The organism is Amycolatopsis sp. NBC_01286 (assembly GCF_035982555.1).
In the GTDB taxonomy this organism is placed as follows: Bacteria; Actinomycetota; Actinomycetes; order Mycobacteriales; family Pseudonocardiaceae; genus Amycolatopsis.
Map to the genome: position 1 here is coordinate 5,147,063 of NZ_CP108428.1, position 912,243 is coordinate 6,059,305.

The following is a 912,243-nucleotide window of genomic DNA, read 5'->3' on the forward strand; positions in this document are numbered from 1 at the left end:
CGGCGATGAGCCCGGAAGAGCGCCGCGCGCACCGTGCGGACCTGAACGACTACCTCGTCGAACTGGTCGGCCGACGCCGTCGTGAACCGGCCGACGATCTGCTCGGCACCCTGGTGGCGGCCCGCGACGAGCGCGACCGGCTGTCCGAAGCGGAACTGGTGCAGCTCGCCTGGGTCGTCCTCGTCGCGGGGTACGACGCGACGATCAACCAGATCGGCAACATGGTGTGGACGCTGCTGAGCGAGCCGGACCGCTGGACCGCGGTGGTGCGTGAACCCGACCGGCTGACCGCGCGGATAGAGGAACTGCTGCGCTTCATCCCGCTCGGTGTCGCCGCCGCCTTCCCGCGGATCGCCACCGAGGACGTGGAACTGAGCGGTGTCACGATCCCCGCGGGTGACGCGGTGCTGCTGCTGGTGCACGCGGCGAACCGGGACCCGGACGTCTTCGCCGATCCGGAGGTGCTCGACCTGGACGGCGAATCGGGCGCGCACCTCGCGTTCGGCCACGGGCCGCACCACTGCGTCGGGGCGCAGCTGGCCAGGATGGAACTCGAAGTACTGCTCAGCACGCTGGTGCGGCGGTTCGGCGGGCTCGAGCTCGCAGTCGCGGCCGACGACGTCCCGTGGCGCGCGGGCGGGATGTTCCGCGGTCCTCGCGAGCTGCTCGTGACCTGGTGATCCGCCGGGCGTTCGAGAGCGAGCCGGCTGTCACGGGCTGAGGACGTCCGTGACGCCGGCCGGCACCGTCCCGGCGAGCAGCGCGCCGAACGCCTTCGCGATCGCCTCCGGGCCCTGCTGCCGGCGGATGACGAGCCACGCGGTCGCCGACTCGAGGAACCGCTGCTCGGCCTCGTGATAGCGGGCGTAGAACCGGCTCTCGCCCTCGTCCGCCACCATCCGCTTCTCCGCCCACGGGGCGAAGAAGAACTGCGGCTTCGGGTCGGTCAACGCGGGTCCGTGCTGCTGCGAGTCCGGATGGGTGAAGCCGACCAGCGCGACGTGCCCCAGCGCGCCGGCGAACCGCTCGTGGACGTCGGTGATCACCCGGTGGGAGCCGGTCAGGTCGACCAGCACCGCCGGTGCGAGCACCGAGACCGCGGCCGGCTCGTCGTAGCGGGCCACCGAGCCGTAACAGCCGGTGCCGGCGGCGAAGCCGTGGTTGGCGGCGGAGGTGAGCCCGGCCGCCGGCAGGCCGGTGTCCCGGGCCAGCAGGTGGGCCAGCCCGATCGCGGTCCGGCTGGACGCGCTCGTGATCAGCGCCGACTTGATCCCGTCGGCCGCCAGCCCGGCGACGAACGCGGCGAGGGTGAACGACGCCGGGAAGATCGGCCGGAACACCGCCCGCTGGTCGTCCAGGTCGTCCGGTTCGGCGGCCGGCTGGAACGTCCGGTACCAGGCCGGCATGAACGCCCGGTCCGGATCGGCGTCCTCGAACCCGCGGGACGTCGGCAGCGCCTCGACCGTGTGGTGCGTCCCGATCGGCACGAAGCCGAAGTACCGGCCGCCGACCGGGATGGCGGGGTTGCGCGAGTCGATCACCCGCACGAACGCCCACACCGGCACCCGCCCGTACCCCGCCGGGGCCGGAAAAGCGTTCCAGTACGGCAATGTCTGGTCGCCGAGCCGGGCGTAGGTGACCACGTTCATGGTCAGCGCGAACTTCTCGACCTCGAGCCGCACGGCACCCGGCGCGAGCGCGGGGTGCGCCGCCGCCCGCGGGCCGGTGACCGTCAGGTCGGCCCGCCGCACCCACAGCTGCCAGTTGTCCACAGTGGACATCGACGCTCCCTGCCGGAGATCGTGCGCGTGACCGGGCGAGCGTCCGGCGCTCCAGCCCATCGTGGCCGCCGGGCGGTCCTGCTCACGTCTCGCGGGTTGCGGACCCGCCGGCCGCCGCGCCGGCCCGGGCAGGTCAGCTGTTGTCGCCCGTGCTGCGGAGGTGCTCCTTCACCTTGGCGATCGCGAAGCCCCAGCCCTGGTCCACCGTCGGCTTCGGCGGCACGGACATCTCCTCGGGGTTGGTCAGGACGTCCAGCAGGACCGGGCCTTCGGTGCTCAGCGCGCGCCGGACGGCCTCGGCCAGCTCGTCCGGGTCGGTGACCCGGATTCCCGTGATGCCCAGCGCGGTGGCGACGGCGGCGAAGTCCGGGTTGTCCAGCTCGGTGCCGAACTCGGGCAGCCCGGCCTGTTCCTGCTCGAGCTTCACCATGCCCAGGCGCCGGTTGTCGAAGACCACCAGCTTCACCGGGAGCCGGTAGGTGCGGATGGTCATCAGGTCGCCGAGCAGCATGCTGAGGCCGCCGTCGCCGCAGAACGCGACCACCTGGCGATCGCGGTCCCGCAGCTGGGCGCCGATCGCCTGCGGCATCGCGTTGGCCATCGACCCGAGGTTGTACGAGCCGAGCAGCCGGCGCGATCCGGTCATGTGGACGAACCGCGACAGCCACACCGTGGCCATCCCGGTGTCGGAGGTGAACACGGCGTCGGGCGCGGTGTTCTCGTCGATCAGCGCGGCCAGGGCCTCGGGGCGTATCTGGTGGTCCTGGTTGTCGAAGACCGAACGGACCTTCCCCACCAGGCTCTTGTCGTGGCCGGGGGCGGCCAGCCGCGCCTGCCCGGCGTGCCAGCGCTCGAAGTGCGCGCGGGTGTCGTCGAGGTGCTTCCGGGACGCCTGCGGCGACAGCCGCGGCAGCAACGCGGCCACGGTGGGGGCGACGTCGCCGACCAGGCCGAGCTCGACGGGGACGCGGCGGCCGATGTGCTCGGCGACGGCGTCCACCTGGATGACCTTCTTGCCGGTCGGGTACCAGGCCCGGTACGGGAAGTCGGTGCCCAGCAGCAGCAACAGGTCGGCGTCGTCCATCGCCTGCGCGGCGGCGGGGTTGCCGATCAGGCCGGTCTGCCCGACCTGGAACCGGTTGTCGTCCTCGAAGCCCTCCTTGGCCTTGAGGGTGAGGACCATCGGGGCACCGAGGCGGTCGGCCAGCGCCAGCACGTCGTCACGGCCTTGGCGGGCGCCGCGCCCGACCAGCAGGGTGACCTTCTCCGCCGCGTTGAGCAGCTGCGCGGCGGCGTCCAGCGCCGGGTCGTCGGGGCGGGTGCTGCGCTCGGCGAGGGAGAACCGCGGCTCGCGGTCCGCGTCGACCTTCTTGTCGCCGATGTCGCCGGGCACGGTGAGCACGGCGGGGCCGCCGCGGCTGACGGCCGTGCGGACGGCGATCTCCAGCAGGCCGGGGATCTGCTCGGCGGAGGTCACGGTGGCGCGGAAGACGGCGACGTCCTTGAACAGCAGGTCGTTGTCGACCTCCTGGAACATGTCGGTGCCGACGTCGGCGAGCGGGACCTGCCCGGCGATGGCGAGCACGGGCGCGTGGCTCTTCGCGGCGTCGTAGAGGCCGTTGAGCAGGTGCACCGACCCGGGGCCGACGGTGCCCATGCAGACGCCGATGGTGGCGCCGAGCTGGGCCTGCGCGCCGGCGGCGAACGCGGCCACCTCCTCGTGCCGGCAGCCGACCCACTCGATGCCGTCGGCCCGGCGGATCGCGTCGGTCAGCGGGTTGAGCGCGTCTCCGACGACGCCGAACACGTGGGTGACGTTCAGCTGGACGAGGCTGTCGATGACGACCTGGGCGACGGTGCGGGTCACGGAGCTCTCCTGGGGTGGGTCAGATGGTGAAGTGGTCGGGGTCGGCCGCGGCCCAGTCCTGCGCCCAGTCCCGCGGGGGTCCGGACAGCAGCTGCTCGGGCTCGAGCCAGTCGTAGAGTTCGGCGTAGGACCGCACCCGGTGGGGATCGACGCGCCGGCGCAGCATGTGCGGCCGCAGCTCGGCGGGGAACCGGACGCCCATCGACGCCATGATCTGCTGGGCGCCGGTCACGGTGGAGCGCTGGAACCGTTCCACGCGCAGGGATTTGTCGGCGACGTCCAGTGCGCGGGCGCGGCGGGCGTCCTGGGTGGTGACGCCGACCGGGCAGGTGTTCGTGTGGCAGAGCTGGGCTTGGATGCAGCCGACCGCGAACATCATCGCCCGCGCCGCGTTCGTGTAGTCGGCGCCCTGCAGGAGCCGCTTGACGATGTCGGCGCCGGTGGCGACCTTGCCGCTGGCGCCGATCTTGATCCGGTTGCGCAGCCCGGTGCCGACGAGTGCGTTGTGGACGGTGATGAGGCCTTCGGTCAGCGGCGTGCCGATGTGGTCGGCGAACTCCAGGGGCGCGGCGCCGGTGCCGCCCTCGGCGCCGTCGACGATGATGAAGTCGGGCGTGACGCCTTCGGCCAGCATGGCCTTGCAGACGGCGAGGAACTGGCGCCGCGAACCGACGCACAGCTTGAACCCGGTCGGCTTGCCGCCCGCGAGCTGCCGCATCTCGGCGACGAACCGGATCAGCTCGCGGGGCGTCGAGAACACCTTGTGGTAGGGCGGGGAGATGACGGTCTCGCCCTGGGGGACGTCGCGGACCCGCGCGATCTCGGCGTTCACCTTGCCGCCGGGCAGCACGCCGCCGATCCCGGGCTTGGCGCCCTGGGACAGCTTCAGGGACACGCACTTCACCGCGTCGCGGGCGGCCTTGTCGGCGAATTCCGTTCTGTCGAAATCACCGTCGGCGGTCCGGCAGCCGAAGTAGCCGGTGCCGATCTCCCAGACGAGGTCGCCGCCGTGGCGCAGGTGGTACTCCGAGAGGCCGCCTTCGCCGGTGTCGTGGGCGAACCCGCCGAGCGCGGCCCCTTTGTTGAGGGCCAGGATCGCGTTGGCGGACAGCGAACCGAAGCTCATCGCGGACACGTTGAGCAGGGCCATGTCGTACGGCTGGGTGCAGTCCGGACCGCCGATCCGGATCTTCGGCGGGTCGTCCGGCGTCGCGATCGGCGCCATCGAGTGCACCAGCGACTCGTAGCCGTCGGCGTAGACGTCGCGCTCGGTGCCGAACGGCGCTTCGGCGTCGGTGCCCTTCGCGCGCTGGTAGACGATGCTGCGGATGTCGCGGTCGTAGGGGCGGCCGTCGAAGTTGCGCTCGATGAAGTACTGCTGCAGCTCGGGCCGCAGTGCTTCGAGCAGGAAACGCAGGTGCCCGAGGACGGGGTAGTTCCGCAGCACCGAGTGCTTGCGCTGGAGGAGATCCCAGCACCCGAGTCCGGCGACGAGGAGCAGCGGCACGGCGAGGAACCACCACCACGCGCCGGCGGACAGCGCGAGCGCGGCGACGCCGAGGGAGATCAGCGACAACGCACCTACCGCAGCGAATCTGAGCACGGAACCGAAGCTATCCGGACGGCCGGTCGAGCGCAGGTCGAGCACGCCGATCAGGGCCGTTGCCTACGCCGATGGGGCATTCGTCCACCTCATCGAGACGCCGGTGGCTTCAGGTCCGGTCCGGCTGCCGGGCTCCGGCGAGACGGCCCCACAGCGCCGCGGCGGCGATCGAGACGGCCAGCAGCGTCACGCTGCCTGCGACGTCGAGGACGTAGTGGTTCCCCGTGGTGAGCACGACCGCCGTCATGAGCAGCGGGAACGACCACGACAGCGGCGCCAGGCGGGGATGCGTGCCCCGGAGCGCGGTCCACGCGGCGTAGGCGCACCACAACGCCCAGCCCACGTGCATGCTGGGCATGGCCGTGTAGTGGCTGGGGCTCGTCCAGCTTTCGCGGCCGGCCTGGCCCAGGATGTCGTACCCGGCCACGATGTCGACGGCCCCCGGCAGCGCGAACCGCGGCGGCGACATCGGCACCGCCCAGTAGACCGGCAGCACGAGGGCCGTCATCGCGACCATCGTCCGGCGGACCTTGCGGTAGACCTCGGCGTGCCGGACGAACACCCACAGCAGGGTGCCGGCGACCACCGCGTAGTACAGCCGGTACAGGTACACCGCGAGGTGCGCGAGGACGGGATGCCCGGCCAGCCAGCCGTTCGCGCCGCGCTCGACGTCGAGGTGCAGCGCGTGTTCCGCGGACTGGAGGGCCAGCGCGTGCGCGTCGGCGGCCGCGAGGTCCCGGCCCACAACGGCGTCGAAACGCGTGAAGAGCAGGAACCAGAGCAGCAGGAAGATCAGCTCGACGAGCACGCCGGGACGGCCACCGGTACCGCGGAGCAGGGTTCGCGTGAGCCGGCCGGGAGCGGCCGCCGCGTCGGCCGTCGGCGGGGGACGTCGGTGGTGGCCGTCCGGCGGCGGGTTCACGCGGTCACCCTAGCCGTCCGCGACCGCGGGAATCCGTCGGTTCCGGCGGGTTCTCCGGGGGGATGATGGTGGTGTGCGCGCGCCTTTCGAAGAGCTGCCGGACGTGGCCCGGGTCGTCCTGGTCATCAGCGTCGCGGCCTTCGCGGCGGGTGAGCTCGTCCAGGCGTTCCGCACGCGCGGCGGCGCGAAACTCGTCAACGTGCCCGCGGAGCTCGGCTTCCGGGTGTTGTTCCTCGGCGCGGTCCTGCTGTGGCCGATCGGGCGGGCGGTCGTCCCGGCCGCCGGTATCGGCGGCGGCGCGGGGCTGGTCACGGTCGGGCTCGTGCTCGGGTGGCTCGGCCTGCTCCTGCGCTGGTGGTCCTTCTACAGCCTGGGAAAGTACTTCACCGTGACGGTGCAGACGAGTGAAGACCAGCCCGTCGTGGACCGGGGTCCCTACCGGGTCCTGCGGCACCCGAGCTACACCGGCCTGCTGCTGATCTTCGCCGGCGGCGGCCTGATCGCGGGCAACTGGGTCAGCGCGGCGGGCCCGGTCGTGGTGCTGCTGATCGCCTTGATCCACCGCATCCGGATCGAGGAGCGCGCCCTCGGCGAGGCGCTGGGCAGCCGTTACCGGCAGTTCGCCGCCGACCGCGCCCGGCTCGTCCCTTATGTGTGGTGACCTCGCGGTCTGCGCGGTGTGCGGGCGCGCCGGAGGTTAGGCTGGCGCCCCGGCGAACCGGGGCCGGTCAGCGGCCGTCCGCGAGGAGCAGCCGCCGCCATGTCAGCCGACCGTGCCGAGGCCCGTACCCGTCATCCCCGCCACCAGCGCCGCGGGGAAGCCCGGCTGCCCGCCGCCGTCGCGACGCTCGTGGCCATCGCGCTTTACCTGGCCCTGCCGGAACAGCTGCTGGTCGCGCCCCGGTTCGTGGTGCCCGCGCTGGAGATCGCGCTGCTGGTGCCGCTGATCGCGATCAACCCGCGGCGCGTCACGCGGCAGACCCGGCTCTCCCGGGTGCTGTCGCTGGCGCTGGTCGCGGTCGTCGCGCTCAGCAACCTGGGCGCGCTGGGGTTGCTCATCCACGACCTGGTCGCCGGCGCGGCCGGCGACGGCAAGGCGTTGCTGCTGGGCGCGCTGCAGGTGTGGCTGACGAACGTGATCGCGTTCGGCCTGGCCTACTGGGAGCTGGACCGGGGCGGCCCGGTCAAGCGCACCCAGTCCGGCCGGGCCGACCTGCCGCCGGCCGACTTCCGGTTCTCGCAGGACGAGAACGCCGACACCGTCGAGGAGGTCGCCGAGGGCTCCAGCGTCAAGTCCGACTGGGTGCCGGCCCTGCTGGACTACCTGTACGTGTCGGTGACCAACTCGACGGCGTTCAGCCCCACCGACACGATGCCGCTGTCCTCGCGGGCGAAGGTGCTGATGGCGGTGCAGAGCGTCGCGGCGCTGCTGACGTCGTTGCTGGTCATCGCCCGCGCGGTCAGCGTGCTCAAGTAAGCGCGTTGATGGCCCGTTGAGGATCCGTTGTGCCCGGCGTGAGGTGGATCGGTGATCGTGGAGGGCCGCCGGACACCTTGGAGTCACCATGCCGCGTCCTTACGCCAGCGGAGTCGTCGCCGCGCCCGTCGACCAGGTCTGGGCCCGGGTCCGCGCCTTCGGCGACCTGCCCGACTTCCTGGGGGCGATCGGGCACTGCGAGATCGTCGAGGGCGCCGAGGGGCAGGTCGGGGCCGTCCGGCGGCTGACCCTCGCGGCCGGCGGTGACCCCTTCGACGAACGGCTGCTCGTCCTGGACGACCCCGCTCGCACCCTCACCTACGCGTTCACCGGGGCGAACCCGTTCGGCGTGCGCCGCTACGTCTCGACGATCCGGGTCAGCCCGGTCACCGACACCGGCGAGTCCTTCGTGGAATGGTGGGCGGAGTACGACGCCGACGCGGGCCAGGAAGCGGAACTCGACCGCACCTTCGCCCAGGACGTCTACGGCGGCGGCATCGCCGGCCTGCGGCAACTGCTCACCTAGCTTTCACGGAAACAGGGCCCGGACCCGGGCGGGCTCGGGGTGCGGCGGTACGCCGACGCGAGCCAGCCGTCGAACTCGCGGGCCGCCCGCTCGACGTTGGCGCCCCGCGAGCCGAGGAGCAGTGGGGGCCGCTCGGGGCCGAGCAATTCCCGCAGCAGCGGCAGGTTCTCGCGGAAGGTCCGGAAGCGCGCGGTGTAGTCCCGGTCGAGGAGGGCGTAGTCGAGGTCGGTCGAGCCGGGGCTGACGCCGAGGGTCAGCCGGTCGCCGCAGAATCCCAAAACCGTTACCCACCAAGCGTTTCGCCCACTCGGCGAGCGCGATCGGTGGCCCCGGCGTCAGGTGCGCGAGCGTCGCGCCCACGCGCACGTCAGCGCGCCCGGTCCGCGGCGAACCGCGCGTACCAGCGCAGCGCGTCCGGATCGTCGACCGACGCGATGTTCGCCGCCTTCGCCAAGTCCTTGCCGCTCAACAGTTTCTTGATCGGGACCTCCAGCCGTTTGCCGCTCAGGGTGTGCGGCACGGCGGGCGCCTCGATGATCTCGTCCGGGACGTGCCGGGCGGTCAGCCGCGTCCGGAGCGTGGTGACGATCTTCCCCTTCAGCGCGTCGTCGAGCTCGTGGCCGGGTGCCGGTACGACGAACAGGCCCAGCCAGTACCCGTCGCCGGGCAGGTCGACCCCGATCACCAGGGTCTCGGCGATCTCCGGCAGGGCTTCGAGCACGTCGTAGAAGTCGCTGCTGCCGAGACGGACGCCCTGGCGGTTGAGCGTCGAGTCCGACCGGCCGTGGATCGACACGCTGCCGTCGGAATGCAGCGTCACCCAGTCGCCGTGGCGCCAGACGCCGGGCCAGGTGTCGAAGTAGGACTCGGTGTAGCGGACGTCGCCGGGGTCGTTCCACAACGACACCGGCATCGACGGCATCGGCTGGGTGAGCACCAGGTCGCCGACCGCGTCGAGGACCGGCTCGCCGTCGTCGTCCCAGGCCGCGCAGTCGACGCCGGCGAGCCGCCCGCCGATGCGGCCCACGCGGACGGGGTCGTACTCGCTGGCGCCGACGAACGAGCCGGAGATGTCGGTGCCGCCGCTGGTCGAGTCGATCCGCAAGTCGGGGCCGACGTGCTCCATGACCCAGTGGTAGCCCGACGAAGGCAGCGCCGAACCGCTGACCATGACGTGCCGCAGCCGGCTCAGGTCGTGGTCCCGCCGGGGTGAGACGCCGGTGTTCGCCGTCGCCGTGATCACCGCGGCGCCGAGCAGCACGACGTCCGCCCGGGTCCGGGCCGCGACCTCCCAGACCGCGCCCGCCGGGTGGTTGGGGCTGCCTTCGTACAGCGTGACGGCCGCGCCCTGGGTGAGCGCGCCGAGCTGCATGTTCCACAGCGCCCAGCCGGTCGAGGTGCAGGTGAACATCCGCTCGCCGGCGCGCAGCCCGCAGTACAGCCCGGACCACTTCAGCGCCTCCAGGGTGATGCCGCCGTGGCCGTGCACCAGGCCCTTGGGCAGCCCCGTGGTGCCGGAGGTGAACAGCACCCACAGTGGGTGGGAGAACTCGACCTGCTCGAACTCCGGCGGCGCGTCCTGGGCCAGCAGCTCGTCCCACGGCGTCGAACCGGCCGGGTGCGGCCGGTCGAAGACGTACGGGACGTGGACGACGTGCCGCAGCGCCGGCAGCTCCTCGCGCAGCCGCGCGACGACGTCGCCGCGGTCGATCTCCTTGCCGTTCCAGTGGTAGCCGTCCGCCGCGATGAGCACGGCGGGCTCGAGCTGCGCCAGGCGCCCGATGACGCCGTCGGCGCCGAAGTCGGGGGAGCAGCACGCCCACACCGCGCCGACCGCGGCGGTCGCGAGGCAGGCGATCACCGCGTGCTCGGTGTTGGGCAGGTAGGCGCCCACGCGGTCGCCGGGGCGCACACCGGCCCGGCGCAGCCAGCCGGCCGCGGCCGCCACCGACCGGCGCAGGGCACCGAAGGTGATCTCGCGTGCGGGCCCGCCGCCCTCCCGGACGCAGACCAGCGCGGTGCCGTCGTCGGCCCCGGCGCGCAGCGCGTGCTGCGCCCAGTTCAGCCGCGCCCCGGTGAACCAGCGGGTGTGCGGCATGGGGTCCGCGGTGCGCACGCGCGTCCACGGCGTGGCGAAGCCGACCTCGTAGTAGTCGACGATCGAGCGCCAGAACCGGTCCAGATCCTCGACCGACCAGGCCCACAACGCGTCGTGGCCGGGAAACGGCCGCCCTTCGCGTTTCTCCAGCCAGTCCAGGTACGCGCGCAGCGGGGAGTTCGCGATGCGGTCCGCCGTGGGGCTCCAGAGCACGTCCATAGGGGAAACATAGAGACCGTCCGCCGTACTCCGCGGTGCCGTTGACGGGGATTTGAGAATCGCGTGTGATCGAGTTGAGCCGGCCGGCGCACGCTCTCCCTTCGACGACGACGTCACGAGGAGGCCGGACGCATGAAGCTCGCTCTGTACCTGCCCAACTTCCGCGACGAGGCGACGCTCAAAGAGCTCGAAGACCTCACGGCGCTGGCCGAGGACCTCGACTTCGACTCCGTCTGGACGCTCGACCGGATCGTCGTCCCGGAGGCGTCCGACCGCGCGGAGCTGCAGTACCCGTTCGGCATGATGACCGACCTGCCCAACGCCTTGCCGGTCGTCTCACGCGGCAAGTGGTTCCAGGGCATGACGCTGATCCCGTGGCTCGCCGCGAAGACCACGAAGGTCCGGATCGGCATGAGCATCATCGACACGCCGTACCGCTCGCCCGGCGTGCTCGCGGCCGAGCTCGCCACCCAGGACCACCTGTCGGGCGGCCGGCTCAACGTCGGCATCGGCTCCGGCTGGATGCCCGAGGAGTTCGCCGCCGCCAGCGTCCCGCAGCTGTTCCCGCGCCGGCACGCCCACGTGCGCGAGACGATCGAGATCATGCAGGGCATCTGGGCCAACGACTTGTTCGAGTACCACGGCGAGTTCGCCGACTTTCCGCTGTCGGGCTTCGGGCACAAGCCGATCCAGCAGCCGCCGCCGATCTTCTTCTCCGGCCTCAAGGACCCGAAGCGCTCGGCCAAGCGCATCGCGAAGTACGGCCTGCAGGGCTGGATCGGCATCCAGGACACCCCGGAGGACATCAAGCGCTGGAAGGGCGAGATGGAACGCGAGCTGGGCGAGCTCGGCCGCGGCTTCCCCGGCGGGTTCGAGATGTGCAGCATGATCTGGTTCGTCATCACCGACGAGCCGATGGACCGGACCCCGGCGGGCAAGGGCACGAACCTGCTGGCCGGCAGCGCCCAGCAGATCGAGGACATCCTCAAGCGCTACAAGGAAGCCGGGATGACGATGCCGCTGCTGTGGCCGCCGTTCCGCGACGTGCCGACGTCGAAGACGCTCGATGACCTCAAGCGGCTGACCGAGGAGATCATGCCCAAGGTCGACGCGGCCTAACGCGGCAGCCGCACCTCGACCGTCGTCCCCTCACCGGCGACGCTGGCCACGGCGAGGCGGCCGCCCATCGCCTCGGTGAGCCCTTTCGCGAGCGGCAGCCCGAGGCCGACGCCCTGGTCGGTGTCGACGCCGAGCCGGTCGAACGGCGTGAACAGCCGCTCCAGGTGTTCCGGCGCGATGCCCCGGCCGCGGTCGGCGACGGTCACGACGACGGCGTCGGCCTCGGTGCGGGTCGTGATCGTGACCGTGCCGCCGGTCCGGTTGTAGCGGACGGCGTTGCCCGCGAGGTTGAGCAGGACCTGCTTGAGCCGCCGCTCGTCGCAGTGCGCGGTGGCCGGCCCGCTCTCGTCGCGGAGGTGGACGCCCTCGGCGCCGGCAAGCGGTTCCAGCAGGCTCAGCACCTCGGCGACGACCGCCGTGACGTCGATGTCCACCGGGTGCAGCGGCAGCGCGCGGGCCTCGATCCGGGCGACGTCGAGGACGTCGTCGACCATGGCCAGGATGTGCCCGGCGGCGCCGTTGATGTGCTCCAGTGCCGCGCGCCGGCGTTCCGGCGGCAGGTCGAGCGAGCCCAGCAGCTCGGTGAAGCCGGTGACGGCCTGCAGCGGTGTGCGCAGCTCGTGGCCGAGGGCGGCGACGAAGTCGGTCTTGGCCCGGCTGGCCTGCTCCGCGGCCCGGCGCGCCACCTCGGCCTCGCGCCGGCCGCGGCGTTCCCGCTCGGCCGCGCGGCGCTGGGTGACGTCGAGGACGTTCGCGATCAGCCGGACGGGCCGGCCGTCGGGCCCGGCGACCGGCGACACCGAGACGACGAGGTCCAGCGTGCGCCCGTCGGGGTGGCGCAGGGTCGCCTCGTACGGGGCGGCCGGTTCGCCCGCCGGGGTGAGCAGCTCGTCGAGGCGGGCGCCGAGCAGTTCGAACTCCGTGCGCCCGAGCAGGTCCCGCAGCGCCTCGTTGGTCCGGGTGACGGCACCGTCGGGCCCGGTGATGGCCATGCCGGTCACGTTGTCGTCGAACGCCCGGCGGAACCGCTCCTCGCTGTCGGCCAGCGCGCCGAAGAGCGTGTCGTGGTCGATGGCCACCGACGCCAGGTGGGTGAGCCGGTCGACGAGGTCGCGTTCGCGGGGCGCGGGCTGGTGGGTCCGCTCGTGGTAGACGGCGAAGGTGCCGACGACGCCGGCCCGGCCGCGGATCGGCGTCGACCAGCAGGACCGCAGCCGATGGGCGCCCGCGAGGTCGCGGAACCGCACCCAGCGCGGGTCGGTCGTGACGTCCTCGGCGATCACCGGCACGCCCAGGTAGGCCGCCGCGCCGCAGGACCCGGCATCCCGGCCGATGGGGAGGCCGTCGATGCCCTCCGAGTACGCCGCGGGCAGCGACGGCGCCGCGCCGTGGTGCAGCGTCGCCGACTCGAGGTCGAGCAGCAGGATCGAGCAGTGGCAGCCGGGCATCAGCCGTTCGAGGGTGGTCGCGACCTCGGTCAGCACCTCGGCCAGCGGCGCGCCGCCCGCGATGCGCTCCAGCACCCCGGACTGCGCCCGCAGCAACGCTTCGGTGTCGCCGACGGCGTCGCGGACGGCCGTCACGGCTCGAGCCGGTAGCCGACGCCGCGGACGGTCCGCACGAGCCGCGGCCCGAGCTTCTGGCGCAGGCGGTGGACGTGCTCGGTCACGGTCGCCTCGCTCTGCCACTCGGCGGCGCTGGCCCAGACGCGTTCGAGCAGCTGGGCGCGGGTGAAGACCTGCCGCGGGTGCCCGGCGAGGAAGGCGAGCAGGTCGAACTCCTTGGCCGTCATGGTGATCTCGCGGCCGTCGGAGAAGACCTCGCGCGCGGCGTGGTCGATCCGCAGCCCGGTCGCGGCCACCGGCGGCGCGGGCGCGACCCGCCGCAGCACCGAGCGCACGCGGGCGGCCAGCTCGCCGGGGGAGAAGGGTTTGACGAGGTAGTCGTCGGCGCCGAGGTCGAGCCCGACGATCCGGTCGGTCTCGCCGCTGCGGCCCGACAGCACGATCACCGGCAGCGCGGTGCCGCCGGCGGCGCGCTCGCCGTCGCGCAGCCGCCGCAGCACGTCCAGGCCGCCGACGCCGGGCAGCGCGAGGTCGAGGATGACGAGGTCCAGGTGTTCGCGTTCGATGGTCTCGAGGGCCCGCCGGCCGTCGGGGGCTTCGGCGACCCGGAACCCCTCGGCCTCCAGCTGCCACGTCACGACGGTCCGCACCCGCGGGTCGTCGTCGACGACCAGTACCAGCCGCCCGGGGGCCCCGCGTCTGCCGGGCAGCGTCGCACGGGCGTCCATCGCGGGCTCCTTCGCCGACGGCCGGCCGCCACGGCGCGGCCGTCGTCCATGGTGCCTCACCTGCGGCGCGGTGGCCAGGTCCGGCGGATGCGCGAGGTTCGGTCAGAGGCCGATGGTGTCCGCGAGGCCCGCGACGTGGTCGCGGAGGAACGCTTCCTTGTCGCTCACGGTGTCCGCCGCGTACTGGCCGAAGGCGTCGAACAGGATGGCGCCGGTGACCGCCGACCACAGGCCGTAGACGCGGGCGACGTTGCTCGCCGGCATGTCGAGGCCGTGCTGCTGGCGCAGGCGTTCCATGTCCGCGCGGACCGGCTGGCTGAGCGTCGCGTCCACCTTGCGCAGCTTGCCCGTTCGCCACGCGTCCTCGGCCAGCCGGCCGAGCGCGGCGACGACCCGGGTGCCCGGCCCCACCGTCTGCTCGCCGGGCGCCGGGTAGCCGAGCACCGGCGTGCCGTAGAGCAGGGCGAACCGGGACGGTTCGCGCACCGCCCAGGCCCGCGCGGCGAGCACCGCTGCCTCGAGCCGCTTCCGGTGCGACCGGCGTGACGCCGCTTCGATGGCGGCGTCGACCTCGTCGGCGAGCTCGTCGTAGGCGTCGATGATCAGCAGCGTGATGAGCGCTTCGCGGTCGCGGACGTAGCGGTAGAGCCCGGAGGGCACGACGCCGACGTCCCGGGCCACCCCCCGCAGCGAGAGATCGGCCGGGAGCAACGTTTTCAGGTGTTCCCGGCCGACGCGCACGACGTCGCGCATCATCTGTTCACGCGCCGACTGCCGCGGGGTCACCATGGGCCGACCTTAGTGTCCACGCCGGACGAGCCGCCACGACCGCCACCCGCGGCAGACGACGTAGGCGAAGATCGTGGACAGCGCGACCCAGGAGTCGGTGATCGACGACTGGCCGCCTTCGGTGGTGTGGATGATCGTGAGGGCGAGGATCGCCGCCGCCACCTTGTGGGCGATGACCATCTCCCAGATCGCCGGGGCCTGTCGCGGCCGCAACGCGAGCATCGTCCACATCGCCGTGAAGACGAGGTAGCCGAAGGTCCGCCAGCCTTCCACCATGAGGCGGTCGTCGGTCGTCGCCGCCATCAGGAACAGCCCGTGGACGAACACCGCGAAGGTGGTCACGGCGTTGAAGGCCATCAAGCCGCGGCCGGCGAGGTCCCAGCGGCGGGTGGGAACGCGGCCGGCGAACGTGGTGGAAGTGGTCGTGGTCATGGGGATCGTCCCTTCTCCGGAGAAAGCGAGAACACTGTTCTCGGTCTGGGATCAGAGTGCCGCCCGCGCGCGGCGAAGTCAAGAACAGTGTTCACAAAAGTGAGCACCGTTCTCGAATGGGCCACTGAGCCTGCGTAACCGGTCGCTTGCGGACAGACACCCTGCGGCAAATCCATGGTCGTGGCCGCGGATCGCGGCCACCATGGGGCGTCATGGCGTTCACCGAAGCACCTGATCCCGGCCACGCGCGCACGCTGGCCGAGCTCATCGCCCGGCTGCGGCTGCTCAAGACGTGGGCGGGCGACCCGTCGTACGCGCAGATCGCCGAGCGGGTGAACCGGCTCTGGACGGCGGCCGGGCGCCCGCCCGCCGAGCGCACCGCCCGCACCACCGTCGCCGACTGCTTCAAGACCGGCCGCGCCCGGCCCAACACCGACCTGGTGCTGGCCGTCGTCGAGGTGCTGCACCCGGACCCGGGGTACGTCGCCGGCTGGCAGGACATGCTGCGGGTCGTCCGCAGCCGCGCGGAGGCGGCGACCTTCGTGCAGGCCCAGCTCGGCCTGCCCGAGGCGATCCCGCACTTCACCGGACGCCGCGCGGAGCTCGCGCGGCTGTGCGCGGCGCTCGGCGACGCCGCGGGCGGGCAGGCGTCGGCGATCGCGGGCATGGCCGGGGTCGGCAAGACCGGGCTGGCCGTGCACGTCGGCCACGAACTGCTGCGCACCGGCCGGTGCGACGACGCGCTCTTCGTGAACCTGCGCGGGTTCCACCCCGACCTCGGCCGGCCGCCGGTGGACCCGGCCGCGGTGCTCGACTCCTTCCTGCGGCTGCTCGGCGTGCCCGGGCACGCCGTCCCCGCCGACCTGCCGGGCAAGGAGCGGGTCTACCGGGAGCGCTCGGCCGGGCGGCGGCTGCTGGTCGTGCTCGACAACGCCCACAGCGAGGACCAGGTCCGGCCCCTGCTGCCCGACGCGCGGGGCGGCCCGGTGCTCGTCACCAGCCGGCTGGCCCTGCCCGGGCTGGCCGGTGCGCAGGTCCGGCTGGACGTGCTGAGCCCGGACGAGGCGCTCGCCTACCTGCGGCGCACCGTCGGCGCGCAGCGGATCGACCAGGAACCCGGCGTGGCCCGGCGGATCACCGCCGAGCTCGGCCACCTGCCGCTCACGCTGACGCTGGCCGCGTTGCGGATGACCGCGCCGGCCCACCGGTCGTGGCTGCTGGCCGACCACCTGGAGCGGCTCGAGCAGCGGCGGGCGCACCTGCGCCTGGACGACGCCGTGGACGCGTCGATCAGCCTGTCCTACGACCACCTCGGCGAGCCGGAACAGCGGGCCCTGCGGCTGCTCGCCCTGCACCCGGGCGCGGACCTGGACGTCTACGGCATCGCCGCGCTCACCGGCACCGGCCTGGCCGAGGCGACCCGGACCGCCGACCGGCTCGCCGCCGCGAGCCTGGTGCGGCGCCGCGAGGCGGACCGGTTCGAGCTGCACGACCTCATCCGCGCGTTCGGGATGGCGCGGGCCGAGGACGAGGACGTCTCCGCCGGCCGCCGGGCCGCATTGGCGCGGCTGCTCGACTACTACGCGTTCGCCGCCGCCACGGCGATGGACCACTACGCGCCGCGCGTGCGCGACCACCGGCCGCACGTCCCCGACCCGGGCCTGCCGATCCCGCCGGTGGCCGACCGGGCGTCGGCGGCGGCGTGGCTGGAGGCCGAACGGGCCAACCTGGTCAGCGCCGGCCTCCACGGGGTGGCGTCGGGCCACGCGGGGCTGCTGTCGCGGATCCTGTTCCGGTACCTGCAGACCGGCGGCCACATCCGGGAGGCGCTGGCCCTGCACACGAGCGCGACGGAGTCGGCGGACCCGGTCGCCCGCGGGCACGCCCTGCTGAGCCTCGGGGCCACCCACAGCCAGGTCGGCCGCTACGAGGTGGCGACCCGGTTCGCCGAGCAGGCGCTGGACTGCTTCCGCGGCGCCGAAGACCGCTCCGGCGAGTGCCGCGCGCTCGGCACGCTGGGCGCGATCGCCTCCTGGAACGCCGATTTCGCGCGCTCGGCCGGGTTCCTGCAAGGGGCCTTGGCGCTGGCCCGCGAGATCGGCGCCCGGGCGGGCGAACGCACCGCGCTCACCAACCTCGGCTACGTCCACGGCCGGCTGGGCCGCTACGACGAGGCGCTGGAGAGCCACCTGAAGGCGCTCGCCATCGACCAGCAGACCGGCGACCTGAGCGACATGGGCCGCACCCTGCTCAACATCGGCGACACGCACCTGAGGTCCGGCCGGGGCGCGGAGGAGGCCTGCGGTTTCTTCCGCCGCGCGACGGCCATCGCCCAGCAGGCGGGCGACCGCGACCTGCACCTGGAAGCGCTGCTGTGCCTCGCGGACGTCTCCCTGGACCTCGGCCGCACCGGCCAGGCGAGGGCGTCGCACGAGTCCGCGCTGGCGATGGCGGTGGACCTGGGCATCCTGCACCAGGCCGCCCGCGCGCACCTGGGCCTGGCCCGGGCGTGGACCGCACTGGGCGACCCCCCACGAGCCCGCCAGCACTGGCTGGCGGCCCGCGACCACCACCGCGAGCTGGGCTTGCCAGAACCGGCGGAGATCCCGGAGCCCACAGCCCGGACGGTAACCACCGGCGGCTGACGCCCGCCCGCCACCCGCCGCGGCTCTGCCGACCGTTCGCAGCGGAGGTCACCGAGGTTGAGGGCGGCCGAGTTCCGCCCCCAATCACGCGAGTCACGCCCCCGATCACAAGACACGCGCCCAATCACGCGAGTCACGTGCTCGATCACGTGAGATGCGCGGCCAGACACTTGAAATGCGCGCGCAATCACGCGAGATGCGTTCCCACTCGCGCGAGACATGCGCCGGGGCAAGGTCGGTTCGCGTACCCGGAGGGTCGGCTTGCGTGCCCAGGGGGTCGGCTCGGGGGCTGAAGGGTCGGTTTGCGTACCCAGGGGGTCGGCTCGCGTGCCTGCGGGGTCGGTTCGCGTACCCGGAGGGTCGGCTCTCGCACCCATGGGTCGGCTCAGGGGCCAGAGTTGGCTGCCGGTGGGTGAGGTTTCGGGCCTTCTCCGCTGCTCGCGGGGTCGAGCGTCTGCGGTGACCGTGTCCGGCTGCGGTGGGTGTGGTGGTTGGTGACCGTCGGTGGGCAGGCTTCCCGGTCCGTGCCGGGGGTCGGTCGGCGTGCGACGGCGGCCGTGGGCGCTGCCGGTGGGGGAAGCGGTGAGGCTCGGCCGCAACGCGCCGGGCGGTCGGTGAACGGGGGCGTCCGGGTTCGTCCGGGATTGCTGCTCTGGTCGTCTGTGGCGGCGATGCTCGCGGCCGGTGCGGGATCGCGGACTGCGGCTCCGTGCCACGTCGGACACCCACCGTCGAAGGGAGACACCATGCGGCGCCTCGTTGACCGCGTGCTCGACCGGATCGTGCCCACTGCCCAGGCCTCCGCCTGTGCTGGCGGCTACTTCTGCAACAGCGCGGGCCACCCCGGGTACTGGTACCGGTTCTGTTGCCCGCAGACCGGCTGCGAATGGTCCAAGATCCGCAGCACCTGCTGAACCGGTCCCGAACGTACCGGGCGGTGTCCGCGCGAGCGGGCACCGCCCGTGGGAAAGGAGTGCCGTGGACTACCTCCGTGCGGCCTGCGCGACGCTGATCGCCGTGGTGTTCGCCGCCTCGTCGGTGTCGAAGCTCCGGGACTTCCGCGGGTTCGCGCGGTCGGTGCCCGCGCTGGTGCCGATGCCCGCGAACGCCGTGGTGCCGGTGTCGGTGGCCGTCGTGGGGGCCGAAGCGGGCGCCGCGGTGCTCGTGGTCGTGCCGGCCACCGCGACGGCCGGCTTCGTCCTCGCTTCGTTGCTGCTACTGGCTTTCGCCGCCTCCATCGGCACGGCGCTGCGTCGCGGGCGGCCCGCGTCGTGCCGCTGCTTCGGCACGGCCGACACCCCGGTCGGCCCGCGGCACCTGGCGCGCAACACCGTGCTGCTCTGCTTCGCCGTCCTCGGCGCCTTCGCGCCGGAGCACCTGCCACCCGTCGCCGGGGCCGCTCTCGCGGTCGCGGCGGGCGGGGTGGCGGCCGTCCTCGTCATCGCGATGGACGACATCGCCGTCGTGTTCGCAAGGAGTTCCTGATGCCCTTCGTCGTCGCCGCTCTGGTGCTGCTCGGCCTGCTGTGCCTGGTGAACCTGCTCCTGACCGTCGGGATCCTGCGCCGGATGCGGGCCCAGGCCGCGGCGGGGTCCGGGCCGCTCTTCGCGCTGCGCCCCGGTTCGGCCGTCGGCGAGTTCGCCGCCACGACGACCGACGGCGAGCCGCTCACCACCGCCACGCTGGACGGCACGGTGGCCTTCTTCTCCGCCGACTGCCCCGCCTGCCACGACACCCTGCCGGACTTCCTCGCCTACGCCCGGGAGCAGGGCCGCGACCGCGTCCTGGCCGTCGTCGGCGGGGACGACGCGGACACCGTGCGCGCGCTCGCCGAGGTCGCCCGGGTGGTGCCGGCGGACCTCGACGGCGGCCCGGTCGCCGCCGCGTTCCGCAACACCTGGACGCCCGCGCTGTACGTCGTGGCCGACGGGCGGGTGGTCGCGACCGCGGGCCGGGTGCCCGAGCTGACCGTCCCCGCCGGGCGGTGACGGTGCGCGAACCGGGCCGGCTGCGCGACGCGGCCGCGGCCGCCGCCGTGCTGCTGTGGCGGTCCGGCCCGGCGCGGCTGGCCGGGCTGCTGGTCATGACGGCGGCCGCGGCCACCGCGCCGATCGCCACCGCCTGGCTGACCAAGCTCGTCCTCGACCGGCTCGTCTCGCGCGCCGGCGCCGTCGGCGGCCTCGCCGTGGCGCTGGCGTGCGCCGGGCTCGCCGTCGCCGCGCTGCCCGTGGTCGTCCACTACGCCCGGGCGCAGATCGGCCGCGCGGCGAGCACCGTCGCCACCGACGGGCTGTTCGCCGCGCTGGGCCGTCAGGTCGGGTTGCGTACCTTCGAAAACCCCGCCTACCAGGACCGGTTGCGGCTGGCCCAGGAGAGCTGCGGCCGGATGCCGGAGATCGTCGACGGCGTCGGCGGCACGCTCAGCGGAACCCTTTCGCTGGCCGGGTTCCTCGGCTCGCTGTTCATCCTGAGCCCGGCGATGACCGGCGTCGTGCTGGCCGCCGCGATCCCCGCGCTGCTCGCCGAGCTCCTGCTCGCCCGGCGCCGCGCCGCGGTGGAATGGCGCGTCGAGCGGTTCGCCCGGCGCGAGTTCTTCTACAGCCAGCTGCTCACCGGGATCCCCGCCGCGACCGAGATCCGGCTCTTCGGCATCGGGGCGTTCCTGCGCGCCCGGCTGATGGACGAGCGCCGCAGCGCCAACGCCGCCCAGCGCCGGATGGACGAACGGGAGCTGCGGACCATGGGCGGCCTGACGGCGCTGAGCGCGGCGGTCGCCGGGGCGGGGCTCTGGTGGGCGATCACGTCGGCGCGCGACGGGTCGCTCAGCGCCGGCGACGTCTCGATGTTCGTGGCCGCCGTCGCCGGGGTGCAGGCCGCGCTGGGCACGCTCGCGTCGGCGATCGCCAACGGCCAGGCGCGGCTGCTGTCGTTCGCGCACTACGTCGCCGTGGTCCGCGCGGAACCCGATCTGCCGAGCGGTTCCGGTGACCCGGCACCCGCGTTGCGGCAGGGGATCGAGCTGCGCGACGTCTGGTTCCGCTACAGCGACGACCACCCGTGGGTGCTGCGCGGGGTGGACCTCACCCTCCCGCACGGCGCGGCGGTCGCGCTCGTCGGCCTCAACGGCGCGGGCAAGAGCACGCTCGTGAAGCTGTTGTGCCGCATGTACGACCCGACGCGCGGGCGGATCCTCTGGGACGGCGTCGACCTGCGCGACATCCCGCCCGCGTCGCTGCGCGAGCGGATCAGCGCGGTGTTCCAGGACCACATGAACTACGACATGACCGCGGCCGAGAACATCGGGCTCGGCGAGCCGGCCGCGATGAGCGACCGCGCCCGGCTGGTGGCCGCCGCGACGCGGGCGGGCGCGCACGACCGGATCGCCGCGCTGCCCCGCGGGTACGACACGCCGCTCACCCGGATCTTCGAGATCGGCACCGACACCGAGGACGCGTCCACCGGGGTGGTGCTCTCCGGCGGGCAGTGGCAGCGCCTGGCGCTGGCCCGCTCGCTCGTGCGGGAGGGCCGGGACCTGATGATCCTCGACGAGCCGAGCTCCGGGCTCGACCCGGAGGCCGAACACGAGGTGCACGCGCGCATCCGCGAGCACCGGCACGGCCGCACGAGCCTGCTCATCTCGCACCGGCTGAGCGCGGTGCGCGACGCCGACCGCATCGCGGTGCTCGAAGACGGCCGGGTCGGCGAGCTGGGCACGCACGAGAGCCTGCTCGCCGACGGCCGCGGGTACGCGCGCCTGTTCCGCCTGCAGGCCGACGGTTACCAGGCCGTGCCGTGAAAGCGCTGGTCTTGGCCGTGCTGCTGGCCGCGGGCGGTGCCGTCGCCGCCCGCCGGCTGCTGATCGTGACCACAGTGGACGGTGCGAGCATGGCCCCGGAACTGGCGTCCGGCGACCGGGTCCTGGTGCGCCGGACCCACCGTCCGCGGCGCGGCCGGGTGGCCCTGCTGCGCTACCCGCGGTTGCCGAGCGGCGCGCCGGTGGGCGAGCAGCTGCTGCTCAAGCGCGTGGTGGCGGTGGCGGGCGACCGCGTCCCGGCCGGCTGGGCCGACCCGGACGTCCACGGCCTCGGCGGCACGGTGGTGCCGCCCGGCTGCACCGTCGTCCTGGGCGACAACCGGCCGACCAGCTGGGACTCCCGGCACTACGGGTTCGTGCCGCGGGACCGGCTGGTCGGCGTGGTGGTGCGGCACGTCTTTTCTTGAGTGAGCCTCACTTCCCGCGTTCAGCTGGCGGCTCTGTCCGTGTCACCTGACGTTAAATGAGCACTGATTGACTTCACTCGTTCACGAACTTTCTCGCGACGAGGACAAATTGACCCAGTCAGTGCCCCCCGGCGGCGACCCGCTGGCCGCGTTCAACGCCGATCTCGAGGAACTCCAGGCCAAGGCCGCGGCGGCGCAGGAACGGCTCCAGGCCGCCGTCGCCTCCGTGCAGTCGCCGGACGGCGCGGTCTCGGTGACCGTCGGCCCGAGCGGGGTGCTGCAGGACCTCCGGTTCGGCCCGCGCGCGTACGAGCGTCCCCCGCAGGCCCTTTCCGGCCTGGTGATGCAGCTGATCGGCCGCGCGCAGCAGAAGGTCTCGGCCGAGGTCGCCGACGCGTTCAGTGGCATGGTGGGCGAGAACTCGGCCGCCCGCGAGCTGCTGACGGAGTTCCTGCCGTCGCCCGAACCGGACGAAGGCGCGCAACCGGACAACGGCTTCGCGGTGCCGCCGGAAGCCGGCGCCCGCCCGCAGAGGCCGGTCCCGCCGCCGCAGCGCCCGTCGCCGCCACCTCCGCCGCCACCGCCACCGCCACCGCCGCCGCCGCAGCCGCCGCAGCAAGGTCCGCCACGTCGTCGTCCCCGGTCCACGCCGGAAGAGGACGACGGCGAAAGCAATCCCTGGTAGTACGGAGGAGAACCAGTGGTTTCCGGAGCAGGTTTCTCGGTCGACCCGGCCGAGCTGCAGAAGTTCAGCCAGTTCCTGTCGGGCACCACGCAGCCGGCGGTGCAGGACGCCGCGAACCGGATGCAGGCGGCCAACGGGTTCGACAACGCCGCGTTCGGCATCCTGCTCGCGCAGGTGCTGGCCGTGCCCTCACGGATCACGATGGGCGTCATCACGGGCGAGATCTCCAAGCTCGTCGGTGACATCGGGAAGTCCGCCGACGACGTGAAGAAGGCCGCCGAAACGTACGCGACCCACGACGCGAACACGGCGCAGGGGCTGCGCACCTTCGAAACGGAGTTGGGCAAGTGACCGTTCCCATCACGGCATCGAACTCCACCACCGGGGCCGGCGTCTTCGACAGCTGGAAGCAGGTGGGCGACTCGATCGGCAAGGTCCAGACCGAACACGGCGGCGATCTCGCGGCCGTCAGCGTCGAGCTGGGCATCAACGTCATCAGCGCCGCGCTCGACACCGTCGCGTTCGTGATGGACCCGCTGGCGAAGCTGATCGCGGCGGGCCTGGGCTGGCTGATCGAGCACGTCTCGTTCCTGAAGTGGCCGCTGGACCAGGTCGCGGGCAACCCCGCGGAGGTCACGAAGATCGCCAACGAGCTGCACAAGATCGGTGAGTCGCTGCGCAACACCGGCACCGAGCTGGACGACACCCTCAAGGCCACGATCACGCAGTGGGAGGGCAAGGGCTACGACAGCTTCCTGAAGTCGATCGAGGACCGGAAGGGCTGGATCGCCGCCAACGCCAAGGCGTCCGACGTCGCCGGCTACATGGTCGAGACCACCGGGGCCCTGATCGGCGCCGTCCGCTCGCTGCTGCGCGACATCATCACGACGATCCTCGGCGACATCATCTCCACGATGCTGATCGCGCTCGCGCTGGCCATCCCCACCTTCGGCGCGTCGATCGCCGTCGGCGTGGGCAAGGTCGTCGCGCAGGTCTCGATCCAGGTGGCGGCGATGACGGCGAAGCTCGCCAAGGTCGTCGCCTACGCCGGGCGCACGCTGGCCCGGCTCACCGGGCTGTCGAAGCTGGTCAAGGGGAAGCCGGGCTCGTCCGGTGCGGGCCACGAGCTGAGCAACCTGCCGCCGCGTCCGGGTGGTGGCGTCCCGAACTTCTCGCGCCCGTTGCCCCCGCCGCCGGGCACCGCGGTCACGCACAACGGCCCGCCGGGAGGCGGCGCCACACCGAGCACCCGGCCGCCGGGTGACGGCACGACCCCCAACTTCTCGCGGCCGCTGCCCCCGCCGGGCACCGCGGTCACCCACGACGGCCCGCCCGGAGGCGGCGCCACGCCCAGCACCCGGCCCCCGGGCGACGGCACCACGCCGAACTTCTCGCGGCCCCTGCCGAAGCCCGCGGACCCGCCGCCCGCGCCCAAGCCGCCGTCGCCGAAGTCGAAGCTGAGCGACCAGGACATCTCGACGATCAAGAAGCACGAGGACTGGCTGAAGACCAAGTTCGGCGACAGCTACAGCAAGATGAAGTTCGTCGACGACTGGCTGAAGGAGAAGGCACCGGACTACTACCCGATGCTGAAGGCGCTGTCGGACGCCAAGAGCTCGAAGAACTTCGTGGGCTGGGCGGGCAAGGACATCGTCCAGGTCGACCGCGGCCTCACCGACATCCAGATGCAGGCGGAGGCCGCGTGGGCGGAGGAGGACAAGAAGGAACAACAGCCGAGCTAGGCGCCTGGGAACGCCGTCCACCGCTTTCGTGGTGGACGGCGTTTGCCGTGGTGGGTCAGATGGCGCGGGCGATGGCGATGTTGCCCGCCAGGCGCTCGCCCGCCTCGTAGATCATGTACTCGTGCCCCTGATAAGTGCCGAAGCTCGGCGCCGCGCTGCGGCCGTTGTCCGGGGATCCGCTCAGCGAATCGTGGAAGACGCCCAGGTGGTTGCGCTTCGAGAAGTCGTTGCCCACCTCCGTGATCATCAGGTTGCCACCGTGGGCGATGTCGGTGTTGTAGACGACGTACGTGCTGTTGTTGCGGTTCAGCAGGTGCGGGCCGCCGATGTCGTTCGCGCCGACGTCCGTGTGCTTCACCAGCGGCGTCTGCGAAAACGTCCAGTTCAGCGCGTCGGGTGACCAGCCCCAGCCGATGTCGCGGTGGTTGGTGGTGTTGTTGAGCATGAAGACCATGACGTAGCGGGCGTTCTTCGACGGCACGTCCTGGCGGAACACCCGCGCGTAGGACGTCTCGGTCGTGCCGGCGGGCTGCAGCCGGGTGGACAGGACCTCCTTCTCGTAGGTGAAGTGGATGCCGTCGGCCGAGCTGGCCAGGCGGGTCACGGTGTTCTCGCCGTGGAAGTACAGGTAGAGCCGGTTGACGTCGTCGTTCCACAGGGCGTGCGGCGAGGAGACGTGGCTGACCGAGTACTCGCCGGGCCACGAGTTCTTGATGATCGGGTTGCCCGCGTACTCGGTGAACTCCTGGTCGAGGGTGTTCGCGTAGGCCAGGCAGATCCCGCCCGGCGCGTCGTGCGGGGCGTAGTAGAGGTAGTACGCGGCGAGTGCGTTCGGGATGCGGCCCGCGGTGCCGCGGATGCACGGGAAGATCAGCTCGCCGGTCGGGTTGTACTTCAGCTTGCTCTTCACCAGCGCGAGCCGCTGGTAGCGGTAGTCGGGGAAACCGGCCGGCGCCGCGAGGGCGGACGCCGGCAGGACGGCGCCCGCGCCGAGTGCGGCGGCACCGGCCAGCAGGCCGCGTCGAGTGAGGGACATGGTGCCGCTCCTTCGCCTTCGAAGTGTTCGCGTCCGGCGACGGTGGCACGCGCCGAACGGCGAAGTCAATGGAGTAATACGTATTAGTACGGTCGGGACAGGTTCGCTGGAGTTTCGGGCAAAACCGTTGACGGGCCTTCGCGCGCGTCGCACGCTGGCAACTGAACCGAGTCAGTTGACCCGAGGTGAGGCGAACCGAGCGAGGTACCGATGAGCAGGGCGCGGCGGACGCCGAGGCAGGCCGACATCGCGCGCGTCGCCGGGGTTTCGCAGGCGACGGTCTCGGTGGTGCTCGGCGGGAACCGCACCGGCGTCCGGCTGTCCGAGCGCACCCGGCTGCGGGTGCTGGAAGCCGCCGAACGGCTGGGGTACGTGCCGGACCCGGTGGCGACGCGGCTGGCGTCGGCGCGCAACAACCTGCTCGGCGTCTACACCTTCACCCCGGCGTTCCCCATCGACGTCGCCGACTCGTACTACCCGATCCTGGCCGGCGTCGAGGCGGAGGCGGCCGAGCTCGGCCAGGACCTGATCATGTTCACCGCGTCGAGCGCGGTGCCCGACCACACGCGGATCCGCCGCACCCGGCTCGCCGACGGCTGCCTGTTCCTCGGCCGGCACGTCCCGGTGGCCGCGGTCGGCGACCTGATGGCGAGCGGCTTCCCGATCGTCTACATCGGACGCCGGACCGAGCTGGGCGGCACGATCCCTTACGTGGGCGCGGATTACGTGTCGGCCTCGGCCGAAGTGGTGACGCGGCTGGTCGGCGCGGGCCACCGGCGCCTGCGCTACCTGCGCGAGCCGGACGAGGCCCCGTCGTCGGACGACCGCGAGCGCGGCGTCCGCACCGCGGCGGCCGACGCGGGCGCGGCGCTGACGGTCGTCCGCACCGACGGCACGGACCTCGCCGCCGCGGACGTCACTACCTGGCTCGAAGACGGCGTGACGGCGCTGGTCGTCGAAGAGACCGACACCGGTGCGGTGTTCCACGCGACGTGGCGCGCCCTGCGCGAGGCCGGGGTTTCCGTCCCCGGCGACGTCTCCCTGGCGGTCCTCGGCCGCCCGCCCGGCGCGCCGCCGGGCCCCGAGATCAGCGGTTTCGAGGTACCGCGCCGCGAGATGGGCCGGGCGGCGGTGCGGCTGCTGGCGTCCCTGCTCGACCCGGCCGCGGCCGACCCGTCGGTCCACCGGCTGCTGACGTGCCCGCCGGTAGCCGGGGAGACGATCGCGCCGGTCAGCTGACGCGTAGCGCGTCGAGGTGCCCGGCGAGCTCCGCGTCGACGCCGGCCTGGTGGTCGGCGAGGAAGAAGTGCCCGCCCGGGAAGACGCGCAGCGTGAAGGCGCCCGAAGTGTGCTCGCGCCAGGCCTCGGCCTCGGGCCGCGTCGTCTTCGGGTCGTCCTCGCCGGTCAGCACGGCGATGGGGGCCGCGATCCGGCGGCCCGGCTCGCAGCGGTAGGTCTCGATCGCGGTGTAGTCGCCGCGGATCGCGGGCAGCGCCAGCTGCAGCAGCTCCTCGTGGCCGAACACCGCCGAGTCCGTGCCGTCGAGCAGCCGCAGCTCGGCGATCAGGCCTTGGTCGTCGCGCTCGTGGACGCGCTCGTCGCGGCGGGTCGAGGGTGCCCGCCGGCCCGACGCGACCACCACGGCCGGCGCGTGCGCACCGGCCCGCTCCAGCCGGTACGCGGTCTCGAACGCGAGCACCGCGCCCATGCTGTGCCCGAAGAACACCGTCGGCTTGGCGCTCAGCGCGGCGACCTCGTCGGCGAGCTGGTCGGCCAGCTTGCCGATGTCCTCGAAGCACGCCTCGTGCCGCCGGTCCTGGCGGCCCGGGTACTGCAGCGCCACGACGTCGGTGCCGGGGGAGAAGCGCGCGGAAACCGGGTGGAAGAAGCTCGCCGACCCGCCCGCGTACGGGAAGCACACCAGGCGGGCGGTGCTGCCGGTCGCGTCGTGGAACCGGCGGATCCACCCGGTCGTGGCGCCGTCGTCGATGCGCAAGTCGTCCGTCCTCCGCGGTCGGGATATCGTCGTCACGACCAGTCAAACACGTCGGTTCCGCCGGGTCCGCCGGTTTCGCCGGATGGGAGGCGAAGGTGGCCGCGACGACGTTCCTGTTCGTGCCCGGCGACCGGCCCGACCGCTTCGGCAAGGCCGTCGCGAGCGGCGCCGACGTCGTCGTCCTCGACCTCGAGGACGCGGTGGCCCCGGCGGACAAGGCCGACGCCCGCGCCGCCGTGTCCGCCTGGCTCGCCGGCGGCGGCCGGGCGATGGTGCGGATCAACGCCCCCGGCACGCCCTGGTTCGACGCCGACGCCGCCCTGGTGACCGCGCGCGGTGTCCCGGTCATGGTGCCGAAGGCCGAGACGCCCGAGGTGCTCGCCGGGCTCGGCGAGGTGGTCGCCCTGGTCGAGACGGCGATCGGCGTCGAACGCGCGGGTGAGCTGGCCGCCGTCGGATCGGTGACGCGGCTGGCGTTCGGCAGCGTCGACCTGGCCGCCGAGCTGGGCGTCGCGCCCGAGGACCCGGAGCCGTTCGCCTACGCGCGCTCGCGGCTGGTCGTGGCGTCGGCGGCGGCCGGGCTCGCGCCGCCGGTCGACGGCGTCACCACGGACCTGCACGACGAAGCGCGGCTCGCCGCCGACGTCCGCTACGCGCGGCGCATGGGCTTCGCGGGCAAGCTCTGCGTGCACCCGAAGCAGATCGCCCCGGTCCGCGCCGGGTTCGCCCCGACCGGCGACGAGGTAAACTGGGCCCGCCGGGTCGTCACCGCGGGCGAGTCGGTGTCTACTGTGGACGGCAAGATGGTCGACAAGCCGGTGCTGGCCCGGGCCCGCCGGATCCTCGGGGAGCGGTGATGGGCGGGAAGACGCGCCAGGCCGGGCTGCGCCAGCTGCGCTCGGGCGACGACGAGTTCTGCTATCAGCTGCACCGCGGTGCGCTCGGCGAGTACGTCGAGGCGATCTGGGGCTGGGACGAACCGGTCCAGCGTGCCTACCACGAGAAGACCTTCGACGCGGCCCGCACGCAGATCATCACCGTCGACGGGCAGGACGCCGGTGTGCTGGTCGTCGACGACACCGGGCCCGACGTCGTCCTCGGCCGGATCGAGCTCGAGCCGCACCACCAGGGCCGCGGCGTCGGCGCGCACGTCGTGGCGGCCCTGGTCGCCGAAGCGGCGTCGCGCGGCCGGGGCGTGGTGCTCGAGGTCCTCGACGTCAACCCGCGCGCCCGGGCGTTCTACGAGCGGCTCGGCTTCCGCGAGACCGGCCGGCCGCGGCCGCACAAGATCGCCATGCGCCATCACGGTTTCAGTGATGTGGTGGGCAGCCCGAGCACCTGAACGATCCGCTCGACGGCCTCGCCCACCCCCACGAAGTCCGCGCCCAGCGGCTCGACGACCAGCCGGCGGATCATGGCGACGTGCCCGGCGGCCGACGCGCCCAGGTGCGCGCGGCCCGCGTCGGTCAGGCTCGCGACGGTGAAGCGCCGGCCTTGACCGGTGCACACCGTCCGCGTCACCCAGCCCCGGTCCTCGAGCCGCGCGACCGCGTGCGAGATCCGCGGCAGCGACCCGTTGGCCATCTGCGCGACCTCGCTCATCCGCAGCGTCTGACCGGGGCAGGCCTCCAAGCGGGCCAGGATCATGTAGCCCAGCAGCGTGAGATCGGCGTCGCGCAGGAGCTGGCTCTCCAGCACTCCCGGCAGCGTCAGCAGCACCTTCACCAGGTTGATCCACGCGCGGTGCTGGACTTCGTCGAGCGGCTCCACCGCGTCCTCGGTCACCGCTTGACTTTAACACGCAACCCAACCTACCTTGGGTTGCACACGCAACCCAAGGAGAAGCGATGACCACCACCGCAGCCACCCCGACCTCGGCCGTCGCTCTCCGGTACGGCCTCGCCGCGCTGGCCGCCGCGGCGCTCAACACGGCCATCGGGCTCACGGCGTCCGCCCTCGACGACGGCGGCATCGGCATGGGCCTCGCCCCGGTCGCCTACCTGCCCGCGACGATCGTCGGGTTCGTGCTCGGCGTCGTGGGCTGGACCTTCCTCGCCCAGCGGTTCCCGCGGGCCCTGCGCGTCATCGTGCCGGGCGCGCTCGTGCTGACCTGGATCCCGGACGTCCTGCTGCTGACCGCGGGCGCGACGGCCGCCAACGTCGTCGGGCTGATGCTCATGCACCTGGTCGTCGCCACGGCGGTCGTCACCGTGGGCCTGCGCCGGCTCCGGGAAGCGGGCGGTGCGCCGCGCGGCTGAGCCCGCCGAGTCCGCGCTGGGACCGCCTGCCGGTTCAAGGGCAGGCGGTCCCGCGCCGGGCGGTCCCGCCCCGCTGGGGTACAGGGTGGGACACGCCGGTCAGGGTGCCCCCCGCGGCGTGGCTCCGGCGGACCCCCACGCCGTCGGAACCCCACCCGCGAGCGCACCGGTGCACCCCGTTGTAGCCGACCGGGCCGGGGACCGGTCCCCGGAACGCCGTCACCCGGCGATCCCGTGGGCCACCGCCAGCTGGCTGTCCTTGTGCCGCTGCTCGCGGGCCAGGTCGGCGGCGTGGTGCGGAACGAGTCCCTCCTGCACGACGCGCTCGAGGGCGACCCACGTCCGGACCCAGCCGGTGCGCTCCTTGCACCGCACGTCCCGGACGGCGACGGCGATCTCGTGCGCCGACGCCCGCCCCGCGCCGAACGCGGGATCCTCGATCGCGGCTTGCGGGTCGGCGTAACGGAACCCGGCCTCCGCCATGCACCGCGACCACGCCGCCGCGGCCGCGGTGACGGGCGGGGTGGTCCGGGTGATGTCGTAACTCCGTTGGCTCAGAGCGAAACCCACCGGTTCCTGGCCGGGTTTCCCGTCGGGTGCCAGGGCTCTGTCCGCCTCGCCCGCGCACCCGCCGGGCGGGACGTCACGTCCTTCGCGCGTGCCGGTGATCATCGCGACGACGTCCGGCGGTGGCGGCGGCCGGTCGGCGCCGTGCGGGGCGAAGACCGCCGGGTCGCGGTAGCCGTACGCCGCCGCTTCGGCCGCGTCGACGAGACCGTGCCGCCGTGGCTTGGCGGCGTCCCGCACAGGATCGACGGGCGGGAAGGTGAACGAGAGCCCGTGGGCGGCGAGGCAGCGTTCCATCAAGGTGTTGCGCGCCTTGATGACCTCCAGCTCCTCGACCGGCGTCAGCTGCGACCGGTCGAGCGGGAGGTCGAGGCCGTGCACCGTCGACAGGTCGCGGGGCACCTTCCCGAGCGCGACGGCGAGGTCGCCCGCACCGAAGTCGGACGGCGCGGCGGGCGCCGCCGAGCAACCGGCGACGATCGCCACCACCGCGGCGAAGGCGGCCAGACGGCTGAGTGTGGCCACGACGGGACCTCCGGTTCGCGACCGGGACCGCGCCGGTGTGGCGCGGTCCCGGCCGGTGCGGCTAGAACTGATCGCGGTTCGCACAGTCGGAGGACGCTCCGGCACTCCCCGGCCACCTGAAGCTCGCGTTCTGGTTCTTCATGGTGGCGTTGAAGTTTCCGGACGAGTACGGGGCGAACGACTGCGACGCGACACTGCCGTTGCAGCCGCTGTTGTAGTAGACCGTCGCCGTGTAGGACCAGTTGTTGGTCACCGACGCGGCGTGGTTCTTCACCTGGACGCCCAAGCCGTTGCTGGTGGTGCCGACCTTGTTGAACAGCTCGTCGCCGAGGTTGCCGTCCGAATAGAAGTAGTCGCCGTGAGCGCCGGCGTTGCCGCTGTTGAAGTAGAAGCAGAAATAGGCGCTCGGGCAGGCGGCGCTCGCCGCCGGGCTCACGGTCGCCGCCTGGGCGGCCGGGGCCGCGATGAGCCCGGCCGCGGCCAGGACGGCACCGATCGCGATTTTCCGCACCTTCGACATCATGGGTTCTCCCTCGTTTGTGGTCTTGCACCGCCTTCACGCCCGAACCGGACCCGGGTTGAGGCCGGACCGCGAAGAGAACCCGGGTGGAGCAACGTCAGGGGACCAGGACGATCCGGCCCGGTGCGTGTCCCTCCGCCAGCATCTGTTGGGCCGCCGCGGCTTCCTCCAGCGGGAACGTCCGCGCCACCCGCACCCGGAGCGTCCCCGCCTCCGCCAGGTCGGCGACCGTGCGCAGGTCGGCGGGGACGAGGCGGGCGAACACCGGCGTCACGCCCGGGACGTCGAACTCGGCGACCGACGCGACCCGCGTTCCGATGTCCGGGGTCGCCGTCAGGGTTCCGCGCCCGGCGGTGTCCAGGACGGCGTCGACACCCTCCGGGGTGAGGGCGTGGACGCGGCCGGCGAGACCGTCGCCGTAGCGGATCGGCTCCACGCCGAGGGAGCGCAGGTAGCCGTGGTTCGGCTCGGACGCCGTGCCGAGCACCCGGACGCCGCGGCTGACGGCGAGCTGCGCGGCCAGCGAGCCGACGCCGCCCGCGGCCGCGTGCACCAGCAACGTCTCGCCGGGCTTCGGCGCGAGCGTGTTGACGGCCTGCAACGCGGTCAGCCCGGCCAGGGGCAGCCCCGCCGCCTCGGCCCACGGGACGCCGCGGGGCTTGGGGACCAGCGTCCGGACGTCGGCGGCGACCAGCTCCGCGTAGGCGCCGTTGCGGTGCTCGACCTCGCCGCGGACGTAGCCGATCACCTCGTCGCCGGGCGCGAACTCGGGCGCCGCGGGCCCGGCGCGCTCGACCACCCCGGCGACGTCCCAGCCGGGCACGACCGGGAAGTAGGACGCGCGGAACCCGGCCAGCGCTCCTGATCGGACGCCGAGGTCGGCCGGGTTGAGCGCGGCGGCGCGCACCCGCACGAGCACGCCGTCGAGGTCGACCACGGGCTCGGGCAGCTCGGCGATCTCCAGCACCTCGGGACCGCCGTACCGGTGGTGGACAACGGCTTTCACGGCTGCACGACCCGCATCGGCAGGTCGCCCAGCGCGTGGTGCCGGACGATCTTCCACTCGCCGTCGAGCAGCCGCAAGTCGGTGTCGTAGTACCCCGACTCGACGGCCTGGATCGTGCGTTCGGGCGTGGTCCGGACCTCGAACACGACGAACTGGGCGTTGAGGTGGGCGGTGTCGCCGTCGACGGTGATCAGGTGGTCGGCGGTGACGTGGTGGCTGGACCCGCCTTCGGGGTGCGGGGCCATGAAGTTCTCGACGGCGTACCGGACGCCGGCGCCGCCGGTCAGCGGCTCGCCGACCGGCTCGTACCGGTCGGGGCCGGCCTTCTGGAAGATCCGGACGACGGCGTCGTCGGTGAACAGGGCGCCCTGGGCGGCGCCGTCGCGCCGGTCGGTGGCGCGGACGTAGCGGGCCAGGACTTCCTGGACCGCGCGTTCGTCGGACACGGGGGTGACCTTTCGTCGGTGGTGGCTGTGCTTCCAGCCAACCGCGACGTGACCGGCGGAACGATGCCGTCCGGGCCGCTGATCATTACCTTGGAGGTATGGATCGACTGGAGACCCGCGAGCTCGCCTACTTCGTGACGGTCGCCGAGGAGCTGCACTTCGGCCGCGCGGCCGAGCGGCTCGGGATCGCGGCCCCGCCGCTGTCGCGGGCGATCGCCCGGCTGGAACGGCGCCTGGGCGTGCGGTTGTTCGACCGGACGAGCCGCCGCGTGTCGCTCACCGACGCCGGCCGCGTCTTCCTGGCCGACAGCCGGTCGGCGCTGGCGGCGGTCGACCGGGCGGCCCGGCGCGCCCGGCGGGCGGGACGCTCGTCGCCGCTGACGGTCGCGGTGCGCTCGGGCACCGCCGCCGGCGTGCTGGCCGAGCTGGTCGAGGCGTTCGCCCGCGCGTACCCGGTGGAGCTGCTGTTCACCACCGACCAGGTCGGCGCGGTCCGCGGCGGCGCCGCCGACGTCGCCCTGCTCTGCGCGAGCAACGACCTCGCCGGGTTCGTCACGACGGACGTCGCCGAAGAGCTGCCGGTGGCCCTGGTCCCGGTGTCGCACCCGTTCGCCGGCCGGACGGCGGTCTCGATCGCCGACCTCCGCCGTGAGGACGCGTTCCGACAGGAGTGCCCGCAGCTGCCGCTCGACGAGATCGTGGACCGGGTCGCCGTCGGCCAGCTGCTGGCGGTCGTGGGCCACGGCGCCGTGAGCCGGGCCGGAGACACCGTGGTCGGCGTGCCGGTGGCGGACTGCCCGCCGACGCGGGTGGTGCTGGCTCGCCTGGCCGGGAACGTCAGCGCCGAGGTGAAGGCGTTCGAGCGCACGGCGAAGGACGTCGCGGCCCGCCGGCTCGCCATGGCGGCGATCGCGTAGCCGGGCCGCGCCCCCGGGAATCGGGGGCGCGGCCCGGGACACTCAGCAGCGCGGCAGCGCGGTCCGCAGCAGGTTCGGATCCTGCTGCGTGAGATAAGCCGCGCTCAGCACGTAGACCTCGTTGCCCCGCACCGCGATCGACGTCGGGTTCTGCAGTCCGTCGGCCGCGTCCAGCACCGTCGACGCGGTTCCGTCCGCGCCGATCCGGACGACCTTGTTCGGGCTGTCGAGCGCGGCGAGGATCTCGTCGCCGCGGCCGGTGAACGTGAAGTCGTCGATGCCCGCGAGACCGGTGGCCGTGATCCGCGGCGTGCCCGCCCGGCCGTCCGGCCGGATCGGGATGCGCTGCACCGTGCCGCGGTCGAGGTTGGTCACCCAGAGGGCGCCGTCGTGGAGCTTGGCGCCGTTCGCGCCGAGAAAGCCGTTCGGGGCCAGTTCGGCCGCGGCAGACCAGGATTTTGCCACTCCACCGGCGAAAGGCACCGTCCACACGGTACCGAGCACCGAGTCGGTGACGAAGAAGCGGTGCCCGTCGAACGCCAGGCCGTTGGGCAGCCCGTTCCCGGGCAGGGCCGCGATCCGCTGCGGGGTGCCGCCCGGGCGCAGCCGCCACAGGCCGGTCAGGTCGTCGGTGCCGGTCGCGTACAGGACGTACAGGGTCCCGTCGGGCGTCCGGACCAGGCCGGTCGTCAGCGGGAAACCCAGAGCGGGGGCGCCGCCGCCGGTCGCGGGCGCGGGCAGCGTCGCCAGGATCCGGGTCCGGCCCGCCCGGTCGACGCGGGCGACCTGCCGCCCGCCGGCGAAGGTGACGTCGGCGGCACCGTCGGGTTCCAGGGCGACGTTCTCCGGCTGCTGACCGGTGGCCAGGTCGAAGTGCACGACGTTCCGCGACGCGGCGAAGGCCGGAGTGGCGGTGGCGAGGGTCGCCAGCAGGGTGAGGGTCACGAGCGTTTTCTTCATGGTTCCTTCGTTTTCCGGCGCGTTCGAGGAACGCGCGGTGGGTGAAAACCGTGCGGTGCGGGGAAAGTGGACTCAGTGCCGGGCGGGCTCCCGGGCGGTGACGTCCCGGGCGAGCAGCTGCAACGCGTGCGCGGACGCCGAATCCGGTTCCGCCGTCGCGACCACGACCCGTTGCCCCTGCTCGGTGTGCAGGGTCTGCTGGGTGACCGTCATGGCGCCCACGATCGCGTGGTGCATCTCGTAGACGCCGACGTCGCAGGCACGGACGCGGTGGTCCGACCACAGCGCGGCGAACTCCGGGCTCTTCATGGAGAGCTCGCCGATCAGCGACGCCAGCAGCGGGTCGTCCGGGTGCTGCCCGGCCGCCAGCCGCAGGTTGCCGACGACGTCGCGGGCCTTCGCCGCCCAGCCGGGGTACAGCTCGCGGGTGTGCGCGTCGGTGAACACCAGCCGCGTCATGTTGGGGCGGGCGCCCTTCCGGTCCGGGTCGCCGTGGCCGAGGTGCCCGGCGTGCAGCGCGTGCCCGGTCCGGGTCCAGGCGAGGACGTCGCCGCGCCGCCCGAGCACGACGACCGGCACGTCCGCGAGCGCGGTCACCAGCTGGCGCGTCGCGGCGGTGAGCCGCTCGGGCGCCGGCCGGCGGCTCCCGGGCCGGCGGCGGGGGCCGGCCAGGTTGTGCAGGTGCCGGCGCTCGGCGTCGTCCAGCCCGAGCGCCCCGGCGATCGCGTCCAGCACCTCGGCGGAGGCGTTGAGCGAGGCGCCCTGCTCGAGCCGCGCGTAGTACGACGCGCTCACGCCGGCCAGCAGCGCGAGCTCCTCCCGGCGCAGGCCCGGCACCCGCCGCCGGTCCCCGTACCCGGCCAGCCCGACGTCCTCGGGCCGCAGCCGGGCGCGCCGGGTCTGCAGGAACTCACCGAGCTGCCGTCGTCCGTCCATGGCTCCAGTGTCGAGCTTCCGGCGAACCCGAGCCACACCCTGGCACGGGGACCCTTGTGCATCGCCCGGCGTTCAGGTATCCAATCAAGCGTCACATGTATGTCACTAGTTCATGTACGTGAACGGAGTCGCAGTGTCGCCACTCAGAAACCTTCGCCGTCTCGGTGTCCTGGCCGTGGTGACGGTGACCCTCGGCGGGTCGCTGTCCGGGATCGCCGCGGCCGCACCGGCCACGACCGCCGGGGTGTGCTCGCTACCCGGGATCGAACGGCTCTGCCCGCCCGAGACCGTCGTCCTCGACGGGAACCGCCTCCTGCTGAACAAGCTCGCCCTGCTGCTCGGGGACCGGACCGTCAAGACGTCGCTCGGGAACCTCGTCAAGCAGGCCGACGTCGCGGTCACGGCCGGGCCGTGGACCGTCGCCGACAAGGAGCGGGTACCACCCAGCGGTGACAAGCACGACTACCTGAGCCTCGCCCCGTACTGGTGGCCCAGCCAGCCGAAGACCGCGGCGAACCCGCTCGGCTGCCCGTACGTGCAGCGTGACGGCGTCCTCAACCCCGAGACGACGGCCGTGCCCGACAAGGCCGAGCGGCTCAAGGCGTTCAGCTCGATCTACCAGCTCTCGCTGGCCTGGTACTACACCGGCAAGGCCGACTACGCGCGCCGCGCGGCGCTCGACCTGCGCACCTGGTTCCTCGACGCCGCCACGAAGATGAACCCGAACCTGAACTTCGCGCAGGGCATCCCGTGCAAGAACGACGGGCGTGGGATCGGCATCATCGAGTTCTCCTACACCTTCACCCAGGTGCTCGACGCCGCCGCGATCCTCAGCACCGGCGCGCCGGGCTGGTCGAAGGCCGACGAAGGCGCGTTCAAGGGCTGGTCGAGCGAGTTCCTGACCTGGCTGCGGACCAGCCAGTACGGCCAGGACGAGGCCGCGGCCCAGAACAACCACGGCACGTTCATGGACATGCTCACGGCCGGGATCGCGCTCTACACCGGGCAGAGCGGCGTCACCAAGGACATCCTCGAGAAGGCCAAGGCGGGCCGGATCGACCACCAGATCGCCGCCGACGGCAGCCAGCCGGAGGAGATCGCGCGCACCCGCACGTTCCACTACTCGACGTTCAACCTGGTCGCGCTGACCCGGCTCGCGCAGATCGGCAGCCACGCCGGCGTCGACCTGTGGGGCTACCGGAACCCGCAGGGCGGCAGCATCACCAAGGCCGTCGACTTCCTGCTCCCGGCGGCCACCGGCGGCGCCGCGCAGTGGCACTACCCGGACCTGAACTTCACCCAGTACGCGGCCCTGGACAGCGTCCACGCCGCCGCGGACGCCGGTGACCGCCTGGCCCGGGCCGCGCTCCCGAAGGTCCCGGCGCCGCCGGGCGGTGACCTCTACCCGGTCCGGCCCGCGGCCGAGCAGCTCGACGACATCTCGACGACCGGCTGAGTCACCGGGAAAGCAGCTCGGTGATCGCCGCGGTGGGGACGAACTCCGCCGCCACCGCGGCGAGCGCCGGGTCGAGGGTGACGAACCGGTCGGCCTGCAGCTTCGCGACGGCCAGGTACTCGGCCATCCCGATATCGGGCCAGTCCAGCCGAGCGGCGATCTGCCACGCCGTCGAGCGCGACACGCGGTCGCCGAGCAGGCGGATCTTCAGGCCGGCCAGGCGCTCCAGCAGGACCAGGCCGTCGCGGTCCGTCCGCTCGCCCCGGCGGACGCTCTCGTAGAGGTGCGCCATCGCGTGCGACCGCAGCACGCTCGGGGCGACGAGCTTGTGCTCGGGGGCCACCACGACCTGGTCCTCGGCCAGGCGCAGCGCGGTCAGGGCGTCGATGCCGAAGCGCGTCACGAGGCCAGGGTAACCGGACAGGAATCGGACGGATCTCGCCACACGCGACTTCGGTCCGTTGACTTTCCTTGCTGCGAGCCGCTTCCCTGAGGTGCGGCGCCCCGTCGCGGGGTGCCCGGCTTCGGCTGGAGGAGCACACATGGCCCGCCTCGCCCGTCTGCTCGTGGTCCCGTTCCTGGTCCTCACCGCGCTGGTCGTCCCGGCGACCGCGGCGTCGGCGGTGACGACCGACGTCGCGGTCAACGGCGCCGCGGCGGGAAGAACCTTCGACGGCGTCGGGGCGATCAGCGGCGGCGGCGGGAACTCGCGGCTGCTCGTCGACTACCCGCCCGCTCAGCGCGCGCAGATCCTCGACTACCTCTTCAAGCCCGGCTACGGCGCCGCGGTGCAGCTGCTGAAGCTGGAGATCGGTGGCGACGCGAACTCCACCGACGGCGCCGAACCCAGCCACGAGCACGTGCGCGGCGAGGTGAACTGCGACGTCGGGTACGAGTTCTGGCTGGGGGAGCAGGCCGTCGCGCGCAACCCCGGGATCAAGCTGGTCGCGCTGCCTTGGGCCGCGCCGGGCTGGATCGGCGGCGGGAACTTCTGGTCGCAGGACATGATCGACTACGACCTCTCGTGGCTCGGCTGCGCGAAGCAGCACGGCCTGACCATCGGCTACCTCGGCGGCTGGAACGAGCGCGGGCACGACACGACCTGGTACAAGAACCTGCGCTCGGCCCTGGATTCCCACGGCTACGGCGCGGTGCAGATCGTCGGCGACGACACCGGCTGGAACACCGCCGACGACATGCTGGCCGACCCGGCGTTCGGCCGCGCGGTCGGCGTCGTCGGCTCGCACTACCCATGCGGCTACCTGTCCGACGCGACGTCGTGCGGGTCGTCGGCCAACGCCGTCGCGACCGGGAAACCCCTGTGGGCCAGCGAGTTCGGCTCGCAGGACGACAACGCGGGCGCCGTCCCGCTGATCCGCAGCATCACCCGCGGCTACCTCGATGGACAGCTGACGGGGTTCATGAACTGGCCGCTGCTCGCCGCGATCACCCCGAACCTGCCCTACAGCACGGTCGGGCTGGCGGTGGCCGGATCGCCGTGGTCGGGGTCCTACCAGCTCGGGAAGAGCCTCTGGGCCACCGCGCAGGTCACGCAGGTCACCCAGCCCGGCTGGAAGTTCCTCACCGGCGCGGCGAGCGGCTACCTCGGCGGCAACCGGGCGAACGGCAGCTACGTCAGCCTGAAGTCCGCTGCCGGCACGGACTACTCGACGATCTACGAGACGACCGGCGCCGCGGCCGCGCAGACGGTGAACGTCAAGGTCTCCGGCGGGCTCGGCACCGGGACGGTGCACGTGTGGTCGACCGACCTCGGCGGCACGGACTCCTTCGTGCGGCAGGCCGACGTCACGCCGCAGGGCGGGGCCTACGCGCTGACGTTGCAGCCCGGCCGGATCTACTCCGTGACCACGACGTCCGGCCAGGGCAAGGGCACCGCGGCCGGCCCGGCCGAGCACGCGCTGGCGCTGCCGTACTCGGACAACTTCGACGGCTACCCGAGCCGCACCGAGGCGAAGTACTTCGCCGACATGCAGGGCTCCTACGAAGCGCGCCCGTGCGCGGCGGGCCGGAGCGGCCAGTGCCTGCAGCAGGTCGCGCCGGTGAAGCCGATCGAGTGGCAGGACGACAGCGACGCCTACGGTCTCCTCGGCGACCCGGCCTGGCGGGACTACACCGTCAGCGTCGACGTCGACCTGCAGCAGGCCGGCACCGTCACGCTGCTCGGCCGGGCCAACACCCAGACGCGGCCGCAGAGCCGGCAGGCCGCCTACCAGCTGCGCCTGGACGACCGGGGCCGGTGGGCGATCGCGAAGAACAGCAGCGGCGGCGTCCTGACGACGCTCGCGTCCGGCACGGCCACCGCGCCCGGGCTGAACAGCTGGCACCGGCTCGGGCTGGGCTTCTCCGGCAACAGCGTCACCGCGACCCTCGACGGCGCCTCGCTCGGCGCCGTCACCGACACGTCGTTCACCGCGGGTCAGGTCGGCCTCGGCGTCGTCGGCTACCAGACCACGATGTTCGACAACCTGTCCGTCGTCGCCGCCCCGCCCGGGAACCTCGGCGGTGTCCTCAAAGGACGGGAGTCCGGGCTCTGCGCCGACGTCCCGGCGCTGAGCCAGGCCAACGGCACCGCGATCACGCTGTGGGACTGCAACGGCGGCGCGAACCAGCAGTGGACGGCGACGCCGTCCGGGCAGCTGACCGTCTACGGCGGCAAGTGCCTCGACGCGGCCGACAGCACCGCCGTCCGGATCCAGGACTGCGCGGGCACCCCCGCCCAGAGCTGGCGGCTCGACCCCGACGGCAGCGTCGTCAACACCGGCTCCGGCACCTGCCTGGACGCCGTCGCGCACGGGACGTCGCCGGGCACGGCGCTCACGACCTGGGCGTGCAACGGCGGGCTCAACCAGCGCTGGGACCGCGGTGCGAGCACCGGCGTCCTCAAGGGGCAGGCGTCGGGCCGCTGCGCCGACGTCCCCGCCGCGGACCAGACGAACGGCACCCGCCCGGCGCTGTGGGACTGCAACGGCGGCGGCAACCAGGCCTGGACGTCCACCACGACCGGCCGGCTGACCGTCTTCGACACGAAGTGCCTGGACGTCGTCGGCGGCGCGACCGCGGACGGCACGCCGGTGCAGATCTGGGACTGCACGGGCGTTCCCGGCCAGCAGTGGCGGGTCCGCTCCGACGGCACCGTGGTCGGTACCGGCTCGGGGAAGTGCCTGGACGTCGCGGGCGGCGCGACGAGCGCGAGCAGCCCGCTCGTCATCACGGCCTGCTCGGGCGCCGGCAGCCAGCGGTGGTCCCGTAGCTGAGTCTTGCCGAAAGTTGTCTGGACCAAAAACGGGACAACCTGTTGACAGTCGCCCGGGTCGGGGCTCAACCTGAAACCGGTTCACCGCCGGGCCCGGGCGGGTTCTCCCTGCTCTCAGTGATCTTCACGCGGATCCCGTGTTCAGCGAGGAGTTCGTCATGCCCGGTATCTGGATTTCCGCTGCCCTCACCGCCGCCGCGCTCGTGGCCCCGGCGGCGACGCCACCCCCGTCCGCGACGCCGTCGAGCGCGCTCGCCACCATCTGCAACAAGCTCTGCGACGCCGCCGATCCGGCGAGCTCGCCCGGCGATCGCCGGCCGGTGACGTCGACGCTGTTCTCGCGGACGATCGCCCTGCACTTCGACGACTCCGACGCGATGGGCTGGGCGTCGATCGAGAACGGCAGCCCGGGCGACGAGGTGTGGCTCGACCGCTCCTTCGACGGCGGCCGGTCGTGGGCGTCGGGCAGCAGGCTCGGGGCCACCGCCGTCCCCGCGAACAACCGCGGCTGGCGCACCCTGATGTACAACGTGGACGACTGGAACAACACCGGCGTCGGCGCGCTGCGGGCGTGCGGGAAGGCCGTGGACCGCGCGGACGTCGCCTGCACGACGTGGGCCCGGACCACCTGGAACGCCGGCGAGCGCCGGACGGCCGCGGCCACCGCGGAGATGATGTTCTACAACAACTCCACGGGGTTGTTCGACACCACCGGCTGGTGGAACTCGGCGAACGCGCTCACCGCGGTGATCCGCAACGTCCAGGTCACCGGGATGCCCAGCTACCGCAACGCCATCGCGCGCACCTACGACAAGAACATCAACGCCGCGCAGGGGCAGTTCCGCAACGAGTACATCGACGACACCGGCTGGTGGGGCCTCGCCTGGGTGCTGGCCTACGACGTCACCGGCGACAGCCGCTACCTGAACACCGCCCGCGCCGACGCCGATCACATGGCCGCGTACTGGGACGGCACGTGCGGCGGCGGGGTCTGGTGGAGCACGGCGAAGACGTACAAGAACGCGATCGCCAACTCCCTCTACATCCAGCTCAGCGCGGCCCTGCACAACCGGATCTCCGGCGACAGCACGTACCTGAACCGGGCGAAGAGCGGCTGGACGTGGTTCCAGGGCACCGGCATGGTGAACGGCTCGTCGCTGGTCAACGACGGCGTCGACCTCGGTTCCTGCCGCAACAACGGCAGCACGGTCTGGTCGTACAACCAGGGTGTGCTCATCAACGCGCTGACCGAGCTGAACCGGGCGACGGGCGACGCCGGGCTGCTCACGACCGCCCGCCGGCTGGGCGACGCCAACGTCACGTCGACGTCGCTCAACACGGCGGACGGCATCCTGCGCGACCCGTGCGAGAACGGCGACTGCGGCGGCGACGGCCCGTCCTTCAAGGGCGCCGACGCCCGCGGCCTGGCCGCCCTCAACGCGGCGCTGGGCGACCACCCGTACACGGCTTACCTGCGCCGCCAAGCGGATCGGGCGTACTCGGCCGACCGCAACCCCCTCGACCAGTACGGCCTGCGCTGGTACGGCCCACTGGACAAGCTCGACGCGGCCCGCCAGCAGAGCGCGCTGGACGTCCTCAACGCGGCGTCCTGAGTGGACGCTTCACGCGGCCCGGTAGGCGACACCGCTCGCGTTCGGCGAGGTGCCGGTGTAGAGCCCGGTCGGCGTGGTCGACGTCGACAGCGAGAACCAGGCGTAGCGCTCGACGAACGACAGGCCGTTGAGCATCGCCGTCGACCGGCTGACGAAGTCGGCCTGCTGGGCCGAAGACGGGTAGCGCGGCGTCGAACCGGAGAAGTCGATGAGGGCGTATTCGGTGACCCAGATCGGGCGGTGGTAACGGTTGTAGACCGCCTGGACGTAGGACTGCAGCTGCCCGGCGGCGGCCGTCGAGAAGTCGCCGCCGTACCAGTGCAGCGGGATGAAGTCGACGCGGTAGCCGCGCGCCGCCGCGCCGCTCATGAACCGGTCGAGCCAGCCGCCGGCGACGTCCCCGCCGTACGCCACGGCGGGGGCACTCAGCCGCAGCCCGGTGTTCTGCAGCTGCGGCCACAGGTTCAGCGCGGTGTCGACGGACATGGCCGCCTGCCCGGCCAGGTCCGGCTCGTTGAACGCGAGCAGCGTGCTGCCGTTCGCTTTCGCCTGCGCGAGCTGCGCCGCGGTGACGGAACCACTGCCCCAGATCATCGGGACGAACTCGGTCCCGGCGGGCGCGGTGATGCCCTGCTTGTCCGAGGCCCAGGTGTAGAACCACTTCGCGCCGACGTCGCTCAACGCCGTGGTCACGCCGGAGAAGGAAGCGGCGCTGACGCCTTTCTTGGCGTTGGCGGCGGTGGCCGGCGCGGCCAGGCCGCCGAGCGCGGCGACGACGACCGCCGCGGTGACGAGGATCTTCCTGAAGTTCACGGGTGCCTCCGGATCACGAGTGCACGAACGACCGGGTCATCGGGATCGTACCCAGACCGGCTGGGTGCCGCCCGCTGCGTTTCTCACGGAGGTTTCCCTTGCTGCGCCGTCTCTTCGTCGTCATCGCCCTGCTCGTGTCCGGCATCTTCCTGGTGCCCGCGGCGTCCGCCGCCGCGCTCGGTCCCGCCGTGCGGGTCATGCCGCTCGGTGACTCGATCACGTGGGGCGTGGGCAGTGCCACCACGTCGTCCTACCGCGCGCCGCTGTCGCGGTTGCTGGCCGGGCAGTCGCGGTATTCGGCGCGGTTCGTGGGGACGCAGGCGTCGGGCAGCCTGCCCGGCCCGGCCAACGAGGGGCACAGCGGTTACACGATCGACCAGCTGACGGCGGGGGTCGACGGCTGGCTCGCGTTCGACCGGCCGGACGTGGTGCTGCTGCACGTCGGGATCAACGACCTGGCCCGCGGCATCGACGTCGCCGGTGCGCCGCAACGGTTGCGGACGCTGGCCGACCGGATCTTCGCGGACCGGCCCGGGGTCGCTGTGCTGTTCCTGGGCCTGATCCCGACCACGCCGGGGCTGGAGAGCGCGACGGCGTCGTTCAACAGCAGTGTGAAGGCGATGCAGGGGAGTGAACAGCAGGCGGGGCACCGGTTCCGCTACGTCGACCCGCCGGCGTTGACGTCGGCGGAGATGGCGGACAACCTGCACCCGGACGACGCGGGTTACCAGCGGATGGCGCAGAGCCTGTACGGGCCGCTGGACCAGGCGTTCACGGACGGCTGGATCGCCACGCACCCCGCACTCGGCGCGGCCACCGAAGCCGGCGGCTCGGGCAAGGTCCGCTGGGCCGACTTCGACGGCGACGGCCGGGCGGACTACCTGACGGTGGCGTCGAACGGCGCGGTGTCAGCCATCCTGAACCGCGGCGGCGACGGCCGTGGCGGCTGGTCCGTCCTGGGCCAGGTGGCGACGGGCACGACCACGGACCCGACGCGGGCGAGGTTCGCGGACTTCGACGGCGACGGCCGCGCGGACTACCTGACGATCGCCGCGAACGGTGCGGTGACAGCGTTCCTGAACCGAGGCGGCGACGGCCGAGGCGGCTGGTTGGGCCTCGGCCAGGTGGCGACGGGCACGACCACGGACCCGGCCCAGGTCCGGTTCGCCGACCTGGACGGCGACGGCCGCGCGGACTACCTGACGATCGCCGCGAACGGTGCGGTGACAGCGTTCCTGAACCGAGGCGGCGACGGCCGAGGCGGCTGGCTGGGCCAGGGCCAAGTGGCCACCGGCACAACCACGGACCCGGCGCTGGTCCGCTTCGCCGACTTCGACGGCGACGGCGCGGCGGACTACGCGACACTGGCCACTTCGGGTGCGGTAACGCTGTACCTGAACCGAGGAGGCGACGGCCACGGCGGCTGGCTCCCGTACGGCCAGATCGCCACCGGCCTCACCACGACGGCAAGCCAGGTCGCCTTCGCCGACTCCACGGGCGGCGGCAACGCGGACTACGTCCTGGCCGACCCACCCACCAACGCGGCAACGATCTACGCCTGGCAAGGCGGCGACGGCCACGGAGGCTGGACGAACCTCGGAAAGGTGGCCGCCGGAGTCCCCATCGGCTGACGCTCAAACAGGAACCACCATGCTCGCCAAGGCGTCCGTGAGCCGCTGAAGGTGGGCCGGTGGGGACTCCAGCAGCGGTGAGCGCACGGCCGCGCTCGGGATGACGCCCAGCTCCGCCAGCGCGGCCTTCGCCATGATCGCGCCCTGGGATGTCCGCATGATGGCCTCCACCAACGGAAGCAGCGCTCCCTGGATCGCCCGCGCCGTCTCCAGGTCGCCGCGGCGGACCGCGTCGATCAGCGACGCGTTGCGGTCGGCGAACGCGTTGCCCACGACGCTCACCACCCCCGCCGCACCGGAAGCGAGGTACGGCAGGTTCAGCTCGTCGATGCCGCAGTAGTACGCCAGCGACGTCCGCGTCATCACCGTCATCGCCTCGAACAGGTCGCCCTTCGCGTCCTTCACCGCGCGGATGCGGGGGTGCTCGGCCAGCTCGAGCAGCGTCGGCAGCTCCAGCGCGACGCCGGTGCGCGCGGGGACGTCATAGAGCATCACCGGCAGCGACGTCGCGTCGGCGACCGCGGTGCAGTGGGCGACGATCCCGGCCTGCGTCGGCCGCGAGTAGTACGGGCAGACCAGCAGCAGCCCGTCCGCCCCGGCCGCCTCGGCTTCGCGGGCGCGGCGGACGCTCGTGGCCGTGTCGTAGGTGCCGATCCCGGCGATCACCCGGGCGCGACCGGCCGCCCGCGCGGCGACGTCGTGGACGAGCCGGGCCGGCTCGGCGTCGGTCAGGGTCGGCGACTCGCCGGTCGTCCCTCCGACGACCAAGCCGTCGCAGCCGGTGGCCAGCAGGTGGTCGACCAGGCCGGCGAGGCCGGCGTCACTGAGCGTGCCGTCCGGGTGCATCGGGGTCACCATGGCGACGAGGTTGGTGCCGAAGAGCGTCATGGGCCGAGCCTGCCGCGGCCCGACTACCCCGGTCCAGCGATGCTTTCTTGCCGATATTGCGTAGCGTGGCTTCATGGTTGACGTCGGAGCCCTGCGGGCGTTGCGGTCGGTGGCGGCACTCGGGACCCTCGCGCGCGCGGCCGACGAGCTGGGGTTCACGGCCTCGGCCGTGTCGCAGCAGCTCAAACGGCTCGAACGGCAGCTCGGCGTGCCCGTGCTCGCGCCGGCCGGCCGCGGGGTCGTGCTCACCCCGGCCGGGCAGGCGCTCGTCGACTCGGCGCCCGCCGTGTTCCAGGCCCTCGAACGCTGCGCCGAGGCCGCCCAGTCGGTCTCGGCCGGCGCGCCGCGCGGTGTGCTGCGCGTGGTGGCCTTCTCGACCGGCATCCGCGGCCTGCTCGCGCCGGCCTTGCGGCGGCTGTCCGAGAGAAACCCGCACCTGAGCGTCAGGATCACCGAACAGGACCCCGGCGAAGCCCTCCACAGCGTCGACGCCGGGACCGCCGACCTCGCCCTCGTCCACGACGCCGACGGCCTGCCCGCCCCGCTGCCGCCGTCCCTGACCCGGCGCCACCTGCACACCGACGTCGGCGACGTCGTCCTGAGCGGCACGCACCCGCTCGCGACCCTCGAAAGGCCGCTCGACGACGCCGACCTCGCCGGGCACGCGTGGGTGACCAGCCCGCCCGGCACGGTCTGCGACCAGTGGTTCCGGCGGCTCGTGCCCGGCGATCCCGATGTGCGGCACCTCGTCGACGATTTCGCCACGCAGCTGGCCCTGGTCGCCGCGGGCGATGTCCTCGCGCTGATTCCGCGGCTGGCCCGCCCGCCGCTGGGGGAGAACGTCGTCGCGCGGGCGCTGTGCCGGCCCCCGAAACGCGAGGTCCACGCGGCGTGGCGGCGCAGCGCCGACGCCAGCCCGGCGATCCGGGCGGTGCTCACCGAACTGTCCACAAGAGACAAGGACCGCGACCCGGCGTGCGCCCGGCCGCCGGGGCCGACATCATAGGGTGATGACCGGTTCCCCGCCCGAGGATCGCCCCGGGCCCGGCATCATCGGGCGCAGGCTCGTGCAGTTCTTCCTGGACGAGATGCTCGTCTTCGTGCCGATGCTGCTGCTCGCCGTGCTGGTGATCGTGCTGTTCCACCCGAGCGGCCTGGTGTCACTCCTGCCGTTCCTCAAGGTCGTCGTCTACACCATGCTGGCCCTGGACCTCGTCGGCCTGTGGTTCGTCATGACGTGGTGGCCCTACCGGCACGGCGGCCAGACGCCGGCGATGCGCTGGCTGCGGCTGCGCGTCGTCATGCTCGACGGCTCGCACCCGCCGTTGCGGCTGTTCCTGGTGCGCCAGGTGCTGATGCTCATCGACGGTTTCGCCTGGGGCCTCGCCGGAGTCGTCGTGATGCTGTGCACCCGCCGGCGTCAGCGGTTCGGCGACGTCGTGGCGCGCACGGTCGTCGTCCGGGTGCCCAAACGCAGCCCGGCGGACTCCGAGGAGTCAGTGGACGAGGCCGCTTTCCCAGGCCCAGATGGCTATCTCGGTGCGGTTGCGGGCCCCGAGCTTGCGCTTGGCCGCGCCGATGTGCGTCTTGACGGTGGGCAGCGAAACCACGAGTGAGCGGCAGATCTCGTCGTTCGTCGCGCCGCGGGCGACCGCGCGCACGACGTCGAGTTCGCGGGGTGTCAGCGGGCTTTCGGGCGCGACGGCCTGCCGCGGGTCGCGCCGCGCGTAGTGCGCCAGCAGCCGGGTCGTGATCGCCGGCGACACGAGCGCTTCGCCGTGGGCGGCCGCGTGCACCGCCTCGATGAGCAGGTTCGGCCCGGCGTCCTTGAGCAGGAAGCCGCAGGCGCCGGCGCGCAACGCCGCGTGGACGTTCTCGTCGAGGCCGAACGTCGTGACCATCACGACGTGCAGCGGGTCGGGCACGTCCGGGCCGGCCAGCAGTTCCGTCGCGCGCAGCCCGTCCACGCCGGGCATCCGGATGTCCATCAGCGTCACGTCCGGACGCAGCTCCCGGGCCGCGCGCACGGCTTGCTCGCCGTCGGCGGCCTCCCCGACGACCTCGATGTCCGGTTCGCCTTCGAGGATCAGCCGGAATCCCGCGCGGACCATCGCCTGGTCGTCGGCGATCAACACTCGCGTGGGCAACGGGTTCTCCTCCTCAGCCGGGGTCGAGCGGCAGCCGCGCCGCCACCCGCCAGCGCTGTCCGGCGGCCGGTCCGGCCTGCACCGTACCGCCCACCGCCGCCACCCGCTCGGCCATCCCGAGCAGGCCGTAACCGCCGCGGCGGGCGGGCCGCGCGGCGCCGTCGTTGACGACCTCGACGCGCAGCTCGCCGCGGGGTTCGTGGCGCACGAGCACCCGGACCTCGACGGCGTCGGGCGCGTGCCGGCGGACGTTGGTGAGCGATTCGGTGAGCAGCCGGTGCGTGGTCGTCACGACCTCGGGCGTGACCGGGAGGACCGCGAGGTCGTCGCTGACGTCGAGGTGGATGCGGGTGTCGTCGGGCACCGCGCGGTCGACGGCGGTGGCGAGGTCGGCGGGCGGGACGAAGAGGTCCTCGCCGTCGGTCCGCAGCGCGCCGACGAGCCGGCGCATCGCGGAAAGCGCCGCCGCACCGGCGGTTTCCAGCTCGGCGAACGTCTCGGTGTCGCCGCCACTGCGTTCGGCGACGCGGTGCGCGGCCTGGACGCGCACGACGATGCCGGTGATCTGGTGGGCGACGAGGTCGTGCAGCTCGCGCGCCAGCCGAAGTCGTTCGGTGGTGCGGATTTCGAGGACGTCGGCGCGGCTGCGGACCTCGGCGTCGCGCAGGATCAGCCCGACGGCCAGCGCGCCGCCCCAGAGCAGCGCGGCCCCGGCGGCGAAGAGCGCGGCCGGGGTTTCGGCGCCGTAGCGCAGGATCGGGGCGAGCGTGGTGGCGGCGCCGCCGAGGATCGCCAGCGCGGCCGCCGCCCGCGGGGCGAGCCGGTGGCAGCAGGCCCCGACCATCAGCGCGATGGCGAGGGCCTCGGCCGCGCTGGGCTGCGGCGGGAGCTGCCGGCCCGCCGTCGCCGCGATGACGGCGGCGATCGCCGTGCCCAGCAGGGAAAGCCCGGACACGGCGGCGGCCAGTGCGGCCGTGTGGTCGGGGAACCGCCGGCGCAGCACGGCCAGGAGCGCGACGACCGGGCCGAGCCCGGGCGCGAACTCCAGGGTGATCGTGGCGAGCTGACCCTGCACCGGTCCAGGCCGGACGGCGAGGGTCATGTCGAGCGCCACCAGCGCGCCGAGGACGACCGACTCGGCCACGAGCAGCCCGCGCCGGCCCGGCAGGAGGATCACGTGCTCGTTCCGGGAGTCATCTCCCGATCGTGCCTCACCCGAAGTCGGCGCGCTCCACCACGGCGACATCTCATCCCCAGGTACGAGACGCCCGGCGAATCTCGTACCGCCGGTTGATCGCGGCCGCGGCGAAGTTCGCCAGACTCGGGACGGAAGACGAGGCGAGACGGAGGGAATCCGATGCAGGAAACCGCGTTCGTACCCGGCCCGCGGCCCGTGAACGGGAAGATAGTCGGCTTACCGGGCTGGTACTTCCTGCTGGTCGGCCTGCTGGTGGCCAGCAACGACCTGACCCAGCAGTTCGCGGACCGCTATTCGTGGGTGTCGCTGCTGCCGCTGGTGCTGGTGGCGGTGCACGTCGTCCTGTGGTTCACGATGCTTTCCCGGCGCCGGCAGTACTTGCGGGCGGTGTGGCGCAGCAAGCAGGCGCTCGGCCTGGTCGCCGTGCTGTTCGCGGCGCGGCTGCTGCTCCAGCTGGGGCTGGCCGCGCTGACCGACCGCGTGGCGCCGTTGCACAGCTACACGCACCTGATCCTCGGGCTGACCATGCTGGTGCTGACCACCGCCGGGGCCTGGTTCGACCAGTGGCTCGTGCTGCGGGTGGTGAACAAGCAGCAGCACCCCGGCTTCTGAGCCAGATCCGGGCGTCGGATCCGGGCGTCAGATCTTGCGGAACCGCGCGTCGAAGAGCGCGAACACCCCGAAGGCGGCGATCCCCGCGGCGAGGACGAGCAGCAGTGGTTGCCCGTAGGGCTGCACGGCCAGCGTCTTCAACGCGGGGTCCAGGCCGGCCGCCTTCGCCGGGTCGTAGTTCACCGCGGCCAGCACGAACATCACGCCCACCGCGGCGTAGGCCACCGCGACGGCGCACCAGCCGATCTGGCCCAGGCGTTCGGTCGAGCGCCGGACCGTCCGGGGCGCCTTGCCGAACTCCAGCTCGCGCAGGAACGTCTTGCGGACGCCCCGGTGGACGAGGAAGGCCGCGACGCCGATCACCGCGATCCCGGCCGCGATCACCACGACCGCGCCCCACGGCTGGGCGAGCAGGCCGGCGACCAGGGACTTGCCCTGGCTCGGTGCGCCGAGGGCGGTCTTGCCGGCGCTGTAGGCGACGAGGCCGTACAGCACGACCTCGATCCCGCTGGTCACCCGGCGCAGCAGCCGGCGGCGGGGCGGGGCGTGCCGGTGGCCGGTGAGGACCTCGGTCACCTGCCAGAGCGCGAGCACCGTCGTGCCCACGGTGACCAGCCACAACAGCCAGACGCCGGCGCCGTCCGCTACGAGCTGGAGGGCACCGGCCTTGTCGGCCTTCTCGTTGTCGCCCAGCGCCACCTGGGCGGCCAGCCAGGCCACGACGAGGTGCACGATCGCGTAGCACGTGAGCCCGATCCGGGCGATCAGGGTGAAACCTTTGAAATCGGGCATCCGCCGATCCTTGTCCCCCGAGGCCGGATTGGCCAGGACCGTTTTTGTCGGTCCCCTTGCGTACGGTCTCGGTGATCGGTCGAGGACGGCCGATCACCGAGACCGGAGGCCCCCATGCCCTTCGCCGATGAACTGATCGGCACCCCCGCGGTGCGCGCGCTGATCGCGTCACTGCACGTCGCCGCCCCGAAGGCGCGGCTGACGAGGTTGCGCGCGGCGGAGGCCGCACTCGGGCCGCTGTCCCTGCGCGAACGCAGCGACCTCCTGCGGGACGCCCTGCTGGAAGACCTGCCGGGCGACTACGCATCCCTGGCGGCGGTGATGCGGACGGCGGCGGCAGAGGCCCCGACGTTCACCGGCTGGCTGATCTGGCCGGTGACCAGCGCAATCGCGGTCAAGGCGGTCTCCGACGGCGGCCCGAAGGCCTTCGACGACGCCCTCGCGCTGCTGGCGGAGCTGACCCCACGGCTGACGGCCGAGTTCGCGCTGCGCGTGCTGCTCAACCACGACCTGGACCGCGCGCTGGCCAAGATTTCCGGCTGGACGACGTCGGACAACCATGACGTGCGCCGGCTGGCGTCCGAAGGAACCCGCCCGATGCTGCCGTGGGCCGTCCGCGTACCGGCCATCCTCGCGTCGCCGAAGTCGACGCTGCCGATCCTGGACGCGCTCTACCAGGACGAGAGCGAGTACGTCCGCCGCTCGGTGGCCAACCACCTCAACGACCTGAGCCGCCGCGAGCCGGACCTGGTGGTCGAGACGGCGTCGGCGTGGCTCGCCGCCCCGGGCGCCGACCCGCCGGCCACCACCCGCCTGGTCCGGCACGCCCTGCGCACCCTGGTCAAGCAAGGCCACCCGGGTGCCCTGGCCCTGCTGGGCTTCACCCCGGCCCGAGTCGACGTGACGGGCCCGCTGCTGGTCTCGGACACGGTGCTGATCGGCGACGCCCTGGCGTTCACGGCCTCGATCCGCAACCTGGCCCCGGAACCGGCCCGCCTGGCGATCGACTACGTGGTCCACCACCGCAAGGCAAACGGCGGCTCCACGACCAAGACGTTCAAGCTGACCACCCAGGTGGTGCCCCCGGGCGAGACGTACGAGCTGACCCGCGAGCACTCGTTCAAGCTGATCACGACCCGCCGCTACCACCCGGGCCCGCACGCACTGGAACTGCAGATCAACGGAGTGAGAAGCGGCCGAGCAGACTTCAACCTCCTGGCCGAGTAGTGCCGGTCCGCTCGGGACGGGCGGCGAGGGTGCCCGTGAGCGGAAACCGTGCCGCGCCCAAGAATCGCCGCCTACCGCGCGGGCGCGGCGGCCGGAGTGCCCAGCGATCAGTGCTGCAGCACGATCTTCCCCCGTGCGTGGCGGCTTTCGCTGAGTTCGTGCGCGGCCGTGACCTCGGCGAGCGGGAACGTCGCGGCCACCGGGATCCGCAACCGGCCCTCCGCAGCGAGCGTGACCGCGACCGGAAGCCCGTGCAACGCCAAGGGATCCGCGCCCGGTGTGTCCGGGGCGCCGTGCGACATGTGCACCCCGTGAGCCGCCGCGCCGAAATCGGCGATGGTCACCACAGAAGCGGCGCCCGCAAGAGCCACGAGGTCCGGCAACGCGCCGCCCGCGCAGTCGAACACCGCGTCCACTCCGGACGGTGCCAGGGCCCGGACCCGCTCCACCAGCCCTGGGCCGTACGTCGTCGGCTCGGCGCCCAGTGCGCGCAGGAAGTCGTGGTTTGCCGCACTCGCCGTGCCGATGACCCGCGCGCCGCGGGCGGTCGCGAACTGGACGGCCACCGAGCCCGTGCCGCCCGCCGCGCCGTGGATCAGCACCGTCTGGCCGGCGCGGACCGCGAGCCGGTCCAGGACGCGGGTGGCCGTCTCGACCGCTCCCGCAGCGCCGCCCGCCTCCGCCCAGCTCCACGCCGGCGGCTTCGGGGCCCACGCCGCCAAGACCGCGAAGTCGGCGTTCGCCCCGCGCGTGGCCGCCGGCGCCATGCCGAACACCGGATCACCGAGCGAGACCCCAGAGACCCCAGAGACCCCAGAGACGCCGGCGCCGATCTCGTCGACCACCCCCGCGGCGTCGAACCCGGTGCGGAACGGGAACCGCACCGGCACGACGTCCCGCAGCTCGCCCGAGCGCAACCTGATCTCGCCCGGCGAGATCGCGGACGTCCTGACGGCGATGCGGATCTCACCCGCGCCGGCGTGTGGCGGCGGAACCTCGGAGACCTCCACCACGCTGGGCGGGCCGTACGCGGAAAACCGGACAGCTCTCATACGGGCGAACGTAACGGAGCACCCCGTCCGGTTGACTAAAGTGAGAGCGGTGACGGCCGAAGTGAGAGCGCCCCTGCGCTCCGACGCCCGCGACAACCGCGGGCGCATCCTGGTGATCGCCCGCGCGGCCTTCGCCGCCGAGGGCCTGGACGTGCCGATCCGCGAGATCGCCCGGCGCGCCGGGGTCGGCGTCGCCACCGTCTACCGGCACTTCCGCACCAAGGAAGCCCTGCTCGCGGAGGCCTTCGCCGAGCAGCTGGCCTCGTGCCGGGCGGTCGTCGAAGACGGCCTCGCGGCGGCCGACCCCTGGCGCGGGTTCTGCCTGGTCATCGAACGGCTCATGGAGGTCCACGCGCTCGACCGCGGCTTCGCCCGCGCGTTCACCTCGCAGCTGCCCGGCGTCACGCACTTCGCCGCCGACCGCGACCGGACCCTGCGCCTGCTGCTGAAGCTGGTCCGGCGGGCGAAGGAAGCCGGCGACCTGCGCGACGACTTCGTGCTGGAGGACGTCAGCCTCGCGCTGATGGCGAACGAGGGCATCCGCGCCGAGACGCCCGAGCTGCGGGTGGCGGCGTCCCGGCGGTTCGCGGCCCTGATGATCCAGTCGTTCCGGGCGGACCCCGTCCTGACGCCGTTGCCGCCCGCCGTCCGGCTGCCGTTGTCCCGGGTCGAGCTCAGCAGGGCCCGAAGTAGCGGCACTCGATCAGCGCCCTGAGGTCGAGCGCCGCGGCGCGCGGTTCGAGGTCGTCGAGCAACGGGCCGACGCCGCCGACGGAGACGACCCGCTCGGCCGTGTCGTGCTCGGCGCAGCCGCTCCCGTGGAGGTTGCCCGCCGGGAGGACGCAGAACACCTCCGCGCCGTCGTCGTCGTAGCTGAAGTAGGCCTGCAACGGGACCGGCGTGGCGTCGGCGACGTCGTTGCACCGCACGCCGCCGAAGCTGCCGGGGAACTCCCAGCCCGGGTCGTCGGCGGTGCGCTCGTCGGCGCGCCAGCCGCGCCCGGTGAGGAACTCGTGCACGCGCTGCCGGTCGGACGCGGTCTGGGCCATCGAGGGATCCCTTCGAACGAGGCGAGGAACCTCCAGTGTCTCGGGACCCCGTCCGCCACGAATGGGTGACCGGGGTCAGCGGCGGAGCGTGGTCTCCGCCGCCATCCGCGACAGCTTCTCGGGGTTGCGCACGGCGTAGACGCCGGTGACGAGACCGCCGTCGATCCGCAGCGCCAGCACGGTGTCGAGCTCGCCGTCGAGCGACATGACCAGCGCCGGGTGGCCGTTGACCTGCGCCGGGCGCAGCGTCGCCCGGCCCTCGACCCGGCCCAGCCCGCCGGCCAGCACCCGGCCGACGCGGTCGGCGCCGACCACCGGCCGCAGCACCGCCTGCTTGACCCCGCCGCCGTCGCCCACCAGCACGACGTCCGGGGCGAGGACGTCGAGCAGGCCCTGCAGGTCACCCGTCTCGATCGCCCGCTGGAACGCCTCGAGCGCGGTGCGGGCGGCGGCGCGCGAGACGTCGCCGCGCGGCCGCCGCGCCGTGACGTGCGAGCGGGCCCGGTGCGCGATCTGGCGCACGGCGGCCGCGGACTTGCCGACGGCGTCCGCGATCTCGTCGTAGGGCAGGTCGAAGACGTCACGCAGCACGAACACCGCCCGTTCGGTCGGTGCCAGCGTCTCCAGCACCAGCAGCATCGCCATCGAGACGCTGTCGGCCAGCTCGACGTCCTCGGCGACGTCGGGGGCGGTCAGCAGCGGTTCGGGCAGCCACGAGCCGACGTAGGACTCCTTGCGGCGGCCGAGCGTGCGCAGCCGCTGCAGCGCCTGGCGGGTGGTGATCCGGACCAGGTACGCCCGCTGCGCCTGCACGGTCGCCAGGTCGACGTCGACCCACTTGAGCCAGGTCTCCTGCAGGACGTCCTCCGCGTCGGCGGCCGAGCCGAGCATCTCGTAGGCCACGGTGAACAGCAGATTGCGGTGGGCGAGGAACACCTCGGTGGGGTCGTCCCCGGTCATGTGGTCCCCCTTCGCGTTCGGCTGCGTCCCCCATCAGATACCGGGCGACGCCGTTCTGTGACAGGGCGCCGCTGTGGCGTGGGTCACTGTCACAACGGCCGGGGGCACCGGCATCTGGTGGTCGTCAACGCACGATCACGAGATGAGGACACACACCATGGAAGCCCGATTCGACATGCTGGACAACGAGTTCGCGGCCAAGTTCGGCAAGCGGTTCGCCGGCGTCAGCCTGCTCATCGACCGGTCGCCGCTGCCGAAGGTCGTCCAGGAGCTGGTCAAGATCCGCGCCAGCCAGATCAACGGCTGCGGCTTCTGCACCGACATGCACACCAAGGACGCCACGGCCGACGGCGAGACCTCCGTCCGGCTCAACCTGGTCGCGGCCTGGCGCGAGGCCACCGTGTTCACCGACGCCGAGCGCGCCGCGCTGGCCCTGACCGAGGAGGGCACCCGGCTCGCCGACGCGCACGAGGGCGTGTCCGACGAGACGTGGGCCCGGGCGCGCAAGCACTTCGACGACGACCAGCTCGGCGCGCTCGTCTGCCTGGTCGGCCTGATCAACGCGGCCAACCGGATGAACGTGATCGCCCGCACCCCGGCGGGCTCCTACGAGGCCGGCATGTTCGCCGACTTCGTCCCGGAGGACTGAGCGCCGCGGCGGTGCCCGACAAGTCCACTGTGGACACCGCCGTGGCCGTCAGGCCGACGTCACCGGCCGGATCACCTCGTCGGCCAGCCACTTCGCGACGCCGTCCGGGTACGGCGACGCCACGCTCAGGACGAAGTGCCCGAAGCCCGCGTCCCGGGCTTCGCGGATCGCGTCCCGGGTGGTGCCGGGCTCGTCGTAGGACACCGGCAGGTGGATCGAGCGGGTGATGGCCGCCGGGTCGCGGCCGACCTCGCCGCAGTAGCGGTCCAGCAGCGCGCTGCGGCTCACGACGTCCGCGAGGTCGCCGCCGGGGATGTTCCACACGTCGGCGTGCTCGGCGACCACGCGCAGCGTCGCGGCCGCGCGCCCGCCGATGACGATCGGCGGGCGCGGCCGCTGGACCGGCTTCGGGCTGCCGAACGCCCCGGTCAGCCGATGGTGGACGCCGTCGAAGTCGAACGGCTCGTCCTCGGTCCACAGCCGCTTGATCAGCGTGCAGGCCTCGGCGAAGCTCGCCACGGCGTCCGCGGTCTCCAGGAAGGGCAGGCCGTGGGCCGCGTACTCGCGCCGGGCCAGGGGATGGCTGGGCCGCGAGCCGACGCCGATGCCGAAGTCGAGCCGGCCACCGGACACGACGTCGACCGTCGTGGCGATCTTGGCCAGCACGGCCGGCGGCCGGAAGCGGTTGCTGGTCACCAAAAGGCCCAGGCGCAGCCGGGACGTCTGCGCGGCCAGCGCCGAAAGCAGCGTCCAGCCCTCGAAGATCGGGCCGTCCGGGTCGCCGAAGATCGGCATGAGGTGGTCGAACAGCCAGGCGTGCTCGATCTCGGGGATCGCGTCCGCCTCGCGCCAGACGCGCAGGATTTCGGGGTAGGAAACCTGCGAAGGCGCGGTCATGATGCCGAATCGCGGAGCGGACATGTCAGCGGCGCCTCAGGGTCGGGTCGAGCAGGGCGGGCGGGGTGTCGAACTTCTCGTCGGGCGCCAGGTCGAGGCCCGGCGCGACGATCGCGTCGATCTCGTCGAGCACGTCGGCGGGCAGCACGGTGTCGGCGGCGGCGAGCTGCGAGTGCAGGTGCTCCAGCGTGCGGGGGCCGATGATCGCGCTGGTCACGGCGCGGTGCGCGGTGACGAACCCGAGCGCGAGCTGGATCAGCGTCAGCCCCGCCTCGTCGGCGACCTTCACCAGCCGCTCGACGGCGTCGAGCCGGGCCCGGTTGGCGGGCAGGGCGAGGTCGAAGCGCTGCGGCAGGACCCGCGACCGGCTGGTGGTGATCTCCCGGCCCTCGCGGACCGCGCCCGAGAGCCAGCCCGACGCGAGCGGGCTCCACGCCAGCACGCCGAGGCCGTACTCCTCGGTCACCGGCAGCACGTGGGTCTCGACCCCGCGCTGCAGGATCGAATAGCCGGGCTGCTCGGTGACGTAGCGGCTCAGGTGGTGCTCGCGGGCGGCCCACTGGGCCTGCACGATCCGGTACGCGGGGAAGGTCGACGAGCCGAAGTAGCGGATCTTGCCCGCGCGCTGCAGGTCGGTGAGCGCGGACAGCGTTTCCTCGTCGCCGGTGGCCGGGTCCCACCGGTGCATCTGGTAGAGGTCGACGTGGTCGACGCCGAGCCGGCGCAGGCTGTGGTCCAGCTCGGTGACCAGCCAGCGCCGGGAGCTGCCCCGGTGGTTGCGCTCCTCGCCGATCGGCATGGTCGCCTTGGTGGCGAGCACGAGGTCGTCGCGGCGCCCGGCGATGGCCTTGCCGACCATCACCTCCGACTCGCCGTCGCCGTACATGTCGGCGGTGTCGACGAGGTTGATCCCGCCCTCGAGCGCGGCGTCGACGATCGCGGTGGCCTCGTCCTGGGTGGTGCGCCCGATGGCACCGAAGTTCATCGCGCCGAGCGCGAGCGAGCTGACCTGCACACCGGTGCGGCCCATCGTGCGGTACTGCATGAGACTGGTCCTCCATGGCATCATGGATAAGCGGAACATTGCTCCACTAACGATACGGAGCAATGTTCCGTTTCGCAACCGACGAGAGGAACGGCGTGGTGGACGAGGGCGCCCAGGGGCCGGCTCCGGAGCAGGCACGGCCGAAGCGGGCCGACGCCCGGCGCAACCAGGAGACGCTGCTCGACGCGGCCGCGGCGGTCTTCGTCGCCTCCGGCGTGGACGCGCCGGTGCGCGACATCGCGGCCAAGGCCGGCGTCGGGATGGGCACGATCTACCGCCACTTCCCGACCCGCGCGGACCTGATCATCGCCGTCTACCGGCACCAGGTCGAAGCCTGCGCGGAGGCCGGCCCGGCCCTGCTCGCGGCCGCCGAAAGCCCACACGCCGCGCTGGCAGAGTGGATCGACCTGTTCGTCGGCTTCCTGGTGACCAAGCACGGCCTGGCGGGGGCGATGCAGTCCGACCAAGCCGGCTTCGAGACGCTGCACGCGTACTTCCTCGACCGGCTCGTGCCGGTGTGCACCGAGCTGCTCGACGCCGCGGTGGCGGCCGGCGAGGTCCGCGCCGACGTCGCGGCGCTGCAGCTCATGCGCGGCGTCGGGAACCTCTGCATCGGCGCGGACACCGACGCCGGTTACGACGCGCGCCGGCTGGTCGAGCTGCTCATCGCGGGGCTGCGGGTGCCGCGCTGAGGCGTCACTCGGCGACGAACGCGCGCTGCTCCTCGGTGATGTCGGCGAACATCCGCTTGAACCGCGCGTAGTCCTCGGCGCCGAGCCGCTGCGCGTGCCGCCGCTGCATGTCCGCCATGATCGCGTCCGCCGTGCGCATCTGGTCGAGCCCGCGCACGGTGGGGCGGATCAGCTTCGCGCGGCGGTCGCTCGGGTCGGGCCGGCGTTCGACGTAGCCGAGGGCTTCCAGCTCGTCGACGAGCGTGCCGACGATCTGCTTGTGCTGGCCGGACAGGCGCGACAGCTCGGTCGCGCGCACGCCGGCGGGGTCCAGGTAGGCGAGCACGGCGCCGTGGCGGGGGTTCAGGTCGCCGAAACCGCGCGCGGCCAGCGTGGTGAACAGCTCCCGCTGCACCGCGAACAGGAGCCGGCCCGCCAGGACGCCCAGATCGGGGTCCGTCGCGGTGCGCTCGGCTCGGGTGACCATCCGCCCACCCTACCGAGCGGGCATCGCGCGGCGCGAGCACCGCGGCCGGTTCCTCCACAGTGGACCATCGGTGCGCGGGAAACCCGAAACCGGTGTTGGCCGTCCGTCAAGCCGGCGGCGGCGCGTTCACCCGCTGTCGTCCGGCGTCATCCGACCAGGGAACGCAATCGGCCGCCCGGGTTGTTCCCGCCGTCGCGATCCGGTCCGCTCGCGGAGTCGGATAGGCCGATCAGGCCGCGGAACCGGACGTCTTCCGTTTACCGGAGTGAACGTTCTTGTGACCCCCGACAACGGGCCGCTAGCGTTGCTCATCGGGCCGAGGGAAATCGTCCGGCCCATTTATTTCCGGCGTGGGAAAAGAAGGAGCCGCCCGTGATTTCCACCGACCAGCCCGTGATCCGCAGCGCGTACCAGCAGTCGATCGCCGACTACTGGAACCGGGAAAAGGATCCGGTGAACCTCCGGCTGGGCGACGTCGACGGGCTCTACCACCACCACTACGGCATCGGCGAATACGACCCCGCGGTGCTGGAGGCACCCGAGGACGTCCGGGACGCCACGATCATCGCGGAAATGCACCGGCTGGAAACCGCGCAGGCCGAGGTGCTCCTCGACCACCTCGGCGCGATCGGCCCCGGCGACCGGCTGCTCGACGCCGGCTGCGGCCGCGGCGGCAGCAGCATCATGGCCAACCACCGCTTCGGCTGCCGGGTCGACGGCGTGTCCATTTCGGAGCAGCAGGTCGCGTTCGCCAACGAGCAGGCGGCCAAGCGCGGGGTCGCCGACCAGGTGCAGTACCACCTGCGCAACATGCTCGACACGGGCTTCGAAACCGGTGCCTTCAAGGGTATCTGGAACAACGAGAGCACGATGTACGTCGACCTGCACCAGCTCTTCGCCGAGCACGCCCGCCAGCTCGCGCCGGGCGGCCGGTACGTCACCATCACCGGGTGCTACAACGACGTGACCGGCGGCCGGTCGCGCGCGGTGAGCCAGATCGACCAGCACTACATCTGCAACATCCACGCCCGCGGTGACTACTTCAAGGCCCTGTCCGCCAACGGTTTCGTGCCCATCAACGTCGTCGACCTCACCGCGGCCACGATCCCGTACTGGGAGCTGCGCGCGCAGTCGTCGGTGGCCACCGGGATCGAGGACCCGTTCCTCACGGCCTACCGCGAAGGCAGCTTCCACTACCTGCTCATCGCCGCCGACCGGATCTGAGCGAGGGGATTCCCGATGACCGGCACCGTTCCCGAGTGTCCTCTGTGGACGCTGGACGACGCGCTCGCGTTCTCCGCGGGCCCGTCGGGGATCGGCACGTCCGCGGCCCGGATCTCGGCGCAGCTCGCCGACGACCCGGTGTACGTCGAGCGGCAGTGGGGTGACGGGACGGCGTCGCCGCTGTACGTCCCGGTGGTCGAACGCGTCGACGAGCCGCTGGCCGGGGAGGTCGACCGGCGGCTCGTCGCGTGGGCACTGGAGTGCGGGTTCACCGGGGCGGGGCTCGAGCAGATCGCCAAGGCGGGCTTCGGGCGCCTGGCGATGCTGGCCCACCCCGACAGCGCGGACCCGGACCTGCTGCTGATCGCCGCGCAGCTCAACGCCGTGTGGTGGGCCGCGGACGACTACTACGCCGACGACAGCGCGCTCGGCGCGTCCCCGACCGAGCTCCCGCCGCGGCTGGCGCTGGTGATGGCGGCGATGGACCCGGTCGCCCCGGCGGGCGAGTTCACCGACGCGCTCGACGAGGCCCTGCGGGCCGACCCGATCCTGGTCGGGCTGAACTCGGCGATCGGGCACCTGGGCCGGCACGCCACGCCGACGCAGGTGCAGCGCGTCTGCTACGCGACGTTCTCGATGTTCGTCAGCTGGGACGCGTACGCGGCCTGGCGCTACACGGCGAAGTACCCGCCGGCGTGGGAGTACCTCGCCGCGCGCCAGCACGACAGCTTCTACACGTCGATGACGCTCTGCGACCCGGTCGGCGGCTACGAGCTGCCCGCCGCGCACTACTACGACCCGCGCGTGCGCCGGGCGATGATGCGCGCCGGTACCGCCTGCGTGCTGGTGAACGACCTGTACTCGGTGGCGAAGGACGCCGCCGACGAGAACCCGGTGTGCAACATGGTCCTGCAGATCGCGGCCGACCGGGGCTGCTCGATCGAGGAGGCCACCGAGGCCACCGTGGAGCTGCACAACAAGCTCGTCCGCGAGTTCGAGGCGGGGCACCGGGAACTGCTCGCGGTGCCCGCGCCGGAACTGCACCGCTTCCTGAAGGGGGTGCGATCCTGGATGGGCGGCGGCTACGAGTGGCACGCCACCAACCCGCGCTACCGGACCTGAGGGCACCGAGCCTGCCGGGACCTGTTCGGGGGCAGGTCCCGGCGGCCCGGAAATCAGGCGCCGGCCGAGATCTCGACGACGAACCGTCCCGGCCGGCGAAGATCAGCCGGCCCGCCCGCCGACCGCGTTCAGCTGCGCGGTGACGGCCTGGTCGAGCACCGCGTCCAGCGGGTCGGTGCTCACCCCGGCCCACCCGGTCACGACGAGAGCTGCTCGTGCCAGGAGGTGAACGCCGCGACGAGGTCCTCGGGAGCGCCGGCCTCGCGCAGGCGGCCCGTCTCCTCCTCGACGTACTGGCGATACAGCGGCCGCAGGTGGGCCAGCAGCTCCGGCTCGGCCTCCGCGGGGTTGAGCGGCCGGCCCTCGCGGACCTGCCGGGCCAGGTGGACCAGCGGCGCCGCCGAGGCGTCGGGACGGCCGAGGTACCACGTGATCGCCTCGTCGTTGGTCGCCGCGCGGCCGGTCGCAGTCGTGCCCGTGTAACCGAAGCGGAGCGGGAAGAACACGGCCTTCGTGAACCACACCGGGTCGGCCAGCAGCCGCTTCGGGCGGGCGAACTCGCCGAGCACCTCGTCGGTCGCCAGGACGGCGACGGCGAACCGCGCGCTCTCCACCCGCAGCTGCTCGCTGTCCGGGCGGGCCACCTTCGCGGTGACCTCCTCGCCGAACAGGAGCGTGGCGTGCTCGGCCAGCTCGAGCCGGTCGATCGCCGGGAAGCGCCCGTCCTGCTCGCCGCGGCTCAGGGCCGGCAGCGAGCCCCAGAACACGGACAGCTTGCGGTGCAACGGACTGCGCTCCCGCAGCGATTCGCCGAGGGCCTCGAACGTCGCCGGGTCGTCGTCGTGGCGGTCGGCGAGGACGACGGCCAGGTCGATGTCGCTGACGGCGGGCGAGTAGCCGCCGTAGGACAGGCTGCCCAGGAGGTAGGCGGCGATCAGGCGCTCGCCGAAGGCTTCCTGGTACGTGCGCGCGGCTTCGACGGCGACGGCGCGGGCCGCCGTGGCCGGATCGGTCGTGGTCATGCCGCGACGGTATCGCGCAGCGCGCGCTCCGCGATGCGGTTCGAGACGACGACGATGACCTGCCACGCCCGGTCCAGCACGGTCACGAGCGCCTCGACCGTCCAGTCGCTGCGCTGCCGCAACACTTCGTAGCCCATTTCGAGGTGTTCGACGTCGGCCTCGTCGTGCAGCTCGAAGTACTCGTCGTCGGGGAACGCCCGGGTGCCCGCCTGGCTGAACACGAGGCTCCCGGCTTCGAGCGCGAGGTGCGCGAGGACGGCGCGCTGGACACCGGGCAGCACCGCGAACTGGTCGACGAACCACGACGCGCCCGCCTCGATGACCGGGTCCCAGACCAGCTCCCGGTCGTCCGCGCGGCTGCGGGCCAGGATCTTGTCGTGCCCGATCTCCTCCTCCTGGTGCTCCAGGGCGAGCGCCCGCAGCTGCGGGTCGGACTCGAAGGTGACGCGTGCGCTGATCATCCGCTGGAAGGCGTTCGACCACGGCTGCAGGTAGGTGAGCACGGCCTTCTTGGTCTCGTCCGACGTGGTCTCGTCGGTCAGCAGCCGGATCAGGTCCGACGACTCGTACTCGCGCTGCCGCTCCTGGTTGTAGGCGGCGACGCGCTCGACGTCCTGCTGGGTCATGATCGGCTCCTTCCGGTGGTGCTGCGGGCCCTCTGGGTGATCGTCCTTCCGGCGGGAACTACCCGAGCTCGACAGTCGCGAGCGTCTGGTCGTAGACGGGGAACCGGAAGTACGTCGTGATGTCGCCGCGCCGGCCCGCGGCGCGGTGGCTGACCAGCTCGAGCAGGCCGCGGCTCTCCTCGAGCGGCCCGGGGGCCAGCGCGGCGGCGAGCGCGCGGAACCGGCCGGGGTCGACGCCTTCGCCGCGCAGCAGCGCGGCCGTGCGGTCCACGGCTTCGGCGTCGCCGGCGGCGAGCGAGGGGAGGCGGAGGTAGGTGGTGGCCTCGGCGGCCCGGTCCAGTCCGGGCCGGAACGCCAGGCAGCTCAACGCGGCTTCGCCGGCGCTTTCCGCGCCGCCGGCCAACGTCCGGTAGGCGGTGAGAGCGCTTTCGGCGTCGTGACGGACCGCCGCGGCCGCGACGCGGTTCAGCTCGGCGACATCGGCGCCGTGGTTGCGGTAGTAGATCTTCACCCGCGCGTCGGCGCCGTCGGCGACGTCCACGGCGAAGAACTCGATCTCCCGCTCGCCGTCGGCGCTCTCCACCCGGCGGCGCGCGTCGTCCCACGCGGTGGTCAGGCCGAGCCGGTCCATGGCCTCGCCGACCGCCGCGTAACGGTGGGCCGGCGGCCACTCGTACAGGCCGAAGTAGGACTTGTGGACGACCCGCGCCGGCGGCCGCCAGGCGAGCGAGTGCCACAGCGGCGCCGTCGACGGCCGGCCGGCAAGGGTCGTGAAGAGCTCGTGGATCCGTCCCCAGTACCGCGTTTCCCCCGTGTCCACAGGAGAATCCGCGTCCTCCTCGCCGAGGGTGTCGAACAGCACGCGCAGTTCCGGGTGGTCCCCGGACCAGTTCACCGACAGCTCGGCCGGGAACCCGTCTCCGGCCACGTAGGACGGCTGGGCGGGCTTCAGGCCGATCGCGTCGCCGCTCCACGAAGGAAGCAACCCGCGCAGCATCCGGGTGGTCCGGACGGCCTGCTCGACCGGGACCTCGAGCGCGTCGCACGCCGTCGCCCAGAGACCACCCAGGAAATCTCCGAACAGCCGTCCCCGTGCGGGGTAGTTTTCCCTTATATATTCGGGAAACCACGGCAATCGACTGGTCACGACCGGATGCTATCAGTTGAGTGCACCCTCAACTAAAAAGCTCTACCCGGGTGGTCCAACCAATTGCGCCATGTGGGTTTGCCGGCGTTCCCCCTGGCCACGCAGGGAAACGGCACTGTCTCGACCGGACAGGATCAAGACATCAGACCGTTGCCGGTATCACGGTCATCGCGTGCTTGACCAGACGAATGAGGGCCAGTTTGCTGGAATCCCGGTCACGTGCGTCACACATGACGATGGGCACCCGGTCGGGAATGACCAACGCTTCCCGGATTTCGTCCGGGGTGTACCGCGGCGCGTTGTCGAAACAGTTGACCGCGACGACGAACGGGATCTTCCGGCGTTCGAAGAAGTCGATGGCGGCGAAGCTGGTCTCCAGGCGCCGGGTGTCGATGAGCACGATGGTGCCGATCGCGCCGCGCGCCAGGTCGTCCCACATGAACCAGAAGCGGGCCTGCCCCGGCGTGCCGAACAGGTACAGCACGTGCCGCGGCGAGATCGTGATGCGGCCGAAGTCGAGCGCGACCGTCGTGGTTTTCTTGCGCTCCACGCCGGACAGGTCGTCGACGCCCGCGCCGGCCTCGGTCAGCACCTCTTCGGTCGTCAGCGGCGGGATCTCGCTCACCGAGCCGACCATCGTCGTCTTCCCCGCGCCGAACCCGCCGGCGATGATGATCTTGACGGGGGTGGGGACCATGTCCACGCCGGAGCCGTCAGTACTTGATGAGGCCATCGAGAACCGCCTGGAGAGTTTCGAGGTCCGGCGCCTTGGCCGGATTGTGGGTGGGGGACCGCGTGATGACGAGGCCGCGCTCGATCAGGTCGCCGCACAGCACCCGGACGACCCCCAGCGGGATCTTCACGTACACCGCGATCTCGGCGATGGACACCGGGTTGCGGCACAGCTGCACGATCGCCAGGTGCTCCGGACCCAGCCCCGGTGGCTCCTGCTCCGAGCGCAGGGTCATCACCTGGGTGGACAGGTCGAGCCGCGCGCTCTCGCCCGGCGTCCGGCCGCTGGTGATCGTGTAGGGCCGCACCAGCGGCCCCGCGGCCTCGTCGTACCAGCCCTCGTCCCCGCTCATGTGGCCTCCCGTAGTACGCGTGCGGCGTCGCGCGGCGCGGAAGCCAAGTAGTCCCCGACGCGCTTGACCAACCGGTTCATCTCGTAGGCGATCATCTCGACGTCGACGCTGTCCGCCGCCAGCACGGCCAGGCACGCGCCCAGGCCGGCCGCGGAGACGAACAGGTAACCCCGCTCCATCTCGATCATGTTCTGCAGCACCGGCCCCCGGTTGAACTGCTTGCTCACGCCCTTGGCGAGGCTCTGCAGGCTGGAGGCGATGGCGGACAGCTGGTCCGAGTCGTCCTTGCTCATGCCGGCCGACTTGCCGATCAGCAACCCGTCGGCGGACAGCACGATGGCGTTCTGCGCGCCGACGACGCGGCTCACGACGTCGTCGAGCAGCCAGTTGAGATCGGGCTTCGCGTTCCCGTACTCGTTCATGCTCCAGAGACCTTGACTTTCCTGTGACGACTTTCCTGTGTGGACGTTCGGGTATGCGGTGCGGGTCAGGAGTCTTCGGCGCCGTCGCGGCCTCGCCGGGTGCCCTTGTGGAAGGCCGCGAGCGTGCGCGCGGTGCCTTCACCGGGAGCCACGTCGGGTGTGACGTCCTCCTCCGGCTCGTTCTCCAGCTGGGCGACGAGGTTCTGCTGCGGCTCGCGCCGCGGCAGCCGCGGCCGGTCGTCGCCCCGCTCCTTCGGCGGCTCCGCCGGGCGGGCGGCGAGCCGCTCCTCCAGCGCGGCCGGCGCGGTGGCCGGCGGCTGCGGGTCGAGCGGGGCGCGCACCGGGTACGGCCGCGGCTTGACGTCCCGCTTCATCGGGATCTGCCCGGTGAAGAAGCTGGGCATGTCCATCGACCGGAGCGCGCTTTCCCGCTCCTGCGGCGCGGGTCCGCCCACCGGCGCGAGGATCGCGGTGTCCTCCGGGGCGACGAACTCGGCCTCGGCCTGGCCCGGGAGCTGCTCACCGGCCAGGTGCTGGGTCGGGACGAGCACGGTGGCGCGGAGGCCGCCGTAGCGCGACGGGTCGAAGGTGACGGTCATGCCGAGCTTGGCCGCCAGCCGCGCGACCACGAACAGGCCGAGGCTGGAGTCGGCCCGCAGCGCCATCGCGTCGAACTCGGGCGCTTCGGCCATCATCGCGTTGGCCCACTGACGAACCCCTTCCTTCATGCCCAGACCCTGGTCCGAGACGTCGACCACGACGCCGCGGGCGACCAGGCGGCTGGTCACCTCGACCGGGGAACCGGGCGGGGAGAACGTCGTCGCGTTGTCGACCAGCTCGGCGATCAGGTGGATCGTGTCGGCCACCGCGGTGCCGGCGACGGCGACGTCGGCGACCTGCTCGACCTGGACCCGCGCGTACTGCTCGGTTTCCGACACCGCCGCGCGCAGCACCTCCATCAGCGCCACCGGCTTGCGCCAGCGGCGGCCCGGCTGCTTGCCGCCGAGGATGATCAGGTTCTCCGTGGTGCGCCGCGCCCGCGCGGCGAGGTGGTCGAGCTGGAACAGCGAGGCCAGCTGCGTCGAGTTCTCTTCCCGGGCCTCCATCTCGTCCAGGATCTGCAGCTGCTGGTGGACCAGGACCTGGTTGCGGTGGGCGATGCCGAGGAACACGTTGTGCACGCCGCTGCGGGCCTTCGCCTCGCTCGCCGCCGCGTTGACGGCGGTCAGCTGGGCGACGTTGAACGCCTCGGCCACCTGCCCGATCTCGTCCCGGCCGTGGTCGAGCTGCGGGAGCTCTTCGTTCAGGTCGACGGACTCGCCGTTCTTGAGCCGGTCCACGATGTTCGGCAGCCGGTTGCGGGCGAGGTCGAGGGAGTCGTTGCGCAGCCGCGCGAGGCGCGTCATCAGCGCGCGGTCGACGAGCGAACGGGACACCCGGATCGCGACGATGATCGCCGCGAGCGAGGCGAGCAGGGCCACCACACTGCCGACGATCGCGTTGCGCAGCTGGGAGTCACCGGAGTCGATCGCCGCCGCGGAGACCTTGTCGGCCTGGTCGATGGCCATGTCGTTGAGGCCCTGGGCGACCTGGCTCGTGGCGCTCTGCCAGTCGGCCCCGCCGACCGGCGGGCCGTCGCGATCACTGGCGGACCACGGGCCGTGCTTGACGATCGCGTCCTCGGCGCCGGCCAGCTGCTTCCAGGCCACGCCGGTGGTCAGCGTCTGGTACTTGGTGCGGACGGCGGGGTCGAGGAACGGCGCGACCTGCGCCAGCTGCGTCTTGTAGTACCCGGACAGCTGGGTGAACTGGACGAAGTCGTCGGGGGCGAACGTCCCGGACGCGAGCGCCGTCGAGACCAGCGACGTCTCCCGCGACATCATGTCACCGGCGCGGAAGACCGACGTCGCGGTGATGCCGCCGTACGCGGCCGCGGCGTCCGGCACCACGCGGGCCTGGGTGTCGAACAGGTTCGACGCCGTGTCCAGCACCCCGTTGTAGTAGGTGTTGACCTGGCTGCGGTCGATGCTGCGGAAGCCGATCTGCGAGCGCAGCACCGGCAGCTGGTCGAACTGGTTCTTGAGCGCGTTGACCTTGGTCGCGATCTCGTCGGGCGCGCTGGAGATGGTGGCGGCGAACGCGTTCTGCAGCGCGCCGAGCTTCTCGTCGGTCGCCTTCTGCTGCGTCTGCAGCCGGGTCTGGCCCACACCCGGGTCGTCCAGGTACTGCAGGGCGACCTGGCGCTCCTGCTGGAACGCGGCCAGCGCGGTGGCGGCGGGGATCGACACTTCGCGCACCGAAGCCGCGACCAGGCGGACGTAAAGGCCGTTCACGAAGAAGTACGAAGACAGCGCGGTCCATAGCACCAGGAGCGTCACACTCGGAATGAGGACGGTCCTGGTGAGCCTTTTGCGGATCGACTTGTCGTACGGCTTGTCGGACTCGTCTTTGTCGGCTTTGCTCTTCACGGGGGTTCACGAACTCCTGAGTGACGGTCGGCGATAGGTGGGGACCCGGTCGAGGAAGCAGACACGACGAAGGGACATTGTGGCCGCCGTCACTCGTCTTCGCCTCACCCTCCGTGTTGCCGCAGTATCGATCAGGGTCCGTTTTTTACCACGAACCACTGACGCGCGGCGGAGCTGACCCGGCCCGCGGACCGTTGTCCGGCGTCGCGCGAACACCGTTTACCGTCTGCGGCGGGGAGGTTACCGCCATTTGCGCGGGTACCGGGGCCGGGCGCCAATTCGCACTACCGTGTATTGGGCCGAACGGGTGAAAGTGAATTCGTCCGCAGTTGCCTTCCCGGTAACGGGAAGAACGGGCAGGGGCACTGCCCCGGTGCGCGCTACCGCCGTTCGGGTTCTTCGACGATTTCACCGGGATCGGCGTCCGCGCCGGCGGTCAGCCCGCGGGCGAAGGTGCGAACTTGATCACGCAGCGCGTCCGGCGTCTCGATCACGAAAGGGCGGTCCAGGGACGCGAGCACCGACGGGACCCAGTCCAGCCGCTCGGCCCGCAGCCGGACCCGCACCCAGCCCGGTTCGCCCGCGATCGCCGTCACGGCGGCGATTCCCGCCGGGAGCCGCGGCCGCACCTGCTCGGCCGTCGCGCGCACCCGCACCGAGACTTCGTGCCGGTGCGGCACTTCCGCGAGCCTCGACAGGACGTGCGCACCGGGGTCGAAGCCGTCGGGCACGGCGAAGGACCCGGCGGCGGGTGTGGCGGCGGCGATCCGGTCGAGCCGGAACGTGCGCACCTCACCGCTGGCGGAGTCCTCGCCGGTGACGTACCAGCGCCCGGAGTGCGCGACGATCCCGTACGGGTGCACGGTGCGCTCGCTGGCCCGCCCGTCCCAAGCGGTGTAGGAGACGGCGACGGGCCGGCGATCCCGCGCGGCTTCGGCGAGCGTCAGCAGCACGGCCGTCTCGGGACTGGCCGCGGGCCGCGCGGGGGAGGTGAAGTCGAGGGTCCCGAGCAACGCGTCGAGCTTCCGCCCGAGGGCCTCGGGCAGCACCCGCCGCACCTTGGCGGCAGCGCTCTCCGTCGCAACGCCGGAGGCTGTGACCAGCCCGGCCCGCTGCCCGGCGACGAGCCCGAGAAGGACGGCAAGCGCTTCCTCATCGGTGAGCATCAACGGCGGCATCCGAAACCCGGGCGCCAGCCGGTAGCCGCCGTACCGCCCGCGAACGGTGCGAACGGGGACGTCGAGGTCGATCAGATGCGCGGCATAGCGGCGGACGGTGCGCTCGTCGACACCAAGCCGCCCGGCAAGATCGGCGACGGTGCGGGTCCCGCCGCCCTGCAGGATTTCCAGCAGGGCGAGCACCCGGGCGGTCGGTCGCGTCACACGGGGAAGTCTGCCACGGATACCGGACAGCCTCTGCCCGGTATCCGTCGGCTGGGTCCGCTGGATCGTCGCCGGCGCGCGAGGATCGGGGTCGGCATGTCAGGACAGCCACGGCTCCCGCGCCGCGGATGATCGTCGCCGAATCCCCAGGACGGGTCAGGGGTCCCGGTCCGCTTCCTCCTGATCGGCCCGGCGGACCGGCAGTGGCCGCCGTGGTTCGCGGACTCCGGCTGGGTCGCCGCCGCCGGTGATCCAGACCGTGACGGTGCCCCAGCGCGTCAACCGCGTCCCGGCCGCGGGTACCTGCGCGACGACGCGGCCGTTCAGGAGTGGATGGGGGCTGTCGGGATCGGGACCCTGCACGAAGAGCCCCGCGTCATGCCCGGAAAGCCAGGCGTCGAGCGCTTGCCTGCCCCGGAAGTTCGGCACGATGACCGGTTCGTCCAACTGTGCTCACCCGAGTCCAAAATACCGGCTCGCGCGGGCCCGCGGAATCCGTCGACCGGGTGCACCGCGCCTGACCTGGCCTGATCCGCCATTCGATTGACATCAACCCACCTATTGTCAATCACGCTGTACATCCACTATCGTTTTGTAAACCCAGCCAACGGAGGAGGGTGTGATGAGCGAAGTGACCGGGACCGTGCCCGCCGGGTCGACCGAGGTGTGGCGCGATCGCAAGCGGTACCTGTGGCTGATCGGGCTGGTGGTGCCGTCGCTGGCGTTCCTCGCCATCGGGTTGCACGCCGCCACCGGCTGGGGGGTCTGGTTCTGGATCGGGCCGATCGTGATCCTCGTCGTCGTGCCGCTCATCGACCTGCTCGCCGGGCTCGACCGCGGCAACCCGCCCGACGACGTGCTCGAACGGCTGGAGAAAGACCGCTACTACCGCTGGATCACCTTCGCTTTCCTGCCCATCCAGTACGTCGGCTTCGTGGCGGCGTTCTGGCTCGTCGCCCGCGGTGACCTGTCCATTGTGGACAAGGTCGGCCTGGCCGTCTCGATCGGCTGCATCGGCGGGATCGGCATCAACACCGCGCACGAGCTGGGCCACAAGAAGGAGAGCCACGAGCGCTGGCTGTCGAAGATCGCGCTGGCGCAAAGCTTCTACGGCCACTTCTACATCGAGCACAACCGCGGCCACCACGTCCGGGTCGCGACGCCGGAGGACCCGGCCAGCAGCCGCGTCGGCGAAAGCTTCTACCGCTTCTGGCCGCGCACGGTCTTCGGCTCGCTGAAGTCCGCGTGGCGGCTGGAGCGCAAGCGCTACGCCCGGCGCGACAAGCACCCGTTCCGGATCGGCAACGACGTCCTCAACGCGTGGCTGATGTCGGCCGTGCTGTGGGCCGCGATGATCGTCTGGCTGGGCGTCGGCATCCTGCCCTACCTGGTGATCCAGGCCGTGGTCGGCTTCTCGCTGCTCGAAGTCGTCAACTACATGGAGCACTACGGCATGCTGCGCCAGCGGGTCGGCGTGCCCGGCCGCCGCCGGTACGAGCGCGTGGATCCCAGCCACAGCTGGAACTCCAACAACATCGCCACCAACGTCCTGCTCTACCACCTGCAGCGCCACAGCGACCACCACGCCAACCCGACGCGCCGCTACCAGACCCTGCGCGACTTCGCGGAGTCGCCGGTGCTGCCCACCGGGTACGCCGGGATGATCGTGCTGGCGCTCGTCCCGCCGGTCTGGCGCCGCGTGATGGACCCGCGCGTGCTCGCCCACTTCGACGGCGACCTCTCCCGCGCCAACCTGCGGCCGGGCAAGCGGGACAAGATCCTCGCGCGGTACGGCACCCGCGTCACCGCGGTTCACCAGGCCCAGGACACCCACGGCGACGCCACCGAAGGCGGCATGTGCCCCGGCTGCGGCTACGTCTACGACGAGCGGCGCGGCGACCCGCGCGAGGGGTTCCCGGCCGGCACGCCGTGGTCCGCGATCCCGGACTCCTGGTGCTGCCCCGACTGCGGCGTGCGCGAGAAGGTCGACTTCGTCGCGCCGGGCCGGGTGGGCGCGTGATGCGGATCGAAGCGGACCGCGGCAAGTGCGACGGCATCGGCATGTGCGAGGCGATGGCGCCTGGCTTCTTCGAGGTAGGCGACGACGGCACGGTCGTGGTCCTCGACGAGCGCCCCGGCGAGGACCACCGCGAGGACGTCGCCGCCGCCGTCGGCTCCTGTCCCGTGCTGGCGCTGAAACTGACATGACGTCCGTCGTCGCGGGCGCGGCGCCGGCCTTCGCGGGCGCGGCCTAGAATGACGATCATGAGCGGGGCACTGGCGCCGCCCGAGGGTGGTCAGCACCGGCGGCCGATCATCATCGCGGCGATCGAGCTGACGGCGCGGGCCGGCTGGTCAGCGGTCACGATGGCCCGGCTGGCCGAGCTGGTGGGCGTCAGCCGCCAGACCGTCTACAACGAGATCGGCTCCAAGACCGCCCTGGCCGAGGCCATGGTGGCGCACGAGCTCGACCGCTTCCTCTCGGTCGTCTCGGCGGCGTTCGAGCGCCACCCCGCCGACCTCGTCGAAGCGATGTACGACGCCGTCCGCGCGGTCCTGGAGCTGGCCGACGACAACATCCTGCTGCGCGCGATCGCCTCGGCGACGCACGGCACGGACACCGAGCTGCTCCCGCTGCTGACCACGCAGGCGGGGATGCTCCTCACCGGGGCGAAGACCATGCTGGTCGAGCGGGTGCTGTCCTACCGCCCGGAGCTGACGCCGGAGCAGGTCACGGTGGTGATCGACGTCGTCGTGCGTACCGTCCTCAGCCACGTCATGCAGCCGTCGGACACCCCGGCCCGCACCGCGGACGCCCTGGCCTGGGTGGCCGCGCGCGTCCTCGGCGTCGAGGCGGCGACCCCGCCCCTGCGCCACGCCTGACGGACGCCTCGTCACCGGAGGCCGCGGCGGTCCGCCCATGCGGCGATCTCGGTGGCGATCTCCTTCGGCAGGTCCTCGTGGGCGTGGTGCCCGGCTTCGCCGCACGCGACGACGTCCAGCGCCGCGATGTGCTCCGCGCACCACCGCGCCATCGCCTCGCCGATCAGCAGGGTCGGCGAGCCCGTGAACGTCAGCAGCAGCTTGGGGACGCCGGTGCTGCCCGCCAGCCACTCGTCGTAGGCCTCGATGCGCGTGACGAGCCCGGCCGGGTCGCCGCCGAGCGGCAGCTGGCGGGCCCAGGCGAGGACCGGGCGACGGCTCTCGGGCGTCGGAAACGGCGCCAGGTAGGCGTCGAGATCGACGACCGGCGTGCGCACCCCGCCGGTGAACGCCTGCCGGATGAACAGGTCCTGCTCCAGCACCAGCTCTTCGCCGACGCCCGGCGTGCGGATCTTCCGCGACCGCTCGGCCGCTTGCGGCGAGAGGTCTTCCCAGGCCATCGGCTTGACGATCGTCTCGAAGAACGCCAGCCCGCGGACGCGGCCCGGGTGGCGCGCGGCGAAGTCGAACGCGAGCGCGCCGCCCCAGTCGTGCCCGACGAGGACGACGTCGTCCAGGCCGAGCGCGTCGAACCAGGCGTCGAGGTAGCGGGCGTGGTCGGCGAAGGCGTACGGGACGTCGGGCTTGCCCGAGCGGCCCATGCCGATCAGGTCGGGGGCGAGCAGCCGCCCGGCGCCGACGTGCGGGAGGACGTGGCGCCAGCCGTGCGAAGAACCGGGGTTGCCGTGCAGGAAGACGATCGGGGCACCGCTACCGGACTCTTCGTGGTGCAGGACCGAGTCGAGGACGGGGGTTTCGGGCATGGCCGTTCCTTCAGGAGGGATCCAGTGGGGTGTCGATCAGGAGGGTGAGCTCGCGGACCAGCACGTCCGTGCGGTCGCCGTCGCGGCCGCCGAGCGGGGCGAGGAGCCGGTCGAGCAGGGCGCTGACCGTGCTGATCGCCGGCCGCACGATCTCGCGGCCGTGGCCGGTGAGGGTCAGCCGGACGGTCCGGGTGTCGGCGGGGTCGCGGGTGCGGGCGATGAGCCCGTCGGCGTCGAGGGCGCGGGCCAGCTTCGAGACGTAGAGCGCCTCGAGCCCGGTCTGGTCGGCCAGCTCGCGCTGGCTCGGCGGCCGACCCGTGCGCTCCAGGCCGTACAGCGACGCCATCAGCACGTACTGGGCGTGCGTCAGCCCCAGCGGTGCCAGCGCGCGGTCGACGGCCACGCGCCACTTCATGGACAGCCGCCAGACGAGGTAACCCGGCGTCGCGCCGTTCGATGTGCTGCTCACGGTCGATACAGTACATGGCTACTAAATACATGGCTACTATTTTGGCCGAGTCAGCCCCGGGGGAGGCGCGGGTGCGGTCAGGCGGCCAGTTCGCGGATCCGGGCCATCGCCCGCCGGACTTCGGCGAAGCCGGTGGTCAGCGGGCTGAGCCCGAGGCGGATGCCGTCGGGCCGGCGGAAGTCGATGATGACGCCGTGCTCGATGAGCAGCGCCGAGAGCCGTTCGGCGTCCGGGTGGCGGAGGGTGACGTGCCCGCCGCGCCGGTCGTCGTCGCGGGGCGAGGCGATGGTGAACCCGAGCGGCACGAGCCAGTCGTCGGCGAGGTCGAGCACCCACCGGCCCAGCTCGGCGGCCTTGGCGCGCACGCGCGTGATCCCGGCTTCGGCCAGTAGCGCGACGCCTTCCCGGACGCCGATCATGCCCAGCACCGGCGGGGTGCCGGACAGCGCGCGGCGGATGCCCGGCGCCGGCTCGTAGTGCGCCGCCATGGCGAAGGTGTCGGCCGCGCCGATCCAGCCGGTGATCGGCTGGCCGAAGGCGTCCTGGTGCCGGGCGGCGACGTAGAGGAACGCGGGCGCGCCGGGTCCGGCGTTGAGGAACTTGTACGTGCAGCCGACCGCGAAGTCGGCGCCCGCGGCGTCCAGCTCGACCGGGAGGCACCCGACGCTGTGGCAGAGGTCCCAGACGACGAGCGCGCCGTGCTCGTGCGCCAGCCGGGTGATCCCGGCCAGGTCGGCGATCGCCGCGGAGCGGTAGTCCACATGGGACAGCACGACCGCCGCGGTGCGCGGGCCGACGACGGCCGCGACCTGCTCGGCGCCGAAGCCGGCCCACGGGTCGGCGTCGATCCACCGCACGGTCAGGCCCAGCTCGGCGGCGATGCTCTCGACGAGGAACCGGTCGGTGGGGAAGTTCGCGGTGTCCGTGACGAGCTCGTCACGGCCCGGCCGCAGCGCGACGGCGGCCCGGATCGTCTTGTAGAGGCACACGGACGTCGAATCGGCGACGATCGCCTGCCCGGGCGCGGCGCCGAGCGCGACCCGGCCCAGCTCGTCCCCGATTTCTTCAGGCAGCGTGAGCCAGCGCTCGCCCCACGACCGGATGAGCCGCGAACCCCACTCCTGGACGACGACTTCCTGCAGCCGCTCCGCCGTGGCGAGCAGGGGACGGCCGAGCGAGTTCCCGTCGAGGTAGGCGACGACGCCGGGGTCCGAGATCGGCACGAACCGGGCCCGGAACGCGGCCAGCTCGTCGGCGGCGTCCAGTGCCTCGGCGCGCTCGAGGGAGGTGTCGGCGGCGGTCAGTTCCCCTGCTCCTTGCCGTTTTCCTTGACGCGCTCGGCCTCCTTGCGCACCTCGGCCTGGGTGGCGCGCTCGTGCTCCAGCCACGCGGGGCTTTCCGTCTTCAGCGCGTCGATCTGCTCCGTGGTGAGCGCGTCGGTGACACCGCCGCGCGCGAGGCCGCCGATGGACACGCCCAGCTTCGCCGCGACGACCTGCCGCGGGTGCGGGCCGGTGCGGCGCAGCTCGCGCAGCCACTCCGGCGGGTCGGTCTGCAGCGCGTTCAGCTCGTCGCGCGAGACGACGCCCTCCTGGAACTCCGGGGGCGTGGCTTCGAGGTACACACCCAGTTTCTTCGCCGCTGTCGCGGGCTTCATCGTCTGGGTGGTCTTGTGCGACGTCATGCCGTCCAGGGTAGCCAGCGCCCGACCGGTAACCTGACCCGGTGACCGGCCCGGACGTTCCCGCCTCCTTCCGGCTCGCGTACGTCCCGGGAGCGACACCCGCCAAGTGGGTGCGGACCTGGGCCGAGCGGGTCCCCGAAGTGCCGCTGCAGCTGGTGCCCGTCGCCGCGGCGGACGCCACCGCCCTCGTGCGCGAGCACGGCGCCGACGCGGCCCTGCTGCGCTCGCCGCTGGACCGCGACGGCCTGCACGCGATCCCGCTCTACACCGAGACGACGGTCGTTCTCGTCCCCAAGGACCACGTGGTCGCGGCGGCCGACGAAGTGTCCACAGCGGACTTGGCGGACGACGTCGTGCTGCACCCCCTCGATGACACGATCGAGTGGGATTCGCTCCCGGGTCGCCCGGCCGTGGACCGCCCGGAAACGACGGCGGACGCGATCGAACTGGTGGCAGCGGGCGTCGGGGTGCTGGTCGTCCCGCAGTCGCTCGCGCGGCTGCACCACCGCCGCGACCTCACCTACCGGCCGGTGGCGGACGCGCCGCAGTCGAGCGTGGCGCTGTCGTGGCTCGAAGACGAGACGAGCGACCTGATGGAGCAGTTCATCGGCATCGTCCGCGGCCGCACGGTCAACAGCACGCGCGGCCGCTCAGCCGCACCGGCACCGGCACCGGCTCCCGCCGAGCGGAAGCCGCCGGCCCGCAAGCCCGCCGGCGGGAAGTCCGCGGGCGGGAAGCCGGGAGCCGGTCGACGCGGTGGCGGAGTGGCGAAGCGCGGCAAGCCGCGTCGCCGGTCCTAGCGTCTAGTTCGTCTCGCAGACGCAGTTGCCGTTCACGCGGTCCTGGAGGTCGGGGTCGTCGAACCAGTGGCCGTCCTCGCCGAGGTAGCGGAACTGGAGCACGGTGCCCGGCACCACCTCGACCGACGTCGAGCGGCGGCCGTTCGAGCGCGGCAGCAGGTGGTGGCGGCCGGGGGTCCAGTCGTTGAACGACCCCACCACGCTCACCCGCCCCGGCGGCGCGCCGATCGGCAGGCTGAAGGTGACGCGCTTGGCGCCGGCGGGACTCTTGCTGATCTTGATCACTCGTCGGTGGCCCTTTCACGGGACGGTCAGGAGGGCGTGCTCGACGTTGAGCGCGCTCATGATCGCACACCTGTGACGATTCGGTCACGAAGAGTGCTCAAAAGGGGGACGACGCCGCTCAACGGTGCGCCACCGACCGGGTGGACTCGCCGCGATCCATGATCATCTTGCTGTCTTTCGCGGCTTCCGGTGCAAAACTGGCTGCCGTGACCATCACCGTTGATCGTCTCGTCAAGGACCCGTGTGCCTGGCTCAGCGCCGCGACTCGCGAGCTCGCCGACGCGCCACCGGCCGACACGCGAGCGGTGCTCCTGACGGTGTGGGACGGGCTGGCCGCCGCGCGGCTGGCCGGCCTGCACGCCGCCACGGCGTCGCCCGGCTGGCAGGTGCGGCAGCGCTGCGCCGAAGCGGTCGAGTTCGACCTCGCCGTGCAGCTGGCCCGGGACTGCACCGTCGCACCCGGCCTGGCCGTCCCGGCCCGGCTGCCCGGAGCCGCGGTCGCCTGGACGACGGAGCGGGCCGACGCCGCCGTCGCGACGATCATCCGCTTCTGCCGCACGGCCGAGCGCGTCCTGCGCCGGGCCGGCGAGCTGCGCCCGGTGTGGGAGGACAGCCTCCTCGGCCCGGTCGCGCTGACCCGCTGGCTGGGCGACTGCTGGGTGGGCCGGCACACGTGCTGCCCGCTGCGGCTCCCGGCACCGCCGCCACCGTGGTGGCGCTGAGACGTCGAGGCGTGTCCGTCAGGGGAAGGCGGGACCGGCGGGAGCCGGCGCCGGCGAGAGGAGCATCGGGTGAGACTGGCCGACGCGACCCGGTCGTCCCTGCGTGAGCTGCTGATAGCTGAACTGGCCGCCGCCGGCACCCGGGCCCGCGACGCGGGTTGCCCACCCGAGGTCCTGGCCGAACTGCTCGACGTCCGCTCAGGATCGCTGACCGAGGACAGCCGGAGCCGGGATCGTGAGTGACGGCGTTCCGGGTCTGCCGTGGCTTGTCGTGAGTGGTGAGGGCGGTTCTAACCCGACTTACCACTCACGACCGGCGCTGGGGAGGTCGGCGAGGGTGGCGGGCAGCCGGGTTCGAATCGTGAGTGGCGGCGTTCCGGGTCTGCCGCGGCTTGTCGTGAGTGGCAAAGAGGGTTCTAACCCTCATTACCACTCACGACCGGGGCTGGAGTGGTCAGCGGTCGAGGACGGCCAGGGCCGTGGCGACGATCCGTGCAAGGCGCGCGTCGTCGGCGAGGGCGGTGGACAGCCAGTCGTCGCGGGTGGAACCGTTGTGCGGCAAGCGGTCCAGCGTGGCCGGGGCGGCCGTGCCGAACACCACCCGCACGACCGCCGTGATCGCGACCGCCGGGTCCTGGCCGCGGGCGAGGCGGGCCTCGATCGCCCGCAGCGCCTGCTCGGCGAGGCCGGTGAGCCGGGCGTCGTCGACCTCGTGCGGGCGCACCAGCTCCAGTGCGGTGAGCTCGGACGAGCTGTCCGCCGGCATCGGCGCGACCGGGGCGCGCTTGTGGCCGAGCGGCCGCTCGACGTGCTCGGCGTACCACTTCGGCCGGGTCCGCATGGCCGCCAGCACGGTCCGCACCTCGCGGTCGAGCGTCTCGCGGTGGTCCTGGCCGGCCGGCGGCTCCCCGGTGACCTCGGCGCGGCGCGCGGCCCAGCCGGCCAGCGGCCACAGCTCGCCGCCCGCGGTCGTCGGCACGCCGGCCCAGAGCAGGATCCGCACGGCCAGCTCGCCCAGCCACGGGTCGCCGCCGAGGGCGTCGCCCAGCCAGGCCGGGAGCCGGGGTCGTTGCAGGGCCCCGATTTCGCCGCGCCGGCGCCGGTGCGCGTCGACCGTCGCCGGGCTGAGCCGGGTGGCCAGCCAGCCCTCCAGGTTCTGGATCGGGTCCGTCGCGCGCCGCAACGCGTGCTCCACCACGGCTTCGACGTCGTCGTGGAAGCCGTCGAGGCAGTCCGGCCGCATCCATTCGAGCCCGCGGAGGCAGTCCGGGTGCCGGCGCTGCAGTTCCAGCGGCTTCGTGATCCGCGCGAACACCAGCGGCCAGGTCACGGTGTAGACGGCTCCGCGCAGCCGGGCGAGGTCGCGGGGCGGCGCGGCCGAAGCCGACCGGGCCAGCCGCCCGGCGCGCGCCAGCTCGCGGACCCCGGCGACGTCGGCCGGGCGGATCGGGTGCGTGGTGCCGGGCAAGCGTTCCTCCAGATGCCTCGCGCGAATACGCCGACAGGGCAAATGGTCGGCCCCTCGGGGGAGGGGAAAAGGTCGGCGCCAGGCCGAGTTCCGGGCCGACTGGCCAGCAACTGGCCACCGGGTGAATCACCTGATCGGTGGAGCGAATACGTCCGATCGCGCGGAAGTCCGCGTGCCACAATCGGTTTCCGATGGCACACGACGGCGGGTTGAGCCGCGAACTGACCACGCTGCGGCGGGGCTGGGGCCTGGAGACCGAGGGCCTGCTCAGCCGGGTCGGCCCGCTGATCTCCGGCTGGTGCGAGCTGCACCGCGCGAAGAACGACCGGGAGGCGCGGCGCGTCCTGCGGGCCGCGATCGAGTCCGCGATCGAGGAGTTCCCCCTGGAAGACCGCCTCGCGGTCACCATCGCGCTGTGCATCGAGCCGGGCGCGCAGCACTCGCTGCTCAGCGACCGGGTCGCGGTCCTGATGGAGCGGCTGCAGGTCGCCGAGCGCACCGCCCGCCGGCGGATCGACCGGGCCTGCGCCCGGCTGGCCGCCGAGATCGAGGCGAGCACGCACCCCGAGCGCGGGGAGCAGGACCCGGACAAGGGCTGGTTCGTCAAGCGGCTCACCGCCGTCGTCCGGCTGGACACCCCGGTGCCGACGCTGATCGAGGAACGCCTGATCGTCGCGACCCGCGACGGCCTGAGCCGCATCTCCGCGCAGTTCACGGTGCCCCGCGTCGAGGACGGCACCGACGCCGAGCGCGACGTGACCGCCGACGCCCAGTTCGGCGTCCGCCTCGGCGAGCCGATCCGCCAGGGCCAGCGGCACTTTCGTTGGCTGCTCGACCTGCCGAGGCCCCTCGGCGCCGGCGAGGACCACACGTATTCGCTGGAGTACCAGGTGCGTGACGGCCGTCCGATCCGCCCGTCGTACGCGTTCGTGCCGCTGGTGACGTGCGAGTCGTTCACGGTCCGGGTCCGCTTCGACCCGGACCACCTGCCCCGCGCGGTCTGGCGCCTGGACAAGGTGCCGACCTCGGTCCTGTCCGACCCGCCGCAGCCGGGCGAGTCCTTGCCGCTCGACGGCACGGCCGAGGTGGTGCAGGACTTCGCGGCGCCCCAGCTGGGTTACGCGTACGGCGTCCAGTGGCTGGCGGACGCGTAACGGGCCGCGGACCGGCGACGACCCTGGGTGCGTCGTTCACCAGGGGAGGCCCAGCATGGGAAACAGAGCACGGATCGCTTTCGCGGCACTGGCCGGCGCTTCGGCGGTGACGGCGGGCGCGGTGGTCTTCGCGGGCGCGTCCGCGGCCGTCGGCCCGGCGCCCGCGCCGATCGTCCAGGCGGCGCAGGCCACCTGCGTCACCGACGGCAACGGTTTCTGCACGGTCACCCACGGCCTCGGCAAGGTGCCGGAGGCGGTCGTGGTTTCGCCGAACACGCCGAGCGCGTTCAACGCGTTCACGCTCAACACGGTGCTGGGCTCGTACACGGCGACGACGTTCCAGGTGCGCGCGATGTTCACTCAGACGACGCCGAAGACGTTCGGCCAGATCTGGTTCACCTACGCGGCTTACGGCGCTGCGGCGACGACACCGACCACGACGCCGAAGACGACCACTCCGCCACCGGAGACGACGACGCCGGTTACGACGACAACGCCTCCGCCCACTACCACCACTTCTCCGCGAACCGATCCGCCGACGGATACCACCACTCCGGCGGGCGGTGGCGGCTGAACCGGGTCGCGGAATCCGCGGCGAAACCCTTGCCCGGCAACGGCTTCAGCGCGGCCAGGGTGACGGTTTGTCCCGCAGCTCGTCGGCGAAGATGGCGTCCACCCGTGAACCCGCCCGGGACAGCACCCGGGCGGCCGTGCGGATCCCGTAGCCCAGCGCGAACAGGAGCAGGAGTGCCAGGCCGATGGCCGCGGAGTTCGCCACGAGCGCCTCCCGGTACTGGTGCGCGAGGTAGCCGAGGCCGGCGCCGGCGGTCACGGCGTCGAGCAACGCCAGCCGGAACAGCTGTGCCGGTGCGGCTCGCAGTGCGGTGGTCATCGTTCACCTCCCGCCGGGCCGTTCGGCGGCAACGTCCTTGCAACTTAGACGAGCGTGCTCCGGTCGGCAGCCACGACAACCTGTTTGGCCTACCGGGTGGGCCCGGATGGCCGCTGTGATAACTTGAAACGAACTGGGTCTTCTTTGCATTTGTGAATCCCCGAGCCGCCTGCGCGCACCGGGGTCAGGGGGCGGTAGCTCAGTTGGTTAGAGCAGGGGACTCATAATCCCTTGGCCGCGGGTTCGAGCCCCGCCCGCCCCACTCGGTCGTGGGCGAGGTCCGCTCGCGCGGCACACTCGCCGTCCCGCGGATTCCCGCCGGCGTGCACCCATCGTGCATCGATTTCCGTTGCGCTCTCGGCATTTCCCGCCGGAACCCCGGGCCCGGCCGGAACACACTCGGCCAGACCCGGGCACCCGTCAGCGACGCGCCGACGCCGAAACCGCGGTGATGGCCGCCTCGTCCCGGGAGCCGGCCACGGCCGCGTGGGGCAAGGGATTCCCGTCGTTGACGCACCCGGGCACGTCCGCCACCGACGAGCAGTTGCGCGGCCGGTTGCCCGTCACCGTGGCGCCGTCGGCCAGCGTCACCCGGGCGTCCAGCGTGTAGACGCCGCCGGCGTCGGCGGCCAGCGGCGAGTAGCCCGCCCCCGGTTCGCCCGCGGTGTTGTCCGTGACGCTCCCGCCGTCGAAGGTGAGTGCGTCGTAGAACAGGCCGAGCCCGCCGCCGTTGCCGCCGTAACCCGCCCAGCCGACGTATCCGCCCGCGCCCGGGACGCCCGCGTCGCCGCCGCGGCCCGCGTGGTTTCCGCTCAGCTCGGTCGTCGTGACGACCGGGTTCAGGTGCTCACCCTGGCGGGTGGACACGAACAGTCCGCCACCCGAGCCGCCGCTGCCCCCGGCTCCGGAACCGGTGCCCGGGCCACCCGTTCCGCCCGGGCCGCCCACCCCGGCGGTGTTGCCCGTGACGGTGCTGCCGGTGATCCGCAGGACCGTGCCGACGGAGGTGTAGAGGCCGCCGCCGAACCCGCCCGAGCCGCCGTCGCCGCCGGTGGCCGTCCCGGTCGCGTCGCCGCCCCGGCCGCCGTCGCCGGTGGTGTTGCCGGTGATCTCGCTGCCGGTGATGGTCAGGGGAGCGGTCGTGCTCCCGATGTAGGAGGAGATCCCGCCGCCGAAGCCGGCCAGTCCGCCGCGGCCGGGCGAGGCGCCGTCGACGCCGCGCCCGCCCGAGCCGGACGTGTTGCCGGTGACCGTGCTGCCGGTGATGCTCAGCGGCCCCCAGTTCTCGATGGCGCCCCGCTTTCGCCCGGGTTCCCGCGCCCGTCGCTGCCGGCGCCGACGCCGTCGGGCGCGTGGCCGCCGGTGAGCGTGACGTCGATGAGGGTCAGGTCGCCCCAGTTGGCGATGAGCCGGAACTGCGGCGCGCCGGTGGCCCGGCGGATCGTCGCGTGGTTGCCCTGGACGGTGAGCTTCCCGCGGACGGACGGCAGCCCCGCCGCCCAGGCGGTGTCCGCCACGGCGGTGAGCGCGTAGTCGCAGCCCGGTGCCAGCGACAGCGTGTCCGCGTCGGGGGTGGTGCTCGCCGCGGCGACCGCCTGGACCAGCGCGGCCGCGTCGCAGGGAACGGCGGTTTCGGCGGCCTGCGCCGGCGGTGCGACCAGGGCGAGCGCGCCGAGCGCGGTCACCACGGTGGCTCTTCTTCGGAGTTTCGTGCCTGTCATCGGAGTCCCCTCGTCGCCGGATGCGCGCGAGGGAGCCGGGCAGCACGAAGAAGCCCCCGGATCGTGCCTCCCCCGCACGACGAACATCAACAGTAGGGCTCGCGGTGATCCTGTGTCACCGGGTTTCCGCTGAGCGGGACCGTCCACAGTGGAGCGTCAGGCGACCCGGCACCAGACGGTGCTGATCCGCCCCGCGTGGCTCAGCTCGATCGGGTCGAGCCGCACCTGCGTGCCGCCCGGGTGCTCGAACAGCCGGACGCCGTCGCCGAGCAGGACCGGCACCACGTGCACCAGCACCTCGTCGAGCAACCCGGCGTCCAGGCACCGCCGGGCCAGCGTCGGGCCGAGCAGCGCGATGTAACCGTCACCGGCGGCCTTCGACGCCGTCGCGACGGCGGCCCCGAGGTCCTCGACAAAGGTGAAGCCCGGCTGGGCCGTCGCCGGGTCGTCGCGCGTGAGCACGAACTTCGGGCCCTGCCAGCGGCCGCCGTAGACCTCGCCCTCGGCCGACGTCGCCGGGGCGTAGGTGCGGTGGCCCAGCAGGACCGCCCCGATCTCGCCGAGCAGCCGCTCGACGACCGGGTTCGGCCCGGTGGCCTGCCCCGCGAGCCAGGACATGTCGTCGGCGGGCCCGGCGACGAAGCCGTCGAGGGACATCGTGATGTGGTAGAGCAGCTTGGCCATGGACGTGCCTTTCGGTGGAGGTTCACCTCTACTGACCGGCGCGGTCCGGAAAACTCATCGCTCAGGCGGCGACGAGCTCCTCGGCGTCCGAAGCGTCCCGGGCGTAGCGGCGCGCCATCGTCGCGCAGACGATCAGCTGCAGCTGGTGGAACAGCATCAGCGGCAGCACGATCAGCCCGACCTGCGCGTGCCCGAACAGCACCGTCGCCATCGGCAGGCCGCTCGCCAGGCTCTTCTTCGACCCGCAGAAGACGATGGTGATCCGGTCGGCGCGGGCGAACCCGAGCACCTTCGCGCCCCACCCGGTCGCCGTCAGCACCGCCGCGAGCACGACGACGCAGACCGCCGCGAGCACCAGCAGGTGACCGGCGTCGAGGCGGTGCCAGATGCCCTCGGTCATGCCCGCGCTGAACGCCGTGTAGACGACCAGCAGGATCGAGCCGCGGTCGAACAGCTTCAGCGGCGCGGAGTTCCGCGTGATCCAGTCGCCGATCCAGCGCCGCGCCAGCTGCCCGGCGACGAACGGCGCGAGCAGCTGCAGCACGATCCCGAGCACGGCCGAGCCGTCGACGCCCGCGCCGTCCCCGGACAGCAGCAGCGCCACCAGGATCGGCGTCAGCACGATGCCGGCCAGGTTGGACAGCGACGCGCTGCAGATCGCGGCCGCGACGTTGCCCCGCGCGATCGAGGTGAACGCGATCGAGGACTGCACCGTCGAGGGCAGCACGGCCAGGAACAGCACGCCGGCGGCGAGCTGCCCGGGCAGCACCGACGACGGCAGCAGCGTGACGGCCAGGCCGAGCAGCGGGAACAGCACGAACGTCGAGGCGAGCACGACCGAGTGCAGCCGCCAGTGCCGCAGGCCTTCGAGGGCCTCCTGCGTGGACAGCCGGGCGCCGTAGAGGAAGAACAGCAGCCCGACGGCGACCGTCGTGGCGGTGCTGAACCCACTGGCCACGGCGCCCGAAGCGGGCAGCAGCGTGGCGACGCCGACGGTGGCGAGGATGGCGACGATGAACGGGTCGAGACGCAAGCGGGACATGGATCTCCTTCCACGACCATTCTCGGACGCGCGCCGCTCATTGTGAACCCCGATGACCGGACTGACTGTTATCGCCGATCGCGATAGAGTGGGCCGGTGCTGGACCCACGGCTGTGCCGGTCGTTCCTCGCCGTCGCCGAGACGCGCAGCTTCACGGCGGCCGCGCGCCGGCTCGGCGTCGGCCAGCCGACGGTCAGCCAGCACGTCCGCCGGCTCGAGAAGGACGCCGGCGGGCTGCTGTTCGCCCGCGACACCCACACGGTCGAGCTCACCGCGCGCGGGCAGGCGATGGTGGGGTTCGCGCAGACCATCGTGGACACCGAAGAGCGCGCGCAGCGGCACTTCCGCGGCGCCGGGCTGCGCGGACGCGTCCGGTTCGGGGTGTCCGAGGACTTCGCGCTCGGCGAGCTGCCGGAGATCCTGCACCGGCTGCGCCGCAGTCACCCGCTGGTCGACGTCGAGCTGACCGTCGAGCTCTCGGACGTCCTGGCGCAGCGGCTGCGGGCCGGGCAGCTGGACCTGGTCCTCGGGAAACGCCGTCCGGGCGCGCACCACGGCCGGCTGCTGTGGCGCGAACCGCTCGTGTGGATCGGCTCGGCCGCGACGGTGCTGGAGCCGGGCCAGCCGGTGCCGCTGGTGCAGTACCCGATGCCGTCGATCACCCGGCAGCTCGCCGTGGAGTGCCTCGAACGCGCCGGCCTGGAGTGGCGGGCGGCGTGCCAGACCTCGAGCCTCACCGGCCTGCGGGCCGCGGCGGCGGCCGGGCTCGGCGTCACCCTGCACGCGCGCAGCCTCGTCCCGGCCGACCTCGTCGAGCTCGACGGCCTGCCCGAGCCCGGCGACATCGAGTTCATGCTGCTGGCGCGGGAGTCGATGGAGGAACCCGCCGCCGCGCTCGCCGAGTTCGTCCTCGACCGGGTCGGACCCAGGAAACCCGACTGATCACGCTTCGTCGCCGTTCAGCAGCCGCCGCAGCCGGGCCAGTGCCCGGTGCTGGGCGACGCGGACCGCGCCCGGCGTCGAGCCGACCGCGCCCGCCGTCTCCTCCGCGGACAGCCCCACGACCACCCGCAGCACGACGATCTCGCGCTGCTTCTCGGGCAGGATCTCCATCAGCCGGGTGAGCCGCTCGTTGAGCTCGAACTGCAGGGCCCGCTGCTCCGGGCCGGCGGTGTCGGCGACGCCGTCGGGCACCTCGGCCACCGGGTCGGTCCGGTTGCGGGCCGCGGCGCGGTGCGCGTCGGCGACCTTGTGCTGGGCGATGCCGTAGACGAAGGCCAGGAACGGGCGGCCCTGGTCGCGGTAGGACGGCAGCGCGGTGAGCACGGCGAGGCAGACCTCCTGGGCGACGTCGTCGGCCGAGGCGAAGGTCCGCTCGGTGCGCCCGACGCGGGCCCGGCAGTAGCGCACCACCAGCGGCCGGATCGTGGCGAGCAGCCGCGCGGTCGCGGCGTCGTCGCCGGCGATCGCGGCGGCGACCGGTTCGTCGTGCCGGCGCCAGTGGTCCGGGAAGTCCCCGGCGGGTTGCGCCGCGGCGATCTCCCGCACGAGCGCGCGGCCGCGCACCCGCAGCAGGGTGCCCTCCACGTCGAGGCCGACGCGCAGCGAGTCGTGCAGCGCGGCGTTGGACTCCCGCAGCTGCTCGGTGATCGCGCGATCCCCGTACTCGGTTGCCGGCATTTCAGCTCACCTTCCCCTGTCCCGCTGATCGTCGGGTGGTGCGGCCCGGTGACGCCGGAGGCGTTCCCGTACGTGGCGGAGGTTGGACCGGACGGTCGCCGGGTCGACCCGGAGCGCCTGCGCGATCTCCGCCGGGGTGAACCCGTCGAGCGACCACGCGAGGACCGTCCGCTGCCGGCCGGGGAGCGTCGCGAGCAGCTCGATGAGGTCGCCGTGCTGCTCCACCAGAGCGGCCAGCTTCTCGTCGTCCCGCGGGTCGGCGACCGGTGCCCAGTCGACGCGCGCTTCCCCCGGCGCGTCGAGCAGCCGGCCGGCGACGCGGCGGACCCAGGCCCGCGGGTCCTCGATGGTCGGCCACGCCTCCAGCGCGTGCAGCATCGCCTCGGCGGCGACGTCACGCGCGGTTTCGACCTCGAACCCGGCCTTGCACAGGAACGCCACGAGTGGCGGGAAATCGGCGCGGAAGAACGCGTCGAACTCGTCTCGACCGCACACGGCCGCCTCACCACCCCTCGCCTCCACAGGAACAAGTGCGGTGAGGTGACCGCTACGTGTAACGATTCGGCCACGACTCCTCGGTAGGAGTAATGCGGTACGCCGTCCGGGTCACGCAAAGTGATGGGTTGGCCCGACGATCTTGGGTACCCGGGCGGGATGAGCCACGGAGAGCGAAGCCGACAGCAACTGGCCACGCGTCCCGGTTCGCGCCGGAGACGCACCCGCGAACGGTGACTTCCGGTCACCGGCCGGCGACCGCGCGTCCCGGTGCGCGGTCCGCCGCGGCCGAGCCGGGAATCCTTGCCGGACCGGCAAACCCGGCGCCGGCGACCAGGTCCGCGCGTGGTCGCGCAAGGGGACGCGCCGAGACCGATGCCGTCGATCGGGTGACGTGATCGACATCGAGATCCCCGGAAGAAAGGCGTACTCTCACGTGTTGCAGTCTTGGTTGCCCGGAGGGTGAGCCGGGGACCGACGCCAAAACCCCTTGACCCAGGCGGATACGCTTGCGCGCCCGCGGCGGTCAAGTCGGTTGACGCGTCACGACAATGGGAAACAAGCAGAGCTAGGGAGGTGAACGAAGGAAATGGAAGCCACGATGACGGGCTGGGCGGAACTCGCGGCCTGCAAGGACGAGGACCCGGAACTGTTCTTCCCGATCTCCGAGGTCGGTCCGGGCGCCCGGCAGACGTCCCACGCGAAGGCGGTGTGCGGTCGCTGCCCGGTACGCGCCGAGTGCCTCGGCTACGCGCTGGACAACGGCCTGGACCACGGCGTCTTCGGCGGCACCACCGCGGTCGAACGCCGCCGGCTGGTGCGCACGGCGCCCCAGCGGGACCGAGTGGCGTGACCGCCGCCCGGTGACCTCTTCCCGGCGGCCTGGAGCGAAACACCGAAACCGGAGAACGAATTCCGGGCGTGTGTGTGCCCGGGTGGGTGACCCTTGTGGAATCACCCACCCGGGCATTTCCATTGCCTGATGTGGGTGACGCATTCTTCGAGTGTTATCGGCCGCGTTTCCGAGTACTTTCCGCATCCCGCGAGTCCCGTCCTCACTCACGCGAGTCACGTCTTCACTCACGTGAGTCACGGCGTCGATCACGCGGGTCACGGCTTCGATCACGCCGGACCCGCGTACGTGCTCAGTGCGGCGGGGGCGTGCCGTCCGCGGGCCAGACGTCCGGCAGGCCCCACGGCTCCGCCGACGGCGGCTCGAACGCCGCCATCGCCGCCACCAGGCCGCGTTCGATCGTCAGGAGCGTCACGCCGAACCAGCGGTAGCCGTCCTCGCCCGGGCGTCGCAGGTAGGTGGCCACCGCGGGCTGGCGGTTGGCGCGGATCGGCAGCATCCGGAACCGGCCAATGCACGTCGGCGCCGCCGGGTCCATGCTGAGCGACAGCGCCCGGACGATCGCGGCGCGCGAGGCGAACCACAGCGGGTACGGCGGCATGACGGCCTGGGCGTCCTCGTGCAGCAGCTTCGCCACGGCGCTCGGGTCGCCCTGCTCGTACGCGGCGATGAACCGCTTGAGCAGCGCGGCTTCCGCCGCCGTCGGATCACCCGCGGTCCACTCGGAACGGCGCGCGGGCAGCCGCTCACGCAGCGTCGTGCGGGCCCGCTGCAGCGCGCTGTTCGCCGACGCGACGCTCGTCTCCAGCAGCGACGCCGTCTCCTTCGCCGACCAGCCGAGCACGTCGCGCAGCACGAGCACCGCCCGCTGCCGCGGCGGCAGGTACTGCACGGCGGCGAGGTAGGCCAGCTCGATCGTCTCCCGCTCGACCACGACGGCGTCCGGTGTCTCGAGGTCGAGCAGCCGGTCCGGACAGGGCTCGAGCCACGGCTGGTCGACGGCGGCGAGCGGCCCGTCCGGCTCCCCGGACGGCCCCAGTTGGTCGGGCAGCACCCGCCGCGGCTGCCGGGCGAGCGCGTCGAGACAGGCGTTCGTCGCGATCCGGTAGAGCCAGGTGCGCACGCTCGCGCGCCCCTCGAACCCGTCGCGGCCCTTCCACGCCCGCAGGAAGGTCTCCTGCGTCAGGTCTTCGGCATCCCCGAGCGAGCCGAGCATCCGGTAGCAGTGCACCTGGATCTCCCGCCGGTGCCGCTCGACGACGCGCTCGAAGTCCCCGCTCATCCCCGGCACGCTAGCGCACCGCAGGTCAGAGACCGAGGATTCGCGCCGCCGAGCTAAACCGCTGCGGTCTCCTCGTCCGCCAGCCGTTCCAGGCCGCTCTGGGTCTTGAGGGGCAGGTGCTTGAGGAACGCCACCGCGACGACCACCAGCAGCGCGATCGGTGCCGCGATCAGGAACAGGTCGCTGGTCGCCGTGCCGTAGGCCTCGCGGATCACCTTGGCCACCGGCTCCGGCAGCGTGGCCAGGTTCGGCACCGTCTCCGAACTGCCGCCGCCCGGCAGCGGGCCGAGGCCCGCGGTGATCAGCGCGGTCACCCGGTCGGCCAGCACCGCGCCCAGCGCGCTCACCCCGATCGAGCCGCCCAGGCTGCGGAAGAACGACAGCGTGGACGTCGCCGAGCCGAGGTCGTGCGCGGGGACGTCGTTCTGGGCCACCAGCACCAGGTTCTGCATCAGCATGCCGACGCCGGTGCCGAGAACCAGCATGAACAGGCTGAGCACGACCACGCTCGTGTGCGCGTCGATCGTGCCGAGCAGCCCGAGCCCGGCCGTCAGCAGGATCGCGCCGATGACCAGGTGCGCCTTCCACTTGCCGGTCCGGCTGATCAGCTGGCCCGACACCGTCGAGGAGATCAGCAGGCCGAAGATCATCGGCAGGCTCATCAGCCCGGCCACCGTCGGCGACTTGCCCAGCGCCAGCTGGAAGTACTGCGACAGGAACACCGTGCCGCCGAACATCGCGACGCCGACCAGGAAGCTGGCCACCGTGGTCAGGGTGATCGTGCGGTTGCGGAACAGGCCCAGCGGCAGGATCGGCTCGCGCACCCGCGACTCGACGAACACCGCCAGCGCCAGCACGACCAGGCCGGTGGTCACCAGCACGGCGGTCGGCCAGGAGCCCCAGGCGAACTGGTGCCCGGCCAGCGACGACCAGACCAGCAGCGTCGACACCCCGGCCATGATCAGGAACGCGCCGAGGTAGTCGACCTTGACGTCCCGGCGGATCGTCGGCAGCTTCAACGTCCGCTGCAGCAACAGGATCGCGGCGACGGCGAACGGGACGCCGAGGAAGAAGCACCAGCGCCAGCCGAGCCACGACGTGTCGACCATGACGCCGCCGATCAGCGGGCCGGCGACGGTGCCGACGGCGAAGACGCCGCCGAAGATCCCGGAGAACTTGCCCAGCTCGCGCGGGGAGACGATGGCCGCCATGATCACCTGCGCGAGCGCGGTGAGCCCGCCGCCGCCGATGCCCTGGGCGACGCGGCTGGCGATCAGCACCTCGATGTTGCCGGCGAACCCGGCCACGAGCGAGCCGACCACGAACAGCGCCAGCGAGGCCTGGATCAGCAGCTTCTTGTTGTAGAGGTCGGAAAGCTTGCCCCACAACGGAACCGTGGCCGTCATCGCCAGCAGCTCGGTGGTGACCACCCACGTGTAGGACGACTGCGAGCCGCCCAGCTCGCTGACGATCCGCGGCAGCGCGTTGGCCACCACGGTCGAGGCGAGGATGGCCACGAAGATGCCCATCATCAGCCCGGACATGGCTTCGAGCACCTGTCTGCGGTTCATCGGGCCGGACGTCGTCGTCTGCGGCGGGTCGGCGGTCGTGGACACGGGTGTCCCCCCTGGGTGTCGGACGCGGACCGGGTCAGCGGGTCCGCTGCGGGTCGGGCAGGCCGGCGGCGATGCTCGCCACGGCCTCGTCGAACAGGGCCGAGACGGTCTCTTCGCCGCCTCGTTCGCGCCACCGCAGCATCGCGGCGTTCATCGCGCCACCGACCACGGCCAGCAGCAGCGAGGGGTACAGGTCGCCCGGGTCGCAGCCGGCACGCCGGGCGATCGCCGCGGTCAGCGGCTCGGCCTGCTGGGCGTTCATCGTCACGGCCCGGTGGAACAGGGCCGGGTTCTGCTTCACCGCGGTCATCCGCGCCAGCCACTCCCGCGGGTTCGCCCCGACGTCGGCGACCTCCTCGCGCATGACGGTGACCAGTGCGTCCAAAGTGGACACTTCGGCCGGCTGGGCGAGGAACCGCCCGATGGCGCGTTCGGTGCGTTCGAGGTGGTCCGGGTAGGCGATCACGACGGCGTCCTCTTTGGACGCGAAGTAGTTGAAGAAGGTGCGGACCGAGACGCCGGCCGTCGCGGCGATGTCCTCCACCGTGACCGCGTCGAGGCCGCGCTCGGCGACGAGCTCGACGGCGGCGACGGCCAGCGCGCGGTGCGTCTCGTACTTCTTGCGCTCACGCAGGCCGGGTGGTGGGGGCACGTCGACCACGTTAGCGGAACTTGCACGTCATGCAAAGTTGCATTTCGTGCACCGACCTGCCTCCGCAGGCGGCGGCCGCGGCTGGGAGACTGCCGGGGTGAGCGGAACGGTGCTGGTGCTCGGCGGACGCAGTGAGATCGGGCTGGCCGTGGCGAAACGCCTGGTCAGCGGGGACACGCGACGGTTCGTCCTGGCCGCGCGGCCGGGCGCGGACCTCGCCGGGGAGGTCGCCGCGCTGCGTGAAGCCGGCGCCGAAACCGTCGAAACCGCGGACTTCGACGCCGACGACCTCGCCGCGCACGGCGCATTCCTGGAGAAGGTCGCCGCCGACCACGGGCCGCTGGACGTCGTCGTGCTCGCCTTCGGCATCCTCGGCGACCAGGAGCGGGCCGAGTCCGACGCCGCCCACGCCGCCGCGATCGTCCACACCGACTACGTCGCGCAGGTCGGCGTCCTGACCCACGCCGCGAACCTCCTGCGCGCGCAGGGCCGCGGCCGGCTCGTCGTGTTCTCCTCGGTGGCCGGGGTGCGGGTGCGCCGCGCGAACTACGTCTACGGCTCGGCGAAGGCCGGTCTCGACGGCTTCGCGAGCGGCCTCGCCGACGCGCTGCACGGCTCCGGCGTCCACCTGCTGCTGGTCCGCCCGGGCTTCGTGATCGGGCGGATGACCGAGGGCATGGCGCCGGCGCCGTTCTCGAGCACGCCGGACCAGGTCGCCGACGCGACCGTCGCCGCGCTGCGCCGCGGCCGCGGGGTCGTCTGGGTGCCCGGCGTACTCCGTCCGGTCTTCTTCGCGATGCGCTTGCTGCCGCGCGCGATCTGGCGCCGGATGCCGCGGTGACCCGCTAGCCGGGACGCGTGTGTCGGGCGCCACAGCCCATTCCCGTGCGCGCTCCGGCACGGTGCGTCGCGAAATCGGCCGATGGGCCCGGTTTTGCTCGGCCGTTCGGGCAGCGTCACAAGCTTTCAACAAGTTTCTCAGGTAATTCCCAGCTAACGCGGTGATCCTCGAACACAGGGGGTTCCATCGAGGGAAGCAAGGGGAAACTTGTCGTGCTGTTGTCGTCCCGGGGGCGCCGCATCGGCGGCCGAGTCGCGCTCGGCGTCGTGTCGACGCTGGTGCTCGCGGCCACCGGGTACGCGTGGTCGCAGCTGAGCAAGCTGGACGACGGCATCGTCACGGCGAACGTCATCCCACCCGCCGCGCAGATCGACGGTGACACTGTCGCAAATGGCGAACCGCTGAAGATCGCCCAGAACATCCTGCTCGTCGGGATCGACGCCCGCACCGACGCCTACGGCAACCCGTTGCCGCAGAGCGTTCTCGACGCTCTGCACGCGGGCAGCGGCGACGACGGCGGGGACACCACGGACACGATGATCGTGGTGCACATCCCGGCCGGCGGCGCCGCGGCGACCGCGATCTCGATCCCGCGTGACTCCTATGTGGACATCGCGGGCGGCTACGGCAAGCACAAGATCAACTCGGCCTACAGCCGCGGCAAGAACGCCGCGATGTCCGGGTTGCGCGCCCAGGGCCTCTCGGGCGCGCAGCTGGAGGTGGCGGCGAACGAGGCCGGCGCGAAGACCGCGATCCAGACCGTCGAGAAGTTCACCGGCCTGACCGTCAACCACTACGCGTCGATCAACCTCGCCGGGTTCGACGCGCTGTCGCAGGCCGTCGGCGGCGTCGAGGTCTGCCTCAAGGCGCCGGTGCACGACACCTACTCCGGCGCGGACTTCCCGGCCGGGCCGCAGACGCTGTCCGGCGCCCAGGCGCTCGCGTTCGTCCGGCAGCGCCACGGGCTGCTCAACGGCGACCTCGACCGGATCGCGCGGCAGCAGGCGTTCCTGTCCGCGATGGCGAAGACCGTCCTCAACGCCGGCACGTTCACCAGCCCGTCGAAGCTGAACGCGCTGGTCAGCGCGGTGCAGGGCTCGGTCGTCCTGGACAAGGGGTGGGACGTCCTGAGCTTCGCGCAGCAGCTGCGGGGGATGACGTCGGGCGCGATCGGCTTCGCCACGATCCCGGTGCAGAGCCTCTCGCTGGCGACGCCGTCCGACGGCGACGCGGTGAAGGTCGACCCGGGCCAGGTCCAGCAGTTCGTCCGCACGGCGATCAGCACGCCGGCGGTGCAGGCGTCCGGTGACGAGGTGGCGGGCGGCGTCAAGCCGGTGGCCGCGACCGGCACGTCGACGCCGGACCCGGGCAAGACGCCGGACACCTCGGGCACCACGAAGCAGCCGGCGACCTCGACGGCCGCCGGCTGCGTGAACTGAGCGATCAGACGAACGCGGACTGCCCGGTGATCGCCTTGCCGACGATCAGGGTGTTCATCTCGCGCGTGCCCTCGAAGGAGTAGATCGCCTCGGCGTCGGCGAAGAAGCGTGCGACGTCGTAGCCGAGCACGATCCCGTTGCCGCCGAAGATCTCGCGGCTCCAGGCGACGACCTCGCGCATCCGCGACGTCACGAACGCCTTGGCCAGCGACGAGTGCTCGTCCTTGAAGATCCCGGCGTCCTGCAGGCGGGCGAGCTGCACGAGCATGCCCCACGACGCGGTGATGTTCCCGAGGCTCTTCACGAGCAGGTCCTGCACCAGCTGGAAGCGGGCGATCGGCCGGCCGAACTGCTGCCGCTCCTGCGCGTAGGCGAGCGCGGCTTCGTAGGCGCCGATCGCCACGCCGAGCGCCTGCCACGCGACGCCGCCGCGGGTGGCGCGCAGGATCTCCGCGACGTCGCGGAAGGAGTTGATGCCCTGCAGGCGGTTCGCCTCCGGCACGCGGACGTCGGTCAGGGTGATCTCGGCGTTCTCGACGATCCGGAACGCGATCTTGCCCTCGATCTTCTCCGCCACGAAGCCCGGCATGTCCTTCTCGACGACAAACCCCTTGACGTGGTTGTCGTCGACGTCGCGCGCCCACACGACGATGTAGTCGGCGAAGGTCGCGTTGCCGATCCACTTCTTGGCGCCGTTGAGGATCCAGGCGTCGCCGTCCCGCTTGGCCGTGGTGCGCATGCCGCCCGCGACGTCGGAACCGCCGAGCGGCTCGGTCATCGCGAACGCGCCGATCTTGTCCATCGCGGCCATCTCGGGGAGCCAGCGGTCACGCTGCTCCTGGCTGCCGCCGCTGTAGATCGAGTACATCGCGAGTCCGTTGTGGACACCGAAGAACGTCGCGATCGACGCGTCCGTGCGGCTCATCTCCATCGCCATCATGCCGGTGAGCAGGTGGCTGACCGCGGGCTTGTGCGTGCCGTACCCCTCGTAGGGCAGGCCCGCGAGACCGCTCTCGCGGAACATCCCGATCAGCTCCTTCGGGAAGGTGCCCTTCTCCCAGTTCTCGTTCACCAGCGGCTTGACGTCGTTCCGCATGAACTCGCGCGCACTCACGAGCAGCTTGCGCTCGTCGTCCGGCAGCAGCGCCTCGAAGTCGTAGAAATCAGCGGTCAGCTTGTCCTTGAGCGGTTCCATGTCAGTTCTCCTCCACTGCGTGCAAAACGGCGAGCTGCTTGCGGTCGCGCGTCTCGGCGAGTTCCGAGTACGTGGAGGAGCCGTAAGCCTTTTCGACGGCTTCGATCAGCCGTTCCTGCTCTTCGGGACTCTGGCTGGGATTGCCCAGCCCGGCCCACATCTGCTTCATCGACTTGCCGATGTGCTCGGACATGTGCCGGTAGCCACCGGGGCCGCCGCCCAGGTGCGAGCCGAGGAACGGCCCGACCGTGGCCCAGCGGATGCCGAGCGAATTCGTGATCACCTTGTCGAGGTCCTCCGGCGTCACGACGCCCTGCTCGACGAGGTAGATCGCCTCGCGGCTCAGCGCGTTCTGCAGCCGGTTGCCGACGAAGCCGGGCATTTCCTGGTGTTCCACGACCGGCGTCCGGCCGAGGAAGGTGTAGAAGTCGACGGCCTGCTGCACGGATTCGTCGCTGGTGCGCTCGCCCGGGACGACCTCGACCAGCGGGAGCAGGTGCGGCGGGTTGAACGGGTGTCCGATGAGGACCCTGGACGCGTCTCCCAGGTCGCCGGTGAACGCCGTCGAGGGGATGGCGCTCGACGAGCTCAGCAGCAACGCGTGCTGCGGGGCCTCCTTCACGAGCGTCGCGAACAGGTCCTTTTTGAACTCGACGTTCTCAGGTCCGTTCTCCTGCACGACATCCGCGTCCTTCACGGCTTCGGCGACGTCGGCGGCGATGTGCACCCGGCTCGCCAGTTCGCCGGCGGTCGTGCCCAGGTGCGGGGCGAACGTCTCGAGTGCGTCGGTGATGGCGTCGGCGAGGTCCGGTCGCGGGTCGCTGACGCGGACGGTCAGGCCGTGGTGGGCGAACAGCGCCGTCCAGGACAGGCCGATGGTGCCGGCGCCGATGATTGCCGCGTTCTTCATGATTGGGCTCCCTTGAGGTAGTCGAAGACCGGCTTGACCGGAGCGAGCGTCAGGTCGGTGAGGATGTGGCTGGCGGACACGACCTCCAGCACGGGCAGGTCGGCGAGCGGGGCCAGGACGTGCTGGAACAGCTGCAGCCGCGCGGGGCCGGTGTGGGCCTGCTTGACCACGACGTCGGTGATCTCGGTGCGGACCAGCTCCTGCACGCGCGGCGTGCCGTCGTAGTCCGGGATGGTCTTGAGCATGAACGTCGGGACGGTGATCTGCTTCTCCGCTTCGCGGACGTCCAGCTCGTGGTGCTTGTAGCCCATGGTCGCGGTCGCCACCCGGAGCGTCCCGTAGTCCAGCGTGCCCACCAGGACGCCGTTGTCGACATACAGACTCGGGCTGCCGACCGTCTTCGGGTACGCGCTCACCTCGCGCCCGGACGCCGTCGCCGGGAAGTTGTCGAGGTACATCGCGTGCAGGTACTCGCCGCGCTCGCCGTCGAAGCTGACCTCGATCGCCTGGCCGGACTCGGTGTACGGGCCGTAGCCGGAGACGTCGCCCATCTTCATGACCTCGAAGCGCACCAACGGTTCTTCGACCTGAAGCGGCTCCGGCACGACGGCGCGCAGGGCGCCGGCGTCGGTCCGGTAGACGATGTTCAGGTACTCGCGATTGGTGAACCTCGGGACCACGGGCGCGAACGCCGGGGCGGTCAGGGGAGTCGTCACGTGCTTGCGGACTTCGTCGATCTTCATGTCACTCACCGGTCCACTTCGGAGCGCGGCGCTCGGCGAAGGCGGTCATGCCCTCGCGGACGTCGGCGGACTGCATCAGTTTCTTGATTTCTTCGCCCTGCACGGCCGCGGGATCCGCGGCTCGCACGATCTTCTTGACGGCGGCGAGCGCCAGCGGCGCGTTCTCCGCCAGCTTCTCGGCCAGCTGCAGCGCGACGGCGGCGGCGTCGCCGCTCGGGGTGACGCGATTGACCAGGCCCAGCTCGCCGGCGCGGCGGCCGGTGACGGGCTCGCCGGTGAGCAGGAACTCCATCGCCAGGTGGTGCGGGATCCGCTTCGGCAGCCGGATCACGCCGCCACCGGCGGCGATCAGGCCACGCTTCACTTCAGGGAGGCCGAACTTGGCGTCTTCGGCGGCGACGATCAGGTCGCAGCCCAGGGCCAGTTCGAACCCGCCGCCCATGGCGAACCCTTCGACGGCGGCGATCAGCGGCTTGGTCAGCTCGGCCTCGGTGAGACCGCCGAACCCGCGTCCCGGGATCTCCGGCGACTCGCCCTTCAACGCGGCCTTGAGGTCCATGCCGGCGCTGAAGGTGTTCTCGGCGCCGGTGAGGACGCCCGCCCGCAGCGCCGGGTCGGCTTCCAGCTCGTCCAGCGCGGCGGCCAGCCCGGCGGCGACGGCGGCGTTGACCGCGTTGCGGGCCTGCGGCCGGTCGATCGTGATCAGCAGGGTGCTGCCGATCCGCTCGGTGCGTACTTCGGTGTTGCTCATGACTTCACACTCCCTTGACGCCACTTTCGCCGTGAAAGTGTTCCGGAGTTACGGCCTCCGGATCACTTTCGCCGGGAAAGTGCGAGTGGTTCAGACCAGTTCCGCGAGGACTTCGGCGGTGTCCTGGCCGGCCAGCGGGGCCAGGCGGCGGATCGAGCCGGGCGTCGCGGAGAACTTCACCGGGATGCCGACCGTGCGGATGGTGCCCTCGCTCGGGTGCTCGACGGCGTCGAGCAGGTGGCCGTCGCGGACGTACGGGTCCTCGTGCGCCCGGTCCAGCTCCAGCACCGGCGCCATCGGGATGCTGTGCTTCGCGCAGACCTCGGCCCACTCCTCGGTGGTCAGCGCCGGGGCGCACGCGGCGATCTGCTGGGTCAGCCACTCGTTGTCGGCGCGGTCGATGGCCTCGCCGTTGACACGCGGGTCCGCGGCCAGCTCCGGGCGGCCCGCCGCGGCGAAGAAGTCGCGGAAGTTCTTGGGGTTGTAGGGGATCACGCAGGCGAGGCCGTCCTTGGTGGGGACCGCGGCGTGACCCTTCGTCATCGACAGCGCGAAGCCGGTGGGACCCTCGGCCGGCTCGTAGGTGTGCCCGGCGAGGTGCTCGACCAGGTTGAAGGCGAGCAGCGTGTCCGTCATCGGGATCTCGATCTGCTGGCCCTGGCCGGTCCTGTCGCGGTGGACCAGCGCGGCGAGCACGCTGTAGGCGATGGTCAGCGACGACACCTTGTCGCCGATGATCGTCGGCAGGTAGACGGGCTTGCCCAGAGCGCGGTTCGCGACGTCGACCAGGCCGGAGGAGGCCTGCACGGTCTCGTCGTAGGCGGCGTTGCCGGCCTGCGCGGAGTCGCCGCGGAAGCCCTGCGCGTGGGCGTAGACCAGGCGGGGGTTGCGTTCGGCGACGTCGGCGTAGTTCAGCCCGAGGCGGGCCAGCGCGCCGGGGCGCATGTTGGTGATCAGGATGTCGGCCGTGTCGATCAGCTTCAGCGCCTGCTCGCGCTCGGCGTCGTCCTTCAGGTCGAGGGCCACGCTGCGCTTGTTGCGGTTGACGTTCAGGTTCAGCGGGGTCATGCCCGGCGTGGTGCGGTACTGGCCCACCCGCACGGTGTCCGCGGGGGACTCGATCTTGATCACGTCGGCGCCCAGGTCACCGAGGATCTGGGCCGCGTACGGGCCCATGACCACGGTCGAGAGGTCGATCACGCGCACGCCGTCCAGCGGGCCGGCGGCGGTCGGGGTGATGTCCGTCATCATTCGTCCTTTCGCGCCTTGCTTCGTTGCTCTACTTACGAAGCTAGGCGCGATGACGATGAAAGGGAATGATCATGATGCGCACAATGGTGTGACCGCGGCGGTCATACCATTGTGGTTTAGGTGGCGATCGGTTCCTTGAAGACGTCTTTCGCGGCTTCGACGAGTTCCCGCAGGTCGCCGTCGGCGCGGTCGCGGCGCCAGAGCAGGCCGGTGTCCAGCTGGGGCCGGAAGTCGGTGAACGGCAGCACGATGACGTTGTCGAGGCGGTAACCGTGCATCGGGCTCCGGTCGTCCAGCATGGAAATGGAAAAGGCTTCGCCGCTGGAAATGATTTCGGACGTTCCGCCGTAACCGGTGTTGGTCAGGCGAATGCGGTTCTTGACGCCCAATTCACTCAACTGGTGGTCGAGCTGGTCGAAATACGCGGGCGTGATGTCCCCGGGTGAGGCGACGTACGGGAATTCGGCCAGCTCGGCCAGCGTCACCGAGTCCCGCCCGGCGAACATGTCGGCCGGGACGACCGCGCCGAGCCGCTCCGACATCACCGGCAGCTGCTCCAGGGCCGGATCGGTGACCGGCAGCCGGGCGAGGGTGAGCGCTAGCTTCCCGTCGTGCACGCCCTGCACGAGGTCGGCGGTGGTGCCGGGCCAGCGCTTGACCTCGTAGCGCGCCTTGACCAGCTCGGCGAGGGCGTTGACGCGGTCCCGCAGGTCCGGGTGCACCCCGGCGGGCATGCCGAGGAAGATGGTGCTGCGCTGCGGCCGCGTTGCCTCCTTCAGTTTCCAGGGAATCGCGCCGACCTGCTCGAGGACGTCCCGCGCGAGCGGCAGCAGGGCGGTCCCGGCGGCGGTGAGCGTGACGTGGTGGGTGCTGCGGTCGAACAGCTGCTGGCCCAGTTCGTGTTCGAGGTCCTTGATCCGCTGGCTCAACGGGGACGCGGCCATGTGCAGCTTCCGAGCCGCGGCCGAGAAGTTCAGCTCCTCGGCGACCGCGACGAAGTAGCGCAGGTGCAGCATCTCCATCCCCAGACCCTAACGACCCACGCCGTCACCCCTCCCATCACGTGCCACGCCCCCAACCACACGAGATCCCCCTCCAATCACGCGAGTCACGCGCCCAATCACGCGAGATACGTCTTCAATCACGCGAGTCACGCGTCGGATCACGCGAACCGACCCTCCAGGCACGCGAGCCGACCGTCTAGGTACGCGAGCCGACCCTCTGGGTACGCGAACCGACTGTCCAGGTACGCGAGTTCGCCGTCCCGGTACGCGTTCAGTCGGCCGACGCGCCGCGGCGGACCAGGGCGAGCAGCCGGGCGGGCTCACCGCCGGAGAGGGCGATGCCGGTCGCGAGCAGGAGGAGGTCCAGCTCGGTGACGTCGGGGGTGACGGCGCCGGCGGCCCGGGCGCGGCCGAGCAGGGCGGCGGCGGTCGTGTTCATCGCGGCGTGCCAGCCGGCGAACAGGCTCTCGTGCTCGCCCGCGGGATCGGCAAGCGACAGCGCGAGGGCGCGCTTCGTCCGGACGTGCTCGACGAACAGCCCGAGCCACGCGAAGAGCGCTTCGCCGGGGTCGTCCGCGTCGAGGTCCGCGCGGCTTCGCAGCTCCGCGACTTCGTCGGCGTACACCGCGACGACCAGTTCACGCCGGTTCGGGAAGTGCCGGTACATCGTCGCGTTGCCGACGCCGGCGCGGCGGGCGACGCGGTCGAGCGGCGCGTCCGGCCCGTCCTCGGCGAAGACGTCCTTCGCGGCGGCGAGCAGCAGCGCCTGGTTGTCCCGCGCGTCCGACCTGCGGGCCCGTGCCGTCATGCTGCTCCCTTGCCAAGTGGGGATATCCCCGGTTAGCGTAGCCGAACCCTAACCGGGGAAGTCCCCATTTAAGGAGTGTCCATGGACGCCGCCGAAGTCCACCGCCGGCTGATCGCGTTGACGCCGTTCACGGCCGAGAGCGTCGCCGAAGGCCTGCACTACATCGACCCGGACGTGGTCGACCACCGCGGCGGCGCGGGCGGTGACCACCACGGCATCGACGCCTGGCGCGCGAAGTGGGAAGCCATGCTGGACGGCGAGTTCTTCGCCGACTTCCGCGACGTCGGCGTGCGGGTCGAGCGCAACGTCGCCGACGGCGAGTTCTCGGTGAACCGCTACACGAGCACGGGAACGCAGCTATCGACCGGCCGCAGTTACGCCGTGACCAGCATGGACATGATCCGCGTCCGCGACGGCCGGGTCGTCGAGCACTGGGCCGTCATGGACGTGACCGACCGCGCGGCCCAGCTGGCACCACCATCCTGACGCGACGCCGCGTGCTTGGACACGCATCTCGCGTGATCGAGCGCGTGACTCACGTGATTGAAGGCGGATCTCGCGTGATTGGAGAGGCATCACGTGTGATCGGGAGGTCGACTCTCGTGATTGGGGAGGGTTGACACGGCAGGTTACGGGCGTGAACGGGAGCCTTGGCTGCCGACGGTGCTGGGGAGAGTGATCGTGAACGCGGCGCCGCTCAAACGACGCCGACGAGGCGGGTCAGGTGTGGCGTGAGCCGGAGATTTCGAGGTCGTCTCGACCCGTCTTCGTGAACTCCGTGACCGACACGCGCAGGTTAGCCAAGGCGTCATCGTAGGCCGCGGAAAAACGTTGGTCGACGGTACCTTGGTGGCCGGGTTTGCTCGACCTCCGGATGGTCACGGTCAGATCGGTGAGCTCGGTCGCTGCGCGAAGTACGGGTGTCGCGGCCGCCTCGGTGGATTCGGGGGCGAAGAAAGCGATCTGGTGTCCCAATCCACCGAGGCGATCAAGGCGTCGTCGTCCGGCTTCTTGGGTGTCCTCCCAGAGGGGTGCGGCGACGATCTCGTAGGCAGCGGCAATGAAGTCCGGGTAGATCTTTTCCTTGTGCTCCCGGAAAAGCCTGCGTTGCTCAAGCCGCCGTTCAGTCCGTTTCGGGAGGGTCGTGGCCAGTGCCGCGGTGAGCGCTGTGAGCAATCCGGTGGCCAGTGCGAACAAGCCACTTCCCCACCAGGGTGCCGTCGAGTTCATGAAGCCATGGTATCCGGCTCGACCCTGGTGGTACGCGAAAAGGAAGCGCCCGGGATTCGTCCGCCGGGCGCTGTCACTACGGCCTAGCACCACCACCAAAGGGGGAACAAGAACCCGTGAGCCTCGGGATCCGGGCGCAGGCGGGTGCATGTGGGGTGCGGGGAGTCGAACACAGTCGTTCCTCTGGCTTTCCTCATGGAAGTGGTGCGGTCGGAAGTGCCTTTGGCGCTTGCCCGACGACACTCGGGATTGCTGAAGATTATGGCTCGTTGCGGAGATAAGCAAGCCCCTTGCGGTGGAGGTCTCGCCCGAAGGCGGAGCCCCTAAAGATTCAAGGCGGCCTCTACCAGTACTTAAAGCTGTCCGTTAGAGGGAGGCGACAGAGAGGATTGGGTGACTATCACCCGTTAAGGTGGTCCTTTGTCGCGGAGTGTCGCGTGGGTGCGGGCAGGGACACCGTGTCTTTGTCGGCAGTTCGTGCCTCGGGAATTTCCGGCTCCGGGCCGGCCACGGCCAGCGCGTGCTCGACCTGCTCGGCTTTGGCGTGGCGCCGACGGTTGCGATACAGCTGCACGGCGCGTCTCCAGGCCGCGCGTGCTTCGCCGAGGTCGCCTCGTGATGCCAGCACGTGACCCAACGTCGTGAGCGCACGGGCTTCGGCAGTCGCAGTGTGGGCGCGGAAGGCGAGTGCCAGGCCGTCTCGCGCGAAAGCGAACGCTTCGTCGTGTCGATCCTGGGCCGAGGCCAAGTGCGCGCGCACCGTGTAGAGCTTCATCGTGGCGACCAGGTCGCGGACGGCGGTGGACAGCTGGAAGGCCTGGCGGCAGTGCTTTTCCGCGGTGGCGAACTCACCCAGCCGCCGGTACTGGTCGGTGAGTTCCGTGAGCGTGGCGAGCAGTCCGGCGTCGTCGCCGATGATCGTGCGCAGGTGCTGGGCGCGATGGAAGTGGTGCAGCGCGCGGTGTCCCTGGTCGAATTCCACGAGGGACTTGCCGAGTTCGTGGCTGGCGGTGGCCTGCCGTTCGGCGTCTCCCGCGGTCCGGGCTTCGTGGAGGCAATGTTCGTAGAGCCGGACGGCTTCGGGGAGGCGCCCGGCGTGGCGGCTGTACCTGGCCATGTTGAGCCGCACCGTCAGGGTGCCGATCGGTATCACGTGGACGGTCGCGAGGTGGAGGGCCTGTTCGAGGTAGACCTCGCCCACGTCGTCGTACCCGGCCAGCAGGCTGACGTAGCCGAGGTCGTTCAGGCTCGCCGCCTCCGCCATGTGATCACCGAGAGCAGCGGCCGAACGCGCGGCCTGGACGAGTCCCGCGATGATGTCGTCGTAGAACCCGAACCGGTTGAGGATCGCCCCGGTGACGTGGGGTAGCCGCCAGGCGTAGCCGTGGAGCCCGTGGTCCGCTGAATACGTCACCATCGCGTTCAAGTTCGCGCGTTCCCGCAGACACCACCGCATCGCGCCGACCGGATCGGTGAACCGGGTCGGCGCGCAACCTTGCTCGACCTCCGGCATCGGGGCCATGCCGCGGTGCGGGTAGACCATCCGGTGGGCGTTGTGCGCGGTGTGCAGGTAGTACGAGGCCATCCGGCTGCGGGCCGCGTCGGCCTCCGGGCCGCTGTTGACCAGCGTCCGGGCGAAGTGGTGGAACAGATCGTGGATGCGGTACCGGTCGCCGTCGTTCGGCTGCTGCACCAGGTGCGCCGAAACGAGGATGTCCAGCGCACGCCGTCCCGCGGCCACCTCGACGCCGCCTGCAGCGGCCAGCACCTCGGCGCCCACCTCGGGCCCGGGGTGCAGGCCGAACAGACGGAACGTGTCCTGCGCCGCCGGATCGAGTCCTTGGTACGACCACGAGAAGGCCGAAAGCAGGTTGCCGTCGTCGCCGTCGCCGTCATCGCCGATCGTCAGCAAGAGAGCGGGATCCCTCAGCTGGTCGACGAGGGTTCGGAGCCGGCTTCCGGCCCGGACGGTGGCTCGTTCCGCGACGATCGTCAGTGCGAGCGGCATTCCGCCGCACAACGTGGCGAGATTCGCCAGTGCCTCGGGTTCGCGGTCCAGCCGGTTGCCCAGTCTCCGGTCGAGCAACTCGACGGCGGCCTCCGGGGCCAGCGGCGCCAGCGTGATGACCGGACTGTGGTGCTGCCGGGCAAGCCGGGTGAGACGCTGCCGGGACGTGATGATCACCGCGCAGTCCGACAGGACACGCAGCAGCGTCTCGATGTGTTCGGTGTCCCGGGCGTTGTCCAGCACCACCAGCATCGGGTGGTCGCTCAGCAGGCCGCGTAACCGTTTGGCACGCCCGGCCGCACCGACGATGTGGTCGACCGGGTAGCCCGAGGCCGACAGGAGGTTGTCGACGACGTCGGCCGATTCGACTCGCAGCCCCGGTCCGACCCCGTGCAGGTCCACAAGCACGACCCCACCGGGGAAGCGGTCGGCCGTGCGGTGCGCCCATCGGACGGCTGTGCTCGTCTTGCCGACCCCTGGAGGCCCGGTCAGCGTGACGACGGCCGGGGTGAACGGCCCGGGCCTGGGGACGATCGCGGCGTCGAGGCTGGCCAGCACGTCGTCCCGGCCGGTGAAGTGGCCGATGTCGCGGGGGATTTCCCGCAACGGTGCCGACGCGATGCCGGGCGGCGGGGCCAGGTCGGGTCCGTCGTCGTCCGTCGGCCCGGCGAGGCGTTCGGGCGTGCGGAGGTGTTCGTTGAGGGCGCGGAGATCGTCGGCGGCCTGGACGTCGTGGTCTTGCCGGAACGTCCGGTACATTTCGCGGAAGTACTCGTCCCGCGCGCGGTAGCGCCCGATCGCGGTGAGCGCCTGGAGTCGCAGTTTCGCGAACCAGAGCTCCGTCGAGTACGCGTGCCCGAGCTGGTCCAGCAGTCCCAGCGCCTCCGCGGGATGCCCGGCCGTGAGCAATTCGGCGAGCAGGAAGGTGCTGGCCGGAATCCAGTCGTTGTCCGTCACCGAAACGCGCCAGTTTTCGGCGGCCGCCGACGTGATGCCCGCGAGCGGCTCATCGTTCCACAGGGCCAGTGCGTTCCGCGCGGCTTCGGAGGCAGCTTGGTGGTTCCCCTGGTCGCTGAGCCCGTGCGCGTAGCGCATCATCCGCTGGAAGACGTGGTAGTCGATGAGATCGGGGTCGACGTCCAGCCGGTAGCCACCGTTGTCCGCGACCAGGGTCGCGGGCGCGACGGCGCCTTCCAGCGCCTGCCGGATCCTGGCCGCGCACTTGTAAAGTGCGCCCTTCGGCGACCGGGGGTGTTCTTCGTCGTCGTTCCACGCCCAGTCGACCAGGGACTCGATCGAGACACGCTTGCCGGGCTGGGTCAGCAGCGCCGCCGTGATGTTGCGCTCGCGCCGATGAGACCATTTCACGGTCAGGTTCCCGTGCATTCGCATCGTTGTCTGCCCGAGAATTCCGAACGCGATCTCCATTCTGCTTCCCCTCCCGTCGAAGCGCCCCACCTTCGCTTCGTCGTTGTCGATTTTGGCACTCTCGCAGCGATAAATCCACGTCAGAGACGCCGAAACACGCTTTCGCGGGACGCAGGTGATCCTTTGTCAGCATTTTGTCCACTAGCTGGAAGTTGCTTGCCGGACGACCATTGCACGATTGCTCCCGAGGGTGCCGAATACGGGAGGGAGCACGAAGATGGATCAATGGATTCGCGGGCCGATAGGGGTGGGTGCGCACTTGCGGGTCACCCGCCCCGGCTGCCGGACGGCGTTGGTGGTGGTGCCGACGATGGCCGCGGGCACGCGGTTGCTCGACCTGGTGCCGCTGCTCGAGACCGACCATCGGGTGCAGATCCTGTTCACGGTTCCGCACGACACCGACAGCTGGTACGGCGTCGAAGAGTTCGTGCGGGCACAGCACGGCCTGGTGCTGCCCTGGCACCAGGCGATCCAGCACCGGTTCGACCTCGTGCTGACCGCGAGCCACCGGCACCTGGCAGAACTGCGCGGGCCGATCCTCCTCGTCAGCCACGGGGCCGGCGCGCTGAAGTCGTACCGGTTCAGCCGGAAAGCCGGCGCCACGGCGGCGCCGGCCACCGGTCTCGACCGGGAGTTGCTCACCTACCGCGGCCGGATCCTGCCGTCGGTCCTCGCACTCGGCACCGAGGCCGAGCGCGACGCCGTCCGCGACCTCTGTCCGGAAGTCCTGTCCCGCGCCGACGTCACCGGGGACATCTGCCTCGACAGGATGCGCGCCAGCGCGTTCCGCCGGCAGCAGTACCGCGACCGCCTCGGCGTCGGATCCGACCAGCACCTGGTCACGATCAGTTCCACCTGGTCGACGGATTCGGTGTTCGGGCAACTGCCCAAGCTGGGACGATCGGTCTGCGACGCGCTCGCATCGAACCGTTATGCGGTCGCGGCAGTGTTGCACCCCCTCGTCTGGACGGTGCACGGGAAGCGGCAGGTGGCAGCCTGGTTCTCCTCGTGCGTTCGCGCCGGGTTGCTCCTGATCCCACCCGATGCCGGTTGGCAGGCAACGATGATCGCGTCCGACTGGGTGATCGGGGACCACGGGTCCACGACTGCGTACGCTGCCGCGATCGGGTGCCCGGTCACGGTCGCCGCGCACCCGGGAGACGCGCTCCGAGAGGGCAGCTTGGGCGATCTGGTGCGGCGAGGGGCCCCGGGGTTGCGGCACGATCAGCCGCTCGTCGACCAAGTGGGACGCGCCGTCGAGGCGCGGGACCAGGTGGCGGCGGCGGTGTCCGCGGCCATCACCTCTCGGCCGGATGCCGCGGCCGCGGCACTGCGGAAGGCGATGTACCGGCTGATGGAGCTTTCCGAGCCGCGTGAACCGGCTGAGCCGGCGGTGCTGCCGGCTCCGGTGCCCTGGCAGTCGGGGGCGTGACCGGCTGGGTGGTGGCGCCCGGACCGCCGGCCGTCGCTTGTCGCCAGGGCGTGCCGGGTGTGCTGCGGGTGCGGCTCGGCCGTCATCGGAAGGCCTGGGCTGATGTGCTCGTCGTGGTGGACGACTGTGCGTCGCGATCCTGGTTCGCCTGCGCAGACGTGGTGCTGTGCCGGGACGCCGCTTCGGCCGAGCCCGCAGGGAAGCGGGTCACGGCCGCACTGCGCGCCTCCCCAGGAGCGGAAGCGGCGGTGTCCGCGTTTCCCGGTGGCTGTGCCCTCGGCCTGCCTGATGCCGGCGTGCGCTGGTTCGCCAACCGCGCTGTGCCCGGTGACTGGGTCGACAAGCTGCGTTCACTCGCCGTCGTTGGCGGTGGCTTGTGGATCCCGCGTCCGGGCGTAGAGCTCACGAGCCCGGGCGAGGTGGTTGCGTGCCTCCTCATCACGACCATGGCGACCCTCGATCCGGCCGAGCGAGGCCAGGATTTCGGCCGTGTAGTAAGGAGAGTCGAGGCGTTCGACGACCGCTAACGCTGCCGACAGCATCTCGATCGCCGTTCCCGGGCGGCCGTCGCGTTCCCGGATGTCGGCGAGTGCCATGACGGCGCGGGCGTGCTGGTTGGCGTCCCCGAGTTCGTCCATCAGGCTCGCGGACGCCTCCAGCTCGATGCTTGCTTCGCCGGTCTGGCCCAGCTCGGACAGCACTTCGCCGCAGCGTCGCCGGCCCAACGCCACGCCGCGGCGATTGCCCAGCTGCTCGTGCAGTGCCACTGACTGCCGGTAGAACCCGAGTGCGCCCGGCAGGTCACCTTGTCCTCGGGTGGCCCGTCCGAGCTGCGACAGCGCCGTCGCGCGCGTCTGGCCGTCTCCTTCCTGCTCGCTCAGCCGCAGGGCAGTCATGTTCTGGGAGACGGCCTCGTCGTACCGGTGGAGTTTCGCGTAGGCGAACGCCAGCTGGGATCTGAGCCGGGCTTCGACCAGTGGTTTCGCGCATCGCCGTGCCGCGGCCACGCCCGCGGTGTTCATCGAAAGCCAGGGTTCGTAGTCACGGTGGTGGAGGAAGAAGCCCCAAGAGGCCTCGCAGAACTTCCACGTCTCCTCGTCCCACTGGTTCCGGTCCGCCTCGGCGAAGGCCGCGCGGAGTGTGGACAGCTCGCGGCGCCACCACGCGAGTGCCGAAGCCCGATTACCGAAAGTCGGCGAGCCCGCGGTGTCCGGCTGCGCGAACCTTTGCCGGTGCGGGTGGATCACAGTGTCGGCCAGCTGGGCCCGGGCGAGGTACCAGCGCACGAAACCCCGGGCAATCGCTCGCCGATCGGAGGAACTGTCCTCCCGCTCGGCCCGGCTCCGGGCGTCCCGCCGAAGCAGTTCATGCTGGGTGACCCGGTCAGCGTCGGCGTCGGCGAGCAGGTTCGAACCGACCAGGGCCTCGACGTCGTCTTCGATCCGTTCGAGCGGGAAGCCGAGTACGTCGGCCAGGGTCTCGAGCGCGACCTCAGGCCCGGGGTGCAGCCCGCACACGCGGTACAGCCGTGCGGCGCCGCCGGGCAACTCGGCATACGACGCGTCGAAGACCGCCTGGACGTCGCGGACGTCTTCCGGGACCGCGTCAGCCGTTTCCAGGTGCCGGACGTAGCTGTTCGCTTCGCGCTCGAGACGACGGAGCGGCCGGGCCCGAAGTCGCGCGGCCACTACACCCAGCGCCAGGGGCAAGCCACCGCAGGCCGCGATGATCAGGTCGGCCGCGGCGGGCTCGGCCGACAGCCTCTCCCGGCCGATCGTCTCGCGCAACAGTTCCGCGGACGCGTCCGGTTCCAAGGGCTCGACCGTGATCAGCGTGGCGTCGTCGATCCCGAGGCCGGCCAACCGGCGCCGGCTGGTCACCACCACCAGCACCGACGATGTGGCCGGGAGGAGGGCGCGCACTTGAGCCGCCGACACGGCGTCGTCGAGCAGGATCGCAAGGTGCCGTTCGGCGGTGAATGCGCGGAACATCGCCGACCGGCGGCCCGGCCCCGTCGGGACCTCGGCCGCCGGCAGGCCCAGGGACGTGAGGAAGCCGTGCAGGGCATCCTCGGGGGTGACCGGGCTGCCGTCCGCTTCACTGAGGTTGGCGTACAGCAGACCGTCGGGGAAGCCGGCGCGGCGCAGGTGCAGCCAGTGCGTCGCCACTGCGGTTTTTCCGACCCCGCCCATGCCGTCGAGCACGACGAGCGGACGAGAAACGTCGCGGTGGTCCCAGAGCTCGTCCAGCTTGGTCAAGGTGACATCGCGGCCGACCAGGCGCCCGGTTGCGGCCGGTAGCTGGAACGGTGGCCCCGCGCCTGGTCCTTCTCTTTCCGGTGTGCGTGACCGTTCTACCTGCTCGTCCATCCGAGATCTCCCCCGCAAGTCCCGAACTTCTCTGTTTACTCGCCGATCGGGCATACTTTTGGTGGAATTCGGAGTTTCCACTCGAAAGCACGAAAAGTTCCCGTGCACCTGCACGGGAGGTGAATAACCGGCGAGTGACCCACGGCACAATCAGGTCAAGGGTCGGGTTTGGCGCGAGTCGAGGGCCGCAACTGCACACCGTGACCGAGCAGGAGCTCGCGGACTCGTTTGTAATACAAATCGTAGGTCCGGGCCAGCACCATAATGCTGGCTCCCGCGTGGTACTCGTCCGCCAGCTGATCCAGGGGAATCGGGCAAGGCTTCGGGGCGGGTCTGCGCCGCAGCTCGGCGCCCGCGTTGCGCAGTTTCCGCCGCATCCACGTGTAGCTCAGACCTTCCTGCTCGGCGAGCTCTTCGATGGAGGCCCCGAGTTCGTAGGCGCGAGCCAAACTCCGGTCCCGCTCACCGGGATCCGCGGCTTCCCGGTCGCCGCGTTGCTTTCGTTCCTCCGTCAAGTTCCGTACTCCCGTCACAGTGATTGTGCATGGAGATTCGGTCGCTGAGCGCTGTCGAAGTGGGCACCCACCGAGTTTCTCTGTCGCTGGGATTGAACATAAAGTTACGCGCTTGGCGCGGATGGGTGGTCACGAACACAGGATCGCCGAGCTATTCGCTAGATCCGTTGGGTGTTCGACCGTGCCCGAGTTCGACGGAGAGTGAGCACCAACCGAGTGCGTGGGTGCCGCTTGCCCAGTGAATTCACGAGTCGTTCGGTCGCACTGCGCTGAACTGCCCGGGCTGGATTCGCATCCGGGCGAATCGTGGCCGAACCCCGGTGACCGGGCCCCGGCTTGCGGAAATCAGGGGCGGGGGAGCGGCACGGTGGCGGACGTCGCCGCCAGGGGGAGGGTGATGGTGAACGCGGCGCCGCCTTCGGGGGCCGGGCCCGCGGTCAGGTCTCCGCCCATGCGGGTGACCAGGGCGTGGACCAAGGCCAGGCCGATGCCCGAGCCGACCGGGCGACGGTCGCGGTAGCGGGCGTTCAGGACCCCGCGCTCGAACGCCACCGGGTAGTCCTCCGGGGCCAAGCCCGGGCCGCCGTCGCGGACCGAAAGCTGGGCGTTGGGGCCGGACAAAGACAGGAAGAAGACCATGGGGGCGCCTGAGGGGGTGACTCGCAGGGCGTTCTCCGCCAAGCCGTCGACGACCTGGTGCAGCCGGCGGGCGTCGGCCCGCACCGGGACCGGGGACGAAGGCGCCGTAACGGACAGCTGCACGTTTTCGCGGGCGCACCGCAGCTGCCAGACCTCGGCGCAGTCGCGCAGCAGCGCGCCCAGGTCCAGGGTTGTGACGTCCAGCCTGAACTCGTCGGCGCCCAGCCGGGCCAGCTCCAGCAGGTCCGTGACCAGGCGTTCCAGCCGCGCGGCCTCGCGCTGGATCGTCTGCCCGGCGCGCTGGGCGTCGTCGCCCGACGCGACGCCGTCCGCGATCGCCTCGGCGAAGCCCGTCACCGCCGTCAACGGCGTCCGCAGCTCGTGCGACACCGACAGCAGGAAGTCCCGCTGCCGCGCCTCGCTGTGGGCGAGCGCGTCGGCCAGCGAGTTCAGCGAACCCGCCACCTCCGCGACCTCCCGCGGTCCCTCCACCGGCACCCGGACGTCCCGCCGGCCGGCCCGCAGCGACCCCGCGGCCGCGGCCGCCCGGCGCAGCGGACGGCCCAGCAACCGCCCGGACACGAACCCGGCCGCGGCCGCCACCAGCAGCCCGATCCCCAGCGCGAACGCGATGTTCCGCACTAGCGCGCGCTGCGTCGTCTCCGCGTTGCGCGCCGGCAGGACCAGCGCGAACGCCGCCCCGCGCGTCCCGACCGCCCGCGTCTCCACCAGGTACTGCGCGCCCGCGACCAGCACCCGCTCCGAGTGCGCGGCGCCGAGTCCCGCCTTCGCCGCCGCCTGCACCGACACGGCGTCCCCGACGGCCTGGCCGCCCGCGCGCCGCACCACGACCGAGATGCCCTGGCCGCGGACGACGTCGGCGACCTTGCCGACGCCGAGCCGGTTGCCGATGCCGCTTTCGTCGAGCTGCGACGCGACGACGTCGGCCTGCGCGGACAGCGACGACTGCAGCACGTTGTCCGCCGTGGTCCGGATCAGCCGCGCCGCCACGAACCCGGCCACGATCACCGCGATCCCGGCGACGGCGAGGCAGACGAGCGTGATCCGCCCGGCGAGCGTCCCGCGGTACCTCACGCCGGGTCCGCCGCGTAGCCGATGCCGCGGACCGTCCTGATCGGACTGGCCGCGCCGAGTTTCGCCCGCAGCTGCGCGACGTGGACGTCGACCGTGCGCGTGCCCGCCGCGGCGGCGTAGCCCCAGACGGCGCTGAGCAGCTGGTCGCGCGAAAGCACCTGCCCCGGGTGCCGGAGCAGGTGCGTGAGCAGGTCGAACTCCGTGGACGTCAGGGAAATCTCCGTCTCGCCGGCCCAGGCGCGGCGGCTCGTGAGGTCGACGCGCGCCGCGCCGACGGTGAACGCCGACGGGGCCGGCGCCGCGCCGGACGCGCGTCGCAGCACGGTCCGGACCCGGGCGGCCAGCTCGCGCGGGCTGAACGGCTTGGTCAGGTAGTCGTCGGCGCCGATCTCCAGGCCCAGCAAGCGATCCAGCTCGTCGTCGCGGGCGGTGACGAACAGCACCGGCGTCCAGTCCCCGGCCGCGCGCAGCGTCTTGCAGATCTCGATACCGTCCATTCCGGACAGTCCGATGTCGAGCACGATCGCCACCGGCTTGAGCCGCCGGACGGCGTCGAGCGCGCGGCCGCCGTCCGCCTCGACGTGCACGCCGAAGCCGTCCCGCTTGAGGTAGAGCGCCGCCAGCTCGGCGATCGCGGCCTCGTCCTCGACCACGAGGACGAGGCCGCGCCCCGGTGACCCCATTGCTGCTCCCGTCTCCGCCGTCGCCCCCGGGGAGACGCTAGCCGGTCAGGGGGAGCCGTCGTCGTTCATGTCGGACTCGACGCCGTTGAGCGTCGACTCGATGCCGCTCAGCTCGGACGACGCCGGGGAAGTCCCGGAGCCGGGCGAGCCCATCAGGTTGTCGCGGCAGGCCGAGCAGCCGAGCGTGATGAGCGCGGCCGCCCCGACCGCGGCCGCGATCCTCGCCGCCCTCACTTGGTCGGCGCCGGGGCGGCCGGCTTGCAGTGGGCGGACGCGAAGGCGTCGAGCTTCTGCTTCGCGGTGGTCAGCTCGCCGACCTTGCCCTGCCGCTTGGTGGCGCGCTCGTCGAGCTTGGTGGCGCGGTCGTTGTGCCCCGCCGTGCGCTGGTCCTGGGCGCGGGCCTTGAGGTTGGCGACCGAGCCGGCGACCTCGGCGCCGCCGTTGATCCGCTTCTCCAGGTTGTCGGCCCGCTTCTGCAGCTTCGGCACCCAGTCGCCGCAGACCTGCTGCGACTCCTCGGGGCTGAGTGTGATCGGCGCGACCGGCGCCGGGGACGTCGTCTGGGCCGAGGCCAGCGGCGCCAGCGCCAGCAGGCAGGCCGCGCTCCCGGCGCCCGCCAGTGCCAGCCGCCGCGTCCAGATGGGTCCTCGCATGGTGTCTCCCTCAGGAAGGTTTCCGGGTACGAGGAGAACTCTGGCGGGCCGGTGTTCGGGCGGCGTGCGCCTGATGTTCGGGCTGTGTAAGGCCCACGGTGATCGACGTCCGCGCGAGGTCGAACGTCAGGGTGTCGCCCAGCACCGGCAGCGCCGGGTCGAACAGCTGCCCGTCGGTGCCGCCGAGCAGCAGCCCGAGCCGGTGCCCGGCCGGGACGACGTGGTCGAGGCTGCTCAGCGTGAACGTCATCGGGTACGCCCGCCCCGGCACGAGCGGCTCGCCGTGGCGCAGCGACGCGTGGTGCCCGAGGTCGGCCCAGCCCGCGGCGACGATCTGGTGGTCGGCGTGCACCAGGTCGGTGGCGGTGTCCAGGAAGCACGCGCTGTCACCGGGCCGGCTCACGCCCCAGCACGACCGGGTGGTCAGGGTCTTGATCCCGCTGCCGTAGTTCGCGGTGTTCCGCACGTCGGCCGGGCCGTAGTCGACGAGCGCGACGCCGAGCCGGGCGGCGGGCTTGTCCGACGACGCGGTGATCGTCACCGACGGCGTCCCGGCGAGCCGTACCGCCGAGGTCAGGGGAGCGCCGGTGAACCGCGCGGCCGACGTCCCGGCCGCCCACTGCTCGCGGCCGACCGCCGGGTCGTCGACGACCGTGGCCGTGCCGGAACCACGCCGGCCGAGCGTGCCGTCGGCCGCCGGCCGGAACGTCGTGGCGGCGGTCGCGGGCGGCCAGGCCCGGACGTCCGTCCACCGGTCCGGCGTGGTTTCCAGGTGCACGGCGGGCTCGTGCTCGACGCCGTTGCGGACGCCCCGCAGCCAGCGGTCGAACCAGCGGCCCAGCGTGTCCACCCACCGCGCCCGCTGCAGGTCGAACGGGTCGACGTGACCGGCCTGGCTCAGCCACGCCCTGCGCGGCACCCCCGCCCGGCCGAGCGCGGCCCAGTAGGCGGCGAACTGGTCCGGGCCCACGACGCTGTCCCCGAACCCCTGCGCGATGAGCACGCTCGCGCGCACCCGCCCGGCGCGCGGGACGTAGTTCACGCTCTGCCAATAGGCGTTGTAGTCACCGTTCGTGCCCATGCGCGCCTTGACGTCCGCCTCGAACGGCTGACACAACCGCGCCGCGCGGTCGTTGTAGGTGAAGGCCGACCCGGTGTTGTCCGGCGTCGCCAAGGGCGCGCCGTTCGCGACGAGCTGGGCGTAGTTGTCGGCGACGCCTTCGATCGGCACGATCGTCTTCAGCCCGGGGATCCCGGAGGCGGCCATGCCGATCGCGGTGGCGCCGTCCTGGGACTTGCCGATCGCGCCGACGTCCCCGGTGGCCCAGTCCGCCGTCACCGGGCGGCCGCCGTCGGGCGCGTCGAAGGCCTTCGCCCGGCCGTTGAGCCAGTTCACGACGGCGTTGCCGTCGGCGACGTCGTCGAAGCAGCCGGACGAGCGGTTCGTGCCGCCGACGTCGGCCAGCACCACCGCGTACCCGCGCGGCACGAAGTAGTTGTCGAGAAACAGCGGGAACTGCTCGGGGGTGCCGTCCGGCGCAAACGTTTTCTTCTGGGACTCGTTGCCGCGGCCGCAGCACGCGAAGTACGGGCTGACGTCGAGGATCACCGGGACGCGCTCGCGCCCGGCGGGCCGGACGACGTCGGCGGCGACGCGGTCGGGCCTGCCGTCGTGGTCGAGGTCGGCGCCGGTTTCGACCCACGCCGTCGCGCGGACCGGGCCGGTTTCGGCCGCCGCCGCGGGCGCGAGGACCGCCGTCGTGACCAGCGCGAGCAGGAACCCCAGTGTCAGCCGCATGGCGCCAGTATCACTTCTGGTACGCCGCCAGGAAAAGCTCCATCGCGGCGTCGACGGCCTCGCGGTCGCCGGTCGTGACGAGGTCCAGCAGCAGGCCGCGGGTGACGGCGAGGCCGAGCCGGGCGTGCGCCGGCCGGTCGGCCTCGGGGACGCCGTAGTGCGCGAGCAGGGCCTCGATGGGGCCGAGCCAGTCGTCGACGACGCCGTCCAGGAACTCGGTCGTGCCCGGGGTGCCGCCGAGGGCCTGGCCGTAGAGCTGGAAGAAGAGCTTCTCGTTGGCGCGCAGGTCCTCGTCGGTCAGCCGCCGCCAGAACTCGCGGCCCTCGCCGACGTCGGCCAGCGCCGTGCGCTGCCGGGCCTCGACCTCGCGCGCGACCGCCGTGAGCAGGCCTTCCTTCGAGCCGAAGTGGTAGATGAGCATGCGGTGGCTGGTGCCGAGGCCGGCGGCGAGGGCGCGCAGGCTCTTGCTCGCGCCGCCGTGGTGGGCGATGTGGTCGATCGCCGCGTCCAGCAGCTTGGCGCGCGGGCTTGTGTCGATCATGTACCAGATGGTACACGTACCGAATGGTACAGAGCATTTCCGTCCGCGGCCGGACGTCCGCGTCGGCCGGCACCGTCTACGCCCTCCTCCGCGACGGCGCGAGCTGGCCGACGTGGTCGCCGCTGGAGTCGTTCGAGCTGGTCAGCGAGGGGGAGGGTGAGCCGGAAGGGCTCGGCGCGGTCCGGCTGTTCCGCACCGGCCGCACCCGGTCGTACGAGCGGATCGTCGCGCTGGAGCCCGGCCGCCGGTTCGGTTACGCGCTGGAGCACGGCCTGCCGCTGCGGGACTACGTCGCCTACGTCGACCTTTCGCCGGTCGACGGCGGCACCGAGGTCCACTGGCATTCGACGTTCACCGCGAAGATCCCCGGCACCGGCTGGTTCTACCGGCAGATCCTGGGAGTGTTCATCAAGCGGGTGGTCGCCGGGCTGGTCGCCGCGACCGAAGCACGCGTCGCCCCATAAAGTGGGCACATGTCAGCGCCACGACGGGGATCGACCGGCCGCACCCAGGAGGAGCGCAGCGCGGCGATGCGCGTCCGGCTGCTCGACGCGACGATCGACTGCCTGGTCGAGTACGGCTACGCGGGCACGACGACCACCCGCGTCGCCGATCGCGCCGGCGTCACGCGCGGCGCGCAGGTGCACCACTTCCCGACGAAGGCCGACCTGGTCACCTCGGCGATCCGGCACCTGGCGGCGAAACGCACCGAGGTCGCGATGGCCGAACTGGACCGGCTGCGCGCGTCCACCGACCCGGTCGGCGACGCGCTGCAGCTGATGTGGGAGATGCACCAGGGGCCGGTGTTCTCGGCGACGGTGGAGCTGTGGGTCGCGTCGCGGACCGACGCCGAGCTGCGCCGCCAGATGGCCGTGGTCGAGCCGATCGCGACGTCCAGCCTGGTCGAGTTCGGCAAGGCCCTGCTGCCGGAGCACGCGGGGCACCACGAGTTCCTGCACGCGGTGTACACCGCGATGGACGTCGTCCGCGGCATCCTCATCGCCAGCTGGGCCACCCGCGACCAGGGCGAGCTGGACGCGCGCTGGGAACGCGGGCGCCGCCACCTGCGGATCCTCTTCGCCACGTTGATGGCTCCCACCGCCTGAATCGCGTGTTACTCTCTTTGGGAAAGTGAGGAGACGCGCTGTGCACCCGGACCCGTACGACCGCGACTGCCCGACCCGCCAGCTGCTCGACCGCATCGGCGACCAGTGGACGGTCCTCATCGTCGGCGCGCTCACCGACGGCCCGCTGCGGTTCACCGAGATCGCCCGCCGCGTGGACGGGATCTCGCAGAAGGTCCTGACGCAGACCCTGCGCAGCCTGGTCCGCGACGGCATCCTCACCCGCACGGCGTACGCGGTCATCCCGCCGAAGGTCGAGTACGAGCTGACGTCGCTGGGGCGCAACCTTTCCGAGCCGCTGGAGATGCTGGACCGGTGGGCCCGCCGGCACATGACGTCGGTCCAGGACGCCCGCGACGCCTACGACGCGGAGCACACACCCGCGTCCGCGTGACGCTGGACAGCTCAAGGACAATTCCCGGCGGGGATACCGCCTGGCCCGCGGCCCCGGTGACACTGTGGAGGACGGCTCCACGGCTCCGGGGAGGGAATCCATGGCGTCCGCTTTTGCCGTGCTCAACGAAACCCTGCCGCCGCCGGGGCCGGAACTCGTCGGGATCACCGCGCTGGTGGCCGCCGCGGTCGTGGTGACGGCGTTCGCGGTGCCCGCCGACGGCCGGCGGAGTGTCTTCTACCGGGCCAACTTCCTCGGCACGCTCTTCCACGAAGGCGGCCACGCGCTGGTGAGCATCCTGACCGGCGGCGGCGTCCTCCGTGTCGCCATCGACAGCCCGGAATCCGGCGGTACCTGGAGCCGGGAGCCGTCGGCGCTCGCCGCGATCCTGACCATCGCCGCCGGCTACGCGATGCCGCCGCTGGCCGGGCTGGGCGCGGCGGCCCTGCTGCACCGCGGGCTCGTCCCCGCCGTGCTCACCCTGACCCTGGCCGCGATGGTGTTCCTCCTGCTGTTCACCCGGGACGTGCTCACCTTCGTGGTGGTCGTCGCGGTCGGGGCGATCGTGTTCGGCGCGTTGCGCTGGGCGCCGCCCTGGCTGAAGAACGGCGTCGCGTACGCCGAAGCGTGGCTGTTGCTGACCAGTGAGATCGGCGGGCTGCGCGCGATCGTCTCCAACCGGTTCCAGGACGGCTTCGGCGGTCAAGAGGACGACGCCGCCATGCTGGCCCGGAGCACGGGGATCCCCGGGTTCGTGTGGATCGCCGCGTGGTTCGCCCTCATCACCTGGGCGGTGTGGCGCGCGGTCCCGTTGCTGTGGCCCTAGCGGGCGACCAGACCCGCTTCGTGCGCCAGCAATCCCGCCTGGGTCCGGTTCGTGCAGTCCAGCTTCACGAGCATCCGCGACACGTAGCTCTTCACCGTCGCCTCGGCGAGGTGCAGCCGGGTCGCGATGTCCGCATTGGACAGTCCTTCGCCCAAGCACGCCAGGACATCCCGCTCCCGGTCCGTGAGACCGGACGTCCGGCGGCGGGCGTCGTCGCCGCGTTCGCGGCTGTCCGACGACAGCGCCACCAGGCGGCGGGCCGCCGACGGTGAGAGCACCGTGTGGCCGTCCGCCGCGACGCGGACCAGGCCGATCAGGTCCTCCGGCGGCGTCGACTTGACCAGGAAGCCCGCCGCACCCGCGCGCAGCGCGCGGATCACGTACGTGTCCGCGTCGAACGTCGTCAGCGCGACCACCGCCGGCGGGTCGGGGAGCGCCGCGATCCGGGCGATCGCCGTCAGGCCGTCGACGCCCGGCATCCGCAGGTCCATCAGCACGACCCGCGGCCGGTGCCGGACCACGGCCTCGACGGCTTCGGCGCCGTCGGCCGCCTGGGCCACGACGTCGATGTCGTCGGCCGAGCCGAGGATCGTGCGCAGGTGCGCGCACACCATCGGCTCGTCATCGACCACGAGCACCGGGATCACTCTGCGTGCCTTCCGCCGTCGGGACGTAAGCGGGCAGTATCGCACCGACCCGGAACCCGCCGCCGCGCACCGGGCCCGCGTCGAACCGCCCGCCGACGAGCTCGACGCGCTGCCGCAGCCCGGCCAGCCCGGCCCCGGAGCCGCTGGCCGCCAGCGCCGGATCGGGCCGCTGCCCGGCCGCGGTGCTGGCGACCGAGACGTCGAGGCCGCCCGGGTGGTAGCGCAGCGACACCGTCACCGACGCGCCCGGCGCGTGCTTGCGGACGTTCGTCAGCGCCTCCTGCACCAGCCGGTACGCGGTCCGCGCGACGGTCGGCGACACCTGCGCCGGGTCGCCGTCCACCGCGAACGCCGTCTCGATGCCGACCGAGCGGGACTCCGCGACCAGCTGGGCCGGATCGCCGGGCTGCTCCTGGTTGAGCGTCCGTGGGCTCAGCTCGGAGCCGTTGCGCAGGACGCCGACGAGGTCGCGCAGCTCGTCCAGCGCGAAGACGCCTTCGCGGCGGATGTCCTCGGCCGCCGCCCGCACCGGCTCCTCGTGCGACGTCACGCCGAGCGCCCCCGCGTGCAGCACCATCAGGCTGAGCCGGTGCGTGACGACGTCGTGCATCTCGCCCGCCAGCCGCCGCCGTTCCTCCGCGCGGGCCTGCTCGGCGAGCAGGTGCTGCTCGCGCTCGGCGCGTTCGGCGCGGTCCCGCAGCGACCGCAGCAGCTGGCGCCGCGCCTCGCCGTAGAGCCCGAGCATCGCCGGCAGCGTGGTGCTGAGCAGGGCGAACGGCGTGGTGCTCCAGCTCGGCACCCACGGCCGCGCGGCGATCAGCGTGAGGATCCCGGCCAGCCAGAGCACGGTCCGCCGGTCCAGCAACCGCGGCAGCTGCGACAGCAGGACCGGGCTGATGGTCGGCACCGTCGTCAGGGCGAGCTGGCGCACCGGCACGAGCAGGCCGGGGGTGAACAGGTCGGACGCCAGCATCAGGCCCGCCGCCGCGACGACGAACCAGGCGACCTGCCGCGGGAACCGGAACACCAGCACCAGGGAGAAGTCGCAGACCAGCTGCAGCACCAGCCCGGCGGCCGGGCCGAGCGGCCCGGTCGTGACCTCGCCCAGCGCGTAGAGCAGGACGTTCAGGCCCGCGAACGCGAACGCCGCCACGAACAGCCAGAAGACGTCGGCGCGGCTCGGCCACCACGGCCGCCTGGTGCTGGTCACGCGGCCACGGTAACCGCTCGCGCGGGCCGCCGCGCCGGATGCGCAACCAAAGTTGCGCACCGGTCCGCGGACCGCAACTTTCGTCGCCGCGACCACCTTCCTTGCCTCGTTTCGCCCGCGTCCCCGATCCGGTGGAGTGGGCGGACCACAGCGAGGGAGGCAACCGTGGTGACTGTCCTAACGCGACAGACGACGAGCGTGGTGTTCGCCCGCGGCCCGGTGCTGGCGATCGCCGGCCTCGCCGGGCTCGCGCTGCTGCTGACCAGCGGGCGCTACGCCGGCGGGTTCGACGAGCTCTACTTCCTGGTGGCCGGTCGAAATCACCTGAGCTGGGGGTATTTCGACCAGCCGCCGCTCATCCCGGCGCTGGCCGCGGCGATGGACTGGCTCGCGCCGGATTCGCTCGTCGTGCTGCGGCTGCCGATGACGCTGGCCGCGGCCGCCGGGGTGGTCGTCACGGCGCTGATCGCGCGGGAGTTCGGCGGCGGGCGCGGCGCGCAGGCGATGGCGGCCGCCTGCTACGCGACGTCCGGCATCGTGATCGTCAGCCACTGGATCGGGACCTACGTGCTGGACCCGTTCCTGTGGACGGTCGTGGCCTGGCTGCTGGTCCGCTGGACCCGCACCCGCCGCGACGGCCTGCTCGTCTGGGCCGGCGTCGTCACGGCGGTGTCGCTGGAGACGAAGTTCCTGATCCCGGCCCTGTGGGCGGCGGTGCTGCTCGCCGCGCTGGTGGTCGGGCCGCGGGACCTGCTCCGGCGCCCGAAGCTCTGGCTGGGCGCGGCGATCGCCGCCGTGGTCACGGTGCCGACGCTGATCTGGCAGGCGACCCACGGCTGGCCCTACACCCACATGAGTGACGTCGTCGCCGCGGAGTTCCCGGGCTACGGCCCGTGGGTGCGCGACGGGCTGCTCGGCGCCGGGATCGGCGTCGGCGTGGTGGCCCTGCTCTACGGCGTCTGGCGGCTGCTGCGGTCGGCGGAGCTGCGGCCGTACCGGTACCTCGGCGTCGCCCTGGTCCTCGTGGCGCTGGCCGTGGTCGCGACGCAGGGGCGGTCCTACTACCTGATGGGCTGCTACGCCGTTCCGTTCGCGGCCGCCGCGACCGAGCTGACCCGGCGGAACCTGGTGCGGTGGTGGAAGGTGGTGGCGTGGCCGGTGTTCGTGCTCTCGGCCGTCGTCACGCTGGTCGCGCTGCCGGTGTGGCCGGCCTCGGCGCGGACGTCGGTCGGGCCGTTCTCGCTCGGCAGCTCGTTCGCGCAGGGGGAGCTGCCGCAGCAGGAGCTGGCGAAGCTGATCGGGCAGACGTACGCCGCGCTGCCGCCGGCGACCCGGGCCCGGACGGCGGTGTACGCCGAGATCTACCCGTTCGCGGCGGTGACCGAGTTCTACGGGGCGCCGTACGGCATCCGCACCGTCTACAGTGGACACCGGGCGTACTGGTACTTCGGGCCGCCGCCGGAGTCGGCCGACGCGGTGCTGTTCGCCGGGTTCGACCCGGGGCTGCTGCGGCCCTGCTTCGCGCACGAGACCCAGGTGGTCGACGGGCTGCTGTGGCTCTACGACGGCCGGAACGCGCCGTGGTCGCGGATCTGGCCCCAGCTGAAACGGCAGTGAGAGGAAATGATGAGCACTTTGTCCTTGCCCGCCCAGGCTTACCTGCTCGCGTGCGACACCGGCCGCGACCGGCTGCCACGCCGGCAGGGGGTCGCGCTGCTGGTGCGCGCGGCGGCGTTGACGGACCTGGTCCTGCGCGGGCTGGTCGTCGACGGCGACGGGCGACCCGTGGTCACCGGCGCGGCCGGCACCGGCCACCTCGTGCTCGACGACCTGCTGGGCGACCTCGCCGCGGACCCGCACCGCAAGTGGCGCGGCTGGGTCCGCCGCGACGCCCGGGCCACGCTCCAGTCCCTGGAGGCCCAGCTCGACGCGGCGGGCACGATCACGCTGAAGACGTCGCACGTGCTGGGGTTGTTCCCGCGCCGCCGCCCGGTGGTCCGCGACCGCGCGGAAGCGGCCCGGCTGCACGAGGTAGTGGCGGCCGCCCTGCGGGGCCGCGAACCGGCGTCGCGGGTCGACCCGGGCGCGGCGGCGCTGACGTCCCTGGCCGCGGCGGTGGAACTGCGCACGGTCGTCTCACGCCGCGACGCCCGGCACCACAAGGCCCGGCTCGCGGAGCTGGAGGAGCGCGCGGGAGCGGCGGTCCCCGCACTGCGCAAGGTGGTCCGGGAACTGAAGGCGGCCCGCGCCGCGGCGATCTCGGCGGCCGCCTCGTCCGGCAGCAGCGGCTGACGCCGTGTCGACCCCCTGATCACGCGTGTCGACCCGGCAATCACGCGAGTCGACCTCCCAGTCACGCGAGTCGACCTCCCAGTCACGCGTGTCGGCCGTTCGATCGCTCGAGGGGTGTGATCGGGGGGTCGACTCGCGTGATTCGGGAGCCGACTCGCGTGATCGGAGCGTCGACTCGCGTGATCAGGGGGTCGACACGCGTGATTGGAGGGTCGACACGGCTTCGGCGGCGGCCGAAGTGTTCCGGACCTAGGTTCGGGGCATGGACGAATTCCGTGCGCTGCACGTCCCCGGTACCCCGCTCCTGCTGCCGAACGCCTGGGAGTTCGGCGTCGGCGCCCACCTCGTCGCGCAGGGGTTCCGCGCGCTCGGGACGACCAGCCTCGGCGTGTCCGCGGCGGCGGGGGAGCCGGACGGCGCGCCGTCGACGCGGGACACGACCGTCGCGCTGGCCGCCCGGCTGGCCCGGCTCGACGCGCTGGTCAGCGTCGACATCGCCGACGGCTTCAGCGCGGACCCGGCCGCCGTCGCCGACCTGGCCGAGGAGCTCGCCGCAGCGGGCGCGGTCGGCGTCAACCTCGAGGACGGCCGCGCCGACGGCTCGCTCGCCCCGGTCGACGTCCAGGCCGCCCTGGTCGCGGCCGTGAAGGAGCGGGCGCCGCGGCTGTTCGTCAACGCCCGCACCGACACCCACTGGGCGGGCGACCGCTCGGTGGCCGACGCCGAGACGCGGGCGCGGGCGTACGTCGCGGCGGGCGCGGACGGCGTCTTCGTGCCCGGGCTCGCCGCGCCGGCCGACGTCGAGCGGCTCGTCGCCGTCGGGGTCCCGCTCAACCTGCTGTTCCTGCCCGGCAAGGTCACCCTGGCCGGGCTGGCGGAGCTGGGCGTCGCGCGGGTCAGCCTGGGCTCGCTGCCCTACCGGATGGCGCTGGCCGCGGCGGCCGAGACGGCGCTCGCGGTGCGCGACGGCCGTGATCTTCCCCTCACCCCGCCGTCCTACGCCGACGTCACCGCGTTCCTGTGAGTTCCGGATCTGCTTGGCTCGGGGACATGCACGCCTTCGGAGCCGACTTCGCCGTCCCGTCCGGGTACCTGAACACGCCGAGCATGGGCATCCCGCCCGCGCCGGTCGCCGCGGCCGTGGCCGGGTCGGTCGAGAACTGGCGGACCGGGGCGAGCCGGCCGGCGGACTTCGACGAGGCCGTCGCGCGGTCGCGGGCCGGGTTCGCCCGGCTGCTCGGGGTCGACGCCGGGCGCGTCGCGATCGGCGCGTCGGCGTCGCAGCTGATCGCCAACGTCGCCGCCGCGCTGCCCGCCGGCACCCGCGTGCTCGCCGCCGAGGGCGACTTCACCAGCGTGACCTTCCCGTTCGCGGCGAACCCGGGCGTCACCGTCACCGAGGTGCCGCTCGACGACCTCGCCGCGCGGGTCGAGGGGCACGACGTCGTCGCGGTGAGCGTCGTCCAGTCCGCCGACGGCCGGATCGCCGACCTCGCCGCGCTGCGGGCCGCGGCCGAGGCCGCCGGGGCGGCGGTGCTGCTCGACGCGACCCAGGCCGCGGGCTGGCTGCCACTGGACGTCGCCTGGGCCGACTGGGTGGTCGCGGCGGGCTACAAGTGGCTGCTCGCGCCGCGTGGCTGCGCGTGGCTGGCGGTGCGCCCGGACGCCCAGGACCGCACCCGCGCGGTCGCGGCCGGCTGGTACGCGGGGGAGGACCCGTGGGCCACCGTCTACGGCCTCCCGCTGCGGCTGGCCGGCGACGCCCGCGCGTTCGACCTGTCACCCGTCTGGCTGGCCCAGGTGGGTGCGGCCGCCGCGCTGGAGTACCTCGGCGGGCTCGACCTCGCGCAGGTCGCGGCGCACGACATCGGCCTGGCCGACACGCTGCTGGAGAAGCTCGGCCGGCCGCCGCGGGGGAGTGCGATCGTGTCGCTCGAGGCCGACCCCGGACGGGTGGCCGCGGCCGGGATCGTCTCCGGGTTGCGCAACGGCAAGGTGCGGGTCGGCTTCCACCTCTACAACACCGCTGACGACGTCGAACGCGTCTTACACGCATTCGAGTGAACAGCTCAGCGGGCGTGAACTACCGTATGGCGTCGTGGTTGGTGCGCATTTCACCCCAGGCCCGTCCGACACGGCCCCGCTGGGCGCGGTTCCCCCGCAGCCCCGCCCGCCCGTGCCCGGCCCACCGAAGCGTGACACCCGGACCCTGGCACTCAGGGGCGCCGGGCTGGTCGCGATCGCCGTGATCTCCGGGCTGCTCTGGTTCCTGATCCGGCACGACTCGACGCCGGACGAGCCGACGGCGCAGCCGCCGGCCCACAGCACCGGGAAGTACACGTTCACGCCGGTCGCCGGGCCGGTGCGCTCCACCGACTGCGTCGCGAAGTCCTACGGCAAGACCAAGGACTTCTTCCAGGACAGCCCGTGCCAGTCGCTGGTCCGCGCGCTGTACACGACGGAGTCGGGCGGCGCGAAGGCCCTGGTGTCGGTGGTGCTGGTGGGGCTGCCGGACTCGACGAAGGCGAAGGCGCTGAAGGCGCTGACCGAGCAGGACGGCACCGGCAACGTCACCGACCTGGTCCGGGACAAGACGTTCGCCGGCGCCGGCACCCCGAGTGTGAGCGGCGCCGACGCGGCGTACGCGTCCCGCGTCGAGGGCACGAACGTGACGATCGTGCTGGGCGACTTCTACGACAAGCACCAGGACAAGGCGCTGATCGACAAGATCGCCGAGGACGCGCTGCGCCTATCGGCCGACTTCGGCTGAGCCCCGTTCGAAAGCCGTGAAGGCCTCCTTACCGGCCATAAGAGCCGGTAAGGAGGCCTTCACGGCTTTACCGGGTCAGCTCGCCTGGCCGGGCATGGCCACCGCCACCGGCTTCTCGCCGGCCTCGGAACGCCACGGCGTCCCGCGCCGCGAAGCCGCCACCAGCGCGTGCAGCGCCGTCTTGCGCAGGCCGACGTCGTCGGTGTGGTTCACCACGGCCAGCCACGCCGACGCGCAGTCGGCCTCCGCCGTCGCGACGACCAGCGCGGCCGACGCCGTGTCGGTCACCGGCTTCTTCGGGTTGTACGCGGCCTCCGGCGCGACCGGGGTCGCCCCGGCGCCGGCGAGCATCGTCTGCAGCAGGTCGCGGCGCAGCGCGTGTTCCGCGACGCCGCCCTTCTCCGCCTCGCCGAAGTCGGCCGGGAGGAACGCGCCGACCAGGCCGTAGACCCAGACCGCGGCGTGCTCGGCGGCGAGCGCCTGCTGCAGCGGGTCGACGGCTTCGGCGGGGACGCCGCCGGGCGGGGCGGCCGCGGCGGGGGCGTCCTCGCCCGGGCCCAGCGCCGGGGTGATGCGCTGCAGCGCCGCGCAGCCCGCGGCGATCGCCGCGACCATCCCGGCGCGGTAGCGCGGCAGGCCGCCGACGAGGTCCTCGGCCTGCTTGCGCGCGGTGGCCAGCCCCTCCTTCAGGTCGCTCAGCGCCGCCGCGGCCGGCGGCGTCGCCGAGGACGACGGTTTCGGCCGGTTCAGGCGGTCCACTTCGGACTTCAGGGCGGCCGCGTGCGCCGCGCGCGCGTCGGCGAGCTGGCCGGCGGCGTCGGCGTCCTTGCCCTTGGCCAGGGCACGCGCCGCCGCGGCGTCCGCGTCGGCGGCGGCCAGGAGCGGCTGCAGCGGGTCGGGGCTTTCGTCGTAGCCGGGCCCGCAGGCGGCCAGCGGCACGGCCAAAGCGGCCACCGCCCCGAAGCGGAGGGCGGCACGGCGGGTCAGCTCGGTCGGTCTTCCGGTCACGTCGGCCCATCCTGCCAGGCCCCGGGGCGGGCCCGCCGCTCGCGCGTGGTGACAAGGCGACCGGATAAGCTGGTCCACCACCGACCCGTTCCCCAACCCCCACCCCGACCGAGGAGAGCCCCACGTGCCAGGAGAACTCGCCAGCCGGCTTCAGCCGATAGTGGCCGAAGCCGTCACCGCCGCGGGTTTCGACCTCGACTCGTTCGAGGTCCAGCAGGCCGGCCGGCGGCAGCTGGTCAAGGTCGTCGTCGACTCCGACGACGGCATCGGGCTGGACGAGGTCGCCGAGGTCAGCCGCAAGGTGGCGGCGGCGCTCGACGAGAACGAGCACGTGCTCGCGAGCGCGTACACGCTGGAGGTCACCTCACCGGGCATCGAGCGCCCGCTGACCCAGCAGCGGCACTGGCGGCGCGCGCGGTTCCGCTTGGTCAAGGTCACCCCGGTCGAAGGTGACTCCTTCGTGGGCCGGGTCGGTCACGCGGGCGCGGACGCCGCCCGCCTCCTCGCCGACGGCGAGCTCCGCGACGTCCGCTACGCCCAGGTGGCGAAGGCGGTCGTCGAGATCGAGTTCAAGCAGCCGCCCGCCGAGGATCTGAAACTGCTCGACGACGACGCGTCCGGCCTGACCGGCGCCGGTCAGGCCGAGACCGAGAAAACGGAGAAGGGGTCGAAGTGAACGTCGACATCGCCGCACTGAGGGCGATCGAACGGGACAAGGACATCCCCTTCGAAACGGTGATCGAGGCCATCGAGACGGCCTTGCTCACCGCGTACAAGCACACCGAAGGGCACCAGCCGCACGCCCGCATCGACATCGACCACAAGTCCGGCCTGGTGCGCGTGCTCGCGCGCACGCTGACCCACGACGGCGAGACCGACGAGGAGTGGGACGACACCCCCGAGGGGTTCGGCCGGATCGCCGCCACCACCGCGCGCCAGGTCATCCTGCAGCGGCTGCGTGACGCCGAGCACGAGAAGACCTTCGGCGAGTTCTCCACCAAGGAGGGCGAGATCGTCGCCGGCGTCATCCAGCGCGACGCCCGCGCCAACGCGCGCGGCATGGTCGTGGTCCAGGTGGGTGACACCGAGGGCGTGCTGCCGTCGGCGGAGCAGGTGGCCGGGGAGTCCTACGAGCACGGCAGCCGGATCAAGGCGTACGTGGTCACCGTCGCGCGCGGCAACCGCGGCCCGCAGATCACGCTCTCGCGCTCGCACCCCAACCTCGTGCGCAAGCTGTTCGCGCTGGAGGTCCCGGAGATCGCCGACGGGACGGTCGAGATCGCCGCCGTGGCGCGCGAGCCGGGACACCGCACGAAGATCGCGGTGAAGTCCACCGTGGCGGGCGTGAACGCCAAGGGCGCCTGCATCGGCCCGGTCGGCGCGCGCGTGCGCAACGTGATGAGCGAGCTGGCCGGCGAGAAGATCGACATCATCGACTACTCGGAGGACCCGGCCCGGTTCGTGGGGAATGCCCTGTCCCCGGCGAAGGTTGTTTCCGTACGGGTCATGGACGAGCGGGGCAAGACCGCCCGCGTCGTGGTGCCGGACTTCCAGCTGTCGCTGGCGATCGGCAAGGAGGGCCAGAACGCCCGCCTCGCCGCCCGTCTGACCGGCTGGCGGATCGACATCCGCAGCGATGCCGCGCCGGTGGACGACGAGGGTGATCAAGACCACGCCGGTCCGTCGCGGCCCGCCGCGACAACCGGTTCGGCTGAGTGAAGGTCGAAGCGGTAGACTCCGGAGTGGTTCGAAGCCCGCGGCGGGTAGCCGAGCGCCAGCCCCACCGAGAATCCCCGGTGCGGACTTGTGTCGGTTGCAAGCGGCGGGCCTTGATCGGTGAGCTGCTGCGCGTGGTCGCGGTGGCCGGACGGGTGGTCGTCGACGGACGTCGTCGGCTCCCGGGTCGGGGGGCGTGGTTGCACCCCGACGCGGACTGTCTGGCCAAAGCCGAACGGCGGCGGGCTTTCCCGAGGGCCTTGCGGGCCCCGGGAGCGCTCGACGTCCGGGAGGTCCGCGGGTACGTCGAGCACGCCACGCATCACGAAGCCGGGACGTCCCCGGCTCCGCGAGGAACGAAGGAAGCAGGTCGACCCGTCATGAGTCAGCCGTGAAGCTGAAGCCATGAACGCGAGACAATAAGGACGAGGTCAGCGGGTTCCCCGCCTGGCCTCCCCTAGATGAGGAGAGCTGTGCCAGGCAAGGCCCGCGTACACGAGCTCGCTAAGGAGCTCGGCATCACCAGCAAGGACGTGCTCGCCAAGTTGAAGGAACAGGGCGAATTCGTCAAATCCGCGTCGTCCACGGTCGAGGCGCCCGTCGCCCGCCGGTTGCGCGACGCGTATGCGCCCAAGGGCGCCAAGAAGCCCGGCCCGACCCCCGGTCCGTCGGCGCGCCCGGGACCCCCGGCCGCCAAGCCGGGCGCTCCCGCGCCGAAGCCCGCGACGCCCGCTCCCCAGCAGCAGGCACCCGTCGTGCAGGCCGCCCCCGCGGCGGCCCCGCAGCAGCAGGCCCCGGCCTCGAAGCCGGCCGCCGCACCGGGCAACCGCCCGGCCGGTCCCGGCCCCCGGCCCGGCCCGCGTCAGCAGCCGGCCACGCCCGCTCCGGTGGAGCAGGTCCCGGCCGCGAAGGCCGAAGCGCCGGCCGCACCCCCCAAGCAGGAGACCCCGGCCGCGCCCGCTCCGCAGGGCAACACCGGTTCGGTCGTCCCGCCGAAGCCGCAGGGCCCCAAGCCCGGCGGTCCCAAGCCCGGTCCGCGCACCCCGCGGGTCGGCAACAACCCGTTCGGTGTCGGTTCCGGCGCCCCGCCGCGCCCGCAGGGTCCGCGTCCCGGTGGCGGCGGCCAGGGCGGCGACACCCGCCCGCCGCGTCCCGGTGGGACCGGTGGCGGCGGTGACCGTCCGGCTCCGCGTCCCGGTGGCGGCGCCGGTGGCAACCGGCCGAGCCCGGGCAACATGCCCCCGCGGCCGAACCCCGGCATGATGCCGGGCCGCACGCAGCGCCCGGCCGGTCCCGGTGGCGGCGCTCGCGGTGGTCCCGGTGGCGGTGCCCGTGGCGGCCCCGGCGGCGGCGCTCGTGGCGGTCCCGGTGGCGGCGGCGGCGGTTTCCGCGGCGGCCCCGGTGGCGGCGGCGGTGCCGGTGGCGGCTTCCGTCCCGGTGGCGGCGGCGGTGGCGGCGGTGGTTTCCGTCCCGGTGGCGGCGGCCCCGGTGCCGGTGCCCCGGCCGGTGGCGGCGGCGGTTTCCGCGGTGGCGGCGGCCGTGGTGGCCCCGGTGGCCGTGGCGGCACGGCGGGTGCCTTCGGGCGTCCGGGTGGTCCCTCGCGCAAGGGTCGCAAGTCGAAGCGGCAGAAGCGCCAGGAGTACATGGACAACATGCAGGCGCCCAGCGTCGGCGGCGTCCGCTTGCCCAAGGGGCAGGGCGAGACGATCCGGCTGCCGCGTGGCGCTTCGCTGACCGACTTCGCCGAGAAGATCGACGCCAACCCGGCTTCGCTGGTGCAGGTGCTCTTCCACCTCGGCGAGATGGTCACCGCGACGCAGTCCGTGTCGGACGACATCCTCGAGCTGCTCGGCGGCGAAATGAACTACCACGTTCAGGTCGTCAGCCCCGAGGAGGAGGACCGCGAGCTGCTGGAGACCTTCGACATCACCTACGGCGACGACGCGGGTGGCGAAGAGGATCTGCAGGTCAGGCCGCCGGTCGTGACCATCATGGGTCACGTCGACCACGGTAAGACCCGGCTGCTCGACACGATCCGGAAGACGAAGGTCCGCGAGAGCGAGGCCGGCGGCATCACGCAGCACATCGGTGCGTACCAGATCGAGACCGAGCTCGAAGGCAACCCGCGCCTGATCACCTTCATCGACACCCCGGGCCACGAGGCGTTCACCGCCATGCGTGCCCGTGGTGCCAACTCGACCGACATCGCGGTGATCGTGGTGGCGGCCGACGACGGTGTGATGCCGCAGACGGTCGAGGCGATCAACCACGCGCAGGCCGCCAAGGCCCCGATCGTGGTCGCGATCAACAAGATCGACAAGGAAGGCGCGAACCCGGACAAGATCCGGCAGCAGCTGACCGAGTACAACCTCGTGGCCGAGGAGTACGGCGGCGACACGATGTTCGTCGAGATCTCCGCGCGGCAGAACATCAACATCGACGGTCTGCTCGAGGCGATCCTGCTGACCGCCGACGCCGCTCTGGACCTCCGGGCCAACCCGGACATGGAGGCCCAGGGTGTCGCGATCGAGGCGCACCTCGACCGCGGCCGCGGCCCGGTGGCCACCGTCCTGGTCCAGCGCGGCACGCTGCGCGTCGGTGACTCGGTCGTGGCGGGTGACGCCTACGGCCGCGTCCGCCGGATGGTCGACGAGCACAACGTCGACGTCACCGAGGCGCTGCCGTCGCGTCCCGTCCAGGTCATCGGGTTCACCTCGGTGCCTGGTGCGGGCGACACCTTCCTGGTGGTCGACGAGGACCGCGTCGCCCGGCAGATCGCCGAGCGCCGCTCCGCTCGTACGCGCAACGCGCTCAACGCGTCGCGCCGCAAGCGGGTCAGCCTCGAGGACCTCGACTCCGCCTTGAAGGAGACGAACAGCCTCAACCTGATCATCAAGGGTGACAACTCGGGTACCGTCGAGGCCCTCGAGGCATCGCTGCTGCAGCTGGACGTCGGCGACGACGTCGAGCTGAACGTGGTGCACCGCGGTGTCGGTGGCGTGACCGAGTCGGACATCGACCTGGCGACCGCGTCCGACGCGATCGTCCTCGGGTTCAACGTCCGCGCCCAGGGCAAGGCGACCGAGCGGGCCACCCGCGAGGGCGTCGACGTCCGGTACTACACGGTCATCTACCAGGCGATCGACGAGATCGAGCAGGCCCTCAAGGGCATGCTCAAGCCCGAGTACGAAGAGGTCGAGCTGGGCCGCGCGGAGGTTCGCGAGGTCTTCAAGTCCTCCAAGATCGGCACGATCGCGGGTTGCCTGGTCATGTCCGGCGAGATCCGGCGCAACGCGCGCGCCCGGCTGCTGCGCGACGGCACTGTCGTCGCGGAGAACCTGCCGGTCAGCTCGCTGCGGCGGTTCAAGGACGACGTGGTCGAGGTCCGCGAGGGCTACGAGTGCGGTCTGACGCTCGGTTCGTACGGCGACCTCAAGGTCGGCGACTCGATCGAGACGTACGAGCAGCGCGAGAAGCCGCGGGCGTAAGGCGTCCGGTCCCGGGGGTGCGGTTTCGGCCGCACCCCCGGGGCTTTCGCTTCCCATCCCTACGACACCACCACCATTGCCTATGTACGTCGGAGCTCTTGAGCTCGACATCCTGCTCGGCGACGTCCATTCGCTGAAGCAGAAGCGATCCGTGGTCCGGCCGGTGCTGGCCGAGGTGCGCAAGCGCTTCGCCGTGTCGGTGGCCGAAGCCGGTCACACCGACCTGCACCGGCGGACCCTCATCGGGGTGGCCGTGGTCGCCGAAGGTGGCGAGCACGTCCGTGACGTGCTCGACTCGTGCGAGCGCTACGTGGCGAGCAGGCCGGAGTTCGAACTGCTCTCCGCCCACCGCCGGCTGCTCGGCCCAGACGACTGATTTTCTCGAGGAGAAAGACATGGCTGATCCTGCTCGGGCCCGCAAGCTCGCCAAGCGGATCTCGCAGATCGTGGCGTCCGCGATCGAGCACGAGGTCAAGGACTCCCGGCTGGACTACGTGACCGTCACGGACACGAAGGTCACCGGCGACCTGCACGACGCCACGGTGTACTACACGGTGCTCGGCGAAAAGCTGGACATCCCGCCGGACTTCGCCGGTGCCGCCGCCGCGCTCGAATCGGCGCGCGGCATGCTCCGCACGATGGTCGGGCAGGGCACCGGGGTGCGCTACACCCCGACCCTGACGTTCGTGGCCGACACGATCCCCGAAGAGTCGAAGCGCATCGAGGCCCTGCTCGAAAAGGCCCGTGAGGCCGACGCGGAGGTCGCCCGGCGGTCGGCGGGAGCCCAGCACGCGGGCGAACCCGACCCGTACAAGGCCCCCCGCGAAACCGAGGACGAGGACGAAGACGAGCCGGCGGCGGAGGAGAGCCGGGGCTGACCCGGTGCTCTCCCGTCGCGGCCTGCTCGCCGGCAGCGCACTCGCGCTGCTGGCGGGCTGCTCGTCGGCCCCCTCCGGCCCGCCGCCCGGCCCGCCCGCGACGTCACCCCCGACCGGCCCGACGCCACTGAGCGCGCCCGTCACCGTGCAGCGGATGCACTCCGCGGCCCGCGGCACCGACGTCGAGCTGGTCCTGATCACCCCCGACGGCGTCCCGGCCTCGGGCCTGCCGGTGTGCCTGGCCCTGCACGGCCGTGGCGCCCGCGCCCGGACGTTCCTCGACCTCGGCGTCCCCGAGGCGCTCACCAAGGCCGTGCACGCGGGTGTCCCGCCGTTCGCGATCGCCGCCCCCGACGGTGACCACTACTGGGTGAACGTCGGGAAGAACGACGACCCGCAGCGGATGCTGTCCGACGAAATTCCCGTTTGGCTCACCCAGCGTGGCCTCAAGGCGCCCGCGGCGGTGTTCGGCATCTCGATGGGCGGCTTCGGCGCCCTCCGCTTCGCCCGCGCCCACCCGGACCTGAAGGCGACGGCCGTGGCGAGCGCGGCCCTGTTCGTCAGCTGGCCGGACGCCCGTGCCCGCAAGGTCTTCGCCGACGAGGCCGGCTGGCGCGCGGAGGAACCGCTGCTGCACCCGGCCGACATCCGGGGCGCGAACCTGGGTGTGTGGTGCGGCGAGTCCGACCCGTTCCTGGGCGCCGACCGCAAGCTGGTGAACGCGGTCTCGCCGGCCGTGGCGCGGTTTTCGCCGGGTAAGCACGAAGACGCCTACTGGCGCGGTGTCCTGCCCGACGTGCTGGAGTTCGCCGGGCGGCGGATCACCCCAGCTGGCTGATGCGGACCATGTTGCCCGCCGGGTCGCGGAACGCGCAGTCGCGGACGCCGTAGGGCTGGTCCATCGGCTCCTGGACGACGTCGGCGCCGCTCGCCTGGACCTGGTCGAACGTGCCCGCCAGGTCCGAGGACGCGAGCACGATCGACGCGTAGCTGCCCTTGGCCATCAGCTCGGCGATCGTGCGGCGCTCGTCGTCGGTCAGGCCCGGGTCGGCGGCCGGCGGGTGCAGCACGATCGACGTGTGCGGCTGGTCGGCCGGGCCGACCGTGATCCAGCGCATGTCCCCGTACCCCACGTCGTTGCGCACCTCGAAACCGAGCGCGTCGCGGTAGAACGCGAGCGACTTCTCCGGGTCTTCGGCGGGGAGAAACGTGTGCTGGATGATGAGGTTCATGCTGCTCACGATAGGTGCGAGCGGGTGGGCGTCGCTTCTCGATTCCTGATCGGCCGCATGACCTGCTTGGCCAGGCAGGTGGGGATGCCCTCGCCGTCACCGGCCGCCAGGCGCTTGTAGGCGCTCGGCGAGATGCCGACCAGCTCGGAGAACCGCGTGCTGAACGTCCCGAGCGACGAGCAGCCGACCGCGAAGCAGACCTCCGTCACCGACAGGTCGCCCCGCCGCAGCAGGGTCATGGCCCGCTCGATGCGCCGGGTCATCAGGTAGCTGTAGGGCGACTCGCCGAAGGCGGCGCGGAACTCCCGGCTCAGGTGGCCCGCCGAGAGGTGGACGCCGCGCGCCAGTGCCTCGACGTCCAGCGGCTGCGCGTAGTCCCGGTCGATCCGGTCGCGGACGCGGCGCAGCAGCACGAGTTCGCGCAGGCGCGCGTCCGATTTGCCGGTCACGCAGTCAGCATGCCCGCTCGATCACGTCACCGCAAAGGCGGCCGCCGAGCGAACAGGATCGCTTGCGGAACGTCATCATCGGGGTCCAGCAGCCACTCCGCCTCGATCTCGAACCCCGCGTCGCGAACGAGCGCGCCCACTCGTTCCGGGCGCCGGCGGTGAACGTGGACCTTCATCGGGTGGCCGCCGTAGCCCTGGGTCTTCAGCGTGGCCGAGTCGCCGACGTGGTAGCCGATCACCAGCCGGCCACCCGGGCGCAGCACCCGGTGGAAGTGGCCCAGCACGCCGGGAACCGCGTCGTCCGGGACGTGGATCAGCGACCAGAACGCCAGCACCCCCGCGACGGAGGCGTCCGGGCGGGGCAGGTCCGTCATCGAGCCCACCTCGAACCCGACGCCCGCGTAGGCCTCGCGGGCCAGCTCGATCATCGACGGCGAGAGGTCGACGCCGGACGCGTCGACGCCGAGGGAAGCCAGGTGGGCGGTGAAGTGCCCCGGGCCGCAGCCGACGTCCACGACCGGGCCGTCGGCCCGCTCGGCGAACAGCGCGAGCGCCGCCCGCAGGTACGGCTGGGTCGTGACGGCGTCGCGCACGATGCCGGCGTAGCTCGACGCCACCGTGTCGTACGACGTGCGGGTGTCCGCGAGCCAGCCGGTCACGGCAGCGGGTGGGCGGCCGGGGCCCGCAGGCCGTCGAGGACCAGGGCGAGCCCGCGCCGCCAGTCCGGGGTCGCCGTCGCCGCCGCGAACACCACGGCGAGGTCCACGGTGCGGAAGTCCGGCCGCAGCGCGCCGGCGTCCTGCGCCCGCTTGACGATCCGGTCCATCCGGGAACCGTTGGCGCGCTTGGCTTTTTCGAGACCCGAGGTCGGGTCGAACGTCCGCGAGCACACCTCGGTGAAGCCGCGGTCGGTCACCTGCATCCGCACCGAGCGCTCGAGGTAGAGCACGAAGCCGTCCCACGGGTCCGCGCACGCGAGGGCTTCGTCGCTGATCGCCTGTGCTTCCTCCAGCGTCGGCAGGAACGCGGCTTCGACGAGGTCGGCGCGGGTCGGGAAGCGGTTGTAGAGCGTGCCGATCGCGACCTCGGCGCGGCGGGCGATCTCGTCGAGTGGGGCGTCGACGCCCTTGGCGCCGAACACCGCCCGCGCGGCCGCCACCAGCGCCTCGCGGTTGCGCCGGGCGTCCGCGCGCAAGGGGCGCTGCTCCACCGTCACGGTTGGTGAGTGTAGCCGCCGGCGCCGCTTCCCGATCGGAACCTCGCACAGCCCACGCCCGGGGGCCACCGGGAGCACAATGGGGTGAGCGGGCTCGGTCCGCGCCGAGGCGGGCAGACGAGGGAGGTCGGTACATGCACTCCGATCTGACCCCGTCGGGCCGCACCGGGGTCCTCCTCGTCGGCACCCGCGGGCCGCACGGTCCCGGGGAGGTGCTGATCCGGATCCGGGGCGGGCTGGAAACCTTCCTGGCCTGGTCCGACACGGCGCTGCCGAAGGGGACGACCGTGCTGGTCGTCGAAACCCGCGGCCGGCGCACGGTCGACGTCGTGGCGTGGGACGTCCCGGAAAGCTCCGCGGAACCCGCGCCGGAAACCACTTCCTAGTGTTCGTCTAAGGACAGTCGATGTTCGGTTATCGCGTGCCGGCCCCCAACGAGGCGATGCTCATTTCGGGCGGCAAGAGCAGCAAGGGCGCGTCGCCGTTCCGGGTCGTCACCGGCCACGGCGCTTTTGTCATGCCGGTGTTCCGGAAAGTCCGGTTCCTGACGCTTTCGATGTGTGAAGCCGAAGTGACCGAAGTGTGCGTGACGAAACAGGCCATCGCCCTGACCGTGCGGGCGGTGATCGCGTTCAAGGTCGGCAACGACACCGAAAGCATCGTCAACGCCGGCCAGCGGTTCCTCTCCGACCAGGACCAGATGTCCGTGCTGACCGGCCGCATCTTCTCCGGCCACCTGCGCTCGATCATCGGGTCGATGACGGTCGAGGAGATCATCACCGAGCGGCAGAAACTGGCCACCGAGGTGCTGGACGGCTCGGCGGTGGAAATGGCGAAGATCGGCCTTTCCGTCGACGCGCTGCAGATCCAGTCGATCGACGACATGAAGCTCGGCTACATCGCCGCGATGGCCGCGCCGCACAACGCCGCCATCCAGCGGGACGCCCAGATCGCCCAGGCCGTGGCGAACAAGAGGGCGGCGGAGGCCGAGCAGGAGTCGCAGCGGACCCAGGCGGCGTACGTCCGGCAGACGTCGATCGTGCAGGCGCAGTACCGCGCCGAGGTCGAGGCAGCTCAGGCCGAAGCGGCCCAGGCCGGGCCGCTCGCCCAGGCGAAGGCGCAGCAGGAGGTCATCGACGCGCGGACCGTGCTGGCCGAGCGCGAGGCCGAGCTGCGTCAGCAGCAGCTGGTGGCCGAGGTCATCAAGCCGGCCGACGCGGAGGCCGAGCGGATCCGCATCCTGGCCGTGGCCGACGCCGAGAAGATGCGCGTGCAGGCGGAAGCGGCGGCGTCGAACAACCGCGTCGCGCTCGACCGGATGCTCATCGACCAGCTGCCGCTGATCGTCAAGGAGGCCGGGCGCGGCCTGGCCGGCGCGAACGTCAACATCCTCAACGGCGCCGACGGCCTGGGCGAGATGGCCGCGGGCCTGGTCGGCCAGGGACTGTCCATCCTGGACTCGGTGAAGCGCGGGCTGAGCGCCTCGCCGGCCCCCGCGCCCGCGGCTTCCCCGGAGAGCAACGGAAAAGCCATCACCGCGAAGCCGGGCGAAGTGACCCAGTCCTGAACCATTCCTGACCGGTGCCGCGGGCCCGAGCGGCGACGGGCCCGCGGCACCCGGGTCACTTGCGGGGCAGCCCCTGCGGGTTGATCTCCGACGCCGGCAGCCCTTCCGACGTCAGGTTCCAGCGCTTGAGGACCTCGGCGTACCGGCCGTTCTTGATCACCGTGTCCAGTGCCTGCTGCAGGGCGTTCACGAGGCCGTTGCCCTTCTTGGTCATCGCCGCGATGTCGGCCTCGATCGTGCCGCCGCCGGACACCGAGCCGACGATCTTCGTCTTGCCCTCGACGGCGACGTGGTAGGCCGAGGTCGGGTTGGGCCCGACGTAGGCGTCGATCCGGCCCGACTGCAGCGCCAGGTAGTAGTCCGAGGTCGCCTGGTAGTACTGGAACTTCACCGGGGCCAGCCCGGCGGACTTGTTCTGCTGGTCCCAGCGCAGCAGGATCTGCTCCTGGTTCGTTCCGGCACCGACCCCGATGGTGAGCCCGGCGATGTCCTTCGCCTCCCGCACCGTGGTGTTCTTGTCGCCCCGCACCTCGAAGGCGATGGTGTCCTTGCGGTAGGTCGCGAAGTCGTACTTGTCCTTGCGCTCCTCGGTCACGGTGATGTTCGAGAACCCGCTGTCGTACTGGCCGTTGTCGACGGAGAGGAACAGGTTCTCCCACGACGTCGCCTGCAGGTCGAGCTTCAGCCCGAGGACGTCGGCGACGAGCGACGCGACGTCCGGCTCGACGCCGATGACCGTCTTGTCGTCGTCCGCGCGGAACGACAGCGGCGGCGTGCCGTTGCCGGTGGTGCCGACGACCAGCGTGCCGCGGGCCCGGATCGCCGCCGGGACGAGCGCGGCGATCGCGTCCACCTTGTCGGCGTGGACGCGGTTCTGGTTCGCGGTGATGTTGACGCCGCCGGGCTGGGCCGCCGGTTCCGTGGCCGCTTCGGGACTGCCGCACGCGGTGAGCGCGAAGGCCGACGCGAGCAGGAGGACGCGCAGTTTCATCGTTTTCATCAAAGGACTTTCTCCACGAAGGCCCGGGTGCGGGCGTGCTGGGGGTGGTCGAGGACGGCTTCGGGCGAGCCCTGTTCGACGACGCGGCCGGCGTCGAGGAACACGACGGTGTCGGCGACTTCGCGGGCGAAGCCCAGTTCGTGGGTGACGACGACCATCGTCGTCCCCGCTTTCGCGAGGTCCCGGATGACCGCGAGGACCTCGCCGACGAGCTCGGGGTCCAGCGCCGACGTCGGCTCGTCGAACAGCAGGACGTCCGGTTCGAGGGCCAGCGCCCGCGCGATCGCGACGCGCTGCTGCTGGCCGCCGGAGAGCCGGCGCGGGTACTGGCCCGCCTTGTCGGCGAGGCCGACCCGGTCCAGCAGCTCCCGGGCGCGGACCTCGGCCTCGCCGCGCGGCCGGCGTTGCGCCGAGATCGGCGCCTCGACGACGTTCTCCAGCACGGTCAGGTGGCCGAACAGGTTGAAGTTCTGGAAGACGAACCCGATCCGGGTGCGCTGCTTGAGGATCTCGCGTTCCTTGAGCTCGTGGAGCCGGTCGCCGGCCCGGCGGTAGCCCATGAGCTCGCCGCCGACGCTGATGAACCCGCGGTCGGCCCGCTCCAGGTGGTTGATCAGCCGCAGCAGCGTCGACTTGCCGGATCCCGACGGTCCCAACAGGACGGTCACTTCGCCTTGGCGCACCTGGAGATCGACGCCGTCGAGCACGGTCAGCGGGCCGAAACTCTTGTGCACGCCCCGGACGTCCACCATGAACTCCGCGCTCATGCCCGCCCCCAGACCGCGCGCAGGCGCTGCAGCGGGGTCGGCGGCAACGTGCGGAGCGCCCCGCGGGCGTAGTAGCGCTCGACGTAGAACTGGGCGACCGAGAGCACCGACGTCAGCGCCAGGTACCAGAAGGTGGCCACCAGCAGCAGCGGGATGACCCGGCCGCTGCGGGTGTAGATGACCTGGACCTGGTAGAACAGCTCCGGCAACGCCATCACGTAGACCTGCGAGGTGGCCTTCAGCAGGCCGACGATCTCGTTGGCGGCGGTCGGCACGATCGTGCGCATCGCCTGCGGCAGCACGATCCGGCGGAACTGCCGTCCGGCCGGGATGCCGAGCGCCGCGGCGGCCTCACGCTGGCCGGCGTCCACCGAGAGGAACCCGGCGCGGACGATCTCCGAGGCGTACGCGCCCTGGTGCAGCGCGAGCCCGAGACCGGCGGCGAGGAACGGCGGGATGAGGCTCATCGTGCCGACCGAGACGAACGACGGCCCGAACGGGACGCCGAAGGAGATCTCGTTGTAGAGGATCGCGAGGTTGTACCAGAACAGCAGCTGGAGAATGAGCGGGACGGACCGGAAGATCCACGTGTAGGTCCAGGCGACCGCGCGCAGCAGCGGATTCCGGGAAATGCGCATGAGCGCGAGCACGGTGCCGAGCAGGAATCCGGCGACCACGCCGAACGCCGTCAGTTCCAGGGTGAGCAGCACGGCGTCGAGCACCGATTTCTGGAACAGGTACTTCGAGAAGGTCGGCCAGTCGAACGCCGTGTTGGTCACCAGCGCGTGGCCCGCCATCGCGACCAGCACCGCGACGATCGCGGCGGCCACCCAGGTCAGCGGGTGCCGCGCGGGCACGATCTTCAGCGACTCCTCCGGCGCCGTCAAAGGTGCGGGCCGGGTGCCGACGTCGCTGGTCACCGCGATCCCACGGGCGCGGGAAGCGCTTTCGAGAACCGCAGCCGGGTGACCGGCACGGCGTCGACGTCGAAGTGCGGCGTGTACCCGGTGGCCAGGTAGAGCGCCCGGGCCTCGGGCTGGCTCGGGCCGGTGGTCAGGTGGATCCGGCGGTACCCGCGGAGCGCGATCTCGGCCTCCAGCTCGGCGACGACGCGGCGGCCGAGCCCGTGGCCGCGGTGCGCGCGGTCCGTCCAGATCCGCTTGAGCTCGGCGGTGTCGTCGTCGTAGCGCTGGAACGCCCCGCCCGCGACGGCGCGCTGGTCGTGGAGCAGCACCAGCAATCCGCCATTCGGCGGCGCGAAATGCTCCGCCGGGTATTCCCGCAGTTCGAAATGGACGTCGGCGAGCACGCGGTGGTAACGCGTCGAATATTCACGGGCCAGGTCGGCGAGCAACGGCCGGACCCGCGGATCTGACTGGGCGACCCAGACGGATTCGGGCATGACGACACCTGTTCGGGGAAAGAACGAGGAGGAAAAGCGCCTGCCCAAACGCGGGGGCGCTTTCCGTTGACGTCGTCGACTTTAGGAACCCGGGCCGAGCCGGGTCAACGAGCCGCCGCCCGGTTCCAGATCCTGGACGGCGGCTTTCAGGAAGCGGGCTTGGCGGCTACGACGAGGTCGCGCAGGATGGCTTGGTCCACCCGGTGGGCGAACTCTTCGTAGGGCCCGCCTTCGCGGACGTCGAGGCCGCGCGGGATCGCCGCGCCGTAGTGGGTCTGCGTCCTGGACTCAGATCGTGGATTCGCCGCGACGACGAGGTCGCGGGATCGCTTGGTCCACTCGGTGGGCGAGCTGCTCGCACGGGCCGCCTTCGCGGAGGCGGAGGCCGGTCTCCCCGCGGGATCTGGGCCGGCTCTTCGTGCGCGTCCCCCGGGACCGCCGCCGCGTCCCGCCGCGGTGAGTCGACGACGTCCCGGAGTCAGGAAGCGGGCTTGGCGGCTACGACGAGGTCGCGCAGGATGGCTTGGTCCACCCGGTGGGCGAACTCTTCGTACGGCCCGCCTTCGCGGACGTCGAGGCCGGCCTTCTCCAGGATCGCGACCAGCTCTTCGCGCGGCAGGACGGTGGTGTTCCACGAGATGCCGAGCGCGCCGCCGGGCTTGAGGACCCGCGTCCACACCGGGATCGCCGCGGCCAGCAGGTCGCGCGGGCTGCGCTGCAGGCCCGCGTCGCGGTGGCTGCCGTGCTGGACGCCGTACGGGGCGTCCGTGACGATCACGTCGGCGGAGTTCGCGCGCAGGACCTCGTCCGTCGTCAGCGTGTCCGCGTTGAAGTACGCGAGCTTGCGGGTGTCGCCCGCCTTGTAGTCCTCTTTGGTGAACGCGTACTCGATGTCGAGACGGCGCCCGAGCCGGGCCTTGTTGCGGCGCAGCACGCCCGACTCGGCGGTGTGCTTCACGCGCTTGTTCCGTAGCCACGTCTTGATGAACGCCTCGTACGCCTCGAAGTCCTTGGCGTCGACGTCCAGGCCGGTGGCGTGCAGGCCGTACATGATCGCGTGGTTGAGCGTGGTGCCGCGGCCGCACAGCGGGTCGAGGAGGTAGCGCGGCCTGTCCGAGGCGGGGTCCGCGGTGGCCAGCAGCGTGATGTTCAGCAGCAGCTTCGTGAACGACTCGTTGGTCTTGCCCGCGTACTTCTGGATGGTCAGCAGGTCGGAGTCGGCCTTCGCGAGCGGCGTCACCTTCACCGGGCGCAGCACGTCGCCGTCCAGCTCGAACAGCGCGTACAGCGACGACAGGTTCGACAGCAGCGCGAGGTCGCGCTCGCCGAGCGGCGCGGAGCTGGTGAAGCGGACGTAGCCGACGCCGCCGAGCTCGACGTCCTCGATGCCGGACAGCCCGGCCGCCAGGGCCGTGCCGAACACCGCCAGCTCGGCGCGCAGCAGCGCGGGGGAGGAGGCGGCGTAGACCCGGTTGGCGGACGGGTGGACCAGGATCACGTACTCGGACATCCCGCAGAGCGTAGCGTGACGCACCGTGACCTCCACTTTGGCGCAGGACATCGAGGCCGCGGCCGCACTGCTCGCGACGGCCACCGACGTGACGGTGCTCGGGCACGTCCGCCCCGACGCGGACGCGCTGGGCAGCGCGCTCGCCCTCGGCCGGGCCCTGCTCCAGCGCGGCGCCCGGGTGCGCGTCTCCTTCGGCGAGCCCGACGAGGCCCCCGAGACGCTCCGCTGGCTCGACGAGGACGGCCTGCTCACCCACCCGGACGACCTGCCCCCGACCGAGGCGCTGCTGGTCTGCGTCGACACGCCGGTGCCGCAGCGGCTGGGCCGGCTCGCCGGGCGCGTCGGGGCGGCCGGGCAGGTGCTGGTGATCGACCACCACGCGACCAACACGTTCTACGGCACCCACCACGTCGTCGACGAGAGCGCCGAGGCCAGCGCGACCCTGGTGTTCCGGGTCCTGGACGCGCTGGGCGTCGAGCCGGACGAGCCGATCGCGCGCGGGCTCTACGCCGGGATCGTCACCGACACCAGCGGGTTCCGCCGGGCGAGCCCGGAGACGCACCGGATGGCGGCGCGGCTGCTGGCGGCGGGCGTCGACCCGGAGGCCGTGGTGCGGCGGATCGTCGACGAGCGGCCGTTCGCCTGGCTGCCGATGCTGTCCTCGGTGCTGGCGGCCGCCGAGCTCGAGCCGGAAGCCGCGCAGGGCAAGGGTTTCGTGCACACGATCGTCGGCGTCGACGCCGCGAGCACGGTGCGGGCCGAGGAGGTCGAGTCGGTCATCGACGTCGTCCGCTCGGTGCGCGAGGCCGCCGTCGCGGCGGTGCTCAAGCAGGACCCGGCCGACCCGCGGCAGTGGCAGATCTCGTTGCGCTCCATCGGGATCGACGTCTCCGCGGTGGCCGCGGAGTTCGGTGGCGGCGGGCACCGGCAGGCCGCGGGGTGCACGATCGCGGGTCCCGCCGAAGACGTCCTGGCCGGCCTGCGCGCCGCGCTGGAGCGGGCGCCGCTGCTCTAGCCGCCCGGTTCCCGCCGGCCGGAAACTGTCGGTGCCGGCGGTTAGAGTCCGGTTCGTGGTGAACGTGGCGGAGAACGAGCGGGTCCCGGCGAAGCGGGTCCTGGGGCTGGCCGTGCCGGCGCTGGGCGTGCTGGCCGCCGAGCCGCTGTACGTGCTGGTCGACACGGCGGTCGTCGGCCACCTCGACGCGCTGTCGCTGGCCGGGCTCGCGCTCGGCGGCGTCGTGCTGTCCCAGGTGTCGAGCCAGCTGACGTTCCTGTCGTACGGCACGACCTCGCGCACCGCCCGCCTGCACGGGGCCGGCCGCCGGGCCGACGCCGTTCGCGAAGGCGTCCAGGCGACGTGGCTGGCGCTGTTCGTCGGGCTCGTCGTGCTGGTCGCCGGGCAGCTGCTGGCCTGGCCGATCGCGCGGGTGCTCTCGGGCAGCGACGAGATCACGAGCGCGGCCGTGTCGTGGCTGCGGATCGCGTTGTTCGGGGCGCCGCTGATCCTGGTCACCATGGCCGGCAACGGCTGGATGCGCGGGGTGCAGGACGCCGTCCGGCCGCTGCGGTACGTGCTGGCGGGCAACGGGATCTCGGCCGTGCTGTGCCCGGTGCTCGTCTACGGGGCCGGGCTCGGCCTGGAGGGCTCGGCGATCGCGAACGTCGTCGCGCAGGTGATCTCCGCGTCGCTGTTCTTCGCCGCGCTGGTGAAGGAGAAGGCCGGGCTGCGGCCCGACTTCCGGGTGATGCGCGCCCAGCTGAGCCTCGGCCGCGACCTGGTGCTGCGCAGCCTCGGGTTCCAGCTGTGCTTCGTCTCGGCGGCGGCCGTCGCGGCCCGGACGTCGACCGAGGCGGTCGGCGCGCACCAGGTGGTGCTGCAGCTGTGGGTGTTCCTCTCGCTGATCCTGGACTCGGTCGCGATCGCGGCGCAGTCCCTGGTCGGGGCCGCCCTCGGCGCGGGCTCGGCCCGGCAGGCGCGCGGCGTCGCCGCGCAGATCACGCGCTACGGGCTGCTGATGGGGTGCGTCCTGGGCGTGCTGTTCGCGGCCCTGTCGTGGGTGCTGCCGCGCGCGTTCACGGCCGACCCGGGCGTGCTGGCCGAGGTCCCGCACGCGTGGTGGTTCTTCGTGGCGCTGCAACCGATTGCGGGCGTGGTGTTCGCCCTGGACGGCGTGCTGCTGGGCGCGGGCGACGCGGCGTTCCTCCGCAACGCGACGCTCGGCAGCGCGGCCCTGGGCTTCCTCCCGCTGATCTGGGCGTCCCTCGGCTTCGGCTGGGGCCTCACCGGCATCTGGACCGGGCTCTCGCTCTTCATGGTCCTGCGCCTGGTGGCGGTGCTGGTCCGCTGGCGCTCGGGCACCTGGGCGGTGACCGGCGCGATCCGCCCGGCGTGATACCCGCCGAGCGGGTGTGACGCCCGTGACCTGTGGTGAACGCCACCGGGGTAACGGCTAGGTTTCGCCGTTGCTCAGGCGCTACAAGTAGTGGGGACGGCAGTGCGGGCGTCCCGTACCGAAGCCCCTAGTCACTGGAGGTCCCCGTGCCGCCCGCCACCGGCCGCGCCACCGCCCGGTCCTGGCTCATCTGGTCCGCCGCCGTCACCGTCTACCTGCTCGCGGTGTTCCACCGCACCTCCTTCGGCGTCGCCGGGCTGCAGGCGGCCGAGCGCTTCGGCGTCGGCGCGGCCGCGCTCGGCACGTTCACCGTGCTGCAAGTCGGCGTCTACGCCGCGATGCAGATCCCGACCGGCGTCCTGGTCGACCGCTACGGCCCGCGCCGCGTGCTCACCGTCGCCGTGCTGATCCTCGGGGCCGGCCAGATCCTGCTCGGCGTCGCGCACTCCTACGGCCTCGGCCTGCTCGCCCGCGGTGTGCTGGGCCTCGGCGACGCGCTCACCTTCGTCAGCGTGCTGCGCCTGGTCGCGGCCCACTTCCCGGGCCGCCAGTACGCGCTGCTGACGTCGTTCACCGCGGCCGTCGGCTACATCGGCAACCTCGCGGCCACCGTCCCGCTGTCCCTCGTCCTCGACAGCGCCGGCTGGACGCCCACCTTCCTCGCGGTCGGCGCGCTGACCGTGCTCTACACCCTGGTCGTGACGCTGCGGGTGCGCGACGTCCCGGCCGGCGTCGAGGTGCCGGTCCGCGAAGCCGTCCGCCCGCGCGAGCTCGGCCACCAGGTCGCCGAGGCGTGGCGGACGCCGGGGACACGCCTGGGGTTCTGGGTGCACTTCAGCACGATGTTCGCGCCGAACGCGCTGACGCTGCTGTGGGGCGTGCCGTGGCTGGTGCAGGGCCAGGGGCAGTCGAAGGCCGCCGCGAGCGCGCTGCTCACGGTGTTCGTCTTCGGCTCGATGGCCGGCGGCCCGCTGCTCGGCGGCCTGATCGGCCGCCGCCCGGAGCTGCGGATGCCGCTGGTCGGCGGCTACATCGGCGGCGCCGCGGTGCTGTGGGCGGTGCTGCTGAGCTGGCCCGGTCAGGTCCCGGTGGGGCTGCTGGTGCCCGCGTTCGCCTTCCTCGCGCTCGGCGGCCCGGCGTCGATGATCGGCTTCGCGCTGGCCCGCGACTACAACCCGCTCAGCCGCGTCGGCACGGCGACCGGCGTGGTCAACGTCGGCGGCTTCGTGGCGACGACGATCGCCGCGCTCGCGGTCGGCGTGCTGCTGCAGTGGACCGGCGGGAACTTCCGGTGGTCGCTGCTGGCGATCGTGGTGCTCCTGGCGGTCGGGACGTCCCGGATGCTCGTGTGGTGGCGCCGCACCCGCACCCACCTGTTCCTCGCCGCGGCCCGCGGCGAGGAGATCCCGGTCCGGATCACCCGCCGCCGTTGGGACGCCGCCCTACCGGAGACGCCGATCGTGGCCGCTTGACCGGCCCGGCGGCACCTCGGCCTGCATGAGGTGCCGGGCCACGGCGAACCCGCGCCGCTCGTAGGCCGGCACGGCGCGCTTCGACGAGTGCACGGTGACGCGCTCGAGCCCGAGATCCGCGGCCAGGCGCAGGATCGCGTTGATGAGCAGGCCGCCGAGACCGCCGTCGCGCGCCTCCGGCGAGACGTACACGCTCTGCACGTCGCCGGCGGCCCGGGTGAACGCCGTCGGCGTCGGCACGCGCGCGGTGATCGCCAGGAACGCCATCCCGATCACCTGGTCCTCGCGCACCACGACCAGGCACCGGTGGCTGGCCGTGTGGTCCCGCGCCCAGGCGGCGAACTCCCGCACGAACCCGGCGCGCGCGGCGCCGGGCAGGCCGTCCCGCTCGGCGACCCACCGCCACCGCAGCCCGGCGACGGCTTCGAACTCGGCGGCCCTCGCGGGCCGGACTTCGATCTTCGCCACGCCCCTCATCCTGGCCCTGTGCCGCGCCGCCGCTCAAGCACCCGGCTGCCCTACCGGGGACGCCGATCGCGCCGCCCGAACGCACCCGATCGGCCGACGATCAGCGGCCGCTAGGGTTTGCCGCGTGTCGAGCCCCAAACCGCCCCGCCGTCCCGCCCCGCCGCCCGGTCTCCTGATCGTCGACAAGCCCGCCGGGATGACGTCGCACGACGTCGTCGCCCGCGCCCGCCGGATCATGGGCACCCGCAAGGTCGGGCACGCCGGCACGCTCGACCCGATGGCGACCGGCGTGCTGGTGCTCGGCATCGAGCGCGCCACCAAGCTGCTCGGCCACCTGGCGCTCGACCGCAAGACCTACCTCGCGACGCTGTCGCTGGGCAGCAGCACCACGACCGACGACGCCGAGGGCGAGATCCTCACCACCGCGGAGACCGGCGGCGTCACCGACGCGGCGATCGCCGCCGGGATCGCGAAGCTCACCGGCCCCATCCAGCAGGTGCCCAGCGCGGTCAGCGCCGTCAAGATCGACGGCAAGCGCGCCTACGCCCGGGTCCGCGCGGGGGAGGAGGTCGTCATCCCGCCGCGCCCGGTCACGATCTACCGCTTCGACGTACTGGGCATCCGCCACGAGGACGACCACGTCGAGGTCGACGCCGTCGTCGAGTGCTCGTCGGGCACCTACGTCCGCGCGCTGGCCCGCGACCTGGGCGCCGACCTCGGCGTCGGCGGTCACCTGATGGCGCTGCGGCGCACCACGGTCGGCCCGTTCTCGCTCGCGAAGGCGCGCACGCTGGACCAGCTGGAAGAGGCGCCCGAGCTGAGCCTGGACCTCGACGCCGCCGTCGCCGCCGCCTTCCCGCGGCGCGACCTCGACGCCGTGACGGCCAAGGCGGTCCGCCACGGCCAGCGCATCCCGGCGGCCGGGGTCGAGGGCACCTACGGCCTCTTCGGCCCCGACGGCAAGGTGCTGGCGCTGGCCGCCGACGAAGAAGGCGTGTCCCGAGCAGTGGTCGTGTTGCTGCCCGCCTAGGGTGGTCCGAGAAGACGGGAGTGTGACGTGCTGCGGTGGCGTGGGCTGGGGGACCTTCCCGGCGGCTGGGGACGGTGCGTGGTCACCATCGGCGTGTTCGACGGCGTGCACCGCGGGCACCAGGAGCTGATCAACCGGACCGTGGCCGCGGCCGCGGAGCGCGACGTGCCGAGCGTGGTGCTGACGTTCGACCCGCACCCGTCGGAGGTGCTGCGCCCGGGGAGCCACCCGGCGCAGCTGACCACGTTGCGGCGCAAGGCGGAGCTCGTCGAAGGCCTCGGCGTCGACGTTTTCTGCGTGCTGCCGTTCACCTTGGAGCTGTCCCGGCTGCAGCCGGAGGAGTTCGTGCACGAGGTGCTGGTCGACCGGCTGCACGCGGCCGCGGTGATCGTCGGCGACAACTTCACCTTCGGGGCCAAGGCCGCCGGCACCGTCGAGCTGCTGCGCACCCTCGGCCGCCGCTTCGGCTTCGCCGCCTACGGCGCGGAACTGCAGGGCAAGGAACTGTCCGAAGAGGACCAGTCGGCCATCACGTTCTCGAGCACGTACGTCCGCTCCTGCATCGACGCCGGGGACGTCGTGGCCGCCGCCGAGGCGCTCGGCCGCCCGCACCGGCTCGAAGGCATCGTCGTGCGCGGTGACGGCCGGGGCCACGAGCTCGGCTACCCGACGGCGAACCTGTCGACCCCGCGGTTCGCCGCCGTCCCGGCCGACGGCGTCTACAGCGCCTGGTTCACCCGCTCGGCGGACCCGTCGCGCCGGCTGCGCGCCGCGGTCTCGGTGGGCACCAACCCGACGTTCTCCGGGCGCGAGCGGACCGTCGAGGCGTTCGTCCTCGACGTCGACGAGGACTTCTACGGCCAGCACGTCGCGATCGACTTCGGCACCCGGCTGCGCGACCAGGTGCGGTTCGCGGACTCGGCCGGGCTGGTCGCCCAGATCGACGAGGACGTCGTCGAGACCAGAAAGGCCCTCCCGGACGCGGGGTAGCGCCTCGACCGGGGCGAAAAGGGGGATTTCGCGTTCACGGACGTGATCGTGATGGCAAGATGCTCACGGACAGTGTGCGTGCAGACTGAGCGGGCGAAGAAGCGGTTTAGGGGAGCGGAACTGGTGGAGGACCACAAGATCGTCCAGCGGAACATCGCGCTGCAGCGCGAGTGGTACGGGGAGCCCCTGGGCGACCGCGTGCGCCGGCTCGTCGTCGCCTTCGACGTTTCGCAGGCGTTCCTGGCCGAGGTCCTCGGCATCAGCGCCCCCATGCTCAGCCAGGTGATGAGCGGGCGGCGCGCGAAGATCGGCAACCCGGTCGTGCTGGCCAGGATGATCATGCTCGAACGCAAGATCCTGGTCCCCGAGGTCGCCGCCGGCAACCGCGACGCGATGCTGGCCGCGATGGAGGACGTCCGCGACTCGCGGCCCACCGTCGGGCGCGACAACATCCCGGTGGTCAACGAGGACCAGGCCGTCCTGGCCTACCTGCGCGACCTGGCCGAGGACGAGGACCTGGGCGAGGCCGCCAAGCGGCTCGACGACGACTTCCCGGCGATCGCCGACCTGCTCCGCCGGGCCGGTCACGGCGGCTGATGCCGGCCCTGTTCAGCGCCCTGCTCCCGCCCGGCGACGTCGTCGACGCGGTCGCCGGGGCCCTGGGCGACCCAGGTGACGGCCTGGCCTGGGAGCCACCGGAGAGGTGGCACGTCACGCTCGCCTACTACGGCCGGGACGACGCCGGCACCCGGGGAGCGTGGCTCGCGGACCGGCTGGCCGGCCGCCGCGCCGTCGACGTCCGGCTGGAAAAGGCCGCGACGTTCCCCGGGGTGCTGTGGTTGACTGTCGCCGGATCGGAGCTGACGCCGCTCGCGCACGCCGCGGGCGCCGACGCCGAGGCGAGGCCGTACCGGGCCCACCTGACGCTGGCGCGGTTCCCCCGGGAAGAACCCGGGCTCGCCGAGCGTTGGACAGCTCGGCTGGCCGGTTTCACGAGCCGGAACTGGCAGGCCACGCGCGTGGCGCTGATGACCAGCGAGCGCGAACCGGGCGGAACCCGCTACCGGGTGGCCCGCGAGTTCGAGCTGAACAGCGCCTGAAGGCCCTGCTCAGAGTGACACGTGGCCAGAATGGTAACGTCAATGATCGGGTCCGGCTGCAGTCCGTGGCGGCCGTGACCGACTTCCCGGCGTTCATTCCGCGACCGGGGCCGCACGGCACTGATCATCTCGAGGAGTTATACAAGTGGCGCTGTCCACCGAAGAGAAGAAGTCGATCCTGGCCGAGTACGGCGTGCACGACTCGGACACGGGATCCCCCGAAGCCCAGGTCGCGCTGCTGACCAAGCGGATCGTCGGCCTCACCGAGCACCTCAAGGCTCACAAGCACGACCACCACTCGCGTCGCGGGCTCCTGCTGCTGGTCGGCCGTCGCCGCCGGCTGCTGAACTACGTGATGAAGGTGGACATCGAGCGTTACCGTGCGCTGATCCAGCGCCTCGGCCTGCGCCGATAGCTTGAACCCGAAGGGGAGTGGCCGCCGGTCGCTCCCCTTCGGTTTAAGAGAACAACGGCGCGAGCGCGCACGGGGAACCGTCCGCCGGTCCTCGGTAGTGGTTCCCGGGAAGAGTCCCGGGGACTTCGATCGAAGACCGGCATCACTCCTCGAGCGTCCTTGAGCGAAACGGGTCCCAGGGTGGGAGACTCGCGTCGTACGAAGGAACTAAAGAGGAGAAACACCCTATGACCGACTCCACCGGAGTCACCGTGCACGAAGCAGAAGCCGTGATCGACAACGGCCGTTTCGGCACCCGCACCGTCCGCTTCGAGACGGGCCGCCTGGCCAAGCAGGCCGCCGGCGCCGTCGTCGCGTACCTCGACGAAGAGACCATGCTGCTCTCGGCGACGACCGCGTCGAAGCACCCGAAGGACCACTTCGACTTCTTCCCCCTGACGGTGGACGTCGAGGAGCGCATGTACGCGGCCGGCCGCATCCCCGGCGCGTTCTTCCGCCGTGAGGGCCGCCCCTCGACCGACGCGATCCTGACCTGCCGCCTGATCGACCGGCCGCTGCGGCCGTCGTTCACCGACGGTCTCCGCAACGAGATCCAGGTCGTCATCACCGTCCAGAGCCTGAACCCGGACGACCCGTACGACGTGCTGGCCATCAACGCCGCGTCGGCGTCGACCCAGATCGCCGGCCTGCCGTTCTCGGGCCCGGTCGGCGGCGTGCGCGTCGCCCTGATCGAGGACCAGTGGGTCGCGTTCCCGACCTGGTCGCAGCTCGCGAAGGCCACGTTCAACATGGTCGTCGCCGGCCGCATCGTAGGTGACGACGTCGCGATCATGATGGTCGAGGCCGAGGGCACCGAGAACACGCTCGACCTGATCGCCGACGGCGGCAAGGCGCCGGACGAGGTCTCGGTCGCGCAGGGTCTCGAAGCGTCCAAGCCGTTCATCAAGGTGCTGTGCGAAGCCCAGCAGAAGCTGGCCGACGTGGCCGCCAAGCCGACCGGCGAGTTCCCGGTCTTCCTGGCCTACGAGCAGGACGCCTTCGACGCCGTCGCCGCGATCGCGACCGACGACCTGGCGAACGCGCTGCAGATCGCCGGCAAGCAGGACCGCGACGCCGCGACCGACCAGGTCAAGGCTGCCGTGCTGGAGAAGGTCGGCATCAACGAGGGCGAAGCCTTCGAGGGCCGCGAGAAGGAGATCGGCGCCGCGTTCAAGGCGCTGTCCAAGAAGGTCATGCGCAAGCGCGTCCTCACGGACAAGATCCGCATGGACGGCCGCGGCCTGACCGACATCCGGTCGCTCTCGGCCGAGGTCGCCGTGATCCCGCGGGCCCACGGTTCGGCACTCTTCGAGCGTGGAGAAACGCAGATCCTGGGCGTCACCACGCTGAACATGCTTCGCCTGGAGCAGCAGATCGACTCGCTGTCCCCGGAGACGCACAAGCGCTACATGCACCACTACAACTTCCCGCCGTTCTCCACCGGCGAGACCGGCCGCGTCGGTTCGCCGAAGCGGCGCGAGATCGGCCACGGCATGCTCGCCGAGCGCGCCCTGGTCCCGGTGCTGCCGAAGCGCGACGAGTTCCCGTACGCGATCCGCCAGGTCTCCGAGGCGCTGGGCTCCAACGGCTCGACCTCGATGGGCTCGGTCTGCGCGTCCACCATGGGCCTGTACAACGCCGGTGTGCCGCTGAAGGCGCCGGTCGCGGGCATCGCGATGGGCCTCATCTCCGACGAGGTCGACGGCGAGACGCGCTACGTCGCGCTGACCGACATCCTCGGGGCCGAGGACGCCATGGGCGACATGGACTTCAAGGTCGCCGGCACCAAGGACATCATCACCGCCCTGCAGCTGGACACCAAGCTCGACGGCATCCCCTCCGAGGTGCTCGCCGCCGCGCTGAAGCAGGCGAAGGACGCCCGTCTCACCATCCTGGAGGTCATCGCCGAGGCGATCGACGGCCCGGACGAGATGAGCCCGTACTCGCCGCGCGTCACCAGCGTGAAGATCCCGGTGGACAAGATCGGCGAGGTCATCGGCCCGAAGGGCAAGATGATCAACTCGATCACCGAGCAGACCGGTGCCGACATCTCCATCGAGGACGACGGCACGATCTACGTGGGCGCGGCCGACGGCCCGTCGGCGGAGGCGGCGATCGACCTGATCAACGCCATCGCCAACCCGCAGCTGCCCAAGGTCGGGGAGCGCTTCCTCGGCACCGTGGTGAAGACGGCCGCGTTCGGCGCGTTCGTCTCGCTGCTGCCGGGCAAGGACGGCCTGGTGCACATCTCCAAGCTGGGCAACGGCAAGCGGATCGCCAAGGTCGAGGACGTTGTCAACGTGGGCGACAAGCTCCGCGTCGAGATCGCCGACATCGACAACCGCGGCAAGATCAGCCTGATCGTCGTCCAGGAGGAGGAGGCCCCGGCCGCCACTCCCGCCGCCGACGCCGACGCCGAGAAGGCCGACGCCTAAGCAGAACCAGTCAGCGTGAAGGCCTCCTGATCCGCTCGGTGCGGGTCGTGAGTGGTTAGGGCGGTTAGAACCGCCCTAACCACTCACGACCGTCGGCGGCAGGGGGCCTTCACGGCATCGTGAGTAAGGAACCCATGGCACGGCAGGTTTCCGGGCACGAGCAGCCCGTCGGCACCACCCGCACGCTGGAGTCCACTCCGGACGGTGCGGTCGTCAAGCGCAGCGTTCTGCCCGGTGGCCTGCGCGTGATCACCGAGCACGTGCCGGCGTCCCGCTCGGCGACGGTCGGGCTGTGGGTCGGCATCGGCTCGCGCGACGAGCCGGTCGCCGTCGCCGGAGCCGCGCACTACCTCGAACACCTGCTGTTCAAGGGAACCGCGCACCGCGACGCCAAGCAGATCGCCGAGGAGATCGACGCGGTCGGCGGCGAGTTCAACGCCTTCACCGCGAAGGAGCACACCTGCTACTACGCGCAGGTGCTCGACGCGGACCTGCCGCTGGCCGTGGACCTGGTCACCGACGTCGTGTTCGACGCGCTCTGCACCGATCGCGACATGGACATGGAACGCAGCGTCGTCCTCGAAGAGATCTCGATGCGCGACGACGACCCGGAAGACCTGCTGCACGAGACGTTCGTCAGCGCGATCCTCGGCGACCACGTGCTCGGCCGCCCGGTGCTCGGCACCGAGAAGTCGATCATCGAGATGTCGCCGGCCGCGTTGCGCGGGTTCTACAAGCGCCGCTACACGCTGCCGCGGATGGTGCTGGCGGTGGCCGGGAACGTCGAGCACAACCAGGTGCTTCGCCTGGTGCGCAAGGCTCTTCGCGACCGGTTGGCGGGCGAGGCCACGCCGGTCGCGCCGCGCGAGGGCCGGGCACGGATCAAGACCGTGCCGAAGCTGGCCCTGCACACCGACGACACCGAGCAGGCGCACGTCATGCTCGGCCTGCGGTCGCTGTCGCGTCACGACGAACGCCGGTTCGCCTTGTCGGTGCTCAACGCGGCGCTCGGCGGCGGCATGAGCTCGCGGCTGTTCCAGGAGATCCGCGAACAGCGTGGCCTGGCCTACCAGGTGTACTCGTCGGTCGCGAGCTACTCCGACACCGGTCACATGTCCGTCTACGCGGGCTGCCAGCCGGAGAAGCTCGGCGACGTCGCGGGCGTGATCCGCGAGGTCCTCGACAAGGTCGGCGTAGACGGCCTGACCGACGCCGAGGTGGCCCGCGCCAAGGGCCAGCTGCGCGGCGGGATCGTGCTGGGCCTGGAGGACACGTCGTCGCGGATGTCGCGGATCGGCAAGAACGAGCTCAACTACGCCCACTACCTGGGCGTCGACGACACGATCGCGCGCATCGACGCCGTCACCACCGACGAGGTGTGTGCCCTCGCTCGCACTTTGTTCGCACGGCCGGGCGGGGTCACGGCGGCGGCGGTCGTCGGGCCGTACGCTCACGCCGACGACCTGCCCGATGACTTGCACGAGGTGATCGCTTCATGACCATCAACGTCGGTGTGCTCGGCGCGCGCGGCCGGATGGGCGCGACGGTGGTGAAGGCCGTCGAAGGCGCCGAAGACATGAAGGTCGTCGCCGCTTTGGACGACGGCGATGACTTCGCGGCGCTGGCCGAGGCCCAGGTCGTCGTCGACTTCACCCACCCCGACGCCGTGATGGACAACCTGAAGTACCTGGTGGCGCACGACATCCACGCGGTTGTCGGCACCACCGGCTTCAGCGAGGAGCGGCTCGCGTCGCTGCGCGCGCTGCTCGAACCGAAGCCGTCGCTGGGTGTGCTGATCGCGCCGAACTTCGCGCTGGGCGCGGTGCTGGCGATGCGCTTCGCGGCGCAGGCGGCGAAGTTCTACGCCTCGGCCGAGATCATCGAGCTGCACCACAACCGCAAGGCCGACGCGCCCTCGGGCACCGCCGCGCACACCGCCCGGATGATCGCCGCGGCGCGCGCGGAGGCCGGCGTGACGCCGGGCCCGGACGCGACGACGTCCGAACTGGACGGTGCCCGCGGCGCCACGGTCGAGGACGTCCGCGTCCACTCGGTCCGGCTGCCCGGGCTCGTCGCGCACGAGGAGATCCTGTTCGGCGGCGAGGGGGAGACCCTGACCATCCGCCACGACTCCCTGGACCGGACGTCGTTCATGCCGGGCGTGCTGCTCGGCGTGCGCACGGTGCTCACGCGCCCCGGCCTGACGGTCGGCCTGGAGAACGTGCTCGACCTGTGAAGGCGCGCAACGTCGCGCTGCTGATGACGGCGGCGCTGGTCGTCTACCTGGTCCTGCTCGCGGACCGGGCGTTCGCGCTGTTCGCGTCCGGCACCGGTCTGGGCATCGCGCTCGGGATCGGCGTGCTGCTGCTGCCGATCCTGGGTGTCTGGATCGTCGTGGTGACCTGGCGCAACGGCCTGCAGATCCAGCGGCTGTCCCGCCGGCTGGACAGCGAGGGCGAGCTCCCGGACGTCTCCGACCTGCCCCGCCGCCCGTCGGGCCGCGTCGACCGCGACGCGGCCGACGCCTGGTTCGACCAGCGCCGCGCCGAGGTCCAGGCGGACCAGGAGAACTGGCGCGCCTGGTACAAGCTCGCGTACGCCTACGACATCGCGGGCGACCGCCGCCGGGCCCGCGAGACGATGAAGAAGGCCCTGGAACTGGAAGCCGCCGACCACTGAGGCCAGCAGGTCGGCGTCAGTGGTGCATCCAGCCCGCGAACACGGCGGGTGCGGCGGCGATCAGGCTGAAGCGGATCCAGCGTCCGGTCAGGCCGGCCGTCAGGAACGTCGCCAGGCGCATCCGGACCAGCCCCGCCAGGACGCTCGTCGCCATGAACGGCGGCAGGCCGACCAGGGAGCTCACGCCGTACGTCCCGGCCATCCAGTGCGGGTGGCGGTGGCAGCGCTCGCGCAGCGCGTCGACCCGCGCGCGAATCTTCTTCGTCCGCAGCTCCCAGCGCACCTTGCGCGCCGTCATCGGGCGCTCGCGGTGCAGCCGGTCGTGCAGGGGTTTCGGCAGCTTGATGGTGCCGCGCGCGGCCAGGTAGTAGAGCGTCTTCCCGGCGATCTGGCCCACCGCGACGGCCGCGCCGAGCCACAGCCAGTGCAGGCCCGGGTGGCTCGCGCACAGCCCGATCAGGAACACCTCGGCGTTGATCAGCGGCACGAGGGCCGAACCGAACGCGACGCCCAGCGTCAGCAGGATCCAGCTCATCGTGTCACCTCCTGATTTGCTCCCGGTCTTCCAAGTTATCAGTTCGAAATCTCCGCGCACTGGGGTTGGCCCTACTCTTCGGCCGGTGGTCCGCACCAGAAGATCACCTGCCGGACCGTTTCCGGCCACCTCCCGCTGGAACGCTGACGGCGTGGCCGCCGAACAACCTCGTACGCCCGCTGACCGATTCGGCGCCCTGTGCCGGACCGTCGTGCGGTTTCTCCCCTGGGGTCTGTCGCGGATCGTGGCGCCGACGTTTCTCGGCTTCTGCCTGATCAACGGCTTCACCTTCGGCCTCGACCTGGGCCTGCTGACCGTTTTCCACGGGCTGCTGGGCTGGCCGGTGTGGCTCGGCATCACGCTGGCGTACGGCTGCGCGTTCGCGGTGAGCTTCGTGCTGAACCGGACGTTCAACTTCCATTCCCACGCGGCCGTCGGAATCCAGCTCGTGCTTTACACCGGGGCGATCGCCGTCAATTACGCGGTGTTCCTGCTGGGTGTGGGCGCGGGACTGAGCGCGCTCGGCGTCGAATACCACCTCGCGCGGGTGCTGGCGGGCGCCGGCGAGGGCGTCTTCATGTACGCCGTGATGCGGTGGGTGCTCTTCCGGGACTCAGACGAGGGACAGCTCGAGGGTTCCGGTGAGCCGGACCTCACGCAGCATGCGCTCGCCGGTGTCGAGGGTGCGGACCGTGCCGTCGGGGTTCCAGCCGGCCCGGCGGTAGAAGCCGAGGGAGGCGTGGTCTCCTTGGCCGACCCAGGCGATGCCGCGCACGGCGCCGTCGGCCCGCAGCCCCGCCGCGGCGGTCCCGAGTAGCCGCCCGGCGTGCCCGCGCCGTCCCCAGCGCGGCTCGACGAGCAGGTTGGCGATCAGCCCGGTGACGTCGGCGTCCGCGGGCAGGGACCCGTCGGCCGCGGCGACCTCGACGTCCGGGGCCAGGCCGGCGACGCAGAACCCGACGGTGAACTCGCCTTCGGTGGCGACGTAGACCTGGCTGTTCGGGTAGTCGATGGCCTCGGTCCAGGTGCCGACCAGGTCGGCGCCGTCCAGCTCGGCCAGGGCCTGCTTGCCCAGGAGGTCTTCGTAGGCGGCGTGCCAGGTCTCGCGCTGGATGCGGGCGATCTCCGCGGCGTCGGACAGGTCGGCGGGGCGGACGGCGGCGTCGCTCATGGACCCGAATCTATCGGGTCGCCGAAAACTGTCGGTGGTGGCTGGCACGATGACGTCATCATGCAGACGATCAGTGTCGCGACGGCCCGGAAGACGTTCCTGGCCGCGCAGGGCTTCGCCGACCCGCGTCCCTCCGGTGTGCCGTCGCGGCGGCACCTGAAACGCGTGCTTTCGCGCGTCCAGCTGCTGCAGCTGGATTCGGTGAACGTCGCGGTCCGGGCGCACTACATGCCGGTGTTCTCGCGCCTGGGTTCCTACGACCCCGCGCTGCTGGACAGCGCGGCGTGGTCGCACTCGGCGAAGCAGCCGCGGCTGCTGGTGGAGACGTGGGCGCACGAGGCGAGCCTGCTGCCGGTCGAGGACTGGCCGCTGATCCGGTCGGGCGCGAAGCGGGACGGCTGGTGGAAGCACTACGGGCCGCTCATCGAGAAGTCGCCGGGCCTGGTCGACGAGATCCTGTCGGTGGTCAAGGAGCTGGGCCCGATCGGCGCGGGCGGCATCGAGCGCCAGGTGGAGGCGGACGCGCAGCGCCGCGGCCCGGGGTCGTGGTGGGAGCGCTCGGAGGTCAAGCGCGTCTGCGAGTACCTCTTCGGCGTCGGCCAGCTGACCACGGGCACGCGCCGGTCGTTCGAGCGGCTGTACGACCTGACGGAGCGGGTGGTCCCACCGGAGATCCTGGCCGTCTCGGTGTCGGCCGACGAAGGGGCGCGCGGCCTGATCGAGCGTTCGGCGCGCGCGTTGGGCGTCGCGACGGAGACGGACCTGCGCGACTACTACCGCCTCGGCCCGGCCCCGGCACGCCAGGCGGTGGCGGAGCTGGTCGAGTCCGGCGTGCTGGAGCCGGTGGCGGTCCGGGGCTGGAAGGCCCCGGCGTATCGCCACTTCGAGGCGCGGACCCCCCGCGCGGTCACCGGCCGCGCGCTGCTGTGCCCGTTCGACCCGCTGATCTGGGAGCGCGCCCGCACGGAGCGGCTGTTCGGGTTCCGCTACCGCATCGAGATCTACGTCCCGGAGCCGAAGCGGGTGTACGGGTACTACGTGTTCCCCTTCCTGCTGGACGGCGAGCTGGCGGCGAGGGTGGACCTGAAGTCCGACCGCGCGACGGGCGTCCTGCGCGTCCAGGGCGCCTTCGCCGAGGAGGGCGCGGACCTGGCGCGGCTGCTCCCGGAGCTGGCGGCGGAACTGAGGCACATGGCGGAGTGGCTGGGCCTGTCGGGAGTGACGGTGGGCGCCCGAGGAGACCTGGCCCCGGCACTGACGAAGCTGGTGCGCTGATGCCGGCCGGCCGGCCTGTCCCGGTCCGGACCGGCCGGGGTGGTGGGCGAGCCCGGCGGCTGATCGGGATCCGGGGGGCGCCGAGGGCGCGGCGGTCTTAGTGGCCGATTCGCTCGGCCTGGCGGTGGGCGGGGGTTGTGGTGGCGCGCGGCTGGAGCTGCGTGGGCTTCAGTGGAGATGGATTCGTCCGGCCAGCGGCGCGGGTTCGAAGCTTGAGCTGGGTGAGCTGGGTGAGCTGGGTGAGCTGGGTGAGCGGGGTTGCGGTGGCGTGCGATCCGCGCGGCCGGAGCAGTGTGAGCCATGATCCTGCTGCGCAGCATCGAAGCCGGCCGCTGTGGTGAGCGAGCTGCACCGGCTGGAGGTCGCGGGGTTCCTCGCCTAGTACCCGCGCGTCTGCGCCGATTCCGTCGCGAAGTCGTCCGCCAGCCGCGCGATCGTCGCGCGACCCTCCACAAGGGACACCCAGTCCCACGGCAGCACGTCGTCGCCGTGCCATGCGCCGAGCAGGTTTCCGCAGATCGACCCCGTCGAGTCGCTGTCGCCGGAGTGCGTGACGGCCAGCCGGAGCCGGGCGCGGAACGTCGTCTCCGGGTGCGCGTCCGGCACGCTCACCGGTGCCAGCGCCGCGTAGACGGCGATCGCCAGCGCCTCTTCGGCCACCCAGCCACCGCCGAGGGACTCAACCTTCTCGGGCGAGGGATCGCCCGAGAAGGCCAGATCCAATGCCTGACGCAACGCGGCCAGCGTCTCCTCGTGCGCCGGGTAGCGCGCGAGCAGCCGCATCGACCGCAGCACCGCCGCTTCCAGGGACTCGCCTTCGAGCAGGTACGCGATCATCGCCGCGAACGCGCCCGCCGCGTGGTAGCCGGTCGGGTGGCCGTGGGTGATCCGCGCGCAGTTCGCCGCGACGACGTAGGCGTGCCGCGCGCCGCCTGCGAACCCGAACGGCGCCGAGCGCATCACCGTGCCGCAGCCCTTCGAGTCCGGGTTCACCGGACCCGGCCGGCCGTCCGGTTCGGCGTAGGTGTCCGGGGTGTAGGCCGCGCGAAGGCCGGAGAGGCACGCCGAACCCGGCGCCCGCCGCGCGTAGAGCCACGGCTCCAGCCGCAGCTGCCCGGCCCGGTGCCGCCGGCCTTCCGCGGGCGGCGGCACCGGGTGCTCCTGCGTGTCGAGCCAGCGCAGGTACGCGTCGTGGACCAGCTGCGCCATCGCGCCGCCGATGCCCTTCGCCTGCGCGCGGACCCAGCCGCGGTGAAAGCCTTCGAGGCTGAACAGCGTCATCTGCGTGTCGTCGGTGATCTCCGCGACGCCCTCGGCGTTCGCCACTAGGCCGACCGGCCGCCGGATCGCCGCGAGGTCCTGGAACTCGACCGGGTTGCCCAGCGCGTCACCGATCGCGCCGCCCAGCAGGCACCCGCGCAGCCGCGCCCGGTACACCGCGCGCTCGGTCTCCACCGTCGTCATGCCGCCATCCTGGCACCCGGACGTGAAGAACGGGCCGTTCCCGGTACCCCCACCGGGAACGGCCCGTCACCCCCTCATTCAGCCGGCCGCGCGCGTCACCACGGCGTTGCCGGAGCCCGTGCGGGCGCGGACCTTCAGCGTCACGCCGCCCGCGGGGGCGGCGCCGGCGACGTCCAGCTCGCTGGAGACGCGGCCGCCGCTGGAGGTCAGGTCGACCTCGGCGGTCGTGCCGCCGCGGATGCCGATGCGGACCTCGCCGGAGCCGGTGATCAGGTCGAGCGTGCCGGCGCCGGCGTCGGCCACCGAGAGGTCGCCGCTGCCGGTGCGGGCCATCACCTCGCCGGTCACCGCGCCCAGCCAGACGTCGCCCGTGCCGGTCGCCAGGGTCGCCGAGCCGGCCAGCGACGTCGCCTCGACGTTGCCGCTGCCGCTGCGCAGCTGCAGGCCGCCGAGTGTCGGGCCGAGCTTGATGGCGCCGCTGCCGGTGCGCACGGTCGCCGCGCCGTCGGCCCGGTCGAGCTTCACCTCGCCGGAGCCGGTCAGCACGTCGACGCGCCCGGCCGAGCCGGCGACGGTGACGTCCGCCGCGCCCGCCCGCACCTCGACGTGCGAACCCGCCGGCGCGTGCACGGTCACCGACAGCGCGACGTTGCGCAGCTGCCACGCCTTCGGCGCCTGGACGACCAGGCGGTTGCCCAGCTTCTCGATCCGGCTCTGCTTGACCGCTTCGGCGGGGGAGGCCGTCGGGTCGACGCCCAGCTGGTCGCCGAAGCGCTCGCCGACCCAGGACAGTAGGTTGTTGACGCCCTCCACCCACGGCTGCTGCTCGCCCTGGTCGTGCCGCAGCTCGACGCGGGCGCCGGACTCGCGGTCCAGCACCAGTTCCACGCGCCCGATCGTGACGGCGACGTCCAGCTCGAGCGGCCCGCCGGCCTCGAACTCCTGGACGCGCGTCAGGCCGTCGGCCGTGGTCTCGTCGGTGCGGGCCTCTTCGGCGTGGGTTTCTTCAGTGGAAGCCTGCTCGGTGGAAGTCTCGTCGGTCGGAACCTCCGAGGCGGGCGGTGTCTCGTTCGGTGTCGTCTGCTCTTCGCTCATGGTCGTTTCCCCTCAGCCCTCGACCCAGCCGTGCAGGCGGGAGCCGCTCTGGTCGCTCTTGGAGTGGTGCTTGCGCCCGCCGCCCAGCCCGCCCAGGCCGCTGCCGCCCAGCCCGCCGTGGCCCAGCGCGCCCTGGACCGCCTGGGAGACAAAGGTGTTCAGCGAGACGCCCTGCGCCTGCGCGGCCCGCTCGGCCTGGCCCTTGATCTGGTCGACCAGCCGCAGCGTGATGCGGGTGATGTCACCGGTGTCGATCGGTGGTGGTGGTGTGGTGTCACGTGGTGTCGCCCGTGGTGCCGGTTCCTCCGCGGCGCCGGTGACGACCACGCGGACGTCCCGGCCGTCGAGCCGGACGTCGACGACTTGGCCGGGTAGGCTGGCGGTGACCTCGGCGGCGAGGTCCGCGAGCGCGTTCATCAGTGTCAGGCGGACCGCCGGTTCGAGCGCGGCCGACAGCAGGGCGGCCGCACGCCGGGTGTGCTCATCCCCGGCGGAGGCCGTGTTCGCGAGGTCTTCGCGGAGGTTGGCGATGTACGGCGTCAGGTCCATGACACCACTATGACGTCACTTCTGACATCGGTCAAGGCGATGGCGGTGTCAAGGCTGGTGTCATGTGTCGCCCGGGAGTGGCCGCCCTCACGCGGTTAGGCTGCGCTGGAGTCGTGGAGTCGGGCCGGGAGAAGGAGTGCGGACGTGGCCGAAACCGTGTCACCCAAGGTGCAGCTGATCGCGAAGACGGAGTTCTTCCCGCCTGAGGACGTGCCGTGGTCGACCGACGCGGACGGCGGCCAGGCGCTCGCCGAGTTCGCCGGGCGCGCCTGCTACCAGTCGTGGAAGAAGCCCAACCCGGTCACCGCGACCAACGCCGGCTACATCGAGCACATCATCGACGTCGGCCACCTTTCGGTGCTGGAGCACGGTTCCGTCAGCTTCTACATCAGCGGCATCTCGCGATCGCTGACCCACGAGCTGATCCGCCACCGCCACTTCTCGTACTCGCAGCTCTCGCAGCGATACGTGCCCGAGCGCAACGCGGCCTTCGTCGAGCCCGAGGTGATCGCGAACGACCCGGCGCTGCACGAGAAGTTCCTCGCCGCGGCCCAGGCGAGCGTCGACGCCTACACCGAGCTGCTCGCCGGGCTCGAGGAGAAGTTCGCCGACGTGCCGAGCGCGACCCTGCGCCGCAAGCAGGCCCGCCAAGCCGCGCGCGCCGTGCTGCCGAACGCGACCGAGACCCGCATCGTCGTCACCGGGAACTACCGCGCGTGGCGCCACTTCGTCGCGATGCGCGCCACCGAGCACGCCGACGTCGAGATCCGCGAGCTGGCCGTGGAGTGCCTGCGGCAGCTGCAGAAGGCCGCGGCGAACATCTTCGCGGACTTCACCATCTCGACGCTGCCCGACGGCACCGAGATCGCCACGAGCCCGAAGGTCCTCGAAGGCTGATGAAACGCCTCGCTATCGACGTCCGGCCCGGCGAGTACGCCGTCGTCCGGCTGCCCGCGGACGCCCCGGTGCCGGCGGAGCTGCTCGCTCCCGGCGAACCCGCGTTCGTCTCGGTGACCCGGACGCCCGAAGAACTGTCGGTGATCTGCCCGGCCGGGCGCGAACCGGCCGGCAGCTCGGCCGCGGAGGACGGCTGGCGGCTGCTGTCGGTCCGCGGCCCGCTCGAGTTCACCCTCACCGGCATCATCGCCGCGCTGGCCTCGGAGCTGGCCGCGGCCGGTGTCGCGCTGTTCTCGATGTCCACGTTCGACACCGACCACATCCTGGTCCGCGCGACCGAGCTCGACCACGCCGTCAAGGCGCTGCGCGAGTCCGGCCACGAGGTCGCCCACCCCTGACTCGTTGTCCGTGAAGGCCTCCTTACCGGCTCTTAAGGCCGGTAAGGAGGCCTTCACGGCTTTTCGGGGTACCCGGGGGTGACCGAGGTGGGAGCGATCACCCTTGTCAGGCAAAGTTCGGCATGCCTAAACTTCGGTTTTGGGTCCCCGACATCCGGTTCGAGAGGCAGGCGCCATGGCTGTGACCGAGGCCGCCCGGCCGAAACTGGTGTCGCGCCTGCGCACGGGCTCGGCCCTGCTCGGCCCGGCGTTCGTCGCGGCGATCGCCTACGTCGACCCGGGGAACGTCGCGGCCAACATCAGCGCCGGCGCCCGCTACGGCTACCTGCTGGTCTGGGTGATCGTCGTCGCGAACCTGATGGCCGTGCTCGTCCAGTACCTGTCCGCGAAGCTCGGCCTGGTCAGCGGGATGTCCCTGCCGGAGGCCCTGCGCGCCCGGCTGTCCCGTCCGGCCCGGATCGGGTACTGGCTGCAGGCCGAGGTCGTCGCCATCGCCACCGACCTGGCCGAGGTCGTCGGCGGCGCCATCGCGCTCAACCTGCTGTTCGACCTGCCGCTCGTCGTGGGCGGCCTGATCACCGGCGCGGTGTCGCTGACGCTGCTGGCCGTGCAGGACCGCGGCGGCCAGCGGACGTTCGAGCGCGTCGTCACCGGCCTGCTGCTGGTCATCGCGATCGGCTTCCTGGCCAGCCTGTTCGTCGAGCCGCCGTCGGCGTCGGGCACGCTCGGCGGGCTGGTCCCGCGCTTCGAGGGCTCCGGCAGCGTGCTGATCGCCGCCGCGATGCTCGGCGCGACGGTCATGCCGCACGCCGTCTACCTGCACTCCGGCCTGGTCCGCGACCGCCACGGCCGGGCGGACGCCGGCAGCCGCCGGCGGCTGCTGCGCGCCACCCGCGCCGACGTCGGCCTGGCGATGCTCCTGGCCGGCGCGGTCAACCTCGGCATGCTCCTGCTCGCGGCCACGAACCTGCAGGGCCAGGAGGGGGTCGACAGCATCGAGGGCGCGCACGGCGCCGTCGCCCACGCCCTCGGTCCCGGCATCGCGCTGATGTTCGCGATCGGCCTGCTCGCATCCGGCCTCGCGTCGACGTCCGTCGGGGCCTACGCGGGCGCGATGATCATGCAGGGCCTGCTCCACAAGCGGGTTCCGCTGGTCCTGCGCCGCCTGGTCACGCTCACCCCGGCTATCGTGGTGCTCGCGCTCGGTGCCGACCCGAGCGCGGCGCTGGTCGTCTCGCAGGTGGTGCTGTCGTTCGGGATCCCGTTCGCACTGGTACCGCTGATCCGCCTGACGGCCGACCGCGAGCTGATGGGCGCGGACGCCAACCATCGCCTGACAACGGTGGCGGCGTCGCTGATCGCGGCGGTCATCATCGCGTTGAACCTGGTGTTGATCTACTTGACCTTCACCGGCTGACACCCCACGAGCAGGGAGGCCGCGACCATGGCCTGGATCTTCGCCCTCAACGCCGAATGCGGGGGGCGTGAGACCCACGCCCGGGATCTCGCGCGCCACTTCGAGGGCTGGCCTTCGCGCATCTTCACCGCCAACGGCGGCTGGTGGTGCGGAGTGGCGCCCGAGGGGGTGGGCGAGCGCGGCGTCGAGTCCGACGAGGACGCGACGGCCGTCACCGCGGCCGGGCGCCGGCTCTACTGGCAGCTCCGGACCGCGCCACCGGTCTACCGCTACGCCCTCGCCGGTCCGAAGACGGACGAGCTGCGCAGCTACGACCAGCTCATGGCCCAGGACCTGACGCTCGTGCCCGGTCTCGTGGTCAGCGAGGACATCTGGTTCGCGGCCGGGCGGCGGTCCGACTTCAGCGACTTCGCCCCGGGCTACCGCTGGATCCCGTACCGCGGCGAAAGGTACGCCCCGGCTCGCTGAGTCACGAATTGCGCGGAACCCGAGGCGCTCCGCGGCGGTCCGACTAGCATCTGCGCGACCGCCGCCTGAAGGAGCACCGTGACCGACGAACAGACCCGTCCGTACCCGCCGCGGGCGCCCGCCACGCCTGGTCAGCGGGTTGTCGCGGGCCGTTACGTCCTGCTCGGCGAGCTCGGGCGGGGCGGCATGGGCGTCGTGTGGCGGGCCCAGGACCAGGTGATCGGCCGCCAGGTGGCGGTCAAGGAGCTGCGGCTGCCCGACGCCGAGTCCGCCGCCGTCTTCTCCGAGCGCGCCCTGCGCGAGGTGCGCACCGGCGGGCGGCTCAACGACCCGTCGATCGTCACGGTCTACGACGTCGTCACCGACGGCGGCACCACGTTCATCGTGATGGAGCTCGTCGAGGCGCCGTCGCTGGCCGACCTCGTGCGCCAGCGCGGCCCGATGCACGCGGCGCAGGCCGCGCAGCTGGGGGAGCGGGTGCTCACCGCGTTGCAGGCCGCGCACAAGGCCGGGATCGTGCACCGCGACGTCAAGCCGGCGAACATCCTGGTCGCGCCGGACGGCCGGGTGAAGCTGACGGACTTCGGCATCGCCCACGCCATCGACGACCCGCGCCTGACCACCAGCGGGATGATCGTCGGCTCGCCCGCGTTCATGGCGCCGGAGCGCGTCGAAGGCCGCGAGGCCATGCCCGAGTCCGACCTGTGGTCGCTCGGCGCGACGCTGTTCTACGCCGTCGAGGGCACGATGCCGTTCGAGCGGGCGACCACGGCGGCGACGCTGCACGCGATCATGACCGAGATCCCGTACCTGACCCGCGGCCACGGCCCGATCGCCGCGGTGATCCTCGGGTTGCTGGTCGCCAAGCCGGAGGCCCGGCTGACCACGGCCCAGGCCCAGAACCTGCTGGCCACGGCCCAGGGCGCGCGGCCGACCCCGCCGGGCGGCACGGCGATGCTGCAGGGCGGCCCGCCGACCCGGATGGCGCCGCAGCCGCCGAAGAAGAACCTGCGCGGGCTGTGGATCGCGCTCGCCGCGGTGCTCGTGGTGGCCGCCCTGGTCGGCGGGTTCTTCGCCGGCAAGGCCTTCGAGAAGCCCGCGGTCGACGCGCAGAAGCAGCCGACGATGACCTACGGCATCGGCGGCCAGATCCGCGCGGCCATCGGCAGCTACTACCGGTGCTTCAACGCCCCGGTGCAGGACGGCGCGATCATCAGCGAGGACGACAACAAGTCCGAGTGCGACAAGAGCCACTCGCTGGAGGTCTACGAGATCGGCGGCCTGCTGTCGGTCGAGAACTGGAACACCGAGGACGTCGCGGTGGCCGCCTACCCCGGCCTGGACGCGGTGAAAGCGAGCGCCGAAGCCGCCTGCGCGACGGCGTTCCGCTCCTCGATCGTGCCGGAGGCCAAGCGCACCGGCCTCACCTACCGCGCGCTCGTGCCCACCGCGGCCGAGTGGACGGGCACGCCGGTGAAGGGCGAGGAGCCCAGCCGCGACTTCTACTGCGTCCTCACCAAGGCCGACGGCGGCCCGATCACCGCGCCGATCGTGACCAAGGTCAAGTAGAAGTTCCGGGACGAACGGCCGGACCCCGGAAATCCTCCGCACTTTCCCGCACCCGACCAGGTCGGCGCGGTTTTCGTCGGGGGGAGGAGGTACCGTCTCAGCATGTCCAACCCACCAACCGCCGCGCCCGGACGGCCGTTCGGGCGCGTGCTCACCGCGATGGCCACCCCCTTCGACGCCGACGGCGCGCTGGACCTGAAGCGGGCGCAGGAGCTGGCCGAGCACCTCGTGGAGCTGGGCAACGACGGCCTCGTCATCAACGGCACCACCGGCGAGAGCCCGACCACGACCGACGCGGAGAAGCAGGAGCTCGTCCGCGCCGTGGTCGAGGCCGTCGGCGACCGCGCGACCGTCGTGGCCGGCGCGGGCACCAACAACACCGCGCACAGCATCGAGCAGGCCAAGCTGGCCGAAGCGGCGGGCGCGCACGGGCTGCTGGTCGTCACCCCGTACTACTCGCGCCCCAGCCAGGCCGGGCTGTACGCGCACTTCACCACCGTCGCCGACAGCACCGGCCTGCCGGTGATGCTCTACGACATCCCGCCGCGCTCGGTCGTCCCGATCGAGGTCGACACGCTGCTGCGGCTGGCCGAGCACTCGCGGATCGTCGCGGTCAAGGACGCCAAGGGCGACCTGATCGCCGGCTCCGAGGTCATCGCCAACACGCACCTCGCCTACTACTCGGGCGACGACGGGCTGAACCTGCCCTGGATCTCCGTCGGCGGCACCGGCGTGGTGAGTGTGATCGGTCACGTCGTCGCGGGCCGGATCCGCGCGATGATCGACGCCTACGAGAACGGCGACACGTCCACCGCGCGCACCAACCACCGCGGCATGCTGCCGGTGCTGCGCGCGATGTCGCGGGTCGGCGGGGTCGCGTTCAGCAAGGCCGCGCTGAAGCTGCGGGGCTTCGACATCGGCGAGCCGCGGCTCCCGATCGTGGCCGCCACCGCCGAGCAAACCGCCCTGATCGCCGCCGATCTGGCCCAGGGCGGCGTGCCGCTGGGCGACACGGCGGCCCAGGACTGGCATGGTGAGCGGGTGGCACAAGCAGACTCGAGGGCCGCCTACGTGGCGCCGACCTCGCACACCAGCGTTGGGACCCTGCCTCGGTGAGCTCACTTCCCCCAGGTCCAGGCCCCACCAACGCCCCGCCCGAACTGCCAGCCGGGGCCCTGCGCGTTGTCGCGCTGGGCGGTATCGGCGAGGTCGGGCGCAACATGACCGTCTTCGAGTTCGCCGGCCGGCTGCTCATCGTCGACTGCGGGGTGCTCTTCCCCGAAGACGACCAGCCCGGCGTCGACTTGATCCTGCCCGACTTCCGCGCGATCGAGGACCGCCTCGACGACATCGAAGGACTGGTGCTCACCCACGGGCACGAGGACCACATCGGTGCCGTCCCGTTCCTCCTGCGCCTGCGGCCGGACCTGCCGATCTACGGCTCGAGGTTCACCAACGCCCTGCTCGCGGCCAAGGCCAAGGAGCACCGGCAGCGGCCGAAGCTGATCGAGGTCCGCGAGGGGGAGCGCCGCGACGTCGGCGTGTTCAACCTCGAGTTCTTCGCGGTGAACCACTCGATCCCGGACGCGCTGGCCGTCGCCATCCGCACCCCGGCGGGCGTCGTCCTGCACACCGGTGACATCAAGCTCGACCAGCTCCCGCTCGACGGCCGCCTCACCGACCTGGCCGGTTTCTCCCGGCTCGGCGACGAGGGCGTCGACCTGTTCTGCGTCGACTCGACCAACGCCGAGGTCCCCGGGTTCGTGATGCCCGAGCGCGACATCGGCCCGGTCCTCGACGACGTCGTCCGCCGCGTCGGCCAGCGGGTCATCGTGGCCTGCTTCGCCAGCCACGTGCACCGCGTCCAGCAGGTGCTCGACGCCGCGCAGCGGCACGGCCGCCGGATCGCGTTCGTCGGCCGGTCGATGGTCCGCAACATGGGCATCGCCGCCGACCTCGGCCTGCTCAACGTGCCGGACGGCCTGCTGGTCGACCTCGACCAGGCGAGCGGCCTGCCGGAGAGCAAGGTCCTGTTCGTCTCCACCGGGTCCCAGGGCGAGCCGCTCTCGGCGCTGTCGCGGATGGCGCGCGGCGAGCACCGGCAGATCTCGATCCGCGCGGGCGACACCGTCGTGCTGGCCAGCTCGATGATCCCGGGCAACGAGACCGCGGTGTTCGGCGTGGTCAACGGCCTGACCCGGCTCGGCGCGAACGTCGTGCACCAGGGCAACGCCAAGGTGCACGTCTCCGGCCACGCGTCGGCGGGCGAGCTGCTGTACCTGTACAACGCGGTCCGGCCGAGCAACGTCATGCCGGTCCACGGCGAGTGGAAGCACCTGAAGGCCAACGCCGAGCTGGCGATCCGCACCGGCGTCGCGGCGGACAACGTGGTGATCGCCGAAGACGGCGTGGTCGTCGACCTGGTCGACGGCAAGGCCTCCCGCACCGGCCGCGTCGAGGTCGGGCACGTCTACGTCGACGGCCTCTCGGTCGGCGACGTCGGCGAGTCGACCCTGTCCGACCGGCTGGTGCTGGGTGAGGGCGGGTTCATCTCGATCAGCGTCGCGATCGAATCCGCCACCGGCCGCCCGGTCAGCGCCCCGACGGTGTCCGGCCGCGGCTTCTCCGACGACCCGAAGGCGCTCGCCGCCGTCGTGCCGCTGGTGGAGATGGAGCTGGCGCGCACGGAGGCCGAGGGCATCACCGACACGCACCGCATCGCCCAGGCGGTCCGCCGCGTGGTCGGCCGCTGGGTGGCCGACACCTACCGCCGCCGCCCGATGATCGTCCCGACGGTCATCCCGGTCTAGACCCTTCGAAAGTACGCAGAACGCCTTCGCCTCCTCCGGGAGTGCGAAGGCGTTCTGCGTTTCTTAGCCCGTCCGGACCACGTGCGGCCAGTGGACTGCGGACTAGCCTTGAGTCTCACCCGCCTCGGGAAGAGAGGCCGCGCCGATGGGACGTCATTCGCCGGACGGGCGACGACGCCGCTTGCTCGTGCCCGCCCTGGCGACCGGGCTCGTGGTCGTCCTCGGTGCCGCGGCCTGGGTGACCGTCTCGGTGGTGCGATCCGCGCCGGCCTGCGAGCACCCGGCGAAGGTCCTGGTCACCGCGTCCCCGGACATCGCGCCCGCGCTGTCGCTGGTCGTCCAGGGCCTCGACCTCGGCTGCGACTCCATCGAGGTCCAGACCCGTGAGGCGACGCTGGCCGCCGAACGGCTCGCGATGTCCGACGGCACCCCGCGACCGCAGGTCTGGGTGCCCGACTCCACCCTCGCGCTGCGCCGCGCCCACCAGCTCGGCGCCGCCGACGTCCCCGAGACCGGCGCGTCGGTGGCCAGCTCACCGGTGGTGCTGGCGGTCGCGGAAGCGGCGGCGAAGGGCCTCGGCTGGCCGTCGCGCACCTTGAGCTGGGCCGACGTCCTCGCGCCGGACGCGGCGGGGATCGTCACCGGCATGCCCGACCCGGCGCGCGACGCCGTCGGCGCGGCGGCCCTGTTCGGGATCCGGGCCACCGTGCGGTCGAACCCCGACGCCGCGGCGGCCTATGTCGCACAGCTGCGGCGGTTCTCGACGAACACGCTCGGCGAGGGGAACGACCTCATCGCGCGGCTGCCGGGGTCGAGCGACGGCGCCGGCACGGGCTCGGTGACGGCGTTCCCGGTGTCGGAGAACTCCTTGCTGCGCCACAACGTCGAGGACGCGGCGTCGCCGCTGGTCGCCGTCTACTCGGCCGCGGTGCCCACGCTGGACTACCCGTTCGCCGAGCTGGGCGGGATCACGCCGGAGCAGCGCCCGATCGTCGACAAGCTGCGCGAGGCGATGCTCAACGGCTCGGGCGGCGACGCCATCGCGAAGACGGGCCTGCGCGCCGCGGGCGGCCAGGCGCTGCGCGAGCACGCGGACGACCCGCGCGTGTCGCCGACGGGCTTCCGGACGCTCGGCATGCCGGACGCCGTCGACGTCGACTACCTGCTCAACCAGTGGGCCGGCATCAACCTGAGCGCGCGGGTGCAGGTGCTGCTCGACGTCTCCGGTTCGATGAACGCGCAGGTGCCGGGCACCGGGCTGAACCGGATGCAGCTGACCACCGAGGCCACGGCGAAGGCGTTGCACCTGTTCAAGCCGACGACCCAGCTGCGGATGCTGGAGTTCTCGACCCGCTTGGACGGCGACAAGGACTACCGCGAGATCCTGCCGATGGCGCCGGTCGCCCAGCACCTGGCCAGCGGCGCGCTCTACAAGCTGAACCAGCTGAAGGCCACCGTCGACGGCGGGACGGGCCTCTACGACAGCGTGCTGGAGACCTACCGCACCGCGCGTCGCGAGTGGGAGCCCGGCCGGCTGAACCTGGTGATCGTCGTGACGGACGGCCGCAACGAGGACCCGAAGGGCATCAACCGCGCGGACCTGCTGACGGAGCTGGGAAAACTGCAGGACGCGCGACGCCCGATCCCGCTGATCGGCGTCGGCGTCGGCCCGGACGCGGACAAGACGGAGCTGGACGACATCACGAAAGCCACGGGCGGCAGCGCGTTCGTGGCCACCGACCCGACGAAGATCACGGAAGTGTTCTTCGGAGCCTTGAGCCGCATAGCCGGCGGCGGCTGACCCTCCACAGTGGACGCTGTCAGGCCGTGAGGATCTCCGAGTTGCGTTGCACGACGTAGGCGCCGGCCAGCAGGATCGCCGCGCCGAGCAGCTGCGGCCAGGCGAGCTCCTCGCCGAGCAGCAGCCACGCCGCGACCGTCGTGATCACCGGTTCGACCAGCCCGAGCACGCTCGCCACCGACGCCGGCAGGTGCCGCAGCGACGAGATGCCGAAGACGTAGGCGAGCACCGTCGCCACCAGGACCAGCAGGGTCAGCAGCAGCCACACGGGCGGGTGCCAGGCCCCGAACTCGACGTCGACGTCGAGCAGGCGCACCGGCCACGTCCACGGCGGCGCGACGACGCACACCGCGACCGCGCCGAGCACCATGCCCCAGGTGACCAGGCCCAGCGGGTCGATGTCGGCCACCGCGCGCTCGCCGAGCAGGAAGTACCCGGCCGAGCAGAGGGCCGCGCCGACGCCGGCGAGCAGGCCGGTGACGTCCAGCGTCACGCCCTGCCAGACCTGCGCGACCATCGCGAGCCCGGCCATCGCGAGGGCGATGCCGCCCCAGACGGCCCGTGGCAGCCGGTGGCGCCGCACGAACCGGACCCACAGCGCGATGAGCACCGGCGAGACGAACTCCAGCAGGATCGCGATGCCGACCGGGATCCGGCCGGCGGCGACGAAGTACAGCAGCTGCACACCGGCCACGCCGAGCAGGCCGTACCCGAGCAGCACCGGGAGGTGCTCCCGGCGCACCTTCAGCTTCCGCGGCGCGAACAGCGCCACGCCGGCGAGCAGCACGACCCCGGCGAGCGTGATCCGCGCAGCCGCGACCTGTTCGGGGGTGACGCCGGCGGACATCGCCGACTTGCCCAGCGTGCCCGACGTGCTGAAGAACAGCGCGGCGAGCAGGACGAGCGTGGTGCCGCGGGCACGGGAGGTGACCCGCGGCGGCGCGACGACGGGCAGTTCGGTGGTCACCCTCGCGACTCTAGGGGCCGCGGGCGTCACCACCAAAAGAGTTTTCCCGGTTACTCCGGCTGCTTGAGGCCGGTCGCGACGTGCGTCGTGATCGTGGCCAGCCGCCGCCCCTGGAGGCGCAGCGCGCCCAGCGCCAGGTCGTCCGGCGAAGCCGACTTGCGCGAGACGAACGAGCCGCCGTACGGGTTGCCGGACTCCTTCAGGTGCGGGTCGGTGTAACCGAGCGGCACGACGATCGCGCCCCAGTGGTAGAAGACGTTGTTGATCGCCAGCAGCGTGGACTCCAGGCCACCGTGCGCGGTCGACGCCGTGGTGAACGACGTCGCGACCTTGTCCGCGAGCTTTCCCTGCGCCCACAGGCCACCCGTGCTGTCCAAATAGGACTTGAGCTGGGCGGCCGGGCCGCCGAAGCGGGTCGGGCTGCCCACCGCGAGGCCGTCGGCCCACATGAGGTCGTCGAGCGTGGCGAGGTCATGGTGCGGGCCGGAGTCGACCCAGGCCTGCCAGCGGGGGTTGGTGGCGATCGCGGCCGGCGGCACCGTCTCCGGCACGGTCCGCACCCGCACCTCGGCCCCGGTCTCCTTCGCCCCCGCGGCGAGGGACTCGGCGAGGGCGGCGGTGTTCCCGGTCGCGCTGTAGTAGACGACGAGTATCCGTGTGCTCACGTCCGCCGACTCTAGGGGCTGATGGTCACGTGTCCCAGAATCCGGACTGCGGCTACGGGGTTACAGGGGCTTCCACGGGCTGACGGTGTCGGTCGGCCGCGTCGGGTCGTGGAAGCGCGGCCGGTCGAGTTCGCCGGTGCGCAACGGGATCAGGCCGTCGGTGATCGCCTGCATGATCTTCGCGTGCGCCCGCACCCCGGCGCCGGGCCGTTCCGGCTCGACGTCCGCCAGGTCGACGGGGTCGCCGAAGTGCACCCGGAACTTCGGCCGGCGCAGCGGCGCGCTGAGCCCGGAGCGGGCCAGCGGGAGCAGGTCGGCCGGGCCGTTGACGGTCTCGGTGCCCCAGTAGACCGCCTCGTGCGCGCCCCACTGGCTGATCGGGATCACCGGGACACCCGCGGCCAGCGCCAGACGGGCGGCGCCGGTCTTGCCGCGCTCCGGCCACAGGCCCGGGTCGTGGCTGATCCGCCCTTCGGGGTAGACGATGATCGGCTCGCGGGTGGTCTTCATCGCCTCGACGGCCTCGGCGAACTGCCCGACGGCGGTGCCGGCGTGCTTGCGGTCCACGCGCAGGTGCCCGCTGACCCGCAGCGCCGGCCCGATGACGGGCGCGTCCAGGATGCCGCCGGCCAGCATGAAGCGCGGGTTGATCCCGATCCGCTTGCACGCGGCCATCAGGACGAAGGCATCGAACACACCGATGTGGTTGGCGGCCATCAGCAACGGCCGCCCCCGAAGCTGCGCCGGAACCCGGCCGGACACGGTCAGCCGCCCGACGAGGTTCACCAGCCCGCGGTCGATGTTCAGCATGGTCCGCCAGATGGCCGGGGCACGGCGGGACGAGTCGTCGGTGCGCAGCGCGAACATGCGCAGAGCATGGCAGACGCCGGATTTCACCCGGATGGCTGCTCGGCTGGGTCACGAACGGCCCGTTGGTGACGTTCTTGACGCGGATCGGCCGGTCGGGCCGGCCGGTCGGGTGGGGCGAAGGGTCCGTTGGCGACGGTTCGGGCGCGAACGGGCCGTTCGTGCGGTTGCGCTCGCGGGTTGTGCGGCGCGAACGGCCCTTTCGCGACTCAGTCGGCCAGGCGGATGCGCGAATGGTCCGTTCGCGCAGGTCGGGAGGTGCGTGCGGCACGAACGGCCCTTTCGCGACTCAGTCGGCCAGGCGGATGCGCGAATGGTCCGTTCGCGCAGGTCGGGAGGTGCGTGCGGCACGAACGGCCCTTTCGCGACTCAGTCGGCCAGGCGGATGCGCGAATGGTCCGTTCGCGCAGGTCAGGAGGTGCGTGCGGCACGAACGGCCCTTTCACACCGGTTGAGGCCGGAGGCGAGCGGCGCGAATGGCCCTTTCGTGCTGCCTCGGCCTGCTGAAGTGCGGCACGAGCGGTCCGTTCGCACCGCCGAGGCCCTGACCTGCGTCACCAACGGTCCATTCGTGACGCGGGGCGCGTGTTGCGAGCGGACCGTTCGCGCCCAACTGGTCACGAACGGTCCGTTCGTGACGGTTAAGCGCGGGTGTCGTCGCGACCGGCCCGTTCGCGCGCTTCGCACCCCTGGTCAAGGGTGCGAAAGGGCCGTTCCCAGCGCCGCAGCCCGGCGGATGTAGAGCACGAAAGGGCCGTTTGCGCCGTCCAACCTCGGAAACCGGGCGCGAAAGGAGCCGTTCGCGCGCCCAACCCCAGACACCCCGCACGAAAAGGGCCGTTCGCGCCGCCCCGATCCCGGAAACCCGCCACGAAAGGACCGCTCGCGCGCACCCAACCCCGAAACCCCGCCCCACCGGCCCGACAACACCGCCACCGACCCATCCCACTCACCCGAATGGCCCCACCGCGCCCGACCGTGAGGCAGAAGTTCACGATGCGCTGAGAGTGGCGCATGTGACGAAACGGCGTCGGCGGTTACCGTTGGAGCATGGCTGGGTCGGCGACGAGGAAGCGAAGTACGGGAAGCGGCGCGAAGGGAGCAGCGGCGCGCAAGCCCCGTACTCCGGCGAAGCCGAGTTCCGGCGCCACCCGGAGCACCCGGACCTCCCGGAAGCCGGCCGCTCGCAAGCCGGCTCCTCGGCGGAAGACTCCCGGTGTCTTCGGCAAGGGTGTCCGGGGGACCTGGAACCTGCTGGCCCGGGGCATCGGGACGCTGGCCCGCACCGTCGGGCGCACCCGGGAACTCGAGGCCGAGCACCGCCGTGACGGGCTCGCGCTCGGGCTGATCGCGCTCGCCATCATCGCCGCCGTGGGCGTCTGGTGGCGGGCCGCCGGGCCGATCGGTGCGGGTGTGGAGATCGCGACCCGGACCGTGCTGGGGGCCGGGGCCGTGACACTGCCGCTGGTGCTCGTGGTCATCGCCGTCGCCCTGATGCGGTCCGAACCGCATCCGGAGACGCGGCCGCGGATGGTCGTCGGGACCATTATGGTCGTGCTGTCCGTGCTCGGGATGCTGCACATCTTCACCGCGCTCCCGGACACCAACGACGGCCGGATGTACGCCGGCGGCATCGTCGGTTCCTTCTCCGGCGGGCTGCTGACCATGGGCGTCACCACCTGGGTCGCCGTGCCGCTGCTGATCCTCGCCCTCGTCTTCGGCATCCTCGTGTTCACCGGCACGCCCGTGCGCGAGATCCCGCACCGCCTGCGCAACTGGGGCCTCGACGAAGAAGACCTCGCCGAGGGCGACGAGGGCTCCATCTTCGCGACCGACGAAGACGACGTCACCGAGGCCGATCCGAAGGCCGCGCGGCTGCGCAAGCCGTCCCGCCGCCGTCAGGCCGCCGACGCGAACCCCGAGCAGCTCGACATCGAGGCCGCCCTCGCCGAGATGCCGACGCCGATCAAGCCGCCGAAGGCGCTGCCCAAACCGCCGGCGGCGGAGGTGCCCGAAAAGAAGCCGAAGAAGGCCCCCGAGCCCGCGATGGCCGTCACCCGGACCGTGGAAGGCGACTACAAGCTGCCGCCGCCGGACCTGCTGAAGCTCGGCGACGCGCCGAAGTCCCGCAGCAAGGCCAACGACGCCATGATCGAGGCGATCACCGGCGTCCTGGAGCAGTTCAGCATCGACGCGCAGGTCACCGGCTTCACCCGCGGCCCGACGGTCACCCGGTACGAGGTCGAGCTCGGCCCGGGCGTCAAGGTCGAGAAGATCACCGCGCTGACCAAGAACATCGCCTACGCCGTGGCCACCGACAACGTCCGGCTGCTGGCGCCGATCCCCGGCAAGTCTGCGGTCGGCATCGAGGTGCCGAACTCCGACCGCGAGATGGTCCGCCTGGGTGACGTCCTGCGCGCGCCGACCACGGTCAAGGACAACCACCCGATGGTGATCGGCCTCGGCAAGGACATCGAGGGCCACTTCGTCACCGCGAACCTCACGAAGATGCCCCACCTGCTGGTCGCCGGCTCCACCGGTTCCGGTAAGTCGAGCTTCGTCAACTCGATGCTCGTCTCGCTGCTCGCGCGGGCGACGCCCGACGAGTGCCGGATGATCCTGATCGACCCGAAGATGGTCGAGCTGACGCCCTACGAGGGCATCCCGCACCTGATCACGCCCATCATCACCCAGCCGAAGAAGGCCGCCGCCGCGCTGGCCTGGCTGGTGGAGGAGATGGAGCAGCGCTACCAGGACATGCAGGTCAACAAGGTCCGCCACATCGACGACTACAACAAGAAGGTGAAGTCCGGCGAGATCACGGCGCCGCCCGGGTCCGAGCGCGAGTACCGGCCGTACCCGTACATCATGGCGATCGTCGACGAGCTCGCCGACCTGATGATGACCGCCCCGCGTGACGTCGAGGACGCCATCGTCCGGATCACGCAGAAGGCGCGCGCGGCCGGGATCCACCTGGTCCTGGCCACGCAGCGGCCGTCGGTCGACGTCGTCACCGGCCTGATCAAGACCAACGTGCCGTCGCGGCTCGCGTTCGCGACGTCGTCGCTGACGGACTCGCGGGTCATCCTCGACCAGCCGGGCGCGGAGAAGCTGATCGGCATGGGCGACGCGCTCTACCTGCCGATGGGCGCCGGCAAGCCGGTCCGCATCCAGGGCGCGTTCGTCGGGGACGAAGAGATCTCCGCGGTCGTCAACTACGCCAAGGAGCAGGCGCAGCCGGACTACCAGGACGGCGTCACCGCGCAGAAGGCCGGTGAGAAGAAGGAGATCGACGCCGACATCGGCGACGACCTCGACGTGCTGATCCAGGCGACCGAGCTGATCGTCACCTCGCAGTTCGGCTCGACGTCGATGCTGCAGCGCAAGCTGCGGGTCGGGTTCGCCAAGGCCGGCCGCCTGATGGACCTGCTGGAGAGCCGCGGCGTGGTCGGCCCGTCGGAGGGCTCGAAGGCCCGCGACGTGCTGATCAAGCCGGAGGAGCTGGAGTCGGTCCTGTTCATGATCCGCGGCGGCGACCCGGTGCCGGCCGACCCGGACGACGAGTGATGCAACCCGCGGCCGGGCCCGTTCCGTCCTGAGCACGTGGACACACAGCGATTCGCAGCCGGACTGTTCGCTTTCGCCGTCGTCGCGGTGAGCGCCGGGAGCTCGGTCGCCTCCGGGCAGGCCGTACCCGCGTCCACGCCGGCGGCGTCGGCTCCCTCGACCGTCGGGACCGCGCTCGGCCAGGACGTCACCCTGCGGCTCGGCCAGGAGGCCGCCGTGCAGGGGCGCGACCTGACCGTGCGGTACACCCGCCTGGTCTCGGACTCCCGGTGCCGCCCCGGCATGCAGTGCTTCTGGCAGGGCGAGGCCTCGGTGGCCTTCCTGCTGAGCGAGCCCGGCCGCGGCGAGAGCACCACGGCCGAGCTGCACACCGGCCCGCGCACGGGCCCGCAGGCGACGAGCTTCGCCGCGAGCCGCGTCGAGCTGGTGTCGGTCAGCCAGGACGCCGGGGAGGCGACGGTCCGGATCAGCTGAGCGGCGTGCCCCAGTGGTCCAGGTAGGCGACCTCGGCCAGCGGGACGCGCGCGGCCGGCTTGAAGTCCGGGACCGTCGTGTACGCCACCGGCAGCAGGCCGACCTGGGTGAAGCCGGCCGGGACGCCGAGGATCTCGGCGGCCGCCGCCTCGCGGGACAGGTGGTAGGTCGTGAGCGTCGAGCCGAGGCCGCGGGAGCGCAGGGCCAGCTGGAAGTTCCAGACCGCTGGGAAGATGCCGCCGTAGAAGGCCGCGTCCGTCGCGTTCTCGCCGCTCGGACGGCCCTTGAGGCACGGGATGACGAACACCGGCACGCGCTCGATGACGTCGATGAGGTGCTGCCCGGACGCCAGCGCCCGCCGGGTGGCGGCGTCGCCCGCCTCGCGGTCCGCCAGGTAGGCCGCGCCGACCTCGCGGAACAGCCCGCCGAGCCGGTCCTTCACCCGCTGGTCGCGCACCACGAGCCAGCGCCACGCCTGGGCGTTGCCCGGGGTCGGTGCCTGCAGCGCGAGGTTCAGGCACTCCTCGAGGACCGCCGCCTCGACCGGGCGATCGAGGTCGAGCTTGCGGCGGACGGCGCGGGTGGTGCTGAGCAGGTGATCGATCTCCATGCCCCCATCCTGGCCCGGACCGCGACAGTCCGGGCCAGGAAGGCGGTCAGACCACCGGCTCAGCCGCCGAACTTGCGGACGGCCTGGTAGTACGTCCAGGCCGCGCCCTTGCACACCACGTTCGACCCGCAGACGCTCTTCAGGTCGCTGTAGAGGTTGTCGTCGATCTTCAGGCGGTTCGCCGAGGTGAACCGGCCCTGCTTCTTGTAGTTGCGGTACCCGAAGTCGTGCCGGTGGCAGCCCGGCAGGAACTGGAAGCCGAACGGGGTGTCCGGCGACCACGAGCAGCCGTCGGACGACCAGTCGAGCTGGCCGTTGTAGGGCTTCTGCGCCCGGGTGGACTCGAAGCCGGACAGCGAGGTGTGGAAGAGGTACTGGTCGGTGACCGTCGGGATGTCGACGGCCGCGGCGGTGCCGGTGCCCAGCAGGGCCCCCAAGCCGACAGTCACGGCCACCGTCATGGTGGCCCCCAGGTTCCGGAGTGTCGTGCGCATCGTGTGCGTTCCCTTGCTGATCAAGTGGACGATTTGCCCGATCAGCTTCGAGTGCGCTTTGTCCCGCCGTCACCGCCCGAAAGGAGGATGTTCGGTGAATTTCCCTCAGAGCTGGAGCAACATGCGTGAATTGCCCAGGGTGTTGGGCTTGACATACGGCAGGTCGAGGAATTCGGCGACGCCGGTGTCGTGCGAGCGCCGCATCTCCTCGTAGACCTCGTGCGACACCGGGGTGCCGTCGATCTCCACGAAACCGTGGCCGGCGAAGAAGCCGGTCTCGAAGGTCAGCACGAACAGCCGCCGGAGACCGAGCTCACGGGCCTCGTCGACGAGCCGGGCGACCAGCAGCCGCCCGACACCCTGGCCGCGGGCGGCCTTGTCGACCACCACGGTGCGCAGCTCGGCGATGTCCTCCCAGAGGACGTGGAGCGCGGCCGCGCCGAGGACCTCGCCCGCCGCTTCGGCGATCCAGAACTCCTGGACGGCCTCGTAGAGGGTGACCAGGTCCTTCTCCAGCAGCACGCGGCCCGCGTCCGCGTCGACCAGGGCCTTGATCTTGCGGATGTCGGCGATCCGGGCACGGCGGACGGTCGGGCGGGGCGAGTCGGACGGCACGAGCGTCAACTCAACCACACGGCCCTGGAGGCGGGATGACACGACCGGGCTACGCCGTCGTCGGACCGGCGAGGACCGGCGGCTACCCTGAACGTCGTGCCTTCTCCCACCACGGAACCTGCCGCCACCCGACGCGTCTCCCTGCTGACCCTGGGCTGCGCCCGCAACGAGGTCGACTCGGAGGAGCTGGCGGGCCGGCTGGCGGCCGGCGGCTGGGAGCTGGCGGCCGATCCCGAGGACTCCGACGTCGTGGTGGTCAACACCTGCGGCTTCGTCGAGTCGGCCAAGAAGGACTCCGTCGACACGCTGCTGGCGGCCTCGGACACGGGCAAGAAGGTCGTCGCCGTCGGCTGCATGGCCGAGCGCTACGGCCACGAGCTGGCCGACAGCCTGCCCGAGGCGGACGCCGTCCTCGGCTTCGACCACTACGCCGACCTTTCCGACCGCCTGGACGACGTCGTCGCCGGCCGCAAGGTCGCCTCGCACACGCCGGGCGACCGCCGCAAGCTGCTGCCGATCAGCCCGGTCCAGCGGCCCGCCGCGGCCGAGAACGTCGAGGTCCCGGGCCACGCGCAGCACGGCTGGGGCCCGCGGGTGCTGCGCACGCGCCTCGACGACTCCCCGGTGGCCGCGCTGAAGATCGCCTCCGGCTGCGACCGGCGCTGCTCGTTCTGCGCGATCCCGTCCTTCCGCGGCTCCTTCGTGTCCCGCCAGCCGGACGAGATCGTCGCCGAAGCCATGTGGCTGGCCGAGCACGGCGTCAAGGAACTGTTCCTGGTCAGCGAGAACTCGACGTCCTACGGCAAGGACTTCGGCCGTGACGGCGCCACCGCGCTGGAGCGGCTGCTGCCGCGGCTGGCGGAGATCGACGGCATCGAGCGCGTCCGCGTCTCCTACCTGCAGCCGGCCGAGACGCGCCCGCAGCTGGTGAAGGCCATCGCGACCACGCCGGGTGTCGCCGAGTACTTCGACCTGTCGTTCCAGCACTCCAGCGAGCAGGTGCTGCGCCGGATGCGCCGGTTCGGCTCGACCGACTCCTTCCTCGCGCTGACCGAGCAGATCCGCGAGTACGCGCCCGAAGCGGGCATCCGCACCAACGTGATCGTCGGGTTCCCCGGCGAGACCGAGCACGACCTGGCCGAGCTGGAGCGCTTCCTCACCGGCGCCCGGCTCGACGCGGTCGGCGTCTTCGGCTACTCCGACGAGGACGGCACCGAGGCCGAGGGCTTCGAGGGCAAGCTCGACCCCCAGGTGGTCACCGAGCGCGTCACGCGGATCTCGGCGCTGGTCGAGGAGCTGACCTCGCAGCGCGCGGAGGACCGGATCGGCACCTTCGTCGACGTCCTGGTCGAGCTGGACGACGACGGCGAGCTGACCGGCCGCGCCGCGCACCAGGCCCCCGAGGTCGACGGCGAGTGCGTCATCCTCGACGCCCCGGAGAAGACCCAGGTGGGTGATTTCCTCCGGTGCGAGGTAGTCGACTCGGCGGGTGTCGACCTGATCGTGCGCGCGGCACCGGACGCCGACCGGTGAGTGCGCTCCCGAGCGACGCCGCGGACGAGGGCCTGGTCCCGCCGACCGCGGAGACGACGGCGCAGGTCCCGGAGGCGACCCCGGTCCCGACCCTGAACCTCGCGAACCTCCTGACGCTCTCCCGGCTGGTGCTGGTGCCGCTGTTCATCGCGGCGCTGTTCACCGGCGACGGCGTCGACACCACCTGGCGCGCGATCGCGACCGGGCTGTTCGCCGTCGCCTCCGCGACCGACCAGCTCGACGGCTGGGTGGCTCGCAAGTACGGCCTGATCACCGACTTCGGCAAGATCGCCGACCCGATCGCGGACAAGGCGCTCACCGGCGCCGCCCTGGTCGGGCTGAGCATCCTCGGCATGCTCGGCTGGTGGGTCACGATCGTGATCGCCGCCCGCGAGATCGGCGTCACGCTGCTGCGCTTCTGGGTGATCCGCCACGGCGTGATCCCGGCCAGCCGCGGCGGCAAGGCCAAGACGATGGCCCAGATCGCCGCGATCACGGCGTACCTGCTGCCGCTGCCCGCCGGCGCCGACCCGGTGCGCTGGGCGCTGATGGGCCTGGCGCTGGTGCTGACCGTGGTCACCGGCGTCGACTACCTGGTCCGGGCGGTGCGCCTGCGCGCGGCCGGGCGCCGGGTCACCGGTAACTGAGCGTGGACGAGAAGGCCCTGGTCGCGGCGCTGCGGGCCCGGGGCGAGACGGTCGCGGCCGCCGAGTCGCTGACCGCCGGGCTGGTCTGCGCCACCCTGGCCCGGGTGCCGGGGGCGAGCGCGGTCCTGCGCGGCGGCCTGGTCGTCTACGCCACCGAACTGAAGACGCGGCTGGCCGGGGTGGACGCCGAGCTGCTCGCCGAGCACGGCGCGGTGTACCCCGAGGTCGCGGCGCAGCTGGCCGAGGGCGCCCGCGAGCGCTGCGGCGCCACCTGGGGGCTCGGGCTCACCGGCGTGGCCGGCCCGGCCGCCCAGGACGGCGTCGCGCCGGGCACCGTGCACATCGGGCTCGCCGGGCCACCGCGTGTTTCGGAGGCTGGGGTGGCGGAGCCCCCGGACCGAGGCGGAGCCTCGTTTGTCACAGTCCGTACCCTGGCCTTGAGCGGTGACCGGGACTTGATCAGGACCTCGTCGGTCCGCGCCGCGTTTGCCCTGCTCGGGGAACATCTGGCGTGAATCGGGCGTTCGCCCTTGGCGTACGGGCACCCAAATCCTGCGCCCGGGGCGCCGCTCTGGGTAACGTAGGGGGTACTTGTACGGAAGGGAGGCGCGTGATGACCGTGCTGTTGCGTGAGGCGATCGGTGATCGGCTCCGTCATGCCCGCACCAACCAGCGTCGTACGCTGCGCGACATCTCCCGCGCCGCCAGGGTCAGCCTCGGCTACCTCTCCGAGGTGGAACGCGGTCAGAAGGAGGCGTCGAGCGAGCTGCTCGCGTCCATCTGCCAGGCCCTGGACCTTCCGCTCGGCGAACTGCTGCACCACGTGGCAGCGGACGTTTCGGCCCTCGACAACGTCGAGGTCGCGCCGGTCGACGAGCGGATCGTGGACGGCGCGCCCCGGGAGAAGGTGCCCGACCGCGGTGCGAAGGCCTCGGCGGCCGGGATCGAAGGCGGCCGCCTGATGTCCGAGCTGATCGGCAACGACCTCGCGGACCTGCGGGTTTCGCCGGCGCCGCGGATGAACACCACCCTGCGCACGACGATCGGGCAGCCGAAGCTGGCCTCCACGATCGCCGCTTAGTCACGAATCGGACACGACGACGGCCCCGGGCAACGCGCCCGGGGCCGTTCGCGTGGGATACCCGTGGGATACCGGGGTGATCAGGGGGTGAACCCTGAAATCCCCCGGGGTCGCCTGGAATGGACGTGGCCGACCTGACACGATGGAACCCAACGCCGGGGTCGGTGCGTTGCATGTGCAGGGGAGCGACGCCCCACCACCCCGAGTACTCAAGGCCCGTGGGACGCAAGAAGGCAGGCGGAGGAGATGGCCAACCCGTTCGTGAAGTTCTGGAAGTACATGATGGCGGCGTTCTCGTCGAAGATCGACGAGCACGCCGACCCGAAGGTACAGATCCAGCAGGCCATCGAGGAGGCGCAGCGCAACCACCAGGCGCTGACGCAGCAGGCCGCCTCCGTGATCGGCAACCAGCGTCAGCTGGAGATGAAGCTCAACCGGCAGCTCAGCGACGTCGAGAAGCTGCAGGCCTCGACCCGCCAGGCCCTCGTCCTCGCGGACGAGGCCCGGGGCAAGGGTGACGAGCAGAAGGCGACCGAGTTCGAGACCGCCGCGGAGAGCTTCGCGACGCAGCTCGTCACGGCCGAGCAGAACATCGAGGACCTCAAGACGCTGCACGACCAGTCGCTGCAGGCGGCGGCCCAGGCCAAGAAGGCCGTGGAGCGCAACTCGCAGATGCTGCAGCAGAAGCTGGCCGAGCGCACCAAGCTGCTCTCGCAGCTGGAGCAGGCGAAGATGCAGGAGCAGGTCTCCGCTTCGCTGAACCAGATGAGCCAGCTGGCCGCGCCGGGCAACACGCCGTCGCTGGAAGAGGTCCGCGACAAGATCGAGAAGCGCTACACCACGGCGCTGGGTCAAGCGGAACTCGCTCAGAACTCGGTCCAGGGCCGCATGATGGAGGTCCAGGCCTCCACCACGCAGTTCGCCGGGCAGTCGCGGCTCGAGCAGATCCGCGCGTCGATGCGCGGCGACTCGGTCGCCCAGGTGACCGACGGCGGCGCGGCGGCGGCCCAGAAGCCGGCCGCCAGCTCGGCCGACATCCAGCGTGAGATCCAGGCGCGCGTGCAGGCGGAGCAGGGCAAGAACCCGGCTTGACGCCGGAGCCGGAGCCGAACCAGGGGGCGGGCATGGGACAGCAAGGCAGAGGCCGGGACTTCAGCGAGTTCGGCGCCAAGCTCGACAAGCACATCGAGAAGCTGCCCGAATACGCCCAGCGCGCCCAGGAGAAGCTCCAGAAGGTCCAGAGGTACTTCCCGCCGGCCGATCAGGCCGGCGGGAAGCCCGGGACCGCCCGGCCGTCCTACCAGCGGCCGAACCCGTTGCAGCGGCCGCGGACGTCCGGATCGCGGATGCCGGACCTGTCGTCGTTGGCGTCCGTGGCGAACCAGGTCCCGGCCTTCGCCGAGGCCCGGACCAAGTGGAACCGGTGGAACGACCCCGCCGCGAAGCTGGAACGCCGCAAGCGGCGGACGTCTCGCGCGCTCACACTGTGGATCCTGCTGACGATCCTGTGCGGCGTCCTCGCCGTGGCCGCGGGCGTGGGCTGGATCAGCGCCACCGGCGCCGCGATGATGCCGCAGGCGATCATGGCCTTCGCCGGTGCCGTCGTGTTCGGCACCTTCGGCGTCCGGTCCGGGCTCAAGCTCCGCGGCCTCAACCGCGTCCAGCTGCCGGCCACCCCGGCCGGTCCGCCCCCGCTGCCGCCCGCCGGGTCGGTGGCGCGCGAGCCGATGGAACGGCTGGCCGAGGGCGAGGCGTCGCTGTTCGAGCTGCTGCGCCAGCTGTCGGTGCCGACCTCGGTGGGCACCGCGCCGGTGTCCGAAGTGTCCGTCGCGGACGCCCGCCAGACGGCCGACGAAGCCGCGGCCGCCCTGCGCGGCCTGGCGGCCCGCATCCAGGCGATCGAGCGCGGCCGCAACGCCGCCCCCGCCCGCGAGCGCGCGGCGCTCGACGCGGCGGTCGCCAAGCTCCGCGAGCAGCTCGACGACGGCCTCGAAGGCTACGGCGGCCTGGTCGCCGCGGCCGGCCACACGGTCGCCGCCGCGGGCGACGGCCTGATCACGTCCAAACAGGCCCTCACCGACGCCACGGACCGCCTGGCCGGCCTGGCCATGGCCCTCCGCGAACTCTCCTGACACCCCAAGCCCCGCAACCCACGTGATCCGCCGCGAACCCACGTGACCAGACCCGTAACCAGCGTGACTGGGCCCGGAACTCGCGTGATCCAGCCCGGAACTCGCGTGACCAGGCCCGTGACTCGCGAGTTCCGGCCCCAATCACGCGAGTTCCGGGCCTAAACACGCGAGTCCCGTCTCCAATCACGCGAGACCCGGGTTGCAGCACGCGAGCCGACCTTCCAGGTACGCGAGCCGACTGTCTGGGGACGCGAGTCGACCCTCCAGGTCGCGTGTCGACCGTCCACACACGCGAGTCGACTGTCCAATCACGCGTGTTGACCCTCCCGTCACACGTGACGGCCCGCCGATCACGCGAAACGGCCCGCGCTGGGCCGTTCAGGTGCCCCGCTCTGCCATCCGGGTGCCGTCGTCCGGCTGCGGACCCGTCCGGTCACGCGGCGTGCGTGATCGTGCGTTTCACCCCGGCGTCGCCGCCTGTTCACCCCTTGGTCCCGAAACACGCGCGTAATCGGAAACCGGTAGCGACGGAAACGTGCACGACCTAACGTTTCTGTCATGCAAGCAGTGGTGGCACCCGACGGAAGGCCCGCCGTGCTCTGAGGTTCGCCGGCGCCGACCGTACACAGTGGACTTTCTCGCTTTCCGCCGAGGGAAGGACGCCCCGTGAACACGCTCCCGCCGGAACCGGACCCCGTCCCGACCACCCCACCCAGCGCGACCCAGCGCGTCATCGCGGCCTTCGAGCGCGTCTCCGAGGTCGATCGCCCCGAACTCTGGACCACCCTGCGCGCCATCGAGGACGTCCTCGTCGACGCGAAGGCGGTCGACGAACGGGTGAAGGCGGGTGAAGTCCTGCCCTTGGCGGGCACCGTCATCGCCGTCAAGGACGTGATCGACGTCGCCGGGCAGCCCACCACCGCGGGGTGCCCGTCGTTCGCCCGGGTCCCGGAAACCTCCGCCACCGTCGTCGCCCGGCTCACCGCGGCCGGCGCGGTCGTGCTCGGCAAGACCAACCTGGACCAGTTCGGCTACGGCCTCACCGGCACCCGCAGCCCGTACGGCGCGGTGACCGCGGCGTGGGACCGGACGAAGGTCGCCGGCGGCTCCAGCTGCGGCTCGGCCGTCGCCGTCGCGCTCGGCATCGTCGACCTGGCGCTGGGCACCGACACCGCGGGCTCCGGCCGGATCCCGGCCGCGCTGAACGCCGTCGTCGGGCTGAAGCCGACGCTCGGCCTGCTCCCGATGACCGGCGTCCTGCCGACGTCGCGCTCCTACGACAGCGTCTCGGTGTTCGCGACCGGCCTGGCCGCCGGCCGCCACGCGCTCGCCCTGATGACCGGCCCGGACGGCGTCGATCCCGGCACGCGCCCTTGGCCCGCCGACGTCCGCCTCGGCGCCGGCGACCACCCGCGGATCGCGATCCCGGACAAGGCCGGCCTGGCCCCGCTGAGCGCCGCGGCCCGGCTCGCGTTCGAGGACACCGTGACGCGGCTGGCCGTGACGGGCGCGATCATCGCACCGATCGCCTTCGACGCCTTCCGCGAAGCCGGCGAACTGGTCTACACCGGCTCGCTCGACGCCGAGAGCTACGCCGTGATCGGGGAGTTCCTCGGCAAGGACCCGGCCGACTCCGACCCGACGGTCGCCACCCTGATCCACGCGGCCGGCGGCCACACCGCGCACGCGTTCGCCGCCGACAAACACCGGCTCGCCGAGCTGAAAGTCCGGGCCGCGCAGGCGCTCGACGGGTTCGACGCGCTCCTCGTGCCGACCGTGCCGGACCACCCGGACCTCGCCGAAGCGCTGGCCGACCCGATCGGCGTGAGCCACCGCCTGGCCACCTACAGCTCGTTCGTGAACGTGCTCGACCTGGCCGCGGTCACCGTCCCGGTGCTGCCGGGCGACCGCCGCCCGTTCGGCGTCACCTTCGTGACGCGCGCGTTCGAGGACCAGATCGCCCTCGACCTCGCCACCGTCTGCACGGACGAGCCGATGACGCACTACCCGGAGCCCGGCGAGGACCTCGTCGTGTTCGGCGCGCACCTGCGCGGCCAGCCGCTCAACTCCCGGCTCACCGAGCTCGGCGCCCGGTTCACCGGCCCGGTCCGGACCGCCGAGCGGTACCGGATGGTGTTGCTGGCCACCGAACCGCCGCAGCCGGGCGTGCTCGAAGACGTCGACGGCAGTGGCCTGGACGGCGAGCGCTGGCGGCTGTCCCCGGCCGCGCTGGGCCGGTTCGCTGCCACGCTGCCGGAGCCGTTCGTGCTGGCCCGCGTCGAGCTGGAGGACGGGTCCCGCGTCCTGGCCGTCCGGTGCGAAAAGGACGCGACGACGGCGGCACCGGGCCTGGAACGCTACGAGTCCTGGCGCGGCTACGTGCGCTTCACGTCTACCGCCGGGCCGCGAGGCCACGGCTGACGCGGCGCACCAGACCCGGCCCGTGCAGCGCGAACCCGGTGTAGAGCTGCACGAGTGACGCGCCGGCGTCCACCAGCCGGACGGCGTCGTCCGGGCCGAGGATGCCGCCGACGCCGATGATCGGCAGGCTCCCGCCGGTGTGGTCGTGCACGAAGCGCACGACCTCGGCCGCGCGGGTGGTCAGCGGCCGGCCGGACAGCCCTCCCGCCTGTCCGGCCAGGCCGCTCTCCGCGGCCGCGATGCCGTCGCGGGACAGGGTCGTGTTGGTGGCGATGATCCCGGCGACGCCGTGCTCGAGGCTGACCTCGAGCAGCTCGGCCAGCGCGTCATCGGTCAGATCGGGGGCGACCTTCACCAGCACCGGCGTCGGCGCGGCGCCACCGGCCAGTTCGACGGACGTCGCCCGCAGCTCGCCGAGCAGCTCGGCCAGCGCCGCGCGGTCCTGCAGCTGACGCAGCCCCGGCGTGTTCGGCGAGCTGACGTTGATCGCGAAGTAGTCGGCGTACGGGTGCAGCGCGCGCAGCGAGAACCGGTAGTCCTCGACGGCGTCTTCGAGCGGCGTGACCTTCGACTTCCCGATGCTGATCCCGAGCGGCACGCCCGGTTTGCCCTCCCGGGCGAGCTTCGCCGCGAGCGCCTCGGCGCCGTCGTTGTTGAAGCCCATGCGGTTGATGACCGCGTCGGTCTCGGGGAGGGTGAACAGCCGCGGCTTCGGGTTGCCCGGCTGCGCCAGCCGCGTCACGGTGCCGACCTCGACGAAGCCGAAGCCGAGCCCGGCCCACGCGGGCAGCGCGCGGCCGTTCTTGTCCATCCCGGCGGCGAGGCCGACGCGGTTCGGGAAGCGCAGGCCCAGCACCGCCACCGGGTCGTCGACGCGGCTGACGCGGCTCAGCACCGAGGTGGCCTTGCCGAGGCGGGAGAGGACGCCGATCGTGCGCTCGTGCACCAGCTCGGGGTCGTGGTAGGACAGCCGGTACAGCGCCGGGCGGACGATCTTGTCGAAGAACACGCCCTCATGCTGCCAAATCGCCCGGAGCGCGCGACCGGAGCGTCACCTCGACGTGAACGAGCCCACTACTCGCGGTCCTTCCACTCGTTCTCGAGCATCGCGAAGACGAGCTCGTCGGTCCACTCGCCCTTGACGATCTCGTTCTCCCGCAGCCGCGCTTCCTCGCGCATGCCGAGGCGCTGCATGAGCGCGGCGGAGGCGGTGTTGCGACCGTCGCAGCGGCCGATGATCCGGTGCAGCCCCAGGTCTTCGAAGCCCAGGCGCAGCAGCTCGGTGGCGGCTTCGGCGGCCAGGCCCTTGCCGTGGTGGTCGGGGTGGAAGACGAACCCGATCTCGCCCTGGCGGTGCTCGCTGCTGAGCCACTCGAGGTTCAGGTCGCCGATCAGCTGCCCGGTCTCGGCCAGCTCGACCGCGACGGCCAGGAACTGCCCCTCGTTCGTCAACGTCGAGCTGTGCACCCGTTTCGCGAGCGCGGCGGCCGATTCGGCGCGGCTGCGCGGGCCCCAGTACAGGTAGCGGGCGACGTCGGAGCGGGACTGGAAGGAGTTCAGCGCGTCGAGGTCGTCGGGCGTGAACGGGCGCAGGAGCAGGCGTTCCGTGGTGATCGGGTAGTCGGGCCTGAGCATGGTTCCAGGCTAGCGACGGTTGACCCGTTCGGGGGACAGAACGGCGAAACCGGATCGGCGAAGACGGAGGTCGGATCGCCGGGCGGTCATCGACCGCCGATCGGCGGGATGACCTGCGCAAATGAGCGGTATTGGGGGTACCCCCAGGGGGTCTCTCGAACGCCGTCAAACGCTCGAGCCCGGGCCGGACCGGTGCCCGGGAACCCTGGGGGCCCGGTGACTGCCTGGTATTCGCTATCAGGCAAACACGGGAAGCAGGCGATGAGCCGAAGGTGGCTCCGTTGTATCGCTGCTCAAAGTCCCATCTCGTGCCATCCGCTAGCGGACAGTCACCTCACGAGTCCTGTTGGAATACAACTTAGGACCACCTCCTCTCTCGTGTACCGCCACGCTAAACGAAGTTCCCGCGACCCGGCAACGTCATTTGCCGGATCTCACTTTTCAGGAGAGCTTTCCGCACGTCACCGAGGAAGGACGCGTCGCGGAGCGCGAACACGAGGGTCTCCGCGCCGGCCTTGGTGCCCAGCGCGTGGACGGCTCAGGGAGCGAGGTCGCCGCGTTCGGTGCCGGTCCCGTGGAGCGGGGCTTGAACGACGTCACGGGGTCGGCTCAGCGCGCGGGAGCGGGGCCGGACTGGCACTTCGGGCAGAACCACGTCGGCCGCTGCCGGACGTCGTGGCCCTGCGTGCGCACCAAGGTGGGGCCGCCGCACCGGAAGCAGCCCTGGCGGGTGCGCTCGTAGACCCAGTTCTTCCGGTTGCGGTCGAGGTGGCCGGTGGTGCTCTGGTCGAACCGCCCGGAGACGGCGTTGGCCAGCAGCAGCTTCCGGCCGAGCGCGACCGTCCGCGCGGCGTCCACTTCGGACACCGGCGTCCACGGCGTCACGCCGAGCAGGAAGCACATCTCGCACTTGTACAGGTTCCCGACGCCCGCCATCACGCGCTGGTCGAGCAGCGCCAGCCCCAGCTCGCGGGCCGGCTCGGCGGCCAGCGCGGCCGTCGCCCGGGCCGCGTGCTCGTCCGTCCACTGTGGATCGAGCAGGTCCGGGCCGAGGTGGGCGACGAGGTCGCGTTCCTTCGCCGCGGGCACGAGCTTGAGGTCGTGGACGCGGAACCCGATCACCTGGACGTCGGCCGCCGTCAGGACTACGCGGGCGTGGTGCCCGGGCCGGCGCCACTTCGCGCCGGCCGCGTAGACGTCCCACATGCCGTCCATCATCAGGTGCGAGTGCAGGGTCAGGTCGCCGGAGAAGCGCGTGAACAGGTGCTTGCCGACCGTGCCGACGCCGAGCACGTCCCGCCCGGCGAGGTCCACAGTGGCCAGTTGCGGCACGCGGAACTGGCCGCGCAGCAACGTCTTCCCGGCCAGCGCGCGGTCGAAGCGCTTCCCGACGAGGTAGACGGTGTCACCTTCGGGCACGGCTCACCCCGCGGATTCGGACACCTCGGCCGGGGCCGCCTCGGTCTCCGGCGCCGGACCTTCGGGCCAGTCGGGACCCTCGGGCTCCTCGCCGTGGACGCGGTGGCGCCCGGCGCGGTTGGAGCGCAGGATCTTCGCCAGCACCATGTTGAACGTCAGCGCGATCTCCTGCGCGCCGGGGGAGTGCCACTCGTGGATCGGGCTGCACGCGCCCTGGGCCTGCTGCACGGCCAGCCGGTCGGTGATCGCCGTCGGCATCACCAGCGGGCCGAAGTTCTCGCGCAGCTCGGCGATCCGGAACTGGTGCTCGTAGGAGCGCACGCGCAGCTTGTTGACCAGCACGCCGATCGGGCGCAGGTCCGGGTTGAGCTCCTTGCGGATGTTCTCGATCGCTTCCAGGGCCCGGCGGGCGCCGGCGACGGCGTACATCGTCGGCTCGGTGACGATCAGCGCGCTGTCCGCGGCGACCAGCGCCGACTTCGTCAGCCGGCCCAGCGACGGCGGGCAGTCGAGGATCACCAGCTCGTACGGCGTCTCGCGCAGGGGCTCGCGGTGCAGCTCGTCGAGCGCGCGGGAGAAGTTCGCCAGCCGGTCGCTGTCGGCGTCCGGGTCGTTGAGCAGCTCCAGCTCCTCGGTGCCGACGAGAACGTCGACGTCCTCACTCCACACGCTCGGCGCGATCGCGCGCTCGAGTGTCGCGCGGGTGGGGTCCTCGAGCACGTCGGCGAGGGTGGCGTCGGTGTAGGGCGGGTCGAGCGAGGTCGTGGCGTTGCCCTGCGGGTCCAGGTCGACCACCAGGGTCCGCGTGCCCCTACGCAGGGCGGCGGAGGCCACACCGAGGGCGACCGTCGTCTTGCCGACGCCCCCCTTGAGGCTGAGTACGGCGACCGTGTGCACGAAGCCCAGCCTACGGGTGGTGGCCAGCGGGGCCACCGGGCCAGGCGTCGTGACTCCGGTTCACCCGAAGGGACCAGCCGGGAGAAAAGCCGGACCGGGCACTACTCTGTGCGACATGAAGACGGACACCGTGGCCGCCCGGGGTTCGGGCGCCGTTCGCCGGGTGCTCGAGGCCGAGATCGAGGCCGCCCGCGCCCGGGGCGCCGAGCACCCCGGCGTCGTCGACGTGGGCGGCGGCAGTGGCGGCTGGGCGGTGCCGTTCGCGGCGGCCGGTTGCCAGGTGACCGTCGTGGAGCCGAGCCCCAACGCGCTCGCGACGCTGAAGCGCCGGGCCGAGGAGGAAGGCGTCTCCGATCGCATCACGGTGATCGCCGACGACGCCGACGCGCTGGGCCGCCACATCCCGGCCGGCTCGGCCGACCTCGTGCTGGCGCACGGCCTCCTGGAGATCGTCGACGACCCGGCCGCGGTGCTGGCCGCCCTCGCGGCGGCGGTCGCCCCGGGCGGAGCGGTGTCGGTCCTGGTGGCCAACCGCCACGCGGCGGTGCTGCACCGGGCCCTGGCGGGCCGGGTGGCGGCGGCGCAGCAGCTGCTGACGAGCGTCGACGGCATCGCCCCGGGCGACACGGTCCTGCGCCGCTTCGACGGCGACGGCCTCAAGGCCCAGCTGGAGGCGGCGGGCCTCGAGGTGACCCTGCTGCAGGGCGACCGGGTGATCGCGGACCTGGTCCCGGGCGGCGTCCGCGACGAGGACCTGGCGGCGTTCGAGCAGGCGGCGGCCTCGTCCCCGGCACTGCGGAACATCGCGGGCCGCCTGCACGCGCTGGCGCGCCACCCGGGCTGACGCCCTGGGGCGCGGGTTTCGGCCGGCGTGCCCGGGTCACACCGTGGTGCCCGCCGCGCCCGCCCGGAACTGTCGGTGGTGGGCGGTAGCGTCCCCCTCGTGGGGCGAAACGCTGAACTTCCCGGCGGCATGGGCCGGTTCCGGGTCCGGCCGGGGGAACCGCTGCCGGACGACGCCGGCTGCGGAATGCTGCATGTCGACATGGATGCTTTCTTCGTGTCCGTCGAGCTGCGGACGCGGCCCGAGCTGGCCAGCAGGCCCGTCGTCGTGTCCGGGGGTGGGCCGCGGGCCGTCGTGGCCGCCGCGAACTACCCGGCGCGCAAGTTCGGCGTGCGCTCGGCGATGCCGTTCTCGACCGCGAAACGCCTCTGCCCGCACCTGATCAACATCCCGCCGACCGCGGGCCTCTACGGCGAGGTCTCCCGCGGCGTGATGGGCATCTTCCGCGACCTCACCCCGCTCGTCGAACCGCTCAGCCTCGACGAGGCCTTCCTCGACGTCAGCGGCGCGCTACGCCGCCTCGGTGCGACGCCGGCCCAGCTCGGCGCGCGGATCCGCGACCGCGTCGCGGCCGAACACGGCATCACCTGCTCGGTCGGCGTCGCGAACGTCAAGTTCGTCGCGAAGCTCGCTTCGGGCATGGCGAAGCCGGACGGCATGGTCGTCGTGCCGGCCGCGGAGACCCTCGCGTTCCTGCACCCGCTGCCCGTCTCGGCGCTGTGGGGCGTCGGCGCCCGCACCGAGGAGCACCTGCGGCGGCTCGGCCTGGACACCATCGCCGACGTCGCCGCGTTCCCGCCCGACCGGCTGCGCAAGTCGCTCGGCGTCGCGGCCGGCGAGCACCTCTACCGGCTGGCCCGCGGCATCGACGAGCGCGAGGTCGTCACCGAGTCGCCGGACAAGTCGATCGGCGCCGAGCACACCTTCGACGTCGACCGGCACGACCGCGCCGAGGTCGGCCTCGAGCTGCTGCGACTGGCCGAGCGGGTCGGCGCCACGCTGCGCGGGCGGGAGGTGCGCGGCCGGACGGTCTCGATCAAGGTGCGGTTCGCGGACTTCCGGACCATCACCCGGGCCCGCACGCTCGTCTCGGCCACCGACGTCGCCCGCGAGATCCACGCCGTCGCCGTGGCGTTGCTCACGGAGCACGCGCCGACCGGCGCCGTGCGGCTGATCGGCGTCCGGGTCGAAGGGCTCGAAACCGGCGAAGCGGGCGAGCAGCTCGTGTTCGATTCACCGGCGCCGCGGTGGCGGGACGCCGAGGTCGCGGCCGACGTCGCCCGCTCGAAGTTCGGCTCCGCGGCCATCCGGCCGGCCTCACTCCTGGCGCCGCGGGAGCCCTGAACCGGTCACGATCGGCGATCGTGACGGTCCGTCAGCCCCCTTCGGCCCGGATTTACCCCAATTCGATCCCTTCTGGATGCGGGATCGGGTAGTCGTCCGGGCGCGGGCCTCGTATCCTGGACAGTGCCACCCCGCCTGGGGTTGGCTGTTGGGTCCAGAACGTTGCGCGGCCCGGCGCCCGCGACAGCTGTGCCGGAGGAGGAAAGATGCCACTCTCCGAGCATGAGCAGCGGCTGCTCGATCAGATCGAGCGCGAGCTCTATGCCGAGGACCCCAAGTTCGCATCCACGGTGCGTGGCACCCGGTTGCGTCGCCCCGCTCGCCGACGGCGTATTCAGGGCATCGCCCTGTTCGTAGTGGGCGTGGCCCTGCTGGTGCTGGGCGTGGTGGTGCCGCAGTTCCGGGTGGCCGACATCCCGCTGATCAGCGTGCTCGGGTTCCTCGTGATGTTCTTCGGGGTCATGTTGGCCGTCACATCGATCCGGCACGGCGCCGAATCGGACGGCAAGGGCGGTGGACCGGGCTCACGAGGCGGCAAGCAGCAAGGCCGCCGCAGCTCGTTCACCCAGCGGATGGAGGAGCGCTTCCGCCAGCGCTTCGAAGAGCAGTAGCGCCGCAAGACCACGAGATCCGCGTCCCGCCCGCCCGGTGGGACGCGGATCTTCTTGTGTGCTCAGCTACGTTTGAGGACCGGTTCGCCGCCGCGGTGACCGTCGGTGACCCCCCGGACGGGTGAGCCCCGCGTGCCCCGCTCCGCGACCCGCGTGACCAGCCCCGGATCCCGTGTGAGCAGAACCGGATCCCGCGTGATCAGGGGCGAAACTCACGTGATTCCCGGCGGATCTCGCGTGCTGCCTGGAACGGTCAGTCGCGGTTGCGGAAGATCGAGCGCGGGAAGAGGCGGCCCTTCCAGGACAGCGGGGCGTTGCGGTGCAGGCTCCGGCGCAGGTGGTCGAACGCCGAGGGCAGCGTCGGGTCGCTTTCGCCGTCCTGGCCGTACCAGGAGCGTTCCACGACCCCGATGACCGTGCGCAGGCCTTCGCGGCCTTCGTCGTCGAGGTGGTGCTTCTTCGCCAGCTTCTGCCCGGCCACCCGGACCGTGTCGCCCGGCGGGATGGGCAGCCCGCGGTCGGCGCACTCGGCGCGCAGTTCCGACCACGCCGCGTCCGCCGCGCCCGGCCGTTGCCCGACGATCTCCTGCAGCCGTCGCCGCCGGCCGACGTCGCGGGCCGCCGACGGGCCGAGCAACGCGGCCAGCAGCAGCACCACGATCAAGCCGAACCACCACGACAGCAGCGACGAGAGCACGCCCAGCACGGCCACCCACAGCACCGTGGTGATCAGCGGCATCCAGTTCGTCAGCACCGCCCCGAGCCCGGTCCGGGCCGGCGCGCTCTCCGGCGTGACCCCCGGCCGTCTCCGGTAGAGGATTCCGCCGACGACCACCAGCAGGGTCGCCAGGATCGCGAAGCCGGCCAGCACGTACACCAGGATCCACGCCCAGGCGGGCGTGCCGTCGTCGGTCTGCTGGGTGTCCTGGGCCTGTGCGTTCGGCCCGGTGTCGCGGGGCACGCCGGTCGGCGCGGCGCTCGACTGCACCGTGCTCGGCGCGACCTGCGTGTCGTCCGGCTGGTCGCCGTTCTCGCCGCCGGCCTGCAGGTACGACGGGGTGATGCCGCGGCCGTCGGACAGCGGGGTCGGGTCGAACGTGACCCAGCCCTTGTCGCCGAAGTACACCTCGACCCACGCGTGCGCGTCCTGGGTGGTGATCGACAGGTAGTCGTTGACCGGGACGCCCGGGGTGAAGCCGATCGCCACCCGCGACGGGATGTTCGCCACCCGCAGCATCACGGCCATCGCCGAGGCGAACTGCTCGCAGAAGCCCCGCTTGCCCTTGAGGATGAAGTCGGCGAGGGCGTCGGCGTCGTTGGCCGGCGCGGTCTGCGTGTCGTAGACGAAGCCGTTCTGCGCGGTGAAGTACTGCCAGATCGCGCTGGCCCGGTCGAAGTCGTTGGACTTGCCCGCGATCAGCTGGTCGGTCTTCGCGCGGACGCGGTCGTCGACCCGCTCGAGCTGGGTGTAGCGCGGCGGGAGGTCGTCGACCTTGTCGGTGACGCGCAGCTCCTGCGCCGTCGGCTCCTTCAGCGACGCGTATTCGGTGTAGGACGGCGGCACCTCGCTGCGGGTGGTGAACACCGTGCCGCTGACCTGGTCGTAGAGGTAGCCGCTGCCCGCGCCGTCGATCGCGCGCGGCGCGCCGTAGACCGGCAGCCAGTTGTCGCGCCAGCTCGTCGGCTCGACGTCGACCCGCCGGGCCGGGCCGGCGCCGTCGTCGCCCGGGGCGGGCGGCAGCTGCGGCGTGATCGGGATGCCCTGCTGCGACCGGCCGTCGTCGTGGATGCCCCAGCCCTTGTTGGGGTAGTAGGTGTCGAGCGTCATCGCGCGCAGCAGCCGCCGGTCGGTGCCGAGGCCGCGGACCTTGAACAGCTCCCGGTTCGCGCCCTGGTCGAGCATGCCGCGCAGCTCGGTGAACGGCTGGATGCCGAACCCGCCGGCGCCCGCGCCCGGGCCGTCGCCGCCGTTGCCGAACGGGATCCGCCCGACCGTGCCGACCCAGGTGATCGCCCCGCCGAAGAGGCCGAGCACGACCGCCGCGGCCACGACCGCGACCGGTGCCGACAGCACACCCGGCTTGCCGCTGCGCCCGGGGGCGTCGCGGGTGCGCCAGCGCTGGTGCCGGTGGTTGCCGTCGACGGCGAGCAGGCCGGCGAACGCGGCCCCGCCGAGCAGGAACGTCCACCAGGGCAGCATGTCCTCGGACAGCGCGGCCGGCACGGCGTAGACGCAGAGCAGCACGAGCCCGGTCGCGGCGGGCGCCGCGGCGGCCACCGTCAGCGTGTCGACCAGGACGGCGACCAGGCCGATCAGGATCGTGATGAGGCAGAGGATCGGCTGGCTGCCCTCGACCGGCGGCAGCCCGACGCGGATCTGCTCGGCCGCAGCCGAGAGCGTGTTCCCGAGCTCGGTGAAGGCGTCCGGGCCCGGCACGACCAGCAGGATGCCGTGCGTGGTGAAGGCGCCGGTGATGAGGAAGAGCAGGACCAGCAGCTGGCCGAGACCGACCAGCACGGTCGGCACCTGCAGCGAGCGCAGCGCGAGCCCGGTGGCGCCGATCAGCAGGACGGCGACGAACAGGTAGCCGAACCAGGCCAGGCCGGCCACGACGCTGGTCACCGACGTCGCCGCGCACAGCGTCGCGATCGCGGCGCAGGCCGGGGCGAGCAGGCTGGCGCGCCAGGCGGAGAGCGGGTGCTGGGAGGACGGACGCCGGGGCGGGGTGGCCGACGGGCGCGGCGGGGCGGCGGTGCTCATCGGTTCCCGCCGATCAGGGTGCCGCGGCGGGCGCCGGCCTGGCAGAGCTCGGCCCACACCTGCGGCATCGGCGAGCCGGGGCCGGCGATCACCACGCCCCAGCCGGCGGCGCGCAGCAGCGCGGCCGAGTCCTCGGTGGCGGCGGCCCGCTGCTCGGGCGCGCTCACCCCGGCCGACCACGTGGGCGTGTCGAGCAGGACGGCGAGGCTGCGGATGCCGCGCGGGCGGAACTGGGTCAGCTCGTGGACGGCCTCGGTGCTGACGGTGCCGAGCACGGCGATCAGCTCCTGGCCGTCGGCCGGGTCGCGGGCCAGCGTGATGTCGCGCTGGTGCGCCGGCTGCAGCGCGGCGAGCGCGTCGAGCACGATGTGGTCGTAGTGGTCGCCGCCGTCGCCGGGGGTGTCGGCCAGCGTGACGCCGTGCTCGCTGACCAGCCGGACGCGGTGCCCGGCGCGGCGCAGGTGCAGCGCGGCCGACGCGGTGAACGACACCGCCCACTCCAGGCTGGCGGCGGGACCGGAGCCGTGGTGCGCGGCGGCGCGGTTGTCGAGCAGCACCGTGGTGCCGCCGCGCCAGGGCCGTTCCTCGACGCGGACCATGATCTCGTCGCGGCGGGCGGTCGAGCGCCAGTGCACCTTCCGCAGGTCGTCGCCCTGGCGGTACTGCCGGACGATGACGTCGGCCTCGCCCTGCCCGGCGTGCAGCCGGACGGTGCCGTCGTCGCCGACGCCGATGCCCGCGCCGCTCGGCAGCCCCCACAGCGCGACGACGCGGGGGACGACGACCAGCCGCGAGTGCCCGATCAGCTCGCGTTCGAACTCGCACAGCCCGAACGGGTCGGTGATCGTCGCGCGCAGCGGCCCGACCTGCTGGATCCCGCGCAGCACCGGCTGCAGCGGGTAGCGCAGCGCGACGCGCCTGTCGTGCGGGAGCCGTTCGACGACGAACCGCGGCCGCGAGCCCAGCGCGTACGGCACGCCGTCCTCGAGCAGGATCTCGCCGGCCGGCAGCCGCCCGCTGCGCCACAGCTCCAGCTGCACCTCGCCGTTCGCGCCGACCGCGACGCGCTGGGGGTGCAGCGCCCGGGTGGCGCCGATCCGCAGCCGCGTCGCCGAGATGAACACGGCGACCAGCAGCGGCAGGGCCACCACGAAGACGGCGACCCGCAGCAGGTCGCGTTCGTTGAGGACGAACGAGCACACCGCGGCCGCGAGCCCCGCGGCCAGCAGGCATCGGCCGCGGGTGGTCAGGCCGGACAGGGCACGCAGCATGCGGTTCTCTTCACCTTCGCCGAAGGGACTACTGGCGCGGGCCGGAGCCCTGGGGCACCGGGACGCGGTGCAGGACCGCCCGCACGACGTCGGTCGCCGAGCGGCGGGCCGCGTGGGCCTCGGTGGTGAGCATGAGGCGGTGCGCCAGCACGGGGACCGCGACGGTGTGCAGGTCGTCCGGGACGACGTAGTCGCGGCCCGACAGCGCCGCCTGGGCGCGCGCCGCGCGGACCAGGTGCAGCGTCGCGCGCGGGGACGCGCCGAGCCGGATCTCCGGCAGCTGCCGCGTCGTGGCGACGAGGTCGACCGCGTAGCGGCGGACCTCGGGGGCCAGGTGCACGCCGCGGACCGTCTCGATCAGCCGGTGCACGGTCTCGCCGTCGGAGACCGGCTGGAGGTCCTCGATCGGGTTGTGCCCGGCGTGCTCGTCGACCATGGCCAGCTCGGCCTGCTGGTCGGGGTAGCCGATGGAGACCCGCGCGGTGAAGCGGTCGCGCTGGGCTTCGGGCAGCGCGTACGTGCCTTCCATCTCGATCGGGTTCTGCGTCGCGATCACCATGAACGGCTCTTCGAGCTTGTAGGTCGAGGTGTCGACGGTGACCTGGTGCTCTTCCATGCACTCCAGCAGCGCCGACTGCGTCTTCGGCGAGGCGCGGTTGATCTCGTCGCCCACCACGATGTTCGCGAACACCGGGCCGGGGCGGAAGTCGAACTCGCCGGACTGGCGGTTGTAGATGGAGACGCCGGTGACGTCGCTCGGCAGCAGGTCCGGGGTGAACTGGATGCGGCTGACCGTGCAGTCGATGGACCGGGCCAGCGCCTTGGCCAGCGACGTCTTCCCGACGCCGGGCACGTCCTCGACCAGCAGGTGGCCCTCGGCGAGCAGGGTGACCAGTGCGATCCGGATGACGTCGGGTTTGCCGACCAGCACCCGTTCGACGTTGGCGGCGATCTTCCGGGCGGCCTCGTGCAGTTCGTCCAGCGACACTCTGCCCGGCCGGGCGTTCACCCGGCCGTTGCCCGAGGCGTCCGCCGGATAAGGCGGTCGCCCGGATGCCTGCTCGCCCGATCCGGGCGTCGCAGACTGGATTCTCGACGTCACTCGACCTCCTGGTGGCGCATGGCTGGGCGCGGAGTGCGCACCAGCCGGGCCGGTCGGCCCCCTGGCTGCTGTCCGCGCAGCGACCAGCCTTCCATCCAGTGTGTCAAACCCGGGCGAACCGAGGGGCGGAACCCCGCGAAGCCGCCGGCCGGACAGTCGCGATGGCGGTCGATGACACTGCGCAAGCAGGGACGATACTCCGATCGGGTGCAGTGTCACCCGATTCCGGGTGCTCCTGCTGACGCCCTGCACTGTCGTACGCTCTTCTTGTCAGAGGTCGCCCGACTGTTTCCGCTTTCGGAGAGGCGTAACCGCTTATGAGCGAGGTGCGAACGCAGCCGCCGTTCGACGTCCGCGGGTTCGCGGTCGCGCCGGAACTGGCGACCGACGCCTACGCGAAGCTCGGCCAGCTGCAGGACGTCGTCGGCGAGATGGTGCGCGAGGCCAAGGTGCTCGGCCGCAGCGTTCCGCTGGGCGGCGGGTACGCCGGGGAGATCGGCAAGTTCATGGCCGAGTACGGCATCGGCGGGCAGGGCTCGGCCGTGCAGCAGCTGACCGCGTTCGGCAAGGAGCTCGAGACGCTCAAGCACCGGATCGGCCAGGCGCTGGCGAAGTACCAGCACGCCGACGAGACGGCGGCCGACGGCGTGGACTGCACGGGTGGCTGACAGCGTGCACAAGAAGTATCTGTGGGCCCCGGCCGTCCTGCTGCTCGCCGCTTGCGGGCAGCAACCCGCGCTGCCGGCCGTCGCGGGCGGCGCCTCCACCGTGGCGCCGTCGACGTCGCGGCCCCCGGCCGAGCCCGGCACGCTGGCCGCGCTCGACCCCTGCACGCTGCTCTCGCCGCAGGACCGCTCCAGCGCCGGGGTGAGCGTGCTCGGCAAGCCGAAGGACATCGCCGGCGCGCGGGCGTGCGACTGGACGGTGCCCGCGAGCTTCGGCGTCACCGTGACCCTCGACGAGCGCAACGGCCTGGCCGACCTCGCCGTCGCGAAGAAGACGGCCACCAGGACCACGGTCGGAGCCCACCCGGCGCTGCGCGTCTCGGACAAGAAGGCCGCCGACGGCACCTGCGCCGTGCTGCTCGGGGTGGGGGACTCCGGCAGCGTCCAGGTCGACGTCAGCAACTCCGGCTTCACCGACACCACGCTCGCGTGCCGCCGCGCGGGCACGGTGGCCGGGCTGGTCGAACCCAAGCTGCCCTGACCCGACGACCGGAAGGTGTGCCGTGCCCGACGCCGAACCCCCCGTCCCCGCCGCGCGGTACGAGTCCTACAGCCACGAGGCGATGGCCGCCGAGGTCGAGCGGGACAACGACCCGGTCGCCGCGGGCGAGGTGGGTGCCCGCTGGGACGGGCTCGCGAAGCGGCTGCACGAGTCGACCGCCGACCTGGCCGCGCTGATCGCCGGCACGCACGAGACCTGGCAGGGACCGGGCGGTGACGCGGCGCGCGCCTCGCTCGGCCGGGCCGCGCAGTGGCTGTCGCACTCCGCCGCCGTGTCGGCGTCGGTCGGCACCGCGGTCGGCGCGCAGGCGGACGCGGCCGCGCGGGCCCGGGCCGACATGCCGCCGCCGGTGACCTACGACCCGGCGGCGATGATCCGCGACGCCGCCGGCGCCGGCAACATCCTCGTGCTGGCCGGGCTGGCCGACGAGATGGAGGCGCGCCGCGCCGAGGCGGAAGCCGCGCGGCAGAAGGCGATCGACGTCCTCCGGACCCGGGACACGGCCCTGCACGGGCACGTCCCGGCCGAGACGTTCGCGGCCCCGCCGGCGCTGGGGCAGGCTTGATCCGCGTCTCCGCGTCGGCGTTCGACATCCTCTGGACGGACCTCGGCCACGACCGGCCGCCGGAGCCGCTCGGCGTGCGCAGCGTCGGCGGCACCGACGAGGAGCGCGAAGGAGTCCGCAAGGCGGTGTACGAGAACCTCGCCGGGCGCGGGCTCTACGACGGGACCCGGCTGGAACCCGCGCTGGCGCACCGGCTAGAGCTGCTCGCGGCGGGGGAGGTGTTCGTCGCCTGCGAGGCACTGGCCGACATGACGGCGGCGGTGCCGTTCCGCGCGGTGGCGGCGGTCCGCGGCCGCCGCGGCGTGCTGGCGACCCAGCCGGAGCAGACGATCAGCCTGGACGGCATCCGCGAAAGCGAGCTGTGCACGGCGATCGTCGACGTCCTGCCGGAGCTGACGGCGGGCCCGGGCTACGGCGTCAGCCTCGCCGCGGCCGCGCTCGCCTCCGGCGTCGAAGACCCGGTGTTCGCCGAGCGCGGCGCACGCTCGGCGGCGTCGTCGGCCCAGCTGCGGGAGGTGCTGGCGATCCAGGCCCGCCCGGTGTACGCGGCGGGCCAGTTCAGCGTGAGCCGCCGGGCCGCGTCGGGCCGGGTCGAGCGCACGGGCGGCTTGACGTGGTTCGACACCGACGTCGGCGCCTACTGCGCGACGAAGACCGCGGGCCGCGGCGGCCAGGAGTGGGTGACCGTCACCCCGGTCGACAGCGCCCGCCTCGCGTCCCGCGTCGCCGCTCTGGTCACCCCCGAAGCCTGAGCCGGGTGCCCGAAGGGGCACGAACCGTGGCCGGACGGGCAGTCCCGGTGACCAAGCCCGGGACCCGCGTGATCGACGGCGGAAGTCACGTGATCGGGGCCGTGACTCGCGTGATCGAGGGCGGAACTCGCGAGTTACGGGTCCCGTCACGCGAATGGCGGCTGTGGTCACGCGAGTTACGGGTTCCGTCACGTCGGTGTGCTGGTCACCCGGGTTCCCCGCTTCTCGCCACCCGCGTCCCCACCGGACCCCACCCGGATCCCCACCGCACCCCACCGGAGTCCCCACCCGGCCCCACGGCGGGTGGTACTGGTTCTTTCGCGGCCGTTATGCGGACGTTTCGGGGGCAGCTGAGGTTGCTTTGGTCCACCACCGCGGGGGATCTTGGCCACGGTGCCCCACCGCACCCCCCACTCACCCCCACCTTGCTGACCAGCGCAAACGGGAGACACGACGGAGTGAGACGCGGTTTTGTCGCGTTGACTGTGGTGAAAAGTGGGGTACGGTGGTGGCCAGTGGGGCGGAAGGGAAGCCCCGGAGCCGCAGCCAGTGGTCCGCCACCGGATGCGGTAGGGAGGTGGAGGCCGTGTTCCTCGGCACCCACACCCCGAAGCTGGACGACAAAGGGCGGCTCGCGCTGCCCGCGAAGTTCCGCGACGCCTTGGCCGGCGGGCTGATGCTCACGAAGGGGCAGGACCACTGTCTCTTCGTCTTCCCCCGTGCCGAGTTCGAGCAGATGGCGCGCAAGGTCGCCGAGGCCCCGTTCACGAACGAGGCCGTCCGGGCCTACCAGCGTTACCTGTTCGCCGGGACGGACGAGCAACGCCCTGACGGGCAGGGGCGCATCAGCATCGCGCCCGAGCTCCGCCGCTACGCGGGGCTCAGCAAGGAATGCGTGGTGATCGGGGCGATCACCAGGCTGGAGATCTGGGACGCCGAAGCGTGGCAGGGGTACCTGGAGGAACACGAAGACAGCTACGCGAAGGCTCGAGAGGAAGTACTGCCGGGCGTCTTCTAGGCGCGTGGTCGCGGTGCACCCACGTCGTCGGGGGACGGGGGTACGCCACCGCCCGCGCACCGTGGAGACGCCCACCCGGATGCCGTGAGGCCTCTGTCCGCTCAATGGCCCTGGTGCACCTTCCCCGGTACCAGGTCAGCAGCGGGCGGACAGGGACCTGACGGCATCCGCTGCATTTCCCCCCGAGTCGCCCACGGAAAACGGGCACCGAGAAAGGGGGAGGGGACATGACGGCACCCGAGCACGTCCCGGTGCTGCTCGACCGCATCGTCGAGCTGTTCGCTCCCGTGTTCGCCGACCGCGACGCGATCCTCGTGGACGCGACCGTCGGGCTCGGCGGGCACTCCGACGCCATCCTCGAAGCCTTCCCGCGCCTGCGCCTGGTCGCTCTCGACCGGGACCCGGCCGCGCTGGAGAAGTCCGCCGAACGCCTGGCCCGCCACGGCGACCGCGTCGACTTCGTGCACACGATCTACGACGAGCTGCCCGAGGCACTGGCCGGGCTGGGACTGTCCCGTGTGGACGGCATCCTGTTCGACCTCGGCGTCTCCTCGATGCAGCTGGACCGCGCCGAGCGCGGGTTCGCCTACTCGAAGGACGCGCCGCTCGACATGCGGATGGACCCGACGACCGGGTTCACCGCCGCCGACGTCCTCAACACCTACGCCCCCGGCGAGCTGATCCGGATCCTGCGCGACTACGGCGAGGAACGGTTCGCGCAGCGGATCGTCCGGTCGGTCGTGAACGCCCGCGAGAAGGAGCCGTTCACGATGAGCGGGCGCCTGGTCGAGCTGCTCTACGACGCCGTCCCGGCGGCGAGCAGGCGGACCGGCGGGCACCCGGCCAAGCGGACGTTCCAGGCGCTGCGGATCGAGGTCAACGGCGAGCTCGAAGTGCTGCGCCGGGCCATGCCCGCCGCGTTGCGCGCGCTCGCCGTCGGCGGCCGGATCGTCGTCGAGTCCTACCAGTCACTGGAAGACCGGCTGGTCAAGCAGGCACTGGCCGAGCTCGCGAAGTCCCGCACGCCGGAAGGACTTCCCGTGGAGCTGCCGGGGCACGGACCGGAGCTGAAGCTCCTGACCCGAGGGGCCGAAAAGGCCGGCGAAGAGGAGACCGAACACAACCCGCGCGCCGCTTCGGTGCGGTTGCGGGCCGCCGAGAGGATCGGAGAGCCGCGATGACCGCTCCCACGAAGCGCCGGGCCGGCGGGCCCGCGACGCGCAAGCGTGACAGTAGTGTCGCGCGCGGGACCACCGTCGAGGTGGAAACCGAGCCGAAGACCGACGAGCCGGGCCAGGCCGCGCCCCGGCGCGCGTCGCGCGGGCGGACGTCCGCGGCCGAGCGCGCCTACGCCCGCCGCGCCCAGCGCGCCGACCTGCTGAAGGAGCGCGAGCCCCGCACCGCGCCGAAGGCGAAGCCGGCGGAGCGCCGGGAGGACGTGCCCAAGCCCAAGCTGAAGCTGCGGCTGCCGAAGTCGCGGGCGTCGTTCGTGCTGCTCATGATGGCGCTGCTGGCCGCCGGCGTGGCGACCACGCTGTGGCTGACCACGCAGGCGATCGCCGACTCCTACCGCCTCGAGCAGCTGCGCACCACCAACTCGAACCTGGCGGAGACGAAGGAGCAGTTGCAGCGCGACGTCGCCAAGGCCGAGTCGCCCGCGTCGCTGGCCCCCGCCGCCCAGCAGCTGGGCATGGTGCCCGGTGGCGACCCGGCGCGGATCCTCGTCGGGCCCGACGGGAAGACGTCGCTGGTCGGCGAGCCCAAGAAGGCCAAGGCGGACACCCCGGCGGTGCCGGCCGCGCCGCCGGCCGCCCCCGCCGCGGGCACGCAGTCGCAGCAGGGCGCGCCGATCGAGGGTGACCAGCCCGCGGTGCCCGCCGAAGACCAGCCGGCGCCGCCGCCGGCCCAGCCCGGGGGTCAGTGATGGCCGCGAGCCGGGGCGGCCAGGCCCGGGCGCGCAACGCGGGCAGCGCGCGGCGGACCTACGCCGCCGGGACCCGGAGCGCGGCCGCGAGCCGGGGCAACGGCGGCCACCGCAGCCGGTTCTCCGCGGTGCGCCTCATCCTGGTCGCCGTGCTCGTCGTCGCGGGCGCGAAACTGGTGCAGGTGCAGTGGTTCGAGGCCGGCGAGCTGTCGCTGGCCGCGGAGAAGCAGCGCACCCAGACCATCGACATCCCGGCCCAGCGCGGGTCCATTGTGGACCGCAACGGCGCCAAGCTGGCGTTCAGCGTCGAGGTCCGCACGCTGTCGGTGAACCTCAAGGCGTTCCACAAGAGCATGGACGACCTGGCCGTGAAGACCCCTGGCACGAAGAAGACGTTCGACACCGAGACCGCCGCGGCCGCGAAGTACATCGCCGCGAAGGTGCCGAGCCAGCTCACCGAGCAGCAGCTGCTGGACCTGTTCCACAAGCAGGCGTCCTTCACCTACCTGGAGAACAACGTCGAGCCGTCGGTCGCCGCCGACATCGTCAAGCAGTTCCCCTGGATCGGCGTCGAGAAGCGCGCGCTGCGCGAGTACCCGGGCGGCAGCCTCGCCTCCAACATCGTCGGCGCCGCGAACTGGCGCTCCGACGACCCGGTCGTCTCCAAGCACAACCTGCACGGCCTGGTCGGGCTGGAGCTGGTCCGCGACAACGACCTGGCGGGCACGCCGGGGCGGATGCTGGTCAACACCAAGAACGGCAGCGACAACGTCGTCATCCCGGGTACCGAGCGCGACCTGCAGGCCGCCGTCCCGGGGTCGGACCTCGAGCTGACCATCGACTCCGACCTGCAGTACGAGGTGCAGCGGCAGCTGACGGACTACGTCCAGCAGTCGCACGCCAAGGGCGGGCAGGCCGTGGTCATGGACGCGAAGACCGGTGAGGTCTACGCGCTGGCCAACGACAAGTCGTTCGACCCCAACGACCAGTCGACGTGGACGACCGACGACCTGGCCAACCCCGCGGTCACCACGCCGTTCGAACCCGGCTCGGTGAACAAGATCGTCACCGCCACCGGGGCGATCGAGTACGGCGTCGCGACGCCGGAGTCGACCACCGCGGTGCCCGGCGCGCTGCAGATCGCCGACAAGACGGTGCACGACGCCTGGACCCACGGCACGCAGAACTTCACCACCGCCGGGATCTTCGCCAAGTCGTCCAACATCGGGACGCTGCTGCTGGCGCAGAAGATCGGCCCGGACCGCTACTCGGACCTGCTCAAGAAGTTCGGGCTCGGCCAGCGCACCGGCGTCGGCCTGCCCGGCGAGAGCGCGGGTGTGGTGCCGGCGCAGAGCCAGTGGTCGGCGACCACGTTCGGCAACCTGCCGATCGGGCAGGGCCTGTCGATGACCGTGCTGCAGATGGCCGGGATGTACCAGGCGATCGCGAACGACGGCCTGCGCGTCGAACCGCGGATCGTCAAGGCGAAGGTGAACCCGGACGGCACCACGGTGCCCGAGCCGGCGCCGAAGTCGGTGCAGGTGGTTCCCGCGCCGACGGCGAAGACGGTGCGCGACATGATGCGCGCGGTCGCGCAGAACGGCAAGGGCCTGCAGAAGGGCACCGCGCCGACGGCGGCGGTCGAGGGGTACCAGATCTCCGGCAAGACCGGCACCGGCCAGCAGGTCGACCCGCGGACGAAGGCCTACAGCGACCACCTCTACAACATCACCTTCGCCGGCATCCTGCCCGCCGACCACCCGCGGTTCGTCGTCGGCATCCGGCTGGACGCGCCGGACACCACGCTGCCGGTGGGCCACTCCGCCGCGCCGCTGTTCCACACCATCGCCTCGTACCTGACGCAGCGGTTCCAGATCCCGCTGTCCGACGGCCCGGCGCCGGAGGTCCCGCTCATCGAACCGTGAGCACAGTCCGTGAAAGCCCCCTCACCGCGGTGAGGGGGCTTTTCCGTGCTCACCGTCCACATCGGCCCCGCGCGTGCGGGAAACTGTTGCGCCGCAAGAGGGTCTGCCGGCGCGTCTAGCACATGTGCCGGGCGCGCACGCAATCGCCGTACCGCGTGAGGGCCCCCGAACCGGCCGCCGGTAGCCTCTTGGCCGTGTCCGTGTCCTCGTCCAGTTCCCCGGTGCCGGAAAGCCCGGTGAAAGCGGTCCCCGCACCGCCGCGCCCGGCGCGCATCGTCCCGGTCCCGCTGGCGACGCTGCTCGCCAGGGCGGACGCCCGCCTGATCGCCGACTCGCCCGACGCCGCCGACCTCACCGTCACCGGCACCACGCTGCGGGCCCAGCACGTGCTGCCCGGCGACCTGTTCGCCGCGCTGCCCGGCGCCCGCGCGCACGGCGCCGACTTCAGCGACCAGGCCGTCGCCGCCGGGGCCGTCGCGGTCCTCACCGACGCCGCGGGCGCCGAGCGGCCCGCGCTGCGCGACGCCGGCGTCCCGATCCTCGTGCACGCCGACCCGCGCGCCGCCCTCGGCGAGATCGCCGCCTGGATCTACGGCGAGCCGTCGCTGCGGCTGTCCGTGCTCGGCGTCACCGGCACCTCCGGCAAGACCACGACGTCCTACCTGGTCGACGCCGGGCTCGAGGCCGCCGGGCTGACCACCGGCATGATCGGCACGGTCGAGACCCGGATCGCCGGCGAACGCCTGGTCAGCGGGTTCACCACGCCGGAGGCCCCGGACCTGCAGGCGCTGCTCGCGGTGATGCTGGAGCGCGGCGTGACGCACGTGGCGATGGAGGTCTCCAGCCACGCGCTCGCGCTCGGCCGCGCCAACGGCACCCGGTTCACCGTCGGCGCGTTCACCAACCTCTCCCAGGACCACCTGGACTTCCACAAGGACATGCAGGAGTACTTCGCCGCGAAGGCGCTGCTGTTCGACGGCCGCTCGACCACGGAGGTCGTCGTGGTCGACAGCGCGTGGGGGCAGGCCCTGCTCACGCCGCAGACGGTCACCGTGACCACGGATCCCGGCACCGACGCCGCGTGGAAGGCCACCGACCTCGAAGCCACCCCGCACGGCGAGCAGACGTTCACCCTGCACGGCCCGGACGGCGTCAGCGCGCCCGCCCGGATCCCGCTGCCGGGCGAGTTCAACGTCGCCAACGCCGTGCTCGCCGCCGCGATCCTGAGCACCGCCGGGGTGAGCCTGGAGCACATCGTCGCCGGGCTCGCCCGGGTGCAGGTGCCGGGCCGGATGGAGCGCGTCCACGTCGGCCAGGAGTTCACCGCCGTCGTCGACTACGCCCACAAGCCGGCCGCGGTCGCGCAGGGCCTGGACGCGCTGCGCGCCCGCACCGACGGCCGGATCATCACCGTGCTCGGCTGCGGCGGCGACCGGGACACCGCGAAGCGCCCGATGATGGGCGAGGCGGCGGCCCGCCGCAGCGACGTCCTGATCGTCACCGACGACAACCCGCGCTCCGAGGACCCCGCGGCCATCCGCGCGGCGATGCTGGCCGGCGCCCGCGGGGTCGGCCCGGCCGAGGGCGGCGAGATCGCCGAGATCGGCGACCGCCGCGAGGCCATCGCGCGCGCCGTCGCGCTCGCCGGCCCGGGCGACATCGTTTTCCTCGCCGGCAAGGGGCACGAGACCGGCCAGGAGGCCGGCGGCGTCGTGCACCCGTTCTCCGACCGCGACGAGCTGGCCGCGGCCATCCGCAACAAACTCGAGGTGAGTGTGTGATCGTGCTCAGCCTGGCCGAGATCGCCGACGTCGTCGGCGGCCGGCTGCACCGCGCCGACCCGGGCGCCCAGGTGACCGGCAGCGTGGAGTTCGACACCCGGAAGCTCGTCCCCGGCGGCCTGTTCGTCGCCCTGCCGGGGGAGAAGGTCGACGGCCACGACTTCGCGGCGAAGGCCGTCGAGTCCGGTGCCGTCGCCGTGCTGGCCGCCCGGGAGGTCGACGCGCCCGCGATCGTCGTGCCTCCATTGGGGGCGGGGGAGGCCCACGAGCGGTCGGTCGCGCTGACCGGCGACCAGGACGGCTCCGGCGCGGCGGTGCTGGGCGCGCTCGCGAAGCTCGCTCGCCACGTCGTGCAGCGCCTGGCCGAAGGGAACCTGACCGTCGTCGGCGTCACCGGCTCGTCGGGCAAGACGTCCACCAAGGACGTCATCGCGCAGCTGCTCGAGCCGCTCGGCCCGACGGTCGCGCCGCCCGGGTCGTTCAACAACGAGCTGGGCCACCCCTGGACCGCCCTGCGGGCCGACGCGAGCACCCGGCACCTGGTGCTGGAGCTGTCCGCGCGCGGGCCGGGGCACATCGCCCACCTCGCCGAGATCGCCCCGCCGAAGATCGGCGTGGTGCTCAACGTCGGCTCCGCGCACGTCGGCGAGTTCGGCTCCCGCGAAGGCATCGCGAAGACCAAGGGCGAGCTGGTCGAGGCGCTGCCCGAAGACGGCGTCGCGGTCCTCAACCTGGACGACCCGCTGGTCGCGGCCATGGCGAGCCGGACGAAGGCCCGCGTGGTGTTCGTCGGCGAGACCGCGTCCGCCCACATCCGCGCGGAGCGCATCACCCTCGACGACGAGGCCCGCGCGTCCTTCCGGCTGGTCACCCCGGCCGGCGACGCCGACGTCACGCTGCCGCTGCACGGCGAGCACCACGTCGGCAACGCGCTGTCCGCCGCGGCCGTCGCCCTCGAACTGGGCGCGACCCCGGCGGCGATCGCCGCCGGGCTGTCGTCGCTCGAACGGCGGTCCGCGCGGCGCATGGAGGTCGTCACCCGCGCCGACGGCGTCACGGTCCTCAACGACTCCTTCAACGCCAACCCCGAGTCGATGCGGGCCGGCCTGAAGGCCCTGGCGGCGATGACGCGCGAGAGCGGCCGCCGGTCCTGGGCCGTGCTCGGCGTGATGGGCGAGCTCGGCGCGGACACGATCCCCGCGCACGACGAGATCGGCCGGCTCGTCGTGCGGCTCAACATCGCCAAGCTCGTCGTGATCGGCCCGGAGGCGGCGGCCATGCACCAGGGGGCCACCCAGGAGGGCTCCTGGGGCGAGGAAGCGAAGCTGGTACCCGACGTCGAGGCCGCCGCCGCCCTGCTGCATGATCAGCTCCGTCCCGGGGACGTGGTGCTGGTCAAGGCCTCCAAAGCCGCCGGTCTCTGGCGGGTGGCCGAAGCTCTGCTCGACCCCGGGAACTCCCCCCAAGACAACCGAGAACGCTCGAACGGTGGTGACGCGTGATCAGCATCCTGATCGCGGCCGCTGCGGGCCTGCTGGTCTCCATCCTGCTCACGCCCTACCTGATCCGGGTCTTCTCCCGGCAGGGCTTCGGCCAGGAGATCCGCGAGGAAGGCCCCCAGGGACACAAGTCCAAGCGCGGTACCCCGACCATGGGCGGTGTCGCGATCATCATCGCGATGGTCGTCGGGTACTTCGCCGCGCACCTGATCAACTGGATGTTCAACGCCCGCAGCGGCGCGCCGACGGTCTCCGGGCTGCTCGTGCTGATGCTCGCGGTCGGCCTGGGCGTCGTCGGGTTCCTCGACGACTTCATCAAGATCCGCAAGCAGCGCAACCTCGGGCTGAACAAGACCGCGAAGCTGGTCGGCCAGCTCGTGGTCACCATCGCCTTCGCGGTCCTGGCCCTGAACTTCCCGAACGAGCAGGGCATCACGCCGGCGTCGGAGAGCCTCTCCTACGCTCGTGACCTCGCGCTGATCACCTTCCCGTCGGTGATCTTCGTGATCTTCTGCTACATCGTGATCTCCGGCTGGTCGAACGCGGTGAACTTCACCGACGGCCTCGACGGCCTGGCCGGCGGCGCGGCGGCGATGGTGCTGGCCACCTACGTGGTCATCTCGTTCTGGCAGGAGCGGCTTTCCTGCGCGAACGGCCCGGCGGCCGCCTGTTACGACGTCCGAGATCCACTCGACCTGGCGGTGGTCGCCGCGGCGGCGGCCGGCGCGTGCGTCGGGTTCCTCTGGTGGAACGCAGCCCCGGCGAAGATCTTCATGGGCGACACCGGCTCGCTGGCCCTCGGCGGCCTGGTCGCCGGGCTGTCGATGACCACCCGCACCGAGCTGCTCGCCATCGTCATCGGCGGCCTGTTCATGGTCGAGATGATCTCGGTGGTCGCGCAGATCGCGGTGTTCCGGACCACCCGGCGAAGACTGTTCCGGATGGCGCCCTTCCACCACCACTTCGAACTGGCCGGGTGGGCCGAAACCACGGTGATCATCCGGTTCTGGCTGTTGTCGGCGATCTGCTGCATGTTCGGCCTCGGCCTGTTCTACAGCGAGCAGCTCGGAGGCTGACGTGGAGATCGACGGTCGTCACGTCCTGGTCGCCGGTGCCGGTGTGACCGGCAAGTCGATCGTTCCCGTGCTGGTCGAGCTGGGCGCGCGCGTCACCGTCACGGACGGCAACGCCGAGCGCCTGGCCGAGCTGGACGGCCTGGGCGCCGAGCTGGTGCCCGGGCTGACCGAGCCGCCGTCCGACGTCGTCCTCGTCGTCACCAGCCCCGGCTGGCGCCCGACGTCGCCGCTGCTGGTGGCCGCGGCCGAGGCGGGCGTCGAGGTGATCGGCGACGTCGAGCTGGCCTGGCGGGTCGGGCAGCTGCGCGAGCACCCGCCGTCGTGGCTGGTCATCACCGGCACCAACGGCAAGACGACCACCGCGGGCATGCTCGAGTCGATCCTGCGGGCCGCCGGCGCCCACGCCGTGGCGTGCGGGAACATCGGCTACGCGGCGCTCGACGCCGTCCAGGCCGGGTACACCGTGCTGGCCGTGGAGCTGTCGAGCTTCCAGCTGCACTGGTCTTCGACACTGGCGCCGGACGCCGCCGTCGTGCTGAACCTCGCCGAGGACCACATCGACTGGCACGGCTCGATGGACGACTACGGCGCCGCCAAGGGCCGCGCGTACGCCAACGCCAAGGTCGTGGTGCACAACGCCGACGACGAGTGGTCGAAGCGGATCGCCGACGAGCACGCGCCCGAGAGCGCCCGCCGCGTCGCGTTCCGGCTGGACACGCCGTTCGCCGGCGAGCTCGGCCTGGTCGAGGACCTGCTGGTCGACCGCGCCTTCACCGCCGACCCGGCGGTCAGCGCCGAGGAGCTGGCCACGATCGCCGACGTCCGCCCGGCCGGCCCGCACAACGTCTCGAACGCGCTGGCCGCGGCCGCGCTGGCCCGCGCCCACGGCGTCACGCCCGACGCCGTGCTGAAGGGCCTGCGCGACTACCAGCCGGCGCCGCACCGGGCCGTCGAGGTCGCCGAGGTCGCCGGCATCCGGTACGTCAACGACTCGAAGGCGACCAACCCGCACGCGGCCGCCGGGTCGCTGCGCGCGCACGAGAGCATCGTGTGGATCGCCGGCGGCCAGCTCAAGGGCGCCTCGGTGGACGAACTGGTGAGCAGCATCGCAGGCCGCCTGCGCGGAGTTGTGCTACTCGGGGTGGATTCACCCGTGATCGCCGCCGCGGTTGCGCGACACGCGCCGGATGTCCCGGTGAACAGCCTCCATCCGGGTGACCATGAACCCATGACTGCGGCGGTGAGTGCGGCCAGCGCGATGGCCCGGCCAGGTGACGTGGTGCTGCTCGCACCCGCCGCGGCGTCGTTGGACATGTTCCGCAACTACGGTGAGCGCGGCGACGCGTTCGCCGCCGCGGTGCGCGTCCTCCACGACGACGCAGCGGGGGCGCCGAGTGACGGCAGTTGAGCAGGCCAAGAAGCGGCAGCCACCGCCGAAGCGGCCGCGCCGGGAGCGCAAGGAGAGCGGCTTCGTCGTCTTCCGGACCGCGCTGACCGCGTGGCTTTCGCGCCCGCTGGCGTCCTTCCACCTCGTGCTCGCCCTCACCGGCGTGCTCACCGTGATCGGCATCGTCATGGTGCTCTCGGCGTCGTCGGTCGGCTCGTACGACCCGAAGACCGGCAGCGGCGTGTACGCGCTGTTCACCAAGCACCTGGTCTTCGTCGCGCTCGGCGGCGTCGTGTTCTGGGTGGGCATGCGGGTCAAGCTCGAGCGGATCCGGCGGATGTCGGCCACCGCCACGGTCGTCTGCCTCGGCCTGCTGGTCCTGGTCCTGACCCCGCTGGGCTCGACCGTGAACGGCTCGCAGGGCTGGTTCCGGATCGGCGACTTCACCTTCCAGCCGGTCGAGGCCGCGAAGGTCGCGCTCGCGTTCTGGGGCGCGCACATCCTGGTGATCAAGTACAACGTGATCCACCAGTGGCGGCACCTGCTGGTGCCCGTGGTGCCGATCGCGCTGCTGATGTTCGCCCTGGTCATGCTGCAGCCCGACTTGGGCGGCACGGTCACCCTCGCCGTGGTGCTGCTGGCCCTGCTCTGGTTCGCCGGTGCGCCGAAACGGCTGTTCGGCGTCATCCTCGCGGGCGGCCTGGCCGGCGTCCTCGTGCTCGCGCTGATCGCGCCCTACCGCCTCGCGCGCGTCATGTCGTTCCTCTCGCCGGACCCCGACACCAGCGCCGCCGGCTTCCAGGCCAACCAGGCCAAGCTCGCGCTCGCCGACGGCGGGTTCCTCGGCAAGGGGCTCGGCCAGGGCGCGTCCAACTGGGGCTACCTGCCGAACGTGCAGAACGACTTCATCTTCGCCCTGATCGGCGAGGAGCTCGGGCTGGTCGGCTGCGTCGTCGTGCTCGCCCTGTTCGGCGGGGTCGCCGTCGTGGGCCTGCGGATCGCCACCCGCAACATCGACCCGTGGATCCGGATCGTCTCCGGCACGCTCACCGTGTTCCTCGTGGCGCAGGCCGGCATCAACATCGGCTACGTCGTCGGCCTGCTGCCCGTCACCGGCGTCACGCTGCCGCTGATCTCCTACGGCGGCACCTCGCTGGTGATCACCATGCTCATCATGGGCGTGCTCGCGAACGCCGCCCGGCACGAACCGGAGGCGGTGGCCGCGCTGCGGACACAGGGGCCGGGTAAATTCGGACGTCTGCTGCGGCTGCCCGCGCCCGACCCGTACCGTCCGCCCGCCACGCGCAAGGGGGCGGCGCGCGCCGGGGCGAAGGCGGCCAGGCCCGCGCCCCGTGCGGCGCGGCCCGCCCCGGCGCAGGAACGGCGCAAGTCGGTCCGCGAGCCGGTGCGCCGCAGCGCGGCACGGACGAGCACGGCCACGTCTCGCGCGGCCGCGCGGACAACAGCGAGCCGTGGTACCCGGAGTACCGCGAACCGGAGAGGTCATTGGTGAGTAAGCCCGTCAAGGGAACCGAGCGAGCCGCCGCGGGCAGGGCGCCCGTGGTCGTGGTCGCCGGTGGTGGCACCGCAGGACACATCGAACCCGCCCTCGCCCTGGCCGACGCCGTCATGCGGCTGCGCCCGGACGCGACGGTCGTCGCGCTCGGCACCGAGCGCGGCCTGGAGAACAAGCTCGTCCCGGCCCGCGGGTACACCCTCGAGCTGATCCCGCCGGTCCCGCTGCCCCGCAAGCCCACGCCGGAGCTGCTGCGGCTGCCCCTGAAGGTCCGCGACTCGGTGCGCAGGACCCGTGAGGTCCTGGAGCGGGTCGGCGCGGACGTCGTCGTCGGCTTCGGCGGGTACGTCGCCCTTCCGGCCTACCTGGCCGCGCGCGGGCGCACCCCGATCGTCGTGCACGAGGCCAACCAGTCGCCGGGCCTGGCCAACAAGGTCGGCGCCCGGTTCGCCGCGCGCGTCGCGGTCGCCGTCCCCGGCACGCCGCTGCCCAAGGCCGAGGTCGTCGGGATCCCGCTGCGGCGGTCGATCACCTCCCTCGACCGCGCCGCGCTGCGCGCCGAGGCCCGCGAGTACTTCGGGCTGGACCCGGACGCGCCGACGCTGCTGGTGTTCGGCGGCTCGCAGGGCGCGCAGTCGATCAACAGTGCGGTGTCCGGCGCGGCGAAGGAGCTGGCCGACGCCGGCATCGGCGTGCTGCACGCGCACGGCCCGAAGAACACCCTGGTCGTGCAGGAGTTCCCGGGGAAGCCGGCGTACGTGCCGGTGCCCTACCTGGAGCGGATGGACCTGGCCTACGCGGCGGCCGACGTCGCCGTGTGCCGCTCGGGCGCGATGACTGTCGCCGAGGTGACGGCGGTCGGGCTGCCGGCGGTGTTCGTCCCGCTGCCGCACGGCAACGGCGAGCAGGCGACCAACGCCCGCCCCGCCGTCACGGCCGGCGCGGCGCTGATGGTCGAGGACGCCGACCTCACCGCGGCGAAGATCGCCGAGCTGGTCGTCCCGCTGGCCGTCGACGCCGACCGGGTCGCCAAGATGGGCGCCGCCGCGGTCGGCATGGGCCACCGCGAGGCCGACGAGCTGCTCGCCAAGATCGTCCTGGAGGCCGCAGGTGCCTGAGCTCCCCGAAGAACTGCGTCGCGCGCACCTGATCGGGATCGGCGGTGCCGGCATGTCCGGGATCGCGCGGATCCTGCTGGCCCGCGGGGCTTTCGTGTCCGGTTCGGACGCCAAGGAGTCGCGCGCGCTGCTGTCGCTGCGGGCCCAGGGCGCCGAGCTGTTCATCGGCCAGGCCGCGTCGAACCTCGACGAGCTGGCCGAACGGCCGTCCGCGGTCGTCGTCTCGACGGCGATCAAGGAGACCAACCCCGAGCTGGCCGCGGCCCGCGCCGCCGGCATCCCGGTGCTGCACCGGGCGCAGGCGCTGGCCGGTCTGATGGAAGGCCACCGCGTCGCCTGCATCGCGGGCACGCACGGCAAGACGTCGACGACGTCGATGCTCACCGTGGCGCTGCAGCACTGCCGGCTCGACCCGTCGTTCGCCATCGGCGGCGACCTCAACGAGTCCGGCGCCAACGCCCACCACGGCGAGGGCGGCGTCTTCGTCGCCGAGGCCGACGAGAGCGACGGCTCGTTCCTGACCTACTCGCCGTCGGTCGCGGTCGTGACCAACGTCGAGCCGGACCACCTGGACCACCACGGCACCGCCGAGGCCTACACCAAGGTGTTCACCGAGTTCGTCGGCCGGATCGTGCCGGGCGGGCTGCTGATCGTCTGCGGTGACGACCCCGCGGCCGACGAGCTGGGCGACCAGGCCGCGGAGCTGGGCGTCCGCGTCCGGCGCTACGGCCGCACGGTCACCGGTGAGGGCGACGCCCGCATCCTCGACTACACGCCGGCCCCGGACGGCGGCGTCGTCCGCCTGGACCTGGACGGCTCGGAGCTGTCCGTCCGGGTCGCGGTGCCGGGGGAGCACATGGCGCTCAACGCGATCGCCGCGCTGCTGGCCGGGCTCGAGCTGGGCGCCCCCGCGGCCGAACTGGCCGACGGGCTCGCCGCGTTCGGCGGCGTGCGCCGCCGGTTCGAGTTCAAGGGCCGCTCCGGCGACGTCCGCGTCTACGACGACTACGCCCACCACCCGACCGAGGTGGCCGCGCAGCTGCGCGCGGTGCGGACCGCGGCCGGGACCGGCCGGGTGGTCGTCGTGTTCCAGCCGCACCTGTACTCGCGGACAAAGCTGTTCTCGGCGGAGTTCGCTTCGGCTTTGTCCCTGGCGGACGAAGTGGTCGTGCTGGACGTCTACGGCGCGCGCGAAGAGCCGGAGCCGGGCGTCAACGGCGCGCTGATCGCGGACGCGGTGACGGTGCCGGTGCACTACGAGCCCGCCTTCGACGTCGCGGCCGAACTGGTCGCCGGGCTGGTGAAGGGCCACGACCTCGTCGTCACCATGGGCGCCGGCGACGTCACGCAGCTGGGCCCGGAGATCCTCGCCGAGCTGGACAAGCGCTGACGCCATGAGTTCGACCAGCCAGCGCCGCCGTCCGTCCGAAGAGGACGAGCGGGATCGCGCTGCCCTGGCCCGGGAGCGGCGCGGCCGGCGGTCCGAAGAGGAACGCCGCCGGACCCGCGCCGCCTCCACGCGGCCGCAGGCCCGGGCCCGCGCCACCCGCCCGAACCGGCGCGTCGAGATCCGGCGCCGCTGGGTCGCGCTGCTGAGCGTGCTGACGTTGGTCGCGCTGGTCTACCTGCTGTTCTTCAGCTCGATGCTCGGCGCGAAGGACGTCTCGGTGACGGGCTCGCGCACGGTGACGGCCGACCAGATCCGCGCGATGGCGGCGGTCCCGCTCGACAAGCCCCTGCTGCGGCTGAGCACCGACGAGATCCGCGACCGGGTGGCGGGCATGCCGGGCATCGCCACGGTCGAGGTGTCGCGCTCGTGGCCGAACACGGTCGACATCACGGTGACCGAGCGCACGGCGATCGCGTTCTTCGACAGCGGCCCGGGCGGCGACGGCGTCCACCTGGTCGACGGCGGCGGAGTCGTCTTCAAGACTGTCCCGGCCCGCCCGGCGGGCCTGCCGGAACTGAAGCTGCCCAAGGTCTCGGCGGACGACCCGGTGACCCGGGCGGTGACGGCGGTCCTGGGCGTGATCCCGGAGCAGCTGCTGAAGCAGGTGACAACGGCGACGGCCAAGACCCCGGCGAGCGTGGAGTTCACGCTGTCGAGCGGCAAGATCGTCCGCTGGGGGACCGCGGAGCAGACGGACCGCAAGGCCAAGGTCCTGGCGGCGCTGCTCACCCAAGAGGGCAAGGTCTACGACGTCGCGGCCCCCGAGCTGCCGACGATCACGTCCTGATTTCCGTGTCCCTGCACCGATTTGAGGTAGCGGATCGGCGGTTCGAGCGTGCCTGTATAGTTTGTCACTTGTGATTTGCGCCCCTAACGGGGAGCGCCCAGAAGCACTGCCCAACACTTGCGCTGACTTAGCCGTCAGCGCCGAGCGGCACCCGGCCTGCTGCTCGTCTTGGGGCGTCTGCTCACGTGAATCGCAGCAACTACATACAACTCGAACCAGCGACACCGGCACCGGGGCCGGTGTGTGTCGTCGTGGAGTTGTCTTGCTGTTGCTGGTGGTGCCTCTGTGCACCCTCGTCGCCTTCATCGCCGTGCTCGGCCTCGCGGCTTTCATCGTGCACAAGACCGGAGACGCCAAAGGGCTCCGCGACCTCGCGATCCTGGTTCGCGCCGTGCGTCCGTCGTGGCCGTTCAAGTGGCCCCGTCGGCATTGACGTCCTCTCGCTGATCCAGACAACTCGTGTGCGCCGAATTTCCGTATGTCGTACGATCTCGTACGGCATACGAGAACGAGGAGGGCATCATGACGATCCTGGTGACCGGCGCGACCGGCAGCGTCGGGCGGCTGGTCGTGGACGAAGTGGTGGCGGCCGGTGCAGACGTGCGCGCGTTGACCGTCGATCCCGCGCGGGCCGACCTCCCGAAGGAGGCCGAGGTGGTCGTCGGCTCCTTGGCCAGGCCGGACGAGCTGCCGCTGAAGGGCGTCGACGCCGTGTACCTGGCTCCGATGGCGCGGACCGTGCGGCGGTTCTGCGAGCTGGCGGCCGGCGCGGGTATCGAGCGGGTCGTCGCGTTGTCCGGCAGCAGCATCGGCGATGGGCACGCAGCCTCCAGCGGCAACGCCTACGCCGCCGTCGAAGCGGCGGTCGAGCAGGCCGGGTTCGCGCGAACCTTCCTGCGGCCCGGGTCCTTCATGAACAACACCCTCGACTGGGCCGGCATGGTGCGCGGGAGCGAGGTCGCCATGGCTTACGGCGACTCGACGCAGACGCCGATCGACCTCGGTGACATCGCCGCGGTCGCCGCGCGCGTCCTCACCACCGACGGGCACGTCGGCGCCACCTATGTCCTCAGTGGACCCGAGGCGATCAGCCTGCGCCGGCAGGTCGCGACGCTCGAAGCCGTGCTGGGCAGGGAGGTTCGGTTCCGCGAGCTGACTCCCGGCGAGCAACGCGCGCGGTGGCTCGGCTTCGGCGTCCCGGAAGAGGTCGCCGACTGGCTGCTGACCGGTTTCGAAGCGACCACGCGCACCCCAGAGGTGCCGACCGGCGTCGTCGAAGAACTGCTGGGGCGCCCGGGAACGACCTACGCCGAGTGGGTCGCCGCGCGCCGGGCGCACTTCGCCTGACGGAACCCGCTCAGATCCAGCCGCGTTCCTTGGCCAGCAACGCGGTCTGGAACCGGTTGGCCGCACCGAGTTTGGCCATCACGTCCGCGACGTGCTTGCGGAACGTCCGCACCGACACGCCCATCTCGCGCGCGCCGAGCTCGTCCTTGTCCGCTTGGCAGAGGATCGCCAGCACCTGCTTCTCGGTGGTGCTCAGGCCGGCGCGCGCGGTCGGGTCGGCGGCACCCACCGGCGTCGCCTGCCGCCAGACGCGTTCGAACAGGCTCACCATGGTCGCCACCTGCCCCGGCTGGGATACGACGACGGCGCCGCGCTTGCTGTCCTCGGCGTCGATCGGGGCGACGAAGACCGTGCGGTCGAACAGGATCAGCCGTTCGAGCCGGCCGCCTTCGGCCGTGCGGACCTCGGCGCCGTGCGCGCACAGGTCGAGCAGGTACGACCGGGTCCGCTCGTCGTCGAGGATCTCGGCCCGCACCACCGTGCGCATCCGGACGCCGCGGCGCAGGCAGCGCAGGTCGAGCGGCCGCGCGGCCGAGATCGTCTCGGGGCTCCACGGCCCGCTCGGCTGCAGGCCCATGATTTCCCTGCGGGCGAAGAAGGCCAGCTCGTCGAGCTTCTCCCGGACGCGGTCGAGACCCTGGACGTGCTGGACGTCCGGCCGGGTCCCGCGGGGCGCGGCGGCGGTGAAGTCCTCGCACAGCGGGCCGATCCGGCTCCGGCACGCGTCGAGCCGGCCGACCTGGTCCCGCAGCCGGGCGATCTCGAGCGAGATCAGGTTCTCCAGGGCGATCGCCGGGTCGAGCCCCTCGAACGTCTGCGCGTCGACCTGCCGGACCAGCCCGAGCCGGACGAGCTCGCGGACGATCCCGGCGGTTTCCGCGCGGTCGAGGTGCAGGGCTTCGGCGAGACCGGCGGCGGTCATCGTCTTGTCCCGCAGGCAATGGCGGTACGCGCGCTCGGCGGTGGCGTCGAGCCCGAGGTCCGCGAGGGTCATGGATCGCTCCCCTGGGTAGCAGCCCAAGGGCGTACGGTAGCAGTTTCGCGATACCCGGACAGCGGCCATGCGCTGACAAGAACGGGGGAAATTCGCCGGGCTGCGGTGACTTTGCGTCAGCGCCGGGTGCGGGTCATCCCGGCGAGGGCGAGCAGTGGCAGCACCCCGGCGAACACGGCGACCGCCGTCCAGCCGCCGAGGTGGTAGGCGATCGAGCCGGCCTGCGAACCGATGGCGCCGCCGACGAAGAACGTCGCCAGGTAGATGCTGTTGATGCGGGCGCGGGCCGACGGGTCGAGCTGGTAGATCGTGTGCTGGCCGACGACCAGGGTGGCCTGCACCGCCGCGTCGATCGCGATCGCGGCGATGGCCAGCAGGATGACGCTGTGCGCGCCGAGCCCGGCGACCGCGAACGCGGCCGCGCACACGATGAACGCGGTCGTGGTGAGCCGGGCGCCGTGCCCGTGGTCGGCCCAGCGCCCGGCGAGCGGGGCGATCAGCGCGCCACCGGCGCCGGCCAAGGCGAACAGGCCGACGCCCAGCTGGGAGTAGTTGAACGGCGGGGCGGTCAGCACGAACGCGATCGTCGTCCAGAAGGCGCTGAACGCGCCGTACATCGCCGACTGGAAGAGCGCGCGGTGGCGCAGCGCGGGGTGTTTCCGCACCATCGCCAGGGTCGAGCGGATCAGCTGCCCGTAGCCGACGTCGGTCTTGGGCGCCCGCTTCGGCAGGCTGAACCGCAGCACGACGGCGAGCACGGCCATCGCCACGGCGGAGATGAGGAACACCACGCGCCAGCTGGTGACCTCCGCGAGCAGGCTGGCGATCACGCGCGAGAGCAGGATGCCGAACACGAGCCCGCTCACCACGCGTCCGACGATCCGCCCGCGGATGGCGTCGGGGGCCAGGTCGGCGGCGAACGGGATGAGGATCTGCACGACCACCGACGTCGCCCCGACGAGCAGGGAAGCCAGCAGCAGCACGGCGAACCCGGGCGCGAAGCCGGTGCCGACGAGCCCCGCGCAGGTGACGGCGAGCAGGCTCGAGACGAGCGTGCGGTTCTCCAGCCGGTCGCCGAGCGGGACGAGCAGGAGCATGCCCGCGGCGTACCCGATCTGCGTCGCGGTGACGATCCCGCCGGCGGCGGCCTCGCCGACCCCGAAGGTGTGCCGCAGCTCGGCGAGCAGCGGCTGGGCGTAGTAGAGGTTGGCGACCGTCAGTCCACAGGAGACGGCCAGCAACAGCACCAGCCAGCCGGGCGGTGCTTCCTGCTGCGGCTTCGTCTCGGTCATCGTCACCCCTCGGGAACCGGTTTGATCGGTTCCCGGACGGTACCAGTCAAACCGGTTCCCGAGGTATGGTGACGTGCATGACAGAGCGGTTCCGGTCGGGCGCGGGCAGGGTGTGCCTCGATTTCGTGCGCACGCTGCGGTATCGCGGCACGTCCGATGCTACGGAGGAGCTGCCGGACGGTGCTTCCTGGCGTGCGTGGATCGAGGAGTTCGGCAAGTTCGGAGAGGCCGTCGTGCCGGAGGAGTCGGTCCGCGACGCCCGGGTGCTGCGCGAGGCGATCCACGAGCTGGTCTCGGACGGCGCCGCATCGTGCCGTCCGGCGATCCGCCAGCGCCTGAACCGCTTCGCGGCGGCGCCGGTCCCGGCGCCGGCGCTGACCCCGTCGGGCGAACTCCGTTGGCGCGCCGGGGATCCCGCGTCGGCGATGTTCTCGGTGCTGGCCCGCGACGCCCTGGACCTGGTGACCTCCCCGGCGTTCGACCGGCTCCGCCACTGCGCGGGCGCGCGCTGCGGGGCGCTGTTCCTGGACACGTCGAGGCCGGGAACGCGCCGGTGGTGCTCGATGGACGTCTGCGGGAACCAGGCGAAGAAGTCGACTTATCGAGCCAAAGCCGCCCACTGACGGCGAACGGCCGCCCCGCCGCGCGACAGTTGCCTTCGCCCGCAACGCAGGCCCGCTGTGGTTCAGCTCTCGGGGAGACCAGTCTCGACCGGCGAGGGTGCCGGGACGGATCCGACCAGGCCGTCGTCGGCTGCCTGGTGTCGATGCCGTCAGCCCGGGCTTCGGCGAGCCTGGCGTCGTCGTGGTTGTCCAGATCGCGGGAAGCTCGTCTGAAGAGGCGCACAGCCGCCCACTGACGGCGAACGGCCGCCCCGCCGGAGCGGGACGGCCGTTCACAACGCCTCAGACGAGTGCCGCGTCCAGGGTGATCGTCGTGCCCGCGAGGGCCTTCGACACCGGGCACGTCTTCTCCGCCGTCTCCGCGTACTCCGCGAACTTCTCCGCGCTCACGCCGGGCAGCGCCGCGCGCAGGGTGATCGCGATGCCGCTGATCTCGAAGCCGCCGCCGGCGGCCGGGCCGAGGGTGACCTCCGCGCTGACGTCGATCGAGTCCGCCGTCAGCTTCTCGGCCTCCAGTACGCCCGACAGGTTCATCGCGAGGCACGACGAGTGCGCCGCGGCGATGAGCTCTTCGGGGCTCGTCTGGCCGTCCGGGTTGCCCGCGCGGGTCGGGAACGAGACGGAGAACGTGCCGGCGTTGGACGAGTCCAGCGTGACCTCGCCCTTCCCCTTCTGCAGTCCGCCGGTCCAGTGGGTGGTCGCGTCACGGCTGGGCATGGGTGCCTCCAGGTGGGTACGCGGCGGCCGACTCCGTCAGCCGCCGCAGGGTTTCGATCAGCTGTCGCCGCTCGGTGTCGTCGAGGCCCAGTGCGCAGCCGATGGCCGGGGGGACGCCGGTGGCGCGCTCGCGCATCGACCGGCCCTCCTCGGTCAGGCCGACCACCACGGTGCGTTCGTCGGCGGGCCGCCGCGTCCGCGTCACCAGTCCGTTGGCCTCGAGTCGTTTGAGCAGCGGGGAAAGCGTGCCGTAGTCCAGGTGCAGCCGTTCGCCGATCTCCTTGACCGGCCGGTCGCCGGACTCCCACAGCACCAGCAGCACCAGGTACTGCGGGTACGTGAGGCCCAGCTCGCCGAGCAGGGGACGGTACGTGTCCGTCACGGCCCGGGACGCCGCGTACAGCGCGAAGCAGGCTTGCTCGTCCAACGAGAACTCATCCGGCACGCCCGCAAACCTAGTCCACGATTACATCGTGCGCAAGGTATTCGGCCCGCGAAAAGTGTCGGACCCTTCTGGCAGAGTCCCGGCCATGACCGAACGACCGGACCGCCCGAAGATCCCGCTCACCGGCGGCGAGCGGGAGATCCTCACCAGCCTGCTCGACTACCACCGCGCCACCGTCGCCTGGAAGAGCGGCGGACTGAGCCTCGAGCAGGCCCGGCGGGTCCACCTGCCGAGCGAGCTGACGACCGTCGCCGGGCTGCTCGCGCACCTCACGCTCAACGAGTGGTACTGGTTCGCCGTGGTCGTCGACGGCGAACCCGACACCTGGGAGGAGAAGCTGGAGCAGGACCCGGACGCGGAGTTCCGGGTCGCGCCCGAAGCGACGGTGGAGCAGCTGCTCGCCGACTACGAAACCCAGTGCGTCCGCAGCCGCGAGATCGTCGCGAAGCACGACCTCGCGGACCAGGTGACCTACAAGGACGAGACGTTCAACGTCCGGTGGGTCGTCGCGCACATGATCGAGGAGACGGCCCGGCACGTCGGCCACCTCGACGTGCTGCGCGAGCTGACCGACGGCCTCACGGGGGAGTGACGCGCTTGGGAGGCAGGGGGAAGAACCCGCTGGTGCGCTCGACGTAGTGCGCGTACGCCGGGCGCGTACGGGCCATTCCCTTCTCCAGCAACGGTTTCCCCGTACCGCGGGCCAGGGTGTAGGTCATCGCGATCGGCGAGAGGATCGTCAGCGCGCCCGGCCACGTCGAGCACGCGAGGAGATAGAGGCCCCACCAGACGCACGCGTCGCCGAAGTAGTTCGGGTGCCGCGTGTAGCGCCAGAGCCCGGTGTCGAGCACCTTGCCCTTGTTGCCGGGGTCGGCCTTGAAGCGGCGCAGCTGGTCGTCGCCGACCGTCTCGAAGCCGAACCCGACCAGCCACACGGCGACGCCGAGCCAGCCCAGCACGCCGATGCCCGTGCCGTACTGCGCGAACTGCACCGGCAACGACACGAAGTACAGCACCACGGCCTGCACCAGGTACACACGCACGAACATCTTCGCCGGCGAAGCGTGCTTGGCCATCCGCACGTACCGCGGGTCCTCCGGCAGCTTGTGGTTGCGCAGGTGCAGGTGCGCCGACAGGCGCACGCCCCACACGACGGTCAGCGCCGTCACCACCAGCCGCAGCGGCAGCGGCCCGTCGCCGAACGGGAACGCGGCCAGCACGACGATCGCGAAGCCGAGCCCCCAGAACGTGTCGATCGTGTCGTAGCGCTTGCGCGCCCGCGCGATCCCGAAGGTCACCACCACCGCCACGACCGTGACGCCGGCGGTGACCAGCAACGTGCCGCCCAGGGGCATCAGTTCCACTCCCGGGTCGCCGGCATGCCGCTGACGCCGTTGACGTCCGGTCGCACGCTCAGGATCTGGTCCACACCCATCCGGTTCTCCTCGAACGCCAGCGCCCCGCCCACCAGGTACAGGCGCCACACCCGCGCGCCGGACTCCCCGATGAGCGCGACGACGTCGGCCCAGTTCTCCTCCAGGGTGTCGGCCCAGGCCCGTACCGTCCAGACGTAGTGCTCGCGCATCGCGTGGACGTCACGCACCTCGAGCCCGGCGGTTTCGAGGTGTTCGACGGTCCGGCCGACCGGGCGCATGGTCATGTCGGGCGCGATGTAGCGCTCGATGAACGCGCCGCCGCCGGGGGCGACGTTGCCGCGGGACATCTGCTGGATCAGCACGCGCCCGCCGGGCTTGACCATCTTGTGCAGCGTCGCGGCGTAGGCCGGGTAGTTGACCTCCCCGACGTGCTCGCCCATCTCGATCGACGCCACCGCGTCGAACGGCGCGTCCGGCAGTTCGCGGTAGTCCTGGCGCCGGACCTCGACGCGGTCCTCGAGGTCGTGCTGGGCGAGGCGGCCGCGGATGTGCTGCAGCTGCTCGGCCGAGAGCGTGATGCCGACGGCGTGCACGCCGTGGTGCTTGGCCGCGTGGACCAGCAGCGAGCCCCAGCCGCAGCCGACGTCGAGCAGCCGCATGCCCGGGCTCAGGCCCAGCTTGCGGCAGATCATCTCCAGCTTGTCGGACTGCGCCTCCGCCAGGCCGTAGCCCGGCTCGTCGGAGGTGAAGTACGCGCTGGAGTAGGCCATCGAGTCGTCCAGCAGCAGCTGGTAGAAGGCGTTGCCCAGGTCGTAGTGGTGGGCGATGGCGGACTTGTCGCGCAGCAGGCTGTGCAGCTTCCCGGACAGCCGGGCCTCCTCGGCGGGCGGCTTCGGGGGCAGGCCGATGACGCCGAGCGCACCGGCGAGCTTGGCGGCCTCCGCCCACTCGCGCGGGCCCAGCTTCACCCGCTTGAGCTCACCCGCGCGGGTGAGGGACCAGATGCGGCGGAAGCCGTCGGCGAGATCGCCTTCGACGTCGAGGTCACCGGTGACGTAGGCGCGGGCGAGACCCAGCTCACCCGGCGCGAAGAGCAGGTGGCGGAGGGCGCGGCGGTTGCGCAGTACCACGGTGGGCGCGTCCACTGGTCCGGCGCGGGTTCCGTCCCACGTCCGGAGGCCGATGGGGAGCTGCCCGCCGAGGAGCTTTTCGGCGAACGAGGCGAGGCGGTGCGCGGTGCTGTTCGGCATGTCCGGGATTCGCTCCCTGCTGCGCGGTGGATTGGTGCCGCGCTCATCCAATCCACATCGGCGGCGGCGGCGAAGTACCGGTGTGGAGATCACGGGAGAACGCATCGCCGTCATCGGCAGCGGGGTGGCCGGACTGACTGCCGCCTACCTGCTGCAACGCAAGTACGAGGTCCTGCTGTTCGAGGCCGACGACCGGCTGGGCGGGCACGCGCACACCCACGACGTGCCCAGCGCCCACGGCGGCACCATCGGCGTGGACTCCGGGTTCATCGTCCACAACGAGCGCACCTACCCGACGCTGCTGCGGCTGTTCGGCGAGCTCGGCGTGCAGACGCGCGACACCGAGATGTCGATGAGCATCCGCTGCGACGGCTGCGGCCTGCAGTACGCCGGCGCGAAGGGGCTGCCGGGGCTGTTCGCCCAGCGCGGCAACGTCGTCCGCCCGCGCTACGTGCGCATGCTCGCCGAGGTGAAGCGGTTCCACCGCCACGCGAAGCGGCTGCTGGAGGCGAAGGACGCCGGTGATGTGACGCTCGGCGCCTTCCTCGCCATCGGCGGCTACTCCCGCTACTTCGTCGACCACTTCATGCTGCCGGTGGTCTCGACGGTCTGGTCCGCCGACCGCAGCGACACCCTGCGGTACCCGGCGCGCTACCTGTTCGAGTTCCTCCGCAACCACGGCATGCTGAGCGTCAAGAACTCGCCCGCCTGGCGGACGGTCGTCGGCGGCTCCCGCGAATACGTCGAACGCGCGGCCAAGCAGCTCACCGCCGTGCACCTGTCGACGCCGGTGCGGTCGGTGCTGCGGACCGCGGGCGGCGGCGTCGAGATCCGCGACGACGCCGACACCCCGCACCGCGTCGACCGGGTCGTCATCGCCACGCACGCGGATCAGGCGCTTTCCTTGCTGGCCAACCCGTCCGACGCCGAACGCGACGTGCTCGGCGCGTTCCGCTACTCGGAGAACGAGGCCTGGCTGCACACCGACACCAGCGTGCTGCCGTCGCTGGCCGACGCCCGCGCGGGCTGGAACTACCGGGCCCCCGAGTGCGGCGCGCCGACCGGCGCGGTTCAGGTCAGCTACGACATGAACCGCCTGATGCAGCTGGACGAGCCGACCGGGTACGTCGTCACGCTCAACCCGGGCGAGGGCACGGGCCGGACCGGGCTGGTCGCCAAGATGCGTTACGAGCACCCGGTCTACACGCCGGAAGCCGTTGCGGCGCAACGGCGGCTGCCCGAGCTGAACGACGGCGTGATCGCCTACGCCGGTGCCTACCACGGCTGGGGCTTCCACGAAGACGGCTGCGCCTCCGGGGCGCGGGCCGCCGAAACCCTGGGAGTCACCTGGTGACGACCGCGCTCTACGACGCCACCGTCGCGCACGTGCGCCGGATCGACCCGCCGCACGCCTTCGCGCACCGCGTGTACCTGTGGCTGGTCGACCTCGACGCGCCGCCGCGGTTGCCGTGGTGGGCGCGCCCGTTCGCCGGTTTCGACCGCCGCGACCACTTCGTGGCCGGCGACGACCGGGGGATCCGGGAGAAGCTCGACGGGTGGCTCGCGGAGCGCGGGGTGGACCTGCGCGGCGGCAAGGTCGTGATGCTGGCCGCCGCGCGCGTGCTCGGGTACGTGTTCAACCCGATCAGCGTCTACTGGTGCCACGGTCCCGACGGCACGCTCGAGTGCGTCGTCGCCGAGGTGCACAACACCTACGGCGGCCGGCACGCCTACCTGCTGCACCCGGACGAGGCCGGGCTCGCGCGCGCGGAGAAGGAGTTCTACGTCTCGCCGTTCCAGGAGATGGACGGCGAGTACCGGATGCGCCTGCCCCACCCGGAAGCGTTGCTCGACCTCACGGTGGCGTTGCGCCGCGGGGGCACCACACCACTGGTCGCTACGCTTCGGGGAGTTCGCCGCCCGGCGAGCCCGCGGTGGCTGGCCCGGCTGGTCCTGGCCCGGCCCCTGCTGCCGCAGCGGGTGTCCGCGCTGATCCGTCGCCACGGGATCGCCCTGTGGCTGCGGAAGGCGCCGGTCATCCCGCGCACCCCGCAGAACGCCGGAGGACAGCTGCATGGATGAGGCGGCTCGCCAGCGCCACATGGCCCCCGTGCCCGCGGACGAACCCGAGGGGCAGACCGGCCCCAGCGCCGAGGAGCTGATGGTGCGCGTCGCCAAGGGCGACGAGCGGGCGTTCGAGCTGCTCTACGACCAGTTCTCCGGGCCGATCTTCGGGCTCGTCCGCCGGATCGTGCGTGACTCCGCGCAGTCCGAAGAGGTCGCGCAGGAGGTGCTCGTCGAGCTCTGGCGCACCGCGACGCGCTACTCGCCCGAGAAGGGCTCCGCGCTGAACTGGGCGATGACGCTGGCGCACCGCCGCGCCGTCGACCGCGTCCGCTCGGCGCGCGCCAGCACCGAGCGCGAGCAGAAGGCGACCTTCGAAGCCGCCCGCGGCCGCCCGTTCGACGAGGTGGCCGAATCCGTCACCGCGAGCCTGGAACGCTCCCAGGTCCGCCGGTGCCTGTCCTTCCTCACCGACCTGCAGCGCGAGTCCGTGCTGCTGGCCTACTACCAGGGCTACACCTATCGCGAGGTGGCCGAAGTGCTGTCGACGCCGCAAGGAACGATCAAGACGCGGTTGCGGGACGGCCTGATCCGCCTGCGGGACTGTTTGGGGGTGACCGCGTGAGCACACCGGAGATGCACACGCTGGCGGGGGCGTTCGCGCTCGACGCCGTGTCGGACATCGAGCGCGCGGAGTTCTCACGCCACCTCGAGCAGTGCGAGTCGTGCGCGCAGGAGGTCGCCGAGCTGCGCGCGACCGCGGCCCGCCTCGGCGCGGCGATGGCCGAGGAGCCGCCGCCGGAGTTCAAGGACCGCGTCATGGTGGCCATGCACGCGACCCGCCAGCTGCCGCCGCGCACCCGGCCCGGCTCGCCCGAGCGGCACCGCCGGTCGGGGCGCGCCCCGCGCTGGGCCGTGCTCACGGCGGCCGCCGCGGCCGTCGTCGGGCTCGCCGCGGGCGGGGTGTTCGGCGGGATCGCGCTGACCCAGCAGCAGGAGCTGCAGACCGCGCAGACCCAGCTCGACCAGGCGAAGGCGCAGTACGCGCCGGTGGCGGCGCTGCTCTCGGCGCCGGACGCGAAGACCGGGCACGGCACGTCGCCCCTCGGCGGCGGTGCCACGGTGATCGCGTCGCGCTCGCTCAACCGCGTGATGGTGATGGACGCCGGCCTGCCCGCGCCCACCGAAGGGCACGTCTACCAGGCCTGGCTGATGGCGGGCACGACCCCGCCGCGCCCGGCCGGGCTGATCACCGGCGCCGAGGACGGCTCCCTGGTGGTCGCGGACGGCATCGGCGGCGCCGAGCAGGTCGGGCTGAGCGTCGAGCAGACCGGGGGATCGACGACCGGGGCACCGTCGTCGACCATCGCGCTGGTCATGCCGATGCCGGCCTGATCCGCGCCTGATCCGGGGCTGATCTGCGGTTTGATCCGGGGCTGTTCCGGGCCTGTTCGCGGGCCATAGCAGACCGGGCGCGGGGGCCACTTCCGGCTCCTCGCTCTTGCGCGCACGAACGTGTTGTGGCAAAACACCTTTGCGACACACGGCGTGCCTACTGGATTAGAGCCTGCCTGGTGCCTACCGTCCTGCCTAACGTCGGCGGTTGACATAACTCTCAATCTGGGGTTTAGGTTGAGAGTTGATCACCGGCCGGCGGGCTGTACGGGCACAACGATCAGGAAGGCGGACTTCGATGACGCCCCCGCACAACTACCTTGCGGTGATCAAGGTGGTCGGCATCGGCGGTGGCGGCGTGAACGCCGTGAACCGCATGATCGAGGTCGGCCTCAAGGGTGTCGAGTTCATCGCGGTGAACACCGACGCCCAAGCACTGCTCATGTCCGACGCCGACGTCAAGCTGGACATCGGCCGCGAGCTGACCCGTGGCCTCGGCGCGGGCGCCGCCCCCGAGGTCGGCCAGAAGGCCGCCGAAGACCACCGTGAAGAGATCGAAGAGGTCATCAAGGGCGCCGACATGGTGTTCGTGACGGCCGGCGAAGGCGGTGGCACCGGTACCGGTGGCGCCCCGGTCGTGGCGCAGATCGCCCGCAAGCTGGGCGCGCTGACCATCGGCGTCGTGACGCGCCCGTTCACCTTCGAGGGCAAGCGCCGCGGCAAGCAGGCCGAAGACGGCATCCAGTCGCTGCGCAACGAGTGCGACACCCTCATCGTGATCCCGAACGACCGGCTGCTGCAGCTCGGCGACATCGGCGTCTCGCTGATGGACGCGTTCCGCTCCGCGGACGAGGTGCTGCTCTCCGGCGTCCAGGGCATCACCGACCTGATCACCACCCCGGGCCTGATCAACCTCGACTTCGCCGACGTCAAGAGCGTCATGTCCGGCGCGGGCTCCGCCCTGATGGGTATAGGGAGCGCACGCGGTGAAGGCAGAGCCATCCAGGCCGCGGAGAAGGCGATCAACTCGCCCCTCCTCGAAGCCTCCATGGATGGTGCGCACGGCGCACTGCTTTCGATCGCGGGTGGTTCGGATCTGGGCCTGTTCGAAATCAACGAAGCGGCGTCACTGGTGCAGGAGTCCGCGCACCCGGACGCGAACATCATCTTCGGCACGATCATCGACGACTCGCTCGGCGACGAGGTGCGCGTCACGGTGATCGCGGCCGGCTTCGACGCCGGCGCGCCGACCCACAAGAAGCTCGACCCGTCGACCTTCGGCTCCGGCTCGCGCCAGGGCGCGGGCACGGCGTCGGCCTCGGCCGGGCAGGTCTCGAACCAGCAGGGGCCGCCTTCGGGGGCCACCCCGGTGCCGTCCGCCTCGGGTTCGGGCTACCCGGTCGCGCCGCCGCGGTCGCACACGCCGCTGCCGTCGGCCGGCGGCCAGAACACCGGCGGGCTCCCGCAGCCCGGCGGCGGTTCGCGCGGCTACTCGCCGATGGGCTCCAACGCGACCCAGGGCAGCCTGCCCGGGCGCGCCATGCCGGTGCACGACGACCCGTCGGACGACGAGGTCGACGTGCCGCCGTTCATGCGGCGCTAGAAACTGTGGTCCGTGAAGGCCTCCTTACCGGCTCTAAAGGCCGGGAAGGAGGCCTTCACGGCGTTTGGGAGGATGGCACCATGCGGGTTCGGCGAGTGGTCACGACCAGGGCGGGCGGCGCGTCACGGCCGCCGTACGACACGTTCAACCTGGGGGACCACGTCGGCGACGACGACGGTGACGTCTACGCGAACCGCAAGCGGCTCGCGGCCGAGCTGGGCCTGGCCGAGGACAAGCTGGCCTGGATGGAGCAGGTCCACGGCCGGACGGCGACCACTGTGGACGGCTCGGAGACCGCGGCCGCCGAGGCGACCGACGCGCTGGTGACCGCGACGCCGGGCGTCGCGCTGGTGGTGCTCGTCGCCGACTGCGTCCCGATCCTGCTGGCCGACGCCGAGGCCGGGGTGGTCGCGGCGGTGCACGCGGGCCGCGTCGGCACCCGCGTCGGCGTCGTCCCGGCCGCCGTGGCGGCGATGCGCGAAGTGGGCGCCGAGCCGCAGCGGATCGAAGCGCTGCTGGGCCCGGCGATCTGCGGCGACTGCTACGAGGTGCCGGCCGCGATGGCCGCCGACGTCGAGAAGCACGTCCCCGGCACCGCCTGCAAGACCCGCAAGGGCACGCCCGGTCTCGACCTGCGTGCCGGGCTCTGGCAGCAGCTCGCCGGCCTGGGCGTCGGCAAGATCGGCGTCGACCCGCGGTGCACGAACGAGGACAAGACACTCTTCAGCTACCGGCGCGACGGGACGACCGGGCGGCTCGCGGGCATCACCTGGATCGAGGCATGACCGACCGCAAGGCCGAGCTGGCCGCGAACCTGGCCGAGGTCGAGGCGCGGATCGCGGCCGCGTGCCGCGCCGCCGGGCGGGCCCGCGACGAGGTCCGGCTGATCGCCGTGACCAAGACCTTCCCGGCGTCGGACGCCGCGCTGCTCGCCGACCTCGGTGTCACCCACGTCGGCGAGAACCGCGACCAGGAGGCCGGGCCGAAGGCGGCCGAGGTCGCCGAACTGCGCCCCGGGTCCGCGCTGCGGTGGCACATGGTCGGCCGGCTGCAGCGGAACAAGGCCCGGTCCGTGGTGGAGTGGGCGCACGAAGTGCAGTCGGTCGACTCGGCCCGGCTCGCCGACGCGCTCGCCAAGGCCGTGCACACCGCGCGTTACGCCGGTAAACGTGACGAACCGCTCGACGTCCTGATCCAGGCGAGCCTCGACGACGACACCGAGCGCGGCGGCTGCCCGCTCGGCGAGCTCGCGGCACTCGCCGAGCACGTAACTCACACGGGTGAACTGCGGTTTCGTGGCCTGATGGCCGTCGCGCCGCTCGGCGCCGATCCCGGGGAAGCCTTCGAGAAGCTCGCCCGCGCGGCGGAAAGCCTCCGAAAAGATCACCCGAATGCCGCAGAAGTCTCCGCCGGGATGAGCCATGATCTCGAGCAGGCGATCACGCACGGCTCAACCTGTGTGCGTGTCGGAACCGCACTGCTCGGCGGGCGCGGTTTAGCCTCGCCGTAGGGAGCTCGTGTGCCGGTCACGTTTAGTGGTCGTCCATACGGGGCACTGACGGCGTGGAGAAGCGTTGGTGCGGGAGCGGCTAGGGCTAGGGAGAGGCATGAGCGCGCTGCAGAAGCTGAAGGCCTACTTCGGGATGGTGCCCGCTGACGACGACGGTTACGACGTCGAAGAAGATTATCGACGCGGCTACGCGGACGACGAGTACGACTCCTACGAGGAGCCTGCTCCTCGGTCGCGCTCACGGTACCGCGACAGCGAGGACACGTACGACGAGCCCGTCAGCCGAGCCCGTTCACGCTCCGTGCCCGGGTCGGAGCCCGCGGTCCACGGCGCGCTCGCCATGGACCGGCAGCCGGAGCCCGTGGCGCGCCTGCGACCGGTCACCGAGCCGGTCGTGCGCCAGCCGGTGCGTGACCCCTTGAGCCGGATCACGACGCTGCACCCGACCAGCTACGCGGAAGCGCGCGCCATCGGCGAGCACTACCGCGAGGGCATCCCGGTGATCATGAACCTCACCGAGATGGACAACGCGGACGCCAAGCGGCTCGTGGACTTCGCCGCCGGGCTCGCTTTCGCGCTGCGCGGGTCGATGGACAAGGTCACCAACAAGGTGTTCCTTCTCTCACCGCCCGATGTGGACGTGACCGCGGAGGACCGTCGGCGGATTGCCGAGGGCGGATTGTTTCTGCGCGGCTGAAGTCGCGCGGACCGCTGAGCGCAAGCAAACGTGATTTTGTCGACCCGATGCCGCGTCGACCCCCTCAACTGCGTCTTCGACGAGGACGCCCGGTTAGAGTAGGTACGTGGAAGCTGTGTGGCTGGTCGTCTGGTACGTGCTGTTCGCGTTTTGGCTGTTGCTGACGGCACGTATCGTGGTCGAACTCGTCCGCACCTTTGCACGGGAGTGGCACCCGGCCGGAGGGGTTGCGGTGACGCTCGAGACCATCTACACAGTGACGGACCCGCCGGTTCGCCTGTTCAGGCGAATCATCCCGATGGTGCGGATCGGCGGCGTCGGACTGGACTTATCGATTATGGTTCTGCTGTTGGTTGTGTTCTTCGCGATGCAACTGGCGACTCCAAGTTGATCGGGGAGACTTGGGTGGACCCTGCAGGCCATGGAGTGCGTGAGGTGATCTGATGTCGTTGACCCCCGCTGACGTGCATAACGTCGCGTTCAGCAAGCCGCCCATCGGCAAGAGGGGCTACAACGAGGACGAGGTGGACGCGTTCCTCGACTTGGTGGAGACCGAGCTGGCCCGCTTGATCGAGGACAACAACGAGCTGCGCCAGCAGATGGAGCAGCTCGACGCCGAGCTCGAATCGACTCGTAGCGAGCTCGACAGCGCGAAGTCCGCACAGCCCCCGATGCGGGAAGAGCCGTCCCGGCGTCTCGCGCCGGTGCCGCCGCCGGCGTCCGCGATGGAGCAGACCCAGGCCCACTCGATGGTGGCCGACAGCGGCGAGCCCAACGTGCAGGCGGCCAAGGTCCTCGGGCTCGCCCAGGAGATGGCCGACCGGCTGACCGCCGAGGCGAAGACCGAGTCCGACGGGATGCTGGCCGAGGCCCGCACCAAGTCCGAGCAGCTGCTCTCGGACGCCCGGGCGAAGTCCGACTCGATGGTCAACGAGGCGCGCACGCGCGTCGACACGATGCTGAACGACGCGCGGACCCGTGCGGAGACGTTGGAGCGCCAGGCGCGCGACAAGGCCACCACGCTGGAACGCGAGTCGCAGCGCAAGTACACCGAGACGATGAACAGCCTGAACTCCGAGAAGGGCGGGCTGGGCAAGAAGATCGAAGAGCTGCGCACCATCGAGCGGGAGTACCGCACGAGGTTGCGCGGGTTCCTCGAGTCCCAGCTGCGCGAGCTCGACGACCGCGGCTCCGCCGCACCGGCCTCGGCCTCCTCGAACTCCGGGCAGTCGTCCGGATCGTCGAGTGGCGGCCAGGGCTACTCGTTCGGCCCCCGGGCCGAAGCGGGCTGATTTCTCCGGGCACACCCCGCCGGCGCCGGCAGTTCTGCGGCGCCGGCGGGGTTCTGCCACGGTCAGGAGTCGATCCGGTACCGCACGTGGGCGGGTCGTGGACCGAACCCGGCCCGTTCATGCTGTAATTCACCGTGCTCTACATCGTGCTGGTACTGGTACTGGCGGCTCTGGGGTTGCTCGTCTCCGCGCTCATCACGGCTTCTTCGCTGTGGGCGTGGGTTTCCATCGGCCTCTCGGTGCTCGCCGGGGTGATCCTCGTCGTCGACTGGCTGCGCCGTCGCCGGCGATCCGCGACGCCCGCCGCCTCGCCTGCTTCCGTCGTCGAGCCTTCGGAGCAGGCGGAACCGGCGTCCGACGCGAAGCCGAGCCTGTTCAAGGAGCCGGAGAAACCGGTCGAAGAGGACCAAACCGTCCTCATTCCCGCCGCCGGTGAGCTGGGGGATCCGGCCGACACGCCCGAACCCGACGTCACCGAAGAACCTGCCGCCGAGACTTCCGAGTCTCCTGAGGCACCCGCTGCCGCTACGACTGCGTCCGCGGCTTCCGTGGCGGAAAAACAACCGGACGACGCCGAACCCGGTGAGGAATCGACGTCGGACGCGGACATCGCGCTGCTGGCCGACCTCGAGGACGAGGTCGTCGTCGTCGACGAGCACCCCCGTTACCACGTCCGGGGCTGCACCTGGGTCGGCGCCCGCGACACCATTCCCATCGGCATCGGCGAAGCCCGGCAGCTGGGCTTCACCCCGTGTGCTCGCTGTGCCCCGGACGCGACGCTGGTGGCCGCGCACCGCTGACCACGCCGAGGCAGGTTTCGAGCAGCGCCCGCTCGCCCGCTGGCGTCAAGCGCAGCGCGCGGTGCGTCCGGGGCCCGCGGGTCACCCACCCCGCGTCCACGAACCGCGTCGCGACGGCGGCGGCCCGGGAACCCAGCGTGTACGGGTGTTCCCGCAGGGGAGCCGAATCCGGTCGCCCGCGCGACGGCGCGTGGTCCGCTCACCGTCCACGGTGGCCAGTGCGCCCCGGGCCGGCAGCGCCGAGGTGACGGCGACCCCGAGCCGGCCCGCGAGGTGGTCGTAGCACGTCCTCGCCGTGCGCAGGGCCTCCGCGCCGACGTCACCGGCTGGGCCGGGGAGAACCGGGCGAGTGCCTCCAGCAGCTCGGCGGGTTCCGGGCCGGCCTGACCGCCCGCTTCGGTCCGCGCCCGCTGATGCTGTCGGGGTTGGCCCTGGGCGCGCTCGGGATGCTGAACCTGTTACTGGTGCGGCAAAACAGCCCGAACGGCGACTTTCGTGACGGGCCTGCACACGGCGGGCGTGATCGCGGCGGCCTTGTGGCCGACGGCAATCCTCGTGACACTGGCCGGCGTGCGAACCCGGGAGGCTGTGTCCTAGTCCGGCAGTTCTGCCAGCAGCGCTTCGACGTCCCTTCGCTTGCGGCTCGCGTGCTCCGGCAGCAGTGCCAGCGTCGCGGTCAGCTTTTCCCTGGCCTCGGCGAACTTTCCGAGTTCGCATAGCAACTGTCCACACAGGAACTCCGCCACGACGACCATCGGGGTCGCGTCGATCGCGCGCAGCTCGGCCACCGCCGTGGTTGCCCGGGTGTACGCCGCCGCCGGGTGGCCCAGCTCCGACAACGCTCGGGCGCCGTCGAACGTGGTCATCGCGCGTTCCCGCGCCGCGTCCGGGTCTGCGGGGTCCGGCTCGGCCGCGTCTGCTGCGGCCAGCGCCGTCAGCGTCCGGTCGGTGTCGCCGCTCTGGAGCCAGGACAGCAGCGCTCGACGCAGCGTGCGGAGTTCGGATGACTTCAGGCCTGCTTGCTCGAAGTGCCCCGCCGCTCGGGTGTACTCGGCCGCTGCCTCGGCGTTGCGGTTCAGCTCGGCGAGGACGTCCGCCAGCGCCTCTCTCGCCTCGCCCGCGACGGCCGGCGCGGCGACGGCGAAGTACTCGGCCGCCGCACCGAACAACGCCCAAGCCTGCTCCGGGCGGCCGAGAGCGCGATACGCGTGGCCCAGCAGCATCCGGCCGTTCGCCTGGTGCCGCTCGGCTCCGGCCCGCGCCAGTACCGGCTCCGCGTCGGTGACGGCCGCAGCCGCGTGCTCCGGGCGGTCGACGTCCAGGTACACCCGTGCGAGGTCGATGCGGGTGGCGGCCGCGTCGACCGGTTTGCCCGCCGCGGTGAAGTCCGTGATCGCCGAGTGGAACGCCGCGACCGCGTCTTCCGGGCGGTCCAGCCGCCGGGCCAGCCTCCCTCGGAGCCGGCTGACCTGGGCCTGGATGCCCAGGTCCGTGCCGGCGTCGATGCCGGTGGTGGCGGTGAACGCACCCTTGACGTCGCCTTGGCTCCGGCGGAATCGCGCGGTCAGCAGCTGGGCGTGCGCCGTGCGCTCCGGGGACCCGGCTTCGGTGTAGCGCGCCGCGGCCTCCGTGGCCAGCTCGATCGCCCGCGGAAGGTCGCCCAGGTTGGCGGACAGGACCGCCTGGCGGGCCAGCCACAGCCCGGCCAGCTCGGGTCTGCCGGTCGCGCGGATGGGGGTCTCGGCGCGGTCGAGGACCTCCCGGACGCTCGGGAAGTCCTGCCGCGCGAAGTGTGCGGTGGCCAGCCGCAGCAAGGCGAAGCTGTGTCCTTCGGCGTCGCCGAGCGCCGCCACCCGGTCGGCGGCGGCTTCGAGCGCGGTCTCGGCGGCCGCCGGCGCGAGCAGCAGGAGCCGGGCGCCCCGTGCCGACTCGGCCAGCACGGCGTTGCCCGCCTCCTCGGCCGTCGCGGCGGCCCGCTCCAGGTCTCGCGACGCGGCAGCGGGGTCGTCGCGGTTCGCCGCCGCCATCAGCCGCAACGCCAGCAGCTCGCCGGTGGGCTCGGGACACAGCTCGTCGAACCGGGCCCAGATCGCGTCGGTGGCCCGGCCCAGCAAGGACTCCCGCGCGGCGAGGTCGACCAGCTCCGCGCCGGACAAAACCATGAAACGTCCCCCGTGTTTCCCCCGCTGCACGCCGAAAGCGGCGCCCGGCGATGCTAACGGCGACGCGTCCGCGAAGGCGCCTCCATTTCCGGCGATGCCCCTCGTGACAACCCGGTTGCGCGGAGCGGTTAACCTGGTATCAGCACAGCGTCGATCCGGCCATCACCGGGGAGCTTCCGGAAGAACCGAGCCTCACCGCTCGCAGTAGAACCGGACGGGTGCGGCCCGTGACAGCCGTGGAACGAGCGGCCCGGCAGCCTTCATCGCCAGGCAAGCGGGGTGGTACCGCGGAACGCCGGAAGGCGTCTCGTCCCCGTGTGGGTGACCGGGAGCCGGTCGTCCGTACGAGAGTGACGAACCGAGGAGCACCCGGATGTACCCCCAGGCCAAGCTCGGCGACAGCGCCGGAGTGCCGTCGCAGCCGTCCTTCCCCGAGCTGGAGACCCACGTCCTCGCCTACTGGGAGAGCGACCGGACCTTCCAGGCGAGCATCGACGCGCGCCCCGCCGGCGAGCACGGTGACAACGAGTACGTCTTCTACGACGGCCCGCCGTTCGCCAACGGCCTGCCGCACTACGGCCACCTGCTCACCGGGTACGTCAAGGACCTGGTGCCGCGCTACCAGACGATGAAGGGCCGCAAGGTCGAGCGCCGCTTCGGCTGGGACACCCACGGCCTGCCCGCCGAGCTCGAGGCGATGCGCCAGCTCGGCATCACCGAGACGTCCGAGATCGAAGAGATGGGCATCGCGAAGTTCAACGAGGCTTCGCGCGAGTCCGTGCTGCGCTACACCGGCGAGTGGCGCGACTACGTCACCCGCCAGGCGCGCTGGGTCGACTTCGACAACGACTACAAGACGCTCGACGTCACCTACATGGAGTCGGTGCTGTGGGCGTTCAAACGCCTGTGGGACAAGGGACTCGTCTACGAGGGCTACCGCGTCCTGCCCTACTGCTGGCGCGACGCGACGCCGCTGTCCAACCACGAGCTGGGCATGGACGCCGACGTCTACCGCAACCGCCAGGACCCGGCCGTCACGGTCGGGTTCCGGATGGAAGGCAACGACAACGAGCTGGACGGCACCTACCTGCTGATCTGGACGACCACGCCGTGGACGCTGCCGTCGAACCTCGCCACCGCGGTGCACCCCGAGGTGCAGTACGTCGTGGTCGAGAGCGAGAACTTCCCCGGCAAGCGGTTCCTGCTCGCCGAAGCGCGCGTCGCCGCGTACGCGCGTGAGCTCGGTGAGGAGCCGGCGGTCGTCGCGCGCTACACCGGCGCGCAGCTGCTCGGGAACCGTTACGCACCCCCGTTCCCGTACTTCACCGGCACCGAGAACGCGCACTGCGTGCTGGCGGCCGACTACGTCACCACCGACGACGGCACCGGCGTCGTGCACATCGCGCCCGCCTACGGTGAAGAGGACAAGGCCGTCACCGACGCCGCCGGGATCCCGCCGGTCACGCCGGTCGACGCGCACGGCAAGTTCGACGACACCGTGCCCGACTACGCCGGGCAGCAGGTGTTCGACGCCAACCCGAACATCGTCCGCGACCTCAAGAACGGCACGGGTTCGGCCGGGCAGCAGGGTTCCGTGCTGCTGCGCCACGAGACCTACGACCACTCCTACCCGCACTGCTGGCGCTGCCGGAACCCGCTGATCTACCGCGCGGTGTCGTCGTGGTTCGTCGCGGTGACGCAGTTCAAGGACCGGATGGTCGAGCTCAACCAGCAGATCACCTGGTACCCGGAGAACGTCAAGGACGGTCAGTTCGGCAAGTGGCTGGAGAACGCGCGCGACTGGTCGGTCTCGCGCAACCGCTACTGGGGCACGCCGATCCCGGTGTGGCAGTCGGACGACCCGGAGTACCCGCGCACCGACGTCTACGGCTCGCTCGACGAGCTGGAGGCCGACTTCGGCGTGCGGCTGGACAACCTGCACCGGCCCTACATCGACGAGCTGACCCGGCCGAACCCGGACGACCCGACGGGCGCGTCCACCATGCGCCGCGTCCCGGACGTCCTGGACGTCTGGTTCGACTCGGGCTCGATGCCCTACGCCCAGGTGCACTACCCGTTCGAGAACGCCGAGTGGTTCGAGCACCACTACCCGAGCGACTTCATCGTCGAGTACATCGGCCAGACCCGCGGCTGGTTCTACCTGCTGCACGTGCTGGCCACGGCGTTGTTCGACCGGCCGGCGTTCCGCACCTGCGTCTCGCACGGCATCGTGCTGGGCTCCGACGGCGCGAAGATGTCCAAGTCGTTGCGCAACTACCCGGACGTCAACGAGGTCTTCGAGCGCGACGGCTCCGACGCCATGCGCTGGTACCTGATGGCGAGCCCGATCCTGCGCGGCGGCAACCTGGTCGTCACCGACAAGGGCATCCGCGACGCCGTCCGCCAGGCCGTGCTGCCGCTGTGGAACTCGTACTACTTCCTCGCGCTGTACGCGAACGCCGAGGGCGTGGAAGGCAAGTGGCGCACCGATTCCCCGCACGTCCTCGACCGGTACGTGCTGGCGAAGACGCACGAGCTGGTCACCGACGTCGAGTCCGCGATGGACCACTACGACGTCGCGGGCGCGTGCCAGACGGTCCGGGACTTCCTGGAGACCCTGACCAACTGGTACGTCCGGCGCTCCCGCGACCGCTTCTGGGCGGGCGATCAGGACGCGATCGACACGCTGCACACGGTCCTGGAGGTGACGTCGCGGGTCGCGGCGCCGCTGCTGCCGCTGACCACCGAGGTGGTCTGGCGCGGGCTCACCGGCGGCCGCTCGGTGCACCTGACCGACTGGCCGAACGCGCTCGACCTGCCCGCGGACGCGGCGCTGGTGACGGCGATGGACCGGGTCCGGCAGGTGGCGTCGTCGGCGCTGTCGCTGCGCAAGAGCAACAAGCTGCGCGTGCGGCTGCCGCTGTCGTCGCTGGTCGTGGCGGCCGACGACGCCGAGTCGCTGGGCGCCTTCGCCGACATCCTGCGCGACGAGGTGAACGTCAAGGCGGTCGAGCTGACCGCCGACGTCGCCGCGCACGGCGGGTTCGAGGTCGCGGTGAACGCGCGCGCCGCCGGGCCGCGGCTGGGCAAGGACGTCCAGACCGTGATCAAGGCGGTCAAGGCGGGGGACTGGTCGCTGCAGGGCGGCAAGGTCGTCGCGGCCGGGATCGAGCTGCAGGAAGGCGAGTTCGATCGCCGGCTGGTCGCCAAGGGCGGCGGCGCGGCGGCCGAGCTGCCCGGCGGCTCGGGGCTGGTGCTGATCGACACCGAGGTGACGCCGGACCTGGCGGCCGAAGGCCTGGTCCGCGACCTGATCCGGGTCGTGCAGCAGGCCCGCCGCGACGCCGGCCTCGACGTCGCCGACCGGATCGCGCTGACCATCGACGCGCCCGACGACGTCGTCGAAGCGGCGACGCGGCACGAGAAGTTCCTGGCCTCGGAGACGCTGGCGACGTCGGTGACCTACGCGGCGGTGGATGGCGGCTTCGCCGGGACGGTCGGTGACGGTACGAAGGTGACTGTCTCGGTCGCCAAGGCTTGAACCCGTCGTGAGTGGTAATGAGGGTTAGAACCCTCATTACCACTCACGAGGCCGGTCACGAATCGGTCGCTTTCTCACCCGAAAGGGCCGGGAATCGGCAAGCTGGGCCCTTGTGCGCGCGGGAGGCGCGCACTGGGGAGGGGTACGCGAGAAATGAGTCCTGGCAGAAAACGCGGCATTCTCATCGGCGGCGCGCTGGCGGTGGTCGCGGTCGTGGTGGCGGCGTTCTTCCTCTTGAACAGCGGGAGTGCGCCCGAAGCGGCCGCCGGCCCGGGTGAGACGGCCGTCGCAAGCCCCGGCGCGCTCGACCCGAACTCGGCGATCACCGAGTACCTGCAGGATTTCGCCGAGAACAACCCGGACGCCGCGGCCCGGCTGACCGACGACAACACGGCGGCGGCGGTGGCGCTGCGGGACGCGCGCAACACGCTCCAGCCGTCGGCGCTGTCCGCGAAGCTGACCGTGCTGCAGCCGACCCCGGCCGGGGCGAAGCAGACGAGCGGGACCTACCACCTGGCCTGGACGCTGAAGGATCGTCAGGTCTGGTCCTACGACGTGCCGTTCACACTGGCCCAGGCCGGCGGCAAGTGGCTCGTGCACTGGGCGCCGACGCTGCTGCACCCGAAGCTCGAAGCGGGCCAGCGGCTGGCGATCAGCACGGCCGTCCAGGACAGCACCGCCGTCGCCGACCGCGACGGCAAGCCGCTGATCATCAGCGGGGCCGGCGGCCTGCGCCCGGCCGACGGCAACCCGGCGCCGCTGCTGCGGTCCGCGTTGCTCGGCCAGGCCACGGCCGCGGCGGGCACCGGGTTCGCGGTCGTCCGCACCGACACCAGCGGCAAGAACCTGGAGACGCTCTTCGGGAAGGCGTCGGACGAGGGCGCGAAGCCGCTGACGTCGAGCCTGAGCGTGGGCGCGCAGCAGTCCGCGCAAGCCGCGGTCGACGGCTACTCCGGGTCCGCGATGCTCGTTGCGCTCGACACCGGCTCGGGCGACATCCTCGCCGTCGCGCAGAACGCGGCCGCCGGCCTCTCGCCGAAGGCCCTGAACGGGCTGTACGAGCCCGGATCGTCGTTCAAGATCGCCACTTCGGTCGCGGCGATCCAGCAGAGCGGCCTCAACGCGGCTTCGCCGGTCGACTGCCCCGGCGTCGCAACGATCGGCACGCGCACGGTCAAGAACGAGGGCTTCGAGCTGGGCGCGACGAACCTGCAGACGGCGTTCGCGCGCTCCTGCAACACCACGTTCGGTCAGCTCTCGCTGAACCTGCCCGCGGACGGGCTCGTGAAGGCGGCGAACGAGCTGGGCCTCAACGCCGACTACGAGATCCCGGGCCTCAAGACCGAGCTCGGCAAGGTCGAGCCCGCGGCGAGCAAGGACGAGCAGGTCGAGGACGGGTTCGGCCAGGGCCGGATCCAGGCCAGCGCGCTCGGCGGCGCGATGATGGCCGCGACGGTCGCCGGCGGCAAGTCGATCACCCCGAAGCTGTGGCACGACCTCGACACCGTCGTCGTCAAGGGCTACTCGCCGCCGCCCGCGGCCGTGCTGGGCGAGGTCCGGAAGATGATGCGCGCGGTCGTCACCAGCGGTACCGGCAAGGCGGCGGCGGGCGCCGGGAGCGTGTTCGGCAAGACCGGCACCGCCCAGTTCGGCGACGGGCAGCAGGCCACCGGCTGGTTCGTCGGCTACCGCGGGAACGTCGCCTTCGCCGTCGTCCTGGAGAACTCGAACGACTCGGGACCGGCCGTGCAGCTGGCCGCGAAGTTCCTCAAGGGCGTCTGACGCTTCGGCGGCCACCGAAGCCGGCGGGTCGTACCGTGGGGACATGGAGACGATCGCGTTGGCGGAGGTGGCCGCGGTGCTCGCCGACCCGAGCCGCGCCACCATGTGCCTCGTCCTGCTGGACGGGCGGGCGTGGACGGTCGGCGAGCTGGCCAAGGCGGCCGGGATCGCGCTGTCGACGGCGAGTGAGCACGTCACCCGGCTGGTCGACGCCGGGTTCGTCGCCCGCGTGAAGCAGGGGCGGGCCAGTTACGTCCGGATCGCCGACCCGCGTGTCGCCGAGCTGATCGAGCACCTGGCCCAGCACGCCGAGCACCGGCCGGTGACCGGGCTCAAGTCGTCGGTGCGGGTACGCCGGCTCGGGTTCGCGCGCACCTGTTACGACCACCTGGCCGGCCAGGTCGGCGTCGCGCTGCGTGACGGCATGCTCGCGGCCGGGCTGGTCAGCACCGACGCCGGGCTGACGCTGACCGGCCGGGGCCAGGAGGTGCTCGACGAGCTGGGCGTGCCGGTGCCGGACGGGCGGCGCGCCCTGCTGCGCGACTGTCTGGATTGGACGGAGCGCCGCGATCACCTCGCCGGGTCGCTGCCCGCGGCGTTGCTCGGCAAGGCCGTCGACGCCGGCTGGGTCGCCGCCGAAGGCCACCGCGCGGTCAAGGTGCTGCCCGCGGCGGAGAAGCCGTTCGCCGCGCTCGGCGTCGATCTGGCGTTGCTCCGGCCTTAACACACCGGTTGTCCGACTCGTCCCAGTGGTACACGAAGGAGTTAACCCGGCCGCTTCACTATTCTGAGGGCCCCACAGCACTCGGGAGGGAGGCGGCATGGACCAGCTTCCCGTGCTGCTCGGCGTCGGCGGTGTCGTCCTGCTCGCCTCCGTGCTCGCCGTGCGCGTCTCGATCCGGCTCGGCCTGCCCTCGCTGCTGCTGTACCTCGGCATCGGCGTCGTGCTGGGGGAAGCCGGTTTCGGCATCCGCTTCGACAACCCCGGCCTGACCCAGTCGCTCGGCCTCGCCGCGCTCGTCATGATCCTCGCCGAAGGCGGGCTGACGACCCGGTGGTCGGCGGTGAAACCCTCGCTGGGCATCGGAATCGTACTGTCCACAGTGGCCGTCGTGGTCAGCATCGCGGTGACCGGCGCGGCCCTGCACTGGCTGCTGGGCCTCGACTGGCGGCTCGCGCTGCTGTGGGGCGCGGTGCTCTCGTCGACCGACGCCGCGGCGGTCTTCTCGGTGCTGCGCACGGCCGGGATCGGCAAGCGCCTGGTGGGCGCGCTGGAGCTGGAGTCCGGCATCAACGACGCGCCGGCCTACATCGCCGTCGTGGTGCTGGCCGAGGGCACCACTGTGGACTGGACGCTGCCGTTCCTGGCGGTCTACGAGCTGGCGGCGGGCCTGGCGATCGGGCTGGCGTTCGGCTGGCTCGGCGGCATCGCGCTGCGGCGCGCCGCGCTCCCGGCGACCGGCCTGTACCCGCTGGCCACTGTCGCGGTGTGCGTCGTGGCGTACTCGTCCGGGCAGCTGCTGCACGCGTCGGGCCTGCTCGCCACGTACGTCGCGGCGCTGGTCCTGGGCAACTCGCGGCTGCCGCACCGCTCCGACACGCTGTCGTTCGCCGAAGGCCTGGGCTGGCTGGCGCAGATCGGGCTGTTCGTGCTGCTCGGGCTGTTCGCGTCGCCGAGCCGGCTGCTCGAGACGCTGGTGCCGGGCCTGGTCGCGGGCGCCGTCGTGCTGCTGCTGGCCCGGCCGATCTCGGTGGTGCTCTCGATGCTGCCGTTCCGGCTGCCGTGGCGGGAACAGGCGTTCCTGTCGTGGGCCGGCCTGCGCGGCGCGGTGCCGATCGTGCTGGCGATGATCCCCCTGTCAGAGGGCCTGCCGGGCGCCCAGCGCCTGGTCGACGCGGTGTTCGTGCTGGTCATCGTCCTGACGCTGCTCCAGGGCGCGACCCTCGGCCCGCTCGCGCGCTGGCTGGGGCTGTCGAAGAAGTCCGAGGCGTACGAGATCGACGTCGACTCCGCACCACTGGACGAGCTGGGCGCCGAGCTGCTGCAGGTCCGCATCCAGCCGGGCTCGAAGCTGCACGGCGTCTACCTCTCGGAGCTGCGCTTGCCGGTGGGCGCGACGGTGAGCCTGGTCGTGCGCGCGGGCTCGGGCTTCACACCGCAGAAGACGAGCCGCCTGCAGGAGCACGACCAGCTCCTGGTGGTCACGACAGCCACGGCCCGCGACGACGCCGAGCGCCGGCTGCGCGCGGTGGACCGCGCCGGCCGCCTGGCCCGCTGGCGCGGCGAGTCGGGCATCTGACGCGGTTCGCGGTTTGCCGGCTGGTGCCCGCTCGGTCTCGCGGCGGTGTCGTCCGCTGGGGCGGCTGGTGATCGAGTCGGGCCGCTGGGTCGCGGGGGTCGTGGCTGATCGGATGCTCGGTCTCGCCGGTGTGTCTTCCGCGTCGGCTTGCTTGAGATAAGTGGGGCCGGTTGCCTGCTCGGCCGCCGTGCCGTCCGCTGGGCTTGCTTGAGGCGAGTGGGGTCGATCGGCGGGTGGCCCGCTTGGTTGCCATGCCGCCTGCGTCGGCTTTGAGGTGAGCGGGGCCGAGCGCAAGTTGCCTGCTTGGCCACTGTGCGGTCCGCTGGGGTCGCCGGCGCTGCGAGTCGAGCCGCTGGCTCGTTCGCGGGTTGGGCGGAACCGTGTCCGCTCGGTTCGGCCTCGCCGCCGGGCCGCCCGCGTCGGTTTGCTTGAGGTGGGCGGCGTCGATCGCGGGTTGCCCGCTTGGCCACCGTGCCGTCTGCTGCGCTCGGCGGTCGCGAGCCCGGCCGGCCGCGAGTTGTCCACATCCACTCCAGTTGTCCACAGATTTCCGGCACTCACGTTTTTGCAGGTCAGCGGCGGTAGACTGGACAGGGGACGCCCCCCAGGGAGTGGTGGGGGGCTGCGTTCGGGGCGGCCCGTTGTCCGGTGCCTGTCCGCTCTTCGCGTCGACCTGGTGATCTTTTCCCGTGAGGGTGAGTGATCCTCACAAAAACCTCACCTGATCTTCCCTGCGTTCCCTCTTTTGGCTTACTCTGCGCTCCATTCATTACCTCGAATGGGTGAACGTAGAGTCGAAGGAGTACGCCGGGTGACGAAGCGATACGTGCGTGGGGCCGGGCTGGTCGCGGCGATCGTCCTGGGTGTGGGGCTCGCCGCCGCTCCCGGCGCGGCCGCTGAGGTGGGGCCCTTTCCGGTGCTGGCGCTGCCGTTCAAGGCCGGCCAGCAGGTGTACTCCGCCGGCATCCACTCCGACGATGGCAGCACCGGCGTCGAGAACGCCCTCGACCTCAGCCCGGCCGACAAGACCGTGCGGGCGCCGCTGGCCGGGACCGTGCACCTGCAGCACTGCGCGGGCGGCGACTGGGTGACCATCGACCACGCCGGCGGCTGGCGGACCGGGTACTACCACATGGAAGGCATCAAGGTCACCGACGGTGAGCAGGTCGAGGCCGGCGACGTGCTCGGCTCGACCGGCAACGCCCTGCCGTGTGGTGGCAGCAGCACCGGGGCCCACGTGCACTTCACACTGTGGACACTGCCGGACGCGGCCGACTGGGACGGTCTCGCCTACAGCCAGGTCTCGACCACCGTCGCGGCGGCGCACGGCGAGCCGATCGACGGGAAGACGTTGGGCGGCTGGCTGTTCACGGCGGGCGCGGACCAGTACGCCGGCACCGCGACGCACCTCTCGGACCATGCCGTGACGCAGCTCCCGGGCCGTTTCCGCGCGAAGATCTGACGCTTCTCCATTCCTGCTCGACTTGTGGTCGGTGTCTCAGAATGTGCTGTGGGGGCTGGTCGTCACGCCGATTCTCGGTTACCTTTTGAATCAGGTCATGAGTGCCAGCGTCAAGCCCCGGCTTGCTGGCCGGCAACCCTCCTACCGCGGTGGGGTGCCCCGGGTGAGGACCGGGCCGGTCGCGCCGTGCGACCGGCAAGCGCGGGCCCCTCGCCGGGGCCCCCCGGAACGCCGAGGAGGCTAACGATGACTCTCGCCATCGACCGCACCAGCACACAGACCCAGGAAACCCTTGCGTCCCAAGGTATTCCCACGGTCGCTGGTGCCTCGCTGCGAGTTCCGCTCGTCACCGGCGGAGACATCGGCTACGCCAATCTCGACCACGCGGCCAGCGCGCCCTGTCTCGACGCCGTCCGCGTGGCCGTCGACGAGTTCCTGCCCTGGTACGCCAGCGTCCACCGCGGCGCGGGCTTCGCCTCGCAGGTCTCCACCAAGCTCTACGAGCGCACCCGCGCCACGCTGCGCAGCTTCGTCGGCGCGCGCCGGACCGACACGGTCGTGTTCACCCGCAACACCACCGACTCCTTCAACCTGCTCGCCCGCAGCCTCCCGCCGCGCACCGCGGTGATCGTGTTCGACACCGAGCACCACGCCGCGCTGCTGCCGTGGCAGGGGCCGAACGTCCGGCGCCTGCCGACCCCGCGCACCCGGCTCGCGGCGGTGTCCGCTGTGGACGAAGCCCTCGCGGAATCCCCGCAGGGGCCGCGTTTGGTGGTCCTCACCGGAGCGTCCAATGTGACCGGTGAGCTGCTTCCGGTGGCGGAGATCGCCGCGGTGGCCCGCCGGCACGGCGCCCGCATCGCCCTCGACGCCGCCCAGCTCGCGCCGCACCGCAGGATCGCCATGCAGGACCTGGACGTCGACTACGTCGCCCTCTCCGGCCACAAGCTGTACGCGCCCTTCGGCGCGGGCGCGCTGATCGGCCGCGCCGACTGGCTGCGCGCCGCCCGGCCCTACCTCGCCGGCGGCGGCGCGACCAAGCTCGTCACCGAGGACGCCGTCGTCTGGAACACCGGCCCGGAGCGGCACGAAGCCGGTTCACCCAACACCGTCGGCGTGTACGCGCTCGGCGTCGCCTGCGAAACCCTGAGCCGGAACTGGGCCGCCGTCGAAGCGCACGAGCAGGCCCTGCTCGTCCGGCTGCGCAGGGGCCTCGAGGGCATCCCGGGCTGCTCCGAGCTGCGGCTGTTCGACGCGCCGGTCGACCGCGTCGGCACGGTCAGTTTCGTCGTCGCCGGCTTCGATCCCGGCTGGCTCGCGGCGGTTCTCTCGGCGGAGTACGGCATCGGCGTCCGCGACGGCGCCTTCTGCGCCCACATCGCGGCCAAGCGTCTGATCGGCGTCACCGGCGGCGAAGGGCAGCAGGCGGTGCGCGTCAGCCTCGGCCTGGGCAGCACCGAGGAGCACGTGGATCGCGTGCTGCTGGCCCTGCGCCAGATCGTCGCCCGCGGCGCGCGCTGGGGGTACACGAAGGCGGGCGGCCGCTGGGCCCCGGTCGGCGACCCGCGGGAGCTGCCGCCGTTCTGCTGAGCGTTAACCTGGGCGGATGGGGCGGCAGTGGATTCCGTTGGCGTTGCTGGGTTTCGCGGAACTGGTCCTGGTGACGGCCGAACTGTTCCACCGGTCGGCCGTCACCGCGGAACTGACGGCGCGGTTGCCACCGGCGACCGCCGGCTACGTGGGCCTGTTCGGCTTGACGATCGACGGTTACGGCACCAAGGCCCGGTTCCTCAGCCTCGATGACACCGTCGTGGCCTACACCGGCGGCGCCGGTCCGGCGTGGCAGTACGCGCTCATCGCGGCGTTCCTCGCCGTCGTGATCTCGTACGCCGTGGCGGGCGGGCTGCGCGCGAGGACGGTGGTGATGTCGATCGTCGGCGTCGTGCTCGCCGTCCCGGTGCTGGACCTGCTGCTGTTCAGCCGGTTCGGTCTCGACGCGGCCACCCGCGGCCCCCTCCTGGCGACGCTCGGGCTCGCGCTGGTCGCCTGGTACGAACGCAGTCCGCTGGTGCTCGCGGTGGCCGTGGCCGCCGGTGCGGTGGCGGTGGTGATCGCGGACCTGCCGGGCGCGCTGATCTCCGCGACCGTGCTCGTGGCCGGGGCGTTCGCCGCTACCCTGCCCCGATGGGGGAGGGACGGCGTGTCTGGTTCCCGCTGGCCGCGCCGGGGTTCGCCCAGCTCGTGATGGCGGTCGTCGCGCCGGTGCCGGCGGCGTACGAGCGCAGCTGGTTCCTGGTGGCCGTGGCCTTGGTGTTCGCGCTGGTCAGCCTGGTGTTCTCGACGCCGGTGACCGGGGCGCCGAGCGCGGCGGGCGTGCTGTTCGCCGCCGCGTTCGCGGTCCTCCCGCGGCGTCCCCGCGACACTGCCGCCGGGGCACCCTGACCAGGCGTGGACAATGGACCGGTGAGCACCGAGTCCAGCGCTGGAGAACCCGACACCGACGCCGCCGCCGAGGCGGTGCCCGAGCCCGTCCAGGAGACGCCGGAAACCCCGGCGGCGACGGCGGCGACGCTGCCGAAGCGCCGGGTGGGCTGGGTGTTCGCCGTCGCGGTGGTGCTCTGGGCGATCGACCTGATCACGAAGAACCTGGTCACCGCCAACCTGGAGGGCAAGGAGCCGGTCCGGATCCTCGGCGGCCTGATCTACCTGCAGGTGATCCGCAACCCGGGTGCCGCGTTCTCGATGGCCACCGGCATGACGTGGGTGCTGGCGCTGGTCGCGCTCGCCGTCGTCATCGCGATCATCTGGATCTCGCGGCGGCTGCGCTCGATCGGCTGGGCGATCGGCCTCGGCCTGGTGCTGGCCGGCGCGCTGGGCAACCTCACCGACCGGATCTTCCGCGCACCCGGCGGGCTGCAGGGCCACGTCGTCGACTTCATCTCGGCGTTCGCCCCGAACGGCAAGGGCTTCGCGATCTTCAACATCGCCGACTCGGCGATCTGCGTCGGCGGTGCGCTGATCGTGCTGCTGTCCCTGCTGGGCAAGGACTACGACGGCACGTCGACCAAAGACAAGGCCAAAGACAAGAAGCAGGCCGAACCGGCCGCGGAAACCAAGCAGGAGGACCAGGCGTGAGCTCGCGGATGCTCCCGGTGCCCGACGGGCTCGACGGGATGCGGGTCGACGCCGGCCTCGCCAAGATGCTCGGGCTGTCCCGCACGGTCGTCGCCGAGCTGGCCGAGTCCGGCGACGTGCTGCTCGACGGCCACCCGGCGGGCAAGTCGGACCGGCTGGCCGCGGGCGGGCTGCTGGAGGTCACGCTGCCCGAGCCGGCGAACCCGGTGGAGATCGTCGCCGCGCCGGTCGAAGGCATGCAGATCCTGCACGACGACGACGACATCGTGGTGATCTCGAAGCCGGTCGGCGTCGCCGTGCACCCGAGCCCGGGCTGGACCGGCCCGACGGTGGTCGGCGGCCTCGCCGCGGCGGGCCTGCGCATCGCGACGTCCGGCGCGGCCGAGCGCCAGGGCGTCGTGCACCGGCTCGACGCGGGCACGACCGGCGTGATGGTGGTGGCCAAGAGCGAGCACGCGTACACCGTGCTGAAGCGCGCGTTCAAGGAACGCACGGTCGACAAGGGCTACCACGCGATCGTCCAGGGCCACCCGGACCCGACGCGCGGCACCATCGACGCCCCGATCGACCGCCACCCCCGCCACGACTACAAGTTCGCGGTGGTCCAGGGCGGCCGCCCGAGCGTGACGCACTACGAGGTCGTCGAGGCGTTCCGCGCGGCGTCCCTGGCGCACATCAAGCTCGAAACCGGGCGCACGCACCAGATCCGCGTGCACTTCTCGGCGTTGAAGCACCCGTGCGTCGGCGACCTGACCTACGGCGCGGACCCGGTGCTGGCCCGCAAGCTGGGGCTGAACCGCCAGTGGCTGCACGCCAAGACGCTCGGCTTCGCCCACCCGTCGGACGGCCGCTGGGTCCAGTTCGAGTCGGAGTACCCGGACGACTTGGCGAACGCCCTCAAGATCCTGCAGGACGAGAGCTACTAGTCCTCGATCGACCAGATCACGGTGCGCTCGTCCGGTTCCGGCCGGGGGCTCCAGCGGACCGAAACCACCCGGGTCGTGTCCGGTAGGACGTACACCGTGTGGCCGCCGAGGGTTTCGCCCGGTTTGACGCCGATCTTGTGCGGCGGCCGCGAGGTCAGCGAGACCGGGGCCTTGCCGATCGTCTTGCCGTCGACGGTGAGCAGCTCGAGGTAGTTGTCCGGCAGGGACGCGAACGGGATCGCGCCGCGGTTGGTGATCTCCGTGTGCACGACCACCGAGCGCTCGCCCTCCTCCAGGCGGTAGCCGGCCGCGCCGAACAGGAAGTCCGCCGGGTCCTGGACCTCGAGCAGCTGCACCGTCAGCTGCTCGCCCTCCAGGCCCTGGGTCTCCATGACCTCGCCGAGCCGGCCCTTCTTGCCGCCGGGCGCGCCGGCCGGGCGCGCGGGCTCGTCGCCGCGGGCCCACGACGCCGTCTGCGGCACGCCCCACGTGCTCACCACGGGGTCGGGCCGCGCCGGGGGCGGCGGAGGAGCGAACTGCTGCTGTGGCGGCCGGGGCGGCGGGCCGGGGTAGCGCCCGGACGGCGTGCCCTGGACGTTGTACGGCCCTGAGGGCGCGCCTTGAACGTTGTACGGCCCTGAGGGCGCGCCTTGAACGTTGTACGGCCCAGAGGGTGCGCCTTGGACGTTGTACGGCCCCGAGGGCACCCCTTGGACGTTCGGCGGTGGCATCGGCACCGGCTGCGACGGCGGGGCCTGGGCCGGGAACTGCTGCGAGCCCGGTGGCCGGTTCGCCCACGACGGCGGCGACCCCGCGATGGCCGCGCGCAGCCCGTTCGGGTCGCTTTCGACGCCGACGAGCAGGGGCAGCCCGCTGCCGGACAGCGCGACCAGCCGGTAGGCGACTTCGCGGGGATCCATGCCGACCTTGGCCGCGAGCTCGTGCACGGCCGCCTTGCCCAGCTCGGCGAGCGCGGCGAGCAGGCGGGTATCCACGGGATCGGTCACAGCCACTCGGTGCACGCTACCGCCTCGCCCGTCCGGTCGCGTCGAAGGCCGTCCGCCCCCGGGCGGCGAGCGCGCGTTCCTGTCGGTGATCTCCGTTAGGGTCGCGAACGAGCACACCATCGACGCTGGGGGTCCTGCCCATGACCGCGGTCACCGAACTCGCCGACGAGTTCGTCGAAGCCCTGTACGCCGCCGATCCGCTGATGCCCGCGCTGCTGGGCACGCGCCCGGCGGAGCCCGGGCTGCCGGACGTCACGGCCGCCGCCGAACGGGCCCACCGCACCCAGCTCGCGGAGTTCGCCGAGCGTGCCCGCGCGCTGGACCCGGCCGGGCTGTCGGCCGAAGACCGCGTCACCCGTGAGGTCCTGATCACGTCGGCGGAAGACCGGATCGCGGCGATCGACTCCCGGATGGCCGAATTCACCGTGACTGACATGTTCACCGGCCCGGCGGCGATGCTGCTCACCGCGCTGCCGATGACGTCCGTGACCGCGGGGGCGGCGGCCGATGCCCAGCTGGGGCGGCTCGCCGCGGTGCCGGAGTTCCTGCGTCAGGCCGCGCAGCGGCACACCGAAGGCCTCGCCGACGGCCTGACGCCGGTGGCCCGCCTGGTCGAGTCCGCCGTCGCGCACGTGGACCGCTACCTCGCCGACCCGGCCGCCGACCCGCTGCGCCGCCAGCCCGCGCCGGACGACGAGTTCGCGCGCCGGCGTGACGAGCTGCTCGCCGACGTCGTCCGCCCGGCCTTCGCCGGGTACCGCGAGTTCCTGGTCACCGAGGTGGCGCCGCACGGCCGCCCGGACGACCGGCCCGGCGTGTCGTGGCTGCCGCGCGGCGAGGAGATCTACGCGCGCCAAGCCCGGCTCCACACCACCACCGACCGTGCCCCGGCCGAGCTGCACCAGACCGGCCTGGACATCATCGCCGCGCTCGCCGTCGAGTACCGCGAGCTGGGCGCCAAGGTGTTCGGCACCGGCGACCTCGCCGAGATCTTCGAGCGCCTGCGCACCGACCCCGCGTTGCGCTGGACCAGCGGCGAAGAGCTGCTGGAGACGGCCCGCGCGGCCATCACCCGGGCCGATGCCGAGGCACCGAAGTGGTTCGGCCGGATCCCGCCGCAGCCTTGGACGGTCGAGGCGGTCCCGGAGGACGCCGCGCCCGGCGCGCCCATGGCGTACTACATCCACCCGGCGACCGACGGCTCCCGGCCGGGCATCTACTTCGCGAACACCTACGAGGCCACCGAGCGGCTCCGGCACACGGCGGAGACGACGGCGTTCCACGAAGCCGTGCCCGGCCACCACTTCCAGCTCAGCACCGCGCTCGGCCTGACCGACCTGCCGCTGCTGCGCCGCATCGGCGACTTCACGGCCTACACCGAGGGCTGGGGTCTGTACGCCGAGCGGCTCGCCGACGAGATGGGCCTCTACTCCGACGACGTCGCCCGGCTCGGCATGCTCGCCGGCGACTCGATGCGCGCGGGCCGGCTGGTCGTCGACACCGGCCTGCACGCGCTGGGCTGGAGCCGGCAGCAGGCCGTCGGCTACCTGGTCGAGCACACGCCGATGGCGCGCGTCGAGATCGAGGCCGAGGTCGACCGCTACATCGCGTGGCCGGGCCAGGCCCTGGCGTACATGGTGGGGCGGCTGGAGATCCAGGGCATCCGCGCGGCCGCCGAGCGGCGGCTGGGCACCCGGTTCGACATCCGCGCGTTCCACGACGTCGTGCTGGCCGGCGGCGCGCTGCCGCTGTCGGTGCTCGCGTCGGTCGTCGACGAGTGGGTGGCCGGGCACGGCGACACCGTCGGCGCCCTGGCGGACGAGTTCGTCGCGCTGATGTTCGAGCACGACCCGCTGGCCCCGTCGGTGCTCGGCCTGCCCGGTGACCACGACCGGCTCGCCGACCAGACCCGGGCAGGCCAGGAGCGCTTCCGCGCGGCCTACACCGCGCTCGCCGCGCGGGCCCGGGCCCTGCCGGCCGGGGAGCTGACGCCGGAAGAGGCCGTGACGCGCGAGGTCATCGTCGCCTCCGCCGAGGTCGAGGCCGATCGGCTCGCCTCGCGGATGACCGACATCGCGGTCAGCACCGGCTTCACCTCGCCCGCGCTCGGCCTGCTCATGCAGCTGCCCTTCTACAAGCTGGACGACGAGAAGAAGGCGCGCGGTTACCTCGCCCGGCTCGCCGCGATCGAGCCGTTCCTCGCGGAGCTGACCGAGCGGCAGCGCGAAAGCCTCGCCGACGGCATGGTACCGCCGGCCCACCTCGCCCGGGTCGGCGTCGAGTACATCGACCGCTACCTCGGTTCGCCGGACGGCGACCCGTTGAAGGCGGACACGGCCGCGGCGGTCGACGGCTTCGCGGCCGAGCGCGACCGGTTGCTCGCCGAGGTCGTCCACCCGGCGTACGCGCGCTACCGCGACTTCCTGCGCACCGAGGTCGAACCGGCCGGGCGGCCCGAGACGGCGCCGGGCATCGGCCACGTCCCGGGCGGCGCCGAGCGGTACGCCGCGATGATCCGCGCGGAGACGACGACCGAGCGCACCGCGCAGGACCTGCACGACACCGGCCTCGCGCTGATCGAGCAGCTCGCCGGGGAGTACCGCGAACTCGGCGGGAAGGTGTTCGGCACCACCGACCTCGCCGGGATCTTCGAGCGGCTGCGCACCGACCCGGCCCTGCGCTGGCGCGACGGCGACGAGCTGCTCGCCGGCGCCCGCGACGCCATCGCCCGCGCGGAAGCCGTGGCCCCGCAGTGGTTCTCGCGCGTCCCGGCGGAGAAGTGCGAGGTCGCGCCGGTCCCCGAGGCGGACGCGGCGAGCGGCACGATCGCCTACTACCTGCAGCCGTCGCTCGACGGGTCCCGCCCGGGCACGTACTACGCGAACACGTACGAGGCGGACAAGCGCCCGCGGTTCACCAGCGAGGCGATCGCGTTCCACGAAGCCGTGCCGGGGCACCACTTCCAGCTCAGCCTGGCGCAGGAACTGCGGGAGCTGCCGCTGCTGCGGCGGATCGGCATGTTCAACGCCTACGCCGAGGGCTGGGGGCTCTACACCGAGCGGCTCGCGGACGAGATGGGGCTGTACTCCGACGACGTCTCGCGCTTCGGCATGCTGACCCAGGACTCGATGCGCGCGGGCCGGCTGGTCGTCGACACCGGCCTGCACGCGCTGGGCTGGAGCCGGCAGCGGGCGATCGACTTCCTCGTCGAGCACACGCCGATGGCCCAGCTCGAGATCGAAGCCGAGGTCGACCGCTACACGGCGTGGCCGGGGCAGGCGCTCGGCTACATGGTCGGACGGCTGGAGATCCAGCGGCTGCGCGCGGAGGCCGAGCAGGCGCTGGGCGAGCGGTTCGACATCCGCGGGTTCCACGAAGTCGTGCTGGGCCACGGGATGCTGCCGCTGACGGCCCTCGCCAAGGTCGTCGCGGACTGGGTGGCGGGCAGCGCCGGGGACACCCCGGACAGCCTCGCCGACGAGCTGGTCGCGGTGAACTTCGAACGGCAGCCGGTCTTCCCGTCGGTGTTCGGCCTGCCCGGCGACCACGACAAGCTGGCCGACCAGAGCGCCGAGGCCGAGGCCCGCTTCCGGGCCCGGTACGCGGACATCGCCGCGCGGGCCGAGGCACTCGACGTCACGGGGCTGCCGGCCGCCACGCGGATCACCCGGGAAGTAGTGGTCTCGCAGGCGAAGACCGAGATCGACGTGATCGACTCCCGCCGGTCCGACGTCGCGGTCAGCGACGGGCTCGCCGCGCCCGCCCTGGAACTGCTGCTCTACCTGCCGCAGACGGTGCTGGACAACGAGCCGAAGGTGCGCGGCTACCTCAGCCGGCTCGCCGGCATCGGGGACTACCTCGACGCGCTGATCACGCGCCAGCGCGCCGCCGTCGCCGAGGGCTTCGTGCCGCCGGAGTTCCTGGTGCGCATCGGGATCGGCTACGTCGAGCGGTATCTCGGCGCCCCGGAGAAGGACCCGCTGAAGGTGACCCCGCCGTACGCGCTCGACGGCTTCGAGGCCGAGCGCGACCGGCTGCTCGCCGAGGTCGTCCGCCCGGCCTACGAGCGCTACCGCGCGTTCCTGGCCGACGAGGTCACGCCCGCGGCCCGGCCCGAGACGTCCGCGGGCATCGGGCAGCTGCCCGGCGGGGCCGAGCGCTACGCGGCGCTGATCCGCGCGGAGACGACGACCGAGCGCACGGCGCAGGACCTGCACGACACCGGCCTGGCGCTGATCGAGCGGCTCACGGGGGAGTACCGCGAGCTGGGCGGGAAGCTGTTCGGCACCACGGACCTAGCGGGGATCTTCGACCGGATCCGGACCGATCCCGCGCTGCGCTGGCGCGACGGCGAGGAGCTGCTGGAATCCGCGCGCACGGCCATCACGCGCGCGGAAGCCGTGGCGCCGCAATGGTTCTCGCGGGTCCCGGCGCAGCAGTGCGGGGTCGCGCCGGTGCCCGAGGCGGAGGCGACGAGCGGCACGATCGCGTACTACCTGGAGCCTTCGCTCGACGGGACCCGGCCGGGCGTCTACTACGCCAACACCCACGAGGCCGAGAAGCGCCCGCGGTTCACCAGCGAGGCGATCGCGTTCCACGAAGCCGTGCCGGGGCACCACTTCCAGCTGTGCCTCGCCCAGGAGCTCACCGGGCTGCCGCTGCTGCGGATCATCGCGCACGTCAACGCGTACGCCGAGGGCTGGGGCCTGTACGCCGAGCGGCTCGCGGACGAGATGGGCCTCTACTCCGACGACGTCTCGCGGCTGGGCATGCTGACGCAGGACTCGATGCGGGCGGGCCGGCTGGTCGTCGACACCGGCCTGCACGCGCTGGGCTGGAGCCGGCAGCAGGCCGTCGACTACCTCGTCGAGCACACGCCGATGGCTCAGCTCGAGATCGAGGCGGAGATCGACCGCTACGCCGCGAACCCGGGCCAGGCGCTCGGGTACATGGTCGGGCGGCTGGAGATCCAGCGGCTGCGGGCCGAGGCCGAGCAGGCGCTGGGCGAGGCGTTCGACATCCGCGAGTTCCACGACGTCGTGCTCGGCAACGGGACGCTCCCGCTCCCGGTGCTCGCCACCGCCGTCGCCGATTGGGTGGCCGCGCGCGCCGCCCGGGACGAGGAGTGACCGTGACCTGGCTCGAACTCGCCGACGACACGCCGTTCGGCCTGGACAACCTGCCCTACGGCGTGTTCTCCGTGGGCGGGGCACCCGAGCGCCGGATCGGCGTGCCGGTCGGCGACCGGGTGCTCGACCTGACCGCCGCGGCGGCGGAGACGGCGGCGTCGTTCGCGCCGCTGCTGACGTCCGGGGTGCTGAACCCGTTGCTGGCCGCCGGGCCGGCGACGTGGCGGGAGGTGCGCGAGAGCGTCCGGGAGTGGCTGACCGAGCCGCGGTACGCCGATCAGCTGCGGCCGCACCTGGTGCCGCTGACCGAGGTGACCACGCACCTGGCGATCGAGGTCGCGGACTACGTCGACTTCTACTCCAGCGAGCACCACGCGCTCAACGCGGGCAAGATCTTCCGGCCCGACGCGGTGGAGCTGCCGCCGAACTGGAAGCACCTGCCGATCGGCTACCACGGCCGGGCCGGCACGGTGGTCGCGTCGGGCACCCCGGTCGTCCGCCCGAACGGCCAGCGCAAGCCGCGCAACGCGGACGCGCCGGCGTTCGGGCCGTCGCAGCGGCTGGACATCGAGGCGGAGGTGGGCTTCGTCGTCGGCGTCCCGTCCACCCTGGGCACTCCGGTGTCCACAGAGGACTTCGCGGCGCACGTGTTCGGCGTCTGCCTGGTCAACGACTGGTCGGCCCGCGACCTGCAGGCGTGGGAGTACCAGCCGCTGGGCCCGTTCCTGGCCAAGTCGTTCGCGACGTCGGTGTCGCCGTGGATCGTCCCGCTCGACGCGCTGGAGCACGCCCGCGTCGGCGGCCCGCCGCAGGACCCGGAGCCGTTCGAGTACCTGCGCACCAGCGAGAAGTGGGGCCTGGACCTGGCGATGGAGGTCCGGCTCAACGGCCACCTGGTGTCGAGCCCGCCGTTCGCCACGCAGTACTGGACCGCGGCGCAGCAGCTGGCGCACCTGACGGTCAACGGCGCGAGCCTGCGCACGGGCGACCTGTACGCGTCGGGCACGGTGACGGGCCCGGAGCCGCACCAGCGGGGCTCGCTGCTGGAACTGTCCTGGGGCGGCCGCGAACCGTTCGAGCTGCCCGACGGCACCACCCGCACCTTCCTGGAGGACGGCGACGAAGTCGCGATCACCGCAACGGCCCCCGGCCCGAACGGCACCCGCATCGGCTTCGGCGAAGTCCGCGGCACCGTAGTCCCCACCTGACCCCGGACCCGTCACCCGCGTGTCCGAACCCGGAACTCGCGTGATCAGAGACGTGACTCGCGTGATCGAACCCGGAACTCGCGAGTCACGGGCCTGATCACGCGAGTTCCGGCCAGGATCACGCGAGATCCGGGCTGGCTCACGAGTTGCGGGCGAGAGCACGGGAGGTTCGGCCCGGGCCGTGAGGATTCACCCGCAGTGGTGTCCGGACTGCGGGGGACACCTGTGGATGAGAGGGTCGGCGCGTGCAACGTGGAGCGGTGAAGGCCGTCGTGAGCAGGCCGTTCCGGCGGGCCGGGGCGACCCTGGCGCGGTACCGGGAACGCGACGGTGACCACTACGCCGCCGCGATGACCTTCTTCAGCCTGCTGGCCCTGGTGCCGCTGATCATGGTGGCCGTCTCGGTGGCCGGGTTCGTGCTGGCCGGCGACCGGCTGCTGGCCGCCGAGCTGGACCGGGTCATCGCCGCCTCGCTGCCGCCCGAGCTCGGCGGGCAGGTCACGAACGTCGTGCACACCGTCGTCGGCGAACGCGGGCGGATCGGCATCCTCGCGCTGGCCGTCGCGGTCTACTCGGGCTGGAGCTGGATCAGCAACGTCCGCGACGCCGTCACCGCGATGCTCGGCCAGGAACGCACCCCGCGGCCGCTGCTGCGCGGCATCGCCGCCGACGTCGTGGCGCTCGCCGGCGTCGGGATCGCGATGGCCGTCTCCTTCGGGCTCGCGTCGCTCACCGGCGCAGCCGGCGCGTGGGTGCTCGACCTGATCGGCTTGACCGGCGGTTTCGCGCACGTCGTGCTCGTCGCGGGCTCGCTCCTGCTCGGGCTGGCGGCGAACTGGCTGGTCATCGCCTGGTGCCTGGCCCGGCTGCCGCGTCGGGCGCTGCCGCTGCGCTCGACGCTGCGCCCGGCCGGGGCCGCCGCCGTCGGGCTCGGCGCGATCCAGCAGGCCGGCGGCCTCTACCTGCACCTGCTCGGGCGCTCCCCGGCCGTCGCGACGTTCGGCACGCTCGTCGGCGTCCTGCTGTTCGGCTACTTGATCGTGCGCTGGCTGCTGATGGTCACGGTGTGGATCACCGTCCGGGACGACCCGCCGGCCGGCACGCTAGGCGCTGACGTCCGGTACGCCGGCACGACGCTCGGGGCTGGCGCCTCGGCGGAGCTGGTGGTCCGCACGCTGACCGGCCGGTAACATCCGCACTAAGCGCTTGCTCACCACAGGAGGACGTCCATGAAGATCGGGACCGCGGTCAGCTACTCCGGAGGCTTCGCCGACAGCGTCGCCGACGTCGTCGAACTGGAGAAGGCCGGCCTCGACATCGTCTTCGTGCCGGAGGCGTACTCCTTCGACGCCGTCAGCCAGCTCGGCTACCTCGCCGCGAAGACCGAGCGCGTGCAGCTCGCGTCCGGGATCTTCCAGATCTACACGCGCACGCCGACCCTGACCGCGATGACCGCCGCCGGGCTCGACTTCGTCTCCGACGGCCGCTTCGTCCTCGGCCTCGGCGCGTCCGGCCCGCAGGTCATCGAGGGCTTCCACGGCGTGAAGTACGACGCACCGCTGGGCCGCACCCGCGAGATCGTCGAGGTCTGCCGCCAGGTGTGGCGCCGCGAGCGCGTCGTCCACGAGGGCAAGCACTACACGATCCCGTTGCCGCCCGAGCAGGGCTCCGGCCTCGGCAAGCCGCTCAAGCTGATCAACCACCCGGTGCGCGAGCGGATCCCGGTGCTGCTGGCCTCGATCGGGCCGAAGAACGTCGCGCTCACGGCCGAGATCGCCGAGGGCTGGCAGCCGATCTTCTTCCACCCGGAGAAGGCCGCCGACGTCTGGGGCGCGTCCCTGGCCGAGGGCCAGGCGAAGCGCGACCCGGCACTGGGCGAGCTGGACACCTACGTCACGGTCGCGCTGGCGATCGGCGACGACGTCGAGGCGCTGCTGGACCACGTGCGCCCGGTGGTGGCCCTCTACGTCGGCGGGATGGGCGCGCGCGGCAAGAACTTCTACAACGACCTCGCCTGCCGCTACGGCTACGAGGCCGAGGCGAAGCTGATCCAGGACCTCTACCTCGACGGCAAGAAGGCGGAGGCCGCGGCCGCGGTCCCGCTGGAGCTGCTGCGCGCGATCTCCCTGGTCGGCCCGGCGGGCTACGTGAAGGAGCGGCTGGCCGCGTTCGCCGAGGCGGGCGCGACGACGGTGATCGTCAACCCGCTGCAGCCGGGCCGCGAGGGCCGGGTGGCGGCGGTGTCGCAGCTGCGCGAGCTGATCGGCTGACCCCGCGCGCTCAGCTGGGCACGGCGTAGACGGCGACGCGCTGGCTGGTGACGCCGGCGCTGTCGAACGTCCCGTCGCTGGTGATCAGGCGCAGCTCGGGCCCAGCGCCCTCCGGGGCGATGAGCGTGCTGTCCGGCTCGTCGGGCGGGAAGACCTCCGTGTGGCGGACGGCGAAGCTGGTGTCGTGGCCGGTTTCGTCGCGCACCACGATCTCCGCGCCGGGCATCAGGGTGCCGAGGCCGGCGAACGCGCCGTTCGCGTAGCCGAAGCCGGAGTGCCCGGACAGCACCGCGACGCCCGGGCTGCCCGGCGCCGGGCCGTCGGCGAACCAGCCGACGCCGTACGCCGTGCCGGGCTGCTCGCGGCGGCCGCCGGCGGCCCGGCCGAGGTCGACGATGTGGTCGAGCGTCTGGTGGAGGTCGGGGATCCGCAGCCCGGCCGGCGGGGCGCCGGACGGCACCGCGGCGGGGCGGCCCGGGTCCGGGGCGCCGGCGGGCAGCGAGGTGTCCGGGGTGAGCACGAAGGTCACGCCGACGAGGACGCCGACGAGCCCGGCCACCACGGCGAGCACCACGCCGACGGGCCGCACGAGCTCGGATCGCCGCTCGGGCCGTTCGCTCACGTTCGCCTGCTCCACACCTGTTCGATGTCTCAACAGTCGCGATCCGCTGAGTGGCGTTACCGAATCGTGTCCAGTGGTGTCGAGGTTCACTCGATTGGGTTATCTGCCTGTGATCTGCGCGTCAGAAAGGCCCGTTGAGAGCGGCAAAATGCGTCAATGTCCGGCACCGTGAGGGGAGATCCGCCAAAATAACTGGTTTCGACCGGTCGGACTGGGGATATTCACCAGGCGGAAGTGAGGTGCGCCGAGCTGTGCGGAAAATCGAAGAGCCGGAAGCGGGCACAGTGGGCGTGCTGGACGTCGGATCGTTCAGCGCCCGGCTGGTGGTGGTGCCGGTCGCCGGCGCGTCCCTCGCGCCGGTGCTCAACCACCAGACGCGCCTGCGCCTGGACCGCGAGCTCGACGCCCGCGGCCGGCTGACCGCCCGCGGCATCGCCTCGGTGACCGCCGCCGTCGCGGCCGGCATGACCACCGCCTACCGCCACGGTGTCAGCAGTGTGTACCCACTGGCGACGTCGTCCATTCGCGACGCGGTCAACTCCGCCGACGTCGTCCGGCACGTCGCCGGCGAGACCGGCGTCGAGCTGCAGTTCCTGTCCGGCCGCCGCGAGGCCGAGCTGGCCTACCTGGCCGCGCGCCGCTGGTACGGCCCGAAGGCCGGGCCGCTGCTGATCCTCGACATCGGCGGCGGCACGGTGGAGCTCGCGGCGGGCTGCGGCGAGCAGGCCACGTTCGCGAAGTCGCTGCCGATGGGCGCGCGCTCCCTGACCCGCGACTGGCTGCCGACCGAGCGCGTCTCGGGCAAGCAGGTGAAGGCGTTGCGCGCGTACGCGCTGGACCAGGCCACCGCCGTGCTGGGGGCCGCGGACATCGCGGGCCACCGCACGGTCGGCTGTTCGAAGGTCCTGCAGCAGCTCGGGCGGCTCGCGGGCGCCCGGCCGGGCAAGTCCCGCGACCTGCGGCTCGACGACCTGCGCGCCTGGATCCCCCGGCTGGCCGCGATGCCGACGTCGAAGCGGGCCGAGCTGCCGGGCATCTCCCGCAACCGCGCCCACCAAGCCCTGGCGGGCGCGATCGTGGCCGAGGCCCTGCTGAGCGTCGCCGGTGGCCAGGTGACGATCTGCCCCTGGTCCACGCGTGACGGCCTGCTGCTGTCCCTGCGCGACGACGCCGCCAAGGGCCACCGCCGCGGTGGCCGCCGCGGCCGGGTGCAGGTCGCCTGAATCCCGCCGTCCCCTGGTCGTGGCCGGGAAAACCGGGTATCCCGGAAGGTATGAGCCAAACGCAGCGGTCCCACGGCAAGGACGACGAAGACGACGAGCTCCTCAAGCTGCCCACCGCCGGGCAGCTGACGCACGACGTGCCCACCACGCCGGACCCGGACGTCAAGCCGGCCGGCACCGAGGAGATCCCGGACCCGCCCGGCCGGGACGCGGTGAGTGACCTCCCGCAGTGACCGGTCGCCGGAGTCCGTGAATGCCACATCCAGGGACGAGTGGTCCCTCGATGTGGCATTCACGGACTTTCGAGGTCAGCGGCCTTCGGCGGTGATCGGGTTGGACGGCTCCTCGAACTGACGCAGCTTCGACGTGTCGCGCCGCATCGGGGCGCGGCCCGGCGGCTGGTGCGGCGGGTCGCCCGCGTCGATCTTCGGGATCGCGAGCCGCTGGGGTTCGACGGTGACCGTGACGCGCTCGCCGTGGTGCAGCACCTGCAGCGGCTCGCCCGCCAGCACGTGGTAGGTGGCCTGGTCGGGATCGATCTCGACCTGGAACCGCGTGCCGCGGAACATCAGCCGGAAGGTGATCCGGTCCAGCTGCGGCGGCAGCCGCGGCGCGAACGCCAGCGCGCCGCCGTGGTCGCGCAGCCCGCCGAACCCGGCCACCGCGCCCTGCCACGCCCCGGCCAGCGACGCCATGTGCAGGCCGTTGCGGACGTTGTTGTGCACGTCGTGCAGGTCGGTCAGCGCGGCCTCGGCGAGGTAGTCGTAGGCCAGCTCCAGGTGACCCACCTCGGCCGCCACCACGGCCTGCGTGCCCGCCGACAGCGAGGAGTCCCGCACGGTGCGGGCCTCGTAGTAGGCGAAGTTGCGCGCCTTCTCCTCCATGCTGAACGAGTCCCCGCACATGTGCAGCGCCAGCACCAGGTCCGCCTGCTTCACGACCTGCTTGCGGTAGAGGTCGAAGTACGGGAAGTGCAGCAGCAGCGGGTAGTGCGCCATGTCGGTGCCCTCGTAGTCCCACTCGTCGTGGTCGAGGAACCCCTCCGACTGCGGGTGCACGCCGAGCTCCTGGTCGTAGGGCAGGTACATCGCCGCGGCGGCGGCACGCCACGTGTCGAGCTCGACGGTGTCGACCTCGAAGTGCGCCGCGATGTCGGGGTGCCGCTCGCACGACGCCGCGGCCGCCAGCAGGTTCCGGCGCGCCATCAGGTTCGTGTAGACGTTGTTGTCCGCCACCGCCGAGTACTCGTCCGGCCCGGTGACGCCGTCGATGCGGAACGCGCCGTGCCGGTCGTGGTGGCCCAGCGACGCCCACAGCCGCGCGGTTTCCAGCAGCAGCTCGACGCCGTAGTCGCGCTCGAACTCCTCGTCGCCGGTCGCGTTGAGGTAGCGCAGCACGGCGTCGGCGATGTCCGCGCTGACGTGGAACGCCGCCGTGCCGGCCGGCCAGTAGGCCGAGCACTCGGCGCCGTTGATCGAGCGCCACGGGAACGCCGCGCCGCGCAGGCCCAGCTGGTGCGCGCGTTCCCTGGCTTTGTCCATTGTGGAGTGCCGCCAGCGCAGCGCGTCGCGGGCCGCGTCCGGCATCGTGTAGGTGAGCACCGGCAGCACGAACGACTCGGTGTCCCAGAACGCGTGGCCGTCGTAACCCGGGCCGGTGAGGCCCTTGCCCGCGACCGCGCGGCTTTCCCCGCGGGCACCGGCCTGCAGCAGGTGGAACAGCGCGAACCGGACGGCCTGCTGCAGCTCGGGATCGCCGTCGATCTCGATGTCCGAGGTGGCCCAGAACTCGTCGAGGAACTCGCGCTGCTCGGTGAGCAGGCCCTTCCAGGTGGTCTGCCGGGCTCCGGCCAGCGCGGCCTCGACCTGCGAGCGCAGCGCCGGTACCGAGCGCTGCGCCGACCAGCCGTAGGCGAGGAACTTCGTGATCCGCAGCCGCCCGCCCTTGGGGACGTCGACCGCGACGGTGAGCCGCGCGAGGTCCTCTTCGGAGTGGATCCGGGCGCGGATCCCGTCGTCCACCTCGATCTTGTGGTCCATCGCCGCGGCCATCCGCAGCCCGGACCGGCGGGTCTGGTGCACCAGCACCGCGTTGTAGTCGGTGGCGCGGTGGAACTCGCCCACCAGCGGCGACTCCAGCGCCGCGGCCACCCGCGGGTCCCGGGTGTCGGACTCGATCGGCTCGTTGGCCAGCAGGTCGGACTGCACGACCAGCTGCAGGTCCTCGTCGAGCGGCTCGACCTCGTAGCGGATCGCGGCGATCGCGCGCTGGGTGAACGACACCATCCGCTCGGTGCGCACGCGGACCCGGCGCCCGGTGGGCGAGGACCACTCGGTGGTCCGGGTCAGCGTGCCTCGGCGGAAGTCGAGCACCCGGTCGTGCGCGGTCGCCGCGCCGTAGCGCATGTCGAGCGGCTCGTCCTCGACCAGCAGCCGGATGATCTTGCCGTCGGTCACGTTGACGACGGTCTGGCCCTCTTCGGGGTAGCCGTAGCCCGCCTCGGCGTACGGGAGCCCGTGCTCCTCGTAGAAGCCGTTGAGGTAGGTGCCGGGCAGGCCGCGCGGCTCGGCTTCCTCGAGCGTGCCGCGCAGCCCGATGTGGCCGTTCGACACCGCGAAGGCCGATTCGGTGCGCTGCAGGGCGTCGACGTCCATGCCGCGCCACCGCAGTTCCCACGGCGAGCACTCGTACCCGCGTGGTTCGTCGCTCATTCAGTCCTCCAGCAGTTCGGCGAGGTCGTCGACGACGACGTCGGCGCCGTGCGCGCGCAGTTCTTCGGCCTGGTCGGCCCGGTTGACGCCGACGACGTACCCGAACCCGCCCGCCTTGCCGGCCTGGACGCCGGACTGGGCGTCCTCGAACACGGCGGCGTGTCCGGGCTCGACCCCGAGGGCTTCGGCGCCGGCCAGGAACGAGTCCGGCGCGGGCTTGCCCTTGAGGTGCTGCTCCCGGATGGTGAGGCCGTCGACGCGGGCTTCGATGTACTTGCTCAGGTCACCCGCGTCGAGCACCTTGGCGCCGTTCGCCGACGACGTCACGACGGCGATCCGGAGCCCGGCGGCCTTGACCGCTTCGAGGTAGCGGATCGAGCCGGGGTAGGGGCTCACGCCGCGTTCGTCGATGATCTTCAGCACCAGCTCGTTCTTGCGGTTGCCCACGCCGTTGACGGTCGGGGCGTCGACCGCGTCGTCCGGATCGCCTTCCGGCAGCTCGATCCCGCGCGACTTCAGGAATTCCCGCACCCCGTCGGCGCGGGGGCGGCCGTCCACATAGGTCGCGTAGTCCTTGTCCGTGAACTCCTGGAACCCGGCGCCGTCGCGGGCGCGCAGATATTCGTCGAATGTCCGTTTCCAGGCCTCACGGTGGAGAACCGCAGTTCCGGTCAGCACCCCGTCGAGGTCGAAAAGGCACGCGGTGATGGTTTCCGGCAATCCCGTCATGCCCGCACGCTACCGGTCATCGCCGGGGTTCGCGGGCTCTTCGGGGTGCGGTCGCACCCGATGGATGAGTTCGTGCACGGTGGCGTCGGCGAGCCGGTAGCGCACGACCCGGCCGGTGCGCTGCGTGGTGACCAGCCCGTGCGCCCGCAGCAGCCGCAGGGCCTGCGAAACCGCGGTGTCCGTCATGCCCGTCACCGCGGCCAGGTCGGTGACGCTGATCTCCCGCGCGTAGTGGATCGAGACGAGCAGCGCGAGCCGCGAGGGGTCGGCGACGACGGAGAAGCGCTGGGCCCACTCGGCGATGACGGCGCGGTCGCCGAGCCCGTCGGCCGCCGCGGCCACCCGCTCCGGGTCGATCAGCTTGCGGCCGGGGTCGGTGCTCACCCCCGGATGATTCCACCTGGGGTCCGGGCGGACCACCGGTGGCCTGGGTCACGCGCCGCTTGACGCTGCCGGGGGTTCGGACGACGCTGTCGGATTAAGACGCTTGTCATAGTCCGCTCGCCCGAGGAGTCCAGATGACCGATGTCGCCGCCGAGGCCGGGACCAGCTCGAAGACCATCACCTGGCAGGACCCGCTGCCGACCGCCCGGCTCGGCCGCACGATGACCGGCTTCGAGTACCTGACGGCCATCGCCGAGGGCCGCATCCCCGGCCCGCCGATCGCCGCGCACTTCGGGCTGCGCTGGGAAAGCATCGGCCACGGCGAGGTCGTCGCGGTCCTGGAGCCGGACGAGTCGATGTACAACCCGATCGGCATGGTCCACGGCGGCGTCGCGGCGACGATGCTGGACTCGGTGGTCGGCTGCGCCGTGCACTCGACGCTGCCGGCGGGCGTCGGCTACTCGTCGGTGGAGCTCAAGGTCAGCTACCTGCGCGCGATCCACGCGGGCCGCGGCGAGATCCGCGCGACCGGCCGCGTCGTGAAGGAGGGCTCGCGGATCGCCTTCGCCGAGGGCGAGATCCGCGACGCCGAGGGCAAGCTGCTCGCCACGGCGTCGGGGACCTGCGTCATCACGCGCTAGCGGGCTTCCTTGACGTCCCAGTGCTCCACGAGCAGGCCGTTTTCGACACGCAGGATGTCGACGACGGCGTAGCTGCTCCCGGGCAGCCGGACGCGCAGGTGCACCGCGACGAGGTCGTCCTCGGCGACGACGTGCTCGATCGTCGTGGTCCCGCCCATCAGCGGCGAGTTCGCCACGGCTTCGGCGAACGCGTCACGGCCGGAGGGGAGGCCGGGGCTGTGGGTGACGAAATCGGGGTGCAGCACGGCTTTCGCGGCGTCGATGTCCTTGTGCACGAACAGGTTCTCGAGGCAGGCAACGACGATTTCGCGGGTTTCGCTCATGGCGTTCATGGTCGGCTTTCCGCGGGCGGCCGTCGATTACGCCGGAGGTAATCACCTCGGCGGTCGGCCGCGCTGCCGCGCGGACTTCGCGTCGACTGCCCAGGTGCCCCTCACGGCTCGATAGTCAGGCCGCGCCCACACGGCGGTCGAAGACCAGGCCTTCGGCCGCCCGCAGGCCCACGCTGATGGCGCCCGTCAGGACCGCGTCTTCGCCCAGCTCGCCCTGGACCACCTTCGGCACCAGCGGCGTGAACGCGCGCAGGGCGCGGTCGATCGGCTCCAGCAGGAGGTCGGCCGCCGTGCCCATGCCGCCGCCCAGGACGATCAGTTCCGGGTCGATCACCGCCGCCACCGAGGCCACCGTGTACGCCAGGCGATCCGCTTCCGTCTCCACCGCGCGGCGGGCGAGCTCGTCGCCTTCGCGGGCCAGGCGGAACACCTCGCGGGCCGATTTCGCGGTGCCCAGGCCGAGTTCGCGCGCGCCGCGCACGACCGACTGGGCCGCCGTCGCCTCTTCGAGGTGGCCGCGGGTGGGCGGCAGGCCCGGGGAGTCGGCCGCGCGGGTCCGGCCGTACGGGAGGTAGCCGATCTCGCCCGCCGCGCCGGTGGCGCCGCGGAACACCCGGCCGTCGACCATGATGCCCATGCCGACGCCGGTGCCGATCGTGATGCAGCCGAACACCGCCACACCCCGCGCGGCGCCGCTTTCGCCTTCGCCGACGGCGGTGAGGTTCGCGTCGTTTTCCACCACCAGGCCCGGGCCCAACGCGGCCTCGAGGTCGTCGATCAGCCCGGCCCGGCCCCAGCCCGGCAGGTTCGGCGCGTGCCGGAAGCAGCGCTTGTCCGGGTCGGCGACGCCGGGGGAGCCGACGACGCGGACAACGATGTCGGCCGCCGTCAGGCCCGCCTCGGCGACGGCGTCGGCCGCGATCCGGCCGACCGTGGCGACCAGCGTCGCGCCGGAGCGCGCGGAGTTGCGTTCGTCGCGGCGCGCCACGAGCGTCCGGCCGAGGTCCGACACGGCGACGCGGATGTGCTCGCGGCCGATGTCGACGCCCAGCACGTACCCCGCGGTCGGGTCGGCTTCGTACAGCACGGCGGACCGTCCGGTGCCGGTGGAGGTGTGCCCGGTCGGGCGCGCCAGCCCGGCCGCCTCGAGCGCGAGCAGCGCCTGGCTGACCGTCGGCTTCGAGAGCCCGGTGTCCTTCGCGACCTGCGGCCGCGTCGCCGGGCCGCTGCGCCGCAGCAGGTCCAGCACCGCGCGCTGGTTGATCTTCCGCATCCCGGCGGGGGTGCCGACCGTGGGGATTTCTACGCCGGCCACCGGTGCCCGCCTCCTGTTGTCCTCGTGCTCACTGCCAACCTAACCGCCGCGCCGCCGCCGGGGACGGGAATTCCGCCGGAAGGCCGTCCGTTGAGCCGACCATGAGCACTCCGGTACGCGGGCGGGTCCGCGTGGCACAAGGCGCGAAGCGGGTACGGGTGTTCCTCGGCGGGCAGAACGTCGCGGACACGGTGCACCCCCTCCTGGTGTGGGAAGTTCCGTACTACCCCACGTACTACTTCCCACGCGCGGACGTGGAGAGCGGCCTCCTCACCCCCTCCGGGCGGACGTCGCACTCGCCCAGCCGGGGAGAAGGTGTTCTGTCGACGATAAAGGTTGCCGGGTCCGAGGCGGTGGACGGCGCGCTGGAGTACCCGGATTCGCCCATCGAGGAGCTGCGCGACCACGTGCGGTTCGACTTCGCCGCGTTCGACTGGTTCGAGGAGGACGAGCAGATCTTCACCCACCCCCGCGATCCCGGGGTGCGCGTCGACATCCTGCCCAGCTCCCGGCACGTCCGGATCGAGGTCGACGGCGTGACCGTGGCGGACACCGTCCGCGCGCACCTGCTGTTCGAGACCAACCTGCCGACCCGGTACTACCTGCCGCGCGTGGACGTCCGGATGGATCTGCTCGAGAAGACCGGAACCGTGACGCACTGCCCGTACAAGGGGGCGACGGAGTACTTCTCGGTGACCGGGCACGAGGACCTCGCCTGGAGCTACCCGACGCCGTTGCCGGAGAGCACCCGCGTCGCCGGGCTGGTCGCGTTCCTCGACGAGAAGGTCGACGTCTACGTGGACGACGTCCTGCAGGAGCGGCCCAAGACCAAGTTCGCCTGACCGCTCACGCGTCCGGCAGCCAGTTCCCGTGGAACCCCGCGGGCACCCGCTGCGGCAGGCGGACGACGGCGACCGGCGCGCCCGCGACGTCCCCGGCGTCGAAGACCACGAGGTCACTGCGGTCTTCGGCGGCGTCGTAGACGTAGGTGAGCAGCCAGCCGTCGCCGTCCGCGGCCGGGACGAACACGGCCTCGCCGGGGGTGCGCCCGGGCGCGAAGACGTGCTGCTCGACGCCGCCGGTGTGCAGGTCGTGGCGCCGCAGGAAGCTCTGCTCGCCGTCGCGGCCGCCCTGCGTGACGTGCCCGAACCGGACGTCGGAGCCGGCGAACCGGTCGTCGATGCGGGGGAACTCGGCGGGCCGCTCGTCGAGTCGTTCCTCCGTGACGCGGCCGGTCGCCGGGTCGAGCGTCCAGCGCCACAGCACGCCGCGCGCCGGGTCGTGCCCCGCCCACCACAGGTGGTCGTAGCGGACGACGTGCACCACGATCCGGCCGTCGGCAGTGTCGTGCGCGTTGAGCGTGTGGAAGACGTAGCACGGCTCGACGTCGAACCAGCGGACGCCGCCGGCCGGGTCGTCGCGGCGCAGCACGCCGAGGCGCGCGCCGTAGCCGGCGTCCCAGCGGTAGGGCATGCCCTGGCCGACCGACGCCGGGTCGAACACCACCGGCAGGTCGTAGAACACGGCGTGCGACGCGGTGAGCGCGAAGTCGTGCATCATCGTCAGGCCCGGCACGTCGATCGGCTGCTTGACCACGAGCGTCCCGCTCGCGTCGGCCCGGTAGTAGCTCACGTGCGGCGCGGTGATGCTGCCGTAGCCGAAGAAGTGCAGTTCCCCGGTGGTGGGGCAGATCTTCGGGTGCGCGGTCATCGAGTCGGCCAGTTCGCCGCCGAAGTCGTACGCGCCCACGGTGTCCAGCTCGGTCGTGATCTCGTACGGCAGCGACGACTCGACGAGCGCGAGTGTCCGGCCCGCGTGGTTGACGACGTGCGTGTTGGCCGTGCTGGTGCGCAGGTTCCGGGAGCCGTCGGCGTTGTAGAGCACGGCGTCGTCGTCGCCGAAGCTCTCGGTGCGCACCCAGCGGTTGCGGTACCAGGCGGCGCGGCCGTGCTCGAGGCGGACGCCGTGGAGCATGCCGTCGCCGGTGAACCAGTGCTTGCTGCCGGTGCGCGGGTTGGGGCCGTTGCGCAGGTACCAGCCGGTCAGCTCGGGCGGCAGCGCGCCGGTCACCGGCAGGTCGAACGCGGTCAGCTCGTCGTGGACGGGCGCGTACGCCCCGGTGAGGTGGAAGTCGGTCGTGGTCATCGGGTCACGCGGCTTTCTGCGCGCGGGCGCGGACGATGCGCGGGTAGCGAACGGTGAAGGCGACGGGGACGGCGAAGCCGAGGACCTTGAGCACGATCAGCGCCGCCGTCGCGTGCGGGGCGTAGTGCAGCAGCGCGATCCCGGCGAGGCCGGTGACGGTGAAGCTCACGGCCCACACGAGCGTGATGATCAGGTTGACGCGCTTGAAGCCCGGGTTGTCCCACAGCTCCGGCGGCGTCATCGTCTTGGCGATGCCGAGGGTGAACGGGCGGCGCAGGAGGATCGAACCCCAGGCGGTGAGCGCCAGCCAGGCGTCGGTGAGCGCGCCGGTGTAGGTCTTCAGCGGCGACGCCGGGAAGCTGAACGCGACGACGGTGAGCAGCGCGAAGAAGGCGAGCGCGCTCAGCTCGATGATCAGCGTGGCCGCCTTGCGGCCTTCGCGGCGGGCCACGGCGAGCAGGACGGCGGCCAGGACGAGCCCGGTGAGGGCCGACCAGCGCCAGTCGAACTGGGTCGCGACGACCGCGAAGGCGATCCACGGGATGAAGCTCTTGAGGTAGTTCACGGCCGGTCTCCCCACGACGTTCCAACTATGACATGTCGAAGCTAGAGGGTCATCATTGGACATGTCAAGAGTGGAAGGTAAGATGAGGACATGAGCCTTCGACACGCGGTGCTCGGCATGCTGGACGAGGCGCCGGCCAGTGGTTACGACCTGCTGAAACGCTTCGAGCAGGCGATGTCCAACGTGTGGGCGGCGACGCAGAGCCAGCTGTACGGCGAACTCGGCAAGCTCGAGAAGGCCGGCCTCATCCGGGTCCTCGCCGAGGGCCCGCGCGGGCGCAAGGAGTACGAGATCACCGAGGACGGCCGCGTCGAGCTGCGGCACTGGCTGGTCGAGGTGAAACCCAACCGGTCCCCGCGCAACGAGGTCCTGCTGCGCGTCTACTTCCTGGGCTCGGTGTCGCCGGAGAAGGCGAAGGAGTTCATCGAGTACATGGGCGAGAACAGCCGTCAGCGCGAAGAACGCCTCACGGAGCTGGAAGCGTCGATCGACTGGGGTGACGACCACGAGGCCCAGTACGGCCGCCTGGTCCTGGAGTGGGGCAAGCGCTTCTCGGCGATGAGCCGCGAGTGGTCCGAATGGGCCGTCAAGCAGATCGAGTGACCTGCGTATAACGCCCTGCACGGCACTGCTTGGCCGGGTCGGCTCCGACGTCGGCTGGACCGGCCGGCGCACTCGTTGCGCCGTCCGGCACTGTGGCGGCGCACACATTCGGCGGCTTCCGCTGTCATCTCGTCACAGAGATGGCCTGACACGACTACGCCGCGTTGACGCCCACCGAGGTCTGGCACCGGTTCGTCGAGCTGACCGCGCGCGGCTCGTCGCAGGACCTGGCCGGGCTCGTCGCCGCGACGACGGCGATCTGGGCCCTCATCGACGACCTCGCCGAAGCGCTCACGACGTCCTACCGGGACACGACGGCGGAAGTGCTGGTGGCGCACCAGAACCGGCGCTCGGCGCTCGTCGAGGCGCTGTTCGCCGGCGGCTCCGCGACCGAGGGCACGCTGTGGGACATCGCCCGCGTGCTCGACCTCTCGCTCGACGGCACGTTCGTGGTGGTCGCCGCGGAGACCCCGCGGCTGGGCCACGAACCCCTGCCGCAGATCGAGCAGCGGCTGCGCGAACGGCACCACGCGTCGGCCTGGCGGCTCAGCCCGGACCTGCAGGTCGGCGTCGTGTCCCTGCGCGACCCGAGCGCGTCGAAGGCGATCGTGGAGCTGGTCCGCGAGCACCCGGTGGGCCGCGTCGGGATGAGCCCGGTGTTCACCGGCCTCGCCCACACCGCCCGCGCGCTGCACCTCGCGCGGGTGGCGCTGTCGAGCCTGGCGCCGGGCACGCCGTCGCTGGTGCAGTTCACCGAGTCGCCGCTGGCCGGGCTGGTGGCCAGCTCGCCGGAGGCGTCGGTGCAGCTGGCCCACCACGTGCTGCAGCCGATCCTCGACCTGCCGGGCGACGACCGGAACGTGCTGCTGCTGACGCTGCGCGCCTGGTTCGACTGCCAGGGCTCGACGAAGCTGACGTCGGAGCGGATGTTCTGCCACCCCAACACGATCCGCCACCGCCTGCGCCGCGTCACCGACGAGCTGGGCCGCTCCCTGACGGACCCGGCGGACATCGCCGAGCTGGGCGCGGCACTGCGGGCGCTGAACCTCTTCCCGGAAGCGACCCACCTCCCCGCGCCGCGCTGAGCCGAAAGCCGTGAAGGCCTCCTTCCCGGCGCTAAGAGCCGGTAAGGAGTCCTTCACGGCTTTCAGGCCGCTCCCTGGCGAACGTCGGCGCCCGCTAGACGCTTTGACGCGAGCGCCACTTTCCCTAGGAAAGATACGACACCTCACGTGGGCTTTACATCGCCGTGTTGCCCGGAGGGCTCACGACGCCAGCAGCTCGCGCGTGCGGGCCTGGTCCGCCGCCGAGCCGAAGGGCATCACCAGCAGCTCCGTCGCGCCCGCGTCTTCGAGGGATTTCACCTGGCGCCGCACGGTTTCCTCGTCGCCGATGATCGCGCTGTCCGACGCCTTCGCGTAGCCATCGCGGTCCAGGACCGCGCGGTACGCCGGGACGCTCGCGGCGGCGCCGTAGGTCTCCTCGACCCAGGCGCGCCGTTCGTCCACTTCGGACGTGACGCAGATCAGCTGCCCGGAGACCACGCGCGACGCGGTCCCCAGCGCCGGCACCACGAACTCGCCGATGGCCCGCGGGCCGGCCCAGGTCGTGATCACGCCGTCGGCCAGTTCGCCGGCCAGCCGCGTCGACTTCGGGCTCACCGAGCCCACCAGCACCGCGGGCCGCCCGGCGCCGGGGGCGTTCACGCCGCCCGCCGCGGTGAGCGTCTCGCCGTGGACGTCCGCCTTTTCCCCGCGCAGCACCGGGTTCAGCGCCTGGAGGTACTCGCGCAGGTGGCGGATCGGGCGGTCGTAGGAGTAGCCGAACTCGTGCTCGACGATGTACCGGTGGCTCAGCCCGACCCCGAGGTGGACCGGCACTCCGGTGGCGGCCTGCACGGTCAGCGCCTGCGCGGCCATGGTGATCGGGTGCCGCGGGTAGGTCGGCACGACGCAGGTGCCCAGCTCGATCCCGGGCGCGGCAGCGCCGAGCGCGGGCAGCGCGGTGAGGGCGTCCCAGCCGCCGCGTTGCGCCAGCCACAGGGTCTGGTAGCCGAGCTTCGCCGCTTCGCGTGCTTGCGCGGTCATGGCGTCGAAGCCGACGCCGAGTTCGTCGATCAGGATTCCGGTGCGCATGTGTTCTCCCAGTGTGTTCAGTACGCGCGTTCGAGCCGTTTCCGGTCGAGCGCGACGGATTCGGTGAAGAGCGCGATGGCCCGCGGCGCGACCGCGCGCAGCTGCGTCGTCGAGACGGCCACGGGTTCGAAGGCGTGGGCGACGGTGTCGGCGATCAGCGCGGGCTCCGCCGGGGGAACGCCGACGAGGAAGCCGTGCAGTACCGCGCGGTAGGCGACGGCGAGCTCGCGGGCCGGCCGGTCGGTGCGGAGCAGGTCGTTGTCCGCCAGCAGTTCGAGGTACTCGACGAACGCCTCGTCGTGGCGCGGGTCGAGCTTGTCGTGCAGCTTCGGCAGGAGCTTGCCGAGGGTTTCGGTGTCGTCGGCGTACCCGGCGCGCAGCAGCGGACGGGCCAGCACGTTCGTGTACTGGACCTCGGTCAGTGTGGCGAGCCGCGCGGCGAGCGGGTCGGCTTCGAGCGCCCGCACCAGGTCTTCGATGCTGCGGACGGACTCTCGCAGCAGGACGGCGAGGAACAGCTCCTCGCGGTTCTTCCAGTGCAGGTAGACGGTCCCCTTGCCGACGCCCGCGCGCTCGGCGACGTCCTCGATCGTGGTGCGCCGGTAGCCGGCGCGCAGCAGCAGCTCGGCGGCGGCGTCGAGGATCCGCTCGGCCCGTTCGGCGCGGTCTTCGGCAGGAGGCATGAGGCCATCATATGACCGAATGCGAAATCTGGTCAAACGTCAGGCCGGGAAAACGGCGAGGCGCGCAGCACCCCGCCGTCCCGGTCGGTGGTCGTCAGCCGTCCGACGACCGCTTCCAGAGGTTGATGTCCGCGTCGGTCGCGTGGCCGTCGATCTCGGTCAGCTCCTCGGAGCTGAAGTCGAGGTTGCCGAGCGCGTCGACGTTGTCCTCCAGCTGCTTGACGCTGCTCGCGCCGATCAGCACCGACGTCACGCGGGCGTCGCGCAGCGCCCAGGCCAGCGCGAGCTGGGCCAGCGACTGCCCGCGGCGCCCGGCGATCCCGTTGAGCGCGCGGACGCGGCCCAGCCGGTCGTCGTCGAGGGTGTCCGGGTCGAGCGACTTGCCCTGCGCCGCCCGGGAGTCCGCCGGGACGCCGGTCAGGTACTTGTCCGTCAGCAGACCCTGCGCCAGCGGGGAGAACGCGATGCAGCCCGCGCCCGCGTCCGCCAGCGTGTCGAGCAGGTGGTCCTCCTCGATCCAGCGGTTCAGCATCGAGTACGACGGCTGGTGGATCAGCAGCGGCGTGCCGAGCTCCCGCAGCAGCCGCGCCGCTTCGGCCGTCCGCTCCGAGCTGTACGACGAGATCCCGACGTAAAGCGCTTTCCCGGCGCGGACGGCGCTGTCGAGCGCGCCGACCGTCTCCTCCAGCGGCGTCTCGGGGTCGAACCGGTGCGAGTAGAAGATGTCGACGTAGTCGAGGCCCATGCGGCCGAGCGACTGGTCCAAGGAGGACAGCAGGTACTTGCGGGAGCCCCACTCGCCGTAGGGCCCGGGCCACATGTCGTAGCCGGCCTTGGTGGAGATCACCAGCTCGTCGCGGTAGGGCTTGAAGTCGGTGGCCAGCAGCCGCCCGAAGTTCTCCTCGGCCGAGCCGAAGGGCGGGCCGTAGTTGTTGGCCAGGTCGAAGTGCGTGATGCCGAGGTCGAAGGCGCGGCGGGTGATGTCGCGCTGGGTCTGCAGGGGCTTGTCGTGGCCGAAGTTGTGCCACAGCCCGAGCGAGATCGCGGGCAGCTTCAGCCCGGACCGCCCGCAGCGCCGGTAGGGGATCGAGTCGTATCGGCCGGAAGCCGCAACATAGGTCACGCGGCCGATGCTAACCGTCCGGGACGCGCTCGCCAGTCCGGTAGAGTCCGGGGTGAGCGAGCGCTTAGGAGGCCATCGGTGGGCACCGGATTCTTCACCTCCGTCGACGACGTGTCGGCGAAACTGGCCGAGGCCGGCTACCTGGCGTCGACGGCGGTGGCGACCACGGTGTTCCTCGCCGACCGGCTCGGCAAGCCGTTGCTGGTCGAAGGCCCCGCCGGCGTCGGCAAGACCGAGCTGGCCAAGGCCGTCGCCCAGGTCAGCGGCTCGCGGCTGGTGCGCCTGCAGTGCTACGAGGGCATCGACGAGGCCCGCGCGCTGTACGAGTGGAACCACGCGAAGCAGCTGCTGCGGATCACCGCCGGCCGCGACGAGACGTGGGAGGACGCCCGCACCGACATCTTCGGCGAGGAGTTCCTGCTGCGCCGCCCGCTGCTCACGGCGATCTCGTCGGACGAGCCGACCGTGCTGCTCATCGACGAGACCGACAAGGCCGACATGGAGGTCGAGGGCCTGCTGCTGGAGGTGCTCGGCGACTTCCAGGTGACCGTGCCGGAGCTGGGTACGATCACCGCCACGCGCGCGCCGTTCGCCGTGCTGACGTCCAACGCGACGCGCGAGCTGTCCGAGGCGCTGCGCCGCCGCTGCCTGTTCCTGCACATCGACTTCCCGGACGAGGACCTGGAGCGCGAGATCGTCCGGCTCAAGGTGCCCGGCATCGACGACGCGCTGGCGGATTCCGTCGTCCGGGTGATCGCCGCGCTGCGCGCGATGGACCTGCGGAAGCTGCCGTCGGTCGCCGAGACCATCGACTGGGCGCGCACGCTGCTCGCGCTGGGGGCGACGACGCTGAGCGAGCAGGTGGTGCGGGAGAGCCTCGGCGTCGTGCTCAAGCACCAGGACGACATCACCAAGGCCGGCGCCGGGCTGCAGCTCGAACAGGTCCTGGACGCGTCGTGACCGGCGGCGTGCCGGAGCGGCTCGCGTCGTTCGTCAAGGCGCTGCGGGTGCAGGGCATCCCGGCGGGCCCGGCCGAGACGGTCGACGCCGCCGCGGCGCTGGAGGTCCTCGGGTTCGACGACCGCGAGCTGGTCCGCGAGGGCCTGGCCGCGGCCCTGGTCCGCCGCGGCGGACAGCGCGCGGTGTTCGACGCCGCGTTCGACCTGTACTTTCCCGCCGGGATCGGCACGCCCGAACGGGCCCGGTCGGACACGACCCTCGAAGAACTGCGGGAGCAGCTCGCGGCGGCGTTGACCGCCGGCGACGAGCAGGCCCTGGCGCAGCTGGCCGGGCTCGCCGTCGACATGCTGGGCCAGTACGGCTCGTCGTCCGGCCCCGGTGGCGGCTTCTCGGCCCACCAGACCCTGGACCGGCTGCAGCCGCAGACGCTCATCGCGCGCGTGCTCGCGGCGATGCGCGGCGGCGGGGCGCGCGGCGAGTTCACCGACCGGCTCGACCGCGACGAGATCCGCCGTCGCGTCGAGGGCTTCCGCGGCCAGGTCCGCACCGAGGCCCGCCGCCGCGCGGCCGAGGTCCGCGGCCGCGAGCGCGTCGCCAAGCACGCCATCGCGCCCGCGGCGGACCGCGTCGACTTCCTCATCGCCAGCCGCAGCCAGCTCGCCGAGCTGCGGCGCACGATCCAGCCGTTGTCCCGCAAGCTGGCGACCCGCCTCGCGGCCCGCCGCAAGCGCACCACGCGCGGGCAGATCGACCTGCGCCGCACGCTGCGCCGCTCGCTCTCGACCGGCGGCGTGCCGCTGCGCCCGGCGTACCGCCACCGGCGGCCCGGCCGGCCGGAAATCGTGCTGCTGTGCGACCTTTCCGGTTCGGTGGCGGGGTTCGCGAACTTCACCATGCTGCTCGTGCAGGCGCTGCGCGACCAGTTCAGCAAGATCCGCGTGTTCGCGTTCGTCGACAGCGCGGACGAGGTCACGCACCTGGTCACCACCGGCGTCGCCGACCCGGAGAAGCTCGGCGCGCGCATGCTCGCCGAAGCCGCGCTGGTGCGCTGGGACGGCCACAGCGACTACGGCGGCTCGCTCGCGCAGTTCACGGCGAACTGGCTCGACGCGGTCGGCCCGCGGACGTCGGTGCTCATCCTCGGCGACGCCCGCACCAACGGCGGCGACCCGAACCTCGACGCCGTCCGCGCGATCAAGTCGCGCGCCCGCCACGTCTACTGGCTGAACCCCGAGCGGCGATCGCTGTGGTCGACGGGCGACTCGGCGGCACTGGAGTACGCCGACGTCGTGGAGATGCACGAATGCCGCACGGTGCACCAGCTCTCGACGCTGGTCACCCGCCTGCTGCCGGTGTGAGCCACGCGTCGATGCCGCGCAGCATCCCGGCTTTCGTCGTCTCGGGTGCGAACGACGCGTGCACGCTCGCCCGGGCGAAGTCGGCCATCGCGGCGTCGTCGTAGCCGAACGCCTGTTGGACGCGGGCGTATTCGCCGGCCAGCCGCGCGCCGGTGACCGACGGGACGTCGGTGTTCAGGGTGACCCGCAGGCCCGCGTCGAGCAGCCGGGGGAGCGGGTGCTCGGGCAGCGACGGCACCAGGCCGAGCGTGACGTTCGACGACGGGCAGACCTCGAGGGCGAGCCCGCGGTCGCGGACCTCCGCGGTCAGCTCGACGTCGTCGAGGACGCGGATGCCGTGGCCGAGGCGTTCGGTCCGGCCGATTTCGAGGGCCTCGCGGATGCTGTCCGGCCCGGCGTCCTCGCCGGTGTGGTGCAGCAGGTGGATCCCGGCCGCGCGGGCCTTCTCGAAGAGGGGCGCGAACGGCCGGAGCGAGTGGTTCTCCTCGCCGGCCATGCCGATCGCGAACACGTCGTCGTACCTCAGGGCGAGTGCGAGGGTGCGCTCGGCGCGGTCGACCGACCGGCGACGGGAGTGGTCCAGCAGCAGCCGCCACTCGATGGCGCCGCCGTCGCGGAGTCCTTTGAGGACGGACGCGAGCGGCATCTCCATGTCGCCGAGGCGTTCCCCGTGGGCGGCGGCGGTGAAGGTGATCTCGGCGTAGCGCGTGCCCTGCGCGGCTTCGTCCGCGCAGTACTCGCGGGCGATCCGCTCGAAGTCCTCGGGCCGTCGCAGGCACGACCGGATGAGCGTGTTGTAGTCGGCGAAGGCGCGAAAGCCGTCGAAGACGGGCTGCTCGGCCGGGACGTCGACGCCGTTGGCCGCACCGAGCTCGCGGAGCGTGCCCGGCCGGATCGTGCTCTCCAGGTGGACGTGCAGGTGGGCCTTCGGCAGGGCGGCCAGGTCGCGCATGATCGCGAGCGTAGGGGGCCGGGGCCGGGATCCGCGCGCGAATTTCCGGCCGAGACGCAACTCGTGGGTTGCGCCTGACGCCGTCTCGTGCAACTCTGTGGTTGCACGGGAACCGACTCAAGGGGATGAAGATGAACCAGGACCAGGTCGAGCAGGAGATCGTGATCGACGCGCCGGTCGAGCGGGTGTGGGCGGTGCTCACCGAGCCGGAGCACGTCGGCCGGTGGTTCGGCGACGGCACGCCGGCGCCGGTGGACCTGCGGCCGGGCGGGATCATCCGGCTCGACCACGGCGACCACGGCACGTTCCCGACCAAGATCGTCGCCCTGGACCCGCCGCGCTCGCTGTCGTACCGCTGGGCCAGCGGGTTCCCGGGCGTGGTCGCCGACGAGGACAACTCGACGCTGGTCGAGTTCACGCTGTCGGCGGAGGGCGGCGGCACGCGGCTGAAGGTGGTCGAGAGCGGCTTCACCACCCGGGCGCCGTCGCCATCGCCGTCGCCGGACGACACCCGCGAGAGCCACGAGCAGGGCTGGACGGCGGTGATCGCCAAGCTCGGGGAGCTGTCCGAGAAACTGGCGGTATGACGACGGAGCCCATCGCGGCCGAAGAGGTCTTCGCGGCCCTGGCCGACCCGACCCGGCGCCGCCTGCTGGAGCTGCTGTCCGGACGCGGCGACGCGACGGCGACGGAGCTGGCGGCGGACCTCCCCGTCACCCGCCAGGCCGTGGTCAAGCACCTCGCGGTGCTGGATCAGGCCGGCCTGGTGACGGGCCGCCGCGACGGCCGCGAGCGCCGCTACCAGGTCCGGCCGGCCGGGCTGGCGGCCACCGCACACTGGATGAACGAGGTGGCCGCCCGGTGGTCGTCCCGCCTGTCGGCGATCAAGCGGCTGGCGGAGCAGGCCGAGCAAGACTGACGCCGCCCGCCCGGCCCGTAACTCGCGTGATCGGGCCCGTCACCCGCGTGATTGGGCCCGTGATTCGCGTGATTGGGGCCGGAACTCGCGAGTCACGGCTTCGATCACGCGAGTTACGGCCTCGATCACGCCGGTTCCGGCCTCGGGCACGCGAGATCGGGGTGCGGGGAGACCGGGTGGTCCGGCGGGCCGGAGGTTTGGCGGAGGTCACACGGGGAACCTCTGGGGGGTTCGTCCGCGTTGTCAGGATGACCGTTACCGATGAGGGAGGACCACCGTGGCTTTCATGCGCAAGCTCACCGTGCTGGCCGGAGCCGCCGGCGCCGCCCGCGCCTACGCCAAGAAGAACCCCGAGAAGGTGAACCAGGCCGTCGGCAAGGCCGCCAAGTTCGCCGACGACAAGACCAAGGGCAAGTACCACCAGCAGATCGCCGGCGTCGTCCGCAAGGTCAGCACGGTGACCGGGCCGGACGGGCGGCCGGGGCCGGCCGCCCGCTAGACCCGGGTCACTCGGCGGACAGGGTTTCGAGCACGCCTTCGCCGTACTTGGCGAGCTTGTTCTCACCGACTCCGCTGACCGTGCCCAGGTCCGCCAGCGACGACGGCCGCTGCGTGGCGATCTGGCGCAGGGTCGCGTCGTGGAAGATGACGTAGGCGGGTACGCCCTGCTCCTTCGCGACGCCGGCCCGCCAGGCCCGCAGCCGTTCGAACAGCGGGGCCGCTTCCGCGGGCATGTCCACCGCGGGGGCGGCTTTCCTGCTGCCGCCACGCGCTTTCGGCGGGGCGGACCGCTCGGGCTCGCGGCGCAGCATGACCTCACGGTCGCCGCCCAGCACCTCGGCGCTCGCCTCGGTGAGCACCAGCGAGCCGTAGTCACCCTCGACGGCGAGCCAGCCCTGGGCGAGCAGCTGCCGCACGACCGCGCGCCACTCCGGTTCGCGCAGCTCGGTGCCGATGCCGAACGTCTTCAGCGTGTCGTGCTGGAACTGCGTGACCTTCGGCGTGGACTTGCCGAGCAGGATGTCGATGACCTGCCCGGCGCCGAACTTCTGACGGCGTTCGTTGCGCAGCCGCACGATCGTGGACAGCAGCTTCTGCGCGGGGATCGTGCCGTCGAACTTCTCCGGCGGGTTCAGGCACGTGTCGCAGTTGCCGCAGGGCTCGGCCTTCTGCCCGAAGTAGTCGAGGATCTGCACGCGGCGGCATTCGACCGTCTCGCACAGCGCCAGCATCGCGTTGAGGTGCGCGCCGAGCCGGCGCCGGTGCGCGTCGTCGCCCTCGGACGTGTCGATCATCTTGCGCTGCTGCACCACGTCCTGCAGCCCGTAGGCGAGCCAGGCCGTCGACGGCAGCCCGTCGCGGCCCGCGCGGCCGGTCTCCTGGTAGTAGCCCTCCACGGACTTGGGCAGGTCGAGGTGCGCGACGAACCGGACGTCCGGTTTGTCGATGCCCATCCCGAACGCGATCGTGGCGACCACGATCAGCCCGTCTTCCCGCAGGAAGCGCGACTGGTGCTTCGCGCGGATACGCGAGTCCAGCCCCGCGTGGTACGGCACGGCCGGGATCCCGTTCTGCACCAGGAACTCCGCGGTCTTCTCCACCGAGTTCCGGGACAGGCAGTAGACGATCCCGGCGTCACCCTGGTGCTCGGTGCGCAGCAGCTCCAGCAGCTGCCGCTGCGGCGAGTTCTTGCCGACGATCCGGTACTGGATGTTCGGCCGGTCGAAGCTCGCGACGAAGTGGCGGGCCTCGTCGAGGTTCAGCCGGGCCGCGATCTCCTTGTGCGTGGCCGCGGTGGCGGTCGCGGTGAGCGCGATCCGCGGCACGTCCGGCCAGCGCTCGTGCAGCGCCGAGAGCTGCAGGTAGTCGGGCCGGAAGTCGTGGCCCCACTGGGCGACGCAGTGCGCTTCGTCGATCGCGAACAGCGAGATCTTGCCGCGGTCGAGCAACCGCACGGTGGCTTCCACCGAAAGCCGTTCCGGCGCAAGGTAGAGCAGGTCGAGCTCACCGGACAGGAACGCCGACTCGACCTCCTGGCGGGCCGCGTAGTCCTGGGTGGAGTTGAGGAAACCCGCCCGGACGCCGGCGTTGCGCAGCGCGTCGACCTGGTCCTGCATCAGCGCGATCAGCGGCGAGACCACCACGCCCACGCCCGGCCGCACCAGCGCCGGGATCTGGTAGCACAGCGACTTCCCGCCGCCGGTGGGCATCAGCACGAGCGCGTCGCCGCCGGCGATCACGTGCTCGACGATCGCCGCTTGTTCGCCGCGGAAGCTGTCGTAGCCGAACACCCGGCGCAGGGTGTCGAGGGCTTCGGAGTCCGTTCCGGCTTCGAGGTGGGTCTCGGTGGCTGCCACCCGGCCGAGTCTAGAGCCGGGGTACGACAACTTCCGTGCGCCCTCTCCGGCGTGCCGGAACAGGCGCTCAGGCGGGCCGTCCCCGCGGAAGCCGCGTGATCCGCGACCGGACCCGTCCCCGTCACGGCCGGGTGACACACTGGAGCCGATGGACGAGTACTTCCCGGTGACCGACCTGGCCGCGCACTTCGGCGGCGAGTGGCGGCTGGACCGCGAGATCCGCACCGCCGATGGCGAGCCCGCGGGCGAGGTCACCGGCACCGCCACCTTCACCGAAGAGAGCGGCGTGCTCGTCTACCGCGAAGCCGGCGAAATGCGGCTCAACGGCTACACCGGCCCGGTGACGCGCACGCTGCACTACCGGCCCACCGCGCCCGGCCGGGCCGACGTCCACTTCGACCACGGTGGCTTCTTCCACGAGCTCGACCTGCGTGAGGGGCACTGGCGGACCGACCACCCCTGCCGCGACGACCTGTACCGCGGCAGCTACCGCGTGCTCGACGCCGGCCGCTGGCGCCAGGAGTGGGCGGTCCGCGGGCCGGCCAAGGACCACGTGATCGTCACCCGGTTCAGCCGGCCGCCGGGCTGAGCAGGTCGGCCAGGTCGATCCGGCGCAGGAACTCGCTCCGGATCCGGTCGCCGACCTCGGCGACCAGCCAGCCGCCGTCGTCGGCCGGGTCGATGTGCGTCCGGAACGGCCGCTGCCCCTTGGGGAGGTCCACGACGCGCGCGAGCTCTTCGGCGACGGTCGCGACGTCGGCGCCGGCCGGGGTGATCTCGGCCAGCTTCGCCGCGACGTGGTCGGTCAGGCCCGCGTAGCGCTCTTCGTAGGCGGCCGCGACGTCCGTGTCGGCCGGGTGCCCGGAGTTCGGGAAGTGGTTGGTGCCCGAGGTGAACGCGCCGGGCACGATGATCGCGGTGTCGACGCCGAAGCGGGCCACCTCGGCGGCGTAGGAGACGGCGAGGCTGTCCATCGCCGCCTTCGCCGCGAAGTACGGCGCGAGGTAGGGCGGGGTGCCGCCGCGGACACTGCTGCTCGACACCCACACCAGCAGCCCGTCGCGCTGCGCGCGCAGGTGGGGGAGGGCGGCGCGGTTGACGCGCTGGGTGCCGATCGCGTTGGTGTCGTACAGCTGCGCGAGCTGCTCGGCGGTGAACGCCTCGGCCGGGCCGAGCACCATGTGCCCGGCGTTGTGCACCACGACGTCCAGCCGGCCGTGCTCGGCGACGATCGACGCGATCGCGGCGTCGGCCGACTCCTGGCTGGAGACGTCCAGCTCGACCGAACGCAGGTCCGTCTCGTGGTCGCGGGCGAACGCGGCGGCGGCGTCGACCTGCGGCGCGTTGCGGCCGCCGGTGTCGCGCATGCCCGCGTAGACGGTGTGGCCGGCGCGGGCCAGCGCCCGGGCGGAGAGGGCGCCGATCCCGCTGGAGGCGCCCGTGATGACGATGATCATGGCTCTTTTCCTTTCCGGGTAAGGGTTTCTCAGACGATCCCGCCGTTGGCGCGCAGCACCTGGCCGTTGACCCAGCGGGCCGGCCCGGCGAGGAACGCGACGACCTCGGCGATGTCCCCGGGCTGCCCGAGCCGCTCGAGCGGCGGCTGCTTGGCCATCCGGTCGATGGTCTCCTGGTCCTTGCCGTCCAGGAACAGGGCGGTCGCGGTCGGACCGGGGGCGACGGTGTTCACGGTGATGTCGCGCCCGCGCAGCTCGCGCGCCAGGATCATGGTGATCGCCTCGACCGCGCCCTTGGTGGCGTTGTAAATGCCGTAGCCGGGCAGGTTCAGCCCGAGCACGGACGTCGAGGTCAGGACGACCGCGCCGCCGTCGCGCACCCGCTTCGCGGCCTGCTGGGCCACGGCGAACGTGCCGCGGATGTTGGTGCGGTGCACCCGGTCCAGTACGTCGAAGTCGGTGTCCGCGATCGGCGTCGGCGCGGTCATCACGCCGGCCAGGTGGGCGACGACGTCGACGCCGCCGTAAGTGCGCTCCGCGGTGTCGAACAGTTCCGCGACCGCGTCGAGGTCGGCGACGTCGGCCTTGACCGCGATCGCCCGGCCGCCGCGTTCGGTGATGGCCGCGACGGCGGCGTCGGCCTCGGTCCGGTTGCCCGCGTAGTTGACGACGACGGCCATACCGTCGGCGGCCAGGCGTTCGGCGACCTGGCGGCCGATGCCGCGGGAGCCGCCGGTGACGATCGCGACGCGGGGTTCGGTGGTGCTCATCGGTGCCTTCTTCCTCTCGGGTGGCGCTGGTAGCGCCGCTTCCGTCTTGCTGTTATCGACGATAGCACTCGAACGTTAACGACGCTAGTCGCCTGTTGTTATCGTCGTTACACCGTGAGCGCCTTCCCGGGGGCGTGGGCATCCGGCGGTACCGGCATCCGCCGGACGGCCGAATCGGAAGTCCGGGCGCGCCAACGAGTTTCGGAGCCGGTGGGGCGGGAACCCTTGGCATATCGGGGAGCTCGACATCCTTTAAGGAGTTTTGTGCGATGCCCACATGGCTGATCGTCGTGATCGTCGTCGTGGCCGTCGCGGTGCTCGGCGCCGTGATCTGGCTGGTGACGCAGGAGATGCAGCGGAAACGCCTGCAGCAGCGGTTCGGTCCGGAGTACGACCGGACGGTCGAGGAGAAGGACAGCCCGCGGGCCGCGCAGCGTGAACTGGCCGAGCGGGAGCGCCGCCACAAGGAGCTCGACATCCGCCCCCTGTCGGCGTCGGCGCGCGAGCGCTACACCCGGGAATGGGCGCAGGCCCAGGAAAACTTCGTCGACCACCCGGCCGCCGCGGTGGCCGAGGCCGACCGCGTCCTGGTCTCGCTGATGTCCGACCGCGGGTACCCGACCGAAGGCTACGAGCAGCAGCTGGCCGACCTGTCGGTCCGGCACGCCAAGACCCTCGAGCACTACCGCGCCGCCCACGCGACGCAGCACGAGCGCAGCGGCGCGTCCACTGAGGACCTCCGCGACGCGATGGTGCACTACCGCACCGTGTTCGAGGACCTGCTGACCGACGGCTCCGATGGTTCGGACAACTCGGACGCCGCGGCCGACGACCACCACGAGCGCCGCAACGGCCACGACCACAACGGTCACGACCACAGCGAGCGCGAGCACGACCGCACCGCCCAGGACGGTACCGCTGTCGCGGCGGACCGCACTGCCGGCGCGCCGGACCGCACCGAGCACGACCCCAGCGAAAAAGTACGAGACCGCGACGGCGTACAGCCCGAGCGGGAAGCGTCCGCACAGCCGCGGACCGAGTGGAACGGAGGACGCTGACCATGACCGATCACCTCACCCGGCACAGCGCCGAACAGGACGACGACTTCGCCCGCGAGGGTGACGTGCGCGAGACCGGCGCCGGCGGGCTCGCCGAGCACGGCGGGACGGACTTCCGCGAACCGGTCGCCGAAGACCACGGGGACGACCAGGCCCTGAGCACCGCCGACCTGGCGTCGGCGACGGGCCGGCACGACACCGCCACGGACACCACGGCAGACACCGGCACCGACACGGCCGCGGGCACCGCTGCCGGCACCACTGCCGACACATCGGACACTCGCGCCGACTCGGCGCGGCCGTCGGCCGATGACGGCGCCGACCAGCAGCCGTTGATCGACGAGGAGAAGGTCACGGGCTTCCGCGACCGCTGGCAGGGCGTCCAGACCGGCTTCGTCGACGACCCGCAGAAGGCGGTCCGCGAGGCCGACGAGCTGGTCGCGGGCGTCATCAGCGCGCTGGCCACGACGTTCGCCGAGCACAAGAGCGAGCTGGAAGGCCAGTGGCAGCACGGCGAGCCGGCCACCGAGGACCTGCGTCTCGCGCTGCGGCGCTACCGCTCGTTCTTCGACCAGCTGCTGCCCCGCTAGCCACCACCGGTGCCGGCGTGCATGATCGACGCACGCCGGCACACCGGTGTCCGCGAACGGGGAGGGCAAGCCGATGAACGTGGCCGATCTGCTCACAGACGGCTTCAGCAGGGTCCAGGGCTCCGTGCACGCGGCGGTGGAAGGTCTCACCGCCGAGCAGCTCGGGGCCCGCCTCGACGCAGAGGCCAACTCGATCGCCTGGCTGGTCTGGCACCTGACCCGCGTCCAGGACGACCACGTCGCCGGCGTGGCCGGGACCGAGCAGGTGTGGACGAGCCAGGACTGGCTGACCCGGTTCGGCCTCCCGTTCCCGGCGGGCGACACCGGCTACGGGCACCGCCCGGCCGACGTCGAAGCGGTCCGGGTCGAGGCCGAGCTGCTCACCGGGTACTACGACGCGGTGCACGAGCAGACCCTCAAGTACGTCCAGGGGCTCGACGGCCAGGCCCTCGACCGGGTCGTCGACGAGGCCTGGGACCCGCCGGTCACCCTCGGCGTGCGGCTGGTGAGCGTCGTCGACGACGACATCCAGCACGCCGGGCAGGCCCAGTTCGTCCGCGGCGTCCTCGAACGCCGCTAGTCAGTCCTCGTAGCCGTCGCCGCGGTGGTCCGGGAGCCGTTGCGGCCCCGGACCGGCGGCGCCGAGCCGGTCGCCCGGGTTGGCGAGCCGGCACTTCGACAGCGACATGCAGCCACAGCCGATGCAGTCGCCCAGCTGGTCACGCAGCTGGGCCAGCTGCCGAATCCGCGCGTCCAGGTCCTCCTGCCAGCAGCGGGAGATCCGCGCCCAGTCGGCGCGCGTGGGGGTGCGATCGTCGGGCAGCAGCGCGAGCACCTCGCGGATCGCCGACAGCGGCATCCCGACCCGTTGCGACATCCGGACGAACGTCACCCGCCGCAGCGTGTCGCGGCAGTAACGCCGCTGGTTGCCGGCCGTGCGCCGGCTGCGGATCAGCCCCTCGTCCTCATAGAAGCGCAGGGCCGACGCGGGCACCCCGCTGCGTCGCGACAGTTCGCCGACGGTGAGGTCGGGCAGCCTCCGGGCTGTGGCGTTCACCATGCTCCCAGCCAACCACAGCCGCGCGCTTGACTTCAAGCGAGCTTGAAGTCTCATCCTGACCCGGACGGCAACAACGCCGCTGTGTCAAGGAGGAAGCGTGTCCGAAGTTCCGGTACGGGTCGCCGTGATCGTGGGAAGTGTCCGGGAAGGACGGTTCGGCCCGGTGGTCGCGGACTGGCTGGCCGCCGTCGCGGGCGAGCACGGCGGGTTCGACGTCGACGTGATCGACCTCGCCGAACCGGACCTGCCGCTGGCGATGCCGGCGTTCGGGAGCACGCCGTCGCCCGCGGTGCTCGCCGAGACCGCCAAGGTGACGCCGCGGCTGGCGGCCGCGGACGCGTTCGTCGTGGTCACCCCGGAGTACAACCACAGCTACCCGGCGTCGCTCAAGAACGTCATCGACTGGCACCGCACCGAGTGGATGGCGAAGCCGGTCGCGTTCGTCTCCTACGGCGGCATGTCCGGTGGCCTGCGTGCGGTCGAGCACCTGCGCGCGGTCTTCGCCGAGCTGCACGCGGTGACCATCCGCGAGACGGTCAGCTTCCACGGCGCGCACACCCGGTTCGGCGCCGACGGCGTCCCGACGGACGACAGCGCGGGTGTCGCGGCGAAGGCGCTGCTGGACCAGCTGCAGTGGTGGGCGCGCTCGCTGTCCGAGGCCCGCGCGGCCCGGCCCTACCCCGGCTGACGCCGGGACCGGGGTCGCTCAGAACGCCTGGCAGGTCTGCGACGGGAGCTGGAAGTCGGAGCCGGCGAGGGTGATGGCGCCGTCGGCCACGTAGCCGCCGTCGGCGACCAGGGCGGCGACCGCGGTGCAGACCAGCTGGTTGACCGCGATCTGCGTGAGCCGCTTCAGCGGGAACGAGAAGGTGATCGTCGTGGGTGAGCCGGAGCTCAGCGTGATCGGGCCGGTTTCGGCCGGGAGCATCGTCGCGTAGCCGTCGGCCGTCTCGGCGTAGGACGGGCCGCCCAGCAACGTCGCCAACGCTTCGGAGACGCCGACCGCGTCACCGGTCGACCGGGTCACCGGCGTCACCCGCCCGTCGAGGACGAAGTACAGCGTCAGGTCGGTGCCGAGCCCGTTCGTCGCCGGGTTCCGCAGCGTCGGCGCGGGTCCGGCGGGGACGACCGGCGTCGGCTTGACGCCGCACGCGCTCACCAGGAGCAACGCTGCCAGGACGAGGAGCTTCTTCACCACGCCTCCCGGGGCAGGCGCAGCTCGAACCGGGCACCGGTGCCGGTGTTGACCGCGACGATGTCGCCGCCGTGCAGGCGGGCGTTCTCGCGCGCGATGGACAGCCCCAGCCCGCTGCCCTCGGATCGGGCCCGGGCCGTGTCGGCCTTGGTGAAGCGGTCGAACACGCGGGGGAGCACCGCCTCCGGGATGCCCGGCCCGTGGTCGGTGACGGTGAGCACGATGTCACCGCCCGCCGCCCGCACGGACACCTCGACCGGCGGCGCGCCGTGCCGCAGCGCGTTGCCGACCAGGTTCGCCACGACGATGTCGAGCCGTCGCCGGTCGAGCCGCGCCGTGATGCCGGGCGGCAGGTCGGCGACCACGTCGGCACCGGGTTCCCAGCCCCGCGCGGCGAGGCTGTCGGTGACCGCGGCGGCGACGTCCAGGTCTTCCCGCCGCAGCTCCGCGCGTCCGGCGTCGAACCGGGAGATCTCGATCAGGTCCTGCACCAGCCGGGTCAGCCGCCGGGTCTCGGCCGACACCAGCCGCGCCGCGACCGCCGTGTCCGGTGGCAGCTGGTCGGCGTCCTCGTCGAGGACGTCGGTGACCGCGTTCATCGCCGCCAGCGGGGTGCGCAGCTCGTGCGAGACGTCGGCGACGAACCGGCGCGCCTCGGACTCCATCGTGCGCAGCGTGCCGACCGTGCGCTCCAGTTCCGCCGCGGTGTTGTTGAACGTCGTGACCAGCTGCGCCAGCTCGTCGGACCCCTTCACCCGCAGTCGGACGTCCAGCTTGCCCCGGCCGAGCTGGCTCGCCGCGGTGTTCAGCGCCCGCACGGGCCGCAGCACTTGGCGCGCGGCCAGCAGCGCCAGCACCACCGCGAACGGGAGCGCCAGCGCCGAGGTCTGCCAGGCCGTGCGGGCCAGCTCGTCGATCGCGGCCTGCTGCTGGACCAGCGACACCATCGTGTAGACCTCGATGCCGCTGGTCCGGCCGCTCGTCCCGGTCTGCACCGGCACGCCGACGAAGAACTGGGGGAAGCCCCCGGTGTCGACCCGCTGGAACTGGATGTTCGTGCTGACGGACACGGCATGGCGCAGGTCGGCGGGCACGCTGTCCACGCTGATGCCCGAACCCGAGCGCAGGCCGTGGTAGACGACGACGGCGTTGCTGGACTTGAGCGCCGTGCCGAACGCGTCGAGGCTCGCCTGGGTCGGCGGCAGGGACACGGTCGGCAGGTACGCGACGATCTGGTCGCGCAGCTTCAGCATCGTCTGGTCCTGGAAGCCGCCGAGGATGGCGTTGCGGGCGGAGACGTAGCTGGCGCCCGCCGCGGCGGTGGCGCCGATGATCATGATCACCGCGAACGCCGCGACCAGCCGGGGTCTCAGCCCGGCGAGCCACGACCGGATCCGCGAGGTCACGAACGGCCGAACCGGTAGCCGAAGCCGCGGACGGTCTGCACGTACTCCGGCCTCGCGGGCACGTCCTCGATCTTCGCGCGCAGCCGCTGCACGCAGGCGTCGACCAGCCGGGAGTCGCCGAGGTAGTCGTGGTCCCACACCGACGAGAGGATCTGCTGGCGGCTGTACACCTGCCCGGGGGTGCGCGAGAGCTCCAGCAGCAGCTTGAGCTCGGTCGGCGTCAGCGAAACCGGGGTGCCCCGCTTCGTCACCTCGAGCCCGGCCCGGTCGATCACCAGGTCGCCGTGCCGTTCCTCGGGAGCGGGCTGTTCGGTGGGCCGTTCGCTGACCGCGCGGCGCAGCACGGCGCGGATCCGCGCGTCCAGCACCCGCGGTTCGACCGGCTTGGCCACGTAGTCGTCCGCGCCCGCTTCCAGCCCGGCGACGATGTCGAAGTCGTCACTGCGCGCGGTCAGCATGACGATCGGGATCGGCCCCGACGCCCGCATCCGGCGGCAGGTCTCGAAGCCGTCCATGCCGGGCAGCATCAGGTCGAGCACGACGATGTCGGGTCTGCGGAGCACGAGCAATTCGATGCCGGCCTCGCCCGACTCCGCGGTGTGCACCACGTGTCCCTGCCGGCGCAGGGCCAGTTCCAGTCCCTCCCGCACCGCCGCGTCGTCCTCTACCACCAGTACCTCGGCCACGGCGCCATTATTCGGAAAACCGCACGTCGTGGCGACTCAGGGCGATCTTGTAGCAAAACCATGACATCGTGCTGACGGGATCTCGAAATGCCGGCTCCAGACTCGGGGACATGGCAGTGATTCTTTTCGAGGCACCCCCCACCGCCCGCCCCGCGCGGCACGCCCTGGTGACCCAGGCCGCGTCCCGGACCGCGGTGCTCCTCGCGGGCACGGCCGGGTTCGCCCTCGCCTTCGTCGCGGCCTACCTGCTCTTCGTCCGCACCGAGGCCGGGCGCAGCGTCGAGAACGGCGTCGTCCGCAGCGCCCAGTCGGCGGGCTCCACCGTGCGCTGGGCCCAGCCGCTGGCGGACCTGGACCTGGTGGTCGTGCTCGGCGGCGTCGCGGTGCTCCTCGTGGTGATCTCCCTGCTGCGGCGCCGGTTCGCGCTCGGCGTGACGGCCCTGATCCTGCTCGCGGCCCCGCTGGTGGTGGCGCAGCTGCTCAAGCTGTACGTCCTGGACCGCCCCAGCACCGGCGACCGGCTGGGCGTGGCCGCCCACAACAGCTTCCCCAGCGGGCACGTCAGCGCGGCGATGGCCGTGCTGCTGGCGCTCGCGATCGTCCTGCCCCGCCGCTTCCGCCTGCAGGTCCTGGTGGCCGGCGGGATCGGCGTCGCCTGGGTCGCGGCCGCGGCCGTGGCGCTGGGCTGGCACCGGTTGAGCGACACCGTCGGCGGCTGCCTCCTGGTCGCCGCGGTCACCTGCGCCGGGGCGGCGGTGGTGTCCGCCCGCCGCCCCGACGGTGACCGCGTGCCGCTGATCCCGGTGTTCTGCGGCCTGCTGGCCCCGCCGGCGTTGGTGCTGGCCGGCTTCGCGGTGCTGGCCACGGCGACGTCCGGCGCGGCCCAGTTCGTCGCCGCGATGGTGCTGGCCGCGCTGTCCGCGATGGCGGTCGTGCTGCTGCTCACGGGCCCGCTGCGCCGCGTCGCGTTCGACCCGGCCGAGAGCCGGATCCGGCGGCTCCGGCGCCGTTGACCCGACGCCGTTGACCCAACGCCGCTGATCCGGCGGCCAGCGGCCGCCGGCCGGAGCCGGTGCCGCTGATCCGGCGGCCGGTTCCAGCGGCCGGTGCCGGTGCCCGGCTTCTCCGGCGAGCGGGCGTCCGGCGTGCGTGCGGGCGGGCTGTCCGGCGGGCGTGCTGTCCGGTCGGGCGAGGGAGGACCGGATGTCCAAGGATCCCGGCCGGTTTCGCCCGGCTGCGGCCGAGGTTGCTGCCGCGATTGCGGGCGTCACGCGTGATTCGTGGGGCATCGCGCGTGATCGGGGAGTCATCGCGCGTGATTGGCGGGGCATCACGTGTGTCTGGAGGGGCGTCGCGCGTGATTGGCGGGTCGACTCGCGTGATTCGGGGGTCGACTCGCGTGATTGGGGGGTCGACACGGTGCGTTCGGTGGCGGGCCAGTTTTGGGGGATTGGCCCGCGACAGGCGTTCTCGCGGGGCTTAGCGTCGGGGACATGCACCCGAGGCTGGCCCATGACCTTAACGCTCTGCCCGATCTTCTTGACGCCACGCGGAAACTGGCCGGGGAGGCGCTTGCCGGGCTGGATGGGCGGGCCGCGGCTGTGCCGCCTGGGGTGATGGCCCGGGCTCCGCTGCCGGTCGAGGGGGTCGGAGGACTTAGGGCGTTGGACGAGTTCGCGCAGCGGTGGGAACCCGGGTTCGCCGCCAGTGCCGGGCCTCGTTACCTCGGGTTCGTGACCGGTGGGGCGACGCCGGCGTCGCTCGCTGGGGACTGGCTCACCTCCGCCTACGACCAGAACTCCGCCAGCGGCATGGACTCCTCGGCGCAGGACCTGGAACGCGAGACCGTCGGCTGGCTCGCCGAGCTGTTCGGGCTCGGCGCGGAGTTCTCCGGAGCTTTCGTCACCGGGGCCACGATGTCCACCGTGACCGGGCTCGCCATCGCGCGTGAATGGCTCGGTGAGCGGGCCGGCGTGTCCGTCACCGACGACGGCGCCGCCGCGCTCGGTCCGGTCACCGTGCTGTCCGGCTCGCCGCACTCGAGCATCCCGAAAGCGTTGTCGTTCCTCGGGATGGGCCGGTCCGCGCTGCGGAAGGTGCCGGTGCTGCCGGGGCGTGAAGCCGTCGACGTCGCGAAGCTCGACGAGTTGCTCGAAGCGCTCGACGGCCCGGCCGTCGTCGTCGCCAACGCGGGCACGGTGAACACCGTCGACTTCGACGACCTGCGCGCCATCGCCGCGCTCAAGCAGCGCCACGACTTCTGGCTGCACGTCGACGCCGCGTTCGGCGGGTTCGCCGCCCTGGCCCCGGAGCACGCCGCGCTGACCGCGGGCCTCGACCAGGCCGACTCCGTGGTCGTCGACCTGCACAAGTGGCTCAACGTGCCCTACGACTCGGCCGTCCAGTTCACCCGCCGCCGCGACCTGCAGCTGCGGGTGTTCAGCAACAACGCCGCCTACCTCGGCGAGATCGGCGAGACCCCGGACTTCCTGCACCTGACGCCGGAGAACTCCCGGCGGCTGCGCGCGCTGCCCGCCTGGTTCTCGCTCGTGGCCTACGGCCGGGACGGGCACCGCGAGATCGTCGAGCGCTGTGTCGCGCTGGCCCGGGACCTCGGGCAGCGCCTCGACGGCTCGCCGCACTGGCGGCTGCTCGCACCGGTGCGGCTCAACGTCGTCTGCTTCACCGCGGCCGGGGACGTGACCCAGGCGCGGATCGACGCCCTCGTCGACGGGATCGCCGCGGAGGGCACCACGTTCCTGACCCCGACGGTCCACGACGGCCGCCCGGCGCTGCGGGCCGCGTTCAGCAACTGGCGGACGACCGCGGCCGACGTCGAGCGGGTCTTCGCCGCGCTGGAACGGGTGGTCGCCGGCTAGCTCCGGTCCGACTTCGGCATCAGGTACTTCCACGGTGACGCGCCGGTGCCCAGCTCGCACGGCACGTGCACCAGCGCCGGGCGGCCCGAGGCGAACGCCTTGTCCAGGGCGCCGCGCAGGTCGTCCGGGGTGCGGGCGGTGAGGCCGAGCGCACCGAACGTCTCGGCCAGCCGGGCGAAGTCCGGGTTGCGCAGCCGCCCGCCCAGGGCCCGGCCCTCGAACAGCCGCTCCTGGTCGAGGTGGACGTTGCCGTAGTAGCCGTTGTCGAACACCACGGCCACCACGTTCAGCCCGTATTGGACGGCCGTGGCCAGCTCCTGCGCGGCGAACATGAAGCCGCCGTCGCCGGCCACCGACACCACCGGCCGGCCGGGGAACGCGGCCTGCACGCCCAGCGCCGTCGGGTAGCCGAAGCCGAGCGTGCCCTGGTGGCCGCAGGTGACGAAGGTGCGCGGGGTGTAGACCTCGAACCCGAAGTAGGACGCGAACCCGACCTGGCAGATCTCCTCGACGAAGAAGCCGTCGCGGGGCAGCACGTCCCGGATCGCGCGCAGGTACTCCAGTTCCGGGCCGACGTCGGAGAAACGCTCGGCAACGTTCGCCTTCAGCTCGGTGAACTCCGCGGTGCGGTCCGTCCGTTGTGGACCGACGGCGGCATCCAGCGCCGCCGCGGCGTCACCCGCGTCGGCGACGATCGCGACGTCCGCCTCCAGCCGGGTCGCCTGCCGCGGGTCGATGTCGAGCAGGATCGTCTTCAGCCCCGCGGGTTTCTCCGGCCAGCGGAACCAGGACAGCTCCATCCGCGAGCCGATGCCGATCACGACGTCGGTCCCGGGCCACCGCTCGAACCCGGACACGCAGGTGAAGCCGAGCGGGTGGTTGTCGTCGACGATCCCGCGGCCGCCGCGGAACGGCACCACCGGCGCCTGCAGCCGCTCGGCCAGCGCCCGGACGGCGGCGGCCGCGTGCCGGGCGCCGCCGCCCACCATGATCATCGGATTCTTGGCGCCGGCCAGGAGTTCCGCGGCCGCCGCGATCGCGTCCGGGTCGACGATCGGGCGGGGCAGCGGCAGCGGTCCGGCCGGCTCGGCGGGGGCGCGCAGGCCCAGCACGTCCCACGGGACGGCCAGCGAGACCGGCCGCGGCCGCCCGCCTGCGGCCTCCCGGAACGCCGTCGCCAGCGCGTCCGGGACCTCGGCCGGGTGCTCGACCAGCGCCGACCACTTGGTGATCGTCCGCAGGGTGGCGAGCTGGTCGGGCATCTCGTGCAGGTGCCCGAGCCCGCGGCCGAGGTAGGCGCGCGGGATCTCGCTCGTCAGGCACAGCACCGGCGCGCTGGCCCCGTGCGCCGAGAGCATGGCGGCCGAGGCGTTGAGGACGCCGGGCCCCGGCACCACCGTGTAGACGCCGGTCCGGCCCGTCGCCTGCGCGTACCCGAACGCCATGTAGGCCACGGTCTGCTCGTGCCGCGCGCCGATCACCCGGATGCCGCCGGTGCGGGCCAGGCTGTCGAACAGGTCGTAGGTCTGCACGCCGGGCAGCCCGAACACGGTGTCGACGCCGTGGGCGCGCAGCCCGCCGACGATCAGGTCGGCCGCGGTGGGGGAAGGCGGGGACATCGGCATCGGCACGGCCTCCTGGGCGTCGTCCGTCGGCGGGACCATATATGGTTTCCTACATGATCAGCGCCTCCTCGGGAAGACCGGCGGTCACCAAGTCCCAGCTGGCCTACGAGACGATCAAGGCCAGGATCGTCGACGGCCGCTACGGGCCCGGGTACCGGCTGGTGCTCGACCAGATCGGCCGCGAGCTGGCCGTCAGCGCGGTGCCCGTGCGCGAGGCCCTGCGCCGGCTCGAGGCCGAGGAGCTGATCGAGTTCGAGCGGAACGTCGGGGCCCGGGTGATCGCCATCGACCCCACCGCCTACCAGCACGCCATGCAGACGGTGGCGATCGTCGAAGGCGCGGCCACCGGGCTCGCCGCGCCGCTGCTCACACCGAAGACGCTCGCGCGGGCCCGCGCCCTCAACGACCGGATGCGCCGCAGCCTCGCCGAGTTCGACCCGCTCGCGTTCACCGCGCTGAACGCGGAGTTCCACGAGGTGCTCTTCAGCGCCTGCCCGAACCCCAACCTGGTCGACCTGGTGCAGCGCTGCTGGACCCGGCTCGCCGCGGTCCGCGACAGCACGTTCGCCTCCGTGCCGGGGCGGGCGCCGCGCTCGGTGGCGGAGCACGACCGGCTGCTCGACCTGATCGAGGGCGGGAGCGACCCGGCGGAGGTCGAGCAGTACGCGCGGGAGCATCGGCTGGCGACGCTGGCGGCCTACCAGGCCCGGGAGCGCTGAGCCCGTTCGCCCGGGGCCCCGGTCCGGCTGGCGGAGGCCGGTGAGTCAGCGAGCCGGGTTGCGGCGGGGCTTGATACGGACCGCCGGCAACTCCGGGGCCGGCAGCCGTTGCGGGGTGCCGGTGTAGCCGGTGACGCTGCCGAACTGATCGGACTCCGCTTGCCACGCCTCGCGGAAGTCCGCGATCTCCTCGTGCGTCCGGCCGACGAAGTTCCACCACATCAGGATCTCTTCGTCGAACGGTGTCCCGCCGAGCACCAGGAAGCGCGCGGGCGTGGACCCGTTGTTGCTCAACGTCAGGCGGCGCAGGCCGGTGCCGACGTATCCCAGCTCCGCCGCGCGGACGGCGGTGCCGGCGACGGTCACCGCGCCGGAGTCCACGAGGACACCGTGCTCGAAGTCCGGGTCGACCCCGAGGGACATGTGGGCGTCCGGGTGCAGCACCAGTTCCGCGCCCAGCAACGGGGTGAACGTCGGGATCGGCGACGTGCGCCCGGCCAGCGATCCGAGGAACACCCGGATCTCCGCGCCCTCGATCCGGTTCACCGACGGCACGTAGTGGTGGAAGCCGCGGGCCGTGTGCCGGTGCCGCTCGGGCAGCGCCACCCAGAGCTGGACGCCGTGCAACGTCTTCGTGGCCGGGGTCGAGACCTCCGAGTGGCAGATGCCGTGGCCGCCGGTCATCAGGTTGAGCTCGCCGGGCCGGACCATTGCGTGCGTGCCGAGGCTGTCGCGGTGTTCGACTTCGCCCGCGAACAGCCAGCTCACCGTCTGCAGGCCGGTGTGCGGGTGCGGCGCGACGTCCATGGCGACGTCTTCCGGGCCGTAGTGATCGGCGAAGCACCACGCGCCGATCAGCGAGCGGGACCGCTGGGGGAGCGTCCGCCGCACGCGCATCGCCCGCGGGCCGCCCAGCGGTACTTCGCGCGGGGTGAGGACTTCCACGGCTGGGCGCAGCGGATCGGCCGCCTCGGGCCGGTCGCCGCAGGCGAGCTCGGCGGGGTCGGCCTCGATGTTGCTCATGCCGCCACCGTACTTGCGTTCTGGAGTTGTCAAACACCTCGGCCGCTCAGGCGGCGGGCCGCTGCTCTCCGGTGACGATCGCCTGGCCGGCGGGCGTCAGCACCGCCGGCACGAGCTCGCCCGGCCGCCCGGTGCAGGTCGCGCTGATCAGCCCCAGGTGGGCCAGCGCGTGCGCGGCGAACTGGTCGCCGCACGACAGGCCGTCGATGAAGAGGTCGGGTTCGCTGCTGCACGACACCAGGCCCCTCCCGGCCCCGACGGCCCGCAGCATCGCCAGCATGCGGTGGTTCACCAAGGGGTGCACCGTCGTCCGTGGCTTTCCGTCCCCGTCCATCCCGGCCCCTCCCGCTCGTGGTTCGGCATCGTCCTACTCATGCGTCGAACCAGATGACGGGACTTCGACATCACATCCGGTACCGGCCCGGCCAGAGCGTGTGCCTCATCGTCGCTCCGGCCGGTCCAGCCGGGCTCGACTTCCCGTCGACAGTCATTCGGAAGGGAGTCGGGAGCGGATGGGTACGGCCGGGCTCAGAAGGGCGGTTCCCCCACCCCGGCGGCCACCGGTTCCGGCATCCAGGCGCCGCCTCCCACGCCGTCGCCGACCCGGACGGCCTTGGTCACCTTCGCCGTGGCGTACCGCAGCGACGGGCCGATCTCGTCGACGTCCAGTTCCAGCACGGTGCGCTTCTCGCCCTCCTTCGTGTCGTACGACCGCTGTCTCAGCCGGCCGTGGACGACCACGCGTGCGCCGCGCCCGAGCGACTCCGCGACGTTCTCCGCGTACTGCCGCCACACGCTGCAGCGCAGGAACATCGCGTCACCGTCGCGCCATTGGCCGGACTCGCGGTCCAGCGTGCGCGGCGTGGACGCGACCGTGAAGTTCGCGACCGCGGCGCCGGCCGGGGTGAACCGCAGCTCGGGGTCCGTCGTCAGGTTGCCGACCACCGTGACCAGCGTTTCGCCTGCCATCGGGTCCTCCTTCTCCTCGGGTGCGGGGTGCACCGCTCTCGCCGACGAGCAGAGCACGGGGGACCGACAATTCCGGGCGGAGGCGACGAGTCGCCGTCCCCCGGCCGAGGTGGTTGCATGCCGCCATGCCGACGGCGTTTCAGAAGGAGCTCGTCACACTGGCCCACCGGCTCGCGGACCTGTGCGGGCTGGTCGCGGGCACGCTCGAAGTGGCCACGCGCGCCCTGCTCGAAAGTGACCCCACGCTGGGCGGACGCGTGCGGGAACAGGCCGCGGCGGTGACCGCGCTGGGGGCCGCCTGCGAGGACCAGGCGTGCGCGCTGCTGGCCCTGCACGCCCCGCGCGAGGAGGACGTCAAGGCGGTCGTGGCCGCGGTGCACACGGCCGCGGATCTCACTCGGATGGGTGGTCTCGCGGGCGAGGTCGCGGACCGGGTGCGGCGGGTGCCGGTGGACGCGCGGCCCGCGTTCACGCGGCTGGCCGCGCACGCGGTCGCCGCCGCGCGGGACCTGCAGAAGATCCTCACCGGAGCGGACGCCGGGCTCGCCGAAGCCGTCGAAGGCACCGAAGCGGCCGAGCGGGAGCTGCGCGAGTGGGCCGGGTCGCCGGAGCGGCCGCACGGCGCGGTCGACGTCGTGCTGCTCGCCGCGGCCCACGTCCGGTTCGCCGGGACGGCCGCCCGGATCGCCCGCCGGGCCGGCGGGTTCGCGCGGCTCCCGGCGGTCAGTGCCTAGTGCTCAGCGGCCCTGCTGCGGGAACTCGCCCTGCTGGGGGTTCGGGCCCGGCTGCTGGAAGCCCTGCGGCTGCGACGGGTGCGGCGGCTGGAACCCCTGCTGCGGGAACCCCTGGGACGGGTGCTGCGGGTAGGGCTGCGACGCCTGCTGCTGCGCCTGCTCCTCCTGCGCCTGCAGCCGGACGGCGTCCTCCTTCGGGATCCGGTTCTCGATCCCGCAGAACGTGCACTGCGCCGTGTACTTGACGTGGATCGGGAACAGCGGGATGAAGAAGAGGGTGAACTTCGTGACCGACTTGCGGACGGCGTGCGAGGCGGGGTTGCCGCAGCGGCCGCAGAGGAACGTCGTCATCGCCAGCACGAAGATCCTCGTGCGGTAGCCCCAGATCAGCATCGTCTTCTCTCCTGTCGGTCCTGCGTTCGCCGGGAGCCTGGCACACCGGCGCGCCGGGCCGTGGAGGTTTCGCCAAACCGGCCGGACGGGTTCCCGGCAAAGCGGACATACGCGTACCCGGAGGGTCGGTTCGCGTACCCCGGGAGTCGGTTCGCGTACCTGGAGGGTCGGCTCGGGGCGCCGGGACTAGATTCACGATCATGCCGAGCGACTTCAGCCTCAAAGCGATGAACGCCGTCCACCGCGGTCTGATCAAGATCAGCGGCGGGCGGCTGGGATGGAACGTCTCCATGCCCGTCCTGGAGCTGACCACCGTGGGCCGCAAGAGCGGGCAGCCGCGGTCGGTCATGCTGACCTCGCCGCACCAGGAGGGTGACGCGCTGGTCGTCGTCGCCTCGCGCGGGGGCGACGACACGCACCCCGCGTGGTTCCTGAACCTGCGCGACAACCCGGACGTCGAGGTGTCGGTCAAGGGCGCGCCGCGGCGGCCGATGCTCGCCCGGGTCGCCGACGGCGAGGAGCGGGCCCGGCTGTGGCCGAAGATCACCGCCGAGTTCAAGAACTACGCGGGCTACCAGACGAAGACCGAGCGGGAGATCCCGCTCGTGTTCCTCGAACCGAAGTAGGTCACGACCGGGCCGTCAGGTACGCCGGGTCCGGCCCGGGGATCTGCTGGTCCGGCACCCCGGCCAGCAGCTGGCTCATGGCGTGGAAGTACGGCGGCGCGGCGACCGTGCCGCCGAACGCGCCGTGCCCGCAGTTGCCCAGGTGCACGGGCGTGCCCGGGCAGATCTCCCGCGGGTGCGAACCGTCGGCGAACACCATGGACGACACCGCGTAATCGTCGACGCCGCCGACGAACGCGACCGACTCGCTCTGCTGGGTCGTGCCCGTCTTGCCGATGTCCGGGCGCGTCCAGCCCGCCGCGTGCGCGGCCTGGGCCGAGGTACCGCTCGTGGTGTCCTTGCTCAGGCCCGCTTCGAGCGTGTTCGCGACGCCGGCCGGGATGACCTGTTCGCACGCCTGCTGCGGCACGGACACGGCGTTGCCGTTCCGGTCGGTGACCGACAGGATCGGGTTCGGCGGGCACCAGACGCCGCCGCTCATCAGCGTCGCCGAGACGTTGGCCATCTCCAGCGGGCTGACCGGGCTGTTGCCGAGGGTGAACGAGAGCAGGTTCTGGAAGTACTTCGACTGCGGTTCGTTGTACTGCGGGTTCGACGACTTCGGGTCGGGCACCGCACCCGCGTCGTTCGTCGCGAGGGTGCTGCGCAGCCCCAGCTTCTGCGCCATGTCGAGCACGGCGGGCATCCCGACCTCGTTCTCGAGCCCGACGAACGCGACGTTCGGCGACGTCGCGAGACCGTCGGCGAGGGTGATCGGGTCGGCGTAGTGGCCGTCGTTGTGGACGGTGTAGCAGGCGGTGTGGCTGTCGGCGTTGGGAGGCGTGAAGCACTGGCTGTCCGGGTTCGGCAGTGGCGTGTCCAGGCCCGCCTTGCCGGTGACCATCGCCGCGGCCGAGGTGAAGATCTTGAACGACGAGCCCGCGCCGAACTCGTTGCTCGCGTCGGCCACGATGTCGGTGGACGTCTCGCCCTTCGCGGGGTCGGTGCCGAAGTTCCGGTTGGCGACCATGGCGAGCACCTGGTGCCCGTTCTGGCCCGGCTGGACGACGGCGAAGGTGTTGGCCACGCCGTCCTGGGTCGTCGGCACGTTCGCGTCGACGGCGTCCTTCGCCACCTGCGAGACGCGCGGGTCCAGCGTGGTCTTGATCGTGTAGCCACCGGTCGCGAGCTGGTCCGGCGTGAAGCCGGCGTGCGCGAGGTAGGTCTCGGCGTAGGTGCAGAAGAACCCCGCGTCCGGCGCCGCGCCCATGCACGTGCCGGACGGCGTGACCGGTCCGCCGGGCAGGAGCCCGAGCGGGGCATCCTTGGCCGTCACGGCGTAGGCCGCGGGCAGCGAGCCGTTGGTGACCATGTCGTCGATCACCGTGTTGCGGCGCTGGGTCGCTTTGTCCGGGTGCGAGTACGGGTTGTAGATGCTCGGGTTGTTCACCATTCCGGCGAGCAACGCGGCCTGCGGCACGGTCAGTTTGTCCGCCGTCGTCCCGAAGTACGCTTTCGCCGCCGCGCCGACGCCGTATACGGTTCCGCTGAATTCGACCACGTTGAGGTAACTGGCCAGAATGTCGTCCTTGCTCATCGTGTCGTTGAGCTGGACGGCCATTTTCGCCTCGCGCAGCTTGCGGGCGAGCGAGTCCTCGCGGTCGGCCTGCTGGGCCGCCGGGTCGGTCCGGTCGACGACGTTCACGAGGTAGTTCTTGACGTACTGCTGGGTGATCGTCGACGCGCCCTGCAGCGACCCGCCGGCGCTGTCGTTGACCGCCGCCCGTGCCATGCCCTGCAGGTCGACGCCGCCTTCGGTGTAGAAACGGCGGTCCTCGACGCCGATGATCGCGGCCTTCATGGTCGTCGCGATCCCGGCCGCGGTCACCGGCAGCCGGTACTGCGAGTACAGCGTCGCGATCGGGGCGCCGTCGCGGTCGGTCACCGTCGTCGTCAACGGCGGATCGGCCGCCGCGAGCTGCGCGGAAATGGCGTCGACGGAATCGCTGACCTCATTCGACAGCAGGCCGGCGCCGATGGCGGCGGGCGCCACCGTGCCGGCCGCCAGAATTCCGGCGAGCACACAAAAACCGACAAAGGGGACCACGCCCCGGCCACGATTCACGGAATCGAGATTAGCCATTTCCGGATAAGGCCTCCGTTCGGTGAGACATGTGCCTCACCGGGCCAACCTGCCGAGCAGGGCCGAAGCGACCGAAATCGCCACGATCGTTGCCACGATCAGCACCGCGAAGTCGAGCCCGAGGTGGGCCGGGGTGCCGATGAGCAGCCCGCGCAGGGCGTCGACCTGGTAGCTCAGCGGGTTGACGTGGCTGAGCACCTTGAGCCAGCCCGGCATCAGGTCCACCGGGTAGAGCGCGTTCGACCCGAAGAACAGCGGCATCGTGATCGCCTGCCCGATGCCCATCAGCCGTTCGCGCGACAGCACGACTCCGGCGATGACGATGGACAGGCAGCAGAAGAACGCCGAGCCGAGCACCAGCACGACGGCCATCGCGAGCAGCTTCAGCGGGTTCACGGTCAGCCCGACGCCCAGGATCGCGGCGAGGATCAGCACCATCAACGCCTGGACGAGCGCGCGGACCCCGGCCGCGAACGCCTTCCCGGCGACGAGGGCCGCGCGCGGGGTCGGCGTCACCAGGAGCTTGGCGAGCACGCCCGCGTCGCGTTCCCAGATGATCTGGATGCCGTAGAAGATCGAGATGAACAACGCCGACTGCGCGAGGATGCCGGGCGCCAGGTAGTCGAGGTAGGGCGTCGAGCCGGTCGGGATGGCCTTGAGCCGGGTGAACGTCTCGCCGAAGATCAGCAGCCACAGCGCGGGCTGGATCGCGCGGGTGAGCAGTTCGGTCTGGTCGCGGCGCAGCTTCTGCAGCTCCACCAGGCACATCGCGCCGACGCGCGCGGCCAGGATGCGCAGCTGGCGCAGCGGGCCGGGGTCAGCCGAGACGGCGGGCGGTGCGGCGAGTGGCACGGACACTGCGGATCCCTCCTTCTTCACTCGCGAGCCGGTCGCCGGTGACCGCGCGGAAGACGTCGTCCAAAGTGGACTCGGGGCCGAGGTCGGCCTCGAGCTCGGCCGGGGTGCCCAGCGCGCGGATCTTGCCGGTGTGCATCAGCGCGACGCGGTCGCAGTACTGCTCGGCCTCGTCCATGTAGTGCGTGGTGACGAGCACGGTCATCCCGGTCTCGGCGCGGATCTGCGCGATCCGCTCCCACACCGCCGAGCGGGCGACCGGGTCGAGCCCGATCGTCGGCTCGTCGAGGATGAGCAGTCGCGGGGAGCTGACCAGGGCCTGGGCCAGTTCGAGGCGGCGGATCATGCCGCCGGAGTAGCCCTTGGCCGTGCGGTCGGCGTCGCCGGTCAGGCCGACCAGGTCGAGCGCGCGCCCGACCTCCTCGGCGCGCCGGGCGCGGGGGACGTCGAAGAGCCGGGCGAAGAGGGCGACGTTCTCGCGGCCGGTCAGCGCGCCGTCGGCGGACAGCTGCTGCGGGACGTAGCCGATCAGCCGCCGCACGGCCATCTTCCGGCGGGCGACGTCGAGGCCGCACACCGTGATCCGGCCGGGCCCGGTGGGCAGCAGCGTGGTGATCATCCGCAGCGTGGTGGTCTTGCCGGCGCCGTTCGGGCCGAGCAGGCCGAACACCTCGCCGGGGTGGATCTCCAGGTCGACGCCGTCCACCGCGCGGGTCGCGCCGAAGGAGTGGGTGAGGTCGGTGCACCGCACCGCGGGTTCGGTCACGGCCGCTCCTTCAGGATGCCCATGAGTTTTTCCAGTGCCGGCAAGGCTTGTTCGATCACGGCTTTGTCCTCTTCGGACAGTTCGGTGAGGGCGGCGGCGACCAGGCCGGTCCGGGCGCGGCGCCAGGCGGCCATCCGGTCGGTGGCCGCGGCGGTGAGCTCCAGCCGGGTCGCGCGCCGGTCGAGGGGGTCGGGTTCGCGGTGCAGCAGCCCGGCTTCGACGAGCTGGTTGACCAGGGTGCTGACCGAGTTGGCCGCCAGGTGCAGCTCGCGCGCGGCCGCCGCGACGCCGACGCCGGGGTGGTCGGCGACCACGCGCAGCACCTCGACCTGCGCGCCGGGCAGGGGAAAGCCGGGGACGTCGGCCCGGACCCGGCGGCGCACCACCCGGCGGATGCCCTGGACGGTGCCCAGGAGCCGTTCGGCGAGTTCGGTCATGCGCCCAAAGTAGCTCTGACTCAGAACTATTAGCAATGCTAAATGTCTGGTTGGCGAGAAAGCGGGGGGAAGGTCCGGATCAGCGGGGGAGGCGGGCGGCCTCGGCGAGGGCCAGGTCGAGCAGGCCGGGGAACCGCGCGTCGAACTCCTCGCGCCGCAGCGCGTTCAGCCGTTGCGTGCCGCTGTCCCACTGCTTCAGCAGGCCGGCCGCGCGGAGGATCTTGAAGTGCCGCGACGCCGCGGGCTTGCTGACCGGCGGCATGATCGCGCCGCACGACTGGCCGGGTGCGCGGGCGAGCGCGGCGATCATGGTCAGCCGGTGCGGGTCGCGCAAGGCCTCGAGGGCCACGCCGAACGAGACGTCCTCGAGCGCCGGGTGCTCGAGCGGGGTCGCGGTGCGGCTGGCCATGGACCGAGTATCCCTCGTGGTTGCGGGTTCGCGGGATCGTGTGCCATGGTCGATGTTAGTCGATTGGTTAACATGAAGGAGTGCTCGCGTGCTCGTCTACCGTCCCGGTCCGGCCGGCAGCCTGGTCCAGCTGGAGGAACCCGTGCCCGAGCCGCAGCGCGGTGAGGTGCTGGTCCGGGTCCGGGCGACGTCGCTGAACTACCGCGACCTGCTCATCTTGAACGGCGACCACTTCACCACCGGGCCCGGGAACCTGATCCCGGTGTCCGACGCCGCCGGCGAGATCGCCGCGGTCGGCGAGGGTGTCACGCGCTTCGCGGTCGGCGACCGGGTGATCAACACCTTCCACGCGAACTGGATCGGCGGCCGCCTCCCGGCCGCGGAAACCCTGCGGGGGTACGGGAACGCCCAGGACGGCTGGCTCGCGGAGCACCGCGCCGTCTCCGAAAACGCGCTCGTCGCGCTGCCGGAGCCGCTCACCTACGAGCAGGGTGCGACGCTGCCGTGCGCCGCGGTCACGGCCTGGACGGCGCTCCACGGCGGCACGCCGCTGGGGCCGGAAGACGTCGTGCTCACCCTCGGCACCGGCGGTGTCTCGCTGTTCGCGCTGCAGCTGGCGAAGGCGCACGGCGCGCGCGTGATCGCGACGACGTCGAGCGCCGAGAAGGCGGCCAAGCTGACCGAACTCGGGGCGGACACGGTGATCGACTACACCGGGACGCCCGAGTGGGGCCGGGCCGTGCTCGACGCGACCGGCGGCCGCGGCGCGGACCGGATCGTCGAGGTGGGCGGGCCCGGCACGTTCGCGCAGTCGCTCGTCGCGGCCGGGACGCACCACGCCGAGATCGCGCTCGTCGGCTTCGTCGGCGCGGGCGGGGCGCCGATCGGCTTCACGGACCTGTTCCGCAGCGGCGCGACCGTCCGGAAGACCTGGGTCGGCAGCCGCGAGGACACCGAGGACCTCGTGCGGCGGCTCGCCGTCCGCCCGATCGGACCGGTCATCGACAGCGTTCACCCGTTCGGGGACGCCGACGCAGCGTTCCGGCACTTCGCGGGCCGGGGGAACTTCGGGAAGGTCGTCATCACGACCCCGTGAAAGGGGTACCGCTGATCGGCTGAACCACTGTGACGTCGACCGTTCGGCGGCACCCCGGCGCCGTTCGCCGCGTGATCGGCCGGTTCCGGACCGGAATCGCCGGGGCGGGGAGCATGCTGTCCTTTCCGACCCCGCGACCCCGCACCTGACGTCCACTGTGGACATTGCCAGCGTGCCCGGCCCGGCGTCATCTCGACCGGAGAATGGACACCCCGCCCGTGACCCTGCTGGACAGCAAACTCGTCCGCTGCTGGACTTCCCGCCCGAACCTGCAGTCCCTCTACAGCCTCGCCGCGGCCGCTCCGCGGGTGCGCGGCGCGCTCGGCCTGATCCCGACCGGCGGCGGCACGCTGAGCTTCAAGGTGGACGGCGATGCGCTGGACCGCACCGAGGCCGAGCTGCTCGCCGCGACGTCGGCCAAGCTGCCGGTGCACCCGCTGGTGACCCAGGACCTCTACGGCCGCTCGACGGTCCGCTGCTGGCGCCGCAACCGCGACCTGCGCGTGCTGACCGGTGACCTGGTGGACGTCGCCGACCGGCTGGCGCGGGCCGGCTACGGCGGCGCGCTGCGCTTCGCGAGCGTCGAGTTCGCCGACCCGGACGGCCGCCGGGACGGCCGGCTGCAGCTGGTGTACCTGTTCGGGCGCGGCACTTTCCACGCCGCGGCGGCGCCCGGGACGGGCACCCTGGACCGCGCGCTGGAGCTGCGCGCCCGCGCCGCGCTGCACGGCTCGCTCCCGTTGGAACCGCACGCGCACCGCCGCTTCGTCGTCTGAAAATTTCGCGTTTGGCGTGGTCACGGGCTTCTGCGAGGATGCTGCATCTTCCGACCGAAGGAGAGCGCCATGGCTTCCCGACTGAACCCGTACCTGAGCTTCGAGGACAACGCCCGCCAGGCCATGGAGTTCTACGAGACGGTGTTCGGGGGCAAGCTCACCGTGCACACGTTCGGGTCATTCGGCGCCCCTGACGGGCCGGAGGCCGAGAAGGTCATGCACGCGCAGCTGGACACCGACGGCGGTTACACGCTGATGGCGTCCGACACCCCCGAAGGGATGGAATACCACCCGGGTACGAACATCACGGTCAGCCTCAGCGGGGACGACGCCGACGACCTGCGGACCTACTGGGACAAGCTGAGCGCGGGCGGCACCGTGACGGTTCCGTTCGAAAAGCAGGCGTGGGCCGACGAATTCGGTTGCTGCATCGACAAGTTCTGCATCCCGTGGATGGTGAACATCGGGCACTAGCCCGATCCGGGGCGTTGCAGCCGGCGCCGTCGTCGGTGACGATGGAGGACCGGCGTGCCCGAGACCGCGCCGGGGCCGAAGGAGGCCCGATGGCGGGTTCCCCCTGGACGTGCGCGCAGTGCGGCGCGGTCAACGACGCCGCCGCGCAGCGGTGCGGCACCTGCGCGAGCCTGGCCCCCGGCCGGGCCCGCGCGCGGGCGCTGTGGGTGCTGCTCACCCTGATGGTGGTCGCCGCCGTCGCGGTGACCGGCGTCCTGCTGTTCGCCGGGCGCCCGAAGCCCTCGCCGGCCGCGTCCGGGCCGTTCCCGCAGTACACGACACCCGCGGTGCCGACGACCAAGACGGTCGTCACGACCGCGAACGGCGTCACCCCGCCCGCTCCACCCGCGCTGTCCTCGACGTCGGCCCCGCCGTCGACGTCGTCCACCCCGGCCGGGAAGCCGTGCCCGGGTGACGCCGCCCGCTACCTGCCCGGCGGCGCGGGCACGGCGCTGCTCGTGGGGGAGACGGTCAAGTCCGTCGTCACGGTCTGCAAGACCCCCGACGGCCGGATCTTCTACGACGGCCAGGCCCGCGGGCAGGGGGCGTCGGACGACACCCACATCACGCTGCCGGCCCAGCCCTCGGGCGACGGCTTCGTCGCGGTGAACGGCCAGTACAGCTACCAGGTCGGCGGCGGCAGGCTCGTGGTGTCGGACGGCGGTCAGGTGCTCTCGGACGACGAGCTGACCACGGTCGGCTGAGCGCGCGCTCACGATGTGGGAGCGGCGGCGCGCGGCGGGGCTTTCGACGCATCCTGGCGGGTGATCACCCCGAGCCGGAACCCCCGAGGTAGCGCATGTCTTCTCCGCTGGACAACCCGACCTGGACGTCGCTGGCCGGGCCGCACGCCCGCTTCGCCGAGCGGCAGGGGCGCGTGCTGCGGTACCCGGAAGACGTCGCGCCCTTCCTGGGGCTGCCCGACGACCCCGGTGAGCAGGACTGGCGCGACGTCGCGACGCTGGGCGGGCCCGGCGCGACCGTGGTCGTCGCCTCCACCTTCGCCCGGCCGCCGGCCGGGTGGGAGGTGATCGAGGCGCTCCCGGGGGTGCAGCTCGTCGACGAGGGGGTCGCGGCCGCCGAAGACCCGGAAGCCGTGCGGCTGGGGCCCGCGGACGTGCCGGAGATGCTCGACCTCGTCGCGCGGACGCAGCCCGGGCCGTTCCGGAAGCGGACCGTCGAGCTCGGCACCTACCTCGGGATCCGGCGTGAGGGCGCGCTCGTGGCGATGGCCGGGGAGCGGCTGCACCCGCCCGGCTACACCGAGATCAGCGCCGTCTGCACCGACCCGGCGTTCCGCGGGCAGGGCCTGGGGACGCGGCTCGTGCACGCGGTCGCGTTCGGCATCCGCGAGCGCGGAGAGACGCCGATGATGCACGCGGCCGCGCGCAACACCTCGGCGATCCGGCTCTACCGGTCGCTCGGGTTCGTCCTGCGGCACCGGCCGGACTTCGTCGCGGTGCGGGTGCCGGCCTGAGTCAGGCGCCGGTCGACGAGCCGGGCCGGACGATCATCAGCACGGTGACCGCGGCCCAGAGCAGGTTGAACACCCCGGTCGTCATGCCCAGCCGGCTCACGGTGCCCGGCGTGGGTGCGGCCAGCTGACGCCGCTGGCCGGGCAGCACCACGAACGCCAGCACGGCGGCCGCGACGGCCGTCAGCCCGATGGACACGATCAGCCACGGGTCGCCCATGACGTGCATGGTGCCCGCGACGCCGAAGCCGAACACCGGCACGGCGATGGCGACGTAGGCGTAGACGCGGCAGATCCGGTGCAGCACGGTCACCGTGGTGAGATCGCCACCGGCGGCGACGCGGCGCACGGCCGCGGGGAACATGCTGGCCGCGACGGCGACCGGGCCGACGGCCAGGATCGCCGCCAGGACGTGCACCGAGAGCAGGAACTTCGACACGGAACTCCTCAGTCGTGCGGGGACGAGCCGAAGTTATCGGCCCGCCCGCGACACCGGGAGTGGCTGGAAGGCCAGATAGCGCCGGGATCTGGCCAACGCCCGCCGGGTCAGCCGTCGAGGTCGGCCAGGCCCGCGTAGACGTCCGGCCGCCGGCGTCGCAGCCAGACCGCCAGGGCCAGGCCGGCGACCAGGGCCACCGCCAGCAGCCACGGCAGCAGGGCGATCGCGGGCGCGTCGGAGCCGGCGAGGGTGGGGAAGTTGAGGATCGCCAGGGTCGTCACGGCGATCAGGCCGAGGCCGCCGAGCGCGGGCGCCACCGCCGTGCGCCAGAGGCGGGGGTCGCGCCGGCGGCGGAAGAACGCGACCACGGCGATCCCGGCCATGGCCTGCAGCGTGATGATGCCCAGCGTGCCGATGCCGGTCATGCTGGCGGTGAGGTCGGCCAGCGGGTCCAGCCCGGCCAGGGCGTAGGCCGCCGCGATCGCCGTGGCGACGAGGATCTGCGTGCCGCTGGCCACGTACGGCGCGCCGTTCCCGGGGTTCGTCCGGCCGAGGACGGCGGGCAGCACACGGGCGCGGCCGAGCGCGAACAGGTACCGCGTCGCGGAGTTGTGCAGCGCCAGCAGCGCGGCGAACAGGCTGACGACCAGCAGCAGCATCATCACGTCGGTGAGGACCGGGCCCAGGTAGGTGCCGCTGATGGCGAACACGAGGTCACCCGCCGAGAGGTGGTCCCGCGCGGCCGCCCCGGCCTGCTCGACGCCGGTCGCGCTGACGACCGCCCACGTCGTGACCGCGGCGAAGACGCCGATCAGCACGATCGCGGTGTAGGTCGCGCGGGAGATCGTCCGGTGCGGGTCGCGGGCCTCCTCGCTGAACAGGCCGGTCGCCTCGAACCCGACGAAAGCGTTGAAGGCGAACAGGAAGGCGATCCCGGCCGAGCCGGAGAACACCACGCCGGGGTGGAAGGCGTGGACGTCCAGGCCGGTCCGGACGGCGATCGCGACGTCGAGCACGAGCAGGATCGACACCTCGAGCACCAGCGACACCCCGAGCACCTTCGCGCTGACGTCGACCCCGCGCCGCCCGAGCGCGAACACCGCGACGGCCGACACGAGGCTCCACAGCGGCCACGGCGTGTGCCACCCGAAGACCTGCTCGACGACGTTGGCCGTGAAGAACCCGCTCGTGCCGACCGCGCCGGCCACGAAGCAGTTGTAGCCCAGGAGCGCGACGAGCGCCGCGACCAGCCCGAGCGGGCGGCCCAGCCCGCGCGTGACGTAGCCGTAGAACCCGCCCGCGCCGACGACGACCTTGCTCATCTGGGCGTAGCCGACGCCGAAGAGCACCAGGATCACCGCGGCGAGCAGGAACGCGCCGGGCATGCCGCCGCCGTCGCCGAGGGCGATCCCGAGCGAGGCCACGACGATGATGCCGGTGAGCGGGGCGACCGCGGCCAGCACGAGGAACACCACCCCCGGCGTGCCGAGGGCGTCCCGGCGCAGGGCGCCCGCTTCCGATCCGGCCATGGACGTCTCCTCCGCTGCGGCACCGATGCCCCGGCATCGTGCGCCGCGCGGCGGCCCGCGGTCTTGCCCGGCAGCGCAAGGCCGTTGTCGCGGGACGCCTAGCTGGGCACCCACAGGGTGACGCGGGTGCCGCGGCCCGGTTGCGAGTCGACCGTGCCGCGGCCGCCGACCTCGGCCAGCCGCGCCATGATGGACTGGGTGATGCCGAAGCCGGGCGGGCGGTCCTGGACGTCGAAGCCCTGGCCCTGGTCCCGCGCGACCACGGCGATCCCGCCGTCGCGTTCCTCCACGCGCAGCACGACCTGCTTGGTCCCGGAGTGCTTCACGGTGTTGCGCAACGCTTCCCGGACCGCCTCGCACATCGCGGTCCGGCGGTCCTGCGAGAGCTGGTCGTCGTCGGCGAAGTCCGCGGCGACGAGCTGGGTGCGCAGGCCGTCGCGGGCCATCTCGGTCGCGACGTCGGCGAGCTCGACGGCGAAGCCGCGCGACGAACCGGACTGGACGGGCTCGGTGATCTTCCGGCGCAGCTCGGCCGCCTCGGCCTTGGCGACCGAGCGCAGCTCCTTGAGCCGGGCGACGGCCTGCGCGTCGTCCCCGGGGGCCGAGATCGCCAGCGCTTCGAGGGTCTGCAGGACGCTGTCGTGCATGATGCGCCGGGTCCGGTGGCGCTCGGCCTCGCGCCCGCGGCGCAGCCCGATGTCGAGTGCGAACCGGGTGCCGACGCCGAGCAGGATGAGGATGCCCGCGCCGAGCACGATGGCGACCGCGAGCGCGATCATGCAGCCGACCGACCGGGTCAGCACGAGCGGGTCGTCCAGCGGGAGGCCGCCGGCCAGGGTGAGCGCCGAGCGGAGCGGCAGGGCCGCGGCGAACAGCCAGAGCGCCGTCGGGATGCCGGAGGTGCCCGCCCACATCGCGACCGCGCCGACCAGCCACGTCCAGGTGACGTCGACGGCGAACGGCTGCACCGCGGCCGGGGCACTCACCGCGACGGCGAAGTTGAGCGCCACGCCGATCGCCAGGTCCAGCGCGAGGGCGCGGCCGGTGACGCGGCCCCGCAGGCCGCCGGCCCGCAGCACCCACACCACGGCGGCGGTGTTGACGACGACGGCGAACACCGTGGCCGAGAGCACCGGGCCCAGCCCGAGGGAGCCGTTGGCGGCGGTGTACCCGATGAACACCTTGATGAACGTCGCGATCCGGTAGGCCAGCGGTACGACGACCCAGTAGCGCGAGGCCCGCGCGAGCGTCGCGGCGCCGACCGCGGCGAGGTCGGCCCCGTCGGCGTCCGGGTCCGCCGTCTCCACGGGCGTGCCGTTGCGCAGCAGCGTGCGGACGTACGCGCGCGGCGGCGCGCCAAAGCCCGCCTCGGGCATCGATGTCCCCATTCATCCGGCCGTCCGGGCGGCCTGAGCCTGACAGCGCGGCCAGGGCACAGTCAACCGTCCGGCTGACAAGTCTGCCCTGGTGGACCAAAGCCCGCCGTACGAGCGGGCGGCCGGGACGTGATCAGTAGGTGGCGCCCGCGTGGAATGTGGTGTCCTCGCCGGTGTAGGCCAGCCAGCCCGGCGAGCCGGTGGTGGCGAAGCGGTACCAGGCGCCGTTCAGGTCGTGGGCCAGCTGCCGCGGCGCGTGCTCGCCGAGGAGGCCGCGCGGCCCGGACAGCACGTCGAGCGCGTCGAAGACGAACGGCAGCTCCAGGCCGTGGCACGCGCCCAGCCGGCCGTCCATCAGCGGGGAGCGCCACTCGAACTCGTAGCGGTAGGTGCGCCCGGCGTGGTTCTCGGCCAGGTCCCGCACCGAGTCGCGGAAGACCAGGTCGGTCAGCGCGTCGACGAGCACCTCGCCCGCCACGCGGTCGCCGCCGAGGCCGTAGCGCTGCAGGACACCGGCCGGGTCGGGGTGCGACACGGCCAGCGACGCGACGGCCTGGTCGTCGGTGACGGCTTCGAGCACGCCGGTCGGCACCAGGTAGAGCCGCATCTCCTCGCGGCAGCTGCCGACGATCAGGTCGACGCCGGCCCCAGCGCCCGCCTTGATCGCCTTGCCCGGGTGCTGCGGCAGCACGTCGTCGCCGACCATCGGCAGGAACGGGCTGATCCCGTAACCGCGGTCGTAACCCAGGGCGTCGCGCAGGTCGGGCGCGCCACCCGGGCGCAGCACCGCGTCCTGGGCGTCGAGCAGCTGCTCGGTCGACACCTTGCGGAACGCCTCGGCGGTCGCCTCGACGCGCAGCTCGTCGGCGACGACGCGGGCGAGCCGCCGCGCCTCGACGACGCCGCGCACCATGTCGGGGTGTCCACTTTGGACGATGGCCCGGCGGAACAGCCCGGTCGCGAGCGGCGAGGCGAGCAGGCACGCGACGCTCACCGCGCCGGCGGACTCGCCGGCCAGGGTGACGTTGTCGGGGTCGCCGCCGAACGCCGCGATGTTCTCCCGCACCCACCGCAGCGCCGCCAGCTGATCGCGCAGGCCCAGGTTCGTCACGCCGCCGTCCAGCGGCAGGAACCCGTCGACGCCGAGCCGGTACTGCACGGTCACCAGGATCGCACCGGCCCGCGCGAACGCCGTGCCGTCGTAGACCGAGGCCGAGCCGGTGCCGCCGATGAACGCGCCGCCGTGCACGAACACGAGCACCGGCAGCCCGGCCGCGCCCGGGTCCGGCGTCCAGACGTCGACCGTCAGGTACTCCGGTCCCGGCCGCCAGCCGGGACCGACGATCGGGCCGAGGTCGAGGCCCGGGAAGTCGCGGTGGCGCTGCGGGGCGGTCGGCCCCGGTCTGCGCGCGTCGCGCACGTCCTCCCACGGCGGTGCCGGCACGGCCTCGGCGAACCGCAGCTCGCCCTCGGGCGCGGCGGCGTACGGCACGCCGCGGAACCGGGCGACGCCGGCGGCGGTGAGCTCCCCGCGGACCGCGCCGGACGTGGTGGGGACGACGGGCTCGGTCATGCGGGGGTCCCTTCGTGGAAAACCTTGCCGGGGTTGAGGATCTGGTGCGGGTCCAGCGCCCGTTTGACCGCGCGGTGCAGCTCGAGCACCGCCGGGCCGAGCTCGCGCGTCAGGCCGGATTGCTTGAGCAGGCCGACGCCGTGCTCCCCGGTGACCGTGCCGCCGAGGTCGAGCGCGTCGGCGATGATGTCGTCGAACGCGGCCTGGGCGTTCTTGCGCGCGGTCTCGTCGCCGGGCGGGGTCACCAGCAGCGGGTGCAGGTTGCCGTCGCCGATGTGCGCGATGTTGGCGATCACGACGTCGTGGCGCAGCGCGGCCCGGTCGATCCGCGCGAGCATCTCGGGCACGGCCCGCGTCGGCACGCAGACGTCCTCGGTGAGCACCGGCCCGAGCCGTTCCAGCGCCGGGTAGGCCAGGCGCCGGGCGTCGAACAGCGCGTCCGCCTCGGCCTGGTCGGTCGACTGGGCGGCCCACGTCGCGCCGGCCTGTTCGAAGCATTCGAGCAGCACGGCGGCTTCGTGCTCGCCCTGCGCGCCGGGTGCGTCGGTGCGCCCGAGCAGCACGACGTTCGCGTCGGTGCTCAGGCCCATGTTCTTCCACGCGTCGACCGCGGCGAGGCAGTGCCGGTCGACGAGTTCGAGCGCCGAGGGCAGCACGCCGCGGGCCGCGACCGCCGCGGCGGCTTCCCCGGCCGCGACCGTCGTGTCGAAGTAGCCGGCCACCGTGCGCTCGGCGGCCCGCGCCGGGCGCAGCCGCACGGTGACCTCGGTGATGACGCCCAAGGTGCCTTCGGAGCCGACCATCAGCCCGGTCAGGTCGTAGCCCGCCACGCCCTTCGCGGTGCGGCGGCCGAGCCGGACGAGCTCGCCGGTGCCGGTCACGACCTGCATCGCCAGGACGTAGTCGCGGGTGACGCCGTACTTGACGCAGCAGACGCCGCCGGCGTTGGTCGCCACGTTGCCGCCGATCGTCGACCACGGCGAGCTCGCCGGGTCCGGCGGGTACCAGAGCCCGCGCTCGGCGCAGGCGGCGCGCAGGTCGTCGTTGACCACGCCGGGCTCGACGACCGCGAGCCGTTCCTGCTCGTCGATCTCCTTGATGGCGCGCAGCCGGTCGGTCACCAGCACCACACAGCCTTCGACGGCGTTCGCGCCGCCGGACAGCCCGGTGCCGGCGCCGCGGGTGACCAGCGGCGCGCCGTGCCGGATGCACTGGCGCACCACGGTCTGGACCTCTTCGGCGGTGTGCGGCCGGACCACGACGACGGGCAGCGCGCAGGGCGCCCATTCGGCCTCGTCGTGGGCGAAGCTGCGCAGCACGTCCGGGTCGCGGACCAGGCGGTCGGCCGGCAGGGCGGCGGCCAGGTCGTCGATCAGCATTCTCGGGGGACTCCTCGGTGTCGCCCGTCAGCCTAGGACTGTGGAGGGGCCGCGTCATGGGCGAATCGGCCCGTGATCGTCGCGGAAGGGTAACGGCGGGGCCGGCTGCCTCGGAGAGGTGAGTCCTGGTGCGCAACTCAGCAGATGGACGTGACTTTCCGGCACCGCTCGGTGACACCACGCGAGGTCGCCGGACCCGGCTGCGGTGTGTCCTTTGTGGACACACTCGCTGCCGTACCGCGGAAACGACGACGGCCGCTCCCGGACGACGTCGAGCGTGTCATCGGGGAGCGGCCGCCGGGATCGCTACTTCGACTGGGCCTCCGCCAGCAGGTCCTCGATGGTGATCGGGATGTGGCGGACCCGGACGCCGGTGGCGTTGTACACGGCGTTGGCGACGGCGGCGGCCATCCCGACCGTGCCGATCTCGCCGAGCCCCTTGGCGCCCACGGCGTTGTGCAGCGTGTCCGGGTACTCGACGAAGTGGACGTCGACCTCCGGGATGTCCGCGTTCACCGGGAGCAGGTAGCTCGCGAAGTCGCCGTTGGCGAGCCGGCCGTTCGCCTCGACCTCCAGGCCCTCGTGCAGCGCGGCCGACACGCCCCAGATCATCCCGCCCATGAGCTGGCTGCGGGCCGCCCGCGCGTTGATGATCCGGCCCGTGTCGAAGACGCCGAGCATCCGCGACACCCGCACCTCGCGCGTCCACTTGTGCACGCGGACCTCGCAGAACTGCGCGCCGAAGGAGCTGAAGGAGTGCTTCGTCAGCTCCTCGCCGGGAGCCGACGAACCCGTCACCTCGAGCGACGTCCGGCCGACGGCGCGCAGCAGTTCGCCGAACGTCATCGACTTCCCGTCGGCCAGCACGCGGCCGTCGGCGTAGGTGACCTCGGCGCCCGCGAACGGCGCGCCCGGGTCGGCCGCCAGCGCCACCAGCTCGTCGATGGCCTTGGTCGCGGCGATCATGATGGCCGTGCCGACGCTCGCCGTCGCGGTCGAGCCGCCGGAGAGCCCACCCGGCGGCAGCGACGAGTCACCGAGCTTGGGCACGATCTTCTCCGGCGCGATGTCCAGCGATTCGCCGCCCACCAGGGAAAGCACGGTCAGCAGGCCGGTGCCGGGGTCCGCGCCGCTCGTCGCGACGACGGCGGTGTCGTCGGCCTGCAGGGTGATCCCGACGGTCGTCGGGAACCGCAGGGCCGGGAACATCGCGGTGGCCGTACCGAGGCCGACCTCCCAGTCGCCGTCGGTGTGCCCGTGCGGCTTGCGGTGCTCCCAGCCGAACCGCTGCGCGCCGATCTGGAAGCACTCGTCGAGGTGCTTGCTCGACCACTGCAGGTCGTGCCCGGGCGGCGCGGTCGAGTTGTTGCGCATGCGCAGCTCGATCGGGTCCATGTCCAGCGCGACGGCCAGCTCGTCGATCGCGCTCTCCAGCGCGAACGACCCGGGTGCCTCGCCGGGGGCCCGCATGAACGTCGTCGGCGGGATGTTCAGCGGCACCACCTTCTGGCTGATGTGCAGGTTGCGGGTGGCGTACCACTCGCGGGACGTGCCGTGCGACGTCGGCTCGACGAACGCGCGGTGGATGTCGGTGCTGCACCAGGAGTCGTGGCGCAGGGCGACGAGCGTGCCGTCGCGTTCGGCGCCGAGCGTCATCTTCTGGACCGTCGCCGCGCGACCCGCGGTCGCGGTGAACACCTGCTCGCGGGTGAGCGCGGCCTTCACCGGCCGGTCGAGCGCCCGGGCCGCGGCGGCGGCCAGGAACGCCGGCGCCGAGGTGCGGCCCTTGCCGCCGAACGCGCCGCCGACGTACGGGTTCAGCGCGTGCACGGCCGCGACGTCCAGCTGCAGCGCGCTCGCCAGTTCCTGGGCCTGCAGGTGCGCGCCCTGGTTTCCGCTGTAGACGGTCAGCTCGCCGTCGTCCCAGACCGCGACGGCCGAGTGCGGCTCCATCGCGGCGTGGTTCTGGGTCGCCGTGTGGTAGGTCGCTTCGACGATCACCGGGCTCCCCGCCAGCGCGTCGTCGAAGGATTCGACGCCGTCTTCGAGGACCTCGAACGTCGACGGGGTGCCGTCCCGGCCCGGCGGGGCGTCCTCCGCCGCGGCGAGGCCGTCTTCCAGCGACGTCAGCGCCGGCTTGGCGCGGTAGGTGACCTCGACGAGCATCGCCGCGTCGCGGGCCTGCTCGAAGGTCTCCGCCACGACGAAGCCGATCGCCTGGCCGTAGTAGGCGACTTCCTTGTCCTGCATGGGCACCCACGTCTCGCCGAACAGCGGCGAGACCGGGGTGCGCAGCTCCAGCGGGTCGAACGGGGAGTACACGCCGAGCACGCCGGGCGCGCTCTTCGCCGCCGTGACGTCCATGGCTTCGAGCTCGGCGTGGGCGACCGTGCTGAGCACGACGTAGCCGTAGACCATGCCGGGCACGTTGTGGTCGGCGCCGTACTTGGCCCGGCCGGTGACCTTCACCGGCGCGTCGAGACGGGCGGCGGTCATCGGGCGGTCCCCTCGGTCAGCTCGAGCAGGGCGCGGATCAGGGTCCGCTTCAGCAGCGGCACCTTGAAAGCGTTTTCGGACAGCGGCCGGGCGCCGTCGGCCGCGCCGGACACGGCGGCCTCGAAGGTGGCCTGCGTGGCGGGCTTGCCGCGCAGCGCGTCCTCGACGGCGGGCAGCCGCCACGGCACCGTGCCGACACCGCCCGCGGCGATCCGGGCGTCGGCGATGACGCCGTCCCGGACGTCCAGCGCGACGGCGGCGGAGCACAGCGCGAACTCGTAGGACTGCCGGTCGCGCACCTTGACGTAGGTGGAGTTCGCCGCCCAGGCCAGCTCGGGGACGACGACCTCGGTGATCAGCTCGCCGGTGCGCAGGTCGTTCTCCACCTCGGGCGTGTCGCCCGGCAGCCGGTAGAACTCGGCCAGCTTCACCGTGCGGGTGCCGTCCGGGCCGGCCAGCCGCAGCTCGGCGTCGAGCGCGACCAGGGCGACGGCGACGTCACTCGCGTGCGTCGCCGCGCAGGAGTCGCTGCTGCCGAGGATCGCGTGCATCCGGTTGGCGCCTTCGAGCGCCGGGCAGCCGCTGCCGGGCACCCGCTTGTTGCACGGCGTGGCGACGTCGCGGAAGTACGAGCAGCGCGTGCGCTGCAGCAGGTTCCCGCCGATGCTGGCCATGTTCCGGAGCTGCTGCGACGCGCTCAGCAGCAGCGCGCGGGAGATCGCCGGGTACACCCCGGGGTGCGCGGCGATATCGCTCATCCGCTCGAGCGCGCCGAAGCGCAGCCCATCGGCGGTGTCGATGCCGCGCAGCGGGACGTTGTTGATGTCGAGGACGTGGCGCGGGGTGAGGACGTTCAGCTTCATCAGGTCGACGAGCGTCGTGCCGCCGGCGAGGAAGGTGCCGGGCGTGGCGAGGGCGTCGTCGAGGGTGGTGGGCGCGGTCAGCTCAAAGGGACGCATCGACCCGCCTCGCCTGCTGGACCGCCGCGACGATGTTCGGGTAGGCCGCGCACCGGCAGAGGTTGCCGGACATGAACTCGCGCACGTCGGTGACGTCCTGCTCGACGGCCGCGACCGCCGACATGATCTGGCCGGAGGTGCAGAACCCGCACTGCAGCGCGTCCTGGTCCACGAAGGCCCGCTGCACCGGGTGCAGGTCGTCCCCTGTGGACAGTCCTTCGACGGTGGTCACCGGCTGCTGCACGGTGGCGGCGAGAGTGAGGCACGAGAGCACGGGCCGGCCGCCGACGTGCACGGTGCAGGCGCCGCACTGGCCCCGGTCGCAGCCCTTCTTCGGGCCGGTGACGTCGAGGCGCTCGCGCAGCGCGTCGAGCAGGGTCACGCCGGGATCGACGTCCAGGTGCTCGGTACTGCCATTGACTTCGAGTGAGATGTCCACTGGTCTCTTTCCGCGGATCGTCCGGGTGGGGAGCTGGCGGCGTGGTGGGAGCGTGGTGTACCGGATACTCATCCGCTTCACCTTTTCGCGAGGTTAGCGGATTACAATCCGGCTCGCAACGAACCCGAAAGCTGGAGTTGCTCCAGGCCGGGGCGGCGCTGCACTAGATTACCGGCGAACGGATCCACCACCGGGAGGGACGATGACGAGCGGCGCGGCAGGCTCTACGGGTTCCGTCAGCCCCCGGCGCGCCGACACCCGGCGCAACCACGAGCGCATCCTCGTCGCGGCCGGCGAGTCGCTCGCCGCGACGGGCGAGGTCTCGTTCAACGCGATCGCGAAGCACGCCGAAGTCGGCGTCGGCACGGTGTACCGGCACTTCCCGACGCCGGAGGCGCTGATCCTGGCGGTCTACGAACGCGAGGTGCGGCACCTGGTCGACGTCGTCCCGGTGCTGCTGGAGAAGTACGCGCCGGCGGAGGCGTTCCGCGTCTGGGCGACAGACCACCTGGCGCACTACATGATGACGAAACGCGGGCTGGCGGACGCCCTGCGCGCGGCGACGGCGTCACGCGGCGAACTGCCGGCGAGCGCGTACGAAGCGATGGTCGGCGCGGTCTCGACGCTGCTGGCGGCGACCACCGAGGCGGGCGTGGTCCGCGCGGACCTGGATCCGGTGACGGTGCTGCGGGGGCTCGGCGGGCTGCTGCACCTCGACCCGAACGGCCAGTGGCGGCGGGACGCGGCGGCCCTGGCGGATCTGCTGTGGCGCGGAATGGCCGCGCCCGGCGCGGCGGCCTGCGACTGAAATCCACCGGCATTCACCCGCGGTGAGCTGGGAAATGACAACGCCTGTCCGGCTGGCGTTTCCTGAAACAGCCGAGCTCGGAAACGACCGAGCCGGAATCAGGCGGCCGGCCGGAAGGATATCCACCGGCGGCGAGTGAGCAGTGTCCTCGCCGCCGGTGGATCGGCCTTCGTGATCGCTCCCCAGAGATCGGCCGGCACGGCACTACTTCTTCGCGGCGGCGACCTTCTTGCGCGGCGCCCGCTTGCGCGCCGGCGCCGGGGCGGCGGCCTGCAGCTGCGCCTCGTCGTAGGCGTTGACGATCTCCGAGGACAGGCGGCCCCGCTCGGAGACGTCGTAGCCGTTCTCGTTGGCCCAGGCGCGGATCGCGCGCGAGCGTTCGCGGTCGGCCGAGCTCGCCGCCGTCGACTGGCCGGTCGCGACGCGCACCTTGCGGCCACCGGTCTTGCGGCCCGCCGCGATGAACCGGGAGAGCTCCTCGCGCAGCGCGGCGGCGTTCTCGTCGGAAAGGTCGATCTCGTAGCTGACGCCGTCGAGGCCGAACGGAACGGTGTGGCTGGCCGGGCTGCCGTCGATGTCGTCCAGCATTTCGACGAGGACCTTCTGGGCCATGGGGCTGCTCCTTGAACGTTGGTGTCCGTAGTGCGACTGTGACCGAACGCACGATAAATGCCCGATCCACTGTGGAGCGTAGCAGTCGACATACCGACGCGTACGTCGTCGATCGAATGAGCTAATCAAGTGTCGATATAATTCGCTCTTTGTCTCGGGGAAACGACGGGGACGGCCGGATGCCGTCGTTTCGGTACGTCGAACTCGAGCGAGCGCACATCGGTCCTTTGTGGACCACCGGGCCGTCGTGGTCCGGAATCGCCGACGCCGGGGAGAGCGCGGCGGCTTTCCGCTGATGACGTTGCGGTGAACGGAGAGTGAACAGCCCAACCCGGCGCGTAGGACCGGGCGTGCGCGGGCGTCCGGCGACACGCCGCTGTGAGCTGTTGCGCTGAACGGGTGACACCGCCGCGGGCCCGGGAGTGCGGTACGGTCGGCCGGCAGCGGTTCAACCGGCAGCCGTCGCACCCCGAGACCCACGACCCCGTCAGGGGCCGGTGTGGGACTGGACTGGTGCACGAGCGGTTTGGCCTCACGGTTCCCCCAGGAGGCTTCGCCTATGACCATGATTCCGCTGCCCCGGCCCAGAGACCCCGCAGGTCAAGCGGCCATCGCGAGTTTCGACGTGCTCATCACCGCCGACGCCGCCGTGCTCTCGGCCACCGGCGAGCTCGACATCAGCGTCACCGATCACCTCGCCGGCCTCATCGAGCGGGAGCTCGCCTTCCGGCCGCGCGCCCTGGTCGTCGACGCCTCGGCCGTCACGTTCTGCGCCGCCCGGGCGCTGACCGTCCTGCTCAACTCCGCCGCCGACGCCCACGCGGCCGGCGTGCCCTTCGCCGTCGTCACCCGCAGCCGCGCGGTGCTGCGCCCCCTCAGCGTGCTCGGGCTGGAACGCGTCCTGCCGCTGCACGCCGACCTTTCCGAGGCCCTGGCCTGGCTGACGCTGCTGCCGGACCTCACGACCGGCTAGCTCGGCCCGCTCGCTGCTTCGAACTGACTAACTCGCCCGCGGGCAGGGCTCTTCCGTCTCCGCGCAGCGCAGGCGGCCCCATACGAGCTTGCCGTCGTCGTGGTGGCTCACGCCCCACGCGAGGCACAGCTGGTCGACGACCCGCAGGCCGCGCCCGCCGTCCCGGCCGGGGACCCGCAACCGCGGTTCCCCGGTGCCGACGTCGGCGACGGCGACGGTCACCTCGCACGGCCCGCAGGTGCAGCGCAGCCGCAGTTCGACCGGCCCGCCCGCGTGCAGGTAGGCGTTGTCCAGCAGTTCTCCGACGATCAACAGCGCGTCCAGCCGATGCAGGTCCCCGAGCGCGGTCATCCGCGACTCGGCCCACATCCGGGCATCGGCGAGACCTGACGGGTCGGTGCCGGCCACGTCCAGGGTCTGCCAGCCTGGCTGGTCCGCCGTGGTCCAGTTCACAGGCACGATGTGACTCCTCCCGAGGGCGCGCACCCGGGGGTGCGACGTCCTCTACCGAGGAGGGTTACCCGGGCCGGCGGCGGTTACCCGCGAATCGGCACATCGGGTTCCGCCCGGGTGACGGCGGACGGGCGGGTCCGCGGGCCGAACACGGCCAGGACCACCGCGCCGACCAGCCAGGTCCCGGCGATGAAGAAGAACACGCTCCGATAGCCGCTGCCGGTGTAGAGCGCGGCCACGATCAGGGGACCCGCCGCGTTCGACAGCCGCCCGAGCCCGTAGGAGACGCCGGTGCCCAGCGACCGGCTCCGCGTGTCGAACAGCTCGGGGGAGTAGGCGTAGCCGAGGGCGGTGTAGCCGCGTTCGAACAGGTTCACCAGGAACCCGAAGACCACGATCAGGACCGGGTTGAACGTCAGCCCGTAGAGCAGGCCGCACAGCGCGATGACCGTGCCGAAGGCGACCAGGCACCACTTGCGTTCGAACCGGTCGGTGACCAGGGCGGCCAGGTACGACCCGAGCGGCGCGCCGACGGTCGTCAGCGCCACGTAGAAGACCGACTTCTCGACGCTGAAGCCCTCCTGGGCCAGCAGCGTGGGCGCCCAGCTCGAGTAGCCGAAGAAGCCGATCGTCTGCGTCACCCACACGACGGTCAGCAGCAAGGTGGGGTACAGGTACTTCTTCTGCAACAGCAAGCGCAGCGGCGCCTTCGTCACCGGCGCTTCTTCGACGGGCGGCTCGGGCTCGGGCAACGGCCCCTGCTCCGCCTCGACCTGCTCTTCGATCTCCCGCAGGATCCGGTCCGCCTCGGCGTGGTCGCCGCGGCTCTCGTGCCAGCGCGGTGACTCCTTGAGGCGCCGGGTGAAGAAGACGAGCAGCACGCCGAGCGCGCCCCACAGGTAGACCAGCCGCCACGACCAGTCGTTGATCGGCACCACCGCGCTGGCGATCAGGTTGGTGACGGGGGTGCCGCAGATGCCGATCACGATCGCGTAGGCCTGGTACTTGCCGCGGCTGGCGGCCGGGTACAGCTCGTTGACGTAGATGACGGCGACGACGGTCATCGCCGAAAGCCCGGCCGAGGTCAGGACGCGGAACACGCCGAGGGAAACGACGTCCCACGAGAAGACGGCGGCGAAGGAGAAGACGCCGAACCACAAGGTCGTCCACAGCAACGCGCGTTTGCGGCCCCACCGGTCGGCGAGGCCGCTCGCGATGACCGCGCCGAAGAACATCCCGACGAACGACAACGACGTGACGTAGGCGACCTGGTCGACCGTCACGCCCCACAGCTTGATCAGTTTGGGCGCGGTGGTGGCGAAGCTGTTGATGTCCGCGAACTCGAAGAAGTAGGCGAACGAGACGGCCAGCAGGGTGATCTTGTGGAACCGGGAGATCGGCAGGCGGTTCAGCCGGTTCAGGGAGTTCGCTTGCTGCATGGGAGTTCCTGTCGCTCAGGCGTCAGTCATTGCCGGGCCAGTACAGGTGCGCCGGGTTGGCCACGAGCAGCTTCCGCTGCTGTTCGGCCGTGACCGCCACTTGCGGCACGTAGTCGACCAGCAGGCCGTCGTCCGGCATGTGGCCCAAGAGGTTGGGGTGCGGCCAGTCGCTGCCCCACAGCACGCGGTCGGGGAACTCCGCCACGACGCGCCGGCCGAACGGGACGACGTCGCGGTAGGCGTGCCGCTCGCCGCCGAGGGCGGGCGGCCCGGTCACGGTCAGGCGCTCGGGGCAGCTGACCTTGACCCAGACGTCGTTGCGCTCGACGAACCGCAGGAAACGGCCGAACTCCCGCCCGCCGACCGGCTGCGTGACGTCCGGCCGCCCCAGGTGGTCCACGACGAGCGGGGTGGGCAGCGAGCCGAAGAACCCTGCCAGCTCGGGCAGGTCGACGCTCTCGAAGTAGAGGACGATGTGCCAGCCGAGCGGCGCGATCTTCTGCGCGATGGTGGCCAGCGCTTCGTGCGGGGCGGCGTCGACCAGGCGCTTCACGAAGTTGAAGCGCACGCCCCGCACCCCCGCGGCGTCGAGTTCACGCAGTTCGCGGTCGCCGACGTCCGGCCGGACGGTCGCGATCCCGCGCGCCCGGCCGCCCGCCGCGCGGACGGCGTCGACCATGGCGGAGTTGTCCGCGCCGTGGCAGGTGGCCTGGACGATCACGTTGCGCGTGACGCCGAGGTGGTCGCGCAGGGCGAAGAGGTCGTCCTTGCCGCCGTCGCACGGGGTGTACTTGCGTTCCGGCGCGAAGGGGAACTCGGCCTGCGGGCCGAAGACGTGGCAGTGCGCGTCGACGGTGCCGGGCGGCAGCCGGAACTCCGGCTTCGACGGGTGGGCGTACCAGTCGAGCCAGCCGGGGGTTTTCGGTTCGGTCATGGGGCTTCCTCACCGGCCTTGGCGCGTCAGCAGGGCGTCGAGGCGGGGGTAGACGGCGCGGGCGTTGTGCTCCCGGATCGCGGCCAGGTCCTTTTCGGACAGTTTCGCGGCCTCGACGTAGCGCCGGGTGTCGTCGAAGTGGTGGCCGGTTGACGGGTCGACGTCGCGCACGGCGCCGATCATCTCCGAGGCGAACAGGATGTTCTTCGCCGGGATGACGTCGAACAGCAGGTCCGAACCGGGCTGGTGGTAGACGCAGGTGTCGAAGAAGACGTTGCCCAGCAGGTGTTCTTCGAGCGGCGGCTTGCCCAGCGCCAGCGCCAGGCCGCGGAACCGGCCCCAGTGGTAGGGCACCGCGCCGCCGCCGTGCGGGATGACCAGCCGCAGCGTGGGGAAGTCCGCGAACAGGTCACCCTGGAGCAGCTGCATGAACGCCGTCGTGTCGGCGTTCAGGTAGTGCGCGCCGGTGGTGTGGAAGGCCGGGTTCACGCTCGTGCTGACGTGGACCATCGCCGGGACGTCGTACTCCACCATCTTTTCGTAGACGGGGTACCACGACCGGTCGGTGAGCGGCGGCGCCGTCCAGTGGCCGCCGGAGGGATCGGGGTTGAGGTTCAGCGCGACGGCGCCGTACTCCTCGACGCACCGCGTCAGCTCCGGGACGCAGGTGGCCGGGTCGGCGCCGGGGGACTGCGGGAGCATCGCGGCCGGCGCGAACCGCCCGGGGTAGAGCGTGCTGACGCGGTAGCAGAGCTCGTTGCAGAGCGCCGCCCACGCCGACGACGTCGCGAAGTCCCCGACGTGGTGGGCCATGAAGGACGCGCGGGGCGAGAAGATCGTCAGGTCGATGCCGCGTTCGTCCATCAGCCGCAGCTGGTTCGGCTCGATCGTCGCCCGCAGTTCGTCGTCGCTGATCCGCAGGTCGGCGCGGTCCGGCGCGGGCCCGCCGGCCAGGGCGGCGACCTGCCGCTCGCGCCAGGCGGCCAGTGCCGGCGGCGCGGTGGTGTAGTGCCCGTGGCAGTCGATGAGCATGACTCGCACCCTAATCGTCGATGAAATTGTTGACAATATCTACGACGAAAAGTTCTACGGGAAGCGACCAGGGGTGGGGTTCAGTCGAGGTCGAGCAGGGGAGCGGCCATGCGGTCGACGTACGCGCCGAGCGCCTCGCGGTCGGCGGCGGTCAGGGCCTTCGTGCCCACTTTGCCGCGCAGCACGGCGATCCCGGTGATCACCGCGGCCAGCAGTTCCGCGCGCAGCTCGCGGTCCGGGCCGCTCAGGCGCGGGGCCAGTTGCTCGCCGAACGCGCGCTCGATCCGCTCACGCACCACGGCCCGGATCATGTCGTCGTTCGCCGCCGTCACCAGGCCCGAGAGGTCGCCGGGATGCTGGGCGCCGACGTTCAGGGCGCGCTCCAGCAGGGCGCGGGGGAGATCCTTCAGCGGGGCGTCCGCCGTCACGGTGTCGGCCGTGTCCCAGCCGCGGCCCGCGGCCTCGGCGAACAGCTTTTCCTTCGAGCCGAAGTAGCGGTAGACCAGCGCCTGGTTCACCCCGGCCAGCGCGGCGACGTCCCGGGTGCTCGTGCCCTCGACGCCGTGCTCGCTCAGCAGTGTCCGAGCGGCGGTCAGCAGTGCTTCCCGGGTGGCGGCCGCGTCGCGGCGGCGTGCGCGGGGTGCCGCGGTGTCCATCGCCGATCTCCGTTCGTCGGGGTTTTCGCAGTGTAGACCAGCGCAAACGCGCTGTGAGCGTGATCACCGCGGGGTTAAGTAGTCACTCGTTGACTTGACTTCCGGCACCTGGTTACCGTGTAAGTCGTCAGTTGACTACAAAGTCATCGCATGGAGGTCCCTCGTGTCCGACACCCTCACCGCCCCGGCACCCGCGCGGCCCGCCCGGCGCGCGGAGTCGCATCCGACGGCGGTGCTGCTGGTGCTGGCGCTGTCGACGTTCGCGATCGTCGTCATGCAGAGCATGGTCATGCCGATCCTGTCCGGCCTCGCGCAGTCGCTGGACGTCTCGATGGCCGACGTCTCCTGGGTCGTGACCGTCAACATGCTCTCCGCGGCGGTGTTCACGCCGCTGCTCGGCTCGCTCGGCGACAAGCTGGGCCGCAAGCGCGTCCTGATGGCGACGCTCGCGCTGACCACGCTCGGCTCGGTGCTGGTGGCCGTCTCGACGTCGGTGGGTGTCGTGCTGGCCGGCCGCGCCCTGCAGGGCATGGGCTTCGCGGCGATGCCGCTCGCCATCGGGATCGTCCGGTCGATCTTCCCGCCGGAGCGCGTGCCCTCGAGCATCGCGCTGCTGAGCGCGCTCACCGGCATCGGCGCGGGCGCGGGCCTGCTCGTGTCCGGGCTGCTGGTGCAGGCGGGCGTGTCGGCGCAGGGCATGTTCTGGATCTCGGCGGCGGTCACCGCGCTCGGCCTGCTCGGCACCGCCGCGCTGATCCGGCTGCCGGAGACGGCCGGCAAGTTCTACGTCGACGTCTTCGGCCTGCTGACGCTCGCCGGCGGCCTGGTCTGCCTGGTGCTCGGCATCAACCGCGGCCCGGCGTGGGGCTGGGGCTCGGCCACCGTGCTCGGCCTGTTCGCCGGTGCCGTCGTGCTGCTGGTCGCGTGGGTGGTCGTCGAGCGGCGCGTGCGCGAACCGCTGGTCGACATCGCGATGATGCGCACGCCGGTCGTGCTGGGCACCAACATCGCCACGTTCCTCACCGGCGCCGGCATGTACGGCGCGTTCATCCTGGTGATCCAGTTCGTCCAGACGCCGGGGCGGTTCGGGTACGGCTTCGGGTCCGACGCGCTCGGCGCGGGCCTGACGCTGCTGCCGATGACCGCGGGCACGCTGCTCGCCGCCGGCGCGGTGTCGGTGCTGATCCGCCGCGTCGGCCCGAAGTGGCCGATGGTGATCGGCACGGTCGTCGCCACCGCGACGTTCGCCTTCCTGCTCGTCTTCCACACCGAGCACTGGCACTTCTACGTCGCGACCGGCCTGCTCGGCCTCGGGCTGGGGCTGGCGTTCGGCGCGATCCCGACGTTGCTCAACAGCGGCGTCACCCCCGCGCAGACGAGCGTCGCCAACAGCGTCAACCAGACGCTGCGCTCGATCGGCGGCTCCATCGGCACGGCGGTGGCGTCGGCGATCCTGGCCGCGACCCTGCTGCCGGGCCTCCCCCTGCCCACGGTCGGCGCGTACACCACCGCGTTCACCGTGTCCGGCGCGATCTGCGTCCTCGCGGTCGTCGCCGCTGTGTTCGTCCCGTACCGGCACCGTGCCGTCAACACCGCCGAGGAGTCGTCATGACGAGGGCCTATCCCTTCAGCGAGCCGGAAAAGCTGGACATCGAGCCGCTGTTCGAGCAGCTGCGCACCGAAGAGCCGCTGAGCCGCGTCACCATGCCCTACGGCGAACCGGCCTGGCTGGCGACGCGCTACGAGGACGTCAAGGTGGTGCTGGGCGACCCGCGCTTCAGTCGCGCGGCGGCGACCGGACGCGACGAGCCGAGGCTGCGCACCTGCCGCCGCCGGGCAACATCCTCAGCCTCGACCCGCCGGACCACAGCCGGCTGCGGCGCCTGGTGATGAAGGCGTTCACCATGCGCCGGATCGACGCGCTGCGGACGCGGGCGCAGGAGATCGCCGACGGGCTCGTCGACACGATGCTCGCCCAGGGCCCGCCCGCCGATCTGGTCGAGGCCTTCGCGTTGCCGTTCCCGGTGACGGTGATCTGCGAGCTGCTGGGCGTCCCGTTCGAAGACCGCGGCGACTTCCGCGTCTGGTCGGACGCGTTCCTCTCGACGACGAAGTTCACGCCGGACGAAGTCCTCGACGCGATGACGAAGATGAACGAATACATGGCGGGCCTGATCGCGCAGCGCCGGGAGACGCCGCACGACGACCTGCTCGGCGCGCTGGTCGTGGCCCGCGACGAAGACGACCGGCTCTCGGAGGAGGAGCTGCTGTCGCTGGCGCAGACGCTGCTGGTGGCCGGCCACGAGACGACCGCGTCCCAGATCCCGAACTTCGTGTACGCGCTGCTCACGCACCCGGGTCAGCTGGCGTTGCTGCGCGCGGACCTGAGCCTGGTGCCGAAGGCGGTCGAGGAGCTGATGCGGTTCGTCCCGCTCGGCACCGGCGCGGGCATCGCGCGCTACGCGACGGAAGACGTCGAACTGGGCGGCGTGACCGTCCGGGCGGGGGAGCCGGTGCTGCCCGCGCTGGCGTCCGCCAACCGCGACGGTTCGGTGTACTCGGACCCGGAGGTGCTGGACCTGCTGCGCGGGGAGGCGACGCACATCGGCTTCGGCCACGGCGCCCACCACTGCCTGGGTGCGCCGCTGGCCCGGATGGAACTGCAGGTCGCGCTGGACACGCTGCTGCGGCGGCTGCCGGAGCTGCGGCTGGCCGACGGCGAGGCCGGCATCGGCTGGAAGCTGGGTCTGTCGACGCGCGGGCCGCTGCAGCTGCCGCTGGCCTGGGGCTGAGCGACCCCGTCCCGCACCCGGCACGCGCCGGGTGCGGGACCGGGCTCAGCGCACCCGCGTGAGCGGGATGCGGTGGAACACGATGGTTTCGTAGGGCCCGGCCGTGCCGGTCTCGTAGAGCAGCCCGGCGGTGAGCGGGTCGGCCTGCACGAGGTCGGAGTACGCCGCGGGCCCGGTGGTCAGCGTCCGGCCCGGGGTCCAGGTGCGCCCGCGGTCGGTGCTCAGCCGCAGCTGCATCACCGTGCGCGTCGCGGGGTCGGAAGGGCCGGAATACAGCAGCAGCCACGGGATCGTCGTCTGCAGCACGCTGCCCTCGACCTTCGTCCCGGACAGCGACGGCTGCGCCCGGTACGGCCGCACGAGCGTCTTGCCGCCGTCCACGCTGTAGCCGTCGACCCGGTGCTCGGCCGCGGAACCCTGGTTGCGGCTGGAGAAGTAGAGCGTGCCGTCGGGCAGCTCGGTCGCCGACGTCTCGTTCGCGGCGACGACGCCGTCGGTGCGGTCGTCGGTGAAGCCGATGTGCCAGGTGCGGCCGTCGTCGTCGCTGTAGAGGTCGTGGCCGCCGTAGTACTTCGCCTCGGTGCCGACGTCGGTCGAGCCGGCCGGCGGCGAGCTGGAGTGGTTGGCGGGCACGACGATCCGGCCCGCGTGCGGGCCGTGCCGCAGCAGCGTGGCGTGCCCGGGACCGGTGGCGTACCACCGCCAGCCGGGCCGTTTCGTGTCCGCGGTGATGTCGCGCGCGGTGCTCCAGGTGCGGCCGTTGTCGCCGCTGCGCTGGACGAACACCCGGCGGGTGTCCTGCTCGGACGCCGCGCCGGTCATGATCTGCTTCTCCGACACGAGTCCGTTGTGGACGGTCAGGAGGACGAGGTCGCCGTTGCGCGCCAGTACCGGCGTCGGGTTGCCCGCGGTGGCGTCGCCGTTGGTCGTCACCACGGAGAGCGGGCCCCAGGTGCAGCCGCCGTCGCGCGACGAACGGGACACCGTCTGGATGGCGCCCGAGTCGCCGGCCGAGTCGCGCCGGCCTTCGGCGAACGCCACCAGCGACCCGTTCGCGGCGCGCACCACCGCGGGGATCCGGAAGGTGTCGTAGCCCTCGGTGCCGGAGGTGAACGGCACCGAGGACGCGCATCGTCGGTCGGCGGCCGCGGCCGCCGGGGTGAAGGGCAGCCAGATCACGGCCGCGGCCAGCAGGATCGCGCCCACTCTGCGTTTCGATGACACCGGTTCCGCCTCCTCGCTGAGGGGTGAGGTGGTAGGACATGGGATGTCCGACGTCCTATGACCGACAACCTAGGGAGGCGGTGCGCGGTTCGTCAAGGACTACGCTGAGCCCGAGCGCGCACGAGGAGGACCGTGGACCACCGGAAGCACTTCGCCGACATCCACCGGCGTCCGCAGCTGTACGGATTGGACGGCAGTTACCACGACTACTGCACGTACCTGCTCGGTGTGGACGCGGGCAACGACGGCGGGCTGCTGACCGGCTTCAAGGAGTCGCTCGTGCCCCGGGTCGGCACCGGCGACAACCTGACCTGGACGTCGCTGGTGCTGTACCTGGCCTTCCCCGGCCGCACGTCGGGGTGGCACGACGAAGCGGCGGGTGACGGCCGTCAGGTCGCGGTCGACCTGCTCTTCACGCTGCTGGACGAATTCCTCGAGACGCGATCCCGGGCGCGCGGCACCGCCGCGATCTTCGCCGGGTACCTGGCCTGGCGCGAAGCCCAGCCGTGGGCGCGCCCCGCGTCACTCGGCCAGGTCGTCCCAGCGGACCAGGATCGCGGCGGCGAGCAGGCCGGCCACGACGATCTTCCCGGTGATCAGCAGCGCGCTCGCGCCGGTCACCTGCCCGAGGTCCAGTAGCACCCCGGCGAGGGCCGCCCCGGCGAAGACCTTCGCGCCCCAGCGCCGCCGGAAGCCGACGGCGACCACGCCGGCCAGCTGCACCGCGGAGGCGAGCAACGCCAGCACGAGCCACGGCGACGTCTCGGCACCGTGGTCGATTTCGCCGGCCAGGACGGTGATCTGAAGGACCAGGACCACGGCCGTGCCCAGCCCGAAGAGGACCAGCATCACCGGCAGGAAGACCCGCCCGGCGGTGCCGCCGGTGGCGGGTTCGGGCACACGACGACGAGGCACGGCGAGCCTTCCGCTCCAGCGATCCGGAACCTCCCACCGTGCCGGAAACCGGCGCCGTTGACCATCGGGCATTCGCCGTAGCCGCGGTGCCGGGCGGTCGTACCGCCCGGCACCGGTGGTCACGACGCGCTGCAGAGGGTGCCGTTCAGGGTGAACGCCGTCGGCAGGATGTTCGGGCCGCCGTAGTCGGCCGTGAAGCCCGGGTCGACGCTCGCACCCGGGGCCAGTGCCGTGGCCGACGTGACCGTCACCGTGGTGCCGGCCTGGGTCCAGGTGCCGTTCCAGCCGCCGGTGAGGTGCTGCCGCGCGGTCGGCCAGGTGAAGGTCAACGTCCAGTTCGGCGCCGGTTCGGTGCCCGTGTTGGTGAGGTGGACGCCGCCGACGAAGCCGCTCGACCAGTCGGTGACGTCGGACATCGTGGCCGCGCACGTGCTCCGCGCCGGCGCCCCCGTGGTGAACGTCAGCGACGGCGACGCCCAGGAGACGTTGCCCGCGGTGTCCCGCGCCAGCACGTTGACCGTGTACCGGCTGCCCGGGACGAGGTTGCCGACGGTGAACGACGTGCCCGCGGTCTCGCCCCACGCCTCGCTGGTCGTGCCGAGGGTCCGGTAGACCTCGTACTTCGCGACCGGGTGGCCGCCGGGCGCGGCCGCGGGCCAGGTGAGCGTCGCCGAACGGTCGGTGATCTGGCCGGCCGCCACCGGACCAGGTGCGGCCGGTGCTCCGGTGACCGCGGCCGCCGGGTGCAGCACCAGCGCGGTCAGCGAGTACGGCGGCAGCGTCCGGCTCGTGCTGCTGCCGCCGGCGCTCTCCGCGATCGACGTCGCGCCGTTGGTGAAGGTGTACACCTTCGACGCGCTGGCGGCGGGGGCGTAACCGGCGTAATCGACGGCGACCGTGTGGGCGGTGCCGGGATCCTTGTTGACCAGCAGCACCGAAAGATCGCCGTCGGGCCGGCGGGCGGCGTGCGCGGTGACCAGCGGCTCGCTCGTCCCCGCGCGGATCAGCTGGTCGCCGGGGCGGGCGAAGAGGCTCAGCATCTTCAGGCCGTAGTAGGGCGCGAACGGCGTGTTCAGCGGGGGCTCGCAGACGTCGCCCAAGCACGTCGCGCTGGAGAGCATCCCCATGTCCCCGTAGTCGGTCTGTCCCTCCACTGTGGACACCTGGGACGCGCCGTTGTGCGTGTCCCACCAGTCGACGGTGAACACGCCGTTCTCCAGCATCGTGCTGTACGTCTCGGCGGCGAACAGCGCGCCGGGCTGAGTGTCCATGCCGACCGAGGTGTTGGTCTCGGTGAGTGCGACGCCGATCCGCCCGGGGTTCGCGCCCGCGTACTGCGCGATCTCGCGCCGGACGACGTACATCATGTCGTCCACCTGCTCGGGCTTGGCGAGCGCTTCCGCCGCCGTAGCGCCGCCCGGGTACCAGTGCAGGACGACGAAGTCGACATGGGGACCGGCGATCGACAGCACGGTCTGGTTCCAGTCGGCGGTGTCGCCGTCGCCGACGATGCCGTCGGGCCAGTTCGCCGGGGTCGTCAGCACCGCGCCGATCTTGACCGACGGGTCGACGGCCTTCATGGCTTCGGCGTAGGCGACGACGCCGTCGGCGTAGGCCGTGGGGCTCTTGTCGGCGTGGTTGTCGGCTTCCCAGTTCGCGCCGTAGTGGCCGTTGCCGTACAGCTCGTTGCCGATCTCCCAGTAGCGCGCGCCGTAGCCCTTGGTGACGTTGGCGTACCGGACCCAGTCCGCCGCTTCCTGCGGGGTGCCGGTGCCGTAGTTGGCGATGATGATCGGCTGGGCCCCGGTGCGCCGCGCGCCGCCCATGAAGGTGTCGAAGTCGGTGCCGGGTGCGACGTAGCCGCCCGGCGCGGTGTTGTCCTTCCAGTGGTAGATGTCGCCGTAGGAACCGCCGGGGTAACGCAGCACGCGCACGCCGGCGTCGCCGAGCAGGCCGGCCACGGTGTCGGTGCCCAGCTGGCTGTCCCAGACGGCGTGGTTGGCCCCGAGCGCGGTGTCCGCCACGGTGGCCAGGCCGGCCCGCGCGTTCACCGTGACGGTGACGTCCGGCTCGGCCGCGGTGGCGGGGGCGGCCCCGGCCAGGCCCGCGGCGAGCAGGACCGCCGCGGCCGTGACGGCGCGGCGAAGTGGTCGAGCTGTCATGAAGAGTCCATCCCTCACTCGTCCGGATCGAACAGAATGCAAGATGGCTGAGAGCGCTCCCAGAGAGCGAACCACCGGTGCTGCCGGAAGTCAACGCCGGGGCGGCCGGTTCAGCGGGTCGCCGCGTGCTCGCGCGACGCGGCGCGGACCAGACCCGCAGTGGTGCGGGTTCGGCCGTGCAGGCCGAGGACCGGGCGGTGGCGGGCGGTTCAGCGGGCGCTGGTCCGCGCGACGCGACGCGGCGTGGACGGGGCCGGCGGCGGTGCGGGTCGGCCGGATTGGGGGCACGGATCGTGGTGGGGGCGAGGACCCGGCGGTGCAACGGATGTCGGCCGCGGCGTGGACCGGTGGGCGGCGGTGCGGATCGGCCGTGCGGCGGTCGCGCGAGCGAGGTCGGTGTGGCAGGTGGGGCGAGAACCCGGGTGGTTCAGCGGGTCGCGGCGTGCTCGCGCGACGCGGCGCGCACCAGGCCGGCGACGGCGCGGGAGCGGCTGTGCGGCGGCCAAGCGATCACCGTCGTCACGGCGGGCGCGTCGACGACCGGCACGGCGGCGAGGTCCGCGCGCAGGTGGGTGCGGCACGACTCGGCGAGGATCACCGTGGTCCGCCCGAGCGCGATCAGCTGGTAGAGCTGCGTCAGGTTCCGCACCTCGGCGCCCGGCCCGTCCGGATAACCGCCGTCGGGACGCGGCCAGCGGGCCATCGGCAGGTCGGGCAGCGCGGCGACGTCGGCGGTCCGGACGTGCGACCGGCCGGCGAGCGGGTGCCCGGCCGGCAGGATCACGACCTGCCCCTCGGTGCCCAGCTCCTCGGTGTCGAACCCGGCCGTCGAGTCGTAGGGCCAGTGCATCAGCGCGACGTCGGCCTGCCCGTCGCGCAGCAGCCGTTCCTGCTCGCGGGCCTCGCACAGCAGCACGTCGACGTCGGCGGCGTCCGGCTCGGCGGCGTACGCGGCGAGCAGTTCCTTCAGCAGGTCACCGGAAACGCCGGCCTTGGTGACGAGGACCAGGCCGGTCCGGCCGGTCGCGGCCCGCCGGGTGCGCCGCTCGGCCGCGGCCAAGGCGCCGAGGACGGCGCGGCCCTCGGCCAGCAGCACGGATCCGGCGTCGGTGAGCGTGACCGAGCGGCTGGTGCGCTCGAACAGCGTGACGCCGAGCCGCCGTTCGAGAAGGCCGATCGCGCGCGACAGCGGGGGCTGGGCCATGCCCAGGCGCTCGGCCGCGCGGCCGAAGTGCAGTTCCTCGGCGACGGCGACGAAGTACTGCAGCTCGCGCGTCTCCATGGCCTCACGCTACATCGATACCGGCCGGGTATCGATCGCCGACGCGGATGGTGTTGGTGCCCGGCCGCGGCGCGACCAAGCTCGAGGCCATGAGTGAGAAGACGATCGCGCTGGTCACCGGCGCCAACAAGGGAATCGGGTACGAGATCGCGGCCGGCCTGGGCGCGCTCGGCTGGAGCGTCGGCGTCGGCGCCCGCGACGAACAGCGGCGCGAGACCGCCGTGGCGAAGCTGCGCGCGGGGGGCGCCGACGCGTTCGGCGTGCCCCTCGACGTGACCGGCGACGCGAGCGTGACCGCCGCGGCCGCGCTGCTCGACGAGCGCTTCGGCCGCCTCGACGTCCTGGTCAACAACGCCGCCGTCGTCGGCGGTTTCCCGCAGGAGCCCACGAAAGTCGGCCTCGACACCGTGCGCGCGGCCGTCGAGACCAACGTGTACGGCGTGATCCGGGTGATCAACACGATGCTGCCGCTGCTGCGCCGCTCGGCGTCGCCGCGGATCGTCAACCTGTCCAGCGAAACCGGCTCGCTGACCCGGCAGTCCGCGCCGGACGCCGACTTCGGGTTCCTGTCCGCCGCGTACATGCCGTCGAAGACGTTCCTCAACGCCGTCGTCGTCCAGTACGCCAAGGAACTGCGCGACACGAACATCCTGATCAACAACGCCTGCCCGGGTTACGTCGCGACGGACCTGAACGGCTTCCGCGGCGTACGCACCCCGGAACAGGGCGCGGCCACGGCGATCCGCCTGGCGACCCTGCCGGCCGACGGCCCGACGGGCGGCTTCTTCGACGACGACGGCGTGGTGCCCTGGTAGCGAACGGGTGCAGCCCGACATCGGGTCAGGTGCGGTACGGGCCGTGGTTCCCGAGGTCCGGCCTGACCTGCGGGCCGGCGGCGTCCGGGTCGCTCCCGGGGAAGCGGGTCCGCGCGCGAGCGTCCTGCCTCCGGCGGACCAGCGCCGAGAGGGTCGCCGCGTGCGCGACGGCCAGCAGGAGCAGGAACACGCCGATCCGGCCGACGAGCGCGGGCGCCGAGCCCGACCACCCGGGGCCGATCACCGAGAGCAGGGCCAGCAGGCCCAGCGCGACGAGGTGGAAGACCGTCACCACCATCGACGCCGTCGGCCCGCCGCTGCCGCCGTCCGGGCCGCGCAGGTAGCGCCGGCCGTCGCGGTGGAGGACCTGGCCGTCCGCCACCACGAAGATCAGCCCGATGATCAGGAACCCCAGCAGATCGTTGCCGGCCATGGCCGCCTCCTCGTTTCGGGTGGGGTACCCGCGCACCGCGCCGCGACGGGCCCCGGCCGGGTCGTTCACCGCATCGAGCGAGCACACCAGATGCGGGCGACCGGGACCGGGTCCGTGGTGCGCCACCGGTCTGGTTCCGCCGGATCACCGCGGGATACAGTGCGCGCGGTTGAGAACGCAGCCACCGGTGGCCCTGCCTGTGCGGGCGCCGTTACGCCTGATCCGGTGGCCTGTGTGCGGGCGGCTTGGTGAGGCCTCATTCGAGAGAGGCTCGATGTCGTGACCGCTCCTTCGGTCGGCTCCACCCGCGTCACGGTGCCCCCGCTTTCGCTGCCGCCCGCGGTCAACCGGCTCTCGGTGCTGCTGGTCGAGGACGACGACGGCGACGCGCTGCTGGTCGAGGAGATGCTCGCCGACGTCCCGGTCGAGGCCGAGCGGATCACGCTGCTGCGGGTGGCGACGCTGGCGGCCGCGCTGCCGCACGTCGGGGGCGTCGACTGCGTGCTGCTGGACCTGCAGCTGCCCGACGCGTCCGGCCTGACCGCCCTCACGACGTTGCGCCGGCACAGCCCGGGCAGCGCCATCGTGGTGCTGACCGGGCAGAACGACACCGCCACCGGCGTGGCCGCCGTCGCCGCCGGCGCCCAGGACTACCTCGGCAAGGACCAGGTCGACGGCCCGCTGCTGATGCGCGCCATGCGCTACGCCTGGGAACGGCGGCGAGCCGAGGGCGCCGAACAGCGGCTCCTGGAGCAGCAGCTGCTGGCGGGGGAGAACGCGCGGCTCGAACGCGGCCTGCTGCCCACCCCGCTGCTCGCCGACGACGGCCTCGGCCTGGCGGTCCGCTACCGCCCGGGCCGCGACGGCGCGTTGCTGGGCGGCGACTTCTACGACACGGTCGAGCTCGCCGACGGCACCGTCGAGGTGATCATCGGGGACGTCTGCGGGCACGGCCCGGACGAAGCCGCGCTGGGCGTGGCCCTGCGGATCGCGTGGCGGGCCCTCGTGCTGGCCGGGCTGCCGGCCACCGAGGTGCTGGCCACGGTCGACCGGGTCCTGGTGAACGAGCGGATCGAGCCGCTGTTCGCCACGGCGTGCATGGTCACCGTGGCCCCGGACCGGACGTCCGCGCGGATGGTGCTGGCCGGGCACCCGCCGCCGTTGCTGCTGGGCGGGGCCGGCCCGGCGGAGTTCCTGTCCTCCGACGGCCTGGGCCCGCCGCTGGGCCTCCCGCTGAAGCGGCCCCGGCGCCGGACCGAGGTCGCGCTGGCGCCGGGCTGGTCCCTGCTGCTCTACACCGACGGCATCTTCGAGGGCCGGTCCGGCGGCGGCGATCGCCTCGGCCGCACCCGGATGGCCGCGCTGGCCGGTGAGCTCCTCACCGGGCCGGGTGACGCCGGTGCGGCGCTGGACGCCCTGATCGGCCGCGTCCAGCAGCTGAACGACGGCCCGGTGGACGACGACATCGCGCTGGTCCTGCTCACCCAGCGGCCCGACGGCGGCGCCCGATGACGCGGGAGCGCGCGTCCTGGCCGCTGCGGCGCTGGGCCGGGGTGCTGGCGCTCGTCGAGGCCGTGCTGCTCGTCGGCGCCCTCGCGGGCGGCGCGATCGCGCTGAGCAGCCTCAATGACGCCCGGAGCCGGCTGCTCGACGTGGTGGGGCCGCAGCTGCTGCAGGCCAAGGCCCTCTCGACGGCGCTGGTCGACCAGGAGACCGGGATCCGCGGTTACCTGCTGACCCGGCAGCAGGAGTTCCTCGAGCCGTACCGGGCCGGGCTCGCCGACCAGGACCGGGCGGTGGCGGAGCTGCGCCGGCTGGGCGCGACCCCGGACACCATGGCGGGCCGTGACCTCGCCGCGGTCCTGACCGGCGCCGACGCGTGGCGCGGTGCGGCCCTCGCCCAGGCGGCGCCGGGCGGGCCCGCGCCGACGTCGGGGCAGGTCGAACAGGACAAGAAGCTCTTCGACGCGCTGCGCGGCCGCCTGACCGAGCAGGACGCGCACCTCGACGCCGCCCGGATGGACGCCCGCGCGGACCTCGCGGCCGCGACGAACCTGCTGACCTGGATCCTCGTCACCATCGCCGTGGTGATCGCGGCGGCGTTCGTCCTGCTGTTCGCGGGCCTGCGCCGGGCCGTGGTCGGGCCGATCCAGCAGCTGGCCGCCACGGTGCGCGACACGGCCGCGCGGGACCTGCACCGGCCGGTGGCGGCGACCGGGCCCCGGGAGGTGCGCCAGCTCGGCGCCGACGTCGACACCATGCGCCGGCGCATCCTCGAAGAGGTGGCCGAGCTGGAGCGGGCCCACACGCTGCTGGAGGCCCGGACGCACGCCCTGGAACGGTCGAACTCCGACCTGGAGCAGTTCGCCTACGTCGCCTCGCACGACCTCCAGGAGCCGCTGCGGAAGGTGACGAGCTTCTGCCAGCTGCTGGAGAAGCGCTACCACGACAAGCTCGACGAGCGCGGCGAGCAGTACATCGGGTTCGCCGTCGACGGCGCCAAGCGGATGCAGGTGCTGATCAACGACCTGCTGGCGTTCTCCCGCGTCGGCCGCCGCGGTGGCGAGCCGGTGGCGGTCGAGACGGCGGCGCTGGTGGCCACGGCCACGGCGAACCTCGAGAGCGTGCTCGCCGACGCCGGCGCGCGGGTGAGCGTCGCCGACGGCCTGCCGCCGGTGCGGGGTGAGCAGTCGCTGCTGACCGCGGTGTTCCAGAACCTGATCGGCAACGCCGTGAAGTTCCGCGGCGAACAGCCGCCCGAGATCACCGTCGGCGCCGAGCGCGACGGCGCGGACTGGGTGTTTTCCGTGACGGACAACGGGATCGGGATCGACCCGCAGTACGCCGAGCGGATCTTCGTGATCTTCCAGCGGCTGCACGGCCGCGGCGACTACCCGGGCACCGGGATCGGCCTGGCGATGTGCCGCAAGATCGTCGAGCACCACGGCGGCCGCATCTGGCTGGACACCGAAGTCGCCGAAGGCACCTGCTTCCGCTTCACCCTCCCCGCACCCGTGGCCCCGGAACTCGCCGGTGCCGTCGACGAAGAACAGGACGCGGCATGACCCAGCCCCCGGAACCGATCGACGTCCTGCTCGTGGAGGACGACCCCGGCGACGTCCTGATGACGCGGGAAGCGTTCGAGCACTACAAGATCCGCAACACCCTGTCGGTCGTCTCCGACGGCGAGCAGGCGCTGCAGTTCCTCCGGCGCGAGCCGCCCTACGAGGACGCGCCGCGGCCCGGCCTGATCCTGCTCGACCTCAACCTGCCCCGGCGGGACGGCCGTGAGGTGCTCGCCGAGGTCAAGGCCAGCCCGGAGCTGCGGAGCATCCCGGTCGTCGTGCTGACGACGTCCGAGGCCGAAGAGGACATCGCGCGCAGCTACGACCTGCACGCCAACGCCTACGTCACCAAGCCCGTCGACTTCGACAGCTTCGTCGAGGCCGTCCGCCAGATCGACAGCTTCTTCGTCACGGTGGTCAAGCTTCCGCACTGAGCCGGTCTTCGAGCACGCCCGCGAGGGCCGCGGCGATGAGCGCGACGGCCCGGTCCTCGTCGTCGGCCAGCCGCCGCAGGACGTCCTTCGCGAGCGCCGGCGGCATCTCGGCGAAGGCCTGGGTCAGCCGGATCCGCACCGCGGAGTCCGCGGTGGGCGCGGCCAGCTCGGCGGTCAGCGCGCTCATGATCCGGTCCGCGTGGCCGGCGTCCCGCGACAGCGCTCCGAGGAGCTCGGCCGCCTCGACGTCGTTCGTGCCCTCGACCACCATCGTGACGAGCGCCGGCACGGCCGCGGTCTCGCCGCGCGTGGCCGACGCCAGCGCGGCGTGCCGGCGCACGGCCGGGTCCGGGTCGCCGAGGGCCGCCGTGAGCAACGCGGTCGCCTCGGCGCCGGCGAACCCGGCGATCGCCCGGACCGCGCGCCGCCGGACGTCGACGTCCGCCGAGGTCATGCCGGGCGCCAGGCTCGCGACGCCGTCGCCGCCCGCCCGCGCGAGCGCCCACCGCAGGGCGCCGGCGACGTTCGGGTCGGCCTCGGCCAGGACCGCGCCGGCCAGCAGGTCGGTGGGCAGCGGCACGTCGTCGGCCGGGGCCAGGACGGCCTGCTGCCGGCGCGCGGCACTGGCCGAGTCGAGCCCGCGCAGGAGCTCGATGATGCCCAGGACGTCCGGCCAGCCCTCGGGCGCCGAAGCGTCGACCGCCCGGAGGCGGTCGAGCAGCTCCCGCTCCCGCCGCAGCCGGTCTTCGGTCCGCCGGATGAGGTCGCCGACCAGCGTGGCCGGCGCGAAGGCGGGATCCTCCAGGGCCCGGCCGATCTGGCGCAGCGACAACCCCAGTGACCGCAGGCTTTCCACGTGGAAGATCCGGCGGATGTCCCGGGCCGCGTATTCGCGGTAGCCGCCGACGGTGCGGCCGGTGGGGCGCACCAGCCCGAGGGTGTCGTAGTGCCGGAGCATCCGGCTGCTCACCCCCGAGCGGCGCGCCACCTCGCCGATCAGCACGACGTCCCGCCCGAGTGCTCCGGGCCGAGCGCGACGATCCGCTTCGCCTCGTCGACGCCCGGGTCGAACGCGGCGTCCGGGTCGCGCAGCAGCCGTTCCGTGGCGCGGGCGTGCGCCCGCACCGCCGGGTCGGCACTGGCCAGGCCCGGCCGCAGCGCCGGCTCGACGCCGTCGCCGAGCGCGACGAGCGCCCGGCTGAGGCTCAGCCGCACGGTCCGGTCGCCGCGACCGAGCTGCGTGACCAGCTCCGCGGCCAGCGCGTCCCGTTCGCCGTCCGGGACGAGGACGACGGCGGCGCGCCAGGCGCTGCGTGCGACCTCGTCGTCGGCGTCGCGCAGCAGCGCCGGCGTGATCGCGGGCCACGTCGCGCGGTCGCCGATCTTGGACAGCGTGTGCAGCGCCTGGCTGCGGGCTTGGGCGCGCCCGGACCGGAGCTCCCCGAGCAGCCTGGGCACGGTGACGTCCGCCGGGAGGCGGGTCAGGGCCCAGGTGAGCATGTCGCGCACGAAGAAGTCCGGCTCGATCGCCGACCGCGCCACGAGCGTGTCGGCGAAGCCGGGCTCGGCGCGCGTGCCGGCCTCCAGGGCCGCTTGCAGCCGCGTCGACGAGTTCCCGGCGCCCAGCGCGTCGAACAGGGTCGGGTTCACGGTGATCACCTCCTGCGCCCAGTGAAGACCTTGTCACGGTGTCAAGGTCAAGGCGCTTGCCAGTTCTTTGACAGGTGTCTATAAAGTGCGGGTGAGCATCGACAGCCGCGACCCGCGGGCCGCCCGGTCACGGGCGGCGTTGTACGCGGCGGCCGTGCGGCTGGTGTCCGGCCGCGGCAGCGCGAGCGTCCCGGTGACCGACCTCGCCGAAGCCGCCGGCGTCAGCCGTCAGCTCGTCTACCTGCACTTCGCCGACCGGGACGGGCTGCTGGTCGCCGCGGCGCTCGACCTCGCGCGGCGCGAGCTGCTGCCCGCCAGGGAGTCCGGGCGCGCCGCGGTGCTCGCCACGGCCCGGCACTTCGCCGCGCACCGCGCGTTCTACCGCGCCCTGCTCACCGGCCCGTGCGCGTTCGCGCTGACCACCGCATTGGGTGAGCTGCTCGCGCCGGTCAACCGCCACGCCGTCCGGGCGCTCTTCGGCGACCGCGTGCCGGCCGGGACGGTCGACGACCTCGCCGTGTTCCTCACCGGGGGCGCCGGCGCGGTGATCAACGCCTGGCTGCTCGGCGCGGAGGAAACGCTCGATCCCGAGGACCTGGCCGACCGCCTCGGCCGCATCCTGCACACCCTCGGCGGACCTTCGGAAGAGGACGCATGACTCATCCCGAGCTCACGATGGAACTGGTGGCCAGGCTGGAGGTGCTGATCGCCGAGCCGATCGACGCCGGGGTGACGCCGGCCGGGCACCGGCGCGTCATCCCGATCACCGGCGGCCGCGTCGACGGCCCGCGCGTCACCGGCGAGGTGCTCGGCATCGGCGCGGACTGGAGCGTCGTGCGGGGTGACGGCGTCGCCGCCGTCACGGCGAAGTACCTGATCCGCACCGACGACGGCGTCGTGCTCACCGTGACCAACACCGGCGCGTTCACCGCGCCGGGGATCGTCACGAGCCCGCGCATCGAAGCGCCCGAAGGTCCGTATGCCTGGCTCAACGACGCCGTTCTCGTCGGCACGCTCGTCCCGCTGCTGGACGGCGCGCGGCCGCGCGGGGTTTCGCTGCAGTTCCACCAGGTCCGTGTGAAGTGAGGTCGCCCGTGTCGATCCTGTCGATCCTGTCTAAGCCGTTCGTCGCCGACGGGGTGGCCCGCCTGCTGGGGGCCGCCGCCGCGCGCGCGATCAAACCGCGTCCGCTGTTCCCCGAGATTCCGGGCCGCACCGGCGAAATCACGATCCCGACCCGGCACGGCCCGATGGCCGCCACCTTCTACCGCCCGCCGGGAGACGCCCGCGGCGTCTACGTCAACGCCCACGGCGGCGGGTTCGTGATCGGCGCCCCGATCGGCGACGACCCGCTGTGCCGGTACCTCGCCGAGCACGCCGGGGTGTTCGTGGTCAACGTCGACTACGCGCTCGCGCCGGCCCGGCGGTTCCCCGTGCCGTGCGAACAGGTCCACGACGCGCTGACGTGGGCGGCCGCACCCGAGCGCGAGTGGGCCGGCGCGCGGTTGTGCGTCGGCGGCCAGAGCGCCGGCGGCTCGCTCGCGGCCGCGGCGTCCCGGCTCGCGCTGCGCGCCGGCGGTCCGGCGATCGCGTTGCAGGTGCTGCACTACCCGCCGCTGGACCTCGTCACCCCGGCCGCGGCCAAGCCCGCGCCGCGGGGCGCGGTGATCCGGCCGTGGATGGGGGAGGTCTTCGACACCGCCTACATCCCCGACGCCGCCCGCCGCACCGACCCGCTGGCGTCACCGGCGTGGGCCGGCGGCGGTGCCGTGCCGGCGGGCCTCGCACCCGCGCTCGTGCTCACCTGCGAGCACGACCGGCTGCGCGCCGAAGCCGTCGCCTACGCGGCCAAGCTCGCGGAAGCCGGCGCGCTGGTGGAGCACTACGACATCCGCGGCGTCGACCACGGGTACGACCTCATGGGCGGCGACCCCGAGCTGGTCCGGCGGGTCTACGCGTTCCTCGCCCTGCACGTCGAACGCGCGGTGACGGCCTGAGCGGCGTCCTCAGGGGACCACCAATCTTGAGGAGCGTCACCGGCACTTCGAGTTCTTCGGCGCTCGAACGGATCTGGTCGCGCAGCTCGGTAAGGTCCGGGCGAGCAGCCGCTGGCCGAGGTCGTCGACCGCCTGCTGGGGCCGTGTCCAGCTGCGCTGAGCACCGGCCGCCCGCGCGGTGTCGAATGGCGGCGTGTGTGTTCGTGGTGGAGGTGAGAGGCCGGCACCGGACCGGTCCCCGCGCACCGCTCGTGAGGAGAACGCCATGACCGCCACGTACACGTTCGACGTCTTTTCCACCCTCGACGGCTTCGGCTCGCACCACGGCGACTGGGGTGGCTACTGGGGCAAGCAGGGCCCGGAGCTGCTCGCCCGCCGCCACGCCTTGTACGAGGAGAAGCAGCGGATGGTCTTCGGCGCCGACACGTTCCGGGAGCACGTGGCGATGCTGGCCGCGAGCCCCGCGGAGGTCTCCGATCCGTGGGTCACGAGGATGCGGAACCTCCCGGCGACAGTCCTGTCGAGCACCCTGCGAGAGCCCCTGGACTGGCCGGACGCGACGGTGGTGACCGGCGACGCGGTCGACGTCGTCACCCGGCTCAAGGAGGAGTCCGACGTCCCGTTGCGATCCCACGGGAGCCTGTCGCTGAACCGCGCCCTGCTGGCCGCCGGCCTGGTGGACCGCGTCCAGGTGACGCTTTTCCCGGTCATCAGCGGCCGGACGGGACAGGCCCCGATCTTCCACGGCGCGGCCGACTCCGATCTGGAACTGCTGGAGACCCGGACCCTGGACGGCCGCACGCAGGAGCTGGTCTACCGGCCCACGGTGCACGCCGCCTCACGGTGATGGTCCGGTTCGCGAGTAATCGCCGGTCGTCCGGGTAACCCCGGGAGGAGACGCAGTCGTCGGCTCCCCATCGCTCGGCAAAGGACCTCATGGACGACCCGGACCATTCCACTCGTGAATACCGCTTCGAGGCCGGTGCCGTACCCGACCTGGCGGCCATGCGGGGGTGGTTGCGACGCGTGCTGGCCGGCGCCTCGCCCGACGGTGTCCAGGACGTCCTGCTGCTGGCGACCGAGCTGGTCACCAACGCGCTGGATCACGCCCACGGCGTGCAGGCGCTGCGCGTCCGGTACCGGGCTCGCCGGTCCCCGGTCCGGCTGGAGGTCGACGACTCGCGGCCGGACCTCGGGCTCCGGCTCGGTGGGTCGTCGCCGGACGACACGCGGGGGCGGGGGCTCCTGCTCGTCGACGCGGTCAGCCGCCGGTGGGGCGTCGTCACGCACGGCACCGCCGGCAAGACGGTGTGGGCCGACGTCGTCGCCGGCTGAGCCGCGCGCTCCGGGCGTCACGGGCAGGTGATGACCTGGCCGGCGTAGGTCAGGCCGGCGCCGAACCCGAACAGCAGCACCGGTGCGCCGGCCGGGATTTCCCGTCGTTCGAGGAGTTTCGAGAGGGCGAGGGGGATGCTGGCGGCGGAGGTGTTGCCGGAGTCGGCGACGTCGGTCGCGACGACCGCGTCCCGGGCGCCGATGTCGCGGGCGAGGGCGGCGATGATGCGCGTGTTGGCCTGGTGGGTGACGATGCCGCCGAGGTCGCCCGGATCGATCCCGGCCCGGGCGCAGGCTTTCCGGGCGATCGGCGCGAGTGCGGTCGTCGCCCAGCGGTAGACCGCCGCGCCCTCCTGGCGGAAGGTCGCCGGCAGGCTGTGCGGGCCGGGTGAGCCGAGGGTGATGCTCTGGCCTTTGGCCGGGTTCGAGCCCCAGACGACCGGCCCGATCCCGCCGATCCTGTCGATCCCGTCGGCCGCTTCGACGATCGCGGCGCCGGCTCCGTCGCCGAAGATGACGCAGGTGGAGCGGTCGGTCCAGTCGAGGAAATCGCTCATCTTGTCGACGCCGACCACGATCGCGCGCTGACTCGCTCCCGCGCGGATGGCGTGGTCGGCGGCCGCCAGGGCGTAGGAGAAGCCGGAGCACGCGGCGTTGAGGTCGAACACGCCGGGCTCGGCGATCCCGAGCCGCTCGGCGACCTGGGCGGCGACGCTCGGCATCCGGTCGAAGGTGGTGCAGGTCGCGACGATCACCAGGTCGACGTCGGCGGCGGTCCGCCCGGCTCGGCGCAGCGCGTCGCCCGCCGCGGCGGTGGCCATGTCGGCGACCGACTCGCCGGGGGCGGCCAGGTGCCGGGTGCGGACGCCGACGCGTTCGGTGATCCAGGCGTCGGAGGTGCCCAGGGCGGCACTCAGCTCGTCGTTGGTCACAACACGGACGGGTTGGTAGTGCCCGAAGGACACGGCTCTGGTGCCGGAGTGGGGGGTGGTCACGAGGTGGTTCGTGACGGCGAGCGGACCGGTTTGCGTTTCCCGGCTGGGAATCAGGTGGCTTCCATGTCCACACCGGACACTTTGGCCGTAAGAGGCACAACCGGCTCGGCCGGAGCCTGCGCCGGAGTTTGCGCCGGATCCAGGACGAACCGGGTCAACGCGGCGCGGGGATCCATGCCCCGCAGCTGGTTCAGCTCCCGCAAGGGTTTGCGCAGCTGCTCGAACTCGGGCCCGACCTCGTCGGTGATCTGCTGCTGCATCGCGCCGAGGGCGTTCTTGCCCTTCACCACGGCTTTGCGGACGGTGGTGAGCGCGCCCGGCAGCCGTTCGGGGCCGATGATGAACAGCGCGGCCACGAGCAGGACGAGCAGGTGCTCGGCGCTGAGTCCGAACATCGTGATCTCCTTTCCGGACAGGACGCGGTGGGTGCCGGATTCCCCGACGGAACCCGGCACCCGCCGCGGCCGGTGCTCAGTTGGCGGCGCTGGTGTTCACTTCGCCGTTGACGCCCTTGGGGAAGAATCCGCCGGAGGTGGCGGCCTTGTTCGTCAGGTAGACGATGTTGAGGACCTGGCCGGGTGAGCGGCTGTAGGCGATGCCGTTGGCGTCGGTGGGGACGATGTTGGCGTTGCCGTGGCTGTCGATGACGCCCTGGTCGTCGTCGGTGGGCCCGTCGAGGCTGTCCCGCGCGTTGGACAGCTTCACGCTGGCTTCCCGGAGGTCACGGCCGAGCAGGCCGAGCCCGAGGATGCCTTCGCTGTGCTGGTAGAGGGCGCTGCGGATGTTGGCCGCGTGGTAGGCCTCGACGGCGAGGATCCCCGCCGCGGCTTCGAGGTAGGTCTTGTTGGTGATCAAGGGCGCGGCGCCCTTGTAGGCCGTGACGCCGACGTCTTCGAACAGGAACGCGGCGAGCAGGAAGTTCTCCTCGCACGCGAAGGCGTCGAAGCTGCGGCCGGGCTTGACCAGACCGGCCGCCTGGGCCGCGGCGGTGAAGCTGGACTGCAGGTCGATCGCGGGGCGGCTGACGGCGGCGGAGCCGAGCGCGGAACGCAGGAACTGGACGTGCGCCTTCTCGTCGCCGGCGATCTCCTGCGCGTACTGCTTGGCGGCCTTGGTCTTGAACTTCACCGCGCGGCCGCCGGTGACGCCGCCGCGGGTGCCGGTGCCGGTGGTCATCGCGTCGGCGAGGCCCTTGCCGGTGACGGCGTGCAGGTAGAACTCGGCTTCGAGGTACTCGAGGTTGAGGGCGAAGTTGAGCACCGCCCCGTCGCTCACCCCGCTCGCCGCGGCCGCTGCGGCGGCGGCCGGTCGTGCGGTGGCCGCGGACGCGGTCCCGGCGGTGAGACCGCCGAGCGCACCGGCGCCGACGACGCCGAGGCCGGTCATGCCGGCGGCCTTGAGGAAGCGGCGGCGGTCCTGGTCGTTCTCCGCGCTCCGGTTGATCATCGAAGCGGCGTAACGCTTGCCAAACACGGACGAACTCCTCCCCGCCCGCGCAGGGCGGGCGTAACCCACCGTCGGATTCCCGGCGCTGGGCGGATCCTTCGTGGACCTTCCCCTTTCGGGGCCGCGCCGATCGCGGATTGGTGTGGATCGCCGGATCGGGTGATCGTCTTCCACCGAGGTGTCGGATCGGGAAGACCGGGTACACCACCGGCAATTCGGGCGATACCGTGACAGCGGGAGGAAACGACGTGACGACCGGAGTCTTCGCTGTCCCCGCCGGGCTCGACGCCGCCCGGCCGGTCGCTCTGGTGTACCGGGTGGCCCGCCGGACGGGTGCGTCCCGCCGGGCCGCGCGCCGGCTGTGCGTGCGGCTGCTGCCCGTGGTGCCGGGCGAACCCGTCGCGGACGTGGCTTCCGCGCGCAGGATCCGGGTGCTGGTGGTCCGGGCGCTGCGGACCGAGCTGGCGCCGCGGTGCGACGCGGCGCTGCTGGAGGCGGCCGTCGCCGACGCCGTCCTGCTGGACGAAGTGGCGTTGTTGCCGCCGCGTCAGCGGTTCGTGGTCCGGGAGATGGCGCTCGAACGTCGCTCGCTGGCCGAGGTCGCCGCGACGACCGGCTGGACCCGGGCGCAGGTGATGCGCCTGCTCAACGCGGGTCTGTCGTCGATCACCACGCGTGTCCACATCGGTCACCTGCCCCGGCAGGCGAGCACGACCTAGCGGACTCCGTGCCTGCCCGACGGCACGAGGCCCTCCGGCGTACCGGAAGGCCTCGTGCGGTGACCTAAAAGGTCAGTGGGGCAGGTGGAAGTCGTTGCCGGAGCCGATGGACAGGTGGCTCAGGTCGGCGCCGATGGAGCCGCTCAGCGCGCCGTCGCCGATGTTGCCGACGACGTCGTGGACGTCGGAGACGCCGGAGAGGTTGCTGTGCGAGGCGATGTCGCCGACGTGGCTGGTGACGTCGCCCAGGTGGGTGGTGACGTCGCCGAGGGTGCCGTTGTGCGAGACGTCGCCCAGGTGCGCGGTCGCCTGGTTCACGACGTCGCCGACGGTGTGCTCCAGGCCGGTGTTCGCGCCCAGCGAGCCGGTGAGGTCGCCGATCGTCGAGCCGACGCCCTGCGCGCCGTCGACGGCCGAGGTGAGGCCGGAGATGTTCTGCAGGCCCGAGGTGAGGTTGCCGCCGTCGAGGGCGCCGGTGACGTCGCCGCCGGCCACGTGCCCGGTGACGTCGCCGACCGCGCCGGTCACGGTGGTGACCGGGTCGAGCTGGCCGCCACCGACGTGGTCGATGCTGCCGGCGAGGTCGCCCGCGGCGGAGAACGGGTCGGTGATGTTCTGGGTGAGGGCGGTCATCCCGCTCACCGCGCCGAGCACGTTGTTCTCGGAGGTGGTGTCGCCGAGGGCGAGGTTCTGCGTGAGGGCCTTGAGCTGCTCGATCGCGCCGGCCTGGCCGGTGATGGAGCCGAGGTCGAGGCCGTTCTCGCCACCCAGGTTGCCGACGGGCGCGAAGTCGAGCACGAGCGGGAGGATGTCGTGCAGGTCGGCGCCGGAGATGTCGCCGAGGCCCGCGTCGTTCAGCGTCTGCTGCGGGTCCTGGCCGAAGGAGCCGCGGGCGGACGGGTCGTTGAGCAGGTTGAGCGTGAATTCGTACAGCGACTGCGCGGGGTTCATCGACCAGGCTCTCTGTGGGGGACAGGTGACGTCGCCGATCACGGGGATCATCGACCGCACCGACGCTAAGGCCGGGCCGGTGGCGGCCACATCAGGTCTGACGCCTAGTCACGATCTTGACCACCCCTGAGGGGGATGCCTCAGCCGTTAGGGGATCGGGCCCCGGTGTGGTCTGGGTCTCGTCCGCGAACCCGGGGTCGAACCGCCCATCTGCGCGCCCCCGCTGGCCCGAACCTCTTGCGGTGACCAGAACGGGTCGCCGGGTTCGGAGGTGCGACCGTCGTGAAGGAGCTGCTGCCCACGCAGTTGCGTGACCTGCTGACCGGGATCGCCACCCGTCCGGCGGACCCGGTCCGGGTGATCCTGTCCGGTCCGCCCGGCCACGGGAAGTCGACGATGCTGAGCGCGATCGGCCGGCACTACCGCGACGCCGGCGTCGCGGTGATCGGCCGGGACACGCTCGCCGAGCATCCGGTTCCGCCCGGCGCGGCGATCCTGCTCGACGACGCCGACACCCTCGACGGCGCGGCCCGCGCCACCCTCGTCGGCTTGGCCGGGGCGACGGACCGGCTGGTGCTCACGCACACGCCCGGCGCGTCGGGCGCCCTCGCCGCGGAGCTGATCCTCCCCGGCACCCGCCACATCCGGCTCACCGCGTGGACCGCCGACGACATCGCCCGGTTCGCCCAGGAGACGCTCGGCCGGTCCCTCACGCGCGATCAGGCCGCGTCGGCTCAGCGGGCCACGGCGGGACTGCCCCGGCTGGTGACGCACTGGCTGCGGCTGTCCGGCGCGGGGGAGCTCATCGACGAGCTGCGCTCGGAGCTGGACCTGCTCGGCGAACCGGGCCGGACCTACCTCGTCGTGGCCGGCGCCGGGAGCGGCCGTGACCTCGAGCTGCTCGCGGCGGCGCTGGACCTGGACCGCGACGACGTCTCCGCGGTCGTCACCCGGGTCCGCGCCGCCGGGCTCCTGGCGGCCGGCGACAGCGTGCCCCCGCTCGTCGTGCGCGCCCTGCGCGAGCACGTCGGCGTGGACCGCCAGCTCACTGTGCTGGTCCGGATGCTCGACGTCCTGCTGGCCGCCGGGCAGCCGGTGCTGCCGGTCGCCCGCGAACTGCTGCGCCTGGGGGCCGCGGGCGAGGTCGTGCGGGCCGGGCTCGAGGCCGCGGCCGCCGAGGCGCTCGCCGGCGATCCGGCGCTCGCGGCCGACCTCTACGCCGCCGCGGCTCGCGGCGGCAGCTCACGGACGCGGCTGGCCCACGGCTGGGCCAGCGCGTCCGTCCGCGCGGGACGGCTCGACACGGCACTGGCCCTCGGCGACGAGCTCCTGAACTCCGCCATGCCCGAAGACCGGACGCGCGGTGCGCTGGTCGCGGGGACGGTCATCGCCCGCCGCGGCGACCTGGCCCGCGGCGCCGAGCTGCTGCGCTGGTCGGGGGAGCCGGGCGCGAGACGGCTGGCCGATCTGGCCGGCATCGCTCTCGGCGAGGCGAGACCCGGCGAACCGGAGGCCGCCGGGCCGCTCCCGGCCTACGGGCACGTCGCCGGGCAGCTGCTGGACGGGATCCGGGAGTCGGTGTCCGGCCGTCCCGAAGCCGCGCTGGCGACACTGCTGGCCGCGGCCGACTCCGCGGCGGCCGGCGGCACCGGTCACCTCCTGCCGGACTCCCCGGCCGCGCTGGCCGCCCTGGTGGCGGTGCACGCCGCCGAGTTCGACCTCGCCCACGGCGTCCTCACCCGCGCCGCGGGCGGCGACCGGCACACGCTCCTGCTCGGCTGGACCGCGATGCTCCGCGGCGACCTGGCCGCCGCCGGAACCCACCGCGCGGCCGTGCGCGGCCCGCTGGCTCCACGCGACGAACTCTTCCTCCACGCCCTCGAACTCGGGCTGGCGCGGCGCAGCGACACCCCGGACGCGGTCCGCGCGCGCTGGCCCGCGGCCTACGAGGCGATGATGCGCCAGCCGGTCGACCTGTTCACGCTGCTGCCGCTGGGCGAGCTGCTCGTCGCGGCGGCGCGGGTCGAGGAGAGCTTCCGCGTCGCGTCCCACCGCGCTCGAGCCGTCGCGCTGCTGGAGCGGCTCGGCTCGCCTGCTCTGTGGTCGGCGTGGCTGAACTGGTCGATGTTCCACGCCGCGGTCGTCACCGGGGACCGCGAGACCGCCCGCGAGACCCTGCGCCCCTTCGCCTCGGCGACCGGACGGCTGGGGCCGGCTCTGGCCGCGGCCGGTGACACGTGGCTCGCCGTGCTGGGCGGCACCGTGGACGGCGACGCCGTGCTGGCCGCCGCGGAGCAGTTGCACCGCGCCGGGCTCCGGTGGGACGCCGCGAGGCTCGCCGGGCAGGCGGCGATCCGCGCGACCGACCGCACCGCGATGGTGACGTTGTTGCGTGCGGCCAAGAGATTCTCGGCCGGGGGCACCGCCACGCCGGCCACGACGGACACGGCGGCCGCGACCACGCTGACCCCGCGCGAGCGCGACATCGGCCGGCTGGTCGTCGAGGGCCACACCTACCGCGAGATCGGGGAACAGCTCCACATCTCGGGCAAGACCGTCGAGCATCACATGGCCCGCATCCGCGGCAAGCTCGGGGTGACCGGCCGGCGCACGATCGCGACGGTGCTGCGCGGCATGCTGGGCGAGACGGTCTGACCGCTGGCCAGGTAGGGCCGGTCGCCGCCACGGCCCTGGAGTGATCCGGCGGTGGCGACGACCGGCGGAACGCCGCCGCTTCGGCGTTCCCCGGCGGCGGACTCGTGCAATCCGCCGTCAGGCTTTCGGGCGCGCTTGTCCAGCGCGCACAACGCGACCGCCGCAGCTCCGGTCGGCACCGGGCTGCGGCGGTCGTCGTCACCGGGCCACCCGCAAGGGAGGTAGTGGCGGCCCGGAAGTGCTTACTGCTTGTTGGTGCCGGGGGTGAGGACCTTGTCGATGACGAAGACGGTGGCGTTCTTGGTGGGGATGTTGCCACAGAGGATCTTCGCGCCGTTGACGGTCATGTTGTCGCCGGTGCCTTCGATCTTCAGCGGGCCACCGGCTGCGTTGAGCGAGTCGAGGGTGCCGGCGGCGGCGAGGCCCTTGGCGTCGTAGCGCTTGCCGACGACGTGGTACTGCAGGATCGGCGACAGCTCGGCCGGCTTGCCCGCCAGCTCGTTGAACTTCGCGTCACCCAACGCCGCGAAAGCCGGGTCGGCCGGGGCGAACACCGTGATGGCGGGGGCGCTGTTGAGGGTGTCGACCAGGTTGGTGGCCTTGACCGCGGCGACCAGCTTGGTCAGCAGCGGGTTCGTCGACGCGGCCGACGCGACCGGCTGCGGGCCCATCGAGTCCAGCGAACCCGGCGCGGAACCCTGCGGCAGCTGGGAGCAGGCGGGGCCGAAGACGTCGGCGTTGGTGGTCATGCCGTCGGCGGCGGCGGCCGCGCTGGTCGTGGGGGCGGCCATCGAGGACGACGGGGCCGGGGCGCTGGAGCTGCCCGACGACGCGGTGTCGCTGCTGCCACACGCGGTCAGGGCCAGGGCGGCAGCCGCGGCGATGCCGATGCCGGCGACACGAAGCTTGGTCACAAAGATCACTCCTATTGAGCGGCTGAAGCAGTCCACTGTGGACTACCTGGTGCCGGTGGTCCGGCCCGACCGCCGGAACGTTTCGGCGGTTCGTCGTGCTGGGATTCGCGGCCGCCGCGCCGGCGGACGGGTCCGGTCGCACGATTTACCCGATCAGGTGAACGGACGTGCTTCTGGAACGCCCGCCGCCGAGACCACGGCGTCCGGTGTGGACCGTGCTCGCCGGAATCTCCGCTCGTCACCCACAGGCGTGGTCCACGCTCCGGCGCCCGTCTTCCGCCCGCGGCGGCGGCGAACGACCGGTGATCCCGCCGGGATCGGGTCCGTTGTTCGTTCGAGGAGAAGGAGTTCCACCGTGAGCACACTCCGCCGTCGCGTCCTGGCGACCGCCGCACTGCCGGCCGCGGCACTCGGCTTCCTGCTGATCGCCCCGGGAGCGGCGTCCGCCTCCACCACGACTCCGCAGGTGACGGCCGCGGTCGCCGATCACCACCACCACGACCACGGCCTGAACCTGAGCATCCTGCTCGGCCTGCGGATCACCGACGGCCACCACGGTCACGGCGGCCACGACGGTGGCTGCGACGACGGCCTGCTCGGCGGCGGTGGCCTGCTCGACCTCGGCTGAGCTGTTCCTCGTACCCCGGAACGGGCGGGGCACCGGATACCTCCGGTGCCCCGCCCGTTTTGTCGTCGGCCGAAACGCGTTACCGGGGAAGGCTGCAGCGGCAGCCGCCGCTCGCGTGGCAGATCATGCCCTCGGTCTCCGGGATCCGGCTGTAGCGGGTGCCGTCGTCGAACTCGACCTCGATGATGTCGAGCGGGTCGACGTCGCGGACGGTGCCGCGGGTGGCCCGGCGCGCGCCCGTCGCGGGATCGGGTGCGCTGAACACGACGACCCGGTCGCCGCGGTGGAAGTGGTTCCACTCCCAGCCGTTGAGGTCGTACCACGTGCCGGTGAACGCGCGCGAGACCATCGACACCGGCAGGTCGAGCGTCATCGCCACCCGGATCATCGCCTCCGGCGGAATCAGCTCGGCGGGCCGTTCGCCCGGCCGGAGCCAGTCGCCCAGGGAGGGCAGGCCGGCCGACGCCGCGATCGAGCGCGGCGACCGGCCGGGTTGGTGGCGGTCCAGCAGCACCGCGACCCGCGTCCGTTCCATCTCCGCCTCCTCCCCGCCGGGATCCAGTATTCCGCACTTGCGGGTCGAAGAGATCTTTCGAACCGATAACGCGGCAAAAAGTACCCACCTGGAGCCGCTGCTGCCGCGAATGACCGACGCAGGCCCTCGGACGACGGGCCGGGGACTTCGGAGGAGTGCGGCGATGTGGACCTTGATCCTGATCGGTTTGCTCGGCGGGTTGATCACGGGGGTGTCGCCGTGCATCCTGCCGGTGCTGCCGGTCGTGTTCTTCGCCGGTGGAGCCAAGAAGACGGCCGACGGTGAGCCACCGCCGGAGCAGGACGGGGGCGTCGCCCTGGCCACCAGGAAGCAGCAGCGGGCCCACAACCGGCGGCCCTACGCGGTGATCGGCGGGCTCGTGCTGAGCTTCACCGTCTTCACCCTGCTCGGCTCGTTGCTGATCAAGGCGCTGAACCTGCCGGACGACATCCTGCGGATCGTCGGCCTGGTCGTGTTGTCGGTCGTGGGCCTGAGCCTGCTGATCCCGCCGTTGGAACGCTTGCTGGAGAAGCCGTTCTCGAAGCTGCCGCAGCGGAAGGTCAACCCCAACGGCGGCGGTTTCGGTCTCGGGCTGGGGCTCGGGCTGCTGTACGTCCCGTGCGCCGGGCCGGTCCTGACGGCGATCACGATCGCCGCGGCCAACGGGAAGATCGGCGTCGAGACGGTCGCGTTGACCGTGTCCTTCGCGATCGGTGCGACGGCGCCGTTGCTGGTGTTCGCGTTGGCGGGGGCCAAGATTTCGGAGCGGGTGAAGTTCTTCCGCAAGAACAACGGCAAGGTCCGCGCGATCGGCGGCGTCGTGATGCTGCTGCTCGCGGTGGCACTGTACTTCGACCTGCCGTCGCTGCTGCAGACCAAGCTGCCGAACTACACGGGTGCGTTGCAGGAGAAGGTGGAGGGCAGCGACGCGATCAGCAAGCTGCGGCTGTCGACCCTCGGTGACGCGAGCAACCAGGCGCTGGACAAGTGCGCGAACAACGACCAGGGCCAGCTGCGCGACTGCGGGCCGACGCCGGAGTTCGAGAACATCGACGCCTGGATCAACAGCTCGCCGCAGACGATGGCCGGGCTCAAGGGCAAGGTCGTGCTGGTCGACTTCTGGACGTACTCCTGCATCAACTGCCAGCGCAGCATCCCGCACATCAAGGACCTCTACTCCCGTTACCAGGCCGACGGCCTCGAGGTCGTCGGCGTGCACACGCCGGAGTTCGCGTTCGAGCACGACAAGGGCAACGTCGAGGCCGCGACGAAGAAGTTCGGCATCACCTACCCGGTGGCGATCGACAACGAGACGAGCACGTTCAACAACTTCCGCAACCAGTACTGGCCGGCCCGCTACCTGATCGACGCCACCGGGCAGGTCCGGTACTTCAAGCTCGGTGAAGGCGACTACGACCAGACGGAGAACCTGGTCCGGCAGCTGCTGCAGCAGGCCAAGCCGGGTGTGGCGCTGCCGGCGCCGGGGGACCTGCCCGACACCCGGCCGACGGACGAGCGCACGACCCGCGAGACGTACCTCAGCCGCGGCGAGCTGCCGAAGACCTACGCCCCGGGCGGAACCCCGCTGGCGCTGGAGAAGGAAGCGACGTACGCGTTCCCGCCGGCGGTGCCGGACGGCAAGGTCGCCTTCGCCGGCAACTGGACGATCGACTACGAGAAGTCCACGGCGGGCGCGGGCGCGGAGGTCCGGCTCGGGTACACGGCCAGGAGCACGAACCTGGTGCTGGCGGGCGAGGGCACGGTGACGATCGCGAACGGCGACGGCCCGTCTCGCACGATCAAGGTGTCCGGGACGCCGAACCTGTACCGCTTGACGCAGACGCCGGACCTGCACACCGGCCAGCTGACGTTGACGCTCAGCCCAGGTCTGCAGGCGTACTCGTTCACCTTCGACTGAGCACGCGAGGACCACGGAAATGCTTGAGGGACAAGAAGAGACGCAGGACCTGATCATCGTCGGGTCGGGTCTTTGAGGAGAAGCCATGTTGGAAGTCACTGACGCCAGTTTCGCCACCGACGTCCTCCAGAGCGAGAAGCCCGTTCTGGTCGACTTCTGGGCGACCTGGTGCGGGCCGTGCAAGAAGCTCACGCCGGTGCTCGAAGAGATCGCGGCCGAACAGAGCGACGTGACGTTCGTGAAGCTCAACGTCGACGACAACCCGGACACCGCCCGCGACTACCAGGTGATGTCGTTGCCGACACTCATCCTGTTCCAGGGCGGCAAGCCGGTGAAGCAGATCGTAGGCGCGAAGAAGAAGGCCGCACTGCTGTCGGACATCGCCGGCGCCCTGTAGCCGAGCCCGTCATCCGCCGGGCTCCGCTACTCCGAATGGGTGCGAGTGGATCACTGCCGTCAACCGGTCCCGCCGGCCGCGTGTGTAGGTGGTGATCCGAGTCCGGAGTACCCGCGTGCGGGTACGTCCTGGCTCCCGACGAGGGAGGCACACGAAGTGATCACCATCGCGAAGCTCATGACGGTGGCCGCGTTGATCGGCTCCGCGGCACTGGCGGGGGCGGGCACGGCATCGGCGGGCACGGAAGCCGGTCCCGTCTGTCCCGCCCGGTCCGGCGGGATCGGCGCCACGTACTCGACGGTCACGTGCACGAGCGGCCCCGGGACCACGTACGCGTCCTACATCGAATGCACCGACGGGCGGGCCTACTCCGGCCCGTTCGTGCGGTACTCGCCGGCGCTGTGGTCCGAGCGGGACTGTCCGACGGGGTACAAGGTCACCCTCTGGGGCGTGTTGACCCACTAGCAGCGGCAGGCCTCGACCAAGACGGCGAGCGCGAGCACGGTGTCAGGTGCCGATCGCCAGCAGGACGACATCGTCCTCGTGGCCGCCCGGTTCCACCATGTGCGCCAGTGCGGCGTCGGCCACGGCCTCCGGTGCCTGGCCGGCCAGCCGGGCGAGCAGTGTGCGGAGGCGGTCGATCGCCTGGTCGAGGTCTTCGCCGCGGCGTTCGATGAGGCCGTCGGTGTAGAGGAAGACCAGGTCGCCCGGCTCCAGGGTCCGTCGCTGGTCCGTGCGATTGCGGGTCCGGAAGCCCAGGTGGCTGAAGAGCGCGTCGTGCTCGGTGAGCAGCTCTGTGCGGCCGTCGGCGTGGACCAGGATCGGGGGTGGGTGGCCCGCGTTGGTGCTCGTCAGCTCCCAGCGGCCGGTGCCGTCCGGGCTCAGGTGCGCGTGCAGCAGCGTGCCGCTCGCGGGGATGTCCAGCCCGGTCAGGGCGGCCTCCAGGGCTTCGACGGTCGCGGCCGGGCCGGCGTCGGGCAGGTTCCACGCGGTCTGGCGCATCATGCTGCGGACCTGCCCCATCAGCGTGGACGCGTGGACGTCGTGGCCGGTGATGTCGCCGACCGTCACGGCCAGGGCCGGCGCGCCGGGGAGCGGGACGGCGTCGTACCAGTCGCCGCCGACGGCTTCGTCGACCTCGGAGGGCCGGTAGCGGGCCGCGAGCCGCAGGCCGGGCACCGACGGCAGGTCCGTGAGCATGGCTTCCTGCAGCTCGCGGGCCACGCTGATCCGCCGCTCGAGCTGGCGGACGCGCTCGAGCGCCTGGGCGGTGTAGGTGGCCAGGGTGGTGATCACGGCGCGCTCGGCGCTGTCGAGCGTGTGCGGCCGGTCCCAGCCGAGGGTGAGGACGCCGAGGACGTCCCGGTCACCGACGAGCGGCGCGCAGGCCGTCGCGTGCAGGCGCAGGTCGCGGTAGAGCCGCCCGACGGCGTCGGGGAACTCCGCGTCGATCGCGGCCGGGTCCTCGTAGCACAGCAGCCGTCGTTCGCGGAACGCCTTCGCCGTGGCCAGGGCGGCGTCGGCCCGGAAGACGCCGAACTCGGTGTCGGCGAGGGCCGGACGGCCCGGCTCGGGCACCCGGCGCAGCATCCCGCCGGGCTCGGCGACGACCAGCCCGATGTAGGTCGGCCGGTGCTCGGCGGAGACGAACCAGCTGATCTCGTGGCGGATCTGCTCCAGCGTCCGGCTCCCGGCCAGCCCCTGTGCGGCGCTGAGCAGGATCTCGTTGCGGGCGTGGGCGCGGTCGAGCTGGGTGGCCAGCTCGTCCCGGCGGTCGCGGTCGCGCTTGCTCTGCCGGGTGGCCAGGCGCAGGCGGATCTCGGTGGCGCACATCGTCGCCAGGTCCGTCAGCGTGGCGATCTCGTCGCCGGTCCAGGTCCGCGGCCGGGTGTCGATCGCGCACAGCGAGCCGAGCACGTGGCCGTCGGTGTCGGTCAGCGGGATGCCCGCGTAGGCGACGACGCCGAGGTCGGGGATGGCCAGGTTGTCGCTGGTCAGCGCCACGGTGCGGGCATCGGTGAGCACGAGCGGTTCCCCGGTGATCACGACGTGCCGGCAGAACGAGTGGCTGAGCGGGGTGTGGCGGGCGGTGGCCCACGGCTCGGGGAGCCCCTGCATGCCGGGGAAGACCTGGCGGTCCGGCTCGACCAGGGACACCAGCGCCACCGGGACCCGCAGCTGCACCCGGACCATGGCGGCGAACCGGTCCATCGCGCTGTCCGCGCGGGCCGAGAGCCCGCTGTCGTGCAACGCGCCCGTCCGCCCGGGGTCGCAGAGGACCAGGTCGGGTCTGCCGTCCGGCACCGGGCTCGCCTCCCCGTCTCCGGTCGGTCCGGAGCACCAGGACAGCGTAAGTGGTGGGCCCGGGCGGACCGGGCGAGCGGGGCACCGGATCGCGGTACCCCGCTCGCCCGCCTCGCTGTGGCGACGGGTCCGGTCAGGCCAGCGGGAGCCGCGCCACGGCGGCGGTGGTCGGCTGCGGCGAGCCCGCCGCGGGCTCCGTGGTGATGGCGACCCGGTCGGTGTCGCCCGGCAGGACCGTGCCGAGCGTCCCGTCGCCCGCCGGCAGCAGGCCGGCGGACTGCGGACCGCGCGGGCCGATCAGCCAGACCTGGTAGGCGTGCCCGGCGTCGAGCGCGGGCAGCCCCGACGCGGTCACGACGACCCGGCCGAGTGACCGCGAGAGCGTCGCGGTGGCCGCGCCGGCCCGGACGGTGACCGCGTCCGAGGCGTTCTGGACCTGGGCGGAGCCGGCGACCGGAACCGGTGTGGTGCCAGTCTGCGACAGGCCGATGCCGACGCCGCCGACCAGGATCGCGGCGGCGGCCGCGATCGACGCGGTGACGATCGTGGCGAGCTTGCGCCACGTCCGTCGCGCGGCGGCGGGTGCCACCCGGGGCGGGAGCTGCCGGGTCTCGGCGACCGCGGTGAGCACCCGGCTGCGCAGGCCGTTGCCGGGGACGGCGGTCATCGCGGCACCGAGGCGCGCGGCGGTCTCCCGGAGCTCGCGGACTTCCGCGGCACAAGTCCCGCACTCGGCCAGGTGGCGGTCGAAGGCGGCGCGTTCGAGGTCGGTGACGGCGTCGAGGACGTACGCACCGGTGAGGGTGTGGGCTTCGGCGGTGGTCATCGGGTCGCTCCCAACGCGTCCCGCAGGCGGATCATGCCGTCGCGCATGCGGGTTTTGACGGTGCCGATCGCGACGCCGAGCTTTTCGGCGACCTCCCGGCAGGTGAGTCCGTGGAAATAGGCGAGCAGGATCGACTCCCGCTGCAGATCGGTGAGCACGCCCAGCGCTTGCCGAACCAGGTCACGGTCCACAGTGGACATCGTCGACTCGGCGACGTCGTCGTACGGGCGTCGCATGTCCAGCAGGTCGGATCGTTCCTGCCGGTTGCGGGCGGACTGCTCGGAGCGGACCCGGTCGATGGCCCGGCGGTGGGCGATCGTCAGCGCCCACGTGCTGACCTTCGCCCGCGCGGAGTCGAACTGGGCGGCCTTGCGCCAGATTTCGAGCAGCACCTCCTGGGTGACCTCTTCGGACTGCGCGCGGCTGCGCAGGACCTGCATCACGGTGCCGAAGATCGGGCTCACGAGCTGGTCGTAGAGCAGCGCGAAAGCCTGCTCGTCGCCCAGCGCGGATCGCCGGAGGAGCTCTTCGGGGGTGGCGGGCGCGTTGTCCGGGTGGGTGCCGGTGGGTCGATGGAGGAGGGTTACGGTGGTGGCGCGTGCGGCGGCGGCCATGAAAATCCTTCCCGGCCGGAGCCGAGCCTGTGACGCAGTGGATCACTGCGAGCGGCCTGTCTTCAGATGTTCGAGGTCGACCCCGGTGCGTATTGGTCGTTGTTTCAGCTGAGCTGCGGGCGCACCTTTCGGGTGATCGTGGGTGTCGGGAAGGTCACGGCACCAATACGCTGGGCGGGTCAGAGCCGAACGCTGGGTATGACCGCAACGGAACTGGCTCGCCCCGAGACACCCGCACCACCGGGGAAGACGCGGCTGCGGTTTTTCGCGGCCGCTTTCACCGGCGTCCTCGCCCTGGCCGCCGCGCTGGCGGTCGGGCACCTGGTCGCGGGGTTCATCAGCATCAACGCCTCGCCCTACCTGGCGGTGGGCAACGGCGCCATCGACCTCACGCCGATCGAGCTGAAGGACTTCGCCGTCCGCACGTTCGGCACTTACGACAAGCTCGTGCTGCTGGGCAGCATGGCCGTGGTCATGCTGGGGGTTGCGGCGCTCGCGGGTGTCCTTTCGCGACGGTCGCCGGTGCCGGGCACCGTGCTCATCGCCGTGTTCGGCCTGGTCGGCGCGTTCGCCGTCTACCAGCGCCCGGACCTGAGCGCGGTCGCGCTGCTGGCCCCGGTCGCCAGCCTGATCGCCGGCGTCGCGGTTTTCCTTCTCTTGCACCGGATCGCGCCGCGCGTGTGGCGCGACCCGGAGACGGACGAGAAGACCGGCACGTCCCGGCGGCGGTTCCTGATCGGCGGCGCGGGTGTCGTCGTGGGTGCCGGCGCGGCCGGTCTCGGCGGGCAGCTGATCAGCTCGTCCCGTGACGCCACCGCGTCCCGTGAGGCGGTCGGCAAGCTCGTCCCGGCGCGGACGGCGCCGATGATCCCGGCGGACGCCGACTTCGCCAAGCTGGGCACGCCGCCGTTCCTGACGCCGAACGACAAGTTCTACCGCGTGGACACGGCGTTGTCCGTGCCGCAGGTGCGGACCGAGGACTGGAGCCTGCGGCTGCACGGCATGGTCGGCCGCGAAATCCGTTACAGCTACAACGACATCCGCAACCGGCCGCTGGTCGAGCGCACCGTCACCATGACGTGCGTGTCCAACGAGGTCGGCGGGGACTACGTGTCGACGTCGAACTTCATCGGCGTCGACCTGGCCGACCTGTTGCAGGAAGCCGGCGTGGAACCCGGCGCCGAGCAGCTGTTCTGCACCAGCGTCGACGGCTGGACGTCGGGCACGCCGGTCGCGGCGGCCCAGGACCGCGGCCGCGGCGCGATGCTCGCCATCGGGATGAACGGCGAGCCGCTCCCGCTGGAACACGGTTTCCCCGCGCGGCTCGTCACACCCGGCCTGTTCGGCTACGTGTCGGCGACGAAGTGGGTCGTGGACATCGAGGTCACGACGTGGGCCGCGCGTCAGGCCTACTGGCTCAAGCGCGGCTGGAGCAAGGAAGCGCCGATCAAGACGGAGTCACGGTTCGACTCGCACCGCGGGTTCGCCAGCGTCCCCAAGGGAAAGACGCGCGTCGCGGGGGTCGCCTGGGCGCAGCACACCGGGATCGAGAAGGTCGAGGTGCGCGTGGACCAGGGCCCGTGGCAGCAGACCACGCTGTCGCAGGAGGTCAACCTCAACACCTGGCGGATGTGGTGGACCGAGGTCGACCTGCCCGCCGGGGTGCACCAGGTGTTCTGCCGCGCCACCGACAAGTCCGGCTACACGCAGACCGACATGCGCGCGGGCACCGTTCCCGACGGCGCGACCGGCTGGCACAACGTCACGTTCACGGCCGCCTGAGAAAAACTTCCCCGAAACCAATCCGGTTCCCCGGGGGTTCCGAATCACCAGCAACAAGACGGAAACCGCTGAAGTTCCGTTTCCACCGCGTAATCCTCTGGAGTGAATTCATGAGCAAGCTTCGTATTGCCGGAATCGGTCTCACCGCGGCTGCCGCCCTGGCCCTGACCGCGTGCAGCGGCAGCGACACCGCGTCGTCGGGCAGCTCCAGCGCCCCGGCCCCGTCGTCCTCGATGGCCGCCCCCACGACCAGCGCGGCCGCCGCCGCCGACGGCATGACCACCAACGCCGACGTCTTCGGCCCCGCCTGCTCCCAGCTGCCGCAGGGTTCCGCGCCGGGTTCGCTGGACTCGATGGGCCCGCAGCCGGTCGCGTCGGCCGCGTCGACGAACCCGCTGCTGACCAAGCTGGTCGCCGCGGTCAAGGCCACCAACCTGGTCGACACCCTCAACAGCGCCCCCGCCATCACGGTGTTCGCCCCGGCCGACCCGGCTTTCGCGGCGTTGGGTGACGCGAAGTTCAACGAGCTGGCGGGCAAGCCGGCCGAGCTGTCGCCGATCCTGCAGTACCACGTCGTCGGCAAGCGTTACGACGCCAAGGGCCTCGCGTCCGCCGGCACCCTCGACTCGCTCAACGCCGCCGGTGGGCCGCTGAAGATCGAGGGCACCGGGGACAACATGACCGTCAACGGCGCGAAGATCCTCTGTGGCAACATCCCCACCAAGAACGCCACCGTCTTCGTCATCGACAAGGTGCTGACCCCCGGCACCAACAAGTAAGCTTCTTCGTCCGGTCGTCGCCGTAGCCGAATCTCCATGGCTACGGCGACGACCGGTTTTCCGCGTTCGGCGGCAGCACCGGGGAAGCGGGCGGGCTCCACTTCTCTTCGATGCGGCCGAAGTGCCAGACGGCGAGGGCGGCCAGCCAGGTGACGACGAAGAGCCCGACGATCAGGAAGCCGATGTGGTCGAGGTCCACGTGGGCGACGACGGCGACCGGACCGGTGATGCCCAGCTTGTCCACGAGCAGGGACAGCAGCTCGATCGTGCCGACGATCAGGGCGACCGCCACCGAGAGTGCCGTGATCACGAGGTTGTAGAAGATCTTGCGGACGGGCCGCGCGAACGCCCAGGCGTAGGCGAAGTTCATGAAGCACCCGTCGATCGCGTCGAACAGGGTCATGCCGGCCGCGAACAGCACCGGCAGCACCAGGATCGCGTACCAGGGCAGCGAAAACGCGGCCGCGCCCGCGGCGAGCACCAGCAGGCCGATCTCGGTGGCCGTGTCGAAGCCGAGTCCGAAGAGGACACCCACGGGGTAGCTGTGCCACGGCTTGCGCACCGCTTTGGTGACGCCGCCGAGGATCCGGTTCAGGAACCCCCTCTTGTCCAGCTGCTGCTCCAGCTCCGCCTCGTCGAAGTCGCCGCGTCGCATGCTCCGGAAGACGCGGAGGATCCCGCCCAGCACCACGAGGTTCAGGATCGCGATCACGTACAGGAACACCCCGGAGACCGACGTGCCGATCAGGCCGGTCGTCCGGTGCAGGGCGGATCCGTCGTCGCCCACCTGGCCGGCGAGCGCGCGAACCCCGAGTGAAAGCAGCAGGCACAGCAGGAAAACGACGGTCGAATGGCCGAGGGAAAACCAGAAACCGACCGACAACGGCCGTTTTCCGTCGGCGATCAGTTTGCGGGTGGTGTTGTCGATCGCGGCGATGTGGTCGGCGTCGAACGCGTGCCGCATGCCGAGCGTGAACGCCGTGACCCCCAGCCCCAGGCCGAACACCCCGGACGTCCCGAGTGCGTAGTGGCGTGGTGCGACGACCAGGCCGAGCACGCCCCAGCCGGCGAGGTTGAGCGCCAGGATGACCGCGGCCATGCCCGCGATCGACGCGCGGTCGCGGCGGGACAGGGCGCGCCGGATGGTGGTGTTCTTCGGGATCGCGCTCATCGCCGCCTCGAGTTCGGGGGACTTCGGGGGACACGGTGGAGCAGGGAATATCGGTGACACTAGACAGATGAACAGGTCGAAAGCAACGGCCGGAATGTTCACCTGTTCGGGAGTGAACCGGACCACACACGGCTCCGAATGGGATCGTGCTTGCCCGGAAAAACGGGCCCGGAGGCTGTTTCCGCATCGGGCGGGAACGACCCGGAACGGCACCGGCGACGGTGCCGTCGGTGAAAGGTCTGCTGCATGCCAGTACTGCTCCCGTCCCGCCGGACCCGGCGTGTGGGCCTCTCCCTGCTCGCGGTGGGGAGTGTGGTGCTCACGAGCGCGCTGATCGGCCTGGGCACCGATCTCGCCGCCGCGTCGAGCCACCGCGAGGCGCCGCTCATCGCCGGGGACCCGCCGGTCGACAACACCGACGTCTACGCCTTCGTCAGCCCGGACAAGCCGGACGCCGTCACGCTGGTCGCCAACTGGTACCCGTTCGAGGAACCCAACGGCGGCCCGAACTTCTACCCCTGGGCCACCGACGCCCACTACGACATCAACATCGACAGCGACGGCGACGCCAAGCCGGACCTGACCTACCGGTGGACGTTCAAGACCGACGACCGCCGCGGCAAGTCGACGTTCCTCTACGACAACGGCCCGGTCACCTCGCTCGACGACCCGAACCTGTTGTTCCGTCAGAGCTACGACCTCGACGTCATCGACAAGTACGGCCGCTCGAAGAACGTCGTGCACGCCGGCAAGACCGCGCCGTCGAACACCGGTGCGGCGTCGATGCCGAACTACGGCGCACTGCGCGATCAGGCCGTGACGAACCTGCCCGGCGGCGGCAAGAGCTTCGCCGGGCAGGCCGACGACGCCTTCTTCCTCGACCTGCGCGTCTTCGACCTGCTCTACGGCGGCAACCTGTCCGAGGTCGGCCAGGACACCCTGCGCGGTTACAACGTCAACACCATCGCCCTGCAGGTGCCGAAGTCCGCGCTCGCGTTGAACGGCAACGCGGCCCGCAACCCGGTGATCGGCGTGTGGAGCGACACCGAACGGCAGTCGCTGAGCATCAAGACGCCGGGCAAGAACACCCAGGCCGGCCCGTACGTCCAGGTCTCGCGCCTGGGCAACCCGCTGGTCAACGAGGTCGTCGTGCCCGCCGGGCTCAAGGACAAGTTCAACGCGCTCACCCCGGACCAGGACCACAACGTCCCGGAGCTGGTCGACCGCGTGACCTCGCCCGAGGTGCCCAAGCTGATCCAGGCCATCTACGGGCTCCCGGCCCCCGCGACCCCGCGCAACGACCTGGCCGAGATCTTCCTGACCGGCGTCACCACCAAGGCCGGTGGCCCGATCAAGGCGGACCTCAACTCGCAGCTGAACAACGCCGACGTCAACGCCAAGAAGTTCACGCCGTCGGAGATGCTGCGGCTCAACACCGCGGTGCCGGTCGCGGCGAACCCGAACCGGCTCGGCGTCCTCGCCGGTGACCTGCAGGGCTTCCCGAACGGCCGCCGGCTCACCGACGACGTCGTCGACATCGAGGTCCAGGCGCTCGAAGGGGCCGCGCAGACCGGCGTCATCGTCCCGGCACTGGCGACCGGGGACAAGGTGAACGCCAACGACGTGCCGTTCGGGAGCGCCTTCCCGTACGTCGCGCTGCCGCACAACTCCGCGGTGAACGCGGGCGGTGGCGGCGGAGGCGGGGCCGTCGGTGGAGGTGCCACGTCCGGAGGAGCCGCCGGTCCCGCTGCCGGCACCCCGTTCCCGGTCAAGCCCGCGCTCGGCGGCCTGGCCGCCGCGGTGCTGCTGGGGTCCGGCGTGTGGTTGCTGCGCCGCCGTCCCGGTACCGCGGTCGAATAAGTCCACCGACGCCGGTGGCGGGTGCCCGGCACCCGCCACCGGCGTCCGGCCGTGAGGTCCCCGAATGTCCGAACGCTCCACCCGGTCACGCCGGATCCTCGCCGTCGCCGTCCTGGTCGCCGGCGCGGTGGTGCTCGTCGCCAGCGTGTCGGCCGGTCAGTCCACGCCCGCCGCGGGACCGGCGCCGGTTCCCGTCGCGCAGGACACGCTCGCCCACAGCATCGGCGTCGCCCAGGACAAGCTGCGCCGGACACCGCAGGACCCGCTCACCTGGGCCCAGCTGGGCAGCGCCTACGTCGAGCAGGCCCGGATCACCGCCGACCCCGCCTACTACCCGAAAGCCCAGGGTGCGCTGGAGAAGTCCCTGCGGCAGCAGCCCGACGGCAACGGCCCGGCGCTGATCGGGATGGGCGCGCTCGCCAACGCCCGCCACGATTTCGCCGCCGGCAAGACCTGGGGTGAACGCGCGGAAGCCGCGTTGCCCGACACCGCCGAGTCCTACGGCGTGCTCGCCGACGCGCTGACCCAGCTCGGCGACGCCGGCGCGGCCACCGACGCGATCCAGCGGATGCTCGACCACAAGCCCGGCGTGTCCTCCTTCACCCGCGCCTCCTACGACCTCGAGCTGCACGGCCGGGTCGACGACGCCCGGGCGGCCCTGCAACGCGCGGTCGCCGACGCCACCAGCCCCAGCGACGTCGCCTTCTGCCGCTACTACCTCGGCGAACTCGCGTTCAACTCCGGCGACCTCGACGCCGCCGCGGCCGAGTACGACCAGGGGCTGGCCGTCGACGCGCGGAACGTCTCGCTGCTGGAGGGCCAGGCCAAGGTCGCCGCCGCGCGCGGCCGGGTCGACGACGCTCTTGCGGGCTACCGCGACATCGTCGCCCGGGTGCCGCTGCCGCAGTACCTGCAGGAGTACACCGACCTGCTCGTCGCGGCCGGCCGCGGGCCCGAGGCCGAGCAGCAGTTCGCGGTGCTCGACAGCCAGCAGCGGCTCTTCGCCGCGGCCGGGGTCACCGACGACCTCACCGCGTCCGCCGTCGCCGCGAGCCGCGGCGACAACGCCGGCGCGCTGGCGCACGCGCAGGCCGAATGGGGGCGCCGGCAGAACGTGCTCGTCGCCGACGCCCTCGGCTGGGCCCTGCACCTCAACGGCCGCGACGCCGAGGCGTCGACCTACCTCGACCGCGCCGCCTCGCTCGGCGGGCGCACCGCGACGTTCGCGTACCACCGGGGCATGACGCTCACGGCGCTGGGCCGCAACGCCGACGCCGTCGCCGCGCTGTCGGACGCGCTCGGCACCAACCCGTACTTCTCCCCGCTCGGCGCCCCGGACGCGCGCCGGACGCTCGACCGGCTCAAGGCGGCGCGATGAAACGGCTCGTGGCCGTCCTGTTCGGGCTGCTGGCGCTCGCACTCCTCACCGCGCCGGCCGCGGCCGCGCACCCGCTCGGGAACTTCACCGTCAACCACTACGACGGGCTGACGCTGCACCCGGGCACGCTCGACCTGCTGTCCGTTGTGGACAGTGCGGAGATCCCGACGGTCCAGGACAAGCCGGCCGTGGACACCGACCACGACGGCGTGGTCAGCGCCGCGGAGGCCGCCGCCAGGGCCGCCGTCGACTGCGCGGCCCTGCTGTCGGCCACGCCCGTCGCGGTCGACGGCCGGCTCGTGTCGCTGACGCTGAACTCCAGCACCCTGGAGTTCCCGCCGGGCCAGGCCGGGCTCGCGACGAGCAGGCTCACCTGCGCGATGTCCGCGCCCGCTCGGCTGGACCGGGCCGCGACGCTGACGATCCGCGACGGCTTCCGCACCGACCGGATCGGCTGGCGCGAGATGACAGCCGTCGGCGACGGCGTCCGCCTCCCGGCCGACGGGCTGCCGACGTCCAGCGTCAGCAACGAATTGCGCGCCTACCCCGACGACCTGCTGGCCGACCCGCTCGACGTCCGCGAGGCCACCCTGCGCGTCGAACCCGGGGCCGGCGGGGGTGCCGCCGCCGACGTCGCCCCGCACCTCGGGCCGCTGGACGCGGTGGTCGGCACGGTCACCCGGACGTTCACCGACCTGGTCGGCACCGACGACCTGACCCCGGCGGTGGGCGCCCTCGCCGTGCTGCTGTCGCTGCTCCTCGGCGCGTCGCACGCGGCCCTGCCCGGGCACGGCAAGACGCTGATCGCCGCCTACCTGGCCGGGAAACGCGGGTCGACGCGGGACGCGCTGGTCGTCGGCGCGACGGTGACGGTGACCCACACCGCCGGGGTGCTGCTGCTGGGGCTGGTCATCAGCGGGTCGAGCGCGCTCGCGGGGGAGAGCGTGCTGAGCTGGCTCGGGGTGGCGAGCGGGCTGCTGGTGACGGGCATCGGCGCCTGGCTGCTGGTGACGGCGCTGCGCAACCACGCGAAGCAGGTGCAGGAGGAACCGGTCCTGGTCGGTGCCGTCGCCGGAGCGGGAACGCCCGGCCACGGACATGGGCACGGTCACGGACATGGACATGGTCATGGCCACGGCCACGGCCACGGTCATGGGCAGGGCTTCGGGCGCGGGGGACTGATCGGGATGGGGGTCGCCGGGGGACTGGTCCCGAGCCCGTCGGCGCTCGTCGTCCTGCTGGGCGCGGTCGCGCTCGGCCGGACGTGGTTCGGCGTCCTGCTGGTCTTCGGTTACGGGTTCGGCATGGCGGCCACGCTGACCGCCGTCGGCCTGATCCTGGTCCGGCTGCGCGACCGCCTGGAGACGATGCGCCGCATGGACCGGCTGCGCGCCCGGGCCGCCCGGTTGTCCGGCTGGATGCCGGTGCTCACCGCGACACTGGTGCTGGTGGTCGGGCTCGGCCTGGCCGTCCGCGCCGCGACGGGAAACGGATGACGATGCGCGCGATCGCCGCACTGGCCTGCTTGCTCCTGCTCGCCGGGTGTTCGGCCGCCCCGCCCGATCCGGGGCCGGTGTTCGACAACGAGGGCAACCAGCCGGTCGGCTGCATGAAGCACCAGCCGGCCGGTCCGGGCGCCCGCTACCGCGATCCGGCGCAGGTCCGGACCGACGAAACCCTGCCCCTGCTTCGGTATTACACCGCCAACGGGCGGAAGCCCTACTGCGACCGCGCGGCGCCGTCCGACGCCGACCGGGCGTGGGCGGGGGTGTACGTCACCCTGGGTGCCGACCGCGCGAACGTCGCGGGCATCCTGGGCTGACGGCGCTCAACGCGGGATCAGCTCCCGGAGCTTGGCCGCGGCCAGCCGGACGCGCGACTTCACGGTGTTGACCGGAATCCCCAGTGCCGCGGCGATTTCCCGGTAGGCCATCCCGTCGATGTAGGCCCGCGTGAGCAGGATCTGCTGCTCCTTCGGCAGTTTCGCCAGCGCGTCCCGGAGCCGGCGGACCTCGGCCCCGGTGAGCGCCTGTTCGCTGGGATCGGGCTCGGTCGGGATCAACGCCTGGCGGGCGACCAGGTTGTCGCGCTCGCGTGCCGCCTGTGCCGCGCGCACCCGGTCGACGGCCCGCCGCCGCGCGATCATCGTGACCCAGCGGGCGCCGGTGCCCTGCGTGACGTCGAAACGGGCCGCCGTCGCCCAGAGTTCGAGGAACGTCTCCTGGGTGACCTCTTCGGACTGTGCGTGGTCCTGCACCACGCTGTACACGATGTGGAAGACCAGACCGAAGAATTCCCGGTACAACCGGTCGAAGGCGGAACGGTCTCCGCACGCCACCCGCTCGAGCAGTTCTTCCATGGCCGCGATTCCTGTCTCGGCAGTCTGAACGACAGAACGTGAACTCGTTTCGAGCAGCGGGGGCCGGGCTGCCTGTCCATGAAGCGTTCGAGGCATTGGCGCGTCGAGCTTGGTCCGAGCCGGCGGCGCGCGACGCGTGGACGGACCGGTGCTGCGGCTACTGGGCCATCAGAGTGATCCTCGCGAGGATCGGGTCAGGGGATTTCTCACCCTGATCTGCGTTTCGCCGCAGGTGGTGGGGGATGAGCCCGGAGATTCCGCGCGCTCGGGAGGCCGGCCGGGTCGCCTTGCCGGGTGAACCCGATCGGGTGGGCCTCCGAACCATGGTGGTCGGTGGACACCGATCCGAGATCCGGCCGAGGCGGTCCGACCCGGGGTGCGCGGCAGCCGGTGAGGTTGCCGCCGCCCTCGGGTGATCGCCGGTTTCGCTGACTTTCTTCTTTGCTCCGGCCGGATCTCACCAACGAGCCTGCTCGGCTTCGAGCCGGACGCAGCGCGCAGAGAGCGTGGTGTCGAATGCGATCTTTCAGGAACGACAGGGTTTTCGGCGGTAAGCCGGTGCTGGGTATCGCCACCGAGACCGACCGCCGGGCCTTCCTCCGGATGGCGGGTCTGGTCGGGGTCGGCGCGACGCTGGTCGCGGGCGGCCTGGGGTCGGTGGTGACCTCGGCGATCGCCGCGCCGGCCGCCGGCGACGCGGGCGATCTCGAGATCCTCAACTACGCGTTGACACTCGAGTACCTGGAGTCGGACTTCTACACCACGGGGCTGGCGAAGAAACTCGTCAGCGGCCGTGAGCTCGAGCTGATCACCGAGATCGCCGACCACGAGAGCGCGCACGTCACGGCGGTCACGGCGTTGATCAAGCAGCTCGGCGGCACCCCGGTCGCCAAGCCGGCGATCAAGTACCCGGACGAGACGTTCAAGGACAAGGCGGGTTTCCTGAAAGCGGCGTCCACCTTCGAAGAGGTCGGCGTGACGGCGTACCACGGTCAGGTCGGGCTGATCAAGAGCGGTGACGTGCTGGGCGCGGCCGCGTCCATCGCCGGTGTGGAGTCGCGGCACGCGGCCGTGCTGGCCTCGCTCATGGGCGGCGCGCCGTTCCCCGCGCCCATCGAGAAGCAGCGGACGAAGGACGAAGTCCTCGCCATCGTCAAGCCGTTCCTCTCCTGACTTCCCGACCTCGTAAGGAAAGCACTCATGAACAGGCGTGATCTCATCCACGGGCAGGCCACCGACGTCTCGCCCCGGCTGGCACTCGGCGCGCTCGGCAACCGCTGGGCGCTGGCCCAGGCCGGCGACTTCGGCAGCGACCTCGACGTCCTCAACTACGCGTTGACGCTGGAGTACCTGGAATCGGCGTTCTACGTCCAGGGCAACCAGGCCGTCGCCCTTTCCGGGGCGGAAGCCGACTACCTCAAGCAGATCCAGTCCGACGAGGAGTCGCACGTCACGACCCTGACCGCGACGATCAAGAAGCTGGGCGGGACCCCGGTCGAAGCGCCGATGGTGAACTTCGGGGCCGCGTTCGACAACCGCATGAGCTTCCTGACGGCCAGCCACACCTTCGAGAACGTCGGCGTCGGCGCGTACCTCGGTGCGGCGGGCTTCGTCAAGGACAAGACCATCCTGCAGGCCGCGGCGGGCATCTTCGGTGTCGAAGCCCGGCACGCGGCGATCGTCGGGAACCTGCTCGGCCTGCCCGCGAAGGGCGGGGTCTTCATGGGCAACACCGAAACGCCGAAGGACAAGGCCACCGTGCTCGCCGCCGTCGCGCCGTTCCTGGTCGCCGCGCCGACCGTGCCGAAGGGCGCCCCGGCGATGGGGGCGGGCGGAGCGAGCGACGACCAGACCGGCGCCGCCCTCACGGCCACCGGAGCGGTCCTGGTCGCCGGCGCGGCGGCGGTCGCCGTGAGCCGCCACCGCCGTCCCGGCGACGACGAAGAAACCCGTGGCTGACCAGCTTCCCGAGCCCGGCGGGCGTCAATCCGACGCCCGCCGGCGCCGCCGCGCGCTCCTGCCGGCGCTGGCGGTGGTGCTGGCCCTGACCGGCGGCGGCCTGGTCTGGGCCGGCGTCACCCACAAACCCGGCCAGGCCCCCATCGCCGCGGCCGGCAGCGTCCCCGCACCGACCACGACGACCCCGCCGCCCACCACCGGCCGCCCGGCCCCCCGCCCGACGGTGCCGTTGCCCCGGTCGACACCGGTCTCGATCCAGGTGCCCAGCATCGGCGTGGACAGTTCGCTGCTGTCGCTGGGCCTCAACCCCGACCGGACCGTCGAGTCACCCAAGGACTTCAGCAGGGCCGGCTGGTACGACTACGGCCCGACGCCGGGCGAGGCGGGCGCCTCGGTCATCCTGGGCCACATCGACTCCTACCGCGGCCCGGCCGTGTTCTACCGGCTGTCCAAGCTCACGCCGGGGGCCCAGATCAACGTCCGCCGCAGCGACGGCAAAACGGCAACGTTCACGGTCGACGCGCTGAGGCAGTACCCGAAGAGCCGATTCCCGGCCGAGGACGTCTACGGAGCCGTCGAGTACGCGGGTCTACGCCTCGTCACCTGCGGCGGCGAATTCGACCGAGCGGCGCGCAGCTACCTGGACAACATCGTCGCCTACGCACACCTCACGGGCACGAGCTGAGCAGCCCGACGCGAATCGGTACCCGAGGTCGTTCGTCCACACAGGACCGTGACGGATGCCTCGGTGCTGGTGTCACGCCTGGACCAGCCGGATGCCACGGGCGTAACGTGCGCGGAATGGGCGTCGAACCTCGTGGCCGCCCGGCACCCCGGCTCCGCGCCGTCGGCCGGCAGTGACCGGCTCGTTCTGGTGGGACCTGCTGATCGGCGTCGCCATCGCGCTCGTGCTGGCCTGGCTCGCGCTGATCGTCGCGCTCGTCGTCGTCCGGCCGCGGGGCGGTCTCCTGCGCGAGGCGCTGCGGCTGCTGCCCGACGTGCTGCGGCTCATCCGGCGCCTGGCCGCGGACCCCGCCCTGCCCCGCGGCGTCCGGATCCGGCTCGGCCTCCTGCTGGTCTACCTCGCCATGCCGATCGACCTGATCCCCGACTTCATCCCGGTGCTCGGCCACGCCGACGACGCCATCATCGTCACGGCCGTCCTCCGCGGCGTCGTCCGCCGCGCGGGGCTCGACGCCGTGCGCGCCCACTGGCCCGGCACCGACGCCGGCTTCGCCGCGGCGGCCCGCCTGGCCGGAATCCGCACCCCGGCGAACTGAGCGGCCCGGTGCGGTCCGCTCGTGCGGGGACGGTCGCCGTTCGTCCGTGATCCGGTACCGGTCGTTCGCGATCGGTTGCCAGGTCCGGCGCGGGGCGATGAAGGTTGCGGGAGAAAGCCGAGCTCGGGAGGGACATGTTCGTTCACTGTCTCGGAGTCGCGGCGGGCGGCGGATATCCGCAGTGGAACTGCGCGTGCGCCGGCTGCCGGAAGGCCCGTGCCAAGCCCGAAGCCGCGACGACCCACGCCGGGATCGCCGTCTCCGGAACCGGTGAGCGGTGGTTCCTGCTGAACGCGACCCCGGACGTCCACCACCAGATCGCGGCGGATCCCGCGCTGCACCCGGGCCCGGACGTCCGCGAGACACCGGTGGCCGGGGTGCTCTTGACGGACGCGGAGTTCGATCACACGATCGGCCTGCTGGTGCTGCGGGAGGGGCCGACGCTGACGGTCTACGGGACGTCCCCCGTGCTCGAAGCGCTGACCTCGTCCTTCCCGGTCCGGGACCTGCTCAGCGACTACGCGGACCTCTCCTGGTCCCGGCTCGACACCGGCCTGCCCCTGGACCTGGACGACCGGTTGCGCGTGACGGCCTTCCCGACCGGGTCCAAGCCACCTCGCTATGTCGGGCGTCCGTGCGCCTCGGCCGAGTGGGAGGTGGGGTTCCGCCTGGAAGACCGGGTGACGGGCGGAACCGTGGTGTACGCGCCGACGCTGCCCCGGTGGGACGCGGCGTTCGCCGAGCAGGTGGCGTCGGCCGACTGCGTCTTCCTGGACGGCACGTTCTGGACGGACGACGAAATGTCCGGCCAGGGCGCGGGAAACCGGACCGGGCGCTCGATGGGGCACCTGCCCGTCGGTGGCGCCGACGGCTCCGCTCGCGCGCTGGCCGCGCTGCCGGCGAAGCGGAAGATCTACACGCACATCAACAACACGAACCCGATCCTCGACGAAGAGTCCCCGGAGCGACGCCGGCTGACGGACCTGGGCATCGAGGTCGGTCGAGCCGGCCTGGAGGTGGAAGTGTGAACGCCTGGTCCTCGGAAGCGACGGAGGAGTTCGAAGCGCGGCTGCGGTCGATCGGGGAGAAGCGGTACCACCACCTGCACCCGTTCAACGAACGCATGCACGCGGGCTCGCTGACCGAAGAGGAGTTTCGGGGGTGGGTGCGGAACCGCTTCTACTACCAGGTGAACCTGCCGGTGAAGGACGCGTTCATCCTGACCAAGCTCCCCGGCCGGGACGACCGGCGCCGGTGGATCCGGCGCATCATCGACCACGACGGGCGCACGGGGGACGAGGGCGGCCTCGAGAAGTGGGTGCGCCTGGGCGAAGCCGTCGGGTTGACCCGCGAGCAGCTGTTCGACGACGACACGGTGCTGCCCGGCGTGCGCTTCGCCGTGGACGCCTACGTGGACTTCTGCCGCCGGCGGCCGTGGCTGGAGTCCGTGGCGTCGGCGCTGACCGAGCTGTTCGCGCCGGACCTGCTCAGCCGCCGGATCACCGACGTCGAGCATCATTACCCGTGGATCGCGCCGGAAGGCCTGGACTACTTCCGGGCCCGGCTCACCCAGCAGCCGAAGGACATCGCGCACCTGCTCGAACTGGTGCTCAACCACGCGAAGTCCCGGGAGCAGCAGGACGCCTGCGCGCGGGCGCTGGAGTTCAAGTGCGACGTCCTCTGGAGCCTGCTCGACGCCGTGCAGCTCGCGTACGGCAAGCGTTCGTGATGGATGTCGACGACCTGACGGCCACGCCCCGGCTGGCCACCAAAGCGGTGCTCAAGCACGACAGCGTGCGGGACGTGGAGCTGCTCCTGCTGCCCGAGAGGGTGGTGCTCCTGAACAAGTCCGGGGCGGCGATCCTGGGACTCTGCGACGGCAGCCGGACCGTGCGGCAGCTGGTCGAGCGGCTCGAGCACGACTTCGAGGCGACCGATCTCACCAGCGACGTCATGGCGTTCCTCCAGGACGCCAGCGGCCGCGGCTGGGTGGTGGTCAAGTGACCGCACCGCCGCCCTACGGCCTGCTGGCCGAGGTCACCCACCGGTGCCCGCTGCACTGCGTCTACTGCTCGAACCCCCTGGCGCTGCTCGAACGGCAGGACGAGCTCGGCACCGAGCACTGGCTGCGGGTGCTCGGCGAAGCGGCCGGGCTCGGCGTCCTGCAGGTCCACTTTTCGGGCGGGGAACCCCTCGTCCGCGGCGATCTGGAGACGCTGGTCGCCGAGTGCCGCCGCCTCGGCCTGTACACGAACCTGATCACCAGCGGCCTCGGGCTCACCGAGCGCCGCGCGGGATCGCTCGTCGCGGCGGGGCTCAACAGCGCCCAGCTGAGCATCCAGGGTGACGCCGCCGAGGCGACGGACCTGATCGCGGCGAGCAAGCGCTTCGACAAGAAGGAGGCGGCCGCGCGGATCATCCGCGACGCCGGGCTGCCGCTGAACATGAACGTCGTCCTGCACCGGCTGAACCTGGACCGGCTGGACGCGATCATCGACGTCTGCGTGAAGTGGGGCGCCGAACGGCTGGAGCTCGCCAACGCCCAGTACTACGGCTGGGCGCTGCGCAACCGCGAACCGCTGATGCCGAGCAAGGCCCAGCTGGACGAGGCGGTCGGCGTCTACGCCCGCCGGAAGGCCGAGCTGGCGGAGCAGCTGGAACTGCTCTGGATCCTCCCGGACTACTACGAGACCTACCCCAAGCCGTGCATGGGCGGCTGGGCGCGGACGGCACTGACCGTCGCCCCGGACGGCGTCGTCTACCCCTGCCCGGTGGCCGCCGGGATCACGACGATGGAGTTCGCTTCGGTGCGCGACCACGACCTCGCGTGGATCTGGGCGAAGTCGCCCGCTTTCGAAGCGTTCCGGGGCACGGACTGGATGCCCGACCCGTGCCGGAGCTGCCCGCGCAAGGAGCTGGACTTCGGCGGCTGCCGGTGCCAGGCCTTCGCGTTGACCGGCGACGCGGGACGCACCGACCCGGTGTGCCGGCACTCGCCGGACCACCACCTGGTGCAGGACGCCCTGCTCCGGGCCAACCAGAAGGATCCCGGCGGGCGGCTCGTCCACCGCAGGCCGACGGTTCCGGCGCGCGAGCGGTAGTCCCATTCGTGGGCCGCGGAGCGCCGTTCGGCACCGGTTGCCGACCGCTGGTCCAAGATCGGTTGTAGCGCCTCCACCGGATCCCAGATGCTCTTCGATGTCCGCGAAAGAGGAGGAAAAACATGCAGTGGGAAACTCCGGAGTACACGATCGTCGAGGTGTGCGCTGAGGTCACCGGCTACTTCTACCGGGGCTGACAGCAGAGTCCCCGCGTCGGCGTGAGGCCCCGGCTCCCGGGGCCTTGCGCCACCCTGATCACTCTCACGAGGTGGTTCGAGTGACGCTTGAATTCCTTCCGCTGATCGCCCTCGCCTTCGGTCTCAGCCTCGACAACTTCCGCTCGTCGATCGCCATCGGCACCATCCCGTTCGGCTGGCGGCGCGCTCTGCAGGTGGCCCTCGTCTTCGGCGTGTGGGACGCGGTGGGGCCGCTGCTGGGCGGATTCCTCGGTCACTTCCTGGGCGACTTCCTCGGTGACTGGGCCGAGTACATCGGGGCGACCGCGCTCGGGTTGTACGGGGTGTACTTCATCGTCGGGGCGATCCGGCACCCGGAGCCGGAGGACATGGACCACCCCTGGGTGACGCTCTTCGGGATGCCGCTTTCGCTGAGCATCGACAACTTCATCGCCGGCACCAGCCTGGGCATCGCCGGGTTCTCCCTGGTGGTCCCGATGCTGGCTTTCGGCGGCATGACCGTGATCATGTCGTTCGCCGGCCTGTACGTGGGGCGGCTGGCCGCCAAGGTCGTCCGGGTCCGATCCGACCTGTTCAGCGGGATCGCGCTGCTCGGCGCGGCGATCCTGCTGCCACTGGCCTTCGGCTGAACCGTGGGTGACACCGGATGCCCGAGAACCCCGACACCCACGTCTACCGCACCTACGACGAGGTCCTGGGCACGACCCGGGCGGCCCGGCGGCGGAACCCACCGGTGGCGAGCGGCGACGCCAACGACTGGTGGCCGCACCGGGTCGACCTGACGGCCCTGCGCCGGCGCCCGCCCGCGGACTTCGGCTACGCCGCGGAATTCGCGACCGTGGACCTCGGCGAACTGGCACGGGACGTCGACGAGGTGCTGACGACGTCCCAGGACTGGTGGCCCGCCGAATTCGGGCACTACGGCCCCCTCGTGCTGCGCATGGCCTGGCACGCCGCGGGGACCTACCGCGTCAGCGACGGCCGAGGCGGCGCCGCTGCCGGCATGCAACGCTTCGCCCCGTTGAACAGCTGGCCGGACAACCGGAACCTGGACAAGGCACGCCGGTTGCTGTGGCCGGTCAAGAAGAAGTACGGCCGCCGGATCTCCTGGGCGGACCTGATGGTCTTCGCCGGCAACCGGGCACTGGAGTCCATGGGCTTCAAGACTTTCGGGTTCGGCGGTGGCCGCACCGAGGTGTGGGAGCCCGACGAGACGTACTGGGGTCCGGAACGCAAGTGGCTGGCCGAAGAGCGCTACAGCGGCCTGCGCGAGCTCGACGAGCCCCTGGCCGCCACCGAGATGGGGCTGATCTACGTCGATCCGCAGGGCCCGGCCACCAACCCGGACCCGCGGCTCGCGGCCCGCGACATCCGGGAGACCTTCCAGCGGATGGGGCTGGGCGACGAGGAAACGGTGGCGCTCATCGCGGGCGGGCACACCTTCGGCAAGACCCACGGCCCGGCGGAGCCGAACGCGGTCTGCGGGCCCGAACCCGAGGCCGCGCCGCTCACCGCGCAGGGCCTGGGCTGGACCGGCCGGCACGGCAGCGGCATCGCGGCGGACACGGTCACCAGCGGGCTGGAGGGGATGTGGACGCGCACACCCGCCCGGTGGGACCACACGTTCTTCGAGACGCTCTTCGCGTACAAGTGGGACGTCGAGCTCAGCCCGGCGGGCCTGTGGCAGTGGATCCCGGCCGACGGCCAGGGCGAGGGCACCGTGCCGGACCCCTTCGACCCGGACGTGAAACACCACCCGGTCATGCTCACCACCGATCTCTCGTTGCAGGAGGACCCGGTCTACGCGGCGATTTCGCGGCGGTTCCTGGAGCACCCGGAACAGTTCGAGGACGCGTTCGCGCGGGCCTGGTTCAAGCTGACCCACCTCGACATGGGCCCGCGCCGGCGGTACCTGGGGGCGCTCGTCCCGGCCGAACCGCTGATCTGGCAGGACCCGGTGCCGGCCGTGGACCACGAGCTCGTGGACGCCGGCGACGTCGCAGTCCTCAAGCGCGAGATCCTCGGCTCCGGCCTGACCACCACCCAGCTCGTGGCGACGGCGTGGGCGTCGGCTTCGACGTACCGCGACAGCGACAAGCGCGGCGGCGCGAACGGCGCGCGGATCCGGCTCGAACCGCAGCGCGGCTGGCCGGTCAACGAACCCGGGCAGCTGAACGTCGTCCTGCCTGTACTGGAAGGGATTCAGGAGCGGTTCAACGCCGCCCAGCCGGGGGACAAACGGATCTCGATGGCCGACCTGATCGTGCTCGGCGGGTGCGCCGCGGTGGAGCACGCCGCCGCGGCCGGTGGCCACGACGCCGGCGTCCCGTTCCGGCCCGGGCGCACCGACGCGACCCAGGAGTGGACCGACGTCGAGTCGTTCGGCGCGTTGCAACCCTGGGCGGACGGCTTCCGGAACCACCTGCGCGACGGCTTCCGGCTGCCACCGGAGCACTTGCTGGTCGACCGGGCGAACCTGCTGACCTTGAGCGCGCCCGAGATGACGGTGCTGCTCGGCGGGCTGCGGGTGCTCGGAGTCACCCACCGGCGTTCTCCGGTGGGCGTGCTGACTTCGGCGCCGGGGTCGTTGACGAACGACTTCTTCGTCAACCTGCTGGACATGGCGACGGTGTGGGCGCCGAAACGGGACGGGGCCGACTGGAGCGCGATCTACGAGGGCCGCGACCGGGACACCGGCGAGGTGAAGTGGACCGCGAGCCGGGTCGACCTCCTCTTCGGTTCGCACTCCGAGCTGAGAGCGCTTTCGGAGGTGTACGCGAGCGACGACGCGGGCGGGAAGTTCGTCCGGGACTTCGCCGCGGCGTGGGTGAAGGTCATGGAACTCGACCGGTTCGACCTGCGGTGAACGGTACCTCTCGGCGGCCGAACGGTGGGCCCCGGCTGTTCTGTGGCAACGGATATCGTGCGGACGTGCCCGGCGGTAGAGTCCGAACGCGTTGCAGGACAACAGAAGTCCGAAGCACCTGTAGGAGGTGAGGTCCGATGACGACTGCCCAGGAACGAGAAGACCTCCTGGTCGAACTCCGCGGACAGAACAAGGCGACCATCGGTGCCGTGCTCGGGTCCGGCACGATCGCCAAGGCGACCGAGCGTGCCGACGGGACGATGGAAGCGACCATCCGGATCCGGGAGGACGCCATGGCGTGGGAACCGGGGGTGCTGATCATGCCGCACTCCGGCGTCCTCGAGCTGACGATCATCAACGACGACAAGAACACCCACGCCTGCTTGCTGCCCAGCAACGGGGACAAGCAGTTCATCGGCCTGCTGAACCACTCGAAGGGCAGCGCGACCCTCGAACTGGACGGTCCCGGCTGCTACTGGTACGGCTCGCCGGCCGGCAACGACGAGGGCCGGGGCCTGACCGCCGCCATCGTCGTGACCGGCGAAGTGCCGCCGGAGGCCAAGCTCGACCGACCCGCCCAGCCGCGGCCGTAGAAAGGCAGGAACCACCATGACGATCGAATACCTCGACGCCGGCAAGGCGATCGACCACGGCAAGCTGTCCAACCTGCCGCACCGCGCGCCGGACGTGACGCGCGGCCTCGGCTACGAGCGCATCCTCCAGGCGCGCAGCGAATCACACAACTGGATCACCTACTACGGCGACTACGACGGCAAGCGGCACAGCCTGCTCGAGGAGATCGACGCCGGGAACGTCAAGGACCTGAAGGTCGCCTGGATCTTCCAGGCGGGGGCGAGCGGAATGATCGCCTCGACGTCGACCTACGCGTTCGAGGCCTGCCCGCTGGTCGTCGACGGCGTCATGTTCGTCACCGGCTGGGACGGCTGGCTCTGGGCGCTCGACGCGAAGAGCGGCGAACAGCTGTGGCGCTACAAGCACGCGATCCCGATCGACGTGACCCTGTGCTGCGCCAACGTCAACCGCGGCTGCGCGGTGGCGAGCGGCAAGGTCTACATGGTGACCCAGAACGCCCAGCTGGTCGCGCTCGACGCCACCACCGGGCGGAAGATCTGGCAGAAGCCCATCGGTGACGTGCGGGCCGGCGAGAGCGCCACGATCGCCCCGCTGGTCATCAAGGACACCCTCATCACCGGGTCCTCCGGCGGCGAGTACGGCGTCCGCGGCCACATCGACTGCTGGGACCTCGAGACCGGCGAGCGGCGCTGGCGCACCTACACCGTGCCGAAGCCGGGTGAGCCCGGCTCGGAGACCTGGCCCGCCGACGGCGAGGCCTGGCAGCGCGGCGGCGCGAACCACTGGGTCACCGGAAGCTTCGACCCGGAGCTGAACCTCTACTACGCGGGCACCGGGAACCCGGCTCCCGACTTCGACGGCGAGGTCCGTGAGGGGGACAACCTCTACACCGACAGCGTGGTCGCGCTGGACGTCGACACGGGTGAGATCAAGTGGCACTACCAGTTCACCCCGCACGACCTGTGGGACTACGACTCCACGATGGAGATGACCCTGTTCGAGCGGGACGGCAAGAAGCTGCTGGCCCACTTCGACAAGAACGGGTACATGTTCGTCCTCGACCGCACCAACGGCGAGCTGCAGCACGTCACGCCGTTCGTCGACCGGATCGACTGGGGGGTCATCACCCGCGACGGCAAGGTGACCGCGCGGAAGTACCCGGACAAGGAAGGCGAGCCCTGCCACTTCTTCCCCGGCCCCGCCGGCGCGAAGGAGTGGACGCACGCGTCGTACAACCCGGACCACGACCTGTTCTACGTCCCGGTGGCCGACGTGGGCGCCACCGCCACCCGGCGGCGTCGCGAGTTCAAGGAGGGCATGCCCTACTGGGGCGCCGCCGTCGAGGTCGACATCGACGACATGGCCGGCTCGGTCAGCGCGTTCGACTCCCACGGTGAAGAGAAGTGGCGTCACCGGCTCGACAGCATGCCGATGGCCGCGTCGACCCTCAGCACCGCGGGGAACGTCGTGTTCGCCGGCACGCCCGCGGGCGATTTCCTGGCGCTGCACGCGGAAACGGGGGAGAAGCTCTGGAGCTTCCAGTGCGGCTGCGGTCACCACAGCAGCCCGAGCACCTACAGCGTCGAGGGCAAGCAGTACATCGCGGTGCCGGTCGGCTGGGGTGGCTGGCTCGAGGGCATCGTCCCCGGCATGTCCGGTCAGGGACACGGTGCCGCGTTGATCGTCTTCGCCCTGTGACGGGAAACCACCGCTGACGTGGCCGGGCCATCGCCACGGCGACGGCCCGGCCACGGGACCGAGGTGATGTGATGGACCAGCCGTCGATACCCGGAGGTGTGCGGTTGCCGTGCCTGTACTGCGGCGAGCGCTACGGGCCCGGCGACGTCGCGCGGCACACCGAGCCGGTGCGCTGCGGGCGCTGCATCACGTGCGTCGACAAGCCCGCGTGCTTCGACTGCCGCCTGATGTACTGCGTCTGTGACGTGCACCGGTACCGCGGCTGACGAGCGCCGGTCAGATCTCCAGCGCCCGGCGCACGGTCGGGGCGTTCCGCCGGGAAACCGGCACCATGGTCTGGGCGTCGTCGTCCATGACCAGGAACAGCTCGCCCTTGTGCCGGCGCTCGACCTCCCGGATCCGGCTGAGGTTCACCACGTACTGGCGGTGCACCCGGAGGAACCCGGAATCGGTCAGCTCGGCTTCGAGCCGGTCGAGGCCCGGCGAGGCGGAGCGCAGCAGTCCCTGGTCGGTGGACAGCCAGACGTCGTTGCCGTCCGACTGGGCGAAGGAGACTTCGGGCAGCCACAGCAGGACCATCCGGTTCTCGCGGGTCGCGACCATCCGGTGCGGCTGCACGTGCGGCGGCACGTCCTCCTTCGCCCGGGGCAACGGATCCCCTTCGGCCACGCCGAACGAAACGACGTTGCCGACCAGGTGCCCGGACAGGAAGACCGGCTGGAAGCTGATCGACGTCGGTTCGCTGGCCAGCCGGGTGGCGATCTGCGTCGAACCGGCCCAGTCGGGATTGCGCACCGCCTGCGCGGCGGCGTACTTGGCGGCCCGGATGAACTCCGGCAGCTCCGGTTTCCACCGCACCGCGGGATCGGGCGCCGGTGTGGAGCCCGGGATGCCGAGGAGCACGCCCGCCGTGTCGTCGGCGAGCACGACCCGGCCCGCGGCGTCCACGGCCGCGAGCGCCGCGCTCGAGCCCGACCTGACGTGGCCGAAGGCGGCCATCAGCTCGGCGCCGTCGTCCTTGGCGCGCCGGCGCAGGATGCGCTGGGTCATCGTGGCGGCGTTGCTGAGCCAGGCTCCCACCGTGCCGGGCAGGTCGCCGCGCCAGCACGAGATGTTGAGCACCGCGACCGGTTCCCGGGTCACCACGTCCCGGATCGCCACCCCGGCGCAGGTCCAGTCGTGGAACGCCCGGCACCAGTGCTCGGCGCCGCGGATCAGCACCGGGGCGTAGGACATGAGCGCGGTACCCATGCCGTTCGTCCCGGTGGCGCCCTCGGACCAGCAGAACCACCGGGCCAGGTTGGCTTCGGCGGCGACGTCCTGCGTGGCCTGGTCACCCCATTGGGCCAGCACCCGGCCGGTGCCGTCGGTGATGGTCACGATGCCGCCGAGGGTGCCGACCTCGTGGGCCAGCGAGGCGGCGCGGAAGCCGAGCTCGGCGAACACGACGTCGTGCTCCAGTGCGTGGCCGACCTCCGCGACGGCCGCCGGGGCCTCGGTCAGGCCCGGGTCGACCCGGTACTGGTCCCGGCACCGGTGCCAGGAAATCGCTATCTCGGGCCGCACCCCGCTGAGGTCGTCCCCGCCCCGCGCGAACCGTTCCCACGCCTGGAACACCGACGCGCCACCACGGCTGCGGGAGCTCGGGTCGAGCTGGCGTACCTGTGCCATGCGGAGACCGCCTTTGGTCTGTCGGGCCCGGGCGCGGCGATTGGCCTTCGTAGCAAGCTAAACCGGGCATCGGAGCGAGGGCAAGCCGCGCGTGATGACTGCGGGCGAACGTCCCACGAACGGTGGTGCGGCGATGACGGGCGGCGGCCATTCACCCACCGGCGGTCGGGACGGCGGTTGGCCACCAGCCGGGCATATGCTCGGAGCCTGCCCGGAATTCTTCGTCAGCCCACCCGTCCGGCCGGGTAGTTCTACAGCGAAGTGGCCGAACGGCGTGGACAAGTCGTGAGACCTTTCGCCCGGCGACAAGGAGGTCGCGATGACCGGGAGAGTGCCGCCACTGGTGATCGCACCGAGCCGGCCCGGGTCCGCCGGCTCCCTGATGGCCACCTCGTCGGCGAAGGAAGTGGCCCGCGCGTGGGAGGACTTCGCCGGGGGCGAAAACATCGAAACGGGCGTCCGGCCCGAGATCCTCGCCTCGTGGTACCGGTGCCGGGATCGCTACGACGTGGACCGCGCGCTGGACGTCGCGCCGGAGGCCCGGGGCGACGAGGGCCGGCGGAGCGACACCGGCGTGATCTTCACCGCGCTCGGCGGCCTCGGTGCGCTGGCCGGCCGGGAAGTGGAGCGTGACGGCGCCGTCGTCACCGTGACGGACGGGGACGGGCGCGTCCTCGGCGCCTGGGGCGACCCCACCGCGCAGCGGCGCGCCGAACTGCACAACCTCGCGCCGTGGTCGTCGTGGTCGGAGGAGTGCACCGGCACGAACGGGATGGGGACGTCGCTCGAGGTGTCCGGTCCGGTGACCGTGACGGGGCCGGAACACTGGTGCGAAGCGTTCCACCAGTGGGCGTGCGCGGGCACCTCCATCCGCGACGTGGTGACCGGCGCGCCGGTCGCGTCGATCAACATCTCGCGGTGGAACGCGTCGCTGTCCGAGCGCGTGCCGCCGTGGCTGACGCAAGCGGCCGCGTTCGTGGAACAGGAGATCTACCGGCGCGCCATCTACGAAGCCGACAAGGTCGTCGCCGAGTTCACCAGGAAGTGCGCGCACGCCGGTGGTTCGTTCCTGGCGGTGGATCGCGGGGGAAACGTGCTCGCCGCGAACGCATCGGCCGTCGCGATGCTCGGGCTGACCGGCGAAGCCCGCATCGTCACGGGGGTGACCGAACCGGCGCGGCGGTGGACCCCGGACATCACGGGACTGCCGGAAGTGCTGCGGTGGGCGAAGGACCGGGCGCGGGGAAGCGCCGAGTGGAGCGGCCACGCCCGGCTGCCGGTGCGTCCCGGTGAAGAGCCCACGCCGGTGACCATGCGGTCCGTCGTCGACGCGAACCACGTGGTGGGCATGCTGTGCGCGTTCGGGGTGCAGGAGGGGGAGGCCTACGAGGGGGCGCCGACGACGTCGTCGGACCGCTGCCCCGGTGCGTCATCGGGATGCGCAACGACCGGCTGGTCCTGCTGGCCCCGTCGGAGATCCGCTACGCCGAGGCCCAGCGGAACATCGTCTGGCTGGTCACGGAACGGGGCCGGATCCAGGCCGCGACCCGCGGCCTGGACAACGTCGAGCGGTCCCTGACGTCCTACGGATTCCGCCGGGCGCACCGCCGTTTCCTGGTGAACCTGCGCCGGGTGGCGGAAGTGGAGCGGGGCATCAAGGGAGAGCTGTTCCTGATCATGGACTCCCGGACCCACGAGCTGGTCCCCGTTTCCCGGCGCCACGCCCCGGACCTGCGGCGCATGCTGGGAGTGTGACCAGCGGGAAAGCGCTTCCAGTACCACGAGACGACGAGGTGCCGTCCCCATGGCCGCTAGAGGATGGTTCCAGCGGGAGCACAACGCGGATGCCCCGGAGCTGCCCGAACTCCGGCGCCTGACCGCACGCGAGTGGCTGCGCGGACGCCTGACGGACCACGGGCGTGCGAAAGCCGCCTGCAACGCACTGTGCGAGCACGACGAGAAGACGGCGCCGTGCTGGATCTGTTCCGTGCGGTACTGGTGAACCCCCGGCCCACGGCACGGGAGACAGCGCTTCCACCGCCGGTGCCGGCGAGTTCCGTGTGCTCGGTGGCCACCAGGCCTGCGCCCGGAAGACTTATCTGTACTCCGGTCGGGGTCGAGTTGTCGCCAGAACATGACCTGCTTCCCGCCGCAGTCGGCGATGGCTCGTTGGGGAGCACGTTCAGCCCGATCAGCTCCTCGCGGATCCGCTCCGCCCACGCCGTGTGGCCGGCCTTCTCGAGCCGCTCCACCGCGTCGCCGAAGAGGAGGTCGGCCCAGCCCGTCTGCTGGTGGAACGCGTAGAGGTGCCCCCGCGCGCGTTCGATCGTCTCGAGGGCCTCGGTCACCTTGCCCACGGCACGAGTCGTGCTGCCACCCTGCTCGCTTTCTGCCCGGCGTGGCGGTGGGTGCCAAGGCACGGTGGATGAGTAAACCGGCCGAAAACGGGAAGACCCAACCATGGCTCACGACTTCAAGAAGGGCGATCGGGTCCGCTGGGACGCGGGCAACGAGAGTTCGACGGACGCCCCGCAGTTCCTGGTCCGGAGCGAGAAGACCGGGCGCACCGCCGTCCACCGGCCGGACGCTGTCCACCCGGCCTGACCACGCGACATCGTCGAGAGAGCGGAGCGGACATGAGTGCCGAAGACAACCAGATCGTCACCGATATCGCGAAGAAGGTCGGTACGGCGATGATCACCACCCATCAGGCCGACGGCAAGCTGGTGAGCAGGCCGATGACCGGTCAGCGGGTGGAGTTCGACGGGTCGGCGTGGTTCTTTGTCGCGAGAAGCGCCGACATGGTGGCCGAGGTCGCTCGCGACAGCCGGGTCAACGTCGGTTACGCCGGTTCCGGTTCGTGGCTGTCGCTCAGCGGTGCCGCGTCTGTGGTGGACGACGTCGCCCGGAAGAAGGCGCTGTGGAACGAGTTCGTCGAGGCGTGGTTCCCGGGTGGTCCGGAGGACGCGGACGTCGTGCTGCTCAAGGTGGACGCGCAGTCGGCGGAGTACTGGACGACCCCCGGCGGCAAACCGCGGGCGTTGTTCGAGATGGCCAAGGCGCGGGTCACCGGGTCGGCTCCTGACCCCGGCAGCAACGAAACCGTCGATCTGTAGGATTCAAGCGAGGAAAGCCGTGACCTGCTCTGACGGGCTGGTCACGGCTTGAGTTCCTCGGTGGTCAGGGGTGCAGGACGACCTTCGTCCAGCCGTCCTCGCGCTTGTCGAAGTGCTCGTACCCTTCGGCGGCCTGGTCGAGGCTGAGCTCGTGCGACACCAGGAATCCCGGCGTGGCGATGCCTTCGGTGATCAGGTCCCGCAGCTGCGCGTTGTACTGCTTGGTGTTGCACTGGCCGGTACCCATGGACTGGCCCTTGAAGAAGAACGTGCCGTAGTCGAACGCCAGCTTGCCCTGCTTGGCCAGCTCACCCTCGGCGCCCGGGTCCTGCGGCACGTAGACGCCGACGACGCCGATGCCACCGGTCGGCTTCACGGCGGCGACCAGCTCGTTGAGCACGATCTCCGGCTGCTCGACGCCGTCGGCGCCGTGGGCCTGGTAGCCGACCGCGTCGACGCCGCGGTCCGCGCCGCCGTCGGTGAGGTCGGTGAGCTGCTCGACGGCGTCGCCGGCGGAGCGGTCGACGGGGATCGCGCCGAGCTGCTCGGCGAGCTTGAGCCGGTCGGGCTGCTGGTCGACGACGAAGACGCGGGACGCACCCTTGATCTTGGCGGCGTGCGCGGCCATGAGCCCGACGGGCCCGGCACCGTAGACGACGATGGTCTCGCCGGGCTGCATCTTGGCGAGTTCGACGCCGTGCCAGCCGGTCGGGAAGATGTCCGAGAGCATCGTGTAGTCGAGTTCGTGGTCGGTGCCCTCGGGCAGCACGAGCGCGTTGAAGTCGGCCCACGGGACGCGCAGGTATTCGGCCTGGCCGCCGTTGTAGGGGCCCATGCTGGCGTAGCCGTACGCAGCGCCCGCGGAACCGGGGTTGGCGCGCAGGCAGAAGCCGGTCAGGCCCTTGAAGCAGTTGCCGCAGGTCCCGCACGCGATGTTGAACGGCAGCGAGACGCGGTCGCCGACCTTGATCCGCTCGACGGCATCGCCGACGGACTCGACGACGCCCATGTTCTCGTGGCCGAGGACCTTGCCTTCTTCGACGTCGGTGCGGCCTTCGTACATGTGCAGGTCCGAGCCGCAGATGTTGGTCGTGGTGATCCGGACGATCGCGTCCTTGGGGTCCTCGATCCGCGCGTCCGCGACGTCCTTGACGGTGACGTCGTACGGTCCTTGGTACACCAATGCCCTCATGGGAGGCCCTCTTTCCCGATCTTGGTCGTACCCCCGGATTCCCGGGACGCCCGATCGGAAACCTCGCGGGGCTTCGGGAAGCCGGGTACCGCGCCACCCTGCGCCGGCGTTCCGAGGCAGCAGACAAGGAGTCCCGCGGCGGCGACCCGCAAGCCGAGGCGAGCACGTGACTGCGTCTGCTCGGCCGCCCTCCAGGCGAGCTGGGCTCCTCTTGCCGTGGCGTAGGCCATGGCCCAGGGCCTCGCCCGCCGTGCTCTCGCGCAGCCGGACGTGTCGATTTCGGAGCTGCGGCAAGCCTTGACCTGCTCGGATTAGAACAAATGATCGACATCACGATGTCCTATATGGACGCCTCGCCGACTCTCTGCGGTGCGGCGCAACGAAGTTCGTGGTCACCAGGTTTGGAGATTCAGCCGTTCTGGTAATACTCTGTGCGACGTCGGCCAGTACGGGCCTGACGAGTTCCACTTTGGAGGACTGGAATGACGAACAAGGCCCAGCTGATCGAGGCTCTGTCGGAGCGCTTGGGTGACGACAAGAAGGTGGCTGCGCAGGCTGTCGACGGTCTGGTGGACATCATCATCCGGACGGTCAACAAGGGCGAGAAGGTGAACATCACCGGCTTCGGCGTGTTCGAGAAGCGCGCTCGCGCCGCTCGCACCGCGCGCAACCCGCGCACCGGTCAGGCCGTGAAGGTCAAGAAGACCAACGTGCCCGCGTTCCGCGCCGGCACCACCTTCAAGGACGTCATCTCCGGCACGAAGAAGCTCGCCAAGGCCGCGCCGGTGAAGCGCGCCACGGCGGCGTCCACGACGACTCGCGCGTCCGTGGCGAAGGCGTCGGCCCCGGCGAAGGCCACCAGCACGCGGGCCACCACGCCCCGCGCGGCCGCGGCCAAGCCGGCCACCGCCCGCGCGACGGCCACCCGCACGCGCGCCACCACGGCGAAGCCGGCCGCCAAGGCCACCGCCGCCAAGGCCACCGCGACCAAGGCGGCGACCGCCACCAAGGCCGCCCCGAAGACCGCGGCCGCCAAGGCCGCCCCGGCCAAGGCCACCGCCGCCAAGGCCACCACCACCCGGGCCAAGGCAGCGGCCAAGCCGGCCGCCACCAAGACCGCGGCGGCGAAGAAGCCCGCCGCAGCCAAGGCCCCGGCCAAGCGCACGTCGGCCGCCAAGAAGTAGGTTCGCTGATTTCGAATGCCGGAAGGGCCCCGCACACCTCGTGCGGGGCCCTTTCGCATGTCCGGGATCGTGAGTCCGAACCACCATCTACGACGGATGCAGTGTGCGCTTCAGGGCGATGGTCACGACGGTCCGTCGTACGGCGCCGGCTCTGCTCCCTCGGTGTAGCCCAGATCGAGCAACCTGGTCCGGAGAGCGACGAAGTTCTCATCGGGCCGACGCCTGCTCAGGTTTCTCAGGGCGTTGAGCGCGACCCGGGCGTTGTGGTGCTGTTTCCATCGTTCGCCGTTCCTGGTCGGGAAGTCCGGTGACGTAGGCCCACCGGCCGGCGGCTGCAGCCCGAAGGCGCTTGTAGTCGGCGACCGGGTCGCCCCCGCCGAGTCTCGCGCCTACCTGGGCCGCAAGCTGGCCGGTCAGGCCCACCTGGCCGATGAGGTCGCCGAACTGGCCGGCGAGCTCGGGCACCTGCCACTGGCGTTGGCCCAAGCCGCGGTGTACCTCCTCGACCGCCAGATTCCCTGCTCGGAGTACCGCCGCAGGTTCGCGCGGCGAAAGCTGGAAGCGGTCCTGCCCGACCGCCACAGCTTGCCCGGCGACCACCAGGCGACGGTGGCGGCGACCTGATGACCTGGCACGTTCGCCTTGGCGGAATCGCCTTGGCGATGCAGCAGTGGGAGCCGTTCCGGTGGAGGCACACGACGACCGCGATCTACCAATCGGCCGATGCGCGAAAGTCGATGTCGTCGTTCCTGGCGGCGTTGTCGGAGCTCCGTTTGGTTGGAAACCCGGAGCCGCGCGCTGCCGCCGAGGAGATCACAGCCATCTTGGGTGAGCTGTTCACGGTCCTGCCGACGTCGAAGAAACCAGCGGAACGAGAACTGCAGATCGAAGTCACGGCGCAGTGGATGCTTCGACTGGGTGAGGCACAGAAAGAATTCGTCCTGGCCGCGCGCCGTGACCTCGGGTTCGCGAAGAAGTTGCGTAGGCACTGGTGGGAGCTGTGGCGTCCGAGAACCGTCGAAGGCTGGCCAGGTGGCTGGCCTGGACCGACCGTGACTCTGCTGGAGCAGAACAAGCCTGGCACCGATGGCTCCAGCTCAACGACGATCGAGGGTGGCGCTAGCTGATATCGCGTCGCTCCTCGCCGAGTTCAAGTCGCAAATGCGAGTCGCTGACTCTGGCGAGGCAGAGCATGTATTCGAAAGTGCAATATTCGTCGCAAGCGACCGCGCTGCCGAATCCTCACTTCAGCAGCGGCTGTTGCGCTCAGTGTCCGTTATTGGCGCCGGCCGGTCCGCGAGCGGGCCGCCTTCGCGAAGCAGGTATCCGAGCTGCTCGAGCGGCTCGGGCACGAGGCTGTACCAACTCCACGTGCCGCGGCGCTCCCGCGTGAGGACGCCGGCGGTGACGAGAACCCGCAGGTGGTGGCTCAGTGACGGTTGCGGCATGTTGAAGTCCTCGGCGAGGTCGCAGAAGCACGCCTCCCCGCCCGGTGAGTGCCGGATGAGGGAAACGAGCCGAATTCGGACCGGGTCGGACAGAGCCTTGAACAGCTTCGCGGCCGCCTCGGCCTCGGTGTCGGTGACGACAGCCGCGGGCTCGGCCAGCAGGAGGGTCACCGCGACCGGCTTGGACCGGACGTGACCGTTGTGCGCGGCCATGGCTCCTCCTCAGCGGCTGGGTGATCTCGATCGTACCTCAGCTGGATTGACAAGAGTCGATCCAAGCGTCTTCAATTGCATCGGCAGACTTCGATCCAGGCCGGTTCGCTCGAGGAGAGCCATGACGCACGCCACGGACGGCCTGCCCACACGCGAGGTCGGGCTGCAGCTGGACCGCATCGCCGACGAGCTCGCCGACCGCTTCCACGGCGTCTTCGGCCGTGAAACCGTCGAGCTGTTCGTCCGCGAGACCTACGACCTGCTCGCCGAGAACGCGACAGTTACCGTCCACCTGCCCGCCCTGACTGCCCGGTTCGCCCGCGAGCGACTGGTCGACCTCGGCCGGGCCGAGGGGCTGACGCAGGTGACCGTGCCGCAGGTGCTCTTCCTCTGCGTTCACAACGTCGGCCGCTCCCAGATGGCCGCCGCCCTGCTCGACCACCACGCCTTCGGCCGGGTCAGCGTGCGTTCGGCCGGCTCCCAGCCCAAGGGCGAGATCCCGGAGATCATCACCGCGGTACTGCGGGAGCTGCACGTTCCGCTGGAGGCTGCTTACCCGAAGCCGCTGACCGACGAGGTGCTGCGCGCCTCCGACGTGGTGATCACGATGGGCTGCGGCGACGCCTGCCCGATCTACCCGGGCAAACGCTACCTCGACTGGGACATCCCCGACCCCGACGGCGAACCGCTGCACAGGGTCCGCCGGATCCGTGACGAGATCGACCGCCGGGTTCGCGGCCTGCTCGATGAGCTCGGTACCCCACTCTGAAAGGACCGTTCATGTCCCGCACTCCCGAGGTGCTGTTCGTCTGCGTGCACAACGCCGGCCGCTCCCAGATGGCCGCCGCGCTGCTGCAGCACTACGCGCTCGGCCGGATCGCCGTGCGCTCGGCCGGCTCCGAACCGGCCGACAAGGTCAACCCCGCCGCCGCCGAGGCGCTCGCCGAGTGGGGCCTGGACATCGCCGCCGAGGTTCCGACCAAGCTGTCGACCGAGGACGTCGAGGCCTCCGACGTCGTGATCACCATGGGCTGCGGCGACACCTGCCCGATCTTCCCCGGCAAGCGGTATCTGGACTGGCCCCTCGACGACCCGGCCGGCCAGGGCGTGGACGCCGTCCGCCCGATCCGCGACGAGATCGACCGCCGCGTCCGCGGCCTGCTCGCCGAACTCCTCGACGCCTGACCACCCCACAACGACCTCTGGAGGCACGGTCCGTGACCGAGACCGCCGACAAGACCGCCACCCCGGCCGACGCCGACGTCCTGCACCGACTGTCCTTCCTCGACCGGTTCCTGCCGGTGTGGATCATCGCCGCGATGGCTGTCGGGCTGTTGCTCGGCAGCGTGATCCCCGGTCTGCAGGGCGTGCTGGAGGCCGTGAAGATCGGGCAGGTGTCGCTGCCGATCGCGCTCGGCCTGCTGCTGATGATGTATCCGGTGCTGGCGAAGGTCCGCTACGACAAGCTCGACACCGTCACCCGCGACAAGCGCACGATGGTCCTCTCGCTGGTGCTGAACTGGGTCCTCGGCCCGGCGCTGATGTTCGCGCTCGCCTGGCTGCTGCTGCCAGACCTGCCCGAGTACCGCACGGGTCTGATCATCGTCGGCCTGGCCCGCTGCATCGCCATGGTGATCATCTGGAACGACCTCGCCTGCGGCGACCGCGAAGCCGCCGCCGTCCTGGTCGCGCTGAACTCGGTGTTCCAGGTGATCATGTTCGGCGTCCTCGGCTGGTTCTACCTGGACCTGCTGCCCGGCTGGCTCGGCCTCGACACGACCAGCGTCAGCTTCTCACCCTGGGGGATCGCCCTGTCCGTCGTCATCTTCCTCGGCATCCCGCTCGCCGCGGGCTACCTGTCGCGGCGGATCGGCGAGCGCAGCAAGGGCCGTGAATGGTACGAGGGCAAGTTCCTGCCCAAGATCAGCCCGATCGCGCTCTACGGGCTGCTGTTCACGATCATCGTGCTGTTCGCACTCCAGGGCGAGACCATCACCTCGCGGCCGCTGGACGTCGCCCGGATCGCGCTGCCGCTGCTGGCCTACTTCGCGATCATGTGGGGCGGCGGCTACCTGCTCGGCAAGGCCTCCGGCCTGTCCTACGCGCGCACGACGACGCTGGCGTTCACCGCCGCGGGCAACAACTTCGAGCTCGCGATCGCCGTCGCCATCGGCGTGTTCGGCGTGACCTCCGGCCAAGCCCTCGCCGGGGTGGTCGGGCCGCTGATCGAGGTGCCCGTGCTGGTCGGACTGGTGTACGTGAGCCTGTGGCTGCGCAAACGCTGGGTCGAGAAGACCCCGCAACCGAAGTGACTCCTCGACGCAGGTAGTGGTCATCGGCGGCGGCCAAGCCGGCCTCGCCGCGGGCTACTACCTGTGCCGCACCGGGCTCGAATTCGTCATCCTCGACGCCCAGGCCACGCCGGGCGGCGCCTGGCAGCACGACTGGGACTCCCTGCGCCTGTTCTCCCCGGCCCAGTTCAGCTCACTGCCTGGCTGGCCGATGCCGCCCTACCCCGACGAGTGGTACCCGCCGGCGACGCACGTCGTCGACTACCTCGCCGCCTACGAGAAGCACCACGACCTCCCGATCCGCCGCGCGGAGACGGTGACCGCGGTATCCCGTCGAGATGGTGGCCTGCGGGTCGCGACCGACTCGGGCGCCTGGTCGGCGAGCGCGGTCATCAGCGCCACCGGCGCCTGGTGGCGCCCGTTCCTGCCGCTCGTGCCGGGCAGTTTCGCCGGCCGCCGGCTGCACGCCGTCGACGACCGGAACGTGGACGAGTTCACCGGGCAACGCGTGGTGGTCGTGGGCGGCGGCAACTCCGGCGCGTAGATCGCCGCCGACCTCACCACCACGGCCGAGGTCACCTGGGTTACCGGCGCGCGCCGCGGTACCTGCCCGACGAAGTCGACGGGCACGCCCTGTTCGACGCGGCCACCCGGCGCCGCCGAGCCCTCGACCGCGGCGAAGCCGACACTGGCGGTGTCGCCGCGCTGGGTGACATCGTCGCGCTGCCGCCGGTCCGGCGGGCCCGCGACGCCGGCCTGCTCGCCGCGCGACCGATGTTGATCAGCTTCGACGAGCACGGTCCCGTGTGGAGCGACGGCACCCGGCTGCACGCGGACGCGGTCATCTGGTGTACCGGATTCCGCCCGGCACTGTCCCACCTCGCCCCGCTGCGGCTACGCAACGCAGGCGGCCGGATCGCCACCGACGGGACGCGCACGGTCGACGAGTCTCGGCTGCACCTGCTCGGTTACGGCGACTGGACCGGCCCGGCCTCGGCCACGCTCATCGGCGTCGGCCTGACCGCCCGAGCCGCCGTCGCCGACATCGCGAACCTCGTGAAAACCGACTCCTGACGAGAAGGGCACAGCCATGACCCGAGTTCTGGTGATCGGAGGCAGCGACGCCGGGATCAGCGCGGGCCTGCGCGTCCACGAACTCGCCCCGGACGTGCGGCCGCTGCTGGTGGTCGCCGACGAATACCCGAACGTAGCGGGCGCCGTTCTCGCGGGCGAACGCGCGCAGCCGGACGTACTCGTCGTTGTCGGCCAGGGAGTTCAGTGTGCACAGCAGTCCTGCAGGAGGCCGGCCGCGGCGAGCTTGCGGACGTTGGCGACGGTCATGTCGAACGAGTCGCGGTCGCCGCGGAACAGGCCGTGGGAGTCGGCGGCGAACCCGTCGAGCGAGACGTTGACATGGACACCGGCGGTGGTCAGCTGGCGGATGAGCTTTTCGTCGAGCTCGGTCGCGTTCGTGCAGATGCCGACGTCGATCCCGGCGTTGCGGAAAGCGTGCACGATGCCGAGGAAGTCCGGATGGATGGTCGGTTCGCCGCCGGTCAACGTCACTCGCCGCACCCGGGCGTCGGCCAGGCGAGGCACGACCTTCTTGACGACCTCGGTGAGATCTTCTGGTACACCACGCTGCACAGCCTCCGGGATACGAGGATCGGCGGGGAGCTGCGCCGGTTCCACAGTGGAATCCTGGTGCTCGGGTACGTGGTGATCGTGGTGTTGATCCTGCAGGAGTTCTGGAGCTACTGGCGCACGCTGCTCTGACGGTTCGAGCTCCGGGAGCGACGTCCCCGGGGCTCGATTCGGTGGGCATCACGGTTCGTGCCGGCGAATGAGAAGACGTGATCGGTGACGGTCGCGGCCTGGTCGTCCGGCCCGGCCGCACGGCGGCAGCCGCAGCACGCAGGATCGCGGCGCGGTCCAGGGTGAACGGTGCAGCCGGGCGTGGAGCGTCCGTTCCGGCAGGCTGACCTCGCGGACAGTCGTCCGCACCAGCTGTCATCGTCACGCATCGACGTCGCGCGGGCTTGGGAGCTGATGGGCGGCCCGACGACCGGTTTGCAACAGGGCTCCCACCGTCCGCACGGCGCGTCGAACAGTCGCTTCCGGTTCACGCGCGCACCTCGTGACCGGCTGGACGACGCACGCGTCGCCGGACGACACTGGCGCGATGGCGACAGTGTACAAGAACCCCAGTGGCGAGCGCGCGGTGCGGCAGTGGTGTTCGCAAGCGCTGGTGCGAGCGGACTTCCCGCTCACAACCACGATCGTGACCACCAGTGCCGGCCGGGTCGCGCTCACCGCGGCGGGATCCGGTGCGCCGCGGGTCGTCCTTGTTCCGGGCACCGGGTTCAACGCCTCGGCGGCCCTGCCGTGGTTGCGGGCCTTGTCCGGCCGCTGGACGACCACAGTCGTGGATCTGCCGGGGCAGCCTGGGCTCAGCGACCCGTACCGGCCCCGAGGGGCCCGGCTTTCCTGGTATGGCCGGGTGCTGGACGAGATCCTGGCGGTGATGGACGTCGACGGTGCTGTGCTGGTGGGAAACTCCCTGGGCGCGGCGGTCGTTCTCGCTGCCGGCTCGCCCCGGATCGCGGCGCGGGCGCTGGTGTCGCCCGCCGGCTTCATCCGGCTCGGCGTGGACCCGGCGCTCGCACTGGCTTCGGCCAGGTGGCTGCTGAGGCCCACGGCCGGAAACACCCGCCGCATGCTTCGGCTGTTCGTCGGTCCCGGCGAGGAACCGCCGCGGACCGAGGTCGAGTGGATGGCTCTGATGGCGGCGTGTTGCCGTACCACGCTGGCCCCGCCACCGCTGCCGGCCGAGCTGCTCGCCCGTCGCGCCGAACTGCCTTGCGTCGTCGGTGTGGGGGAGCACGACCGGTTCCTGCCACCGCGTCGGCTCGCTCCGGCGGTGCGCCGGACCATGGGGCTCGACCTCCGGGTCTTTCCCGGCGCCGGCCACCTGACCACCCCGGCGCATCTCGACAGGGTGGTGGCCTTGGTCGCGGAAGTCGCCGAGCCGCTCGTCCGCTGAGCTGAACAGAAGCTTTCCGTCCTCAGCGGACGGTCAGGGGAACCGCGCCATCGCGAGGGACCGACACGGCGTGGCACAGGACGAATTCCTGTCCCGTCCGCCGGTGGCGAGCGTCAAAGACACAACGCCCAGTACGTCGTCAGGCGGCTGCTGGTGGTCCGGTTCCGCTACCAGTTCAGCGCCGCGGTCATCGCCTTGTCGACGATGGGTGACAGGGTCGTCATGAAGCTCGCGGTGACGTGGTTGTCGTCCATGTACACCAGGACGTTCCCGACCACCGGCCGGCAGAGCGCGCGGCCGCAGAAGTAGTCGCTGAAGTCGAGGAACGACACGTTCGACGGGACGTCCGCCAGCTTCTCGTACGGCGGCGACGGCGCCAGCAGCTGCGCGCGGGACACACCGCAGTCCGGGGACTTGATCCCCTTGGCTTCGACGCACGCAGGCGGGGAGAACCCGAGTCGCGGGTTGTCGCGCACCGCCACCACGGGGATGCCGGCCTGGCCGAGGTTCTTCCACTGGTCGACGAAGCCCTGTGGGGTCTGCTCGGTCAGGCCTGGCCGGACGTCGCGGGTGGACAACGTGAACACGGCGTCCGGCCGCATCGCGACGATCTCCCGCTGGGCGGCGGCGTTCCAGGCGAGGCAGCCGGGATCGCCGGGCATCGCGTCGGCGGTCGTGGAGAACGGACAGGCGCCCTTGAGCATGAACGTGATCTGGTAGTTGTGCTGCTGCGCCAAGGGTTTCAGTGCGGCGAGGTACTGCTGGATGTGCGAGTCGCCGACCGCGACGATCCGTTTCGCCGGGGTGCCGGTCGTCCTGCTCGTGCACATTTCGAGTTCGGCGTCGAGGCGGGATTTCACGCAGTCGGCATCCGCGATGCCGCCCCAGTCGTTCGGGACGGCGATCATCGGGGGCACCACGGTGGCGCTGGGCGCGGCCCGCTTCGGCTCCGGTGCGCGGGCGAGGGCGCCTGGGTGCTCGTCGTCGTCCAGGGCGATGGTGAAGTCGGCCTTCTTCGTGCTGACGACCTGCCAGGTGCCGGCGATCAGCAGCACCGGCAGCAGCGCGGCGACCCCGAACCGGTAAGCACCCCAGGGGGTCCGGGTGCCGATGGCCGAGGCGCGAACGGGGGATTCGACGAAGTGGTACGTCAGCGCGGCGAGGCCGACGGAGACGGCGATGACGAACGCGCCGCCGAGCAGTCCGACCTCCTCGCGGTGGCGGGCGACCAGGTAGAACAGCAGCACCGGCCAGTGCCACAGGTACAGCGAGTAGCTCAGGTTGCCCAGGTATTCGAACGGCCGTGACGCCAGGATCCGGTCGGCGCCGGCGCGGCTGCCGGTCGCCCCGGCCAGGATGACCAGCGCGGCGGCCACCGTCGGCCAGAGCGCGGCGTAGCCCGGGAAGACGCTGCCGACGTCGAGCACGATTCCGCAGACGACCAGCCCGGCCACGCCGAGCCAGCCCGCCAGGACCCGCGACCACCGCGGCAGGACGATCGCGTCGATCCCGAGGGCGAGGAGACCGCCCAGGGCGAACTCCCACACCCGGGTCAGCGAGTGGAAGTACGCCAGCGGCTGGTTCGCGGTCGTCAGGTGTACCGAGTACGCCAAGGACACCGCGAACAGCGCGGCCAGCGTCCCGGCCAACGTCGCGCGCAGGGACCGCCGGAGCCGGACGGCGGCGAAGGCCACGACGGCGACCAGCAGCGGCCAGACGACGTAGAACTGCCCCTGGATGGACAGGGACCAGTAGTGCTGGACGACGCTCGCGGTGTTGTGCTGCGCGAAGTAGTCGACCGAGTCTGCGGCCAGCCGCCAGTTCTCGACGTAGAGCGCGGAGGCGAACACCTCCTTGATCGTCTGGAACCACCGGTCCTGCGGCAGCAGCAGGATGCTCAGGCCGACCACCGCGAGCAGCACGGTCAGGGCAGCCGGGAACAGCCGCTTGATCATCCGGCCCCACATCGGCCGGAACTCGATCCGGCCGCGGCCCGCCGCGCGGAACAGCTGCCCGGTGATGAGGAACCCGGAGATGAGGAAGAAGACGTCGACGCCGCCGGAGATCCGGCCCAGCCACACGTGGTAGACGACGACCAGCACGGCCGCCAGGGCCCGCAGCCCCTGCAGCTCCGGACGGTATTTGCGCACCTGCGCCGACGCGGCGGCCGAACCCGCTTCAGCGTCGATGACGGCGTCGTCGGCCGGGCGTGGTCGCATCGTCGTACCTCGGGATGAGCGGGGGTGGGGTGGGGCGATCCGATCACACCTTCCTGTGAGAACGCGTCGGAGAGCTGTGCGCCAGCTGTGAATCGGCCATCGCGGACGAATGGGAGGTCGGTGACGACTGGGCCACTTTGGCGTTCCCGTCGAGGTCAGGGCCACCCACGACGTTCGACGCGGGTATCCGGCGGCAGGGAGCCGGGTGACGGCCGCCACACCACGGTGGGAGGCGTCCCCCGGTTTGCCCCGGCCGCCTCTTTGCGGCATCTTTACGCGCAGGAGTGCCGGGAAGTCTGGTCGGCCGGTCCGCGCCCATCCCGGGCGGTGGGCTGATTCACCGACCGGAGGAGTTCGATGGCACTGATCCTCGCCTTCGGCGTCGTGCTGTTGATCAGCGTGTCGCTGTCCGGCGTCGCCGCTCGCACGATCCTGTCCACGGCTTTGCTGTTTTTGCTGGCCGGAGCGCTGATCGGGCAGGGCGGTCTGGGGCTGGTCGAGATCGGGCCGCGGGATCCGCTGGTGACCGTGCTGGCCGACATCGCGTTGTTCACCGTCTTGTTCACCGACGGCCAGCGCGCGAGCCTGCCCGCGCTGCGGGAGGGCTGGCGGCTGTCCGGCCGGGCCCTCGGGCTGGGTATGCCGCTGACCATGATCGGCGTCGCCGTGCCGGCGCACTTCCTGGTCGGCCTGGACTGGCCGACCGCGTTGCTGGTCGGCGCGATCCTGTCGCCGACGGACCCGGTGTTCGCCGCGGCGATCGTCGGCCGTGACGACGTGCCGCTGCGGTTGCGGCGGCTGCTGAACGTCGAGTCCGGGCTCAACGACGGCTTGGCGCTGCCGTTCGTGCTGATCTTCTTGGCCACCGCCGCGCACACCGAGTCGGATCTCGGCACGGTCGCGATCGAACTCGTGCTCGGGCTGGTGCTGGGCGTCGCGGTGCCGGCGCTGGTGTGTCTCGCGTGGCGGTTGAAGGTGCTGACTGCCGAGCCGCGGCTGCAGGCGCTGGGGCCGCTCGCGATCGCGGTGATGCTCTACGCGGGCTGCCACCTGACGCACGCGAACCCGTACTTGGCCGCGTTCGCCGCGGGCTCCACACTCGCGACGCTGGACAAGGTCGCCGCCGAGCACTTCGAGCCGCTTGGCGACCTGCTGTCCGAGATCACGAAGTTCGCCGCACTGCTGGTGTTCGGCGCGCTGATCACGCCGGACCGGCTGTCGCACCTGAGCGTCGGGGCGTGGGTAGTCGCGGTGCTGTCGATCGTGCTGGTCCGGCCGGCCGCGGTGCTGCTGTCGCTGCTGCGCACCCCGATGTCGGGACGGGAACGCTCGACCGCGGCGTGGTTCGGGCCGAAGGGGTTCGCGTCGGTGGTCTACGGGCTGCTGGCCCTGCAGTCCGGGATTCCGGACAGTGAGCTGGTGTTCGACCTGGTCGCGGTGACGATCGCGCTGTCGATCGTGCTGCACTCCTCGACCGACGTCCCCATCGCGAAGATGTTGCGGGTCGAGCCACCGGACAACCTGCCCACCGGGCGTGCGGCCCGGGACGAGGACCGTCAAGAAACCGACAGGAGAAGCCCATGAACCCCGGCGCCCCCGCCTGGGACGTCGTACGCTGGCCCGATGCACGCCCTCGAGATGGCCGAGGAATACCCGGTCGTGGAGCTGGACTCCGACGCCCTGGACGCCGCGCGGCTGCTGGCCGAGCGGCGGCTGCCCGGCCTCGTGGTGACCGACAAGACGGGCTGCCCGCAGTCGGTGCTGCCGGCCTCGGAGGTGGTGCAGTTCCTCGTCCCGAATTACGTGCGCGACGACCCGTCGCTGGCCGGGGTGCTCGACGAGTCGATGGCCGATCGGGTGGCCGACAAGCTGAGTGGCAAGACCGTGCGTTCGTTGCTGCCGGAGAAGGCCACGGAACTGCCCCGGGTGAACGCGGACGACACCCTCGTCGAGGTCGCGGCGATGATGGCCCGGCTGCGGTGCCCCCTGGTCGCGGTCATGGAGGACCGAACCCTGATGGGCGTGATCTCCGCGTCCCGGCTGCTGGAGCTGGCGCTGACGCCGCGCTGATCACCGCGGGGGTGGCGACATGAGCGCCGCGATCGCCGTCACCGTGTTCGTGGTCGCCTACCTCTTCATCGCGACCGAGAAGATCCCGAAGATGGCCGCGGCCCTCGGCGGTGCCGGGGTGGTGCTCGCGCTGGGCGTCAGCGGGTCCGACGACGCGTTCTTCTCCGAGGACACCGGCGTCGACTGGAACGTCGTCTTCCTGCTGCTCGGCATGATGATCATCGTCGGGATCCTGCGCCGGACCGGGGTCTTCGAATTCGTCGCCATCTGGGCGGCCAAGCGGGCCAAGGGGTCGCCGCTGCGGGTGATGATCCTCCTCTGCCTGATCACCGCGGTGGCTTCGGCGTTCCTGGACAACGTCACCACCGTCCTGCTGATCGCCCCGGTGACGCTGCTGGTCTGCGACCGCCTCGACATCAAGCCGGTCCCGTTCCTCATCGCCGAGGTGCTCGCGTCCAACATCGGTGGCACGGCGACGCTGATCGGTGACCCGCCCAACATCATCATCGGCAGCCGGGCCGGGCTGTCGTTCAACGACTTCCTGGTCAACCTGACCCCGATCGTGGCGATCGAGCTCGTCGTGTTCGTCCTGGTGCTGCCTCGCCTGTTCCGGGGCTCGTTCACCGTCGACCCGGCCCGGGTGGCCGACGTGATGGCGTTGAACGAGCGCGAGGCGATCCAGAAACCCAAGCTACTGCTCAAATGCGGCATCGTGCTGCTCGCGGTGTTCGCCGGGTTCGTGCTGCACTCGGTGATCCACATCGAGCCGTCGATCGTGGCATTGCTCGGCGCCGGCATCCTGGTGCTGATCTCTGGAACCGAGCCGGAGCAGTACCTCGCCGGTGTCGAATGGGAAACGCTGCTGTTCTTCGCCGGCCTGTTCATCATGATCGGTGCCCTGGTCAAGACCGGGGTCATCGGGACGCTCGCCGGGCTCGCGGCCGACGCCACCGGCGGCAACGCCCTGCTGGCCGTGATGTTGATCCTGGTGGTCTCGGCGGTGCTGTCCGGTGTCATCGACAACATCCCGTACGTGGCGACGATGAGCCCGCTCGTTCTGGCTCTCACCAACGACATTCCGGACCCGTCGCATTCCGAAGCACTGTGGTGGTCGCTGGCGCTCGGTGCCGACTTCGGCGGCAACATGACGGCGGTCGGCGCCAGCGCCAACGTCGTCATGCTCGGCATCGCCGCCCGGTCCGGTTCGCCGATCTCGTTCTGGGAGTTCACGAGGAAGGGAGCGGTTGTCACCGTGATCACCGTGCTGGTGGCCGCGCCTTATCTGTGGTTGCGCTACTTCGTCTTCGCGTGAGCGCGGAGATACACTGACCGAATCTCGGTTGCCGGAGGTTTCGTCATGGATCACCTCGTCGTCGCGGTGGGTCTCATCGCGGTGTTCGCATTGGCTGTGCTGGCCATTCGCCTCGCGCAGCGGCGGCAGAAGTAGCCAAGACCCGGCGGATCGCAAGGTGACTGTTCAGGTGCCCGGCCGTCCGGCTGCGGAAGGCCGGGCATCGACCGGCGCGGACAGTGGCCGCTCCGCCGGGCAACGCCCCAAGACCGTACTCGCCCGTTGAGCGAAGGTGCCGACCGGATCCGTGCGGGCGTCCGACGGTCGAGGTCGTTGCCAGGGACCTGCGATCCCGGCGCGGAGTGTTCCGCCGGTGTCGGCAGCGAGACGGAGATCCTGTTTCGCGCGATGAGGAGGAACGGTGACGTTGTGGTTGCCCGCGCGTTCGGTCGTCGCCGGGTTCGACGGTTCCGAGCAGTCGTGTCGTGCCGTCGGCTGGGCCGCGGCGCAGGCCGATCGGTGTCACGGTGTGCTGGTGGTCGCCCGGGGCGATCGACTGGGGTTGGCCCGCGGGGCGCTTCCCCGAGACCGCGATCGCTTCGCTCAGTGGCGGCGCCGACCGGCTCCGTGAGAGTGCGAAGGTCCGGCTCGAGGAGATCGTGGCCGACCTGCGGGATACCCACCCGGAACTCGATGTCCGGGACGTGCTGCTCGGAGAGCAGCCGGCTCGCGCCTTGTCCGGCTTCGTGACGAAGGTCGATGCCGCGATGCTCGTGATCGGCCCGCCGGGGGAAAACCTTTTGTCGCGCATGGTGTTCGGCTCCACCGCGACCGAGCTCACCCGGGTACCGGCCCGGCCGGTGGTGGTCGTGCGCGGTTCGCAGGATCCTTCGGTGAGCCGTGGCCCGGTGATCGTGGGGCTCGACAGGGCTTCCGGCAACGGCGCGGTCCTGGAGTTCGCGTTGGAGTTCGCGTTGGAGTTCGCGCAGCGCCATACGGCGCCGGTGCACGTCGTACACGCGTTGGGGGACCGAGGTTTCGGGCACTTGCGACGACGGGCCGCCGACCGGGAGGCGATCATGGCCGAGCTGACGGAGTGGTCGGGGGCCTACCCGGACGTCCCGTTCGAGCACGTGGTCGTCGAGGACCGGCCGGAACGCGCGCTTCTCGCGTGCGCGTCGCGAGCGGCCTTGCTGGTCGTCGGCAGCCGTTCCCGCAGCTCCTTGCGCAGACCTTTGTCCCGCTCGGTGCGCCGAGTGGTGCTGCACCGCGCGGCGTGCTCCGTGAGCGTCGTGGGTACGGCCGGCTGAGGAACAGCCTGGGTCACTCTTCCGCGTCGGCCGCGATGTTGCGGATGCCACGGGGACGTCCGGAACGCACCCACAGCCAGTACAGCGCGGCGGCGATCAGCAGGGCGGCGGCGATGGACACGATCGGGTCTCCCCGGGTGAGGTTGACCGCGAGGGTGAATCCGACCGCGAGCGCACCGGCGAAGTTGATCACGAGGAAGGTGATCCGCCGCTCCCGCCAGGAGAACCGGGCCATCGCGAGCAGCCCGGCGAGGAAGCTGACGAACACCGACGCGGCGTAGAACAGGACGAGCTCCTGGTCCCGGCCCCCCGCGGCCGCCGTGACGAGCGCGGCGGCGGCCATGAAGACCACCACGCCCCAGTACGGCGTGTGGTGGTGGTTGGTCCGGCCCAGCCACCCCGGCAGGATCCCGGTGCTCGTGCCGTCGGCGTGCCGGCGTCGCGCGAGGGCCTTGAACAGCCCCGGCCCGGCCTGGAAGGACGAACTCGCCGCCGACAGCAACAGCAGCGCGGTGGTGAGCTGGAACGCCGCGAACACGGGAGTGGTCGTCGCGGCCCGCGCGAGTTCGGCGATCTGGGTGGTGTCCTGGTGCGGGACGCCGATGCCGAGGCGGACGGCCTGGGCGGTCAGGCCGAGCGTGATCGTGCCGACCACGCCCAGGGTCAGCCACAGGGTGACCCGGCCGAACCGGCGCCGCCCGGGGTCGTCGAGCTGGCCCAGCTGCGCGATCGCCGAGGAGGGGGCCTCGATCCCGGTGGCCAGCGCCATCGCCACCGGGAAGGCCAGGGCCACGGCGACCAGCGGTGAATGGCCGGGATCCGGGGCCGGCCCGGTCGCGGGTGCCGCGTCGGCGAAGAAGGCGGAGATCAGCACGACGACGGCGAGCGCGATGAACCCGACCGTCATGACGGCGAACACGGTGCGGCCCAGGTGCCCGAACCACGTCCCGCCGGCGACACCCACCACGAGTACCACCGCGATGATGACGCGCCAGGGCGCGAGCGCCGGGAAGAAGGCGATCACCGCGGAGGCGCCGGCGGCCGAGCTGATCGCGATGGTCAGCACGAAGTCGACGATCAGGGCGCCGATCGGCACGAAGGCCGTGCCTTCGCCGAAGGCTTCCCCGGTGGCCGCGGCGGCGCCCCCACCCTGGGGGTAGCGGGCGACGAGCTGGCTGTAGTTGACGATCACCAGGACGACGATCGCGACCACCAGGGCCATCGTCGGCAACAGCAGGGCGAGGTCGCCGTGGAGCGCGCGGAGCGCGGCTTCGATGGCGTAGGCGACCGAGGACACCGGGTCGGCCATCACGGCGAACGCGAACGCGAACAGCAACGCGCCTCGGCTGTGCGCCCCAGGGGCACGCCGGCCCTTCAACTGCGTCAACTCGGGGAATCCTCTGCGTCAAGCCGGGCCGGCGGTTCTTTACGGACTTTCAACGCTGCAGGCATGCCCACCCTGGCCGGTCACCAACCGGATCCGGTCGGCCCCGCGCGCATCTTTGCGCCATCTTTACGCGTAGGAGCGCCGGGAAGCCCGGTCGGTCCTGCGCCGTCCGGCGTGATCAGAGGGTGCCGGTGATCGCCTGCAGCCCGAGACTGCTGGTGGCGACCGCGATCCACAGCAGCGCGCCGAGCAGCAACGGCCGCGGTCCGGTTCGCACTCACCGCCGACTTCTCCGCCCGCGGCTACCGGCTCGTCCTTCAGGCCGGCGCGGAACGGTCGGTGTCCGCGATTTCCTGAGTTTCGCCGAGGGCGGGCTGTGTTGCTTGCCGTGACAGCACTCTCTTGCGGCGGCGTGCGTCCCCGGCGAGGGAGTGTCCACAAGAGATCCTTGCGGCTTTCTTACCGGTGAACGCCGACCACGTCCCGGGTGCCGGGGCGGCGTTAGTGTCGCCTGATGGCAGGTGACGGTTCGCTACACGAACGAAAGCCGGAGGACACGCACACAGTTCCCATCGGCGAGGAGCCGCGCTACGGCTTTCCCCGCAAGCTGTGGCGGGCCGTGGAACGGCGTCGCCCACCAGGGCTCGGTGCCACCAAAGCCTGGCGCAGTCCCCTGCGCGGGCCGTGGCTGACGTCGGTGTTCGGTGCTGTTCTCCTGGCCGCGCTGCCGCTGGTGATCATCACCGGCCTGCTGGACTTCATCGCCTACGGTCCCCAGTTCGGCCAAGCCTTCCCCGGCAACGTCGGCTGGCTGCACCTGCCGTACTTCGACTGGCCGACCCGCCCGTCCTGGCTGTTCCGGCTCACCCAGGGCCTGCACGTCGGCCTGGGTCTCGTCGTGATCCCGGTCGTCGTCGCCAAGCTGTGGTCGGTGGTGCCGAAGCTGTTCAGCTGGCCGCCTGCGCGGTCGATCGCGGAGATCGTCGAGCGCTTGTCGTTGCTGCTGCTGGTCGGCGGCATCCTGTTCGAGATCGCCACCGGGGTGCTGAACATCCAGTACGACTACCTGTTCGGGTTCAGCTTCTATACCGCGCACTACTACGGCGCCTGGGTGTTCACCGCCGCCTTCGTGGTGCACGTGACGCTCAAGCTGCCCAAGATGGTGCGCGCGCTGCGGTCGCGTTCCCTGCGCGCGGAGCTGCGGACGTCGCGGGCGGACACGCGGCCCGAGCCGCCCGACGAGAGCGGCTTGGTCGCCACCGCGCCGCGCAAGCCGACGCTGAGCCGGCGGGGCGCGCTCGGTCTCGTGGCGGGCGGGTCGGCGTTCGTCGCGGTCCTGACCGCAGGCCAGACGGTCGGCGGGTTCACCCGCTGGGCCGCGTTCCTGCTGCCGCGTGGCCGCTCCTACGGCAGCGGCCCCACCGACTTCCAGATCAACCGCACGGCGAAAGCCGCGGCCATCACCGTCGCGCAGACCGGGCCGGGGTGGCGCCTGTCGCTGCTGGGCGGGCCACGGCCCGTCCAGGTCGACCGGGCCTCGCTGGCCGCCTTGCCCCAGCGCACCGCGGAACTTCCGCTTGCGTGCGTCGAGGGCTGGTCCAGTACCCAGACCTGGTCCGGGGTGCCGCTGCGGGACCTGGCCGCCCTCGCCGGCGTCCCTGCGCCGGTGACGGCCGTGGTCCGCTCGGTCGAGCGGTTCGGCGCGTTCAACCGGGCCACCCTGCAGGGCAACCAGGTCCTCGACCCTGACGCGCTGCTCGCGCTGCGGGTCAACGGCGCTGATCTGAGCCCTGACCACGGCTTCCCGGCCCGCATCATCGTGCCCGCGCTCCCGGGCGTCCACTGCACGAAATGGGTCGGCTCGATCGAATTCCGGGCGGTGTGACGTGCGCGCGATGACCAGAGCGGCCAAGGCGTTCTACGGTGCGAGCCCGTGGCACCTGGTCGCCCTGCTCGGCTGTTTCGCGGTCGCGGGCTACGCCGTCACCAGGGTTCTCGACGACCCGCTGGCCCTGGTCATGCTCGCGTGGTTCGTGGGCGCGGTGATCGGGCACGACCTGATCCTGTTCCCCGTCTACGCTCTCGCCGACCTGTCGCTGGCGGGTGTGCTGCGGGCAGGGAAGGCGCCGGCGCGGGTGCCGCCGGTGAACCACATCCGGATCCCGGTGCTCGCCACGGCGCTCACGTTCGTCCTGTTCTTCCCCGGCATCATCCGCCAGGGCAGCGAAACCTACGCCGCGGCCACCGGCCTGACGCAGGAGCCGTTCCTCGCCCGGTGGCTGGTGCTGGTCGGCGTCATGTTCGCGACCAGCGGGCTCGTGTACGCAATCCGGGTCCGCGTCGCCCACGCACCGGACCGTCGCAGCCTCGCCCTGGCCCGCGACCGCGTCCGGGACGGCGAACGTGTGCTTGTCGTGTCCGCGGTACCCGGGTCGGAGCCGGACGCCGTCGGCACGGCCGACGCGCTCTACTACCGCGACGTCGACGGCCACTGGGCCCGGGCCGGCTGGGAGGAACTGTCCACTGTGTACGAAGAAGCGGTCCGGAACCTGCTGGTCGTCGAAGGTTTCCCCGGTGGGGAGATCGGACGTGTGACGCTGGAGCCGGCCGAGACGTCGCGGCTGGCCGATCTGGCGCGGACGCAGATCGCCGCCAGCCTGATCAGTACGCAGGCCGTGGACCTGACGGGCGACGTCCGAGCCCTGATCAGCGCGTCCCGGCGCGCGGCTGACGGCCATCTGGTGTGGCACGTCCAGCTGAACGGGCCAGATGCTCCCACCGAGCACCGGGATGCCCTGGTCGACGACGCGATCACCCGGATGGCGACCGATCTGGGGCTGGCCGAGCCCCGAACCACCAGCGGACACCCTGAGCACGACGGAGGAGGCGACCGCGCGTGACCACGATCGCCCTGGTCACCGGCGGCGTCGCCGGCGTCGGGATGGGTTACGTGCTGCAACGCGCTCAGCTGTGTTTCCGCGCCACGTTCTCCGGCGTTCTCGAGAGACGGTTCCTGCTGGGTCGCGGCTGGCTCCTGGGTGTGGCGATCAGCTCCGTGGGCCTGTCGGTGCTGTTCCTGACCCCGCTCGGCGACGGCCTGAACCGGGGCCTCCCGTTCGCGCCGGTCGCCGATGTGGTGGGTGGTGTGGTGATCGGCGTCGGGATGGCCGTGGCCGGGACGTGCGTCTCGGGGCTGTTCTTCAAGCTCGGGTCGGGCATGCTCGGCTGCCTCGCCGGGCTCGGCGGCTGGGCGGCCGGTGAGCTCGCCGCCCGGCAGGTGGTGCTTCCCGGGCCGACTGTCCTGCCGGTGGGAGCCGGAGCCACGTTCCCCGCCTTGCTCGGCGTCCCTCGGCTGGCGTTCGCGGTCGTGTTCCTGGCGGTCGTGGGTGTGGTCCTGTGGCGGTGGCGCGCCGCGGAGCGTCCGCGGCCGGGGCAGTGGGACTGGCCGGTCGCCGGTGTGGCGCTCGGCGCGGTGACGATCGCGGGCTGGGTGCTGGCCGGTGTCGGTGGCGCGGGTTTCGGTCCCAGCACGGTCGGTGCGGTGGCCGGTTTTGCCGCCGGTGCGCCGAACTGGTGGCTGACGGCGTTCCTGCTGGGCATCGTCGTGGGCGCCGCGGTCGCCGCGCGGGTCAGCGGGGAGTTCCACGTCCGTGGGGAACGTCCTGTCCGCTACGTCCGGCTGGTCGCCGGCGGTTTCCTGCTCGGTGCGGGTGGCTGGGTCGCCGGTGGCTGCAACCTGGGTCACGGGCTCTCGGGCGTGGCGCAGCTCAACGTGGCGTCGTGGGTCGTCGTGGCCGCCATCCTCGGCGGGATCGCGCTCGCGCGAGGTGTGCGGGCCGTGGTCGTCCGCTCGGCGAGCCGGACCTGACAGGCCGCGGCCGGCTCACCCGGGCGTGCCCGTAGCCGCCCGTTCCTCGGCGTCGGCCAGGGCCTGGGCCGCGGTGACCAGCCCGAGATGGCTGAAGGCCTGCGGGAAATTGCCGAGCAGGTCGCCGGTCTCGCCGTCGACCTGCTCGGCGAACAGCCCGAGCTCGGTCGCGCACTGGGTGGCGCGGTCGAGGACGGCGCGGGCCCGGTCGGTCCGGCCGGTGACGGCCAGCGCGTGGGCCAGCCAGAACGTGCACAGCACGAAGGTGCCTTCGGCGCCGCCGATCCCGTCGTGCCCGCGGTAGCGGTAGAGCAGGCCGGACCGGTCGGTCAGCTCGCGCTCCACGACGTCGATCGTGGCGAGCAGCCGGGCGTCATCGGGGGCGAGGAACCCGGTCGTGGCCAGCAGCAGCGCGGAGGCGTCGAGGGCGCCGGAGCCGAAGAACTGGGTGAACGCGCCGACCTCGTCGTTCCAGCCCTTGGTGAGGATCTCTTCCCGGATCTCGCCGCGGACGGCCGACCACGCGGCCACGGTGTCCTCGTCCAGGTGCAGGAGTTCGCGCATCGCCAGGCCCCGATCGAGCGCGACCCAGCACATGAGCTTGCTGTGCAGATAGGGTCGCGCCGGGCCGCGGATCTCCCAGATGCCCTGGTCGTCGTCGGTCCAGCTGGCGGCTGCGGTCCGCACGGCGGCCACGAGGAAGCCGCGGGTCGCCGCGTCCAGGTCGCCCAGCTGTTCGCGCAGGGTGTGCGCCGCGTCCAGCAGGGCCCCGTAGACGTCGAGCTGCCGTTGGCGCCAGGCGTCGTTGCCGACCCGCACCGGACTGCTGCCCCGCCAGCCGGACAGGTGGGGCAGCTCGCGCTCGGACAGGTCGAGCTCGCCGCCGATGCCGAACATGATCTGCAGGTCCAGCCCGCGGTCGAGCTGGGTGGACGCGGCCGTCGCCAGGAAGTCGAAGAACCGGCCGGCTTCGTGCGGGCAGGCGGCGATCCACAAGCCCTGCAACGTCATGCTCGCGTCGCGCACCCACGTGTAGCGGTAGTCCCAGGTGCGGCCGGTGCCGATCCCTTCGGGAAGGCTGGTCGTCGGCGCGGCCACCAGCGCTCCCGTCCGCGCGTGGGTCAGGCCCTGCAGGACGACGCCGCTGCGGTGCACCAGTTCGCGGTGCGGACCGTCGTAGCGCTGGTGCAGGTCCGACCAGCTCCGCCAGGCCGACTCGGTGGCGGCGAGAGCTCGGCGCACCTCGCGGGCACTCCACGGCGCCGGCTCCGGATCCCAGGCGCCGGCTTGCGTCAGAGCGAACGCCAGGTCTTCGCCTTCGTTCAGCGTGAACGTCGCCGTCGCGGTGGGCGTCACGCAGTCCATGGGCAGCCGGGTGCTCAGTACGGTCACCGTCGCGCCGCCGTGGGCGACGACGCCGTGTGACGTGGTGGCGAGCCGGGGGTGGATCAGCCCGAACTCCGGGCGTGGGGCGAACTCGATCCGCACCCGGACCGTTCCGCGGACGCAGCGGGCGAGCCTGAGCAGGACCCCGGGCGAGTCGTGCCCGAGCTGGTGCCCGTGGGCGTGTTTGCCCAGCGCCAGCGCGTCGGTCACGACCAGGGTTCCCCCGGGCGTCTCCCAGGTCGTGTCGAGCACGAGCCCGGACGGCCGGTAGGCCCACCGGGTCGCCGAGCCGCCGGCGGCCGGTGCGATCAGGAAGTGTCCCGCGGTGTCGTCGAGCAGCCGCGCGAGCACCGGTGCGCTGTCGAACCGCGGGAGGCACAGCCAGTCCACCGACCCGCCGCTGGTGACCAGTGCGGCCGTGCCGCAGTCGGACAGCAGCGCGTGCTCGCGCAAGGGTGTGTCGCTCATTCCGGACCTTCCCGGTTACGGCCGCGTGCCGACACTCAATTCCGCGACCGTTCATGAATGGAGTTCGTTCCCGCGGCGGTGCGGGGTCGCATCGCCGGAAATCATCATCGATCACCCTATCGGCAGCGCCGCCCCGAAAACGTTTCCGCGGGCTCGCCGTCATCACGGCGTAAGAGTTTGCGGCACCGGAGCTTCATCGTCGGTGCAAGGCGTCCAGCACGGTGTCCAGCAGCCCGGCCGGCAGCGACTCCGGCGCGCCCGGCCGGACGGCGTGCCGGCGCTCGGTGAGGGCGATGGTGGCGCGCAGCTGGGCAAGGTAGGCCGCGCAGTTCTCGCACAGCGCGAGGTGCTCGCGCACCCGGCGATGCTGTCGCGGGCTCAGCGCTTCGTCGAGGTAGGCGGTGAGCAGGCCCACGAGCCGGCGGCAGGTCACGGCGTCGGCGCGGTTCACGAGATCGTCCCTTCGGTTTCCGCGGCCAGGTGCCCTTCGATCGCGGCGCGCACGGTGGATCGCGCCCGGTGCAGGAGGACGCGCTGGTGGTTGGCGGTGATCGCGAGCAGGTCGCACACCTCGTCGGCGTCGCAGCCCAGCACGTCCCGCGCGGTGATCACCTGCTGCTGACGGCGGGGCAGCGTGGCGATCGCCGAGTCGATCACGGCTCGCAGGTCGGCCGCCTGCAGCCGCTCGCCGGGGAGCAGATCCCACCGCGGGAGCGGGCAGATCCAGCCACGAGCGCTCCCGGCGGTCCGTGCCGGGTGGAACCGGGCCGGGTCGACGGACGGCGCGTGATCTTCGCGCCACACCTCGGTGAACGGCAACGCCCGGCGTTCCCGTTTCCCGGCGTGCCACGCCGTGCGCACCAGGATGTGGAACACCCAGGTGCGCAGGCTCGACCGGCCTTCGAACCGGTCGAGCCCGGTGAGCACCGCCAGCCAGGTGTCCTGCACCACCTCCTCGGCCACTTGGCGGCTGGGGACGTGGGTGACGGCCAGCCGCAGCATCGCGGGGGTCCACCGTCGCACCAATTCGGTGAAGGCGAGTTCATCACCAGAGCGCAATCGCCGAATCAGCAACCGTTCTTCGTCGACCTGTTCCACTACCACAGGGAGGCCAACGCGGCCGGGACCCGGATTGGTGGACGCCGGGCCGGGCGGTTATTTCCCGGTAAGAGTTCTTACGGCCGCAGCCGGACGGGCCCGCCGGCTGTAATGCCACGCGAAGCGGGGCCACTAGGGAGGCGCAACGGATCGTTTTCTCTTATCCGGAGGTCATGATGAAGAAGATCCCTTTGCCCGGAAACCGCCGGCGGGTGCTCGCCGCGGCACTGCTGACGGCCGCCGCGACCGGGCTGACCGTGACCGGCGGGGCCGAGGCGAGCGGCGGGCCGGGAGGCGGCGGATCGGACGGCTTCACCACCGACATCGTCAGCGCGATCGCCGTGAACCCCGGCAACGAGACCGTGACGCTGCCGCTGCTGCAGGGCAGCCACAACGGACAGCCGGTGTACTACGTCGTCACCGACGACTCGAACCAGGCCGACGCCGCCGCCCGCGGCGTCGACTACGCACCCAAGCTGGCGCACGCACTCGGTACGGCGGCAGTGCAGACCGTCTCCGTCGCGAACGGCGTGGTGCAGTTCCCGGGGATCGTCGACTTCGCCCCCACCAGAGCCGTCACACCCGGGCCGGCCGGCAACGAGTTCGCCGGCGGCAGCTACACCCCCGGCGCAAACGGGGACGGTACCTACAGTCCGCTGATCACCACCGGCAACGGCACCGTCCTCAACGCCAGCCAGATCGCCGACGCCAGCGGCGTGCACGACTCGGTGATGTCCATCGACTACGCCCGCCACCAGGTCACCTTGCGGTCGTTCTTCGGCTTCTGGAACGGCCACCGCACGCTCTACCTGCACCTCGACGCCTCATCGCCGGTCGTCGCCGCGGCCGAAGGATCCACCTACGCCCCGAACCTCGACGCGGCACCCGCCCCGGGCTCCAACGACCCGGACACCTCGGCGCGTTCGGCGATCATCCCGGTCGTCAACGGCGCGGTCGGCACCGGCGACCCGAACCGGCAGGGCCTGAACTCCGCGCTGCGCGGCGAAGGCGACCCGGACAACATCAACCAGGAGATCCCCGGCCAGGGCAACGGCCGCTACAGCCCGGTCTGGGACGTCACTCCGCTGAACTGGACCCAGGCCGCCATCGACTCCGGCCGGCGTGTCCTGCTGACCAGCGCGAGCCAGGTCGCGGGCGCGTTCGCGCACGGCTGGATCACCAGCGCCGGCACCGGTCCGGCCAACGCCGGGCTCAACGGACTGCGGTCCGGCCCGTTCATCTCCAACTGTCCCATCGTCGCCGTCGCCTGACGCGCCGAGCCCTGCGAACCCAGGAGCACGAAATGCGTGAACCCTTGTCCCGGCTGGTCCGCACAGCCGCGTTGGTGTCGCTGGTCGGCGGCGGGATCGTCCTGTCGGCCGGCCCGGCGTCGGCCCTCGAACCGTCCGAGAGCGAAGTCCTGCCCAGCGCCATCTCCTTCGACGGCCACGCTGGCCTGCCGCCGTCCACCGCGCAGACCGTCACGTTGCCGCTGCACGTCGGCACCGGCCCGGACGGCCGGCTCGTCTACTACATCGTCACCGAAACCTCCAGCGCGGCCGACGCGGTCGACCGCGGCGTCAACTTCTCCCCGAAACTGGCCAACGCCCTGGGCACGCCGGCCGTCCAGTCCACCGGTACCGATCGTCTCGGCCGGGTGCGGTTCAGCGGCACCGTCGACTTCAGCCCCACCCGCGCCGTCACGCCCGGAGCCGCGCCGACCTACTTCCCGCCCACGTCGGCCACACCGGGAGCCGTCGGCGACCCCGGCTACAGTCCACTCACGACGGACGGCGACGGCGTCGTGGTCAACATGCCCCAGGTCGCCAACTCCTCGGGCCAGAACGACAGCGTGGTATCCATCAACAAGGTCACGCTCCGGGTGACCCTGAGCCTCTTCGGCGGCTTCTACGACGACCACCCGGTCCTCTACATCCGCACCGAAGCGTCGGATCCTCTCCTCGCCGCCATCGAGTCGAGCACCTACGCACCCAACCTGAACGCCGCGCCGGGACTGGCGAGCGACGACCCCGCCACCTCGGCGCGGGAGGCGATCGTCCCGATCGTCAACGGTCCCACCGGGATTGGCAACCCGCAACGGCAGGGCCTGAACTCCGCGCTGGCCGGCGAAGGCGCGCCCCTCAACATCATCCAGGAGGACCCGGCCCCGCCCGGCGACGACTCGAGCCCGTTCTACAGCCCGGTCTGGGACGTCACCCCCGGCGTGTGGACCGACGCCGCGATCACCTCGGGCGCACGCACCCAGCTGCGCAGCATCACCGAGGCCGAGCAGCAGGCCCACGACGGGAACCTGATCAGCTTCGGCAACGGCCCCCGCAACGACCACGTCGATCTCAACGCCGCACAGTTCGTTTCGTTGTGTCCCGTCATGGCGGTCCTGCCGATTCCAGGCATCTGACGTCCGAATCCTTGCCCATCCCTGCTCTCTATGGAGGTTTCCGATGACTCAGCCCACACAACCGGACCGGACAGCGAAACCGCGTCGCGCGGAGGGCGCTGACCGCGGCCACCGCCCTCGCGGCCGCGGCCGGCTTCAGCGTTCTCGCGGCAGGCCCGGCGTCAGCACTGGGCGGTGAGACGTTCGGCTGCCAGATCCCTCCCGGCCCGGCCGGCTCCTACAGCTCGAACTGCCACAATAGTGCCAAATGGCACCACGGCGGGTTGCCGGATCGAAACCTGTCCGGTGACGACTTCATCCCCGTGTCCGTGACCCTGACCCAGGGCTCGGCAGCCGAGACCCTGACCGCATACGCCACGATCATTCCCGTGTGCGGCAAAGTGTACTGCTGAGCAGAAGAAGATTCCGCTGCGGACGGAACAACTGTGATGGCGGGTCGCGGCCCGCCATCACAGGGTCGCACGATGGGACGGGCCGGCTACCAGTTCGTCAGGATCAGGTGGTTGACCAGCAGCGCAGTGACTGCTTGAGCGGCGAGCCACCATCGGCGAGAAACCGGTGGGCAGGGCTGTCGCGGGGAGCAGTCACACCCCGAACGGCAGCCAGATCCGTTCCGCTTCGGCCTTGTACAGCCCCGAGACGTCGGCGAACACGACCACCACGACGGCGGCGAGCACGATCAGGACCAGCTGGTCGTTCAGCAGGGCGCGCTTCGGTCCCGTGTGGACGGTGACCGCGGCGGTGCGGCGGATCCCGGCGACGACGGCCGGACCGCACGCGATCAGGAAGGCCGCGACGTCCGCCCACACCCAGTACGAGTACGGCCGCAGATGGGCGATGCCCTGCTAGTAGCGCTCGACCACGAGGTGGTACCCGTCGAGTCACCAGAAGCCGGCGAAGGCGAAGACCGCGACCACGAGCAGCGCGGCCGGAACAACTACCGCGGCCACTTGCCAGCGCCTGCCCGAGACCAACACGGCGAGTGCCACGAGCCCGAGCAACACCAGCCCGTAGGACAAGAAGACGCCGAATCCGAGCAGCAGCACCCCGCACGCTGCGGCAGGCGCCGCGTGCCGCCTGCCGTTCGCGAACCCGGCCGCCGCGAGAGCCAGGAGCGCGATGCCGGTCGCGGTGACCCCGGCGAAGAGGCCGTCCGCCGACGCGCCGATCCACACCGCGCCGGGCGTCAGCACGGCCCGCGGATTCTCCTCGCTCATCGTGGAGAACCTAAGGTCGCCGGCGGCGCATCCGTCCGAGACTGATCCATTCCGTCACGAGACGGTAAGAACTATGTCATTCGCGGTGGCCTAGAGTGCGTACGCGAATACCCGACTTTCCCGCACGCGAAAATGCCGATTATCCGGATGCACGGAATACCCATTTGTGCCCAGGTGCAAGCTGCGGTCGCAGCGGCATCGAATGACGACTATGACCAGGATGTGGACGTGACAATGCCGGATGTGGTGCTGCTGGTCCTCGCGAAAGCGCCGTGCCCTGGACGGGTGAAGACCAGGTTGTGCCCGCCGGCGACGCCCCGGCAGGCCGTGCGGATCGCGGCGGCCTCCCTCCTCGACGCGCTGGAGGCCGTGCAGGCTGCCGAAAGCGCGCAGCCGGTCGTGGCGATCACCGGTGACTTCGCGGACGGCGAGTCCGCCGACGAGCTGCAGTCCGCAGCGAACGGTCTGCCGCTGATCCGGCAGCGAGGCGAAACCTCGGTGCTGGTCGACCGGTGTCGTCGCACATTGCTCGGACCCGATGTGGACGCTCTGCTGGGGCGCGCCCTGGATGGCGGGTGGTGGATCCTGGGCCTGCACGATCCGGTCGCGGCCACGGCGGTCGAACCGGTACCGATGTCGCAAGTGGACACCGGAACGCGGACGCGGAAGGCGTTGCAAGACAGCGGCCTTCGTATTTCCGACGCGCCGATTCTGTCCGATGTGGACACGATCGCCGACGCGTTCGCCGTGGCCGATCCCGTGCCGGCGTCAAGGTTCGCCGCGGCCGTGCGGGAGGTGTCGTGAACACGCCGGTGCGCCAGGCCGGCTGCACGCACGAGGAGTCCTTCGATCCCGCCTTGCGCGGTGATAAGACGTTCTTGGAGCTGGACGACGGCAGGACAGTGCGGCTGAGTGCTGGACGCTGGTCGCGTTCGGCCTGTCGTGGTGACCGTTGGCTGCTCGATCGGTGCTGGGGCACCACTGTGGACCTCGGCTGCGGGCCGGGCCGGCTCGTCGCCGCTCTGGTCGAACGCGGCCTCCCAGTACTCGGCGTGGACGTTTCGGCGCTCGCGGTCCGGCACACTCGCGATCGCGGAGCGCCCGTGGTGCAGGCCGATCTGTTCACCACACTGCCCAGGGAAGGCGAATGGGCCACGGCCTTGCTGGCCGATGGCAACCTCGGCATCGGAGGTGACCCACTGCGGCTCCTTCGCCGGGCGCGGACGCTGGTCCGTGCCGGTGGGCAAGTCCTGGTTGAACCAACCGCGTCCTGGAGCGGGCACTGGCAAGGCCAGGCGCGTCTGGGCGATCACGACGGTTCGCCCGGCGGCTGGTTCCCGTGGTCAGTGCTCGGCCTCGACGCGCTGGGATCGCTCGCCGCTCCCGCCGGCCTGCGGCTGGTGGAAACCCACCGTGGCCGCCGGCGGCAGTTCGCTCGATTCGTGCGCACCGCCGAAGAGCCACGACCGTCCTGACGGATCGGGCGATCTTACGGCGCGCTTACCGAACGCTGCGGCGGCCGCTCGGTGCCGCTCGGGTGCCTAACGTGGGCTTTCTTCGTAGGAAAGAGGTTTCGGTGCGTCTCGTTCCGTGGTGCCTGGCTGTCGTCCTCCTCGCCGGCTGCTCGAGTCCGGTCGCGGACAAGCCCGCCGAGCTGCCGCCCGCGGCCGAGCCCGCCGCCGCTCCCGGGGTGGCCCGGCCCCCGGCCGGCCAGGTGCTGCCGATCGGCGCGTCCCCCGAAGGTGTCGTGGCCGACGCGCGCACCCACTTGGTCGCGGTCGGTGTCCGCGAGCCGAACGCGCTCGCCCTCGTCGACGCGCGGACCGGGCAGGTGGTGAAACGGGTGCCGCTGCCCGGCTGGCTGCGGCACCTGCAGCTGGCCGGGCCCGGTGGGCCGGTGCTGGTGCCCGACGAGACGTCGAACTCGCTGCTGACCATCGCCCTGCCCGGTGGTGAGGTGACCACGACCGTGGTGACCGGGGTGGTCCCGCACGACGCCACCCGGGCCGCCAACGGCTCGTACTTCGTGGCCAATGAGCTGGGCAAGAGCGTCGTCGTCGTCCGCGACGGGCACGTCGTGCACACCTTTTCCGACGTCACCCAGCCCGCCGGGCTCGCCGCGGTCGGCGACCTCGTCGGGCTGGTCGACGTCCGGCAGAACGACCTCACCGTCTACGACGCGGGGGCGTTGCGGCAGGTCGGGCGCGTGCCCGCCGGGGCGGGGCCCACGCACGTGCTCGCCGACAAGCGCGGGCACCTCGCCGTGGCCGACACCCGCGGCAACGCCGTCCTGCTCTACCGGCTCACGCCGCGGCTCGAGCAGATCGGGAAGCTGGCGCTGCCGGGGACGCCGTACGGGATCGCCTACGACCCGGTGCGCGACCGGATGTGGGTGACGCTGACCGCGCGCAACGAGGTGGTCGGCATCGACCTCTCCTCCGGTACGCCGACGGAGGTCGTGCGGCTGCCGACGGTCCGGCAGCCGAACACGGTCGGTGTGGATTCGTCGACGGGGCGGCTGTTCGTCACCGGCACGGCCGACGGCGTCCTCGAGCTGATCGACCCACGCTGACGGCCGCCTTTACCGAACCCGAACACAACACTGATCGGGCTCTGTGGTCGCGGCCCTAGCGTGCAGGCATGTCTTACCGTGCTCGTCTGCTTCTGACCTTTGCGCTGGTCGTGGCGCTGGCCTCGACCGCCGCGGCCTGCACCACCGACAGTTCTCGGCCCGCCGTCGTTTCCGGGGCGGCGGGCAGCAGGCCGAACATCGTCCTCGTGCTCACCGACGACCTGTCGATGAACCTGCTGCAATATCTGCCGCACGTGCAGGACATGGCCCGCAATGGCACCAGTTTCGCCAACTACACGGTCACTGATTCGCTGTGCTGCCCGTCGCGGTCGTCGCTGTTCACCGGGATGCTGCCGCACGACACCGGCGTGTTCACCAACGGCGGCATAGACGGCGGCTACGGAGCGTTCCACGGCCGCGGCGACGACAAGTCGACTTATGCGACGACGTTGCAGCAGGCCGGGTACCGCACCGCGATGATGGGTAAGTACCTCAACGGCTACGACCCCAAGACCAACGGGGTGCCGCCGGGCTGGAACGAGTGGGACGTCGCCGGCAACGGTTACGGCGAGTTCAACTACGACCTCAACGAAAACGGAACGATCAAGCACTACGGCAAGGCGCCCGAGGACTACCTGGTCGACGTGATGGCGGGCAAAGCCGCGCAGTTCGTCACCGATACGGCTGCCGCGCACACGCCGTTCGCGATCGAGCTCGCCACGTTCGCCCCGCACGGCCCTTACACGCCGGCGCCGCGCGACGCCGACGCCTTTCCCGGCCTCACCGCGCCGCGCGGGCCGGCGTTCGACACCCTGCCGTCGTCGGCGCCGCCGTGGCTCGCGTCCCGCACACCGTTGACGGACAAGGAAAAGAAGGCCATCGACAAGGCGTTCCGCAAGCGCGCGCAGGCCGTGCAGTCGGTGGACAAGATGATCGGCACGGTCCAGGACGCGCTGGACAAGGCCGGCGTGCGCGGCAGCACGGACATCGTGTTCACCTCGGACAACGGCTATCACATGGGGGAGTACCGGCTGACCCCCGGCAAGCAGACGGCGTTCGACACCGACGTGCACGTGCCGCTGGTGGTCGCCGGACCCGGTATCCCCGCCGGCGTCACGGTGAACCAGCCCGTGGAGAACATCGACCTGCGGCCGACGTTCGAGGCACTGGCCGGTGCTCCGACGCCGGCGCAGGTGGACGGCGAGAGCTTGGTGCCGCTGCTGACCGGGGCGACGCCGGGGGCGTGGCGCACGGTCGGGCTGGTCGAGCACCACGGTCCGGACTTCGACAAGACCGACCCGGACAAGCCGAAGAAGAACAGCGGCAACCCGAGTACCTACGAGGCGATCCGCAGCGCCACCTACACCTACGTCGAATACACCGACGGCACCAAGGAGTACTACGATCGCGGCACGGATTCGCAGGAACTGCACAACACCGCGGCCCAGCTGCCGCCGGACACGGCGAAGCAGCTGCACGACACGCTGCAAGCCATGATCTCCTGCCACGGAGCCACTGCCTGCCGGCACTGATCGAGTAACAGGCTCCGGGCATGTCGCAGCCGAAGGGCTCCAGCGTGACGGCTTCGGCCTCGGGCTCCGATGGTGGTGAGCTCTGGGTCTGGACGGTCCGCAGCGATTTCATGAGCGGTGAGCGGCGAGGATTCAGTGTCCTGCTAGGGCCGGCACGGCCGGATGCGGCCAGCCCTGCAGGCCGAACCGCTCGTCGCGACGGTAGAGTTCCACGCCGGCGTGGGTGTACGGCACGGTGTTCTCGGGGAGCGAGTCCTTCGGGAACCAGGCGATTTGTGAGCACTTGTGCGGCTCGGCGTTGCGCGGCTCTCCTCGCCAGCGCCGAGCGCGAAAGAAGAAACCGACCCGAGCCTGACCTTCGGGGTTGCGGTAGTGGACGGTGGTGACCATCTCGAGGTCGTCGCGATCCAGTTCGACGTCGATTTCTTCGCGGGCTTCGCGGATGATGGCCGCGACCATGTCCTCGTCGGCTTCCAGCTTGCCGGACGGCAGGTTCCATTGGCCGTCGGCGTATCCGGTGCCCTCGCGCCGGGCGAGCAGGACTTGCTCGTCACGATCCAGAATCCCGAAGGACGAGCGCAGCGAGATCAACAAGCTGGCCGCGCCGACGCCTGCCCAGCCGACGCCCGAACCAGAGGCAGCAAGCAACGTCGTCGCGTTTCGGTCGCGCCGGAAGCCTGCCTAGCTGCCGCTGTCCCGCGACGAAACGCCCGACCCCACCGAGTTTAGACCGGGGTCGGGCGTTCTCGCGTCTACGGGCCGTCTAGGACGGCGGAGCAAGCCGCTTCGCGCGCTCCGTCAGCGACGCCTGTCGCTCTTGCTCAGCGCGCTTTTCCTGGTCCTCGGCCGTCTTTTGCGCCTGCCGCTCAGGAATGATGGTCTCGATGTAGATCTGGTTGGCGCGCTCGACGATTGCGTCTACCTCGGCAACGGCACCCTCAAGATCATCATCAGACTCGATGTTGAACCAGACTGTTGGATCCGAGATCGTGCCTGGGTGTCCGGCGCGCTTCACATTCAATCGCACATCGATCGATCGGCGGATGCCTTGCTGTGCCTTGTCTGCCCGATTGAACGACTGAATCCAGTCGCTATCTGGCCACGCGCTGAGCGTAAAGCTCACCTGCGCCGAGCCATTGGCGCCTCTGGCGTGTGGCTCTGGGTGCGCCGATCGTTTGATCGGCTCGAACTCGTCAGTCACAGCTTCATCGACTCCTCACACTCCCTGCCCTCCCCGCCGGGCTCATCGTCGCACGCCTGTTCGAGGTCAGCCAGTGGACCCGCCGACGCTGGCTTATGCGGCATCGCCTTCGGCCTTAAAGAGTGCGGACGAGAGCCGGTAGAGTTGAGGGCTCGCGTTCGAGTCCTTCTCCACGACACCCTGGGCGATCAACGCTTTAAGCGTCAGGTGCACATTGGGCTGTTCGCGATTCATGTTGCGCGCCAACACGCCCATGTTCGTCCACTCCGGGTAGTACGAAGCCATGTGCTCAACAAGCGTTGCTTGTGTTGGCCCGAGGGACGGGTGGAGAGCGCGAGCGCGGATGACAGCTTCTTCGGGGGTGGTCGTCGGTGCCCCTGACCCCTTATCTTGGCTTAGAGCTACAGCACGCTGACGGAACACGGCGCTAGCCGCGTCAAGCGCATCGGCGCAGGTCTTGAGGAACAAAACGTCCGGAGTCATGACATCTCCCTTGCTTGACTATGAACCCCAATATATGGCCCTATAGCGACTTTCGTCAAGCATGGAACCGGCCCGGACACTTCAACCGATCGGGGGTCGGCGGAAGGTTCCGGGCCGGACGACACAACGTGCGGGACGCTGTGCCGGGCTAGTTCGGCCGAAGTGGCCGGATGCTGACCGGGGTGCGGCCATCGAGCGGGATGCGGCAAGCCGGGGGCGCGGGGATGAGGTTCCGGGGCTCCGCAGGCGAACCGGGGCGCGGCAGGGATAACACGGCGCGCAGGACCCACGCGGCCGACTTGTCGTCGCCGTACACCCACGTCACGCACTCCGGTGCGAGCACGTCCGTCCGGTAGTCGGCGGGAGTGCGGTAGGCGACGGCGGACTGTTCGTCCCGGATGATCGCGACGTCGGCGCAGTCCTGCCACGCGAAGTGTGCCGCCATCCACTCCGGCCGCAGACTGTCCCGCCCGCCAAGGTGCAAGATCCACCGCTCCTGCCGGAGCTTCTCCAGCCAGTAGTCGACTTCGCCCTTCATCGCTCTGCGCTCGCAAGTTCGATCACGCAGAGCAGTCAACCGTCAACCCGGCGTGGCAGGGTTTGCAGAGTGCTAACCCTGTCCGCTCGCTAGGCGCTGGGCGCCATCCCGAACCGGTGCCGGAGGCTCCCCAGTTCCCATGCCTTGCGTCGTGCGCGGCCCTCCAGAGTCTCCAGCAGGGCGCGCGCTACGGGGTCGTGCCGGATGCGTTGGGGAGCGATCCGGTCCGCTGTGTCGAGATGGCGGAGAGCCGCGTTATCTCGGTCGCCTTCGGCCTGCGCATAGGCACGGGCGAAGTCGAAGTGCAAGGCCGCGCGGCGGTCGGCGGTGTCCAGCCCGTCGAGGTGGCCGGGAATCTGTTCGAGGTCTTCGGCCGCCTGCGGACCGCGCTCCAATTCGACGGCGACCGAAAGAGACCAGGCGCGCACGTTCGCCGGACCAAAGCTGAACCATAATTGGTTCTGTTCGCCAGTTCGATCGGCCAGTTCGCTTGCCATTTCGAGGTGGCTTAAGGCTTCGTCGGAGCGCTGATCTTTCGCGGCCATCTGGGCGGAGGAGAGGTGCAGCATTCCGGCTGCCTGGGCGCTGGAGGTCTCCGGGGCGGACGGGTCCGCGTACTCCTCGATCCCATCCAGCCCGCCTGCCGCTACTTGCTGGGCGCGTCGCCGTGCGCCGAGACGGCTTAGGGCGCTGGTGCTCGTCATGGCGGCGAAGGCGCGTAGCGCTGGATCTTCGGCCCGGCTGGCGGCATCCTCCGCACGTCGGGCCGCGAGCACGGCCAAGTCAAGGTTGCCTAAGTTCCGAGCGACGCCGGACGCGACGAAGCACGCTTCGGCGAGCGCAGCCAGCGCCTTTCGGCGTGAATCGGATTCACCAGTGACGGATGCTATATGTAGCTCAACGAGGAGTTCGCCCAGCTCATGGCCGGCCATGGAATACAAATTGTTGGCGGTGTATTCGTTGGCTTTCGCGGCTAGCTCGGCCAATTCGTGAACCGGGCGCGCGGGCAAGTCGGGAACGTCGTCAAGTGTCGCGTCATACAACGCCACAGAGATAGCGGGCAGCGTGGCCAGCGCGTCGGCGCTGTCCCGGTCCGCCGGTAGATAAGGCTGGCCAGTGAGGTCTGATACCGAGCAACCGAGAGCGTCGGCAAGGTTCTCCAGCAACCCCCGGCGCTCGAAATGCCGCTTGCCGGTTTCGAGTTGAGAGAGGTACGGCTTGCTGATCCCGGCGAACCCGGCCGCTACGTCCAGCGACAGGCCGCGCCTACGCCGGATCATCCGAACCCGCTGGCCGATCTCTGACGGCAGCGGAGCGGGCTTCTTCGGTGCCATGTCGGCCGCCTTTCCGCGTGTGGGCGTCGCCACTAACGGTACCTATGCGACTGGGCACGTGCGGAATACGGAGGCGCTGGCCTGACGGCTGCCTCACCCCCGAATCCGACCGGTTCGGGGGCGGTTCGGGGATTCGATCTTCAGAGTGACCAGAGTGGACCTTTGAGACCGGGTCTGACCAGGCGTTTTGCGAGTGCCCCCGGTGAGATTCGAACTCACACTGGACGGGTTTTGAATCCGTTGCCTCTGCCAGTTGGGCTACGGGGGCTTGGCATGGTGACTCTACGGGATCACCGCACGCGGGGCGTGGTCGGGGGCGGGGTGTCGCGCTGGCCACTACGTGGTGAACGCCATCTCTTCAACTGGATCGTTCCCGGTAGGCTTCAGGCTTCGCGGAACGCCGCGAAACCGAACGTTCCGCCGAGTCTTCAGGAGGACCCCGGTGACCGATCAGGCTACCGAGGCCAACGGTGCCGCCACCGTGCCGCAGCGTCGGGTGCTCGTTGCGGAGGACGAGGCGCTCATCCGGCTGGACCTCGTCGAAATGCTGCGTGAAGAGGGTTACGAGGTCGTCGGTGAGGCAGGGGATGGCGAACAGGCCATCGCGCTGGCCACCGATCTCAAGCCCGACCTCGTGATCCTCGACGTCAAGATGCCCAAGCTCGACGGCATCGAGGCCGCGTCGAAGATCACCGGCGATCGGATCGCGCCCGTCGTGATCCTGACCGCCTTCAGCCAGCGTGACCTCGTCGAACGGGCGCGGGACGCGGGCACCATGGCCTACCTCGTCAAGCCGTTCGCGAAGCGTGACCTCGTGCCGGCCATCGAGCTCGCCGTCAGCCGGTTCTCCGAGCTGCAGGCCCTCGAAGCGGAGGTCGCCGGCCTCACCGACCGGCTCGAGACGCGGAAGGTCATCGACCGCGCCAAGGGCCTGCTGATGAGCCGGCAGGGCTTGACCGAGCCGGATGCCTTCCGGTGGATCCAGCGCACCGCGATGGACCGCCGGACCACGATGAAGGCCGTCGCCGAGGCGGTCGTGGAGAGCATCGGGACCTAGAAACGACGGCGGCCGGCAGGCAGAATCACGTGAGTGAAACTCCGCCTGCCGGCCTTCGCCGTCCTGGGACTGGTGCTGGTGCTGGGACTGACGGCGGGCTGCACCGCCGCCGAACCGAGCGCCCCCGCGCCGACGACCTACGAGCTGCCGCCGCGTCAGGTGCGGCCCGACGAGACCGCGCTCAAAGTGCCGCCCGCGAAGAACGGCGACACCGAGTTCGACCTGATCGGCTTCGCCGCGGGGCTGCCCAGCATCACCGGCAGCCACACCGAGATGCCCGCCAAGGGCCAGTACGTGCGGCTGCGGCTCGTCGTGACCAACACCGGCACCTCGAGCGTCCTGTTCGACACGATGCGCCAGCTGCTCGTCGACGACCAGGGCACCACCCACCCGCCGGACGAGCAGGCCATGCTGATCAAGCGCCAGCCCGCCCAGTTCGACCTCGGGCACAGCGTGCGCGTCGAGTTCGACCTCTACTGGGACATCCCGAAGGACCGGAAGCCGGTGAGCGTCAGGGCCTTCGGCGGCCCCACCATCACCGACATGAAGAACGTCAACGGCACTGAGATCAAGCTATGAGAAAGGGCCCGGTCGCGAAGACCGGGCCCTTCTCGGAACAGCTGTCAGACGCCGAGGTCGCCACCGAGGTAGGCGGCCCGCACCTTCGGGTCGTTCAGCAGGTCGGCCCCGCGGGCGCTCTGGACCACACGGCCCGTCTCGAGCACGTACGCGCGGTCCGACAGCTTCAGCGCCTGCTGGGCGTTCTGCTCGACCAGCAGCACCGTGGTGCCGCGCTTGTTGATCTCGCGGATGATGTCGAAGATCTGCGCGATCAGCATCGGCGCCAGGCCCATCGACGGCTCGTCGAGCAGCAGCACCTTGGGCTTCGTCATCAGCGCGCGGCCGATGGCGATCATCTGCTGCTCGCCGCCCGACATCGTGCCGCCGAACTGCGTCTTGCGCTCGTTGAGCCGGGGGAACAGCTCGTAGACCTCGTCGAGGTCGCCCTGGAGCTCGTCCTTGCGGGTGTAGGCACCCATCAGGAGGTTCTCCTGCACCGTCATGCCGGGGAACACGCCCCGGCCTTCCGGCGACTGGCCGATCCCGAGCAGCACGCGCTTGTGCCCCGGGGTCTTCGAGATGTCCTGGCCGTTGAACACGATCCGGCCGCTGGTCAGCGGACGGAGGCCGGAGATCGTCTTGAGCGTCGTGGTCTTGCCGGCGCCGTTGGCGCCGATGAGGGAGACGATCTCACCCTCGTCGACCTGGATGCTCATGCCCTTGAGGGCGGCGATCTTCCCGTAGTGGACGTTGATGTCCTCGACCTCAAGAAGCATCTTCGGACACCCCCAGATACGCCTCGATCACCTTCTGGTTGTTCTGCACCTCGTGCGGCAGCCCTTCTGCGATCTTCTGGCCGAAGTCCAGCACGGCCAGCCGGTCGCTGATGTGCATGACCAGGCCCATGTCGTGCTCGATCAGCAGCACGGTGCGGCCGTCGTCGCGGATCTTGCGGATCAGCTCCTGCAGGGCGATCTTCTCCGCCGGGTTCATCCCCGCGGCCGGTTCGTCGAGCAGCAGCAGCTTCGGGTCGGTCGCGAGCGCCCGCGCGATCTCCAGCCGGCGCTGGTCGCCGTAGGAGAGGTTCTTCGCGACGTGGTGCTCGACCCGGCCGATGCCGACGAAGTCGAGCAGCTCACGCGCCCGGTCCCGGCCGTGCTTCTCTTCCTTGCGGTGCGTCGGCAGGCCGAGCACCGCGCCGATCGCGCCCGTCTTGTGGTGCGCGTCCGCGCCCACCATGACGTTCTCCAGCGCCGACATGTTGTGGAACAGCCGGATGTTCTGGAACGTCCGGGCGACGCCGCGCTTGGCGACCTTGAACCGCTTCATGCCGTCGATGCGATCGCCGTCGAAGCGGACCTCGCCCTCGGTCGGCGAGTAGACGCCGGTGACCACGTTGAACACCGTGGTCTTGCCGGCGCCGTTCGGGCCGATGAGGGCGAAGATCTCGCCCTCGTTGATGCTGATGTTGACCTCGCGCAGGGCGGTGACGCCGCCGAACCGCATGGTCACGTTGTCGAACTGGAGCAAGGGGCTCACTTGGTCACCTCCGCCGAGGCCTCGGAGTCGGGGCCGGCCACTTCGGCACCCATCGCGCCCATGCCGCCGGTTCCTTCCCGTAGTTCGGCCTTCCGCTGCCGGGACGGCAGGATGCCTTCCGGCCGCAGCGCCATCATCAGCACCAGCACGGCGCCGAAGACGAAGATGCGGTAGTCGGCGAAGTCCCGGAACCGCTCGGGCAGCCACGCGACGACGAACGCGCCGAGGATGACGCCCGGCAGGTTGCCCGCCCCGCCCAGCACGACCGCGGCCAGGATGGTCGCGGACAGGATGAACGGGAAGTTGTTCGGCTCGACGAAGACCGCCTTGCTCGCGTAGATCGTGCCGGCGAAGCCACCGATCATGGCGCCGATGGCGAAGGCGAGCAGCTTAAACTTGAACGTCGGCACGCCCATCAGCTCGGCCGCGTCCTCGTCCTCGCGGATCGCCGCCCACGCCCGCCCGACGCGGCTCTTGTTGAGCCGGATCGAGAAGACGACGACGAGCACGATCGCGAACAGCATCAGGTAGTAGTACGGCGCCGGGTCGAGGAAGAACTCCATGCCGAACAGCGGCTCCGGGTGCGGGACGTTCGTGATGCCGCGCGCGCCGCCGATGGCGTCGGTGTTGTTCGCGGTGATCCGGACGATCTCGCCGAAGCCCAGGGTGACGATGGCCAGGTAGTCACCCCGTAGCCGTAGTGTCGGGGCGCCGAGGATGACGCCGGACACCGAGGCCAGGAAGATGCCGAGCACCACCGTGGGCCAGAACGACCAGCCGTACTTCGTGCCGATCGCCGCCCACGTGTAGGCGCCGATCGCGAAGAACGCGACGTACCCGAGGTCCAGCATGCCGGCGTGGCCGACCACGATGTTGAGGCCGACCGCCAGCAGGATGTACGTCCCGATCGGGAAGATCAGGACAGTCGTCCAGTCCGAGTCCGGGGACATGAACGAGCCGATCCACGGCGCGGGCAGGATCAGCGCGAACACGATCACCAGCAGGTAGACGCCGTAGCGCTGCCACTGGGGCGCGTCGGCCCACCAGTCCCGGGTGCCGTCGATCGGGTGGAACCCCCGGCGGGCCGGCGATTCGTTTCCGTCTACCACTTCGTCGCCTTTCATACGCGTGCCCGCTGCAGCGATTCACCGAGAATGCCGGTGGGCCGGAACATGAGCACGAGCACCAGGATCACGAAAGCGGTGACGTCCTTCCAGGCCGAGCCCAGGAAGATGGAGCTCCAGTTCTCGACCAGGCCCAGCACGATCCCGCCCAGCAGGGCGCCGCGCAGGTTGCCGATACCGCCGAGCACGGCGGCGGTGAACGCCTTGATGCCGAGCAGGAACCCGATGCGGTAGTCGGTGTTCTCGTATTCCATGACGAACAGGGCGGCGGCGACGCCGGCCATGGCCCCGCCGAGCAGGAAGGTGATGCGGACGATCCGGTCGATGCTCACGCCCATCAGGACGGCGGCCTCGGGGTCCTGCGCGGTGGCGCGGATACCGCGGCCGATCCGGGTGCGGCGCACCAGCTGGTCGAGCACGACCATCACGATGACCGCGCCGATGATGACGAAGACGTGGTCGGTGCGCACGACGCCGTTGCCGATGCGGAACAGTTCCTCGTGCGGGATGAACCGGGGCGCGGACTGCTGCACGCGGCCGGACTTGCCGAAGACGTCCGGGATGACGATGAGCGCGAACAGCTCCTGCAGGAACAGCGACGCACCGATGGCCGAGATCAGGGCGGCGAGCCGGGTCGCGCCCTTCTTGCGCAGCGGCCGGTAGGCGACCTGCTCCAGCACGATCGCCGAACCGCCCGACACGAGCGCCGAGACGACGATGAGCAGGACCAGGATGCCGATCATCGAGAAGATCGTGAACGGCGCCGCCGGCGCGATCGTGATGAGGATGAACAGGGACGTCATCGTCCCGATCATGAAGATTTCGGAGTGCGCGAAGTTGATCAGCCGCAGCACGCCGTAGACCATCGTGTAGCCCAGGGCGATGAGCGCGTAGATGGAGCCGGCTACCAGGCCGCCGATGGTGCTGCCCAGAAACTGGCTCTGCAGATCTTGGAACATGACGTAGTTGCCTTACCTGACGGGGCGAGGATGGTCGCCACATTGGCGGAGAGCGGGGGTGCTGTGGCCGACCACAGCGCCCCCGCTCCCGTTAGGTGTTTCTACTGCTCCGTCAGCCGGTGATCTTGGCTTCGGTCGAGGCGCCGAGGTTCTTGATGACCCCGCCCACGACCTGGTACACGTAGATCGCGTTGGTCTGCGGCTCGCCGTTGTCCTTGAACTTGATCTGCTTCGACGCGCCCTTGAAGTCCTCGGTCTTCAGGAAGTCGTTGATCTTCTCGCCGGTGGTGTTGCCCGCCTTGACCGCGTTGATGATGGCGGTCGCGGCGTCGTAGCCCTCGGTCGCGTAGATCGCCGGGTCGACGTTGAACTTCGCCTTGTACTTGGTGGCGAAGTCGTTGCCCGGGGCACCCGCGTCGGGGATGTTGCAGGGGCAGCCGACGACGGCGCCTTCGGCGGCCGCGGCACCCGCGCCCGAGACCAGCTGCGGGTCGAGCGAACCGTCACCGGTGGCGAAGACGGCCTTCACGCCGCCGTCGCGGAGCTGCTTGAGCAGCCGGCCGGCCTGGGCGTAGTAACCGCCGTAGGTGATGACGTCCGGGTTGGCCGCCTTGACCTTCTGGACGGTCGAGGAGTAGTCCGACGCGTCCTTGGCGAACTTGTCGCGCTCGGTCGTGATGCCCTTGTCCTTGAAGGTCTTCTCGAACGCGTCGGCCAGGCCGACGCTGTACTCCTGGTCGTCCGAGAGGACGTACGCGTTCTTCGGCGACTTCGCCGTGATGAGGAAGTTCGCGATACCGGGGCCCTGGTCGTTGTCGTTCGCGACGACGCGGTGCCAGTACTTCCAGCCGTTCGCGGCGAGACCCGGGTTGGTCGCCGACGGCGACACGCTCGGGACCTTGCCCTGCTCGAGGACGCCGCCGACGGCCTTCGACTCACCGGAGAAGGCCGGGCCGATCAGCGCGGTGATCTTGTCCGTGCCGATCGCGGTCTGCACCAGCGAGGTGGCCTGCTCCGGCTTGCCCTGGCTGTCGTAGTTCTTCAGCTCGAGCTTCACCGAAGGATTCGTGGCGTTGTACTCGTCGATCGCGAGCTTGGCGCCGTTGTTGGGCGGGATCACGATCCCGGAGTTCTCCCCGGTCAGGTCGCCCATGAACCCGATCTTCAGCGTGCTGCCGTCACCGCTGCCCGACGAGCTGCTGCCGCCGGCACAGCCCGCCAGCGCAAGCGACGTCGCCGCCGCGAGGGCGAGGACCCGTCCAAAACGCACTCCTGACACCGACTACCTCCCATGACCAACCACCGCCGGTAGGCGTTGCCCCCGACACAGGGGCTAGGTTAGGGCAGGAAGATATCCCTCTCGCCCGTCATGTGCACAGGCGGCCTCACTACTCTGTGTCCACATCGTGACGATCGCAACCGACACGAATTGCACGAAAAGCCGAACAACGTTTCGCTTCAAGGTCGTGCTGGTCACGCAGAGAAGTCAACTATCCACGTCCACCGGACGAATGGATGACGGCCGTGTTTCCGCCGTATGTCGTCGCCCATTTCCCGGGCCGGTGCGTGGCCGGTTTCCCGGGCGAGATCCGCCGTGGCCCCGCGCGGGCCGGGCGCCGTCGCCGGGGTGCACCTTACGTCCGGTTCGCCCGGCCCGGCGCACCGCCCCCGCCGCAGGTCTGCCCGAAAGGCTTCCCGCCCGGGAACTCCTGTCACAACCACCGGTTGTCGTCGACGCCGGAAAGGCTGTTGGACCCACGCGGGCGTCCCGCGGTTCGCTGGGCGCAGACCAGCGGAACAAGGGAGAACAGATGCGGATCGCGGAGCTCGAAGTCGTCGAAGGGGTCGCGGCGGGGGTGCCGTTCGTGGCGTTGCCGCCGGCGGACCCGGCCGCGCCGGCGGCGCTGCTGGCCGGCTGGCACCTGATGGAGCCGCCCGCGAGCGAGCGCGCGCTGGCGGCGGCGCTGCCGATGGCGGGACTGCAGGCCTGGCGGGTGTACTTCGGGCTCCCGCTCACCGGCGCGCGGCTGCCCGAAGGCGGGCCTGCCGAGCTCTTCCGGCTGGCGAGCGAGGACGCCGTCCTCAACGTCTTCGAGCCGGTGACCGACCAGGCCGCGGGGGAGTTCCCGGCGGCGCTCGCCGCACTGCGCGACCGGCTGCCGGGCGCGGACGGCCCGCTGGGCGTCTTCGGCGGCTCGGCCGGCTCGCTGGTGGCGCTGGAGGTGCTCGCCCGGGGAGACGCCGACGTCGCCGCCGGCGCGATCGTGAGCCCGGTCGCCCAGCTGGCGCCGGTCATCGGGCGCAACGAGCGGCTCTACGACGTCAGCTACCCGTGGAGCGCGCGGTCCCACGCGGTCGCGGCGCACCACGACTACGTCAGGCGGGCCGCCGAGCTCTCGGCGCCGCTGCTGATCGTGGCCGGGTCGGCCGACGACATCGCGGTCCGCGAGCCCGCCGCGGCCCTGCGGGACCGGCTCGGCGACCGGGCCGAGCTGGTGACGATCGAGGGGATGGGGCACGAGTTCGCCGAAGCGCCGGGGCTCGACGCCGCGCCGCAGACCGCGGACGCGGCCCGGGTCGACGCCGCGTTCAGCGCGTGGTTCGGTCCGCGGTTGCGACGCTGAGGTCGCCTTCCGGCAGCCAGGCGCGGTCGGGGTCGTAGGCGCACCAGTCCTCTTCGCGGCCGGTGCGCCAGGCCAGCGTCAGCAGCCGCCGCAGCGCCGGGCGCGCCTTCCCGCGCCGCCAGACCAGCGACCACGGGAACAGCGGCGACGGCTCGAACGGCAGCACCTTCAGGTCGAGGTCGGGCGCCAGCTCCATGTCCGCCCCGGCGAGGGTGACGCGCCGCTTGCCGTAGCGCGTCTGCTCGAGGGTGTGCCGCAGGTCGTAGCTGACGCCGGAGTCGTCGATCGGCACGCCGAACGTGCCGCACAGCTCGGCCACGTACGACTGCCATTCGGCGGCCCCGCCGTGCCCCGGCAGCCAGATCCCGTCGGCGCGCAGCTCGTCGAGGGGCAGCACGTCCAGCACGGCCAGCGGGTGTTCCGGGGCGAGCAGCGCGACCAGCGGCTCCAGCCGGATCGGCCGGTGCTCCAGCTCGTCCGGCAGCGGCTTGCCGAACCCGGTGACCCGGCCGACCGCGACGTCCAGCTCCCCGGACAGCAGCGGTTCGACGGCGTGCGCGAACCCGCCGCCGGCGATCCGGTCGATCCGCAGCGCCGGGTCGCGCTCGGCGAGCCGGCGCAGCAGGAACATCGGGGCGAGCCGGAAGTCGACGACGTCCAGGCGCAGCGGCCGGTCGTCGGCGCCCATCGCGGCGACCGCGGCGTCGGCCACCCGCAGCAGCTCGAGCGCGTGCGGGAGGAACCGCTCGCCGTCGGCGGTCAGCTCGACCGACCGGTTGGTGCGCAGGAACAGCGGCACCGCCAGGGCGTCTTCGAGCTTCCGGATCCGCTTCGACAGCGCCTGCTGCGTGAGGAACAGCGCCTGCGCGGCGCGGCCGAAGTGCCGCAGCTCCGCGGTGACGGTGAACGCCCGCACCTGGGCGATGTCGAGGTCCACGGCTCAGGAGCCCGGCGGGCGGTCCCGGACGACGCAGGTGAGCCGGGCGGTGCAGGTGCGGCGGCCCTCGTCGTCGGTCAGGACGATCTCGGTGGTGATGGTGCCGCGGCCGACGTGCAGCGGCGTCGCCACCCCGGTGACCTTGCCCGAGCGGACGGCCCGGTGGTGGGTGCAGGACAGCTCGAGCCCCATCGCGGCGCGGCCGGGGCCGGCGTTCAGCGCGGCGACCGTGGAGCCCAGCGCCTCGGCGAGCACGGCGTTGGCGCCGCCGTGCAGCAGGCCGTACGGCTGGAGGTTGCCCTCGACCGGGATCGTGCCGACCACGCGCTCGGGCGTCACCTCGATGAGCTGCATCCCGACCTTGTCGTTCAGCTGCTGGTCGGCCGCCGCCGGGTCGATGCCCGCCAACCGGTCCACGTCGATGGGGGCGGGTCGTTCCGTCACTCAATGCTCCTGTTCCTATGCGACACGTAAGGGTCGTCGCCAACATGGCGATGATGCCTTGTTCCAAAGAGTGTCGTACCCCCAGCCTAGACTCGGGCACGTGAGCCCGAGTGAGAAGACGACCGTTGCCAACGCCACAGGAACCACTGCAGTCGCGGAGCGGCCGAAGCTGCTGCTGATCGACGGCCATTCGATGGCCTACCGCGCGTTCTTCGCGCTGCCCGCCGAGAACTTCAGGACCAAGACCGGGCAGGTCACGAACGCGGTCTTCGGGTTCACGTCGATGCTCATCAACCTCCTGCGCGACGAAGCGCCGACCCACCTCGCGGTGGCGTTCGACCTCTCGCGCAAGACGTTCCGGTCGGAGACCTTCGCCGACTACAAGGCGAACCGCAGCGCGACGCCGGACGAGTTCCGCGGCCAGGTCGACCTGGTCCGTGAGGTCCTGGACGTGCTCGGCATCCCTTCGCTGACGAAGGAGAACTACGAAGCCGACGACATCATCGCCACGCTCACGACGCAGGCCACGGCCGAGGACTTCGACGTCCTCATCTGTACCGGCGACCGCGACGCGCTGCAGCTGGTCACCGAGCACGTCACCGTGCTCTACCCGAAGCGCGGCGTCTCGGAGATGACCCGGTTCACCCCGGAGGCCGTCGAGGAGAAGTACGGGCTCACCCCGCGGCAGTACCCGGACTTCGCGGCGCTGCGCGGCGACCCCTCCGACAACCTGCCGAACATCCCCGGCGTCGGCGAGAAGACCGCGGCCAAGTGGATCAAGCAGTTCGGCTCGCTCGACGACCTGATCGACCGGGTGGACGAAGTAAAAGGCAAAGCGGGGGAGGCCCTCAGGGCGAACCTCAGCTCGGTGCAGCTGAACCGCCAGCTGACCGAGCTGATCCGCGACGTCGAGCTGGAGATCGGCCCGGGCGGGCTGGAGCTGCGCCCGTGGGACCGCGAGGCCGTGCACGCGCTGTTCGACGAGCTGGAGTTCCGCGTGCTGCGGGACCGGCTGTTCGCGACCCTGCAGAGCGCCGAACCCGAGGCCGACGAAGGGTTCGAGGTCTCGGGTGACGCGCTGGCCCCCGGCGCGCTGGCGGCCTGGCTCACCGCGCACGCGGGCCCGGCCGAGCCGGTGGCGCTGTCCTTCCGCACCATGGGCACCTCGGTCCGCTCCGACCTGCGCGCGGTCGCCTTCGCGACGGCCGACGGCGAAGGCGCCTACGTCGACGTCACGGCGATGGACCAGGCCGACGACGCGGCGCTCGCCGCCTGGTTCGCCGACCCGAAGATCCGCAAGACGGGCCACGACCTCAAGGTCGCGCTGCACGCGATCCACGCCCGCGGCTGGGCGCTCGCCGGGCTCGCGATGGACACCGCGCTGGCTGCGTACCTGGTGCGGCCGGGGCAGCGCACGTTCGACCTGGACGACCTCGCGCTGCGCTACCTGCACCGCGAGCTGCGCTCGGAGACCGACGGCGGCGACGGGCAGCTGTCGCTGCTCGACGGCGGCGCCGAAGGCTTGGAGCAGAAGGAGATCCAGGAGGAGCTCGTCAAGGCGCGGGCCGTCTTCGAGCTGGCCGGCGCGCTCGACAAGGAGCTCGACGAGATCGGCGGCGCGAAGCTGCTGGCCGAGCTGGAGCTGCCGCTGCTGGAGGTGATCACCGCGCTGGAGGTCGCCGGGGTCGCCGTCGACCTGGAGCAGCTGACCACGCTCGAGGCGCACTACCTGAGCCGCGTCACGCAGGCCGCCGAAGCCGCGTACGAGGTCATCGGCAAGCAGATCAACCTCGGTTCGCCGAAGCAGCTGCAGGTCGTGCTGTTCGACGAGCTCGGCATGCCGAAGACCAAGCGCACCAAGACCGGCTATACGACCGACGCCGAGGCGCTGCAGGGGCTGTTCGAGAAGACCGAGCACCCGTTCCTGCAGCACATGCTGGAGCACCGGGACGCGACGAAGCTGCGCACGACGGTCGAGGGGCTCATCAAGTCCGTCGCCGACGACGGCCGCATCCACACCACGCTGCTGCAGACGATCGCGGCCACCGGGCGGCTGTCGTCGACCGAACCGAACCTGCAGAACATCCCGGTCCGCACCGAGGAAGGCCGCCGCATCCGCGACGCGTTCGTCGTCGGCGCGGGGTACAGCGAGCTGATGACCGCGGACTACAGCCAGATCGAGATGCGGATCATGGCGCACCTCTCGCAGGACGCCGGCCTCATCGAGGCCTTCAACAGCGGCGAGGACCTGCACACGTTCGTCGCGTCGCGGGCGTTCTCGCTGCCGCCGGAGGAGATCACGCCGGAGCTGCGCTACCGCGTCAAGGCGATGTCGTACGGCCTCGCGTACGGGCTGTCGGCCTACGGGCTTTCGGCGCAGCTGCGGATCTCGACCGACGACGCCAAGTCCCAGATGGAGGCGTACTTCGACCGCTTCGGCGGCGTGCGCGACTACCTCCACTCGGTCGTCGGCATCGCGGCGAAGAACGGCTACACCGAGACGGTCTTCGGCCGCCGCCGCTACCTGCCGGACCTCAACAGCGACAACCGCCAGCGCCGCGAGATGGCCGAGCGGATGGCGCTCAACGCCCCGATCCAGGGCAGCGCGGCCGACATCATCAAGGTCGCGATGCTCAACGTCCACCGCGAGCTGGTCAAGGCGAAGCTCGAGAGCCGGATCCTGCTGCAGGTGCACGACGAGCTCGTGCTCGAGGTCGCCGAGGGCGAGCGCGAGGAGCTGGAGAAGCTCGTGCGCCACGGCATGGGTTCGGCCTACGAGCTCGCGGTGCCACTGGAGGTTTCGGTCGGCTACGGCCGGTCCTGGAACGACGCCGCGCACTGACGTTCCCCGGCGAACCCCGCACCGTCCGGTGCGGGGTTCGTCCACGTCCGGGTGACGTCGCCTACGCTGCGTCGCCGTTGGAATCACCGGGTCGTGGGGCGGGACTACTCGGCCGGACGGCGCCGCGCGCCGGTCCGCCGGACGAAGCTGGGTGGCCCGAACGGCCCACCGGGCCCGGCCGAAAGGACCACCATGGCCACCGATTTCCAGCGTCGCAAGATCTCCGGCGTCTTCGGCGCGATGGACGCCGACGCCGACGGCTACCTCACCGAGTCCGATTTCCGGGCGCTCACCACGAGATGGCTCGACCTGCGCGGCACCGACGACAGCACGGCCGAAGGGCAGAAGCTCGCCGCCATCATGATGGGCTGGTGGGGCACGCTGCTCGCGGCGTCGGACCGGGACCGCGACGGCAAGGTCACCCTCGACGAGGTCCTCGACGTCGTCGACGACCTGCCCAAGACACCCGCCGCGGTCACCGGCACCGCCGACGCGATGTTCGAAGCCGTCGACGAAAACGGCGACGGCGCCATCTCCGCGGCCGAGTACCGGCAGCTGATCGAAGCCTGGAACGGCACCGAAACCCCGACCGACGAGGTCTTCGCCCACCTCGACCTCGACGGTGACGGCCGGCTCTCCCGCGAGGAGTTCACCGGGCACTGGCTGGAGTTCTGGGCGGGCGACAACCCCGCCGCCCCGGGCAGCTGGGTTTTCGGCCGCGTGTGATCCGCTCACCGGGACGCCGCTGCGCCGAATGGCGGATGCCGTCCGGCGCAGGTGTTACTGCTGGGTAGCGGGTCCCGCGCCGACGCGAGCCGATCACGGCGTAGGGTCCGCCGAATGGGGTTCGAGCGTGAGCGACGACGCTGGCGGGTCCGGCTGCACGACGAACTCGGCCGGCTGTGCGGCGCGGGCACGGTACTCGACGAGTACCACGTCCTCACCAGCGCGCACGTCGTCGAGACCGCCGGCGGCGCGCGATCCGCGTTGAGCGTCGACTTCGTCGGCCTGGCCGAGGCGTTGCCCGGCACGGCCACCGTCGTCGAAGGGTGCTGGGTGCCCTCCGACGGCGGTGGCCGTGGCGACCTCGCCCTGCTGCGCCTCGAACGTCCCGAGTCCCGCGTGTTCCGCGCGCCGCTGCACCGGATGCCGCTCGGGGAGCACCAGCTCGTGCGCGCCTTCGGTTTCCCGCCCGGCTCGGTCGGCCGCTGGACCCACGCCCGCCTCGGCGGCGCCGAACACCCCGGCGGCCCGGGCGGCGAATGGATCCGGTTGCTGCGCACGGCCGAGGCCGAGTCGCTCGGCCCCGGGTTCGGCGGCACCGCGGTGCTCGACGAAGCGACCGGGCACGTCGTCGGCATGGTCGTCGGCAAGGACACCGGGACCTGGATGATCCCCGTCGAGACCATGCTCGGGCACCTGCCGCAGCTGAGCATCTGGACCTCCGGCGGCCCCGCCGTCGACGCCAGTTTTTCCCGCCCCGTCGGCGAAACCGTCGACGTCTCCTTCGTGCAGCGCGTCGTCGACTGGTTCGCCAAGGCCGAGCCCGGCACCGTCTGGGTCGTCGACACCGGCGAGGCCGGCTCGCCGGTCGCGGCGGCGCTGCGCTTCGGCATCGTGCTGGCCGACCGCGAACGCTCGCTCGGCGTCCCCGGGCTGCCGCCGGCGCTCGGCCAGATGCCCCCGGCCGGCAGCGTCGACCTCGCGGTGGACGCGACCGGCCGCACCGCCGACGCCGTCCGCCACCGCATCGAAGAACGGCTCATCGGCGGCGTCGCCGGCCGCACGCTCGTCGTCGACGCGATCGACGACTCCGCCGAACCGGACCGGCTCGTCGGCGAGGTGCTCGGCCCGCTCGCCGGCCGCGCGGCCGAGCTCGGCATCCGCCTGCTGCTGGGCTTCCGCGAGGAGTCCTCGCCCGGCGTGGCGGCGGTGCGGGCGAGCACGGAGCGGGCCCGCCCGGCGACCGACGACCTCGCCGGCCGCCTGGACGTCCTCACCCAGGCCGTCGAGGAGCTCGCCGAGATCGAGGCCTACCAGCTGCGGGTGGCGACGCGCTTCACCGGCGTCGCGATGCTGCCCGCGCGAGCCCACCGGCTGCGCGGCACGCTCAAGCAGCTCCGCTCGGCCGAGGTCGACGGCGACGCCGAGTGGGTCGAGCGCCACATCGACGGCCACGAGCACGCGGTCGCCCCGGCGGTCGAGGACGGTCGCCGCCAGCGCGCGGTTCTCGACGGCCTGGTCGCCCGCCGCGAGGAACTGCGCGCCCGCCTGGCCGGCGACAACGAACTGGCCCGCGAACACGGCGTCGCGACCGACCCGGAACTGGAGCAGGTCTACGTCCCGGCGAAGCGCCTGCTGATCGACGGCCCCTGCGAACTCACGGCGGCGGCCACCGCGGTCGACACGTACGCGGCCGCGGTCCGCGCCCGCATCGAAGACCGCTGACCGCCCGCTTTCCGCTCGGCGCAAGGAAAAGCCGTGAAGGCCTCCTTACCGGCTCTTACGGCCGGTAAGGAGGCCTTCACGGCTTTCGGGCGCCGTCGGGGCGGCAGAACCGTCGGTGCCGGACGGTAAAGTGGAAGACGGGGGGCGCGCCCCGCGGCCGGCGATGAAAGCGCCGGCTACTTGCGGCCCAGGCCGCGGATCAGCACCATCACCGCGTCCCGGACCTCCGCCCGTGTCCGCTCCGGGCCGAACACCTGCCAGTCCAGCGCGACCACCAGCATCGTGCCGAACAGCCCGGCCGCCGCCGTCGGGATCTGGACTCCCTCCGGCAGCCTCCCGGCTTCCTCCAAGCGGGAGAGCTGGCTCTTCACGATCGAGATGATTTCCTCGCGCAGCAAGGAAAGCGTGCCGTGCCACTGGCCGGGTGTGCGCCACAGCTCGCTCACCAGGATCTGCGAAAATCCCGGATACCGGGCGATGAACTCCAGCGTCACGTCGACCTGCGCCTCGATCACGTCGAGCGGGTCCGCATCCGAAACCGCGTCGCGCAGCCGTCCGGCCAGCGTGTCGACGCCGTAGCGCAGGAGGCCGTCGACCAGACCGTCCTTCGAACCGAAGTTGTAGTAGACGGTGCCCTTCGCGACGCCCGCCTCGGCGGCGATGTCGTCGACGGTGAGGCCCACCAGGCCCCGGCTCTTCGCGAGCCGCAGTGTGGCCTCGAAGAGCTTTTGCTTGGTCCCGCCGCTCACAGGCTCAGCTCGGGCTTGAGCGCCGACACCGTCCAGACCCGGCGTTTGCGCGCGGCCAGCGTGGACACCAGGATCCCGCCGGCCAGGTAGGCCAGCAGCACGCCGATGTCGCCGAGGATCTGCACGGTGGCGCCACTGTAGAACAGGTGCCGGAAGCCGTCGATCGCGTACCCCATCGGCAGCACGACGTGCAGCGGGTACAAGGCGTCCGGGATGGTCTGCCACGGGAACGTGCCGCCCGCGCTGACCAGTTGCAGCACCAGCAGCACCAGGCCGAGGAACTTGCCGACCGCGCCGAAGAACGCGTTGAGCGCGTGCACCACCGAGGTGAACGTCAGCGACACCAGCACCGCGAACCCGATCGCGCCCAGCGGGTGCGCGATGTGGATGCCGACCAGCCACGTCACCGCGCCGAACAGGACGATCACCTGCGCGATGCCGAGCAGCGCCGAGGACAGCCAGCCGCCCACGGCGACCCGGAACGGTGACGCGCCCGCGGTCAGCGCGCGTGTCGAGAGCGGGCGCAGGATCAGGAACAGCACGAACGCGCCGATCCAGGTGGCCAGCGAGATGAAGAACGGCGCCAGGCCCGCGCCGTACGTCCCGGCCGACGCCTCGCCGTTGGCGTTGACCGCCACCGGGTCCGCGATGGTGTTGGCCGTCGCCGCGCGGGTCGGGTCGTCCGGGTTCGGGATCTCCTTGAGCCCGGCCGAAAGCCCGTCACGCAGCTTCACCGCGCCGTCGGCGAGCTGGTTCGTGCCGGTGACCGCGGTCTTCTCGCCGTCGTTGAGCTTGGCGGCGCCGTCCTTGAGCTGGTTCGCGCCGTCGGACGCCTGCGCGATGCCGTTCGCCAGCTGCGGCGACGCGGCGGCGAGCTTGGCCGCGCCGTCGGACACCTGCTTGGCGCCGTCGGCCAGCTTCGCGAGATCCCCGTTGGCCTGCTGGATCTTGCTGTTGGCCTGGTCGACGGGGGAGCGCAGCTGATCGGCCTTGGCGAGGATCGCCGTGACCTGCTCCTCCGGCACCCCGGCGTTGCGGAGATCGGTCTGCAGCTGCGTGCGGTAGCTGTCGAGCTTGCCCTGGATGTCGGACGACGCGGTCGCGGCGACGGACGCGGCGTCGGCGACCTTCTGGTCCCCGGCGGCCACCTGCGAGGCGCCGTCGGCGAGTTTCTGCGTCTGGGACGGCAGATCCGCGGTGCTGCTCTTGAGCGTGCCGAGGCCGGTGGCGAGCGTCGAGGAGCCGTCGGCGAGCTGGGCCGCGCCGCTCGCGAGCTGCTGCTGGCCGGACTTCAGCTGCGAAGCGCCGTCCGCGAGCTGCGACGCGCCGGTCGACGCTTCCTGGATCTTCCCGTAGATCGTGGAGAAGCCGACCAGGAACCGGTCCGCGGCCTCGCTGCCGACCTTCTCCGCGATCGTCTTGCGCACCTGCTCGGCGACCTGCTTCGCGATCGTCCCGGACAGGTAGTTGTTGGCGTCGTTGGTGGTCAGCGTGATCGTCGCCTGCTGCGGCTGGAAGTTGCCCACCGACAGCAGCGCGGCGGAGAACCCGCTCGGGATGCCGATCGCGAAGGAGTACTTGTCGTCGCGGACGCCGTCGCGGGCGTCCTGCTCCGACACCTCGTGCCACTGGAAGGTGCCGGACTTGACCAGCTCGTCGGTCACCTCACGGCCGACGTTGCGCTGCTGCCCGGTGGAGTCCTGCGCGCCCATGTCGCTGGTGAAGACGGCGGCGGGCAGCTTGTCCAGCCGGCCGTACGGGTCGTAGTTCGCGTAGAGGTAGAAGGACGCGTAGAGCAGCGGCACCAGCACGAGCGCGACCAGCGCCAGCTTGGGCATCGTGCCGGTGGACAGCCGCCGCAGTTCGTTGCGGGCGATCCGGAAGGCGTTCATTCGGAGACTCCGTCAGTGCTCACAGGGAGCTCTTCGGTGGGCTGGGGGAGTTCGGGAAGGCAGTGCTGCGGCTCCGGCTGCTCGGCCGAGCCGATGCGCGCGGGGGTGAAGGGCAGCGCGGACGCCGGCGTCGTGGCGGTCAGCACGACCACGGCGAGGCCGCGTCCGGCCTGCTCGCGGGCCAGTCCGGCCCAGCTGTCGACGTCGCTGGTGTGCCGGTCGGGGGTGTCGAGCACGAGGACGCGCACGCCCTTGCGCGCCGCGGCCAGCTCGGTGAGCAGCCGGGTGCGCAGGGCGGGGGTGAGGTTCTCGAACCGGGTGCCGGCGTAGGGCGCCGCGTCGTGCTCGGTGAGCCAGCGGGCGACGTCCTCCTTGCCCGCCGGGCGGTGGGCCAGGGCCAGCTCCTCGCCGACGACCACGCGCAGGGGCAGCGCGTCGTCCGGCTCGCTGACCTCGGGCGCGTCGACGACCGCGACGAGCGCGGGCAGACCGGCGTCCGAGCCGTCGACCGTGACCGTGCCGGTGCTCGGCTTGAGCCGCCCGGCCAGCGCCAGGCCGAACGCGGTGACGCCGACGCCGGGTTCGCCGTGCACGATCGCCAGGTCGCCCTCGCCGACGGTCAGCGAGGTGGGCGGTAACAAGGTGCCGTGGTGCCCTTCGAGGGACACCCGATCGGCTCGGACCTGCACGGGGACTCCAGCGTGGAAGACTTTTGAACTGACCGGTCAGTTCAAAAGCTAGCCCTCGCCGGGGTGTGGAGCAAGATCACCGGACGCACGTCACACCAGTGGGTGACTCACCGCAGCGCGGCCGCCGGCCGCACCTCCCACGTCGTCCACAGTGGACGATAGCCCTGCCGGTGCCAGAACACCGAGGCCAGCGGGTTGGTCGGGTTGTAGTAGAGGTACGTGCCGGTCGCGCCGCCCGCGTGCAGCTCCCGGTGGACGCGGGCCATCAGCGCCCGGCCGACGCCGCCGCCCCGCTCGCCGGGCGCGGTCACGACGTTGTTCACGTAACCCCAGCGCCCCGGCGGTAGCAGCTCGGCCGCCGCGCCGCCGGGGGTCGCCTCGACCCACGCGCAGTGCGCCATCGCGCGCACCTCGCCGTCGTCCTCGGCCAGCCAGACCAGCGGTTCTTCGGCGTCGAGGGCCTCGCGCAGGGCGGGCGCCAGCAGGCCGGCGGTGTTCGCGCGGCGGGGCGCGGCGACCAGGCCGGTGTAGTCGAACGTCGCTGTCGCCAGCTCCAGCGCCACGGCGAAGTCGGCGGGCCCGGCCCGGCGGACGGTCGCCGCGGGGTCCGGCGCGGCCGGGGGAGCGGTCCGCACGCCCAGCGCGCCGAGCGGGACCAGGCCGTGGTCGAGGAAGGCGCGGATCGCCTCGGCGTCCCGGCTGGGCCAGACGACCACGCACGCCGAGTCGGCGCCGGTCGCCTCGCTCTCGAGGTGCCCCTTCAGCGCGCGCAGGAGCAGGTCGGCGCCCTCGGTGCCGGTGTCGCCCAGGTAGGGGAACAGCTGCCAGGTGTCGGCGGCCGACCACAGCGTCGCCGCGTCGCCGGGGCCCAGCCGGTGCCGCTGCAGCACGCCGGTGACCTGGGTGCCGTCCGCCGTCGCCGCGTCCAGCCGCAGGCCCTCGGCGGGCGGCGCGGCGGGCGGCAGCAGCGCGTCGACGGCCGCGAAGCGTGCCTTGTGGGCAACGAGCAGCGGCTCGGCGATGTCCATGGTTCCCCTCTGGTCGTCGGTCAGGACCAGGCCGGTCGCCGGATCCACATCGTCCACAGTGGACGATAACCCTGCCGGTGCCAGAACACCGGGGAGAGCGGGTTCGCCGGGTGGTAGAAGAGAAAGGTACCGCGCACCTCGTACGAGAGCAGGGTGCGATGGGCCGCCGCCATCAGCGCCCGGCCGACGCCGCCGTCGCGCGCCGCGGGCGCCACCGACAGCGTGTCGACGTAGCCCCAGAGCCCCGGGAGCAGCCGGCCGTGGATGCTGTCGCCCGGCGCCGGCGAGGTCAGGGCGCAGGCGGCCATCCCGGCCGGCACGCCCTCGTCCTCGGCCAGCCAGGCCAGGCCGCTGAACCGCTGCGCCCGGACGACCTCCGCGCGCAGCCGGGCCCGCGCGTCCGGCCGCGGCACGGCGGTGCCGACCAGCGACGTGTACCGCCACTCGGCCAGCCGCAGCTCGGTGAGCGCCTCGACGTCGCCGCTGCCGGCCCGCCGGACGCGCACCCGCGCCGGGCCCGGGTCCGGCGGCGGCTCGACGGGCCGGACGGCCAGGCAGGTCATCGGCGCGAAGCCGTGCGCCAGCAGGACGGCGGACGCCTCGTCGTCCCGGCTCGGCCAGGTCAGCATGCAGCCCGAGTCCGGCCCGCTGCCCGACCCGCGCAGCCGCTCGCGCCACGCGCCCAGCAGCGCCGCGAGACCCGCCGCGCCGGTCTCGCCCGGCACCGCGGTCAGCTCGTGGATCTCCGCCGGACCCCACAGCGCGGGCCACGACGCCGGCGCGTGCACGGCGTGCGTCAGCAGGCCGCCCGCCTTCCGGCCGCCCACGGTCACCAGCAGCGGCTCGCTCGTCATGGGCGGGGCCGCGATCGGCGGCAGCTGCGGGTCGAGCGCGGCGAACCGCGCGTTCTGCTGGTCTTCGAGGGACGTCACGAGCGGTGCGTGCGGAAGATCGCGGTGCCCGGGAACAGCCGGCCGCGCAGCGGGCTCCACTGGCCCCACGGCCGCGTGTGCCCCGCCGGCCACTCCGGCTCGACCAGGTCGGTGAGGGTGAACCCGGCGGAGGCCAGCGCGCGCACGTAGTCGCCGAGCGTGTGGTGGTACTCGACGTAGGTGGCGGTGCCGTCGTCGTCGACCTCGACGTAGGGCGTGCGGTCGAAGTACGGCTGGGTGACGGTGAGCCCCTGCGGGCCCGGGTCGTCCGGGAAGATCCACCGCATCGGGTGCGTCACCGAGAACACCCACGGCGCGCCGGGCCGCAGCACCCGGTGGACCTCGGCGAACACCGCGTCCACCGACGCCACGAACGGGATCGCGCCGAACGCGGAGCAGGCCGCGTCGAAGCTGCCGGAGGCGAGCGGCAGGTACTCGGCGTTGGCCTGCACGAGCGGCACGGCGACGCCGGTGCGCGCGTTGCCGGCCTGGGCGTGGCGCAGCATGCCGGCGGAGAGATCGGTCGCGACGGCGTCGGCGCCCTGGGCGCGCAGCCAGCGCGCGCACGCTGCCTGGCCGCAGCCGACCTCCAGCACGCGCTTGCCGCGGACGTCGCCGAGCAGCCGCGCCTCGTCTTCCCGCACGCCCTCCGGGCACCAGACGAAGTCGGCGTCGCCGAGGAACCCGCCGTGCTCGGCCTGGTAGTCGTCGGCGTCGGCGTCCCACCAGGCGAGGTTCGCGGCCGCGGCCTCCGGCCCGCCGACCTCGCGGTAGGCGACGGCGGTCGTGCCCAGCCGGTGCTCGGCGGCGTCGTGGCGCCCCGGCGCGGCGGGCTCGTTCGGTGGCATGATGGTGTCTCCGGTCCCGGCCGCCGGCGGCTGCCCTGCTGCCTGCTCCACCCGCGTCCTCCAGCCTGCGATTTGCCTTCGCGAGGACCTTAGCGATCGCCGGGGGACCCTGATTGTGCCGCCTAGCGACTGCCGCGTAGGATCAGTGTTAGCGCAGTGGGTTCGCGCTGCCTTCCGCTCAGCTTCGTCTCGGGCTCGGGTCGCGCACCGTTTGCGGGTCATGCCGCGGTCGTTCACTGGTGGACGTTTGCTCGCAGGGTCGTCGCATGCTCCCAACAGCCCATCGCGCCGACAACTGCCAACCCTCGATTCCCATCCACCGGAGCAACCCGCCTAATGACCATCGACACCGTCACCGCCCCGACCGCCCCGAACGCGGCCCCTCAGGTCGCCATCAACGACATCGGGTCGGAGGAAGACTTTCTTGCGGCTATCGACAAGACGATCAAGTACTTCAACGATGGCGACATCGTCGAAGGCACCATCGTCAAGGTCGACCGCGACGAGGTCCTGCTCGACATCGGCTACAAGACCGAGGGCGTCATCCCCTCGCGTGAGCTCTCCATCAAGCACGATGTCGACCCGGCTGAGGTTGTCACCGTCGGCGATGAGGTCGAAGCCCTGGTCCTCCAGAAGGAGGACAAGGAAGGCCGTCTGATCCTGTCCAAGAAGCGCGCGCAGTACGAGCGCGCCTGGGGCACGATCGAGGAGCTCAAGGAGAAGGACGAGCCCGTCAAGGGCACCGTCATCGAGGTCGTCAAGGGCGGCCTCATCCTGGACATCGGCCTGCGCGGCTTCCTGCCCGCGTCGCTGGTCGAGATGCGCCGCGTCCGCGACCTGCAGCCCTACGTGGGCCGCGAGCTCGAGGCGAAGATCATCGAGCTGGACAAGAACCGCAACAACGTGGTCCTGTCCCGCCGCGCCTACCTCGAGCAGACCCAGTCCGAGGTGCGCAGCGAGTTCCTCAACGCGCTCGCCAAGGGCCAGGTCCGCAAGGGCGTCGTGTCGTCCATCGTCAACTTCGGTGCCTTCGTGGACCTGGGTGGCGTCGACGGCCTGGTGCACGTTTCCGAGCTGTCCTGGAAGCACATCGACCACCCGTCCGAGGTCGTCGAGGTCGGCCAGGAGGTCACGGTCGAGGTCCTGGACGTCGACATGGACCGCGAGCGCGTCTCGCTGTCGCTGAAGGCGACCCAGGAAGACCCGTGGCGCCAGTTCGCCCGCACCCACGCGATCGGTCAGATCGTGCCGGGCAAGGTCACGAAGCTGGTTCCGTTCGGTGCGTTCGTGCGCGTCGAAGAGGGCATCGAGGGCTTGGTCCACATCTCCGAGCTGGCCGAGCGCCACGTGGAGATCCCGGAGCAGGTCGTCCAGGTCAACGGCGACGTCATGGTCAAGGTCATCGACATCGACCTCGAGCGCCGTCGCATCTCGCTGTCGCTGAAGCAGGCGAACGAGGGTGTCACGCCGGACACCGAGTTCGACCCGACCCAGTACGGCATGGCCGCCGAGTACGACCCCGAGGGCAACTACATCTACCCCGAGGGCTTCGACCCGGACACGCAGGAGTGGCAGGAAGGCTTCGACAAGCAGCGTGAGGAGTGGGAGCGTCAGTACGCCGAGGCCCACACTCGTTACGAGGCCCACATGAAGCAGGTCGTGAAGGCCGTCGAGGCCGACGCGGAAGCCGCCGCCGACGCGGCGACCGGCATCGAGGGTGGCGCGGAAAGCTACACCTCGGGTTCGGCCCCGGCCGACACGAAGAGCAGCGGTGGCACCCTCGCCTCCGACGAGCAGCTCGCGGCTCTCCGCGAGAAGCTCTCCGGCGGTGCGTGAGCACTAGCTCTCTGAGCTGAAACCCCAGCGAACCCCGGTCCGGAAACGGCCCGGGGTTCGCTGCGTTCCGGGCCTGACCCGGGGTTCCGCGAGTCACGCCCCGGATCACGCGAGTCACGGCCCCAATCACGCGGGTGACGGCCCGAGTACGCGAGTCCCGGCTCTGATCACGCGGGTCGCGACCTGAGTCACGCGGGTCCCGGTCCTGATCACGCGAGTTCCGGCTCCGATCACGCGGGTCGCGGGTCCGGACACACGAGCCGTCCGCCGGTTCGAGCAGTCTCGTGCCATCCGCTGGACCGGGACCCGTCAGCCGGCTCGCCGGCCGCGGTCGTGACGTCAGTGGTTGCGCAGGCCCAAGCCGGTCGTCATCGCTGTGACGCCGCGGCGGTAGACCTCCGCGTTCGCCTCGTCCGTCGGCGGGATGAACCACTCCGGCAGCGCCGTCCGGGAGGCGAGCATCAGCTCCGCGCCGACCAGGCCGTGCATCGCCGTCCACAGGTGGTACGCCGCCGTTCGGGCGTCGACGGCCGGGGGGCTGATCCGCTGGACCCGGTCGATGAACAGGCCGAACGTCGTGCGCACCACGGCCGAGCGCAACGCCGGGTCGGGGTCGAACCCCGGGATCGGGCGCTCGAACATCAACGCGTAGCGCGCGGGGCTTTCGCGGGCGAAACGCCGGTACGCCATCGCCAGGTCGAGCAGGTCCGCGAAGCCGTCGGGACCCTCCGGCGGCAGCGCCTCCAGCATCTCGCGCAGCGAGTCGAACGTGCGCTCGTACAGGGCGTCGAGCAGGCCGTCGCGGCCGCCGAAGCGGGCGTACACCGAGATCGTCGACGCGCCGGCGGCCTCGGCCACGCCGCGCACCGTGAGGGCCGTGACGCCGCGGTCGAACAGCACCGACAGCGCCGCGTCGAGGTAGCGCTCGCGGTGTCCCTGTTCGACGGGGCGCATCGAGACGTGCCTGGTGGCCACGGCGCACCCCCTTCGCAGCAGCCGCGCACGACGGCGTTCGGGTTACTCACCCGCAGCAAAAGATACGATATCCGCAGCGTCTTGGGAATGCGCCGGATGTCCGGATGTGCGGCATTCCCGTCCGATGGGCACCGGTCGGGCCGCGGCGAACCCTGGCAGCGTCGGAAGCACCGACGAAAGGGCTTCCGATGACAGACACCATCACCGTCCCCGACACCGCGCTGGCCCGCGAAGCCGCCGAGCTCGTACGCGACACCGCCGGCCCGCTCCTGTACGACCACTCCTCGCGCGTCTACCTGTTCGGCGCGCTGCAGGGCCGGCGCCGCGACCTCGCCTTCGACGCCGAACTGCTCTACGTCGCGGCCCTGTTCCACGACCTCGGCCTGGTCGAGCGCCACCGCACCGATCGCCGCTTCGAGCTCGACGGCGCCGACGAAGCCCGGCGCTTCCTGCTCGGCCACGGCGTCGACGCGGAACGGGCCCGGATCGCCTGGACGGCCATCGCGCTGCACACCACCCCCGGCATCCCCGAGCACATGGAACCGGAGATCGCGCTGGTCACCGCGGGGGTCGAGTACGACGTCCTCGGCATCGGCTACCACGACCTGCCCGCGCGGGACCGTGCCGCGATCGTCGCCGCGCACCCGCGGCCGGACTTCAAGCGCCGCATCCTCGCCGCGTTCACCGACGGCATCCGTGACCGGCCCGACACGGCGTTCGGGAACGTCAAAGCCGATGTGCTGGCCCGGTTCGTGCCAGGCTTCGAGCGGCAGGACTTCGTCACCACGATCTTGGACTCACCCTGGGAGGACTGAACCGGATGGAGCACCCCGAGCCCGGCACCGTCGTCGTCACCGCGACCGGCGACGGCACCTACACGCAGCAGGTCAGCACGGCGGGGCACACGCTGCTGGTCGACGAGCCGGTGTCCGTCGGCGGGGCCGACGCCGGCCCGAACCCGTACGAGCTGCTGCTCGCGTCGCTGGGGTCGTGCACCGCGATCACGCTGCGGATGTACGCCGACCGCAAGGGCATCCCGCTGGCCGCCGCGACGATCCGGCTGCGGCACGAGCGGATCCACGCCGAGGACTGCGAGAAGTGCGAGACCGAGCACGGGATGCTCAGCCGCATCACCCGCGAGATCGAGCTGGCCGGCGACCTCGACGACGACCAGCGCGCCAAGCTCATGCTGATCGCCGACAAGTGCCCGGTGCACCGGACGCTGTCGTCGGAGATCGTGATCGAGACGCGCGAAACGGGCCGCTGAGCAGAGCCTGTCAGGCGGCCTGCGCCGTGACCGGCCGCACGGTGGCGACGCCGACGGCGGGGACCCAGATGCGTTCGAGCGCGGCCGCGCGGGCCTTGCGGCGGAGCCCGGCGAAGCTGTGCTTCGCCGGGACCAGCAGGGTGCTCAGCCACGTCCGCCGGTAATCCTCCAGGGCCGTCGCCACGGAGTGGTGAACCAGGCAGTGCACCAGCCCCGGCGAGCCGAGCCGGTGCCTCCCGACGTGCTTGCTGTCCGCCATCGTTCCTCCGTGTGGGCGACCCTCGTCGCGGCGCACGGTACGCATCTGCACCGATGAAGGTGAGCAAGAAACGCGGCGTGTCCACATTTCGGTTGAGTCACGCGTCACGATCGGCTTGCGGATCACCCGTCCGTGTGTTTCGTGTTAAGCGGGCCGGACATCGCCCTTCACGCACAGGGTGCCGAACGGGATCCACGTGCTGTCCACCGCGCAGAGCGCGCGCTGCGGCGTGTGCCGGCAGGTCACCTGCACCCGGCGGACGCCGGACACGCACTGCGTCACCGCGACGCCGGCCGGCGGCGTGGCGGCCGCGACGTCCGGCACGGTCAACGCGAGCCCGCCCGCGCACAGCACGGCCGCCGCCGGCCTGCCGATGTCCGTCATCCTCATGAGCCCTCCCTCGATGACGCGAGCCGGAAGACCCGCTGCCGGGGGCGTCGGAAAACGATTACCCGCGTTACGGGCGACCGTGGCGTGTCACGCGAATGGCGCAGACCGCCGCCGAAGTCCGCGGGCGGCCGCCGGGGGAGCTTGGCTAGGGTGATCGGCATGTTGCGTGTGGGGTTGACGGGTGGGATCGGGGCCGGCAAGTCGACCGTGGCGAACCGGCTCGCCGAACACGGCGCCGTGCTGGTGGACTCCGACAAGATCGCCCGCGAGGTGGTCGAGCCCGGCACCGAGGGGCTCGCCCGGCTCGTCGAGGAGTTCGGCCCGGAGATCCTGGCCGCCGACGGTTCGCTCGACCGGCCGGTGCTCGCCGCCAAGGCGTTCGCCGACGACGAGTCGCGCCGCCGGCTCAACGCGATCGTGCACCCGCTGGTCGGGGCCCGCACCGGTGAGCTGATGGCCGCCGCCGCGCCGGACGCGATCGTCGTGCACGACATCCCGCTGCTGGTCGAGGGCGGGCTCGCGACGGCGTACCACCTGGTCGTCGTGGTCGACGCGCCCGTCGAGGTGCGGGTCCGGCGGCTGGTGTCGGCCCGCGGGATGGCCGAGCCCGACGCCCGCGCGCGGATCCGGGCGCAGGCGAGCGACGAGCAGCGCCGCGCCGTCGCCGACGTCTGGCTGGACAACGGCGGTGCCGAGGACGCGGTGCTCGCCGACGTCGACGCGCTCTGGGCGGACCGGCTGGTGCCGTTCGAGGCGAACGTCCGGCTGCGCCGGCCGCGGCCCCCGGTGTCGCCGAAGATCGCCGGGTACGACCTCACCTGGCCGCAGCAGGCCGAGCGGGTGCTCGCCCGCGTCCGCGCCGCGAGCGGCGAGCTGGCCCGGCGCGCCGACCACATCGGCTCCACCGCCGTGCCGGACCTGCCGGCCAAGGACGTCCTCGACCTGCAGCTGACGGTGTCCACTTTGGACGACGCCGACAAGCTCGCCGAGCTGCTCGCCGACGCCGGTTTCCCGCGCCTGGCCGGGGAGTGGGTCGACGACGCCCAGGACGGCGACGGCACCTGGCCGAAGCGGCTGCACGTCGGCGCCGACCCGAAACGGCCGGTGAACCTGCACGTCCGGTCCGTCGAGACACCCGCGTGGCGCCTCGCGCTGTTGTTCCGCGACTTCGTGCGCGCGCACCCGGACGAGCGTGACGACTACCGCGACGTGAAGCTGCGGCTGGCCGACGCGCACGCCGCCGACGGCAACGTCGCGGCCTACGCCGACGAGAAGCAGGACTGGGTCAACGGCGCGTTCGTCCGGGCGGAGAAGTGGGCCGAGACGACCGGCTGGACGCCCTAGGACCCGAGCAGCCCGCGTTCGAACGCGACGGCGACGGCGGCCGCGCGGTCCTTCACCCCGAGCTTCGCGTAGACGTGGATCAGGTGCGTCTTGACCGTCGCCTCGCTGATGAACAGCTTCTTCGCCGTCTCCTTGTTCGACGAGCCGCGCGCGACCAGCGTCAGCACCTCGAGCTCGCGCTGCGACAACGGTTCCCGCGCGGGCCGGCGCATCCGCCCCATCAGCCGGCCGGCGACGGCGGGGGAGAGCACGGCCTGTCCGCGGGCCGCCGCCCGGACCGCGCGGAACAGCTCCTCGCGCGGCGCGTCCTTGAGCAGGTAGCCGGTCGCGCCCGCCTCGATCGCCGGCAGGACGTCCGAGTCGGTGTCGTACGTCGTGAGCACCAGGATCCGCGCCGGGTTCCCGAGCCGCGCGAGCTCGCTGATCGCCGTGACGCCGTCGGTGCCCGGCATCCGCAGGTCCATCAGCACGACGGCGGGCCGCAGCCGCTCGGCCAGGGTGACGGCTTCGGCGCCGTCGGCCGCCTCGCCGAGCACCTCGAAACCCTCTTCGCCGTGGGCGGGTTCCGCGGACAGGATGCCGCGCAGGCCGTCCCGGACGATCGGGTGGTCGTCGGCGATCAGCACGGTGATCGTCATGCGGGAGCCTCCGGGAGCAGCGGGACGGCGGGCAGGGCGACGGAGATCGCGGTCCCGGCGCCGGGCTCGGACTCGACGTGGAGCGTACCGGCGAGCCGCCGCACCCGGCGGCGCATGCCCGGCAGCCCGAACCCGCCGTCCCCGGTCGCGGGCTCGAAGCCGGCGCCGTCGTCCCGGACGTCCAAGGTCACTTCGCCGTCCATGTACGACAGGGTGAGACCGACCCGGCCCGCCGCCGCGTGCTTGTCCACATTGGACAGGGCTTCCTGGGTGATCCGCAGGATCGTCGCCTCGATCTCCGGGTGCAGCCGCCGCGGGTCGCCGGTGGTGGTGCACGTCGCGGGCACGCCGGTCCGCTCGCTCCACCGCGCCGTGACGTCGGCCAGCGCGTCGGGAAGCGTTGCGCCGTCGAGGGGTTCGGGGTGCAGCGCGCGCACCGAGCGCCGCGCGGCGGTGAGGTTCTCGCGGGCGAGCGCGGTCGCCGAGTCCAGGTGCCGCTGCCACTCCGCCGGCTGCTCCTTGGCGAGCGCGGCGGCTTCCAGCTGCGTGATGATGCCGGTGAAACCCTGCGCCAGGGTGTCGTGGATCTCCTGGGCGAGCCGCTGTCGTTCGTCGAGCATCCCGGCTTCCCGGGCCTGGCTGAGCAGCTGCCGTTGCAGTCCTTCGTTCTCCGCGTGCGCGGCGGCCAGCTCGTCCAGGGTGCGGCGGCGCTGCTCGTTCTGCCGGGCAACGGCCGTCGACAGTCCACCGCGACCTTCTCGCCGTACCGCTTGTGGAGGTGCTCGACCTGGATGACCGGCGGCGGGGGCCGGCGAATCGTCGGGACGGCCGGGATCGGGTCCTCCACCGGAGGACCCGGCATCCACCGGATGGTGGACCCGGTGGCCCTTAGGGGTGCCGCCGCCAGGTCAGCGTGACGTCCTTCGTGGCGAGCCAGGCGGCGAGGTCGTAGCCGTGCGAGGCCAGGCCCTCGATCGCCGCGTAGGTGGTCTCCAGCGCGGCCTCGGCCTCGTCGGCCGTGACGAGGCCCGCGGTGCGGGCTTCCAGCAGCTCGTCGGTGTCGATGGTGCGCAGGGAGAGCTTGTCCTTCAGCACGATGTCGACGTAGAGGTCGGTGGCGACCCAGCGGGGGCCGTCGCGGTTCACGCGGACGACGTCCAGGTAGAAGTCCTGGTCGCGTTCGTGGCCGGGGGAGAACCAGAAGTCGGTGACGCGCAGGCCGAGCTCCGGCAGCAGCCACGACTCGAGGTAATGGAACTGGGCACGGCCCGGCGCCGGGCGGGCCAGGTACAGGCCGAACGGTTCCTCGCGGAACTCCTCGACCTCCCGGCTGATGCCCTTCGGGTCGATGTTCGTGCGCGCGGCCGGGTCGAAGATTTCGACCTTGGGCGGGTGCAGTCCCGTCATGGCCCCATCCTGCCCGCAACCGAGCGGAACCCGGTCACGAATCGCGAACGGCGGCGGTGCGAGCCACACGTTCGGGCTAAGGTGCGCCGACGACCGGGGGAACCGAGGGGACTGGGGATGTTCGGGATCATCAGGCCGTGCCGGCACCGGCTGTCCGGGTCGTTGCACGCGGACTGGGTCGCGCACCTGTGCGGGCTCTGCCTCACGCTGCGCGACGAGCACGGCCAGCTCGCGCGCGTCGTCACCAACTACGACGGGCTGATCATCTCGGTCCTCGTCGAGGCCCAGACGCCGCGCGCGGACGGCCGGCGCGACGCGGGTCCGTGCCCGCTGCGCGGCATGCGCTCGGCGTCGGTGGCCCGCGGCGAAGGCGCCCAGCTGGCCGCGGCGGTGTCGCTGGTGCTGGCCGCGGCGAAGGTCGGCGACCACGTCGAGGACCGCGACGGCGCGTTCGGCAGGCGCCCGGTGGCCGCGGCCGCCCGCCGCGTCGCGTCCCGCTGGGCGAAGCAGGGCAGCCGCACGGGCGGCCGCGTCGGGTTCGACACGACGGTGCTGACCGAGGCCGTCGACCGCCAGGGCGAGCTGGAGCGGGCGATGCGCCCGGGCGACTCGGCGCTGCTGGCGACCGAGCCCGCGGAACTGGCCACGTCGGCGGCGTTCGCCCGCACGGCGGAGCTGGCCGGACGGCCGGGCAACGTGGCGCCCCTGGCCGAGGCGGGCCGCCTGTTCGGCCGCGCGGCACACCTGCTGGACGCGGTCGAGGACCAGGCGGCGGACGCGGCGGCAGGCGCGTGGAACCCGTTGCCGGCCACGGGAACGGACCTCGTGGAGGCCCGCCGGCTGTGCGACGACGCGGTGCTGGGTGTGGAGCTGGCGCTGCGGGAGGCGGAGTTCGCCCAACCGGCGCTGGTGCACGCACTGCTGGTGCACGAGCTGAGGCAAGCGGTCCGCCGCGCCTTCGGCCACGGCTCGGCCCACGACCACGACCACGACCACGGCTTCCGGCAGCCCGCGGACGGTGGCGATTCGTCCGGTCCCGGCGGGCGGGGCCTGCTGCTCGCCGACGGCCACGACCTTTGGTCGGGCGGTGCCACCGGGCAGCAACCGCCGCCGGGCTGGATCGGGCCGGGGCCTCGTCCTCAGCAGCATCCGCACCAGCCGCCGGGGCAGCAGCCGCCGCCTGGAGGTCCGCAGTGGGGCGGTGGTCCGAGCGGTCCCGGCCGGCCGGGAAACCCGGGTGGCCCGGGCTGGTCCGGAAACCCAGGCGGCCCAGGTGGTCCTGCCGTGCCCGGCGGTCCCTGGGGTCCGGGCGGACCCAACGGCCCAGGCGGTCCTGGAGGTCCCGGCGGACCCAATGGCCCAGGCGGACCCGGTGGTCCAGGAGGCCCCGGCGGCCCGGGTGGCCCTGGCGGTCCCGGCGGGCCGGACGGGCCCGACGGCCCGGAACCCGAGCCCCTCGGCGGCAAGGGCGGCGGCCTCTGGGTCCCGAAGTTCGTCGTGCCCCCGAAGAAGCGCAACTTCTTCTTCGGCTGCGCCGTAGCCTCCTACATGTGCTGTACCTGCCAGTTCTGCTGCCGCGATCCCTATCCCGGTCCGTGGAGCGGGAAACCGTCGGCGACCGGCGGCTGCGACTGCGATTGTGACTGCTGCGACTGCTGTTCCTGTTGTGACTGCAACTGCTGAGGGGAACCGTGATGACCGAGCCGATGGACCAGCTGCACGACCGCGGCCGCGCCACCTTCGCGGGGCTGGTCGAAGGCGGCGAAGCCCGGCTCGACGCCCTCTTCGCCACCGTCCCGGCGCTTGGTGAGCTGGCCGTCGGCACGGTCTACGGTCACCTCCACGAGCGCCCGGCCCTCGACGCCCGCACGCGCGAAGCCGCCACCCTCGCCGCGATCGTCGCGGCGGGGATGGTCGGGCCGCCGCTGAGCGTGCACCTCCGCACCGGCCTGGCGTCCGGCCTGTCGCCGGCCGAGGTGGGCGAGATCGTGGTCCAGACGGCCGCGTTCGCCGGCTTCCCCCGCGCGGTTTCCGCGGCCGACCAGCTGAACCGGCTCTTCGAAGGCCACGGCCTGCCGATCCCGCCGCCGGCGTCGGCCCGCGAGGTCGTCCTGGGGTACCTGGAAGCGCCGGGCGCCGAGGTCGCCGAGGTACTCGCGGAGTTCCCGCGCACCGAGGTCCAGGCGACCGGCCCCGACGGGGTGCTGGTCTCGTGCTTCGGCCCCGGGCCCGCGCCGGGCGCTGTCGTGCACTGCGTGGTGGCCGGCGGCGAAGTGGCCTTCGCGACGGTGTTCCGACCCCGCTGACCAGGGCCGACGGAAATTGTCGGTGCCGAGGCTTACTCTGGTCGACGTGGCTTTCGCAACCGAACACCCCGTGCTGGCGCAGTCCGACTTCCGGCCCGTCTCGGAGATCCCCCGGGAAGGCGGCCGGTTCGAGGTCGTCAGCGACTACCAGCCCGCCGGTGACCAGCCGGCGGCCATCGACGAGCTCGAACGGCGCGTCAACGCCGGCGAGAAGGACGTCGTGCTCCTGGGCGCCACCGGTACCGGCAAGTCGGCGACGACAGCTTGGCTGATCGAGCGCGTGCAACGGCCGGCACTGGTGATGGCGCCGAACAAGACCCTCGCCGCGCAGCTGGCGAACGAGCTGCGCGAGCTGTTCCCGCACAACGCGGTCGAGTACTTCGTCAGCTACTACGACTACTACCAGCCCGAGGCGTACATCGCGCAGACGGACACCTACATCGAGAAGGACTCGTCGATCAACGACGACGTCGAGCGGCTGCGGCACTCGGCGACGATGAACCTGCTGTCCCGGCGTGACGTCATCGTGGTCGCGAGTGTGTCCTGCATCTACGGCCTGGGCACGCCGCAGTCCTACCTCGACCGGTCCTCGAAGCTGAAGATCGGCGAGCGGCTCGACCGGGACGTCTTCCTGCGCGCGCTGGTCGACGTGCAGTACACGCGCAACGACATCGCGTTCGCGCGCGGCACGTTCCGCGCGCGCGGCGACACGGTCGAGATCATCCCGGCGTACGAGGAGCTGGCGATCCGCGTCGAGTTCTTCGGCGACGAGATCGAGAAGCTGTACTACCTGCACCCGCTGACCGGCGACATCGTCAAGGAGGTCGACGAGGTCCGGATCTTCCCGGCGACGCACTACGTCGCCGGCCCGGAACGCATGGAGAAGGCGATCAAGAGCATCGAGCAGGAGCTCGAGGATCGCCTGGCGGAGCTGGAGAAGCAGGGCAAGCTGCTGGAAGCGCAGCGGCTGCGGATGCGCACGTCCTACGACATCGAGATGATGCGGCAGGTCGGGTTCTGCTCCGGCATCGAGAACTACTCGCGGCACATCGACGGCCGCGGCGCGGGCACCGCGCCGGCGACGCTGATCGACTACTTCCCGGAAGACTTCCTGCTGGTCATCGACGAGTCGCACCAGACCGTCCCGCAGATCGGCGGGATGTACGAGGGCGACATGTCCCGCAAGCGCAACCTGGTCGAATACGGCTTCCGGCTGCCGAGCGCCGTCGACAACCGGCCGCTGACCTGGGAGGAGTTCTCCGACCGGATCGGGCAGACGGTGTACCTGTCGGCGACGCCGGGGCCGTTCGAGATGGGCCAAGCGGGCGGCGAGTTCGTCGAGCAGGTGATCCGGCCGACCGGCCTGGTCGACCCGAAGGTGGTCGTGAAGCCCACCGAGGGCCAGATCGACGACCTGGTGCACGAGATCCGGGAGCGCGCGGAGAAGGACGAGCGCGTCCTGGTCACCACGCTGACGAAGAAGATGTCCGAGGACCTCACGGACTACCTGCTGGAGCTGGGCATCCGGGTGCGGTACCTGCACTCCGAGGTGGACACGCTGCGCCGGGTGGAGCTGCTGCGGCAGCTGCGGGCGGGCGACTTCGACGTGCTGGTCGGCATCAACCTGCTGCGCGAGGGCCTCGACCTGCCGGAGGTGTCGCTGGTGGCGATCCTCGACGCGGACAAGGAAGGCTTCCTGCGCAGCGGGACGTCGCTGATCCAGACGATCGGCCGCGCGGCGCGCAACGTGTCGGGCGAAGTGCACATGTACGCCGACAAGATCACCGACTCCATGCGGCACGCGATCGACGAGACCGACCGCCGCCGCGAGAAGCAGGTCGCCTACAACGTGGAGCGCGGGGTCGACCCGCAGCCGCTGCGGAAGAAGATCGCCGACATCCTCGACCGGGTCTACAGCGAGGCGGAGGACACCGAGCAGGTCTCGGTCGGCGGCTCGGGCCGCAACTCCTCGCGCGGCAAGAAGCCGGAACAGGGCGACCGGGTGCGCAGCTCCGGGATGCTGGTGGACAAGGACGTCTCGGCGATGCCGCGGGCCCAGCTCGCGGACCTGATCCAGCAGATGACCGACCAGATGATGCAGGCGGCCCGTGACCTGCAGTTCGAGCTGGCGGCCCGCCTGCGCGACGAGGTCCAGGACCTGAAGAAGGAGCTGCGCGGAATGGACGCGGCCGGCATCAAGTAGCCGGACACGACACCAGCGGGTGGCGGTTGTCGCCGGGGCCGAACAGTGCTCGCCCGATCGAGTATTACACCCCGGTTGGTACGCTTCCACCATGGCGATGAACATCAAGGACCCGGAGGCCGAGCGCTTGGCCGCCGAGGTCGCCGCACTGACGGGTGACACCAAGACCGGTGCCGTCCGCGAAGCCCTGCGCCTGCGCCGTGACCAGCTCATGGCGCGGGACAACACCGAACTGCGGCTGAAGCGGATGCGGCGAGTACTGGAAGAGGAGATCTGGCCGTTGATCCCGCCTGAGGAGCTCGGGAAGCCGATCCCGAAGGACGAGTGGGAAGAGATTCTCGGGTTCGGGCCGGGTGGCGTGTGATCATCGACAGCTCGGCCATTGTGGCGATCCTGCGCCAGGAACCGGACCACGAACGACTCGAGGAGCGCCTCGCGGAGGCGGACTCGGCCAGGATCGGCGCGCCCACTCTCGTCGAGGTCGGCATCGTGCTCACCACGAGGCTCGGCGCGCGGGGCCAGCTGGTGCTCGCCAGGTTCCTCCAGGACAACCACATCGCGACCGCACCTTTCACCGATGAACACGCGGAGGTGGCGATCGAAGCGTTCAAGCAGTACGGGAAGGGACACCACCCGGCCAAGCTGAACATGGGCGACTGCTACAGCTATGCCACCGCCAAGATCGCCCGGGAACCGTTGCTCTGCATCGGCGATGACTTCCCGCAGACCGATCTCGAGCTGGTGAAGCTCGGGTCGTGAACATCGAAGCCGTGGTCGCGTACTGCCTGGGGTTGCCGGGTGCCGAGGAGACCTATCCGTTCGGTGACCACGTGCTCGTCGCGAAGGTCGGCGGCAAGGGGTTCGCCTTCATCGGCCAGGAGGAGCCCGGCAGTGTCGCCGTCAAGTGCGGGGCCACCCGGGAAGAAGCGGCCGAACTGCGTGAGCGCCATCCCGACGCCGTGACCGTGATGGACTACCTCGGCCGGTACGGCTGGAACCGCGTCCGGCTCGGCGCCGGGGTGTCCGACGCCGAGCTGGAAGAACTCCTCGACGCCTCCTACGAGGCCATCGTGAAGAAACTGCCCCGCGCCAAGCGGCCCTGAACTCAGTCCGGCACCGGCGCGTTCTCGTCCGCCTGCAGCATCCCGAAGATGTTGCCCTCGGTGTCCTTGCAGTACGCCAGCCACCCGACACCCGGGACGGGCTGCTTCGCGAGCGCCAGCGTCCCGCCCGCCCGCGCCACTTCGCCGAGGGTGTGGTCGACGTCGGCGACGTCGATCGTGTTGACGAAACCGTGTACCGGCCCCGAATCCGCGGGCGGCGGGCCCTGCCGCGGCACCAGGCCGCCGTCGATGCCCTCGCCGTCGCCGGTGGAGATCATCCAGTACGGGACCTCGCCCCAGCGTTCGAACTTCCAGCCGAACACCGCGGTGTAGAACGCCACCGCGCGCTCGGGGTCGGCCGCGTGGATCTCGAAGTGGATCGGACGAGGCATGCTCGCCTCCTCAGGCCGGGTCGGCAGGTGACGGGAGACTACGCCTGTCGCCCCGGTTTCGGGAGGTCAGAGCCGTGGGTGCCCCGACAGGGTGAGATCGGCGTCGAACTCCGGGAAGCCGGCCGGCGCGCTCCGGGCGCTCAAGGCCGACGCGGCCGGGGGCAGCCCGGCCCAGCGTCGGACCGTCGCGGTCGCCGCGGCGGCGTCGGCGGCGGGCAGCTGGGCGATCCTCGAGCCGTGGTTGCCGCCCGGGACGTAGTAGCGGTACGAGTCCCGGCTGCCGAAGCCGAGCTCGAACGGCTCGGCGCCCCACGGGTCGTTCGAGCCGTAGACGAACAACAGTCGCGTGCCGCGCGACTTCACCCAGAAGTCGACGTCCGGCATGGCCAGGTAGTCGAACCGGGGCAGGCGGACCGAGCTCGGCACGAACGTCTTCGGCTGGTCGGCGCCCGGGTAACGCAGCAGGTCGCGCAGGTAGCTGTCGTACGCCTCGGGCGCGCCCAGCTGGACCGCGGCCTGGTAGTAGTACGGGATGTAGGGCGAGAGGTCCTGGTCGGAGTAGGTGTTGAGGCTCTCCACCCGCTCGTACCAGGCGTAGACGTCGGCCGCGGGCGCGCCGGGCTTCGGCACCGTCGCGCAGTCCGCCTGCGTCTGGTACTGCCAGAACGCGAAGTACGAGTCGATCACCGAGATCTCGAGGGACTTGTCGGCCGAGCCGACGATCGAGAACGTCAGCCCGCGCTTCGCCGCGTCCACCGCGGCGATCGCGCCGAGCTCGTCACGCCGTTTCAGCGCGTCGCGCTGGATGGCCTTGAGCGCGTCGCGGCAGCCGGGGTCGTTGCCGACGCGCGAGAGGAACTTGTTGTAGACGTCGATCGGGTCGATGACGTCGTTGGGCGCGACGTACGGGACCGTCCCGTCGACGTCGTCGGGGAAGAAGCGCCGGAAGTACGTCGCGGTCATGCCGCCCTTGCTGCCGCCGGTGGCCAGCCACTTGCCCGGGTAGATCGCCTTGAACGCCTGCACGGCGCTGTGCTCGTCCGCGGCGGCCTGCCAGATCGTCAGCTGCTGCGCCCAGTTCTCCGGCTGCGGCCGTGACGGCGTGAAGTAGCGGTACTCCATCGAAAGCTGGTTGCCGTTGACGATCTGCGTCGGCTCCGACCGGTTCGGCGCGGTGCTGACGTTGTAGCCGCTGGTGAAGGCGACCGTCGGGGCGGCGAAGTCGCGGTGCAGCAAGGTGAACCGCTGCTGGAACGTGCCCGCACCCGGGTGGCGGTGGTCGGCGGGCTGGGTGAAGGTCAGCTCGAAGAACCGGAACCCCGCCGGCGCCGGGTCCTCCTTGACGATCGTCAGGCCGGGGATCCCCCGCAGGGCCGCTTCGATGTCGGTCGCCGCGCCGGCCGACGGCGCGAGGCCCGTCAGCGCGGCCAGTGCCAGCACGGCCGCCGAACAGGCGGTGAACAGTCTGCGCATGAAGCACCTTCCCCGGCTTCGGACCACTGCGTGGGACCCTCACAGAACCGGCCGGGGTGGGCAATCGGCTGACCGGGCGCACCCTTCGCCGGAAACCGACTTTCGGCGGGTACCGCGGCTCCCGGGTGGCGTCCTCGCTGCTGCGCAGTCGCGCGCATTGTGCAAGTTGTCCGGGTGATCGGCGCCACGTTACCGTCCGGATCCAGAAGGCACCGGCATCGAGCGAGGGGTCCGCCATGAAGGTTTCCGACTGCCCGACCACCCAGGTCGAGGTCCGCATCGAGGCGTCGCCGGCCGAGGTCTGGCACTGGCTGCTGGACGTCGACCTGCCGGCCCGCTTCTCCACCGAGTTCCAGGGCGGCGGCTGGCTCGAAGGCAGCGCGCCCGGCCTCGGCGCCCAGTTCCGCGGCCGCAACTCCCACCCCGTCGCGGGGGAGTGGGAGACGGTCTCGACCATCACCGGCTTCGAGCCCGGCCGGTTGTTCGCGTGGGCCGTGATGGACGTGGCCGACCCGGCCGCGTCGTGGAAGTTCCAGCTGGTCCCGGACGGCGAGGGCACCATCCTGCGCCAGTGGGCGCAGATCGGCCCGGGCCCGTCCAACCTGACGACCATCATCGGCTCGATGCCGGAGCACGAAGAAGAGATCGTCGCGATGCGCCTGGGCGAGCTGCACGACAACATGCAGCGGACGGTCGAAGGCATCAAGTCCCTCGCCGAGTCCGGCGTCCGCGCGGTTTAGGCGCGGCCGGAGCAAGTCACGCTCGCGGTCTTCGCGCCCAGGCGGCCCCTGACGGCACGGGCGGCCCGCCCGAGTACAACCCCGGTACGAGGGCGACCCGCCCGCACCGTCAGGAACCACCTGGATCACGAAGCCCATCGAGCAGACTCACTCCGGCCGCGCCTGGCCGCCCAGCACCTTGTCCACATAGGACTTGACGGCGCCGAGCGCCTCGGGCGCCCGCCACATCCGCTCGATCCGCGGGTCGTCGGCGTGGCGGTACTCCGCGATCCGCTCGTGGTAGGGCTGCCGGATCTGGGCCTTGGTGTGCGCGAACGGCTCGGCGGGCAGGTCGCCGAGCCGGGCCGCGATGGCGACGGCCCGCTCGAGGACCTCCTCCGGCGGCGCGAGTTCGTCGGCCAGGCCGCGGGTGAGCGCGTCCTCGCCGCCGACGGTCGCGCCCGAGTAGGTCAGCGACGGCAGCGGTGTCGTGCCGTACGCGCAGCGGAGGATCTCCAGCGCGGCGAGCGGGAACGGCAGCCCGACGAGCAGTTCGGTGACGCCGATCCGGCCGGGCCCGGTGGTGAGCACGCGGTGGTCGCACGCCGCGGCGAGGACCGCGCCGCCGGCGATCGCGTGGCCGTTGAGCGCCGCGACGACCGGACGCGGGAAGCCGAACACCGCCAGCAGCGCGTCCGACAGCAGCGGCAGGAACTCGGACACGTACGCGGCGCCGCCGTCGCTGATCCGCCGGAGGTCGGCGCCGGCGGAGAAGATGCCGCCGGTGCCCGTCAGCACCACCGCGCGGGCTGCGCCGGCTTCCTCCAGCCGCAGCACGAGTTCCCGGCACGAATCGGTGTCGAGGGTGTTGCCCTTGCCGTGGTCGATCCGGAGCACGGCGACGTCGGACTGGCTCTCCAGGGTGATCGGCACGGCCCGACCGTACCGCGCCGGGACGACCCCGGCCGAGCGGAAACCGCCCGGCCGGGCCGCCTCAGCTGGTGATGTCCTTCGTGGCGAACCGGCGGCCCGCGTAGAGGAAGAACACCGCGCCGTAGATCGTCGCCGACAGCAGGCCGCCGGCCAGGTTCGTCCAGTCGACGTCGGTGGAGATCAGGTCCATCCAGGAGAACCCGTAGTGCGTCGGCAGGTAGTTGCGCAGGCCTTCCAGCGCCGTGATCTGGTCGAGGATCTGCGACAGGATCGCCACCAGCACGGCGCCGCCGACCGCGCCGAGCGGGGCGTCGGTCGTTACGCTCAGCGCGAGCGCGAGCCCGGCCACCCAGGCCAGCTGCAGGATGATGTACACAGTGGACAGAGCGATGGCGAGCAGGCTGTCGCCGAAGGACACCGCGTCGCCGGTCGGGCTGATCGCGTCGCCCGCGCCGTACCAGATGACGCCGACCCCGAGCGAGACCAGCGGCAGCAGGATCAGCGCCGCCGCCGACAGCAGCCCGGACACGATCGCCTTCTGGCGCAGCACCCGGTGCCGCGGCACCGGGATCGCCAGCAGGTACTTCAGGCTCGACCAGGACGCCTCGCTCGCGATGGTGTCGCCGAAGAACAGCGCGACGATCATCGGCAGCAGGAACGTGCCCGACACGAACAGCGCCAGCACCACGAAGTTCGGCGCGCTGGCCGTGGCCAGGTCGACGAACCCGCCGCTGCGCCGGTTCGGGTTCGACTGCCCCGCCTCGAACGCGATCACCAGGATGAACGGCAGGATCGCGACGAACCCGAGCAGCAATTGCGTCCGCCGCCGCTTGAGCTGACGCCGGAGTTCGACGCCGAGCCCGAGCGTCCGCCGCGCGGAGTAGCCCGCGACGGCGCCGTCCGGCCCGACCCCGGCGTGTTCGCTCGAGGCGAGGTCGCTCAGCTCGTCCAGCGCGTGCGGGTCCGTGTGGACCCCTGAGTTCGAGCTGTTCACGACTGGTCTCCCACCAGTTGCAGGAACGCGTCTTCCAGCCGGCGCCGCGGCCCGGCCTGCTCCACGGCGACCCCGGCGCGGACCAGGGCCGCGACCGCTTCGGCCCGCGGCAGCCCGTCGAGGTCGGCGTGCACGAGATCGCCTTCGACGTCGACCGTGCTGACCCCGGCGATCGCCTTCAGCGCCGCGGCGGCCGCGGCCGGGTCGTCGACCCGGAACGTCGCCTCGCCGCCGGCCGCGGCCAGCTCGCCGACCTCACCCGAGGCGACCAGCGCGCCGCGGTGCATGACCACGACGTGCGTGCAGGTCTGCTCGACCTCGGCCAGCAGGTGGCTGGACACCACCACGGTGCGCCCGGTCGCGGCGTAGCGCTGCAGCACCTCGCGCATCTGGTGGATCTGGGGCGGGTCGAGCCCGTTGGTCGGCTCGTCGAGCACCATCAGCTCCGGCAGGCCGAGCATCGCCTGGGCGATCGCCAGCCGCTGCCGCATGCCCTGGCTGTAGGTCCGCACCCGGCGGTCGACGGCGGTGCCGAGCCCGGCGATCTCCAGCGCCTCGCCGAAGTGCGCCTTCTCCGCCGGCCGCCCGGTGCTCGCCCAGTACAGCCGGAGGTTCTCGCGGCCGGACAGGTGCGGCAGGAAGCCGGACCCCTCGACGAACGAGCCGATGCGCGAGAGCACCGGCGCGCCGGCGGTGATCTTGTGGCCGAACACCCGGATGCTGCCTTCGGTCGGCGTGATCAGGCCCATCAGCATCCGCAGCGTGGTGGTCTTGCCCGCGCCGTTCGGCCCGAGCAGGCCCAGCACCTGGCCCGGCTCGACGCGGAACGACAGGTCGTTCACGGCGACGAACCCGCCCGCGTACGTCTTGCGCAGGCCCTCGATGACCAGCGGCGTGGTGGCCAGTTCCGGGTCGACGTCGGTCGCCCGGCGCCGGCGCAGGGCCGCGAACAGCACCGCGGCGAGGGCGATCGCCAGGGTGACGGCGATGCCGACGATCTGCCCGACCGGGGCCGGGGTGCCGACCGACGTCCCGGGCACGACCGGCAGGGCCAGCGCGGCGCCGCCGCCGGCGAGCGCGACGCGGAACACCGCGGGCGCGGCCGGGGCGGCGAACGCCTGGTCGGTGGTACCGACGACCAGCCGCAGCGAGTGCCCGCCCTCGATCGGCCGGACGATGCCCGGCAGCGTCACGGTGACCTCGACCGGGTTGCCGTTGGCGGGCAGCCCGCTCACCCGGAACGGGGCGATCGCGTTGGCCGGCAGCACCCGCGAGCCGTCCTGGCCGACGTCGTAGAGCTTCGCGAACAGCACGGCTTCCGGCTGCGGTTGCGCCGGGTCCGCGGCGACCTGCAGCCGCACGGTGGCGGCGCCGCTGACGACGACCTGCCCGTCGACCGGCGCGGTGGTGAACTGCGCGGCCTGGCCGGGCGGGTCGTTGCTGAACAGCGCGCCGAGCCGCGACGTGCTGCTCGCGAGGCCGTTGAGCCCGGGGATCCCGCTCACCGCCGCGGGGTTCGCCCCGGCCGGGCGCACGACCGGCTGGACCGGGCCGGACATCGGCAGCAGCCGCCGCTCGGTGGCCGGGCCGGTCAGGCCGGGGTAGGCGGCGGCGTTGACCGTGCGCACCGACGGCGTTCCGTTGGCGCGCAACGTGCCCTGGACGTCGTAGCTGAACCCGGTGCCTGGGTCGCCGCCGGTGACGGCGGTCCAGAGGAAGTCGCCGATCTTCCCGCGCAGCTGCGGCCCGGGCTTGCCACCGTCGTGGCCGCCGGTGTACCAGACGGTCTTGACCTTGCCGCCCGCCGCGGTGATCTGCCGGGCGGTCGCGTCGGCCTGGTCGAGGCCGAACAGGGTGTCGCTCTCGCCCTGCACCAGCATCGTCGGCACGGTGATCCTGCTCGTCACGGACACCGGGGAGACGCGGCGCAGCAGATCGAGGCTCGCCTGGCTCGACGCGCCGGTGGTGCCCAGCTCGGTGTAGGCCTTGCAGACGGCGGCGGTGAACCGGCCGCACGGGTCGGCCGACCCGGCGCGGGGCCCGCCCCCGCCCGAAGGCGCGGCCGGGACGGCGGCAGCGGCGCCGGCCGCGCCGGTAGACCCGGTGTCGGTCGCCTGCCCGGCTTCGGGCGCGTCGGCGGACGGCGCACCGCTCGAGGCGGGGCCGGAGCCGGCGGAGAAGAAGATGCCGGCCCAGCTCTTCTTGAACACGCCGTCGGTCGCGAACGCCCCGGCGGCCGGGGTGCCCGCCGCCGGTGCCTTCGGGGCGGCCGCGTTCGGGACGAGGGCCTGCCCGAGGTCGTTGTAGGTGATCACCGGCGCGATCGCGTCGACGCGCTTGTCCGTGCCGGCCAGCAGCAGCGACAGCGCGCCGCCGTAGGACGCGCCGGTGACGGCGATCTTCGGGTCGCCGCTGCTGTCCGTGGTCACCTGGTGCTGCGCGACGAGCCGGTCGATCAGCCGGCTCGCGTCGGCGACTTCGCCGTCCGGGTCGTTCAGCCCGATCTTGCCGGTGCTCTTGCCGAACCCGCGCGCGGACCACGTCATCACGACGAAGCCCTTCCGGGCGAGTTCGCGGGCGTCGTCGGCGACGCTGGTCTTGTCGCCGCCGAAGCCGTGCGCGAGCAGCACCGCGGGCGCGGGCACGGTGGCGGGCAGGTAGGTGGTCGTGTCGATCTTGACCTGGTCGGCCGAACCCGGCGCGGCGGGCATGTCGATCAGCGCGTCCTGGGTGGGCACCGCGGGCGGGGCCGTGTCGCGCGTCGCCCAGAGGACGGTCGCGGCGGCCAGGACCACCACGACGGCGCCGAGCGCGGTGAGGCGGCCGCGGCGGGAGCGCGGGAGCGGGAGTCGGGGCACGGGGTGACCGTATGTGAAGTTTCCTGAGAGTGCCCTCCGCAACTCACGTCGATCACACGCTGATCACACGCTCGGGACCACCTGGTGGACCGAAGTGACCGGAATTACAGGACCAACCTGGTGACGTGCGCGATTCCGGCTGGCGCTCGGGCGGGGAGAACCGGCAAACTGGACGCGCTGTGAGGGGAGTATTCCTTCGCGGCGGTGTCGTCAGCACGGTGGCCATGCGCCCCCGGCACCGTCGGCCGGTGTTCGCACCGGCGGAAGAGACCTCCGGTTAGTTGCTCATGCGCGCTATCCGGAGGTTCTGGTTCCATGACTGTCCCCCTGTGGCTGTGGATCGCCACGATCGGTGGCCTGCTCGCGCTCATCGCGCTCGACCTGGTCATCGTCGATCACAAGCCGCACGCGGTCACCACGGGTGAAGCCGCGCGCTGGGTGGTCTTCTACGTGTCCTGCGCGGTGCTCTTCGGCGCCGGCGTGTGGTTCTTCGCCGGGCACGACCCGGGTGTCGAGTTCTTCACCGGGTACATCACCGAGTACTCGCTGAGCGTCGACAACCTGTTCATCTTCATGATCATCATGGCGTCGTTCAAGGTGCCCGCCATCCACCAGCACCGCGTGCTGCTGGTCGGGATCCTGCTGGCGCTGGCGATGCGCAGTGTGTTCATCGCCGTCGGCGCGGCGTTGATCGAGCAGTTCGTCTGGGTGTTCTTCCTCTTCGGCGCGATCCTGGTCTGGACCGCGATCAGCATGCTGCGCGGCAAGGGCGAGGACGAGGAGTACCACGAGAACGCCGTGACCCGGCAGGTCCGCAAGATCGCCCCGGTCACCGACGACTACCACGACCACAAGTACACCGTGAAGATCAACGGCAAGCGGATGATCACGCCGATGCTGCTGGTGATCGTGGCCATCGGCTCCGCGGACCTGCTGTTCGCCGTCGACTCGATCCCGGCGATCTTCGGCATCACGCAGGAGGCGTTCCTCGTCTTCACCGCCAACGCGTTCGCGCTGATGGGCCTGCGGCAGCTGTACTTCCTGCTCGGCGGCCTGGTGACGAAGCTCGTCTACCTGACCTACGGCCTCGCGGTGATCCTCGCGTTCATCGGCGCGAAGCTGTTCCTGCACGCGCTGCACGAGTACCACGTGGTGCCGGACTGGCTGGACATCAACAACTGGATCTCCCTCGGCGTGATCATCGTCGTCCTCACCGTCACGACGGTGGCGAGCCTCGCGAAGGCGCGGCGCGACGAGCGCAAACAGGTGACCGCGTGACGACCGACGAAAGTCGTTCGCACCGCTAAGGGATTCGGGTACCGTCGGACGGGTGCGCCCTGCCGACATCGAAAGCCTCGTCGTCCCCGGCCGTCCCGCCCTGCGCGGAGACCTGCTGCTGACCGCCGTCCAGAACCCCGACCTGAAGACGAACGCCGCGCACAGCGCGCTGCGGCGCGTGTCGTTCGACGGCGGCGAGGCCGCGTGGACGCACGGTCCGCGTGACTCTGCGCCGTCGATCTCCCCGGACGGGCGCTGGGTGGCGTTCCTGCGCGCCGGGGAGGGCGAGGGGGCCGACGGGCGCCCGCAGCTGCACCTGATGCCCGCCGACGGCGGTGACGCGCGGCGCCTCACGTCACTGCACCTCGGCGCCGGCGAGCCGGTGTGGGCCCCGGACTCGCGGCGCGTCGCCTTCGTCGCGCGGGTGCCCGAGGCCGGGCGCTACGGAACCGAAGACGCCGACGGCGAGACGCCGGAGCCGGCGGCCGAGGCCCCGCGCCGGATCACGCGCATGGACTACCGGATCGACGACATCGGCTTCCTCCGCGACCGCGTGCAGCGCCTGTTCGCCGTCGACGCCGTGGCGGCCTTCGAAGCGGGCGACGAGCCGGCCCTGGAACCGCTGACCTCCGGCGAGTTCGAACCGGCCCAGCCGGTGTGGACACCGGACGGCAGCCGGATCGTCTTCACCGCGGCGCCGGACTGGGACGCGGCCGAGAGCGACGTGCGCGACATCTGCGCGATCTCCGCCGAGGGCGGCGAACCCGAGGTCCTCGTGCGCGGCGAGGGGTACTCGGAGCGTCCGGTGTTCGGCCCCGGCGGCACGTTGTTCTACTTCGGACAGTCCTTCGAGGACCACCGCGAAGCCGCGGCGACGGGGCTTTACGCCGCGACACCGGCGTTCGGCGCCGGACCGGTGGAGGCCCGCCGGCTCACCGACATCGAGACGGTCGACTGCGAGGCGTCCGCCGGGCCGCCGGTACCGCGCGACGGCGACGTGCTCGTGGCCGTCCGCAACCGCGGCGCGGTGGAGCTGCGCGCGGTCCCGCTCGACGCCGTCGACGCGCCGCTGGCGGACCTGACCGTGGTCTACGCGGACCGCTCCGTGGTCCGGTCGTTCACTGTGGACGGTCCGGTGATCGCGGCGGTCGTCGCCACCCTGGAGACCTCGGGTGACCTCGTGGTACTCGGCGCGGTCGCCCCGCGGGTGCTGACCGACTACTCGAAGCCGTTGCGGGACAAGGGACTCCGCCCGGTCCTCGAGCTGGAGACCACCGCGCCGGACGGTTACCCGGTGCACGGCTGGCTGGTGCTGCCCGAAGGCGAGGGCCCGCACCCGGTGCTGCGCGTGGTGCACGGCGGCCCGTTCGCCCAGCAGGACTGGGCGGTGTTCGACGAGGCGCAGGTGTTCGCGTCCGCCGGGTACGCGGTGGTGCTCGGCAACCCGCGTGGTTCGGCGGGCTACGGCCAGCAGCACGGCCACGCGATCACCCACGCCTTCGGCACGGTCGACGCCGACGACGTCCTGGCCCTGCTCGACAAGGCGCTGGAGCGCCCGGACCTGGACGCCTCGCGCGTCGGGATCATGGGCGGCTCGTACGGCGGGTTCATGACGAGCTGGCTGGCGTCCCACCACGGCGAGCGGTTCCGCGCCGCGTGGAGCGAGCGCGCGGTCAACGCGTGGGACTCGATGGCCGGCAGCTCCGACATCGGCTACACGTTCGTCGACTCCTACATCGGTGCCGACCCCGAGGTGCAGCGCGACCGCAGCCCGCTCAGCTACGCGGACAAGATCCGCATCCCGTTCGCGGTGGTGCACTCCGAGGAGGACTGGCGCTGCCCGCTGGAGCAGGCGCAGCGGATGTTCGTCGCGCTGCGGCGCGCCGGCGCGGACGCGGAGTTCCTGCTGTTCCCCGGCGAAGGCCACGAGCTGTCCCGCTCCGGCCGGCCGCGTCACCGCGTCCAGCGGTTCGAGGCGATCCTCGAGTGGTGGGCGCGGCACCTGTAATCGCACCGGTCTTGTCCCGGCCCCGGCCGCCTGCGAATCTTCGTACCCATGACGCTGCCCGAGGTGGACTTCGAGCTGGAGACCTGGCGCATGGTGCTGTTCCGCAAGGGACCCCGCGCCGACGAGATCTCCGAGGAGATGGCTCGTGAACTGCGGGCCCGCCACCTCGCGGCCGCCCGGCAGCAGCAGGCGGCCGGGTCGCTGCGGCTCGCGGGCGCGATCCCGGAGCCGTCGGCCGCGCTGCCGGTGACCGGGGTGGCGTTCTTCCGGACGTCGGAGGCGGAGACGCGCGCGATCCTCGACGCCGACCCGGCCGAGCAGGCCGGGCTGATCGCGTCGGAGATCGTCGGGTTCGTCTGCCCGCGGGGCACGCTCGGCTGAGCGGGCCCGGCGCTCAGTTCAGCAGCGTGTAGTTCAGCTCTTCGCAGACGCGCCCCAGCGGGACGTCCAGGCCCGGGTGGTCGAGCGGCAGCAGGACGTCCGGCGCGATCGGCAGCGCCGCGCCCGCCGGCGGGTCCCACAGGCAGATCGCGGGATCGCCGGAGTCCATCGAGGAGCGGTACCAGAGGCCGTCGAGGTCGCTGAAGGCCGCGCGGATCGCCCGGGCCCAGGCCTGCGTCAGCTTCTTCGGCCCGCTCGAGATCTCCTGCGACGCGCCGACGCGGGTCGGCCACAGGCCGGTCAGGTCGAGCAGGCGCAGCGTGCGGGTCGGGCGGACCACGACCAGCCGGGGGCCGCGGGTGCGGCGGTCGACCGTCGAGCTGGTCTGGTAGACCTCGGCGATCGACGTGCGCACGGTGAGGCCGAAGTAGAGCACCCCGTTGGCGGGGTCGGTGACCGGCGCGCCGCCGCGGCCGGGCGACTGCTGGTCGAACCGGCCGTGCGGGAGCGGGCCGGTGTAGCGGAACGAGTTCCACTGCTGGGGGTGGTTGCCGTGCGCCGTGAAGATCCGCACCAGCCTGGTCGCGGGCTGGACCGTCACCACGTCACTGGCGCGATTCAGCTGCCGGACCAGGACGGATCGGGCGGGCGGCAGCGGTAGCCGGGCCATGGGTCGGGGGTGGTCCGTCCTTGTCGGTGATCTTGCTCGGGGAGGTCCAGCCTAGAACGGCGAGCCGAGCGTGGCGATGAGGCGCGCGACGTGCTCCGGGTCACCACCCGAGAGGAGCCACTGGCGCGGGGTCGCCGGGTGGTCGTTGATCACCAGATCGGGTTGGGGAGTGCTCATGAACGCGGCGACGACGAGCGCGGGCTGGTCCTCGGGCAGGGCCTTGAGCACGACCTCGAGACCGGGTAGCACCCCCGAGCCGGCGAACTGCCACGCCGGGAGCCGCCAGCCGCTGTCCTTCCAGCCGGTCAGCCGGCCTTCCTTGAGACGGTGCCGGATGCGGCTGTCGTCGACCCCGAGGGTCTTCGCCGCTTCGTTGACACTCAGGGCGCCTTCGGCGAGCACGGCGTGGGCGGCGACGGTGCGCGCCCGGAAGTCCGGTTCCTCTTCCCGCCGCGGCGAGAGATCCAGGCCGACATCGGTGAGCGCGGCGCGCTGATCGGCCGAGAAGTAGTGCGAGGGATCGGGATTCGGTGGGGAAAGCCTGCGCGCGGCGTCTTCGACGAGCGTGAGGAACTCGTTCGCGTCGACCTTCAGACCCGCCTTGGCGAGGATGTTCTCCAGCGCTACAGACATGCCGCTCAGGTTAACCCGAAACAGCGCGGCTGTGCGGGTTCGTGCGGGTTCGTGCCCTATCTGTGGGCGAATTCACCAGAGATCGACACTTTACGCACATCATCCAACACGTTGAGTAGGCAACTTCCGCAAAGTCTGCCCGCATCGGGCGAGGTTGTCCAGTCGCCCATGCGCTTGACACCCCGCCTCCGCCGACTTAGGTTCCGTGTGAGTAAACGATTTCCGCTCCGTGCTCACAGGATCCGGCGAGTTGGCGCCGGTCATGGGGGACACAGGGGGTGGGGCGTGCCTGGGGGGCCTGGCACGAGCCGGCCCCCCAGGCACGTCTGTCCCCGGTCCAGCTTCACGCCAGTTCACGCCGAAACGCCCGCCACCCTGAGCCCCCGGCTACGCGACCCGACGCTCCAGGCACGCGAGCCGACTGTCTGGGTACGCGAGCCGACTTTCCAGGTACGCGACCCGACCGTGTGGGTGCGCGAGCCGACCTCCAGAGTGCACGGGTCGACCGTCTGGTTGCGTGAGCCGACCGCTGAGCGCGCGAGCCGATCCGCCGGGTGGCGGCGTCAGGTGTGCGAGGCGGTCTTTCGGATGCGAGTTGTGCGCGTCAGCGGCGGGAGCTCTTCCGCTCGATCAAGCGTGCTTCCAGCGTGGTCGTCGTCGTGTCGCGGGTGCTGTCCGAGATCCGGGCCAGCAGCAGCTGTGCCGCTACCCGGCCTACCTCGTACGCCGGTTGGGCGACCACCGTTAGGGGTGGGTCGATCAGGGTTGTCCACGGGGCGTCGTCGAACGAGACGATGCCGATGTCGCGGCCCGAACGCAGGCCGCGGGACGACAGGGCCTCCAGGACCCCGATCGCCATCGTGCTGTTCGCGACCAGGAGCGCGTCCGGCGGGGATGGCTCGTCCAGCAGCTCCAGCGCCGCCAAGCGGGCGCCTTCCGCGCGGTACTCCGCCCGCCGGAACACGGCGTTCTCCTCGCCGACGACGTCGGCGTAGCCCGCCAGGCGGTCGTCGGCCGTGCGGACGCCCGCGGGGCCGGTCAGACAACCGATGCGGTCGTAGCCGCCCGCCAGCAGGTGCCGGGTCGCCTCCGCCGCCGCGTGGCGCGTGTCGACCAGCACCTGGTCGCCCGCCGCTTCCGGCAGCGGCCGGTCGACCGCCACCAGCGGCGTGCCCTGGCGGTGCAGGCCCTCGACGTTCGTCGACCGGCCGGTGGGGGACAGCACCACCCCGGCGACCCGCTCCTGCAGCGCGACCTCGATGTAGCGCCGCTCCTTGTCCTCGTTCTCGTCGGAGTTGCAGAGCACCACCGAGTACCCGGACCGCTGCGCGAGGTCCTCGACACCGCGCGCGATCGCCGTGAAGAACGGGTTCTCGACGTCGGAGATGATCAGCGCGAGCACCGCCGTCTCCTGACGGCGCAGGTTCCGGGCCAGCCCGTTGGGGTGATAGCCCAGCTCGGTGGCGGCTTCCTGCACCCGCGCGGCCAGCGTCGGGTCCACTGTGGACTTGCCGTTGAGCGCGCGCGACACGGTCGCCGTGGAGACGCCGGCCCTCGCCGCGACGTCACTGATGGTGGCCACACGCCCTCCCGATCGAAGCCCTGGTCACACTTCGAGGGGGAGGATAGCGCTCCCGGTGGTCGTTCACCGTCCGCTCACCGATCCGGGCCGGACACCCCGCGCCGTTAGGCCGAACGGACCTCGTCCACAGTGGACCGCCCGGCGAAGTAGGCGCGCGGGGTCAGGCCGGTCAGGGCCCGGACGTCCCGGCTGAGGTGGGCCTGGTCGGCGTACCCCGCGGCGGCGGCCAGCGCGGCCAGCCCCGGCGCCCGCATCGCCAGCGAGACCGCGCGCTGGAACCGGCTCACCCGCAGGTAGGTGGCCGGCCCGTAGCCGATCGCCTGGACGAAGCGCCGCCGCAGCCGGCGTTCGGCGACGCCGACCTGACCGGCGGCCTCCGCGACCCGGGTGGCTCCGGCGTCCAGCCGGGCGACCAGCGCCGCCACCGCGGGGTCGGGCGGTGGAACGTCCGGCAACCGGGTGGCGATCGCGGCCGTCGGGGAGAGGGCGCCCGAGAGCAGCTGTTCGGTCAGCAGCTCGCCCTCGTGGCCCCACAGCTCGCGCAGGGGGACGCGGTGGTCGCGCAGCTCGTCGGCGGCCACGCCGAGCACCGCCGCCGCGCGACCCGGGGTGAACCGCACGCCGTGCATGACCTCGCCGGGCACGGTCACCGACGACCAGGCCCGGGTGTCCGGGCCCGCGACGAACACCCCGCTCGCGCCGACGACCAGGTCCAGGCAGCCGTCGGGCACGATCCGCTTCGGCGCCGAGGCGGCCGACCGCCACACGCAGCGGGCGACGCCCCGCAGCGGCGGGGGTGGCGCGACCTCTTCGTACATACTCCGATCATGCACCTGGGGTCCGACAATTTCGCGCCGCCCATCGACTCGCTGGCCTGGATCCACGTCCGCGACCGGCGGCTGTTGTCGGTCCGCACCACCGGAAAGACGAAGTTCTACCTGCCCGGCGGCAAGCGTGAGCCGGGCGAAGGCGACGTCGCGGGGTTGTGCCGCGAGATCCGCGAGGAGCTCGGGATCACGCTCGACCCGCTCAGCTTCCGGTTCTTCGCCGCGCTGGAGGAGCAGGCCGACGGGTTCGCCGACGGCCGCCTGGTGCGGATGACCTGCTACACGGCCGCGCACGAGGGCGAGCCGGCGCCGTCGCGGGAGATCGCGGAGGCGGCCTGGCTGAGCACGGCGGACGCGCCGGTGTGCCCGCCCGCCGGTCAGCGGGTGCTGCGGATGCTCGCTGAAGCCGGGCTGGTGGATTGACGACACGGCTCTCGGCTGCAGGTCGAGGGTGCCGTGGGTCGTTTGTGTGTCCGCCGGCGGGTGCTGCGGATGTTCGCCGGAGCCGGGTTGGTGGGTTGATCGCGCGGCTCTCGGCTGCAGGTCGGCGATGCCGTGGTCGTTTCGTGTGCCCGTCCGCGCGCCGGGTGTTGTGGATGCAGACCCAGGGCCGGGCTGGTAGATCGACCACGCGGCTCACGGTTCCAGGTCTACGACGCCGCGGCCGCTTGGCATGTCGAATGGCACCGATGCCTGGTCGTGGACTATCAGCCAGTCTTCCTCGATCTTGCGGAAGCCGAACGTCGCCCGGACCCACATTCCGTTCGTCGCCGTTCCGTCGCCCAGGGTGCCGCTGAGTCGGCCGAAGCAGTGGCCGAACGCCACTTCGTCACCCACCGTGAGTGTCAGGTCGCGTACTTCGTACGCCACCTCTGCGAAGAACGTGAACGCTCTCGCCCAGTTCTTCAGCTTCGCCTCGACCCCGACGTGTTGCAGCGGTGGCTCGACGTCGAACGACACGACGTCCGCCGCGTAGATCCGCCTCAGCGCGTCGAGATCCTTGGCGTGGATCCCCTCGACGATCTTGCCGACCTGCTGCCGGATCGCGTCGTGTGCCGTTGCCGTCATCGTCGTCCCCTTCGGTTGTGGACCTTCACTGATAACGACGACGCAGCCCGTGGGAATGTGAGGTCCACGGCACACCCGATTGGGTGAAAGTTGGACTTCTTGCCGACCAGGCGTTAACGCGGAGTTAGGTCACGGCGAGATGTAGACGACGTACTCGACGGAAGTGCGCTCGACGAGAGAAGACCTCTCCATGAGTGTTCCCATCGTGACCCAGCCCGTGAAGCCTGCGAAGCACGCGAAGCCCGCCGAGCGGGACCGCGGCCGCTGCCGGCCCGTGGGCAACGTCGTCGTCGTTCTCGGGGTGCTCGCCCTGGCCTTCGTGGTGACGTCGTACGTGGTGCCGCGGTCCGGCGGCGGCCCGGTGCGGGACGAGCCCGTCGCCGCTCCCGTCGCGCCGGCCGCGGTCCGCACCGTGACCCACTCCGTCGTCTACGAGCTGCTCGGCGCGAACGGCGCCCGCAACGTCACCTACTCGGCCGCGGGGTCGACGCTGGCTCAGCAGACCGAGGTCGCCACGCCGTGGTCGACCACCTTCACCCGCGTCGGCCCGGCCGATCGCACCGAGTTCTACAGCATCGCCGCCCAGAACCCCGGCCCCGGCGAGCTGCGCTGCCGGATCGTCGTCGACGGCGTCGTGCTCGCCGACAAGGCCGTGAGCGCGCCGGGACGCCAGTTCAGCTGCGCCGTCTGAAGGCCGCGTAAGGCAGGATCGGCGGTGTGATCACCTTCGGGCCCGCCCTGGTGGCGGTGCTGGTCCTGCTCACCGCGGCCGGGGCCGCCATCGTCCGCTGGGGTGAGCTGGGCCAGGGGCGGGCGGTGCTGATCGCCGCCGTCCGCGCGGTCGCCCAGCTGGCCCTCGTGTCGCTGGTGATCACCGCGATCCTGCGCTCGAACCCGCTGACCGGCCTGTTCGTGCTGCTCATGTTCGGCATCGCGGCGGCGACGTCCGCGCGCCGCGCCGGCGGCTGGGCGAACCTCCCTTGGACGGCCCTCGCGATCGCGGCCGGCGTCGCGCCCGTGCTCGCCCTGGTCCTCGGCGCCGGGGTCGTCCCGCTGCGGCCGATCGCCGTCGTGCCGATCGCCGGCATCGTCATCGGCGGCGCGATGACGGCGACGTCGCAGGCCGCCCGCCGGGCCCTCGATGAACTCGAGGCCCGCCACGGCGAGTACGAAGCCGCCCTCGCCCTCGGCTTCATGCCCCGCCCGGCCGCCCTGGAGATCTGCCGCCCGTCGGCCGGGCACGCGTTGATCCCGGCCCTGGACCAGACGCGCACGGTCGGCCTGGTGACGCTGCCCGGCGCGTACGTCGGTGTCCTGCTCGGCGGCGCGGGCCCGATTCAGGCGGGCACGACGCAGGTGCTCGTCCTGATCGGGCTGCTGGCCGCGGAGGCCGTGGCGATCCTGGTGACCGTGCAGTGCGTCGCGGCGGGGAAGCTCAGCCGAGCGGGTTAGCGAGGTGCGCGGTGTCGTTGAAGCGCCGCACGATCCAGTTGTCGCCGTGCAGCACCAGGTGCGAGATCGAGCCGTTGTCCGCGCCGAGGTAGGCGAACCGCTCGACCGAGCGGCCGGCCTGGGCGAACACCTCGCCGATCACGCCGCCGTGGGTGAAGACCGCGACGCGCTGGTCGGGGTGGGCGGCGGCGATGCGGGTGAGCGCGTCGCGCAGCCGGGCGCCGAACGCCTCGTCGGACTCCGCGCCGGGGATGACGTCCCAGCGCTGCTCGGCCCACAGCCGGTCGACGATCGGGTGGCCGTCGGTCGTGTACTTCCGGAAGAGGCCGTTCTCCCAGTCGCCGAGGTGGATCTCGCGCAGCTCCGGCTCGACGACCGGGGTGAGCCCCAGCTTCTCGGCCAGCGGCGCGGCGGTCTGCACCGTGCGGCGCAGCGTCGTCACGTAGATCGCGTCGATGCGCTCACCGGCCAGCCGGTCGCCGACGCGCCGGGCGTGGTCGCGGCCCTCCGGCGCGAGGTCCGGGTCGGCCTGGCCGTCGACCAGGTCGAACGGGGCGCTGGCCCGGGCCGGCGCGGATTCGCCGTGCCGGACCAGGAAGATCTCGGTGGCGCCGGACGGCGGGGTGAACCGGTGCTGCCGGTACTCGATCTCCTGCTCGGGCGTGCTCATGGCCCCGACCCTAGCCGAGCTGTTTGTCCACGAAACACCATCGCCACGTCTCGCCCGGCTCGAAGCTGCGCATCACGGGGTGCCGGCTCTCGTGGAAGTGGCGGGTCGCGTGGCGGCGCGGCGAGGAGTCGCAGCACGCGACGTTGCCGCACTTGAGGCACATCCGCAGGTGCACCCAGGTCGTCCCCTCCTCGACGCAGGCCGCGCAGGTGTCCGGCGAGCTGGGGTCCTTGTCGACCCACTCGTGGGCCAGGTGCTTGCACGAGCCGGCCGTCGCGGCCGGGGTGCGCAGCTCGCGGCCCTCGACCTCGGGTTCCTCCTCGGCGCGGTCGAGCATGGACTCCTCGATGTCGAGGCGCTCCAGGACCTTCCGCAGGACGTCGTCGTCGGCGCTGCCGGCGGCACGGGCCTTCAGGAACTGGTCGCGTTCGACCTCGAGGAGCTGGATCCGCAGCCGGCGGTAGGCGTCACTGGGCGTCTCGGCCAGCACGCTCTGCCGGCCCAGCTGCTCCCACGCCGAGTCGGACCGGTTCTGCAGCCGGTCGCGGATGCGCTGGATGATCTCGGGCGGGTCGTCGGGCTGCTGGATCTCCTCGAGCTTCAGCAGGGCCGCGGTGGTCATGTCGTGCAGCACGGACGCCTCCTGCAGCGCGTCCTCCGCCGGGTCCGGCCGGGGCAGGCGCAGCCGCCGGATCAGCGGCGGCAGCGTCATGCCCTGCACGGCGAGCGTGCCGGCCACGACGACGAACGCCGCGAGCACCAGCACGGCCCGCTGCGGGGTGTCGGCGGGCAGCACGAACGCGGCGGCGAGCGTCACGACCCCGCGCATGCCCGCCCAGGAGATCACCGCCGAGTAGCGCCACGGCCAGATCTTCGCCTGCTGCCGCTTCGGGATGAGCCGCCGTTCCAGCCGTTTCACGGTGCCGATCCCGAGCATCCACAGCATCCGCGTGGCGATCGTCGCGCCGAGCACCGCGACGCAGATCCAGGTCAGCAACCCGAGCGACAACCCGGTTTCGCTGACCTCGGACAGGATCCGCCGCAGCTGCAGGCCGATCAGCAGGAAGACCATGTTCTCCAGCAGGAACGCGATGGTCTGCCAGTTCAGCCTGCTGGCCAGGCGCGCCGAGCCGGAGAGGATCTTCGGGGCCTTGTGCCCGAGGATCAGCCCGGCGACGACCACCGCGAGCACCCCGGACCCGTGGATCGCCTCGGCCGGGATGTAGGCGATGAACGGCACCGCGAACGACAGCGCGGTGTCGAGCACCGCTTCGTTCATCCGCGCGCGGATGAACGCGGCCACGAACCCGATGACCAGCCCGACCACGATCCCGCCGATGGCCGCGCGCAGGAAGTCGGCGCCGACCTGCCAGATGCTGACCGAGCCGGCCAGCGCGGCGATGGCCGTGCGCAGCGCGACCAGCGCGGCCGCGTCGTTGAACAGGCTCTCGCCCTCCAGCAGCCGGATCAGCTTGCGGGGCATGCCGACGCGGCGGGCGACGACGCTGGCGGCGACCGCGTCCGGCGGCGCGACGATCGCCCCGAGCGCGATCGCGCCGGCCAGCGGCAGGTCGGGGACCACGGCCCAGGCGACCAGCCCGACGCCGAAGGCGGTGAACACGACCAGCCCGACCGACATCAGCCCGATCGCGCCGCGGTTCTTCCGGAAGTCCACGAGGGACGTCTGGATGGCCGCCGAGTACAGCAGCGGCGGGAGCAGGCCGAGGAGCACGACCTCGGGGTCCAGGTGGTACTCGGGCACGCCCGGCACGTAGGACGCGCCGACGCCGACGACGATCAGGCACAGGGGTGCGGACCAGTCCAGCCGCCGCGCGAGCGCGCTGACGACGAGGACGGTCACGACCAGGGCCACTATCTCTGCCGCGATGTGCACGGGGTAATCATCACCCGGACCGCCGTGGCGGTGTGCCGCGCGGGTCGGTTCTGGTTGAATCCTCCCTGGCTCAGCGAGTGGACGCCGCCGGCTCCTGAAGCCCTGCTTGATCCGTTTCGTCCGATCATGGAGGGTTTTGATGGCGGTTTCGCAAGCACGACGTCTGCTGCGGCTCGGCCTGGTGGCCGCGCTGACGGCCGCGGCACTGGCCGGCGGGGTGGCCACCGCCTCGGCCGCGCCCGTCCCGTTCACCAGCGTCGTCCCGGCGCCCGCGAGCGCCGTCCCGGCGAGCGGGGTGAGCTACACACTCGGTTCCGGCGTCGCGATCTCCGCCGACGTCGCCGCGATCGGGGACCAGCTCGCGACGACCCTGCGCCGGTCGACCGGCTACGCGATCCCGGTGCACACGCCGCCGTCGGGCACCGACGGCGTCCGGCTGCTGCTCTCGGGCGCGCCGGATTCGGTCGGTGACCAGGGCTACCAGCTCGACGTCACGGCGTCGGGCGTGGTCGTGCGGGCCCGGCAGGCCGCGGGTCTGTTCGCCGGCGTCCAGACGCTGCTGCAGCTGCTCCCGCCCGCCGCGCAGGGCAGCACCGTGACGGCCGGGCCGTGGGTGCTGGCCGGCGGCCGGATCACCGACCAGCCGCGGTTCGGCTACCGCGGCGCGATGCTCGACGTCGCCCGGCACTTCTTCTCCGTCGCGCAGGTCGAGCGGTACGTCGACCAGCTCGCCCGCTACAAGGTGAACACCTTGCACCTGCACCTGGCCGACGACCAGGGCTGGCGGATCGTGATCAACGGCTGGGAGCGGCTGGCGACCTACGGCGGCAGCACCCAGACCGGCGGTGGGCCGGGCGGCTACTACACGCAGGCCGACTACGCCGCGATCGTCGCCTACGCGCAGGCGCGGTACATCACGGTCGTGCCGGAGATCGACATGCCGGGCCACATGAACGCCGCGCTGGCCTCCTACGCCGAGCTGAACTGCGACGGCAAGGCACGCCCGCTCTACACCGGCACCGACGTCGGGTTCAGCTCGCTGTGCACGTCGAAGGAGATCACGTACACGTTCCTCGACGCCGTCATCGGCCAGCTGGCCGCGCTTACCCCGGGGAAGTACCTGCACATCGGCGGGGACGAGGCGCAGTCGACGAAACCGGCCGACTACAAGACGTTCATGAACCGCGTCCAGCAGATCACGGCGTCACACGGCAAGAGTGCGCTGGCCTGGCACGACGTCGTCAACGCGACCCCGGCGGCCGGCACGGTCGCGCAGTTCTGGGACACCACCACGAGCAACAGCGCGGTGGCGACGGCGGCCAGGAACGGGACGAAGCTCGTGCTGTCCCCGGCGAACCACGCCTACCTCGACATGAAGTACACGTCGAGCTCGCCGATCGGGCAGGACTGGGCCGGGCTCGTCGAGGTCAAGAAGGCCTACGACTGGAACCCCGGCGCGTACCTGTCCGGCGTCGCCGAGTCCGCCGTCACGGGCGTCGAAGCTCCACTGTGGACGGAGACGGTCACGACGAGCGCGGACGTCGAGTACCTGGCCTTCCCGCGGCTCGCGGCGATCGCCGAGCTCGGCTGGTCGCCGCAGGGCACGCACGACTGGACGGCGTTCTCGAAGCGGCTCGCCGCTCAGGGACCACTCTGGAAACTGCTGGGGCTCAAGTACTACAAGTCCCCGCAGGTGCCCTGGCCGGCCGGTTCCTAGCCGCGGCGGCGCAGGCGGAAGTACAGGCCGAGCACTCCGAGCAGGGCCGCCGCGCCGCCCGCCCAGGCCAGCCCGGCGCCCCACACCGGGCCGAGTGAAACGCCCTCGTCGTAGTGCGGGCGGGCGGCGGCCGGCACGGTCGCGGCGAACTCGTCGACGCGCTGCTGGATGCGGGCCCGGTCGACCGTCGAGAGCGAGTCGGCGCCCAGGTCCTTCGCGAGCGTTTCGACGGCTTGGTTCTGGGCTTCGCTGAACCCGGGGTAGCGCACCGAGGAGCCGCCGCGCGGCATACACGCCAGCACCAGGCCGTCGTACTCGTCGAAGTGCGCTTCGCCGGCACCGCACTCGGCGCCGGGCCGCGAGAAGTCGGCGAGGTACGCGGTGTCGGCGGCGTGCTGTTCCGCGATGCCCGTCACGACCGCGGCCGCGCCGAACGCGGTGAGGGCGAGGAGCAGGACGACCGACAGGACGCGGATCACCATGCGGGCATTGTCCGCCTAGGCTGGCTTCGTGACGATGGCAGAGATCGCGGGCGGCGCGGTGCGCGGCTCCGCGCGGGACGGGGTCAGGACGTTCCTCGGCGTGCCGTACGCCGAGCCGCCGGTGGGGGCGCTGCGGTTCCGCGCACCGCGGCCGGCGCCGCCCTGGTCCGACGTCCGCGACGCGACCCGGTGGGCCCCGCGGGCGCCGCAGCCCGAGCTGACCGGGCGGGGCTTCACCGGCGACGAGGACTGCCTCTACGTCAACGTCTACGCGCCGGCGGAGCCCGGCCCGTACCCGGTGCTGGTGTGGATCCACGGCGGTGGCGGCGTGATGGGCGCGCCGCACCAGTTCGACGGGTCGGCGCTGGCCCGTCGTGGGGTGGTCGTCGTGACCGTCGCCTACCGGCTCGGCGTCCTCGGCATGCTGCACCTGCCCGGCGTCGCCGACGCGAACCTTTCGCTGCGCGACCAGGTCGCCGCGCTGGAATGGGTGCGCGACAACGTCTCCGCGTTCGGCGGCGACCCGGCGCGGGTGACGCTGGCCGGGCAGTCCAACGGCGGCCGCACGGTCGGGACGCTGCTGGCCGTGCCCGCCACGCGCGGCCTGGTCCGGCGGGCGATCGTGCAGAGCGGCACCGGCGTCGGCGCGGTGGTGCACACCGCGGCCGAGGGCGCGGCGATCGCGTCGGCGGTCCTGAAGGAGCTGGACGTCTCGGCTGCGGAGCTGGCGGCGTTGCCGGTGACGCGGATTCTCCAGGCGCAGCAACGGGTCTCGGCCGCGTCGGGCACCAAGGTCACCTACCGCGTGGTCGTCGACGGCGACCTGCTGCCTTCGCGCCCGCTCGACGGCGTCCGCGAAGTCCCGCTGCTCATCGGGACGACGGCCGACGAGGAAGACCTGTTCAGCTGGCTGCAGTCGGGCGGCGCGAAGCTCCTCGGCGCCGGCTCGACGATGCTGGGGCCCGCCGAGATCGACAAGGCCGTCGCGGCGTACACCGAGCTGCTCGACTGGCCGGACGAGCAGGTCCGCAACCGGGCGCTGACGGCGGGGGACTGGTGGATCCCGGCGATCCGGTTCGCCGAGAAGCAGCGCGACGCCTGGATGTACCGCCTCGACTGGCGGATCGCGCCCCGCGGCCGCGGCCTGGGCGCGCCGCACGGCCTGGACCTGCCGTTGGTGTTCGACGACATCGGCAACAGGAACTGGCGTTTCCTCTTCGCCGGCCGCCCCCGCCCCACCGAGCGCCTGCAGGCACTGGCGACGGAGATGTCGAGCGCTTGGGTCCGCTTCATCACCACGGGCGACCCGGGCTGGCCGCGCTACACGCCGTCCGAGCGCATCACGCGCCTCTTCGACGACGTCAGCACCACGGTCTCCGACCCGGACCGCGCCCAGCGCCTGCTCTGGGACACCTTGTAAAGCCGTGAAGGACTCCTTACCGGCGCTAAGAGCCGGTAAGGAGTCCTTCACGGACTTGGGCTAGACGGTGATCTTGTCGACGTTCGGGCCGCCGTTGGCGGTCGTCGCGGTCGTCTTGATCTTGTTCGGCCCGGCGGTCAGCGTCACGTGGACTGTGACCGTCTGCCAGGTGTCCCAGTTCCCGGTGCCGCCGAAGGCCAGCGCGGACGCCACCTTCGTGCCGTTCACCGAGACGTCCATCGGGCGGTTCACCGTGGTGCCGTTGGCGTACCGCAGGACGACGTCGGCGGGGCCGGCGGCGGCCGCGTCGACGGAGAACTCCACCGCGCTGCCGGTCGCGTTGTCGTAGTTGACGAACCCGCTGCCGGTGAACCCGGCGTGGTTCGACTCCGCGACACCGCTGGTGATCGTGGCGTCCTCGGCCTGGTAGTCAGCCGGGGTGCCGGGGGTGCCCGGATCGGTGGTGCCGTTCGCGGGGACCGTCTTCGTGCCGGTGTTCCAGCCCGCGACCCGCACGGACGGCGTCGCGCCCTTGAGGTCCGCGGTCCGGTACGTCGCGGTGAGCGTGGCCGACTCGCCGGGCCAGAGGCTGACCTGGTTGTCGGTCCACGTCACCGGCAGCACCGGTGCGCCCGCCGCGCCGAGGACGTGCGCGTCGACGAAGAACGCCGGCAGCTTGCCGGTGGAGCTGTTCTTCAGCGTCACCTTGGTGGTCGTGGTGCCGTCGGAGTTCGCCGCCGAGTTCGCGGTGGTGTCGACCGCGACCTGGCCCAGGCTGTTCAGCCCGGTCAGGTCGGCGTACGACGTCGTCGGCGTGTAGTACCAGTCGCTGTTGTCCCAGTCGAGCGTGTCGGTCTTGGTGGACAGCCAGTAGACGTTGCGGCTGACCTCCTTGCCCGCCGGGTCGGTCAGGACGAGCTTCGCCAGGTACGTCGTCGACAGGCCGCTCACCGCGGGGATGGTCAGCGCGGTGGTCTTGGCGCCGTCACCGCCGACCGAGAGACCGGTCTTGGACTGGGTGAACTTCTCCGTCCCGTCGAGGTTGTACAGCTTGACCGACGCGGTCAGGTTCGCCGCCGCGTCGTGGTTGTGGTTGACCACCACGACGGACTTGTTGTCGTAGGAGTACTGGATGTGCAGCGGCTCGTTCGCCTTTTTGGCCCCGAAGTACGAGCCGTTCTGGTCGAGGTAGGCGTCGAACAGCTGCCAGTGCAGCGACGTCCAGCCGCTGTTGAGCATCCAGTAGATGATCCCGGTCGACGGGTTCGAACTGTCGCTGAAGTTGCGCGAGTGCGACTCGAACTCGGCGCGGACGTTCTCGTACTGCGCCAGCTGCGCCTTGCGGACGAAGTCGTCCAGGCTCGCCGGCTTGCCGTAGCGGCCGGTCAGCGCGTCGCCGTAGAGCTTCAGGTTGGCGAACGTCGAGGACGACGACCGGTGGTACTGCGCGGTCGACGGGCTCTTCCACAACGTGTCCAGCTCGCTCGACGACATCATCCGCTTGAGCGTGTCCATCGTCGGGATGTCCGGCCCGGCGCTGGTTTCGGAGTTGAAGCCGAACGCCCCGCCGAGGTCGGTGTGCGCCTTGTCGTACCAGTAGTTCGGCGGGACGTAGTCGTACGGCCCGTTCATCTTCATGCCGGACGCGCCGAGCTGCGGCGACGACTTCGCCGACGCGGCCGGGACGATCGGGGTGGCCCAGTCCGCGGCCTTCAGCGCGTCGAGGTAGTTCTTCTCGATCGTCGCGTCGGGGGCGAAGTCGCTGCCGATCAGGAACGAGATGACGCTCGGGTGATCGCGCAGCCGCTCGGCCTCCGCGGTCATCGACGCCTTGGCGATCGGGTAGTCGGCGGCGGTCCAGGGGTCACCCTTCTCGCTGCCGTTGACCTGGCCCTCCCACTTGTCGCAGCACTCCCAGCCGGGCAGCGTCAGCACGCCCATCCGGTCGGCGAGGTCGAAGAACTCGTCCGGCTCGATGTGCCCTTCCAGGCGCACGGTGTTGAGCCCGAGGTCCTTGACGTAGGCCAGCTTGTCCGCCGCGTACTGCGCGTTCCAGCGCAGGAACAGGTCCGGCGAGTAGCCGCCGCCCTTGATCAGCAGCGGGCGCCCGTTGATCGTGTACGCCCGGCCGCCGGCGGAGTTGACCGTCGACTTCACCTCGCGCACGCCGAAGCTCTCGTGGGAGGTGTCCGACGCCGCGCCGCCGACGTTCGCGCTGAGGTCGAGGTCGTAGAGCGGCTGCCCGCCCATCCCGGCCGGCCACCACACATGCGGGTTGTCGATCCCGGCGACCGGGAAGGTGACGGTCTTCTTTTCCTTGGCCGCCAGGGAAACCGTCTGGCTGATCGCCTTGCCGGCGACCGTGCCGGACACGGTCGCCGAGACCGCGGCCGCCGAGTCGTTGCGGACGTCGGCCTTGACCGTGAGGTCGGCGTGGGTCGTCCCGGTCAGCTTCGTCACGACGTGGCCGCCGCGCAGCGCGACCGGCCCGCTGCGGCGGACCAGGACGTCGCGCACGATGCCCATGTTCTGGTCCGGCGGGGTCTGCGCCCAGTCGATCCAGCCCATCGACAGGTCCTTGTCCGGGTCGTTCGGGTAGACCTTGAACGCGACGCTGTTCGTGCCGGCCTTCACCTGCGCGGTGATGTCCAGGTCCTGCCGCGTGTAGGCGCCGTTGACCTGCGCTTTGTCCGCGATCTTCGTCCCGTTGACCCAGACGTCGGCCTTCGACAGCACGCCGCTGAAGTCGAGGTAGGTGCGCTGGGTGGTGTCGGTGACGGTGAGGTCGGTGCGGTACCACCACGGGACCTTGAAGTCCGCGGCCGGCACGTTCTTCATGTTCGTCGAGTAGAACGGGTCGGCGTACTTGCCGTTGGCCAGCAGCCCGGCGTAGACCGTCGAGCGCGGGCCGACCGGGTACCATCCGGCGGTGTTGAAGCCGGGCTTCGACACCGCCGAGTCGTCGCTGACCTGGGCCGAGGTCTGGATCAGGAAACCGGGGACCGCGGTGGCCGGGCCGGCCGCGGCGACGGTGGCTTTCGCCGCCACCTGCCCGCTGGCCGCCGGAACGGCCGCCCCGCCCAGCGCGACGGCCAGCGTGACCGCCGCCAGCAGCCGTAAGGTTGTTCTTTGCCGATGACTCACTAGCTGCGCCTCCTAGGCACCACGGCGGCGAGGGACGGTGACCATCGTTAGGTAACTTTCCTAACAATTGCGGACGATAGTAGCGGTCCGGTCACTCCGGGAACAGGGGTGTTCGTCCGGTTGGTCAGCTCCGCGCCGCGTGCCACGCGGCCGCCGCGCGCAGGGCCAGCAGGAGCGGCAGCGAGCCGTCTTCCCAGATCCGCCGCGGGAGTGCCTCGCTCAGCGGAACACCGCCGGCCAGCGCGGCGCCGACCACCGCGAGATCGACGTCGAAGAGCGTCAACCCGGCGCTGTAGAGCCGTTCGCCGCTGACCGGCCGGCGTCCGGCGACGTCCGCGCTGTCGACGTCCAGCTCGGTCAGCCCGAAGAACTCCGGCTTCGCCCCGCGTTCCATCCAGCGCGCGAAGCCGACGAGCCGGGTCTCGCGGAGGTCTTCGGGCTTGAGGCCGCTTTCCTCGCACAGCTCGCGTTCCATGCCCGCGCGGACGGCGTCGTGCAGCAGCGGCCTGGGCTCGCCGGCCGGCGTCCGCAGGTCACGGGGTTCGAGCGAGCCGCTGCCCGAGGGCGCCAGCAGCAGCCCGCTCGCGGCGTTGAGCGACGACTGCCGGACGGTGACGAGCTTGCCGTCGGTGGTGAAGGCGACCGTGGAGACGCCGACCAGGTCCGTCAGCGCGCTGCTGCTCAACGTCCGCAGCGCGCCCGCGGAGTCGGTGAGCTCGGCCTTGCGCAGGTCGTACTCCTCGCCGGTCTCGCCGCGGGTGATGCGCAGCGTGCCGAGCTCGTTCGAGCAGACGGCGTCGAAGAACCGCGCGCGGTGCAGCCGGATCGGCGCGGGCCGCGAGCCGGCGGCGGGCAGCGGATCGCCGTGCATGCCGACGACCGGGCCGTTGAAGAGCAACCGCCCCCGGGCGCGCAGCGGAAGCACGTGCGGCGCGGTCGCCTTCAGCGCGGGCGGCAGCCGGTAGGGCTCCTCCGCGACGGTGATCGTGTGCTGCCCCGCCCAGAGGTCCCGGTCGATCGCGGCGCTGACCAGCGCGGTCCCGCGCGCGGGCACGGCGAGGTACTCCGACGGCGGATAGGCGGCGGGCGGCGGCAGGTCATCGATGGGGAAGGGTGCGGCGATCGCGGTGAACTCGAACCCGGCCCAGCGGCGGCGCAGCAGCCGGACGTCCCGGGTGAAGGTGGTGACGCCGAGCGCGAGCGCGACGACCGACAGCACGACGCCGACGGCACTGGGCAGAATGGTGACGACGCCGAGCAGCACCCCGAGCCCGGACGCGGCGAGCGGCCATTCCCGGGCGCCGATGAAGCCGAAGTAGTCCGCCTTCGCCCGCGCGCGGCGCGTCAGTTTTCCCATCGCCGCACTGTTTTAGCACGACGGGGTGCTGCGCGGGACGGGTTTCGGCGACTGCCGTCGATCCGGTCCGCTCGGCTTCAGGCTGCCGTGGCTTGCTTCAGCTGGCCGGGCGCGTCGCCCAGCGTGCGCGGCGCTCGGCGGCAGGCTTCCGGTCGCCTGCTCGACGCGGCCGCGTCAGGCTTCCGCGTCGAGGTAGACCCAGTGGCCGTCGTCGCGGCGGAAGCGGCTGTTCTCCTCCAGGAAGCCGTCGCGGCCGCGGTGGCGGTAGTGCGCGCGGAACTCGACGGTGCCCTCGTTGTGCAGCAGGCCGCCGCCGGTGCGGGCGAGGATCTCCAGCCGCGTCCACTCCTGGCCGGCGTCGAGCGCCAGCTTCCGCGGCCGGGTGTCCGGGTGCCAGGTGCGCAGCAGGTAACCGGCGTCCCCGACGGCGAAGGCGCTGAACCGCGACCGCATCAGCAGCTCGGCGGTCGGCGCCGCCAGGCCACCGTCGTGGAACCGGCCACAGCAGGCGGCGTAGGACCCGGTGAGGCCACACGGGCAGGAAGCGGGAGACATCCCGGAATTGTGCCACGGCGCGCCGAGCGGGCGGCAGCCGTCCTTTGTGGACTAACCCGCGTTGACCGGCTTGCCGCTTTCCCGCGCCTCCTGGGCGCCGCGCACCGCGAGGCGGTCCGCGCGCTCGTTGCCCGGCAGGCCCGCGTGGCCCTTCACCCAGAGCCACTCCACCTCGTGCTCGCGGACCGCTTCGTCCAGGCGCTGCCACAGGTCCGCGTTCTTGACCGGCTCGCGCGCCGCCGTCTTCCAGCCGTTGCTCTTCCACCTCGGGAGCCACTGCGTGATGCCGTTGCGCACGTACGTGCTGTCGGTGAACACGCGGACCTGCGATGGCCGCTTCAGGCTCTCCAGCGCGCGGATCGGCGCCGTGAGCTCCATGCGGTTGTTCGTCGTCGGGGTGGCTTCGCCGCCGTACAGCTCGCGCTCGTGCCGCCCGTACGTCAGCACCGCGCCCCAGCCGCCGGGTCCCGGGTTTCCGCTGCACGCGCCGTCGGTGTAGATCTCCACGGCCTGTCCGTCCTCGCCTGCCACGGCGGCGACCCTACCGGTCGTCTTGCCCTCGCCCCGGGCCACCACGCCGGGTTACGGTGGAGATCCGGAACGGAGTGGGAGGCGCTCCGATGAACGGGCACGACGCGAGTGACACGACCGACGGCGCGCTGCTGGGGTACCTCACCGACGCCGATCGCGAGTACCTGCTCGCCCAGGGCGTCCGCCGCCGCTTCCGGTCGGACGACGTCGTGCTCATGGAAGGCGACCCGTCCGACCACGTCCACGTGCTGGTCTCGGGCTGGGTGCGCATCTCCACGATCGTCGAGGACGGCCGCGAGGTGCTCTTCGGGCTGCGCGGCCCCGGCGAGGTGCTGGGCGAGCTGGCGGCGATCAACGGCTGGCCGCGCACGGTGTCGTGCCGCGCCATCGAACCGTGCCACGTCGTCCAGCTGACCGGCGACCGGTTCCTCGCCGCGCTGCGGGCCCGGCCCGAGATCGCCATCGCGACGATCAAGACCGTCGCGGTCCGGCTGCGCGCCGCCGAGGCCGCCCGCGTCGACTCGGCGGCGTACGACGTGAGCCGTCGCGTGGCGGTCCACCTGGTGCGGCTGGCCGACGAGCACGGCCGTACCGTGGCCGACGGTATCCTCATCGAGGCGGGATTTTCGCAGGAGGACATGGCGGGGCAGGTCGGCGCCGCCCGCCGGACCGTCGCGCGGGCGCTGGCCGTCCTTCGGGAGCGGGGCGTCGTGGAGACCGGCCGCCGCCGCATCCTCATCCGCCGGATGCGCGTCCTGCGCGCGCTGGCCCGTTCTGAGCCGAACGGCACACAACGCCCGTGACAACGGGCCTCTGAGAACCGCCAGCCTCGCGCGATTCTGGGATCGGCCGGAAAAGAAAGAGATGCCACCGGCCGGATTCCGTTTTTGAGCGAGGCTCGGGGGAGTGCTTGTCGTGAACGTCTACTGCAAAATCCGGACCCTGGTGAAATCCGTTTCCGCCGCGTTCGCCGCCGGCGTCGTAGCGGGTTTGCTGGTGGCCTCCGGAACCGCGGCGGAACCGGCGGCACCGATCCCCACCTCGTCCTGGGTGCAGCGATGAGGAGGTGTGTGATGGAGAGCCACTCGATCTGGGCGCTGATCTTCGGCGCGAACTGACGCACCCGCGGTGCGGCCCGGTCGGCCGGCTCGTGGGGGGTCGACCGGCCGGGCTATTCGCACGTGCGCAACTGTCCGCTATTTGTCATGCCGCCGCGGAACTGCCGCTGGTAAGGTGACGAGCCGTTCTGCGACTCTCTTTCTGCCGCAGTGAGAAGGAGGGCCGGGTGACGGCGGAGAACTCCTTCCCGTTCGTGCGCGAGCTGAACGAACTGCGCCGCGGCCGCGGTCTGGACGCCACCGATCTGCACCAGCGGATCGGGCCGTGCCTGCGCGAAGCGTGCCGGATCGCCGAGGCCGACTCGCCCGCCGCCGCGCGCCACAAGCTCGTCCTGCGGCTCACCGAGCTCTGCGGCCGGCTGCCCGCGGACCTGCGGCTGGCCGCGCTGGCGGCGCTCGGCCTGCACGAGGAGGCGGCCGGGGAGTTCCTGGACCGGCGGATCTCGTGGCTGGCCGGCATGCTCGACCGGGACCCGCGCACCGCGCGCCGGCGCATCGACCTCGCCTTCCGCCGGCTCGACGAGCTGCTCGGCGAACCCAGCCAGGGCCGGGACCTGCATCCGCTGGCCGGCTGGTACGTCGAGTCGATGAAGGTGATGCTCCGCTTCGACCGCGAACTCCCGGACCTGCAGGAGGAACGCCGGATCGTCGCGGAGGTCGACGAGCTCGACGAGCTGGTCCTGTCCTTCAGCGTGCCGGCCGTGCCCGGCACCGACCCGGTGCCCGACATCACCGCAGACGTGCTCTTCGGCGGCGAGATCGTCGAGGCCAAGCAGGTTTCGGCGAGTCACGCGCAGTTCGTCATGCGGCTGCCCAGCCCGCTGCGGCTGGGCCAGCGCCACGAGTACGGCATCCGGTTCACGCCGCAGCGGACGTCGTTGCGGCCGTACTACGCCCTCACCCCGTTGCGCCGCTGCGAGGAGTTCTCGGTCCGCGTCCGCTTCGACCGCGCCGATCCGCCGGCCCGGGTGTGGCGGCTCAACGGCGTGCCGGGGCGGGTGGTCGACGACGGCGTCGACTCGGGGGACGCGCTGACCGTCAACCGGGTCGGCGAGGTGGGGCTGGAGTTCCACGAGCTGCACCAGGGGCTGAGCTACGGCCTGCAGTGGTCGTTCGACCCCCGGGGTGACTGAGCCGGACTGAATGAGCCGGGAGGAATGAGGAGGCCGTGCGCACCGTCCCGCTGGCCGCGACCGTCGTCCGGATCGGGATCGTCGCCCCGAGCCGCGGCCGCACCGCGCGTTCGGTGCACCTCGCCGTCACCCTCGACGCGGTGCTGGACGAGGTGTTCGAGCGCGTCCCGGTGCCGTACCGCACCCCGAGCTGGTACCGGCGCCCGGAAGGGGACAACACGACGCTGGTCATCCCGCCGGCGGTGCCGCCGCGGTGGGTCGCGACCGGGCTGGTCGAGCTGGTGGCCGAGGCGCTGGGACGCCGCAACCGGCACCTCAACGAGTTCGGCCGGCTGCGCCTGCGGCTGGCGGTCGCCCACGGCGACGTCGTGCTGCGCCCGCCCTACTTCGGCGGCGCCGCGGTCGCGTTGTCGTCCTGGCTGTGCGACTCGGACGAGCTGAAGGCGGCGATGACCGCGGCCCCGGAGGCGGACCAGGTGCTGATCGTGTCCGACCGGCTCTACGACGAGGTCGCCGGTGAGGGCGAGCACGACCTGGACCCGGCGGTGTTCCGGCGGGTCGTCGTCCGGGCCGGCGGCGGGCGGGAGATCGGCTGGCTGCACGCCCGTCCGGATGCTGGGACGCGGAATAGTGGGGCGGGGGACGGGTTGCCTCCTGTGTAGCCGACGGGAAGGGGCCCCAGCGATGAGCACGTTCACGCAGGAGTGGCAGGACTGGAAGACCGGGCGCGAGTCGGACCTCGCCGCACCGCACGGCTGGCTGGCGCTGGTGTCGCTGGACTGGCTGACCGACGCCCCGCGCGAGTACCCGGGCATCCCCGGCCGCTGGTGGCAGGACGCCGACGCGGCGTACGTCGACCCGGCCGGCGCCTCGCTCGAGCACGACGGCACCCCGATCACGGACGTCCGGCGCTTCGAGCTGGTCAACAGCGGCGCGGGCACGCGCGTGCTGGCCGGCGACGTCGAGATCGAGGTGGCTCGCCGCTCGGGGTACCTGATCCGGGTGCACGACCCGAAGGCCGAGGTGCTGCGCGCCTTCCACGGCGTCCCGGCGTACGAGCCGTCGCCGTCGTGGGTGCTGTCCGGCCGCTTCGAGCCGTTCGACGCGCCCCGGCCGACCACGGTGGGTGCGGTGGTCGAGGGCCTGAGCCACGTCTACACCGCGCCGGGCCTGGTCCACTTCGAGCACGACGGCGCGTCGCACACGCTGACCGCGTTCAACGGCAAGGAAGGCGGCTTCAGCATCCTGTTCACGGACGGGACGAGCGGCGTCACGACGTACGCGGCCAACCGGTCGCTGCCGGTCGGCGCGCCGGCCGCGGACGGCACGGTGACGCTGGACTTCAACCGCGCGGTCAACCTGCCGTGCGCGTTCACGGACTTCGCGACGTGCCCCCTGCCCCCGGCGGGCAACCACCTGGCCTTCGCGGTGGAGGCGGGGGAGAAGACCCCGTACGAGCGCTGACGGGGTCTGCCCCACGTTTCAGCTGGCGACGTCGATCACGACGCGGTTGGGCGCGGTGAGCGTGAAGACGTTCACCGTCGTCCGCGACCGCACGCCGAGCCCGACGGTCAGCTGGGCTTCGAAGTCCCCGGTGACGGCGACGGCCATGACGTTGCGCAGGTTCCACGTCCGGAACTTCTGCGGCCCGGTGTAGGTGGGCACGCCGTTGTCGTCGTGCGCGGCGGCGAACGGCACGGTGACGTTGACGAAGTACTGCCCGGTGAGCCACACGACGTCCCCGGTCGGGTCGGCGGTGAGCTCGTCGAACAGCTGGTAGCCGGCGCTGGGCGCGCCGCCGGCGGTGAGGTCGAGCACGATCCGGTCGAACCCGGGGTTGGCCCCGGTCCGGATGGCGGTCAGGGTGGGAACGCTGGACACGGCGGCGTTCGCGGGCGCCGCGGCCGCGGTCACCGCGGCGGCGAGCAACATGGTGACGGCGACGAGGGCGCGTCTGACGGGTCTGGACATGGGTGGGCCTCCTGGCGGGTGCGAACCGGTGGAAGCCCCAGCGCTGGGGTCATGCGGGGGACGCCCGGTTCGTCCGGGGAGTTGCCCGGTGTCCGGGATCGGCGGCCCAAGCGTTACCCCGGCTGCTCCGAACGTGTCGTGAGCGGGAAACAGTGCTCTGACGCTGTTTCCCGCTCACGACCGTGTTCGGCACGTCACCAGCCGCGTTCGCGCCATTCGGCCAGCTTCGGGCGCTCGGCGCCCAGCGTCGAGTCGTCGCCGTGGCCCGGGTAGAACCACGTGTCGTCCGGCAGCTCGTCGAAGATCCGGGACGACACGTCGTCCACCAGTGTCGAGAAGTCCTCCGGGGACGTCGTCCGGCCCACGCCGCCTGGGAAGAGCGAGTCTCCGGTGAACAGGTGCGGGTGGCCCGCGGGATCCCGGTACAGCAGGGCGATCGAGCCCGGTGTGTGGCCGCGCAGGTGGATCACCGAAAGGGTGACCTTGCCCACCGTGAGCGTGTCTCCGTGCTCCACCAGGAAGTCCGGCGGGACCGGCAACGGCTCGGCGTCCAGCGGGTGCGCCGCGGTGTTCGAGCCGTTCGCTCCCGCCACCGCGCCCAGGGCCTGCCAGTGGTCCTGGTGCTGGTGGGTCGTGACGACCGTGCGCAGGGCCGGGCGGTCCGGGCCGTGGCCGATCAGGTCGGAGATGCGCTCGGGGTCGCTCGCCGCGTCGATGAGCAGGGCTTCGTTGTCTGCCCGGCACACCAGCAGATACGCGTTGTTGTCCATCGGGCCGACGGACAGCTTGGTGATGGTCAGCGCGTCCAGGGTCCGCCGGGAGGCGTCGCCGCCCGGGTCGACGTGCCCGGTGTAGGTCTCCACGATGTTCACCCCGCCCACGGTAGTCGGGGCACCGCAAGCGGTTCCACCCGCACAAGCGTGCGCTCACCTCGCCACGTAGGCTCGCCGGAGCCCCGCAAGCCGACCCCCGCGCCGACCCGTGCCGACCCAGGGAAGACCGTGCCGACGACTCCGACGCCGACCCCGGTGCGAGGCGTACGCCGGATCAGCTGGGACCTCCTGCGCGTCTTCGCCGTCCTCGCGGTGATCCTCGGACATGTCACCCACCAGGGTGCACTCTTGCACCCGGAGCTCACGGGGTACCCCGTGCGGGTGACCGCGCAGTTCGGGGCGGCGATCCTCCTGGTGATCTCCGCGTTCTTCGTGTGCGCGAGCCTTCGCAAAGGCAATCCGGGCCGGTGGCTGTGGAACCGGGTCGCGCGGCTCGTGCCCGCCTACCTGGTCGCGGTGCTCGTCACCTACCTGGTGACGCGGTACGCCGCCATCCGGTTCAGCGGGCTGCCGTTCCCGCCGGGCCTGACCGGCTTCCTCTTCGGCGTGCCGCAGGGCCTGCCGACGGACCCCTCGCCCTGGTACATCCCGACCTGGGCCGACCTGCTCGCCAACCTGGGCATGGTCCCCGAATGGGGTTACCGTTTCGAGTGGTTTTACTACCTTGACGGCTCCTATTGGACACTCCCCGTGCAGCTCGCGGCCTTCGCTTGCGCGGCGCTGCTGTGGCCGCGGGCGTGGCGGACACACCGGGTGACCGTCGGCCTGCTGTGGGCGCTGATCCTGGTGCCGCTGGTGATCCGGTTCGCGATCGTCCCGCCGTCGCTGGAGCCCTCCACGCACCAGAAGGTCATCGACTCCGTCTTCTACGGCCTGGGCCTGCACCGCGCGCACGTCTTCGCCATCGGCGCCGCCCTCTGGCTGTGGTCGAAGGAGCGGCTCGCCCACTGGCACGTCGCGCTGTTCGTGCTCGCCACCTGCGTGGCGCAGGACCTGCAGGTGTTCCCGTTCCACCGCGAACTGCCGCAGGACGCCCAGCGCTGGCCGTCCACGATCGGGTTCGCCGTGCTGCTCGCAGGCGTCTGCTTCGCCGCGCGCGGACCGGACTGGCGCTTCCCCGGGCTGCGCCGGATCGCCCCGGCCGTCACCTGGCTCGCGGGCATCTCGTATGGTCTTTATCTGGTGCACCAGGAACTGGGTTACATCCTGGCGCGCGCCCTGATCAACCTCGGCGTCCCCGGCTGGCTGCGGCTCCCCGCGGTCGTGGCCGCCGCCGTGCTGGCGGGCTGGGCGATCACCGCGGGCGTCGAACGGCCGGTCCACCGGTGGCTCACCGCTCGCCGGGATCGCCATCGCAAGCCGGAAGAACCGCAGGTCACGGACTCGGAGCCGGTTTTTGTCGGTGGTGGCTCGTAGCATGGAGGCCGCCGCTCGTGCAGTCTCCGACCGAGCCGGCAACCAGCTGAGAATGACACTGAAGGGACCCTGGCGTGGCTGATCGCCTCGTTGTTCGCGGCGCCCGCGAGCACAACCTCCGCGGCGTGGATCTCGACCTGCCCCGCGACAGCCTGATCGTGTTCACGGGTCTGTCCGGCTCCGGGAAGTCGAGCCTCGCCTTCGACACCATCTTCGCCGAGGGGCAGCGCCGGTACGTCGAGTCGCTGTCCGCGTACGCCCGCCAGTTCCTGGGGCAGATGGACAAGCCGGACGTCGACTTCATCGAGGGCCTCTCGCCCGCGGTGTCGATCGACCAGAAGTCCACCTCGCGCAACCCGCGCTCGACCGTGGGCACGATCACCGAGGTCTACGACTACCTCCGGCTGCTCTACGCCCGCGCCGGCAAGGCCCACTGCCCCAAGTGCGGCGAGCCGATCAGCAAGCAGACCCCGCAGCAGATCGTCGACCAGGTGCTGGAGATGGACGAGGGCGTCCGCTTCCAGGTGCTCGCCCCGGTCGTGCGCGGCCGCAAGGGCGAGTACGTCGACCTGTTCGAGAACCTGCAGCAGCAGGGGTACGCGCGCGTGGTCGTCGACGGCACGGTGCACCCGCTCACCGACCCGCCGAAGCTGAAGAAGCAGGAGAAGCACCAGATCGGCGTGGTGATCGACCGGCTGAGCGTGAAGTCGAGCTCGCGCCAGCGGCTCACCGACTCGGTCGAGACGGCGCTGCGGCTGGCCGACGGGCTGATCGAGCTCGAGTTCGTCGACCTGCCGGAGAACGACCCGCACCGCATCCGCGGCTTCTCCGAGAACCTGGCCTGCCCGAACGGCCACCCGCTGGCCATCGAGGACCTCGAGCCCCGCTCGTTCTCCTTCAACTCGCCCTACGGCGCGTGCCCGGTGTGCACCGGCATCGGCATCCGCAAGGAGGTCGACCCGGAGCTGGTGGTGCCGGACGACGAGCTGTCGCTGGCCGAGGGCGCGATCGCGCCGTGGGCGGGCGGGCAGAGCGCGGACTACTTCGTCCGGCTGCTCGAGTCGCTGTCGGAGACCATCGGGTTCCGGATGGACACGGCGTGGCGCAAGCTGCCCGCGCGCGCCCAGAAGGCGGTGCTGCACGGCGTCGACGAGCAGGTGCACGTCCGCTACAAGAACCGCTACGGCCGCCAGCGGTCGTACTACGCCAGCTTCGAGGGCGTCATCCCGTTCCTCGAGCGGCGCCAGGAGCAGACCGAGTCCGAGTACATGCGCGAGCGGTACGAGGGCTACATGCGCGAGGTGCCGTGCCCGACCTGCCAGGGCACCCGGCTCAAGCCGGAGATCCTCGCCGTCACGCTGCAGCACAAGACCCGCGGTGACATGTCGATCGCCGAGGTCTGCGGGCTCTCCATCGCCGAGGCGTCGCAGTTCCTCGACGAGCTGGAGCTCGGCCAGCGCGAGTCGATGATCGCCGGGGCCGTGCTCAAGGAGATCCAGGCCCGCCTGCGGTTCCTGCTCGACGTCGGCCTCACGTACCTCTCGCTCGACCGCGCGTCGGGCACGCTGTCGGGCGGCGAGGCGCAGCGCATCCGGCTCGCCACGCAGATCGGCTCCGGCCTGGTCGGCGTGCTGTACGTGCTGGACGAGCCGTCGATCGGCCTGCACCAGCGCGACAACCACCGGCTGATCGAGACGCTGACCCGGCTGCGCAACCTGGGCAACACGCTGATCGTCGTCGAGCACGACGAGGACACCATCCGCTCCAGCGACTGGGTGGTCGACATCGGCCCGGGCGCCGGCGAGCACGGCGGCCACATCGTCCACAGTGGACCGTACAAGAAGCTGCTGAAGAGCAAGGAGTCGCTCACCGGGCAGTACCTGTCCGGGCGCCGCAGGATCGAGGTCCCGGCGATCCGGCGGCCGATCGACAAGAAGCGGCAGCTGACCGTCATCGGCGCGCGCGAGCACAACCTGCGCGGGCTGGACGTCTCGTTCCCGCTCGGCTGCCTCGTCTCGGTCACCGGCGTCTCCGGTTCGGGCAAGTCGACGCTGGTGAACGACATCCTGGCGACGGTGCTGGCGAACAAGCTCAACGGCGCCCGCCAGGTGCCGGGCCGCCACACCCGGATCAACGGCCTGGCCCAGGTCGACAAGCTGGTGCGCGTCGACCAGTCGCCGATCGGGCGGACCCCGCGGTCCAACCCGGCCACCTACACCGGCGTCTGGGACCACGTCCGCAAACTGTTCTCGGCGACCACCGAGGCGAAGGTGCGCGGCTACCAGCAGGGCCGGTTCTCGTTCAACGTCAAGGGCGGCCGCTGCGAGGCGTGCGCCGGCGACGGCACGATCAAGATCGAGATGAACTTCCTGCCGGACGTCTACGTCCCGTGCGAGGTCTGCAAGGGCGCGCGGTACAACCGCGAGACCCTCGAGGTGCACTACAAGGGCAAGACCGTCTCGGACGTGCTCGACATGCCGATCGAAGAGGCGGCGGAGTTCTTCGAGCCGATCAAGGCGATCCACCGGCACCTGCAGACCCTGGTCGACGTCGGCCTCGGCTACGTCCGGCTCGGCCAGCCGGCGCCGACGCTGTCCGGTGGTGAGGCGCAGCGCGTGAAGCTGGCGAGCGAGCTGCAGAAGCGCTCGACCGGCAAGACGGTCTACATCCTCGACGAGCCGACCACCGGCCTGCACTTCGAGGACATCAACAAGCTCATCGGCGTGATCAACGGCTTGGTCGACAAGGGCAACTCGGTGATCGTGATCGAGCACAACCTCGACGTGATCAAGACGTCCGACTGGATCATCGACATGGGCCCGGAGGGCGGCAACGGCGGTGGCACGGTGATCGCCGAGGGCACGCCCGAGCACGTGGCCGGGGTCGAGACCAGCTACACCGGCGAGTTCCTGCGCCACGTCCTCACGGCCGAGTAGGCCGGGTAGCGCGTCACCGCTCCTTGCCGGTGGTCTCGTGGACCACCGGCGAGAGCGGCCCGTAGTGCAGCGTCCGGAGCCGGTAGGCCGAGCCCTGTTCACCCGGGAGGGTGGACAGGGCGCACGTCGTCGTGTCCGGATCCGTCACCTCGATCGGTGAGAAGCCCGGCTCGCCCGGGCGGCGGATCTCGAGCAGGAACCCGGCCTCGTCGGCCGAGCGGTCGGCCCAGGTGAACGTCACCGTGTCGCCGTCCGCCACCGCGTGCAGCGCCGTCGCGTCCGTGGCCGCCGGCGCGCCCGCGGTCGTCTCGGCCGACACCGGGCCCGTGAACGGCTGCTCCCGGTAGTAGAACGGCGTCTCCGGGATCAGGTCCGGGTGGTGGTAGCTCGTCGCGTGCGGCGGCAGGAACTGCAGTGTCGTCCACGGCCCGGCCGGGTCGTTCGCGTACTCCACGCGGTGCCCGGCGGCGTCGTCGTCCGGCCACGACAGCACCACGTCGGTGGGGGACGTCAACGTCGCGGTGAACGGCGGTGGCGGGGCCGGGGACGGCGTCGCGGCGCAGCCCGCGGCCAGCAGTGCCACCAGGACGAGGGGTTTCGCGGACACGGCGGCTCCCGGGACGACGGGGGCGGCGGCGGAACGGTGATCAGCTTAGGAACCCGCCCGCACGGCGACAAGACCGTGCCGGTCACCGGTACCCACCAATCCACCCGCGAACCGGCACCGAACCGCGCGAACTCCCGCTGAACCGTTTCCCGCGGGCGTCCGTGTCTGAGGTGTCGAGGTCCGCCGCACGGCGGTGCCGCCCTCACCGAGGAGAGAACGTGATGAACCGCATCCGGACGGCCGTCGTCTGCGCTGCCGCTTTCGCCGTCGTCGCACCGTTGTCGGCCTGTGGCGACATGGCGTCGGGGGCCCAGGGTCCGGAACACGGCCAGCCCGGCCACGTGATGCTGGCCGCCGCGACGGTACCGGGAATCGGGGCGGTCGTCACGGACGCCTCCGACAAGACGCTGTACCGGTTCGACAAGGACATGTCGCAGCCGCCGACGTCCACCTGCGACGGTGAGTGCGCGGCCACCTGGCCGCCGGTGCTCGCCGGGGAGGCCGCGCCGATGCTCAAGGGCATCCAGGACACCCAGGTGGGCACGCTGGCCCGCAAGGACGGCAGCAAGCAGCTCACGCTGAACGGCTGGCCGCTGTACGAGTTCTCGGGCGACAAGGCACCGGAGCAGGCGAACGGCCAGGGCGTCAACGGCACCTGGTTCGCCGTCGCCCCGGACGGCAGCAAGATCACCGCCCCGGCCGCGGCCGGCGGCTCCGGCTACTGATACCGACGGTTTCCGGGCAGAACGAGGAAGGACGGGCAGCCGATGAACACCATGGTCGCGCTGCGCTCGACCCACGCACCGCCGGTGGCGCTGCGGGTTGCAGTACTGTCCTCGCCGACTCAGAACACCGTCGGGAGGACGAGGGTGGCGATCGGAGGCAGGCGGCCGAAGAAGGCCAAAGGCGAAGACCTGATTCGGCAGCTTTACGCCGAACACGGGCGGAGCCTGCTGGCCTACGCGACGAGGCTGACCGGTGATCGTGCGGCAGCCGAGGACGTGGTCCAGGAGACGCTGGTACGGGCGTGGAAACACGCAGACGACCTGCAGAACGACGGGAAGGGCTCGGTGCGCGGCTGGTTGCTGACCGTCGCGCGCAACCTGGTCACCGACCGGGCGCGAGCCCGGGCGGCACGGCCACAGGAAGTGGCCGAACCGGCCGAAGGCGTGCCCACGCCGTCCGTCGAGCGCGATCACGCCCAGGGCGTGGTCGACTCGATGACGGTGCTCGGTGCGATGGACGGGTTGTCCAACGAACATCGAGAGGTCCTGGTGGAGATCTACTACCGGGGACGGACGGTGGCCGAAGCGGCGAGAACACTGGGCGTCGCACCGGGTACCGTGAAATCAAGGTCGTACTACGCACTCAGGGCTCTCAGAGCCTCGATGATCTCGGGAAGCGGAACGGAGGTGGCGCGGTGAACGCGGTGGACGAAAGTCATACACAGCTCGGCGCGTACGCCCTCGGGGCGCTCGACCCGGCGGAGGCGGCCGACTTCGAACGACGGCACCTGCAAACCTGCGCCCAGTGCAGGTTCGACCTGAACGAGCTCGTGGCGTTGCGCGAGTCGCTCGACGAGGTGCCGCCCGAGGCGTTCCTCGACGGGCCGCCCGAAGGTGGGGAGCTGCTGCTGCAGAAGACCCTCCGGCGGGTGCGCGAAGAGGAGACGGCGGCGCCGGCGCGGACCGCGTCGCGGCCGGCGTCCCGGCGGGGCCTGGCCCTGGTCGCGGCGGCGGTGCTGGTCGTGGCCGCACTCGGCGGTGGGATCCTGGTCGGGCGGCAGACGTCCGACTCGAGCATCGCGGCGCCGGCGTTCCCCCCGGACACCCCGGCGGGGACGAAGAGCGTCGAAGGGCGGGATCCGACGACCGGCGTGCAGCTGGCCGCGTCGGTGGCGCCCTTCGCGGGCTGGGTCAAGGTCAACGTCGCCGTCAAGGGCGTCAAGGCCGGGGAACAGTGCCTGCTGCAGGTCGTGACCAAGGAAGGCCAAGCGGTCACCGCCGGCAGCTGGAAGGTGTCCGAGAAGTGGGAGAGCCAGGGCTTTTCGCTCGACGGGTCCGCGCTGGTCGCGCCCGACGACGTGAAGTCGGTCGACATCGTCACGGTGGACGGCCGGAAGCTGGTCTCGGCCCAGGTGTGAGGTCGTGACGGGCGCGCGCTACCGGTTCAGCAGCTCCTGGCTGCTGCCCGGTACCGCGCCCGAGCGGGTGTTCGGCGCGGTCACCGACCTCGCCGGCTACCCGCGGTGGTGGTCGGACGTCCGCACGGTGCGCCGGGTGGACGACGACACCGCCGAACTGGTCTGCCGTTCGCGGCTCCCGTTCCGGCTGGTCGTCCGGATGCACCGCGACCACCAGGACGAGCGGGCGGGCCTGATGCGGGTCAGGCTCAGCGGAGACCTCGAAGGGGTGCTGGCCGGCACCGTCCGCGCGACGGGCGCGGGGACGCTGCTGGAGATCACCCAGGACGTCCACGCGCGCAAGGCGTTGCTGCGGCGGTTCGACACGGTGGCCCGGCCACTCTTCCGCGTGAACCACGCGCTGATGATGCGCCGGGGTCACCGGGGTTTGAGCACCTACCTCGCGTGAGCGGGGCGGCGACCCGGCCGGGAGAACCCGGGTCGTCGCCCCGATAACGCGCCCCGATCACGCGGAACCGGCGACGCACACCTCCGGCTCGGTGGCGCTCCGGTGTGGACGGCGGGCCAGTACCGCCGCCCCGAGCGCGATCGCCGCGACCAGGAACCCCGCGCTCGTGCCGTAGGCCAGCCGGAAGCCCGACGCCAGCGCCTCGCGGTGGTCCACCGCACCCAGGCTCGCTGTGCGGGACGCGGCCACCGTGGCCAGCACCGCGGTGCCGATCGCCGCCCCCACTTGCTGCGTGGTGTTGATCAGCCCGGACGCCACTCCCGAATCCTCCGGCGCGGCACCCGACATCGCCAGGCCCATCAACGCGGGGATCGCCACGCCGGCGCCGAGGCCCATCACCAGCAACGGCGGCAGGACGTCGGTGAAGTAGTCACCCCGCACCGAAACCCGGGTGAGCAGCAGCAGGCCGGCGATCACCAGGCCCAGACCGGACAGCAGCACCGTGCGCGGCCCGAACCGCTCCGCGAGCCGGCCCGCGAAGCCGAGCGACGCGATGGCGATCACGACCGGCACCGGCAGGAACGCGACGCCGGTGCGCAGCGCGTCGAGGCCGAGCACCTGCTGCAGGTACAGCGCGGTGACGAACTGGAAGCCGAGCATCCCGGCGACCATCAGGACCATCACCAGGTTGGCGCCGGTGACCGCGCGGCTGCGGAACAGCCGCAACGGCAGCAGCGGCGTGCGCGCCTTCGCCTGCCGCACCACGAATCCGGCGAGCAGGACGACGGCGGCACCCAGGGCGATCCGGTTGTAGCCCGTGATCCCGTAGACGCCGAGCATCACGGCGGCGGTGACCAGGACGGCGCCGAGCGCGTCCAGGCCCGCCCGTAGGCCGGTGCCGCGGTCCGCTTCGACCACCTGGACGGCCAGCACCAGTGCGACGGCGCCGATCGGCAGGTTGACGTAGAACGTCCAGTGCCAGCTCAGCGCCTGGGTCAGCGCGCCGCCCGCGATGAGCCCGATCGACGCGCCCGCGGCCTGCGTGAAGCTGTAGACGCCGATCGCCTTCGCCCGGGCCCGCGTCTCCGGGTACATCGTGACGATCATCCCGAGCACCACGGCCGACGCCAGCGCGCCGCCGACGCCCTGTACGAACCGCGACACGACCAGGACGGTCGGATTCCCGGCGAGGCCGGCGGCCAGCGACGCCGCCGTGAACAGGCCCAGGCCGCCGAGGAAGACCCGGCGGCGGCCGAGCAGGTCGCCGAGCCGGCCGGAGCAGGAGCAGGCCGCCGAAGGCGACCAGGTAGGCGGTGACGACCCAGGCGAGCCCGGCGGCGGTGAAGCCGAGGTCGGCCTGGATCGCGGGCAGCGCCACCGCGACGATGCTGCTGTCTAGCACGACCATCAGCGACGCGGCGCACAGCACCGCCAAGGCGAGGCCGCGGGATCGGGTGGGACGGTTCTCGGCCATGGCAGGCCCCTCCAGTCGAGCGTTTCCCCTGGTCGTCTCCAGGGCACTTCTTGTAACAGTGCCCATCATGTGTGACCATGGGGACGCCGTGAAGGAGGCACTTCCATGTCCCAGGGGAACATCGGTGTACCTGTCCAGGCAGCGGAGGTGGACCCGGCGAAACTCGAGGCCTGCACGCTGCTCGAGGTCATCAACCGGGTCAGCGGGAAGTGGCCGATCGGCATCCTGCTGGAGGCCATGCGCGGCCCGGTGCGGTTCACCGAGCTGGAGCGCGCGGTCGAGGGCATCAGCCGCCGGATGCTGACGCTGACCCTGCGCAACCTGGAGCGTGACGGCCTGCTGGTGCGCACGGTCTACCCGACGGTCCCGCCGCGCGTGGAGTACGAGGCCACGCCGATGGCGAAGGAGCTGTACCAGTCCCTGAGCGGCCTGCTCGGCTGGGCGGAGCGGCACCGCGAGTCGATCGCCGCCGCCCGCGTCGTCTACGACGGCCACGCCGCCTGCTGAGACGCCGGAGGCGGCACTTTCACGTGAAAGTGCCGCCCTGAAGACGTGGAAACGGGCCGCGGTGCGAAGTCGGGGAACTCGCACCGCGGCCCGCGTGGCTCGTGCTCAGCGGGGGCGTGAGCACGAACGTGGTGGGTTACTTCGCGGGTTGCTTGGCCGCGTCGTCCAGGTCGTCGGTGCCGGCCGCGTGGCTGTGGTCGTCGAGCATGGTCGCCTCGTCGAAGGGTTCCTGCCCGGCGAAGACCCGCTCGGCCTTCTCCCGGTCGAACTCCTTCGTCCAGTTTCCGATGAGGACGGTCGCGACGGCGTTGCCGGCGAAGTTCGTCAGCGCGCGGGCCTCCGACATGAACCGGTCGATGCCGAGGATGAAGCCGACGCCGTTGACCAGTTCCGGCCGGTGCGACTGCAGGCCGGACGCCAGCGTCGCGATGCCCGAGCCACTGACGCCCGCAGCGCCCTTCGACGCGATGATCATGAACGCCAGCAGGCCGATCTGCGAACCGATCGAGAGCGGCTCGTCCTGCGCGGCGGCGATGAACAGCGTCGCCATGGTCAGGTAGATCGCCGTGCCGTCCAGGTTGAACGAGTAGCCCGTCGGGACCGTGATGCCGACGACCGACTTGCTGACGCCGACGTGCTCCATCTTCGCGATCAGCCGCGGCAGCGCCGACTCCGAGGACGACGTCGAGAGGATCAGCAGGAACTCGCGGCCGAGGTAGCGCAGCAGGTTCCAGATGAACACCCGGGCGCCGAGCCACAGCACGATCCCGAGGATCACGAACACGAAGATCAGGCAGGTGGCGTAGAAGCCGATCATGATCACGGCGAGGCTCTTCAACGCGGCCCAGCCGGTCGCGCCGACCACCGCGGCGATGGCGCCGAACGCGCCGATCGGGGCGGCCCACATGATCATGGACAGGACACGGAAGACCAGCCGCTGGATGTGCTCGATGCCGCGCAGGATCGGGGCGCCCTTGGGGCCCAGCTTCTGCAGCGCGAACCCGACGAACAGCGCGACCAGCAGGGCCTGCAGGACTTCGCCGTCGGTGAAGGCGGAGACGAAGGTCTTCGGGATGATGCCGAGCAGGAAGTCGACCGGGCCTTCGGCGCCGGTGGCGGACTTCTGGACGCTCTTCACATCGGCCGGGTTGAGGTGCAGGCCGGTGCCCGGGTGCAGGATGTTGCCGACGACCAGGCCGATCGCCAGGGCGAAGGTCGACATGATGATGAAGTAGAACAGCGCCATCAGACCGACTTTGCCGACCTTGGCCGCCTTCGCGACCGAGCCGACGCCGATGACGATGGTGCAGAAGATGATCGGCGTGATCATCATCTTGATCAGGTTGACGAAGCCGTCACCGAGGGGCTTGAGGCCCTTGGCGAAGCCGGGGAAGAGGAAACCCACCAGGATCCCGAGGGCCACCGCGACGATCACGGCCAGGTACAGGTAGTGGGTCTTGTCCCGCTTGCGCGGGGTCTCCTCGGTTGTCGGTGGGGTCGGCACCGTTGCCTCCAGCTCAGGGGTGTTCCAGGTTGCGGCACACTGTAGGCGCACCGAGGTGACCCGGCTCACTTGTGTTCATTGAGTTCGCGCGATGATCGCACCGTCCCGTTCGGACACCCGGGCCCCGGTGTGCTGGTATGAGGAGGTGTCCCCGACGTCGTCCCGCTGGAGCCTGGCGCGCCAGCTGCTCGTGCTGCAGCTGGTGGTGCTCTGCGTGCTCGCGGGCGCCGGGATCACGTTCGCCTACCTCGACGCGTCGCGGGCGACCGACCAGAACGCCAAGGACCAGGTGCGCGCCGTCGCCTCGACGGTGGCCGACGCGCCGTCCGTCATCGCCGCGGTGGACGCGCCGGACCCGAGCGCCACGCTGCAGCCGTTCGCGGTGCGCGTGCAGGCCGACACCGGCGTCGACTTCATCACGATCATGAGCCCGGCCGGGATCCGCTTCACCCACCCGAATCCGGCCCTGATCGGGCAGCACTACATCGGGAACATCGCGCTGGCGCAGCGCGGGCAGCCGCTCACCGAGACCTACACCGGCTCCCTCGGCCCGTCGATCCGCACGGTCGTCCCGGTGTTCGGCGCGGGTCAGCGGGTGATCGCGCTGGTCGCCGTCGGGATCACCGTCGCGGCGATCTCGGCCGAGCTGCGCGAACGGCTCTGGCCGCTGTTCGGCGTCGCGGGTTCGGTGCTGCTGGTGGGCGCGTTCGGCGGCTGGCTGATCAGCGCCCGGCTCCGCCGTCAGACGCGCGGGATCGCACCGGACGAGCTGAGCAACCTGTTCGAGTACCACGAAGCCGTGCTGCATTCGGTCCGCGAAGGGGTGCTGCTGGTCGGCCGCGACGGGAAGGTCGGGCTCTGCAACGACGGCGCGCGTGTCCTGCTCGGACTCGACGCCGACCCGGTCGGCCGGGAACTGGGCGCGCTGGGCCTGCCCGCCGAGCTGGTGACGGCGTTCGGTTCGGCCGAGACCCGCGCCGAGGAACTGCACCTGACCGACGCGCGCGTGCTGCTGGTCAGCACGACCGCCGTCCGCGCGGGCGGCCGGGCGCAGGGCACCGTCGTGGTCCTGCGCGACCACACCGAACTGCAGTCGCTGACCGGGGAGCTGACCACCGCCCGCGGTCTCGCGGAAGCGTTGCGGTCGCAGGCGCACGAGGCCGCGAACCGGCTGCACACCGTGGTTTCCCTGGTGGAGATCGGCAAACCCGAGCAGGCCGTCGAGTTCGCGACGGCCGAGCTCGCGCTCGCCCAGGAACTGACCGACCGCGTCGTCGGCGCCGTCGCCGAACCGGTGCTCGCCGCGCTGCTGCTGGGGAAGGCGGCCGAGGCGAGCGAACGCGGAGTGGAGCTGACGATCACGCCGGACACGATGATCGACGACGCGACCCACGGCGTCGCCGCGCGCGACCTCGTCACCATCCTCGGCAACCTGATCGACAACGGCATCGACGCCGCGGTGCACGGCGGCGGCCGGCCGGCGGTCGTCGTCACCGCCCGGTCCGACGCCGACGAGCTGCTGCTGCGCGTCGCCGACACCGGCCCGGGGGTCCCCGACGACGCCGACGTCTTCCGCCGCGGCTGGTCGACGAAGGCCGGGGAAGGACACGGCCTCGGGCTCGCGCTCGTCGGGCAGGCGGTGCGCCGCTACGGCGGTACGGTCGACGTCGGGCGGGACGGCGGCGCGGTGTTCACCGTGCGCCTGCCGCGGCAGGAGGCCGGCCGGTGATCCGGGTGCTGGTGGTGGAGGACGAACCGGTGGCCGCCGAGGCGCACCGCGTGTACGTCGAACGGCTCGCGGGGTTCTCCGTGGCGGGCGTGGTCCACTCCGGTGGCGACGCGTTGCGGTTCTGCGAACGCGAGCCGGTCGACCTGGTGCTGCTGGACTTCTACCTGCCGGACACCCACGGCCTGGCGGTCTGCCGCTCGCTGCGCGCGGCCGGGCTGCCGATCGACGTCATCGCCGTGACGTCGGCGCGCGACCTCGCGCTGGTGAAGGCCGCGGTGTCGGTCGGTGTCGTGCAGTACCTCCTCAAGCCGTTCACCTTCGCCACCCTGCGCGAAAAACTGGAGCGCTACGCCGAATTCCGGGACGCCTCCGGCGAGGTGTCCGGCCAGGCCGAGATCGACCGCGCCCTGGGCACGCTGCGCACGACCGAGCAACCGCCGCTGCCGAAGGGCATGAGCGTCCAGACGCTGGAAGCGATCACCGACGCGCTGGGCGGGGCGGCGGACGGCCTGTCGGCGGGCGCGGCGGCGGCCGCGATCGGCGCGTCCCGCGTCACGGCCCGCCGGTACCTGGAGTACTTGGCGGACAACGGAATGGCCCACCGCGAGCCGCACTACGGCCAGGTCGGCCGGCCCGAGGTCTGGTACCGCCTGACCGGCGCGTGACGGCGTCACGGCACCGGCGCGTCACGGCTCCAGGCGGCCGGTCAGCTGCTCGCTCCAGGCCCGGATGGCCGCGGCCTGGCCGGGGGTGAGCGTGTCGAGGAAGTAGCGGCGGATGTTGCCGGCGTGCCCGGCGACGGCGTCCCGTGCGGCGCGGTCGCCTTCGGCGGTCAGCCCGACCCGCGTGCGGCGGCCGCCGGTCCCGGACTCCGTGCGTGCCACGAAACCGCGGTTCTCCATCCGGGTCAGCTGGTGCGAGACGCGGCTCTTCTCCCAGTCGAGGGACGCGCAGAGTTCGCTGACGCGCAGTTCGTGGCCGGGTGCGCGCTGCAGGGTCAGCAGCACGCTGAACTCGGCCTTCGAAATGCCGGAGTCGCGTTGCAGGCCACGGTCGAGCTCCCGGGTGAGCAGGCGCTGAGCCTGCGTCCAGGAGTGCCAGAACTCCCACTCGTCGGGGGTCAGCTCCGGAGTCTCCGTCATGGCGCGAAGCGTACCCGAGAGTTGACGTGTCAACTGGAGTCGACCTACAGTTGATGTGTCAACTGAGCAAAGGGGAATCATGGGAACTCTGGTGCGCGGCGGCACGGTCATCAGCGTCGACCCGGCGATCGGCGACCTGCCGCGCGGGGACGTGCTCGTCGAGGACGGCCGGATCAGCGCCGTCGCCGAGCGGGTCGACGCGCCGGGCGCGGACGTGCTCGACGCGACCGGCATGCTGGTGCTGCCCGGTTTTGTCGACACCCACCGGCACACCTGGCAGGCGGTGTTCCGCGGGCTCGCCGCCGACTGGACGTTCGCCCGGTACGGCCCGGCGATGCACGGCTTGCTGCGGCCGCTCTACCGGCCCGAGGACGTGCTCGTCGGCACGCTGCTCGGCCGGCTCGAGGCGCTGCACTCGGGCGTCACCACGGTGCTGGACTGGTGCCACTGCACCGACACCCCGGCCCACGGCGACGCGGCGCTCGACGCCCTTCGCCAGGCGCCCGGGCGGAGCGTTTTCTGTTACGGCGCGGGCATCGCCACCGACGGTCCGGTCGCCGCCGAACTCGCCCGGATGCGCGACCGGTGCCCCGACGACGACGGGCTCGTGACGATGGCGGCCGGCCTGCGCGGCCCGCAGCGGACCACCATCGAGACCACGGCCGCCGACGTCGCCGCGGCCCGCGACCTCGGGCTGCGGGTCAGCGTCCACGCGCACGTCCGCGCCGGGGCGACGACGGGCCGCCGGCCGATCGCGGCGATGGGGGAGCACGGGCTGCTCGACGACCGGACGACGATCGTGCACGGCAACGGCCTGGACGACGACGAGCTGGCGATGCTGGCCGACGCGGGCTCCTCGGTGTCGATCAGCCCCGACGTCGAGCTGAAGATGGGCCTCGGCTGGCCGGAAACCGGCCGCGTGCTCGCCGCGGGCATCCGCCCGACGCTGTCGGTCGACAACTGCCCCACGGCCGGCGGCGACATGTTCTCGGCCATGCGCACCGCGCTCGGCGTGCAGCGCGGCCTCGACACCGCGCACGGCCGGCCGCCGTCACTGACCAGCCGTGACGTGCTGGAGTTCGCCACCGTCGACGGCGCCCGCGCCCTCGGGCTCGGCGACCGGACCGGCAGCATCACCCCGGGCAAGCAGGCCGACCTCGTGCTGCTGCGCGCCGACGACCTGACGCTCTTCCCGGTCAACCACCCGGCGGGCGCGATCCTGTCCGCCGGACATCCGGGGCTCGTCGACACCGTGCTCGTCGCCGGCGAAGTCGTCAAACGCGGCGGCGCGCTGGTCGGCGTCGACCTCGAGGAGCTGCGAGAACGCGCGTTGCGCTCCCGCGCCCGGATCGCCGCGGCCGCCGGCATTCCCCTCGACGGATCGTGGCTTCCCGTATAACGCCCTATACCGTGGTCCGACTTCCGGGGGTTCCGGTGGGGAAAGCATTGCGGTACAACGGGAACCTGCCGATGAAGGGGAAAGCCGCATGCGGAACTGGGCCGGTCTCGTCGCTGCGGTGCTGCTGCTGGTAGCGGGGGTCGCTACCCCGGCGTACGCCGGGGAACCCGCGGGCACCGTCACCGACGTCCAGGTGACCGGGCCGGTCGCGCAGCGGTTCAACCTCGTCGTCCTCGGCGACGGCTACACCGCGGCCGAGCAGCCGAAGTTCCAGGCCGACGTCGCACGGCACATGAACACGCTCTGGTCGCTCGAGCCGTTCAAGTCCTACCGCAGCTACTTCAACGTCTACGCCGTGTCGATCGCCTCGCCCGAGTCCGGTGTGGACTGTGACCCCGGGCTGGACGCGCCGCGGCGGAACACGCCGTTGAACATGGGGTTCTGGGGCGGTTGTGACGCCGGGAGCGTGCAGCGGCTGCTGACCGTCGACGACGCGGCCGCCCAGCGCTACGCCGACCTCGTGCCCGGCACGACCAAGGCCAACCGGCAGATCCTCGCGCTGGGCAACAGCACCACCTACGGCGGCGCGGGCGGCACCTACGCGACGGCGTCGGGCGGCAACGCGCTGTCGGCGCTCATCTCGCCGCACGAACTGGGCCACTCGCTCGGCGGCCTCGACGACGAGTACGACTACTACGCGCGCGGTGTCCCGGGCGGGGCGTACGAAGGCGGCGAGCCGGCGTCGATCCACCACACCACGCTGACCGAGCAGCAGCTGCGTGAGCAGCACGCGAAGTGGTACCGCTGGCTCGGCGAGCCCAGCGAGTCCGGCGGCACGATCGGGCGTTACGAAGGCGGGCTCTACACCCAGACCGGCGTGTGGCGGCCCAGTGCGCACTCGATGATGAAGACCCTCGGTTACGCCTACGACCAGGTCGGCCGCGAGCGGATGACGCAGCGGATCTCCGCGAAGGTGCCGCTGCTGGGCGACGGCACCCCGGCCGGGACGATCGGCGCCGACCGCGTCGTGTGGATCCGGACCATGCACCCGGTCGGTCACCGCCTCGACGTCACCTGGACCCTCGACGGCCGTCCGGTGCGTGGCTCCGACGCGCTCGATCTGCGGCAGGTTCGCGTTTCGCCGGGCAAGCACACGCTGACGGCGAAGGTGACCGACCCGACGCCGTTCGTCCGGGACCCGGCGGCCCGGCCGACGGCGACGCGCACGTGGACTGTCGACACGACGGTGACCACCGCGCCGTCCGGCGGCCCCGCGGTCGTCGGGTCGACGCCGACGTCGCAGCCGGTCGGCGGGCACGACGTCGTCTACGTCGAAACGGGTGAGCCGACCGGCTCGATCCCGTCCGTGCGCTGGAAGCTCGACGGTCGTCCGGTCGCGAGCGGCCCCGACTTCGCCCTCGGCGAGTCCCGCGGCGCGCACACCCTCACCGCGACCACCGGCGGCACGACCCTGACCTGGGCGGTGGACGCGTCCGGCCCGACGACGACGGCCGAGCTGCCGGCGGGCGAGGACCACGTCTTCCACGGCTCGTTCACGATGCGCCTGACGGCGTCCGACGGTATGCCGGAGTTCCGCGTGGACGGCGACGGCTGGCACAAGTACTACGGCTGGCCGACGGACCCGGACGCGCCGTTCCTGTTCACCCCGCGGGGAACGGAGATCGACGGCCTGGCGTACGGCAACCTCGGCCCGGGCGGGCTGACGGTGTCGCCGTTCGCGCCCCGCACCCCGGGCTACGGCCGTCACCGCATCGAGTACCGCTCGACCGACGCGGCAGGCAACGTCGGCCCGACGAAGTCGTTCACGGTCACGCTGCTGCCGTGACGCGCGTGCGTAAACCCGTTGGCGATCCAAGGCGGCCACTGCTACCGTCCCGGCAGCCGTGCCAGAGAACGAGGAGGTGGTACCCGTGACCGCAGTTACGACATGGGTGCTCCCCTCCAGGGTCACGGCCGGGCGATAGGTCGCCTGAGGAGCGCCGTTCAGCGCACTCCCGAAAGGCACGACCATGCACTTCACCTCAGAACAACGCCTCGACGACGGCGTCCTCGAGCGCGAGTTCACCCTCGGCGAGATCCCCGGCATCCTGTGGACGCCCGAAACCACGGCCGCGCCGACTCCGCTGATCCTGCTCGGCCACCCCGGCGGCCTGCGCAGGATGTACCCCCGGCTGGCGGCCCGGGCCCGGGCCGCCGTGGCGGCAGGCTACGCCGCGGCCACCATCGAGCTGCCCGGCAGCGGTGACCGGCCCCGGTTCGCCGCCGTCGACGAGGCCCGCGCCGACCTGCAGCGGGCGCTGGGGGCCGGTGAGCCGGTCACCGGCGACATCGTCGACCGGCTGATCCTCCCGCTGGTCGAGCGGGCGGTCCCGGAATGGCGGACCACCCTGGACGCCCTGCTCGCCCAGCCCGGGATCGGCGGGCCGGTCGGGTTCTCGGGCGGGGTGCTCGCGATCGCCATCCGGCTGGCGGTGGTCGAGCCGCGCATCGTGGCCGCGGGGCTGTTCGCCGGGAGTTACGTGCCGCGCAGCATGGTCGAGGAGGCCCGGCAGGTCACCATCCCGCTGCTGGTCCTGCTGCAGTGGGACGACGAAGGCAACGACCGGCAGCTCGCCCTGGACGTGTTCGACGCCTTCGGTTCGAAGGAGAAGACGTTGCACGCCAACATGGGCGGACACACCGGCATTCCGGCGTTCGAGGGCGACGACGGGAACCGGTTCTTCGGCCGGCACCTGAGGTAAGGCGGCGGTTCAGCGTGGCCGGCCCGGCACTCCCGGCCGGGTCTGCCACGGCTGTGGCCCGTCGAGCGGCCGGTACTCGACGCCGAGTGCGTCCAGCCGCGGCAGGTGGTGGTCCCGCAGCCGCGGCAGGAACTCGGCGCAGTCGCGCGGCCCGCTGCTCCACGCCACCTCGGCGAACGCCGACAGCCGTGGGAAAGCCATGTAGTCGACCCGCCGGACGCTGTCGAGGTGCTCGCTCCACACCTGCGCCTGCACGCCCCGCAAGCGCGGTCCGCTCAACGCCGGTTCGTAGGCGTAGACGTCCTCCAGCGTGTGCACCATGCCGACCGGGATCGGCTCGTCCGGGTGCGCGGACTGGCGGTGGTCCAGGTACACGTGCTGCTCGGGGCACATGACGACGTCGTGCCCGGCCGCGGCGGCCTGCTGTCCCGCGGTCTCGTTCTGCCAGGAGCCGATCACCATCGGGGGCAGGCCGCCGATGTCGAGGACCTCGTCCCAGCCCATCGGTGTCCGGCCGCGGGCCACCAGGTGCTCGGCCAGCAGCCGGACGAACTTGCGGTGCTCGTCGGTCGCGCCCGGCGTCTCGTCGCCGCCCAGCGCGATCACCGGGGACGGGAAGATCTCCAGCAGGTGGTCGAACACCGTGCGGAAGAAGTCCAAAGTGGACTCGGACGGATCGAGCAGTGAAGTGCTGATGCCCCAAGCGGTCCAGATCTCGTAGGACGCCTCGGTGCCCAGCTCCGGGTACGCCGCCAGCGCCGCACGGGCGTGGCCGGGGATGTCGATCTCCGGGACCACGGTGATCGCCCGTTCGGCGGCGTAAGCCACGATCTCCCGCAGGTCGTCGCCGGTGTAGAAACCGCCGTGCGGCCGGCCGTCCTGCGCACCCCCGCTGCCCGCCATCGACGACGGCCGCCAGCCGCCCACCGACGTCAGCTTGGGGAAGCCGGGGACCTCGAAGCGCCAGCCCTGGTCGTCGGTCAGGTGCAGGTTCAGCACGTTCAGCTTGTGTGCGGCCAGCAGGTCGACGAACCGCAGCACCTCGGCCTTGGTGCGGAAGTGCCGGGCGACGTCGAGCAGGCAGCCGCGCCAGCCGAAGCGCGGGTGGTCCTCGACCACCCCGCACGGGATCGAGAGTTCCCGGCCGAGCGAAGCCGCGCGGAACGCGTCCGGTCCCACGAGCTGGCGCAACGTCTGCCGCCCGTAGACCTCCCCGGCCGCGTCACCGCAGGACAACACGACGCCGTCCGGCGAGATCTCCAGCCGGTAGCCCTCGGCGGGCAGGTCCGCGGGCCGCACCTCGACCGGCGCGGGCCACGGGCACGAACCCGCGGCGGGCGTCACCGAAACCGGGCGGGGGAGCAAGGTGGCAAAAGACATGTCAGCCCTTCACGGCGCCGGCCATGCCGGACACCAGCCGTCGTTGGACGAGGACGAAGAACACCAGCACCGGCACGGTCATCAGCGTCGAGGACGCCATCACCGCGCCCCAGTCGGTGTCCTCCGGCTTGAAAAACACCAGGATCGCCTGCGGCAGCGTCTGGTTCTCGGTCTTGGAGATGATGAACGTCTTGGCGAAGAGGAAGTCGTTCCACGCGTGGATGAACGCCAGCACGCTCACCGCGACCAGCCCGGGCGCGACCAGCGGGAACAGGATCTGCCAGGTGAACCGCATCCGGGACGCGCCGTCGAGCTTGGCCGCCTCCTCCAGCTCCACCGGCACCGCCGCGACGAACCCGCGCAGCATCCAGATCGCGAACGGCAGGCTGAAGGCCAGGTGGACCAGCACCAGCGAACCCAGCTCGTTGAGCCCGAACGCCGGGGCCACGCCGCCGATCTGGCGCATCAGGAAGAACAACGGGATGGTCAGCGCCTCCACCGGCACCATCTGCGCGACCAGGATCATCACCAGCAGCACGGTCCGGCCCTTGAACGAGAACCGCGTCAGCGCGACGGCCGAGAGGAACGACAGCAGCAGCGACAGCACCACGACGACCAGGGCCACCACCAGGCTGTTCAGGAAGAACCGCCCGAAGCCGGACACCGTGAGCACGCGCTGGAAGCTGTCGAACGACGGGCTGAACGTCCACGGTTTCGGGTTCGCCGACTGGATCTCGCCCGGTGGCTTGAACGCCGAGAGCAGCATCCAGTACAGCGGGAACGCGACGATCCCGGCGATCACGACCGTGACGATCTCGGCGATCAGCCGGCCCGGACGGCGGACGCGGCGGACGCGCCGGCTCGTGATCACAGCCATGCCGCGCTCCGGCGCTGCGAGCGGACGTAGAGCCCGGTGACGGACAGCAGCAACAGCGTCATGACGACTCCGATCGCCGAGCCGAGGCCGTATTCCTGCCCGGCGAAGGCCTGTTGGTAGGCGTAGACGTTGAGGACCAGGTTGCGCCCGGCCACGCCACCGCCGTTGGTCATCACGTAGATCTGGGTGAACACCTTGAAGTCCCAGATGATCGACTGGACGGTCGCGATCACCAGCAGCGGCCGCACCATCGGCAGGACGATCGCCCACGTCGAGCGCCAGGCCGACGCGCCGTCGAGCGACGCGGCCTCCAGGACCTCGTCCGGGATGCCCTTGATCCCGGCGTACATCGTCACCATGACGAACGGGAACGAGCACCAGACGACCTCGGCGGCGACCAGGCCGAACGCACCGATCGTGCCGAACGTCCAGGAGTGGTGCTCGAACGGCAGCCCGATCCCCGAGAGCACCTCGTTGACCAGCCCGAAGTCGGTGTCGAAGAGGAACAGCCAGACGTAGGAGCCGGCCATCGCCGGGGTCGACCACGCGCCGAGCGCGGCGAGGAACAGCAGCATCCGGGGGAGCGCGCGCACCCGGCTCGCCAGGACGGCGAGCCCGGTGCCGACCAGCAGGCTGCCGAGCACGCAGGCCGCGGCGAACCCGACCGTGTTGCCGAGCACCGTCCAGAACTGCACCTGCGAGAGCAGGTCGGCGTAGTTCGCGAAGCCGAGGAACACCAACGGCGCGTTGCCCGCGGCCTGCGGCTGGCCGTAGTCGTAGAACGAGATCAGGACCAGCTCGTAGATCGGGTACGCGAGCAGCGCGGCGAGCAGGATGCCCGCGGGCAGCAGGTACAGGATCGCGGCCCGGCCGTCCCGCCGCCGCCGTCGCGGCGCCTTGGTGGGCGCCGCGACAACCGGACGGGTTTGCTGGGCGACCACTACCCGAAGGCCTTGTCCATCGCGGCGGCGGCGTCGGTCAGCGCGGCGGCCGGGTCCTTGCCGCCGGTGGCGATCTGCTGCACGGCGGTCGGCAGCACGTTCTGGCTGTCGATCTTGGACCACGCCGGCGTCGCCGGGACGAACTTCGTACCCGCCTTGAGGGTGTCGACGAACGGCTTGAGGAACGGGTCGTTCGCGGCGAGCTTCTGCTGCACCGAGCTCAGCGTCGGCAGGTTGCCCATCGCCGTGTACATCTTCTCCTGGTACTTCGCGCCGCCGAGCAGCTCGATGAACTCCAGGGCCAGGCCGCGGTGCTTGCTCGCGTTGAACACGCCCAGCAGGTTGCCGCCGGCGAACGCCGGGGCGACGCTGCCCGCCGTGGTGCCCGGGATCGGCACGACGGCGTACTTGCCCTTCACCGCGCCCTGGTCGACGGCCTTGCGGTTGAAGTCGCCGCCGACGGTCATCCCGGCCTTGCCACCCGCGAACGCCGTGACGCTCTGCGTGCCGGTCAGGTTCGCGCACTGCGCGGGCGGGCAGATGTCGTCCTTGAGCAGGTCCGCGTACTGGGTGACGCCGGACTTGGCCTGCTCACCGGTGACCGTCGACTTCCACTTGCCGTCGCTCTCCTGCGCCAGCTCACCGCCGTTGGCCCAGAGGAACGGCAGCATCGCGTAGGTGTACTTGCCGCCGACGGAGATGCCGTAGAGGTCCGGCTTCGCCGCGCGGACCCTGCGGGCGTCGTCGGTGAGCTCGGCGAGCGTCGTCGGCGGCTTGAGGCCCAGCTCGGTGAAGACGTCGGTGCGGTAGTACAACGCGCGGACGCCGGTGTACCAGGGCAGGCCGTAGGTCTTGCCGCCGGACTTCGCCGTGTCCACGACGGTCGGGATGAGGTCCTTGCCCTCGCTCCACGACGCGAGGTCGCCGGTCAGGTCGGCGAGCGCGCCGGTGGCGGCGTAGTTGGAGACGTCGGTGTTGCCGAACTCGGCGACGTCCGGCGCGTTGGCCGGGTCGTTGAAGGCGCCGGAGAACTTGTCGGCGCGGCCTTCGACCGGCACCCACTGGACGTCGACCTCGACGCCTTGGTGCGCGGCCTTGAACTCGGCGATCGCGTCCTTGACCGCCGCTTCCTTCGGCGCGCGGCTGGCTTCGTCGAACAGCCAGACCCGGACGGTGCCGGTCTTGTCGTCCGCGCCGGCGCCCGCGGGCGCGGACTGGGTGGGGGCGCAGCCGGCCAGCAACGCGAGGCCGGCGACGACGGGCAGGGTGCGGCGCAGTCTCATGGGGTCCCTCCAGTGGGAGGTCGTGAGTGCGTAACAGTGTTAGAACACTGTTACGCACTCACGACCGGTGCTCAGACGAAGTAAGTGGAGTTGACGCTGCCGACGGCCAGGCTGCCGGCGACCGCGCCGGGCAGGCCGGTGGCCGGGTCGCGCGGCAGCCAGGTGACGGTGCCGGAGCGCTGGTTCGCGACGTAGAACCAGGCCTCGGCGGGATCGAGGGACACGTGCCGCGGCCAGTTGCCGCCACTGGACACAGTGGACACCAGCTTGAGCGTGGCACCGCCGCCGGAGACGGCGAACGTGGCCAGGGTGTTGGGCCCGCGCACGGTGGCGTAGACGAACTTCCCGTCGCGCGAAACGACGATCTCGCCCGGGTACAGGTCGCCGGTGCTGCCCGCCGGCACGGCCGGGACGACCGACAGCGCCTTGAGCGTGCCTGCCGCGGCGTCCCAGCTCGCCACCGTGATCTCGGGCCGCAGCTCCTGCACGATGTAGGCGAACTTCCCGGTGGGGTCGAACGCCAGGTGCCGCGGCCCGGCGCCGGTGGGCAGCTTCAGCTGCTGGTGCTGCGAAAGCTTCCCGGTGGCGACGTCGAGCGAGTAGACGTACACCGAGTCCGCGCCGAGGTCGACCGAGAGCACCCAGCGCCCGCTCGGGTCGTTGACGACCTGGTGCGCGTTCGGCGCGCGGTCGGATCCCTGGTGCTGGGCCAGATCCGTGGCCGCGCCGAGCTTCCCGCCCGTCAGGATCGGCAGCACGACGACGCTGCCGGTGCCGTAGTTGGCCGCCAGCACGTACTTCCCGCTCGAGTGCACGCTCAGGTGCGTCGGCGCGCTGCCCTTCGTCGAAACCTTGTTGAGCAGCTTCGGGTTCGTGATGTCGGTGATGTTCAGCGCCGAGACGAACCCGTTCGGGTCGCCCTCGTTGGTGACGTACAGCGTCTTGCCGTCGGCGCTGCGGCCGAACCAGGACGTGTCGCTGATCCCCGGCACCGTGCGGACCTGGGTCAGCGCGGCGCCGGAACGGCTCGTGACGTCCAGGCCGTGGCCGTCGGCCCCGCTGGTGTAACTGCCGACGTACACAGTGGCTCCAGCGGTGCAGACCTGCGCGGCGGCGGACGCGAACTGCGCGCCCAGGACGGTGGCGGCGCCGGCGGCACCGGCCGCGCCGAGGAACGTGCGACGGGAAAGCTCGGCCATCGTGGTGTCTCCCAAGGGTATCGGTGACGGCGAACGTGGCGGCGTATCGGTCCAGTGTAGTGGAAATTCCGCTGTGGTCTAGACCACGAGCATGGCCAGTGCGGCGACCGCGAAGCCCGACACCGAAAGCACGGTCTCCAGCGCGGTCCACGTCTTCAGCGTCTCCGGCACGGTCATCCCGAAGTAGCGCGAGACGATCCAGAACCCGCCGTCGTTGACGTGCGAGGCGATGATCGACCCGGCCGAGATGGCCACGACGATGAGCGCCAGCTGCGCCTGGGAGTAGTGCAGCTCGGCGACGGTCGGCGCGACGATGCCACTGGTGGTCACGATGGCCACCGTCGCGGATCCCTGGGCGATCCGCATGCCGCAGCTGATCACGTACGAGGCGAGGATCACCGGCAGGCCGGCGTCCCCCAGCGACTTGGCGACGGCGGTGCCGATGCCGGTGGCCGAGAGCACCGCGCCGAAGAACGCGCCCGCGCCGACGACCAGCAGGATCATCGCGACCGGCCGCAGCGCCGCGGCGGACAGCTCACCGAGCTGCTTGCCGTTGATCCCGCGCCGGTGCCCGAGCAGCCACGACGCCAGCAGCACCGCGATGGTCAGCGCGACGGCGGGCGTTCCGATGAACGCGGCCACCCCGGCCAGCGTCGAGCCCTTGGGCAGCCAGATGCTGCCGAACGTGCCCGCCAGGATCAGCACCAGCGGCACCGCGATGATGCCGCCGACCAGGCCGAGCGACGGCGGGTTCTCGTGCTCGTCGTCGGCGCCGCCCAGGTCCGCGAACTCCTCGGGGATCTTGATGTCGATCTTCTTGCCGATCCACGTCGAGTACAGGATGCCGCCGACGAACCACGCCGGGATGCCGCAGATGGCCCCCATCAGGATGATCCAGCCGAGGTCGACGTGCAGCAGCCCGGCGGCCGCGACCGGCCCGGGGTGCGGCGGCAGGAACGCGTGCGTGATCGACAGGCCGGCCAGCAGCGGCAGGGCGTAGAGCACCAGCGAGCGGCCGCCCTGCTTGGCGGCGGCGTAGACGAGCGGCGCGAGCACGAAGATGCCGATGTCGAAGAACACCGGGATGCCGAAGATCAGGCCCGAGACGCCCATCGCCAGCGGCGCGCGCTTCTCGCCGAACGCCCGCAGCAGCGACGACGTCAGCACGCGGGCGCCGCCGGACTTCTCCAGGATCGACCCGAGCAGGGTGCCGAGCCCGATGATCGCGGTGATGTGCCCGAGGATGCTGCCGAACCCCTTCTCCAGCAAGGAGTCCGACGTCTTCTGCGCGGTGCCGACCAGGGTGCCGACGGGCAGGCCGGCGGCCAGCGCGGTGAGCAGGCTGACCACGATCAGGGCGATGAACGGCTCGACCTTGACCTTGATGATCAGCAGCAACAGCAGGGCGATCGAGACGGCGGCGAGGGTGAGGAGCCCGCCCGTGGTGTGTTGCAGCCAGTGGATCATCGGGTTCTCCCGGGATTGCGCAGGGACGCACCGGCGAGGGCGCCGGTGGGACGGCCGTCGTCGAGGGCGGCGACGCCGTTGACGAACACGTGCGTGATGCCCGCGGCGGCCTGCCGCGGGTCGTCGAAGGTCGCGGTGTCGGTGACCGCGTCCGGGTCGAACAGCACCAGGTCCGCGGCGTAACCGGCGCGGACGAGCCCGCGGTCGGTCAGCCGCAGCCGCCGCGCGGCCCGCCCGGTGAGGTGGGCGACGCACTCGGCGAGGTCCAGCACGCCCAGTTCACGGACGTACCGGGCCAGGTAACGGGGGAACGTGCCCCAGGCCCGCGGGTGCGGGCGGGCGCCGACGAGCAGGCCGTCGCTGCCGCCGGTGTGCGTCCGGTGGCGCATGATCGCCTGGACGTTCTCCTCGTGCCCGACGTGCATCAGGCAGGACGTGCCGAGGCGCTCGTCGAGCAGCGTGTCGAAGTACAGTGCCGCCGGTTCGCTGCCCGCGGCGCGCGCCGAACCGGCGACACTGTGCCCCACCAGGTGGGCGTTGTGGTCGTTGCGGACGCCGTTGATCTCGATGGCGTCCCAGTCGATCGGGACGCCGTGCGCGCCGTCCGAACCGGACTCCTCGATCTCGGCCCGGATCCGCTCCCGGGTGTCCACATCGGACAGCCGGGCCAGGGTGGCGTCGAGCCCGCCTTCGGTGGCCCAGCTGGGCAACAGTGCGGACAGGTAGGTCGCGCCCGGCAGGTACGGGTAGGTGTCGAGGGTGACGTCGCAGCCGTCGTCGAGCGCCTCGTCCAGCAGCTTCAGCAGGTCGGGCGCCTTGCCCTTGTTCACCGAGAAGTTCATCGTCGCGTGGGCCAGGTGCAGCGGGCAGCCCGACCGCCGGGAGACGTCGATCATCTCGGCGAACGCATCGAGGGCGCCCTTGCCGTAGCTGCGGTGGTGCGGGCTGTAGAAGCCGCCACCCTCGCCGACCACGCGGCACAGCTCGACCAGCTCGCCGGTGTCCGCGTACATCCCCGGCGTGTAGGTGAGGCCCGACGACATCCCCATCGCGCCCTCGGCCAGGCCGGTCGCGACGAGCTCCTTCATCCGGGTCAGCTCGGCGTCGGTGGCCGGCCGGTCGTCCCAGCCGACGGCGAGCATCCGTACGGTGCCCTGCGGCACGAGGTACGCGGCGTTGACCGCGATGCCCTGGTCCAGGCGGTCGAGGTACTCGCCGACCGAGCGCCAGTTCCAGTCGAAGCCCGCCGGGTCGTCGTTCCAGCCCGCGAGCTGCTGGCGCAGCGCCGCGAGGACGACGTCGTCGACCGGCGCGTAGGACAGCCCGTCCTGGCCCAGCACCTCGGTGGTGACGCCCTGGGTGATCTTGGCCGGGTGGTCCGGGTTGGCCAGCAGCTGCAGGTCGGAGTGCGAATGCATGTCGATGAACCCGGGCGCGAGCACCAGGCCGTCGGCGTCGATGTTCCGGTTCCCGGCCAGCGAGCCGGCTTCCGCGACGCTCGCGATCCGGCCGCCGGTGATGCCGACGTCGTGGCGCGTGAGCGCGTCCCCGGTGCCGTCGGCGACCAGCGCGCCGCGGAAGACGACGTCCATCAGAACCACGTCCGGACGAGGTCGACGACGGTTTCGCCGTCGGCCGCCGTCACCGGCAGGAGCGGCCACTTGTCGAACACCGTGCACGGGTGCGAGAGGCCGAGCCCGATCCAGTCGCCGACCTCGACCGGCGACCCCGCCGGCAGCGTGAGGAAGGCGTGCTGGTCGTTCATCTTCGCGATGACGTGGCCTTCGAGCGGCTCCGCGGGGCCGCGCGGGGTGCGGCGCAGCTGCGGTTCCGGCATGCCTTCGTCGAAGGACGCGTCCCGCTTGCCGATGGTCAGCAGCGCCAGGGTGTCCGACGGCTTCGACGTCACCTGCGCCCAGGCGTGCAGCGCGGGCCGGAACGACGCGACGCCGTCGATGCGCGGGTGCTCGCCGAGCGGGGAGATCTCGCGGTAGAAGCCGTCGTCGTGGGTGATGTAGGCGCCGCTGCGCAGCACCGGGAGCACGTCGAGACCGGCCGGCCACGGCTTGGTGAGCTCGTTCGCGACCTGGTCGAAGTAGGCGCTGCCGCCGGCGGTGACGATGATCTGGCCGTCGAGGAGTCTCTTGTCCGCGAAGGTGATCGCGAGCTCGCGCAGACCGTCCACGTAGGAGCTGATCTTGGCGAGCGCGGCGTCGTCGGTGTCGTGCGAGAGCGCGCCCTCGTAACCGCCGGTGCCGCGCAGCCGCAGCGCCGGGCTGGCGTGCACGGCTTCCGCGACGGCCAGCGCGGTCGCCGTGTCGCGGACGCCGGTGCGGCCGCCGTCGGCGCCCAGCTCGAGCAGGACGTCCACCGGCCGGCTCGAACCTTCGAGCGCCTCGGTCATCAGCTCGACGCCGCGGACCGAGTCGACCCAGCAGATGAACTCGAACGAGGGATCGGCGGCCAGCTCGGCGGCCAGCCAGCGCAGGCCGCTCGGGTCGAGCAGCTGGTTGGCCAGCAGGATCCGCGAGACGCCGAACGCGCGGTAGATGCGCAGGTGCCCGGCGTTGGCGCAGGTGATGCCCCAGGCGCCGTGCTCGATCTGGCGGGCGAACAGCTGCGGGGCCATCGTGGTCTTGCCGTGCGGGGCGAGGACGACGCCGCGGGCGGCGCACCAGGCGGCCATCGTCCGCAGGTTGTGCTCGAGTGCTTCGTCGTCGAGCACGACGAAGGGCGCGAAGAACCCGTCGGTGAACAGGTTGAGCCGCCGGTCCGCGGCTTCGCCCAGCGTGAGCCCGGTCAGGGCGGGCGCGGCCGAGCGGAACCGCCAGTCGACGCGCTCCTGGCGGAGGGCGTCGAGCGCGGCGGTGTCGATCGAGCAAGGGGCGGGTGTGTTCATCGGCGGCGACCTCGGTTGCGTATGTTGCAACGACTGTTGCGCATTTTGAGTGCCATAGGTGTAGCATCCGGGTCGCCACAGGTCAACGGGGTGAAGGACAGGGGAGACGGAAAGTGACAAGCGGGCCCGAAGTGCTCTGTGTCGGCGAGACGATGGCGCTGTTCGTGCCCGCCGAACCCGGCCCGCCGGACGAGGTGCGCCAGTGGACGCGCACCATCGGCGGCGCCGAGTCGAACGTGGCCTGTCACCTGCCCGCCCTCGGCGTCCCGAGCGGCTGGGTGAGCGCGGTCGGCGACGACCCGTTCGGCCACGCGATGCTGCGCGAGATCGCGGCGGCCGGCGTCGACGTCAGCGCGTGTTCGGTGGACCCCGTGCGCCCGACCGGGCTCTACGTCAAGGAAAGCGGCGCCGGCGGCAGCCCCGTGCGCTACTACCGCGCCGGCTCCGCGGCGTCCGGCATGGGCCCTTCGCTGCTGGATCGCCTGAACCTCGACGGCGTCCGCGTGCTGCACCTGTCCGGCATCACCCCGGCGCTGTCCGACAGCTGCCTCGCGCTGGTGCGCGCGCTGCTGGACGCGCCCCGCGGCGACCGGCTCGTCTCCTTCGACGTCAACCTGCGGCCCGCGCTGTGGGCCGGCCGCGACCCCCGCTTGCTCGCCGAACTGGCCGGGCAGGCCGACATCGTCCTGACCGGCGACGACGAGGCCCAGCACGTGTGGGGGACCGGCGACCCGGTTTCGCTGCGGGCCCTCCTGCCGGGCCCGCGCACGCTGGTCGTCAAGCACGGCGAACGCGGAGCGACCCTCGTCGAAGGCGAGCCGCTGTTCGCGCCCGCGTTGCGCGTCGACGTCGTCGAGCCGGTCGGCGCCGGGGACGCGTTCGCCGCGGGCTTCCTGGCCGCGACCCTGCGCGGCGCCGCGCCCCTCGAACGGCTCCGGCGCGGGCACCTGCAGGCCGCCGCCACCCTGCTCACCCACGACGACGTCGGCGTACCGCTGCCACGCACGGTCGTGGATACCCTGCTGAACGCGGACCCGGACGAGTGGCGTTCGGCCAGGCTGACGGGAGAGGGGGTTCTCGCTTGAGTCAAAGCCTGGACCGCGCGCTGACGCTGCTGAGCTCGATCGCGCAGGACGCGCGCACCCTCGACGATCTCGCCGAGGAGATCGGCGTCCACAAGTCGACGGTGCTGCGCCTGCTGCGCACCCTGGAGCAGCACCACTTCGTCCGCCGCGAAGGCACCCGCTACTACCGGCTCGGCAGCGCGATGTTCGACCTCGCGAACCAAGCCCTCGACTCGATCGACGTCCGGCGCAGCGCCCAGCCCGCGCTGGCCGCGCTCAACGCCCGCACCGGGCACACCGTGCACCTGGCCAGCTACGACGACGGCGAAGTCGTCTACATCGACAAGTACGAGGGCCGCCACTCGGTGCGGATGTACTCCCGCGTCGGCAAGCGCGCGCCGCTGCACTGCACGGCCGTCGGGAAGGTCCTGGTCGCCGCGATGCCCCAGGCGCGTCGGGAAGAGATCGCCCGGTCCATGGAGTACCCGGTGCTGACGCCGAACACGATCACCACGCCCGAGGACTACCTCGCGGAGCTGGATCGGGTCGCGCAGCTCGGGTACGCCGTCGACAACGCCGAGCACGAGGACTTCATCCACTGCGTCGCGGCGCCGGTGCGAGGCGCGGACGGCGAGGTCCTGGCCGCCGCGTCGATGTCGGTGCCGAAGGTGCTGCTCGACTACGAAGGCCTGCTCGCGCTGGTCCCGGACCTGCGCGCCGCGACGAACGAAGCTTCCGTCCACAGTGGATGGACGGGGAACGGAAAGGGGCACTGATGAGCAAGACGGCAGTTTCCACCGAGAACGCGCCGAAGCCGCCGGCGAAGTTCTCGCAGGCCGTCCGCAAGGGAAACCTGCTGCAGGTCGCGGGCCAGGTGGCCTTCGACCCGGCCACGAACGAGATCGTCGGCGACGACGTCGCGGGCCAGACCCGCCAGACGTTCAAGAACATCGAAGCCGTGCTCAAGGAGGCGGGCTCGAGCCTCGCCGACGCGATCATGGTGCGCGTCTACCTCACCGACACCGCGCACTTCGCGCCGTTCAACGAGGTCTACAACGAGCTGATCGGCGAGGGCCCGCACGCCGCCCGCACGACGGTGTATGTCGGCCTCCCGGGCGAGCTGCTCGTCGAGATCGACGTGCTCTGCGTGCTGGACTGAGCTTCTCCGGGGCCGGTTCGCCCGGCCCCGGGACGCTCAGCCCAGGACGCTCGTATAGCCGTTGATCGCGGGCTGCCCGCCGAGGTGGGCGTAGAGGACGTTCGAGCCGCGTTCTATCTCACCCCGGCCGATCAGGTCGATGAGTCCCGCCATGGACTTGCCCTCGTACACCGGGTCGGTGATCATCCCCTCCAGCCGGGCGCACGTCTCGATCGCGTCCACAGTGGACTCGTCGGGGATGCCGTAGATCCCGGCGTGGTAGCGGTCGTCCAGCTCGACGTCCGCGATCTCGCCCGCGCCGATCAGCTCCGCGGTGGCGCGCGCGATCCGCGTGACCTGCTCGCGGGTCTCGTCCGGCTTGGCGGAGGCGTCGATGCCCAGGATGCGCCGGGGTTTGCCTAGTGCGGTCCCGGCGACCATCCCGCCCTGGGTGCTCCCGGTGACCGAGCAGACGATCACGGTATCGAAGAAGACACCCAGTTCTTCTTCCTGCGCTTCGAGTTCGACGATCCAGTTCGCGAAGCCGAGCCCGCCGAGCCGGTGGTCCGACGCACCGGCCGGGATCGCGTACGGCTTCCCGCCGTCGGCCTCGATCTCGGCGACGGCGTCCTCCCACGCCTGCTTGAACCCGATGCCGAAACCGGCGTCGACCAGCCGGACGTCCGCGCCGAGGATCCGCGAGAGCTGGATGTTGCCGACCTTGTCGTAGAGCGGATCGTGCCAGTCGACCCAGCTTTCCTGCACCAGCAAGGCCTTCAGCCCGGCACGCGCCGCGGCGGCCGCGACCTGCCGGGTGTGGTTGGACTGGACGCCGCCGATCGAGACGAGCGTGTCGGCGCCTTCTTTCAGGGCGTCCGCGACGAGGTACTCCAGCTTGCGGGTCTTGTTGCCGCCGTACGCGAGCCCGGAGTTGACGTCTTCGCGCTTGGCCCAGACCTGCGCGCCGCCGAGGTGGGCCGTGAGCCGCTCCAGGGGGTGCACCGGCGAGGGCCCGAAGAGCAGCGGGAAGCGCGGGAAGTCGGCGAGGGTCATCGGTCCTCCAGCAGGTCGGTCCAGATGGTCGAGATCACGGAGACGGCGGTGTCGGTGTCACGCTTCTCGAGGGCGTCGATGAGCCGCGTGTGGCGTTCCACCGAGTTCCAGGCGAGCGCCGAGCTGAACCGCGCGTGTTCGAGCCGGCGCAGCAGCGGCGTGTAGCGGTCGAGAGTGGCGGCCACGGCGGCGTTCCCGGCCAGCCGCACGGGAACATCGTGCAGCTCGTCGTCGGCCTTGACGGCGGCGGCGACGTCACCGGCTTCGATCGCCGCGGCAAAGCGATCGTTGGCCGCCCGCATCGCCGCGACGTCATCCGGGCGGACCTTCGCCACGGCCTGCCGGACGGCGAACTCGTGCAGCAGCCGGACGATCTCCCGGGCGTCGAGGACATCGGGGGACATCACCTCGGAAACGCGGGTGTAGCTCTGGGGCTTGGAGTCGACGAGCCCGTCGTCGGCCAGCCGCAGCAGGGCCTGGCGGATAGGGGCTCTCGACAGGCCGAGCTGGTCGGCCAGATCGGCGTCCCGCAGCGCGGCACCGGGCGGCAGCGAACCGTCGACGATCGCGTGGCGGATGCGGTCGTACGCCTCGTCCCGCAGCAATGGGCGACTGACCTTCGAGAGACTCACATCTAACATGTTAGATGTCACAGGCTCGTCCGGCAACTATTTCGAGCCCGAAGCCGTCCCCTACCGGGTGCCGGGTGCCGGGTGCCGGGTGCCGGGTGCCGGGTGCCGGGTGCCGGGTGCCGGGTGCCGGGTGCCGGCGCGGCGCTAGTGCTGGTGCTGGTGCTGGATGCGTGCGGGGTACTGGTGCCGGTGCTGGGTGCGTGCGGTGCGGGGTGCTGGTGTGGTGCTGGTGCACCGCTGGTGCGGGTCGCGGTCGGCGAGCCAGACCCAGCGGGACACCGGAGCATCGCGGTGCACTTCCGCTGCGATGTCTCCATCCGCCCGTGACGTCTTCAGTCACCCGCGGTGTCCCCCGGCCGCCCGCCATGCCTCCAGCCGTCCGTGATGCCACGGGGTGGCGGACGCTTGTCCACAGGAACCCCGTGATGTGGACAACCGAGCCCAGACCGCCGCCTTTTCCGGGTCCTGTCGGGCACCCCCGATAAACTGGACTTGGGGACGCCCCCCGGAGAGGGCGGGGGCTGTTCTTAGGTGGGGCCGCCGGGAAGTGCGGTCAGTAAACGGGGCCGGTGTACTTCTCGCCCGGGCCCTGACCGGGGGCGTCCGGGACGGCCGAGGCCTCGCGGAAGGCCTTCTGGAGCGACTGAAGACCGTCGCGCAACGGGCCGGCGTGCAGGCCGAGGTACTCGGCGGACGCGGTGATGAGCCCGGCGAGCGCGGTGATCAGGCGGCGCGCCTCGTCGAGGTCGCGGTGCGGCGAGTTGTCCGGGTCGGCGTCGGCGAGGCCGAGGCGTTCGGCCCCGGCCGACAGCAGCATGACGGCTGCGCGGCTGATCACCTCCACGCTGGGGATGTCCTCCAGGTGGCGGGCTTCGGGGGAATACGGGGGCGGTGCGGAGGGTTGATCTGACACGTCTGGTACTCTTCCACCTGCGACCAGCTCCCGAGCGATCGGGGGCGGCAAGTGGAGCCCCGCTCCCACCCGCGTCACCGCTCAGGTGTCCGGGTCCGGTCTCGCCCGGACTGCAAGTCCAGGGTGAAGTACCCGGCTTAGCGGCCGGATGCGATCGGAAACAGAGTGGGCCCCGCACACCGAAATGGTGTCGGGGCCTTCGCTATGTGGGCACCAGGTCGAAACGAGAACAGGAAACATTCCTCGGACCAAGGAGGCCCCATCAGCTCCGAGACACGCATCAACGACCGAATCCGGGTGCCGGAGGTCCGACTCGTCGGACCCGCCGGTGAACAGGTCGGCATCGTCCGGATCGAAGATGCGCTGCGCCTGGCGCAAGAGAACGATCTCGACCTCGTCGAGGTCGCGCCGCAGGCCCGCCCGCCGGTGTGCAAGCTCATGGACTTCGGCAAGTTCAAGTACGAGAGCGCGCAGAAGGCCCGCGAGTCGCGTCGCAACCAGCAGCTGACCGTCATCAAGGAACAGAAGCTGCGCCCCAAGATCGATCAGCACGACTACGAGACCAAGAAGGGTCACGTGTCGCGCTTCCTGGCGGCGGGCAACAAGGTCAAGGTCACGATCATGTTCCGCGGTCGCGAGCAGTCCCGGCCGGAGCTCGGCTACCGGCTGCTGCAGAAGCTCGCCGAAGACGTCACGGAGCTCGGCTTCGTCGAGTCGTCGGCCAAGCAGGACGGTCGCAACATGATCATGGTGCTGGCCCCGCACAAGAACGTGAAGCCGAAGGCCAAGGTCGAGCCGGTTCCCGAATCGGTCCCCGAGGCGTAAGGCGCCGACCAGCACATGTCAGCGGCTCACCGGAGTCTCCGGTGAGCCGCCGCACGAAAGAGGACTGAAATGCCGAAGATGAAGACCCACAGCGGCACGTCCAAGCGCGTCCGCGTCACGGGCACGGGCAAGCTGCGCCGTCAGAAGGCCGGCCGCCGGCACCTGATGGAGAAGAAGTCCAACCGCCTCACGCGCCGGCTCGAGGGCACCACCGAGATCGCCAAGCCCGACACCGGTCGCGTCAAGCGCCTCCTCGGCCGCTGACCACCGACTTGCTCTAACCACCCGGGGCGCCCCTTCGCCCCCTGAGATCGACAGGATGGACCCGTGGCACGCGTCAAGCGGGCGGTCAACGCCCAGAAGAAGCGTCGCGCAACTCTCGAACTGGCCAGCGGCTACCGCGGCCAGCGTTCGCGGCTGTACCGCAAGGCCAAGGAGCAGACGCTTCACTCGCTCAACTACGCCTACCGGGACCGTCGTGCCCGCAAGGGTGACTTCCGTCGCCTGTGGGTCACCCGCATCAACGCGGCCGCCCGCGAGAACGGCGTGACCTACAACCGGTTCATCCAGGGCATCAAGGCCGCGGGTGTCGAGGTCGACCGCAAGATCCTCGCGGACCTCGCCGTCAACGACGCCGTCGCCTTCACCGCGCTGGCCGAGCTCGCCAAGGCCAACGTGAACACCGAAGCGAAGTCGGCCTGACCGGCAGCTTTCCCCGACCCGGGGTGGGTCCGTTCACCGAACGGACCCCCCGGGTCGTTGCTGCGCGCAAGCTGACCCGGCGCGCGGACCGGGACAAGACCGGCCGGTTCCTGGCCGAAGGCGCCAACGCCGTCGAAGCCGCCTTGGCGGACGGAACGGTGCACGAGCTGTTCGTGACGTCGCGCGCGGCCGCCCAGCACGCGAACCTGGTCGACGCCGCCCGCGCGGCCGGCGTCCCGGTCTCGCCGATCACCGACCGCGCCGCGGACGGCCTGTCGGAAACCGTGACGCCCCAAGGCATCGTGGCGGTCTGCGCCCTGCTCGACCGTCCACTCGAGACGGCCGTGACCCCGGGCGCCCGGCTGGTGGTCGTGCTGGTGGACATCGCCGACCCGGGCAACGCGGGCACGGTGATCCGCGTGGCGGACGCGGCGGGCGCCGACGCCGTCGTCCTGGCGGGCGACACGGTCGACCCCCACAACGGCAAGTGCGTCCGAGCGGCCGCAGGCAGCCTGTTCCACCTCCCGATCACCCGCGTCCGCGACGTCTCGGCCGCGCTGAAGGCCTGTTCGGCGGCGGGCCTGCGCACGTACGCAGCCCACGGCTACGCCGACGCCGAACTCGATCGGGTGGACCTGACCGAGCCGACGGCCTGGGTGTTCGGCAACGAAGCCCACGGCCTTTCGGAAGCGGTCCTGGGAGAGACGGATCTGGCGGTCCGCATCCCGCTGTACGGCAAGGCGGAGAGCCTCAACCTGGCCACAGCGGCGGCGGTCTGCGTGTACACGAGCGCGATGGCGGCCCGCCGCTGAGGCGTGGCCCATCGCCCGCTCAGCCGAGACCACCGCCCGTCCCACCACGGCCTCGTTTTGTGGCGCCGCGGCGGCCGACCCCACTGCCCGTCCCACCACGGCCTCCTTTCGTGGTGCCGCGGCGGCCGAACCCGCCGCCCGTCCCACCGTGGCCCCCTTCGCGGCGTCCCGGCGGTCGATCGTGCCGGTGTCCGCCTACCGGACACGCGCCGCGCGCAGACCAGTGGTTTCACCCCGCGCGACCGGATTCCCGGCGGCCCAGCCTGGTCATCGTTCAGTCCTGTCAGGCCCTTACCCGGGCGTGCGCCGGCGCGGGGCGAGGGCGACCAAGGGCGCCCTGACCCGATCCCATAGACTTTTCTTGCCTTTGACCTCTCGTGCGCCGCGTTGTCCGGCGGAGCACGAACGACCAGTCCCAGCGGACGCCGAGGAGTTATGTCCGGAGCCAAGGAGAAGGAAGCCCAGGGCGGCGCGGTTCTCGCCCCCGAGACGCTGCAGGAGGCGGTCAAGGCCGCCGAAGCGGCGTTCGCCGCCGCGACCGGGCTCGATGCGCTGGCCGAGGTCAAGCCCGCGCATCTCGGTGACCACTCGCCGCTGTTGCTGGCGCGCCGCGAGATCGGCGCCCTGCCCAAGCAGGAGAAGGCCGAGGCCGGCAAGCGCGTCAACGAGGCCCGCCAGGCCGTCCAGTCGGCCTTCGACACCCGCCGCGCCGAGCTCCAGGTGGAGCGCGACGAGCGCGTGCTGCGCGAAGAAGCCGTCGATGTCACCCTTCCGTGGGACCGCGTGCCGCGCGGTGCCCGGCACCCGATCAGCACCGTCTCCGAGCGCGTCTCCGACGCGTTCATCGCGATGGGCTACGAGGTCGCCGAAGGCCCGGAGCTCGAAGCCGAGTGGTTCAACTTCGACGCGTTGAACTTCGGCAAGGACCACCCCGCGCGCCAGCTGCAGGACACGTTCTACGTCGGCGAAGAGGATTCCGGCCTGGTGCTGCGCACGCACACCTCGCCCGTCCAGGCCCGCACCCTGCTGCACCGCGACCTGCCCGTGTACGTCGTGTGCCCCGGCCGGACGTACCGCACCGACGAGCTCGACTCGACCCACACCCCGGTGTTCACCCAGGTCGAGGGCCTCGCGGTGGACAAGGGCATCACCATGGCGCACCTCAAGGGCACGCTGGACGCCTTCGCCCGCGCGATGTTCGGTGAGAACTCCAAGACCCGGCTGCGCCCGCACTTCTTCCCGTTCACCGAGCCGTCCGCCGAGGTGGACGTCTGGTTCGAGGAGAAGAAGGGCGGCCCCGGCTGGGTCGAGTGGGGCGGCTGCGGCATGGTCAACCCGAACGTCCTGCGCGCCTGCGGCGTCGACCCCGAGGTGTACTCAGGCTTCGCCTTCGGCATGGGCATCGAGCGCACCCTGCAGTTCCGCAACGGGATCCCGGACATGCGCGACATGGTGGAAGGCGACGTCCGCTTCACCCTTCCCTTCGGAACGGAGGCGTAGTGCGAGTCCCAGTCAGCTGGCTGACCGAACACCTCGACGTGGGCGAGGAGATCACGCCGCAGGACCTGGCCGACGCGTTCGTCCGGATCGGGATCGAGGTCGACGACCTCCGCGAGCTCGGACCGGTGACCGGCCCGCTGGTCGTCGGCCGCGTGGCCGAGATCGAGGAACTGACCGAGTTCAAGAAGCCGGTGCGCTTCTGCCGCGTCGACGTCGGCGAGGTCGCCGAGGACGACGACGAGCCCGAAGACGACGACGAAGACGAAGACGAGGACGACGAAGAGTCGGGCGAGTTCGACGAGGGCCCGCACGGCATCAGGACCCGCGGCATCATCTGCGGCGCGCGCAACTTCACCGAGGGCGACCTGGTCGTCGTCGCGCTGCCCGGTGCGGTGCTGCCGGGCGACTTCGCCATCGCCTCCCGCAAGACCTACGGCCGCATCAGCGACGGCATGATCTGCTCGGCGCGCGAGCTCGGCCTCGGCGAGGACCACACCGGCATCCTGGTGCTGCCGCCGGGCACCGCGAGCCCGGGCGACGACGCCCAGGAGCTGCTCGCCCTGAACGACACGGTGATCGAGCTCGCGCCGACCCCGGACCGCGGTTACGCGCTGTCGGTCCGCGGCTTGGCGCGCGAGCTGTCGAACGCCCTCGACGTGCCCTTCGGCGACCCGGCGCTGCTGGAGGTCCCGGCGGCCGAGGGTGACGCCTGGCCGGTCCGCGTCGAGGACCCCGAGGGCTGCCCGCGGTTCGTGCTGCGCCGGGTCACCGGCCTGGACTCGACCGCGCCGACCCCGTGGTGGATGCGGCGGCGGCTGATGCTGGCCGGCATCCGCTCCATCTCCCTGGCCGTCGACGTCACCAACTACGTGATGCTCGAGCTCGGGCACCCGCTGCACGCGTTCGCCACCAAGGCCATCCAGGGCGATCTGGTGGTGCGCAAGGCGAAGCCGGGCGAGAAGCTGACCACCCTGGACGACATCGAGCGCACGCTCGACCCGGACGACGTGGTGATCGCCGACGACAGCGGCGTCATCTCGCTGGCCGGCACCATGGGTGGCGCGAGCACCGAGATCACGCCGGAGAGCACGGACGTGCTGCTCGAGGCGGCGCACTGGAACCCGGCGTCGATCAGCCGCACGGCCCGGCGCCACAAGCTGTTCTCCGAAGCGGCCAAGCGGTTCGAGCGGTTCACCGACCCGCAGCTGTGCGGGCCGGCGGTCGAGCTGGCCGCCCGGCTGCTGCGGCAGTACGGCGACGCCGCCATCCGGCCCGGCCGCACCGACGAGGGCACGGTCGAGCCCAACCCGCCGGTCCGGATGCCGATCAACCTGCCCGACAAGGTCGCGGGCGTGAGCTACCAGCGCGGCGTGACCGTGCGGCGGCTCAGCCAGATCGGCTGCAAGGTCACGGTCAGCACGGGCGACGACGGCACCGGCCTCGTCACCGCGATCCCGCCGAGCTGGCGCGGCGACCTGCGCCAGCCCGCCGACCTCGTCGAAGAGGTGCTGCGGCTCGAGGGCTACGACAGCATCCCGTCGACGCTGCCCGCCGCCCCGGCAGGCCGCGGCCTGACCGACGGCCAGCGGCGCGTCCGCAGTGTCGCGCGGGCGCTGGCCGAGGCCGGGTACGTCGAGGTGCGCCCGTTCCCGTTCGTCGGCGACGCGGTGTGGGACGCTTTCGGGCTCCCGGCGGACGACGTCCGCCGCAACGCCGTCGTGGTGCGCAACCCGCTGGAGGCCGAGCGCAACAAGCTGGCCACCACGCTGCTGCCGGGGCTGCTGGACACGCTGCAGCGCAACGTGTCGCGCGGGATGAAGGACGTGGCGCTGTTCCACGTCGGCCAGGTCGTGCTGCCCGCGCCGAACCCGCTGAAGGTCCCGGTGCTCGGCGTCGACCGCCGCCCGACCGACGAGGAACTGGCCGTTCTCGAAGAGGCTGTGCCGAAGCAGCCGCTGCACGTCGCCGTCGTGCTCGCCGGCCAGCGCCACCGCGCCGGCTGGTGGGGCGGGGGCGAGCAGGCGAGCTGGGCCGACGCGGTGCAGGCCGCCCGGACGATCGCCGAGGCCGCCGGGGTCGAGCTGACCACGCAGGCCACCGACCTGCCGCCGTGGCACCCGGGCCGCTGCGCCCAGCTGCGGGTCGGCGACTGGCCGGTCGGTCTCGCGGGCGAGCTGCACCCCAAGGTCGTCGAGGCGCTCGGCCTGCCGCCGCGCACCGTGGCGATGGAGCTCGACCTCGACGCGATCCCGCTGCCGGACTCCCGGCCGGCGCCGAGCGTGTCCGGCTACCCGCCGGTGTTGCTCGACGTCGCGCTGGTCGCGGCCGCGGACGTCCCGTCGGGTGACCTGGCCGCGGTGCTGCGCACCGGGGCGGGCGAGCTGCTCGAGGACATCACGCTGTTCGACGTCTACGCCGGCGAGCAGGTCGGCGAAGGCAAGCGATCGCTGGCCTACAAGCTGCGTTTCCGCGCCCCGGACCGGACGCTGACCGTCGACGAGGCGACCAAGGCCCGCGACGCCGCGGTCGCCGCGGCGGGCGAACGGTTCGAAGCGATCCTGCGCTGACGCACGACGCTCTCGAGGAGGGGCCGGGAAACCGGCCCCTCTTTCGCGTCCGGCCCCGCACACCAGCCCGACCATCCACACCAGAACGCAGACGACCCACCAGGTACGCGACCCGACCCTCCAGGTACGTGAGCCGACCGTCCGGGCACACCGGTTGGCCGTAGGTGTCGCGGTGCCGGGCACCCTTTCGAAGCCGAACGTCACCCGATGTGCTTGAGCGCCTCCCGGCGCGACAGCCCCGACAGGCCGGGGTGATCGTCCACGAAGGACCGCACCCAGTCCGGTGACGTCTTCGCGTAGTCGCGCAGCGCCCAGCCGATTCCCTTGCGCAGGAAGAACTCCGGCTCGGCGATCGCGGGTTCGATCGCCCGGGTCAGCAGATCGGTGTCGGTGTCCTCCTTCGCGCCGACCTGGCAGATGATCGCCGTGCGCCGCCGCCAGAGGTCGTCGTCGGCCGCCCAGCGCAGCATGATCGGCGTGATCTCGCCGCGGGCGGAACGCAGGATCGGGCCCACCCGCCGGATCGCCAGTTCGTCGACGTGGTCCCACCACGCCCCCGTGACGATCATTTCCTCGTACATCGGGATCAGCCCGGGATCCTGCCACGACCGGTAGGCGCGATAGCCGGAAAGATCGACCGCCGCGTACCGCTCCTCCCGGAATTCCGCGTCCCGCCACAACGCCAGGATCGTCGCCGAATATGTCACTCGATCGGGCAATATGTGGTCGGCGAGCACCCGCTTGAGAAGCACGCTCCGCTCCGGTTTGGCCACCCCGCGATACGGCATGGCCGACTTCATGTACGCCCGCATCTGGGGTGCCTTCACCGGATCGCCCAGCTCGGCCAGCCCGGCGCGGACGGCTTTGACCAGCCGTTCGTCCGCGGTCATCCGTCCTCCCGTCGTCCCCGGTCGCCCGGAGCGTACCGGCGGCCACCGACGGTTCCGGGTGCTCGCCGATCGGGGGAGGACCCGACGAAAGGCGGATGGCGGAAGTCGTGGCGGTCAGCGAGATTGTGCAGGGTTGCCGGTAGTTTCGGCGAAATCCGGCGAACTCTGTCGAATGCGGACGAAAAGGACGACTGTGAAAAGAATCGTTGCCGCTGTCGCCGCCGTGGGGCTCGCGGCCGGGCTGCTGGCCGCCGCACCCGCCGCGTCGGCGGACCCCGGGGTGCAGTTCAGCCCCGCGCCGATCGCCTGGGGGCCCTGCGACTCGGCGAGCCTCAAGGCGGCGGGCGCCGAGTGCGGCTTCCTCGAAGTGCCGATGGACTATGCGAAGCCGGGCGGGGCGAAGGTCTCCGTCGCGGTGTCGCGGATCAAGCACAAGACCGCGCAGTCCCAAGGGATCATGCTGGTGAACCCGGGCGGCCCCGGCGGGTCCGGCCTCGGGCTCTCGGTGCTCGGCAAGTACGTGCCGAACCACGCGGGGGACAACTACGACTGGATCGGCTTCGACCCGCGGGGCGTCGGCTCCAGCAAGCCCGCGATCAGCTGTGACGGCAACTACTTCAGCTACGACCGGCCGGCGTACGTGCCGACCTCGCCGAAGCTGGAGAAGACCTGGCTCGACCGCTCGAAGGGCTACGCGCAGGCGTGCCGCAAGAACGGCGCGATCCTCGACCACCTGAAGACGACCGACGTCGCGCAGGACATGGACAGCCTGCGCAAGGCGCTGGGCGAGAAGCAGATCAACTACTACGGCTTCTCCTACGGCACCTACCTCGGCCAGGTGTACAGCACGATGTACCCGAAGAACGTCCGCCGGATGGTGCTCGACGGCAACGTCGACCCGCGGAAGGTCTGGTACCAGGCCAACCTCGACCAGGACGTCGCGTTCGACAAGAACATCAAGATCTACTTCGACTGGCTGGCGTCCTACGACAGCGTCTACCACCTGGGCAAGACCGGTTCCGCGGTGGAGAAGCTCTGGTACGACACCCAGCGCAAGCTCGCCAGGAACCCGGCGGGCGGGGTGATCGGCGGTGACGAGTGGACCGACGTCTTCCTGCAGGCCGGCTACTACGTCTTCGGCTGGGTCGACATGGCCAGGGCGTTCGACGGTTTCGTCCACAAGGGTGACTGGCAGACGCTGAAGGCGCTCTACGACGACTCGAACCCGCCCGGCGACGACAACGGTTTCGCCGTCTACCTGGGTGTGCAGTGCACCGACACCCAGTGGCCGACCAACTGGAACAAGTGGCGGGTCGACAACTGGCTGACCTACGCCAAGGCCCCGTTCGAGACCTGGGGCAACGCCTGGTTCAACGCGCCCTGCGTGTTCTGGCCGGCGAAGGCGGGCAAGCCCGTCGACATCAACGGCAGCAAGGTCGCCGGGGCGCTCCTCATCAGCGAGGAGCTCGACGCCGCGACGCCGTACGCCGGCAGCCTCGAGGTCCGCAAGCGGTTCCCGAACTCGAGCCTGATCAGCGCGCCGGGCGGCACCACGCACGCCGGTTCGCTGTCCGGAGTGTCCTGTGTGGACGACAAGATCGCCGACTACCTGGCGAACGGAACGCTGCCGGCGCGCCGGCCCGGCAACCACTCCGACGTCCAGTGCAGCCCGGTTCCGCCGCCGTTGCCCGACGGCGCCGCCGCGCAGAAGTCGGACAACACCGCGAAGGCGGCCCAGGAGAAGCAGCGCACCTTGGCTCAGCTGCTGCACTTCTGAGCGGAATCGACGTGGGTCAGTGCCCCGGTCCGGCTCGTCCGGACCGGGGCACCGTCTTGTCCGCAGGTGTCGCATCGTGGCCTCCCGGTGACGTGGTGTGGTCGACGAGGACGCTAGGGGAGGGGTCCGACAATTTCGGAGCGGAGTCGGCCGTGAGCAGCGCGTGGCCGAAAATTGTCGGGGGTGCGCGCTAGCTTCACGGCATGTCGATCATCGAAGAGCGCCGGACCGAGATCCGGGCACAGGAGATCATCTACCAGATCGCGGTCGCCACCAGGACGGACGAAGACCGCGCCGAACCGAACACCAGGGTGATGATCACCCTGGAAGCCGGCGGTCCCGAGGGCGAACCGGTCGCCGAGGGCAGCCTCGACCTGGACGTCGCCGTGGCGGCCACGGTGGCCGACCTGGTCGCCGACGGCCTGCTGTCCGCGACGACCGGCGCCGGCCGGTCGTCGCGGCGAAGATCCGCGGCCCGGGCCGCCCAGCAAGGCCGCCCGTGGAACGACGAGATGGACGCGGAGCTGGAGAGCCGGTGGCTGGCCGGCGAGAGCGTCACGGAGATCGCGGCGTACTTCGAGCGCACCCCCGGTGGCATCCGCTCCCGGCTGCCGCGCGTGGGCTGCGACCCGGAGAACCCGGGCTGCTACCTCCCCGTGCCGCCGAGCCGGCGCGTGGACCTGGACGGGGGTGAACCGGGCTGAGCACGGTGGCGGGCCGGTCCACTCCGGCCTGGCCCGCCACCGCGGCCGTCCCGTTTTCCTTCACCCACCGGAGTTGTCCTGATGAGTTTCGATCTCGCCGTGTGGCACCAGCCCACGGCCGCCGAAGAAGCGGCCCGCAAGTACGCCGCGCTGACGTCCCCCGAACCGGTGGTGATCCCGCTGCACCCCCGGGCCGTCGCGTACCACCGGGAGCTGACGGCCCGCTACCCGGAACTGACCGACGTGCCGGTCGAGGACCTCGGCAGCTGCCCGTGGTCGTGCGCCTTGACCGTCGCCGGTGACGGCGTGGTCATGTCGCTGAGCTGGTCCGCTCCCGACGCCGTCGTGTCGTACGTCCAGGAGCTGGCCGGGCGGCACGGGATGGTCCTCTACGACCCGCAGGACGCCACCGTGTACCCGCCCTCGGGCGGTGCGGAGTGAGTTCCGTGCCGGGGAACCCGGACCACCGTGGATCAGCCACTCGCGCCCGCGCCCGCCAGCGCGCGGGCTGCGAGGACCTCCAGGCGGGCCACCAGTTCCGGCGGCTCCTCGACCGTGAACGCGCAGCCCAGCCCGAGCAGGCGGAACGCGAGCCAGTCCAGGGTGTCCCCGTGGCTGTGCCAGCGGCAGCCACCGTCCGGCAGCGGCGTCAGCTCGCCGACCGCCGTGCCCAGGCGCGGGGTGATCTCGTCGGCCGTCGCGGCCAGCGTGGCCACCGCCCGATAGGTGGGCACGAGGTCGTAGAGCCGTTCGAGGACGTAGGCCGCCAGGTCCGTCGCGGGTGGCCGGCGCGGGGCGATGCGCCCGCCGGTCGCCTCGGCGTCGTGGACCCGGTCGACGCGGAAGACCCGCCAGTCGTCCCGGTCGAGGTCGAAGGCGACCAGGTACCAGCGCCGTCCGGTGGCGACCAGCCGGAGCGGCTCGGCCCGGCGACGGGACTCGGTCCCGTCGCCCGAGTGGTAGCGGAACCGGACCGTCTCGTTGTTGGTGATCGCGCCGGCGAACACGGTCAGCTGCGCTGGGTCGACGACGGGGCCGGTGGCCGGCACCGCGACGGTCGCCGTGCCGATCGTGCCCACCCGGCGGCGCAACCGCGCGGGCAGGATCTGCTCGAGTTTGGCCAGCGCACGGACGGACGCTTCCTCGATGCCGTCGACAGCCTGGCCCGCGGCCGTCCGCAGGCCGACGGCGATCGCGACGGCTTCGTCGTCGTCGAGCACGAGGGGCGGCATCGCGGTGCCGGCGATCAGCCGGTAGCCACCGGTGACCCCGCGGCTGGCTTCGACCGGGTAGCCGAGTTCGCGCAGCCGCTCGACGTCACGGCGGATCGTGCGCGGGCTGACCCCGAGCCGGTCGGCGAGTTCGCTGCCCGGCCACTCCCGTGGGGTCTGGAGCAGCGAGAGCAGTCCGAGCAGCCGCGCCGGGGTGTCCGTCATCGGCACAGCATCCCAAGCGCCGCGGCACGGCGTCCGCGCGGTGGCGGGCACCACTTCCCGGTATTCCTGTTTGTTTAGCCTTGCAAGGGCGTGCATAATCATGCGTATGACGGTGAACATCGCGGTGGCCGGAGCCAGCGGGTATGCGGGTGGCGAACTCCTGCGCCTGCTGCTGACCCATCCCGAGGTCGAGATCGGCACGCTCACGGCGGCCAGCAGCGCCGGCACGAAGCTCGGCGTCCACCAGCCACACCTGGTTCCGCTGGCCGACCGCGTCCTGGCGGAGACCACGCCGGAGACCCTGGCCGGCCACGACGTCGTGTTCCTGGCCCTGCCCCACGGGCACTCCGCGGCGATCGCCGCGCAGCTCGGCCCGGACGTCCTGGTCGTCGACCTCGGCGCCGACCACCGGCTGGCCGACGCGGCCGACTGGCAGCGCTGGTACGGCGGTGACCACGCCGGCCAATGGCCGTACGGCCTCCCCGAACTGCCGGGCGCGCGGGAGAAGCTCGCCGGTACGAAGCGCATCGCCGTGCCGGGTTGCTTCCCGACCGGCGGCTCGCTCGCCCTCGCGCCCGCCCTGGGCGCTCGCCTGATCGAGCCCGACGTGACGGTCGTCGCAGTCACCGGCACCTCCGGCGCGGGCAAGAGCCTGAAGCCGAACCTGCTCGGCTCCGAGGTGATGGGCTCGGCCAGCGCGTACGGCGTCGGCGGCGCCCACCGCCACACCCCGGAGTTCGCGCAGAACCTCGCCGCCGTCGCGGGTGAGCGGGTCACCGTGTCCTTCACCCCGGTGCTCGCGCCGATGCCGCGCGGCATCCTCACCACGGCGAGCGCCCCGCTGAAGGCGGGCATCGACGCGGCCGCCGTCCGCGAAGCCTACGAAAAGGCCTACGACGCCGAGCCGTTTGTCCAGCTCCTGCCCGAAGGCGCTTGGCCGACCACCTCCGCGACGCTGGGCTCGAACAACGTCCAGCTCCAGGTCACGGTCGACAGCGACGCGCGGCGCCTGGTCGTTGTCGCCGCGATCGACAACCTGACCAAGGGCACCGCGGGCGGTGCCGTCCAGTCGATGAACCTGGCCCTCGGCCTCCCCGAAACCACCGGCCTTTCCACCGTAGGAGTGGCACCGTGACCGTCACCGGCCCCCAGGGCTTCCGCGCAGCAGGCGTCGCCGCCGGGATCAAGGCGTCCGGCGCCCTCGACTTCACGTTGGTCGTCAACGACGGCCCGCTCGACGTCGCCGCCGGCGTGTTCACCCGCAACGTGATCAAGGCCGCGCCCGTGCTGTGGTCGCAGGAGGTGCTCAAGCAGCAGCGGCTCAAGGCCGTCGTCCTCAACTCCGGCGGCGCCAACGCGGCCACCGGGCCCGGCGGTTTCCAGGACACCCACGCCACGGCCGAGAAGGTCGCCGAGGTGCTCGGCGCCGGCGCGATCGAGGTGGCCGTCTGCTCCACCGGCCTGATCGGTGAACGCCTGCCGATGGACGCCGTGCTGGCCGGGGTCGACACCGCCGCGAAGGCCCTCGACACGAGCGATCAGGCGAGCCTGAACGCCGCCACCGGCGTGATGACCACGGACACGAAACCGAAGCAGGCCTTCGCGAAGCACGACTCCGGCTGGAGCGTCGGCGGGTTCGCCAAGGGCGCGGGCATGCTCGCCCCGAACCTCGCCACCATGCTCTCGGTCCTCACCACCGACGCCGTGGCGGACAAGGAAACCCTCGACCGCGCCCTGCGCGCGGCCACCCACGTCACGTTCGACCGCCTCGACGTCGACGGCGGCACGTCCACGAACGACACGGTGCTGGTCCTGGCCTCCGGCGCGAGCGGCGTCGAACCGACCGAGGCCGAGCTGACCGAGCTGCTCACCGCGGTCAGCCACGACCTGGTGCTCCAGCTGCGCGCCGACTCCGAGGGCGCGACGAAGGACGTCGACATCACCGTGAAGGGCGCGGAGTCGGAGGCCGACGCAATCGCCGTCGCCCGCACGATCGCCGAGGACAACCTGGTCAAGACGGCGCTCTTCGGCTCCGACCCGAACTGGGGCCGGATCGCCATGGCGCTCGGGCGCGTCCCGGCCCGCATCGACCCGGAGACCGTGTCGATCGCGGTCAACGGCGTCACCCTGTTCGCGAAGGGGATGCCGGCCGCCGACCGGTCCGAGGCCGACCTCACCGGCCGGGCCATCGAGATCGTCGTCGACCTGGGCGTCGGGTCGGCCGGTTCGACGGTCTACACCACCGATCTTTCGCACGGTTACGTCGAAGAGAACAGCGCGTACTCCTCATGACCGGCTCGGAGGCTCTGATTTCCGCGGACGAGAGACTGGCGACGGCGGCCGAGAAGGCCGGGGTGCTCATCGAGGCGCTGCCCTGGCTGCAGCGGTTCCACGGCGCCACCGTGGTGGTGAAGTACGGCGGCAACGCCATGATCGACGACACCCTGAAGGCGGCCTTCGCCGAGGACATGGTGTTCCTCCGGCTGGCCGGCCTGCGCCCGGTCGTCGTGCACGGTGGTGGTCCGCAGATCACCGCGATGCTCAACCGGCTCGGCGTGCCCGGCGAGTTCAAGGGCGGGCTGCGCGTCACCACGCCGGAGACGATGGACATCGTCCGGATGGTGCTCACCGGCCAGGTCAGCCGCGAGCTCGTCGGGCTGATCAACGCCCACGGGCCGTACGCGGTCGGCATCTCCGGCGAGGACGCCCGGCTGTTCACCGCCGAGCGCAAACAGGCCACTGTGGACGGTGAACAAGTCGACATCGGCCTGGTCGGCGAGGTCGCCGAGGTCAACCCGGACGCCGTGCTCGACATCGTCAACGCCGGGCGCATCCCGGTGGTGTCCACCGTCGCCCCGGACGTCGACGGCGTGGTGCACAACGTCAACGCCGACACCGCCGCCGGAGCGCTGGCGGCCGCGCTGGGCGCCGAAAAGCTCGTGGTGCTCACCGACGTCGAAGGCCTGTACGCGGACTGGCCGGACCGCTCGTCGCTGATCGACCGCATCCGCGTCGACCACCTCGAGCCGATGCTTCCCGGCCTGGCCAGCGGCATGATCCCGAAGATGGAGGCGTGCGTGCGCGCCATCCGCGGCGGGGTGCGCCGGGCCCACGTGATCGACGGCCGCCTCGCCCATTCGGTGCTGCTGGAGGTCTTCACCTCCCGCGGCGTCGGCACCATGGTCTTCCCCGAAACGGAGCTCCCGTGACCGACCTCAAGTCCAATGTGGATGGCCAGCAGCACTGGAAGTCCGCGCTGATGGACAACTACGGCACCCCCGCGCTGACCCTCGTCCGCGGCGAGGGCGCGAAGGTGTGGGACGCCGACGGCACCGAGTACGTCGACCTGGTCGGCGGCATCGCCGTCAACGCGCTCGGCCACGCGCACCCGGCGATCGTCGCCGCGGTCACCGAGCAGGTCTCGCGGCTCGGCCACACGTCGAACCTGTACGTCAACCCGGTCGCCGTCGAGCTCGCCGAAGCGCTGCTCGACGTCGCCGGCCTCGCAGGCCACGGCAAGGTGCTGTTCGTCAACTCCGGGGCCGAGGCGAACGAAGCCGCGCTGAAGATCAGCCGGCTGACCGGGCGCACCATGGTGATCGCGGCCGAGGGCGCGTTCCACGGCCGGACCATGGGGGCGCTGACCCTCACCGGGCAGCCCGGCAAGCGCGACCCGTTCAAGCCGCTGGTGCCCGGCGTGGAGCACGTGCCGTTCGGGGACGTCGCGGCGCTCAAGGCGGCCGTCGACACCGACACCGCGGCCGTGTTCCTGGAGCCGGTGCTCGGCGAAGCCGGCGTGATCCCGGCGCCGGACGGCTACCTGCAGGCCGCGCGCGAGATCACCAAGGCCACCGGCACGTTGCTGGTGCTCGACGAGGTGCAGACCGGCCTCGGCCGGCTCGGCACCTGGTTCGGCTACCAGCAGGCCGGCATCGTGCCGGACGTGATCACCCTGGCCAAGGGCCTCGGCGGCGGCCTGCCGCTCGGCGCGGTGATCGGCGTCGGCGCGGCGGCCGACCTGCTCAAGCCCGGCCAGCACGGCACCACGTTCGGCGGCAACCCCGTCTGCTGCGCGGCGGGCCTGGCCGTGCTCCGGACCATCGCCGACGACAACCTCCTCGACCACGTCTCCGCGCTGGGCAAGGACATCGCGGCGGGCGTCGAAGCGCTTGACCACCCGCTCGTCGCCGGGGTGCGCGGCGCCGGCCTGCTGCTGGGGATCTCGCTGCGCCGGCCCGTCTCGGGAGCGGTGGCCAAGGCCGTCCAGGACGCCGGCTACCTGGTCAACCCGATCGCGCCCGACACCGTACGGCTCGCGCCGCCGCTCGTGCTGGACAGCGACCAGGCCGACGGCTTCCTCGCCGCGCTCCCGAGCGCGCTCGACGCCGCGGCCACCGAATCGAAGGACTCCGACTGATGCCCCGCCACTTCCTCCGCGACGACGACGTCAGTCCCGCCGAGCAGAAAGCCATCCTCGACCTCGCCGACGCGCTGAAGGCCGACCCGCTCGGCAACCGCACGCTGGCCGGGAAGTCCGTCACGGCGATCTTCGAGAAGAACTCGACCCGCACCCGGTTCTCGTTCGAGGTGGGCATCAGCCAGCTCGGCGGGCACCCGGTGATCGTCGACGGCCGGTCGATGCAGCTGGGCCGGGAAGAGACGATCGAGGACACCTCGCGCGTGCTGTCGCGGTACGTCGACGCGATCGTCTGGCGGACCTTCGCGCAGAAGCGCATCGAAGCGATGGCCTCGGCCGCGTCGATCCCGGTCGTCAACGCGCTGACCGACGAGTTTCACCCGTGCCAGGTGCTCACCGACCTGATGACGATCCGGGAGCGCAAGGGTGAGCTCGCCGGGCTCACCCTCGTCTACCTCGGTGACGGCGCCAACAACATGGCGCACTCGCTGCTGCTCGGCGGCGTCACCGCCGGGATGCACGTCCGGGTGGTCTCGCCGCTCGGTTTCCAGCCCGACCAGCAGGTCATCCTCGACGCCAAGACGCGCGGTGAGGACACCGGCGGCACGGCGACGGCGTTCACCGACCCGTACGAAGCGGTGGCCGGCGCCGACGTGCTCGTCACCGACACCTGGACGTCGATGGGGCAGGAGAACGACGGCCTCGACCGGATCGGCCCGTTCCGCGCCCTCCAGGTCAACACCGAGCTACTGAAGAAGGCGGCGGAAGACGCGATCGTGCTCCACTGCCTGCCGGCGCACCGCGGCTGGGAGATCACCGACGAGGTGATCGACGGCCCGGCCAGCGCGGTGTGGGACGAGGCCGAGAACCGGCTGCACGTCCAGAAGGCGCTGCTGGTCTGGCTCTTCGAAGAGAGCCGACCGGAAAAGAGCCGACGATGACCAGCAGCCGGGTGGGGCGGCAGGCCAGGATCACCGAGCTGGTGTCGTCCACGACCATCCGCAGCCAGACCGAGCTCGCGAAGCTGCTGGCCGCGGAGGGCATCGACGTCACCCAGGCGACGCTGTCGCGCGACCTCGACGAGCTGGGCGCGGTCAAGCTGCGCGGCCCGGACTCCGGCGCGCCGGTCTACGTGATCCCCGAGGACGGCAGCCCGGTCCGCGGGGTCCAGGGCGGCACGTCACGCCTGTCCCGGCTGCTGGCCGAGCTGATGGTCTCGGCCGACTCGTCGGGCAACCTGATGGTCCTGCGGACCCCGCCGGGCGCGGCGCAGTTCCTGGCCAGCGCCATCGACCGCGCGGCGCTGGAGGAGGTCGTCGGCTCGATCGCGGGCGACGACACCGTCGCCGTCATCGCCCGGGAACCCTTGTCGGGCAAGGAACTCGCCGAACGCTTCGCCGCGCTGGCCCAGCGCTCGGTCACAGAACACGGAGACGAGACAACGCCATGATCGTGCTCGCCGGTACCGGTGGGGAGGTCGCCCCGGCCGCCGCGAAGCTCGCCGAGGAGACCGGAGCCGAGGTCGTGACGCTCGTCGTCGACCTCGGCGGCCACCCGCCGGCCGGCGGCTCGAACCACGACACGGCCGCCTTCGCGGACGACCACTGCCTCCCGGCTATCCAGGCCAACGCGCTCGTCACCGGGCTGGCCTGGCCCGCGGTCGTCCGCCGGCTGGCCGACGCGGCCCGGCGGTGCGGCGCCACGACCGTCGCGCACGGGTACACCGGACGCGGCGCGCACCGGTTCGCGGCCGGGCTGGCCGCGGTGGCCCCGGATCTCCGGGTGCTCGCGGTGCCCGGCGCGCCCCCGGCCGAGCGAACCCTCTGGGGGTACGTGGTCGAACCCGGCGACCGGTGGCGGTTCCCCGCCGAGGGGGAGTTCCTCGCCCCGGAGGAGGTCACCGTGACCTTCGACGCCGGGGTCCCGGTGGCGGTCGACGGCGAGACGGTCTCGGTCGCCGAAGCCCTCCGGAGGCTGAACCGCCGGGCGGCGGCGCAGGGCGTCGGGAAACACCGGACCGAAGCCGGCCGGACGTTCGCGGCCCCGGGCGCACTCGTGCTGGTCACGGCGCACCGCGCGCTCGAAAGCGCCACCCTCGAGCCGGACCTGGCCCGGTTCAAGCGGCAGGTCGACCGCGAATGGGCCACCCTGGTCCGCGACGGCCAGTGGTTCTCACCGCTGAAGCACGCGCTGGACAGCTTCGTCGTCGAAGCGCAGGAAGCGGTCTCGGGCGACGCACGGCTGTTGCTGCACGACGGCCGCGTCACCGCGCTCGAACCGCGTGACGCCCGGCCCGCGGCGGAGTACGTCGCGCGGCCCGGCAGGATCACCGCACAAGCTTGACCCACCGATCGAACCAGATACAGGAGAAGCGAGAACAGTGAGCGGGAACGAGCAGCCGGTGCAGCTGTGGGGCGGCCGGTTCGCCAGCGGTCCGGCGGAGGCCATGGCGGCGCTGAGCGCGTCGACGCACTTCGACTGGCGCCTGGCGCCCTACGACATCGCCGGCTCCCGCGCGCACGCCCGGGTGCTGAGCAAGGCGGGCCTGCTCACCGGCGACGAGCTGACCGGCATGCTGACCGCGCTCGACACCCTCGCCCAGGACGTCGCTTCGGGGGCGTTCACCCCGACGATCGCCGACGAGGACGTGCACACCGCACTCGAGCGCGGGCTGCTGGAGCGGGCGGGCACCGAGCTCGGCGGCAAGCTGCGCGCCGGCCGGTCGCGCAACGACCAGGTGGCGACCCTCTTCCGGATGTGGCTGCGGGACGCCGCCCGCCGCGTCGTCGCCGGCACGCTCGACATCGTCGACGCGCTGGTGTCGCAGGCCAAGCGGCACCCGGACGCGATCCTGCCCGGCCGCACGCACCTGCAGCACGCCCAGCCCGTGCTGCTCGCGCACCACCTGCTGGCCCACGGCCAGGCGCTGCTGCGCGACGTCTCGCGGCTGCAGGACTGGGACGCCCGCACGGCCGAGTCGCCGTACGGCTCGGGCGCGCTGGCCGGCTCGTCGCTGGGGCTCGACCCGGAGGCGGTCGCCGAGGAGCTCGGCTTCGCGACCAGCGTGGAGAACTCCATCGACGGCACCGCCTCGCGCGACTTCGTCGCCGAGTTCGCCTTCGCCGTCTCGATGCTGGCGATCAACCTGTCCCGGATCGCCGAAGAGGTGATCATCTGGAACACCGCCGAGTTCGGCTACGTGACGCTGGACGACGCCTGGGCCACCGGCAGCTCGATCATGCCGCAGAAGAAGAACCCGGACGTCGCCGAGCTGACCCGCGGCAAGGCGGGCCGGCTCATCGGCAACCTCACCGGCCTGCTGGCGACGCTGAAGGCCCAGCCACTGGCCTACAACCGGGACCTGCAGGAGGACAAGGAGCCGGTGTTCGACTCGGTCGAGCAGCTCGAGCTCCTGTTCCCGGCCATCGCCGGCATGCTCGCCACGCTGACCTTCCACACCGATCGCCTCGCCGAGCTGGCCCCGGCCGGGTTCACGCTGGCCACCGACATCGCGGAGTGGCTGGTGCGCCAGGGCGTCCCGTTCCGTGTCGCGCACGAAGCGGCGGGTGAAAGCGTCCGGGTCGCCGAGTCGCGCGGCGTCGGCCTGGACGAGCTCACCGACGAGGAGTTCGAGAAGATCAACCCGGCCCTGACGCCCGCGGTGCGCGAGGTCCTGACCGTCGAAGGCTCGGTGAAGTCCCGCGACGCGCGGGGCGGCACGGCGCCGGTGCGGGTGGCCGAGCAGCGCGCGCGGCTCGAAGAGCGGGTCACCGCCGCCCGCCACTGGCTGAACTGAGCCGGCGAGCCGGGCCGACACCACTGTCGGTCCGGCTCGATAGGCTGGTCGTCGCACGACTTCCCGAAGGAGGGGACGCTTGAGCGGCGAAGCAGGCCGGTTGTTCACTCGCGCCGAACTGGCGCTGGACCCGGTCGACCTGGCACAGCTGCTGCTCGGCTCCGTGCTGGAGGCGACCGGGCCCGACGGCACCGTCGGCGTCCGGCTGGTCGAGGTCGAGGCCTACCGCGGCGAAGACGATCCGGCGTCGCACTGCTACCGCGGCCGGACCCCGCGCAACGCGGTCATGTGGGGGCCGGCCGGTCACCTGTACGTGTACTTCGTCTACGGGATGCACTTCTGCGCGAACGTCGTCGGCACCCACGAGGACATGCCGGGAGCCGTGCTGGTGCGGGCCGGCGAGGTCGTCTCGGGTCTCGACGTCGTGCGCAAGCGGCGCCCGAACGCCCGGGGGACCGGGGAACTGGCCAAGGGCCCGGCCATCCTCACCTCGGTGCTGCGCATCGACCGCGAGCAGAACGGCGTCGACCTCACCGACCCGGCGTCGCCGGTGCGGCTGCACGTCGGCGAGCGGGTGCCGGCCGAACGGATCCGGGTCGGGCCGCGCGTCGGCGTCGCGACGGCGATCGACACGCCGTGGCGGTTCTGGGACGGCGCGTCCCCGGCCGTGTCCACCTACCGCCGCGGCGGGAAGCGCCGGGTCCGACCCGCCAGTTAGTCGGTTGACCTGGTGCGGGAGGATCTACAGGCGTGAGCGAACACATCCTCGACGAGCTGTCCTGGCGCGGCCTCATCGCGCAGTCCACCGACATCGACGCCCTCCGGCGCGAGCTCGACCAGGGTCCTGTGACGCTCTATTGCGGTTTCGACCCGACCGCGCCCAGCCTGCACGCCGGCAACCTCGTCCCGCTGCTCATGCTCAAGCGGTTCCAGCGCGCCGGGCACCGGCCGATCGTGCTGGCCGGCGGCGCGACCGGGATGGTCGGCGACCCGCGCGACACCGGTGAGCGCACGCTGAACACCCTCGACGTCGTCGCGGAGTGGGCCGGGCGCATCCGCGGTCAGCTGGAGCGGTTCGTCGACTTCGACGACAGCCCGATCGGCGCGGTCGTCGAGAACAACCTCAACTGGACCGGCCAGCAGAACGTCCTGGAGTTCCTGCGCGACGCCGGGAAGCACTTCTCGGTCAACGTCATGCTCAACCGGGAGACGGTCAAGCGCCGGCTCGAGAGCGACGGCATGTCGTACACCGAGTTCAGCTACCTGCTGCTGCAGTCGCAGGACTACCAGCAGCTGTACCGCCAGTACGACTGCAAGCTGCAGGTCGGCGGCTCCGACCAGTGGGGCAACCTCGTCGGCGGGGTCGACCTGATCCGCCGCACCGAGGGGGCGAGCGTGCACGCGCTCACCGCGCCGCTGGTCACCGACGCCGAGGGCCGCAAGTTCGGCAAGTCCACCGGCGGCGGCAAGCTGTGGCTCGATCCGGAGATGACCTCGCCGTACGCCTGGTACCAGTACTTCGTCAACGTGGGTGACGCCGACGTGGTCCGCTACCTGCGGATGTTCACCTTCCTCGACCAGGAGGAGATCGCCGCGCTGGCCGAGGACACCGAACAACGTCCCCACCTGCGCTCGGCGCAGAAGCGGCTGGCCGAGGAGTTCACCACTCTCGTGCACGGGGAGAACCAGACCCGGCAGGTGATCAACGCCAGCCAGGCGCTGTTCGGCCGCGGCGAGCTGGCCGACCTCGACGAACGGACCCTCGACGCCGCCATGGCCGAGGTCCCGAACGGCAAGGTCGACCCGTCCGGCGAGGCGACGATCGTCGACCTGCTGCTCGCCGGGGGACTGGTGGACAGCAAGGGCGCCGCGCGCCGCACGGTGAAAGAGGGCGGCGCGTACGTGAACAACGTGAAGATCGGTGACGAGGAGTGGAAGCCCGCTTCGGACGACGCGCTCCACGGCAAGTGGCTCGTCGTCCGCCGGGGCCGGCGCAACGTCGCCGGCGTCGCGCTCGGCGGCTGATCGGCTCCGGGGCCTGGAACAGGGCCTTGACCTGCGGGAACGCGGTTAAGGTACCCCCCTGTTTCGGGCCCCGGAAGGCCATGTAAAGTTCTCCAAGTCGCCAGGGAAACCGAGCGGCGGGGACACGAACCAAGCTCTCGCAGAAGCGATTGAGTGGGTGTCCCACCAAATAGCTTGAAACAATCGCCGAGGTTGAGCCCGCCGATAACGTGGGTGATGCCGGAGTGTGTTGCTTGAGAACTCAACAGTGTGCTAGTGAACTAAGCCAGTAGAGCTTATATATAACCTCGTATGAGGTTCCTTTGAGAATGATTGAGTACATAGTCTCGATCAAACTATTCATTGTTGGAGAGTTTGATCCTGGCTCAGGACGAACGCTGGCGGCGTGCTTAACACATGCAAGTCGAACGATGAAGCCTTCGGGTGGATTAGTGGCGAACGGGTGAGTAACACGTGGGTAATCTGCCCTGCACTCTGGGATAAGCCTTGGAAACGAGGTCTAATACCGGATATCACAACGCTTCGCATGGAGTGTTGTTGAAAGTTCTGGCGGTGCAGGATGAACCCGCGGCCTATCAGCTTGTTGGTGGGGTAGTGGCCTACCAAGGCGACGACGGGTAGCCGGCCTGAGAGGGTGACCGGCCACACTGGGACTGAGACACGGCCCAGACTCCTACGGGAGGCAGCAGTGGGGAATATTGCACAATGGGCGAAAGCCTGATGCAGCGACGCCGCGTGAGGGATGACGGCCTTCGGGTTGTAAACCTCTTTCGCCAGGGACGAAGCGCAAGTGACGGTACCTGGATAAGAAGCACCGGCTAACTACGTGCCAGCAGCCGCGGTAATACGTAGGGTGCAAGCGTTGTCCGGATTTATTGGGCGTAAAGAGCTCGTAGGCGGTTTGTCGCGTCGGCTGTGAAATCTGGAGGCTTAACCTTCAGCGTGCAGTCGATACGGGCAGACTTGAGTTCGGTAGGGGAGACTGGAATTCCTGGTGTAGCGGTGAAATGCGCAGATATCAGGAGGAACACCGGTGGCGAAGGCGGGTCTCTGGGCCGATACTGACGCTGAGGAGCGAAAGCGTGGGGAGCGAACAGGATTAGATACCCTGGTAGTCCACGCTGTAAACGGTGGGTGCTAGGTGTGGGCGACATTCCACGTTGTCCGTGCCGTAGCTAACGCATTAAGCACCCCGCCTGGGGAGTACGGCCGCAAGGCTAAAACTCAAAGGAATTGACGGGGGCCCGCACAAGCGGCGGAGCATGTGGATTAATTCGATGCAACGCGAAGAACCTTACCTGGGCTTGACATGCGCCAGACATCCCCAGAGATGGGGCTTCCCTTGTGGTTGGTGTACAGGTGGTGCATGGCTGTCGTCAGCTCGTGTCGTGAGATGTTGGGTTAAGTCCCGCAACGAGCGCAACCCTTATCCTACGTTGCCAGCGCGTTATGGCGGGGACTCGTGGGAGACTGCCGGGGTCAACTCGGAGGAAGGTGGGGATGACGTCAAGTCATCATGCCCCTTATGTCCAGGGCTTCACACATGCTACAATGGCTGGTACAGAGGGCTGCGATACCGCGAGGTGGAGCGAATCCCTTAAAGCCGGTCTCAGTTCGGATCGCAGTCTGCAACTCGACTGCGTGAAGTCGGAGTCGCTAGTAATCGCAGATCAGCAACGCTGCGGTGAATACGTTCCCGGGCCTTGTACACACCGCCCGTCACGTCATGAAAGTCGGTAACACCCGAAGCCCATGGCCCAACCCCTCGGGGAGGGAGTGGTCGAAGGTGGGACTGGCGATTGGGACGAAGTCGTAACAAGGTAGCCGTACCGGAAGGTGCGGCTGGATCACCTCCTTTCTAAGGAGCACAACACATCCACGTTCCCGGGATACCCGGACCAAGAGCGTGGGGTGGGCACGGTTTAACACTCGAATGCAGTGTTGCCGGGCTTGCTCAAGGAATTGTGGAACTACTGGTTATGGTCACCTTTGGTTGGCAATGCCTCCTCTAGTACTGAGCATCTTCGGATGGTCGTGGAACGGGTAGCCGGCGCCTCGGAGGGTGATTGTTTGCTATGCACACTGTTGGGTCCTGAGGCAACACGCCTTAGGGCTTACACAGCCTGGGAATGTGGTTTGTTTCTGGTGTGGTGTTTGAGAACTGTAGAGTGGATGCGAGCATCTTTGTGGTCAAGTTGTTAAGGGCACATGGTGGATGTCTTGGCTTCAGGAGCCGATGAAGGACGTAGGAGGCTGCGATAAGCCTCGGGGAGCTGTCAACCGAGCTGTGATCCGAGGATTTCCGAATGGGGAAACCCAGCACCAGTGATGTGGTGTTACCCGCACTTGAATATATAGGGTGTGTGGAGGGAACGCGGGGAAGTGAAACATCTCAGTACCCGTAGGAAGAGAAAACAACCGTGATTCCGTGAGTAGTGGCGAGCGAAAGCGGAAGAGGCTAAACCGATTGCATGTGATACCTGTCAGGGGTTGTGTAGTCGGTGTTGTGGGACCCGCCTTGAAGGAACTGACATTTCTTCGGAATTGACGCATGGGTTAGTGGAACGCCTTGGGATGGGCGGCCGGAGTGGGTGAGAGCCCCGTACGCGAAAACTTGTGTTGTTGTTCTTGGTGGTGTTCCCGAGTAGCAGCGAGCTCGTGGAATTTGCTGTGAATCTGCCGGGACCACCCGGTAAGCCTAAATACTTCCTGAAGACCGATAGCGGACTAGTACCGTGAGGGAAAGATGAAAAGTACCCCGGGAGGGGAGTGAAAGAGTACCTGAAACCGTGTGCCTACAAGCCGTCAGAGCTGTAATGGTGATGGCGTGCCTTTTGAAGAATGAGCCTGCGAGTTAGTGCTGCGTGGCGAGGTTAACCCGTGTGGGGTAGCCGTAGCGAAAGCGAGTCTGAATAGGGCGAATGAGTCGCGTGGTCTAGACCCGAAGCGGAGTGATCTACCCATGGCCAGGGTGAAGCGACGGTAAGACGTCGTGGAGGCCCGAACCCACTTAGGTTGAAAACTGAGGGGATGAGCTGTGGGTAGGGGTGAAAGGCCAATCAAACTCCGTGATAGCTGGTTCTCCCCGAAATGCATTTAGGTGCAGCGTCGCATGTTTCACCACGGGGGTAGAGCTACTGGATGGTCTAGGGGCCTTACCGGGTTACCGAAATCAACCAAACTCCGAATACCGTGGTGTGAGAGTGCGGCAGTGAGACGGCGGGGGATAAGCTTCGTCGTCGAGAGGGAAACAGCCCAGAACACCAGCTAAGGCCCCTAAGTGTGTGCTCAGTGGGAAAGGATGTGGGATTGCCCAGACAACCAGGAGGTTGGCTTAGAAGCAGCCACCCTTGAAAGAGTGCGTAATAGCTCACTGGTCAAGTGGTCCTGCGCCGACAATGTAGCGGGGCTTAAGCACACCGCCGAAGCTGTGTCATTGACACAATAGATCCACTTGGGCTCTTGAAGTCCTTGTGTAGTCGTGTTGATGGGTAGGGGAGCGTCCTGCACCCAGGGAAGCCGTGGCGGAAGCTAGCGGTGGAGGGTGTGGGAGTGAGAATGCAGGCATGAGTAGCGAATGCAGAGTGAGAAACTCTGCCGCCGGATGACCAAGGGTTCCTGGGCCAGGCTAATCCGCCCAGGGTAAGTCGGGACCTAAGGCGAGGCCGACAGGCGTAGTCGATGGACAACGGGTTGATATTCCCGTACCCGAGCATGTGCGCCCATGACGAGGCGTTTGATACTAACCACCCAAAGCGTGCCGGTGATGCCTTCGGGCGGAGTTGGCATTGTGGAGCGTGGGACCTGATTTCGTAGTAGTCAAGCGATGGGGTGACGCAGGAAGGTAGCTCCGCCAGGCGATGGTTGTCCTGGTGTAAGCGTGTAGGAGAAAGCATAGGCAAATCCGTGCTTTATATACTCTGAGACGTGATGCGTAGCCGTTTGAGGTGAAGTAGAGTGATCCTATGCTGCCGAGAAAAGCCTCTAGTGAGTGCATGCACGGCCCGTACCCCAAACCAACACAGGTGGTCAGGTAGAGAATACTAAGGCGATCGGGTGAACTGTGGTTAAGGAACTCGGCAAAATGCCCCCGTAACTTCGGGAGAAGGGGGGCCAAACATCCTGAAGTCCTTTACGGACTAGGGGTGGGTGGCCGCAGAGACCAGCGGAAAGCGACTGTTTACTAAAAACACAGGTCCATGCGAAGTCGCAAGACGATGTATATGGACTGACGCCTGCCCGGTGCTGGAACGTTAAGAGGACCGGTTAATCCCTTCGGGGGTGAAGCTGAGAATTTAAGCGCCAGTAAACGGCGGTGGTAACTATAACCATCCTAAGGTAGCGAAATTCCTTGTCGGGTAAGTTCCGACCTGCACGAATGGCGTAACGACTTTCCGGCTGTCTCAACCACAGGCCCGGCGAAATTGCACTACGAGTAAAGATGCTCGTTACGCGCGGCAGGACGGAAAGACCCCGGGACCTTTACTATAGTTTGGTATTGGTTTTCGGTTCGGCTTGTGTAGGATAGGTGGGAGACTGTGAAGCGGTGACGCTAGTTACTGTGGAGTCATTGTTGAAATACCACTCTGGTCGAATTGGGAATCTGAACCTCGGGCCATGATCTGGTTCAGGGACAGTGCCTGATGGGTAGTTTAACTGGGGCGGTTGCCTCCTAAAGAGTAACGGAGGCGCCCAAAGGTTCCCTCAGCCTGGTTGGCAATCAGGTGTTGAGTGCAAGTGCACAAGGGAGCTTGACTGTGAGACAGACATGTCGAGCAGGGACGAAAGTCGGGACTAGTGATCCGGCACCACCTGGTGGAAGGGGTGTCGCTCAACGGATAAAAGGTACCCCGGGGATAACAGGCTGATCTTGCCCAAGAGTCCATATCGACGGCATGGTTTGGCACCTCGATGTCGGCTCGTCGCATCCTGGGGCCGGAGTAGGTCCCAAGGGTTGGGCTGTTCGCCCATTAAAGCGGCACGCGAGCTGGGTTTAGAACGTCGTGAGACAGTTCGGTCCCTATCCGCCGCGCGCGTAGGATACTTGAGGAAGGCTGTCCCTAGTACGAGAGGACCGGGACGGACGAACCTCTGGTGTGCCAGTTGTCCCGCCAGGGGCATGGCTGGTTGGCCACGTTCGGAAGGGATAACCGCTGAAGGCATCTAAGCGGGAAGCCTGTTCCAAGATGAGGTATCCCACCCTTTGTGGGTTAAGGCCCCCAATAGACCATTGGGTTGATAGGCCAGATATGGAAGCACAGTAATGTGTTGTCGAGTTGACTGGTACTAATAGGCCGAGGACTTGTCTACGAAGGTGTTACGCATCCACTCTACGGTTCTGAAACACCACACGGCCCTCGTGTTTTTGGGGGGTGTGGGTGTTTGATAGTGTTTCGGTGGTTTTAGCGTCAGGGAAACGCCCGGTCCCATTCCGAACCCGGAAGCTAAGCTTGACAGCGCCGATGGTACTGCAACCGAAGGGTTGTGGGAGAGTAGGACACCGCCGAACTTACCTTCCGTACGGCCCGTTAGGATAGCCAGTTGGCTGCCCTAGCGGGCCGTACGTGTATGTCCAGACCAAGATTTTCCACGGCAGGAGGCCAGGTGTCCGAGTTCGGTCGACGAGACTCAAGCGATGATGGGTCCGGCCGGTCGGCTCGCCGGGACGAAGGCTCCCGGAGCCGGTCGGACGCACCCCGGGGGAACCCCCAGCGCGGTGCCCGGCAGGACCGAGGCGGCCGCGACGGTGGTTACCAGGGCCGGCCTCGCCGTGACGACCAGGGCGTCCGGGGTGGCGGCAAGCCGTCCCGCGGCGCCGACGGTCCCCGCGACCGCGATCAGCGCGGCGGATACGCAGGTCAGAGCCGTGACAGCGGCCGCGCGTCCAGTTCCAGCTCCAGTGATCGCGGTGGTTACCGCGACTCCGGCGACTCGCGTGACCGGGGAAGCCGGCCCAGCGGCGGCGGCACCCGGTTCTCCGGCGGGCCCGCTCGCTCGGGTGGCGGTGGCGGCCGCTACGAGGACCGTGGCGGCAACCGCTCCGGCGGGCGCTACGAAGGCTCGGGCAACCGGTCGGGCGGCGGCTCCGACGACCGCGGCGGCCGGCCGAGTGGCGGCCGTCCGCAGGGCAAGTCGTCCTTCGGCGACCGCAAGCCGCGCTGGGAAGATCGCAGCAGCGGCTCCGACCGCGGTCCCCGCGCCGGCGGCTTCAAGTCGGACGACCGCGGCAGCTCGAGCCGCCGCGACGACGACCGTGGTCCCCGCACTGGTGGGTACCGTTCGGACGACCGTGGCAGTTCGGCTCGTCGTGATGACGACCGTGGTTCCCGTTCCGGTGGTTTCCGGTCGGATGACCGCGGCAATTCGAGTCGTCGTGATGACGACCGCGGGCCGCGCACGGGTGGATTCCGTTCGGATGACCGTGGCAGTTCGGCTCGTCGTGACGATGACCGTGGTTCCCGTTCCGGTGGTTTCCGGTCGGACAACCGCAGCAGCTCAAGTCGTCGTGATGACGACCGTGGTTCGCGTACCGGTGGATTCCGGTCGGACGATCGCGGCAAGAGCAGTTACCCCCGCCGGGATGACGACCGTGGGCCCCGCGCCGGTGCTCCACGTTCGGATGACCGCGGTAAGGGCAGCTACGAGCGTCGCGACGACTCCCGTGGTGACCGTTCCGGCAGCTTCGACCGGAGCAAGAGCAGCTCCCCGCGTCGTGACGACGATCGTGGCCGTGGTGGCTACGACAAGGGTGCTCGCTCCAGCGGTCCCCGTTCCGATGACCGCGGCTCGGCGCGTACCGGCGGGTTCCGCTCGGACGACCGCAAGAGCAGCTACCCGCGTCGCGATGACGACCGTGGGGCCCCTCGCTCGGACGACAGCGGCAAGAGCAGCTACGAGCGTCGCGACGACTCGCGCGGTGATCGTGGCAGCTACCAGCGTCGCGATGACGACCGCAAGCCCGGGACCTCCCGGGAGTCCGGCAGCTACCAGCGCCGTGACGACGACCGCAAGCCCGGCGGCTACCAGGGGCGTGACGAGAACCGTCGGACCGGTGGCTACCAGGGCCGCGACGACAGCCGTGATCCGCGTGACTCCGGCGGCCGGGACGACCGCTCCGGCGGGGGTTCCCGCGACACCGGGAAGCCGTTCGACAACACCCGCGACGACAAGCGTCCGGCTCGCGACCACGGCGACCGCAAGGAACGTCCCGTGCGGCGGGAGTTCGAGCGCAAGGACAGCGTCCACCGCAACCCGCGGCCCGGCGTTCACACCCCGCTCGACGACGAGGCCTTGGCGAAGGAGTTCCTGGAAGCACCGGAGCTGCCCGAAGGCGTCGAGTTCTCCGACCTCGACGAGGAAGCCCGCCGCGAGCTGCGGACGCTGCCGAAGGCGCTGGCCGAGACCGTCGGGAAGCACCTCGTCGCGGCCGGCGGCCTGATGGACAGCGACCCCGAGGCCGCGCTCGAGCACGCCAAGTACGCCAAGGCCAAGGCCTCGCGTGTGCCGATCGTGCGGGAGGCGCTCGGCCTGGTCGCCTACAACTCCGGCAACTGGGCGGAGGCGCTGTCGGAACTGCGCGCCGTCCGGCGGATGACCCGCAGCGACGACCACATCGCGATCATCGCCGACGCCGAACGCGCGCTGGGCCGGCCCGAGCGGGCTCTGGACCTCGCGAAGGAAGCCGACACGACGAAGCTGGCGAAGGCCACGCAGATCGAGCTGGCGATCGTCGCGGCCGGAGCGCGCCGGGACCTCGGGCAGATCAACGCCGCGGTCGTTTCCCTGCAGGGCGCGGACCTCAAGGCCGAGAAGCGCGACCCGTGGAGCGCGCGGCTCTTCTACGCCTACGCCGACAACCTGGTCGCGGCGGAGCGCAAGGACGAGGCCATCCGCTGGTTCCTCAACGCGGCCGAAGCCGACGCGGACGACGAGACCGACGCGGCCGAGCGCGCCGCGGACCTCTCGAACGAAGGGCTCGAGCCGGCCAAGGCGCCCGAATCGGCCAAGGCGGCCAAGACCACCGAGGCGCCCAAGGTGACCGAGCCGGCGAAGACCGCTGACGCGGCCGGGACCGACGAGCCCACCAAGGCGGCGAAGGCGACCGAGTCGACGAAGGTGACTGAGGCGGCTAAGACCGCTGAGGTAACCGAATCGGTCGACGCGGCCGAGCCGGCCAAGGCCACCCAGGCGGACGAGCCCGCGAAGGCAACTGAGGCGGCCAAGGCAGCTCAGGCGAACGAGTCAGCGAAGGTGACCGAGGTGGCCGAGACAACCGAATCGGCCAAGGCGGACGAGTCAGCCGAGGCCACCGGTTCGGCCAAGATCGCCGACGCGACCGACCCGGCCAAGGTTGAAGCCGCCGACCCGGCGGAGGCCGACAAGCCCGCCAAGGCTGAGGCCGACAAGCCTGCCCCAGCTGAAGGCGACGAGCCTGGTGCCACCGTCGAGTCGGATGACTGACTCCCTGCTGGCGGCCTATGACGCCGTCCTGTTCGATCTTGACGGCACCGTCTACCACGGCACCCAGGTGATCCCGGGGGCCCCGGAGACGGTCAAGGCCGCCCGGGATCACGGGACGCCGGTGCGGTTCGTCACGAACAACGCGTCCAAGGCTCCGGCCGAGGTCGTCGAGCACCTTGTCGGCCTCGGCATGCCCGCCGAGGTCGGTGAGGTGCACACCAGCGCTCAAGCCGGCGCCGTGTTGCTTCGTGAACGGCTCGCGCCGGGCGCTGAGGTGCTCGTCGTGGGCACCGAGGCGCTCGCCGCCGAGGTTGCCCAGGCCGGGTTGAAGGCCGTCCGGGAGAACGGCGAGAGCGTCCAGGCCGTCGTGCAAGGGCACTCGCCCGACAACACCTGGGCCGCGCTCGCCGAGGCGTGCCTGGCCATCCGGGCGGGTGCGCTGTGGGTGGCCTGCAACGTCGACGCGACGCTGCCCAGTGAGCGGGGCCTGCTGCCGGGCAACGGCTCGATGGTCGCCGCGCTGCGCACGGCCACCGACGTCGCACCGGTGGTCGCCGGGAAGCCGGAGCCGCTGCTGTTCGAGACCGCGGCGAAGTCGGCCGGGGCGGAGCATCCGCTCGTCGTCGGGGACCGGCTCGACACCGACATCGCCGGTGCGGTCGCCGCGGGTGTCGACTCGCTCGTCGTGCTCTCCGGCGTCGCGACGCCGAAGCAGCTGGTCGAGGCCGTCCCGGCCGAGCGCGGCACCTACCTCGCGGCGGATCTCACCGCGCTCACGTCCACTCTCGAAGAACTGAAGATCGGGCCCCGGCCCGGCTGGTCGGTCGACGCCGGGGACGTCCTCACTGTCGACGGCGAGGGTGACGACCTGGACCTGCTCCGGGCGCTCTGCCACGCGGCGTGGGAGTCCGGCGAGACGACGGTCCAGGCCGACGGTGACGCCGCGAAGGCCGCGCTGGCGCGGCTCGGACTGGCCTGACTGATACCGTTCTTGACGTGCAGGATCACCCGTACCCCGTCCCGGGACCGCCGCCCGGCGCGTTCTCCGAGCAGACCGACCCGCGGGCCGGCATCGCCGAGGCCGTCGCCGGTCTGGACGACCTGGACGCGCTTCCGCTCACCGAGCACGTCGAGCGCTTCGACGCCGTGCACACCGAGCTGACCGTGGCCCTGTCCAGCATCGACAAGGTCTGACCAGGTGCCCAAGCGGGCCCGCCTCGACGCGGAACTGGTTCGGCGCGGCCTCGCCCGCTCACGCGAGCAGGCCTCGGCCCTGATCACCGGCGGCAAGGTCACCGTGCGCGGGATGGTCGCGTCGAAGCCCGCCACCGGCGTGGAGACCGGCGCGCCCATCGTCGTGAAGGACGAAGACGACCCCGGCTGGGCTTCGCGCGGTGCGCACAAGCTGCTCGGCGCGCTCGAGGCGTTCGGCCCGTTCGGGCTGGACGTCGAAGGCAAGCGCTGCCTCGACGCGGGCGCGTCCACCGGCGGGTTCACCGACGTGCTGCTGCGCGGCGGCGCCGCGACCGTGATCGCCGCCGACGTCGGCCGCGGTCTGCTCGACTGGCGGATCCGCACCGATGAGCGGGTCGTGGTGCTGGACCGCACCAACGTCCGCAACCTCACGCCGGACGATCTTGGCGGCCAAGTCGATCTCGTGGTCGGCGATCTCTCGTTCATCTCGCTCAAGCTCGTGCTGCCCGCGCTCGTCGAGTGCGTGCGCGAGGGCGCCGATCTGGTGCCGATGGTGAAGCCCCAGTTCGAAGTGGGCAAGGACCGGCTGGGTAGCGGTGGTGTCGTGCGCGACCCCGAGCTGCGTGCCGAATCGGTGCTGAACGTGCTCGACGAAGCCGCGAAACTGGGCCTCTCGCTGCGCGGGGTGACCGCCAGCCCGCTGCCCGGGCCGTCAGGGAACGTCGAGTATTTCGTGTGGCTCAGGAAAGAACACGTGGCCGAGTCCACTGTGGACGCGGTAGACAGGTCTGAGGCCGAGCGGCTCGTCCGAACCGCCGTCGAGGAAGGGCCCGCATGACCACCGAACGTGAAGTTCTCCTCATGGTGCACCCCGACCGGGAAGCCACCGGCGAGGCCGCGCGCGAGGTTTCCGCGCGCTTCGCCAAGGCCGGGATCCGGATCCGGGTGATCGAGGACGACGTCTGCGCGCTGATCAATCCGGACGAGCACGGCGTCGGCGCGTCCTGCACCGTCGTCGACCCGGACGACAACCCCGCCGCGGGGGTCGAGCTGGTGTTCGTGCTCGGCGGTGACGGCACGCTGCTGCGCGCGGCCGAGATCGCCCGCCCGGCCGGGGTGCCGGTGCTGGGTGTGAACCTGGGCCGTGTCGGGTTCCTCGCCGAGGCCGACTCGGACGCGCTGGCCGACACCGTGCAGCGCGTCGTCGACGGCGACTACCAGGTCGAAGAGCGGATGACGATCGACGTCACGGTCACCCACGGCGGCACCGAGCTGAGCCGGACCTGGGCGCTGAACGAGGCCAGCGTCGAGAAGAGCACACGCGAGCGGGTGCTCGACGCGCTGATCGAGGTCGACGGGCGGCCGGTTTCGGCGTTCGGCTGCGACGGTGTGCTGTGCGCCACACCGACCGGTTCGACGGCGTACGCGTTTTCGGCCGGCGGGCCGATCATCTGGCCGGACGTGCAGGCGCTGCTGGTGGTGCCGAGCAACGCGCACGCGATGTTCTCCCGGCCGCTGGTCGTCTCACGCGACTCGGTGATCACCGTCGGGATCGACCCGGACGGCTCGTCCGCGGTCCTGACCTGCGACGGCACCCGCAGCCACGACTTGCCGCCGGGTGCCCGGGTGCGGGTCACGTGCGGCGGCACGCCGGTGCGGCTGGTCCGGTTGTGGGACGGCCCGTTCACCGATCGCCTGGTGCAGAAGTTCGCCTTGCCGGTGAAGAGCTGGCGCGAGCGGCACGCCCGCCCGAACGAGTAAGGGCGCGAACGGCCCGTTCGGCGCTTTATTCGAACATATCGGCGACTCGCCGGGCCGCCGGGTGCGCGGAGTGTCGGTGGGGGCCGCTACGGTAGGCGGCGTGCTGGCCGAGATGCGCATCCAGGGCCTCGGAGTCATCGAGGACGCCCTGCTGGAACTGCACGCGGGCTTCACCGTCGTCACCGGTGAGACGGGTGCCGGGAAGACCATGGTCGTCACCGGGCTCCACCTGCTCTCCGGGGGCCGGGCCGAGGTCTCGAAGGTACGAACGGGGATGCTCAAGGCGTTCGTGGAAGGACGGTTCACCTATTCGGGCGTCGAAGGCGCCGAACGGATCGTCACCGACTCCGGTGCCGACGTGGACGAGGACGGCAGCGTCATTGCGCTGCGCGCCATCGCCGTCGACGGCCGGTCCCGGGCCCACCTGGGCGGCCGGTCGGTGCCGGTCGGCGTGCTCGCGGAGCTGTCCGAACAGCTGATCGCGGTGCACGGGCAGAACGACCAGCTGCGGCTGCTGCGCCCGGCCGAGCAGCGCGCGGTGATCGACCGGTTCGCCGGCGACGCCGTCACCAAGCCGCTGCGCGCCTACCAGGAGATCCGCTCCGAGTGGCTGGCGGTGATCGCCGAGCTGACCGAGCGCTCCACCCGCTCCCGCGAGATGGCCCAGCAGGCGGACCTGCTCAAGCACGGGCTCACCGAGATCGACGCGGTCGAGCCGACCCCGGGCGAGGACGTCGACCTCACCGCGCAGATCAAGCGGCTCGCGGCGGTCGACGAGCTGCGGGCGACCGCGACCGAGGCGCACATCGCCGTCTCCGGCTCGGCCGAAGGCGACCCGGACGCCCCCGGCGCCATGGGCCTGGTCTCCGAGGCGCTGCGGCGGTTGTCGACGTCGGAAGACGGCGTGCTGCGCGAGCTGGCGCCGCGGCTGGAAGAGGCGTCGGTGCTGCTGGCCGACGTCGGGGCCGAGCTCGGCGGGTACGTCGAGACGCTCGACGCCGACCCGGCGCTGCTGGAGAAGGTGCTGGCCCGCCAAGGCGACCTCAAGCGGCTGACCCGCAAGTACGCGGCGGACGTCGACGGCGTGCTCGCCTGGGCCGAGGACGCCCGGCGCCGCCTGGAGACCATGGACACCTCGGAAGAGGCGCTGGCCGAGCTGGCGATGCGGCGCGACCAGCTCGCGGTGCAGCTGGCCACCCACGCCGTCGAGGTGTCGGCGGCGCGGGAGAAGTCCGCCGCCGAGCTGGCGGCGGAGATCACCCGGGAGCTGTCCGGCCTGGCGATGGGCCAGGCCGCGATCGAGGTGACGGTCGAGCAGCGCCCGGCCGAGCACGGCGACACCCACGCGCTGGCCATCGACGGCCACGCGGTGCACGCGGGCGCCGACGGCATCGACGACGTCGAGCTGCTGCTGCGGGCCCACGACGGCGCGCCGCCGCTGCCGGTGCACAAGGCCGCCTCGGGCGGTGAGCTGTCCCGGGTGATGCTGGCGATCGAGGTCGTCCTCGCGCACGCCGACACGGTGCAGACGCTGGTGTTCGACGAGGTCGACGCCGGCGTCGGCGGCCGCGCGGCGATCGAGATCGGCCGCCGGCTGGCGCGGCTCGCGCGGACCCACCAGGTCCTGGTGGTCACGCACCTGCCGCAGGTGGCCGCGTTCGCCGACCAGCACCTGGTGGTGGACAAGGGGCACACCGGCGGGGTGACGCGCAGCGGGATCAAGAACCTGAGCCAGGGCGACCGCGTCAGCGAGCTGGCCCGGATGCTCGCCGGCATGGACAACGAAACGGGCCGCGCGCACGCCGAGGAACTCCTGGCGACGGCCGAGAAGGACAAGACCGAGTTCGAGCCGAAACGCAAGCGGGCCAAGAAGAAGTAGTACGCGTCAGCCGTCCAGGTCCGCGTTGACGGCGCGGAACACGTCTGCGAGCACGCGGGCCTGCTCACGGCTCACGTGCTTGGCGAAGTGGCGTTCGACGCCCCGGACGTGCGTGGGCCACGCCTCCTCCAGCGCCGCCAAGCCCGCCGGTGTCAGGACCACCAGGGTGGCCCGGCGGTTGCCCGCGTCCACCTCGCGCCGCGCGTAACCGTCGCGCTCGAGGCCGTCGACCAACCGGGTCAGCCCGCTCGCGCTGTGCACCAGGGCGTCGGCCAGGTCCTTCATGTGGAGCCGCTGTTCCGGCGCCTCCGAGAGCTGGACCAGCGCGTCGTAGGTGCGGTGCGACATCCCGTGCGCGGCGCGCAGGTCCGCGTCCAGCACCCGCAGCAGCAGGGCCGACGAGCGCAGGAAGCCGCGCCACGCCGCGTCGTGTTCTCGGGACAGGCTCACCCCGGGAATAGTACTCGTGCGAACAGTTGTTGTGCGGACTGTTCGCTTGCGAAGAAAGGACGCCCGATGCGCGCAGTGGTACTCCGGGAACCCGGCCCGGTCGAGAACCTCGAACTGAAGGACATCCCGCTGCCCGAGGCGAAACCGGGCTGGGTCCGGATCGCCGTCAAGGCGTTCGGGCTCAACCGTTCCGAGCTGCACACCCGCCTCGGCCTGGCCGACGGCGTCACGTTCCCGCGGGTGCCCGGCATCGAGGCCGTCGGCGTCGTCGACGCCGCGCCGGACGGCGGTTTCGAGGTCGGGCAGCAGGTCGCCACGATGATGGGCGGGATGGGCCGCACCTTCGACGGCGGTTATGCCGAGTACACGCTCGTCCCGCGCGAGCAGGTCGTGCCGTTCCGCTCGGACCTGCCGTGGGAGGTGCTCGGCCAGGTCCCGGAGACGCTGCAGACCGCGTACGGCTCCCTCACCACCGGCCTCGACCTGCGGGAAGGCCAGACGCTGCTGATCCGCGGCGGGACGTCCGCGCTCGGCTTCGCCACCGCGACGCTCGCCCGCGACCTCGGCGCCACCGTCTTCGCCACGACCCGGCAGCGGGATCGCCTGGACACCCTGGCCGCGCACGGCGTCGAGCACCCGCTCCTGGACGACGGCGACGTCGCCGCGCAGGTCCGGGCGATCGTCCCGGACGGCGTCGACGCCGCTCTCGAGCTCGTCGGGACGCCGACCCTGCCGGACACCCTCGCGGCCGTCCGCGTGCACGGCACGGTGTGCTTCACGGGCATGCTCTCGAACCAGTGGACAATCAAGAATTTCTATCCGATCGGATACCTTCCCGCCGGTGTGCGCTTGACCGCTTATGGTGGTGAGGCGGACGATCTGCCCGCATCGGTTCTCCAGCGGTACCTCGACCGGATCGCCGCCGGCGGCGTCAGCCTCGGCCCGGCCCGGGTCTACCCGATGGAGGCGATCCGGCAGGCGCACGACGACCTGGAGCACAACCGGACGGCGGGCAAGCTCGTCGTGCTGACCGGCTAAGTGGAGGGAGCCGCCCCTTGGTCCTGCCGCCACCCGCCGACGTCGAAGCGCAGCTGGCCGCCGCCCGCCGGGAGGGCGACCTCGACACCTACCTCGGCCTGCTCGCCGGGGAGGAACTGTTCGTCCCCATCCGGCGGGCCGACGCCGAGAGCATCCTCGAGGACCGCGCCGAGACCTTCCCGAACGTCTACCACGAGACCGGCGGTGACGAGTTCCTGCAGGTCTTCACCCGCGGCGCGCTGCCCGACCTCGGGCCGGACGTCGTCGTGATGAGCGGGGCGCTCGATTGGGCGGTCGACGGCGTCGGGCGCCACGAGCGGGTCGTGTTCAACCGCGGCACCCGGGGCGAGTGGCGGCTGCCGGGCGCGACGCTGCAGCCGTGGCTGGACGCCCACCTCGACGACGTCACGCCGCTGGAAGAGCAGGTCGAACGGCTGATCACCGCGCCGTACGGGCACCTCGAAGGGCCGATCGCGCACGCGCTCGCCTGCGGGGCGCACCTGGCCGTGCTGAACGCGGCGCCGTGGAACCTGCTCGACGCGCGCTACCACGACTACGTGGCCGAGGTCCGCGGCCTGCGCGACTGGTGGGGCGTGGCCGACCCACCGGCCTGGCGCGCCACGATCGGCGACCTCATCGGCGACGGCTACGCGCTCACGCCCGGCAACCTGGTGCTGATGCTGCGCCTGCGGTTCGCCGCCGAGTCCGGGCTGCGCGACGGCGAGTTCGACCCGCTGACCTGGGCGCAGCTGGTGGGCCGGTGGTGCGCGGAGAACGACGCCGATGACCAGGCCGACGAGCTGCGCGACACCGTGCGCCGGGTGTCGCGCTACGAGCAGCGCTTCCGCGCCGACGGCCTGCTCGACGCCGGGGGCTTCGTCACGACGGCGTTGTCCTGGGACGTCGGGCGCGCGGTCAACATCGCGCGCTGGGGGCTGGCCGCCGGGTACTGCGACGCGCTCACCGCCGAGCTGATGGTCCTGGAGGCCGGCTCGCTCGCGCGTCGCTACCACCAGTCATGGGCCGACCTGTCGGCGGGCTATCTCATGGGGCGGGTGCTGCACAGCCGGGACGACGAGTTCGGCGAGTGGTACCCCGCCGCCGTGCGGGTCCACCACCAGCTCCTTCAGGACCCGGGCAGCCCCTGGGTGAACCTCGATTTCGGGTCTCTTTCGGAGGAGTCCGACGCCTGATCGAGAACTTGGGCGCGGCGTGGCTCACCACAACGAGTCACCTCTGCTACGGCGTGGCGTGCGCAGTCCCACGAGCAAATTTGTCACCATCGGCCACATGAAGCTCACCGGGCTGCTCACGCGGAACTCCGAACCCCTGCCGGGCATCACCGGGGTCGCCAGGGTCGACCGCCGCACCCGGGAGCTGCTGCGCCGGATCAGTCCGGGTGACATCGTCGTGCTCGACCAGCTGGACCTCGACCGCGCGACGGCCGACGCGCTCGTCGACGCCGAGGTCGCCGGCGTGGTCAACGCGTCGCCCTCGATCTCCGGCCGGTTCCCCAACCTGGGCCCCGAGATCCTCATCGCCGCCGGCGTCCCGCTGGTCGACTCGGTCGGCGGGGAGCTGCTGCGCTCGATCAAGGACGGCACGAAGCTGCGGCTGCTCGACGGCGTCGTGTACGTCGGCGAGCGCCAGGTCGCCTCCGGCATCGAGCAGACCGCCGACAGCGTCGCGGACCAGATGATCGAGGCCAAGGCCGGGATGTCGACGCAGCTGGAGGCGTTCTCGGCCAACACCATCGAGTTCCTGCGCCGCGAGCGCACCCTGATCCTCGACGGCGTCGGCGTGCCGGAGCTGAAGGTGCAGCTGCGGGACCGGCACGTGCTGGTCGTCGCGGGCGGCAACGGGCACGCCGAGGACCTCAAGAAGCTCAAGAAGTACATCGCCGAGCACCGGCCGGTGCTGATCGGTGTCGACGCCGGCGCCGACACCCTGCGGGCGCAGGGGCACCTGCCGGACGTCATGGTCGGCGACCCGACCGGGATCGGCACCGCCACGCTGCGCAGCGGCGGCGAGGTCGTGGTGCCCGCCCAGCCGGACGGGCACGCCCCCGGCGTCGAGCGGATCCAGGACCTCGGCATCGGCGCGGTGACGTTCCCCGCGTCCGGCAACGCCGAAGACCTCGCGCTGCTGCTGGCCGACGCGCACGGCGCGACCCTCGTGGTCACGGTCGGTTTCCAGGCCACCCTGCGCGAGTTCCTCGACCACGGCCGGTCCGGCTCCAACCCGTCGACGTTCCTCACGCGCCTGAAGCTCGGCACGAAGCTCGTCGACGGGAAAGCGGTGGCGACGCTGCACCGCAGCCGGGTCTCGATCGGCGCGGTCGTCCTGCTCGTGCTCGCCGCGGTCGTGGTCGTCGCCGCGGCCCTGCTGGTGTCCGACGTGGGCTCGGTCTACCTGGACTGGCTCCGGCACACCTGGAATTCGCTCGCTGCCTGGGTCAAGGGATTGTTCACGTGATTTCGCTTCGCTACCACGTAGTTTCCATCGCCGCCTGCTTCCTGGCTCTCGCCGTCGGCGTCGTGCTCGGTTCGACGGCGCTGAACGGCTCGCTGCTTTCGGGGCTGGCGGGGGAGAAGAAGGACCTGGGCAGCCAGGTCTCCGACCTCGAAGCCCAGCGCAACGCGCTCACCGCCCGGCTCGCCGACGCGGACGCGTTCGCCGGCGCCATGGGGCCGAAGGTCGTCGCCGGGGTGCTGGACAAGCGCACGGTGGTCCTCGTGACCACCGAAGACGCGCGCCCGGCCGACCGGGACGCGCTCAAGCAGCTGATCGGCCAGTCCGGCGCGACCGTGACCGGCGAGGTGCAGCTGACGGCCGCGTTCGCCGATCCCGAGAAGGCCGACCAGCTCCGCGACGTCGTCACGCGGCTGCAGCCGGCCGGGTCGAAGTTCCCGACCGCGGGTGACTCCGGCACGCTCGCCGGCGCGCTGCTCGGCTCGGTGTTGTTGCTGGACAAGGCGTCCGCCAAGCCGCAGTCCTCGGGTGAGGAGCTGGCCGCCGCCCTGGGCGGGCTCACCGACGGCGGGTTCGTCAAGGCGGGTCAGGACGTCAAGCCGGCGCAGCTGGCCGTGGTGCTCACCGGCGCGCAGGCGACCGGCGACGGCGCGGGCGACCGGGCGGCCACCATCGCGCGGTTCACCACCCAGCTCGACCGCACCGGTGCGGGCACCGTGCTCGCGGGGGACGCCGGGTCGGCCGAAGGCACCGGCGCGCTCGGCGTCGTCCGCGCGGACACCTCGGCGACGTCGATCCTGTCCACTGTGGACAACGTAGACACCTCCGCCGGCCGGGTGAGCACCGTGCTGGCGTTGAAGGAACAGCTCGACGGCGCGGCCGGCCGGTACGGCATCGCGGGCAACGCCCAGGCTCCCGCACCGGGCGTCACCAGCCCCACCGGCAACTGACGTCGTGAGTGGTAATGAGGGTTAGAACCCTCATTACCACTCACGACAAGCCGCGGCAGACTGCTCAGCTGGCCAGCCAGAGTGCCGGGACGTTCGGCGGTTCCCAGCCCACCAACGAGGTGTGGGCCTGGCGGCACGTGTACGTGACGCCGTTGTAGGTCACCTTCGCGCCCGTGGCGTACGCCGTGTTCGGCGCCCACGCGGGGACCGACGGCGGCGTGGTGGGCGTGGTCGTCGGCGGGGTGGTGGGTGTCGTGGGCGTGGTCGGGGTGGTGGGGGTCGTCGGGGTGGTGGGTGTGGTCGGGGTCGTCGGCGTGGTGGTCGGCGGCGGCGTCGAGCAGTTCGGCGTCGACGCGGCCAGGCCGTTGACCACGGCGTGGAAGAGCGTCGAACCCGGGTCCAGGTCGTAGAGTGAGAACATCATCGCGCCGCCGAGGCCGGTGCAGTGGATGTAGTCGGTGCGGGCCTTGATCGACTGCGCGGACGAGCCGCCGAAGAAGTTCGTGCCGTCGTAGAACCAGGCCGACTGCGTGACCGGGTCCCAGAAGGTGTCGGCCGGGTTGTCGACGATGCCGGAGAGTTCTTTGTACATCGCCACACCCGGCACGTTGCCGCTCAGCGTGTGTCCTGCCGACGGACCCGAAGCCGACTGGTACAGGCCGTGGTTCGAGCCGGCCGGCACGCCGGTCCAGCCGCGGTAGTAGAACGGGATGCCCAGCGTCAGCTTGCTCGCGGGGAACCCGCCCGCGATGCCGTACGCGCTGTTGCCGTGCAGGTAGTCCTTGATCACCGAGTCGGTCGTGTACTTCTCCGTGCCCGGTGGGATGGTGCCCGACGGGTCACTCGGCGAGGAGTACAGCGGGTCCTGGAAGTTCGTCGGCCCGGTGGCGTCCCACGCGCCGTGCATGTCGTAGGTCATCGCGTTGCCGAAGTCCAGGTACTGCCCGATCTTGTCGGTCTGGATCTTCGCGATCTTGTCCTGCCCGCCCGGCAACGCGGCCGAGAGCGCGTAGTGCTTGCCGCCCAAGGCGTCCAGCTCGGTGCGGAACTCCGCCAGCAGCGCGGTGTAGTTCGCGGTGTCGGCGGCGCTGTAGTGGTTGCCGACGTGCCCGGTCGGGGAACCCGGGTACTCCCAGTCGATGTCCACGCCGTCGAAGATGCCCGCCGCGGTGCCCGGGCCGCCGTAACCGCCGGAGGCCGGGATGTTGCCCTTGATGAACATGTCCAGGCACGAGCTGACGAACTTCTTGCGCGACGCGTCGGTCGCGGCGGCGTCGGAGAAGTACTTCGAGTACGTCCAGCCGCCGATCGACAGCAGCACCTTGAGGTTCGGGTGCCGGGCCTTGAGCTCCTGCAGCTGGTGGAAGTTGCCGACGATCGGCTGGTTGAAGGTGTCGGCGGTGCCGTCGACGCTGATGTCGGAGCCGAAGGACTTCTGGTAGTCGGCGAACTGGTCCTCGCCGCCGTCACCGGCGTTCGGGTCGGTCTCGCCGCCCGGGTCGGGCGTGGTCGCCTTCGACGCCTCGAAGCAGGTGTGGTTCGTGGGATCGATGTTCTCGAAGTCGTAGAGCAGGTAGTCGAGGTTGCCGGCGATCGCGTCGACGTTCTTCAGGTAGTAGGCGTTCTGGTAGATGCTCCACTGGTCGAAGTAGGCGATCCGGACCCCGCCGGAAGTGGCGGCGGCCGCGGGTGGCGCGGCCGGGCCGGCGACCGTGAGCGCGCCCACGACCAGGGCGGCCACGGCGGCGGCGAACATCGCCAATCTTCGGGAAACCCTCTGCATGCTGTCTCCTCGCGCAGGCGGACGGCCCCCTCCCGGGCCGCGTCGGCGCGAGAGGGGGCGGTACGCGATGGTTTTCACGAACAGGTGCCGGCCCGTTCATGAATGTGCGCGTGCGCACACCGAGTGTCAATACTTTGGACTAGACCAATCTCGGGAGCCGTGCGCTATGGGGTCTGGTGTCCGGATTTCCCAGCGTTGGTAGGGGTTGTCGGCAGGGGTTACTTGAGCGGCGGGTCGAGCGGGAAGCACGACACGCGCACGGACCACGTGTCACCGCCGGCGGGCAGCGGCATCTTCTTCAGCGCCGCGGCCGCCTGGCCGTCGTGCGCTTCCTCGGCCGCGGCGTGGAAGATGTCCGCCGCGATCGACTGGTCGAACACGCCGATCTGCTGGTGCGGCCAGCCCGCCGCGCCCTGCAGCGCGCCGGGGATCAGCTGGTCGACGACCTTGCGCAGGGTCGCGCCGTTGGGCGCGGTGTACTTCCAGACGTCGACGCCGAGGTTCTTGCCGAGCTCGGCCATCCGGCCCCACGCCGTGAGGTTGAAGTTGACGTAGTGCCACGACATCGTCCGCGACAGCTCGAGCGGCTGGCTGCCGTCGGCCGCGAACTGCACGGGGAACCGGTTCTTCTCCGCGTCCAGCACGATCTTCTTCGCCGTGTCCCGCTGGCCCAAGTACGCGGCGATCGTCGCGTTCTGCATGTCGAGGAACGTGCCGTGGTTGTTCGTGGCGGCCAGTTCCAGCTTCGCCTGCGGGCTCGTCTGCATCCAGTCCAGGTACTGCGACAGCCACGCCTTGACGCCGGAGCGGTCCTTGCCCGTCCAGCCCGGCGCGCCCGTGTCGAGCAGCGCGAAGACGTCGAGCACCTGGCTGAACGACTGCGTCGAGTCGATGATCCCGGTCCCGCTGATCGTGTTCTTGCACGGGATGATCTGCGAGTACGTCATGTTCGGGTTCATCTTGGTGGCCGGGTCGAGGAACCACGTCCGGATGTCCAGCGCCGCCCGCTTCGCGTACTTCGCGTCGCCGGTGTAGTACCAGGCGAGCGAGAGGTAGTACATCGCGTCCCACGCCACCATCCGGTAGGTGTGGTCGGTGATCGCGTCGGCCTCCGGGTTGCGCTGGCCGTCCTTGTTGACGTACGGGCAACCCTGCGGGTTCTCCGGCGTCTTCTCACTCGCCCACCAGTAGGGCGCCTGGCTCAGGTAGTCGTGCTTGTCGCCGCTCGGCGGCGCGGCCGGCTTGTCGACGACCGACCACGGGCCGGCCGTCAGTGCTGTGTTCGCCTTGCCCAGCACCACCTTCAGCGCGTCGCGCTGCGCCCGCGTGGCGTGGCCGTGCTTCAGCGCCGACTGGATGTCCGCGAGCTTCTTGCCGTCGGTGACGACGGTGTGCGGCGCCTGCCCGGCCGTCGCCGTCCCGCTGAGCGGGACCAGGGCCAGGCACGCGGCCAGCACCGTCGCCCCGAGAACGTGTAGCTGCCTTCGCACCTTGGACCGCCCTTTCGGGGACGCCAGGATCCCCACTCGTCACCGGGCGGCGGTACGGCAGTGGCGACGGCGATTCTGGCTCCCCGTGGCGGCGGCTGTCAAACAGCCGGCCAGGTGCGCTTCTTGTCCAGCGGCCGGGCGTAGGACCCGGCCCGGCTGGTCTTGAGGCCCAGCGCGACGAGCGACTCGGCGAGCCGGACGGCGGCGGCGACGCCGTCGATGACCGGGATGTCCAGCATCGTCGCGATCCGCCGGTCCAGCCCCGTCATCCCGGCGCAGCCGAGCACCAGGACCTCCGCTCCGGCGTCGCGCGCCCGGCGCCCGGCGGTCAGCAACGCCGACTCCGTGCGGCGTTCGTCCGTCAGCTCCAGCACGCCGAGGCCGGCACCGGTGACCGTCACGCAGTTCTGGGCGACGCCGGCGGAGTGCAGGCTGTCCTCGATCAGCCCGCACGTCCGGTCCAAAGTGGTCACGACGCCGTAGCGGCGGCCCAGCAGGCAGGCCAGGTGCGCCGCGGCCTCGGTGATGTCGACGACCGGGACGTCCAGCAGCTCGCGGGCCCCCTCGCGGCCGTGCTCGCCGAACCCGGCGAGCACGACCGCGTCGAACGGTTCTTCCAGGCCCCGCAGCAGATCGAGGACGGCGGCCGCCGAGAGGAAGCTGTCCAGCCAGCCCTCGGCCGACTCCGGGCCCCACTTCGGTGTCCGGGCGAGGATCTCGGTGCCCGGGCTCGCCGCGGCGCGGGCGCCGGCGCCGATCTCCTTCGTCATCGCCTCGGTGGTGTTGCAGTTGGTGACGACGATCCTCATCGCTGGTTCCGCGAGACCGCGAAGTACAGCAGCGCGGCCGTCGCCGTGCCGATGAACCACGAGTACGGCGCGGCCGGGGCGAAGTACGGCACCAGCGCGATCACCGCGGCGAGCGCGGCGGTCGGGAAGAACGCCACCAGGGCCCGCGGGTTCACCCGCGGGTAGAGGCCGCCGTCGACGAACAGCTGCGCGACGTCGACCTTGCCGCGGCGGATCAGGTAGTAGTCGACGATCATGATCCCGAACAGCGGCCCGAGGAACGCGCCGAGCCCGCCGAGGAAGTAGTTGACCACCGCGGGCGAGGAGTACAGCTTCCACGGCAGCACGCACAGCGCGGCGACCGCGCTGATCATCCCGCCGATGGTGAACGTGATCCGCTTCGGCCAGATGTTGGCCAGGTCGTAGGCGGGGGAGACGAAGTTCGCGACGATGTTGACGCCCATGGTGGCGATCGCGAAGGTCAGCGCGCCGATGATCAGCACCGGCGTGTTGTGCACCTTGGACAGCAGCTCGGCCGGGTCGGTGATGGCCTCGCCGAACACCTGCATGCTGCCCGCGGTGACGACGACCGACAGCAGCGCGAACGCCGTCGAGTTGATCGGCAGGCCCCAGAAGTTGCCGCGCCGCACGGTCTTCTGGTCCGGTGCGTTGCGGGAGAAGTCGCAGAAGTTGAGCATCAGCGTGCCGTAGGTGGCCAGGATCAGCCCGGCCGCGCCGAACCACTGCCGGATCTGCTCGCCGGTGGACAGCTGCTTGGGGCTGCTGGTGAACGAGATGTTCCAGTGGGCGGCGGCGAGGATCCACACGGCCAGCGCGATCATCACGACCCAGATCGCCGGGCCGCACCAGTCCTGGAACTTGCGGATCGACTCCATGCCGCGGGTCAGGATCAGCGCCTGGGCCGCCCAGAGCGCGACGAAACAGATCCAGCCGAGCGCGTGCAGGCCGAGGAAACCGTGTTCGGTCAACGGTTTCAGGCCCGGGTCGATGGCGAGCACGAGCAGTGTGATGGCCACGCTGGCGAGGTAGGTCTGGATGCCGTACCAGAAGATCGCGATGATCGCGCGGATCAGCGCGGGCAGGTTGGCCCCGAACGTGCCGAAGCTCAGCCGCGCGACGACCGGGAACGGCACGCCGGTGCGCTGGCCGAACCGGCCCATCAGGTTCATCCCGACGTAGATGATCACGAACCCGAACAGCAGGGCGGTGAACACCTGCCAGGCCGACAGGCCGAGCACGAACAGCCCGGCCGCGAAGGTGTAGTTGCCCAGGTTGTGCACGTCGGACATCCACAGCGCGAAGATGTCGTAGACCTTCCACCGGCGCTCTTGGGCGGGGGCGAGGTCTTCGTTCCAGAGCCGGGGGTCCGGCGGGGCGGGCGTCTCTTGTCCGGATTCGGTGAGCGGGGCGGCGGTCATGCGTGTGCCTCCGGTCGACGTACGGGGACGGAGATTTGGGATACCAAAAATTGGTATCCCAAATATCACCCCGGGGTCTTCGGCAGTCAACCCTCCCGTCGATAAACTCGTGTTACGTCCGGTTACGGAGATGTTGAGCGAGGGGAGCCCGGTGACGTCGGCGAGTGAACGGCAGCCCCTCGCGGCCACCCGGCAGCGGGTGCGCGAGGAGCTGCGGGAGCGGATCCTCACCGGGCGGCTGCGCCCGGGCGACCGGCTGGTCGAGCGCGAGCTGGCCGAGGACCTGGGTGTGTCCCGGGTGCCGGTCCGGGAGGCCATCCGCAGCCTGGAGGCCGAGGGGTTCCTCGTCGTCCAGTCACCGCGCCGGGTCGTCGTCCGGCAGCTGGCCCGGGTCGACGTCGAGGAGCTGTTCGACGTCCGGGAGGCCCTGGAGGGTCTCGCCGCCGGGCTCGCGGCGTCCCGGGCGGGCGCGGCCGAGCTGAAGCGGCTCGAGCGCGTCCTGGCCGACGCCGCCCGCGCGACGGCCCGCGGCGACGCGGCCCGGATCACCGTCCTCAACTCGCGCTTCCACGACGAGATCGTCGCCATCGCGGGCAACGCGCTGCTGACCACGATGCTGCAGCCCCTGGAGGGCCGGCTGCGCTGGCTCACGAGCCAGAACGAGCACTGGGCCGACCTGCTCGACGAGCACCGGCGTCTCCACGACGCCATCGCCTCGGGCGACGCGGACCGCGCGCACGCCGAAGCGGCCGAGCACGTGCGCGTCAACCGGACAGTGACGCTGAGGTCCCTTTTCGGGGACGACGAGCCGGGTGAGCGGCCGGCCGGGTGACTCCGGAGGTCACTCAAAGTGCCGGAAAGCTCACCCATTAACATGATCGTCGGCTCCCCGCTCCCTGAGCCGACGTGGCATATCCGACAGCGCGCGGGAGCTGGTCCAACAGGCGGCTCCCAGTGGGTACATGGGAAATTCACAGAATGGGCGGCAAACCTGACACCGTGATCAACGCCGAATCTGGTGCCGTGAAGGTGGCACGATGACGACCGCCCAGGCCACGCTCGAGGCCCCCGCCCGCGGCACGAGACCGGGCGGCAAAGCGCCCTACCTCCACCAGATCGACCTGTTCCGGTTGATCACCTTCGCCTGCGTGATCCTGATCCACGTGGTCGGCGCGACGAACTTCGCGCAGGACGTCGGGGCGAATGCCGTCGAGACCCCGCTGCACTTCACGCGTGAGGCGTTCTTCGCGCTGACCGGGTTCGTGCTGGTGTTCCAGAACCGCGGCCGCGAGCTGACGGCGGGTGATTTCTGGCGCCGCCGGCTGCCGCTGGTCGCGACGCCCTACCTCGCGTGGACCATGTTCTTCTGGGCGTATTCGCTGGTCACCGGCGGGCAGCAGCCCGGCTCGCTCGAGGCGTCGATGCGGCTGCTGCTGACCGACCTCGTCACCGGCGGCGCCTGGTACCACCTGTACTTCCTGCTCGTGACGATGCAGGTCTACCTGCTGTTCCCGTTCCTGATGAAGCTCCTGCGGGCCACTGCGGGCAAGCACCGGTGGCTGCTGCTGGGCAGCGGGCTGGTGCAGGTCGGCGTGGTCGCGTTCATGACCTACCAGCCGCTGGGCGTGAGCTACGAGACGATCACGCACCTGTACGCCACGATCCTGCCGTACCAGTTCTACACGCTCTTCGGCGCCGTGATCGCGATGCACTTCGAGACGGTGCACGCCTGGGTCGGCCGGCACCGGCTGCTGCTCGGCGGCGCGCTGGTGGCGGTGCTGGCCGGCACCGAGTGGTACTACCTCCGGACCGTCCACAGTGGAACGTTCCCGCAGGTGGCCAGCGACCCGTTCCAGCCGTACCTGATCCCGTGGTTCCTCACGGTCATCGCGGCGATCTACGCGTTCACCACGTGGTGGGCCGCGCGCCGCCGGGAGGGCGGCAAGGGTGCCCGGCTGGTCTCCTGGGCGGCGAACCGGTCGTTCAGCATCTTCCTGGTCCACCCGCTCGCGCTGGCCCTGCTCGGCCCGGTCATCCCGCACGTGGCGGAGCGCTTCGGCGCGCCGTGGCTCAGCGCGGTCATCTACGTCGCCACGATCGCGCTGACGATCGTCATCGTCGAGGTGCTGCGCCGGCTGCCGGGCAGCCGCGCGCTGACCGGGCGCCCCCGGCTGCGCTTGGCGAAGGTCGCCGCCTGACGCGTGGTCAGGGGCACAAAACGCCGTTCGGGCATGTCGCAGCATGCGGATCCGCGGCCTTCGGATATGCTGGCGGCCCGTGGGACTTCAGTCGCGGGCTACCAAGTACGTATTTGTCACCGGAGGCGTCGCCTCCTCTCTGGGTAAGGGACTCACGGCCTCGAGCCTGGGGCAACTCCTTACCGCGCGCGGGCTTCGCGTCACGATGCAGAAGCTCGATCCGTACCTCAACGTCGACCCCGGGACGATGAACCCGTTCCAGCACGGTGAGGTGTTCGTCACCGACGACGGCGCCGAGACCGACCTCGACATCGGGCACTACGAGCGCTTCCTCGACCGCTCCCTCGACGGCAAGGCCAACGTCACGACCGGCCAGGTCTACTCCGAGGTGATCGCCAAGGAACGCCGCGGCGAGTACCTCGGCGACACGGTGCAGGTCATTCCGCACATCACCGACGAGATCAAGTCCCGGATCACCGCGGCCGCCGAGCCCGACGAGGCCGGGAACGCCCCGGACGTCGTCATCACCGAGGTCGGCGGCACGGTCGGCGACATCGAGTCGCTGCCGTTCCTGGAGGCGTGCCGCCAGGTCCGCCACGACGTCGGCCGCGACCAGTGCTTCTTCCTGCACGTCTCGCTGGTGCCGTACCTGGCGCCGTCGGGCGAGCTCAAGACGAAGCCGACCCAGCACTCGGTTGCCGCGCTGCGCAACATCGGCATCCAGCCCGACGCGCTGGTCTGCCGGGCCGACCGGGAGATCCCCGAGGACCTCAAGCGCAAGATCGGCCTGATGTGCGACGTCGACAACGAGGCCGTCGTCGCCTGCCCGGACGCGCGGTCGATCTACGACATCCCGAAGGTGCTGCACCGCGAGGCGCTCGACGCCTACGTGGTGCGCCGCCTCGGGCTGCCGTTCCGCGACGTCGACTGGACGGTGTGGGGCGACCTGCTCGACCGGGTGCACAACCCGAGCGAGACGGTGAAGATCGCGGTCGTCGGCAAGTACATCGACCTGCCGGACGCCTACCTCTCGGTCACCGAGGCGCTGCGCGCGGGCGGGTTCGCGCACCGGGCCAAGGTCGAGATCGTCTGGGTCGCCTCCGACGACGCGCAGACCGCGTCCGGTGCGGCGTCCGTGCTGTCCGATGTGGACGGTGTGCTGATCCCGGGCGGGTTCGGCATCCGCGGCATCGAGGGCAAGGTCGGCGCGATCGAGTACGCCCGCACCCGCGGCGTGCCGCTGCTCGGCCTGTGCCTCGGCCTGCAGTGCATGGTCATCGAGGGCGCCCGGCACCTGGCCGGCATCACCGACGCCGGGTCGTCGGAGTTCGACGAGAACACCGAGCACCCGGTGATCTCGACGATGGCCGACCAGCGCGACGTCGTCGCGGGCGAACGCGACATGGGCGGCACCATGCGGCTCGGCGCGTACCCGGCGAAGCTCAAGCCGGGCTCGCAGGTCGCGAAGGCGTACGGCACCACCGAGGTGTCCGAGCGCCACCGGCACCGCTACGAGGTGAACAACGCCTACCGCAAGCAGCTCACCGACGCCGGCCTGGTGTTCTCCGGCACGTCGCCGGACGACCGCCTGGTCGAGTTCGTCGAGCTGCCCGCCGACAAGCACCCGTTCTTCGTCGGCACCCAGGCGCACCCCGAGCTGAAGAGCCGCCCGACCCGGCCGCACCCGCTGTTCAGCGCGTTCGTCAAGGCCGTGGTGGACCGCAAGGTCGCCGAGCGGCTGCCGGTCGAGCTGCCCGAAGCCCCCGTGGCCGCCCGGTGACCGCGCCGGGAGAGCACGAGTTCACCGTCGCCGCCAGCCGCGACGTCCACATCGGACGCGTCGTCGGCCTGCGGATCGACCAGGTGGTGATGCCGGGTGGCAACACCGCGGCCCGCGAGGTCATCGAGCACCTGGGCGCGGTCGCGATCGTCGCGCTGGACGAGGACCAGCAGGTCACGTTCGTGCACCAGTACCGGCACCCGATGGGGCACCGGCTGTGGGAGCTGCCCGCCGGCCTGATCGATCACCTCGGCGAGGACCCGGTCGGCACGGCGAAGCGGGAGCTCGTCGAGGAGGTCGGGCTGGCCGCCGCCGACTGGGCGACCCTGGTCGACGTCGCGGCGTCACCCGGCTTCACCGACGAGGTGGTGCGGATCTTCCTGGCCCGCGGACTGTCCGATGTGGAGCGTGACGTGCTCGGGGACGAGGAGGCCGACCTGGTCGTCCGCAAGTTCCCGCTGGCCGAGGCGGTCCGGATGGCCTTGGCGGGCGAGCTGGTGAACGGCGCCACGGTGTCGGGGGTGCTGGCCGCGCAGGCGGTGGTCACCGGCGGCGCGGAACCCCGCCCGGCCGACGCGCCGTGGCGCGACCGCCCGACGGCATTCGCCAAGCGACGCGAAGCCTGAGCTGTCCGCTGCGCCCCGGCCTCAGGGGCGCAGCGGGCGGCCTTCGGCGTCCAGGCCGCCGTTGGCCAGCAGCATGACGCCGTCGACGATCGGCCAGAGCACGCCGATCCCGGTCAGCAGGACCACGAGGAGCTGGAGCAGGCCCAGCCCGATCTGCCCGGTGTAGAACCGGCCGACGCCGAACGGCAGCACGATCTGGAGCACCCCGGCCACGGTCTTGGACCGGTAGGACGTCGGCATCGGCATCGGCATCGGCATCGGCGGCGCGTACGGCATCGGGACCGGCATGGAAGACGGCATCGGGGGCGGCCCGTACATCGGCAGCTGCATCGTCGGCTGCGTGTACATCGGCAGCTGCGGCGGCGCGAGGAACCCCGGGTGCGGCTGCGGCAGGTCGCGGAACAGCGGCCGTAACGCGCCCAGGGTCACGGCGGCGTAGGCGTCGGTCACCCGCGCCTCGTACTCGTCGGGGGTGATGCGGCCCATGCCGAAGTGGTCGGCGAGCAGTCTCGCCGCCTCTTCCCGCTCGGCCGTGCCGATGCGGAGCTCGTCGGACTCCATGAAATCCAAGGTAACCGCGCGAAGCTGAGAACGGGGTTTCTCCCGGGTCACGGTGCCCGCACGGCCTAAGGTGACCGGCGTGGCCTCCAGCCCGCACCGCACGGCCGACGTGATCGCCGCCTACCTCGACCACCTGGTCGTCGAACGCGGGACCGCGCGCAACACCCTCGACAGCTACGCCCGTGACCTGCGCCGCTACGCCGCGCACCTCGACGGCTCCGGCGTCGCGGAGATCGCCGACATCACGGCCGCCCACGTCACCTCGTTCGGCGCCGCGCTGCGCGAAGGCGACGCCGAGCACCAGCCGCTGGCCGCGTCGTCGGCCGCCCGGGCGCTGGTCGCCGTGCGGGGCCTGCACAAGTTCGCGCACGCCGAGGGCGTCACCGAGCACAACCCGGCCCGCGAGGTCCGGCCGCCGACGCCGGCGAAACGGCTGCCCAAGGCCCTGCCGGTCGACGACGTGCTGCGGCTGCTGGAGACCCCGGCGCCGGACGGCGAACGCGCGCTGCGCGACCGGGCGCTGCTGGAGCTGCTCTACTCGACCGGCGCCCGGATCTCCGAGGCCGTCGGCCTCGACCTGGACGACGTCGACGACGACGAACGCACCGTCCTGCTCGACGGCAAGGGCGGCAAGCAGCGGCTGGTGCCGGTCGGCCGGCCCGCGATCGCCGCGCTGCACGCCTACACCGTCCGCGCGCGGCCCGTGCTCGCCGCGCACGGCCGCGGCACCGCGGCGATGTTCCTCAACGTCCGCGGCAGCAGGCTTTCGCGGCAGAGCGCGTGGCAGGTCCTCAAGGACACCGCCGAGCGCGCCGGGATCGCCGCCGCCGTCTCGCCGCACACGCTGCGCCACTCCTTCGCCACGCATCTGCTCGAAGGCGGCGCGGACGTCCGCGTCGTGCAGGAACTGCTCGGCCACGCGTCGGTGACCACGACGCAGGTGTACACGCTGGTCACGGTCAACACGCTGCGCGAGGTCTACGCGACGGCGCACCCCCGGGCGTTGGGCTAGCCGGCCCAACGGCGGCGCCACAGCCCTCCTAACCTGGACCGACGGCCGACTGACATTGCCCCCTCGGGTCCGGCGCGTTGCTTTGCCGGGGCTCCGAGTCCGCGCATAGGCTGCCCCGGACGCCACGGACAAGGAGCCTTCTCGCCATGTCGACACCGAACCAGCCGGCCGTACCGGCCGCGTCCGCCGGGTCGGCCGCGGCGAACCTCCAGCACGTCACCATCGCCACCCCCGCCCACCACGACGGTGACGAATCGAGAGAGCGCAACGGGCGGAAGGTGAAGCTCGAGGGCATCGGGCCGACCGGCCGCCCGATCCGCGAGATCCCCGAGCCGCCGCCGCTGGAGCGCCACGGCCCGGCGAAGATCATGGCGATGTGCAACCAGAAGGGCGGCGTCGGCAAGACGACGTCGACCATCAACCTGGGTGCCGCGCTCGCCGAGTACGGCCGCAAGGTGCTGCTCGTCGACTTCGACCCGCAGGGCGCGCTCGCCGTCGGTCTCGGCATCCAGCCGCACGAACTGGACCACACGGTCTACAACGCCATCATGGAGCGGGCCGTCAGCGCCACCGACGTGCTGCTGAAAACCCGCGTCGACGGCGTTGACCTGCTGCCGAGCAACATCGACCTCTCCGCGGCGGAGGTCCAGCTCGTCGCTGAGGTAGGGCGCGAACACACGTTGTTACGGGTCCTTCGTCCGGTCATGAACGACTACGACTATGTTCTTGTCGACTGCCAGCCCTCGCTCGGCCTGCTCACGGTGAACGCGCTGACCGCCGCGGACGGCGTGATCATCCCGTTGGAGTGCGAGTTCTTCAGTCTGCGAGGTGTAGCGCTCCTGATCGACACGATCGAGAAGGTGCAGGAACGCCTCAACCCCAAACTGGACATAGTCGGGATTCTCGCCACCATGTACGACCCGAGAACCCTGCACTCGAAGGAGGTCATGGCTCGCGTGGTGGAGGCATTCGGCGAGATCGTGTTCGACACGGTCATCAACCGCACGGTGCGGTTCCCCGAGACGACGGTCGCGGGTGAGCCGATCACGACCTGGGCCCCCAAGTCGGCCGGCGCGGCGGCGTACCGCCAGCTGGCTCGCGAGGTGATCGGTCGGTGAGCAGGCGCGCTTCCCTGCCCGGAGCGTCGGAACTCTTCCGCATCACCTCCAGCCCCGCTCTCGACCTGCCGCCCCAGACGTCGCCCGCGCCCGCCGAACCCGTCGAGAACGGCAACGGCAAGGCGGGCCACGGCCGCACGGAGCAGCTCGCCCGCAGCGGCGACGCCCCGCACGGCTCCGGCCGGACCAAGCACGACGCGAAGATCACCGTCTACGTCTCCGGTGACGAGCTGGTCGCGATGGAGCAGGCCCGGCTGACGCTGCGGGCCAAGCACGAGCTGGTCGTCGACCGCGGCCGGCTGGTCCGCGAGGCCGTCGCGGTGCTGCTGGCCGACTTCGACGCGAACGGCGAGGACTCGGTGCTGGTGCAGCGGTTGCGGGTGGTCGGCTCAGACGGCGGCGAAACCGAGGGCTGATGGACACCCCGGCATCGGCCGAAACGCCGCCGGAGCCGGTCGGAGAGGCCCCTGAGGAACCGACCCCCGACGACCCGGCCCCGGACGAGCAACCGCACGAACACCAGACGGTGCACGGCGGCATGGTCCCCGAAGGCCTGGCCAACGAGGAACTGAGCACGTCGAAGTTCAAGGTGCGGCTGGCCAACTTCGAGGGGCCGTTCGACCTGCTGCTGCAGCTGATCTCGCAGCACCAGCTCGACGTCACCGAGGTGGCGCTGCACCGGGTCACCGACGACTTCATCGCCTACACCCGGGCGCTGGGCACGGACTGGAACCTCGACGAGACGACCGAGTTCCTGGTCATCGCGGCGACCCTGCTCGACCTCAAGGCCGCGCGGCTGCTGCCGTCGGCCGAGGTGGAGAACGAGGACGACCTCGCCCTGCTCGAGGCCCGTGACCTGCTGTTCGCCCGGATCCTGCAGTACCGCGCGTACAAGCAGGTGGCGGCGTTGTTCGGCGAGCTGGAACAGGGCGCGCTGCGGCGGTACCCGCGGTCGGTGGCGCTGGAGGAGCGGTTCGTCGGGCTGCTGCCCGAGGTGATGCTGGGCGTGACGCCGGCGAAGTTCGCCGACATCGCCGTCACGGTGTTCAAGCCGAAACCGCCGCCGACGGTGTCGATCGCCCACATCCACATGGGACGCGTGTCGGTGCGCGAGCACGCGGCGCTGCTGCGGGTGATGCTGGCCGAACGCGGCCAGGCGACGTTCAGTGAGCTGGTCGACGACTGCGAACACACGGTCGAGATCGTGGCGCGGTTCCTGGCCCTGCTGGAGCTCTACCGCGAGGCGACGGTGCAGTTCGAGCAGTCGGAGGCGCTGGCCGAGCTGCACGTGCGCTGGACCGGCGGATCGCAGGAAGAAGCCTCCGTGGCGGCCGAGCAGGATCTCGCTGCCGACGCCGCCGGAGACGAGGAGGAGTACGGGTGAGCCCCGAAGACAACGACCGGGTCCGCGACGACGACGTGGCGGCCGAGATCGCGGCGCCGGAGCCGCCGGCGAGTGAAGAACCCGCCGAGGCCGCGGCGGAGCTGGCCCTGGACGAGGCCCTGTCCGGCGAGCCGGTGACCGAGGACGGCGACCCGGTGGAGCCGCTCGTGGAGCCGGCCGCCGCTGAAGAGACCGCTGCCGACGAGCCCGCGGTCGCGGAGGCGGTGGTCGAGGAAGTCGCCGCCGAGGAGCCTCCTGCCGACGAGGTCGCGCCGAACCAGGCCGCGGCCGATGCCGTCGCGCCCGCGCAAGCCGCCGCCGAGCCTGCTGAACCCGCGGCCGTCGACGATCCCGCGTCGGATCTCGTCGCCGCCGGGGATGCCGACTCGCTGCCCGACATCACTTCCGACGAGGCTCTCGAAGCCGCGCTCGAGGCGCTGCTGCTGGTCGTCGACTCGCCCGCGAGCGAGGAATCCCTGGCCGACACCCTGCAGCAACCCAAGGCCCGGATCATCGTCGCGCTGCGCACCATGGCCCAGAAGTTCACCGACCGGACCAGCGGGATCGACCTGCGGCGCGTCGGCGAAGGGTGGCGGTTCTACACTAGAGACGTCTATGCCCCGTTCGTGGAGAAGCTCCTGCTGGACGGCCAGCGGTCGAAGCTGACCCGGGCCGCGCTGGAGAGCCTCGCCGTGATCGCGTACCGGCAACCGGTGACCCGTTCCAGGGTCGCCGCGGTGCGCGGCGTGAACGTGGACGGTGTCATCCGGACGTTGCTCGCGCGCGGCCTCATCGGCGAGATGGGGACCGACCCCGAGACGACCGGGACGCTGTACGTGACGACCGAGCTGTTCCTGGAGCGACTGGGGCTGTCGTCACTGAACGACCTGCCGGCCATCGCTCCGTTGCTACCCGAAGTGGACACCATCGATGACTTCCAGTGAACACCCCGACGGCATCCGGCTGCAGAAGGTGCTGTCGCAAGCCGGGGTCGCCTCCCGGCGCGCGGCGGAGGACCTGATCGCCGCCGGCCGGGTCGAGGTGAACGGCGAGGTCGTCACCGAGCAGGGGCGCCGCGTCGACCCGGACGTAGCGGTCATCCACGTCGACGGCACCCGCGTGAACCTGCGCGACGACCTGATCTACCTGGCGCTGAACAAGCCCAAGGGCGTCCACTCGACGATGTCGGACGACCGCGGCCGCCCCTGCGTCGGCGAGTACCTGATGGGCCGGTACGAGGAGACGCCCGGCGTCGTGCACGTCGGCCGGCTCGACGAGAACACCGAGGGCCTGCTGCTGCTGACCAACGACGGTGACCTCGGCCACCGGCTGATGCACCCGTCCTACCAGGTGCTCAAGACCTACCTGGCCGAGGTCGACGGCCTGGTGCCGCGCGGGCTCGGCAAGGAGCTGCGCAACGGCTGGGAGCTGCCGGACGGCCTGGTGAAGGTCGACCAGTTCCGCGTCAAGGACATGCACTCCGGCAAGTCCCTGGTCGAGCTGGTGATCCACGAGGGCCGCAAGCACATCGTGCGGCGGCTGCTCAAGGACGCCGGGCACCCGGTGCTCAAGCTGGTCCGCACCGCGATCGGCGACGTCCAGCTCGGCAACCAGCGCGTCGGCTCGATCCGGCGGCTGACGAAGGGCGAGGTCGGCGCGCTCTACCGCAACGTCGAGCTCTGACCCGGCTTTCGGGCCCGGCTGTCACCGCACGGCGCTGACGAACCCGCCGGCGGTCTGATCGTCGGAGGCCGGGCGGCCGTAGTCCTCGGCCAGCTCGGCGCGGGTGTGCGTGGTCGGCCGCCAGCCGTGGTCGCGCAGCCACTCCGGCGCGCGGCCGCCCAGCCCGCCGAGCCACAGGCGCGTGACGCGCTCGCCGGTCGGGGTCGCCCGCGCCCGGGCCAGCAGCCCGTCCGCGGTGTCGGTGGGCCGGTGCTCGAACGACACCCGGCTGCCTGGCGCCGACAGCTCGCTCACCGTGGTGAGCAGCTTGCCGGCGTCTTCGGCGGACAGGTAGACGAGCAGGCCCTCGGCCAGCCACGCGGTCGGGACGCCGGGGTCGAACCCGGCGTCCCTCAGCGCGCTCGCCCAGTCTTCGCGCAGGTCCGCCGGGACGACGACCCGCTCGCACGACGGTTGCGCGCCCTGCCCGGTCAGCACCTGGTCCTTGAAGGCCAGCACCTCCGGCAGGTCCAGCTCGAAGAGCCGGACCCCCGGCGGCCACGCCAGCCGGAACGCGCGTGCGTCCAGCCCGGCCGCGAGCAGCACCACCTGGGCACACCCGGCGTCGAGCAGGTAGTCGTCGTAGAACCGCGTGCGGATCGCCACCTGGGCGGCGAAGAGCGGGCCGAGGCCGTCCCGCGTCCCGTCGCCGGGCTCGGGCAGCACCGAGCGGCCCGCCTCGTAGAACGCGGTGGCGTACGGGTCGTCGAACAGCCGGTCCGGACGGCGGCTTTCCAGGGCGCGTAACGCGGCGACGCCGACGGCCGTGCGGCCTACCGCGGGCAGGGACTCCGTCATGACGCCAAGCTACGCCCGACTTTCCGCCGTGGCGGGAACGATCTCCGGCTCGTAGCGTGACGCGCATGCGATCCGGTCTGGTGTGCGGAATCCTCGCGGTGGTCCTGTTCGGCGCGCTCGCCCCGGCCGTGGCCGCGGCGCCCCGGGCGAGCGAACCCACCTACGACTACACGAAGGCGATCCGGGAGACCGTCTGGGTCGACATCGGCCGCGACGGCGACGGCGACGGCAAGCCCGACCGGGTCGCCGCCGACATCGTGCGCCCGGCCGAGCCCGCGGCGCAGGGCACCAAGGTGCCGGTGATCATGGACGCCAGCCCGTACTACTCCTGCTGCGGGCGCGGCAACGAGAGTGAGCTGAAGAGCTACGACAGCGCCGGGAAGCCGGTGAAGTTCCCGCTGTTCTACGACAACTACTTCGTGCCGCGCGGGTACGCGGCGGTGCTCGTCGACCTGGCCGGGACGAACCGGTCGGCCGGCTGCGCGGACGTCGGCGGCCCGTCCGACGTCGACTCGGCGCGCAAGGTGGTCGACTGGCTGAACGGCCGCGCCACCGGGTACAGCGCGAAGACCGGCGGCAGCGCCGTGACGGCGGGCTGGAGCACCGGGAACGTCGGCATGATCGGCAAGTCCTACGACGGCACGATCGCCAACGGCGTCGCCGCGACCGGGGTCGCCGGGCTGAAGACGATCGTGCCGATCTCGGCGATCAGCTCCTGGTACGACTACTACCGCTCCGACGGCGCGTCGTTCGGCTCGAACCCGGCCGGGCTGGCGCAGACCGTCGAGTCGGCCAACAGCGGGCAGAACTGCTCGGCGCAGAACCAGGCCCTGAGCACGGGAGCGACCGCGAACGGCGACTACGGGCCGCTCTGGGCCGCACGGGACTACGTCACCCAGGCGCGCAACGTCCACGCCAGCGTGTTGCTTTCGCACGGCGTCAACGACCTCAACGTCAAGACGATCAACTTCGGGCAGTGGTGGGACGCGCTGGCCGCCAACCACGTCGAGCGCAAGATCTGGCTCGCGCAGACCGGGCACGTCGACCCGTTCGACTACCGCCGTGCCGACTGGGTCGACCTGCTGCACCGCTGGTTCGACCACTACCTGCTCGGGATCGACAACGGCGTCCAGAACGGCCCGATGGCCAGCGTCGAGCGGCAGCCGGACCAGTGGGTGGACCAGACGGCGTACCCCGCCGCGAACGCCGTGGCGACGGCGTTGCGCCCGCAGGCGGGCGGCAAGCTCGGCACCGCGGCGGCGCCGGGTACGGCGTCGTTCACCGACAACCCGAACGTGGGCGAGGACACCTGGGTGACGAACCCGGGCAGCGCGGCGCTGACGTACTCGACCGGGACGCTGACGTCGGCCCTGCAGGTGTCCGGGACGTCTTCGCTGACGGTCACGGCGACGCCGAGCACGTCGTCGGCGCGGGTTTCGGCGGTGCTCGTGGACCTCGGCGCGGCGACCATCCGCAACTTCGCGGGCAGCGGCGAGGGCATCAAGACGGCGACGACGGAGAACTGCTGGGGCTCGTCGACGGCGGGTGACGACGGTTGTTACCGCGTGACCTCCGCGGACGTGAAGAAGGTGAACTACACGATCCTCAGCCGCGGCTGGGCGGACCTCGCGAACTACGCTTCCCTGACGCAGGAACGGGTCCTGACCCCGGGGACGGCGTACACGATGACGTTCCGCCTGGCCTCGACGGACCACATCGTGCCGAAGGGCCACGCGCTGGCCCTGATCATCGGCGGCACGGACGGCAGCTTCATCCGCGGCCCGGCCCAGCCCGGCCGGCTCACCCTGGACCTGGGGAAGACGTCGATCTCGGTCCCGCTGGCCGGAGTCCTCCCGGCAGCCTCGACCCACCCGACCCCCGATGGCGGCGCGTTCGTACCGTCGGCAGGCCGGGCGGAGCTGGGCTGAAAGCCGTGAAGGCCTCCTTCCCGGCCATAAGAGCCGGTAAGGAGGCCTTCACGGCTTTGCGCCGACGCTAGCTCGCTTCGGCGGGAGCGGTGCGCGTGGCCGACTTTCGTTGCAGCGCCCGGGCTATCGGCTCGACGACGCGGGCGGCCGTCGGGCCCAGGATGGCCATCAGCAGGACGTACGCCGTCGCCAGTGCGGCCAGTTCGCCGTCCACCGCGCCCGCTGTCACCGCCAGGCCCGCGATGACGATCGAGAACTCGCCCCGGGCCACCAGCGACGCCCCGGCTCTGGCGCGGCCCATCTTCCCGATGCCCTGGCGGCGCGCGGCCCACCAGCCGGTGGCGACCTTCGTCAGCGTCGTGACCACCGCGAGCACCACGGCCCAGCCGAGCACCGGCGGGATCGACGCCGGGTTCGTGTTGAGGCCGAACACCACGAAGAACACCGCGGCGAACAGGTCCCGCAGCGGCTCGAGCATGTGCGTCGCGTTCTCGGCCGTCGAGCCGGAGATCGCGATGCCGAGCAGGAACGCGCCGACCGCGGCCGACACCTGCATGGCCGACGCGATGCCCGCGACCAGCAGCGCGGCGCCGAGCACCTTGAGCAGGAACACCTCGCGGTCCGGGCTGTCGACCGCCGCCGAGACGTACCGGCCGAACTTGAGCGCGATCACCAGGACCACGGTGATCACCAGCAGCGAGATCCCGACGGCCTCCATGCCGCCGAGCAGCGAGACGCCGCCCAGCACCGCGGTGAGGATCGGCAGGTAGAGCGCCATCACCAGGTCCTCGAACACGAGGATCGACAGCACCACCGGCGTCTCGCGGTTGCCGAGCCTGCCGAGGTCGCCGAGGACCTTGGCGATGATCCCGGACGACGAGATGTACGTGACGCCCGCCATCACCATCGCGCCGACCGGGCCCCAGCCCAGCAGCAGCGCCACGGCCGCGCCGGGGGCGGCGTTGAGGACGATGTCGACCAGCCCGGCCGTCCACGAGCGGCGCAGCCCGGTGAACAGCTCGGCCGCGGAGTACTCCAGGCCGAGCAGCAGGAGCAGCAGCACGACGCCGATTTCGCTGGCCAGGTGCGTGAAGCCGCCGATGTCGGTCAGCGGGATCAGCCCGCCGGAGCCGAAGCAGAGGCCGCCGAGCAGGTAGAGCGGGATGGGGGAGAGGCCGATCTTCCCGGCCAAGCGCCCGAGCACGCCCAGCACGAAGAAGACCGCCCCCAGTTCGATCAGGGACAGCGCGGTGTGGTCCATCGTGCGCTCAGCCGTACTTCAGGATCTTGACGGCGGCCTCGAGGCCCTCGCTCGTGCCCACCGTCACCAGCAGGTCGCCGCCGGTGAGGGTGAAGTCCGGCGTCGGCGACGGGTGCACCTGGCCGGCGCGGGCCACCGCGACCACCGAAACCCCGGTGCGGGTGCGCATCGCCGTGTCGCCGAGCGTGCGGCCGTCGAACGGGCCGGACGGCTTGATCGGCAGCTGCCGGGTGCTGATCCCGGGCAGGTCCCGGTGCTCCTCGGTCAGCTGCGCGACGAGCTGGGGCGCGCCGAGCAGGTTGGCCAGCGCGCCCGCTTCGTCGGCGCTCAGCGGGATCGAGGCGACGCAGGTGTCGGGATCGTCGGTCTTGGAGACGATCAGCTCGAGGTGTCCGTCCCGCTGGGTGACGACGCCGATGCGGCGGCCGGTACGGGTGGCGAAGTCCTTGCGGACCCCGATGCCGGGCAGGGGGGTTACTTCGACGTTCACCCAACCACCGTAACCCACGTGTCCGATTCGCGACTTTCAGCCGAGAAGGAGCAGGCCCGCCGCGATGACCATCACGAGGGCGGTCAGGCCGTGGACGCTGTACGCGATGGCCTTCTTCCCGCCGTGGCGCAGCACGATCAGCATGTCGAAGACGGGCCAGACGGCCGCGACGAGGATGACCCAGCCGAGTGCGTGCGGGTCGCCGTAGATCATCAGGGCCAGCGGGATCAGCCCGGCCCCGATGTCACGGCCGCCCTTGACGTTGAGGAAGCTTTCGGCGTTTTCGGGGACCTCGGTGAACCCGAAGCCCGCGGCGATCTTGGCCGGCGCGAAGAGGTAGTTCAGGCCGACGTAGATGATGCCGAGCGAGACGATCGCCACGAGGACGTAACCGGCGATGAGCATGGTGTTTCCCTCCAGTCAGCTAGCGGCGCTAGCAATACTAGCAACGCTAACTTAGCGACGCTAGATTGTCTAGCAGTGCTAGTATCGCCGTCATGACCCAGCGACAACGGCGAGTGCGCGACCGGTCCGAGCGCGGGCAGCGGATCGTCTCCGCGGCCCGGGAGCTGGCCGAGGCGGAGGGCTGGGACGCCGTCACCACCCGGCGGCTCGCGGCGCTGATCGAGTACAGCCAGCCGGTGCTCTACAGCCACTTCCCGGGCGGCAAGGACGCGATCATGGCGGCGGCCGCGCTGGAGGGCTTCACCGAGCTGGCCGCGGTGCTGGCCGCCGCCCGCGAAGGCGGTGTCGCCGGGGTCGCGGGCGCGTACGTCGCCTTCGCCGACGCCAAGCCCGCGCTCTACGACGCGATGTTCACGCTGGCCTCGGACCTGCCCTTCGCGCGGGACGACACGCCGCCCGTGCTCCAGGAGGCCTTCGCGGGCCTGTACGCGGTGGTCGAGCCGGTGGCCGGCAGCCAGCAGCCGGGCACGCTGACCGAGGTGTTCTGGGGCGCGCTCCACGGGCTCATCACGCTGGACCGCGGCCACCGGCTCTCCCCGGAGAACCACGCGGAGCGGCTGGCCGTGGTGGTCGCCCGCTTCGGCGCGCCCGGAACCTGACGCCGTAATGCCGTGAGGGGCACCTTCAGGGACTTATAAGCCATGAGGGTGCCATTCACGGCATTCACGGCTTCGCGCTCGGCGGCGGCGCGGGGCGGCCGGGCCGGGGCTCGCGTACCCGGACGGTCGGCTCGCGTACCTGGAGGGTCGGCTTGCGTGCCCAGACGGTCGGCTCGCGTGCTTGGAGGGTCGGCTCGTGTGTCTGGAGGGTCGACACGGTCGAGGCGCTCGCTCAGGGGCGGGTCCCGCCCCGAAGCCGATGCCGTGAAGGTGCCCTTCACGGCGTTGCGCTCGGAGGCCTAGGCGTCCCGACTGATCCCGTTCGCACCGCGCCCGGCAGAATGGGGTACGGCCCGAACGAGACGAGAACGCGAGGAGAGTGCCGGTGACGGGAGCCCTACGTGGTGTGGTCGCGCTGGACGGCCCGTCGGGGACCGGGAAGACCACCGTCGCGCGCAAGCTCGCCCAGCGCCTCGGCGCGGGCTACCTCGACACCGGCGCGATGTACCGGATGGTCACCCTCGCCGTGCTGCGCGCCGGGGTCGACCCGGCTGACGCCGACGCCGTCGCCGACCTGGCCGGCCGCGCCGACTTCGCCATCGGCACCAGCCCCGACCGGCCCGAGATCCGGCTGGCCGGCAGCGACGTCGCCGCCGACATCCGCGGCCCCGAGGTCACCAAGGCCGTCTCGCCCGTCTCGGCCGTGCCGCACGTGCGCGAGCTGCTCGTGGCGCGGCAGCGGCGGATCATCGGCGAGGTGCTGGACACCGTCGGCGGGATCGTCGTCGAAGGCCGCGACATCGGCACCGTCGTCGCGCCGGACTCGCCGCTCAAGGTCTACCTGACCGCCTCGGCCGACGTCCGCGCGTCGCGGCGCAGCACCCAGGACTCCGCGGCCGGGCGCAAGTCGTCGGTCGCCGACGCCCTGGCGAGCGTCGAGCGCCGCGACCACCTCGACTCGACCCGCGTGACGTCGCCGCTGCGCGCGGCCGAGGACGCCGTCCCGGTCGACACGTCCGAGCTGTCCATCGACCAGGTGATCGTCGCGCTCAGCGAGCTCGCCAGCCACCGCGGCCTGCTGGTGGGGTGCAACGCCGAGGTCGCGCGATGAAAGCTGGGTCCTCTGGGGCCGAGCCCCAGGCCCCGGCCGGGGGGCAAGCCCCCCTGGACCCCCCGAAAAGATCGGCGGCCGGACTGCCCGAGGGCTCCGTCGGCTGGCTCCACGAGGCCGGCCGGATCTTCGGCCGGTACCATTTGCGATCGGCCTTCCGCATCCGTGTGCACGGCCGTGACCGCATGCCCGCCCGCGGGCCGGTGCTGGTGATCGCCAACCACAGTTCGATGATCGAGCCGCAGCTGATCTTCGGAATGCTGCCGCGGCGTTCGGCGTTCCTGGTCAAGGCCGAGCTGTTCAAGGGCGTGGCCGGCCGGTTCCTCGTGGCCATCGGGCAGATCCCGGTCAAGCGCGGCGCGATCGACCGGAAACCGCTGCTGACCGCGGTCGGCGTGCTCAAGGACGGCGGGGTCGTCGGGATCTTCCCGGAGGGCACCCGCGGTGCCGGGGACGTCGGCGCGGCCGAACGCGGCGCGGCGTGGCTGGTCCGGGCGTCGGACGCGGTCGTGCTGCCGGTGGCGACGCGCGGGACGCTCAAACCGGCGGACGGCAAGCGGCGCTGGCGCCCGCGCGTGGACATCCTCGTGGGGGAGCCGTTCACGCCGAAGGTCGGACCCGGGAAGACCGGGCTCGACCAGGGCACCGAGGAGCTGCGCGGCGAGCTCGCGGCGCTCGTGAAGACTTTGGACGATTGGCGTACCGAAAACGGTTTCGTTACGCCATAAGGGAAATTGGGTAGTGATGGCTGAGTTTGATTCCGCCTCCGCGGGAGAGAGTACGTCGGCGGCGATCGACGGCGTCGGCGAGATCGACGGCACCTGGTCCGACGAGACCGAGTTCGCCAGGCTCGACGCGCAGATCGAGGCGGCGGAAGCGGCCGAGGAGGCCGCGCTCGCGCAACCGGTGCTCGCCGTGGTCGGGCGGCCGAACGTGGGCAAGTCCACGCTGGTCAACCGCATCATCGGCCGCCGCGAAGCCGTGGTGCAGGACGTGCCGGGCGTCACCCGCGACCGCGTCGCCTACGACGCCTACTGGGGTGGGCGCAAGTTCACCCTGGTCGACACGGGCGGCTGGGAGCCGGACGCGACCGGGCTGCAGGCCTCCGTCGCCGCGCAGGCCGAGCTGGCCATGCAGACGGCCGACGCGATCCTGCTGGTGATCGACGCCTCGGTCGGGGCCACGGCCACCGACGAAGCCGCCTCCAAGGTGCTGCGCCGCTCGAAGAAGCCGGTGCTGCTGGTGGCGAACAAGGTCGACGACGACCGGCTGCTCGCGGACACCGCGTCGCTGTGGTCGCTCGGCCTCGGCGAGCCGCACCCGGTCAGCGCACTGCACGGCCGCAGCTCCGGCGACCTGCTCGACGCCATCCTCAAGACCCTGCCCGAGGCGCCGCGCGAAGGCGTCGCGGCGACGTCGGGCCCGCGGCGTGTCGCGCTGGTCGGGAAGCCGAACGTGGGCAAGTCGAGCCTGCTGAACAAGATCTCCGGCGAAGAGCGCTCGGTCGTCGACTCGGTGGCCGGCACCACGGTCGACCCGGTCGACTCGCTGGTCGAGCTGGACGGCGAGACCTGGCGGTTCATCGACACCGCGGGCCTGCGCAAGCGCGTCAACTTCGCCGCGGGCGCCGAGTACTACGCCTCGCTGCGCACCAAGACCGCGATCGACGCGGCCGAGGTCGCGGTCGTGCTGCTGGACGCGGCCGAGCCGATCTCGGAGCAGGACCTGCGGGTGCTGACCATGGTCGTCGAGGCCGGGCGCGCGTGCGTGCTGGTGTTCAACAAGTGGGACCTGGTCGACGAGGACCGCCGCCACGCCATGATCCGCGAGCTGGAGCGCGGCCTGGTCCGCGTCCCGTGGGCCGAGAAGGTCAACGTCTCGGCGCTGACCGGGCGGTCGGTGCGCAAGATCGCGCCGGCGCTGCGGACCGCGCTGAAGTCGTGGGACCAGCGGGTGCCGACCGGCCAGCTCAACGCGTGGCTGTCCGACCTGATCGCGGCCACCCCGCCGCCGGTCCGGTCCGGCAAGCAGCCGAAGGTGCTGTTCGCGACGCAGGCCGGCATCCGGCCGCCGACGCTGGTGCTGTTCACCACCGGCTTCCTCGAGGCGGGTTACCGCCGGTTCATCGAGCGGCGGTTCCGCGAGCAGTTCGGCTTCGAAGGCAGCCCCGTCCGGGTGAATGTGCGCATCCGCGAAAAGAAGGCCCGGCCGAAGGCCGGCGGAAAAGCGGCCAGGCCCGCCAAATCCCGGTGATTTCCTGACCCGTTCCGGCGAACCCGCGGGCCCGGACGGACGACTCGCGTGTCTCGACGGACGACACGTGTGCCTGGATGGACGACACGGCGCCCGGACGAATCTTCGGCCGGGCGCCGGGTCGACCGGCCGATCACGCGTGTGACCTGCTTCGCACCCGGGTTCGTCCGGGGCGTGAGGTCCGACACTCCGCCGTGACCCAGGAGATATCTTTCCTTGATCCGCGGGTATGGTTGAGGGTCGTTGCGGGCGCCTCATTCCGGAGTGCAAGCCCGATAGAGGCTCGCGGAAGGTGAGTGATGGGCTTGCGCGCCCATAGTTCGTTGCTGCACGTCTTCGTCACGCTCGGGGTGTCCGGGCGATGACCGTCACCGCAGAACCTGGTGCACCGGCCGAATCTTCGTCGGAAATCACCGCGCCGCTGCCGTGCGTCGCCGAGGTGACGCACGCGCCGTCGACCGCTCCGGTCGCCGACCGCGCCCTCTTCTGGTCCGGGCTCGGCGCGAGCGAGCGCACGCTGCTCGACGTCCTCGCCGCCACGGCCGAGCGCCACCCCAACGCCGCCGCGATCGACGACGGCACCACCACCCTGACCTACCGCCGGCTCCTCGAAGAGATCGACGTCTACGGCCGCCGCCTGCGCGGGTACGGCGTCGGCGTCGGGGACCGCGTCGGCGTCCGGATCTCCTCCGGCACCGCCGAGCTGTACGTCGCGATCCTCGCCACCCTGTCCGTCGGCGCCGCCTACGTGCCGGTCGACGCGGACGACCCGGACGAGCGCGCCGAGCTGGTCTTCGAGGAGGCCCAGGTCGCGGCGGTCGCCACCGACGGCAAGATCAACGTCCACAGCACGCCCGGCGGGCGCGAGGGTGTCCCCGGCCCGGCCGACGACGCCTGGATCATCTTCACCTCCGGCTCCACCGGCAAGCCCAAGGGCGTCGCGGTCTCGCACGCCTCCGCCGCCGCGTTCGTCGACGCCGAGGCCGAGCTGTTCCTCACCGAGGAGCCGATCGGCCCGGGCGACCGCGTGCTGGCCGGGTTGAGCGTCGCCTTCGACGCCTCCTGCGAAGAGATGTGGCTGGCCTGGCGCCACGGCGCCTGCCTGGTGCCGGCGCCGCGCGCGCTGGTCCGCACCGGCGTCGACCTCGGCCCGTGGCTGGTCGCGCAGAGCATCACCGTCGTCTCCACCGTGCCGACGCTGGCCGCGCTGTGGCCCGCCGACGCCCTCGAAGACGTCCGCCTGCTCATCTTCGGCGGCGAAGCGTGCCCGCCGGAGCTGGCCGAGCGCGTCGCCGTCGAAGGCCGCGAAGTCTGGAACACCTACGGCCCCACCGAAGCCACCGTCGTCGCCTGCGCCGCGCAGCTGACCGGCGAGGCCCCGGTCCGGATCGGCCTGCCGCTGTCGGGCTGGCAGCTGGCCGTGGTCAACGACGACGGGCAGCCGGTCGCCATGGGCGAGACCGGTGAGCTCGTCATCGGGGGTGTCGGCCTGGCCCGCTACCTCGACGCCGAGAAGGACGCCGAGAAGTTCGCGGCCCTGCCGTCGCTGGGCTGGCAGCGCGCCTACCGCTCGGGCGACATGGTCCGAGCCGAGCGCGAGGGCCTGCTGTTCCTCGGCCGGCTCGACGAGCAGGTCAAGCTCGGCGGCCGCCGCATCGAGCTGGGCGAGGTCGACGCCGCGCTGCAGGCCCTGCCGGGTGTGCAGGGCGCGGCCGCCGCGATCCGCCGCACCAAGGCCGGCAACCAGGTCCTCGTGGGGTACGTCGTCCCGGCGCCCGGCGTGCCTTTCCGGCAGGACGAAGCCGCGACCCGGCTGCGCGAGCACCTGCCCGCCGCGCTGGTGCCGCTGCTCGCCGTCGTCGAAGACCTGCCCACCCGCACGTCCGGCAAGGTCGACCGCAACGCCCTCCCGTGGCCGCTGTCCACAGTGGACGCCGCCGGGCTGTCCCCGACGCAGGCGTGGCTCGCCGAAGGCTGGGCCGAGATCCTCGGCGTGTCGGTCGACGACCCGAAGGCCGACTTCTTCACCCACGGCGGCGGCAGCCTGACCGCCGCCCAGGTCGTCGCGCGTATCCGCACCCGCCACCCGCAGGTGTCGGTCGCCGACATCTACTCCTACCCGAAGCTGGGCGCACTGGCCGCGATGCTGGACGCGCTGAGCGGCCAGGCCACCGAACGCCGGGACATCGCGCCGACGAAGCGCCGTGCCGGGGTGATCCAGACGCTGCTGATGGTCCCGCTGATGGGGCTCGCCGGCCTGCGCTGGGCGACGCTCGCCGCCGCGCTGTCGAACGTGCTGTCGCTGCTCGGCTTCGCCTGGGCGCCGACGCTGAACTGGGCGTGGCTCGTGCTGGCCTGGGCCGTGCTGTTCAGCCCGGCCGGGCGCATCGCGATCGCCGCGGGCGGCGCGCGCGTGCTGCTCTCCGGCGTGCGGCCCGGCACCTACCCGCGCGGGGGCAGCGTCCACTTGCGCCTGTGGACGGCCGAGAAGCTCGCCGAGTTCAGCGGCGCGGACAGCGTCGCCGGCGCGTCCTGGATGACGACCTACGCCAAGGCCCTCGGCGCGCGCATCGCCAAGGACGTCGACCTGCACTCGCCGCCGCCGGTCACCGGGTTCCTCAAGCTGGGTCGCGGTGCCGCCGTCGAGCCCGAGGTCGACCTGTCCGGCCACTGGGTCGACGGCGACCGCGTGCACATCGGCAAGGTGCGCATCGGCGCGGAGGCCCGGATCGGCGCGCGCAGCACGCTGTTCCCCGGCGTCCGCATCGGCAAGGGCGCGGAGATCGCGGCCGGGTCGACCGTCCGCGGCGCGGTGAAGGCCGGCCAGCACTGGGCCGGCTCGCCCGCCGCGCCCGTCGGCAAGGACGGCAAGGACGCGAAGGACGCGCTGAAGTGGCCGTCGAGCCGCCCGCCGCGGTCGCACTTCTGGGCCGCGGTCTACGGCGTGACCTCGGTGCTGCTCGGCTTCCTGCCGGGCCTGGCCGCGCTCGCGGGCGTGGCGGTGCTGGGTCACGCGATCGCCGGCGCCCCGACGCTCCTGGCCGCGTTCACCCAGGCGCTGATCTTCGTGCCGGTCGCGACCGCCGCGTACTTCCTGACGTACATGCTGTTCGTGCTCGCCGGCGTCCGGGCGCTGAGCATCGGCATGGTCGAGGGCTACCACCCGGTCCACGGCCGCGTCGCGTGGCAGGTCTGGGCCACCGAGCGGCTGATGAGCATGGCCCGCGAAGGCCTGTTCCCGTTGTACGCCAGCCTGTTCACGCCGGTGTGGCTGCGGCTGCTCGGCGCCAAGGTCGGCCGCAACGTCGAGGCGTCGACGGTGCTCGCGCTGCCGAAGATGACCCAGGTCGACAGCGGCGCGTTCCTGGCCGACGACACCATGGTCGCCACCTACGAGCTCGGCCACGGCTGGCTGCACGTCGCCCCGGCCCGGATCGGCAAGCAGGCCTTCCTCGGCAACTCGGGGATGACCGCGCCCGGCCGTTCGGTGCCGAAGCGCGGGCTCGTGGGTGTGCTGTCCTCGACGCCGTTGCGGGCGAAGAAGGGCTCGTCGTACCTCGGCATGCCGCCGCTGCCGGTGCGCCGCGCGATCGGCGACGCCGACACGAGCCGCACCTACACCCCGGCGCTGCACCTCAAGGCGGCCCGGGCGCTGGTCGAGCTGTGCCGGATCATCCCGGTCATGTGCGGGGTCGCGCTGAGCGTCACCGTCGCGTTCGGCCTGCTGCAGGCCGCGTCGGTGTTCGGGTTCGGCGTCGCCGTGCTGCTCGCGGGGCCCGCCCTGCTGGCCGCCGGGATCGTCGCGGCGCTGACCGCGACCGTCATGAAGTGGCTGCTGGTCGGGAAGTTCCGCGAAGTCGACCACCCGCTGTGGAGCTCCTTCGTCTGGCGCAACGAGCTCGCCGACACCTTCGTCGAGACGCTGGCCGTGCCCTGGCTGATCGGGTCCCTCGGCGGCACGCCGCTGCTGGCGGCCTGGCTGCGCACGATGGGCGTCAAGATCGGCCGCGGCGTGTGGCTGGAGACGTACTGGCTGCCCGAGGCCGACCTCGTCGAGCTCGGCGACGGCGCGACCATCAACCGCGGCTGCGTCGTGCAGACGCACCTGTTCCACGACCGGATCATGAGCATGTCGCGGGTGACCCTCGACGAGGGCGCGACGCTCGGCCCGCACGGCATCGTGCTGCCGGGCGCGAGCATCGGCGCGCGCACCACGGTCGGCCCCGGGTCCCTGGTGACTCGCGGCGACGAGGTGCCGCCCGACTCCCGCTGGCTCGGCAACCCGATCTCCGCCTGGACGGGCAAGTAGGTCACGAAGTCACCACCCGGCTCGCACGGAATCACCCCTCCGTGCGAGCCTGGTTCGAAGTACGCGCGAGGAAAGGTCCGGCACGGGTGATCTCGAAGGCTTCCGCTCCCGCACCCGGCGCGGACACCTCCGGCGACTCCTACCTCCCCGCGCACGGCAACGGCGGTTACCGGGTCCGGCACTACGACCTGACCCTCGACTACAAGGTCGCGCCGAACCGGCTGTCGGCGTCGGCGGTGATCACCGCCGAGGCGACGCAGGCGCTTTCCCGCGTCAGCCTCGACTTCGGCGAGTTCCGGATCACCCGCGTGCTGGTCGACGGCAAGCCCGCGAAGTACCTCAAGCGCGTGCGGAAGCTGCACGTCAAGCCGCAGAAGGCGATCGCCGCGGGCAGCGAGTTCACCGTGGAGGTCTTCTACGTCGGCAACCCGCGCCCGGTGGGGAGCCGCTGGGGTGACGTCGGCTGGGACGAGCTGACCGACGGCGCGCTCGTGGCGAGCCAGCCGGTCGGCGCGCCGTCGTGGTTCCCCTGCAACGACCACCCGTCCGACAAGGCGACCTACCGAGTGAGCGTGACGACGTCGTCGCCGTACCTGGTCGCGGTCACCGGCGAGCTGGTCGACCGCTACACCTCGGCCAGCACGACGAAGTGGGTCTTCGAACGCCACGAGCCGACGGCGACCTACCTGATGAGCGTGCAGATCGGCCGCTACGACGACGTCGACCTGAGCGGCGGCGGCTGGTTCGCGCGCGTGGGCGCGGCCGCGCGCCGGCTGAGCATCGACATCGGACGCGCGAGCGGGCAGGTGGAGGCGGTCCACGAGACCGTGCCGCAGCGCGCCGCCGTGCCGCCGCGGCTGCGCCGGCCGTTCGAGCACGACTTCGGCAGGCAGGGCCGGATGATGGAGGTCCTGCAGCGGCTGTTCGGCCCGTACCCGTTCGGCGAGTACCAGATCGTCGTGACCGACGACGATCTCGACGACCCGATCGAGGCGCAGGGCATGTCGATCTTCGGCGCCAACCACGTCGACGGCCGCCGCACGTACGAGCGGCTCGTCGTGCACGAGCTGGCGCACCAGTGGTTCGGCAACAGCCTGACCGTGGCCGATTGGCGCCACATCTGGCTGAACGAGGGCTTCGCGACCTACGCCGAGTGGCTCTGGTCGGAGGAGTCCGGCGGCGAGTCGGCCCAGTCGCTGGCCCGCACGTGGCACACCCGGATGAAGGCCAAGCCGGCCGACGTCCGGGTCGCCGACCCCGGCGTGGCGCGGATGTTCGACGAGCGCGTCTACAAGCGCGGCGCGCTGACACTGCACGCGCTGCGGGCGGAGATCGGCGACCCGGCGTTCTTCGCGGTGCTGAAGGCGTGGACGACCGAACACCGCCACGGGCTCGTCACGACCGCCGCGTTCATCGCGACGGCGGAGGAGTACGCGGGCCGCTCGCTGGGGACGTTCTTCACGCGCTGGCTGGACACCCCGGCGCTGCCGCCGCTGCCCTAGCCGTCGATGCGGTCGAACGCTTCCGGCCGGGGGAGTTCCCTTGGCCGTTCTCACCCGGACGGGTGGTCTTCCCGGCAGAATGGGCCTTCGACGAGGGGAGCGCTGATGAGCGAGCCGGGGCCGCCCTACGGGTATCCGCAGTGGCAACCGCCGGCGCCGCCGAAGAAGACGTCGCCGGCGGCCGTCGTGCTGATCACCGGCTCGGTCGTCGTGGTCGTCGTAATGGTGCTCGCGTTCCTGGCCTGGGGGTATCCCGGGTTCCTGCGGAAGCCGGAGGGCAACGCCGACGGCGTGTGGTTCCCGACGTCGCCGTCTTCGTCGCAGCCGCCGGCCACGCTCGCTTCGCCGAGTGCCTCGGCTCCGCTGCCCGGCGGCCGTGCTCCGCTGCCGAAACGGCCGCGGCCGCTCGCCGACCCGATCACCTGCGCGTTCACCCCCGCTCCCGGCTCGCCCGCGCCGAAACCGGCCACGCCGCCGCCGGACGGCCCGGTGCCGTCGTCGGGCACCGTCGCGGTGCGGCTCGCGACCAGCGCGGGCGCCATCGGGCTGACGCTGGACCGCGCGCTGGCGCCGTGCACCGTGGTGAACTTCCTGAGCCTGGCGAAGCAGGGGTTCTACGACGGCACGTCGTGCCACCGGCTCTCGGTGGTGGACGGGCTGCAGATGCTCCAGTGCGGCGACCCGGCCGGTGACGGCACCGGCGGCCCGGGTTACACGATCAAGGACGAGACGTTCCCCGAGCTGACCTACGGCCGCGGCATCCTCGCGATGGCCAAGACGTCCGAACCCGACTCGGGCGGCTCCCAGATCTTCCTGGTCTTCGGCGACACGCAGATCCCGCCGGAGTACACGGTGTTCGGCAGCATCGACGACGCCGGCCTGGCGGTCCTCGACAAGGTGGCCGCCGCCGGCGTCGACACGTCCAAGCCCGGCATCGGCGACGGCAGTGGCCCCCCGAAGACCCCGGTCACCTTCACCGCCATCACCACCCCGTGAGGGAAGCGCCGACACGCGTGATCGAGGAGCCGACACGCGTGATTGAAGGGTCGACACGGCGTGTGAGGCCGGATGCTGCGCGTGTCGACTCTTCAATCACGTGAGTTGACCCGGCAATCACGCGAGTTGACCTTCTGATCACGGGCGGTCCAGCAGGTCTCGGAGGGCGGCCAGGAGGGTGGGGACGGCCGTGGGGGACGACGTGTGGCTGCGCCAGGCGATGTAGCCGTCCGGGCGGACCAGCAGGCAGCCGTCCTCGGCGATGCCGCTGAGGCGGGACCAGTCGCCGTAGGCGTCGCGGACCTCCGGGTCGCCGACGCGCACCGTCCGCAGGTCGAGGCCCAGCTCCGCGCCCACCTTGGCCGCGGCGTCGCCCCACGCGGTGCCGGTCAGGCCGGTCAGCACCGTCCAGCGGCCGCCGCCGACGACGTCCAAAGTGGACACCCGGCGGCCGTGCGGGCCGACCAGCCACGCGTGCGGCAGCTTCGCGCCCGGTTCGGTGCTGGGCCGGTGGAACAGCTCGGGATCACGCTCGGACGCCACCGGAGCGACGCCGTCGGGCAGCACCGCGCCGGAGACGTAACGCTGGTCCATCTCGACGCCGTGGGCGTTGAACTCGTAGTGCTTCAGCTCGATCGCCTTCTCCAGCTCACGCCGTTTCGACGCGCCCTCGGGCGTCGGCGCGAGGCAGGTTTCGAGGCCCGCCGTGATGCCGTCGGAGTCGGTGTCGCCGGCGATGCCGAGCGCGGCGAAGATCGGCCCGAACTGGTCGCGGCTGAGGTTCGCCCGGTCGACGATCTGCTTGCCGACCGGCGCGCGCTCGGCGGTGTAGCTGTCCAGCAGGCCTTCGCCCGCTTCGCCGCGCACGACCATCGCGAGCTTCCACGCCAGGTTGTACGCGTCCTGGATGGACGTGTTCGACCCGAGCCCGTTGGACGGCGGGTGCCGGTGCACCGCGTCCCCGGCGCAGAACACCCGGCCGGTGCGGTACTCCGTCGCGTAGTTGTGGTTGACCGTCCACAGCGACGTCGAGGTGATCTCGACGTCGAGGTCCGGGTCGCCGACGAGGTCGCGCACCAGCCGCGTCGCCTCTTCGACGTCGACCTCCGGCGGCGCCTGCTCGATGTCGTAACCCCAGGTGAGCAGCCACTCGTTCCACGGCCGCACCATCCGGACCAGGCCCATCCCGATCCCGCCGAGGTGCGCGCCCGGCCGCATCACCCAGTACAGCACGCTCGGCCGGTGGGCCACGTACGGCGCGAGGTCCGCGGTGAACGTGATGTTCATGCTGCCCGCTTTGCCGGTCTGCCCGGCGATCGGCAGGCCGGCCAGCTCGGCGACGCGGCTGCGCGCGCCGTCCGCGCCGATCAAGTACTTGGCGCGCAACGAGAACTCGTCGCCGCGCACGCGATCGCGGAAGCGGACCGTGACGCCGTCCGCGTCCTGAGTGAAGTCGAGGAACTCGGTGTCCAGCCGCAGTTTCGCGCCGCGCGCGGCGGCTTCGCTCGCCAGGATCGGCTCAAGGTAGGTCTGCGGCAGGTCGATCATGTGGCACGGGCTCGCGGCGCCGTACTCGGCGGCCGACCCGGCGCCGGTGCCCCAGCTGGCGATCCGGCCGATCTCCGGCCCGGTCAGCGACGTGCAGAGCACGGTGTCGCCCATCAGGTCCGGCGGCGTCCCGACGGCGAGGGCCTTGTCCTCGACGCCGAGGTCGCGGAAGACCTCCATGGTCCGCTGGTTGGTGATGTGCGCCCGGGGCGTGTTGGCCATCCAGCCGTACTTGGTGGCGAGCACCGTGGGGACGCCGTAGGTGGCGAGCAGTAGCGCCGCCGAACCCCCGGCGGGGCCGCTGCCGATCACTATGACGTCGGTGTCGTAGCTCATCTCGTGCTCCCGGGCTGGATGCGGAAAGTGAAGTCGAGCCGGCGCCAGAGCCCGGGCTCGCGGCCGTCCGGGGCGGGCCCGGACTGCTCGGTGAAGTCGACGATCAGGCCGTCCTTGACGCCGAACACGGTGTCGGAGTCCAGGTACTCGCCGCCGCGGACGAACAGCTGCGTGATCAGCGTCCGGAACCCGGGCTTGGCGATCATGAAGTGCACGTGCGGGGCCCGGTACGGGTGGCGGCCGACGACGTCGAGCATCTGCCCGACCGGCCCGTCGGCGGGGATGGGGTACGCGCTCGGCACGATGGTCCAGAACCGCAGCCGGCCGTCGGCGTCGGTGCGGAAGCGGGCGCGCAGCACGGGTCCGTCGAGATCGGGCAGCTGGACGTCGTAGAAACCGTCCTCATTGGACTGCCAGACGTCGACGACCGCCTCGGGAACCGGGGTGCCGTGGGTGTCGGTGATCCGGACGTCCGTCCACAGTGGAGTTCCGGGCAGTCCCGCCGCGAGGTCGGCGCCCTGCGGCGTCTCCGGCGGGCCCTCGACGTAGAACGGGCCCAGCACGGCCGACGGCGTGGTGTCCGGCGTGCGCGAGTTGGTCAGGACGTCGACGACGCTGGACACGCCGAGCGTGTCCGACAGCAGGATGAACTCCTGGCGCGTGTCGCCGGAGATCTGCCCGGTGCGGGTCAGGAACCCGATCGCGTACTCCCACTCCTCCTGCGTGAGGTCGGTGCGGATCGCGTAGCCGTGCAGCGTTTCGACGAGGTCGGTGAGCAGCTCGCGGACGCGGTCCGGCGCGCCCGCGAAGCTCTCGACGACCTGCTTCGTGAGCGCCGCGAGCACCGGGGGAGCCGTCGTGAGGGCGCCCTTCAGGGCCTGGCGCAGCAGGTCCGCCTCGGGCTCGTCGGCGATATCGGCTTCGGTGAGCCCGAGTTCGGCCAGCGAGTGCGGGATCGGCAGGGACGCGGTCAGCTCGAAGACGTCGTTCGCGTCGTCGAGGCCCAGGTGCGCCATGACGTGCGGGAGCAGGACGGCGTGGGTTTCGGCGTGCGGCAGCCCGAACTTGCCGCCGAGGTGGTGGCACAGCTTGTGGTGCAGGCCCATCGACACGCTGTCCAGGCACGAGCCCGCCAGCCACGCGCCGCGCAGGGCGGCGGTCCGCGCGTCCACATCGGACGGATCGGCCACGATCCGCGGCAGGGCGTCCGTTAGCAGCCGGATGGCCTCGCCGGCCAGCAGGTCCGTCATCGGGTTGGCGTCCGGGGCGTAGCGCGCCTCGACGGCGTGGGCGAGCGCGTTGATCCCGCTGGCGGCCGAGGTGGCCACCGGCAGGGAGAGCGTCAGGCCGACGTCGTAGAGCACGACCTCCGGCCGCACCTTCGGGGACCGCTGGGTGGTCTTGTGGCCGTCGGCGGTCTCGCCGAGGACGCTCGTCAGCTCCGAGCCCGCGTACGTCGTGGGCACGATCAGCTGCGGCAGGTCGGTGCGCAGGGCGATCGCCTTGGCCAGCCCGGTGGCCGAGCCGCCGCCGACCGCCACGACGCCGTCGACGCCGTGGTCGGCGACGACCTTCAGCGCGCGCTCGGTGACGTCGACCGGGGTGTGCATCGCCGCGTCCTCGAAGCGCGCGGCCAGCCGGGGGCCGAGCGCGGCGGCGGCGCGGTCGCCGTAGCGCGGGCCGGCGACGAGCAGGACGCGCCCGAGTCCCAGGCGGCCGGCTTCCGCGCCGACGTCGTCGAGGGAGCCGAAGACCACCCGCACGGGGTTCGCGGCGTAGCTGAACGAGGTCATGCGAGGGAGTATCCGGCCTGGTCGGGGCCCGGTCCTGCACGTTCGTGCTGCGTCGAGGCACGAAACGCGCGTCTCGGCGTCTCAGCTCGCCCGGCGCAGGGCGGCCGGCGTGGTGCCGAGCTGGGCGCGCAGCACGCGCGTGAGGTGCTCCTGGTGCGAGAAGCCGCAGCGGACGGCGATCTCGGCGATCGGTTCGGTGCCGGTGCGCAGCAGCAGCCCGGCCTGCTCGACGCGCAGCCGCAGCAGGAACCGGTGCGGCGGCAGGCCGGTGCGGGCCTTGAACTGCCGCGAGAACTGGCTGACGCTCAGCCCGGCGAGCGCGGCCAGGTCGGCCAGCGGCGCCGGCTCGGCCAGCTGGTCCGCCATCCGGTCGCGCACCCGCGCGAACTGCCGGTCGGACAGGCCGCGGGCCGGCTCGGGGAGCAGGACGCGCCCGGCGTGGTGGTGGCGGACGAGCTGCGCGGCGACGAGCGCGCCGAGCTGGTCGGCGTAGGTCCGCGCGCTCGGCTCCCAGTCGCGGACGACGCCGTCGAGGCTCAGCACGAGCTGTTCGAGCAGCGGATCGCTGCCGAACTCCTCGGCGAGCCGCACGGGCGCGTTGCCGCCGGCCGCTTCCTGGACGGCGTCGTCGGCGACGTAGACGTGCACGGTGTCGAGCTCCCCGCCCAGCTCGACGGACAGGTCGACGTGCGACGGCTGCAGGAACAGCCCGCCGGCGGGCATCCGCCGGCTCTGCTCGTGGGGCGTCCCGACGCCGCGCCGGACCGTCACGGGCCCGCCGAGGTGCAGGATCAGCTGGTGGCTGCGGGCCGGTCCGAACGCGGCGCGATACGGGCGTTCCCGCTGCTTGGAGAGGTAGACGCGGTCCCAGCCGAGGCCGGCGCTGGTGCGTTCCGGGCGGACCCAGGGCAGCGCGAGGATGCCGTTGGTGTCGGTCAGCCCGAGTTCGCCCACGCCTGCCTCCTCGACGTCGAGGCCGACCCCGATCGTACCCGCGCGAAGGGCCGGCTCACGTCCTCAAACAGTCGCCTCGCGTACCCAGCCAGTCGGCCCGCGTACCCAGGCAGTCGGCTCACGAACCGACCCTCCAGGTACGTGAGCCGACTCTGCAGGTACGCGAGCCGACCGTCTGGGTCAGCCTGGGCTGGCGCGGCCGTGGCGCCAGTAGCCGAGGAACGCGATGCCGGACTTCGGCCAGCCGCGGTCGCGCACCAGGTGGCGGCGCACCCCGGTGGCGAGCGCGGTCTCCCCGGCGACCCAGGCGTAGGCGCGGCCGGGCGGCAGGTCGGCGTCGCGGACCGCCTGCAGCGCGAGCGCGCCCGGGCGGCCGGGCCGGAGCCGCGGCAGCCAGTGCACCCGGACCCCGGCCGGGGCCTCGACCTCCCGGATGTCCGACTGCGCCGGCACCTCCAGGAAGACCTCCGCGACCAGGTCGGCGGGCGCGCCCTCGAGGATCGCCAGGACCGCGGGCAGCGCGCTCTCGTCCGCGGCGAGCAGCTGCCAGGCCACCCCGGCCGGCGGTAGGTAGCTGACGCCGAGGTCGAAGACCCCGGCCGGGTCGCCCGAGCGGGCGCGACGGGCCCACTCGGCGGCCGGGGCGTCGCCGTCGTGCAGGGCGAACTCGATGTCGATCTCGCCGGGGCGGGACCGCCGGATCGTGTAGTTGCGGACCCACGGGCGGCGGCTCTTCGGCATCAGCAGCACCTCGGCCATCCAGCCCTCGTGGTCCCGGGTCGGCATCCGCAGCCCGTCCTGCCCGGCGCGCGGGAAGAACAGCCGGACGGCCTGGTCGTCGCCCGCCGGCTCGAACTCAGCCAGCTCCGGGCCGCCGAGGGTGAGGGTCCGGAACGCCGGGCTCGGCGCTGTGTTCGCCAGGACTTCGAGGGTGATCATCTTCCGCGTCTTCGCGCGGCGGACCTTCGGGATCATCAGACGTCCAGCACGAGCCGAGGCGAGAGCGCTCGGGAGACGCACGCGTACATCCGGCCGGGCGGCGCGCCGATGTCGTCGCGGTGCTCGGGCTCGCCGTCGACGACCGCCAGCTCGCAGCTGCCGCAGACGCCTTCGCGGCAGCCGGATGGCACCGGGCGCCCGGCGTGGGTCAGCGCGTCGAGCAGGGACTCGTCCGGCGGGACCTGGATCGTCTGCCCGGAGCGGGCGCAGACGACCTCGAACGCCGTGTCGGGCCCGAACACGCGGCGGGTGGGCTGGAAGCGTTCGGCGTGCACGCGCGGGAACACGGCCTCGGCCGCGGCGAGCATCGACGCCGGGCCGCAGCAGTAGACCTCCGCGCGTGGGCTGAACGCCGCGAAGTCCGGCCGGCCGCGTTCGGTGGTGGGGAACAGCCGGACGCGGTCGCCGTACTCGGCAAGGAGTTCCGAAGCGAAGGGCATGGTCGCGAGCGATCGGCCCGCGTACACGAGCGTCGCCGAGGCCCCGGCCGCGACGGCGGCCCGCAGCATCGGCACCATCGGCGTGATGCCGATCCCGCCGGCCAGGAACAGGTACTCGGGTGCCGGTTCCAGCGGGAAGTGGTTGCGCGGCAACGAGACTTCGAGCGTCCGGCCGGGGCGCAGGTACCGGTGGACGTACTCCGAGCCGCCGCGGCTGAGCGGGTCGTGGCGGACCGCGATCCGGTAGCTCGTGAGGTCGCCCGGGTCACCGCACAGCGAGTACTGCCGGGTCAGCCAGTTGGGCAGCGCGAGGTCGACGTGCGCGCCCGGCTCCCACGGCGTCAGCGGTCCTTCGTCTCCGTGCAGGACAAGGGAAACGACGTCGTCGGCGAGCCGCTCGACGCGGTCGAGGATGGTCTTCTGCATGGGTCAGTACAGCTTCCGGTAGCCGGCTTCGAGCATGGCCTCGAACTGCGCCGGGTCGACGTCCACGCCGAGCTGGTCGGACACGATCTCGCCGGCCGACGGCAGTTCTTCGGCCAGGGCCTGGCTCGCGGGGTCCCAGAGGCGGGAGCGGATCAGCGCGCGGCCGCAGTGGAAGAACACCTGCTCGACCTCGACGACGATCGCCAGGTCCGGCTCCTTCGCCTCGGTCCGCATCCGGGCGAGCACGTCGGGGTCGTCGGTGACGTACGCGCGGCCGTTGACGCGCACGGTTTCCCGCACGCCGGGGACGAAGAACAGCAGGCCGACGCCGTCGTTCTCGGCGATGTTGCGGAAGGAGTCGGCGATCTTGTTGCCGGCGCGGTCGGGCATGGCGAGCGTGCGCTCGTCGAGGACCTTCACGAAGCCGGGGTAGTCGCCGCGGGGCGAGCAGTCGGCGCGGCCCGCGGCGTCGGCGGTGGCGAGGGTGAGGAACGGGGAGTGCGCGATGAAGCGGCGGACGTGCCGGTCGACGTGGCCGAGGATCTTGGCCTCGATCATCGCCTCGGGTTCGCCAAGCCGCGCCCGCACCTCGGCCATGGAGACTCGGCGCAGCATGTTTGTGCTGGTCATGACACAATTATGAGCAATCATTCGGATCTGGCGCTACTCGCTTTTGGGGAGCGCGACAGGAGGAGCCGTGCCGTCGGACCCGCGCCGCATCCAGCCACGTAAACAGCCCCGCCAGGTCCGCGCCGAGCTCACCCGGGAGCGGATCCTCACCGCGGCTGCTCACGTTTTCGCCGAGCACGGCTACGCCGCAGGCACCACCAACCGCATCGCCGAGCGGGCCCGGATCTCCATCGGCTCGCTCTACCAGTACTTCCCGAACAAGGACGCGATCCTGGCCGAACTGCTGATCCGGCACCTGGATTCCGGGGAGGAGTCGACCGGCTGGCAGCAGCGCCACGAGCTGACCGGCTCGCTCGACGAGATCGTCCGCGCCCTGGTGCACCTCGTGATCGAGCACCACCTCGACGACCCGCAGCTGCTGCGCCTGCTGCTGGAGCAGGCGCCCCGTTCGCAGGAGCTGCTGGAGAAGGTGGGCCGGTACGAGCAGGCCCGGATCGCCTTCGCCCGTGACCTGTTCGACCGGCACCCGGAAGTCGGGGTCACCGACACCGCGACGGCCGCGAAGCTGGTCGTGACGACGTTGGAGCTGGTCGTGCACCAGCTCGTCGCGTCCCGGGAGCCGGTGGACCTCGACCGGCTGGAGAACGAGCTGGTCGGCATGCTCACCCGCTACCTCAGGGGCTAGCTCCTGAACAGCGTCCAAGACTTTCGTCCTCCTCCGCGCGGGGGAGGGCACGCGGCCTGACGTAATGCTCGTCGGTGGCCGGAAGTTTCACAGGTGCACGCGGGGAGTGCGTGCACGTCCTCAGCAAGGCCGGGGGGCCTGAGGGCGGACGGGGAGTGGTGCCGGGCCCGCGCAGGGGCGGGCCCGGCAGCGCCCAGGCGCTGCCGGAGTGAGTCTGCTCGATGGGCTTCGTGATCCTGGCGGTGCGGGCGGGTCGCCCTCGTACCGGGGGTTGTACTCGGGTGAGCCGCCCGTGCCGTCAGGGGCCGCCTGGGCGCGAAGACCGCGAGCTTGACTTGCTCCGGCAGTGCCTAGCTGTCGCGGGCGGCGAGGGCGGCTTGGGTCCGGCTGGTGACGCCGAGCTTGGCCAGGACGTTGCCGACGTGCGCCTTCACCGTGCGCTCGGCCAGCCGCAGCCGGGCCGCGATGTCGCGATTGGACAGTCCTTCGCCCAGCAGTTCCAGCACGTCGCGCTCGCGCGGGGTCAGCGTGCCGCCCGCGGTCAGCGCCGCCGCGGCCGCCGCGCGGGCGGCGGTTACGGCCTGGCCGGGCTGGCGGAACAGGCCGCGGCGGACGGCGGCGAGCTGAGCCACGGGCCGCACGAGGGTGAATGGGTCGTCAGCGTCGTGCTGCCGGCAGCTGCGACACGGTCACGAACCGGAAGCCGCGCTGCTTGAGCCCGTCGAGGATCGGCCCGAGCGCCTGGCGCGTCGGCTCGCGGGACGCGTACATCGCGTGCAGCAGCACGATCGAGCCGGGCCGCACCTGGGCGAGCGTGGTGTCGCGGATGGTCGCGGCGTCCAGGGTGCCCGCGGAGCGCGGCTTCCGGGGCCCCGAGCGTGCGACGCCAAAGCCGTGAAGGCCTCCTTACCGGCCATAAGAGCCGGGAAGGAGGCCTTCACGGACAACGGCTCAGAGCGGGTTGAACTCGCCCAGCGGGGCGGTGCAGAAGGGGCCGCCGACGAACTCGGCCGCCGCGCCCGTGGGGGCGGGGCGGGACGCCAGCTGCTCCGCGTAGACCTCGGCGTCGTCCAGGGACTTGTAGCCCAGCGCCTCGGCTTCGGCCAGCGAGTAGATCCGGCGCGTGTTGTCCGAGACGCCCCAGATCAGCCGGTAGCCCGGCGACGGCGCGGCGAGGCAGGCCTCGAACAGCCGCGCGCCGTCGTCGGGGGAGAGCCACGTCGTGAGGCCGCGCGGGCCCAGCGGCAACGGCGTCTCGAAGCACGAGCCGATGCGGATCACGATGACGTCCATCCCGAACCGCGAGTGGTACAGGCTGCCGAGCGCCTCGATCACGGCCTTGCTGACGCCGTAGTAGGTGTCCGGGCGCGGCGAGGAGTCCGCGGGCAGGTCGTCGTCGTTGCGCCGGAAGCCGACGGCGTGGTTGCTCGACGCCAGGAGCACGCGCTTGACCCCGGCTTCGCGAGCGGCCTCCAGCACCGTGTGGGTGCCGTCGATGTTGACGTCGAGGGTGGCGGCCCACGAGTTCTCGCGGCTGTGGCCACCGAGGTGGATCAACGCGTCGACGCCCTCGCACGCCGCGGCCATCGCCGCCGCGTCGGTGACCGATGCCGTCACGACCTCCTCGGCGGCGTCCGACGCCGTCTGCGGGGCCACGTCGAGCAGGCGCAGCACCCGGCCGGGGCGCCGCAGGCGGGGGCGCATCAGGGTGCCGACGACACCCGCCGACCCGGTGATGAGCACACGCTGGTCCGTCAATGGACTTCCTTCCGTAAGGGCGGCGGTCAGCGGATTCCGGCCCGGCGCAGCTGCTGCCCGAGCTCGGCGGTGGTCTCCGCCAGCAACTCGCCGACGCGCTGGGCGTCGGCGTCGGTCACCTGGGAGATGGGCATCGAGCAGCTGATCGCGTCCGTGCCCGGGATCCGGTAGGGGATCACCGCGGCGACGCACCGGACGCCCAGCGTGCCCTCCTCGATCTCGGCGGCGTACCCGCGTTCGCGGGTCGCGGCGCACTCGGCGTGCAGCGCCTCTAGCGAGGTGATGGTGTTCGGGGTCAGCGGGATCAGCGTCGACGGCAGCAGCGCCTCGATCTCTTCGTGCGTCAGCTCGGCCAGCAGGGCCTTGCCCAGCGCGGTCGCGTGCGTGGGCAGCGTGCGCCCGACGCGTGAGACGAGGTGCGTGGAGCGCTGCGACTCCCGCGTCTCCAGGTAGACGACCTCGGTGGCGTTGCGGCGCGCGAAGTGCGCGGTGAAGCCGGTCTTCTCCCGGATCCGTTCCAGGGCCTCGGTGGCGAACGGGACGACGGCGTCGCGGTCGAGGTAGGCCGTGCCGCAGATCAGCGCGCGGACGCCGAGCCGGTAGCGGGCGGTGTTCGCGTCCGCCTCCAGCCAGCCGGCTTCCAGGAGCGTGCGCAGCAGGCCGTGCAGCGACGAGCGCGGGAACCCCGTGCGCGCGTGCAGGTCGGAGAGCGAGAGCCAGACGTCGTTCGCCGCGAAAGTTTCGATCAGATCGACCGCCCGGCGCGCGGATTTCACCCCTGACGACTCGGCGGGCGCACCGTCGGTCGCCGCCGGGTTGGCCACCTTTTGCGGCATTTTCGCGCCTCCGTCCGGCCGTTGACTTGTGACTCCGGCCATATTAGCGTCCCGAACAGCGTTCTTATGGATGAACATAATCACTATAACAGATCCCGTTCATGGATGTGAATATGCTCGTTCATGTGCCGGCGGAGACGCTCGAGTACAACGGAGGCAGGGGAAGCCCGGTGCGGCACCGCAAAGCAGCGCCGGGTACGACCGTGCCCACCTGACCCGGCCACCATCCGGCCGAAACCGACAAAAGGACGAGAGAGCAGAAACTGATGGCACAGACCGAGATCGCGCTGGACGGCCTGCTGGCGTTCCCCCTCACCCCGTTCACCGAGGACCTCGAGGTCAACCTCGACGCGCTCGCGGAGAACGTGGAGAGCCACATCGCGGCCGGCGCCGGTGCGCTGTTCGTCGCGTGCGGCACCGGCGAGTTCAGCTCGCTCTCGCCCGCCGAGCACGCCGCGGTGCTCGCCAAGTCCCGTGAGGTGGCCGCCGGCCGCGTGCCGGTCTGGGTGGGGGCCGGCGGTGGTGCCGCGGCGGCGCGGGCCGGTGTCGCGGCGGCCGAGGCCGGCGGCGCGGACGGCGTCTTGCTGCTGCCGCCGTACCTGGTCTCCGGGCCGCAGGCGGGCTTGGTCGACTTCGTCCGCTACGCCGTCGGCGACACGTCCGTGCCGGTGATCGTCTACCACCGCGGCACCGGCGTGTTCACCGCGCCGGCCGCGGCGTCGCTGCTCGACATCCCCTCGGTCGTGGGCCTCAAGGACGGCTACGGCGACGTCGAGGTGATGACCCGGATCGTCACCACGATCCGCTCGCTCGACACCGACCGCGCGCGGGACTTCCTGTTCTTCAACGGGTTGCCGACCGCGGAGATGTCCGCCAAGGCGTACGCCGCGATCGGTGTCGCCCGCTACTCCTCGGCCGTGCACTGCTTCGCGCCGGAGATCGCCCACCGCTTCCACCGCGCGCTCGCCGAGGGCGACAACGCGACGATGGACACCCTGCTGGCCGGGTTCTACCTGCCGCTGGTGGCGCTGCGCGACGAGTCGCCCGGCTTCGCCGTGTCGCTGGTCAAGGCCGCCGCCCGGCTGCGCGGCGACAAGGTCGGCTCGGTCCGGCCGCCGCTGGTCGAGCCGACGCCCGAGCAGATCGACCGGCTGCAGAAGGTCGTGGAGGACGGCTTCACGACGTTGAAGGCGCTGAGCTGATGAAGATCCTCGATGTGGTGCTGACCCCGGTCGCGTTCGCCGACCCGCCGCTGCTCAACGTCATGGGCGTGCACGAGCCGTTCGCGCTGCGCGGCATCGTCCAGGTCAAGTGCGAAGACGGGATCGTCGGGCTCGGGGAGTCCTACGGGGACGAAGCGTTCCTCGGTGAGGTGCGCAAGGTGCTGCCGCGGCTGCGCGGCCACGACGTCTTCGACCTGCCCGGCCTGCAGCGGCTCGTCGCGCAGGCGCTGTCGGGCACCGTGCTGACCGACGCGCACGGGCTGATCGGCGGGTTCTCCATCCGCAAGACCGTCGCCAGCGTGTACTCGCTGTTCGAGGTCGCCTGCCTGGACGCGCAGGGGCAGCTGCTCGGCCGCCCGGTGAGCGACCTGCTCGGCGGCAAGGCGCGCGACGCCGTCGAGTTCTCCGCGTACCTGTTCTATAAGTACGGCCGGCACGTCGACGGCCGCGAGGACACCTGGGGCGAGATCACCACGCCGGAAACCCTGGTCGGCTCGGCGAAGCGGATGATCGACGAGTACGGCTTCCGCTCGATCAAGCTCAAGGGCGGCGTCTACGAGCCCGCCCAGGAGGTCGACGGGATCCGCGCGCTGGCCGAGGCGTTTCCCGGGCACCCGCTGCGGATCGACCCGAACGCCGCGTGGACGCCGGAGACCGGCATCCGCGTCGCCGCCGAGCTGGACGGCGTCCTGGAGTACCTCGAAGACCCGACGCCGGGCATCGAGGGCATGGCGCGGGTCGCTTCGGAAGCTTCGATGCCCTTGGCCACCAACATGTGCGTGGTGAACTTCGGCGACGTCGAGCCCGGCTTCCGGGCGCGCGCCATCGGTGTTCTCCTGTCGGACCACCACTTCTGGGGCGGCCTGCGCGCCACCCAGTCGTTGTCGGTGACGTGCGAGAGCTTCGGCGTCGGCCTGTCGATGCACTCCAACAGCCACCTCGGGATCAGCCTGGCCGCGATGGTGCACGTCGCCGCGGCGACCCCGCACCTGACCTACGCCTGCGACACGCACTGGCCGTGGAAGGTCGAGGACGTCATCGAGCCGGGCGTGCTGGCGTTCCGCGAGGGCGCCGTCGCGGTGCCGGCGACCCCGGGGCTGGGCGTCACGCTCGACGAGGACGCGCTGGCGAAGCTGCACGAGAACTATGTCCGATGTGGACAGACCAAACGGGACGATGTGACCTACATGCGCAAGTACGTCGAGGGTTTCGAGCCGAACACGGCGAGGTGGTGACCCGGTGAAGGTGACCGGATACGCCTACCCGTGGGACGTCCTGGAGGACGGCTTCCTCGACCGTGCGCGCGGCCTCGGCGTCGACGAGGTGGCCGTGGCGCTGTCGTACCACAGCACCCGCGCGGCGACGCCCTGGTCGGCGTCGCGCACGGCCGTCGTGGCGCGGCACGCGGCGTTCCACCGGCCGGTGCGCCCGGACGCGTGGGGCTCGCTGCGTCCGTCCACTCCGGACTGGGTGTCCTCCGAGGACAGTGGCGGCGACGCCGTCCGGCTGCTCAACGAGGCCGGGATCCCGGCCGCCGCGTGGATCGTGCTGACGCACAGCTCGCAGCTCGGGTACGCGCACCCGGACGTCGCCGTGCGCAACTGCTTCGGCGAGGTCTACCCGTGGGCGCTGTGCCCGTCGCAGCCCGCGGTGCGCGAGTACGCCGCGGCGATGACCGCGGAAGCCGTCGCCGGGCTCGAGCTGTCGTCGGTGGTCCTCGAGGCGTGCGGCCCGCTCGGCGCGGTGCACCAGCACCAGCACGAGAAGACCGACGGCGTCTGGGCGCCTGCGGTGGCCAGGCTGCTGTCGATCTGCTGCTGCGACGCGTGCGCTTCTTCGTGGGACGTCGATGCGGACACCGTCCGGGCCCAGCTCGTCGAGGAGGTGCGGCGGCTCGTCGCCACCGGGGACCTCGGTGTCACGGCCGACGCTTTGCCTGATTCGCTTCGTCAGGATCTTCTGTTTACAAGACAGAAGGCCACCGACCTGCTGCGGGCCGCCGTGCTGGCCACGCTCCCGGCGGGCACCCGGATCGTGCTGCACGGCGCGCTCGACCCCTGGGTCACCGGCGCGCTGCCCGGCCTCACGCCGGGCGCGATCGACGACGCCGATTCCGTCGTACTCTTCGGCTGGGCGCCCGCGACGGGGGCCGACGCCGTCGCCGCGGCCAGGGAGGCCCTGCCGGAGCGGGTGGCGATCGGCAGCTACATCACCGCCGTGGCGGCCGCCCCCGTGCCCGACATCGCCGCCTACGTCGGCGAGCTCGCCAAGGCGGGCGCGGCCGAGCTGCACCTGTACCACCTCGGACTGGCCGGTCCGGGCCGCTGGCGCGACCTGGACACCGCCACCGCCGCCGCCCACGAGAACTGAGGAGCTGTTCCCGAAATGAGCCAGGCCACCGACGCCGCCACGCTCGAGAAGATCCTGGCGGCCGCCGCCGAAGCCGCCCGTCCGGCCGCCGAGGCCACCCCGGCCGAGCGCGGCCGCTGGCTGACCGCGGCCGCCGACGCGCTCGACGCCGCGGCCGGCGAACTGGTCCCGCTGGCCCACGCCGAGACGCACCTGCCCGCCACCCCGCGGCTGGCCGGCGAGCTGAAGCGCACGACGTTCCAGCTGCGGCTGTTCGCCGAGTCCCTCACCGACGGCGCGTACCTCGGTGCCACCGTCGACCACGCCGACGCCGGCTGGCCGATGGGCCCGCGCCCGGACATCCGGCGCGTCAAGACCGCGATCGGCCCGGTGCTGGTGTTCGCGGCCAGCAACTTCCCGTTCGCGTTCAGCGTCGCCGGCGGCGACACCGCGTCCGCGCTGGCCGCGGGCTGCCCGGTGATCCTCAAGGCGCACCCGGGTCACCCGGAGCTGTCCGCGCAGACCGGCCTGATCGTGCGCGAAGCGCTGCTCGAGGCGGGCGCCCCCGCCGGCCTGTTCAACGTCATCTTCGGCCAGGACGAGGGCGTCACCGCGCTGAAGGACCCGCGGATCGCGGCGGCGTCGTTCACCGGGTCGATCCCGGGCGGGCGGGCGCTGTTCGACATCGCCAACGCGCGGCCGCGGCCGATCCCGTTCTACGGCGAGCTGGGCAGCGTGAACCCGGTCGTCGTCACCGAGGGCGCGATCGCCGCCCGCGGCGAGGCCGTCGCGAAGGGTTACGCGGGGTCGTTCACCCTGGGCGCCGGCCAGTTCTGCACCAAGCCGGGCCTGCTGTTCCTGCCGGAGGAGCACGGCTTGACCGAGACGCTGCGCTCGGCGTTGGAAGGCGCGGCGCCCCAGCCGATGCTCAACGACCGCATCGCGAGCGGGTACGCCTCGACGCTCGCGAAGCTTCGCGAGGTCCCGGGGGTCGACGTCGTGTCGGCGTCGCCGTCCGAGGCGCCCGCGTTCACCCCGACGCTGCTCGCCACCACCGGCAAGCAGTTCCTCGAGGGCGGCGAGGCCGTGCACCAGGAGTGCTTCGGGCCGGCGTCGCTGATCGTCACCTACGCCGACCAGGCCGAGCTGCTGCGCCTGCTCGACGTCATCGAACCGGGGCTCACCGCCACGATCCACGGCGAGGAGTCCGACGCGGACTGGATCCGGCCGGTGCTGCCGGCCCTGGCCCGCATCGCCGGGCGGCTGCTGTGGAACGACTGGCCCACCGGCGTCACGGTGAGCTGGGCCCAGCAGCACGGCGGCCCGTACCCGGCCACGACCGCCCCGACCACGACGTCCGTCGGCACCGCCGCGATCGAGCGTTTCCTGCGCCCGATCGCGTGGCAGGGCTTCCCGGACGCGCTGCTGCCCGAACCCCTGCAGGAGGCCAACCCCTGGCAGCTGCCCCGACGCACCGACGGAACCCGCTGACCCCGTAACGCGGCACTTTCACGTGAAAGTGCCCACCTGGCCCCGGCACTTTCACGTGAAAGTGCCGGGGGCGCTCCACCCACGCCGCCGCACGACCGCATTTCCGTTCCCCATCCCCGCAAGCCAAGGATGTCTTGATCCTGGGAGGCATTGTCATGCCCGTGAACCGGAGAAACGCCCTGCGCGGCGGCGCCCTGGCGGCCGCTTCCACCGTGTTCCTCACCCGTCCGGCGTTCGCCTCGGCCGCTACCCCGGTGGCCGCGGCGAGTGGCGTTCCCGCCGCGACCGCGCCGATCGTCGCGGCCTACCGGCAGCTGCAGAGCGGCATCAACCGGCCCTCGCCCGAGCGCACCGCGGCGCTGGCCAATCTGAGCCGCGTCGCGAAGGCGTACCACGACAGCCTGTCCGTGGCGGGCGGTGGCGCTCCACTGTGGACGGACCTGCCGCTCGGCCCCGGCAGCGACTACACGACGTCGATGTACGCGCGGCTGCGCGCCATCGCCGTCGACTGGGGCACCCCGGGCGGCGCGCTGTCCGGCGACCCGGCTGTGCTCGCCCGGATCAAGGCGGCGCTGGAGCTGATCTACGCGAGCCAGTACAACCCGAATGTCGGCGAGATCGGCAACTGGTACACCTACGAGATCGGCGTCCCGTACTACGTCCTGCACACGCTGTCGGTGGTCGCCGACCAGCTGACCGCCGACGAGCTGGCCCGCTACGTCAGCCCGATCAAGCGGTTCGTGGGCAACCCGAACGTCCGCGCGAACAACACGGCGCTCGTCGAGACCGGCGCCAACCGCGCGGACAAGGGCCTGATCTCGATCGTCGCCGGCGCGCTGATCGGTGACACGGCGTGGATCAAGACCGGCATCGACGCGCTCACCGACGTCACGGGCGGGGGCGCGGCGAGCGTCGTCGCGCGGCTGGACCGCGCGGCGGGCGACGGCTTCCACGTCGACGGCTCGTTCATCCAGCACGACACCATCCCGTACCCCGGGCACTACGGCATCGTGCTGCTCACCGCGCTGGCCGGCGCCATCCACGTCACGCAGGGCACCGAGTACGCGCTCCCGCAGCCGTTGAAGGACAAGATCTACGCGCTGGTCGCGGACGCGTTCGCGCCGTTCGTCTACGCCGGCGCGCTGGTGGAGCCGGTGCGCGGGCGGATGCTGTCGCGCCAGGGGGAGACCGGGCACGACATCGGCCACCAGCTGACGGTCGCGACGCTGGTGCTGGCCCGCACCGCGTCGGGCAAGACCAAGACCGACCTCAACGCCCTCGCGGCGAAGTGGATCACCGAGGGCACGTACGCGCCGTTCCTCAAGATCCCGGACCCCGAGCGGTTCGCGCCGGGACCCGACCTCGTGGCGACGCCGGGCATCGAGTTCGCGCAGGACATGCTGGCGGCCCACGCCCGCCCGGCGCGGACGACGGCCACGCACCGGATCTTCGGTCAGCAGGACCGGATGGTGCACGTCACCGAGGACTGGACGGCGTCGCTGGGCGTCAGCTCGACGCGGATCTCCCGCTACGAGTCCATCAACGGCCAGAACCTCAAGGGCTACCACGTCGGCGACGGCGTGCTCTACACGTTCGTGCCGAACGCGAAGGGGCACTACACCGACGCGTACTGGCCGACGGTCGACCCGCTGCTGCTGCCGGGCACGACCGAGAACGCCGGCCCGGTCGACCCGGCGTTCGGCAACGTGCCGGTGGGCCCGAACCCGCACACCGGCGGCGTCCGCTGGGACGACAAGCACGGCGCCTACGCGTTCGACTTCAAGTCCTGGGACGGTTCCCTGACCGGCAAGAAGTCCTGGTTCTTCACACCGTCCGGGATCGTCTGCCTGGGTGCCGGGATCACCAGCACGTCGGCGGCCGCGGTGCGCACGACGATCGAGAACCGCAACCTCGGCGAGGGCGGGCGCGGGACGTTGACCGCGGACTTCCGGCGCGTCGCGACCGACCTCGGGAAGGCCTCCGCGCTGCGGCGGCCGAAGTGGGTGCACCTGGAGAACGTCAGCGGGTACGTGCTGCTCGACGACGCTTCCGTGACGGCGTTGCGGGAGGACCGCACCGGCGCGTGGCGCGACATCGACACCGGCGCCAACACCAAGGGCACGACGACGCCGAACACCCGCCGGTACCAGAAACTGGTGCTGGAGCACGGGATCAAGCCGGTGAACGCGACGTACGCGTACGCGGTGCTGCCCGGCGCGTCGGTCCTCGGCACGGTCGCCGCGGCCGGGGTGGTTTCGGGGTGGCAGGTGCGGGCCAACACCGCGACGGTCCAGGCGGTCCAGGTCGGCGACACCCTGCTGGCGAACTTCTTCGCGGCGGGTTCGGTCGGCGACGTCCGCGTCTCCGGGCCGGCGTCCGTGGCGATCGGGCGGTGCGGCTGGGGCAGGCAGCTCGCGGTGTCGGACCCGACGCAGACGCAGGACAGCGTCACGGTGACGGTGCGCGGGAAGTCCGTGGTGGTGCCGCTGAAGGGCAGCTTCGGCGCGACGAAGGTCGTGCCGCTGCCGTGACATGCGGGGCTTCGCCCCGGCCGGGGGCTCCGCCACCCGGACCCCCGAAAGCTGATGTAGGTCTCCCCGCCGGGCCGGTGTCCCGACCCGGCCCGGCGGGGTCCGCACCTCGGTTACGCTGGAATTCATGACCAGCGCGGAGCACGTGGACGTCCTGATCGTGGGCGCCGGCCTGTCCGGCGTCGGCGCGGCTTGCCGGCTCCAGGAACGGTTGCCGGGCAAGAGTTACGCCGTGCTCGAAGCGCGTGACACGATCGGCGGAACCTGGGACCTGTTCCGGTACCCGGGCATCCGCTCCGATTCGGACATGTTCACCCTCGGTTACCCGTTCCGGCCGTGGAAGGACGCGAAGGCGATCGCCGACGGGCCGTCGATCCTGAGCTACGTCCGCGAGACCGCGGCCGCGTACGGCATCGAACAGCACATCCGGTTCGGCCACCGGGTGGTGGGCGCTTCGTGGTCTTCCGACGAAGCCCGGTGGACCGTGTCGACCGCGCACGGCGCCACGTTCACCTGCCGGTTCCTGTACCTGTGCAGTGGTTACTACGACTACGCGGGCGGGCACGTCGTCGACTTCCCGGGCCGCGACGAGTTCGCGGGCGAGATCGTGCACCCGCAGCACTGGCCGGCCGAGCTGGACTACGACGGCAAGCAGGTCGTGGTGATCGGCAGCGGCGCGACGGCGGTGACGCTCGTCCCGGCGATGGCCCCGCGCGCGGCGCGCGTCACCATGCTGCAGCGGTCGCCGTCGTACATCGTGGCGCGCCCGGGGCGGGACGCGCTCGCCGACCGGATCCGCGCGCTGCTGCCGGAGAACCTCGCGCACCGGGTGGTGCGCGGCAAGAACGTCGTGATGGGCACGTTCTTCTTCCAGCTGATGCGGCGGCTGCCGGACTGGGCGTCGCGGACACTGCGCGACAGGGTGGCGGCGCAGCTGCCGGCGTCGATCCCGGTGGACCCGCACTTCGTGCCCGGCTACGCGCCGTGGGACCAGCGGCTGTGCCTGGTGCCGGACGCGGACCTGTTCCAGGCGCTGCGTTCGGGCAAGGCGGACATCGTGACCGACCGGATCGCGCGGTTCACTCCCGGCGGCGTGCTCTTGGACTCCGGCCGCGAGTTGCCCGCGGACGTCATCGTGACGGCGACCGGGCTCCGGCTGGTGGCGTTCGGCGGGATCACGCTGACCGTCGACGGCCGCGAGATCGAGCCGGGCGAGCAGCGGGCGTACAAGGGCATGATGTTCGGCGGCATCCCGAACCTGGCGTGGTGCGTGGGTTACACGAACAACTCGTGGACGCTGCGCGCGGACCTGACGTCCCAGTACGTCTGCCGCCTGCTGGAACACCTGGACCGCCGCGGGTTCGTGTCATGCACCCCGGACACGGCGGCGGCCTCGGGCGCGGGCCGCCCGCGCCCGATCGTCGACCTGGCGTCCGGGTACGTCAAAAGGGCCGCCGCCGACCTGCCGAAGCAGGGCGGCCGACGGCCCTGGATGATGCGCCAGAACTACCTGCTGGACTTCGCGGACATGCGTTTCAACCGCCTGGACGACGGCGTGATGCGCTTCGGCCGCGCGGACTCCCCGGCGCGCGCTTCCCGCTGAGGCCTTGCGGTTCGGGCAGCGGAGGCACTCCGGCAGACGGTTTTCGTGCTCACCTCGGCGACCCAGCCCAGGGCGCTACAGCCGAAGTGACGGCAGCAGACCGGGCCCCGGAACGTGTGGTTCCGAGGCCCGGTCGATGCGTTGCGTAACCCGCGGGTCAGCCCTGGCGGCCCTTGGCGCGCGGGTTGTCCTTGTTGATCACGAACACGCGCGTGCCGCGGCGGATCACCTGGGCTCCCGGCTGGCGGGCGAGCGAACGAAGCGAACTGCGAACCTTCATGGTGAGCCGTCCCTTCCTGGTCGGCGGTGCGGGCCCCGAATGCGTCCCACGGTGGCTTCAACAGCGGCCGGGGTGGGTTTAATCCCGCAACTCAGCTGTTCTCGCGGGACACCCAGGCCTGCAGGTCGTCGCCTCGGACGGCCGCGGCCATCAGTTCCGGGAACTGGTCCGGGGTGCAGGCGAACGCCGGGACGCCCAGCTCGGCCAGGGCCGCCGCGTTCTCGTGGTCGTACGACGGCGCGCCCGAGTCCGACAGGGCCAGCAGCGTCACCACCTGGACCCCCGAGCCGACCAGCTCGGCGACGCGCTGCAGCAGCTCGTCCTCGTCGCCGCCCTCGTAGAGGTCGCTGATCAGCACCAGCAGCGTCTGCTCGGGGCGCCCGACCAGGCCCTGGCAGTAGGCGATCGCGCGGTTGATGTCGGTGCCGCCGCCCAGCTGGGTGCCGAACAGCACGTCGACCGGGTCGGCGAGGTGCTCGGTGAGGTCCGCGACCTCGGTGTCGAACGCGACGAACGACGTCTTCAGCGCGCGCATCGACGCCAGCACCGCGCCGAACAGCCCGGAGTACACCACCGACTCCGCCATCGAGCCCGACTGGTCGACGGCCAGGATCACGTCACGCTGCACCGCCTGCTGCCGCCGGCCGAAGCCGATCAGCTTCTCCGGCACGATCGTGCGCAGCTCGGGAGAGTAGTGCTTGAGGTTCGCGTGGATCGTGCGCGCCCAGTTGATGTCGCCCGGACGCGGCCGGTGCGTGCGCGACGCCTTGTCGAGCGCGCCCTTGATCGCCGCGCGAGTGCGGTCGGCGAGCCGCCGCTCCAGCTCTTCGACGACCTTGCGGACGACCTCGCGCGCGGTCTCCTTGGTCTCCTCGGGCAGCACGCTGTTGAGCGAAAGCAGGGTGCCGACCAGGTGGACGTCCGGTTCGACCGCCGAGAGCAGCTCCTTCTCCAGTAGCATCCGGGTCAGCCCGAGCCGGTCGACGGCGTCGCGCTGCATCACCTGCACGACGGTGCTGGGGAAGTAGCGCCGGACGTCACCGAGCCAGCGCGCGACGCGCGGCGCCGACGCCCCGAGGTTCGCGCTCCGCGGCCCGCCGGCGGCGTCCTCGTCCGGCTTGTCGTAGAGGGCCGCCAGGGCCTTGTCCACCCCACTGTCCTCTTCGGACAGCTGGGCGTCGGCCAGGCCCGAGCCTTCGGCGCCTTCGCCGCCCAGCACCAGCCGCCAGCGGCGCAACCGGTCCGTGTCCACGCTCATGCTCCCACCCCCAGCAATGTCGCCATGACGGGCAGCACCCGCTCGGCCCGTTCCTCGTCCAGTTCGTCTGCCGTCGGCACGACGACCCGTGCGGCGCCGGTGAGCCCGGCCGCCCGCTGTCCGATCGCCCGCTTCTCGGGACTGCTGAACGCCCCGAAAGTCCGCCGCAGCAACGGAAGCACCTCGGTGAAGACGTCGGCCGGGATCGCCGCGAGCCAGGCGTCGATCACTCGCAGCAGGCCCTCGTCGTGCACCAGCAGCAGCGCCCCGCCGTCGAAGAAGCCTTCGACGTAGGCCGCGCCCGCCGACGGCGTGACGCCCGGCGTGAGCGCCCGGCCGAGCCGCAGCTCGATGTCGAGCGCGCCGAGCAGCCCGGCGTCGTGCAGGATCCGGGACAGCCGCCCGGACAGCAGCGGCGGCAGCGCCGGGCGTTCGGCCAGCCGGGCCAGCGCGGCCAGCCAGCGGTCCTTCGCCTCGTCGCCCAGCAACGCGGTCGCGTCGTGGACGCCGTCGATCAGCTTGCAGAACCGGGCCGCGGCGTCGTCGTCGATCCCGTGGGTCGCCGGCGGGAGCCCGGCGCAGACCCGCTCCAGCATCCGCAGGGCGACCGCGCGCAGCGCGCCGGTGTCGGTGCCGCGGACGTCGCCGTAGCGGGTCGCCCGGGCCAGCGCCGGCAGCGCGGACATCAGCCGCGCGACGTCCGAGTCGGCCGCGGCCCGCGCGTCCAGCGCCGCGAGCGCGTCGGGCAGCGCGTCGGCCAGGTCGGCGAGCAGGCAGTTCTCGACGGCGGTGGTGACCTCGTCGAGCGGCGGGGTGCCTTCGACGGTGTCGCGGACGGCAGACGCCGCCGCCGACGGCACGGTGGTGCCGTGCACGGCCGCCGCGACGAGGTCGACCTCGAACGACGGTTCCCAGCACAGCGCCCAGGTCTCCCGGAACGTGCCGCGGTTCCGCCGCGCCGACGCCTCCCGGCTGCCCCACTCGATGCCGAGCACGCGCAGCCGGTGCAGCAGCCGCGAGCGGTCCAGCCCGCCCGGGGTCCGCAGGTCGAGGTCGAGCTCCTTGACGATCGGGTCCTTCTTCAGCCGCAGGCGTTTCGCGGTCGCGGTCAGGTCCGCGGCCAGCGGCGGCTGCGGCACGCGGTCCGGCACCTCGCCGAGGCGTTCGCCGACCACGAGGCGCCGGGTGACCAGCCCGACCTGCACGTCGTCCCCGCCGCACAGCACCGACCGGGTGGCTTCGGTGACCTCCGCCAGCCCCGCCGACGACCGGCCGCGCAGCGCGGCCAGCGCCTCGGCCAGCCGGACCGCCTCGATGACGTGCGCGGTCGAGACCGGCAGGTCCTCTTCGCGCAGCACGGCCGCGACGCCCGTCAGCCAGCGCGTCGTGACGTCCTCGGCCGTGGTGAAGAGGTGGTGGTACCAGCCCGGTGACAGGACGCCCGCGCCGTAGCCGCTGGCCGTGGCGAGGCGCCCGTGCGTCCACGGCACCCAGGTGCACGCGACCTTCCGCTTCGGGAGTCCTTTGAGGACGGCCGCGTCGTGCGACGCCGGCGGCAGCGGGTCGGCCAGCGCGGGCACGTGCCACGCCCCGCACACGACGGCGATGTTCTCGAAGCCGTCCTTGCGCGTGCGGCGCAGCACCGAGCGCATGTGGGCCTCGCGCCGCGCTTCGTTGCCCTGCGGCGGCTCTTCGTCTTCGCGCAGCGCGGTCATCGCCTCGGCGATCACCTCGAACGGCGACGCGTCGTCCCGCCGTGACTCGACGACGTCGTCCCACCAGCGTTCGGGGTCGTCGTAGCCACCCGCGGCCGCCAGCCCGGCGAGCGGATCACCGTGGGGCGCGCCGAGGTCGTCCGGCCCGGCGGCGAACGTGTTCGCGGCCGGCAGGTCGCAGAACCGCACCGGGACGCCGGCTTCGCGGGCGTACGCAAGCGCTTGCCACTCGGGACTGAAGACCGCGAACGGCCAGAACGCCGCGCGCGAGACGTCGTCGGTCGCGTACGCCAGCAGCGCCACCGGGGGCGCCATCGCCGGGTCCTCGGTCAGTTCGACGAGCGCGTCGGCCTCCGGCGGCCCCTCGATCAGGACGACGTCCGGTGCGAGCTCCGCCAGCCGCGCCGCCACGGCCCGGGCCGAACCCGGGCCGTGGTGGCGGATGCCGAGCAGGTGCGTAGTGGTCACGAAATCTCCTGGCCGGCCCGGTAGAAGTCGGCCCAGCCGTCGCGCTCGCGGACGACCGTCTCCAGGTACTCCAGCCAGATCGCGCGGTCGGCGACCGGGTCCTTGACCACCGCGCCGTGGATGCCGGCCGCGACGTCGTGCGGGCGCAGGACGCCGTCGCCGAAGTGGGCCGCCAGGGCCAGGCCGCCGGTGAGCACGCTGATCGCCTCGGCGGTGGACAGCGTGCCGGACGGCGACTTCACCGCCGTGCGGCCGTCTTCGGTGCGGCCCGAGCGCAGCTCGCGGAACACCGTGACGACCCGGCGGATCTCGGCCAGCTCGGCGGCCTCCGCGGGCAGCTGCAGCGACGTGCCCAGCTCCCGGACCCGGCGGCTGACGATCTCGACCTCCGCCTCCGCGCTGTCCGGCAGCGGCAGGACCACGGTGTTGAACCGCCGCCGCAGCGCGCTCGACAGCTCGTTGACGCCCTTGTCGCGGTTGTTCGCCGTCGCGATCATGTTGAACCCGGGCCGCGCCTGCACCTCGTCACCCAGCTCCGGGATCGGGAGCGTCTTCTCGGACAGGATGGTGATCAGCGTGTCCTGGACGTCGGCCGGGATGCGCGTCAGCTCCTCGAGCCGGGCCAGCTTGCCGTCGCGCATCGCCCGCACCACCGGGCTTTCGACGAGGGCGGCCGCGCTCGGGCCCTCGGCGATCAGCCGGGCGTAGTTCCAGCCGTAGCGGATCGACTCTTCGGACGTGCCCGCCGTGCCCTGCACCAGCAGCGTCGAGTCGCCGCTGATCGCGGCGCACAGGTGCTCGGACACCCACGTCTTCGCCGTGCCGGGCACGCCGAGCAGCAGCAGCGCGCGGTCGGTGGCCAGGGTGGCGACGGCGACCTCGATCAGCCGCCGCGGGCCGACGTACTTGGGCGTGATCACGGTGCCGTCCGGCAGCGTGCCGCCGAGCAGGTACTCGACGACGGCCCACGGGGACAGCAGCCAGTTCGGCGGCTTGGCCCGCTCGTCGGCGGCGGCCAGGGCGGCGAGTTCGGCGGCGTGGTCCTGTTCGGCGTGCGGCCGGAGGACGGTGGCGGGGGCGGTCATGCGAGCTCCTCGTACATTTCGCGGCGGAAGTTCAACGTTTCGGTGAGCGCCCGGCGCCACGGCCCGGCGTCCATGGTCAGCCGGGTGGTGGCCAGCGGGTGGCGCAGGCAGCCGGGCGGGACCGCGCGGGCGATCACGACGGCGGCGTGCGAGACCAGGCGGTGGTCGTCCTGGCGGGCGATCCAGTCGAGCAGCGCGGTGCCGAGCTCGGCGGTCCACGGCCGGGGCAGCTCGTGCACCAGCCGGGCGAACGACTCGGTGGGCAGCCGCCCGACCAGGTGCGCGATGGTGGTGGCCTGGCTCGCCGGGCTCAGCACGCCGAGCAGCGGCGGGGTGGTGCGCCCGCCGGGGTCGGCGCCGATCAGGGCGTGCGCCCAGGTTTCGTCGCCCTGGCGCAAGGCCGCGGACGCCCAGGCGTCACGCAGGACGCCGGGCGGGCAGCCCTCGACGGTCATCCGCACCACCTCGGCCGGTGGCCCGAACTCCGTCCAGAACGACAGCGGCGCGGCGGCGATCAGCGTGCGCAGCCGGACGGTGCCCTCTTCCCGGCCGCGTTCGGTCCGGGGCAGCGAGATCTCGAGGATCCGGCCCCGGCGGCGGACGAGCGGGCGCAGCCGTTCGGCCATCCGGTGCCCGTGGCGCGTGTCCGGCAACCGGCCGAGCAGATCCGCGGCCTTCTCGCGGACGGCGGCCGCGCGGTCGGTGAGGGCGGCTTCGAGGAAGTCCTCGTCGGCGTCCCGGACGTGCCCGGCGAGCACCCCGAGGAAGTCGGCGCGGACGTCGCCGGGCTCGCTCTTCCACGACGTCGTCAGCGCCTCGCGGGCCGTGTCCGGATCGTCGGTCAGCCGCGCGGCCAGCCAGCGGCGGCGCTGGGCGAGGCTGCCGTACTGCCAGACGTCGCCGGACTCCTCGGCGGGCGCGGCGAGAAAGGCCCAGTCGGGGTTGCGCTGCCCGAGCCACGCACCGAGGGACCCGGCGACCGCGACGAGCGGCCCCCGCAGCCCGGTCTTGGTCCGCGCGGCTTCGGCCAGCAGGGGCAGGAACTCCGGCGGGACGCGGTAGGGCGTCCCGGCCAGGATGCCGAGCCACTCCTGGAGCAGGTCGGGGTGGCTCGCGGCCAGCAGCCGGGCGAGCCGTTCCCGCGCGAGAGCGGGCACGAACGGCCGCTCGTCGGGCGCGGCGGCGGGCAGCGGCTTGACGTCCCCGAGCACCCGCCGCCCGGCCCGCCGGTAGGTGGTCAGCACCGCGGCGGCGGCCAGGAGCTGTTCCGCGGGCTCGTCGCGTTCGGTGGCGAGCTCCCGGACCGCGGCGGGCTGGGTGCTCAGGTCGAGCGGGCGCCGGCGGGTGCCGAGGAGCGCGGTGCCGACGAGGTCGTCCCAGGCTTTCACGAGCGCACCTCCTTGGTCTGCGGGTGGGGGTTCGGTGGACCGGCGAGCGATCCCGGCACGGGTACGTATCGGGTCGGCTCGCGTGTTCGGGAAGCCGACACGTGTGTTGGAAGGGTCGGCACGCGTGATCGGAAGGTCGACTCGCGTGATCGGAAGGTCGACTCGCGTGATGGGGGAGTCGACACGCGTGATCGAAGGGTCGACTCGCGTGATTGGAGGGTCGACACGTGTGTCTGGAGGGTCGGTTCGCGTACCCAGGGGGTCGACTCGCGTGCCTGGAGGGTCGGCTCGCGTACCCAGGGGGTCGACTCGCGTGATTGGTGGGACGACACGCGTGATTGGTGGGACGACACGGGTGTCTGGAGGGGCGGCGCGGGGCTGGTTTGGGTCATAGCCGCACCGCTCGGTTCTCGTGCCAGCACGTCAGCGGGCGCAGGCCCGCTTGGCTCCATTCCGCCGCCACCGTCAGCGGGCCGCCCGCCGACAGCGCCAGCAGTGACCACGGGAACGCGTACGGCACCAGGGGGAGCGCCGTTCCGTCCTTTTCGGACAGACACCAGCCGCCGGCGTGTTCGGCCGGGGTCACCTCCGACAGCAGGACCGGCCAGCGTTCCAGCCACGGGTCCGCCGCCATCGCCCGGGCGTACGCCGCCAGCGCGCCGTCGATCGAGCCGCCCTCGGCCGACGGGGCCGGCAGCGGAATTCCCTTCTCCGCCACCAAGGCGCGCAGCGGCGCGGCACCCGGGTAGAACGCCAGCTCCGCCGCCAGCACGTGCCCGGGCGGCAGCGACGCGTCGAGCGGACGGCCCGGCGGCGCGAACGAGAGCACCAGCGCGTCGCGCCCCGTGAGCCGGCCGCGCAGCCAGGTGCGCCGGGTCAGCAGGCGGTCGTTCTCCTCGTCGGCCGCGCCGGTGATCAGCCACTCGTCCGAGACGCGCTCGCCGCTCTCCAGGACCCGCGCCGTCTCGACCGAGAACCCGAGCCGCGTCCGCACCGTTTCCGCCAGCTCCGGCGGCAGTCCGCTCAGCCGGCCCGCGGCGTCCGCGAGCAGGAACAACAGTGACAGCTCGGCCAGCAGCGCGTCCGGCCAGTCGCGGCGGCCGACGATCCCGGCCGCCCGCCGCAGGCCGCCGGCCAGGCCCGACGCCTGCGCGTCGACCATCCGGGCGGCGACCGTGCGCAGCTCCTCGGCACCGTTGCGGTCGAAGCCCGCGAACCCCGCGCCGACCCGGTCGGTCAGCCAGACCTTCAGCTCCGCGACACCGCCTTCGACGCGCGCCGCGCGACCTTCGGCCCGCTTCGCCGCGGCCTCTTCGTCCTTGGGGCCCGCGGCTTCCGCGCGTTGCTCCGCCTTCCGCGCCCGGTCCGCCCGCTCGGCGAGCCACGTGCTCACCCACTCCGGCGGCGCCTCCGCGGCGACCTGCCCGGCGGCCCACATCAGCAGCAGCCCGACCGCGTGCTTGCACGGGAACTTGCGGCTGGGGCAGGAACACCGGAACGCGGGCTCGGCCAATTCGACGCACGTCTGGTACGGCTTCTTGCCGCTGCCTTGGCAGAAGCCCCAGACCGCGTCCTCGTTCACGCCCGCGCCGGACCACTTCGCCGGTGTCGCGAGCGCCCGCCCGGCCTTCTCCGAAGCGGGATCCGGGGCGAGCCCGGCCACGCGTTCCGCGGTCCACGGCACCGCCGTCACCACCTGTCCCCCCACTGGTTTCCTTTGCTGTCCGGTCGGTTTCCCCGGGCGGGAGGCCCGGGGTGGCTTACCCGACGAAGCATGCCAGTACCCACCGACAATTTCCGTGAGCGCAGGTCAGTCCGGGTTCGGCGGGGTCGCGATCTATGCTGGGCCGCCCCGGAGGTGAGTGTGGACGCGCGGCAGCTCGAGTACTTCCTCGCCGTGGTCGACCACGGCGGGATGAGCCGGGCCGCGCACGCCCTCTACATCGCGCAACCCTCGCTCTCCCAAGCCGTCCGGGTCCTCGAACGCGACCTCGGCATCCGCCTGTTCGACCGCGTCGGCCGGCGGCTCGTGCTGACCCAGGCCGGGCACGCCCTGGTCGAACCCGCCCGGCAGATCGTCCGCGGGCTCGACGCCGCGCGGGCCGCCGTCGACTCGGTCGGCGGGCTCGAGGCGGGGCGGGTCGAGATCGCCGCCATGCCGTCGCAGGCGGTCGAGCCGCTCAGCGGGATGATCCGGCGGTTCACCGCGCGCCACCCCGGGCTGACGGTGGCCGTGCGCTCGGCGTTCACCCCGGACGACGTCCTCGGCATGGTCCGCGGCGGCGTCACCGAACTCGGCCTCGCCGCCGGTCCCGAGCCGCTCGAAGCCGCCGGGCTCACGGTCATCCCGTGCGGCCGGCAGCGGTTCGTGCTGGTCACCGGGCCGGACGCGCCCTTCCCGGAGGGCGAGCCGGTGCGGCGCGAGCAGCTCGACGGCCGGCGGCTCATCGTGGGCCAGCCGGGCACCGGCATGCGGCGGCTGGTCGACGACATCCGGGCGAGCGGCGTCGACGTCGTGCCGGTGGTGGAGACCGAGCACCGCGAGGCCATCCTGCCGCTGGTGCTGGGCGGGGTCGGGATGGCCGTGCTGGCCGACTCGTGGACGTCGCTCGCGGAGCGGGCCGGGGCGCGGGTGTTCGCGCTGGATCCGCCCGCCCACCTGCACGTCGCGCTGGTCGGCCGGGCGGCGCTGACGCCGACGGCGGCCGCGTTCGTGGCCGCGATCGATAGGCCGGGCCTATCGGACGGACCGTGATCCGGTCTTGGACGCGGGCCACCGCCGCCTGCTGACATCGAGGGCATGACCTCCCACCGCATCGCCCTCATCCCCGGCGACGGCATCGGCCGCGAAGTGACCCCGGCGGCCTGCGCCGTGCTCGACGCCGCCGGTGCACGGCACGGCGTCGCCTTCCGCTACGACGAGTTCGACTGGTCCTGCGAGCGCTACCTCGCCGAGGGCGCCATGATGCCCGCGGACGGCCTCGACCGCGTCCGCCAGCACGACGCGCTCTTCCTCGGCGCCGTCGGCGCGCCCGGCGTGCCCGACCACATTTCCCTGTGGGGCCTGCTCATCCCGCTGCGCCGCGGCTTCCGGCAGTACGTCAACCTCCGCCCGATCCGGGTGTTCGACGGCCTCGACAGCCCGGTCCGTGGCGCTCGCGACGTCGACTTCGTCGTGGTCCGGGAGAACGTCGAGGGCGAGTACAGCGAGATCGGCGGCCGCCTCAACCGCGGCCGGCCCGACGAGCTCGCCGTGCAGGAGGCCGTCTTCACCCGCCCCGGCGTCACGCGGGTCGTCGACTACGCCCTCGACCTCGCGCAACGTCGCCGCGGGAAGCTGACGTCGGCGACGAAGTCCAACGGCATCGTGCACACCATGCCGTTCTGGGACGAGATCGTCGCCGAGCGCGCCGCCACGCGGCCCGAGGTCGACGTCGAGTCCGAGCACATCGACGCCCTCGCCGCGAAGTTCGTGCTCGACCCGGGCCGCTTCGACGTCGTCGTCGCGTCCAACCTCTTCGGCGACATCCTCAGCGACCTCGCGGCGGCCGTCGCGGGCGGGATCGGCCTCGCCCCGGCCGCCAACCTCAACCCCGAGCGCGACTTCCCGTCGATGTTCGAGCCGGTGCACGGCTCCGCGCCGGACATCGCCGGGCGCGGGATCGCGAACCCGATCGGCGCGATCTGGACGGCCGCGCTGCTGCTGGAGCACCTCGGCCACGCCGAAGCCGCCGCCGACGTCGAACGTGCGCTCGCCGCGGTGCTGGCGAAGACTCGGCTGCGCACGCCCGACCTGGGCGGCACCGCGACGACGGTGAGCTTCACCCGCGCGGTGCTCGACGAGCTGGGAGGAGCCCGATGAGCGTCCCGCTGCCGTTCCGGTACCGCACGGTCGACGCGGGTGTCCCGATCCGCTGCGCGATCGGCGGCGAGGGCCCGCCGGTCCTGCTGCTGCACGGCTACCCGCAGACGCACGTGATCTGGCACGCCGTCGCGCCGCTGCTCGCGGAGCGTTTCACGGTCGTGGCGACCGACCTGCGCGGTTACGGCGACAGCGGCAAACCCGCTCCCACCAACGGAGACGCGGAGTACTCGAAGCGGGCCATGGCAAGAGACCAGGTGGCCGTGATGGCCGAACTCGGCTTCGACCGCTTCGCCGTCGCCGGGCACGACCGCGGTGGTCGCGTCGCGCACCGGCTGGCCCTCGACCGGCCGGACGCCGTGCGCGCGCTGGCCGTGCTCGACATCGTGCCGACGCGGCACGCGTTCGCCTGCGCCGACCGGGACTTCGCGACCGGCTACTGGCACTGGTTCTTCCTCACCGCGGGCCACGGCATCCCGGAGCGGATGATCGGCGCCGACCCGGAGTTCTGGATCCGCGCCCGGATGACGTCGCGGCACGCGGGCGGCACGCCGTTCGACCCCGCCGCGATGGCCGAGTACGTGCGGTGTTTCGACGAGGCGTCGATCGCCGCGTCCTGCGCGGACTACCGGGCCGCCGCGACCGTCGACCTGGAGCACGACGAGGCCGACGCCGGCCGTCGCCTCCAGGTCCCCGTCCGGGCGCTGTGGGGCGAGCGCAGCTTCGTCGGCCGTAGCTATGACGTCCTCGACGTCTGGCGCGGGTACGCCGGAGACGTCACCGGCCGGGCCCTGCCGTCGGATCACTACCTGCCCGAGGAGGCCCCGGCCGAGGTCGCGGCCGAACTGGCGGAGTTCTTCGGTTGACTCCGCGCGGTGTTCCAGCACTAGAACTGAGGCGGCGATCGCCGAACTGCGCCCGGTGCACCCGCCGGTGCTGGCCGGCCTCGCGAACAGCCCCGTCGTCCCGCCCGAACGGCTCGCCGTCGCGCTGGCCAGGCGCGCGGAAGCCGTCGCCGCGCGGCACCCGGGAAGCTCAGGACCGTGCTGCGGCAGCCGGTGTCTCAGTAGTCCGTGGTGGCCGGCCAGGTGTCGTCGTGCAGCAGGCGCTTGAGGATCTTGCCCGTCGCGTTGCGCGGCAGGTCCGGCACGAAGTAGACGTCACGCGGCACGGCGAAGCGGGCCAGGCGGTGGTGGATGTACTGCCGGATGTCCTCCGCGTGCAGGGAAGCGCCGCGCCGCGGGACGACGTAGGCGGCCAGCCGCTGGCCCCACTCCGCGTCGGCCACGCCGACCACCGCCGCGTCGTGCACGCCGGGCAGCGCGACCAGGGCTTCTTCGACCGGGCGCGGGAAGACGTTCTCGCCGCCGGAGACGATCATCTCGTCGGCCCGGCCGGTGACGAACAGCCGGCCCGCCGCGTCGAGGTAGCCGACGTCGCCGGTGGCCATCAGGTCCGCCGCCCGCGCCGGGTCCGTGCCGGAGGTGTAGCCGTCGAACAGCATGTCGTTGCCGACGAAGATCTGGCCCTCGCCGCCGGGCGGCACCGGTTTGCGGTCCTCGTCGAGGATCGCGACGCTCGTGCCGAGCGGGCAGCGGCCCGCGGTGGTCGGGGCGGCGCGCAGGTCGGCGGGGTCGGCGATGCTCGCCCAGGAGACCTCGGTCGAGCCGTAGAAGTTGTAGAGGACGTCGCCGAAGGTGTCCATGAAGGACGTCACGAACGCCCCGGACATCGCCGACCCGCTGCTCGCGACGATCCGCAGCGACGACAGGTCGTAGCGCGCGCGGACGCGTTCGGGCAGGTCCATGATGCGCTGCAGCATGATCGGCACGACGAACAGCGCGTCGCACCGCTGCTCGGCGATCGTCCGCAGGGTCTCTTCGGCGTCGAACTTGCGGACCAGCGCGAGCGGTGACCGCAGGGCCATCCCGATCTGCATCGCGGCCAGGCCCCAGCTGTGGAACAGCGGCGCCGCCACGAGGATCCGGTCGCCCGAGCGCAGCGGGATCCGGTCGAGGATCGACGCGGCCGCACCCATGCCCTTCGGGGTCGGGCGGCGCGCGCCCTTCGGCGTCCCGGTGGTGCCGGAGGTGAGCACGATCAGCCGGCCCGGGCGCTCCACGGGCTTGGGGCGGTCGGCGGGGGCGGCCTGGATCAGCTCGTCGACGGTCGGGTAGCCGGTCTCGGAGTCCGGCCAGGTGCTGATGCGCGCGAAGTCGCCGGGGACGTTCGCGATGGTCTGGGCGAACTCGTCGTCGGCCAGCACGGCGGCCGGGCGGTGCTCGGCCAGCACGTCCTTGACCGACGACGCGGAGAGGCCGGTGTTCAGCAGGATGACGTCGGCGCCGAGCTTGCTGGCCGCGACGAACGACTCGACCATCGCGGAGTGGTTGCGGCACATGAGCGCGATCCGGTCGCGCTCGTTGACGCCGAGCTCGGAGAGCGCGTTGGTGAGCCGGTCGCTGCGTTCCTGGACCTGGCCGAAGGTGCGGACGTTGCGCTCGTCGTGCAGCGCGGGCTGGTCGACGGCGCGGGCCGCGGCGGCCTGGTAGCCGCCCGCGACGGTCGCGCCCCACTGCGCCACGGAGTTGAGCTGGCGCGCCAGCTTGTCCGGCCGGCCGGGGCTGAGCACCCCGGCGCGCACCAGGATGCCGGTGGTGCGGATCTTGGTGGCCTTGACGCCTTCGCGGTCGGCGTCCGGGTCGGCCCGACCGGACAGGTGCAGGTCGAGGCGCCGCGCGACGACGCGGATGTCCTTCTTGATGGACGACACCAGCTCCATGTGCGCCGGCTGCAGCATCATCCGGACGAACAGCTCGGTCTTCCCGCCGGCCAGGGGTCTCAGCTCCAGGGACACCCACGTGCCGTCGTCGGGGACTCCGCACCACACGACGTGCTCGCCCGGCCGGTACACGACGGCCTGGATCTGCGTCTCCAGCATCGGGCGGCGCTCGGGGACGATCCGGATCAGGCCCTTGGGACCCCGGCCGCGCGAGGCCGGTTCCTGGACCTCGCACCAGCTGATCTCCGGAACGAACCGGGAATACCACTCCGGCGATCCGACGATCTGCCACGCCACCTCCGGCGGATGCCCGACCACGGCACTCGCCTCGATCACATCGTCACGCATCGTCTGCCCTCACCGAAGTCACCGAACACACGTTCAGGTCACGGAGGCGTTACGGTAGCAGCAAACGGGTGAGCACGGATACTCCGAACGGCATGATACCGGAGAGTAACGGACACTCTTGGTGGGTGTTTGCACTGTCCACAGTGTACCGATGAACGGTGTTTACCGAGTCTGGCAGGACAAAGCGCACGCTCAGTAGAAGCCCTAAAAGATCTTCACCCGGTCAGTGGCGGTAACGAGCGACCAGTTCGGATCCGAGGCGAGCCAGCTCCGCACGTACGGATTCCGGACCTTCGACCTCGATCAGCGCACCCCAGCCGGCCAGCTCCTGGGCGATCATGATCGGCGCCGGCGCGGCGACCCGGACGCGCACGCGGTCGCCCGGCAGCTCGCCGATCAGCTCGCAGTGCCGGCCGAACCGGTCGCGCAGCACCCGGAGGTACCGCCGGTCGAGCACGACGTCCGCAGTGAGCGGGGAGCGGCGTTTTTCGACTTCTTCGACGACTTCTTCCCACACCCGCGCCAGTTCGAGGTCCGACGGCCGGTCCGCGACGGCGTCGATGGGCTCGGCCGCGGTGATCCGGTCGACGCGGAACGTGCGGCGGCCCTTGTCGGTACCGGCGACGAGGTACCAGACGTCGTCCTTGTTGACGAGGCCCCACGGGTCGACGAGCCGCTCCGACGTCTCGCGCCCCGCGTAGGTCAGGCGGACCTTGCGACGCGCGATGACGGCGTCCCGCAGCGCCTCGACCATTGGCGGCCGGGCCTTCGGCCGCTCGCCCCAGCCCGCCTGGTCGACGACCACCGCGTCCGCCGCGGCCTCGGCGTCCGCGCGGAACGTGCCGGGCAGCGCGCCCATCAGCTTGCGCAGCGCCGACTTCACCTCCGGCGCGATCGCGGCCGCGGGGCCGGCCAGGAGGAACAGCGCCTGCGCCTCACGGGAGGTGAGGCCGGACAGGTCGGTCCGCGCGCCGCCGACGAGCTGCCAGCCTCCGCCCCGGCCGGGCTGCGGGTAGACGGGCACCCCGGCGGCCGAGAGCGCTTCGAGGTCACGGCGGGCGGTCGCGACGGAGACCTCCAGCTCCGCGGCCAGCTCGCCCGCGGTGACGCGGCCGCGGGTCTGCATCAGCAGGAGGGTGGCCACGAGGCGGTCGGCGCGCATGGGAGCAGTCTCGCAAACAAAGTGCTCACTCGGTGCGCACTTTCATCCCGCATGCTGTCCCCACACCGAAGGAAGAAGGAGCAGACATGCTGCGAGGAATGGCCACCGTCTCGTACTTCGCCGACGACCACGCGGCCGCGCAGGCCTGGTACACGGAGTTCCTGGGCATCGAGCCCTACTTCCACCGCCCCGGCTACGCCGAGTTCCGCCTCGGCGACTACCAGCACGAACTCGGCCTCATCGACCGCAAGTACGCACCGGCGGGCGCGGACACACCGGGCGGCGAGATCGTCTACTGGCACGTCGACGACCTCGAGGCGACGGTCGCCCGGCTCCACGAGCTGGGCGCGAAGGAGTACGAGCCGATCACCGAGCGCGGCCCGGGCTTCGTGACGGCCTCGGTCGTCGACCCGTTCGGCAACGTCCTCGGCGTCATGACCAACGTGCACTACCTGTCCGTGCTGACGGGGCGTTCATAGCTGCGGCGACCACTGGATCTTCCCGGGTTGTGGGTTCCGCGCACATGGCTCGTCGCCGGTGGCGCGCTTACCGTTCCCGTCCATGACCAGCGATCTGGACGGGCGCACCGCCCTCGTCACCGGCGGGGCCGGCGGTATCGGCCTGGCCTGCGTCCGCGCCCTCGCCGCGGCCGGGGCCAAGGTGCACGTCGTCGACGTCGACGCGGAGAACGCCGAGGCCGCGGCCACCGAGGTCGGGGGGTGGGCGCACGCCGTCGACCTCACCGACGCCGGGGCCATCGACGCGCTCCCGGCCGAGGTCGACATCCTGGTCAACAACGCCGGGATCCAGCACGTCGCGCCGCTCGAAGACTTCCCGCCCGCGCAGTTCGCGCGGATCCAGGCGCTGATGGTCACCGCACCCTTCCTGCTCATCCGGCGGAGCCTCCCGTCGATGTACGCGCGGGGCTGGGGGCGGATCGTCAACATGTCGAGCGTCCACGGGCTTCGCGCCTCCGCCTACAAAGCCGCGTACGTCACCGCGAAGCACGGGCTCGAAGGGCTTTCCAAGGTCGCCGCGCTGGAGGGCGCGGAACACGGCGTCACCAGCAACTGCGTCAACCCCGGCTACGTCCGCACCCCGCTCGTCGACGGGCAGATCGACGCGCAGGCCGCCGAGCACGACATCCCGCGTGAGGACGTCGTCGCCGAGGTCCTCCTCAAGCGCGCCGCGATCAAGAAGCTCATCGAACCCGGGGACGTCGCTTCCCTGGTGACGTGGCTGTGCTCGCCGCACGCCGGCCACGTCACCGGGGCCTCCATCCCGCTCGACGGCGGCTGGACCGCCGCCTAGAACCCGTCCCGCCACAAGGAAGTGGAGCCCGTTTTGGACGCCGAATCGCACGCCGCAGTGAGCCAGCCCCCGCGGTCGGCGATCGCCAAGATCGTCGGCGCGAGCCTGATCGGCACCACCATCGAGTGGTACGACTTCTTCCTCTACACCTCCGCCGCCGCGCTGGTGTTCAACAAGGTGTTCTTCCCGACGGCGAACCCGCTCACCGGCACGCTGCTGGCGTTCCTCACCTACGCCGTCGGGTTCCTCGCGCGGCCGATCGGCGGGCTCGTCTTCGGCCACTACGGCGACCGGCTCGGCCGGAAGAAGCTCCTGATCTTCAGCCTGGTCCTGATGGGCGGCTCGACCTGCCTGATGGGCGTGCTGCCGACCTACGCCACCGCGGGCGTCGCCGCGCCGGTCCTGCTCACGCTGCTGCGCCTGGTCCAGGGCTTCGCGCTCGGCGGCGAATGGGGTGGCGCGGTGCTGATCGTCTCCGAGCACGGGGACGCGAAGCGCCGCGGGTTCTGGGCGTCGTGGCCGCAGTGCGGCGCGCCCGGCGGCAACCTGCTCGCCACCGGCGTGCTGGCGATCCTGTCCGCCACGCAGTCCGACGCGACGTTCCTGGCCTGGGGCTGGCGGGTCCCGTTCCTGCTTTCCGGGGTGCTGCTGGTGATCGGCCTGTGGATCCGGCTGGCCGTCTCGGAGTCGCCGGTGTTCCTGGCCGCCCAGCGCCGCGCCGAGGAACGGCCCGGGAAGCACGTCCCCGTCGTCGAGGTCTTCCGCGACAGCTGGCGCCAGGTGCTCGTCACGATCGGCGCGCGGATGGCCGAGAACGTCTCCTACTACGTGCTGACGGCGTTCATCCTGGTGTACGTCACGACCGGGCTGCACCTGGCGAAGGGCCTCGGCCTGAGCGCGGTGCTGATCGGCTCGGCCGTGCACTTCGTGACGATCCCGTTGTGGGGCGCGCTCTCGGACCGCGTCGGCCGGCGTCCGGTGTACTTGTTCGGCGCGATCGGCATGGCCTTGTGGGGCTTCGCGTTCTTCGCGCTGCTGGACACGAAGTCGGCCGCCGTGATCGTGCTGGCGACGACCGTCGGGCTGGCGCTGCACGGCGCGATGTACGGGCCGCAGGCCGCCTTCTTCGCCGAGCAGTTCCCGACCCGCGTCCGCTACACCGGCCTTTCCGTCGGCGGGCAGCTGTCGTCGATCGCGGCCGGGGCCGTCGCGCCGCTGATCGCCGTGGCGCTGTTCCAGAGCTGGGGCAGCACGATTCCGGTGTCGCTGTACGTCGCCGCGATGTGCCTGATCACGGTCGTCGCGCTGCTCGCTTCCCGCGAGACCCGCGGCGAATCCCTGCACGACGACGACGTCCAAGCGGAGACGGCGACCGTTTCGCCCTAGCATGACCGCCGTGACCGCACCCTCGGACGCGCTGCGCCGGCTGCTCGACCTGCTCGCCTCCGGGGCGAGCACCGAGCAGCTGGCGCACGTCGTCGTGGCCGCGCGCGCCGAGGGCGCCCTCGGCGCCGCCGACCTGACCGCGCTGGCCAACGCGGGCGAGCTGGCCCTGCGGATCCGCGAGACGCTGGCCGAGCACCGGCGGCGCGAGGCGCAGCTGGTCGCGTTGTTCGACACCGCGAGCGAGCTGGCCGGACTGTCCGAACCGGACACCGTGCTGCGCTCGATCGTCCGCCGCGCGCGGGCGCTGCTCGGCGTCGACGTCTCGTATCTCAGCCTCAACAACGAGGCCGAGGGCAAGACCTACATCCGGGTCAGCGACGGCTCGGTGTCGGCGGAGTTCCAGCAGATCGTGCTCGGCATGGGCGAGGGCCTCGGCGGGCTCGTCGCGCAGACCGCGCGGCCGTACTCGACGGCGGACTACTTCACCGACGAACGCTTCCGGCACACCCGTCACATCGACTCCGGCGTCAAGGACGAAGGCCTGACCGCGATCCTCGGCGTCCCGCTGGCCATCGGCTCGAAGGTGCTCGGCGTGCTCTTCGCGTCCGACCGCAGTGCGCGCGAGTTCTCCGCGGACGAAGTGGCGCTGCTGTCGTCGCTGGCCGACCACGCGGCGATCGCCCTGGACAGCGCGAACCTCCTCGACCAGACGCGCCGCGCCGTCGCGGAGCTCAACGAGGCCAACGCGACGATCCGCGCGCACAACGAGGCGATGGAACGTGCCGAAGACGCGCACGACCGCCTCACCGACCTGGTGCTGCGCGGCGGCGACCTGCCGGACGTCGCGGCGGCGGTCGCCGGGGTGCTGCGCGGCGCCCTCACGGTGTTCGACACCGAAGGCGCCGTCCTGGCGCACTCGGCGGACCCGGCGCGCCACGACCCGGCCGCGCTCGCCGCGTCGCGGGCGGCGGGCCGGGCCGTGCCCACGGTGTCCGATGCGGACTCCTGGGTCTGCTCGGTGCAGGCCGGGCCGGAGCTGCTCGGCAGCCTGGTGCTGACCGGCCGGGCGGACCTCGCCGACCCGGACCGGCGGCTGTTCGAACGCGCCGGCGTCGTGACGGCGTTGCTGCTCATGCTGCGGCGGTCGGTGGTCCGGGCCGAGGACGAGGTCCGCGGCGAGCTGCTGACCGACCTGCTCACCGCGCCCGGCCGAAACCCGCGCGCGCTGCTCGCCCGCGGCCGACGGCTCGGCATCGACCTCGCCGTGCCGCACGCGGTGCTGGTCGTGCACGCCGACGACGTCTCCCGGCGACGGCTCGCGAGCGCCGCCGTCCGGCACGCGACGCTGGTCGGCGTGCACGCGGAGGAGGTCGTCCTGCTGGGCACCGGCGATCCGGGCGAGCTGGCCCGCCGCGTCGCCGCCGACCTCGGCGCGGTGACCGGGCGCCCGGTCACCGTCGGCGCGGCCGGTCCCGGCGCGGGGCCCGAAGCCCTGGCCGCGGCCCACGCCGAAGCGGCGCGGTGCGTGCGGGCGCTGCTCGCGCTCGGCCGCGCCGGCGAGGGCGCGGACATGGCCGGCCTCGGCTTCCTCGGCCAGCTGCTCGGCGACCAGGCCGACCTCGGCGCGTTCGTCCGCGCGACGCTCGGCCCGGTCCTCGGCTACGACGAGCGCCGGGGCACCGAGCTGGTCGCGACGCTGCGCGCGTACTTCGCGAGCGGTTCGCAACTGGCGCGGACGAAGGACGTGCTGCACGTCCACGTCAACACCGTCGTGCAGCGGCTGGAACGGATCGCGTCACTGCTGGGGGAGGACTGGCAGGCGCCGGACCGGGCCCTGGAGATCCAGCTGGCGCTGCGCCTGCACCGCCTCGGTTGAACGACCCACACCGGGCCGCGCTCCCGGCGGATACCCTGCTCCTCCCATGAGGATCCGCGCCCTGCCCGAACTCGCCGTCGCCGCCGCGGCGACGGTCGCGGGCCTGTGGGGCTACTTCGCGTTCTTCCTCGACGGCGACGTCGACAGCCATGGCACCGGTGTGGCGATCCTGCTGGGTGCCTACGCCGTCAACGGCCTGCTCCAGGTGTCGCTGGCCGTGTACGTCCGCGCGGACCTTTCACCGCGCGGGAAACTGGTGTGCGACATCGACTCCTGGTCGTCGCGGGACGGCGGGCCCACCGGCTGGCGGGCGGCGGTCGCGTGGTTCGGCCCGGTGGCGGCCGGGCTCGTGGTGATGCTCGTGGCCACTCCGGCGTCGACGCCCTCGCTCGACGAGGACTTCGGCATCCACACGTCGATCGTGCTGCTGACCCTGCTCGGCTCGGCGGCCGTGCTGCTGGGCGCCTTGGTGTGGCCGTTCGCGGTCCTGCCGCTGACGGCGACGGCCGGCGTGCTCCTGCCGGGACCGGCGTGGCCGTCGCGGGTGGAGATCCTCACCCGCTCGTGGCTGCTGCCCGTGACGGTCGGCTTCGGCACGGTCATGACCTTCGGGGGTGACATCAACGGCTCGGACCTCGGGTACTGGCTTGTCGACGACTTCGGCCTGCCGGTCACCCCCGCCGCGTTCCTGGCGGTGCTCTCGGTCGCCGCGATCGTCGCGCTGATCGTCGGCCATCAGCGGGCTAGGGCACGGCGAGCACGATCTTGCCCCGCCGCGGCCCGGCCACCGCGTGCGCCGCGGCCGCTTCGGCCAGCGGGAACACCGCCTGCACCGGCACGCGGAAGCGTCCCTCCTCGAACAGCGCGGCAGCCCGCGCGAGACCGTGCCGCCCGTCCGGCTGACCGCCGAGCGCGCCGACCGAAACGCGGACGCCGTGCTCGGGGCCGCTGAAGTCGGCGAGCGTGACCACCTTCGACGGCGTTCCGGTCAGCTCGATCAGCTCCGGTAGTGACCCCTTCCCGGCGACGTCGAGAGCCGCGTCGACCGGCCCGGTGACGCGTTCGCGCAGGCCGGGGCCGTAGTCGACGGGCTCGGCACCCAGCTCGGCGAGGAAGTCGCGGTTCTCCGGGGCGCCGGTGCCGAGCACCCGCGCGCCGCGGGCCAGGGCCAGGCCGACGGCGAGGCTGCCGACCCCGCCGGTCGCGCCGTCGATCAGCAGCGTCGAACCCGGGCCGACGGCCAGGAGGTCGAGCGCGCGGGTCGCCGTCTCGACGCCGGACGCGGCGCCACCGGCCTGCTCCCACGGCATCGACGGCGGTTTCGGCGCCCAGAACGCGAGGACCGCGAACTCGGCGCTCGCCCCGCCGAGGCGGGCGACGTCGACCGCGCCGAACACCTCGTCGCCGATCCCGGGACCTTCGTCGACGACGCCCGCCGCGTCCACGCCGGGGATGTGCGGCAAGGTGATGGGCGAGCGCGACCTCCCGGCGCGGATCGCCAGGTCGACGGGCGACACCCCGGCCGCCCGCACGCGGATCCGGACCTCGCCCGGGCCGGCGTGCGGCTCCGGCAGCGCACCGACGGACAGGACCCCGGGCGGGCCGAACCGCTCGAAGAAAGCTGCGAACACGATCACTCCTCGTCTCGGGACGTCTGCGCCTACGGTAGGAGTGAGCAGGGGTGACGAGCGGGAAGTGAGAGCCGTGCGGGACGAACCGACTCGGATGCGCCGGGTGGACGCCGAACACAACCGGCGTCACCTGGTGACGGTCGCGCACGCGGCGTTCGCGCGGGACGGCGCGGATCTGCCGGTGCGCGAGATCGCCCGGCGCGCGGGGCTGGCCCCGGCGACGGTCCACCGGCACTTCCCGTCCCGCGACGACCTCCTCGCCGCCGTGCTCGCCGGCCAGGTCGAGCGGTGCGGGCAGCAGCTGCGGGCCGCGCTCGCCGACCCGGACAGCCGCCGCGCGCTGACCCGGACGTTCCACCGCTTCGGTGAGTGGCAGGTCCAGGAGCGCGGGCTGGTCGAGGCGCTGGGCGGCCCGGCGTTCGCCGACCGCCGCCGCGAGCACGCCGAGGCGTTCGGCCGGCTGGTCGAGCGGGCCCGCGCCGAAGGCGTGCTGCGCCCCCGCGTCTCGGTCGACGACGCGCGCGTCGCGCTGATGGCGATCACGTCGGCGCGGACGACGTCGGTGGCCCGGCAGCTGACCGGGGTGCTGCTGACGGGCCTGCTCGCCGGCTAGCTCCCGGGGACCTGTCGGTGCCCTTCGGTAGCGTGGAAAACGGGGGCTGCTCAACCCGGTGGTTCCGGAAAGCCGGTGCGTCGGCCTAGCCCTCGGTGAGAACGCCCGCCTCGGAAGTCCGTTGGTACAGAACGAAACGGCCGTCGCGGACCTTGCTGACGAGACCCGCGCGGTGCAGGGCGCTGAGGTGGTAGGACACCGTGCCCGGGGTGTAGCCGATCCGGGTGGCGAGCTCCGCGGTCGACCGGGCGGTCTCGAGGTCCGCCAGCAGTGCCGCGCGGGCGACGCCCACCACCCGCGCGATCGTGGCCGGTTTGCGGTCGCGGCCGGCGCCGACCCGGTGGGCCGGGTAGTAGAGCACGACCTGCCCGGGCACGTCGACCTGGATGACGGCGCCGGGCCAGCCGAGAACGCTGGGAGCGAGGACCAGATCCCGGCCCGCGACGTCGATTTCGCCCTCCCACCGCGCGTCGAAGGTGATCGCGTCGCCCGTCCAGCCGATGTCGGGGTGCAGGGTGGCGAGCACCCGGCCGACGCCGTGGCCGACGAGGGTCTGCGCGCGGTGGGCGATGTCCTGGTCGATGATCGAGCGCAGCTCGGGCCAGCCCTCGGACAGGGCGTCGCGCCAGAACCGGGCCAGCCCCGCGGCGAGGCGGTGCTGCATCCGCCCCGACTCCGCGATCCGGCGGATCGCGGTGGGGAGCGGCCGGCTCCAGTGGGCCCGGGTGCCGTCGAGGATCTGGAACTCGAGGTCGTCCTGCGCCGTCGCCTCGATCCGGGCGAGCTGCTCGTCGAGCAGCTCGCGCGGCCCGGTGCCCGCGCCCGGCTGCGGCGTGAGCAGGTCGGGGGTGTAGCCGTCACCGCCCCGCGGCAGCAGCTCCGCGAGCAGGGCGACGTCCGGGTGGGCGAGCGACGCGCGGGCGAGCGGCCCGGGATCCCCGAAGACCGCGTGCCGTCCCGAGCCGGCGACGAGCTTCAGCCACGCCACTGACTCCGACGCCGGTGACGGCGACAGGCGGGTCCGGGACACCGTCTCGGCGTCGACCCGCAGCGTGAACACCGGGTCGACGGTAGCAGCGGGCGCGGCGGATTTGAACCGGCTCGAATGCTTTCCGGTTCCGCGCTCCCGCCGGGTTGGGTGATGGGGGTGTGGCGAATCCTCTGGCCGGTGCTCGCGCTGCTTCCCGTGACGCCGGTTCCCCCGACGCCCCCGTGCGGGCCGTCGCTGACCTGGCAGCCGGTCGCGGTCCGCCGGATCGGCGCGCCCTGCCGTCCCACGCCGCAGGGGTGTATCCGGCGGATCGAGGTGACGACGGTGGTCTTCGTGGTGTCCGGTTTCGGCCACCCCGTTCCCCCGGCCGGCCCTGGCGCGTCCCCGGTGACCCGGGCGACGATGGCCGTCCGCGATCAGCGATCCGAGGGGGATTCGTGAACGAGTTCAGACACGCGCTCACATCGGCGTTCGGCACCGGACCGGCCGCTGTTCCCGGCCTGACGGTCGACCGGCTCGACGGCCGGCGCACAGCCGAGCCGGGGGCGGTGAGGATGTGCGTCGCGTGCTTCGGAGACACCTCGGTCAGTCCCTGCAAGGATGAGCTGCCGCCGATCTCACGGTGACCGATCCGCCCGGTCCGCTGGTCGGGTTCAAGCGTCACCTGAGCGTCACCGTGGTGCCCGGCGACGCGGTGTACGTGGTGTCCGAGGACGACGCCACGGCGTTGCGCGGGCCGCACCTGGAGTCGCTGGTCCCGTTGCTCGACGGCACCCGGGACTTCGCGGCGCTGCGCCGCGCGCTGCCCGGCGACGTCCCCGCCGACGAGGCGGCCGGGGTCCTGGATGACCTCGCCGAAGCGGGGCTGGTCGCCCTGCGGCAGCCCGGCACGGACCCGGCTTACTGGGACGCGGCGGGCGCCGCCGGTGGCCAAGGCGGCCGGATCGCGTTGCGGGGAGCGGACCCCGACTCCGCGGCCGCGGCCGCCTTGCGGGCGGCCGGGCTCGAGATCGACGGGGCCGCGGACCTGTCCGTGGTGCTGTGCGACGACTACCTCGCCGCTCATCTGTCCGATGTGGACGCCGAGCACCGCGCGCTGGGCCGGCCGTGGCTGCCGGCCAAGACCGTCGGCGCGCGGCTGTGGATCGGCCCGTTCTTCACGCCGAGGGACGGTCCGTGCTGGCACTGCCTCGCCACGCGGTTGTGGGGCAACCGTCCCGCCGAGGCGCACGTGCGCGACACGCTGGGGCTGGCCGGTCCGCTGCCGCGGCCGGCGGTGGCGTTCGCCCCGCTCACCGCGGTCGCGCTCAACCTGGTGGCGCTGGAGGCGGCCAAGTGGCTCGCCGGGCTGCGGTACCCGGGCCAGCGGACGCTGTGGACGTTCGACAGCCGCGATCTGACCGGCGAACGGCACGCCGTGCGCGCCCGGCCGCAGTGCCGCTCCTGCGGCCGGCCGGACCTGGTGCGGGAGCGGACGCGCCGGCCCGTGCGGCTGGAGTCCCGGCCCAAGGCCCACCTCGCCGGGGGCGGGCACCGGTCCCGGCCGCCGGAAGAGGTCCTCGCCGCCTACCGGCACCTGGTCAGCCCGGTGACCGGCGTCGTCAAGGAGCTTCGCCGTGACACGCGGGGCCCGGCCCTGTTCGCCTCGTACCTCGCCGGCCCCAACGTCGCGCTGGGCCGCCGCGGCGCCAAGGGGCTCCGCACAGCGCTGCGGAGTGAGAACGGCGGCAAGGGCGTCACCCCGATCGAAGCCGAGGTGGGCGCGCTGTGCGAGGCCCTCGAACGCCACAGCGGCCACCACGACGGTGACGAGGAACGGGTGCGGGGCAGCTTCCGCGCGCTCGGCGCCGCGGCCGTGCACCCCGGCACCTGCCTGCTGTTCCACGAACGCCAGATCGACGGCGACCCGTTCGACGAGGACGCCGTCCTCGACTGGACGCCGGTGTGGTCGCTGACCCGCGGCGAGCACCGGTTGTTCCCGGCCGCGCTGCTGTACTTCGGCGTGCCCGCCGGCCCGGTGTTCGCCGACTCCAACGGCAACGCCGCCGGCAGCAGCCTGGAGGACGCGACGCTGCAGGGGATGCTGGAGGTCGTGGAACGCGACGCCGTCGCGCTGTGGTGGTACAACCGCACGCGGCAGCCCGGGGTCGACCTGGCCGCGTTCGGCGATCCCTGGCTCGCCGAGCTGCGGGCGGCCTACGCCGGCCTGGGGCGCGAGCTGTGGGTGCTGGACGTGACGTCCGACCTGGGTGTGCCGGTGATGGCCGCGGTCTCCCGGCGCACCGGCGGGCCACTCGAGGAGATCGCGTTCGGCTTCGGCGCGCACCTCGATCCGGCCGTCGCGCTGCGGCGCGCGCTCACCGAGCTGAACCAGCTGCTGCCCGCGTTCCCCGACGGCTCGCGCTGGTCGCGGGAGGCTGCGGTGGCGAACCAGCCGTACCTGGTGCCCGATCCGGCGAGCGCCGCGCTCGGCCCCGGCGACTACGGCTACACCTACACGCCCGACCTGCTGGCGGACGTGCGATCACTGCAGGACCGGCTGGAACGCGCCGGGCTGGAGGTGTTCCTGCTCGACCAGACGCGCCCGGACATCGGCCTGCCCGTGGTCAAGGTGATCGTCCCCGGCATGCGTGGCTTCCGGCCCCGGTTCGCGCCCGGCCGGCTCTACGACGTCCCCGTGCGGCTCGGCCGGGTGACCGAGCCCACGGCGTACGACGACCTCAACCCGATGCCGATCTTCCTCTAACACTGCCCGTCGGCGAGGACCCAGTAGCCCGACGACGTCTCGCGCAGCGCGTGGACCGTGAACGTGTTCCACAGGCCCATCGCCTGGTTGGAGCCGTTCGAGTAGGTCTGGCCGCTGCTCTGGTGCGCGCGGCCCGCCTGGGTGTGGGCGTAGTTGCTGGCCGACACGCAGGCACCCGACGGCGGCGGGGTGGTGGTCGTGGTCGGCGTTGTCGTCGTCGGCGGGGGAGTGGTCCCGGATCCCTTGTCCAGCCCGAAGAACACGCCCGTGTAGTAGCTGGAGCAGATCCCGGCGAGGAAGTACGCGCCGGTGCTGCCGCACTGCGTCGTGCCGGTGCCGGGGTCGACCGCGGTGCCGTGGCCCATGCCCGCGATCGAGTACAGCTGGACCTTGTCGCCGTAGGCCGTCAACGTCGTGCCGCCCGGCAGGGACTGGGTGCTCGTCGGCGTCTGGGAGAGGCCGTGCACCGCGGTCCACTGGTCGCGCAGCTCGGTGCCGTTGACCGGGTAGACCGTGTAGTCGCCGGTGCCCTGCCAGATCGCGACGCGCGGCCACGGCCCGCCGTAGCCCGGGTACTGCGCCGTGACGCGCGAGGCCCACTGCGCCGGCGTCAGGTTCTGGTTGTTCTGCTGGCAGTTCGTGGCCTGCGTGACGCTGGTGGCGCACTGCGCGGGCAGCCCGGCGTTGATGCCGCCGCCGGCGAAGACGTCCGGGTAGGCGGCCAGGAGGTCGGCCGTCATGCCGCCACCGGCCGACAAGCCCGTGACGAACACGCGGGAGCGGTCCGAGCCGTGGTCGCCGATCGCCTTGTCCACCATGGACTTGACGGACGCGGCCTCGCCGTTGCCCCGGGTGTCGTCCGCGGTGCCGAACCAGTTGAAGCACTTCAGCGAGTTGTTCGCGGTGGACTGCTGCGGGAACACCACCTCGAAGCGCCACCGGTCGGCCAGCGCGGGCCAGCCGGAGTGGGCGTAGTAGTCCGCCGCGCTCTGCGTGCAGCCGTGCAGCGCCACGACGACCGGGCGCCCGGTTTCGAGGGCGCTGGGGGTGTAGGTGTACATCGCCAGCGCGCCCGGGTTGGCGCCGAACGACGAGATCTGGACGAGGGAGGCCGCGGGCGGGTCGGCGGACGCCACCCCGACGGTGGTGAGCACGGCGGCGGTGATCGCGGCGAGCCCGGCGAAAGCGAGTTTGCGCATGGGGATTCCTTCTCGGCGTTGAGAGGGTTTCCGACGACGTTAGGTCGGCCGCGACGGCCTGACCATGTGGCCGCGCACCACATCGGCGCGGGGATTCATGGTGGCGGCCCGGGTGGTTCCCGGCGTCCGGGCACGCTTGGGTTCGGTTCACCCGAGACCGGAGGTGGACCGTGCGCGGTTGGCTTGCTGTGGTGCTGGTTTCCGTTCTGGCGACGGCGGTGCCCGCACCGGCGTCCGCCACGAGTGCGCGGGTCTTCGTGCCCGGCGCCGAAAAGCAGGTCGCCGTCCACTTGGCCGACCTGACGACGACCGGCACGCTCGCGTCCGGTCACACCGTCGAGGCGGACTGGGCCGGGCTGACGTCGGCGGGCCTGCCGGTGCCCGGCCGGGTGCCCGGCGTCCAGGTCGACGGCTACTTCCCGGACACGTCGGCGACGAACACCAACCACGGCTGGAACCACGACGCGCAGTTCGTGCTGCGCCTGCCGGACCGCTGGAACGGCGGCCTGGTGGTGTCCGGCTCGCCCGGGACGCGGCGGCAGTACGCGAACGACCGCGCGATCGGCGACCAGGTGCTGGCCGAGGGCTACGCGTTCGCCGCGACCGACAAGGGCAACACCGGCGCCGCGTTCTACGACGACGGCGTCCGGCCCGGGGACGCGCTGGCCGAGTGGAACACGCGCGTCACCCAGCTGACCCTGGCCGCGAAGGCGGCCGCGCTGCTGCACTACGGCCGGCCGCCGGCGCGGACACTGGCCGCCGGGCTGTCGAACGGCGGCTACCTGGTGCGGTGGCAGCTGGAGAACCGGGCGTGGCTCTACGACGGCGGCGTCGACTGGGAGGGGACGCTCTGGCGCGCCGACGGGCCGAACCTGTTCACGTTCCTGCCGCCCGCGATGCGTGCTTATCCCGCCTACGCGGCGGGTTCCGCGGCCGCCCACCAGTCCATTCTGGACGCCGGGTTCGCGCCCGGGTCGGAGTTCCTGTGGGACTACCACTACCGCGTCTACTGGGACCTGACCCAGCGGATCTACCGGGAAGAGGTCGACCCGTCGTTCGACGGCGCGCTCGCGGCGGGCGTCCCGTTCTGCGCGAGCGGGACGCCGTCGTGCGACGCGGACTACGCGTACGCGGCCCGGCCCGCGCCGGTGGCCCGCGCGGTGGAGCGGATCTCCCTGACCGGCCGGATCGGCAAGCCGCTGCTCACCCTGCACGGCACCCTGGACACGCTGCTGCCGATCACCCGCGACTCGGACGCCTACGACCGGCTGATCACCGACGCGGGCCTTGGCGCACTCCACCGCTACTACCGGATCGACGGCGGCAACCACGTCGACGGCCTGGTCGACCAGTTCCCCGCGTTGCTGCGGCCGCTGGGCCCGTGCTTCCGGACGGCGTTCGACGCGCTGGCCGGCTGGCTGCGCGGGGTGCGCCCGCCGGCGTCGGCGACGATCGCCCGGCCCGCCGGAGCGACCCCGGCGGACCTGGCCCGCGCCTGCTCGCTCGGCTGACGATCGCCGACAGCCCCACAGTCCGTGAATGCCACATCGAGGGACATAGTGTCCCTCGATGTGGCATTCACGGACGTGAACGAGAGCCCGGCCTGTCCCTCCGCCGGGTGATCTCGGACTCCGGCGGCTGCGGTGCCGCCGGCCGGCGGCGGTGCGGAATTTGCATTCCGGGTAGCCCGCCGCGACGCCGTGCGCCTGCCATGGGAAAGAAAAGTGAACCGGATCGGACTCGTGCGCGTACTACCTGGTGAGGGGCTTGGTCCAGCCATCGCAAAATCGCTCTGACCAGCCGTTTCACCGCCCGGACGGGCGACCCCGTTCGGCCGCTTGCGGGACCGTTGTACGTCGTTCATGATAGGCATCGGGGTCCGCGAACAATCGATTACGTCGAATATCCAGGTGCCGCGCATGCTTCGGAAGAACCGTCCGTCCGGAAGTGAACCTCATGCTGCTACCCGTCGCCGGGGCCGCCTGATGGCCGCGGATCTGCCCGGCCTCGCGATCGTCGCCGGGCTGCTGCTGCCGGTGCTCGCCGCCGCGGCCTGGGCGATCGTGCTCGAACGCCGTCCGCACCCCGGCCCGGCCGAGCCGGAACCCGAACCCGACTGGACCGTGGCCGGCATCCAGGCCCGCCTCCGGTTCGAGCAGGCCGCCCGCCGGTTCGCCGAGGCGGGCACGATCGCGCTCCCGACCCTGCCGATCCCCGAGCAGCTCGGCCGCGACTCCTCACCCGACCGCCTCCCGTGGCGGCTGCCCCGCACGATCCCGCCACCCCGCCCGTCGTCGGGAGCCTTCTCGGCCTCGGCCGCCATCCCGGTCTCGCGGTTCGCGTTCGCACCCCCGGACAACGACCTGATGCGCCGCATCCTGGACGGCCTCCGCAAGATGGACTGACCCCGGCTCGATGTCCTGAAGGGCACCCTCAGGGACTGCACGTCCCTGAGGGTGCCCTTCAGGACATTCGAACCCCAGCCGAGCGCCGCGGCGGGCCCGGAAGGCGGCGCCGTGCTGCGTCACCGCCGCCGCCGTAGGGTGACCGGGTGGTCACCGGCGGCAGCTTCCTGGACGGACCCGAGCGGCCGTCGCGCGGGGTGGGGTTCGTGGCGGCCTGCTGGGTGCTGGTCCTCGCCGGGTTGCTGTTCGCGCTCCTGTTCGGCGCCGCCGGGGCCATGAGCGGTGACTCGTGCCGCCCGGACGCGGTGACCTTCGTCTGCAGTCCTTCCGGGCAGGGTGTCCTCTTCTGGTTTCCCCTCGCCGGGTGGCTCGTCTCGATCGTGGCCGCCTGGGCGACGGTCGTGAAGCTCGACCGGACGCCTTGGCTGGGCCTCGCCGTCGGTGTGGTGCTCTACGCGGTCGTCATCGGTGTCGAATGGCTGGTCGTCACGGGCTGAGGGCGGCGGGGGAGTCCGCGTCCGGGATCAGCAGCCGGGCCGTACCCGTGCCGTCCGCCGGGACCGACCACACGTCCGAGTGGCCCGGGCCGCGGGGGATGCCGTACCCGATCGTGTGGTTGTCCAGCCAGGCCGGCTGGTCGTCCACGCTGCGGGTCTCCGCCAGCGGCGTCACCGCCGAACGGGTCAGGTCCAGGACCGACAGGCGCCAGCCCTTCGCCGGGTCGGCGTCGATCGCGGACTTGAACGCCACCCGCGTGCCGTCCGGGGAGAGTGACGGGCACTCGACGTTCTCGCGCAGCGTGCGGATCGTGTGCGCCGCGAAGTCGCCCGTGACCAGGTAGCGGTGGCCGGCCGTGGACATCGTCGCGTAGAAGTGGCGGTCGTCGCGGGTGAACGTCACGCCCCAGAAGTTGAGGTCGGCGGCCTGGTACGGCCGGCCGTCGAGCGTCACCGCGTAGTCCTCCAGCGTGCCCGCCAGGTCGCCGGTCGCCGTGTCGAGGATGCCGGCGCGCGTCGAGAACATCCCGCCGTTGTACGAGTCGCCCGTGACGAACACCGTCCACGCCAGCATCCGGCCGCTCGCCGACACCCGCGCCCGGTTCGGCAGCCCGACCAGCGGGATCTCCCGCTGGGACGCGAGCCGCGCGTCGAGGACCACCAGCTGGTAGGTGGTCAGGTCGCCGTCCGGGCGCAGGCAGAGCCCGGTGCCGCCGGCCGCGTACACCCGGGCGCACGACAGCGGCGACACCGTCCGCGCGCCGCCGGGGTCGGTGGCCGCCACGGTGGCGACGTGCCCGCGGTCGGCGTCCGCGGTGCTCCGGAACAGCAGCCGCGGCCCGGGCGCGAGGCTGACCGCACCGGTCGCCGTGACGTCGTGGTTGCGCGCGCTCGCGAACCCGACGTACGCGACGGCCACCCCGGCCAGCACGAGCACCCCGGCGAGGGCGATCAGGATCCGCGCCTTCACGCAGGCCTCCGCGGGGACAGGACCACGAACGTGACGCCGATCGCGACCACCGCCGCGCCGGCCGCGACGCCGATCGCGAGCTCGGCGCCCCAGAACTGCCAGGCCAGTCCGAAAAGGACGGACGAGGCGAAGTACGCAAGCGCTTGCGCCGTCTGCACCAGCGAAATCCCGGTCGTGCGCAACGCTTCCGGCAGCAGCGGCCCGGCCAGCGCCATGAGCACGCCGTCGGTCGCCGCGTAGAACGCGCCGTACAACGCCAGGGCCAGCGCGAACAGCGGCCAGCCGGACACCGGCCCGGCCAGCAGCAGGTAGACGACGGCCAGCGCGCCGTACCCGCCGAGCACCACCGGCAGCCGCCCGATCCGGTCGGCAAGCGCGCCCAGCGGCGCCGCGAGCAGCAGGTAGCTGAGGTTCGTGCCGACCGCGAGCAGCGGGAACCAGCCGGTCGCGACGTCCTCCTTGTGCTGCAGCAGCAGGTAGACGAAGCCGTCGCCGACGGTCGCCAGCCCGAGCACGCACGCCGCGACCAGCAGCCGCCGGACGCCGCGGCCGCGCAGGAGCCCCAGCGCCGCGCGGGGTGACACCGCGGCGGCCGTCCGCGGGGTCCGGCGGTCGCGCACGAACAGCACCAGCAGCAGCACGCCGATCGCCGCGATGCAGAAGCTGACGACGAACACCGCGTCGAACGCCTCGGGGTTGGTGGCCCCGACCGCCGCGAGGACGCCGAGCGCGACCAGCGGCCCGGCGAACGCGCCCACGCTGTCCATCGCGCGGTGCGCGCCGAACGCCCGGCCGAGCAGCGGTTCGGGCGCCGACAACGTGATCAGCGCGTCGCGGGGCGCCGTCCGCAGGCCCTTGCCGGTGCGGTCCAGGGTGATCACGGCGCCGATCGCCGTCGCCGACGCCCCGGCCGCGAGCAGGCCGAGCTTCATCACCGCGGACAGCGCGTAACCCACGCCGGCCACGGCCTTGCGCCGTCGCACCCGGTCCGCGACGTAGCCGCCGACGAGCCGCAGCAACGCCGTCGCGCCGGTGTAGAGGCCGTCGAAGAGGCCGTACGCCGCCGGGCTCAGGTGTAGGCCGAGCACCAGGTAGACCGGCAGGATCGCGGTGACCATCTCCGAGGAGACGTCGGTGACGAGGCTGACGGCGCCGAGCGCGAAGACGTTCGCACCCACCGCCGAGAGCGTGCGCCGCGACCCCGTCGCGGCGTGCTCGCGGCGGCCGATGGTGGAGAGGTACACGCGGTTACTGCCAGACGTCGAGGATCGGCGACTTGCTCGCGGCGCCGCCGATGCCGGGCAGGCCGTAGGACGCCTCGATCGTGCGCAGCACCGTGTAGTGGTTGATCGATTCGCTGTAGCTGCCGACCTTGACGTGCGCGCCGGTGAACGAGGTGAAGATCTGGTTGACCGACGTGCCGCTGTCCTCGTCGAAGGTGGTGATCAGCAGGCTGTTGTGCGTCTTGGCCCACTGCGCGTACGCGTCGAGGTTGTTCTTCAGCCAGGTGTCGCCGGTGCCGACGGCGCAGTCGTGCATGTCGCTGCACATGTTCGGCGTCACGAAGGCGACCGTCGGCAGCTGGGTGAAATCGGCGGGGAAGCTCGTGTAGCGCACGTTGCTCGCCGCCGGGACGTTGCTGAAGTCCACCCAGCTGTTGTGCTTGCGCATGTAGGTGCCGCTGGAGCAGCCGGTGTAGCCGTCCGAGGGCATCGACTCGGAGTAGCCCTTGAACGTCTTCCCGGCGCCGATCAGCTGCTGGCCCAGGTTGTCCTTGGCCCCCAGGTTGGCCGGGCAGCTGTCGCTGGTGACACCCTGCGTCGCGCCGGAGAACAGCGCGACGTAGTTGGGCTGGCTCGGGTGCGTGATCGCGAACGAGTTCGTGAACTTCGCGCTCTGCGACGCGAGGGTGTTGAAGTAGGGCGCGCTGGAACTGCCGTTGATCGACGAGTACTTCTTGTTCTCGAACATCACCAGGACGACGTGGTCGAACGCGGGCACGCTCGCGGCCGTCGGCTCGACGGCGGGGTCGGCCGCCCGGGTGACGACGGCCGCCGTGACGGCGCCGGTCGTGACGAGGGCGGCCGCGGCGAACACGGCGAAGATCCGCTTGCGGATCATGGGTCCTCCAGCGCTGGAGCGGCCGGCCCGGCCGCGGGCTTCGTGGTGGGAGCGCCTCATGGTGCCGAGAGCAGGGAGCCGGTGCGTGCCGTGCTGCGGTCCAGCGCGTGAACACCGGGAAACCACCGTCGGACAAGAGAAAGAGTGGGTGAATGCCTGTCCGGCGTCAACCTCCTTTGGTAGTGCGGATCAGGGAGTAGGGATCTGACAGGTTGTACCCAGGAGGCTCACAGGAGCGGCGCCGAAACTCGTTCCCATGGACCCCGAAACGTCAGCCAGGACCGCCCGCCGCGAGCACGGCCGCCGCAAGGCCGCGCTGGCCACCGCGGCTGCCGCCGTGCTCGGCGCGGCCGCCGTCGGCGCGATCGGCTTCGGCCTGTCGTCGGCGAACGCCGCCGACGACACCACCACGCAGACCACGACCAGCACCGACAACACGACCTCGCAGGACCAGCTGCAGTCCTCCGACAGCGGCGTCGGCTCCGGTTCGGGCAGCAGCGCGCACACCGGCTCGGGTGCGTCGTGACCCCGGCCGCCACGGCGTTCCGCGCGCTCGGCACCACCGCCGAGGTGCTCGTCACCGACCCGGCGCAGCTCGAAACGGCCGTCGAACTCCTGCGTGACGAACTCGACGCGGTCGACGCGGCCTGCAGCCGGTTCCGCGCCGACTCCGAGATCTCCCGGCTGTACGACGTCGCCGGCCGGCAGGTCCGGGTCGGCCCGCTGCTCACCGAAGCCCTCGCCGCCGCCCTGCGCGCGGCCCGGCTCACCGGCGGGCTGGTCGACCCGACCGTCGGCACGGCCGTGCGGGCGCTGGGCTACGACCGCGACTTCGCCGCCGTCACCGACGGGCCGCTCGGTGCGGCGGCGCCCGCGCCCGGCTGGCACCGGGTGCTGTTCGACCCGGTGCGCGCGCTGGTCGTGCTGCCCCGGGGCGTCCACCTCGACCTCGGCGCGACGGCGAAAGCCCTGGCCGCCGACCGCGCGGCCCGCCGGATCCACACCGCCACCGGCTGCGGGACGCTGGTGAACCTCGGCGGCGACCTCCGCGTCGCGGGCCCGGCGCCCGCGGGCGGCTGGCAGGTCGCGATCGGCGACGACCACGCCGGCGCCGTCACCTGGCCGGCCACGACCGTCGCGCTGTCCGACGGCGGGCTCGCGACGTCCGGGACCACCCGGCGACGCTGGCGGCGTGGCGGCCGCACGGTCCACCACATCGTCGACCCGCGCACCGGCGACGTGCCGAAACCGCGCTGGCGCACGGTTTCCGTCGCGGCGAAGTCCACTGTGGACGCCAACACCGCGAGCACGGCGGCGGTAGTCCTCGGTGACGCGGCCCCGTCGTGGCTCGCCGAGCGCGGCCTGCCCGCGCGGCTCGTCGGCGTGGGCGGCGATGTCGTCACGACCCCGGGCTGGCCGCGCGAGACCGAGCTGCGGGAGGCGTCGTGAGCTCCGCCGTCTGGTACTTCAGCCGCGCGACCGGGCTCGTGTCGCTGGTGCTCTTCACCGCCGTCGTCGTCCTCGGCGCGCTCGGCGCCGGCCGGTTCGCGACGCGGGAGTGGCCGCGGTTCACCGTCGCCGCGGTCCACCGGAACCTGGCCTTGACCAGCCTCGTGTTCCTCGTCGCGCACATCGCGTCGGCCATTCTCGACGGGTACGTCTCGCTGAGCTGGCTCGACGTCGTGCTCCCGTTCGGCTCGGCCTACCAGCCGTTCTGGGTCGGCCTCGGCGCCGTCGCGATCGACCTGCTGCTCGCGATCGTCGTCACCAGCCTGGTGCGCACCCGCATCCCGGCGAAGGCGTGGAAAGCCGTGCACTGGCTGGCCTACCTCTGCTGGCCGGTCGCGCTGACGCACGGCATCGGCATGGCCGAGAGCGACGCCGCGCACGGCTGGCTGATCGCGCTCGACGTCCTGTGCGTGCTCGCCGTGCTCGGCGGGATCGCCTTCCGCGCCGGCACCCGGCACGCCGACACCGAAACCCGCAAGCTCTCCCCGCTCGGAGGCACCCGATGAACACCCTGACTCCGCACCGGCTGGACCTGGCCGGCCACCGGCGTCACCACGGCGTCGTGCCGTGGATCGCCTACCACGGCGACGACGGCCGCGACCGGCTGATCGACGCTGTCGCGGCGGCGGACCTGCGCGGCCGCGGCGGTGGCGGTTTCCCGACGGCGGTCAAGCTGCGCGCGGCCCGGGCCCAGCGCTCGATCGTCGTCGCGAATGGCTGCGAAGGCGACCCGTTGAGCCGGAAGGACGCCGCGTTGCTCGCGCTGTCCCCGCACCTCGTGCTGGACGGCCTGCAGCTCGCCGCGCACGCGATCGGCGCGACCGAAACGATCTTGTGCGTGCACGCCGGCAGCCCGGTGCTCGGGAGCATCGCCACGGCGCTCGCCGAGCGCGACGACCGCGTGCCGGTGCGCGTCGCGGAGATCCCGCGCCGGTACGTCGCCAGCGAGGAGTCGGCGCTGGTCCACTACCTGACCTCCGGCGACGCGCGGCCGCTCGGCAAACACCCGCGGCCCGCCGAGCGCGGGGTGCGCGGCCGGCCGACGCTGGTGGACAACGTCGACACCCTGGCGCAGCTCGCGCTCGTCGTCCTGCTCGGCCCGCACCACTACCGCGCGGCGCGGACGGACCTGGTCACGGTGACCGGCGCGGTCCGCAGCCCCGGTGTCATCCCGGTCCGGGCGGGTGCTGCCTTGTCGGAGGTGCTCGCGGCGGCCGGCGGCGAGACCGAGCCGGTCCAGGCGGTGCTCGTCGGCGGGTACGGCGGGACCTGGACGGCCGATCTGCGCGGCGCCTTGTCCGGGATCGCGGCGGTGCACGTCCTGCCGGCGTCGGCCTGCGGTCTCGACTACACGGCGAAGGTCCTGGCGTTCCTCGCGGCGGAGTCGGCGCGGCAGTGCGGGCCGTGCATGTTCGGCCTCCCGGCGATCGCGGCGGACTTCGCCGAGCTGCTCCGCGGCGGCGACGCGACCGGACGCCTGGCGCGTCGCATCCCGTTGCTGACCGGCCGCGGCGCGTGCGCCCACCCGGACGGCGCGGCCCGCCTCGCGGCATCGGCGTTGCGGACGTTCGAGGCCGACGTCGCGGCGCACCTGGCCGGCGGCCGCTGCCGGGTCCCGGCGGGTGTGGCGTGAAGCTCTCGGTGGATCCGATCGGCTGCCGCGCCCACGGGCTGTGCGCGGACCTGCTCCCGGAACGGATCCGGCTCGACGAATGGGGTTACCCGGTGCTGGCCGCGGGCCCGGTCCCGCCGGCGCTGGTGGCGGACGCCCGCCGCGCCGCCGCGGCGTGCCCGGTGCTGGCCATGCGGCTGCGGAAGTGACGCGGTAAATCGCTCGTGAGGCGGCCTGCCGCTCGTTAACCTCGGGAACCATGAACGAGGAACTCGTCGATCGCGGCCTGGACGGCGTGTGGGCCCCGCCCGACACCGCGCTGTGCCGGGCGTCCTGGCGTGCGTCGCGGGCGCCGGCGCCCCGGCGGTTCCGCAGCACGGCGCGGTGTTCGTCCTTTTCGGACAGACACGCGACGCGCGGGACGTCGTCGCGGCGCGGGGGTTCCTCCTGGCCACCCGCAGTGCGCCACCGGTGGGGCAGTCCCCGTGCGCGCTGGTGCTACGGCCCGGGGCGGCGCGGGTGATCCGCGAGGCCCGCGCGCAAGACTGGCCGGCGATCTGGCCGATCGTCCACGACATCTGCACCGAGCAGGAGACGTTCCCCTACGACCCGGCCATGAGCGAGGCCGACGCCCGGCGGATGTGGCTGGTGGCCGCGCCCGGCCGGGTGGTCGTCGCGACCGAGGGGGAGCGCGTGACCGGGACCGCGAACATGTACGCCAACCGGCCCGGGCCCGGCAGCCACATCGCCTCCGGCAGCCTGATGGTCGCCGCGGGGGCACGGGGCACCGGGGTGGGCCGGGCCCTCGCCACGGACCTGGTCGGCTGGGCCCGGCGCACCGGGTTCGCGGCGATCCAGTTCAACGCCGTCGTCGACGTGAACACCGCCGCGATCCGGCTCTACGAGAGCCTCGGGTTCGTCACCCTCGGCACGGCACCCGGCGCGTTCCGCCACCCGGAGCGGGGCGACGTCGGCCTGCGCGTCATGTGGCTGGACCTGCGCTGACCGGCTTGCCGAACATCGCGCAGGTCACGGCGTTCTGCAGCGCCCGCTGGGCTTCGGCCAGCGCCGGATCGGCGTCGAACTCGTAGAGGAATTCCGTCGGGACGAGGATCGTCGCGGTGCGGCGGCCGGTGCTGTCGGTGATGGTGCTGCTGGAGTAACCGGTGATCCCGCCGTCGTGGCCCCAGAAGGTGCCGCACGGGGTGGTGGCGGTCAGTATCCCCAGCCCGTAGCCGGGGCCGACGACCGTGCGCATTTCGGCCAGTTGTGCCGCGGGCAGCAGCTTTCCGGACATCAACGCGGTGTAGAAGCGCGCCCAGTCCGGCGCGCTGCTCACGATCGCTCCGGCCGAGGCGCCCCAGCCCGGGTCGTTGCCGGAGACGTCCACGTGCCCGGCCCGGGGCGTCCCGGCGACGTCGGTGAACTCCGCGGGCACCGCCGGTGGCATGTGGGCGGCGTCCGGTTCGTAGCCGTGCGCGTGCCGGCCGCGCCAGGAGCCGTCGGCGGGCAGGTAGGTGTGCGCCAGGTGCAGCGGCCGGGCGATCCGGTCGCGCACGAGGTCGGCGAGGCTCGTGCCGGTGACGCGTTCCAGGATCACGCCGATGGCCGCGTAGTTCGTGTTGCTGTAGGACCAGTCCGTGCCCGGCGCGAACAGCGGTGGGTGCCCGGCCCCGACGGCGAACAGCTCGGCGGCGGTCCACCGATGGGGATCCTTGCCGAGGATCGCGCCCCGGAGAGCGGGGTCTTCGGCGTAGTCGGACAGGCCGCTGGTGTGGTTCAGCAGCATGCGCAGCGTGACGCCGGATGCCGTGCCCGGCAACCACTTCCCGGCGGGATCACTCAGCGCGAGCCGGTGTTCGGCCACGAGCTGCAGGGTGATGGTGGCCATGACGGTCTTGGTGTTCGACCCCATCCGGAACTCGTCCCCGCCCTCGAGCCGGTGCGCCCAGGGCGCGTGCTCGGCGATCTCGACGGGCCGCCCGCGCCCGTCGTCCACCCGCACGATCACCCCCGGCGCGCCGGCGGCCACCAGGTTCCGGGCGAGTTGTTCCAGCTGCGTGCTCGCGGCGGCTTGGGTCGCGGTCGTCAGGCCGGCCGTCGCGATCACGGCCGCGACTAAGGCTGTTCGTCTCATCCTCACGAAAGCGACGCTAACGAGGGCCGCAGCCGCGATCCATGAGGCCAGCAGGCGTCCGGACCCCCGGGTTTTCCGGAACCGCTAGTCGAAAGCCGGGCCGGACCGGGTGACGACGTGCTTGCGGACCCGGTCCTCCTTGATCTCCGCCGGGAACGTCGGCGGCGGGGCGATCGCGCGCCAGGCGTCCAGGATCTCCGGCGTCTCCCAGTGCTCGAAGATGTTCACCCGGGCCGGGTCGAGCGGGTCGGGGGAGATCGAGACGTCGAGGCAGCCCGGGTACCGCCGCGCCGCCTCGACGACGACCCGGAGCCCGGCGACGACCCGGTCCCGGTCGGTGGGCTCGACGAACACCGGGCCGGCGACGATCACAGTCATGGTGAAGTCCTTTCCTGTGGTGGATACTGCCCCGACGAACGGCCGCCCGCAGGACAGACACCTCAGGCCGACGCGACGGGAGCCGTCGTCAGCAGGCGCTGGGCCGCGACGCTCGCGCCGTCCACCCGGACCCGGCCCGCGAACTCCCGCGCCCGGGCCGCTACCTGCGGCGCCAGCGCCGTCCCGAGGGCCGCGGCCAGCGACTCCGCCGTCAGCGCGCCCGGTGCGTGCGCCGCGCCGATACCCAGGTCGCGGACCCGGTCGGCGAAGGAGAACTGGTCGTACATCCGCGGTGCGACGACCTGCGCCGCCCCCGCGCGGGCCGCCGTCGTCGTGGTGCCCGCGCCGCCGTGGTGGACGGCCGCCGCGACGCGCGGGAACAACGCCTGCTGGTTGATCTCGCCGATGCCCAGGCAGTCCGGCGCCGCGTCCGCCACCGCCAGGTCGGCCCAGCCGCGGGCGATGATCGCCCGGCGGCCGTGCGCGCGGGCCGCGGCCAGCATCGCTTCCGCGAGGCCCGCTTCCGCGCTCATGCTGCCGAAGCCGAAGTACACCGGCGGCTCGCCCGCGTCCAGGAACTCCCGTACTTCCTCCGGCAACGGCCGCGAGTCGGGGTGGATCCAGGCACCCGTCTGGACGACGCCCGCCGGGCCGGGCCAGGGAGCCAGTGCGGCGTCGGCCGCGAGCCACGGCCGGTCGGTGAACACGTGGCTCTGCAGCTCGTCGACCGGCGCGAGCCCGGACGCCACGCGGTGCGCGTTCAGCGTCGGCCCGAACGTCGCGTTCAGGTGCCGGGCGTCCTCGGCCCACCGGGCGCGCGGCGTGTCCGCCGACCGCCACGGCATCGGCGGCGGCGAATGCCGCTCCGACGGCAGCGTGATGGGGCAGAAGCTCGCGTAGACGTAGGCGACACCCAGCCGCTCGGCGATCGAGCGGGCGGCGAGCTGTAAGGCGCCGGCGGCCACGATCACGTCACAGCCCTCGGCCGCCTCCGCGACCGTGACGAACTGGGCGGCGACCGTCTCTTCGGCCAGTCTTCGCAGGTCACCGGCCGCCGGACGGCCCCTCCCGCGCAGCTCGGGCCCGATCGGGGTGACGGCGAACCCGAGCCCGGAGAGCCAGTCGCGGAAGTCGGGCGGCACGCACAGGCGGACGTCCTGGCCGAGCGCCCGGAGCTCCGAAGCCAGCGCCAGGACCGGCTGGACCTCGCCCCGCGAACCGATCGTGGACAGCAAGACACGCATGTGGGAATCCCCTCGGGTGGAAGTGAGCCCGAAGTGTGGACCCGCACCGGGGCCTTGCCGCAAGTCCCCCTCTCGGCTATACCTTGGAAGGGGAAGCGGGGATCCCCGCCGCGCGCTTGTCCACAGTGGACAGAACGATCGTCACCCCAGCGTGAAGGGGTCGCGGGTGCCGCCGGACAGCTCGATCCACACGGCCTTGTCGGTCAGGTACTCGTCGATCGCGTGGACGCCGTTCTCCCGGCCCAGCCCCGAATCCTTGACCCCGCCGAACGGCACGGACGGCGCCACCACGCGGTAGGCGTTCACCCACACGGTGCCGGCCTTGAGCTTCGCGGCGACGCGGTGGGCGCGGTGCACGTCCTTCGTCCACACCGCGCCGGCGAGGCCGTAGGGCGTGTCGTTGGCCAGGCGGATCGCCTCGGCCTCGTCAGTGAACGCACACGCGGCCAGCACCGGCCCGAACACCTCCTCGCGGAAGATCGTCGACTCCGGCGTGACGCCGGTGAGCACGGTCGGCTGGACGAACAGCCCGCCCAGCCCGGGGTCGGGCACGCCGCCGCAGGCGACGGTCGCGCCCTCGGCCGTCGCGGTTTCCAGGTAGTGCAGCACCTTCGCGTACTGCGGCGCGTTCGCGACCGGGCCCATCTCGGTGGCGGGCTCGGCCGGGTCGCCCAGCTTGATGGCCGACGCGCGCTCGGCGATCAGGCGGATCAGCTCGTCGTGGACGTCGGCGTGCACGATCAGCCGCGAGCCGGCCATGCACGTCTGGCCGGTGGCGGCGAACACGCCGGCGATGACGCCGTTCGCGGCCGCGGCGAGGTCGGCGTCGGGGAACACCACCTGCGGCGACTTGCCGCCCAGCTCCAGCGTGACCTGGTTCAGGTTCGCCGCGGCCGCCACCGCGACGGCCCGGCCGGTGGCGGTCGAGCCGGTGAACGCGACCTTGTCGACGCCCGGGTGCCCGGCGAGCGCCGCGCCCGTCTCGCGCGACAGGCCGGTGACGACGTTGACGACGCCGGGCGGGAACCCGGCCTCGGTGATCAGCTCGGCCAGCCCGAGCGTCGAGACGGGGGCGTGCTCGGACGGCTTCACGACCACCGTGCACCCCGCGGCCAGCGCGGGCGCGAGCTTCCAGGTGAGCAGCAGCAACGGTGAGTTCCACGGCGTGATGGCCGCGACCACCCCGACCGGCTCGCGGCGGGTGTAGACGAGGTAGTCCGGGTTCGGCGCCGGGATCTGACGGCCTTCGATCTTGTCGGCCAGGCCCGCGTAGTAGTGGTACCAGCCGCCAAGGCCGGTCAGCTGGCCGAGCATCTCGCGGTGGAGCTTGCCGGAGTCGTTCACCTCGAGCCGGGCGAGCCGCTCGGCGTGCTCGCCGATGAGGTCGCCGAGCCGGTGCAGCAACGCGGCCCGCGCGAACCCCGTCATCGCGCCCCACTCGCCGTCGAGCGCCGCCCGGGCCGCCGCGACGGCGTCGTCGACGTCCTCAGGCCCGCCGTCCGGCACGACCGCCCACGGCTGCCCGGTGTAGGGGTTCTGCGACTCGAAGGTGCGCCCGGAGCGGGCGCCGACGGCCTTGCCGTCGATCACCAGGGAGAAGGTCGGTAACTGTGCGCTCATGGGCCCCGTCCTCGTCGACGTCGTGGCGTGCGCTTCCAGCCTGCACCCGGCGGGGTGCCTGACGTAACCTTGGGGGAGGAAACCCGTACCAGGTGGGCAGACCCGGTCGGCAGGAGGCCAGGATGGCACTTCACAGCGTGTTACTGGACGACGAAGTCATCCTCTCGATCGACGGCGCGTTCGACGTCGTCCTCGCTCCCGGGTACCTCCGCGCGGTCGAAGCGGCCTTCGCCGCCGACGCCCGCCGCATGGTCGTCGACCTCGCGCTGACGACGGCGGTCGACGCCGTCGCCGCGGCGGCCCTGACGGAGACGGTGGCCGCCTGCGCGTCCCGCGGCACCCACCTCGTGCTCGCGATGCCCGCCGGTGTCGAAGCCGAGGTCACCGACCCGGCGCAGATCAAACCGCTCCTGAACGGTTTCGAACCCTGGCAGGACGCGGGTTAGCGAATCCGAAGATCGTTTCCCGAAGCACTGGGAAACGATCAAGAAGCCACGGTTTCGACGTTTTCGATCCCGGTTTCAGGAGTCGCCGGTGTGGTCAATTCCTCGGCGAAGATCGCATCGATCTTCCGGCTCGCGGTGCGCAGTTTCGTGACGCTCGCGACGAGCAGCAGCAGGACCGCGATCGGCACCACGAGCAGGACCGGTGGCCGGCCGGCGCCGACGACCACGCCGGCGGAGATCAAGGCCAGGGCCAGGAAAGCCGACCGGGCGACAACCCGCGGCCACGTGGCGCGGGGCTTGGCGTGCCGTCCGCGCGGTGCTCCGAGTACGGGGCGCGCAAGGGCAGCGTGGACACTCATCCCAACCTCCGGAAAGTCGTGGAACCGGCCGGGACGGGGGATTCCCGGCGGATGGTGCCGACTCGAAACGCGGGGACTTGGCGCGGCCGACACGCTCGATCAGTCGTGCCGCGAGGCGCCCGGGTTACAAGCCGTTATTGCTTCGAGTCCGAATTCGGAAAAGAGAATTCCGACGTTGTCCATGACTATTCCACGGCCATTCCCGGCGGTAGGGCCGTTGGGCCCTGCTTCACTCGCCGGAGGCCCCGGTTCACGAATCGGTGCCCGGACCCGGGCCCTTGCCCTTCCCCTTGTTGCCGCCGGGCGGCTTCGCGCTCTTCCCGGACTTGCCCTGCTGCTTCCCGGCCTTCTGCGGCTGGACCGGGCTCTGGTGCGTCACGGCGGCCGGCTCCAGGTCCGCCGACTCGGTCACGGCCGGCGCGGCCACCTGCTGCGGTGACGTCGACGGCGCGGCCGGCGGGTGCACCGCCTCGGTGACACCCGGTGCCGGTGACTGGGTGGACGAGCCGGCGCCTTCGGGCGCGGCCAGCAGCACCGCGGCGACCGTGGCGGCGGCCGCGGTGGTCAGGGCGGCGGCGAAGACGGCCCGGAAGTGCCGCGCCGGACGTCCGGCCGGCGCGGCGGTGGGCAGCGTCGCCGACGGGGTGCTCAGCGATCCCAGCACCTCGGCGGCGGTGGGCCGGTCCGCGGGCTCGCGCTGGGTCATCCGCCGGAGGGTGTGCGCCAGCGACGGCGGCAGGTCCGCCGGGATCCGGGGCGCCCGCGTCAGCCGCGCCATGGCCGCTTCGACCATCGTGCCCTGGTACTCGCGTTCCCCGGTGACGCACTCGAGCAGGATCAGGCCGAGCGCGTAGACGTCGGCGGGCGGTCCGGCGGGCTGGCCGGCGACCTGCTCGGGCGCGAGGTAGGCGGCGGTCCCCGGGATGACACCGGTGCCGGTGATGTGGGTGGTGTCGAGCGCGTGCGCGATGCCGAAGTCGCCGATCAGCGGGCCGTTCGCGCTCAGGAACACGTTGGCCGGCTTGAGATCGCGGTGGACGACCCGCAGCCCGTGCACGTGGGCCAGGCCTTCGGCGAGCCCGGCGGCCAGCGCCGTCACCTCGGCCACGGTCATCGCGCCGCCGAGCAGCCGTTCGGCGAGGTTCTCGCCCTCGACGAGCTGCATCACCAGGAAGGTCCGGCCGTGCTCGGTGCCGCTGTCGTGCAGCGCCACCACGCCGGGGTGGGCGATGCTGCCCTGGATGCTCATCTCGCGCAGCCGGCGGCGCTGGTCCTGCGCCACCGCGCCGCGGTCGTAGATCTTGACGGCGACCGGGCGGTCGAGGTGCAGGTCGTAGCCGCGGTAGACGCGGGCCGTGCCACCGCTGCCGATCAGCCGGCCGATCTCGTAGCGCCCGCCGAGCGTGGTGGGCGGCAGTTCGTCCCCCAGCGCCGGTCGCGGCATGACGGAAAACTCACCGAGTGCGTAGTGCGCACACGTGGGTTCGTCCGCCTCGCTCATCGCCCGGGCACCCCGTCCTGCCGCTTGGTCGGCCACCCCCGCGATGTACCCCGATCCCGTGATCCGGAAACCTGCGAAGATCGCGGGCGGGGTACGCGCGTTCAGCGGCGATCGAAGGCGTCGACCCCGGTGAGCTGCGCCGACAGCGTCCACAGCCGCTCGGCCTGTCCGGGGTCGACGGCGTAGCGGCGCACACCCGAGGCGGCGAGTCCTTCGGCGTCCTCAGGGGACAGTTCGGCGACGTCACAGTCCTCGAGGTACAGTCCGCCGAGCCCGGCCAGCTGCGGTGACGTCGCGGCCCAGACGGTCGTCGCCGCGCCCTGCTCCGGCGTCTTGAACTCGACGAGCATGGTGCCCGCCTCGTCCATCCAGCCGCGCTCGACCATCTCGGCGCGCGACAGGTGCCGCTGCAGCGGCGTCATGATGCCGCCCGGGTGCAGCGCGAAGGCGTGGACGTCCTTCTCCGCGGCGAGCTTGTCGAGCTGGACGGCGAAGAGCACGTTGGCCGTCTTCGCCTGGCCGTAGGCGGCCCACTTCTCGTAGCCCTCGGTGAACATGACGTCGTCCCAGCGCATCGGCGAGTTGTGGTGGCCGCGGGAGGACAGCGCGACCACGCGGGCGCCTTCGGCGACGGCCGGCCACAGCCGGTTGACCAGCGCGAAGTGGCCGAGGTGGTTGGTGGCGAACTGGGCCTCCCAGCCCGGCCCGACGCGGGTCTCGGGGCACGCCATGATGCCGGCGTTGGTGATGAGCAGGTCGATCCGCCGCCCGGAGGCGAGGAAGCGGTCGGCGAACGCGCGGACGCTGTCGAGGTCACCCAGGTCCAGCTCGTCGACCTCGACGTCGTCCAGGCCTTCGAGGGCCTGCTCGGCGGTCTCGCGGCGGCGGGCCGGGACGACGACGTGGGCGCCGGCGCCGGTGAGCGCGCGGGTCGCCGCCAGGCCGATGCCGGAGTAACCGCCGGTGACGACGGCGAGCTTCCCGGTGAGGTCGATGCCCGCGACGGCTTCCGCGGCGGTGGTGCCGGCGCCGAAGCCCGATCCGAGCTTGTGCTGTGCGGTGGTCATGGCCTCGACGCTAAGACCTGGAGCGCACTCCAGCGCAAGTCGCGCGTCCCGGGCCGAAAGAGGGGACAATCGACCGCGAGAGGCCCAGCGACGCGAGGAAGGCCGTGATGTCCGACTACTACGGGAACACACCCCAGGACGTCCGCCCGGGGATCGACGCACGCCGGCTGTGGGCCGGTGGCGTGGCGACAGCGGTGGTCGCGGCCCTGGTCGCGGTGGTCGGGCTGCTGATCGCCCGCGGCATCTTCGAGGTCGAAGTGCTGGCCCCAAAAGGGGAAGGCGTCTGGGGCAACGCCAGCACCACGACGTACGCAGTGGTGGCCGCCGCGGTGGCGTTGCTGGCGACCGGGCTGATGCACCTGCTGAGCGTGGCGACGCCGGCGCCGTCCCAGTTCTTCGGCTGGATCATGGTGCTGGTCACGTTGATCGCGGTGGTGCTGCCGCTGACGCTGAGCGTCGCCCCGAGCGCGAAGATCGCGACGGCGGCGATCAACCTGGTGATCGGCCTGGTGATCGCGGCGATCGTGAGCAGCATGGCGGCGAGCGCGCGCACCCTGCACCGGCGCCGCTCGACGGCCCCGCCGGCCCAGGCCGCGCCGCCGGCGGCGCAGCAGCCGCCGCCGACCCGGCAGTGGAACCAGCAGCAGGAGCCGCCGACGACCCGCTACTACGACCGCTGAGCATGGGGCAGCGCAAGACGAACCGCCGCGTGATCGAGCAGTTCCGCGCGGGCGAGGAGGTGGACGGCATGCACCGCGAACGACTCGTGCTCCTGACGACGACGGGCCGCAACTCGGGCAAGCCGCGCACCGTCCCGATGATGTTCCACCGGGACGGTGACCGGCTGCTCGTGGTGGCGTCGAACGTCGGCGCCGCGAAGGACCCCGACTGGTACCAGAACCTGACGGCCGACTCCCGGGTGAAGGTGGAGGTCGACGGCCGCGCGTTCGAGGCCGAAGCCCTGCCCCTGCTGGGCGCGGACTACGTGCGCACGTGGACGGAACTGGAGAAGCACTACCCCTTCCTGGTCGACCACCGGGAGAAGGCGAAGCGGTCGATCCCGATCGTGGAACTGTCCGAAGAGGACTGACGCGCTAGGCCGTCCGGTAGCGCAGCAGCGCGGCGGCCCCGTTCTGCTCGGCCGAGGTCAGCCGGAGGTCACCCGGTGCGGTGAACCACGTGCGGCCGGAGCCGAGCACGAGCGGGAACACGAGCAGGCGGTACTCGTCGACGAGCCCGTGCCCGGCCAGGGTGTGCACGACACTCGTGCTGCCGATGACGATGACGTCGCGCTCTTCGCGCAGCCGCCGGACCTCGTCGAGGAGGTCCCCGGTGAGCAACGCGGAGTTGGCCCAGGCGCCGACGTCGGTGAGCGTGCGCGAGACGACCCGCTTGGGGATCTTGTTCATCCGCGTCGAGAAGCCGTCGGTCCGAGCGGGCCACAGCTTCGAGAACAGCTCCCACGTGCCGCGGCCCAGCAGCAGCGTGCCGGTGTCGAGCAGCGGGCCGAGCTTGAACTTGTCCCCGGCGACGGCTTCCGGGCCGTGCCGGAACGCCCAGCCGCCGCCGGCGGTGCCGCCGGAGCCGTCCGGGTCCTCGACGACCCCGTCGAGGGTGGTGAACTGGATGACGATGACGTCGTTCATGGTGGTCCCTTCGCGAGCGGTGCGGTCGTGGGTACATACCGGCGCCGGCGGCGGAACTCATCGCGATCCGGGCACAATCTCCGGCGTGGACGCGAGCGAGGACTTCGAGCCGTTCCGGCGTGAGCTGGTGGTGCACTGCTACCGGCTGCTCGGCTCGCTGCACGACGCCGAGGACCTGGCCCAGGAGACGCTCCTGCGCGCGTGGAAGGCCCGGGAGCGCTACGACGAACGGCGCGCGTCCGTGCGCACCTGGCTCTACCGCATCGCGACGAACGTCTGCCTGACCGCGCTCGAGGGCCGGGCCCGCCGGCCGCTGCCGTCCGGGCTCGGCGCCGCGAGCACCGATCCGGGCGCCCCGCTGACGCCGGACTTCGAGGTGCCCTGGCTGCAGCCGCTCCCGGGCCGCTACACGGAGGATCCGCAGGCCCGCGCCGGGGTACGGCTCGCGTTCGTCGCCGCCACGCAGCTGCTCCCGCCCCGCCAGCGGGCGGTCCTCGTGCTGCGGGACGTCCTGCAGTTCAGCGCCGCCGAGGTGGCCACGCAGCTGGACACGTCGGCGGCCGCGGTCAACAGCTCCCTGCAGCGGGCGCGGGCCGCCCTCGCCGCGGCCACGCCCCGGGACCACGAGGTGCGCGAGCCCGGCGACCGGGAGGTCCGGGAGACGGTCGAGCGCTACGTCCGCGCGTTCGAGGCCGCCGACGTCCCGGCCCTGGTCACGCTGCTGGCCGAGGACGCCGTGCTCGAGATGCCGCCGGTCCCGCTCTGGTACGCCGGGCGCGCGGACTACGGCCGGTTCATGGCGCGGGTGTTCGCGATGCGCCCCGGCGGCTGGCGGGCGGTCCCGCTCACGGCGAACGGGCAGCCCGCGCTCGCCGCGTACTGCCCGGACGACGCCGGCGGCCACCGCCTGCACACCCTGCAGGTGCTGACGGTGACGCCGGCCGGGATCGCGCACAACGTCGTGTTCCAGGACCCGCGGGCGTTCGCGGCCTTCGGCCTCGCCGCGTCCGTCCCTTGAGGACTACTTGCTCGCCACCTTGCGGTACCGCGCCGTCGCCAGGGGCGCGAAGACCGCGATGATCGCCACGCAGCACAGGATCGAGTACAGCGCCGCGTGCTCCGCCGGCCAGCCCGTCGGCGGGACGCCGAAGCGGTTGCCGAACAGGGCGCGCGTCGCGTTGATCACCGCGGTGAACGGGTTCCAGTCGGCGATCGCCCGCAGGAACGGCGGCATCTTGTCCGTCGGCACGAACGCCGACGACACGAAGCTCAGCGGGAACATCCAGATCAGCCCCGCGCTCTGCGCCACCTCGACGCTGCGCGCGGTGAGGCCGATCAGCGCGCCGACCCACGACAGCGCCCACGCGAACATCAGCATCACCAGGTAGCCGAGCACGGCGTCGAGGAAGCTGCCGCGGATCCGCCAGCCGACGATCAGCCCGCACAACGACATCACGACCAGCGCCACCACGCTGACGACGAGGTCCGACGTCGTGCGGCCGAGGACCACCGCGATCCGGGACATCGGCAGCGAGCGGAACCGGTCGATGATGCCCTTCTGCAGGTCGTTGGCGAAGCCGATGACGGTGAACGCCGAGTTGAACGCCACCGTCTGGGCGAAGATCCCGGCGATGAGGAACTCGCGGTAGGCCCCGCCGCCCGCGTCGCCGCCGATCGCGTTGCCGAAGACGTAGGCGAACAGCAGCACGAACATGATCGGCTGCAGCGTCGCGGCCATCAGCCAGTCCGGGTTGCGCCGGACGTTCATCAGGTTGCGCCAGGTGATGACGCCGCCGTCGGAGATGCCTTTCGTGAGCGCGTTCACTTCGCGGCCTCCTCTTCGGCGCCGTGCCCGGTCAGGGACAGGAAGACGTCGTCAAGCGTCGGCCGGTGCAGGCCGACGTCCTGGACCGTGACGCCGAGGCCGTCGAGCTGCCGCAGCGCCTCGATGAGCGCCTTGGGCCCGGTGTCGACGAGGATCTCGGCGCGGCGCGTGTGCTCGTCGCCGGACGGCTCGCCGGTGCCGACCGCGCGCAGGACGTCGAGGGTGGCCGGCAGGTCCGCGGCCGCGGCGACGACCAGCTCCAGGCGTTCGCCGCCGATCTGCGCCTTGAGCTCGTCGGCGGTGCCGCGGGCGATCACCCTGCCGTGGTCGATGACGACGATCGAGTCGGCCAGCTGGTCGGCCTCTTCGAGGTACTGGGTGGTCAGCAGCACGGTGGTGCCGTCGGCGACGAGCTCCTTGATCACCGCCCAGGTGTCGAGGCGCCCGCCGGGGTCGAGGCCGGTGGTGGGCTCGTCGAGGACGACGACCGCCGGCTCGGCGACCAGCGCGCCGGCCAGGTCGAGCCGCCGGCGCATGCCGCCGGAGTACCCCTTCGCCGGCCGGTCGGCGGCCTCGGCGAGCTGGAACCGCGCCAGCAGCTCCCGGGCGCGGGCCCGGGCCGCGGGTTTGCGACGGCCGTAGAGCCGCCCGACCATGTAGAGGTTCTCGAAGCCGGTGAGGTTCTCGTCGACGGCCGCGTACTGCCCGGACAGCCCGATCCGCTGCCGCACGGCGTCCGGTTCGGCCAGGACGTCGTGCCCGGCCACCCACGCCTCGCCCGAGTCGGGACGCAGCAGCGTGGTCAGGATCCGGACGGTGGTGGTCTTGCCGGCGCCGTTCGGCCCGAGCAGGCCGAGCACCCGCCCGGCCGGGATCTCGAGGTCGACGCCGTCGAGCGCGCGGGTCGAACCGTAGGTCTTCACGAGCCCGCGTACCCGGACGGCGATGTCCGGCTCCGGCGGTGACAGGGCCGGCATGGCGGCTCTCCTTCCGACGACACACCGCCAAGCTAGGGCACGTTGTCCCGGTTTTCCTCCGGGATTCTCCCGGAGACGCGTCAGTTCGCCGAGAGCGTCACGGCGAACTCCGGCGGCGTCCGCAGCGACTGGAACACCACGCAGTACCGCTCGGTGAGCTTCTTGAGCGTCGCGAGCTGGCCGGCGTCGGCGTCGGTGTCCAGGGCGAACGACAGCCGGATCGCGCGGAAGCCGACCGGCGCGTCCTTCGCGACGGCGAGCGTGCCGCGGAAGTCGAGGTCGCCTTCGGCGCGGACGCGCCCGCCCCGGACGTCGAGGCCCAGCGACGTCGCGACCGCGCGCAGCGTCACCCCGGCGCACGCGACGAGCGCTTCGAGGAGCATGTCGCCGGAGCAGGCGAGCGTGCCGTCGCCGCCGGTGGCCGGGTGCAGCCCGGCCTCCACGACCGCGCGGCCCGTCTCGACCTTGCAGGAGATGCCGAGGCCGTCGAGTTCGGCGTCCGCGTGCAGGGTGACGAGCGCGCTTTCCGGCGCGTCGCGGTACTTGTCCTTCAGCGGGGCCTGGGTCGCGCGCAGCTCTTCGGTGTCCATGGGCCCGATTGTGCCCGCTCGCCAAGGAAAAGCGAAAAGGCGGGGAGCCCGGATTTCCCGGTCTCCCCGCCTTTTCAGTGCGGATTCAGCTGGTTCAGCTCAGCGTCACCGCGGCGTCGTCGATCACGAACGACGTCTGCAGCGAGCTGTCCTCGGTACCCGTGAACTTCAGCGCGAGGGTCCCGCCGGCGGCCGACGAGACGTCGACCGTCTTGAGGACGTACCCGGAGGCCTTGTTCAGGTTGGAGTAGCTGCCCAGGGTGGTGCTGCCGTTGGTGACGGTCAGCTTGTCGTAGGCGGTGGTGGTGGTCGTCTCCGCCGAGTCGATGTGCAGGTAGAACGTCAGGCTGGCGTGGCACCCGGCCGGGATGCTCACCGACTGCGCGAGCGTGTCGGTGTGCGTGGTGCCGTACCCGTTCAGCCAGGCGTTGTACGTGCCACCGTGAGTCGGCTGCTGCGAACCGTTCTGCCCGATGACACCACTGGTCTGCGTCCAGCTGGTGGCGCCGGACTCGAAGCCGCCGTTGGCCAGCTTCTGGCCGGAGCAGCCCGTGGTGGTGCCGACGGTCCAGGAGAACGACGCCGTGCCGGTCTTGTTGGCCGCGTCCTTCGCCGTCACCGTGACGTTCGAGGTGCCCGCGGTGGTCGCGGTGCCCGAGATCGTGCCGGTGGAGGCGTTGATCGACAGGCCGGCCGGGAGGCCGGTGGCGGTCCAGGTGTACGGCGAGGTGCCACCGCTGGCGGACAGCGGCAGGTTGACCGAACCACCGGTGGTGGTGGACTGGTTGCCCGGGTTCGAGACGGTCACGGTGCCGGTCGCGGAGCACGTCGGGTCACCCGACTGCGCCGGCACGGAGATCGCGTCCCACGCCGCCTTGACGGTGTTGAACTCGGTGCAGCTGCCCGGGAAGAGGTTCTTCGCCGCGGTCAGCGTCCAGGTGCGGTACTTCAGGTACGAGCTGCCCGTGGTCTTCAGCAGCATCGCGTTGTAGAAGATCTTCACCGCGTTCTGCACACCGATGCCGGTGATGCTGGTGCTGTTGCACGTGGTGCTGGTCGGCTGCCCGTTGGTCGGGTTGGTGCCTTCGGCCAGCAGGTAGAACCAGTGGTTGCCGGGGCCGGCCGACGCGTGGACCTCACCGTTGGGGACGGAGCTGTCGTAGCAGTTCTTGTCGCCCAGCGCCGACGGGTTGTACATGTTGCGGATCGGGCCGGAGCCGACCAGGTTGACCGACTCGCCGACGAGGAAGTCCGGGACGTCGCCGCCCGCGGGCTCGTTGGCGAACCACTCGGTCGAAGCGCCGAAGACGTCCGCGACGAACTCCTGGGTGCCCGAACCGGAAATGCCGCCCGGGGTGTGGTCGTCGACGCCGTGGCCGTGCTCGTGCGCGACGACGTCGATCGAACCGATCCACTGGTTGTTCGTGTTGTGGCCGATCTGGACCTGGGTGCCGTCGTAGTAGGCGTTCTCGTCGTTCAGGCCGACGCGGATCGGCCAGCCGCCGCCGCTGCCGTCGAAGCCGTTGCGGCCCAGCCACTGCGAGAGCATCTTGTTCTCGGTCTGGGCGGCGAAGAGCGCGTCGACGCAGCCGGTCTCGCGGCTGGTGGCGTTGCCGTTGCCCCAGGCGTCGTCCGGACCGCTGAAGGTGGTGTTGTTGGCCGCGTCCTGGCAGGACGTGTTGGTGATGGCCGGGTCCTTCAGGGAGTACGTGCTGCCCGAGTGCGTGGTGTCGAGGTGCACCGGGTTCGGCTTGTTGTACGCGCTGGTGCCGTCACCGTTCATGACGTGTTCCTGCGTGTGCAGCACCTTGCCGGTGGCGGCGTCGACGACGACGTCGAGCCGGCTCGGCCCTTCGGCGTTGCGGCCGACGACCGTGCTCTGCCACGCCAGCGCCGGCGAGCCGAGCGCGAAGACGACCTGCTGCGCGGGGCTCACGCTGTCCACGGAGGCCAGCTGCTGCCGGGCGGTGGCCTCGGCCGCGGCCTTGCTCACCTTGCCCGAGGTCGTGGCGAGGTTGATGGTCTGGTCCTGCGCGACGGAGGTGCCGAGCACCTGGCCCGTCGAGTTGGTCGTGACGACGAAGTCGCCGCCGACGACCGGCAGACCCTTGTAGCTGCGCTCGTAGGGGATGTACTGCAGCCCGTTGGTGGAGGAGATCGCTTTCTGGGCCAGGAAAACGTCGTCCGAGCTGGCGTGCAGCGCGGTGGGCCTGCTCGCCACGAGGCCGGCGGCCGCGGTGGCGGCTTGGGCCTGGGCGCTCGGGGCGGCGTTCGGGGTCGCGTTCGGGGCGGGTTGCGCCTGTGCGGTACCGGTGATGCAGAGGGCGCCGATGAGCACGCCGGTTGCTGCCAAGACGACAGGACGTCTCAGTTCCATCGAGGAATCTCCTCCGGGCAGGGTGAACCAGGCCCGGGTTCGAGGCGGGCCCAGATCAGGGGAACGAGAGGTGGTGCTGTGGAACGGAAATCAGAATCCGGTGCTGAGGCCTCGTGAACAAGCGACTAACGTACGGTCTTATTGACATATGGCAATACTTCCCAAAACCGACATTTAACACCTTTGGGATTCTGTCGGGTGATCGTCCACTGAGGACTTCCGGTTGCTCACCGCCGTTCGGGTGATCTTTGCCGCGGCGGGAAAAAGAAGGGCCCCCTCGCCGCGGACGGCGAAGGGGCCCTTCTTGGTACGAGTGTGTCAGGCGGTCGTGGCGCGCTTCGGGAGCTTCCAGCCCGGGCGCACGAAGTGGCACGTGTACCCGTTGGGGATGCGCTGGAGGTAGTCCTGGTGCTCCGGCTCGGCCTCCCAGAAATCGCCCACCGGGGCGAGTTCGGTGACGACCTTGCCGGGCCACAGCCCGGACGCGTCGACGTCGGCGATCGTGTCCTCGGCGACCCGCTTCTGCTCGTCGTTCTCGAAGTAGATCGCCGAGCGGTAGCTCACGCCGATGTCGTTGCCCTGGCGGTTCTTCGTGGTCGGGTCGTGCACCTGGAAGAAGAACTCGAGCAGGTCGCGGAACGTGGTCTGCGCGGGGTCGTAGACCACCTCGATGGCCTCGGCGTGCGTGCCGTGGTTGCGGTAGGTGGCGTGCTGGACCTCACCGCCGCTGTAGCCGACCCGGGTCGACAGCACCCCGGGCAGCCGGCGGAACAGCTCCTGCATTCCCCAGAAGCAGCCACCGGCCAGGATGGCCTTCTCGGTTGACGTGGTCACGGCGTCACTCCTTCTCCTCGTGCGGTGCTACCACCGGTACAACTTCTGTGGTCAGCCGATGATTCCACGCGGGGATTACGGAAGCCTGACGTCACCCGGCCTGGAGCTTCGCGAGGGTGAGCACGTCGCCGCCGATGCCCCAGCCGCCGTCGGTGACCTCCTCGACCAGCACCATCGTGGTCGCCCGGGCGCGGTCGCCGTAGATCTCGGCGTAGAGCTCGGTGGTGCGGGTGACGATCTGCTCCTTTTGTGCGGGGGTGAGTGTGCCGGCGGGGACCTTGAAGTTGGCGAACGGCATGTCGGTGTCCTTCGTTATCGTCGCTTACGTGATGACGTAACCGACGTTAACACCTCGGCCGGATCGACGCTACCGTCTGCTTGATAACGACGATACCGGCTGGTAGCGTCGTTGTCGTGGACTTGCGAACGCGGATTCTGGAGGCGGCCGCCGACCTGCTGTCGCGGTCGGCCGAGGCCGACTTCTCGACGCGCGCGGTCTGCGAGGCCGCCGGGGTCGGCGCGCCGGCGCTGTACCGGCAGTTCGGCGACAAAGAGGGCCTGATGGCCGCCGTCGTCGACCACGGGTTCGAGAAGTACCTCGCCGGCAAGCGGGCCGCGCGGCCGTCCGACGACCCGGTGCGCGACCTGCGCGACGGCTGGGAGAACCACGTCGCGTTCGCCGTCGGGAACCCGAACTACTACCGGCTGATGTACTCCGGCCTCTCGACGCCGCCCAACGCCGCGGCCGAGGCGCACGGCCTCCTGCTCGAGGTGCTCGAACGCTGCGCGGCCGCCGGGCGGCTCGCGGTGGCGCCGGCGGTCGCCGCGCAGATGGTGATGGCGGCCAACGCCGGCGTCGCGCTCTCGATGATCACCCGGCCGGCCCTGTACCCGGACACCGGGTTCTCGGTGCGGGTCCGGGAGAGCGTGCTCGCGGGAATCCTGGCCGGCGAACCGGCGGAACCGGCCGGGGGAGTGGCCGCCACGGCGACCACGCTCGGCGCCCAGCTGCGCAAGGACGCCCCGGCGGCCCTGTCCGCGGCCGAGGTGACGCTGCTGCAGGAGTGGCTGGACCGCCTGGCCGAGTGATCCACAATGGACACTCGGCTGGACATTCGAGCGGACACCCGGCCGCCTGGCGGCAGGTGATGCGCCATCCGGGTTGTCTTCGCCGCGTTCCGGGTTTGACGCGGCAACGCCGCGCACGGCGATGCGACCATGGCCCCGGGGCCGGTCTCCGGACCTGCCTGGGGAGGAGGCGCGATGCCGGACATCGCCCCGGAACGCACCAGCGGCGTCCTGGTCGTCGAAGTGCGCGGGGAGCTCGACATCGCGACGGTCGTCCGCTGGACGACAGTGATCGAAGCCGCGATCTGCGAGCTGCCGGGCCCCCACCTGCTGGTCGTCGACCTCGCCGAGCTGGGCTTCCTGTCCGCCCGCGGCGCGGCGGGCCTGCTGGAGGCGTTCGACCTCTGCCGCGACCGGGGCATCGACGGCTGCCTGATCGTCCCCCCGGGCACGGCGGTCAGCCGGGTGGTGCGGTTGTCCGGGCTCGACCGCCGGGTCCCGGTGTACCCGGATCGCCTGGCCGCGATCGCGGCGTCCCAGCCGGTGGAGATGCGCTGGCTGCACGCCCACGCACGCTGACGTCCCGTCCGCGCCCCGCGCTCCCGCGCGGCTGCCGTTCACGCTGCCGCTCGGCCGCCGCTCACGCTGCCGCTCGCGCTGTCGCGAAGTCCGTGAATGTCGCATCGAGGGACATCACGTCCGTGAATGTGGCATTCACGGACCTGGGCCCGCGCGACGTCAGGCCGGCTCGCGCACCAGCTCCGCCGCCGCCTCGGTGAACGCCCGCACCCGGGCCGTCGTCGCGTCGGCTCGCCAGACCAGGCTCCACTCCAGCCGCGGCGCGTCGCCGAACGGGACGTACGCGAGGTCGGGCCGCGGGTAGTACCGCCGGATGTGGGCGCCCACCGGCAGGACGCCCTCGCCCGCGCCCGCCGACGTCAGCAGCTCCTGCAGGCCCGCGGCCGGCCGGGTCACGGCGTGCGGCGCGTGCTCGTCGAGCCACGGGTCCGGCAGCGCGCAGCGCAGCACCGTCACCCGCGCCAGGTCCGCGGCCGGCACCGACTCCCGCCGGGCGAACGGGTGGCCCGCGGCCACCGCGAGGAAGCGCAGCTCCCGCACCAGCACCGGGCCGGTGACCAGGCCCGGGCCGTCGAGCGGGAGGCCGGCCAGCACGACGTCGACCTCGCCGTCCCGCAGCCACGGCAGCACCTCGGCGGGCCGGACCTCCCGGAACTCGACCCGGCAGCCCGGCTGCCGCCGCCGGAACAGCTCGGCCACCCCGGCCAGCAGCTGCCCGCCCGCCGCGTCGCCGAACGCGACGCGCAGCGTGCCCGTCACCCCGCGCCCGGCCTCGATCGCCTTCCCGAACGCCGCCTCGACCGCCGACCACGCGGGCCCGAGGTCGGCCAGCAGCCGCCGCCCGGCCGGCGTCAGCTCGACCCGGCGGCTGGTCCGCGCGAACAACGGCACGCCGACGTGCCGTTCGAGCTTCCGGATCGTCTGGCTGACCTGCGCGGTCGACACGTGCAGCCGCTCGGCCGTGCGACCGAAGTGCAGCTCCTCGGCGAGCGTCAGGAACGACTCCACCTCACGCCGCTCCGGCGCACCGTTAACCACCACTTCACGATCGTGGCACAGAAGCGCGTTGATCACCCTCGCGAGCAGGACGAGCCTGGAGCGCGTGACCACTTCGCTCCAGGAACTCCACGACCGCGTCGAGATCATCGACGCGCTGTACCGCTTCGGCCTCGGCCAGGACCTCGAGGACCGGGCGCTGTTCGCGTCGTCGTTCGCGGCCGACGCCGAGGTCGACTTCCGGCCGGCGGCCGCGCGGTGGGGCGCGGCGCCGCCGGTGATGACCGGCCGGGACGCCATCGTCGACACGATCCTCGCGCTGTTCGCCGGGCGCGTCGACACGACCCACCAGGTCACGAACCCGCGCGTCATGATCGACGGCGACACCGCGCACCTGACCGCGCTCGTCGAGGCGCAGCACCTGCTGAGCCCCGACCACGACGTCCACGCGCTGCTGAAGAACCGCTACGACGCCGACCTGGTGCGGGACGGCGACCGCTGGGTGCTGCGCCGCGTCGTCATCGAAAACGCTTGGTACACCGGCGATCCCGCCGCGATCTTCGGCTGAGCCGGGCTACTCGCCGCGCATCGAGCGGCGGATGGCGGCCAGCCTTTCCTTGGCCGCCTGGTCGCGGTCGGCGATCTGCTTGTCCAGGGCCTCGGTCGTGTTCTCGGTCCCCAGCCCGGCCACCTCCTCCGCGCCGAGCGAAGTCGTGTACCGGTTCTCGATCTTGTCCCGCACGAAGTCGAAGCTCGGGACGCCGCCCTCGCTGTAGTCCGGGTCCGGCAGTGGTAGCGCCGGCGACGGCACCGCGAGGGCGGCGGTCGGGGTTTCGTCGACGATCTCGCCGTCCACCACGTTCGGGTCGTCCACGGGCTTGTCGTTCATCGTCGCTCCTCGCCACTGCCGGTCTGCCACCGACCTTAGCGCCGGAGCGGTCAGTCCCGCCGGTGCTTCGCCGGTGGCGCCGCCAGCGTCGCGCGGACCGCCCGTTCGACGAGGATCGGCACGAAGACGTGGATGCGGGCGTCGCCGAACCGCGCGCGTTCGCGCTCGACCAGGTCGTGGACGGACTCCCGGCCGTAGTCGCGGGCCAGCCGGTCCTCGACCACCGACAGCTGCAGGTCCAGCTGCTCGGAAGCGATGGTGTCCAGCGTGGGTGTGCTCATGAAGGGCCTCCCTGCGTCGCGTGAGGGGGAAGTACCCGGCGAGACGACCACGGGGTGAACTGAAGATGAACGACAGGGGCGCGTCCGGCAGTGGGTAATTCGGCCGTGTGCGGTCGCGGCCGGGTGGTGAATTCTCGACGCGGTAAGTCGCTTGCCGGAGGGAGCAGACCATGAGTGCCGGGGCGTACCACGCCGAGACGACGGAGATGGGGACGGTCGTCAAGGCGGTCGAAGACGTCGGGTCGTCGTTCCTGTCGACCACGCGGGACCTCGAAGGGCTCGTGCTGAACGCCCTGTCGTTCGCCGGGATCGGCAGCGGCGTCGCCGCCGCGAACTCGGCGCTGCACTCGCAGCTCGGCAGCGCGTTGCAGAAGTTCCTCAGCCTGATCGGGAACGTCAACCAGAACGTCCAGACGGCCGCGAACGGCTACAACGCCGCGGACGCCGACGTCGCCCAGGGCTACGGCGGCGGCACGCAGCAGGCCGCGGCCGGCGGTGGCGCCGCGGCGGCGGCCGCGCCGATACCGCAGCTCGACCCGCGTGTCGTCGACTCGATCATGGCGTCCGAGGGCGCCACGGGGGAGCAGGGCGGCGTGCCCGAGGCCTACGGCTTCCGGCAGAACATGCACAACGGCTACGACCAGATCATCGCGGCGCGCGAGCAGTACGGCCAGGGCAGCGCCGAGGAACGCGCCGTCGTCAGCGACCTGATGAGCGCGAACGCCCGCGCGGCGGGCGCGCTCAACTTCACCGACGCCGGCACGCAGGCCGCGATCATGTCCGGCGCCCACATGCGCGGCGCCGGCGGCGTCCGCGCGATCATCAACCACATGGGCGGCGACGACATCGTGCGCAGCTCGAACACGATCAGCGACGCGGCGGTCCAGCACGTCCAGGGCCTCTCGGCGCAGGACTTCCAGCAGCAGTTCCACGACGCGCGCATCGAGTACGACCGCCAGATCTACGGCGGCACGACCACCCACCAGGGCGGGCACACGGCGAACTGGTGGGACCGCTACGGAAACGGGCTGACCCAGCGCTACGACCGCGAGCAGAACGAGTTCCTCGGGTTGTCCCAGCCGCAGAACTGAACCGTTCCAATGATCTTCGGGGTGATTCGAAGATCGGGAAACGGGGCACTTCACCTCCTGTAGCCGAACGACAGCGGGAGGCACACGATGATCCGGAGGATGACCGCGGTACTGGGCGGGATCGCCGCCATGGCGGGCGTGGTGACGCTCGCCGGGACGGCGGAGGCGGCTTCAACGCCGTGCAGTGCCGAAGCGAAAGCCTGCGTCCAACGCAGTACGAACACGGCGTGGTTGACGGACGGCGCCGGGAACGTCACGCACGGCGGGGTCCCGATCACGGTCGGGCTCGCGAAGTACCCGACTCCGCTCGGGACGTTCCACGTGCAGTACAAGGACATCGACCACTACAGCAAGCAGTTCAACGGGCCGATGCCGTATTCGGTGTTCTTCACGAACACCGGGGTCGCGTTCCACCAGGGCAGCCTGAAGGTGAAGTCCCACGGCTGCGTGCACCTTTCGCACGCGGACGCGGTGACCTTCTACAACTCGCTGCACCCGGGTGACGTGGTCCAGGTCGTGGCCTGAGCTATCCGTCCCCGGAATCGTCCACTGTGGAGCAGTCCACCGAGGACGGCGCCGAAGACCAAGTGGTCCAGCACCTGCGGAACGCGGGGAAGCGTGCGCACCGCCGGGTAGGCCCTCGCGACGATCCCGAGATCGAGCGCCGCGATGGCCAGCCCGGCCACGGCACCGCGGGTGACGCCGAGCTCCTGGCGGCGGAAGGCGAAGCTCAGCACGACGGTCCAGAGGGAAGAGATCCCGATGTGCGCGACCAGCCCGGCGGCGACGCCGGGCCGGTCGCGCCGTCCGGGCAGCAAAGTCCCGGCCGCACGCGTCGCGGCGAGGACGTCACCACGCGTCAGCAAGGCATGAGCGGTGGACGGAACCCCGCTCACCACAGCGGCGATCACCCCAGCGCGAATCATGTGGCCAGGTAACCGGCCAGCCGAATCCGCAGCCCGCGAACGTAGGGAAGCGCGATCGTGAACGCGGCCGCGGGGTGATACCCGGGCAGCCGGTCGCCGTGCGTACAAGGCCCGGCGAAGTAGACGAAGGCGTCTTCGTCGTCGTAGCGCCCGGGAGACCAGCGCGTCGCATCCCCGGCCCGTCGATCCGGGCACTCGGCCCGCGCGACCCAGTAAGCGCCGAGTTTCATCACCTTGGCCAGCTGAACGGCGAACCCACCGAGATCGGTCTCCGGCAGCCCGAGCCCCCGCCCGCTCCACACCCGGGGCGTGCGGTAGTCGTCACCCACAAGGTGGCCGAAGGTGACCGAGCCGCCCACGCACAGCCGCGTCCAGCGAGCGGATTCCGCTGCCCCAGCGGAAACCCCACGCCGCCCGCCGACGATCTCCAGCGTCATGAGGGAACGATAGTCGATCAACCCGTGATCGACACCGCCGTGAGGGTCGAGCCGACTGCGCCGCCCGGTCTAGTGACACCCGTTCAGAGCCGGATGGGCTTCTTGTTCATGAACTCCTCGATGCCCAGCGGTCCCAGCTCCCGGCCGATGCCCGAGCGCTTGATGCCGCCGAACGGGAGGTCCGCCTCCGAACCGCCCGACTTGTTCAGGTAGACCATGCCCGCCTCGATGCCGCGGGCTACCCGCGTGGCCCGGGTGCGGTCGGTGCCGAAGACGCTCGCGCCCAGGCCGAACGGCGTGTCGTTCGCCAGGGCGATCGCCTCCTCCTCGGTCTCCGCGCGGAACACCAGGACCACCGGGCCGAAGATCTCCTCGTGGTAGGCGGCCATCTCCGGCGTCACGTCGGTGAGGACCGTGGCCTCCAGGTAGGCGCCCGGGCCGGGGACTCGGTGGCCGCCCGCGCGCAGGGTCGCGCCTTCGCGGATCGCCGTCTGGACCTGGGCGGCGACCTCGTCCGCCGCCGCTGTCGAGGCCAGCGGGGGCAGTGTCGTCGCCGGGTCCGCCGGGTCGCCCGGGACGTAGTACTCCGCGACGCGCTTGGCCAGCCGGTCGACGAACTCGTCGTAGAGCTCGCCCAGCACGATCATCCGCTTGGGCGCGTTGCACGACTGGCCGCAGTTGCGCATCCGGGCGGTCGCGGTGACCTTCACCGTCTCGTCCAGGTCGTCGGTGTCCAGCACGATCAGCGGGTCGGACCCGCCGAGCTCGAGGACGCACTTCTTGAGGTTCCGCCCGGCCTCGGCCGCGACGGAGATCCCGGCCTGCTCGCTGCCCGTCAGCGAGACGCCCTGGATGCGCGGGTCCGCGAGCATCCACGGGACCTGACGGCTGGACGCGAAGACGTTCACGTACGCGTCTTCGGGCACGCCGGCGTCCAGCAGCACCCGCTCGATCGCGGCGGCCGAGCGCGGGCAGATCGACGCGTGCTTGAGCAGGATCGTGTTGCCCAGCACCAGGTTCGGCGCGACGAACCGGGCGACCTGGTAACACGGGAAGTTCCACGGCATGACGCCGAGCAGCGCGCCGATCGGCTCCTTGGTGAGCACGGCCTCGCCGCCGCGGATCGGGAGCGGCTCGTCGGCGAGCAGGTCCGGGCCGCGCTCGCCGTAGTACCGGAAGATGTCGACGACGATGCCGATCTCCCCGCGGCCCTCGTTGATCCGCTTCCCCATTTCGAGCGTCATGATCGCGGCCAGCTCGCCGGCGCGTTCGGCGAACAGGTCCGCGGCCCGCAGCACGATCGCGGCCCGCTCGGCGACCGGCCGGCGCCGCCAGGCCCGGTAGCCGCCGTGCACCCGGCCGATCGCGGCGCGGACCTCGTCGTCGGTCGCGTTCGGGATCTCTTCGACCAGCTCACCCGTCGCGGGATCAGTGACTGAGTACATGAGAGCGACGGCCTCCAGCTTCGACGGCAACGCGGTCGAGCCTGAGTATAGCCTACTGAATACTGTATACACTAGCCGTCAGTGGTTGGGTGAGCTGCGAGGTTCTAACTGATGCCGAGGCGGCCTTCGCCCGAAGTCGTGGTGGCTTCCGTCGGCTATGTCGTCTTGATCAGCCCGGGCAGCGCGGTGACGACGCGCCCGAGGTCGCCCTTCTGGTAGCTCGACCAGGCACCTTCCACCAGTTGACGAACAGGCTGCGGGTCGAGGTACTCGGGCGACATGGCCGAGGAGAACAGCGTCCGCGACAGGCGGCGAGGAGCCATCAGCGCGTCTCGGATCGCCGGGACGTCGTCGTGCTTGTCCTGCTCCTCCATCAGCACGGGTTCGCCGAGCAGGTCACCCAGTGTTACCCGCAGCGCTCGCGCGAGGTCGGCCAGCACGTCCAGGCGGCGGATGTCCCGCTCACCGCGCTCGATCTTGCTCAACCAGTCCTCTGTACGGCCCACCAGGTCAGCAAGCACCGCCTGTGACAGTCCACGCCGCCGCCGGTAGAACGCAATCCGCTCACCGATGCTGAGTTGGTCACCCGCACCACGCATGGTTAGAGATTACAGGTCAAGCGTCTTGCGTTCGAACCGAGTTCGCCAGTGTCGACGCCCTTCCTGTGTCGGCGGACATGTTCCGACATTTGTGCGTGTAAGGCATATGGCGACAGGTGTTAAATTTCTATAAGCCCTTCTCGCTCAAGAACAAGACGAACTTCTTCGAACTTGGCGGAGATATTCCCGCGCGGAAACCGAATTTGGCCTAGGCCGTTGATATTTGAAAACTCCTCGCAGCCCTCTTCGAGCATAACAATAGCACGCGAGAACCCCAAGCGACCTTGGAATAATCCAACCTCGTGTACGACGTTCATGCGAGCGGTAACGGTACCATCCTCGCGCTCATCCTCGGCGGTAAGTACTAAAAATGCAATCTTTGCACTGTCCAACATTCCGATCAAGCGTTGAATATTAGTTACTCCGGCGACTGGAACGCGATTGAATTCGTCATACGGCAACCTTAGGCGTTCATTAATGAAGTCTTTCAGCTCGCGCCAAAGCGGAGAGCGCCCGTGTCCGATAAACACGTTGGTCCCCATGTTTTCGCCAGTAAGTGAGCCACCTTCGGCTCTGCGTGCGATGTGTCGACTCGCGGCAACGAGAACTGACTTAAGTTCGCGGCACTTATCGAACGAGCCAGCTATGGCGAGCATTTCGGCAAGTACTTCTTGGTGTGGGGCCACTCGGAGGCCGCCGTCAATGGCAACGGAGTCACGAGACATGACCGTCCCGCGGGGTAGCCAAGCGTATGAAATTTGAGCCTTTGAAGGTATTCCGAGGTTCTCTACTCGTTGCTCGATTTGAGCAACGTATGTGTCTGGAATGTATTCTTGATAGGTCTTCAGTATTGAAAGGGCATCCTGCTTGGATGTCTCAAATTCTGCTACGGCTTGCCGTGATAAAGCTTTTGCGTCGGAGTAGTCTGCCTCTCCGGCAAGTTCGCGAATTCTGATCTGCACGGTCTTGCTGTCGTATTCTTTCCAGTTGTCGCTAGACCTATGCATTGCGCCGACGAAACCCCACTCGCGACTGAAGTGGTCACCTGGGGCTATGGGAGAAAAGTTCTGATAGTAGACGTTTGCGTGATAGCCGAGCGGCGACCCTGACCACGTCTCGGCAACGGTTTCTGCCGCGTCCTTCATTCGGAGGGCTGGCTGCATGATTCTGCTATTGTCGTCGACCTCGGCATACTTGTCGAGTCGTGTAGCTACCTCGATCAATTGTTCGTTGAAAGACTTTGGCATTAGTCGTGACTCCTATTGTCTGCCGAACTTGGCTCTATGGGATCAAGACGCGCCGCCAGTGGCGGCGCGCACGTCACCACCCGTGCGGCGGGCTCGCCCTCATGCGACACGGACGGCCTGCCGCTCCGCTTCGGCCGCCGGTCGCCGGGCGGCCCGCCGGAGGGCCGGCCGCGTACGCGCGCCGCCGGGAGCCGGTTGATCCACTCGTCCCCATACGGCCAGAGACGCCGTCGAGTCGATCAGTGTTACGCCGTTCAGCGCCACGATCGGGTGAACCGCTCCCTCGTCGGCGATCTTTTAACACCGGCCGACCGCCATCAAGGGCGCCTGCGGCGTCGCTGCGCGATGGACGCAAGCGCCCACCCTTGACACCGGCCCTCCGGCGCTAACGGCGGCGGGGACGAGGAAGACGGGGAGGTCTGCCACCAGGCCAGACAGGCACAGGGGCAGCGAGGAGCCAGGCCGTCTACAGGCCGTCAGACGTCCAGACAGGGCCGGACGCGACCGGACCCAACGCAAAAGAGCAGGTCAGAGGCAGTGCGCCCAGGAACGCCCCCAGGCCCATTGACCGCCTGGATAGTTCATGAACAAGAGACCCATCTGGCTCTGAGCGGCACACGAACGTGCCGGTTTTGTCGGACCCCGCGGGCATGATGGCCCGCGTGATCGGAACCTGGCACGGCCTCGTCCTCGACTGTCCTGACCCGGCCGCCCTCGCGGCCTTCTACCAGGAGCTGCTCGGCATGGTTCGCGTGCAGGACGGCGCGGACTTCGTCGTCATCGGTGACGCTCCGGACCGGCCGGGGGTCGCCTTCGCGCGGGTGCCCGGGTCGCGCGCTCCCGCTTGGCCCGACGGGGATCCGCCGCAGCAGATGCACTTCGACGTGCGCGTCGAGGACCTCGACGTCGCCCAGGAGCAGGTGCTGGCGCTCGGGGCGACGCCGCTGAAGGGTGGCGAGCGGTTCCGGGTCTTCGCCGACCCGGCCGGGCACCCGTTCTGCCTCGTCGCCTGGTGATCGCGGTAGAGGGCGGGGAACGGGGCCAAGTCTCACCGTTCCCCGCCCCATCCGGGTTGCTACGGGATGATGCCTCGCGACGCCAGCGCGTCCGCCAGGCGCTCGCGCAGTTCGTGCGCCGTGGCCTGGACGTCGATTTCCGCCGGGGGTGAGAGCACCTTCGAGATCACCGTCGACAGGTTCTGGTACGCCGGGGTGAGGGGGCGGACCGCCGCGTCCGTCAGCGCCGCCTGGATGTCGCCCTTCATCGGGTACTGGTCGGCCATCGTCGGGTTTTCCTTCGGGTCACCCGGTTTCGCCGCGTCGAGCGGGGCCGTGTCGCGGTAGATCGACGCCAGGCTCGGCGGGATGCCGTCGACCAGGGCCTGGTACTTCTGGCTCGACGCGTTGCGCAGGCACAGCGCCGCTTCGAACGCTTCCGGCTTGTGCTGCGAGTACGTGCTCACGGCCAGGTTGAAGCCGCCGATGGTGACCCGGCTGGGTTGTCCGGCGACGACCGACGGGTAGCGCGTCCACTTGAAGTGGCTCAGCTCCTGCGGCTTTTCCTTGGCGTAGGAGGCGTACACGAACGGCCAGTTCAGCTCGGTCGCCGCCTGGCCGCGCTGGAACGCCTGGCGGATCTCGTCTTCCTTCTGGTTCGTCAGCGACGGATCGGTGATCCCCGCGGTGGTCAGCTTCTTGAGCAGCTCGAGAGCCTTCACCGCGCCGTCGTCCATCACCACGGACTTGCCGTCGTCGGACAGGATGTGCCCGCCCGCCGACGCCACCAGCGTGTTGTAGAAGACGACCAGGCCTTCGTACTGCGCGCCGGTGAACACGACCTGGTACGGCTTCCCGGCCGCCTTCAGCTGCTGGGCCTGGTCCATCAGCTGGTCGAACGTCCTGGGCGGCGACGGCGTGATCCGGTCGTCGTACCAGAGCAGCTGCACGTTGGTGTTCTTCGTGGCGCCGTAGAGCTTTCCGTTCCACTTGGCCGTCGCCAGCGGGCCGGGCAGCACGTCCCGGGTGGCGGCCGCGGCGTCGGCGCCGGTCCACTCCTGCGCCCAGCCCGCCTCGGCGAACTCGGGCACCCAGGTGACGTCGAGGCCGAGCACGTCCAGCGACGTGTCGCCCGCGGCGAGCCGGCGCACCATCTGCTCGCGCTGGCCGTCCGCGCCGCGCGGCAGCTTGTTGTAGACGATCTTGTAGCGGCCGCCGGCTTCCTGCGTGCACTTGTCGACCACCGTCTGGAGGTGGTCCTCCGGCGAGATGTAGAGGTTGATCGTGAGTCCCGCGGCCCCCGAGCACGCGGCGAGCACGCTGCTCGCCAGGAGCGCGGCGCCCACGACGGGAAGGATCTGGCGCATGTCGGCCTCCTTGCCGGACAGCCCACGCTGATTGCAAGCGCTTGCAGCGATGATTATCCTCGATCGAGGTGGGTGTCAATCCGCCAACCGTGAAGGACTGCAAGCGCTTGCAAGACCCGGGGTAGGGAAATGCCGGACAAGCTCGACGACGTCGCCCGGCTCGCCGGGGTCTCGGCGGCGACCGTCTCGCGGGCCTTGCGCGGCGTGCCGGGGGTCGCCGAGCGCACGCGGACGCGGGTGCTGGCCGCCGCCGCGGAGCTCGGCTACGCGATCTCGCCCGCCGCGTCGAGCCTGGCCACCGGACGCACCGGCACGGTCGGCGTGATCGTGCCCTACGTCGACCGCTGGTACTTCGCGCGTCTCATCGCCGGCGTCGAACGCGTGCTGCGCGAGGCCGGGATCAGCTTGCTGCTCTACAACCTGGGTGACGACACGGGCCGCGCCCGGTTCTTCGCCGGTCTCCCGCTGCGCCGGCGCGTCGACGCGGTGCTCGTGCTGTCGCTCCCGCTCTCGGTGATCGAACGCGAGCTGCTGCTGGGCCTCGACGTCCCGCTCGTCACGATCGGCACCGAAGAGCCCGGCGCGGACTCCGTCGGGATCGACGACCACGGCGCCGCGGTGACCGCGATGCGCCACCTCGTCCAGCTGGGCCACCGCGAAATCGCGTTCATCGGCGAGGACGCCCCGGTGCCGCTCGGGTTCACGACGCCGTTGCGCCGGCTGGCGGCCTACCGCGAGATCTCCCACGCGGTGTGCCGCGAAGACGGCCGTGCGCCGGACGCCGCGTTCGAGACCGGCGGCGGGTTCACCGTCGCCGGCGGGGAACGGGCGATGGGCACCCTGCTGGGCTTGCCTCGCCGGCCGACCGCGGTGTTCGCCGCGTCGGACGAGATGGCCTTCGGCGCGTTGCGGGCGCTGCGCCGGACCGGGCTGCGGGTGCCGGACGACGTCTCGGTGCTCGGGTTCGACGACCACGACCTGGCCGAGCTGCTCGACCTGAGCACCGTCGCCCAGCCGGTGGCCGAGCTCGGTGCGCGTGCGGGCGAGCGGATCCTGGCGCGATTGTCCGATGGAAAAATCCTGACATCTCCGGCGATCTTGCGGACAAGACTAGTCCTTCGGGGCAGTACCGCCCCGCCGACGGCTCGTTGACCTGCGCTTTTTCCGGCGTTGCTCTGTTCGGTCGATTGCGGCCGAGGCGATCAGCGGGTCAAATAATCGCCGACAAGGATTAATCGCAGTGAGGAGCTGGCTGTGCAGTGGGGGTCCGTGCTCGAAGATGGCGGGGCGGGCATGGTCCGTCCGTACTTCCGCACCCATGGCCGGACGCGGCCGACACGGGATCTTCCCGTCGAGACACTGGTCTCGACCACCCCGCGGGGGCGGGCCGTGGTGCGGGGGAGCTCGCGGGAGGAATCGGAGATCTGCGCGCTGCTCCGGACGTCCCAGTCGGTCGCCGAAGTCGCGGCGCTGCGCCGGATTCCGCTGGGGGTGGCGCGGGTTCTGCTGTCGGACCTCGCCGATCGTGGCCTGGTGGCCGTGCACACCGTCCGGATGACCGCGGGCAACCGGCCGAGCCTGGATCTGATGCACCGCATCCTCCAGGGCCTCAGCGCGTTGTGAACTCCCGGATCAGCCGGGCGAACTCGGCCGGTTGGTCCAAGGGCAGCAGCGTGTAGCTGTCGGCCACTTCGACGAGCTTTCCCTTGGGCAGCAACGCCGCCAGCCGTTTCCCGTGCTCCGGCGGCATCACGCGGTCCTCGCTCGCCCAGACGACGAGCACCGGCCGGTCGAACGCCGGCAGCCGCTCGGTGGGCTCCCGCAGGAAGCCCGGGTCGGCGCCCGCGGCGCGCAGCATGCGGACGGTGTCACGGCGGATTCCCGCGTCCGTCAGGATCGGCCGGACCCAGCCCGCCGTGGTCGCGTCGCCGCGCTTGGTGAGCCACCCGAACGCGATCGGCAGCCGCCGCACCGCGCGCAGGCGCATCTGCTGCATGAACAGCCCGAACAGCCGCGGCGAGAGCTTGCCGGACGTCACGACCGTCTTGCCGGTGAGGCCCGGCGGGAAGTTGTCGAACGCCTCGCACGAACCGAGCACCACGCGGCTCACGCGCGCCACGCCGTCCGCCATCAGCAGCTGGACCAGCGCGCCGCCGGTGTCGACGCCGACCAGCGTGACGTCCCGCAGGTCCAGCCGCGCGAGGAATTCGCCCAGCAGGCGGGCGATCCCGGGCAGCGACAGGTCCGCGTCCGCGCGCACCGGGTGCCGGTGCGCGCCGAGCGGCAACGTCGGGACGACGCACCGGTGGTCGGCGGCGAGGTCCGCGACCGGGCCGTCCCACAGCGAGCCGTCCATCAGCAGGCCGTGGACCAGGACGACGACCGGGCCCGGCCCGCCGCTGTCGGTGTACTCGACGGTTCCCGCGGACAGTTCGACCTGCATGACGGCCTCCCGGTGACGTCCCCCTGCGCAGAAGTGAACCACGTGGTTCGCAAACTGTCGAGGAACTCAGGAAGCCGCTTCCTCCCGCTCGACCGCGCGCAGCAGCGCCTGGAACCCGGCTTCGGCGCCCGAGCCGTCGTCGCTGGTCAGCAGGTCCACCAGGAACCCGCGCAGGGTCGCCAGGATCATCTCCGCGACCTCGAGTTTCCGCTGGTCGGGCCAGTGCGACGGGCAGAACGACACCAGCGCCGGCAGGTACTGCTGCGACGCGCCCCGGCCGAGGGCGGCGTAGCGGCCCGGGTCGTACATCGCCAGGCCCATCGCCTGGTCGAGCACCCGCCGCAGCCGCGACTCCTCGTCGCGGAGGCTGTGCCACGCGGCCCGGACGCGGGCGCTGAGCGTGGCCGGCTCGGCCGTGATCGCCGCCAGCGCGTTGCCGATCCGGCGGTCCCGCAGGGTGACGACCGCCTGGCGGAGCAGGTCTTCGGCGCCGTCGAAGTGGTAGAGCAGCACCTTGTGCGTCGTCCCGGCCGCCCGCGCGGCACGCCGGAGCGAGAAGTCCACGAGGCCGTTCTCGGCGACGTCGTCGGTCACCTTGTCGAGCAGTTCCCGGCGCCGGGCCTCCCCGCGCGGCGAGCCGGCCGACCGGCGGTAGCCCGCCCGGGCCGGTTCGTCCCCGGTAGCGTTGTCCACGGGAGACAGCTTGGCATGCTGCCCCGGAGGGGATTCGCGATGCACGTGCTGGTGACCGGGGGCAATGCCGGCATCGGGTACTTCGCCGCCGAGCAGCTCGCCTCGGCGGGCGCGGAGGTGACCATCGGCAGCCGCGACGCGGCGAAGGCCGAGGCGGCGGCCGCCTCGATCCGCTCGCACGTCTCGGGCGCGAAGATCCGCCACGTCCGGCTCGACCTGGCCGATCTCGCGTCGCTCGAACCGGTCGTGAACGCCGTCGGCGCGCTCGACGCCCTCGTCTGCAACGCCGGGGTGATGCTCGACGAGCCGCCGCGGCGCGAGACGGCCGACGGCCACGAAATGATGTTCGGCACCAACCACCTCGGCCACTTCGCCCTCGTGGCGCGGCTGCTGCCGAACCTCGCGCCGGACGGCCGGATCGTCACCACCGGCAGCTTCGCGGCGAAGTCGTCGAGCCTCGACTTCGCCGACCTCCAAAGCGAACGCGACTACCACCCGAAGCGCGCGTACGAGCGGTCCAAGCTGGCCCAGATGCTGTTCGCGCTGGAGCTCGACCGGCGGCTGCGGGCCGCGGGTTCGAAGCGGCTCAGCGTCGTCGCGCACCCGGGTGGCGCGCTCGACTCGCTGACGCCGTCGCGGCCGCCGGTGCACGTCCGCACCGCCGGGCAGTGGCTGCGCGGGCTGCCGGCCCGCGCGCTGCTGCAGGGCAAGGACGCCGGCGCGCGCCCCGCCGTCCGCGCGGTGCTCGGCCCGGACGTCGCGGGCGGGCAGCTGTGGGGCCCGCGGACGTTCGGCCTGCGCGGCCGCCCCCGGCTCGAACCCCGCTGGGCGAACCTGACCGAAGATCCTTCAGCGGCGCGGTTGTGGGCGGAAAGCGTCACGCTGACCGGGCTGGACCCGCTGGGCTGACCGTGCGATCTGCACAGCGCTGACGGCCCGGCTGTGCACATCGCACGGTGACGTCTCCGGGAGGGCTGCTTACGGTGCGAGGAACCGTTCCCCAGCCCGGAGAAGGAGGTCGGCGTGGCCTCAACAGTCGGTGTCGACGACTATGCCCTGACCAGAGTGCCGGACCACGCCCGGTACTCGTGGTGGTCGGTCGCGGTCCAGCGGTTCGGCCAGGTGTCCGCCCTGTCCCAGTTCCTGCTCGGAGCCACCGTCGGCTTCGGGATGGGCTTCTGGCAGGCGGTCCTGGCCTTCACCCTCGGGTCGGTCATCCTCGAGCTCATCACCATCCTCGTCGGCGTCATCGGCGTCCGCGAGGGCCTGACGACGTCCATGATCGCCCGCTGGACCGGTTTCGGCCGCGGCGGTTCGGCGCTCATCGGGCTCGCCATCGGGATCAGCCTCATCGGCTGGTTCGGCATCCAGTCCGCGGTCTCCGCGCAGGGGCTCGTCGCGCTCATCGGCGGCCTGCCGGAGTGGGGCTGGGCGCTCGTGTTCGGCCTGCTCGTCACCGCGATCGTGGTGCGCGGCTTCCACTCCATGGCCTGGACGGCGTACGTGACCGTCCCGGCGTTCCTGATCCTGGTCGGCTGGTCGGTCGTCTCGGAGCTGACCCGCCACGACCTCGGCGCGCTCGTCTCCTCGGCCCCGCCCGGGCCGTCGCTGAGCCTGTTGCAGGGCACGACCCTGGTGGCGGGCGGCTTCATCGTCGGCGCCGTCATCACCCCGGACATGACCCGCTTCAACCGGTCCACTTCGGACGTCGTCAAGCAGACGCTCGTCGGGATCACCCTCGGCGAGTACGTGATCGGCCTGTCCGGCGTGCTGCTCGCGCACGCCATCGGCACGGCCGGGATCACCACGATCGTGACGTCGTCGGTCGGCTGGGTCGGGCTGCTGATCGTCATCGCGGGCACGATGAAGATCAACGACTGGAACCTGTACTCCTCCGGCCTCGGCGTCGTGAACTTCATCGGCACGGTGTCCGGTCGCAAGGCCCACCGCGGGCTCGTCACGGCGGTGCTCGGCCTGGCCGGCAGCGTGCTCGCCGCGGCCGGGATCCTGGCGAAGTTCACCGACTTCCTCACCGTGCTGGGCGTTGCGTTCCCGCCGATCGCCGGGATCATGGTCGCCGAGTACTTCGTGGTCAAGAAGTGGCGCGGGGACCTGGAAAGCGCCCGCGCCCGCGGCACCGTGCCCGACGACGCGCCGCTGTGGGTGCCCGCGACGCTCGTCGTCTGGGTCGCCGCGGCGCTCTTCGGGGAGTTCGTCGAATGGGGCCTGCCGAGCATCAACTCGCTCGTCGTGGCCTTCGTCCTGTACGTCGTCGCGGGGAAGCTCGGCCTGGTACGGGGGGTCGGCAGCAGCCGGACCGCCGAGGCCGCTCCCGCCGTCCAGACAGCCTAAGGAGAATCCCTGTGCGCATCGGCATCGACGTCGGCGGCACCAACACGGACGCCGTCCTGCTCGACGGCCGGCAGGTGCTCGCCTCGGTCAAGACCAGCACGACCGCGGACGTCACCTCGGGCATCGTCGCCGCGATCGACGGCCTGCAGCGGCAACGCGCCTTCGACCCGGCGGCGGTGCGGGCGGTGATGATCGGCACGACGCACTTCATCAACGCCCTGGTGGAGGCGCACCGGCTCGCGCCGACCGCGGCCGTGCGGCTCAGCCTGCCGGCCGGCGCGTCGCTGCCGCCGATGGTCGACTGGCCGCAGCGGCTCGTCGACGCCGTGTCGGGGCGCAGCTACCTGGTCCACGGCGGACACGAGTTCGACGGCCGCCACATCGCGGAGCTCGACGAGAGCGAGCTGCGCAAGGCCGCCGACGACATGGGGGCGGCCAGGGTGCGCAGCGTCGCGATCACCTCGGTCTTCTCCCCGGTCAACGCCGAGTTCGAGACGCGCGCGGCGGAGATCATCAGCGCGCAGCTGCCGGACGTCGCGATCTCGCTGTCCCACGAGATCGGCCGGATCGGTTTGCTGGAAAGGGAAAACGCGACGGTGATCAACGCGGCGCTGCGCGAGCTGGCCGCCCACATCGTCGACGGTTTGGCCGCGTCGGTCACCGGTGCGGGCATCACCGCGCCGCTGTACCTGAGCCAGAACGACGGCACGCTGATGGACGTCGACTTCGCCCGCCGCTACCCGGTGGCGACGTTCGCGTCGGGGCCGACGAACTCGATGCGCGGCGCCGCCGTGCTGTCCGGTTTGGACACCTGCGCGGTGGTCGACGTCGGCGGCACGACGTCGGACGTCGGTGTCCTGCGGCAAGGCTTTCCGCGGGAGGCGACGACGGACGTCAGCGTCGCCGGGATCCGGACCAACTTCCGGATGCCGGACGTCCTGTCGATCGGGCTCGGCGGCGGCAGCCGGGTGCGCGGGAACGTCACAGTCGGCCCGGACTCGGTCGGCTACGAGCTGACGTCGAAGGCCCTGGTCTTCGGCGGCGACACGCTCACCGCGACCGACATCGCGGTCGCCGCGGGCCGCGCGGACATCGGGGACGCGTCGCTGGTCGCGCACCTGGACCGCGCGCTGGTGCGTTCCGCGCTGGAGAAGATCGCCGCCGAGGTGTCCGATGTGGTCGAACGGATGCGGACGTCCGCCGAGCCGTTGCCGGTGGTCGCGGTCGGCGGCGGCTCGGTGCTGCTGCCGGCCGAGCTGGCCGGGTGCGGCGAGGTGCACCGGCCGGAGAACTACGCCGTGGCCAACGCCATCGGCGCGGCCATCGCGCAGATCGGCGGTGAGGTCGACCGCGTCTACGTGATCGAGCCCGGCCGCCGCGAGTCCGTTGTGGACGAAGCCAAGCAGGAGGCGATCGACCGAGCGGTCGCCGCGGGCGCGTCGCCGGCGTCGGTCGGCATCGTCGACTTCGACGAAGTGCCCATCCCGTACCTGCCCGGCAACGCCACGCGCATCCGCGTCAAGGCCGTCGGCGACCTGCAGCTGGGGGCGTGATGCGCGAGATCACTCTCACCGATCTGGCCGACATCGCGCGCGGCGCGGCGATCCTCGGCACCGGCGGCGGGGGAGACCCCTATATCGGCCGGCTGCTGGCCACCGCGGCGATCCGGGCCGACGGCCCGGTGCCGCTGGTTCCCCTGGCCGACCTGGACGACGACGCCGTCGTGCTGCCGGTGGCGATGATGGGCGCGCCGACCGTGATGGTCGAGAAACTGCCGTCGGCCGAGCAGGTCGGCCTCGCCGCGCGGACGCTCGCCGGGTACCTCGGCAAGGAGCTGACGCACATCGCGTGCGCCGAGGCGGGCGGCGTCAACTCGCTGATCCCGGTCGTCGCGGCCGCGCAGCTGGGCCTGCCGCTGGTCGACGCCGACGGCATGGGCCGCGCGTTCCCGGAGCTGCAGATGGTACTTCCCACACTGTATGGAATCCGTGCGACGCCGATGTCCATTGCCGACGAAAAGGGCAACCGTGGAATATTGGATACCGTCGACAATCACTGGGCCGAGCGGCTGGCCCGGTCGGCGACCATCGACATGGGCTGCTCGGCGATGATCAGCAACTACGCCATGTCCGGCGCGCAGGCCCGGGAGGCCCTCGTGCCCGGGACGCTCAGCCTGTGCGCCGAACTGGGGGCGCTGGTGCGCGCGGCTCGGGAGGCGCACGTGGATCCTGTATCCCGGGTCGTCGACCGGCTCGGTGGCCGGCGGCTGTTCAGCGGCAAGGTCGTCGACGTCGCCCGCCGGACGGTCACCGGCTTCGCCCGCGGCGAGGCCCGGCTGTCCGGAATGGACGGTGACACCGGCGCGGAACTGGTGCTGCGGTTCCAGAACGAGCACCTGGTCGCCGAGCGCGACGGCGTCGTCGAGGCCTCGGTGCCCGACCTGATCTGCACGCTGGAACGCGAGTCCGGCGAGGCCGTGACGACCGAAGGCCTGCGGTACGGCCAGCGCGTCACGGTCATCGCCGCGCCCGCCGACCCGCGCTGGCACACCCCGGAGGGCCTCGCGCTGGCCGGGCCGCGGTACTTCGGCTACGACATCGACCCGATCGGGGTGGCCGGGTGAGCTGGACCCTGACCGAGGAGGACCTGCCCGACCTCGCCCGCGGTGCTGCCGTGCTCGGCACCGGCGGGGGCGGCGACCCGTACGTCGGGCGGCTGCTGGTGCGCGAGGCGATCCGCGCGCACGGGCCGGTCACCGTCCTCGACCCGTCCGAAGTGGACGACGACGCCCTGGTCATCCCGACCGCGCAGATGGGCGCGCCGACCGTGGTGCACGAGAAGCTGCCCAGCGGCGGCGAGCCCGTGCTGGCGTTGCGGACGCTGGAGAAGCACCTCGGCCGGCGCGCCGACGCGACCATGCCGATCGAGTGCGGCGGGATCAACTCGATGATCCCGCTGCTCGTCGGCGCACGGCTCGGACTGCCCGTGGTCGACGCCGACGGCATGGGCCGCGCGTTCCCCGAGCTGCAGATGGAGACGTTCGGCGTCTACGGCGTCCAGGGATCGCCGATGGCCATCGGCGGCGAGCGCGGCGAGACGGCGGTGATCGACACCGGCCCCGACAACCGGCGGATGGAGTGGCTGGCGCGCGGCGTGACCGTCCGGCTCGGCGGTGTCGCGCACATCGCCGAGTACGCGATGAGCGGCGCCGACGTCAAGCGGACGGCCGTGCCCCGGACGTTGTCGCTGGCGTTGACCGTGGGCCGGACGATCCGGGAAGCGCGTGACCGCAACGAAGACCCGGTGTCGCGGCTGGCCACCGCGCTGGTCGAGACGCCGTACCAGGACCTGCGTGTGCTGTTCCGCGGCAAGGTGTCCGATGTGGAGCGTCGGACCGAGGAAGGCTTCGCGCGGGGACGCGCGGCAGCGGTGTCGTTCGACGGCGCGCACAAGCTGGAGATCCTGTTCCAGAACGAGAACCTCCTGGCCACCGTGGACGGTGAGGTGCGGTGCGTGGTGCCGGACCTGATCTGCGTGCTGGAGGCGTCGACGGCCGAGCCGATCACCACCGAGACCCTGCGGTACGGCCAGCGCGTCACGGTGGTCGGCATCTCGACCCCGCCGCTGATGCGCACGCCCGAGGCCCTGGACACGTTCGGCCCGGGCGCGTTCGGGCTGCCCTACCCCTTCACCCCCGTCGAGGAGATCGCGTGAGCACGCTGGAAGACCGGACCGTCGTCATCATCGGCGGCGGCTCGGGCATCGGCTTGGAGGTCGCCCGGCGAGCGGCTCTCGACGGGGCCAAGGTGCACCTCGGCGGGCGCACGCCGGGGAAACTGGCCGACGCGGCGTCGGCGATCGGGGCCACCTGGCAGGCCGTCGACAGCACCGACCAGGACTCGCTGGCCGCGTTCTTCGGCGCACTCGACCGCGTGGACCACCTGTTCACGCCCGGCGCGTCCTATGTGGTCGGACCGCTGCGCGAGCTGAGCGACGCGGACGCGGCGAGCCCGTTCGAGACGAAGTTCTGGGGCCAGTACCACGCCGTCAAGCACGCGGCGCCTCGGCTGGCCCCCGACGGGTCGATCGTGCTGATGTCGGGTGCGGCGAGCGTCCGGCCATCGGGCGCGGCGCCCGCGTACGTCGCCTGCAACGCGGCGATCGAAGGCCTCGGGCGCGGGCTGGCGGTGGAGCTGGCACCGGTCCGGGTGAACGTCGTCGCCCCGGGCACGATCGACGGCAACCTCTGGGCCGGACGGCCGGCGGCGGTGCGGGAGGCGAGCTTCGCGCAGTACTCGCGCGACACGCTGCTGCACCGCGTCGGCCGCGAGTCCGAAGTGGCCGACGCGGTGCTGTACCTGTTCGGCAACAGCTACACGACCGGGTCGACGCTGTATCCCGACGGTGGCTACGCGCTGCGTTGACCTCGGCTAATGTGGTCGTCCATGCGCATCACGGCCGGTGACGTGCCCGCCCTCGAACGCGGCGCCGCCCTGCTCGGGTCCGGCGGTGGCGGCGACACCGCCACCGCCGCCGTGCTGCTGCGGCGGCAACTCGAGCGCGGGCACGAGCCGCTCGTGCGGCCGGTGGCCGACCTGCCGCCGGCGGCCCGCGTGGTCCCGGTCGGCGTGGTCGGCGCGACGGCGGCGTTCACCGAGAAACTGCCGGGCGGCGACGAGTTCGCGTCCGCGGTGGCGGCGGTCGAACGCTGGACCGGCGAGCGCGCCGACGCGGTGATGTCGATCGAGATCGGCGGCCTCAACGGCTTGATGCCGCTGGTGGTGGCCGGCGAGCTGGGGTTGTCCTACGTGGACGCCGACCTGTCCGGCCGCGGCCTGCCCCGGCTGGACCAGCTGGCGGTCGCCGCGACCGGCCGCGGCATCGCCCCCGCGGCGCTGGCCGAACCGGGCGGCCAGGTCATGCTGCTGGCAGCCGGCTCGGACGCGATGGTCGAGCGCGGCGCCCGGGCGTTCGTAGCCAGTTCGGGCGGCTGGGCGGCATTCGCACTGGCCCCCGTCCCGGCCGGCGAGCTGGCCGCGTGCTCGGTACCGGGCACGACGAGCGCCGCACTGGCGCTGGGCCGCCGGGTGCTGGCGCTGGGGGAGAGCCCGCCCCGCGCCGCCTTGGCCGCCGCCCTGCGCGGCTCGGTCCTGGCCCGCGGCCGGGTCCTGGAGGTAGCGCGGCACGTCGGCCGGAGCAGTCCCGGGTTCGGCCGCGGCAGCGTCACACTGGCCGACCACGACGACGGCTCGCTGCTGAGGCTGGAGATGGAGAACGAGTACCTGCTGGCCCTGCGCGACGGCGCCCCGGTGGCGTCCACCCCGGACGTCCTGTCGGTACTGGACCACCGAACGGGCATCCCGGTGACGTGCGACGCGATCCGAACCGGAGTGGAGGTAGACGTGGTGAGGCTGGCGGCAGCCCCCTTCTGGACCGACCCACGAAGGCTGCCGGTACTGCAACCACGGGCATACGGCATCGACTGCGACCCGGTGGATGTCGGATGAGCCCGCGGCGGGTGCCGGTGTCGCCGGGCTGTGCTGGCTTGCGGCGGCCGGGCGGGTGTGGGATTGGTCGCGGTGTGGTGAGCCGTCGGCGGGTGTCGGCGTCGCCGAGCCGGACCGGCCAGCAGCAGTGGCAGCCGTGTGGGTGCCAAGCGAAGGCGAGCCGATGAGTTTGCGGCGGGTGCTCGCCTCGCCCGGCTGGGCGGAGCACGTCCGGCTGGTCGCCGGGGCCGCCGGTCTTGACCGTCCACTCGCGACGGTTCAGGCCACTTTGGACGCTTCCCACGATCCGGTGCCCGACGAGCTGGTCGTCGTCGTGCGGCCGGTTGCCGGGACCGATTGGCAGATCGATGCCCTGCTGCGGCGGTGTGCCGATGCCGGGGCCACCGGGGTGCTGCTGCCGGGCGTCGAACCGCTCGCCGCGTCGCGGTTGCTGGCCGATCGGCTGGCCGTGCCGCTGCTGAACACCCGTGCGTCGCCGCTGGATCTGGTCGTCGAGGCGCGGTTGCTGCTCGCGGCGCCGGAGCTGGCGCGGGCCGACCTCGTCCTGGCTACGCACCGCGCGCTCGGGGACCGGCCGCGGGCGCCCGAGGAGGTCGTCGCGGTGTTGCGGCGGCTGTTGCGGTCGCCGGTCGCGGTGCTCGACGACCGCGGCGTGCCTCTGGCCGGCGAACTCAGCGAAGCCGGGCGTGTCCGGCTCGGCGAACCCGTACCGCAGCGGATCGCCCTCGACGACGGCGTGCTGCTCGCGCACCCCGCGCTGGCCGTGTGGCTGGCCGTCGAGCTGCGGGGCACCGAGGCCGCCCGCGCGGACGTCGTCCCGCCCGCCCTCGCCGTCGCGGCCGGGGCGGTGCAGCGCTGGCTGCTCGCCAACCGCCTCGAACTGGAACGCGACGCGCGTTCGCGCACGGCGTTGCTCGGCGACCTGCTGCGCCTCGACACCGAACCGGGCGCGGACCTGCGCCGCCGCGTCGCCGACGCGGGCTGGCGGCTCGGCGGCTGGCACGTCGGGCTGCACATCGGCGTCCCCGCGGCGGTCGACACCGTCGCGCGCACGCAGGAGGTCGTGCGGGCGCTGCGGGCGGAGGACGTCGAGGCGGTGGTGGTCGAGCACGGCGACGGCTGGACCGGCTGGGTCACCTTCGACCAGGAGCCGACGGCGGAGCGGGTGCGCTCCCTGGCGAGCCGCCTGCAGGCCGCGCACCGGGCGTTGCGGCTGGGCGCGCACATGGGCGTCGGGCGGCCGCACCCGCGTCCGGACGGCCTGGCCGCGACGGTCGCCGAGGCGAGCGACGCCGCGCGCCTGGCTGCGACCCGCCCCGAGACGGGCCACTTCCTGCACGTCGACCAGCTCGGCATGGCCCAGCTGCTGCTCGAATGGACCCGCACGGACACGTTCGAACCCGCGGCCCGCGCACTGGTCGCGCCGCTGCGCGAGGTGCCGGGGGACCTGGTGCGGACGCTGGCGTCCTATTTGGACGCGGAGTCGTCGATCGCGGAGACGGCGACCGTGCTCGGCGTGCACCGCAACACGGTGGCGGCGCGGATCGCGCGGATCGAGCAGCTGCTGGGCGTCGACCTGTCCCGGCCCGACGAACGGCTGGCGCTGCACCTGGCGTCGCGAGCGGTCATCCTGTCCGACCCGTGACCGGCGGGGTGCGCCGGTCACGGGTGGGGATCAGTCGTCGTCTCCGCCGCCGGTGACGTTCCCGATGCTGGCGGGCACGCCCTTGATCATGTCGACGACGGTCTTGCCGGCCAGGCCCGACTTGCCGAACCACGGGTCGGTCATGACCTTGATCGCCGACTCGAACTTCTCGGCGGCGGCCGGGCTGTTGAAGAGCTTGCCCAGCTCGTGCACGGAGAGGTTGCTGATCTTGTCGAACTTCTGCATGATCTCCGGCGTCACACCGTCCACTTTGGACAGCTTGTCCTTGATGACGTCGGTCATCTGGTCGGTGAACGGCTTGTGCGGCTTGGGCTCCGGCGCCGGAGTGGCCGGCGGGCTGCCGGCGTCGTCCGGCTTCGGCGGCGCGGGCTCCGGCTTGGGCGGCGCCGGTTCGGGCTTCGGTTCCGGAGTGGCCGAAGACGGCTTGGGGTCGGGCTCGGGCTTGGGTTCCGGCTTCGGCGGCGCCGGTTCCGGGGTCGCCGAGGACGACGGCGCGGGCTCCGGCTTCGGCTCGGGCGTGGGTTCGGGCTTCGGCTCGGGTTTCGGTTCCGGCTTGGGCTCGGGCGTGGCCGAGGACGGCTTGGGTTCCGGTTCGGGCTTCGGTTCCGGCTTGGGTTCGGGCTTCGGCTCCGGGGTCGCCGAGGAGGACGGCGCCGGCTCGGGCTTCGGCTCGGGCGTGGGTTCCGGCTTGGGTTCCGGTGTGGCCGACGACGGTTTGGGTTCCGGCTCGGGAGTAGCGGACGACGGCTTGGGCTCAGGCTCGGGAGTCGCCGACGACGGCTTGGGCTCGGGAGTCGCCGAGGACGACGGTGCGGGCTCCGGCTTGGGCTCGGGCTTCGGTTCCGGCTTGGGGTCGGGTTTCGGCTCGGGCTTGGGTTCCGGCGTGGCCGAAGACGGCTTCGGTTCCGGGGTCGCGTCCGGCTTCGGCAGCGGCGTCGCGGGCGGCTTCGGGGTGGGTGTCGGCGTGAGGCTGCTCGTCGGGGGCTTCGCGCCGGCCAGCTCGTCGCCCGCCTTGCCCATCTTCGCCAGCGACGCCACCAGGTCGCCCAGCTTCTTGGCCAGCTCGATCAGCTTCGTGCCGATCTTTCCCAGTGCCGTGGCCACCGTGCCGATCGTCGTGCCGACGAACAGCGCGATCGACGCGCCGAACGTCACCGGGGCCAGCGCCGCCGCGATCAGGGCGCCCTTGATGATCGTCGCCAGGAGCATCGCGATCAGGTCGCGGAAGATGCCGCGGAACGCGCCGACGATGCCGCCGGCGATCTTCATGTTCTTGCCGGCCTGGTCCAGGTACCAGCCCAGGGAGCCGAGCTGCTCGGTGACCGCGTCCATGTCCTTCTTGAACGCGTCGGCCGCCTTGCCGGACCAGTCCTTCATCAGCGTTTCGATCGCCGTCTGGTGGTCCTGCGACCACTGTTCCAGCTTCTTCTTCTCGGCCGTGAGCGCCTCGCTGGCCGCCGCGATGCCGATCGGGTCGCCCATCAGGATGTCCAGCGGCCACCGCAGGATCGTGATGTGCTCGATGAGCCAGCCGATCCCGGCGGTCAGCAGGCTGCCGATCGGGTCCAGCACGAGACCGATGGTCTCCAGCGCCATGCCCGCCGAACCGATGCCGATCGCGACCTTGTCGTTGTCCTTGACGGCCTTGTCCAGGCCCACCGCCGCCTCGAAGAACCCGGCGCCGGCCGACGCGTTGTCACTGTTGAAGAGCTCGCCGCCGTGGAGGCTGACGTCCTTGCTCTTGTAGTCGTCGGCCACTATTCGAACCTCACGATCGAGTCGACGGCGTCCTGTTCACCGGACTTGTACCGCTTCGCGGCCTCGGTGACCTTGTCCGCGAACTCGCCGATGGTCTTCGCGTAGTCCCCGAACTGGTGGTGTGCCTTGTCGGTCCACGTGCTCGCGCCCGCGGCTATCAGCTGGCACGCCGGGTTGATGCCGAACATGCCGGGGTCGCAGGTCATGCCGCCGACCAGGTCCCCGGTGCTCTTGAGGTTGCTCTCCAGTTCGTCGAGGTGCTGGGCGAACTTCGCCAGCGGCTCGGAGTCGACCCGGAACCCGCCGCCGCTCACCAGGGGTTCGATTCGTCGTCGAAGGTGTCGTCGCCCGCGGGACGGCGACGCGGAGCAGGCCCGGCGGCCGGCGGTGGGCCGACCGGCCGCGGTGGTGGTGGCGGCGGGGTCGCGGCCGGCGGCGGGGTCCGCTCGGGCTCGGCGTTGTCCGGCGCCGCGAAGTCGCCGTCCGGCGGTGGGTCCGGCGGCAGGAAGGACCGGACCATGTCGGTGGACTCGCTGTCGCCGTTGATGGTCGCGAAGGAGTCGGCGACGCTGCGGGCGGTCTGGCGCTGCGCGTCGCGGACCGCGCCCATGATCGCCGCGGTCAGCCGGGCCGGGCCCATCTCGCAGGCCCGGAAGCCGAGCTCGAGGTTCGTCAGGGCGCCGTTGGGGGCGAGGGTCACGGTGACGGCCCCGTCGCGGGTGCGCACGGTGGCCCCGGCGGCCGAAAGCGCTTCACTCAGCGCCGCCGCCTTCGCCTGCATGTCCCGGACCTGCCGGTCCAGCAGGAGTTGGAAGTCTTCACCTGGCCCCAGGTTCGGTTGCACGAATTCGACTCCTCGCCATCCGGGGAGGCCGTCTACCAGCGACGACCTGAATTCGGGCAGATTAGCGCACACCGGACGTTCACTCACTGGTAGTCGGGGGTGTGCCTGCTTTTCTCCTCGTTCTTGCCCGGTTGTGCCTCACTCGGTCGGGTTGACCCGGATCGCGGTCCGGGTTGCACGATCGAGGGCATGACCGAACTCGACCACTACCGGCCCCTGGGCCGCTCCGGGCTGCGGGTCTCGCCGCTCGCCCTGGGCGCGATGACCTTCGGCACCGGCGCCCTCTGCGCCGACGACGACACCGCCCGCAAGATCTTCCGCACCTACGTCGACGGCGGCGGGAACTTCGTCGACACGGCGGACAACTACGGCGACGGCCGCAGCGAGGTGCTCGTCGGCGAGTTCCTGCGCGACACCGCACGCGACGACATCGTGCTCGCCACCAAGTACTCCGGGCCCAAGTTCGCCGGCGGCGGCCCGGTGTCGAATCCCCGGCACCGCAGCAATGGGCGCAAGAACATGGTCGCTTCGCTCGAGGCGTCGCTGCGCCGGCTCGGCGTCGACCACGTCGATCTGTACTGGCTGCACGTCTGGGACGGCTCCACTCCGGCCGAAGAGGTGATGGCCGCGTTCGACGATCTGGTGCGGGCCGGGAAGATCCGCGCCGCCGGGCTCAGCGACGTCCCGGCCTGGTACGCGACGAAGGCGGCCATGCTCGGCGGCCCGCCGGTGACGGCGCTGCAGCTGGCCTACTCCCTGATCGAGCGCGCGATCGAGGCCGAATACGTGCCGCTGGCCCAGGAGTTCGGCATCGCGATCCAGCCGTGGGGCGCGATCGGCGGCGGCTTCCTCAGCGGCAAGTACACCCGCGACGGCGAGGGCACCGGCCGCCTCGAAGGCGCCGACGTCCCCGAGCCGCGATGGGCGATCCTCGGCGCCGTCCGCGAGATCGCCACCGAGGTGGACGCGACCCCGGCGCAGGTGGCCCTGCACTGGGTGACGCGCCGCCTCGCGATGCCGGCACCGCTGATCGGCGCCAGGTCGCCGGAGCAGCTGACCGAGAGCCTGGGTGCGCTGACCCTCGACCTGACCGACACCCAGGTGGACCGGCTGACGGAGATGAGTGCGACGCCATTGCCGTTCCCGCACGGCATCCTGGCGCAGCTCAACGCGGGCCTGCCGCGCTAGCCGCCGTCCGGCCGGTCGCGCTTCTCGTCGCTGTGGTGGCCGGGTTGCGGGCCACGCACGAAGGCCGCACAGCGACGGGAATGGCCGACACGGCGCGCGGTATGGGCCAACACGATGCCCAGGCTGGGCAACGCGGCGCCGGGACCGGCCAACATGGCGCCCAGGCTGGCCAACATCGGCGTCCGGAATGGCCGACACAGCGCCCGGACCGGCCAATCCGGCGCCCGGACCGGTCAACACGGCGACCGGAATGGCCAACGCTCGACGCGAGGGCAGCTGAACGCGGGCCTGCCGCGCTAACCGTCGCCGCCGTGGCCTCCGTGGTGGTCGTCGGCGACCGACTCCGCGTGGGGTTCGCCGCCGACGCAGGTCACGATCGTCACGTTCTCCGTGCCGCCGTTCTTGAACTTGATCGACGCCGAGGCGGCCGGGCCGCGGGAGACGTCGTCGGTGCGGAAGCCCGGGTCCGGGCTCCACGACCGCAGTGTCACCTGACCGCCCGCGCACTCGGCGACGAGGCTGCCACCCGGGACAGTCAGGCCACGCGGTGCCGGGGCGCTCGAAGACGAAGGAGCGGCGGCGGTGGTCGTGGGCACCACCGCCGAAGAGGTGGCCGGCGCGGCCGCGAGCGCGCGGGTGACGTCGTCCTGGGACAGGGGCTGGTTCTGCGGGCCGAGGATGCCCGCGCCGACGACGTCCAGGGCGAAGGTGGCGACCGCGGCCGTGGCCCCGGCGGCCAGCAGCCACCCCACCGCGATCAGCACCCCACGTCGTCCCATGTCGTCCACTGTGCCACCCCGAAGGGTTAAGGCACTCCTAACGCGGTCCTACGGTTCGCCACGATCCGGTCGACACGGCCTCGCCGGTATACCGTCCTGCGCATGGCCACGGTGTTGATCGTCGAGGACGACCCGACCATCCGCACAGCGGTGCTCCGCGCGCTGACCGACCGCGGGCACACGGTGACGTCCGCCGCGAACGCGATGACCGGGCTGCAGGCGGCGGTGACCGACCGCCCCGACGTCGTCCTGCTCGACCTCGGGCTGCCCGATCTCGACGGCCGCGAGGTGCTGCGCATGGTGCGGGCGGTCAGCGCGGTGCCGATCATCGTCGTCACCGCGCGCGGCGCGGAGGACGAGATCGTCCGGCTGCTCGACGCCGGCGCCGACGATTACGTCGTGAAACCGTTCGGTGGCGCGCAACTCGACGCCCGGATCCGCGCGGTGCTGCGGCGCAGCGAGCCGGAGGAGACGACGGCCCCGGTCGTCGTCGGCGGGATCTCGGTCGACGCGCGGACGCGGGAGGCGTCGCTCGACGGCGTCCCGCTCGACCTCACGCCGCGCGAGTTCGACCTGCTGCACTACCTCGCCGCCCGGGCCGGAACGGTGGTGAGCAAGCGCGAACTGCTCGCCGACGTCTGGAAACTGCCCTACGCGGGCGCGGACAAGACCGTCGACGTCCACCTTTCGTGGCTGCGGCGCAAGCTCGGCGAAACCGCGCAGGAGCCGCGGTACCTGCACACCGTGCGCCGCGTCGGCGTCCGGCTCGCAGAACCGGGGGCCGGGTCGTGAGGAAACGGCTCGCGCTGCTGGTGGCCGTCACGATGAGCCTGGTGCTCGTCGCTTTCCTGATGCCGCTGGCGATCCTGCTGCAGTCGGTCACCGCCGACCGCGCGGTCACCGCCGCCACGGCGAAGGCGCAGTCGCTCACCTCGCTGGTGGCGACGGCCGACGCGCGCACGCTGCAGCCGGCGATCGACCAGCTCAACACGACCGCGGGCCACCCGGTGACGGTGTTCCTGCCCGACGGCACGGTGCTCGGCGCGCCCGCCGCGCGCACGCCCGGCGTCCAGTTGGCGGCGGTGCAGGGCAGCCTGACGGTCGAGGACGCGGACGGGCGGGAGATCCTGGTCGCCGTCCAGGGGCTGCCGCGGGGGACGGCGGTGGTGCGGGCCTACGTCGACCGGGCGGAGCTGACCCGCGGGCTGGGGTCGGCGTGGCTGGTGCTGGCGGGGCTGGGGGTGTTGCTGCTGGCGCTCGGGGTGTTCGTCGCCGACCGGCTGGCCCGCGCGGTCGTGCGGCCGGTCCACGAGCTCGCCGAGGTGTCCCGCCGGCTCGCCGACGGCGACCTCGACGCGCGGGCGCGCTCCGGCGGGCCCGCGGAGGTGCGGTCGGTGACCTTGGCCTTGAACTCCCTCGCCGCCCGGATCCGGGAGCTGGTCCGGCAGGAACGGGAGGCCGTGGCCGATATTTCGCACCGCCTGCGGACTCCGCTGACCGTGCTGCGGCTGGACGCCGAGTCGCTGCGCGACCCCGAAGAGGCCGAGCGGATCACCGGCCACGCGGAGAGCCTGGAGCGCCAGGTCACCGCCCTCATCGAGCAGGCACGCCACCGCGATTCGGCGCCGGTTTCGTGCGATGCGGCGGAGGTCGTCGTCGAGCGGGCGGCGTTCTGGTCGGTGCTGGCCCAGGACCAGGACCGCGAGGTGCACTTGTACCTCGACCCGGGACCGCTGCCGGTCGCGGTCGGCGCGACGGAGCTCGCCGCGTGCCTGGACGCGTTGCTGGGCAACGTCTTCGCGCACACGCCCGAAGGAACGACGTACACGATCAGCCTCTATCCGAAGCCGGACGGCGCGCGGCTGGAGGTCGAGGACCAGGGTCCGGGGTTCGACGAGGTTCCCCTGCGCGGCCGGAGCGGCGCCGGGTCCACCGGGCTGGGGCTGGACATCGCCCGCCAGACGGCCCGCTCGTCCGGCGGGGAGTTCTACGTGCACCGGGTCCCGCCGCACGGCGCGCGGATCGTCCTCGATCTCCGAAGTCCTTAGGAGTTCTTTAAGCTGCCGGAAGCGCGCTGCTATCACTGATCGCGGGATGCTCGGTTTCGTAGTCAGAGAAAGAAAAAGGAGCAGCGATGCGCAAGGTACTGGTGTTCGCGGTAGCGGGAGCGGCCCTCACGATCGGCGGGACGACGGCGGCACTGGCGTCGTCGTCGCACCCGGGTACGGACGACGGCGTCCGGCCGGCCACGGTCTCGACGACGTCGGGAACGTCCACGCACAGCGGGGTTTCAGGGACGGCCACGGTGCCGGAGCCATCGGCGACCTCGGTGCCGGGCGCGACGTCCGTCCCGAGCACGTACCCGTCGGCGGACCGGCACGGCGGCCGCACGACCGAGCCAGGTGACGACCGCGGCCGGTCCACTGTGGAGCCGGGTGATGACCACGGTCGGGGTGTGGAGCCGGGTGATGACCACGGTGGGCGCGGTGCGGAACCGGGTGACGACCACGGTGGCCGGGGTGGCGAGCCGGGTGACGACCACGGTGGTCACCACGAGGCGGGCGACGACCACGGGGGCCGCCGGTGACCCTGGGAAAGCCGTGAGGGGCACCTTCATGGCGTTATGAGCCGTGAGGGTGCCCCTCGTGACACGTGCTGCCGCACGGTCCGCGGCGCGTCGTGCGCGTGGTGTCAGGCCGTGGGCGCGCCCGCGGTCACCGGGCCGACGGTCAGGTTGTGCGCTTCGGCGGAGTCGTCCAGCGCGCCCTGGTTCCAGGGCAGGGTGATGGCCGGGTCGAAGGTGTCGCCGCGCGGGGTGGTCATCGCCGGCGCGGTCACCGTGACGCTCGTGGGCGACACCTGGTTCTCCGGGGCTTCGATGCCGGTCCAGTGCAGCAGCATCGACGCGGGCGCGCCGTCGGCGACGGTGACCGCCGGGGCGTCCGCGGCGGCCGGGTCGGGGGTCACGGTGACGCCGTCGGCGCCGGTCAGGGTGACCGGGAGCGCGCCCGGGAGGGTGCACGATTCGCCGGGCTTCGCGGTGAAGACCAGCGAGGCGTAGCGCTGGCCCGCGCCGGGGTCGCCGGCGACCAGCGTCGTGTCGACCTGGCCGGAGGCGCAGTTGAAGTCGGTCGGCATCGCGGAGGCGGCCCCCGCCCCGGCGACGACAGCGGACGCGGCGGCGCCGGTCACGGCGAGAACGGTCACGGTGCGGCGGATGCTCGGACGAGTGGTCATGAGCTGTACCCCTTCCGGTGTCGGGCGGTTCCGGTGAGTGGTTCACCGAACTCCGCGCTCACTAAGAAAGATGCCCACGACCCGTCCGGGTTGGCTCCAAAGTGGGGTTGCCCGCAGAAAAGCAACCCTGGGTGATCTTGAACGTCTGACTAAACGTGATCCCGTGCGCAACGGCGCTGGGCTGTTCACGTGCCCGGGCCTGCGGGACCCAGCGAGACGCTGGCGTCGGCGAGACCACACCCACGAATCTCACCCGGCGAGACACGGCGGTCGCCGCGATGGCGCGCACCACGGCGACGGCACGGGTCGGCTCGGCACCAGCCGGTCCGGCTTCGGCGGGCGTGGCCCGGCCCTGTCGGCGGCATTGGCCAGGCGCGATCCGGCCCTGTCGGTGGCGCTGACGGGCGCGGTCCAGCCCCATCGGTGACATTTTCGGGCGTGGCCCGGCCCCGCCGTTGGCACTGGTGAGCGCGGCGTCGGCCTCGCCGGTGTCGGGCGTAGCTCGGCCCTGTCGGTCGCACTGGTGAGAGTGACCCGGCCTCGCCAGCGGCGCTGGCGAGGCAGCTCAGCCCCGTCGGCGGTGCTGGCGGGCACGGTCTAGCCTCGTCGGTGACGTTGGTGAGCGTGGCCCGGCTTCGCCGGTGACATTTGCGGGCGTGGCCCGGCCTCGTCGGTGGCGCTGGTGAGTGTGGTCCGGCCCCGCCGGTGGCGCTGGCGGGCGCTTCGCCCGGTGGACAGGCCCTCGCGCGCTTGTACGGCAGGCAGATTCCCGTCCACGCCAACGGACGGGGATCGCCGAAACAGCCGGTCCGGACCCGGCCGGTCAGCCCACCGGCACGCCGCGCACCGTGACCGGGCCTCGGGTCGGGTCCAGTTCGGCCGCCTGGTCGACTCCTGCCGGGGTCAAGACGTCCAGGGCCTTCGGTGCCGTGGCCGAGTCGGCGGTGCACACCGGGGCCGTGCCGCCCGTCGCGCACAGGCCGAACGTGTACTGGCCCGCCGTCGGGGTGAACGGCCTCGCCTGGTCGGGGGAGTTGCCGTCCTGGCCGGTGAGGACCGCCGCGAACGTCCAGCCCGCTCCCGGTGTTCCGAACGCCGACTTCGCCACGCTGACCGTGATGTAGCGCGTCGCCTGGGAGGCCTGGACCGAGGGCGTCGCCAGCGCGGCGCCCGAAGCGTCGACCAGTGACGGGCCGGCGAAGCCTTGGACTTCCAGGCGACGGCTCCAGGCGTCGGACGGCGCGATCGTGTACGCCCGGCTCGGGAACGGGGCCGCGGTCGACGTGGTCGTCGCGGCCGGGTCGTGGGCGTAGACCGTCAGCAGCTGGGCGCCCAGCGGTGACCCGAACGTCGGCGTGAGGTCGCGGACCTGGGCGCGGAACACCAGGTTGGTGCCCGAGTCGATGACCTGGAACCGCTGCAGGTCGAACGCGCCCGCGTGGAAGTCCGTCGCGGTCGGGTAGGTGTACGTCCCCGGGCCGTTGTCGTCACCGTCCGGGTCGGTCTGGTCCAGCAGGACCGTGCCCGTGACGAAGTCCGAGCTGATCGTCCGCTGCGCGTAGCCCGTGCCGGCACCCGTGGCCGTTGCGGTGACGACGTTCGCACCCAGCGGGGTCGGCACCGTCGCGGCGAAGGTTCCCGCCGCCGAAGCCCGTACCGAGAGCACCGTGGTCGTCCCGGCGTCGGTGGCCGAGACGGCGAGGTCGACCTGGCTGCCCGCGGGTGCGGTGCCGGTCACCGCGGCCGTCGCGGTCGAGACCGACGCCGGTGCGTCCAGGGTGACCGTCAACGCCGCGGGCGGGGCGTGGGTGACGTACCGGGCGCGGACGTCGGCGGGCTGCTCGGGCAGCTTGCCGTCCGCGACGGCCCGGGCCAGGCGCACCGACTGGGACTGCGCCCAGCTCAGCGGGGCGACCGAGCCGACCGACTGGCCCGGCGTGAACCCGATGGACGCCGTCCGCGGGTCGGTGCCGTACGGCGACGCCGGGACCGCCGGGTTCTCCCAGATCTGCTCGGGGATCAGGCCGGTCCCGCCGGTCTGGGCGCGCATCGCGCGCAGCAACGCGGCCGCGCCCGCGCGGTCGCCGGTCTGGACGGCCTGCTCGCCGCGTTCGCCCGCGAGCACCGGCCAGAGGTGCCCGGACCCGGTGTTGGTCGTCGGCCACGGCGTGCCGGTCGGGGCGCAGTTCGTCGGGTCGGGCTCGTAGCAGTCGCCGTAGCCGTCCTCGCTGCCCGGCGCCGACGTGCCGTAGCGGTACCAGCCCGGCCCGGCCGGGGTGTCCCGCTTGATCACGCGGTCGACGACGGCCAGCGACGCGGTGATGTCGGGGTCGGTCGCCGGCAGCACGCCGAGGCGGGTCAGCTCGAGAAACCCGGCGTCGACGACCGCGCGCTGGTCGGCGTCCACCGAGCCGTTGCCCAGGTTGTAGAAGTACTCCGAGTTCGGGTCGCCGTTCTTGGTCAGCCGCAGGAAGTAGCGGCCGCCGTACGGGCCGTTCGACGTCACGGTCCAGCCCTTGATGCTGCGCTGGAACTGGTCGGCGGTGGCCCGGTAGACGCGGGCGCGCGCCGGGTCGCCGTTGTGGTCGGCGATCACGCCGGCCGCGACGAGCCCGGCGATCTCGGCGGCGATCGTCGAGGGGGAGTAGCCGCCCTGCTCTTCCCAGCGCTCGGAGCCGAACGACGGCCCGTGCGCGACGACGAAGTCGGCGGCCGCGCGGATGTGGCCGGTGTAGAGCGTCCGGTCGCGGTCGAGCCCGGCCTGCAGCGCCATCAGGATCGGGTACGCGCTTTCGTCGAGCTGGTCACCGCCGGAGTCGGGGGCCTTCTTGCCGTTGAGCAGGGAGTTGCGCGGGAACCGGCCGTCCGGCTGCTGCTGGCGGGAGAACAGCCAGCGCACGCTCGCCCGCGCCGTGTCGCGATCGCCCGCCGCGAGCAGGCCGGAGAAGCTTTCGTAGAGGTCGCGGGCGAAGATCTCGCGGTAGGAGCCGAAGTACACGGGCTTGCCGCCGGGCGCGTCGCCCGCGGACACCGCTTGGCCCCACGGGCTGCCGAGCGACGCCACCACCGCGCCCGGGAACGTCTTGTCCTCGCTGGCCTTCAGGACGTTGGCCGACTGGTAGTAAGCGTCGGAATCCTTGCCGCGCAACGGGGTCAGCCCGTTGTCGTAGTTCTGCCAGCCGCGCGCGTAGTCGCGGTAGCTCTGGTCGAACGGCGTGCGCAGGCTCGCCCCGGCCGTCGCGACGGCCGCCCGCGCGTCCGTGCCGAAGCCCAGCGCCAGCACGGCGGGGCGGCGCGGGGCCAGGTCCAGCTGCGCGGTCTGCACGACGTTGCCGTTCACGGCCGTCGACGTCGGGTCGGTGAGCCGGTGGGCGCGGTCCAGCTGGGCCAGTCCGTCACCGGCGGTGCCGGCGAAACCACTGCTGGTGCTCAAGAACCTGCGGTCCGCGCGCAGGGCGGCGGCCAGCGGCGTGCCGTAGTCGCGGGCCGGCGCGCTCGAGGCGGTGTTCGTGTCGGCGCTGACCAGCGCGGTCGTCGCCGCGTCGACCGTGGCGGTGTCCCCGCCGCCGTTGGCCTCCCCACCACCGCCGTTGCCGTTGACGCTCGCGTCGAACCGCACGTAGACCTTCAGGTCCCGGCCGGAGTCGCGCAGCGGCTCGAGGCGGGTCCGGATGAGCACGCCGGTGCGCGCCGGGTCGGCCAGGTACTCGGTGACCAGCCGGTACTTGCCGCTGCGCGGGGTCGAGGTCACCTCGCAGGCCATCCCGCCCGCGCTGGTCCGGACCGTGTAGGTCATGTCGCGCGCCTGCAGGTCGGTGAAGCTGCGCCCGTCGGTGACGGCGAACTGCAGCGTCTCGACGTTCGTGTTGTCGATCACCGGCGCGTAGACGTCGGAGAGCACGCCGTTCGCGACGGTGAACCACGCCTTGCTGGTCGTGTTCCGCGCGGTGCCCAGGCAGTCCTTGCGGGCCAGGCCGAAGTGCGAGACGGCGCCCGGACCGGGATCGGTGGCCGCCGAGGCGGCGGGCACGGGCAGGAAGGTGGCGGCGGCCAGCACCGCGCAGAGCACCACGGACGACGTCGACCGAGTCATCCGCACATCGGATCACGCCCGTTCGCGCCGCACCAGGGCCGAACGGCCGCCCGGTCGCGGTGACCGTTGGTTGAGAACCCGCACGGGTGGGTAGCAAACCCACAGTCCCCCGAGGAGGTGAATATGGAAGAGCACGGATCGGATGGATGGAACTACCGCGGCACGATCACCCCGCGCACGTTGCCGGGTCTGCGCCGCCATCTCATGTCGTGGCTGCGCAGAAGAGCCGGCGACGAGGTGGGCCGTCAGGCCGACGAGATCGTCCTGGCCTGCTGGGAGGCGATGGCCAACGTGCTGGACCACGCCTACGGGGGCCGGCCCGGCGAGATCGACGTCCGGGCGCGGATCGACGACCGGGTCCTGATCGTCACGATCGCCGACCGGGGCAGCTGGCAGGCCCTGGAGGAGCAGGCCGGCCGCGGCCGCGGGCTGCGGCTGATCCAGGCGCTGGTCGACGGGCTCGACCTGCGCTCGACCGACGACGGCACGGTCATGACGCTGACCTGGCCGTTCCCGGTCCGCCGCAGCGCCTGAGCGGCAGAGGACCGGACGCCGTCAGCCCGGCGTCGCGCCGTCGGACAGCTCGGCGACGAACCGGGCCGCGATGTCCCGCAGCTTCACGTTGGTGCGCTGGGACTCCGTGATGAGGCGCTTCATGGCTTCGTCGGCGGAGATCCGGTGCACGGCCATCAGGATGCCCTTGGCCTGCTCGATCACCGCCCGCGATCTCATCGCGGCCTCGAGCTCGGTGGCCCGCTGCCGGGCTTGGTGGTAGCGCCGCGTGGTGCGCAGGCCGAACGTGACGATCGTGGTGTAGAGCTTCAGCAGCTGGGAGTCGGTCTCGGCGAACCCGTGGTCGCCGAAGCCGAAGAGGTTCAGCGCGCCGCCGAGGTGCTCGTCGACCCGCAGTGGCGCGGCGAGGTAGCTGCCGACGCCGACGCTCCCGGCGTACTCGGTGAACTCCGGCCACACCCGCCCGGCCGTGGCGAGCGGCACCCGGACGATCTCGCCGGACGCCGCCGCCTGCAGGCAGGGGCCCTCACCGGCCGCGTACTGGACGTGGTCGATGTCGACGGCGCGGTCGTCGGTGGCGGCCGCGGTCGTCGGCTCGCCGTCGCGGATCGCGGTGATGCTGGCCATGTCGGCGCCCGGGATGGCCCGGATGGCCTCCGCGCAGACGGCCTGAAGGATCTCTTCGGCGGATTCGGTCTCCAGAGCACCCGTGAGATCCGCCATGGCGGCGGTCAGCTCGTCGAGGTCCTCGGCGGGGATCGGCGCACCGGTCACTGCTCAACTCCGTCCGGGCCGCTGCGGTCAGGTCTCGAACCGCTGCTGCTTCAACGGAACGGCGAAACCCTACCCGCGCCGGTCGCGCCCTCCGCAACTCTGGGCCCGGTACGGCGGTGGCACCGGCCCGGAGCTCACTGCTGAACACCGTGGGTTGGCTGCCGGGACGCCACCTGGTGACCGCCGGCAGTGCCACCCACCCATCCAGCCGTCACTGCCCCACGCGTACCCCAGCGGGCCTGATCCCAACCGGGCTCAGCGGATCGTGACCTCGGCGACCCTGGTGAGCCCCGACACCCGCAGCACCCGGCCGAGCAGCCGCGGGGCCACCAGCCGCAGGTCGTGGGAGCCGGCCCGGTCGAACAGCACCGCGACGCCGGCGCTGTCGAGGTAGGTCACGCCGGTGAGGTCGACCGTGACGGTGCCGCCAGCCGCCAGCTCGCGATCGAGCGCCGAGCCGAACTCGGCGGCGTTGCTCATGTCGATCTCGCCGGTCACGGTGAGTGTCCGGTCTCCCGCGTCATCGGGACCGGGGACCAGGGTGAGTGCCGTCGTCACGAACCGATTCTCCATTCCAAGGTGACGGTGGTGCCCTCCGGGTCGTGGCGGACGGTGACCGCGTCGGCCAGCGCCTTCATCATCGGCATGCCGCGCCCGCGCAGCACGTGGTTGTCGGGCGGCGGCTGCTTCCAGTGGCCGCGGTCGGTGATCGTCACGACCAGCCGGGCGCCGCTGAGGCTCGCGGACAGGTGCGGGTTCGCGCCGTCGCCGTCCACGTAGGCGTGTTCGACCGCGTTCGCGCAGGCCTCGCCCGCGGCGACCAGCACGTCCTGCGCGAGGTCTGGGTCGAGCTCCGCGGTGGCCAGCCACGCCCGCAGCCAGTGCCGGGTCGCGGCGAGGCTGTCCGGGTGTGCCGCGAACTCCATCGTCAGCGGCGGCACGGTCCGGCGGTAGAGCAGCAGGGCGACGTCGTCCTCGTAACCGTCGGCCGGGCGCAGCGAGGTCATCAGCGTGCTCGCCAGGTCGGTCAGCTCGGCGTCGTGCGCGCTGTGGGCGACGCCGTTCGCGCGGTCGATGCCGTCGTCGAGCGACTCGCGGCGGCGTTCGACGAGCCCGTCGGTGTAGAGCATGAGCAGCGAGCCGATGGGGACGACCGCCGTGGCTTCGGGCCGGGCTCCGGGGACGCGGACCGCGAGCGGGACGCTGCCGCCCGCGTCGAGGGACTCGGCCGTGCCGTCCGGGTGGATCAGGGTCGCGGGCGGGTGCCCGGCGCTGCTGTAGGTGAGGGTGCCGGTGGCGGGGTCGAGGACACCGCAGAACACGGTGGTGCACAAGGCATCCGGCACCTGGGCGGCGAAGCGGTCCAGCGCCGTCAAGGTGTGCGACGGGCTGCTGGCCTCGAGCAGCAACGCCCGGCAGGCGCTGCGCAGCTGGCCCATCACGGCCGCCGCGGGCAGGCCCCGGCCGACGCAGTCGCCGACCACGATGCCGATGCGGTCGTCGTCGAGGGTGATCACGTCGTACCAGTCGCCGCCGACCTCCAGGGGCGGCGTCGCCGGCTCGTAGCGCACCGCGAACCCCTCGGGAAGCCGGGCGGGGCCGAGGATCGAGCGTTGCAGCGCGAGGGCGACCTCGCGCTGCCGGTCGTCGCGGTGCGCGCGGCGCAGGGCGTGCGCGAGGGTGCCGGCCAGCAACGCCAGCAGCGTCTGGTCCTCGGTGCCGAGCGGCCGCCCGGCCGCGGGCTCCACCCAGAGCGTCAGCTGCCCGTCGGGGTGGTCGAGGGTGGTGCCGGCGGCCGCGCCCGCCGTCGCCGCGTGCAACGCGGGCAGCGAGCGGATGCGGTCGAGCGTCGTGCGCACGGAGGAGTCGAGGTCGGCCCACCGGCGGTCGCCGGGGTCGGTGGAGGTGAGCCCCGGTTCGCCGATCCGCGGCCAGGTGACGGCGAGCACGCGGTCGGCCCGCCACAGGTCGCGCAGCAGGTCCACGGCGGCGCCGAGCACGGCCGGGACGCCGCTTTCCCCGGTGAGGCGCTGGTTCATCGCCGCGAGCGCGGCTTCCCGCTGCACGGCGTAGCGCTCGGCGGTGACGTCGCGGATCGTGCCGACGAGGCGGCGCCGGCCTTCGTCGTCGTTCAGCTCGTTGTACGCGGTCGCGGCCCAGACCCGGTGGCCGTCGCGGTGCCGCATCGGCAGCACGAAACTGCCGGTGGGCTCGGCCTTGGCCCGGGCGAGGGCGTCGAGCACCAGCCGGTGCCCTTCGGGATCGGTGTCCGCGGCGGGCAGCCAGGGGAACGGCTGGGCGTAGGGCAGCCCGTCCGCGCCGTAACCCAGCAGCTCGGTGAACGCGGCGTTGATCTCCACGATCCGCCCGTCCGCGTCGCCGACGAAGAAGCCCTCCTGCAGCGAGTCGATCATCGCCGCGCGCCAGCGCGTGTGCTGCGTCCGCAGCCGGGCCAGCCGGATCGTGGTGCGCACCCGGGCGAGCAGTTCCCGCGCGGAGAACGGCTTCACGAGGTAGTCGTCGGCGCCGGCGGCCAGCCCGTCGACCGCGGCCTCCTGCCCGGCCCGCGCCGAGAGCAGGAGCACCGGGACGGCGGCCGTGCGCGGGTCGCCGCGCAGTTCCGCCAGCAGGGCCAGCCCGTCCAGCCGCGGCATCATCACGTCGCTGATGATCAGGTCCGGCGGGTCGGCGGCCGCGGCGGCGAACGCCTCGACGCCGTCGCGCACCGACGTCACGGCGTACTCGTCGCGCAGCAGCCGGGCGAGGTACTCGCGCATGTCGGTGTTGTCGTCGGCGACCAGCACCCGCGCCCCGGTGAGCCCGGACGGGACGACCTCGGCCGCCGGGCCGTCGTCCGGTCCCGGCAGCCAGCGCAGGGTTTCCGCCACGAACGGCTCGACGGCCTCCGCGGCGATCCCGCCGTGCGCCGGCCCGGTGGCGACCTGCTCGGCGGGCAGGTGCCCGGTGCCCAGCGGCAGCCGGATGCGGAACGTCGTGCCGGCGCCGGGCGTGCTGTCCGCGGTGATGGCGCCGCCGTGGATGCCGACCAGCTCGCGCACCAGGGCCAGGCCGATCCCGCTGCCCTCGTTCGACCGCGCCCGCGCCGAGGGAATGCGGTGGAACCGCTCGAACAGCCGGGGCATCTCGTCGGTGGCGATGCCGATGCCCGTGTCGCTCACCCGCACCTCGGCGTGCTCGCCGTCGCGCCCGGCCGACACCCGGACCGTGCCGTCGAAGGTGTACTTGACCGCGTTGGACAGCAGGTTGAGGACGACCTTCTCCCACATCCCGCGGTCGACGTGCACCGGTTCGCCGACGGGCTCGCAGTCGACCTCGAACGCCAGCCCGGCCCGCTCGACGGCGGCGCGGAACACGCTCGCCAGCTCCGCGGTGAACTCCGCGAGGTCGACCGGCTCGAAGCGCGCCTGCATCCGGCCCGCCTCGATCCGGGAGAAGTCGAGCAGGTTGTTCACCAGCCGCCCGAGGCGCACGGCGTTGCGGTGGATGACGTCGATCTCTTCGCGCACCGCTTCGCCGGCGCCGGCAAGCGTCTCCCGCAGTTCGGCCGCCGGCCCCAGGATCAGGGTGAGCGGCGTGCGGAACTCGTGGCTGACGTTGGAGAAGAACGTCGTCTTCGCGACGTCCAGCGCGGCCAGCTCCTCGGCGCGCTCCTGCTGCACCTGGAAGGCGACGGCGCCGTTGACCAGCGCCGTGGTCTGCTGGGCGACCAGCCCGAGGAACGTCCGGTAGTTCTCGTCGACGGCGTGCCCGCCGCTCGCCGCGAGCACGATCACCCCGGTGGCCGGGGTGTCCGCGGCGCCGGGCAGCGGCAGCACCACCGCCTCGGCGGGCGCGGTGGACCAGCCGCCCGCCGGCAGCTCGCCGAACTTCCCGGTCAGCCCGGACACGACACGCGGGACGCCGTCGGCGAGGACTTCCGCCAGCGGCCAGCCCTCCGGGTCCCCGGAGCCGCCGGGCGTCACGGCGGCGAGCGTGAGGTCATCGGTGCCCGGGCGGCGGACGTGGATCGCGGCGTAGGGGACGTCGGCCCCGGCGCGGCCCAGCACGTCGGTCACCAGCTCGCAGGCTTCCGTGACGGTGCGGGCGATCCCGGCTCGCGCGCCCAGCTCGCGCAGCGCGGCGAGCCGGCGCTCGCCGATCACGCGCTCGGTGCTGTCCGTGCAGGCGGTGAACACGGCCTGCACCGCGCCGTTGTCGTCGTGCAGCGGGCTGTAGGAGTACGTCCAGTACGTCTCTTCCCAGTAGCCGTGCCGGTTGACCGGCAGCAGCATGTCCTCGGACCAGGTCGCCTCGCCGGTCTCCATCACCCCGGCCAGCATCGGCCCGATGATGTGCCAGATCTCGGACCAGACCCGCTCACCCGGCTTGTCGAGCGCCGGGTGCTTGGTGCCGAGCAGCGGCAGGTAGGCGTCGTTGTAGAGGAACCGCAGGTCCGGTCCCCACCAGACGATCATCGGGAAGCGGGAGGTCAGGCAGATCCGCACCGCCGTCGTCAGGCTCGGCGGCCAGCCCTCCGGCGGGCCCAGCGGCGAGGACGCCCAGTCGAACTCCCGCATCCGCGTCGCCATCCGGCTGGTCCCGGGGATGACGGCACCGGGGCCGGACTCGTCAGCGGCGGTCATCTCTCTCCCGGGTCTGGGCTCCGCAGAAGCCTACCGGGGTGCCGGGGGCCGCGCTGATCCGTGCGGGCTCAGCTCGCCGGGTCGGTCCGCCAGGTCATCGTGATCGTCGTGCCGTCCTCGCGGTGGACCTGGGCGCACTGGTCGGTGAGGCTGTCGATGAGCAGCAACCCGCGGCCGCGCAACCCGTTGGTGGGCACCGGCGTGCGCCAGTCGCCGTAGTCCGTGACGGTGACGGTCAGCCCGCCCGCGAACGCCTCGGCCCGGACGTCGACGTAGCCGGCTTCCTGGTCGCGGTAGGCGTGTTCGGCGGAGTTGGCCATCGCTTCGTAGCCGGCGAGGACGACGTCCTCCGCGCGTTCGGTGCCCAGGCCGAGCGCGCGCACCCAGCCGGCCAGTGCTTCGCGCAGCTCCGGCAGCCGGTCGGCGAGTGCGACCGTGCGGCGCTGGAACAAGGTCGGGGAGGGAGGTGCGCCCGGGGGGACGGGTTCCGTCATGGGCGGTCCTCTCCGCGGTGACGCACGTGGATCAGCGCGATGTCGTCGTCGTGGCGCCCGTGCGTGAGCTCGTCGACGAGGGTGTCCCACGCCGCTTCGAGGTCGGTCGCGGCCAGCAGGCCCGGGATCCCGGCCAGCAGCCACTCGATGCCCAGGGTGAGGTCGCGGGTGCGGCTCTCGACCAGGCCGTCGGTGTAGAGCACCAGGTCGGTGCCCGGCGGGAACGTGGTGGTGTCTTCGGGGAACGCCGAGCCGACGCCCAGCGGCTGCGCCATCGCCTCGCCGAGCTGCTCCACCGGGGCACCGGGCCGGATCAGGATCGCCGGCAGGTGCCCGGCGTTCGCGAAGCTCAGCGTGCCGTCCGGGTGGAGGACCGCGTAGAAGCACGTGACGAAGCTCCCGCCGAACAGCCTGGCGGTCAGCTCGGAGACGTTGCGCAGCACTTCCGACGGCGTCAGCTCCAGCTGCGCGTAACAGCGGATCGCCGTCCGGACCTGGCCCATCACGGTCGCGGCGGTGACGCCGTGGCCGACGACGTCGCCGATCACGAACGCGGTCGCGCCGGAGGGGAGCCGGATCACGTCGAACCAGTCGCCGCCGATCTTCGTCCCGGTGGCCGCGGGCAGGTACCGGGTGAGGACGTCGAGGCCGGGCAGGTCCGGGACGACCGGCAGCATGCTGCGGGACAATTCGGTGACGAGGGTGCGCTCGCGCTCGTAGAGGCGGGCGTTGTCCAGCGCGATGGCCGTGTAGCCGGCGATGCCCTCGGCGAGGTACTCGTGCCGCTCGGTGAACCGGGCGGAGCCGGGGTGGCCGAAGAAGAACCCGCCCAGCACCTCGCCGGTGGTCGGGCTGATCGCCGAGACCGCCAGGTAGCTGCGCACGGGCAGGTGTCCCTCGGGCATCCCGTGGTGGGGCGCGTTCTGCCCGAACCGCGGGTCCGCGGTGATGTCGGGGCTGCGGACGGTGCCGGTGCCGTCGAAGGTCGGGCCGAACACCGCGGTGTTGCGCGGCATCGGGAACCGCTCGAACGCCGCCCGCGGCACGCCCGAGAGCGTGTAGAGGGTGTACGACTCGCCGACATCGTTGACGAGGTTGTAGAAGAACGCGCCGAAGTCCGCGCCGGTCGCCTTCGTGGCGGCGTCGGTCGCGTCCTGCACGATCCGGCCGAGGTCCAGCTGGGCGGTCAGCCGCCGGCCGACCGAGTGCAGCGCGTCGATCACCGCGGCGTCGCCCTGCAGCCGCGCCACCGTGTCCGCGAGGTCCGCGGTGGCGGCCCGCACCGCGGCGGCGACGGCCTCGGTCACGGCCGGTTCGTCCGCCCCCTCGACGAAGGCCCGGCGCACGGCGTCGAGGACTGCGTCGACGGGGGGCGGGGACATCAGGGACTCAGTGCGTCGGTGAGCGACGGGAAGATGGCGAGCTCGTCGGTCAGCCGCGTCAGCTGCAGCGGGCGCAGCGTGATCCGGCCGTTCGCCACCACGCGCAGCGGGGCGGAGCCGGAGTCGCCGCGGTGGGCCCGCACGAGCTCGGCCATCCCGGCCGAGGCCAGGAAGGTGACGTCGGTCAGGTCGATGACCAGCACCGCCGGTTGCTGCCGGGAAGCGCGGTCGGCGAACTGCCGCAGCTTCGGCGCGAGAGCGAGGTCGAGGGCACCGCTCACCCGGAGCACCGCCGCGCCGTCGCGGTGCTCCAGGACGACGGTGCCCGCGGCACCCACGTCCGGTTCGGCCATGGTCACCATCCTGCCCGTTCGCGCGCGCGAGGCAAACCCGTGGGTGCTGAAACGGCACAGCCGCGGTGCGGCGGGCATGATTGGTCACGGTTGAGCAGACAGCCTTCGTGATCAAGCGCGCCCGCCGGACGTCCCGGCGGCGCCGCCGAGGGCGGGAGAGACACATGACCGAGAACACCCACACTGAAGGCTCCCCGGCTGCTGTGCCATTCGGCGAGTTCAGGATCGCCCGAATGGAGCAGGACGGCGCGGTGGTGCTCGAGGTCGCCGGGGACGTCGACACGACGACGGCGCCCGCGCTGGTCCAGGCGGCGGACGAAGCGCTCGCCGCGGTACCGAGACTGCTCGTGGTGGACCTGAGCCGCGTCGAGTTCCTGGCTTCGCCGGGGCTGACCGCGCTGCTGATGATCCACCGCAACTCCGCGGCGGGCACCACCGTGCGGATCGTCGCGACCGGCCGCGCCACCCTGCGCCCGATCCAGCTGACCGGCCTCGAGGACAGCCTTTCGCTGTTCCCGACCCGGGAGGCGGCGCTGACGGCTTCCTGAGCCGCCTCAGGCGTGGCGGTGGACCACGAGCAGGGCGACGTCGTCCTGCGCCGGCCGGGAGCCGATCATCGCCGCCATCAGCTGCGCGCACACGCGCTCGGGCTCCCCGGCCCGCACGGTGGCCGCGAGGTCGGTCATGCCGGCGTCCACCGCCCGGTCCCGGCGCTCGACGAGCCCGTCGGTGTAGAACACCAGCACCCCGCCCGGCGGCAGGGCGACGACCGTGGTCCGCCGGTCGGGGTGCCCGATGGTCAGGCCGATCGGCGGGTCCGGCGGCGCCGTGACGAGCTCGCCCGGCTCGCCCGGGCGCGCCAGCACCGGCGGCAGGTGCCCGGCCAGCGACAGCGTCAGCGTCTCCCGCGGCGGATCGATGATCCCGTAGGCGACGGTGGCCATAGCGCCGTGCTCGAAGTGGTTGGCCTTGCGGTCGAGCTTGCCGAGCGTCTCGGCCGGGTCGTCGCAGTCGAGGGCGTAGGCGCGCAGGGCGCTGCGCAGCCGGCCCATGATCACGGCCGCCTCGAGCCCGTGCCCGGAGACGTCGCCCATCACGACGCCGAGCCGGTCGCCCGGCAGCGGGAACAGGTCGTACCAGTCGCCGCCGAGCCCGGCCTCCGCGCCGGGCACGTACCGGGCGGCGAAGCCGAGACCGGGCAGTTCGGGCAGCCGGTCCGGCAGCAGGCTGCGCTGCAGGGCCATCGTGGCGGTGCGGTTCTCCTCGAGGGCCTCCACCTGGATCGCCATGGCGAGGCGGTCGGCGAGCAGCTGCAGGGTGCCGACCTCGGCCTCGGAGAACCCGCGCGGCCGCACGGATCCGACGTGCAGGACGCCGACCAGCTCGCTGCCGGTGATCATCGGCACGCCGAGCATGGCGTGCAGGCCGCGTTCCCACAGCAGGGAGTTCACGACGGTGGTCTCGTCGACGTGGTCGAGGGCGACGGGCGTGCGGTCCTGGGCCACCCGCCCGGCGAACCCGGTGCCGACCGGCACGCGCACGCCCTGGTGGACCTCTTCCTCGATGCCCGCGGCCGCGATCGCCACGAGCTGCTGCCCGCCCGGCTGGTAGCGCAGCACGGTCGCGGTGTCGACCTTCAGCACCTCGCGGACGCGGTCCAGGGTCGCGGTGAGCAGCTCGGTCAGGCCGAGGTGGCCGGCGGGGGCACCGATGATCGTCTCCAGCAGCTGCAGCCGGTCCTGGGCGTCGAGGCTCCGCGACATGGACCGACCCTAGCCGGACGTTGTTGGCGCGCCTAACCATCCCGGGTTTCGCGGGTGGGTCGCCGGGGGTACCAGCCGCGCGTGAAAGTCGACCTGGAATGGGTGGGTGTGCTGCGGCACGGCGAGAGCACCGGGAACGTCGCCCGGGAGGTGGCGGAGACGGCGGGCGCCGACGTGATCGACCTCGCCGAGCGCGACGCCGACGTGCCCCTGACCGGGCCGGGACGGGACCAGGCCGCGGCGGCGGGGGAGCTGCTCGCCGGGCACCGGCCGGACGTCGTGGTCACGTCGACCTACCGCCGCGCCTGGGACACCGCCAAGCTGGCCGCGCCGGCCGGAGTGGCGATCGTGCCCGACGAGCGGCTGCGCGATCGCGAGCTCGGCGTCCTGGATCTGCTGACCTCACACGGCGTCCGCGAGCGCTGGCCCGACGAGGCCCGGCGCAAGCGGCGGCTCGGCCGGTTCTACTACCGGCCCCCGGGCGGCGAGTCCTGGGCGGACGTCGTGCTGCGGGTGCGCTCCCTGCTCGCCGAGCTGAGCGCCGAGCGGCCGGGCGCGCGGGTCCTGCTGAGCGCGCACGAGATGACGGTGTTCGCCCTCCGGTACCTGCTGGAGGGCCTGCCGGAACCGGACCTCATGCGCGCGGCCGCCGCCACGGCGGTCCCCAACGGCTCGCTGACGACCTGGGAACGCGACCGCGACGGCGGCTTCACGATGGTGCTGGCGCAGCGGACTTAGCGCTGGGCGGTGGGCCGGACCACGAGCTCGTTGACGTCGACGCCGTCCGGCTGCCCGATGGCGTACGAGATCGCGCCGGCGATGGCGTCCGGCGGCATCGCGTGCGCGCGGTAGGCGACCATCGCCTCCTTCGCGCCCGGCTCGGTGATCGTGTCGGCCAGCTCGGACTCCACGACGCCCGGCGAGATCGTCGTGACGCGCAGGCTCGGGTCGGACTCCAGCCGCAGGCCTTCGGTGATCGCGCGCGCCGCGTACTTCGTGGCGCAGTACACCGCCGCCGTCGGCACCACCTCGTACGCGCCCGTCGAGGCGATCGTCACGAAGTGGCCGCCGCCTTGCCGCTCGAAGTGGGGCAGCGTCGCGGCGATCCCGTTGAGCAGGCCGCGGACGTTGACGTCGAGCATCCGGTCCCACTCCTCGACGTGCCGGGAATCCAAGCGGGACAACGGCATCACGCCGGCGTTGGCGACGAACACGTCGATCCGGCCGTGGTCGCGCACGGCCGCGTCGGCGAACGCGGCGACGTCGGCGCGGTCGGTGACGTCCAGGCCGTGCACGTCGGCGCGCCCGCCCGCCGCCCGGATCTCCGCGGCGAGGGCGTCGAGGCGGTCCTTCCGCCGGGCCCCGAGCACGACGTGGTGGCCTTCGGCGGCCAGCCGCACGGCGGTGGCGTGGCCGATGCCGCTGCTGGCCCCGGTGATGAGGACGATCTTCACTGACGTTCCTTTCCAGGGTTTCGGGCAGCACAAAATAGACTGTCCAATGTGGAATACGCTTAGCGGTTGACGTTCTCCGGCGCGCTTTCGGCGGTCAGGCTGCCCAGCAACGACAACGCCGCCTCCGACGGGCTGCTCGGCTCCGCTTGGTAGACGACCAGCTGCTGCCCGGGCGCGCTGTTCACCGTCAGCGCCTCGTAGCTCAGCGTCAGGTCGCCGACCAGCCGGTGGTGGAACCGCTTGGTCTCGTGGGTCTTCTGCCGGATGTCGTGGCGCGCCCACAGCCTGCGGAACGCCTCGCTCTTGACCGACAGCTCGCCGACCGTCTCGATCAGCAGCGGGTCGTCGGGGTCGATCCCGGCGGCCGCGCGCAGACCGCCGACCGTGTTGGCCGCCACGCGCTCCCAGTCCGGGTAGAACGAGCGGGCGTCCGGGTCGAGGAACACCAGCCGGACCAGGTCGCCGCTGTGGGTGTGGCCGTCGAACAACGCCCGGCCCAGCGTGTTGTGCGCCAGCACGGTGAGGCACCGGCCGAGGACCACCGCGGGGGTCGCCGGCCAGCCCGCCATCAGGCGGACCAGGTTCGGGCTGACCTGCTCACGCCGCCGGGCGCGCCGACGGGCCGCCGGGCGGGCCAGCCGTTGGAGGTGGGCGGTGGCGTCGTCGTCGAGCACCAGGGCGCTGGCCAGCGCGTCGAGCACCTGCTCCGACGGGTGCCGTTCGCGGCCCTGTTCCAGCCGGACGTAGTAGTCGGTGCTGACGCCGGCCAGCAGCGCGACCTCTTCCCGGCGCAGGCCCGCGACGCGCCGCCCGCGGCCGCCGGGCATGCCCAGCTCCTCCGGACTGACCTGCGCACGGCGGGCCCGGAGGAACTCCCCGAGTACGTTTCCATCCATGCCCCCGCCGCCACCCTCAACGGAGGAGCTTCGCTCCGCTGGCTTCTCTTCAGCCACGAACCGAGGCTAACCCGGATCAGGCGGGGGTGAGTGGCCGCGCCGCACCCACCCTCAGGTGAGGCGGATCGACGGCCCGTCGACGAGGCCGTCGTCCGTCGTCCGCTGCATCGTCGCCCACGCGGTGCGCCCGTCGACGTCCAGCGTCATCACGGCGTTGCCGAAGTGCGGCCCCGAAACGCAGTCCCACGTCAGGTCCGTGGGCTGGACGCCGGAGCGGCGCGCGAGCCACCCCATCAGCCCGGTCAGCCGCCGGGACCAGCCGAGCCGGAACACCCGGTTCATGTACCACGGCACGGTGTTGTGCATCGGCGAGCAGGTGAGCTGGTGCACCGGCGCGGCCGGTGCACGCGGGAACCGGGCCCGCGCGACGTAGGCGTGGTGGACGTCGCCGGAGAGCACGTTGACCGAGGCCGCGCCGTCGTCGGCGACCCGGGCGATGAGCTTCGCCAGCCGGTCGAACGACTCGCGGAACGCCGGCCAGTGCTCGAGGTCGGCGAACTGCCGGAACCACTCGGCGGCCTTGCCGCGCACGCCCGGCCGGGTGCACGCGCGTTCGTTGATCGACTGCGCGAAGGACAGCGCGGTCGGCAGCAGCCACGGCAGTGACGTGCCGATCAGCAGGTGGTCGACGTCGCCGCCGGCCTGCTCCTCGATCCAGTGGAACTCGTCCTCGCCGATCATCGACCGCACGCCGCCTTCGAGGATGCGCCCGGCCCGCGAGTCGATCACGAGCAGCCGGACCGGGCCGAAGTCGCGCCGGTAGGACCAGCGCGTGCCCTTGGCGCCGTCGGCCTCCCGGTCGGCGCGGTCGGCGAACTCGCGCAGCAGCTCCGCGTTGTCCGTGCCGGACGTGCCGACCTGCTGGAAGAGCTTGTCGCCGGCGAGCTCCTCCGGACCGAGGTTGCCCAGGTGCTGGTAGATCCAGTACGACACCAGCGCGCCGCGGATGCGCTCGGGCCACCACGACGTGGCGGCCATCTCCGCCCGCCAGGCCTGCGAGGTGTTCCAGTCGTCGCGGACGTCGTGGTCGTCGAAGATCATCGACGTCGGCAGCGTGGAGAGCAGCCAGCGCACGGCCGGGTCGGACCAGGCCTCGGAGTAGAGGTGGCAGTACTCCTCGAAGTCGGCCACCTCGGAGCCGGGTGGCTGCGAGGTGTCACGACGGCTCGCGAGCCACTTCTGCGTGTCGTCGGTGGTTTCGTCGGCGTAGACCTGGTCGCCGAGCAGCACCAGCGACTCCGGCCACTCCTCCTCGGCGAGCTTGGCCATCCGGCGGGCGTACGCGGCGAGCGCGTCCTGCCCGAGGGCGTCCTGCTCGCGCGGCTTGCGGCAGGAGCCGAACACCAGCCGGAACCGGGAGTCCTCGGGGGAGAGCGTGCGGATCCGGCTCGGCGGCAGGTCACCGCCGGGTTCGGGCCAGACGACGTCGCCGTCGAGCCGGACCTCGTAGGGCGTGCTCTTCGCCGGTTCGAGGCCGGTGAGCACGACCAGCGCGTAGTGGTGGCCGGAGACCTCGAAGGTCCGGGCGGTCGCGTCGCCGGCGCCGACCTCGCACGGGCCGTCCGTCTCGACCCAGATCGTCGCCGACGTGGCGTCGACGTGCCGGAGGAGCGGGCCCAGCAGCAGCGCGGTCATCCGGCGATCCTCCCAGAACCGCGTCGTCCCGGCCGTCCGGCACGCAGTGGGTGGTGCGAAAGCCCCCGAAACATACCGATAGTCGTTGACCGGTTCCGGGGTGCGACGAACGATCGAGAGCGCTGCGCGCCCTGCCCCGGAAAGGAATCCCGAGTGAGAAGACTGCTCACTGTGCTGCTGGCCGCCGTCGTGCCGGTGGTCGCCGCGGTCGTGCTGCTCGCCGCGCAGCCCGCGTCCGCGGCGTCGCTGACCCGCGTGACCGGTTTCGGCACCAACCCCAGCAACCTGAACATGTACACCTACGTCCCGGACCGGGTGGCGGCCAAGCCGGCGCTGCTGGTCGCGATCCACTACTGCACCGGCTCGGCTTCGGCGGTCTTCAACGGCTACGCCCGCGACTACGTCACCGCGGCCGACCAGTACGGGTACGTCATCGTGTTCCCGGAGGCCACCCGCAGCGGCGCCTGCTTCGACGTCTCCTCACCGCAGGCGCTGACCCGCGGCGGCGGCAGCGACCCGGTCGGCATCCTCTCGATGGTCGACTACGCGAAGCAGCACTACAACGTCGACCCTTCCCGGGTCTACGTCACCGGGTTCTCCTCGGGCGCGATGATGACGAACGTGCTCGCCGCGGAGTACCCGGACGTGTTCGCCGCCGGGTCGGCGTTCATGGGCGTGCCCGCCGGCTGCTTCGGCACCACCGACGGGTCGAGCTGGAACTCCCAGTGCGCGAACGGCCAGCTGACGAAGACCGCGCAGCAGTGGGGTGACCAGGCCCGGCAGATGAGCGGCGGGCGCAGCGGCCCGTACCCGCGGATGCAGCTGTGGCACGGCACCGCCGACGACACCCTGCGCTACCCGAACTTCGGCGAAGAGGTCAAGCAGTGGACCAACCTCGCCGGGGTGAGCCAGACGGCGTCGGTGACCGACCAGCCGCAGTCCGGCTGGACCCGTGCCCGCTACGGCGGCACCGGCGTCCAGGCGCCGGTCGAGGCGATCAGCGTCCAGGGCGCCGGGCACGTGCTGCCGCAGAGCGGCATGGTGGGCTACGCGATCGCGTACCTCGGCCTGAACAGCGGCGGCACGGCCACGACCACGCCGACCACCCCGACCACTCCCACCACGACGACGTCGCCCCCGCCGGCGACGGGCACGACGCTCGGCGGCGCGGCGGCGCGGACCGGCCGGTACTTCGGCACGGCCGTCTCGGCGAGCCGGCTCTCGGACAGCGTGTACACCGGCATCCTGAGCCGTGAGTTCAGCATGATCACGCCCGAGAACGAGATGAAGATCGACGCGACCGAGCCGAACCAGGGCCAGTTCTCCTACGGCAACGCCGACCGGATCGTGGCCCAGGCCAGGTCCCAGGGCGCCCAGGTCCGCGGGCACACGCTGGCCTGGTACGGGCAGCAGCCCGGCTGGATGCAGGGCATGGAGGGCTCGTCGCTGCGCTCGGCGATGCTCAACCACGTCACCCAGGTCGCGACGCACTACCGCGGCCAGCTCTACTCGTGGGACGTGGTGAACGAGGCGTTCGCCGACGGCGGTTCCGGCGCCCGCCGCGACTCCAACCTGCAGCGCACCGGCAACGACTGGATCGAGGCGGCGTTCCGCGCCGCCCGGGCGGCCGACCCCGGCGCGAAGCTCTGCTACAACGACTACAACACCGACGACTGGAGCCAGGCGAAGACCCAGGCCGTGTACCGCATGGTGCAGGACTTCAAGTCCCGCGGCGTGCCGATCGACTGCGTCGGCTTCCAGTCGCACTTCAACAGCGCCAGCCCGGTGCCGTCGAACTACCAGACCACGCTGCAGAACTTCGCCGACCTCGGCGTGGACGTGCAGATCACCGAGCTGGACATCGAGGGGTCGGGCACCACGCAGGCGAACAGCTTCCGCACGGTCCCGAACGCCTGCCTCGCGGTGGCGCGCTGCAACGGCCTGACCGTGTGGGGCATCCGGGACACCGACTCCTGGCGCGCGTCGGCCACCCCGCTGCTGTTCGACGGCAGCGGGAACAAGAAGGCCGCCTACACCGCGGTCCTCGACGCGCTGAACGGCGGCACCACGACCACGCCGCCCACCACGACCACCCCGCCGCCGACGACCACGACCCCGCCGCCGTCGGGCGGGTGCACCGGGACCTACGCGAAGACAGCGGAGTGGAACGTCGGCTTCAACGGCCAGATCTCGGTGACGGGCTCGAACAACTGGGTGCTCACGATCACCTTCCACGCACCCCAGAAGGTCATCGGCAGCTGGAACTACACCGGCACCTGGGACAGCACCGGGTACGTGCTGACCGCGAAACCCAACGGCAGCGGCAACGTCATCGGGTTCACCGTCGAGCACGGCGGGAACCTGACGGCGCCCACCGTGACCTGCGGGACGTCCTGACGGGTCAGAACAACCGGCCGACCTCGTCCGCGGGCGGCTCCTCCAGGCTCAGGAGGAACCGCTTGCGGGCCAGGCCGCCGGCGTACCCGGTCAGGCTCCCGCTCGTGCCGACCACCCGGTGGCACGGCACGATGACGCTGATCGGGTTCCAGCCGTTGGCGTTGCCGACGGCCTGCGCGGCACCCGGGTCGCCCAGTGCGGCGGCCAGCTGCCCGTAGGTGCGGGTCTCGCCGAACGGGATCTTCGTCAGCAGGTCCCAGACCTGCTTCTCGAACGCGGAACCACGCGGCGCGAGCTCGAGGTCGAACTCGCGCCGCGTGCCCGCGAAGTACTCGCCCAGCTGTGCTTCCACGACCTCGAAGCCGGTCTCGGTGCGCTCCCCGAGGTCGGTCATCCGGGGCGTGCGCAGGTGGCCGTCGAAGTAGAGGCCGAGCAGCGCACCGGCCGCGTCACCGACGAGGGTCAGTGGCCCGATGGGGGAGTCGATGACGGTGTGCCGGACGCTCATGGCGCCAGCTTATCGGCTCAGGAATCGCTGACCTTGACCGACAGCGAGTCGACGCTCATCTCGGCGCCCGGCGTGATGTCCGCACTCGGGGAGGTGCAGCCGCAGACCTTGTTCGGGTAGGAGCCGCCGATCGCGACGTCGAAGATGACGAAGAAGCCGTGGTCGACCGCGGCCTTCCAGGTCGCGTCGGACACCTGGTTCTGCTTCACCGAGTAGGTCTGGTTGCCGTCGAGGTAGAACCGCAGTTCTTCCGCGGCGGCGTCGCGGCGGTCCACCACGACCGAGTAGGAGTGGTAGCCCTCCTGGCAGCCCGGGCAGTCCTGCAGGTCGCTCGTGATGCCGTCCGGGTCGTGGCACTCGCCCTGCCACTGTCCACAGTGGAAGGTGGTGGAGTGCTTGCTGAGCGCGTTGACGTCCTCCATGATGTCGAGCTCGCCGATGCTCGGCCAGTTCGTCGCGCCGACCGGCCGCGCGTCGCCGCCCATCGCCCAGAACGCCGGCCAGTAGCCGAGCCCGCTGGCGGGGGACGGCTGCTTGAGCGACGCGCTGATCTCCAGCTGCCCACCGGCCGGGGCGGCGAAGTCGGTCCGCTGCGTCTCGATCCGGCCGGAGGTCCAGTTGCCCGCGGCGTCACGCAGCGGCTTGATGGCGAGGTGGCCGGCGCCGTCGTGGTAGACGTTGTCGGTCGAGTCCGTCGCCGTCTCGAGCTCGCCGGTGCCCCAGGCCGCCGCGCCGCCCGGGTAGCCGGTTCCCCTGTCGTAGAGCCAGTCCTGGGTGTTCAGGCCGGTACCGGCCGCGCCGTCGAAGTCGTCCTGGAACACGGTGGTCCAGGTCTCCGCGGCGGACGTCGTCGCGGGGGCGAGGAAGGGCAGTGACAACGTTGCCATCACGGCGGTCAGTCGCAGGAAACGCTTGCTGGGCTGCATGGGGTCCGCTTTCTCTGTGATGAAGCCGGAAAGGGGGTGCGTCCACCTGCGAGGCCGTCCACTGTCACCGACCGTTCGCGGGGAAGTCAAGGCCCCTGCCCGGAATTACCCGCGACCCGGTACCCGGGGGCAGTGCCCGGCCAGGATTGTTTGAAAATTCTCCGTGCGGGGCATCGCGCGCGCCGGGTGCGAACGGTGGTCTAGACCTACCTTGGAGGGGTTGTCAGGCCCGGCCAGCGGCGTTCATAGTTTGTTGGCGTCCACAACGAATCTGCGAGCGCGGCCTGTGTCTCCATTGTGGAGCACGCCGCGTGTTCTGGTAATCCTCAAAGTGGAGGAATCATGATCTCGCGCCGCTCGTTCCTGAGCCTTTCGGCAGCCACGCTCGCCACCGCCACCGTGCTGCCCCTGGCCCGCACCGCCTACGCCGCGACGCCGTCGACCTTCGGTCTCAAGCTGGTGAACAACTCCGGCTCCGGCACCGTGTACGCCTACGTCACCGGCACGACCCCGGACGGCCGGCTGGTCCTGCTGCGCGCCGACGGCTCGCCGTACTACCCGGACTCGCCCGGCGCCGCGCACACGCCGTTGCCCGAGGACTGCGCCATCCCGGTCGGATCCGGCGCCCAGGTCTCCGTGCCGAAGATGGGCGGCGCGCGGATCTACGTCGTCACCGACGCGAAGCTGGACTTCTTCCTCGACCCGGGGCCGGCCCTGGTGCACCCGAGCTTCCTGAACACCGCCGATCCCAACTACGAGAAGAACTGGTCGTTCAGCGAGTTCACGTTCAACGACGAGCAGCTGTTCGCCAACATCAGCTACGTCGACTTCGTCGGGATGCCGATGGGGCTGTCGCTCACGACGTCCGGCTCGGGCACGAAAACCGTCAACGGCCTGCCGTCGGGGTCGCTGGACGCGATCTCGTCGGAGCTGACGGCGCTGGGCGGCAACTGGCCGGGGCTGGTGCAGACCGGCGGCGGCGGGAACCTGCGCGCGCTGTCGCCGCACCACCACGCCGACCAGTTCGGCGGGTACCTCGACGGCTACATCGACCAGGTCTGGCAGAAGTACGAGGGCACCGACCTCGTGGTGGACTCGCAGAACCCGGGCCTGGGCACGTTCACCGGCCGCGTCACGGGCGGCCAGCTGGTGCTCGGGGCCGAGTCCTTCGCCAAGCCGGCCACCGCGGACGTCTGGAGCTGCGACAGCGGCCCGTTCGCCATCGCGGCCGGCGCGAGCGACGCGCGCAAGAGCATCATCCCGCGCCTGGCGGCGGCCCTGAACCGGACGACGTTGCTGGACAACGCGAACCAGCCGACGGCGGAGGACCCGGCGAAGTTCTACCTGGGCGACGTCACCAACCACTACGCCCGCATCGTCCACTCGAAACTGCCCGACAACCGGGGCTACGCGTTCCCGTACGACGACGTCAGCCCGGGCCCGGACTTCAGCGGCGCGGTGTTCGCCGGCGACCCGGACGTGCTGACGATCACGGTCGGGGCGACCCATGGCTGAGCCCGTTCAAAAACTGTCGGTGGTGGCGGTTAGCCTCATGGCATGAACACGGACGACGCGACGGTCCCGGCGGACCAGCTCACCAAGGGCCAGTGGTTCTGGCACGAGCCCGCCCCGGGGCTGCCCGCGTGGCAGCTACAGGTGACTTCGGCGGACATCCTGGAGGATTCCGTCGAGATCTTCACCACGGACGAGGAGCGCGAACTGGTGTCGTACCCGCGCAACCGCCTCGTGCGGCTGGCCAGCGCGGCCTGAGGTTCCCTGAAACGCGGTGGGCCTGCTCCGGCTCACCGCGTTTCTCGGCTTTCGAGCCCGCTCATTCGCATTCGATGAGCGATGCCGGAGTGACTGACGGTATTCGGCTGGTGGTCGCCCGTTGCTTCGTCAGCCGTGACGTTCTTTCATCTTGCTCGATTCCCGAATCGGTCGCCTTCGCGGCCTCATTCGACCCACGCGGGTCAGGCCGCACCCGCGTGCCGCAAGGCGGCCGGGCGCCAGGTCATCCGGACCGTCGTGCCCTGCTCGCCGGTGTCGATGTCGTACTGGTCGGTCACCTTGTCGATCAGCAGCAAGCCCCGGCCGCCCGAGGTGCGCAGGCCCGCGGTGCGGGGTCGGCTCGCGCGGGTCGCCGGGATGCCGCAGCCGGTGTCGGTGACCGTCACGGTCACGGCGTCGCCCACTCGCGCGGCCTGCAGGCGCGCCCAGCCGTGCTTGACCGGGTAGGCGTGGGCCGCGACGTTCGCCAGCGCCTCGTAGGTGGCCAGCGTGATGTCGTGCGTGCTCTCCGGGTCCAGGGGGAGGGCGGCCAGCCAGCGGATGAGCTTGCGGCGCAGGTCGGCGACGTCGTTGGGCAGCGCCGGCGCGAGTTCTTCGAAGGTCGAGCCGACCACGGTCCCGGACCCCGCGGGGAGGCGGTCGGAGGACGTGGACCCGGGTGGGCCGTCGTCGGCGGTTTCGCCGGTGTCGACGTCCGGTTCCGGGGTGTGTCGGTGCACGGTGTGCTCCCATCCGTCGGCCACGGTTCGGCGGGCTTCCCTGGAGTCCTACCCACCGCCACCGGTTCTCACGCATTGTGCTTCGGGGAAAGTCGGGCTACAGTGAAGGTGCTCCTCGCGGACGTCGGCCTTCAGGCCGCCCGGAGGAAGCTCTCGGATCCAGGCCAGCTCGGCCTCTTTCCTTTCCTTTCACGGTCCGCCGCCGTCCGCGCGCCGGCCGTTCCCCGCATTCAGGAGAAAACCATGCCTTTCCACGGAATCCTTGACGTACAAGGAAAATCCGCCTTCGTCCGCGCCGGCTACCGGCGCGCCGACGGCGACGTCACCATCCCGCTTTCCGTCGTCCGCAAGCACAAGCTGCGCACGGGCGACGAAATCACCGGCACCGCCGAGGAAATCATCAGCGTCGACGGCGTCAACCCGGCCACGCGCCGCCCGCACTTCGACGACCTCGTCCCGGTGCACCCCGACGAGCGCCTGCTGCTCGAAACCACCCCGGCACGGGTGCTGACCCGCGTCATCGACCTCGTCACCCCGATCGGCAAGGGCCAGCGCGCGCTGGTCGTCTCGCCGCCGAAGGCGGGGAAAACCACGGTGCTGAGCGAAATCGCGCACGGCATCGCCACCAACCACCCGGAGTGCAAGCTCATGGTGCTGCTCGCCGACGAGCGCCCGGAGGAGGTCACCGAGCTGCGCCGCACCGTGCGCGGGGAGGTGATCGCGTCCACATTCGACCGCCCGCCGACCGAGCACGTAGCGATCGCGGAACTGGCGGTCGAGCGCGCCAAGCGCTTGGTGGAGCGCGGCGAGGACGTCGTGCTCCTGCTCGACTCCCTGACCCGCCTGGGCCGCGCGTACAACCTGTCGGCCCGCCCTTCGGGCCGCACCCTCTCCGGAGGCGTCGACGCGGCGGCCCTGCAGCCGATGAAGCGCATCCTGGGCGCCGCAAGGAACCTCGAGGGCGGCGGTTCCCTCACGATCATCGCGACCGCGCTGGTGGAAACCGGTTCACTGGCCGACACGGTGTTCTTCGAGGAGCTGAAGAGCACGGGCAACGCCGAGCTGAAGCTGGACCGCCGCACGGCGGAACGCCGAGTCTTCCCGGCGGTAGACCTGGCCGCATCCGGCACCCGCCGCGAGGAACTGCTGGTAACACCGGAGGAATTGGCCGCAATGCGCGACGTCCGCCGAGCACTGCAGGGCCCGCACGCGGTGGAGCAACTGCTGGACCAGCTACGCAAGACAGGCTCGAACGCCGAGTTCCTGCTGCGCGTGACCGGCGCGGCCGCACTGCCCCAGGCCGCCTGAGTCCGCTCAGCCACAGTGCCGTTCGGCTGCAGTGCCCGCGCAGCTGCTGCGCGCCCTGCTCAGCCGGGCCAGTTCGGTTCGTGCCGCTATAGCCAGCCCGGCCGGATATCCGGCCGGTCGTTGAACTCGCTGCCGAGTGCCGACCGAGCCAATCGCTGGCCGGCTCAAGCGCTCGCGCCGCCCGATCGGGCCAGTTCGGCCCGCCACCGAGTGTCAGCCGACCCAAAGCGCCAGCCGACCCAGCTCTGGCCAGCCCAAGCGCTCGTCCGCCAGCCGCCAGCCGCCGGGTACCGGTCAGCCGCCGCAGCCAGGTGCCGCTTCGGCCGCCGTCGCACCTCAGCCGATGCCTGTCTGCGCAACCGCCGCGGACACGCTCAAGACCCGCAGCCGCCGCCGGTCCACGCAGCCGCCCCGACCACGCTCAAGCGCCGCGGCCGGTGGTCTGCTGCAGCTCGTCGATGCGCCTCGATGCCTCGGCCTTCGTCAGGTCCTCCGGCACCTCCTGCCCCGCCTCCTGGGCGAGCGTCTGCAGGTAGGACTTCTGCGGCCCGGTCATCGGCTCGTCGCCGGTGGTCCAGTCGCTCGGGTCCTTCTCCGGGTTGGGTTCCGGCTGTTCGGTCATCACCACTCCATTCGAACGTCTGTTCGCCTGAGTCCGACTGTAACCCAGAGCCCCGACAATTTCCGTGCACGTCCCCGCGGAGGAGTTTCCCCGCGAATCCCGTCCGGAAACGCGAAATCCGTCCACCGCGGTGTGAAGACCACTGTGGACGGATTCGCGAAACGTCAGGCCGTCGGGCGGGTCGCTCCGGCGTACTCGCTCATCAGCGGGGAGATCTTGACCACGTCACCACTGGTGGGGGCGTGGACCATCTTTCCGTCGCCGATGTACATCCCGATGTGCGATACCGGGGAGTAGTAGGCGACCAGGTCGCCCGGCTGCAGCTGGTCGCGCGACACCGACGTGCCGAAGCCCGCCTGCGCCGCCGAGTTGCGCGGCAGGGTGATGCCGGCCTGCTTGTAGGCCCACTGCATCAGGCCCGAGCAGTCGAACGTGCTCGGTCCGGTCGCGCCCCAGACGTAGGCGCTGCCGAGCTTGCTCAGCGCCGCGTTGACCGCGGTCTGGGCGGCCCCGGTCGCCGCCTTGACGGTGGGGGCCTTGCCGCCGGTGTCCTTCTGCGCGGCCTTGTCGGCCGTGCTGAGGGTCTTGCTCTGCGCCTCGATCTGGTCGATCTGGGTCTGCAGGTTCTTCTTCTTGCCCTCGATGTCCGAGGTCAGCTTGGCCGCCGCGTCGCGCGCGTCGGTCGCCTTCTTCGCGGCGTCTGTCGCCGTCTTCTCGGCGGTCTTGGCCTTCTCGGCCGCGCCGCTGAGGTTGTCCATCGCGGAGTTCTTGTCGGTCGCGATGACCTCGAGGGCCGACGAGCGGTCCAGGAAGTCCTGCGTCGACGTGCCGGCCAGCAGTGCGGACAGCTTGTTGAGCTGGACGCCGCTGGTGAACGACGCGTTGGCGAACTTGTCCACCTGGGACTGGTACTTCTGCTTCGCGTCGGCGGCCTCGGCGCCCGCGGTCTTCGCCGCGTCGACGTCGGTGGTGGCCTTGTCGAGCTCACCCTGCTTGGTGGTGAGGTCGGCCTGGGCCTTGAGCAGGTCTTCGTTGAGCTTCTCGGCCTGCGCCGCGAGGTCGCGGTACTTGGCCAGGGCCTCCGACCCGGTGGGCGGAGCCTGAAGGGCGGGGATCGGGGCGGCGGTGGCCGCGGGGTCCGCGACGGTGATCACTGCGATCACCGCGGCGGCCGCGAGGGCACCTGACACCACGCGCTTGACGGGATGCGAATGCACGGTCGCGCGGGTCTCCTTTGCTGTTCGGCCGCCGGTCGGGACCGGGGCGGCGAGTCGGGGGCCTCGTCCGCACTGCCCCGTCACGGTGCGCGCTCTCCCGCAACAGGTGAGCCACGCGGTGTGGGGGTCCGGTACCCGGCAGGGGGGTATCGGCGGCGATCTCGCGTAGCCACCTGTCGGCGGCGCGGGGCCGCGAGATCTCGAACAGGTTACGAAAAGAACACGGGGGAGTCCAGGGGGTTCGCGTCGGAACTCTCCGTGACGGCCGGAATCATCGCTGGACCAGGTGCGCTGCGAAAACTTGTGTCCGGTCTGACAGGCCGTGACGGCATTGCTTACCCTACCCCCCTAGGGTATATCTGAGGCATGAGCACCACCTCAGCGAAGCTTTCCGCCTACAGCGCGGCGCTCGTCCTGGTCGCCGGGGGAGCCTGGGCGCTCGGGACCGCCGCCGGTCCCTTCCCCCAGGCCGAGGCCCACGGCGACACCCACGGCGACACTCACAGCGAAGCCGTCGTCGACCTGCCCGGCGGCCTGGCGTCGGCCCAGGACGGCTACGCCCTGACGCCTGCCACCACGACGCTCACGCCGGGCGCGGCCACCCGCTTCACGTTCCGCATCACCGGCCCTGACGGCGCGCCCGTGACCGCGTTCGACGTCGAGCACGAGAAACGGCTCCACTTCATCGTCGTCCGCCGGGACACCGCCGGTTACCAGCACCTGCACCCCGACCTGGGCGCCGACGGCACGTGGACCGTGCCGCTCACCGTCGCCGATGCGGGCAGCTACCGCGCCTTCGCCGACTTCACGCCTTCGGGTGCGAAGCCGCTGACGCTCGGCGTAGACCTCGTCGCGCCGGGGGTGTTCCAGCCGGTCGAGCTTCCGGAGACGCGCGTCGCGGACGTCGACGGCTACCACGTCCGGCTCGATGGCGACCTCGTCGCCGGGCGGGCGTCCCGGCTGACGGCGACCGTCACCGAGGACGGCCGTCAGGCCACCGACCTGCAGCCCTACCTGGGCGCGGCCGGCCACCTCGTCGCGCTGCGCGGCGGCGACCTGGCGTACCTGCACGTCCACCCGGCCGGGCCCGGGCTCACCTTTGTGGCCGAGGTGCCGTCGGCCGGCACCTACCGGCTGTTCCTGGACTTCCGCCACGGCGACGTCGTCCGCACCGCCGCGTTCACCGTCACCACCGGAAAGGGGGCACCGCGATGACCGTCGACCTCGCGATCACCGGCATGACCTGCGCGTCCTGCGCGATGCGGATCGAGCGCAAGCTCAACAAGCTGGACGGCGTCACGGCGACCGTCAACTACGCCACGGCGAAGGCGAAAGTCGCCTACTCCGGCGACGTCGAGCCGAAAGACCTGGTGGCGCAAGTCGAAGCGGCGGGCTACCGCGCGAAACTGCCCGCCGACGAGCCACCGGCAGCCGACGAAGACGACGGCACGCGGACCTTGCGGCAACGGCTCGTCGTCTCGGCCGTGCTCGCGGTGCCGGTGATCCTGCTGGCGATGGTGCCCGCGTGGCAGTTCACCTACTGGCAGTGGATTTCGCTCGCCCTCGCCGCGCCCGTGCTGGTGTGGGGCGCGTGGCCGTTCCACCGCGCCGCGTTCGCCAACCTGCGCCACGGCGCCGCCACGATGGACACGCTCATCTCGCTCGGCACCCTGGCCGCCTTCGGCTGGTCGCTGTACGCGCTGCTGTTCGGCACCGCGGGCGCCCCCGGCCTGCGGCACCCGTTCGAGCTCACCGTCGAGCGGATGTCCGGCGACGGCGCGATCTACCTGGAGGTCGCCGCCGGCGTCACGACGTTCATCCTGGCCGGGCGCTACTTCGAGGCCCGCGCCAAGCGACGCGCCGGTGCCGCGCTGCGGGCGCTGCTCGACCTCGGCGCCAAGGACGTCGCGGTCCTGCGCGACGGCCGTGAGCTGCGGATCCCGGTCGGCGAGCTGGCCGTCGGCGACCGGTTCGTGGTGCGGCCGGGGGAGAAGGTGGCCACCGACGGCGTCGTCGAGGACGGCGGGTCCGCGATCGACGCGAGCCTGCTGACCGGCGAGAGCGTGCCGGTCGAGGTCGGGCCGGGCGACGCCATGGCGGGCGCGACGGTCAACGTCGGCGGCCGGCTCGTCGTCCGGGCCACGAAGGTCGGCGCCGACACGCAGCTGGCGCGGACCGCGCGGCTCGTGGAGGCGGCGCAGACCGGGAAAGCGCAGGTCCAGCGGCTCGCGGACCGCGTCTCGGCGGTGTTCGTCCCGATCGTCATCGCGCTGGCCGTGGCGACACTCGCCTTCTGGCTCGGCGCGGGCGGGACGCCGTCGGCCGCGTTCACCGCCGCGGTCGCGGTGCTGATCATCGCCTGCCCGTGCGCGCTGGGCCTGGCCACGCCGACGGCGCTGCTGGTCGGCACCGGCCGCGGCGCCCAGCTCGGGATCCTGATCAAGGGCCCGGAGGTGCTGGAGTCGACCCGGCGCGTCGACACCGTCGTGCTGGACAAGACCGGCACGGTGACGACCGGCCGGATGGCGCTGGTCGAGGGCGACGGCGAGGTGCTGCGGCTCGCGGGGGCCGTCGAGGCCGCGTCCGAGCACCCGGTGGCCCGCGCGATCGCGGCCGCCGCCCGGGAGCGCTTCGGCGTGCTGCCCGCGGTGTCGGAGTTCCGGAGCACGCCCGGGCTGGGCGTGACCGGCGTGGTCGAGGGCCGCGCGGTGCGCGTCGGGCGGGCGGACGCCGCCGGGGCCGAGCTGACCACGGTCGCCGTGACCTGGGACGGCGAGGTCCGCGGCACGCTGGCCGTGGCCGACACCGTCAAGCCGACGTCGGCCGAGGCGGTCCGGCGGCTGCGCGGGCTCGGGCTGACGCCGATCCTGCTGACCGGCGACAGCGCCGTCGTCGCCCACGCGGTGGCCGCGGAGGTCGGGATCGAGCGCGTGATCGCCGAGGTGCTGCCGCACGACAAGGCCGCCGTCGTCGAGCGGCTCCAGGCGGAAGGGCACGTGGTCGCCATGGCCGGCGACGGCGTCAACGACGCGGCCGCGCTCGCCCAGGCCGACCTGGGGCTGGCCATGGGCACCGGCACCGACGTCGCGATCGAGGCGGCCGACCTGACGCTCGTGCGCGGTGACCTGCGCGCGGCGGCCGACGCGATCCGGCTGGCGCGCCGGACGCTGCGAACGATCAAGGGCAACCTGTTCTGGGCGTTCGCCTACAACGTCGCCGCGCTGCCGCTCGCCGCCGCGGGCCTGCTCAACCCGATGATCGCCGGCGCGGCGATGGCCGTCAGCTCGGTCTTCGTCGTCATGAACAGCCTGCGTCTGCGCCGTTTTGACTAAGCACGGCCGAGCCAGCACGGATGGGTGATTGGAGCCCGTTTGTACGTCCCTTGTATCCGTTCGCGTGATCCTGATGGCGGCAGGGATTCCGACGAGTGGAGGACAGGGATGTTCACGAAGGCCGCCGTGTTGACGGCACTCATCGCCGCGACGCTCGCTGTGGCGGCGCCGGCCCAGGCCGCGCCCGCGGTCGCAGCCGCGCTGCCCACGGCGAACATGGAGGCCGTGCTCAAGGCGGCCCAGATCGACCCGCGCCGCGCCGACGACACCCAGACGCCGGGTGCGCACGCCAGTGTCCTGCTGGTCGAGCAGGCGTTGCAGGCGAAGGGGCTGCTGGACAGCAAGTACGTCGACGGCTACTTCGGCACGACGACGATCACGGCGTACTCGCAGTACCAGAAGTCGTTGGGCTACACCGGGATCGACGCTTCGGGCCTGCCCGGCAAGACGTCGCTGGAGAAGCTGGGCGCGAGCCGCTACACCGTGACGAGCGCGGTTTCCGCGGGCAGCCGCGTGGCCTACCGCGGGGTCACGATCAACACCCGCACCAAGGCGATGCTGCTGGCGGCGGAGAAGATCGCAGGCTTCACCGTCAGCCTGACCCAGGGTTCCTACAACCCGGGCGGGGTCGACGCTTCGGCCGGGACGCACGACGGCGGCGGCGCGATGGACATCTCGGTGTCCGGCATGTCGGCGGCGACCCGCACGACCCTGCTGAAGGCGCTGCGCAACGTCGGGTTCGCGGCCTGGTACCGCACGCCGGACCAGGGTTTCGCCTACCACATCCACGCGATGGCGATCTCCGACCCGGACCTCTCGTCGGGCGCGCAGCACCAGACGGGCGACTACTACCTGGGCAAGAACGGCCTGGCCGGCCGCGGCGCCGACGACGGCCCCTCGGTCACGAAGGTCACCTGGGAGGAGTACCAGCGCGGCTGACGCTGCGCTTGAAGGCCGTGAAGGCCCCCTTACCGGCCATAAGAGCCGGTAAGGGGGCCTTCACGGCGTTCGTGGTGGCACGGCCGGGCGCGGCGGTGGTTTGATCGGGTCAACGACACAAGCGGGGGTTGATCCGATGGCTGAGAAGGCGTTCCGGTTCGGTGTGGTCGCGGCGGCCCAGGAGGGCGGCGCGAAGTGGCGGGAGACCGCGCGCCGGGCCGAAGAGCTGGGGTACTCGACCCTGCTCTCGCCGGACAACCTGAACCTGCCGACCCCGACGGCGTCGCTCGCGACGGCCGCCGCGGTCACGACGACGCTGCGGGTGGGCTCGTTCGTGCTGGCCAGCCCGCTGCGCACGGCACGCGCGGCCGCCTGGGAAGCGCACAGCCTCACGGCGATGACCGACGGCCGGTTCGAGCTGGGCCTCGGCACCGGCCTGGCGTCGATGCGCCAGCAGGCCGAGGAGCTGGGCCTGCCCTACGGCACCGGCCAGGATCGGCTCGACTCGATCTCCGAGACGATCGACCACGTCCGCCGCCTCGACGGTGACGCGCACACGCCGGTGATGCTCGCCGCGGGCGGTCCCAAGGCCCGCCGGCTCGCCGCGGCGAAGGCCGACATCGTCACCCTCGCCGGGGGCGTGCTGACCACCCGCGACGAGTTCGCGTCGCACGTCGAGGAGATCCGGACCGCGGCCGACGGCCGTGACATCGAGCTGGCCATGAACATCTTCGTCGTCGGTGAGGTCGTCCCGCCGTGGATCCGCGGGTTCATCGGCGTCGACGCCGCGACGCTCATCGAGCACGACTCGCTCACCATGCTGCGCGGCAGCGTCGACGACATGGCGGGCGAGCTGGAACGCCGTCGCGACGAGCTCGGCGTCTCCTACGTCAGCGTCAACAGCGCCTTCATCGAGGAGTTCGCGCCGCTGGTGGCGCTGCTGACGGGGAAGTGAGCGTCGCGGGGTCGGTGTTGCCGCCGCAGAGCAGGACGGCGACGCGCTCGCCGGGCGTGGGCACGTAGGCGCCGCTGAGCAACGCGGCGTAGGCCGTGGCCCCGCCCGCTTCGACGGCGAGGCGGTAGCGGTCCCACAGCGTCGTCCGGGCTTCGGCGATCGCGGCGTCCTCGACCAGCACCGACCCCGCGCCCGTGCGGGTGGCGACCGCGAAGGCGATGTCCCCGAGCCGGGACGCGCCGAGTGAGTCGGCGGCCAGGCCGGACACCGCGACCTGGACCGGTTCACCGGCTTCGAGAGCCGCGTGGAGCGTCGGGATCGTGCGCGGCTCGACGCCGACCACGCGCGCCCGGCCCTCGACCGCCGCGGCGATGCCGGCCAGGAGCCCGCCGCCGCCGACCGCGACCAGGATCGTGTCGAGCTCGTCCACCTGCTCCAGCAGTTCCAGCCCGGCCGTGCCCTGGCCGGCGCAGATCTCGGGCTGGTCGTAGGCGTGGCAGAACAACGCGCCGCTGTCGGCCGCGTGCTTCACCGCCGCGTCGTAGGCGTCGGCGTACTTGTCGCCGACGAGCTCGACGGCCGCGCCGAGCGCGTGCAGCTTCGCCACCTTGACCTCGGGCGCGGTGGCCGGGACGAAAACCCTTGCGGGGACACCGAATTCGCGGGCCGCGTGGGCGACGGCGAGGCCCGCGTTGCCGCCCGACGCGGCGACCACCCCGGCCGCCGCGATGTCACCGGCCGCCAAGATCCGGTTGAACGCGCCGCGGGCCTTGAACGACCCGGTGTGCTGCAGGTGTTCCAGCTTGAACCACATACCGTCGGCCGCGAAGACCGGCGTCCGGCGGACCCGGCCGTGGATCCTCGTGGCGGCGCGTTCGACGTCCGAAGTGCTGATCATGACTTCAGCATGCGCGCGCCCGGCCGTAAGCACCAGCGACGTCTCCTATGCTCGCATTAGCAACGCTTACGGCTGGAGGCTCCCGTGCTCGACGCCCACCGCCTGGCCCTGCTCGCCGAGGTCGCGCACGCCGGGTCCATCGCCGGTGCGGCACAACGGCTTTCCTTCACGCCGTCCGCCGTCTCGCAGCAGCTGGCCAAGCTCGAACGCGACGTCGGCGCCCCTTTGGTGCACCGCAACCCGCGCGGCGTCACGCTCACCGCCGTCGGCGAAGCTCTGCTCACCCACGCCGAAACGATCGTCGGGGAGCTGCGGACCGCCGAGCGGACCGTGCGGGCGCTGCTCGGCGAGGAGCCGGCGCAGCTGACCGTCGGCACGTTCGCCAGCGCGGGCGCGACGCTCGTCCCGGCCGCGCTCGCGGGCTTCCGCGAGGCCCACCCGGCGGTCGCGCTGCGGCTGCTGGACCTGGAGCCGCCCGACGGCTACGGCCTGGTCAGCTCGCGCGAGCTGGATCTCCTGATCACCCACCACTATCCCGGCGCGGTCCTGCCCGACCCGCGTGGGCTCGAACGCTCGTTGCTGCGCTCGGAACGGTTCCGCCTGATCCTCCCGGTGGGCCACGCGAAAGCGGCCGTCCGCCGCCTCACCCTGCGCGGGCTCGCGGGGGAGGACTGGATCTCGGGCAGCCCCGGCGTGCCCAACCGGGTGTGCCTCGAGCAGCTCGCCGACGCCGCGGGGGTGCGGCTGCGCGTCGCCCACGAAAGCCGTGACTACCAGGTGATCCTGGCGCTGGTCGAGGCCGGGCTGGGGATCGCGTTCGTCCCGGAGAGCGTGCTGGAACGCGCCGGCGGCGCCCGGATCGAGGTCCGGGACGCGGCCGACGCCCGCCCGGCCCGCGACGTCTTCCTGGTGCACCACAAGCGCCCGGGCCGGCTGGTGACGGAGATGGCGGACCGGCTCCGGGCGTGACTCAGCGGCGTCGAAGCCTCGGGTTCTCGATCGCCGGCGCCGCCGCCTGGTAGTTGTCGTGCCGGTTGACCTCGGTGCCGGGCGGGACGATCTCGTCGATCCGGTCGAGCACGTCACCGGGCAGCGGGCCTTGGGCGGCCAGCAGGTCGTCGAGCTGCTCCGGTGTGCGCGGGCCGATCAGCACCGACGTCACGGCCGGGTGGCTCAGCACGAACCGCACCGCGAGGTGCGCCAGCGGCAGGCCCGCGTCGCCGGCGAGCTTCCGGAGCCGCTCGACGGTTTCGGCCCGCGCGCGGTTCTCCGGGACGGCCGGGTCGAACACCTCGGGAGCCATCCCGGCGCGGTGGCTGCGTGCCAGGTCGCGGTCGGTCAGCCAGCCGCTGGACAGCGGCCCGTAGGTCAGGACGCCCATGCCGTGGCGCTGGGCCGTCGGCAGGACGTCGTTCTCGATGATCCGGGTGAGCATCGAGTACCGCGGCTGCTCGGTGCGGAACCGGTGGTGCCCGCCGCGCCGCGCGGCCCACTGCGCCTCGACCATCAGCTCGGCCGGGAACGTCGAGGACCCGATCACGCGCACCTTGCCCGCGCGGACGAGATCGGACAGCGCGCCCAGCGTCTCGTCGATGTCGGTCAGGTGGTCGGGGCGGTGCTGCTGGTAGAGGTCGATGTGGTCGGTGCCGAGCCGCGTCAGGCTGGCTTCGACGGCCCGCTTGATCCACCGCGGCGAGGCACCGGCCTGGTTGGCGTCGGGACCCATCGGCATCGAGAACTTCGTCGCGAGCACGACGTCGTCACGGCGGCCCTTGAGCGCCTCGCCGACGATCACCTCCGACTCGCCGTGGGAGTAGACGTCGGCGGTGTCGACGAAGTTGATTCCGGCGTCGAGCGCCGCGTGGATCATCCGCACCGATTCGGCGCGGTCGGTGTTGCCCATCGCGCCCAGCATCATCGCGCCGAAGGCGAAGCGGCTGACGGAGATGCCCGTGCCGCCCAGGATTTCGCGTTCCATCTCGGGTCTTCCTTCTCGGGAGCTGGTTCTGCTTCCAGCTAACCGCCGGCTCCGGCCGTTCGACGTCGCGAGAGGGGCATGGCTCGACCGGGGGTCCAGCAGACCCCCGCACGCGCGCGGCGCCCGATCTAGGCTGGCGGGATGAGCGAGGACAACCCGGAACTGCGGGACTTCCTGCGCGCCCGCCGGGCCCGGGTGACGCCCGCCGACGCCGGGCTCCCGCCGGAACCCGGTGTGCGGCGCGTGCCCGGGCTGCGGCGGGAGGAGGTCGCGCGGCTGGCCGGGGTGAGCGTCGACTACTACGTCCGGCTCGAACGCGGCCGGAACCTGAACGTCTCGGAGTCGGTGCTCGACGCGATCGCGCGAGCCCTGCAGCTGGACGAAACCGAGCGGCGGCACCTGGTCGCGCTGGCCAAGCCGAGCCGCCGCCGGCCGCGGACCCCGGCACCCCAGCGCGTCCGCCCCGGGCTGCTGCGGATCCTGGAGACCCTGACCGACGTCCCGGCGATGGTCACCGGCCGGCGCCTGGACGTGCTGGCCGCCAACCGCCTGGCGAAGGCGCTCTACCGCGACTTCGACGCGCTGCCGCCGCGCGAGCGCAACATGGCGCGGTTCGTCTTCCTCGACCCGCTGGCCCGCGAGCTGTACGCGGATTGGGAGTCGTCGGCGCGCAGCGTGGTGGCGACGCTGCACCTGTACGCGGGCCGCAACCCCCACGACCCGGCCCTGGCCGAGCTGATCGGCGAGCTGTCGGTGCGAGACCAGGATTTCCGCGTCTGGTGGGCGGACCACGACGTCTACCAGCGCACCCACGGCACGAAGCACTACCGGCACCCGGTGGTGGGGGACCTGATCCTGGGCTACGAAGCGTTGGCCCCGACGGGCGACCAGGACCAGGTGCTGGGAGTCCACACGGTGGAGCCGGGCTCCCCTTCGGAGGCGACGCTGAGGCTGCTGGCCAGCTGGACGGCGGAACCGGCAACGCCTTGACCGTCAGCCGAGCGGGCGCCAGCACCCGGTGAACAACGCCATCTCGACGCGGTCCGGTTCGCCGCCGTACTCGGTACGGCCGGCTTGCTCGGCGGCCCAGAGCAGGTAGTCCCGCCAGGTGCCGGTCGACCACCCATAACTGAACCGCCGGGCGGCACCCGCCTCGGGCGGCAGCCGTGCCGCCACGACACTGTCGAGGATCAGCGGCTGGGGACCGCCGTGGCCGCGGCGATAGCCCGCGAAGTAGAGGATCTTGGTGAAGAACGCCGGGCCGAGGCCCTTGAGTTTCGCCGTGGTCCGCAACTGCTCGTAGCAGTCGAGCAAGGTCGCGAGAGGGACGAGTTCGGCGCGCAGGCCGGCCAGGGCGGTGTCGAGGTGATCGGCGGCCTGCTCGTGGCGAAGGATCTTGTTCGTTCGATGCGGGCCATAGCCGCGAATCCCGTAGCCCCAAGCCAGCACGCCGGCCGCGAACTGCACGCTCGTCACCTCCCCCGATCGCCAGCGCCGGGCGAGGGCGAACACGTCGGCGCGCCACACCTGCCCGCTGAGGGCGAACTCGTCAGGCCAAGCACCGGCCGGGAGCCGGGCAGCCCATCGGGAGGGGTCGACCGTGATCGTTTCCGGTTCGCCAGGCAGTGCGAGGTTCGACATGTGCATGAGGTCGCTCGCCGCGGCGGCACTGTTTCGACAGGGCAGGGCGCCTTGAGCGTCAGCCGACCGGGCGGAGGGCGGTGGTGAAGCGGGCCGAGGCCTCGCCCAACGCGTCCAGGCAGGCCCGGACCGCGCCGTGGTCCTCCTCGCCCGCTCGGCAGATCGCGTAGATCGTGCGGGTCAGGGCCGGGCGGGTCGTCAGGATGCGGACGCCTTCCGGGAGCCGCTCGCGGGCCAGGCGGGGGACCAGGGCCGCGCCGAGGTTGCCCGCCACCAGGGCCAGCTGGGTCGGGTAGCTGCCCACCGTGCAGCTGATCCGCGGGTCCAGCCCCTGCTTGCGCAGGACCTGGACCAGCCAGTCGTGGCAGCCGGAGCCGGCGCTCCAGCCGATCCACGGCAGGTCGTCCACTTCGGACAGATCCACGGCCTTGCGGTGCGCCAGGCGGTGACCGGCCGGCAGGGCGAGGTCCGCGACGTCGGAGAACAACGCGATCCTCGTCGTCTCCGGCGGGAGGACCGTCGGGCGGTCCGCCCAGCTCTCCAGCACCGCGACGTCGAGGTCGCCGGCCAGGACGCGGGGCATCGTCTGCTCGGCCTCGCCCTCGTGCAGCGTCACCTCCAGCCGCGGGTGCTGCACGGCCAGCGTCGCCAGCGCGGGCGGCAGCAGCGCGTGCACGGTCGTCGGGATCGCGCCGACCCGCAGCGGCCCGATGACGTCCTCGCGCAGCAGCTCCAGGTCGGTTTTCGCCTCGGCGACCTGCGCGAGGATCCGCTCGGCGTGCCCGGCCAGCACCTGGCCCGCCTTCGTCAGCCGGACGCCGCGGCCGCGGGACTCCAGCAGCGGCTGCCCGGCCTCCCGTTCCAGCTTCGCCAGCTGCTGGGAGACACCCGACGGCGTGACGTGCAGGGAGGCGGCCGCCGCGGCGACCGAGCCCTGGGTGGCGAGGGCGTGCAGCGCCCGCATCCGCTCGAGTCCGAACACGGTAGTGATGCTACCGGATTCCGCGCAGAAACATTCGCTTGTTCTTGACAGTCGAGACGCCCACGCTGGAGGGGTGACCACGACCGCGCCCCGCCCCGTCAAGACGACCTTCACCCAGCGCGTCGACCCCCGCCTGCTCGCGGCGCTCGGCAGCTTCTGCATCGCGCTGTCGTCGGTCTTCATCAAGGTCTCGCACACCAGCGGCGCCACCAGCGCGTTCTGGCGGTGCCTGCTCTCGCTGCCGGTGCTGTTCGCGCTGGCCTGGTGGGAGCGGCGCAAGGCGGGCCCCGAGACCCGCCGCCGGGTGCTCTTCCCGCTGCTGGCCGGGGCCGGGCTCGGCCTGGACTTCGTGCTCTGGGGCGAGGCGATCCCGCGCGTCGGCGCCGGCATCGCGACGGTCCTGCTCGCGGTGCAGGTCGTGATCGTGCCCGTGCTGGCGTTCGCGTTCCTCGCCGAACGGCCGTCGAAGCGGTTCCTGGTGGCCGCGCCGGTCCTGCTCGGCGGGGTCGTGCTGGCCGGCGGCTTCGCCGGGACCGGCGCGTTCGGCCCCGACCCGGTCACCGGCGCCGTCGCGGCGCTGATCGCCGGCGCCGGGTACGCCGCCTACCTGTTCCTGATCCGGCTCAGCGGCGCCAGGGGGACGCAGTCGCACTCGCTTCTCCTGGCGACGCTCTCCGCCTGCGCCGTCGCCTTGGTGCTCGGGCTCCCGTCCGGCACGCTCGACTTCGCGCCGGGCTGGCCCTCGTTCGGGTGGCTGATCGCGCTCGCGCTCGTCGGCCAGCTCACCGGCTGGCTGCTGATCTCGGCCGCGCTGCCGCGGATGTCGGCCACCTCCGGGGCGACGCTCATGCTGCTCCAGCCGGTCGGCGCGGTGCTGCTGAGCATCGGGCTGCTCGGCGAGTCGCCCGGTGTGCTCCAGCTGGTCGGCTGCGCGGCCGTGCTCGGCGCCGTCTGCTTCGCGGGCACCGCGCGACCTGCGGGCCGGCGCCGTCGCGACTAGCGTCACCGGCATGCGAGTGCTGGTAGCGGGAGCGTCGGGGTTCGTCGGCAGCCGGTTGTGCCCGGCACTCGACGAAGCCGGGCACACCGTGCTCGCGATGACCCGCAGACCCGAGGACTACCGCGGCACCGGCGAACCCGTCCGCGGCGACGTCGCCGACGTCGGTTCCCTGCGCGACGCGCTCAAGGGCGCCGACGCCGCGTACTACCTGGTCCACTCGCTCGACAGCTCGGACTTCAAGCGCCGCGACTCCGAGGCGGCGCGCGCCTTCGCCCGGGCCGCGGCGGACGCCGGGATCGGCCGGATCGTCTACCTCGGCGGGCTCGGGGACGACGACGGCACGCTCTCGGAGCACCTCGCCAGCCGCCGCGAGGTCGAAGAGCTGCTGGGCGAGACCGGCGTGCCGGTCACCGTGCTGCGCGCCGGGATCGTGATCGGGCACGGCGGCACGTCGTGGGAGCTGACCCGCCAGCTCGTCGAGCACCTGCCGGCGATGATCACCCCGCGCTGGGTCGGCACCCGCACCCAGCCGATCGCGATCGACGACGTCGTCCGCTACCTCGTCGGCGTGCTCGACCACGCCGACGCCGCGGGCCGCGCGTTCGACATCGGCGGCCCGGACGTCCTGGCCTACCGGGAAATGCTGCAGCGCGTCGCGGCGATCGAAGGACGGCCGCTGGTGATCGTGCCCGTCCCGCTGCTCTCGCCGCGGCTCTCGTCGTACTGGCTCTCCCTGGTCACCGACATCGACGTGCAGACCGGGCGCTCGCTGATCGACTCGATGACCAACGAGGTCGTCGTCCGCGACGACAGCATCCGCAAGATCGTCGAGTTCGAGCCGATGGGCTACGACGACGCCGTGCTCCAGGCCCTCGGCGAGCGCGCGAAGAGCCGGCGGGCCGGATGAAACGACGGTTCCTGACCGCCGTGACCGCCGCCGGGACCGGACTGCTCGGCGCGTCCCTGTCCAGCCCGCCCGGGTCACTCCGCTTCTACGGCCTCACCGCGGGCGTCGCCACGACCTGGCTGGCGGGCGCGCGTGCGGCCGGGCCGGTGCGCCGGGGCCGCCGCGACGTCGTGCAACCGGTGCTGGCCGGCGCGGGCGCGTTCGGCGTGTTCTACGGCTGCGCGCTGGTGTCGCGGCACATCCCGCCGCTGCGCCGCGCGATCGCCGGCGTGCTCGACTACGCCCACCGCGGTTCGACGACGTCGGTGGTGGCGACGACGCTCCTGACCGGCGCGGCCGAAGAGGTCTTCTTCCGCGGCGCGCTCTACGACGCCGCGGGCGCGCGCCGCTCGACCGCGATCTACGTGCTGTCCACGTGCGCGACCCGCAACCCCGCGCTCGTGCTGGCGTCCGCGGTGATGGGGTCGCTGTTCGCGTGGCAGCGCCACCGCGGCGACGGCGTCCAGGCGCCGGTGCTGACGCACGTGGTCTGGTCCGCGCTGATGCTCGCGGTCATGCCGCGGCTGTTCGGCTCCCCGTCGGAGATTGTCCGGAACGAGCCAGAAGTTGTCTGAACCCTTCTGACCGGGCGCCGGATTTCCTATCCTGGAAAGAACTCCGGCGCGTGGAGAGGGATGTCGATGCGGACATTGCTCGTGCTCCTGCTCGTCCTCGGTTCCCTGTCACCCCTGTCATCGCGGCCCGCCGCGGCGGCGACGGCGGTGTGCGTGACCTCCTGCGACACGCTCGATCCATCGCGAGCCGCGCGAGAGAGCTTTCCCTTGTCCGACAAGGTGATCAACGGCCGCGTCGTGCGGCTGCACGCGTCCGACCCCGACGGCATGGCCTGGGCGAGCATCGACAACGGCGTCGCCAACGACGCCGTCTGGCTCGACCGCTCCTGGGACGGCGGCGTGAGCTGGGAAGGCCTGCTGGGCAAGGCGAGCGTCCCCGGCGGGTGGACCGGCACCCGCACGCTGATGTACAACCTCACCGACCCGGCGCACCACCGCCGTGGCCTTGTCCGGGCCTGCGGGGACGCGCAGGGCGTCGCCTGCACCGCGTGGATCTACCCGGACGTCTGCGACGCCGCGTGCGACCGGGCCGCCCCGGGCGCCGGGGACGCCCAGCCGGTCGCGCCGACGACTCTGTTCGGCCGCACGATCCGGCTCCACTTCGACGGCCGCGGCATGGCGTGGGCCGGCATCGACGCGGGCGGCGCCGGCGACGAGGTCTGGCTCGACCGGTCCTGGGACGCGGGCGCGAGCTGGCCGGACGGCTCGTCGCTGGGCCGCGTCAGCGTCGCCGCGGGCGCGACCGGTACCCGCACCACGGCGTTCGCCACGCGGGACCCGCGCGGCCGGCTGTACGGCGGTGCCGTGCGCGCGTGCGGCCGGGAAGCGACGCACGCCTCGGGCAGCTGCACGGCCTGGGCGCGCCCGGCGACGACCCGGGCCGCCGGCGCGGTGGACGCGCTGATGTGGTCCTACGAGCCCTACACCGCGTGGTGGCCGTCGAGCTGGTGGAACTCGGCGGTCGCGGTGACGGCCGTCGCGGACGCGGGCGGCTTCGACGCCGCCATGGCGCGCACCTTCGACGTCAACAAGGCCGCTTTCCCCGCCGGTGGAAGGAGTTCCGACCCGATCGAGGGCGACTTCGTCAGCCGCGCGATCGACGACAGCGCGTGGTGGGGCCTGGCCTGGATCGCTGTCTACGACCGCACGCACGACGCGCGTTACCTGACCGAAGCGACGACGATCGCCAACTACGTCAACGGGTTCTGGGACACCGGAAGCTGCGGTGGCGGGGTGTGGTGGAACCGCGAGCGGACGTACAAGAACGCCGTCACGAGCGGGTTGTACCTGCGGCTGACCGCGTCCCTGCACACGCGGCTCGCCGGCGACACCGTGTGGGGCCAGCGCGCCCGGACCGCGGGCGACTGGTACCTGAACAGCGGCCTGATCAACGCTTCCGGCTTGGTGAACGACGGCCTGACGTCCTCGTGCGCGAACAACGGCCAGACCGTCTGGACGTACAACCAGGGTCTCGGCATCGGCGGGCTGGTCGAACTCTGGCGCGCCACCGGCGTCACGTCCTATTTGGACGCCGCGAAGAGGCTGGCGGACGCGGCGATGTCCCGGCTCACCTCGGGCGGCGTGCTCGTCGAGTCCTGCGACGCCGCGAACTCCTGTGACGACAACCAAAAGCAGTTCAAGGGCATCTTCATGCGCTACTTCGGCGACCTGGCGAAGGCCACGGGCTCGGCGACCTACCGGGCCTTCGCGCAGAAGCAGGCCGACACGCTGTGGGCGAGCGATCGAGACTCGCTCGACCGGATCGGCGAGCGCTGGAGCGGGGCCACGCCGAACGCGACCGACTGGCGGACCCAGGCGTCCGGGCTCGAAGCGGTGCTTGCGGCGGGGTAGACCGGGCCGGACGCAGCGGGTGGGAAGCCACGCAGCGGCCCGGCCCGGCTCAGCAGTGGCCGAGGTCGGCCCACTGCGCGGTGAGGCCGGGCTCGGAGCCCTGCGTCCACCAGTTCGCCTGCCAGAGGTGGCTGTTGTGCTTGACCCGCTGCCCGCCGAGGTAGACGGTGCCCCAGTCCCACTCCGCCGCGCTGGAGCAGTTCGCGGGCTGGGTCGGCGTGGTCGGGGTCGTCGGTGTGGTGGGTGTCGTCGGGGTGGTCGTCGGCGGCGGGCTGGTCGGCGTGGTGCAGTTGCCGGAGCCGACCGTGTCGACGTGCGCGGTGCCCGCGCCGCGGTAGGTCGAAGCCTGCGCGACCGCGGCGGCGGGCGTGACGACCTGGTTGCCCGCGTAGTAGGTCCAGTCCACCTGCTCGGAGTAGGTGCTGGTGCCGCTCGTGTGGCCGGCCGTGTCGATGAACCACATGTTGTAGTTGATCGACATCGGCGTGCGCGGGTAGACCGGATCGCCCTGGGCGTCGGTGGTGTGGTCCGCGGTGAGGACGCCGTCGAGGTAGTACTTCACGTGCCCGCCGGAGACCTGCGTGACGATGTCGTGCCAGCCGTCGAAGCTGCGGTTCTGCGCGGTGGAGGTGCGCAGGCCGTCCCAGGACGGGCTGTTCCAGTAGGTGTACCAGGACGTCTGGTAGTTCGCGGTCGAGCCGCCCCAGCCGCCGTTGGGCAGGTACTCGGAGAAGTCGAGCTCGCTGTAGAGCGGGTCGCGGTCGTACCGCAGCGGCGAGATCGTGAAGTACGTTTCGTTGACGTGGTCGCCGTCCGTGCCGCTGGTCGGCGCGTCGGTGAACTTCACGCGGCTGGCGTAGGTGCCGTCCAGGAACCGCAGCTGGTTCTGGTACATCTCGGCGTGGGTCGTGCCGTTCGCGCTGCCGTCGGTGGACGCGTTGAGCTGCGCCACCTTTTCCCCGTTCACCGTGGGGAAACTGATGTTGCTCGTCAGCCAGCGCGCGCCGGGCACGCCCGGGCTGCCGACGTCGTTGCGGGTGGTCCAGCCGGCCGCGCCGAACGCGGAGTCGGTGGGGGAGGCGTAGTGGAAGTCGTCGAACAGGACGCCGCAGGCGGCCGCGGCTGTGGCTGGGGCGGCGGCCGGGCTGGCATCCGCGCCGTGGGCGAGCACGAGCGCGGCCGCTGTGGCCGTCGCGGCGGCGAGCGCGGCGGCGGCCTTGGCCGGTTTCCGGGGGGACATGGTGGTGTCTCTCCTCTCGGGGAGGTACCTCGAAGAGCGGACAGATTGGTCTAGACGAATTAGCCTCAGTAGAGTGCGTCTTACCATTGGTAAAGTCAAGGAGTTACCAGTGGTAAGTTTCTGATCCGGGGCCGGGACGCCACAATGACTCCCGTGCGGATCTCCCTCGCGGCGCTGGCCGTCCTCGTCACCGTCGCCGGGTGCTCGGCCCAGGTGTCCGGAAGCGCGGCGCCCTCGGGCGACGGCTTCATCGTCAAGGACGGCACGCTGCTGCACTTCCGGCCGGTCCTGACCGAGCTGCCGCCGTCACCGACGCCCGCACCGACGGGCTCGGCGCCGGACCGGCAGAGTGCCGACCCCGCCGCGCAACAGGCCGCCGCGGCCGCACTCGACTGCGCCCCGGGCAGCCCGGACCCGTTGGCCGGCCGGGACGACCCGGCGCGGCCGCTGGTCAGCTGCGACCGCGCGAAGGGCACGAAGTACGTGCTCGGCCCGGCGTTCCTGAGCGGCGCCGACGTCGGCTGGGTGGCCGCCCGCCTCGACCCGCAGTCGGGTCACCCGGTCATCGGCCTCCGGTTCACCGCGGCCGGCACCCGGACCTGGGCGGAGTGGACCGGCGGGAACGTCGGCAAGCAGGTCGCGATGGTGCTGCGGAGCCGCGTGCTCACCGCGCCGGCCGTCCAGTCCGCCATCACCGGCGGCGAAACGCAGATCTCCGGGGAGTTCACCCTGCCCGAGGCGCGGCAGCTGGCCCGCGACATCGCGGGCGATTAGCAGGGGCGGGTCGCGGCTTCCGTGCAGGCTTCCATGTTCGTCGTGTTCGTGACCTGCTGCAGCAGCGTGTAGAGCGTCTCGCGCTGCTCTTCGTCGAGGCCGCTGAACACCTCGTCCTCGACCGCGGCGAGCGCGAACTCCGCGCGGGCCAACAGTTTCGCGCCGACGTCGGTCAGCTCGACGATGTGCCGGCGGCGGTCGACGGGGGAGCGGCGGCGCTCGATCAGGTTCTCCGTCTCGAGGTCGTTGAGCAGCCCGACGACGTTCGTGCCGTCCATCTCGAGGATCTTCGCCAGGTCCTGCTGCGAGCTGCCGCCTTGGTCGCGCAGCACCGTCAGGGCGATCAGGTGCCGCGGGCGCAGCCCGAGCGGGGCCAGCACCGACTCGCTGCGCAGCCGCAGCCGGCGCGCGAGGTGGTCGAGCAGCGCGCCGCAGCGGTGGGGCGGCTGGTTGACGACCGGCAGCGAAGTCATCTGCCCAGTATATGGCCGGCCCGATGATCGGTGTGCTATTAATGATTTGTCTAACACCAACGATCTATGGACGGCGAACGACATGGCGCATCTCCTGCACATCGACTCGAGCATCACCGGCGAGGCTTCGGTGAGCCGCAGGCTCAGCGCGCGGGCCGCGGCCGCGTGGCGGGCCGCCCACCCCGACGGCACGGTGACCTACCGCGACCTGGGGGAAAACCCGGTGCCGCACATCGACGCGGCGGGCGGGACGGCCGGCCGGGTGCCGCCGGAGCACCACACGCCCGCGCAGGCGGCGGCGTGGGCGCTGACGCGGGAGATCGTCGGCGAGGTGCAGGTGGCCGACACCGTGCTGCTGGGCCTGCCGCTGTACAACTTCGGCCCGCCGAGCAGCGTCAAGGCGTGGGTCGACCACCTCATCGCCCCCGGGCTCTCGACCGACGCCGTGACGATGGCCGGCCTGCTCGGCGGCCGGGAGTTCATCGTGCTGGCCAGCCGCGGCGGCGGTTACGGCGCGGGCACGCCCCGCGCGGGCTGGGACCACGCCGAGGCGTGGCTGCCGCACGGCCTCGCGCCGACCGGCCTGGAGCCGCGGTTCATCACCGCCGAGCTGACGCTGTCGTACGTGAAGCCGGCGATGGCGGAGCTCATCCCGCTGGCCGACGCCAGCCTCGCGACGGCCGAGCGCACCATCGACGAGCTGTGGGCGACCGCGCGCGTCTGACGTGACCGGTCCTCCTCACCGGCGTCGGGGGCCGGTGAGGAGGACTCGTTTCAGGACTGCGCGGCGGCGGGCCCCAGGTCGAGGAGCTGCTCGAAGAAGCCGCCGATCTCGCGGTCGCGGTCGACGAGGTGGACCTCCAGGATCCAGTGCGACGCCTGGCCGCCGCGGTCCGGCCGGCGCATCGGCTGGTCGCTGCCGGGCGCGATGTAGGACGCGATCCTGGCGCCGTCGATCGTCTCGTGCGGGAACTGGCCGACGAGGTGCCCGGCGATCTCGCCGCCGAACTCCCAGCCCGCTTCGTGCGCCAGCTGGACCATGTGCGCGTACAGCTGCTCGCCGGTGATGTCCGGCAGCGCGTCGAAGTACGCCCGCCCGGCGTCGAACACCTTCGGCAGCGCGTCACGCAGCGCGTGCTTGACCGGGTCGTCGCCCAGCACGAACGTGCGGCCGAAGTCGGCTTCCCAGTCCTCGAAGATCGGGCCGAAGTCGGCGAAGGCGATGTCGTCCTCGCCGAGCACGCGATCCGGCGGGTTCTCGCGGTAGGGCCGCAGCGTGTTGACGCCGGCGCGGACGATCCGCTTGTGCCAGTAGCGGCGGATGCCGAGCAGGTCCCCGGCCAGGTCGCGGATCGCGTCGCTCGCGTCGGTTTCGCGGACGCCCGGCGCGAGGATCCCGCGCTCCTCGACCGCGGCGAACAGCTCGACCGCCTTCGCCTGCGCGTCCAGCAGCCGCTCGGCCCGCAGCGCTTCGTCCTCGACCACGTCACCCATGGGCCGACGGTAGCAAGTCACACCGGATTCGCGGGTGCTCCCCAGCGCGTCCCGCCGTGACGCAGCTGCGGTGATCCGGCCCGCCCCGCTGCCGCACCACTCGATCGTGCCGGGCCGCTTCCGGCGGCGTGACCTGCGGAAAGGCCGTAGCCTGACGCCGTTCACCAGCCCTGTAACCCGTTAGGACGGCCATGCGTCTCTCCACCCGCAACCAGCTCACCGGCACCGTTTCGGCCATCAAGCCCGGCGCCGTGATGTCCGTCGTGACCGTCGAGCTCGACGGCGGCCAGCAGGTCGTCGCGTCCATCACGAAGGACGCCACCGAGGAGCTGGAGCTGGCGCCGGGCAAGCCGGTGACCGTGCTCGTGAAGTCCACGGAGGTCATGCTCGGCGTCGAGTGACGTCCTCCTTACGGGTGGTTCCCGGACGGGTGGCATGATGCGTGACTCGAACAGTGGCACCCGGGCCGAGGAAGGTCAGGTTTGAGCGCGCACACCTCCCAGATGGACGACCTCCGGCTGGTCGCGCAGCCCAGCGCGCTGCCGGTCAGCGAGCTGTTCGTCCGCCTGATTCTCAGCGACTGGTCCTTGAAGCCGATGTTGGAGCAGGTCACGGCCACGGCGAGACGCCTGGTCGAGGCGGTCATCGACGCCGGCGACCCCAAGGCACCCGCCTTCGTCACCCTGCGGCTGCGGCTGACCGCCGAGGTCCTGCTGGTGGAGGTGGACGACACCCTGCCCCACCTGCCGCCACCCCAGGCCGCACCCGGCGAGCGCGTCGGCGTCGACCCGGCACCCGGCGGCGGCCGCACCACCTGGTGCGAGCTGCCGCTGCCCGGCGGGATGACCGCGAAGCAGGTGCGCCTGCCGCGCCGGGGCGATCGCCGGACGCTGGTCGACGAGCCGGTCTCCGGTGACCCGGTGACGGCGGACCCGCAGGTCCTCGAACGGCTGCTCAGCCGATTGAGCGGCTGGTCCGGCGAGGGCTGAGCACCGGCGTTCCCGCCGGGACGGTCGGCGGCGGAACTGGTGATACTGGACCGGTGAAAGCCCGTCCCGTCCTCGTCGTGCTCTACGACGGCGTCCGCCTCCTCGACGTCTCCGGTCCGCTGGAGGTGTTCGCCGAGGCCAACGAGCACGGCGGGCGGTACGAGCTGCGGACGGCGTCGCCCGGCGGCGCCGATGTCCGCGCCAACACCGGCACGCGCCTCGGTGCCGACCTCGACCTGGCGGCGGCCGACCCGCGCGGGGCGACGGTGCTGGTGCCCGGCGGCCCCGAGTGGGTCCGCACGATCGCCGACACCGAGCTGGTGGCCCAGATCCGCCGGCTCGCCGACGGCGCGAGCCGGACGGCGTCGGTGTGCGCGGGCGCGTTCGCGCTGGCCGCGGCGGGCGTCCTGGACGGCAGGCGCGCGACGACGCACTGGGACCTGACCGGCCAGCTGGCCCGCCGCTTCCCGCTGGTCCGCGTCGACGCGGACGCGATCTTCGTCAAGGACGGCCCGGTGATCACCTCGGCCGGCGTCACCTCGGGCATCGACCTGACGCTGGCGCTGGTCGAGGAGGACCTCGGCCCGGAGATCGCCCGGCTGGTGGCCAAGCACCTCGTGGTGTTCCTGCAGCGGCCGGGCGGGCAGTCGCAGTTCAGCGTCCGGCTGGAGACGGGCCGCCCGCGCAACGAGGTGCTGCGGGGCCTGCTGGACGCCGTCGCGGCGGACCCGTCGGCCCCGCACACGCTCGGCGACATGGCGGCCCACGCGGGCGTCAGCGTCCGGCACCTGACCCGGCTGTTCCGCGAGGAGCTGGGACGGACACCGGCCCGGTTCGTCGAGCAGATCCGCCTGGAGTTCGCCCAGCAGCAGCTGGAGAGCACCGTGGACCCGCTGGAGGTGGTGGCCCGCCGGTCGGGCTTCGGCTCGGTGGAGACGTTGCGGCGGGCCTTCGCGCGTGGCCTGGGCGTGACGCCGAGCGACTACCGGTCCCGGTTCCGGACCACGGGCATTTCCTGAACGTTCCGGCCGTCGTGTCCGTGCTTTCCGGTAGGGGGCATCGACGTGAGGAGGCCGGCCGTCGTGCGGATCGTGATCGCCGAGGACGACGCACTGCTGCGGGAAGGGCTCGTGCTGCTGTTGCGCAGCGCCGGGTTCGTCGTCGCCGCGGCCGTCGACCACCCCGACGACCTGCTCACCGCCGTGGGGGACGTGGCACCCGACCTGGCCGTCGTCGATGTCCGGCTGCCGCCCACCTTCACCGACGAAGGCCTGCGCGCCGCGTTGGAGGCGCGTCGCCGGGCGCCGGGGCTGGCGATCCTCGCGCTGTCGGCGTTCGTCGAGGACGGCTACGCGGGCGACCTGCTCGCCGCGGGCGGCGGCGGGGCGGGTTACCTGCTCAAGGAGCGCGTCGGGAAGGCCGACGAGTTCCTGGACGCCCTCCGCCGGGTGGCGGCCGGCGGGACGGTGCTGGACCGCGACGTCGTCGCCCTGCAACTGGACCGGCGCCGCCCCGGCGACCCGGTCACCACGCTCACGGCGCGCGAACGCGAGGTCGTCGCGCTGCTCGCCGAAGGCCATTCGGTCCCGGCGATCGGCCGCCTGCTCGGCATCGGCACGGACGCCGCGCGCCGCCACGCCGGAGACGTCAGCACGAAGCTGCGCGTCCCCGACGAGGCCCAGGCGATGCTCAGCTACCTGCGTGCGTGAGCGCCAGCACCTCGGCCTGCTTCTCCCGGTACCGCACCACATTCGCCAGCTTGACGTCCTCGTAGCCGCGCACCAGGTCCGGTAGCTCGGCCAGCGCCAGGACCTGCGCGAGGTCGACGTCCTCGGCCCGGAACGCGCGCAGCACGACGCCGCGGTACTCCTCGACCAGCTCGCGCTCGACCCGGCGGACCTCGGCGCGGCCGAACGGGTCGAACTTCGTCCCGCGCAGCCGCCGCAGCGCGTGCAGCAGCCGGAACGCCGGGCGGAACCACGGGCCGAGGCTGATCTTGCGCTTCATGCCGAGCGCGCGCAGGACCGGCGGGTGCAGCCGGAACGCGTACCGCGTGCCCGCGCCGAACTGGGCTTCGAGGTCCGCCGTGAACGCCGGGTCGAGCGAGAGCCGCGCGACCTCGTACTCGTCCTTGTAGGCCATCAGCTTGTACAGGTGCTTCGCCACGGCCTCGGTGACCGCCGTCGGCCCGTCTTCCAGGACCCGCACCTGCTCGACGTACTCCGCGTACGTCCGGGCGTACGCCGCGTCCTGGTAGGCGACCAGGTCGGGGATCCGGATGTCGAGCAGCCGGGCCAGTTCCGACCCGGGCTCGGCGTGCACCAGTGAACGCACGGCCGGCGCGGCGGGTTTCGGCGTCGCGGCGGGCGCGGGGGCGACCGCGGCGGCCAGCGCGTCCGGGTCGGCGACGAGCTGCCGGCCACGGCGGAAGGCCTGCAGGTTCGCGGCCACCGCGGTGCCGTTCAGCTCGATCGCGCGCTCGAGCGCCGCGGCGGGCAGCCCGATCACGCCGGTCTGGAAAGCCGCGCCGAGCTGCAGGACGTTCGCGAACTGGTCGTCGTCGAACAACGTCTCGGCCAGACCGCGCGCGTCGAGCGACACGGTGCGCGCCGCCGCGGCTTCCAGCGGGGCGAGGACGCTGCCGGGGCTGGGGAACGCCACCGTCGTGTCGACGACCATCCGGCCGGTCGGCACCTCGGTGGTCGACACGACCGCCGTCGTCCGGCCCGGATCGGCCACGCCCAGGTTCGTCGCGTCCGCGCCGACGAGCGCGTCGCACGCCAGGTAGAGGTCGCACTCCGCGGTCGCGAGCTTCGCGGCCTGGGCGACCGGCTCGGCCGTCACCTTCAGGTCGGACACCACGGCGCCGCCCTTCTGCGCCAGCCCGGTCTGGTCCAGCGTGCGGACGTGCCGGCCGTCGAGCACCGCGGCCGTCGCGAGGATCTGCGTCACGGTCACGACGCCGGTGCCGCCGATGCCGGTGATCCGCACGGTGAAGTCCGGCGACCCCGGCGAGGCGGGCGCGGGGACGGCGTCGGCGGTCAGCTCGCCCAGCTTGCGGTGCTGCTTGCGGCCGGTCGGCACGACGGTGACGAACGACGGGCAGTCCCCGGCCAGGCAGGAGTAGTCGACGTTGCACGACGACTGGTGGATCGTGGTCTTGCGGCCGAACTCGGTGGCCACCGGCTGTACCGACAGGCAGTTCGACTTGGTGCCGCAGTCGCCGCAGCCTTCGCAGACGCGCTCGTTGATCACCACGCGGGTCGCGGGCGTCTCCTGCTTGCCCCGCCGGCGTTTCCGCCGCTTCTCGGCCGCGCACTCCTGCTCGTGGATCAGCACGGTGACACCGCGGACGGCGGCCAGTTCCTCTTGTGTGCGCAGGATTTCGGTGCGGTCGCGGACCTCGACACCGGCGGGCAGCTTGCGGCGACGCAGGGCCCCGGGCGCGTCACTGGTGATCACGACCTGCTTCGCGCCCTCGACGAGCAGCAGCTCGGCGACCTTCTCCACCGGCAGCGCGCCGACGGCGTCCTGCCCGCCGGTCATCGCGACGGCCGAGTTGTAGAGCAGCTTGTAGGTGATGTTGACACCGGCCGCGACCGCCGCGCGCACGGCGAGGCTGCCGGAGTGGGTGAACGTGCCGTCGCCGATGTTCTGCACGAAGTGGTCGGCCTCGACGAAGGGCGCCATGCCGATCCACTGGGTGCCTTCGCCGCCCATCTGCGTCACGCCGAGGACGGTGCCGACCTGGTCGGGCTCCATGAACAGGGCCATCGTGTGGCAGCCGATGCCGCCGCCGACGAGCGTGCCCTCCGGGACCTTCGTGGACGAGTTGTGCGGGCAGCCGGAGCAGAAGTACGGCGTCCTCGCCAGCAGCGGCACGGAGATGCGCTCGCGCCGCCGGCGGCCGCGCCAGGCCTCGACCGACGGGATCTCGTGGTGCGCGGCGAGCCGCCGGGCCAAGCCGGTCGCGACGACGTCCGGGTCCAGCTCGCCCAGCTCGGTGAACAACGTGCGGCCGTCGGCGTCCTTCTTGCCGTGCACGGCGGGCGTACCGGACGTGCCGTAGAGGACTTCCTTGAGCGCGGCCTCGATGAACGACCGCTTCTCCTCGACGACGACGATCTCGTCGAGCCCGTCGGCGAACTCGCGGACGATCGACGGCTCCAGCGGGTGGATCGCGCCCAGCTTGAGGACGCGGATGCCGTGCCGGTGCAAGGCTTCCTCGTCCAGGCCGAGGATGCGCAGGGCCTGCTGGACGTCCAGGTAGGACTTCCCGGCCGAGACGATGCCGATCCGGTCGGCCGGACCGCGCGTGGTGATCCGGTTGAGACCGCTCAGGCGCAGGTACTCCATCGCCAGCGGCAGCCGCACGGTGAAGAGGCTGCGTTCCAGCGCGGCGAGGCTCGCGCCGAGCAGTTTCGACGTCGGCGCGTGCCGGTACGCCGTGGGTCCCAGGTCCGGCGCCGTCCACTGTGGACCGACCTGGGCGGTGCCGGACGCGTCGGCGACGTTCGTGACGACCTTCAGCGACGACCACAGCCCGCTGGCCCGGGACAGCTCGACCGCGTGCATCCCGAAGTCGAGGACGTCCTGCGAGTCGGCCGGGTACAGGATCGGGATGGCCAGGTCGGCCAGCGTGAGCTCGGACGCGCAGGGGATCGTCGAGGACTTGGCGTTCGGGTCGTCGCCGACCAGCGCGACCGCGCCGCCGCGGGGGTCGGTGCCGGCCAGGTTGGCGTGGCGCAGGGCATCGGACGCCCGGTCGAGACCCGGTGCCTTGCCGTACCAGTACCCGGTGACGCCGCGCTGCCCGCCGGCGCCCGCGACGAGCTGGCTGCCCATCACCGACGTCGCGGCCAGCTCTTCGTTGAGCCCGGGCCGGTGCACGACGGCGTGCTTCTCCAGCAGCGTCGCGCGGCGGCCCAGCTCGAGGTCGTACCCGGCCAGCGGCGAGCCTTCGTAACCGGAGACGAACACCGCGGGGTCGCCACCGTGGGCGCGGTCGTGGCGGACGCGGTCGAACAGCAGCCGCACCAGGGCCTGCACCCCGGTGAGGTGCACGGTTCCCGCCTCCCGCAGGTAGCGGTCCTCCAGCGTGAACGACTCCACGGCGCGGCTCCCTTCGCCCTCGCGCGGCTGTGCTCGGGCGCACAGTGCGATGCGGGCCACGGCACACGGTATCGGCCCCGGACGCAACAGCCGACGCGGGATCATCGCCTCTCACGCAAACTTCGGCGGTCATGATCGACGATTGGCCCGGTTTTTTGCGCGGAGTTACGCTCGCCCGCATGACCGAAGAGCTACTCGACGCCACCGACCACGAGATCCTCGGCCTGCTGCGCGAGGACGCCCGGCGCACGCTGTCGGACATCGCCGGCCGGGTCACTTTGTCGACGGCGGCGGTCAAGCGGCGGATCGACCGCCTCCGCGAGACAGGCGTGATCACGGGCTTCACCGTCCAGGTCGACCACGCGAAGCTGGGCTGGGGCATCGAGGCGTTCACCGAGCTGCGGTTCGTCGGCAACACGAAGGTCGCCGAGATCCTCCGCACGACCACGCGGATGCCGGAGGCCCAGGCGGTGTTCACGATCGCGGGCGACCCGGACGCCCTCGTGTGGCTGCGTGTCCGTGACATGGCTCACCTCCAGAAGACGATCGACGAGATCCGCCGCCACCACCAGATCACCGGCACCAAGACGCTGATCGCCCTGGAGTCCTGGTCGCGTGGGCACTAGCGTCACGCTCTCCCGGCGCCCGGACTAGCCGCGGCGACCTAACCCGCCGGTTTCGCCGCGGTAGACGGAAGGCGAGCCGCCTGGTCCGCAACCTCGCGGGTCGCGAGACCTGGTCGCTCGGCGACCGTCCAGGCAACCCTCGCCGCCTAGTGGCGCTGTACCGGCCTGCCGTTCGATCGCGACGGCTCGGTGCCGGCCCCGGAGCGCTCGCACCCGGGCAGACACCTAATCGCCCAGCAGCACGCCCGAGTCGCGCTCCCGTTGCAGGAAGAACTCCGGCCATTCGAGCGCGCCCGGCGGTGCCTCCAGCGCGGTCGCCCGGCGGCGCATCTCGGTCAGGAAGTCCGTGTCCAGCACCGTCCGGGCCGAGATCGGTTCGCGCAGCAGCGTGCCGGCCGGGCCTTCGTACAGGTAGGCGTCGACGCCGGGAAAGCCCTTCGTGCCCGGCGGGAAGTCGCGGTCCAACGGGAAGTACGACGCGTCCAGCTGTCCCAGCCACGAGTTCTTCAGCGTGGTTAGCGACGGCCACGAGCCCAGGCGTGGTTCGAGCCGCGCGTTGTCCTTCAGGAAGCCGCGGTGGTCCGCGACGACGAACGCGCTGCCCGGGTACTCCTGCTCCAGGCGGCCGACCGCGCTGCCCGTGTTGTGCGTCAGGTGCCCGAGTCCGAACAGCAGCAACGCTTTCCGGTGTTTCTGCAGCACCTGCGTCTTCAGTACGGACACGATCGCCGGGTCGCGCTCCTCGAACGGCGTGAAGTCCGCCGGGTGGTGGATCCTGCTCCAGTCGACCGGTGGATCGCAGGCCAGCACCCGGATCCGGCGGCTCGCCGGCAGTGTCGTGTTGACCTGCCGGACCAGCGGGAACAGTTGTTCGTAGAACGTCGAGAACCCGCAGCTGGGCTGGGTGGTGTTGCGCCACACCGGCCGGACGTCGGCGATCGGGACGTCGGCGCCGGCGATGTAGGCGTCGAGAACCGTTTGGTACAGCGAGTTCCCGCACTCCACGGCGATGTCGTTCACCTTGCCGGGCAAACGTGGGTCGCGGACCAGGTCGAGCAGGAAGCTCCCGACGTCCGGGCTGGACTTGGCGACGAGCGCGTGGTCGTCGAACGCGGCCAGCAACGCGCCCGCGGCGTCCGGCGACGACCGCGAGTGATCGGCCGTGGCCGGTGCGGCCGGCGTGACCACCAGGCCCATGGCCGCGAGCACGGCCAGAAAGATTCGCATGAACGGCTCCTCGGAGCGGTAAAGTTCCCCCACTGTCTTACGTCTGTAAGACAATTCGGCCAGCATCCAGCCGCGCCCGAGCCGTTGTCAAGGGCGTCCCACGATCGTGTCAGTGCCGGAAGGCCTCCGCGAGCCACCACGAACCGCCGTCGTCGGCGATCTTCGCGTCGATGACCAGGGGCGCGTCGCGCGGTCCGGCGAGCCAGTCCTTCACCGCGAAGAGGTCCTCGGCCGACCGCACGGTGACGCCGGCGCAGCCGAAGCCGCGGCCGATGGCGGCGATGTCGGAGTCGGGGAACCGGACCGTGGACATGTCGGCGTCGCCGAAGTGGTGGATCTCCGCGCCGTACGCGGCGTCGTTGTAGACGATCACGACCAGCGGCAGGCGCAGCCGGACCGCGGTGTCCAGCTCGGACAGTGCCATGTGGAACCCGCCGTCGCCGGTGCCCAGCACCGGCAGCCGGTCCGGGCGGGCGAGCGCGGCGCCGATCGCCGTGCCGAGACCCAGGCCGACGCTCTGGAACGCCTGGGTGAAGCAGAACCCCAGCTCGTCGGGGACCGAGAGGTACGCGCTCGGGTAGCCCATGAAGTTGCCCGAGTCGATCGAGACGATCCGCTCGGCGGGCAGCAGGTCGTCCAGCAGCCTGCTGAGCGTCCGCGGGTCGATCCGGCCGCCGCGGGACAGGTCGTCGTGCTCGACGTCGTTCCAGCGCCCGGCCGTCGCGATCCGGCGGGCGACGTCTTCGGTCCGGTAGCCCACCGCCTTGTGGTCACCGAGCTCACTCAGGACGTCTTCGGCGGTGCAGCCGGCGTCGCCGACGACGCCGAGGTCGATCGGCCGGTGCGCGCCGAGCGCGCCCTGCTCGAGGTCGACCTGGGCCAGCGTCGCGTACGGGCTGAGCAGCTTCCCGTCGCGGGTGGTCCACGTGTTCAGCGCGCAACCCCACCCGACGACGAGGTCGGCGCCGGCGATCAGCTCCGCGGCCACCGGCGAGGCGAACCCGCCCGAGATGCCCAGCGTGAACTCGTCGTCGTGGAAGAGCCCGTGCGCGACAGCCGACGTCGCCAGGAGCGCTCCGGCGCGCGAAGCCAGCTCCCGCAACGGTTCCCGGCTCCCGCGGGCGCCGCGCCCGGCGATGAACACCGGCCGTTCGGCGGCGATCAGGAGGTCCGCCAGGTCGGCCGCCGCGCCGATGTCGGGGCGCATCGGGGCCGGTCCGGGGACCAGTGGAAGCACGTCCGGCAGGTCCGGCGCGGGCTGCGCCTGGACGTCGAGCGGCAGGTTCAGCACGACCGTCCGGCGCTCCTGCCGGGCGGTCCGGAAGGCCCGGACGGTGTCCGCGACCGCGCTCGCGGCGGAGTGCACCCGCTCGGGCACCGCGCCGGCCGCGGTGGCCAGCCCGTCCTGGTCGATGCGGAAGTTCGACAGCACCGACGAGCCCGCGGAGTCGGCGGTCACCACGAGCATCGGCGTCCGGCTCTTGGCCGCCTCGGTGATCCCCGTGACGGCGTTGGTCAGCCCGCAGCCCTGGTGCAGCGACAGCACCGAGACCTTCCCGCTGATCCGCGCGTAGGCGTCGGCCATGCTCGCCGCGCCGCCTTCGTGGCGGGCCGCGACGAACCGGACGCCGCCCGCGCGCAATGCGTTGGTGACCTCGAAGTTGCCGCTGCCCACCACGCCGAACGCGGTGCCGGCGCCGAGGCCGGCCAGGGTGCGGCCGACGAGCTCGGCGACGTTCACCGCTCCACCAGGGCCAGCACGCGCGCCGGGCTGCCGGACCCGCCGACGATCGGCAGCGGCGAGACGATCAGCAGCACGCCGGTCGGCGGCAGGGACGCGAGGTTCTGCAGCTGCGTCAGGCCGTGCTTCCCGGCGCCGAGCAGCAGCTCGTGGCACGGGAACATCGGCTCGAGCCCGGGCGCCTAGCCCGCGTCGGTGCCGACGGTCTCCACCCCGAACCCGGTGATCGGGGCTTCCTCGGCGAGCCACCGCGCGCACTCCGCGGAGACGCCGGGGGTGTGCGAACCGGTCTCGTCGGCGTTGAGGAACTCGTCCTGGTCGCCGCCGCGCGCGTCCCAGCCGGTGCGGTAGAGCAGCCAGCCGCCGGCCGGCAGCGGCCCGTGCTCGGCCGTCCACGCGGTCACGTCGTCCACCGAAAGGAGGAAGTCCGGGTCCGCGGCCGCCCGTGCCGAGAAGTCGAGCACGACCGCGGGCGCGACGAGCGTCTTCAGCGGCACCTGCGAGACGTCGTGGCCGTCCTTTCCGGACACCCAGTGCACCGGCGCGTCGAGGTGGGTGCCGGTGTGCTCGCCCGTGTGGATGTCGTTCCAGTACCACCGCGGGCCGCGCTCGTCGTAGCGGCTGATCTCCTCGAGGCGGAACGGGATGGTGTTGGCGAAGGGCTCGGGCAGCCGGAGGATCGGGGTGCTCGAGCTCAGCGGCGCGGTGAGGTCGACGATGTCGACCGCCCCCGAGGTGATCGCCTGGCCCAGTCCGTCCAACAACGACATGCCTGCCTCCCGGGTGCGGGTGAACGTCTCGTCCGAGACCCTATGCCGGGAGCCCGGTCCTTGACAGGGCTCGATTCCGGGTGTTGTCTTAATGTCGTAGGACAGTAGGAGGGCGTGGGGTGATCGAGTTCGTCCTGGACGGCCGCTCGCGGGTCGCCACGTACATGCAGCTCGTCCTGCAGGTGAAACAGGCGCTGCGCGTCGGCCTGCTGCGTGACGGCGACCAGCTGCCGAAGGTGCGTGAAGTGGCCCAGGCGCTGGCGATCAACCCGAACACGGTGCTCAAGGCCTACCGCGAGCTGGTGCTGGAGGGGCTCGCGGAGGGCAAGCCGGGGGTGGGCACGTTCGTCACCGGCACCCTCGCCGGGCCGTCACTCGGCTACCAGGCGCGGCTGCGCGAGGAGCTGGTGGCGTGGCTGGAGCGCGCGGGAGAGGCGGGGATGTCGGGTGACGACATCAGCGCGCTGATCGACACGACGATGCGCGGCACCACGCCGCCGTTCGACCAATGGAAGCTGTAGTGACCCCGAGGGGAGTCCGACGATGGAGCTGGCGGTGGAGGCCAGGGCGCTGGGCAAGCGCTACGGGCGCAGCTGGGCGCTGCAGGACTGCGCGCTGACGCTGCCCGCCGGGCGGATCGCCGCGCTGGTCGGCCCGAACGGCGCGGGCAAGTCCACGCTGCTGCACCTGGCCGTCGGGCTGCTGAAGCCCGACGCGGGGGAGGTGCGCGTCTTCGGCCGCGACCCGCGTGACGGGCCCGCGGTGCTCGCCGACATCGGGTTCGTCGCGCAGGACACCCCGGTGTACCGGGACTTCACCGCGGCGGAGCTGATCACCATGGGCGGCAAGCTGAACCGCCGCCGGTGGGACGCCGCGCTGGCCCGCGAGCGGCTCGCCGCGCTCGGCATCCCGCCGGGCAAAGCCGTCGGCAAGCTTTCGGGCGGGCAGCGGGCGCAGGTCGCGCTGGCGCTCGCCCTGGCCAAGCGGCCGCGGCTGCTGCTGCTCGACGAGCCCATCGCGAGCCTCGATCCGTTGGCGCGCCGCGAGTTCATGCAGACGCTGATGGGTGCGGTGGCCGAGAGCGAGACCACGGTGCTGCTGTCCTCGCACCTGCTGGCCGACCTCGAACGCAGCTGCGACTACCTGGTCGTCCTGCAGTCCTCCCGCGTCCAGCTGACCGGCGCGGTCGACGAGCTGCTCGACGCGCACCGCACGCTCACCGGCCCGCGCGCCGGCAGCGAGTCCATCGCCGGGGTCGCGGAAGTCGTCCGCGCGAGCCACACGGACCGCCAGTCGACACTGCTCGTCCGCCGGGGTGCCGGTTCGATCGATCCACTGTGGACGGAACACGAAGTGACCCTGGAGGACCTGGTGCTCGGCCACCTCGCCGCGGCCGAGCCCCGCGTCGCCCCGGAAGCCTGGGGGGTGCCGGCATGATCTGGCTGACCTGGCGCCAGTACCGCAGGCAGGCGTGGTTCACCCTCGCCGTGCTCGGGGCGCTCGCCGCGATCGTCATCCCCACCGGCCTGGCGATGCACGCGAAGTACGAGGATTCGGGCCTGGCCGCCTGCCGGGCCGCATTGGGCCAGGCGTCGATGATCACGCAGACGGCGTCGGTGGCGAACTGCGAAAGCCTCGCCCACCAGTTCCAGCAGCAGTTCGGCGGCATGGTGTTCGTCGCCGTCCTGTTCGTGATCCTGCCGGTGCTGGTCGGCGTGTTCTTCGGCGCGCCGCTCATCGCGCGTGAGGTCGAGCAGGGCACGCACCGTCTGGTGTGGACGCAGGGCGTGAGCCGGCTGCACTGGGCGCTGGTCAAGTTCGGGCTGATCGGCTCGATCACGGCGGTGCTGGCCGTCGGGTACGCGCTGGGCGTGTCGTGGTGGTTCGAGCCGCTGGTGAGCGCGACCGGCCGGCTGGGCTACTTCGCCTTCGACGTCCAAGGCGTCGTCCCGGTCGTGTACACGCTGTTCGCCCTCGCGCTCGGGATCTTCGCCGGGACGTACTGGACGAAAGTGCTGCCCGCCATGGGCATCTCGCTCGTCGGTTACGCGGTGGTCCGCGTCGCGATCGAGGTCTTCGCCCGCCCGCGGTACCTGCCGGCGCAGACCCTCACGTTCGCCCCGGACAGCGGACAGACCCCGAACACCGCGGCCGGCGACTGGGTGATGGACCAGGGCGTGCGCAACGCGGCGGGCGACATGGTCCTGCCCAACTCGCAGATCGGCCCGTGCGGCCCCGAAGGCTGCGGCACCGGCGGTGCCGGCGGCCCGGGTGCCTACAACTGGCTGGAATACCAACCGGGGGACCGGTTCTGGACGTTCCAAGGCATCGAAACGGGCATCTTCGCGGTGTTGACGGCGGCGCTGGTGTACTTCGCGATCCGCCGGGTCCGCGTGCTCGCCTGACCCACGCCGGGCTCAGGATTTCCGGCCCCAGAACGCGCGGACCACTTCGGCGAAGGCGCGCAGCCCCTCCGGGCCGCGTTTCTTCGCGATGTACACGCACACCGGCAGCGCCGCGACGAAGCACACCGCGAGGCAGAGCACGACGTAGAGAGGCGCCGCCACCCACGAGCTGACACTCACCTTGACCTCGCTCATCGCACCGCCCGTCCCGGTACCGGCGGTGCTCGTCGAAGTCGGTTCAGCTGGGGTGTTCGGTGCTGCGGAGGGCAGTCCGGGTCTGCCCGGTCGCCATCGGCCACCGTGATACCCGCCCGGCTTGCGCCGAGCCACGCACACAGTCGTCGCGACCCGGTGCGTTCCGGACCCTCCGGTCGGATCTTAACCGGGATCTGACCGCGGGTACACGACCGAATCCGGGCCGTACGCCGGCGCCTCCGACGAACGGCGGATTTACAACGTTGTATACAGCGGGTAAGACTATTTTTACAACGTTGTAACGACCGCGGAGGCTGATACCCGTGTCGCTGAGCCGCAGGCAGTTCGTCGCCGGAGCCGTCGCCGCCGGTCTGTTCGCGAGTACGCGGGACGCCGGGGCCGCCCTTCCCGGCGGCCGCACCGTCGCCCCCGCGGCCGGCGGGCTGTACACGCCGAACGCGGCTCCGCTCAAGCCCACCGCGTTTCTCAAGCTCCCGTCCGGCGCGGTCACCGCGCGCGGCTGGCTCGCCGGGCAGCTGCGCCTGCAGCTCGACGGCCTGTGCGGGCACTACGCCGAGACGTCGCACTTCCTCGACTTCGCCACCAGCGGCTGGGTCCACCCGGAGCGCACCGGCTGGGAGGAGGTGCCGTATTGGCTGCGCGGCTACGTCGACCTCGCCGCGGTCACCGGCGACGCCACCGCGAAAGCCACCGCCGGCAAGTGGATCGACGCGATCCTCGCCACCCAGCAGTCCGACGGCTTCTTCGGCCCGACGGCGCTGCGCACGGCGCTCAACAACGGCCCCGACTTCTGGCCGTACCTGCCGCTGCTGCAGGCCCTGCGCTCGTGGCAGGAGTACACCGGCGACGCGCGCGTCGTCCCGTTCCTGACGCGCTTCCTGCGGTACATGAACGCGCAGGGGCCGGGCGCGTTCAACTCCAGCTGGGTGTCCGTCCGCTGGGGTGACGGGCTCGACAGCGTGTTCTGGCTGTTCAACCGCACCGGCGACACCTTCCTGCTCGACCTCGCCGACAAGATCCACACCTACGGCGCCAACTGGGTCGGCAACCTGCCGAGCCTGCACAACGTCAACGTCGCCCAGGGGTTCCGCGAGCCCGCGCAGTACGCGCTGCGCACCGGCTCGGCGTCGCTCACCCAGGCCACCTACCAGGACTACACCACGGTCATGGCCGCGTACGGCCAGTTCGCCGGCGGCGGGTTCGCGGGCGACGAGAACGCGCGTCCCGGCTTCGGCGACCCGCGGCAGGGCTTCGAGACCTGCGGGATCGTCGAGTTCATGGCCAGTCACCAGTTGCTCACCCGGCTGACCGGCGACCCGGTGTGGGCCGACCGCTGCGAGGACCTCGCGTTCAACTCCCTGCCCGCCGCGCTCGACCCGGCCGGGCGCGCGGTGCACTACATCACCAGCGCGAACGGCGTCGACCTCGACAACGTCCCCAAGAGCGAAGGCCAGTTCCAGAACGGCTTCGCGATGCAGGCCTACCTGCCCGGCGTCGACCAGTACCGCTGCTGCCCGCACAACTACGGCATGGGCTGGCCGTACTTCACCGAGGAACTCTGGCTGGCCACCCCGGACAACGGCCTCGCGGCGGCGATGTACTCCGCCAGCAGCGTCACGGCGAAAGTCGCCGACGGCACGGCGGTGACCATCACCGAGGACACCACGTACCCGTTCTCCGAGCAGGTCACCTTCACCGTCCGAACGCCGCGGAACCTGGCTTTCCCGCTGTACTTCCGGATTCCCGCGTGGTGCGCGGCGCCACGGCTGGTCGTCGCGGGCGCGTCGGTCGCGGTGACCGCCGGGCCGTCGTTCGCGAAGGTCTCGCGCACCTGGGCGGACGGCGACGTCGTCACGCTGACGCTGCCGCAGCGCACGACCGTGCGGACCTGGAGCGCGAACCACGACTCGCGGTCGGTCGACCACGGCCCGCTGACGTACTCGCTGAAGATCGGCGAGAGCTACCAGTCGCTCGGCGGGTCCGCACAGTTCCCGCAGTACGCCGTGCACGCGACGACGCCGTGGAACTACGGCCTGGCCGTCGACGCGGCGCTGACCTTCTCCGCGGCCGGGGGAACGTTGCCCGCCAACCCGTTCACCCCGGACGCCGTCCCGGTGAAGATCACCGCGTCGGCGCGGAAGATCGCCGAATGGACCGTGGACGACCAGCACGTCGTCACGCCGTTGCAGGCGTCACCGGCGAAGAGCGACGCGCCGGTCGAGACGATCACGCTGATCCCGATGGGCGCGGCGCGGCTGCGCGTCACGTCGTTCCCGACGGCGGCGCCGGACGGGCATCCGTGGCTGCCCGGCGGCGGGGGAGCGGCCATCCGGATCGTGAACCGCAACTCCGGCAAGGTCTTGGGCGTCGACCAGATGTCCACAGCGGACAGTGCGCGGGTGGTGCAGTTCGCCGACAACGGGACCGACGACCACCTCTGGCACCTCGTCGCGAACGGCGACGGCTGGTACCGGATCCGCAACCATCACTCGGGCAAGGTCCTCGGCGTCGACCAGATGTCCACCGTGGACAGTGCGAAGGTGGTGCAGTTCGCCGACAACGGGACCGCGGACCACCTCTGGCAGCTGGTCGACAACGGCGACGGCTGGTGGCGGGTGAAGAACCGCAACTCCGGCAAGGTCCTCGGCGTCGACCTGATGTCGACGGCGGACAGCGCCCAGGTGGTCCAGTTCGCCGACAACGGGACCGCGGACCACCTCTGGCAGCTGCGTTAGCGAGCCTGTCGTGAGTGGTGGTGCGGGTTCTAACCCGCATTACCACTCACGACCACGGCTAGCGCTTGACCCCGACGATCCCGGCCACGCACTTCGCGGAGCCGCTGAGCGGCGTGAGCCGGGGGCCGTCGGGCCACCACTCGTCGCAGACCGCCAGGCCCGGCTCCGACGTCGCGTTGGGCTGCAGGAACTCCAGGCCCGGCAGCATCGCCTCGATCTCGGTGCGGGTGCGGAACCGGCCGGCGCCGAGGGGGCCCTGGGTCAGGATGTCCTCGATGCGTTTGGCGATCGCGGTCAGCTCCGGCACCTCGGGGTCGAAGAAGTGCGACAGCACCACGTACGAACCCGGCGCGAGCGCGTCGATGTACTCGCCCATGACGTCGGCGGCGCCGTCGCCCTCGAAGTGGTGCATCGTGCCGACGTGCAGCAGCGCGACCGGCTCGGTGAAGTCGATGTGACGCAGCACCTCGTCGTTGCCCAGGACCGCTTCCGGCTTGAAGATGTCCGCCTCGACCATGTGCGTGAAGTCGTTCTCGGCGAGCAGCGCGCGGCCGTGCGCCAGGACCACTGGGTCGTTGTCGATGTAGACGACGTTCGTGTCCTTGTCGATGCGCTGGACGATCTGGTGCGTGTTCTCCGCGGTCGGCAGCCCGGACCCGCAGTCGACGAACTGCCGGATCTTGGTCTGGCTCGCCAGCATCCGCAGCGCGCGGTTGTGGAAGCCGCGGTTGCCGCGGGCGATGTCCACCGCTTCCGGGACCGCCTGGCGGATCTTCTCCATCACCACGCGGTCGACTTCGTAGAAGTTGTGACCACCGAGGAACCCGTCGTAGATCCGCGCGATGCTCGGCCGCTCGGGATCCACCCCCACCGGCTTCTGGCTGGGGGAACTCACGGACGGGACGTCGGACATGGCGACCTCGCAGGACATCGGCGGGCGGCGTGGGCCACCCAGCGTAGTAGGTCGCGTCCCCGCGGTAAACGCGAGGTCAGCCGCTCGGGCGAAGCCGCTGGTCCGGAATGTCGTCCCGGTGGTCGTCCCGGCGTCCGGCGCGGTCCCGGCGCAACCGCGCCAAGTGCTGCTCGATCCGCCGGTCGAGATCGCGCGCGGCCTCGGACAGTTCCGTCAGGTCGCGACGGGACCCCGGGTGGCCGAGCGCCCCCGTGTCCACTTCGTCCCCTGTCCTGTCCACTGACGGCACCTCCAGCGTCGGTCCGGCCCCTTCCCGTGCTGCGTTACTGCCCCATCCGGAGCACCCCAAAACCCCCGCGGCCGGTGAGCCGGGGCACGCACGAAGACGTCCGGGAAAACCGCGGATCTGTCCGGTCGAGTCACCGGGAAAGCCCTGGTGCGAATTTTGACCAGGTGGTAGAAATCTTGTGGAGCCGTGGCGGGCGTCCGCCACCGTGATCTCAGGAGCTGGGGATGAGCCTGCTTTCCGTGCAGCTGTATTCGGTCCGCGACGCGTTCGCGGCCGATCCCGCCGACACCCTGCGGCGTCTCGCCGCGATCGGCTTCACGCAGGTGGAGCCGTACGGCGTCGTCGAGAACGTCGAGGCGCTGCGGGCCGGGCTGCCGGCCAACGGCCTGACCGCGCCGACCGCCCACGCCCGGCTGATCGGCGCCGACCAGGCCGCCGTGTTCGCCGCGGCGGCCGAGCTGGGCATCGGCCTGGTGATCGACCCGCTGGTCAAGCCCGAGCAGTGGCAGGACCCGGCCGACATCGCCGCGACCGCCGACGCGCTCAACGCCGCCGCGAAGGTGGCGGCCGAGCACGGCGTCGGAGTCGGCTACCACAACCACTGGTGGGAGCTGGAGTCCCGGATCGACGGCCGCGCCGCGTTCGAGGTGTTCGCCGACCAGCTCGACCCGGCCGTCGCGCTGGAGGTCGACACCTACTGGGCCACCGCGGGCGGCGAGAACGCGGCCGCCCTGCTGGGCCGGCTCGGCGACCGCGTCAAGGCGATCCACGTCAAGGACGGCGGCCTCGCCACCGACGCCTCCGGCCAGCTTCCCGCCGGTCAGGGCCAAGTGCCGATCGCCGAGGTGCTCGCCGCCGCGCCGACCGCCCTTCGCGTGGTCGAGTTCGACGCCTTCGACGGCGACCTCTTCGAAGCCATCGCCGCCAGCCACGCCTTCCTGACCGGCGCCGGGCAGTGACCGGCGGGCCGGTCGGCGTCGGGTTCGTCGGTGCCGGCGTCATCAGCGGCACCTACCTCGAGAACCTGACGAGCTTCCCGGACGTCCGCGTCCTGCGCGTCGCCGACCTCGACACCGAGCGCGCGGCGGCGCGGGCGGCCGAGCACGGCGTCCCGCGGTCGGGCACCGTGGCCGAGCTGCTCGACGACCCCGACGTCGAGCTGGTGGTCAACCTGACCACTCCGGCTTCGCACGTCGACGTCGGCCTCGCCGCGCTCGAGGCGGGCAAGCACGTCTGGGCGGAGAAGCCGCTCGCGCTCGACCGCCAGACCGGCCGCAAGCTGCTGGACCGCGCGCGGGAGAAGGGCCTTCGCGTGGCCAGCGCGCCCGACACCGTGCTCGGCGCCGGGCTGCAGACCGCGCGGCGCGCGATCGACGAAGGCCGGATCGGGCAGCCGAACACCGCGCTCGCGCTGTTCCAGGTGCCCGGGCCGGAGAGCTGGCACCCCGCGCCGGAGTTCCTGTTCCAGGCCGGTGGCGGGCCGCTGCTGGACATGGGCCCGTACTACCTGACGACGCTGGTGCACCTGCTCGGCCCGATCCGCCGGGTCACCGGCGCCGGCGGCCGGGCGCGCGACACCCGCGTCATCGGGTCCGGGCCGCGCGCCGGGACGGAGTTCCCGGTGACGGTGCCGACCACGGTCACGGCCCTGGTCGAGTTCGCCTCGGGCGGGTCCGCCCAGCTCGTGCTGAGCTTCGACTCGGCGTTGAAGCGCACCGGCTTCGTCGAGCTGACCGGCACGCTCGGCACCGCCGTGCTCCCGGACCCCAACCGGTTCGACGGCGCGACCGCGTTGCACCTGTTCGGTCAGGACGAGCCCGAAGAGCTGGAACCGAAGGGGCACCAGGCTTCGCGCGGCACCGGCACGCTGGAGCTGGCGCGGGCGATCCGCGCCGGGGTGCCCGAACGCGCGTCCGGCGAGCTGGCCTACCACGTGCTCGACGCGATGCTGGCCATCGACGAGTCGCTGACTCGCGGGCAGCCCGTGGAGGTGGACAGCGTGGTCGCTGTGCCGCCCGCGTTGCCGGCGGCGTGGGACCCGTACGAGAAGACGCTCTAAAGCGGGACGGCGAGCAGGTTCTGCAGGGCGAACCGCAGTGAGCCGACCAGGTCCACGTCACCGGGCACGGTCAGCCACTGCACCTGCAGGCCGTCCATCAGGGCGATGAAGGTCAGCGCCGCCACCCGGGGGTCGACGCCGTCGCGCAGCTGGCCGCGCGCGGCGAGGACCTCGAACGACTCGCGCACGCCCGCGCGCGCGGCCCGGTAGTGCTCCACGAAGTAGTCGTGCGCCGGGTGGTCCGGGGCCACGGCTTCGGCGGCGAGCCGCGAGTAGAGGTCGACGATGCCGGGGTGGCGGACGTTGTGCTCGGCCAGCGCGACGAAGTGGCGCAGGACGTCGAGCCCGGGCGGGACGCGCAGCTGCTCGCGGTCGGAGTCGTCGGCGTCACGCCGTTCGAGGACGGCGGCGAGCAGCGCTTCCTTGGTCGGGAAGTAGTACAGGAGGCCGGCGTGGGTGATACCGACGCGTTTGGCGATCTCCCGCAGCGACGAGCTGTGGTAGCCGAGCTCGCCGTACGCCGCGGCCGCCGCCGTGATGATGTCCTCGCGGCGGATCCGGCCCTTCAGGTAGCCCCCGGTCACGGGGCTGCGGTGGTCTCGGCGACGTGCACGTCCCCATCATGCCGCAGCGGGATTTCGCACAAGTCGCGTGATCGGTCGAACAAATCAGTTGTGCGAATGCGCGGTTCTTGCGAGCATCGCGGAGTGAAGAGCGCGGAGCGGCAACGGGTCATCGTCGAGCGGCTGCGCGGCACCGAGCAGGTCGGCGTCGGCGAGCTGGCCGAGGTGACCGGCGCGTCGGAGATGACCGTGCGCCGGGACCTGGACCACCTCGCCGCCCGCGGCGTGCTGCGGCGGGTGCACGGCGGGGCTGTCCCGGCGTCACCGTCCGGTATGGAGCCGCCGTTCGCGGCCCGCGCCACGGCGTCCACCGAGGCGAAGCGGGCCATCGCGGCCGCGGCGGCGGAGCTGATCGCCGACGGCGAGACCGTCGTCCTCGACAGTGGCACGACGGCGCTGGAGCTGGCGCGGTTGCTGCGCGACCGGTCGGTCACCGTGATGCCGCTGTCGCTGCACGCCGTTCGTGAACTCGCCGACGCCCCGCACGTGCGGCTGCTGCTGCCCGGCGGCGAACCGCGGCCGGGGGAGCAGGCGCTGGTCGGGCCGCTGACGCTCGCTTCGCTGCGGGCGCTGCGGTTCGACGTCGCCGTGCTGAGTCCGTGCGCGTTCGACCTCGACGCCGGGCTGACCGCGTTCGACCTCGCCGACGCCGAGGTCAAGCAGCAGGCCCTGGCGGTGTCGGCGCGGTCGATCGTGCTCGCCGACAGCGCGAAGTGGGATCGCGCCGCGCTCGCCCACGTGTGCCCCGCCGACCGGGCGGATGTCCTGATCACCGACCCGGGTGCCCCCGCGGACCAGCGTGCGGCGCTGGCCGAGCGGGGCGTGCTCGTGCACGTCGCTGTCCCCTTGCCAGACTCGCTGGAGAACCGATGACGACCGTTTCCGCCCGTCCGCGCGCCGCCCGTGTCGCGACGTGGATGTTCTTCGCCCTCAACGGGTTCGGCATGGGGATGTGGGTGGTGCACATCCCGAACGTCGAGCGCGCCACCGGCATCTCGCACAGCACGCTGGGCGCGTTGCTGCTGGTGCTCGGCGGCGCGGCGTTCGCCGGCATGCAGGTCTCCGGGCCGCTGGTCGACCGCCTCGGGCACCGCAAGCTGGTCCCGGCGGCCGGGGTGTTCCTCGGCCTCGCGCTGTGCGCGCCGGGCTTCGCGAACTCGTGGTGGACGCTGGGGCTCTCGCTGATCCTGTTCGGCTTCGGCAACGGCGCGATCGACGTCGGGATGAACTCGCACGCGGTCGTCGTGGAACGCGCGTACCCGCGTCCGATCATGGCCTCGTTCCACGCGATGTGGTCCATCGGCGGCGCGCTGGCCGCGGTGATCGGCGCCGCGACGCTCGGCGCGGGCGTCCCGACCGGCGTCACGCTCACCGGCACCGGCCTGGTGTGCATCGTGCTTTCCCTGGTGGCGGCCCGGTTCCTGATCGAGCCGGCCGACGCGCCCGCCGACGTCGCCCAGGCGTCTCCGGCGCCGACGTCCGCCCGCCGGACCCCGGGCCGCCTGATCTGGCTGCTGGGCGCGCTGGCCCTGGCGCTGATGCTCTCGGAGGGCGTGGCGAACGACTGGGCCGCGCTGCACATGGAGAAGGTGCTGGGCACCTCGGCTTCGACGGCGGCGCTGGCGTACGGCGCGTTCGCGGTGGCCATGACGACGGGCCGCTTCCTGACCGACCGCGTCGCGGCCTGGGCGGGCCCGGCGGCGATCGTCCGCTACGGCGCGGCGATGGCGGCCGTGGGCCTCTCGGTGGCCGCCGCGGCGCCGTGGGTCCCGCTGTCCCTGGTCGGCTGGGCGGTGTTCGGCCTGGGCCTCTCGGGCGGCGTACCGCAGCTGTTCTCGGCGGCGGGCAACCTGGACACGCGCAACTCGGGCGCGTTGATGGCCCGGGTGGTCGGCTTGGGTTACGTGGGCCTGCTGGCCGGCCCGGCGTTGATCGGCGGCCTGACGCGGTGGATGCCGCTGAACGTCACGTTCGCGGTCCCGGTGGTGCTGTGCGTCCTGGCGGCGTTGTTCGCGGGCGTGCTGACCCCGAAGCCGGAACCCGTGGAGCAGCCCGTGGCGTGACCTCGGTCAGTGGTGGTGGGCCAGTCCCTCGTGGGCCTGCTCGGCGCCGGTCGCCGGTTCGGTGTGGACGACGACCGCCGTCAGGCGGGCGACCGCGTGCAGCAGCCGGTGCTCGACGTCGTGGGCGATGCGGTGGGCCTGCGCGACCGTCAGCGTCGTCGCGACCGTGACCGCGAGCTCGGCGCGCAGGTGGTGCCCGATCCAGCGCATCCGCAGCGGGCCGGCGCCGAGCACCCCCGGGACGTCGCGGGCGGTGGCTTCGGCCAGCTCGACCGTTGCCGGGTCGACCGCGTCCAGCAGCCGCCGGAAGACCTCCTTCGCCGCGTCGCGCAGGACGAACAGGATCGCGACCGTGATGCCGAGCCCGACGATCGGGTCCGCCGCCGGGAACCCGAGCGCGACGCCGGCCGCGCCGAGCACCACGGCCAGGGACGTGAAGCCGTCGGTGCGCGCGTGCAGGCCGTCGGCGACCAGGGCGGCCGAGCCGATCTCGCGCCCGACGGTGATCCGGTACCGCGCCACCAGCTCGTTCCCGGCGAACCCGACCACCCCGGCGGCCGCGACCACCCACAGGTGGCCGACCGGGCGCGGGTCGAGCAGCCGCAGCACGGACTCGTACCCGGCGATCACCGCCGACGCCGCGACGACCAGCACCACGACCAGCCCGGCGAGGTCCTCCGCGCGGCCGAGGCCGTAGGTGTAGCGGCGCGTCGCCGCCCGCCGGCCGAGCAGGAACGCGATGCCGAGCGGGACGGCGGTCAGCGCGTCGGCGAAGTTGTGGATGGTGTCACCCAGCAGCGCCACCGACCCGGTGACGACCACGAGCACGAGCTGCGCGACGGCGGTGACGAACAGCGCGGCGAACGACCGGACGAGCGCCCGCATCCCGCGCCGGCTGGTCTCGAGGGCCTGGTCGACGCGGTCGGCGCTGTCGTGGCTGTGCGGTCGCCACCGCGAGTGGCGGTGCCCGTGTCCCGTCATGGCCGTCACCTTACCTGCGTAGGCGCGCATATACGCAAGTAGTAGGGTAACGAAGTGCCCGACTTCGACATGCCCACCGACGAGCAGGTCCACCTGGCGGCGGAGTCGTTCCGCCTGCTGGCCGACCCGACCCGTATCAAGGTCCTGTGGGCGCTGCTGCAGGGCGAGTCGTCGGTGGCCGGCCTGGCCGACCTGGCCGGCGCGGCGCCGACTGCGGTCAGCCAGCACTTGGCGAAACTCCGGCTGGCGGGCTTGGTGAAGGGCCGCCGCGAAGGCACGTTCGTCTACTACTCGGCGGCCGACAACCACGTCCGCGGCCTGCTGGCCCAGGCGTTGCACCACGCCGACCACCTGGACCGCGACCTGCCCCCGGGCGCGCACGCCCAGCCGCACCACCCGCGAGCGGACTCCGGCGGCGCCTAGCTCAGCGGCGCGGCCAGCCGGGCCACCAGGTCCTCGGCGATCTCCCGCGCCGTCCGGCGCAGCTCGTCGGCCGGGAACGCCGCCACGGTCCCCATCCGGATCCGGCCGGGGCTGCGCACGCTGCGGGTGGCGACGGTGGTCGTCGCGGCGACGGGATCCAGCCCGATCGCCGGCGCGAGGGCGTCCGGCAGCGGAAGGCCGATGGCCAGCAACGCGGTCAGCCGGGCGGCGACCCGCAGCGCCAGCGCCTCCCGGTCGAAGCTCTCTTCCGGCAAGGGGAACCAGCACGTCCGCTGGCCGCTGCTCAGCACCGCGAGCCCGGACTCCCCGGCCGTCGAAAACGCCCACGCGCCGTCCTCGGACGAGCCGGCGTGCACGGGCTGCTCTCCGACGAAGCCCGACTCCGCGAGTTCGCCGCGGGTCCGCTCGAGGTCCGGCGTCGCGTGGTGCGTCCCCGGAGCGGCCGGGACCAGGTGGACTTCGACGAGCGGACCGCGCGGCCGGTACTGCCGCGGGAGGATCGCCGATCGCCAGACGACCGGGAGTTCTTCGAGGGAAAGCGATTGTCCGGTCACGCCGCGGAACGATAGCAACGATCTCAGGCGATCGGCTCCTGCAGTTCGGTCACCCAGCCCGCCGGATCCTCCGGACAGTCGAGGTACAGCTCCCGCTGCGCGCCCGCCGAGCGGTGGCCGTGCGCCTCGATCCACCGCACGACCGCCTGCCAGCTCGGCAGCACGCCGTCGATCGCGCCGCGGTGGACCAGCGTCGCCGCGCGTGCCGCCGGGAGGTCCGCGACGCTCAAGCCGGCCAGGTCACCCGGGCCGACCGACGCCGGGATCGCCGCGTGGACCACGACTTCGTCCTCCGCGCGCTGCTCGTAGTAGCACGTCAGACGCCCGGCCGGCGTCACGTCGGCGGTCGGCAGCCGCCGGCCCAGCTCCGCGCACAGCGGGCGGACCACCGGCCCGATCGCCTCCGGCGCGAACCCGGCCGCGACGCCGGTCAGCTCCACCACCCGCACGGCCGGCAGGTCCTTGACCACGACGTCGTACGCCGGCGCGCGGCCCTCGTCCTCGATCGTCCGCAGCCGGGCCTCGACCTGCGCCAGCTTCGCCGCGCTCGCCGCCACCGCCGTCTCCAGCTCCGCGCGCCGCAGGTCCAGCATCCCGCGCACCCGCTCGACCGGCACCTCCTCGGCCAGCAGCGTCCGCACCTGCTCGAGGGTGAACCCGAGGTCCTTCAGTGCGACGATCCGGTTGAGCCGGGCCAGCTGCCCCGCGGTGTAGCTGCGGTAGCCGGTCGCCGGGTCGACGCGGGCCGGGCGCAGCAGCCCGAGCGCGTCGTAGTGGCGCAGCATCCGGACCGACACCCGGCCGTGGCGGGCGAAGTCCCCGATCGAGAACATCCGCCGATCATTCCCCAGGCGGGACGAACCCGCCCGCGACGGCCGCGGCGAGCTCGGCGAACGTGATCGCCGTGTCGTCCTCGTGCGCCGGGCCGACCACCTGCAGCCCGGCCGGGAGTGTGCCCCCGGCCGGGGCGGACACCGCGGGCAGGCCGGGCAGCGACGCCTGCGCGATCCAGAACACCTGGTCGTCGTAGCGGTCCTGCTCGCCGTCGTGGGTAAAGGCCGTCGTGAAGACCGTGGGGCACAGGAAGACGTCGACGTCCCGGAAGTACCGGCCCCACGCCGCCGCCGAAGCGTGCCGCCGCCGTTCCTGCTCGACGACGCCCGCGACGTCGCCTTCGCGCATCGCGAAGAACAGCTCCACCTGGAACCCGAACGACTCCGCCTGGGCGGCCGGGTCGACGCCGTCCGGCCAGCCTTCGGTGACCCGGACGCCGGCGCGGGCGAGCGCGTCGACGACGTCCGAAAGCGCGTCTCCGACCTCGGCGGTCACCGGGCAGCGCGGGTCGTCGAGGACGACGCCGGCGCGGAAGTCCGACAGCCGAGTGCGGCGCGGTGGCGCGAGCCGCCACGAGTACGCGTGTGCCTCGGCGCCGTCCGGCCCGCCGGTGACGCCGAGGGCGAGCCGCAGGTCGGCGGCCGAGCGGGCGAGCGGCCCGGCCGCCGACGGGAAGTCCCGGCCGGGCTCCGCGGGCGGGCCGGGTGGCTGGAACCCGCGCAGCGGCACGGTTCCGGCGGTCGGCTTGAGGCCGTAGACGCCGCAGTAGGCCGCCGGGATCCGGATCGAGCCCGCCAGGTCGGAGCCGTACTCCAGATAGGACAGTCCCGCGGCGACCGCGGCCGCGGCGCCCCCGGACGAGCCACCCGGCGTGCGCGCCGGGTCGCGGGGGTTGAGCGTGCGGCCGTACACCGGGTTCACCGTCCGCCCGAAGTCGGCGAGCATGCGGTGCACATTGGACTTGCCGACGACGATCGCGCCCGCGGCCCGCAGCCGTTCGACGACGGCCGCGTCGTGGTCCGCGACGTGCTCCGCGAACGCCGGCTCACCCCAGGTCGTGTGCATGCCTTCGACGGCGAAGGCGTCCTTGACGGTCATCGGAACGCCGTGCAGTGGCCCGAGATCGGCACCGCGCGCGACGGCCCGGTCCGCGTCCTCGGCGGCTCCGAGCGCGGCGTCACGGTGGGTTTCGACGACGGCGTTGAGCTGGGAATCCTCGATGCGGTCGAGGAGTTCTTCGGTCAGGTCACGAGCCGAGAGCGCGCCGCGGCGGATCCCGGCGGCGGCTTCGGTGGCGGTCCGGAAGGTCATGGCCGAGGAGTACGGCCTGACACGGTGTCAGGGTCAAGCGCGGTTCCCGGATGCGCGTCTTGGGTAACCAAGAGTCACAGCCGGCCGACCCACGGACGGCGGAGGGAGATCGATGCCGATCGCAGCGGAGCGCCTGACCGCACCCCCGGCACCACCCGAGCCGATCCCGGCGGACCCGGTCGGGCCGAGCCCCGACCCCGCACCGCCGGGCCCGGATCCGGTGGCACCGAGCCCCGGCCCGGAGCTGCCGACGCCCGAGCCCGGCAGCGTGCCCGTGCCGGATCCCGTCCCGCCCGAGCCGGCACCGGGTCCCGACCCGACCTGAGTTACGGCTTTCGGATGATATGAGTTTCGTACGAGTTGGTGTACGCTCGAGGCATGGCAACAGCACAGAACTACCGGCGGATGGTGAACGCCGGGAACAAGCTCGTCGTCGGGCTCCAGCGGCTCGGCATCGCGTTCGGCCCGATGCAGCTGCTCACGGTCGCGGGGCGCCGCAGTGGCGTCCCGCGCACCTTCCCGATCGCCGTCATCCCGCAGGACGGCGAGCGCTACATCATCCAGGCGTACCCGAAGGCCGCCTGGGTGGCGAACGTGCGCGCCGCGGCCAGCGTCACGCTGACCCGCGGCCGCCGTTCGGCCACCGCCCGGCTGGTCGAGGTGCCGGTGGAGGAGCGGCGCCCGATCCTGCGCAAGCTGGTGGAGACCAGCCCGCCGAGCGTCGGCAACCGTTACGTGACAACGGGTCTGGCCGAAGCGTCCAACCCGGACGCGGTCGCCGACGCGGCGGGCCGGATCGCGGTGTTCCGTGTCGAACCCGTTTAGGAGCCGCCTCCGCCGCGTGCTGCCGGCGGCCTGGCGAAGACGTCGTGCCGCGGCGCTCGACCGGTGCCGAAAGATCGTCGTGCGCGGCCCGTCGGTCCGCCGAAGACCCGAGCCGGAGCGGGGTCGCCTGGGCACCCGTCTCGCCGCGAGGCGTGAGGTGCTGGGCGCCGTGCGCAGCCGGCCGCTCGAGCCGGATCGCTCAGGAATCCGTTCCGCAGCGGGCCGCCAGCTGGTCGACGCCGGGCCCGGAAAGCTCGTCGAGCACCGCACTCCGCCCGGTCATGGCCAGCACCAACGCGAGCATCGGCCCGGTCACCTCGGGCCCGCTCCCGGTGGACCAGCCCGCGTCGGTCGCCCGCAGCGTCAGCCCGGTGACCCGCTTCTTCGCGCCGATCAGCAGGTTGGACCGCCGGTAGAACTCGGCGACCTGCACGAGCGTCGCGATCGGGAACGCGCGCTCGAGCCCCAGCGGGCGGCGGATGTCGGTGCCGTGCACCACGATCTCGCCGAGCCACGAGTCCGCCGGTCCCGGCGGCCCGGTGGTGTCGTTCGCGTGCTCGCGCAGCTGTGCGAGCGTGGCTTCCGGGCCGGCCTCCGTCTCGCGGGCGAGGTTCTTCGCGGCCATCGCCTCGAACCGGAACCCGGAACCGGCCAGCCGCGCGAAGAACGTGACGGGCGTCAGCTTCGCGGTCGCGACCACGTGGCCGAGTACCTCGTGGACTGTCCACCCGCGACACAGCGACGGCGTCGACCACGCCGCGGTGGGCAGGTTCGCGAGATCGTCGGCGAGCGCGGCGCGTTCCCGGTGGATCTCCGGCCAGGAACTGGCGTCCGCCATGGGGGCCTCCCGGGTGTCCTTCCGGGATGTCCCGGTGCCCGCAGGTCGCCGGAGCGCCCGGAAGTGTTACAACGCCGTAGCCGCGTCGTCGAACACCAGCAGCAGCTGTTCGGCCGCGGTGCGGGCCGCGTTGCCCGGGCGGATCGTGCGCTCGCCGTCCGGCTGCGGCGCCGGCGCCCCGGACATCAGCTCCACCAGCGCGACGGCGAGTTCGCGGACCTTGACGTTGAACTCCTGGCTCGCCCGCCGCAGCGTCGCCCAGGCCTCGTCGGGGCTGCAGCGGCGCAGCGCGATGACGATGCCCTTCGCCTCCTCCAGCGCGGCCCGCGACTGCAGCAGGTCCAGCATCTGCTCGGTCTGGTCCGGCCAGGCCGACTCGGCGAGGACGAGCGCCATCGCCGTGAGCTTTTCGTAGCGCCGCAACACCGTCACGGTCTCTTCGGTGGCGGGGCGGTCGAGCGTGGCCGACAGCACCAGCCCGCCGTCGGCGTCCCAGGCGGCGGGCAGCGCGGCGACCCCGCGGGTGCGCAGCCAGTCCGCCGCGAACTCGGGGTAGTGCTCGGTCATGCCGCTGATGGTGAGCGCGGGCCACCGCTCGTCGGCGAAGACGTCGGCGGCGACCACCGGCACGCCCGTGCGGCAAGCGAGCGGCACCGGGCCGCCGAACCGCTCCAGCTGGGCTCGGACGCACGCGGCCGAGAGCCCCCGGGCAGCGGCCACGCGCAACGGGCCGTCGCCGTGCTGGACGGTCACGGCCGCGCCGAGCGCGCCCGGTACCTCGGCCGCGATGCGGTCGAGCAGCTCCTGCAGCAGTGCGGTCAGCGGCGCCTGGTCGTCGGCCACGGGTCTTCCGGTCACCTCGAAACCTTTCTCGACGTCTTGCTCGAAACTCTGGCGTCGACACGCACGGCGGTTTTAGCATGTCGTCGTTAAGACGACAAGATACCCGTCGTCGAAAGGACGACCATGGACGAGACCGCCGGCGTTCTGGGCCGGATCCACGAAGCGGTCGCCGCCGCGCGCGCGGGCACCGCGGACCAGGACCAGCTGGTCACCGCGCTGAGCGGCCTCCGGCTGCTGCGGGACGAGCTGGCCGGCTGGGAGCCGGAGCTGATCACGGCGGCGCGAGCGGCCGGCGCCAGCTGGGTGACCCTCGCGCCCGCGCTGGGCGTCGCCAGCAGACAGGCCGCGGAACGGCGTTACCTGCGGCTGCAGCCGTCGAGCACGGGGGAGCGGACCGGCGAGGCCCGCGTCGACGCCGAGCGCGACCGGCGGGCGGGAGACCGGGCCGTCGCGGACTGGGCGCGGCGCAACGCCGCCGTGCTGCGCCAGCTCGCCGGCCGCGTGAGCGCGCTCGACGGCCTGGCCCCGGCCGCGCAGGCGAGCGCCGATCGTCTCGGCGCCGCACTGGGCGACGACGACCCGGCGAACCTCCTGCCGCCGCTGGCCGCGGCCCGCCCGCACCTGACCGGCGACCTGGGTACCCGGGTGGGTGAAATCTCCGCCGAAGCGGCCCGGTTGCGCCGTGCCGCGGCCGGCAACCGCCGCTCCCGGGACTGAGCCGCCGTCCGCGTGGGTACCAGGCGGGTATGGCACAAGAAGCGGAACACAACCCCGACGAGCGCACCGCGGGCCGGGCCGAGCTGCTGCCCGAGGAAAAGGCCGTCGAGAGCGCCGATCCCGAAGCCCAGGCCCGCGAAGTGCTGCGCGACTCCGACCGCCGGAGCGCGGACCCCGAGCCGACGATGACCCGGCGTCCGGAGGAGACGATCTGAGCGATCAGTCCCCGTCCGAGTCGCGGCTTTCCCGCTCGTCCTCGGTCCGGTCGTCCATCGGGTTGCCGCTGGAGTCGTCTTCGTTCGTCTCGTGGTGGGGTTGAGTCATCGCATCTCCTCGTCCGGGTGGCCGATCTTCGGCGGCTACCCGGACGCGAAGCGGATCAATCCCGTGATCAGCCCGCGTCGCAGGCCGCGCCGTTGAGCGTGAACGCGCCGGGCGCCGGGTTGCCGCCGCGGATCGAGCCGTTGAAGCCCGTGGTCACGGTCGCGCCGGGCGCGAGGGTGGTGTTCCAGTCGGCGGCGTTCACCGTGACGCGTCCGCCGCGCTGGTCGTAGTCGCCGTCCCAGCCGTGCGTGACCCGCTGCCCGCCGGCGAACGTCCAGCTCAGCGTCCACGGCGAGAGCGTTTTCGCACCCTTGTTGGTGATCGCGACGGCCGCGGTGAAGCCGTCGTCCCACTGGTCCTGCACGGTGAACCGCACCGAGCAGGGCGCCGGGGGAGCGGCCGCGCTCGACGACGCCGGGGGCGGCGGGGCCGACACCGAACTCGACGGCGCGGTCTGCCGGCCCACCATGACGGTCGGGATCGGTGTCGGGCTCGGCGGCGGTGGCGTGCTCGTGGCCGGCTTCGGGGTGGTCGCGGGCAGCAGCGGCACCTGCGGAGGCGACGCCTCCCGGCCGGGCGAGCTGGTGGTCACGGCGATCACGACGAGACTGCCGACGACGGCGACCAGCCCGCAGATCGCGCTGACCCACCGGATCCGCGCCCCGGCCCGCTGCTGCGCGGCGGCGGCTTCCCGGGCCCGCTGCTCGATCCGGTCCACGTGCTCCGCGGGCGACAACCCGTCGGGCAGCGGCACCCGCGGCGGCAGAGAACAGCCGGTCAAGGGCCGCGCCGTGGCGCCGGTCTCCTTCAAGAGCTCGGCGACGGAGATCTCGTCGTCCCGCTCGGCGCGGCGCGCCATCCAGCACCTCCCGTCTCGTGCCCGGCGAATCCTAGGAATCCGCGCAGGTCTTGTAAACCGCGTGCACGCGGCGTGCACAAGCCGCCAACATCGCCGCGGTTACCTGGGTTCACGACCGGACGTCCCGGTCACCGAAACCCGGGAGAACCATGACCGAGCAGAAGATCATCGCCGTCGTCGGCGCCACCGGCCAGCAGGGCGGCGGCGTCGCCCGCGCCATCCTCGACGACCCCGCCGGCCGCTTCGCCCTCCGCGCGATCACCCGCCGCCCCGACTCCGACGCCGCGCTGGCGCTCGCCGCGCGTGGCGCCGAGGTCGTGGTCGCGGACCTCGACGACGAAGCGAGCCTGACGACGGCGCTGCAGGGCACGTACGGCGCCTACTTCGTCAGCGCGTTCTGGGAGTACAACGACGTCGAGCGCGAGCAGAAGCAGGCCCGCGCGATGGCCGCGGCCGCCAAGTCCGCGGGCCTGCAGCACGTCATCTGGTCGACGCTGCCCGACACCCGGCTGCACCTGCGCCTCGACGACGACCGCGTCCCGACGCTGAACGAGCGCTACAAGGTCCCGCACTTCGACGGCAAGGCCGAGGCCGACGCGTTCTTCGTCGAAGCGGGCGTCCCGACCACGTTCCTGTCCACGACGTTCTACTTCGAGTCCTTCCTAGACTTCTTCCGCCCGGTCCGCGACGACGACGGCGTCCTCGCCCTGCACCTGCCGATGGGCGACCGCAAGCTGCCCGCGATCGCGGCCGAGGACATCGGCCGAACGGCGTTCGGCGTCTTCGAACGCGGCCCCGAGCTCGTCGGCCGCACGATCAGCATCTCCGGCGAGAACCTGACCGGCGAGCAGTACGCGGCGGCGTTCGCCAAGGAGCTCGGCGAGGACGTCGCCTACCGCCCGGTCAGCGTCGAAGCCGTGCGCGCCCAGGGGTTCCCGGGCGCCGACGACCTGGCCAACATGTTCTTCTACTACGCCGAGTACGAGAGCGTCTTCGCCGGCGCGCGCGACCCCGGCGCCGTGCGCGAGCTGAACCCGCGGCTGCAGGACTTCGGCACCTGGCTCGCCGCCCACCACGACGCGTTCAAGGGGCTGTGATGCCTTTAGGGATGCACTTCGGCATCTTTGGGGTCGGCGACATCGCGACCGACCCCGTCACCGGCGTGACACCGACCGAGCACGAGCGGATCCGGCGGATGGTCGAGACGGCCGTCCGCGCCGAAGAGGCCGGCCTCGACGTCTACGCGACGGGGGAGCACCACAACCCGCCGTTCGTGCCGTCGTCACCGACCACGCTGCTGGGGTTCGTCGCGGCGCGCACCAGCCGGATCGTGCTGTCGACGTCCACGACGCTGATCACCACGAACGACCCGGTGAAGATCGCCGAGGACTACGCGATGCTGCAGCACCTCGCGGACGGCCGGCTGGACCTCATGCTCGGGCGCGGCAACACCGGCCCGGTGTACCCGTGGTTCGGCAAGGACATCCGCGACGGCATCGCACTGGCCGTGGAGAACTACGCGCTGCTGCGGCGGCTGTGGCGCGAAGAAGCCGTGGACTGGTCCGGCAAGTTCCGGTCTCCGCTGCAGGGCTTCACCTCGACCCCACGTCCGCTGGACGGCGTCCCGCCGTTCGTCTGGCACGGGTCGATCCGCAGCCCCCAGATCGCGGAGCAGGCGGCCTTCTACGGTGACGGGTTCTTCGCCAACAACATCTTCTGGCCGGTCGAGCACACCCGGCGGATGATCGCGCTCTACCGCGAGCGCTTCGAGCACCACGGCCACGGCCCCGCGGACACGGCGATCGTCGGCCTCGGCGGCCAGACGTTCATCCGGCGCCGCTCCCAGGACGCGATCGCCGAGTTCCGCCCGTACTTCGACCACTCGCCGATCTACGGCCACGGCCCCTCGCTCGAGGAGACGATGGACCAGACACCCCTGGTCGTGGGCAGCCCGGAGCAGGTGATCGACCGGACCATGCGCTTCCGCGAGGACTTCGGCGACTACCAGCGCCAGCTGTTCAACGTCGACGGCATGGGCCTCCCGCACGAGACGGCGCTGGAGCAGATCGACCTGCTGGGCGCCGAGGTCGTCCCGGTGCTGCGGAAGGAGTTCGCGCGAGGACGACCGGCGCACGTCCCGGACGCGCCGACGCACCGGTCGCTCGCCGCTGTGGAATAGCGACCCGCCGCCCGCGGTTGCGCTGAGCGTGACCGAATCAGTGCGGTTCGAGGTGCTGGGCCCGGTACGGGCGTGGCGTGGCGACGTCGAGCTGGAGCTGGGCCCGCCCCAGCAACGGGCGGCGCTGGCGGTCCTGCTCCTGCAGGACGGCACGTCACTCTCACCCGCCCAGCTGGTCGAGGCGCTCTGGGGCGGCGCAGAACCGAGGGCGGCGACCGGCATGGTCCGCTCGTACATCTCCCGCCTGCGCCACGCCCTGGAGCCGGACACCCCGATCAAGTCGATCGGCGGCGGCTACGCGATCATCGCGCCGACGTTGGACCTGACGGAGTTCCAGCACCTGCTGACAACCGGCGACGCCGCCTCCCTCCGAGCCGCACTAGACCTGTGGCACGGCGCCCCGCTGTCGGGCGTCAACGGCTTCGAGGCGGAACGCGTCCGCCTGGAGCAGCTGCGCCTGAAGGCGATCGAAGACCTAGCGGCAGCCGACATCGAGGCGGGCCACCACGCAGGCGCCATCAGCGCCCTGACCGAGCTGATCACCGAGCAGCCCATGCGAGAACGCCCCCGCGAGCTGCAGATGCTGGCCCTCTACCGCTCCGGCCGACAAGCCGAGGCCTTGGACGTCTTCGCCCACATCCAGCGCCGGCTCGAGGACGAATTGGGCCTCTACCCAGGCCCGGAACTACGCGAAATGCAGCGCAGAATCCTGTCCTCGGACCCGACCCTGGCCGCCACCATCACCCGCCCCACGCAACTACCTCCGCAGCTGTCAGAGTTCGTAGGCCGCGAGGACATGCTGACCGCGCTGGCCGACACCCTGCGGACAACCGGCCCAGGCGTCCCGGTAGTGGGCGTCGAAGGCCTGGCCGGAATCGGCAAGACCACCCTGGCGATCCAGCTGGGCCACAAGATCACAACGTCCTTCCCCGACGGCCAGCTGTTCACGGACCTGTCGGTCTCACCGGACCCGCTGTCCGAGCTGCTGCGAGGCATCGGCGTCACGGACCTGCCACCGTCGTCAAGCGAGCGAGCGGCATTGTGGCGCACCCGCACCACAGGCCGCCGCGTACTCATCGTCTTGGACGACGCCCAGGCAGCGGAGCAGATCCGCCCCCTGCTCCCGGGCACCGGAGGCCCGGCGGTGATGATCACGGCCCGCCAGCGCCTGTACGGCCTGCCCCACGCCCACTGGCAGAAACTACAAGGCCTGGACCCCACGGCATCGCTGCAGTTGCTGAGCCGCTTGATAGGCCCCCGAACCGACCACGACCGCGCCGCGACCGAAGAACTGGTCGCCCGAACAGCGGGCCTACCTCAGGTCCTGCAGGCGGTGGGAGCCCGAGTGTCATCCCGCCCGGAGTGGACGATGCCCCAGGCCTTGAGCCGCCTGGGCCGCCCGGCGCCAGACTCCCCGGTGACACCCCCGGAGTGCAGGGCAATAGAGAAGCCCTACGAGTCGGCAATGGCCCAGCTGACCCCGGCCCAGTCCCGAGCGTTCCGAGCGCTGTCCCACCTGGCAATGCCGGTAGTCCCACTCTCCGCAGCCGCTGAAACCCTGAACCTCGAGCTACCAGCGGCAGCGGCGATCCTGGAGTCCCTGGTGGATGCGCACCTACTGGACCCAGCCGGCCCAGACGCCTACCGCTACCAGGAGCCCCTACGCGAGTTCGCCCGAAGCCGAGCAGGCCAAGAGGACTGGATCGATACAGTGGCGAGCCAAAACGCATGATCATCCCAACCCCAGGTGCCGAGCAGATCCGGACCCCCCTGAACGCCCCCACAAGGCGGCCGGGTACTCTTTTCTCCAGCAGGTCCGAGTGGCGGAATGGCAGACGCGCTAGCTTGAGGTGCTAGTGCCCTTAACGGGCGTGGGGGTTCAAGTCCCCCCTCGGACACACGCACTATCTACAACCGGGCTGGTCGTCGCATAGACGGCCAGCTCTTTTGGTTCGTAGCGTAGCTCTAGGTTCAACGCGCGGTACAGGCGGCTCAGGCCGGCCGTGGTTCCATCGGCCAGCGTTCCGCAGACGTCGCCGAGCTGATCAATCCTCGCGTAGACCTCAGCTGTCGACACGCTCGTGCCTGCCGGAAGACTCTCGATCTGTGCTTTCGCGGTGGCTCGTTCGGCCTGTGCCTGGTTGATCGGGTCGACGAGTGCTTCGGGCTCCACTCCGGCCGCGATGGCGGCCTGATACCGCTGAAGCCTTGCCTCCGCGTCCGCCAGCCTGTTTCTCACCGCGTCCAACGCACCACCGCCGGCCTGATTGCCGTCCGACCCGAGTAGCGCGGCCGCCGTCCGGTCCCGGTTGTCCGGGTGGAACAGCTCGTGAAGCCATCCGCTGAGCGCCTCGACGACCACGCCTTCGCGCAGATTGACCGTCTTCGGGTGATCCTCCAGTTTCAGGGAGCCGGGCGCCATGGTCCGCGAGGTGCAGCGGTAGTAGGCGCCCTTCCGGATCGTGGCGCCTTGCATCTTCCGGCCGCAGATTCCACATCGGACCAGTCCGCGCAGGAGGTAGGACCGCGCGGTCTTCCGGGCGCCTCGCTCGGCCTTGCGTGCTGTCTTCAATCCGCCCGCTGACTTCGACCGGCGCAAAAGCTGTACCTGCGTGAAGGTCTCCACGGACACGATCGCCGGATGCGCCTGCTCGCGCGACCGTACGATCCGGTCCGGCGTCGCGCGCTTGAACCGCACCACGTGGCCCGCGGCGACGTCTTCCGGGTCGAGCAACGTCTCCTGTTTCGTCCAACGCCCGAAGATCGCGTAGCCGGTGTATCGCGGGTTGTCCAGGATCGCCCGCACCGAACTGCCTTGCCAGCCGTCCGCGAGCCGGTGCCGGTTCTGGTCCGGCCGGTGCGCGGAGGGACAGGGAATGCCGTCCCGGTTGAGCAGGTTGGCGATCGCGCGATCGCCGTTTCCGTCCAGGTACTCGGCGAAGATCCGGCGGACCACGTCCGCCGTCGGCTCGTCGAGCGCCAGCACCCGCAGCTTGAACCCTTCTGCAGCTTTCCGCGGGTTCGCTCATCCCGCCGAGCACGCTCATCAGCATCTTGTGCGACGGGTTCCGCGCGTCGTACTTGCCGCCCAGTTCTGGGACCCACAGATCCACGCCGTACGCCGCGAACTTCGGCGCGATAAGCGAGAACTGATTGCCAAACCAACAACGCGTGCCTTCGCCAACGACGATCGCGTCCCATCCGCGGTGCGGATTCTTCAACTCGGCGAGCAACCGCGCGCCCTCGGTCCGCCGTTCCCACGGGACGGACCTTGACTGCCCGACGTCGAAGAACTCCGCCACGATCTGCCCACCGAGCGGCTCGACGAACTTTCGCGCGTTCCCGAACTGCCAGCCGCGGGACGTCTCCGGGTCCTGGTTGTCCTCGGTCGAACATCGGCCGTAGCCCGCCAGGTTCCCGATTCCGTCGTCCGCCACGTCGGCGACCTCAAAGCCCAGGATGTCGTCCAGCGTCGCCCACGGGTCGCTGATGATTTCAGCTGTCACGGTTCACCTCCTCCACCGGCGCGTCCGGCACTGGCACCTCAGTAACCTCGATCAGAACGGCCAGCAATGCGCGCGCGACGGCAGGCGTCAGCTCAGGCAATCCCGCAGGTAGGATAACCCGGACCTGCGGCTCTTCGGAACGAGCAGCGCTCATGGCTCGCCGTCCTTGTCTGCCGCCTCCGTGCCAGTGGTAGTGCGGTCGACGGCGCTCCTGATTTCAGCCGTCAGGTATCCGCGTACCTGCCGAATCTCGCCATCCTCGCTGGTCACCCGGTCGCGCGTCGGCCGGCATCCCAGGTCGGTCATCTCCTGCGAGAACGCCTTCCGGTCGATCTCCAGGGCGTCAAGTAGTTCGGCCGTCGGCACGAATTCCCGGCCGTCCGGGCCCAGGTCATCGCCCAGGTACTCGACAAGCGAGGCGAGCAACTGGGGCAGCTGAACCGAGTCAACAGGATGACTTGCACCGATTGCCTTGACGGCCGCAGCGTGGTCGAGCACCGGTGTCGCGTCCTGCCCGGCCGCGTGCCCGGTCAAGGTCCCGGCCGCCTCGCGCAGGGCCCGGCCCTGCTCGCAGATGGTCCTCCAGTCCTCGTTCGGCATGTAGTAGGTCCGGACCGTCATCGCCAGCACGTCGGCCCCGGCCGCCGTGTCGCCGTCCGGCCGCAGGATGCCCACGCCCTTGTGCGAGGGCAGCAGCCGGGACGAGTCGAACCCACGCGTGTTCATCTGCTCGCCGAGCACGATGTTCGAGTCGCGCCAGTCCATCACTCGCAGGGCGAACCGCGACCCGAGCACCGCCCGCAGCCCGGACGGGATGGTCTTCGAGTCCGGCCGCTGCGTGGCGAGCACGAGCACGATCCCGGCGGCTGGTCCCTTCTTCGCCAGCCATGTCAGCAGCTCGCCGACGTACTCACCCGCAGGAAGCTTCTTTCCTTGAACGTCAACGGGTGTGCGGTCTTCCAAGGGAATTTGGACCTCATCGATGAAGATCGCCGTAATCGGCATGTCCAGCGCCTTGTCGCGGGACATCTCCGGCGTGACCTTCGACTCCGGGCACGTCAGGTCGTCCAGGTCGCGCATCCGCCGGAACCGCGTCTGAACTTCGCCTACCAGCTCGATCAGCCAGTCCACGAGCGCCAGGACGTGTTCGGGCTCGTCGCCGGACATGAAGCGGTGAGCCACCAGGCCGGCCGCGTCCCAGTCCTTCCCGGCTTTGAAGTCCGCGACGTACAGCCGCACCCACGCGTCCAGGATGAGTCCAGCCGCCGCGAGCCGGGCGGCAAAGGTCTTGCCCTGTCGCGGAATCGCACCCACAAGCAGCGACGTCCACACCAGCGGAAGGTCGATCCGCCGGTCCCGGGCGTCCCGTCCGAACGGGATCGGCCGCCAAGCGTCCCATTGCGTCACGCCGAGCAGCGGCGTCCGCAACGGTGGCGAGCTGTACGGGTCCTCGTCGGCAACCCACATCGACACCCGCCCGGCGTGCCCGCCATTGCCCCGGACGCGCTCCACGATGAGCTGCACCTCATCGACGGCAAGTGCCGACGCGAGCGCGTCCCGGTTCTTGACCACGTCGGCCGCCTTGCGGGTGGCAGGGAGATCGACGGTGACGACCCAGCCGTCTCCGACGCGCGTCGCACGTTCGACGAGCCGCAAGGTCTCGTCCTTGCCAATCAGCTTTGCGTCGCGGAACGCGTCCACCAGGACCTGCGGGTCCATCGTCCACGTCAACGTCCGCGGTCCGGCGAGCGCTGGCTTGCGGCCAGGACTGCCGTCCTTCCTGCGCCCAAGGATCGCGAGCGCCACTGAGGCAGCAGCTCCACCGAGCCACAAAGGATCGGCTCCGTACACGAGATCGACGATGGCAACTGCCACAGCCGTGACGACCACGACGGCACCGGTGACCTTCCACCGGAACAACGTCAGCGCCCGAATCTCGGTGAACTTGTCGGCAAGCTTCTCGGACTCCTCGGCGGCCGTGATCGCGCTCTCCGAGATGGGCCAGCCATGCTCTCCGAAATGGGCCAGCTGAGGAGTGCAGCGTAACCGGTGTCAGCGGCGGAGCGGGATCACTCCGCCGGGTGCCGCGACGGGCATCTGCGGCCGGGCCGCTTCGGGCGTGGTGAGCAGCGCGACGATGGTGACCGGGCCGCCGCAGTGCGGGCAGTCCCGCTGGGCCGCGATGTGCGGCAGCGGCGCCGCAGGCGCCGGCGGGGTCGCCGCCGGAGGCGGTGTCCCGAAGGGACTGGCAGTAGCCGAGGCGGGTGTGGTGCGCTCGACCTCCCGGCGGGCGGCCGCAGTGCGTTTGCACTGGCGCGAGCAGTAGAGCCGGGTCTTGGCCTGCCGGCCGGTCGCGACGAACGCTTCCCAGCAGATCGGGCAGGTCTTGCGGGTCGCGTTGTAGTCCGGGTCGCTCGGGTCAGGAGACATGCGCGTTCACCGCCTTCCGCAACTTGTCCGATGTGGACTGATGCGAGCGGAGCCGATAAGACGGGCCGTCGATGCCAACGACGGTCGCCCGGTGCAGCAACCGGTCCAGCATCGCCGCTGCGACTGTCGCGTCCCCGAAAGCCGTTGCCCAGTCGGCGATCCCGACGTTCGTTGTCAAGATCGTGGATGACTTGAGGTAACGCTGGTTGATCACCTGGAACAACGCCGAGGCCCCGTCGCCGGGCAACGGGAGATAGCCGAGCTCGTCGATCACGAGCAGTTTCGGTCCGGCGAAGAACCGCATGCAGGTCTGCCAACGCCCTTCGACCGCGGCCTTGTGACAGCGGGCGGCGAGGTCGGCCGCGGTGGTGAAGTAGACCCGGTTGCCCGCCTCGGCCGTCCCGCGCGCGAGCGCGGTGGCGAGCATCGTCTTGCCGACCCCGGGCGGCCCGACGAACAACACGTTCGAGGCGTCGTCGAGAAACCGCAACGTCGCCAGGTCGCGGATGAGTTTCTCGTCGACGCCGGGCTGGGCGGCGAAGTCGAAATCCGCCAAGGTCCAGGGATCGGGCAGGCAGGCGAACCGCAACCGCCCAGCCAGACGGCGTTCTTCGGTGGCGTTGACCTCGATCTCCAGCAGCCGCTCCAGCGCCGCAGTCATCGACAGGTTCTCCGCGCGCGCCTGGTCGAGGACGCGGGGCAGGGCTTCGGCGGCGTTGTCCAGCTTCAGGTAGGAGAAGTGCGAACGGAGTTGCTGATAACGGCGGGCCTCGCTCATCTGTGGCCCTAAACGGTTTCCGGACAAGAGATCAGTCCTCCTCGGACTCATAGGTGGGTGCACTGCCCAGCTTCGCCGCAGTGGCGGCGTAGGTGGCCAGATCGATCACGACGTGAGCCGCGGGCCCCGTCGCGGGCAGGCCGCGCAGCTTGGCTGCTTCGGCCAACGCCGCCGCCGACGGCGGCCGGCGCGTCTTGTGGGTGCAGGGCCGATCGGTGCTGAACGCGCCCATCGCCGCATGTTCGAGCGCGATCACATGCCCGTCGTCGCGGACAACCCGCCCGGCCCCGTCCGGGGCGCGGTGGTGGACCGCGACCGTCGCGCCGCCCTCGGTGACGATCCGCAGCACGTCCGCGCCGAGCCGATGGCGGACCTGAACTTGCGCGCCGCCCAGCCCGGGCGGGACGGAGTAGGAGTTGCCGCGGAAGGCGACCAGCGCCTGCGGCGTGACGGTCCGGGGCAGGTCGAACTCGGCCGGGAACGCGACCAGCGGCGGGGCGTGCAGCCGCTCGGCCGCGGCCAGGCCGGCGACGGTGGTGCGTTCGCCGTCGAGGACCCGGCGGCGGCTGTCGAGCTTGGCCGCGAGCCGGTCCAGCCCGGCCTGGGCCTCGACGGGCGTGACGTCGTCGCCGAGGGTGCGCCACCAGCGCTGCGCGGCGGAGTGGTTGGCCTTCTCGACCACGCCCTTGCGGTTCCCGCGCCGCGGCGGGCACGTCACCGACCGGACCCCGTAGTGCTTCGCGACCTGCGCGAACGCGGGTGTGATGCGGCCGGAGGCGGGGTGGCAGACAGTGGCCATCCGGTCGAAGCGCCAGACCTGGGTCACCCCGCCCAGGCGCCGGACGACCTGGTCGAGGGCCTCGATCAGGTGCGGGAAGTCCTCGGCGTCGGCCAGGACTCCGCGCCACTTGCTCGAGTGCGCGAGCGCGCCGACCAGCAGATGTGCCTGCTTCCCGGCGCCCCAGCCCGGCGGTGGGTCCGGCAGCTCGAGCCAGTCCCACTGGGTTTCCTCACCCGGCGGGTGGGCGATGATCGCGACGTCACGGCCGCGGGAAACCTGACAAGGCTCGCAATGCGGGCGCAGCTGATAGCGGCGCAGCGCCCGGGTGAACGTCGAATAGCCGCCCTGGTAGCCGAGCTCGGTGACCTCGTCCAGCAGCGTCGCCGCCCACAGATGCGGGTCGTCGGCCAGCCGGGCACGGCAATAGGCCACGAACGGCTCGAACGGGTCCGGCCCCGCCGACCGGCGCTTGCCCGGCACCACCTCACCGGCCAGATAGCGGCGGATCGTCTTGCGGTCACGCCCGAGATGTCGGGCGATCGCCGAGACTGACCAGCCTTGAGCACGCAGCGCCTGCGCCTCCACGTCTTCCTCCAGAGTGAGCATCCACGCCTCCGGCAACGGTCACGGTGATCAACACCGAAACCGTCACCCGAAGGCCGCTGACCAGCGCAAACGGCGCGCCGACAGGACACCCCAACTGGGGAATTTCAGAGAGCAGGACTGGCCCTATTCAGAGAGCACCATCAGCCGTCCGGTAGTCCCGGATAGTCACCCAACCGCGCCACCACCGCGCGCCGACCACGACACCGCGCACCACGGCACCGAGGAACCGCAACGGCGACAGGACCAGCCACATCACGGCATCCTTAAGTGCCTGCCTCGCCTGCGGCTTGCTCTTCAGCCACAACGGCACGCGCGGCGAGTGCAGCCACCACAACACGAAGCGATTCCTCTTCGGTGCGCGCGGACGCGGCTGCGGCAACGTGTCGTCGACCAGTTCGCCGTCGAGCACGGGATCGGCCTTGACCGGCAACGAGTCAGTCATGGGCCACCTCCGCCCGCAGCGCCCGCGCCAACCGGGGCGACAGGCCACGCGAGCACCCGGTAGCTCGCCGCACCCACGCCGGCGTGATCTCGACGTCCGGCGTCCACATCTCCCGAGCGATGGCGAGGTAGTCGGCGAACAGCACGCGTCGCCCGCCGGTCTCCTGCTGAACGGGACGCCGTTCAGCGGCCACCAGTACGGCGTCGGTCAGCTTGTCCCGCAGGTCGGTGATCGCCTCGACAGCGACGAACACGACGAGCGGCGGCACTGAGTGAAGCACGATCGAGGCGGCCTCCCCGGCAGCAAACGACGTCCAGGTGTTCATGACGTACGTGGCCGCGAGCGTGAACCACTTCGCCCGCCGCACCCACGCGCCCGTCTTGACCTGGTACCGCGCGGTGACCTGCTCCGCCCTCAGGATCGCCAGCAGGACGAGCGAGACGGTCGGGTCCAGCACCCACGCCGCCAGCCACGGCAGCGACCCCGGCCGGGTGCCGGCCGACGCGAAGCCCTGGACGTTGGTCATCGTGAAGGCCAGTCCGAGGACGATCCCGGACCAGCACATCCAGTCGACTTGCCGCCGGACGCGCTCGATCCGCAGGGCGACGACGTCCGGATCGGTCTGGTAGGCGCGCACCTCCGCCGCTTCGGCCGCGTCCTGTGCGAGCCGTTGCGCTCGGTTCATCGCCGACCACCCCGCTTCGAGGTGTCGACCGTGGTCACGGTCATGGCGCGAGTCAGCGCATACGACGCGAACAGCGCTGGCAACCCGAGCACGGCGAACAGCAGCCACGGGCTACCCGGGTGAGCGATCACCACCCACTGAACGGCGACGATCAGCCCGGCGTTGAACAGCACGCGCCCGGCCAGCGACACGAGCCGCGCCCCGCTCCGAGCGGCTTCGGCGGCGGCCTTCGCCCGACGAGCACCGGCCCGCCAGACCCAGAACAGGACGATCAGCACGCCGACACCGGCGAGGATCTGCGTGGGCGTCACGGTGAGTCCGTTCATCGCGCACCCCGCTCGAAGCGTTCGCCGCGACGCAGCCAGTGCGGGTGTAGCGCGCGCCGGTCATCGTCGGTCATCGCGCCCCAGACGCCGACCGTGTCGACGCCGGCCGTCCGAAGCTCCAGTTCAAGGCACTCGTCCTGGACCGGGCAGCCGCCGCACAACAGCTTGGCGAACTCCCGGTCATCGCGAGCGTCCGGCGGACCGGCCTCCGACGGCGTCATGCAGGCTCCATCGCTGGTCACGACGTCGCGCAGGACATCAGTAGATATCCACCGCAGGCGATCCAGCCGCCATGCGATGCCGATCAGCCAGAGGTCGTCGGCTTCCATGCCGCACCTCCGTCCTGAAGGGCCCTGGTCAGCTCGGCGGACGACACGCGCAGCCCGGAGCGGCAGAGGGTGGCGCGGAGCATGCCGGTCCGGATCGCCCGGCTGACGGTGTTGCGGGAGACGCCGAGAATCCACGCGGACTCGGGAATGGTGTGAAAGGTCTTTTTGGCGTTCATGAGAGAACCAATCTGATGATTTCAAGACTATGTTGTTGATTTCAGCTCTTCGTTGGACGTGTTCGTCCGACGCGCCGCAGGCAATGCGCTATGCGGCGCGGAGAAAGCTCGACGAACCGCTAATCTCGGCGCTGAGGCGGAGCGCGGAGGAATACGTGACGGAGGACTGGGCGGCAGTCGCCAAGGCGATCAACATGCGCGTGAACGAACTCGGCTGGCGACAACGGGAGCTGGCCGAACGATCGCACGTGTCGCAGGCGATCGTGCGCGAGCTCCAGCACCACACGGTGGAGCGCCGTCGAAGCGCGCGGACGCTCGAAGCGCTGTCCACGACCCTGGGCTGGCACCCGCAACATCTGCTGGCCGTGCTGCAGAATCGCACGCCGCCGCACCCGGACGAGCCGGCCGACGACGGCCATGAACTGTGGTCCCGGCTGGACGCACTTGAACAGCGACTGGCCGAGATCACCGACCGGCTGGAGGACGTCCAAACGAGCCTTGCGACCGTGGTCGAGCACGTGAAGCCGAAGCGTTAGCGACTGGGTGAGCGAGGTGTTTTCCATGCCTCTAATTCAAGGCCGGAACGGCGTCGCAACCCATGCACAAGCACCGCAGCATCACTGCACAACCACCGCAGATCAGCGACATTCGGGAGCGCAATGAGTCCGGCCGGGGGATGGACGGGGCGAACAGCGGTCGCATTGCAGTCGGCATTGCGGCTCAGTCAAGAGCGGTTCGCCGAACACCTCGGAATCAGCGCGCGCACGGTCGCGTCCTGGCACAAGAAACCGGATCTCCGGCCGCAGTCGGAGATGCAACAGGTCCTGGACACCGCCCATGAACGGGCGTCGGAGGCCGAGCGCGCCCGCTTCGCCGAGCTGATCGGCGAGGGGGCGGCCGTCGACACGACGGAGGCCGACCAGCGACTCGCCGCAGACCCCCACATCGGCGCGGCTCTCGAATGGCTCGACCGGCACGCCCACTGGACGCCCGGCACCGCGCGCCGCGCCGTCGCCGAGCGAGTCGCGAGCGTCAACGTCCAAGACCTGCACGACCGCGGCACGCGACGCGGTTGGGTCAGCCAGCGCGACGTCGCGGCCGCGCTCGCCACCTACTACGGCAACCGGCTCGACGACCACGGCCTGTACACCGCGCGGTGCGGCGAGCTGGCCATGAACACCAGCGTCCTGACCTGCGGAGATTGGCTGGACCTGGACTGCGAACTGCGCCCGCCGCACGACCGGTTCCGCGTTCCGAGCGCGCAGCCTGAAGCCGACTTGGACCTGGACGACCACGCCGCCGGCCGCGCTGTTCAGCGGCTCGCCGAGACGCTGTCCATGAACACCCGGCTGACGGACAGCCCGATCTATCGGTTGACGAGCACGGACATCCGTGAACACCAACTCGGCGGGACGTTCGACATGTCCCAGTTCGTGCACTACGCGTTGACGGTCGACCTGCTCGAAGGCGAACTGGTGGACGCCGTGGCCACCGACTCGAACGCCATGCCGCTCCGAGACCGCTACTTGCCGGATCTCCGGTCGGTGCTCGACGTCGGCGACCGCCTGTGTGCAGGTGGCGTGCTCGCGCTCACCGCGATCGCCCGGCCTGCCGACCCGTACCGCGGCGAGGCGGACTATCTGCTGTTGGTCCAGGAGCGGTCCGGTCACGTACTCAACGCGGCGCGTCGGCTCGCGGTGATCCCGAAGGGCTTCCACCAGCCCCTCACCGACGTCCGCCGGGACGCTCAGGTCGGCATGACGCTCCGCCGTGAGATGGAGGAGGAGTTGTTCGGTCGCCCAGACATCGACAACACCCTGGGCGACATGCTGGCAGCCGACCCGCTGCACCCGACCAAGCTCACCGAGCCGATGAGCTGGCTCATGGCGGAGCCCGGCCGCCTGCGGATGGAGTGCACCGGGTTCGGCCTGAACCTCGTGAGCGGGAACTACGAGTTCGCCAGCCTGATCGTCATCGACGACGAAGAATTCTGGGCACGCTACGGGGGAGTGGCCGAAGCAAACTGGGAATCCGCGACTCTTCGTCAGTATTCGACTACCGACGCGGAACTCGTCACCGAGTTGCTGGGTGATGTAGCGTGAAGCAACGAAGGATTGTTCGCCATGGCGCAAGGACTCAGACGCCTTGCGCAAATCGGCGGAGAGCGTGTGAAACTGCCCGAGATCGAATGGGAGATCAGCCAGTGAGCGACGGTTGGACCGTCGGCAACGCCAACGAGGACACGGCCGGTACGCGTGGCTGGCTGGTCGGGCACTTCATCGACCCGTCGCAAGGTGTTCGCGCCTCCAAAGATGTGGAAGTCAAGTGGGCCAACCACCCTGCGGGTGACAAGCGTCCTGAGTGGACGTCTGACGACCAACGGACCACGCTGGTGATGCTCGTCTCCGGGGAATTCCGCGTCGAAGTCACCGGCGGCGGCAAGATCATGAATCGGCAGGGCGATTACGTGATGTGGGGTCCAGGAGTCGACCATTCCTGGGAAGCATTGGCGGATTCGGTGGTCCTCACCGTCCGCTGGCCATCAGCAATCTAATTCAATGGCGGGAATTCGCACTCGACCTCCGCCTGTCTTGGCTAGCCGACGCAAGCCCTGGAGAAAAGCGAACAACCCCTCATTGCTCCAGGTTTCGTCGCCGATCAGCTCGCTGATCAAGTCGCCGTCGAGCGTCGAGTACTGCCGTAGCCCGGCCGCCTCCCAGTTCGCTTCGACGTCGCCACCGAACCGCGGCCAGAACTCCTCATCCTCGATCACGACCAGGCTGGCGAACTCATAGTTCCCGCTGACCAGGTTGAACCCGAACCCCGTGCACTCCATCCGCAGCCGGCCGGGCCGCTCGGTCAGCCACCGCATCGGAGCAGACAGCCTGCTCGGATGCATCGGATCGGCGGCTCGCTGCGTTCCGATCGTCCGGTCGACGTCGACCCGCCCGAACAGCTCTTCTTCCAGTTCGCGCCGCAGCGTGGCACCGATCCGCGCGTCGGCACGGTGGTTGGCAAGCGGTGCGTGGAAGCTCTTCGGGATCACGGCCAGCCTGCGCGCGGTGTTCAGCACGTGTCCCGACCGCTCCTGGATCAACAGGAGGTAGTCCGCCTCACCGCGATACGGATCGGCCGACCGGGCGATCGCCGTCAAGGCGAGAACTCCACCGGCGCAAAGCCGTCCCTGAAGGTCGAGCACAGCAGGAAGATCGGGCAGGTACCGGTCGCGGAGTGGCATCCGGTCGCGACCGGATGCCAGGCTCTCATGTAGCTCGCGTTCGAGAAGGTCAACGCTCAGCGCGTACTCGACGAACGGCACCACGCTGACTTTGCCGCCGACCGTCCCTGGCCGAATCTGCACGTCCGTGAGCCGGTAGAGCGGTACGTCGGCGATACGGACGTCGTGGGTCGCGGCTTCAGCCAGCCGGCGAACCGCGGCGGCTGCGTCGACCTGCTCGCGCGACGCCTCGCCGTCGGCCGACAACGCCAGCTGGTCGCCTTCAAACGTCAAGGGGCAAGCCAAATCCAGCCACTCCGGCCGCGTCAGGACGCTTGTCGCTATCCGAACCGGGCCGCACCGCGCCGCGTAGTGCCCGTGGCCGGGAATCGAATCGCCGTAGTAGCTCGCCAGGACCTCAGCCACGAGACTTCGACGGGCCGCAGCTCCACCATGCGACCTCGTCGGCGCGGCCGCTGCGACTCGCGTGCGCGTCGTCCCCGGGGGCCACCCGACGTGCCGATCCAGCCAGCCGAACGCAGGTTCGAGGCTCGACCGGAGCATCGGTGCTTCCTGGGACAGGCGCAGGCCGATCAACTCGCGCAGCTCGTCGGCGGAGCGGCCGAGCACCTTGGCCAGCTTCGGCCACTGGTAGGGCAGGGGCGCGTACTCGCCGGCTTCCCACCGGATGACCGTTGATCGGTCGACACACATCACTTCGGCGAGCTTCTCCTCAGTCAGCCCGGCCGCCTTGCGAGCTGAAACAAGCTCCTCGCGCCGACGAACGCTGACCACCGGACCACCTCGCTTTGCTGACAGTGATCACAGACTAGCAGGCATATCGCCTGCTAGATCCTATGGCTGCCACATCTCCGCGCCGAAACACCGACGTTTGTGCTCTGGGCTCGGGTGGGTCCTCCGGATTGGATGATTTCGATACATCCGGCGACCAGGGGAGCGAACGTGACCAGCGGCGAACGCGGCTCGCGGCCTTCTCGCTTGTACGTGACCTGGCACCGCAGCGTGGCCGACAACTTGGACCACGCCGTCACCGACGAAGACCTTGCCGACGGCATCGCACTCCAGACTGGCCGCTACTACTCGCTGTGCGGCCGCGAAGTGCTGTTCGACTCCTGCCTGGTGCCTCCGGGCCGTCGGTGCAGCGCGTGCAACGTGCTGGTCCGGCTTCGCTCGACCCCGCCGGCGCCCGAACGCACGTGCAAGCGGAAGCCGCCGCGCTGGCGTCGGCTCTTCGGCCGCCTCCAGACTCCGGCCGCCCTGCCGCCGCGCCCGCCTCAACGCGTGCGGCTCATTCCCGAGCAGGGCGGCCGGACCACCACGTCGGCGGGAACGGGCGGCGCCCCGACTGCGCCCGTTCCCGCCGATCACCATGCCCGGCGGTGCGCCCGATGACGGGTCGCCTGGTCATCGCGCGCCCGTTACCCGGCACGGTTGGCGAGTCTCGCCGCGTCGTCCACGTGTTCCCGATCCCGGCGGAGGAGACCACGCCGGAGCGCCTGACCGCGTACTGCGGTGAGGCGTTCGGTCCTGGCGAACTCGAGTTGCTGGAACGCCCGGCCGGGATGCCCTGTGTGACCTGCCTCCGGCGTTCGCCCGGGCCTGGCACCGCCGAACTGCCGGCGGGGGAGCGATGACGCCTGGCGGACGCCCCGAAGTGCCTGCCTCTCAACGGACCTTGACCCCCTGTTGCTCCTGCCAGTCCGGCTGTTCGTCGCGTGCCTGTTGGCCGACATGCGCTGGTGCGAAGACGTCGCCGTTCGGGATGCGTTGAGCCTTAGCAGGCAGAGCTTCGCGCAGCACGCCGAGAGTCTGCGCGCGGCCGGATACCTGGAGATCCGGACCGAAGGACGTCGGATCAAACTCCGTCTCACTGCTCTCGGACTTCATCGGCTGACCGAACACGTGACTGCGCTCCAGGCGGTCATGTGGACGGCCGCCGAACTCGTCGTCGCACAGCGCGCCGACCTTCGGCCACCGATGCGTTCCGAGTCGTGAGCATCGCGGTAGCCGTTGTGATCACGTGACGCGCCTCCCTCATGCGACCGTGAAAGTCACGCCCCAGGCCAGTTCATACCCGCGACATGCGGAATCCAAGGTGGGGAGCGGTCTCTTTCGCTGCAATGATCCACCTGCGGCCGGCATGAGCAGCTAGAGTCGAGCCGTCCGGCCCCCAGCTCAGGGTCGGACGGCTCCTCGCTATGTTGCTGCAACCACTCGACGCGATGGCTCTCGATGAGTCGGATCGGGCGGAGCGCCAGGATTGTCCGTCAAAACGGTCACGCCCACCACGGCGTGCGGACACGGGAGCAACCTGTGACATTGCGCCGCTTGATCGGCGCCAACGTGGGAGCTTCGCTCAGCGCCGTGCCTCCGTGGTGCGGATGCCGCCGTTGAGGAGTAGTCCGACGAGCGCATCGTGCCGAGTGCGCCACGGTCCGCCGGGGACCGTGAGCGACGTGGTCGCTGTTCTTGCTACCCAGCGGCCTCGCCTGTCTCGTGCGAGGTAGCCGAGCAAGATCGAGTCACCGGCCAGTGTGCGATAGTTGCCCGAAGTCTCGAACTCTGCGCCGCGCTCGATCCGAACTGTTTCCACATCGATTACGTCTTCGCGTGTCACTGGGCGCACTCCCGATGCAGCAGGTTCCGTGACGGAATCCGTGACAGGCTTCTGCTCGTCGACTTGCGTCGGCGGGCGGTCGGCGATCGTGCGAGGTGCAGGGCTGACGTCGGTTGTGCGACCGGCGTTGGCCAGCTCAGCCGCGACGGCCAGCTCGGCGAGTGCGGCACTCGGATTGGCGCCGGAGATCGCGGCGCGACGTGCGGCGGCCACAGCGCGTCCGGCTCGGTCGAGCAAGCTCAGTAGATCGGCGCGGCCGGGACCGGCGGCAAGCCGGGCACGGCGGGCGCGCTGGCGGCACGTGGAGTCATGGTACGTCGCCGGACGTCCGCGTCCGCTTGGCTGAGGCAACGGCCTACCGCAACCTGCGCACACTGGACGGTCCATGCCTTCTCCGATCTTCCGTGACATATTTCGTGACATCAACGTAGCGAGCATAGCGCAGTGTCACGAAAAATGTCACGGAAGCAGCTGTCACAAGCCGTAGACTGAGCCGTCATGCCGTCACATCGGCTGTGACAGCTAGATCAGCCGTTGACCTGCGATAAGACTGTGCGTGACGGCTGTGACGGGTTCCCGAAGGCCCGTCACGGCCGTCACAGATCGGCGCTTCGCTCACGTGTCGAGTGCTGACGTGCAGCGGACTACTCGGAGGTTCGGACCGATGTTGGACCTGCGGCTCGCTAGCGACCGGCGCGACGTGCACAACACCTTCCGGTAGTCACCAGGTAACGAGACCTGACGATGTTGCGACTCTGCACCCATGAGCGAACAGAACCCTCTCGGACGCATCGTTCTGCATGGCCAGGAGCGTCTCACCGTGCTGAGTTACGACGCGAGCGCCGACACCTACCTATGCCGAGATGAGGCTACAGGCGAGGAAAAGCCTGTCCATGAAGAAGATATTGACGACTTCGGCGAGTGGACCGAGCGCGTGTGAAGTGGCATTGGCTCCACCTCGGCGACGTTCCCACCCTGGCTCGCCGCTGTCGCGGCGAGTGGTGCTCTTGTCGGCACGCTGCGCAGCTTCTGCGTAGCCAGCTTCGCGAGCAACTGCGTTCAACCGCGACCAGGCAAAAGTGCTTGAGCTACAGGGTAGCCAACTTCGTGCCGCAACCGATCCGCAGTGTGAGGACCTCCTGCTCGGGGCGCTTGGGACAGCGGGCCGGGGCTCGGCGTCAGCGGTGAACTCAGTCAGGCAAGCACAGCCGGCAACGTTGTCGGCCACAGCCACGAAGTGAACGTTAAGTTCTCGGTCGTTGCCACCACACGAACGACTCAACAGAGTGGAGGCGCGGTCACAGGGGTTGAGCTTCTCGTCGTACCGGTCTGCCGTAGCGTAGCCCAGTCGGGTGTATCAGCAGTGTGCTGACGACAAAGTATGGCAACCTGTAACAGCTCGTGCCCTCGTTGTCGATACTACTGTCAGTACCTGCACGTTCGCATCATGGCAAGGATGGCGAGTGACCGGAGTTGCAAGATCTTCCCATGAGGGACTGGCTCACGAGCGGTCGACGGCTGGAGCTGCCACCTCTGTGCTTTCTGAACCATCCAATGGTCAATGCATGATGAGGTTAGGTTTTGTCATCGGGAGTGTTGTTAAGTGACCGGGGATGCTAGGTATGGTCGCGGAGACCCAATCCCGCACACTGCTCGCCAGCATGACCTTGAGAGGTATAAGGCTAGCTTTGGTTCTAAGACCGCACACGGAAGAGAACTGCTAGACTATTTGTCTAGATCTGATTGCGGTGTGTGGAGGTGTGAGCAAGACCAAGTCGACCGTCGCCGCTGGTGGCTCAACATCACGCTGCCGCCAAAAGTCGCTGAGATGTTTGACGCCCACCTGGAAATCCAACTTGTCTATGTCGAGTACGTCGAGGTTGAGCCGCGTCTCCTGGAGTTGATTCAACGTAGGATTGCGTCTAACGGGCGCGTTGATCATGGTCTTTTTATGATCGCAAGCCTTGACAAGGATGTGGACCGACTTCTTCGGCGACGCCGAGGGGAGTTTGCTGCGATCGATCTACCCCTCGGTCAGCTTGGCAGCACAGCTCCAGACGTTCGCCAGAGAATGTCTGCAGTTCTGACGACTGTCGATCACTATGACATGACTACTCCGATTCATGACCCCGGCGGATTCTTTGGTCGCATTCAAGAGTTGCAGCAGATTGCGTCCGCAATTGATCGCGGACAGTCCGTGGGTGTATTTGGCTTGCGAAAAACCGGCAAGACTTCCCTGTTAAATTTGATTGCTGGCCGGAGGCGAAGTGCTGGCCGCCCGGTTGTTTGGGTCGACATCAGCGGTCTGGCGGATGCGGACGACTTTCGCGTTCGAATGTTGGAGAGGGCATGGGAGTGTCTAGCGGAGTTGGGAGGTGAGCGCGACCTTCCTAGGCTGCGGACTCTCAATCGGGCTGGAGAATTGAAAGTCTCCTTGGCTTTGATGCGAGTTCATTGGCTGCGGGACTTGGAAGCTCTTTCGAAAACCTCGGGAACGCGACTTGAGGTGTTTATTGACGAGATTGATCAGCTATACCCAGATCGCTCATTTCTCGGTTCTGCTGCGAACGAATTGCTGATTGCCCTTACCCAGCTTCGAGGAATGATTCAGAGTGTCGGTACCGATGAAGGGATGGTGTTGATTTGCGCTGGAGTTGATCCAGCGTTATTTGAGCGTCCGCTGTTGAGGTCGGGTGCGGATAACTTGCTTTACAAGCTCGTGAGACTAATGTTCTTGGCGCCTCTGACTCGTGAAGAGATGCAAGATATGGTCCGGGATCTCGGCCGTCGTATGGGTGTGAGAGTTCGTGATCATCAAGTCATCGACTTTCTTTATTCAGAGTATGGCGGTCATGCGTTACTGACGCGTAAGGCATGTTCACTCGCGTCCAAAAAGAGGGCGCGTGATGAAGTGCCGTGGCATATGACGCTATTGTCAGTCCAGTCCGCGGCGGAGGAAAAAGGAGAGGGATCTCCCTTTCAACAAGCCGGTGAGATTCTCGAATCATTTGATGAGTGGTTTGCGGAAGAGGCGGGGCTGCTGCGTGAGCTCTGGTCGCGTGACGCAGAGGAGAGAGAACTTGGCCGACTCCTCTATGAAGAAGATCATCGGCGAATCGCTCATGCCGGTCCGTATGGGCTGGTTGTAGCCGATACCACGACTCCGCGAATCCGGGCCATCGAGCGAGCTGTCCGTGCAGCGGAAGACTGAGTGGCTGCCAAGTGAGCTGCAATGGATCGAAGACATTGTAGGCCGCGTTCTGTCGGGAGAAATCTTACTCGTACGATCGCTGCCTCGTTGGGGGCTGACGAATGTCTGCGCTTCTGTTGATCGTGAACTAGGAGCGAGTGCAGTTTCGGTAGGTGGTCGCACGATCGGCGAAACTGCACAGCGAGCAATTAGGGAAGCCATCGACAAAGACGTGTCCGCTAAGGTTGACGAGCAGGGTTACGCTCAGCTGATCTTTGATGACTACGGCTACGCAATTCGGCACTCACAAGGTGGTGCGCTGCATTCGATGCTATATCGACTTCTTGTGGACAGTGCTCAAGCGCGAGATATTGGAGCGCTTCTCGTGGCGCGAGCAGGTGACATGCTTGATTTGAACTTCGCTGGAAGTCCACTTTTGGGTCGGACGGAATCCGTGCCCTTGCCGCTGCTTGCAGAAATTGACGCAACTACCCTCGGCGTCGACCTTGATGACTTGCGGAGGATGGCTGGCGAATCGACGTGGTTGGCACGTCGATTTATGGGGCGCACGGTCCGCGAGGGTAGAATAAATGCTGTCGAGCATCTAAATGCCGATCGCCGTCGCATCGTTGATGCTCTTCCAGTTGACGCCGTTGAGGTCCTACTTGGTGCAAGACAATTTGATGGTGTTGGTGTCTTAGGTCAGGAAGCTCTCCTCTGTCTTGGTGCAGTTGAAGATGGTTCTAAGTATCGACTCGCGAGTCTTGTGGCTGAGTCGAACCTGCTTGATGAAATCCGGCTGCAAAGTCCTGGATGGCCGCGGGCTCGGGCTGCATCACTGCGACGGTTCGCGGACCTTCTTGCAGGCGTCGAAGACGCGATCTGGGTGGATCGATATGCGCTTAGTCGCCTCGACTTGGCTCGACAATTTCTGAACGGCCTACGCCGGCATACTTCGGCTCGATTACGAATTTTAGTAAGTCGAGATCGAGACCGTTCTTCCTTTGCTCAGGAGATCGTGACCGAGCTAGGAGGGATTTCGAAACTGGAGGTTCGTTTTATGAACCGCAGCGATCGTCATCGCCTACATGATCGTCACTTGGTCTTGCCAACTTTGAAATCTGGATTCGTATTGCCGACTGCCGGAGTTATTTTTGGACAAGATGATCCGGGGTCGGCTGTGTCTGTTGCAATGCCCAATCTTGCAATCAACTATTCGGAATACTGGCGCCGCGCCGATCGTGTCCTCCCTTAGGTTGGCACTTTGCTGTAATTATTCCACGAACAGTGCTCTGCATAGAGCTCATCTTAAGTCTTTTGCAGAATTAACTCGGAATTCCAGTCGAGAATGTGGATTGCCAAGGGCGCTTCCAGTGTGTATCGATGCCTTGAGCTGGAAGTAGCAGTAAACTACGTCTCCTGGTTGCAGAGCTTGATATCACTCTGTTTTTCGGAGATGATGGGAAGTATGACGTTTGGCAGTAGAATTCAAGCCTACTTCCGGCACGACCGAGTCGACCTTGCCCATATAAAAAATAGCTTGTGGAACACTGATGTTGATGCGGCGAGTTATCAACAAGGTGGGGAGAAGTATCAGGAGGCTATACTTGAGCAATATAAGATATATACCGAGAACGCCGATCGAGCTAGCGCTAGACGCAGTCTAACTAATACTTTTTTTCTATTAGCAAATACCGGTATTCTCACCTTTGCAACGTCTTTCAACGGCTCAACCCCGGGTCATCCGATTTGGGGCGCCTACCTTCTCCTTGTCCTACTGCTTGTGCAGTGTGCAACATGGTATTGGATTCTGCGCTCATATCGGCAGCTCATGTCTGCAAAATTTCGCGTGATCGCAGCACTTGAAGAGCGTTTACCTGCTTCGCCCTACTGGCGGGCTGAATGGACCGCGCTGGGGTCGGGTAAAAACAAAGCTCGATATTGGCCGCTTACAAAAGTTGAGCAAGGTGTCCCATTGCTGTTCGGGGTAGCGTATCTATCTCTCCTAGTCGCGGAGGTGCTGTTTTAGTATCCGGGCGCCCAACAACTATTCACTATCAGTATAGTCTTCTTCGAAGTGGCCAAGCTGTTCGCGTATGCAGCCTGCGAAATTTGAGTCGGTGTCTTCTTCGTCGAGAAGCCGAGTCGGCGTGCCATCTTCGAATTCGGCCACGCCGCCGGCTATGAATTCTTGGCGAAACGCGCGCATCTCTGCGTACTCTGAATTGTTGGGAAGATAGGTTAGTTTTTCATTGAACAGCGGAAGTTCCGTCCTGAATATTTCAGTGAACTGTTTCCAAAACCTGCCGTCAATTTTGATTTTACTGTTTCCAGGCTTCAGGCCTAAGCCTACGACGTACAGATCCAACCCGATGTGGTCGACTGCGTAATACTCGCATCGGCCGGAAAAATTCACGGTTTTTAGAGTCTTTAAGACGGCATCGGCGACATCTGCGCCGTAGATACCAATCGCGTCATTAGGGACATCCATCGCCAATGCGTATCCGAGCTGATCCAGCGTCAAGGGGGTAGAAATTCGCAATCGGTAGCGGAGCATCCTGCGAAGATGGCTGAGATCATTGTATACGTTGTGGCGATAGTGTGAGTAATTGAATGCAGGACGGGCGCCCCTTCGTCGAATCAAAATCAAGGAGCTGTGATGTCGTTTGATTCCGTGACAATACCCCAACTCGTACGCGACGTTGTTGGAGTCTCCGGTGGTGTCAATGACGACACAATCAGCTTCGCTTAATAGGCGTAGTACTTCATCGACAACAGCGCCAGAAGACTCTACCTCATCGCCTCGTACAACCTGATAACCGGCTTCCTTCAGTACATCGCGCACTGCGGAGTATGTCCGGTCATTCCATGCGTCTTTTTCAAATCGCATCGCTACAAAGGCTAGTGGAGGGTTGCTCGGCATGTTCTCTCTCAGTGGAGCAGCGGCGGGCGCAGGACAAGTTCTAGCTTACACCCAGCTGCTAGGCCGTGTGCACTGTCCTGTGTCGATATGTTGCACACCTTGATGTTTTCGCCGCATGATGTGGCATCGCGGTCGATGAATTTGCTTTTGTAAACTTGACAACTTTGTGTACCTCTGTATGTGGGACTGAGTATTGAAAAACTCTGATTCATTGCGTTTGTCATGGGTTGAACCGGGTCGTCGCTGACCACTGCGTCGTGAGCTGGTCAACACTCACACGGTCAGCTCCTCGAAGGATGTTGCGCTCGGAGTATGAACGACTTGCGCATTGATCTTGGCTGTGCAGCGGACTTCGTGGAGGGCGGCAATGGGGCCAACCGCTGAATCGCCTCAAGTGACTTCAGCGGAGGCGGCGTTGGGACCGAGGTCCTTGGTCGCGTGAGTCCTTCAGTTCAGCGGCGAAGAGTTCGACGCCGTGTCGCCGCTTGCGCGGCGTCAAGCATGGATGCAACAAAGATAGTTGCTAAGTTGCGCAGAGTGACTTGACTGTAACTAGCTGCCCAACCATGACAGAGCATCGTCTGGCGGCGCTGGCTCAACGTCGGTCAACCACGGATAGCGTTGCGGTTAGCGAGGAAGATCGTCTCGGACACTCAATCACCCCGTGAGGCGCGGGTGGCTTCGGGTTCGACTCGCGGGAACCTGCAGGTCAAGCGGGGAGTTGCAGGCGTGTAGATAGTGAGCAAGATCGTCCTCGGACACAGTATTACCCCACGGATCGCGAAACGCGATCTTGAAGCTGGGCCGATCGTAGCTCAGTCCGAATCGATCTCCTGCAGTCGCCATCCGGCGTTGTCGCAGACGATGAACTGTCCCGAGCCTCGTAGCGCTGTTGCGACGCGGCTGCTTCGTGTCCGAGCTGACTCCAGCGTGGTGTGGCCGTCGCCGTCTTGAACGCCGAGCCGGATTCTCCACCATCCCGGTGATCTCATCGAGGCCGCAGCGGGCATCGGACTCACCATCGTCAGCTCGGCCGGAGAAGGATTCGGCATTGTGCTCGACGCGACCGGTGTCGGCGCTGTCGCGGGTGTTCCGGTCAACGCCGTCTCTGCGGCGGGCATGGCTGTCGGCGCTGGCCTGGCGGGCACAGGGCCTCGCCAAGATGGCGGTGAATGCCGCAGGTGAGGATCATGTAGAGCCGTTCAGGACCGGCCGCGGGGGCGACGGAGACGGCGCGACAAGCGGTTCGAGCGGCGGCGGGAAGCCGGTCGGACAGCATGAGCTGTCGCCGAGTCAGCAGGCCAACCTCGGCCGCTACGAGAAGAAGCTTCCGGCAGGAGCGGAGACCACGAAGATCACCCAGCTCGAAGACGGGGCGATCCAGTTCGAAAGTCGAGTTCCCGGCCGGGTGCCCGGCTCGTCGGCCACCTACACGAAGGTGGTCGCCGAGTGCGGCTCGACGGTCGGGTACACGAAAACAACTAGACTGCTCGATGGCTCCATTGCCCACATCAAGGACAAGATGCCGAGATGAACGAGCACGCCTCGCCCGAGGAACAGCGAGTGGACGCGCTCCGCGACCTGGTGCAATGCCGGAGGCCCGTCCGAGATGCGGTCGCCGTTCTCGCTGGGTACAAGTGGGACAGCGACGTCGAACTGGTCAACCTGACTCGTGCTGACGCAACACGCGTGCTTCGGGGCTACCTGTCCGGCGCGCTGACCGCTGAGGAGGCACAGCGTTGGGCGGAAGCGCTCGAGGTGCGTGACGATGTCGGCCGCGAGCAGGGCTTCGAAGACGAGTTGACCGAGTTCGTCTTCGAGATGGCAACCCCGGAGGTTGTCGGCGCTCTCACGTCGCAGCGAGCGCAGCAGTGGCTCAATGCCTTTGGCGGGAATGGTGCAGAAGGCTGCCGCAGTTGAATCTGTCGAGGGGGCCGGGCCGTACTGTCGCTGTGCCCATGGGACGCGGCGTGAGGTGTCGGCGTCGAAGTAGGTGGCGACGATCTGGCCGTGACCGGTGATGAGGTTGTCGGCCATGTCGCGCTGCCAGCCCTGTGACGACACGCGGTCTTGATGACGGACGGTCGAGGTGCGGCCGTAGAAGACGAACCGCAACCCGTTGCTGACTTGCGTTGGGGGAGAGGTGCGAGTGGATTTGCCCGTGGTCATCCACTGTGCGAGCAGGTCGGTCGTGCCGGCGGCGGGGTCGGCCGCTTGAGGCGGGGGTGAGTGGGGTGGGGTCACGATGGACGGATGTCGCGGCCGCCCGGTCATGACGGCGGCCTTCGAGTCGTTCATCCGATCAGCGCAGTCAGGACCTGCCGACTTCTGTATAACGTCCTATGCAGCGACACTCCGCGTCGTTGTGGTATTTCCGCAACCGGTCCGTCGTCGCTGTCTTGTCGAATATGCAAAGAGCGATGGGTGAACTGTTATACCTCGGCGTAGTCGGACGCGGCATTAATCAACGGGTCGCGAAATGTGATCTCGGGATCCGGCTAGTTCTTGATCGGCTTGAGTCGACCATTTCTCAACGTCGTTCGACGGGTGGGTGGACGATGAACCTGCCGTGAAGCGCGGACGATCGTCGTTTGGCCAGAGTTCGCTGGAGGGTGAGGTTGCCGATCAGGACTTCGTGGTGCTGCAGGTGACCGTGGTCAAGGCGTCTTTGCCGCTGGCGCCGCGGGTCGGTATTGCGTCCTTGGTGTCGATGATGTTGGCGTTCGAGTCGACGATGGTGCAGCTGGCGCCGCTCGGCAGGGTCGACTGGACGGTGAGTGTGAGCGAGCCGGCTCGGATCTTCTCGGAGTTGCCGCCGTTGGTGAGGTCGAGCGTGCCGTCGCTGTTGTCGGAGACCCAGGTTGCGCTGATGTTGCCGGTAACGGCGACATGGTAATCAGCCGGTGGCGGGTCGTTGGGACGGGTGACGAGCAGGATGGTGCTGACGGCGACGACGAGGACGGCTGCTGCGATAGCTGCGTATCGCATGGCGCGGTTTCGGTGGGGCGCCCCCGCCGCGGTCTGCGGCCGCTGGGTGTCGTTCTTCGTCATGGCGAGTGGCTCCTTTGGTCCTGGCGGGCATCGCCGTGACGACGTGTGGTGTTACGGAACCCCGGGTCACTGTATGTCTGCAGCTGTGGGGCGTTCGCCTGATCGGCTCAGGACTACGCGGGCATTCCGCGATGGTCGAGGCAACCCGTTGAGTATGAGCGTCGTCTTGATCACCCGAGAGGGTGATCTTCCGGCGGGTTGACAAGTCTCTCGCCGATTTGTTGTTAGGCATTTGCATACATGGCGTCGTGACTGTGAACTTCACGTCTACGCTGCCGAGGGGTTTCGTGTGCGTGGTCATGTCGTGAGCTGTCGTGGCAGCTGCGCCGGGATTTGGATCGTGTGGTGTAGACCTTCGACTCACGTGGTGACCTGCATGGACATGCTGGCTGATCGGACGGCTGTCCGGCGGGGATCGCGACTGTGGACTGGATCTTTCGGTGGCGACGGCGCAGGTGATCGCGCGTGGATTGAGAGGGTCGGGACGGTCCTCTCGTGAGCCAATTGACGGCGACACGCTTCGGCAAGTTGATCACGTATGTCTTATTTGCACCTTCTTGCTGAGATCGTTCTGTAACTCGTCGATTCGACCTCCGGTTGCGACTGCCCTGAACGGCCTATTTCGGATCTTCGCCAGGTTTGGCATCGTGGTCGCGGGTTCGTCGGGGGCCCAGCTCTGTGCTGGTTGCTTTTGACGAGGGGGATCTCGTGTGTTTTTCTGGTGCGCGTTGGCGCGCTCTTTTGCTCTGCGCTGCTATCGGTGTCGGAACCGTGGTGACGGTCACACCCGTTCACGCCGAAACACCTGTGGTAGTCCCGAATGTGGCTCCGGACGAGGTCACGGCCGCGTCTTATGCGCGTGAGGGTGACAAGCAGGTCGAGGTGTCTTCGGAGACCACCGAGACGTCGCAGACGCTGGCCAACCCGGATGGCTCGTGGACGATGACGCAGTACGTCCACCCGGTCCGGGTGAAGCAGGGCGCGACGTGGGCACCGGTCGACACGACCCTGGTGCACCGGGCGGACGGCTCGGTCGGGCCGAAAGCGATCACCGTCGACGTCAAGCTCAACCCCGGCGGTGCTGGTTCGGCGTCGCAGCCCATCGTGCAGGCGGGTCAGGACAACAAGGAAGTCGGCCTGAAGTGGACCGTTGACCTGCCGTCACCGGCGCTGAACGGCGACACGGCCGTCTACGCCGAAGTACTGCCTGGCGTGGATCTGACCGTGAAGGCGGTCGCTGAGGGCTTCACGGAGAATCTGGTCATCAAGACGCCGGAGGCGGCGAAGAACCCGAAGCTGCGGGAGATCCCGTTCGGGCTCCACACCCGCAACACCACCGTCTCGGTCGCCGAAGGCGAAGGCCGTGGCACTCCGGCCCAGGCCGGCCCGACCGACGGGCTGGAGGTCAAGGACACGTCCGGGCAGGTCGTCTTCTCCGGTGACGCGTCGCGGATGTGGGACTCCACCGGTGATGGTTCGCAGGCCGAGCAGCAGCTCGGTGAGGGCGGTGGCCGGCGTGAGGCGATGATGGACGTCGCTCTCACGCCGAGCACGGTGACGATCACCCCGGACCAGGCGTTCCTGAGTGACCCGGCGACCCGGTACCCGGTGTCGCTGGACCCGGACAGCTGGTGCGACTCGTGCGGCATCCAGTCACATGTGGTGGTCCAGTCCGGCTTTCCGGGTGCGCACAACTGGAACGCGTCGACCGGGGACTTGTCGAACCTCAAGGCCGGCTACCAGAACTACGACAGTGCGGGGACGTCGCGGTCCTACATTCAGATGAACAGTGCTCGGCTGGGTGGGACGGTGGTGCACAGTGCTTCGCTCAACACCACGATCCAGCACAGCTACAGCTGTTCGCCGAAGGCGACCGGGTTGTGGCTGTCGAACCCGGCGGATCCGAACACGACGTGGGGTGCGCAGCCGGGCTGGGTGTATCAGGTGTCGACGATGAACGTCGCGAACTGTCACGACGCTGCGGGTGTGGCGGGGCAGTTCGACGCCACTCGGGCGGCGAGGGACGCGGCCGCGAACTACTGGCAGAACACGTGGTTCGCGCTCGCGGCCGCCAACGAAGGCGACGGGATAGCGGCCTGGCGGCGGTTCGACCTGAACCCGTACTTCCAGGTGAACTACGACTCCTACCCGAACCCGCCGGCGAGCTTGTCGATGCAGAACGGTCAGTTGCCGTGCACCTCGGGTCCGAATCGGCCGTGGGTGTACACGAAGACCCCGCAGATCGCGGGCCGGGTTTCCGATCCGGACGGCGGCACCGTCTACGGCAAGTTCGCGGTCGCGTACGGCGCGCTCGGTCACAACGTCTACACCCACGACAACGGAGCGAACCTCGTTCCGGTGGGGACGGCGGGCCCGAATCAGCAGGCGACCGCGCAGCTGGCCGCGGTCCCGGCGGGGTGGATCAACGAGGACGGGATCTACAACTGGTCGATGCAGGCTTACGACGGTGAGCTCTGGTCGAACTGGGTCGGCAACTGTGAGTTCACTGTGGACAGCAAGGTTCCGTTGTCGCCGAACGTCGCGATGGCGTCGTCGACGGACCCGAAGGTGCAGGGTGACGCGGCCGACTTCAGTGTGTGGACTTACATGGCCACCGACGGCCTCTACGACGTCGACCACTTCATCTACACCACCGACGGTTCCGAGCCGCAACCTCAGGGCTCACCCGTCACGCCGGCGGTGCAGGGCACCGACGCCAACGGCAAGATGGTCGCCACCGCGAGCTTGAAGACGATCGCGGTCAACGGCAATCAGAACCTGATCAAGGTCAAGTCGGTCAACAAGGCCGGGATGCCCAGCCCGAACGCGATCTGCCTGGTCATCCCGAACTCCAACCCCGCGCTGGACGGCCCGTCCTGCTCCTACCACGTCCAGCCGCTTACCCCGAGCAAGAACCTGGTCGCCGCGTGGAGCGCGGACGAGCCGTCGGGAACATCCCTCGCCGACACTGCGGCCAGCACGCCGGGCAACACGGGACTCGCCGCGCACCCGGCGACGTTGTCCGGTGGCGCGACCCGGCAGCCGGGCTACAACCACGGCAACAGCTGGACCCACCCCGACACCAGCGGCTACAGCGAAGGCGTCAAAGGCGCAATCGGCCTCGACGGCACCAGCGGCTACGCCCAGACCGCGGATCGTGTCCTCGACCCGTCGAAGTCCTTCACCGTAGCCGCGTGGGCGAAGCTGACCGACACGACCCGTTCGCAGACCGTCATCGCGCAGGTCGGCACCCAGGCAAGTCCGTTCGTGCTGCAATACAACAAGGACAGCAACGCCTGGGCCCTTCGCGTGACCGCAGCTGACCAGGCGGCACCCAGTGAGGTCAAGGTCCTGTCGAGCAGCCCGCCCAAGGTAGGTGTCTGGACGCATCTCGTCGCGGCCTACGACGCGTCCACCAACGTGGCCACGTTGTACGTCGACGGCGCGAAACAGCAGACGGCCGTGGTGCACCCGTGGGCCGCGACAGGGGCCCTCGTCATTGGAGCCGGGAAGAACGCCGGCGCCCGCGCCGACTACCTCCGTGGCTCGATCGACGACGTCCAAGCCTGGCAACGAACGTTGTCCTCGGCGGAGGCACACGACTTGGCGAATACGTCGGCGCCGCTGGCCGCGTACGGCCTGGCCGAAGGCTGCGGCCCCGAGATCACCTCGGCGACCTCGCGGGTGCCGTCGTTGCAGGCCGCCTGGTCGCTGGGGGAGACCAGCGGCGACCTGGCCAAGGACGGCACCCAGCACGGCAACGACTTCACCCTGGCTGGTGGCCACACGTGGGTGCCCGGGCGCAGCGGCGGCGGTCTTCAACTGGACGGGACCACCGGCTACGGCACCACGACATGGCCCGTGATCGACACCGCCTCCTCGTTCACCGTGTCCGCGTGGGTCAATCCCGCTGACCTGAACGCGAACTACAGCGTGCTCGCCCAGGCCGGCGCGAACACCTCAGCGTTCGTGCTGCGCTACGACAAGGGCTTGAACCGGTGGGCCTTCGGCATGACTCCGTCTGACAGCGCCGGGGCCACGACCAGTTGGGCGGTCGGCACGACCACCCCGCAGACGAGTACCTGGACGTTGCTCACCGGCACGTTCGACCAGTCGGTGATGCGGCTGAGCCTGTTCGTCAACGGACGGCACCAAGCCGACTCGCCGGTGGCGCAGGCGTGGACAGCGAACGGCGGTCTGTTCCTCGGGGCCGAGCGGGGCGGCCAGAACTTCTTCAAGGGGATCCTCGACCAGGCCCGGGTGTGGGATCGCGTTCTCACCGACGACCAGATCGCTGCGATGCAGCCGTCCGGCTACTACGACTCGATCGGGCAGAGCGAAGGTACGCCCTCAGGTGGCGTCTCACTGGGTATGGAGACCGACACCGGGAGTAGTCCGCTGGCGTGCGCGGCACAGTTCACCGTCAACGGCGGCGAAGTCGCGACCACCAAGCCCGCCACCTTGCGGACCGACAAGTCGTTCACGGTCGAGGCCTGGGTCAAACACACCTGGACCACGTCGGACGCGTCCGTCAACGGTCCGGTCGATCCGTCGCCTCGCGCCGTCGTCAGCACCACCGACACCCAGTTCTCGCCACTGCTGCTCGGCTACCGGCCGTGGGCCGACACATCGGGCAAGCAGCACGCCAAGTGGAGCTTCCTGCTGTCGCCGTCCGCGACCGGCAACGACAGCCGGATCGTGCTGAGTGATGCCGACGCCGTGGACAACACCTGGACGCACCTGGTCGCCAACTACGACGTCGCCACCGGCTTCATGGCGCTCTACGTCAACGGAGCGAAGCAGAACTTCTACGTCAACACACCCGACGGCGGCGGGGTCGTGGCTCGGGACTCCAGCGGCGGTCTCGTCCTCGGCCACGGCGTGTGGACGGGACAGCGCAGCGACACCTGGTACGGCGGCCTGGCCGGGGTGCGTGTCTATGCGGGACTGCGGGATTCGGCTGGTGTTCAGCGGGACAGGGGCCTCGATGACCCCGGCAAGCTCTTCGGCATCACTCACTAGCTCACGTTCGGTTTCGGCGCATCGCGCCGCCTTTCAGCAGGGGATAGGTCAGCAATGACTGGCAGAGGTGGACTTTTCCGGATGGATCGCAGCAGGCGGTTCCTCGCGTTCGGTATCGCTGTCGTGCTGTTCAGCTCAGGGCAGTCCGTCGCCGAGGCGGCAGGGGCCGGTGGCTGGCATGGGCTGGGTTGGGATCGTCCGCCGTTGCAGCAAACGCAATCGATCAAGGGCGTCGATGGCGGTCTCCGCACCCCGTCAGCCTCGTCGGAGGGCCGGTTCAGCCCGGCCCCGGTGACGTGGCCGGCTGCGGCGACCGCCGAGGTCGACCTGCCGACCGACGCCGCGGCGAAGGTGCTCGCTGGACAGTCGGTGGCCGTGGCGCGCTCCCAGGCGCAAGCAGGCAAGGCCGATGCCCGGCACGCTGCGGGCAAGGTCCGCATCAGCACCCTGGACCAAGTCACGGCGGCCAAGGCCGGGATCAAGGGTGTGCTCGTCAAGGCCGAGCCTGTTGGCGGCGACACCAGCGGCCCGGTGACGATCGACGTCGACTACCGCTCGTTCGGTGACGCTTACGGCGGCGACTTCGGCGGCCGCCTGCACCTAGTGCAGTACCCGTCCTGCCTGCTGACCACGCCCGACAAGCCCGAGTGCCACGTCGGCACCCCGCTGAAGTCCGACAACAACACCAAGACCCAGCACGTCACCGCCGACGTCACCCTGCCGGGAGCACCGGCCGTCGACCGGCAGAAGGCTGCCGCGCCGGCGACGACGTCGATGCTGGTCGCCGCGCAATCCGACACCAAAAGCGGTGGCGGCGACTTCACCGCCACGGACCTCAAGCCTGCCGGTGCCTGGACCGCAGGTACTTCTTCAGCGGACTTCTCCTACTCGTACCCGATCAGCACACCCTCGGCCGTCGGCGGCACCGGCCCGGCAGTGAGCCTGAACTACTCCTCGAGCGCGGTGGACGGCCTCACCTCGGCCACCAACAACCAGGCTTCGGGTATCGGTGACGGCTGGAACCTGTCGGGCAGCGGCTTCATCGAACGCCGCTACAAGGGCTGTGGCCAGGACCTGGGCGGCAATAACAATCAGACCAAGACCGGCGACCTGTGCTGGTACAACGACAACGCCACCATCTCCTTCTCCGGCGCCAACGGCGACCTCATCCTCGACAAGGCCACGGGTAAGTGGCACCCGAAGGACGACGACGGCACCCGCGTCGAACGCCTCACCGGCGGCGCCAACGGCGACAAGTTCGGCGAGTACTGGAAGGTCACCACGCCCGACGGTGTGCAGTACTTCTTCGGCCTGAACCACCTGCCCGGCTGGGCATCCGGCAAGGCGGAAACCCAGTCGACCTGGACCGTTCCGGTGTTCGGCAACAACACCGACGAGCCGTGCAACGCCACGACCTACGCCGCGTCCTGGTGCAACCGCGCCTGGCGGTGGAACCTCGACTACGTCGTCGACCCCCGCGGCAACGCCATCTCCTACTACTACCAGCCCGAAACCAACTACTACGGCCTCAACCGCAACGCCTCCACGGCCAACAACCCCGGCACCTCCTACACCCGTGGCGGTTACCTGCAGAAGGTCGAGTACGGCTTCAACACCAAGGTCGCCGACACGTTCAGCCACGCGCCGGCTCAGATCCTGTTCGACACCGCCGAGCGGTGCTTCCCGAGTGGGACGATCACCTGTGATCCGGGACAGCTGAACTCCGGAACCGCGACGTCCTGGCCTGATGTGCCGTCGGAGACGATCTGTGCTCAGGGCGCCGTCTGCACCTACGGTTCACCGAGTTTCTTCTCCCGCAAGCGCTACACCAAGATCACGACTCAGGTGAGCGACGGTGGCACCGGCTGGAAGCCGGTCCGGGAGTGGGCGCTCGGTCAGTCCTTTCCGCCTACCAAAGACGGGGAAAAGACGGCGCTGTGGCTGGACTCGATCACCGAGACCGGGAAGATCGCGAGCCCGAACACCGTCGGCAGCTCGGTGACGTTGCCGCCGACGACGTTCCACGCGAAGGCGATGGCCAACCGGGTCAACGCCAACACCCAGTACACAGCGCTGACTCGGGAACGTATCGACGCCATCACCAACCCCCAGGGCGGGCTCACCTCCGTCACCTATGCCGATCCCGAGTGCGTGACCGGTGTCAAGATGCCCGATCCGAACAGCCTGAAAGACAACAGGCTTTCCTGTTACCCGGTCTACTGGACCCCGCCGGGCGCCAACGATCCTGTCCTGGACTACTTCAACAAGTTCCAGGTCAAACTGGTCGAGGAAGACGCGAAGACCACGGGCCAGGAACAGCACACGGTCACCAGTTACGGCTATCTCGGCGGTGCGGCCTGGCACTACGACGACGACCCGTTCACCGACCCGAAGTACCGCACCTGGTCGCAGTGGCGCGGCTACGGCGACGTGAAGACCACCGTCGGTCTCGGACCGGCGGCAGGTGACCCGTCCGGTCCTCCGGTGGTCACCGAGACGTACTACCTCCGCGGCATGGAGGGCGCGACGGTGACCAGTGACAACTGGCACGAGTCGATCGTCGACCGCAAGGAGGTCGCCGGCTTCGTGCGAGAGACCGTCACCTACCGCGACGGCGCCGTCATCGGCGGGACGCTGAACGAGCCGTGGGTGTCCGGCGCCACCGGCACCGACGCCTACGGCCGGACATCGGCCTACGTCGACACCGACACCAGCCGCACCCGTACCTGGCTCGACACCAGCAAGTCCTGGCGGACCTCCCGCACCCACACCGTCTACGGGAAGTACGGTCTCGCCGCCAGCGTCCAGACCGAAGGGGACATCAGCGACCCGAAGCAGACCAGCTGTACCCTGACGCAGTACCTGGAGAACACCACTGCGTGGCTGGTGAGCTTCCCGAGCCAAGCGCAGAAGGTCTCGGGTATCTGCGACGGTACGACGAACCCGCCCGGGCCGGGCAACATCATCAGCGACAACCGCAGCTACTACGACACGCAGGCGTTCGGTGCCGCGCCCACGAGCGGCAACGTCACCCAGGTCGACACCCTCGAAGACTGGCCCGCCGGCGGTGCCGAGAAGCTGACCAAGCCGGCCACGACCACGGTGTACGACAAGTACGGCCGCGCGACGAGCTCGACCGACGCACTGGGCCTGACCACCACGACCGCCTACACGCCGTCGTCAGGTGGCCCGCTCACCCAGGTCGACACCACCTCCCCGCCGGTCACCGCGGCTCCCAACGCGCCCAAGTTCACCTCCACCAAGTACCTCGACCCGGTCTCCGGCATCTCGATCGCCGGCAAGGACGGCAGCGGCCTGCGTACCGACGCGACCCAGGACGCGCTCGGCCGGATCATCTCCGTCTGGAAACCCGGCCACAGCAAGGCACAGAACGCGCCGGCGGACGCCATTTTCACCTACAGCGTGAGAAACAGTGGCGGGGTCAGCAACGTCGCAGCGCAGACGCTGCTCGCCAGCGGCCAGTACGCCACCTCCTACACGCTCTACGACGGTCTCGGCCGTACCATCCAGACCCAGGCACCTCGCACCGACGACGGGGCCGGCCGGATCATCACCGACACCTACTTCGACTCTCAAGGCCGGGCGTACAAAACTCACAACCCCTACTGGAACAGCACCTCAGGGCCCTCGGCGACGCTCTACGTCACCAACGACGCCTCGGTCCCGAACACCACCCTGACCACCTTCGACAGCGCCGGCGCCGCGCGAGCCAGCGCGTACCGCCAGAACGACGTCGAACAGTGGCGCACCACGACGATCCCGGACGGCGACCGCACCACCACGATCCCGCCGGGCGGCGGCACCGCGACGACCACGATCACGAACGGTCTCGGTCAGGCCACTCAGCTCCTGCAGTACAAGGATCCGGCGAAGTACACCACTGGATCTCCGGCCGACACCACGACCTACACCTACACCCGCAGCGGCCAGCAGGCCACGGTCACCGACACCACCGGCAAGAACGTCTGGTCCTTCGAGTACGACCTGAAGGGCCGGAAGATCTCGGCGAAGGACCCGGACACCGCCACGACGACGTTCACCTACGACGTCGGCGACCGCCTGCTGACCACCACCGACGCCCGCAAGCGGCTCATCAGCTACACCTACGACAACCTCGGCCGCAAGACCGCCGAGTACGACGGGGCCGCCGTCATCGGCGCCAAGCTCGCCGACTGGACGTACGACACCCTGCTTCCCGGGCAGCCGACAAGCTCCACCCGCTACATCGGTACCAAGGCATACACCAAGGAAACCACCGGCTACGACACCGCCGGCCGTTCCACCGGCAGCAAGGTCACCATCCCGGCCGGCGACCAGGGTATCTCCGGTAGTTACAGCTTCGGTACCACCTACGACCCGAATTCCGGTGCAGTCAGGCAGGTCAGCAGTCCTGGCGCGGGAGGGTTGCCGCTCGAGCAGCTGTCCTTCGACTATTACGGCCGAGGTGCGGTGAAAGCCCTGACCTCCAGCACCGGGTCGCAGATGGTGTCCAACACCAGCTACAACCCGTTCGGGCAGGTTTTGCGCACCGACTTCAACGATGCCGCCAGCCCCTACCAGGTATCAGTCAGCAATACCTACGAGAACGGCACCAACCGGCTCGCTACGGTCCAGGCCCAGCGCTCGACGTCCTCCGACTTCTGGATCGCCAACCGCGTCTACACCTACAACCCGGTCGGCAACATCACGAAGATCGCCGACACCCCGCCGGGTCTGCTGGCGGACACCCAGTGCTTCCGTCAGGACTACCTGCAGCGGCTGACCGAGGCCTGGACCCCCTCCTCCGGTGACTGCGCCACCCCACCCACCACGGCGGGCATCGATGGCGCGGCTCCGTACTGGACGTCCTGGACCTTCGACGACACAGGCAACCGCAAGACCCAGGTCCAGCACACTACTGCCGGAGCCATCACCACCAGTTCGACCTATCCGGAAGCCGGACAACCGCGGCCGCACGCCGTCCAGGCCGCCACAACGAACGGTCCGAACGGGACGACGCAGACCAACTACGGCTACACCGACACCGGCAGCACGGAGACGCGCGGCCCGACCGGCTCCGCGCAGACCTTCACCTACGACGCCGAGGGTCACGTCGCGACCGCGAAGGAAGCCAACGGCGGCACGAGCAGCTACCTCTACGACGCCGACGGCAACCTGCTCATCACCAAGGATCCATCGGGTACGACGCTGTCGATCGGTGACATCGAACTGTTCGTCCCTACAGGTGGGATCTTCGCCTCCGGGACCCGGTTCTACGGTTACAACGGCCAGGTCATCGCTACCCGTACACGCTCGGGCGGTGTGAGCTGGAAGCTGGCTGATCATCACGGAACGTCGTATGCCACGGTTGACGCGGCCAATCTTACGGTGAGCAAGCGCTGGCAGGACCCGTACGGCACCACCCGCGGCACCCCGCCGTCGACCTGGCCGGACAAGCACGGCTTCCTGGGCGGGTACCAGAACACGACGGGCGTGACGCACATCGGTGCCCGCGACTACGACCCGCTGACCGGGCGGTTCATGACCGCGGACCCGGTGCTCGACACGAGCAATCCGCAGGCGTTGAACGCCTACAGCTACGGCAATAACAGCCCGGTCTCGTTCAGTGATCCCACGGGCATGGTGTTGCAGATCGACGGCCGCCCCGCCTACATCGGCTCTGCTGCGATCAGCTCGATGAGCCCGGCAGGTAAGGATCGGGCCAACAGGTACAACGCTGCGGTTGGGCGTAACTGGATCATCGCGAGTATCAAGGCGCCCGCTTATCCGGCGTGGGTTGGTAAGGACACGCATCTGGTGTCGCCGAAGGTGCGGCGCGGGATCTGGGAGACCAAGTTTGCCAACTGGTCGTTGCAGCCGCCGGAGCAGCGACCACCGGACTTTGACCAGTTCGAGGCGGCGTTCTGTTTCGAGAATCCGGACGTTCGGGCTTGTGATCATTCACCGCCGAGTCTCGAAGAGACGGCCGAGGTGGTCGCGCTGCTTATCCCATGGGGTGCCGTGTTCCGAGTGGGTGGTGAGGTCGCTGGGGGGTTTATCGCAGCCCTCGAAGGTTCGGTTTCGGCCGGCGGCGCCGTTGCTGGTGGAGTCGGGATCAATGCTTTGGCAGATCTCGGCGGCGCGGCCACAGCGGCGAAGATCGCGGCCGGAGCAGCTCGCGGCGAGGGTGCGGCGGCCTCCTGTATGAACAGCTTTACTAGTGACACGCCGGTGCTGATGGCTGACGGGACCCGAAAGCCGATCGCCGAGGTCAAAGTCGGTGACGAAGTCCGGAACGCCGAACCCGATGACACCTTCACTGAGCATCATGTCGTGACCGCGTTGCACGTCACTGACGAAGATCATGACTTCGTCGATGTCGAGGTCGGCACGCCGGACGGGCCGCGGACTGTCGTCACGACGGCGCATCACCCCTTCTGGAACTCGACAACTCACGCCTGGACCGACGCCAGCGACCTCAAGATTGACGACCAACTGACTACTCCGGGCGGAGGTCGGGTCGCTGTCCGAGCGGTACATCTCTTTATTGCCGATAACCGTACCTACAACCTCACCGTAAACACTGTCCATACGTACTACGTATTCGCTGGTGATGCTCCAGTTTTGGTGCACAACTGTGGTCCGAGCGTGCCGTGGGTTACCGGAAAGCTTCCAGTTGTGGAAGAGTCGGCACTTGGCGATACATTGGCGAATATCGATGCTGGCACTGTTCCGGGCGGTGCAACGGCAAGAAGGTGGGGCATTCAGTTTAGGAACCGAGATGGCGACCTGCCGGGCGCTCAAGGAGATGCTTCACCATATCGAGAGTATCGCGTGTCGCCTCCGTCTGGTGTTAGGGGTGCTGGCCCGCTGCGGGTCGTCCGAAACTCGGACACTGGTGCAACGTACTACACGTGGACGCACTATGGTGATAGTGGCGATCCTGCCTTCGTAAGGATTAGGTGATAATTGTGGAGATTTCCCCGGGCATAATCGCTCTTCCGGAAAAAGAGGTGCGCGCTCTTTATCGGGAGTTTCGAAGCGGCGGCTACCGTGTGTACCTCCTGGAGACTGGATTTAACGCTGATCGTGAAGCTTTTTTTTCCGCTGTTCAGAAAACTCTTCCACTCGATCCGCCTCTTGTTTCGTCGCGAAGCTGGGAAGCGCTGAGTGACTCGTTATGGGAGGGGTTGGTCGCATTAGCTGAGTCAAAAGTAGTGATCGCTTGGCCTGACGCGCATCGGATGATGTCTGTTTCTCCTTATGATTATGAAATAGCAGTTTCGGTTATGGGTGACGTGATCAGTTCTCTTTGCGGGCCCCGTTCTTCGGGCAATCCGGTAACTCTTGCTATATACACTGCGTTAGGCAAGGAATCGTCTTAGGACTTGAGGATGTGCGGCTGGCGGTGATGTCGCCGCGGATGGTCCAGATCGACCTGCAGGACCAGAGTGTGCTGGCCCTGCAGGAAGACCTGGCGGAGAAGATCAGCACGACCGGTGCGTCCGGCGTGGTCATCGCCATCTCGGCGGACGAGATCGTCGACTGGTTCATCGGCCGGATGTTCGCGACCACGATGCGGGCAGTCACAACGGCGACTAGCTTGAGTTTTAACGTCTGAGTGGTCGACGGAGACCCTGCCGATCATGAGTGAAGCCCCTGGTCGATCATTCCTTCTTGCGACAGACGGAAGATCGAACCAAGGGCTTCAATTGATCAGTGTGCATCACGCCGGTGACGCCGGCGCGGCCGGGGAGCTCTCCGCGCTCCGGCAAGAGTTCCACCGATGCCTGACCCGGCGGGCGGATGCGTTGTTCGAGCTGACCGAGGCGGTGTTGTGCGCGGACGGCCCGGTGCGGTCGGTCGCAGAGTTGTCGCTGGCCGGTGAGCACCGTCGTGGCCACGGCAGCGGCTATGCCGCGCTGGCGCGCGGACGCGTCGACATCGATCGGTTACGCACCGCTTTGAGCAGGGTCTCGCTGCCTCGCGCCGCGGACGGCCGGCTGGTCCTGGCGGTGGACGTGACCTGCTGGCTGCGTCCCGAAGCCCACACCTGCCCGCAGCGGATCTTGTGTCACACCTACGGCCGCGGGAAGGATCAGCACATGATGGTGCCGGGCTGGCCTTACTCCGTGATCGTGGCGCTCGAGTCCGGGCGTTGATCTCGTCGACGTCGAACGGCGACGGCGATGTCTTTGTGGCCGGGGCGGGGCGGTGCGCCGGCTGCACTTCAGCCAGGGATGTTCCGGGGGAGAGGGTGTAGCTGTTGCGCTAAAAGATCTTGTCGTTTGGCGGTCGATGTCTGCGGTCAGCCTGTCATACGAGGACGGCAGGGCAACGAGCCGCAATGACTCTGAGCTACAATCCGTACATGATCTCGCCGAAAACGGGAGATATCCCACGTGTGGGGGTTCAAGTCCCCCCTCGGACACCGGGTTCGTGTCCCTAGGGACACGAACCTTGGCAGCCGGCTGAGGCGTAGTCACTTCCCGCGATGTCGGTGCTCTCTGGTATGCCTTGAGCATGTTGTCCATGGGGGACCGTCGCCGAACTGGCTGATCAACAGAGTCCGGGTAGCCGCGACGTCTGCATGCTCAAGTGGGAGGGAGGCCAAGTTCGCCTCGAGCCCCGAGGGGCTGGCCGTGATGCTCGGCGCGGAGGGTCCTGAGTTCCCTGCCGAATCGCAGGTGCGGCGATGTAGCTGACCAGTGCCCAGGGCCGTCCTCTTTGGCGCGCCAGCAGCCGCGACCGGCGCGCTCGACGTTCTCCTTGAAGCAACCGTTCGCTGCGGCGCGACTTTCTTATTGTTCTGGAGGGGGTAAAAGCGGTTCGACGCCCTTGACAATTCGACCATCGGGCGTGCGTGTCCAAATAACACCGTTGGCGTCTCGTAAGACGGTGTGCACCTGAACACTCTCTACCAATCTGTTGCTGCGAATAAAAATTGAATTTGAGACTTCTGTTCCTGGTGGACTCTTGCGAAAGTCCCCGAACTCCTCATCGAGCATGGAGTTGATCTGCGAGGTGATCCACTCGCTTGCCGGCTTGAAGATGACCACTCGTGCGGTTGGCCCAATATTGCCCATTGCGAACCATCGGCCCACGCGTCCGTCGTCAATGGTGATTGTAGCCACGACGCCATAAACTGGCTGGGCGCTGCTGTTGCTAAGCGCAACACTTAGAGCGTGTCTCACTTGGATCTTAGTCGAGGTGCGGGCAAGATCATGGCGTGATGGACGAGTTGTCGCGGCGACTGGTGCCCGACGAGTTGTGGGCGCTGGTCGAGCCGCTCATTCCACCGGGCAAGACGCGTCCACAAGGTGGTGGAATGTCACGAGTGGATGATCGGGCGGTGTTCACCGCGATCGTGTTTGTGCTGACCAGCGGATGCGCCTGGCGTCATCTGCCGCCCAGCTTCGAGGTCACCGTACCGACAGCGCATCGCCGGTTCACCGAGTGGACCGAGGCCGGGCTGTGGCGGCAGCTGCACCAGGCGGTGCTGGACGAACTGGGCGGCAAGGGCATGATCGACTGGTCGCGTGCAGTCCTGGACGGAGCATCCGTCAGGGCAAAAAGGGGGGCGGACTGACCGGCCCGAGCCCGGTCGACCGCGGCAAACCCGGTTCGAAGATCCACGCTCTGTCCGACCGGGCCGGCCTGCCCTTGATCGTCGGTGTCTCCGCGGCCAACACCCACGACAGCCACGCGCTCAAGCCCTTGGTCAACGCGCTGCCGGCGATCCGGTCCCGACGTGGACCCCGGCGCCGGAAGCCGGTCAAGCTGCACGCGGACAAGGCCTACGACATTCCCGCGCTGCGCGGATGGCTCCGACGGCGCGGGATCATCCCCCCCCCATCGCCCGCAAAGGCATCGAATCCGGCGACAAGCTCGGCAAGCACCGGTGGGTCATCGAACGGACGATCGCCTGGTTGACCGGATACCGGCGCCTGACCGTGCGCTACGAACGCAAACCCAGCCACTTCCTGGCCTTCCTCACCCTCGGTGCCGCTATCACCTGCTACAAGAAACTCGCCAAATGAGACACCCTCTTAGCACTAGTCCGTCCGGGCCGCCATGTTGGACCCAAATTCCAAATTTTGCCACCTGTTCCTGCTCTTGCAGGGCGCTGGAGTAGATTCGTTGCTCCTTGGCGGCGTTGTCTGATTTCTCCCAGCTGACCACGGCAATCAATACTGCCACGACGGCGGCTGCTATCGAACCCAGTCCGCCGACCCATTGTCCCCAGGCTGCCCACCAGTCGGCTTGCTTGTTCTGGATTATGCCCCATATTGTGATTGTCGTTATTGAGGCGGCAGCTATGGCGATCGCGCTAGTAATCTTAATTACAGGTTTCATGTAGTCTGAGTCGGTCGACGCGTCGCTTATGTTTCATTCACCAAGCGGGCGGGATGATGTCGTGGCCAGTTCGATAGTCGACCTTGCATCCACGGATTGAACACGGCGTCGAGTACCTGATGGATGAACTCTAGAGCCTGGGCCAGCCGCTCTGTCCAGGTGGTGTCGCTAACAACCTCATATTGCGCGGCGAGCAGCAGTTGGGCCGAGTCATCGGAGCGTCAAAGCGCTCATGTCGCTTGCGAGGGTCGGCCGAGTGTAGTGTTCGAGGCGCTGCCGTCTGAAGTCGCTAGTCGCCGCCATGTGCCCATCACCTCTCCGCCGCATTAGCAGGCGAGCGGAACTCCGCGCCGCCTTGGGGAGAAGAACACGGAAATCGGCGGGAAAGCCTCAGGTCTTGCTGGGCACGTAGCCGACTATTGCGGACATGTGCGACCTCATCAACTTGCATCCTCGGCTTCAACGATGTCGTCCCAATATTGCTGGGCCTCCGGGCGCCAGTCGACGTGTTTGTGATGGAACAGTTCCGCCGCCTTCGTCCCGCTCCACTTCGCCGGCAGCAGCTCGGCGGGCAGCTGCGGGTCGAGGAACGGGAACCGCCGCCATTCGTGCACCAGTTCCGTCTGCGCGCGTAGCACGGCCCGGCCGCCGCTGGGGTGCAGGCCGGTGAATCGGTCGATGAAGTCCTCGTAGCGGTCCTTCAGCTCGGTCAGGTCCCAGGACCGGGCGACCATGGTCTCCTGCTCGCCGATCTCGCCGTAGGCCGAGGTGAACGACATCGCCTGGGCTTCGAGGCCGAGTTCGGCGACGATCTGCTGGGCCTCGCGCTGGCGGGTCAGGTCCGGGCTGACCCACACGCCGGCCACCGGTGACCCGAAGCCGGCCCAGGTCAGCCGCGTGCGGAGGCGGTGTCTCAGGTCGCGCTTGGCCTCCGGCACGGACACGATGAGCATCAGCCATTGCCCGTTCCAGGGGCGTTCTTCGCGGCCGAACGCGTAGATCCGGTCGGCGCCTTCGGTCAGCAGGCGGCGCCCCGGCGGGGTGAGCGACCAGCGGACGCGGCGTCCGACGCGCTCGGAGACGACCCAGCCCTCGGCGGCCGAGCGGGCCAGCGCCTGCCGCGCCGACTTCTCCTCGATGTCGAGGATGCCGAGCACCTCGACCAGCATGGACGTCCAGACCGGCGTGTCCCGCGGGAGCGCGTACTCGCCGAGCACGGTCATCAGCAGGGACCGCGCGCTGGCATGGCTGACTTTGCGACGTCGGCTCACCGTGGGCCGTGGCGCGGACGACCGGCCCTCCCTTGGCTCCGGCCTCGGGTCGACCGTGGCCTGAGGGCGAGGACGAGGCCGTCGTAAGATCTCGCCGGCGTGTTCGACCGAGATGTACTCCTGGCCGAACAGACTGGGCTGGGGGTACGCCTGCCTGGCCTCTGTGCGTTGCCGTGTGCGTATTGTTCCCTCGCCATGCCCTTCCTCTTTATCCTCGCCAAACACCCATTGCCGACAAAGCATGAGTTCGTGGTGTAACACTCGAGTAGTTCCGTGTCCGTCGCCGAGCATGGCGTTGGCGCGTACGTACGCTGCTTCGAGCGATTTCAGCGCGGCCTCGGGTTCCACCTCTTCGCTTCCTGCCCTGGCGAGCTCGAAGCCCGCTGTCGTCACGTTCACTAATGCCGCGAGGCTCTGGCTATGCTTTTCGCCAAGTGCGGCTGTTAAGGTGTCAGACGCAGTACGCATATTTCGGAAGGCCGCACGCACGCCCTCTCGGGCCTGCGTCCATCGGGCCACTTCGAACTCAGCCGCTGCAAGGTTGGCGCTGGCTATTAAGGACTGCGGATGTCCGGATCCTAATTTTTCCTGCAGTTTCAATGTCGCTTCATGCAACGCGGAATGAGTATCTATGATCGCGGAAACGAGCTTCAATGATCGGGCCAACTTGAAGGCTGCGGCCGCGTAATTCCATCGAATAGTCAATGTCTGCAAATGATCCATGCCTAACGCGGCTGAGATCCGTTGAACGGTGAGTTCGAGGCCATCCAGAATCTCTTTAGCTTCGCCCATTTGGCTGGCTGCGAGTGCGACCTGGAACTCGTTTGTCTCGACCGCGGCGGTAGCCACCAGGGTAGTGGGAGTGCTCGCGCCCGACCGAGAGACATATCGCGATACAGCCTGCCGTTGGTGGGCAACTGCCCCTATGCTCGCTGCTGGGTCAGAATCCGACTTCGCCAACGCGGCACGAACGGATGCCATGAGAACGTTAGCGGCGCCGTTCGCTTGGTTGTCGATTGGGGTGAGCCAGCGCCGCGCGCTGCGAAGGTCGCCGTCGCACACGCCGAGCATTGCGAGATTCGCTCGGCACAACAAGGCCCAGCGTGAGCCGACCTGGCCTGCGTCGATGTAGGCATCTTCTAGGATCGAACGCGCGGATTCGAAATCTCCCCCGACAGCTGTGAGTACACCCTCCTGCAGTCGAAGCCGGATGCCGTTCTCCGACCGCGGGTCGACAACTGTAATTGCGGCCGAGATTATACGAAATGCTACGTCACGAGGCAGACGAGACGTGGTCGCCATGAGCTGGTCGAGATGTCGCTCGACCAGTGAGGCTGTCATTGGCGTAGAAACCACGGCGCTTTCGCGTTCATGGCTCCAGCCGCGCTCCGAGAGTGCGTCGAGGGCAGGCCAGGTTTCGGTCATTGCAGCACCCGCTTAACTGTCGAATCGACGACGCTGCGAGCGATGTCAACTTGGATCATCTGCACTTCTGTTGGCGACATGAGCCCGCGCGCCATCCAGTCCATCGCCTGCTCCAGCACTGCTGTGTGCGCGGCAAGCACTTCCTCTACGTCCACCAGGCTCACCGAAGGAGTCGGGGTCTTCGTGGCCTTATCAAAGTAGCCTGCGAACTGTTCCAGCGCCGCGTGCATCGTCACAGCAAACAGGACGTTAGTCGCTCGTTGGCCGTCGTAGCGGTCGAAGTACTGCTCCTGCAAGACGCCGACAAGAGCCGGATGGTCGCCAGGCTTCTCGACCGCACTGCCCGAGTAGCCGGAGAAGCTCCCCAAGTCGAGTTCCGATCTTAGTTGCAACGCGTCTAGTATCCCGCCACCAACACATTCGAATTGCGTATTGGGCTCGTCCACTACGCCGTTAAGGTGCGGATCCGAAGGGTTGGGTCGGTACGGGGTGCGCCACAGATCGCCGGGCGCACATCGGTCCGCCGGTGGTGGTGACAGTGGGAGGTCTCCGTCAACTCGTCGGATCAACGCGAGATCTACGGCCTGCTTGCGCTCGCAGACTTCGCCACGCGCCTTCGCGCCATCCTCTTGAATCATCACCACCGCTCGCTGGTCCGGCTGTAGCCGTTGCAGGCAGTGCTCGGCAGTCAGTAGAAACCTGCGGGTAATGTGGAAACCTGCACCGAGATGCATGCCATCCTCGGTGTGCAGGTCGACCCAGTAGCCTTTGGCCATGATGGCCCCTCAGGTGCGCTCGATGGTCATGGTCACCTCGAGCGACGCCTCGGCTGAGGCCTTGGTGATAATGACGCCAGCCTCGGCCGACAGAGTGATCCCGAATGTCGCTTCGACGCTGGTCACTTGCCAGCCGTCCTTTTGATCCGCGGATGCCATGGACCCTCGCACGATGTCGGCAGCGCTCGCGATACCTGCCTCAATCTCGCTGCGGCGCTCCTCAAGCAGAGAGGATGTCCGCTCTGCTGTCGAGATCTGCCGGCCACCTCGGCGATCGAAGTTGACGGTCTCGATCCGTACTTTCGGCGTAGCGGGCTTAGTCATCGAGGTCCTTTCAAGTTTCGGCCATCGACATGCTATAGATAGCCGGGCTGGAATATTCAGCAAAGCGTACGCAACCTGCCGACGATCGGTAGTTTCACCCGCCAAGACCAGCGCATGCTACTCGCGGTTGCAGCTCTGCGTTGGCTTCGTTGGCTTCTGCCGGACTCCGACGTGACGTTGCACGCCGACGTGACCGGGTGGCCGAAGCAGAGAACCTACAGGGAACGCGTGCGGTCCGGGACCGCCTCGAGCGTCGCGCTGACCGCGGCTGGGTAGCTGCGCCGATCACCCCCGCGAGGCATAAGCGCCGCTTCTTCCGGGAGGCCGTCATCGGACAGTTCAAAGATCCAACTGTGGACGTGTGGCGTTCGGCTGATGCGCGCTGTAGTTGTTCCTCGCGGCCCACTTGCGGTGACGGAAATAGGAGCGGTGGCGGCGGTTGGTAGCTGAGGCGCACCGTCTGGAGATCGAGGCTGGTCGATTGCACGATCTTCGGCGATCGGCGGGGGAGTGGTATGGCCTGCTGGGACCAAGCCGTCCCATTCCACCAGCGCACGCCAGTCCCATCTGGATGCCATCCTGAAGGTAGCGCTGTCGCCGTGTCCACGGTGCCTCCGGTCGTATTCCGAGCGACGAAGCTTGACTCAAAGTCGGCATCACTCAAGCGCGTGTTACACGCCCGTGGCCGTCGTCGTTCGGTAGCTGTGGCTCCGGTGGTGTGATCCGTGCCAACGGACGAAGAGCCCCGGCAGATCAGCGCTGTCTTTGCACATCGTGCCGCTGAAGTGATCGATGTTTGGCAGATCGGAGGTGCAGGTTCAGGGCTTTCGGGACTCCGGCCCTGGTCGTTGAGCGAGGCGCGGTCTCGACTGGCAACGGATGCGTACTGCCGCGCACGCGGAGCTTTCGACAGGGTCTCGCCAGCTGCGTGAAGCACGCAACTCGGTCTGTGACTCAACGCCACCTTCCTATGACAGAGAGGAGTGGCGGTGGACGCCGTAGCTGTGGCGCTATTCGGTGCGAGCATTGGCCTCGCGAGTATCTTGGTGGCTTTGGTTGTTACCTCTTACCAGGCTAAGCGAGCAACAAGTCGTGACGTGAGGCGTGAAGCCTGCAGTTGTGGCTTCGCCTGCCTGGCGAAGATTCTGCGTTGCGAGACCGAGGATGACCACAAGAAGAAGTCGAGTCCGTCGTCGCCGATGTTACGTTCGAACACTCGTCGTCCTGCCGAGACTCTCACGAGACTAGGTCCGTTATGGCGGAGTCCGTAGCCCAGTTATCGGACACTCAATTACCCCATGAGGCGCGGGGTGGCTTCGGGTCCAACTCGTCAGAACCTGCAGGTCAAGCTGGAAGTTGCAGGCGTGTAGATAGTGAGCAAGATCGTCCTCGGACACAAAAATACGGGATATCTCCCGCACCACAGAGTAACAGGCCCGCCACGGCGGGTCTTTCTGGCGTTCAGCCCCAGACCGTCTCGGCTACGCTGATCTTGACCGTGCCCTCCCCGCGCGACCGCTGTCGGGGAGGTGCGTCATGACAGGCATCCAGCCGCTCACCCTCCCGCCCCGAACCGGCGTGCAAGAACCCGCTCCCGCACCGGCTGGAATCCTCGTTCCGCTGCCGGTACCTGCGCTTCCTGACCTGGCCACCGACGGGCAGCGGCGATTCTCCACCGCCCTGCTGGACGCCTCCGGCCGGATCCAGGACCGCGGCATCGTCACCGCCCTGGACTGGAAACCGGGGGACCGGCTGCTGATCACCCAGATCCGCTCGTCGGCAGTGATCTGCCGCCGCGGCGACGGCATCTTCCGGATGACCACCAAACCGTATGTCGTGCTGCCCGCCCCGGTCCGCCACGGCTGCCGCGTCCTCGCCGGCAGCCGTGTCCTGCTCGTGGCCGACCTGACCCAGGACGTCCTGGTCGTGCACCCCGAACACGTGGTGCACACGATGCTGCGCAACTTCCACACCACCCTTGCCGCTAGGGAGGCGGACCAATGACCGACACCACCACCACCACCACCACGAACCCAGCCGACCTTGAAGCCGCACGCTTGCTGCTCTCACGCCTGGGCGTCAACCCCGCCGACCTCCTCCACGAGCCGGCTGAGCACGGCGACGGCAAGCCCGTCCCGACAATCAACGAATGGATACCCATCGTCGCCGGGCTCGTCTCGCCCAGCACCGCCGCCTCCTACGGCTCCTACTGGAACAAGGCCGAAGCCGCCTGGGACGGGCGCCGGATGGACACCATCACCGCCAGTGAGATCAAAACCCAGGCCGAGATCGTGCGCCGCACCGCCCGGGTCCGGCGCAACTCCCGCGGCGGCCGCAACGCGGCCGAGAATTTCATTGCCGCTGTCCGCTGCCTCTACAAGCACCTGGTCAACGACCAGCGCATCGACGACCGCAACAACCCGGCCATCCGCGTCACCAAACCGCGCCGCAACCCCTCCACCCGCCGCGGCCTGGCCAACGCCCGGCTCGTCGAACTGTCCGACGTCGTCGCCAGCACCGGCAACGACCCAGAACTCGACGCGCTCATCTGCCGCCTGCACGTCGAGACAGCCGGCCGCCGTGGCGGCGCCCTGGCCCTGCGGCCCCGCGACCTCGACAAAAAGCAGTGCCTGGTCCTGCTGCGGGAGAAGGGCGAAACCGAACGCTGGCAGCCCGTCTCACCCACACTGATGCGCCACCTCCGCGCGCACGCCGAAGAACGAGGCGACGGCGACCGGAACGGACAGCTGCTGCGCTACGCAGACGGCCGGCCGATCACTGAACGCCGCTACGACTACATCTTCAACCGCGTCCAGAACGAACTCGACTGGGTCAAGGCCATGGGCGTCACCGCCCACTGGCTCCGCCACACCACCCTGACCTGGGTCGAACGTCGCTTCGGCATCGGTGTGGCACGCGCCTACGCCGGACACGCCGATAGCGGCAGCGACCTGACCACCACCACCTACGTCAAAGGCGACATCACCGAAGTGGCCAACGCCCTGTCGGCCCTAACCGGGGAACCACATCCGCTCGTACCCGCCTGACCAGTCTGCGGGGTGTTCGCGCCGCCGTCGTGTCGCGCGGACACCCCGCAGGAGCGGCCGTATGGCTCCTTGTGATCAGGGAAGCGAACCGGGCTTGGTCTGAAGGGTGGCGTGGAAGGCGAGGACCATGTCGTAGAGGCGGCGCTGCGGGTAAATGACCAGCAACTTGTGCTCGAGCAGCGCGGCGAGGAAGACCTGGTCACCGGCGCGGATACGGCAACGAGAACGGATCTTCGTAGGCAATATGAGATTCAGCTTCGCTGGTACCCGCCGTCCAGCGGTCGAGTCTGTGGTGACTACGACCAAGCCCGAACGTACGTCGTAGCGAATCGGAATCCCCGCAGACCAGCCGAGCAGCGTGACGGCTGCCTTCGACGCAACGGCACCTGAGCCGTCCTCCACCCGCACAAGGGCAAAACCCGCCGCCGAGGTATCAACCAGTGGCTCTAGCGGAGGGACGGGAAGCACCGTAACCATAGAGCCCGCCCTGGATAGCGGTGGGATCGCGAGCGTCTCGACGATGCGGTCAGCTGGCTGTACGACACGAGGGACGGACGGGAGATCGCCCGGAGTCCTGATAGCGCGAGTGCTGCTTGTTGCCGCTTCCTCGCGGGCGCTCGACGGTGTTGACACGTAGCCTCCACGTGCGTTGACGTGGGAGGGCGTCGGTCATCTAAGTGGATTACTAGTGCCAGAATGCCGCGCGATGGGCCTGACTGACAACTCTGCACCAGAGCCTCAGCTCAACGCGACAACTCGAGTTGCTGATTGCAAGGGGGGACGGTTCAGTTCGGCCTCTATTGGCTGCGTGTGTCGACGGCTGGTCGAGTGCGTCAGCTTCTCAGGAGCGTTCGAGCAGAGTGTGAGGCGAACACGCCTCGGGCATCTGAGGGAGCACCCGGGCTCGAGCAACGATCTTCAGATACCGCCGGAATCTCAACCCGCTGGTTAAGAGACAGCGATACTGCGTGTCGGATGGTGTCGAGTGATGCCGAACAAGACCTTTTCGGCTGGGCGCCGACCATCTCTCGTGTCGGACTATACCGCGTTCTGTCGAAGTGTGGGAGACCTCTCGGGCACTTCTCGGGCTCGTCCGTGCCGGATTCTGTCAAAGTGTTCGTGCAGGTCGATCGTGGTTTGTGTTGCGAACGGCGGCGCTGGAGGGTTGCTGTGTTGAGCCCGAGCGAGGGACGCGATCCGGTGCTGTCGGCGGTGACACTGATCGTGGGGATCATCGTGGCTCTGACCTTCCTGTTCGGTTTCGGGAACGTGTTCACGTTGGCTCTTCGGCTGGGGGTTCCGGTCTGGGTCGCACCGCTGGTGGCGCCTGCGGTGGATCTGTCGGTGGTCGGGCTTCTGATCGCTATCCGGTCCCCGTCGCTGCGGGGTGCTCCGGCGGAGGTGATTCGGCCGGCTCGGCGGTTGTTGTTGGCGTCGAGTGTGGTGGCGTTGAACGTTGCTGAGCCGTTGATCATGGGCGAGGTGGGGAAGGCGTTGTTCGGTCCTCCTGCAGGCGCTGGCCTCCATCTCAGCCACCGGGCTTCCGACTGTCGTTGCCCACACCGCCGACTCGGACAGCACTTCGGCGGAGCAGGCAGAAGCTGTGAACGTGGACGCTGAGTTGATGGAGCAGGCGAGGTATGAGGATCAGCGGCATCGTGAGCTGTATCAGCGTCCGGTCTCCGCGGAGAGTCTCCGGAAGGCGTTGGGAGTAGGCGCAGAGCGGTCGCGCGCCTTGGTGAAGCTGGTGTGTGCAGAGCGTAGTATCTCAACGTAGCCGAGTATGTTACTCAGAGTGGTAGCCGTTGGTGTTCTGATGACGCTGTCCTGGCAGCGTCATCAGAACGCGGCGTCGACGTGATCGGCAAGATCTTCTCGTAGTCTCCTGGGCCCGGCTGTGTCGGCGAACGACCGGTCAGCGGCATGAGAGTGCGTTCGGTTAGTCGGTGCGAAGTGCGGGCAGGTTGCCGGTTTACCCGGCGTGGGCCTTCCCGGCGTGGTCACTATGGTGAGCGAAGGAAAGCCCCACCCGAGGTAATGACTGACGGCTTGCGAGCGCCGCTCGGGGCTCGATCACGTCGAGTTCGGTCAGGTGAGTCTGGCGAGCTCGCGTCGCCGGGCCGCCCACTCCGATGATGTCCATTCGGCTGGCATCTCGGCCAGGCAGTCGCGGGCGGTTCGGCCCGCTGCGGTGTCGTCACCCAAAGCATAGAGGACAAAAGCGCGTTGGCCGAGGAAGAACGGCGGGGTGTACCAGTAGCCGGACGGCGGCAGCTCCTCGGCGGGCGGCAGCTGGTCGACCATACCGTCGGCTTCGGCGAGCAGCCGCAGCGCCTCGGGGTGATCGCCGATCCGGGCGAGGATCTCGGCGCGCTGGAAGGTCTCGTACGTCCGGAGGCCGGGGTCGACACGGGTGTCCCGGCGAGCCGCGGCCGACAACGCTTCAGCCGTGCGGAATTCGCGCCGCCGGAGGGCGCGGTAGGCCGAGAATGACAAAGCCGTGGAAAGCCGCTGCGGGTCGTCGGCCTCCATCGCGAGATGCGCCGCACGTTCGAAGTGCCGGCCGGCGTGCTGCCACTGGCGGCCGGGGACGGCCAGCCAGCCTCGGTACTGTTCTAGCTCGGACAGCAGCCCGACCGTCTCGGACCGGACGGCCGGACGCGCTTCGGCGGCGAACCGCCCGACGAGCCGGCGTTGGCCATCGACCAAGGGGATAACGTGCGTGGCGCCGATCTTGTCCTCGAGTCGGCGGATGTCGGCCAGGACACGCGAGAGTGTCTCCAGTGCGGCGTGGTCCAACGAGCGTGGGTGCTTCAGCAGAACCTCGACCCGCTGCGCGTCGCCCGGGAGCAGACGGTGACCGGCCACGTCGTCCCGGAGTACCCACAGCGGCGAACCGTACAGCGCCTCGACGGGAACGCGGAGCGCTGTGGCGTAGGCGGCCACGTGCCGCGGCTCGACCGGCTGGTCGCCGGCCTCGATCTGCTGGAGGTACGCCTCACTCCAGCGGGTCCGCCGTGCCATGGACGGGAGACTCACCAGGACTGCTTCCCGCGCCGACCGCATCCGGTCGCCCAGCTCGCTCATCACCCTCCCGCGTGTCACCGCAACGATGAGATTACTCAGGATGGCGGCGTTCAGCAGCTGCATGACCGCCGCTGAACACGTCCGATCGAGCGCGGACGATGCACGAGCCGTCGGTCGGCGCCCCCGCCGGCACGGTCGCCGACGGCGGGAGCCGGGCGACGCGAGTATCGGCGCGCCGCCCGGCCTGGTCCGATCTAGCAGGCGCCGACGCCGGTCTGGTTCTCGACCAGCGACGAGTGGGTGTAGCCCGTTCCGCCCGGCGAGGCGATCCGGAACCACCGGGCAGACGCGTAGTCGGACTGCGGCGGGGCCACGTACTGCCCGTCGATCCAGCAGAGCATGGTGACCGCGGTTCCGTTGCCCAGGTAGGCGATCGCGCCGCATCCGGTGCTCGCGCAGGTGCGGACGTTGGCACCGCCGGAGTTGGAACCGATGTAGCTGGGACCGTAGGCGGCGGTCGCCGAAGCGCTCCCGGCGCCGGCGATGGCCGCCAGCCCCAGCGCAGCGGCCACGATCCCCACCTTGGCCGGTCCGTACAAGGCGTCACGAATCGAGCTCATGAATGACCTTCTTCCGTTCGCGGATTTCCGATGATGTCGAATGCGCTGCCGACACCGGTAATCCTGCTGCGCCGACCGGACCGCGGAAAAGGCAGGTTCGCGGCCGGATAACTGCCACTTCGTGGCCACTCAGCCGTGGAACGTGCCGATCGGCAGCAGCTGGGCCCAATCCCCGAGCGGCCGGTCGAAGTACTCCGGCTCGCTCATCAGTTCCCCCACGACCTGGCGCAGTGCCGCGCTCGCACCGATTCGGCCGTCCCCGAGCCTGCTGATGACTTCGTGGGCGAAATCGTCGGCTACCGGGCTGTCTCCGAACTCCCCCACCGAGGCCAGCACCTCGCTCGAACCCTTGGCCAGTGCCAGCGTGGCGACGCTGATCGGATCGGTCATCGCGGTACCCGGAACGCCGGCACCCCAGCAGGTGATCAGGTAGAGCCGCTGCGGCGGGGCCGCGCGGAACACGTCCACCGGCAGGAGCCAGTCATCGACATCGAGTTCGAGGTAGTGGCCGAGCCCCGGAGCCAGCCGCCCGTGGCATACAATGATTGCGGTGTGCGTGCCGGAACCGAGCCGCGTTTTCGCCTCGCTCGCGCTCGCGACTTTCGCCAGGTCCCATCGGCGGTCCTCGAGCAGGCGCTCGAACCGGTGATAGGTGATCAGGGAGCTGTGCCAGAACATCGCCGGCGAATCGGGCGAGGCTGCGGCCCCGCGGTTGCGCACCACTCGCTGCAGCCCCAGCGAAGGGCACACGACGAACTCCGTCAGCTCTCCGAGCACGGTGCCGCCCAGCGGAATCGCGCCCCACGGGACGAGCCACAACTCACCGACGGGCAGGAGCAGCAGCCGCTGTCCCGGCTCGGCAACGAGGCACTGTCGGAGCTCTTCGGTTAGGAGTTCCGACAAAGCCTCGACATCGTTGGGGGCGAGTTCGGCTCGTCGCCGGCTCGCTCCCTGCAGCAGCTCCAGCAACGAGATGCACGGCTGCGGCAACCGGGTCCGGCCGAGCTTCGCTGCACCGGTCACCGAACGCCACAACCAGTAGATCGCCGTCCCGTCATCGGGATCGGGCAAGACCTGGAGAACATGACACCCGGGCGGCAATGCGGTGAGCAGTTCGTCGCCGTCCTGCGGAAGCGGGTAGAGCGCGGACAGGAGCTCGTCGAGCGCGGCCTCGGCAGGGTCGACGAGACCGGATTTGAGGGCCAACGCCCCGAGCATCCGGGTCAGGCGTTCCTGCTTGCCAACGTCTGCGGGTAGCTGCATCCCGCCGGTTCCCGGCTCGCGGCCGAGGGAAAGCCAGCGTTGGTCGGCACGGACCAGCGTGTTCTGAAGGAAATCGGTCTCATCGGCGTCGGCAGCTTCGGCGTCGGCGAGCGCCAGCCCGACCAGCCGCCGCCCGGCGAGGCTGTCGGCCACGACTGCGAAATCGCCCACCGCCCCGGCGGCGACCGTCTCGTACAGTGCTTTCGCATAAATCGACCGGAATCGGACCCGGTATTCGTGCTGTGCCGCCGGGCTCGTGTGGGCCGCCCGGTACTGCTCGATGACGAACACCGCCGAAACCCGGTCTCGCAGCGCCGCTTCGTACTTGCCGAGGTGCTTCCGGGTGACCGCGAGCCTGTCCAGTGCCGTGCAGACGCCGAGCAGGTCAGGCAGGTCGCGATAGGCATGGACCGCTTCGGCGAAGAGTTGCTCGGCCTGCGGCAGATCTCCGCGCGCCTGTGCCACTCGTCCCAGGTTCTGGATCGCGTGCGCTGCCGCTCGCGGCAGCCGGTGTGCCAGAGCGACCGTGCGGCTCTCCTGGTACATCGACTCGGCGCCATCGTGGTCGTCGGCCTGCAGCATGATGTCGCCGAGGCCGGCCAGGCAGTTGGCGGCACCGACGGCGTCACCGTCGTCGGTGAAGATCCGTGTCGCGGTCACGAACCATTCGCGCGCCTGGTGGAGATCGCCTTTGCCGCGGTGCAGGAGCGCACCGAGCCGTTCCGCGGCATGGGCCTGCCCGGTCGTGGTCCGGATCTTCGCGAAGGTGTCGAACGCCTGCCGGTATCCGGCGATGGCGTCATCGATCCGGTCTTCCCTTTCCGCGCACTCGGCGAGCCCCAGCTGGCAGTTGCCGAGGTAGACCGGGTCCTCCAGCGCTTCGGCGAGCCGGAGCGCGTCGGTGAACCGGTCGGTCGCCGCTGCGACTGAATGGTGGTTGAGGGTGAGGTGGCCGAGGGCGGTCAAGGCACGGAGCTCGCCGAACCGGTAGCCGGCGGGGCGGGAATGGTTGATCGCGGTCTGGTAGGCCGCGACTGCTTCAGAAGTCAGTTCGTTGGCACGCGACACGTCGCCGATGCCGATGCACGCGTTGGCTGCGGCCACGGGCCAGTCTCCGTGGTCGGCGAGCACTCGCCGGAACTCGGCTTCTGCTGCAGGGAACTCGCCACGGCGAACGGCGTCGTCACCTCGGGTTTCAGCGGTGATGGCGTCGTTCCAGGCCGTCGTCGTGACGTGACTGATCGGTGTTCCGGTGTGGGCTGCGTCGATAAGGTGGCGGAGCCGGCTGCGCAACGCGATCGGCCCGGGTGGTGGTTCGTGTTCCAAGGCGGCGCGCGACGCGCTCGTCCCGGAGTTCCACTCGGCGAACAGGCGGCCGGCCAGGCGGTGTTCGGTGATGTCACCGCGGTACCCGTCACCGCCGGTCATCGATCCGCGTCCCGCGTCGACATCCCACCGAGCAGAAGGCCCCGGAGCCGGGGGACTTCGTCCGGCCGGGACGTGGTGGACGCCGCCGTGGTGGGCGAGGGACGGTGCCCGGGGAAGGGGTTGGAGAACTCCACCGGTGGTTTCTGGCTCATCGCCACGCCTTCGATTTCAAGGTACCGCGCGGTGAGCCGGCCGGCGAGCTGCACGAACCACCACCGGAGTTCGGGATCCAGGTTTTCGTGGGTGGTGCTGCGGAGTGCGGCCGCGAGAAGGGCCAATGTGAACTCGACGCGCCATTCGTGTTCGAACCCTCTCCGCGTCGCTTCGGCGGTCATCACCCCGGGAACCCCGCGGATCAGATCGAGTACCGGTTTGTCCTGCCGCTCCGGGACTTCGCCGTCGAAGTTCGCCACGTCGTCGAGGAGGAACTCCTGATAAGTCGGGCCGAGTCCCGGCCAGAGTAGCGCGAGCCCCGACGTCAGGAGGGCCGCGAGGTCACGCGAACGAGGTCCTGCGGACTGGTAGGTCGACAGGTCGATCAGGCGGTAGCGCTCGGGGCGGGTTCCGCGGTCGTCTGTGGGCACGAGGAGGTTGCCCAGGTGCAGATCACCGTGGCTGTACCCGGTGTGAACCGTAATCTCGCACGCCCCGAGAGGGTGCTCACCGAGCAGGAGCAGGGGATCCGGGAGAACCCGCTCCCGGACCGCCTCGCCGGTCACTCGGAGCGGACGTCCGTTCAGATCGCCCCATCCCGTCGACGCGGCCCAGCGGCCGAGCGAGCCGAGCGTTCCACCACCGGACAAATGGCCCACTTCGCGGCGCAGGAATTCACGCACGGTGCTTTTCCGAGTCACAAAGGGTGCTGTGTTCCACTTGTTCGTGAGACCGTCGGACGCCGCGATGCACGTCGCCACCGCGGCCTTGTGCTGAGCTGCCGACGACAGGTCTGCGACGGGACGAACCCGGGAACTTCCACCCGCCAGGCTCTGGAAGTACCCGATGCGACCGCCGTCGAGCTCGATCACGCCGTGTTCGAGCTCGACCAAGTGGTTGGCCCTGAATTCCTCGGGCGCCTCCATCAGGGCTTTCTCGTGTGTTTCCCGTTCGGACCGGGCGTGCTCACCCGCCACTTTCAGCGCAAGGCTGAAGTCGCCGTTGTCGGGGTCACGGACGATCAGCGACGTGACGAAAGCGTCAGTGAATCCTCTCGCCGTCCACCCGTTGGCGGGAAGGATGATCTCCATGCCGTTCGAGCGGGCCCAGCGCGTCAGGCCTGCGGCAACCTCGGAGCCCACCACCTTCGATAGCTCCTTGTCTGGGGTGGGATCACTCACGCGCGCTCCTCGGCCGTAGGATCTTCGAGCTGCACCGGCGAGACCACAGTGTGTCACGCAACCGGTGCCAGTTCGTGAGGGGAGTCGCTGATGCCGGAGCACGCTTCCGGGGGAACCCGGATCCAGCTGTACTCCTTCGACGGGACCGCCGGCGCCGGTGGCCGTCGGACCCGCGAAGCGTGGGTAGAGTTCGGCAAGGCCGGCGTGGAACGGCTCGGTCCGGTCGACCTCGCCCGGTTCGTCCACGAGGTCGGGCGGGAGCGCTGGGAGTTCTCTCTGCTGACGTTCGCCTTCGACCTTCAGCCGCAAGAGAACAGCGGTTACCGGAAGGTCAGTGTGGGTATCACTTTCTGTAATGATCAGGTAATGGCTCGGTACCTGGCGCCGTCGCCGCAGACCGACATGCTGGGTTTCGACGGGATCGCCGACGCCCGCGGCGTCGGCCGCTCGGTGGTCGCCTGGGACCTCGCTTCGCGTGAGGACGACGACCGGGGGATCCCGCCGTCCAGTCACAGCCTGCTCTGCCTGGTCCACCGGCCGCCGTTGCTTGCGGACGTGGACGTCCGGCTCGAGGTCGGCGCGGTCGTGAGGCGGCGATCAAAATTCGGCAAGGGTGACCGTACGGCGACTGCCGAGCCCGCGCGCTTCCGACTGTCCTTCGAGACCGGCGACTTCGACCGCCTCCCGGGATAAGCATTGCCCCGGCCGGCAATCTTGGGGTATCCAGGAGTTCGGGATGCGGCCGGGGAGGGGCGGATGGATTCGCGCGACGGTCGCTTTCCGCAGCAGAACGTCCGGTTCGGGGCGGCCCTGCGTGAGCTTAGGCTTGAACGCGGCCTGTCTCTGGAAGCGCTGGCCCGGGTCGCCCACTACAGTAAGAGCCAGCTGAGCAAGGTGGAGAACAGCCGGGCCCAGCCCACGGCCCAGCTCGCCCGGGCCTGTGACGACGCGCTTCGCTCCGGCACCCTGCTGAGTGACTTGGTGTTGGTCGAGCCGCCCTCGGCTCCGACGTCAGCTCCCGCCCGTGTCTCGGGCCTGCCCCGCGATACACCGCACTTCACGGGGCGCACTGAGGAGCTCGCGCATCTGATTAGCCTGCTCGCCCCCGGGCGGCGACGAGCCGGTGCCGCCCGGTTCTGTGTACTTCACGGGATGCCGGGTGTCGGCAAGACGACTCTGGCGGTGCGGGCCGCGAACGAGCTTCTGGTCGACTTTCCCGGCGGATGTGTGTTCATCGACCTACACGGCCACACGTCCGACATGCCGGCCGCAACCCCGGACGAGGCGATCGATCGCTGCCTCCGGCGGCTGGGGATCGCCGCGGAGGCCATTTCGTGGCATCGGGACGATCGGGCGGCGCTCCTGCGGGACCGGGTCGGTCAGCAGGGCGTCCTGCTGGTTCTCGACAACGTGGCCAACCACGCCCAGATCGCCTCGCTGCTGCCCGGCAGCGGCCACTGCGCGGTACTGATCACCAGTCGCAACCGGATCGCGGCGCTCGACGATGTGCCTCACGTCCAGCTCGCCCCGCTGCCGACCGATGCGGCGACCGAGTTGTTCCGTGTAGTCAGCGACATCCGCGACCCCGGACCCGCGCTCGGCGAGCTGATCGAGCGCACGGTCGGCATCTGCGGGCGGCTACCGCTGACTGTGAGGATCACCGCGGCCCGGTGCCGCGATCAAGACGTTGCTGCTGCTAGAACCTTGCTTGCCTCGTTGGGCGGGGAGGATCTCTTGAACGACTTGGACGACGGTGAGCGGGAGGTGACTCGACTCTTCGCCGCCTCTGTGCGCGCACTGCCGGTCGCGCAGCAGGAGGTCTTCCTGAGTCTCGCCGCGCACCCAGGAGTCGATTTCGACGTCTTCGCCGCCTCGGCCATGGTGGTGCAGCGTCCGGGCGAAGTGCTCCGCGCGCTGGAGGCGCTCACTGACGCGAACCTGATCCTGCGCGGCCGCGACGGACGCTTCGAGTTCCACCACCTCGTCCGCGCTTACGGTGCGCGGCGGGCGTCGCCCGAGCTCAAGCGCGAAAAGATCCGGAGACTGGCGGAATACTCGCTCCACGTGGCCCAGGTTGCCGACCGCCTGATCGCGCCGCACCGTTATCACCCGACGCCCGCCGAAGTGGTGGCCTTGCCTGGCTGGGCGCCTCCCGCGACAAGGGAGGATGCGGTGACATGGATGAGCCGGGAGTTCGACACCCTTGTCACTCTCAGCGTGAGCACTTACCGGCTGGGCTTCGATCACCTATGCACCATGCTCTCGCACGCACTGCAGGGCTTCGCGTTCCTCACGAAGATGTGGGACGGATGGATCACTGCGCAGACCGCCGGACTCGCTGCTGCCCGCAGGACTGGCGACCGCATCGCAGAAGCCTACCTGCTCAACGGCCTCGGACTCGCCCACATCGACAAAGGGGACAGCGGAGAGGCCTCAAGGTGCTTCCACACCTCACTAGCTATGTTCACCGAGCTCGACGACGAGCGCGGGCTGTGCAACACGCTCAGCAACCTGGCTTGGGTGCATCACGAAGCCGACGATTTCGCACGGGCGCTCGTTGCGCACCAGCGGGCCCTGCGGTTCCACGAACGGCTCGGTGCCGAGGTGGCCGCCGCGATCACTTTGCGGGGCATCGCGATCGCAGAAGCCGGTCTCGGCCGATTCGCCGGTGCCATCGACCACCTGTGCCGCGCGCTGCTCACCTTCGACCGGTTCCAGTTGCCGCTCGATCTCGCGATGGCCCTCAACTGCCTCGGTGACACCTACCGGCACGCGAACGCCCTCGCGGACGCGGCCGACGCATATCGAGCGGCGCGGGAGTCCGGTCGGCTGGGTGGCAGCCGGTTCGAACAGGCGCGTGCCCTCGCCGGGCTGGCGTCGGTGCTTCCTCGCCAGAGCGAGGCTGACCGTTGCCTGGCTGAGGCCCAGGCGTTCTACGGCGAGCTCGGACTGCCGTTTTCGGGGGTCCAGCTCCACCTCGGACCCTAAGCCGACTTGATCGCGTTGTCGAGGTCGTCCCGTGCTGGGTAGTCGTTGCCGGGGAAGCAGATGCGCATCGCGAGCCGCATATCGCCGAAACACCGCGTGACAGTGTGGTCGTCAGCGTTCCAGAACTGCGGGACTTCCGTCGAGAGGTCTCGCTCGGCCCCTCGGCGCAGTTCCAGCCACACGGTGACGGTTGCTTCGAGGTCCGGGGACGACGTCCGTTGGGCGGCGCCGACGCGCGGTCGGTGCCGTGGGTGCTGTGCCACTTCCGCCGCGCGCTCGATGCTCTGGTCCACCCGGCGCCGGACGGTTCGGACTTCGCGGCACAACCGGGCCGCTGCCCATTCCAGCCGCTGCTGGTAGAAGGGAAGCCGGACGTCAGGTTCCAACCCGAACGCGGCGATGAAGCACAATCCCAGATCAGTGGGCAGTTGGCCGGCCAGCGCGTCCAGGAACCCGGTCAGCTTGTCGCGCACGTCCGGCTCGTCGTCGGAGTCGGAGACCGAGCACACCCGGCGCAGCTCCGGCCCGAGGCGCCGGCCGATGCGGTCCGAGTGCACCCCTCGTCCGCGTCGTAGCACCTTGAGTTCTTGTGTCAGCATCGTCCGATGCACTTCTCCGCCCATTTCGCCGACGGTACTTGCGCTACACCGCTGGACAAGGGCGTTTCCTCGAAGAGGAAAGTTTCCGAAACGGCTGCCAGACTGCGTCTCGGCGGCCCAACCAGGGTTGTCGCGATCTGCTCGGCGGATCGCCTGGATTCGGCGGCCGGAGGACGTACAGCCGCGCCAGCCCCGGGCCCGCGCCAGCACGGTCAGGGACGTGGTCTTCCGAGCTCGCGGGCCCGGTCAAGACGACGAGTTTCCTGGTCTTGACCGGGTCGCGGAGCTAGGCGAACGACTTCGTCGGCCAAAACATGTAGATCTTTCTCGCCTGAGTGAGTGACGTGGGGCGGCTTGACTTGACAGACTGGCGTCACTCTCGCATCTTCCGAACAGATGTTCGATGAGATTGGTCGGGTTCGCTCGCGTGTGGTGCGCGGGTGTCTCCGGTGGGGCTCGTGGTGCTGGAGGTGAGCGGCGATGGCGGAAGCGCTTGCGGCTGACCGCGATCGTCGGCATCCGCACGGCCTTGCAGCTCCGGCAGCCCAAACTAGATCCGACAGGGCTGCCGAGGTGCTTCCAGTGCTGTCTACCGTGGCTGGTCTGCTGCCCGGCGGCAGGTACTCGGCGGCCATCTGGATGTGGTCGAGGACTGCGGTTCGGCAGGCTGAGCAGCAGGTGATCGTGACGATCTCGATCGGGCTGTTGCCCAGCCGTAGTTCGATGCATCCGGTCAGCGCGCTGGCCGCAGGTGTGTGCCGGTGCGCGGCGAGAACGAGCCCGTGTTCCGGTGCGGTGTCGGGCGGTGATGTCGAGGTGGGCCCGTTCGGCAAGGCGGCGTTGGTGCGGTTCGCGGGCTTCGATGAGGCGGCAGGTTTCGCAGTGGGTGCCGTGCAGTCGCGCTGCTGGTCCGGCTGCGGTCTGCGCAGCGCCGTGAAGGTGGGGGAGCTGCTGACGGGTGGGTGTTCGCGCGGGAGAACGGCAGTCACTGGAGCTCGAGCTATGTGTCGCACACGTTCCGACGGCTGATCGAGAAGGCTGATCTGCCACCGGTGCGGTTCCACGACCTACGCCACGGTGCGGCGACGCTGTCCCTGGCCGCGGGCAATGATCTGAAGACCGTGCAGGCTCTGTTGGGCCACGCCAGCATCGTCCTGACCGCGGACACGTACACCAGCGTGCTCCCGTCGCTGGCTCAGGCTTGTGCGGAGGCAACCGCGAGCTTGGTTCGCCGCGCGGGCTACGACCGGGGACGGAATATCTGCAGGTCAGGGTCTATGTCTCCCCGGCAAGGGCGACGTCGAGCCGGCGGACACGGTCTGCGCTTCATCCGTGCCAGCGGGACTCTGGGTGGGGACCCGCAGCGGCCCCAGCGCGGACCCACAGATCAACAAAGCCCACCGACAGCGACCCTGAGCGCAGTATCTCAACGTGGCACGAGGTATTACTCATAGTAGTTATTGGTGTTCTGATGACGCTGCCCTGACAGCGTCATCAAAACGCGGTCGACGTGATCGGGAAGGTCTTCTCGCGGTCTCCTGGGGCCAGCCGTGTCGGAGAACGACCGGTCAGCCGCATGACAGGACGTCAGCCGGGCCCGCCGAAGGAGTGCATCTCCGGTGACGCGCGCAGGTCCCGGCCGACGTCAAAACGGCGCAGGCGGTGGTGCAAGATTGGGGGCATGGTGTCCTCGCCGGGGTGGCTCAGCCGCTACCAAAGCGGGCAGCGAGAACAGGTTTGGCATGAGTTGCGCCAGCTCGGCAGCCGGGTCCGGGAGCCGGAGTTGGCCCAGGAGGCGCAGCTGGTCTGCGACGAGATGGCTCGACGCGCTCGGCACAACATCGAAATCATCGTCGCCCGGCTGTCCGACGACGGTTACCGCTTCCACACCAACGACGAAGCCCAGGCTCCGGTGCCGGCTCACATACCGCCGACCCCGGCGGCGGATGCCTATGCGGACTGGTTGCAGCAGTGGTTCGGCACCGTGCCGATGACCCTGTTGTCCTGGGTGCGGATCGTCGGGGACGTCTGGCTCGTGGGCACACACCCGCAGTGGCTCACCTCGGCGGCCGCTGATCCACTGGTGATCGAGGTGGAGGGTTCTCGCTATCCCGGCGACTCGTCGATGCGCGAGTACGTCGACGAGGAGTGGATCGCGTGGCTGGAGCGCCGGACGGACGACCCCGACACGGCCGGCCTGTTCGAATTGCCCCTCGCACCGGACCGGCTCCATAAGGACAACACCAGCGGTGGCTCGCCTTACGGCATCGTCCTGCCCGACAGCTGCGTCGACGGGATGTTCGTCTGGGAGACGCCGATGCCGTTCGTCTCCTATCTGAACTGGGTCTTCAGCAACGGGGGATTCCCGTGGCCGTCGGCCGCAGAGGCTCAGTGGGACGTGAGGTCCCGCCTCGTCAGAGACCTGTTACCGCTGTAGTCGAGCGCTTTCCGCAAGAACTCGACCAGGCTCTCGGCCTGGACAAAGACACCCGCTCCTCGGCATGAGCGGATGTCGAAACTCGACGACGATGCTGCGAGTGTCCTGGCTGTACAACCCGAAGCGCCGGCTGCCGCTGCTGTCATCGTTCGGTGTAGTACCAGCGTGGCCGCGCGGGTAGTTGAGCGATGAGCCGGCCGGGATCCGGTGGCGTCGGCTCCACGGCGGTGCATGCCCTGACCGCGAGCCGGTTAGGGCAGGTTTCCCAGCGGCGATTTCTCCCGCGGTCCACTCAGGTCACCGAGCACCCGGGGTTCGCGACTTGTGGGTTGTTGTCAGGTGCCAACGATTCCGGGCCGGTCACTGCTCGCAGCCAAGATCGCTGATGAACTCCGTCAGCAGAGCGGCGAACTGCCGCGGCGCCTCCTGGTGCGGAGCGTGGCCGGCCCCGGGGATCAGCTGAACCTCGTCACGCCACAGTCCGGGGATGATCAGCTGTTGTAAGTAGTCCAGGCTCACCAGCTGCTCGTCGGCGCCTTGCAGGATGGCCAGCGGCTGACGGAGCTCCGAGACGATCGCGATCTCATCTGCGAACCGGCCCGCACCGGCGCTGGCCCCGAGCCCGGCGCGAGCTGCACCGTCGGTGGCCAGGATGTCGGAGACGAATTCACTGATGTCGAGCGGCGAACCGGGCGCGGTGAAACTCTCGGCGGCCAGCCTCGCTTCTGATTCGCTGACCTGCGCGCTGAAGAGGGCGGCCATCGCCGGGTGCGGCAGGAAAGCCTCCGCCATCTGCGCGGGCGATGCGACCGGGGGCGCGCCGAAGATGACGAAGCCGCCGACGTCGGGCAGTTCGGGCGCGGCCTCCATCGCGATCTGCCCGCCCAGGCTCCAGCCGACGACGATCGCGTCCGATACGCCGAGCTCCTGCACGAAGGCGGTGAGCACGGCGGCGTAGCCCGGTAGCGAGTAGTCGGCCTGGTCCCTCGCTGGCTCGGACTGACCGTGTCCGGGCAGGTCCAGTGCGACGCAACGGAACCGCCTGCCGAAGTCGCCCCGCATCACCGGGAGCCAAGTCCTGGCCGAAGACGAGTTGCCGTGGACGAAGATCACCGCGGGTTCGCCTTGGCCACTGCGATCGGGCGAGCTCTCCAGGCACGTGATCCGTTGTCCATCGATCTTCACGCTCGACTGCTTCACTCGATGCCTTTCGGTTCCGCTGATCGTTCTACCAGCCATGTGCAGGGCCTGGTTTGCGGCTTGATATCCCGCAAGGCCCTGAACCTAGAGAGGGAAGACGAAGGCGGCAAGTGCGTCCCGGTCAACTATCGATTTACCGGCATGCAATCGGCGCTCGCCGACGATTCGCGCTACAGCAGGGAACGTGTGTCGGATCGGCTGATGTTCTCGGCAGGACCCTCACCGTCCTCGCGGCCTCCGGTCAGACTGGTAGGCGCTGTCATCGGCATGATGGCGGGTAGAGGGTCCGCAACTCATTGCCACGCCACAAAGGTCGACCTACCTGTCGCCACACCCGGTACTGCCGGCCGGTTCGACGCCGTAGCATTCGGAAGGTCCGGATGTCAGCCGGCCGGGATGGGCCGGGTTTCGACGAGCTTGGTGTTGTAGTGGGCACCGTTCACGACGGTGGTCTCGATCAGTGCCTCGAAGTGCTTCATTCTCCTGAGTCTGCGGAGGAACTTCCGTTCGCCGAGCTTCTCCGCCGCGGCCTCGGTGCCGTGTTCGAAGCAGCCGGCGATGATGACCAGTTCCGACGTGTCCGGGGCGAGGGGATTCGGCGTCCGGATGATCAAGGCGTGGTCGCTGAACGGGTAGCCTGACTCGTCGTACTGCGGCCTCAGTGACCGACCGGACCTCAGGTCGTGGACCACGGCTGCCTCGTGCTCTGGATCTTCGGCGAAGTCGTAGGAGATCGTTCCGCGCAGCTTCGCCATCATCGTTCGCGTCACGGCATTCGCCACCGGGCCGCCGATCAGGACGAGATCCGAACTCAGCTCACGCGGCGACAGCTGCTTCGACTCGACGATCTTCCCGGCGAAGCCCAGCCTGCGGAGCTGCGCTTCGATCTCCACGAGGGCTCCGATGTCGCCCATGCCCACCACTCCGGCGTTGGCCCACCGCCGATGCGATCCGAAGTCATGCGCTCCCAACACGATGAGTGGGCGACGGTCGCCCAGCGCCCGCCAGAACCTGCGCGCGCGAACCAGCTTGAAGCGTCGTCTCGCATTCGTCGCCGACCAGACCAGCACGCCGCCGATGGCCGCCGCGATCAGATTGCTGGAGATGTCGGGAAAGGCTTGGACCAGCCAGGCGCCGACGCTTCCGACCGCCAGGCTCATACACGGCTACCCCTCGTCAATACGGTTCTCTCTCAGTCGCGAGCAGCCTACCTCCTGTTATCGCCTGATCGTCCGCGTTCCGCGCCTCCGGCCCGCGGGCGGCTCCACCGTCCGCGACGACTCACTGCGCGCTCGTCGGCATGTCAGTGCGTCGGCGGCAGCAGGCTGCGTCCCCGTTGTCGGTGTCGGACCTCGCGCGATCAGTGTTCGTGGTGTCCGTATGCGGGTTGAGTCGTGGGAAGCGTTGAACGCAGTGGTCGTGCGAGTGCCTGGGTGACAGGTGCGGACAGCCCCAGCGTCGGCATCGATTGCAGTTCCGCCTCGAAACCGAGGTCGACCTCGGCGCAGCCGCAATCCAGGTACTCCTCCGCGGTGAAGCATCGGCTGGCCAGGTCCGACTCGAAGTCCGGGGGCGCGAGCCCGGCAAGGAGGCGGGTCATCGGCGCGGTGACCACGGTCGGCCGGGCACGGACGTCGTCGGCCATCAATCGGGCAAGGAGAATCGTTGACTCGTCGCAGTTGGGAACCAGGATCTCGTGCCGCTCGCACGCTGCGGCCACCAGTGGTTCGGTGTCCCACCCGTTCGCCTGCCGGCTCAGGCCGGCGAGTTCGGCGATCGCGGGATTTTCAGCGCCTTCCAGCAGCAGGCTGACCGCGACATCCGGCCAGTCGCCCGGCCGCAGGCAACCGCGGGATTCGGCCGTCCTCGCCACCAGAAGCGCTGTCCGCACTGACGCATCGTCCACCTATCGACTCTAACGTCCACTCGTCGGCACGTGCGGACAGTCAACCGAACCCTCGCCTCGCGGCATAAGCGGACGTCAGCCGACCGGGTCGAGCCGCCGAGCTGGGGACATCGTGAACGGTGGCGTGACCAGGGCTTTTAACGTATCGGGTGGCTAGGCGCTCTTATAAGTCATCGATGGATCGACGAGGCGAAGGACGGCCACGCGGATATGGATGACTACGGCATTGTTCCCATGGTCGGCGTTGCAGAGCCGGCACGGCTGGTCGGATGGGTGGCGCTGGTGGAGGCACTCGCCCAGCTCGACAACGTGGCCGCGTTCTGCGGCACGTGCGTCGTGAGCGGGGTGATGGCGGCCGCGGCGTTGCGTGCCGCGGGTTACCGCCTGAAGGTGAGGCTGGTGTCCGTCGGGACGCGCGAGCCACCGCCGAAGGGTTTCGTCCACGCGTGCGGCCAGGGTGGCTGGTCACCCTGGGAGGGTTCCGGTGCACGATGAGGAGCAATCCACCACCGGCAACTCCGCCACGGACAGGAAAGTGTTTAACCCAGGCGGCTTTGACGACTTCTTCCGTACCGAATACCGGAAGCTGGTGAAGGCGTTGATGGTCATGGAAGGGGCTTCCCCAGCCGACGCCGACGACTGTGTCGCTCACGCGATGGAGAAGCTCTTCGAGCGTTGGCACCTCCCCGTTTCCGACCCCGGCCGGGTACGCCATCCCCGGGCTTACGCGATGAAAACAGCACGGCGCCGACTCAAGAACGAGCGGCACCGCCTGCAGCCCGTCGCGCTCGACGAGGACGGGTCAGTGCTGCCGGCCGACGGGTCGGCGCTGACGGCCCTGGAAGATCGTCAGTTCGTCGCCAACACACTCGAGTGCCTGCCGCCGGCGCAGCAGCAGGTGATGTATTTGATCACCGAAGGTTACACGCCGACGGAGATTTCCGAGGTTCTGCACAAGAAACCCAACAACGTCCGCCAGATCATCCACCTGGTCAAGAAGCGGCTGCGCCGGCAGTTGGAACCCCCGGTGATCGGCTCGCCCCAGACAGAAGAGGAGCGGTAGTGGCCAGCGATGATGACCGCACTGCGGCTGAGACCCTGCGGGAACGGCTGATCCTCATCAGCGAGATCGTCGAGGAGTACATCACCGACGACGGCTTGGAGGTCAGGCTACGAGCGCTCAAGGACAGGTCCGGAGACCACGTCTCCGGGGGACCTGCCCGGTTGATCGGCCGCCGTGCGCTGCTGGATGACCTGCTGGCGCTGACGCGCGGATCACGGCAAGAGCCCGCGGTGCTCACCGGCCCGGGGGGCGCGGGCAAGACGACGGTGGCCGCGGCCTTGGCCGAGCACGTCCGGGCCCGGGGCGGCCGGGTGTGGTGGGTTTCGGCTCTCGATCCGGTCGCCCTGTCGCAGGGCCTGACGACGGTGGCGCGGCAGATGGGCGCGGCCCCGCACGACGTCGAGGCGATCGCCCGGGGCACGGTCGACGCCGCCGACCGCTTCTGGAGGCTGCTCGACCGCGTATCTCCCGGGTGGCTGCTGGTGTTCGACGAGGCTGATGATCCCCGGGCGCTGGCGACCGGAACTTCGCCGGCCGGAATCCAGGATCTGACGGGCTGGGTGCGCTCGTCTGCGCACGGCCGGGCGCTGGTGACCAGCCGGGAGACCGATCCGCGAATGTGGGGAGCGGCAAGGATCCTGACCATCGGCGCACTGGACGAGAGCGACGCCGCCCGGATACTGCGCGAACTGGCGCCGGCGGCGGGCGATGAAGACCAGGCCAGGGCGCTGGCGCGCCGCCTGGACGGCCACCCGCTGAGCCTGCATCTGGCGGGCAGCCACCTGCGTTCGCAAGCCACCCGGCGAGCCACCTTCGCCGCATACGAACTGGCGGTCGGTAGGACCGTCGAATCCGACCGGCTGGAACGTCCCGCCGCAGCAGCCATGGGGGCACTGACGGGCCGTGCCGTGGAACTCTCCCTGGACGAGCTGGCACAGCGCGGAGTCCCGCAGGCTCGACCAGTGCTGCAGCTGGTCAGCTGCTACGCCTCCACCGCGATCCCCGAGGGCCTCCTCGACGCCGGCTTCCTGTCCGGTCCGCCGGACTCGCGTGGCACCACTCCACCAATCCGGCACCTGGACGAAGCGTTGCGGGGCCTGCGGGAGGTCGGCCTGATCCACGACGGCTCCCCGGGCGGCATCGTCGTGCACCCCGTCGTCGGAGCGGCCGGCCGAGCCAGCCTGGACGGACCGGAACCGCGCCCGGGCGGGATCCGGCACACCGCGGTCGCCCTCCTCGCCGCCGATGTCGCCGGCCTGCCCCCGGACCAGCCGGCGGCCTGGCCGGAGTATGCATTGCTGGGACCCCATCTGCTGAGCCTTCTGGAGACCACCGCGCAGCAGGTGGACCGGGACCATCTCGTCCAGCTTCTGGAAACCGCCGCTCGCATGGCCTGGGCGTTCAACCTCAGCGGAGCCGGCCGAGCGGGGAGAGCTCTGTGCGAGCGCGCCCTGGCACACACCGCTGAGCTGGGGAACGGGCATCTCACGGTGCTTCGCCTGCGCCACATGTTGGCGTGGGCGGTCGCGGACCAGGGCGATCTGGCCGGAGCGGAAAACTTGTACCGGGACGTCCTCCGGAACCGGCTGCGGCAGCTCGGCCCCAAGCACCCGGACGTCCTCAGGTGCCGGCATGAACTCGCCTGGATCGCCGGTTGCGGCAAGGAATGGGCCAAGGCCGAGAAGGGCTATCGGGCGGTCCTCCGCGACAGCGCCGGCGTTCTGGACACCGACGACCCCGACATCCTGATAACTCGCCATGAGCTCGGCTGGGCGATCGCGAACCAGGGGCGGCTCGACGAGGCCCGCGCAGTCCTCCGCGCAGTCCTCGAAGACCGTCTGCGAGTGCTCGGCCCCTCGCACCAGCGAACCCTGGGAACCCGGCACGAACTCGCCTGGATCCTCGCCAGGGAAGGCAGGTGGGCGCAAGCCGAGACCGGCTACCGCGATCTTCTCGACCTGCGTGCGCAGCTCCTCGGTGCAGACCACCCCGAGACGCTCGTCATCCGGCACGAACTCGCCTGGATCGCGGCCCACCGCGGCCGGACAGCGGAAGCGGAGGCCGGTTACCGGGACGTCCTGGACCGCCGTCGCCGGGTGCTGGGCGAGGACCACCCCGAGACACGAGCGACCGTGGTGGCGCTGGAGGAGCTCCGGCACGGCCGGATCGTCGACGCCCGCCACTCCGTCTGAGCACCGACCACCACCGGCCTATTCGAGGAGATCCGCGATGATTCCGACCGAACACCTCGGCAAGGCGATTGACGAACTGGCGCCGCGAAATCGTCCGATCATGCTGCACGCCTCGTTGCGCTCCTTCGGAGCGCCCATCGAGGGTGGCGTGGACACCCTGCTGGACGCGTTTCTGGCCGGCAACCGCACCGTACTGGTGCCGACCTTCACCGAACCGCAGTTCGGGGTACACCCGCCGGCCGGCCTGCGGCCGCTGCGCAACGGCATCGACTACTCCGCACTCCCCGCGGTGCCCACGATTCCGGAAGGCACGCCTTACACCACCGACTGCGGGCTCATCAACCCGGGATTGGGTGTGCTCCCAGCGGCCGTGATCAGCCGCACCGGCGCTGTGCGCGGCACGCATCCGCTCAACTCGTTCGCCGCTCTCGGCCCCCTGGCCGGCGAGTTGATCTCGGCGCAGAGCCCCTCCGACGTGTACGGCCCTTTGCGCGAACTGGCCGTTCACGAGGGGGTGATCATCCTGGCCGGGGTGGGAATCAACCGGATGACAGCGATTCACCTGGCCGAACATCAGGCGGGGCGTCGCCTGTTCCTGCGCTGGGCTCGAGACCTCCACCATCAGGTGTCCATGGTCGAGGTCGGATCCTGCTCCGAAGGGTTCCCGCGCCTGGGGTCGATCTTGCGTCCCCACGTCCGTACCGCGGTCGTCGGCGGATCGCGGTGGCAGGCCTTTCCCGCGCGGCAAACCATCGCAGCCGCCGCGGCGGCCATCAGGGCGGACCAGAGCATCACCCGTTGCGCCGAGGGCGACTGCCTGCTGTGCCGCGACTCGATCGCCGGAGGCCCCATGACGACGTAGGCGACAGAGTTCGGAGCGGCGGTGTCGATCGAGCCAGTGGGTTGCGCAGAGGCAGATATCCGACTGCCGAACCCGCGCTTCGCGGACTCCGCGGCGCCGGCCGGCAGCGCGGTGCTGCCCACGATGTCCAAGGGGTAGTGGTGCCCGCGGTGAGCACGTCCGCCGTCAGAGCAGCGGGAACAGCCACGACAGCAGTGGGAGGCGTGCCCGCAGCGCGTACGCGCACCACTGAGACCAGCCGACGGCACCTGCTCGGTAGACGCCGGAATGAGACCACCATCGCGACCGTCGTCCGGCTGAGTACGCAGGCGACCGCCGCATGGTGCAGGTACACCGCTGGCTGACCGAGGACCGGACTCCCCGCCAGCCAGGCGTGCGCACTACGCCCGATGTCGACGTGCGCCGCGTGTTCGGTGGACTGCAGGGCCAGCGCACGGGCGTTGGCGGCCTTGTCCACGGCGGCGTCGAGACAGGGCACGGTGTGGCTGGACCCCGTACGGGGCTGAGCACCCGGCACGCTTGCCACGCGGTGAACGCCGCCTTCACCTGGTGCCGGCTGATGCTCGACACCCTCGCCGACGAGAACGAAAGTGCTCGCACCGCAGGGGACGAGCACACGTCGATTTCGACCGGGCCGACCTCACTGTCGACCACGAACCCACCGTCGCGTCCTCGACCTCTGCTACGGGTTGGCGTGCCGGCCGGCCGACGCAGCCGATCGCCAGGGTGAGATGGGCGCCGGTCGGACAGTCCCCGGTGGCTTCGGCGGCCGCGGCCCTGGGCGGCGAGACCGACCGGGTGCCAGGCTCATCGGGTTCGGTGGTTTCGTACTACGGGAGCTGCCACGACCGTGCGAGCCGGCAGCCGCCCGAGCTGGTCCACCTCACCCGCGGCCACACCTGTCGCACTTCGGTCAGGCGGCCGCCGCCGGGCTCGAAAACCCGCGGCGATCCGAGCCTCGGCTTCGGGCAGGCCGCGACGGTGTGATCGTCCGTGGTCCCGGCTGTCAGTTGCCCCGACCTCGTGGGTCTGGCGAAGCGGGTTCGCTCGGCTGCAGTCAACGAAAGCTGGGGGACGTCGGGGCCCGCGCCTGTCAATGTCCGGGGCCGCGCGGGGTCGGCGTGGCGCTGAACTGGCCCTGCCAGCTGGCCTGCGCGCCGGAATCGCCGATGCGGTAGACGTCGTAGAACGCCGCTCCCGCGGCCACGACCGCCAGGACCGAGAGCGCCACGGTTACCGCGGTCGACGCCGGAGCCAGGAACGTGCGGCGACGTGTGGCGACCGCGGTCGAGCCGGTGCCGGACGCAGTCGAACTCGTGTCGGCCGCCTGCGACGCGAGGCTTTCGCGGCGTCGCCACCACACCAGCAGGGCGAGGACGGCGACGGGAATCGCGACCCAGAGGGCGGTGTCGCCGAGTTCGGTGTGGGCGCGCACGGCCGGGGTCGAGGTGACTCGACGTTCGAGCCATTCGCCGGCGTCGGTGGTGATCGGCACGAGAACCACGACGAGGGCGGCCAGGATCGCGTTCGGCCCGGCCAGTTTGGCGCGGGCGGCGGGCCAGAGGGCGCTGAGCACCAGCAGCAGCGCGGCCAGCGGGAGCAGGACGACGATGGCGTGCACGAGCAGGACGTGGGCGGGCAGGCCGTTGACGGTGGTCATGGTGTCCTTTGTGGAGTGCGAGTGGCGGAAGCTCGGGCGGGTCGGGCTCACGGGGCGCGGGCGAGGGCCGCGACTTCGTAGCCGGGCGCGAGCGCGGTGACCCAGCGGGCGACGTTGCCGCCGCGGGCGAACGCCGCGGTGGCGAAGACGTCAGCCCACAGCAGGGTCGGGCCGGTGACCGTCACCGACAACAGGTTGCTGGTGTGACGGCCGGTGTGCGGGTCGACGATGTGGTCGCCGCGGGCGGCCGTACCGGACGTCGCGAGGCCGCCGGTGCGCAGGTCGAGGACGGCGAGAAAGGCGGCCGGGTCGCCGGGATCTTCGACGCCGACCCGCCAGGCCGGGGCGCGGGTGGTGTGGACGCGGGCGGTGATGTCGCCGCCGGCGTTGAGGTAGTGGTCGTAGCCGCGCAGCCGGTCCAGGTGGGCGGCGGCGTTCTCGACGGCCCAGCCTTTCACGAGCCCGGAGGGGTCGAAGCCGCCGGGCAGCCGCCACGGGTCGAAGTAGCCGTCGGTGCGTTCGCGAGCTTCTTCGCACAGCGCAAAGACTTCGGTGACCCACGGGTGCCACTGGTCGCGGGGCAGTTCGTCGCGGCGGATCGCGGTGACCTGGCTGTCGGGCCGGTAGGTGCTGAACAGTTCGTCGGCCGTGCGCAGGTGCCCGAACACCGCGGCGACGGCCGGTTCGATCGCGGGGTCGGTGTCGACGCGGTGGCCGCGCAGGTGGAGGCTGACCTGGGTGCCCATGACGGCCCGGGTCCAGGACCGGCGTGGCCGGGGCGCGGTGCTCACCCGTGGGCCGCGTCGATCGCGGACTGCAGGGACTGCTGGTAGCCCTCGGAGGTGTAGGTGGCGCCGCTGACGGTGTCGATCTGCGCGCTCTGGGCCTGGAGTGTCTCCTGGTTCAGTTCCGGGACGGCGGCGGAGTTGATCCGGACGTCGCGGCCGCTTTCCTGGGGGTATTCGACGGCCTGGGCGTCGGTGATCTTGCCGCCGGCCACGGTGATCTGCACCTGGACCGGCCCGTAGCGGGTGTCCGCGGCGCCGCCGGTGAACGTGCCGCCGCCGGTCGAACCTGGTGTGGCGGGGCTCGTGGTGCGGGCCGGCTGGGTGCCGAGGGGGCGGCCGGCGGCGACCGGGGTCGAATCGGTGCTGGCGCGGTAGCTGAACAGCAGCACCACGACCGAGACGGTCGCGGCGAAGGTGATGGCGATCCTGCGCATCGGAAGTCCTTTCCTACCAGCCGAATCGTTCGGAGTGGACGCGGTCGGCGGGGACGCCGGCGCGGCGTGCCGTGTCGATCACTGCTTCGGTCCAGGCGTCCGGTCCGCAGACGTAGACGTCGTGCTCGGCGATGTCGGGGACCAGGTGCCGCAGCACCTGCTCGTCGGGGACGGGGGCGTAGTTCGCCGGGAGCCACGACGCGCGGTCGCGGGAGCGGCGGCCGAGCAGGTAGTGGATCCGGAGCCCGCGGCGCGCGGCGAGCTCGTCCAGTTCGCGGCGGAACAACAGGTCGGCGTGCCGCCCGGCCCGGTGGAACAGCACGGCTTCCCCGGGCAGGTAGGGCAGTTCGGCGAGCAGCGCGCGCAGTGGCGTGATCCCGATACCGGAAGCGAACATCGCCACCTTGGGTCCTTTTCGGACGGTCCCGGTGAGCCGGCCGTAAGGCCCTTCGAACAGGGCGCGGGTGCCCGGCCGCAGCCGGGCCAGCCTGCGGCTGCCCGGGCCGAGGTCCTTGGCCGTGATCCGGAGCCGGTTGCCGTGGGTGTCCGGGACGGCCGAGAGGGAGAACGGCTTGCCGCGCGTCCAGCCCGGGCCGGACCGGAACCGCCAGACGAAGAACTGCCCCGCTTCGACGGGAAGCCGGTCGAGCCGGCGGCCGTGCAGGTACACCGAGACGACGCCGGGAGCCTCCCGCACGACCTGCTCGACGACGAGGTGGTGGCGCGCGTTGAGCCACACCGGCAGCCCGAGCCGGAACACCAGCACCGCGCCCGCGGCGGCCGCGTACGCGGTCCACCAGAACGCCGTCGCGACGGGGGAGGCGGTGAAGTCGGCGCCGGTCCACAGCTGGTGCGGCAGCGCGAGGCCGGCGCCGAGGTAGGCGTAGAGGTGCAGCAGGTGCCAGGACTCGTACCGCAGCCGCCGCCGGGCCGCGCGCACCGACGTCACCGCGACCATGACCAGCGCGAGTGTCCCCGCGGTGGCCAGGAGCATGCCGGCGTAGGTGGTCACGAGCGTCCAAATCTCGCCGAGCAGGCCGGAGCGGTCGGTGGCGGCGTAGCCGAGGCTGATCAGCACGATGTGCGCGGCCAGCAGCGTGATCGAGGTGAACCCGGTCAGCCGGTGGCGGCGGGCCAGCTCGTCCTGGCCGTAGCTGCGTTCCACCCAGGGGATCCGCGCCATCAGCAGCAGTTGCAGCAGCAGGAGATCCGCCGACACCAACCCGGTCAGGCGCCCGGCCGAGGTGAAGAAGTCCGAGGTGAGGTCCTGCAGGCCGCGGCCCGACACCCACAGCGCGACCACGAACAGGACGCTCGACCAGGTGGCCAGGCCCGCGGCGTCCCGCCACCACGCGCGGACCGGACGCCGGAGCGTGCTGCCGGGTGGTGCGAGGGTGGTCATCGGGCGCTCCTGGATGTGGTGATCCTCGGGGACCACCTTTCCGGCGCGCGGTTAGCCGTCGACGTGACGAGGGTGAGAATCCGGTAAGAGAAGCTCGGCGCCGACGGTGAACCCGACCACGGCCCCGCCGCCGGGCCGTGGCTCGGCGAACACGCCGCCGTCGTGGGCCAGCGCGATTTCGCGGACGATCGCCAGCCCCAGACCGGAGCCGGGCAGGCCGCGGGCACCGTCGGCCCGGTGGAACCGGTCGAACACCCGCGCCGCGTCCTCGTCACCGATGCCCGGGCCGCGGTCGAGGACCTGCACCCGGCCGTCGCGCACCACGACGTCGATCGCTCCTTCGGGTGCGAACTTCACGGCGTTCTCCAGCAGGTTCGACACGGCGCGTTCGAGTGCCTTCGCTTGCCCGGTGAGCGCGGTGGCGTCGGTCTCGACGGTGATGGCGCGGCCCGAGCGGTGCCGGACACGCCCGGCGGCGCGCTCGACGATCTCGCCCAGCTCGACCGGCGCGGGCTCCTCGGTCTCGTAGCGCCGGGTCGCCAGTTCGACCAGCTCGTCGATCAGGTGGGTCAGTTCACGGGCTTCGCCGTCGACGTCGTCGAGCAGCCGGGCCCGGTCGCCGGGGGCGAGCTCGGCGAAGCGCCGCAGGACGCTGGCGTTGGTGCGCAGGCTGGTCAGCGGCGTGCGTAGCTCGTGGGCGGCGTCTTGGACGAGGCGTTCCTGGTCGGCGCGGGCGTCGGCGAGACGGCCGAGCATCCGGTCGAACGACGTCGCGAGCCGCCCGACCTCGTCGCGTCCGCCGGCCGGGACGGCGACGTCGGCGAGGCGGCCGTCGCTGACCTGCTCGGTGGCCTGGGTGAGCCGGACCAGGCGGCGGGTGATCTGGCGGGCGAGCAGCCAGCCGGCCAGTGCCGCCGCGGCGAGGACGAGGGCGCTGACGGCGGTGATGCGCGCGGCCAGGCCGTGGAGCACGTTGCGGGATTCGTCGACGTCGATGCCGAGCTGGAGCGCCCCGCGGCCGCCGCCGAGGGCCACGGTGATGACCCGGTAGTCGTCCGGCGGGACGGTGAAGTCCTGGTAGCGGCGGTCACCGAAGGAGCCGGTCGCGGCGAGGGCCCGGTCTTCGTCGCCAACCGCGAGGCGGACGGGGCGGCCGCCGACGGGCCGGATTGTGCCGTCCGGGGCGATCGCCTGGGCGACCATGGGCTGGGCTTCGTCGTGGTCGTCGTCATCGGGCCCGCGGGTGACCGGGCTGGGCGCGAGCACCTGCGTCGCTCCGGCGGCGACTTCGGCCGACGTCGTCAGCAGGGAGCGGTCGAGTTCGGCGCTGATCCGCTGCGACGCGGCCTGGTAGCTGAAGACGCCGACCAGGATCGCCGCCGCGGCCCCGACGCCGGCGAAGGCGATCGCGAGCTTGCTGCGCAGGTTCATGCCGGGCGCACCGAATAGCCGACGCCGCGGACGGTGTGGATCAGTTCGGTCGCGCCGGCCTGGTCGAGCTTGCGGCGCAGGTAGCCGATGTAGACGGCGAGGTTCTTGGATTCCGAGCCGAATTCGTAGCCCCAGATCCGCTGGTAGATCGTGGTGCGGTCGAGCACGATCCCGGCGTTGCGCACCAGCAGCTCGAGGAGGTCGAACTCGGTTTTGGACAGGGTGATCTCGGTGCTGCGCCACCAGACGCGCCGGGCGGCGGGGTCGACGGCGAGTTCGCCGAGGCGCAGGGTCCGCAGGGGTGCGGTCCCGGCGTCGGCGGTGGTGCGGCGCAGCAGCGCGCGGAGGCGGGCGAGGAGTTCGTCGAGTTCGAAGGGTTTGGGCAGGTAGTCGTCGGCGCCGGCGTCGAGTCCGGCGACCCGGTCGGCGGTTTCGACGCGGGCGGTGAGCATGAGGATCGGTGTCCGGTCGCTTTCGGCGCGCAGGACGCGGCAGACGCCGAGGCCGTCGACGCCGGGCATCATGACGTCGAGGATCAGCACGTCGAAGTCGTCTTTCCGCGCGGTGGCCAGCGCGGAGACGCCGTCGGTGACCTCGGTGACGTGGTAGCCCTCGAGGTCGAGGGCGCGCACGAGGGACTCCCGGATGGCGCGGTCGTCGTCGGCGAGCAGGACACGGTGCGGCATGGCGCCATCATGCCTGCGTCCGCCGATCGCGTCCTGATGGGTTTTCGGATGGTGAGCTGCACGTCAGCGGATGGCAAAGCCGGCGAATCCGGTGTGCGAACGGCTGGGGATCACTGGCGCGTCGTCAAGTTGCGGCGTCCAGGCTGATGTCGTCCCACCGCAATTCTCCCTGGCATGTTTCGCCTATACCCGAGTTGTGGTTGACCGTGACATCGATGGTGATCCGACCTTCGAAGTCAGCGGCTCTCAGATGTACCACTACTTCCCCGACAAGAACGACCTCCTCCAGGCGGTCATCGTCTACCAGGCCGACTCCATCGTCAGTCGCAACAGGCGCGCGCTCAGCGGCTCGCACGGAGTCGAAGCCTGGCGGAACATGGTGATCAGCGCCGCGAGGATCCCTTCGTGCCGATGGGGAGCTGCAGTCCGACATCGACCCGGACGACCTCGCCATCACTCTGCTCGCCACGCTCGAAGGCGGACTTCTGCTCGCCCAGGTACTCGGGAACAGTCGCCCCTTCGAAACTGCGATCGATACCCTCCTCGCCCTTGCCATCCAGACTTGAGCCCGTACCCGGCCGGCGCCCAGCTTCGAGCCCGACGAGTAGCCCCGAGTACCACCGTGACCTACGCACCTTGCGAGATCCATGCCAGTACGACTCGCGACCGAACAGACCTGTCCTTCGGCGCCGGGCAGGGATGCTTTCGCGATTGTGTGAAGCCCAGCGAGGTGTGGCTGTCGTCCGGCACCTCGCGGCATAGCCGGACGAACTCAAGTTTTCGTGCACTGGCGACGTCTTTTGGATCAGCAGCGTGCGCCACTCGTGACGGTTGCGAAACCCACCGCCCGTGTGGTGGGCGTGAAGGCGCTGCCAGGCTGGGGAATCGATGCCTGCGAACGGCGTTCTGACCGTGCGGCCGACCGGCGGGCGTGCTCGCGCGGGTTGCCCGTCAGTCTCGTCTTCACTGCCCTCTTTTCGCGATTCCCTGTGAGAAGATGATCCACAGGGGAGTCGAAGTCTCGGGTTTTGCGCAGAACCGGCGTGCGAGAATCCGGGTACGTTCGGCCGGGTACGAGGAGTGCGGGCTGAGGGGAGCGACCTCTTCCTCACACCGGAGCCGGTGTCGCGGCGATGGGATTCGCGAGCGGGCGCACCACATGCCCGTCCGCGGTCGCTCGGGTGACCGGATGGGAGAAGGTGGCTGCGTGGCGACAGGTGTCGACTTCTGATGGGCGGCTCGCCTTCGCGCCAGGAGCCGGATCTGCGCATCAACGTCCTGGGCTCGCTGGAGTGCTGGTCCGGCACGCGCCGGATCCACCTCGGCGGGGCCGTCCAGGAGCGCGTGATGGTCGCCCTGCTGCTCGAGTCCGGGCAGGTGCTCAGCATCTCCCAGCTGGTCGATTCCGTCTGGGACGACGACCCGCCCGCCACCGCGACGCACCAGGTGCGCAAGGCCGTCGCCCGGCTGCGCCAGGTCATCCCGGCCGGCGGCGAGGTCATCGTGACCGAGGGCCCGGGCTACCGCGCGGTCCTGCCCGCGGAGCAGGTCGACCTGAACGTCTTCCTGAACCTGCTGGAGAAGGCCCGGCGGGCGTCGTCGGACCGCAACTGGGACGAAGCCGCCACGCACCTGCAGGGCGCGCTCGCGCTGCGGCGCGGGTCCGTGCTCGCCGGCAGCGGCGGGCCCGCGATCAAGGCCGCGGACGTCGCGCTGCAGGAACGGTACCTGGACGCCGTCGAGCAGCTGACCGACCTGCGCCTCTCGCGCGGTGAGTCCCGGGAGCTGGTCAGCGAGCTGCGGGAGCACGTCGCGGCCCACCCGCTGCGGGAGAAGCTGCGGGCTCAGCTGATGCTTGCTCTGTACCGCTCGGGCCGGCAGGCGGACGCGCTGGAGGAGTACCGGAAGGTCGGCGCGCTGCTGTCGGAGGAGCTGGGGATCTACCCGGGCAGCGACCTGTCGGACCTGTACGAACGCCTGCTGCGCAACGATCCCGCCCTCGTACCACCCCGGGAAGCGCCCGAGCCCGCGCGGGCCGCGGAGCCGCCGGCCGCCACCGTCGCCCGGACACTGCCGTACGACCTCGCGGACTTCACCGGCCGCAAGCCCGAGCTGGACGGCCTGCTGAGCCGGCTCGACGCGCCCGCCGACCGCGGGCCTCGGATCCTCGCGATCGACGGGATGGGCGGCGTCGGGAAGACGTCACTGGCCGTGCGCGCCGCGCACCTGCTCGCCGAGCGTTATCCGGACGGGCAGCTGTACGTCAACCTCCGCGGGTACACCTCCGGCGGGCAGCCGCTGTCGCCCCGCGCCGCCGCGGAGGCGCTGCTGGGCATGCTCGGCGTGGAGGCCGACCAGCTGCCCGAGGACGCCGACGCCCGGGCCATGCTCTGGCGCACGATGACCGCCGAGAGCCGGCTGATCGTCCTGCTGGACAACGCTTTCGACGTCGCCCAGGTCTGGCCGCTGCTGCCGCTCGGCCCCGACTCGCTGGTGCTCGTCACGAGCCGGACGCGGCTGATCGACCTGGACGGCGCGCACTGGCTCTCGCTCGGGACGATGACCACCGAGGACGGCGTCGCGATGGCCGCCCGGGTGCTGGGCACCCGGCGTGTGGAGGCCGAGGCCGAAGCGGTGGCCGAGCTCGTCGCCCTGTGCGGGCACCTGCCGCTGGCGATGCGGATCGCGCTGAGCCGCCTCGGCAACCGCCCGCGGTGGCCGATCGGCTACCTCGTGGACCGGATGAGCGACGAGTCGCGCCGCCTGGACGAGCTCAAGTCCGGTGAACGCGGGGTCGACCTGACACTGCGGATCTCCTACGAAGGGCTCGGGCCGCGCCACCGCACCGCGTTCCGCATGCTGGGGGTGCACCCTGGGCGTGACATCGATGTCTTTTCCTCGGCGGCGCTGCTGGGCCTGTCCCCGCACACGGCGGAGGCCGTGCTGGAGGTGCTGCTGGACGCGCACATGCTGCAGCAGCACGAGATCGGCTACTACACGTTCCACGACCTGGTGCGCAGCTTCGTCAACCAGCTCAACCAGACCGAGTGCGCGGGAGACGACGCCGGTCACGTCGCGGCCGGCTACGAGCGGCTGCTCGACTACTTCGTCGACGTCACCGATCATGTCTGCGACCTGCTGTTCCCCGGCCGCGCGCGGTTGCCGGCCGGGCCAGGGGAAAGCGATCCCGCGCTGCCCCACCTGCCGACCCGTGAGGCGGCGCGCAAGTGGCTCGACCGGGAGCAGTCGACCCTGCAGGAGGCCGTCGCGCTCGCGCACGCCCACGGGTTCGACCGGCACGTCGCCCGGCTCGCCCGCAACGTCGTCTTCCAGCTGGACGCGGACGGGCTGTTCGCGGAGTTCGTCGAGATGGCGCAGGTTTCGGTGGTCTCGTCGCGCCGGCTCGGCGACGCCGAACTGCTGCGCCTGAGCCTGTCGAACTCCGCGGTGGCGCACTGGAAGCTCGGCAAGTTCGCCGAAGGGATCGACGCGGCGTCGGAGGCGCTGGCCATCGCGTCGGACCTGGGCGACCGGCGTGGCGTCGCGAAGGACACCGGCATGCTCGGCCTGCTGCTGTGCACCTGCGGCCGGTACGACGAGGCGCTCCCGCTGCTGGAGGAGTCCATCCGGATCAAGCGGGAGCTCGGCGCCGGCCGGGCCGAGGCGGAGTCGCTGGTCAACCTCAGTTCCCTCTACGAACAGTGGGGCCGTTACGCCGAAGCGGTCGACACGGCGAAGCGGGCCCTGGCGCTGAACCGCGAGCTCGGCGCCCGGGAGAACGAGCTCGTCGCGCTCATCGACCTGTCACTGGCCCACCTCGGGACGGGCGCGGTCGAGGAGGCCGACGAGCAGCTGCGGGTCGCTCGCGAGCTGGGGGAGGACTTCGGCGCGCCCGGCGACGTCGCGCTGGTGTACGCGCTGTCGGCGCTGACCGGGCACCGGCTCGGCCGGATCGAGGAGGCCCGGCGGTTCGTCGACCTCGGGCTGGCGCACCACAAAGCGCACTGGACGCCGATCCGGCGGGTCGTCATCGACAACCTGATCGGCCGCCTGCGCCGGCTCGAAGGCGACTACGCCGAGGCGCTCGTGCTGCACGAGCGTGCCCACGCGCTGGCCGCCGGCATCGGCTACCGGATCGAAGAGGCCCGCGCGCTGGTCGGCCTGTCCGACGTCCACGCCGCGCGAGGCGCCGCGGACCAGGCCCGGGACTGCCTCGAGCGGGCCGCCGAGATCTTCCGGACCGCCGGGGTCCCGCCCAGAGCCCGCTCCTGAGGCCGGCGCGCGCCGGCGGGAACGAATCGGTAACCGGCGCGGGCAGTGTGGCAGGAGCTACATCCATGTCACGAGGTGTCGTGGCCGCGGGACGACGTCGGCGGACCGCAGGTCACCGAAGTGCGGGGAGTCGCGATGAGACGGCGGTGGGTGGACGGCCGGGCCGGTGCTGCGGGCCCTGACGAGGACGTGGGCCCATGAGCCCGGCCGCGCGGTTGCTGCTGTGCTTCCCGTCGCTCGCGTTCGCGCGGAAGGCCGTGCGCAGCGGTCTCGACCTCCGGCTTGTCGTCGACGCCGGTCAGCGCGCCCTGTTCGCTCCCTTCGCCGCCGACCGGCTGACGCTGGTGGACGCGCGGGACGAGACCGCCGTGGCCGGCGCCGTCGCCCAGGTCGTCCTGCGGTGCGGCATCACCCACGTGCTGGACGGCGAGGGGTTCCCGGCCACCCGCGTGTGCCCCGAGTTCGCCGAGGCCCCGCACGTCCTGGCCGACGACCGGCGGCTGGAAGAGGTGCTCGCGCCCAGCCGGCACCCGATGGTGCGGACCCGGGTGGTCGCCACCGCGGGCGCCGTGCCCGGGGTGGTCGCGGAGATCGGCCTGCCCGCGGTGCTCCGCTCGGGCGACGACGAGACCGTCGTGCGGTCCGGGGCGGCGCTGGCCGAGTGGGCGCGTCGCCACGAGCACCGCTCCGGGCCGTTCGCCGCGGGGGAGTTCGTGCCCGGCCCCGAGGTCGTGGTGACGACGTTGACGCACGACGGGATGCACCGCGTCGTGGGCGTCACCGCGCAGCGGGCCGTGGCGCACGGCGTGCGGTACCTCTTCCCGGCGACGGTCGGCGAAGCCGAGGCGAGGGAGGTCCGGGCCACCGTCACGGCGATGCTGGACCTGGTGGGCTACGAGTTCGGGCCCGCCGAGACGTCGGTCGTGCTGTCCGGGCGCGGTCCGCGGATCGTGCGCGCGCGCCCGGGCTTCGGGTCCCGCGGGATCGCCCGGCTGATCGAGGTGACGACCGGGTTCGACGTGCAGACCGAGCTGTGCCGCGCGCTGGCCGGGGTGCCGGTCCGCCCGCCGGCGCCGAGGTGGTTCGCGGGCGCGGAGTTCCCCCGCCCGCCGAGCACCGGAGTGCGCGTGCTGGCCGAGGGGGCGACGCCCGAGATCGTCGAAGAGCGTCTCGACGCTGCCCGCCGCCGGACACTGACCTGCGGCGATACCGCGGTTCCCGCCCGCTATGTCCGGAATACCGGGGCGGGGGAGGTGAGCGGTATCGAGGACGGACGGAATCGGGAACCGGAGCTGTGATCGTCATTCTTGTCGATGGCTCGTGAACGGCTTGTGGATGACAAGAGGGAGTGGTGACCATGCGGAACGGATCGGATGACGCGACGTCGGGGGACATCAAGGCGCGGGGGGCGCGGACGGCTTTCGTGGTGCTCGCCGTCGTCGCGGCGGGTTTCGGCGTGAGCCAGGCGGTTCCGGGAGGTGCGCCCGTCGCGGCTGGTGTGCACTCCGGGGCCCACGCGCCGGCCGGTAGCGGTTCCGGCGAGGGCCCGAACCACTAAATCCCGGTGGCCGCGCGCACGGTGTAGAACCGGTCGAGCGCGAAACAATTCCGAATTTCCCAATTTCCTAATTACCGGTGCAGGTGAGCTGTGTCCGGTGCGGGTGTTTCTTCCGGCCGAGGAGAACGACGGTGGACGACCAAGTGACCGCGATTCGGTGCTCGCGAACGGGTGCAGTCCCGAGGGGTCGGGAAAGCGTTTTCCCGGGGGCCCGCCGATGACGACGATCGACGAACCCACGACACCCCCGGCCGCCGTTCGCGACCTGCGCGCCCTCGTCGGCGAGCTGAACACCGCTCGGCGGCGCGCCGAGGACGGCCCGTCCCCGGACGCGACCCGCATCCAGCGCGCCAAGGGCAAGCTGACCGTGCGGGACCGGCTGGCGCTGCTGTTCGACGCCGGTTCGTTCCACGAGATCGAGCGCTTCCGGCACCACCGCTCGTCCGGGTTCGGGCTCGAGCACCGCCGTCCCGCGACCGACGGCGTCGTCACCGGCTGGGGGACGGTCTTCGGCCGCACGGTCTTCGCCTACGCCCACGACTTCCGGATCTTCGGCGGCTCGCTGGGGGAGGCGCACGCGGCGAAGATCCAGAAGCTGATGGACATGGCCGGTGCGGCGGGCGCCCCGCTGGTCTCGTTGTCCGACGGCGCCGGCGCCCGCATCCAGGAAGGCGTCACGGCGCTGGCCGGGTACGGCGGGATCTTCGAGCGCAACGTCCGGTTCTCCGGGGTGATCCCGCAGATCAGCGTGATGCTCGGCCCGTGCGCCGGCGGCGCGACCTACTCGCCGGCGTTGACGGACTTCGTGTTCATGGTGCGCGGCATCGCGCAGATGTACATCACCGGCCCGGACGTCGTCCGCTCGGTGACCGGCGAGGAGATCACCCACGAGCAGCTCGGCGGGGCCGCGGTGCACGCGACCGTGTCCGGCGCGAGCGGGTTCGTCCACGACACCGAGGAAGAGTGCCTCGAAGACGTCCGGTACCTGATCTCGCTGCTGCCGGCCAACAACCGCGAGCTGGCCCCGTCGGTCGAGCCCTCCGACGCGCCGGACCGGCGCTGTGAGCGGCTGCTGGACCTGGTGCCCGCCGACGTCGCACAGGCCTACGACATGCGCGCGGTCGTCGAAGAGGTCGTGGACGACGGCGAGCTGTTCGAGGTGCACGCGTCCTGGGCGCGCAACGTCATCTGCGGGCTGGCCCGGCTGGACGGGCACGTGGTCGGCGTCGTCGCCAACCAGCCCGCCGTGCTGGCCGGCGTGCTGGACATCCCGGCGTCGGAGAAGGCCGCGCGGTTCGTGCAGATGTGCGACGCCTTCAGCATCCCGCTCGTCACCCTGGTCGACGTCCCGGGGTTCCTGCCCGGCAGCGACCAGGAGCACGGCGGCATCATCCGGCACGGCGCGAAGCTGCTCTACGCCTACTGCAACGCCTCGGTGCCCCGCGTCCAGGTCGTCCTGCGCAAGGCGTACGGCGGGGCCTACATCGTGATGGACTCCCGCTCGATCGGCTGTGACCTGTCCTTCGCCTGGCCCACCAACGAAATCGCGGTGATGGGCGCCGAGGGCGCGGCGAACGTGGTGTTCCGCAAGGAGATCAACGCGGCGCTGGACCCGGACGCGGTGCGGGCGAAGCTGATCGAGGAGTACCGGACGAACCTGATGCACGGCTACTACGCGGCCGAGCGCGGGCTCGTCGACGACGTGATCGACCCGGCCGACACCCGGCGGATCCTGATCGACGCGCTGGGGACGCTGCGCTCGAAACACGCGCAGCTGCCGCAGCGCAAGCACGGGAACCCGCCGACATGACCCCGCCGGTGGTGATCACGCGGGGCGCGCCCGACGACGCGGAACTGGCGGCGCTGCTCGCGGTGATCACGTCTTTGCGCCGGGAACCGCCCCCGTTCCCGGCTCGGGCCGCCGCGGCCTGGGGACCCGACGACCGCGTCTACCGGCCGCCGGGCATGTGGAGCTCGGGACGAGCACCCCGCCGCCCCGTTCAGCGCCGGTAGCCCGGCCGAGGAGACCGAGGAGATTCCCATGCTGGAACTCAGCTTGCTCGGACCCCTGCGCGTGGAAAGCCCGCGCGGGGAGGTCCGCACGACGTCCACCAAGATCAGGCAGGTCCTCGCCTTGCTGGCGCTCGAGAGCCCGAGCGCCGTCGGCATCGACCGCATCATCCACGAGCTCTGGCCGCAGCGGCCGCCGAAGTCGGCCGTGGGGACCATCCAGACCTACGTCTACCACCTGCGCAAGCAGCTGGCCGAGCACGTCGGCTGCGGCACCAAGGTCCTCGCCACCGTCACCAACGGCTACCTGCTGTCGGTCGACCCGGACGCCATCGACGCCCGCCGCTTCGAGCAGGTCGTGCGGGAGGGCCGCGTGGTGCTGGACGCCGGCCACGCCGCCGAAGCCTCCCGCAAGATGGAGGAGGCCCTCGCGATGTGGCACGGCGCCGCGCTCGCCGACGTGCGCCAGGGTCCGTCGCTGGACGCCGAGGCCGTCCGGCTGGAGGGCCTGCGCGAAGCCGCGCTGGAGCTGCGCGTCCAGGCCGACCTCGAGCAGGAGCACCTGCCCGAGGTGATCCCGGAGCTGCAGGCCCTGATCCGCCGCTACCCGCTGCGCGAGCGCTTCCACCACCAGCTCGTCTCCGCGCTCAACCGGGCCGGCCGCCGCGCCGACGCGCTCAGCGCGTACCGGCACACCTGCCGCGTGCTGAACGAGGAGCTCGGCCTCGACCCGTCGGACGAGCTGCGCCGGCTGCACCAGATCGTGCTGACCGGCCAGACCCGCACCCCCGCGCTGGAGGGCCGATGACCACCGCGACCGTCGACACCGCGAGCGTCGACCACGTCCTGAGCACCACCCGCGCGGTCCGCCGCAAGCTCGACCTCGACCGCCCGGTCGAGCCGCACGTGCTGGCGACCTGCCTGCGGCTGAGCACCTACGCGCCGTCGCCGGGCAACCAGCAGTCCTGGCGCTGGCTGGTCGTCCGGGACGCCGGCCGGCGCGCGCGGCTGGGCGGGCTGTTCCGCGACGTCGGCCGCGAGTACCTGGCCGGGGTCCGCGCCCAGCTCGGCGCGGCGGCCGCGGTGCCGGCCGTGCGCCGGATGGTCGGCTCGGTGCAGCACCTGATCGACGTGATCGACCGCGTCCCGGTGTTCGTCGTGCCGTGCGTGCAGGGGCCGCGGCCGTCGGGGCACGTCGAGGCGACGTCGTTCTACGGCGGCATCTACCCCGCGGTGTGGAGCTTCCAGCTCGCGCTGCGATCACGCGGCCTCGGCACCGTGCTGACGACTTTGCACCTGCGGCGCGAAGCCGAAGCCGCGGAGATCCTCGGCCTGCCGGCGGACGTCGCCCAGGTCGGCCTGCTGCCCGTCGCGTACACGACCACGACGGACTTCCGGCGCCCGGCCCGTCAGCCCCTGGAGTCGGTCGCGTTCCTCGACACCTGGGGAAACCCGCTGTCCTGAAGAGATCCGGAGGAGTCATGCCGGTCGCCCACCGCACGAGCGTCGCGCTCTTCCCCGGCCAGGGAACCCAGGCCAAGGGGATGGGAGCGGGCCTGTTCGACCGCTACCCCGAGCACGTCGCCCTCGCCGGTGACGTCCTCGGTTACGACATCACCCGGCTGTGCCTCGAAGACCCCGACGGCCGCCTCGACGACACCCGCTACACCCAGCCCGCGCTCTACGTCGTCAACGCTCTGTCCTATTGGGACGGTCTCGACCGCGGCGAGCCGGCGGCCGACGTCCTGCTCGGGCACAGCCTCGGCGAGTACAACGCGCTGCTCGCCGCGGGCGCGTTCGACTTCGAGACGGGCCTGAAGCTCGTCGCCCAGCGGGCGGCGCTGATGGCCACCGAACGCGACGGCGCGATGCTGGCCGTCGTCGGGCCGTCCGAAGCGGAACTCGCCGAGGTGCTCGCCGAGCAAGAACTGTCCACGTTGGACGTGGCGAATCGCAACACCCCGGCGCAGAACGTCCTGTCCGGACCGGCGGCCGACATCGACCGGGCGCGCGAAACGCTTTCGGGGAGGGGCATCCGGGTCGCCGCGCTGCGGGTCTCGGCCGCCTTCCACTCGCGGTACATGCGCGCCGCGCGGGACGAGTTCGCCGCCTTCCTGCGCGGGTTCCGGTTCGCGCCGCTGGCCGGGACCGTGATCGCCAACGTGACCGCGCGCCCGTACCGCGACGGCGACATCGCCCGGACGCTCGGCGACCAGATCGCCGGGACCGTGCGCTGGGCCGACAGCGTCCGCGCGGTGCTGCGCCGGCGCCCGGCGGCGAACTTCCGCGAAATCGGCGGGGAAGGAGTGCTGACCCGGATGGTCCGGCAGATCGACACACCCCTGGCGGCGCCGGAGAAACCGCGCCGCGTGTTCACCGTGGCCTACGCCGGGGGCGACGAAAACGCCTACCGCGCCCTGGCCGAGCACACCCGCGACCTGGACGTCGTGGCGCTCGAACGGCCGGGCCGCGGCCGGCGGGTGGCGCAGCCGCTGCTGGCCGACGCCGACGCCGTCGTCGCCGACCTGATGGACCAGCTGCGGGACCACGTCGGCGAGCCGTACGCGATCTACGGCCACAGCCTCGGCGCGCGGCTGGCGTTCCGGCTCTGCCGCCGGCTGCGGGCCGAAGGCCTGCCCGCGCCGGTGCGGCTCGTCGTCTCCGGCGAGTGCGGGCCTGCCGTGCCGAGCCGCGAGCGGGACACCTGGCGCCTCACCGGCGACGCGTTCTGGGCGCACCTCGACCAGCTGGGCGGCGTCCCGGCGCAGCTGCGGCAGTTCGAGGACCTGATGGCGCACTACGAGCGCGTGCTGCGCGCGGACTTCACCGTCCTCGGCCGGTACGTCCACGACGACGAGCCGCCGCTGGACGTGCCGATCACCGTGGTCACCGGCGACCGCGAGCCGTTCAGCGACGCCGAGATCAGCGCGTGGCAGCGCGAAACCACCGAGCCGCTGGAGCGCCACCGGCTGCCCGGCGACCACTTCTTCATCCGCGAGCACTGGGCCGGACTGGCCGGACTGATCGAGGGAGCACCCCATGCCTGACGCGACGTTGACCGCCGAGCTGCAGAGCTACCTGGAGGACGAGGCGCTGTTCCGGTTCGGCGACGAGATCACCGGGGACACCGATCTCTTCAAGGCCGGGGTGCTCGACTCGTTCGGCTACATCTCGCTGATGAACCACGTCCACGAGCGCTACGGCGTCGAACTGGGCGAGGACATGCTCGACTCGGTGCTCGTGTCGCTGCGCGCGATCGTCGAGTTCGTCGAGGCGAGCGCCGTCCCGAGCGCGGACGGCCGGTAACCGGCATGTGCGGAATCGCCGGCGTCTACGGCAGTGGGCGTCCGCCCGGGGACGACCGGGACCTGATCGCGGGCCTGCTGCGTCAGATCGAGCACCGCGGCCCGGACGAGGCCGGCTGCTACCTCGACGACAAGCTCGTGATGGGCACGGTCCGGCTCAGCATCATCGACCTCGCGAGCGGCTCCCAGCCCGTCGGCAGCGCCGACGGCCGCTGGTGGCTCTGCTACAACGGCGAGCTCTACAACTACCGCGAGCTCCGTCGCGAGCTGCAGCGGCTCGGCGCGCGGTTCCGCACCGACTCCGACACCGAGGTCGTGCTGCAGGCCTGGCTCACGTGGGGCCGCGACTGCCTGTCGCGCTTCAACGGCGCCTTCGCGTTCGCCGTCTACGACTCCCTGGCCGACGAGCTCACGCTGGTCCGCGACCGGTACGGCAAGCGCCCGCTGTTCGTGGCGCGTCACGACGGCGCGTGGCTGTTCGCCTCCGAGATGAAGGCCTTCCTGGCCTACCCCGGCTTCCGGTTCTCCTTCGACCCCGAGCACCTGGCGTCGATCTTCGCCACCTGGACGCCGCTGCCCGCGCAGAGCGGCTACCGCGACATCGAGCAGGTGCCGATGGGGGAGTACCTGTGCCTGCGCGGCGACGACGTCGAACGCGGCCGCTGGGCCACCCTCGATCTGGAGCCCGGCCCGGCGCCGGAGTCGGAAGACGACGCGATCGAGCGGGTCCGCGCCGAGCTGGCGGCCGCCGTCGACGTCCGGCTGCGCAGCGACGTCGAGGTCGGCGTCTACGTCTCGGGCGGGCTCGACTCCTCGATCATCGCGCACCTCGCCGCGAGCCGGCAGGCCGCGCCGCTGCGCACGTTCTCCCTGGAGTTCGAGGACGCCGTCGTCGACGAGTCCGCCGAGCAGGCCGCGGTCACCGGCGAGCTGGGCACCCGCCACCACGCCGTGCGCGTCCGCGACCAGGACGTCGTCCAGGCGTTCCCGGCCGCGGTGAAGCACGCCGAGGTGCCCGCGTTCCGCACCGCGTTCGTCCCGATGTACCTGCTCGCCGAGCAGGTGAAGGCGGCCGGGATCAAGGTGGTGCTCAGCGGCGAGGGCGCGGACGAGGCGTTCCTCGGCTACGGCATCTTCAAGGACGCGCTGCTGCTGGATGCGTGGCACGACCTCGACGAGCGGACCCGGCTCGACCGGATCGCGCGGATCTACCCGTACCTGCCGCACTTTTCCGGCGAAGGCGCGCCGAAGCGGATGCTGGGCCTGTACCGGCAGTTCACGGAGGAACACCTGCCCGGGCTGTTCTCGCACCAGATGCGCTTCCAGAACGGCCGCTTCGCCGCCCGGCTGCTGCGTGACGCGGGCGCGCCGTTCGACGCGGCCCAGCGGCTGGTCGCCGACGAGCCGGGCTACGCGGATCTCGGCGCGGTGCAGAAGGCGCAGTGGCTGGAGTTCCGCACGCTGCTGGCCGGTTACCTGCTCTCCACCCAGGGCGACCGGATGACGCTCGGGCACGGCGTCGAGAACCGCTGCCCGTTCCTCGACCCGGCGGTCGTGCGGCTGGCCGCGTCGGTCAACCACCGCTTCGGCGACCCGTTCGACGAGAAGTACCTCCTCAAGCGCGCCTACGCCGACGTGCTGCCGGAACGGGTCGTCGCCAAGGGCAAGTTCCCCTACCGCGCCACGGACAGCGCCGCCTTCGTGCGCGCGTGGCCGGACTACCGCGACACCCTGACCGACCAGGCCACGCTCGACGCGATCGGCGTCCTCGACACGCGGTTCGCCCGCGCGCTCGTCGACCGGGTCTTCGACGGCCCCGCCGAACGCATCGGCACCAAGGAGAACCAGGCGTTCACCCTGCTGGCGTCGCTGTTCTGGCTGCACCACTGGTTCGTCCGCGGGCAGGCCCTGGATCGCGGGCCGCTGCGCGCCGGACTGCGCGTGGTCGACCGCCGTACCAGCGTTCTGCCGGCCTGACCGGCACGGAAGACGAGGATTCCCATGGCACACAGTTCCGTTGGTTCCCACGACATCGCCGTCGTCGGCCAGGCGTTGCGGCTGCCGGGCGCCCGCACGAGCGACGAGTTCTGGGCGAACCTCGCGGAAGGGCGCTCGCTGATCAGCGAGGTGCCCGAGCAGCGCTGGCGCGCCGCCGACCACGCGGGCGACCCGCGCCGCGACGGCGACAAGACCAGCAGCGTCTGGGGCGGGTTCATCACCGACGCCGAGTGCTTCGACGCCGACTTCTTCCAGGTGTCCCCGCGCGAGGCCCGGCTGATGGACCCCCAGCAGCGGATGGCGCTGGAGCTGAGCTGGCACGCCGTCGAGGACGCCGGCTACCGCGCCGACCGGCTCGCCGGCTCGCGCACCGGCGTCTTCATGGGCGTGTGCCACTGGGACTACGCCGAGCTGATCGAGCAGGAGCTCGACACGATCGACGCGTACTACCCGACCGGCGCGGCGTACGCGGTGATCGCCAACCGCGTCTCGCACCACTTCGACTTCCGCGGCCCGAGCGTCGTCAACGACACCGCCTGCGCGAGCTCCCTGGTGTCGGTGCAGCAGGCGGTGCAGGCGCTGACGTCGGGCGACTGCGACCAGGCGCTCGCCGGCGGCGTCAACCTGATCTGGTCGCCGCGGCACTTCATCGCGTTCAGCAAGGCGGGCATGCTCTCCCCGGCCGGCCGCGCCAAGGCGTTCGACGCCGGCGCGAACGGCTACGTGCGCGGTGAGGGCGGCGGCGTCCTGCTGCTGAAGCGCGCCGAGGACGCGCTTCGCGACGGCGACGCCGTGCACGCGATCATCAAGGGCGTCGGCACCAACCACGGCGGCCGGACCAGCTCGCTGACGGTGACCAACCCGGACGCGCAGGCGCGGCTGATCGCCGACACCTACCGCCGTGCCGGGATCGAGCCGGCGTCGGTGAGCTACGTCGAGGCGCACGGCACGGGCACGCCCGTCGGTGATCCGATCGAGGTACGCGGCCTGAAGAAAGCGTTTGCGGAACTGGGCGACACGAGTTCCGGCCAGCACTGCGGCATCGGCTCGGTCAAGACGAACATCGGGCACCTCGAAGGCGCCGCGGGCGTCGCCGGGATCCTCAAGGTGATCGCCGCGATGCGGCACCGGGCCCTGCCCGCGACGGTCGGCTTCGAACGGCTGAACCCGCTGATCACGCTGACGGGCAGCCCGTTCCGCGTCGTCGACGAGCTGTCGGAGTGGACGGCGCCCGACGGCTCGCCGTTGCGGGCCGGGGTCAGTTCGTTCGGCTTCGCCGGGACGAACGCCCACGCGCTGCTGGAGTCGCCGTCCCCGGTCGAGCCGTCCGGACCGTCCGAAGAGGACGAATGGCTGCCGGTGTCGGCGATGGACGACGAGCGGCTGCGCGAGACGTGCGCCGGACTCGCGGTGTGGGCCCGGACCCGGCTGGCGTCGGGTGACGTCATAGCGGTCGCCGACATCGCCCACACCCTCCGGCACGGCCGGGTGCCGATGCCCGCGCGTGTGGTGTTCCGCGCCCGCGACCTCGATACCTGGGCGGGGCAGCTGGAGAGCGTCGCGGCGGGTTCGTCGCCGGACGACTGCGTGGCCGGTGGTTCGGCCGCCGAGCTGACCGGCGGCCTCGACGAGGCCGACGTGACCGAGCTGGCGGCCGCCTGGCTCGCCCAGGGCCGCTTGGAGAAGTTCGCCCGCGCCTGGGCGCACGGCCTGCCGGTCGACTGGTCGGCGTGGCCCGCGACCGGCCGCCGGGTGCACCTGCCGGGCTACGCCTTCGCGCGCACGCCGTTCTGGTTCCGCCCGCTGGAAGCGGGTCACCCGTCGCTGGGCGAAGGCGTCGAGGAGGACGGCGGGTGGACGTACCCGCTGACGTTCCACGCCGGGCAGGACGTCATCCGCGACCACGTGGTCAACGGGGTTCCGGTCGTGCCGGGCGTGGCCGTCCTCGGGCTGGTCCTGGCCGCTTCGCCGGTCGAGGTCCCCAGCGTGCGCAACGTGGGCTGGATCCGTCCGCTGACGGTGCCGGGTCCTCGCCTGGACGTCCGGCTGCGGCTGGTGCCCGCCGGCGACGGCTTCGACTTCGCGGTGCTCGACGAGGCGGGGGAGCGGTACGTCTCCGGCCGCCTCGTCCCGGGGACCCCCGGCGGCTCTGCTGCCGGTGACCTGGCCGCCCGGTTCCCCGCGGACCTGGCCGTCGACGGCGGTTACTCGGCGTTGCGCGCGAGCGGCGTCGAGCACGGCCCGGCACTGCGCGGCCTCGAGTCGGTGTCCCGTGGTGCCGATGGCGTTCTGGCCCGGATCCGGGTACCGGCCCAGGCGGCGCCGGGCTGGCTGCTGCACCCCGTGGTGCTGGACAGCGCCCTGCAGGCGGTCCTGGCGCTGGGGTCTTCGGACTGGCGCACCCCGGCGGCGGCCAGCGTGCCGTTCGCGCTGACGGAGCTGACGCTGCTCGGCCCGGTCGGCCGCGTCACGCAAGCGGTCCTGCGCGGCACGGAGTCCAAAGTGGACGTCGACTTGTACGGCGAGGACGGCGTGTTGTGCGCCCGCCTCCGCGGCTACACGCCCCGCTCCCTGGCCGCCTCGACGGCCCCCGCCGCTCCGGCTCATTCGGTCGCTCCGGCCGCCGAAAGCGACCTCATCGAGGTGCGCCAGGCGTGGCACCCCGCGCAGGCGGTCGAGACCGGCCGGACAGGACCGCTCGTAGTGCTCAGCGCACTGCTCGCCGACAGCCCCGAAACGGCGCAGCGCCTGGACGCGGAGATCCTCCCGCTGACCGGTGCCACGTCGTCCCGCACCGGCGCGCTAGTCGCCGCCGAGGCCGCGCAAGCCGCGTTCGACTCCTGCTACCAGCACCTCCGCGACCTCTTGGACCGGCCCGGCAGCGCCACCCGGACCGTGCTCGTCGTCGCGCCCGGCTCGCCCGATGATCCCGTGTACGCCCCGCTCGGCGCGGTCCTGAAGTCGCTGCACAAGGAGAACCCCGCCGTTCGCGGCAAGCTCGTGCTCGTCGACGGGCCCGCCGATGACGCGCGGTTCGAAACGATCGTCCGCACCGAAGCCGCCACCTCCGACATCGAGGTCGCTTACGACCGCGCCGGCCGGCGGCTGGTGCGGGAAACCGTCGAACTGGCCGCCACCGACGGCGAATCGCTGCTGCGCGAGCAAGGCGTCTACTGGATCACCGGCGGCGCGGGCGGCGTCGGGACACTGCTCGCCGATCACCTGCGCGAACGCTACAACGCGACCGTCGTGCTCAGCGGCCGCCGCGCGCGGCCCGAACTGCCCGGCTACCACCAGGTCGACGTCACCGACGCCGCCGACGTGCGCCGGGCCGCCGCGGCGATCAACGACCGGCACGGCCGGATCGACGGCGTCTTCCACGCCGCCGGCGTCCTCGCCGACGGCTACCTCGTCGCCACGCCACTCGAAGCCACCGCGCCGGTGCTCGCGCCCAAGCTCGCCGGGACCGCGCACCTCGACGCCGTCTGCCGCGAGCACGGTGCCGGCTTCCTGGCCCTCTTCGGCTCGGTCGCCGGCGCCTTCGGCAGCGCGGCCCAGACGGCCTACGGCGCGGCGAACGCCTTCCTCGACGCCTTCGCCGCCCGAGCCGACGGCTACGCGGTCCGCGTCGTCGACTGGCCGTTGTGGGCCGAGGGCGGCATGAGCGTCGACAAAGCGACCGAGGCGTACCTGCGGAAGACGACCGGCACCGTCCCGCTGCCGACCGCCGCCGGGCTGGCCGCGCTGGACCGCGCGCTGCAGGTCGACGCCCCGCCGCAGCGCGCCGTCCTCCACGGTGAAGCCGGCAAGCTCCGCCGGTACGCGGGCCTGACCCGCGAAAAGCCCGTCACCAAGCGGGCGACGACGTCGAAGGTGGACGACCGCACCCTGACCGCGAAGACCGAGGACCACCTCCGCCGGCTCTTCGCCGAGCTGACCGGCCGCGAACCGGACCACATCCGGGCCGATCAGAAGCTGGAGCGCTACGGCATCGACTCGCTCATCGTCGTCGACGTCACCAGCCGCCTCGAAGACGACTTCGGCTCGCTGCCCAAGACGCTCTTCTTCGAGTACGTCGACCTCCGCGGCGTCGCCGGCTACCTGATCAGCGAGCACCGCGACCGCCTCCAGGAGATGTTCGGCACCCCGGAGACCTCGGAGACGGAGACCCCGGTGGTCGTCGAAACGTCCGAGGCACCGGCGCCCGCGCGCATCATCGAACGACCCCGCGAAGACACCCACGACATCGCGGTGATCGGCATGGCCGGCCGTTACCCGGGCGCCGACACCCTGGCCGAGTTCTGGGACCTGCTCAGCGAAGGACGGCACAGCTTCGAACCCGTCCCGGCCGACCGCTGGCGCCACAGCGACCTCTACTTCGACGAGCGCGACGTCCCCGGCAAGACCGTCGTGAAGGCCGGGACGTTCCTGCGGGACATCGACGCCTTCGACCCCCGCTACTTCTCGATCTCCCAGCGGCAAGCCGAACTGCTGTCCCCGGAAGTCCGGCTGCTGCTGCAGTCGGGCGTCACCGCACTGGAGGACGCCGGCTACTCCCGCGAGACGATCCAGCGCCGCTACGAGGGTGACGTCGGCGTGCTCGTCGGCTCGATGAACAACAGCTACTCGCTCTACGGCTTCGAAAACCTGCTCACCCGGGGCACCACCACCAGCGGCAGCGAGCTCGGCGTCTTCGCCAACATGCTCTCCTACTTCTACGGCTTCACCGGCCCGTCGATGTTCCTCGACACGATGTGCGCGTCGTCGTCGACCTGCGTGCACCAGGCCGTGCGGATGCTGCGCGCGGGCGACTGCCGGATGGCCGTCGTCGGCGGCGTCAACCTGATGCTGCACCCCTACGACCTGATCGCGACGTCGCAGGCGCACTTCACCAGCAAGTCCGCCGACCTCCTGCGCAGCTACGGCATCGGCACCGACGGCACCGTCCTCGGCGAAGGCGTCGGGATGGTCGTCCTCAAGCCGCTCTCGGCCGCGGTCACCGACGGCGACCACGTCTACGGCGTCATCCGCGGCAGCGGCATGACCAACGCGGGCGTGCGCAACGGCTTCACCGTGCCCAGCCCGGCCCAGCAGGGCCGCGCGATCGAGAAGGCCCTGGACGACGCGGGCGTCGACGCCCGCACGATCAGCTACCTCGAAGGCCACGGCTCGGCGACGTCGCTGGGCGACCCGATCGAGATCCGCGGCGCGACGAGCGCGTTCCGCCGCGACACCGCCGATCGCGGGTTCTGCGCGCTGGGCTCGGTCAAGTCGAACGTCGCGCACCTGCTGTCCGGCTCGGGGATCGCCGGTCTGACGAAGGTGCTGCTGCAGCTGAAGCACCGCACGATCGTCGAGTCGCTGCACTCGGAGACGCTCAGCCCGGCGATCGACTTCGCCGACACGCCGTTCGTCGTCCAGCGTGAGCGCGCGGAGTGGCCGCGTCCGGTCCTGAACGGACAGCCGGTGCCGCGCCGCGCGGGCGTCACGTCGATCGGCGCCGGCGGCGCGAACGTGCACCTCGTCGTCGAGGAGCACGACGGCGTGGCCACGGTGCCGGACACGGGCCGGCCGCGGCTGCTGGTGTTCTCCGCGACCACCCCGCAGGCCTTGGGGCGGGTGCTCCGCGACGTGCACGCCTACGTCCGCGCCGAGCGCCCCGGCCTGGACGCGCTCGCGTTCACCCTGCAGACGGGCAAGAACGAGCTGCCGTGCCGCCTCGCGTTCGTCGTCGAGGACGCCGAGGACGCGGAGACCCGCCTCGCCGAACTGTCCGAAGTGGACTGGAGCGGCACCGCGCCGGCGGGCGTCCGGTTCACCCCCAGCACGATGGGCGTGTCCGAGACCCCGGACCCGGACGTCGTGACGCGCGCGCTCGCCGACGCCGACCTGCCGGTGCTGGCCGAAGCCTGGGCCGCCGGCGCGGACGTCGACTGGGACGTCCTCTGGCCCGCGCGTCCGGCCAAGCTGTCGCTGCCCGCGTACCCGTTCGACAAGGTGCGCTGCTGGTACCCGGCCTTCGACGACGCGCCGAGCGTGCTGAACCCGCTCGCCTTCGCGCGGCGGGAACACCCGTGGGTCGGGGTGAACCGATCCGACCTGAGCGGTATCCGCTACCGGCTCGCGCTGCGCGGCGACGAACTCCTCGACTACACGTACTCGGTCCGGCGCGACCGCCGGTACGCCACCGTCGCGCTGCTGGACGGCGTGCTCGCCTTCGCCGAGGTGGCCGGTCTCGACGGCGAGTGGGCCGTCCGTGACGCACACTGGGGCGAGCTGCCCGCGCCGTCGGCCGAAGAGCAGCTCGACTGGCGGCTGGGCACCGGACACCGCGTGGAACTCCGCACTTCGGCCGGGGCGCCGGTGTTCGGCGCCGACCTCGTCCCCGCCCCGGAACCCGAGGACGAGGCCCCGGTGACCGCGCCTCTTTCGCTTGACCAGGACGCCTTCTACGCGCGGCTCGCCGAACTCGGTGTCGATCCCCGGCCGTACGCGAAGGCGGTCGAGGGGGTCGCCGAGATCGACGGCCGGCTGCTGGTGCGCGTCGCCGAGCCCGCGACCTGCCAGGACCCGGGGAAGCGGCGGGTCCGCGTCCCGGCCTGGGTGTTCGCCGGGCTCGTCCAGGGCGTGCAGCACCTGTCCGCCGACGCCGACGTCACCATCCGGCGCCTCGGCTCGCTGACCGGCCGGAACCTCGACCGCACCCGCGCGGTGCTGCTGGAGCGCACCGGGGACGCCGTCTTCGACGTCCGCCTGCTCGACGAGGACGGCCACGTACTGGGCCGCCTCACCGGCGCCGACTTCGGCACCGGCGCGGACGCCCCGGCCGCCGGCCGGCCGGGCCTGACCGGCACGGTCCGGCAGACCGTCGCCGAGCTGCTCAAGGCGGACCCGGCCGACATCGACCTCGACACGCACTTCCCGGCGTTCGGCTTCGAGTCGATCACGCTCGCCGCTCTGGCCACGGAGCTGGGCGGCCGGCTCGGGATCGACCTGCGCCCGTCGGTGTTCTTCGAGTTCCCCAACATCCGCGGTCTCGTCGAGGCGCTGGCCGAGCAGGTCGAGGAGCCGGCGGTGTTCACGGCCGCCGCGCCCGCCACGACGACGCCCGCCCCGGCTGCCCCGCCCGCCCCAGCCGCCTCGCCGGTCGCGGCCGAGCCCGGCGATGCCGTGGCGATCATCGGGATCGCGGGACGTTTCCCCGGCGCCGACGACCCCGACACCTTCTGGGAGCGGCTGCGCGCAGGTACCGACCTGGTCTCGCACTACCCGGGTGACCGCTTCGACGACCGCTACGCCGAAGTCGTCGCCAACGCGGACTTCCCGAAGTTCGCCGGCCTCCTCGACGGCGTCGACCGGTTCGACGCGGACTTCTTCGCCGTCTCACGGCTGGAAGCCGAGCTGATGGACCCGCAGCAGCGCCTCGCACTGGAAACCGTCTGGACCGCTCTCGAAGACGGCGGCTACCCGCCGGTCCGGCTGCCAGGCGACACCGGCGTCTTCCTCGGCGTCTCCGGCCACGACTACCACCACCTGCTCAACGCCGGCGGCGTCGCGCCCGAGGGTTACACCGCCACCGGCAACTCGCACGCCGTGCTCGCCAACCGCGTCTCGTTCCTGCTCGACGTCCACGGCCCGAGCGAGCCGATCGACACCGCCTGCTCCAGCTCGCTCGTCGCCGTGCACCGCGCGGTGGAGAGCCTGCGGTCCGGACGCTGCGGGATGGCCATCGCGGGGGGCGTGAACCTCCTGCTGAGCGTGGACACGTTCGCCGCGACGCAGACCGCCGGGATGCTCAGCCCCGACGGCCGCTGCAAGACCTTCTCGGCCGGGGCCGACGGTTACGTCCGTTCGGAAGGCGCCGCGGCTGTCCTGCTGAAGCCGCTGTCCGCCGCACTGCGCGACGGCGACGTCGTCCACGGCGTGCTCCTCGGCAGCGCGGAGAACCACGGCGGCCGTGCCGCGTCGCTCACGGCGCCGAACGCCGCCGCGCAGGCCGCGGTCGTCCAGGCGGCGATGCGGGGCGTCGACCCCGACAGCGTCGGTTACGTCGAGGCGCACGGCACCGGCACCGCGCTGGGCGACCCCGTCGAGGTCGACGCCCTCACCCGGGCCTACCGGAACCTCGGGGCCTCGCCCGGCCGGACCCGCGCCCTGGGCTCGGTGAAGGCGAACATGGGCCACGCGGAAGCGGCGGCCGGCCTGGCGGGCCTGCTGAAGGTGCTTCAGCAGATGCGGCACCGCGAGCTGCTGCCCGTGCTGCACTGCGCCGAGCTGAACCCGCACCTCGCGCCCGAGGGCTTCGAGGTGGTGCGCGAGCTGCGCCGCTGGGAACCGGTGACCGACGGCGCCGGGCAGGAACTGCCGCTGCGCGCCGGGGTCAGCAGCTTCGGCTTCGGCGGCGTCAACGCGCACGTCGTCGTGGAGGAACCGCCTTCGCGCCCGCAGCCGGCTCCCGAGTCCGGTCCCCAGGCGATCGTGGTGTCCGCCCGGGACGCCGACCGGTTGCGGGAACGCGTGGTTGCCCTGCGCGATTTCGTGGTCAGCCACGACCCCTCCCTGGCGGACCTGGCCTTCACGCTGCAGGTGGGCCGGGAGGAGATGGAACACCGGCTGGGCTTCGCCGCCTCGAGCGTCGAAGAGGTCGTCGCCGGGTTCGACGCGTTCCTCGCCGGACGGCCCGGGCCGCACACCGGCACCCTGCGCCGGGCGCGTGGGGCCGCGGTGCGCCGGGACCGCACGGCGGACCCGGAGGTGACGGGCGCCGACCTCGACCGCGTCACCGCGTTGTGGTGCGAAGGCCGGACGGTCGTCTGGGAGGACCTGCACCCGGCCGGACGCCGGATCCTGCGACTGCCGACCTACCCGTTCGCGCGTGAGCGCTACTGGGTGCCCGAGGCGGCCGCGCCGCCCGTCGCCTTCGACGTCGACGCGCGCGCCGCGTTGCTGGAAGCCGTGCTGGCCGACCAGGAGAGCCCCGATGTGCTCGATACCCCGCGTCTCGTGACGGGAGCGACCTCATGACCCTGCGCGTGCCCACCTGGCGCCGCGAACCGGCCGGCCCGACCACGCTGCCCGCCGGCGTGCGACGGCTCGTCATGACGTGCGACCTGCCCGGTCGGCTGCCGGGTGTGTCGTTCGCCGCCGTGGAGACCGGCGGTGACGACGCCGGGACCGCGTACGAGCGGGCGTCGATCCGGCTGTTCGGCGAGCTGAAACGGCTGCTGTCCACAGGGGACGGACGACCGTGCGTCGTCCAGGTCGCCTGCCGCGCGGGGTCGGTGTTCCCGGGCCTGATCGGGCTGCTGCGCACCGCCGCCCAGGAGGAGCCGGCGCTGCGGGTGCAGCTGGTCGAGTTCAGCGGCGAGCCGGCGGACCTCGATGCCGCGCTTTCCGGCCCGGGGGAGCACGTGCGGTTCACCGCCGAGGGCCGCTTCGTCGCGGACTGGGAGTCCGTCGCGCCGGGTACCGGACGCGCCTGGAAGCCCGGTGGGGTCTACCTGATGACCGGCGGCGCGGGCGGCATCGGCCGGCTGCTCGCCGCGGACCTCCCGCCGGACGCCACGCTGGTCCGATGTGGACGGTCGCCGGCCGGGCCGGGGGAGTACCGCGAGGTGGACGTCACGGACGCGGCCGCGGTGCGCGCGCTGGTCCAGGAGGTCGTGCGGACGTACGGGCGGCTCGACGGCGTCCTCCACGCGGCGGGCGTGCTGCGTGACGGCTACTTGATCCAAGGCTCCTACCAGGACTTCCAGGCGGTGCTGGCGCCGAAGGTCGCGGGCCTGGTCGCCCTGGACGAGGCGACACGCGACCTGCCGCTGGACTTCTTCGCGGCGTTCTCCGCGGCGGCCGGGACGCTCGGCAACGCGGGCCAGGCCGGCTACGCGGCGGCCAACGGCTTCCTCGACGCCTACCTCGCGCAGCGCAGCGGGCCCGGCGTCGGCGTCTCGCTGGGCTGGCCGCTGTGGCGCGACGGCGGAATGCGCGTGCCGCAGGAGGAACTGCCCGAGCTGGCCGAACGCTTCGGCCCACCGCTGGAGACCGGGGCCGCGCTCACCGCCCTGCACGGAGCGCTCGCGCTCGGTGCCGCCCACGTCGTGATCACCGGGGAAGGGAACCACATGACCGGCCAGGACGACCTCCGAGCCCGCGTCCTCACGCGGCTGAAGGACCTGATCGCCGAGACGATGCGCCTCGACGCGACCCGCCTGGACGCCGAAGCGCCACTGGACGGCTACGGCATCGACTCCCTCACGGTGACCCGGTTGAACCGCCGCTTCACCGAGTGGTTCGGCGCGCTGCCGAAGACGCTGCTGTACCAGTACCCGACCCTCGCGGCGCTGGCCGGCCACCTGGCGGAGCGCCACCCGGAGGGCTGCACCCGCTGGCTCGACGACGCCCCCGCGCCCACCGCCCCCGCCGCCGCCGCCGCCCCCGCCCCCGCGCCCACCGCCGCCGCGCCCACCGCCCCGGCGAGCGAGACCGGCGAACGGGTTCCGGCGGGTGCCCTGCCGCGGCTTGTCGTGAGTGGTAATGCGGGTTCTAACCCTCATTACCACTCACGACCGGCCGCCGGCGAACCCATCGCCGTCATCGGGATCAGCGGCCGTTATCCGGACGCCCCCACGCTCGACGCCTTCTGGCAGAACCTCCGCGCGGGCCGCGACAGCGTCCGCGAGATCGAGCGCTGGCCCCTCGACGGCTTCTTCCAGCCCGACCAGCAGCGCGCCGTCGAAGAGGGCGCCAGCTACAGCAAGTGGGGCGGCTTCCTCGACGGCTTCGCCCGCTTCGACGCGGCCTTCTTCGGCATCGCCCCGCGCGACGCCGCCGACATCGACCCCCAGGAACGGCTCTTCCTCGAAACCGTCTGGTCCGCGCTCGAAGACGCCGCCTACACCCGGGAGCGGCTCGCCGACCAGCACCAGGGCCGCGTCGGCGTCTTCGCCGGCGTCACCAAGACCGGCTTCGACCGCAACCACCCGCCCGCCGTGAGCGGGCCCCGCCGCGCACCGCGGACGTCGTTCGCCTCCCTCGCCAACCGCGTCTCCTACCTGCTGGACCTGCGCGGCCCGAGCCTGCCCGTCGACACGATGTGCTCGGCCTCGCTCACCGCGATCCACCAGGCCTGCGAGCAGCTGCGCCACGGCGCGTGCGAGCTCGCCATCGCCGGCGGCGTGAACCTGTACCTGCACCCGTCGACCTACGTCGAGCTGTCCCGCGCGCGGATGCTCGCCGCCGACGGCCGCTGCCGCAGCTTCGGCGACGGCGGCGAGGGCTTCGTCCCCGGCGAGGGCGTCGGCGCGGTCCTGCTCAAGCCCCTGGCCGCGGCCGAAGCGGACGGCGACCCGATCCACGCCGTCATCGTCGGCTCGGCCGTCAACCACGGCGGCCGCACCAACGGCTACACCGTCCCGAACCCGCGTGCGCAGGCCGCCGTGGTCCGCGAGGCCCTCGACAACGCCGGGCTGACGTCGGCCGACGTCGGCTACGTCGAGGCCCACGGCACCGGCACCCGCCTCGGCGACCCCGTCGAGGTCGACGGCCTGACCCAGGCTTTCGCGGACACCCCGGCGGACTGCGCGCTCGGCTCGGTCAAGTCCAACATCGGCCACCTGGAGGCGGCGGCCGGCATCGCCGGGCTGACCAAGGTGGTGCTGCAGCTGGAACACGGCGAGCTGGCGCCCACCCTGCACGCCGAGCGGACCAACCCGGACATCGACTTCGCCGCGACGCCGTTCACGCTGACCCGCGAAGGCGGCGCCTGGCCCTCGACCGGCCGCCGCGTCGCCGGGATCTCCTCGTTCGGCGCGGGTGGCGCGAACGCGCACGTGCTCGTCGCCGAGTACCAGCGCGCCGCGACGCCGACGCCGCCGCGCCACCCGGTGCTGCTCCCGCTGTCCGCGCGGACCGACGCCGACCTGCGCGCCCGCGCCGCCGCCCTGGCCGCCTGGCTCGACACGCGGGAGACGCCGGATCTCGCCGCCATCGCGGCGACGCTCCAGACCGGCCGCGAGGCCATGGACGAGCGTCTCTGCTTCGTGGCGCGCAGCGCGGCGGAGTGGCGCGAGCAGCTGGGCGCGTACCTGTCCGAGGTCGCCGACGGACCGTGGTGGCGCGGAAAGGTCCAGGCGAGCAAGGAAACCCTGGCCGCGCTGACCCGCAAGCCCGAGGTGCGCGCGCTCGTCGGGAAGTGGGTCGCCGACGGCGCCTGGGGCGAGCTGGCCGCGTTCTGGACCAAGGGCACGCCCCTCGACTGGTCCGAAGTGGACGGTTCGTCGACCCGGGTGCACCTGCCCGGCTACCCCTTCGCCGGGCCGGAGTTCTGGTTCGAGCCCACCGAGGTGGCGACTCCGCGCGAGGAGCACGCCGACGCGCAAGACGTCCTGCTGGCCGAACTCGCGGACATCCTGCAGATGCCGGCGGCCGACATCGAGCGGCACCGGCCCTTCGCCGACTACGGCCTCGACTCGATCCTCGGCGTCAGCCTCGTGCACCGGCTCAACGAGGCCCTCGGCACCGACCTCGACACCACGGACCTGTTCGACCACGGCACGGCCGACCGTCTCGGCGCGTTCCTGGCCGGCGCCCGGCCCGTGTCCAAGCCCGCCGCCTCCGCGAAGGCCGACGACGCGATCGCCATCGTCGGCCTGGCCGCGCGCTACGGCGACGCGGAAACGCCCGAGGCGCTGTGGGCGCACCTCACCGCGGGCTCCGACCTCGTCGAGCCCGTCACGCGCTGGCCCCTGGCCGGCGACGTCGCCTGCCGCACCGGCAGCTTCCTGCGCGACATCGACCACTTCGACCCGGCCTTCTTCGGCATCTCCGGCGTCGAGGCGACGGCGATGGACCCGCAGCAGCGGATCTTCCTCGAACAGTGCTGGAACGCCCTCGAAGACGCCGGCTACACGGGGGAGCGACGGCTCGGCGGCCGCACCGGCGTGTACGTCGGGTGCTACGCCGGGGACTACGGCGAGCACCTCGACCGGACGGCCCCGGCGCAGGCGCTGTGGGGCACGATGGGCTCGGTCGTCGCGTCGCGGATCGCGTACCTGCTCGACTTCACCGGCCCGGCGCTCACCGTCGACACGTCGTGCTCCAGCTCGCTCGTCGCGCTGGACCTGGCCTGCCGTGACCTGAAGGCGGGCACGGCCGACGTCGCGATCGCCGGCGGCGTGTTCGTGCAGACGACACCGCGGCTGTACGGGTCGGCGACGCGCGCCGGCATGCTCTCGCCGTCGGGCCGCTGCCGCAGCTTCGACGTCGGTGCCGACGGGTTCGTCCCGGGCGAAGGCGCGGGCGCGCTCGTGCTCAAGCGGCTGGCCGACGCCGAACGCGACGGCGACCACATCCACGCGATCGTGCGCGCGTCGGGCGTCAACCAGGACGGCACGACCAACGGCATCACCGCTCCGAGCGCGGCCTCCCAGGAACGGCTGCTGCGTGAAGTCCACGCGGGTCTCGACGGTGTCCAGCTCGTCGAGGCGCACGGCACCGGCACCCAGCTGGGCGACCCGATCGAGTTCCGCGCGCTGTCCCGCGTGTTCGCCGACGCGTCGCCGGGCAGCATCGCGCTCGGCTCGATCAAGACGAACATCGGGCACACCCAGTTCGCCGCGGGCGTCGCCGGTGTGGTGAAAGCGGTGCTGTCCCTGCGCCACCGGACGATCCCGGCGTCCCTGCACTTCGACGCGGCCAACGCGCGGATTCCCTTGACGGGCAGCGCTTTCACGATCCCGACCGCTACGGCGTCGTGGCCTGCGCCTGCGCACGGCCCGCGACGGGCGGCGGTCAGTTCCTTCGGCGCGAGCGGCACCAACGCCCACGTCGTGCTCGAGGAGTACCCGCGGACGCCGTCCGCCGACGTGCCGGGGGAGCAGGCGTTCCTGCTGTCCGCGCGCTCGCCGGAGGCTCTCCGATCGGTGGCCGAACGGCTCGTCGCGCACCTGGAGCGTGAGACGGGCCTGGCCGCGGCGGAGCTGGCGTACAGCCTCGCCGCCGGCCGTGCCGTCCTGCCGCACCGGCTCGCGGTCGTCGCCGACGGGACCGCGGCGCTCGCGGACCGCCTGCGCGCGTGGCTGTCCGGCACGGCCACCGACGTGCTCACCGGCGAGGTCCCCGCCGACGCCCAGCCGGACGCGGTGAGCCCGTCGACGGCCCGCGACCTGGCGGGAGCCTTCGTCCGCGGGGCGATCGCCCAGGTCGCCGAGGCCTTCCCGGCAGCCGCGCGCCGCGTGGTCCCGGCGCCGACGTACCCGTACGAGCGTCAGAGCTACTGGCCGGCGGCCGTTCCGTCCGAGGGTCTGCCGCGGCTTGTCGTGAGTGGTAATGCGGGTTCTAACCCTCATTACCACTCACGACCCCCAGCGGACCTCACGTCCTCCGCGTACCGGGTCCGGCTCACCGGGGAGGAGTTCTTCCTCGCCGACCACCACGTCAACGGCCAGGCCGTCCTGCCCGCAGTCCTCTCCCTGGAGTTCGCGCGGCGCGCCGTGACCCCGGGCACCGCGTTCGCCCCGGCCGGCCTGCGTGATCTCGTCTGGAGCGCGCCCTTCCCGGTGGACGCCACCGGCGCCGACCTGACCGTCGAGCGCGAAGGTGCCGCCTTCCGCATCCGGCGTGACGCGACCGACGTCCACGCCCAGGGCCGGTACACCGAGCCGGAAACCGCTGACACCGTGCCGCTCGACGCGGTGCGCGAGCGGTGCACCGCCCGGTCGCTCACCGCGGCGCAGTGCCGCGCGGCGCTCGACGCCGTCGGCATCCGCCACGGCGCCCGGCTGCGGGCCCTGGACCGGCTCGCCATCGGCGACGGCGAGGTACTGGCCAAGCTCGTCGTGCCCACCGCCGCCCGCGGCGCGGACCTCGCCGTGCACCCGGCGCTGCTCGACAGCGCTGTGCAGGCGGTCGTCGGCTTGTTCGGCGACCCGGCCGGTGCGCTGGCCGAACGCGACGGCCGGCCCGCGCTGCCGTTCGCGGTCGACGCCGTCGACATCCTGACGCCCACCGCCGAGACGATGTGGGCGCACGTCCGCCGCGCCACCGACAGCACCGAAGTGACCACAGTGGACATCGACGTCTGCGACGACGCCGGCCGCGTCGCGGTCCGCCTGCGAGGGCTGGCCTTCCGCCGCGTCGCCGAGACATCGTCGCCGCGCACGGCGCTGCTCGCCCCGGTGTGGGACGCGGTGTCCGATGCCGGAGAGCCCGCGGCCGGCTCCCGCCCGGTCCTCGCCGGCGGCGACGCGGCCGAGCGGGCGGCGTTCCTGGCCGCGTTCCCCGGCGCCACCCTGCTCGACGGAGAACTCCCCGCTGACGTCGACCACGTCTTCTGGCTGCCGTCCGGCGACGGCGTCCTGAGCGTCTTCCGGCTGGTCAAGGCCCTCCTCGACGGCGGTGCGGACGGCCGCGAGATCGGCTTCACCGCGGTCACCCGGCAGGCGTGCCGGGTGCCGGGCGACCGGACCCTCGACGCCGTGCACGCCGGCGTGCACGGCCTGCTCGGGTCCGTCGCGAAGGAGTACCCGCACTGGCAGGTGCGGATCGTCGACGTCGCCGCGGACGAGCCGGTGCCGTGGGACGCGGTGGCGAACCCGCCAGCCGGCCCGTACGGCGTCGTCGCCGCCCGGCGGCACGGCGAGTGGTTCCGGCCGCGGCTCCTGGAGGTCGCCGACACGCCGTCCGACACGCCGTCGGCACCCGGCGGGGTCGTCGTCGCGATCGGCGGCGCGGGCGGCATCGGCACCGTGTGGACCGAGCACCTGCTGCGCCGCCACGGCACCCAGGTCGTCTGGGTCGGCCGCCGTCCGCTCGACGCGGAGATCGCCGCGAACCAGGAACGGCTCGCCGCGTTCGGGCCGAAGCCGGACTACGTCCGCGCCGACGCGTCCGATGTGGACGATCTGCGCCGGGCCCGCGCGACGATCGTCGAGCGGCACGGGCCAGTGCACGCGGTGCTGCACACCGCGATCGTGCTGGGCGACCAGAGCGTGGCGCGGATGACCGAGGAGCGCTTCCGCACGACCTACGCGGCCAAGGCGGACATCGCCGTCAACCTGGCCGAGGTCTTCGCGGACCAGCCCCTGGAGTTCGTCGCGTTCTTCTCGTCGATGCAGGCGTTCTTCACCGCGCCCGGCCAGGCCAACTACGCGGCGGGCTGCACGTTCGCCGACGCGTACGCCGACCAGCTCGGCGAGCGGCTCGGCTGCCCGGTGAAGGTGATGAACTGGGGTTACTGGGGTGGCGTCGGCATCGTCGCCGAAGACGGCTACCGGCAGCGGATGGCGCGCCTCGGCCTCGGCTCGATCGAGCCGGCGGAGGGCATGGCCGCGTTCGACCGCCTGCTGACCTCGCCGTTCGACCGGCTGGCGCTGCTGAAGGCCGCCGACGCCCGCAGCATCGCCGCGTTCTACGAGGACAGCGCCCTGAGGGCGTTGCCCGCCGGGTCTTCCGCCCCGGTCGCCGACCTGCTCGCGGCGCGACCCGACCGGAGTGCCGACATCGAGCGCGTGCGTGTCGCCGCCGACGGGCACGGGCGGTCGATGGAGGCCGCGCTCGTCCGGCTCACCTGGGCGCTCCTGCGCGAGCTGGGCCTGTTCGCCCGCCCGGGCACGGCCGCCGAGCTGCTCGCGGCCGGCGGGATCGAGCCGCGGTACGAACGCTGGCTGTCGCACACCCTCGACGTCTTCGTCCGCACCGGCCTGCTGCGCTCGGCCGACGGCCGCTACGAAGCCGTTGCCCCGTCGCCGGTGGACCTCGCCGAGGCGTGGCGCCGCTGGGACGCCGACCGGGCGCCGTGGCTGGCGAGCGAGGGCAAGCGTCCGCAGGCGGTGCTGGTCGACACGACCGTGCGCGCCCTGCCCGACATCCTGACCGGCCGCCGTCCCGCGACCGACGTCATGTTCCCGAAGTCCTCCCTCGAACTGGTCGAGGCCGTCTACCGGAACAACCCGGTGGCGGACTACTTCAACGACGTCCTCGCGGACACGCTGGTCGAGCACGTCCGCGCCCGGGTGGCGGCGGATCCCGCGGCGCGGCTGCGGATCCTGGAGATCGGCGCGGGTACCGGCGGCACGAGCGCGGTCCTGTTCCGGCGGCTGGCGCCGTGGCGGGACAACATCGAAACGTATTGCTACACCGACCTTTCCAAGGCGTTCCTGCTGCACGCGCGCCGGGCTTACGGCGACATCGCGCCGTACCTGGACCCGCGGATCGTCGACATCGAGAAGCCCTTGGACGAGGGGTTCGGCGGCTTCGACGTCGCGGTCGCGACGAACGTGCTGCACGCGACGCGCAACATCCGCGCCACGCTGACCAACACGAAGGCCGCCTTGCGCGCGAACGGCGTCCTGCTGCTGAACGAGCTGAGCGACAACGTGTTCTTCAGCCACCTCACGTTCGGCCTGCTGGACGGCTGGTGGCGCTACGACGACCCGGCGCTGCGCATCTCCGGCTCGCCCGGCCTGACCCCGCGCGACTGGGTGCGGGCCCTGACGGAGACGGGCTTCCGGCCGGCGTTCATCGCCGCGGAAGGTGCCGACGACCTGGGCCAGCAGGTGTTCGTGGCCGAGAGCGACGGTGTGGTCCGGCAGCCGGTCCCGGCTGGTGGGCCCGCCTTCTCGCAGGTCGCCGACGAACCCGTCCCGGTCGCCGTCACGCCTGCTCCTGCTCCCGCTCCTGTCACGGCGAGCCCGGATCGGGAGACCGACCTGCTGGAGCGGGCGCGTGACCACTTCCGTGCGCTCGTCGCGGACGTGCTGCAGCTGCCGGTCGCCTCGGTGCGCGCCGACGTGACGTTCGACCGGTACGGCATCGACTCGATCCTCGTGGTCCAGCTGACCGAAGCGGTGCGCAAGGACCTCGACAACGTCGGCAGCACGCTGTTCTTCGAGGTCCGCACGATCGACGGGCTCGCTCGCCACTTCGCCGAGACCCAGCCGGAGGCGCTCGCCGCGCTGGTCGGCTTCGCCGCGGCGCAGGAGCCCGAGGTGCCGGAAGCCGCCGTCACGCGGGTCGTGGAATCCGCGCCCGCTCCGGCCGTCGAATCCGTGCCCCCGGCCCGTGCGGACGAAGAGATCCCCATCGCCATCATCGGGATGGCCGGGCGCTACCCGGGCGCGCGGGACCTCACCGAGTTCTGGACCAACCTCCTTGCCGGCACCGACTCCGTCACCGAGATCCCCGGCGACCGCTGGGACCACGACCGCTACTACGACCCGCGCCGCGGCGCCCCCGGCAAGACCTACGCCAAGTGGGGCGGCTTCCTCGACGGCGTCGACGAGTTCGACCCCTTGTTCTTCGGCATCTCGCCGGGCGCCGCGTCCACAATGGACCCTCAGGAACGGCTGTTCCTCGAGTCCGCCTACGAAACGCTGCAGGACGCCGGGCACACGCGTGACTCGCTGCGGGCCGCCGCTCGGGCGCGTGTCGGCGAAGACGCGGGTGACGTCGGGGTGTTCGCCGGGGCGATGTACACCGAGTACCAGCTCTACGGCGCCGAACAAGCGGTGCGCGGGGAACCGGTCGTGGTGCCGGGGAGTCTCGCGTCGATCGCGAACCGCGTCTCGTACTTCTTCGACGCGAGCGGCCCGAGCATCGCCGTCGACACCATGTGCGCCTCCGCGCTGTCCGCGATCCACCTCGCCTGCGCCGCGCTGCGGCGCGGGGAGTGCGGTGCGGCGCTGGCCGGCGGCGTCAACCTGTCGCTGCACCCGAGCAAGTACCTGATGATCGGGCAGACCCAGTTCGCCGCGAGCGACGGCCGGTGCCGCAGCTTCGGCGAAGGCGGCGACGGCTATGTGCCCGGCGAGGGCGTCGGCACCGTGCTGCTGCGCCCGCTCGCCGACGCGGAGGCCGACGGCGACCGCATCCTCGGCGTCATCCGGGGCAGCGCCGTCAACCACGGCGGCCACACCCACGGCTTCACCGTGCCGAACCCGCGAGCGCAGGGCGCGGTGATCCGGCAGGTCTACCGGAAGTCCGGGGTGGACCCGCGGCGCGTCGGCTACGTCGAGGCGCACGGCACCGGCACGCCGCTCGGCGACCCGATCGAGATCGCCGGCCTGACGTCGGCGTTCGGCGAGTTCACCGACGCCCGGCAGTTCTGCGCGCTCGGCTCGGTCAAGTCGAACATCGGCCACCTGGAAGCGGCGGCCGGGATCGCCGGGCTGAGCAAGGTGCTGCTGCAGATGCGGCACGGCACGTTCGCGCCGTCGCTGCACGCCGGGCAGGTCAACCCGGAGATCGACTTCAGCGCCACGCCGTTCGTGCTGCAGCGCGACGCCGCGCCGTGGCCCCGCGACGGCGGTGTGCCGCGTGCCGGGGTGGTCTCGGCGTTCGGCGCCGGCGGCGCCAACGCCCACCTGCTCGTGGAGGAGTACATCGTGCCCGAACGCGCGCAAGAACCGGCCGCGGCGCAGGCCGTGGTGCTGTCGGCGCTGGACGAGGACCGGCTGCGCGAGTCCGCGGCCCGCCTGCGCGACGACCTGAGCACACGGACCGACGCCGACCTGGCCGGCATCGCCTACACCCTCCAGGTCGGCCGCGAGCCGATGCCGGCCCGCTTCGCCACGGTGGCCGGCTCGACCGAGGCACTGGCGGCCGCACTCGACGCCTACGTCCGCGGTGCGGAGCTGCCCCCGGACACGTTCGCGGGCACGGGGCTGTCGGGCACGCTGGCGGCACTGGCCGCGGACGACGACTTCCAGGAGACCCTGGTCCGCTGGGGCGCGCGCGGCAAGCTGGCCCCGCTCGCCGAGGCCTGGGCAAGCGGCGTCGAGGTGGACTGGTCCCGCCTGCACACCGGCGGCCCGCGCCCGCGCCGGGTGGGCTTGCCGGCGTACCCGTTCGCCCGGGAGCGGTACTGGTACACGGATGTGGTGCCGGGGAGCCAGAAGCGCGCCGGCGCCGCGCCCGGTGGCTCGACGACGGTTGCGGCATCGGCCGGGTCCGCGAGTTCCGCGAAGCAGACTGAGCCCGGTGCCCCCGCGGCGGTTGCGACCCAAGCCGCGTTTCCCTCGCCTGTCGCAGCTGAGGTGCCGGTTCTGCCTGCGGCCACGGCGCCGGCAAGGCCGACCGCGCCTGCGGTGACCTCGGTTCCCGCGGTGCGCGAAGCTACCGCACCCGTGCCCGCCGCTGCGGCACCTGTCTCCGGTGCCGACCTTCCCGCCGGGGACCTCACCGTCTGCCCGGTCTGGGAGCCGCACCGGCCCGCCGAGGTCTCCTCCGGCGGCGCCGTGCTCGCGATCGGGCTGTCCGCCGCCGACGTCGAGGCGATCCGGGCCGCCGGGACCGAAGTGCTCACCGAGGACGACGGCGTGATCGGCCGGGTCGTCGTGGAGGTCCCGACCCGGACCCGCACCACCGCGGCCGAGCGCGTCGAAGAACACCGTACGGCGACCCGGCAGCTGTTCCGCGTCCTCAACCAGCTGCAAGCCCGCCACGGTGACCGCGACTTCGAGCTGACCCTCGTCACCCACGACGCCTTCACCCGGGACCCGGCCCAGGCCGGCCTGCACGGGCTCGTCGGCGGGCTCGCCAAGGAGCAGCCGCGGTGGCGCGTCAGGGCCGTCGACCTCGCGGCGGGCGAGCCGTTCCCGGCGGCGGAGGTGTTCGGGCTGCCCGCCGACCGCCGCGCCCATCCCTTCCGGCGCACCGGTGGCCAGTGGCTGCGTCGCCGGCTCGTGCCGGTCGAGCAGGCCGCCACGACCGCCGCGTTCCGCCGCGGCGGGGTATACGTCCTCACCGGTGGCGCCGGGGACCTCGGCGTCGTGCTCAGCGAGTATCTCGCCCGCACCTACGACGCCCGGCCCGTCTGGGTCGGCCGCCGTCCCGAGGACGACGGGATCCGCGCTCGCCGCCAGGGGAGCAACGCGGAGTACCTGCAGGCCGACGTCGCCGATCCGGCCGAGCTGCGCGACGTCCGTGCCGAAGTCCTCCGTCGCCACGGCCGGATCGACGGCGTCGTCCACCTGGCCATGACGTTCAGCCACACCCCGCTGGCGCAGCTGAGCGAGCCGGCTCTCGAAGCGACGCTCAAGTCCAAAGTGGACCCGTGCGTGCACTTCGCCGACGTCTTCGCCGGGGACGACCTCGACTTCGTGCTGCTGGTGTCGTCGCTGGTCAGCTTCATCCGCAACGCCGAGCAGGCGCACTACGCCGCGGCCTGCGCCTACGTGGACGCGGCCGCCGACGGCCTGCGCGACGCCCTCGGCTGCCGCGTGAAGACCGTCAACTGGGGCTACTGGGGCAACGTCACCGACGACCTCCTCGACGGCATGGCCGCCCTCGGCCTCGCCCCGATCGAGCCCGCGGCCGCGATGGCCGCCGTCGAGGGGCTGCTCGCCGGGCCGCTCGACCAGATCGGGTTCCTGCGGCTCGGCCGGCCGCTGCCGGTCGAAGGGGTGCTCACCGGCGAGACCGCCGTGGTGCGGCTCCCGGCGGCAGCGACGCCGGCCGAACCGATCACGCCGGAGCTGCCCGCCGCGCTCGCCACCTACCAGGCCGGCCCGGTGCCCGCCGAGATCGACGCCGCCCTGGCCCGCTGGGTCGCCGCCGAGCTGCGGGAGGCCGGGCTCACCGGCGCCGGCGAGCGGTTCGCCGCCTGGCTGCCGCCGATGCTGCGGGTGCTCACCGGCCACGGCCTGATCGACGCCGGCCAGTGGATCCCGGGACCGGACGCCGCGACCTGCCGCGCCGCGTGGCAGCGTGACGCGGAACGCTGGGCCGCGGCCAACCCCGACCTGCGCACGCCCCTCGACCTGCTCGGCCGGACCGTCCCCGCCCTGCCCGCCGTGCTGCGCGGCGACGTCCTCGCCACCGACGTCCTCTTCCCCAACGGCTCCTTCGCGCTGGTCGAGGGCGTCTACCGGGACAACCGCGTCGCCGATCACTTCAACGCCGTGCTGGCCGAACACGTCGCCGGCTTCCTGCGGGCGCGCCTCGCCGCCGAGCCCGGCGCGCGGCTGCGCGTCCTCGAGGTCGGCGCGGGCACCGGCGGCACCACACGGGTGGTCCTCGACCGGCTCACCCGTGCCGGGCTGCCGCTCGCCGAGTACTGCTTCACCGACGTCTCGCGCGCGTTCCTGCACCGCGCCGAAGACGCCTTCGACCACGACTTCCTGACCTACCAGGTCTTCGACGTCGCCGAGCCGCCGCACGGGCAGGGCCTCGACACCGGCGAGTTCGACGTCGTCATCGCGGCCAACGTCCTGCACACCACCGCCGACGTCCGCGCGACGCTGCGCAGCGTGAAGGCCCTGCTGCGCGGCAACGGGCTGCTGGCGCTCAACGAGATCAGCGGCTTCTACCTCGTCAACCACCTGACGTTCGGCCTGCTCGACGGCTGGTGGACGCACACCGACGCCGAGCTGCGCGTGCCCGGCAGCCCGGCGCTGTCCCCGGCCGGCTGGGCCGCGGTGCTGGCGCAGGAGGGCTTCACCGGCGTCACGAACCCGGCGTCCGACGCCGAGCCGCTCGGGCAGCAGATCGTCGTCGCCCACAGCGACGGCGTCGCCCGCGGGCCGCGCGTGATCGAGGCACCTGCGCCGACGGAAGAACCGGCGCCCGTAGGGGAAACCACGTCGATCGCCGCCGTGGTCCTCGAGAAGCTCGCCGACGCGCTGCGGATGGCCGAGAGCGCGATCGACCCGGCGCGGGCGTTCGCCGACTACGGCCTCGACTCGATCGTCGGCGCGGGTTTCGTCCAGCAGCTCAACGAGTCCCTCGGCCTCGACCTGCTCACCACGGTGATCTTCGACCACCGCAGTGTCGAGCTGCTCGCCGCGCACATCGCCGAAACCCACCAGCCGACCGTGCCCGCCGCGGCACCGGAACCGGAAGCGCCGGAGACAGACCCGATCGCCATCGTCGGCATCAGCGGCCGGTTCGCGCAGTCACCCGACCTCGACGCGCTCTGGCAGCACCTCGCCGACGGCGACGACCTGGTCGGTCCGATCGAACGCTGGGACGTCTCCGGTCCCGAGTGGACGGACGTCGCCTGCCGGGAAGGCAGCTTCCTCGACGGCATCGACGAGTTCGACGCCCGCTTCTTCAAGATGTCCGGCCGCGAGGCCGCCTACACCGATCCCCAGCAACGCCTGTTCCTGGAAGAGGCGTGGACGGCGCTGGAGAACGCCGGGTACGTCGGCACCGCGCTCGACGACAAGCGCGCGGGCGTCTACGTCGGCTGCACCGGCGGCGACTACACCGCCTGGTTCGACGAGCGGCCGCCCGCGCAGGCGGCCTGGGGCAACGCGCCCTCGATCGTGCCCGCCCGGGTCGCCTACCACCTGAACCTGCGCGGGCCCGCGATCGCCGTCGACACGGCCTGCTCCAGCTCGATGGTCGCGATCCACCTCGCCTGCCAGGGGCTGTGGAGCGGCGAGACGGACCTCGCCGTCGCCGGTGGTGTCGCCGTGCAGACCACGCCGAAGACCTACCTGACGGCCGGCCGCGCGGGGATGCTGTCCCCGACGGGCCGCTGCCACACCTTCGACGCGGCCGCAGACGGGTTCGTCCCCGGTGAGGGCGTCGGCGTCGTCGTGCTCCGGCGGCTCTCCGACGCGCTCGCCGACGGCGACCACGTCCACGCCGTCATCCGCGGCTCCGGCATCAACCAGGACGGCGCGACCAACGGGATCACCGCCCCCAGCGCGGCGTCGCAGGAACGGCTCATCCGCGAGGTCCACGAGCGCTTCGGCGTCGACCCGGCCGAGATCGGCCTGGTCGAGGCGCACGGCACCGGCACCAAACTGGGTGACCCGATCGAGACCGCGGCGCTGGTCCGCGCGTTCGGCACCGCCGAAGGTTCGCGTGGCTGCGCCCTCGGCACGGTGAAGACGAACATCGGCCACACCATGTCCGCGGCGGGCGTCGCGGGGCTGCTCAAGATCGTCCTCGCCATGCGGCACCGGACGCTCCCGCCGTCGTTGCACCACGACGAGACCAACCCGGCGATCCGCCTCGGCGACAGCCCGTTCCACGTCACCACCGAGCTGACGCCGTGGGAGCCGAACGGCCGGGGCAAGCTGGTCGCCGCGACGAGTTCGTTCGGCTTCAGCGGCACCAACGCGCACCTCGTCGTCGAAGAGCCGCCCGCGATCGCGCCGCGCGACGACGACGGCCGCGAGCGGCTGTTCCTGCTGTCCGCGCCCCGCCCCGAAGCGCTTCGGCAACTGGTCGAGGGCCTGGCCGGGCACCTGACCGCGCACCCGGACGCGGTGCTCGCCGACGTCGGCTACACCCTCGCGCACGGCCGGGCCCACTTCGCCCAGCGCGTCGCCTTCGCGGCTTCCGATCGTGAGAATCTGTTGCGGCAGCTGGAGAACTGGCTGGCCGACGGGACGGTCCCCGCGGCCGCCGAGCTGGAGCAGATCCGGGCGCGGTGGAGCGAAGGCGGGAAGCTCGACGCCGAGTTCACGGGCCGCCGGACGCCGTTGCCGACCTACCCGTTCCAGCGCCGCGCGGCCTGGGTCGGCGGGGTGACCCCGGAGAGCGCCTTGCCCGCCGGACCGACGGCCCACGAGCCGATCGCCGTCGTCGGGCTGGCGGCGCGGTTCGCCGACAGCCCGGACGCCGAGAGCCTGTGGGCCCACCTCGCCGCCGGTGACGACCTGGTCGGCGACGTCACCCGCTGGGACCTCGCCGGGAAGCTGGGCCCGAAGGCGGGCCGCCAGTACGGCAGCTTCCTCGACGACCCGGCCCGCTTCGACGCGCTGTTCTTCAGCGTCTCCGGCACCGAGGCGGTGCACACCGATCCGCAGCAGCGCGTCTTCCTCGAAGAGTGCTGGCACGCACTGGAAGACGCCGGGTACGCGGGGGAGCGGCTCACCGACCGCGCGTGCGGCGTCTACGTCGGCGCCTACCCGGGCGACTACCACCAGCTGATCGGCGGCGAGAAGCCCCCGCAGACCATGTGGGGCAACATGGCCTCGGTCATCGCGTCGCGGATCTCCTACCTGCTCGACCTGTCCGGGCCCGCGATCGCCGTCGACTCGGCGTGCTCCAGCTCGCTCGTCGCCATCCACCTGGCGTGCGACAGCCTGCGGCTCGGCACGGTGTCGATGGCCCTGGCCGGCGGCGTGTTCGTCCAGGCGACGCCGCGGCTCTACGAGTACTCGTCCACCGCGAAGATGCTGTCGCCGACCGGGCGGTGCCGCACCTTCGACGCGGCCGCCGACGGCATGGTGCCCGGCGAGGGCGCCGGGGTCCTGGTGCTCAAGCGGCTGTCCGACGCGGTCCGCGACGGCGACCACGTCTACGGCGTCATCAGCGCCTCCGGCGTCAACCAGGACGGCGCCACCAACGGCATCACCGCGCCGAGTGCCCAGGCCCAGGAGGACCTGGTCCGCCAGGTCCACCGCGACGCGGGCGTGCGCCCGGGCGGCGTCCAGCTGATCGAGGCCCACGGCACCGGCACCCCGCTCGGCGACCCGATCGAGTTCGGCGCCCTCGCCGAGGCGTTCACCGGCGCGCCCGCGGGTGGGTGCGCGCTCGGGTCGATCAAGACGAACGTCGGGCACACGCAGTTCACCGCGGGCGTCGCCGGCACGATCAAGGCACTGCTCGCGCTGCACCACCGACAGGTGCCGCCGTCACTGCACTTCGACCGGGCCAACCCGGCGATTCCCCTGGCGGACAGCGCCTTCTACGTGCCTACCGCGGTGCGCGAGTGGCCGTCGCCGGAGTCCGGGCCGCGCCGTGCGGGCGTGAGCTCGTTCGGCGCCAGCGGGACCAACGCGCACCTCGTCGTCGAGGATGCGTCGGGGTCCGATGTGCCGCACGCGGCGCGGGACGAATGGCTGGTCGTGCTGTCCGCTCAGGACGAGACGGCGTTGCGCAGTCACGTCGAGCGCGTGCTCGCCCACGCCGAATCGCACGACGTCGACCTCGGCGACGCCGCTTACACCCTCGCTGTCGGCCGCCGTCCGGAGAACCTGCGGTGGGCCTGCGTCGCGCCGGACCGGGCCGCGTGGCTCGACGCCATGCGGGCCTGGCTGCGCGACGGCCGGGCGGACTCGGTCGTCACCGGTTCGGTGCCCGACGAGCTGCCCGAAATGTCCTCAGTGGACGGTCTGACGCTGACCGAGGTGGCCGCGCGGTACGTACGGGGCGAGATCCCGTCGTTGGGCGGGTTGTTCGGTGACGGGTTCCGGGTGGTGCCGCTGCCCGGCTACCCGTTCGGCGGGGAGCGGTACTGGATCGGCGCGCCGCCGGCCACGACTGTCCACAAGGGATCCGAAGGCTACGTCGTCGAGCTGACCGGGCGCGAGTTCTTCCTGGACCACCACCGGGTGTCCGGGACGCCGGTGCTGCCGGGCGTCGCGTACCTGGAGCTGGCGCGGGCCGCCGCGGAGGCCGAAGGGTTCGGCCGGACCGGGGTGACGGTGCGCAACGTCGTCTGGACGCGCCCGGCGCGGATCACGGGCCCGACGACCGCCGTGGTCGCGCTGGACGAGCAGGACGGCGGTTTCGCCTACCGGATCACGACGACCACCGGCGGCGAGACGCAGACGCACGGCCAGGGGCGCGTCGAGCCGACCGTCGCGGCGCCGCCGCCGAAGGTGGACATCGCCGCGCTGCGGGCGAAGTGCACCCGCCGCACGCTCGATCGCGGCGCTTGCTACGCCCTGTACGAGGGCACGGAGATGGGCCTCGGCCCGGCGATGCGCGGCATCGAGCAGCTGGAGATCGGCGACGGCCTGATCGTCGCCCGCCTCCGCCGTCCCGCCGCGGCCGGCGACGGCTTCACCGTCCACCCGGCGATGCTCGACTCCGCGTTGCAGTCGACGCTCGGCCTCGCCCTGGCGGAGGGCGCGGACGAGGTGTCGGCCGCGCTGCCGTTCGCGCTGACGGAGGTCCGCGTGCACGCCGCGACGCCGATGGCGGGCTGGGCGGTGATCCGCCCGTCGGCCAACGACCGCCCGGGCACCGTCCGGCGGCTGGACATCGACCTGTGCGACGAGACGGGCGAGGTCTGCGTGCGGCTGCTCGGCTTCACGTTCCGCGAGCTGCCCGCGCCGGAGAAGCAGGAGCCCGCACCCGCCGATGACCAGGTGACCCCGGCCGGACCCACCGCCGAGGCGGGCGAGCTGGTGCTGGCCCGCCCCACCTGGCACCCGGCCGCACCCGTCGCCGGCGCGCCGCGGTTCGTCCGGCACGAGGTGCTGCTCGCCGGGCTCGACCCGGTCGACCTCACCGACCTCGACGCCACCTGCACCGCCCTGCCCGGCGGCCCCGACCTCGCCGCCGCGTTCACCCGGCGGGCCGAGCAGCTGCTCACGCACCTCCAGGACGCCGTCGTCGCGAGCCGGGAGGGGCGGGTGCTGCTGCAGGTCGTCGTGCCGGCGGGGTCACCCGATCTCGCACTGGCCGGGCTGCTGCGGACCGCCCGCTACGAGCACCCGAAGCTGGTCACCCAGCTCGTGGTCGCCGGGCCGGACGGGCTCGCCGACCGCCTGCGCCGGGAAGCCCGGGCCGACGACGTCGTCATCCGCGAGGTGGCCGGACGGCGTGAGGTCCCGCAGTGGACACCGCTCGCCGACGCCCCCGCGGTGCGGCCCTGGCGCGACGGCGGCGTCTACCTGATCACGGGCGGCGCCGGTGGGCTCGGGCGAGTGTTCGCCCAGGAGATCGCCGCCGGTGTGGCCGACCCCACGATCATCCTTTGTGGACGTTCGGCGCACGGGCCCGGGAACTACCGGCAGCTGGACGTCACGGACCGGGCCGCCGTCGAGCGGTGCGTCCAGGACGTCGTCGCCGAACACGGGTGCCTCGACGGTGTCCTGCACAGCGCCGGCGTGCTGCGGGACGGCTACCTCGTCAAGAAGGACGTCGCCGACCTGCGGGCCGTCCTCGCCGCGAAGGTCGCGGGGTTCGTCAACCTCGACGAGGCCACCGCCGGGCTGGACCTCGACTTCTTCATCGGCTTCTCGTCGCTGTCGGCGTCGGGGAACCCGGGCCAGGCCGACTACGCCGCGGCCAACGCCTTCCTCGACGAGTACGCGGCTCTTCGCGAGAAGCGCGTCGCCGCGGGGGAGCGGCACGGGCGGACGCTCAGCGTCGGCTGGCCGCTGTGGGCCGACGGCGGGATGCGCGTCGACGCCGCGACCGAGCGGTCCATGCGGGACACCGTCGGCATCCTGCCGATGCCCGCCGCGGCCGGCGTCGAAGCCCTGCACCGGGCCTACGGCAGCGGCGAACCCCACGTCCTCGTGACGTACGGCGACCGGGCGCGGATCGGGGAAACCCTGCTGCGCCCCGAAACGGAGGTGACCACCATGCCCGACAGCCTGGTGACGCTGCTGGCCGACCGCGTGTCGCGCCTGCTCGACGTCCCCGCCGACGAGATCGAGGGCGGGGTCGACCTGAGCGAGTACGGCTTCGACTCGATCTCCCTCGTCGACTACGTCGGTCTGCTCAACGACGAGTTCGGCCTGACCCTCGTCCCGACGCTGCTCATCGAGTACCCGACCCTCGACGGCCTGGCCGGGTACCTGGCGGACTATCACGGTGACGTCTTCGACGCGACCCCGGCGCCGGAACCGACGCCCGAACCTGCGCCCGAACCGGAGCCCGTGCCCGCGCCGGAAGAGCGGCCGGACCTGCTCGCCGAGCTGACGGAACTGACGGCGAACGTCCTCCGCCTGCCGGTGGGACGGATCGAGGGCGGCCGCGAGCTGAGCAAGTACGGCGTCGACTCCCTGTCGCTCACCGAGCTGATCTCGGAGATCAACGCGCGGTACGGCCTGGCGCTCGACCCGACGCTGCTGTTCGAGTACCCGACGCTCAACGGCCTGGTCGGCTACCTCCGGGAGCACCACGCGGACCGGGTCGCGCCCAGGTCCGAACCGAAGCCCGAGCCGGTCGTCGAGGCACCCGCAGCCCCGAAGACCGAGCCGCGGGAAGGCCCCGAACCGATCGCCGTGATCGGCATGAGCGGCCGGTTCCCGAAGGCCGGCGACATCGCCGAGTTCTGGCGCAACCTCGCCGAAGGCCGGGACTGCATCGGCGAAATCCCCGCCGACCGCTGGGACTGGCGGGAGTGCTTCGGCGACCCGATCACCGAACCCAACACCAGCAACGTGAAGTTCGGCGGGTTCATGGACGGCGTCGGTGACTTCGACCCGCTGTTCTTCGACATCTCGCCGCGCGAGGCCGAGCTGATGGACCCGCAGCAGCGGCTGATGCTGCTCTACGCCTGGAAGGCCCTCGAAGACGCCGGGTACGCGGCCGAATCCGTCGAAGGCAGTGACATGGCCATCGTCGTCGGCACCGCCAGCACCGGTTACCCGACGATGGTCGCGAAGTACTCGCCGGTCGTCGAACCGTACGACGCCACCGGCGCCGCGCCCTGCCTCGGGCCGAACCGGATGAGCTACTTCCTCGGCGTCCACGGCCCGAGCGAGCCCGTTGACACCGCCTGCTCCAGCGCGCTCATCGCCACCCACCGCGCGGTCGGCGCGCTGCAGGACGGCACGTCCGACATGGCCATCGTCGGCGGCGTCAACACCGTCCTCAGCAAGGATCTGCACATCAGCATGAGCAAGGCCGGCATGCTCGCCGAGGACGGCCGGAGCAAGACGTTCTCCGCCGACGCCAACGGGTACGCCCGCGGCGAGGGCGTCGGGATGCTGGTCCTGAAGCGGCTTTCGGCGGCCGAGCGGGACGGCGACCACGTCTACGGCCTGATCCGCGGCACCGCCGAAAACCACGGCGGCCGCGCGAACTCGCTGACCGCGCCGAACCCGAAGGCGCAGGCGGCGGTCATCCGCACGGCCCACCGCAAGGCCGGCGTCGACCCGCGCACCGTCGGCTACATCGAGGCGCACGGCACCGGCACCAAACTCGGCGATCCCGTCGAGATCAACGGCCTGAAAGAGGCCTTCCGCGACCTCTACGACGGCGCGGACGTCGCGGGCGCGCACTGCGGCATCGGCTCGGTGAAGACCAACATCGGGCACCTCGAGGTCGCCGCCGGTGTCGCGGGCATGATCAAGGTGCTGCTGCAGATGAAGCACCGCACCCTGGTGCGGAGCCTGCACTGCGACACCGTGAACCCGTACGTCAAGCTCGACGGGACGCCGTTCTACCTGGTCCGCGAGCAGCAGCCGTGGCCGGCGCCGGTCGACGACGCCGGGGCCGAGCTGCCGCGACGCGCCGGGGTCAGCTCCTTCGCCTTCGGCGGTGCCAACGCGCACATCGTGCTCGAGGAGTACGTCCCGGCGCCCGTGGACCAGACGCCCGCGGAGCCGCTGCCGATCGTCCTGTCGGCGACCCACCCCGAGGTGTTGCGCACCCTGGCGGAGAACTGGGTCAAGGCCTTGAGGGACGGCACCTACACCGACGCCGACCTGACGTCCATCGCCTACACCTCCCAGGTCGGGCGCACGCCGCACGCCGAGCGGCTCGGCTGCGTCGCGGCCACCGTCGACGACCTCGCGACCGGGCTGGAGTCCTGGCTGCGCGGCGAACCGGACGGCTCGATCGTCACCGGCCGCGTCACCCGCGACGACGTCCCGGCGGCACCCGAGGGCACCGACGCGACGGTCGCGACGAGGGCCTGGGTGCGCGGCGCCGACGTCGACTGGAGCCGGTGGCACCCGGACACGCCGCGGCGGATCCCGCTGCCGACCTACCCGTTCCGGCTGAAGCGCTACTGGCTCGACACGAGCACCCCGGTGGGGGCGGGCACCCCGAAGCTGCACCCGCTCGTGCACACCAACACCTCGGACCTGACCGGCCCGCGCTACACCACCCGCCTGACCGGTCGTGAGTTCTTCCTCGCCGGCCACAAGGTCCGCGGTGTCCCGGTGCTGCCGGGCGCGGCCTACCTGGAGATGGCCCGGGCCGCGGCGGACCTGGCGGGCGGCGACCGGCCGGTCGTCAGCGCGACCTGGGACCGGCCGCTGCCGGTCGAGCGCGCCACGGATGTCCACATCGGACTGTCGGCCGACGGCGGTGCCCTGTCCTACCGCGTCTTCACCACCGGCCCGGACGGCGAGCCCGTCGTCCACGGCCACGGGGAGCTGACCGCGGCGGACGGCAAAACACCGGAGGGGCACGACATCCCGGCGCTGCTCGAAGAAACCGACGGCCGGGTGCTTGACGCGGACGAGTGCTACGCGCGGTTCGAGCGGCTCGACCTCGGGTACGGTCCCGCGCTGCGGACGATCGAGCGGCTGCACAGCGGCTCGCGGCTCGCGGTGGCGCGGCTCCGGCTGCCCGCCGAGGCCGGCGCGGAGACGTTCGTGCTGCACCCGAGCCTGCTCGACGCGGCGTTCCAGGCCACCTTGGGCCTGTTCGCCGCCGACGGCGCCGAAGCGGTACCCGCCACACTGCCGCGGTCGGTCGACGCGGTCCGCGTGCTGCGGCCGCTGCCCGCCTCGGCGTGGGCGGTCGTCCGGTTCAGCGAGGGCGGGGCGGTGCCCGGCGAATACGTCCTCGACGTCGACCTGTGCGACGACGACGGCGAGATCTGCGCCCGCCTGCGCGGCTTCCGCGTCCGGTCCCTCGATCCCGAGCCGGTCGATCCCGGCGACGAGTTCCTGGGCCGGCTGATCGAGGCGGCCGGTGACGGCGCGATCAGCCTGGCCGACTTCGAACGGAGCCTGACGTGAAAGCGGTGATCTTCCCCGGCCAGGGCGCCCAGGTGAAGGGCATGGGCCGCGAGCTGTTCGACGCCTACCCGGAGCAGGCCGACCAGGCCTCGGACCTGCTCGGCTACTCGATCCGCGAGCTGTGCCTCGACGATCCCCGGCGCGAGCTGAACCGCACGGAGTTCACCCAGCCCGCGCTGTTCGTGGTCGGCGCGCTGGCCCACCGGCAGTGGCGCGAGCGGCATCCCGAAGCGCCCGCGTTCTACGCCGGGCACAGCCTCGGCGAGTACTGCGCGCTGCACGCCGCCGGCGCGTTCGACTTCGCGACGGGCCTGCGGCTCGTCCGGCGCCGGGGCGAGCTGATGGCCCGGGCCGAGGGCGGCGGCATGATCGCCGTCACCGGCCTCGACCGCGACCAGGTCACGGCGCTGGTGCGCGAAGGCGAGTTCTGCACCCTGTCGGTGGCGAACGACAACTCGCCCCAGCAGTGCGTTGTCTCGGGCGACGCCGAGTCGATCGACGAGCTGGGCGCGTTCCTGCAGGACCGGGGCGTCCGCTGGGTCCGGCTGCGCGTGTCCGGCGGCTTCCACTCCGCGCTGATGCGGCCGGCCCAGCAGGAGTTCCGGCGCTTCCTCGACGCCTTCGACCTCGGCACGCCCGACGTGCCGGTGATCGCCAACGCCACGGCGCGGCCCTACTCGGCCGGCACCACCGCCGGGGTGCTCACCGACCAGATCGTGCAGCCGGTGCGCTGGACCGAAACCGTGCGGCACCTGCTCGACGCGGGCGTCACGGACTTCGTCGAGCTGGGCGGCACGGTGCTGACCAAGCTCGTCGAGCAGACGCGGGCCGCGTCCCGGGCGCCGGTGCTCCGGCCCCAGGACCTCGGCAGCGCCGCTTTCCGTGAGCGACACGGCCTTCGCTTCGCCTACGTCGCCGGCGGGATGTACCGCGGGATCGCGTCACCGGAACTGGTCATCCGGCTGGGCCGCGCGGGGATGCTCGGCTTCCTCGGCACCGGCGGCAGTGAGCCGGCCGAGATCGAGCGTGGGATCAAGGAGATCCAGGCCGCCCTGGCCGAGGACCAGCCCTACGGCGTCAACTTCATCGCGAACCACGACGATCCCGCCGCCGAGGAGGGCGTGGTCGACGTCCTGCTGCGGCACGGCGTCCGGCTGGTCGAGGCGTCGGCGTTCATCCAGATGACGCCCGCGCTCGTGCGTTACCGCGTCACGGGCCTGCGCCGCGGGCCCGGCGGCGAGCCGGTGTGCGAGCACCGCGTGCTGGCGAAGGTGTCCCGTCCCGAGGTCGCGGCCGCTTTCTTGGCGCCGCCGCCGGCCGCGGTCCTGGACCGGCTTCGCAAGGACGGCGTGATCACCGCCGAGCAGGCCGAGCTGGCCCGGCGCGTGCCGATGAGCCACGACGTCACCGTCGAGGCCGACTCCGGCGGGCACACCGACGGCGGCATCCCGACGGTGCTGCTGCCCTCGCTGCTCGAACTGCGCCGCCGCGCGCAGGCCGAGCACGGCTACGCCGAGCCGGTCTGCATGGGCCTGGCCGGCGGGATCGGCACGCCCGCCGCCGTCGCGGCCGCGTTCGTGCTCGGCGCCGACTACGTCCTCACCGGCTCGGTCAACCAGTGCACCGCCGAGGCCGCGACCAGCGACGTCGTCAAGGACATGCTGCAGGACATCGACGTGCAGGACACCGACTACGCGCCGGCCGGTGACATGTTCGAGCTCGGCAGCCGGGTCCAGGTGCTGCGCAAGGGCGTGTTCTTCCCGTCGCGGGGCAACAAGCTCCACGCGCTCTACAGCCACCACGACGGCATCGACGACCTGCCCGCGAAGACCCGGGCGCAGCTGGAGCGCACCTACTTCCGCAAGCCCCTGGACGACGTCTGGGCCGACGTCGTGGCGCACCTGCGCGCGAGCGGCCGCGCGGAGCTGGTGGAGCGCGCCGAAAAGCAGCCGAAGCAGAAGATGGCGCTGATCTTCCGGCGCTACTTCGGTTACAGCGCGCGGATCGCGCTGGAAGGCCGCCGCGAAGACAAGGCCAACTACCAGGTCCACACCGGACCGGCCCTGGGTTCCTTCAACCAGTGGGTGAAGGGCACCCCGCACGAGTCCTGGCGGAACCGGCACGTCGACGAGATCGGCCTGCTGCTTCTGGACGGCGCCGCCCAGCACCTCGCGGCGTTCTCACGAGTAGCGAAAGGACAGACGACATGATCACGGAGTTCGACACCTGGGGCGTCCACGAACAGCAGTTCTGGCTGCGCGGCACCACCGCGGACCAGCCGGTCGCCTTCGACGCCGCAAGCGGCATGTGGAACGTCTACGGCCACGCCGAGGCGTCGAAGGTGCTGAGCAACCCGAAGCTGTTCTCCTCCAACATGATGCGGCTGATGGCCGCGGAGATCGGCGCCGACATCGAGGAGGCGTCGGCCGGGGAGCTGCTCTACCTCGACCCGCCGCGCCACACCCGGCTGCGCCGGCTCGTCAACCATGCCTTCACCCCCAAGGTCCTCGCCGACCTCGAACCGCGGATCGCGGGCCTGACCCACGACCTGCTCGACGAGGCGAAGGTGACCGACCGGCTGGAGCTGGTCAGCGCGCTGGCCTACCCGCTGCCGGTCATCGTGATCGCCGAGCTGCTCGGCATCCCGGCGAGCGACCGTGACCTGTTCCGCCGCTGGGCCGAGTCGCTGATCCCGTCGACGTCCACCGAGGACGTCTCGATCGTCGGCCGGTTCGAGGGCCAGGAAGAGGTCACCGAGACGACCCTGCAGCAACGCAAGGAGTTCGGCGAGTACCTGGCCGAGCACATCGAGGACCGCCGCAAGCACCCGCGCGAGGACCTGCTCAGCGGGCTGGTGCACGCCGAGGTCGAGGGGGAGCAGCTCAGCGACAAGGAGATCGCGACGCTGGCCGATGTCCTGCTGCTGGCCGGGCACGTGACCACGACGATGTTGCTCGGCAACACGATCCTCTGCCTGGACGCGCACCCGGACGAGTTCGCCCGCGTCCGCGCGGACCGCTCGCGCCTGCCCGACGTGATGGAGGAGTCGCTGCGCTACCTCCCGCCGTTCGCCGTGACGTCGCGGGCGACCACGGCCGAGGCCGAGGTCGGCGGCGTGACGATCCCGGCCGACCAGCTCGTGATGGTCTGGCTCGGCGCCGCCAACCGCGACCCGCTGGTCTTCGACGACCCCACGGAGTTCCGCCCGGGCCGCGACCCCAACCCGCACCTGACGTTCTCGCGCGGCATCCACTACTGCATCGGCGCCGGCCTGGCCCGGCTCGAGGGCCGGATCGCGCTGGACATCCTGTTCGACCGGTTCCCGAAGATCACCACGATCCCCGACGAGCCGCCGCGGTTCATCCGCAGCTCGCAGATGCTCAACGCCTTCACGCTGCCCCTCGCCGTCTCGTCGTGACCGGCGATTTGTCCGGATTACCGCCAGGGGCACGTCCGCGGGACCGGAGCGGGAACGGCATTCGTGACCATCGATAGCGCGACGAACGCGAACGGAGCCTGACATGAGCCACCGCGTCGGTTCGGTGACCGAGCTGTACGAGCTGGTCAGCCGGGGAGAGATCGACAAGGCCGAGGCGATGCGCCTGGCCAAGCAGCTGAAGACGGCCAAGCGTGCCGAGCCCGCCGAGCCTGCCGGGCAGCCGGCCGGGATCGACCGGGACGTGCTGCGGGACCGGGTCTGCGACGTGCTCGCGGACAAGGTCCGGCAGCTGCTGAAGGTGAGCGCCGACGACCTGGACATCGACGTCGAGCTGAGCGAGTACGGCCTCGACTCGGTCGTCATCAGCCACCTCGTGAGCATGGTCAACGACGCGCTGGGCCTCGACCTCAAGCCCACGGTGGTGTTCGAGCACCCCACCCTGCGCGCGCTGGCCGGCCACATCGCCGTCGACCACGAGACGGGTCTCGCGGACCGCCTCGGAGTGCGTCCCGCGGCTGTTGTGCAGGCGCCCAAGGCGGTCGCGCCGCCCCGCCCGGTCCCGGTCGAACGGCCGCGTACCGGGGACCCGGTCGCGATCATCGGGATGAGCGGCCGCTTCCCGCAGGCCGACGACCTCGACGCGTTCTGGCGCAACCTCTCCGAGGGGCGCGACTGCGTCAGCGAGGTGCCGGCCGACCGCTGGGACTGGCGCGAGCTGTACGGCGACCCGTTCGACGAGGCCGGCCGCACCACCGTCAAGTGGGGCGGGTTCATCGACGGCGTCGCCGACTTCGACCCCGAGTTCTTCGGCATCGCGCCCCGCGAAGCGGCGCTGATGGACCCCCAGCACCGGCTGCTGATGCTGCACACGTGGAAGGCCCTGGAGGACGCCGGGTACGCGGCGGACGCCCTGGCCGGCACCGATCTCGGCATCATCGTGGGCACCGCGACCACCGGCTACCACCGCCTGATCGACGCGCACGCCCGTGGCGGCGACGGCGTCGCGGCCACCGCCACGGTGCCGTCCATCGGCCCGAACCGGATGAGCTTCTTCCTCGACGTCCACGGCCCGAGCGAGCCGGTCGAGACGGCCTGCTCCAGTTCCCTGGTCGCGCTGCACCGCGCGGTGTCCGCCCTGGACCGGGAGGAGTGCTCGCTCGCCGTCGCGGGCGGCGTCAACACCGTGCTCGTCCCGGACGGCCACATCAGCTTCGGCCGCGCCGGCATGCTCAGCGAGGACGGCCGGAGCAAGACGTTCTCCGCCGACGCGGACGGCTACGCCCGCGGCGAGGGCGTCGGCATGCTGGTGCTGAAAAAGCTCTCGGCGGCCGAGCGCGACGGCGACCACATCCACGGCGTCATCCGCGCGACGGCCGTCAACCACGGCGGCCGGGCGAACTCTCTGACCGCGCCGAACCCCAGGGCCCAGGCGTCGGTGATCTGCGACGCCCACCGCCGCGCCGGCATCGACCCGCGCACGATCGGCTACATCGAGGCGCACGGCACGGGCACGAAGCTCGGCGACCCCGTCGAGGTCAACGGCCTCAAGGACGCCTTCCGTGAGCTCTACGACGGCGCCGACGTCACCGGCGCCCACTGCGGGATCGGCTCGGTCAAGACCAACATCGGGCACACCGAGCTGTCCGCCGGGGTCGCCGGCGTGCTCAAGGTGCTGCTGCAGCTGCGTCACCGCACGCTGGTCGAGAGCCTGCACTGCGACACCGTGAACCCGTACGTCGAGCTGGCCGGCAGCCCGTTCTTCCTGGTGCGCGAACGGCAGTCCTGGGCCGCGCCGGTCGACGCCGACGGCGCCGAGCTGCCGCGCCGGGCCGGCGTCAGCTCGTTCGGCTTCGGCGGCGCGAACGCGCACGTCGTGCTGGAGGAGTACCGCCCGCCCGCGCCGGCCGGTGCGGCGGCGGGACCGTTCGCCATCGTGCTGTCGGCCCGCGAACCCGAGACGCTGGTGACCCGCGCGCGGCAGCTGCTCGCCTGGGCCGACGGCCGCGGCGACGACGACCTGGCGAGCGTGGCCTACACGCTGCAGGTCGGCCGGGTAGCGATGCCGGAGCGGCTGGCGTTCACCGTCGAGACGCTCGACGACCTGCGCGACGCGCTGCGGGCGTTCGTCGCCGGGGAGCCGCGCGGCGACCTGCATCGCGGCCGGCCGCAGCCGAACGCCGCGTGGCGCGTGCTCGCCGGCGACGAGGACATCGCCGCCGCGATGGACACCTGGGTCGCCAAGGGCAAGCTGCCGCGCCTGCTGGAACTGTGGGCCGCCGGGTTCGACTTCGACTGGCGGCGCCTGCACGGCGACACCCCGCCGCGTCGCCTCCCGCTGCCGACGTACCCGTTCAACCTGCGCCGCTTCTGGATCGCCGACCGCGCCGACCGCGCCGTCCGAGCCCCCCGAGCCCCCCGAGCCGCCCGCAACCCCGCCCCGCCACGCGAGCGTGTCCTGGACGGCAGCGAGTACTACCTGCGTGACCACTGCCTGCGTGGCGTCCCGGTGCTGCCCGCCGTCGCCTACCTGGAACTGGCGCGCGACGCGCTCGGCGCCGAGACCGGTGTCCGGATCAGCGACGTCCGCTGGCTGCGGCCGATCGAGGTCACCGAGCCGCGCCGCGTCGAGGTGCGGCTCGACCCGGCGGATCACGCCGGGCGCCGCGCGTTCGAGGTGCACGTCGACGGCGATGCGGCGGTCTACGCCCAAGGCACCGGCGAGATCGCCGCCCTGATCCCGGAAACCCTTGCGGTGGAACAACTCCGTGACGGCTGCACGCGCAGCTTGGACGCGGCCGGGTTCTACCGGACCTACGAGCGCATCGGGATGGACTACGGCCCCGCGCTGCGCGCCGTCCGTTCTCTGCACTACGACGACGGCATCGCGGTGGCCCGGCTGAGCCTGCCGCGCGAGGCCGAGTCGCCGCTCGTGCTCAACCCCAGCCTGCTCGACGGCGCGCTCCAGGCCGTCCTGGGCGTCTGGCTGGGCGAGGACGACGGCACGGCGGCCCAGCTCGCGCTGCCGTTCGCCGTGCGGGAGGTCCAGGTGCACGCCCCGACCCCCGCGGACGGCTGGGTCGTCATCCGCAGCCACCCCGACGACCGCGGCGGCGACGTCCGCCGGCTGGACGTCGACGTGTGCGACGCCGACGGCCGCGTCTGTGTCCGCTTGCTGGGCTTCAGCACGCGAACCCTGCCGCCGGCCGCGAACACGGAAACCCGCCTGATGACGCCGGTGTGGGACGCGGTCGCCGTCGACCCGGCCCCGCTCTGGCCCGCCGCCGATGCCCGCGTCGCCCTCGTCGGCGGGACGCCGGACGACCAGGCCGAGTTCCGCCGCCGCTACCCGGACACCACCGTGCTGGACGCCGGCGATTCACCCGCGGGGTTCGACCACGTCGTGCTGCTGGCGCCCGAGGTCCGGACGGCGTTCCGGCTGCTCAAGGCGGCCACCGGCGAGATCGGCTGGACCGTCGTCACCCGGCAGGCCCGCCTGCTGCCCGGCGACACCCGCGTCGACCCGGACGCCGCCGGCCTGCACGGCCTCTTCGGGTCGCTGGCCCAGGAGTACCCGCACTGGCCCGTCCGCGTCGTGGACGTCCCCGCCGGCGCCCCCGTGCCCTGGGACGACGTCCTGACCCTGCCGCCGGAGCCGCAGGGCGCGCTGCTGGCACGGCGCGACGGCGAGTGGTACCGGCAGCGCCTGCTGGAGCTGGCGGCGCCCGTCCCGGCCGGGCCCGCGCACGCGAACCTGCAGCCCGACGACGTCGTCGTGGCCATCGGCGGCGCCGGCGGCATCGGCACCGTCTGGACCGAGCACCTGCTGCGCCGCCACAAGGTGCGCGTCGTGTGGATCGGCCGGCGCCCCTTGGACGCCGGCATCGAAGCCCGCCGCAGCGCACTCGCGGCCCACGGTCCCAAACCGGACTACATCCAGGCCGACGCCACCGACCCGGCGGCGTTGCGCCGGGCCCGCGACGAGATCGTCCGCCGCCACGGCCCGGTCCGCGGCGTGCTGCACTCCGCCATCGTGCTCGGCGACCAGAGCCTGGCCCGGATGGACGAAGAGCGCTTCGCCGCCACCTACGCGGCCAAGGCCGACGTCGCCGTCACCATCGCCGACGTCTTCGCCGGCGAGCCCCTCGACTTCGTAGTGTTCTTCTCGTCGCTGCAGTCCTTCCTCACCTCGCCCGGTCAGGCCAACTACGCCGCCGGCTGCACCTTCGCCGACGCCTACGCCGAGCACCTCGGCACCCGGCTCGACTGCCCGGTGAAGGTCGTCAACTGGGGTTACTGGGGCGGGGTCGGCGTGGTCGCCGACGACGCCCACCGCGAGCGGATGGCCCGATCCGGCGTGGCGTCGATCGAACCGGCCGAAGGCATGGCCACCTACGACACGCTCATGGGTTCCCGGCACTCGCAGCTGGCGTTGCTGAAGGCGACCTACACGCTCGACGACGACGTGGTCGAGCAGCTCGAACCCCGGACCCCGGCCCTGATCGCGTCCCTGCGTGACGGCCGTCCGGACCGCACCGACGAGGTCGCCCGGCTCCGCGAGAAGATCGACGGCCACAACGAGAAACTGGACGCCGCCCTGGTGCCGGTCCTGTGGACCGTGCTGCGCTCCCTCGGCCTGTTCGAGGACGGCCGCGCGGCCACCGCCGGGGAATGGCGGACCCGCGGTGGGATCACCGACGAGTACGACCGCTGGTTCCGGCACACCCTCGACGTCCTGACCGGCACCGGCCACCTGCGCCACGACGACGGCCGCTACTCGGCCGATCCGGCCGCGCAGACCGATATCGCCGAGTGGGACCGGCACCGCGACGGCTGGCTGGCCGAGGCGTCCACCCGGGCCCAGACGACGCTCGTCGACACCGCACTGGGCGCGCTGGCCGACATCCTCACCGGCCGCCGCCCGGCCACCGACGTGCTGTTCCCGGCGTCGTCGATGGACCTCGTCGAGGGCGTCTACAAGGCCAACCCGGTCGCCGACTACTTCAACGAGGTCCTGGCCGACACGCTCGTCGGGTACGTGCGCCGCCGTGTCGCCGACGATCCCGGGACGAAGCTGCGCGTCCTGGAGATCGGCGCGGGCACCGGGGGCACCACCGAAACCGTCTTCCGGCACCTGAAGCCGTGGGCCGACCACATCGAGACCTACTGCTACACCGACATCTCCAAGGCCTTCCTGCTGCACGCCCGGCGTGAGTTCGCCGCGCCCTTCCTCGACACGCAGCTGTTCGACGTCGAGGCGCCCCTGGCGGGACAGCCGATCCCGGCCGGCGGCTTCGACGTCGCCATCGCCACCAACGTCCTGCACGCCACCCGCGACATCCGGACCACGCTGCGGAACACCAAGGCGACCTTGCGCGCCCACGGGATCCTGCTGCTCAACGAGCTGAGCGGCGGCAGCCTGTTCAGCCACCTCACCTTCGGCCTCCTCGACGGCTGGTGGCGCTACGACGACCCCGCGCCGCGCGTGCCCGGCACACCCACGCTGGCCCCGGCCACCTGGCAGCGGCTGCTGACCGAAACGGGCTTCCGCGGCGCGTTCCCCGCCGCCGACGGGGCCGACGACCTCGGCCAGCAGGTGATCGTCGCCGAGAGCGACGGCGCCGTCCGTCAACCGCGGCAGGACACCCCGCCCACGGCCAAGTCCACTGTGGACAAAGCCGGGGAGAACGGGGCCGGCCGCGTCGCCGAGCTGATGGCCGAAGTGCTGGAGATCGACGCCGGACAGCTCGACCCGGACGTGCCCCTGCGGCGCTACGGCTTCGACTCGATCTTCATGGCCCAGTTCCTGTCCTCGGTGAAGAAGCACCTCGACGACACGATGACCCTGGACGTCATCGCCGAATGCGAAACGCTCAACGACATCATCGGCCGCGTCGGCACGTCGGCGAAGCCCGCCGAGACGACGGACGCCCCCGAGCTGATCCGGATGAACCGCGGCGGCGAAGGCCGGCCGGTCTTCTGGATCCACCACGGCAACGGGGGAGTGGAGTCCTACCGGCCGCTGGCCGAGCACAGCGGCCGGCCGTTCTACGGCATCCAGCCGAAGGGCTGGCTCGGCGACGGCGAGATCCTCAGCGGCCAGGTGCCGATGGCCGAGCACTACGCGGCCCTCATCCGCGCGGTGCAACCGGACGGGCCCTACGACGTCGGCGGGTTCTCCCTGGGCGGCCTGCTGGCCTACGAGGTCGTCCGGCAGCTCCAGCTGCAGGGCGCCGAAGTGAACACCCTCGTCATGCTCGACACCCTGGACGCCGCCGCGACCAACCGCGTCAACGCGATCATGCAGGGCGGCCGGGCCGAGCCGGACGTGATCGCCAAGGTCTGCGCGTTCCGCGCGGTCAACCTGGTGCTCGGCAGCAACCGCCTGGACGCGAACGACGGATCCACCCCGATCCTGCACCGGGACGAGGTGGATCCCGGCCTGGACTACCCGGAGTTCCTCGGCTCGCTGCTCAAGGCCGCGCTGGCCGCCGGGATCACCAAGACCGAGGCGCAACTGCGCACCCAGGTCACCCAGCTGGCGCGCTTCTTCGAGGTGCTGCACACCGGCGACCACGTCGTCGACCCGCTCCCGCGGCGGGACGCGGTGCGCTGCTACTACGTCCGCAACCGCGGTGGCCGCTTCTTCGGCGACTTCGAGGAGTACATGGTGCTCTTCGCCAACCCGGACCTGCCCGGCCTGGACGGCGTCGAGTACTGGCGCGAGTGGGAGGAGCGGATCGACGACTTCTTCGTCACCGAGGTCGCCACCACCGACCACACCGACGTGATGACGGCGCCCGAGTCGCTGGAGAAGGTGCTGCGGCTGTGCGACACCCTCTACGGAAAGGAAGCCTGACGTGCTCACCGAATTCGACGAGTGGGGGGTCGACGAGCGCCAGTACTGGCTGCGCGGCATCGAACCCGAAAAGGCCGTCGCCTACGACGCCGAGACGCGGATGTGGCACGTCTACGGCCACCCCGAGAACGTGCAGCTGCTGAGCAAGCCGAAGGTGTTCTCCTCGAACCTGCAGCGGGTGATGGGCGCCGAGATCGGCGGCGACAACCCGGAGGAGACCTACGACGAGCTGCTGTACATGGACCCGCCGGACCACACCCGGCTGCGCAAGCTCGTCAGCCACGCGTTCACGGCCAAGGTCGTCGCCGACCTGGAGTCGAAGATCGCGGCCCTGACGAACGAACTGCTCGACGAGGTGAAGTCGTCGGACCGGCTCGAGCTGGTCGGCGAGCTGGCCTACCCGCTGCCGGTCACCGTGATCTGCGAGCTGCTCGGCATCCCGGCCGGCGACCGCGACCTGTTCCGCAAGCAGGCCGAGTCGCTGATGCCGTCCACTTCGGACGACGTCCAGCTGGTCGGCCGCTTCGAAGGCCAGGAAGAGGTCACGAAGACGGTCATCCAGCGGCACCGGGAGTTCGCCGAGTACCTGCAGCAGTTCATCGACGACCGGCGGAAGAAGCCCCGCGAAGACCTGCTGAGCGGGCTCGTGCACGCCGAGGTCGACGGGGAACGCCTGACCGGCAAGGAAGTCGCGAGCCTCGTCGACACGCTGCTGCTCGCCGGGCACCTCAACACCACGATGATGCTCAGCAACACCATCCTGTGCCTGGACGCGCACCCGGAGGAGTTCCGGCGCACCCGCGAGGACCGCTCCCGGCTGCCGGGCGTGGTCGAGGAGTCGCTGCGCTACCTGCCGCCGTTCTCGGTGACCTCCCGGGTGACCGCGGCCGAGACGGAGCTCGGCGGCGAGACGATCCCGGCCGACCAGCTGGTGATGGTGTGGATGGCCACGGCCAACCGCGACCCCCGTGTGTTCGACGCGCCGGCGGAGTTCCGCCCGGAGCGCCACCCCAACCCGCACCTGACGTTCTCGCGCGGCATCCACTTCTGCGTGGGCGCCGGGCTGGGCCGGCTGGAGGGGCGCGTCGCGCTGAACACCCTGCTGGACCGCTTCCCGCACCTCGCCACGATTCCCGATGAGCCGCCGCGGTTCATCCGCACCGACCAGATGTTCAACGCGCACACGCTGCCGCTCGCCGTCTCGACCTGAGCGGCCCCTTCGACGGGAGGAGTCACGCAACTTCCGAGAACTTCCAGTCACTGCTCGTGTATCCGACCGCACCCCACGTCAAGGAGAGCTTCATGACCACCGAGTCGCTGCCCAAGCCCGAAGAAGTCGGCACCTTCTACGACGCGACCAACGACCTGATGACCCAGTTCCTGGGTGGCAGCACGCACTACGGCTACTGGACCGGCCCGGACGACACCAGCACGTTCGAGCAGGCGGCGGACCGGCTCACCGACATCCTGACCGGCAAGCTCGGCGCGACGGCGGGGGACCGCATCCTCGACGTCGGCTGCGGCCAGGGCAACCCGGGCGTGCGCACGGCGATCCGCACCGGCGCGGACCTGACCGGCATCTCGATCAGCGCCCGGGACGTCGAGGTGTCGAACGCCCGCGCCGCGCGTGAGGGCGTCGCCGACCGGGTGCGCTTCCAGCGTGCCGACGCCATGGAGCTGCCCTTCGAGGACGATTCCTTCGACCACGTCTTCGCGCTCGAGTCGATCGTCTGCGTGCCGGACCGCGTCCAGGCGCTCAAGCAGATCGCGCGGGTGATCAAGCCGGGCGGATTCGTCGCGCTCACCGACTTCAGCGACCGGGACGCCGCGGCCAACGCGCAGAAGAAGAAGGACCTGGAAGAGGTCGGCGAGTCGTGGCACACCGCGCCGCTGGTCACCGAGGCGGACTACGAGACGTTCGCAGCCGCGGCCGGCCTGGAGGTCGTCGAGGTCACCGACATCACCCTCAACACCAAGTACACCGAGGAGCGGTTCTACGGGCCGCTGCGCGAGTACGCCGAGAACAACGACGTGCCGCCGGAGATCACGCAGGTGCTGGAGATCGCGCCCAGCCCGGAAGAGCTGAAGGCGATGAGCGACGGCGCCCCCTCGGTCGGCGTGCTCCTGATCGTCCTGCGCAACCCCGCCTAGGACGCTGTCCGGCTGGAGGCCGGTTTCCGGCCTCCAGCCGGTCCCGCGGCCAGACCACAGAAAGGAAGGCACATGTCCGAAGACCGCGCCGCCCGCGCTGTCGCCGACACCCAGGAGGTGTCCGCGCCGCCGGCCCCGGACCCCCGGCGCTGGGTGCTGCTGGCCGTGGTGGTCACCGCGCAGCTGCTGGTGGTGCTGGACGCCACGGTGATCAACATCGCGCTGCCGTCCGCGCAGAACGCGCTGCACATCTCCGACGCGGACCGGCAGTGGGTCATCACCGCGTACACCCTCACCTTCGGCGGGCTGCTGCTGCTCGGCGGGCGCGTCGCGGACTACGCGGGCCGCAAGCGCGTGTTCCTGATCGGCCTGGCCGGTTTCGCCGTGGCGTCCGCGCTGAGCGGCGCGGCCACGACCGGCTGGATGCTGTTCGTCGGCCGCGGGCTGCAGGGGGTGTTCGGCGCGCTGCTGGCTCCCGCCGCGCTGTCCCTGATCACGGTCACCTTCACCGAAATGGGGGAGCGGGCCAAGGCGTTCGGCATCTTCGGCGCGGTCAGCGGCGCCGGTGCCGCGGTCGGCGCGCTCGTCGGCGGCGTGCTCACCGAGTACGCCAGCTGGCGCTGGTGCCTGTTCTTCAACATCCCGGTGGTGGCGATCGCGTTCGCCTTCGCGGTGCCGAACATGCGGGAGAGCAAGATCGAGGGCCGCGCGCGGTACGACGTCGCGGGCGCGCTGCTGGGCACGGTCGGCCTGATCGCGCTGGTCTACGGCTTCACCACGGCGGCCGGTGAAGGCTGGGGCTCCGGCCTGACGCTCGGCCTGATCGCGTTCGCGCTGGTGCTGCTGGCCGCGTTCGTCGTCGTCGAGGCGAAGGTGCGCGCCCCGCTGCTGCCACTGCGGGTCGTGCTCGACCGCGACCGCGGCACCGCCTACCTGACGTCGGTCCTGCTCGGCGTCGGCAGCATGGGCATGTTCCTGTTCATGATGTACTACGTCCAGCAGACGCTGGGGTATTCGGCGCTGCAGGCCGGGATCGTCTTCCTGCCGTTCCCGATCTGCGTGGTCCTGACCGCGACCTACACCGCGAAACTCCTGCCACGGTTCGGGGCGCGGGCGTTGATGACGCTGGGCGCGGCGCTGGCCGCGGTGGCCGTGCTGGCGCTGACCCTGCTGGAGCCGGACTCGTCGTACTTCGGCCTGATCCTGCCGGTGCTGGTCGTGATGAGCGTCGGCATGGGGCTGGTGTACACGCCGATGAACAACGTCGCGCTGAGCGGGATCGACTACGCCGACGCGGGTGTCGCGAGCGCGCTGGTGAACACGTCGCAGCAGATCGGCGGTTCGCTGGGCACGGCCCTGCTCAACACGATCTTCACGACGTCGGTCGCGTCCTACCTCGCCACCACACCGGGCGACGCGGTGGAGGCCACGATGCACGGTTACCACGTGGCGTTCGCGGTCAGCGCGGTGCTGCTGGTGGCGAGCGCGGTGCTGGTCTGCGCGTTCGTCCGGGCGCTGCCGAAGACGCCGCGCGCCGCCGCCTGAGCCCGACCCGCCGGTGACGGTCCACAGTGGACTGTCACCGGCGGGTTCGGCCGGCCGAACCCGCTGCCGCGCTGACCGCGGCGTTCCGCTCATCGAGTACTGAGCGACGTCCGGCATTTCTCCGGAGGGAGCCGTCCGCGGAACGCAGGCCGGCGTCAGTGCTCGTTACCCTCGGCGCCGCCGGAATCGGGCACTGGGTCGATGCCCTCGTCATCGGAGCACGCGATGGGGTGAAATCGCAGTCTCCGTCGCACTGTTCAGAGGGTAACGGTGCCAGACCATCACGACGGTGTTGTCTTCTGGAACTCGTTCAGCGACAGCAAGCATCTGTGCATTCTCCACTCGTCACAGACCGACCACCCGAACCAATGGCAGGGTCGAACGGTTCAACCGCGCCCTGTTCGACGAATGGGCCTTCACCCGCCCCTACCTCAGCGAGGCCCAACGGCGAGCCGCGTTGCCCGACCGGCTCCGCCACCACAACCGTCGCCCCGGACACACCGCGATCGGCGACCCACCCCTCCCGCGTTCCCGACCTCCCCGGACATCACATCGAGCGGGCTCGCTCGAACGTCGTGACCATGATCCCCTCGCCCACCGTGAGCGCGTCGATGAGCCGCCAGCGCGACATGTCGCTGGTCCGTTCGATCAGCCGCCGCCCGGTGCCGAGGACGACGGGGAACATCATGAGGTGCAGCTCATCGACGAGGTCGTGCTCCACCAGGTCCTGGACGAGCTGGATGCTGCCCGGCACCTGGATCTCGCCGTCGAACCGCTCCTTGAGCGTCGTGACCTCGGCGATCACGTCACCCGCCAGCACCGTGGTGTTGTTCCACGCCGGATCCGTGAGCGTGCTCGACACGACGTACTTGGGCATGCTGTTGTACTTGTCGCCCAGCTCGTCGTCGACGTGCGGCCAAGCCCCGGCGAACGACTCGTAGGTGCGACGCCCGATCAGCAGCGCGTCGGCGCCCAGCGCCTCCTCGACCTTGAAGCGCTCACCGTCGTCCCCCCGGTCGAAGGCGAACGTCCAGTCCTTGTGCACGAAGCCCTCACCGGCCGGGGCCTCGACGACCCCGTCCAGCGAGACGAACTCCGTGACGACGATCTTCCCCATCCCGATTCCCTCCCACGCTGCTAATGTTCAGTGGTCCTGGACGAACTGCCGGATCGCCGGGGCGAGCACGTCGGCAGCAGCCGTGTGGTTCTCTCCCGGCACGACCTGTAGCGTCGCCTTCGGCAGCACCTCCGCGGCCGCCCGCGCACCCGTGATCAGGAACGGGAACGTGCCATTGCCGTGCACGACCATGGTGGGCACGGCGATCTCCGCCCACCGGTCGGTCGGCAGTGGCCGGCCCTGCATCACATCGCACACGACCCGCCCGTCGTAGGCGATGGTCGGCGCGACCGCCTCCAGGACGGGCCAGTACTCGCTCTGGCGCATGTCGGCGACGAACTCGGGAGGCATGCCGACCGCTGCGGTCATGAACAACTCGACCGCGTCGCCTGGCCGCCCGGCGGCGCAGGCCGCCTCCAGCTGCTCGACGTAGTCGGTTGGCAGGGGCGAGCGGGCGTCGTCGACCACGAACGGCGGCTCGAACGCGACGAGGTGGGTGACCGGCAGCCCGGCCGCGACAGCGTCCATGCACAGGATCGAGCCGGACGACCAGCCGAAGAGCACTGCGGTTCCGCCGGCCTCCGCGATGATCGCGGCGAGGTCGTCGATCTCGCGCTCGACGGCGTAGGGCAGCGTGTCGGTGCTACGTCCCCGGCCGCGCCGATCGTAGGTGTACACGCGGAAGGTCTCGCTCAACGCCTCGGCAAGCGAGACGGTATCCGGGCTGACCGCCGGGTAGGCCGTAGCGCCGTCCACGAGGATCACCGGCCGGCCACTGCCCCGGACCTCGAAGTGGATTGTCGTGCCGTCCTTGCTTTGCACTGTTCCCATGGCTCTTCTCCGTGTTCGCAGGTTCGACCAGAACAAGACCGTACAGTACCCAAGCGGGAACGAGACTGTCTAGTACACTGTGGGCAGCCGGGAGGAGGACCATGGATCAACTGGCACCGGGCGCCGGGATCGACAGCGAACTCGAGACGAGCCTGGAGGAGGGCCGCACGGCCCGTAAGCGACGCGCGATCCTCGCCGAAGCGGCGGGGGTGTTCCTGCAGCATGGCTACCTGGGCGCGAGCATGGACGAGGTGGCCGCGCGGGCACGGGTCTCCAAGCAGACGGTCTACAGGCAGTTCGCCGACAAGGAGCACCTGTTCGCAGAAGTCATCCTCGGCAGCAACGCGCAGCTCGGCGCCCGCCTCGCCACGCTCTACGGAGCGCTGGACGAGGCGACGGATGCCGCGACGGCGCTGCGCGATCTCGCGCGCCGGTTCGCCGCCGACATCTGCGAACCCCAGGTGATCCAGCTCCGCCGGCTCGTTCTGGCCGAGGCCGACCGGTTCCCCGCCATCTCCGGCAAGTGGTTCGAGCACGGCTTCCAGCGCTCGCTGGTGCTGCTCGGCGAGGCGCTGTCCCGGATGGCCGACCGCGGTCTGCTGCGCGAGCTCGCCGACCCGACCCTCGCCGCGTACCACTTCGCCGGCCTTGTCATGTACAAGCCGATGAACCAGCTGATGTTCGCCGGCACCGAGGCCCGCCCGGACGACGGTGAGTTGACGAGGATCGCCGACCGGGCGGCGGAGGTGTTCTTCACGGCCTACGGCCTTGCTTGAGCTGATCGACCAGGCGCAGGACGTTTCCTGAGTCGTTCAGCCACGACTGTGCGATGGCTTCGAGGAATTCCATGGCGAGCTCGGGGAAACGGTGGACCACCGCGACCCGAGGTGTGGCAGCGCTGCAATCCGTCGTGAAATCGTCCATCGACGAATCACGACGATGGAACTGCCGTTCCGGATTCTCGACCCGGGCACCACAGACGCGCTGAAGCGCGTCTGCGCCGAGCCGCCCCCGGCGGCCCCGGCCCCTCCGGTGGGCGCCGGGACGCCGCCGACGTGGTGGCCCAGCCCGCGAGCCGCGCGGCCCCGTACCGCTCCGGCTGACTCGCGCTCGCACCGTGAAGCCCTCGGTGAGCGTGAAGGAGGCCATCGTCCGCGCCGGCGGGGCAGCTTCGTGCCGTATGCCGGGCCGATCCACTTCGGGTGGCGCAAGCGGCACTTCCGTCCGCAACCATTCCTCTTCCGCGCCGCCGGACAGAAGCAAGACGGTTCCTGGAAGGAGAATTGTTGTCCGAGTTCATTTCCATTGATATCGACGAGCTGGCGATCGCCGAAATCGAGACCGCCGAAGACGTCATCGATGCGTCCATCGAGTCGGTGGCCAGCGCCGCCGCGGCGCCAGGATCGACGTCGAGGTCCGGCTGGGCCTGGTGGAGCGCGTCGATGGTCTCGTCGATCCGGTGTGGGCGAAGCAGGTGCTGAGCCAGTCTGGTGCTACGTGGGGTCATGCGTGACAGCAGCCGGAGCCGTCCGGGGGTGGTGGCGGTGCGACACCAGTGCGTGTGACATGAGCTGCTGGGCAGCACGCCCGGAAACCTGCTCGTGTTTCGCCGTCGGCACGGTGGTTGTTCTGCGGCGACGCGTTCGAGAGCCCGGCGCCTTCGGCGCGGCCGGCCCGCTGGGTGCGCTCGGCGACATCCCGAAGCCGCGGGATTCGACGATCGGGCTCGGCTGCACTCAAGATTCTTCCACTGGAAGAATCTTGGGTGTAGGTTCCCGGAGATGAGCGGACAACCTCCCGGTTCGCAGGCCGGAGCGGGTCTCGATCCCGGAACCGGGCAGCCTGGGCAGACGGCGTTGCGGCTGGTGTGGTCCACCCCGCTGTACCTCCGGTCGACGGTGGCGTTGTTCCTGTCCGGCCTGGGGTTTTCCGCCGCGGCCCCGCAGATCGCGTCGTTCCTGGTCGGCGAGCTGCACGCGTCGCTGACGGTGGCGGGGTTGTACTACCTGACCAACCTCACCGCGCCGGTGGCGGGCTACCTGGTGGGCGCCCGCTCCGACCGGACCGGTTCGCGGCTGGGGCTGTTCAGGCTGTGCGCGGTCGTCGGGTTCGCCGGCTGGACCGCGATCGCCCTCGCGCCTCGGCTGTGGGTCCCGTTCGTGGTGAGCGCGGTCGTGCTCGGCTTCGCCGGGGCCGCGACGTCACAGCTGTTCGCGGCCATCCACGATCAAGCGACGCTGCGCCCGAGACCGGCCAACGACGGGGTCGTGGCGATCGTGCGGATGGCGCTCACGGCGGGCTGGGTGGTCGGGCCGGTGGCGGGGTCGTTCCTGGCGGCCGTCGCCGGTTCCCGCGTGATGCTGTTGGCGACCGCTGTCGCGACCCTGGCTCAGCTGGTGCCGTTGGGCGCGCTGCGCGATCCGGGTCCGGCCGGCCCCGCCTCGGCGTCGTCCCGGGCGCACCGGCCCGGCGTCCGCGTGATGCTGCCGCTGCTCGCGTTCACGGCGCTCTACATCTGCGTCTACGCCGGCGAGTCGGTCAAGTACGCCTTCCTGCCGATCTACATGAACGACCGGCTGCGGTTCAGCCCGGCGCTCAGCGGCGCGATCATCGGCATCCAGCCCTTGGTGGAGCTGGTCCTCATGCCGATCGCGGTGGTCGTCGCACGCCGGACGGGCGAGGTCCGCCTGATGGTGCTGGCCGCCGGGTTCGGGGTGAGCGCGAACCTCTGCTTCGCGCTGACCGGCACCGCGGCCGGGTTGTTCGCCGGGCAGATCCTGATGGGTGGGGTCTGGGGGGTGTTCGCGACCTTGGGCATCATCGTCGCGCAGCGGCTGCTGCCGCAGGCGGTGGCCACCGCCTCGGCGATCTTCCTGAGTTCCACCGCGCTCAGCTCCGCGCTGGGCGGTCTGGCCGGCGGGCTGGGTGCGACCTGGATCGGGCTACCGCTGGTGTTCCTGGTCCCCGCCGGCTTCGGGCTGGCCGCCGTGCTCGGTCTCGCCGTCATGACGCGGGCGCGCTGACCCCAGTACGAGCCGTTCCAGCAGGCTCAGCACGCGGTGCACGTCGACCGCTTCCGGGTCGAGCAGCCATTGCACCTGCAGCCCGTCGGACGCGGCCACCAGCAGGGCCGCCGCGTCGTCGGCGTCCACATCGGAGCCGGTGCTCTGTCCTTCGCGCACCATCTCGGCCAGCTGCGCGCGCACGCGCCGGAACCGTTGCCAGACGAAGTCCCGCACGGCCGGGTGGCGGTCGGGTTGCAGGGCGTCGGTGGTCAGCGTCGCGTACAGCTCGACCAGGCCCGGGACCTCGCGGTTGCGCAACGCGCTGCGTTTCATCACCGCGGTCGCCGAGTCGCCGTCCTGGCTCGGCAGTGCTTTGCCGTCTTCCTCGTCGTCGGCGGCTTCGTGTGCCTGGTAGACGGCGATCAGCAGGTCATCCCGCGACGGGAAGTAGTACCGCAGCGCGGCGTGGGAAACCCCGATCGACTCCCCGATCGAGCGTAGCGAGGTGTCCACGCCGTGCTGGGCGAACAGCTCGATCGCTTTCGCGAGGACCTGCTCGCGCCGTTCTTCGGCTTTGCGATAGGTCCGTGCTCGCCCAGGGTGGTCTCCGGCACCGTCCTCGTCGCGCATGACCGGATGGTAGTTCCAGGTCCCGCGCCCTTCTACGTGGCCGGTACTCCTCGACGCGGGCAGCAGGCAGAGCTTCGCCTCCTACGCCGCCCGCAGGGGAAGGCGTTCGCGGGTGAACGCCGGGCTCCAGCGCCATCGACCGGGACGGCCCTCGCCGGTCATCCGAGCGGCGAGGGCCGTGCCCGGCCTGGTCGCTCAGATGACCGCCAGCGCCTCGATCTCCGCACGGAACTTCGGGTTGATCAGCGCGCCCACCTGGAACAGCGAGGAGGCAGGCGGGTTGTCCGTATCGACGAACTGGTCGCGAACGGTGCGGTAGACGGCAGCGTCGGCGATATCGGTGAGGAACACGGTCAGCTTGACCACGTCCTTCATTTCCGCGCCCGCGGCAACGAGCGCGTTGGAGACATTGGTGAACACCTGCCGCAACTGCGCCTCGACGTCCTCGCCCACGAACTCACCGGCGGCGTTCAGCGGCACCTGTCCGGACACGATGACCTGACGTCCGGAGAACGCAACGGCGTGACTGAGCCCCGGCAGCGCGGGCAGACCCGCCGGTTGCGCGAAGTACAGGCGCTTGCGGCCGCTGCGGTGCACCCGCACGTCGTGCGGGGCCCAGCATTGCCGAAAGAATTCACTCGGTGTGCTGAGCTCGCCGATCAGGTCGCTCAATGCCTTGTCGTGCGGATTGCGGCTGGCCTCGCGGCGCAGTGTTGCGGCGGTTTCCCGCGCGGCGCTCTCCCAGTCGAGGAAACGTCGCCGGAGTCCGGGTGGAGAAAGACGAAGCGGTCAGATTGACCGGTCTGCGCGGGTCCGCGAGCGCCGGAGCGAACAGGATACGGGCCAGGCGGTTCATCGCGACGACGTCGTAGCGTCCACGCTGTCCGAGGTGCCGGAAAGGTTGCCGCGTTCCAGCCGGACGTAGTACGCGACCGAAATGCCGGAGAGCATCGCGACCTCTTCGCGACGCAGCCCCTTCACCCGCCGGTTGCCGCCGTATGCGGGCAGGCCTGCCTGGCCGGGGGTGATGCGCGCGCGCCGGCTTTCGAGGAATCAGTGCTTGTCGCGGACGCCGTCGCCCGAGCCGAGGCGGTGATCTCATCCTTTGTGGACGGTCAAAAAGGCCCTCGCGACCTGGGCGGCTGCCGGTCAACCGTCCTCCGTGGTGCGTTTGACCCGGTGGGAACGAACACGTGCGCGGGTCGCGCAGCGAGGGCTGCAGTAGCGCTGGCGAATGTCCCCGCGGTCCGGGAACACTTTGCTGCACCCGTGCTCGACGCAGGTGAGAAACCGCGAGGCCGGTTGCGCCAGGTCCACGGTGGGGCCGCAGAGTCATGCGCTTTCACAGCCAGAGCTGTAATGAATGCGATCAATCTCGTTGCCTGCGCAGGGATGAGACGAGGCTGGAGACGCTGTGGTCGGTGACTCCGGCTCGCAGGTCGAGCCATTGCCGGCCGCGCAGTGCGACTGGTACGCCGGTGGCCGGGTCTGCGCCAGACAGGATGACAGGGACGACGGGGGAAGTGTTGCCGGCGAGCCGGCCCGTGCAGGTGCAAGACATCGATGACCTTCGTCCCAAGTGAATCCCATGCGGAGGTGGCGCGGCTGTTGAGCAGGTTCGCAGCCCAGTGGAGTGCGTGCGGACCACGTCCGGTTCGAGTCCGCGGCGGTGGGCTCCGACGACGTTGCCGGACCAGAGGATGAGCGCGGCCGGCGTCAGGCCGATGGTCCACTGCCGACCGTCCACGCGCGAATGGGGATTCGTGGTGGAGCCGTGAGGCTCAGGAAATGCCGCGGAAGAAGGTGCGGATGTCGTCCGCGAGCAGCTCCGGCTCCTCCATCGCGGGGAAGTGACCTCCCTCGGTGAACTCGCTCCAGTGGCCGATCGCTTTCCACGGGTCCATCGCGCGGCGCACGAGAGGGTGGGTGTCGAACACGGCCCATCCGGACGGCACACCGGAGGCCATGACCAAGTCGAGTCCGGAGTGCTCGGACTCGTAGTAGAACTGCGCGCTCGACGCGCCGCTGCGGGTGAACCAGTACAGGCTGATGTTCGTGAGGAGCTGGTCGCGGTCGACCGACTCGTCCGGCGTCCGGTAGACGCCGCCGGTCCTGGTCTTGAACTTCTCGGCGATCCACGCGAGCTGGGCGACCGGCGAGTCGGTGAGCGCCGCCCCGATCGTGTCGGGACGGTGGTCCTGCATCAGGAGGTACCCGTGATCGGCCGCGTCCTCGGTGCGCACTGCCTCGATCTGGGCGATCTCGTCATCGGACAGGCCCTCGGGGAAGGGGAACTTGACGCCGAGCAACCCGAGCAGCCGGGGGTCGCAGCCGATGTGCGTGCCGATGACACGCTCCGGGTGGATCGCCGCGAGGCGGCCGGTGGTGCCCGCACCGACGTCGGTGCCGTGGGCCGCGAACCTCTCGTAGCCGAGACGCGTCATGATCTCGGCGTAGGCGTCCGTCGTGCGCGCCAGCTCCCAGCCGGTCCCGGCCAGCGGGGTGGAAAACCCGAAGCCGGGCAGCGACGGGATGACGACATGGAACTCGCCGGTCAGCAGCGGGATGAGTCGCAGGTAGTCGACGAACGATCCCGGCCAGCCGTGGTTCAGGACCAGCGGGGTGGCCCGCGGGTTCGCCGATCGAACGTGGACGACGTGGAACGTCTGGCCGTCGACAACCGTCGTGAACTGTTCGAGCTCGTTGAGCTTCTCCTCCTGCGCACGCCAGTCGAATCCGTCGCACCAGTACTCGGCGAGCTCCTTCAGGTACACCAGCGGGATGCCACGGCTGAAGTCGGTGCGATCGTCCCGGCCCGGCGTGGGGATCGGCCAGCGGGT

The 912,243-nt window shown here is 71.5% G+C and carries 849 protein-coding genes, 3 tRNA genes, 3 rRNA genes, 13 pseudogenes and 1 riboswitch (2 of these 869 only partly in view); of the genes and pseudogenes, 477 read left to right on the forward strand and 391 right to left on the reverse strand.

Annotated features, from left to right (window positions below; genetic code table 11):
* Positions 1-680, forward strand: the 3' portion of a protein-coding gene (locus OG570_RS24660; protein ID WP_326959580.1) for a cytochrome P450. 508 nt of this gene lie to the left of the window's left edge; only the last 680 of its 1,188 coding nucleotides appear in the window; its start codon lies beyond the left edge, outside the window; it ends in the stop codon at positions 678-680.
* Between the two features lie 30 nt (positions 681-710).
* Here the strand turns inward: OG570_RS24660 and OG570_RS24665 are convergent, their stop codons facing one another.
* From OG570_RS24665 to OG570_RS24680, 4 genes are all read right to left on the reverse strand, one after another.
* Positions 711-1,781 carry a DUF2855 family protein gene (locus OG570_RS24665; RefSeq protein ID WP_326959582.1) on the reverse strand — a complete coding sequence of 357 codons (1,071 nt, stop codon included), beginning with the start codon at positions 1,779-1,781 and terminating at the stop codon, positions 711-713.
* Between the two features lie 133 nt (positions 1,782-1,914).
* Positions 1,915-3,648 carry a thiamine pyrophosphate-dependent enzyme gene (locus OG570_RS24670; RefSeq protein ID WP_326959585.1) on the reverse strand — a complete coding sequence of 578 codons (1,734 nt, stop codon included), beginning with the start codon at positions 3,646-3,648 and terminating at the stop codon, positions 1,915-1,917.
* Positions 3,649-3,667: 19 nt separating this feature from the next.
* Positions 3,668-5,251 (reverse strand): FMN-binding glutamate synthase family protein, encoded by a 1,584-nt coding sequence (locus OG570_RS24675; RefSeq protein ID WP_326959587.1) that lies wholly within the window; start codon positions 5,249-5,251, stop codon positions 3,668-3,670.
* Positions 5,252-5,360: 109 nt separating this feature from the next.
* A complete protein-coding gene (locus OG570_RS24680) occupies positions 5,361-6,173 on the reverse strand; it encodes a phosphatase PAP2 family protein (RefSeq protein WP_326959589.1) in 813 nt (270 codons plus the stop codon).
* Positions 6,174-6,246: 73 nt separating this feature from the next.
* Between OG570_RS24680 and OG570_RS24685 the strand changes: the two genes are divergently transcribed.
* The 3 genes from OG570_RS24685 (at position 6,247) to OG570_RS24695 (ending at position 8,176) form a co-directional block, all read left to right on the forward strand.
* Positions 6,247-6,834: a methyltransferase family protein gene (locus tag OG570_RS24685; RefSeq protein ID WP_326959591.1), complete on the forward strand. Its 588-nt coding sequence runs from the start codon at positions 6,247-6,249 to the stop codon at positions 6,832-6,834.
* Positions 6,835-6,933: 99 nt separating this feature from the next.
* Positions 6,934-7,650: a hypothetical protein gene (locus OG570_RS24690; RefSeq protein WP_326943177.1), complete on the forward strand. Its 717-nt coding sequence runs from the start codon at positions 6,934-6,936 to the stop codon at positions 7,648-7,650.
* Positions 7,651-7,738: 88 nt separating this feature from the next.
* Positions 7,739-8,176, forward strand: coding sequence for an SRPBCC family protein (locus OG570_RS24695; protein ID WP_326959593.1), 438 nt, complete (start codon positions 7,739-7,741; stop codon positions 8,174-8,176).
* Here the strand turns inward: OG570_RS24695 and OG570_RS24700 are convergent.
* Both OG570_RS24700 and OG570_RS24705 read right to left on the reverse strand, forming a co-directional pair.
* Positions 8,173-8,454: a hypothetical protein gene (locus tag OG570_RS24700; protein ID WP_326959595.1), complete on the reverse strand. Its 282-nt coding sequence runs from the start codon at positions 8,452-8,454 to the stop codon at positions 8,173-8,175. The genes OG570_RS24695 and OG570_RS24700 overlap by 4 nt on opposite strands.
* Before the next feature lie 89 nt (positions 8,455-8,543).
* Entirely contained in the window at positions 8,544-10,493 is a 1,950-nt protein-coding gene (locus OG570_RS24705; RefSeq protein WP_326959597.1) for an acetoacetate--CoA ligase, read from the reverse strand.
* Positions 10,494-10,625: 132 nt separating this feature from the next.
* Here OG570_RS24705 and OG570_RS24710 point away from each other — a divergent pair, with 132 nt between their 5' ends.
* Positions 10,626-11,612, forward strand: a complete 987-nt coding sequence (locus OG570_RS24710; protein WP_326959599.1) for an LLM class flavin-dependent oxidoreductase — start codon at positions 10,626-10,628, stop codon at positions 11,610-11,612.
* Here OG570_RS24710 and OG570_RS24715 read toward each other — a convergent pair.
* The 4 genes from OG570_RS24715 to OG570_RS24730 form a co-directional block, all read right to left on the reverse strand.
* Positions 11,609-13,195: a sensor histidine kinase gene (locus OG570_RS24715; protein WP_326959601.1), complete on the reverse strand. Its 1,587-nt coding sequence runs from the start codon at positions 13,193-13,195 to the stop codon at positions 11,609-11,611. The genes OG570_RS24710 and OG570_RS24715 overlap by 4 nt on opposite strands.
* Positions 13,192-13,905, reverse strand: a complete 714-nt coding sequence (locus OG570_RS24720) for a response regulator transcription factor (protein WP_326959603.1) — start codon at positions 13,903-13,905, stop codon at positions 13,192-13,194. Before OG570_RS24720 ends, OG570_RS24715 begins: the two co-directional genes overlap by 4 nt.
* A gap of 102 nt (positions 13,906-14,007) precedes the next feature.
* The gene (locus tag OG570_RS24725; RefSeq protein ID WP_326959605.1) at positions 14,008-14,694 is read right to left on the reverse strand and encodes a TetR/AcrR family transcriptional regulator; all 687 of its coding nucleotides are present in this window, start codon (positions 14,692-14,694) and stop codon (positions 14,008-14,010) included.
* 9 nt (positions 14,695-14,703) lie between these two features.
* Positions 14,704-15,126, reverse strand: coding sequence for a hypothetical protein (locus OG570_RS24730; protein WP_326959607.1), 423 nt, complete (start codon positions 15,124-15,126; stop codon positions 14,704-14,706).
* A 212-nt stretch (positions 15,127-15,338) separates the two neighbouring features.
* Between OG570_RS24730 and OG570_RS24735 the strand changes: the two genes are divergently transcribed.
* The 9 genes from OG570_RS24735 (at position 15,339) to OG570_RS24775 (ending at position 24,419) form a co-directional block, all read left to right on the forward strand.
* The gene (locus OG570_RS24735) at positions 15,339-17,771 is read left to right on the forward strand and encodes a tetratricopeptide repeat protein (protein ID WP_326959609.1); all 2,433 of its coding nucleotides are present in this window, start codon (positions 15,339-15,341) and stop codon (positions 17,769-17,771) included.
* Between the two features lie 746 nt (positions 17,772-18,517).
* Positions 18,518-18,685: a hypothetical protein gene (locus OG570_RS24740; protein ID WP_247054947.1), complete on the forward strand. Its 168-nt coding sequence runs from the start codon at positions 18,518-18,520 to the stop codon at positions 18,683-18,685.
* Between the two features lie 64 nt (positions 18,686-18,749).
* Positions 18,750-19,256, forward strand: coding sequence for a MauE/DoxX family redox-associated membrane protein (locus tag OG570_RS24745; protein ID WP_326959611.1), 507 nt, complete (start codon positions 18,750-18,752; stop codon positions 19,254-19,256).
* Positions 19,256-19,759 (forward strand): TlpA disulfide reductase family protein, encoded by a 504-nt coding sequence (locus tag OG570_RS24750; RefSeq protein ID WP_326943174.1) that lies wholly within the window; start codon positions 19,256-19,258, stop codon positions 19,757-19,759. The genes OG570_RS24745 and OG570_RS24750 overlap by 1 nt, the downstream gene beginning before the upstream one ends.
* Positions 19,756-21,567 carry an ABC transporter ATP-binding protein gene (locus tag OG570_RS24755; protein WP_326959613.1) on the forward strand — a complete coding sequence of 604 codons (1,812 nt, stop codon included), beginning with the start codon at positions 19,756-19,758 and terminating at the stop codon, positions 21,565-21,567. The genes OG570_RS24750 and OG570_RS24755 overlap by 4 nt, the downstream gene beginning before the upstream one ends.
* Positions 21,564-21,992, forward strand: a complete 429-nt coding sequence (locus tag OG570_RS24760; protein WP_326959615.1) for a S26 family signal peptidase — start codon at positions 21,564-21,566, stop codon at positions 21,990-21,992. Before OG570_RS24755 ends, OG570_RS24760 begins: the two co-directional genes overlap by 4 nt.
* A gap of 109 nt (positions 21,993-22,101) precedes the next feature.
* Entirely contained in the window at positions 22,102-22,677 is a 576-nt protein-coding gene (locus OG570_RS24765; protein WP_326959617.1) for a YbaB/EbfC family nucleoid-associated protein, read from the forward strand.
* A gap of 15 nt (positions 22,678-22,692) precedes the next feature.
* A complete protein-coding gene (locus tag OG570_RS24770; RefSeq protein WP_326943170.1) occupies positions 22,693-23,028 on the forward strand; it encodes a hypothetical protein in 336 nt (111 codons plus the stop codon).
* Positions 23,025-24,419: a hypothetical protein gene (locus OG570_RS24775; protein WP_326959619.1), complete on the forward strand. Its 1,395-nt coding sequence runs from the start codon at positions 23,025-23,027 to the stop codon at positions 24,417-24,419. Before OG570_RS24770 ends, OG570_RS24775 begins: the two co-directional genes overlap by 4 nt.
* Positions 24,420-24,474: 55 nt before the next feature.
* On the opposite strand, the gene OG570_RS24780 is transcribed toward OG570_RS24775, so the two are convergent.
* Positions 24,475-25,455, reverse strand: a complete 981-nt coding sequence (locus OG570_RS24780; protein ID WP_326959621.1) for a hypothetical protein — start codon at positions 25,453-25,455, stop codon at positions 24,475-24,477.
* A 210-nt stretch (positions 25,456-25,665) separates the two neighbouring features.
* Between OG570_RS24780 and OG570_RS24785 the strand changes: the two genes are divergently transcribed.
* Complete coding sequence (locus OG570_RS24785; RefSeq protein WP_326959623.1) at positions 25,666-26,694, forward strand: LacI family DNA-binding transcriptional regulator; 1,029 nt, start codon at positions 25,666-25,668, stop codon at positions 26,692-26,694.
* Here the strand turns inward: OG570_RS24785 and OG570_RS24790 are convergent.
* Entirely contained in the window at positions 26,687-27,451 is a 765-nt protein-coding gene (locus tag OG570_RS24790; RefSeq protein WP_326959624.1) for a thioesterase II family protein, read from the reverse strand. The genes OG570_RS24785 and OG570_RS24790 overlap by 8 nt on opposite strands.
* A gap of 95 nt (positions 27,452-27,546) precedes the next feature.
* On the opposite strand from OG570_RS24790, the gene OG570_RS24795 reads away from it, so the two are divergent.
* Together OG570_RS24795 and OG570_RS24800 are read left to right on the forward strand one after the other, a co-directional pair.
* Positions 27,547-28,308, forward strand: coding sequence for an HpcH/HpaI aldolase/citrate lyase family protein (locus OG570_RS24795; protein ID WP_326959625.1), 762 nt, complete (start codon positions 27,547-27,549; stop codon positions 28,306-28,308).
* Complete coding sequence (locus OG570_RS24800; protein ID WP_326959627.1) at positions 28,308-28,793, forward strand: GNAT family N-acetyltransferase; 486 nt, start codon at positions 28,308-28,310, stop codon at positions 28,791-28,793. Before OG570_RS24795 ends, OG570_RS24800 begins: the two co-directional genes overlap by 1 nt.
* Here OG570_RS24800 and OG570_RS24805 read toward each other — a convergent pair.
* Positions 28,754-29,236, reverse strand: coding sequence for a MarR family winged helix-turn-helix transcriptional regulator (locus OG570_RS24805; RefSeq protein ID WP_326959629.1), 483 nt, complete (start codon positions 29,234-29,236; stop codon positions 28,754-28,756). The genes OG570_RS24800 and OG570_RS24805 overlap by 40 nt on opposite strands.
* A gap of 62 nt (positions 29,237-29,298) precedes the next feature.
* Here OG570_RS24805 and OG570_RS24810 point away from each other — a divergent pair, with 62 nt between their 5' ends.
* The gene (locus tag OG570_RS24810) at positions 29,299-29,709 is read left to right on the forward strand and encodes a DUF6069 family protein (RefSeq protein WP_326959631.1); all 411 of its coding nucleotides are present in this window, start codon (positions 29,299-29,301) and stop codon (positions 29,707-29,709) included.
* A gap of 219 nt (positions 29,710-29,928) precedes the next feature.
* On the opposite strand, the gene OG570_RS24815 is transcribed toward OG570_RS24810, so the two are convergent.
* The 4 genes from OG570_RS24815 to OG570_RS24830 form a co-directional block, all read right to left on the reverse strand.
* Complete coding sequence (locus OG570_RS24815; RefSeq protein WP_326959633.1) at positions 29,929-30,801, reverse strand: hypothetical protein; 873 nt, start codon at positions 30,799-30,801, stop codon at positions 29,929-29,931.
* A 61-nt stretch (positions 30,802-30,862) separates the two neighbouring features.
* On the reverse strand, positions 30,863-31,324 hold the full coding sequence (locus OG570_RS24820; protein ID WP_326959635.1) for a peptidase inhibitor family I36 protein: 462 nt from the start codon (positions 31,322-31,324) through the stop codon (positions 30,863-30,865).
* Positions 31,325-31,418: 94 nt separating this feature from the next.
* Complete coding sequence (locus OG570_RS24825) at positions 31,419-32,327, reverse strand: NADP-dependent oxidoreductase (protein ID WP_326959637.1); 909 nt, start codon at positions 32,325-32,327, stop codon at positions 31,419-31,421.
* The gene (locus OG570_RS24830) at positions 32,324-32,773 is read right to left on the reverse strand and encodes a nuclear transport factor 2 family protein (protein ID WP_326959639.1); all 450 of its coding nucleotides are present in this window, start codon (positions 32,771-32,773) and stop codon (positions 32,324-32,326) included. The genes OG570_RS24825 and OG570_RS24830 overlap by 4 nt, the downstream gene beginning before the upstream one ends.
* Positions 32,774-32,871: 98 nt before the next feature.
* Here OG570_RS24830 and OG570_RS24835 point away from each other — a divergent pair, with 98 nt between their 5' ends.
* Positions 32,872-33,690: a LysR family transcriptional regulator gene (locus OG570_RS24835; protein ID WP_326959641.1), complete on the forward strand. Its 819-nt coding sequence runs from the start codon at positions 32,872-32,874 to the stop codon at positions 33,688-33,690.
* Positions 33,691-33,732: 42 nt separating this feature from the next.
* On the opposite strand, the gene OG570_RS24840 is transcribed toward OG570_RS24835, so the two are convergent.
* Positions 33,733-34,650, reverse strand: a complete 918-nt coding sequence (locus OG570_RS24840) for an SMP-30/gluconolactonase/LRE family protein (protein WP_326959643.1) — start codon at positions 34,648-34,650, stop codon at positions 33,733-33,735.
* 72 nt (positions 34,651-34,722) lie between these two features.
* Positions 34,723-35,586 (reverse strand): helix-turn-helix domain-containing protein, encoded by an 864-nt coding sequence (locus OG570_RS24845; RefSeq protein WP_326959645.1) that lies wholly within the window; start codon positions 35,584-35,586, stop codon positions 34,723-34,725.
* Between the two features lie 133 nt (positions 35,587-35,719).
* Between OG570_RS24845 and OG570_RS24850 the strand changes: the two genes are divergently transcribed.
* The gene (locus OG570_RS24850; protein WP_326959647.1) at positions 35,720-37,042 is read left to right on the forward strand and encodes an alginate lyase family protein; all 1,323 of its coding nucleotides are present in this window, start codon (positions 35,720-35,722) and stop codon (positions 37,040-37,042) included.
* 1 nt (position 37,043) lies between these two features.
* Here the strand turns inward: OG570_RS24850 and OG570_RS24855 are convergent, their stop codons facing one another.
* On the reverse strand, positions 37,044-37,445 hold the full coding sequence (locus OG570_RS24855) for a hypothetical protein (RefSeq protein WP_326959649.1): 402 nt from the start codon (positions 37,443-37,445) through the stop codon (positions 37,044-37,046).
* Positions 37,446-37,584: 139 nt separating this feature from the next.
* On the opposite strand from OG570_RS24855, the gene OG570_RS24860 reads away from it, so the two are divergent.
* Both OG570_RS24860 and OG570_RS24865 read left to right on the forward strand, forming a co-directional pair.
* The gene (locus tag OG570_RS24860; RefSeq protein WP_326959651.1) at positions 37,585-40,317 is read left to right on the forward strand and encodes a ricin-type beta-trefoil lectin domain protein; all 2,733 of its coding nucleotides are present in this window, start codon (positions 37,585-37,587) and stop codon (positions 40,315-40,317) included.
* Positions 40,318-40,474: 157 nt separating this feature from the next.
* The gene (locus OG570_RS24865; RefSeq protein ID WP_326959653.1) at positions 40,475-41,929 is read left to right on the forward strand and encodes a glycoside hydrolase family 76 protein; all 1,455 of its coding nucleotides are present in this window, start codon (positions 40,475-40,477) and stop codon (positions 41,927-41,929) included.
* Positions 41,930-41,938: 9 nt separating this feature from the next.
* Here the strand turns inward: OG570_RS24865 and OG570_RS24870 are convergent, their stop codons facing one another.
* Positions 41,939-42,742, reverse strand: a complete 804-nt coding sequence (locus OG570_RS24870) for a glycoside hydrolase family protein (RefSeq protein WP_326959655.1) — start codon at positions 42,740-42,742, stop codon at positions 41,939-41,941.
* Between the two features lie 98 nt (positions 42,743-42,840).
* Here OG570_RS24870 and OG570_RS24875 point away from each other — a divergent pair, with 98 nt between their 5' ends.
* On the forward strand, positions 42,841-44,373 hold the full coding sequence (locus OG570_RS24875; RefSeq protein ID WP_326959657.1) for an FG-GAP-like repeat-containing protein: 1,533 nt from the start codon (positions 42,841-42,843) through the stop codon (positions 44,371-44,373).
* Positions 44,374-44,376: 3 nt separating this feature from the next.
* Here the strand turns inward: OG570_RS24875 and dapA (OG570_RS24880) are convergent, their stop codons facing one another.
* Positions 44,377-45,261 carry a 4-hydroxy-tetrahydrodipicolinate synthase gene (gene dapA / locus OG570_RS24880; RefSeq protein WP_326959659.1) on the reverse strand — a complete coding sequence of 295 codons (885 nt, stop codon included), beginning with the start codon at positions 45,259-45,261 and terminating at the stop codon, positions 44,377-44,379.
* Positions 45,262-45,334: 73 nt separating this feature from the next.
* Here dapA (OG570_RS24880) and OG570_RS24885 point away from each other — a divergent pair, with 73 nt between their 5' ends.
* Both OG570_RS24885 and OG570_RS24890 read left to right on the forward strand, forming a co-directional pair.
* Positions 45,335-46,267 (forward strand): LysR family transcriptional regulator, encoded by a 933-nt coding sequence (locus OG570_RS24885; protein ID WP_326959661.1) that lies wholly within the window; start codon positions 45,335-45,337, stop codon positions 46,265-46,267.
* A gap of 4 nt (positions 46,268-46,271) precedes the next feature.
* Entirely contained in the window at positions 46,272-46,877 is a 606-nt protein-coding gene (locus OG570_RS24890; RefSeq protein WP_326959663.1) for an RDD family protein, read from the forward strand.
* Here the strand turns inward: OG570_RS24890 and OG570_RS24895 are convergent.
* Together OG570_RS24895 and OG570_RS24900 are read right to left on the reverse strand one after the other, a co-directional pair.
* Complete coding sequence (locus OG570_RS24895) at positions 46,758-47,408, reverse strand: response regulator (protein WP_256475199.1); 651 nt, start codon at positions 47,406-47,408, stop codon at positions 46,758-46,760. The genes OG570_RS24890 and OG570_RS24895 overlap by 120 nt on opposite strands.
* Before the next feature lie 13 nt (positions 47,409-47,421).
* Complete coding sequence (locus OG570_RS24900; protein ID WP_326943144.1) at positions 47,422-48,585, reverse strand: sensor histidine kinase; 1,164 nt, start codon at positions 48,583-48,585, stop codon at positions 47,422-47,424.
* A gap of 180 nt (positions 48,586-48,765) precedes the next feature.
* On the opposite strand from OG570_RS24900, the gene OG570_RS24905 reads away from it, so the two are divergent.
* Complete coding sequence (locus tag OG570_RS24905; protein WP_326959665.1) at positions 48,766-49,218, forward strand: hypothetical protein; 453 nt, start codon at positions 48,766-48,768, stop codon at positions 49,216-49,218.
* 27 nt (positions 49,219-49,245) lie between these two features.
* Here OG570_RS24905 and OG570_RS24910 read toward each other — a convergent pair whose 3' ends face one another.
* A complete protein-coding gene (locus OG570_RS24910; protein WP_326943142.1) occupies positions 49,246-50,010 on the reverse strand; it encodes a DUF1206 domain-containing protein in 765 nt (254 codons plus the stop codon).
* A 114-nt stretch (positions 50,011-50,124) separates the two neighbouring features.
* On the opposite strand from OG570_RS24910, the gene OG570_RS24915 reads away from it, so the two are divergent.
* Positions 50,125-51,237 (forward strand): DNA alkylation repair protein, encoded by a 1,113-nt coding sequence (locus tag OG570_RS24915; protein ID WP_326959667.1) that lies wholly within the window; start codon positions 50,125-50,127, stop codon positions 51,235-51,237.
* A 107-nt stretch (positions 51,238-51,344) separates the two neighbouring features.
* Here OG570_RS24915 and OG570_RS24920 read toward each other — a convergent pair whose 3' ends face one another.
* Positions 51,345-52,289: an NADP-dependent oxidoreductase gene (locus tag OG570_RS24920; RefSeq protein ID WP_326959669.1), complete on the reverse strand. Its 945-nt coding sequence runs from the start codon at positions 52,287-52,289 to the stop codon at positions 51,345-51,347.
* Between the two features lie 49 nt (positions 52,290-52,338).
* Here OG570_RS24920 and OG570_RS24925 point away from each other — a divergent pair, with 49 nt between their 5' ends.
* Positions 52,339-53,004: a TetR/AcrR family transcriptional regulator gene (locus OG570_RS24925; RefSeq protein WP_326959671.1), complete on the forward strand. Its 666-nt coding sequence runs from the start codon at positions 52,339-52,341 to the stop codon at positions 53,002-53,004.
* Here OG570_RS24925 and OG570_RS24930 read toward each other — a convergent pair.
* A complete protein-coding gene (locus OG570_RS24930; protein ID WP_326959673.1) occupies positions 52,964-53,338 on the reverse strand; it encodes a hypothetical protein in 375 nt (124 codons plus the stop codon). The two genes, OG570_RS24925 and OG570_RS24930, sit on opposite strands and share 41 nt — an antisense overlap.
* Before the next feature lie 75 nt (positions 53,339-53,413).
* A complete protein-coding gene (locus OG570_RS24935; protein WP_326959675.1) occupies positions 53,414-54,298 on the reverse strand; it encodes an RNA polymerase sigma-70 factor in 885 nt (294 codons plus the stop codon).
* A 157-nt stretch (positions 54,299-54,455) separates the two neighbouring features.
* On the opposite strand from OG570_RS24935, the gene OG570_RS24940 reads away from it, so the two are divergent.
* A complete protein-coding gene (locus OG570_RS24940; protein ID WP_326943136.1) occupies positions 54,456-54,947 on the forward strand; it encodes a carboxymuconolactone decarboxylase family protein in 492 nt (163 codons plus the stop codon).
* A 48-nt stretch (positions 54,948-54,995) separates the two neighbouring features.
* Here the strand turns inward: OG570_RS24940 and OG570_RS24945 are convergent, their stop codons facing one another.
* Both OG570_RS24945 and OG570_RS24950 read right to left on the reverse strand, forming a co-directional pair.
* Positions 54,996-55,868 (reverse strand): LLM class flavin-dependent oxidoreductase, encoded by an 873-nt coding sequence (locus OG570_RS24945; protein ID WP_326959677.1) that lies wholly within the window; start codon positions 55,866-55,868, stop codon positions 54,996-54,998.
* 1 nt (position 55,869) lies between these two features.
* A complete protein-coding gene (locus tag OG570_RS24950) occupies positions 55,870-56,889 on the reverse strand; it encodes an aldo/keto reductase (protein WP_326959679.1) in 1,020 nt (339 codons plus the stop codon).
* A gap of 62 nt (positions 56,890-56,951) precedes the next feature.
* On the opposite strand from OG570_RS24950, the gene OG570_RS24955 reads away from it, so the two are divergent.
* The gene (locus OG570_RS24955; RefSeq protein WP_326959681.1) at positions 56,952-57,581 is read left to right on the forward strand and encodes a TetR/AcrR family transcriptional regulator; all 630 of its coding nucleotides are present in this window, start codon (positions 56,952-56,954) and stop codon (positions 57,579-57,581) included.
* Between the two features lie 4 nt (positions 57,582-57,585).
* Here the strand turns inward: OG570_RS24955 and OG570_RS24960 are convergent, their stop codons facing one another.
* Positions 57,586-58,047: a MarR family winged helix-turn-helix transcriptional regulator gene (locus tag OG570_RS24960; RefSeq protein ID WP_326959683.1), complete on the reverse strand. Its 462-nt coding sequence runs from the start codon at positions 58,045-58,047 to the stop codon at positions 57,586-57,588.
* 372 nt (positions 58,048-58,419) lie between these two features.
* Here OG570_RS24960 and OG570_RS24965 point away from each other — a divergent pair, with 372 nt between their 5' ends.
* Positions 58,420-59,271 (forward strand): geranyl diphosphate 2-C-methyltransferase, encoded by an 852-nt coding sequence (locus OG570_RS24965; RefSeq protein ID WP_247054861.1) that lies wholly within the window; start codon positions 58,420-58,422, stop codon positions 59,269-59,271.
* A gap of 15 nt (positions 59,272-59,286) precedes the next feature.
* On the forward strand, positions 59,287-60,393 hold the full coding sequence (locus OG570_RS24970) for a family 2 encapsulin nanocompartment cargo protein terpene cyclase (RefSeq protein WP_326943132.1): 1,107 nt from the start codon (positions 59,287-59,289) through the stop codon (positions 60,391-60,393).
* A 197-nt stretch (positions 60,394-60,590) separates the two neighbouring features.
* Here OG570_RS24970 and OG570_RS24975 read toward each other — a convergent pair whose 3' ends face one another.
* The 9 genes from OG570_RS24975 to OG570_RS25015 all read right to left on the reverse strand — a co-directional run bounded on the left by OG570_RS24975 (position 60,591) and on the right by OG570_RS25015 (position 68,992).
* Entirely contained in the window at positions 60,591-61,415 is an 825-nt protein-coding gene (locus OG570_RS24975) for a nucleotidyltransferase domain-containing protein (protein WP_326959685.1), read from the reverse strand.
* Complete coding sequence (locus OG570_RS24980; protein WP_247054853.1) at positions 61,412-62,041, reverse strand: hypothetical protein; 630 nt, start codon at positions 62,039-62,041, stop codon at positions 61,412-61,414. Before OG570_RS24980 ends, OG570_RS24975 begins: the two co-directional genes overlap by 4 nt.
* A gap of 58 nt (positions 62,042-62,099) precedes the next feature.
* Positions 62,100-63,038 carry a hypothetical protein gene (locus OG570_RS24985; protein ID WP_326959687.1) on the reverse strand — a complete coding sequence of 313 codons (939 nt, stop codon included), beginning with the start codon at positions 63,036-63,038 and terminating at the stop codon, positions 62,100-62,102.
* Positions 63,039-63,330: 292 nt separating this feature from the next.
* Positions 63,331-63,885, reverse strand: a complete 555-nt coding sequence (locus OG570_RS24990) for a GTP-binding protein (protein ID WP_326959689.1) — start codon at positions 63,883-63,885, stop codon at positions 63,331-63,333.
* A gap of 16 nt (positions 63,886-63,901) precedes the next feature.
* On the reverse strand, positions 63,902-64,273 hold the full coding sequence (locus OG570_RS24995) for a DUF742 domain-containing protein (RefSeq protein ID WP_247054847.1): 372 nt from the start codon (positions 64,271-64,273) through the stop codon (positions 63,902-63,904).
* Positions 64,270-64,695, reverse strand: a complete 426-nt coding sequence (locus tag OG570_RS25000; protein WP_247054845.1) for a roadblock/LC7 domain-containing protein — start codon at positions 64,693-64,695, stop codon at positions 64,270-64,272. Before OG570_RS25000 ends, OG570_RS24995 begins: the two co-directional genes overlap by 4 nt.
* A 65-nt stretch (positions 64,696-64,760) precedes the next feature.
* Positions 64,761-67,163 carry a sensor histidine kinase gene (locus OG570_RS25005; protein ID WP_326959691.1) on the reverse strand — a complete coding sequence of 801 codons (2,403 nt, stop codon included), beginning with the start codon at positions 67,161-67,163 and terminating at the stop codon, positions 64,761-64,763.
* 380 nt (positions 67,164-67,543) lie between these two features.
* Positions 67,544-68,545, reverse strand: coding sequence for a helix-turn-helix transcriptional regulator (locus OG570_RS25010; RefSeq protein ID WP_326959694.1), 1,002 nt, complete (start codon positions 68,543-68,545; stop codon positions 67,544-67,546).
* 156 nt (positions 68,546-68,701) lie between these two features.
* On the reverse strand, positions 68,702-68,992 hold the full coding sequence (locus OG570_RS25015) for a PASTA domain-containing protein (RefSeq protein ID WP_326959696.1): 291 nt from the start codon (positions 68,990-68,992) through the stop codon (positions 68,702-68,704).
* Positions 68,993-69,167: 175 nt separating this feature from the next.
* Between OG570_RS25015 and OG570_RS25020 the strand changes: the two genes are divergently transcribed.
* The 3 genes from OG570_RS25020 to OG570_RS25030 are packed head-to-tail and all read left to right on the forward strand — an operon-like array spanning position 69,168 to position 71,428.
* Positions 69,168-70,565, forward strand: a complete 1,398-nt coding sequence (locus OG570_RS25020; RefSeq protein ID WP_326959697.1) for a fatty acid desaturase — start codon at positions 69,168-69,170, stop codon at positions 70,563-70,565.
* Positions 70,565-70,753, forward strand: a complete 189-nt coding sequence (locus tag OG570_RS25025) for a ferredoxin (protein ID WP_326943125.1) — start codon at positions 70,565-70,567, stop codon at positions 70,751-70,753. Before OG570_RS25020 ends, OG570_RS25025 begins: the two co-directional genes overlap by 1 nt.
* Before the next feature lie 48 nt (positions 70,754-70,801).
* On the forward strand, positions 70,802-71,428 hold the full coding sequence (locus OG570_RS25030) for a TetR/AcrR family transcriptional regulator (RefSeq protein ID WP_326943124.1): 627 nt from the start codon (positions 70,802-70,804) through the stop codon (positions 71,426-71,428).
* An 11-nt stretch (positions 71,429-71,439) separates the two neighbouring features.
* On the opposite strand, the gene OG570_RS25035 is transcribed toward OG570_RS25030, so the two are convergent.
* The 4 genes from OG570_RS25035 to OG570_RS25050 all read right to left on the reverse strand — a co-directional run bounded on the left by OG570_RS25035 (position 71,440) and on the right by OG570_RS25050 (position 74,444).
* Complete coding sequence (locus OG570_RS25035) at positions 71,440-72,291, reverse strand: haloalkane dehalogenase (protein WP_326959699.1); 852 nt, start codon at positions 72,289-72,291, stop codon at positions 71,440-71,442.
* A gap of 10 nt (positions 72,292-72,301) precedes the next feature.
* Positions 72,302-72,760 (reverse strand): MarR family winged helix-turn-helix transcriptional regulator, encoded by a 459-nt coding sequence (locus tag OG570_RS25040; RefSeq protein WP_326943122.1) that lies wholly within the window; start codon positions 72,758-72,760, stop codon positions 72,302-72,304.
* A 77-nt stretch (positions 72,761-72,837) separates the two neighbouring features.
* Complete coding sequence (locus OG570_RS25045; RefSeq protein WP_326960146.1) at positions 72,838-74,064, reverse strand: kynureninase; 1,227 nt, start codon at positions 74,062-74,064, stop codon at positions 72,838-72,840.
* Positions 74,061-74,444 (reverse strand): DUF5997 family protein, encoded by a 384-nt coding sequence (locus OG570_RS25050; RefSeq protein ID WP_326959701.1) that lies wholly within the window; start codon positions 74,442-74,444, stop codon positions 74,061-74,063. The genes OG570_RS25045 and OG570_RS25050 overlap by 4 nt, the downstream gene beginning before the upstream one ends.
* 41 nt (positions 74,445-74,485) lie before the next feature.
* Between OG570_RS25050 and OG570_RS25055 the strand changes: the two genes are divergently transcribed.
* A complete protein-coding gene (locus tag OG570_RS25055; RefSeq protein ID WP_326959703.1) occupies positions 74,486-75,244 on the forward strand; it encodes a LysR substrate-binding domain-containing protein in 759 nt (252 codons plus the stop codon).
* A gap of 3 nt (positions 75,245-75,247) precedes the next feature.
* Here the strand turns inward: OG570_RS25055 and OG570_RS25060 are convergent, their stop codons facing one another.
* On the reverse strand, positions 75,248-75,529 hold the full coding sequence (locus OG570_RS25060; protein ID WP_326943119.1) for an isoamylase: 282 nt from the start codon (positions 75,527-75,529) through the stop codon (positions 75,248-75,250).
* 206 nt (positions 75,530-75,735) lie between these two features.
* Between OG570_RS25060 and OG570_RS25065 the strand changes: the two genes are divergently transcribed.
* Together OG570_RS25065 and OG570_RS25070 are read left to right on the forward strand one after the other, a co-directional pair.
* On the forward strand, positions 75,736-76,251 hold the full coding sequence (locus OG570_RS25065) for a hypothetical protein (protein ID WP_247054820.1): 516 nt from the start codon (positions 75,736-75,738) through the stop codon (positions 76,249-76,251).
* Positions 76,252-76,320: 69 nt separating this feature from the next.
* Positions 76,321-76,494: a hypothetical protein gene (locus OG570_RS25070; RefSeq protein ID WP_326959705.1), complete on the forward strand. Its 174-nt coding sequence runs from the start codon at positions 76,321-76,323 to the stop codon at positions 76,492-76,494.
* 211 nt (positions 76,495-76,705) lie between these two features.
* Here the strand turns inward: OG570_RS25070 and OG570_RS25075 are convergent, their stop codons facing one another.
* Positions 76,706-77,719, reverse strand: a complete 1,014-nt coding sequence (locus tag OG570_RS25075; protein ID WP_326943117.1) for a hypothetical protein — start codon at positions 77,717-77,719, stop codon at positions 76,706-76,708.
* Between the two features lie 191 nt (positions 77,720-77,910).
* On the opposite strand from OG570_RS25075, the gene OG570_RS25080 reads away from it, so the two are divergent.
* Together OG570_RS25080 and OG570_RS25085 are read left to right on the forward strand one after the other, a co-directional pair.
* Complete coding sequence (locus OG570_RS25080; protein WP_326959707.1) at positions 77,911-78,873, forward strand: hypothetical protein; 963 nt, start codon at positions 77,911-77,913, stop codon at positions 78,871-78,873.
* A gap of 55 nt (positions 78,874-78,928) precedes the next feature.
* On the forward strand, positions 78,929-79,447 hold the full coding sequence (locus OG570_RS25085; protein WP_326959709.1) for a hypothetical protein: 519 nt from the start codon (positions 78,929-78,931) through the stop codon (positions 79,445-79,447).
* Positions 79,448-79,492: 45 nt separating this feature from the next.
* Here the strand turns inward: OG570_RS25085 and OG570_RS25090 are convergent, their stop codons facing one another.
* Entirely contained in the window at positions 79,493-79,765 is a 273-nt protein-coding gene (locus tag OG570_RS25090; RefSeq protein ID WP_326943114.1) for a hypothetical protein, read from the reverse strand.
* Between the two features lie 188 nt (positions 79,766-79,953).
* Here OG570_RS25090 and OG570_RS25095 point away from each other — a divergent pair.
* Positions 79,954-80,027 (forward strand) — tRNA-Ile (locus OG570_RS25095).
* Between the two features lie 158 nt (positions 80,028-80,185).
* On the opposite strand, the gene OG570_RS25100 is transcribed toward OG570_RS25095, so the two are convergent.
* From OG570_RS25100 to OG570_RS25115, 4 genes are all read right to left on the reverse strand, one after another.
* Positions 80,186-80,632, reverse strand: a complete 447-nt coding sequence (locus OG570_RS25100) for a hypothetical protein (RefSeq protein ID WP_326959711.1) — start codon at positions 80,630-80,632, stop codon at positions 80,186-80,188.
* 401 nt (positions 80,633-81,033) lie between these two features.
* Complete coding sequence (locus OG570_RS25105; RefSeq protein ID WP_326959713.1) at positions 81,034-81,486, reverse strand: hypothetical protein; 453 nt, start codon at positions 81,484-81,486, stop codon at positions 81,034-81,036.
* Between the two features lie 156 nt (positions 81,487-81,642).
* Complete coding sequence (locus OG570_RS25110) at positions 81,643-82,170, reverse strand: dihydrofolate reductase family protein (RefSeq protein WP_326959715.1); 528 nt, start codon at positions 82,168-82,170, stop codon at positions 81,643-81,645.
* 61 nt (positions 82,171-82,231) lie between these two features.
* On the reverse strand, positions 82,232-83,212 hold the full coding sequence (locus OG570_RS25115; protein WP_326959717.1) for a bile acid:sodium symporter family protein: 981 nt from the start codon (positions 83,210-83,212) through the stop codon (positions 82,232-82,234).
* 96 nt (positions 83,213-83,308) lie between these two features.
* Between OG570_RS25115 and OG570_RS25120 the strand changes: the two genes are divergently transcribed.
* On the forward strand, positions 83,309-84,154 hold the full coding sequence (locus OG570_RS25120; RefSeq protein WP_326943110.1) for a LysR family transcriptional regulator: 846 nt from the start codon (positions 83,309-83,311) through the stop codon (positions 84,152-84,154).
* Here OG570_RS25120 and shbA read toward each other — a convergent pair whose 3' ends face one another.
* Both shbA and OG570_RS25130 read right to left on the reverse strand, forming a co-directional pair.
* Positions 84,155-84,751, reverse strand: coding sequence for an RNA polymerase sigma factor ShbA (gene shbA, locus OG570_RS25125; RefSeq protein ID WP_326951605.1), 597 nt, complete (start codon positions 84,749-84,751; stop codon positions 84,155-84,157).
* A gap of 147 nt (positions 84,752-84,898) precedes the next feature.
* The gene (locus OG570_RS25130; RefSeq protein ID WP_247054805.1) at positions 84,899-85,387 is read right to left on the reverse strand and encodes an RNA polymerase sigma factor; all 489 of its coding nucleotides are present in this window, start codon (positions 85,385-85,387) and stop codon (positions 84,899-84,901) included.
* A gap of 589 nt (positions 85,388-85,976) precedes the next feature.
* On the opposite strand from OG570_RS25130, the gene OG570_RS25135 reads away from it, so the two are divergent.
* Complete coding sequence (locus OG570_RS25135; protein WP_247054803.1) at positions 85,977-86,240, forward strand: WhiB family transcriptional regulator; 264 nt, start codon at positions 85,977-85,979, stop codon at positions 86,238-86,240.
* Positions 86,241-86,532: 292 nt separating this feature from the next.
* On the opposite strand, the gene OG570_RS25140 is transcribed toward OG570_RS25135, so the two are convergent.
* The 3 genes from OG570_RS25140 to OG570_RS25150 all read right to left on the reverse strand — a co-directional run bounded on the left by OG570_RS25140 (position 86,533) and on the right by OG570_RS25150 (position 89,790).
* Positions 86,533-87,522: an RNA polymerase subunit sigma-70 gene (locus OG570_RS25140; protein ID WP_326959719.1), complete on the reverse strand. Its 990-nt coding sequence runs from the start codon at positions 87,520-87,522 to the stop codon at positions 86,533-86,535.
* A gap of 53 nt (positions 87,523-87,575) precedes the next feature.
* The gene (locus OG570_RS25145; protein ID WP_326960147.1) at positions 87,576-89,093 is read right to left on the reverse strand and encodes an MDR family MFS transporter; all 1,518 of its coding nucleotides are present in this window, start codon (positions 89,091-89,093) and stop codon (positions 87,576-87,578) included.
* Between the two features lie 79 nt (positions 89,094-89,172).
* On the reverse strand, positions 89,173-89,790 hold the full coding sequence (locus OG570_RS25150) for a TetR/AcrR family transcriptional regulator (RefSeq protein ID WP_326959721.1): 618 nt from the start codon (positions 89,788-89,790) through the stop codon (positions 89,173-89,175).
* Between the two features lie 97 nt (positions 89,791-89,887).
* Here OG570_RS25150 and OG570_RS25155 point away from each other — a divergent pair, with 97 nt between their 5' ends.
* Together OG570_RS25155 and OG570_RS25160 are read left to right on the forward strand one after the other, a co-directional pair.
* Positions 89,888-90,631, forward strand: coding sequence for an SDR family NAD(P)-dependent oxidoreductase (locus OG570_RS25155; RefSeq protein WP_326959722.1), 744 nt, complete (start codon positions 89,888-89,890; stop codon positions 90,629-90,631).
* A 212-nt stretch (positions 90,632-90,843) separates the two neighbouring features.
* Positions 90,844-92,070, forward strand: coding sequence for an LCP family protein (locus OG570_RS25160; protein WP_326959723.1), 1,227 nt, complete (start codon positions 90,844-90,846; stop codon positions 92,068-92,070).
* Between the two features lie 4 nt (positions 92,071-92,074).
* Here the strand turns inward: OG570_RS25160 and OG570_RS25165 are convergent, their stop codons facing one another.
* The 7 genes from OG570_RS25165 to OG570_RS25195 form a co-directional block, all read right to left on the reverse strand.
* A complete protein-coding gene (locus OG570_RS25165) occupies positions 92,075-93,265 on the reverse strand; it encodes an acyl-CoA dehydrogenase family protein (protein WP_326959724.1) in 1,191 nt (396 codons plus the stop codon).
* A 1-nt stretch (position 93,266) separates the two neighbouring features.
* Positions 93,267-94,175, reverse strand: a complete 909-nt coding sequence (locus OG570_RS25170) for a 3-hydroxyacyl-CoA dehydrogenase NAD-binding domain-containing protein (RefSeq protein WP_326959726.1) — start codon at positions 94,173-94,175, stop codon at positions 93,267-93,269.
* Entirely contained in the window at positions 94,172-94,918 is a 747-nt protein-coding gene (locus tag OG570_RS25175; RefSeq protein ID WP_326959728.1) for an acetoacetate decarboxylase, read from the reverse strand. Before OG570_RS25175 ends, OG570_RS25170 begins: the two co-directional genes overlap by 4 nt.
* Before the next feature lies 1 nt (position 94,919).
* Positions 94,920-95,669, reverse strand: coding sequence for a crotonase/enoyl-CoA hydratase family protein (locus OG570_RS25180; protein ID WP_326959730.1), 750 nt, complete (start codon positions 95,667-95,669; stop codon positions 94,920-94,922).
* Between the two features lie 90 nt (positions 95,670-95,759).
* Complete coding sequence (locus tag OG570_RS25185; protein WP_326959731.1) at positions 95,760-96,917, reverse strand: CaiB/BaiF CoA transferase family protein; 1,158 nt, start codon at positions 96,915-96,917, stop codon at positions 95,760-95,762.
* 119 nt (positions 96,918-97,036) lie between these two features.
* Positions 97,037-97,942 (reverse strand): LysR family transcriptional regulator, encoded by a 906-nt coding sequence (locus OG570_RS25190; protein ID WP_326959733.1) that lies wholly within the window; start codon positions 97,940-97,942, stop codon positions 97,037-97,039.
* Between the two features lie 253 nt (positions 97,943-98,195).
* The gene (locus OG570_RS25195) at positions 98,196-98,732 is read right to left on the reverse strand and encodes a TetR/AcrR family transcriptional regulator (RefSeq protein ID WP_326959735.1); all 537 of its coding nucleotides are present in this window, start codon (positions 98,730-98,732) and stop codon (positions 98,196-98,198) included.
* An 81-nt stretch (positions 98,733-98,813) separates the two neighbouring features.
* On the opposite strand from OG570_RS25195, the gene OG570_RS25200 reads away from it, so the two are divergent.
* On the forward strand, positions 98,814-99,218 hold the full coding sequence (locus OG570_RS25200; protein WP_326959737.1) for an ester cyclase: 405 nt from the start codon (positions 98,814-98,816) through the stop codon (positions 99,216-99,218).
* A 234-nt stretch (positions 99,219-99,452) separates the two neighbouring features.
* Here the strand turns inward: OG570_RS25200 and OG570_RS25205 are convergent, their stop codons facing one another.
* On the reverse strand, positions 99,453-99,962 hold the full coding sequence (locus OG570_RS25205) for a hypothetical protein (RefSeq protein WP_326959739.1): 510 nt from the start codon (positions 99,960-99,962) through the stop codon (positions 99,453-99,455).
* 400 nt (positions 99,963-100,362) lie between these two features.
* Positions 100,363-103,398 carry an AfsR/SARP family transcriptional regulator gene (locus OG570_RS25210; protein ID WP_326959741.1) on the reverse strand — a complete coding sequence of 1,012 codons (3,036 nt, stop codon included), beginning with the start codon at positions 103,396-103,398 and terminating at the stop codon, positions 100,363-100,365.
* Between the two features lie 217 nt (positions 103,399-103,615).
* Between OG570_RS25210 and OG570_RS25215 the strand changes: the two genes are divergently transcribed.
* Positions 103,616-104,830 (forward strand): hypothetical protein, encoded by a 1,215-nt coding sequence (locus OG570_RS25215; RefSeq protein WP_326959743.1) that lies wholly within the window; start codon positions 103,616-103,618, stop codon positions 104,828-104,830.
* Between the two features lie 350 nt (positions 104,831-105,180).
* Here OG570_RS25215 and OG570_RS25220 read toward each other — a convergent pair whose 3' ends face one another.
* From OG570_RS25220 to OG570_RS25255, 8 genes are all read right to left on the reverse strand, one after another.
* Positions 105,181-107,088 carry a tetratricopeptide repeat protein gene (locus OG570_RS25220; RefSeq protein ID WP_326959745.1) on the reverse strand — a complete coding sequence of 636 codons (1,908 nt, stop codon included), beginning with the start codon at positions 107,086-107,088 and terminating at the stop codon, positions 105,181-105,183.
* A gap of 266 nt (positions 107,089-107,354) precedes the next feature.
* Positions 107,355-107,714: a helix-turn-helix domain-containing protein gene (locus tag OG570_RS25225; RefSeq protein WP_326959747.1), complete on the reverse strand. Its 360-nt coding sequence runs from the start codon at positions 107,712-107,714 to the stop codon at positions 107,355-107,357.
* Between the two features lie 345 nt (positions 107,715-108,059).
* Positions 108,060-109,448 (reverse strand): sensor histidine kinase, encoded by a 1,389-nt coding sequence (locus OG570_RS25230; protein ID WP_326959749.1) that lies wholly within the window; start codon positions 109,446-109,448, stop codon positions 108,060-108,062.
* A complete protein-coding gene (locus tag OG570_RS25235) occupies positions 109,445-110,131 on the reverse strand; it encodes a response regulator transcription factor (protein ID WP_326943094.1) in 687 nt (228 codons plus the stop codon). The genes OG570_RS25230 and OG570_RS25235 overlap by 4 nt, the downstream gene beginning before the upstream one ends.
* A 45-nt stretch (positions 110,132-110,176) precedes the next feature.
* Positions 110,177-110,365, reverse strand: coding sequence for a hypothetical protein (locus tag OG570_RS25240; protein ID WP_326943093.1), 189 nt, complete (start codon positions 110,363-110,365; stop codon positions 110,177-110,179).
* On the reverse strand, positions 110,362-110,784 hold the full coding sequence (locus OG570_RS25245; protein WP_326959751.1) for a hypothetical protein: 423 nt from the start codon (positions 110,782-110,784) through the stop codon (positions 110,362-110,364). Before OG570_RS25245 ends, OG570_RS25240 begins: the two co-directional genes overlap by 4 nt.
* A gap of 10 nt (positions 110,785-110,794) precedes the next feature.
* The gene (locus OG570_RS25250) at positions 110,795-112,582 is read right to left on the reverse strand and encodes a CocE/NonD family hydrolase (RefSeq protein WP_326959753.1); all 1,788 of its coding nucleotides are present in this window, start codon (positions 112,580-112,582) and stop codon (positions 110,795-110,797) included.
* Positions 112,583-112,592: 10 nt separating this feature from the next.
* Positions 112,593-113,123 (reverse strand): TetR/AcrR family transcriptional regulator, encoded by a 531-nt coding sequence (locus OG570_RS25255; RefSeq protein WP_326943090.1) that lies wholly within the window; start codon positions 113,121-113,123, stop codon positions 112,593-112,595.
* Positions 113,124-113,146: 23 nt separating this feature from the next.
* Between OG570_RS25255 and OG570_RS25260 the strand changes: the two genes are divergently transcribed.
* The 4 genes from OG570_RS25260 to OG570_RS25275 all read left to right on the forward strand — a co-directional run bounded on the left by OG570_RS25260 (position 113,147) and on the right by OG570_RS25275 (position 115,467).
* Positions 113,147-113,587 (forward strand): SRPBCC family protein, encoded by a 441-nt coding sequence (locus OG570_RS25260; RefSeq protein WP_326959755.1) that lies wholly within the window; start codon positions 113,147-113,149, stop codon positions 113,585-113,587.
* Between the two features lie 66 nt (positions 113,588-113,653).
* A complete protein-coding gene (locus tag OG570_RS25265; RefSeq protein WP_326951604.1) occupies positions 113,654-114,229 on the forward strand; it encodes a TetR/AcrR family transcriptional regulator in 576 nt (191 codons plus the stop codon).
* A gap of 40 nt (positions 114,230-114,269) precedes the next feature.
* Positions 114,270-114,641, forward strand: coding sequence for a winged helix-turn-helix transcriptional regulator (locus OG570_RS25270; RefSeq protein ID WP_326943088.1), 372 nt, complete (start codon positions 114,270-114,272; stop codon positions 114,639-114,641).
* A 100-nt stretch (positions 114,642-114,741) separates the two neighbouring features.
* On the forward strand, positions 114,742-115,467 hold the full coding sequence (locus tag OG570_RS25275) for a M50 family metallopeptidase (protein ID WP_326959757.1): 726 nt from the start codon (positions 114,742-114,744) through the stop codon (positions 115,465-115,467).
* On the opposite strand, the gene OG570_RS25280 is transcribed toward OG570_RS25275, so the two are convergent.
* Together OG570_RS25280 and OG570_RS25285 are read right to left on the reverse strand one after the other, a co-directional pair.
* Positions 115,464-116,114 (reverse strand): response regulator, encoded by a 651-nt coding sequence (locus OG570_RS25280; protein ID WP_247054746.1) that lies wholly within the window; start codon positions 116,112-116,114, stop codon positions 115,464-115,466. The genes OG570_RS25275 and OG570_RS25280 overlap by 4 nt on opposite strands.
* Positions 116,089-117,324: a sensor histidine kinase gene (locus tag OG570_RS25285; protein ID WP_326959759.1), complete on the reverse strand. Its 1,236-nt coding sequence runs from the start codon at positions 117,322-117,324 to the stop codon at positions 116,089-116,091. The genes OG570_RS25280 and OG570_RS25285 overlap by 26 nt, the downstream gene beginning before the upstream one ends.
* A 165-nt stretch (positions 117,325-117,489) precedes the next feature.
* Here OG570_RS25285 and OG570_RS25290 point away from each other — a divergent pair, with 165 nt between their 5' ends.
* From OG570_RS25290 to OG570_RS25310, 5 genes are all read left to right on the forward strand, one after another.
* Positions 117,490-118,941: an ArnT family glycosyltransferase gene (locus tag OG570_RS25290; protein ID WP_326959761.1), complete on the forward strand. Its 1,452-nt coding sequence runs from the start codon at positions 117,490-117,492 to the stop codon at positions 118,939-118,941.
* Positions 118,942-118,950: 9 nt separating this feature from the next.
* A complete protein-coding gene (locus OG570_RS25295; protein ID WP_326959763.1) occupies positions 118,951-119,616 on the forward strand; it encodes a GOLPH3/VPS74 family protein in 666 nt (221 codons plus the stop codon).
* Between the two features lie 262 nt (positions 119,617-119,878).
* Complete coding sequence (locus OG570_RS25300; RefSeq protein WP_326959765.1) at positions 119,879-120,640, forward strand: isocitrate lyase/PEP mutase family protein; 762 nt, start codon at positions 119,879-119,881, stop codon at positions 120,638-120,640.
* A 26-nt stretch (positions 120,641-120,666) separates the two neighbouring features.
* Positions 120,667-121,680 carry an aminotransferase class V-fold PLP-dependent enzyme gene (locus OG570_RS25305; RefSeq protein ID WP_326959767.1) on the forward strand — a complete coding sequence of 338 codons (1,014 nt, stop codon included), beginning with the start codon at positions 120,667-120,669 and terminating at the stop codon, positions 121,678-121,680.
* Positions 121,681-121,792: 112 nt separating this feature from the next.
* Positions 121,793-122,386: a hypothetical protein gene (locus OG570_RS25310; RefSeq protein ID WP_247064469.1), complete on the forward strand. Its 594-nt coding sequence runs from the start codon at positions 121,793-121,795 to the stop codon at positions 122,384-122,386.
* Positions 122,387-122,461: 75 nt separating this feature from the next.
* Here the strand turns inward: OG570_RS25310 and OG570_RS25315 are convergent, their stop codons facing one another.
* Positions 122,462-123,394 carry a ferritin-like domain-containing protein gene (locus tag OG570_RS25315; RefSeq protein WP_326959769.1) on the reverse strand — a complete coding sequence of 311 codons (933 nt, stop codon included), beginning with the start codon at positions 123,392-123,394 and terminating at the stop codon, positions 122,462-122,464.
* Positions 123,395-123,518: 124 nt separating this feature from the next.
* Here OG570_RS25315 and rimP point away from each other — a divergent pair, with 124 nt between their 5' ends.
* The 7 genes from rimP (at position 123,519) to OG570_RS25350 (ending at position 130,314) form a co-directional block, all read left to right on the forward strand.
* Positions 123,519-124,070 (forward strand): ribosome maturation factor RimP, encoded by a 552-nt coding sequence (gene rimP / locus OG570_RS25320; RefSeq protein ID WP_326959771.1) that lies wholly within the window; start codon positions 123,519-123,521, stop codon positions 124,068-124,070.
* The gene (gene nusA, locus OG570_RS25325; protein WP_247054727.1) at positions 124,067-125,113 is read left to right on the forward strand and encodes a transcription termination factor NusA; all 1,047 of its coding nucleotides are present in this window, start codon (positions 124,067-124,069) and stop codon (positions 125,111-125,113) included. Before rimP ends, nusA begins: the two co-directional genes overlap by 4 nt.
* Before the next feature lie 140 nt (positions 125,114-125,253).
* The gene (locus OG570_RS25330; protein WP_247064467.1) at positions 125,254-125,505 is read left to right on the forward strand and encodes a YlxR family protein; all 252 of its coding nucleotides are present in this window, start codon (positions 125,254-125,256) and stop codon (positions 125,503-125,505) included.
* 78 nt (positions 125,506-125,583) lie between these two features.
* Positions 125,584-128,598: a translation initiation factor IF-2 gene (infB, locus tag OG570_RS25335; RefSeq protein WP_326943078.1), complete on the forward strand. Its 3,015-nt coding sequence runs from the start codon at positions 125,584-125,586 to the stop codon at positions 128,596-128,598.
* An 82-nt stretch (positions 128,599-128,680) separates the two neighbouring features.
* Positions 128,681-128,974: a DUF503 domain-containing protein gene (locus OG570_RS25340; RefSeq protein WP_247054723.1), complete on the forward strand. Its 294-nt coding sequence runs from the start codon at positions 128,681-128,683 to the stop codon at positions 128,972-128,974.
* A gap of 19 nt (positions 128,975-128,993) precedes the next feature.
* Positions 128,994-129,476, forward strand: coding sequence for a 30S ribosome-binding factor RbfA (gene rbfA, locus OG570_RS25345; protein WP_247054720.1), 483 nt, complete (start codon positions 128,994-128,996; stop codon positions 129,474-129,476).
* A gap of 4 nt (positions 129,477-129,480) precedes the next feature.
* Entirely contained in the window at positions 129,481-130,314 is an 834-nt protein-coding gene (locus OG570_RS25350; protein ID WP_326959773.1) for an alpha/beta hydrolase, read from the forward strand.
* Here the strand turns inward: OG570_RS25350 and OG570_RS25355 are convergent.
* Genes OG570_RS25355 through OG570_RS25370 form a run of 4 tightly spaced genes read right to left on the reverse strand, consistent with a single transcriptional unit; the run spans position 130,298 to position 132,373 of the window.
* Positions 130,298-130,708 (reverse strand): VOC family protein, encoded by a 411-nt coding sequence (locus OG570_RS25355; RefSeq protein WP_326943075.1) that lies wholly within the window; start codon positions 130,706-130,708, stop codon positions 130,298-130,300. The genes OG570_RS25350 and OG570_RS25355 overlap by 17 nt on opposite strands.
* Positions 130,709-130,713: 5 nt before the next feature.
* The gene (locus tag OG570_RS25360; protein WP_247054714.1) at positions 130,714-131,157 is read right to left on the reverse strand and encodes a helix-turn-helix transcriptional regulator; all 444 of its coding nucleotides are present in this window, start codon (positions 131,155-131,157) and stop codon (positions 130,714-130,716) included.
* A gap of 26 nt (positions 131,158-131,183) precedes the next feature.
* Positions 131,184-131,816 (reverse strand): class I SAM-dependent methyltransferase, encoded by a 633-nt coding sequence (locus tag OG570_RS25365; RefSeq protein WP_326959775.1) that lies wholly within the window; start codon positions 131,814-131,816, stop codon positions 131,184-131,186.
* Positions 131,813-132,373 (reverse strand): TetR/AcrR family transcriptional regulator, encoded by a 561-nt coding sequence (locus tag OG570_RS25370; RefSeq protein WP_326959777.1) that lies wholly within the window; start codon positions 132,371-132,373, stop codon positions 131,813-131,815. The genes OG570_RS25365 and OG570_RS25370 overlap by 4 nt, the downstream gene beginning before the upstream one ends.
* A gap of 134 nt (positions 132,374-132,507) precedes the next feature.
* On the opposite strand from OG570_RS25370, the gene OG570_RS25375 reads away from it, so the two are divergent.
* Both OG570_RS25375 and OG570_RS25380 read left to right on the forward strand, forming a co-directional pair.
* Positions 132,508-132,759, forward strand: coding sequence for a hypothetical protein (locus OG570_RS25375; protein ID WP_326943072.1), 252 nt, complete (start codon positions 132,508-132,510; stop codon positions 132,757-132,759).
* A 20-nt stretch (positions 132,760-132,779) separates the two neighbouring features.
* Entirely contained in the window at positions 132,780-133,940 is a 1,161-nt protein-coding gene (locus OG570_RS25380; protein WP_326943071.1) for an SPFH domain-containing protein, read from the forward strand.
* Between the two features lie 55 nt (positions 133,941-133,995).
* Here OG570_RS25380 and OG570_RS25385 read toward each other — a convergent pair whose 3' ends face one another.
* From OG570_RS25385 to OG570_RS25405, 5 genes are all read right to left on the reverse strand, one after another.
* Positions 133,996-134,940 (reverse strand): ABC transporter substrate-binding protein, encoded by a 945-nt coding sequence (locus tag OG570_RS25385; RefSeq protein ID WP_326959779.1) that lies wholly within the window; start codon positions 134,938-134,940, stop codon positions 133,996-133,998.
* Positions 134,940-135,707 carry an amino acid ABC transporter ATP-binding protein gene (locus OG570_RS25390; protein ID WP_326943069.1) on the reverse strand — a complete coding sequence of 256 codons (768 nt, stop codon included), beginning with the start codon at positions 135,705-135,707 and terminating at the stop codon, positions 134,940-134,942. The genes OG570_RS25385 and OG570_RS25390 overlap by 1 nt, the downstream gene beginning before the upstream one ends.
* Positions 135,704-136,627 (reverse strand): amino acid ABC transporter permease, encoded by a 924-nt coding sequence (locus tag OG570_RS25395; RefSeq protein WP_326943068.1) that lies wholly within the window; start codon positions 136,625-136,627, stop codon positions 135,704-135,706. Before OG570_RS25395 ends, OG570_RS25390 begins: the two co-directional genes overlap by 4 nt.
* Positions 136,624-137,109, reverse strand: coding sequence for a GNAT family N-acetyltransferase (locus OG570_RS25400; protein ID WP_326959781.1), 486 nt, complete (start codon positions 137,107-137,109; stop codon positions 136,624-136,626). Before OG570_RS25400 ends, OG570_RS25395 begins: the two co-directional genes overlap by 4 nt.
* A gap of 478 nt (positions 137,110-137,587) precedes the next feature.
* Positions 137,588-138,619 carry a TRM11 family SAM-dependent methyltransferase gene (locus tag OG570_RS25405; protein ID WP_326959783.1) on the reverse strand — a complete coding sequence of 344 codons (1,032 nt, stop codon included), beginning with the start codon at positions 138,617-138,619 and terminating at the stop codon, positions 137,588-137,590.
* A 25-nt stretch (positions 138,620-138,644) separates the two neighbouring features.
* Here OG570_RS25405 and OG570_RS25410 point away from each other — a divergent pair, with 25 nt between their 5' ends.
* The 3 genes from OG570_RS25410 to OG570_RS25420 all read left to right on the forward strand — a co-directional run bounded on the left by OG570_RS25410 (position 138,645) and on the right by OG570_RS25420 (position 142,484).
* A complete protein-coding gene (locus tag OG570_RS25410; RefSeq protein WP_326959784.1) occupies positions 138,645-139,634 on the forward strand; it encodes a DHH family phosphoesterase in 990 nt (329 codons plus the stop codon).
* Between the two features lie 58 nt (positions 139,635-139,692).
* The gene (locus OG570_RS25415) at positions 139,693-141,012 is read left to right on the forward strand and encodes an MATE family efflux transporter (RefSeq protein WP_442788328.1); all 1,320 of its coding nucleotides are present in this window, start codon (positions 139,693-139,695) and stop codon (positions 141,010-141,012) included.
* Between the two features lie 146 nt (positions 141,013-141,158).
* Positions 141,159-142,484 carry an MFS transporter gene (locus OG570_RS25420; protein WP_326943063.1) on the forward strand — a complete coding sequence of 442 codons (1,326 nt, stop codon included), beginning with the start codon at positions 141,159-141,161 and terminating at the stop codon, positions 142,482-142,484.
* Here the strand turns inward: OG570_RS25420 and OG570_RS25425 are convergent.
* Entirely contained in the window at positions 142,455-142,961 is a 507-nt protein-coding gene (locus OG570_RS25425) for a GNAT family N-acetyltransferase (protein ID WP_410619834.1), read from the reverse strand. The two genes, OG570_RS25420 and OG570_RS25425, sit on opposite strands and share 30 nt — an antisense overlap.
* Before the next feature lie 115 nt (positions 142,962-143,076).
* On the opposite strand from OG570_RS25425, the gene truB reads away from it, so the two are divergent.
* The 9 genes from truB (at position 143,077) to OG570_RS25470 (ending at position 151,640) form a co-directional block, all read left to right on the forward strand.
* Positions 143,077-143,982, forward strand: a complete 906-nt coding sequence (gene truB / locus OG570_RS25430) for a tRNA pseudouridine(55) synthase TruB (RefSeq protein ID WP_326959788.1) — start codon at positions 143,077-143,079, stop codon at positions 143,980-143,982.
* 27 nt (positions 143,983-144,009) lie between these two features.
* Positions 144,010-144,972, forward strand: coding sequence for a bifunctional riboflavin kinase/FAD synthetase (locus OG570_RS25435; RefSeq protein WP_326943060.1), 963 nt, complete (start codon positions 144,010-144,012; stop codon positions 144,970-144,972).
* Between the two features lie 123 nt (positions 144,973-145,095).
* Positions 145,096-145,569 (forward strand): helix-turn-helix domain-containing protein, encoded by a 474-nt coding sequence (locus OG570_RS25440; protein ID WP_247054687.1) that lies wholly within the window; start codon positions 145,096-145,098, stop codon positions 145,567-145,569.
* A complete protein-coding gene (locus OG570_RS25445; RefSeq protein ID WP_326959790.1) occupies positions 145,569-146,072 on the forward strand; it encodes a 2'-5' RNA ligase family protein in 504 nt (167 codons plus the stop codon). The genes OG570_RS25440 and OG570_RS25445 overlap by 1 nt, the downstream gene beginning before the upstream one ends.
* Before the next feature lie 145 nt (positions 146,073-146,217).
* Positions 146,218-146,487: a 30S ribosomal protein S15 gene (gene rpsO / locus OG570_RS25450; RefSeq protein ID WP_003084034.1), complete on the forward strand. Its 270-nt coding sequence runs from the start codon at positions 146,218-146,220 to the stop codon at positions 146,485-146,487.
* Positions 146,488-146,714: 227 nt separating this feature from the next.
* Positions 146,715-148,961: a polyribonucleotide nucleotidyltransferase gene (locus OG570_RS25455; RefSeq protein ID WP_326943058.1), complete on the forward strand. Its 2,247-nt coding sequence runs from the start codon at positions 146,715-146,717 to the stop codon at positions 148,959-148,961.
* A gap of 134 nt (positions 148,962-149,095) precedes the next feature.
* On the forward strand, positions 149,096-150,460 hold the full coding sequence (locus tag OG570_RS25460; RefSeq protein WP_326959793.1) for a M16 family metallopeptidase: 1,365 nt from the start codon (positions 149,096-149,098) through the stop codon (positions 150,458-150,460).
* Positions 150,457-151,197 carry a 4-hydroxy-tetrahydrodipicolinate reductase gene (gene dapB, locus OG570_RS25465; RefSeq protein WP_326959795.1) on the forward strand — a complete coding sequence of 247 codons (741 nt, stop codon included), beginning with the start codon at positions 150,457-150,459 and terminating at the stop codon, positions 151,195-151,197. Before OG570_RS25460 ends, dapB begins: the two co-directional genes overlap by 4 nt.
* Positions 151,194-151,640 carry a tetratricopeptide repeat protein gene (locus OG570_RS25470; protein ID WP_247054677.1) on the forward strand — a complete coding sequence of 149 codons (447 nt, stop codon included), beginning with the start codon at positions 151,194-151,196 and terminating at the stop codon, positions 151,638-151,640. Before dapB ends, OG570_RS25470 begins: the two co-directional genes overlap by 4 nt.
* A 16-nt stretch (positions 151,641-151,656) precedes the next feature.
* Here OG570_RS25470 and OG570_RS25475 read toward each other — a convergent pair whose 3' ends face one another.
* The gene (locus tag OG570_RS25475; protein WP_247054675.1) at positions 151,657-152,175 is read right to left on the reverse strand and encodes a hypothetical protein; all 519 of its coding nucleotides are present in this window, start codon (positions 152,173-152,175) and stop codon (positions 151,657-151,659) included.
* 244 nt (positions 152,176-152,419) lie between these two features.
* On the opposite strand from OG570_RS25475, the pseudogene OG570_RS25480 reads away from it, so the two are divergent.
* Positions 152,420-152,770: pseudogene (locus OG570_RS25480) on the forward strand (GtrA family protein); the annotation flags it as partial.
* An 18-nt stretch (positions 152,771-152,788) separates the two neighbouring features.
* On the opposite strand, the gene OG570_RS25485 reads toward OG570_RS25480, so the two are convergent.
* Positions 152,789-153,346, reverse strand: coding sequence for a GNAT family N-acetyltransferase (locus OG570_RS25485; RefSeq protein WP_326959797.1), 558 nt, complete (start codon positions 153,344-153,346; stop codon positions 152,789-152,791).
* A 60-nt stretch (positions 153,347-153,406) separates the two neighbouring features.
* On the opposite strand from OG570_RS25485, the gene OG570_RS25490 reads away from it, so the two are divergent.
* Positions 153,407-154,621 (forward strand): winged helix-turn-helix domain-containing protein, encoded by a 1,215-nt coding sequence (locus OG570_RS25490; RefSeq protein WP_326959799.1) that lies wholly within the window; start codon positions 153,407-153,409, stop codon positions 154,619-154,621.
* A 378-nt stretch (positions 154,622-154,999) separates the two neighbouring features.
* Here the strand turns inward: OG570_RS25490 and OG570_RS25495 are convergent, their stop codons facing one another.
* The 3 genes from OG570_RS25495 to OG570_RS25505 all read right to left on the reverse strand — a co-directional run bounded on the left by OG570_RS25495 (position 155,000) and on the right by OG570_RS25505 (position 157,729).
* Positions 155,000-156,085, reverse strand: coding sequence for an ADP-ribosylglycohydrolase family protein (locus tag OG570_RS25495; protein ID WP_326959801.1), 1,086 nt, complete (start codon positions 156,083-156,085; stop codon positions 155,000-155,002).
* Positions 156,086-156,163: 78 nt separating this feature from the next.
* Positions 156,164-157,180 carry a DUF4097 family beta strand repeat-containing protein gene (locus tag OG570_RS25500; RefSeq protein ID WP_326959803.1) on the reverse strand — a complete coding sequence of 339 codons (1,017 nt, stop codon included), beginning with the start codon at positions 157,178-157,180 and terminating at the stop codon, positions 156,164-156,166.
* 12 nt (positions 157,181-157,192) lie between these two features.
* Positions 157,193-157,729: a toxin-antitoxin system HicB family antitoxin gene (locus tag OG570_RS25505; RefSeq protein ID WP_247054661.1), complete on the reverse strand. Its 537-nt coding sequence runs from the start codon at positions 157,727-157,729 to the stop codon at positions 157,193-157,195.
* A gap of 144 nt (positions 157,730-157,873) precedes the next feature.
* Here OG570_RS25505 and thyX point away from each other — a divergent pair, with 144 nt between their 5' ends.
* From thyX to OG570_RS25545, 8 genes are all read left to right on the forward strand, one after another.
* Positions 157,874-158,626 (forward strand): FAD-dependent thymidylate synthase, encoded by a 753-nt coding sequence (thyX, locus tag OG570_RS25510; RefSeq protein ID WP_247054659.1) that lies wholly within the window; start codon positions 157,874-157,876, stop codon positions 158,624-158,626.
* Complete coding sequence (locus OG570_RS25515) at positions 158,626-159,024, forward strand: ACT domain-containing protein (RefSeq protein WP_247054657.1); 399 nt, start codon at positions 158,626-158,628, stop codon at positions 159,022-159,024. Before thyX ends, OG570_RS25515 begins: the two co-directional genes overlap by 1 nt.
* Positions 159,025-159,199: 175 nt before the next feature.
* Positions 159,200-160,441, forward strand: coding sequence for an Nramp family divalent metal transporter (locus OG570_RS25520; RefSeq protein WP_326943051.1), 1,242 nt, complete (start codon positions 159,200-159,202; stop codon positions 160,439-160,441).
* A 27-nt stretch (positions 160,442-160,468) separates the two neighbouring features.
* The gene (locus OG570_RS25525; protein ID WP_247054653.1) at positions 160,469-160,909 is read left to right on the forward strand and encodes a hypothetical protein; all 441 of its coding nucleotides are present in this window, start codon (positions 160,469-160,471) and stop codon (positions 160,907-160,909) included.
* 78 nt (positions 160,910-160,987) lie between these two features.
* On the forward strand, positions 160,988-162,478 hold the full coding sequence (locus tag OG570_RS25530; protein WP_326943049.1) for a serine/threonine-protein kinase: 1,491 nt from the start codon (positions 160,988-160,990) through the stop codon (positions 162,476-162,478).
* A gap of 102 nt (positions 162,479-162,580) precedes the next feature.
* Positions 162,581-163,594, forward strand: coding sequence for a 4-hydroxy-tetrahydrodipicolinate synthase (gene dapA, locus OG570_RS25535; protein WP_326959806.1), 1,014 nt, complete (start codon positions 162,581-162,583; stop codon positions 163,592-163,594).
* Positions 163,591-165,288 (forward strand): ribonuclease J, encoded by a 1,698-nt coding sequence (locus tag OG570_RS25540; protein WP_326943047.1) that lies wholly within the window; start codon positions 163,591-163,593, stop codon positions 165,286-165,288. Before dapA (OG570_RS25535) ends, OG570_RS25540 begins: the two co-directional genes overlap by 4 nt.
* A gap of 145 nt (positions 165,289-165,433) precedes the next feature.
* Positions 165,434-167,089, forward strand: coding sequence for a VWA domain-containing protein (locus OG570_RS25545; RefSeq protein WP_326951837.1), 1,656 nt, complete (start codon positions 165,434-165,436; stop codon positions 167,087-167,089).
* 19 nt (positions 167,090-167,108) lie between these two features.
* Here the strand turns inward: OG570_RS25545 and OG570_RS25550 are convergent, their stop codons facing one another.
* Genes OG570_RS25550 through OG570_RS25560 form a run of 3 tightly spaced genes read right to left on the reverse strand, consistent with a single transcriptional unit; the run spans position 167,109 to position 169,588 of the window.
* Positions 167,109-168,056, reverse strand: a complete 948-nt coding sequence (locus OG570_RS25550; protein WP_326951838.1) for an EamA family transporter — start codon at positions 168,054-168,056, stop codon at positions 167,109-167,111.
* A gap of 50 nt (positions 168,057-168,106) precedes the next feature.
* Positions 168,107-168,721 carry an NAD(P)H:quinone oxidoreductase gene (wrbA, locus tag OG570_RS25555; protein WP_326951839.1) on the reverse strand — a complete coding sequence of 205 codons (615 nt, stop codon included), beginning with the start codon at positions 168,719-168,721 and terminating at the stop codon, positions 168,107-168,109.
* Positions 168,722-168,781: 60 nt separating this feature from the next.
* Entirely contained in the window at positions 168,782-169,588 is an 807-nt protein-coding gene (locus tag OG570_RS25560) for a lysophospholipid acyltransferase family protein (protein WP_326951840.1), read from the reverse strand.
* Positions 169,589-170,638: 1,050 nt separating this feature from the next.
* On the opposite strand from OG570_RS25560, the gene OG570_RS25565 reads away from it, so the two are divergent.
* The gene (locus OG570_RS25565; RefSeq protein WP_326951841.1) at positions 170,639-173,155 is read left to right on the forward strand and encodes an FtsK/SpoIIIE family DNA translocase; all 2,517 of its coding nucleotides are present in this window, start codon (positions 170,639-170,641) and stop codon (positions 173,153-173,155) included.
* Between the two features lie 36 nt (positions 173,156-173,191).
* On the forward strand, positions 173,192-173,629 hold the full coding sequence (locus OG570_RS25570; protein WP_326951842.1) for a hypothetical protein: 438 nt from the start codon (positions 173,192-173,194) through the stop codon (positions 173,627-173,629).
* Here OG570_RS25570 and OG570_RS25575 read toward each other — a convergent pair.
* From OG570_RS25575 to OG570_RS25585, 3 genes are all read right to left on the reverse strand, one after another.
* Positions 173,622-174,239, reverse strand: a complete 618-nt coding sequence (locus OG570_RS25575; RefSeq protein ID WP_326951843.1) for a nitroreductase family protein — start codon at positions 174,237-174,239, stop codon at positions 173,622-173,624. The genes OG570_RS25570 and OG570_RS25575 overlap by 8 nt on opposite strands.
* A 59-nt stretch (positions 174,240-174,298) precedes the next feature.
* A complete protein-coding gene (locus tag OG570_RS25580; protein ID WP_326943039.1) occupies positions 174,299-174,733 on the reverse strand; it encodes a phospholipase in 435 nt (144 codons plus the stop codon).
* 105 nt (positions 174,734-174,838) lie between these two features.
* Complete coding sequence (locus OG570_RS25585; protein WP_371827714.1) at positions 174,839-175,357, reverse strand: amino-acid N-acetyltransferase; 519 nt, start codon at positions 175,355-175,357, stop codon at positions 174,839-174,841.
* Between the two features lie 87 nt (positions 175,358-175,444).
* On the opposite strand from OG570_RS25585, the gene rimO reads away from it, so the two are divergent.
* The 7 genes from rimO (at position 175,445) to atzF (ending at position 183,162) form a co-directional block, all read left to right on the forward strand.
* On the forward strand, positions 175,445-176,881 hold the full coding sequence (rimO, locus tag OG570_RS25590; RefSeq protein WP_247054629.1) for a 30S ribosomal protein S12 methylthiotransferase RimO: 1,437 nt from the start codon (positions 175,445-175,447) through the stop codon (positions 176,879-176,881).
* Positions 176,878-177,528 (forward strand): CDP-diacylglycerol--glycerol-3-phosphate 3-phosphatidyltransferase, encoded by a 651-nt coding sequence (gene pgsA, locus OG570_RS25595; protein ID WP_326951844.1) that lies wholly within the window; start codon positions 176,878-176,880, stop codon positions 177,526-177,528. The genes rimO and pgsA overlap by 4 nt, the downstream gene beginning before the upstream one ends.
* A 2-nt stretch (positions 177,529-177,530) precedes the next feature.
* Positions 177,531-178,043, forward strand: a complete 513-nt coding sequence (locus OG570_RS25600) for a CinA family protein (RefSeq protein WP_326951845.1) — start codon at positions 177,531-177,533, stop codon at positions 178,041-178,043.
* A gap of 98 nt (positions 178,044-178,141) precedes the next feature.
* Positions 178,142-178,609, forward strand: coding sequence for a helix-turn-helix domain-containing protein (locus tag OG570_RS25605; protein ID WP_247054625.1), 468 nt, complete (start codon positions 178,142-178,144; stop codon positions 178,607-178,609).
* A 246-nt stretch (positions 178,610-178,855) separates the two neighbouring features.
* Entirely contained in the window at positions 178,856-179,701 is an 846-nt protein-coding gene (locus tag OG570_RS25610; RefSeq protein ID WP_326943035.1) for a PspA/IM30 family protein, read from the forward strand.
* Positions 179,702-179,733: 32 nt separating this feature from the next.
* Complete coding sequence (gene pspM, locus OG570_RS25615; protein ID WP_326951846.1) at positions 179,734-180,741, forward strand: phage shock envelope stress response protein PspM; 1,008 nt, start codon at positions 179,734-179,736, stop codon at positions 180,739-180,741.
* Between the two features lie 666 nt (positions 180,742-181,407).
* Entirely contained in the window at positions 181,408-183,162 is a 1,755-nt protein-coding gene (atzF, locus tag OG570_RS25620; RefSeq protein ID WP_326951847.1) for an allophanate hydrolase, read from the forward strand.
* Here atzF and OG570_RS25625 read toward each other — a convergent pair.
* The 4 genes from OG570_RS25625 to OG570_RS25640 all read right to left on the reverse strand — a co-directional run bounded on the left by OG570_RS25625 (position 183,134) and on the right by OG570_RS25640 (position 187,113).
* Positions 183,134-184,171, reverse strand: a complete 1,038-nt coding sequence (locus OG570_RS25625) for a quinone-dependent dihydroorotate dehydrogenase (protein ID WP_326951848.1) — start codon at positions 184,169-184,171, stop codon at positions 183,134-183,136. The two genes, atzF and OG570_RS25625, sit on opposite strands and share 29 nt — an antisense overlap.
* 65 nt (positions 184,172-184,236) lie before the next feature.
* Positions 184,237-184,797, reverse strand: a complete 561-nt coding sequence (locus tag OG570_RS25630) for a GNAT family N-acetyltransferase (RefSeq protein WP_326943031.1) — start codon at positions 184,795-184,797, stop codon at positions 184,237-184,239.
* A gap of 609 nt (positions 184,798-185,406) precedes the next feature.
* Positions 185,407-186,216 (reverse strand): DNA-formamidopyrimidine glycosylase family protein, encoded by an 810-nt coding sequence (locus OG570_RS25635; RefSeq protein WP_326943030.1) that lies wholly within the window; start codon positions 186,214-186,216, stop codon positions 185,407-185,409.
* Positions 186,217-186,219: 3 nt separating this feature from the next.
* A complete protein-coding gene (locus OG570_RS25640) occupies positions 186,220-187,113 on the reverse strand; it encodes a ParA family protein (protein WP_326943029.1) in 894 nt (297 codons plus the stop codon).
* Positions 187,114-187,228: 115 nt separating this feature from the next.
* On the opposite strand from OG570_RS25640, the gene OG570_RS25645 reads away from it, so the two are divergent.
* From OG570_RS25645 to OG570_RS25655, 3 genes are all read left to right on the forward strand, one after another.
* Positions 187,229-187,957, forward strand: a complete 729-nt coding sequence (locus OG570_RS25645; protein WP_326951849.1) for a class I SAM-dependent methyltransferase — start codon at positions 187,229-187,231, stop codon at positions 187,955-187,957.
* A 129-nt stretch (positions 187,958-188,086) separates the two neighbouring features.
* Positions 188,087-189,301: a DNA polymerase IV gene (gene dinB / locus OG570_RS25650; RefSeq protein WP_326960150.1), complete on the forward strand. Its 1,215-nt coding sequence runs from the start codon at positions 188,087-188,089 to the stop codon at positions 189,299-189,301.
* A 206-nt stretch (positions 189,302-189,507) separates the two neighbouring features.
* A complete protein-coding gene (locus tag OG570_RS25655; protein WP_326943027.1) occupies positions 189,508-189,912 on the forward strand; it encodes a DUF3040 domain-containing protein in 405 nt (134 codons plus the stop codon).
* A 253-nt stretch (positions 189,913-190,165) separates the two neighbouring features.
* Here the strand turns inward: OG570_RS25655 and OG570_RS25660 are convergent, their stop codons facing one another.
* From OG570_RS25660 to OG570_RS25670, 3 genes are read right to left on the reverse strand one after another with little or no spacing between them, the layout of a single operon-like run.
* Positions 190,166-192,673 (reverse strand): DUF3488 and transglutaminase-like domain-containing protein, encoded by a 2,508-nt coding sequence (locus OG570_RS25660; RefSeq protein WP_326951455.1) that lies wholly within the window; start codon positions 192,671-192,673, stop codon positions 190,166-190,168.
* Entirely contained in the window at positions 192,670-193,944 is a 1,275-nt protein-coding gene (locus OG570_RS25665) for a DUF58 domain-containing protein (RefSeq protein ID WP_326951454.1), read from the reverse strand. Before OG570_RS25665 ends, OG570_RS25660 begins: the two co-directional genes overlap by 4 nt.
* Before the next feature lie 28 nt (positions 193,945-193,972).
* Positions 193,973-195,046: an AAA family ATPase gene (locus OG570_RS25670; RefSeq protein ID WP_247054601.1), complete on the reverse strand. Its 1,074-nt coding sequence runs from the start codon at positions 195,044-195,046 to the stop codon at positions 193,973-193,975.
* 317 nt (positions 195,047-195,363) lie between these two features.
* Between OG570_RS25670 and OG570_RS25675 the strand changes: the two genes are divergently transcribed.
* From OG570_RS25675 to OG570_RS25760, 18 genes are all read left to right on the forward strand, one after another.
* Complete coding sequence (locus tag OG570_RS25675) at positions 195,364-195,714, forward strand: hypothetical protein (RefSeq protein WP_247054599.1); 351 nt, start codon at positions 195,364-195,366, stop codon at positions 195,712-195,714.
* Complete coding sequence (locus OG570_RS25680) at positions 195,707-196,252, forward strand: DUF3558 domain-containing protein (protein ID WP_326951850.1); 546 nt, start codon at positions 195,707-195,709, stop codon at positions 196,250-196,252. Before OG570_RS25675 ends, OG570_RS25680 begins: the two co-directional genes overlap by 8 nt.
* Positions 196,253-196,334: 82 nt before the next feature.
* Positions 196,335-196,838, forward strand: coding sequence for a PPE domain-containing protein (locus tag OG570_RS25685; protein ID WP_326951601.1), 504 nt, complete (start codon positions 196,335-196,337; stop codon positions 196,836-196,838).
* Complete coding sequence (locus tag OG570_RS25690) at positions 196,835-197,590, forward strand: ESX secretion-associated protein EspG (RefSeq protein ID WP_326951851.1); 756 nt, start codon at positions 196,835-196,837, stop codon at positions 197,588-197,590. The genes OG570_RS25685 and OG570_RS25690 overlap by 4 nt, the downstream gene beginning before the upstream one ends.
* Before the next feature lie 586 nt (positions 197,591-198,176).
* A complete protein-coding gene (gene mraZ, locus OG570_RS25695) occupies positions 198,177-198,608 on the forward strand; it encodes a division/cell wall cluster transcriptional repressor MraZ (RefSeq protein WP_247054593.1) in 432 nt (143 codons plus the stop codon).
* Between the two features lie 227 nt (positions 198,609-198,835).
* Positions 198,836-199,789 (forward strand): 16S rRNA (cytosine(1402)-N(4))-methyltransferase RsmH, encoded by a 954-nt coding sequence (gene rsmH / locus OG570_RS25700; protein ID WP_326951451.1) that lies wholly within the window; start codon positions 198,836-198,838, stop codon positions 199,787-199,789.
* Positions 199,786-200,532, forward strand: coding sequence for a hypothetical protein (locus tag OG570_RS25705; RefSeq protein WP_326951450.1), 747 nt, complete (start codon positions 199,786-199,788; stop codon positions 200,530-200,532). The genes rsmH and OG570_RS25705 overlap by 4 nt, the downstream gene beginning before the upstream one ends.
* Complete coding sequence (locus OG570_RS25710) at positions 200,532-202,457, forward strand: peptidoglycan D,D-transpeptidase FtsI family protein (RefSeq protein WP_326951449.1); 1,926 nt, start codon at positions 200,532-200,534, stop codon at positions 202,455-202,457. The genes OG570_RS25705 and OG570_RS25710 overlap by 1 nt, the downstream gene beginning before the upstream one ends.
* Positions 202,458-202,693: 236 nt before the next feature.
* Positions 202,694-204,238: a UDP-N-acetylmuramoyl-L-alanyl-D-glutamate--2,6-diaminopimelate ligase gene (locus OG570_RS25715; RefSeq protein WP_326960151.1), complete on the forward strand. Its 1,545-nt coding sequence runs from the start codon at positions 202,694-202,696 to the stop codon at positions 204,236-204,238.
* Positions 204,235-205,740: a UDP-N-acetylmuramoyl-tripeptide--D-alanyl-D-alanine ligase gene (locus tag OG570_RS25720; RefSeq protein ID WP_326951448.1), complete on the forward strand. Its 1,506-nt coding sequence runs from the start codon at positions 204,235-204,237 to the stop codon at positions 205,738-205,740. Before OG570_RS25715 ends, OG570_RS25720 begins: the two co-directional genes overlap by 4 nt.
* A complete protein-coding gene (gene mraY / locus OG570_RS25725; RefSeq protein WP_247054583.1) occupies positions 205,737-206,813 on the forward strand; it encodes a phospho-N-acetylmuramoyl-pentapeptide-transferase in 1,077 nt (358 codons plus the stop codon). The genes OG570_RS25720 and mraY overlap by 4 nt, the downstream gene beginning before the upstream one ends.
* 1 nt (position 206,814) lies before the next feature.
* Positions 206,815-208,221, forward strand: coding sequence for a UDP-N-acetylmuramoyl-L-alanine--D-glutamate ligase (murD, locus tag OG570_RS25730; RefSeq protein WP_326951852.1), 1,407 nt, complete (start codon positions 206,815-206,817; stop codon positions 208,219-208,221).
* Positions 208,208-209,713, forward strand: coding sequence for a putative lipid II flippase FtsW (gene ftsW / locus OG570_RS25735; protein ID WP_326951853.1), 1,506 nt, complete (start codon positions 208,208-208,210; stop codon positions 209,711-209,713). The genes murD and ftsW overlap by 14 nt, the downstream gene beginning before the upstream one ends.
* A complete protein-coding gene (gene murG / locus OG570_RS25740; RefSeq protein WP_326951854.1) occupies positions 209,710-210,834 on the forward strand; it encodes an undecaprenyldiphospho-muramoylpentapeptide beta-N-acetylglucosaminyltransferase in 1,125 nt (374 codons plus the stop codon). The genes ftsW and murG overlap by 4 nt, the downstream gene beginning before the upstream one ends.
* Complete coding sequence (murC, locus tag OG570_RS25745; protein WP_326951855.1) at positions 210,827-212,224, forward strand: UDP-N-acetylmuramate--L-alanine ligase; 1,398 nt, start codon at positions 210,827-210,829, stop codon at positions 212,222-212,224. The genes murG and murC overlap by 8 nt, the downstream gene beginning before the upstream one ends.
* A gap of 4 nt (positions 212,225-212,228) precedes the next feature.
* Positions 212,229-213,071, forward strand: coding sequence for a cell division protein FtsQ/DivIB (locus OG570_RS25750; RefSeq protein WP_326951444.1), 843 nt, complete (start codon positions 212,229-212,231; stop codon positions 213,069-213,071).
* 262 nt (positions 213,072-213,333) lie between these two features.
* Positions 213,334-213,504 (forward strand): hypothetical protein, encoded by a 171-nt coding sequence (locus OG570_RS25755; RefSeq protein WP_326951856.1) that lies wholly within the window; start codon positions 213,334-213,336, stop codon positions 213,502-213,504.
* Between the two features lie 89 nt (positions 213,505-213,593).
* The gene (locus tag OG570_RS25760; protein ID WP_326951857.1) at positions 213,594-214,418 is read left to right on the forward strand and encodes an NAD(P)H-binding protein; all 825 of its coding nucleotides are present in this window, start codon (positions 213,594-213,596) and stop codon (positions 214,416-214,418) included.
* Positions 214,419-214,428: 10 nt separating this feature from the next.
* Here the strand turns inward: OG570_RS25760 and OG570_RS25765 are convergent, their stop codons facing one another.
* Positions 214,429-215,412, reverse strand: coding sequence for a LuxR C-terminal-related transcriptional regulator (locus OG570_RS25765; RefSeq protein ID WP_326951858.1), 984 nt, complete (start codon positions 215,410-215,412; stop codon positions 214,429-214,431).
* Positions 215,413-215,528: 116 nt separating this feature from the next.
* Positions 215,529-216,704 (reverse strand): MFS transporter, encoded by a 1,176-nt coding sequence (locus tag OG570_RS25770; RefSeq protein ID WP_326951859.1) that lies wholly within the window; start codon positions 216,702-216,704, stop codon positions 215,529-215,531.
* A 77-nt stretch (positions 216,705-216,781) separates the two neighbouring features.
* Here OG570_RS25770 and OG570_RS25775 point away from each other — a divergent pair, with 77 nt between their 5' ends.
* The gene (locus OG570_RS25775; protein WP_326951860.1) at positions 216,782-217,327 is read left to right on the forward strand and encodes a CGNR zinc finger domain-containing protein; all 546 of its coding nucleotides are present in this window, start codon (positions 216,782-216,784) and stop codon (positions 217,325-217,327) included.
* Between the two features lie 282 nt (positions 217,328-217,609).
* Here OG570_RS25775 and OG570_RS25780 read toward each other — a convergent pair whose 3' ends face one another.
* Together OG570_RS25780 and OG570_RS25785 are read right to left on the reverse strand one after the other, a co-directional pair.
* Positions 217,610-218,044, reverse strand: coding sequence for an OsmC family peroxiredoxin (locus OG570_RS25780; protein ID WP_247054564.1), 435 nt, complete (start codon positions 218,042-218,044; stop codon positions 217,610-217,612).
* Positions 218,031-218,489, reverse strand: coding sequence for a MarR family winged helix-turn-helix transcriptional regulator (locus tag OG570_RS25785; RefSeq protein WP_326951438.1), 459 nt, complete (start codon positions 218,487-218,489; stop codon positions 218,031-218,033). The genes OG570_RS25780 and OG570_RS25785 overlap by 14 nt, the downstream gene beginning before the upstream one ends.
* 85 nt (positions 218,490-218,574) lie before the next feature.
* Here OG570_RS25785 and OG570_RS25790 point away from each other — a divergent pair, with 85 nt between their 5' ends.
* Complete coding sequence (locus tag OG570_RS25790) at positions 218,575-219,081, forward strand: DinB family protein (protein WP_326951861.1); 507 nt, start codon at positions 218,575-218,577, stop codon at positions 219,079-219,081.
* Here the strand turns inward: OG570_RS25790 and OG570_RS25795 are convergent.
* Complete coding sequence (locus tag OG570_RS25795) at positions 219,068-219,844, reverse strand: DUF1295 domain-containing protein (RefSeq protein ID WP_326951862.1); 777 nt, start codon at positions 219,842-219,844, stop codon at positions 219,068-219,070. The two genes, OG570_RS25790 and OG570_RS25795, sit on opposite strands and share 14 nt — an antisense overlap.
* On the reverse strand, positions 219,844-221,115 hold the full coding sequence (locus OG570_RS25800) for a cyclopropane-fatty-acyl-phospholipid synthase family protein (protein WP_326951863.1): 1,272 nt from the start codon (positions 221,113-221,115) through the stop codon (positions 219,844-219,846). Before OG570_RS25800 ends, OG570_RS25795 begins: the two co-directional genes overlap by 1 nt.
* Before the next feature lie 82 nt (positions 221,116-221,197).
* On the opposite strand from OG570_RS25800, the gene OG570_RS25805 reads away from it, so the two are divergent.
* The 11 genes from OG570_RS25805 to OG570_RS25855 all read left to right on the forward strand — a co-directional run bounded on the left by OG570_RS25805 (position 221,198) and on the right by OG570_RS25855 (position 230,476).
* A complete protein-coding gene (locus OG570_RS25805; protein ID WP_326951864.1) occupies positions 221,198-222,469 on the forward strand; it encodes an NAD(P)/FAD-dependent oxidoreductase in 1,272 nt (423 codons plus the stop codon).
* On the forward strand, positions 222,463-223,197 hold the full coding sequence (locus tag OG570_RS25810) for a DUF1365 domain-containing protein (RefSeq protein WP_247064449.1): 735 nt from the start codon (positions 222,463-222,465) through the stop codon (positions 223,195-223,197). The genes OG570_RS25805 and OG570_RS25810 overlap by 7 nt, the downstream gene beginning before the upstream one ends.
* Positions 223,190-223,804: an ECF RNA polymerase sigma factor SigK gene (sigK, locus tag OG570_RS25815; RefSeq protein WP_326951865.1), complete on the forward strand. Its 615-nt coding sequence runs from the start codon at positions 223,190-223,192 to the stop codon at positions 223,802-223,804. Before OG570_RS25810 ends, sigK (OG570_RS25815) begins: the two co-directional genes overlap by 8 nt.
* The gene (locus OG570_RS25820; protein WP_442788183.1) at positions 223,801-224,574 is read left to right on the forward strand and encodes an anti-sigma factor; all 774 of its coding nucleotides are present in this window, start codon (positions 223,801-223,803) and stop codon (positions 224,572-224,574) included. Before sigK (OG570_RS25815) ends, OG570_RS25820 begins: the two co-directional genes overlap by 4 nt.
* 298 nt (positions 224,575-224,872) lie before the next feature.
* Positions 224,873-226,177, forward strand: a complete 1,305-nt coding sequence (ftsZ, locus tag OG570_RS25825; protein ID WP_247054548.1) for a cell division protein FtsZ — start codon at positions 224,873-224,875, stop codon at positions 226,175-226,177.
* A gap of 80 nt (positions 226,178-226,257) precedes the next feature.
* Complete coding sequence (gene pgeF, locus OG570_RS25830; protein ID WP_326951867.1) at positions 226,258-226,962, forward strand: peptidoglycan editing factor PgeF; 705 nt, start codon at positions 226,258-226,260, stop codon at positions 226,960-226,962.
* Positions 226,959-227,687 (forward strand): YggS family pyridoxal phosphate-dependent enzyme, encoded by a 729-nt coding sequence (locus OG570_RS25835; protein ID WP_326951597.1) that lies wholly within the window; start codon positions 226,959-226,961, stop codon positions 227,685-227,687. Before pgeF ends, OG570_RS25835 begins: the two co-directional genes overlap by 4 nt.
* Before the next feature lie 97 nt (positions 227,688-227,784).
* Entirely contained in the window at positions 227,785-228,384 is a 600-nt protein-coding gene (locus OG570_RS25840) for a cell division protein SepF (protein WP_247054543.1), read from the forward strand.
* A gap of 115 nt (positions 228,385-228,499) precedes the next feature.
* Positions 228,500-228,775: a YggT family protein gene (locus OG570_RS25845; protein ID WP_013224824.1), complete on the forward strand. Its 276-nt coding sequence runs from the start codon at positions 228,500-228,502 to the stop codon at positions 228,773-228,775.
* Positions 228,776-228,827: 52 nt separating this feature from the next.
* Entirely contained in the window at positions 228,828-229,676 is an 849-nt protein-coding gene (gene wag31 / locus OG570_RS25850; RefSeq protein WP_247054541.1) for a DivIVA-like cell division protein Wag31, read from the forward strand.
* A 134-nt stretch (positions 229,677-229,810) separates the two neighbouring features.
* The gene (locus tag OG570_RS25855; RefSeq protein WP_326951868.1) at positions 229,811-230,476 is read left to right on the forward strand and encodes a hypothetical protein; all 666 of its coding nucleotides are present in this window, start codon (positions 229,811-229,813) and stop codon (positions 230,474-230,476) included.
* A 593-nt stretch (positions 230,477-231,069) separates the two neighbouring features.
* Here OG570_RS25855 and OG570_RS25860 read toward each other — a convergent pair.
* Positions 231,070-232,638 carry a hypothetical protein gene (locus tag OG570_RS25860; RefSeq protein WP_326951869.1) on the reverse strand — a complete coding sequence of 523 codons (1,569 nt, stop codon included), beginning with the start codon at positions 232,636-232,638 and terminating at the stop codon, positions 231,070-231,072.
* Between the two features lie 373 nt (positions 232,639-233,011).
* On the opposite strand from OG570_RS25860, the gene ileS reads away from it, so the two are divergent.
* The 10 genes from ileS (at position 233,012) to OG570_RS25910 (ending at position 245,784) form a co-directional block, all read left to right on the forward strand.
* The gene (ileS, locus tag OG570_RS25865) at positions 233,012-236,179 is read left to right on the forward strand and encodes an isoleucine--tRNA ligase (protein WP_326951870.1); all 3,168 of its coding nucleotides are present in this window, start codon (positions 233,012-233,014) and stop codon (positions 236,177-236,179) included.
* Positions 236,180-236,332: 153 nt separating this feature from the next.
* The gene (locus OG570_RS25870) at positions 236,333-237,961 is read left to right on the forward strand and encodes a penicillin-binding transpeptidase domain-containing protein (protein WP_326951428.1); all 1,629 of its coding nucleotides are present in this window, start codon (positions 236,333-236,335) and stop codon (positions 237,959-237,961) included.
* A gap of 43 nt (positions 237,962-238,004) precedes the next feature.
* Positions 238,005-238,685 carry an ArsR/SmtB family transcription factor gene (locus OG570_RS25875; protein ID WP_326951427.1) on the forward strand — a complete coding sequence of 227 codons (681 nt, stop codon included), beginning with the start codon at positions 238,005-238,007 and terminating at the stop codon, positions 238,683-238,685.
* A gap of 97 nt (positions 238,686-238,782) precedes the next feature.
* Complete coding sequence (locus OG570_RS25880; protein ID WP_247054527.1) at positions 238,783-240,261, forward strand: potassium/proton antiporter; 1,479 nt, start codon at positions 238,783-238,785, stop codon at positions 240,259-240,261.
* 811 nt (positions 240,262-241,072) lie between these two features.
* On the forward strand, positions 241,073-241,723 hold the full coding sequence (locus OG570_RS25885; protein ID WP_326951871.1) for a M23 family metallopeptidase: 651 nt from the start codon (positions 241,073-241,075) through the stop codon (positions 241,721-241,723).
* A 93-nt stretch (positions 241,724-241,816) separates the two neighbouring features.
* A riboswitch (SAM riboswitch) is annotated at positions 241,817-241,931 on the forward strand.
* A 38-nt stretch (positions 241,932-241,969) separates the two neighbouring features.
* A complete protein-coding gene (locus OG570_RS25890; protein ID WP_326951872.1) occupies positions 241,970-243,313 on the forward strand; it encodes an aminotransferase class V-fold PLP-dependent enzyme in 1,344 nt (447 codons plus the stop codon).
* A 16-nt stretch (positions 243,314-243,329) separates the two neighbouring features.
* Positions 243,330-243,968, forward strand: a complete 639-nt coding sequence (locus OG570_RS25895; RefSeq protein ID WP_326951873.1) for a hypothetical protein — start codon at positions 243,330-243,332, stop codon at positions 243,966-243,968.
* Entirely contained in the window at positions 243,908-244,165 is a 258-nt protein-coding gene (locus OG570_RS25900; RefSeq protein WP_326951874.1) for a hypothetical protein, read from the forward strand. Before OG570_RS25895 ends, OG570_RS25900 begins: the two co-directional genes overlap by 61 nt.
* A 75-nt stretch (positions 244,166-244,240) precedes the next feature.
* Positions 244,241-244,858, forward strand: coding sequence for a signal peptidase II (gene lspA, locus OG570_RS25905; RefSeq protein ID WP_326960154.1), 618 nt, complete (start codon positions 244,241-244,243; stop codon positions 244,856-244,858).
* Positions 244,855-245,784 (forward strand): RluA family pseudouridine synthase, encoded by a 930-nt coding sequence (locus OG570_RS25910; protein ID WP_326951421.1) that lies wholly within the window; start codon positions 244,855-244,857, stop codon positions 245,782-245,784. The genes lspA and OG570_RS25910 overlap by 4 nt, the downstream gene beginning before the upstream one ends.
* Here the strand turns inward: OG570_RS25910 and OG570_RS25915 are convergent.
* A complete protein-coding gene (locus OG570_RS25915; protein WP_326951875.1) occupies positions 245,781-246,797 on the reverse strand; it encodes an AsnC family protein in 1,017 nt (338 codons plus the stop codon). The two genes, OG570_RS25910 and OG570_RS25915, sit on opposite strands and share 4 nt — an antisense overlap.
* A 134-nt stretch (positions 246,798-246,931) precedes the next feature.
* On the opposite strand from OG570_RS25915, the gene OG570_RS25920 reads away from it, so the two are divergent.
* The 4 genes from OG570_RS25920 to OG570_RS25935 all read left to right on the forward strand — a co-directional run bounded on the left by OG570_RS25920 (position 246,932) and on the right by OG570_RS25935 (position 255,398).
* On the forward strand, positions 246,932-251,920 hold the full coding sequence (locus tag OG570_RS25920; RefSeq protein WP_326951876.1) for a DUF885 domain-containing protein: 4,989 nt from the start codon (positions 246,932-246,934) through the stop codon (positions 251,918-251,920).
* Positions 251,917-253,128, forward strand: coding sequence for a fumarylacetoacetase (fahA, locus tag OG570_RS25925; protein WP_326951877.1), 1,212 nt, complete (start codon positions 251,917-251,919; stop codon positions 253,126-253,128). Before OG570_RS25920 ends, fahA begins: the two co-directional genes overlap by 4 nt.
* A gap of 260 nt (positions 253,129-253,388) precedes the next feature.
* Positions 253,389-254,318 carry a YihY/virulence factor BrkB family protein gene (locus OG570_RS25930; protein WP_326951878.1) on the forward strand — a complete coding sequence of 310 codons (930 nt, stop codon included), beginning with the start codon at positions 253,389-253,391 and terminating at the stop codon, positions 254,316-254,318.
* A 39-nt stretch (positions 254,319-254,357) separates the two neighbouring features.
* Entirely contained in the window at positions 254,358-255,398 is a 1,041-nt protein-coding gene (locus OG570_RS25935) for an LLM class F420-dependent oxidoreductase (protein WP_247054508.1), read from the forward strand.
* A 10-nt stretch (positions 255,399-255,408) separates the two neighbouring features.
* Here the strand turns inward: OG570_RS25935 and OG570_RS25940 are convergent, their stop codons facing one another.
* The gene (locus OG570_RS25940; protein ID WP_326951879.1) at positions 255,409-256,020 is read right to left on the reverse strand and encodes a class F sortase; all 612 of its coding nucleotides are present in this window, start codon (positions 256,018-256,020) and stop codon (positions 255,409-255,411) included.
* A 251-nt stretch (positions 256,021-256,271) separates the two neighbouring features.
* On the opposite strand from OG570_RS25940, the gene OG570_RS25945 reads away from it, so the two are divergent.
* A complete protein-coding gene (locus OG570_RS25945) occupies positions 256,272-257,243 on the forward strand; it encodes a Ppx/GppA phosphatase family protein (protein WP_326951414.1) in 972 nt (323 codons plus the stop codon).
* A gap of 50 nt (positions 257,244-257,293) precedes the next feature.
* Positions 257,294-257,476: a hypothetical protein gene (locus OG570_RS25950; protein WP_247054502.1), complete on the forward strand. Its 183-nt coding sequence runs from the start codon at positions 257,294-257,296 to the stop codon at positions 257,474-257,476.
* Between the two features lie 75 nt (positions 257,477-257,551).
* Here OG570_RS25950 and OG570_RS25955 read toward each other — a convergent pair whose 3' ends face one another.
* The 3 genes from OG570_RS25955 to OG570_RS25965 are packed head-to-tail and all read right to left on the reverse strand — an operon-like array spanning position 257,552 to position 261,067.
* A complete protein-coding gene (locus OG570_RS25955; RefSeq protein WP_326951880.1) occupies positions 257,552-259,954 on the reverse strand; it encodes a glycoside hydrolase family 65 protein in 2,403 nt (800 codons plus the stop codon).
* On the reverse strand, positions 259,955-260,683 hold the full coding sequence (locus tag OG570_RS25960) for an HAD family hydrolase (RefSeq protein ID WP_326951412.1): 729 nt from the start codon (positions 260,681-260,683) through the stop codon (positions 259,955-259,957).
* A 9-nt stretch (positions 260,684-260,692) separates the two neighbouring features.
* Positions 260,693-261,067 carry an ArsR/SmtB family transcription factor gene (locus OG570_RS25965; RefSeq protein WP_247054496.1) on the reverse strand — a complete coding sequence of 125 codons (375 nt, stop codon included), beginning with the start codon at positions 261,065-261,067 and terminating at the stop codon, positions 260,693-260,695.
* A gap of 134 nt (positions 261,068-261,201) precedes the next feature.
* Between OG570_RS25965 and OG570_RS25970 the strand changes: the two genes are divergently transcribed.
* The gene (locus tag OG570_RS25970; RefSeq protein WP_326951411.1) at positions 261,202-261,708 is read left to right on the forward strand and encodes a PaaI family thioesterase; all 507 of its coding nucleotides are present in this window, start codon (positions 261,202-261,204) and stop codon (positions 261,706-261,708) included.
* Here OG570_RS25970 and OG570_RS25975 read toward each other — a convergent pair.
* Positions 261,705-262,031 (reverse strand): nuclear transport factor 2 family protein, encoded by a 327-nt coding sequence (locus tag OG570_RS25975; RefSeq protein ID WP_326951881.1) that lies wholly within the window; start codon positions 262,029-262,031, stop codon positions 261,705-261,707. The two genes, OG570_RS25970 and OG570_RS25975, sit on opposite strands and share 4 nt — an antisense overlap.
* A gap of 124 nt (positions 262,032-262,155) precedes the next feature.
* Entirely contained in the window at positions 262,156-263,355 is a 1,200-nt protein-coding gene (locus OG570_RS25980; RefSeq protein ID WP_247054490.1) for an ROK family protein, read from the reverse strand.
* Positions 263,356-263,456: 101 nt separating this feature from the next.
* Between OG570_RS25980 and OG570_RS25985 the strand changes: the two genes are divergently transcribed.
* Positions 263,457-264,197, forward strand: coding sequence for a DUF427 domain-containing protein (locus tag OG570_RS25985; RefSeq protein WP_326951882.1), 741 nt, complete (start codon positions 263,457-263,459; stop codon positions 264,195-264,197).
* A gap of 4 nt (positions 264,198-264,201) precedes the next feature.
* Here the strand turns inward: OG570_RS25985 and OG570_RS25990 are convergent, their stop codons facing one another.
* Positions 264,202-265,500 (reverse strand): carotenoid oxygenase family protein, encoded by a 1,299-nt coding sequence (locus tag OG570_RS25990; RefSeq protein WP_326951883.1) that lies wholly within the window; start codon positions 265,498-265,500, stop codon positions 264,202-264,204.
* Between the two features lie 4 nt (positions 265,501-265,504).
* Entirely contained in the window at positions 265,505-266,065 is a 561-nt protein-coding gene (locus OG570_RS25995; protein ID WP_326951884.1) for a hypothetical protein, read from the reverse strand.
* A gap of 90 nt (positions 266,066-266,155) precedes the next feature.
* Between OG570_RS25995 and OG570_RS26000 the strand changes: the two genes are divergently transcribed.
* Complete coding sequence (locus OG570_RS26000; protein WP_326951885.1) at positions 266,156-266,668, forward strand: PadR family transcriptional regulator; 513 nt, start codon at positions 266,156-266,158, stop codon at positions 266,666-266,668.
* A gap of 173 nt (positions 266,669-266,841) precedes the next feature.
* A pseudogene (locus OG570_RS26005) lies at positions 266,842-267,753 on the forward strand (PucR family transcriptional regulator); the annotation flags it as partial.
* Positions 267,754-267,933: 180 nt separating this feature from the next.
* Here the strand turns inward: OG570_RS26005 and OG570_RS26010 are convergent.
* The 3 genes from OG570_RS26010 to mgrA all read right to left on the reverse strand — a co-directional run bounded on the left by OG570_RS26010 (position 267,934) and on the right by mgrA (position 270,609).
* Positions 267,934-268,803 carry a TIGR03564 family F420-dependent LLM class oxidoreductase gene (locus tag OG570_RS26010; protein ID WP_326951886.1) on the reverse strand — a complete coding sequence of 290 codons (870 nt, stop codon included), beginning with the start codon at positions 268,801-268,803 and terminating at the stop codon, positions 267,934-267,936.
* A 17-nt stretch (positions 268,804-268,820) separates the two neighbouring features.
* Entirely contained in the window at positions 268,821-269,486 is a 666-nt protein-coding gene (locus OG570_RS26015) for a TetR/AcrR family transcriptional regulator (protein WP_326951887.1), read from the reverse strand.
* Between the two features lie 94 nt (positions 269,487-269,580).
* Positions 269,581-270,609, reverse strand: a complete 1,029-nt coding sequence (gene mgrA, locus OG570_RS26020; protein ID WP_326951888.1) for an L-glyceraldehyde 3-phosphate reductase — start codon at positions 270,607-270,609, stop codon at positions 269,581-269,583.
* 78 nt (positions 270,610-270,687) lie between these two features.
* Between mgrA and OG570_RS26025 the strand changes: the two genes are divergently transcribed.
* Positions 270,688-271,569 carry an AAA family ATPase gene (locus OG570_RS26025; RefSeq protein WP_247054467.1) on the forward strand — a complete coding sequence of 294 codons (882 nt, stop codon included), beginning with the start codon at positions 270,688-270,690 and terminating at the stop codon, positions 271,567-271,569.
* Complete coding sequence (locus OG570_RS26030; RefSeq protein ID WP_326951889.1) at positions 271,566-272,927, forward strand: vWA domain-containing protein; 1,362 nt, start codon at positions 271,566-271,568, stop codon at positions 272,925-272,927. Before OG570_RS26025 ends, OG570_RS26030 begins: the two co-directional genes overlap by 4 nt.
* On the opposite strand, the gene add is transcribed toward OG570_RS26030, so the two are convergent.
* On the reverse strand, positions 272,905-273,879 hold the full coding sequence (gene add, locus OG570_RS26035; RefSeq protein ID WP_326951890.1) for an adenosine deaminase: 975 nt from the start codon (positions 273,877-273,879) through the stop codon (positions 272,905-272,907). The two genes, OG570_RS26030 and add, sit on opposite strands and share 23 nt — an antisense overlap.
* A gap of 131 nt (positions 273,880-274,010) precedes the next feature.
* Here add and OG570_RS26040 point away from each other — a divergent pair, with 131 nt between their 5' ends.
* The 3 genes from OG570_RS26040 (at position 274,011) to OG570_RS26050 (ending at position 275,297) form a co-directional block, all read left to right on the forward strand.
* Complete coding sequence (locus tag OG570_RS26040; RefSeq protein ID WP_247054460.1) at positions 274,011-274,466, forward strand: SRPBCC family protein; 456 nt, start codon at positions 274,011-274,013, stop codon at positions 274,464-274,466.
* Positions 274,463-274,798, forward strand: coding sequence for an ArsR/SmtB family transcription factor (locus tag OG570_RS26045; protein WP_326951399.1), 336 nt, complete (start codon positions 274,463-274,465; stop codon positions 274,796-274,798). The genes OG570_RS26040 and OG570_RS26045 overlap by 4 nt, the downstream gene beginning before the upstream one ends.
* Positions 274,799-275,084: 286 nt before the next feature.
* Entirely contained in the window at positions 275,085-275,297 is a 213-nt protein-coding gene (locus tag OG570_RS26050; RefSeq protein ID WP_442788184.1) for an antitoxin, read from the forward strand.
* A 7-nt stretch (positions 275,298-275,304) separates the two neighbouring features.
* Here the strand turns inward: OG570_RS26050 and recQ are convergent, their stop codons facing one another.
* Entirely contained in the window at positions 275,305-277,155 is a 1,851-nt protein-coding gene (gene recQ / locus OG570_RS26055; protein ID WP_326951891.1) for a DNA helicase RecQ, read from the reverse strand.
* Positions 277,156-277,303: 148 nt separating this feature from the next.
* Between recQ and OG570_RS26060 the strand changes: the two genes are divergently transcribed.
* Positions 277,304-277,744 (forward strand): DUF6314 family protein, encoded by a 441-nt coding sequence (locus tag OG570_RS26060; RefSeq protein WP_326951396.1) that lies wholly within the window; start codon positions 277,304-277,306, stop codon positions 277,742-277,744.
* Here the strand turns inward: OG570_RS26060 and OG570_RS26065 are convergent.
* Complete coding sequence (locus OG570_RS26065) at positions 277,725-278,612, reverse strand: SDR family oxidoreductase (RefSeq protein WP_326951892.1); 888 nt, start codon at positions 278,610-278,612, stop codon at positions 277,725-277,727. The genes OG570_RS26060 and OG570_RS26065 overlap by 20 nt on opposite strands.
* 29 nt (positions 278,613-278,641) lie before the next feature.
* Positions 278,642-279,382 carry an SDR family oxidoreductase gene (locus tag OG570_RS26070; protein WP_326951893.1) on the reverse strand — a complete coding sequence of 247 codons (741 nt, stop codon included), beginning with the start codon at positions 279,380-279,382 and terminating at the stop codon, positions 278,642-278,644.
* A gap of 269 nt (positions 279,383-279,651) precedes the next feature.
* Between OG570_RS26070 and OG570_RS26075 the strand changes: the two genes are divergently transcribed.
* From OG570_RS26075 to OG570_RS26085, 3 genes are all read left to right on the forward strand, one after another.
* Positions 279,652-280,440, forward strand: coding sequence for a hypothetical protein (locus tag OG570_RS26075; protein WP_326951894.1), 789 nt, complete (start codon positions 279,652-279,654; stop codon positions 280,438-280,440).
* A 2-nt stretch (positions 280,441-280,442) separates the two neighbouring features.
* The gene (locus tag OG570_RS26080) at positions 280,443-281,030 is read left to right on the forward strand and encodes a hypothetical protein (protein ID WP_326951895.1); all 588 of its coding nucleotides are present in this window, start codon (positions 280,443-280,445) and stop codon (positions 281,028-281,030) included.
* Between the two features lie 73 nt (positions 281,031-281,103).
* Positions 281,104-281,610: a mycothiol transferase gene (locus OG570_RS26085; RefSeq protein ID WP_326951896.1), complete on the forward strand. Its 507-nt coding sequence runs from the start codon at positions 281,104-281,106 to the stop codon at positions 281,608-281,610.
* On the opposite strand, the gene soxR is transcribed toward OG570_RS26085, so the two are convergent.
* Entirely contained in the window at positions 281,611-282,090 is a 480-nt protein-coding gene (soxR, locus tag OG570_RS26090) for a redox-sensitive transcriptional activator SoxR (RefSeq protein ID WP_247054440.1), read from the reverse strand.
* A 97-nt stretch (positions 282,091-282,187) separates the two neighbouring features.
* Between soxR and OG570_RS26095 the strand changes: the two genes are divergently transcribed.
* Entirely contained in the window at positions 282,188-282,778 is a 591-nt protein-coding gene (locus tag OG570_RS26095; RefSeq protein WP_326951897.1) for an NADPH-dependent FMN reductase, read from the forward strand.
* A gap of 18 nt (positions 282,779-282,796) precedes the next feature.
* Here the strand turns inward: OG570_RS26095 and OG570_RS26100 are convergent, their stop codons facing one another.
* From OG570_RS26100 to OG570_RS26110, 3 genes are all read right to left on the reverse strand, one after another.
* Positions 282,797-283,285, reverse strand: a complete 489-nt coding sequence (locus OG570_RS26100) for a hypothetical protein (protein ID WP_326951898.1) — start codon at positions 283,283-283,285, stop codon at positions 282,797-282,799.
* A complete protein-coding gene (locus OG570_RS26105; protein ID WP_326960157.1) occupies positions 283,282-284,622 on the reverse strand; it encodes an ATP-binding protein in 1,341 nt (446 codons plus the stop codon). The genes OG570_RS26100 and OG570_RS26105 overlap by 4 nt, the downstream gene beginning before the upstream one ends.
* Before the next feature lie 65 nt (positions 284,623-284,687).
* Complete coding sequence (locus OG570_RS26110; protein ID WP_326951387.1) at positions 284,688-285,377, reverse strand: response regulator transcription factor; 690 nt, start codon at positions 285,375-285,377, stop codon at positions 284,688-284,690.
* Between the two features lie 110 nt (positions 285,378-285,487).
* Between OG570_RS26110 and OG570_RS26115 the strand changes: the two genes are divergently transcribed.
* Both OG570_RS26115 and OG570_RS26120 read left to right on the forward strand, forming a co-directional pair.
* Complete coding sequence (locus OG570_RS26115) at positions 285,488-286,390, forward strand: phosphatase PAP2 family protein (RefSeq protein WP_442788185.1); 903 nt, start codon at positions 285,488-285,490, stop codon at positions 286,388-286,390.
* 651 nt (positions 286,391-287,041) lie between these two features.
* Positions 287,042-288,256 (forward strand): pyridoxal phosphate-dependent decarboxylase family protein, encoded by a 1,215-nt coding sequence (locus OG570_RS26120; protein WP_326951899.1) that lies wholly within the window; start codon positions 287,042-287,044, stop codon positions 288,254-288,256.
* Here the strand turns inward: OG570_RS26120 and OG570_RS26125 are convergent.
* Positions 288,253-289,920 carry a thiamine pyrophosphate-dependent enzyme gene (locus tag OG570_RS26125; protein WP_326951900.1) on the reverse strand — a complete coding sequence of 556 codons (1,668 nt, stop codon included), beginning with the start codon at positions 289,918-289,920 and terminating at the stop codon, positions 288,253-288,255. The two genes, OG570_RS26120 and OG570_RS26125, sit on opposite strands and share 4 nt — an antisense overlap.
* 2 nt (positions 289,921-289,922) lie before the next feature.
* On the opposite strand from OG570_RS26125, the gene OG570_RS26130 reads away from it, so the two are divergent.
* On the forward strand, positions 289,923-290,600 hold the full coding sequence (locus OG570_RS26130) for a GntR family transcriptional regulator (protein WP_326951901.1): 678 nt from the start codon (positions 289,923-289,925) through the stop codon (positions 290,598-290,600).
* A gap of 45 nt (positions 290,601-290,645) precedes the next feature.
* Here OG570_RS26130 and OG570_RS26135 read toward each other — a convergent pair whose 3' ends face one another.
* The 3 genes from OG570_RS26135 to OG570_RS26145 form a co-directional block, all read right to left on the reverse strand.
* On the reverse strand, positions 290,646-291,623 hold the full coding sequence (locus OG570_RS26135) for a pirin family protein (RefSeq protein WP_326951902.1): 978 nt from the start codon (positions 291,621-291,623) through the stop codon (positions 290,646-290,648).
* Between the two features lie 46 nt (positions 291,624-291,669).
* Positions 291,670-291,957: a hypothetical protein gene (locus OG570_RS26140; protein ID WP_247054422.1), complete on the reverse strand. Its 288-nt coding sequence runs from the start codon at positions 291,955-291,957 to the stop codon at positions 291,670-291,672.
* A gap of 194 nt (positions 291,958-292,151) precedes the next feature.
* Positions 292,152-292,592, reverse strand: coding sequence for a single-stranded DNA-binding protein (locus tag OG570_RS26145; protein ID WP_326951382.1), 441 nt, complete (start codon positions 292,590-292,592; stop codon positions 292,152-292,154).
* A 125-nt stretch (positions 292,593-292,717) separates the two neighbouring features.
* On the opposite strand from OG570_RS26145, the gene OG570_RS26150 reads away from it, so the two are divergent.
* Entirely contained in the window at positions 292,718-293,326 is a 609-nt protein-coding gene (locus OG570_RS26150) for a PhoU domain-containing protein (protein WP_326951903.1), read from the forward strand.
* Positions 293,327-293,329: 3 nt separating this feature from the next.
* On the opposite strand, the gene OG570_RS26155 is transcribed toward OG570_RS26150, so the two are convergent.
* A complete protein-coding gene (locus OG570_RS26155; protein WP_247054416.1) occupies positions 293,330-293,719 on the reverse strand; it encodes a zinc-ribbon domain-containing protein in 390 nt (129 codons plus the stop codon).
* 200 nt (positions 293,720-293,919) lie between these two features.
* Here OG570_RS26155 and OG570_RS26160 point away from each other — a divergent pair, with 200 nt between their 5' ends.
* Positions 293,920-294,345 (forward strand): nitroreductase/quinone reductase family protein, encoded by a 426-nt coding sequence (locus OG570_RS26160; protein ID WP_326951904.1) that lies wholly within the window; start codon positions 293,920-293,922, stop codon positions 294,343-294,345.
* A 1-nt stretch (position 294,346) separates the two neighbouring features.
* On the opposite strand, the gene OG570_RS26165 is transcribed toward OG570_RS26160, so the two are convergent.
* The 5 genes from OG570_RS26165 to OG570_RS26185 form a co-directional block, all read right to left on the reverse strand.
* Positions 294,347-296,467: a transglycosylase domain-containing protein gene (locus OG570_RS26165; RefSeq protein ID WP_326951905.1), complete on the reverse strand. Its 2,121-nt coding sequence runs from the start codon at positions 296,465-296,467 to the stop codon at positions 294,347-294,349.
* Between the two features lie 36 nt (positions 296,468-296,503).
* Complete coding sequence (locus OG570_RS26170; RefSeq protein ID WP_326951906.1) at positions 296,504-297,325, reverse strand: ABC transporter permease; 822 nt, start codon at positions 297,323-297,325, stop codon at positions 296,504-296,506.
* Positions 297,285-298,088: an ABC transporter ATP-binding protein gene (locus tag OG570_RS26175; RefSeq protein ID WP_326951907.1), complete on the reverse strand. Its 804-nt coding sequence runs from the start codon at positions 298,086-298,088 to the stop codon at positions 297,285-297,287. Before OG570_RS26175 ends, OG570_RS26170 begins: the two co-directional genes overlap by 41 nt.
* Entirely contained in the window at positions 298,085-298,525 is a 441-nt protein-coding gene (locus OG570_RS26180; RefSeq protein ID WP_326951908.1) for a MarR family winged helix-turn-helix transcriptional regulator, read from the reverse strand. The genes OG570_RS26175 and OG570_RS26180 overlap by 4 nt, the downstream gene beginning before the upstream one ends.
* Positions 298,526-298,604: 79 nt before the next feature.
* On the reverse strand, positions 298,605-298,934 hold the full coding sequence (locus tag OG570_RS26185; protein ID WP_326951909.1) for an ArsR/SmtB family transcription factor: 330 nt from the start codon (positions 298,932-298,934) through the stop codon (positions 298,605-298,607).
* Positions 298,935-299,022: 88 nt separating this feature from the next.
* Between OG570_RS26185 and OG570_RS26190 the strand changes: the two genes are divergently transcribed.
* From OG570_RS26190 to OG570_RS26210, 5 genes are all read left to right on the forward strand, one after another.
* Positions 299,023-300,030, forward strand: coding sequence for a zinc-dependent alcohol dehydrogenase family protein (locus OG570_RS26190; RefSeq protein WP_326951910.1), 1,008 nt, complete (start codon positions 299,023-299,025; stop codon positions 300,028-300,030).
* Between the two features lie 203 nt (positions 300,031-300,233).
* Positions 300,234-300,806 (forward strand): PspA-associated protein PspAB, encoded by a 573-nt coding sequence (pspAB, locus tag OG570_RS26195; RefSeq protein WP_326951373.1) that lies wholly within the window; start codon positions 300,234-300,236, stop codon positions 300,804-300,806.
* 69 nt (positions 300,807-300,875) lie between these two features.
* A complete protein-coding gene (locus OG570_RS26200; protein WP_326951911.1) occupies positions 300,876-301,280 on the forward strand; it encodes a VOC family protein in 405 nt (134 codons plus the stop codon).
* A gap of 89 nt (positions 301,281-301,369) precedes the next feature.
* Positions 301,370-302,023 (forward strand): hypothetical protein, encoded by a 654-nt coding sequence (locus OG570_RS26205; protein ID WP_326951912.1) that lies wholly within the window; start codon positions 301,370-301,372, stop codon positions 302,021-302,023.
* A 95-nt stretch (positions 302,024-302,118) separates the two neighbouring features.
* A complete protein-coding gene (locus tag OG570_RS26210; protein WP_326951913.1) occupies positions 302,119-302,796 on the forward strand; it encodes a GNAT family N-acetyltransferase in 678 nt (225 codons plus the stop codon).
* Between the two features lies 1 nt (position 302,797).
* Here the strand turns inward: OG570_RS26210 and OG570_RS26215 are convergent, their stop codons facing one another.
* From OG570_RS26215 to OG570_RS26250, 8 genes are all read right to left on the reverse strand, one after another.
* A complete protein-coding gene (locus OG570_RS26215; RefSeq protein ID WP_326951914.1) occupies positions 302,798-303,232 on the reverse strand; it encodes a hypothetical protein in 435 nt (144 codons plus the stop codon).
* A 107-nt stretch (positions 303,233-303,339) separates the two neighbouring features.
* Positions 303,340-304,761 (reverse strand): APC family permease, encoded by a 1,422-nt coding sequence (locus OG570_RS26220; RefSeq protein ID WP_326951915.1) that lies wholly within the window; start codon positions 304,759-304,761, stop codon positions 303,340-303,342.
* A 98-nt stretch (positions 304,762-304,859) separates the two neighbouring features.
* Positions 304,860-306,137 (reverse strand): sensor histidine kinase, encoded by a 1,278-nt coding sequence (locus OG570_RS26225; RefSeq protein ID WP_326951367.1) that lies wholly within the window; start codon positions 306,135-306,137, stop codon positions 304,860-304,862.
* Between the two features lie 133 nt (positions 306,138-306,270).
* On the reverse strand, positions 306,271-307,710 hold the full coding sequence (locus OG570_RS26230) for a carboxylesterase/lipase family protein (RefSeq protein ID WP_326951916.1): 1,440 nt from the start codon (positions 307,708-307,710) through the stop codon (positions 306,271-306,273).
* Positions 307,707-309,089 (reverse strand): FAD-binding oxidoreductase, encoded by a 1,383-nt coding sequence (locus tag OG570_RS26235; protein WP_326951365.1) that lies wholly within the window; start codon positions 309,087-309,089, stop codon positions 307,707-307,709. Before OG570_RS26235 ends, OG570_RS26230 begins: the two co-directional genes overlap by 4 nt.
* A gap of 306 nt (positions 309,090-309,395) precedes the next feature.
* On the reverse strand, positions 309,396-311,585 hold the full coding sequence (locus OG570_RS26240; RefSeq protein ID WP_326951364.1) for a xanthine dehydrogenase family protein molybdopterin-binding subunit: 2,190 nt from the start codon (positions 311,583-311,585) through the stop codon (positions 309,396-309,398).
* Positions 311,582-312,544, reverse strand: a complete 963-nt coding sequence (locus tag OG570_RS26245; protein ID WP_326951917.1) for an FAD binding domain-containing protein — start codon at positions 312,542-312,544, stop codon at positions 311,582-311,584. Before OG570_RS26245 ends, OG570_RS26240 begins: the two co-directional genes overlap by 4 nt.
* Positions 312,531-312,983 carry a (2Fe-2S)-binding protein gene (locus OG570_RS26250; protein ID WP_247064444.1) on the reverse strand — a complete coding sequence of 151 codons (453 nt, stop codon included), beginning with the start codon at positions 312,981-312,983 and terminating at the stop codon, positions 312,531-312,533. The genes OG570_RS26245 and OG570_RS26250 overlap by 14 nt, the downstream gene beginning before the upstream one ends.
* A 202-nt stretch (positions 312,984-313,185) precedes the next feature.
* Here OG570_RS26250 and OG570_RS26255 point away from each other — a divergent pair, with 202 nt between their 5' ends.
* The gene (locus OG570_RS26255) at positions 313,186-313,791 is read left to right on the forward strand and encodes a TetR/AcrR family transcriptional regulator (protein WP_326951918.1); all 606 of its coding nucleotides are present in this window, start codon (positions 313,186-313,188) and stop codon (positions 313,789-313,791) included.
* Between the two features lie 204 nt (positions 313,792-313,995).
* On the opposite strand, the gene OG570_RS26260 is transcribed toward OG570_RS26255, so the two are convergent.
* Entirely contained in the window at positions 313,996-314,403 is a 408-nt protein-coding gene (locus tag OG570_RS26260) for a histone-like nucleoid-structuring protein Lsr2 (protein ID WP_247054381.1), read from the reverse strand.
* Between the two features lie 559 nt (positions 314,404-314,962).
* Here OG570_RS26260 and OG570_RS26265 point away from each other — a divergent pair.
* Complete coding sequence (locus tag OG570_RS26265; protein ID WP_247054379.1) at positions 314,963-315,376, forward strand: STAS domain-containing protein; 414 nt, start codon at positions 314,963-314,965, stop codon at positions 315,374-315,376.
* 27 nt (positions 315,377-315,403) lie between these two features.
* Here OG570_RS26265 and OG570_RS26270 read toward each other — a convergent pair whose 3' ends face one another.
* The 5 genes from OG570_RS26270 to OG570_RS26290 all read right to left on the reverse strand — a co-directional run bounded on the left by OG570_RS26270 (position 315,404) and on the right by OG570_RS26290 (position 319,890).
* Positions 315,404-315,835, reverse strand: coding sequence for an ATP-binding protein (locus OG570_RS26270; RefSeq protein ID WP_247054377.1), 432 nt, complete (start codon positions 315,833-315,835; stop codon positions 315,404-315,406).
* A gap of 77 nt (positions 315,836-315,912) precedes the next feature.
* Entirely contained in the window at positions 315,913-317,268 is a 1,356-nt protein-coding gene (locus OG570_RS26275) for an MFS transporter (protein WP_326951919.1), read from the reverse strand.
* A gap of 22 nt (positions 317,269-317,290) precedes the next feature.
* On the reverse strand, positions 317,291-318,202 hold the full coding sequence (locus OG570_RS26280) for an amidohydrolase family protein (protein WP_326951920.1): 912 nt from the start codon (positions 318,200-318,202) through the stop codon (positions 317,291-317,293).
* A 9-nt stretch (positions 318,203-318,211) separates the two neighbouring features.
* Positions 318,212-319,234 (reverse strand): amidohydrolase family protein, encoded by a 1,023-nt coding sequence (locus OG570_RS26285; protein WP_326951921.1) that lies wholly within the window; start codon positions 319,232-319,234, stop codon positions 318,212-318,214.
* A gap of 80 nt (positions 319,235-319,314) precedes the next feature.
* On the reverse strand, positions 319,315-319,890 hold the full coding sequence (locus OG570_RS26290) for a TetR/AcrR family transcriptional regulator (protein ID WP_326951922.1): 576 nt from the start codon (positions 319,888-319,890) through the stop codon (positions 319,315-319,317).
* A gap of 163 nt (positions 319,891-320,053) precedes the next feature.
* Between OG570_RS26290 and OG570_RS26295 the strand changes: the two genes are divergently transcribed.
* Complete coding sequence (locus tag OG570_RS26295) at positions 320,054-321,502, forward strand: MFS transporter (protein WP_326951923.1); 1,449 nt, start codon at positions 320,054-320,056, stop codon at positions 321,500-321,502.
* Positions 321,499-322,682: pseudogene (locus tag OG570_RS26305) on the forward strand (cytochrome P450). Before OG570_RS26295 ends, OG570_RS26305 begins: the two are co-directional and overlap by 4 nt.
* 45 nt (positions 322,683-322,727) lie before the next feature.
* Here OG570_RS26305 and OG570_RS26310 read toward each other — a convergent pair.
* Positions 322,728-323,906, reverse strand: a complete 1,179-nt coding sequence (locus OG570_RS26310) for a sialidase family protein (protein ID WP_326951926.1) — start codon at positions 323,904-323,906, stop codon at positions 322,728-322,730.
* Between the two features lie 132 nt (positions 323,907-324,038).
* Here OG570_RS26310 and OG570_RS26315 point away from each other — a divergent pair, with 132 nt between their 5' ends.
* Positions 324,039-324,545 (forward strand): hypothetical protein, encoded by a 507-nt coding sequence (locus OG570_RS26315; protein ID WP_326951927.1) that lies wholly within the window; start codon positions 324,039-324,041, stop codon positions 324,543-324,545.
* On the opposite strand, the gene OG570_RS26320 is transcribed toward OG570_RS26315, so the two are convergent.
* The 3 genes from OG570_RS26320 to OG570_RS26330 form a co-directional block, all read right to left on the reverse strand.
* Positions 324,429-324,806: a hypothetical protein gene (locus OG570_RS26320; protein WP_326951928.1), complete on the reverse strand. Its 378-nt coding sequence runs from the start codon at positions 324,804-324,806 to the stop codon at positions 324,429-324,431. The genes OG570_RS26315 and OG570_RS26320 overlap by 117 nt on opposite strands.
* A 134-nt stretch (positions 324,807-324,940) precedes the next feature.
* Positions 324,941-326,983, reverse strand: coding sequence for a cellulose binding domain-containing protein (locus OG570_RS26325; RefSeq protein WP_326951929.1), 2,043 nt, complete (start codon positions 326,981-326,983; stop codon positions 324,941-324,943).
* A gap of 427 nt (positions 326,984-327,410) precedes the next feature.
* Positions 327,411-328,265 (reverse strand): LysR family transcriptional regulator, encoded by an 855-nt coding sequence (locus OG570_RS26330; protein WP_247054355.1) that lies wholly within the window; start codon positions 328,263-328,265, stop codon positions 327,411-327,413.
* Between the two features lie 89 nt (positions 328,266-328,354).
* Between OG570_RS26330 and OG570_RS26335 the strand changes: the two genes are divergently transcribed.
* Positions 328,355-329,080, forward strand: a complete 726-nt coding sequence (locus OG570_RS26335; RefSeq protein ID WP_326951349.1) for an SDR family oxidoreductase — start codon at positions 328,355-328,357, stop codon at positions 329,078-329,080.
* A gap of 25 nt (positions 329,081-329,105) precedes the next feature.
* Here the strand turns inward: OG570_RS26335 and OG570_RS26340 are convergent, their stop codons facing one another.
* Positions 329,106-329,513, reverse strand: a complete 408-nt coding sequence (locus OG570_RS26340; protein ID WP_326951930.1) for a hypothetical protein — start codon at positions 329,511-329,513, stop codon at positions 329,106-329,108.
* Positions 329,514-329,828: 315 nt separating this feature from the next.
* Between OG570_RS26340 and OG570_RS26345 the strand changes: the two genes are divergently transcribed.
* Genes OG570_RS26345 through OG570_RS26355 form a run of 3 tightly spaced genes read left to right on the forward strand, consistent with a single transcriptional unit; the run spans position 329,829 to position 333,012 of the window.
* Entirely contained in the window at positions 329,829-331,025 is a 1,197-nt protein-coding gene (locus OG570_RS26345) for a PP2C family protein-serine/threonine phosphatase (protein WP_326960161.1), read from the forward strand.
* On the forward strand, positions 331,022-332,578 hold the full coding sequence (locus tag OG570_RS26350; RefSeq protein WP_326951931.1) for a sensor histidine kinase: 1,557 nt from the start codon (positions 331,022-331,024) through the stop codon (positions 332,576-332,578). Before OG570_RS26345 ends, OG570_RS26350 begins: the two co-directional genes overlap by 4 nt.
* Positions 332,575-333,012 (forward strand): response regulator, encoded by a 438-nt coding sequence (locus tag OG570_RS26355; protein ID WP_326951346.1) that lies wholly within the window; start codon positions 332,575-332,577, stop codon positions 333,010-333,012. The genes OG570_RS26350 and OG570_RS26355 overlap by 4 nt, the downstream gene beginning before the upstream one ends.
* On the opposite strand, the gene OG570_RS26360 is transcribed toward OG570_RS26355, so the two are convergent.
* Both OG570_RS26360 and OG570_RS26365 read right to left on the reverse strand, forming a co-directional pair.
* The gene (locus OG570_RS26360; protein WP_326951932.1) at positions 332,996-334,015 is read right to left on the reverse strand and encodes a HEAT repeat domain-containing protein; all 1,020 of its coding nucleotides are present in this window, start codon (positions 334,013-334,015) and stop codon (positions 332,996-332,998) included. The genes OG570_RS26355 and OG570_RS26360 overlap by 17 nt on opposite strands.
* A complete protein-coding gene (locus tag OG570_RS26365; protein WP_326951933.1) occupies positions 334,009-334,671 on the reverse strand; it encodes a HEAT repeat domain-containing protein in 663 nt (220 codons plus the stop codon). The genes OG570_RS26360 and OG570_RS26365 overlap by 7 nt, the downstream gene beginning before the upstream one ends.
* 82 nt (positions 334,672-334,753) lie before the next feature.
* Between OG570_RS26365 and OG570_RS26370 the strand changes: the two genes are divergently transcribed.
* The 5 genes from OG570_RS26370 to OG570_RS26390 all read left to right on the forward strand — a co-directional run bounded on the left by OG570_RS26370 (position 334,754) and on the right by OG570_RS26390 (position 337,994).
* The gene (locus tag OG570_RS26370; RefSeq protein ID WP_326951934.1) at positions 334,754-335,320 is read left to right on the forward strand and encodes a TetR/AcrR family transcriptional regulator; all 567 of its coding nucleotides are present in this window, start codon (positions 334,754-334,756) and stop codon (positions 335,318-335,320) included.
* On the forward strand, positions 335,317-335,748 hold the full coding sequence (locus OG570_RS26375; RefSeq protein ID WP_326951935.1) for a DUF3237 family protein: 432 nt from the start codon (positions 335,317-335,319) through the stop codon (positions 335,746-335,748). Before OG570_RS26370 ends, OG570_RS26375 begins: the two co-directional genes overlap by 4 nt.
* Before the next feature lie 8 nt (positions 335,749-335,756).
* Positions 335,757-336,659 carry an alpha/beta hydrolase fold domain-containing protein gene (locus OG570_RS26380; protein ID WP_326951936.1) on the forward strand — a complete coding sequence of 301 codons (903 nt, stop codon included), beginning with the start codon at positions 335,757-335,759 and terminating at the stop codon, positions 336,657-336,659.
* A gap of 265 nt (positions 336,660-336,924) precedes the next feature.
* Entirely contained in the window at positions 336,925-337,506 is a 582-nt protein-coding gene (locus tag OG570_RS26385) for a dihydrofolate reductase family protein (RefSeq protein ID WP_326951937.1), read from the forward strand.
* Positions 337,507-337,595: 89 nt separating this feature from the next.
* Positions 337,596-337,994, forward strand: coding sequence for an ATP-binding protein (locus OG570_RS26390; protein WP_326951337.1), 399 nt, complete (start codon positions 337,596-337,598; stop codon positions 337,992-337,994).
* 17 nt (positions 337,995-338,011) lie between these two features.
* On the opposite strand, the gene OG570_RS26395 is transcribed toward OG570_RS26390, so the two are convergent.
* The 3 genes from OG570_RS26395 to OG570_RS26405 all read right to left on the reverse strand — a co-directional run bounded on the left by OG570_RS26395 (position 338,012) and on the right by OG570_RS26405 (position 340,462).
* Entirely contained in the window at positions 338,012-338,989 is a 978-nt protein-coding gene (locus tag OG570_RS26395; protein WP_326951938.1) for a beta-ketoacyl-ACP synthase III, read from the reverse strand.
* Between the two features lie 50 nt (positions 338,990-339,039).
* A complete protein-coding gene (locus OG570_RS26400) occupies positions 339,040-339,384 on the reverse strand; it encodes a Sec-independent protein translocase TatB (protein ID WP_326951939.1) in 345 nt (114 codons plus the stop codon).
* 76 nt (positions 339,385-339,460) lie between these two features.
* Positions 339,461-340,462 (reverse strand): ferritin-like domain-containing protein, encoded by a 1,002-nt coding sequence (locus OG570_RS26405; RefSeq protein WP_326951334.1) that lies wholly within the window; start codon positions 340,460-340,462, stop codon positions 339,461-339,463.
* A gap of 221 nt (positions 340,463-340,683) precedes the next feature.
* Here OG570_RS26405 and OG570_RS26410 point away from each other — a divergent pair, with 221 nt between their 5' ends.
* A complete protein-coding gene (locus OG570_RS26410; RefSeq protein ID WP_326951940.1) occupies positions 340,684-341,154 on the forward strand; it encodes a hypothetical protein in 471 nt (156 codons plus the stop codon).
* A gap of 72 nt (positions 341,155-341,226) precedes the next feature.
* On the opposite strand, the gene OG570_RS26415 is transcribed toward OG570_RS26410, so the two are convergent.
* A complete protein-coding gene (locus tag OG570_RS26415; RefSeq protein ID WP_326951332.1) occupies positions 341,227-342,105 on the reverse strand; it encodes an IniB N-terminal domain-containing protein in 879 nt (292 codons plus the stop codon).
* Between the two features lie 282 nt (positions 342,106-342,387).
* Between OG570_RS26415 and OG570_RS26420 the strand changes: the two genes are divergently transcribed.
* On the forward strand, positions 342,388-344,760 hold the full coding sequence (locus tag OG570_RS26420; protein ID WP_326951941.1) for a LuxR C-terminal-related transcriptional regulator: 2,373 nt from the start codon (positions 342,388-342,390) through the stop codon (positions 344,758-344,760).
* 242 nt (positions 344,761-345,002) lie between these two features.
* Here OG570_RS26420 and OG570_RS26425 read toward each other — a convergent pair whose 3' ends face one another.
* Positions 345,003-345,674: a fasciclin domain-containing protein gene (locus tag OG570_RS26425; protein WP_326951942.1), complete on the reverse strand. Its 672-nt coding sequence runs from the start codon at positions 345,672-345,674 to the stop codon at positions 345,003-345,005.
* 355 nt (positions 345,675-346,029) lie between these two features.
* On the opposite strand from OG570_RS26425, the gene OG570_RS26430 reads away from it, so the two are divergent.
* A complete protein-coding gene (locus OG570_RS26430) occupies positions 346,030-346,302 on the forward strand; it encodes a hypothetical protein (protein ID WP_326951943.1) in 273 nt (90 codons plus the stop codon).
* A 79-nt stretch (positions 346,303-346,381) separates the two neighbouring features.
* Here the strand turns inward: OG570_RS26430 and OG570_RS26435 are convergent, their stop codons facing one another.
* Positions 346,382-346,837: a hypothetical protein gene (locus OG570_RS26435; protein WP_326951944.1), complete on the reverse strand. Its 456-nt coding sequence runs from the start codon at positions 346,835-346,837 to the stop codon at positions 346,382-346,384.
* Between the two features lie 163 nt (positions 346,838-347,000).
* Between OG570_RS26435 and OG570_RS26440 the strand changes: the two genes are divergently transcribed.
* The 3 genes from OG570_RS26440 (at position 347,001) to OG570_RS26450 (ending at position 349,617) form a co-directional block, all read left to right on the forward strand.
* A complete protein-coding gene (locus OG570_RS26440; protein WP_326951945.1) occupies positions 347,001-348,755 on the forward strand; it encodes a cytochrome c biogenesis protein DipZ in 1,755 nt (584 codons plus the stop codon).
* An 85-nt stretch (positions 348,756-348,840) separates the two neighbouring features.
* Complete coding sequence (gene trxA, locus OG570_RS26445; RefSeq protein WP_326951946.1) at positions 348,841-349,152, forward strand: thioredoxin; 312 nt, start codon at positions 348,841-348,843, stop codon at positions 349,150-349,152.
* 156 nt (positions 349,153-349,308) lie between these two features.
* Positions 349,309-349,617, forward strand: coding sequence for a hypothetical protein (locus OG570_RS26450; protein ID WP_326951947.1), 309 nt, complete (start codon positions 349,309-349,311; stop codon positions 349,615-349,617).
* Positions 349,618-349,659: 42 nt separating this feature from the next.
* On the opposite strand, the gene OG570_RS26455 is transcribed toward OG570_RS26450, so the two are convergent.
* The 3 genes from OG570_RS26455 to sigK (OG570_RS26465) form a co-directional block, all read right to left on the reverse strand.
* Positions 349,660-351,456 carry a GAF domain-containing SpoIIE family protein phosphatase gene (locus OG570_RS26455; RefSeq protein ID WP_326951948.1) on the reverse strand — a complete coding sequence of 599 codons (1,797 nt, stop codon included), beginning with the start codon at positions 351,454-351,456 and terminating at the stop codon, positions 349,660-349,662.
* A 133-nt stretch (positions 351,457-351,589) separates the two neighbouring features.
* A complete protein-coding gene (locus OG570_RS26460; protein ID WP_326951949.1) occupies positions 351,590-352,282 on the reverse strand; it encodes an anti-sigma factor in 693 nt (230 codons plus the stop codon).
* On the reverse strand, positions 352,279-352,896 hold the full coding sequence (gene sigK, locus OG570_RS26465; protein WP_326951323.1) for an ECF RNA polymerase sigma factor SigK: 618 nt from the start codon (positions 352,894-352,896) through the stop codon (positions 352,279-352,281). The genes OG570_RS26460 and sigK (OG570_RS26465) overlap by 4 nt, the downstream gene beginning before the upstream one ends.
* 198 nt (positions 352,897-353,094) lie before the next feature.
* Between sigK (OG570_RS26465) and OG570_RS26470 the strand changes: the two genes are divergently transcribed.
* Positions 353,095-354,678 carry a molybdopterin-dependent oxidoreductase gene (locus OG570_RS26470; RefSeq protein WP_326951950.1) on the forward strand — a complete coding sequence of 528 codons (1,584 nt, stop codon included), beginning with the start codon at positions 353,095-353,097 and terminating at the stop codon, positions 354,676-354,678.
* 110 nt (positions 354,679-354,788) lie between these two features.
* A complete protein-coding gene (locus OG570_RS26475; protein ID WP_326951951.1) occupies positions 354,789-355,457 on the forward strand; it encodes a fasciclin domain-containing protein in 669 nt (222 codons plus the stop codon).
* 40 nt (positions 355,458-355,497) lie between these two features.
* Here the strand turns inward: OG570_RS26475 and OG570_RS26480 are convergent, their stop codons facing one another.
* Entirely contained in the window at positions 355,498-356,628 is a 1,131-nt protein-coding gene (locus OG570_RS26480) for a HoxN/HupN/NixA family nickel/cobalt transporter (protein ID WP_326951952.1), read from the reverse strand.
* 246 nt (positions 356,629-356,874) lie between these two features.
* Between OG570_RS26480 and OG570_RS26485 the strand changes: the two genes are divergently transcribed.
* The 4 genes from OG570_RS26485 to OG570_RS26500 all read left to right on the forward strand — a co-directional run bounded on the left by OG570_RS26485 (position 356,875) and on the right by OG570_RS26500 (position 361,688).
* Complete coding sequence (locus OG570_RS26485) at positions 356,875-358,488, forward strand: DUF4331 domain-containing protein (RefSeq protein WP_326951953.1); 1,614 nt, start codon at positions 356,875-356,877, stop codon at positions 358,486-358,488.
* A gap of 64 nt (positions 358,489-358,552) precedes the next feature.
* On the forward strand, positions 358,553-359,866 hold the full coding sequence (locus OG570_RS26490; protein ID WP_326951954.1) for a tetratricopeptide repeat protein: 1,314 nt from the start codon (positions 358,553-358,555) through the stop codon (positions 359,864-359,866).
* Positions 359,863-361,362 carry a nickel/cobalt transporter gene (locus OG570_RS26495; protein WP_326951955.1) on the forward strand — a complete coding sequence of 500 codons (1,500 nt, stop codon included), beginning with the start codon at positions 359,863-359,865 and terminating at the stop codon, positions 361,360-361,362. The genes OG570_RS26490 and OG570_RS26495 overlap by 4 nt, the downstream gene beginning before the upstream one ends.
* The gene (locus OG570_RS26500; protein ID WP_326951956.1) at positions 361,359-361,688 is read left to right on the forward strand and encodes a hypothetical protein; all 330 of its coding nucleotides are present in this window, start codon (positions 361,359-361,361) and stop codon (positions 361,686-361,688) included. The genes OG570_RS26495 and OG570_RS26500 overlap by 4 nt, the downstream gene beginning before the upstream one ends.
* A gap of 6 nt (positions 361,689-361,694) precedes the next feature.
* Here OG570_RS26500 and OG570_RS26505 read toward each other — a convergent pair whose 3' ends face one another.
* The gene (locus OG570_RS26505; RefSeq protein WP_326951957.1) at positions 361,695-362,225 is read right to left on the reverse strand and encodes a sigma-70 family RNA polymerase sigma factor; all 531 of its coding nucleotides are present in this window, start codon (positions 362,223-362,225) and stop codon (positions 361,695-361,697) included.
* Positions 362,226-362,783: 558 nt separating this feature from the next.
* On the opposite strand from OG570_RS26505, the gene OG570_RS26510 reads away from it, so the two are divergent.
* The 14 genes from OG570_RS26510 to OG570_RS26570 all read left to right on the forward strand — a co-directional run bounded on the left by OG570_RS26510 (position 362,784) and on the right by OG570_RS26570 (position 374,186).
* Positions 362,784-363,398 (forward strand): ferritin-like domain-containing protein, encoded by a 615-nt coding sequence (locus tag OG570_RS26510; protein WP_326951958.1) that lies wholly within the window; start codon positions 362,784-362,786, stop codon positions 363,396-363,398.
* Between the two features lie 27 nt (positions 363,399-363,425).
* A complete protein-coding gene (locus OG570_RS26515; RefSeq protein ID WP_326951959.1) occupies positions 363,426-364,184 on the forward strand; it encodes a ferritin-like domain-containing protein in 759 nt (252 codons plus the stop codon).
* Complete coding sequence (locus tag OG570_RS26520) at positions 364,177-364,869, forward strand: class F sortase (RefSeq protein WP_326951960.1); 693 nt, start codon at positions 364,177-364,179, stop codon at positions 364,867-364,869. Before OG570_RS26515 ends, OG570_RS26520 begins: the two co-directional genes overlap by 8 nt.
* Positions 364,870-365,041: 172 nt before the next feature.
* Entirely contained in the window at positions 365,042-365,464 is a 423-nt protein-coding gene (locus tag OG570_RS26525; RefSeq protein ID WP_326951961.1) for a YkvA family protein, read from the forward strand.
* A 134-nt stretch (positions 365,465-365,598) separates the two neighbouring features.
* The gene (gene pqqB, locus OG570_RS26530; RefSeq protein WP_326951962.1) at positions 365,599-366,492 is read left to right on the forward strand and encodes a pyrroloquinoline quinone biosynthesis protein PqqB; all 894 of its coding nucleotides are present in this window, start codon (positions 365,599-365,601) and stop codon (positions 366,490-366,492) included.
* Positions 366,489-367,193 carry a pyrroloquinoline-quinone synthase PqqC gene (gene pqqC / locus OG570_RS26535; protein ID WP_326951963.1) on the forward strand — a complete coding sequence of 235 codons (705 nt, stop codon included), beginning with the start codon at positions 366,489-366,491 and terminating at the stop codon, positions 367,191-367,193. The genes pqqB and pqqC overlap by 4 nt, the downstream gene beginning before the upstream one ends.
* Positions 367,193-367,468: a pyrroloquinoline quinone biosynthesis peptide chaperone PqqD gene (gene pqqD, locus OG570_RS26540; RefSeq protein ID WP_326951964.1), complete on the forward strand. Its 276-nt coding sequence runs from the start codon at positions 367,193-367,195 to the stop codon at positions 367,466-367,468. Before pqqC ends, pqqD begins: the two co-directional genes overlap by 1 nt.
* Positions 367,465-368,565: a pyrroloquinoline quinone biosynthesis protein PqqE gene (gene pqqE / locus OG570_RS26545; protein WP_326951965.1), complete on the forward strand. Its 1,101-nt coding sequence runs from the start codon at positions 367,465-367,467 to the stop codon at positions 368,563-368,565. Before pqqD ends, pqqE begins: the two co-directional genes overlap by 4 nt.
* Before the next feature lie 122 nt (positions 368,566-368,687).
* Positions 368,688-368,762 (forward strand): pyrroloquinoline quinone precursor peptide PqqA, encoded by a 75-nt coding sequence (pqqA, locus tag OG570_RS48330; protein WP_442788329.1) that lies wholly within the window; start codon positions 368,688-368,690, stop codon positions 368,760-368,762.
* An 80-nt stretch (positions 368,763-368,842) separates the two neighbouring features.
* Positions 368,843-369,391, forward strand: coding sequence for a manganese efflux pump MntP (locus tag OG570_RS26550; protein WP_326951966.1), 549 nt, complete (start codon positions 368,843-368,845; stop codon positions 369,389-369,391).
* Between the two features lie 17 nt (positions 369,392-369,408).
* On the forward strand, positions 369,409-371,628 hold the full coding sequence (gene katG / locus OG570_RS26555) for a catalase/peroxidase HPI (RefSeq protein WP_326951967.1): 2,220 nt from the start codon (positions 369,409-369,411) through the stop codon (positions 371,626-371,628).
* Between the two features lie 137 nt (positions 371,629-371,765).
* Positions 371,766-372,221 carry an MSMEG_3727 family PQQ-associated protein gene (locus tag OG570_RS26560; RefSeq protein WP_326951303.1) on the forward strand — a complete coding sequence of 152 codons (456 nt, stop codon included), beginning with the start codon at positions 371,766-371,768 and terminating at the stop codon, positions 372,219-372,221.
* A 16-nt stretch (positions 372,222-372,237) separates the two neighbouring features.
* Positions 372,238-373,920 (forward strand): PQQ-dependent dehydrogenase, methanol/ethanol family, encoded by a 1,683-nt coding sequence (locus OG570_RS26565; RefSeq protein ID WP_326951968.1) that lies wholly within the window; start codon positions 372,238-372,240, stop codon positions 373,918-373,920.
* 71 nt (positions 373,921-373,991) lie between these two features.
* Positions 373,992-374,186 (forward strand): recombination activating protein 1, encoded by a 195-nt coding sequence (locus tag OG570_RS26570; protein WP_326951969.1) that lies wholly within the window; start codon positions 373,992-373,994, stop codon positions 374,184-374,186.
* A gap of 10 nt (positions 374,187-374,196) precedes the next feature.
* On the opposite strand, the gene OG570_RS26575 is transcribed toward OG570_RS26570, so the two are convergent.
* Complete coding sequence (locus OG570_RS26575) at positions 374,197-375,591, reverse strand: DNA-binding protein (RefSeq protein ID WP_326951970.1); 1,395 nt, start codon at positions 375,589-375,591, stop codon at positions 374,197-374,199.
* A 319-nt stretch (positions 375,592-375,910) separates the two neighbouring features.
* Between OG570_RS26575 and OG570_RS26580 the strand changes: the two genes are divergently transcribed.
* The 3 genes from OG570_RS26580 to OG570_RS26590 are packed head-to-tail and all read left to right on the forward strand — an operon-like array spanning position 375,911 to position 377,593.
* A complete protein-coding gene (locus OG570_RS26580; RefSeq protein WP_326951971.1) occupies positions 375,911-377,170 on the forward strand; it encodes a DNA-binding protein in 1,260 nt (419 codons plus the stop codon).
* Complete coding sequence (locus tag OG570_RS26585) at positions 377,095-377,346, forward strand: LytTR family DNA-binding domain-containing protein (RefSeq protein ID WP_326960163.1); 252 nt, start codon at positions 377,095-377,097, stop codon at positions 377,344-377,346. Before OG570_RS26580 ends, OG570_RS26585 begins: the two co-directional genes overlap by 76 nt.
* Before the next feature lie 49 nt (positions 377,347-377,395).
* Positions 377,396-377,593 carry a hypothetical protein gene (locus OG570_RS26590; protein ID WP_326951973.1) on the forward strand — a complete coding sequence of 66 codons (198 nt, stop codon included), beginning with the start codon at positions 377,396-377,398 and terminating at the stop codon, positions 377,591-377,593.
* 166 nt (positions 377,594-377,759) lie between these two features.
* Here the strand turns inward: OG570_RS26590 and OG570_RS48335 are convergent.
* Positions 377,760-378,011 (reverse strand): annotated as a pseudogene (locus tag OG570_RS48335) (hypothetical protein); the annotation flags it as partial.
* 40 nt (positions 378,012-378,051) lie between these two features.
* Here OG570_RS48335 and OG570_RS26595 point away from each other — a divergent pair.
* Together OG570_RS26595 and OG570_RS26600 are read left to right on the forward strand one after the other, a co-directional pair.
* On the forward strand, positions 378,052-378,195 hold the full coding sequence (locus OG570_RS26595) for a hypothetical protein (protein WP_326951297.1): 144 nt from the start codon (positions 378,052-378,054) through the stop codon (positions 378,193-378,195).
* Positions 378,196-378,227: 32 nt separating this feature from the next.
* Positions 378,228-378,707, forward strand: coding sequence for a pyridoxamine 5'-phosphate oxidase family protein (locus OG570_RS26600; RefSeq protein ID WP_326951296.1), 480 nt, complete (start codon positions 378,228-378,230; stop codon positions 378,705-378,707).
* A 64-nt stretch (positions 378,708-378,771) separates the two neighbouring features.
* Here OG570_RS26600 and OG570_RS26605 read toward each other — a convergent pair whose 3' ends face one another.
* Complete coding sequence (locus OG570_RS26605; RefSeq protein WP_326951974.1) at positions 378,772-379,899, reverse strand: glutathione-independent formaldehyde dehydrogenase; 1,128 nt, start codon at positions 379,897-379,899, stop codon at positions 378,772-378,774.
* Positions 379,900-380,381: 482 nt separating this feature from the next.
* Between OG570_RS26605 and OG570_RS26610 the strand changes: the two genes are divergently transcribed.
* The 3 genes from OG570_RS26610 (at position 380,382) to OG570_RS26620 (ending at position 382,210) form a co-directional block, all read left to right on the forward strand.
* Positions 380,382-381,083, forward strand: coding sequence for an HU family DNA-binding protein (locus OG570_RS26610; protein ID WP_326951975.1), 702 nt, complete (start codon positions 380,382-380,384; stop codon positions 381,081-381,083).
* 243 nt (positions 381,084-381,326) lie between these two features.
* On the forward strand, positions 381,327-381,707 hold the full coding sequence (locus tag OG570_RS26615; protein ID WP_326951976.1) for a hypothetical protein: 381 nt from the start codon (positions 381,327-381,329) through the stop codon (positions 381,705-381,707).
* Positions 381,707-382,210 (forward strand): hypothetical protein, encoded by a 504-nt coding sequence (locus OG570_RS26620; RefSeq protein WP_326951977.1) that lies wholly within the window; start codon positions 381,707-381,709, stop codon positions 382,208-382,210. The genes OG570_RS26615 and OG570_RS26620 overlap by 1 nt, the downstream gene beginning before the upstream one ends.
* A gap of 120 nt (positions 382,211-382,330) precedes the next feature.
* Here the strand turns inward: OG570_RS26620 and OG570_RS26625 are convergent, their stop codons facing one another.
* Positions 382,331-382,744, reverse strand: coding sequence for an ArsR/SmtB family transcription factor (locus tag OG570_RS26625; RefSeq protein ID WP_326951292.1), 414 nt, complete (start codon positions 382,742-382,744; stop codon positions 382,331-382,333).
* Positions 382,745-382,865: 121 nt separating this feature from the next.
* Here OG570_RS26625 and OG570_RS26630 point away from each other — a divergent pair, with 121 nt between their 5' ends.
* The 5 genes from OG570_RS26630 (at position 382,866) to OG570_RS26650 (ending at position 386,109) form a co-directional block, all read left to right on the forward strand.
* A complete protein-coding gene (locus OG570_RS26630) occupies positions 382,866-383,513 on the forward strand; it encodes an arsenate reductase/protein-tyrosine-phosphatase family protein (protein WP_326951978.1) in 648 nt (215 codons plus the stop codon).
* A gap of 11 nt (positions 383,514-383,524) precedes the next feature.
* Entirely contained in the window at positions 383,525-383,929 is a 405-nt protein-coding gene (locus OG570_RS26635) for an arsenate reductase ArsC (RefSeq protein WP_326951290.1), read from the forward strand.
* Positions 383,930-383,961: 32 nt separating this feature from the next.
* Entirely contained in the window at positions 383,962-385,056 is a 1,095-nt protein-coding gene (gene arsB, locus OG570_RS26640) for an ACR3 family arsenite efflux transporter (protein WP_326951289.1), read from the forward strand.
* A gap of 16 nt (positions 385,057-385,072) precedes the next feature.
* Positions 385,073-385,579, forward strand: coding sequence for an NAD(P)-binding domain-containing protein (locus OG570_RS26645; protein ID WP_326951979.1), 507 nt, complete (start codon positions 385,073-385,075; stop codon positions 385,577-385,579).
* 230 nt (positions 385,580-385,809) lie between these two features.
* Positions 385,810-386,109 (forward strand): hypothetical protein, encoded by a 300-nt coding sequence (locus OG570_RS26650; protein ID WP_326951287.1) that lies wholly within the window; start codon positions 385,810-385,812, stop codon positions 386,107-386,109.
* A gap of 201 nt (positions 386,110-386,310) precedes the next feature.
* Here the strand turns inward: OG570_RS26650 and OG570_RS26655 are convergent, their stop codons facing one another.
* The gene (locus OG570_RS26655; protein WP_326951980.1) at positions 386,311-386,682 is read right to left on the reverse strand and encodes a radical SAM protein; all 372 of its coding nucleotides are present in this window, start codon (positions 386,680-386,682) and stop codon (positions 386,311-386,313) included.
* On the opposite strand from OG570_RS26655, the gene OG570_RS26660 reads away from it, so the two are divergent.
* Together OG570_RS26660 and OG570_RS26665 are read left to right on the forward strand one after the other, a co-directional pair.
* A complete protein-coding gene (locus OG570_RS26660) occupies positions 386,569-386,811 on the forward strand; it encodes a hypothetical protein (protein WP_326960367.1) in 243 nt (80 codons plus the stop codon). The genes OG570_RS26655 and OG570_RS26660 overlap by 114 nt on opposite strands.
* Positions 386,812-387,217: 406 nt before the next feature.
* Positions 387,218-388,078 (forward strand): alpha/beta fold hydrolase, encoded by an 861-nt coding sequence (locus OG570_RS26665; RefSeq protein ID WP_326951981.1) that lies wholly within the window; start codon positions 387,218-387,220, stop codon positions 388,076-388,078.
* Between the two features lie 167 nt (positions 388,079-388,245).
* Here the strand turns inward: OG570_RS26665 and OG570_RS26670 are convergent, their stop codons facing one another.
* Positions 388,246-390,297 (reverse strand): acyltransferase family protein, encoded by a 2,052-nt coding sequence (locus OG570_RS26670; protein ID WP_326951982.1) that lies wholly within the window; start codon positions 390,295-390,297, stop codon positions 388,246-388,248.
* A gap of 357 nt (positions 390,298-390,654) precedes the next feature.
* On the opposite strand from OG570_RS26670, the gene OG570_RS26675 reads away from it, so the two are divergent.
* From OG570_RS26675 to OG570_RS26690, 4 genes are all read left to right on the forward strand, one after another.
* A complete protein-coding gene (locus OG570_RS26675) occupies positions 390,655-391,881 on the forward strand; it encodes a cation:proton antiporter (protein WP_326951983.1) in 1,227 nt (408 codons plus the stop codon).
* Between the two features lie 39 nt (positions 391,882-391,920).
* Positions 391,921-392,367, forward strand: a complete 447-nt coding sequence (locus tag OG570_RS26680) for a CBS domain-containing protein (RefSeq protein WP_326951282.1) — start codon at positions 391,921-391,923, stop codon at positions 392,365-392,367.
* A gap of 19 nt (positions 392,368-392,386) precedes the next feature.
* Positions 392,387-393,679, forward strand: a complete 1,293-nt coding sequence (locus OG570_RS26685) for an ArsB/NhaD family transporter (RefSeq protein ID WP_326951281.1) — start codon at positions 392,387-392,389, stop codon at positions 393,677-393,679.
* Positions 393,680-394,185: 506 nt separating this feature from the next.
* On the forward strand, positions 394,186-394,968 hold the full coding sequence (locus OG570_RS26690; protein ID WP_326951984.1) for a universal stress protein: 783 nt from the start codon (positions 394,186-394,188) through the stop codon (positions 394,966-394,968).
* Between the two features lie 13 nt (positions 394,969-394,981).
* On the opposite strand, the gene OG570_RS26695 is transcribed toward OG570_RS26690, so the two are convergent.
* Complete coding sequence (locus OG570_RS26695) at positions 394,982-396,355, reverse strand: amino acid permease (RefSeq protein ID WP_326951985.1); 1,374 nt, start codon at positions 396,353-396,355, stop codon at positions 394,982-394,984.
* Positions 396,356-396,869: 514 nt separating this feature from the next.
* On the opposite strand from OG570_RS26695, the gene OG570_RS26700 reads away from it, so the two are divergent.
* The 3 genes from OG570_RS26700 to OG570_RS26710 are packed head-to-tail and all read left to right on the forward strand — an operon-like array spanning position 396,870 to position 400,223.
* Positions 396,870-398,240: a molybdopterin-dependent oxidoreductase gene (locus tag OG570_RS26700; protein ID WP_326951986.1), complete on the forward strand. Its 1,371-nt coding sequence runs from the start codon at positions 396,870-396,872 to the stop codon at positions 398,238-398,240.
* Positions 398,241-398,250: 10 nt separating this feature from the next.
* Complete coding sequence (locus OG570_RS26705; RefSeq protein ID WP_326951276.1) at positions 398,251-399,255, forward strand: hypothetical protein; 1,005 nt, start codon at positions 398,251-398,253, stop codon at positions 399,253-399,255.
* Positions 399,252-400,223 carry a YeeE/YedE thiosulfate transporter family protein gene (locus tag OG570_RS26710; RefSeq protein WP_326951987.1) on the forward strand — a complete coding sequence of 324 codons (972 nt, stop codon included), beginning with the start codon at positions 399,252-399,254 and terminating at the stop codon, positions 400,221-400,223. Before OG570_RS26705 ends, OG570_RS26710 begins: the two co-directional genes overlap by 4 nt.
* Positions 400,224-400,238: 15 nt before the next feature.
* On the opposite strand, the gene OG570_RS26715 is transcribed toward OG570_RS26710, so the two are convergent.
* The 3 genes from OG570_RS26715 to OG570_RS26725 all read right to left on the reverse strand — a co-directional run bounded on the left by OG570_RS26715 (position 400,239) and on the right by OG570_RS26725 (position 403,181).
* On the reverse strand, positions 400,239-402,077 hold the full coding sequence (locus OG570_RS26715) for a glycoside hydrolase family 15 protein (RefSeq protein ID WP_326951988.1): 1,839 nt from the start codon (positions 402,075-402,077) through the stop codon (positions 400,239-400,241).
* 193 nt (positions 402,078-402,270) lie between these two features.
* A complete protein-coding gene (locus OG570_RS26720) occupies positions 402,271-402,528 on the reverse strand; it encodes an anti-sigma factor family protein (protein WP_326951272.1) in 258 nt (85 codons plus the stop codon).
* A complete protein-coding gene (locus OG570_RS26725; RefSeq protein ID WP_326951989.1) occupies positions 402,525-403,181 on the reverse strand; it encodes an RNA polymerase sigma factor in 657 nt (218 codons plus the stop codon). Before OG570_RS26725 ends, OG570_RS26720 begins: the two co-directional genes overlap by 4 nt.
* A gap of 170 nt (positions 403,182-403,351) precedes the next feature.
* On the opposite strand from OG570_RS26725, the gene OG570_RS26730 reads away from it, so the two are divergent.
* The gene (locus OG570_RS26730) at positions 403,352-404,446 is read left to right on the forward strand and encodes a hypothetical protein (RefSeq protein WP_326951270.1); all 1,095 of its coding nucleotides are present in this window, start codon (positions 403,352-403,354) and stop codon (positions 404,444-404,446) included.
* A gap of 32 nt (positions 404,447-404,478) precedes the next feature.
* The gene (locus OG570_RS26735) at positions 404,479-405,594 is read left to right on the forward strand and encodes a DUF7482 domain-containing protein (protein ID WP_326951269.1); all 1,116 of its coding nucleotides are present in this window, start codon (positions 404,479-404,481) and stop codon (positions 405,592-405,594) included.
* A gap of 478 nt (positions 405,595-406,072) precedes the next feature.
* Here the strand turns inward: OG570_RS26735 and OG570_RS26740 are convergent.
* A pseudogene (locus OG570_RS26740) lies at positions 406,073-406,796 on the reverse strand (hypothetical protein); the annotation flags it as partial.
* 249 nt (positions 406,797-407,045) lie between these two features.
* Between OG570_RS26740 and OG570_RS26745 the strand changes: the two are divergent.
* From OG570_RS26745 to OG570_RS26760, 4 genes are all read left to right on the forward strand, one after another.
* The gene (locus OG570_RS26745; protein WP_326960165.1) at positions 407,046-407,615 is read left to right on the forward strand and encodes a TIGR04282 family arsenosugar biosynthesis glycosyltransferase; all 570 of its coding nucleotides are present in this window, start codon (positions 407,046-407,048) and stop codon (positions 407,613-407,615) included.
* The gene (locus tag OG570_RS26750) at positions 407,612-408,286 is read left to right on the forward strand and encodes a class I SAM-dependent methyltransferase (RefSeq protein ID WP_326951990.1); all 675 of its coding nucleotides are present in this window, start codon (positions 407,612-407,614) and stop codon (positions 408,284-408,286) included. Before OG570_RS26745 ends, OG570_RS26750 begins: the two co-directional genes overlap by 4 nt.
* 101 nt (positions 408,287-408,387) lie before the next feature.
* On the forward strand, positions 408,388-409,383 hold the full coding sequence (locus tag OG570_RS26755; RefSeq protein WP_326951991.1) for a YncE family protein: 996 nt from the start codon (positions 408,388-408,390) through the stop codon (positions 409,381-409,383).
* A 68-nt stretch (positions 409,384-409,451) separates the two neighbouring features.
* Positions 409,452-410,915, forward strand: a complete 1,464-nt coding sequence (locus tag OG570_RS26760; RefSeq protein WP_326951992.1) for a sulfatase family protein — start codon at positions 409,452-409,454, stop codon at positions 410,913-410,915.
* A gap of 132 nt (positions 410,916-411,047) precedes the next feature.
* On the opposite strand, the gene OG570_RS26765 is transcribed toward OG570_RS26760, so the two are convergent.
* The 6 genes from OG570_RS26765 to OG570_RS26790 all read right to left on the reverse strand — a co-directional run bounded on the left by OG570_RS26765 (position 411,048) and on the right by OG570_RS26790 (position 414,739).
* Positions 411,048-411,563, reverse strand: a complete 516-nt coding sequence (locus tag OG570_RS26765; RefSeq protein WP_326951993.1) for an NUDIX hydrolase — start codon at positions 411,561-411,563, stop codon at positions 411,048-411,050.
* 115 nt (positions 411,564-411,678) lie between these two features.
* The gene (locus OG570_RS26770) at positions 411,679-412,116 is read right to left on the reverse strand and encodes a hypothetical protein (RefSeq protein WP_326951264.1); all 438 of its coding nucleotides are present in this window, start codon (positions 412,114-412,116) and stop codon (positions 411,679-411,681) included.
* Positions 412,117-412,209: 93 nt separating this feature from the next.
* Positions 412,210-412,599 carry a hypothetical protein gene (locus OG570_RS26775; protein WP_326951994.1) on the reverse strand — a complete coding sequence of 130 codons (390 nt, stop codon included), beginning with the start codon at positions 412,597-412,599 and terminating at the stop codon, positions 412,210-412,212.
* A 148-nt stretch (positions 412,600-412,747) separates the two neighbouring features.
* Complete coding sequence (locus OG570_RS26780; protein WP_326951995.1) at positions 412,748-413,137, reverse strand: hypothetical protein; 390 nt, start codon at positions 413,135-413,137, stop codon at positions 412,748-412,750.
* Between the two features lie 89 nt (positions 413,138-413,226).
* Positions 413,227-414,471 (reverse strand): helix-turn-helix domain-containing protein, encoded by a 1,245-nt coding sequence (locus tag OG570_RS26785; RefSeq protein WP_326951261.1) that lies wholly within the window; start codon positions 414,469-414,471, stop codon positions 413,227-413,229.
* A gap of 194 nt (positions 414,472-414,665) precedes the next feature.
* Positions 414,666-414,739: transfer RNA gene (locus OG570_RS26790), tRNA-Leu, on the reverse strand.
* A 174-nt stretch (positions 414,740-414,913) separates the two neighbouring features.
* Here OG570_RS26790 and OG570_RS26795 point away from each other — a divergent pair.
* The gene (locus OG570_RS26795) at positions 414,914-415,528 is read left to right on the forward strand and encodes an ANTAR domain-containing response regulator (protein WP_247054229.1); all 615 of its coding nucleotides are present in this window, start codon (positions 414,914-414,916) and stop codon (positions 415,526-415,528) included.
* A gap of 33 nt (positions 415,529-415,561) precedes the next feature.
* Entirely contained in the window at positions 415,562-416,107 is a 546-nt protein-coding gene (locus OG570_RS26800; protein WP_326951996.1) for a DUF4352 domain-containing protein, read from the forward strand.
* A gap of 44 nt (positions 416,108-416,151) precedes the next feature.
* Here the strand turns inward: OG570_RS26800 and OG570_RS26805 are convergent, their stop codons facing one another.
* The 5 genes from OG570_RS26805 to OG570_RS26825 all read right to left on the reverse strand — a co-directional run bounded on the left by OG570_RS26805 (position 416,152) and on the right by OG570_RS26825 (position 420,981).
* Positions 416,152-416,865 carry an ABC transporter ATP-binding protein gene (locus OG570_RS26805; RefSeq protein ID WP_247054225.1) on the reverse strand — a complete coding sequence of 238 codons (714 nt, stop codon included), beginning with the start codon at positions 416,863-416,865 and terminating at the stop codon, positions 416,152-416,154.
* Complete coding sequence (locus OG570_RS26810; protein ID WP_326951259.1) at positions 416,855-417,628, reverse strand: ABC transporter ATP-binding protein; 774 nt, start codon at positions 417,626-417,628, stop codon at positions 416,855-416,857. Before OG570_RS26810 ends, OG570_RS26805 begins: the two co-directional genes overlap by 11 nt.
* Positions 417,625-418,752 (reverse strand): branched-chain amino acid ABC transporter permease, encoded by a 1,128-nt coding sequence (locus OG570_RS26815; RefSeq protein ID WP_326951258.1) that lies wholly within the window; start codon positions 418,750-418,752, stop codon positions 417,625-417,627. The genes OG570_RS26810 and OG570_RS26815 overlap by 4 nt, the downstream gene beginning before the upstream one ends.
* Positions 418,749-419,711, reverse strand: coding sequence for a branched-chain amino acid ABC transporter permease (locus tag OG570_RS26820; protein ID WP_326951997.1), 963 nt, complete (start codon positions 419,709-419,711; stop codon positions 418,749-418,751). The genes OG570_RS26815 and OG570_RS26820 overlap by 4 nt, the downstream gene beginning before the upstream one ends.
* Before the next feature lie 112 nt (positions 419,712-419,823).
* Complete coding sequence (locus OG570_RS26825) at positions 419,824-420,981, reverse strand: branched-chain amino acid ABC transporter substrate-binding protein (RefSeq protein WP_326951256.1); 1,158 nt, start codon at positions 420,979-420,981, stop codon at positions 419,824-419,826.
* A 541-nt stretch (positions 420,982-421,522) separates the two neighbouring features.
* On the opposite strand from OG570_RS26825, the gene OG570_RS26830 reads away from it, so the two are divergent.
* Positions 421,523-422,335, forward strand: a complete 813-nt coding sequence (locus OG570_RS26830) for an alpha/beta hydrolase family protein (protein ID WP_326951998.1) — start codon at positions 421,523-421,525, stop codon at positions 422,333-422,335.
* On the opposite strand, the gene OG570_RS26835 is transcribed toward OG570_RS26830, so the two are convergent.
* Together OG570_RS26835 and OG570_RS26840 are read right to left on the reverse strand one after the other, a co-directional pair.
* A complete protein-coding gene (locus OG570_RS26835; RefSeq protein ID WP_326951999.1) occupies positions 422,301-423,272 on the reverse strand; it encodes a LysR family transcriptional regulator in 972 nt (323 codons plus the stop codon). The genes OG570_RS26830 and OG570_RS26835 overlap by 35 nt on opposite strands.
* A 3-nt stretch (positions 423,273-423,275) precedes the next feature.
* Positions 423,276-423,716, reverse strand: a complete 441-nt coding sequence (locus tag OG570_RS26840) for a PaaI family thioesterase (RefSeq protein ID WP_326951253.1) — start codon at positions 423,714-423,716, stop codon at positions 423,276-423,278.
* Positions 423,717-423,816: 100 nt separating this feature from the next.
* Between OG570_RS26840 and polA the strand changes: the two genes are divergently transcribed.
* The 3 genes from polA (at position 423,817) to OG570_RS26855 (ending at position 429,006) form a co-directional block, all read left to right on the forward strand.
* Positions 423,817-426,558, forward strand: a complete 2,742-nt coding sequence (gene polA / locus OG570_RS26845; RefSeq protein ID WP_326952000.1) for a DNA polymerase I — start codon at positions 423,817-423,819, stop codon at positions 426,556-426,558.
* A 192-nt stretch (positions 426,559-426,750) separates the two neighbouring features.
* Complete coding sequence (locus tag OG570_RS26850) at positions 426,751-427,284, forward strand: EF-hand domain-containing protein (RefSeq protein WP_326952001.1); 534 nt, start codon at positions 426,751-426,753, stop codon at positions 427,282-427,284.
* 114 nt (positions 427,285-427,398) lie between these two features.
* Positions 427,399-429,006 (forward strand): S1 family peptidase, encoded by a 1,608-nt coding sequence (locus OG570_RS26855; protein WP_326952002.1) that lies wholly within the window; start codon positions 427,399-427,401, stop codon positions 429,004-429,006.
* Between the two features lie 176 nt (positions 429,007-429,182).
* Here the strand turns inward: OG570_RS26855 and OG570_RS26860 are convergent, their stop codons facing one another.
* The 6 genes from OG570_RS26860 to OG570_RS26885 form a co-directional block, all read right to left on the reverse strand.
* Positions 429,183-429,755, reverse strand: coding sequence for a TetR/AcrR family transcriptional regulator (locus OG570_RS26860; RefSeq protein WP_326951249.1), 573 nt, complete (start codon positions 429,753-429,755; stop codon positions 429,183-429,185).
* Positions 429,752-431,647: a YhgE/Pip domain-containing protein gene (locus tag OG570_RS26865; protein WP_326952003.1), complete on the reverse strand. Its 1,896-nt coding sequence runs from the start codon at positions 431,645-431,647 to the stop codon at positions 429,752-429,754. The genes OG570_RS26860 and OG570_RS26865 overlap by 4 nt, the downstream gene beginning before the upstream one ends.
* Positions 431,644-432,336, reverse strand: a complete 693-nt coding sequence (locus OG570_RS26870) for an ABC transporter ATP-binding protein (protein WP_326952004.1) — start codon at positions 432,334-432,336, stop codon at positions 431,644-431,646. Before OG570_RS26870 ends, OG570_RS26865 begins: the two co-directional genes overlap by 4 nt.
* A 107-nt stretch (positions 432,337-432,443) precedes the next feature.
* Positions 432,444-433,364, reverse strand: coding sequence for a GNAT family N-acetyltransferase (locus tag OG570_RS26875; RefSeq protein ID WP_326960167.1), 921 nt, complete (start codon positions 433,362-433,364; stop codon positions 432,444-432,446).
* Positions 433,365-433,384: 20 nt separating this feature from the next.
* The gene (locus OG570_RS26880; RefSeq protein WP_326952005.1) at positions 433,385-434,296 is read right to left on the reverse strand and encodes a GNAT family N-acetyltransferase; all 912 of its coding nucleotides are present in this window, start codon (positions 434,294-434,296) and stop codon (positions 433,385-433,387) included.
* On the reverse strand, positions 434,293-435,144 hold the full coding sequence (locus OG570_RS26885; RefSeq protein ID WP_326952006.1) for a class I SAM-dependent methyltransferase: 852 nt from the start codon (positions 435,142-435,144) through the stop codon (positions 434,293-434,295). The genes OG570_RS26880 and OG570_RS26885 overlap by 4 nt, the downstream gene beginning before the upstream one ends.
* Positions 435,145-435,480: 336 nt before the next feature.
* Between OG570_RS26885 and rpsA the strand changes: the two genes are divergently transcribed.
* On the forward strand, positions 435,481-436,980 hold the full coding sequence (gene rpsA / locus OG570_RS26890; protein ID WP_326951245.1) for a 30S ribosomal protein S1: 1,500 nt from the start codon (positions 435,481-435,483) through the stop codon (positions 436,978-436,980).
* Positions 436,981-437,319: 339 nt separating this feature from the next.
* On the opposite strand, the gene OG570_RS26895 is transcribed toward rpsA, so the two are convergent.
* Positions 437,320-437,934, reverse strand: a complete 615-nt coding sequence (locus tag OG570_RS26895; protein WP_326960169.1) for a TetR/AcrR family transcriptional regulator — start codon at positions 437,932-437,934, stop codon at positions 437,320-437,322.
* 209 nt (positions 437,935-438,143) lie between these two features.
* On the opposite strand from OG570_RS26895, the gene OG570_RS26900 reads away from it, so the two are divergent.
* Together OG570_RS26900 and OG570_RS26905 are read left to right on the forward strand one after the other, a co-directional pair.
* On the forward strand, positions 438,144-438,770 hold the full coding sequence (locus tag OG570_RS26900) for an HD domain-containing protein (protein ID WP_326952007.1): 627 nt from the start codon (positions 438,144-438,146) through the stop codon (positions 438,768-438,770).
* A gap of 5 nt (positions 438,771-438,775) precedes the next feature.
* Positions 438,776-439,222, forward strand: coding sequence for an OsmC family protein (locus OG570_RS26905; RefSeq protein WP_326952008.1), 447 nt, complete (start codon positions 438,776-438,778; stop codon positions 439,220-439,222).
* A gap of 10 nt (positions 439,223-439,232) precedes the next feature.
* On the opposite strand, the gene OG570_RS26910 is transcribed toward OG570_RS26905, so the two are convergent.
* Both OG570_RS26910 and OG570_RS26915 read right to left on the reverse strand, forming a co-directional pair.
* Entirely contained in the window at positions 439,233-439,481 is a 249-nt protein-coding gene (locus OG570_RS26910; RefSeq protein ID WP_247054187.1) for a hypothetical protein, read from the reverse strand.
* A 144-nt stretch (positions 439,482-439,625) separates the two neighbouring features.
* Positions 439,626-439,871, reverse strand: a complete 246-nt coding sequence (locus OG570_RS26915) for a hypothetical protein (protein ID WP_326952009.1) — start codon at positions 439,869-439,871, stop codon at positions 439,626-439,628.
* 159 nt (positions 439,872-440,030) lie between these two features.
* Here OG570_RS26915 and coaE point away from each other — a divergent pair, with 159 nt between their 5' ends.
* Positions 440,031-441,215: a dephospho-CoA kinase gene (gene coaE / locus OG570_RS26920; protein ID WP_326952010.1), complete on the forward strand. Its 1,185-nt coding sequence runs from the start codon at positions 440,031-440,033 to the stop codon at positions 441,213-441,215.
* Here coaE and OG570_RS26925 read toward each other — a convergent pair.
* The 3 genes from OG570_RS26925 to OG570_RS26935 all read right to left on the reverse strand — a co-directional run bounded on the left by OG570_RS26925 (position 441,212) and on the right by OG570_RS26935 (position 443,260).
* Positions 441,212-441,853, reverse strand: a complete 642-nt coding sequence (locus OG570_RS26925) for a response regulator (protein ID WP_247054180.1) — start codon at positions 441,851-441,853, stop codon at positions 441,212-441,214. The two genes, coaE and OG570_RS26925, sit on opposite strands and share 4 nt — an antisense overlap.
* Positions 441,850-442,473, reverse strand: coding sequence for a sensor histidine kinase (locus OG570_RS26930; protein WP_442788186.1), 624 nt, complete (start codon positions 442,471-442,473; stop codon positions 441,850-441,852). Before OG570_RS26930 ends, OG570_RS26925 begins: the two co-directional genes overlap by 4 nt.
* A gap of 268 nt (positions 442,474-442,741) precedes the next feature.
* On the reverse strand, positions 442,742-443,260 hold the full coding sequence (locus tag OG570_RS26935; protein WP_247054169.1) for a DUF402 domain-containing protein: 519 nt from the start codon (positions 443,258-443,260) through the stop codon (positions 442,742-442,744).
* Positions 443,261-443,377: 117 nt separating this feature from the next.
* On the opposite strand from OG570_RS26935, the gene OG570_RS26940 reads away from it, so the two are divergent.
* The 6 genes from OG570_RS26940 (at position 443,378) to OG570_RS26965 (ending at position 448,872) form a co-directional block, all read left to right on the forward strand.
* Positions 443,378-444,943 (forward strand): DUF5685 family protein, encoded by a 1,566-nt coding sequence (locus OG570_RS26940; RefSeq protein ID WP_326952011.1) that lies wholly within the window; start codon positions 443,378-443,380, stop codon positions 444,941-444,943.
* Between the two features lie 11 nt (positions 444,944-444,954).
* Entirely contained in the window at positions 444,955-445,566 is a 612-nt protein-coding gene (locus OG570_RS26945) for a carboxymuconolactone decarboxylase family protein (protein WP_326952012.1), read from the forward strand.
* Between the two features lie 46 nt (positions 445,567-445,612).
* Positions 445,613-447,769 carry an excinuclease ABC subunit UvrB gene (gene uvrB, locus OG570_RS26950; protein ID WP_326951233.1) on the forward strand — a complete coding sequence of 719 codons (2,157 nt, stop codon included), beginning with the start codon at positions 445,613-445,615 and terminating at the stop codon, positions 447,767-447,769.
* A 91-nt stretch (positions 447,770-447,860) separates the two neighbouring features.
* The gene (locus OG570_RS26955) at positions 447,861-448,133 is read left to right on the forward strand and encodes a type II toxin-antitoxin system VapB family antitoxin (RefSeq protein WP_326951232.1); all 273 of its coding nucleotides are present in this window, start codon (positions 447,861-447,863) and stop codon (positions 448,131-448,133) included.
* Positions 448,134-448,153: 20 nt separating this feature from the next.
* On the forward strand, positions 448,154-448,528 hold the full coding sequence (locus OG570_RS26960; RefSeq protein WP_326952013.1) for a type II toxin-antitoxin system VapC family toxin: 375 nt from the start codon (positions 448,154-448,156) through the stop codon (positions 448,526-448,528).
* Positions 448,525-448,872 carry an MmcQ/YjbR family DNA-binding protein gene (locus OG570_RS26965; RefSeq protein ID WP_326952014.1) on the forward strand — a complete coding sequence of 116 codons (348 nt, stop codon included), beginning with the start codon at positions 448,525-448,527 and terminating at the stop codon, positions 448,870-448,872. Before OG570_RS26960 ends, OG570_RS26965 begins: the two co-directional genes overlap by 4 nt.
* A 2-nt stretch (positions 448,873-448,874) precedes the next feature.
* Here the strand turns inward: OG570_RS26965 and OG570_RS26970 are convergent, their stop codons facing one another.
* Both OG570_RS26970 and OG570_RS26975 read right to left on the reverse strand, forming a co-directional pair.
* The gene (locus tag OG570_RS26970) at positions 448,875-449,264 is read right to left on the reverse strand and encodes a VOC family protein (protein ID WP_326952015.1); all 390 of its coding nucleotides are present in this window, start codon (positions 449,262-449,264) and stop codon (positions 448,875-448,877) included.
* A 66-nt stretch (positions 449,265-449,330) separates the two neighbouring features.
* Positions 449,331-450,737, reverse strand: coding sequence for a S28 family serine protease (locus tag OG570_RS26975; protein WP_326952016.1), 1,407 nt, complete (start codon positions 450,735-450,737; stop codon positions 449,331-449,333).
* A gap of 236 nt (positions 450,738-450,973) precedes the next feature.
* Between OG570_RS26975 and OG570_RS26980 the strand changes: the two genes are divergently transcribed.
* Positions 450,974-451,477 (forward strand): SRPBCC family protein, encoded by a 504-nt coding sequence (locus OG570_RS26980; RefSeq protein ID WP_247054153.1) that lies wholly within the window; start codon positions 450,974-450,976, stop codon positions 451,475-451,477.
* Between the two features lie 147 nt (positions 451,478-451,624).
* On the opposite strand, the gene OG570_RS26985 is transcribed toward OG570_RS26980, so the two are convergent.
* The 3 genes from OG570_RS26985 to OG570_RS26995 all read right to left on the reverse strand — a co-directional run bounded on the left by OG570_RS26985 (position 451,625) and on the right by OG570_RS26995 (position 456,241).
* The gene (locus OG570_RS26985) at positions 451,625-452,389 is read right to left on the reverse strand and encodes an enoyl-CoA hydratase/isomerase family protein (protein WP_326952017.1); all 765 of its coding nucleotides are present in this window, start codon (positions 452,387-452,389) and stop codon (positions 451,625-451,627) included.
* 61 nt (positions 452,390-452,450) lie between these two features.
* Positions 452,451-453,383, reverse strand: coding sequence for an ABC transporter permease (locus tag OG570_RS26990; RefSeq protein ID WP_326952018.1), 933 nt, complete (start codon positions 453,381-453,383; stop codon positions 452,451-452,453).
* Positions 453,380-456,241 (reverse strand): alpha/beta fold hydrolase, encoded by a 2,862-nt coding sequence (locus OG570_RS26995; protein WP_326952019.1) that lies wholly within the window; start codon positions 456,239-456,241, stop codon positions 453,380-453,382. The genes OG570_RS26990 and OG570_RS26995 overlap by 4 nt, the downstream gene beginning before the upstream one ends.
* 315 nt (positions 456,242-456,556) lie before the next feature.
* Between OG570_RS26995 and OG570_RS27000 the strand changes: the two genes are divergently transcribed.
* The 3 genes from OG570_RS27000 to OG570_RS27010 are packed head-to-tail and all read left to right on the forward strand — an operon-like array spanning position 456,557 to position 459,908.
* Positions 456,557-457,519, forward strand: a complete 963-nt coding sequence (locus OG570_RS27000; protein WP_326952020.1) for a TerC family protein — start codon at positions 456,557-456,559, stop codon at positions 457,517-457,519.
* Positions 457,520-457,571: 52 nt separating this feature from the next.
* Entirely contained in the window at positions 457,572-459,527 is a 1,956-nt protein-coding gene (locus OG570_RS27005) for a S9 family peptidase (protein ID WP_326952021.1), read from the forward strand.
* A gap of 48 nt (positions 459,528-459,575) precedes the next feature.
* Positions 459,576-459,908 carry a hypothetical protein gene (locus OG570_RS27010; RefSeq protein WP_247054140.1) on the forward strand — a complete coding sequence of 111 codons (333 nt, stop codon included), beginning with the start codon at positions 459,576-459,578 and terminating at the stop codon, positions 459,906-459,908.
* 13 nt (positions 459,909-459,921) lie between these two features.
* Here OG570_RS27010 and OG570_RS27015 read toward each other — a convergent pair whose 3' ends face one another.
* The 4 genes from OG570_RS27015 to OG570_RS27030 form a co-directional block, all read right to left on the reverse strand.
* Positions 459,922-460,578, reverse strand: coding sequence for an RES family NAD+ phosphorylase (locus tag OG570_RS27015; RefSeq protein ID WP_326951223.1), 657 nt, complete (start codon positions 460,576-460,578; stop codon positions 459,922-459,924).
* 51 nt (positions 460,579-460,629) lie between these two features.
* Entirely contained in the window at positions 460,630-461,211 is a 582-nt protein-coding gene (locus OG570_RS27020) for a DNA-binding protein (protein WP_247054136.1), read from the reverse strand.
* A gap of 604 nt (positions 461,212-461,815) precedes the next feature.
* Positions 461,816-462,793, reverse strand: coding sequence for a LacI family DNA-binding transcriptional regulator (locus tag OG570_RS27025; protein ID WP_326952022.1), 978 nt, complete (start codon positions 462,791-462,793; stop codon positions 461,816-461,818).
* Positions 462,794-462,897: 104 nt separating this feature from the next.
* The gene (locus OG570_RS27030) at positions 462,898-463,611 is read right to left on the reverse strand and encodes a helix-turn-helix domain-containing protein (protein ID WP_326952023.1); all 714 of its coding nucleotides are present in this window, start codon (positions 463,609-463,611) and stop codon (positions 462,898-462,900) included.
* Positions 463,612-463,620: 9 nt separating this feature from the next.
* On the opposite strand from OG570_RS27030, the gene OG570_RS27035 reads away from it, so the two are divergent.
* Complete coding sequence (locus OG570_RS27035) at positions 463,621-464,043, forward strand: NUDIX hydrolase (protein WP_326952024.1); 423 nt, start codon at positions 463,621-463,623, stop codon at positions 464,041-464,043.
* A gap of 213 nt (positions 464,044-464,256) precedes the next feature.
* Here the strand turns inward: OG570_RS27035 and OG570_RS27040 are convergent, their stop codons facing one another.
* Positions 464,257-464,688, reverse strand: a complete 432-nt coding sequence (locus OG570_RS27040) for a YybH family protein (RefSeq protein WP_326952025.1) — start codon at positions 464,686-464,688, stop codon at positions 464,257-464,259.
* Positions 464,689-464,878: 190 nt separating this feature from the next.
* Between OG570_RS27040 and OG570_RS27045 the strand changes: the two genes are divergently transcribed.
* Complete coding sequence (locus OG570_RS27045; protein WP_326952026.1) at positions 464,879-465,379, forward strand: MmpS family transport accessory protein; 501 nt, start codon at positions 464,879-464,881, stop codon at positions 465,377-465,379.
* Between the two features lie 17 nt (positions 465,380-465,396).
* Entirely contained in the window at positions 465,397-466,140 is a 744-nt protein-coding gene (locus OG570_RS27050) for an ABC transporter permease (protein WP_247064430.1), read from the forward strand.
* Here the strand turns inward: OG570_RS27050 and OG570_RS27055 are convergent.
* The gene (locus OG570_RS27055) at positions 466,124-466,810 is read right to left on the reverse strand and encodes a histidine phosphatase family protein (RefSeq protein WP_326952027.1); all 687 of its coding nucleotides are present in this window, start codon (positions 466,808-466,810) and stop codon (positions 466,124-466,126) included. The two genes, OG570_RS27050 and OG570_RS27055, sit on opposite strands and share 17 nt — an antisense overlap.
* Positions 466,811-466,820: 10 nt before the next feature.
* On the reverse strand, positions 466,821-468,704 hold the full coding sequence (locus OG570_RS27060; protein WP_326951216.1) for a Na+/H+ antiporter: 1,884 nt from the start codon (positions 468,702-468,704) through the stop codon (positions 466,821-466,823).
* A 139-nt stretch (positions 468,705-468,843) separates the two neighbouring features.
* Here OG570_RS27060 and OG570_RS27065 point away from each other — a divergent pair, with 139 nt between their 5' ends.
* Positions 468,844-470,421, forward strand: a complete 1,578-nt coding sequence (locus OG570_RS27065; protein WP_326952028.1) for a beta-N-acetylhexosaminidase — start codon at positions 468,844-468,846, stop codon at positions 470,419-470,421.
* Here the strand turns inward: OG570_RS27065 and OG570_RS27070 are convergent.
* A complete protein-coding gene (locus OG570_RS27070; RefSeq protein WP_326952029.1) occupies positions 470,418-470,903 on the reverse strand; it encodes a hypothetical protein in 486 nt (161 codons plus the stop codon). The genes OG570_RS27065 and OG570_RS27070 overlap by 4 nt on opposite strands.
* A 34-nt stretch (positions 470,904-470,937) precedes the next feature.
* Here OG570_RS27070 and OG570_RS27075 point away from each other — a divergent pair, with 34 nt between their 5' ends.
* The gene (locus OG570_RS27075; protein WP_442788330.1) at positions 470,938-472,323 is read left to right on the forward strand and encodes a carboxylesterase/lipase family protein; all 1,386 of its coding nucleotides are present in this window, start codon (positions 470,938-470,940) and stop codon (positions 472,321-472,323) included.
* 60 nt (positions 472,324-472,383) lie between these two features.
* Here OG570_RS27075 and OG570_RS27080 read toward each other — a convergent pair whose 3' ends face one another.
* From OG570_RS27080 to rnhA, 4 genes are all read right to left on the reverse strand, one after another.
* A complete protein-coding gene (locus OG570_RS27080; protein WP_326952031.1) occupies positions 472,384-475,467 on the reverse strand; it encodes a glycosyl hydrolase 2 galactose-binding domain-containing protein in 3,084 nt (1,027 codons plus the stop codon).
* Between the two features lie 124 nt (positions 475,468-475,591).
* Positions 475,592-476,824 carry a hypothetical protein gene (locus OG570_RS27085; RefSeq protein WP_326952032.1) on the reverse strand — a complete coding sequence of 411 codons (1,233 nt, stop codon included), beginning with the start codon at positions 476,822-476,824 and terminating at the stop codon, positions 475,592-475,594.
* Between the two features lie 174 nt (positions 476,825-476,998).
* Positions 476,999-477,379 carry a YchJ family protein gene (locus OG570_RS27090; protein ID WP_326952033.1) on the reverse strand — a complete coding sequence of 127 codons (381 nt, stop codon included), beginning with the start codon at positions 477,377-477,379 and terminating at the stop codon, positions 476,999-477,001.
* A gap of 51 nt (positions 477,380-477,430) precedes the next feature.
* The gene (gene rnhA, locus OG570_RS27095; protein WP_326951208.1) at positions 477,431-477,910 is read right to left on the reverse strand and encodes a ribonuclease HI; all 480 of its coding nucleotides are present in this window, start codon (positions 477,908-477,910) and stop codon (positions 477,431-477,433) included.
* An 89-nt stretch (positions 477,911-477,999) separates the two neighbouring features.
* On the opposite strand from rnhA, the gene OG570_RS27100 reads away from it, so the two are divergent.
* The 5 genes from OG570_RS27100 (at position 478,000) to OG570_RS27120 (ending at position 481,625) form a co-directional block, all read left to right on the forward strand.
* Complete coding sequence (locus OG570_RS27100) at positions 478,000-478,713, forward strand: Crp/Fnr family transcriptional regulator (protein ID WP_326952034.1); 714 nt, start codon at positions 478,000-478,002, stop codon at positions 478,711-478,713.
* Positions 478,714-478,825: 112 nt separating this feature from the next.
* A complete protein-coding gene (locus OG570_RS27105; protein WP_326952035.1) occupies positions 478,826-478,972 on the forward strand; it encodes a hypothetical protein in 147 nt (48 codons plus the stop codon).
* A 223-nt stretch (positions 478,973-479,195) separates the two neighbouring features.
* A complete protein-coding gene (locus tag OG570_RS27110; RefSeq protein ID WP_326951205.1) occupies positions 479,196-480,161 on the forward strand; it encodes a hypothetical protein in 966 nt (321 codons plus the stop codon).
* A 35-nt stretch (positions 480,162-480,196) separates the two neighbouring features.
* Positions 480,197-480,823 (forward strand): hypothetical protein, encoded by a 627-nt coding sequence (locus tag OG570_RS27115; protein WP_326952036.1) that lies wholly within the window; start codon positions 480,197-480,199, stop codon positions 480,821-480,823.
* Between the two features lie 22 nt (positions 480,824-480,845).
* On the forward strand, positions 480,846-481,625 hold the full coding sequence (locus OG570_RS27120; protein ID WP_326951203.1) for a DUF1684 domain-containing protein: 780 nt from the start codon (positions 480,846-480,848) through the stop codon (positions 481,623-481,625).
* Positions 481,626-481,643: 18 nt separating this feature from the next.
* Here OG570_RS27120 and OG570_RS27125 read toward each other — a convergent pair whose 3' ends face one another.
* Positions 481,644-482,132, reverse strand: coding sequence for an AMIN-like domain-containing (lipo)protein (locus tag OG570_RS27125; protein ID WP_326952037.1), 489 nt, complete (start codon positions 482,130-482,132; stop codon positions 481,644-481,646).
* Positions 482,133-482,326: 194 nt separating this feature from the next.
* Positions 482,327-483,004, reverse strand: coding sequence for an MBL fold metallo-hydrolase (locus OG570_RS27130; RefSeq protein WP_326951201.1), 678 nt, complete (start codon positions 483,002-483,004; stop codon positions 482,327-482,329).
* A gap of 129 nt (positions 483,005-483,133) precedes the next feature.
* On the opposite strand from OG570_RS27130, the gene OG570_RS27135 reads away from it, so the two are divergent.
* Positions 483,134-484,381 (forward strand): acyltransferase family protein, encoded by a 1,248-nt coding sequence (locus OG570_RS27135; RefSeq protein WP_326952038.1) that lies wholly within the window; start codon positions 483,134-483,136, stop codon positions 484,379-484,381.
* 74 nt (positions 484,382-484,455) lie between these two features.
* Complete coding sequence (gene uvrA / locus OG570_RS27140; protein WP_326951199.1) at positions 484,456-487,317, forward strand: excinuclease ABC subunit UvrA; 2,862 nt, start codon at positions 484,456-484,458, stop codon at positions 487,315-487,317.
* 13 nt (positions 487,318-487,330) lie between these two features.
* On the opposite strand, the gene OG570_RS27145 is transcribed toward uvrA, so the two are convergent.
* On the reverse strand, positions 487,331-487,924 hold the full coding sequence (locus OG570_RS27145; RefSeq protein ID WP_326952039.1) for a fibronectin type III domain-containing protein: 594 nt from the start codon (positions 487,922-487,924) through the stop codon (positions 487,331-487,333).
* Between the two features lie 221 nt (positions 487,925-488,145).
* Here OG570_RS27145 and OG570_RS27150 point away from each other — a divergent pair, with 221 nt between their 5' ends.
* From OG570_RS27150 to OG570_RS27165, 4 genes are all read left to right on the forward strand, one after another.
* Complete coding sequence (locus OG570_RS27150; protein WP_326951197.1) at positions 488,146-488,649, forward strand: COG4315 family predicted lipoprotein; 504 nt, start codon at positions 488,146-488,148, stop codon at positions 488,647-488,649.
* A gap of 144 nt (positions 488,650-488,793) precedes the next feature.
* On the forward strand, positions 488,794-489,348 hold the full coding sequence (locus OG570_RS27155; RefSeq protein ID WP_247064425.1) for a sigma-70 family RNA polymerase sigma factor: 555 nt from the start codon (positions 488,794-488,796) through the stop codon (positions 489,346-489,348).
* Positions 489,345-490,067 carry an anti-sigma factor family protein gene (locus tag OG570_RS27160; RefSeq protein WP_247054088.1) on the forward strand — a complete coding sequence of 241 codons (723 nt, stop codon included), beginning with the start codon at positions 489,345-489,347 and terminating at the stop codon, positions 490,065-490,067. The genes OG570_RS27155 and OG570_RS27160 overlap by 4 nt, the downstream gene beginning before the upstream one ends.
* 4 nt (positions 490,068-490,071) lie before the next feature.
* Positions 490,072-490,515, forward strand: a complete 444-nt coding sequence (locus tag OG570_RS27165; protein WP_326952040.1) for an SRPBCC family protein — start codon at positions 490,072-490,074, stop codon at positions 490,513-490,515.
* Positions 490,516-490,572: 57 nt separating this feature from the next.
* Here the strand turns inward: OG570_RS27165 and OG570_RS27170 are convergent.
* A pseudogene (locus OG570_RS27170) lies at positions 490,573-491,989 on the reverse strand (DHA2 family efflux MFS transporter permease subunit).
* A 105-nt stretch (positions 491,990-492,094) separates the two neighbouring features.
* Between OG570_RS27170 and OG570_RS27175 the strand changes: the two are divergent.
* Entirely contained in the window at positions 492,095-492,496 is a 402-nt protein-coding gene (locus OG570_RS27175) for a winged helix-turn-helix transcriptional regulator (protein ID WP_326952041.1), read from the forward strand.
* Between the two features lie 136 nt (positions 492,497-492,632).
* Here OG570_RS27175 and OG570_RS27180 read toward each other — a convergent pair whose 3' ends face one another.
* A complete protein-coding gene (locus tag OG570_RS27180) occupies positions 492,633-494,000 on the reverse strand; it encodes a cation:dicarboxylate symporter family transporter (RefSeq protein WP_326952042.1) in 1,368 nt (455 codons plus the stop codon).
* A 91-nt stretch (positions 494,001-494,091) separates the two neighbouring features.
* Between OG570_RS27180 and OG570_RS27185 the strand changes: the two genes are divergently transcribed.
* Together OG570_RS27185 and OG570_RS27190 are read left to right on the forward strand one after the other, a co-directional pair.
* Positions 494,092-495,729, forward strand: coding sequence for a sensor histidine kinase (locus OG570_RS27185; protein ID WP_326952043.1), 1,638 nt, complete (start codon positions 494,092-494,094; stop codon positions 495,727-495,729).
* Positions 495,726-496,394, forward strand: coding sequence for a response regulator (locus OG570_RS27190; protein ID WP_326952044.1), 669 nt, complete (start codon positions 495,726-495,728; stop codon positions 496,392-496,394). The genes OG570_RS27185 and OG570_RS27190 overlap by 4 nt, the downstream gene beginning before the upstream one ends.
* 21 nt (positions 496,395-496,415) lie before the next feature.
* Here the strand turns inward: OG570_RS27190 and OG570_RS27195 are convergent, their stop codons facing one another.
* On the reverse strand, positions 496,416-496,871 hold the full coding sequence (locus OG570_RS27195; RefSeq protein WP_326951190.1) for a MarR family winged helix-turn-helix transcriptional regulator: 456 nt from the start codon (positions 496,869-496,871) through the stop codon (positions 496,416-496,418).
* Positions 496,872-496,950: 79 nt separating this feature from the next.
* Between OG570_RS27195 and OG570_RS27200 the strand changes: the two genes are divergently transcribed.
* The 3 genes from OG570_RS27200 to OG570_RS27210 all read left to right on the forward strand — a co-directional run bounded on the left by OG570_RS27200 (position 496,951) and on the right by OG570_RS27210 (position 501,032).
* Positions 496,951-498,270, forward strand: coding sequence for an amidohydrolase family protein (locus OG570_RS27200; RefSeq protein ID WP_326952045.1), 1,320 nt, complete (start codon positions 496,951-496,953; stop codon positions 498,268-498,270).
* Between the two features lie 88 nt (positions 498,271-498,358).
* On the forward strand, positions 498,359-500,116 hold the full coding sequence (locus OG570_RS27205) for a M64 family metallopeptidase (RefSeq protein WP_326952046.1): 1,758 nt from the start codon (positions 498,359-498,361) through the stop codon (positions 500,114-500,116).
* 184 nt (positions 500,117-500,300) lie between these two features.
* On the forward strand, positions 500,301-501,032 hold the full coding sequence (locus OG570_RS27210) for an alpha/beta hydrolase (RefSeq protein WP_326952047.1): 732 nt from the start codon (positions 500,301-500,303) through the stop codon (positions 501,030-501,032).
* Positions 501,033-501,041: 9 nt separating this feature from the next.
* Here OG570_RS27210 and OG570_RS27215 read toward each other — a convergent pair whose 3' ends face one another.
* From OG570_RS27215 to OG570_RS27250, 8 genes are all read right to left on the reverse strand, one after another.
* On the reverse strand, positions 501,042-502,412 hold the full coding sequence (locus OG570_RS27215; protein ID WP_326952048.1) for a beta-N-acetylhexosaminidase: 1,371 nt from the start codon (positions 502,410-502,412) through the stop codon (positions 501,042-501,044).
* 1 nt (position 502,413) lies between these two features.
* Positions 502,414-503,289 carry a carbohydrate ABC transporter permease gene (locus OG570_RS27220; RefSeq protein ID WP_326951185.1) on the reverse strand — a complete coding sequence of 292 codons (876 nt, stop codon included), beginning with the start codon at positions 503,287-503,289 and terminating at the stop codon, positions 502,414-502,416.
* A complete protein-coding gene (locus OG570_RS27225; RefSeq protein WP_326952049.1) occupies positions 503,280-504,230 on the reverse strand; it encodes a carbohydrate ABC transporter permease in 951 nt (316 codons plus the stop codon). The genes OG570_RS27220 and OG570_RS27225 overlap by 10 nt, the downstream gene beginning before the upstream one ends.
* The gene (locus OG570_RS27230; protein ID WP_326952050.1) at positions 504,230-505,513 is read right to left on the reverse strand and encodes an extracellular solute-binding protein; all 1,284 of its coding nucleotides are present in this window, start codon (positions 505,511-505,513) and stop codon (positions 504,230-504,232) included. The genes OG570_RS27225 and OG570_RS27230 overlap by 1 nt, the downstream gene beginning before the upstream one ends.
* 71 nt (positions 505,514-505,584) lie before the next feature.
* Entirely contained in the window at positions 505,585-506,712 is a 1,128-nt protein-coding gene (locus tag OG570_RS27235) for a lactonase family protein (protein WP_326952051.1), read from the reverse strand.
* Between the two features lie 78 nt (positions 506,713-506,790).
* On the reverse strand, positions 506,791-508,179 hold the full coding sequence (locus tag OG570_RS27240; protein ID WP_247054053.1) for a GntP family permease: 1,389 nt from the start codon (positions 508,177-508,179) through the stop codon (positions 506,791-506,793).
* Positions 508,176-509,771, reverse strand: coding sequence for an N-acyl-D-amino-acid deacylase family protein (locus OG570_RS27245; RefSeq protein WP_326952052.1), 1,596 nt, complete (start codon positions 509,769-509,771; stop codon positions 508,176-508,178). Before OG570_RS27245 ends, OG570_RS27240 begins: the two co-directional genes overlap by 4 nt.
* On the reverse strand, positions 509,771-511,078 hold the full coding sequence (locus OG570_RS27250; RefSeq protein ID WP_326952054.1) for an amino acid deaminase: 1,308 nt from the start codon (positions 511,076-511,078) through the stop codon (positions 509,771-509,773). The genes OG570_RS27245 and OG570_RS27250 overlap by 1 nt, the downstream gene beginning before the upstream one ends.
* 113 nt (positions 511,079-511,191) lie before the next feature.
* Between OG570_RS27250 and OG570_RS27255 the strand changes: the two genes are divergently transcribed.
* Genes OG570_RS27255 through OG570_RS27265 form a run of 3 tightly spaced genes read left to right on the forward strand, consistent with a single transcriptional unit; the run spans position 511,192 to position 513,301 of the window.
* Positions 511,192-512,163, forward strand: a complete 972-nt coding sequence (locus OG570_RS27255; protein WP_326952055.1) for a sugar kinase — start codon at positions 511,192-511,194, stop codon at positions 512,161-512,163.
* Positions 512,160-512,918: an IclR family transcriptional regulator gene (locus OG570_RS27260; RefSeq protein WP_326951178.1), complete on the forward strand. Its 759-nt coding sequence runs from the start codon at positions 512,160-512,162 to the stop codon at positions 512,916-512,918. The genes OG570_RS27255 and OG570_RS27260 overlap by 4 nt, the downstream gene beginning before the upstream one ends.
* On the forward strand, positions 512,918-513,301 hold the full coding sequence (locus OG570_RS27265; RefSeq protein WP_323337905.1) for a RidA family protein: 384 nt from the start codon (positions 512,918-512,920) through the stop codon (positions 513,299-513,301). Before OG570_RS27260 ends, OG570_RS27265 begins: the two co-directional genes overlap by 1 nt.
* Positions 513,302-513,337: 36 nt before the next feature.
* Here OG570_RS27265 and OG570_RS27270 read toward each other — a convergent pair whose 3' ends face one another.
* The 3 genes from OG570_RS27270 to OG570_RS27280 form a co-directional block, all read right to left on the reverse strand.
* A complete protein-coding gene (locus OG570_RS27270; protein ID WP_326952056.1) occupies positions 513,338-514,333 on the reverse strand; it encodes a 1-aminocyclopropane-1-carboxylate deaminase in 996 nt (331 codons plus the stop codon).
* Positions 514,330-514,965 carry a GntR family transcriptional regulator gene (locus OG570_RS27275; RefSeq protein ID WP_442788187.1) on the reverse strand — a complete coding sequence of 212 codons (636 nt, stop codon included), beginning with the start codon at positions 514,963-514,965 and terminating at the stop codon, positions 514,330-514,332. Before OG570_RS27275 ends, OG570_RS27270 begins: the two co-directional genes overlap by 4 nt.
* A gap of 553 nt (positions 514,966-515,518) precedes the next feature.
* The gene (locus tag OG570_RS27280; protein ID WP_247054038.1) at positions 515,519-515,878 is read right to left on the reverse strand and encodes a DUF1844 domain-containing protein; all 360 of its coding nucleotides are present in this window, start codon (positions 515,876-515,878) and stop codon (positions 515,519-515,521) included.
* A gap of 204 nt (positions 515,879-516,082) precedes the next feature.
* On the opposite strand from OG570_RS27280, the gene infC reads away from it, so the two are divergent.
* The 6 genes from infC (at position 516,083) to pheT (ending at position 522,284) form a co-directional block, all read left to right on the forward strand.
* Complete coding sequence (gene infC / locus OG570_RS27285) at positions 516,083-516,703, forward strand: translation initiation factor IF-3 (RefSeq protein WP_247064421.1); 621 nt, start codon at positions 516,083-516,085, stop codon at positions 516,701-516,703.
* A 69-nt stretch (positions 516,704-516,772) separates the two neighbouring features.
* Complete coding sequence (gene rpmI, locus OG570_RS27290) at positions 516,773-516,967, forward strand: 50S ribosomal protein L35 (RefSeq protein ID WP_247054035.1); 195 nt, start codon at positions 516,773-516,775, stop codon at positions 516,965-516,967.
* Positions 516,968-517,030: 63 nt separating this feature from the next.
* Positions 517,031-517,405, forward strand: coding sequence for a 50S ribosomal protein L20 (rplT, locus tag OG570_RS27295; protein WP_247054033.1), 375 nt, complete (start codon positions 517,031-517,033; stop codon positions 517,403-517,405).
* Positions 517,406-517,428: 23 nt separating this feature from the next.
* On the forward strand, positions 517,429-518,217 hold the full coding sequence (locus tag OG570_RS27300) for a TrmH family RNA methyltransferase (protein ID WP_326952058.1): 789 nt from the start codon (positions 517,429-517,431) through the stop codon (positions 518,215-518,217).
* A gap of 435 nt (positions 518,218-518,652) precedes the next feature.
* Entirely contained in the window at positions 518,653-519,717 is a 1,065-nt protein-coding gene (gene pheS / locus OG570_RS27305; protein ID WP_326952059.1) for a phenylalanine--tRNA ligase subunit alpha, read from the forward strand.
* Positions 519,717-522,284: a phenylalanine--tRNA ligase subunit beta gene (gene pheT, locus OG570_RS27310; RefSeq protein ID WP_326952060.1), complete on the forward strand. Its 2,568-nt coding sequence runs from the start codon at positions 519,717-519,719 to the stop codon at positions 522,282-522,284. Before pheS ends, pheT begins: the two co-directional genes overlap by 1 nt.
* Positions 522,285-522,484: 200 nt before the next feature.
* Here the strand turns inward: pheT and OG570_RS27315 are convergent, their stop codons facing one another.
* Complete coding sequence (locus OG570_RS27315; protein ID WP_326952061.1) at positions 522,485-523,174, reverse strand: DNA alkylation repair protein; 690 nt, start codon at positions 523,172-523,174, stop codon at positions 522,485-522,487.
* Positions 523,175-523,367: 193 nt separating this feature from the next.
* On the opposite strand from OG570_RS27315, the gene OG570_RS27320 reads away from it, so the two are divergent.
* The 3 genes from OG570_RS27320 (at position 523,368) to OG570_RS27330 (ending at position 526,096) form a co-directional block, all read left to right on the forward strand.
* The gene (locus tag OG570_RS27320) at positions 523,368-524,951 is read left to right on the forward strand and encodes an alpha/beta hydrolase (protein ID WP_326952062.1); all 1,584 of its coding nucleotides are present in this window, start codon (positions 523,368-523,370) and stop codon (positions 524,949-524,951) included.
* Between the two features lie 203 nt (positions 524,952-525,154).
* Complete coding sequence (locus OG570_RS27325; protein WP_247054022.1) at positions 525,155-525,655, forward strand: helix-turn-helix domain containing protein; 501 nt, start codon at positions 525,155-525,157, stop codon at positions 525,653-525,655.
* 81 nt (positions 525,656-525,736) lie between these two features.
* Positions 525,737-526,096, forward strand: coding sequence for a hypothetical protein (locus OG570_RS27330; protein WP_247054020.1), 360 nt, complete (start codon positions 525,737-525,739; stop codon positions 526,094-526,096).
* 32 nt (positions 526,097-526,128) lie between these two features.
* Here OG570_RS27330 and OG570_RS27335 read toward each other — a convergent pair whose 3' ends face one another.
* A complete protein-coding gene (locus OG570_RS27335; protein WP_326952063.1) occupies positions 526,129-527,091 on the reverse strand; it encodes a helix-turn-helix transcriptional regulator in 963 nt (320 codons plus the stop codon).
* 106 nt (positions 527,092-527,197) lie between these two features.
* Between OG570_RS27335 and argC the strand changes: the two genes are divergently transcribed.
* The 13 genes from argC to rrf all read left to right on the forward strand — a co-directional run bounded on the left by argC (position 527,198) and on the right by rrf (position 542,838).
* The gene (gene argC, locus OG570_RS27340; protein WP_326952064.1) at positions 527,198-528,226 is read left to right on the forward strand and encodes an N-acetyl-gamma-glutamyl-phosphate reductase; all 1,029 of its coding nucleotides are present in this window, start codon (positions 527,198-527,200) and stop codon (positions 528,224-528,226) included.
* Positions 528,223-529,383, forward strand: a complete 1,161-nt coding sequence (argJ, locus tag OG570_RS27345; protein ID WP_326952065.1) for a bifunctional glutamate N-acetyltransferase/amino-acid acetyltransferase ArgJ — start codon at positions 528,223-528,225, stop codon at positions 529,381-529,383. The genes argC and argJ overlap by 4 nt, the downstream gene beginning before the upstream one ends.
* Positions 529,380-530,300 (forward strand): acetylglutamate kinase, encoded by a 921-nt coding sequence (argB, locus tag OG570_RS27350; protein ID WP_326951168.1) that lies wholly within the window; start codon positions 529,380-529,382, stop codon positions 530,298-530,300. The genes argJ and argB overlap by 4 nt, the downstream gene beginning before the upstream one ends.
* The gene (locus OG570_RS27355; protein WP_326952066.1) at positions 530,297-531,508 is read left to right on the forward strand and encodes an acetylornithine transaminase; all 1,212 of its coding nucleotides are present in this window, start codon (positions 530,297-530,299) and stop codon (positions 531,506-531,508) included. The genes argB and OG570_RS27355 overlap by 4 nt, the downstream gene beginning before the upstream one ends.
* Positions 531,508-532,449 carry an ornithine carbamoyltransferase gene (gene argF / locus OG570_RS27360; protein WP_326952067.1) on the forward strand — a complete coding sequence of 314 codons (942 nt, stop codon included), beginning with the start codon at positions 531,508-531,510 and terminating at the stop codon, positions 532,447-532,449. Before OG570_RS27355 ends, argF begins: the two co-directional genes overlap by 1 nt.
* Positions 532,446-532,958: an arginine repressor gene (locus OG570_RS27365; RefSeq protein WP_247054004.1), complete on the forward strand. Its 513-nt coding sequence runs from the start codon at positions 532,446-532,448 to the stop codon at positions 532,956-532,958. The genes argF and OG570_RS27365 overlap by 4 nt, the downstream gene beginning before the upstream one ends.
* Positions 532,955-533,851, forward strand: a complete 897-nt coding sequence (locus tag OG570_RS27370) for an argininosuccinate synthase domain-containing protein (RefSeq protein WP_326952068.1) — start codon at positions 532,955-532,957, stop codon at positions 533,849-533,851. The genes OG570_RS27365 and OG570_RS27370 overlap by 4 nt, the downstream gene beginning before the upstream one ends.
* Before the next feature lie 37 nt (positions 533,852-533,888).
* Positions 533,889-535,304 carry an argininosuccinate lyase gene (argH, locus tag OG570_RS27375; protein WP_326951164.1) on the forward strand — a complete coding sequence of 472 codons (1,416 nt, stop codon included), beginning with the start codon at positions 533,889-533,891 and terminating at the stop codon, positions 535,302-535,304.
* Positions 535,305-535,383: 79 nt separating this feature from the next.
* Entirely contained in the window at positions 535,384-536,022 is a 639-nt protein-coding gene (locus OG570_RS27380) for a DNA-3-methyladenine glycosylase (RefSeq protein ID WP_326951163.1), read from the forward strand.
* A gap of 32 nt (positions 536,023-536,054) precedes the next feature.
* Positions 536,055-537,329 carry a tyrosine--tRNA ligase gene (tyrS, locus tag OG570_RS27385; RefSeq protein ID WP_326951162.1) on the forward strand — a complete coding sequence of 425 codons (1,275 nt, stop codon included), beginning with the start codon at positions 536,055-536,057 and terminating at the stop codon, positions 537,327-537,329.
* Between the two features lie 342 nt (positions 537,330-537,671).
* Positions 537,672-539,187: ribosomal RNA gene (locus OG570_RS27390) — 16S ribosomal RNA — on the forward strand.
* 330 nt (positions 539,188-539,517) lie between these two features.
* Positions 539,518-542,639 (forward strand): 23S ribosomal RNA (locus OG570_RS27395).
* Between the two features lie 82 nt (positions 542,640-542,721).
* Positions 542,722-542,838, forward strand: a 5S ribosomal RNA gene (gene rrf, locus OG570_RS27400).
* Together the 16S, 23S and 5S rRNA genes form the textbook arrangement of a ribosomal RNA operon.
* A gap of 986 nt (positions 542,839-543,824) precedes the next feature.
* Here the strand turns inward: rrf and OG570_RS48340 are convergent.
* Positions 543,825-544,574 (reverse strand): hypothetical protein, encoded by a 750-nt coding sequence (locus OG570_RS48340; RefSeq protein WP_442788188.1) that lies wholly within the window; start codon positions 544,572-544,574, stop codon positions 543,825-543,827.
* On the opposite strand from OG570_RS48340, the gene OG570_RS48345 reads away from it, so the two are divergent.
* From OG570_RS48345 to recN, 6 genes are all read left to right on the forward strand, one after another.
* Positions 544,539-545,789 (forward strand): hypothetical protein, encoded by a 1,251-nt coding sequence (locus OG570_RS48345; protein WP_442788189.1) that lies wholly within the window; start codon positions 544,539-544,541, stop codon positions 545,787-545,789. The genes OG570_RS48340 and OG570_RS48345 overlap by 36 nt on opposite strands.
* Entirely contained in the window at positions 545,782-546,768 is a 987-nt protein-coding gene (locus tag OG570_RS27410; protein WP_326952069.1) for an HAD-IIA family hydrolase, read from the forward strand. The genes OG570_RS48345 and OG570_RS27410 overlap by 8 nt, the downstream gene beginning before the upstream one ends.
* A 17-nt stretch (positions 546,769-546,785) precedes the next feature.
* Entirely contained in the window at positions 546,786-546,983 is a 198-nt protein-coding gene (locus OG570_RS27415; protein WP_247053991.1) for a hypothetical protein, read from the forward strand.
* A gap of 4 nt (positions 546,984-546,987) precedes the next feature.
* A complete protein-coding gene (locus tag OG570_RS27420) occupies positions 546,988-547,821 on the forward strand; it encodes a TlyA family RNA methyltransferase (RefSeq protein WP_326952070.1) in 834 nt (277 codons plus the stop codon).
* Positions 547,818-548,744 (forward strand): NAD kinase, encoded by a 927-nt coding sequence (locus OG570_RS27425; protein ID WP_326952071.1) that lies wholly within the window; start codon positions 547,818-547,820, stop codon positions 548,742-548,744. The genes OG570_RS27420 and OG570_RS27425 overlap by 4 nt, the downstream gene beginning before the upstream one ends.
* Before the next feature lie 100 nt (positions 548,745-548,844).
* Positions 548,845-550,623, forward strand: a complete 1,779-nt coding sequence (gene recN / locus OG570_RS27430; RefSeq protein WP_326951156.1) for a DNA repair protein RecN — start codon at positions 548,845-548,847, stop codon at positions 550,621-550,623.
* A gap of 6 nt (positions 550,624-550,629) precedes the next feature.
* Here the strand turns inward: recN and OG570_RS27435 are convergent, their stop codons facing one another.
* Positions 550,630-551,073: a MarR family winged helix-turn-helix transcriptional regulator gene (locus OG570_RS27435; protein WP_326952072.1), complete on the reverse strand. Its 444-nt coding sequence runs from the start codon at positions 551,071-551,073 to the stop codon at positions 550,630-550,632.
* Positions 551,074-551,139: 66 nt separating this feature from the next.
* On the opposite strand from OG570_RS27435, the gene OG570_RS27440 reads away from it, so the two are divergent.
* The 4 genes from OG570_RS27440 to OG570_RS27455 all read left to right on the forward strand — a co-directional run bounded on the left by OG570_RS27440 (position 551,140) and on the right by OG570_RS27455 (position 555,533).
* Positions 551,140-552,111, forward strand: a complete 972-nt coding sequence (locus OG570_RS27440) for a zinc-binding alcohol dehydrogenase family protein (protein WP_326952073.1) — start codon at positions 551,140-551,142, stop codon at positions 552,109-552,111.
* Positions 552,112-552,128: 17 nt separating this feature from the next.
* Positions 552,129-553,304: a DUF1266 domain-containing protein gene (locus OG570_RS27445; RefSeq protein WP_326952074.1), complete on the forward strand. Its 1,176-nt coding sequence runs from the start codon at positions 552,129-552,131 to the stop codon at positions 553,302-553,304.
* Positions 553,305-553,401: 97 nt separating this feature from the next.
* Complete coding sequence (gene steA / locus OG570_RS27450) at positions 553,402-554,586, forward strand: putative cytokinetic ring protein SteA (RefSeq protein ID WP_247053978.1); 1,185 nt, start codon at positions 553,402-553,404, stop codon at positions 554,584-554,586.
* A complete protein-coding gene (locus tag OG570_RS27455; RefSeq protein ID WP_326952075.1) occupies positions 554,583-555,533 on the forward strand; it encodes a copper transporter in 951 nt (316 codons plus the stop codon). The genes steA and OG570_RS27455 overlap by 4 nt, the downstream gene beginning before the upstream one ends.
* A 64-nt stretch (positions 555,534-555,597) precedes the next feature.
* Here OG570_RS27455 and OG570_RS27460 read toward each other — a convergent pair whose 3' ends face one another.
* The 4 genes from OG570_RS27460 to OG570_RS27475 form a co-directional block, all read right to left on the reverse strand.
* On the reverse strand, positions 555,598-557,316 hold the full coding sequence (locus OG570_RS27460; protein ID WP_326952076.1) for a glycosyl hydrolase family 18 protein: 1,719 nt from the start codon (positions 557,314-557,316) through the stop codon (positions 555,598-555,600).
* A gap of 218 nt (positions 557,317-557,534) precedes the next feature.
* On the reverse strand, positions 557,535-558,806 hold the full coding sequence (locus OG570_RS27465) for an alginate lyase family protein (protein WP_326952077.1): 1,272 nt from the start codon (positions 558,804-558,806) through the stop codon (positions 557,535-557,537).
* Positions 558,807-558,904: 98 nt separating this feature from the next.
* Entirely contained in the window at positions 558,905-559,615 is a 711-nt protein-coding gene (locus OG570_RS27470; protein WP_326951149.1) for an aspartate/glutamate racemase family protein, read from the reverse strand.
* The gene (locus OG570_RS27475) at positions 559,612-561,033 is read right to left on the reverse strand and encodes an NCS1 family nucleobase:cation symporter-1 (protein WP_326952078.1); all 1,422 of its coding nucleotides are present in this window, start codon (positions 561,031-561,033) and stop codon (positions 559,612-559,614) included. The genes OG570_RS27470 and OG570_RS27475 overlap by 4 nt, the downstream gene beginning before the upstream one ends.
* A gap of 130 nt (positions 561,034-561,163) precedes the next feature.
* On the opposite strand from OG570_RS27475, the gene OG570_RS27480 reads away from it, so the two are divergent.
* The 4 genes from OG570_RS27480 (at position 561,164) to OG570_RS27495 (ending at position 565,637) form a co-directional block, all read left to right on the forward strand.
* Positions 561,164-561,865, forward strand: coding sequence for a GntR family transcriptional regulator (locus tag OG570_RS27480; protein WP_326952079.1), 702 nt, complete (start codon positions 561,164-561,166; stop codon positions 561,863-561,865).
* 205 nt (positions 561,866-562,070) lie between these two features.
* Complete coding sequence (locus OG570_RS27485) at positions 562,071-563,231, forward strand: acyltransferase (protein WP_326952080.1); 1,161 nt, start codon at positions 562,071-562,073, stop codon at positions 563,229-563,231.
* Between the two features lie 79 nt (positions 563,232-563,310).
* Positions 563,311-565,011, forward strand: coding sequence for a CTP synthase (locus tag OG570_RS27490; protein WP_247053961.1), 1,701 nt, complete (start codon positions 563,311-563,313; stop codon positions 565,009-565,011).
* Positions 565,008-565,637: an NUDIX hydrolase gene (locus OG570_RS27495; protein ID WP_326952081.1), complete on the forward strand. Its 630-nt coding sequence runs from the start codon at positions 565,008-565,010 to the stop codon at positions 565,635-565,637. The genes OG570_RS27490 and OG570_RS27495 overlap by 4 nt, the downstream gene beginning before the upstream one ends.
* Positions 565,638-565,658: 21 nt before the next feature.
* Here the strand turns inward: OG570_RS27495 and OG570_RS27500 are convergent, their stop codons facing one another.
* The gene (locus OG570_RS27500; RefSeq protein ID WP_326952082.1) at positions 565,659-566,198 is read right to left on the reverse strand and encodes a DUF1707 domain-containing protein; all 540 of its coding nucleotides are present in this window, start codon (positions 566,196-566,198) and stop codon (positions 565,659-565,661) included.
* A gap of 109 nt (positions 566,199-566,307) precedes the next feature.
* Between OG570_RS27500 and xerD the strand changes: the two genes are divergently transcribed.
* From xerD to OG570_RS27530, 6 genes are all read left to right on the forward strand, one after another.
* Positions 566,308-567,210, forward strand: coding sequence for a site-specific tyrosine recombinase XerD (gene xerD, locus OG570_RS27505; RefSeq protein WP_326951588.1), 903 nt, complete (start codon positions 566,308-566,310; stop codon positions 567,208-567,210).
* A 146-nt stretch (positions 567,211-567,356) separates the two neighbouring features.
* Positions 567,357-568,328 carry a ParA family protein gene (locus tag OG570_RS27510; protein ID WP_247053955.1) on the forward strand — a complete coding sequence of 324 codons (972 nt, stop codon included), beginning with the start codon at positions 567,357-567,359 and terminating at the stop codon, positions 568,326-568,328.
* Complete coding sequence (locus tag OG570_RS27515) at positions 568,325-568,744, forward strand: cobyrinic acid a,c-diamide synthase (RefSeq protein ID WP_247053953.1); 420 nt, start codon at positions 568,325-568,327, stop codon at positions 568,742-568,744. Before OG570_RS27510 ends, OG570_RS27515 begins: the two co-directional genes overlap by 4 nt.
* Complete coding sequence (locus OG570_RS27520) at positions 568,744-569,712, forward strand: segregation and condensation protein A (protein WP_442788190.1); 969 nt, start codon at positions 568,744-568,746, stop codon at positions 569,710-569,712. Before OG570_RS27515 ends, OG570_RS27520 begins: the two co-directional genes overlap by 1 nt.
* The gene (gene scpB / locus OG570_RS27525; RefSeq protein ID WP_326952083.1) at positions 569,709-570,656 is read left to right on the forward strand and encodes an SMC-Scp complex subunit ScpB; all 948 of its coding nucleotides are present in this window, start codon (positions 569,709-569,711) and stop codon (positions 570,654-570,656) included. The genes OG570_RS27520 and scpB overlap by 4 nt, the downstream gene beginning before the upstream one ends.
* Positions 570,643-571,395 (forward strand): pseudouridine synthase, encoded by a 753-nt coding sequence (locus tag OG570_RS27530; RefSeq protein ID WP_247053949.1) that lies wholly within the window; start codon positions 570,643-570,645, stop codon positions 571,393-571,395. The genes scpB and OG570_RS27530 overlap by 14 nt, the downstream gene beginning before the upstream one ends.
* A gap of 21 nt (positions 571,396-571,416) precedes the next feature.
* Here the strand turns inward: OG570_RS27530 and OG570_RS27535 are convergent, their stop codons facing one another.
* Positions 571,417-572,232, reverse strand: a complete 816-nt coding sequence (locus OG570_RS27535) for a class I SAM-dependent methyltransferase (protein ID WP_326952084.1) — start codon at positions 572,230-572,232, stop codon at positions 571,417-571,419.
* A 65-nt stretch (positions 572,233-572,297) separates the two neighbouring features.
* Here OG570_RS27535 and OG570_RS27540 point away from each other — a divergent pair, with 65 nt between their 5' ends.
* Positions 572,298-574,160, forward strand: a complete 1,863-nt coding sequence (locus OG570_RS27540; RefSeq protein WP_326952085.1) for a Xaa-Pro dipeptidyl-peptidase — start codon at positions 572,298-572,300, stop codon at positions 574,158-574,160.
* Between the two features lie 67 nt (positions 574,161-574,227).
* Here the strand turns inward: OG570_RS27540 and OG570_RS27545 are convergent, their stop codons facing one another.
* From OG570_RS27545 to OG570_RS27555, 3 genes are read right to left on the reverse strand one after another with little or no spacing between them, the layout of a single operon-like run.
* On the reverse strand, positions 574,228-575,421 hold the full coding sequence (locus OG570_RS27545) for a cation:proton antiporter (protein WP_326952086.1): 1,194 nt from the start codon (positions 575,419-575,421) through the stop codon (positions 574,228-574,230).
* A 7-nt stretch (positions 575,422-575,428) separates the two neighbouring features.
* The gene (locus OG570_RS27550) at positions 575,429-575,911 is read right to left on the reverse strand and encodes a cation:proton antiporter regulatory subunit (RefSeq protein WP_247053941.1); all 483 of its coding nucleotides are present in this window, start codon (positions 575,909-575,911) and stop codon (positions 575,429-575,431) included.
* Positions 575,912-575,947: 36 nt separating this feature from the next.
* Positions 575,948-576,316 (reverse strand): DUF4267 domain-containing protein, encoded by a 369-nt coding sequence (locus OG570_RS27555; RefSeq protein WP_326952087.1) that lies wholly within the window; start codon positions 576,314-576,316, stop codon positions 575,948-575,950.
* A gap of 92 nt (positions 576,317-576,408) precedes the next feature.
* On the opposite strand from OG570_RS27555, the gene OG570_RS27560 reads away from it, so the two are divergent.
* From OG570_RS27560 to OG570_RS27590, 7 genes are all read left to right on the forward strand, one after another.
* On the forward strand, positions 576,409-576,975 hold the full coding sequence (locus OG570_RS27560) for a TetR/AcrR family transcriptional regulator (protein WP_326952088.1): 567 nt from the start codon (positions 576,409-576,411) through the stop codon (positions 576,973-576,975).
* A 406-nt stretch (positions 576,976-577,381) separates the two neighbouring features.
* Positions 577,382-578,086, forward strand: coding sequence for a (d)CMP kinase (cmk, locus tag OG570_RS27565; RefSeq protein ID WP_326951586.1), 705 nt, complete (start codon positions 577,382-577,384; stop codon positions 578,084-578,086).
* A 125-nt stretch (positions 578,087-578,211) separates the two neighbouring features.
* Entirely contained in the window at positions 578,212-578,814 is a 603-nt protein-coding gene (locus OG570_RS27570) for a lysophospholipid acyltransferase family protein (RefSeq protein ID WP_256476009.1), read from the forward strand.
* A 16-nt stretch (positions 578,815-578,830) separates the two neighbouring features.
* The gene (gene der / locus OG570_RS27575; protein ID WP_247053933.1) at positions 578,831-580,339 is read left to right on the forward strand and encodes a ribosome biogenesis GTPase Der; all 1,509 of its coding nucleotides are present in this window, start codon (positions 578,831-578,833) and stop codon (positions 580,337-580,339) included.
* A gap of 361 nt (positions 580,340-580,700) precedes the next feature.
* The gene (locus tag OG570_RS27580) at positions 580,701-584,648 is read left to right on the forward strand and encodes a Pls/PosA family non-ribosomal peptide synthetase (RefSeq protein ID WP_326952089.1); all 3,948 of its coding nucleotides are present in this window, start codon (positions 580,701-580,703) and stop codon (positions 584,646-584,648) included.
* An 86-nt stretch (positions 584,649-584,734) separates the two neighbouring features.
* Positions 584,735-586,150 (forward strand): M1 family metallopeptidase, encoded by a 1,416-nt coding sequence (locus OG570_RS27585; protein WP_326952090.1) that lies wholly within the window; start codon positions 584,735-584,737, stop codon positions 586,148-586,150.
* Between the two features lie 105 nt (positions 586,151-586,255).
* Entirely contained in the window at positions 586,256-587,146 is an 891-nt protein-coding gene (locus OG570_RS27590; protein WP_326952091.1) for a peptidylprolyl isomerase, read from the forward strand.
* 138 nt (positions 587,147-587,284) lie between these two features.
* On the opposite strand, the gene OG570_RS27595 is transcribed toward OG570_RS27590, so the two are convergent.
* From OG570_RS27595 to OG570_RS27620, 6 genes are all read right to left on the reverse strand, one after another.
* Complete coding sequence (locus OG570_RS27595; protein ID WP_326952092.1) at positions 587,285-589,030, reverse strand: FAD-dependent monooxygenase; 1,746 nt, start codon at positions 589,028-589,030, stop codon at positions 587,285-587,287.
* Positions 589,027-590,823 carry a maleylacetate reductase and hydroxyquinol 1,2-dioxygenase domain-containing protein gene (locus OG570_RS27600; protein ID WP_326952093.1) on the reverse strand — a complete coding sequence of 599 codons (1,797 nt, stop codon included), beginning with the start codon at positions 590,821-590,823 and terminating at the stop codon, positions 589,027-589,029. The genes OG570_RS27595 and OG570_RS27600 overlap by 4 nt, the downstream gene beginning before the upstream one ends.
* An 81-nt stretch (positions 590,824-590,904) precedes the next feature.
* Positions 590,905-591,777 (reverse strand): AraC family transcriptional regulator, encoded by an 873-nt coding sequence (locus tag OG570_RS27605; protein WP_326952094.1) that lies wholly within the window; start codon positions 591,775-591,777, stop codon positions 590,905-590,907.
* 180 nt (positions 591,778-591,957) lie between these two features.
* The gene (locus OG570_RS27610; RefSeq protein ID WP_326952095.1) at positions 591,958-592,752 is read right to left on the reverse strand and encodes a siderophore-interacting protein; all 795 of its coding nucleotides are present in this window, start codon (positions 592,750-592,752) and stop codon (positions 591,958-591,960) included.
* Positions 592,752-593,642 (reverse strand): PDR/VanB family oxidoreductase, encoded by an 891-nt coding sequence (locus tag OG570_RS27615; RefSeq protein ID WP_326952096.1) that lies wholly within the window; start codon positions 593,640-593,642, stop codon positions 592,752-592,754. Before OG570_RS27615 ends, OG570_RS27610 begins: the two co-directional genes overlap by 1 nt.
* A 3-nt stretch (positions 593,643-593,645) precedes the next feature.
* On the reverse strand, positions 593,646-594,272 hold the full coding sequence (locus tag OG570_RS27620) for an MSMEG_1061 family FMN-dependent PPOX-type flavoprotein (protein WP_326952097.1): 627 nt from the start codon (positions 594,270-594,272) through the stop codon (positions 593,646-593,648).
* A gap of 67 nt (positions 594,273-594,339) precedes the next feature.
* Here OG570_RS27620 and OG570_RS27625 point away from each other — a divergent pair, with 67 nt between their 5' ends.
* Positions 594,340-594,957 (forward strand): TetR/AcrR family transcriptional regulator, encoded by a 618-nt coding sequence (locus OG570_RS27625; protein WP_326952098.1) that lies wholly within the window; start codon positions 594,340-594,342, stop codon positions 594,955-594,957.
* A gap of 350 nt (positions 594,958-595,307) precedes the next feature.
* On the opposite strand, the gene OG570_RS48350 is transcribed toward OG570_RS27625, so the two are convergent.
* The 4 genes from OG570_RS48350 to OG570_RS27645 form a co-directional block, all read right to left on the reverse strand.
* Entirely contained in the window at positions 595,308-595,589 is a 282-nt protein-coding gene (locus OG570_RS48350; protein WP_442788191.1) for a response regulator transcription factor, read from the reverse strand.
* Positions 595,590-595,614: 25 nt separating this feature from the next.
* Positions 595,615-595,761 carry a hypothetical protein gene (locus tag OG570_RS27635; RefSeq protein WP_326952099.1) on the reverse strand — a complete coding sequence of 49 codons (147 nt, stop codon included), beginning with the start codon at positions 595,759-595,761 and terminating at the stop codon, positions 595,615-595,617.
* Between the two features lie 147 nt (positions 595,762-595,908).
* A complete protein-coding gene (locus OG570_RS27640; protein ID WP_326952100.1) occupies positions 595,909-596,715 on the reverse strand; it encodes an NAD-dependent epimerase/dehydratase family protein in 807 nt (268 codons plus the stop codon).
* Between the two features lie 26 nt (positions 596,716-596,741).
* A complete protein-coding gene (locus OG570_RS27645; protein WP_326951126.1) occupies positions 596,742-597,551 on the reverse strand; it encodes an IclR family transcriptional regulator in 810 nt (269 codons plus the stop codon).
* A gap of 266 nt (positions 597,552-597,817) precedes the next feature.
* On the opposite strand from OG570_RS27645, the gene OG570_RS27650 reads away from it, so the two are divergent.
* From OG570_RS27650 to OG570_RS27675, 6 genes are all read left to right on the forward strand, one after another.
* The gene (locus tag OG570_RS27650; RefSeq protein WP_326952101.1) at positions 597,818-598,753 is read left to right on the forward strand and encodes a 5-dehydro-4-deoxyglucarate dehydratase; all 936 of its coding nucleotides are present in this window, start codon (positions 597,818-597,820) and stop codon (positions 598,751-598,753) included.
* Entirely contained in the window at positions 598,753-600,009 is a 1,257-nt protein-coding gene (locus OG570_RS27655; protein WP_326952102.1) for a glucarate dehydratase family protein, read from the forward strand. The genes OG570_RS27650 and OG570_RS27655 overlap by 1 nt, the downstream gene beginning before the upstream one ends.
* Before the next feature lie 4 nt (positions 600,010-600,013).
* Positions 600,014-601,144, forward strand: a complete 1,131-nt coding sequence (locus OG570_RS27660) for a hypothetical protein (protein ID WP_326952103.1) — start codon at positions 600,014-600,016, stop codon at positions 601,142-601,144.
* Between the two features lie 15 nt (positions 601,145-601,159).
* Positions 601,160-602,614 (forward strand): aldehyde dehydrogenase (NADP(+)), encoded by a 1,455-nt coding sequence (locus OG570_RS27665; protein ID WP_326951122.1) that lies wholly within the window; start codon positions 601,160-601,162, stop codon positions 602,612-602,614.
* 155 nt (positions 602,615-602,769) lie between these two features.
* Positions 602,770-605,145, forward strand: coding sequence for a polysaccharide lyase 8 family protein (locus OG570_RS27670; RefSeq protein ID WP_326952104.1), 2,376 nt, complete (start codon positions 602,770-602,772; stop codon positions 605,143-605,145).
* A 127-nt stretch (positions 605,146-605,272) separates the two neighbouring features.
* Positions 605,273-606,748, forward strand: a complete 1,476-nt coding sequence (locus tag OG570_RS27675) for a flavin-containing monooxygenase (RefSeq protein ID WP_326952105.1) — start codon at positions 605,273-605,275, stop codon at positions 606,746-606,748.
* 157 nt (positions 606,749-606,905) lie between these two features.
* On the opposite strand, the gene OG570_RS27680 is transcribed toward OG570_RS27675, so the two are convergent.
* From OG570_RS27680 to OG570_RS27705, 6 genes are all read right to left on the reverse strand, one after another.
* The gene (locus tag OG570_RS27680) at positions 606,906-607,028 is read right to left on the reverse strand and encodes a ribosomal protein bL36 (RefSeq protein WP_247053887.1); all 123 of its coding nucleotides are present in this window, start codon (positions 607,026-607,028) and stop codon (positions 606,906-606,908) included.
* A 91-nt stretch (positions 607,029-607,119) separates the two neighbouring features.
* On the reverse strand, positions 607,120-608,286 hold the full coding sequence (locus OG570_RS27685) for a VWA domain-containing protein (RefSeq protein WP_326952106.1): 1,167 nt from the start codon (positions 608,284-608,286) through the stop codon (positions 607,120-607,122).
* On the reverse strand, positions 608,283-610,469 hold the full coding sequence (locus tag OG570_RS27690; protein WP_326952108.1) for a DUF5682 family protein: 2,187 nt from the start codon (positions 610,467-610,469) through the stop codon (positions 608,283-608,285). The genes OG570_RS27685 and OG570_RS27690 overlap by 4 nt, the downstream gene beginning before the upstream one ends.
* A complete protein-coding gene (locus OG570_RS27695) occupies positions 610,466-611,554 on the reverse strand; it encodes an ATP-binding protein (protein WP_247053881.1) in 1,089 nt (362 codons plus the stop codon). Before OG570_RS27695 ends, OG570_RS27690 begins: the two co-directional genes overlap by 4 nt.
* On the reverse strand, positions 611,551-612,942 hold the full coding sequence (locus tag OG570_RS27700; RefSeq protein WP_326952111.1) for a DUF5691 domain-containing protein: 1,392 nt from the start codon (positions 612,940-612,942) through the stop codon (positions 611,551-611,553). The genes OG570_RS27695 and OG570_RS27700 overlap by 4 nt, the downstream gene beginning before the upstream one ends.
* A 388-nt stretch (positions 612,943-613,330) precedes the next feature.
* Positions 613,331-614,650: an SWIM zinc finger family protein gene (locus tag OG570_RS27705; protein WP_326952112.1), complete on the reverse strand. Its 1,320-nt coding sequence runs from the start codon at positions 614,648-614,650 to the stop codon at positions 613,331-613,333.
* A 156-nt stretch (positions 614,651-614,806) separates the two neighbouring features.
* On the opposite strand from OG570_RS27705, the gene OG570_RS27710 reads away from it, so the two are divergent.
* The 3 genes from OG570_RS27710 to OG570_RS27720 are packed head-to-tail and all read left to right on the forward strand — an operon-like array spanning position 614,807 to position 617,670.
* Positions 614,807-615,697, forward strand: coding sequence for a LysR family transcriptional regulator (locus tag OG570_RS27710; RefSeq protein WP_326952113.1), 891 nt, complete (start codon positions 614,807-614,809; stop codon positions 615,695-615,697).
* Between the two features lie 45 nt (positions 615,698-615,742).
* Entirely contained in the window at positions 615,743-616,804 is a 1,062-nt protein-coding gene (locus tag OG570_RS27715; RefSeq protein ID WP_326952115.1) for a tartrate dehydrogenase, read from the forward strand.
* Positions 616,801-617,670, forward strand: coding sequence for an alpha/beta hydrolase (locus OG570_RS27720; protein WP_326952116.1), 870 nt, complete (start codon positions 616,801-616,803; stop codon positions 617,668-617,670). Before OG570_RS27715 ends, OG570_RS27720 begins: the two co-directional genes overlap by 4 nt.
* 197 nt (positions 617,671-617,867) lie before the next feature.
* Here OG570_RS27720 and OG570_RS27725 read toward each other — a convergent pair whose 3' ends face one another.
* Positions 617,868-619,934 (reverse strand): AMP-binding protein, encoded by a 2,067-nt coding sequence (locus OG570_RS27725; RefSeq protein WP_326952117.1) that lies wholly within the window; start codon positions 619,932-619,934, stop codon positions 617,868-617,870.
* Positions 619,935-620,157: 223 nt separating this feature from the next.
* Positions 620,158-621,096 carry a helix-turn-helix transcriptional regulator gene (locus OG570_RS27730; protein WP_326952118.1) on the reverse strand — a complete coding sequence of 313 codons (939 nt, stop codon included), beginning with the start codon at positions 621,094-621,096 and terminating at the stop codon, positions 620,158-620,160.
* 86 nt (positions 621,097-621,182) lie between these two features.
* Here OG570_RS27730 and OG570_RS27735 point away from each other — a divergent pair, with 86 nt between their 5' ends.
* The 4 genes from OG570_RS27735 to OG570_RS27750 all read left to right on the forward strand — a co-directional run bounded on the left by OG570_RS27735 (position 621,183) and on the right by OG570_RS27750 (position 625,669).
* A complete protein-coding gene (locus OG570_RS27735; protein WP_326952119.1) occupies positions 621,183-621,575 on the forward strand; it encodes a VOC family protein in 393 nt (130 codons plus the stop codon).
* A gap of 82 nt (positions 621,576-621,657) precedes the next feature.
* Entirely contained in the window at positions 621,658-622,407 is a 750-nt protein-coding gene (locus OG570_RS27740; protein WP_326952120.1) for a 3-hydroxybutyrate dehydrogenase, read from the forward strand.
* Positions 622,408-622,464: 57 nt separating this feature from the next.
* Positions 622,465-623,793 (forward strand): MFS transporter, encoded by a 1,329-nt coding sequence (locus OG570_RS27745; protein ID WP_326960174.1) that lies wholly within the window; start codon positions 622,465-622,467, stop codon positions 623,791-623,793.
* A gap of 1 nt (position 623,794) precedes the next feature.
* Positions 623,795-625,669, forward strand: a complete 1,875-nt coding sequence (locus tag OG570_RS27750) for a helix-turn-helix domain-containing protein (protein WP_326952121.1) — start codon at positions 623,795-623,797, stop codon at positions 625,667-625,669.
* 743 nt (positions 625,670-626,412) lie between these two features.
* Here OG570_RS27750 and OG570_RS27755 read toward each other — a convergent pair.
* Entirely contained in the window at positions 626,413-627,300 is an 888-nt protein-coding gene (locus tag OG570_RS27755; protein ID WP_326952122.1) for an NADP-dependent oxidoreductase, read from the reverse strand.
* A 94-nt stretch (positions 627,301-627,394) separates the two neighbouring features.
* Here OG570_RS27755 and OG570_RS27760 point away from each other — a divergent pair, with 94 nt between their 5' ends.
* Positions 627,395-627,913, forward strand: a complete 519-nt coding sequence (locus tag OG570_RS27760) for a TetR/AcrR family transcriptional regulator (RefSeq protein ID WP_442788331.1) — start codon at positions 627,395-627,397, stop codon at positions 627,911-627,913.
* Positions 627,914-627,998: 85 nt separating this feature from the next.
* On the opposite strand, the gene OG570_RS27765 is transcribed toward OG570_RS27760, so the two are convergent.
* Positions 627,999-628,973: a DUF5937 family protein gene (locus OG570_RS27765; protein ID WP_326952124.1), complete on the reverse strand. Its 975-nt coding sequence runs from the start codon at positions 628,971-628,973 to the stop codon at positions 627,999-628,001.
* A gap of 81 nt (positions 628,974-629,054) precedes the next feature.
* On the opposite strand from OG570_RS27765, the gene OG570_RS27770 reads away from it, so the two are divergent.
* Both OG570_RS27770 and OG570_RS27775 read left to right on the forward strand, forming a co-directional pair.
* Positions 629,055-629,345 carry a hypothetical protein gene (locus OG570_RS27770; protein WP_326952125.1) on the forward strand — a complete coding sequence of 97 codons (291 nt, stop codon included), beginning with the start codon at positions 629,055-629,057 and terminating at the stop codon, positions 629,343-629,345.
* 181 nt (positions 629,346-629,526) lie between these two features.
* Entirely contained in the window at positions 629,527-631,650 is a 2,124-nt protein-coding gene (locus OG570_RS27775; protein ID WP_326952126.1) for a TOMM precursor leader peptide-binding protein, read from the forward strand.
* On the opposite strand, the gene OG570_RS27780 is transcribed toward OG570_RS27775, so the two are convergent.
* Positions 631,647-632,849, reverse strand: coding sequence for an extracellular catalytic domain type 1 short-chain-length polyhydroxyalkanoate depolymerase (locus tag OG570_RS27780; protein ID WP_326952127.1), 1,203 nt, complete (start codon positions 632,847-632,849; stop codon positions 631,647-631,649). The genes OG570_RS27775 and OG570_RS27780 overlap by 4 nt on opposite strands.
* A gap of 188 nt (positions 632,850-633,037) precedes the next feature.
* Between OG570_RS27780 and OG570_RS27785 the strand changes: the two genes are divergently transcribed.
* The 3 genes from OG570_RS27785 (at position 633,038) to OG570_RS27795 (ending at position 635,751) form a co-directional block, all read left to right on the forward strand.
* The gene (locus OG570_RS27785; protein WP_326960176.1) at positions 633,038-634,360 is read left to right on the forward strand and encodes a tannase/feruloyl esterase family alpha/beta hydrolase; all 1,323 of its coding nucleotides are present in this window, start codon (positions 633,038-633,040) and stop codon (positions 634,358-634,360) included.
* A gap of 474 nt (positions 634,361-634,834) precedes the next feature.
* On the forward strand, positions 634,835-635,254 hold the full coding sequence (locus tag OG570_RS27790; protein WP_326952128.1) for a hypothetical protein: 420 nt from the start codon (positions 634,835-634,837) through the stop codon (positions 635,252-635,254).
* Between the two features lie 146 nt (positions 635,255-635,400).
* A complete protein-coding gene (locus tag OG570_RS27795) occupies positions 635,401-635,751 on the forward strand; it encodes a hypothetical protein (protein ID WP_326952129.1) in 351 nt (116 codons plus the stop codon).
* Here OG570_RS27795 and OG570_RS27800 read toward each other — a convergent pair.
* From OG570_RS27800 to OG570_RS27810, 3 genes are read right to left on the reverse strand one after another with little or no spacing between them, the layout of a single operon-like run.
* Positions 635,741-636,721 (reverse strand): TolB family protein, encoded by a 981-nt coding sequence (locus tag OG570_RS27800; protein WP_326952130.1) that lies wholly within the window; start codon positions 636,719-636,721, stop codon positions 635,741-635,743. The genes OG570_RS27795 and OG570_RS27800 overlap by 11 nt on opposite strands.
* Complete coding sequence (locus OG570_RS27805; RefSeq protein WP_326952131.1) at positions 636,718-637,965, reverse strand: MFS transporter; 1,248 nt, start codon at positions 637,963-637,965, stop codon at positions 636,718-636,720. The genes OG570_RS27800 and OG570_RS27805 overlap by 4 nt, the downstream gene beginning before the upstream one ends.
* Positions 637,966-637,969: 4 nt before the next feature.
* Entirely contained in the window at positions 637,970-638,842 is an 873-nt protein-coding gene (locus tag OG570_RS27810) for an alkaline phosphatase family protein (protein ID WP_326952132.1), read from the reverse strand.
* A gap of 256 nt (positions 638,843-639,098) precedes the next feature.
* Here OG570_RS27810 and OG570_RS27815 point away from each other — a divergent pair, with 256 nt between their 5' ends.
* The 6 genes from OG570_RS27815 to OG570_RS27840 all read left to right on the forward strand — a co-directional run bounded on the left by OG570_RS27815 (position 639,099) and on the right by OG570_RS27840 (position 642,968).
* Positions 639,099-639,368 carry a hypothetical protein gene (locus tag OG570_RS27815; RefSeq protein WP_326952133.1) on the forward strand — a complete coding sequence of 90 codons (270 nt, stop codon included), beginning with the start codon at positions 639,099-639,101 and terminating at the stop codon, positions 639,366-639,368.
* Positions 639,365-640,291: an FAD:protein FMN transferase gene (locus OG570_RS27820; RefSeq protein WP_326952135.1), complete on the forward strand. Its 927-nt coding sequence runs from the start codon at positions 639,365-639,367 to the stop codon at positions 640,289-640,291. The genes OG570_RS27815 and OG570_RS27820 overlap by 4 nt, the downstream gene beginning before the upstream one ends.
* Complete coding sequence (locus OG570_RS27825) at positions 640,288-640,857, forward strand: ferric reductase-like transmembrane domain-containing protein (RefSeq protein ID WP_326952136.1); 570 nt, start codon at positions 640,288-640,290, stop codon at positions 640,855-640,857. Before OG570_RS27820 ends, OG570_RS27825 begins: the two co-directional genes overlap by 4 nt.
* On the forward strand, positions 640,854-641,984 hold the full coding sequence (locus OG570_RS27830) for an NADH-ubiquinone oxidoreductase-F iron-sulfur binding region domain-containing protein (RefSeq protein WP_326952137.1): 1,131 nt from the start codon (positions 640,854-640,856) through the stop codon (positions 641,982-641,984). Before OG570_RS27825 ends, OG570_RS27830 begins: the two co-directional genes overlap by 4 nt.
* Positions 641,981-642,172 carry a ferredoxin gene (locus OG570_RS27835; protein WP_247053821.1) on the forward strand — a complete coding sequence of 64 codons (192 nt, stop codon included), beginning with the start codon at positions 641,981-641,983 and terminating at the stop codon, positions 642,170-642,172. Before OG570_RS27830 ends, OG570_RS27835 begins: the two co-directional genes overlap by 4 nt.
* Before the next feature lie 88 nt (positions 642,173-642,260).
* Positions 642,261-642,968: a GNAT family N-acetyltransferase gene (locus OG570_RS27840; protein WP_326952138.1), complete on the forward strand. Its 708-nt coding sequence runs from the start codon at positions 642,261-642,263 to the stop codon at positions 642,966-642,968.
* Here the strand turns inward: OG570_RS27840 and OG570_RS27845 are convergent.
* From OG570_RS27845 to OG570_RS27860, 4 genes are all read right to left on the reverse strand, one after another.
* Positions 642,946-644,100 (reverse strand): serine hydrolase domain-containing protein, encoded by a 1,155-nt coding sequence (locus tag OG570_RS27845; protein ID WP_326960178.1) that lies wholly within the window; start codon positions 644,098-644,100, stop codon positions 642,946-642,948. The two genes, OG570_RS27840 and OG570_RS27845, sit on opposite strands and share 23 nt — an antisense overlap.
* An 84-nt stretch (positions 644,101-644,184) precedes the next feature.
* On the reverse strand, positions 644,185-644,478 hold the full coding sequence (locus tag OG570_RS27850; protein WP_326952139.1) for a putative quinol monooxygenase: 294 nt from the start codon (positions 644,476-644,478) through the stop codon (positions 644,185-644,187).
* A gap of 62 nt (positions 644,479-644,540) precedes the next feature.
* The gene (locus OG570_RS27855; protein WP_326952140.1) at positions 644,541-645,722 is read right to left on the reverse strand and encodes a nucleotide disphospho-sugar-binding domain-containing protein; all 1,182 of its coding nucleotides are present in this window, start codon (positions 645,720-645,722) and stop codon (positions 644,541-644,543) included.
* A gap of 141 nt (positions 645,723-645,863) precedes the next feature.
* Complete coding sequence (locus tag OG570_RS27860; protein ID WP_326952141.1) at positions 645,864-647,342, reverse strand: aldehyde dehydrogenase; 1,479 nt, start codon at positions 647,340-647,342, stop codon at positions 645,864-645,866.
* 122 nt (positions 647,343-647,464) lie between these two features.
* Here OG570_RS27860 and OG570_RS27865 point away from each other — a divergent pair, with 122 nt between their 5' ends.
* Positions 647,465-647,788: an STAS domain-containing protein gene (locus OG570_RS27865; protein ID WP_326952142.1), complete on the forward strand. Its 324-nt coding sequence runs from the start codon at positions 647,465-647,467 to the stop codon at positions 647,786-647,788.
* 38 nt (positions 647,789-647,826) lie between these two features.
* On the opposite strand, the gene OG570_RS27870 is transcribed toward OG570_RS27865, so the two are convergent.
* The 3 genes from OG570_RS27870 to OG570_RS27880 form a co-directional block, all read right to left on the reverse strand.
* Positions 647,827-648,030 carry a hypothetical protein gene (locus tag OG570_RS27870; protein WP_326952143.1) on the reverse strand — a complete coding sequence of 68 codons (204 nt, stop codon included), beginning with the start codon at positions 648,028-648,030 and terminating at the stop codon, positions 647,827-647,829.
* 367 nt (positions 648,031-648,397) lie between these two features.
* Positions 648,398-649,591, reverse strand: coding sequence for a serine/threonine-protein kinase (locus tag OG570_RS27875; protein ID WP_326952144.1), 1,194 nt, complete (start codon positions 649,589-649,591; stop codon positions 648,398-648,400).
* A 158-nt stretch (positions 649,592-649,749) separates the two neighbouring features.
* Complete coding sequence (locus tag OG570_RS27880) at positions 649,750-650,715, reverse strand: SDR family NAD(P)-dependent oxidoreductase (protein ID WP_326952145.1); 966 nt, start codon at positions 650,713-650,715, stop codon at positions 649,750-649,752.
* Between the two features lie 107 nt (positions 650,716-650,822).
* On the opposite strand from OG570_RS27880, the gene OG570_RS27885 reads away from it, so the two are divergent.
* Together OG570_RS27885 and OG570_RS27890 are read left to right on the forward strand one after the other, a co-directional pair.
* A complete protein-coding gene (locus tag OG570_RS27885) occupies positions 650,823-651,395 on the forward strand; it encodes a DUF6069 family protein (RefSeq protein ID WP_326951081.1) in 573 nt (190 codons plus the stop codon).
* 2 nt (positions 651,396-651,397) lie between these two features.
* Entirely contained in the window at positions 651,398-651,805 is a 408-nt protein-coding gene (locus OG570_RS27890) for a nitroreductase family deazaflavin-dependent oxidoreductase (protein WP_326952146.1), read from the forward strand.
* Between the two features lie 4 nt (positions 651,806-651,809).
* Here OG570_RS27890 and OG570_RS27895 read toward each other — a convergent pair whose 3' ends face one another.
* Entirely contained in the window at positions 651,810-652,361 is a 552-nt protein-coding gene (locus tag OG570_RS27895; RefSeq protein WP_326952147.1) for a dihydrofolate reductase family protein, read from the reverse strand.
* Between the two features lie 76 nt (positions 652,362-652,437).
* Between OG570_RS27895 and OG570_RS27900 the strand changes: the two genes are divergently transcribed.
* Entirely contained in the window at positions 652,438-653,379 is a 942-nt protein-coding gene (locus OG570_RS27900) for a sigma-70 family RNA polymerase sigma factor (RefSeq protein ID WP_442788332.1), read from the forward strand.
* 3 nt (positions 653,380-653,382) lie between these two features.
* On the opposite strand, the gene OG570_RS27905 is transcribed toward OG570_RS27900, so the two are convergent.
* From OG570_RS27905 to OG570_RS27930, 6 genes are all read right to left on the reverse strand, one after another.
* Positions 653,383-654,186 carry an ABC transporter permease gene (locus OG570_RS27905; protein WP_326951077.1) on the reverse strand — a complete coding sequence of 268 codons (804 nt, stop codon included), beginning with the start codon at positions 654,184-654,186 and terminating at the stop codon, positions 653,383-653,385.
* Positions 654,183-655,163: an ATP-binding cassette domain-containing protein gene (locus OG570_RS27910; protein ID WP_326952148.1), complete on the reverse strand. Its 981-nt coding sequence runs from the start codon at positions 655,161-655,163 to the stop codon at positions 654,183-654,185. The genes OG570_RS27905 and OG570_RS27910 overlap by 4 nt, the downstream gene beginning before the upstream one ends.
* Before the next feature lie 80 nt (positions 655,164-655,243).
* Positions 655,244-655,753, reverse strand: a complete 510-nt coding sequence (locus tag OG570_RS27915; RefSeq protein WP_326951074.1) for an OsmC family protein — start codon at positions 655,751-655,753, stop codon at positions 655,244-655,246.
* Positions 655,754-655,847: 94 nt separating this feature from the next.
* The gene (locus tag OG570_RS27920; RefSeq protein ID WP_326952149.1) at positions 655,848-658,130 is read right to left on the reverse strand and encodes a M4 family metallopeptidase; all 2,283 of its coding nucleotides are present in this window, start codon (positions 658,128-658,130) and stop codon (positions 655,848-655,850) included.
* Positions 658,131-658,448: 318 nt separating this feature from the next.
* Positions 658,449-658,964 carry a peptide-methionine (S)-S-oxide reductase MsrA gene (msrA, locus tag OG570_RS27925; RefSeq protein ID WP_247053786.1) on the reverse strand — a complete coding sequence of 172 codons (516 nt, stop codon included), beginning with the start codon at positions 658,962-658,964 and terminating at the stop codon, positions 658,449-658,451.
* A 91-nt stretch (positions 658,965-659,055) separates the two neighbouring features.
* The gene (locus OG570_RS27930) at positions 659,056-659,262 is read right to left on the reverse strand and encodes a 4-oxalocrotonate tautomerase family protein (protein ID WP_326952150.1); all 207 of its coding nucleotides are present in this window, start codon (positions 659,260-659,262) and stop codon (positions 659,056-659,058) included.
* Between the two features lie 116 nt (positions 659,263-659,378).
* Here OG570_RS27930 and OG570_RS27935 point away from each other — a divergent pair, with 116 nt between their 5' ends.
* Positions 659,379-660,053 (forward strand): TetR/AcrR family transcriptional regulator, encoded by a 675-nt coding sequence (locus OG570_RS27935; RefSeq protein WP_326952151.1) that lies wholly within the window; start codon positions 659,379-659,381, stop codon positions 660,051-660,053.
* A 174-nt stretch (positions 660,054-660,227) separates the two neighbouring features.
* The gene (locus tag OG570_RS27940; RefSeq protein ID WP_326951070.1) at positions 660,228-660,611 is read left to right on the forward strand and encodes an STAS domain-containing protein; all 384 of its coding nucleotides are present in this window, start codon (positions 660,228-660,230) and stop codon (positions 660,609-660,611) included.
* Between the two features lie 159 nt (positions 660,612-660,770).
* Here the strand turns inward: OG570_RS27940 and OG570_RS27945 are convergent, their stop codons facing one another.
* Positions 660,771-661,649 carry a LysR family transcriptional regulator gene (locus OG570_RS27945; protein WP_326952152.1) on the reverse strand — a complete coding sequence of 293 codons (879 nt, stop codon included), beginning with the start codon at positions 661,647-661,649 and terminating at the stop codon, positions 660,771-660,773.
* 64 nt (positions 661,650-661,713) lie between these two features.
* On the opposite strand from OG570_RS27945, the gene OG570_RS27950 reads away from it, so the two are divergent.
* Positions 661,714-662,175 carry a nuclear transport factor 2 family protein gene (locus OG570_RS27950; RefSeq protein WP_326952153.1) on the forward strand — a complete coding sequence of 154 codons (462 nt, stop codon included), beginning with the start codon at positions 661,714-661,716 and terminating at the stop codon, positions 662,173-662,175.
* Positions 662,176-662,181: 6 nt separating this feature from the next.
* Here OG570_RS27950 and OG570_RS27955 read toward each other — a convergent pair whose 3' ends face one another.
* Both OG570_RS27955 and OG570_RS27960 read right to left on the reverse strand, forming a co-directional pair.
* Positions 662,182-662,496 carry a hypothetical protein gene (locus tag OG570_RS27955; protein ID WP_326952154.1) on the reverse strand — a complete coding sequence of 105 codons (315 nt, stop codon included), beginning with the start codon at positions 662,494-662,496 and terminating at the stop codon, positions 662,182-662,184.
* 50 nt (positions 662,497-662,546) lie between these two features.
* Positions 662,547-662,777 carry a three-helix bundle dimerization domain-containing protein gene (locus tag OG570_RS27960; protein WP_247053773.1) on the reverse strand — a complete coding sequence of 77 codons (231 nt, stop codon included), beginning with the start codon at positions 662,775-662,777 and terminating at the stop codon, positions 662,547-662,549.
* Between the two features lie 170 nt (positions 662,778-662,947).
* On the opposite strand from OG570_RS27960, the gene OG570_RS27965 reads away from it, so the two are divergent.
* Together OG570_RS27965 and OG570_RS27970 are read left to right on the forward strand one after the other, a co-directional pair.
* A complete protein-coding gene (locus tag OG570_RS27965; RefSeq protein ID WP_326952155.1) occupies positions 662,948-663,868 on the forward strand; it encodes a hypothetical protein in 921 nt (306 codons plus the stop codon).
* 87 nt (positions 663,869-663,955) lie between these two features.
* The gene (locus tag OG570_RS27970; protein WP_371827543.1) at positions 663,956-664,393 is read left to right on the forward strand and encodes a L,D-transpeptidase; all 438 of its coding nucleotides are present in this window, start codon (positions 663,956-663,958) and stop codon (positions 664,391-664,393) included.
* Here the strand turns inward: OG570_RS27970 and OG570_RS27975 are convergent.
* From OG570_RS27975 to OG570_RS27995, 5 genes and pseudogenes are all read right to left on the reverse strand, one after another.
* Positions 664,348-664,734, reverse strand: coding sequence for a hypothetical protein (locus OG570_RS27975; RefSeq protein WP_326952156.1), 387 nt, complete (start codon positions 664,732-664,734; stop codon positions 664,348-664,350). The two genes, OG570_RS27970 and OG570_RS27975, sit on opposite strands and share 46 nt — an antisense overlap.
* Positions 664,735-664,790: 56 nt before the next feature.
* Entirely contained in the window at positions 664,791-665,231 is a 441-nt protein-coding gene (locus OG570_RS27980) for a hypothetical protein (protein WP_326952157.1), read from the reverse strand.
* 83 nt (positions 665,232-665,314) lie between these two features.
* The gene (locus OG570_RS27985) at positions 665,315-666,676 is read right to left on the reverse strand and encodes an NAD-dependent succinate-semialdehyde dehydrogenase (protein ID WP_326952158.1); all 1,362 of its coding nucleotides are present in this window, start codon (positions 666,674-666,676) and stop codon (positions 665,315-665,317) included.
* A 158-nt stretch (positions 666,677-666,834) separates the two neighbouring features.
* Positions 666,835-667,275 (reverse strand): annotated as a pseudogene (locus OG570_RS27990) (helix-turn-helix domain-containing protein); the annotation flags it as partial.
* Between the two features lie 119 nt (positions 667,276-667,394).
* Positions 667,395-668,522: a TIR domain-containing protein gene (locus OG570_RS27995; protein ID WP_326952159.1), complete on the reverse strand. Its 1,128-nt coding sequence runs from the start codon at positions 668,520-668,522 to the stop codon at positions 667,395-667,397.
* Positions 668,523-669,184: 662 nt separating this feature from the next.
* Between OG570_RS27995 and OG570_RS28000 the strand changes: the two genes are divergently transcribed.
* Entirely contained in the window at positions 669,185-669,538 is a 354-nt protein-coding gene (locus OG570_RS28000) for a VOC family protein (protein WP_326952161.1), read from the forward strand.
* Between the two features lie 59 nt (positions 669,539-669,597).
* Here the strand turns inward: OG570_RS28000 and OG570_RS28005 are convergent, their stop codons facing one another.
* Positions 669,598-670,884, reverse strand: coding sequence for an ABC transporter substrate-binding protein (locus OG570_RS28005; protein ID WP_326952162.1), 1,287 nt, complete (start codon positions 670,882-670,884; stop codon positions 669,598-669,600).
* A gap of 129 nt (positions 670,885-671,013) precedes the next feature.
* Between OG570_RS28005 and OG570_RS28010 the strand changes: the two genes are divergently transcribed.
* Positions 671,014-672,036, forward strand: a complete 1,023-nt coding sequence (locus OG570_RS28010; protein WP_326952163.1) for a LacI family DNA-binding transcriptional regulator — start codon at positions 671,014-671,016, stop codon at positions 672,034-672,036.
* A 102-nt stretch (positions 672,037-672,138) separates the two neighbouring features.
* Positions 672,139-672,507: a DUF742 domain-containing protein gene (locus OG570_RS28015; protein ID WP_247053754.1), complete on the forward strand. Its 369-nt coding sequence runs from the start codon at positions 672,139-672,141 to the stop codon at positions 672,505-672,507.
* On the opposite strand, the gene OG570_RS28020 is transcribed toward OG570_RS28015, so the two are convergent.
* Positions 672,494-673,327 carry an alpha/beta fold hydrolase gene (locus tag OG570_RS28020; RefSeq protein ID WP_326952164.1) on the reverse strand — a complete coding sequence of 278 codons (834 nt, stop codon included), beginning with the start codon at positions 673,325-673,327 and terminating at the stop codon, positions 672,494-672,496. The two genes, OG570_RS28015 and OG570_RS28020, sit on opposite strands and share 14 nt — an antisense overlap.
* Before the next feature lie 66 nt (positions 673,328-673,393).
* Positions 673,394-674,020 carry a TetR/AcrR family transcriptional regulator gene (locus tag OG570_RS28025; protein WP_326952165.1) on the reverse strand — a complete coding sequence of 209 codons (627 nt, stop codon included), beginning with the start codon at positions 674,018-674,020 and terminating at the stop codon, positions 673,394-673,396.
* Positions 674,021-674,059: 39 nt separating this feature from the next.
* Between OG570_RS28025 and OG570_RS28030 the strand changes: the two genes are divergently transcribed.
* The 8 genes from OG570_RS28030 to OG570_RS28065 all read left to right on the forward strand — a co-directional run bounded on the left by OG570_RS28030 (position 674,060) and on the right by OG570_RS28065 (position 683,524).
* On the forward strand, positions 674,060-674,929 hold the full coding sequence (locus OG570_RS28030) for an SDR family NAD(P)-dependent oxidoreductase (protein ID WP_326952166.1): 870 nt from the start codon (positions 674,060-674,062) through the stop codon (positions 674,927-674,929).
* Positions 674,930-675,043: 114 nt separating this feature from the next.
* Positions 675,044-676,372 carry a purine-cytosine permease family protein gene (locus tag OG570_RS28035; protein WP_326952167.1) on the forward strand — a complete coding sequence of 443 codons (1,329 nt, stop codon included), beginning with the start codon at positions 675,044-675,046 and terminating at the stop codon, positions 676,370-676,372.
* An 11-nt stretch (positions 676,373-676,383) separates the two neighbouring features.
* Positions 676,384-677,925, forward strand: a complete 1,542-nt coding sequence (locus tag OG570_RS28040; protein ID WP_326952168.1) for a hydantoinase/oxoprolinase family protein — start codon at positions 676,384-676,386, stop codon at positions 677,923-677,925.
* Positions 677,925-678,995, forward strand: a complete 1,071-nt coding sequence (locus tag OG570_RS28045) for a DUF917 domain-containing protein (protein ID WP_326960180.1) — start codon at positions 677,925-677,927, stop codon at positions 678,993-678,995. The genes OG570_RS28040 and OG570_RS28045 overlap by 1 nt, the downstream gene beginning before the upstream one ends.
* The gene (locus OG570_RS28050; RefSeq protein ID WP_326952169.1) at positions 678,992-680,086 is read left to right on the forward strand and encodes a DUF917 domain-containing protein; all 1,095 of its coding nucleotides are present in this window, start codon (positions 678,992-678,994) and stop codon (positions 680,084-680,086) included. Before OG570_RS28045 ends, OG570_RS28050 begins: the two co-directional genes overlap by 4 nt.
* Positions 680,083-680,796: an SDR family oxidoreductase gene (locus tag OG570_RS28055; protein ID WP_326952170.1), complete on the forward strand. Its 714-nt coding sequence runs from the start codon at positions 680,083-680,085 to the stop codon at positions 680,794-680,796. The genes OG570_RS28050 and OG570_RS28055 overlap by 4 nt, the downstream gene beginning before the upstream one ends.
* A gap of 21 nt (positions 680,797-680,817) precedes the next feature.
* Complete coding sequence (locus OG570_RS28060) at positions 680,818-681,879, forward strand: DUF917 domain-containing protein (RefSeq protein ID WP_326952171.1); 1,062 nt, start codon at positions 680,818-680,820, stop codon at positions 681,877-681,879.
* 163 nt (positions 681,880-682,042) lie between these two features.
* Entirely contained in the window at positions 682,043-683,524 is a 1,482-nt protein-coding gene (locus OG570_RS28065; RefSeq protein WP_326952172.1) for a helix-turn-helix domain-containing protein, read from the forward strand.
* 30 nt (positions 683,525-683,554) lie between these two features.
* Here the strand turns inward: OG570_RS28065 and OG570_RS28070 are convergent, their stop codons facing one another.
* From OG570_RS28070 to OG570_RS28080, 3 genes are read right to left on the reverse strand one after another with little or no spacing between them, the layout of a single operon-like run.
* On the reverse strand, positions 683,555-685,303 hold the full coding sequence (locus OG570_RS28070) for a WXG100 family type VII secretion target (protein WP_326952173.1): 1,749 nt from the start codon (positions 685,301-685,303) through the stop codon (positions 683,555-683,557).
* Positions 685,303-685,617 carry a hypothetical protein gene (locus OG570_RS28075; RefSeq protein WP_326952174.1) on the reverse strand — a complete coding sequence of 105 codons (315 nt, stop codon included), beginning with the start codon at positions 685,615-685,617 and terminating at the stop codon, positions 685,303-685,305. The genes OG570_RS28070 and OG570_RS28075 overlap by 1 nt, the downstream gene beginning before the upstream one ends.
* A complete protein-coding gene (locus OG570_RS28080) occupies positions 685,614-686,147 on the reverse strand; it encodes a YbaB/EbfC family nucleoid-associated protein (RefSeq protein WP_326952175.1) in 534 nt (177 codons plus the stop codon). The genes OG570_RS28075 and OG570_RS28080 overlap by 4 nt, the downstream gene beginning before the upstream one ends.
* Positions 686,148-686,336: 189 nt before the next feature.
* On the opposite strand from OG570_RS28080, the gene OG570_RS28085 reads away from it, so the two are divergent.
* Entirely contained in the window at positions 686,337-687,335 is a 999-nt protein-coding gene (locus OG570_RS28085) for an aldo/keto reductase (RefSeq protein WP_326952176.1), read from the forward strand.
* Positions 687,336-687,631: 296 nt separating this feature from the next.
* Here OG570_RS28085 and OG570_RS28090 read toward each other — a convergent pair whose 3' ends face one another.
* Positions 687,632-688,114, reverse strand: a complete 483-nt coding sequence (locus OG570_RS28090) for a hypothetical protein (RefSeq protein ID WP_326952177.1) — start codon at positions 688,112-688,114, stop codon at positions 687,632-687,634.
* Between the two features lie 102 nt (positions 688,115-688,216).
* Between OG570_RS28090 and OG570_RS28095 the strand changes: the two genes are divergently transcribed.
* The 3 genes from OG570_RS28095 to OG570_RS28105 all read left to right on the forward strand — a co-directional run bounded on the left by OG570_RS28095 (position 688,217) and on the right by OG570_RS28105 (position 690,701).
* Positions 688,217-688,906 (forward strand): response regulator transcription factor, encoded by a 690-nt coding sequence (locus tag OG570_RS28095; protein ID WP_247053722.1) that lies wholly within the window; start codon positions 688,217-688,219, stop codon positions 688,904-688,906.
* The gene (locus OG570_RS28100) at positions 688,903-690,162 is read left to right on the forward strand and encodes a sensor histidine kinase (RefSeq protein WP_326952178.1); all 1,260 of its coding nucleotides are present in this window, start codon (positions 688,903-688,905) and stop codon (positions 690,160-690,162) included. The genes OG570_RS28095 and OG570_RS28100 overlap by 4 nt, the downstream gene beginning before the upstream one ends.
* An 86-nt stretch (positions 690,163-690,248) precedes the next feature.
* Positions 690,249-690,701 (forward strand): hypothetical protein, encoded by a 453-nt coding sequence (locus OG570_RS28105; RefSeq protein ID WP_326952179.1) that lies wholly within the window; start codon positions 690,249-690,251, stop codon positions 690,699-690,701.
* Positions 690,702-690,805: 104 nt separating this feature from the next.
* On the opposite strand, the gene OG570_RS28110 is transcribed toward OG570_RS28105, so the two are convergent.
* Together OG570_RS28110 and OG570_RS28115 are read right to left on the reverse strand one after the other, a co-directional pair.
* A complete protein-coding gene (locus OG570_RS28110) occupies positions 690,806-691,351 on the reverse strand; it encodes a DUF4232 domain-containing protein (protein WP_326952180.1) in 546 nt (181 codons plus the stop codon).
* Between the two features lie 823 nt (positions 691,352-692,174).
* Positions 692,175-695,444 (reverse strand): glucodextranase DOMON-like domain-containing protein, encoded by a 3,270-nt coding sequence (locus OG570_RS28115; protein ID WP_326952181.1) that lies wholly within the window; start codon positions 695,442-695,444, stop codon positions 692,175-692,177.
* A 123-nt stretch (positions 695,445-695,567) separates the two neighbouring features.
* Between OG570_RS28115 and OG570_RS28120 the strand changes: the two genes are divergently transcribed.
* A complete protein-coding gene (locus tag OG570_RS28120; protein WP_326951045.1) occupies positions 695,568-695,978 on the forward strand; it encodes an ATP-binding protein in 411 nt (136 codons plus the stop codon).
* Between the two features lie 21 nt (positions 695,979-695,999).
* On the opposite strand, the gene OG570_RS28125 is transcribed toward OG570_RS28120, so the two are convergent.
* The 6 genes from OG570_RS28125 to OG570_RS28150 all read right to left on the reverse strand — a co-directional run bounded on the left by OG570_RS28125 (position 696,000) and on the right by OG570_RS28150 (position 703,603).
* Entirely contained in the window at positions 696,000-696,731 is a 732-nt protein-coding gene (locus OG570_RS28125) for a GAF and ANTAR domain-containing protein (protein WP_247053711.1), read from the reverse strand.
* 255 nt (positions 696,732-696,986) lie between these two features.
* On the reverse strand, positions 696,987-697,289 hold the full coding sequence (locus OG570_RS28130; protein ID WP_247053708.1) for an STAS domain-containing protein: 303 nt from the start codon (positions 697,287-697,289) through the stop codon (positions 696,987-696,989).
* Positions 697,286-701,374: a SpoIIE family protein phosphatase gene (locus OG570_RS28135; protein WP_326952183.1), complete on the reverse strand. Its 4,089-nt coding sequence runs from the start codon at positions 701,372-701,374 to the stop codon at positions 697,286-697,288. Before OG570_RS28135 ends, OG570_RS28130 begins: the two co-directional genes overlap by 4 nt.
* A 68-nt stretch (positions 701,375-701,442) precedes the next feature.
* Positions 701,443-701,868, reverse strand: coding sequence for an ATP-binding protein (locus OG570_RS28140; protein ID WP_326951042.1), 426 nt, complete (start codon positions 701,866-701,868; stop codon positions 701,443-701,445).
* Positions 701,865-703,250 (reverse strand): PP2C family protein-serine/threonine phosphatase, encoded by a 1,386-nt coding sequence (locus tag OG570_RS28145; RefSeq protein WP_326952184.1) that lies wholly within the window; start codon positions 703,248-703,250, stop codon positions 701,865-701,867. Before OG570_RS28145 ends, OG570_RS28140 begins: the two co-directional genes overlap by 4 nt.
* Positions 703,250-703,603 (reverse strand): STAS domain-containing protein, encoded by a 354-nt coding sequence (locus OG570_RS28150; RefSeq protein ID WP_326951040.1) that lies wholly within the window; start codon positions 703,601-703,603, stop codon positions 703,250-703,252. Before OG570_RS28150 ends, OG570_RS28145 begins: the two co-directional genes overlap by 1 nt.
* Before the next feature lie 233 nt (positions 703,604-703,836).
* Between OG570_RS28150 and OG570_RS28155 the strand changes: the two genes are divergently transcribed.
* A complete protein-coding gene (locus OG570_RS28155) occupies positions 703,837-704,151 on the forward strand; it encodes an STAS domain-containing protein (RefSeq protein WP_326951039.1) in 315 nt (104 codons plus the stop codon).
* A gap of 6 nt (positions 704,152-704,157) precedes the next feature.
* Here the strand turns inward: OG570_RS28155 and OG570_RS28160 are convergent, their stop codons facing one another.
* Positions 704,158-705,366, reverse strand: a complete 1,209-nt coding sequence (locus tag OG570_RS28160; protein WP_326952185.1) for a PP2C family protein-serine/threonine phosphatase — start codon at positions 705,364-705,366, stop codon at positions 704,158-704,160.
* Between the two features lie 81 nt (positions 705,367-705,447).
* On the opposite strand from OG570_RS28160, the gene OG570_RS28165 reads away from it, so the two are divergent.
* On the forward strand, positions 705,448-706,104 hold the full coding sequence (locus OG570_RS28165) for a histidine phosphatase family protein (RefSeq protein ID WP_326951037.1): 657 nt from the start codon (positions 705,448-705,450) through the stop codon (positions 706,102-706,104).
* Here the strand turns inward: OG570_RS28165 and OG570_RS28170 are convergent.
* The 3 genes from OG570_RS28170 to OG570_RS28180 form a co-directional block, all read right to left on the reverse strand.
* The gene (locus tag OG570_RS28170) at positions 706,101-706,820 is read right to left on the reverse strand and encodes an SDR family oxidoreductase (RefSeq protein ID WP_326952186.1); all 720 of its coding nucleotides are present in this window, start codon (positions 706,818-706,820) and stop codon (positions 706,101-706,103) included. The genes OG570_RS28165 and OG570_RS28170 overlap by 4 nt on opposite strands.
* Before the next feature lie 59 nt (positions 706,821-706,879).
* Positions 706,880-707,716 (reverse strand): helix-turn-helix transcriptional regulator, encoded by an 837-nt coding sequence (locus OG570_RS28175; protein ID WP_326952187.1) that lies wholly within the window; start codon positions 707,714-707,716, stop codon positions 706,880-706,882.
* Between the two features lie 111 nt (positions 707,717-707,827).
* Positions 707,828-709,411, reverse strand: coding sequence for an alkaline phosphatase D family protein (locus OG570_RS28180; RefSeq protein ID WP_326952188.1), 1,584 nt, complete (start codon positions 709,409-709,411; stop codon positions 707,828-707,830).
* Positions 709,412-709,564: 153 nt separating this feature from the next.
* On the opposite strand from OG570_RS28180, the gene OG570_RS28185 reads away from it, so the two are divergent.
* Entirely contained in the window at positions 709,565-711,808 is a 2,244-nt protein-coding gene (locus tag OG570_RS28185) for an extracellular catalytic domain type 1 short-chain-length polyhydroxyalkanoate depolymerase (protein ID WP_326952189.1), read from the forward strand.
* Positions 711,809-711,812: 4 nt separating this feature from the next.
* Here the strand turns inward: OG570_RS28185 and OG570_RS28190 are convergent, their stop codons facing one another.
* Positions 711,813-712,316 carry a methylated-DNA--[protein]-cysteine S-methyltransferase gene (locus OG570_RS28190; protein WP_247053685.1) on the reverse strand — a complete coding sequence of 168 codons (504 nt, stop codon included), beginning with the start codon at positions 712,314-712,316 and terminating at the stop codon, positions 711,813-711,815.
* A 17-nt stretch (positions 712,317-712,333) separates the two neighbouring features.
* Positions 712,334-713,242 (reverse strand): glycoside hydrolase family 16 protein, encoded by a 909-nt coding sequence (locus tag OG570_RS28195; protein WP_326952190.1) that lies wholly within the window; start codon positions 713,240-713,242, stop codon positions 712,334-712,336.
* 342 nt (positions 713,243-713,584) lie between these two features.
* Here OG570_RS28195 and OG570_RS28200 point away from each other — a divergent pair, with 342 nt between their 5' ends.
* Together OG570_RS28200 and OG570_RS28205 are read left to right on the forward strand one after the other, a co-directional pair.
* On the forward strand, positions 713,585-714,757 hold the full coding sequence (locus tag OG570_RS28200; protein WP_326952191.1) for a glycoside hydrolase family 64 protein: 1,173 nt from the start codon (positions 713,585-713,587) through the stop codon (positions 714,755-714,757).
* A 42-nt stretch (positions 714,758-714,799) separates the two neighbouring features.
* The gene (locus OG570_RS28205) at positions 714,800-715,012 is read left to right on the forward strand and encodes a hypothetical protein (RefSeq protein WP_247053679.1); all 213 of its coding nucleotides are present in this window, start codon (positions 714,800-714,802) and stop codon (positions 715,010-715,012) included.
* Positions 715,013-715,215: 203 nt separating this feature from the next.
* Here OG570_RS28205 and OG570_RS28210 read toward each other — a convergent pair whose 3' ends face one another.
* The gene (locus OG570_RS28210) at positions 715,216-715,752 is read right to left on the reverse strand and encodes an ATP-binding protein (RefSeq protein ID WP_326952192.1); all 537 of its coding nucleotides are present in this window, start codon (positions 715,750-715,752) and stop codon (positions 715,216-715,218) included.
* 243 nt (positions 715,753-715,995) lie between these two features.
* Here OG570_RS28210 and rho point away from each other — a divergent pair, with 243 nt between their 5' ends.
* Positions 715,996-717,060, forward strand: coding sequence for a transcription termination factor Rho (rho, locus tag OG570_RS28215; RefSeq protein WP_326952193.1), 1,065 nt, complete (start codon positions 715,996-715,998; stop codon positions 717,058-717,060).
* Positions 717,061-717,481: 421 nt separating this feature from the next.
* Here the strand turns inward: rho and OG570_RS28220 are convergent, their stop codons facing one another.
* Complete coding sequence (locus tag OG570_RS28220; protein WP_326952194.1) at positions 717,482-717,682, reverse strand: DUF3072 domain-containing protein; 201 nt, start codon at positions 717,680-717,682, stop codon at positions 717,482-717,484.
* Between the two features lie 164 nt (positions 717,683-717,846).
* Complete coding sequence (locus OG570_RS28225; RefSeq protein WP_326951029.1) at positions 717,847-718,899, reverse strand: C40 family peptidase; 1,053 nt, start codon at positions 718,897-718,899, stop codon at positions 717,847-717,849.
* A 366-nt stretch (positions 718,900-719,265) separates the two neighbouring features.
* Here OG570_RS28225 and OG570_RS28230 point away from each other — a divergent pair, with 366 nt between their 5' ends.
* The 4 genes from OG570_RS28230 to OG570_RS28245 all read left to right on the forward strand — a co-directional run bounded on the left by OG570_RS28230 (position 719,266) and on the right by OG570_RS28245 (position 724,125).
* Positions 719,266-720,114 (forward strand): hypothetical protein, encoded by an 849-nt coding sequence (locus OG570_RS28230; protein ID WP_326952196.1) that lies wholly within the window; start codon positions 719,266-719,268, stop codon positions 720,112-720,114.
* Positions 720,111-722,231 carry a heavy metal translocating P-type ATPase gene (locus OG570_RS28235; protein WP_326952197.1) on the forward strand — a complete coding sequence of 707 codons (2,121 nt, stop codon included), beginning with the start codon at positions 720,111-720,113 and terminating at the stop codon, positions 722,229-722,231. Before OG570_RS28230 ends, OG570_RS28235 begins: the two co-directional genes overlap by 4 nt.
* Positions 722,232-722,339: 108 nt before the next feature.
* On the forward strand, positions 722,340-723,170 hold the full coding sequence (locus OG570_RS28240; protein WP_326952198.1) for a peptidoglycan-binding protein: 831 nt from the start codon (positions 722,340-722,342) through the stop codon (positions 723,168-723,170).
* Between the two features lie 136 nt (positions 723,171-723,306).
* Positions 723,307-724,125: an LLM class flavin-dependent oxidoreductase gene (locus tag OG570_RS28245; RefSeq protein ID WP_326952199.1), complete on the forward strand. Its 819-nt coding sequence runs from the start codon at positions 723,307-723,309 to the stop codon at positions 724,123-724,125.
* Here OG570_RS28245 and OG570_RS28250 read toward each other — a convergent pair.
* Complete coding sequence (locus OG570_RS28250) at positions 724,079-725,023, reverse strand: threonine/serine dehydratase (protein ID WP_326952200.1); 945 nt, start codon at positions 725,021-725,023, stop codon at positions 724,079-724,081. The two genes, OG570_RS28245 and OG570_RS28250, sit on opposite strands and share 47 nt — an antisense overlap.
* A gap of 84 nt (positions 725,024-725,107) precedes the next feature.
* Between OG570_RS28250 and OG570_RS28255 the strand changes: the two genes are divergently transcribed.
* Entirely contained in the window at positions 725,108-725,992 is an 885-nt protein-coding gene (locus OG570_RS28255) for a LysR family transcriptional regulator (RefSeq protein WP_326951023.1), read from the forward strand.
* A 1-nt stretch (position 725,993) separates the two neighbouring features.
* Here OG570_RS28255 and OG570_RS28260 read toward each other — a convergent pair whose 3' ends face one another.
* Positions 725,994-727,001, reverse strand: coding sequence for an aldo/keto reductase (locus OG570_RS28260; protein ID WP_326952201.1), 1,008 nt, complete (start codon positions 726,999-727,001; stop codon positions 725,994-725,996).
* Between the two features lie 141 nt (positions 727,002-727,142).
* Here OG570_RS28260 and OG570_RS28265 point away from each other — a divergent pair, with 141 nt between their 5' ends.
* Complete coding sequence (locus OG570_RS28265) at positions 727,143-727,991, forward strand: helix-turn-helix transcriptional regulator (RefSeq protein WP_326952202.1); 849 nt, start codon at positions 727,143-727,145, stop codon at positions 727,989-727,991.
* A 3-nt stretch (positions 727,992-727,994) separates the two neighbouring features.
* On the opposite strand, the gene OG570_RS28270 is transcribed toward OG570_RS28265, so the two are convergent.
* Together OG570_RS28270 and OG570_RS28275 are read right to left on the reverse strand one after the other, a co-directional pair.
* Positions 727,995-728,642 carry an 8-oxoguanine DNA glycosylase OGG fold protein gene (locus tag OG570_RS28270; protein ID WP_326952203.1) on the reverse strand — a complete coding sequence of 216 codons (648 nt, stop codon included), beginning with the start codon at positions 728,640-728,642 and terminating at the stop codon, positions 727,995-727,997.
* Between the two features lie 58 nt (positions 728,643-728,700).
* Complete coding sequence (locus tag OG570_RS28275; protein WP_326952204.1) at positions 728,701-729,624, reverse strand: LysR family transcriptional regulator; 924 nt, start codon at positions 729,622-729,624, stop codon at positions 728,701-728,703.
* Between the two features lie 73 nt (positions 729,625-729,697).
* On the opposite strand from OG570_RS28275, the gene OG570_RS28280 reads away from it, so the two are divergent.
* From OG570_RS28280 to OG570_RS28295, 4 genes are all read left to right on the forward strand, one after another.
* Positions 729,698-730,624 (forward strand): DMT family transporter, encoded by a 927-nt coding sequence (locus tag OG570_RS28280; protein WP_326952205.1) that lies wholly within the window; start codon positions 729,698-729,700, stop codon positions 730,622-730,624.
* A 10-nt stretch (positions 730,625-730,634) separates the two neighbouring features.
* Entirely contained in the window at positions 730,635-731,531 is an 897-nt protein-coding gene (locus OG570_RS28285) for an NAD(P)H-binding protein (RefSeq protein WP_326952206.1), read from the forward strand.
* Positions 731,528-732,145, forward strand: a complete 618-nt coding sequence (locus OG570_RS28290) for a CPBP family intramembrane glutamic endopeptidase (RefSeq protein WP_247053642.1) — start codon at positions 731,528-731,530, stop codon at positions 732,143-732,145. Before OG570_RS28285 ends, OG570_RS28290 begins: the two co-directional genes overlap by 4 nt.
* Before the next feature lie 66 nt (positions 732,146-732,211).
* Entirely contained in the window at positions 732,212-733,996 is a 1,785-nt protein-coding gene (locus OG570_RS28295) for a glycoside hydrolase family 76 protein (RefSeq protein ID WP_326952207.1), read from the forward strand.
* Positions 733,997-734,045: 49 nt separating this feature from the next.
* Here OG570_RS28295 and OG570_RS28300 read toward each other — a convergent pair whose 3' ends face one another.
* Positions 734,046-735,236 carry a carbohydrate-binding protein gene (locus OG570_RS28300; protein WP_326952208.1) on the reverse strand — a complete coding sequence of 397 codons (1,191 nt, stop codon included), beginning with the start codon at positions 735,234-735,236 and terminating at the stop codon, positions 734,046-734,048.
* A gap of 144 nt (positions 735,237-735,380) precedes the next feature.
* On the opposite strand from OG570_RS28300, the gene OG570_RS28305 reads away from it, so the two are divergent.
* Entirely contained in the window at positions 735,381-736,010 is a 630-nt protein-coding gene (locus OG570_RS28305; protein ID WP_442788192.1) for a SecDF P1 head subdomain-containing protein, read from the forward strand.
* Here OG570_RS28305 and OG570_RS28310 read toward each other — a convergent pair.
* Positions 736,007-736,483: a MarR family winged helix-turn-helix transcriptional regulator gene (locus tag OG570_RS28310; RefSeq protein ID WP_326951015.1), complete on the reverse strand. Its 477-nt coding sequence runs from the start codon at positions 736,481-736,483 to the stop codon at positions 736,007-736,009. The genes OG570_RS28305 and OG570_RS28310 overlap by 4 nt on opposite strands.
* Positions 736,484-736,565: 82 nt before the next feature.
* On the opposite strand from OG570_RS28310, the gene OG570_RS28315 reads away from it, so the two are divergent.
* Entirely contained in the window at positions 736,566-737,207 is a 642-nt protein-coding gene (locus OG570_RS28315; RefSeq protein ID WP_326952211.1) for an FMN-dependent NADH-azoreductase, read from the forward strand.
* A gap of 50 nt (positions 737,208-737,257) precedes the next feature.
* On the opposite strand, the gene OG570_RS28320 is transcribed toward OG570_RS28315, so the two are convergent.
* Complete coding sequence (locus tag OG570_RS28320; RefSeq protein ID WP_326952212.1) at positions 737,258-737,977, reverse strand: M24 family metallopeptidase; 720 nt, start codon at positions 737,975-737,977, stop codon at positions 737,258-737,260.
* A gap of 191 nt (positions 737,978-738,168) precedes the next feature.
* Between OG570_RS28320 and OG570_RS28325 the strand changes: the two genes are divergently transcribed.
* From OG570_RS28325 to OG570_RS28340, 4 genes are all read left to right on the forward strand, one after another.
* On the forward strand, positions 738,169-738,378 hold the full coding sequence (locus OG570_RS28325; protein ID WP_326951012.1) for a TOBE domain-containing protein: 210 nt from the start codon (positions 738,169-738,171) through the stop codon (positions 738,376-738,378).
* Positions 738,379-738,459: 81 nt separating this feature from the next.
* Complete coding sequence (locus OG570_RS28330) at positions 738,460-738,966, forward strand: ATP-binding protein (protein ID WP_326951011.1); 507 nt, start codon at positions 738,460-738,462, stop codon at positions 738,964-738,966.
* 53 nt (positions 738,967-739,019) lie between these two features.
* Positions 739,020-739,985, forward strand: coding sequence for a GlxA family transcriptional regulator (locus OG570_RS28335; RefSeq protein WP_326952213.1), 966 nt, complete (start codon positions 739,020-739,022; stop codon positions 739,983-739,985).
* A gap of 63 nt (positions 739,986-740,048) precedes the next feature.
* Positions 740,049-740,675, forward strand: a complete 627-nt coding sequence (locus tag OG570_RS28340) for a helix-turn-helix transcriptional regulator (RefSeq protein ID WP_326951009.1) — start codon at positions 740,049-740,051, stop codon at positions 740,673-740,675.
* Here the strand turns inward: OG570_RS28340 and OG570_RS28345 are convergent.
* Positions 740,656-744,078, reverse strand: a complete 3,423-nt coding sequence (locus OG570_RS28345) for an indolepyruvate ferredoxin oxidoreductase family protein (protein ID WP_442788193.1) — start codon at positions 744,076-744,078, stop codon at positions 740,656-740,658. The two genes, OG570_RS28340 and OG570_RS28345, sit on opposite strands and share 20 nt — an antisense overlap.
* A 179-nt stretch (positions 744,079-744,257) precedes the next feature.
* On the opposite strand from OG570_RS28345, the gene OG570_RS28350 reads away from it, so the two are divergent.
* The gene (locus OG570_RS28350) at positions 744,258-744,704 is read left to right on the forward strand and encodes an Lrp/AsnC family transcriptional regulator (protein ID WP_247053617.1); all 447 of its coding nucleotides are present in this window, start codon (positions 744,258-744,260) and stop codon (positions 744,702-744,704) included.
* Between the two features lie 225 nt (positions 744,705-744,929).
* On the opposite strand, the gene OG570_RS28355 is transcribed toward OG570_RS28350, so the two are convergent.
* From OG570_RS28355 to OG570_RS28365, 3 genes and pseudogenes are all read right to left on the reverse strand, one after another.
* On the reverse strand, positions 744,930-745,931 hold the full coding sequence (locus tag OG570_RS28355; RefSeq protein WP_326952215.1) for a hypothetical protein: 1,002 nt from the start codon (positions 745,929-745,931) through the stop codon (positions 744,930-744,932).
* A 109-nt stretch (positions 745,932-746,040) separates the two neighbouring features.
* Entirely contained in the window at positions 746,041-747,672 is a 1,632-nt protein-coding gene (locus OG570_RS28360; protein ID WP_326952216.1) for a thiamine pyrophosphate-binding protein, read from the reverse strand.
* Positions 747,669-748,442 (reverse strand): annotated as a pseudogene (locus tag OG570_RS28365) (cyclase family protein). The gene OG570_RS28360 and the pseudogene OG570_RS28365 overlap by 4 nt, the downstream one beginning before the upstream one ends.
* 119 nt (positions 748,443-748,561) lie before the next feature.
* Between OG570_RS28365 and OG570_RS28370 the strand changes: the two are divergent.
* The 3 genes from OG570_RS28370 to OG570_RS28380 are packed head-to-tail and all read left to right on the forward strand — an operon-like array spanning position 748,562 to position 750,847.
* Positions 748,562-748,963 (forward strand): GntR family transcriptional regulator, encoded by a 402-nt coding sequence (locus OG570_RS28370; RefSeq protein ID WP_247053609.1) that lies wholly within the window; start codon positions 748,562-748,564, stop codon positions 748,961-748,963.
* A 22-nt stretch (positions 748,964-748,985) separates the two neighbouring features.
* Positions 748,986-749,879, forward strand: a complete 894-nt coding sequence (locus tag OG570_RS28375) for an ABC transporter ATP-binding protein (RefSeq protein ID WP_326951004.1) — start codon at positions 748,986-748,988, stop codon at positions 749,877-749,879.
* Entirely contained in the window at positions 749,876-750,847 is a 972-nt protein-coding gene (locus OG570_RS28380; protein ID WP_326952217.1) for an ABC transporter permease, read from the forward strand. Before OG570_RS28375 ends, OG570_RS28380 begins: the two co-directional genes overlap by 4 nt.
* A gap of 12 nt (positions 750,848-750,859) precedes the next feature.
* Here OG570_RS28380 and OG570_RS28385 read toward each other — a convergent pair whose 3' ends face one another.
* On the reverse strand, positions 750,860-751,042 hold the full coding sequence (locus OG570_RS28385; RefSeq protein WP_326951002.1) for a hypothetical protein: 183 nt from the start codon (positions 751,040-751,042) through the stop codon (positions 750,860-750,862).
* Between the two features lie 323 nt (positions 751,043-751,365).
* On the opposite strand from OG570_RS28385, the gene OG570_RS28390 reads away from it, so the two are divergent.
* Positions 751,366-753,798, forward strand: coding sequence for an RICIN domain-containing protein (locus tag OG570_RS28390; protein ID WP_326952218.1), 2,433 nt, complete (start codon positions 751,366-751,368; stop codon positions 753,796-753,798).
* 58 nt (positions 753,799-753,856) lie between these two features.
* Here the strand turns inward: OG570_RS28390 and OG570_RS28395 are convergent, their stop codons facing one another.
* Together OG570_RS28395 and OG570_RS28400 are read right to left on the reverse strand one after the other, a co-directional pair.
* Positions 753,857-754,711 (reverse strand): SAM-dependent methyltransferase, encoded by an 855-nt coding sequence (locus OG570_RS28395; protein WP_326952219.1) that lies wholly within the window; start codon positions 754,709-754,711, stop codon positions 753,857-753,859.
* A 76-nt stretch (positions 754,712-754,787) separates the two neighbouring features.
* The gene (locus tag OG570_RS28400) at positions 754,788-754,991 is read right to left on the reverse strand and encodes a hypothetical protein (protein WP_326952220.1); all 204 of its coding nucleotides are present in this window, start codon (positions 754,989-754,991) and stop codon (positions 754,788-754,790) included.
* 233 nt (positions 754,992-755,224) lie between these two features.
* Between OG570_RS28400 and OG570_RS28405 the strand changes: the two genes are divergently transcribed.
* Together OG570_RS28405 and OG570_RS28410 are read left to right on the forward strand one after the other, a co-directional pair.
* Positions 755,225-755,959 (forward strand): sugar phosphate isomerase/epimerase family protein, encoded by a 735-nt coding sequence (locus tag OG570_RS28405; RefSeq protein WP_326950998.1) that lies wholly within the window; start codon positions 755,225-755,227, stop codon positions 755,957-755,959.
* Positions 755,956-757,059, forward strand: coding sequence for a Gfo/Idh/MocA family protein (locus OG570_RS28410; protein ID WP_326950997.1), 1,104 nt, complete (start codon positions 755,956-755,958; stop codon positions 757,057-757,059). Before OG570_RS28405 ends, OG570_RS28410 begins: the two co-directional genes overlap by 4 nt.
* Here OG570_RS28410 and OG570_RS28415 read toward each other — a convergent pair.
* Entirely contained in the window at positions 757,056-757,643 is a 588-nt protein-coding gene (locus OG570_RS28415; RefSeq protein WP_247053590.1) for a TetR/AcrR family transcriptional regulator, read from the reverse strand. The genes OG570_RS28410 and OG570_RS28415 overlap by 4 nt on opposite strands.
* A 123-nt stretch (positions 757,644-757,766) precedes the next feature.
* Here OG570_RS28415 and OG570_RS28420 point away from each other — a divergent pair, with 123 nt between their 5' ends.
* Both OG570_RS28420 and OG570_RS28425 read left to right on the forward strand, forming a co-directional pair.
* Complete coding sequence (locus tag OG570_RS28420; RefSeq protein ID WP_326952221.1) at positions 757,767-758,555, forward strand: DeoR/GlpR family DNA-binding transcription regulator; 789 nt, start codon at positions 757,767-757,769, stop codon at positions 758,553-758,555.
* On the forward strand, positions 758,552-759,745 hold the full coding sequence (locus tag OG570_RS28425; RefSeq protein WP_326952222.1) for an MFS transporter: 1,194 nt from the start codon (positions 758,552-758,554) through the stop codon (positions 759,743-759,745). The genes OG570_RS28420 and OG570_RS28425 overlap by 4 nt, the downstream gene beginning before the upstream one ends.
* Before the next feature lie 6 nt (positions 759,746-759,751).
* Here OG570_RS28425 and OG570_RS28430 read toward each other — a convergent pair whose 3' ends face one another.
* Positions 759,752-760,726, reverse strand: a complete 975-nt coding sequence (locus OG570_RS28430) for a cation diffusion facilitator family transporter (RefSeq protein WP_326952223.1) — start codon at positions 760,724-760,726, stop codon at positions 759,752-759,754.
* Between the two features lie 69 nt (positions 760,727-760,795).
* Here OG570_RS28430 and OG570_RS28435 point away from each other — a divergent pair, with 69 nt between their 5' ends.
* Positions 760,796-761,149 (forward strand): ArsR/SmtB family transcription factor, encoded by a 354-nt coding sequence (locus OG570_RS28435; protein ID WP_326960182.1) that lies wholly within the window; start codon positions 760,796-760,798, stop codon positions 761,147-761,149.
* Here the strand turns inward: OG570_RS28435 and OG570_RS28440 are convergent.
* From OG570_RS28440 to OG570_RS28450, 3 genes are read right to left on the reverse strand one after another with little or no spacing between them, the layout of a single operon-like run.
* Complete coding sequence (locus OG570_RS28440) at positions 761,146-761,724, reverse strand: hypothetical protein (protein WP_326952224.1); 579 nt, start codon at positions 761,722-761,724, stop codon at positions 761,146-761,148. The two genes, OG570_RS28435 and OG570_RS28440, sit on opposite strands and share 4 nt — an antisense overlap.
* A 23-nt stretch (positions 761,725-761,747) precedes the next feature.
* Complete coding sequence (locus OG570_RS28445) at positions 761,748-762,557, reverse strand: MerR family transcriptional regulator (protein ID WP_326952225.1); 810 nt, start codon at positions 762,555-762,557, stop codon at positions 761,748-761,750.
* 7 nt (positions 762,558-762,564) lie between these two features.
* Positions 762,565-763,869, reverse strand: coding sequence for an amidase family protein (locus OG570_RS28450; RefSeq protein WP_326952226.1), 1,305 nt, complete (start codon positions 763,867-763,869; stop codon positions 762,565-762,567).
* Between the two features lie 112 nt (positions 763,870-763,981).
* On the opposite strand from OG570_RS28450, the gene OG570_RS28455 reads away from it, so the two are divergent.
* Positions 763,982-764,194 (forward strand): hypothetical protein, encoded by a 213-nt coding sequence (locus tag OG570_RS28455; protein ID WP_326952227.1) that lies wholly within the window; start codon positions 763,982-763,984, stop codon positions 764,192-764,194.
* Between the two features lie 53 nt (positions 764,195-764,247).
* The gene (locus tag OG570_RS28460) at positions 764,248-764,694 is read left to right on the forward strand and encodes a nitroreductase family deazaflavin-dependent oxidoreductase (RefSeq protein WP_247053579.1); all 447 of its coding nucleotides are present in this window, start codon (positions 764,248-764,250) and stop codon (positions 764,692-764,694) included.
* 199 nt (positions 764,695-764,893) lie between these two features.
* Here OG570_RS28460 and OG570_RS28465 read toward each other — a convergent pair whose 3' ends face one another.
* Positions 764,894-765,532, reverse strand: a complete 639-nt coding sequence (locus OG570_RS28465; protein WP_326952228.1) for a maleylpyruvate isomerase family mycothiol-dependent enzyme — start codon at positions 765,530-765,532, stop codon at positions 764,894-764,896.
* 66 nt (positions 765,533-765,598) lie between these two features.
* The gene (locus OG570_RS28470) at positions 765,599-766,390 is read right to left on the reverse strand and encodes an ANTAR domain-containing protein (RefSeq protein WP_326952229.1); all 792 of its coding nucleotides are present in this window, start codon (positions 766,388-766,390) and stop codon (positions 765,599-765,601) included.
* A gap of 108 nt (positions 766,391-766,498) precedes the next feature.
* Between OG570_RS28470 and OG570_RS28475 the strand changes: the two genes are divergently transcribed.
* Positions 766,499-767,092: an HSP18 transcriptional regulator gene (locus tag OG570_RS28475; RefSeq protein WP_326952230.1), complete on the forward strand. Its 594-nt coding sequence runs from the start codon at positions 766,499-766,501 to the stop codon at positions 767,090-767,092.
* 29 nt (positions 767,093-767,121) lie between these two features.
* Positions 767,122-767,307, forward strand: a complete 186-nt coding sequence (locus OG570_RS28480) for a hypothetical protein (protein ID WP_326952231.1) — start codon at positions 767,122-767,124, stop codon at positions 767,305-767,307.
* A gap of 176 nt (positions 767,308-767,483) precedes the next feature.
* On the opposite strand, the gene OG570_RS28485 is transcribed toward OG570_RS28480, so the two are convergent.
* Positions 767,484-768,275 carry a cellulose-binding domain-containing protein gene (locus tag OG570_RS28485; protein WP_326952232.1) on the reverse strand — a complete coding sequence of 264 codons (792 nt, stop codon included), beginning with the start codon at positions 768,273-768,275 and terminating at the stop codon, positions 767,484-767,486.
* A gap of 149 nt (positions 768,276-768,424) precedes the next feature.
* Between OG570_RS28485 and OG570_RS28490 the strand changes: the two genes are divergently transcribed.
* The 4 genes from OG570_RS28490 (at position 768,425) to OG570_RS28505 (ending at position 772,352) form a co-directional block, all read left to right on the forward strand.
* Positions 768,425-769,372, forward strand: a complete 948-nt coding sequence (locus OG570_RS28490) for an NmrA/HSCARG family protein (protein WP_326952233.1) — start codon at positions 768,425-768,427, stop codon at positions 769,370-769,372.
* Between the two features lie 11 nt (positions 769,373-769,383).
* A complete protein-coding gene (locus tag OG570_RS28495) occupies positions 769,384-770,454 on the forward strand; it encodes an LLM class flavin-dependent oxidoreductase (protein WP_326960184.1) in 1,071 nt (356 codons plus the stop codon).
* A 28-nt stretch (positions 770,455-770,482) separates the two neighbouring features.
* On the forward strand, positions 770,483-772,186 hold the full coding sequence (locus OG570_RS28500) for an AfsR/SARP family transcriptional regulator (RefSeq protein ID WP_326952234.1): 1,704 nt from the start codon (positions 770,483-770,485) through the stop codon (positions 772,184-772,186).
* 82 nt (positions 772,187-772,268) lie between these two features.
* Positions 772,269-772,352, forward strand: a tRNA-Leu gene (locus tag OG570_RS28505).
* Here the strand turns inward: OG570_RS28505 and OG570_RS28510 are convergent.
* The 12 genes and pseudogenes from OG570_RS28510 to OG570_RS28565 all read right to left on the reverse strand — a co-directional run bounded on the left by OG570_RS28510 (position 772,334) and on the right by OG570_RS28565 (position 780,513).
* Positions 772,334-773,440, reverse strand: coding sequence for a recombinase family protein (locus OG570_RS28510; protein ID WP_326952235.1), 1,107 nt, complete (start codon positions 773,438-773,440; stop codon positions 772,334-772,336). The genes OG570_RS28505 and OG570_RS28510 overlap by 19 nt on opposite strands.
* A gap of 82 nt (positions 773,441-773,522) precedes the next feature.
* Positions 773,523-773,960, reverse strand: a pseudogene (locus tag OG570_RS28515) (recombinase family protein); the annotation flags it as partial.
* The gene (locus tag OG570_RS28520; RefSeq protein WP_326952236.1) at positions 773,950-774,114 is read right to left on the reverse strand and encodes a hypothetical protein; all 165 of its coding nucleotides are present in this window, start codon (positions 774,112-774,114) and stop codon (positions 773,950-773,952) included. The pseudogene OG570_RS28515 and the gene OG570_RS28520, both read right to left, overlap by 11 nt.
* A complete protein-coding gene (locus OG570_RS28525) occupies positions 774,111-775,988 on the reverse strand; it encodes a cell division protein FtsK (protein ID WP_326960186.1) in 1,878 nt (625 codons plus the stop codon). The genes OG570_RS28520 and OG570_RS28525 overlap by 4 nt, the downstream gene beginning before the upstream one ends.
* Before the next feature lie 24 nt (positions 775,989-776,012).
* Positions 776,013-776,390 carry a hypothetical protein gene (locus OG570_RS28530; RefSeq protein WP_326952237.1) on the reverse strand — a complete coding sequence of 126 codons (378 nt, stop codon included), beginning with the start codon at positions 776,388-776,390 and terminating at the stop codon, positions 776,013-776,015.
* Positions 776,380-777,168 (reverse strand): IS21-like element helper ATPase IstB, encoded by a 789-nt coding sequence (gene istB, locus OG570_RS28535; RefSeq protein ID WP_326952238.1) that lies wholly within the window; start codon positions 777,166-777,168, stop codon positions 776,380-776,382. The genes OG570_RS28530 and istB overlap by 11 nt, the downstream gene beginning before the upstream one ends.
* A 31-nt stretch (positions 777,169-777,199) precedes the next feature.
* Positions 777,200-778,555, reverse strand: a complete 1,356-nt coding sequence (gene istA / locus OG570_RS28540) for an IS21 family transposase (RefSeq protein WP_326952239.1) — start codon at positions 778,553-778,555, stop codon at positions 777,200-777,202.
* Between the two features lie 127 nt (positions 778,556-778,682).
* Positions 778,683-778,997: a hypothetical protein gene (locus OG570_RS28545; protein WP_326952241.1), complete on the reverse strand. Its 315-nt coding sequence runs from the start codon at positions 778,995-778,997 to the stop codon at positions 778,683-778,685.
* On the reverse strand, positions 778,990-779,682 hold the full coding sequence (locus OG570_RS28550) for a hypothetical protein (RefSeq protein WP_020640052.1): 693 nt from the start codon (positions 779,680-779,682) through the stop codon (positions 778,990-778,992). The genes OG570_RS28545 and OG570_RS28550 overlap by 8 nt, the downstream gene beginning before the upstream one ends.
* Entirely contained in the window at positions 779,679-780,008 is a 330-nt protein-coding gene (locus OG570_RS28555; protein WP_326952242.1) for a hypothetical protein, read from the reverse strand. The genes OG570_RS28550 and OG570_RS28555 overlap by 4 nt, the downstream gene beginning before the upstream one ends.
* Complete coding sequence (locus OG570_RS28560) at positions 780,005-780,337, reverse strand: WhiB family transcriptional regulator (RefSeq protein WP_326952243.1); 333 nt, start codon at positions 780,335-780,337, stop codon at positions 780,005-780,007. Before OG570_RS28560 ends, OG570_RS28555 begins: the two co-directional genes overlap by 4 nt.
* A complete protein-coding gene (locus OG570_RS28565; protein WP_326952244.1) occupies positions 780,313-780,513 on the reverse strand; it encodes a helix-turn-helix domain-containing protein in 201 nt (66 codons plus the stop codon). Before OG570_RS28565 ends, OG570_RS28560 begins: the two co-directional genes overlap by 25 nt.
* Positions 780,514-780,668: 155 nt before the next feature.
* Here OG570_RS28565 and OG570_RS28570 point away from each other — a divergent pair, with 155 nt between their 5' ends.
* The 3 genes and pseudogenes from OG570_RS28570 to OG570_RS28580 all read left to right on the forward strand — a co-directional run bounded on the left by OG570_RS28570 (position 780,669) and on the right by OG570_RS28580 (position 783,067).
* Positions 780,669-781,049, forward strand: a complete 381-nt coding sequence (locus tag OG570_RS28570) for a helix-turn-helix domain-containing protein (RefSeq protein WP_020640049.1) — start codon at positions 780,669-780,671, stop codon at positions 781,047-781,049.
* Positions 781,050-781,172: 123 nt separating this feature from the next.
* A pseudogene (locus OG570_RS28575) lies at positions 781,173-782,720 on the forward strand (transcriptional regulator).
* Positions 782,717-783,067 carry a signal peptidase I gene (locus tag OG570_RS28580; protein ID WP_326952246.1) on the forward strand — a complete coding sequence of 117 codons (351 nt, stop codon included), beginning with the start codon at positions 782,717-782,719 and terminating at the stop codon, positions 783,065-783,067. Before OG570_RS28575 ends, OG570_RS28580 begins: the two are co-directional and overlap by 4 nt.
* Here OG570_RS28580 and OG570_RS28585 read toward each other — a convergent pair.
* A complete protein-coding gene (locus OG570_RS28585; protein ID WP_326952247.1) occupies positions 783,056-784,525 on the reverse strand; it encodes a helix-turn-helix domain-containing protein in 1,470 nt (489 codons plus the stop codon). The two genes, OG570_RS28580 and OG570_RS28585, sit on opposite strands and share 12 nt — an antisense overlap.
* 168 nt (positions 784,526-784,693) lie before the next feature.
* On the opposite strand from OG570_RS28585, the gene OG570_RS28590 reads away from it, so the two are divergent.
* From OG570_RS28590 to OG570_RS28600, 3 genes are all read left to right on the forward strand, one after another.
* Positions 784,694-785,143 carry a hypothetical protein gene (locus tag OG570_RS28590; RefSeq protein ID WP_326952248.1) on the forward strand — a complete coding sequence of 150 codons (450 nt, stop codon included), beginning with the start codon at positions 784,694-784,696 and terminating at the stop codon, positions 785,141-785,143.
* Positions 785,140-785,385 carry a hypothetical protein gene (locus tag OG570_RS28595; RefSeq protein WP_326952249.1) on the forward strand — a complete coding sequence of 82 codons (246 nt, stop codon included), beginning with the start codon at positions 785,140-785,142 and terminating at the stop codon, positions 785,383-785,385. Before OG570_RS28590 ends, OG570_RS28595 begins: the two co-directional genes overlap by 4 nt.
* Positions 785,386-785,482: 97 nt before the next feature.
* Positions 785,483-785,746 carry a MarR family transcriptional regulator gene (locus tag OG570_RS28600; protein ID WP_326960188.1) on the forward strand — a complete coding sequence of 88 codons (264 nt, stop codon included), beginning with the start codon at positions 785,483-785,485 and terminating at the stop codon, positions 785,744-785,746.
* Positions 785,747-786,107: 361 nt separating this feature from the next.
* Here OG570_RS28600 and OG570_RS28605 read toward each other — a convergent pair whose 3' ends face one another.
* Positions 786,108-786,581, reverse strand: coding sequence for a hypothetical protein (locus tag OG570_RS28605; RefSeq protein WP_326952250.1), 474 nt, complete (start codon positions 786,579-786,581; stop codon positions 786,108-786,110).
* Positions 786,582-787,131: 550 nt separating this feature from the next.
* On the opposite strand from OG570_RS28605, the gene OG570_RS28610 reads away from it, so the two are divergent.
* From OG570_RS28610 to OG570_RS28625, 4 genes are all read left to right on the forward strand, one after another.
* Positions 787,132-787,308 carry a hypothetical protein gene (locus OG570_RS28610; protein WP_326952251.1) on the forward strand — a complete coding sequence of 59 codons (177 nt, stop codon included), beginning with the start codon at positions 787,132-787,134 and terminating at the stop codon, positions 787,306-787,308.
* A gap of 888 nt (positions 787,309-788,196) precedes the next feature.
* Positions 788,197-789,579 (forward strand): AAA family ATPase, encoded by a 1,383-nt coding sequence (locus OG570_RS28615; RefSeq protein WP_326952252.1) that lies wholly within the window; start codon positions 788,197-788,199, stop codon positions 789,577-789,579.
* Positions 789,563-790,813, forward strand: coding sequence for a hypothetical protein (locus OG570_RS28620; RefSeq protein WP_326952253.1), 1,251 nt, complete (start codon positions 789,563-789,565; stop codon positions 790,811-790,813). The genes OG570_RS28615 and OG570_RS28620 overlap by 17 nt, the downstream gene beginning before the upstream one ends.
* A 213-nt stretch (positions 790,814-791,026) precedes the next feature.
* A complete protein-coding gene (locus OG570_RS28625; protein WP_326952254.1) occupies positions 791,027-791,587 on the forward strand; it encodes a RipA family octameric membrane protein in 561 nt (186 codons plus the stop codon).
* An 18-nt stretch (positions 791,588-791,605) separates the two neighbouring features.
* Here OG570_RS28625 and OG570_RS28630 read toward each other — a convergent pair whose 3' ends face one another.
* Positions 791,606-792,448: a hypothetical protein gene (locus OG570_RS28630; protein WP_326952255.1), complete on the reverse strand. Its 843-nt coding sequence runs from the start codon at positions 792,446-792,448 to the stop codon at positions 791,606-791,608.
* A gap of 1,102 nt (positions 792,449-793,550) precedes the next feature.
* Here OG570_RS28630 and OG570_RS28635 point away from each other — a divergent pair.
* Both OG570_RS28635 and OG570_RS28640 read left to right on the forward strand, forming a co-directional pair.
* Complete coding sequence (locus tag OG570_RS28635) at positions 793,551-794,015, forward strand: hypothetical protein (protein ID WP_326952256.1); 465 nt, start codon at positions 793,551-793,553, stop codon at positions 794,013-794,015.
* Positions 794,012-794,401: a hypothetical protein gene (locus tag OG570_RS28640; protein WP_326952257.1), complete on the forward strand. Its 390-nt coding sequence runs from the start codon at positions 794,012-794,014 to the stop codon at positions 794,399-794,401. Before OG570_RS28635 ends, OG570_RS28640 begins: the two co-directional genes overlap by 4 nt.
* 705 nt (positions 794,402-795,106) lie before the next feature.
* Here the strand turns inward: OG570_RS28640 and OG570_RS28645 are convergent.
* Positions 795,107-795,532: a hypothetical protein gene (locus OG570_RS28645; protein WP_326952258.1), complete on the reverse strand. Its 426-nt coding sequence runs from the start codon at positions 795,530-795,532 to the stop codon at positions 795,107-795,109.
* An 882-nt stretch (positions 795,533-796,414) separates the two neighbouring features.
* On the opposite strand from OG570_RS28645, the gene OG570_RS28650 reads away from it, so the two are divergent.
* From OG570_RS28650 to OG570_RS28680, 6 genes and pseudogenes are all read left to right on the forward strand, one after another.
* Positions 796,415-800,554 (forward strand): LamG domain-containing protein, encoded by a 4,140-nt coding sequence (locus OG570_RS28650; RefSeq protein ID WP_326952259.1) that lies wholly within the window; start codon positions 796,415-796,417, stop codon positions 800,552-800,554.
* A gap of 81 nt (positions 800,555-800,635) precedes the next feature.
* Entirely contained in the window at positions 800,636-807,520 is a 6,885-nt protein-coding gene (locus OG570_RS28655; protein ID WP_326952260.1) for an RHS repeat-associated core domain-containing protein, read from the forward strand.
* Positions 807,521-807,525: 5 nt separating this feature from the next.
* Positions 807,526-807,939, forward strand: a complete 414-nt coding sequence (locus OG570_RS28660) for a barstar family protein (RefSeq protein WP_326952261.1) — start codon at positions 807,526-807,528, stop codon at positions 807,937-807,939.
* An 11-nt stretch (positions 807,940-807,950) separates the two neighbouring features.
* On the forward strand, positions 807,951-808,175 hold the full coding sequence (locus OG570_RS28665; RefSeq protein WP_326952262.1) for a hypothetical protein: 225 nt from the start codon (positions 807,951-807,953) through the stop codon (positions 808,173-808,175).
* Between the two features lie 100 nt (positions 808,176-808,275).
* Positions 808,276-808,716 carry a transposase gene (locus OG570_RS28670; protein ID WP_326960190.1) on the forward strand — a complete coding sequence of 147 codons (441 nt, stop codon included), beginning with the start codon at positions 808,276-808,278 and terminating at the stop codon, positions 808,714-808,716.
* Between the two features lie 1,070 nt (positions 808,717-809,786).
* Positions 809,787-810,594 (forward strand): annotated as a pseudogene (locus tag OG570_RS28680) (IS5 family transposase).
* Between the two features lie 756 nt (positions 810,595-811,350).
* On the opposite strand, the gene OG570_RS28685 reads toward OG570_RS28680, so the two are convergent.
* The 3 genes from OG570_RS28685 to OG570_RS28695 form a co-directional block, all read right to left on the reverse strand.
* The gene (locus OG570_RS28685; RefSeq protein ID WP_326960192.1) at positions 811,351-812,181 is read right to left on the reverse strand and encodes a PaaX family transcriptional regulator; all 831 of its coding nucleotides are present in this window, start codon (positions 812,179-812,181) and stop codon (positions 811,351-811,353) included.
* Between the two features lie 1,421 nt (positions 812,182-813,602).
* Complete coding sequence (locus OG570_RS28690; protein WP_326952264.1) at positions 813,603-814,382, reverse strand: hypothetical protein; 780 nt, start codon at positions 814,380-814,382, stop codon at positions 813,603-813,605.
* Between the two features lie 9 nt (positions 814,383-814,391).
* A complete protein-coding gene (locus tag OG570_RS28695; protein WP_326952265.1) occupies positions 814,392-814,706 on the reverse strand; it encodes a CU044_2847 family protein in 315 nt (104 codons plus the stop codon).
* Between the two features lie 1,536 nt (positions 814,707-816,242).
* Between OG570_RS28695 and OG570_RS28700 the strand changes: the two genes are divergently transcribed.
* Both OG570_RS28700 and OG570_RS28705 read left to right on the forward strand, forming a co-directional pair.
* Positions 816,243-816,710 (forward strand): hypothetical protein, encoded by a 468-nt coding sequence (locus OG570_RS28700; protein WP_326952266.1) that lies wholly within the window; start codon positions 816,243-816,245, stop codon positions 816,708-816,710.
* Entirely contained in the window at positions 816,707-817,753 is a 1,047-nt protein-coding gene (locus tag OG570_RS28705; protein ID WP_326952267.1) for a tyrosine-type recombinase/integrase, read from the forward strand. The genes OG570_RS28700 and OG570_RS28705 overlap by 4 nt, the downstream gene beginning before the upstream one ends.
* 75 nt (positions 817,754-817,828) lie before the next feature.
* On the opposite strand, the gene OG570_RS28710 is transcribed toward OG570_RS28705, so the two are convergent.
* Positions 817,829-818,155, reverse strand: a complete 327-nt coding sequence (locus OG570_RS28710; RefSeq protein WP_326952268.1) for a hypothetical protein — start codon at positions 818,153-818,155, stop codon at positions 817,829-817,831.
* A 711-nt stretch (positions 818,156-818,866) separates the two neighbouring features.
* Between OG570_RS28710 and OG570_RS28715 the strand changes: the two genes are divergently transcribed.
* Positions 818,867-819,373 (forward strand): hypothetical protein, encoded by a 507-nt coding sequence (locus tag OG570_RS28715; protein ID WP_326952269.1) that lies wholly within the window; start codon positions 818,867-818,869, stop codon positions 819,371-819,373.
* Positions 819,374-819,841: 468 nt separating this feature from the next.
* Here the strand turns inward: OG570_RS28715 and OG570_RS28720 are convergent, their stop codons facing one another.
* The 4 genes from OG570_RS28720 to OG570_RS28735 form a co-directional block, all read right to left on the reverse strand.
* Positions 819,842-820,903 (reverse strand): helix-turn-helix domain-containing protein, encoded by a 1,062-nt coding sequence (locus OG570_RS28720; RefSeq protein ID WP_326952270.1) that lies wholly within the window; start codon positions 820,901-820,903, stop codon positions 819,842-819,844.
* Positions 820,904-821,034: 131 nt separating this feature from the next.
* The gene (locus OG570_RS28725) at positions 821,035-821,400 is read right to left on the reverse strand and encodes an SH3 domain-containing protein (protein WP_326952271.1); all 366 of its coding nucleotides are present in this window, start codon (positions 821,398-821,400) and stop codon (positions 821,035-821,037) included.
* A gap of 129 nt (positions 821,401-821,529) precedes the next feature.
* Complete coding sequence (locus tag OG570_RS28730) at positions 821,530-824,091, reverse strand: tetratricopeptide repeat protein (protein WP_326952272.1); 2,562 nt, start codon at positions 824,089-824,091, stop codon at positions 821,530-821,532.
* Positions 824,088-825,425: a hypothetical protein gene (locus OG570_RS28735; protein WP_326952273.1), complete on the reverse strand. Its 1,338-nt coding sequence runs from the start codon at positions 825,423-825,425 to the stop codon at positions 824,088-824,090. The genes OG570_RS28730 and OG570_RS28735 overlap by 4 nt, the downstream gene beginning before the upstream one ends.
* Before the next feature lie 90 nt (positions 825,426-825,515).
* On the opposite strand from OG570_RS28735, the gene OG570_RS28740 reads away from it, so the two are divergent.
* Together OG570_RS28740 and OG570_RS28745 are read left to right on the forward strand one after the other, a co-directional pair.
* The gene (locus OG570_RS28740; RefSeq protein ID WP_326952274.1) at positions 825,516-826,118 is read left to right on the forward strand and encodes a hypothetical protein; all 603 of its coding nucleotides are present in this window, start codon (positions 825,516-825,518) and stop codon (positions 826,116-826,118) included.
* A 63-nt stretch (positions 826,119-826,181) separates the two neighbouring features.
* A complete protein-coding gene (locus OG570_RS28745) occupies positions 826,182-828,413 on the forward strand; it encodes a tetratricopeptide repeat protein (RefSeq protein WP_326952275.1) in 2,232 nt (743 codons plus the stop codon).
* Here the strand turns inward: OG570_RS28745 and OG570_RS28750 are convergent.
* The gene (locus OG570_RS28750; protein ID WP_326952276.1) at positions 828,410-829,036 is read right to left on the reverse strand and encodes a hypothetical protein; all 627 of its coding nucleotides are present in this window, start codon (positions 829,034-829,036) and stop codon (positions 828,410-828,412) included. The genes OG570_RS28745 and OG570_RS28750 overlap by 4 nt on opposite strands.
* Positions 829,037-829,492: 456 nt before the next feature.
* Between OG570_RS28750 and OG570_RS28755 the strand changes: the two genes are divergently transcribed.
* From OG570_RS28755 to OG570_RS28765, 3 genes are all read left to right on the forward strand, one after another.
* Positions 829,493-830,041, forward strand: a complete 549-nt coding sequence (locus OG570_RS28755; protein ID WP_326960369.1) for a hypothetical protein — start codon at positions 829,493-829,495, stop codon at positions 830,039-830,041.
* On the forward strand, positions 830,017-830,466 hold the full coding sequence (locus OG570_RS28760; protein ID WP_326960194.1) for a tyrosine-type recombinase/integrase: 450 nt from the start codon (positions 830,017-830,019) through the stop codon (positions 830,464-830,466). The genes OG570_RS28755 and OG570_RS28760 overlap by 25 nt, the downstream gene beginning before the upstream one ends.
* 227 nt (positions 830,467-830,693) lie before the next feature.
* Complete coding sequence (locus OG570_RS28765; RefSeq protein ID WP_326952278.1) at positions 830,694-831,449, forward strand: hypothetical protein; 756 nt, start codon at positions 830,694-830,696, stop codon at positions 831,447-831,449.
* Between the two features lie 360 nt (positions 831,450-831,809).
* On the opposite strand, the gene OG570_RS28770 is transcribed toward OG570_RS28765, so the two are convergent.
* The 3 genes from OG570_RS28770 to OG570_RS28780 form a co-directional block, all read right to left on the reverse strand.
* Positions 831,810-832,634: an alpha/beta fold hydrolase gene (locus OG570_RS28770; protein ID WP_326952280.1), complete on the reverse strand. Its 825-nt coding sequence runs from the start codon at positions 832,632-832,634 to the stop codon at positions 831,810-831,812.
* Positions 832,635-833,032: 398 nt separating this feature from the next.
* Entirely contained in the window at positions 833,033-833,809 is a 777-nt protein-coding gene (locus tag OG570_RS28775; RefSeq protein WP_326950888.1) for a hypothetical protein, read from the reverse strand.
* Between the two features lie 200 nt (positions 833,810-834,009).
* Positions 834,010-834,555 carry a hypothetical protein gene (locus OG570_RS28780; RefSeq protein WP_326952281.1) on the reverse strand — a complete coding sequence of 182 codons (546 nt, stop codon included), beginning with the start codon at positions 834,553-834,555 and terminating at the stop codon, positions 834,010-834,012.
* A gap of 210 nt (positions 834,556-834,765) precedes the next feature.
* Between OG570_RS28780 and OG570_RS28785 the strand changes: the two genes are divergently transcribed.
* The 4 genes from OG570_RS28785 to OG570_RS28800 are packed head-to-tail and all read left to right on the forward strand — an operon-like array spanning position 834,766 to position 838,672.
* Positions 834,766-835,050 carry a hypothetical protein gene (locus OG570_RS28785; RefSeq protein WP_326950886.1) on the forward strand — a complete coding sequence of 95 codons (285 nt, stop codon included), beginning with the start codon at positions 834,766-834,768 and terminating at the stop codon, positions 835,048-835,050.
* Positions 835,040-835,618 carry an RNA polymerase sigma factor gene (locus OG570_RS28790; RefSeq protein ID WP_326952282.1) on the forward strand — a complete coding sequence of 193 codons (579 nt, stop codon included), beginning with the start codon at positions 835,040-835,042 and terminating at the stop codon, positions 835,616-835,618. The genes OG570_RS28785 and OG570_RS28790 overlap by 11 nt, the downstream gene beginning before the upstream one ends.
* Positions 835,618-837,810, forward strand: a complete 2,193-nt coding sequence (locus OG570_RS28795; RefSeq protein WP_326952283.1) for a tetratricopeptide repeat protein — start codon at positions 835,618-835,620, stop codon at positions 837,808-837,810. Before OG570_RS28790 ends, OG570_RS28795 begins: the two co-directional genes overlap by 1 nt.
* 37 nt (positions 837,811-837,847) lie before the next feature.
* Positions 837,848-838,672: an AAC(3) family N-acetyltransferase gene (locus tag OG570_RS28800; RefSeq protein ID WP_326952284.1), complete on the forward strand. Its 825-nt coding sequence runs from the start codon at positions 837,848-837,850 to the stop codon at positions 838,670-838,672.
* 1,093 nt (positions 838,673-839,765) lie between these two features.
* Here the strand turns inward: OG570_RS28800 and OG570_RS28805 are convergent.
* From OG570_RS28805 to OG570_RS28830, 6 genes are read right to left on the reverse strand one after another with little or no spacing between them, the layout of a single operon-like run.
* Positions 839,766-840,332: a hypothetical protein gene (locus OG570_RS28805; RefSeq protein ID WP_326952285.1), complete on the reverse strand. Its 567-nt coding sequence runs from the start codon at positions 840,330-840,332 to the stop codon at positions 839,766-839,768.
* Between the two features lie 47 nt (positions 840,333-840,379).
* Positions 840,380-841,078 carry an FAD:protein FMN transferase gene (locus tag OG570_RS28810; RefSeq protein WP_326952286.1) on the reverse strand — a complete coding sequence of 233 codons (699 nt, stop codon included), beginning with the start codon at positions 841,076-841,078 and terminating at the stop codon, positions 840,380-840,382.
* Between the two features lie 41 nt (positions 841,079-841,119).
* Positions 841,120-841,554 carry an FMN-binding protein gene (locus tag OG570_RS28815; protein WP_326952287.1) on the reverse strand — a complete coding sequence of 145 codons (435 nt, stop codon included), beginning with the start codon at positions 841,552-841,554 and terminating at the stop codon, positions 841,120-841,122.
* A gap of 13 nt (positions 841,555-841,567) precedes the next feature.
* The gene (locus OG570_RS28820; RefSeq protein WP_326952288.1) at positions 841,568-842,956 is read right to left on the reverse strand and encodes a ferredoxin reductase family protein; all 1,389 of its coding nucleotides are present in this window, start codon (positions 842,954-842,956) and stop codon (positions 841,568-841,570) included.
* A gap of 51 nt (positions 842,957-843,007) precedes the next feature.
* Positions 843,008-844,387: a HAMP domain-containing sensor histidine kinase gene (locus tag OG570_RS28825; RefSeq protein WP_326952289.1), complete on the reverse strand. Its 1,380-nt coding sequence runs from the start codon at positions 844,385-844,387 to the stop codon at positions 843,008-843,010.
* Positions 844,384-845,073 carry a response regulator transcription factor gene (locus OG570_RS28830; RefSeq protein WP_326950867.1) on the reverse strand — a complete coding sequence of 230 codons (690 nt, stop codon included), beginning with the start codon at positions 845,071-845,073 and terminating at the stop codon, positions 844,384-844,386. The genes OG570_RS28825 and OG570_RS28830 overlap by 4 nt, the downstream gene beginning before the upstream one ends.
* 419 nt (positions 845,074-845,492) lie before the next feature.
* Here OG570_RS28830 and OG570_RS48355 point away from each other — a divergent pair, with 419 nt between their 5' ends.
* The 20 genes and pseudogenes from OG570_RS48355 to OG570_RS48360 form a co-directional block, all read left to right on the forward strand.
* A complete protein-coding gene (locus OG570_RS48355; RefSeq protein WP_442788333.1) occupies positions 845,493-845,639 on the forward strand; it encodes a hypothetical protein in 147 nt (48 codons plus the stop codon).
* Positions 845,640-846,303: 664 nt separating this feature from the next.
* Complete coding sequence (locus tag OG570_RS28835; protein ID WP_326952290.1) at positions 846,304-849,345, forward strand: AfsR/SARP family transcriptional regulator; 3,042 nt, start codon at positions 846,304-846,306, stop codon at positions 849,343-849,345.
* A 197-nt stretch (positions 849,346-849,542) separates the two neighbouring features.
* Positions 849,543-850,643, forward strand: a complete 1,101-nt coding sequence (locus OG570_RS28840) for a hypothetical protein (RefSeq protein WP_326952291.1) — start codon at positions 849,543-849,545, stop codon at positions 850,641-850,643.
* Between the two features lie 59 nt (positions 850,644-850,702).
* The gene (locus OG570_RS28845; protein WP_326952292.1) at positions 850,703-850,903 is read left to right on the forward strand and encodes a hypothetical protein; all 201 of its coding nucleotides are present in this window, start codon (positions 850,703-850,705) and stop codon (positions 850,901-850,903) included.
* 217 nt (positions 850,904-851,120) lie between these two features.
* Positions 851,121-852,713: an acyl-CoA carboxylase subunit beta gene (locus tag OG570_RS28850; RefSeq protein WP_326952293.1), complete on the forward strand. Its 1,593-nt coding sequence runs from the start codon at positions 851,121-851,123 to the stop codon at positions 852,711-852,713.
* Positions 852,710-852,916, forward strand: a complete 207-nt coding sequence (locus OG570_RS28855; RefSeq protein ID WP_326950862.1) for an acyl-CoA carboxylase epsilon subunit — start codon at positions 852,710-852,712, stop codon at positions 852,914-852,916. Before OG570_RS28850 ends, OG570_RS28855 begins: the two co-directional genes overlap by 4 nt.
* Positions 852,917-852,944: 28 nt before the next feature.
* Positions 852,945-853,721, forward strand: coding sequence for an AfsR/SARP family transcriptional regulator (locus tag OG570_RS28860; protein WP_326950861.1), 777 nt, complete (start codon positions 852,945-852,947; stop codon positions 853,719-853,721).
* Positions 853,718-854,377 (forward strand): nitroreductase family protein, encoded by a 660-nt coding sequence (locus OG570_RS28865; protein WP_326950860.1) that lies wholly within the window; start codon positions 853,718-853,720, stop codon positions 854,375-854,377. The genes OG570_RS28860 and OG570_RS28865 overlap by 4 nt, the downstream gene beginning before the upstream one ends.
* Before the next feature lie 17 nt (positions 854,378-854,394).
* Positions 854,395-855,960 carry a thioesterase domain-containing protein gene (locus OG570_RS28870; protein WP_326952294.1) on the forward strand — a complete coding sequence of 522 codons (1,566 nt, stop codon included), beginning with the start codon at positions 854,395-854,397 and terminating at the stop codon, positions 855,958-855,960.
* Positions 855,953-856,219 carry an acyl carrier protein gene (locus OG570_RS28875; protein ID WP_247051087.1) on the forward strand — a complete coding sequence of 89 codons (267 nt, stop codon included), beginning with the start codon at positions 855,953-855,955 and terminating at the stop codon, positions 856,217-856,219. Before OG570_RS28870 ends, OG570_RS28875 begins: the two co-directional genes overlap by 8 nt.
* A 5-nt stretch (positions 856,220-856,224) precedes the next feature.
* Complete coding sequence (asnB, locus tag OG570_RS28880; protein ID WP_326952295.1) at positions 856,225-858,195, forward strand: asparagine synthase (glutamine-hydrolyzing); 1,971 nt, start codon at positions 856,225-856,227, stop codon at positions 858,193-858,195.
* A gap of 24 nt (positions 858,196-858,219) precedes the next feature.
* Complete coding sequence (locus OG570_RS28885; RefSeq protein WP_326952296.1) at positions 858,220-867,240, forward strand: SDR family NAD(P)-dependent oxidoreductase; 9,021 nt, start codon at positions 858,220-858,222, stop codon at positions 867,238-867,240.
* A complete protein-coding gene (locus OG570_RS28890) occupies positions 867,237-889,829 on the forward strand; it encodes an SDR family NAD(P)-dependent oxidoreductase (protein ID WP_326952297.1) in 22,593 nt (7,530 codons plus the stop codon). The genes OG570_RS28885 and OG570_RS28890 overlap by 4 nt, the downstream gene beginning before the upstream one ends.
* Complete coding sequence (gene fabD, locus OG570_RS28895; protein ID WP_326952298.1) at positions 889,826-892,039, forward strand: ACP S-malonyltransferase; 2,214 nt, start codon at positions 889,826-889,828, stop codon at positions 892,037-892,039. Before OG570_RS28890 ends, fabD begins: the two co-directional genes overlap by 4 nt.
* Complete coding sequence (locus tag OG570_RS28900) at positions 892,036-893,247, forward strand: cytochrome P450 (RefSeq protein ID WP_326952299.1); 1,212 nt, start codon at positions 892,036-892,038, stop codon at positions 893,245-893,247. The genes fabD and OG570_RS28900 overlap by 4 nt, the downstream gene beginning before the upstream one ends.
* Before the next feature lie 103 nt (positions 893,248-893,350).
* Positions 893,351-900,124, forward strand: coding sequence for an SDR family NAD(P)-dependent oxidoreductase (locus tag OG570_RS28905; protein ID WP_326952300.1), 6,774 nt, complete (start codon positions 893,351-893,353; stop codon positions 900,122-900,124).
* A 1-nt stretch (position 900,125) separates the two neighbouring features.
* Positions 900,126-901,334 carry a cytochrome P450 gene (locus OG570_RS28910; protein ID WP_326952301.1) on the forward strand — a complete coding sequence of 403 codons (1,209 nt, stop codon included), beginning with the start codon at positions 900,126-900,128 and terminating at the stop codon, positions 901,332-901,334.
* 92 nt (positions 901,335-901,426) lie between these two features.
* Positions 901,427-902,275 carry an SAM-dependent methyltransferase gene (locus OG570_RS28915; RefSeq protein ID WP_326950852.1) on the forward strand — a complete coding sequence of 283 codons (849 nt, stop codon included), beginning with the start codon at positions 901,427-901,429 and terminating at the stop codon, positions 902,273-902,275.
* Positions 902,276-902,347: 72 nt separating this feature from the next.
* Positions 902,348-903,820: an MFS transporter gene (locus tag OG570_RS28920; RefSeq protein ID WP_326950851.1), complete on the forward strand. Its 1,473-nt coding sequence runs from the start codon at positions 902,348-902,350 to the stop codon at positions 903,818-903,820.
* A gap of 289 nt (positions 903,821-904,109) precedes the next feature.
* Positions 904,110-904,322 (forward strand): annotated as a pseudogene (locus OG570_RS48360) (integrase core domain-containing protein); the annotation flags it as partial.
* 45 nt (positions 904,323-904,367) lie between these two features.
* Here the strand turns inward: OG570_RS48360 and OG570_RS28925 are convergent.
* Complete coding sequence (locus OG570_RS28925; protein ID WP_326950850.1) at positions 904,368-904,937, reverse strand: dihydrofolate reductase family protein; 570 nt, start codon at positions 904,935-904,937, stop codon at positions 904,368-904,370.
* 27 nt (positions 904,938-904,964) lie between these two features.
* Positions 904,965-905,804 carry an alpha/beta fold hydrolase gene (locus OG570_RS28930; protein ID WP_326952302.1) on the reverse strand — a complete coding sequence of 280 codons (840 nt, stop codon included), beginning with the start codon at positions 905,802-905,804 and terminating at the stop codon, positions 904,965-904,967.
* Between the two features lie 65 nt (positions 905,805-905,869).
* Between OG570_RS28930 and OG570_RS28935 the strand changes: the two genes are divergently transcribed.
* On the forward strand, positions 905,870-906,544 hold the full coding sequence (locus OG570_RS28935) for a TetR/AcrR family transcriptional regulator (RefSeq protein WP_326950848.1): 675 nt from the start codon (positions 905,870-905,872) through the stop codon (positions 906,542-906,544).
* Here the strand turns inward: OG570_RS28935 and OG570_RS28940 are convergent.
* Entirely contained in the window at positions 906,522-906,692 is a 171-nt protein-coding gene (locus OG570_RS28940; RefSeq protein WP_326952303.1) for a hypothetical protein, read from the reverse strand. The two genes, OG570_RS28935 and OG570_RS28940, sit on opposite strands and share 23 nt — an antisense overlap.
* 362 nt (positions 906,693-907,054) lie before the next feature.
* Between OG570_RS28940 and OG570_RS28945 the strand changes: the two genes are divergently transcribed.
* Entirely contained in the window at positions 907,055-907,249 is a 195-nt protein-coding gene (locus OG570_RS28945) for a hypothetical protein (protein WP_326952304.1), read from the forward strand.
* 300 nt (positions 907,250-907,549) lie between these two features.
* On the forward strand, positions 907,550-908,791 hold the full coding sequence (locus OG570_RS28950; RefSeq protein ID WP_326952305.1) for an MFS transporter: 1,242 nt from the start codon (positions 907,550-907,552) through the stop codon (positions 908,789-908,791).
* On the opposite strand, the gene OG570_RS28955 is transcribed toward OG570_RS28950, so the two are convergent.
* The 6 genes and pseudogenes from OG570_RS28955 to OG570_RS28970 all read right to left on the reverse strand — a co-directional run.
* The gene (locus tag OG570_RS28955; protein ID WP_326952306.1) at positions 908,711-909,403 is read right to left on the reverse strand and encodes a TetR/AcrR family transcriptional regulator; all 693 of its coding nucleotides are present in this window, start codon (positions 909,401-909,403) and stop codon (positions 908,711-908,713) included. The two genes, OG570_RS28950 and OG570_RS28955, sit on opposite strands and share 81 nt — an antisense overlap.
* A gap of 195 nt (positions 909,404-909,598) precedes the next feature.
* A complete protein-coding gene (locus tag OG570_RS48365) occupies positions 909,599-910,006 on the reverse strand; it encodes a RidA family protein (RefSeq protein ID WP_442788334.1) in 408 nt (135 codons plus the stop codon).
* Positions 909,986-910,168, reverse strand: a pseudogene (locus OG570_RS48370) (MmyB family transcriptional regulator); the annotation flags it as partial. The pseudogene OG570_RS48370 and the gene OG570_RS48365, both read right to left, overlap by 21 nt.
* Before the next feature lie 87 nt (positions 910,169-910,255).
* On the reverse strand, positions 910,256-910,384 hold the full coding sequence (locus OG570_RS48375; protein WP_442788194.1) for a helix-turn-helix domain-containing protein: 129 nt from the start codon (positions 910,382-910,384) through the stop codon (positions 910,256-910,258).
* Positions 910,385-910,552: 168 nt separating this feature from the next.
* Entirely contained in the window at positions 910,553-910,720 is a 168-nt protein-coding gene (locus tag OG570_RS28965) for a CGNR zinc finger domain-containing protein (RefSeq protein ID WP_326952307.1), read from the reverse strand.
* A 464-nt stretch (positions 910,721-911,184) separates the two neighbouring features.
* Positions 911,185-912,243 carry the 3' portion of an epoxide hydrolase family protein gene (locus OG570_RS28970; protein WP_326952308.1) on the reverse strand. 84 nt of this gene lie beyond the right edge of the window, so the window shows 1,059 of its 1,143 coding nt (coding positions 85-1,143); the start codon falls outside the window, past its right edge; its stop codon occupies positions 911,185-911,187.

Coding starts and splice junctions, on each gene's coding strand:
- OG570_RS27915 (WP_326951074.1), bottom strand. CDS start 655,753: ATGGACACCGAAGAGCTGCGCGCGACCCAGGCCCCGCTGAAGGACAAG.
- OG570_RS27065 (WP_326952028.1), top strand. CDS start 468,844: ATGGCGGTTTCGCAAGCACGACGTCTGCTGCGGCTCGGCCTGGTGGCC.
- OG570_RS26265 (WP_247054379.1), top strand. CDS start 314,963: ATGACCATGATTCCGCTGCCCCGGCCCAGAGACCCCGCAGGTCAAGCG.
- OG570_RS25890 (WP_326951872.1), top strand. CDS start 241,970: ATGACTCTCGCCATCGACCGCACCAGCACACAGACCCAGGAAACCCTT.
- OG570_RS28595 (WP_326952249.1), top strand. CDS start 785,140: ATGACGGGTCGCCTGGTCATCGCGCGCCCGTTACCCGGCACGGTTGGC.
- OG570_RS27650 (WP_326952101.1), top strand. CDS start 597,818: ATGGCACAGACCGAGATCGCGCTGGACGGCCTGCTGGCGTTCCCCCTC.
- OG570_RS25880 (WP_247054527.1), top strand. CDS start 238,783: ATGGACCAGCTTCCCGTGCTGCTCGGCGTCGGCGGTGTCGTCCTGCTC.
- OG570_RS26935 (WP_247054169.1), bottom strand. CDS start 443,260: ATGACGGGACTGCACCCGCCCAAGGTCGAAATCTTCGACCCGGCCGCG.
- OG570_RS27620 (WP_326952097.1), bottom strand. CDS start 594,272: ATGACCAGCACAAACATGCTGCGCCGAGTCTCCATGGCCGAGGTGCGG.
- OG570_RS28315 (WP_326952211.1), top strand. CDS start 736,566: ATGGCGCATCTCCTGCACATCGACTCGAGCATCACCGGCGAGGCTTCG.
- OG570_RS25305 (WP_326959767.1), top strand. CDS start 120,667: ATGCACGCCTTCGGAGCCGACTTCGCCGTCCCGTCCGGGTACCTGAAC.
- OG570_RS26670 (WP_326951982.1), bottom strand. CDS start 390,297: ATGCGACCACGCCCGGCCGACGACGCCGTCATCGACGCTGAAGCGGGT.
- OG570_RS25770 (WP_326951859.1), bottom strand. CDS start 216,704: ATGACCGAGACGAAGCCGCAGCAGGAAGCACCGCCCGGCTGGCTGGTG.
- OG570_RS27665 (WP_326951122.1), top strand. CDS start 601,160: ATGAGCCAGGCCACCGACGCCGCCACGCTCGAGAAGATCCTGGCGGCC.
- OG570_RS24725 (WP_326959605.1), bottom strand. CDS start 14,694: ATGGTGACCCCGCGGCAGTCGGCGCGTGAACAGATGATGCGCGACGTC.
- OG570_RS28825 (WP_326952289.1), bottom strand. CDS start 844,387: ATGAACCTGCGCAGCAAGCTCGCGATCGCCTTCGCCGGCGTCGGGGCC.
- OG570_RS24780 (WP_326959621.1), bottom strand. CDS start 25,455: ATGTCCCTCACTCGACGCGGCCTGCTGGCCGGTGCCGCCGCACTCGGC.
- OG570_RS24665 (WP_326959582.1), bottom strand. CDS start 1,781: ATGTCCACTGTGGACAACTGGCAGCTGTGGGTGCGGCGGGCCGACCTG.
- OG570_RS26975 (WP_326952016.1), bottom strand. CDS start 450,737: ATGCGCAGACTGTTCACCGCCTGTTCGGCGGCCGTGCTGGCACTGGCC.
- OG570_RS28230 (WP_326952196.1), top strand. CDS start 719,266: ATGAGCACCACCTCAGCGAAGCTTTCCGCCTACAGCGCGGCGCTCGTC.
- OG570_RS27600 (WP_326952093.1), bottom strand. CDS start 590,823: ATGACCTCGTTCAGCTACGCCGCGAACCCCGTGCGGGTGGTCTTCGGC.
- OG570_RS26280 (WP_326951920.1), bottom strand. CDS start 318,202: ATGACCGAACCGAAAACCCCCGGCTGGCTCGACTGGTACGCCCACCCG.
- OG570_RS26980 (WP_247054153.1), top strand. CDS start 450,974: ATGAAGGTTTCCGACTGCCCGACCACCCAGGTCGAGGTCCGCATCGAG.
- dapB (WP_326959795.1), top strand. CDS start 150,457: ATGACCATCAACGTCGGTGTGCTCGGCGCGCGCGGCCGGATGGGCGCG.
- OG570_RS24690 (WP_326943177.1), top strand. CDS start 6,934: ATGTCAGCCGACCGTGCCGAGGCCCGTACCCGTCATCCCCGCCACCAG.
- OG570_RS28885 (WP_326952296.1), top strand. CDS start 858,220: ATGGCACACAGTTCCGTTGGTTCCCACGACATCGCCGTCGTCGGCCAG.
- OG570_RS28455 (WP_326952227.1), top strand. CDS start 763,982: ATGCCGATCGCAGCGGAGCGCCTGACCGCACCCCCGGCACCACCCGAG.
- OG570_RS24950 (WP_326959679.1), bottom strand. CDS start 56,889: ATGCAGTACCGCACGATGGGCCGCACCGGTGTGCAGGTCAGCTCGCTC.
- OG570_RS28870 (WP_326952294.1), top strand. CDS start 854,395: ATGCCGGTCGCCCACCGCACGAGCGTCGCGCTCTTCCCCGGCCAGGGA.
- OG570_RS27865 (WP_326952142.1), top strand. CDS start 647,465: ATGGCACTTCACAGCGTGTTACTGGACGACGAAGTCATCCTCTCGATC.
- OG570_RS26805 (WP_247054225.1), bottom strand. CDS start 416,865: ATGCTTCTTGAGGTCGAGGACATCAACGTCCACTACGGGAAGATCGCC.
- OG570_RS26375 (WP_326951935.1), top strand. CDS start 335,317: ATGACTCATCCCGAGCTCACGATGGAACTGGTGGCCAGGCTGGAGGTG.
- OG570_RS26015 (WP_326951887.1), bottom strand. CDS start 269,486: ATGCCTCCTGCCGAAGACCGCGCCGAACGGGCCGAGCGGATCCTCGAC.
- OG570_RS26905 (WP_326952008.1), top strand. CDS start 438,776: ATGGAGCACCCCGAGCCCGGCACCGTCGTCGTCACCGCGACCGGCGAC.
- OG570_RS27845 (WP_326960178.1), bottom strand. CDS start 644,100: ATGAGACGAACAGCCTTAGTCGCGGCCGTGATCGCGACGGCCGGCCTG.
- OG570_RS25500 (WP_326959803.1), bottom strand. CDS start 157,180: ATGAGCGAAGAGCAGACGACACCGAACGAGACACCGCCCGCCTCGGAG.
- OG570_RS24730 (WP_326959607.1), bottom strand. CDS start 15,126: ATGACCACGACCACTTCCACCACGTTCGCCGGCCGCGTTCCCACCCGC.
- soxR (WP_247054440.1), bottom strand. CDS start 282,090: ATGGTGAACGCCACAGCCCGGAGGCTGCCCGACCTCACCGTCGGCGAA.
- OG570_RS26680 (WP_326951282.1), top strand. CDS start 391,921: ATGCACGCCCTCGAGATGGCCGAGGAATACCCGGTCGTGGAGCTGGAC.
- OG570_RS26245 (WP_326951917.1), bottom strand. CDS start 312,544: ATGCGTCCCTTTGAGCTGACCGCGCCCACCACCCTCGACGACGCCCTC.
- OG570_RS25030 (WP_326943124.1), top strand. CDS start 70,802: ATGACGATCATGAGCGGGGCACTGGCGCCGCCCGAGGGTGGTCAGCAC.
- dapA (WP_326959659.1), bottom strand. CDS start 45,261: ATGACGCTCTTCGGCACCAACCTCGTCGCCATGGTGACCCCGATGCAC.
- OG570_RS24800 (WP_326959627.1), top strand. CDS start 28,308: ATGGGCGGGAAGACGCGCCAGGCCGGGCTGCGCCAGCTGCGCTCGGGC.
- OG570_RS26460 (WP_326951949.1), bottom strand. CDS start 352,282: ATGACCACCGCCGAAGCCCACACCCTCACCGGTGCGTACGTCCTCGAC.
- OG570_RS27580 (WP_326952089.1), top strand. CDS start 580,701: ATGACCGTCACCGCAGAACCTGGTGCACCGGCCGAATCTTCGTCGGAA.
- OG570_RS27655 (WP_326952102.1), top strand. CDS start 598,753: ATGAAGATCCTCGATGTGGTGCTGACCCCGGTCGCGTTCGCCGACCCG.
- OG570_RS25935 (WP_247054508.1), top strand. CDS start 254,358: ATGAAGATCGGGACCGCGGTCAGCTACTCCGGAGGCTTCGCCGACAGC.
- OG570_RS25835 (WP_326951597.1), top strand. CDS start 226,959: ATGACCGACCGCAAGGCCGAGCTGGCCGCGAACCTGGCCGAGGTCGAG.
- OG570_RS26570 (WP_326951969.1), top strand. CDS start 373,992: ATGGACCAGCCGTCGATACCCGGAGGTGTGCGGTTGCCGTGCCTGTAC.
- OG570_RS24740 (WP_247054947.1), top strand. CDS start 18,518: ATGCGGCGCCTCGTTGACCGCGTGCTCGACCGGATCGTGCCCACTGCC.
- OG570_RS26200 (WP_326951911.1), top strand. CDS start 300,876: ATGGCTTCCCGACTGAACCCGTACCTGAGCTTCGAGGACAACGCCCGC.
- OG570_RS27210 (WP_326952047.1), top strand. CDS start 500,301: ATGCACTTCACCTCAGAACAACGCCTCGACGACGGCGTCCTCGAGCGC.
- OG570_RS28395 (WP_326952219.1), bottom strand. CDS start 754,711: ATGTCCGACGTCCCGTCCGTGAGTTCCCCCAGCCAGAAGCCGGTGGGG.
- OG570_RS28485 (WP_326952232.1), bottom strand. CDS start 768,275: ATGGCGCGCCGCGCCGAGCGGGACGACGAGATCTCCGTCGCCGAGCTC.
- OG570_RS24985 (WP_326959687.1), bottom strand. CDS start 63,038: ATGCTGCGCGGGTTGCTTCCTTCGTGGAGCGGCGACGCGATCGGCCTG.
- OG570_RS27770 (WP_326952125.1), top strand. CDS start 629,055: ATGGGGGTGTGGCGAATCCTCTGGCCGGTGCTCGCGCTGCTTCCCGTG.
- OG570_RS28615 (WP_326952252.1), top strand. CDS start 788,197: ATGTTTGACGCCCACCTGGAAATCCAACTTGTCTATGTCGAGTACGTC.
- OG570_RS25235 (WP_326943094.1), bottom strand. CDS start 110,131: ATGGGGTCACCGGGGCGCGGCCTCGTCCTCGTGGTCGAGGACGAGGCC.
- OG570_RS28530 (WP_326952237.1), bottom strand. CDS start 776,390: ATGTCTCCTGACCCGAGCGACCCGGACTACAACGCGACCCGCAAGACC.
- OG570_RS26955 (WP_326951232.1), top strand. CDS start 447,861: ATGGCGATGAACATCAAGGACCCGGAGGCCGAGCGCTTGGCCGCCGAG.
- OG570_RS28560 (WP_326952243.1), bottom strand. CDS start 780,337: ATGGAAGCCGACGACCTCTGGCTGATCGGCATCGCATGGCGGCTGGAT.
- OG570_RS26435 (WP_326951944.1), bottom strand. CDS start 346,837: ATGGAACGGACGCGGGTCGCGGTGCTGCTGGACCGCCACCAACCCGGC.
- OG570_RS25135 (WP_247054803.1), top strand. CDS start 85,977: ATGGAAGCCACGATGACGGGCTGGGCGGAACTCGCGGCCTGCAAGGAC.
- OG570_RS25560 (WP_326951840.1), bottom strand. CDS start 169,588: ATGTTCGCGCTGCGCACCGACGACTCGTCCCGCCGTGCCCCGGCCATC.
- OG570_RS27425 (WP_326952071.1), top strand. CDS start 547,818: ATGACCACCGAACGTGAAGTTCTCCTCATGGTGCACCCCGACCGGGAA.
- OG570_RS26495 (WP_326951955.1), top strand. CDS start 359,863: ATGAAACGGCTCGTGGCCGTCCTGTTCGGGCTGCTGGCGCTCGCACTC.
- OG570_RS28860 (WP_326950861.1), top strand. CDS start 852,945: ATGCTGGAACTCAGCTTGCTCGGACCCCTGCGCGTGGAAAGCCCGCGC.
- OG570_RS28600 (WP_326960188.1), top strand. CDS start 785,483: ATGCGCTGGTGCGAAGACGTCGCCGTTCGGGATGCGTTGAGCCTTAGC.
- OG570_RS27895 (WP_326952147.1), bottom strand. CDS start 652,361: ATGAACGACGTCATCGTCATCCAGTTCACCACCCTCGACGGGGTCGTC.
- OG570_RS27860 (WP_326952141.1), bottom strand. CDS start 647,342: ATGAGCGCACAGTTACCGACCTTCTCCCTGGTGATCGACGGCAAGGCC.
- OG570_RS26180 (WP_326951908.1), bottom strand. CDS start 298,525: ATGACCGAACTCGCCGAACGGCTCCTGGGCACCGTCCAGGGCATCCGC.
- OG570_RS28385 (WP_326951002.1), bottom strand. CDS start 751,042: ATGAGCGAGGTCAAGGTGAGTGTCAGCTCGTGGGTGGCGGCGCCTCTC.
- OG570_RS26475 (WP_326951951.1), top strand. CDS start 354,789: ATGAGCAAGCTTCGTATTGCCGGAATCGGTCTCACCGCGGCTGCCGCC.
- sigK (WP_326951865.1), top strand. CDS start 223,190: ATGGATGAGGCGGCTCGCCAGCGCCACATGGCCCCCGTGCCCGCGGAC.
- OG570_RS28310 (WP_326951015.1), bottom strand. CDS start 736,483: ATGACTTCGCTGCCGGTCGTCAACCAGCCGCCCCACCGCTGCGGCGCG.
- OG570_RS28085 (WP_326952176.1), top strand. CDS start 686,337: ATGACCGAACTCGACCACTACCGGCCCCTGGGCCGCTCCGGGCTGCGG.
- OG570_RS25340 (WP_247054723.1), top strand. CDS start 128,681: ATGTACGTCGGAGCTCTTGAGCTCGACATCCTGCTCGGCGACGTCCAT.
- OG570_RS26040 (WP_247054460.1), top strand. CDS start 274,011: ATGAACCAGGACCAGGTCGAGCAGGAGATCGTGATCGACGCGCCGGTC.
- OG570_RS27485 (WP_326952080.1), top strand. CDS start 562,071: ATGACGACCGCCCAGGCCACGCTCGAGGCCCCCGCCCGCGGCACGAGA.
- OG570_RS24705 (WP_326959597.1), bottom strand. CDS start 10,493: ATGGACGTGCTCTGGAGCCCCACGGCGGACCGCATCGCGAACTCCCCG.
- katG (WP_326951967.1), top strand. CDS start 369,409: ATGCCCGAGAACCCCGACACCCACGTCTACCGCACCTACGACGAGGTC.
- OG570_RS25080 (WP_326959707.1), top strand. CDS start 77,911: ATGGCACACGACGGCGGGTTGAGCCGCGAACTGACCACGCTGCGGCGG.
- OG570_RS25170 (WP_326959726.1), bottom strand. CDS start 94,175: ATGAAGAACGCGGCAATCATCGGCGCCGGCACCATCGGCCTGTCCTGG.
- OG570_RS25200 (WP_326959737.1), top strand. CDS start 98,814: ATGGACGCCGCCGAAGTCCACCGCCGGCTGATCGCGTTGACGCCGTTC.
- OG570_RS27555 (WP_326952087.1), bottom strand. CDS start 576,316: ATGCTCATCGCCGGTTACGTCCTCGTGGCGATCGTCTCGCTCGGCATC.
- OG570_RS27595 (WP_326952092.1), bottom strand. CDS start 589,030: ATGAGCTACGACACCGACGTCATAGTGATCGGCAGCGGCCCCGCCGGG.
- OG570_RS27730 (WP_326952118.1), bottom strand. CDS start 621,096: ATGCGCGCCGACCGCCTCGTGGCCACCCTCCTGCTGATGCAGACCCGC.
- ileS (WP_326951870.1), top strand. CDS start 233,012: ATGTACCCCCAGGCCAAGCTCGGCGACAGCGCCGGAGTGCCGTCGCAG.
- OG570_RS28785 (WP_326950886.1), top strand. CDS start 834,766: ATGGATGACTACGGCATTGTTCCCATGGTCGGCGTTGCAGAGCCGGCA.
- OG570_RS26290 (WP_326951922.1), bottom strand. CDS start 319,890: ATGGACACCGCGGCACCCCGCGCACGCCGCCGCGACGCGGCCGCCACC.
- OG570_RS28095 (WP_247053722.1), top strand. CDS start 688,217: ATGGCCACGGTGTTGATCGTCGAGGACGACCCGACCATCCGCACAGCG.
- OG570_RS24695 (WP_326959593.1), top strand. CDS start 7,739: ATGCCGCGTCCTTACGCCAGCGGAGTCGTCGCCGCGCCCGTCGACCAG.
- OG570_RS28700 (WP_326952266.1), top strand. CDS start 816,243: ATGACAGGCATCCAGCCGCTCACCCTCCCGCCCCGAACCGGCGTGCAA.
- OG570_RS24820 (WP_326959635.1), bottom strand. CDS start 31,324: ATGATGTCGAAGGTGCGGAAAATCGCGATCGGTGCCGTCCTGGCCGCG.
- OG570_RS24720 (WP_326959603.1), bottom strand. CDS start 13,905: ATGGACGCCCGTGCGACGCTGCCCGGCAGACGCGGGGCCCCCGGGCGG.
- OG570_RS25660 (WP_326951455.1), bottom strand. CDS start 192,673: ATGAGCACCGCCGCCCCGCCGCGCCCGTCGGCCACCCCGCCCCGGCGT.
- OG570_RS27460 (WP_326952076.1), bottom strand. CDS start 557,316: ATGCAGAGGGTTTCCCGAAGATTGGCGATGTTCGCCGCCGCCGTGGCC.
- OG570_RS28520 (WP_326952236.1), bottom strand. CDS start 774,114: ATGAGCGCTGCTCGTTCCGAAGAGCCGCAGGTCCGGGTTATCCTACCT.
- OG570_RS26625 (WP_326951292.1), bottom strand. CDS start 382,744: ATGGCCGCGCACAACGGTCACGTCCGGTCCAAGCCGGTCGCGGTGACC.
- OG570_RS26560 (WP_326951303.1), top strand. CDS start 371,766: ATGACGACTGCCCAGGAACGAGAAGACCTCCTGGTCGAACTCCGCGGA.
- OG570_RS24860 (WP_326959651.1), top strand. CDS start 37,585: ATGGCCCGCCTCGCCCGTCTGCTCGTGGTCCCGTTCCTGGTCCTCACC.
- OG570_RS26780 (WP_326951995.1), bottom strand. CDS start 413,137: ATGAAGGGCGAAGTCGACTACTGGCTGGAGAAGCTCCGGCAGGAGCGG.
- OG570_RS26080 (WP_326951895.1), top strand. CDS start 280,443: ATGACCGATCACCTCACCCGGCACAGCGCCGAACAGGACGACGACTTC.
- OG570_RS26610 (WP_326951975.1), top strand. CDS start 380,382: ATGACGAACAAGGCCCAGCTGATCGAGGCTCTGTCGGAGCGCTTGGGT.
- OG570_RS28645 (WP_326952258.1), bottom strand. CDS start 795,532: ATGACGAAGAACGACACCCAGCGGCCGCAGACCGCGGCGGGGGCGCCC.
- OG570_RS26050 (WP_442788184.1), top strand. CDS start 275,085: ATGCGCAAGCTCACCGTGCTGGCCGGAGCCGCCGGCGCCGCCCGCGCC.
- OG570_RS26185 (WP_326951909.1), bottom strand. CDS start 298,934: ATGGCCAGCCGCACCGCGACCCCGCTCGAGCACCCGGCGCTCGAGGAC.
- OG570_RS28915 (WP_326950852.1), top strand. CDS start 901,427: ATGACCACCGAGTCGCTGCCCAAGCCCGAAGAAGTCGGCACCTTCTAC.
- OG570_RS28305 (WP_442788192.1), top strand. CDS start 735,381: ATGACTCCCGTGCGGATCTCCCTCGCGGCGCTGGCCGTCCTCGTCACC.
- OG570_RS28235 (WP_326952197.1), top strand. CDS start 720,111: ATGACCGTCGACCTCGCGATCACCGGCATGACCTGCGCGTCCTGCGCG.
- OG570_RS26855 (WP_326952002.1), top strand. CDS start 427,399: ATGGGGTTCGAGCGTGAGCGACGACGCTGGCGGGTCCGGCTGCACGAC.
- OG570_RS25575 (WP_326951843.1), bottom strand. CDS start 174,239: ATGGAGATCGATCACCTGCTCAGCACCACCCGCGCCGTCCGCCGCAAG.
- OG570_RS28140 (WP_326951042.1), bottom strand. CDS start 701,868: ATGACGGAACCCGTCCCCCCGGGCGCACCTCCCTCCCCGACCTTGTTC.
- OG570_RS24810 (WP_326959631.1), top strand. CDS start 29,299: ATGACCACCACCGCAGCCACCCCGACCTCGGCCGTCGCTCTCCGGTAC.
- OG570_RS26775 (WP_326951994.1), bottom strand. CDS start 412,599: ATGACTCCGGACGTTTTGTTCCTCAAGACCTGCGCCGATGCGCTTGAC.
- OG570_RS28300 (WP_326952208.1), bottom strand. CDS start 735,236: ATGTCCCCCCGGAAACCGGCCAAGGCCGCCGCCGCGCTCGCCGCCGCG.
- OG570_RS28905 (WP_326952300.1), top strand. CDS start 893,351: ATGAGCCACCGCGTCGGTTCGGTGACCGAGCTGTACGAGCTGGTCAGC.
- OG570_RS26135 (WP_326951902.1), bottom strand. CDS start 291,623: ATGAGCAACATCGAGGCCGACCCCGCCGAGCTCGCCTGCGGCGACCGG.
- OG570_RS27540 (WP_326952085.1), top strand. CDS start 572,298: ATGCGATCCGGTCTGGTGTGCGGAATCCTCGCGGTGGTCCTGTTCGGC.
- OG570_RS26165 (WP_326951905.1), bottom strand. CDS start 296,467: ATGGCTAATCTCGATTCCGTGAATCGTGGCCGGGGCGTGGTCCCCTTT.
- OG570_RS27475 (WP_326952078.1), bottom strand. CDS start 561,033: ATGACCGCCGCCCCGCTCACCGAATCCGGACAAGAGACGCCCGCCCCG.
- OG570_RS24960 (WP_326959683.1), bottom strand. CDS start 58,047: ATGGTCACCCGAGCCGAGCGCACCGCGACGGACCCCGATCTGGGCGTC.
- OG570_RS25390 (WP_326943069.1), bottom strand. CDS start 135,707: ATGAGCGCGGAGTTCATGGTGGACGTCCGGGGCGTGCACAAGAGTTTC.
- OG570_RS25195 (WP_326959735.1), bottom strand. CDS start 98,732: ATGACGGCACGGGCCCGCAGGTCGGACGCGCGGGACAACCAGGCGCTG.
- rho (WP_326952193.1), top strand. CDS start 715,996: ATGCCTTTCCACGGAATCCTTGACGTACAAGGAAAATCCGCCTTCGTC.
- OG570_RS28490 (WP_326952233.1), top strand. CDS start 768,425: ATGACCGAGCAGAAGATCATCGCCGTCGTCGGCGCCACCGGCCAGCAG.
- OG570_RS25020 (WP_326959697.1), top strand. CDS start 69,168: ATGAGCGAAGTGACCGGGACCGTGCCCGCCGGGTCGACCGAGGTGTGG.
- OG570_RS28630 (WP_326952255.1), bottom strand. CDS start 792,448: ATGCGATTTGAAAAAGACGCATGGAATGACCGGACATACTCCGCAGTG.
- OG570_RS25990 (WP_326951883.1), bottom strand. CDS start 265,500: ATGACCACGACCGACTTCCACCTCACCGGGGCGTACGCGCCCGTCCAC.
- OG570_RS28640 (WP_326952257.1), top strand. CDS start 794,012: ATGAACGAGCACGCCTCGCCCGAGGAACAGCGAGTGGACGCGCTCCGC.
- OG570_RS28925 (WP_326950850.1), bottom strand. CDS start 904,937: ATGGGGAAGATCGTCGTCACGGAGTTCGTCTCGCTGGACGGGGTCGTC.
- OG570_RS25895 (WP_326951873.1), top strand. CDS start 243,330: ATGGGGCGGCAGTGGATTCCGTTGGCGTTGCTGGGTTTCGCGGAACTG.
- OG570_RS27875 (WP_326952144.1), bottom strand. CDS start 649,591: ATGCCGCGACCGGCGCTGGGGGACGAACTGCCGCCCACCACGCTCGGC.
- OG570_RS28110 (WP_326952180.1), bottom strand. CDS start 691,351: ATGACCACTCGTCCGAGCATCCGCCGCACCGTGACCGTTCTCGCCGTG.
- OG570_RS26240 (WP_326951364.1), bottom strand. CDS start 311,585: ATGACCGCCGCCCGTCTCGACGCGCCGGTGAAGGTCACCGGCCGGGCC.
- OG570_RS27965 (WP_326952155.1), top strand. CDS start 662,948: ATGAGTGCCGGGGCGTACCACGCCGAGACGACGGAGATGGGGACGGTC.
- argF (WP_326952067.1), top strand. CDS start 531,508: ATGCCCCGCCACTTCCTCCGCGACGACGACGTCAGTCCCGCCGAGCAG.
- OG570_RS26085 (WP_326951896.1), top strand. CDS start 281,104: ATGAACGTGGCCGATCTGCTCACAGACGGCTTCAGCAGGGTCCAGGGC.
- OG570_RS27920 (WP_326952149.1), bottom strand. CDS start 658,130: ATGGAACTGAGACGTCCTGTCGTCTTGGCAGCAACCGGCGTGCTCATC.
- OG570_RS24845 (WP_326959645.1), bottom strand. CDS start 35,586: ATGGACGGACGACGGCAGCTCGGTGAGTTCCTGCAGACCCGGCGCGCC.
- rpsA (WP_326951245.1), top strand. CDS start 435,481: ATGACCATCGACACCGTCACCGCCCCGACCGCCCCGAACGCGGCCCCT.
- OG570_RS27970 (WP_371827543.1), top strand. CDS start 663,956: ATGATCCGGAGGATGACCGCGGTACTGGGCGGGATCGCCGCCATGGCG.
- coaE (WP_326952010.1), top strand. CDS start 440,031: ATGTTGCGTGTGGGGTTGACGGGTGGGATCGGGGCCGGCAAGTCGACC.
- OG570_RS27510 (WP_247053955.1), top strand. CDS start 567,357: ATGTCGACACCGAACCAGCCGGCCGTACCGGCCGCGTCCGCCGGGTCG.
- OG570_RS25375 (WP_326943072.1), top strand. CDS start 132,508: ATGCACTCCGATCTGACCCCGTCGGGCCGCACCGGGGTCCTCCTCGTC.
- OG570_RS27470 (WP_326951149.1), bottom strand. CDS start 559,615: ATGAGGATCGTCGTCACCAACTGCAACACCACCGAGGCGATGACGAAG.
- OG570_RS28545 (WP_326952241.1), bottom strand. CDS start 778,997: ATGACTGACTCGTTGCCGGTCAAGGCCGATCCCGTGCTCGACGGCGAA.
- OG570_RS28250 (WP_326952200.1), bottom strand. CDS start 725,023: ATGATCAGCACTTCGGACGTCGAACGCGCCGCCACGAGGATCCACGGC.
- OG570_RS26715 (WP_326951988.1), bottom strand. CDS start 402,077: ATGAGCGACACACCCTTGCGCGAGCACGCGCTGCTGTCCGACTGCGGC.
- OG570_RS27980 (WP_326952157.1), bottom strand. CDS start 665,231: ATGACGCTGGAGATCGTCGGCGGGCGGCGTGGGGTTTCCGCTGGGGCA.
- OG570_RS26330 (WP_247054355.1), bottom strand. CDS start 328,265: ATGGAGACGCGCGAGCTGCAGTACTTCGTCGCCGTCGCCGAGGAACTG.
- OG570_RS28160 (WP_326952185.1), bottom strand. CDS start 705,366: ATGTCGCGGAGCCTCGACGCCCAGGACCGGCTGCAGCTGCTGGAGACG.
- OG570_RS25800 (WP_326951863.1), bottom strand. CDS start 221,115: ATGCCGAACAGCACCGCGCACCGCCTCGCCTCGTTCGCCGAAAAGCTC.
- OG570_RS26285 (WP_326951921.1), bottom strand. CDS start 319,234: ATGCTCATCGACTGCCACGGGCACTACACCACCGCGCCGCCGGCACTG.
- OG570_RS24750 (WP_326943174.1), top strand. CDS start 19,256: ATGCCCTTCGTCGTCGCCGCTCTGGTGCTGCTCGGCCTGCTGTGCCTG.
- OG570_RS25860 (WP_326951869.1), bottom strand. CDS start 232,638: ATGGTTTTGTCCGGCGCGGAGCTGGTCGACCTCGCCGCGCGGGAGTCC.
- OG570_RS28940 (WP_326952303.1), bottom strand. CDS start 906,692: ATGGACGATTTCACGACGGATTGCAGCGCTGCCACACCTCGGGTCGCG.
- OG570_RS26390 (WP_326951337.1), top strand. CDS start 337,596: ATGGACGACCCGGACCATTCCACTCGTGAATACCGCTTCGAGGCCGGT.
- OG570_RS25115 (WP_326959717.1), bottom strand. CDS start 83,212: ATGTCCCGCTTGCGTCTCGACCCGTTCATCGTCGCCATCCTCGCCACC.
- OG570_RS28430 (WP_326952223.1), bottom strand. CDS start 760,726: ATGACGGGACACGGGCACCGCCACTCGCGGTGGCGACCGCACAGCCAC.
- OG570_RS25090 (WP_326943114.1), bottom strand. CDS start 79,765: ATGACCACCGCACTGCGAGCCGCACCGGCACAGCTGTTCCGGCTGGCG.
- OG570_RS28295 (WP_326952207.1), top strand. CDS start 732,212: ATGCGGACATTGCTCGTGCTCCTGCTCGTCCTCGGTTCCCTGTCACCC.
- OG570_RS28845 (WP_326952292.1), top strand. CDS start 850,703: ATGCGGAACGGATCGGATGACGCGACGTCGGGGGACATCAAGGCGCGG.
- OG570_RS28720 (WP_326952270.1), bottom strand. CDS start 820,903: ATGCAGCTGCTGAACGCCGCCATCCTGAGTAATCTCATCGTTGCGGTG.
- OG570_RS28900 (WP_326952299.1), top strand. CDS start 892,036: ATGATCACGGAGTTCGACACCTGGGGCGTCCACGAACAGCAGTTCTGG.
- OG570_RS28810 (WP_326952286.1), bottom strand. CDS start 841,078: ATGGGCACCCAGGTCAGCCTCCACCTGCGCGGCCACCGCGTCGACACC.
- OG570_RS25525 (WP_247054653.1), top strand. CDS start 160,469: ATGGCCTGGATCTTCGCCCTCAACGCCGAATGCGGGGGGCGTGAGACC.
- OG570_RS24945 (WP_326959677.1), bottom strand. CDS start 55,868: ATGTCCGCTCCGCGATTCGGCATCATGACCGCGCCTTCGCAGGTTTCC.
- OG570_RS27590 (WP_326952091.1), top strand. CDS start 586,256: ATGAGCGAGCCGGGGCCGCCCTACGGGTATCCGCAGTGGCAACCGCCG.
- OG570_RS26060 (WP_326951396.1), top strand. CDS start 277,304: ATGGACGAGTACTTCCCGGTGACCGACCTGGCCGCGCACTTCGGCGGC.
- OG570_RS24995 (WP_247054847.1), bottom strand. CDS start 64,273: ATGAGCGGGGACGAGGGCTGGTACGACGAGGCCGCGGGGCCGCTGGTG.
- OG570_RS28350 (WP_247053617.1), top strand. CDS start 744,258: ATGACCGAAGAGCTACTCGACGCCACCGACCACGAGATCCTCGGCCTG.
- OG570_RS26675 (WP_326951983.1), top strand. CDS start 390,655: ATGGCACTGATCCTCGCCTTCGGCGTCGTGCTGTTGATCAGCGTGTCG.
- OG570_RS27410 (WP_326952069.1), top strand. CDS start 545,782: ATGACTGACTCCCTGCTGGCGGCCTATGACGCCGTCCTGTTCGATCTT.
- OG570_RS28875 (WP_247051087.1), top strand. CDS start 855,953: ATGCCTGACGCGACGTTGACCGCCGAGCTGCAGAGCTACCTGGAGGAC.
- OG570_RS26565 (WP_326951968.1), top strand. CDS start 372,238: ATGACGATCGAATACCTCGACGCCGGCAAGGCGATCGACCACGGCAAG.
- OG570_RS28950 (WP_326952305.1), top strand. CDS start 907,550: ATGAGCGGACAACCTCCCGGTTCGCAGGCCGGAGCGGGTCTCGATCCC.
- OG570_RS27695 (WP_247053881.1), bottom strand. CDS start 611,554: ATGACCGCCCCCGCCACCGTCCTCCGGCCGCACGCCGAACAGGACCAC.
- infC (WP_247064421.1), top strand. CDS start 516,083: ATGTGGGCACCAGGTCGAAACGAGAACAGGAAACATTCCTCGGACCAA.
- OG570_RS26875 (WP_326960167.1), bottom strand. CDS start 433,364: ATGGACATCGCCGAGCCGCTGCTCGTTGCCCACAAGGCACGCTTCGCG.
- OG570_RS26205 (WP_326951912.1), top strand. CDS start 301,370: ATGGCGGGTTCCCCCTGGACGTGCGCGCAGTGCGGCGCGGTCAACGAC.
- OG570_RS28565 (WP_326952244.1), bottom strand. CDS start 780,513: ATGAACGCCAAAAAGACCTTTCACACCATTCCCGAGTCCGCGTGGATT.
- OG570_RS27670 (WP_326952104.1), top strand. CDS start 602,770: ATGCCCGTGAACCGGAGAAACGCCCTGCGCGGCGGCGCCCTGGCGGCC.
- OG570_RS28495 (WP_326960184.1), top strand. CDS start 769,384: ATGCACTTCGGCATCTTTGGGGTCGGCGACATCGCGACCGACCCCGTC.
- OG570_RS24840 (WP_326959643.1), bottom strand. CDS start 34,650: ATGAAGAAAACGCTCGTGACCCTCACCCTGCTGGCGACCCTCGCCACC.
- OG570_RS28030 (WP_326952166.1), top strand. CDS start 674,060: ATGCACGTGCTGGTGACCGGGGGCAATGCCGGCATCGGGTACTTCGCC.
- OG570_RS26970 (WP_326952015.1), bottom strand. CDS start 449,264: ATGCCTCGTCCGATCCACTTCGAGATCCACGCGGCCGACCCCGAGCGC.
- OG570_RS26140 (WP_247054422.1), bottom strand. CDS start 291,957: ATGGACGGGGACGGAAAGCCACGGACGACGGTGCACCCCTTGGTGAAC.
- OG570_RS27020 (WP_247054136.1), bottom strand. CDS start 461,211: ATGTCTGTAGCGCTGGAGAACATCCTCGCCAAGGCGGGTCTGAAGGTC.
- OG570_RS28115 (WP_326952181.1), bottom strand. CDS start 695,444: ATGACTCGGTCGACGTCGTCCGTGGTGCTCTGCGCGGTGCTGGCCGCC.
- OG570_RS28320 (WP_326952212.1), bottom strand. CDS start 737,977: ATGGGTGACGTGGTCGAGGACGAAGCGCTGCGGGCCGAGCGGCTGCTG.
- OG570_RS28460 (WP_247053579.1), top strand. CDS start 764,248: ATGGCAACAGCACAGAACTACCGGCGGATGGTGAACGCCGGGAACAAG.
- OG570_RS28475 (WP_326952230.1), top strand. CDS start 766,499: ATGGACGAGACCGCCGGCGTTCTGGGCCGGATCCACGAAGCGGTCGCC.
- OG570_RS24990 (WP_326959689.1), bottom strand. CDS start 63,885: ATGGTCCCCACCCCCGTCAAGATCATCATCGCCGGCGGGTTCGGCGCG.
- OG570_RS28890 (WP_326952297.1), top strand. CDS start 867,237: ATGACCCTGCGCGTGCCCACCTGGCGCCGCGAACCGGCCGGCCCGACC.
- OG570_RS27725 (WP_326952117.1), bottom strand. CDS start 619,934: ATGCGTGACGATGTGATCGAGGCGAGTGCCGTGGTCGGGCATCCGCCG.
- OG570_RS25795 (WP_326951862.1), bottom strand. CDS start 219,844: ATGCCCCTGGGCGGCACGTTGCTGGTCACCGCCGGCGTCACGGTCGTG.
- pspAB (WP_326951373.1), top strand. CDS start 300,234: ATGGACACCCCGCCCGTGACCCTGCTGGACAGCAAACTCGTCCGCTGC.
- OG570_RS28260 (WP_326952201.1), bottom strand. CDS start 727,001: ATGGAACGCGAAATCCTGGGCGGCACGGGCATCTCCGTCAGCCGCTTC.
- OG570_RS28820 (WP_326952288.1), bottom strand. CDS start 842,956: ATGACCACCCTCGCACCACCCGGCAGCACGCTCCGGCGTCCGGTCCGC.
- OG570_RS26235 (WP_326951365.1), bottom strand. CDS start 309,089: ATGCTGATCGACGACCTGGCCGCCGCCCTGCCGGCCGACCGCCTGGTC.
- OG570_RS27365 (WP_247054004.1), top strand. CDS start 532,446: ATGACCAGCAGCCGGGTGGGGCGGCAGGCCAGGATCACCGAGCTGGTG.
- OG570_RS28655 (WP_326952260.1), top strand. CDS start 800,636: ATGGATCGCAGCAGGCGGTTCCTCGCGTTCGGTATCGCTGTCGTGCTG.
- wag31 (WP_247054541.1), top strand. CDS start 228,828: ATGTCGTTGACCCCCGCTGACGTGCATAACGTCGCGTTCAGCAAGCCG.
- OG570_RS25175 (WP_326959728.1), bottom strand. CDS start 94,918: ATGAAGATCGACGAAGTCCGCAAGCACGTGACGACTCCCCTGACCGCC.
- OG570_RS26115 (WP_442788185.1), top strand. CDS start 285,488: ATGGCAGTGATTCTTTTCGAGGCACCCCCCACCGCCCGCCCCGCGCGG.
- argB (WP_326951168.1), top strand. CDS start 529,380: ATGACCGGCTCGGAGGCTCTGATTTCCGCGGACGAGAGACTGGCGACG.
- OG570_RS27890 (WP_326952146.1), top strand. CDS start 651,398: ATGGGGCAGCGCAAGACGAACCGCCGCGTGATCGAGCAGTTCCGCGCG.
- OG570_RS27760 (WP_442788331.1), top strand. CDS start 627,395: ATGCGCCGGGTGGACGCCGAACACAACCGGCGTCACCTGGTGACGGTC.
- OG570_RS24920 (WP_326959669.1), bottom strand. CDS start 52,289: ATGAGAGCTGTCCGGTTTTCCGCGTACGGCCCGCCCAGCGTGGTGGAG.
- OG570_RS25920 (WP_326951876.1), top strand. CDS start 246,932: ATGACCGCGGTCACCGAACTCGCCGACGAGTTCGTCGAAGCCCTGTAC.
- trxA (WP_326951946.1), top strand. CDS start 348,841: ATGTTGGAAGTCACTGACGCCAGTTTCGCCACCGACGTCCTCCAGAGC.
- OG570_RS26620 (WP_326951977.1), top strand. CDS start 381,707: ATGACCTGGCACGTTCGCCTTGGCGGAATCGCCTTGGCGATGCAGCAG.
- OG570_RS28725 (WP_326952271.1), bottom strand. CDS start 821,400: ATGAGCTCGATTCGTGACGCCTTGTACGGACCGGCCAAGGTGGGGATC.
- OG570_RS27930 (WP_326952150.1), bottom strand. CDS start 659,262: ATGCCGTTCGCCAACTTCAAGGTCCCCGCCGGCACACTCACCCCCGCA.
- OG570_RS26505 (WP_326951957.1), bottom strand. CDS start 362,225: ATGGAAGAACTGCTCGAGCGGGTGGCGTGCGGAGACCGTTCCGCCTTC.
- OG570_RS25445 (WP_326959790.1), top strand. CDS start 145,569: ATGCCGGCCCTGTTCAGCGCCCTGCTCCCGCCCGGCGACGTCGTCGAC.
- OG570_RS25265 (WP_326951604.1), top strand. CDS start 113,654: ATGCGCGTCCGGCTGCTCGACGCGACGATCGACTGCCTGGTCGAGTAC.
- OG570_RS25495 (WP_326959801.1), bottom strand. CDS start 156,085: ATGACGACGGTGGAGACCGAGCGCGCGGTGTACCGGGCGCGGCTGCGC.
- OG570_RS25970 (WP_326951411.1), top strand. CDS start 261,202: ATGACCGATGTCGCCGCCGAGGCCGGGACCAGCTCGAAGACCATCACC.
- OG570_RS27885 (WP_326951081.1), top strand. CDS start 650,823: ATGTCCGACTACTACGGGAACACACCCCAGGACGTCCGCCCGGGGATC.
- OG570_RS25085 (WP_326959709.1), top strand. CDS start 78,929: ATGGGAAACAGAGCACGGATCGCTTTCGCGGCACTGGCCGGCGCTTCG.
- OG570_RS25960 (WP_326951412.1), bottom strand. CDS start 260,683: ATGACGGGATTGCCGGAAACCATCACCGCGTGCCTTTTCGACCTCGAC.
- dinB (WP_326960150.1), top strand. CDS start 188,087: ATGGGCCGGTTCCGGGTCCGGCCGGGGGAACCGCTGCCGGACGACGCC.
- OG570_RS27075 (WP_442788330.1), top strand. CDS start 470,938: ATGGCAGAGATCGCGGGCGGCGCGGTGCGCGGCTCCGCGCGGGACGGG.
- OG570_RS28175 (WP_326952187.1), bottom strand. CDS start 707,716: ATGGATGGAAACGTACTCGGGGAGTTCCTCCGGGCCCGCCGTGCGCAG.
- OG570_RS28005 (WP_326952162.1), bottom strand. CDS start 670,884: ATGCGCCAGATCCTTCCCGTCGTGGGCGCCGCGCTCCTGGCGAGCAGC.
- OG570_RS27780 (WP_326952127.1), bottom strand. CDS start 632,849: ATGCGCAAACTCGCTTTCGCCGGGCTCGCCGCGATCACCGCCGCCGTG.
- OG570_RS25515 (WP_247054657.1), top strand. CDS start 158,626: ATGAAACGCCTCGCTATCGACGTCCGGCCCGGCGAGTACGCCGTCGTC.
- OG570_RS26275 (WP_326951919.1), bottom strand. CDS start 317,268: ATGCAGCAAGCGAACTCCCTGAACCGGCTGAACCGCCTGCCGATCTCC.
- OG570_RS27985 (WP_326952158.1), bottom strand. CDS start 666,676: ATGTACTCAGTCACTGATCCCGCGACGGGTGAGCTGGTCGAAGAGATC.
- OG570_RS28855 (WP_326950862.1), top strand. CDS start 852,710: ATGACCCCGCCGGTGGTGATCACGCGGGGCGCGCCCGACGACGCGGAA.
- OG570_RS27610 (WP_326952095.1), bottom strand. CDS start 592,752: ATGATCCCGAAGGTCCGCCGCGCGAAGACGCGGAAGATGATCACCCTC.
- OG570_RS26850 (WP_326952001.1), top strand. CDS start 426,751: ATGGCCACCGATTTCCAGCGTCGCAAGATCTCCGGCGTCTTCGGCGCG.
- OG570_RS28850 (WP_326952293.1), top strand. CDS start 851,121: ATGACGACGATCGACGAACCCACGACACCCCCGGCCGCCGTTCGCGAC.
- OG570_RS26915 (WP_326952009.1), bottom strand. CDS start 439,871: ATGAGGATGACGGACATCGGCAGGCCGGCGGCGGCCGTGCTGTGCGCG.
- add (WP_326951890.1), bottom strand. CDS start 273,879: ATGCGCGACCTGGCCGCCCTGCCGAAGGCCCACCTGCACGTCCACCTG.
- OG570_RS28290 (WP_247053642.1), top strand. CDS start 731,528: ATGAAACGACGGTTCCTGACCGCCGTGACCGCCGCCGGGACCGGACTG.
- OG570_RS28090 (WP_326952177.1), bottom strand. CDS start 688,114: ATGGGACGACGTGGGGTGCTGATCGCGGTGGGGTGGCTGCTGGCCGCC.
- OG570_RS26700 (WP_326951986.1), top strand. CDS start 396,870: ATGGCAGGTGACGGTTCGCTACACGAACGAAAGCCGGAGGACACGCAC.
- OG570_RS24865 (WP_326959653.1), top strand. CDS start 40,475: ATGCCCGGTATCTGGATTTCCGCTGCCCTCACCGCCGCCGCGCTCGTG.
- OG570_RS24970 (WP_326943132.1), top strand. CDS start 59,287: ATGACCGGCACCGTTCCCGAGTGTCCTCTGTGGACGCTGGACGACGCG.
- OG570_RS25165 (WP_326959724.1), bottom strand. CDS start 93,265: ATGGAACCGCTCAAGGACAAGCTGACCGCTGATTTCTACGACTTCGAG.
- OG570_RS28765 (WP_326952278.1), top strand. CDS start 830,694: ATGGTGTCCTCGCCGGGGTGGCTCAGCCGCTACCAAAGCGGGCAGCGA.
- OG570_RS27040 (WP_326952025.1), bottom strand. CDS start 464,688: ATGACGGCAACGGCACACGACGCGATCCGGCAGCAGGTCGGCAAGATC.
- OG570_RS24890 (WP_326959663.1), top strand. CDS start 46,272: ATGACCGGTTCCCCGCCCGAGGATCGCCCCGGGCCCGGCATCATCGGG.
- rbfA (WP_247054720.1), top strand. CDS start 128,994: ATGGCTGATCCTGCTCGGGCCCGCAAGCTCGCCAAGCGGATCTCGCAG.
- OG570_RS26485 (WP_326951953.1), top strand. CDS start 356,875: ATGCCAGTACTGCTCCCGTCCCGCCGGACCCGGCGTGTGGGCCTCTCC.
- OG570_RS25840 (WP_247054543.1), top strand. CDS start 227,785: ATGAGCGCGCTGCAGAAGCTGAAGGCCTACTTCGGGATGGTGCCCGCT.
- OG570_RS26210 (WP_326951913.1), top strand. CDS start 302,119: ATGTCTTCTCCGCTGGACAACCCGACCTGGACGTCGCTGGCCGGGCCG.
- OG570_RS27560 (WP_326952088.1), top strand. CDS start 576,409: ATGACCCAGCGACAACGGCGAGTGCGCGACCGGTCCGAGCGCGGGCAG.
- OG570_RS28120 (WP_326951045.1), top strand. CDS start 695,568: ATGGAAGAGCACGGATCGGATGGATGGAACTACCGCGGCACGATCACC.
- OG570_RS27735 (WP_326952119.1), top strand. CDS start 621,183: ATGCTGCGAGGAATGGCCACCGTCTCGTACTTCGCCGACGACCACGCG.
- OG570_RS26500 (WP_326951956.1), top strand. CDS start 361,359: ATGACGATGCGCGCGATCGCCGCACTGGCCTGCTTGCTCCTGCTCGCC.
- OG570_RS28920 (WP_326950851.1), top strand. CDS start 902,348: ATGTCCGAAGACCGCGCCGCCCGCGCTGTCGCCGACACCCAGGAGGTG.
- OG570_RS25875 (WP_326951427.1), top strand. CDS start 238,005: ATGGAGACGATCGCGTTGGCGGAGGTGGCCGCGGTGCTCGCCGACCCG.
- OG570_RS24980 (WP_247054853.1), bottom strand. CDS start 62,041: ATGACCCAGCAGGACGTCGAGCGCGTCGCCGCCTACAACCAGGAGCGG.
- OG570_RS25985 (WP_326951882.1), top strand. CDS start 263,457: ATGAGCACTCCGGTACGCGGGCGGGTCCGCGTGGCACAAGGCGCGAAG.
- OG570_RS28265 (WP_326952202.1), top strand. CDS start 727,143: ATGAGCGAGGACAACCCGGAACTGCGGGACTTCCTGCGCGCCCGCCGG.
- OG570_RS28065 (WP_326952172.1), top strand. CDS start 682,043: ATGAGTTTGCGGCGGGTGCTCGCCTCGCCCGGCTGGGCGGAGCACGTC.
- OG570_RS26900 (WP_326952007.1), top strand. CDS start 438,144: ATGACAGACACCATCACCGTCCCCGACACCGCGCTGGCCCGCGAAGCC.
- OG570_RS24910 (WP_326943142.1), bottom strand. CDS start 50,010: ATGCCCGATTTCAAAGGTTTCACCCTGATCGCCCGGATCGGGCTCACG.
- OG570_RS25400 (WP_326959781.1), bottom strand. CDS start 137,109: ATGCCCGAATCCGTCTGGGTCGCCCAGTCAGATCCGCGGGTCCGGCCG.
- OG570_RS28205 (WP_247053679.1), top strand. CDS start 714,800: ATGAACACGGACGACGCGACGGTCCCGGCGGACCAGCTCACCAAGGGC.
- OG570_RS26490 (WP_326951954.1), top strand. CDS start 358,553: ATGTCCGAACGCTCCACCCGGTCACGCCGGATCCTCGCCGTCGCCGTC.
- OG570_RS28220 (WP_326952194.1), bottom strand. CDS start 717,682: ATGACCGAACAGCCGGAACCCAACCCGGAGAAGGACCCGAGCGACTGG.
- OG570_RS25975 (WP_326951881.1), bottom strand. CDS start 262,031: ATGAGCGAAACCCGCGAAATCGTCGTTGCCTGCCTCGAGAACCTGTTC.
- OG570_RS27315 (WP_326952061.1), bottom strand. CDS start 523,174: ATGACCGCGGACGAACGGCTGGTCAAAGCCGTCCGCGCCGGGCTGGCC.
- asnB (WP_326952295.1), top strand. CDS start 856,225: ATGTGCGGAATCGCCGGCGTCTACGGCAGTGGGCGTCCGCCCGGGGAC.
- OG570_RS27615 (WP_326952096.1), bottom strand. CDS start 593,642: ATGCAGAAGACCATCCTCGACCGCGTCGAGCGGCTCGCCGACGACGTC.
- OG570_RS26600 (WP_326951296.1), top strand. CDS start 378,228: ATGAGTGCCGAAGACAACCAGATCGTCACCGATATCGCGAAGAAGGTC.
- OG570_RS28450 (WP_326952226.1), bottom strand. CDS start 763,869: ATGACCTTCCGGACCGCCACCGAAGCCGCCGCCGGGATCCGCCGCGGC.
- OG570_RS25210 (WP_326959741.1), bottom strand. CDS start 103,398: ATGGAGATCGCGTTCGGAATTCTCGGGCAGACAACGATGCGAATGCAC.
- OG570_RS25460 (WP_326959793.1), top strand. CDS start 149,096: ATGGCACGGCAGGTTTCCGGGCACGAGCAGCCCGTCGGCACCACCCGC.
- OG570_RS25760 (WP_326951857.1), top strand. CDS start 213,594: ATGACGATCCTGGTGACCGGCGCGACCGGCAGCGTCGGGCGGCTGGTC.
- steA (WP_247053978.1), top strand. CDS start 553,402: ATGAAGCTCACCGGGCTGCTCACGCGGAACTCCGAACCCCTGCCGGGC.
- OG570_RS26635 (WP_326951290.1), top strand. CDS start 383,525: ATGTCCCGCACTCCCGAGGTGCTGTTCGTCTGCGTGCACAACGCCGGC.
- OG570_RS26480 (WP_326951952.1), bottom strand. CDS start 356,628: ATGAGCGCGATCCCGAAGAACACCACCATCCGGCGCGCCCTGTCCCGC.
- OG570_RS27085 (WP_326952032.1), bottom strand. CDS start 476,824: ATGGGAAAACTGACGCGCCGCGCGCGGGCGAAGGCGGACTACTTCGGC.
- OG570_RS25685 (WP_326951601.1), top strand. CDS start 196,335: ATGGCCGCCGAGGTCGAGCGGGACAACGACCCGGTCGCCGCGGGCGAG.
- OG570_RS26340 (WP_326951930.1), bottom strand. CDS start 329,513: ATGGCCGGCAACGATCTGCTGGGGTTCCTGATCATCGGGCTGATCTTC.
- OG570_RS25380 (WP_326943071.1), top strand. CDS start 132,780: ATGTTCGGTTATCGCGTGCCGGCCCCCAACGAGGCGATGCTCATTTCG.
- OG570_RS27530 (WP_247053949.1), top strand. CDS start 570,643: ATGACTTCCAGTGAACACCCCGACGGCATCCGGCTGCAGAAGGTGCTG.
- OG570_RS26930 (WP_442788186.1), bottom strand. CDS start 442,473: ATGCTCGACGAACGACAGCGGCTCGCCCAGGAGATCCACGACACCCTG.
- OG570_RS28935 (WP_326950848.1), top strand. CDS start 905,870: ATGGATCAACTGGCACCGGGCGCCGGGATCGACAGCGAACTCGAGACG.
- OG570_RS27015 (WP_326951223.1), bottom strand. CDS start 460,578: ATGGCCCGGCTACCGCTGCCGCCCGCCCGATCCGTCCTGGTCCGGCAG.
- OG570_RS26415 (WP_326951332.1), bottom strand. CDS start 342,105: ATGAACCCCGCGCAGTCGCTGTACGAATTCACGCTCAACCTGCTCAAC.
- OG570_RS27235 (WP_326952051.1), bottom strand. CDS start 506,712: ATGGCCGAGCTTTCCCGTCGCACGTTCCTCGGCGCGGCCGGTGCCGCC.
- OG570_RS25205 (WP_326959739.1), bottom strand. CDS start 99,962: ATGAACTCGACGGCACCCTGGTGGGGAAGTGGCTTGTTCGCACTGGCC.
- OG570_RS25545 (WP_326951837.1), top strand. CDS start 165,434: ATGGGACGTCATTCGCCGGACGGGCGACGACGCCGCTTGCTCGTGCCC.
- OG570_RS25790 (WP_326951861.1), top strand. CDS start 218,575: ATGACCGAACGACCGGACCGCCCGAAGATCCCGCTCACCGGCGGCGAG.
- OG570_RS28285 (WP_326952206.1), top strand. CDS start 730,635: ATGCGAGTGCTGGTAGCGGGAGCGTCGGGGTTCGTCGGCAGCCGGTTG.
- OG570_RS27960 (WP_247053773.1), bottom strand. CDS start 662,777: ATGAGCACACCCACGCTGGACACCATCGCTTCCGAGCAGCTGGACCTG.
- OG570_RS28195 (WP_326952190.1), bottom strand. CDS start 713,242: ATGCAGCCCAGCAAGCGTTTCCTGCGACTGACCGCCGTGATGGCAACG.
- OG570_RS26130 (WP_326951901.1), top strand. CDS start 289,923: ATGGTTTCCTACATGATCAGCGCCTCCTCGGGAAGACCGGCGGTCACC.
- OG570_RS26150 (WP_326951903.1), top strand. CDS start 292,718: ATGCCGACGGCGTTTCAGAAGGAGCTCGTCACACTGGCCCACCGGCTC.
- OG570_RS26815 (WP_326951258.1), bottom strand. CDS start 418,752: ATGAAAGGCGACGAAGTGGTAGACGGAAACGAATCGCCGGCCCGCCGG.
- OG570_RS27325 (WP_247054022.1), top strand. CDS start 525,155: ATGTCGATCATCGAAGAGCGCCGGACCGAGATCCGGGCACAGGAGATC.
- OG570_RS26255 (WP_326951918.1), top strand. CDS start 313,186: ATGACGAGCGGCGCGGCAGGCTCTACGGGTTCCGTCAGCCCCCGGCGC.
- OG570_RS27810 (WP_326952132.1), bottom strand. CDS start 638,842: ATGATCCGCAAGCGGATCTTCGCCGTGTTCGCCGCGGCCGCCCTCGTC.
- OG570_RS25355 (WP_326943075.1), bottom strand. CDS start 130,708: ATGAACCTCATCATCCAGCACACGTTTCTCCCCGCCGAAGACCCGGAG.
- OG570_RS26230 (WP_326951916.1), bottom strand. CDS start 307,710: ATGACCGAGCCCGTCGTCCCCACCACGTCCGGCGCGGTCCGCGGGGAG.
- OG570_RS25185 (WP_326959731.1), bottom strand. CDS start 96,917: ATGACGGACATCACCCCGACCGCCGCCGGCCCGCTGGACGGCGTGCGC.
- OG570_RS28815 (WP_326952287.1), bottom strand. CDS start 841,554: ATGCGCAGGATCGCCATCACCTTCGCCGCGACCGTCTCGGTCGTGGTG.
- OG570_RS26885 (WP_326952006.1), bottom strand. CDS start 435,144: ATGCCACCGAACGAGCCCGCCGCGCCGGGGCGCCACGACGCCGCCGAG.
- OG570_RS26785 (WP_326951261.1), bottom strand. CDS start 414,471: ATGGCACCGAAGAAGCCCGCTCCGCTGCCGTCAGAGATCGGCCAGCGG.
- OG570_RS25485 (WP_326959797.1), bottom strand. CDS start 153,346: ATGAGCGACGCCGCCGTCCGCCCCGCCGACCTGTCCGACGCCGCGGAG.
- OG570_RS27715 (WP_326952115.1), top strand. CDS start 615,743: ATGACCTCCCACCGCATCGCCCTCATCCCCGGCGACGGCATCGGCCGC.
- OG570_RS27750 (WP_326952121.1), top strand. CDS start 623,795: ATGACCGCCGTGACCGCACCCTCGGACGCGCTGCGCCGGCTGCTCGAC.
- OG570_RS24935 (WP_326959675.1), bottom strand. CDS start 54,298: ATGACCGGGGACGACCCCACCGAGGTGTTCCTCGCCCACCGCAATCTG.
- OG570_RS25900 (WP_326951874.1), top strand. CDS start 243,908: ATGGGGGAGGGACGGCGTGTCTGGTTCCCGCTGGCCGCGCCGGGGTTC.
- OG570_RS28145 (WP_326952184.1), bottom strand. CDS start 703,250: ATGTCCCCGCCCCCCGTCGACGCAGTCCTCGACGCCGTGCGCCGGGCC.
- OG570_RS28060 (WP_326952171.1), top strand. CDS start 680,818: ATGCGCATCACGGCCGGTGACGTGCCCGCCCTCGAACGCGGCGCCGCC.
- OG570_RS25655 (WP_326943027.1), top strand. CDS start 189,508: ATGCCACTCTCCGAGCATGAGCAGCGGCTGCTCGATCAGATCGAGCGC.
- OG570_RS26335 (WP_326951349.1), top strand. CDS start 328,355: ATGAGTGAGAAGACGATCGCGCTGGTCACCGGCGCCAACAAGGGAATC.
- OG570_RS28155 (WP_326951039.1), top strand. CDS start 703,837: ATGGAGCAGGACGGCGCGGTGGTGCTCGAGGTCGCCGGGGACGTCGAC.
- OG570_RS28010 (WP_326952163.1), top strand. CDS start 671,014: ATGCCGGACAAGCTCGACGACGTCGCCCGGCTCGCCGGGGTCTCGGCG.
- OG570_RS27185 (WP_326952043.1), top strand. CDS start 494,092: ATGATCGCACCGTCCCGTTCGGACACCCGGGCCCCGGTGTGCTGGTAT.
- OG570_RS27010 (WP_247054140.1), top strand. CDS start 459,576: ATGACGCTGCCCGAGGTGGACTTCGAGCTGGAGACCTGGCGCATGGTG.
- OG570_RS25140 (WP_326959719.1), bottom strand. CDS start 87,522: ATGAGCGGGGACTTCGAGCGCGTCGTCGAGCGGCACCGGCGGGAGATC.
- OG570_RS24975 (WP_326959685.1), bottom strand. CDS start 61,415: ATGACCACGACCGATCCGGCCACGGCGGCCCGCGCCGTCGCCGTCGAA.
- OG570_RS25565 (WP_326951841.1), top strand. CDS start 170,639: ATGGCTGGGTCGGCGACGAGGAAGCGAAGTACGGGAAGCGGCGCGAAG.
- OG570_RS25455 (WP_326943058.1), top strand. CDS start 146,715: ATGACCGACTCCACCGGAGTCACCGTGCACGAAGCAGAAGCCGTGATC.
- sigK (WP_326951323.1), bottom strand. CDS start 352,896: ATGGCCGCCGCCGCACGCGCCACCACCGTAACCCTCCTCCATCGACCC.
- OG570_RS27270 (WP_326952056.1), bottom strand. CDS start 514,333: ATGACCCTCGCCGACTTCCCGCGCTTCCCGCTGCTCTTCGGGCCCTCG.
- OG570_RS27675 (WP_326952105.1), top strand. CDS start 605,273: ATGACCAGCGCGGAGCACGTGGACGTCCTGATCGTGGGCGCCGGCCTG.
- OG570_RS26325 (WP_326951929.1), bottom strand. CDS start 326,983: ATGACAGCTCGACCACTTCGCCGCGCCGTCACGGCCGCGGCGGTCCTG.
- OG570_RS27910 (WP_326952148.1), bottom strand. CDS start 655,163: ATGCCGGCCCTGTCACCGCCGGAGCCGGACATCGCCGTCCGGGTACGC.
- OG570_RS25180 (WP_326959730.1), bottom strand. CDS start 95,669: ATGAGCAACACCGAAGTACGCACCGAGCGGATCGGCAGCACCCTGCTG.
- rpmI (WP_247054035.1), top strand. CDS start 516,773: ATGCCGAAGATGAAGACCCACAGCGGCACGTCCAAGCGCGTCCGCGTC.
- OG570_RS24885 (WP_326959661.1), top strand. CDS start 45,335: ATGGTTGACGTCGGAGCCCTGCGGGCGTTGCGGTCGGTGGCGGCACTC.
- OG570_RS27520 (WP_442788190.1), top strand. CDS start 568,744: ATGGACACCCCGGCATCGGCCGAAACGCCGCCGGAGCCGGTCGGAGAG.
- OG570_RS27370 (WP_326952068.1), top strand. CDS start 532,955: ATGATCGTGCTCGCCGGTACCGGTGGGGAGGTCGCCCCGGCCGCCGCG.
- OG570_RS27220 (WP_326951185.1), bottom strand. CDS start 503,289: ATGGCTGTGATCACGAGCCGGCGCGTCCGCCGCGTCCGCCGTCCGGGC.
- OG570_RS28695 (WP_326952265.1), bottom strand. CDS start 814,706: ATGACTAAGCCCGCTACGCCGAAAGTACGGATCGAGACCGTCAACTTC.
- OG570_RS25950 (WP_247054502.1), top strand. CDS start 257,294: ATGAGCCAAACGCAGCGGTCCCACGGCAAGGACGACGAAGACGACGAG.
- OG570_RS26065 (WP_326951892.1), bottom strand. CDS start 278,612: ATGATCATCGTCATCACGGGCGCCTCCAGCGGGATCGGCGCCCTCTCC.
- OG570_RS25035 (WP_326959699.1), bottom strand. CDS start 72,291: ATGCCCGAAACCCCCGTCCTCGACTCGGTCCTGCACCACGAAGAGTCC.
- OG570_RS28375 (WP_326951004.1), top strand. CDS start 748,986: ATGGAGCTGGCGGTGGAGGCCAGGGCGCTGGGCAAGCGCTACGGGCGC.
- OG570_RS25000 (WP_247054845.1), bottom strand. CDS start 64,695: ATGAACGAGTACGGGAACGCGAAGCCCGATCTCAACTGGCTGCTCGAC.
- OG570_RS27480 (WP_326952079.1), top strand. CDS start 561,164: ATGTTGAGCGAGGGGAGCCCGGTGACGTCGGCGAGTGAACGGCAGCCC.
- OG570_RS26400 (WP_326951939.1), bottom strand. CDS start 339,384: ATGTTCGGACTCAGCGCCGAGCACCTGCTCGTCCTGCTCGTGGCCGCG.
- OG570_RS24710 (WP_326959599.1), top strand. CDS start 10,626: ATGAAGCTCGCTCTGTACCTGCCCAACTTCCGCGACGAGGCGACGCTC.
- OG570_RS28405 (WP_326950998.1), top strand. CDS start 755,225: ATGAGCCTGCTTTCCGTGCAGCTGTATTCGGTCCGCGACGCGTTCGCG.
- OG570_RS28750 (WP_326952276.1), bottom strand. CDS start 829,036: ATGGGCGGAGAAGTGCATCGGACGATGCTGACACAAGAACTCAAGGTG.
- OG570_RS25505 (WP_247054661.1), bottom strand. CDS start 157,729: ATGGACCTGACGCCGTACATCGCCAACCTCCGCGAAGACCTCGCGAAC.
- OG570_RS27790 (WP_326952128.1), top strand. CDS start 634,835: ATGGCCGCGGATCTGCCCGGCCTCGCGATCGTCGCCGGGCTGCTGCTG.
- OG570_RS27740 (WP_326952120.1), top strand. CDS start 621,658: ATGACCAGCGATCTGGACGGGCGCACCGCCCTCGTCACCGGCGGGGCC.
- OG570_RS26075 (WP_326951894.1), top strand. CDS start 279,652: ATGCCCACATGGCTGATCGTCGTGATCGTCGTCGTGGCCGTCGCGGTG.
- OG570_RS27720 (WP_326952116.1), top strand. CDS start 616,801: ATGAGCGTCCCGCTGCCGTTCCGGTACCGCACGGTCGACGCGGGTGTC.
- OG570_RS24930 (WP_326959673.1), bottom strand. CDS start 53,338: ATGGCCCAGACCGCGTCCGACCGGCAGCGCGTGCACGAGTTCCTCACC.
- OG570_RS27090 (WP_326952033.1), bottom strand. CDS start 477,379: ATGTCTCCCGCTTCCTGCCCGTGTGGCCTCACCGGGTCCTACGCCGCC.
- OG570_RS27850 (WP_326952139.1), bottom strand. CDS start 644,478: ATGACTGTGATCGTCGCCGGCCCGGTGTTCGTCGAGCCCACCGACCGG.
- OG570_RS26470 (WP_326951950.1), top strand. CDS start 353,095: ATGACCGCAACGGAACTGGCTCGCCCCGAGACACCCGCACCACCGGGG.
- OG570_RS27070 (WP_326952029.1), bottom strand. CDS start 470,903: ATGGTGATCCGCGTCCTGTCGGTCGTCCTGCTCCTCGCCCTCACCGCG.
- rsmH (WP_326951451.1), top strand. CDS start 198,836: ATGACGGCACCCGAGCACGTCCCGGTGCTGCTCGACCGCATCGTCGAG.
- OG570_RS25775 (WP_326951860.1), top strand. CDS start 216,782: ATGACAGAGCGGTTCCGGTCGGGCGCGGGCAGGGTGTGCCTCGATTTC.
- OG570_RS26760 (WP_326951992.1), top strand. CDS start 409,452: ATGTCTTACCGTGCTCGTCTGCTTCTGACCTTTGCGCTGGTCGTGGCG.
- OG570_RS25705 (WP_326951450.1), top strand. CDS start 199,786: ATGACCGCTCCCACGAAGCGCCGGGCCGGCGGGCCCGCGACGCGCAAG.
- OG570_RS27645 (WP_326951126.1), bottom strand. CDS start 597,551: ATGCCGCAAAAGGTGGCCAACCCGGCGGCGACCGACGGTGCGCCCGCC.
- OG570_RS25145 (WP_326960147.1), bottom strand. CDS start 89,093: ATGAACCGCAGACAGGTGCTCGAAGCCATGTCCGGGCTGATGATGGGC.
- OG570_RS25250 (WP_326959753.1), bottom strand. CDS start 112,582: ATGCGGCTGACACTGGGGTTCCTGCTCGCGCTGGTCACGACGGCGGTC.
- OG570_RS27545 (WP_326952086.1), bottom strand. CDS start 575,421: ATGGACCACACCGCGCTGTCCCTGATCGAACTGGGGGCGGTCTTCTTC.
- OG570_RS28190 (WP_247053685.1), bottom strand. CDS start 712,316: ATGAGCGTCCGGCACACCGTCATCGACTCCCCCATCGGGCCACTGACC.
- OG570_RS28835 (WP_326952290.1), top strand. CDS start 846,304: ATGGGCGGCTCGCCTTCGCGCCAGGAGCCGGATCTGCGCATCAACGTC.
- OG570_RS26160 (WP_326951904.1), top strand. CDS start 293,920: ATGCCGAGCGACTTCAGCCTCAAAGCGATGAACGCCGTCCACCGCGGT.
- dapA (WP_326959806.1), top strand. CDS start 162,581: ATGTCCAACCCACCAACCGCCGCGCCCGGACGGCCGTTCGGGCGCGTG.
- OG570_RS25750 (WP_326951444.1), top strand. CDS start 212,229: ATGAGTTCGACCAGCCAGCGCCGCCGTCCGTCCGAAGAGGACGAGCGG.
- OG570_RS27815 (WP_326952133.1), top strand. CDS start 639,099: ATGGACCCCGAAACGTCAGCCAGGACCGCCCGCCGCGAGCACGGCCGC.
- OG570_RS28610 (WP_326952251.1), top strand. CDS start 787,132: ATGAGCGAACAGAACCCTCTCGGACGCATCGTTCTGCATGGCCAGGAG.
- OG570_RS26605 (WP_326951974.1), bottom strand. CDS start 379,899: ATGAGGGCATTGGTGTACCAAGGACCGTACGACGTCACCGTCAAGGAC.
- OG570_RS26440 (WP_326951945.1), top strand. CDS start 347,001: ATGTGGACCTTGATCCTGATCGGTTTGCTCGGCGGGTTGATCACGGGG.
- OG570_RS26125 (WP_326951900.1), bottom strand. CDS start 289,920: ATGGTCCCGCCGACGGACGACGCCCAGGAGGCCGTGCCGATGCCGATG.
- OG570_RS27680 (WP_247053887.1), bottom strand. CDS start 607,028: ATGAAGGTTCGCAGTTCGCTTCGTTCGCTCGCCCGCCAGCCGGGAGCC.
- OG570_RS27880 (WP_326952145.1), bottom strand. CDS start 650,715: ATGACCACCGCACAGCACAAGCTCGGATCGGGCTTCGGCGCCGGCACC.
- OG570_RS26355 (WP_326951346.1), top strand. CDS start 332,575: ATGACCCAGCCCCCGGAACCGATCGACGTCCTGCTCGTGGAGGACGAC.
- OG570_RS25605 (WP_247054625.1), top strand. CDS start 178,142: ATGACCGTGCTGTTGCGTGAGGCGATCGGTGATCGGCTCCGTCATGCC.
- OG570_RS26730 (WP_326951270.1), top strand. CDS start 403,352: ATGAAGAAGATCCCTTTGCCCGGAAACCGCCGGCGGGTGCTCGCCGCG.
- OG570_RS28955 (WP_326952306.1), bottom strand. CDS start 909,403: ATGCGCGACGAGGACGGTGCCGGAGACCACCCTGGGCGAGCACGGACC.
- OG570_RS25520 (WP_326943051.1), top strand. CDS start 159,200: ATGGCTGTGACCGAGGCCGCCCGGCCGAAACTGGTGTCGCGCCTGCGC.
- OG570_RS25780 (WP_247054564.1), bottom strand. CDS start 218,044: ATGCCCAGCCGTGACGCGACCACCCACTGGACCGGCGGACTGCAGAAG.
- OG570_RS25105 (WP_326959713.1), bottom strand. CDS start 81,486: ATGACAGGCACGAAACTCCGAAGAAGAGCCACCGTGGTGACCGCGCTC.
- OG570_RS25425 (WP_410619834.1), bottom strand. CDS start 142,961: ATGAGGGGCGTGGCGAAGATCGAAGTCCGGCCCGCGAGGGCCGCCGAG.
- pheS (WP_326952059.1), top strand. CDS start 518,653: ATGTCCGGAGCCAAGGAGAAGGAAGCCCAGGGCGGCGCGGTTCTCGCC.
- OG570_RS27175 (WP_326952041.1), top strand. CDS start 492,095: ATGTCCCAGGGGAACATCGGTGTACCTGTCCAGGCAGCGGAGGTGGAC.
- OG570_RS26665 (WP_326951981.1), top strand. CDS start 387,218: ATGGCGACAGTGTACAAGAACCCCAGTGGCGAGCGCGCGGTGCGGCAG.
- OG570_RS27685 (WP_326952106.1), bottom strand. CDS start 608,286: ATGAGCGTGGACACGGACCGGTTGCGCCGCTGGCGGCTGGTGCTGGGC.
- OG570_RS26940 (WP_326952011.1), top strand. CDS start 443,378: ATGTTCGGGATCATCAGGCCGTGCCGGCACCGGCTGTCCGGGTCGTTG.
- OG570_RS26145 (WP_326951382.1), bottom strand. CDS start 292,592: ATGGCAGGCGAAACGCTGGTCACGGTGGTCGGCAACCTGACGACGGAC.
- OG570_RS28135 (WP_326952183.1), bottom strand. CDS start 701,374: ATGACCGCCGCTGACGAGTCCGGCCCCGGTGCCGTCATCCCCGGGACC.
- OG570_RS27120 (WP_326951203.1), top strand. CDS start 480,846: ATGAGCACGTTCACGCAGGAGTGGCAGGACTGGAAGACCGGGCGCGAG.
- OG570_RS26515 (WP_326951959.1), top strand. CDS start 363,426: ATGAACAGGCGTGATCTCATCCACGGGCAGGCCACCGACGTCTCGCCC.
- OG570_RS26590 (WP_326951973.1), top strand. CDS start 377,396: ATGGCCGCTAGAGGATGGTTCCAGCGGGAGCACAACGCGGATGCCCCG.
- OG570_RS25255 (WP_326943090.1), bottom strand. CDS start 113,123: ATGATCGACACAAGCCCGCGCGCCAAGCTGCTGGACGCGGCGATCGAC.
- OG570_RS26660 (WP_326960367.1), top strand. CDS start 386,569: ATGGATGGTCGGTTCGCCGCCGGTCAACGTCACTCGCCGCACCCGGGC.
- OG570_RS26685 (WP_326951281.1), top strand. CDS start 392,387: ATGAGCGCCGCGATCGCCGTCACCGTGTTCGTGGTCGCCTACCTCTTC.
- OG570_RS28480 (WP_326952231.1), top strand. CDS start 767,122: ATGGCACAAGAAGCGGAACACAACCCCGACGAGCGCACCGCGGGCCGG.
- OG570_RS28020 (WP_326952164.1), bottom strand. CDS start 673,327: ATGCAGGTCGAACTGTCCGCGGGAACCGTCGAGTACACCGACAGCGGC.
- istB (WP_326952238.1), bottom strand. CDS start 777,168: ATGAGCGAGGCCCGCCGTTATCAGCAACTCCGTTCGCACTTCTCCTAC.
- OG570_RS28755 (WP_326960369.1), top strand. CDS start 829,493: ATGGCGGAAGCGCTTGCGGCTGACCGCGATCGTCGGCATCCGCACGGC.
- pqqB (WP_326951962.1), top strand. CDS start 365,599: ATGTTCGTTCACTGTCTCGGAGTCGCGGCGGGCGGCGGATATCCGCAG.
- OG570_RS26830 (WP_326951998.1), top strand. CDS start 421,523: ATGCGGATCGCGGAGCTCGAAGTCGTCGAAGGGGTCGCGGCGGGGGTG.
- OG570_RS27245 (WP_326952052.1), bottom strand. CDS start 509,771: ATGGACGTCGTCTTCCGCGGCGCGCTGGTCGCCGACGGCACCGGGGAC.
- OG570_RS27440 (WP_326952073.1), top strand. CDS start 551,140: ATGCGCGCAGTGGTACTCCGGGAACCCGGCCCGGTCGAGAACCTCGAA.
- OG570_RS28800 (WP_326952284.1), top strand. CDS start 837,848: ATGATTCCGACCGAACACCTCGGCAAGGCGATTGACGAACTGGCGCCG.
- OG570_RS26705 (WP_326951276.1), top strand. CDS start 398,251: ATGACCAGAGCGGCCAAGGCGTTCTACGGTGCGAGCCCGTGGCACCTG.
- ftsZ (WP_247054548.1), top strand. CDS start 224,873: ATGACGCCCCCGCACAACTACCTTGCGGTGATCAAGGTGGTCGGCATC.
- OG570_RS26155 (WP_247054416.1), bottom strand. CDS start 293,719: ATGCTGATCTGGGGCTACCGCACGAGGATCTTCGTGCTGGCGATGACG.
- OG570_RS25645 (WP_326951849.1), top strand. CDS start 187,229: ATGAAGACGGACACCGTGGCCGCCCGGGGTTCGGGCGCCGTTCGCCGG.
- istA (WP_326952239.1), bottom strand. CDS start 778,555: ATGCTCACTCTGGAGGAAGACGTGGAGGCGCAGGCGCTGCGTGCTCAA.
- OG570_RS28730 (WP_326952272.1), bottom strand. CDS start 824,091: ATGACCGGCGGTGACGGGTACCGCGGTGACATCACCGAACACCGCCTG.
- OG570_RS28865 (WP_326950860.1), top strand. CDS start 853,718: ATGACCACCGCGACCGTCGACACCGCGAGCGTCGACCACGTCCTGAGC.
- argC (WP_326952064.1), top strand. CDS start 527,198: ATGACGGTGAACATCGCGGTGGCCGGAGCCAGCGGGTATGCGGGTGGC.
- OG570_RS25260 (WP_326959755.1), top strand. CDS start 113,147: ATGGTACAGAGCATTTCCGTCCGCGGCCGGACGTCCGCGTCGGCCGGC.
- OG570_RS28705 (WP_326952267.1), top strand. CDS start 816,707: ATGACCGACACCACCACCACCACCACCACGAACCCAGCCGACCTTGAA.
- OG570_RS27955 (WP_326952154.1), bottom strand. CDS start 662,496: ATGAACGACAAGCCCGTGGACGACCCGAACGTGGTGGACGGCGAGATC.
- OG570_RS24785 (WP_326959623.1), top strand. CDS start 25,666: ATGAGCAGGGCGCGGCGGACGCCGAGGCAGGCCGACATCGCGCGCGTC.
- OG570_RS25295 (WP_326959763.1), top strand. CDS start 118,951: ATGAGCACTTTGTCCTTGCCCGCCCAGGCTTACCTGCTCGCGTGCGAC.
- OG570_RS27830 (WP_326952137.1), top strand. CDS start 640,854: ATGAACACCCTGACTCCGCACCGGCTGGACCTGGCCGGCCACCGGCGT.
- OG570_RS24915 (WP_326959667.1), top strand. CDS start 50,125: ATGCCCTTCGCCGATGAACTGATCGGCACCCCCGCGGTGCGCGCGCTG.
- OG570_RS26630 (WP_326951978.1), top strand. CDS start 382,866: ATGACGCACGCCACGGACGGCCTGCCCACACGCGAGGTCGGGCTGCAG.
- OG570_RS27030 (WP_326952023.1), bottom strand. CDS start 463,611: ATGTACGAAGAGGTCGCGCCACCCCCGCCGCTGCGGGGCGTCGCCCGC.
- OG570_RS26910 (WP_247054187.1), bottom strand. CDS start 439,481: ATGGCGGACAGCAAGCACGTCGGGAGGCACCGGCTCGGCTCGCCGGGG.
- OG570_RS26895 (WP_326960169.1), bottom strand. CDS start 437,934: ATGCGCCCCGTCGAACAGGGACACCGCGAGCGCTACCTCGACGCGGCG.
- OG570_RS24905 (WP_326959665.1), top strand. CDS start 48,766: ATGCAGGAAACCGCGTTCGTACCCGGCCCGCGGCCCGTGAACGGGAAG.
- OG570_RS27000 (WP_326952020.1), top strand. CDS start 456,557: ATGACTGTCCCCCTGTGGCTGTGGATCGCCACGATCGGTGGCCTGCTC.
- OG570_RS25765 (WP_326951858.1), bottom strand. CDS start 215,412: ATGACCCTCGCGGACCTCGGGCTCGACGCCACCGCCGAGCGCGCGTAC.
- OG570_RS25245 (WP_326959751.1), bottom strand. CDS start 110,784: ATGCGAGGACCCATCTGGACGCGGCGGCTGGCACTGGCGGGCGCCGGG.
- OG570_RS26045 (WP_326951399.1), top strand. CDS start 274,463: ATGACGACGGAGCCCATCGCGGCCGAAGAGGTCTTCGCGGCCCTGGCC.
- OG570_RS28105 (WP_326952179.1), top strand. CDS start 690,249: ATGCGCAAGGTACTGGTGTTCGCGGTAGCGGGAGCGGCCCTCACGATC.
- OG570_RS27855 (WP_326952140.1), bottom strand. CDS start 645,722: ATGCGTGTCTTGCTGTCCACGATCGGTTCGCGGGGCGAGGTCCAGCCG.
- OG570_RS27250 (WP_326952054.1), bottom strand. CDS start 511,078: ATGAACACACCCGCCCCTTGCTCGATCGACACCGCCGCGCTCGACGCC.
- OG570_RS28425 (WP_326952222.1), top strand. CDS start 758,552: ATGACGACCGTTTCCGCCCGTCCGCGCGCCGCCCGTGTCGCGACGTGG.
- OG570_RS27535 (WP_326952084.1), bottom strand. CDS start 572,232: ATGACGGAGTCCCTGCCCGCGGTAGGCCGCACGGCCGTCGGCGTCGCC.
- OG570_RS28445 (WP_326952225.1), bottom strand. CDS start 762,557: ATGTTCTCGATCGGGGACTTCGCCCGCCACGGCCGGGTGTCGGTCCGG.
- OG570_RS25190 (WP_326959733.1), bottom strand. CDS start 97,942: ATGGAGATGCTGCACCTGCGCTACTTCGTCGCGGTCGCCGAGGAGCTG.
- OG570_RS27940 (WP_326951070.1), top strand. CDS start 660,228: ATGCCGGACATCGCCCCGGAACGCACCAGCGGCGTCCTGGTCGTCGAA.
- OG570_RS28740 (WP_326952274.1), top strand. CDS start 825,516: ATGCCGGAGCACGCTTCCGGGGGAACCCGGATCCAGCTGTACTCCTTC.
- OG570_RS28830 (WP_326950867.1), bottom strand. CDS start 845,073: ATGCCGCACCGTGTCCTGCTCGCCGACGACGACCGCGCCATCCGGGAG.
- OG570_RS28550 (WP_020640052.1), bottom strand. CDS start 779,682: ATGAACCGAGCGCAACGGCTCGCACAGGACGCGGCCGAAGCGGCGGAG.
- OG570_RS28150 (WP_326951040.1), bottom strand. CDS start 703,603: ATGGCCGAACCGGACGTGGGTGCCGCGGGCACCGTCGTCCTGGAGCAC.
- OG570_RS26865 (WP_326952003.1), bottom strand. CDS start 431,647: ATGAACGCCTTCCGGATCGCCCGCAACGAACTGCGGCGGCTGTCCACC.
- OG570_RS27205 (WP_326952046.1), top strand. CDS start 498,359: ATGCGGAACTGGGCCGGTCTCGTCGCTGCGGTGCTGCTGCTGGTAGCG.
- OG570_RS25475 (WP_247054675.1), bottom strand. CDS start 152,175: ATGAGCTGGATCCTGCTGACGCTGGGCGTCGCGTTCGGTTCGGCCCTC.
- OG570_RS28840 (WP_326952291.1), top strand. CDS start 849,543: ATGAGCCCGGCCGCGCGGTTGCTGCTGTGCTTCCCGTCGCTCGCGTTC.
- OG570_RS25050 (WP_326959701.1), bottom strand. CDS start 74,444: ATGACGTCGCACAAGACCACCCAGACGATGAAGCCCGCGACAGCGGCG.
- pgeF (WP_326951867.1), top strand. CDS start 226,258: ATGCGGGTTCGGCGAGTGGTCACGACCAGGGCGGGCGGCGCGTCACGG.
- OG570_RS25710 (WP_326951449.1), top strand. CDS start 200,532: ATGGCCGCGAGCCGGGGCGGCCAGGCCCGGGCGCGCAACGCGGGCAGC.
- OG570_RS26105 (WP_326960157.1), bottom strand. CDS start 284,622: ATGATCATCGGCGCCACCGCCGCGGCGGGCGCCAGCTACGTCTCCGCC.
- OG570_RS25610 (WP_326943035.1), top strand. CDS start 178,856: ATGGCCAACCCGTTCGTGAAGTTCTGGAAGTACATGATGGCGGCGTTC.
- OG570_RS26575 (WP_326951970.1), bottom strand. CDS start 375,591: ATGGCACAGGTACGCCAGCTCGACCCGAGCTCCCGCAGCCGTGGTGGC.
- OG570_RS24835 (WP_326959641.1), top strand. CDS start 32,872: ATGGATCGACTGGAGACCCGCGAGCTCGCCTACTTCGTGACGGTCGCC.
- OG570_RS27265 (WP_323337905.1), top strand. CDS start 512,918: ATGAGCAAGACGGCAGTTTCCACCGAGAACGCGCCGAAGCCGCCGGCG.
- OG570_RS25110 (WP_326959715.1), bottom strand. CDS start 82,170: ATGGCCAAGCTGCTCTACCACATCACGATGTCCCTCGACGGCTTCGTC.
- OG570_RS25675 (WP_247054599.1), top strand. CDS start 195,364: ATGAGCGAGGTGCGAACGCAGCCGCCGTTCGACGTCCGCGGGTTCGCG.
- OG570_RS26595 (WP_326951297.1), top strand. CDS start 378,052: ATGGCTCACGACTTCAAGAAGGGCGATCGGGTCCGCTGGGACGCGGGC.
- OG570_RS28465 (WP_326952228.1), bottom strand. CDS start 765,532: ATGGCGGACGCCAGTTCCTGGCCGGAGATCCACCGGGAACGCGCCGCG.
- OG570_RS27230 (WP_326952050.1), bottom strand. CDS start 505,513: ATGAGACTGCGCCGCACCCTGCCCGTCGTCGCCGGCCTCGCGTTGCTG.
- OG570_RS26260 (WP_247054381.1), bottom strand. CDS start 314,403: ATGGCCCAGAAGGTCCTCGTCGAAATGCTGGACGACATCGACGGCAGC.
- OG570_RS27215 (WP_326952048.1), bottom strand. CDS start 502,412: ATGTCTTTTGCCACCTTGCTCCCCCGCCCGGTTTCGGTGACGCCCGCC.
- OG570_RS26650 (WP_326951287.1), top strand. CDS start 385,810: ATGTTGATCAGCTTCGACGAGCACGGTCCCGTGTGGAGCGACGGCACC.
- OG570_RS28555 (WP_326952242.1), bottom strand. CDS start 780,008: ATGAACGGACTCACCGTGACGCCCACGCAGATCCTCGCCGGTGTCGGC.
- OG570_RS26945 (WP_326952012.1), top strand. CDS start 444,955: ATGACCGAGCCGATGGACCAGCTGCACGACCGCGGCCGCGCCACCTTC.
- OG570_RS28775 (WP_326950888.1), bottom strand. CDS start 833,809: ATGAGCCTGGCGGTCGGAAGCGTCGGCGCCTGGCTGGTCCAAGCCTTT.
- OG570_RS25630 (WP_326943031.1), bottom strand. CDS start 184,797: ATGCTCAGGCCCGACTACCCGATCACCACGGAACGCCTGCTCCTGCGC.
- OG570_RS27100 (WP_326952034.1), top strand. CDS start 478,000: ATGAACGGGCACGACGCGAGTGACACGACCGACGGCGCGCTGCTGGGG.
- OG570_RS25300 (WP_326959765.1), top strand. CDS start 119,879: ATGGACGAATTCCGTGCGCTGCACGTCCCCGGTACCCCGCTCCTGCTG.
- OG570_RS28270 (WP_326952203.1), bottom strand. CDS start 728,642: ATGTCGAACCTCGCACTGCCTGGCGAACCGGAAACGATCACGGTCGAC.
- pqqD (WP_326951964.1), top strand. CDS start 367,193: ATGGATGTCGACGACCTGACGGCCACGCCCCGGCTGGCCACCAAAGCG.
- OG570_RS25405 (WP_326959783.1), bottom strand. CDS start 138,619: ATGTCCGAGTACGTGATCCTGGTCCACCCGTCCGCCAACCGGGTCTAC.
- OG570_RS25215 (WP_326959743.1), top strand. CDS start 103,616: ATGGATCAATGGATTCGCGGGCCGATAGGGGTGGGTGCGCACTTGCGG.
- OG570_RS27335 (WP_326952063.1), bottom strand. CDS start 527,091: ATGACGGACACCCCGGCGCGGCTGCTCGGACTGCTCTCGCTGCTCCAG.
- OG570_RS25580 (WP_326943039.1), bottom strand. CDS start 174,733: ATGCGCACGACACTCCGGAACCTGGGGGCCACCATGACGGTGGCCGTG.
- der (WP_247053933.1), top strand. CDS start 578,831: ATGGCTGAGTTTGATTCCGCCTCCGCGGGAGAGAGTACGTCGGCGGCG.
- OG570_RS26820 (WP_326951997.1), bottom strand. CDS start 419,711: ATGTTCCAAGATCTGCAGAGCCAGTTTCTGGGCAGCACCATCGGCGGC.
- OG570_RS27240 (WP_247054053.1), bottom strand. CDS start 508,179: ATGATCCACTGGCTGCAACACACCACGGGCGGGCTCCTCACCCTCGCC.
- OG570_RS28325 (WP_326951012.1), top strand. CDS start 738,169: ATGCGTCTCTCCACCCGCAACCAGCTCACCGGCACCGTTTCGGCCATC.
- OG570_RS26580 (WP_326951971.1), top strand. CDS start 375,911: ATGACCGGGAGAGTGCCGCCACTGGTGATCGCACCGAGCCGGCCCGGG.
- OG570_RS27500 (WP_326952082.1), bottom strand. CDS start 566,198: ATGGAGTCCGACGAGCTCCGCATCGGCACGGCCGAGCGGGAAGAGGCG.
- OG570_RS26070 (WP_326951893.1), bottom strand. CDS start 279,382: ATGAGCACCACCGAACCCCGCGTCGCGATCGTCACCGGCGGCTCCCGC.
- OG570_RS26010 (WP_326951886.1), bottom strand. CDS start 268,803: ATGCGCACCGGAATCCTGATCGACGAACTCGGCGTCGGCTTCGACGCC.
- OG570_RS26925 (WP_247054180.1), bottom strand. CDS start 441,853: ATGACGATCACCGTGCTGATCGCCGACGACCACCCGATCGTCCGGGAC.
- OG570_RS26350 (WP_326951931.1), top strand. CDS start 331,022: ATGACGCGGGAGCGCGCGTCCTGGCCGCTGCGGCGCTGGGCCGGGGTG.
- OG570_RS25025 (WP_326943125.1), top strand. CDS start 70,565: ATGCGGATCGAAGCGGACCGCGGCAAGTGCGACGGCATCGGCATGTGC.
- OG570_RS27200 (WP_326952045.1), top strand. CDS start 496,951: ATGGGAACTCTGGTGCGCGGCGGCACGGTCATCAGCGTCGACCCGGCG.
- OG570_RS28380 (WP_326952217.1), top strand. CDS start 749,876: ATGATCTGGCTGACCTGGCGCCAGTACCGCAGGCAGGCGTGGTTCACC.
- OG570_RS28200 (WP_326952191.1), top strand. CDS start 713,585: ATGATCTCGCGCCGCTCGTTCCTGAGCCTTTCGGCAGCCACGCTCGCC.
- OG570_RS27995 (WP_326952159.1), bottom strand. CDS start 668,522: ATGCCAAAGTCTTTCAACGAACAATTGATCGAGGTAGCTACACGACTC.
- OG570_RS24955 (WP_326959681.1), top strand. CDS start 56,952: ATGTTCCGTTTCGCAACCGACGAGAGGAACGGCGTGGTGGACGAGGGC.
- OG570_RS24735 (WP_326959609.1), top strand. CDS start 15,339: ATGGCGTTCACCGAAGCACCTGATCCCGGCCACGCGCGCACGCTGGCC.
- OG570_RS28245 (WP_326952199.1), top strand. CDS start 723,307: ATGGCTGAGAAGGCGTTCCGGTTCGGTGTGGTCGCGGCGGCCCAGGAG.
- OG570_RS28180 (WP_326952188.1), bottom strand. CDS start 709,411: ATGACCGCGCTGCTGCTGGGCCCGCTCCTCCGGCACGTCGACGCCACG.
- OG570_RS26225 (WP_326951367.1), bottom strand. CDS start 306,137: ATGCCCGAGGCGGGCTTTGGCGCGCCGCCGCGCGCGTACGTCCGCACG.
- OG570_RS26000 (WP_326951885.1), top strand. CDS start 266,156: ATGAGCCTTCGACACGCGGTGCTCGGCATGCTGGACGAGGCGCCGGCC.
- pspM (WP_326951846.1), top strand. CDS start 179,734: ATGGGACAGCAAGGCAGAGGCCGGGACTTCAGCGAGTTCGGCGCCAAG.
- OG570_RS26745 (WP_326960165.1), top strand. CDS start 407,046: ATGCCGGATGTGGTGCTGCTGGTCCTCGCGAAAGCGCCGTGCCCTGGA.
- OG570_RS28435 (WP_326960182.1), top strand. CDS start 760,796: ATGCCCACCGACGAGCAGGTCCACCTGGCGGCGGAGTCGTTCCGCCTG.
- OG570_RS28805 (WP_326952285.1), bottom strand. CDS start 840,332: ATGACCACCGTCAACGGCCTGCCCGCCCACGTCCTGCTCGTGCACGCC.
- OG570_RS27125 (WP_326952037.1), bottom strand. CDS start 482,132: ATGTCCAGACCCGTCAGACGCGCCCTCGTCGCCGTCACCATGTTGCTC.
- OG570_RS25955 (WP_326951880.1), bottom strand. CDS start 259,954: ATGAGCGACGAACCACGCGGGTACGAGTGCTCGCCGTGGGAACTGCGG.
- OG570_RS28240 (WP_326952198.1), top strand. CDS start 722,340: ATGTTCACGAAGGCCGCCGTGTTGACGGCACTCATCGCCGCGACGCTC.
- OG570_RS28045 (WP_326960180.1), top strand. CDS start 677,925: ATGCGCGAGATCACTCTCACCGATCTGGCCGACATCGCGCGCGGCGCG.
- OG570_RS27150 (WP_326951197.1), top strand. CDS start 488,146: ATGAACCGCATCCGGACGGCCGTCGTCTGCGCTGCCGCTTTCGCCGTC.
- OG570_RS28625 (WP_326952254.1), top strand. CDS start 791,027: ATGACGTTTGGCAGTAGAATTCAAGCCTACTTCCGGCACGACCGAGTC.
- OG570_RS28355 (WP_326952215.1), bottom strand. CDS start 745,931: ATGCGAATCTTTCTGGCCGTGCTCGCGGCCATGGGCCTGGTGGTCACG.
- OG570_RS27195 (WP_326951190.1), bottom strand. CDS start 496,871: ATGACGGAGACTCCGGAGCTGACCCCCGACGAGTGGGAGTTCTGGCAC.
- OG570_RS25275 (WP_326959757.1), top strand. CDS start 114,742: ATGGCGTCCGCTTTTGCCGTGCTCAACGAAACCCTGCCGCCGCCGGGG.
- OG570_RS25870 (WP_326951428.1), top strand. CDS start 236,333: ATGAGTCCTGGCAGAAAACGCGGCATTCTCATCGGCGGCGCGCTGGCG.
- OG570_RS25665 (WP_326951454.1), bottom strand. CDS start 193,944: ATGCTGCGTGCCCTGTCCGGCCTGACCACCCGCGGCCGATGCCTGCTG.
- OG570_RS28690 (WP_326952264.1), bottom strand. CDS start 814,382: ATGGCCAAAGGCTACTGGGTCGACCTGCACACCGAGGATGGCATGCAT.
- OG570_RS24940 (WP_326943136.1), top strand. CDS start 54,456: ATGGAAGCCCGATTCGACATGCTGGACAACGAGTTCGCGGCCAAGTTC.
- OG570_RS25385 (WP_326959779.1), bottom strand. CDS start 134,940: ATGAAAACGATGAAACTGCGCGTCCTCCTGCTCGCGTCGGCCTTCGCG.
- OG570_RS25490 (WP_326959799.1), top strand. CDS start 153,407: ATGCAGACGATCAGTGTCGCGACGGCCCGGAAGACGTTCCTGGCCGCG.
- OG570_RS27330 (WP_247054020.1), top strand. CDS start 525,737: ATGAGTTTCGATCTCGCCGTGTGGCACCAGCCCACGGCCGCCGAAGAA.
- OG570_RS26385 (WP_326951937.1), top strand. CDS start 336,925: ATGACCGCCACGTACACGTTCGACGTCTTTTCCACCCTCGACGGCTTC.
- OG570_RS26735 (WP_326951269.1), top strand. CDS start 404,479: ATGCGTGAACCCTTGTCCCGGCTGGTCCGCACAGCCGCGTTGGTGTCG.
- OG570_RS27035 (WP_326952024.1), top strand. CDS start 463,621: ATGCACCTGGGGTCCGACAATTTCGCGCCGCCCATCGACTCGCTGGCC.
- OG570_RS26220 (WP_326951915.1), bottom strand. CDS start 304,761: ATGGCCGGATCGGAAGCGGGCGCCCTGCGCCGGGACGCCCTCGGCACG.
- OG570_RS28745 (WP_326952275.1), top strand. CDS start 826,182: ATGGATTCGCGCGACGGTCGCTTTCCGCAGCAGAACGTCCGGTTCGGG.
- OG570_RS27055 (WP_326952027.1), bottom strand. CDS start 466,810: ATGAGCACGCCCGAGCAGGAGATCGAGTACCGGCAGCACCGGTTCACC.
- OG570_RS27045 (WP_326952026.1), top strand. CDS start 464,879: ATGAGTGTTCCCATCGTGACCCAGCCCGTGAAGCCTGCGAAGCACGCG.